Genomic DNA, 883,855 nt, shown 5'->3' on the forward strand with positions numbered 1-883,855 from the left:
AGCTTGGTGACGTCGGGCACCTCGTCGCGGGTCACCATGTACGGGCCGAACGGGGCGGTGCCGGGGAAGTTCTTGCCCGGAGTGAACTGGTGCGTGTGGCGCTGCCAGTCGCGCACGCTGATGTCGTTCAGGCAGGCATAGCCCGCGATGTGCTCGAAGGCCTCTTCCTTCGGGATATGGCGGCCGCCCTTGCCGATCACGAAGGCCAGTTCGCCCTCCCAGTCGAAGCGCTCGGAAAAGGCCGGGCGCAGCACCGTGTCCTCGTGCGCCGCCAGCGTGTCGTTGAAGCGGATGAACAGCGATGGGTATTCGCTGTCCGGGCGCTTGGTCTCGGCCACGTGGGTCTTGTAGTTCAGGCCCACGCAGATCAGCTTGGGTGGGTTGGGAATCACCGGGAGCGCGCGCACTGCGCTCGCCTGCACGGCGGTGCCGCTTGCCGCGGCTGCCTGCTCGAGTTCGCGCAAGGCATCGGCGCGCAACACCGACACCAGGTCGGGATGGCGGCCGAGGAAGTCGGCCGGTGGCAGTCGGTAGCGATCTCCCTCAACCACTCCGTAGGTGGCTTGTCCGGCGTGTGTGAAGCTGGCGAGTTTCAAATGAGTCTCCTTGGATTCATCACTGCGTTGGTTGCGAGAAGTGGTCGGTTCGCAGCGGGTACAGGCAATGTAAAAATCCGGGAGCTCTCCGCATAGATAGAATTCCAAGCAATCAGCCTTGCCAAACTAGGCATGGCTAATACGGGTAATCCTCTATGAACGTCGCGACCGTCAGGCTCTTTCTGGAGGTGCTGGAGGCTGGCAGCCTGAGCAAGGTGGCGGCCCGTCGCCAGACGGTGCAGTCGCACATCAGCCGCCAGATCAGCGACTTCGAGGCGGGTTTCGGCGGCCCGCTTTTTCGGCGCACGGGCAGGGGGGTCGCGCCGACCGAACTGGGCGAGCGCGCGGCGCTGCGGCTACGTTCCTGGCTGCTGGAGACAGACCGTCTGGCGCAGGAACTTCGCGAGGAATCGGGCAAGCTGCTGGGCGAGGTTCGTCTGGGCGTCATCCCGTCGGCAGCGCATCCGCTGATGACCCGGCTTTTCGAACGCCTGCAGGTCGAGCACCCGGGCATCCGTCTCAACATCGCCGAAGCCCAGGGCACCGAACTCAACACGATGCTCGACAGCGGCGCCGTCGACATGGCGATTCTTTTTCGGTTCAATCGCCCGAGCGGTCACGAAGAAAGACTGCTGAGCGTTGCGCACACCTACCTGATCTCCGCGCCGGGCGACGAGCTCACGAAAGAGCCCACGGTCAACTTCTCGCGCCTGTCGGGTCTGCGCCTCGTGCTGCCTCGACGTCCTAGCCATTGGCGCAATGCGCTCGACGAAGCAGCCCGGAGCCTGGGCTTCGCGCTGGTGCCCGTCGCCGAAGTGGATTCGTTGACGATGCAAAAGGAACTCGTGGCGCACACGCCAGGGCTCTATTCGATGATGGGGCCGTACTCGATTGCCGAGGAACTCCAACGCGGCCGTCTTCAAGCCAGCAAACTCGTCAAGCCCGATCTCTTTCGCCACGTGACGCTGGCGTTCCCCAAGCAGGGCAAGCTTTCGCCTGCGTGCAGGAGGGTCGCCGAGATCATTCAGCAGTTGGTCAACGGCTGGGGGAACCAGCTCACCGAGCCCACAGGCGATGGCGCCTTCGGGCTCGGCCGTGCCTGAACACACCCATCAGGGCTTCTCCACCTCGATCGACATCACCGTCAACGTCCCGTCCACCTTGTCCACCGTGAACTTCACCTTGTCTCCGGCCTTCACCTTCTGAAGCAGTGCCGGATCCTTAACGCGAAACACCATGGTCATCGCGGGCATGTCGACGTTGGGGATGTCGCCATGCTTGAGCGTGATGTTGTTCCTGTCGGGGTCGACCTTGCGCACTTCGGCCTCTACCGTGGGGAGCGCGGCTTGTGCGAAGGCGGCGACGGCCAGCGTGGCGGCGGCGAGGGTGGTCAGCAGCTTCTTCATGTCGATGTCCTTTCCGGGATCAGCCGCGCGCATAGCGCTGGTACACGCGCGTGCTGCCGTCGGCCAGCACCAGCAGCACGTCGTAGGCATCGCGCTGCCCGCCGTAGGCCGGGCCGTCCATGCCGGGCGAGCCGATCGGCATGCCGGGCACGGCGAGGCCGATGGCCTGCGGCTTTTCTTTCAGCAGGCGCTGGATCTCGCGCGCCGGCACGTGGCCTTCGAGTGCGTAGCCGGCCACCAGGCCGGTGTGGCAGGAGCCGAGCGCGGCCGGTATGCGCAGACGGGTACGCGCGGCCGTGTTGTTGCCGTCGTCATTGATGCGCGTGGCAAAGCCGTTCTGGTTCAGGTGCTTTACCCAGTCCTGGCAGCAGCCGCAGTTCGGGTCTTTCCAGATCTCGACCTGGGGCGCGGCGGCAAGGGCCGTGAGTGGTGCGGCGGTGAAGGCGAGCAGCGGGGCTGCGCGCAGGAGTGTTCGTCTTTGCATGGTGGTTTCCTCAGTGGTTGTGGGCGCCATGGCCCGATGAAGGCTTGCGCACGGTGGCGTCGCCGGTGTCGGCCCGGCCGGGTGCGGCGGGTGATGTGGGCGCAGCGCGCGCGGTGGGTGGCACGGCGGCTCCGGGGACTTCGCGTGCCACCGTGCCGGCCGGGTGTTTGAACCAGCCCGGGTCGCGGTAGTCGCCCGGCTTCTGGTCGCGCCGCACCTTCAGCAGCGTGAACATGCCGCCCATCTCGGCCGGGCCGAACGGGCCCTGGCCGGCCATCATCGGCAGGGTGTTGTCGGGCAGCGGCATTTCCATCGCGCCCATGTCGGCCATGCCCTTGTCGCCCATCACCATGTAGTCGGGCACGAGCTTCCTGATCCTGTCGGCCACGTCCTTGTGGTCGACGCCGATCATGGTCGGCACCTCGTGGCCCATCGGGCCCATGGTGTGGTGCGCCTTGTGGCAATGCAGCGACCAGTCGCCTTCCTCGTCCGCGATGAACTCCATCTGCCGCATCTGGCCGACCGCGACGTCGACCGATACCTCGGGCCAGCGCGCGCTGCGCGGCACCGGGCCGCCATCGGTGCCGGTGACTTCGAACTCGTGGCCGTGGATGTGGATCGGGTGGTTGGTCATCGTCAGGTTGCCGACGCGGATGCGCACGCGGTCGTTCTTGCGCACGTTGAGCGTGTCGATGCCGGGGAACACGCGGCTGTTGAAGCTCCAGATGTTGAAGTCGGTCATGGTGTTGACCTTTGGCGTCCTGCTGCCGGGCTCGACGTCGAAGCTGCTGAGCAGAAAGCAGAAGTCGCGCTGCACTTCGCTGATCTGCGGATGCTTCTCTTTCGGGTGGGTGACCCAGAAGCCCATCATGCCCATCGCCATCTGCGTCATCTCGTCGGCGTGCGGGTGGTACATGAAGGTGCCGGGCCGGCGCGCGGTGAACTCGTAGACGAAGGTCTTGCCCGGCGGGATGTGCGGCTGGGTGATGCCGCCCACGCCGTCCATGCCGTTCGGCAGGCGCTGGCCGTGCCAGTGCACCGTGGTGTGCTCGGGTAGCTTGTTGGTGACGAAGATGCGCAGGCGGTCGCCCTCGACCACCTCGATGGTCGGCCCCGGCGACTGGCCGTTGTAGCCCCACATGTTGACCTTGAAGCCCGGCGCCATCTCGCGCACCACGGGCTCGGCGACCAGATGGAATTCCTTGACGCCCGCATTCATGCGCCACGGCGCCGTCCAGCCGTTGAGCGTGACGACCGGGTTGTAGGCGCGGCCGGTCGGCGGCACCAGCGGCGGCGCGGTGGCGGTGGAGCCTTGCGTCACCGGTTCGGGCAGGGTGGCCATCGCGACGCGGCTGACCGAGGCGGCAGCGACGGCCGTGGCTGCGCCGGCGAAAAAGTTGCGGCGGTTCATGTTGCGCTCCCGGTCAACGCCAGCTGCAGGTCGGTGTCGGCCAGCCAGAAGTCGCGCTGGGCTTCGATCGCGGCGTTGACGGCCAGCATCGAGGCCCGCGTTTCGCCGAGCAGTTCCCACACGCTCGACAGCATGCCGTTGTAGCGCAGCACCATCTCGTCGTTGACCTGGCGCCGCAGCGGCAGCACCTCGTCCTGGTAGCGGCGTGCGATGGCGTAGGCGGTGTTCCAGTGCGCGAGCGATTCGCGCGCCTCGCTCGCGGCGCGCACGCCGGTCTCGCGCACGCGCGCTGCGGACTGCAGGTAGAGCGCCTCGGCCCGGGCGTTGCGCGCCTGGCCCCAGTCGAACAACGGAATCGGCAGCTCCAGCTCGAAGCCGCGCTCGGTGGTGCGGGCGCGATCCGGACCGTTGCCGAACACGGTGTTGCGCACGGCGCCCAACTCCATGGCGTTCACGAGGCCGGTGGCGCGCGTGAGGCCGAGCGAATTGGTCGTGGCGGTGTTCTGCATCTGCGCAGAACGCACATCGAGCCGGTCGCGCAATGCCAGCGCCTGCACGTCGCCGGCATCGGGTGCGGAGGCGGGCAGCGCTGGCAGTCGATCGGGCAGCGTGTACGACGCGGCCCGGGCACCGCTCAGCCCCATCAGGCGCGTGAGCTGCTCGCGGCTTGCCACGGCGGCTTGTTCTGCGCGCGCGAGTTGGGCCGCTGCGTCGGCCAGCAGCAACTGCTCGCGCGTGCGTTGCAGCGCGCTCCAGTTGCCCACCTGCGCCATGCGGTGCGCGAGCTCGGCGCCGGCTTCGGCCGCATCCTTCGCGTCACGCATGTAGCTCACGCCTTGCCGCGCGGCCACCGCGCGCACCCAGGCGCGGCGCGTGTCGGCGGCGAGCAGCAGCACGCTTTGCGCGGCCTGCAGCTTGGCCACCTCATGGCGCTCACCGGCCCAGCGCGCCTGCCACGGCAGCGCGATCAGGTTCAGCACGTTGAAGCGCAGTGCCCGGTCGATTTCGAGGGCGCTGCCTTCCCGGAGGCGGCTGAAGGCAAACACCGGGTTCGGCAGGCTCGCGGCCTGCACGCGCTCGGCGTCGCTCAGTTGCAGCGTGGCGAACGCGTCCTGCATGCGCGGGCCGTTGACGAGCGCAATGCGCACGGCGGCCTCGGCATCGAGCGGCCGGGCGAGCAGGGCGTCGACCGCCTCGGCCGAGCGCGCGTCGGGCGCGCGCTGCGCGTTGGCGCCGCCGGTCAGCGGGTTGCCGGCCACCAGCGCCTGCACGTCGGCGCCGCCACCGTCAGGCGAGAGGCTGGCGCAGCCGGCGAGCGCCAGCGCACTGCTCAACGCCACAGCGGCTTTTTGGATTGGAACGAGAAACTTCACGATAGATCTCCGCAAGCGAGAAAGCGGCCGCCACAGGCCACAAGGCCAACGGCGGACGGACTACGGGCAGGGAGATCAGGAAATGGGCGGCTTGAAGCCGCGCGCCGGCTCGGCGCTCGCAAAAACGACCGGCCGGAACGAGGGAGCCTCGCGCGGCGCGGCGCCGAGCAGCGCAAGCTCGGGCCACACCGTCATGGCGACCGTGTGGCAGAGCTGGCAATCGGTGCAGGTGGTCTTGCAGTCGGGGGTGGCCGGCGCGTGTGCGGCCGGTGGGTGCGACCCATGGTCGTGCGCCATATCGGTCATGCCGGCCATGTCGTGCATCGCATGCAGCGCGGTGCCAGCCTCGGCCGACATCGTTTGCTGCGGCTGCACGCTCTGCACTGCCATCGCGTCGCCCAGCCAGCCGCGCAGCGGCAGCAGCAGGATTGCAAGGGCGAGGACGAGAACGCGCATGCCGTGATTTTAGGCGCCGGCCCGGGGCAATGGCCGGCCGCGCTCGCGCATCGCGTCGCGCAGCACATCGGGGAAATCGGTGATGACGCCATCGACGCCCATGTCGAGCAGCCGCAGCATGTCGGCACGCTGGTTCACCGTCCATGGCAGCACCGTCATGCCGAGCGCCTGCGCCTGCTGCACCTGGGCCGGCGTGAGGTCGGCAAACGCGGGCGACCAGATCACCGGCGCCTTGCCGGCGTCGCCGGCAGCGGCTTTGACCAGCAGCGGCGTCGACGCGAAGTCGCCGGCGTTCAGGCCCTGCGTCCAGCGGCTGTCGCGCAGCGTTCGTGCGGTTGTGAGGTAGGCGCGCGGCAGTTGCGGCGCCAGTTGGCCCACGAGCGCGAGCGCGCGCCAGTCGAAGCTCTGTAGCGTGACGCGCCGGGCCATGCCGGCCTTGTCGATTTCGGCGAGCAGTGCGCGCACCATCGGCTCGGGCGCCGCGGTTTCGTCGGGCTTGCCGGGGTCGAGCTTGGTTTCGATGTTGAAGCGAACCTGCTCGTTGCCACGCGCCTTGACCATGGCGAACAGCGCAGCCAGCGTCGGAATGCGCTCGCCATCGCGTGGCTGCTGGCCGGCGAAGGGCTTGCCATAGTTGCTGGCCGGGTTGAGGCGGCCCACGTCGTAGCCTTGAACCTGCGCCAGCGTCATCGAACGGATCGTCGGGCCGGTGGCGGGCAGCCAGGCGCCGCTGGCGTCGCGCGTGTGGTCGGGGTTGAGCGCCGTGTCGTGCGAGATCACGACCACGTTGTCGGCGGTGAGGCCGATGTCGAGCTCGAGCGTGGTCACGCCGAGATCGATCGCGTTGGCGAACGCCGCCAGCGTGTTCTCGGGCGCCATGCCGCGGCCGCCGCGGTGCGCCTGCAGGTCGAAGCCGCGCGCCGGGTCGGGGCCCGGCGCCGCGCAGCCCGCCAGCAGCGCGGTTGCGAGCAACAAGGGCCCGAAGCGAATTGCAAGAGGGCGCCGGGCGCCGTCAAGAAGCGAGCAAGCCATGGTGACCGTTTCCATCGTTGTCTACTTGAGTTGCACCGTGATGCCGTTGTCCTGCACCGTGATCGCGCCGATCTCGTAGGTCTTGCGCCCGACGGTCAGCTCTTCGCGCCTGAAGGTGTGCAGCGGGTAGTCGCGCAGCAACTCCTGCGTGACCACGGCACCGATCTGCTGCAGGCGTTCCGCATCCCGCCCGCCCACGCCCTGCAATTCGATGCGCTCGGCCCGGGGCTGGTCGAGCCGCAGTGCGAGCGCCGCCGGGTCGTACTTCAGCGCGCTGCTGACCGACACGATGCCGCCGACCGTCGAAGGCTGCAGCAGCGGGCTCGAGATCGTGAGCAGCGCCGTGAGGGCCGCACGGTTTCCGCGTGCATCGAACGCGAGCTGCGGATCGCGCAGGCCGACCGTAAAGATCTCGGCATAGCGCTGCTGCACCGGAAAGCGGCGCGCGATCTGCGCCTGCAGTTCGTCGCGGCTGGCGGTGTATTCGCTGGTGAAAAAGTTGAAGCCGGCGAAGGCGCTGGTGGCAGGCAGTGCGGCGGCCAGCAGGGCGCCGTGCAGAAAGAGGCGGCGGGGCAGCGGCGACAAGGTCATGTGCGGGCGCGATGGGTCAGGTCGTTGCGAAAGAAGGTGTTGAGTTCGTCGCCCGAAGCAGCCTGGGTGAAACCGTCGAACCTGCCTTGCTCCGCCATCAGGCGCGCTGCCTGGTTGAACGCGCCCCATGCCGTGCGCGCGAGCGCACCGCCGACGCTGATGCGCCGCACGCCGAGCGCGGCGGCGTCCGCCAGCGTCAGCCCGGTGGCGGTCGATCCGATCAGCAGGTTGACCGGCTTGGGCGCGACCGCGGCCACCACGGCCGCAATCTGCTCGCGGGTGCGGATGCCCGGCGCGTAGAGGCAGTCGGCTCCAGCCTCGGCGTAGGCCTGCAGCCGGCGGATGGTTTCGGCCAGATCGGGCACGCCGACCAGAAAGCATTCGGCGCGGCCGATCAGCAGCGTGTCGCCGCCGGCAGCGTCGATGGCGCGGCGCGCGGCGGCCATGCGCGCCACGGCGGTGTCGAGTTCGAACAGCGGTTGCGCGACGTTGCCGGTCGAATCCTCGATCGACACGCCCGCGATGCCGGTCTCGATGGCCAGCCGCACGCTCTCGGCCACGTCGGCCGGCTCGCGTCCGAAGCCGCTCTCGAAGTCGGCATTCACCGGCAGGTCGGTCGCCGCGACGATCTCGCGCAAGTGCGCGAGCACCTCGTCGCGCGACGCGGCGCCGTCGGGCTGGCCCTGCGACCAACCGAAGCCGGAGCTGGTGGTGGCCAGCGCCTTGAAACCGAGGCCTTGCAGGAAGCGCGTGCTGCCGATGTCCCAGGGGTTGGGGATGACGAAGCAGCCGGGCTCTTCATGCAGCTGGCGGAACAGGCGACGCTTGTCGGCGATGGTGGGGTGGGCAGAGGTGGACATGGGAATATGGTGCCAGAAGCGGGCAGCGTGTCCGCGCTGCGTCGCTCAGCCCATCAACATCGGATTGCGGCGGGCCTCGTCGATGCGCCGCTGGCGCACCGCATCTGCGCACGAACGACTGCGCCCCAGCGCGGGCTGCGCGCACGCGTTGTTCATGCAGATGGCGCGCGAAATGAAGTTCAGGCTGCCGCAACTGGCGAGCTGACCCCATGTGCCGCGGTCGCGTCCCCGCACCGTGGCTGCAACGCCCGTTTCCGCCGCAGGCGCGCGCGGCAGGCTGGCGACCGACGCGGATCGCACGCGCGCGGGCGTGCCGGTCGCGGCCGTGGACGGCGCGGGCTCGATGGCCGCGGCCGCGCTTTCGATCGGGGTCATGGCTGCAGTCACCGCGGGTGTCTGGGCAGGCGAGATCGAAGAGGATTGCGCGACGGACGGGAGGGTGCCCGGCCAGGGGGCCAGTGCGAGGCAAACCAGCAACAGGCAGGCGGACACCAGCATCGCGCTCGGCACACGCGAACGGGGGGCAGGGGGCTTCGGTATTTCGGGCGGCGCCTGCGTGGCGGGCAAGCCGGCACGCTGCTTGACCTTCATCTCGTAGACCGCGAGCCGCGCAAACACCTTCAGGTCCGCATCGGTCGGGCCGGCGCCGTTGCCCTCCAGCGCGGCCCTGAACGACTGCACGATCGCTGCGTGGGCAGACTCCCGCAACTGCGTCGCGAACCCCTCCATGGCGTGCGCGCCCGCTCTTTGGGAATCTGGGGAAGAGTCGTCCATCTTTCTCGGCATCTTTCAAACGATGCCGTAGTGTTTGGTACTACCCCCGGTTCTGCTGTCGGACAGCGCCTACCCTTGGTGACGAATTCGTAACGCCGTTGTGGCGCCGCCACCTCAGTCGTGCAGCGACGAAAGAAACTGTTTCAGCTCCGGCGTCTGCGGATTGTTGAACACCTCGGTCGGCGGGCCCATCTCGTGCACCCGGCCCTGGTGCATGAAGATCAGGCGGTCGCTGACCTTGCGCGCAAAACTCATCTCGTGCGTGACCATCAGCAGCGTCATGCCTTCGTCGGCCAGCGACTCGACCACGCGCAGCACTTCGCCCACCAGTTCGGGGTCGAGCGCCGAGGTGATCTCGTCGCACAGCAGCACGGCCGGCTCCATGGCCAGTGCGCGGGCAATCGCCACGCGTTGCTGCTGGCCGCCCGACAGCTGGTCGGGCATGGCGTCGAACTTTTCGGCAAGGTTGACGCGCGCCAACAGCTTTTTGGCGTGTGCGGTGGCCTCGGCGGTCGAGCGTTTCTTGACCAGCGTGGGCGCCAGCATCACGTTCTTGCCGACGCTGAGGTGCGGAAACAGGTTGAAGCCCTGGAAGATCATGCCCACGCGCTGACGCAGCTCGCGCATGGCCATCGCGCTCTCGTGCAGCAGCGGCTTGCCGTCGACCGTGAGCGCGCCTTCCTGGAACACCTCGAGCCCGTTGATGCAGCGCAGCAGCGTGCTCTTGCCGGAGCCGCTCTTGCCGATGATGGCAATGACCTCGCCGCGCTTGACCTGCAGGTCGATGCCCTTGAGCACCTCGTTGCTGCCGTAGGACTTGCGCAGCGCCGTGATCTGCACGATCGGGCCGGAAGGCGCCGCGCTCGGCGGTGCAGCGGTGGTGGCTTCAGCGACGGTTGACATTGATTTTCCTTTCGAGATGCTTGGCATACAAGCTGATCGGGAAGCACAGCGCGAAGTACAGCAGCGCGACGCAGCTGAACACCACGAAGGGCTTGAAGGTGGCGTTCGAAATCATGCTGCCGGCCTTGGTGAGCTCGACAAAGCCGATCACCGATGCCAGCGCCGTGCCCTTGACCACCTGCACCAGAAAGCCGACCGTCGGGGCGGTGGCGATCTTCACGGCCTGCGGCAGGATCACGTGGCGCATCTGCTCGCCGAAGCTCAGCGCCAGGCTGCCCGACGCTTCCCATTGGCCCTTGGGGATCGAGGCCACGCAGCCGCGCCAGATCTCGGTGAGGTAGGCGCTGGTGTAGAGCGTGAGCGCGACGGTGGCCGCGGTCCAGGCCGACACCTCGACGCCCATCAGCGCAATGCCGAAGTAGGCGAGGAACAACTGCATCAGCAGCGGCGTGCCCTGGAACAGCTGCACATACACGCTGATTGCGCGGTCCAGCCACTTGCCCGCACGCAAGCGCGCGAACAGCAGCAAGCCACCGACCACGCCGCCGCCGATGAAGGCGATCAGCGACAGCACCACCGTCCAGCGCAGCGCCATCAGCAGGTTGCGCAGGATGTCCCAGAGAGAAAAGTCGTTCATGGCTTGTCTCTCTGGCTCAGCGGCCGAAAAAGTACTTCGGTCCGGCCCAGTTGAGCAGGCGGCGCAGGCCGATCGACAGCGCCAGGTAGATCATCGTCGCGATGATGAAGGCCTCGAACGCGCGGAAGTTGCGGCTCTGGATCAGGTTGGCGGCATAGCTCAGTTCTTCGACCGAGATCTGCCCGCACACCGCCGAGCCCAGCATCACGATGATGATCTGGCTCACCATGGCGGGCCACACCTTCTTGAGGGCCGGCGGCAGCACCACGCGCATGAACACCTGCATCCTGCTGAGCGCCAGGCTCACCGCAGCTTCGATCTGGCCCTTGGGCGTGGCTTCGATGCCGGCGCGGATGATCTCGGTGGCGTAGGCCCCGAGGTTGGCCACCATCGCGATGATCGACGCCGTCTCGGGCGTGAGCTTGACGCCCGCCGCCGGCAAGCCGAAGAAGATGAAGAACAACTGGACGATGAACGGCGTGTTGCGGATCAGCTCCACATAACTGCCGACCGCCCAGCGCAGCCACAGCGGCCCGCTGGCCCGCGCCCACGCACAGGCCACGCCCACCGCCATGCCGATCACGGTGGCGATGGCCGTCAGCCCGATCGTCCAGGCGATGCCCTTGGCAAGCAGCGGCCAGTCGACCAGCACGGCCCAAAAGTCGAACTCCATATCAAAGACTCCTTGGCGCTGCGCGCCATTCTTCGCTAGGCATGAACCGGCCAGAACCAATTCGTGAAACACCGCGGAACCGGCTCCGCCGGGCCGCAGGTGTTGCCCCCGGCAGGGGGAAGGCGAAGCGACACGAAGTGCGCGCAGCCTGGGGGCGAGTCAATTCACACCGGCAGGTCGCCGGCGGCCTTGCCGAGCCACTTCTTGGACATGGCGTCGAGCGTGCCGTCCTTCTTGGCGGCGGCGATGATCTCGTTGACCCTGGTCTTCAGTGCGGTTTCGCCCTTGGCGATGCCGACGAAGCAGGGGCTGTCTTTCAGCAGCAGCTTGAACTCGGCGCTCACCTTCGGGTTCTTGGCGAGCATGTCGCCGGCCACCGCCGCACTGGTGGCGACGGTTTGCGTCTGGCCGGCCACGAAGGCAGCGATGGTCGCGTTGTTGTCTTCGAAGCGGCGGTAATCGACGTTCGGCGGCGCCACCTTGTTGAGTTCCTGGTCTTCCATCGCGCCACGCGTCACGGCGACGGTCTTGCCGGCCATGTCGGCGAAGCTCGTGAGCTTCATGCTCTTGGCGGCATACACGGCCTGGAAGAAGGGCGCGTAGGCGGAAGAGAAATCGATGACCTTCTCGCGTTCGGCGTTCTTGCCCAGCGTGGAGATCACGAGGTCGGCCTTTTTCGTTTGCAGGTACGGAATGCGGTTTGCGCTGGTCACCGGCACCAGCTCGACCTTGACGCCGAGCTTGGTGGCGATGAGCTGGGCCATTTCGATGTCGAGGCCCTGGGGCGTCATGGTCTTGTCGACCGCGCCGTAGGGCGGGTAGTCGGTCGGCACCGCGATCTTGATGGTCTTGGACTTCAGGATGTTGTCGAGTGCTGCCTGGGCGTGCGCGCCACCGGCGGCGAGCAGCGTGGCCGAGGCCAGCGCGAGCATGGCGAACTGGCGTTTCGAGAAGGATTTCATAGCAAGGCTCCTAGGTAAGTCGATGAGTCGTCGGTGGAAGGTTTTTTCTTCTTGCGGGCGGCCGGCTGCAAGACCTGTGCCTTGCCGGCCGGGCCGGTCTGCATCGGCGCCAGGGCGTCGCGCAGTTGCGCCAGCGGGTCGGTCGCGGTCGGAACGCGCAGCGCCGATTGCACCGAGCCGATGTGCGCGGCCATCAGGGCCTCGGCCGCGGCCGTGTCGCCGCGTTCGAGCGCCGCGACGATCTGCACATGGTCTTCGCACGATTGCGCTGCGTCATGCGACGACTGGTAGAGCATCGCGATCAGCGTGGTGCGCGCCGTGAAGTCGCGCAGCGTGTCGGCCAGCAAGGTGTTGCCCAGGCACTCGGCCAGGCACACATGAAAGTCGCCCAGCAGAAAGCTGCGCGTGCCGATGTCGCTGTCTTTGAGGGCGGCCTTTTCGCGCTGCAGGTGCGCCTTCAATTGGCGCAGGGCGGGCTTGTCGATGCGCTTGGCGCTGCGGATCAGGCCGCGCTCGATGACGTGGCGCGCCTCGAAGGCTTCACGTGCCTCTTCGTGCGAGGGCTCGATCACGAACCAGCCGCGCCGCGCGCTCACCGTGACGATGCCGCGCGCCGCCAGCCGCGTGAGCGCTTCCCGCACGATGGTGCGGCTGCAGTCGAACAGCATCGCCAGCTGCTGCTCGCCGAGGCGGGCGCCTGGGGCGAGCTTCTGCCCCATCACCGCTTCGACGATGCGTGCACTGATTTCGGAGGCGGAAATGGACATAGGCTTGCATACCAGCAGCTTTTGTGCCAACTGGTATGCAAGCCATGTGCACCGAAATGGGTGCGAAGGGCGCCGGGTTCAGCCCAAACAGGTGCGAGAACCTCGGCGTCGTCTCAGTCCATTCGAGCGCCGGAGGCCTTCACCGCCTTGTCCCAGCGCGGCGTTTCCGTCGCCAGGAAGCGCGCGAAGTCCTCGCTGCCCAGGTAGGCCGGGTCCGCGCCCTGGCTCACCATGCGCTCGCGCACCTCGGGGCTGGTCAGCACCTGCTTGAACGCATCGCTGAGTCTGGCGACCACCTCCTTGGGCGTGTCCTTCGGTGCGAAGAAGCCGTAGAAGCCCACCACCTCGAAGCCCTTGATGCCCGATTCGATGACCGTCGGCACGTCGGGCAGGGCCGGGTTGCGCTCCCGGCTGGTCACGGCCAGGGCGCGAACCTTGCCCTGCTTGTGATAGTTGGCGGCCTGTGGAATCGACTCGGCCATGAACTGGACCTGCCCACCCATCAGATCGGTAAATGCCGGCGCACTGCCACGGTAGGGGATGTGCACCATGAAGAGGCCGGTCGCGGTCTTGAACATCTCGGGCACGAGATGGCTGATGCCGCCGTTGCCGGCCGAGCCGTAGTTGACCTGCCCGGGCCGCGCCTTGGCGTAGTCGACGAACTCTTTGAGGTTCTGCACCGGCAGCTTGGGCGTGACCAAGAGCGCCAGCGGCTGCATGGCGGTGCGTGCAATGGGTACGAAGTCGCGCTGCGTGTTGTAGGGCAGCTTGCTGTAGAGCGCGCCGTTGATCACGGCCACGCCGGTGTTGGCCAGCATCAACGTGTAGCCGTCGGCCGGGCTCTTGGCGACCGCATCGGCGCCGACCGAGCCGCCCGCGCCGGGCTTGTAGTCGACGATCAGAGGCTGGCCCAGCACGGCCTGCAGCTTGTCAGTGAGCAGGCGCGCATGCTGGTCGAGCGGGCCTCCGGCCGGAAAACCGATGACGACCTTGATCGGCTTGTCGGGGTAGGCGGCCAGGGCGGAGCCGCCCACGCCGAACGAGGCGATTGAGAAAGCCGCCAGGATGATGGCGCGGACCGGCTGGGTCATGGAATCGTCTCCTCTTTGTAGTGGAGACGATCATAAGCAGCGCTCAGCCGGCCAGCGTCGCCTTCATCGTGATCTCGGGCACGCTCGCGAGCGCCTTCGACAGCGGGCAGCCGGCCTTGGCGCCTTCGGCGATCTTCTGGAAAGTGGCCTCGTCGATGCCGGGAATGGTGGCCTCGAGTTCGAGCGCGATGCGGTCGATCTTGAAGCCGTCGCCATCCTTGACCAGGCGCACCGCGGCCTTGGTGTCGATCTTCGTGGCGGCCAGGCCGGCGCCTTCGAGCGCGAACGCAAAGGCCATCGTGAAGCAGCCGGCATGCGCGGCGCCCAGGATCTCTTCGGGATTGGTGCCCTTGCGGTCGTCGCCGAACCGGCTGGCGAAGCCGTAGGGGTAGTCCTTCAGCGCGCCGGTCTCGGTGCTGATCTGGCCCTTGCCGGTCTTGCCGGCGCCTTCCCAGTGAACGCTTGCGAGTTTTTCGGGCATGTGAGCTCCTCGGTGGGTTGTTGAACGACCTGCGGTTTTAGGCCGTAACGGCGGCGCTGTCTGTAGTCGTGCGGCGCGTGCCGCGCCTGCTGCGCCTGGCGTCGGCGGGTCGCCAAGGTGACGCCGTCGGGGCTTCCCCGATGCAGCGCGGCGGCACCGCGGCGTAGGCTCAGCCGCTCTCTGGAGACCCAATGGACCGCCCGCATCACAAGTTCTGGCCGCAGCGCCTGCCGCACTCGATCACCGTTCCCGCCACCTCGCTGTGGCACAACCTCGCCACCTCCGCCGCACGCTTTCCCGACAAGGCTGCGCTGGTGTTCTTTGGCAGCGTCATCAGCTACGGCGAGTTCAAGGCGCAGACCGAGCGCCTGGCCGGCACCCTGCACGCGCTCGGCGTGAAGCGCGGCGACCGCGTGGTGCTCGACATGCAGAACTGCCCGCAGCTGGTGATCGCCCATTTCGCGATCCTGCGTGCCAACGCGGTGGTGGTGCCGGTCAACCCGATGAACCGGGCCGAAGAGCTCAAGCACTACATCACCGACCCCGACGCGAAGGTGGCGATCACCACCGGCGACCTCGCGCCCGAGCTGGCCAAGGCCAGCAATGCGCTGGATGCGAAAGACCGGCTGGCGCACCTGATCGTGACCCAGTTCACCGACGCCTTCGATGCCGGCGTGACGGGCGACGACGCGCCGGCCGCAGCCTGGCGCGACTGGCTGCTGGCGCGGCATCCGCTGCCCGAAATGGCTGGCGGCCAGGTGATGCACTGGACCGACGCACTGAGCGCCGGCCATACACCGCCCGAACACGTGGTCGGCGCCAACGACATGGCGCTGCTGCCCTACACCAGCGGCACCACCGGCCTGCCCAAGGGCTGCATCCACAACCATTCCAGCCCGAACCACAACGCCTTCGCGGGACAGCTTTGGGGCGTGGGCTCGTCCGAGGCAGTGGTGCTGGCCGTGGTGCCGATGTTCCACATCACCGGCACGGTGAGCACGATGCACACGACGATCGTGCTGGGCGGAACGCTGGTGATCATGCCGCGCTGGGATCGCGACGTGGCCGGCCGCCTGATCTCGCGCTGGAAGGTCACGAGCTGGACGAACATTCCGACCATGGTGATCGACCTGCTGGCGAGCCCGAACTTCGCAAGCTACGACCTGCGCAGCCTCACCTACATCGGCGGTGGCGGCGCGGCAATGCCGCAGGCCGTCGCGCAGCGGCTGCTGGAGCAGTACGGCCTGAAGTACCTCGAAGGCTACGGTCTCACCGAAACCGCGGCGCCGTCGCATGCCAATCCGTTCGAGCACCCGAAGCAGCAGTGCCTCGGCATCCCGTACATGGGCACCGACTCGCGCGTGGTCGACCCCGACACGCTGAAGGAACTGCCGCCCGGCGAATCGGGCGAGATCATCACGCACGGACCCGAGGTGTTCCAGGGCTACTGGAAGCGGCCCGATGCCACGGCCGCCGCGTTCGTCGAATTCGAAGGCAAGCGCTTCTTCCGCACCGGCGACATGGGCCGCGTGGACGAGGACGGCTACTTCTTCATGACCGACCGCCTGAAACGCATGATCAACGCGAGCGGCTTCAAGGTCTGGCCGGCCGAGGTCGAGCTGCTGATGTTCAAGCACCCGGCGATCCAGGAAGCCTGCGTGATCTCGATGAAGGACGACTACCGCGGCGAGTCGGTCAAGGCCGTGGTGGTGCTGCGCGCCACGCACAAGGACACCACGGAGCAAGAGATCATCGACTGGTGCCGCGAGAACATGGCGGTCTACAAGATCCCGCGCAAGGTGCAGTTTGTTGACACGCTGCCCAAGAGTGGCAGCGGCAAGGTGATGTGGCGGCTGCTGCAGGAGGCCCAGGACACAGCGCCATCAAAGGGCTGAGCCCTCACCACTTGTCGTCGCTCTTTGCCTCTGCTGCGGGGGAAGGCCGCAAGGTTGCGGCCGGCCGCGTGGGTGCCGGCCGGGCGGGGGCATTGGCAGTCTCGGCCCCCACAGCGGCCGTTTGCGCCTTCGCGATCGCGGCTCCCTTGAGTTCTTCGCGCAGTTGCAGGGCACCGGCGGGAAGCTGTTCAAGATTCGACCGCATGTTTTCCAGCCGTCCGTACGACAGGTTGGGGGTGACACGTTCGACCACGAGCTCGCAGCAAGGCGATTCGACGCGTCCGAGGCTCTGGCCCGTCTGCGGATCCTTCATCTCGGCGCCCATGGTCACCATGGCGTAGCGTGTGCCTTCCTTCAGCGCCTGGCCGCCCTGGCTCAGGATGACGTTCGTGCCGTCTTTCGACACCACAGTCACCGGGAACGTGCGCCGCAGAACGGAGGTCACGACCTGGTTGACCAGATCCGAACTCATGTCCTCGAGCACCTTGCCGCCGTCGACGCCGCGTCCGAGCGTGGTCGGTTCGGTCGAGGGCACCGTGCCGCGCAGCGCGCCTGACGACATCACCTGCCGCGTCGCCACGTTCACCAGCTTTTCGGTCAATGCCCAGCCGCCCGAATAGCTCACCAGTTCGCGGTCGCTCGTCTTCAGTTGGCGGGCATGCTTGTTGTAGGCCAGCCTGCTCACGCGCCCGCTCCAGACGATGTCCGCGCTCGCCGCCTGCGAGAGTTTCGCGAGTTCGGCGCTCGGGGTCTGGCCCGATGAAATCATGTCGAGCTCGTCCTGGATGTCGGGGCTCAGTTCGCGATCGAGCACCGCGAAACGACCCGTCTGCACGAGCGCGTCGCTGATGCGCTGGCGCAGGGTCGCCCCCACTTCAGCCGCCGGGACCGAGCGGTCGCCCATAGGCAGGGTGGGGCTGTCGAAACGGATCTGGCCGATGACGAGCTTGACCTTCTGCATGTCCGCAGAAGGCTGGAACTTCGCAATCTGGGCCTCGATGGTGGCCTTGTATTGCCGGCCGGGCAGCACACCCGGCTCCTGCAGCTCAACGAGCTTGAAGTTCTGGATGACGCCACCCGACTTCTGCGCGACGGCGTCGGCAAACGCACTCCCGCGCAACGAAGCGGAGTCTTGGCCCAGGCTGACGTCGAGGCCGTACTTGACGCTGACGCTCGCGGACTGAACAGCGGCGCCGTTCACCTGGAGGATGGCCAACTTCATGGCTTCCCCGACCGCTTCGCCGGCGGAGGCGCCATACCCCAGTGCAGTGGTCTGCACGTTCGAGACCTTGCCGACATCGGGCACTGGCGCCGCGACGCTCGCCGGCGCCGCCGGAGCTGCTGCCTTTTCAGGCTCGGGCTTGTTGCAGGCTGCCAGAAGCGCCGCGGATGCCACCGCGGTCACGCATAGAAGTTTGCGCATGTGTTTTCAGCCGCTTTTCAAAGGGCTTTGAGCGCGTCGTTCGCATCCTTGGGGACCGGGATGTCCTGGCTCTGTGCGAACGCAATCGCGTTCGTCAATGCGCCGGTGACGTTGGTCATCGAGGTCGGGAAGTTCGAGACGATGTAGACCGCGGATTGCAGCTTCGGCAGTTGCAGCGGCGATGCGCTCTTCAGGCTCGAGCCCATGGTGGACACGTTCTTGCCCACGCCGGTGAACTTGTTGACGCCAGAGGCCAGAAGAATCAGGCCTTTGCCATAGAGGGCCTTCGCATTCGCATCCAGCACGGGCTTCTTCGCCATCTCCGCGGCGACGGCGCTGGTCGATGCAGCGACGGCCTTGTTCGATTCCTCCAGGTTGTCCTTGGTCGCGCCCTCGGTGAGGGAGGCCGATGTCGCGGCGGACGTGGCCGCAGCCGTCTTCAGGCCCAACGCGTTGGCCATGAGGCTGTTTGCGTCCAGCACATCCTTGTTCGCCGCCACATAGCCGCGAACCAGCCCATCCTGCTGGCCGGTGAGGTCAGGCGCCGAGCTGGCGCCGCCGCCCAGGCCCTTGACGCCGGGGATGGAAGGCATGGAGAACTGCGCGTGCGCGGCGGTGCTGGCACCCAGTGCGAGGATGGCGCAGGCGATGGCGGTCTGAAATTTGTTCATTGTTCTGTCTTTCGGGAGATGCACGAGAAGGGGAGAGAGAAAGTCGATGGATGCAGGGGCTGCGCTCACTGCACCCGTTGCGATGTCAGCTGGCTGGTGAGTTCACGCGCCGCGTTGTTGGCGGCGAGCTTGAGTGCGCTGCCGCGCGCGGAAGCTTCGTCCGGGCCGACGCCCGCAAACTGGACCGGGCCCACTGCGGCCTGCGTCGATGGAATGGCCTTGGAGACGTTGTAGACCTTGGCATTGACCGTGACGCCGACGCGCACCAGGCCCGTCGCCGGATCCGTGCCCGGGGCGCCGATGTCCAGCGTGCCGAGGGCAACATAAGGGACGCCGGCGGCGCGCATGCCCGAGGCGATCGACTGCAGCGTGGCCGACTTCAAGTCGTTGCCCGCCTGGTAGTCCTGCTCGACCTTGGCCACCGAGAAGCGGCCGCCGGTGCTCGGCTCGGCCATGCCGGCCTCGATCACCTCGAAGCCCGCTCGCGCGAACATGCCGGTGAACACGACGTTGAGGTCCGCGCTCGGGTAGAGGCGATAGGTCGCCTCGCTGGACCGCTGCGTGGTGCTGCCTCCGGTTTCGATGCTTCGGCTGCGGTTGGCAGAGAGGTTGGCCTGCGCCGACATGGATTCGCTGGTGCGGATCTGGTTGCCGCGGATCGACTCGCCCTCCGAGCCCGTGTTGGCGCTCGAGCCGCGCACATCGACACTGGCCTTTTCGTCGACCCGCTTGTAGACGCGGTCGTCGAAGGACTTTACCGACGCCACCTGGCGCGAGACGAAGACGAAGACGAGCTGGGATTTTTCGGTCGCACCGGCCTTGGCAACAGCCGAGTTCGCCTTGATCAGGTTGCGCAGGTTCGCGACGTTGAGGGCGATGCGCACGGCGACCGTGTACTGGCGCTTTTCAGGACTGTCCTCTTCGCCGAGCACGGTGGACTCCAGGATGTAGCGGTCCGGGTTGGCGAGGATCTTGTCGCGCACGGCGTCGAAGTTGTCGCTCTCGGATTCGCCCGCTTCGGCATAGAAGAACTCGACGGCCTTCAGCTGCGCGGCCTGGGTCGCCTTGGCCTTGTCGTCGGCCGAGGCGGATCTGCCCTGGTAGGTGACCGACGCCTTGCCGCGGGCCTGCTGGACTTGGGCGAAGGACGTGGCTGCGAAGCACGCCAGGACGACGGCGATAAGGGAACGAGCTATTTGCATTGGGAAATCAGGACGTTGGTTTTCAGGATCTGTGCTTCGATGTCGGGCGCTGCGGCAGCAGCTTTCACCCAGGTCATCTCCTTGCTGGAGATGGCGGTCGCGAGCCGGGTGAAGAGCCCGTTCCACGAGTCGTAGTACGCGGGGAAGTCGTCGACGTAGGTCTGCGTCGCCGGCACGACCTTGGTCTCGCCGTTCTTCAAGGCGGTGTTGAGGTAGGCGGTGCCCATTTGCGGCTGCTCGATCCTGACGGTCGCGTAGGTGCCGTAGATGAAGCTGTCGCCGGCGGCGACGGAGCCAAACTTGACCTTCTTGATGCCCGTGAGGTCGACCGAGATGGCGTAGTCGGGCTCGGGCAGCTTCAGGCTGAAGACGGTGCCATCGGAGACGCGCATCGGAAAGACGTTGCCGACCGCATAGCCCTGCGTGAACGGAATCAGCGGAACGCCGGCACGCGTCGAAATGGCCTCGCTCACCATGTCGGCCGCCCACGACTCCGCCATCCCGGGCTGGTCCTTCAGGTAGGCAGGAAGGCTCGCCACGACCGCAGGGTCCAGGGAGACCTTCGTGACCTTCAGCAGACGCGGCACCTGTGCCGGAATGCTCGCGACGGAGAGGACGTTCGCGTAGCGCCCGAAGATGCCGGGCTTGTTGGCAGCGCCCTCGTAGACGCCTTGCACCCGCGCAAGGATTTCTGCTTTCGTGGGCTCGCGGTCGAACACGTCGATGTAGGCGAAGCTCAAGGGATACGACCGTATGACGGTCATGCTCTTGAAGTCGAAGAACAGCGCCTGGGCCCGGATCAGGACGAACAGCTTGCGAAGACTCCCGAAGCTCTCGACCGACACGGTTTCCGAATTGACGACCAGCGAGGTCACCAAAGCCTGGTCGCGGCCCTTGAGCTCGTCGATCATTCCTGCCGCAAGCTGGAGGTTGCGCGGGGGAGCGGCTGCGATGGCGCGCTGGATGCGTGCGTAGGCCCTGTCTCCGGACTGCTCGAGGCGCCGCTCGTATTCGCGAGAAAAGGGAAAGCGTTGCTCCAGGCTTGCCGCGTCTCCGGAGAAGGCGAGGCCGGCCAACGTGACTTGCGTCTCCTGGGCTTGGGAATTGGCTGGCAGCAAAAAGGCGAGCAGCGACAGCACACCGGGCGCCAAGGCCCGTACGTAGAACTTCAAGAGATCTCCCGAGAGTGGGGCGGGTCTGGTCGACACGCCGCGCGTTTTCTTATTTGGTTACGCAGGTCAATGCGAGAAGTGACGGCTTCAGCGGCGCTGCTGAATGTCAATCGGCAATTTAACGAACGTTTCTAAATGTACAAGAATTTCGCCGCACGCTTTGGGGCCGGCGAAGTTGTTCTCGAACGCGCAGGGGCTGCCGGTGCGACCGAGCGAGCGGTCGCATAGACTGTCGGGCACCCCCTCCACCTGCCACCACCGCTCCACGCCGTTGAACGCTTCAGACCAACTCCGCTTCCGGGCCATGGTGGTCCACTTCAACAACCCCGAGTCGATGGCGGGCACCGTCGCGCATCTGGCGCAGGTCGGCTTCGGCCGCGAGCGCATCGTGGTCTACGACAACGGCAGCGAGGCCTCAAAGCGCGAGCAGGCCCGCGAGGCTTGTGCCGCACTGGGTTGTGAGTTCGTCGCCTCGGCGGTGAACCATGGCTGGGGCGGGGCCATCAACGACTTCCTGCGCAGCCGCGGCTGGCAGGACGACGACCTGCTGCTCATTGCGGCGCACGATGCGCGCATCCTCGCCATCGACTTTGCCGAGATCGAACGCGAATTCAGCCGGCCTGAGCGCCTGTTCGTGAGCCCCTGCACCGTCAACGACATGGAGGGCCTGTACAGCGCCGCCCGTGCGTTCTGGTTCCGCAAGGCTGCGCCGGATGCGGTGAGCGAGGTGCAGGTCGGCCATGCCACGGCCTGCTTCGCGCGCCCTTCCAGGCTGGGTGAAATTGGCTTCGATGAGGAATACTTCATCTACGGTTGCGAGTCCGAAGTGTTCCTGCGCGCGAACGACGCGGGCTACGTCACGACCATGCTGCGCAGCTTCGTGGTCGACAACGCCGCCACCGACAGCAGCAGCGATTTCTGCACCCGCGCCTTTGCCATCAACAGCATGTACACGGCCTGGAAGCGGCATGGCCTCGGCGGTGCGCTGCAGCGCGCCGGTGCGCTGGCGGGCTCCGCGCTGCGCCTGCGCCTGGCGGGCGACAGCAGCGGCAGCCGCATCAAGCTGGCTGCGGCGCTCTATGGCGTGACGCACCCGCGCGTTGGGCTGCGAACCTACCTCCGGCAACGCGGACGCGGCTGAGGGCCGCGCCGTCCCGGCGGCATCAGGATTCTTCCTTCCCCGGCACATCGGCCACCACCCGCGCGTGCCGCTGGAAGCTCCAGTAGGCGCTGGCCCAGTCCATCAGCACCACGATGCGGTTGCGAAAACCGATCAGGAAGTACGCGTGCGCGAACAGCCAGAACAGCCAGGCCAGCCGGCCGCTGAAACGCAGCGGGCCGAGCGGCGTGCCGAGGTCGACCACGGCCGAATTGCGGCCGATGGTGGCGAGGTTGCCGTAGTCGCGGTAGCGGAACGGCTGCGTCGGCCGGCCCGCGATGCGGTGCAGGACGTTGCGAGCCGCGGCGCGTCCCATCTGCTTGGCGCCGGGGGACACGCCCGGCACGGGCTTCGGCGCCTTGTCCGGCGCGTGGCTCATCGCAGCCGCAAGATCGCCGACCACGCTGATCTCGGGGTGCCCGGCAATGCTCAGGTCGGGCTGCACCTTGATACGGCCGGCGCGGTCGATGTCGGACGCCGGTGCGCCGACCGCGCTGGCCAGCATCCGCCCCAGCGGCGACGCTGCCACACCGGCGGCCCAGACCACGCAGTTGGTGTCGATCCGGTAACTGTCCACGCTCGTCGCGTCCGCGCTGGAGGCTGATTCGACCTGCAAGCCGGTGGCATCGATGGCGGTCACCTTGGCGTTCAGCCGCACCTTGACGCCCAGTTTTTCCAGTTGCTCCAGTGCCTTGCGGCTCAGGCTGTCGGGCATGGCCTGCAGCACGCGCGGCCCGCCCTCGATCAGCAGCACCTCGGCGCTGCCGGGGTCGATGCGGCGGAACTCGCCCTCGAGCGTGTGGCGCGCGATCTCGGCCAGGGTGCCGGCCATCTCGACGCCGGTGGGGCCGGCGCCGATCACGCAGAAGGTCAGCAGCGCGCGGCGCCGTGCCGGGTCGGCTTCGTTCTCGGCCGCCTCGAAAGACATCAGCACGCGCCGGCGGATGTCGAAGGCGTCGGCCAGTGTCTTGAGGCCGGGGGCCGAAGCGGCCCATTCGTCGTGCCCGAAGTAGCTATGGGTGGCACCGGCGGCGACGATCAGGTGGTCGTAGCCGATGCGGGTTCCGTTCGCGAGCTGCACCTCGCGGGTGGCGGGCGCGATGTCGACGACCTCGCCGAGCAGCGTCGTGACGTTGGGCTGGTTGCGGAACAGCAGGCGCACCGGCGCGGCGATCGAAGGCGCCGCCAGCCCGGCCGTTGCCACCTGGTACAGCAGCGGCTGGAACAGGTGGTGGTTGGTCTTCTCGACCACCGTGATGTCGACGTCGGCCCGCTGCAGCGCGCGGGCCGCCTCGAGCCCGCCGAAGCCGCAGCCGATGATCACGATTCGGGGACGCGCTGCGGGGGAGGGCGATGTGCTCATGGCCGGATTATCCGCAGCGCCGGGCGGCCGCGGATTTGTCCTACGAGCAGCGATCGCCGCAATCGGCTAAAACCACGGTTTGCCCCGCAATGGAGACCGCATGAATCTGGACAGGCCTATCGCGCAGGCGGCGGACACTCTGCGCGAGCGGTACCGTGCGGTGCGCGCGCACAGCCTTGCGCTGGCAGCGCCGCTTTCCCCGGAAGACCAGTGCATCCAGTCGATGCCCGACGCGAGCCCGACCAAATGGCACCTTGCGCACACCACCTGGTTCTTCGAGACCGTGCTGCTGCAGCCGCACGCCAGCGGCTACGCGCCGTTCGACACCCGCTTTCACTATCTTTTCAACTCGTACTACGAAGCGCTCGGCCCGCGCCATCCGCGGCCGCAGCGCGGCCTGCTGACGCGGCCATCGGTCGACGAGGTGCATGCCTATCGCGCGCATGTGGACGAGGCCGTGCTGGCGCTGCTCGACACCGCCAGCGCGCCGCTGTGGGCGCAGATCGAGCCGATCGTGGCGCTCGGCCTGCAGCACGAGCAGCAGCACCAGGAATTGCTGGTCACCGACATCCTGCATGCGCTCTCGTGCAACCCGCTGCTGCCGGCCTACCGGCCGGCGCAGGGCCCCTCGCTGCGGCTGGCGGCGCTGCCCGCGCCGGTGCGCTGGCTCGCGCATGCCGGCGGACTGGCGCAGGTCGGCCATGCGGGCGAGGGCTTCGCGTTCGACAACGAGACGCCGCGCCACCAGCTCCTGTTGCAGCCCTTCGAGATCGCCGACCGGCTGGTGAGTTGCGGCGACTATGCGCAGTTCATCGCCGACGGCGGCTACCAGCGCCCGGATCTCTGGCTCTCGGACGGGTGGGCCGCGGTGCAGGCGCAGGGCTGGCGTTGCCCGGCCTACTGGCTTGCGCCCGATGACCCGCGCCTGGGAGTGCATGGCAGCAGCCACAACGCAGCCGGCTGGCAGGTGTTCGGCGTGCATGGCGTGCGGCCGCTGGAGCCGCACCTGCCCGTGGCGCAATTGAGCTTCTATGAAGCCGCGGCCTTTGCCGAATGGGCCGGCGCTCGCCTGCCGACCGAGTTCGAATGGGAAGTGGCCAGCACCATGCCCGGCCTCACGCAGGCCACGGGCCACGTGTGGCAATGGACGCGCTCTTCGTACGACCCGTACCCCGGCTTCCGGCCGTTGCCCGGCATTGCGGCCGAGTACAACGGCAAGTTCATGGTGGGTCAACTGGTGCTGCGTGGCGGCAGTTCCGCCACGCCCGACGGGCACACGCGCCCGAGCTATCGCAACTTCTTTCCGCCGGCCGCGCGCTGGCAATTCAGCGGGCTGCGGCTCGCGCGGGACATCTGAACCATGCGCAATCCCTCCTTCACCATCGACACACCGCTGGCCGGGCAGGCGGTTGGCCTGTCGGGTTTCGCTTCGGATCTGCTGGCCGGCCTGTCGCGCCGGCCCCGCAGCATTTCGCCGAAGTACTTCTACGACGTGGCGGGCTCTGCGCTGTTCGATCGCATCTGCGAGCTGCCCGAGTACTACCCCACGCGCACCGAACTGCGCATCCTGACCGATCGCGCCGGCGAGATCGCGCACCACATCGGGCCGGGCGCCGAGATCGTCGAATTCGGCGCTGGCTCCCTCACCAAGGTGCGCCTGCTGATCGATGCGTTGCATGCGCCACAGCGCTACCTGCCGATCGACATCTCGGGCGAGCACCTCGAAGGCGCGGCAGCGCGCCTGCGGGCCGACTGCCCGGGTCTGGTGGTTCAGCCGATCGTGGCCGACTACACCCAGCCCTTCGCGCTGCCGGCGGTTGCCGCCGGTGGGCGCCGTGTCGGCTTTTTTCCGGGCTCGACGCTGGGCAACTTCAATCCCGACGAAGCGCTGGCCTTTCTGCAGGGTGCCGCGCGCATGCTCGATGGCGGCGGGCTGCTGATCGGCGTCGACCTGATCAAGGATCCGGCGCTGCTGCATGCGGCCTACAACGACGCGCAGGGCGTGACGGCGGCTTTCAACCTCAACCTGCTGCAGCGCGCCAATGCCGAACTCGATGCCGACTTCGTGCCCGACCGCTTTTCGCATGCGGCGTTCTACAACGCGCCCATGCAGCGCATCGAGATGCACCTGGTGAGCCGCCGTGCGCAGGCCGTGCACGTGCAGGGCCAGCGCTTCATGTTCGCCGAGGGCGAAACCATCCACACCGAGAACTCGCACAAGTTCAGCATCGACGGGCTGCGCACGCTCGCCGTCAAGGCCGGCTTCGGCATCGGCCCGGTGTGGACGGATCCGGAGCGTTTGTTCAGCGTGCACTGGCTGCCGGTGACGGCGGCACAATAAGGGCTGCCCGCACATTGCGGGCCCCGGAGAATCCCAATGAAAGCAACCTGGAACGGCGCCATCATCGCCGAGAGCGACGACACCGTCGTGATCGAAGGCAACCACTACTTTCCCATGAGCGCGCTGAACCGTGATCACGTCACCTTCAGCAACCACAAGACCACCTGCCCCTGGAAGGGCTCGGCCAGCTACTACTCGCTGCTGGTCGAAGGCGAACTCAACGCCGATGCCGCCTGGTACTACGCCGACCCGAAGCCCGAGGCCGAAGAGATTCGCGACCGCGTGGCGTTCTGGAAGGGTGTGAAGGTCGCGCCCTGAGCTGGCGATGACCGATTTCGCACCCCGATTCGTCTCCCCCGCCCAACTCGAGACCGCACTGCGCGAAGACGGCTATGCCGTGCTGAGCCCGCAAGGCGTGGCCGACTGGCTCGGCAAGCCGCTGGCGCAACTCGATGCGCTGCATCCCGACTGGAACGGACTGCCGCCCGACGACTACCTGAAAGACGGCGGCCGCTACCGGCAACGGCGCCACGCCTGCTTCACGGTGGACGGCCATGAGCTGCAGCAGGTGCCGCACCGCGCGCACTGGCAGCCGGTGGAATACAACGCGCTGCATGGCGGCATGCAGCGCTGGTTTGCGCCGATGGAGGCGGCCACGGTGGTGCAGCCGGTCTGGCAGCAGCTGATGCGCAGCCTGGCCGAGGCCGCCAGCGCCTTGCGCGGCCCGCAAGCGTGGTTCGTCGAGGCGCACCAGTTCCGCATCGATACCGCGGGCGGCATCGGCCGCCCCACGCCCGAGGGCGCGCACCGCGACGGGGTCGACCTGGTCGCGGTGGCGCTGGTCGGGCGCCACAACGTCAAGGGCGGCGAAACGCGCGTGTTCGAGGCCGCTGGCCGGCGCGGCGAGCGCTTCACCATGACCGAACCCTGGAGCCTGCTGCTGCTCGATGACGCACGCGTGATCCACGAGTCGACGCCGATCCAGCCGCTGGCCGAAGGCGAGGGTGGTTGGCGCGACACGCTGGTCGTGACCTGCCGCGCCCATTCATTCCAGGGAGACGAGACATGAGCATGCGTCCATTGTTCAGTGCCACCATCGCGGGCAGCCTGCCGAAGCCGGCATGGCTTTCGGAAACACAGAAGCTCTGGCCGCAATGGAAAGCCGAAGGCGCCGAGCTGGCGCAGGCCAAGGCCGATGCCACGCTGCTCTGGATCAAGGCGCAGGAGGACGCCGGCCTCGACGTGATCGGCGACGGCGAGCAGTCGCGCCAGCACTTCGTGCACGGCTTCCTGGAGCAGGTCGAAGGCATCGACTTCGATCACAAGGTGAAGATGGGCATCCGCAACAACCGCTACGACGCGATGGTGCCGCAGGTGGTCGCGCCGTTGCGCCTGAAGGGTCGCGTGCACGCGACCGAAGCACAACTGCTGCGCGCTCACACCGACCGCAGGATCAAGTTCACTCTGCCGGGGCCGATGACCATCGTGGACACCGTGGCCGACCGCTTCTACGGCGACCGCGTCAAGATGGCAATGGCGTTCGCCGAACTCCTGAACGAAGAGGCGCTGGCGCTGCAGGCCGACGGCGTCGACATCGTGCAGTTCGACGAGCCGGCCTTCAACGTCTATATGCAGGAGGCGGCCGATTGGGGCGTGCAGGCGCTGGAGCGCGCGGTGCAGGGGCTGACCTGCACGACCGCCGTGCACATCTGCTATGGCTACGGCATCAAGGCCAACACCGACTGGAAGGCCACGCTCGGCGAGGAGTGGCGCCAGTACGAAACCGTGTTCCCCGCGCTCGCGAAAAGCAGCATCGACCAGGTCAGCCTCGAGTGCTATCACTCCCACGTGCCGCCGCACCTGATGGCGCTGCTCGAAGGCAAGGATGTGATGGTCGGCGTGATCGACGTGGCGAGCGACGAGATCGAAACACCCGAGCAGGTGGCCGACACCATCGGCGCCGCACTGCAATACGTATCGCGCGAACGCCTGTTACCCTGCACCAACTGCGGCCTTGCGCCGATGGATCGCGACATTGCATTGCGCAAGCTGCAGGCGCTCGCGCAAGGCGCGGCGCTGGCCCGTGAGCGATACGCCTGACTCGCGTCCTACAACCGGTTACGCACCCGCGCGGTACATTGGGGCATTGGCCCGACTGCGGCTCAACTTTGGTGAAGGAGGCCCGTCATGTTCAATCACATCATGGTTCCGATCGACGGTTCCGAGACTTCGATGGTGGCGGTCAGCAAGGCCAGCGGACTGGCCCTGGCGTTCGGCAGCCGCATCACGCTGATCCATGTGATCGACAACTACCCCTTCATCGGCGTCGGCGCGGACTATGCGCTGGGCCAGAACGAATACCTGGCCGCCGCAACCAGCAGCGCCAATGCAGCACTCGCACGCGGCGTGGCGGCGCTGGCAGCTGAAGGGCTGCACAGCGACCAGCGCGTGATCGACGGCCACGTGGTGCATGAAGGCATCGTCGACACCGCCGACGCGATCGGTGCCGACCTGATCGTGATGGGCTCGCACGGCCGCTCCGGCATCGAGAAGCTGCTGCTCGGCAGCGTGACGCAGCGCGTGCTGCAGGACGCGACGATGCCGGTGCTGGTGGTCAAGGGCTGATCCTGGAAGCGGCCGGCCCAACCGTCAAGCGCCAAGAGAACGGTGCCTCGCTCACAAAGCGCATGCCCTGCAACGTTGCCGGATGCGTGAAAGCCAGCACGGTGGCATGCAGCATCAACCGCGGAGCACAGGCCTGCACCGCCTCGCTCGCATACAGCGCATCGCCGAGGATCGCGTGGCCGATCGACGCCAGATGCACGCGCAACTGATGGGAGCGGCCGGTCAGCGGCTCCAGCAGCACATGGGTCGCCTGCTGTTGCGTTAGTTGCCGCAGCGCGCGCCAGCGGGTCTGGCTCGGCTTGCCGGCGGCATCGATCTTCTGCAGCGGCCGGCGCGGCCAGTCTGCGATGAGCGGCGCGTCGATCAGGGCCCATTCATCCGACAGCGGCATCAACCCGTCGACCACGGCCTCGTAACGCTTCTCCACCTGCCGCGCGGCGAACGCGTCCCCGAGCGCGCGCTGCGTTGCAAGGTTGCGCGCCATCAATACCAGCCCGCTGGTGGCCATGTCGAGCCGGTGCACGACCAGCGCATCGGGCCAGCGTTGCTGCGCCCGCGCGCTCAGGCAGTCCTGCTTGTCCGCGCCGCGGCCGGGTACGCAAAGAAGGCCGGCAGGCTTCTCGAGCACCAGCAGGTCGGGGTCTTCGTGGATTGCGTGCAGGGGGGCCATCATCGGAGGCTCAGTTTAGGTCGGCGGGTCTGCGCTATCCTCGATGCGATGCCCGCTTCTGCTGCCGCCGCCCCCGGCTTTTCCGACCTCACGCGCGAGCGGCCCTTCATGCAGATGTGGATGGCGCGCCTGTTCGGCACGGCCGGCAGCCAGATGCTGATGGTGGCGATCGGCTGGCACATGTACGACCTCACGGGCAGTGCCTGGGATCTGGGCCTGGTCGGGCTCTACCAGTTCGTGCCGGCACTGCTGCTCGCGCTCTATGCGGGCCACATCGTCGACCGGCACCATCGCGGCCGCATCGTGGCGGTCTGCTTTCTCGTGCAGGCACTGGTCGCACTGGTGCTGCTTGCCGCCGGCTATGCGCAGCGCGATTCGCGGGCGCTGCTGCTGGGCCTGTCGCTGGTGCTGGGCGCGGTGCGCGCGTTCCAGATGCCGGCGCAACAGGCGCTCACGCCGATGCTGGTGCCGCCGCTGATGCTGCCCCGCGCCATGGCCTTCAGCTCGGCCGGCTCGCAGGGCGCGATCATTGCCGGGCCGGCCATCGGCGGGCTGCTGTTCGTGGCCGGCATCGGCGTGGTCTACGCGGCCAGCATGCTGCTCTTCGTGACCGGCGGCGTGCTGGTGGCCCGGCTGCGCTATGCCCATGCGCCGCCGCCCCGGGCACCCGTCACGCTGCAGACGCTGTTCGCCGGCGTGGACTTCATCTGGCGCCGCAAGACGGTGCTGGGTGCCGTGTCGCTCGACCTGTTCGCGGTGCTGCTGGGTGGCGCCGTCGCGTTGCTGCCGATCTATGCCAAGGACATCCTGCACACCGGCCCGTGGGGCCTGGGCCTGCTGCGCAGCGCGCCGGCGGTGGGCGCGCTGGTGATGTCGATCGTGCTCACGCGCCGCCCGATCGAACGTCATGTGGGCCGCACGCTGTTGGTGGCGGTGGCTGCCTTCGGGCTGTGCATGGTGGTGTTCGGTTTGTCGCGAAGTTTCCTCGTGTCGCTGGTCGTGCTGGCGGTCTCGGGCGGTGCCGACATGGTCAACGTCGTGATCCGCCAGACCTTGGTGCAACTCGAAACCCCGGACGAGATGCGCGGCCGGGTGAGCGCGGTCAACTCGATCTTCATCGGGGCCAGCAATCAGCTCGGCGAGTTCGAATCCGGTGCTACTGCGGCATTGCTTGGGCCGGTTGGCTCCGTGGTGGCGGGTGGGGTCGGCACGGTGCTGGTGGCGGTGGCCTGGTTCAGGCTCTTTCCGTCGCTGGCGCAGCGTGACCGGATCGTCGGTCAGAAGAGCTGAGCGCTGCGGCTTCAGGGCGGGATCAGGGCGGCGGGGCACGCTGCTCCGCGAATGTCCCCCGGCATCGGCCTTCGGCCGATGCCTCCTCCTTTATTTCGCTGCGCAGCGTGCCCCACCGCCCTGATCCTGGAAGCGGCGTGACCGGTTCGCGCCGAATAAACAGAGCGTGCCCCGGGCCGCTGGTGGTGGGTGGCCCCTGCAGCGAAATAAAGGAGGAGGGCGAAGCCCGGGGGACATTCGCGGAAGGGGCCACCCGCCGCCAGCGGCCCACCCTGAAACGCGCCCCAAACTGCGCCCCGAAATCGAAACCGGATCCGAACCGGAACCTTCAGCTCAGCGCATAAGCAAACGGCACGTCGAGCAACACGTCACTGACCGGCTCGGCCACACAGGGCAGGATCCAGCCCTCGGCCTTTTCGTCGGCACTGACCCCGGGCCAGTCGATCTGATAGCGCACGCTGCCGCTCACAAGCTGGCAGAGGCAGGTACGGCAGGTGCCGTTGCGGCAACTTGTCGGAAGTTCGATGCCGGCGCGCAGGCCCGCCTGCAGCAGCGTCTCACCGGGCGCGGCCTCGAAGGTGTAGCCCAACGGCTCGATGCGCACCGACAGCGGCGCGGCCGCTTCAGTCACACATCACCCGGCTCCGTGAGCCGGTTGCGCCGCTGGTCGCGCAGCATGAAGAGATAGAGACTCTCGACCTTCTCGCGCGCCCAAGGCGTCTTGCGCAGAAACTTGAGGCTGGACGAGATGCTGGGGTCGCTGGTGAAGCAGCGCAGCGCGATGCGTTCGCCCAGGCCGGCCCAGCCGTAGTACGCCACCAGCGCCGTGACGATGGCCTCCAGCGTCAACCCGTGCAGGGGATTGCGTGCCTGGCTCGGCACGGCTCCCGGAGCAGCGGGCGCGCTCAACGCAAGCTCACTTGTTCTTGAGCTTGCCACGCGGAATGACCGCCGTCGTCACGGTCGGACGGATCAACTCGCCGCCGGCGATCGGCTTGGGGGGCGAAGTGTCCTTCTTGGGCTTCTTGGCTTCCTTGTTGGTTTTCTGCTGACCTTTGGCCATGGTGAACTCCGAGTGAATGCAGGGGTTTGCGAACTGCGCAGTTTAGCGGCGCGGCGACAATACGCCCCCGATTCCGTCTGTTGTTGATTCAAGCCTGCCATGTCCGATTACCAAGTCCGCCCCGCCGAAATGAGCGACTCGCGCGCCGTCGCCGAAGTCCACGCCGCTGCCGCCCGTGCCGCCTACGAGGGCCTACTGCCCGAAGACCAGTTGCGCGCGCTCGCGCCCAGCACCCGTGAAGCGAAATGGCGCGAAGCCATCGAGTTCAGCGAGCCGCAGGTTCATGTGGCCGAGCTCGACGGCGAAATCGTCGGCTTCGTCGGCTTCGACCGCTCGCGCGACCCCAAGACGCCGTCCACCACGGGCGAGATCTGGGCCATCTACGTCAAGCCCGAGCACTGGGACAAGGGCGTGGGCGTTGCGCTCTGGGATGCCGCACGCGATGGCCTCGAAGAAGAGGGTTGCACCGTCGTCACGATCTGGGTGCCGCTGCGCAACGACCGCGCGCTGCGCTTCCACGAGCTGGCTGGCTTCAAGCGCGAGATGAAAACCGCCAAGACCTCGATGCTGGGCGATGTGAAGATCGAGGAAGTGCGCCTCAAGCGCAGCGTCGCCTGATGGCGGCCAGCCTTTTCCTGCTGCTGGACGACATCGCCACGGTACTGGACGACGTCTCCATCCTCACCAAGGTCGCCGCCAAGAAAACCGCCGGCGTGCTGGGCGACGATCTGGCGCTCAACGCGCAGCAGGTGTCAGGCGTCAAGGCCGACCGCGAGCTGCCCGTGGTGTGGGCGGTGGCAAAGGGCTCATTCGTCAACAAGGCGATCCTGGTGCCGGCCGCGCTGCTGATCGGCACCTTTCTGCCCTGGGCCGTGACGCCGCTGCTGATGGTCGGCGGTGCGTTCCTGTGCTTCGAGGGCGTCGAAAAGCTCGCTCACAAGTTCCTGCACAAGGACGAGCACGATGCCGAGGTCAGGCAGCACGTCGCCGCCGTTGCCGATCCGACGGTCGACGTGGTGGCGGTCGAAAAGGAGAAGGTCAAGGGTGCGATCCGCACCGACTTCATCCTCTCGGCCGAAATCATCGTGATCACGCTCGGCACCGTGGCCGGGCAACCCTTCGGCACCAAGGTGGCGGTGCTGACCGGCATCGCACTCATCATGACGATCGGCGTCTATGGCCTGGTCGCCGGCATCGTCAAGCTCGACGACGCGGGCCTGTGGCTGAGCCGGCGCGCGAGCGCGGCACAGCAGGCGCTGGGCCGCGGCATCCTGGCGTTCGCACCCTGGCTCATGAAGGCGCTGTCGGTGGCCGGCACGGCCGCCATGTTCCTGGTCGGCGGCCAGATCCTGGTGCACGGCGTGCCGGCCTTCGGCCATGCGGTCGAAGCCTGGGCCGCAGGCGTCGGCGGGCTGTTCGGCACGCTGGGCTCGATGGGGATCGACGCCGTCGTCGGCATCGCGGCGGGCGCCGTGGTGCTGGGCGCGGTCGAGCTGGTGAAGAAGGTGCTGAAGAAGAAGGGCTGAGCCCGCTTCGAACCGCGCGCGTTCAGCGCCGCTTTGCGCGCTTGACCAGATCGACCACCACCAGCGCCACGCCCAGCACGATGCCGAACCAGCCGGCGAGCTGCGCGCCGCCGACCATCTCGCGGTAACCCGGCGATTGCAGAAAGTAAGGCGCGAGCAGCACCGCGGCGCCGATGACGATGCAGGCGATGCCGCGCACCAGCATCTGCGAGCTGTTGGAAAAAAGTTGGGCCATGGGCCGACCTTTTAGCAGATGCGATAGAAGCTTCACGCCCAGCCGATCGACCGCCGCAGGAAACCGTACCCCAGCGCCGTGAACGCCGCGCGCTCGGCGTTGTTCTTGCCGTAGGCGTGGCCACCGGCATCGAGCTCGTAGAGCCAGGCCGGCTGGCCGATCGCCTGCAACTTGGCCGTCATCTTGCGTGCATGGGCCGGGTGCACGCGGTCGTCGCGGCGGTTGCTGGCCAGCAGGATCGGCGGATAGCTGCGGCCCGGCTCGGCGCAGTGGTAGGCCGACAGGTGCTGCAGAAAGGCCCAGTCGTCCGCGATGTCGGGGTCGCCGTATTCGGCCACCCAGCTCGGACCGGCCAGCAGCTTCGTGTAGCGCCGCATGTCGACCAGCGGAATGGTGCAGAACAACGCGCCGAAACGGTCGGGGTAGCGCGTCAGCATGTTGGTGACGAGCAGGCCGCCGTTGGAGCCGCCCTCGGCCGCGATCCGCTTGGGCACGGTGACGCCGCGGCGCACCAGGTCGGCCGCCACGGCCGCGAAGTCGTCGTGCGACTGGCGCTTGCCGGCGCGCCGGCCGGCTTCTTCCCAGGCCGGGCCGAACTCGCCGCCGCCGCGGATCTGCGCCACCACGGAGACGCCGCCGCGCTCGAGCCAGAGCTTGCCGATCGACGCGTTGTAGCCGGGCAGCATCGAAATGCCGAAGCCGCCGTAGCCGTAGAGGTGCACCGGCGCGTCGCCGGCCGCGCCCGCAGGCCCGGTCTGGACGTAGGGGATGGCAACGCCGTCTGACGAGATCGCCTCGTGCCGGGTGACCACCAGCCCGCGGGTGTCGAAGCGCTCGGGTGCGCGCTGCAGCAGTTGTGGGCTGGCAGCCCCGGCGGGCAGCAAATACAGCGACTCGGGCGTGAGGGGGCCCTGGCACATCGCCAGTGCATCGCCGTTCGATTCCTCTTCGCAGGCGTCCAGCGGCCAGAGGTAGGCGGTGCCGCTGTCGGGCAGCCCGGCAACGGATGTGCGGTCCCAACTGCCGGGCGCAGGCGTCCAGCGCTCGAACACGGGCCGCAGGTTGTCGAGGATGGACAGCAGCAGTTGCCCGCCCGTCCAGTAGAAGCCCTGCACCGCGCGCCGCGCGGCCGGCTCGAACAGCGGCGTCAGCGCGCGGCTGCCGCCCAGGAAGGCGTCTAGCCCGATGCCGAGCACGCAGCCGCCGCGCCAGCAGGCGCCGTCCACCGTCCAGTCGCTGCGCAAGCGCAGCACCAGCCAGTCTTCGTAGATCTCGACCAGCGCATCGGTCGGCACCTCGATGCGTGTGCGAGGGCCCCGGCGGTCGCCCATCCATATGACGACGTTCTGGAAGTCCTCGCGGGCGACGAACCAGACGCGTTCCCGCGCGCCCGTGCGCCCGGCCTGTGCACCGGCGGCCATGTGCGCGGCTGCCGTTTCGAACAGCACCGGGGCCTGCGCCGGGTCGGTGCCGCGCCGCCAGAGCCGCACCGTGCGTGCGTAGCCCGAACGCGTGGCGTGGCCGTCGCCGAGCGGCGAACTCAGCAGCAGGGTGTCGCGGTCGAGCCAGTCGATCGCGCTCTTGGAGGCCGGCAGTGCAAACGCCTGGTCGCCGCTGACAAAGGCGCGTGCCGGGATGTCGAACTCGCGCAGCACCACGGCATCGCCGCCGCCGCGCGACAGACGCAGCATGGCGCGGTCGTGCGTGCGCGGCAGCGTGCCGGCACCCGCCCAGACCCAATCCTCACTCTCGGCGATGGCCAGCGCGTCGAGGTCGAGCAGCACCTCCCACCGGGGCGCGCCGGCGACCAGCCGCTCCAGCGTGGTGGTGCGCCAGAGGCCGCGCGGATGCGCCGCGTCCTTCCAGAAGTTGAACAGCAGCCCGCCGCGCCGCGTGACCATCGGAATGTTGTCGTCGCGGTCGTAGATGGCGGCCAGCGCGTCGCGGTCGCGTTCGAAGGCGGCGTCCCCGAATGCCGCCAAGGTGCGCGCGGTCTGCGCATCGGCCCAGGCTGCGGTGGCCGGGTCGTCGATCTGCTCCAGCCACAGATGCGGGTCTTCGTCAGGGGAATGCAGCGTGGGGGTGTCGGCAGGAAAGCGCATTTTTGGCCCAGTGAATTTGCAAAGGCACAGTTCTGACGCGTCAGTGCGTCACCCGCCCCCGCATCGATGCGGGGTGCCCCTGCAAGGCGAACGACTTGCCGGTGGACACCAGCGCGTCGCCGTCCAGGCGCAGGATCGTAATGTCCTGGTCGATGAAGTTGCCGACATAGAGGTACTTGCCGTCGGCACTCCACACCGCGCCTTCGGGCAGGCCGCGCACTTCGACCTCGTTGCCGCGCGTGACCTTCTTGCCATCGATCCTGAGCAGCACCACCGAGCCGTTGCGGTTGTAGAAGAACGCGCTCTTCGCCGCGTTGCTGCCGCGCAGCAGCACCGCCACGGCATGCCTGCCGGTCGGGCTCACGGCCAGGCCTTCGGGACCGTCGCCGACCACCACCTTGTCGACCACGCGCGGTGGATTGGCTTCGAGGTCGATCACGCTCACTGTGTCGACCTGGCCGTCGGCTGCCCCTGAGTTGCCGTTGTCGGCGGTCAGGGCGAGCTTGCCATCTGGCGTCACGTCCACGTTGTACGGCCAGAGCCCCGCGGCCAAGTCGACCTTGTTGTAGGTGACCTTCTCGCCGTTGACGTCGAGCAGCGCGATCTTGTGGTTGGGAAACTTGGCCGCCAGCGCGCGCTTGCCGTCGGGCGTAAAGCGCACATGCGCCACCGATTCGCCGATGGCCACCGTGTCGATCAGCGTCACCTGCTTGCCCGCGATGCGCAGCACGCTGATGGAGTTGTCGGCGCGGTTGGCCACCAGCGCCAGGTTGCCGGCCTTGTTGATGGACAGGCCCGAAGGCTGCTTGCCGATGCGCAGCGTGTCGACCAGCCTGGGCGGCGTGGTGGTGAGGTCGATGACGAAGAGACGGTCGTCCGGCACCTGCCTGCGCACGCCGTTTTCTTCCACCACGTTGACCGAGTTGGCCACCAGCGCCAGCGTTTCGCCGGGCGTGATCGCGAGGTTGGTCGGCGGCCCTGCGATCGTGTTCGGCAGCTCGAGCGAGCCAACCGACTTGGGCGCGAGCGGATCGGTGCCGATGTCGAGGATCTGCACCGTATCCTTGCCCGGCGCACCGAGGATGACCTTGCCGGTGTCGTCCCAGGCCTGCTTCTCGTCGTTGGCCACGATCATCAGCTCGCGCTGTGGTGGCGTTCGCTGGCCCATGCCGGTGCAGGCGGTGGCGAGTACGGCAAATGTCAGGGCCGCGAGCGGGCCGAATCGATGAGGCTGCATGGGTGGTCTCCTCGGCGCCGGTGTTGAAAGAAGGGTGAGGCGCCAGCCGCATCGTAGCGATAGCCCGGGGCGGCGGCGACCTGTTGGACAATGCCGGGCATGCCACCGAGCCGAGACCCCATGAACCGAACCGCCTGTCGAACTGCCTCCCGCGTTGCGTTGTCGATTGCCGCCGCACTGGCGGGCCATGCCACTGCGCAGCCCACAGCCGCCGACCAGTTTCCCGCCGCGGCCACGTCCTTTCTGGGTGCGGAACTGCCGCAGATGGAGGCGGCCGTGGCTGCCCGCGATCGCGACTACTTCGAAGCGGCGATGGGGCGAACGCTGGAGTTTTCGGAAAACTGGGGCTTCAAGACGCGCGCGAACCCTGCGCTGGCACGCTATGCCAGCTGCACCGAGGCGGTGAGCGACTTCGCGATCGTCGGGTTGTGCCGGCTGATGCCAAAAGGCGAAGTGTGCGAGCCGGGCCTGGCGCCGCGCTTCGACGCCAATCTCCAGCGCTGCCGCGACCTCGCAGCCAAGCCCTGATTTCCGGCGCGGTGCTCAGGCCGGCGGAAACGCGACGCCGGCTTCACCGGATTTCCACGCCGGGTACTTGTGGGTGGCGCTCACCCACACCGCCGATTCCACCAACGCGCCGAGCCAGGCGCGCAGCGCGGGCCAGGGCTGCAGCTCGAACCAGCCGATGTCGGTCTGCGCGAACTGGCGCACGAACGGCGCGATCGCCATGTCGGCAAGCGCAGGGCGGTTGCCGAACAGGTGACTCGTGCGCGCCAGGCGCTCGTTCAGGTCTTCCAGAAAGTGGGCACCGTTCAGACGATGCGCTGCAGCGTCGGCGCCTTCGAAGCGGTTCGGGTACTTGTAGCGGTCGAGCTGCTGCTTGAAATCGCCATCGCATGCGGCGATGAGCGCCAGCATGTCGTCGACGCTGCCGCGCTCGGGCTGCATCCAGCGCGCGGGGTCACGCCGCAGCAAGGTCCAGCGCATGATGTCAAGGCTCTGGTCGATCACCGTGCCGTCCACATCGACCAGCACCGGCACCGTGCCCTTGGGCGACGCGGCCAGCAACTCGGGCGGCTTGTCGCGCAGCAGCACTTCGCGCAACTCGCAGCGCTGGCCGCTCACCACCAGCGCGAAGCGCGCCCGCATGGCGTAGGGGCAGCGGCGAAAGGAGTAGAGAACCGGGTCGGCCACGCTATCGGAAGGATGTCGTCAGGTGGGACGCGAAGGCGGAAACATCGGCTTCGTTGTGGACTTCGGCCGCCAGCGGGGGCGCGTTCGCGCCGATGGCCACCAGCGCCATCGCCTTTTTCGGACAGAGGCCGAGGCAGGACGACTCGACCACGCGCAGCTTGAAGCGCGTGTCGCCGAGCTGGTGCTTGAGTTCCTTGCGGACTTCCCGTGCGCGCAGCTTTTTTGGACCGCTGCTGCGTTCCTCGCAATCGCCGCAGACCAGCACGACGCCCGAGAACTTGACGGAAACCAGCGGGGCTGTGTCGGAAGGGTGGGACATGGCCCAAGTGTGGCACCGTGGCGCGCGTGGCATCGTCAGCCGGCACGCCGGCACTGCGCGGTCAAAATCGGGCATCCTCCGACCACTTTTCAACAAGGCCCAGTGTCCATGTCACTCGCTCCCATCGAAATCGAAACCGGCCCGAACCCGACCGCTTCGGTCATCCTCATGCACGGCCTCGGCGCCGACGGCAACGACTTCGTGCCGATCTGCAACGAGCTCGATCTCGGCGCCATCGGCCCGGTGCGCTTCGTGTTCCCCAATGCGCCGGTGATGCCGGTCAGCATCAACAACGGCTATCCGATGCCGGCCTGGTACGACATCTATGGTGCCGACCTGGTCAAGCGCGAGGACGAGGCCGGCCTGCGGCGCTCGATGGCCGCCATCGAAGGACTGATCGCCGCCGAGAAGGCGCGTGGCGTTCCCGCGAATCGCATCGTCGTCGCCGGTTTCTCGCAGGGCTGCGCGATGGCGCTGCTGACCGGGTTGCGCCATGCCGAACGGCTGGCCGGCATCGTCGCGCTCTCGGGCTACCTGCCGCTGGCCGCCAGTACCGCCGCCGAACGCAGCGAGGCGAACCGCGATGTGCCGATCTTCATGGGCCATGGCCAGCGCGACGGCGTCGTGGTGATCGCCCGCGCCACCGCCTCGCGCGATGCGCTCACCGCGCTCGGCTATGCGGTCGACTGGCACATGTACCCGATGGAGCACTCGGTGTGCATGGAGGAGATCGCCGAACTCGGAAAGTGGCTGCAGCGCGTGCTGGTTTAGTTCGGGCAGCGGGCCTCGAGCGCGTCGATGAAGGATCGATCCCATCGACCTTCCTTCATGGCCCGTATCGTCTCGGCTTCGGTCTCCAGGTGGGCGCGTGCCTGCTTGATCAGCAGTTCGGCCTCGTCCGGCGAGAACGCCATCAGGCCATCCTGGTCGCCGACCACGATGTCGCCCGGGTTGACCACCATGCCACCGACGGACACCGGCACGTTGATCTCGCCCGGGCCGTCCTTGTACGGGCCGCGATGGGTGACGCCGCGCGCGTAGACCGGAAACTCGCGAGCCCGGATTTCGGCCACGTCGCGGATCGCCCCGTCGACCACCACGCCCACGACCCCGATGTGGGCGGCGTAGAAAGACAGGATGCCGCCGACCACCGCGTTGTTGAGAATGCCGCCGGCATCGATCACCAGCACGTCGCCGGGGCGGCAGAACTCGAGGGCGCGCAGATACGTGAGGTTGTCACCGCCACGCGAGCGCGCCGTGACGGCCGTGCCAGCCATGGTTGCCGTGACGGGGAGGTGGTAGGGCTGCAGGCCCGTGGTGCCGATGTTGCGATGCATGTTGTCGCTCAGCGCGGCAACAGGCAGCTCGCGCAGTGCGGCCAGGATCTTCGGGTCGACCGGCGCGGCCGAGGGGTTCTTGCGGATGGCTTTGTAGGGCATGGGTTGTCCTTGGTGGAGGCGATGGTTCGTGCGCTCAGCGCAGCTCGGCCACGGCACGCGCGATCCGCGCGCAGCCTTCTTCGAGGTTTTCGATCGAGGTGGCGATCGAGAGGCGGAAGTAGGGCGAGAGGCCGTAGGCGGTGCCCGCGACGGTGGCCACACCGGCGTTTTCCAGCAGGTACATCACCACGTCGCCGTCTTCATCCATGCGCTTGCCCGCGGGCGTGGTCTTGCCGATCAGGCCGGCGCAGCGGATGTAGAGGTAGAAGGCGCCAGGTGGCGTGGCACAGGCGAGACCCGGGATCGCATTGATGAGTGCGAGCGTGCGGTCGCGCCGCTGCTTGTAGACCACCACGCTCTCGGCCACGAAGCTCTGGTCGCCGTTGAGCGCGGCGGCGGCGGCGGCCTGGCTGATCGAACAGCAGTTGCCGGCGGACTGCGAGAGCAGGGTGTCCATGGCCGTGATCAGGTCCGAAGGCCCTGCCGCGTAGCCGATGCGCCAGCCGGTCATGGCATAGGTCTTGGAGACGCCGTTCACGACCAGCGTTCGCTCGCGCAGGGCGGGCGCGACCGCCAGGATGTGCGGCGTGGGCTGGCCGTCGAAGCGGATGTGTTCGTAGATGTCGTCCGTCATCACCATCACATGCGGATGCCGCTTCAGCACCTCTGCCAGCGCCCGGTATTCGTCGGCCGTGTAGCTCGCGCCCGTGGGATTGCTCGGCGAGTTGATCAGCAGCCAGCGCGTGCGCGGCGTGATGGCGGCCTCCAGCTGGGCCGGCGCGAGCTTGAAGCCATTGGCCTCGGGGCAGGCAACGATGACGGGTGCGCCCTCGCAGGCGAGCACCATGTCGGGGTAGGACACCCAGTAGGGCGCGGGGATGATGACCTCGTCGCCCGGCTCCAGCGTGATGGCGAAGGCGTTGTAGATCGCGCTCTTGGCGCCACTGGTGGCGATGATCTCGTTCATCGCGTACGTCAAGCCGTTCTCCCGCTGCAGCTTGGCGACGATGGCCTGGCGCAGCTCGACCGTGCCGGCCATCAGCGTGTAGCGCGTTGCGCCCTTGTCCATTGCTTCGGCGGCGGCGCGCCGGATGTGCGCCGGGGTGTCGAAGTCGGGTTCGCCCACGACCAGGTTGACGATCGATTTGCCCTGCCGGCGCAACTCGTTGGCACGGTCCGCGGCGGAGGTGCTGGGTGAAGGCTTGATGCGCCGTACGCGGGCGGCGATGCGGGAGGGGGTCACGGATCTTCCTTGGACTGCTGCTGGATGCACGAAGCGCAACGGTACGCACATCACGCCGCCTCGGCCAAGACGAGATCGCTCTGGTTCGATAGGGAGAGCTTATGGTGGCGCGCCAGCTCTGCTCGTTGGGACGGGCTTGGTGGGTGTTCGACGGCAAAGGGAGCAACCAGCACCGCCCGCCACCGCCCCCCCGGACACATCGCATCTAGGCGCCCCAGTAGCCCAGTGCTAGGCTCGCCTTTTGCATGGAGACAAGGCGTGAACCTCCGACGCCTCAAATATTTCGTGAAGATCGTCGATATCGGCAGCCTGACGCAGGCCGCCGAGGTGCTCTTCATTGCGCAGCCCGCGCTGAGCCAGCAGCTCGCCACGCTCGAAGGCGAGGTGCGCCAGCAATTGCTGGTGCGCACCAAGCGCGGCGTGACGCCCACTGAAGCCGGCAAGGTGCTGTACCGGCACGCCCAGATCATCTTGCGCCAGTGCGAGCAGGCCCGCGTGGACATGGAAGCGGCTGGCGAAGGCCTGTCGGGCCAGGTGTCAGTCGGGCTGGCGCCGGGCACTGCGGCCTCCGCACTGTCGCTGCCGCTGCTGCGCACCGTGCGTGCCCGGCATCCCGGCATCCTGCTCTACCTGAACGAGAACTACGGCACGACGCTCAGCGAACTCATCATGAATGGGCGCATGGACCTGGCCGTGCTCTATGGCGACAAGGCCATCCACGGCCTGTCCTTCCTGCCCCTGCTCAACGAGCCGCTCTACCTGGTCGGGCCGGCCACCACGCCACCGCCGGCCGAGCCGGTGAGGCTCGTTGACCTGCGCGAGATCGAGCTGCTGCTGCCGCGTCCCTACAACGTGGTGCGCAAGCTGGTCGATGCGGCCTTCGTGCGGGCCGGCATGGTGCCGCGCGTGGTGGCGGAGATCGAATCGGCCTTCACCCTGACCGCCGCGATCGCCGACGGATTGGGCTCCACCATCCTGCCGGCTTCGATGGCGCGCGAAGTGGTGGCGGCCTGCGGCGCATGGCAGTTCGCCATCGTCGATCCGGTGATCGAGGCGCCGCTCGCACTGTGCCAGTCGGACCACCTGCCCCTGTCCGAGCCGGCGCAGGCGGTGAAAAGCATCCTGCTCGAGCTGGTCGTCGACCTGGCCGGAGCGGTTCCGTCGACACCCGCGCCCGAGTTGACCGCGTTGTCATAAGCCGCCCTTATCGCGGCACAGCCAATCCGTCTTGGGCTTTGGCGCCCAGGGCCGTTACCTTTCATGCCTGCCGTCACGTGTTCTCCGAATGCGTCGGCCACCAGGATGTTCTGTCGCCAAAGACGGGCCCGGCATGAATCAGGATCAAATCAAGACGCTCATCGACGCCCTGGCCGCGTCGGATCTGTCCGAGCTGGAATACAGCGAGAACGGCTGTTCGCTCCGACTGGTCAGGCATTCCGCGTTGGCCGCGACGCCGGTTCGGCGCGAAACGGCCATGGCGAACGTGGCGTCCGCGCCGCAGGCGCCCCAGCCTGAAACGCCCGGCCCCGCAGTGTGCCGGGCCCCGCTGTACGGCGTGGTTCATCTGCAGCCCCGGCCCGGCGACCCGCCCTACGTGCAGGCCGGCCAGGCCGTGACGGCCGGCCAGACGCTGTGCGTGATCGAGGCCATGAAGGTGTTCAACGAAGTGCGTGCCGAGCGCGACGCCACGGTGCAGGCGGTGCTGGTCGATTCGGGGCAGGAGGTCGAAGCCGACCAGCCGCTGTTCCGCCTCGAGTGAGATCGATGGCCATGTTCGATACCGTCCTGATCGCCAACCGAGGGGAAATTGCACTGCGCATCCAGCGTGCGTGCCGCGGCCTCGCCATCAAGACCGTCGTGGTTCATTCCGAGGCCGACCGCGACGCGAGCTATGTGGCGCAGGCCGACCAGGCGCTGTGCATCGGCCCGGCGGCGTCGAAGCAAAGCTACCTCGACCAGTCTGCGATCCTGTTCGCCGCCGAGGTCAGTGGTGCCCAGGCCATCCATCCGGGCTACGGTTTTCTCTCGGAGAACGCGGGCTTCGCTGAACGGGTCGAGCGCGCCGGCCTGGTTTTCGTCGGCCCGAGCGCGGCCTGCATCCGCACCATGGGCGACAAGGTGGCGGCCAAGCGCGCGATGCGCCAAGCCGGCGTGCCCTGCGTGCCCGGGCCGGACGAAGGGCTGCCGGAAGACGCGGCCGCGATCCAGGCCCTGGCGCGCGAAGTCGGCTATCCGGTGATCGTCAAGGCCGCCGGCGGTGGCGGCGGCCGCGGCATGCGGGTGGTGCACGACGAGCATGCGCTGCTCGACGCGATGGCGCTGACGTGCGAGGAAGCGCTCCACGCCTTCGGCAACCCCGAGGTCTACATCGAAAAATTCCTGCTGCATCCGCGGCATGTCGAGATCCAGGTGCTGGCCGACAGCCACGGCAACGCGGTCTGGCTCGGCAGCCGGGACTGCTCGCTGCAACGCCGCCACCAGAAGGTGATCGAGGAGGCGCCCGCGCCGGGCATCGACGAGGCGTTGATCGCGGAGGTCGGCGAGCGCTGCGCTGCCGCGTGCCGGCAGATCGGCTACTGCGGCGTCGGCACCTTCGAGTTCCTGTACGAGCGAGGTGCGTTCTACTTCATCGAGATGAACACCCGCCTGCAGGTGGAGCATCCGGTGACCGAGATGACGACCGGCATCGACATCGTGCAGCAGCAGTTGCGCGTGGCGCGCGGGGAGCGGCTGGCGTTCGGGCAGGCCGACGTGCGCTGCCACGGCCATGCGATCGAATGCCGCATCAATGCCGAGCACCCCGTCACCTTCGCGCCCTCGCCGGGGCAGATCACCGGCTGGCAGGTACCCGGCGGCTTCGGTGTGCGCGTGGACTCCCACGCCAGCGCCGGCTACCGTGTGCCGCCGTACTACGACTCGATGATCGCCAAGCTCATCGTGCAGGGCAGCACGCGCACGGATGCGCTCGACCGCATGCGCATCGCGCTGGCCGAGATGCGGGTCGAGGGCATCTCGACGAACCTGCAACTGCACCGCGAGATCCTGGCCGACGAAGGCTTTGCCAACGGCGGCGTCGACATCCACCACCTGGAGCGCTGGTTGCAGCAGCGCGGCGCAGCATGATGGCGCTCCTCCCATCCGTGAGCCTGCTTGGAACCACGGCGCTGCTGTTCGAGGCGCCCGGCGAGCTCGCGCTTTCATCGCAGCAGCGGATCTGGGCGCTGGCGCGCGAGACCCAGGGCTGGCCCGAGGTGTGCGAAGCCGTGCCGGGCATGAACAACCTCATGCTGACCTTTACGCAGCCGCCGCGCACCACGCAGGCGCTGGATGCGCTGGAGGCGCGCCTGTACGTGGCTTGGGACGCAGCGGTTGCGCTGCCGCTCGAAGGACGCGTGGTCGAGCTCCCGGTGGTCTACGGCGGCGAGGGCGGGCCGCACATGGCCGACGTGGTGTCGCACACCGGGCTCAGCGTGGAAGAGATCGTCGCGCTGCACAGCGGGCCGACCTATCCGGTGTATGCGCTGGGCAGCCATCCCGGCTATTGCTATCTGGGCGGCATGGACCCGCGCATCGCGACGCCGCGCCGCAAGGTGCCGGTGCTCAGCATTCCGGGCGGCGCTGTGTCGATCGGCGGCGCGCAGACGGGTGTTTCGGCGTCGGCCGGGCCCAGCGGCTGGAACACGATCGGAACCACGTCGATGTCCTTCTTCGATCCCGCGCAAGATCCGCCTGCGCTGCTGCAGCCGGGCGACATGATCCGTTTCAGGGTCGAAAGGGTCGTCCGATGATCGAAGTCCTTTCGTCCTCCGCGCTCGCCACGGTGCAGGATCCGGGGCGCACCGGCAGTTTGCGCTGGGGCGTCGGCACGTCGGGCGCCATGGACAAGCTGGCGCTGGCGGCCGGCAACCTGATGCTGGGCAACGATGCCGATGCGGCGGCCATCGAAGTGCCGGTCTTTCCGTTCAAGCTGCGCTTCGGCGAAGACTGTGCGTTCGCGCTGACCGGTGCCGATTGCGCGGCGCGGCTGGACGCGCAGCCCCTGATGCCCTGGTGGGCGCACCAGGCGCGCGCCGGCCAGGTGCTGACGCTGGGCCTGCCGCAAGGTGGTGCGCAGCGCGGCAGCCGCGCCATGGTGTGCCTGGCCGGAGGGGTGGATGTGCCGGTGGTGCTGGGCTCGCGCAGCACCCAGCTGCGCGGCGCTTTCGGTGGCCATGAGGGGCGTGCGCTGCGCCGGGGCGACGTGCTGCGGGCCGCCGGTGCCGGCCGGGCCTGCGCGACCGGCTTCGGCCTCGTCCCACCTGCGCTGACCCTGCCGCTTCAGGTGGACGGCGTGCCGGCTGTCCGGGTGCTGCCGGCGGCCGAGTACCAGGGGTTCGAAGAGGCCTCGCGCGCCGCGTTCTGGGCTGGCGAATGGAAGATCACCGCGCAGAGCGATCGCTACGGCTATCGGCTGGCGGGAGAGGCGCTGCGACCGCTCGCAGCGATGGAAATGCGCTCGCACGGCATCGTGCCCGGCGTGATCCAGGTGCCCCACAGCGGGCAGCCCATCATCCAGATGCGCGACGCCCAGCCCTCGGGTGGCTACCCCAAGTTCGGCACCGTGATCGAGGCCGATCTCTGGCGCCTCGGCCAGGCGCCGATCGGCAGCCGCATCCGCTTCGTCGAAACCAGCTGGGACGAAGCCGTCGCTGCGCTGGACGAGGTGCAGGCCTGGCTCGACAAGGTGGGGCGGCTGGTCGAACTGCATCGCAGTGCGCCGCGCAAGAACTGACATGAAGACCGCCGATCAACTCCAGCAACTCGCGGCATGGCTGGCCGACACCGATATCGGCCTGCTTGAACTGCGCACGCCCGAAGGGATGGTGCGGCTGGGACGCAGCCGCGCGCCGTCCCGGGCGATCGTGCAGCTCGATGCGGACGACGATGGCAGCGCGCCGGCACCAGCGGCGGACACTGCAACGGCCGTCGCATCAAGCGCGGGCGTGTTCCTGCACGGCCACCCCATGCACCTCGTGCCCCTGGCGCGCGTCGGCGAGCGTGTGGTGGCGGGGCAGCCCGTGGGCCTGCTGCAGATCGGGCCGCTGCTGCTGCCGGTGGCCGCGCCGCTGGCCGGCGTGATTGCGGCGGTGTGCGTGGCGGCCGGCTGCACCGTGGGCTACGGCACCGCGCTGGTCGAATTGCAGCCGTTTGGATGAGGAGGACAGCAGCATGGACATCGATCTGAACGCAGACCTGGGCGAGGGCTTCGGCCCGTGGCGCATGGGCGAGGACGAGGCGCTGCTGGAGCTCGTCTCCTCCGCCAACGTGGCGTGCGGTTTCCATGCCGGCGACCCGGTCATCATGGATCGAACGGTGCGAATGGCGCAGGCCAGAGGCGTGGATGTGGGCGCCCATGTGGGTTTTCCCGATCTGCAGGGGTTCGGACGCCGCCAGATGCAGATCGACACCGGGGAACTCGTCACCTACGTCACCTACCAGCTCGGCGCGCTGGCCGGTATCGCACGCACGGCCGGCCACCGCATGACGCACATGAGCTTTCACGGGGCGCTGGGCAACATGGCGGCGGCCGATGCGGCGCTGGCGGGGCCGCTGGTGCGCGCGGTCGCGGACTTCGACCGCGGGCTGATCATCAGTTCCTCGGCCAGCCGCGCCATCGAGGATGCGGCCGAACGCTGCGGGCTGCGCGTGGCCACCACCTTCCTGGCCGACCGCGCCTGCGACGGCGAAGGCCTGCTGATACCGCGCAAGCTGCCCGGCGCCGTCATCCACGATCGCGACACCGTTCTGGCGCGTGTGCGCCAGTTGCTGGAGGAGGGCACCGTGAGCACGTACGACGGCAAGACGATTCCGATGAAGGTGCATTCCATCCTGCTGCACGGCGATACGCCGGGTGCGGTGGCGCTGGCCCTTGCAGTGCGCGGCGTGGTGGAGGAGGCCGGCCGGATCGTGCCCATTTCCAGGCAGCTCGCATGAAGGCCGGAACGGCACGCACTTGGTGCTAACCCTGAGTCGCATGCACGAAGCCGGGGCGACATAAGGGCGGCTTATCTCTCCACAGCCAATCCGTCTTGGCGCCAAGGCGTCTCGCTCGATACAGTGAATTTTCCTTAACGAAAGAGGCAAAGATGCCGTTCTCCGACTACAAGACCGCGCTGGTGACAGGTGCCTCCTCGGGCATCGGTGCCGCGGTCGTCGAGCGCTTCTGCAAGGAAGGCCTGCAGGTTCATGCACTCGCGCGCAGCGCCGACAAGCTGGCCGAGCTGGCCGCGCGCACGGGCTGCATCCCGCACGCCATCGACGTCAGCGACATCGAAGGCATCACCCGCCTGACGCAGGAAATTCCGTTCGACGTGCTGGTGAACAACGCCGGTGTCGACCGGCCGGGCTCCATCCTCAAGGCCGACGCCGAAGGCATCGACCTGCTGGTGGACGTGAACCTGCGCGCAGTGCTGCATCTGTGCCGGCTGGTCGTCCCCGGCATGGCGGCGCGCGACCGCGGCCATGTGATCAACATCAGCTCGATCGCCGCGGCCTACAACTTTGGCGGCAACAGCACCTACCACGCGACCAAGGCGGCCGTGAGCATGCTGTCGCGCCAGTTGCGCATCGATGTCTTCGGCAAGCGCGTGCGGGTGACCGAAATCTGCCCGGGGCGCGTCGCCACCGACATCTTCGCCCACGTGCACGGCGACTCCGAAGAGACCTACAAGCGCTTCGTCGAGGGCTACGAACTGCCGCAGGCCGAAGACATCGCGAATGCCATCGCCTTCGCCGTTGCCGCCCCGGTCGCGGTGAATGTGGGCCACATGGAAATCACGCCGACGCTGCAGGTGCCTGGCGGGCTGTCCACCACGCGGCCGGAAGCGCCGCAGGCCTGACCAGAGGAACGGGCCGTGAAAGACTTCGACTTGATGGCCGTCCTGCTGAAGCCGGAGTTCGGCGCCATGCTGCTGCACGGGCTCGAGATGACGCTGAAGATCGCGGCCGGCTCCTGGCTGCTTGCGATGTCCATGGCCCTCGTGCTGCTGGTCGTGCGGCTGACATCCAACCGCATCGCCGAGCGCGTGGTCGCGGCCTATGTTTCGTACCACCGCAACGTGCCGACACTGGTGCAGTTGATGCTCTGGTATTTCGGCATCTTCAGCCTGCTGCCCGAGATGCTGCAGAACTGGCTGTCAGAGCACAACGCGGAGGCGCTCCTTTCGATCGTCGCGCTCGGGCTCTGCCAGGCCGCCTACTTCAGCGAAGACATGCGCTCGGGCCTGCGCTCCATTCCGGGCGGACAGGCCGAGGCGGCACGCGCCCTCGGCCACAGCTACATCGGGTCGATGCGCCACGTGCTGCTGCCGCAGGCCGTGCGCAACGCAGTGCCGGCGCTCGTCAACCACAGCGTGTCGCTGTTCAAGAACAGCAGCCTGGCGATGGCCATCGGCGTTGCCGAACTGACGCACGCGGTCAAGGAAGTGGAAAGCCAGAGCTTTCGCGCGTTCGAGGCCTACAGCGTGGCGACGGTGCTTTATCTGGTCTTCTCGTTGCTCATCATGGCCGCAGGCGCCTGGCTGGCCCGGCGCTACCGCATCGCCGAGGCGAGGTAAGCACCATGTTCAGCGTCTTCGAGATTCTTCGCGACAACTGGCTGCTGCTGCTGGTCGGCCAGTACCCCAGCGGCCCGCTGGGCGGCATCGTCGCCACGCTGATCCTGTCGGTGCTGGGCATCGTGCTGGCGTTCCCGTTGTCGGTGCTGCTGGCGCTGTGCCGGCTGTCGCCCTGGCGGCTGCTGCGCTGGCCGGCGACGGTGCTGGTCTACGTGGTGCGCGGCGTGCCGCTGCTGATGGTGATCCTGTGGGTCTACTTCCTCGTGCCGCTGGTCATCGGGCGCGAGGTGTCGGGCTTCACCACCATGCTGTGCACGCTGGTGATCTACGAAGGCGCCTACCTGTCGGAGGTGGTGCGCGCCGGCATCCTGGCGCTGCCCAAGGGGCAGACCGAAGCGGCACGCGCGCTTGGCCACAGCCATCTCGGCACGATGTGGTTCGTGATCCTGCCGCAGGCGCTCTACAACATGCTGCCGAGCATGCTGAGCCAGTTCATCTCCACCATCAAGGAGACGACGCTCGGCTACGTGATCAACGTGCAGGAGCTCACCTTTGCCGCGAACCAGATCAACAACCAGCTGCTGACCAAGCCGTTCCAGGTGTTCTTCATCCTGGCGATGACCTACTACGTCGTCTGCTTCAGCCTGACGCAGCTGGCGCAATGGCTGGAGCGGCGGATTGCCCACAAGCGGCTGGGCGTCACGCTGACCGCCCTGCCCGAGGCTGGCGCGTCGTTGCCGCCCCAGGTGGCCCCGAACCCGTAAGGCCGCGCAAGACGGCCATCGAAAACAGAAGGAGACAGAACCATGACCCCCGTTTCAGACCGGGCCGCCTCACCGGCGGCCGCAGAGGATGTTCCGATGATTCTGTTTTCCAGCATCAACAAGTGGTACGGCGACTACCAGGCGCTGACCGACGTCAACGCAGAGGTGAAGAAGGGCGAGGTGGTGGTGGTTTGCGGGCCCTCGGGCTCCGGCAAGTCGACACTGATCCGCACCGTCAACCGCCTCGAGGAAATCAAGTCGGGTCAGTTGCTGTTCGACGGCCACGACATCCACGCGCCCATGAGCAGCGTGGCGCTCAACAAGCTGCGCAGCCGGATCGGCTTCGTGTTCCAGAGCTTCAACCTGTTCCCGCACCTCTCGGTGCTGGAGAACATCATGCTTTCGCCGATGCGCGTGCTGGGCGTCAAGCGTGCGGCTGCGCGCGCCAAGGCGATGCAGTTGCTCGAGCGGGTCGGCCTGGCCAACAAGGCGGGGGCTTACCCCGCGCAGCTCTCGGGTGGCCAGCAGCAGCGTGTTGCCATCGCGCGTGCGCTCGCCATGGAGCCGCCGGCCATGCTGTTCGACGAGCCCACCAGCGCGCTCGACCCCGAAATGGTGGGCGAGGTGCTCGCGGTGATGCGCAGCCTGGCCAACGACGGCATGACCATGATGTGCGTCACGCACGAAATGAACTTCGCCCGCGAAGTCGCGGATCGCGTCTGGTTCATGGACGCCGGCCAGATCCTCGAGAAGGCCGAGCCCGAGACTTTCTTCAAGAGCCCCCAGCACCCGCGCGCGCAGCGCTTCCTTTCAGACCTGCGCGCACATTGAGCGAAACACCCGTCCCAGTCCTTACCAGGAGTTCATCATGTCGAAGAAGACCGTTTTCCGTCTCGCCGCCATCGGCTGTTGCCTTTCCGCCTTGACCGTGCTGGCCCACGCCGACCAGTGGGACGAGATCAGCCAGCGCAAGGAACTCAAGTGCGGCACCTTCGCCGACGTTCCGCCGTTCGCCGCCCCCGATCCCAAGACCCGCGAGATGGTGGGATTCGACGTCGACCTTTGCAGCGCGCTGGCCAAGCAGCTCGGCCTCACGGCCAAGGTCACGCCGCTGTCAGTCGAAGCGCGCGTGCCTGAAGTCAAGCTGGGCCGGGTCGACGTGACCGTTGCCAACCTGGCCTACACCAAGAGCCGCGGCGAGCAGATCCAGTTCAGCGATCCGTACTACGTCGCCAAGGAAATGCTGGCCGTGAAGGCCTCGGATCCCGGCACCACGAAGGCCGATTTCAAGGGCAAGCGCCTGAGCTCGACCAAGGGTTCGACCTCGGAGCTGTCGATCAAGATGAACGGCTCCGAGCCGGTGACCTTCCAGGACACGGGCTCGGCCTTCATGGCGGTGCAGCAGAACAAGTCGATGGGGATGGTGGCCAACACCATGACCATTACCAAGCTGGTCAACCAGTCCAAGACCGAAGGCGTCCCGCTGAAGATGATCAAGGAGCCGATGGTGCTGCAACCGATCGGCGTGGGCATGAAGAAGGACGAGCCGGTGCTGCTGGCCAAGGTCAACGCCGCCCTCATGGCGCTGGACAAGGCCGGCGAGATCGACAAGATCTGGGCCAAGTGGCTCGGGCCGAACACCGAGTACAAGATGACGCGCGATGAAAAGGTGATGCCCCTGTCGGAGCTGAAGTTCGAACTCCTGCCGTAAGCGTTCGAAGTCTCCAGGGTCCGCTCAGGCCCGCGCCCACACCAGCATCAGGTTGTTCGCGGGCATCGGCACCGTTTCCTTCAGTTGCAGGCCGGCCCGTGCGGCCTGCAGCGTCACGTCCGCGACTCGGCGGATACCCCAGGCCGGATTCCGCGCGCGCAGGCTGGCGTCGAACTCGACATTGCCGGGCGCCGTCTCGACACCGTCCTGCAGATAAGGCCCGTACGTGACGAGTTGCCCCGTTGCAGAAAGCTGCAAATCGGCGCCCCGCATAAGCGCCGTGCAGGTCTCCCATGGCGAGATGTGCAGCATGTTGGCGCAGAACACGGCATCGAAGGTCGTGGACACGGGCCAGGGCACGGCCATGACATCGAGCACCATGGCCGGCCGAACGTTCGGCTGATCGGCGCACCAGGCGTCGATCGAGGGCAGGGCGGCCAGGTCGTGGTCGCTCGGCTGCCAATGCCAGTGCGGCATGGCCGCGGCGAAGTACGCCGCATGCTGGCCGGTGCCGCTGGCGATCTCGAGCACGCTGGCTTCAGCGGGCAGCAGGCGTTTCAGCACCGCCAGAATCGGGTCGCGGTTGCGGTCGGCAGCGGGGCTGCGTTGGCGGACAATGGGCATGGCCCCGCACTTTAGCCCGGGCGTCCCCGGCGCGTGCCCCGGGCCGCCATCCGGCCAAAAAGCCGGCCCGAGCGGGCATTGCCGGCCCGTGCTAACTTCCAGCCCCACAAAAGAGCGAGATGGGCATAACGATATGAGCAAATTGACGGAGCGGCTGAATGCGCTCTCGCCTGCGCGGCTGAAGGGAATCCGGCGCGGGATCGAGAAAGAGAGTCTGCGGGCCCAGCCCGACGGCAAGCTTGCGCTCACGCCGCATCCGTTGGCGCTCGGCTCGGCGCTCACGCACCCGCACATCACCACCGACTTCAGCGAGTCGCAGCTCGAGCTCATCACCGGCGTGCATGTCAGCCCCGAGGCGGCGCTCGAAGAGCTGGTGCAGGTGCACCAGTTCACCTACCGTGTGCTGGCCGAGGCCGGCGAGGAGCGGCTCTGGGTGTCGAGCATGCCCTGCGGCCTGCCGACCGACGAGACCATTCCGATCGGGCGCTACGGCTCGTCGAACGTGGGCCGCGCCAAGAGCGTCTACCGCATGGGCCTGAGCCACCGCTACGGCCGGCGCATGCAGACCATCTCGGGCATCCACTACAACTGGTCGCTGCCAGAGGTGTCGAGCGAGCAGTACTTCGCGCTGATCCGCAACTTCCGCCGCCACGCGTTTCTGCTGCTCTACCTGTTCGGCGCGTCGCCGGCGCTGTGTTCGAGCTTCGTGGCCGGCCGGCCGCACGAGCTGCAGCCGCTGGGCGACGGCGGCAGCATGTACATGCCGCACGGCACCTCGTTGCGCATGGGCCGGCTCGGCTACCAGAGCGATGCGCAGGCGTCGCTGGCAGTGAGCTACAACAGCCTCGACGGCTACGGCGCCTCGCTGCAAGACGCGCTCACGCGGCCCTGGCCAGCCTACGAAGCCATCGGCATCCAGAATCTCGGCGGCGACTACAACCAGCTCGGCACCAGCCTGCTGCAGATCGAGAACGAGTTCTACGGCACCATCCGGCCCAAGCGCGTGATCTATTCGGGCGAGCGTCCGCTGCATGCGCTGCGCGAGCGCGGCGTCGAGTACGTTGAAGTGCGCCTCATGGACCTCGACCCGTTCGAGCCGGTCGGCATCACCGCGCAAACCATGCGTTTCATCGACGTGTTCCTGCTGCACTGCCTGCTGGACGACAGCCCGAACGACACGCCGCAGGAAATCGCCGACCTTGCCCACAACCAGCACCTGACCGCCGCGCGTGGCCGCGAGCCGGGGCTTCAGCTGCAGCGCGGCGGCCGCGAGATCGGCCTGGCCGACTGGGGCGCGGAACTGGTGGCGCAATTCGAGCCGATCGCCGCCGCACTCGATGCGGCCCATGGCGGCAAAGCGTACGGCGAGGCCGTGCGCGCCGCCGTGGCGGCGCTGGAAAATCCCGACACCCTGCCGTCGGCGCGCGTGCTTGCAACGATGGCCGGGGAGCACGACAACTCGTTCATCGGCTTCGTGCGCGCACAGTCGGAGCAGACGCGCCAGGCGCTGCTTGCCCTGTCGCTGGAGCCGCACCAGCTCGCGCACTTCGAGCAGATGACGCAGGACTCGATCGACGCCCAGAAGGCCATCGAAGCGGCCGACACCATGCCCTTCGAAATCTACCGCGAGCAGTACGTGTCGCCGGCCCGGCTCGGCATCCGCAGCCGCGCACCCGCCACCGTCTAGAAGGCACCGTGGCTGTGGCGCAAGATCTTCCTGCGCTGCCGCTGCCTCCGGGGGTGCGCTCCCGCATGGCGGACAACGGCAACGGTCTGCAGGTGCACTGGCTCGAAGCCGGCTTCGAGCAGCCCGGCCGGCCGCTGCTGTTGTTGCTGCACGGCTTCCCCGAGCTTGCCTTCAGCTGGCGCCATCAGATGCTGCCGCTCGCCGCCGCCGGCTTCCACGTGGTGGCGCCGGACCAGCGCGGCTACGGACGCACCACCGGGTGGGATGCGCGTTACGACGGCGACCTCGATTCGTTCCGCATGCTGAACCTGGTGCGCGACGCGCTCGGGCTGGTGTTCGCAATCGGCCACCGATCGGTGGCGGCCGTGGTCGGGCACGATTTCGGCTCGCCCGTGGCGGCATGGTGCGCGTTGCTGCGGCCGGACGTGTTCCGCTCGGTCGTGCTGATGAGCGCGCCGTTTGCCGGCCCGCCGGCGTTGCCGTTCGATACGGTGAACCGGGGGGCGCCCGCGGGTGCATCCATTGCCGGTGTGCTGGCCGATCTGGCCGCATTGCCGCGCCCGCGCAAGCACTACCAGTGGTACTACGCCACGCCCGAGGCCAATGCCGACATGCATGGCGCGCCGCAGGGCGTGCACGATTTCCTGCGCGCGTACTACCACCACAAGAGCGCCGACTGGCCGCGCAACCAGCCCCACGTGCTCGCGGGGCTGACCGCCGCTGCGCTGGCCGAACTGCCGACCTACTACGTGATGGACGCGGCGCAGGGCATGGCCGCAACCGTCGCAGCGGAGATGCCCGGGGCCGATGCCATAGCCGCGTGCGCCTGGCTGCCCGACCCAACATTGCGCGTCTACAGCAGCGAGTACGCCCGCACCGGATTTCAGGGTGGGTTGCAGTGGTATCGCTGCGGCACCGGCGCGCGCTTCGCGGCCGAGTTGCAGACCTTCAGCGGCAAGACGATCGATGTGCCCGCCTGCTTCATCGCCGGGCGGCAGGACTGGGGCGTCTACCAATCACCCGGCGCCTTCGAGGCGATGCAGGCCAGGGCCTGCACCGACATGCGCGCCGTGCACCTGGTCGACGGCGCCGGCCATTGGGTGCAGCAGGAGCAGCCGGAAGCCGTGAGCCGGCTGCTGCTGGACTTTGTGGCGTCTGTTACTCCGGAATGACATCCGCGCCCTTGCGGATCGATTCACGGTCGCGCTTGTGGTCGAGCTTGGCCAGCGTGTGCTCGAGCAGTCGCTTGAGCTTGCCCGCCGCACCGCGGAACGCCTCGTCCAGCATCGGCGCATCGTGGGTCACCGCCACGGGTTGATGGTGCGCGAGGCGCGCTTCCATGATGCATCGCTTGTCGCCGCCGCCGCTCTTGCCGGTGGTCTCGTCACTGAGGTGCACTTCGACACGCGTCACGTCTTCGATGAAGCGCGACAGGTTGTCCTTGATCTCGGCATCGGCCCAACGCTCTAGCGCTTCCTTGTTCTCGATTCCGTTGCTGGCGTTGACTTGAATTTGCATAGAGGCAATCTCCTTGGATGTCGAACAATCGAGCCTCCATCATGAACCTCTGCGAGGGCGTAGGACGGGCGCCTGCTCGCCGGCTCGGGGTTTGCCGTTAAATTCGGCGCCTGCCTTCAAGGCGCAACCCGACCACAAGGATTCATTCATGACGCTCGATTTCACCGGCCGCGTGGCCATCGTCACCGGCGCGGGCGGCGGACTGGGCCGCCAGCATGCACTGGCGCTCGCGGCGCGCGGTGCCAAGGTGGTGGTCAACGACCTTGCTGCCGCACAGGCCGTGGTCGACGAGATCCACGCCGCGGGCGGCGAGGCCATCGCCAATGGCGCCTCGGTCACCGACTTCGCGGCGGTGCAGGCCATGGTGCAGCAGGCCGTCGATGCGTGGGGCCGGGTCGACATCCTGGTCAACAACGCGGGCATCCTGCGCGACAAGAGCTTCGCCAAGATGGAACTGGCCGACTTCCAGCTCGTGGTGGACGTGCACCTGATGGGCGCGGTGAACTGCAGCAAGGCCGTGTGGGCACTCATGAACGAGCAGAAGTACGGCCGCATCGTGATGACCACCTCGTCGTCGGGCCTGTACGGCAACTTCGGCCAGAGCAACTACGGCGCGGCCAAGATGGCGCTGGTGGGCCTGATGCAGACGCTCAGCATCGAAGGTGCGAAGAACGACATCCGCGTCAACTGCCTTGCGCCCACCGCGGCCACGCGCATGACCGAGGGCCTGATGTCGCAGGCCGTGCTGGATGCGCTCAAGCCCGAAGCAGTGGTGCCCGCCATGCTGGTGTTGGCCGCGCAGGATGCGCCCACGCGCACCATCCTCTGCGCGGGTGCGGGCACCTTCGAGGCCGCGCACGTCACGCTGACCAACGGCGCCTTCATCGGCATCGGCGCTGATGCGCCCGAGCAGCTCGCGGCGCGACTGGCCGAGATCACCGACCGCACCGGCGAGCAGGTGCCGCAAAGCGGCTCGGCGCAGGGCACCAACGAAGTGGGCAAGGCGATGGCCGCCTCGGGGCGGTAGCCCTGTGGCCGCGCGCGGGAGCCTCATCGACCTTCCTGTCCACTGGCGGTTGGCGGGTGCAAAGTCGTCACCGGCCTACAAAACCGGATGCGCCGGCCGCGTTAAGGTGCAGCCGTGCCGATTCGTGCATACCCCAGGAAATTCCAACATGAAAAAGACCCTGCTCGCACTCGCCGCCTGTGTTCTGGCCGGCGCCGCCATGGCGCAACCGATGCGCCCGCCGCCGCCGCCCCAGGGCCCCGGCGTGGACCGTCCGCACGTGGATCGCCGCGGCCATGCGCAGCGGCGCCATCAACCGCGCAAGGTATGGGTGCCGGCGCACCGTGTCGGCATGCGTCGCGTGCCTGGCCACTACGTCTGGCGTCGTTGAAGCAGGCGTGAAAGGGGGCGTGGCGTCATGAACATCCGGCATCTGTCCGCAGCCCTCCTGGCCTGCGCCGTACTGCAGGCGTGCACTACTGCAGCACCGCCGGCCGCGCCGCCGCCGCCATCGCCTCCGCCCGTGGCGCAGCCTGCGTCACCACCGCCCGTGCCGATGCCACCACCACCGCCGGAGGTTGCGCCACCATCGCCGCCAGCGGCCGAGGCGCCGCGCGATCCTTTGGTGGATCCGCGCGGGCTGTGCGACGGCCGGGCCGAAGGGGCACGCGTGCAGATGACGGGCCCGCGCGGCGAGACGATCGCCGGCGTGTGCCGTCGTGGCGCCAACGGCTGGCTGCAGTTCAACCCGGAGCCGCGCCGCTGAAATCGATCGGTCAGCTCTGGATGTAGGTGGTCAGTTGCTCGATGGTCTGTTCGTGGTCGGCAATGATGTCGTCCATCAGGTCGCGGATGGAGATCATGCCGACGACCTTGTCGCCATCGACCACCGGCAAATGCCGGATGCGCTTCTGGCTCATCAGGTTCATGCAGTCGCGCGTGCGCGTGGTCGGGCTCACGGTGATCACGTTGGCGGTCATGATGTCGGCCACCTTGACCTCTTTCGAGTTCTTGCCCAGCAGCGCAATCTTGCGCGTGTAGTCGCGCTCGGAGAGCACGCCCACCAGCTTGTCGTCGACCATCACCATGAGTGCGCCGACTTCGTGACGGGCCAGCACGTGCAGCGCGTCGAACACGGTGGTGTCGGGTGACGTATGGAACAGGGCCGGGTCACGATGCTTGAGCAGCTCGGAGACGGGTTTCATGAAATGCACTCCTCTGGTTGCGTTGGTGGCGGCACACGCAAGGGCCGCGCCTGCCAAATCATAGGCGCGGCGCGCGACAGGCCCAATGCAATACCTTGGTTTGCAGTGTTTTCAAGCCTGCCGAACGAGGGACCGGGTCAGCGCGACGAGATCTGCGCATCCTTCGGATAGCTGATGGTGTAGTCCGCGGCAACGCGTGCGCTCTGGCCGGCTGCGAGCTCGAAGCTCCAGAGCGCCATGCCGGGCTGTTTGTTCCACTCGCGCTCGGCCGGTTGCGGCGCAAAGACGGCAGCCACCCGCACCTTGTCGTCGACCGACACCGGCGCTGCTTCGAGCACCTGCACCGCGATCGGCGTGCGATGGCGGTTCTCGACCACATAGCCGCGCTGCAGCTTTCGCTCGGCCCGCACGCCGACGAAACCGGTTTCGCCGCGGTTGTCGCGCTCGGGCTCGGCCTGCACGCGCACCAGCTCGTCGCGGCCGAAGGACAGCGTCACGCGCGCGTCGCCGGGTGGCGTCCACTGCCCGTTGCCGACGAAAGCGCCATCGCGGTAGAGCTGCAGCGGCCCGGCCGGCCACACGCCCTCGGGCGGTGCCATGTCGGCGATGAGGAACGCGCTGGCGTCGACCTGCGGGCTGGTGCGCACCGCGAGCTTGACCGTGTCTTCGGTCTGGCCCAGCGCCATGCTCACGCGCTGGCCGCTGGAGGGCACGTCGATCGCGTTCGGCACGCTGAATTCGGTTGCAAAGCTGTTATTGAAAACGCTCACGTCGAACAGCGGCTCCTGGCGTTTGGCCATCTCGGCGGCCATGGCCGGCGCCGGCGCGGAGGCCGGCATCGGCGCGCCGCCATAGGCGCGGCGTTCCGGTTGCGGCTCGACGATGCCGATGCGCCAGGGCATCGGAAGGCGGCCCGTGGTTTCGCGCCGCGGCTGGCCCGTGGAGAGCGTGAGCTTCACGCCGCGCCAGTCTTCGCCGGTGGCTTGCGCCACCAGTGCCTGGCGCTCCATGCGCAGCTTGCGCGTGCCGGTGTCGAGCATCGCGCGGTAGGCCGGCGTCCAGCCCGGGCCGTTGACCTGGTAGCTGAGCCGGACATCCGCATCGCGCGCGGTGGCCAGCGTGACGGTCACGCTGACGACGTTGCCGCCGTTGCCCTGCGAACGCGCGCGCTCGGCCAGCATGGGTGCGAGCTGCTTGTCGAGTTCGGCCTGGCGGCGCTTGAGCAGGTGCTGCTTCTGCAGCGAATCCTGGCCGGTGCGGCGCAGCGCATCGGCCATGGCGGTGACGCTCTTCGCATCGGGCGCGGCGCGCAAGGCGGGCGTCGCGTCGCTGCCGCCGCCATTCGTGGAAATGCCTTTGAGGTAGCCCGTGACCAGGTCCAGCGCATCGGTCTCCGACTGCAGCGCCGCCTTCTGGTCTTCGAGTTCGCGGATGCGGCCGTCGAGCACGCTGGTCGCGCAGGCGGCTGATTGGGCGCGCGGCTCGGTCAGCACGGCCGTCTCGCCCACGCGCACCGAGGCGTCGGCCGATACCTGCAGGCTCTGCACATCGAGCCCGGCCGGCAGGCAGGTGAAGGTGAGCGTCTTGCTGCCGGCCACCACGCGGGCCATGCGTTCCACCGTGGCGCTGCCCGGGTAGACCTTCACCTGGGTGATGCGTGACTCGGGTGGCGGCACGGCTATCGTTGGCAGCGTGCTGGCCTGCACGCCAAGCGCAAACAGCGACAACAGCCCGAAGGCCAGGGGACGAAGGTGGGGCAGTGGGGGCATGGAGGTTCCCGGAAGGGCTCGTGAAGTGATGACCCCTGTTGATACGGCGGGCCGGCGCAAACCGGGTTAAAGCGCTGGCTGTCGCGCATGCAACTGCAATCGCCGCGGGCGTCGCGCCAGTGACGCGGCACTGCGTCGCCGCTGCGTAGAGTGGCCTGTCACCATCTTCAAGGAGCGCCCATGCTCGACACCCTCAAAGCCATCAACCAGAGCGCCGCCTTCAACCGCTGGGCCGGCTTCGAGGTCACGCACGCGAGCCAGGGGGAGGCCGAGTTGCGCATGGCCTGGCGCGCTGAAGACATGGGCCAGTACGCCGGCTTCCTGCATGCGGGGCTGATCGGCGCCATGCTCGACACGGCTTGCGGCTTCGCAGCGGCCAGCGTGTCGGGCCGCGTGCTGGCGTCGCATTTCTCGGTCAATTGCCTGGCGCCGGCCGTGGGCCGTGCGTTCGTGGCGCGCGGCCGCGTGGTCAAGGCCGGGCGCAAGCAGGTGTTCGCCACCGCCGAGCTGTTCGCGGAAGGCGAGGGCGATGTGGAGCCCAAGCTGGTGGCCACCGGCAACGCGATCCTGGTGCCGGTGGAGCCGTAGCCGCGCGCTGCGCGCGTGCCGCGACAATAGGGCCTCATCCCCAGCGCGCAGAAACGAAAGAGCAATCGATGGCCATCCAGTGGTTCCCCGGTCACATGCACGTGACACAGAAGGCCATCAGCGAGCGCGTGAAAGACATCGACGTGGTGATCGAGCTGCTCGACGCGCGACTGCCGGGCTCCAGCGCCAACCCGATGCTGGCCGAGCTCACCGGTCACAAGCCCGGCCTGAAGGTGCTCAACAAGCAGGATCTGGCCGACCCCGAGCGCACCGCGCTCTGGCTGGCGCACTACAACGCGCAGCCCGATACGCGCGCGATCGGCCTCGACGCAAGCCTCACCACGCCGGCGCAGCGCCTCATCGCGGCTTGCCACGAACTCGCGCCGAACCGCGGCGGCATGGCCAAGCCCATGCGGGTGCTGATCTGCGGCATCCCGAACGTCGGCAAGTCCACCCTGATCAACACGCTGACCGGCAGCAAGAAGGCCAAGACAGGCGACGAGGCCGGCATCACCAAGCTCGAACAGCGCATCGTGCTGGCCGACGACTTCTATCTCTGGGATACGCCCGGCATGCTGTGGCCGCGCATCATCGTCGCCAAGAGCGGCTACAACCTCGCGGCCAGCGGGGCCGTGGGCCGCAATGCCTACGACGAGGAGGAGGTAGCGCTGGAGCTGTTGAACACGCTGAAGCAGCACTACGCCGGACTGGTGGAAGCGCGTTTCAAGCTCGCCGAATCGATCGCCCCGCTGACCGACGAAGAAGCGCTGGAAGCCGTCGGCCGCAAGCGCGGCGCTTTGCTCGGCAAGGGCAAGATCAACCTGCAGAAGGCCGCCGAGATCGTGATGCACGAGTTCCGCAACGGCAGCATGGGCCGCATCACGCTCGAAACCCCCGAAGAGTTCGCGCAGTGGCTCAGCGCAGGGCAGCAGGCCGATGCCGAGCGGGCGGCGAAGAAGGCTGCGCGCTCGCAGAAGAAGCGGCCGCAGCGGGGTGCCGCAACGCCGCCGGCGATGGACGAGGCGCCCTGAGCAACGCAACAGAACAACCCACCCGATGCAACGACTCACCACACTTTCTTTTTTGCTGGCCCTTGCTGCCTTGGCCGCGGGGTGTGCATCGCACCCCGTTCCCCGCGTCACCCGGCTTGGCGACGGCGTGTACCAGTCGCCCACTGCGCAGGAGGCAGAGGCCTACTGCCGCAACTTCGGCGCACCGATGCGCTTTCTGGGGCCCAAGAGGCTCGCCACCCAGACCGGGGACGTCACCTTCCGCTGCGACTGACAGCGTCCACACGCCTACTTTTCCATCACGATCTTGCCGTCATCGACGTACTCGTCGAACTGGATGCGCGGGATCGCGGTGAGCCCGACCACGTCGCGCTCCTCTTCCCAGCTCAGGGTGGCGCTGTCCGGTGCCAGCTCGATCTCGACGCGCGTGCCCTTCGGGATCGGGATGGGGACGCCGTCGCCCGGCGTGTAGGTGACTTGGCCTTTGATGGTGGCGTACTGGGGCATCGAATTTCCTCTCCGTTGATTCCTGCCCATTAGAAGCGCGAAGCGCGGCAGCGCGTGTCAGAAGACCGGCCGTCAGCACACCTGGCGCGCGTGTAGCAAACTCTTGTACACATCCAATACAACAACGCCATGACAGCCAATCCGGACACCGCCATCGAAGTCGTCCAGGGCGACCTTTCCGCCTACCGCCAGGGCAACATCGGTGTCGATTACGTGCACCGCTTCGAATCCGGCCAACCGGGGCCGCACGTGCTGGTCAATGCGCTGACGCACGGCAACGAAATCTGCGGCATGGTGGCCGCCAGGCACCTGCTCGACAACGGCGTGCGGCCACGGGTCGGCACGCTCACGGTGAGCTTTGCGCATGTGGAGGCCTACAACGCGTTCGACCCGACGAAGCCGTTCGAGAACCGGCAGATCGTGCACAACCTCAACCGCATCTGGTCGGACGAGCTGCTCGGCGGCACCGAAGACAGCCCCGAGCTGCGCCGCGCGCGCGAACTGCGGCCGGTGGTGGCCGCGGCCGACCACATCCTCGACATCCACTCCACCAGCCAGGACGTGGCGCCGTTCTGGGTGTATCCCGATTTCGCGCGCAATGCCGATGTGGCGCTGGCGATCGGCGTGCCGCCGGTGCACCTCGTGATGCCGAACGGCCTCGGCTCGGGGACGCCGCTGATCCAGCACGGCGCGCACGCGGGTGCCGATGCGCCTGGCGCCGCGATGGTGGTCGAGTGCGGGCAGCACTTCAAGCGCGCTACCGCCGATGTCGCGACCGAGGTAACGCTGCGCTTTCTGGCGCACTTCGGGCTGATCGAGCGCGCCGCGCAGTCGACACCGGCGCCGCAGCGCCGCTTCGAACTGCTGCAGACGCTGATGGTCAAGACGCCGGAGTTCGCATTCACGCGGCCACTGGTGGGCTTCGAGACTTTTGCGAAGGGCGAGCTGATCGGCACCGACGGCGCAGACGAAATCCGCGCGCCCTGCGATGACTGCACCATCTTCATGCCGACGCGCGCGCCGATCGTCGGCCGCGAGGCGGTCTACCTGACGCGGCCACTCTAACGGGCCGGCGGCCGGCCGGTCAGACCGCGCCCAGGACGCTGTTCAACGAGCGGTCGATCTGGGGCCCATCGGCCAGCTTCAGCGTGAACCGCGTGCCGCGGCCCACCACCGAGTCGACCGCGATGCGGGTGTTCAGCAGCTTCGCCAGTCTCAGCACGATCGACAGGCCCAGCCCCATGCCGTCGATCGCCGGGGCCGTGCCGCGGTCGATGCGGTAGAACTCCTGGAACACCTTGCCGATTTCATGGCGGGCGATGCCGAAGCCCTGATCCCAGACCTCGACGCAGAGTCGGCCGCCGCGCAGCCGTGCGGCAAGCAGGATCTTCTTGCCCGGCGGGCTGTACTTGATCGCGTTCCCGATGACGTTGCCGATCATGCGGCGCAAGCGCACCGGATCCGAGCGCACGGTGGCATCGCCTGCGCGCAGGCGCAGTTCGAGGCCACTGGCGTTTGCCAGCGGTTCGTACTGGTTGTGCAGATCGTGCAGCACCTCGGCCAGGTCGACGTCCTGCAGGTGCAGGGCCTGTTCGCCGCTCTGCAGCGTCGAGAGGTCGAACAACGAATCGAACAGCCGGTTGATGGCCATCGTCGTCGTCGCGATCTTTGGCGCCAGCTCGAGGTGCATCTCCGGGTGGTTGACCAGGTGCTCCGCATAGAGCGACAGTGCGGTCACGGGCTGCCGGATGTCGTGCGTCGCCGCCACCAGAAAGCGGTTTTTCACGTCGACCGCCGCGCGTGCTTCCTCTTCCTTGCGCGCCAGGTCGAACTGCAGCGTGTACTGGGTCTTGTGCGATGCGTAGATGCTGCGGCCAAGCCAGTTCAGCAGCCACCAGTGCGCCATCGGCAGCAGCAGGAACAGGTGGTCGGCAACGGGTTGCCGGTGGTCTCGCGCCGTCAGGCTGAACACCAGGGCGACCATCATCACGGAGAACTGTGTGTTGGTGTAGCAGCGCAGCAGGGTCGGCACCAGCGAGACGCTGGTGAGCGGCGCCGAGGCCACGCAGGCGACGATCAGCCAGCAGCCGAACTGGTCGTAAACCGGAATCCGGTCGAAGAACAGCAGCACCGACGCACCCCACAGCGCGCCCTGCGCGATATAGGCGGGTGCCATGGCCTTCACGAAGGCGCGTTGCCCCACCAACGTGGTGAACGCGCCGCGGCCGAGGCAGGCGGATTCCATCCGGGTGCGCAACGCCTGCACGCCCAGGCCGCAGAGCAGCCACGCCAGCAGCGGGGCGGGGCTGACATGGCGACAGCAGAAGGCCGCGAAGACCAGCACCAGCCCCGCTCCGATGCGCTGGCGAATCCGCGTCGCGCGCATGAAGTTCCTCATCATGTCGGCGCGAACCGCGATCTCCCTGCGTTCCGGCTCGTCATCGAGGTTGACCTCCGCGGCCGATGGCGCATGAAGTGGAAGCGAGAGCGGTGCGGTGCGGTGCGATCCTGTGACGAGTGGGGTGGGTTCCTGAAGGCTCACTTGAACATGCGATGGGAGCGAAGTCGGATCGTAGAGGCGCGCTGCCGATTGTCGAGTGATGTTCTGCAACGGCAGCCTGCATTCGTGACAAGGTTGCGGCTGAGCACCCTAGAAGGAGACGGTCGGCGTGGCCTGCCGCATCGTTTCCACGAAGCGCCGCAGCTTGGCCGGATAGAAGCGTGCATAGGGATACAGGAGCCACGCAGGCAGCGGGTCGGCACACCATCGGGGTGCCAGCCGCACCAGCCGGCCTGCGGCGATGTCGTCGGCCACCGCCCAGGTCGAGGCGACGCATGCGCCCAGGCCCAGCAGCGCGGCGGAGCGCAGCGCGTAGAGGCTGTCGGTGCTCATGCGCGGGCGGATCGCAATGCGCGCCGTCTCGCCGCTTTCGGGCTGCGAGAGCGTGACCTCGGTGCGGTAGTAGGTGCGCAGTGCCAGCCAGGGTAGCGTGGCGAGATCGCCGGGGTGCGCGGACGGCGGCCGGCCTTCCAGCAATGCAGGCGATGCCACCACGATGCGCGGCACGTCCCACAGCTTGAGGGCGACCAGGCCGGCGTCGTCGACTTCGCCGACCTGTATCGCACAGTCGATCGCCTGCGCGATGAAGTCGACCTTCTGGTCGTGCAGCAGCCACTCCACCGACACGCCGGGGTTGTGCCGCAGGTAGTCGGCCAGCGGCACCACCAGTTGCTGCTGGCCGAAGGCGTGCGGCGCCACCACCCGCAAAGTGCCTTCCGCGGCTGCGCCCACGCCGCGCAGATCAGCCTCGAAAGCTTCCCAGCCGGCCAGCAGTTCCTTGGCGCGCTCGAAGCAGCGCTCGCCGTCTTCGGTCAGCTTCATGTGGCGGGTGGAGCGCTGCAGCAGCCGCACGCCGAGCGAGCGCTCCAGCGCCTGCAGCCGGCGGCTGACCGTGGGCTGGGTTGCGCCCAGCTGCGCTGCCGCGGCCGAGAGGCTGCCGGCTTCCACGATCCGAACGAAGGTCTGCATCAGCTCGATGCGGTCTGGCGAGGCATTGGGTTGATTCATGCTCTTAGCGTATAGATGAAGTGCGCGCCATGCCACTACCGCCAACGAAACCCAAGGGGCACACTCGCCAACCTTCTCGAAAACCAAGGGTTTACACCATGAACTCCATTCAATGTGCGCATGCGACTGATGTCATCGTGCCCGCGCCATCCAGCGCCAGCCTGCCGGCGTCGCTGATCCTGCTGCTGGCAACCGGCGCCGGCCTGGCTGCGGCGGCGCTCTACTACAGCCAGCCGATGCTCGGCGTGCTCGGCGCCGACATCGGCGCGTCGGCCCGCGCCGTCGGGTTCGTGCCCACGCTCACGCAACTGGGCTACGCGCTCGGCATCCTGCTGCTGGTGCCGCTGGGCGACCGGTACGACCGGTGCCGCATCATCGTCATCAAGGCGGCGGTGCTGTGCGCCGCGCTGCTGGTGGCCGCCGCCGCGCCCGGCATCGGCATGCTGCTCGCCGCCAGCCTGGTCATCGGGATCGCGGCGACCATGGCGCAGGACATCGTGCCCGCCGCCGCCACGCTGGCGCCCGAAGCGCACCGCGGCAAGATCGTCGGCACGGTGATGACGGGGCTGCTGCTCGGCATCCTGCTGTCGCGCGTGGTCAGCGGCTTCGTGGCCGAGCATTTCGGCTGGCGCGCGATGTTCATCGCGGCGGCGGCCAGCATCGCGCTGATCGGCGCGGCCGCCTGGCGTGGGCTGCCGCGCTTCCGCCCGACCATGCACCTGGCCTACGGCGCATTGCTCGGTTCGCTGGCCCGGCTGTGGCAGCGGCACGGCGCGCTGCGCCGCGCCACGCTGTCGCAGGGCCTGCTGTCGGTGGGTTTCAGCGCGTTCTGGTCGACGCTGGCGGTGATGCTGCACGGCGAGCCTTTCCACCTCGGCAGCGCCGCAGCCGGCGCCTTCGGCCTGGCCGGTGCCGCCGGTGCGCTGGCCGCACCCATCGCCGGCCGCCTGGCCGACCGGCGTGGGCCGGGACGGGTCGCGCGCCTCGGCGCGGGTCTGGTGATCGTGTCGTTCGGCGTCATGGCGTTGTCGCCGCTGCTGGCGCCGCATGCCCGCCTGGGTCTTCTGGTGGCCAGCGCGATCGGCTTCGACCTGGGCGTGCAGGCCACGCTGATCGCACACCAGACCATCGTCTACGGCATCGAGCCCGCCGCGCGCAGCCGGCTCAATGCCGTGCTGTTCACCGGCATGTTCATCGGCATGGCCGTCGGCTCGGCGCTGGGTGCACTGGCGCTGGCGCAGTGGGGCTGGATGGGGGTGACCGCGCTGGCCACGGCCTCTGCCGTGGGCGCGCTGATTGTCGACTCTCACTGACTCTCGAATTTTTCTCACTGAGTTCTGAACTGCTCGACCGCTGTCGACTCTCAGTCAGTTCTGAACTCCGAAACAGGGGACGGCGTTCGCTTGGCACCGCATCTGCCTGCTCTTTCCAGCCTTGCTCGCCCTGCTGACCTTCAACTCGAAGTTGGTCGGATCGATCATTCCAACAGGAGCTTCCACGTGACCAGGCCGATAGCAATGCAAGTGAGAGACCGGGCGTCGACAAAATTTTCCGAGCTCGCCGCCGTGATCGATGGCGAAGTTTTAGAAGTGCAGGGGTGGATCGCGCCGTTTTCTGTGCAGGCTGAAGCCGACTACTTCGCGCTGGTCGAAGACCCTTCGTGCTGCCTCGACTGTCTGCCGGCAGACGCTACTCGGCGAATTGAAGTATTTGCCAAGGTTCCTGTGGCCATCACCGGCTCTCGGATTCGCTTGAGAGGGACGCTGCACCACTTGCGGAGCGACGAAGCCGGCTGGCGCTTTCAACTCCGGGGCGCGCGGTTGGTCGAGGTAGAAAATGGCGAAGATGGTGCGTTCAATCGACGCCAGGTATTGAAGGCGACAACCCTGGCTTGCCTAGCCGCCGCGAACCTCGAAGCGTTTGCCGCCCTGGCAACGCAAGTGTCAGAAGCAGAAGCGCGCAAGTCGATCGAGGACATGGCGACGGTAGATGTGCACTCGCATGCCGGCGGTGTTATTGGATTGCGCCGTGTCAACGACGACGATCCGTTCACGCCGGTCGCAGACCCCATGCGCGAGGGCGGCATGGCGGTGGTTTGCCTGGCCACCGTGTCCGATTCACCCACGCACCACGTGACCGCAGATCGTCGCATCAGGCCCTTTCGTGCTCCGGAACCTGGGGAGCTGTACGCCTACGGGCAGCGGTCATTCAAGCGTATTCACGAGTTGGCGCATGCTCAGAATTTGACCTTGATCAAGAACGCTGCCGCCCTCGTGCTGGCCCGCAGTGATCGGCCCTCGGTCATCGTCAGCGCAGAAGGCGGCGACTTCCTCGAGGGAAAGACGGACCGCGTAGATGAGGCGTACGACCACTGGGCGTTGCGGCATCTTCAGTTGGTGCACTATCGCGTCAACGCACTTGGCGACATCCAGACTGAACCGACGGTGCACGGCGGCCTGACCGACTTTGGCGCGGAAGTCATCAAACGCTGCAACCGGTTGGGCATCGTGGTGGACGTGGCGCACGGCACCTACGATCTGGTAAAGCGAGCGGCAGGTGTGACGACCAAGCCGCTGGTCCTGTCTCATACATCGCTGTCGTCGCAGCCCGGACCCCGCAGTCGTCTCGTTTCCGCAGAACACGCGCACGTGGTCGCCGATACGGGTGGTCTCGTCGGCATCTGGCCTCCCGCTAGCATCTTCCCCGACATGCCCGCATTGGCTGCGGGCATGGCGAGGATGGTGGATGCGATCGGTATCGATCACGTCGGCCTTGGGAGCGACATGCGAGGCCTTGTCGGTCCGTCCGTTTTCTCGTCGTACCGGGATCTCCCGCTTTTGGCGCAGGCGCTGCTCGCGCATGGCTTTCAAGTCCCGGACGTTCGAAAGCTTCTCGGCGGAAACTACGTGCGCGTCTTTTCCGCAAATCTTTAGCTTCCAGGCGAACGTCGAAGCGAACTATTGAGCCTTGTTCTCTGAACGGGTGGTCTCGGCGGTCGAGGTTGATTCGGGGCGAGTGGCCGTGTCCCGGATGGCGAACGAGCAGCGACATTGATGGTGCGGCTGTGGCCGGGCGCGCAGGCCGCGCGCTGAACCTCAGGCCGCGATGAACAGCGCCGGATCCACCATCGCGCGGTTCAGCATCACCGACCAGTGCAGGTGCGGCCCGGTCACGCGGCCGGTGGCGCCCACCGCACAGAAGCGCTCGCCGGTCTTGAGCACATCGCCCGGCTTCACGTCGACGGCGCTCAGGTGGCAGTACATGCTCAGCAGCCCGCCGCCGTGATCGAGCCACACCGTGCCGCCGTTGAAGAAATAGTCGCCGGTGTCGATCACGCGTCCCGGCAGCGGCGCCAGCACCGGTGTGCCAGTACCGGCGGCGATGTCCATGCCGCTGTGCGGATTGCGCGACTGCCCGTTGAACACGCGCCGCAGCCCGAACGAGCTGGAGCGCCGGCCCGGCACCGGCACGCGCATGCGCAGTTCCTGCAACTGGGGCTCGGTGAAGGTGGCCATGACGGTGGCCAGGTGCGCGCGCTCGCGGTTGTAGCGCGCCTCGTCCTCGGGCGACAGATCCACCGTGCCGGGCGCCACCTTGAGGCGCTGCTCGCTGTACTGCTTGGGCGCCACCATGTAGGCGAGCTCGCGCGTTGCGCCGCCTTCGGCCTGCTGCACCGAGATGCGCGCCTCGCCGGGGGCGGTGGCCAGCGGGATGCCGACCAGGGCCGTCCATTCGATCGCGTCGCCGAGCACTAGCAGGGGCAGCTCACCGTCGCGCGCCAGCGGCCGCGCCGCTGCAGGGCCCAGCGACAGCCGCGCGATGCCGCCCGGCACCTGCGCCGCGCGCGGCCACACGGCCGGCGGCGGCGGGGCCGGTCGAGCCTTGCCGCGCGCCAGGGGCAGCGCCAGCAGCGCCGCCGCGCCGAGCAGGGCGGAGCGGCGGTTCAGAGGGGAGGGGGGTGGGGCGAATGGGGCGCGCTGACGGGACATGCCACCAGTCTAGCGAGCCGCCTTCGTGCGCTAGCCGACAATAGCCGCTGTTTGCGCCTGTCGGCGCCAGGAAGAATGCCATGATCACCCACCCCACCGCGGCCCCGGCGCCGCGAAGCAACCCGCAGGCTTGAGTCGGCGTGCGTCTTGCAGAATTCATCCTTGCCAACCGTGAAGCCATCCTGGAAGAGTGGACGGCGTTCGCCCGCACCAACCAGCCGGCGGACCGGAACCTGAGCGAACAGGCGCTGCGCGACCACGCGTCCCAGATCCTGACCGAGATCGTCGTCGACATGGGTCGGCCGAAAGAGGACGACGCGCGCCAAGGCGCGAAGGATCCCGTCGTGCCCGAAGCCAGAGGCTCGGAGGGGCCGGCGCGTGCCCACGCGAAGCAGCGCGCGCGCAACGGCTTCGAGATCAGCCAGATGGTGGCCGAGTACCGCGCCTTGCGCGCAACCATCCTGCGCCTCTGGGTCGCCAGCCACACGACGTTCTCGAGCCACGATGTCGAAGACCTGACGCGCTTCAACGAGGCCGTGGACGAGGCGCTCGCCGAGTCGCTCAAGTTCTTTCTGGTGGAGGTCGACCACGCGCGCGATCTGTTCCTTGGCGTGCTGGGGCACGACCTGCGCGGGCCGCTCAGCATCATCGCGAGCTGCGCCCAGCTGGAGGCGCGCAGCCGGCCCGACGGCGACCCGAAGAGCAGGGCCACCATCACGCTGCGCAGCGTGGCCCACATGAAGGCGCTGCTGGACGATCTGGTCGAATACGCCCGCAATCGCCTGGGCGCCAAGGTCGCCATCCAGCCCGACACGGTCGATCTCGACAAGTTCACGCGCGAGACCATCGAAGAGATCCTCGCCATCCACCCGGAGCGCGTGATCGATCTCGACATCCGTGGCAACCTGCAGGGCCACTGGGATGTCCACCGGCTGCACCAGGTCGTGGCCAACCTGATCTTCAATGCGCTGAAGTACGGCGAAGCCGAAAAACCGATCGCCATCACCCTGGACGGAACCGCGGCCGACGAGGTGGTGCTCGCGGTGCACAGCATCGGCGCCACGATCTCCCCCGGGGTCTTGCCCACCATCTTCGAGCCGCTGGTGCGCGACGTCGACGACGTGGCCTGGCAGGCGTCGGGCGCCAACATGGGGCTCGGCCTCTATGCCGCCCACGAAATCGTGACCGCGCATTCGGGCGTCATCAGCGTCACGTCGACCGACGAAGACGGCACCCGCTTCGAGGTGCGGCTGCCGCGCATCAACTCTCAGGCGTAGTCGAGCGGCAGCGCGGTGGTGTACTTGATCTGCTCCATCGCGAAGCTCGAACTCACGTCGGACAGCTCGATCTCCCGGATCAGCCGCTGGTAGACCGCGTCGTAGCCCTTGATGTCGGGGACCACCACGCGCAGCAGGTAGTCGACATCGCCGCTCATCCGGTAGAACTCGACGATCTGCGGAATGGCCGCGACCACGGCCGTGAAGCGCTGGAACCAGCGTTCGTTGTGCTCGCTGGTGCGAACCGACACGAAGACGGTGACGCCCACGTTCAGCTTGTCCGGATCGAGCAGCGCCACCCGCTGCCGGATGTAGCCCTCGCGCTCCAGCCGCTGGATGCGGCGCCAGCAGGGCGTGGCCGACAGGCTGACGCGCTCGCTGATCTCCTGCAGCGACGCAGCGGCATTGACTTGCAGCATTTCGAGGATGGATTTGTCGACTTTGTCCATGAATGGCGTATTTGTTCGAAGAATCTGGAGCTGAGAGCAAGATTTTGCTACCGCAGCGCCATTCGAGGCAATTTCAGCAAAACAAACCCGGCCTTGGTTTTCTAGACTGGCTTCGTCCACAACAGCGTTTGCGCGAAAGTCCGTTGCCTTGACCATCTTCGAATCCGAAACCTGCCTGGTGCGTACCGGGCGCAGCTCTTCCAGCCACCACGGCATGGTCAACACGCCGGTCTTTCGCGGCTCCACCATCCTGTCGAGTTCGCTCAGCGAATGGGAGTCGCGCAAGCTGCCGGGCAACCCGTATGCCTCTTACGGCCGCTTCGGAACGCCGACCACCCGCGCGCTCGAGACCGCCATCGCCGAGCTGGAAGGTGGCCACCAGGCCATTGTGTTTCCGTCCGGGCTGGCGGCCTGCACGCACAGCCTGCTGGCCTTTCTGAAGCCCGGCGACCACGCCTTGATCACCGACAGCGTGTACGGCCCGACCCGCGCCTTTGCGCTCACCGTGCTCCGGCGCTTCGGCATCGAGGTCGAATTCTTCGACCCGCTGGCCGGCTGCGACATCCGCCGGCAGATGCGGCCGACGACGCGTGTGGTGTTCGTCGAATCGCCAGGCTCCACCACGTTCGAGGTGCAGGACATCCCGGCCATCGCGCACGAGGCGCACAGGGTCGGTGCCTTCGTGGTGATGGACAACACCTGGGCCAGCCCGCTCTTCTTCAAGCCGTTCGAGCACGGCGTGGACGTGTCGATCCAGGCTGCCACCAAGTACATCGTGGGCCACTCCGATGCGCTGCTCGGCGCGGTAACGGCCAACGAGCGGGCCTGGCCCCTGCTGCAGCAGACCGCCCACGATTTCGGCCAGACCGCAGGGCCCGACGACCTGTACCTGGCGCTGCGCGGCCTCCGCAGCCTCTCGGTGCGGCTGCACCGGCACTGGGAGAATGGCGTGCTGCTCGCGGAGAGCATGGCACGCCATCCGATGGTGGCGCAGGTGCTGCACCCGGCGCTGCAGGACGATCCGGGCCATGCGCTCTGGCGGCGAGACTTCAAGGGCGCGAGCGGCCTGTTCGCAGTAGCCCTGCAACCGGTAGGCCGCGCGGCATTGGGTATCTTCTTCGACAGCCTCGAATTGTTCGGCATCGGCCTGTCGTGGGGTGGCTTCGAGAGCCTGGCCCTGCCGATGGATCCGCCGACCCGCGCGGTTCGTCCGTGGACGCATGAAGGCCCGTTGCTGCGCATCCACGCAGGGCTGGAGTCGTGCAACGATCTGATGCGCGACATGCAATCCGCGCTCGACCGGATGCAGCGGCACTGCTGAAGCGCCGCGGCCCGCGCACGGACATTGCGTCGCCCGGTTATTCCTTCAACTTTCAGAGAGTCCAGATGAACGCCTTTCGCCACCCCTGCCAGCGCGCCGCACTGTGCCTGGCATTTGCCGCTTCGCTCGTCGTGCCGGCCCTGCCGGCCGCGGCCGAAGAGTGGCCGACCAAGCCGGTCACGATGATCATGGGCTTCCCGGCCGGCTCCGGCGTGGACGTCGTCGCCCGTGCCATCCAGGAGCCGCTCGGCAAGCAGTTGGGGCAGCCCGTCGTCATCGACTACAAGTCCGGCGCCGCCGGCAACATCGCCAGCGAGTACGTGGCCAACTCGAAGCCGGACGGCTACACCCTCGTCTTCGGCACGGCCGCGACGCACGGCAGCAATGCCGCGCTCTACAAGAAGCTGCCGTTCGACGTGGAAGCCGACTTCGTGCCGGTCGCGCCGGTGCTCGACGTCTCGAACGTGCTCATGGTGAATCCCGAGGTCATCGACGCGAAGACGCTGAAGGAGTTCGTCGACCTGGTCAAGGCCAACCCCGGCAAGTACAACTACGCCTCCACCGGCAACGGTGCCGGCACACACATGGCCTTTGCCGAGTTCAATTCGCGGCTGGGCCTCAACATGATCCACGTGCCCTACAAGGGCGGGCCGGAGGCCATCCTGTCGGTGGTGCGCGGCGAGACCTGCTGCATCATGAACCAGGTGCAGACGGCGCTGCCGCAGCTCAAGGCCGGCAAGGTGCGGCTGCTGGGCGTGACCACCGTCAAGCCGGTTCCGGCCGTGAGCGATGTGCCGACCATCGCATCGAGCGGGCTGCCAGGCACCAAGGGCTTCGACAGCGCCATCTGGTTCGCCGTGTTTGCGCCCAAGGGAACCGACCCGGCCATCGTCAACAAGCTCAACGCCGCTATCCGCACGGTGATGGAGCAGCCCGAGCTGCGGGCCAAATTCGAAAGCCAGGGCAACACCGTGCGCATCGAAACCCCGGCGCAGTTCAAGCAGACCGTGCATGCCAACCGGCTGAAGTGGGCAGAGGTTGCCAAGACTGCCAACATCAGCCTGGACTGAACCCACCATCCTCCCCATGAAACCCGATCCTTCTTTCCTCTCATCGCCCGACGGTCTGGCCGCGCTCGAACGGCGCCTTGCCAAAGACCTCGAATGGCTCGGCTGGCCGGCACGCGACTGGATGCCGCCGTGCCTGCATGCCGGTGAAGCGGTGCTCGACGTGGCGATCATCGGCGGCGGCCAGGCCGGCCTGGCCGCCGCCGTCGGCCTCGCGCAGCTGGGTATCCGCGCCGTGGTGTTCGACCGTGCAAGCGCCGGCTTCGAAGGCCCCTGGGCCACCACCGCGCGCATGGAGACGCTGCGCTCGCCCAAGGAACTCACCGGCCCGGCCATGGGCCTGCCGGCACTCACGTTCCGCGCCTGGTTCGAGGCGCAGTTCGGGCTGGACGCCTGGACGGCGATGGACAAGATCCCGCGGCTGCAATGGATGGACTACCTGCGCTGGTACCGGCGCGTGATGGCGGTGGACGTGCGCAACGACACGCAGGTGGTCGCCATCCATCCGCGTGCCGACGCGCTGGTTGGCCTCGACCTGCAGACGCCCGATGGCGCCCGCAGCGTGCTGGCGCGCCGCGTCGTGCTGGCCACCGGCCGCGACGGCCTGGGCGGCCCGACGGTGCCGGCCTTCGTGCGCGGGCTGCCGCGGGGCAAGTGGGCCCACTCCTCGGACGAGATGGATTACGACAGCCTCGCCGGCCTGCGCGTCGGCGTGATCGGTGCCGGTTCGTCGTCGATGGACAGCGCCGCCACGGCGCTGGAAGCCGGCGCGCGCAGCGTCGACCTGCTGATCCGGCGCGACGACCTGCCGCGCGTCAACAAGGGCAAGGGCGCCGGCGTGCCGGGCCTCACGCAGGGCCACTACGACCTGCCCGACGAATTCAAGTGGCGCGTGCGCCATTACATCAACGTCGCGAACGTGCCGCCTCCGCGCGGCAGTACCCAGCGTGTTTCGAGCCACGCCAACGTGCGCTTCAATTTCGGCTGCCCGATCCGCGGCGTCGAGATGGTGGGCGACGCGCTGGCCATCTCGACGCCCAGGGGCGATTTCGAGGTCGACTTCCTGATCGTCGCCACCGGTTTTCGCATCGACTGGTTCAGCCGGCCCGAGTTCGCGGCCATCGCGCCGCACATCCGCGCCTGGAAAGACCGGTTCGTGCCCGCGCCGGGCAACGAAGACGAAGAACTGGCCGACTCGCCCGACCTGGGGCCGGCCTTCGAGTTGCAGGAAAAATCCGCCGGCGCATGCCCGGGGCTCGACCGCATCCACTGCTTCTGCTACCCGGCCGCCTTGTCGCATGGCACCGTGTCGGGCGACATCCCGGCCATCAGCGATGGCGCAAAGCGCCTGGCAAGCGGCCTGGCCAGCCTGTTCTACCGCGAGGACTTCGAGCAGCATTTCGCAAACCTCGAGGCCTACGACGAACCTGAACTGCTCGGCGACGAATGGGTGCCGGCACCACCGCCCGCTGCGCGCACCGTTTCTCTTGTTTGACCACAGCCATCCACACAACGACATGACATCTTCTGCACCGACGCCCGACGACGTGATCGACCAGGCCGTTCCGCTGGCCCCGGACCATCCCCTCTACGCACTGCGGCGCGAGCGACCCAAGGTCGTCGCCTCCACGCAGGGCAGCTACGAGGGCATGTTTTCGCCGGCGGTGCAGGGCATCTCCGTGACCGAGCGGTTGCTGGTGGCGCTGCATGCATGCCGGCTGTCGAAGGCCGACAGCCTTGCCGCGCACTACCGCAGCCGCCTGGTGGCTGACGGTGCCGATGCCGCCCTGGTCGATGCCGTCGCCAGCGGCAACGCAACGCCGCCGGCCGATGCACGCCTGCAGACGATCCTGGGGTTCACCGCCAAGCTGATCGACCGCCCGATCGAGGGCGACCGCGCGGCGATCGATGCGCTCTTGCGTGCCGGCCTCAGCACCCCTGCCGTCGTTGCGCTGGGCCAGCTGATCGCGTTTCTGTCGTACCAGATCCGCGTGGTTGTCGGCCTGCAGGCCATGGCCGAAGCGGGGGCAGCAGCATGAGCGCCGTACTCGCGAGCACGCCGATCCGCAGCCACGGCTTCACCAACGAGGTGCTCGGCTGGAAGGCCTGGCTCGAGACGGTCGACCTCGCCACCGCGAGCCCGGAGCAGATCGCTGCGCTGGAAGAAATGAGCCCGCAGGCCAAGCAGTCCGCCTACTTCCTGCTGCTGGCGCACCAGCCCGAAATGCTGCTGCAGCGCTCGATTGCCTTCAACGCCATCATGTTCGCGCCCGGCGGCATGCCACGCGCCGAACGCGAGCTGGGGGCCACGGTGGAGTCTCGCCTCAACGGCTGCGTCTACTGCGCGTCGGTTCACGCCCAGCGCTTCGAACAACTGGCCAAGCGCAACGACGTGATCGCGCAGTTGTTCGAAGACCCTCTTTCGGCCGGCACCACGCCGCGCGAGCAGGCCATCGTCAAGTTCTCGGCCGAACTCGCGCTGAAGCCCGATGCACTTTCGGCCGAACACGTGCGCGCGCTGCGTCACGCCGGGCTGAGCGACATGGAAGTGCTCGACCTGGTGCATGCCGTGGCGCTTTTCGCATGGGCCAATCGGCTCATGCTCAACATGGGCGAGCCGATTTTTCCTGAAGCGGCGGCAGTGGCGGCGGCCTGATCAGCGCAGCCGGGCCTGCAGGCCCGCGACCGTTTCGGCCGCGAGGCCGAGCGGCTCGAGCAGGTCGTTGTCCAGCGCATGGTCGCGGCCGGCCACCATTGCAGCACTGTCCACCATCGTGCGGGTCGCCGGCATCGGCACGCCCGCCACGCGGCCCAGCGCCTGCAGAAACACCAGCCCGTACGGAATGTCTTCCGTCAGAAAACGCGTGTCCAGCCGGGTCGGCCCGGGCGGGCCGCCGCGCTGCGCGTGCAGCTCGTCCGCGATGTCCTGCAAGCGCGTGGAGGTGGTGCCGAAGGAGCGCGCGAAATGCGCCTCGACACTGCCGACCTCGATGCCGAAGGCCGCGGCCAGCGCGCGCCGCTCGGCGTCCAGTGTCTCGATCACCCGCGCCACGCCCGGCGTGAGGCAGTGGTACTGCGGCCAGGCCTCGGCGCGTTCGATGCGCGTCCAGTTGAACAGCGCCAACGGCACATGGGTGCCGGGGTTGACGTTGGACAGGGCGCTGGCCAGCGCATTCGACTGCGCCGAGAAGCCGTCGCCGAAGAGCGCGGTGCACAGCGTCACCGCAGCACCCGTCTGCGCCTGCGGCAGCGCCGAGACGCCCACCGCGCTGCGCCGCATCATGATGCGCACATGCCCGGGCGACGCGCGGCGCGCGGTCAACACCGTGGTGTTGAAGCTGACGACAGTCACGCGCCTGCCGGCACGCAAGGCGCTCTCGTGCAGGTAGAGGGCCGACAGCGATGCCATCGAACTGACGATCACCACCTGCCCGTCACGCAGCCATGGCAGCAGCGCATCCATCACGCGGCGGTGGCCGTTGGCCGGCACGGCAACCAGCAGCACGTCGCTCTCGCGGCAGAGTTGGGCCGGGTCGTCCGCCACCTGCACCGCCAGCGTGCCCTGGTGCAGCCCTTCGGCATGCAGCGGGTTCGTGCGCAAGGCTTCGGTGCCGGCGCCGCCGGGCGACCACAGCATGGCGCCGTGCCCGGCCCGCACCAGCCAGGCCGCACTGGCGAGCGCGATGGCGCCGGCGCCCGCGATGCCGACGCGCTGGCGCTGCGCTGCTTCTTCAATCAATCTTGATGCCGCCGAGCTTGACGACGTTGGCCCAGCGCTGGCTGTCTTCAGCGATGACCTTGTCGAGCTCTGCGCTGCCGCCGCAGGTGCTGACCGCGCCGAGCTGGGCAAAGTGCTGCTTCGTCTCGGGCAACTGGCACACCTCGAGCAGCGCGGCCGAGAGCTTTTTCACCTGTTCGGCCGGCATGCGGGCCGGCGCCATCACGCCCACCCAGATCGGCACCTCCATGCCGCGCAGCTTGGCGGCTTCGCCCACCGTGGGCGGATTGCCGAGCGTTGGCAGGTGCGCCTTCGAGAAGGTGCCGAGCACGCGGGCCTTGCCGCTCTGGACCATCGGATCGATCGACGCGGCGCTGGTGACGATCATGGCAACCTGCCCGCCCATCAGGTCGGTCAGGGCAGGGGCAGCACCGCGGTAGGGAACGTGCAGCAGCGTGACGCCGGCGGCCTGGCCCAGCAGCGCACCGGTGAGATGCGACACCGTGCCGTTGCCGGTGGAGGCGTAGGTCACCTGGCCGGGGCGTGCCTTCGCATCGCGCAGCGCGTCGGCCAGCGTCTTGTAGGCGCTGTCGGAGCGCACCGCCACCGTCATCGGCGTGTCTGCGATCAGGGCCACCGGCACCAGGTCGTGCCGCGGGTCGTAAGGCAGCTTGGACTGGAGTTGCGGCGCGACCGTGATGGCGCCGCCGGTGGCCATCAGCACCGTGGCGCCATCGGTGGCCTTGGCCACTGCATCGGCGGCCACGATGCCGCCCGCGCCCGCCTTGTTGTCGACGATGACCGTGCCGCCCAGCTTGCCGGTGAGCTTGGCGCCGAGGTAGCGCGCGATCACGTCCTGCGCACCACCGGGCGCAAACGGCACCACGATGCGCAGCGGCTTGCTGTCGGTTTGCGCCATGAGCGGCGAAAGCGGCGCGAGTGCCAGGCAGGCCGCCAGCCCGAGGAAAAGTTTTTTCAAACGCAGCTTCATCATCACTCCAGACAAAAACGAGAACCCTGCGAATTCCGGGCCCGATGCCTCCAGCTTAAAGCGCTGCGTCGCCCGACCAGCTTCCGGGTGCCAGCCCGTCCAGCGTGTGGGGCCCGATCGCGGCGCGAATCAGGCGCAGCGTCGGCAGCCCCACGGCCGCCGTCATGCGGCGCACCTGGCGGTTGCGGCCTTCGCGGATGGCCAGCTCCAGCCAGGCCGTGGGAATGCTGCGGCGTTCGCGGATCGGCGGCTGCCGCTCCCACACATCGGGCGGCGGATCGAGCAGGCGCGCACGCGCCGGGAGGGTCATGCCGTCGTTGAGCTCAACGCCCGCGCGCAAGGCGGCCAGTGCCGCATCGGTCGGCACGCCTTCCACCTGCACCCAGTAGACCTTTTCCATCTTGAAGCGCGGATCGGCGATGCGGGCCTGCAGCCTGCCGTCGTCGGTGAGCAGCAGCAGCCCCTCGCTGTCGGCATCGAGGCGGCCGGCCACGTAGATGCCCGGGATGTCGATGAAGTCCTTCAGCCCGCGCCAGCGGCCCTCTGGCGTGAACTGGCTGAGCACGCCGTAGGGCTTGTTGAAGCGGATCAGGCGGCTCGCGGGGGCAGGTGTCATGGCGAGGCAGCATAGCGTCGAGCCATCGCCTGGGACGCGCCATAACCGCCCGCTGCTCGGTAGCGCCCGGGGCTTTGCCCCATCGTGCGCTTGAAGGCAGAACTGAACGCGGTGTCGGAGCCATAGCCGACACTCTCGGCAATAACGGAGAGGCTCTTGTCGCCCGCTCTCAGGGCCGCGCCCGCGACTGCCATGCGCCAGTCGATCAGGTAGCGCAGCGGCGGCACTCCGACCCGCGCCTTGAAGCGCTCGGTGAAAGCCGTGCGCGACATCGCAACCGCCGATGCGAGTTCCTCGACGATCCAGCGGCGGGCGATGTCGGCGTGCATCAGGCCCAGGGCCGCACCGATCTTCGGGTCGGCAAGGGCGCCCAGCCAACCGGGCGTGTGAACACCCGAGGCCAGGTGCACCCGCAGGATCTGCACGAGCACCATGTTCGCGAGATTCGTGGCGACGACCGCGGCACCGGGCCCTGCGGTCGCCGTCTCGAGACGGAGAAGCTCGAGCAGGGCGCGCAGCGGCGCGGCACTTTCGGAAGCGGCCCGCACGTGAATCAGCGGCGGCAGCAGCTGCAGGAGCAGATCACCGGTGTCATCGTCGAAGACGAAGCGGCCTCCCGCCGCACTGGCCTTCTCGCCCGCTTCGCCATGGCGAACGATCCCGTCCGGGCCAAGGCAGGCGGCGAGGATTTCACGCCCATCGACAGGCGCCAGTGCCGGGTCGCTGCCCGTGCAATAGGGCTGCCCGCGTGTCAGCAGGAAGAAATCTCCCGTCCCGAGATGGACTGGCGGCGCCCCGTCCTCGGTCCACAGCCAGAACGATCCTTCCATGACGCCGCCAAACTTGGCGTGCGGGAGGCCCGAAAACCGCATCGCCCAGGCGCCGCGCACCTCGATACACGCCGACAGCACGCTGTCGACCTTGAGCAGGGAAAAGACGTCCGACAGCGGGTCCATGAAGTCCGTACGTTCAATGAAGAATGGCGGCGAATCGATAGGGGCGGAATCGACCGACGCGCCACATCATGCAGCTTGTCTGCAAAGGAACGCGTCATGCCAGGAATCAGAAACAAGATCATCGCCATCACGGGCGCCAGCAGCGGCATCGGCGAGGCGACCGCGTTGTTGTTGGCCTCGCGTGGCGCAAAAGTCGTGCTCGGTGCGCGCGGCCTGAACCGCCTCGAGGCCCTGGTCGCCCGCATCGCGGAGGCGGGCGGTGAAGCCGTCTGCGCCCCTACCGACGTGACCCGGCGCGACGACCTGTCGCAGCTTGTCGGCCTGGCGTGCGAGCGCTATGGAAAGCTCGACGTGCTTGTCAGCAACGCCGGCATCGGGCCGATTTCACCGCTCGACGATCTGCGCGTCGAGGATTGGGAGGCCATGGTCGACATCAACATCAAGGGTGTGCTGTACGGCATCGCCTCGGCACTGCCCGTGTTCCGCGCGCAGGGCTCCGGCCACTTCGTCAACATCGCGTCGACCGCGGCGCATCGTATCGTGCCGAACATGGCGGTCTATGCCGGCACCAAGCTGGCGGTGCGTGCGATCTCGGAGGGCTTGCGGCAGGAGGCTGGCGAGAAACTGCGCGTGACGGTCATTTCACCGGGCTTCACGCGGACGAACTTCGCGGAATCCATGACCGACCCGGCGCTGAAGGCGCAGACCCTCGCATCCATGGACAAGTTCGCGATATCGCCGGAGGCGATCGCACGAGCCATCGCCTTCGCGATCGAACAACCCGCCGACGTGGACGTCGGCGAGATCGTCGTCCGTCCTACTGCACAGGGCTAGCCTGTCGGGCCAGCCAGGTCTCGAGGGTGATCGAACCGAGCCACGGCTTGTCGCCCGGCGTGAGCGACTGGTCGTTCAGCTCCACGCCGAAGTACAGGGCCTTGGCATCGGGCACTACGGTGCGCGGGTCGTTGGTGGCGCTCAGGTAGCGCTGCACCATCGTGGACAGGCTCGCGCGCTCCGGCCCGGCGATTTCGACCATGCCGTTGACCGGCGCGCCCAACGTGTAGTCGGCCATCGCCGCGGCCACGTCGTCGGCCGCGATCGGCTGCAGGTGCGCGGTCGAGAGCCGCGTCGTCTGCCCCTCGGTGCCTCCCTGCGCGATGCCGCCGAGGAACTCCAGGAACTGCGTAGCCCGCACGATCGTGTAGGGGACTTTGCCGGCCTTGATCAGCGCCTCTTGCGCCAGCTTGGCGCGGAAGTAGCCGCTGGCCTGCAGCCGCTCGGTGCCGACCACCGCCAGCGCCACGTGGTGCTTCACCCCCGCAGCGACTTCTGCCGCGAGCAGGTTGCGGCCCGAGGTCTCGAAGAAGTGGAGCACGGCCTTGTCTTCGAAGGTTGGCGAATTGGCCACGTCGACCACCACCTGCGCGCCCGCGAGCGCTTCGGCCAGGCCCTCGCCGGTGAGCGTGTTGACGCCCGTGTTGGGCGAGGCCGCCACGGCCTCGTGGCCGCGCTGCTGAAGAAGCTTGACGAGCTTGCTGCCGATGAGGCCGGTGCCGCCGATGACAACGATTTTCATGAGGATTCCTTTGCGCATCTGTGTTTTGATGCCGTCATTGTGAAAGCGAACCCATCTGGCGGAAATGACGAAGACCCCTGAAATACTGCCAAACGTAACGCCAAAGCGCCCGCGCGCACGGCGCGTCTTGTTCGTCGCCTTTCCCGAGGTCGGCCTGCTCGACCTGAGCGGCGCGCAAACCGTGTTCTGGGCGGCCACCAAGGCGATGGAGGCGCGCGGCCTGAAGGGCTACGAGCGCCTGAATGCCAGCGTCGAAGGCGGCCTGGTGCGCAGTGCCGAAGGGCTCGAGCTGAACACCGCGCCGCTGTCGACGTTCCGGCCTTCGTCGGTCGACACGCTCATCGTGCCCGGCTCGCCGCACATCGAACGCGTGCTCGACCACGCCGTGCCGCTCGTCAAGTGGCTGCGCCGCGCCTCGCGCGCCACGCGCCGCACCGCGTCGGTGTGCAGCGGCGCCTTCCTGCTGGCCGCGGCCGGTCTGCTCGACGACAAGCGCGCCGCCACCCACTGGGCCATGTGCGACATGCTGGGCCAGCGCTTTCCGTCGGTGCAGGTCGACCGCGACGCCATCTTCGTGCAGCAGGGCGCGGTGTGGACGTCAGCCGGCGTCACCGCCGGCATCGACCTTGCGCTGGCGCTGGTCGAGGCCGATTGCGGCCACGAGGTGGCCATGGAGGCGGCGCGCGAGCTGGTCGTGTTTCTCAAGCGCCCCGGCGGCCAGTCGCAGTACAGCGGCATGTTGCAGGCCCAGGCCGAAGACGCCACCGCCACCTTCGACGAACTGAACCTCTGGATCGCCGGCCACCTGGATCACCCGAGGCTCGGCGTCGAGTTGCTGGCCGAGCAGGCACGCATGAGCCCGCGCAACTTTGCCCGCGTCTACAAGCAGAAGACCGGCCGCACGCCGGCCAAGGCGGTGGAAGTGTTCAGGCTGGAGGCCGCGCGGCGGCTGCTGGAAGATTCAACCCGCAACGTCGACCAGGTCGCACGCCTGTGCGGCTTCGGCGACGAGGAGCGCATGCGCGTGACCTTCCAGCGCCACCTGGGCGTGGCGCCGCGGGACTACCGGCGGCGGTTTGCGAAGGGGGGGTGATCCGGCTCATCCCGCCCATGCGCCCAACCCGGCACGCTGACGTAGTAGCGCAGCGCCTTGCCCTGGCCGGTGGTGTGCAACAAGCCATGCTGCACCAGATCCGACAGGTCGCGTGTGGCTGTGGCTTTCGACGCGTCGACCATCTTCAGATACTTCTCGACATTGAGGCCACCCAGAAAGCCGCCGTCACCCGCGAGCAGCAGGCGCTGCAGCAGCTTTCTCTGGCGCTCGTTGATGGCGGCACCCTGCGCCTGAGTGGCCCAGAAGCGCGATCGTTCGAGCGAGGCCTGGATCACCTCACCGGCCGCCACACAGGCGCGACCGAACACGTCGGCAAACCATTGAACGAAAGCTGTCACGTCGACGCCACCGCGCTGGGCCTGCGCCAGCGCGTCGTAGTAGCCACGCCGCTCGACCAGAACCTGGCGCGACAGGCTGTAGAGCCGGGTCGGTGCGCCGCTGTCCTGCGCCAGCGCCATATCGGAAACGGCGCGGCCGATGCGGCCATTGCCGTCCTCGAACGGGTGAATCGTCTCGAACCACACATGTGCGATGGCCGCCCGTGCGATCCCGTCCATCGCAGCCGGGCGACCGGGCAGGGGCGTGGTGGCCGCGAACCACTGGAGGAAGGCCTCCATCTCGCGCGGCACGTCGGCCGAAGCCGGCGCCGTGTAGTGCACGACCTCCTTGCCCAGCGCGCCGCTCACAATCTGCATCGCGTCGGCGTGGTCGCGGAAGCGGCCTACCGCGATGCGACGGATGCCTGCAGTGCCGCCCGGAAACAGCGCCGATTGCCAACGGCAGAGCCTGTCGGTGTCCAGCGGTTCGCGGAAGTTGAGCGTCGCATCCTGAATCACCTCGACCAGGCCATCGACATGGCGAAGGTGCGGCCCGCGGTCGTCCGCGCCAAGGTGCCGCAGCACGGACGAGCGCACAGCGGCCAGATCCAGCGTCTCGCCCTCGATGGCGGCGGTGGCAACCGCTTCCTGCATCCAGAGTTCCTGCGCAATGGCGTCCATCGACTCCAGCCCAATCGCCCGCGCCATGCCGTTGGCCTGGCCCTTTAATTCGCGCGCCCGCAGCAACGCAGGGCCAGCGGCTGCGAAGTCGAAATGGAGTTGCGGCCAGTCGGGCTGCTGCCAGATGTAGTGCGGAGCATGTGAAGCCATGCGCCGCATTTTAGGTTAATCGGCTCAAAAAATGAGTCGATTAATCGGGTTTTCGGCTCACCACACCCTCAAGCCGCCCCGCGAAAGCACGACAGCCCCCACGGCGTGAGCTTCACCGGCAGGTGGTAGTGCTGCGAAGCGTCGGCAATGCCGAAGCGGAACACCTGCACCTCCATGAAGGCCGGCTGCGGCAACGACGGCGTGCCGCGCGCGCGATAGTAGTCGGCCACATGCAGCCGCAACTCGTACACGCCGACGTCGAACAACCGCTCGCGCCCCTCGATGCCATCCATCACCCCATTGCGCCCGACCTTGCCCGTCGCCACCGGCGTCCAGCGCTCACCCTCGGCAGTGCCGGGCGCGCCGTCAGCGCGCACGATGTCGACCCGCATGCCCGTGGCAACGACACCGTTGGCGACATCGACCACATGGATGGAAACGGCTTGCATGTATGAAAGGCTCCTGCGCTGAGGTGGGTGGCGAAGGGATGAGAGACGCGGGCGTGCGACCCTGCTGTCACTGTCCATCCCACAAGAAGCCGACAGGATAGCGGCGCGAACAGACGGGAAGCTGAACAGCGAGTACTGCTGGCAACGCGTCGGCCTCTTTTCAGCGACTACGTAGAAGGACTGCTATTTCCCCCAGCTATCCCGCATCCCCGCAGCCCGATTGAACACAAACTTCCCGTCCTCGGCCGCCTTCGCATCCACCACAAAGTACCCATGCCGCTCGAACTGATACCCCGCGCCGCCCGCCGCCGCAGCGGCCAGTGACGGCTCCACGAACGCCGCGCAGGTCACCAGGCTCTCTTTATTGAGCTCGTCCAGCAGCTCCCCGCTGCCCGGCTGCGCCGCCGCAAACAGCCGCTCGTACAGGCGCACTTCGGCCGGCACGGCATCGGCCACGGCCACCCAGGTGATGTTGCCCTTGACCTTGATCGCGTCCGCGCCGGGCGTGCCGCTCTTGGTGTCGGGCACCAGCTTGGCTTGCACCTCCGTCAGCTTGCCGCTGGCATCGCGCGTGCCGCCGATGCATTCGATGGTGTGGCCGTATTTCAGGCGCACCTTGTTGCCGGGGAACAGGCGGAAGAAGCCCTTGGGCTGCACGTCTTCGTAGTCGGTGCGTTCGATCCACACCTCGCGGCCGATCTTGAAGCGGCGCAGGCCCCCTTCGGCGTCGCGCGGGTTCACGGGGGCGGTGCAGTCGTCGAGCACGTCGTCGCCGCCCATCAGTTCGCCCCAGTTGGTGATGACGAGCTTGACCGGGTCGAGCACGGCCATGGCGCGTGGGGCGATGGGGTCGAGGGTGTCGCGCAGCGCGGCTTCGAGGCTGGCGTAGTCGATCCAGCCGCCGGACTTGGTCACGCCGCTGCGTTCGCAGAACAGTTGCAGCGCCTCGGGCGTGTAGCCGCGGCGGCGCAGGCCGGCGAGGGTGGGCATGCGGGGGTCGTCCCAGCCGTCGACGTGCTTTTCTTCGACCAGCTGGCGCAGCTTGCGCTTGCTGGTGATGACGTGCGTGACGTTCAGGCGCGCAAATTCGTACTGGCGCGGGTGCGGGCTGGCGACGAGGCCGCCTTCGGCCAGGCGATCGAGCAGCCAGTCGTAGAACGGGCGCTGGTCTTCAAACTCCAGCGTGCAGATGGAATGGGTGATCTGCTCCAGCGCGTCTTCGATCGGGTGCGCAAAGGTGTACATCGGGTAGATGCACCACTTGTCGCCGGTGTTGTGGTGCGTGGCCCGGCGAATGCGGTAGAGCGCCGGGTCGCGCATGTTGATGTTGGGGCTCGCCATGTCGATCTTGGCGCGCAGGATGGCGGCGCCGTCTTCGAGCTGGCCGTCGCGCATGGCGCGAAAGCGGGCGAGGTTTTCGTCGGGCGTGCGGGCGCGGAACGGGCTGTGGGTGCCGGGCGTGTTGAAGTCGCCGCGGTTGTGGCGGATCTCGTCGGCGCTTTGCTCGTCCACGTAGGCCAGGCCGGCCGTGATCAGGTACTCGGCCGCGCGGTACATGAAGTCGAAGTAGTCGCTGGCAAAGTATTCGTGCGGCTGCATCGTGCCGGGCGCGCTGGGGCGGTCGGCCAGGAAGGTTTCGTAACCGAGCCACTTCACCGCGTCGCGGATGCTGTCGACGTATTCCTGCTCTTCCTTCTCGGGATTGGTGTCGTCAAAGCGCAGGTGGCATACGCCGCCGTACTCTTTGGCCAGCTCGAAGTTCAGCCAGATGCTCTTGGCATGGCCGATGTGCAGGTAGCCGTTGGGCTCGGGCGGAAAGCGCATGCGCACCTTGGCCGGGTCTTGCATGCCCTGCGCATGGTGTTGCGCGTCGCCGGGGCTGCCGCCCCATTTGCGTGCGGCGTAGGCGCCCTGTTCGAGGTCGTTTTCGATCACGTGGCGCAGGAAATTGCTCGGCTTGGCGGTGTCTTTGTCAACGGGAGAAGTCATCTGTTCATTCTAGGGGGCAGGTTTATACGGGTTACTTTTGGCAACCTTCTTCACACAAGGGAGTGCACCTGATTTGCACCTGACGCGTTCAATACCCACATCGGCGAAAATTCCGCCTGTAACCGGAGATCCCACCATGAGCTTCAACCGTTCAACCTTCTTCAAATGGTCTGCCGCCGCCGCCGTGGCTGCAGGTGCCTTGTTCACGGCTGCATCGGCCAACGCCAACGGCGTGAGCTGGTCGGTCGGCGTCAACGCCCCTGGCATCGCGGTCGGCGTGGCCCAGCCGGGCTACTACGCCCCGCCGCAGCCCGTCTACTACAACGCGCCACAGGCCTACTACGCGCCCCCGCCGCCGGTTTACTACCGCCCGGCGCCCGTGTACTACGCGCCGCCGCCGGTGTACTACCGTCCGGCACCCGTCTACTACGGCCGCGGTGACGGTTACTACCGCCATCACCACCGTCGCGACTGGCGCTGAGGCAGCCAGGCGGTAACGGGGGGCACTCCCTCGATCGCCTGCTGTCATCGCCCCCAGGATTGCCGAAGGCCGGCTCCGGAAACGGAGCCGGCTTTTTTCATGGAAAAACGGCGGCGACCGGACGGCCCCGCCACCTACGTGCAGGGCGGTGCGGGGTGGCTAAAAACGTGGTTTCCGATTCTTTCGCAACATATCCCGGAGCCAACGTATGAACACCGCCACCATGACCGAGAAGCAGCAGGCCGTGAAGCCCGACCTGAACCAGCCCAGCCACGAAACCCAGAAGTACGGCGAAATCGTCAAGCTGCCGAACGGCCTGTCTGAAAAGGTGTGCAAGGAAAGCGTGGCGCTGCTCAACCAGTGCCTGGCCGACACCATCACGCTGCGCGACATGTACAAGAAGCACCACTGGCAGGTGGTCGGCCCCACGTTCAACCAGCTGCACCTGATGTACGACCAGCATTACGAAGCCCAGGTGCTTCTGGTCGACATCCTGGCCGAGCGCATCCAGTTGCTGGGCGGCATCGCGCTGGCCATGGCGGCCGACATTGCCGAAACCACGAAGATCGAGCGCCCTCCGCGCGGCCGCGAGCCGGCTGCGGTGCAGATCAAGCGGCTGGCCAAGGCGCACGAACTCATCATCGTCGAGGCCCGCAAGGCGGCCAAAAAGGTCGACGAAGCGGGCGACGACGGCAGCAACGACGTGTTCGTGAGCAACGTGCTGCGCACCAACGAACTCCAGGTGTGGTTTCTGACCGAGCACCTGGTGGCGGCCTCGCCCGTCTCGGCCTGAGCCGCGCCATGGCCGGCTGACCGGCCGGCCGGCTACATCGCGCGGAACAGGTGCGCGAAGAGCCGGCTCACCGCCAGCCGCTCCTTGCGGCCGCGCAGTTGCAGATGCAGCTTGCCGGCCTCGTCGCGGTGCACCGATTCGATCGCCTCGGTGTTCACTACCACGGCGCGGTGCACCTGCCAGAAGGCGTTGGCATCGAGTTGCGGCAGCAGTTGCTTCAGCGGCGTGCGGATCAGGTATTCGTGGCCCGCGGTGAGCACACGCACGTATTTGTCGGCCGCCTCGAAGTAGAGCACCTCGTCGACCGGCACCATGCGCACGGTGGCGCCCGAACTCCCGGCATCGCTGGCGGCGATGCGCTTGAGCGGGGCCGGCTGGCCGGGCAGGGCGCCGTTGCCGGCCGCCGACAGCATGCGGCGCCATTGCGCCAGGGTTTCTTCCAGCGCGGCGCCGGTGCCGTTCGGCACGGCTTCGACCGGCGCGCGGGCGGCCAGCGAGGCCTGCAGCCGGGCCGTGGTCTTGCGCAGGCGCTCGGGCTGCACGGGCTTGAGCACGTAATCGACCGCGTGCTGCTCGAAGGCGCGCACCGCGTACTCGTCGTAGGCGGTCACAAACACCAGTTGCGGCAACGGCGCGCGCTCCAGCGGCCATGCGTCGGCCAGTTCGGCCGCGGCGGCCAGGCCGTCCTGGCCCGGCATGCGGATGTCGAGAAACAGCACGTCAGGCAAAAGGCGCAGTGCTTCGCTGACGGCGCTGCCGCCGTCACCGACCATCGCCAGCACATCGAGCTCGGGCCAGGCCTGGGCGAGTTCGCCGCGCAGCGCCTGCGCCAGCAGTTTTTCGTCTTCGGCAATCAGGGCGGTGGGGCGGGTCATGCGGGGTTTTTCAGGGGGAAGGTGGCGGTGGCGCGCGTCCCGCCTTCGGGGGCGGCGATCAATTCGATGGCGCCGCGCGCACCGTAGGCGCTGGCCAGGCGCTCGCGCACCTGCGTCAGGCCGAAGCCGCGGCCGGGCTCGTCGAGGGTGTTGGCCTGTGGTGCCAGGCCGACGCCAGTGTCGGCGACCTGGATGACCAGCAGCGCGCCGCCCTCACTGCCGCGCTGCGAGGCGCGCACCGTGATGCTGCCCCCGCCGACCTTGGGTTCCAGCCCGTGCTGGATGGCGTTTTCGACCAGCGGCTGCAGCAGCAGCGGCGGCACCGATGCATTGCGCAGCGCCTCGGGCAGGTCGAGCGTGTAGTGCAGTCGGTCGCCCATGCGCACCGACATCAGCTCCAGGTAGTCGCGCAGCAGATCGAATTCGGCCGACAGCGGATGCACCAGCGCGCGCGAGCCGCTGAGGGTTGCACGCAGGTAGCTGTTGAGCCGGTCGAGCATCGCCACGGCGCGCTGCGGATCGGTGGTGATCAGCACGCGCAGGTTGGCCAGCGTGTTGAACAGCATGTGCGGCTCGAGCTGCGTTTCGAGCAGCTTGAGCTTGGCTTCGCTGGCGTCGCGTTCGGCGGCGCTGATCTTGGCGGCCATGTTGGCCGCCTTGCCGCGCGCATGAAAGTAGAAGCTGGCCACGCCGCCGGCCACGATGGTGATGGCCAGGCTGAGCTTGTTGTCGCGCGGTGAGTTCACCAGGCCGGTGCTGAAGAAGACATCGCCCAGGCGGTCGCCGAAGATGAAGCCGCAGGCGATGCCGAGAGAGGTCAGCAGCAGCCCGCGCCAGCCCTTCGGCCAGCCGTGGCCGCCGGTGTGGCTGGGATGGCAGTTGCGCTCGTCGACGAAGTAGCGGCCGAACTCGATCACGGCCCAGGTGATGGTGCCCACCGAGGTGGCATAGCCCACCTGCACGAAGTAGGTCTTGGCCGGCCAGATCAGGGTGGTGAGCACCGCGACCACGCAGCAGAACGCAACGACCTGCAGGTAGTGGCGGGCGGCATCGCCCCATTGGATCTTCATGGCGCCGAGGTTAGCTTGCCGGCGCCGCCCGGCTCGGCGGCACGCCGGCGCAGGGCTTCGGTGGTCTCGCCCGCTCCATCGGGCGACCAGCCCGGCGGCTTGAAGAGGTAGCCCCACACGGCACGGGCCGAGCGGGCGGAGCGCAGGTCGCGCCACAGTGCCTGCCACTGCGTGAACTCGATGCGCAGCAGGTTGTTGGTGTGCATCGGCGTCACCAGGCCGTAGCGGCATGGCACGTCGGCGCGCTCGGCGGTGTAGGTGCCGAACAGGCGGTCGAACACGATCAGCACGCCGCCGTAGTTGCTGTCGAGGTATTCGAGGTTCGACGCGTGATGTACCCGGTGCGCCGAGGGCGTGTTCAGCACCCATTCGAGCGGGCCGAGCCGCGGAATCCAGGTGGCATGGATCCAGAACTGATACAGCAGGTTGAGCGAGAGCATCAGCAGGATCACGCGCGGCGGCATGCCGAGCAGCGGCGCGACAAAGAAGAACAGCAGCGAGCCGGTGAGCCTGCCGGTCCAGCCGAAGCGGTAGGCGGCCGACAGGTTGAGCTGGTTCGGCGAGTGGTGGATGGCGTGGGTGCACCAGAACCAGCGCACCCGGTGCGCGGCCCGGTGATACCAGTAGTAGCAGAACTCCTGGCCGAGGAAGCAGGCGACCCAGCCCGACCAGTGGTCCATCGGCAGCGTCCAGAGACGGTGCTGGTAGATCCAGTCCATCGCGCCGGTGAAGAACGCCAGCGGCAACAGCAGCCGCAGCGGGTATTCGCGCACCAGGAAGTCGATCACCGACACGCCCGCCGCCTTCCAGTCGTAGGCCGGCCCGCCGGCGCGCGCGTGGCGCCAGGAGAGCACCACCGCCTCGATCAGCGAAGCCGCCAGCACCGTGGCGACGGAGAGCTTGAGCAGCAACAGCAGCACGTTCATGGCGCCAGATTCTTCACGAAAAAGGCCGCGATGGCTGCGTACACGCCCGGCAGGGCGCCGCGGTCGAAGCCGGGCGGGTCGGTCAAGAGCTTCGCGGCGCGGGCGGGCAAGTCCGGCGGCTGCGGCGACAGGATGGAGCCGTGGCCGCCGTCCGGCATGTCGGCCACCAGCGTGCAGCCCTGGCAGGCGGCACGCACCGCGTCGATGTGCCATGGCGGCGCCAGCCAGCCGTCCTTGCCGGCGCGCACCAGGCCGAGCGGGATGCGGGGCTGCACCAGCGAGGCCATGTCGACCGGCGCCGCCATCGGCACGGACGCCACGGCCGCCTTGATGCGCGGCTCGTCCCAGCCCTGCATGGCGGTGTCGTCAGCAAACTTGAAATGGATGATCCAGGTCGCGATGGTGCGCTTCAGCGGGTCGAACGGGCCGCCATTGAGTTCGGTTAGGAGCCCCACGCAGGTCGGAAAGTCCTCGGTCAAATGCGCGTCGCAGTGCTTCGACAGTCCGGCCGGCGACCAGCGCGCGCCGGCCAGCGTCAGCGCGGTGAGCCCGCCAGCCGACATGCCGTAGACGCCGACGTGCTGGAAGTCGAGCAGCGGTGCAAAGCGCGCGTCGGCGGCCATCGCGTCGATGGCCTGCGACACCTCCTTGGGGCGGTGCTTCCAGGTGGCGGGGCCGACGTCGCGCATGTCGTGCCAGTTGTCGCCGGCGTGTTCGGGCATGGCGACGGTGAAGCCGGCGTTCACCAGCGTCTGTGCCAGGTCGGCCTGCGGCCAGGGCGAACCGCCCGAACCGTGCGACATGACCACAAGGTGGCCGTTGCCGCGCAGCGGCGCTGCGTTCAGCGTGGCATCGATCGAAAAGGGGCCGCGCTGGAGCTTGCTGGCGGCCACGGTGCTGGTGGGATAGAACACCGTGACCGGCCCGCTGTCCGGCGGCGCCGGCAGCACGGTGAGGCCGGTGGCGGCCGAGGCCAGGCCGGCGGCGGTGCCGAGGGCGGCCAGCGCCAGCAGGCGCCTGAATCGGCCGCTCACCACGGCTTGGCCCTGGTCGAGTCCAGCTTGGCGCGCTCGCGCTGCACCATGCTCTCCAGCATGTTGCCGCCCGGTGCGAACACCCAGACTGCGATGCCGTGCATCAGAAGGCCGAGGCCCCAGCCGAGCAGCGGGAAGATGGCCCAGGCCCGGCCGTTGGCGAGCGAGAGGGTGATGAGCCCGGCGTTGACCGCGAGGTACACCACGGCATGGCTGAACCAGCCGAGCTTGGCCTTGGCGCGGCGGCGCGCCAGCTTGTCGAGGGAGGTGTCGTTGGTTTCCATGATGATCTCCTGGTGGGCGATGGAGGGCTCAGGCCGGCTGGCCGTTGGCAATGGCGCGATCGCGGCGGATCGCCAGCTTCCACAGGCGCAGCGTCCGGCCCGCGAAGATGCCGCTGAAGGCGCCGTACAGGGTGCCGATGGCCAGCGCAAAGTTGTGATGGTGGGCCAGCTCGGGGTGCAGGGCAATCTGCACGCCGACCACGTACTTGGTGAAGAAGATGCCCATCATCAGCGCCAGCGGCACCGCGCTGCCGGCCACGTGAAAGCTGCGCGTGTCGGGGTCGTAGCGCGTTGCAGCCGGCAACGGGCGCTGCAGCACCAGCGCCACTGCAACCGCCGCCGCCACGGCCCAGCCGGCCAGCGCCATCGGCGAATCGCCGAAGGCCGACAGCACGCCATAGACCGACAGGCCGGCCATGGCGATCGGCAGGATCGTCACGCGGGTCAGGCTCACGCGGCCGGCCAGCAGCTGCTTGCTGCCGAGCCATACCAGCAGGGCGAACACGGCGAACACCCAGCGGGGCGTGTGGGCGATGATTTGCAGCAGCATGGTGGAACTCCTTTGAGGTGGGAAAACAGGGTTGAAGAAGCGATGGGCGAACTGTGCCGATGCCCCGCCTCTGCCGCGACCCGGATGCGACGAAATGCAGCCAAACGGCGCCAGATGCAGCCGGCAACGACGAAGGCCGCCCCGCATTGCGTGCTTTACAGAGCCTTTACGGTGTCGCAGGATGCCCGTCGCAATGCCTGCGGGGTCGCACGCTACGATCGGCCGCGGCGAGCGCTCCGGCGTCGTCGAACGCTTTGCACAGTTACCAGGACGACCCATGGATTCCCGCCCGCCCGAGCCCCAGCCCCTGCCACCGACCCCTGAAGTGCCGCCGCGCCGCCGCCGGCGCTGGATCGGTGCCGTCGTGGCCCTGCTGCTGATGGCCGGTGTGGCTGGCGCGGCCTGGTACCTGATCAACCGGCCGCCGGCCGAGACCGCGACTGGCGGCGGGCGCGGCGGCGGCCCCGGCGGCCCGCGCGGGCCGGGCGGCGCACGTGGCGGCGGTGGCGGCGGCCCGGCCATCACGGTCGGCACCGCGGTCGCGTCCCGGGCCGACATTCCGGTCATGCTCGATGCGCTGGGCACTGTCACGCCCGTCACCACCGTCACGCTGCGGCCGCAGGTGGCCGGCGTGATGACCGACGTGCTGTTCAAGGAAGGGCAGATCGTGAAGAAGGGTGAGGTGCTCGCACGCATCGACCCGCGCCCCTACGAACAGGCCCTGATGCAGGCGCGGGGCACGCGCGTGCGCGACGAGGCACAGCTGCAGGCCGCGCGCGTCACTCTGGAGCGCTACCGCACGCTGCTGGGCCAGGACTCGATCGCGCGGCAGGACGTGGACACCCAGGCCGCGCTGGTCAAACAGCTCGAAGGCACCGTCATCACCGACAAGGCGGCCGAAGACAGCGCCAAGCTGAACCTCGACTTCACGCGCGTCGCCTCGCCCGTGACCGGCCGTGTCGGCCTGCGCACGGTCGATCCCGGCAACTACGTGGCCGCGGGTGCCACCACCGGCATCGCCGTGATCACCCAGATGACCCCGATCGACGTGCAGTTCTCGGTGCCGCAAGACCGCGTGCCCGAGATCGAGGCACGCATGATCCAGGGCGCGAAGCTGGTGGTGACGGCGCTCGACCGCACGCGCGCCACCACGCTCGACATCGGCACCTTTTCGACGCTGGACAACATCGTCGACACCACCACCGGCACGGTGAAGGCCAAGGCGCGCTTCGAGAACGCCAAGAACACGCTGTTCCCTAGCCAGTTCGTCAACATCAAGCTGCAATTGCGCACCATCGACGGCGCGGTGGTGGTGCCGGTGACGGCGCTGCGCACGGCCGGCACCGGCAACTATGTGTATGTGATCAACGAAGACCGCACCGTGAGCATGCGCAACGTGAAGCGCGGCGATGCGTCGGTCGAATCGGTGGTGATCACCGAAGGCCTGAAAGACGGCGAGCGCGTCGTCACCGAAGGCGGCGACCGCCTGAAGGACGGCTCGACGGTGCAACTGCCGACAGACGCACCGCGCCAACGCGGTTCGGGCGCCGGCGGGCGCAGGCAGGGCGGATCGGCGCCGCAGGGCGCGGCCTCGGCACCGGCGGCATCGTCTGCGCCTTCCGCCGCAGCACCTTCCGGCGCCGCGCCGGCTGCACCGGCCGCAGCGCCTGCGGCACCCGCAGCGGCGCGCCCGCTGCCGACCGCGGCAGAGCGCCAGCGCATGCTTGATTCGGCCAAGGACGACCCCGAACAACTGGAGCGCCGCAAGCGCTTTCTCGAATCGCTGGACAAGGGCGAGCCGGCCGCGCTGGAGCGCTGGCAACGCATGGGCGAACAGCGGCCGCGGCGTGAAGGGGGCGCCAGCCAATGAGTCCGTCGCGCCCGTTCATCGAGCGGCCCGTCGCGACGGCGCTGCTGATGGTCGCGATCGTGCTTGCCGGCCTGGTGGGCTTCAAGTTCCTGCCGCTGTCGGCCTTGCCGCAGGTCGACTATCCGACCATCCAGGTGCAGACGCTGTACCCCGGCGGCAGCCCCGAGGTGATGAGCCGCACCGTCACCGCACCGCTGGAGCGCCAGTTCGGCCAGATGGCCGGGCTCAACCGCATGAGCTCGACCAGCGCCGCGGGCGTCTCGATCATCACGCTGCAGTTCGGCCTGACCGAAACGCTGGACGTGGCCGAGCAGGAGGTGCAGGCCGCCATCAACGCCAGCAACTCGCTGCTGCCGGCCGACCTGCCAGCACCGCCGGTGTATGCCAAGGTGAACCCGGCCGACGCACCGGTGCTCACGCTCGCGATCAGCTCCAAGACGATGCCGCTCACCGAGGTGCAGAACATCGTCAACACCCGGCTCGCGCAGAAGATCAGCCAGGTGACGGGCGTCGGTCTGGTCACCTTGTCGGGCGGGCAGCGGCCGGCGGTGCGCATCCAGGCCGACACGCGCGCGCTGGCGTCCTACGGCATCGGCCTCGACGCGCTGCGCACTGCGATCTCGAACGCCAACGCCAACAGCGCCAAGGGCAGCTTCGACGGGCCGAAGCGCTCCTACACCATCAACGCCAACGACCAGCTGGTGACGGTCGACGACTACAAGAACCTGATCGTCGCCTACAAGAACAACGCACCGGTGCGCATGATCGACGTGGCGCAGGTGGTCGACAGCGCCGAGAACACCAAGCTGGGCGCCTGGTCGGGCATGACCGGTGAACTGACTCCCGCGATCATCCTCAACGTGCAGCGCCAGCCCGGCGCCAACGTGATCGCCACGGTCGACGCCATCAAGAAGCAGCTGCCCGAGCTGCAGGCCGGCCTGCCCGCCGCGATGGACGTGGCGGTGCTGAGCGACCGCACCACCGGCATCCGCGCGTCGGTCAAGCATGTGGAAATCGAGCTGGTGCTGGCCGTGGTGATGGTGGTGCTGGTGATCTTCTTTTTCCTGCACAGCTGGCGCGCCACCCTGATCGCGAGCCTGGCCGTACCGATCTCGCTGATCGGCGCCTTTGGCCTGATGTACATGCTGGGCTACAGCCTCAACAACCTGAGCCTGATGGCGTTGACCATCGCGACCGGCTTCGTGGTGGACGACGCGATCGTGATGATCGAGAACATCTCGCGCTACCTGGAGGAGGGCGAGACACCGTTCGCTGCCGCGCTCAAGGGCGCGGCGCAGATCGGCTTCACCATCATTTCGCTCACGGTGTCGCTGATCGCGGTGCTGATTCCGCTGCTGTTCATGGGCGACGTGGTGGGGCGGCTGTTCCGCGAGTTCGCGGTGACGCTGGCCATCACGATCCTGATCTCGGCCGTGGTGTCGCTCACGCTGGTGCCGATGATGTCGGCGCGCATGCTCAAGAGCGAACCGCACAACGCCTCGCGCGGCCTGGCGGGCAAGGTGCAGGCCTTCTTCGACCGCGTGATCGCGCGCTACGACGTGTGGCTGAGCTGGGTGTTCCGCCGCCAGGGGCTCACCCTGGTGGTGGCGCTGCTGACGCTGGTGCTCACCGTGCTGCTCTACGTGTTCATTCCCAAGGGCCTGTTTCCGACGCAGGACACCGGCCAGCTGCAGGCCCGCATCGAGGCCGCGCAGGATGTGTCGTATGTGCGCATGGCCGAGCTGCAGCAGGCCGCGGCGCGCGCCATCCTGGCCGACCCGGACGTGCAAAGCCTGAGCTCGTTCACCGGGGTCGATGCCGCCAACAACACGATGCTGAACACCGGCCGCATGCTGATCAACCTGAAGGCCGATCGCGGCGACCAGGAAGACACCATGAACCGGCTGCGCGAGCGCGTGCGCGAGGTGGCCGGCGTCACGCTGTACCTGCAGCCGACGCAGGACTTGACGATCGACGCCGAAACCGGGCCGACCGAATACCGCCTGTCGATCGAGGGGGTCGATTCGGCCACCGTCACCGAGTGGGTCAAGAAGCTGATGGCCCGGCTCGAGAGCGAAAAAAACGTGCGCAACGTGACCAGCGATGCCGGCGCGCAGGGGCTCTCGGCCTACGTCGACATCGACCGCAACACGGCGTCACGCCTTTCGGTGACGGCCAGCGCGGTCGATGACGTGCTCTACAGCGCGTTCGGCCAGCGCATCGTGTCGACCATCTTCACCGAGACCAACCAGTACCGCGTGATCCTGGAGGCCAAGTCTGATTCGATCGAGACGCCGCAGCAGCTCGGCACGCTGAACCTCAAGACCGGCTCGGGCTCGCCGACGCCGCTGTCGGCGGTCGCGACGATCCGCGAGCAGCTCGCTCCGTTGCAGATCACGCACGTGGCGCAGTACCCGGCCGCAACGGTGGGCTTCGACACGGCGCATGGCGTGTCGCTCGGCAAGGCGGTCGACTCGATCCGCCAGGCCGCAAAGGACATCGGCATGCCGGCGAGCGTGACGATGACGTTTCTGGGTGCTTCGGGTGCCTACGAAAAATCGCTGTCGAACCAGCTCTGGCTGATTCTGGCGGCGGTGGTGTGCGTCTACATCGTGCTGGGCGTGCTGTACGAGAGCTACATCCATCCGCTGACGATCCTGTCGACGCTGCCGTCGGCCGGTGTGGGTGCGCTGCTGGCGCTGATGGTGACGGGCAACGACCTCGGCGTGATCGGGATCATCGGCATCATCCTGCTGATCGGCATCGTGAAGAAGAACGCGATCATGATGATCGACTTCGCGATCGACGCCGAGCGGCAGCAGGGCAAGTCGGCGCAGGAGGCCATTCATCAGGCGGCGCTGCTGCGGTTCCGGCCGATCCTGATGACGACGCTGGCGGCGCTGTTCGCGGCGGTGCCGTTGATGCTCGGTTTCGGCGAAGGTGCCGAGTTGCGCCGGCCGCTCGGGCTGGCGATCTTCGGCGGGCTGATCGTGAGCCAGGTGCTGACGTTGTTCACCACGCCGGTGATCTATCTGGCGTTTGACCGATTGGGGCGAAGGTTCGGGCGTCGCTCTTCCGAGGTGGTGGCTTCTTGAGGCTGCTGTCCGCGCTCCCTTTGGGGTTCGCCCGGTGTGCGGTGCGGGCCGGCCGACCCTGCTGTGCCGGCCGCTTCGCGGCTGCCCTGCGGTGCTCGCGCTTTGCGGGGTCTCGCAGAACTCGCTTCGCTCAAACAGCTGCGAGCCCTGATCCGCAAAGCGCTGCGCTCCTCGGCGGCGCAGAAGGGATCGGCCAGCCCGTACCGCACACCGGGCTTGGTGGTGGTTCCAGGTCTGCGCATTCCGCCCGCCGACGCACCCCGAAACCCGGTGCATCAACTCAAGGCGCCTGCTCTTCCGCCGCTTCCTCTTCCCACCCCCGCCCAGAGCGTTCCTTGCGCAGGGCACGCTCACGCGCCATCTGCTGCTCGAACTGCTGGCGCCCCTCCTTGGCCACCGCGATCACCTTGGCGCGGTCCTTGTAGTGGGGATAGGTCTCGCTCATGATCTGTTCGTTGCCGCGGCGGAAGCGCATCGCGGCTTCGCGCGCCTCGTGCGCGGGCCAGCCCAGCACCTCGAGCACCGAGCGGCCGCTGCGCAGCGACGATTCGAACAACTCGCGTTCGATGTAGGCCACATTGCGATCGCGCAACTTGTAGAGGTGGGTGATGTTGCGGGCCCGCGCAATGATCTGTGCCTGCGGAAAGTGCTCGCGCACCAGGTCGACGATCTCGAGCGACTGCTCGATGTCGTCGACCGCCACCACGATCGCCTTTGCCGTGGCGCCGCCAGCCACGCGCAGCAGATCGAGCCGGGTCGCATCGCCGTAGAACACGCGAAAGCCGAACTGGCGCAGGCCTTCCACCGTGTCGGCATCGTGGTCGAGCACCGTCACGGCCTTGCCTTGCGCCATCAGCAGACGGCCGACGATCTGGCCATAGCGGCCGAAGCCACAGATCAGCACCTTGGCGTCCTGCTGTTCCGAGATTTCGTCCAGCGCCGGGCCGTTCGAGCGGTCATAGCGCGGCAGGAGCAACTTGTCGATCGCCACCAGCAGCAGCGGTGACACCAGCATCGACAAGGCCACCGCGCCGATCAGCAGCGACGTGACCTCGGGCGGCAGCACATTCGGCCCGGCCGCCTGAAAAACGACGAAAGCGAACTCGCCGCCTTGCGCCAGCAGCAGCGTGAACACCGGCCGCTGCTGGTAAGAGATGCCCATCGCCCTGGCCAGCGCGTAGATCACGCCGAGCTTGATCACCATGAAGCCGGCCACCAGCAGCAGCATCAGCCCCGGCTGCTTGATCAGCACGCCGAAGTCGATGCTCATGCCCACGGCGATGAAGAACAGGCCGAGCAGCAGGCCCTTGAAAGGCTCGATGTCGGTTTCGAGTTCGCGCCGGTATTCGCTTTCCGCCAGCAGCACGCCGGCGAGGAACGCACCCAGCGCCATCGACAGGCCGATGAACTGCATCAGCGCCGCGATTGCCACCACCAGAAGCAACGAGGCGGCGGTGAAGATCTCGGGCGTATTGCTGCGCGCGATCCAGCGCAGCAGCGGGCGCAACGCGAGCCGGCCGCCCAGGACGATGCCACCGATCACACCGATGATCTTCAGCCCCTCGAGCAACCGGTCGACGCCGCTCATCGACGCCTCGGCAGCGGTGCCGACCGCCAGCAGCGGCAGCAGCGCGAGGATCGGGATAGCGGCCACGTCCTGGAACAGCAGGATCGAGAAGCCGGCCTGGCCGCTCGCGGTCTTCAGCAGGTTGCGTTCGCCGAACACCTGCAGCGCGATGGCGGTGGACGACAGCGCCAGGCCGAGCGCTGCCACCAGCGCCACGCGCCAGCTGGCGCCCGCGGCCCAGCCAACGGCGAACAGCACGGCCGCGCAACCGAGCACCTGCGCCGTTCCCCAGCCGAAGATCGGGCGGCGCAGGTTCCACAGGCGCTTGGGCTCGAGTTCGAGGCCGACCAGGAACAGCATCAGCACCACGCCGAACTCGGCAAAGTGCAGGATGTCCTCGACGTTGCTCACCAGGCCCAGGCCCCACGGCCCGATCGCGATGCCGGCCACCAGATAGCCGATGATCGAGCCGAGCCCGAGTGCCTTCGAAAGCGGCACCACGAACACTGCGGCGCCGAGGTAGATGAGGGAGTTGACCAGCCAGGCGGGTGCGTGCTCCATGGTCAGGCGGCTCCGGCGTTGCTGTTGCTGCTGCTGCTGGTAGAAGAGGCACGTGCGAGTGCGTCCTTCACCGCGCTCTGCAGGGCGGCGGCGCCGACCTTGGCGAAGTCGTCGACCTCGGCCGGCCGGTCGGCCTCGGGCACCACGCAGGTCGGGCAGGCGTCGATCTCGTCCATCTCGGGCCAGTTCGGATAGCTCGCGAGGCGCTCCTTGAACACTTCGGTGTGCGCGACCACGTCTTCGTGCGCCGCACTGCGTGCGCCGTGGAACAGCAGCGGCGGCAGGAAGCGCATGCCGCAGAGCGCTGCGGTCTGCTCGTAGGGCGGCAGGAAGGCGTCGAAGAAATAGCGGTTGTAGCTTTGCGGGTGGTAGCTCGATTCGGCGCCACCTGTGGTCGCTACCAGCCAGCAGTCCTTGCCCCGCAGCGCGCTGCCGCCCGGGCCGTAGGCCCAGCCCCAGGCCAGCACTTCGTCGAGCCAGAGCTTCTGCAGCGGGGGCATGGAGTACCACTGGATCGGATGCAGCAGCACCAGCAGGTCGGCCTGGGCGACGCGGGCCTGTTCGGCTTCGATGTCGATCGCGTAGTCGGGGTAGCTGCTGTAGAGGTCGTTCACGTCCACGTCCGGCAGCGCCTGCGCCGCCTGCATGAGCTGGCGGTTGACGCGCGAATCGCGCCAGTGCGGGTGCGCGGCGATCACATAGATGCGTGGCGGATTACCTATTAGTGTTGGTGTCGGCATGCCGCGAACATAGCGCAATCGCGGGCCCGACACGGCTACGATGACGCGTCTTGCGTACCGAAGGAGCATCCCATGCCGGTGGTTCTGGTCGCCAACCCCAAGGGTGGCGTCGGCAAATCCACGCTTGCGACCAACATCGCGGGCTATTTCGCCAGCCGCGGCCACGCGGTGATGCTGGGCGACGTCGACCGCCAGCAGTCCTGCGGGCTCTGGCTCGGGCTGCGGCCACCGAAGGCGGCGCCGATCGCGACCTGGGAGGCCAGCGGCGATGGCAATGTGGTGCGCCCGCCGCGCGGCACCACGCACGCCGTGCTCGACACGCCCGCCGGCCTGCACGGCTGGCGCTTCAAGGAGGTGCTGGCCCTGGCCGACCAGGTGCTGGTGCCTTTGCAGCCCAGCATCTTCGACATCTACGCGACGCGCGATTTCCTGGATCGGCTGATGGCGCAACGCCAGGCCGGCAAGGCGCGCATCGGGCTGGTCGGCATGCGGGTCGGCGCCCATACGCTGTCGGGTGACCGGCTGCGCGAGTTCGTGTCGCAGCTCGGCGTACCGATGGTGGCGGAGCTGCGCGACACCCAGAACTACGTGCAGCTCGCGGCGCGCGGGCTCACGCTGTTCGACATTGCGCCGGGCCGCGTGCAGCGCGATCTGGAGCAGTGGCAGCCGATCCTGCGCTGGCTGGATCAGTGAATCCCCGGGGTGCCGTTGTCGCCGCTGCTACAGGCGGTAAGCCCGGCAGGCGACTAGAGTCCGCCCCATGAAAACCTTTCAGACCCTTCAGGACATGGCCGCCTGCGTCGGCCAGGAGGTCGCGCAAAGCGACTGGATCACCGTGACCCAGGAGCAGGTGAACCAGTTCGCCGAAGCGACTGGCGACCACCAGTGGATCCACGTCGACGTGGAGCGCGCCAAGGCCGGCCCGTTCGGTGCGCCGATCGCGCACGGCTTCCTGACGCTGTCGCTGCTGCCCAGGATCTTCGAGACGGCGGTCGAGGTGGTGGAGTCGAGCATGGGCGTCAACTACGGCCTGAACCGGGTGCGTTTCATGTCGCCGGTGCCGGTCGGCAGCCGGCTGCGGGGCCGCATGAAGCTGCTGACCAGCGAGCCGATCGACAACAACGGCGTGCAGATGGTGTGGGAAACCACCATCGAGCTCGAAGGCGTCTCCAAGCCGGCCTGCGTGGCCGAGTCGGTGGTGCGGCGCTACCCCTGAGCCCGGGTTCGCCCCGAAAGACAAGAAAAAGCCGCCCCCGGGGCGGCTTTTTTCATGGCGGTGGCGCGGCGGTCGATTACATGCGGCGGTCGGTCACTTCGCCGTAGGTGGCGGCGCCGGCCCGCGTGATCGACCGCGCGCTGGCACGCACCGCCGCCCGGTCCGTCGTCGTGTCCCGGCTGGCCATGACGCCGGTGCCGCCGTTGCTGATCTTCATTGGCGTGCGCGCTTCGGCCTGCACGGTGCTGCGATCCTGCGTCGACTGGAACGGCTGCGGCGGCAGCGGGTTCTGCTCGCCCTGGAAGGCCTGCGCGCCGAAAGCGGCAAAACCGGAGAGGGCGGCGATGGCGATGAGCTTGGTGTTCATGGTGAGACTCCTGGAAAAACGTGGAAAGGCCGGGCTGCGGTTCGATGCCGGAAAAGGGAATCGCTGCATCGATGGCTGAAATGTAGACTTGTAAGTATGAAAAATAAACTGCATAGTCTTCAATTGAACATTTCAGTAATAGCAATGATCAAGGGGCATTGAATGGACAGATTGCTCTCGATGCGTGTTTTCCAGCGTGTGATCGACGACGGCGGCTTCGCCGCGGCGGCGCGGGCGCTGGAGCTGTCCCCGGCCGCCGTGACCCGGTTGATCGGCGATCTCGAGACCCATCTCGGTGCCCGTCTGATCCAGCGCACCACCCGCAAGATCAGCCTGACCGAGGCCGGCGAGCGCTACCTCGAACGGCTGCGCGCCATCCTGCGCGAGATCGACGATGCCGAATCGGCGGCGGTCGCCAGCACGCGGGAGTTGCAGGGCACGCTGCATATCCTGTCGACACCGGTGCTTGCCACCCACCTGCTGGCGCCGCGCATCGCGCGCTGGCGGGCACTGCATCCGGGCGTGGCGCTCGACATCGTGGTCGACCCGTTCCCGCAACACCGGGTCGAGGCCTTCGACGTGAGCTTTCTGCTGCTGGAAGACGGCATCGACCTCAACGTGGTGGCGCGGCCGCTGGCCCGCACCGACATGATCGTCTGCGCCGCGCCTTCCTATCTGCAGCGCACCGGCACGCCGACCCGGCCCGAGGAGCTGGCGCACCACCAGTACCTGAAATTTCCCTGGCAGCAGACCACCGGCCACAGTGCCCGGCGCTTCCGGCTGCAGCGGCGCGACGGGCAGGGCGGGCCGGTCGAGGTCGACATGCCGGTGGCGGTGCAATCGGCCAGCTTCGACGTGCTCTACCGCGCCGCGCTCGAGGGTGCGGGCGTTGCCGCGCTGTCGACCGCGCTGGTGGCGCCGCACATCGAAAGCGGCGCGCTGGTGCAGTTGCTGCCCGACTGGATCTTCGGGCGCTTCACCATCTACGCGGCGTTGCCGAGCCGCAAGCTGCTGCCGGCGCGCACGCGCGCCTTTCTGGATTTCATGGGCGAGCCGGCGCCGCAGCGCCGGGCGCGGGGCGCCGTCACCTGAAGCCGTTCTGCCGCCAGGCCTCGAACACCGTCACCGCGACGGCGTTCGACAGGTTCAGGCTGCGCTGCCCCTCGCGCATCGGCAGGCGAAGCCGCTGCGCCGGCGCAAAACTTTCGCGCAGTTCCGGAGCCAGGCCGCGCGTCTCGGCGCCGAACACCAGCCAGTCGCCCGGGGCGAACGCAGCTTCGTGCACGAACCGCGTGCCGCGGGTGGTCAGCGCGAAAAGCCGGTCGGCCGGCGGATGCTCGGCGTCGAGCAGCGCCTGCCAGCTCGCATGGCGGCGCACTTCGGCGTACTCGTGGTAGTCGAGCCCGGCGCGGCGCAGCAGCCGGTCGTCCATCGAAAACCCCAGCGGCTCCACCAGGTGCAGCATGCAGCCGGTGTTGGCGGCGAGCCGGATCACGTTGCCAGTGTTGGGGGGGATCTCGGGCTCGACCAGGACGATATGGAACATTGCGGGGCTGACTGAAGGGCGCCCTATTGTTGCGGAGCGTCGGTGCGGGCCAGCACGACCGCAGTGATGTGGGCGGCGCCGGCGCTGCGCAACACCTCGGCCGCAGCGAAAACCGAGGCGCCGCTGGTCATCACGTCGTCCACCAGCACGACGCGGCGCCCGTGCACCTCGGCCGCGCGCAGCGGCTCGATCGCGAAGGCGCCGCGCAGGTTGCGCAGCCGTTCGGCCCGCGTCAGACCGCTCTGGGCCGGGGTTTCGCGGGTGCGCAGCAGCAGCGTCGCGTCGGTTTTGTCCGGCGCCAGGCGCCGCGCCAGCTCCAGCGCCTGGTTGAAGCCGCGCTCGCGCAGCCGTGTCGGCGCCAGCGGCATCGGCAATGCCAGGTCGCATTGCTCCAGCGCCGGTTCGACCCAGGGCGCGCTGCGCAGCAGCGTTGCCAGCGGCGCGGCCCAGCCCGCGTCGCCACGGAACTTGAACTGCGCGATGCAGTCGGGCCAGGGCCATTCGTAGGCGCAGGCCGCCAGGCAGGCGTCGAGCGGTGGCGGGTGCAGCAGGCAGTCGCCGCAGCCGGCGACGCCGGCCGCAACCGGCAGCGCGCAGGTGCCGCAGCGCAAGGCCGGCGGCGCGAAGCGCGCCACGCAGGCGTCGCAAATCGGGCGCGCCGGCCAGACGCGGCACACCGCGCACTGGCTGGGTATCGCGTCGAGCAGTGCGGTGAAGCGGCGTGCGGTTCGAAGGCCGGGCATGGCTCAATATACTGGCCGCCCATGGCCACCGATCCCGCCCAGCGCCCGCCCACCATCGACGCCGCTGCGGCAGCCCGCTGGTCGCGCCTCGCCCCTGCCGACGGCTCGCCCTGGCTGCACGAGGAAATCGGCCGGCGCATGGAAGACCGGCTGCAATGGATCAAGGCGCGGCCCGGAAGCTGGGCCGACTGGTCGCCCCTGAAGGGCGGGCTCGAAGCCCATGCGCTGGTGGCGCGCCGCTACCCGGCGGCCGCGCAATATGTGATCGAGCCCGATGCCGCACTTGCCGCGCGCACGGCCGGAGTGCTGAGCGCGCCCTGGTGGAGCGCCCGGCGCTGGCAGGGCGCGCAGGCGCGCTTCGACGCTCCGCCCGAGGACGGCGTCGACCTGCTCTGGGCCAACATGGCGCTGCACATGGCGGCCGACCCGCAGGCGCTGATCGGCCGCTGGCACCGCACGGTCGCGACCGATGGCTTCCTGATGTTTTCCGCGCTGGGCCCCGACACGGTGCGCGAGCTGCGCGCGCTCCATGCCCGGTTCGGCTGGCCGCCGGCCGGCCATGAGTTCACCGACATGCACGACTGGGGCGACATGCTGGTGCACGCCGGCTTCGCCGAACCCGTGATGGACATGGAGCGCGTGGTCTTGACCTGGCCCACCCCGGAGGCGGCGCTGGCCGAACTGCGCACGCTGGGCCGCAACCTGCATCCGGCGCGCTTCGGCGGGTTGCGCGGGCGGGGCTGGCGCAACGCGCTCGGTGCTGCGCTGGCCGCCACTGCGACGCCGGAGCAAAACGACGGCCGCATCGCGCTCAGCTTCGAAATCATCTACGGCCATGCCTTCAAGCCGGCGCCGCGGGTTGCCCTGGCCGCCGAGAGCGCCGTCTCCCTGCGCGAAATGCGCGCCATGCTCCAAAAGGGGCGATAAGTCGGGAACACCATGGAACCGGCTTCGCCGGGCCATCGGTGTTGCCCCGGAAGGGGGTTGGCGCAGCGGACACGCAGTGCCGCGCAGCCTGGGGGTGAGGCGAATTCCCCCGCTACAATCCGCCGTTGCGTGAACTCGCGGGTATGGTCCCGTGATCGCGGCCTGTCAAACCCCGGTTCGTCGGCTGTCGGCGCACCGATTTGCTGAACTCGCCCGTGTCGAATTCCGTGTTTCGTTTTGCCACCGTCTCAGGCCAGAGCATCCACTGGTTCCTGAAGCGCAATTGCTCGGTCACGCCGAGCCAGCTGGGCTGGCTCTATGCGTCGTTGTGCGTGGTGTCGCTCGGCATCGGCAGCGTGTTCTGGTGGCATGGTGCACGGCTGGTGTTGCCGTTCGCCTGGCTGGAACTGGCCGCGGTCGGCTTTGCGTTCATGCTGTATGCGCGGCATGCGACGGACGGCGAAAAGATCGCGCTGCAGGAGGGGCGCCTGGTGGTGGAGCTGGAAAACGGCGGCCACTACGAGCGCACGGAGTTTTTGCCGCATCAGGTGCGGGTCGAGCCGCAGGACAGCGACCGTTCGCTGATCGAGGTTTCGGGGCAGGGTCGTTCGGTCAGGGTGGGGCGCTATGTGCGCCCCGAATTGCGCGCAGCACTGGCGCGCGAGATTCGCATGGCACTGCGCAGCGCCTGAGCGGCGGGCAGCGCCGGCATCGATCGATGACGGGCCGATGGGTTAACTGGTAATGAAGAAGCAAACACGATGAAGAGCATTTGGCGCAACAAGAACTGGCCGGCAAACCTGCTGCTGGCAGCCGGCGCGACGATTGGCGGTGCAGCGCACGCAGTCAGCGATCTGCCCGGCGGCCCGTCGGTTCGTCAATTGAACATGCCCATCGGCGTGACCAAGATCGCCCAGGAACAGCATTTCCTGCACACGGTCATGATGATCCTCTGCACGGTGATCTTCATTGCCGTGTTCGCGGTCATGTTCTATTCGATCTGGAAGCACCGCAAGTCGGTCGGCCACAAGGCGGCCAACTTCCACGAGTCGGTGGTGGTCGAGGTTATCTGGACCATCGTGCCCTTCATCATCGTGATCCTGATGGCGTTGCCCGCCACCAAGGTGCTGGTCGCACAGAAGGACACCACCAACGCCGACCTCACGGTCAAGACCACCGGCTACCAGTGGAAGTGGGGCTACGACTACATCAAGGGCGAAGGCGAGGGCCTGGCCTTCATCTCCACGCTCGACAGCAGCCAGCGCGCCATGTCCGATGCCGGCGCCAAGGGCGAGATGCCGGTCGATTACCTGTTCAAGGTCGACAATCCGCTGGTCGTTCCGGTCAACAAGAAGATCCGCGTGATCACCACGGCCAACGACGTGATCCATGCGTTCGCCGTGCCGCAGCTCGGCGTCAAGCAGGATGCGATTCCGGGCTTCGTGCGCGACACCTGGTTCCGTGCCGAGCAGGTCGGCGACTACTACGGCCAGTGCCAGGAGCTGTGCGGCAAGGAACACGCCTACATGCCGATCCACGTGAAGGTGGTTTCTGCCGCTGACTACACCGCCTGGGTCGACACCAAGAAGAAGGAAGCCGCTGCCAAGCTCGACGACCCCACCAAGGTCTGGGCGCTGCCGGAAATGCTCGCACGCGGCGAGAAGGTCTACGCTGCCAATTGCGCCGCCTGCCACCAGGCCAACGGCAAGGGCGCCGGCCCGATCAAGCCGCTCGACGGCGCCGCGGTCGTGCTCGACGCCGACCACGCCAAGCAGATCCAGGTGCTCCTGAAGGGACAGAACAACGGCGCGATGCCGTCGTGGAAGCAGCTCAGCGACACGGATCTCGCGGCCGTGGCGAGCTTCACGAAGAACAGCTGGTCGAACAAGACGGGCCAACTCGTCCAGCCCGCCGAAGTGCTCGCGCAGCGCGGCAAGTAAGCCGCCGCCCCCGATACCCGAAGGAAGATTCATGAGCGCAGTTCTCGACCCCCACGGCCACGCACACGGTCACGACGACCACAGTCACGACGAGCATCACGGCGCCCCGGCCGGCTGGCGCCGCTGGGTGTTCGCAACCAACCACAAGGACATCGGCACGCTGTACCTGCTGTTCAGCTTCACCATGCTGATGGTCGGCGGCATCCTGGCCCTGCTGATCCGCGCCGAGCTGTTCCAGCCCGGTCTGCAGCTGGTGAACCCCGAACTCTTCAACCAGTTCACCACGATGCACGGGCTGATCATGGTGTTCGGCGCCATCATGCCGGCCTTCGTGGGCTTCGCGAACTGGATGGTTCCGCTGCAGATCGGCGCCTCCGACATGGCGTTCGCGCGCATGAACAACTTCAGCTTCTGGCTGCTGATCCCGGCGGCGCTGATGCTGGTGGGGTCGTTCTTCATGCCCGGCGGCGCACCCGCCGCGGGCTGGACGCTCTATGCGCCGCTCACGCTGCAGATGGGCCCCTCGATGGACGCCGGCATCTTCGCGATGCACATCATGGGCGCCTCGTCGATCATGGGCTCGATCAACATCATCGTCACCATCCTCAACATGCGCGCGCCCGGCATGACGCTGATGAAGATGCCGATGTTCTGCTGGACCTGGCTCATCACCGCCTACCTGCTGATCGCCGTGATGCCGGTGCTGGCCGGCGCCATCACGATGACGCTGACCGACCGCCACTTCGGCACCAGCTTCTTCAACCCCGCCGGCGGCGGCGACCCGGTGATGTACCAGCACATCTTCTGGTTCTTCGGCCACCCCGAGGTCTACATCATGATCTTGCCGGCCTTCGGCATCATCAGCCAGGTCGTGCCCGCGTTCGCGCGCAAGCGCCTGTTCGGCTACGCCTCGATGGTGTACGCCACCTCGTCGATCGCGATCCTCTCGTTCATCGTGTGGGCACACCACATGTTCACGACCGGCATGCCGCTTACCGGCCAGCTGTTCTTTATGTACGCGACCATGCTGATCGCGGTGCCCACGGCGGTGAAGATCTTCAACTGGATCGCGACCATGTGGCAGGGCTCGATGACCTTCGAGACCCCGATGCTGTTCGCCGTCGGCTTCATCTTCGTGTTCACCATGGGCGGCTTCACCGGCCTCATCCTGGCCGTTGCGCCGGTCGACACGCAATTGCAGGACACCTACTACGTGGTGGCCCACTTCCACTATGTGCTGGTCGCAGGCTCGCTGTTCGCCATGTTCTCGGGCTTCTATTACTGGGCGCCCAAATGGACCGGCGTGATGTACAGCGAAACGCGTGGCAAGGTGCACTTCTGGTGGTCGCTGATCTCGTTCAACATCACCTTCTTCCCAATGCACTTCCTGGGCCTGGCCGGCATGCCGCGACGCTACGCCGACTACCCGATGCAGTTTGCCGACTTCAACGCGGTGGCGTCGATCGGTGCCTTCTTCTTCGGCTTCGCGCAGGTCTACTTCTTCCTGTTCATCGTGCTGCCCGCCATGCTGGGCAAGGGCGAGAAGGCAACGCAAAAGCCGTGGGAAGCTGCCGAAGGCCTCGAGTGGGAAGTGCCTTCGCCGGCCCCATTCCACACCTTCGAAACGCCGCCGCGCCTGGATGCCACGGCAACCCGCGTGATCGGCTGACCGGCTGCGCACGATGACACCGGAACAAAAGAGGAACAACCGACGCATGGGGCTCACGCTGGCCTCGATCGCGGTGCTGTTCTTCATCGGTTTCATCGTCCGCATGGTCTGGATCGGGCGCTGATATGTTGCCCGCCCCCAGTCTTCGCGCTCGAATCCGCCGCGCCAACGTCAAGATGGTGGGCAAGCTCGCCGTGGTGGCCTGCGGCATGTTCGCGTTCGGCTACGCGCTGGTGCCGCTCTACCGCGCGATCTGCGAGATGACCGGCATCAACGTGCTGGCGCTGTCCGAGCTGCAGGTGCCAGGTGGCGCTGCGGGCGGCAAGGACGTGAAGCTGCCGGCCAACACGCAGGTCGACATGAGCCGCACCATCACGGTCGAGTTCGATGCCAATGTGCGCGGACTCTGGGACTTCAAGCCGGCGCAGAGCTCGATGCAGGTGCATCCGGGCGAACTGCATACCGTGATGTACGAGTTCCAGAACGTGCAGAACCGCCGCATGGCCGCGCAGGCCATTCCGAGCTACGCGCCGCAGCAGGCTGCACCGTACTTCAACAAGCTCGAGTGCTTCTGCTTCAACCAGTACACGCTCGACGCTGGCGAAAAGAAGCAGTGGCCGGTCGCGTTCGTGATCGATCCGAAGATCTCGAAAGACGTGAAGACCATCACCCTGTCGTACACCTTCTTCGAGGTCGGCGGCAGGACGCCGGCGGCGCCGACCGCGGCGGCGGCCCAATTGCAGACGGAGCCCCGCTCATGAGCGCCGCCGACCAAGCCGATGCCCGCAAAGGTTCGCTGCTTCGCACCATCAAGGCGGTGGGCTGGGGCTTCTTCGGCGTGCGCAAGGACAGCGACTACCAGGAAGACATCGCCAGGCTCACGCCGCTGCACATCATCGCCGTCGGGCTGGTGGCGGTCATGTTGTTCGTCGGCGGCCTGATACTGCTGGTCAAGTTCGTGGTCGCGCCCTGACCCCCAAGATTCGAATCGAGAGAAGAAAGCCAGGACCCTGATATGAGTTCAACCACCCACGGCACCACGCCCTACTACTTCGTGCCCGGCCCGTCGGCCTATCCGGTCATGGCCGCGACCGGACTGCTTTTTGTGATCCTGGGCGCGGCCCAGTGGATCAATGGCCACGAGTGGGGCGCCTGGTCGCTGCTGCTCGGCATGGTGGCCTGGCTCGGCACGCTGTTCGTCTGGTTCCGGCAGGCCATCGGCGAAAGCGAAAGCGGCCAGTACGGCCACAAGGTCGATCTGTCGTTCCGCTGGAGCATGAGCTGGTTCATCTTCTCGGAGGTGATGTTCTTCGGCGCGTTCTTTACCGCGCTCTGGTGGACGCGCACCCATTCACTGCCCGCACTCGGCAGTCTTGACAACGCGTTGCTCTGGCCCGGCTTCAAGGCGGTGTGGCCCACTGTCGCCGCCGGTGTGACCGGGTCGCCGGCCGGCATCGTCGAGCCGTTCCAGACCGTCGGCCCGTTCTGGCTGCCGACCATCAACACCGCGCTGCTGCTGAGCTCGGGTGTCACGCTCACCTTCGCCCACCACGCGCTGCGTGCCGGCCACCGTGCCCAGTGCATCCGCTTCATGTGGGTCACGGTGCTGCTCGGCCTGTTGTTCCTCGGCGTGCAGGGCTACGAATACCACCACCTCTACACCGAATTGAATCTCAAGCTGAGTTCGGGTGCGTACGGTTCGACGTTCTTCATGCTGACCGGCTTCCACGGCCTGCACGTGTTCATCGGCATGTTGATGCTGCTGTTCATCACCATCCGCCTCATGAACGGCAACTTCACGCCGGAGCGCCATTTCGGCTTTGAAGGCGCTGCCTGGTACTGGCATTTCGTCGACGTCGTGTGGCTCGGCCTCTACCTGCTGGTTTACTGGCTTTGAGGGGTTTGGACGGCACAACAAAAAAGCGCCGCAAGGCGCTTTTTTCATGGCTCGTCGGCGATGCCGAACGGCCCGATCTACTTGCCGACCGGAAGGCCCCCTGGCTGGATGTAGCCGAGTTTCCAGGCGATCAAAACGCACAGGAACAAAAGCACCGACAGGCCGATCCGAACCGTGAGCGCGCGCGCCATGCCACCGGTTTTGGCGCGCCCGTCGCGCCCGTCCTTCAGCATGTAGAACAACGCAAATCCGAGGCTCGCCAGAATGCCGACAAAGGCGAGGGCGACAACGTATTTCATGATGCCCATTATCGGCCGCCGCAGCCGTCCCGTCCCTTGACCCCCACACCCAATCCGAGTCCGCGATCCGCCCGCCGCGGCCGTTTCTGGCTGGTCACGATCGCCGCCGTGCTCACGCTCGCGGCCACCGCGTCGCTGGGCCGCTGGCAGCTGTCGCGCGCCGCGCAAAAAGAGGCGCTGCAGGCCGAGATCGAACTGCAGAAAAACCAGCCGCCGCTCGACCAGCAAGCCTTTCTCCTGATGACGCGGCCGACCGAGGCCATGCACCGATCCGTGCGGCTGCGCGGGCTCTGGCTCACGCCGCAAACGGTTTACCTCGACAACCGGCAGATGCACGGCGTGCCTGGCTTCTACGTGCTGACGCCGTTCGCGATCGAAGGCAGCGAGCAGACCGTGATGGTGCAGCGCGGCTGGATCCAGCGCAACTTCGAGAACCGAGCGCAGTTGCAGGCCGTCCAGACCCCCGCCGGGCTGGTCGAGATCGAGGGCCGCATCGAGCCACCGCCATCGCATCTGCTCGAGCTGGCCAAGGCCGCCGCGCCGGCCGCCGGCGCGCAGGACGCAGTGGGGTCTTCGCCCATCCGGCAAAATCTCGACCTCGAAGCATTCCGCGCCGAAACCGGACTGCCATTGCGGGCCGATGTGTCGCTGCAGCAAACCGGCGCGGCCTCCCAAGGCTTGCAGCGTGACTGGCCGGCGCCGGCGCTCGGCATCGAAAAGCATTACGGCTACGCGTTTCAGTGGTTCGGCCTCGCGGCCCTCGTCACCATCCTCTATGTCTGGTTCCAAATCGTTGCCCCGCTCCGGCGTGCCCGCCGTGGCTGACGAACCGCTCGGGCTCACCGTGCATTCGATGCCGTCGCCGCAGTCGCTCGGCGACGCTTCGGCTCGCCGCACGGTCATGGGCCGCTGGAAGATGGTCGCGGTGCTGCTGATGTGTGCGGCACCGGTGATCGCCTCCTACTTCACCTACTACGTCATTCGACCTGAAGGCCGCCGCGTGTATGGCGAACTGGTCGAACCCCAACGCCCGCTGCCGGCGTGGACGGTCGCCACGCGCGACGGCGCGCCGGTTTCGCTGGCCTCGCTCAAGGGGCAATGGCTGCTGGTCGCGGTCGGAGATGCTGCCTGCGACAAGTTGTGCGAGCAGCAGCTCTATCTGCAGCGCCAGTTGCGCGAAAGCCTTGGTCGCGAAAAAGACCGGATGGACCGCGTCTGGCTCATCAGCGACGCCAACCCGCCGCCCGCGCGTCTGGACAACGGCCTGCATGGCGCCACGGTGCTGCGCGTGCCGGCGGCGCAGCTGTCGCAATGGCTCGCGCCCGAAGCCGGCCACACGCTGGCCGAGCACCTCTATGTGGTCGACCCGATGGGCAACTGGATGATGCGTTTTCCGGCGCGCATGGACGCCGCGGGCGCGGCCAGGGCCAAGAACGACATCAACCGGCTGCTGCGCGCCTCCGCCTCCTGGGACGAACCCGGAAGATGAACACTCCCGCGCCCTACGACCTCGCGCCGATCGCCTGGCTGATGGGCATGGGTGTGCTGATCGCGCTCGGGCCGCTGGTGTGGGTCTGGCGCCGCAATGCGGGCCATGGCGTTGCGCGGCGCCTGCATGCGCTGACCGTGCTCGTGCTGTTCCTGACCTTCGACCTCACGCTGTTCGGTGCCTTCACGCGCCTGACCGATTCGGGCCTCGGCTGCCCCGACTGGCCCGGCTGCTACGGCAACGCGAGCCCGCTCGGTGCGCGGCATGACATCGCGATGGCGCAAGCCGCGCAGCCGACCGGCCCGGTGACGCACGGCAAGGCCTGGATCGAGATGGTGCACCGCTACCTGGCCACCGGCGTCGGCGTGCTGATCGTCGTGTTGGCGATCGCCACTTTCGTCGCCTGGCGCCGGCAACGGCGGTCACCGGCCATTGCAGCACCGCAGGTCGCGCTCAAGCCCTGGTGGCCACTGGTCACGCTGGTCTGGGTCTGCCTGCAGGGTGCGTTCGGCGCGCTGACCGTGACCATGAAGCTCTACCCCGCGATCGTCACGCTGCACCTGCTCGGCGCCATCGTGCTGCTCGCGCTGCTCTGCATGCAGGCGGTGCGCTACCAGCAAGCCGCGAGCGAGCGGCTGCCGACCGCCTTGCCCGGCGGGCTGCGCAGCCTGCTGGTGGCCACGAGCCTGCTGCTCGGGCTGCAGATTGCGCTGGGCGGCTGGGTCAGCACCAACTACGCGGTGCTGGCCTGCACCCAGTTCCCGACCTGCCAGGACAGCTGGTGGCCGCCCATGAACTTTGCGCAGGGCTTCGAGATCTGGCGCGCCCTCGGCCTCACTTCGGCCGGCAACCCGGTCGATTTCTCGGCGCTGACGGCGATTCACTACGTGCACCGGCTGATGGCATATGTCGTGTTCGTGGCGATCGGTGTGCTGGCCTGGCGGCTGCGTCGCGTCGTGCCGCTGCGCCCGCAGGCGAAATGGCTGGCCGGCCTGGCGCTGCTGCAGCTTGCCACCGGCCTCGGCAACGTGTTGCTCGGTTGGCCGCTGCTGGCGGCCGTGCTGCACACCGGTGGTGCTGCCGCGCTGGCCGTGGTGCTGGTCTGGACGCTGTGCGAAACCAGGCGCGTCCCCAGTCTCCGCGCACTTCGCGTCGCTGTGCCACCTCCCTTGCAGGGGGCAACACCAACGGTCGGGCAAAGCCCGTTCCGCGGTGTTTCTGGAAAGATGCGAAAGACATGAGCACGCCCTTGCCCGTTACCGAAGCCACCAGCACCGCCAACGTGCTGCGCCAGTTCTATGCGCTGACCAAGCCGCGCGTAGTGCAGCTCATCGTGTTCTGCGCGCTGATCGGCATGGTGCTGGCGGTGCCGGGCGTGCCGGGCTGGGCCGAGCTGCAGCGCGGCCTCGTCGCCTGCATCGGTATCTGGCTCGTGGCCGGCGCAGCCGCGGCATTCAACTGCCTGGTCGAAAAGGGCATCGACGCGAAGATGAAGCGCACGGCATGGCGCCCCACCGCGCGCGGCCAGCTGAGCGACCGGCAGGCGCTGATCTTCTCGGCGCTGCTCTGCGCGGCCGGCTCGGCGCTGCTGTGGTTCACGGTGAATCCGCTCACCATGTGGCTCACCTTCGCCACCTTCGTCGGTTACGCGGTCGTCTACACCGTCATCCTGAAACCACTGACGCCGCAGAACATCGTGATCGGCGGCGCCTCGGGCGCGATGCCGCCGGTGCTGGGTTGGGCCGCGATGACCGACAACGTCGGGCCCGAAGCCCTGATCCTGTTCCTGATCATCTTCCTGTGGACGCCGCCGCATTTCTGGGCGCTCGCGCTGTACCGCGTCGAGGATTACCGCAAGGCCGGCCTGCCGATGCTGCCCGTGACGCACGGCAACGAATTCACGCGGCTGCAGGTGTTGCTCTACACCTTCATCCTGTTCGCGGCCTGCCTGATGCCGTTCATCTACGGCATGAGCGGCTGGCTTTACCTGGCGGTGGCGGTGGCGGTGAGCATCGGCTTCACCGGCTATGCGTTCGCGCTTTGGCGCCACTACTCCGACACGCTGGCGCGCAAGACCTTCCGTTTTTCGCTGATCCACCTGAGCGTGCTGTTCGCGGCGCTGCTGGTCGACCACTACCTGTTTTGAGAACGTTGCGATGAACAAGCGAAGCGCTATTAAGTTGATGGCTGGAAGCGCAGGATGGGTGGCCGCTGCAGCCGCCTTGGGCTTGAATCTTTCGGGGTGCACCGAGGCCCGGCAGAGCTTCAATGCAGTCGACCTCACGGGCGCCGATTACGCCCGGGACTTCTCGCTGGCCGATACCGACGGCAAGGTGCGCACGCTGGCCGACTTCAAGGGCAAGGTGGTCGTGCTGTTCTTCGGCTATGCGCAGTGCCCCGATGTCTGCCCGACCACGATGACCGAGATGGCCCAGGTCAAGCAGCAGCTCGGCGCCGACGGCGACAAGCTGCAGGTGGTGTTCATCACCGTCGATCCGGCGCGCGATACGCCGACCGTGCTGAAGGCCTACATGGGTGCGTTCGACCCGGGCTTCGTGGCCTTGATCCCGACACCCGAGCAACTGGCCGCCATCGCCAAGGACTTCAAGGTCTACTACAAGAAGGTCGACGGCTCGACACCGACCAGCTATTCGATGGATCACTCGGCCGCCAGCTACATCTACGACCCCTCGGGCCGGCTGCGGCTGTACGCGCGCTACGGCGCGGGTGCCGCGCCGATGCTGGCCGACGTCAAGGCGCTGCTGAAGTCCTGAGTCCGCCGTGGCCGGCTCCATCGAGCACCTGAAGACTCGCAAGGGCGCGTTCCGTATCGCGCTCATTCCGCCCGAGGTGCTGCAGGCGCTCAACGACGGCCTGCTTGAAACCGTCAACCTCAACGAGTTCCTTGCGCTCGAACTGCCGCGCCTGGCACGCAGCGTGGCAGGCCAGATCGGCATCGACGCGGCGCACGAGCGGCTCGAGGACACGCTCGCGATGCTGGCGAGCTTCAAGCCCATGAAACGGCACGACCACGTGGCGCGCGCGTTCTACGACATCGTGGCACTGCACCCCGAGCGCGATGCCATTGCGCATCGCATCGCCACGCACCCGAGCGATGCCGCGCGCTGCTGGGCGGCGCAGTGGATCACGCTGTCGGGGCTCGAACTGCCGCGCCAGCTGCAGGCCGTGCGCCGCTTCGCCGCCGACCCGCATTTCGGCGTCCGCGAGATCGCCTGGATGGCCGTGCGCGATGCGGTGATCGCATCGCTCGACGAAGCGCTGGAACTGTTGCAGCCTTGGGTGCGGGACGCCGATCCGAACATTCGCCGTTTTGCCAGCGAACTCACGCGCCCGCGTGGCGTCTGGTGCGCGCAGATCGAAGCGCTCAAGGCCGAGCCCTGGCTGGCGTTGCCGCTGCTCGAGCCGCTCCAGGCCGACGGCAGCCGCTATGTGCAGAACTCGGTCGCCAACTGGCTCAACGACGCGAGCAAGACGCAAGGGGAGTGGGTCGAATCGGTTGCGGCGCGATGGCTCGCGGCGTCGGATGCACCGGCCACCCGGTACATCGTCAGGCGCGCATTGCGCACGCTCTCCAAGGCCTGACGGCGATCACTCGTTCTTGATGCCGCGCGCCTTGATCACGCCGCCAAGCTGCGCCGTGTCGGCCTTGATGCGGTTGGCCAGCCCTTCGGACGACGAGCCCACTGCTTGCCAGCCCTGCTGGAACAGCTTGGCGCGCACTTCCGGCGAGCGCACGATCTCGCTCACCAGCGCCGACAGCTTCGCGACGATCGGCTTCGGCATCGAGGCCGGAGCCGCCACCGCGTTCCAGATCTCGAGCTGGAAGCCCGGCAGTCCGAGCTCGGCCAGGCTCGGGTACTCGGGCACCAGGGTGCTGCGACCGGTGCTGGTCACGCCGATCACCTTGAGCTTGCCGGCGCGCGCCTGCGCACTCACCAGCGCCGGCGGCAGCAGTGCCCACTGCAGCTGGCCGCCGATCATCCCGTTGATCACCTGCGGGTAGCCGGGGTAGGGCACGTGCACCGACTGGGTCTTGAGCTGCGCGTTGAGCAGCTCCATGCCCAGATGCCCCACGGTGCCCACGCCGGGGGTGCCGTAGCTCCAGCTGCTGCCGGATGCGCGTGCGGCCTTCAGCAGCTCCTGCGGCGTGTTGCCCGGCGTGGCGGCCGGCACGGCCAGCACCAGCGGCGCCGTGCCCACCAGGCTCACGGGCTGCAGATCGGTCAGCGGGTCGTAGCCGAGCTTGCTATTGAGCAGCTTCGCGATCGTCATGTTGCCGTTGATCATCACGCTGATCGTGTGGTTGTCGGTCGCGTGCGCCACCACTTCGCCGGCGATGTTGCCGCCGGCGCCGACGCGGTTCTCCACGATCACCGGCTGGCCGAGCGCCTTCGACAGCGGCTCGGCGATCGTGCGGGCCGACAGGTCGGGCGTCGAGCCGCCCGGAAAACCCACCACGATGCGCAGCGGCTTGCTCGGCCAGCTGTCGAGCGGCGAGGCCGCGATGGCGGGGCCGGCGGCGAGCAGTGCGGCGGCCAGTGCGGTGAACGAGCGGCGCGAGCGTGAAGCGATCATGGGGTGTTGTTCCGGTGAGTTCGGCGGACGCAAAGCCGACGAGTATAAAAAAGCCCGGCACGCGGCCGGGCTGTTCCTGGGAGTGAAGCGGACTTCAGGCGAAGGTTGCGAGCGACTTCTTCATCTTCTTCATCGCCGCCACTTCGATCTGGCGGATGCGCTCGGCGCTCACGCCATACACCGCAGCCAGGTCGTGCAGCGTCATGCCGCCCGAGCCGTCGTCGTTCACCTTCAGCCAACGCTCTTCCACGATGCGCCGGCTGCGCTCGTCCAGCGCTTCCAGCGCGGTCGAGATGCCATCGCTCGAGAGGCGGTCGCGGGCGCGCGATTCAAGCTGCGCGGTCGGCTCCTGCGTGGCGTCGGCCAGGTAGGCGATCGGGCCGAACGATTCTTCGCCGTCGTCCGACGGGCTCGGATCGAGCAGGATGTCGCCACCCGACAAGCGGGTTTCCATCTCGAGCACTTCTTCGGGCTTGACGTTCAGCCTGGCCGCGACCTGGCCGACCTCGTCGGGGCTCAGCGTGTCGCGGTGCGTGCCTTCGTCGAGAGCGGCGGACTCGGCCTTGAAGCCCTGCTTCATCGAGCGCAGATTGAAGAACAGCTTGCGCTGCGCCTTGGTGGTCGCCACCTTGACCATGCGCCAGTTCTTCAGGATGTACTCGTGAATCTCGGCCTTGATCCAGTGCATGGCGTAGCTCACCAGCCGCACGCCCTGGTCGGGGTCGAAGCGCTTCACGGCCTTCATCAGGCCGACATTGCCTTCCTGGATCAGGTCGCCGTGCGGCAGCCCGTAACCCAGGTACTGGCGGGAAATGGAAACGACCAGGCGCAGGTGCGACAGAACGAGCGCGCCGGCGGCCTCGAGGTCGTTGTGGTCGCGCAGCCTGCGGGCAAAGCCCTGCTCTTCTTCAAGCGTGAGCAGCGGCAGCCGGTTGGCGACCGAAATGTAGGCGTCCAGATTGCCCAACGGCGGCACGACCGACCACGGGTTGGCCACAGCCAGTTGGTTGGCAGAGACTCCAGACAGGGTTGTCATTGAGGAAACTCCTTTGGTTCGGATCATATTAGCACTCGGTTAGAGGGAGTGCTAAGGTCAGGGTTCCCCCTTATTTCAATCGCCGCGATAGCCTTTGGCTGTCGGTCGGCAACGGGATCGCGTGTGCTTTTGCACGGCCCTGGCATTTTTAGAGACAAAAATGAATAACAAAGGATTACATGCCAACTAGTTACTAGGGCTAACTGTGGGCCGGGCGCACATTGACATCGGCATCTCGCCGAGGAGAACAAAAACCATGGCCCGCCTGATTCTGTTGACGAAAACCACCGCCCCCAAAGTGATCGACCTTGCCGCCGATCGAACCTCGATCGGGCGAGAGGTGGACAACGACGTGCAGATCTTGCGCCCGCGCGTCAGCCGGCACCATGCCGAACTGAGCGTGGAAGACGACGGCACCTGGCTGCGGGATCTGGGCAGCAGCAACGGCACCTTCGTCAATGGCCGCCAGGTGCAACGCCAGGAGCTGCACCATGGCGACGTGATCCGCGTCGGCGATTGCGACATCCGCTACCTGACGCGCAACAGCAGCACCAACTTCGGACTGCTCTCGGAGCTGGGCTTGCTCTGCTGACGGCCTACCAGCGCACGCCCAGTCGGGCGTACAACTGCGTCACCACGAACAGCGGGCCGACCCAGAGGTACTGGATGTCTTCGAAGAACGAGGGCTTCTTGCCTTCGATCTTGTGGCCGACGAACTGGAAGATCCAGGCGACCACGAACACCACGGCCGACACCGGTACCAGGTAGGTGCCCAGCGCATGAACCAGCGCCAGCAGCGCGACGGTGCCGACCGCCATGGTGGCGAACAGCACCGGCGAGCGCAGCGACGCGTAGTAGACGAGGCTGGCTGCCACGAAGGCATAGGCCACCCAGGGATGCAGCGCGAACAGCAGGCCGACGATGCTGAGCATGATCGCGGGGATGGCGACGAAGTGGATCAGTTCGTTGGTCGGGTTGCGATGGCTTTCGCCGTAGTGGGCGAGCAGGCGGTCGACCTTGCGGTCGGTGCCGGGAAGCGGGGCGTGGGCGGTTTGCATGTCAGTCTCCGGAGCGCCGTGCGATGCGGCGATCCGGCCATGATGCCAGAGCACCCCGGGCGTGTCAGCCGAGCAGCGCCTGCGCGAACTCGCGCGCGCTGAAGGTCTCGAGGTCTTCCAGCTTCTCGCCGACGCCGACGAAGTACACCGGAATCGGCCGCTCTCGCGCGATCGCAGCCAGCACGCCGCCCCTGGCGGTTCCGTCGAGCTTGGTCACGATCAGGCCGGTCAGTCCCAGCGTGTCGTCGAAGGCCTTGACCTGCGCCACCGCGTTCTGGCCGGTGTTGCCGTCGATCACCAGCAGCACCTCGTGCGGTGCGGTCGCGTCGGCCTTCGTCACCACGCGTTTGATCTTCTTGAGCTCGTCCATCAGATGGAGCTGCGTCGGCAGCCGGCCGGCCGTATCGACCAGCACCACGTCCTTGCCGCGTGCCTTGCCCGCCTTGACCGCGTCGAAGCTCACGGACGAGGGGTCGCCCCCCTCGTTGCTCACGATCTCGACGGTGTTGCGATCGGCCCAGACCAGCAGTTGCTCGCGCGCCGCGGCGCGGAAGGTGTCGGCCGCGGCCAGCAGCACCGAGCAGCCTTCGTCGGCCAGGTGCTTGGTGAGCTTGCCGATGGAGGTGGTCTTGCCGGCGCCGTTGACGCCCGCGACCATGATCACCGTCGGTGCGTGCTCGCCGATGACGAGCGGTTTTTCGAGCGGCTTGAGCAGATCGGTCAGCACGTCGGCCAGCAGCACGCGCACCTGCGCGGCGTTGCTGGGCATCGTGCTTTTGACGCGGCGGCGCAGTTCCTCCAGCATCGACTCGGTGGCCTTGACGCCGGTGTCGGCCATCAGCAGCGCGGTTTCGAGCTCTTCGTAGAGCGCCTCGTCGATCTGCGCATTGACGAAAACGGCCGTGATGCCGGTGCCGGTCTTGCGCAGGCCGGTCTTGAGCTTGTCGAGCCAGCCCGCGCGCTCGGGCTCGATCGCCGCCACGGGTGGCGGCGCAGCGCGATAGGGCGAAACCTTCGGGGGCGGCGGTGGGGGTGGCGGCGCGGGTGGCAGGTTGCGCAGGAACGCCGGCACTTCCTGGGGCACCATCGGGGGTGCCGCAACCGGCGGAGGCGGCGGTGGCGGAGGAGGGGGCGCCGGCGGCAGCTCGGCCTCGGGCTTTTTTTTCTTGAAGAAACTGAACATCAGGGGGTTTTTACAATCCGACCCATTCTATGAAACGCTCCTCGCCACGCCGCGCTGCGTCCGGTGCGGTGCTGGCCACGGCGCTCCTCGCGCTCTGGGCCATGCCCGTCGCTGCTCAAAGCCCACCCGCCGCTTCTTCCTCCCCATCGTCCACGCAGGCGCAGCAATTCACGCTCGCCAACGGCATGACGCTGATCGTCCAGCCGGATCGCCGTGCGCCCACTGCGGTGCAGATGATCTGGGTTCGCGTCGGCTCGATGGACGAGGTCGATGGCACTTCGGGCGTGGCCCACGCACTCGAGCACATGATGTTCAAGGGCACCAAAGACCTGAAGCCCGGCGAGTTTTCGCGCCGCGTGGCCGCGCTCGGCGGGCGTGAAAACGCCTTCACCACGCGTGACTACACCGGCTACTACCAGCAGATCCCGATGGGCAAGCTGGAAGACATCATGAAGCTGGAGTCCGACCGCTTCGCCCACAACCAGTGGGCCGACGACGAGTTCAAACGCGAGATCGAGGTGGTCAAGGAAGAGCGCCGCATGCGCACCGAAGACCAGCCGCGCGCGCTGCTCGGCGAGCAGCAGACCGCGGCCGTGTTCGTCGCCTCGCCCTACCACCGCCCGGTGGTCGGCTGGATGAGCGACCTCGACGCGATGACGCCGCAGGACGTGCGCGACTTCCACCAGCGCTGGTACGTGCCGGCCAATGCCGCGATCGTGATCGCCGGCGACGTCGACGTGGCGCAGGTGCGCAAGCTGGCCGAAAAATACTATGGCGGCATCCCGAACCGGGCCGTGCCGCTGCGCAAGCCGCGTACCGAGCCCGAGCAGCGCGGCATCCGCCGCATCGAGTTCAAGGCACCGGCTGAGCAGTCGTATGTGTCGCTGGCCTTTCGCACGCCCAAGCTCGAGACCTTGGACGGAGAAAGCGATGCCTGGGCGCTGGTAGTGCTCTCGGCCGTGCTCGACGGCTACGCCGGCTCGCGGCTGGATCGCGCGCTGACCCAGGGCCCGGATCGGGTGGCCGACTCGGCTGGCTCTTATTCAGGTTTCATCGGCCGCGGGCCGCAACTGTTCGGCCTCGATGGTGTGCCGGCTGCCGGCAAGACGCCCGAGCAGGTCGAGGCAGCGTTGCGTGCCGAGGTGGCCCGCGTGGCGAAGGAGGGCATCGGCGCGGCCGAACTTGCCCGTGTCAAGACGCAATGGGTGGCCAGCGAAACCTACAAGCTCGATTCCGTGATGGCGCAGGCGCGCGAGCTCGGTAGCAACTGGGTTCAGGGGCTGCCGCTGGACGCGAGCGCCAAGATCATTGCCAAGCTGCAGGCCGTCACGGCCGAACAGGTGCAGGCGGTTGCGGCCAGGTACTTCGGCGACGACCAGCTCACGGTCGCCATCCTGCGGCCGCTGCCGCCTGAAAAGAACCGCCGGCCGCGTGGCTTCACGGCGCCCGCGGGCGACCTGCGCTGAAAGATCGAATCCTCATGTTTGCTACAAAAAAGATAGCGCCTTGCGCCCTGCTGGCTACTGCGATGGGCCTTTTCGGCCTGAATGTTCAGGCTGCCGTGCCGATCCAGCACTGGGCACTGCCGAACGGCGCGCAGGTCTGGCTGTCGAGCGTGGACACGCTGCCGATCCTGGATCTCCAGCTCGACTTCGATGCCGGCAGCCGGCGCGATCCGGCACCGCAGGCCGGCCTGGCCAGTGTCACGGCCGGCATGGTCGAAAAAGGCGTTCGCGCGGCGCCGGACTCCGGCCCCTATCCGCAGGCGATGGACCAGAACGCACTGGGCGAAGCCTGGGCCGACCTCGGTGCGAACTTCGACGCCAGTGCCAGTTCCGAGCGCACCAGCTTCACGCTGCGCACGCTGTCGGATCCGGCGCTGTCGGGCAAGGCCGTCGCGCTGGCAGCGCGCCAGATCGGCGAGCCATCGTTCCCCGAAGACATCTGGCAGCGCGAGCGCGAGCGCATCGGCGCGGCCATCAAGGAGGCCAACACCAAGCCGGCCACCGCTGCCTCGCGCGCTTTCGGGCAGGCCGTCTACGGCAACCATCCCTACGGCCAGGAAGCGACCGAAGCCACGCTGGCACGCATCGACACAGCCGCGATGCGCGCGCGCTACGAGCAGCTGACCGTGCCGTGCCGGGCCAGGCTCAGCATCGTCGGCAACGTCACGCGGCCGCAGGCCGAGTCGATTGCGATGACGCTGTTGTCGCGCTTGCCGGCCCAGCCGGCAGGCTGCGCGGCCCTGCCGCCGGTGCCGGAGATTGCAGCGCTGACGGCGCCAAAGGAAGAGCGCATTCCGTTCGATTCGGCCCAGGCGCACGTCTTCATCGGCGAGCCGGGCTATCGGCGCAGCGACCCCGACCACTTCGCGCTCACGCTCGGCAACTACGTGCTCGGCGGCGGCGGTTTCGTCTCGCGGCTGACCGACCAGGTGCGCGAGAAGCGCGGCCTGACGTACAGCATCTACAGCGGCTTCTCGCCAGGCCTGCATGCGGGCGCGTTCCGCATCGGCTTTCAGACCCGGCCCGACCAGGCGGCCGAGGCGGTGAAGATGTCGCGCGAAGTGCTCGCGAAGTTTGTCGCCGAAGGCCCGACCGAGATCGAACTCAAGGCCGCCAAGGACAACCTGATCGGCGGTTTCCCGCTCCTGCTCGACAGCAACCGCAAGCTGCTCGGCAACGTGGCCAACATCGCCTGGTACGGCCTGCCGCTCGACTACCTCGACACCTGGACGGCGCGCATGAACGCAGTGACCGCAGCCGACGTCAAGGCCGCGTTCGCGCGCAAGCTACAGCCCGAGCGCATGGTGACCGTCATCGTCGGCGGCGCGCAATGACCGCACCACGGCGGCGCCCGCAGTTAAGCTTGGCCGCATGAGGAAAGACCCCGCACCCAAGCCCGCCGCCAGCAAGCCCGCCCGCGTGCCCCGCCACAAGGCGCCGCTGCCGCGCCAGATCCGCATCATCGGCGGGCTGTGGAAGCGAACCCGGCTGGCCGTGGCCGACAAGCCCGGCCTGCGGCCGACGCCCGATCGCGTGCGCGAAACCCTGTTCAACTGGCTCGCCAGCCTGGCCGGCGTCGGCGGCGGCGAGTTGCCGGGTTGGCATTGCCTCGATGCCTTTGCCGGCACCGGCGCGCTCGGCCTGGAAGCCGCGTCGCGCGGGGCCGCCAGCGTGCTGTCGTGCGAGCAGGATGCCGAACTCGTCGCGCAACTGCTGGCGATCAAGACCCGGCTGGGCGCGCAGGCGCTGCGCGTCGAGCGCGGCAATGGCGTCACCGCGCTGGAGCGTGTGCCGGCCGGCAGCCTGCATGCGGTGTTTCTCGATCCGCCGTTCGAACAGCCCGCGCTGTACGAGCCCGCGCTGCGCGCGGCTGCCCGTGCGCTGCATGCCGATGGTGCGGTGTACCTCGAAGCGCCGCGGCGCTGGACGGACGAAGAACTGGCCCCGCTGGGGCTGATCGGCTTCCGCTACCTGAAGGCCGGCGCGGTGCATGCGCACCTGCTGCGGCCACTCGTTGCCGCGACGGCATAATCCGCCGACCCAGGCCGAACCGGCCGACCGAGGAGGAAGACGATGTCCAACGTGATCGCGGTATACCCCGGGACATTCGATCCCATGACGCTGGGCCATGAAGACGTGGTGCGGCGCGCCACCCAGCTGTTTTCGCATGTGATCGTGGCAGTGGCGGCGGGCCACCACAAGAAGGCGCTGTTCTCGCTGCAGGAACGCATCGAGATGGCGCGGGAAGTGGCGGAGCCGTTCAAGGACCACGTCACGGTCGAGAGCTTTTCCGGCCTGCTGCGCGACTTCGTGGTCGCGCGCAACGGCAAGGCCATGGTGCGCGGCCTGCGCGCCGTGACCGACTTCGACTACGAGTTCCAGCTGGCCGGCATGAATCGCTCGCTGATGCCGAACGTCGAGACCGTGTTCCTCACGCCGAGCGACAAATACCAGTTCATCTCCAGCACTTTCGTGCGTGAGATCGCGATGCTCGGGGGCGAGGTCGACAAGTTCGTCTCGCGCGGCGTGCAGCAGAAGCTGGCTGCCAAGGTGCGCAGCCTTGGACGTGAGTGACTGAAGCCCCGCCGCCCAGGCTGCATCCGCTCGGCGACGCCGCGCTGCTGTTCGAGCTGCCGGCGCCGGCGCGGCTCGACGTTCAACAGAAGATCTGGGCGCTCGCGGCCGAGGCCGCGGCGTGGCCCGGCGTCGGCGAGATGCTGCCCGGCATGAACAACCTCACGCTGATGTTCGACCCCGCGCAGACCGATGCCGAAGCGCTGGGCGCGCGCGTGCTGGCGCTCTGGCCCAAGCTCAGGCCGACCGCCATCGCCGGACGCGAGGTGCGCATTCCGGTGGCCTACGGTGGTGAGGATGGCCCCGATCTGGCCGATGTCGCGACCCACACCGGCCTGACCCCGATGGAGGTGGTTCGCCGCCACTGTGCCGGTGAATACATCGTCTATCTGCTTGGCTTTCTGCCTGGCTTTGCGTTTCTCGGCGGCCTGGCGCCCGAACTCGCCACGCCGCGCCGTGCCGAACCCCGCACCGCCGTGCCGGCACGTTCGGTCGGCATCGGCGGGGAGCAGACCGGTATCTATCCGCTGGTATCGCCGGGCGGCTGGCAACTGATCGGGCGCACGCCGCTCGAGATGTTCGACCCGGCCGCGAAGGAGCCGACCTTGCTGCGCCCCGGCGACCGCGTGCGCTTTGTCGCGGAGAGTGTCAGGACGTGATCACCGTCATCCGGCCCGGCATGCTGGCTTCGGTGCAGGACTTGGGCCGGCACGGGCACCGCCACCTGGGCATCTGCCCCGGTGGCGCGCTCGACCCGCTGGCGCTGACGCTGGCGAATCGCCTGGTCGGCAACCCAGATGGCGCGGCCGGCCTCGAACTCACGATGGGGGGCTGCGAGCTGCGTTTCGGCAGTGCCACGCGCATCGCCCTGGCCGGCGACGACTTCGGCGCCCGCCTCGACGGCCAGCCGGTCTGGCCCTGCTGGAGCATGCCGGTTGCGGCCGGGCAAACGCTCAGGCTCGCCGACGCCAACGTTTCGGGCGGCAAGCCCGGCCTGCGCAGCTGGCTCGCGGTCGCCGGCGGCATCGACGTGGCGCTGGTGCTGGGCTCGCGCAGCACCGATCTCAAGGCCGGCTTTGGCGGCCATGGGGGCCGCGCACTGCGAAAAAACGACAAGCTGCCGCTCGGCGCTTCGTCGCTCAGCGCGGCGCAACGCGAGCGCCGTGCCTTCGGTCTGCGCTCACCGGCCTGGGACCAGGGCGAGGGCACGACCGGGGCGATCTCGCTGCGCGTGATGCCTGGCCCCGAATACGAGCAGTTCACCGTCGCGGCGCGCGCCGGACTCTGGAGCGACGGCTGGCGCATCACGCCGCAAAGCAACCGCATGGGCAGCCGGCTGGCCGGGCCCGAACTCAAGCGTCGGCGCAGCGTCGACATCCTGTCGTCGGGCGTGATCCCGGGCACGATCCAGGTGCCGCCCTCGGGCCAGCCGATCATCCTGATGGGCGATGCGCAGACTACCGGCGGCTATCCGCGCATCGGCGTGGTGATCCGCGCCGATCTCTGGAAGCTCGCGCAGGCGCCGCTCAACGGGCGGTTGCGGCTGGTCGAAGTCGATGCCGCCGCGGCGGGTGCCGCGTGGGATGCACAGCAGCGCCATCTGGCACAGGTTGCCCATGGTCTGGCGGCCATGGGCTGGCCCGTTGCGGCGTAGACTTGCAAAGGAATGCCGCGGAACCGGCTTGGGGGCGATTGACCATGTTTATTGACCTGAACGCCGACCTCGGCGAAGGCTGCGACAACGACGAAGCGCTGCTGGCGCTGGTGAGTTCGGCCAACATCGCCTGCGGCTGGCACGCGGGCGACGCGAAGACCATGCGCCAGTGCGTGCGCTGGGCCATGCAGAACGGCGTGGCAATCGGCGCGCATCCGAGCTTTCCCGATCGCGAGAACTTCGGCCGCAGCGAAATGAACCTGCCGGCCGACGAGGTCATCGCCGGCATGCTCTACCAGATCGGCGCGCTGGCCGCGATTGCCAAGGCCGAGGGCGGCCGGCTTGCCCATGTCAAGGCGCATGGCGCGCTCTACAACCAGGCAGTCAAGGATCCGGTGCTGGCCGATGCGCTGTGCGAGGCGGTCAAGCGATTCGATCCTTCGCTCAAGTTCTTCGGGCTGGCCGGCAGCGGCATGATCGAGGCCGCCAACCGCGCCGGCCTGCAGCCGGTGGAAGAGGTGTTCGCCGACCGCGCCTACAACGCCGACGGCAGTCTGGTCAGCCGCAAGCTGCCCGGCGCGCTGATCGAAAGCGACGCCGAAGCCATCGCCCAGACGCTTTCGCTGGTGCGCGACCATCGCGTGACCGCCATCGATGGCAGCACCGTTTCGGTCAATGCCCAGAGCGTCTGCCTGCATGGCGACGGCGCCCATGCGCTCGAATTCGCGCAGCGCATCCGGGAAAAGCTGGCCAGCGAGGGCATCGCGGTTCGCGCGACCGCCTGAGCCGGGCGGATCTTTTTTCCGGATTTCCGCACAAGCGGGCGCTTTCGCCGATAATGCGGGGGCTTTCCTGCGGTTTCTGCAGGCCGGCGTTGACGGTGATAGGTCGGTTTCGCGCCACAGCGGGTTTTGTTTGTTGTGATTCTGGGACTCCATCGCTTTTGTTTCTTGTTTTGTTAGGAGTCCCAAATGGGCAAAAAACTGTACGTGGGCAATCTGTCCTACTCGATTCGCGACAATGATCTGGAACAGGCCTTCGGCCAGTACGGTTCTGTCAGCAGCGCCAAGGTCATGATGGAGCGCGACACCGGTCGTTCCAAGGGTTTCGGCTTTGTCGAAATGGGTACCGACGCTGAAGCGCTGGCAGCCATCGAAGGCATGAACGGCCACGCACTCGACGGCCGTAGCCTGACGGTCAACGAAGCCCGTCCGATGGAACCCCGCCCGGCTGGCGGCGGCTTCGGCGGCGGTCGCAGCGGTGGCGGCGGCGGTGGTGGCTACAACGGCGGTGGCGGCGGTGGCGGTGGCCGCAGCGGCGGCGGCTACGGTGGTGGCGGCGGCGGCGGCAGCCGTGGCGGCTACTGAGCACACCCTGCTCTGAATCAAAAAAGGCTCCCTCGGGAGCCTTTTTTGCGTCTGGGAGCAACCGCGCCGCGTGGGCTCAGGCGTCGAGCCGGGCCAGCCAGGCGCCCAGCGTCGCGTTGACGAGGGCCGGCTTTTCCATCGTCAGCATGTGGCCGCAGTCCGCCACCCAGACCAGTTCGGCGGCCGGCGTCAGCGTGGCGATATCGCGGGAGCACTCGGGCGGTGTCAGCCGGTCGGTGTCGCCGCACATCACGAGCACCGGGCAGCGGAGGCCCGGCAACTGTTCGCGCGCATCGGGCCGTTGCATCAGCGCCCGGTTTTGCCGGATCAACTGTTCGGCGCCGGCGTCGAGCATCATCTGCAGATAGGCATCGACCAGTTGCGCATCGGCCGCCTGCGCCGGGTGAAACGCAAACGCCACGTTGGGCCCGATCACTCCGGCTATGTCGCCGCGTTCGAAGAGTTCAATGGCGGCTTCGCGCAGTTCCCGCATGTCGGGTGTTTCGGGCCGCGGGTTGGTGCCGAGCAGTGCCAGCCCCTCGATGCGCGCGGGCGCCTGCCGCGCCGCTTCCATCGCGATCATGCCGCCCATCGAGGCGCCGCACAGCACCAGCGGGCCTTCGTGCTCGCGCAGCAACGCGGCCGCCATCTCCTGGATGGTCGCGTGGCGCATGTGCACGTCGCTCACGGAGGGCGCCATGCTGGCCGGCAGCACCGGCCATTGGGCCTGCCAGAGACGGTCGTCGCAGGCGAGGCCGGGAATCAGAACGAGTTGGGGCATAGCGCTCGATTCTGGCATCGCGCCGGCTTCGACATGGCGCGATGGGACAATGGCAGAACCCATCATGCCCATTGCCACCGAACTGATTCTGATCCGCCACGGCGAAACCGACTGGAACCGCGAACTGCGCTTTCAGGGCCACGTCGACGTACCCCTCAACGACATCGGCCACGAGCAGGCGCGCCGCCTCGGCCTGCGCCTGGCGGGCGAGCCGGTGCAGCACGTGGTGAGCAGCGACCTGATGCGTGCGCAACAAACCGCCACGCCGGCGGCGCAGCAGCTCAAGCTCCCGATCGTCACCACCGTCGGCCTGCGCGAGCAGCACTTCGGCGTCGCCGAAGGTCTGCGCGCCGAGGAAATCCGCGAGCTGCATCCGCGCGCCTGGGAAGACTGGCTCCTGTTTCGCGAAGACCATGCCGCGATGCCCGAAGGCGAATCGCCACGCGCGTTCCATGCACGCATCCTCGAGGCGCTCGGCCGCATCGTCGCGGCGCATGCGGGCCAGAACGTGCTGGTGGTCACCCACGGCGGCGTGCTCGACATGGTGTGGCGCACCGCGCAGGGCCTGAGCCTCGGCGGCCCGCGCCAGAGCGAGATACCGAACGCCGGCTTCAACCGCATCCGCATTGCCGACGCGGCCGATCCGGCACGCATCCAGATCCTCGACTGGGCCGACACCGGCCATCTCGCCGACCTGCCGCCCCAGCCCACCTACGACCAGAAGCGGCACCTGGAGCCACGCTGAACGCAAACGGTCTGGTCGATAGGCTATGACTTCAACGACGAGATCCTGCCGAGCACCGCGAGCTACTGGGTCACGCTGGTGCAGGCGTACCTGAAGTAGCCGGCAGGCCGAGCGCCCGGTAGACCGCCGCGTTCTGCCGGCGCAAGCGCAGGGATTCCGGCTGTCCGTTGAGCTGTTGCTGCAGGATGCCCTGTGCGCCGGCCAGCGCGGTTGCGGTGCCGCAGCGCACCAGCGCGTCGAGGTACACCTGCTCGAACAGGTCGCGCTGCGCATGGCTGCCGCCGATCTCGATCAGGCGCGGCAGCGCCAGGCCCAGCCCTTCGATCGCGCCCGCGTGGTCGCCGCGCGCGTGGGCGCGCAGGCCGTGCGCTGCCGGCACGCCCACGTGCTGCCACGCAGCGCGCGTCGAGACGGGCGCCCGCGGCGCGAAGGCTTCGATGTTGCGCAGCAGCGTGTCGGCCTCGGGCCGACCGGCGCGTGCCAGCCCGTACAGGTACTGCAAGTCCAGGAACGGCAGCACATGGTCGTCCAGCCGCTGCACAAGATGGTCGGCCAGGTCCTGCCAGCGCTCGCCCACGTCGATGCCCGCCAGTTCGAAGCGCGCGAGCAGCGAGGCCGCGCCGATCTGGTCTTGCGAGTACGCCTTGACCACGCCCCATACCTCGTCGTCGTAGACCGCAAGCGCCTCGGCATCGCGGCCCAGGTCGATCAGGAACAGCGCCACATGCCACCAGTTGTGCGTGACCATGAAGGAGTTGAGATCCGTCCAGGTGTCGCTCACGCCCTGCATGAAGGCCAACCCTTCGCCGAGACGCCCTTCGGTCAGCATGACGTGCGCGAGCCCATGGTGAGCCCACGGTTCCTTGCGGCACATGGCGATAGCCCGGCGCGCACTCGTCTCGGCCTCGCGCATCAGATGACACTGCTCATAGCCGAACGCGGCCATGCCATGCACATACGGCACATCGGCCGCGGCCGGCAGCACCGCCAGTGCCAGGCGCAACATGCCGGGGCAGTCGCCGGTGTTGAAGCAGTGGTACTGCCCGAGCTTGAGCGACGCCAGGTCGCGTGGAAACTCGCGCGCCTGTTCCTGGTGCAGGCGGATCGCCTGCGCGATATCGCCGGCCACCCAGGCCGCCACTGCTGCGATAAAGCGGCGCTCGCGCGGCGTGGCGCGTGCCGCGCCCGACTGCGCGCGCGCAATGAAGGGGCGCGCATTGGCCACCGCATCGCGCGATTCGGCGAACATGTGCAAGGCGGCGCAGTACGCCTGGACGATCGGGCTGGTGTCCTGTGCGGCCGACAGCACATTGGCCGCGCGCGCCTCGCAGGCGATGAAGCCCATCACGAAATCGTCGAGCAGCCGCACGCTGGCGGCATCGCCCACGCTGACCGGGTTGCCGAGGCTGTCTGTGTGCATCACCTCATTTTGCCGTCGCCGGGCGCCGCTCAGACGCCCGCTTGCTGGTGCCGGTATTCCTGTGTGAGGCCACCGTAGCCGTAGGCTGCCGCGCGCGCATCGATCACATGCACGTAGCTCACTTCGTGCAGGTTCGGCAGGAGCCTTGCGAAGGCGGCGTGCACCTCGCGCAGGTAGCGTGCCTTCTCGGCCTTGGTGTTGGTTTCGTCGGTCACGCTGATGTCGAGATGGAACGCGTTCCGGCCCAGCTCGGCCAGCGACACGCCACCGATGAACCAGCTTTCGGCCGGGATGAACTGCACGGTGGTAGCGATCACCGGCAACTGCTTGCCGAGCACGGACTGGGTGAGCTCGGCCACGGCGTCCACGGCGCGCTTGGCGAGCGCCGCATCGGGTTGGCCGGACAGGTGGATGACGGTATGGGGCATGGCGGTTCTCCTATGAAAGGTGATGGAATGCCCTCATTGTGGGAATCGGCTTGCCATTTGAAAAGCGGGAAGAGATGATGCTATCTATCGGGTAATCAGATGGATAGAACATGCAGCATTTCGATCTCGACCAGCTCGCAACCTTCGTCGCCGTTGTGGAGGCTGGCAGCCTCACGGCGGGTGCCCCGCGCGTGTTTCTGTCGCAGTCGGCGGTCAGCGAGCAGGTGCGAAAGCTGGAGGAGCGGGCCGGGCTGCCGCTGCTGTTGCGCGCCAAGGCGGGCGTGTCGACCACGGCGGCCGGTGACAGGCTGTTGGCCCACGCACGCCGCCTGTTGGCGCTCAGCGAGGAGGCCTACCGCGATCTGCATGGCGTGACGCTGCAGGGCGAGTTGCGGCTGGCGGTGACCGACTACTTTCGCCCGCTGGAGTTGACGCGGTTGCTCGCACGGCTCGGTGAGCAGCATCCGCAGGTGCGGCTCAACGTGTCGGTGCTCAAGAGCGGCGCAATCGAGGCCGGTTATGCACGCGGCGCGTTCGATGTCGGTCTGTCGATGCGACTGGCCCATGCCGGGGCCGGCACGCTGGAGCGCGGCAGCCGGGTGCTGCGACGCGAGAGCTTGCAGTGGATGGCGGCGCCCGGAGTGCGGCCGGCACGTGGCGAACCATTGCGGCTGCTCGCGCTGCCCGATACCTGCTCGCTGCACCAGTTCACCGTCGGTCTGCTGGTGCGCCGCAAGGTGGCATTCAGCGTGGTGCATATTGCTTCCGGCGTGGCGGGCCTGCAGTCGGCGCTGGCCGCGGGCCTGGGTGTGGCGTGCCTCAATGAATCGTCGCTGGCACCGGGGGTGGTGCGGCTGGCGGAGCCGCACGGCCTGCCAGCGCTGCCGCGTGCGAACTTCCATGTGCTGCCGGAACGGCCGGGCGAGGACGCTTTCGTCACCCGGGCGCGCGCACTGCTGGCGGCGCAATTTGCATGAGGGCGCGGCGCGGGTGCCGCGTCGTCGGCGGCGTCAGGCGTGTGCGCCCGAAGACAGCCGCCGCAGCATGGCGAGTTGCCGGACTTCTTCTGCGTCCCTGAGGCTCTTGGCCGCGCGCGCGGCGGCGTAGGCGACGTACAGGTTTTCGACGGCCCGGGCCCAACTGCTCGCGGCCGTCTGCAAGTCGGCGTCCGGCGGCACGGCGGGAACTTCGATACCGGCCTTGCGGAGAATGATGGCTTTGTGGCTGGTGGTGAGCATGGCGACCTTCCTTGGAAACTTGAAGCCAGCGTAGCCGCGTTGCGGTCGCGCCACCATCGGCCGCAAGTCGTATGCGGATGTAAGCAGGTGCCGACTATTACCGGTTTTGGCCGATTTCTTTGTCCCGCTCACACGCCGGGCGGTGGTTCCGGCCAGGGGCGCTGCGATTCGCGAATCAACTCGAAGGCCCGTGCGACGCGCAGCACGCCCAGGTCGTCGAAGCGCTGGCCCGCGATCTGCAGGCCGATCGGCAGGTCGTCGGCGCTGTAGCCGCAGTTGATCGACGCGGCCGGCTGCTCCGACATGTTGTAGGGCACGGTAAAACCGATGTGCTCCAGCGGCCGCATCGGGTCGCCCGTGGGCGAGGCCGCTTCGGCCGCGGCCGGCATGTTCGGCGACACGGGCGAGATCACGTAGTCGAACCTCGCGCACGCCGCGACCGAGGCGATGCGCGTGGCGTGGAACTGGCTGAAGGCGCGAAACACGTGCTCGCCGCCGAATCCGGCGGCACTCTCGGCCCATTCACGGACGTATGGCAGCACTTTCGCGCGCTGGTCGGCTCGCAGCGCCTGCATGTCGACATGGGAGCGCATGCGCCACAGGTGATCCATGCCGTCGAGCATGGCTTGTGACATGAAAGGTTGCATCGTTTCGACGATGGCGCCGGCCCGCTCGAACAGGCGCGCGGCCTGCTCGACCGCGGCACGGATCTCGGGCTCGACCGCGAGGCCGCAGCCGGCGTCGAGCAGCAGGCCAATGCGCAGGCCGCGCAGGTGGTCGGCGTCGACGTCGTAGCCGGCCCAGTCGATGTCCTGCGGCGGCAGGTTCATGCTGTCGCGCGCATCGGGCCGGCTCAGCACCTGCATGGCCAGCGCAGCGTCGCCCACGGTGCGCGTCATCGGACCGGCGGCGCGGCCCGTGTAGGGCGGGTCGATCGGAATGCGGCCCAGACTGGGCTTCAGCGTGAAGATGCCGCACCAGCTGGCCGGCAGGCGCAGCGAGCCGCCGATGTCGGTGCCGATGTGCAGCGGGCCGTAGCCGGCCGCGGCCGCCGCGCCGGCGCCGGCGCTGGAGCCGCCGGGCGTGCGGGTCAGATCCCACGGGTTGCGCGCCAGCGTGTGGAAGCTCGACAGGCCCGACGACAACATGCCGTAGTCGGGCATGGTGGTCTTGCTGAAGATGACCGCGCCGGTTTCCTTCAGGCGTGCGGCCGGCGGTGCATCGGCCGCCGCGGGTTTCAGGTCGACCGCCGCGGTGCCGGCCGGCAGCGGGTCGCCGCGCGTGGCGATGTTTTCCTTGATGGTGGCGGGCACGCCGTCGAGCGGGCCGAGCGGCGCGCCGTTGCGCCAGCGCGCCTGCGAGGCGCGCGCCTGGTCGAGCGCCGCTTCGGGGCGCAGCAGCCAGGTCGCCTGCAGGTGCGGCTCCCAGCGCGCGACGTGGGCCAGCACGTCCTGCGTGACCTCGACCGGCGAGAGCGTGCCCTCGCGATAGGCTGCAACCAGTTCCTGCGCGCTCAGTTCATGCAGCGCAGTGCTCATCCCCAGGAAAGCGCAGACAGGTCATTGCAGAAGATCGGCATGTCCTTCCACAAGCCCTTCACGCCCTTCTTGGCGACGGTCGGGAACTGCGGCTGATACAGGAAGCCGTTGGCGGCGTCGGTGGCCAGCAGCTTCTGTGCATCGCCCAGCAGCTTGTTGCGTTCGGCCGCGTTGCCGGTGGCCTTGATCTTGTCGAACAGCGCCACGAACGCCTTCGAGTCGTAGCCCCAGTAGTACTCGGGCTTGGCATAGTTGCCGAGGTCGAAGGGCTCGACGTGCGAAACGATCGTCAGGTCGTAGTTGTGGGGGCCGCCATAGGTGTTGCTGAGCCACTGCGCCCATTCGACGTTCTGCACCTTCACGGTGATGCCGATCTTGGCGAGCTGCGCGACGATCACCTCGCCGCCCTGCCGCGCGTAAGGCGGCGGCGGCAGCGTCATCGTGAGTTCGAGCGGGGTCTTGATGCCGGCTTCGGCCAGCAGCTTCTTGGCCTTCTCGATATCGAAGGGGTTGATGCCCGTGGTGTCCACGAAGCCGGGCGCGCCCGGCACGTAGTGGCTGCCGATCGGCACGCCGAGGCCGTCGGCCGCGCCTTCGATGACGGCCTTGCGGTCGATCGCCGCCAGGATCGCGCGGCGCACGCGCACGTCGTCGAGCGGCTTCTTCTTGCTGTTGAAGGCGAGGATGGTCTTGGCGCGCGAGCCGCCCAGGATCACCTGGAATTGCGGGTTGGCCTTGAACTGCGGCACCACGCGCGTGCCGATGCGCTGGAACGCATCGACGTCGCCTGCCAGCATGGCGGCCGCCTGCGCGGCCGCGTCGGCGATGAAGCGGAAAGTCACCTTCTTGAGCTTGGCCTGCGCGGGGTTGCGGAAGCCGTCCCACTTGGTCAGTACCAGCGACGAACCCTTGGCCCAACTCTCGAGTTGATAGGGGCCGGTGCCGACCGGTTTGGTGGCGTTGGTGTCGGCGCTCTTGGGCTCGACGATCACGGCCGTGGCCTGGCCCAGGACGAAGGGCAGGTCGGGGTCGATCTCCTTGTTGATCAGCACCACGGTGGCATCGTCCACCACCTGCGTGCTGAGGTTCGCGAAGGTGCGCTTGTCCTTGTTGGTACTCTTCTCGCCACCGGCGCGGTCGAAGCTGAATTTGACGGTCTGGGCATTGAAGGGCTCGCCGTTCTGGAACTTGACGCCGCGCTTGAGCTTGAAGGTGTAGGTCTTCAGGTCGGGCGAAACCTCCCAGCTCTCGGCCAGCAGCGGCGCGACGCTGCCGTCGGCGTTGATCTTGGTCAGCGTCTCCAGGATGTTGTATTGCACGACCTCGGCAATGGCGGCGGCGGCACCGGCGGTCGGATCGAGGCCCGGCGGCTCGAGCGCCATGCCGAGCACCATCGCGTCTTTGCGACTCTGGGCGAATGCGAATTGCGGCAGGCTGGCGGCCAGTGCTGCGGAGGTGAGGACTGTGCGGCGATTCAACATGGTCAAGCTCCAGGACAAGAAGAAAGATAACGTTACATCATCCGGCGCGCTGGCGGCTCGGCGCGCGGAACGGCGGCCAGCAGGGCCTGCGTGTACGGATGCTGGGCATGCGCAAAAAGCTGCTGCGGCGCACCCCGCTCCACCACCAGGCCACGGTGCAGCACGCAGACCTCGTCGCAGAGGTGGTTGACCACGGCGAGGTCGTGGCTGATCAGCAGGTAGCTGATGCCGAACTGTTGCTGCAAGTCCTGCATCAGGTTCAGCACCTGGGCCTGCACCGAGACGTCAAGCGCGCTCACCGGCTCGTCGGCCACGATCAGCTTGGGCCGGGTGATGAGGGCGCGCGCGATAGCGATGCGCTGGCGCTGGCCGCCCGAAAACTCGTGCGGGTACTTGTCGAGGTCGCTGGCGCGCAGGCCCACGGCCGCGAGCGACTCGCCGGCGCGCTCGCGCTGCACGGCGCGGCTGGTTTCGTCCAGGGCTTCGAGCGGCTCGGCCACGATGCGCGCGACGGTCTGGCGCGGGTCGAGCGAGCCGTACGGATCCTGAAACACCATCTGCACGTCGCGCCGCGCCGCGCGCAACTCGGTGCGTGGCAGCGCATGCAGGTCGCGGCCCTGCAGCTTGACGCTGCCCGAATTGGGGCGATCGAGTGCCATCACGAGCCGCGCGATGGTCGACTTGCCCGAGCCCGATTCGCCGACGATGCCGAGGCTGCGGCCCTGCTGCACGCCAAAGCTGACGCCGTTGAGCGCCTTCACCAGCGGCGGCGCACCGAACAGCTTTTCGCGCGGCAGTTCGTAGTGGCGAACCAGGTCGGTGACCTCGAGCAGCGGTTCGCTCATGCAGCCACTCCCGTGGCGGCCGCCACTTCGTCGAGCCGGATGCAGCGCACCTCGTGACCGTGCGGCAACAGCGTTGCCGGCGGCCGTGTGGTGCGGCAGGCGTCGACCGTGAAGCTGCAGCGCCCGGCGAACGGGCAGCCCGGCGGCAGGTCGACCAGTTCGGGCACGCTGCCCTTGATGGTGGCGAGCCGTACGCCGCGCGGCGCACCCAGCGCCGGCCGCGCCGCGAACAGGCCCTGCGTGTACGGATGCATGCGCGCGTCGAACACGGTGGCGGTCGGGCCGCTCTCGACCACGCTGCCGCCGTACATCACGAGCATCTTCGACACCGTCTGCGCGATCACGCCGAGGTCGTGCGAAATAAGGATCAGCGCCATGCCGCGCTCGGCCACGAGGCCCTGGATCAGATCGAGGATCTGCTTCTGGATCGTCACGTCGAGCGCAGTGGTCGGCTCGTCGGCAATCAGCAGGTCGGGCCCGCAGGCGAGCGCCATCGCAATGCCGATGCGCTGGCGCTGCCCGCCCGAGAACTGGTGCGGATAGGCATCGAGCCGCGACGCCGCATCAGGGATGCCGACGCGGTCGAGCAGCGCGAGCGCTTCCTTGCGTGCGTCGGCGCCCGAAAGGCCGCGGTGCAGGCGCAATGGCTCGCCGACCTGGCGCGCGATGGTGTGCACCGGGTTCAGCGCGGTCATCGGCTCCTGGAAGATCATGCCGATGCGGTTGCCGCGGATCTCGCACATGCCGCGCTCGTCCATGCCGACGAGTTCCTGGCCGTCGAAGCGGATGCTGCCGGTGACCTTGGCGCTGGCGGGCAGCAGGCCCATCAGCGACTGCACCGTGATCGACTTGCCGCAGCCCGACTCGCCCACGATGCCCAGCGTTTCGCCGCGCTCCAGCGAGAAGCCGATGCCGCGCACGGCCTCGGCCGGGCCGCGCTGGGTCTGCAGGCCGATGTGGAGGTCGTTGACTTCGAGCAGTGCCATCGTCGTTACCGTGCGCGTGCCAGCCGCGGGTCGAGCAAATCGCGCAGACCGTCGCCGAGCAGGTTGAGGCCGAGCACCGCCAGGGCGATCGCCATGCCCGGGAACACCGCGAGCAACGGCGACTGGAACATCATGGTCTGCGCCTCGCTCAGCATGCGACCCCACGAAGGCTGCGGCGGTTGCGTGCCGAGCCCGAGGTAGGAGAGGGCGGCCTCGGCCAGGATCGCGATGGCGAATCGGATCGTGATCTGCACGATCAGCACGGCCGAGATGTTGGGCAGCACATGCTGCATGGTGATGGCGAACGCCCCCTTGCCGCAGGCGCGCGCGGCCGCGATGTACTCGCGCGACCAGATCGCGTTGGCCGAGGCGCGCGTGATGCGCGCGAAGGTCGGGATGTTGTAGATGCCGATCGCGACGATGGCGTTGACGATGCCGGCGCCGAACACCGCCGTCATCATGATGGCCGACAGGATCGCCGGGAACGCCAGCGAGAAATCGGTGAACCGCATGATGCCTTCTTCGATCCAGCCGCGCTTCGCCGCGGCCAGCAGGCCCAGCGCGGTGCCGATCGTCAGGCCGATGCCGACCGCGATCATGCCGACCAGGATCGAGGCGCGCGCGCCGACCAGCAGCAGCGACGCGACGTCGCGGCCATAGGTGTCGGTGCCGAGCCAGTGCGCGGCCGAGGGCGGCTGCAGCTTGCTCGGCAGATCCATCTCGTAGGGCGACCAGGGCGTCCAGACCAGCGACACTGCGGCCGCGACCAGCAGCAGCAGCGTGAGCACGCCGCCGAGCACGAAGCTGCGATGCTGCAGGGCACGGCGCCAGAAGCCCGGCACCTTGAGCGCGGCAGCGCTCGGGACTGCGACGCTGCTCATATGTCGGAAGCCTTGATGCGCGGGTCGATCACGGCGTACAGCACATCGACCACGAAATTCACGATGACGACCATCGCCGCCAGCAGCATCACGCAGTTGCGCACCACGATCAGGTCGCGGTTGCTGATGGCCTGGAAGATCAGCCGGCCGAGGCCCGGCAGATAGAACACGTTCTCGACCACGATGGTGCCGGCCAGCAACTCGGAGAACTGCATGCCCATCACCGTGACCACCGGAATCATCGCGTTGCGCAGCACATGCGTCCAGAGCACCGCGCGCTGGCTCACGCCCTTGGCGCGGGCGGTGCGCACGAAATCCTCGCGCATCACCTCCAGCACGGCCGAACGCGTGATGCGCGCAAGGATCGCGGCCTGCACCACGGCCAGCGAAAGCGCCGGCAGCAGCAGCGACTTGAGGCCGGCGAAGATGCCTTCGTCCCACCCGTCGAAGCCGCCGGCCGAGAACCACTGCAGCTGCACCGAGAACACCAGGATCAGCAGGATCGCGAACCAGAAATTGGGAATGGCGATGCCCACCTGCGTCAGCCCCATCAGGCCCACGTCGCCGAGCTTGTTGTGGCGCGCCGCCGCGGTCACGCCGACCAGCAGCGCGAGCACCGTGGTGAAGGCCATCGCCAGCAGTGCCAGCGGGACCGTCAGCGCCAGCCGCTCCAGGATGAGTTCGAGCACCGGCGAGCTGTAGGCGTAGCTGTCGCCCAGATTGCCGGTGAGCATGCCGCCGATCCAGTGCCAGTAGCGCGCCCAGGCCGGCTGGTCGAGACCGAGCTTGGTGGCCAGGGCCGCCACGGCCTCGGGCGCTGCGTCCGGCCCCATCAGCAGCTGCGCGGCGTTGCCCGGCAGGATCTCCAGCACCAGGAAAACGATGACCGAGGCCCCCATCAACGTGGCGATCAGGGTCAGGATGCGCTTGAAAAGAAACAGACTCATGGGGCGGGGCGCAGCATAACCCGGCGATGCAATGAACGTACCAAGGCTTTTGCGACGCGACGGATAATCACCCCATGGCCCTCATGATCACCGACGAATGCATCAACTGCGATGTGTGCGAGCCCGAGTGCCCGAACGACGCGATCTACATGGGCGTGGAGATCTACGAGATCGACCCGCACAAGTGCACCGAATGCGTCGGCCACTTCGACGAGCCGCAGTGCGTGCAGGTGTGCCCGGTGGCGTGCATTCCGGTGAACCCGGCGCATGTGGAAACGCGCGAGACGCTGTTCCAGAAGTTCGAGCGGCTGGCAGCCGCGAAGGCCGCCCAGGCGGCCACCAGCGGCGCGGCCCGACTCACGCCCCCTTGAATTTCATGGTCGACTTGCGCGGTTCGCGATCCAGCTTGCGGATGCGCGCGCGCTCGAGCCGCTCGGCCGATGCAATGCGGCGCTCGGCCAGGGCATTGCGCCGGGCTTCGGCGGCGGCCTTGCGGTCGCGGTCGGCGGCGTCTCTTTCCTGCTTGAGACGAGTGCGCTCCAGTTCGGCACTGCGCATTTCGGCACGTCGCGTGGCTGCATCGGACGCGCGGCGATCGGCCTCGCTGCGGCTGTCGTCCACGTCCACCGCCTTGCCGCCTTTGCAGGGCTGGTCGGTGTAGGTGTTGCCGCAGCGCCAGGTTTCAGCCGCATGTGCTGCTGCAGCGCTCGCCAGATGAGTGCAGATTGCTATTAAAAGGATAGCGATCGGGGTGGATGGCTTGGCCATTTCTGTTTTCTCTCCCTGTCTTCGGCGGCGACTTCGCTAGCCTGGCGCCGGTGCGCCGCCGTCACCGCTCCCGCCATTTTCATCGGGCTCGCGCCGAGGCGGCTTGGGCCGCGGCGGCTTGCTGGTGTGAATCTGCATCGTGGCCTTTTCCATCTCGCCGGCCACCAGCGCAGGCGCCGCATGCAGTGTGCGCGCGATTGCATCCTCGATCGCTTCGCGCTGCTCCTTGAGCGGCTTCTTGAGCACCCAGTTGACCACTTCGGCCTTGACGCCCGGATGTCCGATGCCGAGCCGCAGGCGCCAGTAGTCGCCAGTGCCGAGCTGTGCATGAATGTCGCGCAGGCCGTTGTGGCCCGCGTGGCTGCCGCCGAACTTGAGCTTGGCCTGGCCCGGCACCACGTCGAGCTCGTCGTGCACCACGAGGATCTCGTCTGGGGCGATCTTGAAGAAGCGCGCCAGCGCGCCGACCGATTTGCCTGACAGGTTCATGAAGGTCTGCGGCTCGAGCAGCCAGACGCTCTGGCCGGCGATGTTCGCGCGGGCCACCAGGCCGTGATAGCTGCGATCCGGCACCAGCGAAAGCTTCCAGTCGCGTGCCAGCGCATCGACCCACCAGAAGCCCGCGTTGTGCCGCGTGGCTTCGTATTCCGGGCCCGGATTGCCGAGGCCGACGAACAACTTGATCATGATCCGGATTATCCAGCCCCCAAAGAAACGGCCCGCACGAGGCGGGCCGTTGATCTGCAGACGGAAAGAAGTGGATTACTTCTTGGCAGCCGGGGTCTTGGCGGCAGGCGTCTTCGCAGCGGGGGTCTTGGCAGCAGGTGCTGCCTTGCCGCCCTTGCCGGCCGGCGCTGCGGCAGCCGCACCGGCAGCCGCTTCGGCGCCTTCGGCGGCCGGAGCTTCTTCTTCATCGGCAGCCGGGGCCGTGGCCGAAGCCAGCACCGGGTTGACCTTGCCGTGGCTGACCCACTTCACGCCGCGCGGCAGCTTGATGTCCTTCAGCGTGACGGTGCCGTTCTTCTTCAGGCCCGACAGGTCGACTTCGATGAACTCCGGCAGTTCGGCCGGGAGGCAGTTCACTTCGAGTTCGGTCAGGACGTGGTTGACCAGGTTGTGCTCGAGCTTGACGGCGTCGGACTCTTCTTCACCCTTGAAGTGAAGCGGCACCTTCATGGTCATGCGGGTCTTGGCATCGACGCGCTGGAAGTCGATGTGTTGCACCAGCTGGCGGAACGGGTGGTACTGCACGTCACGCAGCAAAACCTTGCTGACGGTGCCGCCGAGTTCCATTTCGAGGATGGAGGCGTGGAACGCTTCCTTCTTGAGGGCGTGCCAGAGCGCGTTGTGATCGATTTCGATCAGCTGCGGCTGGGTGTCGCCACCATAGACGATACCGGGCGTCTTGCCCGAGATGCGGAGACGGCGGCTCGCACCCGTGCCCTGCTGTGCGCGCTCAAAAGCGACGAATTTCATAACTAACTCCTGTGGGAGCCCACCGCGACCAGTGCGACTCCATTGCAAAAAGGCTCACCCGAAGGGAGCCCGCCTTTTGTTCAGAACAGGTTTTCCTGATCCGAAAACAAACTCATCACCGACTCGCCCTTGGCAATGCGCTGGATCGTCTCGGCGATCAGCGGTGCCACGGAGAGCTGGCGAATCTTTCCGCAGGCCAGCGCCGTGTCGGAAAGAGGAATGGTGTTGGTGACGACCACTTCGTCGAGCGCCGAACCCTGCGTGATGCGCTCGATCGCCGGGCCGGAAAAAATCGGGTGCGTGCAGTACGCATACACCTTCTTGGCGCCGCGCTCCTTGAGCACCTCGGCGGCTTTGACCAGCGTGCCGGCCGTGTCGATCATGTCGTCCATGATCACGCAGTTGCGGCCGTCGATTTCGCCGATCACGTGCATGACCTCGCTCACGTTGGCGCGCGGACGGCGCTTGTCGATGATCGCGAGATCGCAATTGAGTTGCTTGGCCAGCGCACGGGCGCGCACCACGCCGCCAACGTCGGGCGAGACCACGATCAGGTCTTCGTAGTTCTGCAGCCGCAGGTCGCCCAGCAGCACCGGCGACGCATAGATGTTGTCGACCGGAATGTCGAAGAAGCCCTGGATCTGGTCAGCGTGCAGATCCATCGTCAGCACGCGCGCCACGCCCACTGTTTCCAGCAGGTTGGCCACCACCTTGGCCGAGATCGGCACCCGGCTCGAACGCGGGCGGCGGTCCTGGCGGGCATAGCCATAGTAGGGAATCACGGCGCTGATGCGCTCGGCCGAGGCCCGCTTGAGCGCGTCGACCATGATGAGCAGCTCCATCAGGTTCTCGTTGGTCGGCGCGCAGGTTGACTGCACGACGAACACATCGCGTGCCCGGACGTTCTGGTTGATTTCGACCGTGACTTCGCCATCGGAGAAACGGCCCACACGGGCAGCGCCGAGCGAAGTGCCCAGGTTGTGCGCAATCTCTGCTGCAAGGCCCGGGTTGGCATTGCCGGTGAAAACCATGAAATCAGGGTGGTGAACCTGCATGAGCGCGTTCCGGCAATTCGAAAAAGCCCTCCGAAGAGGGCTGCCAAGGGTCTTGAAATCCCCCGTAGCCGGCCGGCTACGGGTAAATGTTTGGCAGGGGAAGAAGGATTCGAACCTTCGCATGCTGGAATCAAAATCCAGTGCCTTAACCAGCTTGGCGACTCCCCTACACGGGTCGATGAAAAGTCTCTTGTGGAGACAGGCCACCAACCTATGAAATGTCGCTGGCTGCCCACCCGGCCAAGGGATGAACAGCCATGTTGCTGCACTGGCGAACCAGCCAGCCCGGTGGGGCATCGGCCAGATCCGCTTCATGCGGCATCGTTGCGAACACGGCACTTCCGGAGCCGGTCATCCGGCCTTGCAAGCCATGTGACCCCAGCCATTCGATGGCCTGGGTCACCGCCGGGCAAAGCCTTTGGGCAACCGGCTGCAAGTCGTTGTGCCCGAAATCGAATGCATCGAGATCGTTGGCGCCATGTTTTGCAGCGAAGCCTGCGATTATAGCAGCCGGCGTGGCGCGTTGAAGTTCCGGCGCAGCAAAAATGAGACGCGTGTCGAGCCCCTCGGGCGGTTTCACCACGCAAAAGCGGGCCGGCGCCAGCTCGATCGGCGTGATGCGCTCGCCGATGCCTTCGACCCACGCGTTGCGCCCGCGCAGGAAAAAGGGCACGTCGGCGCCGAGCGCCAGGCCGATCTGTTCGAGCCTGGAAAGCGGCAGGTTCAAGCCCCAGAGCCGGTTCAGCGCCAGCAGGCAGGTGGCCGCGTCCGAAGAGCCGCCGCCCATGCCTGCTTGCGCCGGAATGTGCTTGGCGACACCGATGTGCGCGCCCTGATCCGGCTTTGCAAAAACCTGCAGCGCCCGCGCGGCGCGCAGCACCAGGTCGTCCGGTGGCAAGGCCGTCGTCAGGTCTTCGCGCGTCAGCCGGCCATCGTCGCGCCGCTCGATGTGCAGCGTGTCGCACCAGTCGATCAGCATGAAGACCGACTGCAGCAGGTGGTAGCCGTCGTCGCGCCGTCCGGTGATGTGCAGGAAAAGATTGAGTTTGGCGGGCGCCGGCAGGTCGTACAGCGCCTTCATGACCGTTCGAAAACGATGCGCAGGTCGGCGCCGGGCCGTGGCGATTGCCGCGTCGCCTGCAGCCGTCCGCCGGCGAACTGGCTCAGATCGGCGTGCCAGCCGGGCACCGGCTCGTCGCGTCCGGCCAGCCAGCCGAACAGCGCGCCGACCGGGATCGCAGCGCCGGTTGCGGCCTCGATCAGCGCGTCGACGGATTCATACTGCCTTGTCTGGCTGCCATTTTTCAGCAGGGCCTGGCCCGGCGACCACTGCAGCACGGCCAGCGTATTGCCGATCGGCGTGGTCAGCGTGAGTTCGCCGGCTTGCGGTGTGCCGCGCAGATCGAACACGGCCGAGAAGGTTTGGACCGGCTCGCTGTCGATGCGCAGCGCGAGGCGGCCGCTCCAGGACTCGCTGCTTTGCGAGCCAGGGCGGACTCCAGCACCCGGCGTGCTTGCGCAGCCTGCTATCAAAAAGAGAGCGGCGGCGCTGGCGACGAGTGCCGTGCGACGGTTCACAACTTGACGCGCAGGCGCTTGAGCGTTTCCTGCAGTGTCTCGTTGTCGGCGTCTGCCAGCGAGGCTTCCTTCCACACCGCCACCGCGCGGTCGCGCTTGCCGGCAGCCCAGAGCACTTCGCCCAGATGGGCGGCGATCTCGGGGTCGGGCCGGCGCTTGTAGGCCGCTTCGAGGATGCGCGAGGCTTCTTCCATGTTGCCAAGCCGGTATTCGACCCAGCCGAGGCTGTCGGCGATGAAGGGGTCGTCAGGTGCCAATTGCACCGCCTTCTGGATCAGCGTGCGGGCCTCTTCCAGCCGCACCTTGCGATCGGCCAACGAGTAGCCGAGCGCGTTGTAGGCGTTCTGGTTGTCGGGTTTGAGTTCGATCAGGCGACGCAGCAGGCGCTCCATTTCGTCCATGCGGTTGAGCTTCTCGGCCACCATCGCCTGGTCGTACAGCAGGTCGCTGTCTTCGGGCGCCGCAGTGCTGGCCTTCAGCAGCATGTCGTAGGCCGGCTGGTACTGCTTGGCATCGCGCAGCAGTTGGACTTCTGCCAGGAATTTCTGCTTCTTGTCGTCCGCATTGCGCTCTGGCAGCGCGCGCACCAGGTCGCGCGCCTGCTGCAGCTTGCCCTGGCGCGCCAGCAAGGATGCGCGGCGGGCCTGGGTGCCGACCAGATCGTCGCCGTTGTCGATCTTTGCAAGCCAGTTCTCGGCGCCCACGAAGTCCTTGCGGCGCTCCGCGAGTTGCGACAGCAGCAGGTATGCCTGGGTCAATCCGCGCTTGCGCTCGTCGGCGTCGGCCTGGCCATTGGCCAGTTCGACGTAGCGCTTGAGGGAGGTTTCGGCCGCCGCATCCTGGCGGGCCTGTGCCTGCAGCGAGCCGAGCAGTACCCAGGGGTCGGGTAGATCGGGGCGCTCGACGGTGAGCTTGGTGAGCTCGGCGCTCGATTCAGCGAAGCGTCGGCCCTCGGCCAGCGCGCGCGCATAGCCCATGCGGACTTCGGGCTGCGCCTTGGGCGTGGCAAGGTAGCGTTTGACGATGGGCTCGGCCAGCGGCTGGCCCGGGTCGATCAGGTCGACCGCGAGGATGGCCGGGCCGTCGGACGTGGGATCGGCTTCCTGGCCCTTGAGCGCCGCGTCGAGTGCGCCGGACGGGTCGCCGGCCACCAGGCGCAGCCGGCCGATCGTGGTCCAGGCGAGGCCGGCGGTGGCCGGGTTCCTGATTTCATCGACCAGCGCACGTTCCACTACCGAGGCGGCAAGTTTCTTGTCCGTGGCGCGCGCGTAGGTGCGCGCGACAATCGTCATAAGGAACGGGTGCTCGATCCGGGGCGTGGCCGCGAACTCAGCGCGCAGCGGCTCCACCGTGTCGGCCAGTCGATTCAGGGCGATCAGGATCTGCAACTCGATGCGGCGGGCATCGCGCGAGTCGGGTTGCGCCTGCTTCCAGGCGCGGGCGGCGGCCAGCGCTGTGTCCCCGGAGCGCGTTTGCAGCGCCAGTTCGACGGTGCGCTGGTACAGCCGGGGGTCACGCGTACGTCGTGCAGCCTCGAGCATCAGCGCGGCACCGTCGGTCGCGTCGCCCGAGCGGGCGGTCATTTCGCCGACCAGCACGTTGAAGAACAACTCTGCCGTGAGCGCAGAAGGTGTCGCGTCCGACTTCGGCTCCGCCTTGGCCACGACCGAGGCTGTGGGCGCGCCCGAAGGCTCGACGATCGGTGCCGGGCTGGTTGGCGCGGACGGGTCGTTGGGGGCATTGGGTGCGGGCACGGTCTGCGCGTGCGCCGCAAGGGCGAGCAACACGAGAGATGCGGCCGCCGCAAGGCGGAGTCGGCGGGGCGGTGGGGTCATCGGAACCATAATAATCCAAGGTTTTTGTGTGACCACCGCGTGGGGCTACAGGTTCCGGCGGGATTTGGTGTCAGCCTCCTGCCCATGCCCGAACTCCCCGAAGTCGAAGTCACGCGTCTTGGTTTTGCCAACCGTATTGCCGGCGCCCGCATCGAGGCGGTTCGCGTGGGCAAGCCCCTGCGCTGGGCGCTGGCGGTCGAGCCCCTGGCGCTCGTGGGCCGGACGGTGCTCGCCGTGCGGCGGCGCGGCAAATATCTGCTGGTCGATCTGGATGAAGGCCTGTTGCTGCTGCACCTGGGCATGTCCGGCAGTCTGCGCTTCAGCCAGGATGCGCCGCCGGCCGGCCCGCATGACCATTTCGACCTGGTCACCAGCCACGGAACGCTGCGGCTCAACGACCCGCGTCGTTTCGGCGCCGTGGTCTACGCGCAGGACGAGGCCGCACCGCTGGCCATGAAACTGCTGGGCAAGCTCGGCGTCGAGCCGCTGGGCGATGGTTTCGATCTCGCGCTGTTCCACGCCGGCCTGCAGAAGCGCCAGGCCGCCATCAAGCAGGTACTGCTCGCTGGCGATCTGGTGGTGGGCGTGGGCAATATCTATGCGTCTGAGGCGCTGTTCCTGGCCGCCATCCGGCCGACGCTGGCCGCCTCGCGCATCAGCAACCCGCGCGCCGCGCGCCTGCATGCCGCAGTGCGCGAAATCCTGGCGCGTGCAGTCGAACGGGGTGGCAGCACGCTGCGGGACTTCACCAACATCGATGGGCAAAGCGGCTATTTCCAGCTCGAAGCCACGGTCTACGGGCGAGCCGGCGAGCCCTGCCGGGTGTGCGGAACGCCGATCCGCCAGATCCGCCAAGGTCAGCGGTCGACGTTTTTCTGCCCAAATTGTCAAAAGTATTAGTGAAAGCCCGACGAGCGGCATTGTTGCCTACCCGCGCGGTTGGGTGCCGGTGCTATATTTTGTAAGTTCACATTTACATTCTGCTTTGAGCCGCTCCTTCAATCAGCAATTCGACCAGCATGGCGCCTGGCGTCGGAATTTCGCGCACCGGCTCAAATGGCTCTCGGGCTGGCTCAACGAAAACGAGCTGCTCGACCAGGCCGTGGCAGAGCGGCTGCGCGACCTTGAAGCGCAGATGCGCACCAGCAAGGTCATGGTGGCTTTCGTGGCCGAGTTCTCGCGCGGCAAGTCCGAACTCATCAACGCGATCTTCTTCGCCGGCTATGGCCGCCGCATCATGCCGGCGAGCGCCGGCCGCACTACGATGTGCCCGACCGAGCTGGGCTATGACCCAGCCACCGTGCCGAGCCTTCGGCTGCTGCCGATCGAAACCCGTCTCGAATCCCATTCGCTCACCCATTGGCGCGAGGACAAGACCCGCTGGACCGAACTGAAGATCGACGTCGACGACGCCGAGCAGTTGGCAGAAGCAATGCACAAGGTCGCCGAAGTCAACTGGGTGTCGCTGGGCGAAGCCCGTGCGCTCGGTTTCTGGAGCGACGACGACACCGAAGACAACCCGGTGCCCGACGCCGAAGGCCGTGTCGAGATTCCGCGCTGGCGGCATGCGGTGCTCAACATGCCGCATCCGCTGTTGGAGCAGGGGCTGGTCATTCTCGACACGCCCGGTCTCAATGCGATCGGCGCCGAACCCGAACTGACCGTAAGCCTGATCCCGCAGGCCCATGCGGTGGTGTTCATCCTTGGCGCCGACACCGGCGTGACGCGCTCCGACCTGTCGATCTGGCGCGAACATCTGATCACCGAAGGCGACCCCGGCGAAACGCGCATCGTGGTGCTCAACAAGATCGACACGATGTGGGACATCCTCAGCACACCGGAACAGATCGACGCGCAGATCGAGCGCCAGCGCACGGGCGCGGCAGATCTGCTCGGCGTGCCGTTGTCGCAGGTGCTGCCTGTCTCTGCGCAAAAGGGCTTGCAAGCCAAGATTCGCCGCGACCCGCCGCTGCTGCAGGCCAGCCGGCTGCCCGCGCTAGAAGCGGTGCTCGGCGAAGGCTTGCTCGGCAAACGCGAAACCATGCTGCGGGGCGCGGTCGACAACGGCATCGGCGCCTTGCGCACCGAAGCCACGCGCATTCTCAACGTGCGCCAGCGCGACCTGTCGGAGCAGGCGCTCGAACTGCAGGGCTTGCGTGGCAAGAACGTGTCGGTGATCCGGCACATGCGCACCCGCATCGAGCAGGAGCAAAACGAATTCGAGGGCAGCAACGCGCGCATCCTGGCCTTGCGTTCGGTGCAGGGCAAGCTGCTGCGCGAGGTGTATGCGGTGCTCGGCAGCACGGCGCTCAAGGCCGACATGGGCCGGCTTGCTGCCGCGCTCAAGCGCCCCGGCATCAAGTTCAATGTGCGCAAGGTGTACGGCGAAACTTTCGATGCGCTGCGCAACAACCTGCGCGAGGTGCAGGCCACCACGGCCGAAATTCAGGCCATGCTGCATGCCACTTTCCGTCAACTCAATTCGGAGCACGGCTTCACGCTGCTGGCGCCGTCCGAGCCCGACCTGATGGAGTTCCAGAAGCAGCTCACCCAGATCGAGAAGAGTCACACCCAGTACCTCGGCGTTGGCAACCTGCTCAAGCTGGCGCAGCCCGAGTTCTGCGACAAACTGGTTCGCGCGCTCGCGAGCCGGCTGCGCGTGGTGAACGAGGCCGCCATGAGCGAGGTCGAGCGCTGGAGCAAGGGCGCTGGCGCCCAACTCGATGCTCAACTGAAAGAACGCCGCCGCAACTTCAGCCGGCGCATTGAGGCGGTCGACCGGATCCAGCACGCTGCCGGCAACCTCGACGAACGACTCGCCGAGCTGGCCGCACAGGAAAACGGCCTGGCCGAGCTGCATCGCCGGCTGCGCGAACTCACCTCGCTGCTGACCAGCAACGAGGCGCCAACCTCCTCGCGCACCGAGCTTCGTGTCGCTTGAGCGCACGGCCGCCGCTTCGGCGGTGGCGGACGGTTTCTCCGAACGCGTGGTGCATTGGCAGCGCAGCCACGGCCGCAGCGAGTTGCCCTGGCAGAACACCCGCGACCCCTACCGTGTCTGGCTGTCCGAAGTCATGCTGCAGCAGACCCAGGTGTCGACCGTGCTCGGCTACTTCGACCGCTTTCTTGCGCGCTTTCCGACCGTGGCCGAATTGGCGGCGGCGGGCGAGGACGAAGTGTTCGGTCTCTGGAGCGGCCTCGGTTACTACAGCCGCGCCCGCAACATGCACCGTTGCGCGCAGGACGTGATGGCGCGCTTCGGCGGCGCGTTTCCGCAGCGGGCCGAACAGCTTGTCACGCTGCCCGGCATTGGCCGCTCGACCGCGGCGGCGATCGCGGCCTTCTGCTTCGGCGAGCGTGTCGCGATCCTCGACGGCAACGTCAAGCGCGTGTTGACGCGAGTGCTTGGATTCGACGCCGATCTGTCGGTCAGCGCCAACGAGCGCACGCTGTGGAACGCGGCGACCGAACTGCTGCCGCCGGCTGCTGCGCAACCCGGTGCGATCGAGCGCTACACGCAGGGGCTGATGGATCTTGGCGCCACGGTCTGCCTGCCGCGCAAACCAAGCTGCATGCTGTGCCCGGCCCATGAAATCTGCGTGGCCCGGCAGCAGGGCACGCCCGAAAACTACCCGGTCAGGACGCGCAAGCTCAAGCGCAGCGCGCAATCGCTCTGGCTGCTGCTGGCGCGCGATAGCGCAGGCCGCAGCTGGCTCGAGAAGCGCCCGGCGCGCGGCATCTGGGCGGGGTTGTATTGCCTGCCGGTGTTCGACAGCCATGCCGCGTTGCTCGAGGCCTTGCCCATGCAACTGCGCGGGTCGGTACGCGATGGCGCGCCGTTTCTGCACGTGCTGACGCACAAGGATCTGCACCTGCATCCGGTGCTTGCGAAGGGTGACACGAAATCGGCGATGCCCGGGACGGGGCAGTGGTTTGCGCCGGATGCATGGGACGGCCTAGGCCTGCCGGCGCCGGTGCGCAAGCTGCTTTCAGCCTGAGATCAGGTGCCGTCCAGCTCGCGATGGCGCTTGAGCGCGGCCCAGCGCGTGCCGAAGCCGCGCGCCAACTGCTCTACCAGGAACACCGAGCGATGTTGGCCGCCGGTGCAGCCGATCGCCACGGTCACGTAGCTGCGGTGATCCTGTGCCAGTGCGTCGAGCCAGCGGCCCAGGAACTGTTCGATGTCGCCGTACATGCGCGCCACGTCGTCGTGCTGTCGCAGCCAGTCGATCACCGGCGCGTCGCGCCCGGTCAGCGCGCGCAGGGCCGGCACGTAGTGCGGATTGGGCAGCATGCGCACGTCGAACACATAGTCGGCATCGAGCGGAACGCCGCGCTTGAAGGCGAAGGATTCGAACACCAGCGTGAGCGCGCTTTGCGGCGCCGAGATCAGCGCCTTGACGTAGCTCTGGAGTTGCGCCGGCCGGATGATGCTGGTGTCGATCACGTCGGCACCGTCGCGCAGGTCGGCCAGCAGTTCGCGTTCGAGCTCGATCGCCTGCACCAGCACGCGCTGCGTTTCGGGCGCGTCGGTGTGGCTCTCCTGGCGCGACAGCGGGTGGCGCCGACGGGTTTCGGAGTAGCGGCGCACCAGGGCGTCGGTGGTCGAGTCCAGGAACAGCGAGCGCAATGCCACGCCACCGCGCCGCAACGCTTCAAGCTCCTGCGGCACCATCGGCAGCGAGACGCCGCTGCGCACATCCATCGCAATCGCCACGCGTTCGCTGCGCTGCTCGTGCTGCAGCGCGATGAAGGGCATCAGCAGTTCGGGGGGCAGGTTGTCGACGCAGTAGTAGCCGGCGTCTTCCAGCGCATGCAATGCGACCGACTTGCCAGAGCCGGACATGCCGGTGATCAGCACCAGTTCAAGGCTCATGCGCCAACTTCCGAGGTTGGCTTGCCGAGCATTTCGCGCGCGTGGGCGAGCGATGTCTGCGACACCTTTTCGCCACCCAGCATGCGGGCAATTTCCTTTTCGCGCGTCGCGCCGTCGAGCAGCGTGACGCCGCTTTCGGTGCGGCCCGCGGTCTGGCGCTTGGCCACCACGAGGTGATGGTCGGCGCAGGCGGCGACCTGCGGCAGGTGGGTGACGGCCAGCACCTGCCGGTCGCGGCCCAGTTGTTTCATGAGGCGACCGACGGTTTCGGCCACGGCGCCGCCGACGCCGGCATCGACCTCGTCGAAGATCAAGGTCTGCGCGGTGCCGAGCTCGCTGGTCGTGACTGCGATCGCCAGCGCGATGCGGGACAGCTCACCCCCCGAGGCAACCTTGCCGATCGGGCGTGGCGTGCTGCCCGGATGACCGCTCACCAGAAAGCTGATGTCTTCGAGGCCCGCGCGGCCGGGCTGCGCGAGCGCCTGCAGCTTCACCTCGAAGCTGCCGCCCTGCATGCCGAGCCCCTGCATCGCGAGCGTGACCGCCTGGGCAAGCCTGGGTGCGGCCTGCTTGCGCGCCTTGCCGAGGGCCTTGGCTTCCTTCATGTAGCTCTGCTGCGCGGCCTGTTCGGCGCGTTCCAATGCTTCGAGGTCGCTCGCGGCGTCGAGCGCCTTCAGATCGGTTTGCCAGCCGGCCAGCAGGCCGGGCAAATCGGCCGGGCCGCGCTTGTAGCGGCGCGCGAGCGACATCCAGAGGCCCATGCGTTCGTCGAGTTCGGCCAGGCGCTGCGGATCGGTGTCGGCATGGCGCAGATAGCCGTGCAGGGTGTGCGCGGCGTCCGATGCCTGCGCCACGCTGGAGGCCAGCACTTCGCCGAGCACCTTGAATTCGGGCTCGATGTGTTCGCTGCTTTGCAACAGCGCTGCCGCTCTGGAGAGGGCGGCCAGTGCACCGCCGTCATCGCCCTCCAATGCCTCGCGTGCGCCCTCGGCGGCTTCGATCAGCGCCTGCGCGTTGGAGACGCGCGCGTGGTTGGTCGAGAGTTCTTCCCATTCGTCGACGCCCGGTGCGAGCTTCATCACCTCGGCGATCTGCCACTGCAGGCGTTCGCGTTCGCGCTGCAACGAGTCCTGCGCCGAGCGCGCGGTGTCGAGCGCGGACTGTGCTTGCCGCCAGGCGTGCCAGCATGCATCGAGCGCATCGGTGCGCACGCCGGCGTAGGCGTCGAGCAGGCCCCGCACCGCATCGGGACGCGTCAGGCTTTGCCAGGCGTGCTGGCCGTGAATGTCGAGCAGGCGGTCGCCGAGTTCACGCAGTTGCGTGGCCGTGGCAGGACTGCCGTTGATCCAGCCGCGGCTTCGGCCCTGCAGGTCGACCGTGCGCCGCAACAGCATCGCGTCGCCCGCCTCGAAGCCGCCTTCGTCGAGCCATCCGGCCAGGGCCGGGTCCGCATCGAATTCGGCCGACACGTCGAGCCGCTCGGCCCCTTCGCGCACCGCGCCCGCGTCGGCCCGGTTGCCAAGCGCGAGTTGCAGCGCATCGATGAGGATCGACTTGCCGGCGCCGGTCTCGCCGGTCAGCACGGTGAAGCCGCTCGACAGGTCGAGTTCGAGTTCGCGCACGATCACGAAGTCGCGCAGAACAATGCGTCGCAGGGCCACTTCAGGAACCTCCTTCGTTCCAGTGCAATTTTTTTCGCAGCGTGTCGAAATAGCTCCAGCCCTTGGGGTGCAGGAAGCGCACGCGATAGTCGGAGCGGCGCACCACGATGCGGTCACCATGCACGAGCGAGGCGAGCGACTGCATGTCGAAATTGGCGCTGGCGTCGCGGCCGGCCACGAGTTCGATCGTGATCTCGTCGGCGTCGGGCAAAAGGATCGGCCGGTTCGACAGCGTGTGCGGCGCGATCGGCACCAGCACCCAGCCGGGGATGGCGGGATGCAGAAGCGGCCCGCCGGCCGAGAGTGCATAGGCGGTGGAGCCCGTCGGCGAGGCGATGATCAATCCGTCGGCGCGCTGGTTGGCGACGAAATGCCGACCGACCGACACCCGCAGTTCCACCATGCCCGATGTGGCGCCGCGGTTGACCACCACGTCGTTCATCGCGAATGCGTCGAACACCACCTTGTCTTCGCGCACCACCTGGGCATGCATCAGGCTGCGATGGTCTTCCTCGTACTCGCCCGCGAGCATGGGGATCAGGGTGGCCTGGTAGTTGTCGAGCGGAATATCGGTGACGAAGCCGAGCCGGCCGCGGTTGATGCCGATCAGCGGCAAACCGTGGCGGGCCAGCTGCCGGCCGATGCCGAGCATGGTGCCGTCGCCGCCGACCACGAGGCCGAGATCGCATTGCTCGCCGATCTGCTCGACCGTGAGCGCACGGTAACGGCTGGTTTCGGGCTCGTCGCCGGTTGATTGCTCGACCACCACCTCGCAGCCCTGGCTTTCAAGAAAGGCGCCGATCTCGCACATCACGGCATCGAGCGAGCCGGCCTGCGCTCGCGCGCCGGACGCCTGGTATTTGCCGATCAGGGCGACGTGCCGGAAGCAGGAGGTCATGTACAAATTACAACATTAAAATCACTCGATGTTGGACGACCGCGCCAAGCTGCTGCTCAAGACTCTGGTCGAACGCTATATCGCGGACGGGCAGCCGGTCGGCTCGCGCACGCTCTCGCGCACAGCGGGCCTTGAGCTTTCGCCGGCGACCATCCGCAATGTGATGTCCGACCTCGAAGAGGCCGGGCTGATCGCCAGCCCGCATACCTCGGCCGGGCGCATTCCTACCTCTCGCGGCTACCGTCTTTTCGTCGACACGATGTTGACGAGCCGGCGTGAAGCTTTTGCGACACCACCGCTGTCGCCCGACCAGCCGCAGAAGGTGATCGCCAACGCGGCACAGCTGCTGTCGAACCTCTCGCATTTCGTCGGCGTCGTGATGGCGCCGCGCCGGCCTTCGGTGTTCCGGCATCTGGAGTTCATGCGGCTGTCGGATCGGCGGCTGCTGGTGATCATCGTCTCGCCCGACGGCGACGTGCAGAACCGCGTGATCTTTCCCGAGGCCGACTACACCCAGTCGCAGCTGGTCGAGGCATCGAACTACATCAACGCGCACTATGCAGGCCTGTCGATCGAGCAGGTGCGCGACCGGCTGCAGTCCGAGGTGGAAAAGCTGCGCGGCGAGATCGCGGCGCTGATGCAGGCTGCGGTGGCCGTCAGCAGCGAGGTGCTGACCGAGGCACGCGAAGAGGTCGTCGTGTCGGGCGAGCGCAACCTGCTCGCCGTGAGCGATTTCTCCAGCGACATGGGCCAGTTGCGCCGCGCATTCGACCTGTTCGAGCAGAAAGCGCAACTCATGCGTCTGCTCGACGTGTCGAGCCAGGCCGAGGGCGTGCGCATCTTCATTGGCGGCGAAAGCAAGGTGGTGCCGATCGACGAACTGTCGGTGGTCAGCGCCAACTACGAGGTCGACGGGCAGGTAGTGGGCACGCTCGGCGTGATCGGCCCGACGCGCATGCCCTACGAACGCATGATCCAGATCGTCGACATCACCTCGCGCCTGGTGAGCAATGCGCTCAGTGGCCGCAAGTAGCAAACAAGGCGACGACTAGAATCCGCCGGCCGGGCCGTTAGCTCAGTTGGTTAGAGCAGAGGACTCATAATCCTTTGGTCGTTGGTTCAAGTCCAACACGGCCTACCAGCGTCCCCGAAAGTGGATGCTATAATCGGAAGCTGTGCGGCTGTAGCTCAGTTGGATAGAGTACTTGGCTACGAACCAAGGGGTCGTGGGTTCAATTCCTGCCAGCCGCACCAACTCTCTTGAATGGCCTAGAAGATTTACCTCTTCTAGGCCATTTTCTTTTGGGGGAGCTACCGCTGCCACGAGGATCGAAGGGAGCTGAACCCTCCCGCGCCGTCTGGCCGCGTGCTGTAAATCCAGCTCTTGCTCTTGCAGGCTCCGAGGGCCAGGAACACGCCAAACTTGGAGCCCGGGGTTGCGGTGTCGCTTTTGGAGGCACAGCCGCGGGGACGCCCGTCCGACAACAGTTCGTGGCGATGTGCACACGCTTTTCCACAATGTTGTCCACCGCTCCAGTGGAGAACTTCCCCTGTGGGCTCGCGGCCAAAAGAGCGCCGCCGCCGGATGGTTGTACACATTTTGTAGTAAATGCCAGCAACACCAGAGAGTCCCCCATCGGCGTGGCTTCGGCCCGCGAAGGTTTATACAAAGCGGGGCACAATCGGTTGGAACGGGCGGGAGCAGCGTTGCGCAATGAGCAAAGCATTCACCAAAGAATCCGACGCGGAAGAAGACGATGACGACGGCGCGGGCGCTTCGCTCCCACCGTTGCCCGCCGGCGGCAAGAACTACATCACGCCGCAGGGCTACGCGCGCCTGCGCACCGAACTGCTCGAACTGATGGACGTCGAGCGGCCGAAGGTGGTCGAAGCCGTGCACTGGGCGGCAAAGAACGGCGACCGCTCCGAAAACGGTGACTACCTCTACGGCAAGAAGCGACTGCGCGAGATCGACCGGCGCATTCGCTTTCTCACCAAGCGGCTCGAGATCGCCGAGGTCACCGACCCTTCGGTGCACCACGGCAGCGACCAGATTTTCTTTGGCGCCACCGTGCGCTATGCCGACGAGGCTGGCGAGGAGCGCAGCGTGACGATCCTCGGCATCGACGAGGCCGAGAGCCAGAACGCGCAGGTCAGCTGGATCTCGCCGATCGCCCGTGCGCTGCTGAAGGCGCGCGAGGGCGATGTGGTCAAGCTCGTCACGCCGGGCGGCGCGCACGAGGTCGAGGTGCTGTCGGTGCGTTATCCCGAGCCGGGCGTCGTCGGGTCGGCCGAGTAGGGCGCCGGCACCACGCGGGCTGCGGCCAGCACCGAGGGCGTGCGTCGGGCGGCGCGCAGCACAGCGTCGAGATGGGTGCGGTCGCGCACGGCGATCACAAAGCGCAGGTCGGTCGAGTCCTGCGGGCTTTCGTCGGCCATTTCGACGTGCGTGATGTCGGCTTCGGCATCGGCCAGCGTTGCGGCCACGCGGGCCAGCACGCCCTTGTCGTTGCGCACCGTGACGACCACGCCGGTCTCGAAGGTTCGCACCGGGTCTTCGGCCCACTCGACCGCAAAGAAGCGTTCGCTGTCGCGGTGCCGCAGCCGTTGCCCGACGCCGCAATCGTTGGTGTGAACGACCAGGCCCTCGCCGTGGCCGAGGTAGCCGACGATCGGGTCGCCCGGGATCGGGCGGCAACAGAGCGCGAACCGTACCGACGAGTTCTCGCTGCCGTCGAGCGTGACCCCGCCCTGTGAAACCGTTTCGTGCGCCGTGAAGCGCTCGCGCGTGAGCAGCAACGCATCGGGTTTTTCACCGCGCTCAGCCAGCAGGAACATCAGGCGCTTGGCGACGATGCTCGCGATGCGGCGACCGAGGCCGATGTCGGTCAGCAACTCGGAGCGCGAGCGGTTGGCCGTGAAGCGCAACAACTTTTCCCAGATGAGCTGGTTCTCGGCATCGTCGGGCGGCAGCTTGCTGCGGCCTTCGGCGCGCAACGCCTGGGCCAGCAGCTTTTCGCCCAGCCCTTCGGACTCCGCGTGCGCCAGCGTCTTGAGGTAGTGGCGGATCTTGGAGCGCGCGCGCCCGGTGCGAACGAAGCCGAGCCAGGCCGGATTGGGTGTCGATACCGGCGCGGTGATGACCTCGACCACGTCGCCGTTCTTGAGTTCGGTGCGCAGCGGCACCTGGTCGCCGTTGATGCGGGCAGCCGAGGTGTGGTCGCCGATGTTGCTGTGGATGGCGTAGGCGAAGTCGACCACCGTGGCACCGCGCGGCAGCGCCATGATCTGGCTCTTGGGCGTGAACACGTAGACCGCGTCGGGAAACAGGTCGACCTTGACGTGGTCCCAGAACTCGGCCGCGTCGCGTGTTTCGTCCTGGATGTCGAGCAGCGACTGCAGCCACTTGGCGCCCAGCCGCTCGCGCGAGGCGGCGTTGTTGTCGGAGGCCTTGTAGAGCCAATGCGCTGCCACGCCCGATTCGGCCACCACATGCATGGCTTCGGTGCGCAACTGGAACTCGACGTTGACGCCCGACGGGCCGACCAGCGTGGTGTGCAGCGACTGGTAGCCGTTGAGCTTGGCGATCGCGATGTGGTCCTTGAACTTGCCCGGCAGCGGCTTGTACATCTGGTGCAGGATGCCCAGGCTGGTGTAGCAGGCGATCACGCTGGGCACGATCAGGCGAAAGCCGTAGATGTCGGTCACCTGGGCAAAGCTCAGGTGCTTCTCGTCCATCTTGCGGTAGATCGAGAAGAGTGTTTTTTCGCGCCCCGCGATGCGAACGGTGATGCCGGCGGCCGCAAACGCGGTTTCGAGCTCGCGCTGCACCTTGTGGATCAGGTCGCGCCGACGGCTGCGCGCCTTGGCCACGGCCTTGGCCAGGATTGCGTAGCGCCACGGCCGCAGGTGCCGGAACGAGAGTTCCTGCAGTTCGCGGTAGGTCTGGTTCAAGCCCAGGCGGTGGGCGATGGGCGCGTAGATCTCGAGCGTTTCGCCCGCGATGCGGCCCCATTTTTCGCGCGGCGCATCGTCCAGCGTGCGCATGTTGTGGGTGCGGTCGGCCAGCTTGATCAGGATCACGCGCACGTCGCGCGCCATCGCCAGCAGCATCTTGCGGAACGACTCGGCCTGGTTCTCCTCGCGCGTGTTGAACTGCAGCTTGTCGAGCTTGGTGAGGCCGTCGACCAGTTCGGCCACCGGGGCGCCGAAGCGTTCGATCAGCTCCGGTTTGGTCACGCCGCAGTCCTCGATCGCGTCGTGCAGCAGCGCGGCCATCAGGGCCTGCGCGTCGAGTTTCCACTCGGCGCACTGGGCTGCCACCGCGATCGGGTGCGTGATGTAGGGCTCGCCGCTGTTGCGCAGCTGGCCCAGGTGCGCCTCGTCGGCGAAGCGGTAGGCACGGCGCACCAGCTCGGTGTCTTCGGCGTTCAGGTAGTCGAGCCGGGCGGTCAGGGCCGCGAAGCTTGCGGCGGCCGCGTTCAGCGCGGCCGGGCTCGGTCGTGCTGCACCCCGCGGGGTGTTGGGCTCAGGTTTGACGACCGCACTCATAGGTGCCACTTTAGCGTGCGCGCCGCCGTGAGGCGGTTGCCCACAAAAAAGGCACCGCAAGCGGTGCCCTATTCAGGAGGCAGGGGGCCAACAGGTCAGCCGGGTACCTTCTTCAGCATTTCGAGGCCGATCTTGCCTTCGGCGATTTCGCGCAGCGCGGTCACGGCCGGCTTGTTCTTGCTCTCGATCTTGGGCGCATGGCCCTGGCTCAGCATGCGGGCGCGGTAGGTGGCGGCCAGAACGAGCTGAAAACGGTTCGGGATCTGAAGCAGGCAGTCTTCGACGGTGATGCGGGCCATGAGGAGCTTTCGGTGGTCGGGTGTCAGGGAATGTTCAGTGCGGCGAAGGTATCGGCCCGCGCGCGTCGCTGGGCGGAATAACGCAGCCGCTGGGCGTGAACAATGGCTTTCAGGTCGAAAAGCGCACGCTCGAACAACTCATTGATTATAACGAAGTCGAATTCGTTGGCCCGGGCCATCTCCTCGGCGGCATTGCGCAGGCGCAGCGCGATCACCTCGGCGCTGTCTTCGCCGCGCCGCTCCAGCCGCGAGCGCAGCTCTTCCCAGCTCGGCGGCAGGATGAAGATCAGCACCGCGTTGGCGAAGGTCTTGCGGATCTGGATCGCGCCCTGGAAGTCGATCTCGAGGATCACGTCGGCGCCCTGCGCCACCCGCTCCTCGATCGCCCGCTTCGACGTGCCATAGCGCTGCTCGTGCACGTGCGCCCATTCGACAAACGCGTCAGCCGCCACCATCGCGTCGAACTCCGGGTTGGACGCGAAGAAGTATTCGCGGCCGTGCTTTTCCTGGCCGCGCGGCGGCCGGGTGGTGTGCGACACCGACGGCTGCACGGCCGAATCCAGTTCCATCAGCGCCTTGACGAGGCTCGACTTGCCGGCGCCGCTCGGCGCCGCCACCACAAAAATATTGCCGGGGTAATCCATCGGGCGTTCGTTTCTTATTCGATGTTCTGCACCTGCTCGCGCATCTGCTCGATCAGCACTTTCATGTCGACCCCGATGCGGGTGAGCTCCAGCGCCGCCGACTTGGAGCCGAGCGTGTTGGCCTCGCGGTGCAGCTCCTGGATCAGGAAATCGAGCCGCTTGCCGATCTCGCCGCCCTTGGCCACGAGGCGCTCGATCTCGTCGAGGTGCGAACTGAGGCGGGTGAGCTCTTCGGCCACGTCGATGCGGATCGCAAACGCCGTGGCTTCGGTCAGCGCACGGTCCTGCGCCGCTTCGGGCAAGGTGCCGCCGACCAGGCCCATCGCCTCCTGCCAGCGTTCCAGAAAGCGGGTGCGCTGCTGCTCCACCAGCTTCGGCACCAGCGGGCCGGCCTGGGCGGCCAGCTTGCGCAGTTCGCCGAGGTGCTCGTTCAGCATCGACGCCAGCCGGGCGCCTTCGCGGGCCCGGGCTTCCATCATCGCGGCAAGCGTCTTGCCGGTGACTTCGACCAGGTCGGCACCCCAGTCGCCGCGTGCGCTGCCATCGCCGCTGGCCAGCCGCAGCACGTCGGCCACGCTGAGTTCGCGCGCGCTCGGCAGCCAGGCCTTGATGCCGTCCTGCACGCCGTTGAGCCGCTGCAGCAGCTTGACCGAAGGCTCGACCACCCCCGAGGCTGCACTGTTCTCGAAGTTGGCGCGCACCTCCACCTTGCCGCGCTTGAGGCTGCGCGTGAGCAGCTCGCGCAGGGCCGGTTCGTGCTGGCGCAGTTCCTCGGGGAGCTTGAAGGTCAGGTCGAGAAACCGGCTGTTGACCGAGCGGATTTCGACGCCGAGACGGCCTGCCACAGCAGGGCGCGCGTCGGCTTCGGCGTGGCTACCCCCGGGGGTGTTCTGGCCACTGGCATAGCCGGTCATGCTGTAAACTGGCATTGCGCCTCACTGTGTATTTGTTTGCTCGCACCGAGGCAACGGCACAGCGTTCGCTTGCTGCCCCATCGCCTTCGGGCGAAACTCCCGGATTATGTCAAAGGTCAAACCTTCGCCTCTGTTGCCCGATACGGTGATCGGTGGATACCGTGTGATACGGCGGCTCTCGGCCGGTGGTTTCGGCGTGGTTTATCTGGCGGTCGACCATTCCGGCCAGCAGGTCGCGATCAAGGAATATCTGCCGTCTTCGCTCGCCACCCGCGGTGTCGGAGAGCTGGCGCCGCAGGTCGCACCCGAAAAGCTGTCGCTCTACCGGCTCGGACTCAAGAGCTTCTTTGAGGAAGGCCGCTCGCTCGCCCAGATCTCGCATGCCTCGGTGGTCAGCGTGCTCAACTTCTTCCGCGAGAACGAAACCGTCTACATGGTGATGAACCACCTGGAGGGCGCGACCCTGCAGGATTTCATCGTCACCGCGCGCGACCTGAAGAAGCAGAAGGTCTTCCGCGAGTCGACCATCCGCTCGCTGTTCGACGAGATCCTGCGCGGCCTGCGCATCGTGCACCAGCACAAGATGCTGCACCTGGACATCAAGCCCGCCAACATCTTCGTGACCGACGATGACCGCGCCGTGATGATCGACTTCGGCGCCGCGCGCGAAGTGCTTTCCAAGGAAGGCAACTTCATCCGCCCGATGTACACGCCCGGCTTTGCCGCGCCCGAGATGTACCGCCGCGACTCGTCGATGGGCCCATGGACCGACATCTACGCCATCGGCGCCTGCATCTACGCCTGCATGCAGGGCTATCCGCCCAGCGACGCGCCGCAGCGCATCGAGAAAGACCGGCTGGGCCTGTCGCTTTCGCGGCTGCGCGGCATCTACTCCGACAACATGATCGAGGTGGTCGAGTGGTGCATGTCGCTCGATCCGCTCTCCCGTCCGCAGTCGGTGTTTGCATTGCAAAAAGAGCTGAGCCGTGAGGGCGAACGCCACTACACCAAGCTCACTGTCGGGGAGAAGGTGCGCCTGTCGATCGACAACATGCGCTCGTTCGAAAAGAAGGGGCTGCCCAAGGCGGCCGCACCCACCACACGACCGGCATGAAGTTCTCAGTTTTCCAGGTCAGCCGCAAAGGCGGGCGTCTCAAGAACGAAGACCGCATGGGCTACTGCTACACGCGGGAGTCCGGCCTGTTCGTGCTGGCCGACGGCATGGGCGGCCATCCCGAGGGCGAGGTTGCGGCGCAGATGGCGCTGCAGACCATTGCCGCGCTCTACCAGCGCGAAGCCCGGCCGGTGGTGAAGGACGTGCGCGCCTTTCTCACCTCGTCGGCGCTCTCGGCACACCAGCAGATCATGCGCTACGCCGGCAACAAGGCGATGCTCGACACGCCGCGCACCACGCTCGTGGCTGCGGTGCTGCAGGGCACGACAGCCACGTGGCTCCATTGCGGCGATTCGCGGCTCTACGTGGTGCGCGACGGGCAATTGCTCACCCGCACGCGCGACCATTCGCATGCCGAGCGCCCGCGGCTCGACCAGGGCGCCGAGCCGGTCAACCGCAACCTGCTGCTGACCTGCCTCGGCTCGCCGACCACGCCCACGCTGGATGTCTCGGCCCCGCTCACCCTGCTGCAGGGCGACCGCATCATGCTGTGCTCCGACGGCGTCTGGGGCGTGCTCGACGACGACCACATCGTGCGCACACTGAGCAACCGCCCGGTGTCGGATGCCGCACCCGAGCTGGCCGAATCCGCGCTGCGCAGCGGCGGCTCGCACAGCGACAACGTGACCTTGATCGCGCTCGAATGGGAAACCCCTGACGCGCCGGGCAAGGATCGCGGCGTTTCCACCGAAACCATCAGCGAAGGCGTTTTCGCCTCGACCATCCAGGCCGGCATGCCCTCCGACAACGAAGGCGACGACCTCGACGAGGACGCCATCGAGCGCTCGATCGCCGAGATCAACGAAGCCATCCGCCGCTCGGCCGCAAGGAAGAGCTAACCCCCAGTCTTCGCGCACTTCGTGTCGCTGCGCCAACCCCCCTTTCAGGGGGCAACACCGGCGGCCCGGCGGAGCCGGTTCCGCGGTGTTCCACGAATGGGGGCGACGGCCGAGGCTCCTTGTTTTCTTGTTTACCTGCTCTGGACCAAATGACTGCTTTCACACGAAGCGGCGGCCGTGCCGCCGACCAACTGCGCCCCGTTCGCATCACGCGCGGCTTCACCATCCATGCCGAGGGCTCGGTGCTGATCGAGTTCGGCGAAACCCGCGTGCTCTGCACCGCCTCGGTCGAAGAGAAAGTGCCGCCGCACAAGCGCGGCAGCGGCGAGGGCTGGGTCACGGCCGAATACGGCATGCTGCCGCGCGCCACCCACACCCGCAGCGACCGCGAGGCCGCGCGCGGCAAGCAGAGCGGCCGCACCCAGGAAATCCAGCGCCTGATCGGCCGCTCGATGCGCGCCGTGTTCGACCTTAAGGCGCTCGGCGAGCGCACCATCCACCTCGACTGCGACGTGCTGCAGGCCGACGGCGGCACTCGCACGGCCGCCATCACCGGCGCTTTCGTGGCGGCGCAGGATGCGGTCAACAAGTTGCTGGCGGCCGGCAAGATCGCGGCCACGCCGATCCGCGGGCCGGTGGCCGCCATTTCGGTCGGTATCGTGCAAGGCACGCCGCTGCTCGACCTGGAATACACCGAAGACTCGGCCTGTGACACCGACATGAACGTCGTGATGACCGGGGCCGGCCACTTCGTCGAGGTGCAGGGCACGGCCGAAGGCGCCGCATTCACCCGCGCCGAGATGGACGCGCTGCTCGGGCTGGCCGACAAGGGCATTCAGGAGCTCGTCCTGCTGCAACAGCAATCGCTATCAAAATAAGAGCTTCCGGTGTCCACCCAAAGGGCGCCGACGCTCTTTTGTGGACATGAAACTGGTTCTCGCTTCCAACAATGCCGGCAAACTGGCGGAACTCCAGCAACTGCTGGCGCCGCTCGACGTGAGGCTGGTGCGCCAGGCCGAGCTCGGCGTGGGCGAGGCCGAGGAGCCGTTTCGCACCTTTGTCGAAAACGCGCTGGCCAAGGCGCGGCATGCCGCGGCCGCCACCGGGCTGCCCGCCATCGCCGACGACGCCGGGCTCTGCGTGGAGGCGTTCGGCGGCCTGCCGGGCGTGGACACCGCCTTCTATGCCACGCAGTTCGGCTATGCCAAGGGTGACGACAACAACGTGCGTGCCCTGCTCGAGCAGATGGCCGAAGTGCAAGACCGGCGCGCCGCGCTGGTCAGCACGCTGGTGGCCTTGCGCAGTGCCGAAGACCCCGAGCCGCTGATCGCGGTCGGCCGCGTCGCCGGCGAGATCACGCGTGCGCCGGTCGGCGACAACGGCTTCGGCTTCGACCCCGTGATGTTCCTGCCCGTCTTCGGCCAGACCTTCGCGCAGCTTTCGCCCGAGGTCAAAAACGCCAACAGTCACCGAGGCCAGGCGGCCCGCGCGATGCTGGCACTGATGCGCGAGCGCTGGTCGCGATGAGCACGGTCGTCCCGATCGCGGCTGCCCTGCAGGCCGGCGCCCCGGACGCCAACAACGTGCTGCACCTGATGCGGCCCGGCCCGCTGCAGCTGGCCGCGCTGCCGCCCCTGTCGCTCTATGTGCACCTGCCCTGGTGCCTGCGCAAATGCCCGTATTGCGATTTCAATTCGCACGAGTGGTCGACCGGGCAGGGCGGAGCCTTGCCGGAGCAGCGCTACCTCGACGCGCTGGTGGCCGACCTCGACGCGGCGCTGCCCCTCATCTGGGGCCGCACCGTGCACACCGTGTTCATCGGTGGCGGCACGCCCAGCCTGTTTTCGCCCGAGGCGATCGACCGCCTCATCGGCGACCTGCGCGCCCGTCTCAAGCTGGCACCGGATTGCGAGATCTCCCTCGAAGCCAACCCCGGCACCTTTGAGCGCAACCGCTTCCGTGCCTACCGCGCTGCCGGCGTCACGCGGCTGTCGGTCGGGGTGCAGAGCTTCAACGACGAGCACCTCCAGGCGCTTGGCCGGGTGCACGACCGGGCCCAGGCCATTGCCGCCGTGGAAGAGGCGGCCAGCGCCTTCGACACCTTCAACCTCGACCTGATGTACGCGCTGCCGGGCCAGACCGCAGCGCAGTTCGAGGCCGACCTCGACCAGGCGCTGGCCCTGGCGCCGCCGCATCTCTCGGTCTACCACCTCACGATCGAGCCCAACACCTACTTCGCCAAATTCCCGCCGAAGGTGCCCGAGGACGACGACGCCTACGCAATGCTCGACCGCATCGTCGAACGCGCGAACGCCGCCGGATTGGCGCGATATGAGGTTTCGGCCTACGCGCGCGAAGGCCACACCTGTGCTCACAATCTCAACTACTGGCAGTTCGGCGATTACCTCGGTATTGGCGCTGGCGCCCACAGCAAATTGAGCTTTGCGCACCGCATCGTGCGACAGGTTCGCTTTCGGGAACCCCAGCGCTACATGGACCAGGCGCTGGCCGGGGCCGCAGTGGCGCAAAGCGAAGACGTGGCCGTGGCCGAATTGCCGTTCGAATTCATGCTCAACGCCTTGAGACTGAAAGACGGTTTTTCCCTGCAACAGTTCGGTGAACGCACCGGGCTCGCAACAACCGCCATTCAACGCGGGCTCAGCCAGGCCGAAAAAGATGGCCTGCTGGCGCGCGACCTCCGTCATGTTTGGCCGACGGAGCGGGGTCTCGATTTCTTGAGTGACTTACAGACATTGTTCTTGCCCGACGCATGACCTCCAGCCTGCCTACCCCGCCACCGACCGACGAACTGCATCAACAAGGCGAAGCCGAAGCCCAGCCTCAACGCAGATCACGTGGACGGCCCAGCGTGGTTCAGGCCAACGAGCTGCGCGAGGCATTTCTGGAAGCAGCGACGCAATCCTTTCTGGACAAGGGGTATGCCTCCACCAGCATCGAAGCCGTTGCGCGCGACGCGGGTGTCGCCAAGATCACCATCTACCGTCAGTTCGAAAACAAGCGCGCCTTGTTTCGCGAGGTCATCCACCGGTCGCTCGACCATGCGCGCACCAGCATGCACGCGGCGCTCAAGGGCGACAAGACCGACACCGAAGAACGCCTGCTCGAACTGATCGAGGGCATCTACCTGGGCGCTAGCGACCCCCGCACGCTGGGGCTCCTGCGGCTGGTGATCGCCGAGGCGACGCGCTTCCCCGAACTGTCCAGAATGGTCTACACCGAGAACAGCCAGCTGCTGGACCCGCTGGTTCACTACCTGGCCGAAGCCCATCGCGCCGGCAAACTGCACGTGCCGGAGCCTGAACTCACGGCGGTGCAGTTGTCGACGCTGGCGTATGGCGGCGTCCGCTTTTTCATCGCCAACCCGCTCGCCAGCCCAACCGAACGCCGCGCATGGGCCCGAGGCGTTCTGGATCTGGTGCTGCACGGCCTGCGGCCGCGTCATGCATCGGCCGCGGAAAAACAGGAAGCGCCACGCCAGCAAGGCAGCACCGTCTAAAATCGCCCGCTCGGAGAGTTGGGTGAGTGGTTTAAACCAGCAGTCTTGAAAACTGCCGACGGGCAACCGTCCGTGAGTTCGAATCTCACACTCTCCGCCACTTGAGCGTTCCGCAGCGGCCCGCTAAGCCCCAATATCCCCGTTTTCATTGGAGAATCGCTGAAACTTCGGTTCCAGTTGGTTTCGCCACATCCCACGCAATGCCATCATTTATCGTGGCAAGGTTAGTGGAAAGAACGAGATGCCGCGGAAAGCGATCGAGCTAGGTGCGCTGCAGGTCAGCAGATTGATGAAACTGGGTGCGCACGCTGTGGGTGGTACGCAGGCTAGCGACCGGGATGTACTGCTGGCCTGGGAGTCCAGTCAACAGGTCATGTAGCGCCCTGGGCGATGGTTCAGCGTGACCATGAGGTTCAGGATCAGTGCGCTGGTGATCGACCATGCAATGTTCTTCGGGTCGACCACGGCCAAAGCCACCATGAAGATGGCTGCATCGATGGACATCAACACCCGACCCGCTGGCCAACCGCGACGGCGCTGGAGATGGAGCGCGAGGCTGCTGGTACCACCCACGCTGGCACCGTGCCGGAACAAGGCCAGAAGTCCGATGCCGATCAAGACCCCACCCGCCACCGCAGCAAAGCCTGGGTGCAGTTGGCCCACGACGAACATCGCGGACAGATGGTCCAGCATGAGCGAGATCAGCGCCACGACGCCGAATGACTTCAGGCTGAAGCGCGTTCCGAGGGTGGCCCATGCCAATGCGAAGAAAGGCAGGTTGAGCAGGAACAGCGAGAGACCCGTGTCCCAGCCGGTGGCATAGTGAAGCAGGAAGGCCGCGCCCGACAGTCCGCTGGTCAACAGCCCAGCATTCTTCAGGAAGTACAAGCCCAAGCCGATCATCAGTCCGCCGGACGCCAAGGCAAACCCGTCCTCGAATACTGAATGGGGCAGCGCGACCTCACGCGTTCCGCTATCTACGGTTGGCATGACCGCCGGACTCGTCGATCATCAGCCGCAATGCGTCGGCCAAAGCACAGATGGCCTGCTGGATCTCGCCGTCGCTGGCAGTAACGAACGACAGGCGCAAGGTGCGTGGATCGCCCTCCCTCGCGTAGAACGGCGCACCCGGCACGAACGCGACACCACGCTCCACGGCCATCGGCAGGAGCCGTGCGGCATCGATGCCCGTCGGCAGCCGAAGCCACAGGAACATGCCGCCTGCGGGGCGGTTGATCTCTACGTCGAGCCCGCTCATCTCGCGATCGAGCGCCGCCAGCATGACGTCGCGCCGCCGCTTGTACAGCGCACGGATCGTCGGCACGTGGCGGTCGAGAAAGCCGTTCTTCAGCACCTCCGCTACCAGCCGCTGGTTAAAACCCGGCGTGTGCAAATCGGCGGCCTGTTTGGCCTGCAGCAGCTTCGGGTAGATCGCCTTCGGTGCGACCAGGAAACCCAGCCGCAGGCCCGGTGCGAGCACCTTGGAGAACGAACCCAGGTAGATGCAGCCCTCCGGACTGCGCGCGGTCAGCGGCAAGGGCGGCGCCTCATCGAACCAGAGATCACCGTAGGGGTTGTCCTCGACGATGGGCAGGCCGATGCGTGCGGCCGCATTGACCACGGACTTGCGGCGCGCCTCATCCATTGTGCGGCCGGTCGGGTTCTGGAAGTTGGGCAGCAGGTAGGCGAATCGCGCGCCCACGGACTGGGCGATCAGGTCGTCGACGACCACGCCGGCTGCATCGCTGCGCACGCCGACGATTGTCGGCTGCATCGGCCTGAAGGCCTGCAGCGCGCCGAGATAGGTCGGTGTCTCGACCAGCACCTTGCTGTCGGTATCGATCAGGATTTTGGCGATCAGGTCGAGCCCTTGCTGCGAGCCGGTAGTGATGAGCACCTGCGCGGGGTCGACGTTCCAGGGCAGCATGGCGGCCACGGCCTCGCGCAGCGGCGCATGGCCTTCGCTCGATGCGTATTGCAATGCGGCCTTACCGTCGTCGCCGAGCACCCGGTTGCAGGCCCGCGCGAACTCGGCGATCGGGAAGGTCTCCGGCGATGGCAGCCCGCCGGCCAGGCTGATCACGTCGGGCCGTTCGGTGACCTTCAGTATCTCGCGAATCACGGAAGGATTCATCCGGGCCGCACGCGCGGCCAGCGTCCATGGCGCGATCAAAGCTTGAAATCCTTCGCCTGCTTGATCACTGCGGCCTTGTCGAAATCGTTCACCTCGTCGATCAGCTCGTTGGTGAAGACGCTGTTGGCATCGCCGATCTCTGCCGCCAGTTTCGAGTTCTTGCTGGTTTCCGCCGCAGTGTCGATGTTGGCCTTCCATTCTGCGAGGCTCGAGGCGCCGATTCGCGGATCGGCATCGTTGTCGCGCCGCATCCAGTTCTGCTTGCGGTCCTTGAGGATGAACTGCAGTTCCTTGCGCGCCTCGTCCTCGGACTTCGACTTGGGCTTGCTTTCCGGGTACAGCGCCCAGTGGATGTTGATGGCCTGGTCCAGGTTGGCATTGGCGAAGAGCGTGGATTTGGCAATGCCGCGGAACAGTCCGACCAGCGCCTTGCGGTCTTCCTTCAACGTCTTCTTCTGCACGCAGAGCCAGCCCGTGCCGACCTCGGCGAACTTTGGCGTCAACGGCACGTACCGCAGTGCGATGCCCAGTATCTCGATGCGGGCGGCGAAGGTGTCGTACGTCACGATCGCGTCGACCCGCTCCTGCATCAGCGACTGGCCGGCCGGGCCGCCATCGCCCACCGCGATGTACTGGTTGGCCGTGTCTTCCAGGCCGAGCTCGAGCAGCATGGTCTTCATCGCGACGATGCCCGGGTCGCCCTGACTGCGCACGCCGATGCGCTTGCCCTTGAGGTCAGCCACGGTCTTGATCGGGCTGTCCGGCCGGACGACGACGACGTTGGCATTGCGCGGCAGCCATTTGTACGCGGCGATGAGTCCGAGCGATGAGTCCTTGGCGAGCGCCGGCAGGTAGATGCCCGGCGATACCGGGCCGAATGCCACCTGGCCGGTGATCAACCCCTGCATCGCCTGCGTCATGCTGCTCATGTTGACGTACTCGACGTCGACGCCTTCCGACGCGTAGTAGCGCAGGCGCGGATGCTGTCCGGCGGTGATGAAGGCCTGCTGCGCATCGTTGACGCCGGCCGAATTTGCGACCTTCATGACCTTCAGGGTCTGAGCCGCAGCCTTGGTAGATACCGGACCCAGGCCAGTGCCGAGTGCACCCAGGGCGAGGTTGAAATGCCTTCTGTTAATCATGGGGGACCTTGTCGATGAAATGAATGGAGCGGACGGAAATGGATGTCAGGTACTGACGCTGCGGCTGGTGCTCTCGACCGGCATCCAGTGCAGGGTGCGGCGCTGGATGCGCCTAAGCAGGCTGGTCAGCACGATGCCGATGAACGACAACACGATGAAGACCGAGAAGCTGCCACCGGTGTCCATCTGGGCGTCCATCTGCAGGATCAGCACGCCGAGCCCGGCCTGCGCACCGACGAACTCGCCGACGATCGCACCGACCACCGCGAAGGCGGCGGCCATGTCGAGCCCCGCGAAGATGTAGGGCAGCGCGCTCGGGAACTTGGCCTTGCGGAAGATCTGCCAGGGCGTGGCGGACAGCGATCTCAGGAGGTCGATGCGGTCGGTGTCGATCGCCTTGAAACCGGCGATGCTGGTAACCAGCACCGGGAAGAAGGTCAGCATGCAGACGATCGCCACCTTCGAGCTGATGCCGAAGCCCAGCCACATGACGATGATCGGCGCGACAGCCACCTTGGGCAGGCTCTGGAAGGCCGCAACGTAGGGCTGAAGCACGGCCTCGACGCGCGGCATCTGCGAGATGCCAACGCCCAGCGCGAGCCCGATGGCGCTGCCGATGAAGAAGCCCATGAGAATCTCGGCCAGCGTGACGAAGGTGTGGAACCAGAGACCGTCCTTGGCCAACGGCGTCGTCGCGAGACCGCGCCATAGCGCGGAGACGACGTCGCTGAACGGCGGGATCAGGAACTTGGGCACCTGGAAGACGCGCACGCCGACCTCCCAGACGACGAGCAGCGCGACCAGCAACAGCAGCGAATTGAAGCGGCTCGATCGCAGCATGCGGCCAAGGTCGAAGGCACGCGCCTGGCGAATGGCCGATGCCGGGCGGGAGGGAACGGCGGAGATGGGACTGGACATGGAGCACCTCGGGGTAGACGGTCAATCGAAGGAACCGGTGTGGTCGAACAGCTCGCGGATCTGGTGGGCCACGGACGTGAAGTCCGGCGAGGCCATCGAATCCATCGTCCGGGGACGAGGCACGTCTACGCGGATGACGCGCTCAAGCGAACCGGGGCGCGGCGTCATCACGAACACGACGTCGCCGAGAAAGATCGCTTCGGGAATCGAGTGCGTAATCAGGATCACCGTCTTGCCGCTCTCGCTCCAGATGCGCTGCAGTTCGAGGTTCATCTGCTCGCGCGTCATGGCATCGAGTGCACCGAAGGGCTCGTCCATCAGCAGGATCTTCGGGTCGTGAAGCAGCGCCCGGGCGATCGATGCGCGCTGCTGCATGCCGCCGCTGAGCTGGCGCGGCAGCTTGTGCTCGAAGCCGTCGAGGCGAACCATGTGCAGCAACTCCATGGCGCGCTTGCGGGCCTGCTTCCGATCGAGGCCGAGGACTTCGGCCGGAAGCATGACGTTCTCCAGGATAGTCCGCCAGGGCAGCAGGATCGAGCTCTGGAACACCACGCCGATGTCGCGCCGCGTGCCGCGGATCGGTTGCCCGTCCATCGTCACACTGCCTTCGGAGTAGTCGAGCAGGCCGGCGACGATGCGCATGAGCGTGCTCTTGCCGCAGCCGCTCGGGCCGACCACCGAGACGAAGCTGCCCTTCTCGATGCTGCAGTTGATGTCGTTGAGCGCCAACATGCCGCCGGCGCCGGGTTCGCCGAAGATCTTCGACATGCCCTTGATCTCGATGTAGCTCATGGTTGCGTGGCTCCCTGACACGGTGATTCGGGATGTCCTTCGAGGAAAACGATGACGGCCTGCGCCACCTCGGCCGGCGCCTGCAGGCAGGTCGCATGGCCGACACCGGGCAGCAGTACTGGTCGGCTGTCCACGATTTGGTTGGCGAGATCGAAGGTGAGGCGGGCCGGCACGACCTGGTCGCTGTCGCCGGCGAGCAGCAGCGTGGGCGCCTGGATGGCCGACAACGGCACATCAAGCGTGCCGGCGACCGCGACGGATCGCAGCTCGGCACGTTTCGAGCCCGGCTGCACGCGGGCGAAGATGTCGCGCAGCGCCGGCCTTTGCACGAGAAATACCTCGGGAAAGAACAGCCGTGCCAGTTCCTGTGCACTGTCGGGCAGACCGAGGCGCAATTCCTGGATCAGCCGGCTGCCTTCGGGATCGAGTGCAGCCAGCGAATCCGGCAGTGCCCAGGTGCTGCCCAGCACGAGCCGATCGACGCATTCCGGATGAGCGATAGCAAGGGCCTGCGCCACGCGTCCCCCGAACGAGCTGCCGAAGACATGGGCTCGGCCGATGCCGAGCCCGGCAAGCAGTGCTCGGGCGTCCAGTGCCAGTTGGGCGAGTGTCGCGGGGACGAGGGGCGACGTCGTCTCGCCGCAGTCCCGCTGGTCGTAGGCAATGACGGTGTAGTGGCTTGCAAGGTATGGCGTGATGTCGTCGAACATCTGCCGGCTCGCTTCGGCGCCGTGCATGAGCAGCAGCGGCGGGCCATCGCCTGTGACCGTGCAGGCGGTCATGGCGTCGCCTGTGGCGATGTAGGAGGTCATGGCTGCGGCGCCTCTTCGTCAAGCCAGAATGTGAGCTCGATCTTCAGTCCCTTGGGATCGCTTACGAAGATCTGGTGCAGTGGCCAGCCCGGGACCGGTGCTTCGTCGTAGGCAATGCCGTGTGCCGACAGATGCGCTCGCGTCGCCTGCAGGCCATGTGACCGAAACGCGATGTGGTCGAGCGGCCCGGTGAGCGGAACGCCTGCCGGCGGCAACGCATCGGGAACATCCGCGATCGCGTAAAGATGCACGATCGGCTGGTCACCGGCGTAGAGCCAGTAACCCGGCGCTGGAATGTCCGGGCGTGCGCCGACCGTCAGGCCGATATGCCGGGTGTAGAAGTCCCGCAGCACGTCGAGCTCCGACGTGGTGCAACGTATGGTGTAGTGATGCAGGGCACTGACGGGCATGCGAACTCCTTAGGCGTTGCGGGGCGTCAGGCGCCGAGCAGCTTGTCGAGGACCGATGCGAGTTCGGCCGCCGGGTCGCCGGGCGTCCAGGGCATGCGCCAGGCGACGTGACCGTCCGGGCGCACCAGCACAGCGCCGCGCAGCCCGATCAGCAGACCCTCGGCCTCGCATTCGGCTTCCATCTGTCGCACCTCGATCGGCAAGCCGCGCGCCTCGGCGACGCGTGCCGCCGCTTCCTTCCAGGCTTCTGCCTTCATACCGACGACGAGCACGAAGTTCTTGTCGAACCAGTCCAGCGTCGAGAACTTGCGGGCGAGGTCCAGCCAGATGTGCGGGAACCGGCCGCCCGGGCGATCGCTGGGCTCGTAGTGGCGCGTCCGGAGGGCTGGCTTGGCGGTACCGTCAGGAATCACGGCGCCCTCGTCGTAGCTGAACCCCAGGCTCTGGCCGACGCTGTGGACGTGGTTCTCGGTGTCCTTGATCCAGAAGTTGATGCGGTCGATGTTGCCGTTGCGGAACGCCTTGTCTGTCTCGAGAAAGCGCAGCGTGTTCGCGTAGCTGAAGTCGGCATTCGATTCCGCCACCGGCCGCCGCTCGAGGTCATAGCTCTCGACCAGGCGCGGGCTCGCCTTGCCCTTGAGCACCAGGTTCAGCTTCCATGCGAGGTTGTGCGCGTCCTGGATGCCGGAGTTCATGCCGTAGCCGCCGCTCGGCGGAAAGCGATGCGCGGCGTCGCCGACCAGGATCACGCGCTTCTTCTGGAAGGTGCTCGCCACCTGCCGGCTAAGCCGCCAGACCGAACGGTTGATGACCTCGACGTGGAGGTTGGGAATGCCGGTGTGGATGCGGGCCATCTTGACGACCTCCTCATCGGTGCGAGCGCCGACCCGCTCATCCTTCTCGTTGCCAATGTGGATCAGGCTCAGCCAGCGGTCCTTGCCGTTGGTGTTGAGGACGGACGCCATCGGCACGCTCGGGTCTCGCGGCACGACACGGAACGCAGCCGTGTTGGCGGCGCCGCGGATGCGCGACAGGTCGGCCTTCCAGTAGTCGTTGGCCATCACTGCGAGCGTCGACGGGCCGCGCATGTCGATGCCGCTCACGCGCCGCACACTGCTGCCGGCGCCGTCGGCCGCGATCAGGAACTGCGCGTCGCAGGTGGTCGTCTCGCCGGTCTTCAGGTTGCGCACAGTAACCTGGACGCCATCCGCCCTCTCGGCGTAGTCGACGAATTCTGTTGAGTAATTTATCTGCCCGACCGTAGTCTTCTTCGCCAGGACCAGCAGCTCTTCCTCCACCGCGTCTTGCGAGAGGATGCACTTCCAGGCCGGCGACTGGCCGATGTTTACCTCGGGCAGCGTGCGCCCGTATTCATGGCCGGCCATGGCGTCGACGAAGGCGAACATGTCCGAGTTGTCGGGAAGGCCACGGGCCCGCATACGGTCCTCGATGCCCCATTGCCGGAAGATCTCCATCGTGCGGCTCCAGCAGCCGCGCGCCTTGGGATGGTCTGTCGTTCCCGACGCGCGCTCGACCAGCACATAGTCGATGCCGAAGCGGTCCATGAGGATGGCCATCGACAGGCCGACCGGGCCGGCGCCGACGATGAAGACCGAGGTTCGTTTGGACGGCGTTGAAGTGGATGAGGATGTCATGGGTACTCCAGGGAAGAGTCGTGGGGTGGATCGGTGGCTCAGGGGCGGATGGCGTCCAGCGTGTAGTGGAGATCGGGTGCGGGCGTGACCCATCGCGCGGCAAGCGACGCGAGCATGCGCACCGCCAGCACCTCGTGCTCGCGCCATCGGCCGCGCGTACCGAAGACGTTGAAGGTCGCGATGCACCGGTTGCCCTGCAACATCGGTACGTTGATCGCCGCATTCAGGCCGAGGGGCGCCATCTGGCCATAGTCGTCGAACAGCTCGGCCAGCACCTCGCCGCCTTCCGCGACGACGACGCGCCCCTCGCCGAAGAGCGTCCGGGTCCAATGGGTCAGCCGCTTGCGTTTGCGGCCCGCGACCGGGAATTCGCCGCCGTTCGACGAATACAGCCGCTGCAGCTGCACCTCGTTGGGCGGATCGTTCGCAGTCGTCACGTTGAGGTTGATGCTGAAGACGCCAGGGCCGACGAGCAGCCGACGGAAAGCGTCGATCTGGCGCATGGCGCTTTCGACGTCTCTGGCGTCCGACAGCTCGTCGAACAGGTTCAGGCAGATTGCGGGCGGCAGCATGGGTGGTTCTCCAGGAGTTCGAGTCATCGGCCGACGGCGTAGCCCTGCATGCCGCAGGCGTTGGCCGCGGCGCGCAGCACGATGCGTCCGGCGCCAACCCGCACTTGGCGACCGTGAAATGGCCGAAGTCGGCGGTCAGTGGCGAGTCGACGGCAACCCGCCAATCCGCCATGTCGTTGATGCACGGCAGGCCGGTGTGGCGCTCGCCGCTGCTGTCGCGCACCGCCTGCTTCCTGCAGCACGCATCGATCTGCTGCGCGACGAAGCCTTGCGGCGGCTTCGATTTCACCGGTGCGCGTCGACGCCTCGCGCCGCGCGGTCTCCACGATGCGCTTGTAGGTCGCGGCCAGCGCCGGCCAGCGGAACAGCGAGCCGGGCACCGGCACGCGGCCGTCCACGAGCCAGACGTCGGCGCACGATGTCCATTCGCCGACAAACAGGTCGCGCACGCCCAGGATCGCCAGCGCCGGCATCCACCCCTGCGCGTTGACGGCTGCCATGCGCTGCGCGGACTCGCTCCAGAAGAGGATCGGCACTTCGTCTGCCGGGCCGTTGAGGTGCGGCTCGACGACCTGCAGCTCGAAGCCGCCGGCTGCGGTCGCATCGAAGGTGCAGCCGCCACACTCCAGCACGCTCATAGCCACCTGCGAGGCCAGCCAGTGGGTGGATGAAGCGACACCGGAGGTACCTGTGATTTCGGGGCGGGTCATGAACATGACTGGAAGTCTAGGAGCCTAGAATTCTCTTTTTTCGCGATATTCTGATATTTCTATAACCATAGGGTTAATTAACTTCATGCAGCCGATCGGACACGACCGCGCCGAACTTCTTCGCCACACCCTGCTCTCGCGGCTGAAACTGCGTCATCTGTCGCTGCTGCAATCGATCCAGCGCAACCAGACGCTGAGCCGGGTCGCGATCGAGATGCGGCTGAGTCAGCCCGCCATCACCAAGAGCCTTCAGGAGATCGAGGAGATCTTCATGACGCCGCTGTTCACGCGCACGCGGCGCGGCCTGGTGCCGACGCCGGCCGGCGAAGCGGCGCTCAACTACGCGCTGCTGTCGCTGGCGGACCTGGAATCGACCAGCAAGATCCTGACGGCCATCGACACCGGGCTGACCGGCCGCGTTCGCATCGGCATGACACCGCACGTGCCCGAAGCCCTGCTGTTGGCGAGCTTCGCGCACCTGCTGGGCCAGACGCCGCGCGTGGCCGTGATGGCGAAGGAAGGCACGACCGACGAACTGGTGGCGGCGCTCAGCGCGCGCGAACTCGATTGCGTGATCGGCCGGTCGCTCCATGCGCACACCGACATCCACATCACCCAGGAAGCGATCTACCAGCAGGTGCCCTGCATCCTCGTGCCGACCCGCAGCCGCGCGCGGCTGTCGAAGGGGCCGCTCGACTGGCGGCGACTGGCCGGCTTGGACTGGATCATGCCGCCGCCGAACACGCCGATGCGCAGGACCTTCAATGCAATCTTTATGGGCGCAGGCGTCGCGCCGCCGGCACCGATCGTCGAGACCTCTTCGCTGAAGACCATCGAAGCCGTGCTTCGGCGCGAGCCCAACGCCGTCACGATCCTGGCACGCGACGTGGCCGCGGAAATCGGCGGCGACGGGTCGTGTGCGCCCCTGCCCTACGAACTGTCGTGGAACCTGCCGCCTATCAGCTTCTTCGTGGCGCAAAGCATCGCGCAGCAACCCACCGTGAGACTGCTGGCTAATGCGATACGGGAGGCCGCTGCAAAATTACCGAAATCCTAAAGGAGGGGGGTGAAGATTCTTTTGTGACGATGCTTACGGCGTCGTATGCATCGACAAAGGCCCAAGCTGTTGATTGCCGCCGAAAACTGCCCCGCTTAACGCAGTAATTTCCGTCCAAGACGTGACCCACGTAAAACCCTACCCCGTCAATTATTAAAACAAGGGGTCCTAGGAGTGATAGACGTGACGACATTGAGTGTCTTTCGATCGCTTCCGTCGAGAGCCGCTTCGGAGTCAGATCAGTGCCGCGTCAGACGATGCGCGTCTCGAGTTCGCCCAGGCCGGCTGCGCGATTTCATCGTCCAGCAGTTCGCGGCGGACGGCAGCGCGGTCACTTTGCCAGATGCTCCTGCAGGAACTCGATGAAGCGCTGCGTCTTCGCCGGCAACAAGCGGGTTTCGGTCAAGGCGTAGACCGGTATCGGTTTGCCCTCCCAGTCGGGCAGTATCCGGCGCAGCCGGCCGGCCGCCAGGTCCTCGGCGGCGATCTCCACGGGCAGAAGTATCACGCCCAGGTCCAGCGTGGACAGGCGCCGGAACATGCCGACGCTGTTGACATGGAACCGCCCTCCGACTTCGACCTCGACGGTCTCGGCACCTCGGTGCAGCGCCCATTTGCCGGCCTTGGGAAAACCCAGGCACTCGTGCTGCGCCAGGTCGGTGGGGTGCGTTGGCTCGCCCGACAGCTCCAGGTAGCGGGGCGACGCATAGGCCCGCACCGAAAGGCGGGCAAGCAGCCGCGCAATCAGGTTCGAGTCCGCTGACTCGCCCATGCGGATGGCCACGTCGAACGGCTCGGTGACCAGGTCCACGCGCCGGGGCGTGAGATCGAGATCGAAGGTGATGCCCGGGTAGCGGCGAGCAAATTCCACGATCAGCGGCGCCATGTAGATCATGGCGAAGTCCACGGGCAGCGACGCGCGCAATACGCCGCTCGGCTGCGCCAGCATCTCCCCCAACTGCTCGTGGGCGATCCGGGCTTCGTCGACGATGCGCCGGCAGCGCTCGTAGTAGAGCTGCCCGGCTTCGGTCAGCTCGACCTTGCGCGTCGTGCGATGCAGGAGACGCAGGCCAACAGCCTTCTCCAAGGCACTGATTCGTCTGGACAGGGTCGAGTTCGGCACGCCTGTGGCATCGGCCGCACGGCGAAAGCTCAGCGTGCTGGCGACCTCGACAAACAAAGCCATGTCATTCAGTAGCTCCACTTTGATTGCGCCAATTTTGGATCAATGTTTGCCATTTTACCGTCTTTATCTCTCCCGTAGATTAATCAAAGATACATCCATCGCACGCACATCCCAAGGAATTCAACATGAGCCAACTGCTCACTCCCGTTCGCATCGGCCGCTACATGGCGCCGAACCGTCTCGTCATGGCCCCGATGACCCGCTCCCGCGCCGACGGCGACGGCGTTCCCAGCGACCTGACGGTTGCCTACTACGCCCAGCGCGCCAGCGCCGGCCTGATCATTTCCGAGGGCGTGTTCCCGTCCGCCATGGGCAAGGGCTACGTGCACACGCCCGGCATGGAAACCGAGGCCCAGGTTGCGGCCTGGAAAAAGGTGACCGAGGCCGTGCACGCCCGCGGCGGCCGTATCTTCATGCAGCTGATGCACTGCGGCCGGGTCTCGCACCCTTCGCTGCTCGATGGCGCAACGCCCGTCGCTCCCTCGGCCATCAAGCCCGAGGGCCAGGCGTGGACGCCTGCCGGCCAGGTCGACTTCGTCACGCCCCGCGCGCTGAGCCTGGCCGAGATTGCCGGCGTCATTGACGACTACGCCCAAGCCACCCGCCGCGCCATCGACGCGGGCTTCGACGGCGTGGAGCTGCACGCTGCCTCCGGCTACCTGCCCGAACAGTTCCTCTCGTCGGGCAGCAACCAACGGCAAGACGCCTACGGCGGTTCGGTCGAAGGCCGTGCCCGCTTTGTGCTGGAAGTGCTGGCCGCGATGGTGGCGCAGGCCGGTGCCGACCGCGTCGGCATCAAGATTTCGCCGGAGATGAACTACAACAGCATCACGGATGCTGCGCCTCAGCAAACCTATACCTACCTCGTCGACAAGCTGCGTGGACTGGGCCTGGCCTATCTGCATGTCGCCCTGTTTGGTACGAAGGTCGACTACCACGCCCTCCTGCGCCCGCGCTTTGAAGGCGCGTACCTGATCGGCGGTGGCCTCACCCAGGACAGCGCCGAAGGCGTGCTGCGCGAAGGCAAGGCTGATGCAACGGTGTTCGGCAGCGCCTTCCTTGCGAACCCCGACCTGCCGGAACGCTTCCGTGTGGGCGCTGCGCTCAACGCAGCCGACCGCAACACTTTCTTCGCACCGCCTACGGCCAAGGGATACACCGACTATCCGGCGCTGGCCGTGGCTGAAGCAGCCTGAGGCGAGCCGCCATGATCACGACCGCCCGCATGCATCGCGCCAATCGCGGAAGCCATTTCCGCGCCTACGGCCTGCATGCCTCCAACCCCGCGCAGATCGACCCGTTCCTGGGCATCGACCACGCCTGGATGAGCGCGCCCACGTTCCCGCCGCATCCGCACGCCGGCTTCTCCGCGGTGACCTATCTGTTCCTCGATTCGGAGACCGGCATTGCCAACCGCGATTCGCAGGGCAACAGCACGCTGATCCAGCCGGGCGGCCTGCATTGGACGGCCGCCGGGCGCGGCGTGGTCCACGAAGAGAACCCGGCAGTGCGGGGAAGCACCGTGCACTTGCTGCAGATCTTCGTCAACCTCCCCAGCGAACGGCAGGACGCGGCGCCATTCGCGCTGACCCTGGCCCCGCAGGACGTACCGGTGGTTCAACGCCCCGGTGCACGAGTGCGTGTTCCCCTGGGCAGCTTTGGTGGCGTGCACTCCCCGCTGACGCCACCCACCGATGTCACCTTGCTCGACATCTCGTTGGAGGCAGGCGCCGAACTGGCACTGCCGCTGACTGCAGGACAGCGAGCCTTCGTCATGCCGATCTTCGGCAGCGCGGAAGTCGATGGCGAGAGCTTCAGCCTCGACAACCTCGGTGTCCCGATCCTTCCTGTTGCGAACGAAGCGATGACGCACAAGCTCGTCGCCTGGTCTGGCGCAGCCAAGGTCGCCGTGTTCATCGGCGAACCGCTCGGCCAGCCCGTGCTTTCGAACGGCCCCATGGCTTTTGCGAGCCAGAAGAGTCTGAACGCGGCAGCTGCCGCCTATCACCGTGGCGACCTGGGAACGCTTTGACAGGCCGCCACACCCCCGGGGCATGTGCCCCATTTACTTCCCAGGAGATCCCTCATGAAGGTTGAACGATTCACCGCCGACAACACCGCCTTGCTGCTGATCGACCATCAGGTCGGCACGATGCAACTGATCAAGAACATCGACACCGAGCTTGCAGCCAAGCAGTCGATCGCGCTGGCCAAGATGGCGAAGATCCTCAACATCCCGACCGTGATCACGTCCAGCCAGGAAGATCACGCCCAGGGCCCGATCCTTCCGAAGATCGCCGAGATCCTGCCCGAAGCGCACGCGGCACGGATCAAGCGTCCCGGCGTGGTCAACGCATGGGCCTATCCCGACTTCCGCAAGGCCGTGCTCGCCACCGGCCGCAAGAACCTGATCATGGCGGGCGTCACCACCGACGTGTGCCTGATCTTCCCGTCGATCGACGCCGCGCTCGAAGGCTTTGCCGTGCAGGCGGTGATGGATGCGTCGGGCTCGCCCAGCGATCTGTCCGAAGAGTTCTCCCGCCAGCGCATGCACGATGCGGGCGTGGTGCTCACCGCCACCAATACGCTGATGGCGGAAATCGCGCAGGACTGGTCCACGCCCGCCGGGCAGCAGCTGATCGGCTTGCTGTTCAGCGATGTGTTCCCGGCCCTTGGCGCCGGCATCGTTTGAGCCACGCCTGAAGACGGCCGCATCGTGCAGGAAGTGCTGATGGGTGCACTGCCGTCATGAGCAAAGCAATACCGCCGGCTCTGTGAATGAATCACACAGAAGCTGGCGGCATCCCCGAGGTTTCACCGCGATCTGAAACTTTCGAAGGCCCTCAAACCCTTGGAGTAGAACTGCGATGACTAACGAAAGCAATATCAAGGCACGCCGAACAAAGGCTCTGAACACCCCCTCGCCCCTGGGTGCGGATGCTGTTCGCGACCTCTCCGGCGAACTCAACGCATTGCTCGCCGACATCCTGGCGCTGTATCTGAAGACCAAGAATTTCCATTGGCATATGTCCGGACCGTACTTCCGCGACTACCACCTGCTGCTGGACGAGCAGGCAAACCAGATCTATGCGACGGTGGATCCCATCGCCGAGCGCGTACGCAAGCTTGGCGGCACCACCATGCGTTCCCTGGGGCACGCCAAGCGTCTGCAACGCCTGCTTGACAACGACGCCGACTACGTCACGCCGGACGACATGTTGGCCGAGCTGCGTGAAGACAACCTTCAGCTGGCTGCCTACATGCGCGCGACCCATGAACTGTGCGAAGAGCACGGTGACGTGGCGACCGCCAGCGTGCTGGAAAACTGGATCGACGAGGCCGAGAACCGAGTGTGGTTCCTGTTCGAAACCAGTCGACATGCCTGAGCCCGCTGAATTCACACAAGCCGCAAGGCACAGGGTTCGTGCCGCTCCCACGCGCGACATCCGTCGCCCATCGCATGGCTTGCCTCTGGTGGTGGCTGCCCTGGTCGGCGCCATGATGCTGGCCGGATGCTCATTCGGGAATCTCAAACCGTCGTCGGTCCTTGGCGACCCTGCCGCCCTGGCGGCAAAGGACGCGTTGAGCGGCATCACGGTTTCCGACGCCCACTGGCCGCAGCAAAAGTGGTGGGAGACATTCGGCGACGACCAGTTGAATCTGCTGGTGGAAGAAGCTCTGGCCGAAAGCCCGGGCCTGCGCGGCGCCGCCGCACGTGTCCGCCAGGCTGAAGCGCTGCAAGGTCTGGCCCAGGCACAACTGATGCCCCATGTCGACGCCAATCTGGCCAGTACACGCCAGAGGTTCAGCGAGCATGGCATCACGCCGTCCCCGGCCGCCGGCACCTGGCAGACGGTCAACCAGGGCACGCTCAACGTTGGCTACGAGCTGGATTTCTGGGGGAAGAACCGGGCTGCCGTCGAGGCGGCATTGGGTCGTCGGAAGGCGATGGAAGTCGATCGCCACGCAACCGAGCTCATGCTGTCCTCCGCCATCGTTCAGGTCTACATCGAACTGCAGCAAGGCTGCGAACAGCTCGCGATCGAACAAAGGATGCTCAGTCAGCAGGAGCAGATTCTTTCGCTCACGCGCCGGCGCTTCGAGGCCGAGCTCGACTCCCAGATCGACATCAAGCAGGCACAGGCATCCATTCCCGCCACTCGCGCCAGGATTGCCGCATTGGGTGAATCCATTGAACTGAGCCGAAACAGGCTTGCGGCTTTGCTCGGCAAAGGGCCGGACCGGGGACGCACGGTTGCGACGCCCCGGCTCCAGCGCCCCGACATGGTGACCATTCCCAGTGTCTTGCCGGCAGAGCTTCTCGGCCACCGCCCCGATGTCGTTGCCCAGCGCTGGCGCGTGGAGGCTGCGAGCCACGAGATCGAAGGTGCCAAGGCGCGCTTCTATCCGAACGTCAACCTGTCTGCTTTCGTGGGCCTCCAAAGCCTGGGATTCGCCGCATTCACGGAAAGCGGCAACCGCATCCTGGGCGTGGGGCCGGCCATCAGCCTGCCCATCTTCGAAGGCGGGCGGCTGCGCGCCAACCTGGCCTCGCAGAACGCCGCCTACGACATCGCGGTGGAAGACTACAACCAGGCATTGGTCAATGCGCTGCGCGATATCTCCGATCAGCTTTCCTCCATTCGCTGGTTGCGCGAACGAATCGATCAGCAGCAAGACGCCGTGAAGACTTCGAGCGAAGCAGCGGAGCTGGTCAACAAGCGCTACGCCGCAGGGCTGGCCACCTACATCCAGGTGCTCTCCACGCTAACGGATGCGCTTGCCCAGCAGCGCCAGCTTGTCCAGCTGCAATCGCGCGGCCTTGCTCTGCAGGCCAATCTCAGTCGCGCGCTGGGCGGTGGCTATGTACCCGATCTGCCCGGCAAGGGCATCCATGAATAAGGAGCCCGCGCAAATGAATCAAAGTGCCCGTCCCGATCAGGGGCAGCCTCCATCCAATGCGGCGGGGGAAACCGGCGAGGAAACGATGCCATCGCGGTTCAGGATGCGCGGCCGGCTGACGTGGGCAATTGCCCTGATCCTCCTCCTGGTCGCAGGGATCGCGTGGTACGGCCTGCGGCTCAACATCGAGCGCACCGAGGATGCCTACGTGGATGGCAATGTCGTGCAAGTGACTTCCCAGATCGGTGGCACAGTGACGGCCTTTGCGGCGGACAACACCGACCACGTGAAGGCGGGTACGTTGCTCGTCACGCTGAATCCCGTCGACCAGGAAGTCCGGTTCGAGCGCGCGAAGACAGAGCTGGCCAAGGCCACCCGGGTGGCAAGAACGCAGTATTCGCAGGTTCAACAGTTGCGGGCCGAAGTGGCGCAGCGGCAGAACGATGTGCTCAAGACCAGGGCCGACCTGGCACGTCGCTCCAAGCTTGCCTCCAGCGGCGCTGTCTCCCGCGAAGAGGTCAGCCACGCGGAAGATGTGCTGAAGAATGCCGAGGCCGCATTGGCTGCCGTGACCCAGTCGCTTGCACAGCGACGCGCCATGGTCGAAGGCACCAGCCTCAGAACGCATCCCGATGTGCTGACTGCCGCCACCAACTTGCGCGATGCGTACATCGCACGCACGCGCACGTCCATTCTTTCGCCCGTGGACGGCACCATCGCCAAGCGCAGCGTGCAGCTGGGCCAGCGCATCAATCCGGGTGTGGCACTGATGTCCGTGGTCCCGCTGGACGAGCTGTGGGTCAATGCCAACTTCAAGGAGTCGCAGCTCGAGCATCTTCGCATCGGACAACCTGCCGAGTTGACGGCCGACGTCTATGGCCGCAACGTGATCTACCACGGCAAGATCCTGGGCTTGGATGCCGGAACCGGCAGCGCCTTTGCACTGCTGCCTGCCCAGAACGCGACGGGGAACTGGATCAAGGTCACGCAGCGCGTGCCGATCAGGATCGCCCTGGATCCCAAGGAGGTTGCGCAAAAACCGCTGCGCATCGGGCTGTCGATGCGCGCTTCGGTGAATACGAGCGACCACGGCGGGGAAGTGATCCGCAAGAATGTCGCGCCGAACTTCGTCTACAAGACCCAGGTCTATGACCACGAATTGAGAGATGCCGACGCCGTCGTGGAGTCGGTCATTCGGGCCAACGAAGGACAGACGCTGGCCTCGGAAAAACAATGAGCCTGCCTGTGTACAGAAAACATGGCGCGCTGCTGACGACGGTGTGCCTGCTGTGCGGTCTCGAATTCCTGCAGACCGGCATGCTCGCATTTGCCTCTGTTCCGATCCGCGGCGAGATCGATGCCAGCCCCGAGGAGTACAGCCTCGTGGCCGCGCTCTACGCCTGCGTTGCGGTGGTCGTGATCGCCAAGCAGCGCTGGCTGACCGAACGGCTGGGGTGGCGCAGCTACATGATCGGCTCGATCGGCGTCTACATTGCGGGCGCGCTACTTTGCAGCATGAGCCACGACCTGAGCACATTCGCCACGGGACGGATGGTCATGGCATTGGGCGGTGCATCGTTCATGACGACGTCGCGGATCATGGTCAATCTCATTCCGCCCGGTCCGGCCCGGTTCGTCGGGATCAAGGTCTTCGCCGTGGGCCTGGCCGGCGGCACGGCCGCTGCACCGCTGATTTCGTCCATCGCAGTCACCCACGACACCTGGCAGGCGATCTTCTGGGTTCTCATTGCCGGCTCGGTGGTTGCCGCCGCGCTCTCCCTGAGGTTTCTTCCCAAGGATCCGTACCCCGAGCACGAGCGCACAACGACCAGCCCCGCGCGCGTGCTTCTCCTGGCGTTCGCATCGTTCTTCGTTCTCTACGTCCTGCAACGCTCGTACTACGACTTCTACAGCGACACCAGCATCATGTTGGTGTTCGCAGCGCTGGCTGCGTTTTCCCTCTACGCGTACTTCCACGTCGAGCACAGCCATGAGCGGCCCCTGCTGAAAATCCGGCAGCTCATGACCGCCCGGTACATGGCGGGCGTGGCCCTGTTCTCGTTCAGCTACGTGATCCTGGGCGCCAACAGCTACATCCTGCCTTTGCTCCTCCAGGCGGGCCTGGGCTACTCCTGGGAGACCATCGGCAGATTCCAGTCCATGGGGCTTGTTGCTTCATTGCTGACCTGGCTGGTGATGCTTCGGCTGCTGCCCAAATACCCGGCGCCCAAGAAGTTCTTCGTTGCGGGATTCCTGTCGCTCGCGGCCTTTGGCTGGCTGCTGTCCTCGCTCGCGCCGATTGCGGACATGTGGCGGCACATCCTTCCGGCGCTGGCCTTGAATGGATGCTTTGTCATGCTGGTACTGGCGACGACCGCGATGCAGACCTTCCGCGATGTTGGCGGCGAAGACGCGCTCTTCGCCCATGCACAGCAGGTCAAGAACATGCTGGGTCAGATTGCCATGGCGATGGGCACCAGTGTCGCAACCGTGTTCATGCAATGGAGAAGCACCGTCCAGTACGGCTCGCTGAACGTTCGGCTGACCGCTCACGACCCGATCTTTTCACAACAACTGCAACAGCTGAGCCAGTTCTTCTCGTTGTCGCACGAGCCCGGCCAAGCCTCTCAAATGGCGCTGGCCGTGCAAGCGCAGCAGATCAGCCAGCAGGCTTCGCTGATGGCGGGTATCGAATACTTCTGGATCGTGATCTGGGTCGCGGCGCTCGCGCTGGTGGTTTCCGTGGTGCAGCGGGTCTTCCGGTGAGGAAGGATTCCTTTCCTTCCGGCGGCGTCTCTTCGCAGGAGCGCCTCCCGCAGATCGTTGTTGTCGGCGCGTCCCTCGCCGGCCTCACGCTGGCGCTCGCCTGTGCAACAAGGGGCGTGCCCGTTCATGTTGTCGAGCGTTCTGCCCGGCGCGTGCACGGTGGCGACAGCCTGAGCATCGATCTTGCCGCGCTTGCAGCGACTGTGGGGCACGATCCGCGTGCGCACCCGATCCTGCCCGTCGTGCCCGCGTATCGTGATTTGACGACCTGGCCGGCGCTGTACTCCTGGCTGCATGACCGGGCTGCCGGGACATCGGGCATAACCTTCGAGGAAGGCAAGGCCGTCACATCAGTCACCGACCTTGGCGATCAGGCGCAACTCTCCTTTGCGGACGGAACGCAAAGGGTTGCCGATGCGGTCATCGGCGCGGACGGATACAACAGCATTGTTCGCCGGACGATTGCGCCGGAGGCTCCGCTTGCGCGCTATGCCGGCTACGTCGTGTGGCGGGGGCTGATCGACGAACAGACGCTGATGCGTCCCGTTCCCTGGCCGTCGAACGGCGGACTATGGATAGAGTTTGTTGACGGATATCGCTTGGTTGCCGCGGTGCTTCCCGGCCGCGACGGGTCGGTGGAAATCGGACGGCGCCAGGTCACATTCGCATGGTTCGATGTGCACCGGGAGGAGTTGCTCCGTCGCACCAACCGCCTGACGGCGGATGGCTACATCGTGGGAACGCTCGGACGCGGGACGATTGATGAAGATGTCCGCGCAGAACTGGTTGCACTCATCCCACAGCTCTGGCCGCAGACATGGGCGGAGGCGGTGGCCGTCGGGGTGCGCTCGACGGATGCACTGAGCGGTGCCCCAATCGCCGAATATCAACCGGAGCGTCTGGCACGTGGCGCACTGGCGATCGTGGGTGACGCTGCCCACGTCGTTTCACCCATGACAGGCCGCGGCTTCGCAACCGGGGTGGAGGACGCGGCGGTGCTGGCCCAAATGCTGGCAGACCGGCGCGCGGACGAACCCGTCTCCACCGCTCTGGCCCGCTACGAGTCAGCGCGATTGCCCTTCGTTCGCGGGCTGGTCGCCCATTCAAAGCGGATCAGCGCAGACTATCTTCGCTATGCAGCAGATCGGCGGTTGGCGTGAAGCCCACCGCTGAAAACCTGTTCCGTCAGCGAGGGGCATTCGGCTGATCGTCGGCTTGCAGCGCCTTCGCAAAATAGCCAACCACCAGTCGCAGCGCGTCCGCCCGTGCTGCCTCATCGGTGCCCGCGATGGGCACAACCCCGGCGCGCGTGCGGAATGCAGGCATTTCGTGGATTCGCATGTTGGGCCAGTCGAAGTCGTGATAGGCCCCTGGGTAAGCGCGCATCGTCACTTGCGTCGTTGGCGAGCGTGAATCCATCAGCGCGCGGCAAGGCGCCAGGGGTGTCCAGACGTCCTTTTCCCCAATCAGCACCAGCAATGGGATCGCGCTGCGCCACTCCGTGCCTTGTTGCGCCGTCGAGCAACTCCCTGGATAAAAGGCTGCAGCCGCGCGAAAGTCGCCGGCCGGTAGCGCTGCGGGGCGGCCGCGACTGTCGGCGCGGATCGTGTTCAGCACCGCACCACCGCCCTGCGACCAGCCGATCACACCGATGCGGTTGGGCTGGACATACGCCTGCTTCTGCAAGAACTCGAGTGCGGCGTAAGCGTCATGGGGCCTCGCGCGATTGATGCCTGGGTCGAAGTGAGCCGGTGCGCACATTTCGCCGTGGTGGCGTGGCCCGAAGCTGTCCACCATCAATACCGTGATGCCGATGTCGTTCAGGCGTGCCGCCCAGTCAAGCTCGCGCGCATTGATTGCGCCCGTGCGCCCAAGCAGGCCGCCACACCCGTGCAGGAACACGATGGCCGGCTGGCGATCCTGGCCGTTCGATTTCGCGCGAAACAGGTAGCCGTCGAGCTGTGTGGCCGAGCCGTCCAGGGAGGTGAAATGCACGAGCTGGCCAGCGGCGGCCGAGGGGGTCGTCACGCCGGTTGAGCATCCGGCGACCAGGAGCGTCACCGAGAGCGCGACGGACACGAGCAAGGATCGGGTGAAGTCAGGAAGCATGGTCATCTATGAGCACTCCTTTGAATCATCAGGCGCCAACTGGAGCATCTTGGTACCGCAACGCGTCCACTACCAATGCCAAAGCGGGTGAGGCACGGCGGCTGGCGTAGTACAGGTGGTACCCGGGGAATGTCACCGCCCAGTCATCCAGCACGGACACCAGGTGTCCAGCCGCCACGTGTTCGCGGACGAGATCGTTGGGAACCCAGGCCAGCCCGTGCCCGGCCAGCGCCGCCGCGACGATCAGTTCGCTGTTGTTGAAGGCGAGCCGCCCCGACACCTGCACATTCACGTTCTTGCCCCCGTGCCTGAACTCCCAGTTCATCAGCCCGCTGTGCGTCGGCAAACGCCGGCCGATGCAGTCGTGTTCGCCGAGATCCTGCGGCGTGCGAGGTTGCGGATGGCGCGCGAAGTAGTCGGGGCTGCCGACCACGACCGTTTGCATGTCCGGCGCCATGCGCACTGCGATCATGTCCTTGGCCACGTCGGCACCCAGGCGCACGCCGATGTCGAAGCGCTCGGCCACGATGTCGGTGAAGCGGTTGTCGCTGCTGATCTCGAGTTTGATGTCCGGATACTTCGGCAACCAGGGCTGCAGCCTTGGCCACACATGCGTCTTGACGGCATGCTCGGTCGCCGTGATGCGCACCGTGCCGGCCGGCCTGCCGCGCATCTCGCCCAGTGCGGCGAGTTCTTCTTCGATGTCCGCGAAGCGCGGCCCCACGGTCTGGTACAGCCGCTCGCCGGCCTCGGTGGGCGACACGCTGCGCGTGGTTCGGTTCAGCAGCTTCAGGTCGAGCCTGCGTTCCAGCGCCCGGACGGTCTGGCTGAGCGCGGATTGCGATACGCCCAGCTGGGCGGCTGCGCGCGTGAAGCTGCCCGCACGCACGACGGCCGCAAAGGCCGCGAGGTCGTCAAAACGCGCCATTGATTAGCCTGACTAATAACTTCATGTCGATCCAGCAGTCTAGTCATTCAATGGAGGGCTGCCTAGACTTCCTTTTTTCGCCTACGACAAGGAAGACAACCGATGAAAACGCGTCAACTGGGCCGCAGCGGCCTCACCGTTTCGGAGTTGGGATTCGGCTGCATGGGCATGAGCTTCGGCTATGGCCCGACAACCCTGAGCCGCCAGGAACAGATCGCCGTGATCCGCGCCGCCCACGATCGCGGCGTGACGCTCTTCGACACGGCCGAGGCCTATGGCCCCTACATCAATGAAGAACTGGTGGGCGAAGCCATCGCGCCATTTCGCGCCGGCATCGTCGTCGCGAGCAAGTTCGGCTTCGACATCCAGGACAACCAGATCGTCGGGCTGAACAGCCGCCCCGAACAGATCCGCAAGGTCGCCGAAGCCTCGCTGAAGCGGCTCAGGGTCGACACCATCGACCTGTTCTATCAACACCGTGTCGACCCCAACGTGCCGATCGAGGACGTCGCCGGCGCGGTGAAAGATCTCGTGAGCCAGGGCAAGGTGAAGCACTTCGGCCTGTGCGAGGCCAGCCCCACGACCATCCGCCGCGCGCATGCGGTGCAACGTGTGAGCGTCCTGCAGACCGAATACTCCCTGTGGACGCGCGACCCCGAGAACGGCATCCTGCAGACGGTGGAAGAGCTGGGCATCGGCTTCGTGCCCTGGAGCCCGCTGGGCCAGGGCTACCTGACCGGCAAACTCGGCGACGACGCCACGTTCGGTGAAGCCGACCTGCGCAGCACCTTCCCGCGTTTCGCGCCCGAAGAGCTCAAGGCCAACCGGCCTTTGCTGGCGCTGGTCTCGAAGGTGGCCGACCGCAAGGGCGCGACCTTGGCACAGATCGCCCTGGCCTGGCTGCTGGCGAAGAAGCCGTGGATCGTGCCCATCCCGGGCACGCGCAGCATCGCGCGACTGGATGAAAACCTCGGTGCCGCGAATGTCGAACTGAGCGCCGAAGACCTGCGCGAACTCGACGCCGCGCTGGTTCATGCGCCGATCCGGCAGCCGCGCCTGTCCGAGGCGCACATGAGCTTCATCGACCGGTGACCAAGACTCTTCTCATCCTGCTTGCTGCGCTTGCCGCGCAGTTGTGCGCTGCTGCTGCACCGTTGACCATTGAAGCGCAAGGCAGCTTCGCGGTCGGCGGCACTGTCATCAGCGCTCCTGATCCCTTGAAGCCGGGCGCCGAAGGGCCGACCTATCACGGTGACCATGCCTACGTGTTCTTCCAGGTGCCGGCCAGCGCTCGCCCGCTGCCTCTGGTGTTCTGGCATGGCGCCGGGCAATCCTCGAGGACCTGGGAAACCACGCCGGACGGCCGCGAGGGCTTCCAGAGCGTCTTCCTGCGCCGGCGCTTTCCGGTTTACCTGATCGATCAACCGCGCCGCGGCAAGGCCGGACGCAGCACCGTGCCGCTCACGATCACGCCGGCCCCTGACGAGCCGCAGTGGTTCAACCAGTTCCGGCTCGGCGTGTGGCCCGACTTCTTTCCCGGGGTGCAGTTCTCGCGCGACACGGAAGCGCTGAACCAGTACTTTCGCCAGATGACGCCGAACACGGGCCCGTTCGACGTCGAGGTGACGTCGAATGCAACGGCCGCCCTGTTCAAGAAAATCGGCCCGGGCGTTCTGGTCACGCACTCGCAAGCGGGCGGCCCCGGCTGGGTGACCGCGATGAAGGCGCCCGACGTGCGCGCCATCGTGGCCTATGAGCCGGGCAGCGGCTTCGTCTTTCCGCAGGACGAAGTGCCCGCGCCGATGGCGAGTTCCGGCGGCGCTTTGCTGGAGGCGGTCGGCGTACCGGTCGCCGAGTTCATGAAGCTCACGCGCATCCCGATCATCGTCTTCTACGGCGACAACATTCCCGAGAAGCCGACCGCGAACCCCAGCGAGGATTCGTGGCGCGTCAGGCTGGCAATGGCCAGGCTGTGGCGGGACGCGGTGAACCGCCGGGGCGGCGACGTCACGCTCGTGCACCTGCCGGAGCGCGGCATTCGCGGCAACACCCACTTCCCGTTCTCCGATCTGAACAGCCTCGAGATCGCAGACCTGCTCTCGGACTTCCTGAAGACGAAGCAACTGGACTAGTCCGCCGAACCATTCAAGGAGAGAACTGCAATGCAAAAGCGCAAGCTCGGAAACAGCAACCTGGAAGTCTCGGCGCTCGGACTGGGCTGCATGGGAATGAGCGCGAACTACGGCCCGCCCGCAGACAAGCAGGAGATGGTTGCCCTGATCCGCACGGCCGTGGAGCGCGGCGTCACCCTGTTCGACACGGCCGAGGTCTACGGCCCGTTCGTCAACGAAGAGCTGGTGGGCGAAGCGCTCGCGCCCTTCAAGGGCCAGGTGGCAATCGCCACCAAGTTCGGCTTCGACCTCGACCGCGAGACGGCGCAGCGCCGCGGCGGCCTCGACAGCCGGCCGGAGCACATCAAGGCGGTCGCGGAGGCCTCGCTCAAGCGCCTACGGGTCGATGCGATCGATCTTTTCTACCAGCACCGTGTCGATCCGGCCGTGCCCATCGAAGACGTGGCGGGTGCGGTCAAGGATCTGATAGCGCAAGGCAAGGTCAGGCACTTCGGCCTTTCCGAGCCCGCCGCCGCGACGATCCGCCGCGCCCATGCTGTTCAGCCCGTGACGGCGGTGCAGAGCGAATACTCCCTGTTCTACAGGGGGCCGGAGACGGAGATCCTGCCGACGCTCGAAGCGCTCGGCATCGGCTTCGTGCCCTTCAGCCCGCTGGGCGCGGGCTTCCTCACCGGCAAGATGGACGAGAACACGCGGTTCGACAGCTCCGATTTCCGATCGCGCGTTCCCCGTCTGGCACCCGATGCGTTGAAGGCCAACCTGGCGCTGGTCGATCTGCTGAGAGACGTGGCGCAACGCAAGAACGCGACCCCCGCGCAGATCGCCCTCGCGTGGCTGCTGGCGCAGCGGCCGTGGATCGTGCCAATCCCTGGCACGACCAAGCTTCATCGGCTCGACGAGAACCTGGGTGCAGCGGCGATCGCGCTCACTGCCGATGACCTGCGGGTGATCGACGATGCTGCATCGAAGCTGACAGTGCAGGGCGCGCGACTGCCCGAGGCCGTGCTGCGGATGACGGGCGGCTGAACAACGGGCCCGCTGTACTGAGCCGGTTCAGGCGTCCAGCAGCATCCCGCGCTCTTCGATGAACGCGACCACTTCGGCCAGGCCGGTGTGGGTCTTGAGGTTGGTCATCACGTAGGGGCGCTGCTTGCGCATGCGCTTGGTGTCGGCTTCCATCACGTTCAGGTCGGCGCCGACGTAGGGCGCCAGGTCGGTCTTGTTGATGACGAACAGGTCGCTCTTGGTGATGCCGGGGCCGCCCTTGCGCGGGATCTTCTCGCCGGCCGCCACGTCGATCACGTAGATCGTGAGGTCGCTCAGTTCGGGGCTGAAGGTGGCGGCCAGGTTGTCGCCGCCGGATTCGACGAACACCACGTCCGCGTCGGGAAAGTCGGCCAGCATGCGGTCGATCGCCTCGAGGTTGATCGATGCGTCTTCGCGGATCGCGGTGTGCGGGCAGCCACCGGTTTCCACGCCCATGATGCGTTCGGCCGGCAGCGCGCCGGCGACGGTCAGCAGGCGCTGGTCTTCCTTGGTGTAGATGTCGTTGGTGATGGCGATCAGGTCGTACTTGTCGCGCATCGCCTTGCAGAGCATCTCGAGCAGCGTGGTCTTGCCGGAGCCGACCGGCCCGCCGATGCCCACGCGCAGCGGCGGCAGTTTCTTGGTGCGGTTGGCGATGTGGTGCAGGGCGGAGGACATGGTGTGGTCAGCTTCGGAACAAGCGGGAATATTGGGTTTCGTGTCGGGCCGAATACACGGCAAGCATGGGCGAAAAAGCCTGGCGCTCGTCGTCGGACAGTGTGACCGCCCGATCGACCGCTGCGGGAATTTCTTCGGCCAGCCGGCCCAGCATGCGCTGACCCGCACTCTGGCCCAGCGGCACCGATTTGACGGCCGCGCCGACCATGTTCTCGGCCCAGCCGAAAGCGAAGGCCAGGCAGCCGTCGCGCAGGCTCGCCTGCGTGCGGCTCGCGGCGAAAGCGAAGGCCACGGGGTAGGTCACCGGGAGGCCATCGAAAGACGGCGCCACGTCGGCATGGTGCAGCTTGAGCCATTCGACAAAGGAGCGGCCCATCTGCTCGGTCTGGAGCAGGAATTCGGCCGATTCGCGCGTCTGCAGCACCCAGGCGTTGAGCGTGCGGATGCGCTCCGCGTCGCCGTCGCGCCAGGCCGCGATCGACTGCGCGACCACCGGCAGGTCGCCGCGCGCCAGGCTCAGGTGCAACTGATCGGCGATCCAGTCGGCGGCCTGCGCCTCGGTGGCGAGGCCGGCCCATTCGACGCCGGCCTCGAGCCCTTCGGAATACGAGAAACCGCCGATCGGCAGCGCCGGCGAGGCGAGCCAGATCAGCTGCAGCAGGCTGGCCGCGGGCAGGGCACCGGCAGGGTCAGGCATCGTCGGTCAGTGCGAATGGCTGTGGCCGTGGTGGTCATGGCCGTGATCGTGATCATGGTCGTGCGGCTGGGCATACGCGTCGGGGTGCAGCACCGGGCCGACGGGCGCCGTTGCGCCGCCGCCGTGCGCATGCCCGTGGTCATGTCCGGCGCCGTGTGCGCCATAGGCGCCGCCCTCGGGCTCGAAGGCTTCCTCGGCCTCGCGCACGATCAGGTGCATCGAGCGCAGCATCGCGGCCAGCACATGGTCGGGCTCGATCTTCAGGTGGTCGGGCTTCAGTTCGATCGGCACATGCCGGTTGCCCAGGTGATAGGCCGCACGCGTCAGGTCGAACGGCGTGCCGTGCGCGGTGCAGTGCGTGATTACCAGCACCGGCTGCGGCGCCGCGATGACGCGCACCAGCGAGCCGTCTTCGGCCACCAGCACATCACCGCCGCGCACGGCAGTGCCGCGCGCCAGGAACACGCCGATCTGGCGGCCCTGGGAATCGGTCGCGTCGAAGCGGCTTTTCTGGCGAACGTCCCAGTCGAGTTCGAGCGTGGCGGCGCGCTTGAGCAGCACGGGCGCAAGGCCGCGGCCCTGGGGCATGAGTTTGTTGGCGGTGAGCATGGCAGGCTTGATCGAGGGGTGTGCGGGGCCGATAATAATAACAATCGTTATAACTCAAGGGGCGTTGATGTCTGCTCTCAAACTCACGCAAATCGGCAACTCGGTCGGCGTCATTCTTCCCAAGGAGATGCTTTCACGCATGAAGGTGGAGAAGGGGGACACGCTGTTTGCGATCGAGTCGCCTGAAGGCTACACGCTGACGCCCTATAGCGCCGACTTCGAAACCCAGATGAGCGCCGCGCGGCGTGTGATGAAGAAGCGACGCAACGTGTTGCGTGAGCTGGCCAAGTGAGTTCTGCCAACCAGCGATGGGTCTGGCTCGATCCGGCAGTCGTTCGGGCCACGCACGATGAACAGCTTGCGGAGCACGGTGGCCCCACGGGCGTGCGCGACCCGAATCTGCTGGTTTCTGCACTCGCGCGCCCGCAACAGTTGGCGAACTATGGCGAACCCGATGTCGCAGATCTTGCCGCCGCCTATGGTTTCGGCATCGCTCGCAACCATCCTTTTGTCGATGGGAACAAGCGCACGGCGTTCGTGGCGCTGGAGTTGTTCCTCTGGCTGAACGGCCACGAATTGACGGCAACCGACGTCGAATGCGTAGTGACGGTTCTTGACCTTGCAGCCGGCAATCTGGAAGAGGCCGTGCTTGCGAACTGGATCAGGAGTCATCTGCAAGCGCGCGTGTAGACGGCACACCCGTGCTCGGCGACCTGCAGGATTGCCTTCGTCAAAACAAAAAGTACCGCTGCGTCAACGGCTGCGAGGTCGCCGGCTCGCAGGTCAGCAGGATGCCGTCGGCGTGCACCGCATAGGTTTGCGCATCGATCTCCATCTTCGGCACATGGCCGTTGTGGATCATGTGCTGCTTGCGCACGCCGCGGATGTTCTTCACCGCGCTCAGGGTCTTGGCCAGGCCATAGCGCTGGCCCACGCCTGCGGCCAGGCCGGCCTGCGAGACGAAGGTGAGCGAGCTGCGCGCCAGCGAGCCGCCATAGGCGCCGAACATCTGCCGGTAGTGCACCGGCTGCGGCGTCGGAATCGACGCATTCGGATCGCCCATGGCCGCCATCGCGATGGTGCCGCCCTTGAGGATGGTGAAGGGCTTCACGCCGAAGAAGGCCGGCTTCCACACCACCAGGTCGGCCCACTTGCCGACCTCGATGCTGCCGACCTCGTGCGCGATGCCGTGCGAGAGGGCGGGGTTGATCGTGTACTTGGCGATGTAGCGCTTGGCGCGGAAGTTGTCGTGGCGCGGGCCGTCTTCCGGCAGCTTGCCGCGCTGCGATTTCATCTTGTGAGCCGTCTGCCAGGTGCGGATGATGACCTCGCCGACACGGCCCATGGCCTGGCTGTCGCTGCTCATCATGCTGATGGCGCCCAGGTCGTGCAGGATGTCTTCGGCCGCGATCGTTTCCTTGCGGATGCGCGACTCGGCGAAGGCCAGGTCTTCGGCAATGCCGGCATCGAGGTGGTGGCACACCATCAGCATGTCGACATGCTCGTCGAGCGTGTTCACGGTGTAGGGCATCGTCGGGTTGGTGGAGGAGGGCAGGAAGTTGTCCTCTCCCACCACGCGCAGGATGTCGGGCGCATGGCCGCCGCCCGCGCCTTCGGTGTGGAACGCGCAGATCCCACGGCCCTTCACGGCGGCGATGGTGTTCTCGACAAAGCCCGATTCGTTCAGCGTGTCGGAGTGGATCGCGACCTGCGTGTCGGTCAGGTCGGCCACGTCGAGGCAGTTGCTGATCGCCGAGGGCGTGGTGCCCCAGTCTTCGTGCAGCTTGAGGCCGATCACGCCCGCATCGATCTGCTCGTGCAGCGCGGCCGGCAGGCTGGCATTGCCCTTGCCCAGAAAGCCGAGGTTCATCGGGAACGCATCGGCCGCCTGCAGCATGCGCTCGATGTGCCAGGGGCCCGGCGTGGCGGTGGTTGCGAAGGTGCCGGTGGCCGGGCCGGTGCCGCCGCCGAGCATGGTGGTGACGCCGGAAGACAGCGCCTCCTCGATCTGCTGCGGGCAGATGAAATGGATGTGGCTGTCGATGCCGCCGGCGGTGACGATGTTGCCTTCGCAGCTGATGATCTCGGTGCCCGGGCCGATCACGATGTCGACGCCCGGCTGCACGTCGGGGTTGCCGGCCTTGCCGATTGCGACGATGCGTCCGCCTTTCAGGCCGATGTCGGCCTTGACGATGCCCCAGTGGTCGAGGATCAGCGCGTTGGTCATGACCGTGTCGACCGCACCGTCGGCGCGCGTGCGCTGGCTTTGCGCCATGCCGTCGCGGATCGTCTTGCCGCCGCCGAACTTCACTTCCTCGCCATAGCCGCCGGCACGCAGGGTGTAGTCGGCCTCGACCTCGATCACGAGGTCGGTGTCGGCCAGCCGCACGCGGTCGCCCACCGTGGGCCCGAAGATCTCGGCGTAGGCACGCCGTCCGATGGTGGCCATTTACAGCTTCCCCTGGATAAGGCCGCGAAAGCCGTAGACGATGCGGTCGCCCGCGAAATCGCACAGTTCCACCGTGCGCTGCTGGCCCGGCTCGAAGCGCACCGCCGTGCCCGATGCGATGTTCAGGCGCATGCCGCGTGCCGCGTCGCGGTCGAAGCCGAGCGCGCCGTTGGTTTCGGCAAAGTGGTAGTGCGAGCCGACCTGGATCGGCCGGTCGGCCGTGTTCTGCACCACCAGCGTGACGGTGCGGCGGCCAGGGTTGAGCGTGTGCTCACCCTCGTCGGTGATCAGTTCGCCCGGGATCATCGTCAGACCACCTGCGTGAGCAGCGCGACGCCGAACAGTGCGACGGCACCGCCGGCCACGCGCGGCAGCAGCGTGCTGCGCCGGCGCAGCGTCCAGCCGATCGCGATGCCGGCCAGGTGCAGCAGCGCGGTGGCGAGCACCATGCCGGCCACCGCAGCGGCGGCACCGCTCGCGCCCGAGAGTTCGTACCCATGCGCCACGCCGTGGAACACCGCAAAGGCGCCGACCACCGCAGCCGCGACCGGCCCCGGCAGCCGCAGCCGCGTGGCCACGAGCAGGCCGATCACCAGCAGCGACGCCGCGATCATCGGCTCCACTGCCGGCACCCGCGCGCCCGCGAGGCCGAGCAGCGCGCCGGCCAGCAGCATCGCGGCAAAGCCGAGCGGCGCCCAGAACAGGTCGCGCGCGCCACGGGCCGCCAGCGCACTCCACAAGCCCACGCCGACCATCGCGGCCAAGTGGTCGAGGCCGGTGAACGGGTGCAGAAAGCCCTGCATGAAACCGGCCGAATGATGGGCTGCTCCGTCGACCCCGACGTGGGCCGACGCCGCCAGCGGCAAGGCGGCAGCAGCCGCGATCAGGGTCGCATGGGCAATTCGTCGAGCGCGCATCTTGAAACTCTCCGGAACGTGATGGGGGGTGGTTTTCATACTATGGGCTGGTGCACGGTGACGAGCTTGGTGCCGTCGGGGAAGGTGGCCTCGATCTGGATGTCCGGGATCATCTCGGCAATGCCGTCCATCACGTCGGCTCGGGTCAGCACGCTGCGCCCGGCGCTCATGAGTTCGGCCACGCTCTTGCCATCGCGCGCCCCTTCCATCACGGCGGCCGAGATCAGCGCCACCGCTTCGGGGTAGTTGAGCTTGAGGCCGCGGGCCTGGCGGCGCTCGGCCAGCAGCGCCGCCGTGAAGATCAGCAACTTGTCTTTTTCGCGCGGAGTCAGTTCCATGAGGCGGATCGGTTGGCGTTGGGAGGGGCCATTATGGGCAGCCTGACGCCTTTGCAACAGTCGTGCCGGTGGCATGAAAGCTGCACCGGAGCGGTGTGAGTTCCGTCCTGCCCCCTCCTGCCTCCGACGACGACGCGCCGCAGCGCATCGTCAAAGTCCGGCGCGACTACAACAGCTGGGTGGCGAGCGAAACGCTGGAAGACTACGCGCTGCGCTACACGCCGCAGCGCTTTCGCAAGTGGTCGGAATGGCGGGTGGCCAACACCGCCTTCGGCGCGGCGTCGTTCCTGATTCTTGAGGCGGTCGGTGCCACCCTGCTGGTGCAGTACGGCTTCGCCAACGCGTTCTGGGCCATCCTCACCACCGGCCTCATCATCTTCCTGGCCGGCTTGCCGATCAGCGTCTATGCGGCCCGCTACGGCGTCGACATGGATCTGCTCACGCGCGGCGCCGGCTTCGGCTACATCGGCTCGACCATCACCTCGCTGATCTACGCCAGCTTCACCTTCATTTTCTTCGCGCTCGAAGCGGCCGTGATGGCCTATGCGCTCGAGCTGGCGCTGGGCATTCCGCCAGTGTGGGGCTACCTGGTGTGCGCGCTGGTCGTGATTCCGCTGGTGACGCACGGCGTGTCTGCCATCAGCCGGCTGCAGTTGTGGACGCAGCCGATCTGGCTGGTGATGCTGGTCGTGCCCTTTGTGTTCGTGCTGGTGCGCGATCCCGGTGCGTTTGCCGGCATCACGCACTATGGCGGTGATAAAGGCACTGGCGGCGGTTTCAATATGCACCTGTTCGGTGCTGCCCTGACCGTCGGCATCGCACTCATCACGCAGATGGGCGAGCAGGCGGACTACCTGCGCTTCATGCCCGTGCGCACCGCCGCCACCCGCGGGCGCTGGTGGGCCGCGGTGCTGGCCGGCGGTCCGGGCTGGGTAATTCTGGGCGTGATCAAGATGCTCGGCGGCGCTCTGCTGGCCTACCTGGCGATCACGCACATGGTGCCGGTGGAGCGCGCGGTCGACCCCAACCAGATGTACCTGGCGGCCTACGAATACGTGTTTCCGAACTACGGCTGGGCGGTGGCCGCGACCGCGCTGTTCGTGGTGATCTCGCAGCTCAAGATCAACGTCACCAACGCCTATGCCGGGTCGCTGGCCTGGAGCAACTTCTTCTCGCGCGTCACCCACAGCCACCCGGGGCGCGTGGTGTGGGTGGTGTTCAACGCGCTGATCGCCTTCATGCTGATGGAGATGAACGTGTTCGAGGCGCTCGGCGACGTGCTCGGCCTCTACGCCAACATCGCCATCGCCTGGATGATGGCGGTGGTGGCCGACCTGGTCATCAACAAGCCGCTCGGCCTGTCGCCGCCCGGCATCGAGTTCAAGCGCGCGCACCTCTGGGACATCAACCCGGTCGGCGTCGGTGCGATGGCGCTGGCGTCGGGGCTGTCGATCACGGCGCACCTGGGCATGTTCGGGCCGCTGCCGCAGGCGTTCTCCGCGCTGATCGCGCTCGGCACGGCGCTCGTCGCTTCGCCGGTGCTGGCCTGGGCCACGCGTGGCAAGTACTACCTCGCGCGCGGGCCGATGCATGCGGCGCGCAGCCACGTGCTGTGGGCCCGCGTCGAGACGCCATCGGACGTGGACGCCGGCAGCTACCAGCGGCTGACGCTGCAGCGCTGCGTGATCTGCGAGCGCGAATACGAAGGCCCCGACATGGCCCATTGCCCGGCCTACCAGGGCGCGATCTGCTCGCTGTGCTGCACGCTCGACGCGCGCTGCGGCGACCTGTGCAAGCCCCAGGCGAGCCTGTCGGCGCAATGGTCTGCGGTGCTGCGCTGGCTGCTGCCCAGGCGCAGCTGGCGCTACCTCGACACCGGGCTCGGCCACTTCCTGCTGTTGATGCTGATCGTCGTGCCGCTGCTGGCGGGCGTGTTCGGCGTGCTCTACCAGCAGGAACTCCGCGGGCTCGCCGAAAGCGATGTCATCGGCGCCGGCTCGACCTCGTTGCGCGGCGGCTTCCTCAAGGCCTACATGGCGCTGCTGGTGATCGCCGGCATCGTCGCCTGGTGGCTGGTGCTGGCGCACCAGAGCCGCAAGGTGGCGCAGGAAGAATCGAACCGACAGACCCACCTGCTGGTGCGCGAGATCGCACTGCACCGCGAAACCGACCGTGCATTGCAGGCCGCCACATTGACGGCCGAGCAGGCCCGCGGCACCGCCGAGCAGGCCAAGCTCGCGGCCGACCAGGCCAACCAGGCCAAGAGCCGCTACATCAGCGCCATCAGCCACGAACTGCGCACGCCGCTCAACAGCATCCTGGGCTATGCGCAACTGATGGGCGAAGACGCTTCGGTGCCGCCGCACCGGCGCCAGGCAGTGGCCGTGATCAAGCGCGGCGGCGAGCATCTGCTGTCGCTGATCGAAGGCACGCTCGACATCGCGCACATCGAGGCCGGCAAGCTCACGCTGAACGCGCGGCCGATGGCCTTTGCCGAAGTCATGCAGGAGCTGGCCGACATGTTCGAGCTGCAGGCGGCCGAGAAGGGCCTGGCCTTCCGCTTCGAGCCGACCGGCGAACTGCCGGCGCTGGTGCGTGCCGACGAAAAGCGCGTGCGGCAGATCCTCATCAACCTGCTCGGCAACGCGATCAAGTTCACCAGCACGGGCCAGGTCACGCTGCGGCTGCGCTATGCGCGCGAGTTCGCCGCGGTCGAAATCGAGGACACCGGGCCCGGCATGCCGGCGGCCGACCTCGACATGATCTTCGAGCCCTTCGCCCGCGGTACCACGGGCGCACCGGGCGCCGGGCTCGGGCTGACCATGGCGAAGATGCTCACCGACCTGATGGGCGGCGAGATGAAGGTGCACAGCACGCCCGGCCGCGGCTCGGTGTTCCGGTTGCGGCTGTTCCTGCCGCGCGTGCACGAGGCACCGGTGCACGCCGCGCCTGCGCCGCTGCCGGTGCAGCGCGCGCGGCGCGGCTACGAAGGCGCGCGCCGTCGCCTGTTGGTGGTCGACAACGAGGAGGCTGACCGCGAACTGCTGAGCCAGGTGCTCACGCCGCTGGGCTTCGAGCTGCGCACGGCGGCCAGTGGCCACGATGCACTCGACCTGATCGCCGCCGGCTACCGGCCCGATGCGATGTTCGTGGACCTCGCGATGCCCGGCATTGACGGCTGGGAAACGATTCGCCGCGCCCAGCGCGTCGGCCTGCCGGGAACGGCGGTGGCGATCGTTTCTGCCAACGCGTTCGACAAGCGGCTCGACAACGACGTGGGCATCACGCCCGAAGACTTTTTCGTGAAGCCGGTGCGCCACACCGAGCTGCTGGACTGGCTGGAGCGCCGGCTGGCGCTGCGCTGGACGGATCGTGCCGTGGTGCCGGCCACGCCACCATCGGCCCTTGCCATGGTCCGGCCTTCCGCGGCACGGCTGCTGGCGTTGCAGGAGGCCATCGGGCTGGGTTACTTTCGCGGCGTTATGAACCAGCTCGACGACATCGACGCAGCCGAGCCCGAATGCGCCGCCTGGACGGAGGTGCAGCGCGCCCTTGCGCGGCAGTTCCAGTTCGAAAAAATCGATTGCCGGCCGCTGCGGGCCGCCGAGCGCGGCGACTCCCGCGAAGAGACATCCTTGCCCGCGGAGCCGTTGTGAGCAGCCTGGTCAGAAACATCGCAGGAAACAGCGACCTGGTGCTGATCGTCGACGACGTGCCCGACAACCTCGCCGTGCTGCACGACGCGCTCGACGAATCGGGCTACACCGTGCTGGTCGCCACCAGCGGCGAGCAGGCGTTGCAACGGGCCGCCCAGGCGCGGCCCGACATCGTGCTGCTCGACGCGATGATGCCGGGCATCGACGGCTTCGAAGTCGCGCGCCGGCTCAAGGCCGATCCGGCCACGGCGCACATCCCGATCGTTTTCATGACCGGCCTCACCGAGACCGAGCACCTGGTGGCCGCGCTGGAAGCCGGCGGGGTCGACTACGTCACCAAACCGATCAAGCCGAAAGAGGTGCTGGCACGCATGAACGTGCACCTGCAGGGCGCGCGCCAGGCGCGGCAGTCGGCGCGCCAGGCCGGCCAGGCCCGCAATGCGCTCGATGCCTTCGGCTATGCCAGCATCACGGTGCGCATGCCCGAGGGCCGTCTGATCTGGCAGACCTCGCTGGCGCGTTCGCTGCTGCAGCGCTACTGCGGCACCAGCGCGCCCGAAACACCGGCCGTTGTGCTCGACTGGCTGCGCCAGCACCTGCCGGGCACGGCCGACCAGATCGAGCCGCCGGTGCTCGCCATCGAGCAGGGCGCGAGCCGCCTCAACCTCCGGCTGCACCAGCAAACCGGCCATGACGACGACGGCGCCGAGTGGATGATCATCATGCGCGAGGTGTCCGACACCGGCGTGATCGAGGCCATGAGCCTGAGCCTCAAGCTCACGACGCGCGAAGCCGAGGTGCTGTACTGGGTGGTCAAGGGCAAGACCAACCGCGACATCGGCGAGATCCTCGGCAGCAGCCCGGCCACGGCCAAGAAGCACCTGGAGCGCGTGTACGTGAAGCTCGGCGTCGAAACCCGGACCGCCGCTGCCGGCGTGGCCATGAAACGCATCCGCGAACTGCAGCCGCAATTCGAAATCTGAGATTCACCGGACCGCCATCTGCCCCTCCTAGAATGCCCCGAAACGGGAAGGCAGGGCGATGAAGAACAACTGCACGAAAACACTCCGAGGGTGGTCGCTTGCAACGGCCGCATTGCTGTCCGCGGGCGTGCAGGCCGGCGGGCACTTCGACGTCGATGACGCCGGCACGCTCGACCCCGGCCAATGCCAGTACGAAGCCTGGGCCAGTCGCGCCGGCAGCAATCCCGCCACGCACGGGCTGCACCTGGGCCCGGCCTGCCGCGTCGGGCCGGTCGAGCTGGGGCTCAATGTCGATCGCTTCTCCACCTCCGGCGAGCGGGCCACCACCTACGTCGGCCCGCAACTCAAGTGGACGTTCTACGACCAGGGTGCCGACGCCCGGGTTTCGGCCGCAATGTCGGCCGGTGCGACCTTCGATGTGACGCGCGGCGGTCGCGCCGGCGGACAACTCCTGCTGCCGGTGACTTGGCGCGCGCTCGACAGCCTGCAACTGCACGCCAACCTAGGCACCGACTGGGCCACCGGCACCGGCGTGCGCACTGGCCGCGGCGGCGCGCAGGCCGAATGGGCGGTCAACGACACCGTCTCGCTGATCGCCGAACGCAACCGTGCCTACGGCCTCTGGACCTCACGCATCGGCGCGCGCTTCAGCCTGACGCCGCTGATCAGCATCGACGTCAGCGCCGCGCGCACCGGCAGCGGTAGCGGTCGCATCAAGAGCCTGGTGATCGGGCTGAACCACGAGTTCAGCGTGCGCTGAAAAAGCGCCGCACCCCAGCGCCCCTCAGACCGCTGCGCCCTGGTCCGCATGCAGTTCGACGATCAGGCTGCGCAACCACTGGTTGGCGGGATCCTTGTGGTACTTCGCATGCCAGAAGATGTTGATCGAAATCTGCGGCAACTTCACCGGATGCGGCAGATACCGCAGATCGAAGGGCTTGGCCATGCGTTCGGCCAGGCGCTCGGGCACCGTCGCAATGAGATCGGTGGACTGCAGGATGTGGCCGATCGCCACGAAGTGGGGCACCTTCAGCTTCACCCGCCGCTGGGGTGAGCTGTTGTCGAGGATTTCATCGACCTGCCCATGGCCTGTTCCGGCCGATACGACAGCCACATGGTCGGCCGCGAAGAAATCCGACTTCAGCAACCGCTTCTTGTCGAGCGCATGGCCCTTTCTGAACATGCACATGTACTGCTGGACGAACAACCGTCTCTGAAAGAAGCCCCCCTTGAGCTGGGGCAGCAGGCCGATGGCCAGGTCCACGTGCCCGGCTTCCATCGCATCCTTCAGGTTGACGGCGGTGTTGCGCACCGTGCTGATGGAAACCTCCGGCGCTATCTCGTGCATGCGCCGCATCAGTTGCGGCAGGAAATAGATCTCGCCGATGTCCGTCATGCCGATGGAGAAACTGCGTTTGCTGCTGGCGGGGTCGAACGAGCTTCGCGCGTTGACGGCGCCATGGATCATTCCCAGCGCATAGCCGATCGATTCGGCCAGCTGGTCTGCAAAGGGCGTGGGCTGCATGCCGCTCGACGTGCGCAAGAACAGCTCGTCGCCGAACAGCTTTCGCAGCCGCGCCAGCGCGTTGCTGACAGCAGGCTGGCCGAGGCCGAGGTTCTCCGCCACCTTGGAGACCTTGCGCTCGATCAGCAACTGGTTGAAGACCACCAGCAGGTTCAGGTCGATGTCCTTGAGTTCCATTCCGGCTCCATCCACTATTGATCTCAATGATCTTTCGTATTGATCTCATTGCATTGACTGATTATCGGGCGCCGCCGACCATCAGGGCCACAAAGAGACAAACGAGGCAAGATGGAAATTCTGGTGCACCCCCTGCAACGTACGCTGAGCGTCACGCCGGGCGTCAATCTGCTGGAGGCATTGCGGGCCAACGACGTCCCGGTGTCTTACAGCTGCATGGCCGGGCGCTGCGGCACCTGCCGTTGCAAGCTGGTCGCAGGCCATGTGCTGGAGTCGGGCCGCGAGATGCAGCGGCCGCTCGGCGCACAGGATGAGTATGTTCTCGCCTGCCAGACCTTCCTCACCGAATCGTGCACCGTCGAGATCCCCGAGCCCGACGAGGTCGTGGTGCATGCCGCGAAGATCATCAAGGCCACCGTCGTCGCGCTCGAGGAGCAGACGCACGACATCAAGCGCATCCGCCTGAAGCCCGCCAAGCCGCTTGATTTTTCGCCCGGCCAGTACGCCCAGCTGCAGTTCACGCCGGACCACATCCGGCCGTATTCGATGGCCGGCCTGCCGGTCGACGGCGAGCTCGAATTCCACGTGCGCCTGGTGGCCGACGGTCGCGTCACCGGCTATATCGCGGACACGCTGAGCGTGGGCGACACCGTGCGTGTCAGCGGCCCGCTGGGCTCGGCCTACCTGCGCCGCAAGCACGAAGGCCCGATGCTCTGCGTGGCCGGCGGCACGGGCCTTGCGCCGATCCTGTCGATCATCCGCGGCGTGATCGCCGAAGGGATGCAGAACCCCATCCATCTCTACTTCGGCGTGCGGTCCGAGCGCGACGTCTACGGCCGGCCCTGGCTCGACGAACTCCAGCAGCGGCATCCGCAACTGCAGGTGCATGTGGTGCTTGCCTCGGGCCAGGCGCCCGGGTGCCGCACCGGCCTGGTGACGGAGGCGATCGCACGCGACTGGACGAGCCTCGAAGGCTTCCGCGCCTACCTGTGCGGTGCACCGCCCATGGTCGAGGCGACCACGCTGTGCGTCAAGCAGATGGGCGTGAAGCCCGAACAGATCTACGCCGACGCGTTCTACGCGAGCGGCACCTGACAACCCCCCAGGACTTCCTCATGACCGGCCACGCCCCCGATCCCGAATCCCGCCTGCAACGCAAGGCCTACTACGACCGCATCGGCGCGGACAGCATGACCCCGCTGTGGGAAGTGCTGGGCGCGCTGGTGCCGCATCAGCCCCGCTCGCCGGCCGTCGCGCACCAGTGGGCGTATGCCGACGTGCGCGACCGCGTGATGGAGGCCGGCCGGCTGATCAGCGCCGCCGAGGCCGAGCGGCGCGTGCTGATCCTCGAGAACCCCGCGCTGCGGGGCCAGTCCTGCATCACCCAGTCGCTCTACGCCGGCCTGCAGCTGATCCTGCCGGGCGAGGTGGCGCCGGCCCACCGGCACACGCAATCGGCGCTGCGGCTGGTGCTGGACGGCGAGGGCGCCTACACCGCAGTCGATGGCGAGCGCACGACCATGCGCCGCGGCGACTTCATCATCACGCCGGCCTGGACCTGGCACGACCATGGCAACACGGGCAATGAGCCGGTGGTGTGGCTCGACGGGCTGGACATTCCCATCGTTCGCTTCCTCGATGCGGGCTTCGCCGAAAAGAGCGACAGCGATTTCCAGGCGGTCGCGCGGCCCGAAGGTGACGCGCTCGCGCGCTACGGCAGCAACATGGTGCCGGTCGACTTCTATCAGGAGCCGGCCGACCCGACCCGGGTGTTCGTCTACCCGTGGGAGCGCACGCAGGCCTCGCTCAAGGCCATTGCCGGCGGCACGCCCGATCCGCACTTCGGCCACAAGCAGCGCTACGTCAACCCCGCCACAGGCCGCTCGCCGATGCCGACGATGGCCGCGTTCTCGCAGCTGATCCCGGCCGGCTTCGAGACCCGGCCCTACCGCTGCACCGACGGAACGGTTTATGTGTGCCTTGCCGGCAGCGCCGAAGTCAGCGTCGAGGGCAGCACCTTCCGCATGGCCGAGAACGATGTGCTGGTCGTGCCCTCGTGGCACAGCCACCAGTTCCGCGCCGGAAGCGAAGCCATTTTCTTCAGCTATTCCGACCGGCCCGTGCAACAGGCGCTCGGCCTGTGGCGCGAACACCGCGCCTGATTTCCTCCATTTCACCCAAGCCCACCATGAAATACGCCATTGCTCCCGCCACCATCCCGACGCTCGCCATCGCAGGCATTGCCGAGCGCTTCCCGGTCAACCGGATCTTCTGCGTGGGCCGCAACTACGCCGCACATGCGCGCGAGATGGGCAAGGACCCTGATCGCGACCCGCCGTTCTTCTTCATGAAGCCAGCCAACGCAGCGGTCGATGCCTCGGCGCCCGTCGACATCGGCTATCCGCCGAAGACGCAGAACTTCCATCACGAGATCGAGCTGGTCGTTGCCATCGGCACCGGCGGCAAGGACATCGCCGTGGGCGACGCGCTGAACCACGTGTACGGCTATGCCACCGGCCTGGACATGACGCGCCGCGACCTGCAACTCGACGCCCGCGACAAGGGCCGCCCGTGGGAATTCGGCAAGTCCTTCGCAGGCTCGGCACCGATTGGCGCGCTGTCCCGCGCGGCGGACGTCGGCCACATCGGCGAGGGCGCGATCAGCGTCACCGTCAACGGTGCGGCGCGGCAGTCGTCGGATGTCGCCAAGCTGATCTGGTCGGTGTCCGAGTGCATTGCCTACCTGTCCGAGTACGAGACGCTCGAACCTGGCGATCTGATCATGACCGGCACGCCCGAAGGCGTGAACGCGGTCGTGGCGGGCGACGTAATGCAGGGCGACATCGCCGGGCTGGCCGGCATCACGGTCAGCGTCCGGGCCTGAGCCGCCGGCTCCCCCACATCCACAACGCAGGAGACGAACGATGACCGCAACCACCGGTACCTTTCCCATCCAGCTCCATTGGGAATCCGAAGGCACGAGCCGGATTCCGTTCATGGCCTACACGGATCCGGACCAGCACAAGAAGGAGCTGGAGCGCTTTTTCTACACGAAGCACTGGAACTACGTCGGCCTCGAGGCCGAGATCCCGAACGCCGGCGATTTCAAGCGCACGGTCGTCGGGGAGCGCTCGGTGATCATGGTGCGCGACGCCGACGGCGCCATCAGCGTGGTCGAGAACGTCTGCGCCCACCGCGGCATGCAGTTCTGCCGCGAACGCCATGGCAACAGGAAAGAGTTTGTCTGCCCGTACCACCAGTGGAGCTACACGCTGCAGGGCGATCTGCAGGGCGTGCCCTTTCGCCGCGGCGTCAAGCAGGATGGCAAGGTCAACGGCGGCATGCCGGCCGACTTCAAGACCAGCGACCATGGCCTGAACAAGCTCAAGGTCGCCACGCGCGGTGGCGTGGTGTTCGCCAGTTTCGATCACGAGATCGAATCGCTCGAAGACTTCCTCGGCCCGGTCATCCTCGGCTATTTCGACCGGCTGTTCGATGGCCGCAAGCTGAAGATCCTGGGCTACAACCGCCAGCGCATTCCAGGCAACTGGAAACTGATGCAGGAGAACATCAAGGACCCCTACCACCCGGGCCTGCTGCACACATGGTTCGTCACCTTCGGCCTCTGGCGCGCCGACAACAAGAGCGAACTGAAGATGGACGCGAAACACCGCCACGCGGCCATGATCTCGACGCGCGGCAGCGCGGGCAAGGCGGAACAGGTCACGCAGGTGTCCAGCTTCAAGGAAAGCATGGCGCTGAACGATCCGCGCTTTCTGGACATCGTGCCCGAGCCGTGGTGGGGCGGCCCGACCGCAGTGATGATGACGCTGTTCCCGAGCGTGATCCTGCAGCAGCAGGTCAACAGCGTCTCGACGCGCCACATCCAGCCCGACGGCCACGGCTCGTTCGACTTCGTGTGGACGCATTTCGGCTTCGAGGACGACACCGAGGACATGACGCAGCGCCGCCTGCGCCAGGCCAATCTCTTCGGCCCGGCCGGCTTCGTCTCGGCCGACGACGGCGAGGTCATCGAGTTCTCGCAGCAAGGCTTCGAGCAGAAGCCCTACCACCGGACGATGGCCGAACTCGGCGGTCGCGAGGTCGGCGACACCGACCACATGGTCACCGAGACACTGATCCGCGGCATGTACGAATACTGGCGTGAAGTGATGGAGGCCTGAGATGAACGACCTGACCGACATCACGAAAGGCAGCAGTGCCGCCGCCACGCTCCCACGCATCGCTTTCGAGGACTACTTCGCCATTGCCCGGCTCTACGCCGACTATGCAATGGCTGTCGACTCCGGCAACTGGGATCTGTGGCCCGAGTTCTTCACGGACGACTGCATCTACAAGCTGATCCCGCGCGAGAACCACGAGCGCGGCTTTCCGCTGGCCACGCTGTTCTTCGAGAGCAAGGGCATGCTCAAGGATCGGGTCTACGGCATCCGCGAGACGCTGTTCCACGACCCGTACTACCAGCGCCACGTGGTCGGCGCGCCGGTGATCCACCAGGCCGAGCCCGATCGCTTTGAGGCCGAAGCCAACTACGCGGTGTTCCGCACCAAGCTGTCGCAGGAGTCGACCGTCTTCAACGTAGGCCGCTACATCGACGTGATCGTGCGCACGCCGCTCGGCCTGAAGTTCGCCTCGCGGTACTGCGTGTACGACAGCGAAATGATCCCGAATTCCATCATCTACCCGATCTGAAAAACCATGAGCGATACCCAATGGATTGAGGCTACCGCCGAAGACGGCGTGCCGGAAGACGATGTCATCGGCGTGCAGGTCGCCGGTCGCGACGTGGCGCTCTACAAGGTCGACGGCAGCATCTTCGCGACCGACAACATCTGCACGCATGGCCATGCGCGCCTGTGCGATGGCTTTCTCGATGGCTACGAGATCGAGTGTCCGCTGCACCAGGGCAAGTTCGACATCCGCGATGGCCGCGGCACCTGCGCGCCTGTCACCGAGGACGTGCGCAGCTACCCGGTGCGCATCGAGGCCGGCCGCGTGTTCGTGCAGCTGGGCGACTAGGCCGCTTTCTCGCAACCCCTGACCACTCCCCCCTTTCCCACCTACTTCCCACCGAGCCCACAACAATGACGACGAGACACACGATGAACTTCCGCAGCCCCGCCTTCGCCGGCCTGGCCGCTGTCACGCTGGCGATGGCCAGCCCCTGGGCCGCAGCGGCCACCATCGGCCTGATGGCGCCGCTGTCCGGTCCGGTCGCGGTCGTCGGCCAGGATCAGGTGGATGGATTCACGCTGGCGCTCGAGCAGCTCGGTGGCCGGCTGGGTGGCCAGCCAGCCACCGTGCTGAAGGAAGACGACCAGCTCAAGCCCGAGATCGGCGCCCAGATCGTGCGCAAGTTCATCGACAAGGACAAGGTCGATGCCATCGTCGGCCTGAGTTTCTCCAATGTGCTGATGGCCAGCCTGCCGCGCATCGCCGAGTCCGGAACGGTCGCCATCGCGACCAATGCCGGCCCGTCGCCGCTGGCCGGTGCGGGCTGCAAGGCCAACGTGTTCTCGACCGCCTGGCAGAACGACGGTGCCGCCGAGGCGATGGGCAAGTTCGCGCAGGACAAGGGCGTGAAAAAGGTCTACCTGATGGCGCCCAACTACCAGGCCGGCAAGGACATGCTGACCGGCTTCAAGCGCTACTTCAAGGGCCAGATCGTCGATGAGGTCTACACGCAGGTGAACCAGCCCGACTACTCGGCCGAGATGGCGCAGCTGCAGTCGGCCAAGCCGGATGCGTTGTTCGTTTTCTACCCCGGAGGCATGGGCGTCAACTTCGTCAAGCAGATGGCGCAGGCCGGCCTGATGGGCAAGCTGCCGCTGTACTCGGTCTTCACCGTGGACGGCACCACGCTGCCGGCGCTGCGCGACGCGGCCGTGGGCAGCATCAGCGGCGCGATGTGGGACGCCGCGCTCGACACGCCCGAAAACAAGAAGTTCGTCGCCGACTTCGAGGCCAGGTACAAGCGCACGCCGAGCGAGTACGCCGCCACGGCCTACGACGCAGCCCATGTCCTGAACATCGCGCTGGGCAAGGCCAAGCCCGGCGATGCCAAGGCGCTGGCCGCGGCCGTGAAGGCGGTCGGCAGCGAGTTCAAGTCGGTGCGCGGACCCTTTGCGTTCAACAACAACAACCTGCCGGTGCAGAACTACTACGCGTTCGAAACCGTCAAGAGCGGCGCCGGCGTGACGACCAAGCTCGTTGCCACGCCGCTGACCAAACAGGCCGACGCCTATCACGCGCAGTGCGCGCTGAAGTAACCCATGAACGCCACGATCCTTCTGGCGCAGCTGCTCAATGGCCTGCAGTACGGCGTTCTGCTGTTCCTGCTGGCGGCGGGCCTGACGCTGGTGTTCGGCATCATGAGCTTCGTCAACCTGGCGCACGGCTCGCTGTACATGATGGGGGCGTACTTCGCTGCCAGTGCGTTCCAGTTCACCGGTTCGTTCGGGCTCGCCGTGCTGGCGGCAATGGGCGGGTCGCTGCTGCTCGGTCTGGTGCTGGAGTTCGTTGCGGTCTCGCGCCTGTACCGGCGCGACCATCTCGACCACGTGCTGGCCACCTTCGGGCTGACGCTGTTCTTCAATGAGCTGGTGCGCATTGTCTGGGGTTCGCAGCCGGTGTTCCTGCAGGTGCCGGAGTTCCTGGGCGGCGCGATCGACATCGGCGGCTTTACCTACCCGGCCTACCGCTTCGCGATCATCGTCGTCGGCCTGCTGGTCGCCATCGGCTCCTGGCTGATCATCAACAAGACGCGCATCGGCATGCTGATCCGCGCCGGCGCGGTCAATCCGGCGATGGTGGCCGCACTCGGCGTCAACATCGGCCTGCTCAATGCGCTGCTGTTCGGTGTCGGCGCGATGCTCGCAGGACTGGCCGGCGCGATGGCCGGGCCGATCCTGTCGGTGCAGTCGGGCATGGGTGAGTCGGTGCTGATCACCACGCTGGTGGTCATCGTGATCGGCGGCATCGGCTCCGTCACCGGCGCGCTCTATGCGTCCCTCATCGTCGGCACCGTCGACACGCTGGGGCGTGCGTTCCTCCCCTTCATGCTGCGGCAGGTGACCGAGCGTTCCCTCGCTGATGCGGCCGGCCCCGCGCTGGCGTCGATGCTGGTCTACCTGCTGATGGCCGTGGTGCTGGCCTGGCGCCCGCAAGGCCTCTTTCCCTCGAAACGGTGATTGCCATGACTTCCCTCCTTTCGCGCCCCAGCAGCTGGGTGCCGATGCTGGTACTGGTGTTGCTGGCGACCGTGCCTTTCGTGGCGCAGGCCACCGGCCAGCAGTTCTATGTCGCGTTCTTCGCCCGCATCATCATCTATGCCATTGCGGCCTGCGCGCTCAACATCGCGCTCGGCTACGGCGGGCTGGTGAGCTTCGGTCATTCGCTCTTCCTGGGGCTTGGTGCCTATGCGGTCGGGCTTTCGTCCTTCCATGAAATCGGCAGCGGCTGGGTGCATCTGGCGCTATGCCTCGCGGTGTGTGCACTGGTCGCGCTGGTCACCGGCGCCATCAGCCTGCGAACCAGCGGCATCGCATTCATCATGATCACGCTGGCCTTCGCGCAGATGGGGTACTTCCTGTTCGTCAGCCTGAAGAACTACGGCGGCGACGACGGCATGTCGATCGCATTGACCAGCCGCTTCGGCCCGGTCGACCTGTCTTCCGCAAACCATGTGTACATCTGCGCCTTCATCGTGCTGGTGTTGTCGATCTGGTGGCTCGCCCGGCTGCGCGTGGCGCCTTTCGGCATGGTGATCCGCGGTGCCAAGCAGAATGCGCGCCGCGTCAATGCGGCCGGCGTTCCGGTGGTGCGCTACCAGTTGCTGGCCTATGTGATGTCGGGCATGTTGTGCGGCGTGGCCGGCCTGCTGCTGGCCAATCTCAACGCCTTCGCCTCGCCCAGCACGATGGCCTGGGCGGTGTCCGGCGAATTGATCGTCATCGTCGTCATCGGCGGCCTGGGCACGGTGTTCGGCCCGCTGATGGGCGCGATCGTTTTCCTCGGGCTGGAAGAAATCCTCAAGGGATTCACCGACCACTGGATGGTCATCTTCGGCCCGCTCATCGTCATCGTCGCACTGCTGGGCAAGAGCGGCATCATCGGATTGCTGCAGCGCTTCGATGCGCGCAGCAAGCCTGCGGCGCTGACCACCGGATCCGCCGCAGTGAAAGGGGCCGCGTGATGGCCAGCGTTCTTCGCACCGAATCCCTTACCAAACGCTACGGCGCACTGCTGGTCACCGACGCGGTGTCGCTCGACATCGCCGAGGGCGAGCTGCACGCCATCATCGGCCCCAATGGCGCGGGCAAGACCACGCTGATCAACCAGCTGTCGGGCGAGCTCGCGTCCGACAGCGGGCGTGTCTGGTTCGACGGCGCGGACGTGTCCGCCCTGCCGATCCACCAGCGTGCCCGGCGCGGGCTGCTTCGCTCCTACCAGATCACCTCGATCTTCGATGACTTCAGCGTGCTCGAGAACGCAAGCTTCGCGGCGCTCGGCGCACGCCGCAACGCCTTCAAGTTCTGGACGCCGATGCTCTCGGATCGCCAGGCGAGGCACGCCGCGGAGGAAGCACTGGAGGCCACCGGCCTGCGGCAGCACCACGGTACCGCGGCCGGCGACCTGGGCTACGGGGAGCGGCGCCAGCTCGAGCTGGCAATGAGCCTGGCCGCCGGCCCGAAGTTTCTGCTGCTCGACGAGCCGATGGCGGGCATGAGCGTGCAGGAGTCCACTGCCGTCATTGCGCTGCTGCAACGCCTGAAGCGCCAATACACGATCTTGCTGGTCGAGCACGACATGGATGCCGTGTTCGCGCTGGCGGACCGCATCACCGTTCTGGTCTACGGAAAAGTGCTGTTCACCGGCACACCGGATGAAATCCGCAACCACCCGGAAGTGCGCGCGGTCTACCTGGGTGAAGAGGAGGCTGCGGCATGAGTGCCTATCTTTCCGTCGAGGGCCTGCAGGCGTCATACGGCCAGGCGCAGGCGCTGTTCGATATTTCCTTCGATGTCGCCGCCGGGGAGGTCGTGACACTGCTCGGGCGCAATGGCATGGGCCGCTCGACCACGGTCAAGTGCCTGTTCGGCATGGTGCCGGTCGGTGCGGGCAGTGTCCGGGTCGGCGGCACGCGCGTCGACCAGTGGCCGTCGCACCGCATCGCGCGGCAGGGGCTGGCGCTGGTTCCCGAAGGCCGGCAGGTCTTTCCCAACCTGAGCGTTGAAGAGAATCTCGTGGCCACCGCCCGGGACGACGGCAAAGGCCGGGGCAGGCGCTGGGATCTGGACCGCGTCTACGCCTTCTTTCCCCGCCTGAAGGAGCGCCGCGGCAACCTCGGCTCGCAGCTCTCCGGTGGCGAGCAGCAGATGCTGGCCATCGGCCGCGCGCTGATGACGAACCCGCGCCTGCTGGTCCTGGACGAAGCGACCGAAGGCCTGGCGCCTGTCATCCGCAACGAGATCTGGCGTGCACTGGCCGAGCTCAAGCGCGACGGCCTGGCGCAGATCGTGATCGACAAGAACGTCAAGGCGCTCATGGGCCTGGCGGATCGCCACTTCGTTGTCGAGAAGGGTTGCGTCGTCTGGCAGGGCACGTCGGATGCCCTGCGCGGCCAGCCCGGGATCGTTCATCAGTACCTGGGAGTCTGAGCCTTGGAGCGCACGCTTTACACCTACTTTCGCAGTTCCGCCGCCTACCGCGTGCGCATTGCGATGAACCTCAAGGGCCTCGAGGCGAAGCACACCTTCGTGCACCTCACCCGCGGCGGCGGCGAGCAATTCGGCGAGGCCTACCGTGCGCTCAACCCGCAGGCGCTGGTGCCGACGCTGTGCGATTCGGGCGTGCGGGTCAGCCAGTCGCTGGCGATCATGGAATACCTCGACGAGGTCTACCCCGAGACACCCTTGCTGCCGCCCATGGCGGCCGACCGCGCCTTCGTCCGGCAGCTGTCGCTGGGCATCGCGTGCGACATCCACCCGCTCAACAACCTGCGCGTGCTCAAGTACCTGACCGGCACGCTCGAGGTGACGGAGGCCCAGAAGAGCCAATGGATCTCCCACTGGATTGCGCTCGGCCTCGAAGCCGTGGAGGCACAACTTGCGCAACGCAAGCAAGGCGGCGTCTTCTGTTTTGGCGACACGCCGACGATGGCCGACTGCTGCCTGGTTCCCCAGGTGTTCAGCGCGCAGCGGTTCAACGTGGACTTGTCGTCATGCCCGACTGTGTTGTCGGTCTTCGATGCCTGCGAAGCCTTGCCCGCCTTTGCCGCCGCCCACCCTTCGCGTCAGCCGGACGCGGAATGAGGATGGACTGAGCAGGCTCAGACCAGCTCCGCGCCCTCGACCAGAAAGCGCACGCGCCGAACGCCTTGCCATTCGTCGGCGTCGAGCCGGAACGCGAGTTTCACGCGCGCCGGCAGCGGCTCGGTGTGGCCGAACCAGATGCCGTCGACCGGCTGGCCCTGGTGCTTCAGCTTGAGGGCCAGGTGCTTTTCGCCGACCAGGCGTTGCGACACCACCTCGACCTCTTCGCTGAAGGTCGGTGGCGCAAAACCCTGGCCCCAGACTTCGCGGTGCAGGGTGTCGACCAGATCGACGCGCATGTACTCGCGCGCCAGCGGCCCGTCGGTCTCGATCTGCCGGGTGAGCGCTGCGGCGGCCAGCCACTCCTGAGCGACCTGGGCCATCGCCTGCTCGAAGGTGTCGAAGTGCGCCTCGGCCACGGTGCAGCCGGCCGCCATGGCATGGCCGCCGAAGCGCAGCAACACGCCCGGATGGCGCTTGGCGACGAGGTCGAGTGCATCGCGCAGGTGAAAGCCCGGAATCGAGCGGCCCGAACCCTTGAGTTCGTGTTCCTTGCCCGGCGCGGCGCTGGCAGCGAAGACGAAGGTCGGGCGGTGAAGGCGATCCTTGATGCGCGAGGCCACGATGCCGACCACGCCTTCGTGGAACTCGGCGTCGAACACGCTGATGGCGGCCGGCGGCGCTTCGTTCTCGTCGAACAGCGACTCGGCCAGCAGCAGCGCCTGGTCGCGCATGCCGCCTTCGATGTCGCGCCGCTCGCGGTTGATGCCGTCGAGCGTGCGCGCCAGCTCGTCGGCACGGGCGGCATCGTCGGTCAAAAGGCATTCGATGCCGAGCGTCATGTCGGCCAGGCGGCCGGCTGCGTTGATGCGCGGGCCCAGCGCAAAGCCGAAGTCGAAGGTCGTGGCCACGGCCGCGGTACGGCCGGCGGCCTTGAACAGCGCGGCGATGCCGGCCGGCATCTGGCCGGCACGGATGCGGCGCAGGCCCTGCGCGACCAGGCGCCGGTTGTTGGCATCGAGCCTGACCACGTCGGCCACGGTGCCAAGCGCGACCAGGGGCAGCAGCACGTCGAGCTTGGGTTGGCCGGCAGCATCGAACACGCCGCGCTTGCGCAGTTCGGCGCGCAGGGCCAGCAGCACATAGAACATCACGCCGACGCCCGCGATGCTCTTGCTCTCGAAATCGCAGCCGGGCTGGTTCGGGTTCACCAGCACGTCGGCGGCCGGCAGTTCGGGGCCGGGCAGGTGGTGGTCGGTCACCAGCACCGCGAGGCCGCGCGCCTTGGCAGTGGCCACACCCTCCACGCTCGCGATGCCGTTGTCGACCGTGATCAGCATGTCGGCGCCCTTCGCGGCCACGCGCTCGGCGATCGGCGGCGTGAGGCCGTAGCCGTCGACCACGCGATCGGGCACCAGGTAGCTCACCTGCCTGGCGCCGAGCAGCTTGAGGCCGCGTACCGCGACTGCGCAGGCGGTCGCGCCATCGCAGTCGTAGTCGGCCACGATGCACAGGTGCTTGTCGTCGCGGATCGCATCGGCCAGCAGCACGGCGGCCTCGGCCGTGCCGCGCAGCGTGGCGGGTGCCAGCAGGCGGGCCAGCCCGTCGTCGAGTTCGTCCTTGCCCAGCACGCCGCGCGCGGCGTAGAGACGGGCCAGCAAAGGGTGGACGCCGGCCTGCTCGAGCGCCCACACGCTGCGGGGCGGAATGTCGCGCGCGATGATCTTCACAGCGTCTCCAGCACGGTGGCTGCGCGCGGGCGGTTGAACAGGCGCTTGACCCAGCCCGACAGGCCGCGCGGCCCGCCGGCGAAGCGCTGCGCATCCAGGTCGCCACAGAGGGTGAGCATCACATCGGCGCCGCGCTCGCAGTCGGCCAGCAGTTCGGCGACCGGGCCTGCATCGACCGCGGCCCAGGCCGCAGCCCAGCCCGCGCCATCGTCGTGCAGCGCCGGCATGCGCAGCAGGTCGACCACAGTCGGTGCTGCGCCTTCGGGCTGCATCGCTGCGGGCAACGCGCCGGTGCCGCTGAGCCAGAACGAGTTGATCGGCGGCAGGCCGCGCGCCGTGCGGTCGTCGTTCACGCGCTCGGTGTAGAGCAGCATCTGGATCTCGTTCTGCAGGCGGCGCAGCGGCCGGCCCGCGTCGGTGATTGGCGACCACTGCGAAATGGAGTTGCCGATGGCCCGGTCCAGCGAAGCGGTGGGCAGGCCGCGGAACAGCTCGCCGCTCGCCAGCCAGCGGCCGGGCAGGGCGCCGCCGTGCAGCTGGATGCCGTCTTCCTCGAACAGCGGTTGCGCCGCATCGCGCAGGCTTTGCGATTCAGCCGCGCTCAATTGTGTTTGCGCCGGCTCGCCCAGCACCACGTCGCGGAGGTCGACCTGCCAGTGGCACAGGTCGAGCCAGGCCCAGGCCGCGTCGCCTTCGCTGCCGGGCAGGCCGAGCGCGCGCGCTTCGCGGGCGGCCCAGGGGATGCAGCCGTCGGGTGCAGCGAGGCCGAGCGCGGCCGCCAGTGCGCGCTCATGGGGCGGCGAAAAGGTGCTGTCGTCCTGCGCATCGGTGCCGGCGGGCGCCAGGCGGGCGAGCAGGGCTTCGAGCTTCGGCAACTGCAGCCCCGGCGTCGCGGCACGGCAGGCGGGGGAACCCCGGCCGGCAAAGGGGATCAGTAGATGACGGGCTGGAGAGGTTTCGGCCATGGTTCCATTGTCCCGGAAGCCCACTCCCACCGGGATGCCACAATTCTTCCCCTATGCGACTTCCCTACGAACTGCAACTCGGCTGGCGCTACACGCGCGCCGGCCGGGCGACGCGGCGCAACGGCTTCATCTCCTTCATCTCCGGTGTCTCGATGCTCGGCATCGCGCTGGGCGTGGCCGCGTTGATCATCGTGCTCTCGGTCATGAACGGCTTCCAGAAAGAGGTGCGCGACCGCATGCTCGGCGTGGTGTCGCACATCGAGATCCTCTCGCGCGACGGCCAGGCGCTGCAGGAACTCGGCCCGATCATGGAAGCCGCACGCAAGAACCCCGAGGTGATCGGCGTGGCGCCCTTCATTGCCACGCAGGCCCTGATCGCGCGCGGCGAAGACATGAAGGGCACGCTGGTGCGCGGCATCGAGCCGCAACTGGAGCCGCAGGTGACCGACATCGCCACCACCGCGCAGAAGGGCGCGCTGGCCCGCCTGGTGCCGGGCGAGTTCGGCATCGTGCTCGGCGGCGAACTGGCGCGCTCGCTGTTCGTGCGGCAGGGCGACCAGGTCACGCTGGTGGCGCCGGGCGGCCAGGTCACGCCGGCCGGCGTGGTGCCGCGGCTCAAGCAGTTCACCGTGGTCGGCACCTTCGACTCGGGCCACTACGAATACGACTCGGCGCTCGCGATGATCCACGAGCAGGACGCGGCACGCGTGTTCCGCCTCGAAGGCCCGACCGGCATCCGCATCAAGCTCAAGGACCTGAACCTGGCACGCGAGGTGGCCGACCAGCTCGCCGCCACGCTGCCGGGCCAGTTCCTGATCCGCGACTGGACGCGCCAGAACAAGACCTGGTTCGCCGCGGTGCAGGTCGAGAAACGCATGATGTTCATCATCCTCACGTTGATCGTCGCGGTGGCGGCGTTCAACCTGGTGTCGACGCTGGTGATGACCGTGACCGACAAGCGGGCCGACATCGCGATCCTGCGCACGCTGGGCTCGAGCCCGCGCAGCATCATGGGCATCTTCGTGGTGCAGGGCGCGATGGTCGGCATGATCGGCACCGTGGCCGGCCTGCTGCTGGGCCTGGGCATCGCCTACAACATCGACGTGATCGTGCCCTTTCTGGAGCAGCTGTTCCACGCGAGCTTCCTGCCGAAGGACATCTACCTGATCAGCAAGATGCCGAGCGACCCGCAACGCAGCGACATCATGCCGATCACCATCATCTCGTTGATCCTGGCGTTCGCGGCAACGCTGTACCCGAGCTGGCGCGCGAGCCGCGTCAACCCTGCCGAGGCGCTGCGCTATGAGTGAGACGAAGACCTTCCAGTCGGGCACGGCCCAGCCCTATATCCGCCCGGTGCTGAAAGTCCGTGGCCTCACCAAGCGCTTCCACGAAGGCCGCATCGACCTCACCGTGCTGCACGGCGTGGACCTCGACGTGCGCGCGGGCGAAACGCTGGCCATCGTCGGCGCTTCGGGCTCGGGCAAGAGCACGCTGCTGCATCTGATGGGCGGCCTCGACGCGCCAACCACCGGCAGCGTCGAGCTGCACGGCAAGAACATCGCCGGGGTCGACGCGGCCGAGCAGGGGCGCCTGCGCAACCTGCACCTCGGCTTCGTCTACCAGTTCCACCACCTGCTGCCGGAGTTCAGCGCGCTCGACAACGTGGGCATGCCGCTCAGGATCCGGCGCGCGCCACCGGCCGAGGCGACCGAGGCCGCACACAAGATGCTGGCCGCGGTGGGCCTGGGCGAGCGCGTGCACCATCGGCCCGCGGAGCTTTCGGGTGGCGAACGCCAGCGCGTTGCGATTGCGCGTGCGCTGGTCACCCGGCCCGATTGCGTGCTGGCCGACGAACCCACCGGCAACCTCGACCGCAGCACCGCCGACACCGTGTTCGCGCTGATGCTCGACCTCGCGCGCCGGCACGGCACCGCTTTCGTGGTGGTCACGCACGATGAAACGCTGGCAGCGCGCTGCGACCGGGTGCTGCGGCTCACGGCTGGCCGGCTCACCAACGGCCCGGCCGCGCTCGCCGGCGCTACAGCACGAACGGAATGAAGCGCCGCGTGCCGCGCATGTAGGCGCGGTACGCCTCGCCGAAGTGCTGCAGGCACTCGCGCTCGTCGCGCACCGCGGTGACGAACAGCAGCACGGTCGCGGCCAGCACCAGGCCAAGGCCCAGCCACGAGAACTGCTTGAGGAACGCGCCCCAGGCCAGCAGCATGAGCGCCGTGTACATCGGATGGCGGATGTAGCGGAAGGCGCCGCTCGTCACCAGCGACGAGGTTTTCTCGAAGCCGTAGAGCGCCGCATCCGCGCGTTCCTGCGTGGGCTTGCCGAGCCGCTTGAGCAAGCGCACCGCGTGGATCGGCAGCCAGGCCGACGCGATCAGCAGCACCCACGACAGAAGTTGGTGTGGGGCGAGCGGGTCGCGATCCCACACCGGCAGGTTGAGCAGCACCAGAGCCAGGATGCACTCCCACGCAAAGAAGCGGTAGAAGCCGTGCGAATCCGTCTGCCGGAGCGCACCGCGCGACACATAGACCAGAACCGCGGAAAGAAGGACGAAGGCCAGCGCATGGAACAGCATGGAGGCCGAATCTACACGGCCGCCTGCCGGCGCTCCGCCAGTTCTGCGTCGGCTATGCCTTCGGCTTGTAGGCCACCACGTCGATCTCGACCTTGGCGTCGACCATCAGGCGCGCCTCGGTGGTCGAGCGGGCAGGGCGGTTGGCACCGAAGTAGCCCATGTAGATGCGGTTGAACGCACCGAAGTCGCGCGCATCCTGCAGCCACACCGTGGTCTTGCACACGTCGTCGAGCGTGGCACCGGCCAGCGCGAGCACGGTCTTCAGGTTTTCCATCACCTGGCGCGTCTGCGCCTCGATGCCGCCGACCACGATCTCGCCCTCGGCATTGGCAGGCACCTGACCCGACACATAGACGAAGTCGCCGGCCCGCACGGCCGGGGAGAACGGGCGCACCTGGCGATCCGATGCGGTGGGCGAGCCACCAAGAAATTCGAGCGACATGAAGACTCCTTGGAAGAGAGATTGAAATTCTATTTCACAAAATTACCCGGAACACCGGGTAAATACCCATGATTTGGCATGAATGATGCTTCAAAGTCCGCTCATTGTGAAAGTGTTTTTCAAACTGACGGCCCCACGAAGGAGTTTCTTCATGCTCGCAGCACCCTCCAAGCGCGCCTTCCTCGGCGCATCCCTGCTCGCCGCGCTCTGCGCTGCGGCGCCAGCGCAGGCGCAGGCGCCACGCAATTTCGCCACGCTGGCGATGGTGGCCGAGCCGCAGACGCTCGACCCGATGGCGTCGACCGCCGACCTGGTCGGAACGATCATGCAGCACGTCTACGAAACCCTCTACACCTTCGACGCCAAGTGGAACGTGGTTCCGATGCTGGCCGAATCGCTGCCCAAGGTGTCGGCCGACGGCAAGACCTATGCGATCACCTTGCGCCGCGGCGTGATGCTGCACAACGGGCGCGAGCTCAACGCCGACGATGTGGTCGCCAGCCTGCAGCGCTGGATGGAGCAGTCGCCGCGCGGCAAGGCCGTGGCCAAGGTGGTCGACAGTCTCCAGGCCAAGGGCCCGCTGGCGCTCGAGATCGTGCTCAAGGAACCCTATGCACCGCTGCTGTCGCAGCTCGCACTGCCGAGCGGCATGGCGGCCATCATGGCGAAGGATTCGATCGCGCAGCCGCTGAAAGACTTCGTCGGCACCGGCCCCTACAAGTTCAAGGAACGCAAGCCCGACCAGTACGTGCTGCTCACGCGCTTCGACAAATACAGCGCGCGCAAGGAACCGGCCAGCGGCTACGGCGGCAAGCGCGAAGCGGCGATCGAAGAGCTGCGCTTCGTGCCGGTGCCGAACGCCAGCACGCGCGTCGAAGGCTCGCTCGCCGGCCAGTACGACTTTGCCGACCTGCTGCCGACCGAGGCATTGCCGCGGCTTGAGAAGGCGGCCGGCAAGACGGTGCCGATCATGACGCCGGCCTTCGGCTTCCCCTACCTCGTGTTGAATACCAAGGAAGGCGTGGCCGCCAGCCAGCCCGTGCGCCAGGCGATCCAGATCGCGCTGGGCGAGGGCGAGATGCTGGCCGCGGGCTTCGGCGACACGCGCTTCTTCGTGGCCGAAGGCAACCACTTCCCGAAGGGCTCGCCGTTCTACGCGACCGGTGGCACCGAGCAGTACAACCAGCGCAACGCGCCGAAAGCCAAGGAAGCCGCCGCCAAGGCCGGCTACAAGGGCGAGACGATCCGCGTGCTCACCAGCCGTCAGTACGACTTCCACTACAACATGGCGCTGCTGATGGCCGAGCAGCTCAAGCGCGCCGGCTTCAAGGTCGAGCTGAACGTGGTCGACTGGGCCACGCTGGTGCAGCGCCGCAACGACTCGAAGCTGTGGGACATCTACATCACGCACTCGGGCCAGTTCCCGGAACCGATGCTCTCGCCGCCGCAACTCGGCGACGGTGCGCCCGGCTGGTGGGACACGCCGGCCAAGAAGGCCGCGCTGCAGGCCTTCAACGTCGAAAGCAACCCGGCCAAGCGCGGCGCGCTGTGGGGCAAGGTGCAGGAGGTCGTCTACACCGAGGTGCCCTACGTGAACGTGGGCAAGTTCAACGGCCTCTCGGCCAAGAGCCCGGCGCTCGACAACTACCAGCCTGCCACCTGGCCGTTCTTCTGGAACGCGAAGATCAAGTAAGGAGGAACAACGCCATGCCATCACGTCGCCAACTCCTCCAGGCCAGTGCGCTGGCTTCCGGTCTGGGTGCCCTGGGCCTGACCACCTCCATCTCGCAAGCGGCCACGTCCGGCCCCGTGTACGCCTACGTCGGCACCTACACCGACGGCGGCAAGCCCTGGCGCGGCGGACGCGGCCTCGGCGTGCACCAGTTCGTCGTGGACAGCACGACCGGTGCGCTGAAGCCCATCCCCGGCGCGCCGCCTGCCGTGGCGAGCACGGGGGACAACGCCAAGCTGCGCAACCCCGCGTCGCTGGCGCGCCATCCGGCGCTGCCGATGCTCTATGCCGCGAACGAGTTCGAGGCCGGCTCGGTCTCGGCCTTTCGCATCGGCGCGAATGGCGCGCTGTCGTTCGTTGCGGAAATGGCTTGCGGCGGCAAGGATCCGGCGCACATCAGCGTTCATCCCGACGGCCGTTTTCTGTTCACTGCCAACTACGCCAGCGGCGATGTCAGCGTGCTCGCGCTGCGCACCGACGGCAGCTTCGATGCGGACCGCGCCGCGGTCGTCTACAAGGATGTGACCGCCTGCGGCGCGACGCCCTGCAAGCCCGGCGCCGATGTGGTGCCGGCTGCGGCCCGCTCGCACGAGGGCTTTGCAACGAGCGACCACGACGGCCCGCATGCGCACATGGTGCACAGCGATCCCGGTGGCAACTTCGTGCTGGTGGCGGATCTCGGACTCGACCGCGTCATCTCGTACCGCTTCGACCGCACCACCGGTGTGCTCAGCCAGCCCAGCACGGTGGCCGTCTCCGAGAGCGCCGGCGCGCGCCACTTCTGCTTTCATCCGAACGGCAAGTGGCTGTACCTGGTGAACGAAGAGGCATCGACCATCGCCTTCATGCGCTACGACGGCAACGCCGGCGTGCTGACGCTGGTGAGCGAGACCTCGGCGCTGCCGGCCGGTTTCAAGGGCACCAGCTACGCCTCGGGCATCCGCATGCTGCCCGATGGACAGCACTTCGTGTCGCTGAACCGCCTGCACGACTCGATCTCGCTGTTCAGGATCGATCCGCGCAGCGGCGCGCCCACGCTGGTGCGGGAAGAATGGTCGCGCGGCAACTACCCGCGCAGCTGCACGCTCGACCCGAGCGGCAAGTTCCTCTACGTGTGCCACAACAAGCAAGGCGACAACGTGACGATCTTCCGCGTACAGAAGGGCGACATCAGGTTCACCGGCCAGTACGTGGCGGTCGGCAGCGCATCGGCCATCGAGTTCTCGGCGTGAGCATGCAAACCCCCAGGCTTGCCCACTTCGTGTGGCCGCCCACCCCCTTGCAGGGGGCACTGCCAGCGGCCCGGCGAAGCCGGTTCCGCGGCAGTTCCCGCAATGCCCGATATCGCATTGGAGGTCGCTGAGGCATGTTTCGCTATATAGCTTCCCGCGCCGCCGGCATGGTCGTCGTGCTCGCGATCGTGGCGGTGCTGGTCTTCGTGCTCACGCGCGCGGCGTCGGGCGACCCAGTGTCGGTGCTGCTCGGCGACCAGGCCACGGCGGCCGACATCGCCCGCGTGCAGAAGGAGTACGGCCTGGACAAGCCCCTGCCGGTGCAGTTCGGCTACTGGCTGCGCGAGGTGCTGCAGGGCAACCTGGGCCAGTCGATCTTTCTGCAGCGGCCGGTGACGCAGGCGCTGTGGGAGCGGGCCGAGCCGACCACGCTGCTGTCGCTGATGGCGGTGGCCATCGCCGCACTGATCGGCCTGCCGTGCGGCATCGTCTCGGCGGTGTACCGCGGCAGCTGGATCGACCAGCTCTTCACCGGCATCGCGATGCTCGGCGCGAGCATTCCGAGCTTCTGGTTCGGCATCGTGCTGATCCAGCTGTTCGCGGTGTCGCTCGGCTGGTTTCCGGTGTCGGGCTACGGCGCACCCGATGCGGCCCTGGCCGAGCGCATCCACGCGCTGATCCTGCCGGCCACGGTGCTCGGCATCCTGAACTCGGCGCTCATCATCCGCTTCACGCGGGCATCGATGCTCGACGTGCTGGGCGAAGACTACGTGCGCACCGCGCGCTCCAAGGGCCTGTCTGAAACCGTGGTGGTGCTCAAGCACGCGCTGCGCAATGCGCTGGTGCCGATCGTCACGGTTCTGGGCCTCACGGCCGCACTGATGATCGGCGGCGCGGTCGTCACCGAAACCGTGTTCGGGCTGCCGGGCGTCGGCAGCCTGGTGGTCAACGCCGTGCTGCGGCGCGACTACCCCGTGATCCAGGGCGCGCTGCTTGTCATTGCGGCGATCTACGTGCTCATCAACTTCTCGATCGACCTGCTCTACGCCGTCGTCGACCCCCGTGTGAAAGTCTGACCATGCAAATGCCTCGAATGTTGCGGCAACTGATGCACCGGCGCATCGTGATGGTCTCGGCGTTGGTGCTGCTGGTCATCGCGGTGCTGGCGATTGGCGCGCCCTGGTTCGTATCGGCCGACCCTAACGACACGGCCGTGCTGGATCGCCTCAAGGCGCCGAGCGCCGCGCACCTGATGGGCACCGACGAGCTTGGCCGCGACATGTACGCGCGCATCGTGCATGGCGCGCGCTACTCGCTGGCCATCGCGGCGCTCACGGCATTGGGCTCGGTGGTGTTCGGCACGCTGATCGGCCTGGTGGCCGGCTTCTTCCGCCGGCTCGACGCGCCGCTGATGCGTGTGGTCGACGCGATGATGTCCTTCCCCGACATCCTGCTGGCCATCGCGCTGGTCGCGATCCTCGGTGCCTCGCTCGGCAACGTGGTGCTGGCATTGGTGCTGGTGTACACGCCGCGCGTGGCCCGCGTGGTGCGGGCCTCCACGCTGGTGGTGCGCGAGCTGCTTTTCGTCGAGGCGGTGCGTGCACTGGGGGTGCGCACCTCGCGCATCCTGTGGCGCCACATCCTGCCGAACCTGATGTCGCCGATCCTGGTGCAGGTCTCGTTCATCTTCGCCTACGCGATCCTGGCGGAGGCGGGGTTGTCGTTCCTCGGCGTCGGCGTGCCGCCCGAGATCCCGACCTGGGGCACGATGGTCGCGGGCAGCCAGCAGTACGCGGATCGTGCTTTCTGGGTCGTGCTGTTCCCGGGGCTTGCGATCATCCTGACGGCGCTGTCGCTGCAATTGCTCGGGGACGGCGTGCGTGACCTCCTTGATCCCAAGTTGAAGAAGGCGGCCTAGATGCTTCTTCTTGATCAGTTCACAGGGGCTTGTTCGGGGCGGGATCACGCCGACGGCGTGCTCTGCTCCGCGAATGTCCCCCGGCCTGCGGCCTCCTCCTTTATTTCGCTGCGCAGAGCACACCATCGGCGTGATCCGTCAGAGCGGTGGTTCATCGCCGAACACAACGCAGCGTCACCCGTGCCGAGGGCATCGGGTGCTCCCCGCAGCGAAATAAAGGAGGAGCCGAAGGCGGGGGACATTCGCGGAGGGGAGTACCCGGTGTCCTCGGCACGCACCCCGAACAGCCGACCGCAATACAACCACCCGGCAACTCAACACGTCCGCGGGAGCCGCTGAAATGACGACCACCCCCCGCCTCATCGTCAACAACCTGAGCACCAGCTTCCCGACAGAAGACGGCCTTGTCCGTTCGGTGGCTGATGTGAGCTTCTCCATCCTGCCCGGCAAGACCACCGCCATCGTAGGCGAATCCGGCTCGGGCAAATCCGTCACCAGCCTCACGCTGATGCGCCTGCTGCCGAAAACAGCCAACGCACAGGTTCGTGGCGAAACCGCTTTCGTCACACGCGAAGGCAAGACCGTCGACCTGCTGACACTGGGCGCGCGCGAGATGCGCTCGCTGCGCGGCAACCAGCTGTCGATGATCTTCCAGGAGCCCATGACCAGCCTGAACCCCGTCTTCAAGATAGGCGAGCAGATCGCCGAAAGCGTGCGCCTGCACAAGGGCCTGGACCACAAGGCCGCCTTGGCCCACGCGCTGCGCATGCTCGACCTGGTCGAGATCCCGGCAGCAGCACAGCGCCTGCACGAGTACCCGCACCAGCTCTCGGGCGGCATGCGCCAGCGCGTGATGATCGCGCTCGCCATGGCCTGCGACCCGACCCTGCTGATCGCCGACGAGCCCACCACCGCACTCGACGTCACGATCCAGGCCCAGATCCTCGCGCTCATGCGAAGGCTGCAATCCGAAACCGGCATGAGCATCCTCTTCATCACGCACAACCTCGGCGTGGTCGCGCACCATGCAGACGACGTGGTCGTCATGTACGCCGGCCGCGTGGTCGAGCATGCGCCGGTGCGGCCGCTGTTCGCACAGCCCGAGCACCCCTACACGCAGGGCCTGCTGGCCTGCCTGCCGGGCAAGGCGGCGCGTGCCGGCCAGCCGCGGCCCAGGCGGCTGTTCGCGATCCGCGGCCAGGTCTCGAGCCCGCTCGCGCCACCGCCGGGCTGCGCCTTCGAGCCGCGCTGCGACCTGGCCATTCCGGCCTGCCGCGAGCTGATGCCGCCGCTGCTCTCCCTGCACCCGGGTCGCGAAGCGCGCTGCATCCGCGTGGCCGAATCCCTCAACCTGGCCGAACTGGCGAGGGTTGCATGAACGACATGACTGCAACGCCCCTGATCGAAGTGCGCCGCCTCAAGAAGTACTTCGGGTCCGGCACGCGTCCGGTGCGTGCGGTGGACGACGTGTCGTTCGCGATCCGCGCCGGCGAAACGCTGGGCCTCGTCGGCGAGTCGGGTTCGGGCAAGAGCACCATCGGCCGCACCGTGCTGCGCCTGGTGGAGCGCACCGACGGCGAGGTGTTCTACCGCGGCGAAGACATCGGCAAGTTCTCCGGCGAACGCATGCGCAAGCTGCGCAGCAAGCTGCAGATCATCTTTCAGGATCCGTACGCGAGCCTGAACCCGAAGATGCGCATCCGCGCGATCCTGGCCGAGGCGCTCTCCACGCACGGGCTGCACAAGGGCGCCGCCGCGCGCGACAAGCGCATCGCCGAACTGCTCGAAACCGTGGGCCTGCGGCCCGAGCACGCGAGCCGCTTCCCGCACGAGTTCTCGGGCGGGCAGCGCCAGCGCATCGGCGTGGCGCGCGCGCTCGCGGTGGAGCCCGAGTTCATCGTGGCCGACGAGCCGCTGTCGGCGCTCGACGTCTCGATCCAGGCGCAGGTCATCAACCTGCTGGCCGACCTGCGCGAGCGCCTGTCGCTCACCATGCTCTTCATCTCGCACGACCTCGACGTGGTCGAGTACCTGTGCGACCGCGTCGTGGTGCTGTACCTCGGCAAGGTGATGGAGGTGGCGACCACGGCCGCGCTGTTCGAGCGCCCGACGCATCCCTACACGCAGGCGCTGCTGGCCGCGAGCCCCAAGCCCGATCCGCTGCAGCCGACCGGGCACGTGGCGCTCAAGGGCGACATCCCGAGCCCGATCGCGCCGCCCTCGGGCTGCGTGTTCCGAACGCGTTGCCCGCACGCGATCGAAGCCTGCGCGCAGACCGTGCCGCCGCTGGTCGAAATCGCGCCGGGACATCATCGCGCCTGCATCCGCACCGATCTCCTGGCGCACACTGCCGCATGACATCCATGACCGAACCGAATACGAAAGACTTTCTCGACCCGCTGCTGGACAACGGCTACAAGGGCTACCCGCGCACGCAGCCGGCACGCCGCCGCAGCGACATCGGCGCCGCCGGCTGGAACATGCTGGCCGGCGACCTGCCGCTGCCGCTGGCGGTGCTCAAGCGCGAGGCGCTCGAACACAACCTGGCCTGGATGCAGGCGCGCGTGCGCGAGTGGGGCGTGGACTTCGCGCCGCACGGCAAGACCACGATGTCGCCACAGCTCTTTCGCCGCCAGCTCGATGCCGGCGCCTGGGGCATCACCTTCGCCACGGTCACCCAGCTCGCGGTCGGCGTGGCCGCAGGCGCGCGCCGCACGCTCATTGCCAACCAGGTGGTGAGCGACGAAGACCTCGGCGGCATCCAGCGGCTGCTCAGCGCCAACGAAGGCCTGCGCATCGTGTTCCTGATCGACTCGCCGGCGCAGCTGGCGCTGATCGACGACTGGGCCGCGCGCCATCCGGAAAGCGTGCCGTTCGAGGTGATGCTGGAGATGGGCATCGAAGGGGCGCGCACCGGCTGCCGCACGCACGCGCAGGCGGTGCAACTGGCCCGCAGCGCGCGCGAGAGCAGCGCGGTGCGGCTGGTCGGCATCGAGTGCTACGAAGGGCAGGGCGCGACCGGCGACAGCGCGGCCGACCGTGCCTACACCGACACGCTGATGGATCGCGTCGACGCCGTCGCGCGCGAAGCCGTGGCCAACGGCTGGTTCGAGTGCGACGAGGTGCTGGTGTCGGCCGGCGGCTCCGCCATCTACGACATCGTCTCGACCCGCCTCACGCCCGCACTCGGCAAGCCGGTGCGCGGCCTGCTGCGCTCGGGCTGCTACGTCACGCACGACCATGGCACCTACCAGCGCTACCAGGTGGCGATCGACGCGCGCCTGGGCTGCGATTGCGGCGAAAGCCTGCGCGCGGCGATGGAGGTGTGGGCCACGGTGCAGTCGCGGCCCGAGCCCGGGCTCGCGATCGTCGCGATGGGCAAGCGCGACGTGTCCTTCGACCTGTCGATGCCGGTGCCGATCGCACGCGCGGCCCGCGGCGCGACGGCGACCTCGGCCGTGCCGCCGGGCTGGCACGTCAGCGCGCTGAACGATCAGCACGGCTACCTGCGCTGGAATGCGGACGAGGAGGCGCTGGCGCCGGTGGTCGGCGAACGCGTCGGCTTCGGCATTTCACACCCCTGCACCACCTTCGACAAATGGCACTGGATGCCGGTGGTCGAAGACGACTACCGTGTGACAGACGCGGTGTCGATGCACTTCTGATGGCAGCCATGACCCTCTCCCTGCTTCAGCGCGTGGCCGAGATCCGCAGCAGTGCGCCGGCGACGCGGCGGGCGATCCTCGACCTGATCCTCGAAGACCCGGATCGCGTGCTCGAGGAGAACTTCGAAATGCTGGCCGAGCGTTCGCGCAGCTCGGTGCCCACCATCATGCGCACCTGCCGCGACCTCGGCTTTGCCGGCCTGCGCGAGTTCAAGCTCGCGCTCGCGCAGGAACTCGCACTCGGCGGCTCGCCGCTGCACCGCCGCGTCAACATCGAGGACGCGGCCGGCGACGTGGTCGCGAAGATCGTGCGCAGCGCGGCCGCCTCGGTGTCCGGCGTGCGCAACCAGCTCGACATGGCCGTGCTCGACGGCGCCGTGGCCGCCATCGCCGCCGCGCCGCATGTCGATCTGTACGGCGCCGGCGCCACCTCCTGGTTCATGGCCAGCGACCTGCAGGCGCGCCTGTTCCGGCTCGGCCTGTCGGCCAACGCCTGGTCGGACTACCACCTGCAGCAGGTGGCGGGTGCGGCGCAGCGCCCGGGTGGCGTGGTCATCGCGATCTCGCACGTCGGCGGCATGCCGTCGCTGCTCGATGCCATCGACATCGCGCGCGGCCAGGGCGCCAAGGTGGTCGCGCTTACGCGGCCCGGCACGGCGCTGGCCGCCAAGGCCGATTTCCTGCTCGGGCTTTCGGTGCCCGACGACGCCGTGATGCATGTCGGCATCGACGCCTACCTCGCGCACCTCACCATGATCGAGATCCTCACCGTGCTGGTGGCGCAGCGCCGCGGCGACCCGGCCGTGCAGCGGCTGCAGCGTGCGCGCGAAGCCTTCCGGCGCCACGGCATCGATGCGAGCACCCATCCGCTGCAGAGCTGGGATGGCGGCGGCATCGGGAGCGATGCGCCATGAGCAGGCCCGTGCTGCTCGAGGCGGGACTGGTGATCGACGGTTCCGGCGGCCCGGCCTGGCCGGGCGACGTGCTGCTGGCCGGCGACCGCATCGTGGCGCTCGGCGAGGGCCTGCGCGAGCGGCTGCCCGAAGGCATGGCAGCGCAAGACATCGATGTCGTCGACTGTCGCGGCAAGGTCATCGCACCCGGCTTCATCGACGTCCACACGCACGACGACGCGATCGTGCTGCGCGACCCACTGTGCCTGCCCAAGGTCTCGCAGGGCATCACGACCGTGGTCACCGGCAACTGCGGCATCTCGCTCGCGCCGTACCGCACACCGCAATCGAAGCCGCCGCTCACGCTGCTCGGCGCCGATTCTTTCCGGCATGCGTCGATGGCGTCGTACCGCGCCGCGGTCGATGCGGCGCAGCCTGCGCTCAACGTGGCGGCGCTGGTCGGCCACACCACGCTGCGCTTCGCGGCGATGGCGGCACTCGACCGGCCCGCCAACGCCGACGAGGCCGCGCACATGGCCGCGCTGCTCGATGCCTGCATGGCCGAGGGCGCGCACGGGCTTTCTTCGGGCCTGTTCTACGAAGAGGCATTCCAGGCGCCGGCCGAGGAGGTCACGGCGCTTGCACGCATCGTCGCGCGCCACGGTGGCGTCTACGCGACGCACCTGCGCAGCGAAATGGCGGCCATCATCGAGGCGCTGCACGAGGCCGGCGACACGGCGTTCGGCGCCGGCGTGCCGCTCGTCATCTCGCACCACAAATGCGCCGGCCCGGCCAACTGGGGCCGCACGAAAGAGACGCTGCCGCTGATCGAAGCGCTGGCGCAGCGCCAGCCCATCGCGATGGACGTCTATCCCTATGTTGCCGGCTCGACCGTGCTGCGCGAAGACCTGGTCGACGGCGTGATCGATGTGCTGCTGACCTGGTCGGATCCGCACCCCGGCATGACCGGCCGCCTGCTGTCCGACATCGCCGCCGAATGGAGCGTCGACCAGAAGGAAGCCTGCCGGCGCCTGCAACCGGGCGGCGCCTGCTACTTCCAGATGCAGGAGGAGGACGTGGAGCGCGTCATCGCACATCCGCTCACGATGATCGGCAGCGATGGCCTGCCGCACGACCGGCATCCGCATCCGCGCCTGTGGGGCGCGTTCCCGCGCGTGCTGGCGCGCTACTGGCGCGAGCGCCGCCTGTTCACGCTCGAGCAGGCCATCCACAAGATGACCGGCATGACCGCGCGCAATCTGCGCATCGCCGACCGGGGCCTGCTGCGCGTCGGCGCCATGGCCGATGTGGTGGTGTTCGACCCCGAGACCGTGCGCGACACCGCCACCTACGATCAGCCGCACGGCGTCAGCGAAGGCATCGTGCAGGTGTTCGTCAACGGAGCGTGCGCCTACCGCGGCGGCGAGGCGCGCGTGCTGGCGCGGGCCGGGCGCATGCTGACGCGCGCTGGCGCAGCCTGATCAGCCTGCGATCGAATAGCCGCCGTCGACCGGTATCGCGGTGCCGGTCAGAAAGTCCGACGCCGCGCTGGCGAGGAACACCGCGATGCCGGCCAGATCCTTCGGCTGGCCCCAGCGGCCGGCCGCGGTGCGCGCGATCACGCGTTCGTGCAGGCCAGGAACCTGGGTGCGGGCGTTGTCGGTCAGGGCGGTCTGGATCCAGCCCGGCAGCACCGCGTTGACCTGGATGTTGTCGACGGCCCAGGCGACCGCCATCGACTTGGTGAGCTGCACGATGCCGCCTTTGCTGGCGCTGTAGACCGGCGCGAACGACGCGCCGAAGATCGACATCATCGAGCCGATATTGATGATCTTGCCGCCGCCCGCAGCCTTGAGCTGCGGGTATGCGGCGCGGCAGCACAGGAAGGCGCTGGTGAGGTTGGTGTCCATCACCTGATGCCACTCGGCCAGCGAGAGCTGGTCTGGCGGCTTGCGCACATTGATGCCGGCGTTGTTGACGAGGATGTCGAGCCGGCCGCACCGCTCGGCCAGTTGCGCGAACAGGGCGGTGACCGCAGCCTCGTCGGTCACGTCCGCCGCGAGCGCGAACGCATCGCTGCCGAGCGCCTTGAGCGCATCGACCGCCGCCGCCGACTTCTGCGCATTGCGCGCCGCGATTACCACGCGCGCCCCGGCCTGCGCCAGGCCTTCTGCCATGCCAAGGCCGATGCCCCCGTTGCCGCCGGTGACCAGCGCGACCTTGCCTTCAAGATTGAACATCGGTGCGTGCAGCCTGGAGGCGACCTACAGAATTCTGTTGAACCAGAACAGCGAGAGCCCGGCCGACAGCAGCACCAGAACGGCGGCGCCGAGGGCAAACAGCGCCGAGACTTCGGTTTCCTTCTTCTCGACGGTCAGGCGGGAGCTCAGGGTGGAGTAGACCTTCTTGAGGTCGTCCGCCGACCCGGCGTAGTAGTACTCGGCCTGGGTCTTGTTGGCCACCGCCTTGAGCGCTTCTTCGTCGAGCCGCACGCGCATCGACCAGCCTTCGAAACCGATGGTCTCGCCATCGACCGTGCCGATGCCGACCGTGTAGACGCGCACGCCGCGGTCGGCCGCCGCCTTGGCCGCGTCGAGCGGGTCGACGCCGGTGGTGCGCTGGCCGTCGGTCAGCATGATGATCGCGGCCGAGGTGTAGGAGCCCGGTGCCACCGGCGTGAACTCCTTGGGGCCGCCCTTGCCGGCCTGCTCGATCGCCACGCCGCGCTGGCGGTTCTGCGGACCGAACTGCGAAACGTCGATGCCGGCGTCCGGGAACAGCGCTGCGAGCGACACCACGATCGCGTTGCCGGTGGCGGTGGCGCGCTGCAGCTGGAACGCGTCGATGGCGGTCACCAGGTCGTCGCGGTTCACCGTCGGCAACTGCGCCACCGTGGCGCTGCCGGCAAAGGCGACGATGCCGACCTTCACGTTGCGCGGCAAGTCCTTGATGAAGCCCTTGGCCGCTTCCTGCGCCGCCACCAGGCGGTTCGGCTGCACGTCGGTTGCGCGCATGCTGCCCGACACGTCCATCGCCAGGATGATGGTCTGCTGGTTGGTCGGCAGCAGCACCACGGCCATGGGCCGGGCGGCCGCGACGAGCAGCGCCGCCATGGCAAGGAGGAACAGCAAGGGCGGAATGTGGCGGCGCACGCTCTGGCCGGCGCCCATGGCTTCGCGCACGATCGACAGGCTGGCGTAGCGCAGCGCCAGCTTTTTCTTGCGCCGCATCAGCCAGACATACATCAGCACCAGCAGCGGCAGCGCGAGCAGGAGCCAGAGGAACTGGGGCCAGAGAAAATTCATGCTGCCACCGCTTTCAGGTTGGCCGCGCTGCCGGCGCGCACGCGGCGCTTGCGCATGTCGGCAAAGCGCACGATCGACTCGACCAGGTCGTCCGCGGTCGAGAGTTCCAGCGCATCGACACCGGCCCTGGCCAGCGCAGCACGCAGGGTGGCTTCGCGCTCGGCCGCCAGGCGCGCGAAGCGCTTGCGGAAGCCGGCGTCATGCGTGTCGACCCAGAGCTGTTCGCCGGTTTCGGCATCGGTCAGCGGCACCAGGCCGAGGTCAGGCAGTTCGAGCTCGAGCGGGTCGTACAGCCGCACCGCCACCACCTCGTGCCGCTGCGCCAGCAGGCCCAGCGGCGTTTCCCAGCCGGGCTCGCTCAGAAAATCGGACACCACGAACACGGTGGAGCGGCGTGGCATCAGCATGGCGGCCGACTGAAGCAGGTCGGCCAGCCGCGTCATGCCCCGGCCGGGACGCAGTGCGGCCGCGCGGCGCTCCATCGAGTGCAGCAGGTGCAGCACATGGCGGCGCCCGCTGCGCGGCGGAATCACCGCTTCGAGGTCGTTACCGTAGACCAGCGCGCCGACGCGGTTGCCATGCCGCGTGAGCAGCCGGGCCAGCACGCCGACGAAGCCGGCCGAGATCTCGCGCTTGGCCCTGAGGCCGGAGCCGAAGTCGACCGAACGGCTCAGGTCGAGCACGAACCAGGCCGCCATCTCGCGGTCTTCGGTGAACACCCGCACGTGCGGCACCTGCAGCCGCGCGGTGACGTTCCAGTCGATGTGCCGGACGTCGTCGTGGTGCTGGTATTCGCGCAGGTCAGCCAGATCCAGCCCGGTGCCGCGCATCAGCGTGCGGTAGTCGCCCTGCAGCAGGCCGTCGAGCCGGCGGATGACCGTCCACTCGAGCCGGCGCAGCGCGCGCTCGGCGCCCATCGGCGGCAACGCATCGTTGGCCGCGACGTCTGCGGAAGGGGGTTGCCTACGCCACCAGCTTTTCATGGTCGAGCGGCTTCGGTGGCGCGGGCACGGCCCGCATGATCCTGTCGATCAGACCGTCCGGCGTGAGGCCTTCCGACAGGCCTTCGTAAGACAGCGTGACACGGTGCCGCAGCACATCCGGCACCAGCGCCGTCATGTCTTCGGGCAATGCATAGCTGCGGCCGCGCAGCAGCGCCAGTGCGCGTGCGCCTTCGGTCAGGTTGATGCTGGCGCGCGGGCTGGCGCCGAAGGTGATGAAGCGGCGCATGTCCTTCAGGCCGTGCTTCTCGGGATTGCGCGTGGCCGACACCAGCTTGACTGCGTACTGGATCAGCGACGGGTCGACGTAGATGCGCCGCGCTTCGGCCTGCAGCATGCCGAGCTGGTCGGTGGTGGCAACCGGGCTGGCCGTGACCGGCGGGCCGATCACGCGCTCGACGATGACGAACTCTTCCTCGTCGCTCGGGTAGTCGACCAGCACCTTCATCATGAAGCGGTCGACCTGCGCTTCGGGCAGCGGGTAGGTGCCTTCGGTTTCGATCGGGTTCTGCGTTGCCATTACCAGGAACGGCCGCGGCACCTTGTGCGTTTCGCCGGCGATGGTCACCTGGCGCTCCTGCATCACCTCGAGCAGCGCGCTCTGCACCTTGGCCGGCGCGCGGTTGATTTCGTCGGCCAGCAGCAGGTTGGCGAACACCGGGCCGAGCGCGGTGCTGAAATCGCCGGTTTTCTGGTTGTAGATGCGCGTGCCCACCAGATCGGCCGGCACCAGGTCGGGCGTGAACTGGATGCGCTTGAACCGGCCCTGCACGGTATCGGCCAGCGTCTTGATGGTGAGGGTCTTGGCCAGCCCCGGCACGCCTTCCACCAGCAGATGGCCGCCGGCCAGCATCGCGACCATCACGCGCTCCAGAAAGCGGTCTTGCCCCACCACCACGCGCTTGACCTGGTAGAGGATCTGTTCCATCAATTCGGCGGTGGCCGCGGCGGACGCGTTCTCTGTGCTCATGCTGCTGGTCTTTCGGTGGGTTCGAAACGTGGGTTCAGAAGGGCGGCGTGCCGACGGCCGAAGCCGCGTTCTCGATCGGCACTGCAAAACCGATGCCGATGAAGGTGCGCGCCTGCGTCGGGTTCAGGATGGCGGTCACGATGCCGAGCACCTCGCCGTCCATGTTGACCAATGGGCCGCCAGAGTTGCCGGGGTTGGCGGCGGCGTCGAACTGGATCAGGTTGCTCAACTCCTGCTTGCCTTCGGGCGAGCGGAACGCGCGCTTGAGGCCCGACACCACGCCCGACGACACCGACGGGCCGATGCCGAACGGAAAGCCGACCGCCACCACCTGGTCGCCCGATTGCAGGCCGTCGGTGGAGCGCATGCTGGCCGCGATCAGGTCGTCCGGAATCTTTTTCGCCTGCAGCACCGCCAGATCGTTTTCGGGCTGCACGTTGATGATGGTGGCGTCCGCCTCCAGGCCGTCGTAGAAAGTGACCTTGATCTTCTCGGCACCGGCCACGACGTGCAGGTTGGTGAGGATCACGCCCTTGTCGATGATGACCACGCCGGTGCCGACGCCGCGTTCCACCTCGCCGGGCGGCGCGGGTGCCTCGGGCGGCTTGCCCTTGGCCAGATTGCGGCCGCGCTTTTCGGTCTTGGCTTCGGGCGTGGCCTTTTCGGGGCCGTAGCCGACCACCCGCACGACCGACGGCCGGATGATCTCGGCCGCCTTGGCGGCCGCAGAGGGCAGGGTGTTGGTTTGCAGCGTGCGCAGCACAGCCGCGTCGATGTCTTTTTGCGTGAGCGACAGGCCGCCGTGGCGCTGCCCGTAGAAAAGCGTGCCGCCGATCAGGCCGGCGCTCGCCAGCAGCAGCAGCGCAAAGCTGCGTCGCCCCGGCTGCCAGCGCTGTGCAGGTGCTGCGGGCGCCGCTGGCGCAATGTCACTGGCTGCATCGGCTGCAGGCAGGTCGTCCGCGGACTGCGCCGCGCGGGGCGAGCTGCTGTAGAGGGCGGGCCTGCGCATCGGTACACCTCCGGCAAAAGATGACGCGTGGAAGAAGTCACGGTAGCACGCTTTTTACCCTCGTGCATGCCTTCGGGCATCATGCGCCGATGGCTGCCTACATCGACACCCACTGCCACCTCGATGCGCCCGAATTCGGAGCCGAAATGCCCGACGTGCGAGCCCGCGCCGCACGCGCGAACGTAGCTATTTGTGTCATCCCGGCCGTGGCCGCCTTCAACTTCGACAGCGTGCGCGAACTTGCGCACCGCCAGCGCGATGCCTATGCGCTCGGCATCCACCCGTTGTGCACCGGCGAGGCGACCGAAGCCGATCTGCAGACGCTCGCGGCCGAACTCGAAATGCGGCACGGCGATCCGCGGCTGGTGGCGGTCGGCGAGATCGGGCTCGACTTCTTCGTGGCCGGCCTCGACGCCGAGAAGCAGGCGCATTTCTTTCACGCCCAGCTGCAGCTGGCGCGCCAACACCGCTTGCCGGTCGTCATCCATGTGCGGCGCTCGGTCGACCAGGTGCTCAAGCATCTGCGCCAGGTCGGCGGCAGCACGGCCTGGCACGGCATTGCGCATGCGTTCAACGGCAGCGAGCAGCAGGCTGGTGCCTGCTTGCAACTCGGCCTCAAGCTCGGCTTTGGCGGCGCGGTGACCTTCGAGCGCGCGTTGCAGTTGCGCCGGCTTGCCGCGAGCCTGCCCGACGATGCGATCGTGCTCGAAACCGACGCGCCCGACATTCCGCCGCATTGGCTCTACCGCACGCAGGAGGAGCGTGCAGCCGGCCAGCCGCAAGGCCGCAACGAGCCGGGCGAACTGCCGCGCATCGCCGGTGTGCTGGCCGCATTGCGGGGTGTCGATGTCGACGCACTGGCGCGCATGACCACACGCAATGCGCTCGCTGCGCTGCCACGGCTCGCGGCGCTGGTCGACATGTCGGAGAGCTTCCCGGCACCCGCGTAGGCGAACTGCCCGACCTGCGGCGACGCGGCGGCAGCGCCCTGGTTTGGTGTCATCCTTTCGGCATGGCGACCCGTTGCCTGTCCAGTGGCAACTCCGTCACTCCAACTCTTACAGGAGCTTTCCTCATGACCGTCAAGTTCATCCGTACCGTCCCTGCCGTGCTCGCGCTGGCCTTTGCCTCGATCGGCCTGTCGGCCACCGCCCAAACCACCGCGCCCGCCGCACCGCAGCCCACCACCACCGAAAAGGTGAAGGAAGCCGGCAAGGAAGCCGTCGTCGCCACCGAGACCGGCGCCAAGAAGGCCTACACCGCCACCAAGAAGACCACGAAGAAGGCCTACAACGCGACCAAGAGCGGCACCAAGAAGGCCGTGGCAGCCACCAAGAGCGGCGTGAGCAAGGCGGCGACTGCCACCGAAAACACGGCCACGAAGGCGGCCGACGGAACCCGTGCCGTGGGCGACAAGATCGGCGAGAAGATCCCCGGCACCGCACAGAACGAAGCCGCCAAGAAGCCCTGAGCTTTTTTCAGGCCGGCCACAAAAAACCCGCCTCGGCGGGTTTTTTCATGGCGCGGGCCTTGGTCTCAGGCCGGGCCCAGAATCCAGTCCTGCGTGCTCAACAACGTCCGGACGACTTCGGTATTCATGGCTTCCTCTTCCGCTTCCACTTCCAGATTGCCGGCCGACCTGCTCACGGGCCTGGCGCCGATCGTCTCGCTTGACACCGTCGTGCTGGTGCTCGGCAGCTTCCCGGGGGCGCGCTCGCTCGCCGAGCGGCAGTACTATGCGCACCCGCAGAACCACTTCTGGAAAATCTTGCAAGCCATTTGGCCCGCCAACCCGCTGCCAGCGGGCGCAGACAGCTATCAAAAACGGAGCGAGTGGCTGCTCGAGCGCGGGCTCGGCGTATGGGACGTGTACGCCGCCTGCCGCCGCGAGGGCAGCCTTGATACGGCCATTCGCGACGCGGTGGTGAACGACATCGCAGGCCTCGCGCTGCCGAAGCTCGCCGCCATTGCGCACAACGGCGGCGAAAGCTTTCGCCATGCCGGGCACACCAGCGGGCTCGGCGTGCCGGTCTACAAGCTGCCGTCGACCAGCCCGGCCAATGCGAGCTGGGGTTTCGAGCGCAAGCTCGAAGCGTGGCGCGAAGTGTTCGTGCGCCACGGGATCGCCTGATGGCCGGCAAGACGATCTCCCTGCCCGAAGTCAATTTCTCCGACTGGGGCGACATCCGCTACCTGCACCTCGGCACCGAGTGGGTGCAAGGCTCGATGAAGCTCGATGCGCCGTTCGAGATCGAACTCGAATACGTGCAGCGCATGATGGCCTGGCTGCTGTTCGTCGACCCGGCCAGCGTGGCGAGCCGCCACGCGATGCAACTCGGCCTCGGCGCGGCCACGCTCACCAAGTTCAGCCGCAAGACGCTGCGCATGCGCACCACCGCGATCGAACTCAACCCGCAGGTGGTGGCCGCCTGCCGGGGCTGGTTCAAGCTGCCGGCCGACGATCTCAAGCTGAAGGTGGTGATTGCCGATGCCGGTGCCGAAATCCGCAAACCGCAGTGGCATGGCACGGTCGATGCGCTGCAGGTCGACCTGTACGACCATGAAGCCGCCGCGCCGGTGCTCGACAGCGAGGCGTTCTATGCCGACTGCCGCGCGCTGCTCACCGACGAGGGCGCGATGACGGTCAACCTGTTCGGCCGCTCGTCGAGCTATGCGCGCAGCCTCGAGAAGATCGTGCAGGCGTTCGGCGCCGAGGCGGTCTGGGCCTTCAAGCCCACGCGCGAGGGCAACACCGTGGTGCTCGCGCAGCGCACGCCGCAACATCCGAAGCGCCCGGTGCTTGCCGACCGGGCCCAAACCATACAGACTCGCTGGGGTCTGCCTGCGCCCAAGTGGCTGCGCGTTTTCAAAGCACACACACCATGAGCGCTGTTTCACCGATTGCCCCCGCATCCGCCCGCCATGAAGGGCCGCTCGAACTGCGGCAGGTGATCGAATGGCTGGCCAAGGACGGCCTCATCTCGCGCGAGGAAGCCAAGCGCACCATCGCCCGCTGCGCCCAGGCCGAAAGCCGGCAGGCGCCGCTGGTGCGGCTTGCCAACGTCGCGATGACCCGGGAGACCGACGGCAAGCCGCTCGACCTCGAAATGCTCACGCAGTGGCTGGCCGGCCGCGCCGGCCTGACGTACCTGCGCATCGACCCGCTCAAGGTCGACGTGGGCAAGGTCGCCGACACCATGAGCGCCGCCTACGCCGAGCGCCACAAGGTGCTGCCGGTGCAGGTGACGCCGGCCGAGGTGGTGGTCGCCACGGCCGAGCCCTTCGTGACCGACTGGATTTCCGAGGTGGAGCGCCAGTCGCGCCGCACGGTGCGCCGCGTGGTGGCCAACCCGTCCGACATCCAGCGCTACCGCGCCGAGTTCTTCGCGCTCGCCAAATCGGTGCGGGCGGCGCAGAAGGCCGGGGGCGGCGCGGCCAGCACCAGCTTCGAGCAGCTGGTCGAGCTCGGCAAGAGCAACAAGCAGCTCGATGCCAACGACCAGAGCGTGGTGCAGGTGGTCGACTGGCTCTGGCAGTACGCGTTCGACCAGCGCGCGAGCGACATCCACCTGGAGCCGCGCCGCGAGCAGGGCGTGATCCGTTTCCGCATCGACGGCGTGCTGCACCCCGCCTACCAGATGCCGATGGGCGTGATGAACGCGATGGTGGCCCGCATCAAGCTGCTGGGCCGGATGGACGTGGTCGAAAAGCGCAGGCCGCTCGACGGCCGCATCAAGACCCGGAACATGCGCGGAGATGAGGTCGAAATGCGGTTGTCCACCTTGCCGACCGCCTTCGGCGAGAAGATGGTGATGCGGATCTTCGACCCCGACACCGCGGTGAAGGATCTCGACGCGCTGGGCTTCGCGCAGCACGACGCGCAGCGCTGGGAAGCGCTGGTCACGCGGCCGCACGGCATCATCCTGGTGACCGGCCCGACCGGCTCCGGCAAGACCACCACGCTCTACTCCACGCTCAAGCGCGTGGCGACCGAGGAGGTCAACGTCAGCACCATCGAAGACCCGATCGAAATGATCGAGCCCTCGTTCAACCAGACCCAGGTGCAGCCGCAGCTCGACTTCGGTTTCACCGAAGGCCTGCGCGCCCTGATGCGGCAGGACCCGGACATCATCATGGTCGGCGAAATCCGCGACCTGGCCACTGCCGACATGGCGGTGCAGGCCGCGCTCACCGGCCACCTGGTGTTCAGCACGCTGCACACCAACGACGCGCCCAGCGCGATCACGCGGCTGATGGAACTCGGCGTGCCCAACTACCTGATCAACGCGGTGATGCTCGGTGTGCTGGCGCAGCGCCTGGTGCGCACGCTGTGCCCGCAGTGCAAGCAGCCCGACGAGTCGATCACGCGCGAGAAGCTGGCCGATTTCGTCAAACCCTGGCAGATCAGCGGCTCGGTGCGGGCCTACAAACCGGTCGGCTGCGTCGACTGCCGCATGACCGGCTACATGGGCCGCATGGGTCTGTACGAACTGCTGTCGGTCAGCGAAACGCTCAAGGGCCTCGTGACCAAGGAGCCGAATCTGACCGGCCTGCGCCGGCAGGCCGTGGCCGACGGCATGCGCCCGCTGCGCCTGGCCGGCGCGCTGCGCGTGGCCGAGGGCGTGACGACCATCGAGGAAGTGCTCAGCGCCACGCCACCGCTCGAATGAGCGGCCCGGGGTTATCCCTAATCTTTCGCTAGGTGGAATCCACATCGACCTGACCAGCACCTGACCGGACAATCGCGCATCGATTCATTCGAGGAGATTGTTCGTGAAAATCAAGAGTCAGAAAGACTTTTTTGCGGGACTGATGTTCGCCGTTGTCGGCGGCGCTTTCGCCTGGGGAGCCAGTACCTACAACGTGGGCAACGGCGCCCGCATGGGGCCGGGCTATTTCCCGCTGATGCTGGGCATTCTCATGAGCCTGATCGGCCTGGCCATCATGTTCACCAGCATGACCGCGGAAACCGAAGACGGTGAACCGATCGGCAAGTGGGCCTGGAAGCAGATCGTCTTCATCATCAGCGCCAACCTGGCATTCGGCCTGCTGCTCGGTGGCTTGCCGAGCATCGGCATACCCGCCATGGGCCTGATCATCGGGATCTACGCGCTGGTGTTGATCTCGAGTCTGGCGGGCAGTGAGTTCGACCTGAAGAAAGTGCTGATCCTCGCCACGGTGCTGGCGGTCGGCAGCTACATCGCATTCATCTGGGCGCTCAAGCTCCAGCTTCAGGTCTGGCCGACCTTCATCACGGGTTGAAGGGAATACGACCATGGATTTGCTTGCCAATCTTTCGCTCGGCTTCGGCGTTGCGTTCACATTCACCAACCTGCTGTACTGTCTCGGTGGCTGCGTCCTGGGCACGCTGATCGGCGTGCTGCCGGGTATCGGCCCGGTCGCGACCATCGCGATGCTGCTGCCTGCCACCTATGCGCTGCCGCCCGTGTCGGCGCTGATCATGCTGGCCGGCATCTACTACGGCGCGCAGTACGGTGGCTCCACCACCGCCATCCTGGTCAACCTGCCCGGCGAATCCTCGTCCGTGGTGACGGTGATCGACGGCTACCAGATGGCGCGCAAAGGGCGCGCGGGGCCCGCCCTCGCGGCAGCCGGGCTGGGCTCGTTCTTTGCCGGCTGCGTCGGCACCCTGATCCTGGCTGCGTTCGCGCCGCCGCTGACCGAGCTGGCCTTCAAGTTCGGCCCGGCCGAGTACTTCTCACTGATGATCCTGGGCCTGATCGGCGCCGTGGTGCTGGCGTCGGGCTCGCTGCTCAAGGCCATCGCCATGATCGTGCTGGGCCTGTGCATGGGCCTGGTCGGCACCGACGTGAATTCGGGTGTCGCGCGCTTCAGCTTCGACATTCCGGAACTCACCGATGGCATCGGCTTCGTGACCATCGCCATGGGTGTGTTCGGTTACGGCGAAATCATCGCCAACCTGTCGCGCCCCGAGCACGAGCGTGAAGTGTTCACCGCCAAGGTCTCCGGCCTGATGCCCACGGCAGAGGACTTCAAGCGCATGACCCCGGCCGTGCTGCGCGGCACCGCGCTGGGTGCCGCGCTCGGCATCCTGCCCGGCGGCGGTGCATTGCTGGCGGCTTTTGCGGCTTACACGCTCGAAAAGAAGACGAAGCTGAAGCCGGGCGAAGTGCCGTTCGGCAAGGGCAACATCCGCGGTGTGGCCGCGCCCGAGGCGGCCAACAACGCGGGTGCGCAGACCTCGTTCATCCCTCTCCTGACGCTCGGCATTCCGCCCAACGCCGTGATGGCGCTGATGGTGGGCGCCATGACCATCCACAACATCCAGCCCGGCCCGCAGGTGATGACCAGCAACCCCGAACTGTTCTGGGGTCTGATCGCCTCGATGTGGATCGGCAATGCGATGCTGGTGATCCTGAACCTGCCGCTGATCGGCATGTGGATCAAGCTGCTGTCGGTGCCCTACAAGTTCCTGTTCCCGGCGATCGTGCTGTTCTGCGCGATTGGCGTGTACTCGACCAACAACAACACCTTCGACATCTGGATGGTGGGTATCTTCGGTTTCATCGGCTACCTGTTCTTCAAGCTCGGTTGCGAGCCGGCGCCGCTGCTGCTGGGCTTCATCCTCGGGCCAATGATGGAGGAGAACCTGCGCCGTGCGCTGCTGCTGTCGCGTGGCGACTGGAGCGTGTTCCTCACACGGCCGATCTCGGCCGCGTTGCTCGGCGCTGCGCTGCTGCTGCTGGTGATCGTGCTGCTGCCTGCGGTCAAGTCCAAGCGCGAGGAAGCTTTCCACGAAGAAGAAGCCTGAGCACCTGCCAGGCGTCCACTTGCGGAACGGCACCCTCGGGTGCCGTTTTTCATGAGGCCGGATGAATCGACGCGGTGGTCTGCCGGATCAGCTGCCAGACCCGCTGCGCCAGCGGTGCCGGCGCGCGGTTGCGGCGGTGCACCAGCATCACGGCGCGTTCCACGCGCGGCATGAGCGGCCGCACCACCAGGCTGCGCAGGCCCGCCGGCGGCACGGCGAGCGCGGGCATCACGCTGATGCCCAGACCCGCCTCGACCATGCGAAATGCCGTGGTCGGGTGGCCAACCTGCTGCTGCACGATGCAATGCGCGCCGTGCCGCGCCAGCGCCTGGTCGATCAGGCGCCGGCTGCCGGAAGCGTGGTCGAGCAACACCACCGCCTCGCCGTCGAGCGTCGACCAGCGCAGCTGCTTGCGCCCGGCCAGGCGGTGCCCTGGCGGCAGCACCAGGCAGAACGGGTCTTCGAGGATGGTTTCGCACTGCAGATCGTCCTGCGAGGCCGGTTCGATGACCACGCCGAAATCCACTTCGCCGGCCCGCACGCTGTCGAGCACGTCCTGCTGGATGCGGTCGAGCAGCACCAGCTCGATGTTGGGTTCTTCGCGGGCGCAGGCGGCAATGCAGGCCGGCATCAGGTTGGCCGACAGCGTCGGGCTGCTGGCTACGCGCACCTTGCCGCGCCGGGCGCTGGCCATCCCCTGCACGTCGAGCAGGGTCTGCTCCAGCTCGTCGAGCAGGCGATCGAGCCGCGCCGCAAGCGACTGGCCAGCCTCGGTGAGCGCGACCTCGCGCGTCGTGCGATCCAGCAGCTTGAGTCCGAGCTGCGCTTCCAGCTCGAAAATCGACCGGCTCACCGCGGGCTGGGTGAGCCCGATCTGGTCGCCTGCGCGGCTGAAGTTGCGGCTCTCGGCCACGGCACGGAACACGCGAAGCTGGCGCAAGGTCACATTCATGCGAAGTGATCATATATCTATCAGATAAATCCATTTCCTCTTTGAATGCGGGGCGCGTCAAATCGAGCCCGCGGCTCGCGCCAGGGAGCGACGTGCGCCGCAGCCCCGTGACGACCATGAAAGAATCAAATCCATGAAACGCAGAAGCTTCGCGCTGGCGGCCTCGCTGCTGGCGGCACTGCCGGCCTGGGCCCAGACCTATCCGGCCAAGCCGATCCGCCTGATCGTGCCGTTTCCCGCCGCCGGCGCCACCGACCTGTTCGCCCGCACGCTGTCGCAGAAGATGGGCGAGAAGCTCGGCACGCAACTGGTGATCGACAACAAGCCCGGCGCCGGCGGCGCGATCGGCTCCGATCTTGCGGCCAAGGCACCGGCCGATGGCTACACGCTGCTGCTGGCCACCACCAGCACGCACTCGATCGGCCCGGCGCTGAGCAACAAGCTGCCCTACGACACAGTGCGCGACTTCACGCCGATCGCGCACGTGGGCGATGCGCCGAGCATCATGCTGGTGCCCAACAACGCGCCCGCGAAGACCGTGCGCGAATGGATCGAGTACGCGAAGAAGAACCCCGGCAAGCTCAACTACGCGTCGAGCGGCAACGGCACCATCGTGCAGCTCACGGCGGAGCTGTTCAAGTCGCAGGCCGGCGTGTTCGTTACGCACATTCCGTACAAGGGCACGGCGCTGGCGATGCCCGACCTCATGAGCGGCAAGATCGACGTGCTGTTCGATTCGCTGCCGACCGGACTGCCGTTCGTGCGCGACGGCCGGCTGCGCGCGCTGGCCGTCACCTCGCTCAGGCGCAGTCCGCTCGCGCCCGACCTGCCGACCGTGGCCGACACTTTGCCCGGTTTCGAGTCGAACACCTGGTTCGGCCTGTACGGCCCCAAGGGCCTGCCGGCCGAGCTGGTGGCGCGCATCAACACCGCGGCCAACCAGGCGCTGGCCGATCCCGAGGTGAAAGACAAACTCTCGCGCCTTGGCATCGAGCCGGTCATCAGCACGCCGCAGCAGCAGGCCACGATGGTCGCGTCCGATGCCGCCAAGTGGAAAAAGATCGTCATCGATCGCAAGATCAGCAACGAATGAAGAACAAGAGCAGTGCCATGAAGTTCGACTACGCCAATCCCTACCCTTCGACCCGCATCCCGGTGTTCGCGCGCAACGTGGTGTCGACCTCGCACCCGCTCGCGGCGCAGGCCGGCCTGCGCATCCTGCAGCAAGGGGGCAACGCGGTCGACGCGGCCATTGCCGCAGCCGCGGTCATGACGCTGGTCGAGCCGGTGAGCAACGGCCTCGGCAGCGATGCCTTTGCGATCCTGTGGGACGGCCAGCAACTGCACGGCCTCAATGCCTCGGGCCCGGCGCCGAAGGCCTGGACGCCCGACTACTTCCTGCGCAAGTACGGCGCCGACACCACCACGCCGCCACAGCGCGGCATCGATTCGGTGACGGTGCCCGGCGCGGTGCGCGGCTGGGTCGCGCTGAGCGAGCGCTTCGGCAAGCTGCCCTTCGCCGATCTCCTGGCGCCGGCGATCGACACGGCCGAGCGCGGCTACCTGATGCCGCCGGTCGTGCAGGGCAAATGGGCCGCTGCCACGCCGCTGCTGCGGTCGCAGCCGGGCTTTGCGCAGGCCTTCCTGCCCTGGGGCCGCGCACCGGAGATCGGCGAGTTGTTCCGCTTTGCGGCGGCGGGGCGCGCGCTCAAGGCCATCGCCCGCACCAAGGGAGAGGCCTTCTACAACGGCGAGATCGCCGAAGCCCTTGCGAAGTTTTCGGCAGCGCAGGGCGGTGCTCTCACAGTCGCCGATCTCGCGGCCTACCAGCCCGAGTGGGTCACACCGATCTCGCGCGACTACCGCGGCCACACGCTGCACGAGATTCCGCCGAACGGGCAGGGCATCGCGGCGCTGATCGCGTTGGGCATCCTCGAGAAGTTCGACATCGCCTCGCTGCCGGTCGACTCGGTGGCTTCGCAGCATCTGCAGATCGAAGCCATGAAGCTGGCCTTCGCCGACGTCTACCGCTACGTGTCGGAGCCATCGTCGATGACGGTGACCCCCGCGCAAATGCTCGATGACGCGTACCTTGCTTCGCGTGCCAAACTGATCGACGTGAAAAAGGCACAGGACTTCAAGGCCGGCAACCCGGTCAAAGGCGGCACCATCTACCTCACGGCAGCGGACGAGAGCGGCATGATGGTGAGCTTCATCCAGAGCAACTACATGGGCTTCGGCTCGGGCTGCGTGGAGCCGGAATTCGGCATCAGCCTGCAGAACCGCGGCCACGGCTTCAGCCTGAAGGCCGACAGCCCGAACGTGGTGGCGCCGGGCAAGCGCCCGTTCCACACCATCATCCCGGCCTTCCTCACCAAGGACGGCCAGCCGGTGATGAGCTTCGGCGTGATGGGCGGCAACATGCAGCCACAGGGCCACATGCAGACGCTGGTGCGCATGCTCGACTACAAGCAGAACCTGCAGGCCGCCTGCGATGCGCCCCGCTGGCGCTTCAATGCGGGGCTCGAGATCAACGTCGAAGCGGCCATGAAGGCCGAAACGATCCAGGGCCTGGGGGCGCTCGGCCACCACATGGATGTCATCAACGACTCCTACCAGGACTTCGGCGCCGGCCAGTTCATCTGGCGCGCGGGCGACCCGGCCGTCGAGGGCTACGTCGCCGCCAGCGATCCCCGCCGCGACGGCCTTGCAGCGGGGTATTGAGCCCACCCCCAGTCTTCGCGCACTTCGTGTCGCTTCGCCAACCCCCTTCGAGGGGGCGACACCAGCGGCCCGGCATAGCCGGTTCCGCGGTGTCTCCCGAACAATCCTCCTCCAAAAGCATCGTGTCGGGCCTCGTGCTCGCCACGGTGGGGGCGATCGCGTTCAGCGGCAAGGCGATCATCGTCAAGCTCGCCTATCGGCATGGCGTCGACGCGGTCACGCTCATCATGTTGCGCATGCTGTTCGCGCTGCCGCTGTTCGCGGTCATGGCCTGGTGGGCCGGCCGTGGCAAGCCACGCTTGACCCTGCGCGACTGGCTCGGCGTGATCGGGCTCGGCTTTTCGGGCTACTACCTGGCGAGCTTCCTGGACTTCGCCGGGCTGGCCTACATCAGCGCCGGCTTCGAGCGGCTCATCCTGTACCTCAACCCCACCCTGGTGCTGCTGTTCGGCTGGCTGCTGTACCGGCGCCGCGCTTCGCGACCGCAGGTGATCGGCATGGTCGTCAGCTACACCGGCGTGGCGCTGGTGTTCGGGCACGAGATCTGGAGCGGCGGCGGTGGCGTCGGCGGCGGGCTGGCCGCCTGGGGCGCCTTCCTCTGCTTCCTGAGCGCCGTGAGCTACGCGGGCTACCTTGTCTACAGTGGCGAGTTCGTCAAGCGGCTCGGCTCGCTGCGCCTTGTCGGCCTTGCCACCAGCGTGGCCTGCCTGCTGTGCATCGCGCAGTTCGCGCTGCTGCGGCCGATGAGCGCCGCGCTGACCGTGGCACCCGAGGTGATCTGGCTGTCGGTGCTCAACGCCACGCTGTGCACCGCGGTGCCGGTACTCATGGTCATGATGGCGATCGAGCGCATCGGTGCCGCGGTGGCCGCGCAAACCGGTATGGTCGGGCCGTTGTCGACCATCCTGATGGGTGTGGTCATCCTCGGCGAGCCCTTCACGGTGTGGATCGCAGCGGGTACGGTGCTGGTCATCGCAGGCATCTTTGTATTTACACGAACAGGGCGCTAACCGCCCCCGGAGAACAACATGGACTTGGGTATCGCAGGCAAGACGGCATTGGTGTGCGGCGCGAGCAAGGGCCTCGGCCTCGGCTGCGCGGAGGCGCTGGTGCGCGAAGGCGTGAACGTGGTGATCGTCGCGCGCGGCGAAGAGGCACTGCAGGCGGCGGCCGCTCGATTGACGGCTGCGCGCGCAGGCAGCACCGGCGCTGTAGCCCCTTTCGTCAAATACGCGGCGGCCGACATCACCACGCCCGAAGGCCGCGCGGCCGCCTTCGCGGTGCATGCCGACTACGACATCGTGGTCACCAACGCCGGCGGCCCGCCGCCCGGCGACTTTCGCGACTGGGATCGCGAAGCGTGGATCAAGGCGGTCGACGCCAACATGCTGACGCCTATCGAACTCATCAAGGCCACGGTCGACGGCATGGCCGCGCGCGGCTACGGCCGCATCGTGAATATCACGTCGAGCTCGGTGAAGTCGCCGATCGACATCCTCGGCCTTTCCAACGGCGCGCGCAGCGGTCTCACCGGCTTCGTGGCCGGTGTCGCGCGCACGTCGATCGCGGCGAAGGGCGTGACCATCAACAACCTGTTGCCAGGGGCGTTCGACACCGACCGGTTGAAGGGCACGTTCGCGAGCTCGGCCAAGAAGACCGGCCAGGACATCGAGACGCTGCGAGCCGCACGTCAGAAGGGCATTCCCGCCGGCCGCTTCGGCAACCCCGAAGAGTTCGGTGCGGTCTGCGCCTTTCTCTGCAGCATGCAGGCCGGCTACATCACGGGCCAGAACGTGCTGACCGACGGCGGCGCCTACCCCGGCACCTACTGACCGCAGCGCGCCGCGCCACGCCGTGGCGCCGGCATCAGCGCCGTGACGACACCAGGATTCCGCCCACGATCAGCGCGAACGCCGCGCCGTGGTACCAATGCGGCAGTTCACCCAGAAACGCCGCCGACAGCAGCGCCGCGAACAGCGGCGTCAGGTTGATGAAGAAGGCCGCGGCGTTGGGCCCGGCACGCTGGACGCCAGCGCCCCAGCAGCGATAGGCCAGCACGGCCGGGCCAATGACGATGAAGACCAGTGCCGCGGCCAGTGGCCAGCTCCAATGGATCACCGCTGCGCCCACGCCCCATTCGCCGGCCGCGAACAGGCCCGACCAGGCCAGTCCGAACACCATCTGCGCCATCAGGAACGCGGCCCAGTCCTGCCGCACGCCGGCCGGCTCGGCGGTGCGCGACAGCATCCAGCTGTAGAAGGCCCAGGCGATGGTGGCCAGGATCATGTAGACATCGCCCGGCACCAGCCGCAGCGCGAGCAGCTGGCTCCACTGGCCGCGCGACAACACGAGCAGCACGCCGGCCATCGACAGCAGCGCGCCCACCACCTCGCGCCGCGACACGCGCTGGCCGAAGAACAGCAGGCCGGTGGCAAGCATCCAGAACGGCATGCTGGAGCCGACCAGCGTCACGTTGATCGGTGTCGAGGTCTGCAGCGCGAGGTACTGGAACGCGTTGTAGCAGCCAATGCCGAGCAGACCCAGCACCGCATAGCGCCGCCAGTGCGGCCACAACGGGCTGCCGCGCCGCAGCACGGCCGCGGCGAACGGCAGCAGCACCAGGAAGGCCAGCAGCCAGCGGATGAAGTTGAGCGTCAGCGGCGACACCAGTTCGCGCACCAGCCGCCCAACCACGGCATTGCCGGCCCACAGCAGCGGGGGCACGGTCAGCAACAGGGCGGTGGCGGCGGTCAGGTGTTGTCGTGGTTGTCTCATCGTGCTGGACTGTAACGACGCCGATCTGCGAATCGTGGCACGATCCACACCCCGCCGAGACACATGCTGCAAGGATCCAAGTAAATGATGAGCAAAGCCGTTCGCATCGACCGCTATGGCGGCCCCGAGGAACTGAAGATCGTCGAGGTCGAAGTCGGCGAGCCCGGCCCGGGCGAGATCCGCATCCGCCACAAGGCGGTGGGGCTCAATTTCATCGACACCTACCAGCGCAGCGGCCTCTATCCGCTCGCGCTGCCGCTGCAGCTGGGCATGGAAGCGGCCGGTGTGGTCGAGGCCGTGGGCGAAGGCGTCACGCACCTGAAGGTTGGTGACCGTGCGGCCTACGCGAGCCAGCCGCCCGGCGCTTATTGCGAGTTGCGCGTGATGCCCGCCAAGTGCGTCTGCAAGCTGCCCGATGCGATCTCGTTCGAGACCGGCGCGGCCATGATGCTGAAGGGCCTGACCGCGCAGTACCTGCTGCGCAAGACACTGCCGGTCGAGGGGTTGCAGCCCGGTGACTTCATCGTGTTCCATGCGGCCGCCGGCGGCGTGGGCCTGATCGCCTGCCAGTGGGCCAAAGCGCTCGGACTGCAACTCATCGGCACCGCCGGCTCGGAGGCCAAGTGCAAGCTTGCGCTGGCCCATGGCGCGGCCCATGCCATCAACTACAGCACCGAGAATTTCGCGGCGCGCGTGAAAGAGATCACCGGTGGCAAGGGCGTGAAGGTGGTGTACGACTCGGTCGGCAAGGACACCTTCGAAGGCTCGATCGATTGCCTGCGCCCGTTCGGCCTGCTCGCAGTGTTCGGCAACGGCTCGGGGCCGGTGCCGCCGATCAACATGGGAACGCTCGCGTCCAAGGGTTCTCTTTATGTGACAAGGCCGACCCTTTTCACGCACATCACCACGCGCGAGGCGACGCAGGCGATGGCGGACGACCTGTTCTCCGTGGTGCTGAGCGGTGCCGTGAAGATCCCGATCGACCAGCGCTATCCGCTGGTCGACACCCAGCAGGCGCACCGTGATCTGGAGGCGCGCAAGACGACCGGTTGCACCGTCCTGACCCTCTGAGGCACGCGCGCAGGCGCTTTCCTACCCGCTGCGGCGCAGCGGGCCTGCGCAGTGCGAGGGAAGGCCGGCCTAACCTTTGATCCAAAGGTGGCCCCATGTTTGCAGTCAGAGCATTTATCGTCGAAGACAACCCCACGATTCTCGAGAACCTGGTGGGCACCCTGCGTGAAGTGGCCCACATCGAGCCGGTCGGCATGGCTGATTCGGAAGCCGACGGTGTGGAGTGGCTGGCCACCCACACCGGCCAATGGGATCTGGCGATCGTCGACCTGTTCCTCAAGCACGGCAATGGCCTGCGCATCCTCGAAGCCTGCCGTGACCGCAATCCCGCGCAGAAGATGGTGATCCTGAGCAACCACGCGACGCCCGACATGCGCACCCGATGCGCGCAGCTCGGAGCCGACGCGGTGTTCGACAAGGCCACCGAAATCGATGATCTGATCGACTTCTGCCTGCGGCGCCGGCAGGATTCGCTGAACACGCATTGATGCGGCAGATTTATATATCTATCAGATAAATCCATTTCACTTTTGAATGGCCGGGGCGTCCAATTCGCCCCATGGCACGTTCACGCTACCTCCCCGACAACTTCACGCTCGCGCTGGTCGCGACCGTCACGCTCGCCAGCCTGCTGCCGGCCAGTGGCAGTACCGCCCATTTCTTCGAAGGGCTGACCACGGTCGCGATCGGCCTGCTGTTCTTCCTGCATGGCGCCAAGCTGTCGCGCGAGGCGATCCTCGCCGGCATCACGCACTGGCGGCTGCATCTGCTGGTGTTCGGCTGCACTTTCGCGCTGTTCCCGCTGCTCGGCTTTGCGCTCAAGCCGGTGCTGTCGCCGCTGGTCACGCCGCAGCTCTACACCGGAGTGCTGTTTCTCTGCGTGCTACCGGCCACGGTGCAGTCGGCCATTGCGTTCACATCCATGGCGCGCGGCAACATCCCGGCCGCGGTCTGCAGTGCGTCGGCCTCGACCCTGCTGGGCGTGTTCGTCACGCCGATCCTGGTGAATCTGCTGGTGGTGCCGCACGGCGGCGGCGCTGCTGGTGGCGCGGTCGACGCGATCGGGCGCATCCTGCTGCAGCTGATGCTGCCGTTCGTGGCCGGCCATCTGCTGAGGCCCTGGATCGGCGGCTGGATCAAGCAGCGTGCCGGCGTGCTGAGGTTCGTTGACCAGGGCTCGATCCTGCTGGTGGTCTACACCGCGTTCAGCGCGGCCGTGATCGAGGGGCTCTGGAAGCAGGTGCCGCTCTCGGCGCTGCTCGGCCTGGTGCTGGTGTGCGGCGTGTTGCTGGCGCTGGCGCTGGTCAGCACCACCTGGATCGCGCGCAAACTCGGATTCAGCAAGGAGGACGAGATCACGATCGTGTTCTGCGGCTCCAAGAAGAGCCTGGCCAGCGGCATTCCCATGGCCAAGGTGTTGTTCGCCTCGCACGCGGTCGGTGCCATCGTGCTGCCGCTGATGCTGTTTCACCAGATCCAGCTTATGGTGTGCGCCGTGCTGGCGCGGCGCTATGCGATGCGGGCCGAAGCAGCGCCGGCCGCCGCGGCGGAGCCGCTCGAGCGCGCCGGCTGAGGATCCGGGCTCAGCGGCTCAGGACTATTCGAGCTCGCCCAGCCGCGATGCCCGCAGCCGACTCGGTGCCAGCACTCCAGCCGAATCCAGGATCGGGTAGGCGATCGAGCAGATGTGCGAGTTGATGCGCTTCAGGTCGCTGATCAGGTCGATGTGCAGCGAACTGGTTTCGATGCTGAGCGCAGTCTGTTCGGACAGCCGGTCCAGGTGGGTGCTCGCATAGGCGCGCTCGAGATTGCGAAAGCGCACTTTTTCTTCGAGCAGCTTCTGGGCATCGCGCACGTTGCCGTTCAGGAACACGCTCATGCCGAGGCGCAGGTTGGCTACCAGGCGCTCGTGCAGCTCGACGATCTCGCCCATGCCGGCTTCCGAGAAGTTGCGCTGCGGCTTGATCTTCTTGTCCTCGATGTCGATGATCACGCGCTCGATGATGTCGCCGATCTGCTCCATGTTGATGGTGAAGCTGATGATGTCCGTCCAGCGCTGGCTCTCGTCCTCGCCCAGGGCTTCGCGCGAGATCTTGGTCATGTAGTACTTGATGGCCGAGTACAGCTCGTCGACCGTGTCGTCGAGCTTGCGCAGCTCCTGCGCGAGCGGCAGGTCGTTGTGGCGGATCACGTTGAGCATGCCGATCAGCATGGTCTCCACGATGTCGGCCTGGTGCAGGGCCTCGCGCGCGGCATTGGAAATGGCCAGGCTCGGCGTCGACAGCGCGGAAGGATCCAGGTGCATCTGCCGCCGTGCCGCGGTCGACTCCACCGGCACCGGCAGAAAACGGGTCACCAGGGCCGCGATGCGGTGCGTGAGGCCGATGAAGCCGATGCTCACCACCACGTTGAACGCCAGGTGGTAGAGCACGACCAGCGAGGTCGCGTCGGATACGTAGGGCCGCATGTACTTCAGATAGAGGCCCACGAGCGGGGCAGCGATCGCGACTCCCAGCAGCTTGAACACCAGGTTGCCGACAGTCACCTGCCGCACCGGGATCGTCGACTTGGCGGTGGTCAGCACCGCCAGGATGCCGCTGCCGAGATTGGCGCCCAGCACCAGGCCGAGGGCCACGTCGAGCGGAACCACGTTCGAACTCGCCATCGCCGCCACCAGCAGGACCACCGCGAGGCTGGAATAGGCCAGCACGGCGAATGCGGCGCCGATGGTGATTTCGAGCAGCACGTCGCTGTTGAGCGAGGCCAGCAGCGCGCGCACTGCTGGCGATTCGAACAGCGGGCCGGTCGCTTCCACCACCAATTGCAGCGCCAGCAGCATCAGGCCCAGGCCGATCAGCACGCGCCCGATGCGCCCGGCCGCGCTGGCCGACCGGGTGATGAAGAGCACCACGCCGACGAAGATGAAGAGCGGCGACAACCAGGACAGGTCGGTCGAGAACAGCACCGACATCAGCGCCGTGCCCACGTCGGCGCCCCGCATCACGGCCAGCGCGGCCGGCAGCGTGACCAGGCCCTGGCCCACGAAGGACGACGTCATCAGCGAAGTGGCCGTGCTCGACTGCACCAGCGCCGTGACCGCGATGCCGGACAGGGCCGATGTGAAGCGGTTGCGCATGCTGCGCGCAAGAAATTTGCGCAGGTTGGCGCCGAACACGCGCAAGACGCCGGTGCGAACCAGATGAGTACCCCAGACCAGGAGCGCGACTGCTGCCAGCAGGTTCAGCAGATGTTTCATGGGCGGCTTGCGGCTTTCTTTTCTTCGGTGCGAGCCCTGATTGTCGGCACTGCGGGTGCGGCATGGCGTCGGGTGCGGCGCCTGGGCTCAGTCAATAAGCGCTCCATTCTCGTGGAAAGGATAGGGGCCTTCGAATTCGCCCGATGCAGCGAGGTGCGTCACGAGTCGTTCGCCGTCCCACGCGTGCACGCGAAAGCCTGGGGGCTCCAGCACCCAGGCCGAGGGTGCGTCAGGTGCGAGATCGAGTGCCACCTGGTGGCCGGGCGCCGGCGAGGTCGATGCGATCGTGCCGCCAAAACGCACGTCGATGGCACGGTGCAGGTGCCCGCAAATGACGCGTTCCACGTTGGGATGGCGCGCGACCAGGGCCTCGAGAGCGGCGCTGCCTTCCAGCAGACCGATCTCGTCCATGTGCCCTATCAGCGTCCGGAAGGGCGGATGGTGCATGGCGACGACCACCGGCTCGTCGCGGCAGGCGTCCAGCTGGGCTTCCAGCCAGCCCAGGCGCTCCGCGCAGAGCGTGCCATGGCTTTGGCCGGGCACACAGGTGTCGAGCGTGAGCAGGTGCAGGCCGCCGACCTTCACGCTGTACTGCACGAAGCCGTCGTCGCCCAGGTAGGCGTGCGACGGGAAGCTGCGACGCAGCTGCTCGCGGTCGTCGTGGTTGCCGGGCATCAGGTAGACCGGCATCGTGAGTGGCGCGAGCAGTTCGGCCATGTGCGCGTATTCGGCGGCGCGGCCGAAGTCGCTCAGATCGCCGGTGATGACGACCGCGTCGGGCGCCTGGCGCAGGCGCAGCACGCTCTGCACGGCGCGCTTCAGGTAGGGCGCGGTGTCGATGCGGCCGTAGGCCAGGCGGCCCGGTTCGCGGATGTGCAGGTCGGTCAGCTGCACCAGCAAGGTCGTGCTCATGCGATTGCATCCTGTGAGGTCATGAGTCGGTCGGGATGGATCCGGATGCCGATGTGGTCGCCCGCCTGGAACGGTGTGTCGCGCACTGCGTCGGCCAGCCAGCCGGGCTGGTCGGCCACGGCAAGCCGCAACTGCACGCGGTCGCCCAGGAAGGTGCGCTGCTCGACGCGTGCCATGCCCCAGCCGTCCTGACCGGCGGGGCCGACCTGGATGTCTTCGGGCCGAACGAGCAGGGTCGGGTGGCTCATCCAGTTGGGTGGGCACGCAATGGCGGTGCCGCCGAAGCTGGCCATGCCCTGGGCGATGGCCTCGGCGGAGCGCTCGAGGCGGTTCACCCGCCCCAGGAATTCGGCCACGAAGGGATGGCTCGGCGCGCGGTACAGGTCCTCGCCGCGGCCGATCTGCACGATGCGGCCAGCCCGCATCACGGCCAGGCGATCTGCGATGGCCATGGCTTCCTGCTGGTCGTGCGTCACGTGGATGGCCGTGATGTGCAGCCGGCGCAGCAACTCGGCCAGCTCGTCGCGCAACGACTCTTTCAGCTTGGCGTCGAGCGCCGCCAGAGGCTCGTCCAGCAGCAGCACGCGCGGACGCACCGCCACGGCGCGCGCCAGGGCCACGCGCTGGCGCTGGCCGCCGGAGAGTTCGCCGGGGCGCTTGTTCTCCAGACCGCTCAGGCGCGTGAGATCGACCAGCTCGCCGACCACACGTTTTTCTTCAGCCGCGGCAACGCCGCGGATGCGCAGCCCGTAGCCGATGTTGGCGGCCACGCTCATCTGCGGAAACAGCGCGTAGCTCTGGAACACCATGCCCACGCCGCGCTGCTCGACCGGCTTGTTGGTCACGTCCTGGTCGCCGAAGCGGATGCGGCCGCCCTCGTCAAGCGTCTCGAGCCCGGCAACCAGACGCAGCAGCGTGGTCTTGCCGCAGCCCGAGGGGCCGAGCAGCGCGAGCACTTCGCCCGGCTCGACCTGCAGGCTGGTGGGCTGCAGGCCGCGGGTGCCATCAGCGTAGGTTTTGGAGCAGTCGTCGATGTCGACCGGGATACTTTCAAGTTCCATGGCGTTTCTGCAGGAGACCGGCGAGGGACTGAAGGCCCCACAGCACCGGAAGGATGACGATGAAGAAGACCAGCGTGTAGGCCGATCCGATTTCCAGCCGCATCGAGGCGTAGCTGTCGGCCAGGCCCACCGGCAGCGTGCGGGTGAGCGGCGTGTGCAGCATCCAGGTGAGGTTGAATTCGCCGACCGAGAGCGTGAAGACCATCAAGCTGCCAGCCACGATGGCCGGGAGCACCGCCGGCACCAGGATGCCGAGGAAGCGCTGTCGGAAGCTGGCGCCGAGCGTCCGCGCGGCTTCTTCCAGCGCGAGGAGGTCGTGCCGCTCGAAGGCCGAGGCCACGGTGCGCACCATGAATGGCAGCGTGAAGACGATGTGGCCGACCAGAATGAAGGCGAAGCTCTGTCGAAAGGCGCTGATCTGGCCGTAGGCCAAGATCAGCGCCAGCGCGGTCGCCAGGCCCGGCACCGCCACCGGCAGCGTGAGCAGTTCCTCGAAGATGCGCGCGGCGCGCGAGTGGCTGCGCGCCAGCGCGTAGGCGCAGGGCACGCCCAGCAGCACGGTGCAGGCGACGCAGATCAGCGCCAACGCGAGCGACCAGCCGACGGTGCCGCCGTAGACCTCCCACACCTCGCCCAACCAGCGCAGCGTGAGACCGCTCTTGAGTCCCACGCTGTAGTTGTTGACAAGCCCCGCCATCACCGACAGCAGCATCGGCGAGATCATGAACACACTCACGATCGCGGTGATGGCCAGCAGGACGGGCGCCCGGGGTTGCGTGTTGTTCTTTCGCATCCGTCGTTCCCTCATCGCGCCACCGGGTTGGCACCGAAATGCCGCGCCACGAAGAGCACGAGCCAGGTCACCACGCCGAGTGCGATCGACAGCGACGCGGCCAGCGCGAAGTTGGCATAGTTGGTGAACTCGTTGTAGATGGTGATCGGGATCACCTCGAACTTGCTGGCCAGCGTGAAGGCCGTGCCGAAGGCGCCCATCGAGGTCGCGAACAGGATCGCACCGCAGGCCAGCGTGGTCGGCGCCAGTTCGGGCAGCCACACGTCGCGCACCACGCGCAGGCGCGAGGCACCGAGCGAGCGGGCCGCTTCTTCGAGCTGCGTGTTCATCGACTCGGCGGCCGCTGCGTAGGTGGCGATGGCGCGCGGCAGCGAGAAGTACAGGTACGCCAGGAACAGGCCCAGCAGGCCGTAGGCGAAGGTGATGCGCTCGCCCACCAGCGCATCGGACAGGTCGGCCACCAGGCCCTGGCGTCCACCCAGCAGGATCACGAAGAAGCCGATGATCACGCCGGGAAAGGACAGCGGCAGCGTCAGCAGCGACAGCAGCACGCGCTTGCCGGCGAAATCGCGGCGTGCGAGGTAGACGCCGACCGCGCCGCCGAGAATCAGCGTGGCCAGCGTGACGCCGAGCGACAGCAGCACCGTATTGAGCATGCTCGACAGGTATCGCCCGTCACTCAGCACCGCGAAGTAGGTCGCCCAGCCTTTGCCGGCCGGTAGCGCCAGAAGGTGCATCACCGGCAGCAGCCAGAACATCAGGAAAAACGCGCCGGCCGGGGCTGCGCAGCCCAGCAGCAGCCAGCGCTGGCGTGTCCTCAACGCACGTCCTTCAGATAGCGGTCGGAGAAGGCGCGCTGGCTGGCGGCCATGTGTGCGTAGTCGATCGTCTTGGCGCGTGCGTACTCGGCGGCGGGCAGGAACTGGGCCTCGACGTCCTTCGGCATCGCGCCGGCGCGGACAGGGCGCAGGTAGGCTTTGGCCCAGACCGCCTGGCCCTCGTCGGACAGCACGAAGTCGAGCACCTTCTTGGCTTCGGCCGCATGCGGCGCGTTGGCCACCATACTCATGACGTACGGCACGACGACGGTGCCTTCGGTCGGGATCACGAAGGCGACGTTGGCCTTGTCCTTGTACTTGGCGCGGTAGGCGTTGAAGTCGTAGTCGAGCAGGATCGCGATCTCGCCCGACAGCACGCGTGCATACGAAGTCTGCTTGGGCACGATGGGCTCGTTCTTCTGGAGTGCCTTGAAGTAGTCGATGGCCGGCCCGAAGTTGTCGAGCGTGCCGCCACGCGCTGCGTTGACGGCCACTGCGCCGACGTAGCCGACAAAGGCCGATGCCGGGTCGAGGTAGCCGATCAGGCCCTTGTACTCGGGCTTGAGCAGGTCGGCCCACGACTTGGGCACCGGCTTGCCCTTGAGCGCGTCGACGTTGACCATGAAGCCGAGCGTGCCGGAATGGATGCTGAACCAGTTTCCGGCCGGATCCTTCAGGCCATCGGGGATGTCCTTCCAGTTGGCGGGCTGGTAGGACGCGACCACGCCGTCCTTCTGCGCCTGGATGGCGAAGGTAACGCCGAGGTACGTCACGTCGGCCACAGGGCTGGCCTTCTCGGCCACCAACTGCGCCAGCGACTGGCCCGAGTTCTTATTGTCTGCCGGCACCGTGATGCCGGTCTTGGCCTTGATGGCACGCAGCTGCGTGCCCCAGTCCGCCCACTCGGTGGGGCAGTTGTAGCAAATGGCCGTCTGGGCCATGGCGCTTGCGGCGGCGAAGCCGGCGGCCAGCACGCCGATGCGGACGATGCGTCGTAGGGTCGATGACATGGGAACTCCTGGAGTGGATGGGAGGTTGGGGACAGGGGTTGAAAAGATCGAGGACGCAGGTCAGGTGCTGTCGGCAGGTGCCGCGGCGCAGGACTCACCCTCGCGGAACGTGTGAGGCAGACGCAGGCTGGCTTCGGGCGTCAGCGGCGTGCCGTCTTCCAGCGAGCGCAGCAGCCACTCCACACCATGGCGGCCGATATCGTGGTTGGGCTGCGCCACGGTGCTGAGCGCGGGCGTCAGGTCTTCGCCGAGTGCGATGCCGTCGAAGCCGACCACCGCCAGATCCCGCGGCACCCGCAGCCCGCTCAGATGGGCGGCGCGGATGCTGCGGATGGCGAGCAGGTCGTTCGAGCAGAAAAGGGCGGTAGGCCGCGGCGTCTTTTGCAGGTAGTGGCGCAATGCCTCCACGGCGGTTTGGACGAAGGGCACCTCGAGCAGCGGCGGTGCGCGGAGGCCCGCGTCGGCCATGCCCCGGAGATAGCCGCGGCAGCGCTGCTGCGCGCGATCCGACGCGGCCAGCGTACCGCTGACCATGGCGATGCGCCGGTGGCCCAGGCGCACCAGGTGGGCGACGACCTCGGCCGACGCGCCTTCACTGTCGACCGACACGCAGGGGTGCGCCGGGTGCATGTTGTAGGCCAGCACATAGGGCACGGCCGCAGCGTTCAGCCGCTGCAGCGCGACCGAACTCGACGGGTTGGAGACGACCAGGATCATGCCGGCGACATTGCCCGCAATCAATTGGTTCACCGCGCGCTCTTCCTGGTCGAGCTCGTAGCCTGTGGTGACCGGAACGATGGCGTAGCCGCCTGCAGCGGCGGCCTGCGCAATGCCTTGCAGGTATTCGGCGAAGGTCGGGTTCAGCAGGGTGGGCAGCACAACACCCAGCACCCGGCTGCGCTGGGTGCGCAGCGTGCGCGCGCTCGTGTTCGCCACATAGCCCAGTTCCTTGGCCACGCGCTCGATCAACTCGCGGGTGGCCGGCGCCACCTTGTCGGGGAAGTTGAAGACCCTCGACACCGTGGCGATGGAGACGCCGGCGTGGCGGGCAACGTTTTGAATGTTCATCGATCGGCGCCATGTAAACGTTTACATTGCACCGCGGTGCCATGACGCCGTGATGACGGTCGATAAAAAACCGCACTAGCCCTGGCCGGGTCGGTGCGGTTTCAGATCCGAAGCAGGAACAGGGCGCAGGCGCTCAGCGCGCACGGCGCACGCGGCGCAACTCGTCCAGCACCAGGCAGATCGCGCCGAGCGTGATCGCGCTGTCGGCCACGTTGAAGGCCGGGAAGTGCGAGTTTCTCCAGTGGAAGTCCAGGAAGTCGACCACGTAGCCGTGCATCATGCGGTCGATCACGTTGCCGATCGCGCCGCCCAGGATGCAGGCCATCGCGAACGAGAAAAGCTTCTGGCCCGCGTGCGTTTTCAGCATCCAGAAGATGAACGCCGCCGCCGCCACGCCGATGCCTGTGAACAGCCAGCGCTGCCAGCCCGAGCTGTCCGCCAGGAACGAGAAGGCTGCGCCGGTGTTGTGAGCCCGCACGATGTTGAAGAAGCTCGTGACGGTGGTGTAGCCGCCGTACTGGTAGTAGCCGACGATCAGCGTCTTGGTGTATTGGTCAATGATCAGAATGACCAGCGCAAGCCCGATCCAGGGCCAGACGCCGGTGTTCTTGCCGAACGACGTGGAAGCAGCGGTGCGGGCCATCAGGCAATGCTCCGCACTTCGCCCGCGCCGTGCAGGTTGCTGGTGCAGCGGCCGCAGATCGTCGGGTACGCGGCATCGTGGCCCACATCGGCGCGGTAGTGCCAGCAGCGCTCGCACTTCACATCGGAACTGGCCTTGACGGCGATCGACAGGCTCTCGCCCGCCGTCAATCGAACTGCGGACGTGATGAACACGAACTTCAGGTCGTCGCCCAGGCTGGCCAGCAGTGCATGGTCGTGCGGGCCGGCCGTGAGCGCGAGGTTCGCCTGCAGCGACGAGCCGACCTTGCCTTCGGTGCGCACCGTTTCGATTTCCTTGTTGACGCTGTCGCGGATCTCGCGGATGCGCGTCCACTTGGCCAGCAGCGCGTCGTCAAGCGCACCGAACTGGCTGTAGGTCTGCGTGAAGATCGACTCGCCCGGCTGGCCGGTGCCCACCAGCTTCCATGCCTCTTCGGCTGTGAAGCTGAGGAAGGGCGCCATCCAGCGCAGCATCGCCTGCGTGATGTGCCACAGCGCGGTCTGCGCGCTGCGGCGCGCATGCGAGCCGGGCGCCGTGGTGTAGAGCCGGTCCTTCAGCACGTCGAGGTAGAAGGCGCCGAGGTCTTCGGAGCAATACACCTGCAGCTTGGCGACCACCGGGTGGAACTCGTAGACCTTGTAGTGCGCCAGCACCTCGGCCTGGAACTGCGCCGCACGGGCCAGCGCATACCGGTCGATCTCGAGCAACTGGTCGAGCGGCACCGCATCCTTGCGGATGTCGAAGTCGCTGGTGTTCGCGAGCAGGAAGCGCAGCGTGTTGCGGATGCGCCGGTAGGCATCGACCACGCGCGCGAGGATCTTGTCGTCGCCCGCGATGTCGCCCGAATAGTCGCTCGCCGCCACCCAGAGGCGGATGATCTCGGCGCCCAGCTTCTTGCTGACCTCCTGCGGATCGAGGCCGTTGCCGAGCGACTTGCTCATCTTGCGGCCCTGGCTGTCGATGGTGAAGCCGTGCGTCAGCAGGCCCTTGTACGGGGCGCGGCCCTCCAGCGCGCAGGCAATCAGCAGCGATGAATGGAACCAGCCGCGGTGCTGGTCGTGCCCTTCGAGGTAGAGGTCGGCTTCGGGGCCGGCCTCGTGGTGCACATGGGGGTGCGTGCCGCGCAGCACGTGCCAGAAGGTCGAGCCCGAGTCGAACCACACCTCCAGGATGTCGGTGCTCTTGGTGTAGCTGGGTGCGTCGGCCGCGCCCAGGATCTCTTCGACTGTCACGCGGCTCCAGGCCTCGATGCCGCCCTTCTCGACGATGTCGGCTGCCTGGTCGAGGATCTCCATCGTGCGCGGGTGCAACTCACCCGAATCCTTGTGCAGGAAGAACGGGATCGGCACGCCCCAACTGCGCTGGCGGCTGATGCACCAGTCGGGCCGGTTGGCGATCATGTCGTGCAGCCGCGCCTTGCCGTTCTCGGGGTAGAAACTCGTCTGCTCGATCGCTTCGAGCGCGGTCTGGCGTAGCGTCTTGGGCGCCTTGTCCTTGGTGAACACGCCTTCGCCCTCGTCCATGCGCACGAACCACTGGGCGGCCGCGCGGTAGATCACCGGCGTCTTGTGGCGCCAGCAATGCGGGTAGCTGTGGGTGATGGTTTCGGTGGCCAGCAGCCGGTTCGCGTCGCGCAGCGCCTGCAGGATGACCGATACGGCCTTCCAGATGTTCTGGCCGCCGAACAGCGGGAAGTCGGCCGCGTACGAGCCGTTGCCCTGCACCGGGTTCAGGATGTCATCGATCGCCACGCCGTGCGCGACGCAGGAGTTGAAGTCGTCCACGCCGTAGGCGGGCGACGAGTGAACCAGGCCGGTGCCGTCGTCGGCGGTCGCGTAGTCGGCCAGGTAGACCGGCGACAGGCGGCGGTAGCCCGCGTCCGCGTCGTAGAGCGGATGCTGGAACTCGAGGCCGCCGAGCTTCTCGCCCTTGACCGTGGCCAGCACCTCGCCGTCGAGTGCATAGCGGTTCAGGCACATCTCGACCAGCGAGGCGGCCAGCACCAGCAGGCCGCGCGGGGTGTCGACCAGCGCGTAGTCGAGCTCGGGGTTGAGGTTGATCGCCTGGTTGGCCGGGATGGTCCACGCGGTGGTGGTCCAGATCACGGCGAACGCGTCCTTGGTCAGTGCAGGCAGATCGAAGGCTGCCGCCAGTCGGGCCGGGTCGTGCGCCTTGAACGCCACGTCGAGGGTCTGGCTTTTCTTGTCGGCGTACTCGATCTCGAATTCGGCGAGCGAGGAGCCGCAGTCGAAGCACCAGTACACGGGCTTCAGGCCACGGTAGACAAAACCGCGCTCGATCACGCGCTTGAACGCACGCAGTTCGCCGGCCTCGTTGGCGAAGTCCATCGTCTTGTACGGGTGATCCCACTCGCCGAGCACGCCGAGGCGCTGGAAGTCGACCATCTGCTGCGCGATCTGCTCGGTCGCATAGGCGCGGCTCTTGGCCTGCATCTCGTCGCGGCCCAGGTTGCGGCCGTACTTCTTTTCGATCGCGTTCTCGATCGGCAGGCCGTGACAGTCCCAGCCCGGTACGTAGAGCGCGTCGAAGCCCTCCAGCTGGCGCGCCTTGGTGATCATGTCCTTCAGGATCTTGTTCACCGCGTGGCCCATGTGGATCTGGCCGTTGGCGTAGGGCGGGCCGTCGTGCAGGATGAACTTCGGTGCGCCCGTGCGGGCGTCGCGCAGACGCTGGTAGCGGCCTTCGTCTTCCCACTCCTTGACCCAGCCCGGTTCGCGCTTGGCCATGTCGCCGCGCATCGGGAAGGGGGTGTCGGGCAGGTTGAGGGTGGCGCGGTAGTCGGTGCCAGCGGAAGTGAGTGCGTCAGACATAAGGGCTTGGTTGCTCGACCGGGTGAATGTGGGCGCGACCTGCAGTGCAGGAAACTTTTGGGGATCTTTTCAAGAAACACCGTGGAACCGGCTCCGCCGGGCCACCGGTGTTGCCCCCGGCAGGGGGTTGGCGTGCGCGACACGAAGTGCGCGCCGCCTGGGGGCGAGTGTCAAATTCGGTCGCGCGTGGTCTGGCGATGGGTGGAAGCGAAGAATGCGCGCGCGTCGTCGCCATCCTTCGCGATGCCCGAGGTCAGGGCTTCGAGGCTGGTGTAGCGCAATTCGTCGTGCAGTTTGTGCAGCAGTTCCACGCGCACGATTTTACCGTAGGCCCCTTCGCCGCCGAGCCCGGCCGGCCATTCGAGGCAGTGCGTCTCGAGCAGCACCCGGCCCGCGTTGACATCGTTGGCATCCAGCGACGGGCGCACGCCGAGGTTGGCGACGCCTTGCAGCGGCCGTTCGGCGAGCCCGTACACCAGCACCGCGAAGATGCCGCTGGCGGCCGGCTTCCAGTGCTTGAAGCGCAGGTTGAGAGTGCGAAAACCGTCGTCGCGGCCGGGCGCCGAGGCGCCGAGCGCGCGGCCGAGCTTGCGCCCGTGCACCACGTGGCCCGATATGGCGTAGGGCCGGCCCAGCAGCGCCTGGGCGTCCGCCATGCGGCCCTGGCCGAGCGCCTCGCGTACCGCCGAACTCGACACGCGCAGGCCGTGCACTTCGTAGCTGTTCATGCGCGCCACATCGAAGCCGCGGCTGTCACCGGCCGCGTCCAGCATCGCGTAGTCGCCGGCGCGCTTGGCGCCGAACCGGAAATCGTCACCAACCAGCACGTAGCGGGCGCCGAGACCGTCGACCAGCACCTGCTGGATGAATCCGTCCGGCGACTGGGCGGCGAGCCGTGCATCGAAGGGCAGCACCACCGCCTGGTCGACGCCACAGGCGGCGAGCGCGGTGAGCTTGTCGCGCAGCGTGCCAATGCGCGCCGGCGCCAGCTCGGGGCGCTTGGCGAGCGCGGCGAAATAGTCGCGTGGATGCGGCTCGAAAGTCAGCACGCAGCTCGGCAGCCCGCGCTGGCGCGCCTCGGTTGCCAGCAAGGCCAGCATGGCCTGGTGGCCACGGTGGACGCCGTCGAAATTGCCGATGGTGAGGGCGCACGCCGGCGCGATGCCGGGATGCCGGAACCCGCGGAATACCTGCATGGGTTGTTATCTTTTTGATAGCACCGTGCGCCCGCTGGATGGGCGCCGGAAGGCTATTTGTCATAAAGCCGGTATATTGTGACGCAGTGCAACGAAAGCGGCTCCCGCCGCACCGTCATTGCGCCGGTTCGCTGGTCTTTCCGTGGTTCTTCTTTTTGGAGGCGTGTGGTGAAGGTCTTGAAGCTGTCAGCCCAGGGGTTGCCCCAGTCGTGGATTTCGCTCGAACAGGCGGTGACGCACTACGCCGCGGACGAGGTGCGCTGGGAAGCCGGGGGCGAGATCGCGCTGTTTCGCGGCGGCCACAACGCTGCCACCGGGCTGCAGTCGCAGATCGTGGTCAACAGCATCATCGGCACCAAGGGCGTGCCGCGCATCAACCCCTTCAACCAGCGCCCGGGCCTGACCAACAGCAAGCTGTTCGCCCGCGACCGCAACATCTGCGCGTACTGCGGCGGCCATTTCCACGAAGACGAACTCACGCGCGAGCACATCATTCCGTTCGCCCAGAACGGCATCGACACCTGGATGAACGTGGTCACGGCCTGCAAGCCCTGCAACCACCGCAAGAGCAGCCGCACGCCCGAGCAGGCCCACATGCCGCTGCTGTATGCGCCCTATGTGCCGAGCCTGTGGGAAGACTTCATCCTGCGCAACCGCCGCATCCTGGCGGATCAGATGGAGTTCCTGATGGCGCATTTGCCGCACAGCTCCCGGCTGCACGGCTAGCGCCACTTAGCCACTTATTCAGTAGGTAAGTTCGAGCAGCGCCATGTGGCCCTGCGTGGCCGGCCAGGTCAGGCCGGTGACGCGCTCGCCATTGAATTCGCCGGTGATTGCGCGCTGCGTGTCGCTCGCCAGCTTGATCTTCGAACTCGACATGCCCGATCCCTTCGGCGGCACGCCCGGCAAGGCGCTCTGGCCATCGAAGCGCATCGCGTCGCGCTCGGCGTCGAAGTAGCCGCGCGGCCGCGTGAAGATCACGATGGCCTTGGCATCGCTGTCCGCCGGCAGGATGCGATCCGGCCGCAGGTTGACGATGTTGCTGCTGCGCGGGAACGGGCTGCGGTAGATGTGGGTCGTGGCATAGCCTGGGGCAGCAATCTCGAACTCATAGGGCGTGCCGGGCTGCGCAGTGAAGGGGCCCCAGCGTCCGTCGGCCGCGACGGTCTTGCGGTGCACCGCGCCGCCGAGGCGCGCACCGGTGGCCGGGTCGACGGCGTAGACCGCGAGTTGCGCCCCCGACAGCGCGAGGTTGTTGGTGAACTGTCCGCTCGCCGGGTCGGTGCTCGAGAGCCCGAAGCCGGTGAGCCGGCCATCGAGCACGATGCGCGCTTCGGGTGTGGCGGTTGTCGTCGCGGGCGCGCTGCCGGTCAGGAACTGCCAGGTAGCGGCGAAGGCCGCGGGCGAGAACGAGGTCTCGCGGTGGTCGGCACGCGGCAGCACCACGTTGGTGGCGCCCTTGAGCGCCGGGCTGTCGTAGCCGATGTTTGTCGGCTTGCCCGGCGTGCCGATCCAGACCCCGTCGGGCTGGGCGTACTTGTCGTTGCTGTCGGAGCGCAGCGTGAGCCAGCGGACGCCCGGCGTGATCTCGTCGCCGTTCGTGCCCTTGGGTGCATTGAGCTGCTGGACGAAGCTCGACAGGCCCGAAAACTCGCTCTGTTCGTTGAAGCCCTTCACCGCCCAGATGCCGTGCGCGGGATTGCCGCCGAGCACGACATGGCTCACCTTGCCCGCGCCGTCACCGTTCTGCACATAGTTGCGGATGGTGTTGCCGCCACGCGAGTTGCCCAGCAGGATGACCTTGCTCGCGCCGGTCGCCTTCAGCACGCGGTCGACTTCGGCCTGCAGGAACGCCATCGACTCGGCGGTCGAGGTGCGGCCCGGCTGAGCCACCGTGTCGGTGTCGCGCGCGAGCGGCAGCGGCTGGTCGAGCGCAAACAGCCGGTCGCGCGGCCAGCCGTTCGACTCGAAGCGCCAGATCGTGGTCTGCCAAAGCGCAGCCGAGTCGCCATTGCCATGCATGAAGACGATCGGCGGGCGCTCGGAAGACGTGGACATGGTGCTGCAGGCGGCAAGCAAGGATGCAGCCATGCCGGTGAGGAGAAGGTGGCGGCGAGTATGCATAAGGTCTCTTTGAATGGAGCCTCCGCCCCCTAGGCAAACACGCCGGCAGTGTCGTTCATGCGCGCCGACACTTCGCCGAGGTGATGCAGCGAGTCGCCGAAGGTCATTTCCATCTGCGTCAGCTTGCGGAAATAGTGGCTGCCGATGTATTCGTCGGTCACGCCGATCCCGCCGTGCAGTTGCACCGAGTTCGCGGCAACGTAGCGCATCGACGTACCCAGTTGGTACTTGGCCCGCGCCATCGCCTGGCGCCGCTCGGCCGCCGGGGCGTTGAGCTTGAGCGTGGCGTAGTAGCTCATCGAACGGGCCAGCTCGAGTTGCATCTTCATGTCGGCCACGCGATGGCGCAGCGCCTGGAAGGTCGAGATGGTCACGCCGAACTGCTTGCGCTGGTTCATGTAGTCGACCGTGAGCGCCACCGTCTTGTCCATGACGCCGACCGCTTCGGCGCACAGCGCTGCGATGCCGATGTCGACGGCATGCTCGAGCGCGGCGAGGCCGTCTTTCGTGATCAGGCTGGCGGCTGCCTTGTCGAACACGACCTCGGCGCCGCGGCTGCCGTCCTGCATGCCGTAGCCGCGCGCCTCGACGCCGCTGGCCGCGCGCTCGACCAGGAACAGCGCGATCTTGCCGTCGAGCTGTGCCGGCACGATATAGGCATCGGCTTCGTCGCCGGCTGCCACGATGCTCTTGGTGCCGTTCAGCGCATAGCCGTTGCCGGCTGCAGTCGCTTTCGCTTCACAGTGGTCGAGCTTGTAGCGTGCCTTGCGTTCCTGGTAGGCCAGCACCACGAGCGCCTGGCCGCCGGCAATGCGCGGCAGCCAGTTTTCCTTGATGGCCTCGTCGGCATAGCCTGACAGCACGCCACCCGCGATCAGCGCCTGGGCGAGCGGCTCCAGCACGATGCCTCGGCCCAGCTCTTCCATCACGACCATGCCTTCAACGGGGCCCATGCCCATGCCACCGTCGTCTTCCGGGATGTAGAGGCCGGCCAGGCCGAGCTCGGCCAGTTCGTCCCACGCCTCGCGCGAGAAGCCGCCCGCCGCTTCGGTGGCACGGCGGCGCTCGAAGTCGTAGCCCTTGTCGACCCACTTGCGCACGGCGTCGCGCAGTTGTTCCTGGTCGTCCGAAAAATTGAAATCCATGTTCTTGTCTCCTCAGCCCAGCACCGTCTGGGCGACGATGTTGCGTTGCACTTCGTTCGAGCCGCCGTAGATGGTGGTCTTGCGCATGTTGAAGAAGGTCGAGGCCAGCGGCGCCAGCGACACCTGGCCGCCCGGGAAGTTGCCCTGCCAGCCGGCTTCCATCGCTTCGCGGATCAGCGGCAGCGCGAACGGGCCGGCCGCCAGCATCATGAGTTCGCTGTAGCGCTGCTGGATCTCGCTGCCGCGGATCTTGAGCAGGCCGGCCACGTCGAGCGAGTTCTTGCCCGAAACGGCGGCGGACAGCACGCGCAGCACCATCATCTCGAGTGCGACCACGTCGACCTCGAGCTTGGCCACCTCGTCGCGGAAACGCGGGTCGTCCCAGACGCCTTCGCTCTTTGCAATGCGCTTGAGCCGCTCCAGCTCGCGCTTGGCGCGGTTCACGTCGGCGATGTTGGTGCGTTCGTGGCTGAGCAGGTGCTTGGCGTAGGTCCAGCCCTTGTTCTCTTCGCCGATCAGGTTTTCGGCCGGCACTTCGACGTTGTCGAAGAACACTTCATTCACCTCGTGGCTGCCGTCCATCAGCTTGATCGGCCGCACGGTGACGCCCGGCGACTTCATGTCGAGCAGCAGGAAGCTGATGCCGGTTTGCGGCTTGCCTTCGTTGCTGGTGCGAACCAGGTTGAACATCCAGTCGCCGTGCTGGCCAAGCGTGGTCCAGGTTTTCTGGCCGTTGACGATGTACTTGTCCCCCTTGCGTTCGGCCTTGGTCTTGACCGACGCCAGGTCGGAGCCCGAGCCCGGCTCGCTGTAGCCCTGGCTCCACCAGACCTCGCCGCTCGCGATGCCGGGCAGAAAGCGCTTTTGCTGTTCGGCGTTGCCGAAGGCCTGGATCACCGGCGCCACCATCACGGGGCCGAACGGAATGATGCGGGGCGCGCCGGCCAGCGCGGTTTCTTCTTCGAACAAATGCTTCTGCACGGCGGTCCAGCCGGGGCCGCCGAACTGGGCCGGCCAGCCGTAGCCGAGCCAACCCTTCTTGCCGAGGATCTTGGCCCAGCGTTGCAGATCGTCGCGCGTCAGGTCGAGCGCGTTGTGAACCTTGTTCGAGATGTCCTGGGGCAGGTTTTCCTTGACCCAGGCGCGAATTTCCTCGCGGAACTTCTGTTCTTCGGGCGTGAAGCTCAAATCCATGCGTGCCTCGCTGTGTGCTGTGCGGCGCCGCCGAAGGGCGGCTGTCTCCGTGCCAGCTGCGCGTTTTAGCACGATCGTGCACAAACGGAGTGTCGAGGCCGTGACATGCGGCCTCGATAATCCGCGCCCAATGCAGAAGAACATCGTGATCCTGATTTCGGGCGGAGGCTCCAACATGGCCGCCATCGTGCGGGCCGCCGAGCGCGGGCGCTGGGGCGCGCGCTTCGACGCGCGCGTGGCGGCTGTCGTCAGCAACCGGCCAGGGGCGGGCGGGCTCGAAATCGCCGGGGGGCTCGGCATCGCCACGGCCGTGGTCGACCACCGGGCGTTCGATTCACGCGAGACTTTCGATGCCGCGCTGTCGGCAGAAATCGATGCGCATGCGCCGGCGCTCGTGGTGCTGGCCGGCTTCATGCGCATCCTCACGCCGGGCTTCGTCGCGCACTACGCGGGGCGGCTGGTCAACATCCATCCCTCGCTGCTGCCGGCTTTCCCGGGCTTGCATACGCACCGGCGGGCGCTAGAGGCCGGCTGCAGAGTGGCTGGCGTCACGGTGCACCAGGTCACGGCCGAACTCGATCACGGGCCGATCCTGGCCCAGGCGGTGGTGCCGGTGTTGCCTGACGACAACGCCGAAACACTGGCTGCGCGGGTGCTGACGCAGGAGCACCGCATTTATCCGCAGGCGATCGAGGCGTGGCTGGCCGGAGTGTGACAATATGTTTCTTCGCCCCTAGCTATGGGAGCTTGGTGAAGCGCGGCTGCAGGACGCCATCGACAACGACCGACTCGCCGAACATCGTGGCGGGCCGAACCCAGAGGCCCCGCGCGCCGTAGAGGGCGCGGTAGAGCGTCATGGGCTCCAGCGTTTCGCTGTGGCGCACGGTGCCGATCACCTCGTACTCGCCGCCCTTGTAGTGGCGGTAAAGGCCGGGCGGGGTTTCGATCAGCGGTGGCAGGTCGGTGTCTTGCATGTAGGGTGTCCTTGGTAACGAAGCCATGAGGAGGTGGGGTGGATCGGGCAGATTTCATTCATCTGGTGCGGTTGAGCGAGCATGCCAGCGCCGACGACAGCGCGCGCTACCGGCGCGGCGTGGCGCTGTTTGCGGCGCTCGGCTACCTCTGGGTGTTTGCGTGCCTGTTGCTGGCCCTCGCCGTGATCGTCTGGGCGCTCACGCCGCTGGGGCAAGGGCGGTTTCAGGTCGGCCGCGTCTGGGCGCTGGTGTTCGGGATCGGACTGTTCTGGGTCACGCTGCGGGCGTTGTGGGTGCGGTTCGATGCGCCTGACGGCGTGCGGCTACTGCCCGAAGACGCGCCCGGCCTGTTCAAGGCTCTCGACCGCATCCGCGCGAAGATCGACGGCCCGCCGATCCACGAGGTCTACCTCGATGACCAGTTCAACGCGAGCATCCGGCAGGCGCCGCGCTACGGGCTGTTCGGCGGCGCAGTCAACTGCCTGAGCCTGGGGCTGCCACTGCTGATGGCGCTGGAACGGCGCCGGCTGCTCTCGGTGCTGGCGCACGAATACGGCCACCTGCGCGGCAACCACGGCCGACTCAGTGCCTGGATCTACCGCACCCGCCTGTCCTGGCTCCGGCTCGATGCCAGCCTGCAGCGCAACGAAGGCCCGATGGCGTTGGTATCGCAAGCCTTCTTCCATTGGTACTTTCCGCGCTTTGCCGCGCGTACCTTCGCGCTGGCGCGCCAGGACGAGTACGAGGCCGACCGCATTTCCGCCATGCTGCTCGGCAACGCCGTCGCAGCCGAAGCCCTGACCGAAATCGCGATAAAGGGCCATTGGTACGCGCAGTCGTTCTGGTCCGGCCACTGGGCTCGCGCCGCGCATGAAGGCACGGTGGCCGCGCCGTTCGTCACGCTGCGCGAGCGTTTCCGCGAACCTCCCCCGCCCGAGTTCGCGCGCGAGGCACTGCGCCGCGCGTTGCGCCAGGTGAGCGATGTCGACGACACCCATCCGGTGCTGCGCGACCGGCTTGAAGCCCTCGACCAGAAACCGGCGCTGCCGAGCTGGTCGCGCGGCGCGGCGCTCGACCTGCTGACCGACCCCGATAAATGGGTCGCACATTTCGATCAGGAATGGCGCCGGCGCCAGGCCGACGACTGGCGCCAGCATCACGCCTACCTCGGCCGGATGCGTGATCGCATTGCGGCGCTGGCCGAGAGCGCAGGCCGGCACAACGCCAGCGAGATGGTGGAGTGGGCCGACCTCGAGCGCCGCTTCGACGCCCGCGCCGAGGTGCGCGAACGCTACGAGCGTGCGCTGCAGCACACGCCCGACCACGCGGGGGCGCTGCGCGGCCTGGTTCAGACCCTGCCGGTGAGCGAGCGGGCGGCCGGTCTGGCGCTGCTGGAGCAACTGCATGCGTCCGACGCGCCGAGCCGTTGGTGGGCGGCCCAGCATGCGGTGGAATCGCTTGAAAATCCCGATGCCGGCGCCTACGACGAGGCCGCACTCAAGTACTGGCGAGCCCGGCGCAAGGACGCCGAGGAGGCCGAGCGCCGCGCCTGGGAGGAAATCGTCGACACGCCGTTCTTCAGCCAGATCGGGCGGCACGACCTCAGCGAGTTCGAGCTGGGCGAGCTGCGGGCCGACCTGCTGCGGTGCAAGCCCGCCACGCGGGCCTGGCTGGTGCGCAAGAACCTGCGCGAGTTTCGCTGGCGGCGCGCCTACATCGTTTTCATCGAGCTGCCGGACCTGGACGACGAGGAGCGCTATCACCTGTGCCGCGCGCTGGAACGCTCGCTCAGCCTGCCCGGTATCGCGCTGGTGCTGTGGGCCGGCTACTCGCCCACGCTGGAAGAGATCGAACGCCAGACCTTCGGCATCACCTGGGCGCGTGGCAGCGTCTGACTCCACGGTGGCCAGTGGGCCAATGGGACAATCGGTCGATGCATCCCAAAGCCCTGTTGGAGGCGAGCGCCGATCTGGTCGGCCTTGTCCTGAAATTCGATCACCCCGCCGATGCGGTCGTCGCGCGCTTCTTTCGCGAGCACCGCGAGTTCGGCCCGCGCGAGCGCGCCACGCTGGCCGAGACCGTCTACGCCGTACTGCGCAAAAAGCTGCTGTTCGACCACCTGTCGCCTTCCGGCACGGGCTCGAAGGAGCGCCGCATGGCGATTCTGGGCTTTCCCGGCCCGCGCGATTTCCTGAAAAGCGCGCTCAACGATGTCGAAAAGCGCTGGCTCGACAACTGCGACGCGGTGAACGAGGCCGACCTGCTGGAGCGCCATCGCCACAACCTGCCCGAGTGGCTGGTGACGCCGCTCAAGGCCCAACTCGGCAGCGGCTTCTGGTCGCTGGTCGAAAGCCTGCAGCAGCCGGCACCGCTGGATCTGCGGGTGAACGCGTTGAACGAGAAACGCGCCGACGTCCAGAAGGAGCTCAAGCTGGCGGGCATTCCCGTCAAGGCGACGCCGTTTTCGCCGTGGGGCCTGCGCATCGACGGCAAACCGAACCTCAACAAGCTCGACGCATTTGCGCGCGGCGCGGTCGAGGTGCAAGACGAAGGGTCGCAGTTGCTCGCGCTGCTGCTGGACGCCAAGCGCGGCGAGATGGTGGTCGACTTTTGCGCCGGTGCGGGCGGCAAGACGCTGGCCATCGGCGCCAGCATGCGCAACACCGGCCGGCTCTACGCCTTCGATACTTCCGCCCATCGACTCGATGCGCTGAAGCCGCGGCTCGCGCGCAGCAAGCTGTCGAACGTGCATCCGGCCGCCATCGCGCACGAGCGCGACGACCGGATCAAGCGGCTGGCAGGCAAGATCGACCGGGTGCTGGTCGACGCGCCTTGCTCGGGCCTGGGTACGCTGCGCCGCAATCCGGATCTCAAATGGCGCCAATCGCCCCAGTCCGTGCAGGAACTGACCGCCACCCAAACGGCGATCCTGCAGAGCGCGGCGCGGCTGGTGAAGCCGGGCGGCCGGCTGGTCTACGCCACCTGCAGTGTGTTGCCGGAAGAGAACGAGGCCATCGCCGAGGCCTTTTCGGCCGCCCATCCCGATTTCGTGCCGCAGCAGGCCGGCGAACTGCTGGCCGCCCTCAAGGTCGAGGGCGCGCCGGATCTGTGCGTTGGCGGCGAGAGTGGCGCACGCTACCTGCGTCTGTGGCCGCACCGGCACGCCACCGACGGTTTCTTTGCCGCCATTTGGAACCGTGTGTAGGTGGAAGGCTCCAAAGATCAGGAAAACTTGCGATCTATCAAGGATTTAGCCCCCTTTTCGGGGTCGAACCCTTAAAATCACAGGCTACCTGAAGGCTGCACCTTCGTGCGGCCATGGAGTACCTGACTCAATGTTGCTTCCTGACTCTACCGTTCTGAGTGCGGCCATCGACTGGCTCGGACACGGCTTGTGGGATCTCACATGGTGGCAAGTCGTGTTGTACACGCTCGTTACCACGCACATCACGATCGCCGCGGTCACGATTTTCCTGCACCGCACGCAAACGCACCGGGCCATGGATCTCGGGGCGATCCCGTCGCATTTCTTCCGCTTCTGGCTGTGGCTCGGCACCGGCATGGTGACCAAGGAATGGGTGGCCATTCACCGCAAGCACCACGCCAAGTGCGAAACCGAAGAAGACCCGCACAGCCCGCAGGTCAAGGGCATCGACGAAGTGCTTTGGCGCGGCGCCGAGCTGTACCGCGCCGAGTCGAAGAACAAGGAAACGATGGAGCGCTACGGGCACGGCACGCCCGATGACTGGATCGAGCGCAACCTGTACACCCGCTACAGCTGGCAAGGCGTGGGCTTGATGCTGGTCATCAACCTGGCCCTGTTCGGCGCACTCGGCATGGCCGTGTGGGCGGTGCAGATGCTCTGGATCCCAATCACCGCCGCCGGCATCATCAACGGCATCGGCCACTACTGGGGCTACCGCAACTTCGAAGCGCCGGACGCGAGCCGCAATGTTTCGCCCTGGGGCCTGATCATCGGCGGTGAAGAGTTGCACAACAACCACCACACCTACCCGACCTCGGCCAAGTTCTCGGTCAAGAAGTACGAATTCGACATCGGCTGGGTCTACATCCAGATGATGCAGAAAATCGGCTGGGCGAAGGTCAAGAAGGTGCCGCCGAAGATGCTGATGGGCGACATCCAGCCGGTGGCCGACCAGAAAACGCTGGAAGCCGTCATCGCGAACCGCTACGAAGTGATGGCTGGTTACGCGCGCGAAATGCGCCGCACCGCCAAGGGCGAACTGGCGCAGCTCAAGGCAAAGGGTGCGGATCTGTCCGTGCTGAAGGCCGCCAACCGCTGGCTGCACCGCGACGACGACAAGGTGCCTGCGGCTGCCCGTCCGAGCCTGGCCCAGGCCCGCCAGGCCCATCCGGTGCTCGACAAGATGGTCACGATGCGCGAAGAGCTGCGTCAGCTCTGGCTCAACACGTCGCAATCGCGCGAGCAACTCGCGGCCGATCTGGCCGGCTGGTGCCATCGTGCCGAGGCGAGCGGTATCGCGGCGCTGCGCGAATTCTCGATCCGCCTGCGGGCGGCCCGGAGCTAGGGCGCAAGGGGCCTTCGGCCTTTCACCAAAAAGCCGGCCTCGGGCCGGCTTTTTGTTGGGGGATCGCATTCAAGCGCCCACAAAAAACCCGCTGGATCGCAGCGGGTTTTTTTATGGATCGCGCTGAATTACTTCAGCTTGATTTCCTTGTATTCGACGTGCTTGCGCGCCTTCGGGTCGAACTTCATGATCGACATCTTTTCAGGCATCGTCTTCTTGTTCTTGCTGGTCGTGTAGAAGTGGCCGGTACCCGCAGTGGATTCCAGCTTGATCTTTTCGCGTCCGCCTTTGCTCGTTGCCATGATTCAGCTCCTTAAGCTTGGCCGCGTGCACGCAGGTCTGCGAGCACGGCGTCGATGCCGTTCTTGTCGATCAGGCGCAGGGCGGCGCTCGAAACGCGCAGACGCACCCAACGGTTTTCTGTTTCGACCCAGAAACGACGGTATTGCAGGTTCGGCAGGAACCGGCGCTTGGTTTTGTTGTTGGCGTGGGAAACATTGTTCCCGACCATCGGGCCTTTGCCCGTGACTTCACATACGCGTGCCATGTGGACACTTCTTTCATAAACAGCTGGCACCCGATAGGCCCGAAGGCCTTCGCGACAAGGCGTCGCGGGGTGTTTTGCAGCTTGACCTCGCCAGAAACGGGTGGCGGTACCCCGGCCGAATTCGGCAAAGCCTAGGATTATAGCCCGAGCCGGCGGGGTTGTAGCTTATTCCTGCTCCAGGAAGCGCTGGGCGTCGAGCGCCGCCATGCAGCCGGTGCCCGCGCTGGTGATCGCCTGGCGATAGATGTTGTCCTGTACGTCGCCGGCGGCGAAGACGCCGGGCACGCTGGTCATGGTCGCGAAGCCCTGCAGGCCCGAGCGGGTGATGATGTAGCCGCCCTTCATGTCGAGTTGGCCTTCGAAGATGTCGGTGTTCGGATGGTGGCCGATCGCGATGAAGCAGCCCTTGAGGGCGATATCTTCGGTGGCGCCGGTCAGCGTGCTCTTCAGCCGGATGCCCGTGACACCCGACGCGTCGCCCAGCACTTCTTCCAGCGTGTTGTGAACCTTGAGTTCGATCTTGCCTTCGGCCGCTTTCTCGTTGAGCTTGTCGACCAGGATCGGCTCGGCCTTGAACTTGTCGCGCCGGTGCACCAGCGTGACCTTGCGCGCGATGTTCGAGAGATAGAGCGCCTCTTCGACGGCGGTGTTGCCGCCGCCGACCACGCAAACTTCCTGGTCGCGGTAGAAAAAGCCGTCGCAGGTGGCACAACCCGAGACGCCGCGGCCCATGAAGGTCTGCTCGGACGGCAGGCCCAGGTATTTGGCCGAGGCGCCGGTCGCGATGATGAGCGCATCGCAGGTGTAGGTGCCGCTGTCGCCGCTCAGCGTGAAGGGGCGCTTGCTGAAGTCGACCTTGTCGATGTGGTCGAACACGATCTGCGTCTTGAAGCGCTCGGCATGTTCCAGAAAACGCTGCATGAGTTCGGGCCCCTGCACGCCCTGCACATCGGCTGGCCAGTTGTCGACGTCGGTGGTTGTCATGAGCTGGCCGCCTTGGGCCATGCCGGTGATGAGAAGGGGTTGGAGGTTGGCGCGGGCTGCGTAGACGGCCGCCGTGTAGCCGGCGGGGCCGGAGCCAAGGATCAAAACCTTGGCGTGTTGGGTCGATGACATGGTAGAAAGCCTATGGGTTGCACCGCCTCAGCGTGTACATTTTCGAGGGTGATAGCAGGAGTATCACCGTTCGGTTCAAACCGGACGCGGTGGTGTTTTCAATGCGCGCGATTGTATGAATCCATTGGTATTCAACTTCGCGCGACTTCCGGGGATGATGAATGTCGATGCTTTCGAACCTTGAACTGCTGCGGCGCGTGCCGTTGTTCGCCGCACTGACGCCCACGCAGTCGGCGAGTATTGCCGACGCGATCGTCAAGAAGCGCTTCAAGCGCGCCGAAGTGGTGGTTGAACAAGGCAAGAAGTCCGACGCGCTCTACATCATCCTGACCGGACGCGCGCGCGTGATGAGCACCGACAGCCGTGGCCGAGAGGTGATCCTTGCCACCCTGCAGCCGGGCGACTACATCGGCGAGATGAGCCTGATCGACGACGAGCCCCACTCGGCCACGGTGCGCACCGAGGTTCAGACCGACGTGCTGACGCTGGGCCGCGAAGCCTTCTCGCGTTGCCTGCCCGAGAACTCGTCGATGGCGCACAACATCATGCGCGGCCTGGTGCAGCGTCTTCGGCATGCGGATCGCAAGATCGAATCGCTCGCGCTGATGGATGTCTATGGCCGCGTTGCGCGCTCGTTGCTCGAATTTGCCGTGGACGATGGCGCCGGCAATCTCAAGGTGCGCGACAAGATCTCGCGCCAGGATCTGGCCAAGATGGTCGGTGCTTCCCGCGAGATGGTGAGTCGGGTCATGAAGGATCTCGAGGAGCGCGGCTTCGTCCAGACGCAGGCCGACGGCTCGATGATCGTCAAGGATCGGCTCTCATCGCTCACCTGATGGTTCGGCCGGCCGCGTCCCCGCGTGCCCGACTGTCTGTCCGCGGCGCTGACAACGCGGCCGCGCCCGTTTCCGTTAATGTGACTGAGCGCTGCCCGCACGTTGGTGCGCGGTGGCGGCTTTGCTTTCCATGACCTATTCGCTCAATACCCTCCAATCCTCCACGGCGGCCGACGGCCAGCCCGTGCGCCTGCGGGCAATGCGCTTCGCGCACGAGATCACGCTGATCGCCGGCTTCGCCGTGCTGCTGTTCTGGCTGCTCTCGATGTTCAGCTACACGCCCTCGGACGCCGCATGGTCCACGTCGGGCACGGGTGGCGAGGTCAAGAACTGGGGCGGACGGCTCGGCGCGTGGATCGCCGACGGCAGCTATTTCCTGGCCGGCTACTCGGTCTGGTGGTGCTTTGCCGCGGGGGTGCGCGTCTGGCTTTCGTCGCTGGCCGGCTGGCTGCGTGGCGGCGACGCCGCACCGGTCGACATGCCGCCGCCGGGCCGCTTCAATCGCAGCCGCCTCGCATTCTGGTTCGGTCTGCTGCTGCTGCTGGCGGCCAGCGCCATGCTCGAATGGTCGCGTCTCTACCGCCTCGAGTTCCGGCTGCCGGGCCATGGCGGCGGCGTGCTCGGGTATTTCGTCGGGCCGTTGAGCGTCAAGTGGATCGGTTTCACCGGCTCGGCGCTGATCGCCATCGCGGCCGGTGTGATCGGCTCGGCGCTGGTGTTCCGCTTTTCGTGGACGCACCTGGCCGAGCGGATTGGCGCACGCGTCTATTCGCTGTTCGAGCTGCGCCGCGAGAAGCGCGAAATCGCGGAAGACATCGCGCTCGGCAAGAAGGCGGTGCGCGAGCGGCGCGAGCTCACCTCCGACGAGCGTGAATTGCAACCCGACGGCGTCGAGGCGCCCGACGAGGAACTGCGCATCGATCCGCGCCCGAAGCGGCGCCCGGCCTCGCCGCCGGTGCAGATCGAGCCGGCCATGACCGAGGTGCCCAGGAGCGACCGCGTCGCCAAGGAGCGCCAGAAACCGCTGTTCCGCGAGCTGCCCGACAGCAAGCTGCCGCAGGTCGATTTGCTCGACGCGGCGCAGGTGCGGCAGGAAACCGTGTCGCCCGACACGCTCGAGATGACCTCGCGCATGATCGAGAAGAAGCTCAAGGACTTCGGCGTCGAAGTGCGTGTGGTGCTGGCGTCGCCGGGCCCGGTGATCACGCGCTACGAAATCGAACCCGCCACCGGCGTGAAGGGTTCGCAGATCGTCGGGCTGGCCAAGGATCTGGCGCGTTCGCTCTCGCTGGTGTCGATCCGCGTGGTTGAAACCATCCCCGGCAAGAACTACATGGCGCTCGAGCTGCCGAACGCCAAACGGCAGTCGATCAAGCTCAGCGAGATCCTCGGCTCGCAGGTCTACAACGAGGGCAAGTCGATGCTCACGATGGGCCTGGGCAAGGACATCATCGGCAACCCGATCGTGGCCGACCTGGCCAAGATGCCGCACGTGCTGGTCGCCGGCACCACCGGTTCGGGCAAGTCGGTCGGCATCAACGCAATGATCCTGAGCCTGCTCTACAAGGCCGAGGCGCGCGACGTGCGCCTGCTCATGATCGACCCGAAGATGCTCGAAATGTCGGTCTACGAAGGCATCCCGCACCTGCTGGCGCCGGTGGTCACCGACATGCGCCAGGCTGCGCACGGCCTCAACTGGTGCGTGGCCGAAATGGAGCGCCGCTACAAGCTCATGAGCAAGCTCGGCGTGCGCAACCTGGCCGGCTACAACACCAAGATCGACGAAGCCAAGGCGCGCGAAGAGTTCGTCTACAACCCGTTCAGCCTGACCCCCGATTCGCCCGAGCCGCTGCAGCGCGAGCCGCACATCGTGGTGGTGATCGACGAACTGGCCGACCTGATGATGGTGGTCGGCAAAAAGATCGAAGAACTGATCGCCCGCCTGGCGCAGAAGGCGCGCGCCGCCGGCATCCACCTGATCCTGGCCACGCAGCGCCCGAGCGTCGATGTGATCACCGGCCTGATCAAGGCCAACATTCCGACCCGCATCGCATTCCAGGTGTCCAGCAAGATCGACTCGCGAACCATCCTCGACCAGATGGGCGCCGAGGCGTTGCTCGGCATGGGTGACATGCTTTACATGCCGAGTGGTACGGGGTTGCCAATTCGGGTGCATGGTGCGTTTGTGAGCGACGAGGAAGTGCACCGCGTGGTGGCCTACCTGAAGAGCCAGGGCGAGCCCGACTACATCGACGGCGTGCTGGAAGGCGGAACCGTCGACGGCGAGGGGGATCTGATGGGCGAGGGCGGCGGCGACGCGGAGAAAGACCCGATGTACGACCAGGCGGTCGAAGTCGTGCTCAAGAACCGCAAGGCCAGCATTTCGCTGGTGCAGCGCCACCTGAAGATCGGCTACAACCGCGCCGCGCGGCTGGTCGAAGACATGGAAAAAGCCGGGCTGGTCAGTGCCATGAGTGGCAGCGGCCAGCGCGAGATCCTGGTGCCGGCGCGCGCCGAGTGATCGAACAGGGAACCTGAATGAAGAAGCAGTTTGTGGCAGCGATGGTATGGATGCTGGCAGCCGGCGGTGCCTGGGCCGGCGGCATGGAAAGCCTTGAAGCTTTCGTCAAGAACGTGAAGTCCGGCCGCGCCGATTTCACCCAGACCGTGACCGCGCCTTCGAAGGACGGGCAGCCTTCGCGCGTCAAGACCTCGACCGGCACCTTCGAATTCCAGCGCCCCGGCAAATTCAAGTTCGACTACCAGAAGCCCTTTGCGCAGACCATCGTGGCCGACGGCAAGACGCTGTGGCTCTACGACGCCGACCTGAACCAGGTCACGCAACGGGCCCAGGCGCAGGCGCTCGGCTCGACACCTGCTGCGCTGATCGCAGCGGCGCCCGACCTGCGCGCGTTGCAGGCCGACTTCGCGCTGGAAGGCGCACCGGCGCGCGACGGCCTCGAGTGGGTCAAGGCCACGCCGAAGAACAAGGATGGCCAGTTGCAAAGCGTGCTGGTCGGCTTTCAGGGCGAAGGCCTAGCCGCGCTCGAAATTCTCGACAGCTTCGGCCAGCGCTCGGTGCTCAAGTTCGGCAAGGTCGAGGTCAACCCCGCGCTCGGCGCCAGCACCTTCGTCTTCAAGGCGCCTGCGGGTGCCGATGTGCTCAAGCAGTAAGCGCCGCGGGTAGGGGCGCCGCAGCCCGTCTTGACTTGCAACTTTTCCGATCGATGGCTTCCACCCCGCACCAGCCGCTTGCCGAACGTCTCCGCCCCCGCACGCTGGGCGAGGTGATCGGGCAGCAGCATCTGCTGGGGCCGGGCATGTCGCTGCGCATTGCATTCGAATCGGGTCAGCCGCATTCCTGCATCCTCTGGGGGCCGCCGGGCACCGGCAAGACCACGATCGCGCGGCTCATGGCCGATGCCTTCGACGCGCAGTTCCTCAGCATCAGCGCGGTACTCGGCGGGGTGAAAGACATCCGCGATGCGGTGGAGCGCGCCACCGCTGCGCGCGACGGCCTCGAGCAACGCCGCACCATCGTCTTCGTCGATGAAGTGCACCGTTTCAACAAGAGCCAGCAGGACGCGTTCCTGCCGCACGTGGAATCGGGCCTTTTCACCTTCATCGGCGCGACAACCGAGAACCCCTCGTTCGAAGTCAATTCGGCGCTGTTGTCACGCGCCGCGGTGTATGTGCTGCAGCCCCTCAACGAAGACGACCTCCGGCAGATCGTCACGCGCGCGCAAGACATCAAGGCGGTGCCCGCCATCGCCGGCACGGCGATCGACCGGCTGGTGGCCTATGCCGACGGCGATGCACGCCGTCTGCTCAACACGCTCGAAACCCTGGCCGTCGCGGCGTCCGCCGAAAAGCTCGCCGAGATCAACGACGAGTGGCTGCTGCGCGTGCTCGGCGAGCGCATGCGCCGCTACGACAAGGGCGGCGAGCAGTTCTACGACACCATCAGCGCGCTGCACAAGTCGGTGCGCGGCAGTGACCCCGACGCGTCGCTCTACTGGTTCGTGCGCATGCTCGACGGCGGCGCCGATCCGCGCTACATGGCACGCCGGCTGGTGCGCATGGCCAGCGAAGACATCGGCCTGGCCGACCCGCGCGCCCTGCGGCTCGCGCTCGATGCCGCCGAGGTGTACGAGCGGCTCGGCACGCCCGAAGGCGAACTGGCGCTGGCCGAGTGCGTGATCTACCTTGCGATGGCACCCAAGTCGAACGCGATCTACAAGGCCTACAACGACGTGCGCGCGCTGATCAAGAAAGACGGCACGCGGCCGGTGCCCATGCATCTGCGCAATGCACCGACCAAGCTCATGAAAGAGCTCGACTACGGCCGTGGCTACCGCTACGCGCACGACGAGGAGGGCGGCTTCGCGGCCGGCGAGCGCTACCTGCCCGACGGGCTGGAAGGGCAGCGCTTCTACGAGCCGGTCGAACGCGGCCTCGAAATCCGCATCGCCGAAAAGCTGCGCGAGCTGCGCCGCCTGAACAAAAAAGACGGCGATTGATGGCGGGGTGCAGCCCGCACGCATGCCGTGCATGGGCGCAAGCAAAAACAGCATGAGACAGAACGGGTAAACCCGGGTAAGCGCGCACCGATTCGGTGAAGGCCCGTGACTACAATCCCGCCCACTCATTGGCCAACCCCCTTGGTTGGCTGGCTTTTTGCTAGTCAGATGCATGGCACCGGATCGGTGCCGTGGACGGCGAACTGCACCGGCATCGGTGCATCAAACGAGGGATTTCTCTATGGAAATATTGCTGCAGCAGATCATCAACGGTCTGGTTCTGGGCAGCATGTATGCCTTGATAGCCTTGGGCTACACCATGGTGTACGGCATCATCAACCTGATCAACTTTGCGCACGGCGAAGTGCTGATGGTGGGCGCTCTGACGAGCTGGACCATCATCGGCCTCATGAAGGAAGGGATGCCCGGCACGCCAGGCTGGCTCATCCTTCTGATCGCGCTGATCATTGCCTGCGTGGTTGCTGCCACGCTCAACTTCGTGATCGAAAAAGTGGCCTACCGGCCGCTGCGCAACAGCCCCAAGCTGGCGCCGCTCATCACCGCCATCGGCATGTCGATCCTGCTGCAGACACTGGCCATGATCATCTGGCGCCCGACCAACAAGGCCTATCCGACCTTGCTGCCGAGCGAATCGATCATCGTCGGCGGCGCCGCGATTTCGCCGACGCAGATCATGATCCTCGTGGTCACGGCCATCTCGCTCGCCATCCTCACCTGGCTGGTCAACTACACCAAGCTCGGCCGCGCGATGCGGGCCACGGCAGAGAATCCGCGCGTCGCCTCGCTCATGGGCATCCGGCCCGACATGGTGATCTCGGCCACCTTCATCATCGGCGCCGTGCTGGCGGCCATCGCCGGCGTGATGTACGCCTCCAACTACGGCATCGCGCAGCACGCGATGGGCTTCGGCCCCGGTCTCAAGGCCTTCACGGCTGCGGTGTTCGGTGGCATCGGCAACCTGGCAGGCGCGGTGGTCGGCGGCATCCTGCTCGGGCTGATCGAAGCCATCGGCGCCGGCTACCTCGGCACCGTCACCGGCGGCGTGCTGGGCAGCCAGCACAGCGACATCTTCGCCTTCGTCATCCTGATCCTCACGCTCACGGTGCGGCCATCCGGCCTGCTCGGCGAGCGCGTGGCGGACCGTGCCTGAAGGAGCAGCCATCATGAAAAAGAACATCGTCTGGTTCCTGATCGCCGCGGTCGGCCTGCTGGTGCTGCCTTTGCTGCTGCAAACCCAGGGCAATGCCTGGGTCCGCATCGTCGACATCGCGCTGCTCTACGTGCTGCTGTCGCTCGGCCTCAACATCGTGGTCGGCTACGCCGGCCTGCTCGACCTCGGGTACGTGGCCTTCTTTGCGATCGGGGCCTACCTGTTCGCATTGCTCGGCTCGCCGCACCTGACCGACACCTTCCCGGCCATCAAGGCCATGTTCCCGAACGGGCTGCACATCTCGGTGTTCGTGGTGGTGCCGCTGGCGTTGGTGCTGGCGGGCATGTTCGGCGTGCTGCTCGGCGCGCCGACACTGCGGTTGCGCGGCGACTACCTGGCGATCGTGACGCTCGGCTTCGGTGAAATCATCCGCGTGTTCCTGAACACGCTCGACCACCCGGTCAACGTGACCAACGGCCCCAAGGGCCTCGATGCGATCGACCCCATCCACTTCCTGGGTGTGAACCTCGGGCGGCCCCTGAAGCTGGGCGACTACACGATCTCGTCGGTGTCGCTCTACTACTACCTGTTCCTCGCCCTGGTGATCTTCACGGTGATCATTTCCCACCGCCTGCAGCTGTCGCGCGTCGGGCGCGCCTGGATGGCGATTCGTGAAGACGAAATCGCCGCCAAGGCGATGGGCATCAACACCCGCAACCTGAAGCTGCTGGCCTTCGGCATGGGCGCCAGTTTCGGCGGCGTATCGGGCGCGATGTTCGCGGCCTTCCAGAGCTTCGTGTCGCCCGAGTCCTTCAGCCTGATGGAGTCGGTGATGATCGTCGCGATGGTGGTGCTGGGCGGCATCGGCCACCTGCCGGGCGTGATTCTGGGCGCCGTGCTGCTGTCGGCCTTGCCCGAAGTGCTGCGCTATGTGGCCGGCCCGCTGCAGTCCATGACCGACGGCCGGCTCGATGCCTCGATCCTGCGCCAGTTGTTCATCGCGCTCGCCATGATCGTGATCATGCTGGTGCGTCCGCGCGGCCTCTGGCCTTCGCCGGAACACGGCAAGGTGCGTGCCGCACCGGGGGCACCGCCGACGCCTCCAGCGGGCGGCGTGCTGGATGCACCCGTTGATGAAGTGCCGGGCGAAGCTTCGCGTCCGATGTCGATCAACCCTTGAGCGGCACAGGAACATCACAAAATGACTGAAACCATTCTCGACGTCCGCGGCATTTCCAAGCGCTTCGGCGGGCTGCAGGCCCTGTCGGATGTCGGCATCACCATCAAGCGCGGCCAGGTGTACGGACTGATCGGCCCGAACGGTGCCGGCAAGACCACTTTCTTCAACGTGATCACCGGGCTCTACACGCCCGACAGCGGCACCTTCGAGCTGGCCGGCAAGCCCTACAAGCCGACGGCCGTGCACGAGGTCGCCAAGGCCGGCATCGCACGCACCTTCCAGAACATCCGCCTGTTCGCCGACATGACGGCGCTCGAGAACGTGATGGTCGGGCGCCACATCCGGACCCATTCGGGTGTGTTCGGCGCGATCCTGCGCACCGGCAGCTTCAAGGCCGAAGAGGCCGCGATCAAGAAGCGCGCGCAGGAGCTGCTCGACTATGTGGGCGTCGGCAAGTACGCCGACTTCAAGGCCCGCACGCTGAGCTATGGCGACCAGCGCCGGCTCGAAATTGCGCGTGCGCTGGCCACCGACCCGCAGCTCATCGCGCTGGACGAGCCGGCAGCCGGCATGAATGCCACCGAGAAGATGCAGTTGCGCGAGTTGATCAGCCGCATCCGCGCCGACAACCGCACGGTGCTGATCATCGAACACGACGTGAAACTCGTCATGGGCCTGTGCGACCGCCTGACGGTGCTCGACTACGGCAAACAGATTGCAGAAGGCATTCCCGCCGACGTGCAGAAGAACGAAAAAGTGATCGAGGCGTACCTCGGCACTGGAGGACATTGAGATGAGCACCGAGACATTGACTCCCCCGGCAACGGCAACGACGGCCAAGGGCGCCACCGGCAAGGTGCTGCTCAAGGTCAGCGGCCTGAAGGTCGGCTACGGCGGCATCCAGGCCGTCAAGGGCGTGGACTTCGAAGTGCACGAAGGCGAACTGGTCTCGCTGATCGGCTCCAACGGCGCCGGCAAGACCACCACCATGAAAGCCGTCACCGGCACGCTGCCCTCGTCGGCGGGCGAGGTCGAGTTCATGGGCCGCAGCATCAAGGGGCGTGGTGCCTGGGATCTGGTGGGCGAGGGGCTGGTGATGGTGCCGGAAGGCCGCGGCGTGTTCACGCGCATGACGATCACCGAGAACCTGCAGATCGGCGCCTACATCCGCAACGACAAGGACGAGATCGCCAAGGACATGGAACGCGTCTTCGCGACCTTCCCGCGGCTGAAGGAGCGCGCCACGCAGCTGGCAGGCACCATGTCCGGCGGCGAACAGCAAATGCTCGCCATGGGCCGCGCGCTGATGGCGCGCCCCAAGGTGCTGCTGCTCGACGAGCCCACCATGGGCCTGTCGCCGATCATGTGCGACAAGATCTTCGAAGTGGTCAAGCAGGTCTATGACCAGGGCGTCACCATCCTGCTGGTCGAGCAGAACGCCAACCGCGCGCTGCAACTGGCCGACCGCGGCTATGTGATGGAGTCAGGGCTCATCACGATGAGCGGCGACGCCAAGATCATGCTCAACGACCCGAAGGTGCGGGCGGCGTATCTCGGCGAGTGATCAGTCCACTCGCGCGCCGGTCGCTTTCACGACCTTTTCGTACTTCGCGAGTTCGCTCTTCATGAACGCGCCGAACTGCTCAGGCGAGTTGCCCACCGGCTCGGCCAGCAGCGCGCCGAAACGGGTCTTCGTTTCGGGCGCGTTGAGCGCCGCGACGAAGGCCTGATTCAGCTTCCCCACCACGTCGGGCGGCGTGCCGGCCGGGGCGACCAGGCCCCACCAGGTATCGATCGCAAAGCCCTTGAGCGTGTCGGCCACAGGCGGGACATCCGGCAGCGCGGCGCTGCGTTGCGTCGTGGTCACGGCAATCGCTTTCAACTTGCCCGAGCGGATGTTCGGTGCCGCAGTCGCGAGGTTGTCGAAGTTGAAATCCACCTGGCCCGACAGCAGCGCAAGCTGCGCCGGGTTGCCGCCGTTGTACGGAATGTGCAGTGCGAAGATGCCGGCTTCCTTCTTGAACATCTCGCCCGCGAGATGACCGGCGCTGCCGTTGCCGCCGCTGCCGTAGTTGAGCTTGCCGGGGTTTTTCTTCGCGTAGGCGATCAGCTCCGCGACGTTGTGGATCTTGAGACGCTCGGCGGTCTCGGCGTTCATCACCAGCACGTTCGGCACGCGCACCATCTGCGTGATCGGTGCGAAGTCGCTCGCCGCGTTGAACGGCATCTTGCTGTACAGCCACGGGTTCACCGCGTGGGTGGCCGTGGCCGCAATGCCGATGGTCAGGCCGTCGGGCGCGGCCTTGGCCACCATGTCGGCGCCGATGTTGCCGCCGGCGCCGGGCTTGTTGTCGATGATCACGGTGCCGAGCGAATCGCGCACGCGCTCGGCCAGCGCGCGCGCGGTGACGTCGATCGGGCCGCCGGCCGCGTAGGGCACGATCAGGCGGATCGGGCGCTGCTGCGCGCTGGCTTGGCCAACGGCCGCCAGCAGTGCGGCGCCGGCAGCCAGCGCGAAGAAAAGGCGTCTCGTTTTCATTGTGCTTGTCTCAGGGCTGGGCCTTGTCGGCCTCTGTGGTGAAGGCGTCTGCAAAGAACTCTTCTTCGGGCAGGCCGGCTGCGGCCACGTAGTCGCGCTTGGCCGAGTCGACCACGATCGGCGCGCCGCAGGCATAGACCTGGTGGCCCGAGAGGTCGGCAATGTCTTCCAGCACGGCGCGGTGCACGAAGCCGGTTCGACCCGTCCAGTTGTCTTCGGGCACGGCGTTGGAGACCACCGGCACATAGCGCAGGTTCGGCAACTCGGCCAGATGCTCGCGCACCCAGTCATCCATATAGAGGTCTTCGGGCCGGCGGCCGCCCCAGTACAGCACGGCCGGCCGGTCGATGCCCTTGAATTTCATGTGCTCCAGCAGCGCCTTGATCGGCGCGAAGCCGGTGCCCGACGCGAGCAGCACCACCGGCTTGTCGGAATCCTCGCGCAGGAAGAAGCTGCCGTACGGCCCCTCGATGCGAAGGATCTCCTTTTCCTTCATCGCGCCGAACACGTGGTCGGTGAACTTGCCGCCCGGCAGATGCCGGATGTGCAGTTCGAGCCCGGTGCCGGGCTCGCCCAGCGTGTGCGGCGCATTGGCCATCGAGTAGCTGCGGCGTGTGCCGTCGCGCAGGATGAACTCCACATACTGGCCGGCATGGAACTGCAGCGGCTCGCCGGCCGGCAGTTGCAGGCGCAGCCGCACCACGTCGTGAGACATCTTCTGCAGCGCCAGCACGCGCGCCGGCATCTTGCGGATCGGGTGTGCGCCGGCTTCGGTGACCTGGCGCGATTCGAGCACCACGTCACTCAGCGCACGGGCGCGGCAGGTCAGGATGAGACCGTCGAGCTCTTCTGCCGCGCTCAGGGCCTTGCTCTGATGCGGATCGAGCGCGACCTCGCCCGACAGCTTGCGGCACTTGCAGGAGCCGCAGGCGCCATCCTTGCACCCATAGGGCAAGCCCACGCCCTGGCGGATGCCGGCCGAGAGAATCGTCTCGTCGCCGACGGCCGTGAAATGGCGCCCGCTCGGCTCGACCGTGATGTGAAAGCCCGCTTCGTGCGGGGCTGGGCTTGTCATGGGTATTCTTGGGCTCGCGAAAAGGAATCGAATTTTGCCCTCAAACCAGAGCCCCCTCGGCGCGCTGCCGGCGCGCTTCCGGCGCGAACGCCTGCTGATCGTCGGCTGCGGCGACGTCGGCCTGCGTGCGGCGCAGGCGCTGCGCGGGCGTGTGCAACTGATTGCGCTGACGTCTTCGACCGGAAAACTGCAGCGCCTGCGCGATGCGGGCGTGACGCCACTGGTCGGCAACCTCGACGCGCCGGCCACCCTGCGGCGCCTGGCCGGCATCGCGACGCGGGTGCTGCATCTGGCACCGCCCGCGCGTGAGGAGGGTGCGCAATGGTGGCGCGATGCACGCACCACGGCGCTGGTGCGCGCACTGGCGCGGCGCAGCCTGCCGGCGGCACTGGTCTACGGCTCCACCAGCGGCGTGTACGGCGACTGCGGCGGTGCGCTGGTCAGCGAAACGCGCCCGGTGCGGCCCGCCACCCCGCGCGCGCACCGTCGCGTCGATGCCGAGCGCGCGGTGCGCTGGTTCGGCCGCCTGGGCCCGGCCGCGCGCGTGCTGCGCATCCCGGGCATCTATGCGCCGGATCGCGAAGGCGGAACGCCGCGCGAGCGGCTCAAGAAGGGCACGCCGGTGCTGCGGCGCGAGGACGACGTCTACACCAACCACATCCATGCCGACGACCTGGCGCGCGCCTGCATGGCCGCACTGTGGCGCGGCGGCCCGCAGCGCGTGTTTCACGTAAGCGACGACAGCGACATCAAGATGGGCGACTACGTCGACCTGGCCGCCGACCTCTACGGCATGGCCCGCCCGCCGCGGCTCGCGCGCGACGATGCGCAGCAACAGTTGCCGCTGCAGTTGCTGAGCTTCATGGGCGAATCGCGCCGGCTCGACAACAGCCGCATGAAGCGCGAGTTGCGCGTGCGGCTCGCGCACCCGACGGTGCACACGGGGCTGCGCGAGCAAGCTTGAGCGACACGGGTGGGGCTTCTACGGGATATGCCAGGGATACCGCGGAACCGGCTCCGCCGGTCCGCCGGTATCGCCCCCGGCAGGGGGTTGGCGAAGCGACACGAAGTGCGCGCAGCCTGGGGGCGAGTCAAAGCGTGGTGCCCGGGGCCGGAATCGAACCGGCACACCTTTCGGTGGGGGATTTTGAGTCCCCTGCGTCTACCAATTTCACCACCCGGGCACGGGGGGAAGCCAGCCGGAAATTATGGCACAGTGACCCCCTATGAATTACCCGACGATCGAAGACGCCATAGGCAAGACGCCCCTGGTGGCGCTGCGCCGCATCGAGGCCGCAGAGAATGACAAGCGGGGCAATGTGATCCTCGGCAAGCTCGAAGGCAACAACCCGGCCGGCTCCGTGAAAGACCGGCCCGCACTTTCCATGATCAAGCGCGCCGAGGAGCGCGGTGAAATCAAGCCCGGCGACACGCTGATCGAAGCCACTTCCGGCAACACCGGCATTGCGCTCGCGATGGCGGCGGCGATCAAGGGCTATCGCATGGTGCTGATCATGCCGGAGGACCTGTCGGTCGAACGCGCCCAGACCATGAAGGCCTTCGGTGCCGAACTCGTGCTCACGCCCAAGAGCGGCGGCATGGAGTACGCGCGCGACCTCGCCGACCAGATGGTGGTGCAGGGCAAGGGCCGCGTGCTCGACCAGTTCGCCAACGCCGACAACCCGCGCATCCACTACGAGACCACCGGCCCCGAGATCTGGGACGACACCCAGGGCCGCATCACGCACTTCGTGAGCGCGATGGGCACCACGGGCACCATCACCGGTGTCTCGCGCTACCTGAAGGAAAAGAACCCGGCGGTGCGCATCGTCGGCGCGCAGCCCGACGAAGGCTCGCGCATCCCCGGCATCCGCAAGTGGCCCGAGGCCTACCTGCCGAAGATCTACGACCCGAGCCGGATCGACCAGGTCGTCAACGTGAGCCAGGACAACGCCGAGGAAATGTGCCGGCGCCTGGCGCGCGAGGAGGGCATTTTCGGGGGCATCTCAGCCGCGGGCGCGCTCTGGGTCGCACTGGAGATTGCCAGAACGGTCGAGAACGCCACCATCGTGTTCGTCGTCTGCGACCGGGGCGACCGCTATCTGTCGACCGGCGTGTTCCCCGCCTGATCTTTCCGCCCGATTGCCCGCCATGTCCGATCCCAAGTTTTGCCAGGTCTGTGCCACGCCGCTCGAATGGATCGAGTCGATGGAGGATGGCGGCGCCAAGGCGCGCCTGCGCTGTCCCGCCTGCGGCCACACGCATTGGAACAATCCGACGCCGGTGCTCGCGGCGATCATCGAATACCGCGGCCAGGTGCTGCTGGCGCGCAATGCAGCCTGGTCGCACAAGGCCTATGCGCTGATCACCGGATTCATGGAGGCCGGCGAAACGCCGCAGGAAGGCATCGCGCGCGAGATCAAGGAAGAAACCAACCTGGACGCGAGCGAGCTCAATCTGGTCGGCGTCTACGATTTCCAGCGCATGAACCAGATCATCATCGCCTACCACGCGGTGGCCGACGGCGAGGTGCGCCTCTCGCCCGAACTGGTCGACTACAAGCTCTACGACCTGCCGGCGCTCAAGTGCTGGCCGGCCGGCACCGGCTATGCGTTGGCAGACTGGTTGCGCTCACGGGGCCATGAGCCCAGCTTCATCGAATGGCCGCGCCCGGCGGCGGCACCGGCTGCCTAGAATCGGGCCACCGCCCAAGGACCCCCATGCACATCCACAAAGAGCTCGACACCCGCGGCCTCAACTGCCCGTTGCCGATCCTCAAGGCCAAGAAGGCGCTCAACGAGCTGACCAGCGGCCAGTTGCTCAGGGTGGTGTCCACCGACGCCGGCTCGGTGCGCGACTTCCAGGCCTTCGCCCGCCAGACCGGCAACGACCTGGTCGAGCAGCAGACGCAGGGCACGGACTTCATCCACGTGCTGCGGCGGCGCTGAACGGCCATGCGGCAGCGCGTTGGTGCCGCGCTGGCCGCGGCGGCCGCCCTGCTTGCCCTGGGCGGACTCGCCACCCTGGTTTTCTGGAGTGACGGGATGTCCCAAGACACGTTGAACAAACCGGCGCCCGCCGGCACCGTGCCGATCGCCGTGCTCGGCGATTCGCTGAGCCACGCCTACCAGGACAGCATCTCCTTTCCACCGGGCACGCGCGAGCGCGGCGGCGACTTCCACGCCGGCACGCTGCAGTGGACGGAAGCGCTGAGCCGTCTGCGCGGCAACGAAATCGACATGGGCCCGTGGGTCGCCTGGGGCCGGCCGGGCGTGGTGGCACGTGCGCGCGAACTGCTCGGGTTGCCCGCGGGGCGTGCGCCGAAGAAAGAGGACTACCTCTACAACTTTGCCAACTCCGGTGCTGCCTGCAAGAACCTCAATGGCGGCCGCTTTCGCCAGACGCCGCGCCTGCTGGCGTTGATGAAGCAGGCGCCCGACCGCTGGCAGCACGGCGTGGTGGTGATCCGCATCGGCCTGAACGACTGGACCTGGATGCTCGACCTGCAGTCGCGCGAGCCCGATGCGCCCCAGGTGCGTGATGCCGCCGCGTTCTGCGTCGACCAGATCCGGCTGGCGATGGAAGCCATTCTGGCCGAGCACCCGGCCATGCGCATCGTGCTGGTGGGCTACGTCAACGAGGCCGACGACCCGGTTCACTTCGAGGAATGGCGCACGGCCGCAGCGACGGCCAACATCGGGCGCGCACTGGCAATGTTCAACGCAAGGCTGCGCGAGCTGGCGGCAAGCACCCCGCAGGCGAGCTTCTTCGACGACTTCGCGTGGTTCAACCAGCGGTGGGGGTCACGTGGCCCGAACGGTGAGCCCGACTACAAGACGGTGACGATCGGCACGCTGAACGTGGGCAACACCAAGGGGGATGCGCCCCGCAATGCGCTGCTGGACGACCAGCATCCGGGCCTGGTGTGGAACGTGTTGTGGGCGCAGTCCATGGCGCAGCACCTGCACGGCCTGGGCCTTGAGGTGACGCCGATCGGCGACCAGGAAGTGGCCGATCTGGTTACGTCACGAATCGCTCAGGTCAAAGCGCCAGGCTCTTGAGGTACGCGCGGAACTCGCTGCCCACCTCGGCGTGCGCGAGCGCGAGTTCGACCGTCGCCTGCAGAAAGCCTTCCTTGCTGCCGCAGTCGTAGCGCGTGCCCTTGTAGGCATAGGCATAGACCGACTCTTTTTTCAGCAACGAAGCGATGCCGTCGGTGAGCTGGATCTCGCCGCCGGCGCCGCTGGACTGCTGGCGGATCTCGGCGAACACGGCGGGCGTGAGGATGTAGCGGCCGGCCACGCCGAGGCGCGAGGGCGCGTTCTCGGGGCTGGGCTTCTCGACCATGCGGCTGACTTTGGTCAGGCCGTCCTCGACGGCATCACCGGCGACGATGCCGTAGCGCTTGACCTGCTCGAGCGGCACTTCCTGCACTGCCAGCACCGAGCTCTGCAGCTTGGCAAATGCGCGCGTCATCTGCGCCAGCACCGGCTCGCCGCCATCGGGCCCGACCATCAGGTCATCGGCCAGCAGGACGGCGAAGGGCTCGTCGCCGACCAGATGTTCGGCACACAGCACCGCATGGCCCAGGCCCAGCATGCGCGGCTGGCGCACGTAGGAGCAGGTCATGTCGTCGGGCATCACCGAGCGCGCGATGTTCAGCAGCGCGGTCTTGCCGCTGGACTCGAGCTGGCTTTCAAGCTCGTAGGCCGTGTCGTAGTGGTCTTCGATCGCGCGCTTGTTGCGCCCGGTCACGAAGATCATGTCGCGGATGCCGGCGGCATAGGCTTCTTCGACGGCGTACTGGATCAGCGGCTTGTCGACCACCGGCAGCATTTCCTTGGGTTGTGCCTTGGTGGCAGGAAGAAAGCGGGTGCCGAAGCCCGCGACGGGAAACACGGCCTTGCGAATGGTGCTCGTTTGGGACATGGGTCGATAGCGGAAGAAAGTAGCAATTGCGCGATGTTACGTCCCTCCGGCCAAACCACCATGTCAGCCGAGGCGCTGAAGCTGATCCTGCAGCCGCGCCAGCGTGGCGGTGAAGTCTTCGAGCCGCTTGCGCTCCTGCTCGATCACGGCCGGCGGCGCCTTCGCGACGAAGGCCTCGTTGCCCAGCTTGCCATGCACCTTGGCGATCTCGCCTTCAATGCGGGCGATCTCCTTGCCGATGCGGGCCTTCTCCGCGACCTTGTCGATCTCCATGTGCAGGCAGAAGCGCACTGCGCCGGCCACGGCCACCGGTGCGGCTTCGGCCGCTGCAGCCCACGCCGCCTCGTCGTCGAACAGCTTCACTTCCTTGAGCTTGGCCAGCGCCTGCAGCACCGGAGCCGAGTCGCGCAGGAAGGCCGCGTCGGCCTCGCTGTCGGCCACCGCATAGAGCGGCAGGCGCGTGGCGGGCGACACGTTCATCTCGCCGCGCAGCGTGCGACAGGCGTCGACCAGTTGCTTGAGCTTTGCCACATGCGCCTCGGCCGCTTCGTCGATCTTTTCCGGCTGGCTTTGCGGATAGGCCGCGATCATGATGGACTCGCCGCCGCGGCCCGCCACCGGCGCGACCTTCTGCCAGAGCCCCTCGGTGATGAAGGGAATCACGGGGTGCGCCAGGCGCAGCAGCGCTTCGAGCGTGCGGATCAGCGTGCGGCGCGTCGCGCGCTTCTGCGCGTCGTCGCCGTTCTGCAGTTGCACCTTGGCGATCTCGAGGTACCAGTCGCAGAACTCGTCCCAGGCAAACTGGTACACCGTGCTCGCGACGTTGTCGAGGCGGTATTCCTCGAAGCCTTTGGCCACCTCGGCCTCGACGCGCTGCAGTTGCGAGACGATCCAGAAGTCGGCACGGCTGAACTTCAGGTAGCCGTGCGCCGGCCCGCCGACCGCGCATTCGGCCTTGGTGTGTTCCTTCAGGCCGCAGTCCTGGCCTTCGCAGTTCATCAGCACGAAGCGCGTCGCGTTCCAGAGCTTGTTGCAGAAGTTGCGATAACCCTCGCAGCGCTTCGGATCGAAATTGATGCTGCGGCCGAGCGAGGCGAGCGATGCGAAGGTGAAACGCAGCGCGTCGGCGCCGAAGGCTGGAATGCCGTCCGGGAACTCCTTTTGCGTGTTCTTGCGCACCTGCGGTGCAGTCTCGGGCCTGCGCAGACCCTGCGCGCGCTTGTCGAGCAGCTCGGGCAGTGCGATGCCGTCGATCAGGTCGACCGGATCCAGCACGTTGCCTTCCGACTTGCTCATCTTCTTGCCCTGCGCATCCCGCACCACGCCGTGGATGTACACGTGCCTGAACGGAACGCGGCCGGTGAAGTGCTTCGTCATCATGATCATCCGGGCGACCCAGAAGAAGATGATGTCGTAGCCCGTCACGAGCACCGACGAGGGCAAGTAGAGGTTGTAGTCGGAGGTCGGCGCGTCGTCGGCCGCAGGCCAGCCCATGGTCGAGAACGGCACCAGCGCCGCCGAGTACCAGGTGTCGAGCACGTCTTCGTCGCGCGTCAGCGTCTTGCCCGGCGCCTGGGCTTGCGCGGCGGCTTCGTCGCGCGCCACATAGACCTTGCCGTCCTCGTCGTACCAGGCCGGGATCTGGTGGCCCCACCAGAGCTGGCGGCTGATGCACCAGTCCTGGATGTTGTTCATCCACTGGTTGTAGGTGTTGACCCAGTTCTCGGGCACGAAGCGCACCTCGCCCGACTGCACCGCGTCGATCGCCTTCTGCGCGATCGACAGGCCCTTCGCGTCGGGCTTGCTCATCGCCACGAACCACTGGTCGGTCAGCATCGGCTCGATCACGGCGCCGGTGCGCGTGCAGCGCGGCACCATCAGCTTGTGCTTGACGGTGTCGACCAGCACGCCGAGGGCTTCGAGATCTCCCACGATCGCCTTGCGCGCGACGAAGCGGTCGAGGCCGCGGTATTTTTCGGGTGCGTTGTCGTTGATGGTTGCGTCCAGCGTCAGCACGCCGATGGTCTGCAGCCCATGGCGCTGGCCGACCGCATAGTCGTTGTAGTCGTGCGCGGGGGTCACCTTCACCACGCCGGTGCCGAAAGTCTTGTCCACATAGTCGTCGGCGATCACCGGGATCAGCCGATCCACCAGCGGCAGCTTCACGCGCTGGCCGATCAGGTGCTTGTAGCGCTCGTCTTCGGGATGCACCATCAGGGCGGTGTCGCCGAGCATGGTTTCGGGCCGCGTGGTGGCCACCGTCAGCGAGCCCGAGCCATCCTCGAGCGGGTAGGCGATATGCCAAAGAAAACCGTTCTCTTCCTCGCTCTCGACCTCGAGGTCGCTCACCGCCGTTTTAAGCACCGGATCCCAGTTCACGAGACGCTTGCCGCGGTAGATCAGGCCTTCCTCATAGAGCTTGACGAAGGTGTCGGTGACCACCGGCGACAGCTTGTCGTCCATGGTGAAGTACTCGCGGCTCCAGTCCACCGTGTCGCCGAGGCGGCGCATCTGCTGCGTGATGGTGTTGCCCGATTGCTGCTTCCATTCCCACACGCGCGCGACGAAGTTCTTGCGGCCGAGTTCGTGCCGATCCAGCTTCTGCTCCTGCAGCTGGCGCTCCACCACGATCTGGGTGGCGATGCCCGCGTGGTCGGTGCCCGGCACCCAGACCGTGTTGTCGCCCTTCATGCGGTGGTAGCGCGCGAGGCTGTCCATGATCGTGTGGTTGAACGCATGGCCCATGTGCAGCGTGCCGGTCACGTTCGGTGGCGGCAGCTGGATCGAGAACGCAGGCGCGCCTTCCTTGGGCTGCTGCGTGCCGCGAAAGCCGGCCTTTGCGTAGCCGCGCTCTTCCCACTCCGGCCCCCAGTACGCCTCGAGGGCGGCGGGTTCGAACGATTTGGACAGGCTCTCGAGGCCGGGTTGAAGCAGGGTGTCGCTCATGGCGGTGCAAAAACAAAACGGCATCCCGCAGGATGCCGTGGGGTGGGGGAACAGCCCGCGATTTTATTCGACCGGGCCCGGCACGCGTGTACCGGGGCCGGACGCCCCGGTCGGCCGATAATTCCGCGATGCTCTTTCTTCTCTCTCCTGCCAAATCGCTGGACTTCGACACGCCCGTCGGTGACGTGCCGGCCACCCAGCCCGTGTTCGAGGGCCCCCGTGGCCCGGCGGCCGAACTGATCAAGCTGCTGCGTACCAAGACGCCGCAAGACATCGGCGAGCTGATGCACCTGTCTGACAAGCTGTCGGCGCTCAACTTCGCCCGCTATGCGGCCTGGGCGTCCAAGGGCACGGCGAAGAACGCGAAGCCGGCCGCGCTGGCCTTCAACGGCGACGTCTACGGCGGGCTCGACGCGAAGTCGCTCACGCCGAAGCAGCTCGGCTGGGCGCAAGACCACGTCTGCATCCTCAGCGGTCTCTACGGCGTGCTGCGCCCGCTCGATCTGCTGCAGCCCTACCGTCTCGAAATGGGCACGCAACTCGCCAACCGCCACGGCGAGGATCTCTATGCCTTCTGGGGGTCGCGCATCGCCGAACACCTGAACACGCGCCTGATGGCGGATCGCACGCCGGTGGTGATCAACCTTGCCTCGCAGGAGTATTTCAGGTCGGTCGACCTCGAGGTGCTGAAGGCGCGCGTGGTCGAGTGCGTGTTCCAGGAGTGGAAAGGCGACAAGTACAAGATCGTGAGCTTCTTCGCCAAGCGTGCCCGCGGCCTGATGGCACGCTGGGCGGTGCTGCACAAGGCTGCGACGCCCGGGGCGCTGGAGAAATTCGATCTCGAGGGCTATCGCTTCGATGCCGCGGTGTCGAAGCCCGACCGCCTCGTGTTCCGCAGGAAAGTGCCATGAGCACGGGCCAGTTCATCAGCCCCGAGCTGCGCGAATGGATGGCGGCCCAACTTGCGGCCGGCCATTCGATACCGGCGCTGAGGGCATCGATGCGTGACGCCGGCTGGCAGGACGACGTGGCCGATGCGGCGCTGGCCGAACTCCAGTCGCAGGCGGCGGCGGGCGCCGCGCCGGTCGAGCCGCAGCGTGCGATGCCGGGGCCCGATCTGACCGCGGCGCCGCTCGAGATCGAGGCCGTCGACCGGCGCGTGCAGGTGCTGCAGACGATGCGCAATCCGCGCGTGGTGGTGTTCGGCAGCCTGTTGTCCGACGAGGAGTGCGATGGCCTCATCGCGGCGGCCCGGGTGCGGCTTGCGCGCTCGCTCACTGTCGAGACGCAGACCGGCGGCGAGGTTCTCAATGTCGACCGCACCAGCGACGGCATGTTCTTCGAACGCGGCGAGAACGCCATCGTCGCGCGGCTCGAAGCCCGCATCGCAGCGCTGCTGCGCTGGCCGGTCGAGTTCGGCGAAGGCTTGCAGGTGCTGCGCTACCGGCCCGGCGCCGAGTACCGCCCGCACTACGACTACTTCGACCCGGCCGAGCCCGGCACGCCGACCATCCTGCGCCGTGGTGGCCAGCGGGTTGCCACCCTGGTGATGTACCTCCAGGCGCCCGAACAGGGCGGCGCCACCACCTTCCCCGACGTGGGGCTCGAGGTGGGGCCGGTGCGCGGCACCGGCGTGTTTTTCAGCTACGACCGGCCCGACCCCGCCACCCGCACGCTGCATGGCGGCGCACCGGTGCTGCTGGGCGAAAAGTGGGTGGCCACCAAGTGGCTGCGCGAACGCGAATTTTCCTGAGCCGGCCATGAAACTCAGAGCAAACGGCATCCACCTCTACGTCGACGACAGCGGTGCCGACGGCAGCCAGAACGAGCGCCCCGTGGTGCTGCTGATCATGGGCCTGGGCATGCAGTTCATCGGCTGGCCGATGGAGTTCGTGCAGCCGCTGGTCGACGCCGGCTACCGCGTGGTGCGCTACGACAACCGCGACATCGGCCTGAGCGAGGGCTTCGAGCACGCCGGCAAGCGCAACCTCGTCTGGGAAAGCCTGCGCGCCAGGTTCGGCCTGCGCGTGCGCTCGGCCTACACGCTGCAGGACATGGCGAACGACGCGCTCGGCCTGCTCGACGCGCTCGGCATCGCGCAGGCGCATGTGGTCGGCGCCTCGATGGGCGGCATGATCGCGCAGCGCGTGGCGGCCACCGCGCCGGAGCGCGTGCTGAGCCTCACCAGCATCATGAGTTCGAGCGGCGCGCGCGGCCTGCCTGGCCCGCGGCCCGAGATTGCGAGCGGGCTGATCCGGCGTCCCCCCGGCCGCAGCGAAGACGCGCTGGTGGACTTCAGCCTCGGCTTCATCAAGCTGATCGCGAGCCCGGACTATCCCCACGAGCCGACGGCGCTCGCGACACGCGTGCGAACCGGCATTCAGCGCGCCTACCGGCCCGATGGCGTGATGCGCCAGCTGCTCGCGATCGGCGCCGACCGCGACCGCCCCACCGTGCTCTCGAAGATCAAGAGCCCGACACTGGTGCTGCACGGCGAGGCCGACAAACTGGTGCCGATCGCCTGCGGGCAAGACACTGCACGGCGCATCCCGGGCGCCCGCTTCGTGCCGATTCCCGGCATGGGGCACGACCTGCCGCCGCAGGTGTCGGCGCTGCTGACGGGCCACATCATTCCGTTCCTGAAGTCCGCCGGCCGCCCCGCATGACCTTGTCCAATACCAACACCCCGCAGGATTCGCAGCTCGGTCGCCGCTCGGCTTACGTCGACCAGTACGACGCGAGCCTGCTGTTCCCTATTGCACGCGCCACGCAGCGCGAAGCCATGGGCATCGGAGCCGGCGCGCTGCCGTTTTTCGGGGCCGACCTGTGGACCGCGTTCGAGTTGAGCTGGCTCAATGCGCGCGGCAAGCCGCAGTTGGCCATTGCGCATTTCACGGTGCCGTGCGAGACGCCCAACATCATCGAGAGCAAGTCGTTCAAGCTCTACCTCAACAGCTTCAACAGCACTGTGTTCGCGAGCCTCGACGCGGTGCGCGAGCGGCTGCGGGCCGACCTGTCCGAGGCCGCCTGGCGCGGCAGCGATCGCAGCGCCAGCGTCGGCGTGCGGCTGGTCGCGCCCGACGCGTTTGACCAGGAACCGGTACACGAGCTCGACGGGCTCAACCTCGATCGGCTCGAGATCGAATGCACCCACTACCAGCCGGCACCCGAGCTGCTGAGCGCCCGGTTTGAAGAGCCGCCGGTGAACGAAACGCTCAGCAGCCGCTTGCTCAAGAGCAACTGCCTGGTGACCGGCCAGCCTGACTGGGGCAGCGTGCAGATCCGCTACAGCGGCGCGCCGATCGACCAGGCCGGCCTGCTGGCTTACATCGTGAGCTTTCGCAACCACAACGAGTTTCACGAGCCCTGCGCCGAACGCATCTTCAACGACATCTGGCTGCGCTGCCGGCCCAACAAGCTGGCCGTGTATGCACGCTACACGCGGCGCGGCGGGCTCGACATCAACCCGTTCCGCACCAGCTGGCCGCAGGCGCTGCCAGCCAACATCCGCACCGCGCGACAGTAGGGGTTCGCTCCTACAGCCCGGCGTGCGCTGCCGCGCCGATACTGTGGGATTCTAGAAAAACGCCCCGGAGGAGTTCTTGAACGTGCTCATCGTCGACGACAACGAGGCCGCGGCCGACTTGCTGAAGGAACTGCTTTCGCTGCAGGATCACACGGTGCGCTGCTGCTATACCGCGCAACAGGCACTCGATGCCTCGGCCCGCGAGCATTACGACGTCGCGCTGGTCGACCTGATGCTGCCCGACATGCCCGGCACCGAGGTGGCGCGCCGCCTGCGCAGCGCTGCCGAAGGCCGACCGCCGTTGCTGGTCGCCATTTCGGGCTATTCCACGCAGGACGCGGCGGGCGCCGAAGCGCGCACGCTGTTCGACCATTACCTGCAGAAGCCGATCGACTTCGATGCGCTCGACCGCATCCTGGCGGCGCCCGGCGAGCGGGCTTCCGCATGAAGGCGTCGCCCGGCGCAGGCAGCTGGATCGCGGCCGGCGTGCGCCACGAACTTCTCACGCGCGCACTGCCGACGCTGCGCCACGACATGGCCGCGCCGGTGTCGGTCATCCGCATGGGGCTCCTGATGCTCAAGCGGCAGGTGGCCGCGTCCGAACTCGACCCGGTTGCCTGTGCCCAGCGCGTTGAACTCATCGACAGCCAGGTCGGCGAGCTGACGGCCGGCATCCGTCTGCTGCGCCACTGGGAGCTGGCGACCGAGGACAGCGGCATCACGCGCTCCGGGTTGGTGGCGACCTGCGTCGCGTTGATGCGCGCCGCCTTCGATCTGCAGGGCGTTGCGCTCGAGGTCGATGCCGCACTGGTGCCGGTAGAAGACGAACCCCACTGGCCCCGGGCGGCCGCGCTGCGCTACATGCTGCTCGGCGCGATGGGCCATCTGCACGACAGCGTCGATGCGGTCGGCACCATCGTCATCGCGCCTCACGGCGACAACGCCCTCCAGCTCACCGCCTTGCCCGACCCTGCTGCGGGCGCGGGCCCCGACAGCGCCCACGTGCACCGCGCGCCGCGCGCGCTGGCCATCGACGCGATCGCGCTGCAAAGCCTGGCCGACGACCTCGGCTACGAGGTGACGCGCGACGGCGACGTGCTGCGCCTGGCCTTCGGCGCGGCCTGAGTCGGCCGCACCCGGGCCTGCGCGCGCCGGTGCCGCTGCAGGAACGCGAGCAGCCGCGCCTCGGCCGCGTGCAGCCGCCGCAGGCTGGTCGCGGTGCCCGAGATTTCCTGCCAGATGTCATTCATCGCGCCCACGTCGCCGGCGAGCGTGCTGCCGAGCGACAGCACGGCCGGGTGCACGTAGGCCTTCTTGCAGACGGCCGGCGTGTTGCCGAGCTGCGCAGCCACGGCGCCGAGGATTTCCTTCGCGCTGTAGCGCGTTTCGGCGGGCGCGCCATCGCTGCTGCAGGCCAGCCGTGTCAGTTCGAGCGCCTGCACGGTGCCGTGCCAGGTGCGGAAATCCTTGGCGGTGAAGCCCCCTTCGGGTGCGGCCTCGCGCAGGTAGTCGTTGACGTCGGTCGACGACAGGCTGCGCGGCGTGCCTTCCTCGTCCTCGTACTGGAAAAGCTCCTGGCCCGGCAACTGCTGACAGCGCCGCACGACTTTCGCCACGCGCGGGTCGTCCACCGTTGCCTGGTGCATCACGCCGCTCTTGCCGCGAAAGCGCAGCGTGACCTTGCTGCCGCGCAGATCCGCGTGGCGGTTGCGCAAGGTGGTGAGGCCATACGAGCCGTTGCTGCTCGCGTACTCCTCGTTGCCCACGCGCAGGAAGGTCGTGTCGAGCAGCCGCACCAGCGTGGCCAGCACCCGCGTGCGCTCCAGTGCGGCGCCGCGCTTCGCCACCAGGTCGCGCGCCACGCGCGCGCGGATGCGCGGCAACGCGAGGCCGAAGGCCTCGAGCCGGTCGAACTTGGTTCGATCCTTCAGCACGCGCCAGTCGGCGTGGTAGCGGTACTGCTTGCGCCCGCGCGCATCCAGCCCGGTGGCCTGCAGATGGCAGTTGGGCAGCGGGCAGATCCACACGCGGCGGTAGGCCGGCGGAATCGCAAGCTGCCGAATGCGCGCGATCTCATCGGCGTCGCTGAGCCATCGGCCCTTCGCGTCCTTGTAGCGGAAGCCGGTGCCGCGCCGGACGCGGCTGAATCCAGGCATCTCGGGCGTGACGTAGACGAGGCCATGCGCCAGCGGAGCGGGGCGGTCGGCAGCGGGAGGGGTCATGGCATCAATGTGGGGGTTGCGGCCAGAGGGTCGCCGCAGCGGTGCATCGCGCGCTGTAGGACGCCGCAAATGGAGACAGTGCGATGCCGTCGCAGGTCGATGAGTTGATGCGCGTGAAATATACGCATTGCGTAAAGACGGCTGTGAAATCATACGCATAGCGTACATTTCAGCATATGAGCCAGCAACAAGACATCCTGCGCGACGCGATGCGCCGCCTCAATCTCACCCGCGACGCGTTCTCCGGACGGCTGGGCGTGCGCCGCCGCGCACTCGACACCTGGCTGCTGCCGGCCGATTCGAGCGAGTCGCGCGCCATGCCGGAAATGGTCGGCAAGTTCGTCGCCGAAATCCTGCAGCGCGAGGCGCTCGGCGCTGCTGTCGGCACTGGGGCGCCGGACGACCGCCCGCTCGCGCAGCGCATCGGGGCCGAAGGCAAGCCGCAGCTGCTGTCGGTCGCGCAGTTCGACCGCGGCAGCCTCGAAGACCTGTTTCAGGTCGCCGACATCATGCAGCCCATCGCGCGCCGCCAGAAGGTCACGCGCATCCTCGAAGGCGCCGTGCTCGGCAGCCTCTTCTTCGAAGCCAGCACGCGCACGCGCGTGAGCTTCGGCGCCGCCTTCTGCCGGCTCGGCGGCACGGTGTGCGACACCACCGGCTTCACCTTCTCGTCGATGGCCAAGGGCGAGTCGATCTACGACACCAGCCGCGTGATGAGCGGCTACGTCGACGCGCTGGTGGTGCGCCACCCCGAGCAGGGCTCGGTGGCCGAGTTCGCGCGGGCCACCAACATTCCCGTCATCAATGCGGGTGATGGCCCGGGCGAGCACCCGAGCCAGGCCATCCTCGACCTCTACACGATCCAGCGCGAGTTCTCGCGCATGGGCAAGCTGGTGGACGGCACGCACGTCGCGATGGTCGGCGACCTGAAGTACGGCCGCACGGTGCATTCGCTGATCCGGCTGCTCGCGCTCTACCGCGGGCTGAAGTTCACGCTGATTGCGCCGCCGTCGCTCGAGATGCCGGCCTACCTGCTGGAGCTGGTGGCGCGCAACGGCCATGTGATCGAGCAGACCACGTCGCTGCAGGAGGGCCTTCGCGGCGCGGACGTGGTCTATGCCACGCGCATCCAGAAGGAGCGCTTCGCGGGCGAGGAGATCGAGGGCTACACGCCCGAGTTCCAGGTGTGCAAGGCGCTGGTGGATGCGGTTTGCAAGCCCGACACCATCCTGATGCATCCGCTGCCGCGCGACGGCCGCCCGGGCGCGAACGACCTGAGCGTCGACCTCAACCACGATCCGCGCCTCGCGATCTTCCGCCAGACCGACAACGGCATTCCCGTGCGCATGGCGCTGTTCGCGGTGCTGATGGGCGTCGAGAAGCAGGTCGCGCGCTCGATGCGCGACGCCGGCTGGCGCTCGCCGGCGCACATCGGGCCGGACGACGCCGACTTCGACGGACTGGACTAGGTACTCCCCCAGGCTTCGCGCACTTCGTGTCGCTCAGGGCGTTGCGGGTTGCAGGTGCCACACGACGTTGAAGTCGAACGGCGTCCAGCGGCTCACCGTGACGTCGGCACGCCGCAGGCCGCGCCCGGTCCAGGTGTTGCAGGTCTCGAACAGGTGGTAGCCGCCTTCGGCTTCGTAGAACGCGTCGCCGTTGCCGTAGTGCGCGCCCGCGACCGGCACCGCGCGGCCCGCGGGCAGCGTGGCGCGCACGTAGTCCGCGAGCTGCGCGTACTGCGCCTGCGAAAGCGGCAGCCGGTAGGCGCCGTGCCGCAGCTGCGCGCGCTGCAGGTAGCTCACATGCATCAGCGCGCGGTTGCCGCCCACGAGTGCGCCAAGCGCGCGCGAGACCGTCAGGTCGGCCCAGGTCGGCGTATGCAGGTAGAACTCGCGGTCGCCCCAGCCGATGGCGATGAACTCGGCGTCGGCCGGCACCGCGCGCGCCTGCGACGGCGAGAACAGCTGCGACCAGTCGATCGTCGTGGAACGCACCGGGAACACATAGTCGGTGTGAATACCGTTGCTCAGCACATAGGCCTCGACCGCCGCCGGCTCGGCCGGCGCAGCACCCGGTGCAGGCCAGAACATCAGCGCACTGGCCGCGCCGAGATAGGCCGCGAACAGCACCAACGGCAGCAGGAGCACGGCGGCGATCAGACGCCAAGGGCGGTAAAGGCGGCGCGGCATCGCGGCGGTCAGAACAGAGACGGCGTGGTGGCCGCCGCCGCGTCGGCAACCGCCCGCTGTGGCAGTGCCGCCGCGGCGCTGTCGGAACGCACCAGCGTGCCGACGCGCACGCCCAGCAGGCGCAACGGGCGTTCCAGCGGCACGCGCTTGAGGCACTGGCCGGCGACCTGGCGGATGGTCTTGCCGTCGGCGGTGAAGGCGGCCACGGTCTGGTCGCGCGTGGCGATCCTGAAATCGTCGTAGCGCAGCTTGATGCCGATGGTCTTGCCCAGGTAGCCCTTGCGTTGCAGGTCTTCGCCGAGCTGCTCGCACAGGTGCGTGAAGATGGCACCGAGTTCGGCGCGGTCGCGCACCGCGTGCAGGTCGCGCTCGAAGGTGGTCTCGCGGCTCATCGACACCGGCTCGCTCTCTGTCACCACGGGCCGGTCGTCTCGGCCCCAGGACACCTCGTGCATCCAGGCGCCGGTGGCCTTGCCGAAATTGGCGATGAGCCAGTCGCGTTCCTTCGCCGCGATCTCGCCCACCGTGCGGATGCCGAGCCGCTCGAGCTTGGCATCGGCCTTCGGCCCGATGCCGTTGACCTTGCGCGCGGCCAGCGGCCAGATCCTGGCTTCGAGGTCGCTCTCGTAGACGATCGAGATGCCGTTGGGCTTGTTGAACTCGCTCGCCAGCTTGGCGATGAGCTTGTTGGGCGCCACGCCGATCGAGCAGGTCAGGCCGGTGGCCTGCAGGATCGATTTCTGGATCAGCCGCGCCAGCACGCGCCCGCCTTCGCGCTGGCCGCCCGGTACGTCGGTGAAGTCGATGTAGACCTCGTCGACGCCGCGGTCTTCCACCACCGGCGCGATCTCGCGGATGGTGGCCTTGAACAGGCGCGAGATGCGCCGCACCTCCTCGAAATCCACCGGCAGCACGATCGCCTGCGGGCACAGCTTGGCCGCCTTCATCATGCCCATGGCCGAGCCCACGCCGAACTGGCGCGCGGCATAGGTGGCGGTGGTGATCACGCCGCGGCCCACGTAGTCCTTCAGCAGCGGAAAGGCCGAAACCGGCACCTCGTGCAGCGGCAGGCCGGCGTGTTCGCGCTGCAGGATTTCGTCCACCTTGCGGCGTCCGCCGCCGATCACCATCGGCCAGCCCTTCAGTTGCGGATAGCGCAGCAATTCGACCGACGCGAAGAAGGCGTCCATGTCGAGGTGCGCGATGCGGCGCAGCAACGGGGTGGGCGGAAGGGGCGAAAGCACAGCCGGCCATTTTCGCGCGATGCATGCGGCTTGCACTGCGCGGTGCAGCAGTCCATCATGAATGGATGCAAAACGTCGCCACCACGCTTTGGCACCGGCTCGATCTGCCGGGCCACGATGCCTGCCGGCTCGACCGCCACGGCGACGCGTGGCAGCTCGACGGCACGGCGCTGTTCCGGCAGGCCGACGGGCGCGTTGCGCAACTGCACTACCGGGTGCGCTGCGACCGCAACTGGCACGCCCAGTGGGGTACGGTGCGCGGCTGGCTGGGCGGCAGCGCGGTCGATCTGTCGGTGGTGCGCAGCGCGCACGGCGAGTGGAAACTCAACGACGTGCCGGTGCCCGAGCTCGCCCACTGCGCGGATCTCGACCTCGGCTTCACGCCGGCCACCAACCTGATCCAGCTGCGACGCCTGAACCTGCAGGCCGGCGAGGCGGCCGATGCGCCGGCCGCCTGGCTCGACCTGGAAGAGGGTGGCCTGAGCCTGCTGACACAGCGCTACGAGCGGCGCAACGAACACGACTACTGGTACCAGGCCAAGCGCTTCGACTATGCAGACCTGCTCCAGGTCTCGCCGGAAGGCTTCGTGCGCGACTATCCGGGGCTGTGGCTCGCCGAGCGCTGAGCCGCGAAACGCGGCGCGGCCGTTTGGCCAGTGCGTTTGGTGAATGCTTTTGCATTCACGACGCAGTAGAGTTGCCGATCGGACAGGAGGCTCGATGCGCCGCTTCATCACCCTCGACATACGCACCGTCCCCGGTTCGCTGGTCGACTGCGGCGTGCCGGAAGAGCCTGCATCGGAGTTCGCCGACACCATCCATGGCACCGCGCACACCTTGCCCGAGGGTGCGCACCTGCTCGACTACGAGATCGTGGGCTGCATCGGCGAAGGCGGTTTCGGCATCGTTTACCTAGCCTGGGATCCCGACCGGGCGGCGCATGTGGCGATCAAGGAATACCTGCCGGCGGTGCTGGCATCGCGCGCCAGTGCCTCGGCCGCGGTGGTGGTCAAGTCGCGGCGCCACGAAGACAGCTTTCGCAGCGGCATGCGCAGCTTCGTCAACGAAGCGAAAACGCTGGCGCAGTTCGATCATCCGTCGCTGGTCAAGGTTCTGCACTTCTGGGAGGCCAACGGCACGGCCTACATGGCGATGCCGTACTACGTCGGCCCGACGCTCGCACAGGCGCTGGCCGAACTCGGCCGCGCGCCCGAGGAAGCCGAACTGCGCCGCTGGCTGAACCCGCTGCTGGATGCGCTCGACGTGCTGCACGCCGCCGATTGTTTTCACCGCGACATCGCGCCCGACAACATCCTGCTCACCCAGGACGGCCCGGTGCTGCTGGACTTCGGTGCGGCACGCCGCGTCATCGAAGGGACGGGGCCGTCGCCGACGGTGGTGTTCAAGCCGGGCTTCACGCCGATCGAGCAGTACGGCCAGGTCGCCTCGATGAAGCAGGGCGCGTGGACCGACCTCTACGCCCTGGCCAGCGTGGTGTACGCGGCCATCACGGGGCAGCCGCCGGCGCCGTCGATCGAACGGTTGATGGACGATCGGCTGCGGCCGCTGGGCGAACAGGCCGGTGGGCGCTATGGCGCAGCGTTCCTGTCCGCCATCGACGCCGCACTCTCGCTGCATCCGCGCGACCGGCCGCAGAGCGTGGCGGAGTTCAGGCAACGCCTGGGTGAGACGGTGGTCCGCGATGGGCCGCCGGAGTTGTTGGAGCCATTGGAGCCATTGGAGCCGCTGCAATCGTTGGAGCCGCCGGCGCCATTCCCATTGCCAGCGGCGTTGCCGGCGCCATTGCCAACGTCGCACACGGCGCCGGCACCGGCAGCGTCGGCGCGGCCCGGCCGCGGCGGAACCTTCGCGGTCGTCGCGGCCGTGTCGCTGCTGGGCCTAGCGCTCGCCGGCTATTTTCGAATCGGTGATCCGGTGTTGTCGGATCCGCCGCCACCGCGTGTCGCTTCACCGGCAGTACCCGCGCCGGCACCGGCACTGGCATCCGCACCGGCGTTGCCCGCGGCACCGGTCGTCGCGCGCGCCATCGAGCCGACGCGGCCTGCAGATCCGCCGAGGCCAGTAGATCTGCCGCAGGCTGCGGAGCTGCCAGCGCAGATCGATGCGCTCGGGCCGGCGGTGGCTGCGGCTGCCGCGTCCATGCGCCCCGTGCCACCGGTTGTGCGGGAAACGCGCAGGCCCGTGGCTGAGCGGCCGGTCCGCGCCGCTGCGGTTCGCCCGGCGCCGCCGCCGGAAGAAAGCCCGCGCGCGCCTTCCCGCTGCACCGAGATTCTTCAGCGCGCCTCGCTGGAGCCGCTGACCTCCGGCGAAACCGCCTTCCTCAAAAAGGAGTGTGAACGATGACACCGATCTCCCTCACCTGCGAGCGCCGGCGCCACGCCGCCGCCTGTCTGGGCACCGTGCTGCTCGCGTTGGGCCTGGCCGGTTGCGCCGCGCCGCCTGCAGCGTCGTCGAAGACCGAGTTGCCGTTCGAGCAGGCCGTCGCGAATGCAACCGACGGGCTGGTGGCACAGACGCAGAAGCTCCCGGGCTTCCTGGCACAGGTCGGCGGTCGGCGCAGCGTGGTCATCGACCCGATGATCGATGCCGGCAGCGCGCAGCAGACCGCGGCCACGCAGGCGCTGCAGAGCCGCGTCATCGCGCGCATGACCACGAAGTTCGAGTCCGTCGAGATCCTGCCGTTCGAGCGCGCCAATCTGGCCAAGGCGCGCTACCTGCTGACCGGCACGATGACGCGCCTGTCGCCCGGCCAGCCGCAGAGCCCGTTGCAGATCGACCTTGCACTGACCGAACTCGGCAGCGGCACCGTGGCTGCGCATGCATCGGCCGTGGCACGCGACGAGGGGCTGAACCACACGCCGTTGCCCTACTACCAGGACATTCCGGTGCCCACCCGCGACCTGGTGATCGAAAGCTACGTGCGCACCACGGCCACGCCGCAGGGGCAGCGCGCCGATCCCTACTATCTCGAGCGCATCGCGGTCGCGCCGGTGATCCAGCAGGCGACCTCGCTCTACAACGCCGAGCGCTACCAAGACGCACTGGCTCAGTACAACGCGGCCGGCGGCTCGGCCGATGGAGAGCAGCTGCGCGTGCTCAACGGCATCTATCTCAGCTCGGCCAAGCTGGGGCGCACGGCCGAGGCAGAGCAGGCATTCGGCAAGATCGTCTCCTACGGCATCGCCAACCGGCAGCTCGGCGTGAAGTTCCTGTTCAACCCGGGCGGCACAGTGTTCTGGTCTGAGCCGCGGATCAGCGGCCCCTATGCGATGTGGCTGCGCGAGATCGCGAAGGCCAGTGCCGACGCCAGGGTCTGCATGGAGATCGTCGGCCATACCAGCCACACCGGCTCCGTTGCCTACAACGACGGGCTCTCGTTGCAGCGCGCACGCTACGTGCGGCAGCGGTTGATCGGCGAGTCGACTGCGCTGCGCGACCGCACCACCTTCAGCGGCAGGGGCTTTCGCGAGAACATCATCGGCAGCGGCACCGACGATGCGGCCGATGCGCTGGACCGCCGGGTCGAATTCAAGATCGTGGGTTGCGACGCCGCCGCTGCGTAGCAAGACGTAAGGCGCGCACACACGGCTCCCACATTCCTCCGTTTTCGGGATCCACAGTCGGATCTCGAAGACGAAGGAAATCCGTGTGAGCAACATCACCGCAGAACAACTTGAAAGCGCGAAGCAGTCGATCGTCGACGTGATTGTGCGAAGACCCCTGCTCGGCAGCTTGGCCCTGATGGCGCTGGCAGGGTGCCATGCCGGTGGTACCAGCGAGGTCGCGGTCGACTGCCCCCACAGTCTTTCAACACTGGCGCCGATCATGGCAACGAGCAGCCGGAACCCGCCGTGCATGACGGCGCAGCCTGATGTGGCGGTGGCTTCCACGCCTCGCGCGACAAAGAACCAGAGCCCTACGGCAGTCGCTTCCGCACGATGAGCATCACCTTCCGTGGACTTTCCCTTCGTGTAGTGGTCGCTCTGGTAGCGAGCGCATTGGCCGCCACGGCTGCGTGGGCCGTAGAGCCCTTCACGGTGCGCGACATTCGCGTCGAAGGCCTGCAGCGGGTCGAGCCCGGCACCATCTTCGCCTCGCTGCCGTTTCGCGTGGGCGACACCTACAACGACGAACGCGGCTCGGCCGCCATCCGTGCGCTGTTCGACCTGGGCCTGTTCAAGGACGTGCGCATCGACGTCAGCGGCAACGTGCTGGTGGTGATCGTCGAGGAGCGCCCCACCATCGCCGCGGTCGACTTCGCCGGCATCAAGGAATTCGACAAGGCGGCCCTGCAAAAGGCGCTGCGCGAAGTGGGCCTGGCCGAAGGCCGCCCCTACGACAAGGCGCTGGCCGATCGCGCCGAGCAGGAGCTCAAGCGCCAGTACATCAGCCGCAGCCTCTACAACGCCCAGATCGTCACCACCGTCACCCCGTCCGAGCGCAACCGCGTGAACCTCACCTTCTCGGTGACCGAAGGCGACTCCGCGCGCATCCGGGAAGTCAAGATCGTGGGCAACCAGGCCTTCAGCGAATCCACGCTGCTGGGCCTGTTCGACCAGGACTCGGGCGGCTGGCTGGCCTGGTACACCAAGTCCAACCAGTACTCGCGCGCCAAGCTCAACGCCGACCTGGAGACGCTGCGCTCCTACTACATCACGCGCGGCTACCTGGAGTTCCGGGTCGACTCGACCCAGGTTGCGATCTCGCCTGATCGGCAGGACCTGTCGGTCACCGTCAACATCACCGAAGGCCAGAAGTTCACCGTCTCGGGCGTCAAGCTGGACGGCAACTACCTTGGGCGCGACGACGAGTTCAAGTCGCTGGTGACCATCAAGCCGGGCGAGCCCTACAACGGCGAGCAGGTGAGCGAGACCACCAAGGCCTTCACCGACTACTTCGGCACCTTCGGCTATGCGTTCGCGAAGGTGCAGGCCAAGCCCGAGGTCGACCGCACCAACAACACGGTGGCCATGAACCTGGTGGCCGAGCCGTCGCGGCGCGTGTACGTGCGCCGGGTGATCGTGGGCGGCAACAACCGCACGCGCGACGAAGTGATCCGCCGCGAGTTCCGCCAGTACGAAGCCTCCTGGTACGACGGCGACAAGATCAAGCTGTCGCGAGACCGGGTCGACCGGCTCGGCTTCTTCACGGACGTCAACGTCGACACGCAGGAAGTGGCGGGATCTCCCGACCAGGTCGACCTGACGGTCGACGTCAAGGAAAAGCCGACCGGCAGCCTCCAGCTCGGGGCGGGCTATTCGAGCACCGACAAGATCTCGGTGACCTTCGGCATCACGCAGGAGAACCTGTTCGGTTCGGGCAACTATCTCGGGTTGCAGGTCAGCACGAGCTCCTACAACAAGAGCATTTCGTTGTCGGCGACGAACCCGTACTTCACCCCGGGCGGCGTCTCGCGCACGCTGAGCGTCTTTCACACGGTGACGCGTCCCTACTACCAGGCCGACGGCAACTACAAGCTGTCGAGCGACGGCGGCGCCATCAAGTTCGGCGTGCCGTTCGGCGAACTGGACACGGTCTACTTCGGCCTCGGGCTGGAGCGCTACAAGTTCACGCCCGGCACCAACGGGTCGTACACCCTGGTCAACGGGTCGTACGTTTACACCGCCACCCCGCAGGCCTACCTCGACTACTTCCAGTGCACCGGCACCGTGCCGAGCGTGGTGTGCGCGAAGGACAGCATTCTCGGCATCCCCGCAACGGTGGGCTGGTCACGCGACGATCGAGACAGCGCATTGGTGCCGACCAAGGGCCGACTGCAGAGCGCGAGCCTGGAAGTGGGTGTCGGCTCGGCGCTGCGCTACATGAAGAGCCAGTACCAGTACCAGCAGTACTTTCCGCTGAGCAAGCAGTACACGCTGGCCGTCAACGGCGAGCTGGGCTATGCCAGGGCCCTGGGCGACTCGACCTATCCGATCTTCAAGAACTTCTATGCAGGCGGTCTGGGCTCGATCCGGGGCTTCGAGCAGAACTCGCTGGGGCCGCGCGATGCGGTGACGGGTGGCTCGCTGGGCGGCACCAGGAAGGCGATCTTCAATGCCGAACTCAGCACGCCGTTCCCGGGTGCCGGCAACGACCGGACACTGAGGCTCTATGGATTCTTCGATGCAGGCAACGTGTTCACCGAGCGGGGCGCCTCGATGACCGACGCGCAGTGGAAGGCACAGAACAGGATTCGCGCCTCCGCCGGCATCGGCATCAGCTGGATCTCGCCGCTCGGGCCGCTGCGCCTGGCCTATGCGGTGCCGATCCGCTACCAGAAGCTGGACGAGACGAACAGCATCGCGGCCGATCGCACGCAGCGCGTGCAGTTCCAGATCGGCACGTCGTTCTGAAAGAGCCCGGGGCGGGCCGCTGGCGGGGGGTGGCCCCTTCCGCGAATGTCCCCCGGCCTGCGGCCTCCTCCTTTATTTCGCTGCAGGGGCCACCCACCACCAGCGGCCACGGCACGCTCGTAGTGCTCAGCGCGAAACGGTCACATAGCGCCCTGAGCCCGCCCCGGAACCTCAGCGCCCTGATCCCGACCCGAAGCCTCAGCACTCAAATCAGACGTCGGACTCTGTGAATGCGAGACCGCATCAATGGTCGTGATGCAGGTAGCTCGCCTGCCTCGGCAGCCGCAGACTGACGAGGAAGGCGATCACCATCATCACCGTCACGTACCAGTAGAACGCCGACTCGTGGCCCAGCGACTTGAGCCCCAGCGCCACGTACTCGGCAGAGCCGCCGAAAATCGCGTTCGCCACCGCATAGGCCAAGCCTACGCCGAGCGCGCGCACCTCGGGCGGGAACATCTCGGCCTTCACGATCCCGCTGATCGAGGTGTAGAAGCTCACGATCGCCAACGCCAGGATGATCAGCACGAACGCCAGCACCGGGCTCGTCACGTACTGCAGCGACGTGAGGATCGGCACCGTCGCCAGCGCGCCGAGGCCACCGAACAGCAGCATGTTGTTGCGCCGGCCGATGCGATCCGACAACGCCCCGAACAGCGGCTGCATGCACATGTAGACGAACAGCGCGCAGGTCATCACGTAGCTGGTCGTCTTGATCGGCAGGTGCACCGTGTTCACCAGGTACTTCTGCATGTAGGTCGTGAAGGTGTAGAAGATCAGCGAGCCGCCGGCCGTGTAGCCCAGCACCGTGAAGAAGGCCGCCTTGTGATGGCGGAACAGGCCGGCCATGCTGCCGGCCTCCTTGTTGGCCTTGGCCTCGGCGGTCTGCGTTTCATGCAGGGTGCGGCGCAGCAGCAGGGCAACCACCGCGGCCACGGCACCGATCACGAACGGAATGCGCCAGCCCCAGGCCTTGAGTTCGGCCTCGTCGAGCAACTGCTCCAGCACCACGATCACCAGCACCGCAAGCAACTGGCCACCGATCAGCGTGACGTACTGGAACGACGAGAAGAAGCCGCGCTGGCCCTTGAGCGCCACCTCGCTCATGTAGGTGGCCGTGGTGCCGTACTCGCCGCCCACCGACAGCCCCTGAAACAGGCGGCACACCAGCAGCAGGAACGGCGCCCAGGCCCCGATCTGCGCATAGGTCGGCAGGCAGGCGATGACCAGCGAGCCGGCGCACATCATGGTCACCGAGATCAGCATCGAAGTCTTGCGTCCGAGCCGGTCGGCCACGCGGCCGAACAGCCAGCCGCCTATGGGCCGCATCAGGAAGCCGGCCGCGAACACGCCCGCGGTGTTGAGCAACTGCGCGGTCGGGTCCGACTTCGGGAAGAAGGCCGGCGCGAAGTACAACGCGCTGAAGGCGTAGACGTAGAAGTCGAACCACTCGACCAGGTTGCCCGACGATGCGGCCATGATCGCGAAGATGCGATGGCGTTTTTCTTCGGCGCTGTAGTGCGGCGCGGCAACCGCATCGTTGGCGGCTGAGACGAGCGCGGCTGTGCTCATGACATGGCCTCTCTGTGTGTTGTTATGGCCCTTTCATTGTGCGACGGCGACGGGATCCGCGCTGTCAGCCAACGCCGCACCGCGCTCCGACGCGACCGGGGTCAGCGGTGCCCGTTCAGAACGTGCCGGGCAGCAGGATGCTCGAGTCCACCTCGTCGATCTGCGTGCGGCCGCAGAACGCCATCGTGATGTCGAGCTCCTTGTGCAGGATCTGCAGCGCGCGCGTCACGCCGGCTTCGCCGTAGGCACCGAGTGCATACAGGAAGGCGCGGCCGATCAGCACGCCGCGCGCACCCAGGGCGCGGGCTTTCAGCACGTCCTGCCCGCTGCGGATGCCGCCGTCCATCCAGACCTCGATCTCGGTGCCAACCGCTTCAACGATGGCTGGCAGCGCCTCGATGGAAGACTGCGCACCGTCGAGCTGGCGACCGCCGTGGTTGCTGACGATCAGCGCATCGGCACCGCTGGAGGCGGCCAGCCGCGCGTCTTCCACGTCCATGATGCCCTTGAGGATCAGCTTGCCGCCCCAGCGCTTCTTGATCCACTCCACATCGGCCCAGCTCAGCGTTGGATCGAACTGCTCGGCCGTCCAGGAACTGAGCGACGACAGGTCGCCCACGTTCTTCGCGTGGCCGACGATGTTGCCGAAGCTGCGGCGTTGCGTGCCCAGCATGCCCATGCACCAGCGCGGCTTGGTGGCCAGGTTGATCAGGTTGGCGATGGTGGGTTTCGGCGGTGCCGTCAGGCCGTTCTTGATGTCCTTGTGACGCTGCCCCAGCACCTGCAGATCGAGCGTGAGCTGCAGCGCCGAGCAGTTGGCCGCTTTCGCGCGGTCGATCAGGCGCTCGATGAAGTCGCGATCCTTCATCACGTAGAGCTGGAACCAGAAAGGATGGTTGTCGGTGGCCGCGGCGATGTCCTCGAGCGAGCAGATGCTCATGGTCGAGAGCGTGAACGGGATGCCGAAGGCCTTGGCTGCGCGCGCTCCGAGGATCTCGCCGTCGGCATGCTGCATGCCGGTCATGCCGGTCGGCGCAATGGCCACCGGCATGGCGACCTCCTGGCCGATCATGGTGCTGCGGGTGCTGCGGCCTTCCATGTTCACCGCCACGCGCTGGCGCAGCTTGATCTTGCGGAAGTCGTCTTCGTTGGCGCGGTAGGTGCCTTCGGTCCAGGCGCCGGAGTCGGCGTAGTCGTAGAACATGCGCGGCACGCGGCGCCGGGCGACCACGCGCAGGTCTTCGATGCAGGTGATCCTGGAAAGGTCGGGCACGGGGGTCTCCTTGGGGGCTGTATCGGGGTGCAGCCGCCCATTATCAACACCCCCGATACGCCGAAGCGCCCGTGCGGGCTCGTGGACTACAGGATCTGCGAAATCAGTACCGCCACGCCGCCCAGCGAAATGGCGGCGCCGACGATGCGTCGAAAGGTCTTCATGGCTTTTGCTCCGGGATCGAAGCCTCGATGGTGCCGGCTTCGGCCGGCCCGTGCGCACCGGCGTTTCGATCGCCGCCATCGTCGCTGGCTATCGCGGCCATCTCGGCGGTCGCCAGTGCGGCAGCCGCGCGGCCGAGGGGCGCGAGCTGGCCGCAGATCAGCCGGAGTTGTTCGGCCACCAGGCGCTGCGCGGCGTCGGCGCCGTCGGGCAGGGCCGGCAGGCCTTCGATGAGCCGCTGCAAGGCGGCGGGCTCGAGCACGTGCGGCTGGCCTTGCGCCAGGCTGTCGGCCAGCGTTTTCAGCAGGGCCGCGATGTGGTCGGCGCTCTGCAGCAAGGCGGCGGATTCCGCGCCTTCGGCCAATTGCGCGCGATGCGCACCCAGGCCCGACAGGTAGTTGAGCACGGTGTGCGAATGCACCATGAAGCGCAGGCCGCGGTCGCCCTCGTGCGCGCGCCGGCCGGGCTCGGCGAGCAGGTTGGTCATGGCGGTCGAGAGCGCGGCATCGGCGTTGTGCGCATTGCGGCGTGCCAGCCGGTAGGCCAGGTCGTCGAGGCGGCCGCGCCGGTATTGGGTGGTCAGCTCGCGCAGGTAGACGGCCAGCGCGGCCAGCGCGCGGCCGGCCAGCGCATCGAGCCGGCGCCCTTGCCAGTCGGGCAGGATGAAATACACGGCCGCGCCTGCCAACGCGCTGCCGATCAGGGTGTCGACCATGCGCGGAACGATCAGCACGCCGCTGTCGCCGGTCTGGTTGAAGCACATCAGCACCACCAGCGTCATCGAGGCCGTGGCCACGGTATAGCGCGTGGTGCGCGTGCTGAAGAACACCACGCCGGCCACCACCGCGAACATGGCCTGCAGCAGCAGGCTCGGAAACAGGTCGAAGAGGGCCCAGCCGATCGCCAGGCCGAGGAAGGTGCCGCTCACCCGCTGCAGCATGCGCTGGCGCGTGGCATTGAAGTTCGGCTGGCACACGAACACCGTGGTCAACAGGATCCAGTAGCCTTGGCGCGCGTGGATCGTTCGCATGAGCACATACCCCAGCGCCAATGCGAGGCTCAGCCGCAGGGCGTGGCGCAGCAAGGGCGACGACAGCCGGAACTGCTCGCGCACCCGGCCCAATGCGTCGGCCCACGAACGCGGCGTGCGGTCGTACAGCGCGCCGTCGTGGGCGCCAACCGGCGCTTCGGGTTGCCCCGCTTCGGCCAGCTGCGCATCGAGCGTGCCGAGGTTGTCGGCCAGCGCGTTCAAGGAACCGAGCAGGCCGGCCCATTGCGGTTGCTGGTGCGCCTGCAACTGGTCGATGGAACTGTGCAGATCCTGCAACGCGGCTGCGCTTTCCTCGCCCTTCACGTAGGGCACGCGCAGCAGGATCGCGCGTGCCAGTGCGCCGCACTCGCGGCCCTGAACGCGCATGAGGCGCTGGCAGCGGAACAGCACGTCGCTGTGGAAAAAGGCTTCGATCAGCGCGTCGTAGGGGTAGTGCGAAGAGCTCGCGCGCTCATGGATGTCCTGCGCAATGAAGTACAGGTGCAGGTACTGCTTCATGCGGCTGCCGGGCCGGGTGGCATCGACGCGGTTGAAGATGGTCTCCTTGGCCTGGTTCAGCGCCATCACCACGCGCCCGCTTTGCTGCGCGAGCTGGATGCGCCGCACTTCGCCCTGATGGTCGCGCACCGGCTCGAACAGCGTGGACTTGAGTCGCAGGTAGCGCTCGAGCTCGCGCATCAGCTGCGCCAGGTTCTGCTGCACCGGCTGGTGCAGGAACAGCGCGCACCAGATGACCGAGAGCAGGCCGTACCAGCTCGCGCCGGCCAGCAGCAGCGCGGGTTCGAGCCAGAAGGCCTGGCCGGTATCGCCGCGCTGGTCCATGCCGATCGCGGTGTAGATCGAGAGGATCAGCGTGCCATAGGCGATGGCCTGGTAGCGCCGGCTGATCGCGCCGAGCATGGTGAGCCCGAAGGTGGCGACCACCAGCACCACGACGAAGGCCGTGTGCTGCGCAAACACGGCCTGCACGGCAAAGGCCGCCGCCGCGAAGCAGGCCAGCGTGAGCAGCAGTGCCTGCGCCCGGCCGCGCCAGTTGTCGTCGGTTTCGGCCAGCGCGCAGGCCACCACGCCGAGGAACAACGGCACGACGGCCGGCATGTGGTCGAGCGACCAGCAGCCCGCCATCAGCACCGCGAGTGCGATGGCCACGCGGATGCTGTAGGCGAAGCTGTTGAGTGCCCAGAGGCGGCGCAGCGTGATGGAGAGGGTCGAAGTCGGCATGGGAACGGATGTCGGATGCAACGATCATGCCGCCGTGCGTCATGGACTGGTCAGGTAGGGGCTGGCATATTCTCGCCCTCTGCCCGGGGCTGAATGGCGCGCGGCGCTTCTTTCCGCGACAACCATGATCGACAAACGTTTCTTCCCGCGCCAGGTGGTGGAGGCCGGTGGCAACCGGTGGGACTGGGCCTTGCTGCCATTGGTGCTAGCGCTGTTGTTCGGCCTGGCTTTCGGTGGCGCGCAGATGGCGCGGCCGTATGAGCTCGGCCAGGCGCTGCCGCTGAGCCTCGACCCCTCGCATCTGCCGTATTACCTGCTGCGGACCACGCTGCGGATGTTCCTTGCGCTGGGTGCGTCGCTGGTATTCGCGTGCGTGTTCGCCGTGCTGGCGGCCAAGTACCGGGCTGCCGAGCGGGTGCTGGTGCCGTTGCTGGACGTGCTGCAGTCCATACCGATCCTGGGCTTCCTGTCGATCACCGTCACCGCGTTCATCGCGCTCTTTCCCGGCAACCTGCTGGGCGTGGAGTGTGCGGCGATCTTCGCGATCTTCACCTCGCAGGCCTGGAACATGGCGTTCAGCCTGTACCAGTCGCTTCGCACGGTGCCGGCCGAGCTGAGCGAGGCGGCCGATGTGTTCCAGCTGTCGGGCTGGCAGCGCTTCTGGCGGCTGGAGTTGCCGTTCGCGATGCCCGGGCTGCTGTGGAACATGATGATGTCGATGTCGGGCGGCTGGTTCTTCGTGGTCGCGTCGGAGGCGATCTCGGTGTCGAACCAGAACATCAAGCTGCCGGGCGTGGGCTCCTACATCGCCCTGGCGATCGAGGCCCGCGACCTGGGCGCCATCGGCTGGGCCATTCTGGGCATGCTGATCGGCATCGTGCTGTACGACCAGTTGTTCTTCCGCCCGCTGGTGGCCTGGGCCGACAAGTTCCGCTTCGAGGAGGGCAGTAGCGGCGACACGCCCGACTCCTGGCTGCTGACCTGGCTGCGCCGCACGGACCGCCTGCGTCTCGTCGGAAGCGGGGTCGCTGCCTTGCTGGACCGCACCATGCCGTGGTTCCGCCGCCGGCATGACGGCACTTCGATCCGCGCGCGGCCGCGCAAGGCGGGCACGGCAGTGGCGCGTGTCGGCGACGCGCTGCTCGCCGCGGCCGTGCTGCTGTCGGTGATCTGGCTGGTGCGCTTCATCCACACCGAGGTCGGGTGGGGCGAAGCGGCGCACGTGTTCGGGCTTGGCTTCTACACGCTCTGCCGCGTCCTCGTTCTCGTTGCACTGGCGGCCCTGGTCTGGGTGCCGGTCGGCGTGTGGGTCGGCATGAATCCGCGCTGGGCCGGCCGGCTGCAGGCGGCGGCGCAGTTTCTGGCCGCTTTTCCGGCCAACCTGATGTTTCCGGTGGCCGTGCTTTTCATCGTGCGCTGGCAGCTCAATCCGGATGTGTGGCTCTCGCCCCTGATGGTGCTGGGGACGCAGTGGTATGTGCTGTTCAACGTCATCGCCGGTGCATCGAGCGTGCCGACGGAGCTGCGCTATGCCGCGCAGAACCTCGGCCTCAGCGGTTGGCTGAAGTGGCGGCGCTATCTGTTGCCGGCGGTGTTCCCGAGCTTCGTGACTGGTGCCATCACGGCCAGCGGCGGCTCGTGGAATGCCAGCATCGTGGCCGAGTACGTGACCTGGGGCGACACCACGCTGCAGGCACGGGGCCTCGGCAGCTACATCGCGCACATGACGGCGGTGGGCGACTTTCCGCGGATCGCGCTGGGCATCGGCGTGATGTGCGTGTTTGTCATGGCGCTGAATCATTTCGTGTGGCGCAAGCTCTACCAGCTCGCCGAAAACCGGATGCATTTCTGAGCATCCGCCGTACCTTCAAAGAAAAATGGGCAATCCGATCATTGAACTCACCGGCGTCGGCAAGTCGTTCCGTTCGGCCGACGGCGCTGCACGGCCGGTTCTGGAGCAGGTCGACTTCCGGCTTCACGCCGGGGAAATCGTCGCGCTGCTCGGGCCTTCGGGCTCCGGCAAGTCGACGCTGCTGCGCATCCTGGCTGGGCTGATCGGCGTGGACGCGGGCGAGGTGCGCTACCGCGGCCAGCCGCTCTATGCACCGGCGCGCGGCATCGCGATGGTGTTCCAGTCGTTTGCGCTGTTCCCCTGGCTGACCGTGCAACAGAACGTCGAGCTCGGCCTGGAGGCGCGCGGCGTGGCTGCAGCCGAGCGCGCGCGCCGGGCCGAAGCGGCCATCGCCTTGATCGGCCTCGCGGGTTTCGAGGGTGCGCTGCCGCGCGAGCTCTCAGGCGGCATGCGCCAGCGCGTGGGCATTGCGCGTGCGCTGGTGGTCGAGCCCGAGGTGCTGCTGATGGACGAGGCTTTCTCGGCGCTCGATGTCCTGACCGGCGAGCGGCTGCGCGAAGACATCCTCAAGCTGTGGGACAGCGGCGCGATGCCGACCCAGTCGATGCTGGTGGTGTCGCACAACATCGAAGAGGCGGTGCTCATGGCCGACCGGGTGCTGATCTTCGCGAGCGATCCGGGCCGCGTTCGGGTGGAACTGGCGATCAGCCTGCCGCGCCCGAGAGATGCCGACAGCCCCGACGTGCGCATGCTGGTCGATGAAATCTATGCGCTGATGACAGCCGGTGCAGGCGCCCGCGCCGCGCCGGGGCCTGCGCGTGCCAGCCTGACCGATCGCTTGCCGGACGGCGACGTGAGTCACATGGAAGCGCTGCTGGAGCTGCTGGCGGAGAACGGATTCCAGGGCCGCGCCGACCTGCCGCGCCTGGCGGAAGAATCCGGGCTGGCCGACCATGATCTGCTGCCGAACGCACAGGCGCTGTCGTTGCTCAACCTGGCGCGCCTGGCCGACGGCGACCTGTTCCTGACGCCGCTTGGCCGCCGCTATGTGGAGGGCCTGCACATGGCGCGCCAGCGCCTGTTCGGCCAGCAGTTGCTGGAGCATGTGCCGCTGGCGGCGCACATCCGCCACAGCCTGGAGCAGGATGCCTCCGGCGAGTTGCCGGAGGAGCCGTTCCTCGCACTGCTGCGGGAGAGCATGGACGCGGCCGAAGCCGAGCGCGTGTTGCGCACCGCGATCGAGTGGGGCCGCTACGGCGAGGTGTTCGAGTACGACTTCCACACCGGCCTGATCCATCTGCCCGAACCGGACGCACCGGTGGCGAGCGCGCCGGCCGCTTAGGGGCGCCAAGACGCGCTCTGCGAGATCTGGGCGCTGAGGTTCCGGGGCGGGCTCAGGGCGGCGGGGCACGCTGCTCCGCGAATGTCCCCCGGCCTGCGGCCTCCTCCTTTATTTCGCTGCGCAGCGTGCCCCGCCGCCCTGAGCCTGGAAGCGGCGTGACCGTTTCGCGCTGAACAAGCAGAGCGTGCCCTGGCCGATGGTGGTGGGTGGCCCCTGCAGCGAAATAAAGGAGGAGGGCGAAGCCCGGGGGACATTCGCGGAAGGGGCCACCCGCCGCCGTCGGCCCGCCCCAAAACGCAAAGGATCTGTACGCCTGTCGTGAGCGTACGGCACGCCTGTTGCTTGCCCGTCATATCGAGACAGAAGCGCTTTGGTCATCCACCAATCACCACACCCATTCCACAGGAGCATCCGCCCATGAACCGCAACGACGTCACCGAAAAAATCATCACCGTCAAGGTGGCCAAGGGCCTGCAATGGGCCGATGTCGCGAAGAAGGTCGGCCTCTCCAAAGAGTGGGTCACCGCAGCCTGCCTGGGCCAGATGACGCTCGATGCGGCCCAGGCCAAGGTTGTCGGCAAGATCTTCGGCCTCACGAGCGAAGAGCAGAAGTGGCTGCAGGTCGTGCCCTACAAGGGCTCGCTGCCCACCGCCGTGCCGACCGACCCGCTGATCTACCGCTGGTACGAGGTGGTGAGCGTGTACGGCACCACCATCAAAGAGCTGATCCACGAAGAGTTCGGCGACGGCATCATGAGCGCGATCGACTTCAGCATGGACATCCAGCGCGAGGCCGACCCGAAAGGCGACCGCGTCAACGTGGTGCTGTCGGGCAAGTTCCTGCCGTACAAGAGCTACTGAGGCTACTGAGGCCTGGCCGCGCCGGCGCGCACCCCGGCGCCGCGCACTTCCAGCCGGATCTCGTCCTGCAGCTGGCCGCGGGCATCCACCAGTTGCACCGCATGCCGGCCCGGCCAGGGCAGCCACTGCGCGCTGGCGCCGCGCGCAATGGTCTTGCCGTCGATGCGCCATTGCAGCCCGCTGCCGGGCGCGTCGGTTTCGAAGCGCAGGCGTTGCCGGTTCGGCGGAATGTCGGGGTCGAGCGCAACGATGGTGCCGTCTGCCGGCGTGGTGATGCGGGCGATGGCGCTGCCCGCGGCGGGTTCGATCGCGAACAGCGCCTGCTCGGTGCCTTGCAGGAACCACTCGCTGCGCGTCGCTTCGAGCGGCCCGGCATCCGCGCCGCCGCTGCCGAACGCCACCTTTGCCTGCACCAGCCCGGCCGGCGGTACGGGCGCGCGGCTCGGTTCGCGCCGGTGCAAGAAGCGCATTACCTCGGCCCAGACCGGCGCGGCGCCGCTGGTGCCGCTCACGTCCCACATCGGCGCTCCGCTCGCGTTGCCGACCCACACACCGACCGTATAACGCTGCGACCAGCCGATGGCCCAGTTGTCGCGCATGTCCTTGCTGGTGCCGGTTTTCACCGCGGTCCAGAAACGGGTGCCGAGCACGCTGTCGAGCCCGAAGGTGCGCGCGCGTGCGTTCGAGTCGCTGAGGATGTCGCCGACGATGAACGCGGCCCGCGCATCGAGTGCCTGAGCCGGGCTCTTTCCCCCTGCCACCACCACATCGCGCGTCTCCGAATACCGCCCCCCGTTTGCCAGCGTGCGGTACGCATTGGTCAGCGCCAGCAACGACACCTCGGCACTGCCCAGCGCCAGGCTGTAGCCGTAGTAGTCGCCGCCTTCGCGCAGCGGCAGGCCGGCTGCGCGCAACTGGCGCGCGAAGGCCTCGGGCGTCACCATCACCAGCGTGCGCACGGCCGGCACGTTGAGCGAGGAGGCCAGTGCGGTGCGCACCGACACATGGCCCTTGAACTGGCGGTCGTAGTTCTGCGGAATGTAGAGGCCGCTGGCGGTGTTGAGTTGGGCGGAAGAGTCGTCGAGCAGCGATGCGGCCGTGAGCCGCCGCTCGGCGATCGCCTGCGCATAGAGCAGCGGCTTCAGCGTGGAGCCGGGCTGGCGCTGCGCCAGCACGCCGTCGACCTCGGCCGCCTGGCTCAGCGGGCCGGACGAGCCGACCCAGGCCAGCACCTCGCCGCTCGCGTTGTCGAGCACCACGAGCGCGCCGTCTTCGACATGGCGGCCGCGCAACTCGCGCAACTGCTGTTGCAGCGTGCCGAGCGCAAAGCGTTGCAGCGGCGCGCGCAGGGTGGTGCGCACGCTGTTGTGCTGCCCGGCCGGCGCTTCCTTCGCCACGCGCCGGCCCAGATGCGGCGCGATGCCTTCGCTCGGGTCGAACGCGCGGCGCTGCACCGCGGCGCTGGCGAACATGTCCATCGCCTCGCAATCGGCCTTGCTGGCGCTGGCGCTGGCACGGTTCGGCTCCATCGTGCGCAGCACCTCGCAGGCGCGCTGCGCCACCTGCGCCGGCTTCGCGTTGGGCGCACGCACCAGCGCTGCGGCCAGTGCGGCCTCACGCGCATCGAGCCCGCTCGGCGCCTTGCCGAACAAGGTGCGCGAGAGTGCGTCGATGCCGACGATCTCGCCGCGGAACGGCACCGTGTTGAGGTACGCCTCGAGGATCTGTTCCTTGCGCCAGTTGCGCTCGAGCCGTTGCGCGTCGATCGTCTGGCCCACCTTCTGGGTGAGGCTTCGGCCGCCCGCGCCACGCCGCAGGTCTTCGTCGAGCAGGCCGGCCAGTTGCATCGTGATGGTCGAGGCGCCGCGCGTGCGCGTGTTCCAGAGGTTGCCCCAGGCCGCGGCCGATACGGCGCGCCAGTCGACCCCGCTGTGTTCGTAGAAGCGCTTGTCCTCGCTCAGCAGCATCGCCGTGCGCAGGGCCGGCGACACGTCGGCCAGTGCCACCCACTGGCCGCGCCGCACCGCGGCATCAGTGCGCACCCGCTGCAGCAACTCGCCGTCGCGGTCGAGCACCTGCGTGTCGGATGGCCGAAACGCGCGCTTGACCTCGTCGAATGTGTTTGCAGCGCCCGCCGGACGCGCGCCGGCAGCCATCAAAACGATGGCCAAAGAGAGCGCGAAGCGGCGGGAAGGGCGGGTGAACATGGGACAGGGCCTACTTGAAGTCGGGCGCTTGGGCTGTTACGCCGCAGCGCCGACGCAGGCATTTTCATGGTTTATCCGTTCATTGGAGATGCCATGAAAAAACTCGTGCTTTTGCTTGCTGCCTCGGCTGCCCTCGCTGGCTGCGTTGCCGTTCCCTACGATCCAGGCCGCCCGCCGCCGCCGCAACGTGGCTATGGCGACCGGGATCGCGATGGCGTGCCGAACCGGGCCGACCGCGATCGCGATGGCGACGGCATTCCGAACCGCTACGACCGCGCGCCGAACAACCCGAACCGCTGAACGATCTGCCCGGCACTCGCTGCCGGGCCGGTACCCGGTCGGCGCGAACCGACTCAGCCTTACAGTAGCGGCCGTCAAAGGCATTCATTCCGCTGCGGGGCTGGTTCGTGAATCTTCGTTCGATCGATCTCAATTTGCTGGTGGTGCTGGAGGCACTCATCGAGGAGCGTGGCGTGCGCCGTGCGGGAGAGCGCATCGGCCTGAGCCAGTCGGCCACCAGCCATGCGCTGGACCGGTTGCGCAAGCTGCTGGGTGACGAGATCCTGGTTCGCACCCCTACCGGCATGGAGCCCACGGCACGGGCGCTGAGCCTGTTCGGCCCGCTGCGCATCGCGCTGCAAAGTGTCGAGATGGCACTGATGCCGGAGCAATTCGTTCCGGCCGAGGCGCAGGGCGAAATCCAGATCGGCGTCGAAACGCACGAGACCATCATCATCCTGCCGCAACTCGTCGATCAGATCCGGACCGAGGCGCCGCAGCTCTCGCTGAGCGTGCGGCCGGGCTCCGTCGACGACATCCTCAACGGCATCGACCAGGGGCGCACCGACATCGGCATCGGCTTCTTTCGCGGCCTGCCCGATCGGTTCATGACCTGCGCCCTTTTGCAGGACAGCCACGTCTGCGTCATGCGCGCGGACCATCCCCTCGCCGCCGAACCGCTGACGCTGGAGAGCTACCTCCAGGCGCCGCACCTGCTGGTCAGCATGAGCGGCGCGCCGGACGACTTCGTCGACTCCGCGCTGACCGACCAGGGGCTGCGCCGGCGCATCGCGATGCGCCTGCCGCATGGCCTGGCCGCGGTGATTGCCCTGACACGCTCCGACATGGTCACCACCGTGACCCGGGGTGCGGCCCGCGTCTTCGCGCAGTCGGCGCCGCTGGTCTGGATGGAGCTGCCGTTTGCAGTGCCGCGCGTCGGCTTCCGGCTGATCTGGAATCGCCGCCTGCAGCAAAGCCCGCAGCACCGCTGGCTCCGGCAAAAACTCGTCGCCATCGGCGCGGCTGCGGAGGCAAGCGGCGCCCCGGCACAGGAAGCGGCACCGGGCACCTAGTCGCGCGCGCTGGTTCGTGGCGCTGTGCGCGATGGCCAGGTCATCGATGGCGTGCATTTTGAAGCTGCAATCTTTGCATTGGCCAGTTTCAATGCCGCCGCATAAAGTTTCCGCCAGAGGTCGACCCGCTTCGTTCATGAGGTCGGCCCAGGAGACAAAAATGAATACTGTGACGGTAGCGCCAGAGCAGGTCGACGCCGCATTTCGGGCCGCGATGCGCCGATTCGCCTCGACAGTGACGATCATCACTGCAGCCGACCACGAGCGTCGCCATGGCATGACGGCCACGGCGGTGACTTCGCTCTCGATGAGTCCGCCATCGCTCCTCATCTGCCTTAATCAGAAGACCCTGCTGCACGACATCATGTTCCGTGCTCGGCGCTTCTGCGTGAACGTGCTGCACCGCGAGCAGGTCGAGTTGTCGGCCGCCTTCAGCGGCGCCGTGGCGCCCGAGGAACGTTTCGCGCTGGGCACCTGGTCGCGCACCGAGGACGGCATTCCGTACCTTGCCGACGCCCAGGCCAACCTGTTCTGCCGCAAGGCCGCCGCCATTCCGTACGGCACGCACACCATTCTGGTGGGCCAGGTCGAGCATGTCGGCCTGCGCGATGCCATTGCGCCCCTGGTCTACCAGGATGCCGCGTACTGCGTGACCAGCCCCGCGCCCTGACGCGCGCCGCGGCGCCGAATGCGCCGCACAACTTGCCCCTCTCTCTTTTTACTTCCTACCAACAGGTGGTTCCATGTCCTGCGTCCTTTCCCGTGAGATTCCTCAGACCCTCCAGTCGTCCGTGCAGCGTCCGGCGCCGGCCGAACTCCTTGCGAGGATGAAGGCCCTGCTGCCTGCCATCAAGGCCCGAGCCGGCGAAACCGAGCGGCTCGGACGCATCCCTGCAGAGAATCTGGACGCGCTGCGCGAGGCAGGCCTCTACCGGGTGGTTCAGCCGACGAAGTTTGGAGGCCACGAATACGACTTCGACCTGCTGGTCGAACTCGTGCTGGAGCTCGGCCGCGCCTGCGCATCGACGGCATGGGTTTACGGCCTCTACGCTGCGCACCAGTGGCTCGTCGCCAGCTTCGATGCCAAGGCGCAGCGCGATGTCTGGGATGACGATGCGGACGCGGCGGTCTGCGGCTCCTATGCGCCGGCCGGAAAAGCCGTCGCGGTGGCTGACGGCTATCGGCTCAGCGGACGCTGGGCTTTCGCGAGCGGCTGCGACGGCGCCCAGTGGGCGGTGTGCGCGTCGGTCTTGCCGGCCCGCGAGGGCGAACCGGCGCCAGGGCCTGCCTTCTTCCTGGTGCCCGCGACCGACTACGTCATCGACGGCACCTGGGACGTGGTCGGCCTGGCCGGAACCGGCAGCAAGACGCTGGTGCTGGACGACGTGTTCGTGCCGGCGCACCGGATCCTCACCTTTCGCGAAACGACCAGCGGCCGCACGCCGGGCAGCAGGTTGCACGACAACCCCGGCTTCAGGATTCCGATGCTGTCGAACATCCCTTCGTGCCTGGCGGCGACGGCGGTGGGCACTGCCGCCGGTGCGCTGGACGACTACCTCGAGGTGACGGGCCAGCGCGTCACGCGCGGCGCGGTCGCTGGAGGCAACAGCCGGATGGCGGAGTTCCCGACCATCCAGCTGCGCGTGGCGGAGGCGGGGGCGAGCATCGATGCGGCCCGCGAGGTCTTGTTGCGCGATCTGCGCTTGCGGGCCGGCACGGCCCGATCCGGCGAGGAGATCACGGTGGAACACCGCATTGCCAGCCGGCGCGGGCAGGCGTTCGCGGTGTCGCTCGCCATCCGCGGTGCCGAGGCATTGAACGCTTCCACTGGTGGGCAAGGGCTCGCGATGTCCAACCCGGTTCAACGGGCCTGGCGCGACGCCAACGCCGTGGGTCGCCACATCAGCCTGAACTGGGATGCGGTGGGAACCATGGCCGGGCAGATTGCGCTCGGCCTCGAGCCCAAGGGCCAGTACTGACAGCAGACGTTTCTCACCCAAGGATTGGACATGCAAGGAAAGATTGGACTGGAAGAGCACTTCGCGCTCGAAGAAACCGTGATGGACTCCGCGGGCTTCGCGCCGGAGACGCACTGGCCGGAACTGCGCGCGCGCCTGCTCGACATCCACGATCGGCGCCTGCGCGAAATGGACGCCAACGGCATGCAGATGATGCTGCTGTCGCTCAACGCACCGGCCGTTCAGGCGATACCCGACACCGCGCGGGCCAACGACGTCGCGCGCCGCGCGAACGACTTCCTGGCCGAGCAGGTCGCCAGGCGGCCAGACCGGTTCCAGGCCTTCGCGGCGCTGCCGATGCAAGACCCCGATCTGGCGGCCCGCGAGCTCGAGCGCTGCGTCAGGGATCTTCACTTCAAGGGCGCGCTGGTCAACGGGTTCTCCCAGGTCGGCGACGGGAAGTCGGCCGTCTACTACGACCTCGCCCGCTACTGGCCCTTCTGGGAAGTCGTGCAAAAGCTCGACGTGCCGTTCTACCTGCATCCGCGCAACCCGCTGCCGGTCGACGCAAGGATCTATGACGGGCACCCCTGGCTGCTCGGCCCGACATGGGGGTTCGGACAGGAGACGGCAGTGCATGCGTTGCGCCTGATGTGCAGCGGCCTGTTCGACAAGTACCCGAAGCTCACCATCATCCTCGGCCACATGGGCGAGGGACTCCCGTACAGCATGTGGCGCATCGACAACCGCAATGCCTGGATCGGCACGCCGCCCACCTACCCGGCGCGCCGCAAGATTGCCGAGTACTTCCGCGAGAACTTCTACCTCACGACTTCGGGCAACTTCCGGACGCAGACGCTCATCGACGCGATCCTGGAGATCGGTGCCGACCGGATCCTGTTCTCGACCGACTGGCCGTTCGAGAACGTCGACCATGCCGCCCACTGGTTCGACGCAGCCAGCATCAGCGAACGCGACCGCGAAAAGATCGGCCGCACCAACGCGATCGAATTGTTCGGACTGGACGCATCCCTTTCGACCTAGCAGCACGCATCAAATACAAAGGAGACAGACATGACCAATAACGTCAATATCGACGTCAACGAGGAGCTGGCCGAAGCGAAGGTCGGCCGCCTGCACAAGTGGTTGGGCGTCATGATGGCGACGCTCACGTTGTTCGACGGCTACGACACCTTCAACCCGGCCTACGTCATCCACTACGTGGCGGGCCCCTGGGGCCTTGCGCCAGGGCAGGCCGGCTTTCTTGTATCCAGCGGACTGGTGGGCTTCCTGATCGGCGCGGCCGCGCATGGCATCGTGGCCGATCGCATGGGACGGCGGGTGACCCTGCTCGGCGGCCTCTGGATCACCAGCATCTTCACGCTGGCGACACCGCTACTGGGCGACTCGTTCGCCTCGTTCTGCACCCTGCGTGTGTTGACCGGCCTCGGCCTGGGCGTGCTGCTGCCCCTCGCAACCACCTACATCAACGAGCTTGCGCCGCGCCGCGTGGCCAACACCTTCTCGTTGTGGGGCGTGGCGTTCGGCTGGGCCCTGGGCGGCACGATGGCCGGCCTGGTGGGCGTGTTCCTCACGCCGATCTTCGGCTGGAAGGTGCTGTACTGGATCGGATCGCTGTCGATCCCGCTGACCATCGCGCTGCACTTCTGCCTGCCGGAGTCCGTCAAGTTCCTGGCGCTGAAGGGCCGCATCGAAGACATCCGGGCGCTGCTGACGCGCCTGCGCCCCGAACGTGCCGAGGCCTACCGGAACGCACGCCTGGTGGTGACGGGATCCACCACGCAGCGCAATCCGGTGGCTGCACTCCTGACGCCGCAAAACCGCCGCACCACGCTCACGATCTGGCTGGCCGCGTTCCTGAGCCTGTTCTGCATCTTCGGTCTCACCGGCTGGATTCCGACCGTGATGATGAAACGGGGCGAGACCTTCGCCGCGAGCTTCGGATTCGGCGCCCTGATGCAGGTCATGTCTTTCGTCGGCGGCCTGGCCTGCGGGTACCTGGCCGACCGCCGGGGCTCGAGCCGCAGCGTGCTGGCGACCTGGTGGGCGCTGGGCGGGCTCTCGGTGCTCGCGCTGGTCTTCCTGGATGGCCATGCCGTCAACATCGTGTGCACGGCAGCTGCCGGCTTCTTCGTGATCGGTGCGCAGTACGTGCTGAACAACTTCACCGCGCGCTCGTTCGACACCAGCGTGCGTGCGACGGCGGTCGGCATGATGCTCAGCGTCGGGCGGATCGGCGCGATCCTCGGCCCGTTCGTGGTGGGGACGCTGCAGCAGGTCTCCGCAGGGCCGATGCCGATGTTCGTGCTGATCGGCTGCGCGTCGATCGTCGCGGCCATTGCGATCGCGTCGCTGGCGGGTCGGACGGCGCCTGTGCGCGAGGCCTCGCCATTGCACGTGCATGGATGACAGTAAGCCCTGCGCGACTTCCTGATTCGTGGGGGCCGCTATCCGGCCGCCCCGAACCGGGCGGCCGAGCGGGCCTTGGTCTTCGCCGTTTCGACCGTCCGGTCGCGCGGCTCGGCCGTGGTGACGAGGGACGCGATCAGCGTGCGCGCCGCCGCTGCCACGTCTTCGACGGCACGGTCGAAGGCTTCGGCATTGGTCTTCGACGGCAAGCTGAAGCCACTGAGCTTGCGCACGAACTGCAGCGACGCATCGCGTATTTCCTGCTCCGTGGCGGGCGGCTCGAAGTTGAAGAGGGTTCGGATGTTTCGGCACATGGCGGCTCCGCGAGGTGGGCGATTTCCTCGCGATGGTAGTGCCGCGATGGCGCGGTGCAACTACTTCGCCGCTTCCACCTTCACCCGCGCATTCGGCACCTCGCCGAACATTTCCGGCGCATACATCGCCTCGACCCGGCTCGGCGGCAGCGCGAAATCGCCGACGTTGTTGAGGCGCACGGTGTATTCCATCTTCACCACGCCCTTGGGCAGGTACTCGTAGTAGCTGCGGAAGGCCTCGAAGCTGCGCTCCTCGAAGGCGGGCCAGCCGGCGCCGGTTTTCTTCTCGCCCTGGGTTGCGATCTGCGAGTCGCGGCCGAGGCCGCTTCCGAGGATGGTGGCGCCGCCGGGGATCGGATCGGTGATCGCCACCCAGGTCATGTCGGCGCTGGCGTTCACCTCGAGCGTCACGCGCAGCACGTCGCCGCGCGTGTACTTGCCGGCTGTTGCCTGCTCGACCGGCGCGATGGTTTTCTTGATCGCATAGCCGGCCGCGAACGGCGCCTTCAACTGGATGGCGGCGATCGACTGCAGCGTGAGCCAGGGCTTGCCGGCGCCCTGCTGCGTGACCAGCAAGGTGTCGCGCACCGGTGCCGAACCTGTTGCGGAGGCCCACGGCAGGAACATGCTGTTGTTGCGCAGGTTGCCGGGCGACGCGGGAGCGCCGAAGAAGGTGGTCTGGTTCGGCGCGCCGGCCGCGTCGCTGGTCTTCACGCGTTCGACCTTGCTCCAGTCGACCTGCGCCTTCGCCGCGCCGAGCGTGGCGGCGGTGATGCCGGCCACCGGCGTGCTCTCGAACACCTTGGAGAACTTGTCGAGTGCGAGCCCGCCCCAGAGGTTGGCCGTGGTGGTGTGCCAGGCGCCGTTCTGCTGGCGGCCGATGAAGCCGTTGGCGAGTTTGCCGATGTCGTCCTTCCAGCCCGGGTCGTCCATCACGGCCAGCAGCAGGCGTGCGGTGTTGACATCGCTGTTGGTCATCAGCCACCACAGGTAGTCGTCCTGCTCGGTGCTGAAGATCAGCTTGGTGCCCTGGTAGCTCAGGCGTGCCTTCAACACGTTGCTGGCTTCGTCGAGCCGCTGCTGGCGCTGCGGCACGTCCTGCACGCGCTTGAGAATCTGCAGCCAGTCGATCACCGCGCTGGTGGGCCACTGGTTCGGCGCAATCGTGATGCTGCCGAGCATGCGGCCTTGCGCCTTGCCATAGCGCGACAGCGCCTCGAGGGCAGCGAGCTTGCGCAGGTCCAGATCCTTGCGCGGGCTCCAGAACTCGCGCTGGATGCGGCCTTCCACAAAGGCGATCAGCCCGCGCTCCATCGGCGCGCGCACGTCGTCGGCAAGGGCAAAGGCCGGGTCGAGCGCGGCCGCTTCGTGCGTGGCGGCCAGCAGGTACGAGGTGAGGATGTCGCTGCCGCGGTTCGCCTCGCCGTCGCGCGGCGGGAAGTAGTTGGCCAGGCCGTCGCTGTCGAGATAGCTCGGCAACTGCGCGAGCACGCCTTGCCACATCTTCGCGTCGCGCAGGCCGACCGCCTTGCTGGTTTTCTGTTCGAGGCAACTGAAGGGGTAGGCCGCGAACCAGTCGCGCACGCCGGGCAGGCCTTCGGCGAGCTTGGGTTGCAGGCTCATCTTCAGGCCGCCACGGCCGGGCAGGGCGTCTGCGGGCGGCGCCACGTCGAGCGTGAAGGGCCCGTCGATCTGCACCAGCGTGGCTTGCTGCACCGTGAGCGGCACGGCCGGGATGATGCGTTGCCGCACCTTGAGCGCATCGCGCGCACCGCCGATGGTGTCCTTGGCCTCGATCTCCCAAAGGATGGCTTCGGCGCGCGTCTGCGCGAGTTGCGCCGGCGCCGTCACGTTCCACGCGAGTTCACGCGCTTCACCAGCTGGGATCTCGACCGTCTGCGGCTCCATCGTGAGCAGGGTGGCGCGCGGCGAGGCCAGCACGTTCATGGCCTTCTGCGTGGTGTTGCGCAGCGTGATCTGGGCGCGGAACTGGTCGTCCTCGCGCACCAGCGGCGGCAGGCCGCTGATGATCTGCAAGTCCTGCGTGGCCTGGATGCTGGTCTGGCCGGTGCCGAACAGCCCGGTGCCCATGTCGGCCACGGCCACGATTTTGAAGGTCGTCAGTGCATCGTTGAGCGGCACCGTCACCACGGCCTGGCCGTTGGCGTCGAGCACCACCTTCGGGTTCCACAGCAGCAGCGTGTCGAGCAGCTCGCGCGTCTGGCCCTTGCCGCCACCGCCGCCCGCGGGCACGGCCTTGCGGCCATAGTGCCGGCGCCCGACGATTTCCATCTGCGCGGTGGACGTGCTCACACCCCAGCTGCGCCTTTGCAGCATCGCATCGAGCAGGTTCCAGCTGGTGTTGGGCATCAGCTCCAGCAGGGCCTGATCGACCGCGGCCAGCGCCACCTCGGCGCCCGCCGCGGGCTTGCCGTCGGGCAGCTTGCCCGTGATGGTGATCTGCGCCTTGCCGCGCACCGGGTAGCCGGGCTTGTCGCTCGCCACCGTCACGTCGATCTGGTGGGCCTTGGTGCCGACGCGGATCTCGGCCAGGCCGAGCCGGTAGGCTGGCTTGCTGAGGTCGACCAGCGCGGTCGGGGCCACGTATTCCTTGCCCTCGTACCAGAAGGCCGTCCACCATTCGCGTGGCGCCTTGAAGCCCCAGGTGAAGAAGCTGTACCAGGGCACGTCGCGCAGGCGGCCGCGCAGCGCGAGCACGCTCACGTAGGCGTTCGGGCCCCAGCTGGCCTTGACCTGCAGGCTCACGGTCGGGTCCTGCCCGTTGAGCTGCACCACGTGCGTTTCGATGATGCCCTCGCGCTCCACCGACACCAGCGCGGTTGCAAAACGGAATGGGCTGCGCACCTGGAACCTGGCGACCTCGCCGGGCTGGTAGCTCTTCTTTTCAGGCAGCACGTCGATGCGGTCGTTGTCCTCGCCGCCGAACCAGAGTTCGCCCTGCTTCGTCACATACACCGAGCTGGCGGCCAGGCTCGTGCGGCCTTCGCTGTCCTTCGCGCTCACCACCAGTTCGACCTGGCCGGCTTCCTTGAGCGCTGCATCGCACAGCAGCAGCCCGCGCGCGTCGCTCTTGCCGCTGCAGACGCTGCCGAGATCCTTGGTCTCGGTCTTGTTGTCGTAGGTGTAGAAGCCGCCCACCATCCGCTTGCGGCTGGTGGTGGTGATGCGCGCGACGGCGCGCACGTCGATCGCGACGCCGGCCTGCGGCTTGCCGGCGAGGTCGAGCGCCAGCGCCTGGAACTTGAGCTTCTTGTCGGTCGACACCCAGCCTTCGGTCTTGACGCCCGCGATCACCGCCGCAGGCCACAGCGTCTGCGTGCTGCGGATGGTCTGCACCTCGCCGTTCGGGTCGGAATAGGTGGCTTCGATCAGCAGGTCGCGCGGGGCCTTGGCCCACGACAGCTTGTCGATGGTGACCTTGCCGGCGCCGTTCTTGTCGAGCGTCGTGGGCAGCTTGTCCGCGACCACGCGGGCATCGTCGGAGGCGGTGGCTTCCTCGTCGGCACTGGCCGCTGCACCCGTATCGGACTTCTGCGGCTGCGAAAAGCTGAACATGTCGTAGTCGCTGAAGCTCGGCGTCTTGCCGCGCACCAGCGCCGACACGCGCACCGGCAGGTTGGCGGCGGCGCCACCGGCCACGTAGTTGATCTGCACGTCGGTGGGCACCGAGGTCACGGCCACCAGCGGCTTCTTGTCGGTCGGGCCAACGCGGCCTTCCAGCACCGGCAGGCGGAACTCCTCCACGCGGAACTGGCCGGTGGCGAAGCTCGTGCGACGGCCGTCTTCATACTCGTCGGCCTTTTCCTTGCCGGTGCGCAGCATCACCTCGTAGGCGCCGAGCTTGGCCGCCGGCGGAATCGCGAAGATGCTTTCGGCGCTCTGTCCACCGGTCGGGGTCTTGCGCCACTTCAGGTCCTGCGTGAACTGCTGGCCGCTGCCGGTGTGCGTGAGCACCAGCGTGTCGGGCAGGTCAGGCGGCAGGCCGAAGCCGGTGCTGGTCTGGGTGCGGATGATGTGCTTCATCGACACCGTTTCGCCGGCGCGCAGCAGCGTGCGGTCGAAGATGGTGTGGGCAATGCTGTCGGGCTCCGGCTGCATGCTGGTCGGCACGTTGAAGCGCCAGGGCTCGATGCCGCGCTGCCAGTCGCTCCAGGTGAAGGCGAGGTCTTCCACGCCTTTTTCGTTCCCGGCATCCTTGCCGGTCAGGGTCGCGCGGGCGCTGACGAAGTAGGCATTGCCGCCGTAGTCGCCGTCACCGTTGCCCGCGCACGTGGGTGCTTCGGACGAGATGCCTTTCAGCGTCGCGATGCCATTGGCATCGGTGGTGCCTGCAGCCACCTCCTTGCCGTCGCAACCCGACACGCGCACTGCGGCACCGGCCACGACCTTGCCCTTGTCGAGCGTGGTCACCCAGGCCAGCGCGTTCTCGCGGCCCAGCTTGAAGTGCACCGCCAGGTTGGTGGCCAGCGCGCTGGTGCGCACGTACATCGTGCGGCCGTTGCCATAGCGCTCGTCGAGCAGCGAATCGCCCAGCTTTTGCGAGGCGATCTCCAGCACGTGGAAGCCCGGCGTCAGCGGAATGCCGATCACTTCGAACGGGCGGGGCGCGCCGCCTTCGGCCTTGGGCATGTCGAGCGTCTTCACGCCGGCCTGGCCGTCGAGCAGCGAGAGCATGCGCGTTTGCACGCTGGTCTTGTCGTCCTTGTCGATCACCTTGGGCAGCACGCCCTTCACATCGCGTGCGGCCAGCTTGCGGTCGACCACATAGCTGCTGTCGTAGCGCCGCACCTTGCGAAACCAGGCAATGATCTCGGCGTCGGTCTTCGGGTTCAGGTCGCTCACCTTGCCGGGCGTCAGGGCCTGCAGCTTGAGCGCGGGCTCCACGTTGCGCACCGTCACCGGCATCAGCGCCACCCCGTTCGACTCGGCCAGCCGCTCGACCACGCCGAACGGCGAGGCAGCGAACTTGGCGAGCGGCGGCATGGCACCCGTCGACACTTTCAGCGGAAAGCTCGTGGGCGAGGCCAGCGGGCGATCCGACTCGTCCTTGAAGCCGGCCGGAAGCTCGATGGTGAACTGCGTCTGCTCCGGGAAGGGCGCAGGGAAAGTGACCGAATCGACCAGCGTTTCGGCATCGGCCTGGCCCTCGTCGTTGAACTTGGGCGCGATGCTCTTGCCGCCGCCCTTGACCACGATCTGCGCGGCCAGCTTGCGCGGCACCGGCGCGTTGAACGACAGCGACATCGGCCGCAGCGGCAGGCAGGCGGCCTGTGCGTTCTCGCGTTCACAGCTGAACGACACGGCAAAAGGCTCGCGCACCTGGAAGTTGAAGCGGCGCTCCACCTTGTTGGCAATGCCGGAGGGTGTGGCCACGCCGGTGCCGTACACCAGTTGCACCTTGGCCGAAGGCGGCAGGGTGCGGTTGCATCGCAACGCGGCAAAACGCAGCGGATCTTTGGCCGCGCGCTCGGTCGCGCCCATCGATTTCAGCAGCGCGGCCCGCTCGGCCTCGGTCAGTGCCACCACCGGAATGCGCTCGCCGATGCCATCGGCCTGGCACCACACATTGGCGAGCAAGGTCTGGCTGCTGGCCGCGCCGTTCAGTTCGAGCACGAAGAACTGCTGCTCGTCGATGCGCCCGCCGCCCGGGCGGATGCTGCGCACGAACGGGCCGCCGCTATTGAATTGATAGCTGCTCACGCCCGTCAGCTCTGCGCCGGAGGCCGATTTGAAGCCCGCAACCCGGGTGACGCTGCAGCGCACTCCGGGCGTCAGGTCGTTCTCGAAGTCGAACACCCATTGCTTCTCGCCAGTCCAGCGGCCTGTGCCCTTGCCGGCCTGCGCGTCGCTGCAGCTCACGGTGAGCGGCGCGGGCGCCTTCGGATCGCCGAAGGTGACGGCGGCCTGATCGAACTTGGCGACGATCTGCCGCACGCGCGCCACCTCGCCTTGCGGCGTGAGACTGGTGATCTGGAGCGCCTGGGCGCCGAGGGACAGGCCGGCCAGCAGGGCTGCGGCGGCAAGGTTCTTGTAGGTGTTGTAAGTGTTCAACGGTCTCTCCTGTGCGCTGGGAGGTTATCGCAACTTGTTCACGTCTCGATACACTTCCGGTGAAGAACAAGAGGAAGAGGATCCATGACACCAACGCGCTCACGTGCCGCGCCGATCACGCCTTTCTGGCAGCGCCTGCCGCGGTTTTTTCTGTTTCCGCTGCAGTGGGAGCCCCTGCTGTATGCGCTGGTGCTCTCGCTGTGCAGCCTGCTCGTCTTTGTGATCCCGCTGCCTTTCGCGATCTTCCTGATCGAGCTGGGCATCCTGCTCGCGGCCAGCCGCTACAGCTTCAAGGTCATCCACCTCAGTTCGCAGGGCTTTCTGCGCACCCGGGACTTCCCGCCGCAGCGCGACCCGGACCTGGTCAACCTGCCATGGAAGCTGTTCGCGATCCTGCTGGTGATGAGCTTCCTGATCGGCGGCCTGGCCTACGTTTCTAAGAACCTCGCCATCGCCGGCTGGGCGGTCGTGTCCTTTGCATTGCCGGCCATCGCGGTGGTGCTGGTGCAGACGGCCAGCCTCGGCCAATCGCTCAACCCGGCGCTCTGGTTTTCGGTGATGCGCGCGATGGGCTGGCCTTATGTTGCGCTCTGGGCCTTTTTGTTCTTCCTGAGCGGCGGCGCCGAGATCGCGCTTCCGCTGCTGGCACCGCTGGTTGCCCGCTGGATGCTGTTGCCGCTGATCAATTTCGTGCTGATCTATTTCAGCTGGGCCATGTCGGCGCTGCTCGGCTATGCGATGTACCAGTACCACGATGAGCTCGGCATCGACCTGCGCTTCGTGCCGCAGGCCACACCCGGCGAGCGTGATGTGTCGGAAGAGGCCCGCGCGATCGACGCGCACGTGGCCGACATGGTCGAGCATGGCGAGATCGACAACGCCGTGGGCATTGCCTACGACGCGGCCCGTGGGGCCGAGAGCGACCTGCATGCGCAGCGCCGCTACCACCGGGTGCTGGCGGTGTCCAGCAAGACCGACGACCTGCTGCGCCATGGCAAGCGCTTCATCGAGTTGCTGATGTACAGCAAGCTGGAGACCGAAGCGCTCGCCGTGTACCAGACCTGCATCGGCAAGGATCCGCAGTTCCTCTGCGACAACCCGGCCCATGTGGTGAGCTTTGCGCGCCTGCAATGGCGCGCCGGTGACGCACGCGCTGCGCTGGCTCTGCTCAAGGGCTTCGACAAGCGCAACGCCGGGCATGCCGCGATTCCCGATGCCTACGAACTGGCCGCGCGCGTGCTGATACAGGGCCTGGACCGGCGCGACATGGCCATGCCGATCCTGCAGACCATGAAAAGACGCTACCCGAAGACGCCGCAAACCGAAGAGGTGAGCTGGCTGCTGCGCGACGACGACCCGACCACCCGGGGCGCCAAGCTCGCCGGCTGACGGTGACCCTGTGACCCGCATCCAGGCCCGGCGCAAGCTCATCGTCATCGTCCTGCTGTGCATCGCCGTGGGCGGCGCGCTGTTGCGGCAGTTCGCGCCGCCGGCATCGATGCTGCGTGACATCGGCACGCTGCTGATGCTGCTGTGGCTCCCGGTCATCGGCAACATCGTGGCGTGGCTGGTCGCGAAAGTGCGGCGCCCCGCTCCGCCCGGGCCAACCGGTCCGGCGCCGGCGGTTTTCGGTCCAGCGGGCACCTTCAATCCCCACGCCTGGGTCGAGCTCACGCTGCGCGAGGCCAAGCTGCCCATCGAAGACACGCCGATCGCCGCAGGCGAACACCACTGTGCACTGGTGGTCGGCAACGACGGCTTTACGGCGCGCTGGTTCGTGCGGCCCGATGACACCGTTCGCCGCGGCAAGGCGCACGCCCTGCAGGTCGAGTTTCTGACGCCGACGGTCGCGCTGCCGCGGTTTCAGCGCGACGCCACCTTCCGGATGCTGGTCGGCGGCGCGTTCATCGGGGACGGCCGGGTGCTCGAGGTGCTGGGTCGGGCCTGAGCGCGGCCGCGGCCGCGGCTACTGCATCTGCTTCAGGTTGCCGATGCGCAGCAGCATTTCGGTGAACATCTGCATGTCGGCGTCGAGGTCGGCCACCTCCTTGAACTCCTTGGCGTTGTGCGCCGTGTACTTCTTGCCCGGCATGGCCGGGCCGAAGTTGATGGCGTTGGGCATCAGCTTGGCCGTGGTGCTGCCGGCGGTGGGCACGGGCTCGGCCTGGAGCCCGGTGGTGTCGCCGAAGATGTTGAGCAGCGTGGAGAGCCATGCGCCCTTCGGGTCGCGCGCCATCCAGTCGCCCTGCTCGTGGCTGATCGCCAGCTTCACCTGGTTGGCGGTGGCCCAGGCGTCGATGCGGCCCGCCACGGCTTTCTTGAGATCGTCCGGCGTGCTGCCGCGCGGCATGCGCACGTTGGTCGTGACTTCGAGCTTGCCGTCTTTCTCGCGGATCAGGTTGGGCGACAAGGTCAGCGGGCCCATGAACTCGTCGCGGTAGCCCAGGCCCATCTTCTCGCCCAGGTAGCCGGTGCCATAGAGGTCGCCGAGGTACTTCGCGGCCCTGGCGTAGTGGTTGTTGGCCAGCGGCACCCCGGATTCGCGCAGGAACAGCGCGAGCCGTGGCAGCGGGTTCACGCCTTCCTCGGGCCGGGAGCCGTGCGCCGAGACGCCGGTGACTTTCACGTCCACGCTGTCCGCGCCCTTCACCACGTCGATGCTGAACTTGCCGCCCTGGCTTTCGTAGGCCTGCACAAAGCTGGCCTTGGCCGCGTCGAGCGTCGCGGCCGCGGCGGCGAGGTCGCCGCCCCTGAGCTTCGCTGTGGCGTTCTGCGGCACCGTGTTGGCGGCCGCGGCACCCGCCATGGCGACGATGGCAGTGGTGCCGGCATCGGTGGCTTCCACCGGGAAGAACACCTTGAGCGCGCCCGAGCCCTTTTCGGCGACCACCGCCGGGTACTTGCTGTCGAGCACGATGTTGTAGTCGGGCAGTGGCGTCTTGCTGCGGTAGTACTTCATCGCGTCGCCGCCGGTTTCCTCGGTGGTCTCGATCATCAGGCGGATGGTGCGGTCCAGCGGCAGGCCGCTTTCCCTCACCGTCTTCATCGCATAGAGCACGGCGGCGATCGAGCCCTTGTCGTCGATGGTGCCGCGGCCATAGAGGTTGTTGCCCACGCGCGTGAGCTTGAACGGGTCGAGCCGGGTGCCGTCGTCCAGCACCCATTCGTCGGCCACGACGGGCACCACGTCGGCGTGCGTGAGGATGCCGAACTCGTCCTTGCCGGTTTTCGTGTTGGCAGGCAGCTTGACCTCGAAGATGCGGTTGTCGACGTTGCGGTATTGCAGACCGAAGTCCCTGGCCATGCCCTCGACCAGCGTGCCGAATTCGATGATGGCCTTGTTCTCGTGCGGCGGAATGCGGTCGTCGCGCACGGTGGGAATCGCGACCATGCGGGCCATGGTGGCGATCACTGCGTCCTGGTTCTGCAGCCGGTTGTACAGGCCGAGCAGCCGGCTGATGTTGGTGAGTGCGTCGCCCCGCAGCGGCGCTTTCTTGCGGTAGGCCGCCACGCTGGCCTTGAGCGTCGGGTTGGCCTTGGCGGCGGCATCGAGGAACGCGTTGAAATCGCGCGCCGGTTGGGCTTGTTGCGCCGCGGCCAGCTTGTCGAGCGCGGGTTTCTTGAGCGTGTCGGCCAGGGCCGGCTGTGTGGACAAGGCGAGAGCAATCGCGAGCGAGAGGATGGCCAATGGCGTTGGGTTCATGGCGTGCATCAAGTTGACAGCGGTTGGAGCGAGCGGCCCTGGTCGAGCATGCGCGTCACGGCATGGTCGGGCGCCAGCTTCTGAAGTTGCGGCAACCAGCTCAGGGCCTGCTCGCGCTGGCCGGCCTGCCATTGGCAGGACGCGACCATCGTGAGCGCATCGATCGCGCCCTCATGGCCCGGCGCGCTGGAAAGCAGCGCCTGGCACAGCCGGCGAGCGTCGTCGAAATGGCCGGCGCGTGCAAAGCGGCTCGCGAGCCGGGCCATCTCGCCCGGCGACAGGCGTACCGAAGGGCGTGCCTGGTCGAGGTAAACCTTGTAGCTCTCGTGCTGGAACGCAGTCGTGTGCTCGCTGCTGTCGCGCAGGCGAAAAATCAGTTTCGCCGCGCGGTGGAACGCATCGCCCGAAGGCTGCAGCCGTGCTGTGTTGAAGAACGCGCGCAATGTGGGCAGGTGGTCGGGCCGCAATTTGGCGGCGGCCTGCCATTCGGTGGCCGCGCGGTCGAACTGCAACTGCTTGCCGAACTGCGTGGCGCGCTCGACGTGCCCGTCGAACGGGTCGGGCGGGGCCGCAGTCTGCACCGGCTGGCTGCGCCGTGCGGCTGGCCACAACAGCATCAGTAGCGTGCCGGTGAGCAGCCCGCCCAGGTGGGTCATGTAGCCGACGCCGGTTTCGCCGCTCATGTGCTGCACCACCTCGTTGGCCATCCACACCGGCAGCAGGATCAGCGCTGGCGCCGTGACGTAGTTGAAGTAGAAGAAGAACTGGTAGAAAAACCGGATGCGTCGCAGCTTGTAGATCAGCGCGTACATGGCCATCAGCCCCGCGATGGCGCCCGAGGCGCCGAGGCCGTAGCTGCCGCGCCCGCCATAGGCCCACACGGCCATTGCCGACGCGCCGAGGGCGGCCAGCACATAGAAGCCGAGGTAGGTCGTGCGACCGAGCGCCAACTCGACCGTGAAGCCGAACAAAAACAGGAAGAGCATGTTGCCGACCAGATGGCCGGTGCTGCCATGCAGGAAGGCCGAGGTCAGCCACGTCACCGGCTCGAGCGGCGCGCCCTCGGCGAAGTCCATCGACCAGCGGCGGGTGAAGGAGGCGGGCAGCATGCTTTCGTACTCCGCGCGCCGCGCCTTCCATTCGACATAGCGGGGGTCGGTGGGGGTGATGACGGCATCGGCCTGGAGCCTGGCCTCGAATTTGCGCTCGGTGCGCATCAGATCGACCAGTTGGTCGCGCCCGACCTTGCGTCGCAGCATCTCGCGCGCCTGCTTTGCGAAGCGGCTGCCGGTTTGCTCCAGATGGGTGACGAAGGGGGGCAGTTCCCAGTCGGGCAGGCGGCTCGACAGATAGTGGGCGGTGGCGCGTGCCTCGGCTTTTTCCTCGGTGCGCTGCGGGCCGAAGAAGATTGCGACGTTGACGAGGATCAGCAGCACCGTGAGCCACGGCGGGTTGCGCCAGGTCGGCTTGCTTTCGAGGGGGATGGCATAGAACACAGGTAGGAGCGTAGCCGAAACCACGCGGCTGTCCTGGGGATCGGGTCGCTCAGGCGTCGGTCACTCGGGGCCACCCGCCGCCAGCGGCCAGCCCTCGGCCCTCAGCGGCTAGCTACCCGCAATCTCAACCGATCCGAACCGGCACAAAGATCTTGTCGTCGCCTCGCTGAACCAGCAGCGCCACCGACTTGGAGGACTTCGCCACCACCTCACGCACCTGATCGATGTTGCGCACCACCGTACCGTTCACCGCCAGCAGCACGTCGCCTGCCTGCACCCCGGCCAGGGCCGCCGGGCCGCGCGCCGCTTCGACCACGAGACCATTGTCGATGCCGGCCTCGCGCCGCTCTTCAGGTTGCAGCGGGCGCAGCGCCAGGCCCAGCTTGCCCTGGTCGGCTGCGTCGCCCGCGCTCGCCACCTTGGCCGCCTTGTCGGTGGCGTTGCCGAGCCTCGCCGTGACCGTCTGCGCGCTGCCCTTGCGCCAGATGTCGAGCTGCACCTTGGCGCCCGGCGTGGCCAGGCTGATCGCGGCCGGCAGGTCGCCCGACGACACGATCGGCTGGCCGTCGACCTTGCGGATCACGTCCCCGGTCTGCAGGCCGGCCTGCTCGCCCGGGCCGCCCTTCTCGACGTTGGCGATCAGCGCACCCTCGGGCTTGTCGAGCTTGAAGGAATCGGCCAGCGTCTGGTTCACTTCCTGCACCGACACGCCCAGCCGCGCGTGCTCGACCTTGCCCGTGGCCACGATCTGATTCTTGATCTTGTTGGCCAGGTCGATCGGGATCGCGAACGACACGCCCTGGTAGCCGCCCGTGCGGCTGTAGATCTGCGAGTTGATGCCCACCACCTCTCCGCGCGCGTTGAACAGCGGGCCACCCGAGTTGCCCGGGTTCACTGCCACGTCGGTCTGGATGAACGGCACTGCGCTGTCGTCCGGCAGCGAGCGGCCCTTGGCGCTCACCACGCCGGCCGTCACCGTGTTCTCGAAGCCGAACGGCGAGCCGATGGCCAGCACCCATTCGCCGACCTTGAGGTCGTTGACGCTGCCGAGCTTGACCACCGGCAGATCCCTGGCTTCGACCTTGAGCACGGCGATGTCGGTCTTGGGGTCGGCGCCGAGCACCTTGGCGCGCAGTTCGCGCCGGTCGGTGAGCTTGACAGTGACCTCCTTCGCGCCTTTCACAACGTGGGCGTTGGTGAGGATCACGCCATCGGCGCTGACGATGAAGCCCGAGCCCTGGCCGCGCACGGTCTGGGCTTCGGGTTGCGCCGGGCGGCCGCGCTGGCCGCGCTGCTGAGCGCCCGGGCCTTGCTGGAAGCGCTTGAAGAATTCGGCAAACGGGTCGCCGTCGGCAAAGGGGTTGCCGTCGTCATCGGCGCTGGCCACCTCGTCGGCCGACCGGGTGCCGACCACGCTGATGTTGACCACGGCCGGGCCGTTCTGCGCGGTGATCTGCGAGAAGTCGGGCAGGGCCACCGGGATGCCGGTGGTGGTGGTCGCGGTGGCGACCGGCGGCATCGCCGCATTGGCGCGCGTGAGCTCGAGCGCCGAGACGCTGGCACCGCCGATGACACCCGCAGTCACGAGGGCCAGCATCAGGCGGGTGGGGGTGAGGGATTCGAGTCGCATGGGTCCGTCCTTGTGAAGTGGATGACCCGATGATGGGGAGCCAGGCTTAGAGGGGTCTTAACCTGCGGCCTTCGGAAACTGCACGTCCACCCGCAGGCCACCGAGCCTTTGCGAGCGCCCCAGGTGCACGGCGGCGCCGTGTCGCCCGGCGATGGTCTGCACGATCGCCAACCCCAGCCCGCTGCCTTCGGCGCCCGCGCCGGCCGCGCGGTAGAAGCGGTCGAAGGCGCGCTCGCGGTCGGCTTCCGGAATGCCGGGGCCGCTGTCTTCGACCGTGAGCACGGGCGCCTGGTCGGCCAGCGTCAGCGTCACGTCGACCTGGCCGCCTACCGGCGTGTACTTGAGCGCGTTGTCGAGCAGGTTGCCGAGCAGGATGTGCAGGGCGGCGGGCTGGCCTTGCACCTGCGCGGGTGTCGATGCGGCAAGGCCGAGGTCGATGCTGCGCTGCTGCGCCTGCGGCAGCACGGCGGCGATCGCTTCGGCCACCAGCGCTTCGAGTTCGACGGGGCCGCTCGGGTCGTCGAGCGGCGTTTCCGTGGCTTCCTGCCGGGCCAGCGCCAGCAACTGGCCGACCAGCCGGATCGAACGGTCGATGCCCTGCTGCAGGCGCAGCGTGGCCGCTTCACGGCCGGCTTCGTCGCCCGCGCGGCGCAGCGACTCGGCCTGCAGCTTGAGCGCCGTCAGCGGTGAGCGCAGCTCGTGCGCCGCATCGGCCACGAAATTCTTCTGGGCCTCGAACGCACCACGCACGCGCTGGAACAGCAGGTTGAGCTCCTGCACCAGCGGCCGCACCTCGTCGGGCAGATCGGTCTCGGGCAAGGGCGAGAGGTCGTCGTCGGCGCGGCCGGCCACCTCGCGCCGCATGCGCTGCACCGGCGCGAGCGAGCGCGTGATGATCCAGCCGACCGCCAGCATCAGCAGCGGCGCCATCAGCGCCATCGGCAGCGTGGCACGCAGCGCGAGGGCGCGTGCGCGGGCCTGGCGCGCGTCCATGTCCTGCGCGATCTGCACGGTCTGCATCGGCGTCTGCAACGAATAGACGCGGTAGCGGTTGCCGTCCACCACCGCATCGGAAAAGCCCAGCACCGCGCGCGGCGGCAGCGCCGAGCGGGCCGAGCGGAACACCTGCGTGCCGTCCGGCCCCCAGATCTGCACGAACACGTCGAAGCCTTCCTCGCCGTAGTCGGTGTCGGCCGTGCTGCCGATCGGCGCGCTGCCGCGCAGCGAATGCGCCATTTGCTGCAGGTGCAGGTCGAACATGGCGTCGGCTTCGCGCAGCGCGCCGCGGTAGGCCGTGATGCCCAGCCCCAGCGCCGCGAGCAGGATCGAGGCCAGCACGAAGCCGAGCAACCGGCCCCGCAGCGAATGATGGCGGGCCGCGGCGCTCATTCCCGGGCCACCATGTAGCCGAGTCCGCGCACGGTCTGGATCAACCCGGCACCGAGCTTCTTGCGCAGCCCGTGGATGTAGACCTCGACCGCGTTGCTGCTGATGTCGTCCTTCCAGCTGTAGAGCTTTTCTTCGAGTTGGGCGCGCGACATCAGTACGCCGGGCCGCGCGATCAGCGGTTCGATCACGGCCCACTCGCGCGCCGAAAGCGCGACGGGCTGGCCGTTCAGCGTGGCCTCGTGCGTGGCCGGGTTGAGCGTCACGCCCAGGTGCGAGAACGTCGGCTCGCCATGGCCGGCACGGCGCCGGATCAGCGCGCGGATGCGGGCCAGCAGCTCGGTCATGTCGTAGGGCTTGACCACGTAGTCGTCGGCACCGGCATCGAGCCCCGCCACCCGGTCGCCGACCGCGTCGCGTGCCGTCGCCACCAGCACCGGCACGCTGTCGCGGCGCGCGCGCAGGCTGCGCAGCACCTCGAGCCCGTCGCGCCGCGGCAGGCCGAGATCCAGCAGCATCAGGTCGTAGCGGTGGGCGCGCAGGGCGGTGTCGGCCATTTCACCGTCGCGCACCCAGTCGACCGCGTAGTTCTCGCCGCGCAGCAGGTCGAGCAGCGTCTCGCCGATCATGGTGTCGTCCTCTACCAGCAGCAGGCGCATGGTTTCTCGCAATCCGTCCTATTGGGTGGCGATTGTCCGGTAGCCGCTTAAGCCGGGCTGAAGCCCGGCCGCAGGGTTTGCCGCAGCCCTGTAGCATCCCACCCGTTTTGCCTTTTTCCTTCTCACCCCCCGTCCGCCACCCCGCCCGATGAAGCGCCAATGGGAAATCGATGCCCTGCGCGGGCTGATGCTGGTGCTGATGACGCTCACGCACCTGCCGACACGCCTGACCGATCCGCTCGGCCAGCCGTTCGGCTTCGTCTCGGCCGCCGAGGGCTTCGTGCTGCTGTCGGCCTACGTGTCCGGGCTGGTCTACAGCCGGCTCGCGCAGCGCCAGGGCATCGGCGCGATGCGGCGCGCGTTCGGCAAGCGCGTGTTCAAGGTCTGGCTGGCCCAGGCGGCGACCCTGGCGTTTCTGTTCACCATCATCGCGGGCCTCGGCGTGCGGATCGAACAGCCGGCCGTGATCAACCTGCTGACCTACTACCTGGCCCAGCCGCGCGACGCTTTCCTGAGCGGGCTGCTGCTGGTGTACGAGCCGCCGCTGCTCGACATCCTGCCGATGTACATCTTCTTCATGCTGTTGAGCCCCTGGGTGCTGGGTTTCGCCCTGCGGCACGGCTGGAGCGGCGTGATGGTGCTGAGCGCCACGCTGTGGGCGGGCGCGCAGTTCGGCCTGAGCGAATGGGTCTATGGCATCGCGGCATCGCATTTCGAGTTGTCGGTGCCGTACGGCGAGATGGGCTCGTTCAACACCTTCGGCTGGCAGTTTCTCTGGTTTGCGGGGCTGTGCATCGGCGCCGGGCGGCAGGCGCCGGACGCGAAGCCGTTGCGCTTTCCGAACTGGCTGGCCGCCTTGGCGGCGGCTGTCGCGCTGTACTGCCTGGTGTGGCGCCACTTCGGCGAGCACGGACAGGCGCCGTTCGGCGGCGATGCGGAGTTGAACCTGCTGTTCGACAAGTGGCGGCTCGGGCCGCTGCGGCTGGTGAACCTGGTAGCGCTGGGCATCCTGGCGCTGCGGTTCGGTCCCGGGCTGATCGAGCGGCTGCCGCGTCTGCGCGCACTCGAAGCAATGGGCTCGGCCTCGCTGCCGGTGTTCTGCGCCCATCTGGTGGCGGTGTTGCTGACGCTGGCACTCTATGGCGACAACCAGCTGGCGCGGCCGGTCTGGGGCGATGCGTTGCTGCTGACGGGGGTGTTCGCCTGGCTCTATGCAGTGGCCCGGCTTGCGCTCTGGTGGGAGGGGCGCGCGACCCCGCCGGTCAGCGCGGCGAATTGACTGCGGCCACGTCGGCAGGGGCCAGCAGGTACGGGGCGATCGCCGCCTGCCAGATCCGGTAGCCGGTCTCGTTCATGTGCAGCATGTCGGCACGGAACAGTTCGGCGCGCGGTCGGCCATCGGCGCCCAGCATCGGCGTGAAGATGTCGATGTAGTCGGTGTTGGCCTGCGTGCGCAGGTAGGCGCCGACGATGTGATTGGTCTCCTGGATCTTCGGCAGCAAGCCCGCGCGCGAGGGGCTGGGCTTGACCGAGATGAAGCTGATGCGGGTGTTCGGCAACCCGGCCCGCACCGTGTTGGCAAACTGCGCGAAGCTTTCCAGCACCTGGAAGGGCGTCCGGCCTTCCGCGAGGTCGTTGTCGCCGGCGTACACCACCACCTGGCGAGGCCTGTAGCGCACCACGAGCTCGCGCGCGAACAGGCTGCAGTCGGCCATGGTCGAGCCGCCGAAGCCACGGTTGATGACAACCGGCTGCGAGCGGAAATCGTCGGCAAGACGTGTCCACAAACGGATGGTGGAACTGCCGACGAACAGAACGCCGTCGCTGGCGGGGGGATTTTCGCGGTCGGCCTTGTCGAAGGCCGCGAATGCGTCGTGCCAGCGCGTCTGGGCGGCGGCGTAGGCCGCCGGGGAGGGCGCTGCGGCCTCCTGCGCCTGAACGCCCGGTGCAGCCAGCGTGGCGAGAACGGCGAGAGCGGTGCAAGAGGCCAGCACGAGCCGGCTGGCGCGACGGGAGCGGGACATCATCGGCAAAGATGTTAACGAACGGCCCAGGGTCGCCCCGGCGTCAGAGTGTTTTTTCGATCAGCGGGCCGTGGAACAGCACCGGCCCGGTCGGGCCGCGCTCGCTCGGCACGCCGCCCTTCGGTTCGAGGCTGATCGCGAGCGCCGGCACGGCCCGCACATCGGCTTCGGACGCGGTGAGCTTGAGCGCCGGGGCATCGCCGAGCACGCCGAGCGAGCGTGGCGCGCCGCCGGGCGGCAGGGCCCACAGCTGCAGCGACTTGTCGGCGCCCGGCTGGTAGTTGCCGACGCGCTGCAACACCAGCTGCCGGTTCTTCGGGTCGAAGGTCACGAGCATCGAGGCCGCGGCCTTGTCGTCGGCCAACACGGCCACGTATTGCACCGTCGGCGCGGTCTCGAGTTGCTTTTGCAGATCGAGGCCGACCACCACGGCGATCGCGGTGGCGAGCGCACCGGCCAGGCTGGCGCTGCGCCAGAGCGCGAGGCTGCGCAGCCAGCCGCCCTGAGCGGGCGAGGCGGCTGGCGGCGCGGCGCGCTGGCGTGCCAGCGCCTGGCCTGCCTGCTCGGCTTCGATCAGGTTGCGAATGCGCGTCCAGACCGCGGCGTCGGGCACGATCGATGGCTGCAGTTCGGTCATGCTGGCGAGCCGGCCCTGCCAGATCAGCGCCGCCGCGCGCACCGGCGCGCTTTCGCGCGCAATGGCCTCGAAACGGCGCCGCGCGCCGCCCCGCAGCGTGCCGAGCGCATGGCTCGCGGCCAGCAGCTCGAGCAGTTCGGGGTGGGCGGCGATGTTCATGAGCGGTTTTCTTTCACGCAATGCGCCCCATGCAGGCGCGCAGCTTCTCGAGGCCGCGCCGGATCCAGGTTTTCACGGTGCCGAGCGGCAGCCTGAGCTGCTCGGCCAGTTCGCCATGGCTGAGGTCGCGCAGGTAGGCCAGGCTCACCACCTCGCGCTGCCGGCCTTCGAGCTGGCTCAGGCACTGGTGCAGCGCCCAGGCCTGTTCGGTTGCTTCGGCCAGGTCCTGCGGGTTCTGTGCGTCGGAGGCCAGGGTGTCGGCCATCTGCTCGTCGAACTCGTCGGTGATCTGCGCCCGGTCGGCGGTGCGCCGGCGCAGCAGGTCGAGCGCCCGGCTGCGAACGATCAGGCCCAGCCAGGCCATCGGCGGACTGAGGGAGCCGCGGTAGTCGCCGGCCACGCGCCAGATCGTCAGGAAGGCCTCCTGCAGCACGTCCTCGGCCCATTCGCGTTGCCGCACCACCCGCATTGCCAGGCCGAACAGCCGTGGCGAGGTTTGCTCGTAGAGCAGCTTCAACGCGGCCTCGTCGCGCCGACCAACGCGGTCGATCAGCGCCATCAGTTCGGCGTCGGGGCTGGCAGAGGTCATCTGCAGATTGTGGAGCACGGCGCTGCATGCCCGGAGGTACGGCCCGCAGCCGCGTACGGATTCAGATGTCGGTGACTGAATCCAGTCGCCGACGCCGCGCGTACTGGAGAGACGGGGCGTGCAGCCACAACGCAGCAAAACAGCCGCGCCCCCGTACTGCTCGACTTTGTTTGTTCAAACCTGAAGGATCCGACCATGCAACTCCGTACCCTCTCGGCCGTGCTGGCCACCGCGAGTCTCGCCGCCTGCGCCGGCATGGGCGCCAAACCCATGATGTATTCCCAAGCCACGTTGCCCGATCCGGTCAAGGTGCCGGCCGGCCACACCGTCGCGATGGAAACCGTCGGTGCCGGCGACATCACCTACGAGTGCCGCGCCAAGGCCAACACGCCTGGCGAATACGAATGGTTCTTCGTCGGCCCCGACGCGAAGCTGATGGATCGCAAGGGCGCGCAGGTCGGCAAGTACTACGGTCCGCCCGCCACCTGGGAAAGCATGGACGGCTCCAAGGTGACCGCCGTGCAGGTCGCCGTTGCACCCAACGGCACCGGCAACATCCCCTACCAGCTGGTCAAGGCCAACCCGGCCATGGGCACCGGCAGGATGCAGGGCGTGAGCTACATCCAGCGCGTCGCCACGCAGGGCGGCGTGGCCCCCGCGGCGCCCTGCGCCGCCGCCAGCATGGGCCAGAAGCAGGTCGTGAAGTACCAGGCCGACTACATCTTCTACCGCGCGATGTAGCGCGGCCGGCTCAGCCCAGCCGTGCGCGGTGCCGCGCGATCTGCGCGCGCACCTGCGCCGGCGCGGTGCCGCCGAGGATGTTGCGGGCATTGAGCGAGCCGCGCAGGCTCAGCACCTCGTAGACGTCTTTCTCGATCTTCGGGTTGAACTCCTGCAGCACCTTGAGCGGCAGTTCCGACAGGTCCACCTGGTGCGCGATCGCGGCCTTGACGGCGTGCGCCACGGCCTCGTGCGCATCGCGGAACGGCAGACCCTTCTTCACCATGTAGTCGGCCAGGTCGGTGGCGGTGGCATAGCCGCGCAGCGCGGCTTTTTCCATTGCTTCGGGCCTGACCGTGATGCCGCCAACCATCTCGGCAAAGATGCGCAGCGTGTCCTTCAGCGTGTCGACGGTGTCGAACAGCGGCTCCTTGTCTTCCTGGTTGTCCTTGTTGTAGGCCAGCGGCTGGCCCTTCATCAGGGTGAGCAGGCCCATCAGGTGGCCGACCACGCGGCCGGTCTTGCCGCGCGCGAGTTCCGGCACGTCCGGGTTTTTCTTCTGCGGCATGATCGAACTGCCGGTCGTGAACCGGTCGGCAATCTGGATGAAGCCGAAGTTCTGGCTCATCCACAGGATCAATTCTTCGCTGAAGCGGCTGATGTGGATCATGGCCAGCGAGGCGGCTGCCGTGAACTCGATTGCAAAGTCGCGGTCGCTCACGGCGTCCAGGCTGTTCTGGCAGACGCCGTCCATGCTCAGGGTCTTTGCCACCATTTCGCGATCGAGCGGATAGCTGGTGCCGGCCAGCGCGGCGGCGCCCAAGGGCAGGCGGTTCACGCGCTTGCGCACGTCGGCCATGCGTTCGGCGTCGCGTGCAAACATCTCCACGTAGGCCAGCATGTGATGGCCGAAGCTCACCGGCTGTGCCACCTGCAGGTGGGTGAAGCCGGGCAGGATCACCTCGACGTTCTGCTCGGCGATGTCGACCAGCGCCTTCTGCAGGCTGGCCAGCAGGCCGTCGATCAGGTCGATCTCGCTGCGCAGCCACAGGCGCACATCGGTCGCGACCTGGTCGTTGCGGCTGCGGCCGGTGTGCAGGCGCTTGCCGGCGTCGCCGACCAGCTGGGTCAGGCGTGCCTCGATGTTGAGGTGCACGTCTTCCAGGTCGAGCTTCCACTCGAAGGCGCCCGATTCGATTTCATCGCGAATCTGCTTCATCCCGCCTTCGATCGCGGCGTGATCCTGCGTGCTGATGATCTTTTGCGCGGCCAGCATGCCGGCATGCGCGAGCGAACCCTCGATATCGGCCTGCCACAGGCGCTGGTCAAACGACACGCTGGATGTGTAGCGTTTGACCAGGTCGCTCATCGGCTCGGAGAACAGGGCAGACCAGGCTTCGGATTTCTTGTCGAGTTGGTTTTGGGTCATGGAAGGCGATCGGGAGGCAATAATGGGTTGTCACCTCATGTTTCAGTGATGCGCAACCCGTCGATTTTATCGGCCACCCCCGTGGCTCCCTCATCGGCCGGTGCTCCGGCCAAAAGCCGCACGCCCGCGCGACCGGGCGTGGCGCTGTTCGACGCCTGCCAGGTCGGTACCGTGCTGCGCGCCGTGCTGTTCGTCGAGGCGGTGGTGGCGGTGGCCACCATGTTCCAGGCGCCCAGCCCGTCCGAATGGCTCGGTCTTGCGGCCACGGTCACCGGCGGTGCGCTGCCGGCCACGCTGCTCTGGCTGGTGCTCGCCTGCGCGATGAAGAAGCCGCTGGCGCGCCTGCCGCGCGTGGCCCAGTACGCGGCCGGGGTGCTGCTCGGCGTGCTCACGGGGCTCTACGGCTGCGGCTTGTTGCGTCTGACGGGCGTGCTCGCGACCGGCCCCTGGCTGGCCAGCGCGCTCGCCGGCGCGCTGTTCGCCGGCGTGGCGATGGTGGCGCTGGTGTTGCGCGCCCAGGGCCGCACGCCGGCCGCGACCACGGCGCGGCTCGAGGAATTGCAGGCGCGCATCCGCCCGCACTTTCTGTTCAATACCCTCAACAGCGCCATCGCGCTGGTGCGCGAGGAGCCGGCCAAGGCCGAAACCATGCTGGAAGACCTGAGCGAACTGTTCCGCCAGGCCTTGGCAGACCCGCGCGACTCCGTCACGCTGGCCGACGAGATCGGCCTGGCCGAGCGCTACCTGGCCATCGAGCAGGTGCGTTTCGGCGACCGGCTGCGCATCCGCTGGCAGCTCGATCCGGCCGCCAGCGGCGCGCGGCTGCCGCCCTTGCTGCTGCAGCCGCTGGTCGAGAACGCGGTCAAGCACGGGGTCGAGCCGAGTCCGGACGGGGCCAAGCTGCGCATTCGAACCGAGCGCCGCGGCAGCATGGTGGTGATCGAGGTGGTCAACAGCCTGCCGCCGCTGCGCTGGGCCGATGAACCGTTGCCGCGCGGGCACGGCATTGCGCTGGCCAACGTGCGCGACCGGCTGCGGCTGCTGCACGACATGCAGGCGCAGTTCCGCGCGGGCATCGACCAGGGAAGCTACCGGGTCCGGATCGACATTCCGGCCGAATCATGAAGAAGAGGGCGCCATGCATCTGCGAACACTGATCGTCGACGACGAAGCGCTGGCGCGCTCGCGTCTGCGCACGCTGCTCGGCGAGTGCACCGCGCCGCCGGCCCAAGTCGTGGGCGAGGCCGCGCAGGCCGCCGAGGCGCAGCAGCGGCTGGCGCAAACGCCGGTCGATCTGGTGCTGCTCGACATCCACATGCCTGGCATCGACGGCATCGAACTCGCGCGGCTGCTGCGCGACCGCGGCGAAGCGCCGGCGATCGTGTTCGTGACCGCCCACCCGAGCCACGCAGTGACCGCCTTCGAGCTGGATGCAGTCGACTACCTCACCAAGCCGGTGCGGGCCGAGCGGCTGCAGCAGGCGCTGCAAAAAGCCGAGCGCTACCTCAAGGAGCGACGTGCACTGCAGCCCGATCCGGCTGAAGAGGTGTTGCTGATCCAGGAGCGGGGCCGGGCCGAGCGGGTGCCGTTGTCGGAGGTGGTCTACCTCAAGTCCGAATTCAAGTACCTCACGGTGCGCACGCCCACGCACAGCCACATTTATGACGGCAGCCTCAGCGAGATGGAGGAGCGCTACCCGAACCGCTTCGTGCGCGTGCACCGCAACGCGCTGGTGGCGCGTGCGGCGATGCGTGCACTCGAGAAATACGACGACGGCGAGGATGCCGACGGCTGGGCATTGCGGCTGCGCGGCATCAACGAACCGGTGGTGGTGTCGCGACGGCAGCTCGCGGCAGTGCGCGACGCGCTGAAGGATTCGCGGTGAGCACGCCTTCCGCACCGGGCCCGGTCGAGCCCGACCCTGCCGCGCCTGCACCCACCCCCGACGCGCCACCCCGGGTTGAGCCCGACCCGATCGCCGCCGCCGAGAGCGAGCCGCCGCCGCCCAACCCCCTGCTGCTGCATGTGCCGGTGGACGTGCGCAGCGTATCGCTGGCGGTACTGGCGGCGCTGGCCGGCGTCTTTGCGCTGCGCTGGGCCGCGCCCGTCTTCATTCCGCTGATGGTCAGCCTGCTGCTGACCTACGCGCTGGCGCCGGCGGTCGACCGGCTCGCACGCTGGCACGTGCCACGCGGCATCGGCGCGGCCGTGGTCCTGCTGGCGATCGGCGCAGGCGTCGGCAGCACCGCCTACTCGTTGTCCGACAGCGCGGGTCAACTGGTGGATTCGCTGCCCGTCGCGGCGCAGAAGCTGCGGCAGGCGGTGCGCAACCGCAGCCCGGCGCGCACCGGCACGCTCGATACCGTTCAACAGGCTGCCGCGCAACTCGAGCAGGCGGCCGAAGAGAATTCGGCCAAGGTCGCGGCGCGCAAGGGCGTGGCCCGCGTCATCGTCGAGCGGCCTTCGTTCAATGTGCGCGACTACCTCTGGAGCGGCACGCTCGGGCTGCTGGCCGCGGCCGGCCAGCTCGCACTGGTGGCGTTCCTCACGTTCTTCGCGCTCGCCTCGGGCGACACCTTCCGGCGCAAGCTGGTCAAGATCACCGGGCCCAGCTTCGAGAAGAAGAAGATCACCGTGCACGTGCTGGACGACATCACGGGCCACATCGAGCGCTATTTGCTGGTTCAGATCTTCACGAGCGCGATCGTGGGCGTCGCAACCTGGCTGGCATTCTGGGCGCTCGGCCTCGAGAGCGCGGCGGTGTGGGGCATCATCGCCGCCATCACCAACCTGATTCCGTACCTCGGCTCGATCGTCGTGATGGGCGCCTCGGCGCTGGTCGCGTTTCTTCAGTTCAACGCGATCGACATGGCGTTGCTGATCGGAGGCGTTTCGCTGCTGATCCACACCCTGGTCGGAAACCTGCTTACGCCCTGGCTCACCAGCCGCAGCAGCAGCATGAACCCGGTCGCGGTGTTCGTCGGCGTGATTTTCTGGGGCTGGCTCTGGGGCGTCTGGGGGCTGCTGCTTGGTATTCCCATCATGATGATGATCAAGGCCGTTTGCGATCAGGTGGAAGATTTGCAGCCGCTCGGGGAACTGCTTGGCGACTGACCGAAGGGCTATGACGGGTGGTCGATAGCCTGCTGTAAGTAAATGTGTTGACAATAGGGGTCTTCGCGAACTTTCGATGTAATTCTTGAGTTCCCCCTTTTTCCGCCGTCGGGCCACGAAAGTGGCGCGCTCTTACCTTCCATGAACGCTGCCGTGTCCGACTCTTCTACTGTCACCCACCATTGCACGATCGTCATCCTGACTTTCAACTCGTCCGGCATCATCCGGGAGACCGTGACCGCGGCACTGCAGGTGAGCCCGCATGTGTACGTGGTCGATTCAGGCTCGACTGACGGAACCCCGGCGCTGCTCGAAGAACTGGGGTGCACCGTGGTGCAGCGCCCCTTCAGCAACTACAGCGACCAGCGCAACTGGGCGATCGCCCAGGTGACGCCGCACTGCGCCTGGCAACTGCACCTGGACGCGGACGAGGTGCTCGATGCGGAGTCGATCCGCGAGATGCGCGCGATCCTGGCCGGGCCGGCGAAGTTCGACGCCTGGCTGTTGCGCCGGCGCGACTATTTCATGGGCCACATGCTGCGTCACAGCGGCGTCAACCCGTGGCACCTGCGGCTCTTCAAGTCAGGCGTGGGCCGCTGCGAATCGCGCCTGTACGACCAGCACTTCATCGCCGACGCGCCGAGCGGGCGCATCAACGGCTTCATGCACGACAAGAACGCTGCCTCGCTGACCAGCTGGATCACGAGCCACAACCGCTGGAGCGACGCCGAGGCGAAGGAAAAGCTCGGCCCCGGGGCGCAGGGCGGCGACGTGCTGCAGGCCCGGCTGCTGGGCGACGCGCGCGAGCGCACCCGCTTCATCAAGCAGGTTTACTACAAGCTGCCGATCGGGCTGCGCGCCTTCAGCTATTTCATCTACCGCTACGTCTTCCGGCTGGGCTTTCTCGACGGCAAGCCCGGCTTCTACTTCGCGTTTTTCCAGGCCTTGTGGTTCCGCATGCTGGTCGACGCCAAGATGTACGAGCACCGGTCGCGTCCCGCCGACGGCGCCTCAACTGCCCCCTGAACCGAAGGAACTGCTTTCATGCGCAACTACAACCCCACCAAACGCATCCTGGTCACCGGCGGCGCCGGCTTCCTCGGCAGCCACCTCTGTGACCGCCTGATCGCGCAGGGGCACGACGTGCTGTGCGTCGACAACTTCTTCACCGGCAGCAAGCGCAACATCGAGCATCTGCTCGACAAGCCGCAGTTCGAGCTGATGCGCCATGACGTCACCTTTCCGCTCTACGTGGAGGTCGACGAGATCTACAACCTGGCCTGCCCGGCCTCGCCGATCCACTACCAGCACGACCCGGTGCAAACCACCAAGACCAGCGTGCACGGCGCCATCAACATGCTGGGCCTGGCCAAGCGGGTGCGCGCGAGGATCATGCAGGCCTCCACCAGCGAGGTCTACGGCGATCCCGAGGTGCATCCGCAGGTAGAGGCCTACTGGGGCCGCGTCAACCCGATCGGCATCCGCAGCTGCTACGACGAAGGCAAGCGTTGCGCTGAAACGCTGTTTTTCGACTACCACCGCCAGCACAAGCTGCGCATCAAGGTGGCGCGCATCTTCAACACCTTCGGGCCACGCATGCACATGAACGACGGGCGCGTGGTGTCGAACTTCATCGTGCAGGCGCTCAAGGGCGAGAACATCACGATCTACGGCGACGGCCAGCAAACGCGCAGCTTCTGCTATGTGGACGACCTGATCGAAGGCTTCATCCGCCTGATGGGCACGGGTGACGACTTTCCGGGCCCGGTCAACATCGGCAACCCGGGCGAGTTCTCGATGCTCGAGCTGGCCAACAAGGTGATCACGCTCACAGGCTCGAAGAGCCAGCTGGTGCGCATGCCGCTGCCGGCCGACGATCCGAAGCAGCGCCGGCCCGACATCTCGCTGGCCCGGGAAAAGCTCGGCGGCTGGGAGCCCAAGACCCAGCTCGACGAAGGCCTGCAAAAGACCATCGCCTATTTCGACCAGCTCCTGTCCGCCGGCCAACCCGCCTGATCCCACAACCATGAACATCACCATCATCGGCACCGGCTATGTCGGGCTTGTCACCGGCGTCTGCCTGGCAGACCTTGGCAACCATGTGTTCTGCCTCGACCTCGATCCGGTCAAGGTCAAGACGCTCAACGAGGGCGGCATCCCGATCTACGAGCCTGGCCTGGCCGAGCTCCTGCAGTCGAACATGGCCGCCAAGCGCCTGACCTTCTCGACCGACGTCGAGGCCGCGGTCGCGCATGGCGACGTGCAGTTCATCGCGGTCGGCACGCCTTCCGACGAGGACGGCAGCGCCGACCTGCAGTACGTGCTGGCCGCGGCGCGCAGCATCGGCCGCACCATGAACCGCTTCACTGTGGTGGTCGACAAGTCGACCGTGCCAGTGGGCACCTCCGACAAGGTGACGGCCGCGATCCGCGACGAACTGACCAAGCGCGGCATGGCCGACCATCGCTTCGCCGTCGTGAGCAACCCCGAGTTCCTGAAGGAAGGCGCGGCGGTTGAGGACTTCATGCGCCCTGACCGCATCGTGCTCGGCGTGGCCGACGATGACGAAGGCCGCGAGGCGCTGGCCGTGATGCGCAAGGTCTATGCGCCGTTCAACCGCAACCACGAGCGCATGCGCGTGATGGACGTGAAGTCGGCCGAGTTCACCAAATACGCGGCCAACGCGATGCTGGCCACGCGCATCAGCTTCATGAACGAACTCGCGAACCTGGCCGACAAGGTCGGTGCCGACATCGAACTGGTGCGCCAGGGCATCGGCTCCGACCCGCGCATCGGCTACAGCTTTCTCTACGCCGGCACCGGCTACGGCGGCAGCTGCTTCCCGAAGGACGTGCAGGCGTTGGTGCGCACCGCGAGCGAATACGGCCAGCGGCTGCAGGTGCTCGAAGCGGTGGAGGCGGTCAACGACACGCAGAAGAACGCGCTGGTGCGCAAGATCTTCGATCGCTTCGGCGACGACCTCACGGGCAAGACCTTCGCGGTCTGGGGCCTGGCCTTCAAGCCCAACACCGACGACATGCGCGAGGCGCCAAGCCGCGTGGTGCTGGGTGCGCTGACGCGCGCCGGTGCGCGCATCGTGGCGCACGACCCGGTGGCCGTGCCCGAAACGAAGCGCGTGCTCAAGCTCGACTTCGAGGACGCGCCCGCCTGCATCGATCAGATCGAATTCGCCGGTGAACCGATGGCGGCGCTGGAGGGCGCCGACGCACTGGTCATCATGACCGAGTGGAAGGCCTACCGCAGCCCGAACCTCGAGCGGCTCAAGGAAGTGATGAAGGCACCGGTGATCTTCGACGGCCGCAACCTCTACGAGCCGGCGACCATGCGCGACGCCGGCGTGGCTTACTTCGGCATCGGGCGCAACAGCGGCAACTGAGCGGGGCCTGCAGGCCAGCGGCCAAGCCCGCGGAGAGAGTGATGTCCAGAGCGAGCAAGACGTTGACGCTGCAATCCACTGCGTCATAGCATCGCGCAGGCCCAGTCAACCGATGCGCCCAGCCGTGGTGCGAAGGGATTGCCGATGAACGCCACTTCCTCGAGCTTCGTCGCCGCCGACGGCGACGGCTACGAACGGCTGATGGGCCGTTGGAGCCGCCTCCTTGCGCTGCCCTTCCTGGACTTCGTCGGGACCGCGGATGGCGACCGTGTGCTCGATGTCGGCTGCGGCACAGGCCATCTGGCTTTTGCGGTGGCCCGCCGTACCGGCGCCGGCGAAGTGCGGGGCGTGGATCTCGCCCAGCCCTATGTCGAACATGCCAGGCGCCACAACCAGGATGCGCGCATCGTCTTCGACGTGGCCGACGCCTGTGCGCTGCCCTTTCCGAGCCAGAGCTTCGACCGCGTGCTTTCGCTCCTGGTCTTGCACTTCGTGCCGGAGGCGGGGAAGGCAGTTGCCGAGATGCGGCGCGTCGCCAAGCCCGGAAGCATCGTCGGTGCGGCTGTGTGGGATGCGCGTGGCGGCTACGTCGCCAACCGCCTTTTCTTCGACACGGCCGCCGTGCTCGACCCGGAAGCGAGGGCGCGCCGCGCCCGCAACTACACCCGGCCGATGACGCGGCCCGGCGAACTGGCCCGGGCCTGGCGCGACGCCGGTTTCAAAAAAGTGGATGAGACGACGCTCGCCATCCGAATGGAGTTCGCTTCATTCGCGGACTACTGGGCGCCCTTCGAGGGCAAGGACGGCCCCGGCGCAGAGTACGTCGCCACGCTTGGCGAGGACGCGCGCGCACGGCTGCGCGAGGCTGTCGAGGCAGCCTACCTCGACGGCGAAGCGGATGGCCCACGGTCCTACGCAGCGCTCGCATGGGCCGTCAAGGGCACGGCGCCGGCGTAGCGCATCTCCTGGATCAGGGGGCCGCTGAAGGCACAACTGCTGTGGCAGGATGCGGGCAGGCTGAAACGTCTCGACGTTCTCACGCCCGTCGGACACGCCGTGTGCAAACTGGCGCAAAGTCAAAGGAGCGTATGCATGGAAACACAGGAGTTGCACCGCGGGCGCCTGATCGATCACATCCAGCTCGTGGTGAGCGATCTTGCCGCGAGTCAGGCCTTCTACAAGGCCGTCTTCGAGGTGCTGAAGATTCCGATGGGCGGCACTGGCGAGGACTATTTCTGGGCCGATGAGCTTTTCGTGTCGACCGCCGACAGCAAAGCCGCTCAGGGCCAGTTGACCGGGCGCCACCATCTGGCCTTTCAGTCCCAGGACAAGGCGATGGTCGATGCGTTCTACAAGGCCGCGCTCGCGCATGGCGGCACGGACAACGGAGCACCCGGCGAGCGGCAGTATCACCCCGGGTACTACGCCTGCTTCGTGCTCGACCCCGACGGCAACAACATCGAGGCCGTGTTCCACGGCGAGGCCCGGCGTAGCGCGCCATCGGTCAAGGTAACGTTCTGATCCTGCGGGCACGCGGGCTTGCCAGTGCAAGGCGGATCCCCGTACCTGCAGCTTCCGGGCAGCAGGCTTGTCCAGCCTCACATTTCACGACACCGATGAGCGATATTCAAGAACGAATTGTGGACAGCTTCAACGCGCAGGGCCTGATGACCACCATCGGCGCACGCCTTTCCTGGCCATCGGACGGGTGCGGAGCTCGGGCAAGCTTCTTATAGTCTGCAGCGGCGAAGTCCGAGCGTTCTCTGGTGCTGGAGATGCATACAAGGTGGTCGCCCTTGTGCAGGCCACCATCGTGAATGTTGGACGCTAACGCACAAGCGTGACAGTCGGCCGCAAGCGGTTTCTCAGACGATCGATCGAGCCCAACTTCAAGCGACTCAGCGTTCTGTGGGACCAGGTCATGTCGAAGCCGGCGGCGCCAGCGTCGCGCCCTCGATCTCGTTCCGACGCAGCGCTTCATTGACGAAACCGGAGGACTTCACATCTTCTACGAAGCTCTGAAGTGCTGCGATGGCATTTTTTGCCCGTGCCTTTGGTAGCCCCATTGCCTGCTGGATGACCATGAACCGGCCCGGCAGGAGGCGAAGGCCGCCGATCCTCGCTGCGTCGGCCTCCAGCTGCTGCCGGACGCCCGCGGCGACATCGAGGTCGTGTTCAACGAAAGTATCGACGACCGCAGGGGACGTCGGCGCACGAACGATGTGCGCATAACGCAGTTCGCGCGTAAGAAAGAGATCGTAAGCGCTGCCTCCGCCGACGGCGATCAGCCGCCCTGCCTGGTCCACTTCATCCACAGATTGGATCGTGGATTCTTCTTTCACCAAATAAGCGCCTTCGATCAAGAGATAGGGCGCTGTAAACGCGATGCCGGCACCGCGAATGGGATCGATTGCAAAGAACCCGAAGTCGGCCTCTTCGCGGGTCACCGCTTCAACCGATTTGCCGGCCGAGTCAAAGACCACCAAGTCAATTGGCAAGTCCAGCCTGCGCGCGAGTTCAACGGACAGATCAACCGAGACACCTGCCGGATTTCCAGACGCGTCCAGCGTGGCCAGGATCGGGTTGCCGAGATTGATCGAGGCGCGCAAGCGACCGGTGGGCGCCAGTGCACGGACCACGTCAGAAAAGATGTCCATCGTCGCAGCGCTTAGACGGACGGAACGAAAACCTGGCCGTCCATGATGCGTCGGGCGCTTCGGCTCATGATGGCCTTGGTCACGCCCCATTCGCCCCGGGTTTCTGCAGCTTCGGCGCCGACGAAAAGACTGCCCGAGGGGTGGCCGAAGCGCACCGTGCCCGAGGATCCGTTTGCCAGCAACCTGCTTACCAAGGTGCCGGGAATCGCGGCGGCCACCGCGATCGCAACGGCACCGGTTCCGGTCATTGCATGGTGCAGCTTGCCCATTGACATGATCCGTGCCGTGAGGTCGATGGCGCCCCCGTCCACTTCCTTCCCGCTGGAGGATGTGTAGCTCGTCGGCTTGGACACGAAGGCGATCTTGGGAGTGTGCGGACGCTTGGCGGTTGCTTCGTCCGCAGAACTGGCCAGGCCCATGGCCACGGTGGCATGCGCGCGGATGTCCTCCAGTCGCTTCAACAAAGCTGCGTCCGAATTGACGTCGCCCTGCATCTCCGTGCCCTTCAGTCCGATCGCGGCAGCGTCGACGAAGATGGTGGGGTTGCCCGCGTTGATGAGCGTGGTCTCCACGCGACCCAGTCCCGGCACCTCGACATGATCCGTGCGGTTGCCGGTGGGGAACATGGCGCCGCCTTCGCTGTCCTCGCCCGCTCCCGGGTCCAGAAACTCCAGCTTGATCTCCGCCGACGGGAAGGCCACTCCGTCGAGCTCGAAGTCGCCCAGTTCCACGACCTGACCGCCCCTCACGGGCACATGGGCAATGATGCGTTTGCCGATGTTGGCCTGCCAGATGCGCACCACCGCCATGCCATTCGCTGGCGTTTCCATCAGACCCCGCGTGATCGCAAAAGGTCCGACAGCCGAGGTGAGGTTGCCGCAGTTGCCACTCCAGTCGACCACGGCGCTTTCGATCGCGACGGCGCCGAACAGGTAGTCGACGTCGCAGTCCGGACGGGTGCTTTTGCCGACCAGGACCACCTTGCTGGTGCTCGACGTGGCCCCACCCATGCCGTCGATCTGCTTGCCGTAGGGGTCCGGGCTGCCTGTCACGCGCAGCAACAGCGCATCGCGCGCCGCGCCGGGCACTCGTGCGGCTGCCGGAAGGTCGTCGAGTGCGAAGAAGACGCCCTTGCTCGTGCCGCCTCGCATGTAGGTGGCGCGGACGGCGATCTGGGGTGGGGATTGGCTCATGGTGTTCCTTTGGTGAATGTGATACAGACAGGGCTGCCTGTGTATGCCAAGGCTTGGTCGTGCACGTAAAGGGGTGATTCGTCGAGCGCAACGATGGTGTCGGCGTCCTCGTTGGCCACGAGGACCACAGGCGCGTCTGGCACAAGGGTGATGAAGCGCGGCACGGCGCCGCGCGTGTCGACCCATTCGGGTGAATGGAGCGTGCCGTCGGCAGGCGTGATCTGAAACCGGACCACGCTCCCATGCCCCCGGTTCGAGACGAAAACGGCTGCACCATCGTGGCTCAGCGCGATGCCTGCTCCGGTGTTTTCTCCGGTGAAGAATTCGGGCACCGTCGGCACGCGCTGCGCTGGTGTCAGCGTGCCCGTGTCGGCGTCGAACGCCATGGCCAGAAGCTGACTCGACAACTCCAACACCACCCAGGCGAAGTTGCCTGTGGCGTCAAACGCCAGATGGCGTGGGCCGCTTCCCGGCGCGGTCCGCAACGAGCATGCCAACCGCAAGGCACCCGTGTCTGGGTCGAACGCGATCGTGTGCACGGCGTCACTGCCTTTGTCCGGCACGAGCAGCCACTTTCCGGACGGATCGAAAACTACTTGGTGGGGATGTGCCCCTTGTTGCTGCGTACGGTGCGGGCCACGTCGGTCGGGCAATGCAAGACAGTGCGCGACCGCATCCAGGCTGCCGTCATTGCGGACCGGCAGGGCGACGATGTCGCCGCTGGCGTAGTTGGCGATCAAGCACCAGTGGCCGTTCGGGCTAAGGACCAGGTGAACAGGATTCCTGCCTTCGGTTGATACCGAGCCGCTCAGTGCCAGACCTCCTGCTTCGTCGCACCGAAAGGTGCTGACAGTCGAACCGTCGCCGTGAACGCAGTGAAGGTGACGCTCGCCGCCGTCGAACAGCAGGTACGACGGGTTCGGATCCGTCGCAACGGTCGCCCAGTGTGTCCAGACCCCTTGGCCGTCGACGTCAAACACCGCGATTCCCCGGCCGCGCGCGTCGCGTTCGCGCGTGGTTCGACAGCCGACGTAGGCGCGCAAGGCGCCGCGGTCGATGGTGGGGTGAGCGTAAGTCTCCATGGCTTGACCAGTTCTTAGATTGCATTCTATGATCACTTTAGACATTACGCAATCTCGCCAATTCCGGCACAACCCACGGAGACAAAACGATGGAATCGATTCGACGCAGAGCCCTTTTGCAAGCTGCCGCGCTCGCTGTCCTGCCACTCGGCATGGCAGGACAGCGAGCTTTCGCTCAGGACAAATTCCCAGGCAAACCAGTCACGCTCATCGTCCCGCAGCCAGCGGGCGGCGATGCTGATGTGGTTTGCAGAAGCCTGCAGGCCAAGATGCAGGAGGTGCTCGGGCAGGCCGTGATCATCGACAACCGCGGTGGCGCGGGCGGCAACATCGGGACCGCCCTGGGCGCCAAGGCGGCGCCGGACGGCTACACGGTCACCTTCGTTAACCAGGGAACAATGGCGCTCAACCCCTCGCTGTACCCAAGCCCGGGATACAAGGTCGAGAACTTCGCCCCGGTGACGCAGCTTACGTCGATCGACCTGGTGATCGTGGCGCACCCTTCGGTGCCGGCCAACAACCTCAAGGAGTTCCTCGAGCTCGCACGCAAGGAGCCGGGCAAGTACACCTATGGCACTGCGGGCAACGGCAGCGCCAACCACCTGGCCGGCGAAATGCTCAAGTCGATGGCCAAGGTAGACATCACGCATGTCCCCTACAAGGGCGGCGGCCCGGCCATCATCGCTGCCCTTGGCGGGGAGGTCAGCACGGTCGTCGCCTTTCCCCTGGCGGCTCTGCCGCACATCCGCGGCGGCAAATTGAAGGCCCTCGCCGTCACCGGCAAGACCCGCTCGAAAGCGTTGCCAGAGGTGCCCACCGTCGCGGAGAGCGGCGTGACTGGATACGAGTTTGCTTCCTGGATGGGCCTCATGGTGCCCAAGGGCACGCCGGACCCGATCGTCCAGACGCTGCAACGCGCTGCGGCTGCAGCGCTCAAGGACAAGGAAGTGGCCGCGCGACTGTCCTCCGGCATGACCGAAGCGGTCGGTGGAAGTCCGAAGGAATTCGGTGACCTGATCGCGCTCGAAGGCCAGCGCTGGTCCAGGATGATCAAGCAGTTCGGCATGAAGATCGATTGACGCGCGAACGGCCCAGCGTTGCCCATAGACTATGGGAATGCCCCCGGTGAACGACACTGCCACTACCCCCGAACTGACCTCGCTCCAGCAGCGCGTCGCCCGCGAAATCGTGGCGCTGGTGCGTCGGGACAATCGGCGCGCCGGCGAGCATCTGCCCGAGGTGCACATCGCGCAACACATCGGCACGTCGCGCTCGCCCGTGCAGTCGGCCTTGCGACACCTGGCCCAGCTGGGTGTGCTGCAGCAGGACGCCAACCGGGGATTTTTCCTGAGCATCGACGCCAAGGACTGGGATGGACAGGTCGCTGGCTTGCTCACCTCAGACGATCCGCTCTACCTTCGCATTGCCGACGACCGCCAGTCGGGCGACTTGCCGGACGAGGTGACGGAGGCCGACCTGATGCGACGCTACGGTGTGGCCCGGAGCACGTTGCGCAAGGTGTTGTCCCGGGTCTCCGAGGAAGGCTGGATCGAGCAGAGCATGGGCCACGGCTGGCGCTTCCTCCCGATGATCGACTCGCCTGATGCCTACGAAGAGAGCTACCTCTTTCGTCAGTCGATCGAGCCCGGAGCGATGCTGGGTCCCTCGTTCCAGTTCGTGCCGGCCGAGCTCAAGCAGCTGCGCCGCGAGCAGCAGCGCATCGTCGATGGCGGCTTCCAGACGATGACGCCGATCGAGCTCTTCGAATCCAACAGCCATTTCCACGAAACGCTCGCGAAGTGGGGGCACAACCGCTTTGTGCTCCAGTCGGTGCGGCGGGTGAACCAACTGCGGCGCCTGGTCGAATACCGCCAGGCCTCGCGCCGGGGTGCGCGCCACACGCAAGCGGCGGAGCATCTGGCCATCCTGGACGCCATCGAGCAACAGGACTTCATGCAGGCCGCGAGCCTGATGCGCGCTCACCTCGACGGCGCTCGCCGCGACAAGTTGCGCGACCCCGGCGTCTTCTCTCAGACCGCCTGATCGTTCACTGAACAGAGGCCCGCTCCGGCTATCGGAGCGCGAAGGCGTGAACGTCTGGTCGCCCCACCCGACGACACCCAGTTACAGCATGACTGGGGTTTACCCTTGCCCCATATTGGTGAAAGTGATTAGAAAATACAAACAAGGCCCAAAGACGGCCAGACGATTTTTTCTCGCTTTACCAACCATTCCCACCCAGGAGACATCGATGAAAGTTCAGAAAGCCCTCCGCAGTGCGGCCCTGACCGCCTCTCTGTTTGCAGCCGTGGCCGCCCATGCACTGGAGACTGTGCGTTTCATGGCCCCCGGCTCGCCCGGTGGTGGATACGACCAGACCGCCCGCACGCTTGGCAAAGCGCTGACCGAAGCCAACGTCGCCAAGAGCACGATGTATGACAACAAGAACGGTGCGGGCGGCACGCTCGGTCTGGCGCAGTTCGTCAACAGCTCCAAGGGCGATCCCAACGCCCTGTGCGTGGTGGGCGCGATCATGGTCACCGGGATCGTGCAGAACAAGCCGCAGATCACCTTGGCCAACGTGACGCCGATCGCCCGGCTCTTCACCGAATACAACGTGATCGCCGTGCGCAAGGACGCACCGCACAAGTCCTTCGATGAGCTCATGTCGGACTTCAAGAAGAACCCTGCCAGCGTGAAATGGGGCGGTGGTTCGAAGGGCTCGGTCGACCACATCGGCGTGGGCGAACTGGCGGGCGCCGCCGGGGTGCCGATGGCCAAGGTGAACTATGTCCCGTTCGGTGGCGGCGGTGAGGTGGTCTCCGCCACGCTGGGCGGCCACATCACGGCGATCACCGGTGGATACGCCGAACTCTCGAAATACGTCGAGTCCGGCCAGTTCCGCGTGCTCGCCGTGGGTTCGCCCACGCGCATGGCCGGCGTCGATGCCCCGACGCTCAAGGAAGCGGGCTACAACATCCAGATCGGCAACTGGCGCGGTGTCTATGGCGCAGCAAATCTGACACCCGCGCAGCGCAAGGAACTCACCGATGCCGTGCTGGCCGCCACCCGAACGAAGGGTTGGCAAGACGCCGTCAAGGCCAACGCATGGTCGCCCAGCGTGATCACTGGTGACGAGTTCAGCAAATTCGTCGACGACGAGCACACCCGCCTGCGAGCCGTCATGACCAACGTCGGCCTCATGTGATCAGCACTCTCGGCGACGCAAGCGCGCCCCACGAAAGAAAGCCATGAAACTTCAACCCCAGATCAGACAGCTCGCCCTGTCGAACCGTTCGGTGCGCTACGTCTCCATCGGTGATGTCGAAGGTGTCGAGAAACTCCCGTTCTCGCTGCGCATCCTGCTGGAAAACCTGCTGCGCCAGGCCAGCCGCGGCGTCGACACGCATGCCGAGGTCGACGCCTTGCTTGCCCGTCGTCTTGGCAGCGGCCTCAGCTTTTACCCGGTTCGGGTCTATGGCCAGGACATCCTGGGCCAGGTGATGCTGGTCGACATGGCCGGGATTCGCGATGCCGTCGCCGAGGCTGGAGGCAATGCGTCCCTGGTCAGCCCGAAGGTGCCGGTCGACGTGATCATCGACCACTCGCTGCAGGTCGACAGCTGGGCCACGCCGAACGCGCGACGCATCAACCTGGAAAAGGAGTACGAACGCAATGGCGAACGTTTCGCGTTCCTGCGTTGGTGCAGCAGCAGTTTCGAGGGGGTGCGCATCGTGCCGCCGGGCAAGGGGATCATGCATCAGATCCACCTCGAGTACATCGGCAAGGTGGTATGGACCGAGAAGACCGCGGAGGGCGAGCTCGCGATCCCCGACACCTGTGTTGGCACCGACAGCCACACGCCGATGATCAACGGCCTGGGCGTGCTCGGTTGGGGCGTTGGTGGCATCGAAGCCGAGGCTGTGATGGTGGGCAAGCCCGTGGCGCTCGCGCTGCCCGAAGTGATCGGTCTGGAGGTAAAGGGCAAGCTTCGCGAAGGCGTGCTGCCGACCGACATGGTGCTGGCCATCACGCAGAAGATGCGCAACTTGGGGGTGGTCGGCAAGTTCGTCGAGTTCTTCGGCGACGGCCTCGATGCGTTGTCGCTCGGCGACCGCGGCATGATCGCCAACATGGCCCCCGAGTACGGTGCAACGGCCGTCTACTTCCCTATCGACGACCGCACAATGGATTACCTGCGCATGACCGGGCGCGAAGAAGCCCAGCTGGAACTGGTGGAAGCCTATGCCAAAGCACAGAAGCTCTGGCGCAATGCCGACACCCCTGCGCCGCACTTCGACACGGTGGTCACGCTGGATCTCGACACGATCCGCCCGTGCCTGGCCGGCCCGCGCAATCCGGAAGACCATCTCGATCTTGAGACCGTGCCGACCGCGTTCTTGCAGCACCATCAGGACATCGCAGGTCGGCCGCTCGATCCTCAACGCGCGGTGCCAGTCAACGGCGAGAACTTCGCTCTGCGTGATGGCGCGGTTCTGATCGCTGCCATCACCAGCTGCACCAACACCGCGAACCCGGTCAACATGATGGCGGCTGGCCTCGTGGCAAAGAAGGCCGTGGCGCTGGGCCTGAAGACGCAGCCCTGGGTCAAAACCTCGCTGGTGCCCGGCAGCCATGTGACGGCGGCCGTGCTGGAGAAAGCGGGCCTGCAGGATGCGCTCGACACCCTGGGCTTCAACATCGCCGGCTTCGGCTGCACGACCTGCAACGGCGGCTCGGGCCCGCTGCCCGACAACGTGGTCGAAGCGATAGAGAAAGAGAGGCTCGTCGGTACGGCCGTGCTCTCAGGCAATCGCAACTTCGAGGGCCGCATCCATCCGAACGTTCGGGCCGCCTATCTGGGCTCTCCCGCGCTGGTGGTGATCTACGCCCTGACTGGGTCGCTAACGGTCGACGTGACGCGTGAGCCGATCGGCATCGGCAGCGACGGGGAGCCTGTTTACATGCGCGATGTCTGGCCCACCGCTCTCGAGGTCTCGGCCGCGGTCGATGGCGCCTACGAACCGCAGCTGTTCCGTGAGAAATACGCCGATCTTTTCGACGGCGGCGCGGCATGGGATGCACTGGCCGGCGAGCGCAGCGAACGCTTCCAATGGCAGGACGCGAGCACCTACGTGCGCCGTCCGCCGTATTTCGAGAACCTGTCGCGCGAAGCGGCACCGGTGCAGGACATTCTTGGCATGCGGCCGCTGGTCATCCTGGGCGACTCGGTCACGACCGATCACATTTCGCCCTCGGGCGCCATCAGCCTCGGCACGCCGGCGGCCGACTTCCTGTTGTCCAAGGGCGTCGAGAAGCGCAACTTCAACAACTACACAACGCGACGCGGCAACCATGACGTGGCGGTTCGGGCGACCTTCGCCAACATCCGCCTGCGCAACCGGATCACCCCGGGCGTCGAAGGCGGCGTGACTCGGCTCATGCCCGAGGGCACGCAGATGCGCGTCTTCGAGGCGGCCGAGCAATACCTGCAGCGCGAGGTGCCCTTGGCGGTGATCGCAGGCAAGAACTACGGTTGCGGCTCATCCCGCGACTGGGCAGCCAAGGGCGTCGCGCTGCTGGGCGTGAAGGCCGTAGTCGCGGAAAGCTTTGAACGCATCCACCGCACCAACCTGGTCGGTATGGGTGTGCTGCCGCTGCAGTTCGAGCCGGGGACCACGGCCGAATCGCTTGGCCTCGATGGCAGCGAAGTCATTGACATTCCCGGGCTGGCCGAAAAGCTGGACGTGCTGGGCCGCATCGATGCGAAGGTGCATCGTGCCGACGGGACCACCACCAGCGTGCCGCTGGTCATCCGCCTCGACACCGCTGAGGACGTCGACTACTGGCGTCACGGCGGGATCCTGCCGCTGGTGTGGCGCGACTACCTGTCCGGCAAGTCAGAGGATCACGCTTCCCACGCCGCCCGGCCAGTTCTGGAAGCCAGCGGTGGCCCGCAGCACGAGTTGCCGGACGCGATGCCGGGAAGTGACGTGCCGAGTGCCACGCAAGGCGCCACGCTGAGCTGACCTTCGGAGGCGGGCGAGCCTACTCGTCTTCGCGCACCCGGTACTGGCCCATCAGCGTCTGCTGAACGGTCGGCGGCACGGCTTCGTAGTGCGACAACGCGATGGTGTACCGGCCCTGGCCGCTGGTCATCGCATTGAGCCGCGACTGGTAGTTGGCCAGCTCGGCCTCGGGCACCTGCCCGCCGATGGCCACTGTGCCGACCCCCATGCCCGATGTGCCAGTGACCAGGCCGCGCCGCGACGACAGGTCGCTCGTGACATCGCCGACAGAATGCTCAGGCATCGCGATCTCGATCTGGACGATCGGCTCGAGCACGACAGGCCGGGCCTCACGGATCGCAGCCATGAAGGCCTTGCGGCCGGCGGTCGCGAAGGCGATGTCCTTGCTGTCGACGCTGTGGTGCTTGCCGTCGTGCACCACGACGCGCACGTCGACCACGGGGTAGCCGGCGATGGCGCCGCACGCCAGCACCTCGCGCACGCCTTTCTCGACAGCGGGGATGAACTGGCCCGGGATCGCGCCGCCCCGGACTTCGTCCGCGAACTCGAACCCCGCGCCGCGCGCGAGCGGCTCTATGCGCAGGAAGACTTCGGCGAACTGGCCGGCGCCGCCGGTCTGCTTCTTGTGGCGGTGGTGGCCCTCGGCGGGCGCGGTCACGGTCTCGCGGTAGGCGATGCGCGGCGATCGCGTCTGGACCTCGAAGCGGTACACCTCACGCAGGCGCTCGAGCACGATGCGCAGGTGAAGCTCGCCGAGCCCGTAGAGGACCGTCTCGTTGGTCGCGGCCACGTGCTCGATACGCAGGCACGGATCCTCGGCGGTGAGCTTGCCGAGGATCTCCCAGGCGCGTTGCTCGTCGCCATGGCGCTTGGGCTCCACGGCCAGGCCGTACACCGGCACCGGAAACGCCAGCGGCGCGAGATGCACATGGCTGTCTTCGGCCGCATCGTGCAGCACAGCATCGAAATGGATTTCGTCGACCTTGGCCACCGCCACGATGTCGCCCGGCACCGCGTGCGACACCTCGACATGGTCCTTGCCCTGGAGCATGAACAGGTGCCCCACCTTGAAGGGCTTGCGGCCGTCGCCGATGTAGAGCTGGCTGTCGCGCGTGAGCGTGCCCTGGTGCACGCGAAAGATGCCCATCTTGCCGACATAAGGGTCGATCGTGACCTTGAACACATGCGCCAGCACGTGCAGCGTTGGGTCGGGCTTGGCCTGCATGGGCTGGGCCTGTGCACCCTCGCCGACGATGAACTCCGGCGGGTTGGCCTCGGTCGGGTCGGGCAGGAGCTTGACGATCACGTCCAGCAGCTCGGCCACGCCGGCGCCGCTGCGCGACGAGACGAAGCACACGGGGATCAGGTGGCCTTCGCGCAGCGCCTGCTCGAGCGGCGCATGCAGCTCGGACGGGTCCACGTCGCCCTCCTCGAGGTAGCGGTCGACGAAGGCCGCATCGACCTCGACCACCTGCTCCACCAGCGCGCGGTGCGCCGCTTCGACGGGGCCGAAGTCTGAGCGCCCGAAGCGGTTGAAGAAGCAGTCGATCACCTGCCTGCCGACCCCGTCAGGCAGGTTCAGCGGCAGGCATTCGCGGCCGAAGGTCGCCTGGATGTCGGCCAGCAGGCCCGCCAGCGAGACGCCCTGCGAGTCGATCTTGTTGACGATGATCATGCGAGTGAGGTGGCGCGAGGCCGCGTACGCCATCATGCGCACCGTCATCGGCTCGATGCCGGTGGCGGCATTGATGACCACCGCCACCGTTTCGACAGCCTCCAGCGCCGGCAGGCTCTGGCCGAGGAAGTCGGGGCCGCCGGGCGTGTCGATGAAGTGGATGCGCGTGCCGGCATGCGTGAGGTGCATCACCGATGCGTTGAGCGAGTGCTGCATGCGGCGCTCCAGCGGGTCGTGGTCGCTGACGGTGCTGCCGCGCTCGATGCTGCCGCACGCTCCGATGGCACCCGCCTTGTACAACAAGGCCTCGGCGAGGGAACTCTTGCCGGCGGCCGCGGCGCCGACGAACGCCAGCGTTCGCACTGCTTCCATTTCGGCCGCGAGGCCGTTCGATCGGCTTGGCATGGCTGGACTCCTTTGCGCGTCCGCAAGGCCGGCCCGGCGGCCCGCAAGGGCTCGAGTGTTGCGCGCGGACGCCGGGCCAGCGTACGGGATTGACCGCGCTGATGCAAGTTGCTTGCGCCGCCGATTCCAATACCTGCTCGGCACCGTCGGCCATATCAGCCGTCGCTGGTCCCCGGAAGCTTCGCGATCACCTTGATCTCGAACTTGAAGCCATAGAGCCACGTCACGCCGATGCCGGTCAGCGTCGGGTGCGGTGCGTTGCCCCAATACTCAGGCACCAACTTCCAGATCGTGTCGAAGTTCGATTCGGGATCGACGATGAAGACGGTTACGTCAACCACGTCGTCGAACGTGCAGCCCGCAGCCGCCAGGATCGCATTCAGATTGTCGAACGCAAGCCGAACCTGCGCTTCCAGGTCGGGCTCGGGTGAGCCGTCCGGGCGGCTGCCAACTTGCCCCGAAACGAACAGAAAGCCATTGGATCGGATCGCCGGCGAGTAGCGATTCTTTTCGTAGAGCGCCTGGCGCCCGGCCGGAAAAACGACGTCACGCTGAGTCATGGATTGCCTTCTTTCTTGAATGGGTCGAAGCCGACCCGGTGATAGCGATGAAGGGACTTTAGGGATCCGTGCCTCCCGGATAAACGGGCAAGGCCAACAATCACTGTTTGCAGAATCCAAACAATCTTCGAAGCATCTGGAGCAGAGATGGACCGTTTTGATGCGATGCAGGCATTTGCTCGCGTGGTGGAAGCAGGCAGCTTCACCAAGGCGGCCGAGACACTGCACATGAGCAAGACCAGCGTGACGCAGCTGGTGCAGCAGCTGGAAGCACGGCTGCGCGTCAAGCTGCTCAACCGCACCACGCGCAAGGTCAACGTCACGGCCGATGGCGCGGCCTACTACGAGCGCGTGTTGCGCCTGCTCGCCGATATGGACGATGCCGAGACCAGCCTGTCTAGCGCCTCGGCGTCGCCCAGGGGCAGGCTGCGGGTGGATGTGCCCAGTCCACTGGCTCGCATGATTCTGGTGCCCGCATTGCCGGCATTTCACGCGCACCACCCCGACATCCAGCTCGACATGGGCGTGAGCGATCGCATGGTGGATCTGATCGACGAGAACGTGGACTGCGTCGTGCGCGGCGGCGAACTCACCGACCAGTCGCTGATGGCGCGCCGCGTGGGCGACCTGCAGCTCGGGGTTTACGCGGCGCCGAGCTACCTGGAACGCGCCGGCACGCCCGCGCACCCGCAAGAGCTGGAAGACACGCATCACCGCATCGTGGGCTTCCTGTGGTCACGCAACGGCAAGACCCTTCCGTACGCCATGCACCGCGACGGCGAGAGTATCGAAGTGCAGGGCCGCTACGTGCTCTCGGTCGACGACGGCAATGCCTACCTCGCGGCCGGCCTGGCGGGCCTGGGAGTCCTTTGGCTGCCGGACTACATGTCCAAGGCGCACCTGGCGCGCGGCGAACTGGTGTCCCTGTTCGAGGGCTGGCGACTCGATCCGATGCCGCTGTACGTTGCGTTCCCGCCGAACCGGCATGTCAGCGCCAAGCTGCGCGTGTTCATCGATTGGGTCGCTGAGCTGATGGCACAACACGCGCCTGTCACCGTCCGGCGTGATCCGTGACTTGGGCGCTCCAGGGCGACAGCCCCTGCGCTCGTTCGCATCAGCCTTCAGGCGCCGGCACGATCACCATCCACGCCATGCCGAAGCGGTCGGCGACCATGCCGAAAGACGATGCGAAAAAGGTCTTGCCGAGCGGCATCTGCACCGTGCCGCCTTCGGCCAGGGTGTCGAACAGGCGCTTTGCATCGGCGTCGTCCTTGGCATCGAGCGAGAGCGAGAAACCCTTGAACTCCGGCTTGCCACCGGCGTACCCGTCGGATGCCATCAGCTTGGTGTCGCCGATGGTGAATTCCGAGTGCATCACTTTCTCGTCGGAGTTGGGCGCGCACATGCCGGGCGGCACCGGGTCGGGGCTCTCCTTGTAGCGCATCAGCATCGTGACCTTGGCGCCGAGCGCGCTGCGGTAGAACTCGAGCGCCTCTTCGCAGCGGCCGTCGAAGAAGAGATAGGACTGGACTTGCATGGTGGTCTCCTTGGGGTGGCGAGAGGGTCAGGGGGTGGCGGGCATTGCGCTCATGTCCATGTAGGCGACCTCCCAGAGGTGGCCGTCGAGATCCTCGAAGCCGTGCTGGTACATGAAGCCGTGGTCCTGCGGCTTGTTCGGCGCACGGCCACCGGCGGCGATGGCCTTGGCAACCATGTCGTCGACATCGGCGCGGCGCTCGGCCGACAGGCACAACAGCACCTCGGTGCTCTTCTTCGCGTCGCTGATCGGCTTGGGCGTGAAGCCCTTGAAGAACGGCTCGACCAGCAGCATCACGAAAGCCTCTTCGCTGACGATCATGCAGGTGGCGTTCTTGTCGGTGAACTGCGGATTGAACTTGAAACCCAGCGCGGTGAAGAAAGCGACCGTGCGGTCGAGGTCTTTCACCGGCAGGTTCACAAACATCTTGGTGCTCATCGTGTTTCCTTCAGGTTGAATTTTTCGTATTTGTGTACGCCGTCCACAAAAGATAGCAGACACAATTAACACTGTCCACATTCAAAGTGCAAATGAGTTTTTCACCGACCCCTCCGCCGGCCCGCAGCAGCTACCGCCATGGCGACTTGCGGCGCGCATTGCTCGACGCCGGCATTGAACTGGCGCGGGGCGGGGGGCCTGACGCCGTGGTGCTGCGCGAGGCCACGCGGCGCGCCGGCGTGGTGCCGAACGCCGCGTACCGGCATTTCGCGAGCCGCCTCGATCTGCTGCGCGAGGTGCGCGCTGCTGCGCTGGCCGCGGTTGCGCTGTCGATGGAAACCGAGCTGGCCGCCGTGCCCGCCGGTGGCCCGCCCGCCGAGGTGGCGCGCGCAGGGCTGCGCGCCATCGGCGCCGGCTACATGCGGTTTGCGCAGCAGGAAACCGGGCTGTTCCGAACCGCCTTTTTCGCCGAGCCCGAAGTGTTGGGGGCACTGACTGCGGGGCCGGCTGCAGGCGGGCCCAGCGGGCTCAACCCGTTCGAGCTGCTGGGCGCTGCGCTGGATCGCTTGGTCGATGCCGGCGTGCTGCCGGGCGAGCGTCGCCCCGGCGCCGAATTCATCGCATGGGCAGCGGTGCACGGGCTGGCGATGCTGATGATCGACGGCCCGTTGCGCGGCATGCCCGGTGCGCAGATCGAAGCGCTCGGCCAGCGGCTGCTGGACATGGTCGAAAAAGGCCTCTGACGAACGCGCAGCGCGCTCGTCAGTTCAGCAGCAGGACACGCACCACGGCACGCGCGGGCAGCGCGTGCCAGTCGATCCATTTGCCGGCCTCGATAGAGTGCGTGGCCGCTGCTTCGCTGCCGGTGTCGCCGTAGTGCACCGTGAGTTCGCGGCCGTCGAGCCGCAATGCGATCTCGAAGCCCGGCCAGTGCGCCGGCACGCGCGGCGTTACGCGCAACTGCGCACCGCGCAGCTCCAGCCCGAGCAGCGTTTCCACCGCGGCGCGGTGCATCCATGCGGCCGAGCCGGTGTACCAGCTCCAGCCGCCGCGGCCCACATAGGGCGCGGCGCCGTAGGTGTCGCCGGCCATCACGTAGGGCTCTAGCTCGTACGCCGGCCCGCGCTCGGGATGCCGGGCGCGGTGCGCCGGGCTGAGCCCCTCGAAACTGCGCCATGCCGCTTCGTGGTCACCCTGCAGCGCCTGCGCCATCAGCGCCCACACCGCACCATGCGAATACTGGCCGCCGTTTTCCCGCACGCCCGGCGGGTAGGCCTGGATGTAGCCCGGGCTGGGAGCCGAATGCTCGAACGGCGGTGTCAGCAGGCGCAGCAGGCCGGCCTTGTCGTCGCTGAGCTGCTGCTGCATCGAGGCCATGGCGGCGTCGGTATAGCGCGGCTGCGAGGCGCCCGACAGCACCGACCAGGCCTGCGCGATCAGGTCGATGCGGCACTCGTCGTTGACGGACGAACCGAGCGGCGCGCCGTTGTCGAAGAAGGCGCGGCGGAACCAGGCGCCGTCCCAGCCCGCATCGTGCAGCGCCGCGATCCAGCCCTGCCGGGCCGCCTGCCAGCGCGCCGCCCGCTCGTGCTCGCCGCGCGCTTCGGCCAGCGGTGCGTAGCGTTCGACCACGCTGCACAGGAACCACGCGAGCCAGACAGATTCGCCGCGGCCTTCGTGGCCGACGCGGTTCATGCCGTCGTTCCAGTCGCCCGTGCCCATCAGCGGCAGGCCGTGCGTGCCTTGCGTCAGGCTGTGGTCGATCGCGCGTGCGCCGTGCTCGTAAACGCTGGCGCTCTGCAGGCTGACCTGCGGCGCGTAGTAGGCATCCTCGGCGCCGGGCGGAATCTGCGCACCGTCGATGAAGTGCACGCGCTGGTTCAGCAGGCCGGTGTCGGCGGTCGCTTCGACGTAGTGGGTGCAGGCGTACGGCAGCCACAGCAGGTCGTCCGAAAAATGAGTGCGCACGCCGGCACCGCCGGGCATGTGCCACCAGTGCTGCACGTCGCCTTCGGGAAACTGCCGCGCGGCGCTGACCAGGATCTGCTCGCGCAGCCGCGCCGGGTCGATCGACGCGAAGGCCATCGCGTCCTGCAACTGGTCGCGAAAACCGAAGGCGCCACCGGCCTGGTAGAAACCGGCCTTCGACCAGAGCCGGCAGCCCAGCGTCTGGTAGAGCAACCAGCGGTTGACCAGCGCGTCGAACAGCGGGTCGGGCGTGCGCACCTGCACGCGGCCCAGCAACTCGTCCCAGAAGCCGCGCACCTGCGCAAGCGCAGCGGCAATGTCGCGCTGCTGCCATCGGGCTGCGAGCTGCACGGCGGCCACGGCGTCGCCCGCATGGCCGAGCGCGTAGGCAAAGCTCACGCTCTGGCCCGGCGCGAGCGCGAACTCGCCACCGATCGCGGCGCAGGCGTCGAGCCCGCTGCCGGCGCGCCGCCCGAGCGTGTCGGGAATCTCCACGCTGCCGCCGCTGAAGAACTCGCCGCGATCGCAGGTCCACTGCGCGACGCCCTGCAGGCCGGCCAGCATCAGGAAGCCGGTGCTGCCGCCGAAGCCGGTGCTCGACTCGCGCTGCTGCCCGAATACCGCCGGCAGTTCGTCGGGCTTCCAGCAGTGCACCGTGCGCCGGGTGCCGCGCACCGGGCCCAGTTGCCACTCGACCATCGCCAGCGCGCGCAGCCGCCGGTGGCCGACGCCTTCGTGCCGCACCTTCACCTGAACCAGCTTCACGCTGTCGTCGCGGTCAGCGAAGAAGGTGGTCTCCAGCACCAGGTTGCGGTGCAGGCACTCGAACACGGTGTAGCCCTGGCCGTGCCGTACGCGGTGCCGCGCGTGGCCGCTGCCGCGGCTGGCCGGCGTGAGCGGAATCAGCTCGCGCGTGTCCAGATCCTGCAGCAGGTAGTGCTCGAAGGCCGGGTCCTGCACCGGGTCGTTCGACCAGGGCGTGAGCTGATGCATCTGGCTGTTGCGCGCCCAGGTGTAGCCGGCGCCCGCTTCCGAAATCTGGAAGCCGAAGCCGGCATTGGCGATCACGTTGATCCAGGGGCGCGGCGTGCGATGGTTGAGGTCCACCTCGAAGCGGAACTCGCCGCTGTCGGCGTCGAAGCCGCCCACCGGCGCACGCACGAAGTCCGCCAGTTCGGCGGCATCCGGGCGGGCCAGCAACGGCACGCGCTCCGGCAGCGCCGCATCGCCGACCGGGATGGCTGCGAAAGCCGATTCGCGCACTGCGGTCACCTGCACTTCGAGCGGCCGGCCGTCGGCCGTGAACACCACGCGCGCCAGGCTCGACAGCGCGGCTCTTTCCGAGGGCGCGACCTCGATGTCGCGCAGCAGGAAGAAGCCAGCCGAGTCGTTGCGCGGAAAACTGTTCTGCGTCTGCAGGCCGATGCGGGTGCGCAGGGTCTCGATCTCGCGCTGCAGCGGCATCAGGTAGGAGCCCGGCTCCGCGTTCAGCACCACCAGGTCGCAGGCCACGCCGCCGAAGCCCCACCAGGGCTGCGCGCGCAGCAGGGTGTTGATCAGGCCCATGCCGATGTTCGAATGGATGTGCACCAGCAGGATCGGCTTGTCGCCCGAGATGCCGAAGCGCCAGATCTGGCGCAGGTCGATCAGCCCGCGGTCGCTCATCACGCGCGGCGTGGTGTAGGTCAGGATGGTGGTCAGATCCTGCAGCGCGAGGTTCTGCGCCGGCGCGATGCTGAGGTCGCGCAGCCGCACCTGCGCCAGCGTGGCGGCCATGCGGCTGGCGCGCTCGACGTGCATCGACTGCAGGTAGCGGTCGATCATCGGCTCCAGCGCTTCGACGTCGTCGGCCGCGGCGGTGGCGAAGGTCACGCGCGCGGTGGCGCCGGCCGCGATCGACAGGCGCACGCGCAGGCAGGCGATCGGGTCGAGTCCGTTGACCGGGCTGCCGTCGGCCGCCAGCGGTTGCGCATCCAACGCCGGCATCACGAGCCTGCCGTTGCGGCCGATGAAGGCGCGCCGGTCGGCCATGCAGTCGACCGACAGCACATTGGCATCGACCGACGCGACAAAATGCGCCGCCGCCACCACCGGGTCGCCGTGCAGGCGCGGCTTGCGCGACAACAGCAGCGCCCGCCAGGCCGGTTCCCAGCGGGTTTGGACGAACAGGTTGGCAAAGGCCGGGTGCGCTTCGTCGGCCTTCGGGTTCGACAGCACGGGTTCGAAGTACGAGATCAACTCCAGATCGCGCGTTTCGCGGCCCGTGTTGTGCAGCGTCACGGTGCGCAGCTCGGTGTCGTCTTCGGGGCTGATCAGCACCGTGCTGCGCACCTCCAGGCCCGGCCCCTTGGCGTCGAACTGCACCTGGTCCGCCAGGAAGCGGGTGCGGTAGCGCCATTGCTCGCCTGGTGCCGGCAGGGCAGTGAGCGAGGTCAGCGTGCGGCTGCGGCCATCGCGCACGTAGACAAAGGTGCCGTAGGCGTCGCGCAGCGGGTCGTCGCGCCAGCGGCTCACGTTGAACGCGTGCCAGCGGCTCACGCCGGCGCCGTTGGCCCGCAATGCCACGGTGTAGCGGCCATTCGACAGCAGGTGCGTGGGCTGGAAGCCCGGCAGCGTGGGATCGACCGTGCGCGGCTGGAACACCGGGGGCGCTTCCCCTTCGGCCGGTTCGGGCGGCGTGCGCGGGTCGGCGCTGCCGATGATCTGGCGCGGCGTGCGCTCGTGCAGCAAGGCCTCATGCGCTTGCGCCAGCGCAGTGCCGCCGAACCAGCGACGCGGCGCCTCGGTGCACAGCAGGTTGCACAGCGCCACCAGCGACATGCCCTGGTGGTGCGCCATGAAGTTGCGCACCACGCTGAAGGCCTGGCCTTCGGCCTGGCGCGACACGGTGAAGTCGACCGCGTCGAAGAAGCCCATCTCGCCGCGTGCGCCGAGCGATTCGAGCAGCTGCAGGTTGCGCACCGCCGGCAGCGGCGCGAGTTGCGCGGCCATCAGGCTTGCATAGGGCGCCACCACCCGGTCGGTGAGCGGCGTGCGGCGCAACGCGAGTCGCGGCACGCCGAACGGCGAGTACTGGTAGGCCAGCGAATGATCCTGCGCGAAGTAGGCCGATTCGGAAACACCCCAGGGCAACTGCTGCGCCGCGCCGAACACCTGCTGCTCCCGGATGGCCGCGAGGTTGGCTACCTGCAGCAGACCTTCGTCCGGCTCGGGCATGACCAGCGCAGGCATCAGGTACTCGAACATCGAGCCCGACCACGACTTCAGCCCCGGCTGAATGCCGACCGAGAGGAAAGGCCGCCCGATCGCGCTCCAGTGCCGGCGCGGCACGTCGCCCTTGGCGATAGCGATGAAACTCAACAGGCGTGATTCGGACGCCAGCAAGTCGTAGTAGCTCACGTCGAGTGCGTTGTCTTCGACGCGCAGGCCAATGTGGAACAGGTGCCGCTTCGCGTTGTAGAGGCCGCGGAAGTTCATTGCATCGCACAGTGCATCGCAGCGCGCCGCGAGCGCCATCAGGGCCGCGTCGCGGCCCTCGGCGAAACCGCGGCACGCCTGCGCCGTTGTCATCAGGTGGCCGGCCAGGTTGCCACTGTCCACGCTCGAGACATAGGCCGGCGGCAGCAGCGCGAGCGTGCGCGTGTCGTACCAGTTGAACAGGTGGCCATCGTGCTTCTGGAGGCGATCCACGGTGGCCAGCGTGGCTGCGAGCCGTGCCCTCAGCGCCGCGTTGTCGATCCAGCCGAACTCGCGCGCGCAGCAGGCCGACAGCAGGTACATGCCGATGTTGGTGGGCGAGGTGCGGTGCGCGACCGTGCTCTCGGGCTCGAGCTGCAGGTTGTCGGGCGGCAGGTGGTTGTCTTCGGCCCCGACCACGTGTTCGAAGAAGCGCCAGGTGTCGCGCGCGACCGTGGCCAGGTAGTCGCGCTGCGCAGCCGGCAGTGTGGCCTCGGCGCCGGCTTGTGGCGGCGCGCGGCTGGTCCACCACGCGACCAAAGGTGCGCAGGCCCACAGCGCAAACAGCAGGCCGCCGAACCAGGGGTGCGGGCTGCGCAGCGCCAGCACGGCCAGCACGATGCAGAACGCGCCGGGCCAGAGTCCGCCGCGCAGAAAAGCGCCGAGCGAGTAGCGCGCCTGCGTCTGCGCCTGGTCGGCGGTGGTCCATTCGAGCAGATGACGTCGGCTCACGAGCAGGCGCCAGCCGGCACGCGCGGTTGCGTTCATCAGCAGCCAGGCCTGCGCGAAGAGCTGGCTGAACTGCCATGCCGCGCTGGCCAGTCCACGCAACAGGTCGACCGCGCCGACATCGAAGAAATGGCGCAGCTCGATGCGCCGGCGCGTCGGCACCAGGCCGGCCAGGGCGCCGAGCAAGGGGCCCAGCAGCAGCGCAGCGCCGACGGCGATCAATGCCAGCGCGACCGGCACCGCATCGGTGAAGAGGCTGATGCCGAGCAAGGCCGCCGATGCCGGCAGCACCAGCGCGCGGCGCAGGTTATCGCTCATCTTCCAGAGACCGAGCGCGTCGATGCCGAAGTGGCGCGCACGCAGCATCAGCGGCAGCAGTTGCCAGTCGCCGCGCGTCCAGCGGTGCACGCGCGACGCGGCCACGCCCGCATGGTGCGGATGGTCTTCGAGGAGTAGCAGGTCGGTGACCAGCGCGCAGCGCGCGACCGAGCCTTCGAGCAGATCGTGGCTCAGCACCGCACCGTCGGGCAAACGCCGGTCGAGCACCGCGTGCACCGCGCGCACGTTGAGCAGGCCTTTGCCGGTGAACGAGCCGGTGCCGAACAGGTCCTGGTAGATGTCGGAGGCGCCACTGCTGTACGGGTCGATGCCGCAGCGGCCGGCGAAGAGCCAGTGGAACAGCGAGCGTTCCGACCGCGCCGGCAGCGGCGTGACGATGCGTGGCTGCAGGATGCCGAAGCCGGCGATCACGCGATTCTGGGCCGCGTCTATCTGCGGCGCGTTCAGGGGGTGCGCGGCCACGGCCACCAGTTCGCGCAGCGTGCCCGGCGGCAGGCCGGTGTCGCTGTCGAGCGTGACCACATAGGGGGTGCGCACGGCGAGCAGGGCACCGGCAGTGCCCTGCACGAAGCCGCTGCGATCGCCGGTCGCGAGCAGGCGCAGCAGCATCTCGAGCTTGCCGCGCTTGCGCTCCCAGCCCATCCAGCGTTGCTCGGTCTCGCTCCAGATGCGCGGACGGTGCAGCAACACGAAGCGCGGTAGCGCCTCGGTGCGGGAGGGGTAGCGCGCATTCAGCGCATCGATGCGCTGTTGCGCATCGACCAGCAGCGCAGCGTCTTCCGGCAGGCTGGCCTGGGCGCTGTCGGCCCAGTCGGTCAACAGCGCGAACTGGGCCGCCTCTTCGCGGTTTGCGAGCCAGTGCAGCTCGAGCTGGCGTACCAGCCGGGCATTGCTGGCGGGCGATCCCAGCAGCGTTGGAATCACGACCAGCACGCGGTGCGCAGCTGGAATGCCCGCAGCGAAATCAAGCCGCGGCAGCGGCTGCACGCGCGCCGACTCGGCGACGATCCGGTGCACCAGCGCGATCACGGCTTCCGACAGCGGCAATGCCATAAGCAGCAGGGCAAGGCCGGTCAGCCAGCCGGCCGCGCCGACCTCGGGCCAATGGGTGCTGTGCAGGTGGTGGACTGCCGCGGCGATCGCCAGGCCGGTGCCGCCGAGCACCGCGAGCAGGTACAGCGCCAGTCGCCAGTTGTGGAATGCGGGCCGCCAGGGGGAAGCGTCGATTCCATCCGTTGTGCCAGTGTTGCGCAGCGCCTCCATCAGGGCTGGTCGGCCTGGCCCCATCAGATGGTAGCCGGCCGTGCGTTCGGCGCGCGCGTCGGCATCGGCCATCGGTGCGTCGACCAGGCTGCCGGCGTATTCCATGCGAGCCCGCCGCACCACCGCCTGCGCCACCTTGCGTTCGGGCCGGCCGCTCTGGCGCGCGACCTGCTCCATCGCATGGGTGATCTGCTGGCGCGTGAGTTCGCTTTCGCGGCCGAAGCTCGGGAGTTCGCGCAGCACACGCAGCGAGGGGCTGACCGGCTCGATCAGGTCCGACCATTCGACCTGGCCGATCATGCGCAGCGTCGTGATGATGTTGCCGACGGTGATGTTCGCCGCGACGGCGGCGATCTGCGCCTGGTCGATCAGCGCCGGCCCGTTCGGGCAGTGCTGTTCGGTCCAGCGCACCAGTGCGCTCGCGTTGTCGCCGCGCTCGACCGGGAGCCGTTGCCAGAGCTGCAGCAGATAGCTGTCGCTCAGGCCCTGGCTTTGCAGCAGGCGGCCCAGCACATCGAGCTCCGGTGTGGTGAGCGCATCGGCGGCATCCCAGGTTGCATGCGCCACTTCGCGCGCGACCTTGTTGCGCGCGATCTGCTCGGCAACCCGGCGCAGGTTTTCAAGCAGCACCACGCGCAGTGTGGTCGGCAAGGCCCAGAGCTCGCCGAGCGTCAGCTCGTCCACCTCCTGGTAGGCATTGAGGAACGCGGTGAACAGCTCGGCGTTGAGCACGCTGTCGGTGTGCGCGACGTAGGCCCAGGCAATGCCGTAGACGCGCGGCAGGCCCGCGAGCGGCGGCGCAGCGAGCTTGGGCAGATGCGCGTAGTAGCTGCGCGGCACGCCCTCGCGGATCTGCTGCAGCTGCGCTTCGATCAGGTGGAAGTTGTCCAGCAGCCATTCGGCCGCAGGTGACACATAGCGGCCGCTGCGGGAGGTCAGCGCGATGTAGTCGAAAGCTTGCCGCAGCGATGCAAGGTTTTCGTCGACGCGAGGAAAGAAGGGTTGGCTGCGCGGCCTGCTGCCCGGGTCTTGAATCGCCTGCGCCCGGGCCAGACTGCGACCGTGCGCCTCGAAGCGCTGGGTTCCGAACAGTTCGGCGCGAATCGGCGGCTCGACCGGTTCGCGCGGGGTGCGCAGCAGTTGACGCGCTTCGTCGCTGAGGGTAACCAGCCGGTGCAGGATATCGGCGCTCACGCCTCAGGCCATGGCCAACACCACGATCGCGAGAACTGCGCCGATGCACGCCATCGTGACGAGACGTCCGGCGGCAACCGCCCGACCCTTCTGCAAGGCGGACTTCAGGCCCGACATCGACCCGCGCGAGCGCGCGCAATGTTGCATGTGGGAGGCCAGTGCGGCGAGGTCGCCGGGAACGAAATCGACCGAAGTGGAAGTGCCGGGAGTACCCAGCAGGTGCTTGAAAGACATGGCAGCGCCCCTGTGCAGTGTCCGCCATGGCAAGGCCAAAACGCCTCCCATTCGGACTCGAAGTCAGGCTACGTGCGCGCAGCAAAAAACCGCGCAGTCTTGCGCGGATAAGGGTGTAGGAGGGCGCGCCGCACGCGCCCAACAGGTCAACCGGTGTTGCGCAAACCGGCCGCAACGCCGTTGATGGAGATGTGAATGCCGCGTTGCAACCGCTCGCCGCCTTCGCCGGCGCGGTATCGCCGCATGAGTTCGACCTGCAGATGGTGCAGCGGGTCGATGTAAGGGAATCTGTGTCGCACCGAACGCTGCATATCGGCGTTGCCTTCGAGCCGCTGTTTCGCGCCGGTGATCAGCGTCAGCGCATCGGAGGTGCGATGCCATTCTGCCTCAATCATCGAAAAGACCTTTTGACGCAGTTTGCGGTCGGCCACCAGCTCGGCATAGCGCGAGGCCAGCGCAAGGTCGCTCTTGGCCAGCACCATGTCCATGTTGGACAGCAGCGTGCGGAAGAACGGCCACTGCGCGTACATGCGCTGCAGCAGCGCCTGGCGCTCCTTGCGCTCGGCCGGTTTGCCTTCGCCGAGGAACTGCTCGATGGCCGAGCCGAAGCCGTACCAGCCCGGCAAGGTGAGCCGGCACTGGCCCCAGCTGAAGCTCCAGGGCACGGCGCGCAGGTCTTCGATCTTGTGGCTCGGGTTGCGCGACGCGGGGCGCGAGCCGATGTTGAGTTCGGCGATCTCGCGGATCGGCGTTGCGCCGAAGAAGTAGTCGCCGAAGCCCGGCGTTTCGTAGACCAGCTTGCGGTAGGCGGCCATGCTCGCCGCCGACAGCACGGTGGCCGCGGCCATGAACGATGCAGGGGCCGCTTTCGCCGGCGGCAGCAAGGTGGCTTCGAGCGTTGCCGCGACCAGCGTCTCCAGGTTGCGCCGGCCGATCTCGCGGTTGGCGTACTTGGAGCCGATCACCTCGCCCTGCTCGGTCAGCCGGATCTGGCCGCGCACCGTGCCGGGCGGCTGCGCGAGGATCGCCTGGTAGCTCGGGCCGCCGCCGCGGCCGACGGTGCCGCCACGGCCATGGAACATGCGCAAGCGGATGCCCAGGTCGAGCTCGTCGAACAGAGCCACCAGCGCGGTGCCGGTGCGGTACAGCTCCCAGTTACTGGTGAAGATGCCGCCGTCCTTGTTGCTGTCGCTGTAACCCAGCATCACGTCCTGCTCGGCGCCCGAGCGCTGTACCAGCGCTGCGATGCCCGGCAGCGCGTAGTAGGCGCGCACGATCGGCGCGGCATTGCGCAGATCCTCGATGGTTTCGAACAGCGGCACCACGATCAGGTCGACCGTCGCATCGGCACTGAGCGTGCCGCGCAGCAGTCCCACTTCTTTCTGCAGCACCAGCGCCTCGAGCAGATCGCTCACGGTCTCGGTGTGGCTGATGATGTAGTGGCGGATGGCCGCTGTGCCGTAAGTCGCGCGCATCGTGCGCGCGGCCGCAAAGATCGCGAGTTCGCTCTGCGTAAGCGGGGTGTACTCGACATCGGGCACGCGCAGCGGTCGCGCGTCGTCGAGCAGGCGCAGCAGCAGCGCCTGCTTGGCCTCTTCATCGAGCGCTGCGTAGTCGGGCTCGATGCGGGCGTGGGCCAGCAGGTCGGCAACGACCGCTTCGTGCTTGTCGGAACTCTGGCGCAGGTCGACCGTGGCCAGGTGGAAGCCGAACACCTCGACCGCGCGGATCAGCGGGCCGATGCGATGGGCGACGAGCACGCCGCCGTGCTTTTCGCGCAGCGACTCGGCCACCGTGCGCAGGTCGGCCAGGAACTCCTCTGCGTTCGGGTACGGGTTCTGCGGCGGCACCGCGTGGCGCGCCGCGTCGCCGCCGGTCAGCTTCTTGAGCGTGGCCGCCAGGCGGGAATAGACGCCGGTCAGTGCGCGCCGGTAGGGCTCGTCGTGGCGGTGTTCGTTGGCGTCGGGCGAGCGCTCGGCCAGCGCCTGCATCTCCACCGTCACGTCAACCAGCGTGGCCGACAGCGAGAGTTCGCTGCCGAGGTAGTGCACCTCGGTGAGGTAGTGGCGCAGCACCAGCTCGGACTGGCGCTTGAGCGCGTATTCGAGCGTTTGCGCGCTGACGTTGGGGTTGCCGTCGCGGTCGCCACCGATCCATTGGCCCATGCGCAGGAACGGCGCGATGCCGTCCTGGCCAAGCGCCTGCTCGAGTTCGGCGTAGACGCGCGGAATCTCGCGCAGGAAGGTCGCTTCGTAGTAGCTCAGCGCGTTCTCGATTTCGTCGGCCACGGTGAGCTTGGAAAAGCGCAGCAGGCGGGTTTGCCAGATCTGCGTGACACGGGTGCGCAACTGGTGCTCGTTGTCGGCCAGCTCGAGCGGCGTCAGCGCGTCTTTCCGGCCGGCGAACAGTTGCTGGCGCTGGCGGATTTCGTCGCGCAAGGTGATCAGCTGGGCGATGCCGCGTTCAGCATCGAGGATGCTCTTGCGCTGCACTTCGGTCGGGTGGGCGGTCAGTACCGGCGACACGTAGCTGTGGGCCAGGCTCTCGACCACCGCGGCCGGCGTGATGCCAGCCTTGCGGATGCGCGCGAGCGCCGTCTGCAGGCTGCCCTCGACACTGTCGCCGGCGCGGTCGACGTCGGTACGGCGCCGGATCTGGTGCCGATCCTCGGCCAGGTTGGCGAGGTGGCTGAAGTAGGTGAAGGCCCGGATCACGCGAACCGTTTCGGCGGCGCTCAGGCCCTTGAGCAGGTTCTTGAGCGACCGATCGGCGCCATGATCGGCATCGCGCCGGAAGGCGACTGAAAGAGTGCGGATCTTTTCGACCAGCGCGTAGGTGTCTTCGCCTTCCTGCTCGCGAATCACATCGCCGAGGATGCGGCCCAGCAGCCGGATGTCGTCGATCAGGGGCTGGTCGTCGCTCTTGGGGCGCTTGGCGGCCGGCGGCGTCTTGTTGGTCTTCACTTCGACTTATCTCCTCGGGTGGCGGGGCGAATGGGCGTTGCTGCAGCGCAACATGCTAGCATCCCGCGGGTCATATTCATACGCGGAAATCGGCTTTGAGCAACATCGTGATCGCCACGCGCGAAAGCCGTCTGGCACTGTGGCAGGCGGAGCACGTGAAAGCATTGCTGCAAGAACGAGGCCATGCGGTCACGCTGCTCGGCATGACCACACGCGGCGACCAGATCCTCGATCGCTCGCTCAGCAAGGTGGGCGGCAAGGGGTTGTTCGTGAAAGAACTCGAGTCGGCGCTCGAAAATGGTCGTGCCGACATCGCGGTTCATTCGCTCAAGGATGTGCCGATGGATCTGCCCGACGGCTTTGCACTGGCCTGCGTGCTCGAGCGCGAAGACCCGCGCGACGCGCTGGTGTCGCCACGCTACGCCTCGCTCGATGAGCTGCCGCAGGGCGCCGTGGTCGGCACTTCGAGCCTGCGCCGCGTCGTGCTGCTGCGGGCGCTACGGCCGGATCTGCGCATCGAGCCGCTGCGCGGCAACCTCGACACCCGCCTGCGCAAGCTCGACGAGGGCCAGTACGACGCGATCGTGCTCGCCGCGGCCGGGCTCAAGCGGCTCGGGCTCGAAAGCCGTATCCGTATTGCGTTCGATGCCGACACGATGCTGCCGGCCGCGGGGCAGGGCGCCCTGGGCATCGAGGTGCGGGCCGACCGGCGCGATCTGATCGACCTGCTCGCGCCGCTCGCGCATCGCGCCGACACCCTGGCCACGGCGGCCGAGCGTGCGGTGAGCCGTGCGATGGGCGGCAGCTGCTCGATGCCACTGGCCGCGCATGCGCGCTGGCAGCCCGACGGTGCACTGCGCATCGATGCGGCCTGGGGCGACACCGAAAGCGCCTCGCTGCTGCGTGCGCAATGCCAGGGCGAAGCCACCGATGCCGATGCCGCCAACCGGCTTGGCCAGCAAGCGGCCGAGGCATTGCGCCAGGCTGGTGCGCGCTGACTCCCGGACGATGCCGTCGCGCCGCGTGATCGTGACCCGACCGGCGCGCGATGCGGCGCGCTGGGTGGAGGCGCTGCAAGCCGCGGGGCTCGATGCGGTGGCGTTGCCCTTGATCGCCATCGAACCCGTATCGGATCCGACCCGCCTGCGCGCGGCACGTACACAGGCGGGCCATCATGCGGCGCTGATGTTCGTCAGCGCAGCGGCCGTCGAGCATTTCTTTGAGCCCCATCGCAACACAGCGCCGGTCCCGTCGGTGCGTTGCTGGGCGACCGGGCCTGGCACCGTGCACGCCCTGCGCGAAGCCGGCGTGCCTGCCGATGCGATCGATGCGCCGGCGCCGGACGCGGCGCAGTTCGACTCGGAAGCGCTCTGGGCTCGCGTGCAGCCGCAGGTGCAGGCCGGCACGCGCGTGCTGATCGTGCGCGGCGGCGATGCATCGGGTCAGGCCACGGGACGCGACTGGCTGGCGCGCCGCATCGAGGCGGCCGGCGGCGTGGTCGAGGCGCTGGTCGCCTACCGCCGCCTCGCTCCCATCCTCGATCCAGCCGGTCGCCAATTGGCCATGGAAGGCGCGCAAGGCGCGGCAACCTGGCTGTTCAGCAGTTCCGAAGCGATCGGCAACCTGTGCCGTGCGCTGCCCGGCGTCGGCTGGCAGGCGGCGCGTGCGGTGGCAACCCACCCACGCATTGCACAGGCGGCGCAAGAGGCCGGTTTCGGTGTGGTGCGAACTTCGTCGCCGACGGTGGCCGCCCTGGTCGCGTCGATAGAATTGAACGCATGAGCGCCGCAGCCATGCCCGACGAGACCCTGTCCGAAGCCCCGGTGCCGGCGCCTGTGTCGGTGAGCCGGCCGGTCGCTGTGCAAGATGCGGCCCTGCTGCTGTCGCGCATCGGGCTCGGTCTGCTCGCGCTGGTGGCGGTGGTGGCGCTCGTGGTGGCGCTCGCCCTCTGGCAGAAGGTCTCCTCGATGCAGGAACAACTGGCGCGCCAGAGCGCAGATTCGCTGGCACAGGCGACCGAAGCGCGCACGCTGGCACGACAGGCCCAGGAAACGGTGCGCGACACGGCGGCACGGTTGGCACTGGCCGAGACCCGTGTCGGCGAGGTCGCGCTGCAACGCTCGCAACTCGAAGAGCTGATGCAGAGCCTTTCTCGCTCGCGCGACGAGAACCTGGTGGTGGACATCGAGTCGGCCGTGCGCCTGGCGCTCCAGCAGGCGCAGGTCACCGGCAATGCCGAGCCCTTGCTGGCCGCGCTCAAGGCAGGCGACCAGCGCATTGCACGTGCCGCCCAACCGCGGCTGGCACCTTTGCAGCGCGCCATGCAGCGCGATGCCGACCGCATCCGTACCAGCGCCAGCAGCGACAGCGGCGAAGCGCTGCAGAAGCTCGACGAGTTGATGCGGGGTGTCGACGAACTGCCCACGCTGAATGCAGTGGGAGTGCGCGGCGGCGGTGCCACCAGCCCATGGCCGACCGAAGCCATCCCGGCGGATGCGCCCTGGTGGCAGCGCGGTTTGCTGCTGGTGCGCCAGGAAGCCCGTTCCTTGGTGCGCGTGGGACGCATCGACCGGCCCGAAGCCGTGCTGCTGGCCCCGGATCAGACCTTCTTTCTGCGCGAAAACCTCAAGCTCACGTTGCTGAATGCGCGGCTGGCGCTGCTGTCGCGCCAGGTCGACACGGCGCGCACCGAACTCGCGACCGTGTCCGCCACATTGAACAAATACTTCGATCCCGCATCGCGCCGCACCCAGGCCGCAGCCACGCTGCTGCAGCAACTGCAGGGCCAGGTAAAGTCGACCACCCCGCCGCGCGTCGACGACACTCTGGCCGCGCTGGCGACCGCGGCGGCAGGACGCTAGCGGGAATGCGCGCCGCACTCTGGCTCCTTGCGCTGTTCGGCGTGGCGGCGGCGACGGCGTTGTTTGCCGGGAACAACCAGGGCACGGTCACGGTGTTCTGGCCGCCCTGGCGGGTCGACCTCTCGCTCAATCTGGTGCTGCTGCTGCTGCTGGGCGCGTTCATCCTGCTGCACGTGGCGCTGCGGGCGCTGTCAGCACTGTTCTCGCTGCCGCGACAGGCGCGCCAATGGCGCCTGCAGCAGAAAGAGCGCGCGCTGCATGCAGCCGTGCTCGACACCATCGCCCAGTTGCTGGCCGGCCGCTTCTCACGTGCCCGCAAGGCAGCGCAAGCCGCGCTGGCGCAAGAGCGCACGCTGGCGGCACTGGACGCCCGGCTGCCGCAGGCGCAGCAGGTGCGCGTGCTGTCGCATCTGCTGGCCGCCGAAAGCGCACAAGCGCTGCTGGACCGGGGTGCGCGCGATGCCCATTTGCAGCACGCCCTGAACGAAAGCGCCGAACGTGGTGCGCTGGTCAGCCCCGAAACCCGCGAGGGCGTGCAACTCCGCGCCGCGCGCTGGGCGCTGGAAGACCGCGATGCGGCCGCCGCGCTGGCTCGGCTCGAAGAACTGCCGCAGGGAGCCCAGCGCCGCACGCTGGCCTTGCGCCTGCGCCTGAAGGCGGCGCGCCAGGATCGCCGCACGCTGGAGGCGCTGGAGACGGCACGCCTGCTCGCCAAGCACCGCGCATTCTCCGATGCGGTCGCGCAGAGCATCGTGCGCGGGCTGGCCACCGAATTGCTGTCGGGTGCGCACGATCCGGCCCAGTTGCTGCGCGCCTGGACCGAACTGGAGCGGGTCGAGCGCGAGTTGCCCGAAGTGGCGATTCACGCCGCCCAGCGCATGGTGTTGCTGCGTGGCGACCTGGCGTTGGCAAGAGCCTGGCTGCTGCCCATCTGGGATCGCATGGTTGAGCACCCCCAGGGGCTCGGCGATACGTCGCGCGTGAAGCTGGTGCGCGCGCTCGAGGCCGGCCTTGACTCGGTCGATGCCGACTGGCTGGCCCGCATCGAAGCTGCGCAACGAAATAACCCGCGCGACCCCAACCTACAGTATCTTGCGGGCATGACCTGCATGAAGCGCCAGTTGTGGGGCAAAGCTCAGCAGTTGCTGACCCAGGCCGGCCTTGGCCTCCAGGATGCGGAGTTGTACCGCCGTGCCTGGCAGGCGCTAGCCCAACTGGCTGAGGGGCGGGACGATGCCGAACAGGCTTCGGCCGCCTGGAAGCGGGCCGCCCAGCTTGGAAACAGCTGAAACCGTCGGGTTTCTCACGTTCGATCACTCTGCCGGAAGCGCTAGGCCAAGAAACCTTTGAATAGCGGCCCGGTTGCTGTACATTCGGTAACTGTTAGCAAAAGTATTCATTTGGGTCACGCCTTGGAGCCAGGTTTGAAACGTTTCTTCTTACATACCGTGCTGCTTGCTTCCGTGAGCCTGCTGGGCGGTTGCGTCCTCGCGCCGAGCTTCGATTCCATGCGAAGCGAAGGCCGACCCGTGAACACGGATCTGAAACTCGGCGCCGGAGCGGAGGGCGATCAGCCGCCCGAGGGGTTCCTGACGCCGATCACGCGCGAGTTGATCCGCGTCCAGAAATCGGCGCGTCCGGCCGGAATCGCGGCCGACGTGCAGGCGCTCGTCGCCCAGCCCGAGCCCTACAAGATCGGCCCAGGCGACGTGATCGGCATCCTGGTCTTCGACCACCCCGAACTCGTGTTCAGCGGATTGCCGCCCGTGGGTGGGGCCGATGTCGGCAGCGTATCGCCGGCACCCGGTTTCATCGTTTCGAACACCGGCAATCTGAGTTTTCCCTATGCAGGCACGCTCAAGGCTGCAGGCCTGACGATTCAGGAACTCGAGGACGTCCTGCTGCAGCGTTTGTCGAAGGTCTTCAAGAATCCGCAGCTCAGTGTTCGCGTGGCGGCGTTTCGCAGCAAGCGCGCCTACATCGAAGGTGAGGTGAGGCAGCCCGGCCTGCTGGTTTTCACAGATATCCCGATGACGCTGTCCGAAGCGATCAACCGGGCTGGCGGGCTTGCCCTGACCGGTGACAAATCTTTCGTGATGCTGACGCGAAACGGCCGCACCACGCGCATCGACATGAACACCCTGACCGACGCGGGTGTCGATCCGTCGCGCATCATGCTGCAGAACGGCGACATGCTGACGGTGCGCAGCCGCGACGAGAGCAAGGTCACCGTGATGGGCGAAGTGGGGGTGCAAACCGGCGTGCTGATGCGCAACGGGAGGCTGAGCCTGAACGACGCGCTTACCGAGGTCGGAGGCATCAACCTCAATACCGCCGATCCGCGCCAGATCTACGTTATTCGCAATCTCCCTGACGGCGGCCAGACGGTTTTCCACCTGGATGCCCGCACCGCCAGTGCGATTGCGCTCGCCGACGGCTTTGCGCTCAAGCCCAAGGACGTGGTCTTTGTCGATCCGGTGCCGTTGGTGGTCTTCAGCCGCGTTGCGAACCTGATCCTGCCGTCCACGAGCACCGCGGCATCGGTTCGCGATCTGCCCAAGAGCGGCAAGAATTGACGCGGCCCATGGCCATCCACCACGTTCTCACCGTGTGCCTTGGCAACATCTGCCGCAGCCCCATGGCCCAAGGCCTGATGGCGGCGGCATTGCCGGATTGCGAGGTTTCGTCGGCGGGGCTCGGCGCGATGGTCGGCCATCCCGCAGATCCGCTCGCCTGCGAACTGATGCAGGAGCGCGGCGTGAGCATCGACGAGCACCGGGCGCGCCAGATCAGCCTCGATCTGTGCCAGCGTGCCGATCTCATCCTTGTCATGGACACCGAGCAGCGTCGCGCAGTGGAGCAGCGCTATCCATTTACCAATGGCAAGGTGTTCCGCCTGTGCGAACACAACAAGCGCGACGTTCCGGATCCTTACCAGGCCGGTCGTAGCGCGTTTCTGACATCGCTTGCGCTGATCGAAGACGGCGCAACGCAATGGGTTCATCGAATTTCCAGAGTATCCAGCCAATGAACTCCACCGCTACGCACTCGACCCTTTCGCCGTCCAACGCGCCTGCACCTGCGACTGTTGCGGAGGACGAGGTTGAACTCGGGCACTACTTCGAAGCCCTGGTCGCGCAGAAGTGGCTGATCGCCGCCATCGCGCTGGTCGTACTGGCGATCGGCGTGGTTTACGCGGCATTGCAGCGACCGGTTTACGAGTCGAACCTGTTGATCCAGGTCGAAGATACCGAAGGTGCCTCCAAGACTTTCCTGGCTGAGGCAACGAGCGCGTTCGACGTCAAGACACCGTCCAGCGCCGAGATGGAAATCATCCGCTCGCGCACCGTGCTGGGCCAGGCCATCGATGCCACCAAGCTCGACATCGTGGCGACACCCCGCTACGTGCCGTATGTGGGCGGTTGGCTCGCACGGCGTGCCACCGGATTGTCCGATCCCGGTTTCCTTGGCATGCCGGGCTATGTGTCGGGTACAGAGCAAATCGTCGTCGCGAACTTCAACGTGCCCGCGCGGCTCGAGGCGAACACGTTCACCGTGGTGGCCAAGGGCGGCGGGCAGTATGCGCTGCAGCACCCGACGCTGGCGCAGCCGCTGACCGGTACCGTCGGAACGCCGCTGAAGGCCGATACGCGGGATGGCCCGATCGAGTTGACTGTCGCCGAACTGGCCGGCAAGCCCGGCGCAGAGTACTCGCTGACCAAGCTGTCCAGGCTGTCGACCATCGGCAGCTTGCAGGCACGGCTGGGTCTGACCGAAAAAGGAAAGCAGTCCGGCATCATCAATGTGTCCATGGAGGACAACAATCCGGTTCAGCTGGCACGCGTCCTGAATGCCGTCGGCGCGCAGTACGTGCGTCAGAACGTCGAACGCAAGGCGGCCGAAGCACAAAAGACGCTGAGCTTTCTCGATGTTCAATTGCCCATGTTCAAGCGCCAGCTCGAACAGTCGGAGGAGGTCTACAACCGGTATCGGAACCAGAAGGGCACCGTCGCGTTCACCGAAGAAGCCTCGCTGGTTCTGGGCACGGCTGTCGATCGCCAGACCCGGCTGCTCGACCTGCAGCAGCGCCGCCGCGACCTCGAGAGCCGCTTCACGTCGGCCCATCCGAGCGTCCAGACCCTCGATGCCCAGATCGCGGCCTTGCAGCGCGACATCGGTGATGTGCAGACCCGCATCAAGAGCCTGCCGGCATTGCAGCAGGAAGCCGTCCGCATGGAGCGCGACGTCAAGGTCAACACCGAGCTCTATCAATCCCTGCTGAACAACGCGATGCAACTGCGCCTCGTGAAGGAAGGCAAAGTTGGCAATGTGCGCGTGCTGGACGAAGCCGTCGTGCCCGAGGGGCCGATCAAGCCGAACCGTCGAACCATCGTCGCCGTGGCGTTTGCGCTCGGGTTGTTCCTCGGGATTGTCGTGGCCTTCATTCGCAATGCGCTGATCGAGCAACGGATCAAGGATCCGCATGAAGTCGAGTCGCAGACCGCGCTGCCGGTGTTCTCGACCATCCCGGTCAGTGTGGCGCAGACCGAGATTGCGCAGCGGCGTCTTACTGGCGCCACCGGTGTTCGCCTGCTCGCGATCGAACGCCCGGACGATCTGGCGGTGGAAAGCCTGCGAAGTCTGCGCACGGCCATGCAGTTCGCGATGCTGGAGGCTCCCAACAACCGCGTGATGATCACCGGCGCCACGCCAGGCGTGGGCAAGAGCTTCGTGACTTCGAACTTTGCTGCGCTGATGGCCGCCGCTGGCAAACGCACACTGCTGATCGATGCCGACCTGCGGCGCGGTCACTTGCACCAGTACCTCGGGCTGCAACGCCACGGCGGTCTTTCGGAGCTGATTGCCGGTAGCCTGACGATCCAGCAGACCGTGCACCGCCAGGTGGTGCCGAACCTCGACTTCCTCGCCACCGGACAGTTGCCCCCCAATCCGGCCGAGTTGCTGACTTCGGACTCGTTCACCAGCACGTTGGGACGTCTCTCCGAGCAGTACGACATGGTGGTGATCGATACGCCGCCGGTGCTGGTGGCGTCGGACACGGCGGCCATTGCAACGCATGCCGGGACGGTGTTGCTGGTGGCCCGCGCCAACCTGTCGAGCATGGGCGAGCTCAAGGAAAGCACGCGGCGCCTGGCGCTCGGTGGCAAGGCCGCGACCGGGGTGCTGCTGAACGCCATGGACGCCAAACGGCGAGCCTATGGTGGCTACAAGTACGGGCGCTACCGGTACACCAACTACAACTACGAGAGCATCCTGCCCGAAGAGCAGTAAACAATCCGAAAAGAGGCCGCCAAGAGCGGCCTTTTTTATGGCGGTGCCGGTTGTGAAGTGCAGGCGTGGAGGTCGACTTCGAACTGGCGCAGTACGGCATCCTGTGCGATGCGCTGCGTCGCGTAGTCGCGCGCCTTGCTGCCGAATTCGGCACGCAGCGCGGGTTGGGCTGCGAGTTCGGCAATCGCCGCGGCCAGCGCCGCTGGCTGTTCGGGCGGAACCACGAGGCCGCATTGCGCAACGACCACACCCACTTCGGTGTTTGCATGCGCCGTCGCGATGACAGCCCGGCCACTGCTGAGCATGCCGGTGAGTTTGGACGGCATGACCAGGTCGGCCGCATCGGCGCGCTGCGGCAACAGGTGGATATCGGCCAGTCCGAGCAGATCGCCCAACCGTTCGACCGGCTGCAGATCCAGAAAACGCACGTTCGGCAAGCCTTGGCAGCGTTGTTCAAGAGGAAGGCGTCCCGGGCCGAAGCCGCAGAACACAAACTGGATCGCCGGGTCGCCCTGCAGCAGCAGCGCCACGTCCGAAAGGATTTCGAGGCCCTGCTTGTTGCCCATGTTGCCGGAATAGAGTGCTACCACGGCATCGGGCGCGATGCCGAGTTCGGCGCGGTACGGGCTCGCGGCGGTCAGGGGGCGGATCGTCGATACGTCGGCCCAGTTCGGCAGTGAGACGAGGCGTCGATCGTCAACGCCCTTGCTGCGCGCCCGTTCGAGCATGCGCTCCGAAATAGTCGACACCCGATCGAACCGGCGAAGGATCCAGCGCTCGGCGGCGGTCACCGCGGTTCGCAGGCGCGCACCTTTCAGCAAGCCGAGATCGAATGCGGCATCGACTTCGTAGTCCTGGATATGGAGCCATGCGCGGGCGCCGCGCAAACGCGCAAATGCCAGCGCGGCCGGCGCACACACCAGGGGCGGCTCGGTCATCCAGACGACATCGGGGCGCCAGCGCCACTGGGCCAGCAGGCTGGGCACGCTGGCGAGACCGAAGCTCGCCAGGTGCAACAACCGCGTCAGGCCGGACACGCGGCGCGGCACCCAGACCGGGGTGCGGAATACGGCAACGCCGCGCCATTCTTCGCGCTTGTAGCGGCGCGCGCTGTAGCCGGGCCACACCGCCCAATCGGGATAGTAGGGCGGCGCAGTGACCACCCGCACGTCGTGACCCGCTGCGGCCAGCCAGGCGGCCATTTCGCCGGTGTACTTGCCGATGCCGGTCAGCTCGGGCGCGAAATTGATGCCATAGAGGAGGATCTTCAAGCGTGCGAGCCCTTGCTGGCGGTGTGTCCGTCCGGGGCGACCGGCGGTGATCCGCCGATGATGCGCACCAGGTTGGCCGCGACTGTTTCGATACGGAAGCGCCGGTCGAAGCAGCGGCGCGCTGCCGCCTGTCGTTCCGCGCCTTGCGCGAGCGGTGCGTCCAGCCAGCGCGTGAGCAGGCGCACCGTGCCGTCCAGCGTGTCGGGTTCGACCCAGCCGGCAGCGTCGGCGTCGATCTCGCGCCAGATATTGACCTTGTCGGAGATCAGCACCGGCCGACCGCATGCGAGCGCTTCCGCCACGGCCACACCGAAGTTTTCCTGGTGCGATGGCAGGCAGAAGACTTCGCTGGCATGAAACGCGCCCCACTTGAGGTCGCCCGACAGCATGCCGGTCCAGCAGATGCGGTCTGTCAGCCCGAGCTGGGCGGCCCGTTGCTGCAACTGGGTCGTCCAGCCATCGTGGTCGGGGCCGGCCATCACGAGATGCACGTCGGGCGCGCGGGCGCAGACCTTCGCGAAGGCCTCGATCAGGAGATCACAGCCTTTCTTCTCGTGAATGCGGCCGAGGAACAGCACCAGGCGCTTGCCCTGCAATTGCGGCCAGGCTGTCAGAAAGGTGTTCGAGAGCCGGCCATCGACATCGTGAGGTGGCTCCGAAGTGCCGTAGGAGCTGGTCGCTTCGCGACAGCGGTAGAGCCAGAACGATTGGCGTGCCATCCGCCGCTCTTCATCGCAGGTGAACAGGACAGCCTTGGCATCGCGCAGAACACGGTACTCGCCCCAGGGCCAGTACAGCCATTTTTTCAGATGCTTGAGGGGATAGCGACGCTTGAACCACGGATCCAGCATGCCGTGGCTGTAGACGTAGTAGCCCGGCGCTGCACGGCGCAACACCCGCCAGGCCGCCAGGCCGACGTATTGCCAGAGGCCATTGACGATGACCGCGTCGTACTGCGGCGAATGCTGCTTCAGCCACGGCACCAGAGCCGAGGTATAGCCATAGGTGCCTCGTACGGGCCCGAGCGCGTGAACCTGCCCCGGAAAAGCCTGCAGATGCAGTGCATCTGGTGGGTCGAGAGACAGTACTTCGCTGCGGTGACCCATCGCCTCGAGCGCCATGTGGACGCGCAACAGGCCCTCGGCGGTTCCGCCGCTGCGAGGATCGACGGACGGGATCAGATGAAGGATTTTCAAGACGCCCCCGTCAACTTCGGACGAGACGTCTCGGAAAAATGTCCATTGCGGGATATCTGAGCGAGAGCAGCGCAAAGCCAAAGAGGATCCCCAGCATCGCATTGGAGGTCAGTTGCCCGATGCCGGACCATGCCAGGAATGCGAGCGAGAAGGTGAGCCACAGGAGCAGCGGAACCATTGCGCCGCTGCGCAGCGCAATGGCCAGGCTCTTGCCCGTGCCCACGACAATGACAAGAACCTTCAATGCGGTGAACAGGTAGCCGAGCAGTCCGCCCTCGAGCAACGTCCGGCCGGCCTCGGTTTCAGCGAGAACGAAGAAGGAGGTACTGCCGGTTCGCACATAGTTGGCCAGATTGGAGCCCAGCCCGATGCCATGTCCGATCCAGGTGAAGTCGTTGTAGATGTTGCTTTCGCCGATGAAGGTCGTCAGCAGCCGCTCCACGAAGTCCTCTCCTTCGGATGCTTGTTGAAAGCGCTGCTGTGTTGTGTCGACCGCGCCCTGGAACACCAGCGCGAACAGGCCGGCAATCCCCAGCAGCGCCACCGCGCCCACCAGCGCCTTGCCCTTGTCTGCCGTGCGCGAGAACAGCAATTGGCCCAGCACGAACAGCCCGACGAGCACACCTGTGAAGATCACGGCACCGCGCGAGCCGCTGACCACGGTGCCTACCACCAGGGTGGCGAACACGGCGCCGGCGAACGCCAGCTGCCGCACCGTGCGCTTTCTGGCGCTCGCCACCGCGAGCGCGAGCGGCGCGGCCACCGCAAGGAAGGTCGTGTAGCCCGAAGTGAAGCTGAAGGTGCCGGTGGTGCGGACGACGCCGCTGACCGCAACGAAGACCTCGTCTTCAACGCTGTCGACCTGGCTGTTGATGAACGCGCCAGGAGGTGAATAGTATTGAAGCACTGCCAGCGGCGCCAACAGGATCAGCAGCGCGCCCGACACCAGCATGGCCGCGCGATAGTCCGACTCGTTCATCGTCACCGCTGCGGCGTAACCGAACCAGAGATACAGCAACCAGAAGCGCAGTCCGATCAGCAGGATCAAGGGGTTTCCATCGGTCAGCATCACCTGGAGCATGCCCCAGGCGGCCACACAGCACGACCAGGCGAGCAGCACTGCCGTCACGCTCTTTTGGCGACGGAAGTAGCCGCGCTTCCAAACGTAGAAGACCAGGTACATGGCCAGCAGGTCGCGCAACAGGATGAGGGGCAGGGTGGCGGAGGACGCGACCCATTTGCGGATCGCTCCCTCGAACACGACCAGCAGGAACACAACGATGAACAGCGATCCCGCCCGCGACAAGGTCGCAGCGTCGGCTGGAAGCGAGAGTCGGCGAGAAAGCGCCCGCATCAGCATCATTGCAGAAAGTCCTCTACCAGCTTGCCGGCCCGATTGCGGTACCGCTCCCAGGAGAACTCCTGCGAAGCCTGTGCCGCAGGCAGGCGGGCCTCACGAAGGAGTTCGGGGTCGGCGATCAGCTGACGCAGCATGGTACACAGCGCATCGAGCTCCGGCTCGATGATCCATCCGCTGTCGGGAAACGCTTCGACGATGGCTTTGGCACCCGTCTGGGTCGATACCAGCGCCGGCGTTCCGCATGACATGGCCTCTGCAACCACCATCCCGAACGAATCGGACCGCGATGGCAGCACCAGGCAATCGGCCTCGGCCATCAACTCGAAAAGTTGTGCCTGCGGCACGCTCGGACGATACCGTGCACCCGGGGTCTTCTGGACGGCCTCGAGCAGTTCGGGGTCGCCCACGCCACCCACGAAACTCAACTCGTAGGGCAGTCCCTCCCTGTGCAGCTGCTCGAAGGCGGCCACGATCAGGTCGACCGATTTACGACGGCTCAGCGGCCCCGCGAACATGAAACGTGTGGGGCCGGCCTTGCGGGGTGGCGGCGTGTTCAGCGAGCCCCGTATCGGATCAGCGCCAAGCAGCAAGGGTTGAAGCCGACCGCGGCTGACGCCATTCGCGGCGTAGCTGTCCGCGGCGAGAGGCGAGCAGGTGAGGATGAGATCTGCCATCGCGATCTCGGCGTCCTTGCGCCGGTTGACCTCCGACGTGTAGGGCGTATCGGCCGGGTGCAGCAATTCGGACACCGTCTTGTGGTGAAACGCGGCAGCATCGAGGATGCAGCGCGCGCCCACCGCCTTGGCCGCAGCAAACGTATGGTAGGCCGCATTCTCGTAGGCCACCACGGTCTTGGGGCGCAAGGCGAGCACGCGCTTTGCAGCCCAGGCGTCGAACCAGTGGAACATGCGATGGATGCGGTCGCCGCCAAAGCCGACGGTGAGCTTCGACGTCGCGCGCATCATCAACTGGAAGCGCAGAGGATGTACGCGCAGCGAAGCAGGGATCTCGACCCGCCTCATGCGTTGTCGATAGCGGGGCGGCAGCCACCATGGCAAAGGCTCGTCGCCTGTCGCAACAGGCACGCCAGACCAGAACGCCTGAAGGAGCTGCCGTTCGTGCAGCGCAAGCGCGAGCTGATGCGAATGCTGCAAGGCCGGATGCGTCACCAGCACGGAGTGGGCCGTTGCGGTCTTTGCATCGGGCTCGCCATGCTGCGGTGCGCTCGGCGCCTGAACGTGTCCGGCCGAGCCGAGCGCGCCCCGCAGCGACTGTTGCAGACCACTACCGGCAGCGTGTGTCGTCATGATCATTATCGACCGCGTGACATGACCGGTTGAGTGACGCGAGCATCAGATGCCGCGCCTCAAACTGCCACTTCCTCGTTCTGCAGCGAATGCTGGAAATCCTGGTACGCCAGTGCGATTCCGGCTCGCAACGACGTGCTCGCCTGCCAGCCAAGTTGACGGATCTTCGAAACGTCCAGCAGCTTGCGCGGCGCGCCGTCCGGCTTGCTGGGGTCGGTTTCGATGCGGCCCTCATAGCCGACCACTTCGCTCACCAGCGCCGCGAGTTCAGCGATCGTCAGGTCTTCTCCGGTACCGACATTGATGTGGCTTTCCATGGCCTGAGTATGGCCGGCATATTGCGCAGCGGAAAGCGTCATCACATGAACCGAAGCGCTCGCCATGTCATCAACGTAGAGAAACTCGCGTCGGGCCGTGCCCGTGCCCCAGATCACCACGGCAGGCGTTTCCGCCAGCTTGGCTTCGTGAAAGCGCCGGATCATCGCAGGCAGCACATGGCTGTTCTGCGGGTGGTAGCTGTCCCCGGGGCCATACAGGTTGGTCGGCATCACGCTGCGGTAGTCCGTGCCGTATTGCCGGTTGTAGCTCTCGCAGAGCTTGATGCCGGCAATCTTTGCGATGGCATAGGGCTCATTGGTCGGCTCGAGCTTGCCCGTCAACAGTGTTTCCTCGGCCATCGGCTGCATTGCCAGCTTCGGGTAGATGCAGCTGGAGCCCAGAAACAGCAGTTGCTGCACGCCGGTCAGCCAGGCTTCGTGCACGACGTTGGTCTGCACCATCAGGTTGGAGTAGATGAATTCCGCCGGGTAGGCATTGTTGGCATGAATGCCCCCGACGCGTGCCGCTGCGAGATACACCTGATCAGGCTTCTCCTCGGCAAAAAACTGTCGCACCTGCGCTTGATCCGTCAGATCGAGCTCATCATGGCTGCGCGTCAGAATCGTCTTGTAGCCCCTGGCTTTCAGGTTGCGCACGATGGCACTGCCCACCATCCCGCGGTGCCCGGCTACATATATGCGCTTTTGCAGTTCATTCATGTGTGTCGTCGGCAGGCGCCGCGTTGAAGAGGTGGATGCTGACTCGCGCCGGCCTCAGGCCAGCTTCAAGGCCGTTTCGCCGCCTTGTTCGAAACGAACGATGTCGTCTTCGCCCAGGTAGCTTCCGGTTTGTACCTCAATCACTTCCAGCACCGTCTTGCCGGGGTTTTCGAGACGGTATACAGCGCCGAGCGGGATATAGACCGACTCGTTTTCCTTGACCAGGATCGAGGTCTTGTCGCGCGTGACCATGGCGGTGCCCTGAACCACAACCCAATGCTCGGCACGGTGGTGATGCATGCGCAGCGCCAAGCCGGCCCCGGGCTTCACTGTCAGGCGCTTCACTGCGAAACGCTCGCCGTCGTCGATGCTGTCGTAGGCACCCCATGGGCGCGGCACGCGGCGGTGCCGGGTCGCCTGGCTGCGCCCCCGTGTCGTCAGCAGGCTGACCACTTCCTTGACTTGCTCTGCGCAATCACTGGAGGCGACCAGCAGTGCGTCGGGCGTGTCGACGATCAAAAGGTTTTCGGTACCGAGCGCAACCACCGGACGCGTCGGCGCGTGGATGAATGTGTTCGTTGCACCCAGCGAAAAACCATGACCGCTGATGCGATTGCCTTCTGCGTCGGGCTCGTGCAAGGCGGCGACCGCGTTCCAGCTGCCGACATCGCTCCAGGCGCCCTCGAAGGGCACCACCGCCACATGGGCATATCTTTCGAGCACCGCATAGTCGATGCTCTGGCTGCGGCATGCTTCGAACGCCGCACTGTCCATGCGCACGAAGTCGCCATCCGCCTGCGCTGCAGCGGTCGCATGCCGACAGGCTTCCAGAATGTCGGGCGCGTGTTCCGCCAGCGCCGCGAGCAGCACCTTGGCTTGCACCAGGAAGATGCCGGCATTCCAGAAATGGTCGCCTTGCAACAGTAACTGCTGGGCGCGCGCGGCATCGGGCTTTTCGACGAACGCCACCACGCGTCGCGCGTCGGTGTCGCTGCTGTCATCGAGGAACTTTCCGCGCTGGATGTAGCCGTAGGCGGTGCTCGGAAATGTGGGAAGTACCCCGAAGGTCACGATGTGGCCTGCCAGCGCTGCTGCAATCCCCTTGGTGACCGTCGATGCGAACTGTGCGGCATCCGGTATGTGGTGATCGGCCGGCGCGAACAACAGCAGATGCTCGGGCTCGGCAAGCAGTGCGGCTGCGGCCATCGCCGCTGCCGTGTTGCGCGCCACCGGCTCCAGCAGCTGCCGGCCGCGCGTGCCTGCCGCGTCGACCGCTTCCTGCACCAGGAAACGGTGCTCTTCAGCCGCCACGCAGGTGACTGACGGATTGAGCAGGCGCAGCCGTTCCAGCGTGAGCTGCAACAGGCTCTTATTGCCTATCAGCGGCGCGAACTGCTTGGGCAATGTCTTGCGTGACAGCGGCCACAGTCGCGTACCGCTGCCGCCGCAGAGCACGACAGGGTGAACGGTGTTCAACGCGAGCCATCCCCGGTGACCACAGCACCGACGGTCTTCAGCAGGATCTTGATGTCCAGCCACAGCGACCAGTTGTTGACGTACTCTGCGTCGAGCTCGACGCGCTTGGCATAGGGCAGCCGGTTGCGGCCGCTGACTTGCCAGAGACCGGTGATGCCCGGGCGCATTTCGCAATAGTGCGCCCAGCTCTTGCCGTACAGGCTGCGCTGCCGCTCCATGCAGGGACGCGGGCCGACCAGGCTCATGTCGCCCTTCAGCACATTCCAGAACTGCGGCAGTTCATCGAGGCTGAGCTTGCGGATGAACTGGCCGACCGGCGTGATGCGCGGGTCTTTTTCAAGCTTCTGGAACGTGTCCCACTCTGTACGCGCCATGTCGTTGCGGCTGAGGAACTCATCGAGCACTTCTTCCGAGTTTTGCAGCATCGAACGGAACTTGTAGAAGCGAAAGCGTTGGCCGCCCGCACCCAGACGGTTCTGCCAGAAGTGAACGGGCCGGCCCATGCTGATCAACACGCACAGCGCGACCACAAGATAGATTGGTCCGAACACCGCGAAGAAAGTAAGGGCGCCTGCGATGTCGAGCGCACGCTTTGCAGTGCGTTCGACTGCGGTCAGCCGACGTGGCTGCACATAGATCGTCGGATGCGATGGATTGCCGCCTCCAGGAACGAGGCGGGGGGCAACGGGGCCGTGAGCGGCGGAGTCGGATCGGAACATCGAAATCCCCTGAAAAAGGGCACTGCGTCAAAGATCGGCAGTGTAACGCTTTACTACTATTCGCAAGAATTTGAACACATTTGAGCTACTTCGTCTTGTCGACAAAAGTCGTAAGCCATCCGACAAAGCATGGCTTCCAACCCTCTGTCCGCTCCCTGCTGACTCTTTTTGTGCATCGCAGCAATATTAAACAGAGTGTAGTCCTTTTGTATGACATAAAAGTAACGGTGCGAGATCGAAAGCGTTGTCTTTACGCGCCGAAGTGCAGAAAGTCACACTTTCGGGTTAACCCGATGCCGTGGCAAACAAAAAAGCCCCTGGCGCCGTCACCGGCGCCAGGGGCTCGAAGTCACTCCGTCTCGGTTCAGACGGCGACGTTGTCCCGAGGTGTTGCCTGCTCAAAGGGCAGAACCACGTGGGTCAGATCCCTGCGGGTCTCCACCAACACCAGAGGCTCGTCATCGAGAACCACTGCCGGCGGTCGTTGACGCGGCACATGCACGGGCTGCGGTTCGGCCGCAATCGCCGCCTGCGCCTGGGCAATGCGCTCGGCGTCGGAGTTGACCCAGTGCAGACCGGAGCCTTCTGCGATCTGCGCGAGTTGGGCCAATGGCAATTCGAACGGCGTTACCTTGGGCAGCGCTCGACTCGACGGCGCGGGTGCGACAGCACTCGGCACGATGGTCACCGGCTCCACGTGTTCGCGCGGCGCTGCTGCGAAGGCCGGGGCAGCGGCCAGGCGGGTCGGCGGGGCGTCGGCTTCGACTTCGGTGGCGCCAGTCGTCGCCGCAGCCGGTTCTGCATCGTCGCGCGGCGCACGTTCCCGGCGGTCACGGCCATAGCGGTCGCGTGAACGGCCGCGGCGTTCTTCGCCTTCGGCGCGCGGCGCTTCGGGAGCGCTGTCCTCCGGTACGACTGCTGCGGTGTCTATCGGTGGCTCGGCCTCGGCGCGGAGGGTGTCGCTCGCCGCAGGAGCGCTGTCGCCACGGCGCTCGCGCCGGCCTTCACCGCCTCGTTCGCGGCGTTCGCCCCGCTCTCCTCGTTCACCACGGGTGCGCGGCGGGCGCTGTTCGCCCGCAGCCGCAACGTTCTCTTCACCGGCAACCTGGCCCGGCATTGCAAGCTGGTCTTGCTGAATGCCTTCGGACGCAACCGGCAAGGCACGGGTCTCGCCATCGCGGCGTTCGCCACGGCCACCTCGGCGCTCGCCGTCACGCGGCGGGCGCGGTTCGCGCGGCTGTTGCGGGTCACGTGCTTCGCGGGGCTCACGGCGCTCGCCTTCGGCGCGCGGTTCACGGCGCTCGCCCTCAGCGCGCGATTCGCGTCGCTCGCCTTCAGGCCGCCCTTCGCGGCGCTCGCCTGAGCGGCCGCCACGGCGTTCGCCATCGCGGCCGCTTCGGCCGCCGCGGCGCTGCTCGCCGTCACGGCCACCGCGGGCTTCGCCGCCGCGGCTGCCTTCGCGCCGCGGCTGCCGGGGTGCCTCTTCCGGCGCAGCAACCGGCGCCGGCGTCGGGGTGGGCGCGGGGGCCGGGGTACCGCCGAAGAAGCTCTTGAGCCAACCGAAGAAGCCGGTTTCGGCGGGAGCAGGTGTCGGAGCGGGGGTCACGACGGGTGCCGGTGTAGCCACCGGCGCTGCAGCGCGCACGGGTTCGGGCTTGGGAATGGCGACCGGTGCCGGTGCGTCGGGCAGCACGCCCTTGATCACCGGTGTCTGCTTGTTGGTCGGCTCCTGCGAGCGCCGGGTGATGGAGGTCGGATCTTCGATCTCGTCCACCTTGTAGCTGGGCTCGATGTGGTCGAGGCGCGGGTCGTCGTGTTTGAGCCGCTCCAAGCGGTAGTTTGGCGTTTCGAGCGTCTTGTTCGGCTTCATCACCACGGTGACGCGTTGCTTCAGCTCGATCTTGGCGATCTCGGGCCGCTTTTCGTTCAGCAGGAAGGATGCGACGTCCACCGGCACCTGAACGTGCACGGCGGCCGTGTTGTCCTTCAGGCACTCCTCCTGAATGATGCGCAGGATCTGCAGCGCGCTCGATTCGGTGTCGCGGATGTGGCCCGAGCCGCCGCAGCGCGGGCAGGGGATCGACGAGCCTTCGCTGAGCGCCGGCTTCAGGCGCTGGCGGCTCATTTCCATCAGGCCGAACTTGCTGATCGAGCCGAATTGCACGCGGGCGCGGTCTTGCCGCAGCGCGTCGCGCAGGCGGCTTTCGACTTCGCGGCGGTTCTTCGACTCGTCCATGTCGATGAAGTCGATGACGATCAGGCCGCCCAGGTCGCGCAGGCGCATCTGGCGGGCCACTTCGTCGGCGGCTTCGAGGTTGGTGCGGGTAGCGGTTTCTTCGATGTCGCCGCCCTTGATGGCGCGCGCCGAGTTCACGTCGACCGAGACCAGTGCCTCGGTGTGGTCGATCACGATGGCGCCGCCGCTCGGCAACTGCACCGTGCGGGCATAGGCCGATTCGATCTGATGCTCGATCTGGAAGCGCGAGAACAGCGCCGCGTCGTCGCGGTAGCGCTTCACGCGGGCCGCATGCTCGGGCATGACGTGCGCCATGAACTGCTGCGCCTGGTCGTAGATGTCGTCGGTGTCGATCAGGATGTCGCCGATGTCGTGATTGAAATAGTCACGAATCGCACGGATCACGAGGCTCGATTCCTGGTAGATCAGGAATGCGCCCTTGCCGCCCTTGGACGCGCCGTCGATGGCGGCCCAGAGCTTGAGCAGGTAGTTCAGATCCCACTGCAGTTCGGGCGCCGAACGGCCGATGCCTGCAGTGCGGGCGATGATGCTGGCACCCTTGGGGTACTCCAGCTGATCCATCGCCTCTTTCAGCTCGGCGCGGTCGTCGCCCTCGATGCGCCGGCTCACGCCGCCGCCGCGCGGATTGTTCGGCATCAGCACGACATAGCGGCCGGCCAGCGAGATGAAGGTGGTGAGTGCGGCACCCTTGTTGCCGCGCTCTTCCTTCTCGACCTGAACCACCAGTTCCTGGCCTTCGCGGATCGCGTCCTGGATGCGGGCCTGGCTGGCTGACACGCCTTCGGCGAAGTACTGCTTGGAGATTTCCTTGAACGGCAGGAAGCCGTGGCGGTCTTCGCCGTAGTCGACGAAGCAGGCCTCGAGACTGGGTTCGACCCGGGTCACGACCGCCTTGTAGATGTTGCCCTTGCGCTGTTCGCGCCCTTCGATTTCGATTTCGTAGTCGAGCAGTTTCTGCCCGTCGACGATGGCCAGGCGGCGTTCTTCCGGCTGCGTGGCGTTGATCAGCATCCGCTTCATGAGCGTTGTCCTCTTATGTGTCGTTCTACCGGCCCATGACGGGCCAACGATGCACAGACGACGCTTCTCGAAACGAGGGGAATTGCCGCTTGGCCCCGGATGCTGTGGCCGTTTCGCGCGAAAGCGCGGGCGGCCGTCTGAGCGTCAGCTCAAGGACAGCCGGGGTGGGGGCGCGTGGATGGGCGCGAGCCGGGTGCGGTGTTGATTTGCTATCTTTTTGATAGCGGATTGCGCAATGGTGGCGCGCGCTGCGGGCGATTCAATACCTGAAGCCGCTGGCAAAAGCCAGGTCGGCCAGCGCAGGCACAGTTGAATCAGCAGCATCAACACAAGGGACTCGCTTCGATCCGCAGACAGCTTGGGGGCTGCCTGCTGGGTATTCCGTATCGGTGTTTCGTGGGCGTCGGCATGACCCGGATGCCGAACCTGCCACTTTGCGCGATTGCGCGGGGTTTGCGGGTTCGACGCCAAGGCGGCATCGACCTCACAGCGTGGACATGAGTGCTCTAAACTTCTGTCTAATCAAGCACTTACACGACCGCGCTGGTGAAAAACATTATAGGTGCGAAGCCCGGCCCTGCGGGGGCGGAAGTTCGTTTTCTGACGGTCGATGAAGAATCGGCCGGCCAGCGACTCGACAACTTCCTGTTCCGTCAGCTCAAAGGCGTTCCCAAGACCCATGTCTACCGGATCATCCGGTCGGGAGAGGTGCGCATCAACAAGGGCCGCGCGCAGGCCGAAACCCGCATCGAAGTCGGCGACGTGCTGCGGCTGCCGCCGGTGCGCGTGGCCGCGCGGTCGGAAGAAGGCGCGACGCCACCAGCGCCGCCGCGCGACTTTCCGCTGTTGCACGAAGACGATGCCCTGCTCGCGATCGACAAGCCGGCCGGCGTGGCCGTCCACGGTGGCAGCGGCGTGAGCTTCGGCGTGATCGAGCAGTTGCGCACCGCGCGACCGTCCGCGAAGTTTCTGGAACTCGTGCACCGGCTCGACCGCGAAACCTCCGGCATCCTGCTGGTCGCCAAGAAGCGCAGCGCGCTGACCGCGCTGCAAGACCAGTTCCGCGAGCGTGAAACCGGCAAGACCTACCTCGCGCTGGTCGAAGGCGACTGGCCGACCGCCAAGAAGGTGCTCGATGCACCGCTGGCCAAGTATTTGCTGCCCGACGGCGAGCGCCGCGTGCGCGTCGTGGCCAAGGACCATGCCGACGCGATGCGTGCGATCACGCTGGTCAAGGTGCTGGCCCGGTTCAGCCTGCCGGGCGAAAAACAGCCGATGTCCCTGCTGGCCGTGACGATCAAGACCGGCCGCACGCACCAGATCCGCGTGCACCTCGCCTCGGCCGGGCACGCGATCGCGGGCGACGACAAGTATGGCGATTTCGAACGCAATCGCGCGCTGCAGAAAACCGGTCTCAAGCGCATGTTCCTGCACGCTTGGCGCCTGCAGTTCAACCACCCCGCCGATGGCCACCGCGTTGCGCTGCAGGCCGCGCTGCCGCCGGAACTCGCCAGCCTGCTGCCGCCGGCGACCCTTACCGAAACTTCAAGACATGACTGAACCAAGACGCTTCGACCTGATCGCCTTCGACTGGGATGGCACCCTCTACGACTCCACCCAATTGATCGTGCGCTGCATCCAGGCGGCCGTGGTCGACGTTGGCGGCGCGAAGCCGAGCGACAAGGATGCCGCCTGGGTCATCGGGCTCGGCCTGGCGGAAGCGCTGGCACGTGCTGCGCCGGATGTGCCGCGCGAGAAGTACGCCGAACTCGGTGCCCGCTACCGGCATCACTACCTCGGCCACAACGACGACCTGGTGCTGTTCGATGGCGTCCTGCCGATGCTCGATGCGCTGAGGGAGCGTGGCCACAAGCTGGCGGTGGCCACCGGCAAATCGCGCAAGGGCCTCGACGGCGCGCTCGCGACCGCCGAACTGCACAACCGTTTCGACGGCTCGCGCACCGCGGACGAAACCGAGGGCAAGCCGCACCCGCGGATGCTGCTCGAGCTCATGGACGAGCTGCGCGTGCCGCCCGAGCGCACGCTGATGATCGGCGACACCACGCACGACCTGCAACTCGCCCTCAACGCCGGCTGCGCCAGTGTGGGTGTGAGCTACGGCGCGCACGAGCCGGCCAGCTTCGACGCGCTGCGCCCGCTGTTCATCGCCCATTCGGTGGCCAGCCTGCAGGAATGGCTGCTTGCCAACGCCTGAAGAATCGACGCAGCAAGAGCGTGCCATGAGTGAAGAAATCATTCCGTTGTGCAAGGCCGCCGATCTGGCCGAGGGCGGTGTTGCCGTGCCCTTCGACGTGACCTACGCGGGTGAAACCTGCCGCGCCTTCGCAATCCGCTTCGAAGGTCGGCCGCACGCGTTCCTGAACCGCTGCAGCCATGTGGCGATGGAGATGGACTTCCAGCCCGATCGCTTCTTCGATGACAGCGGCCAGTGGCTGCTCTGCGCCACCCATGGCGCGGTCTACAAACCCGACACCGGCGAGTGCGCGGGCGGCCCATGCCGCGGCGGGCTGGTCAAGATCGCCCTGAGCGAGCGGGACGGCGTGGTGCACTGGCATACTGCCTGGAACCTCCAACCCCTGGCCTTCTGAGCGGCCTTTCTACATGACCGACCCGACCCGTACGGAACCCGAAGGTTTCGAGCCTTTTGAGCCTGCGAAAAAGACAGCAAGAGACGATCCCACGAAGGCCGCCGGCTGGGAGCGGGCCACCCTCGAAAAGCTGGCTTTCGCCGCCTTGCGCGAGCAGAAGGCCACGCGCCGGTGGAAGACTTTCGTCCGGCTGAGCTGGCTGGCCTTTTTCGTGTTCCTGGTCTGGTTCGCGATGTCGCGCGGCACGCCGACCACCGCCAAGACGACCGCGCACACGGCGGTGGTCGAGATCAAGGGCGAGATCGCAGCCGGTGCCGATGCGAGTGCCGAATTCGTCGTCGCGGCGATGAAGACCGCCTTCGAGGACGACGGCGCCAAGGCCGTGGTGCTGCTGATCAACTCGCCGGGCGGCAGCCCGGTGCAGGCCGGCATCATCAACGACGAAATCAAGCGGATGAAGGCCAAGTACCACAAGCCGGTCTACGCGGTGGTCGAAGAAACCTGCGCCTCGGCCGCTTACTACATCGCCGCCGCCACCGACAAGATCTTCGTCGACAAGGCCAGCATCGTCGGCAGCATCGGCGTGCTGATGGACGGCTTCGGCTTCACCGGCACGATGGAGAAGCTCGGCGTCGAGCGCCGCCTCATCATCTCGGGTGAGAACAAGGGCTTTCTCGACCCGTTCAGCCCGATGAACGACGCGCAGCGCGCGCATGCCCAGAAGATGATCGACCAGATCCACGACCAGTTCATCGACATCGTCAAGACCGGCCGCGGCGACCGCCTCAAGCTGCAGACGCCCGGCCTGTTCAGCGGCCTGTTCTGGAGCGGCCAGCAGGCCATCGAGCTTGGTCTCGCCGACCAGCTGGGCAACGTCGACTACGTGGCGCGCGAGGTGGTCAAGGCCGAAGAGGTGATCGACTACACGCGCCGCGACAACGTGGCTGAAAAGCTGGCCAAGAAGTTCGGTGCCGCGATGGGCGATGCTTCGGTGCGCGCGCTGCGCAGCGTTCCGGCACTGCGCTAGTCGGCGGTCCCGGCCTGCGCATGGCGGGCCGAGGCCGCCAGTGCGGCTGCGAAACCCACCACCAGCCAGAGCGCCAGGGTCAGCGAGCTGATCCTGGCGAGCAGGCCGATCGCTGGCGGGCCGAGCATGAAGCCGAGATATGCCGCGGCCGACACCGCCGCGATGCCGCGCGCCGGGTCGATGCCCGGCACCCGCGCCGCCGCCGAGAACAATATCGGCACCACGTTCGCAAAGCCCACGCCGACGCCGGCAAAGCCCACCAGCGCGAGCCAGGGCCTGTCGGTCAACAGCACCAGCGCCATTGCCGCAGCGGCGAGCACGGCGCTGCCACGCAGCAGGGGCGCTGGCGCAATGCGCGCACGCAGCGCGTCGCCCCCGAAGCGCGCCGCCGCCATTGCGGCCGAGAAGCTCGCGTAGGCGAATGCAGCCTGCTTCTGCGGGCTGCCCAGCTCCTGCTGGAGGTAAAGCACGCTCCAGTCGTAGATCGCGCCTTCGGCAATCAACCCCAGCGCCGCGAGCACACCCAGAATGACCAGTGCGCCGCGCGGCATGCCGAATCCCGGCGTGGACGGTGCGGCGGAAGCGGTAGCGATGCGGGGCAGCATGCGTTGCGAAGCCGCGAGCACCACCGTCGCCATGGCGCCGGCCACCCAGAGCAGGTGTTGTTGCGGCGCCAGCCCGGCCGCGAGTGCCGCGCCACCGGTCACCGCGCCCGCCATGCCACCGAGGCTGAACATCCCGTGCATGCCGCTCATCAAGGTGTCGCCGCCCAGCAGTTCAAGCTGCGCGGCTTCGGTGTTGATCGCGACGTCGAATACGCTGGTGACGATGCCGAACAATGCCAGCAGCACCAGCAGCGCGGCATAGCTCGGGGTGGCGATCAGGCCGGCCAGCAGCAGTGCGTAGACCGTTCCGCAGATGCGGGCCGTGTCGCGTGCGCCAAAGCGGCCGATCCAGCGGCTGGCACGGGTCAAACCGGCCAGCGCGCCGAAACCGGCGGCGAGCATGGCCAGGCCCAGCTGCGCTTCATCGACGCCGTAGTGCGCCTTGACGGTGGGGATGTGCACGCCCCAGGTCGCGAAGACGAAGCCTGAAGCAAAGAACTGGGCGCGCGAGGCCCAGCGCGTGGCGGCGCCGATCGCGAACGCCACGCTCATCAGCGCCCGATCGCGAACACCGCGGGCAGGCGCTCGTCGGCCGGCATCGGCGCGGCGCGCCAGCCCTTGACCGTGTCACTGCGCACGGCCGCGTTGGCCAGCGTGAGGCCGCGTGCGACCGCAAGCCGTGTGTGATGCTGCAAGGTCTGCAGCAGCGCCTGTTGCAGCACCGCATTCCGGTACGGCGTTTCGATGAACAGCTGGGTCTGGCCGCTGCGCAACGCCAGCGCTTCCAGTTCGCGGATGCGCTGCACCCGCCCGTCCGCGTCCTGCGGCAGATAGCCGACGAACGCGAAGTTCTGGCCGTTGAGCCCGCTTGCGGCCAGGGCGAGCAGCAGCGACACGGGCCCGGTCAGCGGCACCACCGGAATGCCGAGGGCGTGGGCGGCACGCGCCACCGACGAGCCCGGATCGGCAACGGCCGGCATGCCGGCCTCACTCAGCAAACCCATGTCCTGGCCAGCGAGGGCAGCGGCCAGCAGGGGCCGCGCGTCGAACTGGCCCGCATGGTCGCCCTTCTTGTGCACCTCGCGTGGCAACTCGGTGATCTGCTGTGCCTGCAGCGGGGCTGCCAGTGGGACGACCGCGTCGATGCGCTTCAGGTACGCGCGGGCCGACTTTGCGCTCTCGCAGATCCAGTGCGTGATGCCCGCTGCCTTCTGCAAGGTGCCGAGTGGCAGGGCGTCCTGCAGCGGCGCCTGCTCGTCGCAACCGAAATCCAGCGGCGCCGGCACCAGATAGAGCGTGCCGTTGCTCACAGCAGCTCCACCCCGGCCGCGCGCAGCATGCGGCAGGTGCGGATCAGCGGTAGACCGACCAGCGCGGTCGGGTCGTCGCTGTCGATCGCTTCCAGCAGGGCGATGCCCAGCCCTTCGCTCTTGGCGCTGCCGGCGCAGTCGTAGGGTTGCTCGGCACGCAGGTAGTGCTCGATCGCATCGTCGCTGAGGTCGCGAAACACCACGCGCACCGGCGCGATGTCTTGTTGGGCGAAGCCCGTGGCCTGGCAAACCACTGCGACAGCAGTCTGGAACACCAGCGTCTGGCCGCGCATGCGGCGCAATTGCGCGGTCGCCCGCTCATGGTCGCCCGGCTTGCCGAGCGCCTCGCCGGCGAGGTCGGCCACCTGGTCGGAGCCGATGACGACGGCATCGGGGAAGCGGCTGGCCACGGCGCGGGCCTTTTCGAGCGCCAGCCGTTCAGAAAGTGAGCGCGGACTCTCGCCGGAGTGGGGGGTTTCGTCGACTTCGGGCGCCTGTACCTCGAAGGGCAGGCGCAGGCGGTTCATCAGCTCACGGCGGTAGCGCGAGGTGGAGGCGAGGATCACGGTGCGTTGCATGGGCCGTGATTGTGCGGGACGGGTTTAGACTGAGGTGGATGAAGACAGAATTCGCCCCTCAACGGCTCGACGTGGCCGCTTTTGCCGAAACCGCGGCAACGCTGTCCGGCAGCACCGGGCTCAAGGACTTCCCACGCCTGTCGGCTGAAACCACTGGCGCCACCCCGGACGCCGCGGTGGCATGGGAAGCGCGCGGCGAACAGCGCCCGGGCCCTTCGGGTGCGCCCGTGCCGTGGCTGCATCTTGCCGCCGAGGCGACAGCGCCGCTGGTTTGCCAGCGCTGCCTGGCGCCGGTCGCGACCGAACTGGTGGTCGACCGCTGGTTCCGTTTTGCGCCGGACGAAGAGACTGCCGCGGCCGAAGATGAAGCATCGGAAGAGGATGTGCTGGCCATCAGCCGCGAATTCGACCTCCAGGCGCTGCTCGAAGACGAGTTGCTGATGGAAGTGCCCGTCACGCCGCGCCACGAGATCTGCCCGGATCCGCCGAGTCTGTCGGCCGTCGATGCCGACTTCGAGGCGACGGTGGAGGCCAAGCCGAACCCGTTCGCCGTGCTCGGTGCGTTGCGTCCGCGCAAGCCGGAATAGGGCGGACTGGCGGCATGTCGCCGGGCAGGCTATAATCATGGGCTTCGCGCGCACCGTCTGCAGAATGTTCTCGGCAGCGCCCGCACTTCCACCCACCTCATTCAAGTCCAGGAGCCATCATGGCCGTCCAGCAAAACAAGAAGTCGCCTTCCAAGCGCGGCATGCACCGTTCGCACAACGCTCTCGTGGTGCCCGGCATTGCCGTCGAGCCGACCACCGGCGAAACGCACCTGCGTCACCACATCAGCCCGAACGGCTTTTACCGTGGCCGCAAGGTTCTGAAGACCAAGTCCGAAGCCTGATCGCCTGTTTCAACACCAAGGCCCGAAGCTACTTTTGCTGTAGCGTCGGGCCTTTGTTTTGATGCTCACGTCCGTCGCTTCCGCTCCCGTGCCCGCTGCCATCACGCTCGCCGTCGATTGCATGGGCGGTGATCATGGCCCGCGCGTCACGCTTGCGGCCTGTCGCGCCTTTCTGGAGCGGCATCCCGAAGCCTCGTTGCTGCTCGTCGGCGCTCCGGCCGCGCTGGAGGGGCTGAAACACCCGCGTGCCCGTGTCGTGGGCGCGAGCGAGGTGGTGGGCATGGACGATCCGATCGAGATCGCCTTGCGCCGCAAGAAAGACTCGTCGATGCGGGTCGCGATCCAGCAGGTCAAGGACGGCGCAGCCCAGGCCGCTATTTCTGCCGGCAACACGGGCGCATTGATGGCGATCGCACGCTATCTTCTAAAAACCCTCGACGGCATCGACCGTCCGGCCATTGCGCCGCAATTGCCTAACAGCAAGGGTGGCGCCACCACGGTGCTCGATCTGGGCGCCAATGTCGATTGTGACGCGGCGGATCTTTTGCAGTTCGCCGTGCTTGGCTCGGCGCTGGTGTCGGCGCTCACCGGCAACGACTCGCCCAGCGTCGGCCTGCTCAATGTGGGCGAAGAGGCCATCAAAGGCAGCGAAGTCATTAAAAAAGCCAGCCAATTGCTGCGATCTGCCGCCGATACCGGTGATCTCAATTTTTACGGCAACGTCGAAGGCAATGACATTTTCAAAGGCACGACCGACATCGTGGTCTGTGACGGTTTTGTCGGAAATGTGGCGCTGAAAGCCACCGAGGGCGTCGCGTCGATGATTGTTGATTTTCTCCGGCAGGAGTATTCGGCCGGCATCTTCAGCAAGTTTGCCGCCATCGTTTCTTATCCGGTTCTAAAATCTCTTAAAAATCGCCTGGATCATCGGCGCTACAACGGCGCAGCGTTGCTCGGGCTGCGCGGTCTGGTGTTCAAGAGCCATGGCTCGGCCGACGAAGTGGCGTTCGGCCATGCGCTGGATCGCGCTTATGATGCCGCTCGCAACAACCTGCTCGAACGCGTGCGGGCCCGCATCGCCCACGCCGCGCCTCTGCTCGCGCGGCAGGAACCGGCGGCGCCGGTCGACGCGACGGCGCTTCACGTTTGATGACCTCTTATTCACGCATCACCGGCACCGGTAGTTATCTGCCGCCGCGCCGGGTGACCAACGACGATCTCGCGCGGCAACTGGCTGAGCGCGGCATCGAAACTTCCGACCAGTGGATCGTCGAGCGCACCGGCATCCGCGCGCGTCATTTCGTGGACGACGGCGTCAACAGCAGCGATCTGGCGCTGGAGGCGGCCCGCAAGGCGCTCGAGGCTGCTGGCCGCAGTGCCGACGATATCGACCTCATCATTGTTGCGACGTCGACGCCCGACATGGTGTTTCCCTCGTCGGCCGCCATCCTTCAGAACAAGCTCGGGATCGCCGGTTGCCCGGCATTCGACGTCCAGGCTGTCTGCAGCGGATTCGTCTATGCGCTGACCGTGGCCGACGCCATGATCCGTACCGGCACCGCGAAGTGCGCGCTGGTTGTCGGCGCCGAGGTGTTCTCGCGCATTCTCGATTTCAACGATCGCACCACCTGCGTTCTGTTCGGCGACGGCGCCGGCGCCGTGGTGCTCGAGGCGAGTGACGAACCAGGCATCCTGGCCAGCGATCTGCATGCCGACGGCAAGCACGTCGGCATCCTCTGCGTGCCCGGTCATGTGTCGGGTGGCAAAGTGCTCGGCACGCCGCTGCTGCACATGGACGGCCAGGCCGTGTTCAAGCTTGCGGTTCGTGTGCTCGAAGAAGCGGCGCGCGCCACGCTGGTCAAGGCTGGCAAGACCGAGGCCGATATCGACTGGCTGATTCCGCACCAGGCCAACATCCGCATCATGGAAGGCACGGCGAAGAAGCTGAAGATGTCGCTCGACAAACTGATCGTGACCGTGCACGAGCACGGCAACACCTCGGCCGCGTCGATTCCGCTGGCGTTGGATGACGCGGTGCGCAGCGGCAAGGTGAAGAAGGGCGATACCGTCATGCTCGAAGGCGTTGGCGGCGGCTTCACCTGGGGTGCGGTGCTATTGAACTTGTAGCGCGCAGCGCCCATACAGTGGGCACCACAGCGCGATTTGAGACATACACAACATGAAGTCTTTCGCTTTTGTCTTTCCCGGGCAGGGCTCGCAGGCGGTCGGCATGCTCGACGCCTGGGGCGATCACCCGGCGGTCGTGCAAACCCTGCAGGAAGCCTCCGATGCGCTGGGCGAAGACGTCGCCAAGCTCATTCATGAAGGCCCGAAAGAGGCGCTGGGGCTGACCACCAACACCCAGCCGGTGATGCTGGTGGCCGGCGTTGCCGCCTGGCGCGCCTGGTTGGCCGAGGGCGGTGCGCGGCCGGCCGTGGTCGCAGGCCATTCGCTCGGCGAGTACTCCGCGTTGGTTGCGTCCGGCGTGTTGACGTTGGCGCAGGCCGCTCCTCTGGTGCGCTTTCGTGCCGATGCGATGCAGAAAGCGGTGCCCGTAGGCGCTGGCGCCATGGCGGCCATTCTGGGCATGGATGCCGCAAAGGTGATAGCAGGCTGCGCAGAAGTGACGGGCGGCTTCAGCCCGAACAGTGGCGAAGTCGTGGAAGCCGTCAATTTCAACGATCCGATGCAGACCGTGATCGCCGGCAGCAAGGCCGCAGTCGAAAAAGCCTGCGAATTGCTCAAGGCCAGCGGCGCCAAGCGCGCGCTGCCGCTGCCGGTGTCGGCGCCATTCCATTCAAGTTTGATGAAGCCGGCCGCCGAAGCATTGCGCGAAAAACTCGTGTCGACGGACTTCGCGGCGCCGCAGATCCCCGTTTTGAACAACATCGACGTCGCCGTCGAAAGCGACCCGATCCGAATTCGTGACGCATTGGTGCGCCAGGCCGCCGGCCCGGTGCGCTGGGTCGAGAGCGTGCAGGCGCTGCAGGCGCGTGGCGTTGCCGCCATCGTCGAATGCGGCCCCGGGCGCGTGCTGGCCGGCATGGCCAAGCGCATCGCGCCCGAGCTTGCGGCGACTTCGGTCTACGACCCGGCGACGCTCGCCGACACCCAAACCCTGCTGGCAGGCATTCCATGAGCACCATTCAATTCGAAGGGCAGATCGCGCTGGTCACCGGCGCGACGCGCGGCATCGGCGCGGCCATCGCGCTCGAACTCGCGCAGCGCGGCCTCAAGGTCATCGGCACCGGCACCACGGAAGAGGGCGCCCAGAAAATCACCGCCGCACTCGGCGCGCATGGCGGTCGCGGTCGGGCCCTGGATGTCAACGACGGCGCGGCCGTCGATGCGCTGGTCGATGAAATCGTCAAGGCCTACGGTGGCCTGCACGTGCTGGTCAACAATGCCGGCATCACGCGCGACATGCTTGCCGCGCGCCTGAAGGATGACGACTGGGATGCGGTGCTCAATACCAACCTCAAGGCCGTGTTCCGTCTTTCGCGCGCCGTGATCCGGCCGATGATGAAGCAGCGCTACGGCCGCATCATCAGCATCACCAGTGTGGTCGGCGCTTCCGGCAACGCAGGTCAGGCCAACTACGCTGCGGCCAAGGCCGGCGTCGCCGGCATGACGCGCGCCCTGGCGCGCGAACTCGGCAGCCGCGCCATCACGGTCAACTGCGTGGCGCCCGGCTTCATCGAAACCGACATGACGGCCAGCCTGCCCGAGGCCGCGCAACAGGCGCTGCTGAACCAGATCCCGTTGGGCCACCTGGGCAAGCCGGCCGACATCGCGCATGCGGTGGCCTACCTTGCCTCGCCGCAGGCCAGCTACGTGACGGGGCAGGAACTGCACGTCAACGGCGGCATGCACATGTAAGGCCCGCAAGCCCAATCTTTTCCCCACGCGTCCGGTGCGGCAAATGCCAGCATCCGGGCGGCTAAAATCCACCGATTCTTTACAACCCTTAGAGGGAACCAAATGAGCGATATCGAAGCACGTGTCAAAAAAATCATCGCCGAGCAACTCGGCGTGGAAGAGTCCCAGGTCACCAATGAAAAGGCCTTTGTGGCCGATCTCGGTGCCGACTCGCTCGACACGGTGGAACTCGTGATGGCGCTCGAAGACGAGTTCGGCATCGAGATTCCCGACGAAGATGCCGAGAAGATCACCACGGTGCAAAACGCCGTCGACTACGCCTCCAAGAATCAAAAGGCCTGATAGGCCTCGCTGACGACCGTTCCGGCCCGCGGCGCTCATCCGCCTCGCGCGCATCACGCAACGGTTTCCAACGCTCCCAGAAAGGTTTGCCGGCATGACCAAACGCCGCGTCGTCGTGACCGGACTCGGTTGCATCGCTCCTGTCGGAAACACGGTGGCCGAATGCTGGGCCAACCTGTTGGCCGGCAATTCGGGCATCGACACCATCACCAAGTTCGACGTCAGCAACTTCGCCTGCAAATTCGCGGGCGAGGTGAAGGGCTTCGACATCACGCAGTACATCGCCGAGAAAGAAGCGCGCCACATGGATCGCTTCATCCACCTGGGCATGGCTGCGGCCATGCAGGCGGTGGTCGACAGCGGCCTGCCGACCGGCGATGCGCTGCCGCACGAGGAGGCGGTGCGCATCGGCTGCAACATCGGCTCGGGCATCGGTGGTCTGCCGATGATCGAAGACACGCACGCCGAACTGGTGAACCGCGGCCCGCGCCGCGTCTCGCCATTTTTCGTGCCGGCCTCGATCATCAACATGATCTCGGGCCACGTCTCGATCAAGTACGGCTTCAAGGGGCCGAACATCGCGGTGGTCACGGCCTGCACCACTGGCCTGCATGCGATCGGCCTGTCGGCCCGCATGATCGAATACGGCGATGCCGACGTGATGATCGCCGGCGGCGCCGAGTCGACCGTTTCGCCGCTGGGCATCGGCGGCTTCGCAGCGGCGCGTGCGCTCAGCACGCGCAACGACGACCCGAAGACCGCGTCGCGGCCATGGGACAAGGATCGCGACGGCTTCGTGCTGGGTGAGGGCGGTGGCGTGATGGTGCTCGAGGAGTACGAGCACGCCAAGGCGCGCGGCGCGAAGATCTACGCCGAGGTGCTGGGCTTCGGCATGAGCGCCGACGCGTTCCACATGACCGCGCCCAACGTCGACGGCCCCAGGCGCTCGATGGACATGGCGCTGGCCAATGCCGCCGTCAATGCCGACCAGGTGCAATACCTCAACGCGCATGGCACATCCACGCCGCTGGGCGACCTGAACGAAACCAACGCGATCAAGAACGCGTTCGGCGATCACGCGAAGAAGCTGGTCGTGAATTCGACCAAGTCGATGACGGGCCACCTGCTGGGCGGCGCCGGCGGCATCGAGTCGGTGTTCACCGTGCTGGCGCTCCATCACCAGAAGAGCCCGCCGACCATCAACATCTTCAACCAGGATCCGGAGTGTGATCTCGACTACTGCGCCAACGAGGCGCGCGACATGAAGATCGACGTCGCGGTCAAGAACAACTTCGGCTTCGGCGGCACCAACGGCACGCTGGTGTTCAAGCGCGCTTGAGTCCCGTTCTCCCATGCACAGCGCCCCATCGGTGAGCTTCCCGGTGGGGCGCTCGCGTTTTGCGGGTCATCTTTTGGTGATCATCTGGACTGCCGGCGCTTGCTGCGCGGGCGCCGTCTGCTATCAGTTTGAGAGCGTGGAATGGCGCAGCGCAGCGCTGCTGGCCAGCGTTCTGCTGGCCGGCGCCGCAGCCGGACTGGCGTACTGGCGCCAATGCACGGGCGAGTTGCATTTCGACGGCCAGGGCTGGCGCCTTGCCGGTGCCGACACCATCGAAGCGGCGCGGCTGCTGCCGGCGCTGGACCTGCAATCGCTGCTGCTGGTGCGCCTGGCGGCACCCGGTCAACGGCCGCGCTGGTGCTGGCTGGAGCGACGGAGTGCCCCGCACCACTGGCTGGATCTGCGTCGTGCGGTATATTCGCGCGCCCCATCGGCCGACCCGGCCGATCCGATCGCCGCTGTGCCACAGCGATCCGCGTCCCGGGGCCCATCCCCATCTTCTTCATGACCGACACTGCACCGCCACCCGCGCCGCCGGAATCGGGCCCGATCGTCGGGCCCGCGGCCGAACCGAGGCCGGGCGAGGTCGATTTCCAGCTGGTGCAGCGCACCGTCGCAGGTGACCAGAAGGCCTTCGAACTGCTGGTCATCAAGTACCAGCGCCGGATCGAGCGCCTGATCGGCCGCATGGTGCGCGATGTCGACCTGGTCGAGGACATCGCGCAGGAAACCTTCATCCGGGCCTATCGCGCGCTGCATCAGTTCCGCGGCGACGCCCAGTTCTACACCTGGCTCTACCGGATCGCCGTCAACACCGCCAAGAAGGCGCTGGTCGACATGAAGCGCGACCCGACCATCTCCGAAAGCGCTTTGCGGCCCTCATCGGACGATGACGATGAAACTTACCGGCCCACAAACGAACCAACCACCGACGAAACCCCCGAAACAGTGCTGGCCGCCCAGGAAATTGCGGGCGTGGTCGAAGCCGCGATGGATGCGTTGCCGGCCGAATTGCGCCAGGCGGTCACGCTGCGCGAGATCGAGGGCATGAGTTACGAAGAGATTGCCGAGGTGATGAATTGTCCGATCGGCACTGTGCGTTCGCGGATTTTCCGTGCGCGCGAGGCGATATCGGCGCGGGTCAAACCGCTGCTCGACAACCAGTCCGGCAAACGTTGGTAAGCAGGTGAACAACATGAATCATCAGACAGACAGAGTTCGCGAACAGGTTTCCGCCCTCATGGACGGTCATTTGCAGGGCAACGCCTTGGCCGACGCGATGGCCGAACTGGGTGCGCGCGACGAGTTGCGTGCGACCTGGCAGACATATCACGTGGTCGGCGATGTACTGCGCTCGGGCGCGCACGCGCCGTGCAGCGACAGCAATGCCTTCCTGGCCAAGCTCCAGCAGCGGCTTGCCGTCGAATCGGTGGCACCGACGCCGGTGGCTGCCGTGCCGGTGGTGATCGCGGCGCAGCAGCGTGCCGAGCCGGCCAACGAGCCGGTGTTCCGCTGGAAGCTGGTGGCGGGCGCCGCTTCGCTGGCCGCCGTGGCCGCGATCAGCTGGAACTGGGTTGGCAGCACGGCGTCCTCGCCCGAGGGCGCACAACTGGCGCAAACCCAGCCGCCCGCGATTTCCGTGCTGGCCGCATCGGACCCGAAGGCAACGAGCGCCATCGCTTCGGCCGTGCCGACGCGCGTGCAGATCGGCAACGGCGCGCCGCAGGTGATGTTGCGCGATGCGCGCCTCGACGAATTGCTGGCCGCGCATCAACAGGCCGGCGGCGGCTCGCAGATGCCGTCGACCTTCCTGCGCAATGCCACCTTCGAAGGGCCGTCGCGCTGATCGTGTGCGTCGCCTTGTTGCAATGACTGTCCGGATGCCGATGTCTGCCCGCCGGGTCGTGCTCGTTCTCGCTGCGTTGTGCCTGGCGCAAATGGCCGTCGCACAGACGCGGGTGGGGCCGGCAGCGGCCCGCGCTCCGCAGCCGGCGCCCGCGGCCGATGGCGAGCCGCCGTCCATGGGTGTGGTGGAGTGGTTGCAACGCATGCATGCGGCGTCGCGCCAGCACAGCTATGTCGGCACCTTCGTGGTGTCGGCCTCGACCGGCAACTTGTCGAGTGCGCGCATCTGGCACGTTTGCGAAGGCGATCAACAGATGGAGCGCATCGAGGCGCTTTCCGGCCCGCCCCGCTCGACCTTCCGCCGCAACGACCAGGTGCTGACCTTCCTGCCCGAAAGCCGTGTAGTCAAGAGCGAGCGGCGCGAGAACCTCGAGCTGTTTCCCAACCTGCTCGGTGCGCCCGATTCTTCGCTCGCCGAGTTGTACGGCGTCCGGGTGATCGGCAAGGATCGCGTCGCCGGTTTCGACGCCGATGTGGTGCAACTGATTCCGCGTGACGGGCTGCGTTTCGGCTATCGGGTCTGGAGCGAGCGTCGCTCGGGGCTGGTGGTCAAGTTGCAGACCGTTGACGCGGAGGGCCACGTGGTCGAGCAGTCCGCTTTCTCCGAGCTTCAGCTCGGCGCGCCGGTCAGGATGCAGGCCTTGTCGCAGATGATGAGCAGCACTGCGGGCTACAAGGTCGAAAAGTCGGAGCTCCAGCGCACGACGGCGCAATCGGAGGGCTGGACGCTCAAGAGCCCTGTCGCCGGTTTCAAGCCGGTGAGCTGCTACCGCCGCGCGCTGGGCGGCGCTGCCCAGTCCGAACGCACGCTGCAGTGGACTTTTTCGGACGGACTGGCTTCGGTCTCCCTGTTTCTCGAGCCTTATGACGCGCAGCGCCAGATGCAGGAAGTCGTGCTCACGCTGGGCGCCACCTACACGCTCACACGCCGCCTCACCGACAAGAATGGCGACTGGTGGCTGACGGCGGTGGGCGAGGTGCCGCCACAAACGCTCGATGCGTTCGCGCAGAGTCTGGCCCGTACCCGCTGAACGCCGGCGACCGAACCAAAGCGCCCATTGCCATTCACAGCAGCTTGCTATCGTTTTGTTGTTGCTCTCTCCTTCCGTTGAAAGAAAACCGATGATGTTCAAACTCGAGGGAACCCGGATTCGTTCCACCTTTATGGCGTTGGCGCTGGCCACCAGCGCGAGCGCAGCCTTTCTGCCAGTCAGCACGGTGCAGGCGCAAACCCGCACGCTGCCCGACTTCACGGACCTGGTTGACCAGGTCGGGCCGTCGGTCGTCAATATCCGCACCGTCGAGAAGGTGGCCGCGCGCGGCAACAACCCCGAGATGGACGAGGAGATGCAGGAGTTCTTCCGCCGCTTCTTCGGCCAGCCAATGCCCGGCGTGCCGCGCGGGGGCGCGCGTCCGAACCGCCCGCAACAACCGCAGGAAGAAGAGCGCGAGCGCCCGCGTGGCGTGGGCTCGGGCTTCATCCTCACGGCCGACGGCTACGTGATGACCAATGCGCACGTGGTCGAGGACGCATCCGAGGTGCTGGTCACGCTGCCCGACAAGCGCGAGTTCAAGGCGAAGATCGTCGGTGCCGACAAACGCACCGATGTGGCCGTCGTCAAGATCGAAGGCTCCGGCCTGCCCGCCGTGAAGGTCGGCGATATCTCCAAACTGCGCGTCGGCGAATGGGTAATGGCGATCGGCTCGCCGTTCGGCCTGGAAAACACCGTGACCGCCGGCATCGTGAGTGCCAAGCAGCGCGACACCGGCGACTACCTGCCGTTCATCCAGACCGACGTGGCGATCAATCCCGGCAATTCGGGTGGGCCGCTGATCAACATGCGTGGCGAGGTGGTCGGCATCAATAGCCAGATCTACTCGCGCTCGGGTGGCTTCATGGGCATTTCGTTCTCGATCCCGATCGACGAGGCGATTCGTGTCAGCGAGCAACTGCGTGCAACCGGGCGCGTCTCGCGCGGCCGCATCGGCGTGCAGATCGACCAGGTCACGAAGGACGTGGCGGAATCGATCGGTCTCGGCAAGGCGCAGGGCGCACTCGTGCGCAGCGTCGAGGCCGGCTCGCCGGGTGAGAAGGCCGGCGTCGAGCCAGGCGACATCATCACGAAGTTCGACGGCAAGGCGATCGACAAGCCGAGCGACCTGCCGCGTCTGGTCGGCAACACCAAGCCTGGCACCAGGAGCACGCTGACGGTTTTCCGGCGTGGCAGTTCGAAGGACCTGGCGGTCACCATTGCCGAGATCGAACCCGACAAGCCTGCCAAAAAGGCGGTCGACCGCGAAGAGCCGACACCCAAGCCGTCGGCCTCCGCCGCAGCCAAGTCCCTCGGCCTCGCGGTGAGCGACCTCAGCGATGCGCAGAAGAAGGAGCTCAAGCTCAAGGGTGGCGTCAAGGTCGACACCGCCAGCGGCGCGGCCGCACGTGCGGGCCTGCGGGAGGGCGACGTGATTCTGGCGGTGGCCAACGGCGAAGTTGCGAACCTCAAGGAATTCGAGAGCGCGCTTGCCAAGGCTGACAAGTCAAAGGCGGTCAGCGTGCTGTTCCGACGCGGCGACTGGGCGCAATATGCGTTGATCCGTCCGAGCCCCTGAGCGCGCTGTCCGTCAAGTGGCCCCATCCGCCAGTCGGGTTTGGGGCCCTTTTTTTGAGTGTTTGCGGCCCTGTTCGATGCCGATTGAAAAAATTTCTAACGACCGTTTGCGATCAATTTAGGTTGGCAGGCACTAACTTAGTATAAGCCTAATGACAGTTTTCGGTAGAATAGGACCCGCTTCGCGCCCAACCTGCGCATAAGCGGTGGGGTGATCTCCACGATGCGAGATTCCAGCCGGTCGTCCACCGGTGCTCCACAGATCACCCACAAGTTGTTAAGTTGTTGATCCACTGATGCTGTGGATAAGTTGTTTATAAGTTTGATGTTGCTGACCTGCAACGACCCATCGAGAGCCCGTTCCCGGATGTACGCCACCCCCTTTTTGCCTACAATGAAGTTCCAACTACTGCAGTTGCCATTGCTTGTTGGTTCAGGGCGCGTCTCTTTCAGACGCGCCCTTTTTTCTTGCCCGGCGTGTTCTGCGCACAAGGCAATTCAAGTACTTAAGCGTTCCCGTTGATGAATCACATCAGAAACTTTTCGATCATTGCGCACATCGACCACGGCAAGTCGACGCTCGCAGACCGCTTGATCCAGCGTTGTGGCGGACTCGCGGATCGCGAGATGGAAGCGCAGGTTCTCGACTCGATGGACATCGAGAAAGAGCGTGGGATAACCATCAAGGCGCAGACCGCTGCGCTGCACTACAAAGCACTCGACGGGCAGGTCTACAACCTCAATTTGATCGACACACCGGGCCATGTCGACTTCTCTTATGAAGTGTCGCGCTCGTTGTCCGCATGCGAAGGCGCGTTGCTCGTCGTCGATGCATCGCAAGGTGTCGAAGCGCAGACCGTGGCCAACTGCTACACAGCACTCGACCTCGGTGTGGAAGTGGTACCCGTGCTCAACAAGATGGATCTGCCGAACGCCGACCCGGACAACGCACGCACCGAAATCGAAGACGTGATCGGCATCGATGCGACCGATGCGATTCCATGCTCCGCCAAAACCGGCATGGGCATCGACGAAATTCTTGAAGCGGTGGTCAAGCGCATGCCGCCGCCGCGCGGCAACCCCGACGCCGCACTGCGCGCCATGATCATCGACAGCTGGTTCGACGCGTACGTCGGCGTTGTGATGCTGGTGCGTGTGGTCGACGGGCGCCTCGCGAAAGGCGAGCGCATCAAGATGATGGCTTCGGGCGCGGTCTACAACGCCGACAGCCTCGGCGTGTTCACCCCCGCCAACGAGCCGCGTCAGTCGCTCGAAGCGGGCGAGGTGGGCTACGTCATCGCCGGCATCAAGGAACTGCAGGCGGCCAAGGTGGGCGACACCGTCACTTTGATCAAGCCCGGCACCGGTGGCGCTGCGTTCACCGCGACCGAGGCGCTGCCCGGCTTCAAGGAAATCCAGCCGCAGGTGTTCGCCGGTCTCTATCCCACCGAAGCCAGCGAATATGAATCGCTGCGCGACGCGCTCGAAAAACTCAAGCTCAACGACTCGTCCCTGCACTACGAAGCCGAAGTGAGCCAGGCGCTGGGCTTCGGCTTTCGCTGTGGCTTTCTGGGCCTGCTCCACATGGAGATCGTGCAGGAGCGGCTCGAGCGGGAGTTCGACCAGGATCTGATCACGACGGCGCCGAGCGTGGTCTACCAGGTGGTGCGCAACGACGGCGAAGTGATGATGGTCGAGAACCCGTCGAAGATGCCCGACGTCGGCAAGATGAGCGAGATCCGCGAGCCGATCGTCACCGTGCATCTCTACATGCCGCAGGAATACGTCGGCGTGGTGATGACGCTGGCCAACCAGAAGCGCGGCGTGCAGATGAACATGGCCTACCACGGCCGCCAGGTGATGCTCACCTATGAAATGCCGCTCGGCGAGATCGTGCTCGACTTCTTCGACAAGCTGAAGTCGGCCAGCCGCGGCTACGCGTCGATGGACTACGAGTTCAAGGAGTACCGCGCGTCCGACGTGGTCAAGGTCGACATCCTGCTCAACGGCGAGAAGGTCGATGCGCTCTCGATCATCGTGCACCGCAGCCAGTCGCAGTACCGCGGCCGGGCCGTGGTCGGCAAGATGCGCGAGATCATTTCGCGCCAGATGTACGACGTGGCGATCCAGGCTGCGATCGGGGTCAACATCATTGCGCGTGAGACAATCAAGGCCCTCCGCAAGAACGTGCTCGCCAAGTGCTACGGCGGCGACGTTTCCCGCAAGCGGAAGCTGCTCGAAAAGCAGAAGGCGGGCAAAAAACGCATGAAGCAGATCGGCTCGGTCGAGGTTCCGCAAGAAGCCTTCCTCGCGATCCTGCAAGTCGAAGACTGATCCATGGCATTCCTCACCTCCCTGATCCTCGCGGCGTTTGCCGGCTACATCGGCGCCTGGTATTTCGGCGCGGTCGAAGGCAACTTCGCGCTGCTGCTCTTCCTCGCGACCGTGGTCACCGGCCTCTACTGGCTGGCCGAACGCTTTTACTTCCTGCCGAAGCGCCGCCGCGCCGCTGCGGCACTCGACGCCTCGCTGGGCGAGCGCGATGCGCGCCTGGCGCAGCAAGGCGTGACCCAGGTCGACACGGTCGACGGCAAGGCGCGCGAGCGCCTGCTGATGCAGCCCTGGTGGCTCGACTGGACTGCCGGACTGTTTCCGGTGATCGTGGCGGTGTTCCTGCTGCGCTCGTTCCTGTTCGAGCCGTTCAAGATTCCCTCGGGCTCGATGATGCCGACGCTGCTCACCGGCGACCTGATCCTGGTCAACAAGTTCACCTACGGCCTGCGCCTGCCGGTGCTCAACACCAAGATCACCGATGGCACGCCGCCCGCGCGCGGCGACGTGATGGTGTTCCGCTACCCGCCCAAGCCCAGCATGGACTACATCAAGCGGGTGATCGGCGTGCCGGGCGACGAGGTGGCCTACCTGAACAAGAAGCTCACCATCAACGGCCAGCCGGTAAGCAAGGACGCGACACCCGACTTCCTGGACGAGGACACGATGCGCTACCTCAAGGAGTACCGCGAAGACATCGGCGGCAAGCAGCATCTGTTGCTGAACGACGAAAACCGGCGTGCCGGCCTGTCGGAGGCCGAGATCATGCCGTTTCCGAACCAGGATAATTGTCGTTACAGTGTCGAGGGCGTTGTGTGCAAGGTGCCTGCCGGTCACTATTTCATGATGGGCGACAACCGCGACAATTCGCTCGACTCGCGCTACTGGGGTTTCGTGCCGGATCAGAACATCGTCGGACGTGCGTTCTTCGTGTGGATGAATTTCGGCAACCTCAAGCGCATCGGTTCGTTTCAATAAGAAGCTGGTACATCATCATTCGAGGGGTAGAGGGCATGAGGGCATATCGGTCGGTTCAAAAGGCAAAGCAGCGCGGCATCTCGTTCATCGGGTTGCTGTTCGTTGCGATCGTCCTGGCATGCATCGGTGTGGTCGCCGCGCAGGTGATCCCCACGCTGATCGAGTTGCAGGCGATCGACAAGGCCGCCAACAAGGCCAAGGACGGTGCCACGGTGCCTGAAGTTCGCGCCATCTTCGACCGCGCCCAGGCCATCGACGACTTCAAGCTGAGCGGCAAGGAGATCGAAGTGCAGAAGGTCGGCGACAAGGTGGTCGTGTCGTACGCCTACGACCGCGAGATCCATCTGTTCGGCCCCGCGTTCCTGCTGATGAAATACAAGGGCCAGTCGCGCTGATCGTGAGTGAAGGCGGTCTAGCTGCGCTGCAGGCGCGCCTCCATTACAACTTTGCCGACGCACGCCTGCTTCAGCTCGCGCTGACGCATCGGAGTTTTTCGTCCGACCACAACGAGCGGCTCGAATTCCTTGGCGATTCGGTGCTGAACCTCGCAGTGGCGCACCTGCTCTACCGCCGGCTCTCCGAACTGCCCGAAGGCGATCTGTCACGCGTGCGCGCGAATCTGGTCAAGCAGGACACGCTGCACCAGATCGCCGTGCGGCTCGCGCTCTCGCCATTGCTGCGGCTGGGTGAGGGCGAGGCCAAGTCCGGCGGGCCCAACCGTCCCTCGATCCTGGCGGATGCGCTCGAAGCGCTGATTGGCGCGGTCTACCTCGATGCCGGTTACGGCGCGGCCGAGACGCTGGTGCACCGGCTCTACGAGTCGGTCGAAATCAACGCGCGCATGGACGCCGCCGCCAAGGACCCGAAGACCGAATTGCAGGAATGGCTGCAGGGCCACAAAATGAAGCTGCCTCTCTACCGCGTGGTCGGCACGCTCGGGGCGGCTCACAAGCAGACTTTCGACGTCGAGTGCGAGGTGGCCGAGCTGGCCCTCACCGAACGCGGCATCGGCGGTTCGCGCCGTGCCGGCGAGCAGGCGGCGGCGGCGGCCATGTTGATCCGGTTGAAGGCACACCGCGCCTGACGCGCACCCCACACACAATGAATGACGCTCCTGATTTGATAGCACCTCCCGAAGACGGGGAAGGCGCCGATGGCCAAAATGGCCCACAACATTGCGGGCTGATCGCGATCGTCGGCAAGCCCAACGTGGGCAAGTCGACCCTGCTCAATGCGCTGGTCGGCCAGAAGATCAGCATCACCTCGCGCAAGGCGCAGACCACGCGGCACCGCATCACCGGCATGCGCACGCTCGGCGCGACGCAGTTCGTGTTCGTCGACACGCCCGGTTTCCAGACGCTGCATGCCAACGCGCTCAACAAATCGCTCAACAAGACGGTGCAGGGCGCAGTCGGCGATGTCGATCTGATCCTGTTCGTGGTCGAGGCCGGCAGCTTCACGCCGGCTGATGCGCGCGTGCTGAAATTGCTCGGCAAGGGCATTCCGACCGTGTTGCTCGCCAACAAGCTCGACAACGTGCACCGCCGGGGCGACATCGCCCCCTGGCTGCAGGAAATGCAGGGCAAGCACAGCTTCGCCGAATTCGTGCCGATGTCGGCGAAGAACGCGAAGGACATCGAGCGGCTGTTCGGCATCTGCGAGAAGTACCTGCCCGAGCAGCCCTGGTTCTACGGCGAAGACGAACTTACCGACCGCAGCGAGAAGTTCCTGGCCGGCGAGCTGGTGCGCGAGAAGCTGTTCCGCCTGACCGGCGACGAACTGCCCTACACCTCGACCGTGATCATCGACAAGTTCGAGGAAGAACCGCCGCAGAAAAAAGGCCAGAAGCGCCTGCTGCGCATTGCCGCCACCATCGTGGTCGAGCGCGATGGCCACAAGGCAATGGTGATCGGTGACAAGGGCGAACGCATCAAGCGCATCGGCATGGAAACGCGCGTCGAGCTCGAGAAACTGGCCGATGCCAAGGTGTTTCTCGAACTGTGGGTGAAAGTGCGTTCCGGCTGGGCCGACGACGAAGCACGGGTCAGGTCGTTCGGCTATGAATAAGCAAACCCCCAGGCTTGCTCGCTTCGCGTAGCCGCCAACCCCCTTGCTGGGGGCAACGCCAGCGGCCCGGCAGAGCCGGTTCCGCGGCGTTTGCTGGCCTCAAGCCTCGATGCCCTATTGCGCACTGACATGGCCACCCACCGCGTTTCACACGAGCCAGCTTACGTTCTCCACCGCTACGACTGGAGCGAGTCGAGCCTGATTCTCGAGGTGTTCACCCGACACCATGGCCGCATCGCGCTGGTGGCCAAAGGGGCCAAGCGGCCGAGCTCCAACTTCCGCCCCGTGCTGCTGCCGCTGCAGCCGCTGCAGCTCAACTATGGTGGCGACGCCGAAATCCGCACGCTCAAGGGTGCCGAATGGATGGGCGGCCACGTGATGCCGACCGGTGAGGCGCTGCTGTCGGGCTACTACGTCAACGAACTCATGATGCGGCTGCTCGCCCGTGACGATGCGCACGAGGCGCTGTTCGACGCCTACGCGGCCGTGGTGCAGGTGCTGGCCGGCGACCACGGCGGGGCGCAGGCTGCCACCCACTCGGCCGCGCTGCGCGCTTTCGAACTGTTGCTGCTGCGCGAGATCGGCCTGTTGCCGTCGCTCGAGGTACAGACCCTGACGTTGGCGCCGCTCGACCCTGACGCGCGCTACAGCCTGGTGCCCGAAGCCGGCCTGCACGAGGCCGCGCCCGAGGCATCCGGTGCCTTGCGCGGCGCCGAATGGCTGGCGCTGCAGCAGGCTCTCGACGACCACGCGCCGTTCTCGGCCACCGTGCATCACGTGGCGGGCATGGACACCGGCCTTGGTGCGGCGTTGCGCACCCAATTGCGCGCCCTGCTCAACTACCATTGCGGCGTGACGACGCTGCGCACCCGGCAGATGATCAGAGACCTGCAAGGCTTATGAACACTCCTTCCTCACTCCGCGCCGCGACGGCGCTCTCGGTCAACCTCAACAAGGTGGCGCTGGTGCGCAACACGCGCGAGCTCGGCATTCCGAGCGTGCTGTTTGCGGCCGCCACCTGCCTCGATGCCGGCGCCCACGGCATCACCGTGCACCCGCGGCCCGACGCGCGCCACATCCGGGCCCACGACGTGCACGAACTCTCGGCGCTGCTCGCGAAGGAATGGCCCGGCGTCGAGTTCAACATCGAGGGCAACCCCTTTCACAATCTGATGGAGTTCGTGCGCGAACTGCGTCCGCACCAGGCCACCTTCGTGCCCGACAGCGAGACCCAGTCGACCAGCGACCACGGTTGGACATTTCCCGACGACGCGGCGCGCCTGCGTCCCCTGATTGCGGAAGCCAAGGCGCTCGGCGTGCGCGTCAGCCTGTTCATGAACCCCGATCCGGACATGATGGCCGCGGCGAAGGCCGTCGGGGCCGACCGCGTCGAGCTCTACACCGAGGGCTATGCCGCCTCGCGCGGTACCTCGCGCGCCGGCACCGTGCTGGCGCTCTATGCCGAAACCGCGCGCGCGGCGCAGGCCGCGGGCCTCGAGGTCAACGCCGGCCACGACCTGAGCCGCGACAACCTCACCGAATTCCTGCGCGCCGTGCCTGGCGTGCGCGAGGTATCGATCGGCCACGCCTTCGTCGCCGATGCGCTCGAACTGGGCTACGAGGCCGCGACACGCGACTACCTGCGCTGCATTGCCGAGGCCCATCCGACCAAATGATCTATGGCATCGGCACCGACATCTGCGATGTGCGACGCATCGCCGCCACCTTCGAGCGCCAGGGCGAGCGCTTTGCGCGCCGGGTGCTGAGCGACGCCGAGTTCAAGGTGTGGGAAGGGCGCCGCGGACGCTGGCCCGGCCGCGGACTGCGCTATCTCGCCACGCGTTTTTCCGCAAAGGAAGCTTTCAGCAAGGCCATCGGCATGGGCATGCACATGCCGATGAGCTGGCGCATGTGCGAAATCGCGAACGAGCGCAGTGGCAAGCCCGTCATCGTGCTGCACGGCGTGCTCAAGGAATGGTTCGAGGCGCAGGGGCTCACCGCCCACGTCACCGTGACCGACGAAACCGACTACGCGGCGAGCTTTGTCGTCGTCGAGAAAACATGACAGAGCCCTCCCACGCCCCGCTGATCATCGATGTCGCGGGCACCGAACTCACGGCAGCCGACCGGCGCCGGCTGGCCGATCCGCTGGTCGGCGGCGTGATCCACTTTGCGCGCAACTGGGAAAATCGTGCGCAGCTCACCGCCCTCAACGCCGAGATCAAGGCGTTGCGGCCCGACCTGCTGATCTGCGTCGACCACGAGGGCGGCCGGGTGCAGCGCTTTCGCACCGATGGCTTCACGCGGTTGCCCTCGATGCGTGCGCTGGGCGAGCTGTGGATGCAGGACGCGCTGCGTGCCACCCGGGCCGCCACCGCCTGCGGCCATGTCCTCGCGACGGAGTTGCGCGCCTGCGGCGTCGACTTCAGCTTTACGCCCGTGCTCGACCTCGACTACGGTGAGAGCAGCGTGATCGGCGACCGCAGCTTTCACCGCGACCCGCGTGTCGCGTCGCTGCTTGCCAAGAGCCTGATGCATGGCCTGCTGCAGGCCGGCATGGCCAATTGCGGCAAGCACTTTCCGGGTCATGGTTTCGTCCGCGCCGACTCGCATGTGGCGATCCCGGTCGACCGGCGCAGCCTGAAAGCGATCCTGGCCGACGATGCCCGGCCCTACGACTGGCTCGCCGGAACACTCACGGCCGTCATGCCGGCCCATGTGATCTACCCGAAGGTCGACGCACGGCCGGCCGGCTTCTCGAGCAAGTGGCTGGGCAAGATTCTGCGCAGCCAGCTGGGCTTCGACGGCGCCGTGTTCAGCGACGACCTGAGCATGGAGGCTGCGCGCCGTATCGATGGCGAACTGTTGAGTTACACCCAGGCCGCGCTGGCGGCGCTCGAGGCCGGTTGCGACCTCGCGCTCCTGTGCAACCAGAGCGTGGGCGAGGGGGCGCCGCTCGACGAACTGCTGGATGGCATGGCTGCCGCCCGGGCGGCGCGGCGCTGGCGCCCCGATGCCGCCAGCGAGCGTCGCCGCCTTGCGCTGCTGCCACGCGGCCAGGCGCTCACGTGGCCGCAATTGGCGCACGCCGAAAGCTACCTCCGCGCACGCGCCATGCTGCAAATTTGACGGCCATGACGGCCATGACGGCCATGACGACCTGAGCGGTTCGTCAGACTGGAATGTCGTTTGCGAAGGGCCGCAGCCTCATGGTGCAGTGCTCGCCCACAGCCGCTCTCCGCCTGCATCGAGGTGCGTCAGGTACAGCCGCAGATCGAACTCCAGCTGGTGGTATGCCGGCTCCATGTGCGTGCACAGCGCATAGAAGGCCTTGTCGTGCTCCCGCTCCTTCATGTGCGCGAGCTCGTGCACGACGATCATGCGCAGCCACTCGGCCGGCACTTCCTTGAACAGGCTGGCCACGCGGATCTCGCGCTTGGACTTGAGCTTGCTTCCCTGCACGCGCGACACCGTGGTGTGGGTGCCGAGCGCGTTCCGGATCACATGCAGCTTGCTGTCGAAGGCCACCTTCGAAAGGGGCTCGGCGTTGCGCAGGTAATCGCTCTTGAGGCCGGTCACGTAGTCGTAGAGCGCGCGATCGGTGCGAATCTCGTGCGCCACCGGGTAGCGCTGGCGCAGGGGGCCGGCCAGGCCACCTGCCGATTGCAGCTGTTGCTGCACCTTCGCCAGCAGCGCCGGCGGGTAGCCGGTCAGATACTTCATGAGGCGTTGCGCGCTGCGTAGGCCAGCCCGGCCGCCACGCCGCCGAACAGGTCGCCCTCGACCAGCGGCACGTCGACAAAGCTGCGCCGCAGCGCCTGCTGGAACGGGCGCAGCGCCGATGAGCCGCCGGTAAGGTAGATCGCGTCGAGGTCGCCGCTGCGCAGGCCGGCGCGCTGCACGCAGGCGTGGGCGCAGGCCATCACCGTCTCCAGCAGCGGGGCCAGTTGCTGCCGCATGTCGAGTGGCGTCAATGCCGTCGTCAGGCCCGCTTCCGCGCTGTCGAGATCGATCTGCATGTCGGCATCCTGCACCGAGGCATCGATCTTGGCCTGCTCGACCGCGCTCGCAATGCGATGGCCGTCGCCTTGCCGCAGCACCTTCATGAGCCGGTCGTGCAGCCGCGTGTCGCTGTAGTTGCCGCGCAGCGTCTGGGTCTGGCGGATCGCCTTGGGCGTTTGCTGCCAGTGGATCAAATGCCAGGTCGACAGCTCGAAGAAGACGGTGCTCGGCACCTCGCGGCCCTGCGGGCCGAGATGCCGGAAGCCGAATGCGGGCATCACGCGCTCGAGGTTCAGGCGCTGGTCGAAATCGGTGCCGCCGATGTGCACGCCGGTGGTGGCCAACACGTCATCGCTGCGGTCGGGGCGTGCAATGCGATCGGGGCCGACGCGCACCACGGTGAAGTCGGAGGTACCGCCGCCGATGTCGGCAATCAGGATCAGCGATTCGCGCGTGACACGCTGTTCGTAATCGAATGCTGCCGCGATCGGTTCTAGCTGGAAGCCGACCTCGCGAAACCCTGCCGCGCGCGCGGCATGGCGCAGGCTGTCCTCGGCGCGCTGGTCGCGCTTGGCATCGTCGTCGACGAAGTGCACCGGGCGACCGATCACGGCGCGCTCGGGTCGCTGGCCCAGCTCGGCTTCGGCGCGTGTGGCCAACTCGTGCAGGTAGCGCGCGATGATGTCTTCGAAGCTCAGCAGGCCGTCGTAGACCTCGGTTTGCTCCTGCATCAGCGCGCTGCCGAGCAGGCTCTTGAGCGAGCGCATCAGGCGGCCTTCGACGCCGGCCAGGTAGAGCGCAACGGCCTCGCGGCCGAAGTGCGTGCTGCGGTCTTCAGCGTTGAAGAACAGCGCGGTGGGCATCGCCGTCGCGGCGCCCTCGAGCGGCAGCAGGCGCGCGAGCCCGCCGTCGACGGCGCTCGCGATCGCCGAGTTGGAAGTGCCGAAGTCGATCCCGATCGCAGGCTTTTTATTCTTCAAGATGTTCCGATTGCAGCCCGCAGGCGAGAAACACCGCGGAACCGGCTCCGCCGGGCCGCAGGGTGTTGCCCCCTGCAAGGGGGTTGGCGTAGCGACACGCAGTGCGCGAAGCCTGGGGGTGGGTCAAACCTCCCGGCGCAGTGCGGGGAACAGGATGACGTCGCGGATGCTCGGCGAGTCGGTCAGCAGCATCATGAAGCGGTCAATGCCGATGCCGCAGCCGCCGGTGGGCGGCATGCCGTATTCGAGCGCCCGCACGAAGTCGTGGTCGTAGAACATCGCTTCGTCGTCGCCGCTGTCCTTGGCCGCGACCTGCGCGTTGAAGCGCGCGGCCTGGTCTTCGGCATCGTTCAATTCGCTGAAGCCGTTGCCGAACTCGCGACCCGTGATGTAGAGCTCGAAGCGCTCTGTGACCTCGGGCCGCTCGTCGTTGGCGCGCGCCAGCGGCGAGATTTCGGTGGGGTGCTCCATGATGAAGGTGGGCTGCCAGAGCTTCTCTTCGACGGTTTCCTCGAAGTACATCACCTGCAGGCTGGCCAGGCTGCGCTGCGAGAGCTTGTCTTTTTCCTCGGTCAAGCCGATCTTGCGCAGCGCGTTGATGAGCCAGGCCGTGTCGTCGGCATTCGCGCCCGCTTCGGTGTGCTTCTGGATCGCCTCGCGAATCGTGAGGCGCTCGAAGGGCTGGCTCAGGTCCACCGTCTTGCCCTGGTAGGTGAGTTGCTCGCTGCCGACCGTCTTCTTCGCGATGGTGCGGATGATCGCCTCGGTGAAGTCCATCAGGTCCTGGTAGTTCCAGTAGGCCGCGTAGAACTCCATCATCGTGAACTCGGGGTTGTGCCGCACCGAGATGCCCTCGTTGCGGTAGCTCCGGTTGATCTCGAACACGCGCTCGAAGCCGCCGACGATCAGGCGCTTCAGGTACAGCTCGGGCGCGATGCGCAGGAACATTTCCTGGTCCAGCGCGTTGTGGTGCGTCTTGAACGGCTTGGCATTCGCGCCACCCGGGATCGGGTGCAGCATCGGCGTCTCGACCTCGAGGAAGTCGTTCGCCACCATGAACTCGCGCAGCGCGCTCACGGCCTTGCTGCGCGCCTTGAAGCGGTCGCGCGCCGACTCGTCGGTGATCAGGTCGACATAGCGCTGGCGGTATTTCTGCTCCTGGTCGGCCATACCGTGGAACTTGTCCGGCAGCGGACGCAGGCTCTTGGTGAGCAGGCGCAGGCGGGTGACCTTGACCGACAGCTCGCCGGTCCGGGTCTTCATGAGCGTGCCTTCGGCGCCGACGATGTCGCCCAGATCCCAGTGCTTGAACGCGGCATAGGCGTCGTCGCCGATGGTCTCGCGCTGCACGTAGAGCTGGATGCGGCCGGTGGCGTCTTGCAAGGTCGCAAAGCTCGCCTTGCCCATCACGCGCTTGAGCATCATGCGGCCGGCCACGGTGACGGGAGCCGGCGTGGCTTCCAGCACCTCGGCCGCCGTTTCGCCGTGGGCGGCGAGCAGCGCTGCGGCACGGTGCTGCGGCTTGAAGTCGTTCGGAAACGCGACGCCCCCACCGTCGACCTGCGCGCTGCGCAGCGCCTTGAGCTTGTCGCGGCGCTCGGCCATGAGCTGGTTGTCGTCGGCGGCGGGCGCGGGGGAGGGGGTGGAGTCGTTCATGAAAGGCAGGGAGGGTGCAGCAGGAAGGCGCATTCGGCGGCGCGGGCAACCCGCCATTTTAGCCGCCTGAAACTCCAGCGGAATTGGCCGCCAGCGCCCGCGGGACGGGTGCGAGCAGCTATTAAATCAATAGCAAGCTATTCAGCGATACCGGTACGTGCGAGCAGATCGCTGACCAGCTCAAGGCGCATCAGCGGGCTGTCGAGTTCCATCAGCTGCTGCTTCAGGTGTGGCGGCAGCGGCAGCAGCTCGCACCAGCGGTTGGCCACCCAGCCGCAATCGGCGAACTGGTAGGGCGCGCGGATCGGCAGGCGCATGTTGCCATCGGCCTCCATCTTGCGGCGCTCCTCGAGCGTCTCGACCAGGCGGCGCAGCGCGTCAGCCGTGTGCTGCAGGTCTTCGGGGATCGCAAGCGCCACGTCGTCGGGCAGGGCTTCGACCTCGGCCGTCCACAGTCCGTACTTTTGCAGCGCGCTGTTGCGCACCCTGAAGCGCTGGGTGCCGACGCATTCGATCTGCAGCAGGCCGGCTTGCGGCGCCTCGAAGTCGCGGATCAACGCCAGCGTGCCGATGCTGGAGAAGCTCTCGGCGGACGCGCCGGCCACGCGCACCTCGGCGCCTTGCGTGAGCCGCACGACGCCGAACGGCGTGCCGGCCTTGTGCACCTTGCCGATCATGTCGAGGTAGCGCACCTCGAAGATGCGCAGCGGCAGCAGGCCGCCGGGAAAAAGCACGCTCCCGAGCGGGAACAATGGCAGTGCGGAAAGCAGGGGAGATGTCATCGTCGTCAGCCTTTGCGTGGCTATCATCGCACTCCCTTCACGCTGCCTGCGCCATGCTCTACCAGATCCCCTCGTTCCTGCTCGACGTGATCGTCGGCCTCCTCGGCGGCGCCTGCCTGCTTCGGCTCTACATGCAGTACCACCGCGTGCCGTTCGGCAATCCGCTCGGCCGCTTCGTGTTCGCGATCAGCGACTGGATCGTGCTGCCGCTGCGCAAGGTGCTGCCGTCCATCGGCCGCTGGGATCTGTCGAGCCTGGTCGCGGCCTGGCTGCTGGTGATGGCGAAGTTCTTGCTGTTGTGGCTGCTGATCGGCAATTTCAGCCGTCTGGCTGTGTTGCCGCTGGTGTCGCTGATCGGGCTGTTGCAGCTTGCCGTGTCGGGCTTGACGGCGCTGCTGGTGGTCTATGCCGTGCTGTCGTGGGTGCCGAACGCGTCGTCGATGCTGCTGGACCTGATCACCCGGCTGGCCGACCCGCTGGTGCGGCCGCTGCGCCGCTTCATTCCGCTGGTGGGTGGCGTCGACCTGTCGCCGCTCGCCGCCATCGTGCTGCTGCAGGTCGTTGCGATCGTGCTCGGCAGCCTGATGGGCTGGGCCTGGACGTTGGGCCGATAGGACGCTCGGCCGACGATAAAGAAGCGGTCTTCATCCCAGAAACACCGCGGAACCGGCTTCGCCGGGCCGCTGGTGTTGCCCCCTGCAAGGGGGTTGGCGAAGCGACACGCAGTGCGCGAAGCCTGGGGGTGTGCCTACTCCACCGCGTCGGCAGGCTGGCGCAGCAGCATGGCGAGCGTGTTGGCAATCGTCTTGCGCAGTTCGCGCCGGTCGCAGATGAAGTCGATCGCACCCTTGGTTTGCAGGAACTCCGCGCGCTGGAAGCCTTCGGGCAGGGTCACGCGCACGGTCGACTCGATCACGCGCGGGCCGGCAAAGCCGATCAGCGCCTTGGGTTCGGCGATCACCACGTCACCCACGAACGCGAAGCCGGCCGACACGCCGCCCATGGTCGGGTCGGTCAGCACGCTGATGTAGGGCAGGCCCTTTTTCGCAAGGCGCGTGAGCGCGGCGTTGGTCTTGGCCATCTGCATCAGCGACAGCAGGCCTTCCTGCATGCGTGCACCACCGGTGGCGGTGAAGCAGATGAAGGGCACCTTCTGCTCGATCGCGGTTTCGACGCCGCGCACGAAGCGCTCGCCCACCACGCTGCCCATGCTGCCGCCCATGAACTCGAACTCGAAGCAGGCGACCATCACGCTGATGCTGTGCACCGAGCCGCCCATCACCACGAGTGCGTCGGTTTCGCCGGTGTTTTCGAGCGCTTCTTTCAAACGCTCCGGATACTTGCGGCTGTCCTTGAACTTGAGGGCGTCGACCGGCAGCACTTCCTGGCCAATCTCGTAGCGGCCTTCGGCATCGAGAAAGGCGTCGAGGCGCGCGCGCGCGCCGATGCGGTGGTGGTGGCTGCAGCTCGGGCAGACGTTCTGGTTGTGCTCGAGGTCGGTCTTGTAGAGCACCGTCTCGCAACTCGGGCATTTGATCCACAACCCTTCGGGCACCTGGCGGCGCTCGCTCGGGTCGGTCTGGGCGATTTTGGCGGGAAGCAGTTTTTCAAGCCAGCTCATGGGGGAGTTCTCCTGAAGTTCGCGGATTATCGGCCAGCCGCGTTTTTGGGGGTGGCGGCCGGCAGGGCGTCGAGCGCCTCGCGGATGCCGGCGAGAAATTCGCTGCACACCGCGACGACCTGGTCGCGCGGCTGCTCTTCGATGAGCTGGATGATCCGGGTTCCGATCACCACCGCATCGGCGGCCGAGGCGACCGCCTGCGCGGTGCGCGCATCGCGGATGCCGAAGCCGACGCCAACCGGGATGTTCACGTAGTCGCGGATGCGCGGGATCATCCGGCCGACCGCCTCGGTGTCGAGGTGGCCGGCGCCGGTTACGCCCTTGAGCGACACGTAGTAGACGTAACCGCTCGCGAGCCGCGCCACCTGCGCCATGCGCTCGTCGGTGCTGGTGGGCGCCAGCAGAAAGATCAGGTCGATGTCGGCGGCGCGCAACTCGGCTGCGAAGGCTTCGCACTCTTCCGGCGGGTAGTCGACGATCAGCACACCGTCGACGCCGGCTTTCGCCGCATCGCGCACGAACGCGCGCTGGCCGTGGATGCCGTCATAGCGCTCGACCGGGTTGGCATAGCCCATCAGCACCACGGGCGTCCTGGTGTCCTTCTCGCGGAAGGCCGCGACCATCGCCAGCACCTGCTTCATGCCGACGCCGAGCGCCAGTGCCGCTTCGCCGGCCTTCTGGATCACGGGGCCGTCGGCCATCGGGTCGGAGAAGGGCACGCCGAGTTCGATCACATCGGCGCCGGCCGCGACCATGCCGTGCATGAGCTCGGGCGTGATGTCGGCGTAGGGAAAGCCGGCGGTCACGTAGGGAATCAGCGCGCGCCGGCCGTCCTGCTTCAGCGCGTTGAAGGTGGCTTTGATGCGGCTCATGCCTTGCCTCCCTTCACCTGCAGTCCGCGCATCGAAGGGCGGTCGTAGAAGTCGACGCCCGACAGGTCGGCGACGGTGCCGATGTCCTTGTCACCGCGGCCGGACAGGTTGACCAGGATCGACTGATCCGCGCGCATCGTCTTCGCGAGCTTCATCGCGTAGGCCACCGCATGGCTCGATTCGAGTGCGGGAATGATGCCTTCGGTGCGGCACAGGTAGTGAAAGGCGTGCAACGCTTCCTCGTCGGTGATGCCGACGTATTCGGCGCGGCCGATGTCGGCCAGGTACGCATGCTCGGGGCCCACGCCGGGGTAGTCGAGCCCGGCGCTGATGCTGTGCGTTTCGGTGATCTGGCCATCGTCGTTCTGCAGCAGGTAGGTGCGGTTGCCGTGCAGCACGCCCGAACTGCCGCGCAGGATAGAGGCCGAATGCTTGCCGCTGTCGAGGCCCTCGCCGGCTGCTTCGACGCCGATCAGGCGGGTGCCCGTGAACGGGATGTACGGGTAGAAGATGCCCATCGCATTGCTGCCGCCACCGACGCACGCCACCACCACATCGGGCTGCCTGCCTTCGGCCTCGCCGGTGATCCCGTCGGCTGCCAGCATGGCTGGCATCTGGTCGATGCACTCGGTGCCGATCACGCTCTGGAAGTCGCGCACCATGGTCGGATACGGGTGCGGGCCGGCCACGGTACCGATGATGTAGAAGGTGTTTTCGACGTTGGTGACCCAGTCGCGCATCGCCTCGTTGAGCGCGTCCTTCAGCGTCTTGCTGCCGGATTCCACCGGCACCACGGTGGCGCCCAGCAGGTTCATGCGGTAGACGTTGGGGCTCTGGCGCTTCACGTCCATGCTGCCCATGTAGACCACGCACTCGAGGCCGTAACGCGCGCAGATCGTGGCAGTCGCCACACCGTGCTGGCCGGCGCCGGTCTCGGCGATCACGCGCGGCTTGCCCATGCGTTTGGCCAGCATCGCCTGGCCGATCACGTTGTTGATCTTGTGCGCGCCGGTGTGGTTCAGGTCTTCGCGCTTCAGGTAGATCTGGGCGCCGCCCATCTCGCGGCTGGTGCGTGCCGCGTGGTAGACCGGGGACGGCCGGCCGACGAAGTGCTTGAGCTCGTAGTGGAACTCGGCGAGGAAGGCCGGGTCGTCCTTGAACTTCGCGTAGGCATCGCGCAACTCTGCGATGGCGTGGGTGAGCGTTTCACTCGCGAAGGTGCCGCCATAGGGGCCGAAATGGCCGCTGGCATCGGGTTGCTGATAGGTGGTTTGCATGGTCTCGATCGGTGGGCCGCGCGCCCGGTCGTTTCGAGGCAGCGCGGCGAATCAGGGGGTGGCGTCGGCGGCTCGCACAGCGGCCACGAAGTCACGGATCTTGGCGGCGTCCTTGATGCCCTTGGAGGCTTCGACGCCGGAACTCACGTCAACGGACAGCGCCTTGCAGCGTGTCCGCAGCGCGCGAATGCCATCGCCCACGTTTGCAGGTGTGAGCCCACCACTCAAGACGAGGTGAGCGTCGACGGCGGGTGGAAGAAGTGACCAATCGAATGCCTTGCCGCCACCGCCATAACCGTCGACATGAGCGTCGAGCAGGATGGCCTGGGCGCGGGAGAAATCGGAAGCGTATTTTACGAGGTCGAAGCCGACGCCGGCCACACCGAGGGGAATGCGTGCGGCGCGCAGGTAGCGATACCGGCCCGCGCCGCTGGATTCCCAGCATTGTTCGGGCGTTTCATCTCCATGAAACTGGGCTGCAGCGCCCGCCACCCTGGCGAGCGATGCCATGGTTTTTGCAGCCTCCTCGTTGACGAACAGCAGCACCGGCGTGACGAATGGCGGTACCCGCGATGCCAGCTCGGCTGCACGCTCGACCGTCACTGCGCGCGGACTCTGCGGATAGAGCACGAAGCCGACCGCGTCGGCACCGGCTTCGATGGCCGTATCGACATCCTGTTCGCGGGTCAGGCCGCAGATCTTGATCCTGGTTCTCATGCCCAGCCATCATAGGCAGGGCGGTCGCCTTGCAACGTCGTCTCTGCCGGCAGACCCCAGCGCGCGTCGTACAACGGCCCGAGAAAGTAGAGCCCGGCGGGCGAGAAGGTCGGCGCCGCCACTTCGCGGCTGCGCGCAGCCAGCACTTCGCCAATCCATTCGGGGCGCTCGTCGCCATGGCCGATGCGCACCAGGCAGCCCATGATGTTGCGGATCATGTGGTGCAGGAAGGCGTCAGCCTCGAACTCGAACGCCCAGCGGCAACGCTCGCCGTCGCCCTGCCGCGTGATCTCGATGCGGCGCAGGTTCTTGACCGGCGAGCGCGCCTGGCAGGCCGAGGCGCGGAACGAGCTGAAGTCGTGCTCGCCGATCAGGAGCGCGGCAGCGGCGCGCATCGCTTCGCCGTCGAGGGCGCGCATAGACCAGCCGACCCGGCCCGCCTCGAGGCTGGGCCGGACCGGCGATTGCGACAGCAGGTAGAGGTAGCGGCGCGCGAGGGCGCTTGCGCGGCAATGGAATTCGTCCGGCACCGGCTGCGCCCATTGCACCGCGATGTCATCGGGCAGAAAGCGGTTGGTGCCGCGCACCCAGGAGTTCGGCGTGCGCTCGACCTCGGTGTCAAAGTGGACGACCTGCAGGATGCCGTGGACGCCGGCATCGGTGCGGCCGGCACACAGGGTGCCGATCGGCTGGTCGGCGAAGCTGGAGAGGGCCTTTTCGAGCTTGTCCTGAACCGTCAGGCCGGAGAGCTGGCTCTGCCAGCCCTGGTAGCCCCGACCGTTGTAGCGAACGCCGAGGGCCAGCCTCACGGTGCAACGGTCAAGGGCAGGCCCTGCCTGTCAGGCCAGTTGCGTTAGCAACTGCCGGGCCTGGGCCTTCAGGTCGCCGCTGGCTTCGGCCGCGACCTCTTCCACCAGGGAGCGGGCGCCTTCGGCGTCGCCGATGGCTTGCAGCTCGCGCGCCAGCGACAACTTGATCGCATGCGGGCTCTCGGCATCGTCGAGCGATTCGAGCCCGCCACGCTCGGTTTCGAGCGGCGCACGGCCGGTCATCGCGCTCATGTCGAACTCAATGAAGCCCGACTCGCCCGGCAGGCCGGCGCGCAAGGTGGCGGGCTGGGTGCGGTCTTCGTCAGGCTGGGTGGCAATGCGGGTGACCGGCTCGAGCGCTGCAGGGGCGGTGTCGAAATCGTTCTCGAGGTCGACATCGTGGCCGTCGCCGAGCGAGCCGCGCACTGTCTGCTCGTAGTTGATGTCGGGTGCCGCCGCTGGCGGGCGCACTTGCGGCACCGGTGGCAGGCTGGCGCTCGGCGGGGTCGGCACCGGGGCGGCGGCGGGCGCCAGCGGCGCCGGCTTGCTCAGGTCGAGGTCGAAGTCCAGCGGGGCCACCGAGGGAACGAAGGCCGGTGGCGGCGCGACAGGCTCCGGCACGATGGGCGTCGTGGGCAGATCCATCGGCATGGTGACGGGTTGCTCGGCCGGAGCAGCAACCGCCGCTGCGGCCGGGCGGACGCCCGCCTGGTACAGCGGGTTGCCGGGATCGAGGTCGCGGCCCATTTCGACCACGCGGTTCCACTCGTTGCCGGTGCCACCGGTCAGCTTGTGCACATCGGCGGCCAGCGCTTCATACGCGCGCAGGTCGCGGCGCTTGGCATGGATCTCGAGCAGCTTGAGGTGGATGGCGGTGCGTTCCGGCGAGGTGCGCAGTGCTTCGCGCAGGATTTCTTCGGCTTGCAGGTCGCGGCCGTAGGCCAGGTAGACATCGGCTTCTGCCACCGGATCCACGTCGCCGGCATCGAGTTGGCTCGGCGAATACGACAACGACGAGGCGATCGAGCTGTTGCGGTTCTTGGTGTCGACCGATTCGCCACCGCTTGCGCCAAAGAACGAGTCCTTGGGCATGCGGCTTTCAAGGAACACGCTGTCGCCGGCGTCCTGGCGCTTGCGGCCCAGCACGCGGTACAACAGGAAGGCGATCAGCAGCGCGATGAGGGCAGCGCCACCCAGCATGAGCGGGTTGTCCATCAGCTCCGCGAAAAAGCCTTGCTGGGGCGGCGGGGTCACCTTGGCGGGTGCTGCCGCAGGCGGCTTGGCCGCTTCAGGCGCGGAGGCCGGCGTCGCAGCCGGGGTTGCGGCGGGTGACGACGCAGCGGGTGCCACGGCGTCCGGCGTTGCGACCGGCACCGTCACGCCGGGGACGCTTGCTGCGGGTGTGGCGGGCGCAGCGGGTGCGGCCGGGGTGGCGGCAGCCGCCGGGGCGGTTGGCGCAGCAGCGGGCGTGGGCGGCGTCGCTGCCGGGGCGGCAGCCGTGCCGCCGGTTGCCGCCGGCGTGGTGGCGGCGGGCGCTGGCGCGTTGGCGGCAGTCTGCAGCTTGTTGAGGTCGGTGATGTTCTTCGACAGTTCGGCCACGCGGGCGCTGTTTTCCTGCGTCTGGCGGGCCTGTGCGAGCTTGTCTGCCGCCGCCTTGGCCGCGACGCCCTGCGAAACGGTGAGCTTGTCCGGCGACGCGGCCGCGGCATTGCGATCCTCGACATTGGTCTGGACCTTGCCGCCCGCCTGGCGGTCGGCGCCGGCGACCTTCGAGGTCGGCGCATTGCCGGCCAGCTGCTGGCGGTAGTCGTTGAAGTCACGGCTTTGCGCCGTGACGGTGCGCTTCGCTTCGTCAGGGGCCGTGCCGACCGCTTGCGCGGCACTCGGCACGTTGATGACGGCGCCGGCCTTCATGCGGTTCATGTTGCCGCCGATGAACGCATCGGGGTTGTTGCGCAGCAGCGCCACCAGCATCTGGTCGAGCGATACGTCGGCCGGCTTGTAGGCGCCGGCGATCTTGCTGGCGGTATCGCCAGGACGCACGGTGACCTGCTGGCCTTCGCCGGAGCCGGTACGAACCGCGCTGTCAGCAGCGGGTGCAGGTGCCGCCGGCGGCGCGACCGGACGCTGACGACGTGGCGCGGCCTGAGCCACCACAGGTGGGGCGGCGCGAGGCGCCACACCGATCTGCGGTGCGTTCGGACTGGTCTGCGCGGCTGCCGTGGCGGCCTGACGGCTGCTCGGCGGATCGAGCAGCACGGTGTAGTCGCGCACGACGCGGCCCGAGCCCCAGTTGGCCTCGAGCAGAAGGTCGATAAAGGGATCGTTGAGGGAGCGGTTGCCGGTCAGCCGGACGACATAACGGCCATCGGCGCGACGTTGCAGAACCGTGCGGACATCGGACAGCGCCGCGTTGTAGCCGACACCAGCGGCACGGAATGCGTCGGCCGATGCGATGTTGAGCTTCATGCTGTCGGCCTCGGCCGCGCTGATCTCGGTGACCTCGATTTCGGCGCGCAAGGGCTCGCCGAGCGCCGATTGCACGTTGAGCCGGCCCAGTGACAGCGCGCTCGCATCCGTGCCAACCAAGCCCAGCGCGAGCGCGACTGCCACGCTGAGCAGCGAGAGCTGACCACGCCCCGACACGGTCGGGATCAGGCGGGCGGCAGGGAGGCGGCCCACAGGCAACGAATGTCTTGTCATGCTGATAGGGGGCGCCGTGGCCCAAAAGTGTAAGAGGACGTTAACATCAACCTCCCTGGGTGACAAGGCAACAAGGCAGTTCTAACCAGTGCGTACCAACTTCGACACGCTTTGGGTGTTGCTGCTTGGCAACGACCGGCGCCCAAAACAGGCGCCGGCGGTGTAATCAGGCCTCCAGCAGGATCCGCAGCATGCGGCGCAGCGGCTCTGCCGCACCCCACAGCAACTGATCGCCGATGGTGAAGGCGCCGACGTATTCCGGCCCCATCGCCAGCTTGCGGATGCGGCCGACCGGGATGTCCATGGTGCCGGTGACGGCCACCGGCGTCAGTTGCTGGACGCTCGCTTCGCGCGTGTTCGGAACCACCTTGGCCCAGGCGTTGTCGGCCGCGATCAGCGCCTCGATGTCGGCGACCGGCACATCCTTCTTGAGCTTGAAGGTCAGCGCTTGGCTGTGGCAGCGCATCGCGCCGATGCGCACACAGAAACCGTCGACAGGAGTCGGTGCCGTGCCGAAGCCGGGGCCCTGGCCGAGGATCTTGTTGGTCTCGGCGCCGCCCTTCCATTCTTCCTTGGACATCCCGTCGCCCAGATCCTTGTCGATCCAGGGGATCAGCGAGCCGCCGAGCGGTGCGCCGAAGTTCGCGATTTCCGCAGTCGACAGGCCCTGTTGCTTGGCCAGCACCTTCCGGTCGATCTCGAGGATGGCCGACTTCGGGTCGTCCAGCAACGCGCGCACCTCGGCGTTCAGCGTGCCGAACTGGGTGAGCAACTCGCGCATGTGCTGCGCACCGCCGCCCGATGCGGCCTGGTAGGTCATGCTGGTCATCCATTCGACCAGGCCGGCCTTGTAGAGCGCGCCGACGCCCATCAGCATGCAGCTCACGGTGCAGTTGCCGCCGATCCAGTTCTTGCCGCCCTTGGCCAGTGCGGTCTGGATCACAGGGAGATTGACCGGGTCGAGCACGATGATCGCGTCGTCGTTCATGCGCAGCGTCGAGGCCGCGTCGATCCAGTGGCCGTTCCAGCCGGCGGCACGCAGCTTGGGGAAGACTTCGCTGGTGTAGTCGCCGCCCTGGGCCGTGATGACGATGTCGCACTTCTTGAGCGCGTCGATGTCGTGCGCATCCTTCAGCGTGGTCTCGTTCTTCGCCATCGCAGGGGCCTTGCCGCCCGCGTTGGAAGTCGAGAAGAACATCGGTTCGATAAGTCCGAAGTCGTTTTCAGCCTGCATGCGGTCCATCAGGACCGAGCCGACCATGCCACGCCAGCCGACCAGGCCGACCAGGGGTTGAGATGCGTACGCCATTTGAATTGCCCTCGTGAAAAAAGAAAAAGTTGTCTTCTTTGAGCCCGGCTCGTCGAGCCGGGGAGGGGCGTGACGAATCGGGCTGCGGTTAGCCGGTAATCGTCTTTTTGGTGATTGCTGCGACGACCGCGTCACCCATTTCGCGGGTGCCGACGCGCTTCGTGCCTTCCGACCAGATGTCGCCAGTGCGCAAGCCGGAGGCGAGCACCGACTTGACCGCCGACTCGATACGGTCGGCAGCTTCGGGTTGGTTGAGGGAAAAGCGGAGCATCATGGCAGCGGACAGGATTGTAGCCAAAGGATTCGCAACCCCTTGGCCGGCAATGTCGGGCGCGCTGCCGTGGCTGGGCTCGTAGAGGCCCTGGTTGCTGGAATTCAGCGAAGCCGAGGGCAACATGCCGATCGAGCCGGTCAGCATCGCCGCCTCGTCCGAGAGGATGTCGCCGAACATGTTGCCCGTGACCACCACGTCGAATTTCTTCGGCGCCTTCACGAGCTGCATCGCGGCGTTGTCGACGTACATGTGGTCGAGCTCGACGTCCGGGTACTCCTTGCCGACCTCGGTGACGATGTCCTTCCAGAACTGGAAGGTTTCCAGCACATTGGCCTTGTCGACGCTGGTCACGCGCTTGCTGCGCTTGCGGGCGGCCTGGAACGCGACGTGCGCAATGCGCTCGACCTCGGGGCGCGAATAGCGCATCGTGTCGAAGGCTTCCTCGGCGCCCGGAAAGTGGCCGTCGACCGCAGTGCGGCGACCGCGCGGCTGGCCGAAATAGATGTCGCCGGTCAGTTCGCGAATGATCAGGATGTCGAGGCCCGAAATCAGTTCGGGCTTGAGGCTCGACGCGCCGACCAGTTGCTCGTAGCAGATCGCCGGACGGAAATTCGCGAACAGGCCAAGATTCTTGCGCAGGCCCAGGATGGCCTGCTCGGGGCGCAGCGGGCGGTCGAGCTTGTCGTACTTCCAGTCGCCCACCGCACCGAACAGCACCGCGTCGGATTCCTTGGCGAGCTTGAGCGTGGCTTCGGGCAGCGGGTGGCCGTGCGCCTCGTAGGCGGCACCGCCGACCAGCGCGGTTTCCATTTCGAACTGGAGGTCGAGCGCGTCGAGCACGCGGATCGCCTCGGCGACGATTTCGGTACCGATGCCATCACCGGGAAGGACTGCAATTTTCATGAGATCAGTTGGTCTTGTTGTTGAAGGGTTCAGCCCACCATGGTGTGCGCGAGCCAGGGCTTCGTGGCCAGGCGTTCGGTTTCGAAGGACTTGATCTTGTCCTTGTGGCGCAGCGTGAGGCCGATGTCGTCGAGCCCGTTGATCAGGCAGTACTTGCGAAAGGCCTGAACCTCGAACGGGAGCTCCACACCATCGGGCTTGATCACCACCTGCCGCTCGAGATCGATCGTGAGCGAGTAGCCCGGAAACGCGAAGGTTTCGTCGAACAGTTGCGCGACCTGTGCTTCGGGCAGCACGATCGGCAGCAAGCCGTTCTTGAAGCTGTTGTTGAAGAAGATGTCGGCATAACTCGGCGCGATGATCGCGCGAAAGCCGTACTGGTCGAGCGCCCACGGCGCGTGTTCGCGCGACGAGCCGCAGCCGAAGTTCCGGCGCGCGAGCAGCACCGAGGCGCCGGCGTAGCGCGGCTGGTTCAGCACGAAGTCGGGGTTCGGCTTGCGGCTGGCCGGATCCTGCCCCGGCTCGCCCGGATCGAGGTAACGCCACGCGTCGAACAGGTTCTGGCCGAACCCGGTCTTGTGGATCGACTTGAGGAACTGCTTCGGGATGATCGCGTCGGTGTCGACGTTCTCGCGATCCATCGGGGCGACGAGGCCCTTGTGCACGGTGAATTTCTGCATGGTGTGTGGCTCCGGGTTCAGGCAAAAGTTCGGACGTCGACGAAATGGCCGTGCACGGCGGCGGCAGCCGCCATGGCCGGGCTCACCAGATGCGTGCGGCCACCCGCGCCCTGGCGGCCTTCGAAGTTGCGGTTGCTGGTCGAGGCGCAACGCTCGCCGGGCTCGAGCCGGTCGGCGTTCATCGCCAGGCACATCGAGCATCCCGGTTCGCGCCATTCGAAACCGGCGGCCTTGAAGATCTGGTCGAGACCTTCACGCTCTGCCTGCTCCTTCACGAGGCCCGAACCCGGCACCACCATCGCGAGCTTGACGTTCTTCGCGACTTTCTGGCCCAGCTTCTTCACGACCGCCGCAGCTTCGCGCATGTCTTCGATGCGCGAGTTGGTACAGGAACCGATGAACACCTTGTCGATGAAGATGTCGTTCATCGGCTTGTTGGGTTCGAGGCCCATGTAGGTCAGCGCGCGTTCGATGGCGCCACGCTTGTTGGCGTCTTTTTCCTTGTCGGGATCGGGCACGCGGCCGTTGATGTCGGTCACCATTTCGGGCGAGGTGCCCCAGGTCACTTGCGGTTGGATCTGCGTGGCGTCGAGTTCGACCACCAGATCGAAGTGCGCCCCGGGGTCGGACTGCAGCGTCTGCCAGTAGGCGACGGCCTGATCCCACTCGACCCCGGTCGGCGCGAACGGACGGCCCTTCACGTACGCGATGGTCTTGCTGTCGACCGCCACGAGACCGGCGCGCGCGCCGGCTTCGATCGCCATGTTGCACACCGTCATGCGACCTTCCATGCTGAGGTCGCGAATGGCCGAGCCGGCGAACTCGATGGTGTAGCCGGTGCCGCCCGCGGTGCCGATCCTGCCGATGATCGCCAGCACGATGTCCTTGGCGGTGCAGCCAAGCGGCAACTTGCCTTCGACCTTGACGAGCAGGTTCTTTGCCTTTTTGGCGAGCAGCGTCTGCGTTGCCATCACATGCTCGACCTCGCTCGTGCCGATGCCATGCGCGAGCGCGCCGAACGCGCCGTGCGTGGAGGTGTGCGAGTCGCCGCAGACAACGGTCATGCCCGGCAGCGTGGCGCCGGACTCGGGGCCGATCACATGCACGATGCCCTGGCGCTTGGAGAGGAACGGAAAGAACGCCGCCGCGCCGAATTCGGCGATGTTGTGATCCAGCGTCGTGACCTGTTCCTTGCTGGTCGGGTCGGTGATGCCGTCGTAGCCGCGCTCCCAGCCGGTGGTCGGCGTGTTGTGGTCAGCGGTGGCCACCACCGAGCTGATGCGCCACAGCTTGCGACCGGCCACGCGCAGGCCCTCGAAGGCTTGCGGGCTGGTCACTTCGTGAACCAGATGGCGGTCAATGTAGAGGATCGAGGTGCCGTCGTCCTCGGTGTGGACGACGTGTTCGTCCCAGAGCTTGTCGTAGAGCGTGCGTGCCATGGTCTGTCTTTCGTGGGGAGGTGATTGTCTTGTGTTTCAGGCCGCCATTTCGGCCGGCTCGCTGGCCGCCGCGGCACCCGAGGCCTGCAGGTGCGACACCAGCGTGCGCGCAGCCACCGGCAGCGTGGAAAAGTCGCGCGCGACCAGGCGGATCTCGCGCTGCGCCCAGGCGTCGGCGAGCGTCACGCTGGTGAGCCGGCGGCCGATGCCGCCGCGCATCAGTTCGAAGGCCCGGTTCGGCATCACGCCGATGCCGAGGCCGTTTTCGATCATGCGGCACATGGCGTCGAGGCCGGTCACATGGATGCGCAGCTTGATCGTGCGCCCGGCGTCCAGCGCGGCCTGGCGTGTGGCCACGTAGATCGAACTGTTGGTGTGGAGTCCGACGTGGTCGTACTCGAGCGATTCGACGAAGTCGATTCCGCCCTTTCCGGACAGGGCATGGCCCGCCGGCACGATGAGCACCAGATGGTCATGGCGGTAGGGCAGGCTCTGGAGCTCGTTGCCGCCGTCTGTTGCATGGCAGATCCCGAGGTCGGCTGCGCCCTCCTGCACGGCACGCAGCACTTCGCTACTGAGGTGCTCTTCCAGGTCGATCTTGATCGCCTCGTGCCCGCGCCGGAAGGCGCCGAGGTCTTCGGGCAGGAACTGCACGATCGCCGAAATGTTCGCATGCACCCGCACATGGCCGCGCACGCCGTCGGCGTACTCGCTGAGCTCGCCTTGCATCTTCTCGAGGCTGTAGAGCACCGAGCGGGCATGGTGCAGCAGGCTTTCGCCGGCCGGAGTGAGGTCGACGCCGCGCGTGTGGCGATAGAGCAGGGGCGTGGCGAGCGTGGCCTCCAGATCCGAAAGCCGCTTGCTCACGGCCGACGCCGCGATGAACTCCCGCTCGGCTGCGCGCCCGATGCTGCCGAGTTCGCACACCGCCACGAAGAGTTGCAGCGAAGTGAGGTCGATCCGGCGGGCGAAACTGCGTTCGGAGGTGGTCAAGGGGTTCAAGTCATCGCAAGAGGCGATGAAAGCGAACGCAATTGTCCTCTAGGAGGGGTTGCTCTGCCATCGTGATCCGAGATGGCACTGTTGCTGTCTCAAGATGAAAAAAGCGGGCCGGAGCCCGCTTTTCCCGAGTGCACAGGCCTTTGCCTTACTTCTTCTTGTCGGCGGCGTTTTCCATCTTCTGGCCGGCGTTCTGAACGTCCTGGCCTGCGCCCTTCACGGTGTTGCAGCCGGCCAGCGGAACGGCGAAAGCGAAAGTGACGGCAATCATTGCAGCGATTTTTTTCATGGCGAACTCCTTGGGGGCAGGTGGTTGAAAGCTGTAGGCTACGCAGCAGGTGGCACGCATCGTGTCAGTCAAAACGCAAAAAGGCTGCCCGAAGGCAGCCTTTTGACGCGTGGGCGCAGCGGGTGTGCTGCCGGCGCTCAGCGCTCAGCGCTCAGCGCTTGGCGAGGGGCTGTACGTCGCGCTTGACCGAGCCTTCGAACAGCTGGCGCGGGCGGCCGATCTTGTATTCCGGGTCGCCGATCATTTCGTTCAGCTGGGCGATCCAGCCGACCGTGCGCGCAAGGGCGAACACCGCGGTGAACAGCGGCACCGGGATGCCGATGGCGCGCTGCACGATGCCCGAGTAGAAGTCGACGTTCGGGTAGAGCTTGCGCGAGACGAAGTATTCGTCTTCCAGTGCGATCTTTTCGAGCGCCATGGCCAGCTTGAACATCGGGTCGTTTTCCAGGCCCAGTTCGGCCAGCACTTCCTTGCAGGTTTCCTGCATGAGCTTGGCGCGCGGGTCGTAGTTCTTGTAGACGCGGTGCCCGAAGCCCATCAGCTTGACGGTCGAGTTCTTGTCCTTGACCTGCTTGATGAACTCGCCGATCTTCTCGACGCCGCCGGCCTTCTGGATGTCGCCCAGCATGTTGAGCGCCGCTTCGTTGGCGCCGCCGTGGGCCGGGCCCCAGAGGCAGGCCACACCGGCTGCGATGGCCGCGAACGGATTGGTGCCCGACGAGCCGCACAGGCGCACGGTCGAGGTCGATGCGTTCTGTTCGTGGTCGGCGTGCAGGATGAAGATGCGGTCGAGCGCGCGCTCGAGCACCGGGCTCACCTTGTACTCTTCGCACGGCGTGGCGAACATCATGTGCAGGAAGTTGCCCGCATAGCCCAGGTCGTTCTTCGGGTACATGTACGGCTGGCCGACCGTGTACTTGTACGTCATCGCGACGAGCGTCGGCATCTTCGCGATCAGGCGGATCGCGGCGATCTCGCGGTGCTTCGGATTGTTGATGTCCGTGCTGTCGTGATAGAAGGCCGACAGCGCGCCGACCAGGCCGGTCATGACCGCCATCGGATGCGCATCGCGACGGAAGCCGCGCAGGAAGAACTGCATCTGCTCGTTGACCATCGTGTGGTTGGTCACGAGCTTGGTGAAGTCACCCTTTTGCGTTGCGTTCGGCAGTTCGCCGTACAGCAGCAGGTGGCAGGTTTCGAGAAAGTCGCAGTTGGTGGCGAGTTGCTCGATCGGGTAGCCGCGGTACAGCAATTCGCCCTTGTCGCCATCGATGTACGTGATGGCCGACTGGCACGAAGCGGTCGACATGAAGCCGGGGTCGTAGGTGAACATGCCGGTCTGCGCGTAGAGCTTGCGGATGTCGATGACATCAGGGCCCAGCGAGCCCTTGTAGATCGGCAGATCGACGTTGTCCGTGCCGTTGCTGAACGACAGCGTGGCCTTGGTGTCGGAGGCTTTCATTTCGACTTTCTTTCTAAATGGATGTTCGGGAAGACAGGAAACCAGCGCGCGCTTAAACGCGCAGAAGACGCAACAGATCGACCACGCCCGCCCCGGCCAATGCAGGCTCGGGCTCCTTTCGCCTCAGGAGCAAATCGAGCAGATCGGGATCCGAGAGATCCATCAGCGTCTCCATGGCCCGCGCCTGCCCGACGGTCAAGCGAGATTCATGCCGTTCGAAGAAGCGGGCGATGAACAGGTCGTTTTCCAGCAAACCGCGCCGACAACGCCATTTCAGCTTGCTCAGCGCGCGAACGCCGAGCGGCTCGTCGGGGGTGTCGGTGGCTTGCATGAGGCTCAAAAGGTCAGATCGCGCGGCGAACCATGAGTTCTTTGATCTTGCCGATCGCCTTGGTCGGGTTCAGGTTCTTCGGGCACACGTCGACGCAATTCATGATCGTGTGGCAGCGGAACAGGCGGTACGGGTCTTCGAGGTTGTCCAGGCGCTCGGCGGTGGCTTCGTCGCGGCTGTCGGCGATGAAGCGATAGGCCTGCAGCAGGCCGGCCGGGCCGACGAACTTGTCGGGATTCCACCAGAAGCTCGGGCAGCTCGTGGAGCAGCTCGCGCACAGGATGCATTCGTAGAGGCCGTCGAGCTCCTCGCGCTCCTCGGGGCTTTGCAGGCGTTCCTTTTCGGGCGGCACCGTGTCGTTCTGCAGGTACGGCTTGATCGAGTTGTACTGCTTGAAGAACTGCGTCATGTCGACGATCAGGTCGCGGATCACGGGCAGGCCCGGCAGCGGCTTCAGCACGATCGTGCCCTTGAGCGTGAGCATGTTGGTCAGGCAGGCGAGGCCGTTCTTGCCGTTGATGTTCATCGCATCGGAACCGCATACGCCTTCGCGGCACGAGCGGCGGAACGACAGCGTCGGGTCTTGCGCCTTGAGCTTCATCAGCGCGTCGAGCAGCATGCGTTCATGGCCGTCGAGTTCGATCTCGATGGTCTGCATGTAGGGCTTGGCGTCCTTGTCCGGGTCGTAGCGGTAGATCTGGAATGTGCGCTTCATCGTGTTGACCTTGTAAATATTCTCAGAACGTCCGGACTTTGGGCGGCACGGATGCGACCGTCAGCGGCTTGAGCTTGACCGGCTTGTACGACAGCCGGTTGTCGGCGCTGTGCCAGAGCGTGTGCTTCATCCAGTTGGCGTCGTCGCGGCCGAGCGGTGCGACCGGATCGTCGGCCGGGCGTTCGTAGTCTTCGACCGTGTGGGCACCGCGGCATTCCTTGCGGGCCGCTGCCGAGACCATCGTGGCCTGCGCCACTTCGATCAGGTTGTCGACTTCGAGCGCTTCGATGCGCGCGGTGTTGAACACGCGCGATTTGTCTTTCAGCGTGATGGCGGCCACGCGCTCGCGCATCGCGGCAATCTTGACCACGCCTTCGTCCATCGACGCCTGTTTGCGGAACACGGCGGCATGCTGTTGCATGACAGCACGGATCTCGTTGGCCACGTCCTGCGCATACTCGCCCGAGGTCGAGTTCTCGAGCTGGTTCAGGCGCTCCAGCGAGCGGTCGGCCGCATTGGCCGGCAGCGGCTTGTGTTCCTTCAGCTTGTCGTTGAATTCGACGATGTGGTTGCCGGCCGCCTTGCCGAACACCAGCAGGTCGAGCAGCGAGTTGGTGCCGAGCCGGTTGGCGCCGTGCACGCTCACGCAGGAGCACTCGCCGACGGCGTAGAGGCCATCGATCACCACGCTGTGCTCTTCGCCCTTTTGAATGACGACCTGGCCGTTGATGTTGGTCGGGATGCCACCCATCTGGTAGTGGATGGTCGGCACCACCGGGATCGGCTCCTTGGTGACGTCGACGTTGGCGAAGTTGATGCCGATCTCGTACACCGAAGGCAGGCGTTTGTGGATGGTCTCGGCGCCGAGATGGTCCAGCTTCATGTGGATGTAGTCCTTGTTCGGACCGCAGCCGCGACCTTCCTTGATTTCCTGGTCCATCGAGCGGGACACGAAGTCGCGCGGCGCCAGATCCTTCATGGTCGGCGCGTAGCGTTCCATGAAGCGCTCGCCATTGCTGTTCAGCAGGATGGCGCCTTCGCCGCGGCAGCCTTCGGTCAGCAGCACGCCGGCGCCGGCCACGCCGGTCGGGTGGAACTGCCAGAACTCCATGTCCTGCAGCGGAATGCCCGAGCGGGCTGCCATGCCGAGGCCGTCACCGGTGTTGATGAAGGCGTTGGTCGAGGCCTGGAAGATGCGGCCGGCACCACCGGTGGCCAGCAGCACTGTCTTGGCCTGCAGGATGTGCAGGTCGCCGGTTTCCATTTCGAGCGCGGTCACGCCGACCACGCCGCCTTCGTCGTCACGGATCAGGTCGAGTGCCATCCATTCGACGAAGAACTGGGTGCGCGCTTCCACGTTCTTCTGGTAGAGCGTGTGCAGCATCGCGTGGCCAGTGCGGTCGGCCGCGGCGCATGCGCGTTGCACCGGCTTTTCACCGTAGTTGGCAGTGTGGCCGCCGAACGGACGCTGGTAGATGGTGCCGTCGGGATTGCGGTCGAACGGCATGCCGAAGTGTTCGAGCTCGTACACCACCTTGGGTGCTTCGCGGCACATGAACTCGATCGCGTCCTGGTCGCCGAGCCAGTCGGAGCCCTTGATGGTGTCGTAGAAATGGTAGTGCCAGTTGTCCTCGCTCATGTTGCCGAGCGAGGCGCCGATTCCGCCCTGGGCCGCCACCGTGTGCGAGCGCGTCGGGAACACCTTGGAGAGCACGGCCACGTTGAGGCCAGCGCGCGCCAGCTGCAGCGAGGCACGCATGCCCGAGCCGCCCGCACCGACGATGACAACGTCGAACTTGCGCTTGGTGATTTGTTCTTTCGAATACGTCATGGGGTCACAGTCTCCAGAGCACTTGAATGGCCCAACCCGCGCAACCGACAAGCCAGACGATGGTGAAAATTTGAAGGGCGAGGCGAATGCCGACGGGCTGGACGTAGTCCATCCAGACGTCGCGCATGCCGACCCACACGTGGTACAGAAGGGAGACGATCACTGCGAAGGTCAGCACCTTCATCCACTGTGCCGAGAAGATGCCGGCCCAGGTGTCGTAGCCGATCGGACCACGAGAGAACAGCACCTGGCCCAGCAGGATCAGGGTGAAGAGCGCCATCAGGCCGCCCGTGATGCGCTGGCTGAGCCAGTCGCGAAGACCGTAGTGCGCGCCAACGACGATGCGCTTTGTGCCGTAGTTCACTGCCATGGTGTGGTGCTCCTCAGTACGCGCCGAACAGCTTGAGGCCGAGGGCAATGGTCAATACGACGCTGAGCCCCAGCGTGACGATGGCGGAGGTGTGGCCGAACTCCTTGGTGACGGCGGCGTGGCTCATGTCCATCCACAAATGGCGCAGGCCCGCGATGAAGTGGTGCAGGTAGGCCCAGATCAGCGCAAGCGCGACGAGCTTGATCAGCACGCCAGGAACGAAACCAAGGCCGCTGTTGAACGCGCCCTTGAATCTTTCGAAGGAAATTTCGGAGCTGATCGAGGTGTCGAACATCCAGATGATGAACGGCAGCAGCAGGAACATCAGCACACCGCTGACGCGGTGCAGGATCGACACGATGCCGGCCGGCGGCAGCCGGTAGGTGGTCAGATCGGTGATCGCGTTGATGTTGCGGAATTCGCGGCGCGGCGGCCGGGGCGGAGTGGCAAGCTCGGTCATGGGGAGATGGCTTTCGTAGCTTTTTCGAGCGGGATGGCTTGTTCTTTGACGGAAATGCAAACAACGCAAAATTCTATTGCAATGCACCATGGCACAGCACCGGCGTGCGCTTCATCGCAGCGCATCGCTCGGGTGCTATGACTTCGATAGCGGATGGCGACCGTCGCACGGGCGATGCAGCTTGATTTGCATTGATGATTTCATCCAAGTTCGTTCCGGTAGTGGTGCGTGTCGGTACGGTAGAGGCCGCGTCGCAGTTCCATGGGCGTGTCGTGGTAGGTGTGGGCCACGCGCTCGACGCTCAGCAAGGGCGTGGCATTCGTGACTTGCAGCAGTGCCGCCTGCGCCGTATCGGGCAGCACGGCGCGGATCTTTTCCTCGGCCCGCACCATGCGCACGCCGAACTCGGTTTCGAACAGCGAATACATCGGGCCGCGCCATCCGGTGAGCCGCTCGGCCGTGAGGCCTTTGAAGGGCGTGCCCGGCAGCCACAGGTCTTCCAGGATGGTTGGCACACCGTGGTAGGCGAGCACGCGCCGAACCTGCAGCACCGCGTCGCCGGTGCGCAGCGACAGGGCCCTGGCCACATCGGCCGCAGCGCGCAGGCGTTTGCAGTCGACGATGGTGCGCTCGGCCGGGCCGTCGCTGTCGAGGTCGCCGCTGTCGGGCACCAGCTTCAGGAAACGGTATTGCACATGCTGCTCGGCATGTGTCGCAACGAAGGTGCCCTTGCCCTGGCGCCGCACCACGATGTTTTCGGCGGCCAGTTCGTCGATGGCCTTGCGCACCGTGCCCTGGCTCACGCGGAAGCGCGCGGCCAGTTCGATCTCGCTGGGGATCGGCTCGCCCGGCTTCCATTCGCCCGCCTGCAGGCTTTGCAGGATCAATGCCTTGATCTGCTGGTAGAGCGGACTGAACGAGGGTGTCGGCGACATCGGGGCGTGGGCAGGGTGCTGAGCACTGGGGAATGCCCCCTATCTTATATAAGACATAAGACTTCCGCCATCGAAAGCGCGATTCGGCATAAAATGTCCGCCGGTTTTGCGTGCGGGCCAGCGGCCCGGCAAGGCTCGCGGAGGCCGCGGGCGCGCACCCACTCTTTTTCATCACCTTCTGGAGTTTCCCCATGAGCAAAAAGCCCGTTCGCGTTGCCGTCACCGGTGCCGCCGGTCAAATCGGTTATGCCCTGCTGTTCCGCATCGCTTCGGGCGAAATGCTCGGGAAAGACCAGCCGGTCATCCTGCAACTGCTCGAAGTGCCGGTCGAAGGCCCGCAAAAAGCGCTCAAGGGCGTGATGATGGAGCTCGACGACTGCGCCTTCCCGCTGCTGGTCGGCATGGAAGCGCACAGCGATCCGATGACCGCCTTCAAGGACGTCGACTACGCCCTCTTGGTCGGTTCGCGTCCGCGTGGCCCGGGCATGGAACGCGCCGAACTGCTGGCCGTCAATGGCGCCATCTTCACGGCGCAGGGCAAGGCCCTCAACGCCGTTGCCAGCCGCAACGTCAAGGTGCTGGTGGTGGGCAACCCGGCCAACACCAACGCCTACATCGCCATGAAGAGCGCGCCGGATCTGCCGCGCAAGAACTTCACCGCCATGCTGCGCCTCGACCACAACCGCGCGGCCAGCCAACTCGCAGCCAAGACCGGCAAGGCCGTGGCCGACATCGAGAAGCTCACCGTCTGGGGCAACCACTCGCCCACGATGTATGCCGACTACCGCTTCGCCACCATCAACGGCGAGAGCGTCGCCAAGATGATCAACGACCAGGAATGGAACGCCAACACCTTCCTGCCGACCGTCGGCAAGCGCGGCGCCGCGATCATCGAAGCGCGGGGCCTGTCGTCGGCTGCCTCGGCGGCCAACGCCGCCATCGACCACATGCGCGACTGGGCCCTCGGCACCAACGGCAAGTGGGTCACGATGGGCATCCCGTCGGACGGCCAGTACGGCATTCCGAAGGACGTGATGTTCGGCTTCCCGGTGACCTGTGAAGGTGGCGAATACAAGCTCGTCGAAGGCCTCGAGATCGACGCATTCAGCCAGGAACGCATCGACAAGACGCTCAAGGAACTGACCGACGAGCAGGCCGGCGTGGCCCACCTGATCAAGTAAGCACCTCCTGCCGCCGCCGATGCTCGACTGGAACCCTGCGCTCTACTCCCGTTTCGAGGACGAGCGCACCCGCCCCGCACGCGACCTGCTCGCGCGCGTGGTGCTCGATGCGGCGGCGGTGCAGAACGTGGTCGACCTGGGCTGCGGCCCGGGCAACTCGACCGAACTGCTGGTCGAGCGCTTCCGCCAGGCGCGCGTCACCGGCACAGACAACTCCGAAGCGATGCTGGCCAGCGCGCGCGAGCGGCTGCCGCAGGCACGCTTCGAACTCAGCGACATCGCGACCTGGGCGCCGCAAACCGCGCCCGATCTCATTTATGCCAATGCCGCGCTCCAGTGGGTGCCGGCGCACGAGACGCTGCTGCCGCGCCTGCTGAACGCATTGGCGCCGGGCGGCGTGCTGGCAATCCAGATGCCCGACAACCGCGACGAGCCGACGCATCGCCTGATGCGCGAAGTCGCGGCCGAGGCGCCCTGGGCCGAGGCGATCGGCGACTTTTCGCGCTTTCGCACCGAACTGCTCGGTCTCGACGGCTACTACAACCTGCTGGCGCCGCTCGCGGCTCATCTCGACGTCTGGCGCACCGCCTACCAGCACCCGATGGACACGCCGCGCGCGATCGTCGACTGGGTGCGCGGCACCGGGCTCAAGCCTTTCGTCGATCGACTGCCGGCCGACCTGCAGGCCAGTTACCTGGCCGAATACGAGCGCCGTGTCGGCATCGCCTATCCCGCGCGCACCGACGGGCGCCGCCTGCTGGCATTCCCGCGCCTATTCATCGTGGCGCAGCGCAAGCCATGACGAACACCGCCGTGCGCCCTGGTGAAGTGCTGCTCGGCGCGCAGGCCGGTGCCGTGGTGCTGCCGGTGTGCGACCACTACAGCGGCGTCGAAGCCCGCATGAAAAAGAGCCTCGCGCTCCAGGCCGAGATGGCGCAGGAGTTCGGCGCCTGCGTGTTCGACGTCACGCTCGACTGCGAAGACGGCGCACCGGTCGGCGGCGAGGCCGAGCATGCAGCGCTCGTGACCGAACTCGCGCTCGGCGCCGCGCCGGGCATGCGGGTCGGCGTGCGCGTGCATCCGGTGGATCACGCGTCTTTCGATGCCGACGTGGCGACCATCGCCGGTGGCGCTGGCCGGCGCCTGAGCCACCTCATGGTGCCCAAGGTCGAGTCCGCCGCCGATGTGCGGCAGGCGGTGCAGGCGCTCGATGCGGCCGGTGCCGCCAGCTTGCCGCTGCACGTGCTGATCGAGTCGCCGCTCGCGGTGCACCACGCCTTCGAGATCGCCGCGCATCCGCGCGTGCAATCGCTCTCCTTCGGCCTCATGGACTTCGTCTCGGCCCACGCCGGCGCGATCCCGGCCGACGGCATGGGTGCCACGGGCCAGTTCACGCACCCGCTGGTGGTGCGTGCCAAGCTTGAGATCGCCTCGGCCTCGCATGCACACGGCAAGGTGCCTTCGCACTGCGTGGTCACCGAGTTCAACGACGCCGACGCAATGCGCGCCGCCGCGCGCAAGGCAGCCAGCCAGTTCGGCTACACGCGCATGTGGAGCATCCACCCGAGCCAGATCCGGCCCATCCTCGAAGCGTTTGCACCGGACGAGGAACAGATTCATCTTGCTACAAAAATCGTAGCTGCCGCCGCGGAGGCAGATTGGGCTCCGGTGAGTTTTGATGGCACATTGCACGACCGCGCCAGCTATCGCCACTTCTGGCAACTGCTGGTGCGTGCGCACGCCACCGGGCGCGCGCTCCCGACCGAGGCCTTGGCCTGGTTCGATACCCCTTTGACCCCCACACATTCCAAGGAAACAAACCCATGAAGCAAATCGCCCTGATCGCCGCCGTCGTGCTGGCGCTGCCTTTCGCAGCAACGGCGCAGACCGCTGCGCCAACCAAGCCGGCCGCCAAGGCCGCCAGCGGCAGCACCGCTGCCAAGCCGCCTGCCAAACGCCAGGTGACGCGCAAGGCGGCCAAGGCCGTCGAAGAAGTGACGCCCATCAGCGAAGGCCCCGATGCCCCCCTCACTGAAACCGATCTGGCGGTAGCCAAGCGCGTGTCGCTCGGCAAGGCCCAGTGCGAGCTCGGCGCCGACGTGACGGTGACCGCAGACGAGAAGAAGCCCGGCTTCTTCACGATCTCGACCAAAGGCCAGCGCTATCGCATGCACCCGGTCGAAAGCCGTACCGGCGCGATCCGGCTCGAGGATCCGCACGCCGGCGCGATGTGGCTGCAACTGGGCAACAAGTCGATGCTGATGAACCAGAAGCAGGGCTTGCGCATTGCGGACGAATGCCAGACCGCCGAACAGGTCGCCTTCGCCGAAGAGATGAAAAAGAACCCGCCCAAGAGCCTCTTCGAAGGCGCCGACGCGGCCAAGAAGTAAGTAAACAAGTCAGGGCGCGGCTCTTGCTTGCAGCGGCAGCCGCCCCGTCGTTCAGTTTCTGGAGTAAATAAGATGTTGCAAGCCTACGTTGACCATGTTGCCGAACGCGCCGCGCTCGGTATCCCGCCGCTCCCGCTCACGGCCAAGCAAACCGCCGAGGTGATCGAGCTCATGAAGAACGCGACGTCGAAAGACGGCGAGTTCCTGCTGAACCTGCTCACCTGGCGTGTGCCGGCCGGCGTGGACGATGCGGCCAAGGTCAAGGCCAGCTACCTGGCCGCCGTGGCGCATGGCACCGAGAAGACCCTGCTGCTCAGCCGCGCCCGCGCGACCGAGCTGCTCGGCACCATGCTCGGCGGCTACAACATCAGCCCGATGGTCGACCTGCTCGACGATGCCGAGGTCGGCCCCGTCGCTGCCGAGGGCCTCAAGAAAACCCTGCTGATGTTCGACCAGTTCCACGACGTCAAGGAAAAGGCCGACAAGGGCAACGCCAACGCGAAAGCCGTGCTGCAGAGCTGGGCCGATGCCGAGTGGTTCACCAGCCGCCCCGAGGTGCCGGAAAGCATTACGGTCAGCATCTTCAAGGTGGCCGGCGAAATCAACACCGACGACCTGTCGCCCGCACCGGACGCCACCACGCGCCCCGACATCCCGATGCACGCCCTGGCGATGCACAAGAACGCGCGTCCCGGCATCGTCCCCGAAGAGGACGGCAAGCGCGGCCCGGTGAAGTTCATCGAAGACCTGCGTGCGCGCGGCCACCTGGTGGCCTACGCGGGCGACGTGGTCGGCACGGGTTCGTCGCGCAAGAGCGCCACCAATTCGGTGCTCTGGTTCACCGGCGAAGACATTCCCTACGTGCCCAACAAGCGCTTCGGCGGCGTCTGCCTCGGCGGCAAGATCGCCCCGATTTTCTACAACACGATGGAAGACTCGGGCGCGCTGCCGATCGAGCTCGACGTGAGCCAGATGGAGATGGGCGACGTGGTTGAGCTGCGTCCCTACGACGGCAAGGCGCTGAAGGACGGCAAGGTGATTGCCGAATTCCAGGTCAAGAGCGACGTTCTGTTCGACGAAGTGCGCGCCGGTGGCCGCATTCCGCTGATCATCGGCCGCGGCCTCACGGCCAAGGCGCGTGAAGCGCTGGGCCTGCCGGCTTCGACCCTGTTCCGTCTGCCGGTCAGCCCGGTCGACACCAAGAAGGGCTACTCGCTCGCCCAGAAGATGGTCGGCCGCGCCTGCGGCCTGCCCGAAGGCACGGGCGTGCGCCCGGGCACTTACTGCGAACCCAGGATGACCTCGGTCGGCTCGCAGGACACCACCGGCCCGATGACGCGCGACGAGCTCAAAGACCTGGCCTGCCTCGGCTTCTCGGCCGACCTGGTCATGCAGTCGTTCTGCCACACCGCGGCCTACCCGAAGAAGGTCGACGTGAAGATGCATCACGAGCTGCCCGACTTCATGGCAACGCGTGGCGGCGTGTCGCTGCGCCCCGGCGACGGCGTCATTCACTCGTGGCTCAACCGCCTGTTGACGCCTGACACCGTCGGCACCGGCGGCGACAGCCACACGCGCTTCCCGATCGGCATCAGCTTCCCGGCCGGTTCCGGCCTGGTGGCTTTCGCGGCCGCAACGGGCGTGATGCCGCTCGACATGCCCGAATCGGTGCTGGTGCGCTTCAAGGGCAAGATGCAGCCCGGCGTCACGCTGCGCGACCTGGTCAACGCGATTCCGCTCTATGCCATCAAGGCCGGCCTGCTGACGGTCGCCAAGCAGGGCAAGAAGAACATCTTCTCGGGCCGCATCCTTGAAATCGAAGGCTTGCCGGATCTGAAGGTCGAACAGGCTTTCGAACTCAGCGACGCTTCGGCCGAACGCTCGGCCGCCGGTTGCACGGTGCACCTGAACAAGGAACCGATCATCGAGTACATCAACAGCAACATCACGCTGATGCGCTGGATGATCGCCGAAGGCTATGCCGACGGCCGCACGCTGGCACGCCGCATCGCGGCGCAGGAAGCCTGGCTGAAAGATCCGCAACTGCTCAAGGGCGACGCCGATGCCGACTACGCGGCCGTCATCGAAATCGACCTGGCCGACATCCATGAGCCGATCTGCGCGTGCCCGAACGACCCGGACGACGTCAAGACGCTGAGCGACGTGGCCGGCGCCAAGATCGACGAGGTGTTCATCGGCTCCTGCATGACCAACATCGGCCATTTCCGCGCGGCGTCTAAGCTGCTCGAAGGCAAGCGCGACATTCCGGTGAAGCTGTGGATCGCGCCGCCGACGAAGATGGATGCGCAGCAACTCACCGAAGAAGGCCACTACGGCGTGTTCGGCAATGCCGGTGCGCGCACCGAAATGCCGGGCTGCTCGCTGTGCATGGGCAACCAGGCGCAGGTGCGCGAGGGCGCGACCGTGATGTCGACCAGCACGCGCAACTTTCCCAACCGGCTGGGCAAGAACTCCAATGTGTACCTGGGCAGCGCCGAACTGGCCGCGATCTGCTCGCGCCTCGGCCGCATTCCGACCAAAGAGGAGTACATGGCAAGCGTCGGCGTGCTCGATGCCTCGAGCGCGCAGATCTACCAGTACCTGAACTTCGACAAGATCGACGAATACAAGGACATCGCCGACGGCGTCGCTGCCTGATCGATTCCGCCGCTGCAAGAAGCCCACCTCGGTGGGCTTTTTTCATGGTGGTGCGGTGCGCTGCTGCGCATCGGCGCGCTTGAGTGCGAGGTAGGTTTCGCGGTCGACCTCGTGCAGCTGGCGCGGGTAGCGCTCGATTGCGCTGAACCACGCCTCGCGACGCGCCTCGTCGCTGTTGGCGCTCAGGAAGGCTTCGAGCGTGAGGAAGTAGCGCATCGCATTGCGCTCGACCAGTCCGCGCGTGCCGGCGATGTAGGCGGGCTGGCCATCCGCCAGCTTGCCGAGTTCGGTGAAGCCGACCTTGCTGCTGCCGAACGTCGCCAGGTAGGCCTGGACGGCCATCGCCACCATCGTGTTCTGGTCGTACGAATACGAGAAATGCAGAAAACTGCGCTTCGCGTCGAGTTGCGTGGCTTCGAGCAGGATGCGGTAGTTGCTGGTGCCGAGCGGGCCCGATTCGGCCCGCAGATGCACCTGCAGGTAGTCGGGGCTCGCCTGCGCCACCCGAAAGACAAACGGCAACTCGAACGCGTCCTCCACCGGCTTGTCATAGCGGCGAACGATGCGCAAGGTGACCTGGTGTTGACCGCCCGCGCTGGTTGCCTGGCAACGCCGGTTGTTGATGTGCAGCAGCAAGACGCCACACCAGTGCAACGGGCTGTTGAAGGCCGCGTGAACAGCCTCGAGCGGCTGCTCCACCACCGCGTAGATATCCCCCTGCAAGCCCTGCGGAAGCTCTGCGGACGTGAGCAACACCGGCCGCTTGAGCGGGCTCTGCGCCAGCTCGGCGCTCTTGCGCGCGTAGGCCGCACGCAACTCCGCGGCCGAGTGCGGTTCTTCCGCCGCCGTTGCCAGGGAAGCGAGGCATAAGACCCACGGTAGGCACAAGAACTGAAGCTTCATGGCGGTGGCGCAGAGACCGGGTACGCCAGTATGGCCCTGCTGCCGGTCGGGCGCTCGCTCAGGCGACGTTCAGCTTGCGGTGCTCGCCGAGATTTTTCGGCGGCTCGCCGGTGATGGCCGCCTTGGCCATCTTGAAGAGTTGCACCATCTTGCTGTGGTTCACGTCCCAGAACTCCGCGTTGACGATCTCCACCGCCAGCAGGCCGAGGTTCGGGTCGGTCGCGCCGGCCGGAAACCAGGCCTTGGCCATGGGCGTGAAGAGCTCCCGCTTTTTGGCCTGATCCTCGACGAAGCCCGCGCGCCCCGCCACCGACACGTAGCTGTCGTCGTCGGTGTTGGCATAGGCCACGTTCACCACGTTGTCGTCGTTCAGGTGCTGGGCGATCTCGCCGTCCTTGGGCACAAAGAAGTACAGCGTGCCACCTTCGTCCATCGACTTGTTCTGCGTGGTCAGCGGATGGCTGTTGAGCAAACCGTCGTGGTGGCGGTGGGTGAACATGCCGAAACGGGTGTCCTTGATGAGCTCCCAGAGCTTGGCATGGTCGTTGGTCGTGGTGGTTGCAGTGCTGGCGGTCATCTGTCGGTCTCCGTGCGGTAGTAGAGGAAAGAAAGTCCTTACCGTAGTCACCGTACCCACCGGGCGCTGTGCGGGATGGCGCAAGCGCATGTCGTCCAGCGCCGACGCGGCCTGGAAGACGGCGGCCCGCTTCAGCGCTAGCCCGACGGCGGGTTCAATCGATCTTGACGTTGCCGCTCTTGACGATCGCGCCCCACTTGGGAACTTCCTTTTGCAAGTAGCTGCCGAAATCGGCCGGCTTCATCCATTCGGCGGTAAAGCCCTGCGCCGCCAGCTTGTCCTTGATGTCGGGCATGGCCAGCACCTTCTGAAGGTCGGCATTGATCTTGTCGACGATGGGTTTGGGCGTGGCGGCCGGCGCCATCATCCCGATAAAGGCGACCGCTTCGAAATTGGGGTAACCCTGCTCGGCAACTGTCGGCACGTTCGGCAGCACTTGCGAACGCTTCTTGCCGGTCACTGCCAGCGCCTTCAGCTTGCCCGAGGTGACGAAGGGCGTGGCCGAAATCATGGTGTCGACCATGTAGGTGGTCTGGCCGCCCATCACGTCGGTCAGGCCGGGGCCGCTGCCTTTGTAGGGCACGTGGATCGTCTTGATGCCGGCCGCGGTGTTGAGCATCTCGCCGCCCAGGTGCGTCGACGAGCCGTTGCCTGACGACGCGAACGACAGCTCGCCCGGCTTGGCCTTGGCCGCGGCCACCAGTTCCTTCAGGCTGTTGGCCGGGAAGTCCGGCCGCGTCACCACTACCAGCGGGCCGGTCATGATCATCGATACCGGCGTCAGGTCTTTCAGCAGGTCGTACTTGAGCTGGTCTTTGGGGAAGAGCGTCATGTTGATGGCGTGCGACGTTGCGGCGATCAGCAAGGTGTAGCCATCGGCCGGCGCCTTGGCGACGAAGTCCGCGCCGATGTTCGAGCCGCCGCCCGGCTTGTTCTCGACGATGAAAGACTGCTTCTCCATCTCGCCGAGTTTTTGTGCGACGAGGCGCGCGACGATATCGTTCGGGCCACCGGGCGCGTAAGGCACGATGATCTTGACGGGTTTGGACGGGTACTTGTCTTGCGCCTGCGCGAGTGGCGCGGTGAAGGCGGCCGCAACGGCCAGGGAAAGTGCGAGGGGCTTGATGAACATGGTTGTCTCCATTGATTGAATCGGGGGCGGCGCTGTGGCTCAGGTCTTGTAGGAGGGGTCTTCGCGGTCGAGTTGCCGCAGCAAGGCGGGCCACTCCATAGGCGCGAAGTTGATCTTTCCCTGCGGGCCATAGCGCTTGGCCATCGTGGCCGCGAGCTCCGGGCTGGGCATGCTGATCTCGGCGCCGCTGGCCAGCACGTCGACCTGCACCTTGCAAGCGGTCTCGAGCCAGTACATGAGATTCCACGCGTCCTGCACCGACGGGCCGCAGCCGACCAGACCGTGGTTGCGCAGGATGAGCGTGCTGTGCGGCCCGAGGTCGCGCGCAATGCGGTCTCTCTCGCCCATGTCGACCGTCGGCTGTTCGTAATCGTGAAAGCCGACAGCGCCGTAGAAGCGCATGGCCGTCTGCGTGATCGGCAGCAGGCCGACTTTCATCGCCGACACCGCCATACCGGCCCGCGTGTGCGTGTGCATGACGCATTTGAGGTCGTTGCGCGCACCGTGCACCGCGCTGTGGATCATGAAGCCCGCACGGTTCACAGGGAACTCGCCGAATTCGCCCTCGGGCTTGTCTACGACGTTGCCGTCGAGATCGAGCGTGTAGAAGCACGAGGCCGTGATTTCGGTGTAGAGCAGCCCGAACGGGTTGATCAAGAAGTGCTTGGCATCGCCCGGCACCTTGGCTGTGATGTGGTTGTAGATGAGGTCGCTCATACCGTACTTCGCCACCAGGCGATAGCAGGCGGCCAGGTCGGTACGGACTTTCCATTCGGCGTCGCTGACGCGATCGCGGACGGAAGCAGGACGGGATTGGACAGTGGTGCTCATGGTGGAAATGCCTTGTGTCGGATCAGGAAGCTTCGGGACGGCCGGCCAGCATGCGGCGCGCCGTATAGCGCATGACCGGTTCGCCGCGCTGGTTGAAAACATCGATGTTTGAATCGACGATGGCGCGGTTGCCCTTCGAGGTCGGCTTGACGCCCGCCACCTCGACTACCGCGTGAATGGTGTCGTTCACGCGCACCGGGCCCAGCACCTTCTGCGTGCACTCGAGCATCGCCATGCCGGTGCCCTGGATCATGGTCTGCAGGATGAAGCCCTCGATCAGCGAGTAGGTGAGCGCCGCCGGGACGGGGCGCCCGCCGATCGCGCTTGCCGCGCCGGAGGCGTCGATGAAGATGATCTCGAGCATGCCGGTGCACGAGATGAAATTGACCAGGTCGGTCTCGGTCACGGTGCGGTTGAAAGTCTGGAATTTCTGGCCGACTTCGAGGTCTTGCCAGAAAAAGCCGTGGCCCAGCAATGGGTAGGCGCAAGCAGGTGCAGTCATATGGGCGCTCCTTGAGGTTCAGGTGATGGGGTGCCGAGCGGAGCAATTCCGGCTTCGGTCAAGACCTGGTGGGTGTGCTCGCCCAGACGCGGCGCCATGCCCACGGGCAACTGGCGGCGATCGATGCGGACGGGGGCACCGGGAAACTGCAGGCGGCCCATCCTGGGGTCGTCGATCGTCTTGAAGAAGCCGGTGGCCTTCAGGTGCTCGTCGTTCACCAGGTCTTCGAGCCGGTTCATGCGCGAGGCCGGAACCTCGAGCCGCGCGAAGGTTTCAAGCCACGCATCGGTACCACGCGTCTCGATCACTTGCGCGGCCAGCGTGTAGAGCGCGTCGATGTTCTTCGTGCGCTCGGTGATGTTGGCAAAGCGCGCGTCGGCTGCGGCTTCGGGCATACCGCCTTCGATGAAGAAGCGCTGCCAGTGCGCATCGGTGTAGGGCATCGCACACAGGTAGCCGTCGGCCGTGCGATAGGGCTTGCGGTGCTTCGCGAACAGGCGGGGGTAGCCGGTGTCGGCCAGCGGCGGCGCGAAATGATGGCCGTAGAAGTGCTCGACCAGGTTGAACGACACCATCGACTCGAGCATCGGCACTTCGACGTAGCCGCCGTTGCCAGTGCGCTCGCGCCGGAACAGCGCAGCAAGGATTGCATGGGTGGCAACCAGGCCGGAGGTCTTGTCCGCAGCGATCGTCGGGAAGTACTGTGGAGCGCCCGATTGCCGCTCCATCAGCGCGGCGCAGCCGGACAGGCCCTGGATGATGTCGTCGTACGCCGGCATGCCACCGTAAGGGCCATCTTCCGCGAACCCGTGCAGGCCGACATAGACAAGGCGCGGATTGCGGGCCAGCAGGGTGTCCGGATCCAGGCCGATGGAGGCCAACTTCTGCGGGCGGATGCTGTGCATCAGCACGTCGGCGGTATCGACCAGCGTCAGCAATGCGGCCCGCGCATCGGCCTTCTTCAGATCCAGAACCACACTGCGCTTTCCGCGGTTCACACCGAGGAAGATGGCGCCCATGCCGGGCTCCGTGCTGGGGCCGGTGCGCCGGGTCGAGTCACCTTCGGGCGGCTCGATCTTGATGACATCGGCGCCGTACTCGGCCAGGGTCTGGCTGGCGTAGGGGCCGAGGACGACGGCGCTCAGGTCGAGCACGCGCACGCCTTCGAGGGGCAGATTCGATGGAGTAGTCATCGTGTGTGGCGGTGTCTCGTGCCGCCTTGTTGTTCGGGAATGCGTGAATAGTAGAAACGGAGGGTTAACGCGTCCAATACCGTTCATGTCGTCTGCGATACATAAAAGGTAAGCCACGCATGGAACTTCGCCAGCTGCAACAGTTCATCGCCGTCGCGGAGACGCTCAATTTCCGGCGCGCGGCCGAGCGCCTGCACATGGCACAGCCGCCGCTGTCGGTGGCGATCCGCAAACTGGAGGAAGAGGTCGGCGCGCTGCTCTTCGAGCGCCAACCGCGCGGTGTTGCGCTGACCGCGGCCGGCACTGCGGCGCTGGGCTTGGCGCAGCGATGCCTGATCGATGTGGGTGCGCTACGCGATGCGGCGCAGGCCGCGGCCGGTGGCGAGCGCGGCTTGCTGCGCGTGGGCTTCGTAGGTTCTGCCACCTATGCGCTGATGCCTCGGTTGCTGCCGGCGTTTCGCGAGCGCTACCCGGATGTCGAATTGGTGCTGCGCGAGTCGACCAACCTCGAACTGCTGGCGCTGGTGGAGAACGGTGAACTCGACATCGGCCTGGTGCGCTACCCGACCGGCTCGGCGAGCGCGCTGCGTTTCGAGGTTGTCGAACGCGACGTGTTCTGCGCGGTGCTACCCGCGAGCCATGCCCTGGCGAAAAAAAAGCGCCTGACGCTTGCAATGCTCGCGCGCGAGCCCTTCGTCGACTATGCGTCGACGCGCGTCCCCGGCCTGCATGCCATGGTGATGTTGGCTTTCCAGCAGGCTGGCCTGTCGCCCCGCGTCTCGCAAGAGGCGACTCAGGTGCAGACCGTGATCAGTCTGGTGCAGAGCGGCATGGGTCTGGCGCTCGTGCCGTCGGTGAGCGCGCGACTTGCGGCACGTGACGTGGTGTTCCGTCCGGTCGACGATCTACCAGCATCGGCCGCAATATCGCTGGCGATGGCATCGCGCGTGGACGGCTACAACGCAGCAGCGCAGCGCTTTCGCACGCTGGCGCTCATGCCGCAGCGGCCAGCGCCGCCAGCGCTGCGGCGGTCTCGGCATCGGCCGGAAAAAACGACTCCACGGCCAGTTCCTGCAACGTAACGTCCACCGGGGTGCCGAAGATCGTGGTGGTGCTGATGAAGCTCAGCACGCCGCCCGGCGTAACCAGCTGAAACGGCACCACCACGCTCGACAATTCGCCACCTCCGCTCCCGCCCGCCGGCGCCCTGGAGCCCGGCGTGCCGATCGGGTAGGCCGCCAGTTCGTCGTGCAACGCCTGCAGCGTGGCGTCGCCGGTCGCCGCGACTTGCTGCAGCAAGCGCTCGAGCAGGTGCGCGCGCCATTGCACCAGGTTGGCGATCTTCGGCGCGATGCCGTCCGGATGCAGGCTGAGCCGCAGCACGTTGATCGGTGGCTTCAGCAACTCCGGCGCGGCGCCCGCCATCAGCAGCGGCACCAGCGCGTTGTGCGCCACCAGGTTCCAGTGGCGGTCCACCGCGAGCGCGGGGTAGGGTTCGTGGCCTTTCAGCACCAGGTCGACCGCGCGCCGCGCCGCCGCGAGGGCCGGGTCGTCGAGCCCCCGCTGGCGGTACATCGGCGCGAAACCGGCCGCCACCAGCAGGGCATTGCGCTCGCGCAGCGGCACGTCGAGCCGTTCGGCCAGGCGCAGCACCATCTCACGGCTGGGGGCGGCGCGGCCGGTTTCCACATAGCTCAGGTGGCGGGTTGACACCTCGGCTTCCTGCGCCAGATCGAGCTGGCTCAGGCGCCGGCGCTGGCGCCAGTGGCGCAGGTGCATGCCGAAGGGCTCTCGGGCGCCGGGCTGGCGCGGTGCGGCGGCAGGGGAGTGGGGAGCGGCGATGTTCATGGCCTGCATTCTGCGGTGCTGCGTGCGGCACGGCCATGACCTCCCACGTCATCGACGCGCGGCGCCGCGGCCGGAATCATCGGCTTCAACGCGGCGGGAAGGGCCTGCAGCGTCACCCTCAACCCAAGGAGCCTGTCATGTCCGCTTTCACCTCTTCTCCCCGTTTCCTGTCCCGCGTGATGTGGGCCGACGCCGTTTCGTGCGCCGGCACTGGTGCGCTGCATCTGGGTTTCACCGCCGCGATGGCGCGGCTCACCGGCCTGCCGGCCGATCTGCTGCTCGCTACCGGCGTTTTCCTGCTGGTGTACGCCGCCGCCGCGGCCTGGATGGCCGCTCGCCCCGTGCCGCCGCGCACGCTGATCGGCCTGGTGGTGGTCGGCAACTTCGGCTGGGCTGCCGGCTGCGTGGCGTTGCTGGCCAGCGGGGTGGTGGCCGTCACGATGCCCGGTGCAGCCTGGGTGGCGGTGCAGGCGCTCACGGTGGTGGTGCTGGCCGAACTGCAATGGTTGGGCCTGCGCCGGGCGCGCCCCGCGACGGGCGTCGCCGTGGCGAACTGAGCGCCCCTCCGACAGCCGGTTTCATCGAAGCCTGCTATCTTTCCGGGAACCCCACGCTACAAGGAGTTCTCATGGCCGCCCAGTCGACCCACGCGTTTGCCTCCACCCTCAAAACATTCAAGACCGCCTCGGGCAAATCGGGCAAATACTGGTCGCTGAAAGAACTGGCCAAGAAGTACCCCTCGGTGGAGCGGCTGCCGGTATCGATCCGCATCGTGCTGGAGTCGGTGCTGCGCAACTGCGACGGTCAGAAGGTCACGGCCGAGCATGTCGAGCAGCTCGCCCACTGGCTGCCCAACGCCGACCGCACCGAAGAAGTTCCGTTCGTGGTCACGCGCGTGGTGCTGCAGGATTTCACCGGTGTGCCGCTGCTGGCCGACCTGGCTGCGATGCGCAGCGTGGCGCAGTCGCTCGGCAAGTCGCCCAAGGCGATCGAACCGCTGGTGCCGGTGGATCTGGTGGTGGACCACTCGGTGATGGTCGACTACTACGGCACGCCCAAGGCGCTCGACCTCAACATGAAGCTCGAGTTCGAGCGCAATAACGAGCGCTACCAGTTCATGAAGTGGGGCATGCAAGCGTTCGACACATTCGGCGTGGTGCCGCCGGGCTTCGGCATCGTGCACCAGGTCAACCTCGAGTACTTTGCGCGCGGCGTCTACAAGAGCCCCTACGACAAGGCCGAGACGCCGACGTACTACCCCGACTCGCTGGTCGGCACCGACAGCCACACCACCATGATCAACGGCATCGGCGTGGTCGGCTGGGGCGTTGGCGGCATCGAGGCCGAGGCTGCGATGCTGGGCCAGCCGGTCTACATGCTGACGCCCGACGTGGTCGGCTTCGAGCTGAGCGGCAAGCTGCGCGAAGGCGTCACCGCCACCGACCTGGTGCTCTATGTCACCGCCATCCTGCGCGGCGAGAAAGTGGTGGGCAAGTTCGTCGAGTTCTTCGGCCCCGGCGCCGCCTCGATCGCGGTGCCGGATCGCGCCACCATCGGCAACATGGCGCCCGAGTACGGCGCCACCATGGGCTTCTTCCCGGTCGACGAGATGACGCTGGCCTACTTCAGGGGCACCGGCCGTACCGACAAGGAAATCGAGCGCTTCGAGGCCTACTACAAGGCGCAGGGCCTGTTCGGCATGCCGGCGCCGGGCGACATCGACTACACCAAGATCGTCAAGCTCGATCTCGGCACCGTCACGCCCAGCCTGGCCGGACCGAAGCGCCCGCAGGATCGCATCGACCTCGGCCACCTCGCCACCAAGTTCTCGGAGCTCTACAGCAAGCCGCAGGAGGCCAATGGCTTCAACCAGCCGGCCGAAAAGCTCTTGCAGCGCTACCCGGTCACGTCCAGCGGCACCGGCGGCGAGAAGGAGGTCAACGCGCCCAAGGCCGGCGCGCCGCGCCAGGTCGTCGAGATGGAGGCGAACCGCTCCACACGCGCCGCCGCGCACACCGCGGCCGAGGCGCCGGCCGCGCCATCGGGCATCTCCATCGGCAATGGCGACGTGTTGATCGCGGCCATCACCTCGTGCACCAACACCTCGAACCCGAGCGTGATGCTGGCCGCCGGCCTGCTGGCCAAGAAGGCGGTGGAGGCGGGCCTGAAGGTCAAGCCGCACGTCAAGACCTCGCTGGCGCCGGGCTCGCGCATCGTCACCGAGTACCTCGAGAAGGCCGGCCTGATCCCCTACCTCGACAAGCTCGGCTTCTACCTGGCCGGCTATGGCTGCACCACCTGCATCGGCAACGCCGGCGACCTGGCACCCGAGATCAACGAAGCCATCACGAAGAACGACCTGGTGGCGGCGGCGGTGCTGTCGGGCAACCGCAATTTCGAAGCGCGCATCCACCCGAACCTGAAGGCCAATTTCCTGGCCTCGCCGCCGCTCGTGGTGGCCTATGCGATCGCCGGCAACGTGATGGTCGACCTCATGACCCAGCCGGTCGGCAAGGGCAAGGGCGGCAAGGACGTCTACCTCGGCGACATCTGGCCCACGCCGAAAGAGATCGACGAGAACCTGCGCTTTGCGATGAACGCCAAGGCCTTCCGCAAGAACTACGAGCAGATCAAGGACAACCCGGGCAAGCTGTGGAGCAGCATCAAGGGCGTGAAGGGCGACGTCTACACATGGCCCGAGTCGACCTACATCGCCGAGCCGCCGTTTTTCGACGGCTTCAAGATGAAGCCGCACGCCACCGACGCCGGCTTCAAGGGCGCACGCGTGATGGCGCTGTTCGGCGACTCGATCACCACCGACCACATCTCGCCCGCCGGCTCCATCAAGGAAAGCTCGCCGGCCGGCATCTGGCTCAAGGCCAACGGCGTGAGCAAAGCCGACTTCAACAGCTACGGCTCGCGCCGCGGCAACCACGAGGTGATGATGCGCGGCACCTTCGCCAACGTGCGCATCAAGAACCTGATGATTCCGCCCGATGCCAACGGCACGCAGGAAGAGGGCGGCGTCACGCGCTTCCAGCCCGGCAACGAGAAGATGTTCATCTACGACGCGGCGCAGAAGTACATGGCGGCCGGCGTGCCGACCGTGATCTTCGGCGGCGAGGAGTACGGCACCGGCTCGTCGCGCGACTGGGCTGCCAAGGGCACGCAGCTGCTCGGCATCAAGGCCGTGATCGCGCGCAGCTTCGAGCGCATCCACCGCGCCAACCTGGTCGGCATGGGCGTGCTGCCGCTGCAGTTCCGCGGGGCCGACTCATGGCAGACGCTGAACCTCACGGGCGACGAAGAAGTCGATGTGGTGATCGGCGGCGAACTCAAGCCGCAGATGGACGTGAAGCTGGTGATCCGCCGCTTCGACGGCGCGCACCAGGAGGTGACGGTGCGCCTGCGCATCGACACGCCGATCGAGGTCGACTACTACAAGCACGGTGGCATCCTGCCGTTTGTGCTGCGGCAACTGTTGGCCGACTGATGGTGGAGAGCGCCGGATTCAGATCGACAAGATCGGGATCGACACCTTGTCCTTCAGCCGCTGCGTGAAGTATTTGTCCTGGTAGTAGCGGATCTTGTCGCACTTGACCGGATGGGGAATGCCTTCGTAGAGGAAGACTTCCGTGTCCGGCCCCATGGCCTTGAGCTCCTGCGGCAGCATCAGGGCGCGACGCTCTTCTGACTCGCTGCGGCTGGTCTCCCTGCCTCTGGTCACGTTCTGTTTGCGCACGGTGGTGTAGCCCAGCATGTCGGAATAGTCGTTGGCGTCCTGCTGCTCGCGTGGCGCGTAGATGATCTGTAGAGCGTGGTTGGTGATCAGGGTGCGCGCCACTTCCTTGCCGTAGGTGGCGTCCAGTTGGGCCATGCTTTGAATGATGGGTAGCAGCCGCATGTTGTAGCCGGCCATGTAGCTCACGGCGCTGGCGATGATGTTCACCTTGCCGATGCTGGTGAACTCGTCCATCAGCAGCAGGCACTGATACCGGAGCTGCGGGTTGTTTTGCGGCAGCTCCTTGGTGTTCACGTTGATGAGCTGACTAAAAAACAGGTTGACGATCAACCTGCTCTCGGCGAGCTTGTTGGGCTGGATGCCGATGTAGACGGTCATCTTCTTCTTGCGCACATCGGTGAGCAGGAAGTCGTCGGCGCTGGTGGCTGCGTCCAGCACGGGGTTGATCCAGGCGTTGAGCGGCTCCTTGAAGGTGCCCAGGATCGAGGCGAAGGTTTCCGCCGCCTGGGATAGAAGGTTTGAGAAGGCCGACTGCGCGGTGCCGCTCAGGAACGGCGATTGCGCGAGTTGCTCGTAGAACTTGCGCAGGTCGGTGCCGTCACCGGAAGACAGTTGGTAGATCTGCCCGAGCGTGGGCGTGACGCGGAACTGCTCGGAGATCCCCCGGCCTTTTTCGTCATCCCGCCTTTCGAACAGATACAGCGCAAACGCCATGAATGCGTTGCGCGCCTGGCTGACCCAGAATTTCTGGTCGTCCGCACCGTCCGGGTACAGCATGGCGGCGATGCTCATCAAGTCCGACACACGGAACGCCGGATCGCTGGAGACATAGGTCAGCGGATTCCAACGGTGCGTGCGCCGATCTTCCGCAAAGGGATTGAAAAGATAGACCTCCTGGCCCTGGCTCGCACGCCATCCGCTGGTGAGCTCATAGTTCTCCTGCTTGATGTCGAGCACCACCATCGATTCCCCGTAGTCGAGCAGATTGGGAATGACGATGCCGACGCCCTTGCCCGAGCGCGTGGGGGCCGCAAGAATGACGAACTGCTGGCCCGGCAGGCGCACCAGCTTGCCGCCGAACTTGCCCACCAGAACTCCGTTGTCCGCAGGCTTGAACATGCCGAACTTGCCGAGATCAGTGCTCGTAGCGAAACGGGCGTCTCCATGGATCGAAGGGGCCTTGGTCCTGGCGAGCAGCGCCAGCAGGCCCAGCCAGAGCAACAGGGGGGCGCCAAGGCCGATGTAGCCAGCCAGATGGATTTGCTGCGAGTAGGCGTGGTAAGCGGGCAGTTCCAGCGCTTGCCAATAGCCCGGGTAGGTGTTCCATGCCAGCGTTCGCGTGTCCAGTTTGAGCAGCAAGAGGGTGAGCCACCCCGACAGGTAAAGCCCTGCCGGGAGCGCCGCAAGGAGGGTCAGGGCTGCGCCCGCCCACTTGGCCTTTGTCATTTGAATATCACTTGTAGTTGACGGGCCCGCCGAGCACTTCGAACAGCTCTATCGCTATCAATTGGCAGCTTGCAGCGAAGTGTCCATGAGCGTCAGGAGATTTGACCTTGAGGCGCGACTCAGTGAGACATGGCCGGCGCTGCCTGCTGCGGGAGAGACTGAGCCATGTGCTGTGACTGGTGGCCCTGCTGTGTCGCGGTAAAGGCTTGCGAGCTTTGGGCCATGGGTGTGTTCAGTGCCACCATCGTGTCCACACCGACCACCTTCGACTGCGCGGTCCCCAACTGGCCCTGCGCGGCGATGAGTTTGTCGCCACGGTCATTGGGCTCCACATGGTCAATCCGCTTGAGCCCATGGTGATGAGCTTCCACAGCCAACGCAGCGGCGGCATTCCTGGTGCTCTGGGGATCCACCTTGATGCAGTGATCGTGATTCCACTTCTGCAACTTGTGCAACGCCTGCTCGTACAGCGTGTGGCCGGGATGACCGGCAGACGTGATCATCGGTGCGCCCGAACCTGTCGAACTCAGTGCCACGCCGCCCTTCGACTGGAGTTCGCCCAGGTACTTGTTGCTGTCGTCCTTCAACTGACCAAGAAATTTGTTGTACTCGGCAGGGTTGGTGTTCCATGCCTTGTAGATATCGGCAACGTCACCGGATTTGGCTGTTGCTTTCTTATCCAGATAGATGGCAATGCCGTGTTCTATGTTGGAGTTCAAATCAAAGCGGTTGAATTCGCCCAACTTTTGCCCGTTGATTCTGGAGGTTCCGTCCAAGCGCTGGTGAGCATCTTTAGCCGTCGAGTCGGTAATCTGAAAAACGCCGGATGCCGACGATTGATGCCCAGGCGTTGCTGCATCCGGATTGAACCTCGACTCGACCTTGGCGATGGCGATGAGATTGGCCGTGTCGCGATCCGACAAGCCATACGCATGGGCCTTGCTGACGATCGTGTCAATCACCTTTTGCTTGACCTCGTCGGACACCCCTCCTGCCTCGCGGGAGAAGCCTCCGACGCGACCGGGCGCCGTGTCGATCGGATCCTTGTAGTGGCTGTGATTGGTCATGACCCTCTCCTATTTGGTTGGAACGACTCTGTCGACCGAAATTGAGTTGCTTTCCTGAGAGCCGTCGAGCAGGCGCTCAAGATTCTTGGACAGTTTCTTGCGTGGCAATTGAAGCGAACGGGTGGCAGAGGGAGTAGACCCCATCAGCCGTCCGTGCGTGGTGTAGACATCCATCCATTCGCAGGTCGAGCAATTGCCAAAGTTGCTGCTATGTGCAATGACATAGAAGTCTCTTTTTCTTGAATTGCAACTCAGTTGGTAAACGAACGGCTCATCTCTATTTTTAACGGGCTTGGGAACGTAGTTGATGAAGGGACCATCGCGCGCATCGGTCTTTTTGAAGGTCAGCTTCTGGGTGCAAGGAGGCGGAGCGCCATCGCTGCTGGCGACACAGGCGGTTTGAATTAAAACCTCCGATCCACCACAAACCAGGGCATTCGTTTTTGAAAGAGGGGAGGTCGTCTCCCCTGCCAAGCTGGATGCCGAGAAGCACGCGACCGAGGCCAGCGAAAAGATCAGAGTGGATCGAAGAAGGAACGAGCGAGCGAGGGTGGGTGTCCTGGTTGCTATTAAATTGGTAGCTGGCATCAAAGTATCCATGGGCGTTGGCGGGTGATTTGGTGATGAACGCAAAGTGCTGATGCTCGGGACGAGCAGACTCAAGCCAAAATCGGCGCGGCCTGCACTGGCTGGGCCACCTGCTGCGACCGCTGCTGGTTCTGTTGCTGGGTTTGCGCATCGGCAGCGACAAAGGCTTGCGAGCTTTCTGCCAGCGGCGTGTTCAGCGCCACCATCGTGTCCACACCGATCACCTTCGATTGCACTGTTCCCGGCTCACCCTGCACGGCAAGGATCCTGTCGCCGTTGTCGTTCAGCGCCACACGGTCGATCTGCTTGAACCCGGATTGGCAAGCTGCTGCAGCCAACGTACCGGCGGCATTGCAGGTGCGTTGATCGGAAGGGATGCCGCGCTCGGCATTGATCTTCTCCAGTCCGGCCAAGGACTCCTTGTAGAGCCCGTTGCCAGGGTGCTGGACATCGTTCAGCAACGGCGCTGGCCCTGTCTGGCTGCTGAACCATGACCCCTGATGGGTGAGCTTTTCAATTGCGCGGGAAGCGTCCTCGCGCAACGCTCCGCCGGCCCGCTCCAGCGCCTCGCCTGCCTGCCGAGCGCCTGTCTCCACCTTGTTGCGCGCTGCATCGTAGACCTGCCCCACGGCATGGCCGACGGCCTTCACGCCTTGACCGACCGCCTGGCCGGCCTGCATCCCGGTTTGCAGCGGAACCGATGCGATGGCACGGGCGTTGTATACGTCGTTGCGGTAGCGATCGATCATGCCGTGATGGACGTGATACTGCGCCTCGTTCTCCCGCGAGATGATCGAGCGACCCAGCGTCTTGCCGTTGGGCACGAAGTTGTCGACGAAATGCGCGCTGAAATCGGTTGCCTTGGCGGGATTGCGCGCAGTCAGAGCGCCGCCATCGTCGCGGTACCCCGCCTTGCCCAGCGTGCCGATATCCTGCTGGGCCGCATAGACCCGCACCTCGCCAAAGTGCGCGCTGGCTGCGCTTACAGGATCGCCGGCCCGGACATGGTTGATCACCTGATGCCCGCCTTTCGGAACGCCATGCACCAGCCCGGCCGCGCCAAAGGCGTTGAAGGTTTCGCCCTTGAGGCCGAACTTGTGGGCCTGAAGTTCGGCCAGCGTGCCGCCAAGCGAGTGGCCGGTGACGGTGACATTGAGAGGGCGTTGCGTTTCTTGTGCATCGGCCTTGGCTTGCACCAGCACCCTTTGCGTAAAAGCCTGGGCTTCGGGCGCCTGGGCATTGAGCCCCGTCAATGCCATGCCGGCATCGACGACGCCGTCTTGCACCGGCTCGCGGCCAAACTCGGTGCCGCGAAATGCAATGACCACCTCGCCCGTAGCGACCCGCTGGTAGGCCGTTGCCTGAAATCCCGTTTTGGGGTTGTCTACATGGTCGAAGGTTTTATACGTCACACCACCAAGAATGACCTCTTCATCCTGCGCATGGTCGTGATACGAATCCTGCGCCAGTAGCGCGTAGTCCGTTGATTTGAAAGTCATTCGAACCTCTCTTCAGCGCTGAGTGAGGTTGAAAAAGTATTCTTCGATTCGTCGCCGAAATCGGATCGGTTCGCATTGCCGATGCTGATGCGCGGATGGTCGTCGCGTTTCGATTTGGCGTCTTCGCTGAAGTAAGACCGACGGTTGAAATAGCGCGTGGCCGATTTTTTTGTTGCTATTTCGTTAAGGGAGAGAAAGGGGCCGAAACTCAGGTTTCCAATCCTCAGGCTGGCGTTAATTCCGGTCGACACCCAACGACACAAGCCCAGTCCGAAGTAGTCCTCGTCCGTCAACAGGTCGACATAGAACTCACCCTTGTAGACCTTGTCGCTCACGCGGGTCAGTGCCATCGGTACGCGCTTTCTTGGAACTAGCGTGGCGCCGCTGAAAGGGGTGAGCGGTACGCAATTACCGTTCGCTACTTCATAGCCAGCTGACCCCTCAACGGCATCGAACGGCCCCGGCGAATCCTCGATGGTCAGGGTGATTTCATAGCGCATCTTGGGTTGCGGGTTGAGTTTGATGTCGGGTTGTTTCATAGACTGTCCGCAGGCCGGAAGGGTGAGGGTCAAAAGAAGGAAGAGGGCGGTGGCAGAGAGGCGCTTCATTGCCGTTTCACCCCATGGCGTCCGTCTGGCAGGCGCATGCGCCTATCAAATTGGTAGCGGTGGGTGAGGTGCACGATGTCTACCGAATTCGCACTGGCAGGCTGCAGGCGGTGTAGTAGGCCTGGCAGTTGGTGAGACCGGTGTCACGGCATGTCTTCATGCCCAACTCAACGGCTCTATTGACCGTGGCGGCACTGGCCGTGTTATGAGCGCCATTGCCTGTCACGACCGCAACGCATTGATTGTCGTATGCGGCTTCGATTTCGCAATTCACGCCACCTTGTCGCTGGCAATCGCTTACGGCCGCTTGCGAGGCTTCTCGCTTGCTTCGCTTATCGACAGCGATGCCCATCACAGCTTTTGGCGAATCAATAGCAACTGCCCCCCACCGACGTTCCCATTGCTCGGCGGGTTGCTGAGGTGCTCGCTGTTGTCTGTTATCCGGCCCGCATGTGTTGAGACCGGGACCCGAGCCATAAGCAATCTGACCGGGAGGACATTGCTGGGCAAGCGCGGTGCCGCCCAAGAACATCCAGAGACTTGCCACCAGCAGTCTGTACAAGAGATGTGCTGACATGGGTCACGCCCCATCCACATTGAGCGCCCTCGGTGGTGGTGGAGCAGAAGCAGCCCTAATCTCATCCGCGGGGGGCTGTGATGGCATGGACGTCCTCGTGTTGCCGCCGAGTCCGCCATCGGGTCGACTAGGAGTAGTCGTTTCCGTCCTGTTAGGAGCCCCCGCCCCATAAGGCCCCGGAGCGCCCCCGCCCGGCGCAACCGCGCTTTGACTTCCACCACCGAGCACCGACTGGTGGTAGAACTGCCCCAGCGTCCCGCCGAAGAACTGCGCCGCCGCCGCAGGTGCGGTCACCAGCAGGGTCGTCAGCAGCAGTCCGATGCCCCCTTGCAGCATCGCCTGACTGGTCAGGCCCGTGCTTCCGCCCACGCCCAAAAAGCTGGTGATGGCCTGACCCGCCCACAGCCCCGCGGCAATGCGCAGGTTCAACTCAAGCACCAGCGACACCATGAAGCTGAGCACCGCCATCGAAAACAGCAGCCCGATGCCGTACAGCAGCCATTTGTGAAACAGCGGTTCGGTCTGCTTGAAAATCAGGCACAGGATGAACACGGGCCCCAGGCTGATGAACAGCGCCAACCCCACCTGGTAGGTCAGCAGCAGCGCCCCGGCGGTCAGGGCCGGGCTGGTGACGCCCAGCGCACCGACCACCGAAGACACGCCCACGCTGGTGACGTTGGAGCCGCTGGTGCTGACATCCAGGCCCTGCGCGTTGTCGATGGCCGACATGACCACCTGAGCGAGCACCAGGTTCTTGTCGATGGCCGAGACGGGCGATTCTTTCTCGCCGGTGACCATGTAGTTGATCTCCTGCAGCAAGTTCTGGGTGAAGAACGTGTGCAGGTCCGAGCCTCCAAGGGCCATGGTGCTTGCGGCGATCACGATCACCGCGTTGCGGCCCATGCTGGCCACCAAAGACATCATCGGCTCGCGCGACTGGCCGGTGAGGATGCGATAGCCCTTGGTCAGGATGATGAGCGTCAGCACGCCGCCTGTCAGCGCCCGCAGCGACTGCAACACGGCGACGAGCGCGCGCGTGCGCGTCCCGGCCTGTGCAATCCATCCGTTGAACGGTTTGTTTGCTATTGAATGGACGGCCGGTGTTGCGGTAGTCATGGGCGTTGGCGGGTGATCTGACTTGTGAATGAGAGTCTCAGCGAGACATCGAAGGCGCCGTTGGGTGCGCGGCATGTTGGCTGTTTTGCTGAGTGGCTTGCTGCTGCGCCTGTTGCACGACTGTGAACGCCTGCGAGCTTTGAGCAACCGGCGTATTCATCGACTCCACCGTCGGCACATCAACCACCTTGGAGAGCGCAGTGCCCGGATTGCCTTGAATCGCAAAGATCGTGCTGTTGTCGTTGCCACCTAGCGTGATGCGATCGATGCGGGTCAAGCCACCGCGCAATGCGGCCACTGTGATGGCGGCCGCGGCGTTGTCGGTCAACTGATCGGGCTTGCGGCCGAACTGGGCGTCGATCTCTTGAAGGGCGGACTTAGCCTGCTTGTACAGGGGGTGCCCTGGATGGCCTTCCTCCGCGAGGGAACCCAGCGTCGCCGCCTTGACGGCCCGCTGCATCGTCGGACTGTGGTAAACGGCCGCCAACTGTTTGGCATATTCCGGATCCGTGGCGTAGCCGGCCTTCTGCAGCGCAGTGGCCTCCTTTTCGAGGTTCCCCTTGGTGCCAAGGTCGAAAAGGCCCGACTCGGCATAGCGCGGATTCTCCTGGAGGAACTTCACACGGTCGTTCAGGGCTTTCTCATTGGAGCCATAGACGCGGAACTCCGCATCCACCATCACCTTCTTGCCACCCACGAATTCCGGAACGCTGAAAGTCTTGGTGGGTCCACGCCAATCAGGCGATGCCTTGATGTTGAAAAGGTTGTTGGTACCCGGCAGCACCTTCTCACCCCAACCCGTCTCCAGTGCGGCCTGCGCCAAGATCAATTCTTTGGACATGCCCGTTTGCTGTGAAACCGTGACTGCCGCAGGGTACAGATTCGCGATGAACTGTTCCTTGCCATTCGGTCGCGCGGGCGTGGTCGCTGCCGGTCGATTCTTGTTGTTCATGGTTTTCTCCCTTTAGGTTCCAGATCGCTGTTCAAACGTACCGTGAAGTTCTGCAAACGCGCATGGTCCGACGTCAGCCGCGAGTTGCCGTTGATGACGAGGCGATTGCCGTTCCAAACAAAGCGAGTCGCACCTTTATCCACCCAAACTGAGTAGGAGGCTGGTACTTCGACATCCTTCTGAAGCTGCACGGTACCCAGAGACGCATTGAGCTTCACTACGCGCAACAGCGTTTGCGAAAGGCTTTGCGATGCTTGCGTATCGGACTGCAGCAGCACGTAGAGCGAATCACCGTGGACCGTGCAATGCGTGGCTCGGCTTTGGTACACGTCTGCTGGCAACTCAGGCCGGGCGATCCATAGCAAGCGCTTGCCAGAGGTGTTGGTTGCATAGACCACAGGCGTTTGCTTCATGCCGTCTTCGTCAGTGCTGATGCCGGAGACGCAACGTCGGCCGTGGCCAATGGATGCGGATGCATATGCCGTGAAATGGTCGGGCAACTTCACAGTAGCGAGAGGCGCGCTAGCCGTGCGGTGTTGAACCGGCGTGGTCGTTGTCCGCCCTTGGGCCGTTGCTTGATTCACAAGGCAGGCACTCAACAACAAACAGAGCGCGGAAAGGCGATTTAGGTGTGCAGACTTCATAGCAGGACCTTGGCTACCGAGTTCGTACTGGAAGGCTGCAGGCGGAGTAGTAGACGCGGCAGTTAGTGCGCCCAGCATCACGACATGTCTTCATGCCTATCGCTACGGCTTGATCTACTGTGAGAGCAATAGGTGTGTTGTGACTATCGTTGCTCGTTATGACTGCAGTACATTGGTTGTCGTATGCAGCTTCGATTTCGCAATTTGCGCCACCTTGTCGTTCGCAGTCACTAGCCGCCGCTCTCGAGGCTTCTCGCTTGCTTTGCTTGTCGACGGCTACGCCCATGACAGCTTTCGGTGAATCTATTGCAACTGCTCCCCAGCGGCTTTCCCACTGCGGCGCTGGTTGCTGCGGCGCCTGCTGCTGGTTCCCGTAGCCTGGAATGGGGTTGCAACCCTGCCACCCTTGCCCACCGCTGGGGTAATACCCCGGAGGGCAACTTCCCCCTTCCGCATGCGCAAGGCCATTCGAAAGCGCTCCCGCCGCCACTAGCATCAAAGCTCGCGCCAACATCTTCATCGTGCTTCTCCATCAACCTTGAGTGTCTTTGGTGGCGGGGGCACGGAGGCGGCTCTGATTTGGTCAGCAGGTGGCTCTGCCGAGGTGCGGTTGAGATTGCCGCCGAGTCCGCCAGATCGATCAGGGGGAGGGGTCGTCTGCGTCGTCTGGCTGGCCGGCGGCGTATAAGTCCCTGGCGCCTGCCCTTGCGGCCCGACGCTATTTGGGTTCGTCCCACCATTGACCTGCGCATTCGTTGCAAACTGCCCCATCGTCCCCCCAAAGAACGCCGCCGCCATCGGTGGCGCAGAGATCAGCAACGTCGTCATCAACAACCCGATGCCCCCTTGCTGCATCGCCTGGGTCGTCAGTCCCGCGCTGCCTGCAACGTCCAGCAAGCCGCTGACGGCACTGGCCGCCCACAGGGCCGCCGCTACGCGCAGCGTCAGGTCCAGCACGAGCGAGACCATGAATGACAACACCGCCATCGAGAACAAGGTGCCCAGCCCATAGTTCAGCCATCGCCAGAACATCGACTCGGTCACCTTGAAGATCAGGCACATGATGAAAATCGGCCCGAACCCGATGAACAGCGCCAGCGCCACCTTGTACATGAGCAGCATGGCCGCGGCCGTCATCGGCGGGCCGGCCACGCCCAGCATGGCGATCAGCGAGGCACGGCCTGCAGCGGCCACGTTGTCGGGGCTGTTGCTGGCGTTGAGTCCCTGCGCGCCGTCGATGGCGGCCATCGCCACCGCGGTGTAGACCAGGTTCTTGTCGATGGCCTTCTCGGGCTTCTCGTCGTTGCCCGTGACCAGGCCGTTGATGCCCGAGGCCATGGTGTCGGTGAAGAAGGTCTGGATGCTGGAGCCGCCCAGGGCCATCGTGGAGGCGGCGATCAGGATGAGGGTGGTGCGGCTCGCATTGACCACCAGCCCCATCATCGGCTCGCGCGACTGACCCGTAAGGATGCGGAAGCCCTGCACCATGATCCAGGCTGTGCGCAGCACACCGGCGAACAGCACCCTCAGCGACCGCACCACGGCGACGAGGCTGCGCATGCGCGTCTTCGTCCACGCGGTCCATCCGCTGAACAGTTCGTTTGCTATCGAATTGATGATTGGTGTCGCAGTGCTCATGGGCATTGGCGTCGAGGGGCGATCTAGCCTGTAGCCTCAGTTCAACGAGACAGGGCTGGTTGAGCTTGTGCCGGACTAGGCTGGGCCATCTGTTGTGCTTGCTGAGCCGGTAGATTGGCTGGCTGCTGCAACTGTTGCGTCCCGATGAAGGATTGCGAGCTTTGGGCCAGCGGCGTGGTCAGTGCCACCACCGTGTCCACACCGATCACCTTCGACTGCGCGGTTCCCAGCTGGCCCTGCGCGGCGATGAGTTTGTCGCCGCGGTCATTGGGCTGCACATGGTCAATCCGCGTGAGTCCGTGTTGATGGGCCTCCACCGCCAACGCGGCGGCGGAATTCTTGGTGCTCTGGGAATCCACCTTGATCTGGTGATCGTGATTCCACTTCTCCAGCTTATGCAGAGCTTGCTCGTACAGCGCGTGGCCTGGATGGGTTTTGTCTTGAAGCGTCTGTCCGGGCTCGGGGTCTCCTGGCTTGTACCCGTGGGCGAGTTTGGTTTCCCACTCGGCAGCGGCGGTCTTGCGCTCCGGCAGTGCGTTGTAGTGGCCGTTGACGTCCTTGGTGGCATGCTTGATGTCATGCTGATGACCCAACGCCACCACTCGCTCTTTCCAATACTGAACGGCGATCTTGGCTGCGTTAGCGGGTTCAGCGGCCAGATCGGGGTGGTTCACCAAATCCAGCCCAAGTGCTTTGCCGTAGTGCGCGTAGTTGTCGCGGCCTGTCAGTTGTACAAAGCCGCGGCCATGGTACTTCCAGCCATCGCCCGGCTCCGTATTGCCAAGGTTTCCTGGACGCTTGCCCCATTCACCGCCGTAGATGGCTTCGGCCACCTTCTCGGGTCCTTCTGCTGCAATCGCGTTGGCCTTCTCAAGAGTGTCCATCCCATTTCGCCCGGGAAAGACCTTCAGCAGACGTTCACCCGAATAGTTCAGGTTCTCGTGCATCTTCGTGAAGCCGCGCGACTCCACCTGCATCTGACCCATGAAATTGGCCAGTTCCTTGGCGTCGGTGATGCGCGCACTCTGCGCGGCTTGCAAAATGAGATCGCTGTTCTCCTTGGAGTACGGGGTGGCGTGGTGAGCGTGGTGCGAGTGTGATGCCGGGCGTGGTGGATGTGGCATGGTGGAATCTCCCTGAGTGAATCAAAAGTCAGCGATTTGCGTAGGGCAGACTGCCGTGAGATTCAATGTCGGCGTCCACCTTCCATTTGGAAACGGCATCGCTCCAAAGCTCATCGTTCTTAACGGTAGTCAACGTGGTTGGGCTGCAATGCATCTCACGGCTCGCATGCAAGGAGCCCTGGCGCTGTACCAGCAAGCCCGACTCCTTAAAACCCGTGCCCTCGATTGAGTACAAGATGTACTTGTAGTCCCCGTTGCTGAACGTGTGGGCATAGCCGCCGGTGGCACCGGCAAAGCGCAATCGGGTGAACGTGAAAGCGTCACTACCGTTGCCACTGGCCGGATACCTCAGCTCGATCTTCGAGGGGCGTCCATACAGGTAGTGAAAACTTCTGCCCCCTTGCTGAGCAGAAGCGGTCGACGCGCACAACGACACCATCTTGCGGGCCGGGCCTTTCAGCGTGCAAGAAAACACAGGCTCCTCGCTCGCCGCGCACAGGCTGGGTGCCAGGGTCTTTTGTGCGGAGGCGTGAAGGCAAAGAAGACCGAGAGCAGATGCGGTAAAGAGTGAGCCAATACGGTTCATGGAGTGTTTGCTATCTAATTGACAGCTGGTGCAGCAGGATCTGTGGGCGTTGATGTGCGATCAGATCTATGAGATGACGGTGTCTACCGAATCCGCACTGGCAGGCTGCAGGCGGAGTAGAGAACACGGCAGTCCGGGTTTCCCTCGCCGCGGCATGTTTTCATGCCAAGTTCGGTGGCTTTTTGTATCGTGGCGGCATTTGGCGTGTTGTAGGTTTTGCTACCTACTACGAGCACGGCGCATTGGTTGTCATACGTCACGTCAATCTTGCAATTCACCCCCCCCTGTCGCTGGCAATCGCGAATCGCGGCCTGCGATGCTTCTCCTTCGCTTCGCCTATCGACGGCAACACCAATCACAGCGTTGGGTGCATCCGTCGTGATCGCACCCCATCGCCGCTCCCATTGCGGCGCTGGCTGCTGCGGTGCCTGCTGATTTCCATTCCCAGGGATTGGCGCGCATGAGGAGGGCTGATTGGGCGCAAATTGAAAGGGGTACATGCCTTGAGGGCAGCCCCCTTCAGCATGCGCGAGACCGCTCCCAAGCAATCCCGCGCCCATCAACAATAAAACTCGTACCAACGTTCCCATCATGCTTCTCCATCAACCTTGAGCGCCTTTGGTGGCGGGGGGACGGATGCGGGTCTGATCTGGTCAGCAGGTGGCTCTACCGACGCTCGGTTGAGGTTGCTGCCAAGGCCACCGGATGGTTGGCCTACGGGAGCCGTTTGCGCTTTATCGGGAGCCTGTTGAGCATAAGACCCCGCTGGCTGCCCGCCCGATCCCGGGCTGCCCGCGTTCTGTTGCCCCCCGCTGACCGCCGGGTACGGGTTGAAACTCCCCATCGTCCCCCCAAAGAACGCAGCCGCCATCGGCGGCGCAGAAATCAGCAACGTCGTCATCAGCAACCCGATGCCCCCTTGCTGCATCGCCTGGTTGGTCAACCCCTGACTGCCTTCGAGATCGAATATCTTGGTGAGGGCGCCGGTCGCCCACAAGGCCCCAGCCACGCGCAGCGTCAGGTCCAGCACGAGCGAGACCATGAAACTGAGCACCGCCATCGAGAACAAGGTGCCCAGCCCATAGTTCAGCCATCGCCAGAACATCGACTCGGTCACCTTGAAGATCAGGCACATGATGAAAATCGGCCCGAACCCGATAAACAGCGCCAGCGCCACCTTGTACATGAGCAGCATGGCCGCGGCCGTCATCGGCGGGCCGGCCACGCCCAGCATGGCGATCAGCGAGGCACGGCCTGCAGCGGCCACGTTGTCGGGGCTGTTGCTGGCGTTGAGTCCCTGCGCGCCGTCGATGGCGGCCATCGCCACCGCGGTGTAGACCAGGTTCTTGTCGATGACCTTCTCGGGCTTCTCGTCGTTGCCCGTGACCAGGCCGTTGATGCCCGAGGCCATGGTGTCGGTGAAGAAGGTCTGGATGCTGGAGCCGCCCAGGGCCATCGTGGAGGCGGCGATCAGGATGAGGGTGGTGCGGCTCGCATTGACCACCAGCCCCATCATTGGCTCGCGCGACTGGCCCGTGACGATGCGGAAGCCCTGCACCATGATCCAGGCAGTGAAGAGCACCAGGGCGATGGCCGCGACCGCTGACATGGCGTTCTGCATGAGGTTGTCGCGGAAGGTGTTGATTCGGTCGTCGACCCAAGCGTAGATCAGCGCGAAGTAGGCCATGTCCATGATGAGGAGCCTTTACTTGATGGCCAGGGCGGCCGCCAGGGCGCCTGTCTGGATGAGCTGGCCTAGACTGGGAAGGCTGCCGCCGCTGCCTTTGATGGCGGTCTGTGACAGGGCGTTTTGCTGGCCTTCGTGGAATTTGATGGCGGCCTCGTAGGCGGCCAGACGGGTGCGCCAGAAGCCCATTTCGGCTTGCAGCTTGCCGATGGTGCGCAACGACTCGTTGGTGTTGGCCCACAGGTCGCCCTGGGTCTTGGCCGAGCCGCGGTTGCTGTCGATCTTGGTGAGCTGCTCGCTGTATTGCTGGAAGCGGTTCGCCATCTCGATGCTGTCGTTGAAGGCCTGAACGCGCAACTGGATGAGCTGCTGGCAGATCTGCTGCTTGATCGAAGAGGAGTTGGTCGCGCTGATGGTGGCGATGCTGGTGACGTTCTGACTGGAGCCGCCAGCCCCTGCGGCAGCGCCCAATGCGCCGCCGCCCTGGCTGGGACAGGCCTGTTGCACGTAGCCAGAGGTGTCCGAGATTTTCTGAAGCTGGTTGCCGGGGGTCAGCGTCGCCGAGAAGCCCAGGTTGGCGACACTGGTCTGGATTTCCTTGAGGACGTTGGAGGTCGTCTTGTTCAGATCGCCATCGCCGAGACGGCTTTTGATGTCGTCGAGTTTGTCTTGGGCTTTTGAGTCGCTGACGTCGACGTCGGCGTGGGCGATGCCGATGAGAGCGGTGGCCGCGATGACGAGGAAAGCCGCGCGAAATACACGTGCTGCACTTGGTAAGGTCTTGCGCGGGGGGATGTGAACAGGCTCGGCGCGAGCGAGGGTCGGGCGTCGGATCATGGCGGCTTCTTGGGTGGGTGTTGTTGTGCTGCTTACTCGACGCGGCCCCATTGGTTCATGATGGTGTCGGAAATATTGCTGTTGTTCTGGGTGTTGGTGGCGCCCGAGCAGCTGTTCATGTACTGCTTGCGGTAGTCGTAGGACTGGTCGGGCCAGAATTTGATAACGGGGTAGTAGGTCCAGATGGCAAGGCCACCGGGGGCCGGTATGTGCCAGTAGGCGATGGCGGAGGAGCAGTTGCCGGGTGGGGTGCCTTGGCCGGAGATGCTGGCCATGCAGAGGTAGAGGGTGCAGGGGTCTGGAGCCTGGGCATGTGCGGATGTGTTCACGCTGGCGATTCCCAGCGCGAGGGAGAGGGCGGCCAAAAGGGTGCGCAGTCTCATGGAAACCTCCGAAGTATTGAAGTGATGGTTGGCAGGGCCTGGGGTCGATCAGGCGATGAGGCGCGGACGCGCCGCGCGCTGGACGGGCTGGACGGGCTGGACGGGCTGGTCGGGCTGGTCGGCGGGCGCGGTCACGCGCTTGCCGCTGCCCTTGCGGTTGTCGTAGAAGTCCCGCAACCATTGCTCGGGCCGCAGGTCGTCGATGGGGATGCCCTCGGCCCTGGCGCTCTGGTGCAGCACGCCGTGCAGGATTTCGATGTTGTCGGTGGAGGCGGAAATGACGGCGAGCGCGTCGTCCATGCCGCGCAGGTCGAGCTGGCACACCGAGGACATGTGGCCCTGCTTGACGAGGAAGCGGCGCGAGCGTTCGTCCAGGCTGATCACCACCTGGTATTCGGACTCGGTAAGCTTCAGGCCCTCGATGTAGTCCGCGCGGCTGGCGTTGGGGTTGGGCAGCAGGATCATGGTGGCGGTCTGCTCGATGAGCGCGGCCGAGATGTCGCTGCCCAGCGCGTCTTCGGGGCTCTGGGTGGCGAAGATGCCCATGCCGTTCTGTTTACGGATGGTCTTCTGCTTGTTCTTGGCAAAGTCCTTGAGGGCGCCGCCGCCGTCGAGAATTTTCCAGAACTCGTCCATCACGTAGATGAGGCGGCGGCCATCAATCAGGGCATCCAGCCGGTGCAGCAGGTAGTTGATGACCGGGACGCGTACCTCGGGGTTGTCGATGACATCGGTGTAGTCGAAGCCTATGATGTTTGCTTTTTGCAGGTCGATGGTGTCCTTGGGGTTGTCGAACACCCAGCCCAACGAGTTGCCCGCGGTCCACTTGCGCATGCGGATGAAGAGACCGTCGTCCCCCATGTTGGGCAGGCTCTTCTGGAAGTTGGTCATGTTGCGCAGATGCTCGGGCGTGTCGAGCATGGCTTCGACGGCGCGGAAGATGTCGTCTTCCTCGCGGGAGGTGTAGTCCAGCTTGCCGGCCAGCACCTTGACGAGCTCGCTCAGGAACTGGACGTTGGCCTCGGTGCGTTCGCAATGGAAAGGGTTGAAGCCGGTGGGCTGGCCGTTTTCCAGCGAGAGGTAGTTGCCGCCGCAGGCGCGCACGAAGATCTCGGCGCCGCGATCCTTGTCGAAGAAGAAGATGGTGGGCGCGGGGTCGAGCTTCTGGATCTGGCTGAGTAGGAAGTTGATGAGCGCCGTCTTGCCGGTGCCGGACTTGCCGATGACCATGGTGTTGGCAATGGCCTTTTCGCCCAGCGAGTTTTCGCCGGGCAGCGTGGCGTGGAAATTGAAGTAGTAGGGCTGGCCGTTGACGGTCTGCAGCGTGGTGACGCACGGGCCCCAGGGGTTGTTGTCGCGCTTGCCGCTGGCGAAGTTGTGCAGTGGCGACATGCCCAGAAAGTTGAGCGAGCTGACGCTGGCCAGCCGGGTGCGGTATTTCCAGTTGCCGGGGAATTGCGCGTAGAACGCGGCGGTGACGGCCAGGTCTTCCTTGATCGAGACGAAGCCCGCGTTGGAGAGCTCGGCGCGGGTGGTGGCGATGTGCTGGGAAAGCGTCGCCTGGTCGGGCGCGTAGACGGCGATGGTGAAGTGATACTGGCCCAGCACAAAGTTGCCGGACGAAATCTGGTCCATGGCCTGATCGAGCTCGACGATCTGGCTGACGGCCTTGTCGCCGGACGAAATCATCATGCCCTTGGTGCGCTCGAGCGCCTTGAGCGCGTCGTGCCGCCCCATGGGGCTGAAGGAATGGGTGATGACGTATTCGAAGTCGAGGTACTTGAGCCCGTTAAGGATGCCGGGATGGGTACCGTCGGGGTATTCCTTGACATTGAGGATGGCGCCGAAGTGATTGACGCCGTTGGGTGTGGTCAACACGAAGTCGCCGGTCTTGGCGGAGAAGCGCTGACGGCTGACGGCGAGGTAGCGGTAGACGGGCGCCTTCAGCACCGGCACGGGCTCGTCGACGCGGTTGAGCAGGTAGCCGAAGAATTCGAGGGTTTCCGAAAAGACGATCCCGTTGGTGGCCTCATACATGCGCAGGCGAACGGGCGTGTAGTCCTTGAGCACGGCCTCCATGTTGCCGGCCAGTTCGAGTATCTTGTCGATGGCTTGTTGCTGTTCGGACGCCAGCCGAGAGACATCGGCGGACTTTTCGACGAAGCGTTTGCCCGAGACCACGGGGCGGTACAGCATCGTCACGTAGAGCTCGTTCTGCATGAGCTTTTGCGCCGAGAGCCCTTTGAAGTACGCGTCGGACAGCGATTGGTTGAAGGCTTCCTTGAACCGGCTGCTGTCCTTGACGTGCCGGCGGCGGCGCAGGTCGTGCACCCAGAAGGCCACATTGGTGAAGTCCGGCGCGCGCAGCGTTTGCAGCATGCGGTTGAAGGTGTTGTGCCGGTGCTCGAGTTCCCATTCTTCGCGGCCGACGAAGGGCAACCCTTCCAGTCGCCAGGTCAGCAAGTAGTCGCCACCCGTGGTCTTGAGCACGGTAGGAGACACGTGCGTGGAAAGCGGAATGAACTCACCAATGGGGGTGTCAGGGCTGAAGGGCGGCGTGGACATGGTTATGGGCTCCCGGCTTCTTCTAGACGTTGTCTTTGGACTGCCCGCGATACACGTTGGGCGTGAACACCCACATGCCCTCATGCTGTCCGATGTTGCGCGTGCGGACACGGAACTGCAGGCGCAGCCCGAGCAGCCGGAAGATCAATTCGTCGCGCTTGGCCATCATGCGCATGATGAAGATCACCGGCGGGATCAGCAGCAGATAGAACAAGTTGAAGTACATGGCCAGCAACATGCATCCGCCCGCGCCCAGGAAAAAGGGCACGTAGGGCACGCCCATGAACATGGGCGGGCGGGTGCAGCCGCGGAACATCGCGTTCTTATGCATAGTGGGTCAGCGACTGCACGATGCCGGCGAGTTGGGTCAAGGGATCGACCGTGATGCTGGCCGAGCAGCTCGTGCCGCCGCCGACGGCGGAGCTGTTGCCAAGAAACAGTTTGGCGATCTGGGTGGCCGCGCCGATCAGCAGGGCACCGATGAAGACTGGAGCAACGTCGCTGATGCGTTTGTGGGCGAATGCAATCTGGTAGCCCGAGAAAATGATGGCGACGGTTACAACCACGATGGACACGGCGTTGAGCACGCCGACGATGGTTTTGACAAAACCGCAGGCGGTTTCCCCGAGCCCGCCGTCTGCCGACCCCTGAGCCATGGCTAGGCAAGGCAGGACGATCAGCGCGGCAATGGCGAGATTGCGAAGCGTGCGCGCGTGCGCGCTGCTGGCGAACGATGGAGCGGCGGTGTTGTTGTGTTGGCGTTGCATGGTGAGTTCCTCTCTGATTGATAAAAGTGAAGGGCCGGGGTCAGAAAACAAAGGCGCCGTCGCCGGCAGGGCGGTCAGTCGGAGCGGCTTGTACTGCTGGGGCTAGCACGTTGCCCGCGCCTGGATGGCGAACCTGAGGCACGAAGACATCGGAGGCGCCCGCAGGTGCGCCGAGTGGCGAGGCGGGCACCTGGGTGGCTGCAACTGCAGCCGCAGCAACTGGTTGCGTGGAAGCATCCAGCGGGACCACGCGCATCGAGATGCGCGATGCCGCGGTGGTGGATTGCACCGCCGCGATGGAGCGGGCGCCGGTCGGTGGCGCGCTGGCCGGACGTAGGGGGATCGCGGCGGGCGGCGCGGCTGGTGCTTGTGCGAGGGTGACGCCGCGGCTGATCGAGTCGTAGATTTTCTGCACGTAGCCGCTGCGAAAGCCAGTCACAAAGTTGCCGGAGTAGTAGCAACTGAAGGCCTTGCCCCAGTCGCCGCCGGCGCGGGCATAGCAGTTGGCCAGGATGCTGGCACCGGCGGCCAGATTGGCGCAAAGATCGAAGGCTTTCTCGTGGGTGTCGAACCCGTACTTGCGAAAGTTGACCTGATTGACTTGCGCTGCGCCAAGCGAATAGTTGTAGCCCTTGGACTTGAGCATTTGCGCCGTGGCCACCGCTTCTTCAAGCGTCTTGGGCTGGCGCACGACCTGGCCTCCAATAACGCCGATCGCGAACGGATTGGCGCCGGACTCGACGTGCACGACGTGTCGCATCACTTGCGCCGGAACGGCGAGGTTGGGGCAGGCGATGGCTTCCATTCCCGGGAACACGGTGTTTGCTCCTTCGGCCTCAGGAGGTGCCGGACGGCACCAGGCGAGCGGGGTCGAAGTCGATGCCCGTGATGTATCGCCGCCCCGCATGGGCCTTGATGTGCACGATGATGTCGATGGTCATCATGAGCAGGCGCTTGATGGTGGCGAATTCGAGCCCGGCGCCTTCGCTCGAGGCCTTGACCATGAGCGCGAGCTGGTCCCAGGTTTGCTCGGTGCTGCCCGAGTGGCAGCTCGTGATGGAGCCCGGGTGCCCCGAGGCGCAGTTGCGGATGAAATAGAACGCTTCGTCGCCGCGCAATTCGGCCAGGATGATCCGGTCGGGCTTCATGCGCAGGCAGGCTTCCATGCAATTCTTGGCGCTGATGTTGGCGGTGCTCTGGCCTCCCTTGGAGTAGAGCAGGTGCACCACGTTGGGCTGCTCGATGAAGAGTTCCCGCGCGTCTTCGATGGTGACGAGGCGCTCATCGGGCGGGATGTGGTGGACGAGCGACTTCATGAAGGTGGTCTTGCCGCTGCCGGTGGCCCCCGAGACCACGATGTTTTTCTTGTGGAGGACGGCTTGCTTGAAAAAGTCCGCGTAGCGCCCTGCGGCGCGCAGTTTGAGCAGTTCTCTGTCGTGCGCGCTGAGGCCTGGTTTTTCTTCGAGCAGCTCGTCGAAAAATCCGGCCTCTTGGTACTGGCCCAGGGTACGGGTCTGCCGGGACGGAAGCCGGATGGTGATGGACACCTGGCTCGCTTCGACGGCCGGAGGAATGACGAACTGGGCGCGCTGGCCGGTGGGAAAGGTCAGCGAGACGACCGGGTTGACGTCGGTGATGCGCTGGCCCGTATTGCTCTCGTTGACCACGGTGGTGCAGAACTGCAGCGCACGCGCGGCGGTGAGGCCTGGCACCTCGACGCGTTGCCAGCCGGAACGGTTTTCGAGGTAGATCTCACCGGGCCGGTTGATGCAGATTTCGGTGACGTCGGGCGAGTGCATGAAGTCACGGATGCCCAGCACCTGGTACTGGTAGTCCAGAAATTCGTTCGAGACGGCGGCAACGAGTTCTTCGGTCATGTAGAGCAATGCCGTGTCAGAAGTTCGCCACTACAGCGCTGAAGTCGACGTCCTTTGCGACGTAGACGTTGACGACGGTGCCCTGGTTGATGGTGACCGTGTCGGGCCGGTTGGCGTTGCGGCGCACGGCCTGGCTGGCCAGGCTCTGCAACGTCTGCGCCGTGGTGCTCTCATAAGGCGACTGGACGGCAAGCCCTCCCGCTGCAACGGTGGTCGACTGCGGGCCATGCTTTGCCAGTTCGTATTTGAAGGCGTCGGCGAACATGCTGATCAGCAGAGCCGAGGTGATGCGCTGGGCCCAGTGCTGGTCCAGGTGGCCCGGATGACCCGAGCCGCCGAGGTTGTCGACGCCGGGACTGGCCATGTTCACATCAATCCCGTTCGGGGTGACGATGCGATCCCAGATGACGGCGATGCGATCGCCGTTCGGTTCGGTGTCGTACTTTCCAAGTACCTTGGAGCCCTTCGGCAGCAGCAGGCGCTTGCCGGTGACGGAGTAGACCGGCTCGGTCACGACGCAGGACGTGAAGCCCGGAATGTCGCTGACGATATGCGTCTCCAGCACGCAGCGGATGTAGGTGCCGCGCAGCATGAGCACGTTCGGATGGACAAGGGCTTGTGCGCTCGACACGGCCGACAGTGGCTTCATGCGATAGGCGCTGTTCGGCGCGATGCCCTGGTCGCCACCCGCGCCGGGCAGGCCAGGGATGCCGCCCATGCCTGGTGCCATGCCGGCATATTGACCTTGCCCGGACTGGCCACCATCTGCGGGACCCACTGCAACCGTGCCCGTGCTCGATGCCATGCGCCGCTCCATGAGCGTCGGACCTTGTGGGCCTTGCGGTGCGGGCGGAATCGGCGGCAGCGACGGCTGGGCCAAGGGAATGGGTGGGGTTGGTGGCGTGGCGACCTGTGGCAGTGGCGGCGGTGCCGGCAGTTGGGGCGCCGCGGGAACCGTAACCACTTCTTCCTTGGCTTTTTGTGGCTTGTCGGGGCGCATCACGTTGCCGATCAGCCAGATGGCAGCCAACCCGAGCAGAAGCACGATGGCCGCGAGGAAGCCGAGGGCGCGGCGATTCATGCGTTGCATTTCGCTGGATTTGAGCTCCGGCGCGTGCGCGTCGAGATTGGGTGCAGTGGGCGCTCCCATGCCCTCGAATTGCCTCGAATAAGGATTGGGATCTTGCCGGTCATGGTCAGGCACGGCGTCTCCTGGTCGGGAAGGAGGATGTTGGTTCACTGGACGGTGTTCCTGCGAAGACCCACGACGTTGTCGCCGTGGCGGATGACCAGGTAGGGATAGGTCCCGTGGACGATGAGGGTGCTGCCTTCGACGGTGGTGTTCACCACGGAGTCTTCGTCGCGCTCCTTCTGGCGCATGTAGACGGTCGGGAAGTTGCCCGTCGGGAACTGCTTGAGGTCGCTCAGCTTGATGTAGGTGAAGCGGCTGTCGTCGTAGACATTGATCGGAACCAGCCAGGCTGCGCCGGCGCTGCTGGTGGCAAAGTCGTACTCAAAGTTGTAGCTCCGGTCCTTGAGCAGCGCCGTATTGAGCGCGGGTGCCTCGGCGACGCTTTTGGCTTCCTTGCCGAAGCTCATGTCGGCGGGATAGGTGAACCTGATTCGGTATTGGACGCCCGCGTTGCGCGCCTGCTCCAGGGTTCGCCAGTCGGTGGCCACGACCTTGAGTTCGAAGATGTACGAATTGGTCGCGGTGCGGATCATCATGTTGGTGTCCACATCGACGTTCTTCGGTTTCAGGTAGAAGACGTTGTCGCGACGACTAAGGTCCCAGCCACTGCTGAAGCCCGTGCTGTAGTCAAGGATTTTTTCTTCAGGACTCAGCTCGATCTGGGTGCTGATGCCCAGGCCGACACGCACCGGGTAGATACGGTCGGGCTGGTACTCGTACATCTGGACGGTTTGCGCAAAGGCGCAGGGCATGGCGCTGACGATGGCTGCGCACGCTACGGCCATCAGCGCCCGTCGGCGGTTGTTGGACGGTTGTGATTTCATCGGCGGCGCGTTCCCTGATTGGCACCTGTCGGCGCGACGGCTGGAGCGCTGGGCGCGGCTGCGCCTGGTACCCCGAAACTGGGTGGAGGAGTGGTTGGCATGACGGGTTGCGCAGGCGGAGCCGCCGCGCCGGGCATCGCGGGCATGCTTTCGGCGGACTTGGGATTGCTTGGGACCTCTTCGGGCGGCGATGAGGCGTAGTCGGTATCCACGCGATAGTCGGTAACCTGGAAGCCGAGCGGATTTTCGATCCGCCGCTGCTCGTCCATCGTGAGGTTCGACTTGTAGGTGAACGCCATCGTCACGATCTTGCTGTCCAGCGGCGCCGAGGACCCGTTCTGCTTGTTGTAGACGCTGCGCTGGAAGCGTACGGTGGCGCCCTTGGGAACTTCGCCGCCCCCGCCACCGATCAGGGTGATGCTCAGGATGCGGACCCGGATGGCTTTGTCCTTGCCGTAAAGGGTGTACGGGTTGATGGGATTTGCTGACGAATACAGGTTGGTGTAGCCGCCGGAGACGTTGGGCGACGACATGGTCAGCACCGTGGTCCAGTCGCGCAAATTGGTGATCGCGAGGTCGTAGGACTCGCGGGCCAGGACGAAGTGGGCCACGTTGCTGCGATTGATCGCTTCGCTCGTGGTGATGCGTTGCAAGGCGGCATCGTCGGTCAGGCGCGCGGCGGTGCTGGTGCCTGTGTACGCATCGGCGATGACCAGGTATGGCACTTTTTCCTTGAGCGGCAGCACGTAGAAGTAGCCGCCCAGCAGCACCAGCGACATGACCACGGCACTGCCTGCCACCCACCAGGCACGCCGCTCGCTGCGCCGCGCGATGTCCGCGATGGTGAGTTCGAAGTTGACCGACTGAGTGAGTGTTTCGTCGATCTTCGAGGTCGACGTTTTTTTTCCGAACATCAGTTCGATCCGGGCGTGGCCTGCGCGATGCCCGTGTTTTGGACCAAGATGCGCTTGTTGTCGGCGGTGACCAATACACCCTGCTGCGCGTAGATGCCGCTCAGTTCGCTCACTGCGGACTGAAGGTCATTGGTGCGGAGCTTCGCGATGGGTTGGTACAGGGTGAAGTCGGAGCCCGACTGATAGGCCAACTCCAATCCGTTGTCCGTTGCCCAGCGCTTGAGCAGGGTCCGAAGCGTCGCGTCCATGGGCGACGCGTAGAACGTGTAGGCAGGAGAGAGCGGTATCTCGGTGGGCGCACTCTGGAATCGGTTCACCGGGGCCCAGGAGCCGCCGTAGTCCCTTGGCGCTGGTGTGCCACACCCGGCGAGGGTGACCAGGACAAACAGTGACGCTCCCGCCACAAGGCGGTTCGAACGCCTTCTGCGTGGAGCGGTGAGAGAGCGAGAGAAATGCCAAGACACGCGAGACGCGCTGCTTGGCCGTTGAAGCCGATCGCCTGCCGCACGGGAATGCGGAGTGACGGCCACGCGATCGCCAACGGCAATCGCCTGAACAGAATCAGACATTGAAACCCCCCCTGAGGTTCTTAGTATTTTTTTTATTCTAGGGTAGGAAAGGCAATGCGACGGCGCAAGCACTGCGATGAGGCAAGAAAAGCAACGCGCGCTGTGATTTCCTTCTCGGACGCAGCGCCCCATGGGGCCTGACAGCATGGCGCGCCCAAGGTGACCATTTCCCCTCCCTCGCCCTGCCCCTGTTGCCGTTCGTGCTGCGGCAGCTGCTGGCCTGACGCGCTACTTCGCGCTCGGCGGTAGCGCGTCGAGTCGCTGCGAAAGTTGCTCCAGCAGCGGCCGGATTTTCTCGCCCACGCGGATCTGCGGGTTCGAGAAGCCGTCTTCTTTGCCGGCCTCGATTTCGCGTTCACGGATCAGCGGTACGGCGGCGGCAAAGGCCGCTTCGAACGAATGGGTCTTGCGCAGTTGTTCGTCGAACATCGCGCGGCCGAAGAACGTGAGTTCCGACAGGCGCCCGCAACCATAGGAAGTGTGGGTCGCATCGGCGGCCGTCATCACCAGCGTGTCGTCGTTCGCCATCGGCTCGATCCAGCCACCCGAATAGCAGGCCGAAATTGCCACCACGCGGTGCCGGATGCCGGCCTCGTCGAGTGCCTTGCGCAGTTCTTCCGGCGTGAGCCCTGGCACCGACAGCGGCCAGTGCGAAGCGGCCAGCTTGTGGTCGCTCGCGCCGTGCGAGGTCATGTAGACCACCAGCAGGTCGTTGTCCCGGTCCATGCGCTGCGCCAGCGCGGCCACGGCGCGCTGCAGGTTGAGCGGCGTGGCCCAGGGCAGCGTGTCGGTGGTCGTCGCATGGTTCATGAGGTGCAGCACCCGGCCCTTGGCGTCGAAGCGCTCCTCGAGCAGTTGGGTGACCATGCGGCTTTCGCGCAGGAACACGTCTTCCGTCGCATAGGGCGCGAACACCAGGCCGTAGACGTTGGTCTGGCCGGCTTGCCGTTCGCCGATCCCGGCGACGGCGCGTTGCCAGACTGCCTGCTGCTGCTCGAACGCCTCCTGCGTGAGGCGCAAGCGTGGACGAGGGGGCTCGTCGGTGGCCGCGCTGCGATCCGGCTCCCACACACGGGCCGCGTCGCCCAGCGACTGCCATACGCCGAGCGCGAGGATGGCCGCCATGCCCGGCAGGAACAGCGCGAGCCGCACGCGCGACGTGGCGTAGCGAGCCGTCAGCCGCAACAGCGCCGCCAGCACCCAGGCCAGCAGCAGGCCATACAGCGCCCAGAAGCCGTTGGGCGTGGTCAGCGGTTTGGGCAGCCAGCCGCGCAGGTAGCTCACGGAGAGCGCGACCATCAAGAGCGTGGCCGGCACGCTGCTCCAGCCCACCAGCGCAAACCAGCGCGGCAATCGGCCGTCGTCGTGCGCGGAGCCACGCCCCGCCAGCACCCACCAGCCGAGCCAGAGCGTGGCGCCGATCGCCCATAGCGCATTGAGCGATGCCAGCCAGTTCAGCGTGACCGGCCCGTCGATCTGCAGGCGCTCGGCGCCGAGTACCAGCAGATTGGGCAGCAGCGCGAGCAGCAACAACTGCCAGGGCGTCGGAATCGCGTCGATGCGCGGCGCCAGCAGCAGGGCGCTGCGCAGGCCCTCGGCGATCCACTGCGCGATGCCGGCACGGGGTGGTGCGGGCGGTTCGGTCAGCGGCAGTTCAGCCACCGGGCCGTCATCTTCGGAAATGTCCTCACTCATGCCCTCGATCATGCCTTTACAAAGGGCTACTTTCGCCCGAAGTCGCCGGATGGCCGAGTTTTCGAGAATAATTCTCATTTTGATAACTTGGACTTCGCGGGTGACCCCACAGAACGCAGCGGCTGCGACCGCCATGAGCCTCGATCAGCTTCCCAGCAACCAGTGGGCGACGGTGGTCGACCTGACGCTGCCCGATGCGGCGGACGACCGCGAACTGGTGCTGCGGCTCACCGAAATCGGTTTCGTCCCCGGCGAAGCGGTGCGCATCGTGGCCAACGGCGTGCCCGGCCGCGAGCCCTTGGCCGTGCGCCTCGGCCACACCACTTTTGCGCTGCGCCGGCACGAAGCGTCGTTCATCCGCGTCACGCCGGGGGCCGCGCAGCATGGTTGAAGCGACCCTCAGCTTTCAGCCCGGCGCCACCGGCACGGCGACCACGCCACCCGCGCGCATCGCCTTGCTCGGCAATCCCAACTGCGGCAAGACAGCGCTGTTCAATCTGCTCACGGGCAGTCGCCAGAAGGTCGCCAACTATGCGGGCGTGACAGTCGAGCGCAAGGAAGGCACGTTGCGCACCGCTGCGGGCCGCCGTGTGTTCGTGCTCGACCTGCCCGGCGCCTACAGCCTCAATGCGCTGTCGGCCGACGAGGCCGTCACGCGCGACGTGGTCACCGGCCAGAGCAAGGAGGCGCTGCCCGACCTGCTGGTGTGCGTGACCGATGCCACCAACCTGCGGCTGAACCTGCGGCTGGTGCTGGAGGCGCGCCAGCTCGGCCTGCCGATGGTGGTGGCGCTGAACATGACCGATATGGCCAAGAAGCAGGGCATCACGGTCGATGCCGCAGCGCTGTCGCGCGAGCTCGGCGTGCCGGTGATCGAGACCGTCGGTGTGCACACGGGTGGCGCGCAGGGCCTGCTCGAACAGCTCGACGCACCGGTCGCGGCCGCGGCCCGCGTGCCCTGGCAGGCGCCGGCCATGGCAGATGTGCTGGCCACGCAGCGCGAGGTGCGCCGCATCCTTGCGGTGGCTGTGCGCGAGCCGGTCGGCAGCCTCGCCACCAGCGACCGCATCGACCGCATCGTGCTGCATCCGGTCGCGGGCATGCTGGTGCTTGCGGTCACGCTGTTCCTGATGTTCCAGGCCGTGTTCAGCTGGGCCACCGTGCCGATGGATGCGATCAAGGCCGGCACCGAGGCCTTCGGCCACCTCGTCAAGGCCGTGGTGCCCGAAGGCATGCTGCAGAGCCTGCTGGTGGACGGCATCGTGGCCGGCGTCGGCGGCGTGGTGGTGTTCCTGCCGCAGATCCTGATCCTGTTCCTGTTCATCCTCGCGCTCGAGGATTCGGGCTATCTGCCGCGCGCTGCGTTCCTGCTGGACCGCGTGATGGGCACCGTGGGCCTCTCGGGCCGCTCGTTCATTCCGCTGCTGTCGAGCTTTGCCTGCGCCATTCCCGGCGTGATGGCCACGCGCACCATCAGCAACTGGCGCGACCGGCTCACCACCATCATGATCGCGCCGCTCATGACCTGCTCGGCGCGGCTGCCGGTGTATGCGCTGCTGATCGCCGCCTTCATTCCCGAGAAAACGGTGGGCGGCCTGTTCAATCTGCAGGGCATCGTGCTGTTTGCGCTCTACGCCTTCGGCATTGTTTCTGCGATGGCGGTGGCCTGGGTGATGAAGCGCTTCCGCGACAACCAGTCGCACTCGCCGTTGCTGATGGAGCTGCCGGCCTACCGCTGGCCCAACCTGCGCAACCTGGCGCTCGGCCTGTACGAGCGCGCCTGGATCTTCCTGCAGCGCGTGGGCACCATCATCCTCACGCTCACGATCCTGCTGTGGTTCCTGTCGACCTTCCCGTCGCCGCCCGAAGGTGCGACCGGCCCGGCCATCCAGTACAGCCTGGCCGGCATGCTGGGCCGCGGGCTGGAGCACATCTTTGCGCCGATCGGTTTCAATTGGCAGATCTCGATCGCGCTGGTGCCCGGCATGGCGGCGCGCGAGGTCGCGGTCGGCGCGCTCGGCACCGTCTACGCGCTGTCGGCCACCGGCGAAGAGGTCGCGGGGCAATTGCAGCCGCTGATTGCGAGCAGCTGGTCGCTCGCCACGGCGCTGTCGCTGCTGGTCTGGTATGTGTTCGCGCCGCAATGCATCTCGACCCTGGCCGCGGTGAAGCGCGAAACCAATTCGTGGAAGTACGTCTGGATCATGGCGGGCTACCTGTTCGCGCTCGCCTACATTGCCTGCTTCATCACCTACCGGATCGCGCTCGCATTGGGCTGGGGTTGATTGCCATGACGCAACAGATCATTGTCGGATTCATCGTCGCAGCCGCTGCGTTCTACGCAGCCTGGCGCTGGATGCCGGCCGGCTGGCGCCGCAGCGCCGCGCACAAGCTCGCCAGCGGCACGCACCGGGCGGGGCTGGTCGACCTGGCCCGCGCCGAGCAGCTTGCCGCGTCGCTCGCCAAGACCTCGGGTTGCGGGTCTTGCGACAGCTGTGGTGCCTGCGGCAAGGCCGACGTCAAGACGACCGAGATGCCTCCGACCGCTGGTTCCCGCTGAGCCGCATGGCTGCGCACATCCTGGTCGCCGGCGGCGGCATTGGCGGCCTTGCGGCTGCGCTGGCCCTCGCGCGGCGCGGCCACCGCATCGACGTGCTGGAGCAGGCCACGGCCTTCGGTGAGATCGGCGCCGGCGTGCAGCTTGGCCCCAATGCAACGCGCCGGCTGATCGCGCTGAACCTCGAGCAGCCGCTGAAGGCCATCGCGGCCCTGCCGGAATCGCTGGTGATCCGCAGCGCCGACGGCGATGCCGAGCTGGCCCGCATGCCGCTCGGTAAAAGCCTGCAGCAACGCTACGGCGCGCCGTACTGCTGCGTGCACCGCGCCGATCTGCACACGCTGCTGCTGCGAGCGGCGCAGGCGCGTGGCGCCCGGCAAATGAGCCTCAACGTAGGCGTGCGTGTCGGCGAGGCGGTGGCCGGCGATGCGTCGGTCTGCGTTTCCAGCGCCAATGCGCGTGCGTGGGAAGGCGATGCCCTGGTCGGTGCCGATGGCCTGTGGGGCACAGTGCGGCAGCAGGTCGATGCGTCGGCCGCGGCGCCGCGCGGCACCGGCCACACGGCCTGGCGCGGTCTGTTGCATCAGTCGCGTCTGCCGGCCGCCCGGCGCAGCCGCCACGTCGATGTCTGGCTCGGCCCGCGGCTGCATGCGGTGGCCTATCCGGTGCGCGGCGGCACGTGGCTCAACGTGGTGGTCATCGCCGAGTCGACCCCGGCCGGCGATGCGCGGGATTGGGATCAGGCCAGCAGCTTCGCGGCCCTGCAGCAGGCCACGGGCCGTTGCGGCGGCAGCTTGCAGACCTTGCTGGAAGCGATGCCGGTCTGGCGCGCCTGGAGCCTGCACGACCGCGCCCCGCTCACGTCGGCGGGCGGGATGGCCAACGGCCGCATCGCGTTGGTCGGCGATGCGGCGCACCCGATGGTGCCGTACCTGGCGCAGGGCGCCGGCATGGCGATCGAGGACGCGGTCGCGTTGGCCGATGCGCTGGGCGAGGGCGGCCCGGCCGAGATACCCGCTGCCTTTGCCAGCTATGCTGCCGCGCGCTGGCAGCGCAATGCCCTGGTGCAGACCCGGGCGCGGCGCAATGGCGACATCTTTCACGCGACCGGCGCGATGCGGTGGGGGCGTGACCTCGCGATGCGTGTGCTGGGCAAGCGTCTGCTGGACCAGCCGTGGCTGTATGCCGGCTGACCGCGGGTCGAATCAAAGATCCGTGCGCAGCGCCCAGATCTCGGGGAACAGCACCACGTCGAGCATCTTGCGCAGGTAGCTCACGCCGCCGGTGCCGCCGGTGCCGCGCTTGAAGCCGATCACGCGTTCCACCGTTGTCACGTGCCGGAAGCGCCACAGGCGGAAGGCGTCTTCGATGTCGGTCAGCTTCTCGCCGAGCTGGTACAGATCCCAATGCGCGTGCGGGTCGCGGTACACGGTGAGCCAGGCCTGCTCGACGCCGGCGCTGGCTTCATAGCCCTGCGTCCAGTCGCGCTCGATGTGGTCGGCCGGCACCGCGATGCCGCGGCGTGCCAGCAGGCGCAGCGCCTCGTCATAGAGCGAGGGCGAGCGGTAGGCGGCCTCCACTTGCGCCAGCAGATCCGCCCGGTGCGCATGCGGCTTGAGCATGGCGGCGTTCTTGTTGCCGAGCGCGAACTCGATGCAGCGGTACTGCGCGCTCTGGAAGCCGCTGGAGTTCGCCAGGTAGGGCCGCATCGCGGTGTACTCGGGCGGCGTCATGGTCGAGAGCACCGTCCATGCGCTGACCAGCTGTTCCATGATGCGGCTCACGCGCGCCAGCATCTTGAAGGCGTCGGCCAGCCGGTCGTCGGCGATGCACGCGATGGCGGCGCGCAGCTCATGCAGCATGAGCTTCATCCAGAGCTCGCTGGTCTGGTGCTGCACGATGAACAGCATCTCGTCGTGCGCCGGCGAGAGTGGGTGCTGCGCGTTCAGAACTTCGTCGAGGTGCAGGTAGTCGCCGTAGCTCATCGAAGCGCTGAAGTCGAGCTGCGCCTTCTCTTCGTGGACGATCTTCTCGGTGGTCATGTCAGGTCACCGCGTTCTTCTGGTTGAACGCGGGTTGCTTCCACTCTGCCGTTTCGAGTACCTGCACGAGATGCTCGACCGCGTTCCACACGTCTTCGAAGCCCAGGTACAGCGGCGTGAAGCCGAAGCGCAGGATGTCGGGCATCTGGCTGTCGCCGGCGCGGTAGTCGCCGATGACGCCGCGCGCAATGAGCGCCTGCACGATCGCGTACGCGCCTTCCGTGCGGCTCAGGCATACCTGCGAGCCGCGCTGCGCGTGGTTGCGCGGCGTCACGAGTTCGAGGCCATGGCCGGCGCAACGTTGTTCGACCAGTTCGATGAACGCGTCGGTGAGCGCCAGCGACTTGGTGCGCAGCGCCATCATCGGGCCGAAGTCGCCGTTGAAGGCTTCGGCGGCGAGCACTGTGTCGAGTCCGCATTCGAGGCCGGCCAGTGCCACGATCGGCTGCGTGCCGCAGAGGTAGCGGCCAATGCCCGGTGCGGGCCGGTAGTGCGGGGTGAACTCGAACGGCGCGGCATGGCCCCACCAGCCCGACAGCGGCTGCTCGAACTTGCCGGCGTGCCGCGTGTTGACCCAAGCGAAAGCCGGCGCGCCAGGGCCGCCGTTCAGGTACTTGTAGCCGCAGCCGATGGCAAAGTCCGCATCGCTGTCGTTCAGCGCGACGGGCACCGCGCCGGCACTGTGCGCCAGATCCCAGACCGTGAGCACGCCAGCCGCGTGGGCGGCAGCGGTGACGGCCTTCATGTCGTGCATGGCGCCGGTGCGATAGTTCACGTGGGTGAGCATGAGCACGGCCACCTCGTCGGTGAGCACTGCGGGCAGCTCGCTCGCGTCGATCAGCTTCAGCGTGAAGCCGCGCTCGCGGCACATCGACTCGGCGATGTAGAGGTCGGTCGGGAAGTTGCTGCGCTCGCTCACGACCAGTTTGCGGCCGCTGGCGGCCTGCTGCGAGAGGGCCGCAAACAGAACCTTGTAGAGATTGATCGAGGTGCTGTCGGTGCACACCACTTCGCCGGGCGCCGCGCCGACCAGGCGGGCCACCTTGTCGCCGAGACGCTGCGGCAGGTCGAACCAGCTTGCGCTGTTCCACGAGCGGATCAGGCCTTCGCCCCATTCCTTCGTCACCACTTCGGCAATGCGCGCGGGTGCGGCCTTGGGCAACACACCGAGCGAGTTGCCATCGAGGTAGATCACGCCATCGGGCAGCGTGAACAGGTCGCGTAAGGCGGCGAGCGGATCTTGCGCATCCAGTGCGCGGCAGTCGTCAAGGAGCATGTCGGCTTTCATGGGTTCGAATTCAGCGGGTGTCCATCGCGGAACACCGTGGAACCGGCTTTGCCGGGCCACTGGTGTTGCCCCCGGTGAGGGGGTTGGCGAAGCGACACGAAGTGCGCGAAGACTGGGGGAGGTTCATAAGCTCCGCAGGACGGCGCGCACGGGGGAGGCATCGGCGCTGACCAGCTTGAGCGGCAGCGCGATGAGTTCGTAGTCGCCCTCGGGCACGTCGTCGAGCACGAGGTTCTCGAGCACGCGCAGGCCGAGGCGGCGGATGACCTGATGGCTGTCGAGCGTCTTGCTGTCGGCCGGGTCGATGCTGGCGGTGTCGATGCCCACGAGCTTGACGCCGAGCGCGGCGAGACGTTCGATGGTGGCCGGCGCATAGGCAGCGAGGGCGCCGTCCCAGCGGTCGACCGGCGCGCGCTGGTAGGTGCGCACCAGTACGCGTGGCGGCAGGCGCTGGTCGACGGCGTGCTCGATGTGCGCCAACTCGATCAACGGGCCCCGCGCGATCGCATGGATCACGCGGCAGGTGCCGAGAAAGGGCGAAAGGTCGAGGTCACCGACGGTGGTGCCATCGGCGTCGTAGTGCAGCGGCGCATCGGCATGTGCGCCGACATGCGGCGACAGCGTGATCTCGCTGACGTTCACCGGGCAGCCGGGGCCGATGCTGGCGGCCCAGCGTTGCCGGTAAGGCGTGTCACCGGGGAAAACCGGCGCGCCTTCGTGCACTGGCGGGGAGATGTCCCAGAGTCGCGGTGCGGTGGAAGTCATGCAGCGAAGTTAGCGCCGCACGCGGGGTCGTGGTGTCGGTTATTTCCAACAGGCCACGTGACGAAATGAGTCGCTCAGTTCGCGGCGGGGTACTCGTCGTGTAGCCGCTGCCAGCTGTAGGGCGGGTCTTGCGGCCAGCCGGTGGGCGACTTCTCCCAGGCCTCCTGCCGGCCCCAGGGCGTGAGGTCGAGCAGCTGGAAGGTGTTGCTGGCCTGCTCGGCGCCGCGGCCGGAGGTGAACCAGGTCTGGAACACGCGTTGCGCCTGGCGGATGAAGACCGAGAAGCCGAACGAAGCGTTGTCCTGCGCGGTGACGAAGTCCTCGTGGAACGTGGTGCCCTCGCACGACACCCATGGAAACGTCCAGCCCATGCGCGCCTTCACCTCTTCGATGCGCGGCACGCCGGCGCGCGCCACCATCGCGAACGAGGTGCGGCGCGCATGCAGGTGCGCGAAGTTGTTCATCATGTGATCGCACACCTGCGAGCAACCGGGGCAGATGTGATCCGCCGTGAGCATGTTGTGATAGACGACGAGCTGATCCCGACCGTCGAACAGGTCGACCAGCCGCAGGTCGCCGCGCGCGGCCGACTTGAAAACGTAGTCGCGCGTGACCTCGGTCATCGGCAACTGGCGGCGCCGCGCATTCAGCGCGTCATGGGCGCGGGTGAGTTCCTTTTCGGCCTTCAGCAGTTCGTCGCGGGCGCTTTGCCAGCGGTCGCGCGAAACGATGTCCGGGTAGTTCATCGGGGTCTCCTTGCGATATGTGAACAATGTACACATATCGTCGGGCCGCGTAAAGCCTGGGAGCGTGGGCAGGCCGTGCCGGGCGCGCGCCCGGGTCTGGCGGGGCTCAGGAAGTCTCGATCTTGCCGAGCAGCAGGAACTCCATCAGCGCCTTTTGCGCGTGGAGCCGGTTCTCGGCTTCGTCCCACACCACCGACTGCGGGCCGTCGATCACGTCGGCCTCGACTTCTTCGCCGCGGTGCGCGGGCAGGCAGTGCATGAAGAGGGCGTCTGGCTGGGCGATGCGCATCATGTCGGTGTCGACGCACCAGTCGGCGAAGGCCTTCTTGCGCGCGTCGTTTTCGGCCTCGTAGCCCATGCTCGTCCACACATCCGTGGTGACGAGGTCGGCGCCGCGGCAGGCTTCCATCGGGTCCTTGAACACCCGGTAGCTGTCGGCCGAGCGGATGCCGGCCACCGACTGATCGACCTCGTAGCCGCTCGGCGTGCTCACATGCACCTTGAAGCCGAGGATTTCGCTCGCCTGCAGCCAGGTGTTGGCCATGTTGTTGCCGTCGCCGACCCAGGCCACCGTCTTGCCCTTGATCGAGCCGCGGTGCTCGATGTAGGTGAAGATGTCGGCCAGGATCTGGCAGGGGTGGAACTCGTTGGTCAGGCCGTTGATGACCGGCACGCGCGAGTTCGCCGCAAAGGCCTCGATCTTGGTCTGTTCGTAGGTGCGGATCATCACGATGTCGACCATGCGGCTGATGACCTTGGCGCTGTCCTCGATCGGCTCGGCGCGGCCGAGCTGGCTGTCGCCGGTGGTCAGGTTCACGACCGAGCCGCCGAGCTGGTACATGCCGGCTTCGAAGCTCACGCGCGTGCGCGTGGAGGCCTTCTCGAAAATCATCGCCAGCGTGCGGTCGACCAGTGGCTGGTGCCGCTCGTAGGCCTTGAACTTCTTCTTGATCAGAGCCGCGCGCGCGAACACGTGCGCGTACTCGTCGGCCGTGAAGTCCGAGAACTGCAGGTAGTGCCGGATTCCCGTCATCGTCATGCCGCCTTGGCTTCTGCGAGAAAGGCTTTCACCAGCGGCGCCAGGATGGCGACGATCTCGTCGGCTTCGGCGATGCTCAGGATCAGCGGCGGCACCAGGCGGATCACGCTGTCAGCCGTCACCGAAAGCAGCAGGCCGGCCTCGCAGGCCTGGGTCAGGATCACGCCGCAGGGCCGGTCGAGCTCGATGCCGAGCATCAGGCCCGCGCCGCGGATTTCCTTCACGCCCGGCAGGCGCGAGAACTCGCGTTCCAGCGCGGCCTTGAGGTGCGCGCCGACCGTGGCCGCGTTCTCGAGCAGCTTGTGCTCTTCCATGATGCGGATGGTTTCGATGCCGGCGCGCATTGCCAGCGGATTGCCGCCGAAGGTGGTGCCATGGTTGCCGGGCTGAAACAGGTTCGCGGCCTTCGGGCCAGCCACCACCGCGCCGATCGGCACACCCGAGCCCAGGCCCTTGGCCAGCGGCATCACGTCGGGCACGATGCCGGCCCACTGGTGCGCGAACCACTTGCCGGTGCGGCCCATGCCGCACTGCACCTCGTCGATCATCATGAGCCAGTCCTTCTGGTCGCACAGGGCGCGCACCTGCTTCAGGTAGTCCCAGCGCATCGGGTGGATGCCGCCTTCGCCCTGGATGGTCTCGAAGAACACCGCGACCACGTTCGGGTTGCCCTCGGTGGCTTTCTTCAGCGCCTCGATGTCGTTCAGCGGCACGCGGATGAAGCCCTCGACCAGCGGGCCGAAGCCGGCCTGGATCTTCGGGTTGCCGGTGGCTGACAGCGTGGCGATCGAGCGGCCATGAAAGGCATGCTCGTAGACCACGATCTCGGGCCGCTCGATCCCTTTTTCGTGGCCGAACTTGCGCGCCAGCTTGAGTGCTGCCTCGTTGGCCTCCAGGCCGGTGCAGCAGAAGAACGCATTGGTCATGCCCGACAGCTCGACCAGCTTGGCGGCCAGCTTTTCCTGGCCGGGCACGTGGTAGTAGTTGGAGCTGTGGATGAGTTTCGTGAGCTGGTCCTGCAGCGCCGGCACGAGCTCGGGATGGTTGTGGCCGAGCGTGTTGACGGCGATGCCGCCCAGGCCGTCGAGGTACGCGCGACCGTTGGTGTCCCAGACTCGGCAGCCCTGGCCATGCGACAGCGCGATCGGCAGTCGGCCGTAGGTGTTCATGACATGGGGCGACGTGGGCTGGGCGGTAGCGCTCATTCGGTGGATCTCCGGGAAAAGGAAGGCGGATTCTAGGCGGCGGGCCTGGCGGCGGCGGTGAGGATTGCGCATCACAGCAATGCCCCTGGCACAGGGCGTGCGTGCCTCACGGCTAAAATCCTTGTGCACTGCAGCAACGCGCCGTGGCCGCCTCTTCTTCATGGACTTCCCCGACGCCAAACAACTTTTCATTCAAGGCATCACGAGCGATGGACGGACTTTCCGGCCGAGCGACTGGGCCGAACGGCTGGCGGGCGTGATGAGCTCGTTTCGCCCCGGCGGGGCCCAGCCGGGCGACCATTTGAGCTACTCGCCATGGTGTGTTCCGACCACCATCAACGGCATCAAGTGCGTCATCGTGAGCGCCGAGTTGCGCGACCACGAAGTGATGGCGTGGGACTTCGTCATGAACTTCGCCCGGGACAACGGCCTGCAGGTGGTCGCGGCCTGCATCGTTCCGGAAAAACCGGCGCGCTGAGATCGGCCACCAATCGATCGCCCATGAAAAAACCGCCCGAAGGCGGTTTTTTCACTTTGCTGCAGCGCACCCCTGTCAAACGGCGGATGAGGGCGTAGCCTTCATCCGGGCTTGGCCTGACGCAGGGTCAGGCGGCGGCTGCGGGGGCCAGGGCGAGCGCCTTGACCTTGGCCGACAGGCGGCTCTTGTCGCGAGCAGCCTTGTTCTTGTGGAAGATGCCCTTGTCGGCCACGGTGTCGACAATGCTCTGGGCCTTGGCGAACAGCTCGGTCGCCTTGGTCTTGTCGCCGGCCAGCACGGCCTTCTCGACATTCTTCACAGCGGTGCGGTATTTGGAGCGCAGCGAGGTGTTCGCGGCGTTGAGTTTGACGTCCTGGCGGACGCGCTTGCGGCCCGACGCGAGGCGCGGGTTCTTCTTTTTGGGCTTGGCGGATGCCATATGAGTAGTTCCTTAGGTGTCTGAGGATGATGCAGCAAAGCCCGCGATTATAGCTCGCCCCCAGGCTGCGGCGCACTGCGTGTCGCCTTCGCCAACCCCCTACCGGGGGCAACACCAGCGGACCGGCGAAGCCGGTTCCGCGGCGTTTCACCAAAAATGCGGGCCGGGCGCTGCCTCTACACTCGGTCGCCGTGTCCCTATTTCGATCTGCCTCCACCGTCTCGCTGCTGACCCTCGCCTCCCGCGTCACCGGCCTCGTGCGCGATGTGCTGATGAGCTCGGTGTTCGGTGTCAGCGCGCTCACCGACGCGTTCTACGTGGCTTTCCGCATCCCGAACCTGTTCCGCCGCGTGCTGGGCGAGGGTGCCTTCAGCCAGGCTTTCGTACCGGTGCTGGCCGCCTGCAAGACCGAGCAGGGCGACGAGGGCGCCAAACAGCTCGTCGACCACGTCGCCACGCTGCTGGCCTGGACGCTGGTCGTCCTGTGCGCCGCGGGCGTGGCCGCGGCGCCGTTCATGGTCTGGGCCATGGCCAGCGGGCTGAAACAGTCGGGCGGGTTCGACGCCGCCGTGGTCATGACGCGCTGGATGTTCCCCTATATCGGCTTCATGTCGCTGGTGGCGCTGGCCGGCGGGATTCTCAACACCTGGCGCAAGTTCGCGGTGCCGGCCGCGTCGCCGGTGCTGCTGAACCTGGCACTGATCTCGTCGATCGTGCTCGGCGCCCCGCTGTTCCGGCGCTACGGCGTGGAGCCGATCTACGCGCAGTGTGTCGGCGTGATGGTCGGCGGCATCCTGCAACTCGCGCTGCAGATTCCGGCGCTGCGCAAGCTCGGCATGCTGCCGCGCATCGGGCTGCGCCTGACGGCACTCCGCGCAGCCTGGACCGATCCGACCACGCGCAAGATCCTCGGCCTCATGCTGCCGGCCATGATCGGCGTCAGCGGCGCGCAGATCTCGCTGCTCATCAACACGCAGATCGCCTCGCACCTTGCGGCCGGCAGCGTCACCTGGATCACCAATGCCGACCGGCTGATGGAGTTTCCTAGCGCGATGCTCGGCGTGGCACTCGGCGTGGTGCTGATGCCGCAGCTCGCCAGCGCGCGGGCGGCGAAGGACGACGTGCGCTTTTCGGCCATGCTCGACTGGGGGCTGCGGCTGGTCGTGCTGCTCTCCGTGCCTTGCGCGGTCGCATTGCTGGTTTTTGCCAAGCCGCTGGTGGCGGTGCTTTTCCACAACGGCGCTTTCAGCGCCCTCGACGTGCAGCGCACCACCGTCGCGCTGATGGGTTACGGCACCGGCCTGCTCGGCATCGTGGCGATCAAGGTACTCGCGGCCGGGTTCTATGCACGGCACGACATGCGCACCCCGATGCGCGCCAGCCTGGTCGCACTGGTACTGACGCAGGTGCTCAACATTTTCCTGGTGCCCTACCTGCAGCATGCCGGCCTGACCTTGTCGATCGGCCTGGCCCAACTGGTCAATGCGCTCCTGTTGCTGATCTGGCTGCGCCGCGGCGGCAGCTTCAAGCCCGAACCGGGCTGGTGGCGCTTCGTCGCGCAGGTGGTCGCCGCCACGCTGGTGCTTGGGGCGCTGCTGGTCTGGGCCAACGGGCATTTCGACTGGGTCGCGCTGCGCGAACAGCGTCTGCTGCGCATCGGGTTGCTGGCTGCCGTCATCACGGGCGCCGCCGCGCTCTATTTCGGCGTGCTCGCGCTGGCGGGCCTCAAGCTGCGCAGTTTTTTGCGGCGCTGAGGTTCGTACGTCGAACGTGCCTTGACGCTCCCGGCGCGCTCCACTACAAAGACACATGCCCCTGAGCCTTTCTGCGCCCACCGCCCTCGAGTACTTCCGAACGCTCGTGGAAAGCGACGAGCATTTCCCGCTGCTCGAAGCTGCAGCCAGCCTGGCGCAAGACGAATATCCCGAGCTCGACGTGCAGCAGGTGCTGGGCGACGTCGACCAGCTGCTGGCCCGCCTCAAGCGCCGCCTGCCGGCCGATGCGGCGCCGCTGCAGCGGCTGCGCCTGCTGAACCAGTTCTTTTTTCACGACCTGAGCTTCGGCGGCAACGTCAACGACTACTACGACCCGGACAACAGCTACCTGAACGCCGTGTTGCGCACCCGCCGCGGCATCCCGATCTCGCTCGCCGTGCTCTGGATGGAACTGGCGCAGGGGCTCGGCCTGCAGGCGCGCGGCGTCGGTTTCCCGGGGCATTTCATGCTCAAGGTCACCTTGCCGAAAGGGCAGGTGGTGATCGATCCGTTCACCGGCCGGTCGCTCTCGCGCGAGGAACTCAGCGAGCGGCTGGAGCCGTACAAGCGCAGCAACGGCCTGATCGGCGATTTCGACGTGCCGCTCGGCCTCTACCTGCAGCCGGCCACACCGCGCGACATCATTTCGCGCATGCTGCGCAATCTCAAGGAAGTCCATCGCACGCAGGAAGACTGGCAGCGCGCCATCGCCGTGCAGGACCGGCTCATCGCGCTGCTGCCCGAAGCCTGGGGCGAGCACCGCGACCGCGGCTTGGCCCATGCCGAACAGGGCAACACCTCGCTGGCAGTGCGGGATCTCGAGACCTATCTGGCGCACGTCGAGGACGCGCTCGACATCGATGCGATCGCCGAACGTGTGGTGGCGCTGCGTCGCGCCGAGAGCTGATGACCGCCGAAACCGCGTCGACGCCGCCCGACCTGGGTACCCGGCACCAGTTCCACGGCATCCAGCCGGTGTTGCCGGTGTCCGATGTAAGCCGCGCTGCGCGCTATTTCCGCGACGTGCTGGGCTTCGAGCTCGACTTCATCGCCGGCGAGCCGCCGAGTTATGCGCGCGTGAAGCATGTGCCCCTTGGCGCCGACTGCGTCGACGCCGTCCCCCAAGGGGAACAACAAAGCTTGGGGCGGCCCGGCGCTTTGTCGGGCGACCGCAGTTACGGCGACCCGGTCTATATCCGCCTGTGGCAGTGCAACGCACGCGAAACCCGCCAATGGCGCGGCGAGATCGTGATCCATGTCGGGCAGGATGTGGACGGCCTGCACGCGGCCTACAAGCAGCGCGGCGTCGACGTGATCGAGCCGCCGGTCTCCCAGCCGTGGGGCCTGCGCGAGTTCGCGATCCGCGAGCCCGACGGGCATGTGCTGCGTTTCTGCGGGTATCTCTAGCGTCGTCCCTGCAGCCCGATCACGCGCTGATCACCCGCGGATCACCTGCAGCGAAACAGGATGCCGGTGTCGCCGGGGGCCTTGCCGATCGGCTGAGCGCTCGTTTTCAGTCCCTCGCAATAGGTCGAAGCCTCCGCATGGGTCGGGGCGCGCAGCACGCCATCGCGAAGCCGGACGACTTCGGTGGCGGGCGTCGAACAGCCGGCGAGGATGGCCAGGGCAAGGGGGAGCAGGCAGCGCAGTTTCATTCGGCGATTGTGGAAGATTTCGAGGTCAGGTGGATGCCGATGGTGAGCCCGGCAGGCCGAACTGGTGCCACGCGCGACGCAGTTGCGTGTCGGAGCCGAATCCGGACAACTCGGCCGCCTGCGTGACGTTGGCGCCCGAGGCCAGCGCGAGTTGCGCGCTCGCGAGGCGCAGGCGCCGCAAATAGGCCAGGGGCGCCACGCCGGCGTGCTCGACGAACAGGCGGGTCAGGTGGCGCGGCGAGGTGTGCGCGACATCGGCCATGCGCGGCACGCTCCAGTCGGCCTGCGGCCGCTCGCTCACCGCGTCCTGCACGCGATGCAATGCGGCGTGCAGGTGGTTGCGGTAGGCGAGAAAGGGCGACAGCTCGGGGTCGTGCGGGCCGCGCCGCAGTGGCACCACCATCGTCTGCGCGACCTGCGCAGCCAGCGCCTCGCCGCAGGTCTCGCCGATGCGGTGCAGCACCAGATCAATGCCGGTGGTGACCCCCGCGCTGCTGTACAGCGGCGGATCGAGCACGAACACGCGGTTGCCCACCACGTCGCAACGCGGCTCGATACGCGCCAGTTCGTCCAGGTGATGGTGGTGCGTGGTTGCGCGCCGGCCGGCCAGCTGGCCCGCGTGCGCGGCCAGCACGGCGCCTGCGCAGATCGTGACAAGCTCGAGCCGGTCGCGCTCGAAGCGCTGCCCGCGCAGCCAGTGCAGCAGTTCGCGCGTTTCGTCGCTGTCGACTGCGATGGCATCGCCCGGCAGACCGACCAGCACCACCCAGGCCGGGCCGCTCCAGACGGTCGGCAGCGGCGCGAGGCCGGACAGCGCCACGCCGACCGAGGTGACCGACTCGGGCCGCGGGCTCGCGAACCGGATCGCGAAGCGCTCCGGCTTGCCGGCTGCGCGCAGTTGCTGGTTGGCGATGCGCAACGCTTCCGCCGGCCCGGCCCAGTCGAGCACCAGGCTGCGCGCGAGCAGCACGAACACGACCTGGATCGGTGCCGGCGCCACGCTCATCGGGCGTCTGGCGGGACATCCTCCAGGGACGCCCTGAATGCGGCATGGGCGGCCGGGTCGACCGGCCGGTGCCGCACGGTCGTGCTGGCGGGGTAGCGCCCCAGAAAATTGCCGCCTTGGCGATCCTGCGCCGGACGCACCGGCCGGGCCACGAAGCCGCCGCCGCAGTTGGGGCAGACGTTGCCCAGCACCGTGTCCACGCAGGTTGCGCAGAAGGTGCATTCGAAGCTGCAGATGCGCGCCTCGGCCGATGCGGGTGGCAGTGCCTTGTTGCAATGTTCGCAGCTGGGGCGCAGTTCGAGCATGGCTTTTCTCCCCGGAATCAGGCGGCGACCGCAGCGGCCCGGGCGCCCGCGCGCTCCAGCGCCTCATCGACGCGGCAGATGCGAGCGAAGCGGCCTTCCAACACGGTCGCTGTGCGGGCCTTGATGTCCGCGGCCGGGAGCGGCCGGCCGTCGGGCTGCACCATGTCGTAGGTGAGCGTGGCGTCGAGCACGTAGTCGACTTCCCAGCCCAAGTCCGAGGCATGGCGCGTGGTTGTCTCGCAGCATTGCTCGGTGCGGATGCCGCTCACGATCAGGCGGCCGATGCCGTTCTGCGAGAGCCAGACGTCGAGCCCGGTGCCGACCAGCGCGCTGTGGCGGCGCTTCCGGAAGCTCGCCGTCGGCTCGAAATCGACCAGCCCTTCCAGCGGCCGCACCTGGCCCGATGCCAGGGCGAAAGGGTTGCCGGCGACCTCGGGCCCTTCGTTGTGCAGCACTCGCACCACCGGCACGCCGGCGGCCACGCAGCCTTCGATCAGCGCGTTCTGCGCAGCCAGGTAGGGCGCCATGTCGCGCTCGGTGGAGTAGGGGCGGTGGCGGAACGACTGCTGCACGTCGATCACTATCAGACAAGATTTCATGGGCGGGCCTCGGTGGGCGGAGTGGATGATGCGCCCTATCTTCCCTGGCTGCAAGCCCGTTGTCCTGCTCGAGAAAGACCAAAGTCGATCAATTCAGGACATGCCGTGCCTCAGACCAGCCGCTTCGCCTGCAGTTCTTTCTTGAGGTACGCATAGAACAGCGGCGCGGCCACCAGCCCGGCCGGGCCGAACACCGCCTCGGCCACGAACATCACGGCCAGCAGCTCCCACACGGCCATGTGGGTGCGGCTGCCCACCACCTTGGCGTTGATGACGTACTCGGCCTTGTGAATCACGATCAGGAAGATCAGGCAGGCCGCCGCCGCGATCGGCGACACCGAGAGCCCGACCAGCGTGAGCACCGCGTTGCACAGCAGGTTGCCGACGATCGGCACCAGGCCGGCCACGAAGGTCAGCGTGATCAGCGCCGGCTCGTAGGGCAGGCGCAGGCCCCACAGCGGCAACAGCACCAGCAGGAAGGCCGCGGTCAGCAGCGTGTTGAAGGCGGCGATCCAGAACTGTGCGGCCACGATCTGCCGAAAAGCCTCGCCGAACAGGCGCACCCGTTGCTGCAGCTCCAGCGCGAGCGGGCCCTGCAGCGCCGAGGCGCGGGCCACCCCGGCGAGCGCGCCGACGATCAGCCCGACATAGGCAAACAGCAGGCCGCCGAGCCAGGCGCGCCCGGTGAGCGCGAGCGCGCCGGCCTGCGCGCGCAGGTAGGTCGCGATCATGCGCTGCACCTCGGCCGAGCCCTCGGGCAGGTAGACGGCGACTTCTGCCGGCAGCTTGAGCCGCAGTTCGAGGATGGTACGCGCGATGTAGTCGAGCAGTTCCTGGTACTGCTCGGGCGCGTTGAGCACGAACTCGCGCGCCTCGGCAAAGGCCAGCACCAGCAGGCCGATCGGCGCCAGCATGACAAGCGCCGCCGCGATCGCGCGCGGCCACGAAGAGCCCGCGCCCTGGAAGCGCGTGGGCAGCGCGCCGTCGAACAGGCGCGCCAGCCGCCGTGTCGCCAGAAACCCGATGCAGACGAACAGCAGGCCAGGCAGCAGGTCGCGCCACAGCACCAGCAGCAGTGCACCCGCAATCAGCAGGTAGCTGGCGATCACGACATGACGCGATGCGGGCGAGGAAACGCCCGGCCCTCGGCTGGCCGCTTCGTATGCTTCGCCGCCCCCCGAGGAAGGGGTGCGGCTCGCCTTGGGGCGGCCCGGCGGTGGCCGCATGGCGCCCACGTCAGGCCACGACCACAGCGGCGGCGTCGCCACGCGCGGCGATCACGCCGATCTCGTGCACCGTTTCACCCGCAGCGCGCAGCGTGGCGGCGCAGGCCGCAGCTTCGGCCGCGTCGATCACCACGACCATGCCGATGCCGTTGTTGAAGGTGCGGTTCATCTCGATGTCGTCGATGCCGGCCACCTTCTGCAGCCAGGCGAACAATTCGGTCTTCGGCCAGCTGCCCTTTTTCAGGTGGGCGGCCGTCCCTTCGGGCAGCACGCGCGGAATGTTTTCGAGCAGGCCGCCGCCGGTGATGTGGGCCAGCGCCTTGATCGGGTGCTTTGCAAGCGCCTCGAGCACCGGCTTGACGTACAGGCGCGTCGGCGCCATCACGGCCTGCCGGAACGGCTGCCCGTCGAGCGTGGCGGGCAGGTCGGTGCCGGCGCGCTCGATCACCTTGCGCACCAGGCTGAAGCCGTTGGAATGGACGCCGGCCGAGGCCAGTCCCAGCACCACATCGCCGGGCTTCACGTTCTGGCCGGTGAGGATCTTCGACTTTTCGACCGCACCGACCGCGAAGCCCGCCAGGTCATATTCGCCGGCCGGGTACATGCCGGGCATTTCGGCGGTTTCGCCGCCGATCAGCGCGCAGCCCGAGAGCTCGCAGCCGCGCGCGATGCCGCCGATCACGGCCGCGGCGGTGTCGACATCGAGCTTTCCGCAAGCGAAATAGTCCAGAAAGAACAGCGGTTCGGCGCCCTGCACCAGCACGTCGTTGACGCTCATCGCCACCAGGTCGATGCCGACCGTGTCGTGCATGTTCCATTCGAAGGCCAGCTTGAGCTTGGTGCCGACGCCGTCGGTGCCGCTCACCAGCACCGGCGCCTTGTAGCGTTTGGGCACCTCGAACAGCGCGCCGAAGCCGCCGATGCCGGCCAGCACGCCTTCGCGCATGGTTTTCTTGGCGAGCGGCTTGATGCGGTCGATCAGCGCGTCGCCCGCGTCGATGTCGACTCCGGCGTCCTTGTAGCTGAGGGGGGCGGGCGAGTTCGAGGTCATGGTGATGGCAGGCAGCGGGAGGCAGTGGGGAGCAGGGGGATAGCGCCGGTCGTCAATGCGCCCGGGCCGATAGAATTCGCCACGATTTTAAGGGCCGCGGGCCCTGCTTCCTTTCGCTTCATGAACCTCTCCTCAGCGCACACGTCCGAACCGGCCCGTCACGGCACGGTATGGCCGTGCCGGCGCTTCGGGGCATGAAGCAGCTCGCACTCGACATCGGCCTGGCCACCGGCCCGACGCTGGCCGGCTTCTTTGCCGGCCCGAACGAGGCGGCCGTGCGGCACCTGCAGCTCTGGGTCGGCGAGGGTCGCGCCCAGGCGATTCATTCGCCGGTACCGACCTACCTGTGGGGCGACAGCGGCACTGGCAAGACCCATCTGCTCGAATCGGTGCGCGTCGCGTTGCGGGAGCAAGGCGCGAGCGTCGGCTGGCTGCATGCGGGCCTGCTGGAGCCGCCGGCTTTCGACGAGCGCTGGGGCGCCGTGCTGATGGACGACGTGCACCTCTACACTGCAGTGCAGCAGCATGCGGCCTTCAACTGGTTCATCAACGCGCAGGGCTTGCAGCGCGGCGTGGTCGCCGCCGGCACGCTGCCGCCGGCCGATTTGCCGCTGCGCGAAGACCTGCGAACCCGGCTCGGCTGGGGCCATGTGTTCCAGTTGCATCTGCTGAGCGAAACCGAGCGGCGTGCGGTGCTGCGCCAGGCGGCCGACGCGCGCGGCGTGATGCTGTCGGACGATGTGCTCGACTACATGCTGCACCGCTTCAGCCGCGATCTGGGCAGCCTGATGGAACTGCTCAACCAGCTTGATGGCTTCGCGCTGCGCACCCAGCGTGCCATCACGATTCCGTTGATTCGGGCCATGCTCGAAAATGAATAAAGGGCGCGGTTGCGCCGAAGAACTCCAATGATCAAGAAATTCATCGACAAACTGCTCGGCAAATCGACCGCAGCACCGCGCTTCGGCAAACGCCAGGAGGTTGCCGCCTCGGTGCATGGCATCGACCCGGCGCTGGTCGACGATCGTGCGAAAAACGTGGTCACCACGCTGCAGCAGGCCGGTTTCGAGGCCTACGTGGTGGGCGGGGCGGTGCGCGATCTGCTGCTGGGGCTGCGGCCGAAGGATTTCGACGTGGCCACCAACGCCACGCCGGAGCAGGTCAAGGGCCTGTTCCGGCGCGCCTTCATCATCGGACGGCGCTTTCGCATCGTCCATGTGGTCTACGGCCGTGGTCGCGAGCATGAAGTGATCGAGGTCTCGACCTTCCGTGCCTACATGGACAACGCCGCTGCCGAGCAGGTCAAGGGAAACGAGCGCACGAGCAAGGGCGAACTCGCCAGCATGAAGCATGCGGTCGACTCGACCGGCCGGGTATTGCGCGACAACGTCTGGGGCCCGCAGGACGAAGACGCGGCACGCCGCGATTTCACTGTCAACGCGATGTACTACGACCCGGCCAACCAGGTCGTGGTCGACTATCACAACGGCATCAAGGACGCGAAGAAGCTCACGCTGCGCATGATCGGCGACCCGGCCACGCGCTACCGCGAAGACCCGGTGCGCATCATTCGCGCGATCCGGTTCTCGGCCAAGCTGGCGGCGCTGGGCTTCACCATCGAGGCCAAGACGCGGGCGCCCCTGGTCGAATCGAGCAAGCTGCTGGCCGATGTGCCGCAAAGCCGCCTGTTCGACGAAATGCTCAAGCTGCTGCAGACCGGGCATTCGATCGCCACCGTGGCGCAGCTCAAGCTGTTGGGCCTCGGCAAGGGCATCTATCCGCTGCTCGACATCGTGGTCGAGCGTGCCGAGCAGCCGTTCGTCAACGCGGCATTGCAGGACACTGACCGACGCGTGGGCGAGGGCAAGCCGGTGGCACCGAGCTTCCTGCTGGCCTGTGTGCTGTGGGCCGACGTGCGCGACGGCTGGGCCGCGCGCATCGAGGGCCAGCATGGCCAACGCGGGCAGCCGGCCTACCCGGCGCTGCAGGACGCGATCGACGATGTGTTCAATTCGCGCATCGGCGATGTCTCGGGCCGCGGCAAGCTGGCTGCCGACATGCGAGAGATCTGGATGATGCAGCCGCGCTTCGACAAGCGCAGCGGTGCCACGCCCTACAGCCTGGTCGAGCAGGCGCGCTTTCGCGCCGCCTTCGATTTCATGCGGCTGCGCGCCGATGTGGGCGAGGTGGGCGAGGCGATTGCCGAGTGGTGGCAGGAATTCAGCACCGCCGACGATCTGCGCCGTCAAGACCTGATGGACCAGGTCCGCGACGAGCAGAAAAAGGGGCAGCGTGTGCGGGTGCGCGCGCCGCAGCCGCCGCAGTCGACGGCCGCCAACGCTGCATCGAGCGAGCCGGAACGCGAGACTGCCGTACCGCCGGACGGCGAAGCCGCCGCGCCGCGCAAACGGCGCCGGCGTCGCAAGCCGCGGCCCGAAGGCGGCGGCAGCGCCAGCAACGAAAGCACCTCGGCCGAATGACGGTGCGGGCCTACGTGGCCATCGGCGCCAACCTCGGCGACGCGAAGGCCACGGTGCAGCAGGCCATCGACGCACTCGATGCGCTGCCCCAGACGCGGGTGGCGGCACGCTCATCGCTCTACCGCAGCGCACCGTTCGAGGCCAGTGGGCCGGATTTCATCAACGCGGTGGCCGCCCTCGACACAGGGCTCGACGCCCATGCCTTGCTGGGCGCCATGCAGCAGCTCGAACTGCAGGCCGGCCGGGAACGGCCTTACCGCAACGCGCCGCGTACGCTCGACCTCGATCTGCTGCAGCACGGCGACGACGCGCTCGACACGCCGACCTTGACCCTGCCGCACCCGCGCATGACGCAGCGTGCCTTCGTGATGCTGCCGCTGGCCGAGATTGCACCGGAGCTGGTGACCCCGCAGCAACTCGCCGCAGTGGCCGGTCAGCCGATCGAGCGCCTTTGAAGATCTTCGCCAACGGGGCGCAGATCCTGCTGCGCGGCGGAATCTGCGGCGGCTGGAATAGGCCCTCCCGAAAAGTGCCGGCCTGAGCCCATTACACTTGCGCGGTTTTTCATGACGCTGTCACACGCCTGTGGCAGCCGTGCCCTCAGGAGACCGCCATGTTCGGCAAGCTGCTGCCCCGCGAGGGTAATTTTTTCGAAATGTTCAACCAGCATGCCGACCGCATCGTCGAGGCGGCGCGCGCTTTCGAGCAACTGGTGGCGAATTACAACGATGTGCACCTGCGTGAGCAGTACAACCGCGACGTCGACAACGCCGAACGTGCGGCCGACCGCGTCACCCACGACGTCAATCGGCTGATCCACAAGACCTTCATCACGCCGATCGACCGCGAGCAGATCCACAAGCTCATCAACACGATGGACGACGTGGCAGACCTGATCCAGGATTCGGCCGAAACCATGGCGCTCTACGACGTGCGCCACATGACGGACGAGATCACGCGACTGACCGCGCTGAGCGTCAAGTGCTGCGACAAGCTCCGGGACGCGGTGAAATTCCTCGGCCGCATCGCCGAGCCGGCGGTCGCCGAAGCCGCGCTGAAGGCCTGCGAGGAGATCGACCGCATCGAGTCCGATGCCGATCGCGTGATGCGCAGCGCCATGAGCAAGCTGTTCCGCGAGGAACCCGATGTGCGCGAGGTGATCAAGCTCAAGGCGATCTACGAACTGCTCGAAACCATCACCGACAAGTGCGAGGACGTGGCCAACGTCATCGAGGGCATCATCCTCGAGAACTCCTGATGGCAGCGGTTCAGGTCAGCCTCTGGGTGGTCGTGGTGCTGGTGGCGCTGGCCATCGCGTTCGACTTCATGAACGGCTTCCACGACGCGGCGAATTCGATCGCCACCGTGGTGTCCACCGGCGTGCTCAAGCCCGGGCAAGCGGTCGTGTTCGCGGCGTTCTTCAACCTGATCGCGATCTTCATTTTTCACCTGAGCGTGGCGGCCACGGTGGGCAAGGGCATTGCGCACCCCGGCGTGGTGGATGTGCATGTGGTGTTCGGCGCGCTCATTGGCGCGATCAGCTGGAACCTGGTGACCTGGTACTACGGCATCCCGAGCAGCTCGTCGCACGCGCTGATCGGCGGTATCGTGGGCGCGGTCATCGCCAAGGCAGGATCGGCGGGGCTGGTGGCGTCGGGCATCTGGAAGACCGTGGCTTTCATCTTCGTCTCGCCGCTGCTGGGTTTCATGCTCGGCTCGATGATGATGATCCTGGTGGCCTGGATCTTCAGGCGCTCGACGCCGTCGCGTGTCGATCGCTGGTTCCGGCGGCTGCAACTGGTTTCGGCCGGCGCCTACAGCCTGGGGCATGGCGGCAACGACGCGCAGAAGACCATCGGCATCATCTGGATGTTGCTGATCGCAACCGGCTACTCGGCCGCCGGCGAAGCCAGCCCGCCGCTCTGGACCATCGTGAGCTGCTATGCCGCGATCGCTCTGGGCACCATGTTCGGCGGCTGGCGCATCGTCAAGACGATGGGGCAGAAGATCACCAAGCTCAAGCCGGTCGGTGGCTTTTGCGCCGAGACCGGCGGGGCGCTCACGCTGTTCCTGGCCACGGCGCTCGGCATCCCGGTGTCGACCACCCACACCATCACCGGCGCGATCGTCGGTGTCGGTGCCGCCCGCCGCGCCAGCGCCGTGCGCTGGGGCGTGGCCGGCACGATCGTCTGGGCCTGGATTTTCACGATCCCGGCGTCGGCTTTCGTCGCCGCCATCGCCTACTGGGTAAGCCTGCAGCTGCTCTGAGCAGCCCCGAGCTCACCGGATATTCACTGGGATATCTTTCGGCCTTCTTCGATCTGGTATTCGAAGTAGCGCTGGAAGCTGAACACGATGCTGGCCATCAGGACGGTGCTGCCGAAGAGCAGGGCGAGCACGACCGCACCGATCGTGAGCCACTGCGTCCGCCCCGGGGGCGCGTCGGCTGGCGCTCCGGCGTTGTAGCGGGCGTTCCATTTTTCCGGCGTCATCAGGCCATAGACGATGGCCGTGAGCGCGCACCCCGCAATGGTAAAACCGAGCAGCGGCACGAGCGCCCAACTCCAGGCGTCGTCCAGACCGAACATGCGGGCGCGTTCAATGCCGTACAGGCCGAGCGCGCTCGGGATCGGCAGCAGCCAGCCGAGCATGTCGCCCCAGCCGCGCAGGTAGAAGCGGTGCAGGCCGAGCGGCCCTCCCAGAAAGGCAAGCCAGGCGGCCGTTGTCTTGTTTTTCATTCGGGCGCCGTCGTGCTGCCTTCGCCCAGAACCTTCTCCATCAGCACCACGTCGCGCCACTGGCCGAACTTCCAGCCGCAGTCTTTCAGCACGCCCACCTGGGTGAAGCCCTGCGCCCGGTGCACGCCGACCGAGCCGGCGTTGGCCGAGTCGCCGATCACGGCAATCAGCTTGCGCACGCCGACCGCCTCCGCCGCCTTCGACAGTTCGGCCAGCAGTTTGGCGCCCAGGCCCTGGCCGCGCGCCGCGTCGGCCAGGTAGATCGAGTCTTCGGCCGAATAGCGGTAGGCCGGACGCGGCTTGAACCAGTTGCAGTAGGCAAAACCCAACACCTCGCCGTCGCGTTCGGCCACCAGATAGGGGAGGTTTTTCGACAGCACATCGGCGCGCCGCCCGGCCATGTCGGCGGCGCTGGGCGGCTCGGTTTCGAAGGTGCCGGTGCCGTGCAGCACGTGATGGGAATAGATGGCGGTGAGCGCCTCGACGTCTTCGTCGCGGCTCGGGCGGATGGTGATCATGGGAGGGGGAGAAAGCAAAAAGCGGGCAAAGGAAGCGCAGCGGGCTATAATGGAAGGCTTTTCAGCGTGTCGCTGGCCGGGTGGTCATGTCGCGTGTCTCAACGCTGGAAGAAATCGCTGGAAGAAATTCCACCACCCCAAGGATAAATCATGGTCGTCATTCGACTCTCCCGCGGCGGCTCCAAAGGTCGTCCGTTCTTCAACATCGTCGTGTCGGACAAGCGCGTTCGCCGCGATGGCCGCTTCATCGAGCGCCTGGGTTTCTACAACCCGATCGCCAAGGAAAACGAAGAAAGCATCCGCATCGCGCAGGATCGCCTGACCTACTGGAAGAGCGTTGGCGCCCAAGCCTCGCCCACGGTCATGCGCCTGATCAAGCAAGCCGCTGCCGCGGCGCCCAAGGCAGCAGCCTAAGCTGCCCGCCCAGGCAATGCTGCCCACACTCGAAGCCGCCGAATTGCCGGCGGATGCGATCGAGGTAGGCCGCATCGCCGACGCCTGGGGCATCAAGGGCTGGTTCAAGGTCCTGCCCCACAGCGCCCGACCCGAGGCGCTTTTCTCTTCCAAACGCTGGTTCCTGCAAGCCCCCGGTGCAGCCGCCGGCGTGTTCCGTCTCGCGATCCGCGAGGCGAAAGACCATTCCGACTGGGTCGTCGCGACGTCTGACGCAGTGGCCGACCGCAATGCGGCCGAGGCCTTGCGCGGTGCGCGCGTGTTCGTGCCGCGGTCGAGCTTTCCGAGCGCCGGCGACGACGAGTACTACTGGGTCGACCTGATCGGCCTGCAAGTGACCAATCGCGAAGGCGTGATGCTGGGTGTGGTGCGCGAGCTCCTCGCAGCCGGCCCGCAGACCACACTGGTGCTGGCGGCCGAGGAGGGTGGCGTCGCCATCGAGCGGCTCATTCCTTTCGTCTCTGCGTTCGTCGACAGCGTCGACCTGGCCGGCCGCACCATCACGGTCGACTGGCAGCCCGACTACTAGCCGTTCGGCGCAAGCATGCGCTTCGATGTCATCACCCTGTTCCCGGAGCTGTTCGCCCCTTTTCTGGTGAGCGGTGTCACGCGGCGTGCCTACGAAAGCGGGCAGGTCGAGGTGGTGCTCTGGAATCCGCGCGACTTTGCGACGGGTAACTACAAGCGCGTGGATGACCGCCCCTTTGGTGGCGGGCCCGGCATGGTGATGCTGGCCGAGCCGCTGTCGGCCTGCCTCGACGCGGCGCTCGCGGCTCGCGGCGGCCCCGCAGCGGTGGTGCTGTTCTCTCCGATCGGCGAGGTGCTGCGGCACGCGGCGGTCGAAAGCTGGTCGGCCGGTGCCGGCGCGGTGCTGGTCTGCGGCCGCTACGAAGGCGTCGACCAGCGCTTCATCGACGCCCGCGTGACGCATCAGATCAGCCTTGGCGACTTCGTGCTGTCGGGCGGCGAGATCCCGGCGATGGCGCTGCTCGACGCGATCGCGCGGCTGCAGCCCGGCGTGCTTGGCGACGAGGCCAGCCATGTGCAGGACAGCTTCAATCCGGCGCTCGACGGATTGCTCGACTGTCCGCACTACACCCGGCCCGAGCAGTGGCAGGGCGAGGCGGTGCCGGCGCCGCTGCTGTCGGGCCACCATGCGCAGATCGAGCGCTGGCGGCGCGACCGCAGCCTGGCGATCACGGCCGCGCACCGGCCCGAATTGATCGCCGCTGCCCGCGCTGCGGGGCGCCTCAGCAAAGCCGATGAGGCAGCGCTCCAAAAAAAGCTATAATCTTTGGCTCCCCGATCCTCTGGCCGGCCGCGTCCGTTTCAAGCCCAGTCTTGAGCAAGACGCCTTTAGTGCAGCGCGGCCACGATCGAATGCAGGAAACCATGAACCTCATCGAAACCCTTGAGCAGGAAGAAATCGCCCGGCTCAACAAGAAGATTCCCGATTTCATGCCCGGTGACACGGTCATCGTCAGCGTGAGCGTCGTTGAAGGCACCCGCAAGCGCGTGCAGGCCTACGAAGGCGTCGTGATCGCCAAGCGCAATCGCGGCCTCAACAGCGGCTTCACGGTGCGCAAGATCTCCAGCGGCGAAGGCGTGGAACGCACGTTCCAGACCTACAGCCCGCTGATCGCCGGCATCGAAGTCAAGCGCCGCGGCGATGTGCGCCGCGCCAAGCTGTACTACCTGCGCGAGCGCAGCGGCCGTTCGGCACGCATCAAAGAGAAGCTGCCGGGCAAGTCGAGCAACAAGGCAGCAGCCGCCCAATAATCCGGGTCTGCAACCGTGCTCAAAAGCCGCCCGCCAAGGCGGCTTTTTGCATTGGCGCTCGAACAAACACACGTCTGTGTGATCTATTTCCTTTTGCCCGTCGGCCGCGGCCCGTGTCTTGCGTTGAACCTAACTGGAGCTTTCCCTGACCAACCGATCACCCATGCAATCCGCCGCCGTTGTCGAACCGATCAACACCGTCGCACCGGCGCTGCTGTTTTCGTTCGATCCGCGCGAGGTGCCCGTGATCGCGGTCGACGACGGCCTGCCCGCGGTTGCACGCGCCGAGCTCACCACCACCGCGCTGCGCGCCCGCTTTGCCAAGCCGCCGGTATGGACGCCCGAGGTGCGGCGGGAGCCGCGCATCTCCGATCGCGCACCGGCCCAGGCGGCGGTGCTGGTGCCCATCGTGCTGCGCGCCGGCGAGCCGACCGTGCTGTTGACCGAGCGTGCCTCGCAGATGACCACCCACTCGGGCCAGGTCGCGTTTCCGGGCGGCCGGGTCGACCCCGACGACGCCAACATCGCCGCCGCGGCCTTGCGCGAGGCGTGGGAAGAGGTCGGCCTGTCGGCGGAGTACATCGAAGTGCTCGGCACCCTGCCGACCTACACCACCATCACCTCGTTCATCGTGACGCCCGTGGTCGCGCTGGTGCAGCCCGGCTTCACGCTGGCGCTGAATCCCCACGAGGTGGCCGATGCCTTCGAGGTGCCCCTGGCCTTCCTGATGAACCCGGCCAATCACCGCCGTCATGCCGTCAGCGACGCCCAGGGCAAGTCGCGCGAGTGGTACTCCATGCCTTACCAGGACAGCGACGACGAGCGCTTTGTCTGGGGCGCGACGGCGGGCATGCTGCGCAACCTGTACCGGTTCCTGGTCGCCTGAACGAAGAACTGCCGCGCGCCCGGCCGGTGACCCGAGGGGCAGTCGCTATCATCGAAGGATGAGTTTCTTCGCCATCCTGTGCGCTTTGCTGATCGAGCAGGTGAGGCCGCTTGCGCACCACAACCCGGTGTACGGCGGCGCGATCGGATGGACGCGCTGGGTGAGCCGCAACTTCGATGCCGGCAAGCCGCATCACGGCTGGGTTGCGTGGACGCTCGCAGTCGGCGTGCCGACCCTGCTGGCACTCGGCGTGCACTGGTTGCTGGTGCTCACCCTCGGCCTCCCGTTTGCAGTTGTCTGGAGCATCGCGGTGCTCTACACCACGCTGGGCTTTCGCCAGTTCAGCCACCACTTCACGGGCATTCGCGATGCGCTCGACGAAGGCGACGAGCCGCTCGCGCGCTCGCTGCTCGCGCATTGGCAGCACGTCGATGCGGCCGACCTGCCACGCAGCGAAATCGTGCGCCATGTGATCGAGCATTCTGTGATCGCGGCGCACCGCCACGTGTTCGGCGTGCTGGCCTGGTTCTCGATCCTTGCGGCGCTCGGCCTGGGCCCGGCCGGCGCGGTGTTCTATCGCATGAGCGAGTTCGTATCGCGCTACTGGGCGTACAAGGACGGCGCTGCCGTGCAACCTTCCAGCATCTGGGTGCAGCAGGCGGGCGCCCGCGCCTGGAGCGCCATCGACTGGCTGCCGGCGCGCATCACGGCGCTGGGTTTTGCAGTGGTCGGCAGCTTCGAGGAGGCGATCGACTGCTGGCGCAACGACGCACGGCGCTTTCCTGACGGCAACGACGGCGTGATCCTGGCAGCCACTTCGGGCGCGGTAAATGTGCGGCTCGGCGGCGGCACGCTGCGGCCGACACCCGTGGCCGACCCACTTTCCCGCGCCCAGGCTGGCGAGTCGCTGGCCAGCCTGCGCGAACCCGAGAGCGGCAGCACACCCGGCCGCGAACCCGAGCCCGCGCATCTGCGCAGCGTGGTCGGGCTGGTCTGGCGCTCGGTCGTGATGTGGATGGTATTGCTGGCGCTGCTCACGCTCGCACGCCTGCTCGGCTGAACAGATCGATGGCTTCTTCGTCGGTATCGAGCTTCTACAGCCCGCGTCTCGCGGCGCTCGAGCCCTATGTGCCGGGTGAGCAGCCGCGCATCGCCAACCTGGTCAAGCTCAACACCAACGAGAACCCGTACCCGCCTTCGCCGCATGCGGTGGACGCGGTTCAGCAGGCGGCGGCCAGCGGGCTGGAGCGCTATCCCGATCCGGAGTCGCTCGCGTTGCGCGAAGCGGTGGCACAGCGGCATGGTCTGGGCGTCGACGAGGTGTTTGCCGGCAACGGCTCCGACGAAGTGCTGGCCCATGCGTTCTTCGCTTTCTTCCGCCAGAGCGAGCCGCTGCTGTGCCCCGACGTGACCTACAGCTTCTACCGTGTCTATGCGCAGCGCTACGAGATTGACTGCGAGCTGCAGTCGGTGGACGACGCGCTGCGCATCGATGTCGATGCGCTCGCGGCGCGGGCTTCGCGCGGCTGCGGCGGCATCGTGCTGGCTAACCCCAATGCACCGACCGGCATCGGCCTGCCTCTCGGCGAGATCGTGAAACTGCTGCAGGCATGCCCGCATCGCGTCGTGCTGGTCGACGAGGCGTACGTCGATTTCGGCGGCGCGAGCGCATTGCCGCTGATCGAGCAGTACCCGAACCTGTTGGTGGTGCAGACGCTCTCCAAGTCGCGCGCACTGGCCGGCCTGCGCGTCGGCTTCGCCTGCGGCCAGGCGCACCTGATCGAGGCGATGACGCGCGGGAAGAACACCTTCAATTCGTACCCGCTCGGCCGGCCGGCCGTGGCCGGGGCCGTGGCGGCGCTGCAGGACGAAGCCTGGTTCGACCAGACCTGCAAGGCGGTGATCGACACCCGCGAAGGCCTGACGCTGGAGCTGGAAGACCTGGGTTTCGAAGTACTGCCCTCGCAGGCGAACTTCGTGTTTGCGCGGCATCCGCAGCGCGATGCCGCAGAACTCGCCCTGGCGCTGCGCGAGCGCGCGGTGCTGGTGCGCCACTTTCGCGCTCCGCGCATCGCGCAGTACCTGCGCATCAGCATCGGCACGCGGGCACAGTGCAGCGCGCTGATCGATGCGCTGGCCGACATCCTCGGCCCGGCCTGAGGCCATTTCCGGAACGAATTCATGCCCCTCACCACCGTCGAAAACAAGCCCCTCCGGATTGCACTGCTGTCCTATGCCTACGCGCCCAGCCTGGGAGGGATCGAGTCGGTGAGCCAGCTGCTGGTCGACGGCTTGCGGGGCCGGGGCCACGAGGTACGGGTCGTCACCCACACGCCCGCCGCAGTCGGTGGCGCTGCGCAAGAGGGCGTTGTCTTGCGTCGACCGTCTGCGTCCAGCCTGCTTGGCACCCTTCGCTGGTGCGACGTGGTCGTCCAGTCGAATGTGAGCGTCGGTTTGGCCTGGCCGCTGGTACTCGGTGTCGTGAGACGGCCTTGGGTCGTCGTGAACCACACGCCCATCACGCGGCCGGCGGGTCAGCGTACTTGGCGCGACCGGCTCAAGATCGCCAGCCTCCGTGGTGCCCGTGTGTACTCGGTGTCGCAGTACCTGCGCAGCGTCACGCTGGAGGACTCCGGACTCATGCTCAATCCGTACGACATCCAGTCGTTTCATCTGCCGCACATGGCAGATACGGGCGTTCGCGAGAACGAACTGCTGTTTGTCGGGCGCATCGTGCGGGCCAAAGGATTGGATGTGCTGATCGAGGCGCTGCACTTGCTGCGCAAGGACGGCCTGCGGCCGCGCCTTTCGATCGCCGGTGACGGCCCGGAAAAAGGCACGATCGAGGCTCGGATTGCCGAGCTCGGCCTGCAGGATCAGATTGCCTGGCTCGGCGTGCTGCGCGGCAATCGCCTGGGCGAAGTCATGCGCGAACACCAGGTCGCCGTGGTGCCATCGCGGCCCGAGCCGCCCGAGGCGCTGCCGCTGGTGCCGATCGAACTCATTGCCAGTGGATGCGTCGTGATCGCGAGCCGGCAGGGCGGCTTGCCGGAATCGGTCGGCCCGTGCGGCCTCCTCGTGCCGCCCGAGGACCCGGCGGCGCTCGCGCAGGCGATGCGCGAACTGCTGGCGGACGAAGCGCGCCGCAAGAGCTTGCTGGCCATGCGCGACCAGCACCTCGAACTGTTCCACCCGAACACCGTGCTCGACCGGTACGAGACCGCCATCCGGGAGGCGATGCACTGATCCTAGGGCGCGCTCAAGGGCATTGAGCCCGAGCCTTTGCCGAAGGTTGCCGCGTTGGCGGTGCAGGCATGTCGCGCTGATGCTTCGGGCTTGATGGTTTGGGCTCGACGTTGCGAGTTCGACGTTTGGGGGTAGGCCGCTGGCGGCGGGTGGCCCCTTCCGCGAATGTCCCCCGGGCTTCGCCCTCCTCCTTTATTTCGCTGCAGGGGCCACCCACCGCCAGCGGCCAGGGCACGCTCGTAGTGTTCAGCGCGAAACGGTCACGCCGCGTCCAGGATCAGGGCGGTGGGGTACGCTGCGCAGCGAAATAAAGGAGGAGGCCGCAGGCCGGGGGACATTCGCGGAGCAGCGTGCCCCGCCGCCCTGAGCCCGCCCCGGACTCTGTGACCGCAAAACCACTCAGTAGCGCGGCGTCTGGCTCAGCTCGGCGAACAGTTCGCCATAGATCTTGTAGCGCGCTGCGCTGATGGGGCGCTCACCGGAGGCCGACTCGACCTGTGGAATCACGCCGCAGCCCGGCTCGTGCAGGTGCGTGCAGTTGTAGAACTTGCAGTTCGACGCGTGTTCGGCGATGTCGGGCATGAGGCCCGCGAGCTGCATCGGCTCGATGTGGTGCAGGCCGAATTCCTGGAAGCCGGGCGAATCGATCAGTGCGGTCTGGCTCGCCTTGTCGACCCAGTACCAGCTCGTGCTGGTCGTGGTGTGCTTGCCGGAGGCCAGCGCCTTCGAGATCTCGCCGGTGAGCGCAAGCGCACCCGGAACCAGCAGGTTGATCAGCGTGCTCTTGCCGGCACCCGAGGGGCCGAGCACCAGCGTGGTCTTGCCGGTCAGCAGCTTGAGCAGTGCGACGCGGTCGACTTCGCCCGAAGCCGTGAGCGAGAGCGGCAACACGCCGTAGTGCATGCGGCGGTAGGGCGCCAGCTTGGCCCAGGCCCGCTCGAACGGTGCCACCAGGTCGCTCTTGTTGAGCGCGATGATCGGCGCGATGCGCTCGGCTTCCGCCGCGATCAGTGCGCGCGTCAATTGGTGTTCGGAGAACTCGGGCTCGGCGGCCACCAGGATCAGCACATGGTCGAGGTTGGCCGCAAACGACTTGGTGCGGATCTCGTCCTGCCGGTAGAACAGGTTGCGGCGCGCATCGACCTTCTCGATCGTGCCTTCGTCCTCGCTGGCCTGCCAGCGCACCCGGTCGCCGACGACGGCCTGGCTTTTCTTGCCGCGAGGGTGGCAGATCACATGCTGGCCATCGGGCGTTTCCACCACGCAATGCCGGCCGTGGCTGGCGATGACGATGCCGGTCTGCAGGGCGCCCGTGCTGTTGGGCGCGCTGCGTTGCTTAGCCACCGGCGTGTTCCATCAGGCGGCGAGCAGCGCGTCGGCCTGCGTGGCGCAGTCGAAGTCGGTCGACGAGATGCCGCCGACATCGTGCGTGTTGAAGCGCACCACGCAGCGGTTGTAGTGCACCGACAGGTCGGGATGATGATCCTGCGTGTGCGCAACCATCGCCAGCGCGTTCACGAACGCGAGGGTCTCGAAGTAGTTCGCGAAGGTGTAGGTCTTCTCGATCGCTACGTCGGCGCCGTCGCCGGCGAGCTTCCAGCCCTCGAGGCGCGCCAGGCTGGCGACGATTTCGGTGGCGCTCAGCGCGCGGCGCGGTTGGCCTTTCCAGACCTTCGGTTTGAACATGCTGCTGCTGGTCATGAGTGAACTCCGTGCGGGTTTCAGGCCGCGGCCATGCGCGCCAGGCGCTCGGACGCAGGCGGGTGCGAGTAATAGAACTTCACGAACACCGGGTCGGGTGTGAGCGTCGAGGCGTTGTCGCTGTAGAGCTTCAGCAGGGCGGCCGACAGGTCGGCGCCGCTGGTCTGGGCGACGGCGTAGGCATCGGCTTCGAACTCGTGCTTGCGCGACAGCCGCGCCGACAGGGGGGCGACGAAGAAACCGAACACCGGCACCGCCAGCATGAAGAGCAGCAGCACGAGTGCATTGTTGGCAGCAGCCATGTTCGGCTGCACACCGAGCCCGGTGTAGAACCATGAACGGTCGGACACCCAGCCGAGCAGCGCGAAGCCGGCCAGGCTCAGCGCAAACAGCGTGACCATGCGCTTGAGGATGTGGCGGTGCTTGAAATGGCCGAGCTCGTGCGCCAGCACCGCTTCGACTTCGCCGGCGTTGAGCTGGCGCAGCAGGGTGTCGTAGAACACCACGCGCTTGCTGGCGCCGAAACCGGTGAAGTAGGCGTTGGCATGTGCGCTGCGCTTGCTGCCGTCCATCACGAACAGGCCCTTGGCCGCGAAGCCGCAGCGCTTCATCAATGCGGTGACGCGCGCCTTCAGTGTCGGGTCGTCGAGTGGCTTGAACTTGTTGAACAGCGGGGCGATGAAGGTGGGGTACACCAGCATCAGCAGCAGATTGAAGCCCATCCAGGTGCCCCAGGCCCAGAGCCACCATAGCGAGCCGGTGGCCCCCATCAGCCACAGGATCAGCGCGGCGATCGGCAGGCCGATCAGCGCGCCGAGCAGGACGCCCTTGACGGCGTCGGTGAGCCACAGGCGCCAGGTGAGTTTGTTGAAGCCGAAGCGTTGCTCCAGCACGAAGGTCTGCCAGAGCGAAAAGGGCAGGTCGAGCAGGCCGCCGACCACCGCAAAGGCGGCGAGCAGCGCCAGCTGCTGCGCCATGCCGCCGCTGATCCAGGCCAGCAGCACCTTGTTGAGCAGATCGAGCCCGCCGAGCAGCGTCCAGGCCAGCAGCACGGCCGTGCCCCAGGCGAGTTCGATCAAGCCGAAGCGTGCCTTGGCGATCGTGTAGTCGGCTGCCTTCTGATGCGACTCGAGCGTGATGATCGATGCGAACCGCGCCGGCACCACGCCGCGATGCCGGGCCACGTGGCGCACCTGACGCGACGCGAGCCAGAACTTCAGCAACAGGCCGACGACCAGGGCGGCCGCAAAGGCGCAGGTGAAGATGAGGGAGGCATTCATGGGCCGCCGAGTTTAGTCTTCATGCGGGGCGCGGCTGGGCCATCGACGACAATGCCCCGATGCCCGAATCGACCGTACAGACCCCCCCGACCCTGAAGAAAAGCGACCAGAACCTGATCTGGCTCGACTGCGAAATGAGCGGGCTCGACCCCGAAAAAGAGCGTTTGCTCGAGATCGCCGTGGTCGTTACCGGCCCCGACCTCACGCCGCGCATCGACGGCCCGGTGCTCGTGATCCACCAGAGCGACGAGGTGCTCGACGCCATGGATTCGTGGAACAAGGGCACGCACGGCCGCAGCGGCCTGATCGACAAGGTCAAGGCCTCGACGCTCGACGAGGCGGCGGCCGAGCAGCAACTGCTCGAGTTCATCGCGCGCTACATCCCGAAGACCGGCTCGCCGATGTGCGGCAACACCATCGGACAGGACAGGCGCTTCCTGGTCAAGTACATGCCCAAGCTCGAGGCCTACTTCCACTATCGCAACCTTGACGTGAGCACGCTGAAAGAACTGGCGAAGCGCTGGAAGCCGGCGGCATACAGCGCGTTCAAGAAGCAGCAGGCGCACACCGCGCTGGCCGACGTGCACGAATCGATCGAGGAACTCGCGCACTACCGCGATACGTTCCTCAAGCTCGATTGATTAGGTAAAAACCCGGATTCATGCCATAATCGATGGCTTCGCTGCGCAGAGCAGCGTTTTTCTTGCATCTCCCCGTCTTGCACAGGCGCCCGATCTTCACGATCAAAAAGGGCCGCAGCCTCGCGAAAGCGAAGACTGAATGTCGTTGGATGGTTGATGTTTTTAACCACCCGACGGGGCGCCGCCTACGGCAGCGCCCGCGTATGAGATATCTCAATGACCGACGCTTTTGAAGCGCAGGGCGAGTTCGCGCCTGTGCAATCTTCTTCCGACGAATTCGTGGCAATCGCGGAATCGAACTCCGACATCACCTTGCTGGACACCCTGGACGTCGCTGCCGCGCCGGCCGACGTGCCCAAGGCGCCCAACGGCTTCATCCGTCTTGGCCTCGCGCCGGAACTGATCGCGGCCGTGGCCGACCTCGGTTTCGACCAGCCGACCACCGTGCAGGACAAGGTCATTCCGCTGGCCATGACCAGCAATGACGACGGCACTTCCCGCTACATCGACCTGATGGTGTCGAGCCAGACCGGCAGCGGCAAGACCGCAGCCTTCCTGCTGCCCGTGCTGCACACCCTGCTCAAGCAGGAAGCCGAAGCCGAAGCAGCTGCCAAGGCCGAGTTCGCACGCCTGTCGGCCGAAGCCGCCGCCCGCGGCGAAGCGCTGCCCAAGAAGGCCAAGCGCAAGGATCCGACCAACACGCGCAATTTCAAGGCCGCCACGCCCGGCGCATTGATCCTGTGCCCGACGCGCGAACTCGCCCAGCAGGTCGCGCACGACGCAATCGACCTGGTCCGCCATTGCCGCGGCCTGCGCGTCGCCAGCGTGGTGGGCGGCATGCCGTACCAACTGCAGATCGCCAAGCTGCAGAACGCCAACCTCGTGGTGGCCACGCCGGGCCGTCTGCTCGACCTGCAACGCTCGATGCAGATCAAGCTCGACCAGGTTCAATTCCTGGTGGTTGACGAAGCCGACCGCATGCTCGACCTGGGCTTCTCGGACGACCTGGCCGAGGTCAATCAGCTGACCATCGAACGCAAGCAAACCATGATGTTCAGCGCAACCTTCGCGCCGCGCATCCAGCAGCTTGCCTCGCGCGTGATGCGCCAGCCGCAAAAGGTGCAAATCGATTCGCCGCAGGAAAAGCACGCCAACATCAAGCAGTCGCTGTTCTGGGCTGACAACACGCAGCACAAGCGCAAGATGCTGGATCACTGGCTGCGCGACACCACGATCAATCAGGCGATCGTGTTCGCCAGCACGCAAGTCGAATGCGACGGCCTCGCCAACGACCTGCAGCAAGAGGGCTTCAGTGCCGTCGCGCTGCACGGTGCGCTCAGCCAGGGGCTGCGCAATCGCCGCCTGATGGCATTGCGCCAGGGCGACGTGCAGATCCTGGTGGCAACCGACGTGGCCGCGCGCGGCATCGACGTCCCGACCATCACGCACGTGTTCAACTTCGGCCTGCCGATGAAAGCCGAGGACTACACCCACCGCATCGGCCGCACCGGCCGTGCCGGTCGCGATGGCTTGGCCATCACCTTTGCCGAGTTCCGCGATCGCCGCAAGATCATGGACATCGAGCATTACAGCCACCAGAACTTCAAGGCCGAGACCATTCCGGGCCTCGAACCGCAGCAGCGCATGCCGCAATCGCGCCCGCAAGGCAACTTTGGCGGTGGCCGCGACCGCGAGCCGCGCGAGTTCCAGTCGCGCGACCGCAAGTTCGGCGGCGGTACCGGTGGCGGCCATCGCGCCGGCCCGAGCGGCGGCTATGCCGGCGCCAGCGGTTTCAACGACCGTGGCGCGCGTCCGGCCGGTGGCGCCCCCGCGCCGCGTGGCTACGCTGGCAACAACGCCGGTTTTGGTGGCGGCCGTGACCGCGACGAAGGCAGCTTCGGCCGCAAACCGGGTTGGGGCGACAACGCCGCACCGCGCGGTGGCCGCAACGAAGGTTTCGGCGGCGGCGCTCCGCGCGGCAATGCCGGCGGCGGCAAGGTGTTCGTGCCGCGCGACGCCAAGCCGCGCGCATTCAAGCCGACCCGCTGAGCAACAAGCTGCCCACAGCAAAAAGCCCGGTGCCGCAAGGCGCCGGGCTTTTTTCATGGTTCGCGCAATGCGTGCACCGGGCGCTTGTTCTGTAGCTACTCCTGCCCGGTCAGCAACAGCGCTGACCGATAGGCCGCACGGCCAGCTGTCTTGGTTTCGTCGACCAGCGCATTCATCCGCTGCCCGCGCTCCTTCGGCGGCAGCAGGTGGAGCGGTGGTTCGGCCATCAACTGCCGTGCCGCGTTCAGCAGGAGGCTCGAAGCGGTGATCAGCAAATGGATGGCGGCGTGCTCGCGACCGGCGGGGTGGTCCTTCGCGAAGGGGCGCCCGAGCGGATCCTGCGAACCGGGCCACACGATCCCGAGATCCGCAGGGTCGAAGCGAGGCGTGGCCGGGGCGCCGGCGCCCCGGCCATCGAGGATGGACTCGATCGAAGCAAGCGCATGCTCCAGATGGGCGTGCGCCATGCGCGGCGAGCAGGGCGGATCGGGGTCGCGATGGGCGTTGGACATGATGGTCTCCTGCTTGCCTGTGGTCTGAAGCCGCCGGGTCAGCGCGCCGCCAGTGCTTGTTGCGGAAGCGCTGCGCACAGCCAGCTGCGCAATGCCCGCAACAGCGCGTCCGGCTGGTCGGCATGCACCCAATGGCCGGCATCGGCGATACGTTCGAGCTGCGCGCGCGGAAACATGCGCGCGATGCCCGGATGGGATTCGGGTCGCACGTAGTCGGAGTCCGTCCCGGCGAGGAAGAGTGCCGGTCCTTCGTAACTTCGATGCATCAGCCGCTGCTGGAACCCGCACAGATCGGGCATGCACATGGCCACCGCCAGCAGGTTGAGCCGCCAGTCGAAACGCTCGTCGTGACGCCAAAGATGCCGCATCGCAAGGTCGACGGGCTTGTTCCGACCCAGGCCGCGCATCGTCGTCATGTAGGGCGAGAACTGGTCGCCATAGCGTTCGGGCGCGATGTCGATCACCGCCACGCCGGAGATCGCCTGCGGGTGTTCGAGGGCGAGGGTCATCGCGGTCTTGCCGCCCATGCTGTGGCCGATCACCAGCGGCCGATCCAGTTGCTCGCGCTTGATAAGCCCCAGCACATCGAGTGCCATCTCGCTGTACGACATGGTCTGGCCCCGGGGCGACGCGCCGTGGTTGCGCGCGTCCGGCAGGTAGACCCGGTGCGTGGCGCCCAGCGCCTGGGCGATCCGCTGCCAGTTGCGTCCGGCGCCGAAAAGGCCGTGCAGGATCACCACAGGAGAACCGCTGCCTACGGCCTCGAATGCCAACTCGATCGACAAGGCGCCCTCGCTATCGCTTCGGGGTTACCGGCGGTCGCCGAAGTCGGCCCGGATTTCGGGCGGTGAACGGGGTATCCGACTCGGGCGCGCTGTCATTCGTGGTGTTCCTATGAGGGGGATGCGAGGGTTTGACAGAGCTTATGGGGGACGGGTCGACTGGTAAAATGGTTTACATCCATACGCTGCATCGATGCCGCGAATACCTGCGGGGTCGAGTTGAGGTTCGACAAGCGAGGCTACCCATGCGGTTCAACAAGCTTGACCTGAATCTGCTGGTGGCTCTGGACGCGCTGCTTGCCGAACGCAGCATCAGCCGGGCGGCCGAGCGGTTGCACATGAGCCAGTCCGCGATGAGCAATGCCCTGGCACGGCTGCGGGCCTGCCTTGACGACGATTTGCTGGTACAGGTCGGCCGCAAGATGGAATGCACGCCCCGGGCCGAGACATTGAAGGAGGCCGTGCGCGACGTGCTGGTGCGGGTGGACAGCGCAATCCTCGCGCAGCCGGAGTTCGACCCCGCTCGTTCGGATCGCACGTTCCACCTGATCGTCTCCGACTACACGATGGTGGTGCTGATGCCGCACCTGCTCGCGCTGGCGCGCCAGCAAGCGCGCAACGTGCGCTTCGAAATGCTGCCGGTGATCGATTCGCCCCAACGCGAACTAGAGCGTGGCGAGGCGGATCTGCTAGTGCTCCCGCGCAACTACTGCTCACCCGACCATCCCGTCGACATGCTGTTCGAGGAAGAGTTCCTCTGCGTGGTGTGGAGTGGCAGCAGCTTCGGGCGTGCCAACAAGCTGACGCTCGAGCAGTACGTGACTGCCGGCCATGTTGCGATGCAACCCCAGGGCATGGACAAGTCCACGCTCGAAGACTGGTTCCTGCAGCGCTACGGCACTGCGCAGCGCATCGAAGTCACGGCCTTCGGCTTCGTGCCCGTCCCGCATCTTGTCGTGGGAACCGACCGCGTCGCCACCGTGCATGCGCGGCTCGCCCGGATCGCGCAGCAGTACCTGCCGCTGACGCTGCTGCCTCCGCCCTTGCCGTTGGCCAGGATCGAACAATCGGTGCAATGGCACAAGTACCGCACCCAGGATCCGGGGCTGGTCTGGCTGCGCGGCCTGCTGCGTGAGGCCGTGCTGCGGATGGATGGAAAACAGATCCCGTCAACCGCGACCGCGCCGGCCACGCATCCGTAGAGCGCCTTCATGCGGATCAACCCGGGGCAGGGGGCGGATGGGGCGGCGTCGATACTTCCTATAATCCCGCGCAGGTTGGAAGCGCTCCTTGCTGGAGCGCTGTCCGCCACGGTTCGAAGGTGCCCCGCATGCCATGAGATGGTTTCGGGGTTAAACGGGAAGCAGGTGCACGCGTCCATGACGCGCAATGCCTGCGCTGCCCCCGCAACGGTAAGCGGATAGAGAAGTTTCACGCGAGCGCATGTTGTGCTCGCAGCCACTGCGCTTCCAAGGAGTGTGGGAAGGCGAAGCTTCGGTTGTTGTGCGCATGGCGCATGACAGCGACCCGCGAGCCCGGATACCGGCCTTCGCAATCGCCTTCGGACGCTGCGGGAGTGCGTTTGTCCGGGCCGCCCAGCACCTCGCGTGCCGGGTTGGCGTCGACTCGTGCAATTGCAGCGTGTGTCTCTTTGATCGGCCCAGCGGGAATGCGGGCCAAAGGAACAGCACATGCGCAAGCACTTCAAGCGAGTGGCAGCCCCGTGAGCGGCGATCTCGTTTCCGTTTCAGGTCTGATGTTGATGTTTGTCCTGGGGTTGCGGCACGGGCTTGATCCTGACCACATCGCCTGCATCGACGGCCTCACCTGGCGTGCGCTCAATCACTCGCACTCCCACGCGGGCTGGATCGGCACCCTGTTTGCGCTCGGGCATGGTCTGCTGGTCACCCTGATCGCGGTCGTGGTCAGCAAGCTTGCGCTGCACTTCGACCCTCCCGGTTTTGTGGCAGCGATCCTCGAATGGATACCGACGGCCTTGCTGGTCGTCGTCGGCTGCCTCAACTTGCGTCTGTTGCTGCGGAAAGGCGACGCATACGCGCCGACCGGCTGGAAGATGAGCCTGATCCCTGCGCGCTTGCGCCAGCAGACCAGTGCCTGGTCCGTGGTGGTCATCGGCGTGCTGTTTGCCACCGTGTTCGATACGGCTACACAGGCTGCAGCCTGGGGTTATGTAGCCAGCAACAAGAGTGGCGGAGCGTGGGCCGCCTTGCTCGCCGGACTGACCTTCACCGCAGGGATGATGGTGACCGACACGCTGGACGGCCGCATCATCTGCCGCATCGGCCGGGGCATCGACAACCCCGAGGCCGGGCGCCGTGTGCGTCGCACGCTGGGCTGGCTCATCGTTGCGATCTCGTTCGGCGTTGCTCTCTACAACGTGGCCAAGGTGCTGTTTCCGGTGGTCGAACTGGACGACATGGCCTTTTCGCTCACCGGGGCAGCGCTGGTTCTCGTCATGTTGGGAATCTGGGCTTGGGGTGCCAGGCGGGCTCGTGCATCCCTCTTGATGCAACTGCGCGACGCACATCAAAAGCAATAGCCGTTCGTGGGGTTCACGGCCGATCGACTTGCGTTTTCCATCTTTTCTTCCCGGGTTCTTCCATGGTCAAGTACATCGCATTCCCGGCCATCGCCACTCTGTTGGCCAGCACCTCCACACTGGCTCAGGTGACCTTGCAGTCCATCGAGGTGACGGCCATCCAGGACCAATCCCCATCGCTGCAGGCAACGCCTGCGGTGGGCAGCCGGCTTGGGCTGACCGTGCGCGAAACGCCGGCCTCGGCCGAGGTGATCACGCAGGAAATGATGGAAAGGCGCGGTGCGCGAACCTTCGAGGAGGCGTTGCGCGGCAGCGTGGGCATGACCGCAGGCGGTGCTCCAGGCTCGCCGTCGGTAGCCTCCACCCGCGGGTTCACCGGTAGCTTCATCACCTACCTGTTCGACGGCGATCGGGTTGCAGTGGCTTCGATGGTGAGCCGGCCGCAGGACACCTGGAACTACGAGCGCATCGAAGTGTTGAAAGGCCCGGCCTCGGTGCTGTATGGCGAAGGCGCGATCGGCGCTGCTGTCAACTTCGTGACCAAGCGGCCCGACCGCAACAACCCCGGTGCCGAGGCCATGCTTTCCTATGGCAGCTTTGGCACTGCGCGCACCGGTGTCGGGCTGGGCGTGAACGTTGGCGAGTCGAGCGCTTTCCGCCTGGACTACAGCCACCAGCAGACAGACGGGTACGTCGATCGCAACAAGCAGCGCTACGACAACCTCACGATGGGGTTCACCACGGCATTGACCCGCGACCTGACGCTCGACCTGACAATGGACTACGCCAACGACAGCGCACGGTCGTACCAGGGAACCCCACTGGTGCCGCGCGCCTATGCACTGCAGCCGACCGACATCGTCAGCGACTCGACCGGCCGGGTGGTCGATCGCAGTGTCGCTTTTCGCAACTACAACGTCGACGATGCGCAGATGAGCGCACACAGCCTCTGGACGCGTGCCAAGCTGACCTGGCAGATCGCGCCGGAATGGAAATTGCGCAACGAACTGTCCTACTACACAGCGGATCGGGCGTGGCGCAACTCGGAGTCCTACGCGTTTGCCGCGCCGCAACGCATCGTGCGGGATCTGGTCGGCATCACGCACGATCACCAGATACTGACTGACCGGCTCGATCTCAGCAACACGTCGTCCATTGCCGGAATGAAGAACAGGTTTGTCGCGGGCCTCGAGTACACAAAGACCGACTTCTCTTCCAATCGTGATTTCTCGAACGGCTCCACCGCGGCCAACACCGCGCTGTCGGTCGGCGAATTCGCCACCTTTCCGGGCAGCTACGCTGCCTTCGCTGCCAACCCCGCGCTCTACGCCGGCGCCGGCAACCGCAGCATCTTCAACGCACAGATCCCGACCAGCTCGCTCTTCCTGGAAGACGCCCTGTCCGTCAGCGACCGATGGACGATCGTGGGTGGCCTGCGTCAGGACTACGTCAAGCTCGATCGCCAGAGCCTGGATCTGAACACCCGCGCCCTCACGTCCTTCAGCCAGAAGTACAAGCCGACATCAGGACGCCTGGGCGTGGTTTTCGCGATCGACCCCGACACTTCGGTCTATGCGCAGTACACCAACGCGAGCGCGCCGGTCGGCACGGGCAACCTGCTGCTGCTCTCGGCCGCCAACGGTGCCTTCAGCCTTTCGAAGGGCAAGCAGCTCGAGGTCGGCATCAAGCAGTCGGTTTTCGGCGGGCGCTTCGACTACACGGTGGCGGCCTACAAGATCGAACTCGACAACGTGCTGTCGCGCGATTTCAGCAACCCGACGCTCACCGTCAACAGCGGCAAGCAGTCCGCGCGCGGGCTCGAGTTCGCTGCGGCCTGGAAGGCCACGCGCGACCTGACGCTGAGCGGCAATCTGGCATGGGTCGATGCGCAGTTCGATCAGCTCATCGAGGCCGGCAACGTTTCGCGGGCCGGCAACACGCCGCCGAACGTGCCGAAGACGGTCGCCAATCTCTGGGCCGACTACAAGGTGCCCGGATGGCCGGTGAGAGTGGGTGCGGGCGTCAACCGAACCGGCTACTCCTACGCCAACAACGCCAACACGCTGCGCATGAACGGGTTCACCACCGCGACCGCCTATGCGACCTGGACGTTGCCGAAGGGCGAGCTCACGTTTCGTGTGCGCAACCTTACCGACAAGCTCTACGCCTACTGGAGCGGCGCGAACTCGAACAACCAGGTCATGGTCGGTGCACCGCGCAGTTTCGAAGTCAGCTACCGGGCGGCCTTCTGATGCGCTGCAGCAGACCGTCGATCTGCGCAAGGATGGCATGAAGCGGGTCTTGATCTTCATCCACAAGTGGCTTGGCATCTCGCTGGCGCTGCTGTTTCTGATGTGGTTCCTCAGCGGCCTCGTGCTGTACTACGTGCCGTTCCCGAACCTGACACAGGCAGAGCGCCGCGCGGGACTGCAACCCCTGGAACAGGCTGTCGGCTGTTGCCTGACCGCCGAAGAAGCCGCAAGGCGAGCCGGCGTTGCGTTCACCGAAGCGCGCCTCGGCATGGCCGACCATGGGGCGCCGGTTTGGCGCCTTCTGGTCGATGCCGGCGAACAGAACGCCCCGCAGTGGCGGGCCCTCGACGCCCGCACCGGTGCCATGAAGGCGCCGCTGACATCCGTCCAGGCCATGAAGGTTGCCGAGTCCTTCAGCGGGCGGCGAGCACTGCTGGCCGAAGGACTGGAGCGTGACCAATGGACCGTTCCGCAAGGCTTGAACCCCTACCGTCCACTTTTCAAAGTCAGCCTGGAAGGCGACGACGGTCTCGAACTGTATGTGTCGAGCACGGCCGCCGAAGTGGTGCGCGACACGCGTCGTGCCGAGCGGTTCTGGAACTGGATCGGCGCCGTGCCGCACTGGATCTATCCGACCGTGCTGCGGCAGTTTCCGCAGGCGTGGAACCAGGTGGTTGTCTGGCTGGCGATTCCTGGCGTACTGCTCGCCGCAACCGGTCTGGTGCTGGGAATCTGGCAGCTGTTCCTCAACAGAACCCGCTGGATCCCCTATCGCAAGTCGTGGATGCGCTGGCACCATATCGCGGGCCTCGTCGCCGCGGTGTTCACGCTCACCTGGATTTTCTCGGGTCTGATGTCGATGAACCCATACGGGGTGTTCTCGTCACGGGGAGCCTCGGCCTCCGAGCGCGCGCACTGGCTTGGCGCCGACGGCAAGGCCCTTGTCAGTCCGCAGGCCGCCTTGGCTGCAGTAGCGTCGCGGGAGGCCGGTGCGCAGCCGGTGGAACTCGAGCGCATTCGTGTCGATGGGCAAGTCTGGTACCGCCTCGAAGGCTTGGAGCGGCGCTGGTGGGTGCGGGCGGACGTTGCCAGCGTCGCGCCAGCGGTGGAATCCGTGCTGCCGGACGGGTTGATGGCGGGCGCTCTGCGGCGCCTGCGCGGTGTCGATCGTCCCCCTTCGGACGTGACGCGCATGGACCGCTACGACGATGTCTACTATGCGAAGAATCCGGCCACGGCGGAGGCGATGGACACCCGGCCATTGCCCGTCTGGCGCGCGCATTGGCCGGACGGCGTCGACCTCTATGCCGACGCCACTTCTGGCAAGCTGCTTTTGCGGGCCGACCCGTCGGGGCGGTGGCAGCGGGTGCTGTACCAGGGATTGCACAGTCTTGATTTCGAGCCGCTGCGCGAACGGCCATGGCTGCGCGAAGCGCTGGTGCTGCTCTTCTCTCTTCTCGGCATCGCGCTATGCGTCACGTCGTGCGTGATTGGCTGGCGCGCCTTGGCACCGAAAGGCGCTGCGCGACTGACCTCGCAGCAGCGCCTCGCCTGAGCTTGCTTCGTCTTTCCTTCCGGCCGTCCGCCAGCTCTCACAACCAAAGGCCCTCATGCAAACCGCGAAAATCCCCGTCACCATCGTCACTGGCTTCCTGGGCAGCGGCAAGACCACGCTGCTGCGCCACATCCTTGGCCATGCCGAGGGCAGGCGCATCGCCGTCATCGTCAACGAGTTCGGCGAGCTGGGCATCGACGGCGAGATCCTGCGCGGTTGCGGCATCGGCTGCGACGATGCCGGCAACGAGCGCGAAGGTGCGCTCTACGAGCTGGCCAACGGCTGCGTCTGCTGCACCGTGCAGGAAGAATTTCTGCCGGTGATGCTGAAGCTGGCCGAGCGGCGCGGCGACATCGATGCGGTGCTGATCGAAACCTCCGGGCTGGCCCTGCCCAAGCCGCTGGTGCAGGCCTTCCAGTGGCCAGAGATCGCGAACGTCTTCACCGTCGACGCGGTGGTCACGGTGGTCGATGGCCCGGCCGCCGCTGCCGGCCAGTTCGCCGAGGACACCGATGCCGTCGACGCGCAGCGCCGCGCCGATCCGAACCTCGACCACGAGTCCCCGTTGCACGAGCTGTTCGAAGACCAGCTCTCGGCCGCCGACCTGGTGGTGCTCAACAAGACCGACCTGATGGACGACGCGGCCCGCGCGCAGGTCGAGGCGCTGGTGCGCGCCGAGATCCCGGCCGAAGTGAAGATCGTCGCTGCCAGCGAAGGCCGGTTGCCGCTCGCGCTGCTGCTCGGCCAGGGCCGTGCGGCCGAGACCACGATCCACCTGCGCGAGAGCCACCATGACCACGAGGAAGACCACGACCACGACGAGTTCGACTCGCTCGTGATCGAGCTGCCCGCCGTGGACCGCGACCGGCTGCTCGCCGTGCTCGAGACGCTCGTCGCCGCGCACACCATCTACCGCATCAAGGGCTTCGTCGCCGTGCCGGGCAAGCCGATGCGGCTGCTGGTTCAGGGCGTGGGCAAGCGCTTCGACCATCACTTCGATCGCGCATGGCGCGAGGGCGAGGCGCCGCGCACACAGCTCGTCTTCATCGGCGAAGACCTCGACGAAGCGGTGCTGCGCGAGGCACTGCAGGGCGCCGTCGCCGTGGCCGCCTGAGTCCGCAAGCCGGCGCGCGATGCACCTGCTGAGCACCCAGCCCGGGCGTTTCGTCGAAGACGACAGCGTCGTCACCCGGCTCGACCAGACGCCGGGCGACATCGTGGTGCTGAGCTCTGCCGACACCACGCTGGCGCTGCTCGCCGCCGCACGCAGCGCGCTCGCGGCAACCGACCCGGGCTATCCGTCGCTGCGGCTCGCCAACCTGATGCACCTGCGCCAGCCGGCCTCGCTCGACCTCTATGTCGACGAGGTGCTGCAGCATGCGCGCGTCGTCATCGTCGACCACCTGGGTGCTGAGTCGGCCTGGTCCTATGGCCTGCAGCAGATCGAGAAGCTGGCGCGACGCAAGGGGCAGCAGCTCGCGATCTTCTCGGGCGACCTGCAGGAAGACGAAGACCTGTTGGCGCGCAGCACGCTGCCGCCGTCGGTCGGCCGTCAACTCTGGCAGTACACGCGCGCGGGCGGTGCGGCCAATGCGCTGCAGTTCCTGCGTGCCATCGCCTTTCACGGCCTGGGCCATGGCCAAGCGCCGCAGCCGCCGCGCAGCCTGCCCCAGGTGGCGTTGCACCTGCCCGGCGGCTTCGGCGCGGCGCACACGGTGGCGGGCATCGACGACCTGCGGGCGGGCTGGCGCACGGGGGCGCCGGTGGTTGCGCTGGTGTTCTACCGCTCGCACCTTCAATCGGGCAACACCGCGGTGTTCGATGCGATGGCCGCAGCGCTGCGGGCCGAAGGGCTGAACCCGTTGCCGGTCGCGCTCGACTCGCTCAAGGACCCGCTGTGCATCTCCACACTGCGGGGCCTGTGTCGTGAGCATGGCGTGCAGCTGGTGCTCAATACCACGGCCTTCGCCGCACTGGGGCAGGGCGGCAATGCCGGCGACGAGGTGGCCGAACTGGCCGGCGATGCGCCGGTGCTGCAAGTCATCGTCAGCGGCGGCAACCGCGAAGACTGGCTGGCCGACAGCCAGGGACTGCGCCCGCGCGACATCGCCATGCAGATCTCCTTGCCCGAGATGGACGGGCGCATCGTCACGCGCGCGATCAGCTTCAAGGGCCTGTCGCACCGCGACGCGCTCACGCAAACCGAAGTGGTCAGCTACCAGCCGGAGCCCGACCGCATCGCGTTCGTGGCTGAACTGGCGCGGCGCTGGTGCCGGCTGCGCAGCCTGTCGGCGGCGGACAAGCGCATCGCACTGATCCTCGCGAACTACCCCGGCAGCGAGGGGCGCATCGGCAGCGGCGTCGGGCTCGACACGCCGGCTTCGGTCATCGCCATCCTGCGCACGCTTGCGGCCGAGGGCTACACGCTGGGCGATGCATCGAAGCTGCCGGCCGACGGCGACGCGCTGATGCACACGCTGCAGCAGGGCATCGCCAACGACCCTGCGCAATGGCCGATGCGGCCGGCCTGGCAGAGCTATGCGATGGCCGACTACCGCGCACGTCTTGCCGCCTTGCCCGAAGGCATGGCCGCCGCCATCGATGCGCGCTGGGGCCCGCCGGAGCAAGACCCGTCGCTGCGGCAGGGCCGCTTCATGATCGCGGGGCTGCGGCTCGGCCAGGTCTTCGTCGGCATCCAGCCGGCGCGGTCGCTCGCCATCCAGGGAGCGCAGGACTACGCGGGCTACCACGATGCCGAGCTGGTGCCGCCGCACGGCTACCTCGCCTTCTACTTCTGGCTGCGCGACGTGTTCGCGATCGACGCGGTGGTGCATGTCGGCAAGCATGGCAACCTCGAATGGCTGCCGGGCAAGAGCCTGGCGCTGGCGCAGACCTGCTGGCCCGATGCCATCCTCGGGCCGCTGCCCAACGTCTACCCCTTCATCGTCAACGACCCGGGCGAAGGCGCGCAGGCCAAGCGGCGCACGCAGGCTGTCATCGTCGACCACCTCATGCCGCCGCTCACGCGCGCCGAGAACCACGGCCCGCTGCAGAACCTGGAGCGCCAGGTCGACGAGTACTACGACGCGCTGCTGGTCGACGCGCGCCGCGCCCGCGTGCTGCGTGCGCAAATCCTCGCGACGGTGCGCGAGCAGCACCTGGTTGAAGAGCTGGCCTTGCAGTCCGCCGCGGCCGATGACGACGCCGTGCTCGCGCGTGTGGATGCGTACCTGTGCGAGCTGAAGGAGACGCAGATCCGCGACGGCCTGCATGTCTTCGGCCAATCGCCCGAAGGCCGGCTGCGCCGCGACACGCTGCTCGCGCTGGCACGTTATCCGTCGGGCGACGGCAGCGGCGAGAACGCCGGGCTGCTGAACGCGCTGTCGCGCGACCTGCTGCAGGGCGATGCCTTCGATCCGCTCGACATCGAGCCCGCCACGCCGTGGCGGGGTGCACGGCCGGCGCTGCTGCAGGCTGTCAGCGACGAACCCTGGCGCCATCACGGTGACACGCGCGAGCGGCTGGAACTGCTGGCGCAGCGGCTGCTGGAGGAAGGGCAGGGCATGTTCGATATGCCGCACACCGGCGCCGTGCTTCGCCGCATCGAACGTCGCCTCGCGCCCGACCTCGACGCCTGCGGCACCCAGGAGCTCACGCAACTCTCACGCGCGCTGCAGGGCCGCTTCGTGCCTGCCGGCCCGAGCGGATCGCCGTCGCGCGGCCGGCCCGACGTGCTGCCGACCGGGCGTAACTTCTACTCGGTCGACACCCGCGCGATTCCGACGCCGACGGCCTGGATGCTGGGCCTCAAGTCCGCCGCGCGTCTGGTCGAGCTGCATCTGCAGGAGCATGGCGACTACCCCGTCGCGATCGGCCTGTCGGTGTGGGGAACGGCCACCATGCGCACCGGCGGCGACGACCTGGCGCAGGCCTTCGCGCTGATCGGCGTGCGGCCGAAATGGGCGCCGGGCAGCCAGCGCGTGGTCGACTTCGAGGTGCTGCCAACGGTGGGTCTGGGCCGCCCGCGCATCGACGTCACGCTGCGCATCTCGGGCTTCTTTCGCGATGCCTTTCCGGCTGCCGTGCAGATGTTCGATGCGGCCGTGCAGGCCGTCGCCGCGCAGGAGGACGAAGACGCGGAACGCAACCCGATCCGCGCGCGCATCCTGCGCGAGGCCGCCGCGCTGCAGGCGCAGGGCGCCAGCGCCGACGCCGCGCGCCTGCAGGCAGGCTGGCGCGTCTTCGGCTGCGCGCCGGGCCGCTACGGCTCGGGCCTGCAGACGCTGTTCGACAGCGGCGACTGGCAGAGCGACGACGACCTTGCGCGTGCCTACGTTGCCGACGGTGCGCATGCCTACGGCCAGGGCAGCGACGGCGTTCCGGCGCAGGACGCGCTGGTGCGCCGCCTGAAGACCCTGAACGTCGTGCTGCAGAACCAGGACAGCCGCGAGCACGACCTGCTCGACTCCAACGACTACTACCAGTTCCAGGGCGGCATGGCCGCGTCCGTGCGGCACCTGAGCGGGCAGCAGCCCGCGATGTACCACGGCGACCACGGCAACCCGCAGGCGCCGCGCATGCGCACGCTGAAGGAAGAGATCGCCCGTGTGGTTCGCGCGCGCGTGGTCAATCCGAAGTGGATCGATGGCGTCAAGCGCCATGGCTACAAGGGTGCCTTCGAGATGGCGGCAACGGTCGATTACCTGTTCGGCTTCGACGCCACCGCGCGTGTGGTCGGCGACCACCAGTATGCGATGGTGGCAGACGCCTACGTGCTGGATGCGGCCACGCGCGACTTCGTGAACGAACACAACCCGCAGGCGCTGCACGACATCCTGAACCGGCTGCTCGAAGCGATGCAACGCGGGCTGTGGCAGGCGCCCGGCGACTACCAGCAACAATTGCAGAACCTGCTGCTCGATCAGGAGCAGCGGATGGAAGGATCCCGATGACCCCCCACGCAGGCAAATCCTTGCCGCTGCCTTTCCCCTTTGCCGCCATCGCCAGCCAGCCGCAGTTGCGCCAGGCACTGCTGCTCGCCGCGGTCGACCCCGGCCTTGGCGGCGTGCTGATCGAAGGGCCGCGCGGCACCGCCAAGTCCACCGCAGCGCGCGCGCTGGCCGAGTTGCTGGCCGGTGCGCCCTTCGTCACGCTGCCGCTCGGGGCCAGCCTGGAGCACCTGGTCGGCACGCTCGACCTCGGCCAGGCGCTGGCCGGACACGAAGTGAAGTTCGCACCCGGCCTGCTGGCGCGCGCGCACGGTGGCGTGCTGTACGTCGACGAGGTCAATCTGCTGCCCGATGCGCTGATCGACTCGCTGCTCGACGCAGCGGCCAGCGGCGTGAACAACGTCGAGCGCGATGGCATCTCGCACAGCCATGCCGCGCGCTTCGTGCTGGTCGGCACCATGAACCCGGAGGAGGGCGAGCTTCGCCCGCAGCTGCTGGACCGCTTCGGCCTGTGCGCGCGTCTGCACAACATCGACGACGCGGTGCAGCGGCAGGCCATCGTGCGGGCACGGCTTGCCTTCGATGCCGACCCGCACGGCTTTCGCGCCAGGCATGCCGATGCCCAGCGCGCGCTGGCGCTTGCGCTGGGCCGTGCCCGCGCGACCGTGGCGGAGGGCGATGCGCTGCCCTACGACGACGAAGTGCATGCGACCGTCGGCACGCTCTGCATGGCGGCGCAGGTCGATGGCCTGCGGGCCGATCTCGTGATGCTGCGCGCTGCGCGTGCGCTGGCCGCCTGGGAGCAGGCCGAAGCCATCACGACCACGCACGTCCGGCAGGTGGCCGAGCTGGTGCTGCTGCACCGGCGCAAGCCGGGGGCCGACAGCGGTGCCGCGGCCAAGGCGCCGGGCGAAGGAACGAGCGCCCCGACGACCGCACGCGACGCATCCGGCACGCCGGCACCCGCGCCCGCCGATGCCGACTGGGGCGCCATGCCGCCCGAGCCCGTCGGCATCGAGCGCGTCAAACCGCTGCGTCCGTTGATCCCGGCTTCGGTGCCGCAGGGCGCCTCAAAAAAAGCCTGAGCCTCCGGAACGCCGTCCCCGCTGGCGCGCGCCAGGGTGACCGGAGGCAGGGCACGCAGCGGGATGCGGGGCGCACCACCTCGTCGGTGGGTGTCGCCTACGACTGGCCGCGCACGCTGATGGCGCGCGGTGCCGGCGCCCTGCGTGCCGAGCACCTGCGCCTTCGTTCGCAAGAGGCGCGCAGCGGCGTGCTGCATTGCTTCCTGCTCGACTGTTCCGGGTCGATGGTCGCTGGCGGCAAGCTGGCGCGCGCAAAAGGCGTGCTGCTCGCGCTGATGGACGAGGCCTACCGCCGGCGCGACCAGGTGGCGTTGCTGAGCTTCGGGGGCGGCAAGGTCGAACTGCACATGCCGCCGCGCCGTGCGCGAGTCTGGAACGAAGCCTGGATCACGCCGATAGGCGGAGGCGGCGGAACGCCGCTGCAGGCGGCCGTGGAGCAGGCCGGCGAGCTGCTCATGCGCAGCGCACATCTGCGGCGCTGCATCTGGCTGCTTACGGACGGCCGCACACTGGAAAAGCCAGCGCGACCTGCCGCGGCCGATGTCGTGCACCTGATCGATTTCGAGGCGTCGCACATGCCGCTGCGCCGTGCCGAAAGGCTGGCGGCAGACTGGGGCGCGCACTACGTGCGCATCGGCTGAACCTGGCTCAGGGCGCGGGGCTGCCGAGCCGGACCAGGCAGGAGACGATCTCGTCGGCCGCTTCATCCATGCGCGGGCCGGGGCGCATCATCACCTCGAAGCGGTCGGCCGCAAACGTGCACACCCGGCCGAGACGGATGGCATCCAGGCGCGACCACCCGGGGCGCGAGGCCATGGCGGTCATCTCGCTGAAGGTGGACGCCATGATGAGTGGCGGATTGGCGCGCACCACGAACTCGGGGCTCATCTTGGGGAAGGTGCCCATCGTGGCCGGCACGATGTTCACAAGCCGCAGACGCGTGAGCGTTTCTCCGATGAAAGAGCTCTCGCTGGCGGCTGACACGCCATGCACCTCGAAATACACGCGCTGCCCCTGCCAGCTGAGCGGCACGCGCGCACCTGCGGCAGTCAGCCGCGCGTCGATCGTGCGCCAGTAGGCTTCGCCCGCACCCGGCCGTCCGATGGCGAGCGCGACGGTTTCCATGACGCGCTTCACGTCGGCATGGGTTCGGGCATCCAGCGCCAGCACCTTGATGCCAAGCTGCTCGAGCTGCTCCGCAACGCGGGCGCGCGCACGCAGCAGCACGAGATCCGGCTTCAGAGCCACGATGGCTTCCAGTTGCGCATGGTCGATGCTCCCCACTTTGGGCAAAGCGTTCACCGAGGCGGGCCAACTGGCATAGCGATCGACGCCGACGAGGCGGTCGCATGCGCCGAGCGCGCACACCGTTTCGGTCAGCGACGGCAGAAGCGAAACGATGCGGCGGGCCGGCGCTCGCAGTTCGATCGTCCGGCCCCGGTCGTCATCCAGGCGAATGCCTGCATGGGCAGCATGAACAGCCAGGAAAAACAGGAACGCGCCGAGCAGTCGTGTCGAGGAAAAGAAAATCCAGTGCGGGCGAGGGGCGAATTTCACCGGGCAATGGTATGCCGACTGCGCCGGCAGCCGCTCAGGCCGTGGCGCCCGCCATTTCCGCCATCAGATCTTCCTTGCGCATCTTGAGCTGCTCGCGCATTTCGATCAGGTCAAGCGCCTTCGCAGCCCGCGCCTTGGGGAACATCTCGCCACGCTCCTCCTTGACGTGGTGGTCGATGTATTCGCCAAGCACGATCACCTTCGCATCGAATTTGTCGTCGACGTCGGAGGCGTCCATGATCTGCGCGATCAGGTCCTTGGCACTGGCGTGCTCGACCTCTGCCTCGTCCAGCAGATCGGTGTCCTTGATGGCCTCGCGCAGTGCGGGGTAGAAGATTTCTTCTTCGATCTGCGCATGCACCGTCAACTCCGTGCAGATCTCGTTGGCGAGATCGCGCTTTTTCTGCGATGCGCTCGCAGCTTCTGACTTGGTGAGTTCCTCGTACTCCTTGAACATCTTCTTGACCTTGCGGTGATCTGCGTCGAGCAGACTGCAGGCATCGGGCTGGCTGCGAGTGGTCGTGGCTGGCATGGCTGAACTCCTGGTAAATGGGTGGGGGGGATGGGAAGCCTGGGCTGCGGTTGCCGAGCGTTTTGTAGGAAGGCGGCGCAGCCTCGTTTCGGACAGCGCAACCTTCGCCAATCACGCTCGCTCAGGCCTTCGGCGGATCGTTTTCCCGGCCGTAGTGGCGATGCATTCCCATGGCCGCAATGAAGTCGGCAATGGCCGCATCCGCACCCGCTGCGTCGGCCAGGATCAGCCCGGTATCGGCCGAGCCATCCGGCAGCGTCAGCGGAATCTGTGCCTCGGCCAGCAGCGCCTCGGACGCGCCGAAGGCCAGGATGGTCTTGCAATGCCAGTATTGGTCCCGCAGGAATTCGAGCGTGTGCGCATCCGCATCGAGCGCCTCGACGGCAGCCGCGCCATCGGGCAGCACCAGCGCGTCGAACAGGAAGCCGGGAGAGTTCTCCATCGTCGCGTCTGCCGCAAACTTTTCGCCGCCCGCGCCCACATAGGTTCCGAGGCGGGCGCCCACCAGGCGCGGCACCGCGCCCGCTGCGACGAGCGCAGAGACGAGCTTGCCGAGCGATGCCCCTTCAACGCCCTGGGCTACCAGAACCGCGACCTTGCGTGTGCGAATGCCGCCATCGCCGGGCCGGGCCATGAGCGACAAGGCAGGTGAGGTCTGCACTTCGGGCGGCGCGGGATTCTCCAGCGCCTTGGGCAAAGGCGCTGGCAATTCCATCCCCAGATCTTGCGCGAGCCTCGCCGCCAGATCGGGCGCCGCATTGAGCAGCCCCGCGACCATGCGTTCGCGAATGGCCGGCACGGTCACCTTGGAGAGCTCGAACCGGAATGCATTGCCGATATGGGCTTTTTCCACCTCCGTCTGGCTCTCGAAGAACAGTCGGGCCTGCGTGTAGTGATCGGCAAACTTCTCGGGCTTGATCCGAACCTTGTTCGAGTTTTCCTGCGCATCGATGCGGCGCGCCACGCTGGCAAAGCCCTGTGCGGCGCCCGCCTGGAACGGACAGCCGCCCGCCAGCGAGTTGGGCTCGTAGGCGACGCGACCCCGGTGGATCGCCTGCCGGTGCATGCCGTCGCGCTGGTTGTTGTGCACCTGCGCGATCGGCGCATTGATCGGCAGTTCATGGAAGTTGGGGCCGCCCAGCCGACTGATCTGCGTGTCGACGTAGGAGTGGATGCGCCCTGCAAGAAGCGGGTCGTTGGTGAAATCGAGCCCCGGCACGATGTGCGCCGTGCAGAAGGCGACCTGCTCCGTTTCCGCGAAGAAGTTGTCCGGGTTCCGGTTGAGCACCAGACGGCCCACTACTTGCACCGGCACGAGTTCCTCGGGAACGATCTTCGTCGCATCGAGGATGTCGAAGCTGAACTGCTCGGCTTGCTCTTCCGTGAAGATCTGCAGGCCGAGTTCCCACTCTGGGTATTCGCCCGCCTCGATGGCTTCCCACAGATCGCGGCGATGAAAGTCCGGGTCGGCACCCGAGATCTTCACGGCCTCTTCCCACACCAGAGAATGCGTGCCGAGCTTGGGCTGCCAATGGAACTTGACGAGCACGGCTTCACCGGCTTCGTTGACCAGCCGGAAGGTGTGCACCCCGAAGCCCTGCATCATTCGGTAGCTGCGCGGGATGGCACGGTCCGACATCTGCCACATGAGCATGTGGGTCGACTCGGGCATCAGCGAGACGAAATCCCAGAAGGTGTCGTGTGCGCTGGCGGCTTGCGGCATCTGATGGTGCGGCTCGGGCTTCACCGCGTGGACGAGATCGGGAAACTTCATCGCGTCCTGGATGAAGAAGACCGGCATGTTGTTGCCGACCAGATCCCAGTTGCCCTCGTCCGTATAGAACTTCACGGCGAAGCCCCGCACGTCGCGTGCCGTGTCTTTGGAGCCGCGCTCGCCAGCGACGGTCGAGAACCGAACGAACACGGGCGTGACCTTGCCTGCTTCCTTGAAGGGCGCGGCCTTGGTGTACTGCGTCAGCGGCTCGTAGCATTCGAAGAAGCCATGCGCGCCGGATCCGCGTGCATGCACGATCCGCTCCGGAATCCGCTCGTGGTCGAAGTGCGTGATCTTCTCGCGCAGAACGAAGTCTTCAAGCAACGCTGGCCCGCGGGCGCCCGCCTTGAGCGAGTTCTGGTTGTCGGCGATGGCGACGCCCTGGTTGGTCGTGAGCGTCTGGCCGCTCGAATCGACCCGTGCGCGATCAAGCGTGTCGATCGTGGCATTCACGCTCTCCTGTGCCACCGTGCCGGTCTTGCCGGAAAAGTTTTCTTCGGAGAGCGTGCTGGCGGCCGGCAGGCGCGATGGGGGGCTGACGCTGGCGCCGACCGGGGTCGACAGCGCATTGGCGTCTCCGTACTCCAGCGGCTTGTTTTCATTGGCGGGCATCCCGCTCGCGAGCGCCTGCGTGTCGATCGCTTTCTGCGTGGGCGGGTCGCCTTTTCCTGCAGCGGGAGGCGCGGGCTGAGCGGGCCCGCTGTCGGTGTTTCGTGCGGCAGCATGGGCGGCATCGAGCTCAGCTGAAGAGGGGGTGGGTTTTTTGGCCATGGCAGTCTCGATGTGTAGGAAAGCGCGAGGCTAGGTACGGGCAATTTCAGGACTTGTAGGAAAGAGGCGCTTCCAGGTCGAGAGCGTTGCTGACGGCACCTCGCCAGCGGATCGCAACGTCGGTGCGCAATGGGTCTTGGCCTACGAGGTGGCGCCGATGTCCCTTCTAAAGTCGCTGAACTTCCATGCGAGGTTTTGGGAATGCATTCGAACTGGCCTGACATCTTGTGGATCGTGCGGCACGGCCAAAGCGCGGGCAACGTCGCGCGCGACGCAGCCGAGTCCGGTGGGTTGGCGGTGATCGATCTCGCCTGGCGGGACATCGATGTCCCGTTGTCGCCGCTCGGCGTGGCGCAGTCGAAGGCGCTGGGCGAATGGTTCCAGAAGCTGCCGCCGGACGAGCAACCCGAAGTGGTGCTGTGCTCCCCCTATCTGCGCGCCAAGGAAACCGCCCGCCTGGTCACCGAGCGCAGTCGCCTTGCGCCGCACGCAGTCACGCTGCGCATCGACGAGCGCCTTCGCGAGAAGGAGTTCGGGGTGCTGGATCGCCTCACCAAGCTCGGCATCCACCAGAAGCATCCCGAGTTGAACCAGCAGCGGATCCATGTGGGGAAGTTCTATTTCCGCCCGCCCGGCGGCGAGAGCTGGTGCGACGTGATCCTTCGCCTTCGCAGCCTGCTCGAGATGGTGACGCGCGAGTACGCGGATCGCCGGGTGCTGGTGGTTGCCCATCAGGTGATCGTCAACTGCATGCGCTACCTGCTCGAGCACATGGACGAACAGCAGATTCTCGACATCGACCGCCAGGGGGACGTGCCCAACTGCGCCGTGACCTCCTATCGCGCGCAAAGGCGGGCCGACGAGGATCAGGTGCTCCAGCTGGATCTGGTCAACTTTCTCGCACCGCTGCAGGAGGCTGCAACGCCTGTCACGAGCGCCCCGGACCAGCCTGCGGCGCCAAAGCCCTGAGGCCACCTCCCATGCCGGCCCTTTCACCTTCGCGCGCAAGGCCGCTGGACAGCAAGGCGCTCGCCCGATGGCCTATCCCTGACCACGGCGCCGATGCCGACAAGGAGGCGCGCGGACACGTGCTGGTGGTCGCGGGAAGCGAAGAAGTGCCGGGTGCTGCCTTGCTCGCCGCCGTGGCGGCGTTGCGCGCCGGCGCCGGCAAGCTGACCGTGGCCGCACCGCGCAGCGTGGCGCTGGGTCTTGCGCTGGCCATTCCTGAAGCGCGCGTGATTCCGCTCGACCAGAGCCCATCTGGCGCATTGCAGGCGCGCGCGGTGGCCCGGCTGGCGCCTCTTGTCGACAAGGTCAGTGCGGTGGTGTTGGGCCCCGGCATGCTCGACGAGCGCCGCAGCATCGCATTTGTACGGGCACTGTTGCCGTTGTTCTCGTCGAGCACGGTGGTGCTGGATGCCGTGGCCATGTCGATCGTGCGCGAAGGAAGCTTCGTGCAGCCCGTCATCCTCACGCCGCATGCGGGGGAGATGGCGCACCTGACCGGCCTGTCCAAGGAAAGCGTTTGCCTCGATCCGCACAAGGTGGCCGCCGAGGCGGCGCGGCGCTGGAACGCCTGCGTCGCCCTCAAGGGCGCCGAGACCTTCATCGCCATGCCTTCGGGTGAGACCTGGCGCTTCACCGGTGGAAGTTCGGGCCTGGCGACCTCCGGTTCCGGGGACATCCTTGCCGGCCTCATTGGCGGACTCTCTGCGCGTGGAATGGCGCCGCTGGCCGCATGCGGTTGGGGGGTCGTGCTGCACGCGCGTGCCGGGGCCTCGCTCGCCCGGCAGAATGGGGCGTTGGGCTATCTGGCGCGGGAGTTGGCGGGCGAGTTTCCGGCCTTGATTCATGCGGCCGGCTCCAGGCGCCAGCGGCGGCGGGAATAAAAAAACCCGCTATCAATTCGATAGCGGGCTTTTCAATAACCACGGGTGTTGGGTGGTGGGCCCTGAGTGTTGCGAGCGTCATATTCAGGATGGATGGGTTAGCGCGACGTCCTCGGCAGCGCCGCATCAAGAGAGTGTTCAACAACCTCGATTACCGATTGCCGCAGCTTTAGGCATGCTCCTTCTAGCGGCCTGTCTTTTGGCCAGACCAGCGTCAGTGCCGAATCCTTGAGTGTCAGCAGTCGCTTAGCCACAAGCCCCTGGCGTTGCGCGTGCATCGCGCCGAGGGATTCAACGATGGCTACGCCCACCTTTGCGCCGGCGAAAGCGCACGCGGTCGAGGACTGCATGACCTCCACAGCCGGCGCGTACTCGAGGCCGGCGGCCTCGATCGCTTTTCGAGTGGCCAAGCCGGCAGGCAAGGATGAGGAAAGCACGATCAAAGGGAACTGGAGTGCAAGCTGAAGGCTGACTTCCGTGTCGATTTGCGCCAACAGATGATCAGCATGGGTGACAACGTGGAGGCTGAGACTTGCCAGCCGCTCTGTGGCCACGCGCTCGCCGAAGGACACTGCGCCTGAAATGATGATGCCAAGATCCACCCGGTGATCTGATGCCATTTCAACAATCTCGACTGCCGTACCTGCGCGCACGGTGAGCGTGATGTGTGGGAATGCATGTCGTACGGCGACGAATGCAGGCGGCAACAGCATCGAGGCTGCGACAGCGACGGCGCCAACGTTAAGACGATCGGTAGCGCCCTGTCGGATGTCGATGGCCACACGATCAGCTGCTTCGATGGCAGCCAGAGCGTTGAGAACTTCCGGCATCAGCAGCCGGCCCTGGCTGGTCAGCGCAAGGCGGCGATTGTCCCGGCTGAACAACGCAAACCCAAGGCGCGTCTCGAGATCGCGCAACAGTGCGCTGGCGGCCGGTTGGCTTATGTGCACGACCGCAGCAGCGGCCGTGACCGTGTGGTGCAGATACATGGCTCGCAGCAATGCGAGCTCGCGACGACGCAGCATATGTTTTTTGTATGAATCCAGCTTTTCTAGCTATTTGACCACTTGGGGCTGGAGGCCGAGGATCGCTGATCGCGAGTGGAGCGCTGCCACCGCCCTAGCGCAGATCTGCATCAGAAGTGCATCGAGATCCGTCCATGAGTGCCAACATCATCGCTTCCGTCACATGCATTCCGATGCGACTGCCTTTCCACCACTGGAGAGAACCTCCGCTGTTTGCGGGACGTCCGCGAGACAAGCTCGACAGTGCCCTGGTCCGGCTTGAAACCCAGGATGGCACGGTGGCCTGGGGCGAGTCGTACTGCGTCGAGCCGCAGGCGCTCGTGGCAGTGTTTCGTGAGCTGATAGCGCCGTTGGCGATCGGCAAGCCGGCGGACTCCAGTGCCCTGCTCCCTGGCATGCAACGCACCCTGCACAACCTCGGGCGGTCCGGACCGGTTTTGCACGCGTTGGCAGGCCTAGATATCGCCCTTTGGGACTTGCGCGCGAAACGTGCCGCGGTGCCTCTCTACCAGTTGTTGGGTGGAAAGCGACGCGACAAGCTGCGTGTCTACGCCTCTTTGCTGCAGTACTACGGAGACGAGAGTCTGCTCGCTCAGGTGACCAGCCGCGCGCTCGGCGAGGGTTATACCGAGATCAAGCTGCACGAACGTACAGCAGAGGCATTGGGCGCTGTTCGTCGGGCAGCAGGCCCCGACGTGCCGATCATGGTCGACACGAACTGCGCATGGCTTCCGGACGAAGCCGGGAGCGCCATTGCAGCCATGCTGCCCCACGCGCCATTCTGGATTGAAGAGCCAATCTGGCCGCCCGAAGACGAACAGGCACTTGCGGCGCTAAAAAGCCATTGCCAGGTCCCTCTCGCCGTCGGTGAGAACGCCAGCAGCGCACTGGCGCTACAACGCATGGCCGAGAACGCCACGGTCCAATACGTGCAACCGAGCGTCATCAAGCTCGGGCTTACAGCGGCGCTGGAAGTATCCCGCGCCTGTCGTCCGGGCGGTGCCATCTGCGCACCCCAGGTAGCTTTCTTTGGCCCCGGCTTCCTTGCCAGTCTCCATCTCATGGCCGCCCAGCAGACAGAAGTGACGCTGGAACGCCTGTATGTGGAGCTGGCCCACGTTCCCTATGGCCGCACCGTACCAATCGAGAACGGATGGATCGAAGTGCCCGACAGACCCGGCCTGGGCGCCGAACCGGAAAGCGAACTCGCGCAGGGCAAGTACGCAAGCTGATTGTTCGATGCAACCACTAGAAGGAAATTTATGCGAGGCACTCGTCGTACTTTCATCAGCCGCTGTGCAGGCATGACCTTTGGTGCTGCAGTGCCTTGGGCAGTGGCCCAGCCCAATGTCTACCCCGAAAAGACTGTTCGCATCATCATTCCCTACCCGGCGGGCGGGGCTACGGACAATCTTGGACGCTTGGCCGGACAGGCGCTTCAGCAGGCTCTGGGCCAGACTTTCATCGCCGACAACAAGGGTGGTGGCGGTACCACCATCGGCACGCGCGCCCTGGCGCAAGCGGCACCGGACGGATACACGATCGGCATGGTGGACAGTTCGTTCACCATAAACCCCGGCCTGCTCGGTGCCCGACTCCCGTACGACACGCTCAAAGACTTCGCGCCGGTCTCGTTGATTGCCACAGCTCCCTTTGTGCTGGTGACCCACCCGACGGTGCCGGTAACTGATCTGGCATCCTTTCTTGCGCGGGCCAAGGCCGCGCCAGGCACCATGGCCTATGGCTCCGCCGGAGTCGGAAGTGGGCCCCACCTGGCTGGAGAACAGCTGGCACAACTGGCCGGCATTCAGGTGCAGCACATCCCTTACAAGGGAGGCGGAACTGTGATCACTGACCTGCTTGGCGGCCAGTTCCAGTTTGCCTTTGCCACCGTGCCGACGTTGGCCGAACACATCAACGCCGGACGGCTGCGAGCGATTGCCGTGACGAGCGCCCAGCGGGTGCCCCAGTTGCCGAACGTGCCAACCTTCAGGGAAGCAGGGTTGCCAGGGGTGGATACGTCCCCGCTTTTTGGTTTGATCGCGCCGGCCGGCGTGTCGGTTGCAATCGTGCAGCGACTCAGCGCAACGTTGCGTGCGTCCATCAACCAGGGTGAACTGAATACAAGACTCAAGTCCATGGGATTCGAGCCGGTCGGAAGCACCCCGGCCGAGTTCAACCAACGTATTCAGGCTGAGGTCGTCAAGTGGACCGCAGTGATCCGAAAAGGAAACATTCAACCCGAATAGCTATTGGTTCGAACAGGCGTTGGTTGTCAACGAACACGCGTCGCGTTCAGTTTGACGCCGGGCAGATGGACGGCAATCGGTCGTTGAGGGTAGCCGGCGCCGGTTTAGCGAGCACCGCGGGTTGGCTGAACCTCTTCAATGAAGCAGCAGCTAGCAAGCCAGCGCTGGCATATGACGGGGCCTCCGTCTTTCCAATGGTCCTCCTCCCAAGTCGTTGGTTTCGGCGGCTGAGCGCAACTGGTCTCGAAAGTGGTACTCACCTATGTACTGAAGTGGCATATATGCCGGACGGATGAAGCACCTAGATTTGAGGTCTCACCAACGGAGCAAGCCTATGTCTCTTCCGAAACTCGCATTTGGCGTCCTACTGGCTACTTTTCTCCTGCCAGCGTCTTCACAGACCGCCAACTTCCCCGATCGACCAATCAAGCTCATCGTGCCATGGGCTGCCGGTGGAAACACTGACGCCATCGCGCGCCTGATTGCAAGCAGGCTTTCCACTCGGGTTCATCAACAGGTCGTAGTCGACAACAGGCCTGGCGCCAACGGGATCATCGGATCGACCGTGGTCGCGCGTTCGCAGCCTGACGGATACACCATGCTGCTCGCGCTGCCTGAGACGAACGTGCTGAATCCAATGGTGTACAAGAACATCACGTATGCGGCCAAGGATTTCGAGCCTGTGGCGTATATGGGCGAAATGCCGTTTGCGCTCGTCTCCAACATGACGACCAAGGCGAGCACGGTTACTGACCTGGTGCGCGCAGCCAAAGAAAAGCCGGGTACTGTTTCAGCAGCGAGCTGGGGAGTCGGAAGTACGGCGCACGCGGCCATCGCCCTGATGGAGCAGGCGGCCGGCGTGGAGCTGTTGCATGTTCCATTCACGGGCACGGCGCCCGCGATGACCCAGCTCTACAGCGGCCAGGTGGATCTCATGTTCCTGTCTGCACAGATGGCGAACGACAACGCGAAGGGCGGCAAGGTGAAGGTACTGGGCATGACGTCGGCCAAGCGTATGGACGCTTATCCCGAATATGCGACCCTCGCCGAGCAGGGCATGCGCGATTTTGACGTAGGTCTCTGGTACGGATTCATGCTGCCCGCCAAGACGCCGGCCCCCGTCCGGGACTACCTGTCGAAGGAGATTCTTGCAGTGCTGCAAGACCCCGCGGTGCTGCAGGATCTCCGGCAGCGGGGCATGGTGGTGCAGCCACAAGGCGCCGAGCAGTTTGCCCGCTTCCTCGTCGAGGAGGACGCTCGGTGGTCCAAGCTGATCAAAGCGAAGAACATCCGTATCGACAACTGATGCTGACAGTGGTGGACATCGACTATCTACTCGTCGGCGGCCAGCTGGTCGCTAGCTCCCACCAGCAGGAACCCTTTCTCGGGACCGTGGCGATCGGCCAGGACGTGTCCCGGGTTAATCGATGTCCATACGCATTCAGACGCCGCATTCCTCAAGGACTGTGGTGCCCAGAGTCAGATCACTCAAGGTGTGACGACTGATTGCGGCAGAGCTTGAGCCGGGCTTCTGCTTCGCTGACTGCACGAGTGCGGCCACTGTGCCTGCCTTGCTACGCCCCGCGCCGCAAGACCTTGCCAGGTCGCGCTTCGGTCATCGCGGCGTCGCGCATCACGGCTGCGCCGTTGACAAAAACGTGAGTCACGCCCGTCGACTTGACGTTCGGGTTTTCCAACGTGGAGTGACAGTGGATTTGATCGAGATCGAAGACTGCTAGGTCTGCGTAGTATCCAGCCCGGAGTTCTCCCCGATGCTCAAGTCGGAAACGCCGTGCGGGAGTCCAGGTCAGGCGCCCTACCGCCTCGACAATGTCCAGGACGCGCTGCTCTCTCACGTATTTCTGAAGGAACGACGCTGCCCACGAGAAAGCGATCGGCGAGAACCGCAGGTCTTTCAAAGCGCCCACTTCACTGACGGACACGCCATCGGAAATCACCATGCAGTCGGGCTGCCGGATCAATGTGTCAATGTCTGCTTGGCTCGATACTCGTCCGCACCACATCAAGCGAGACATTTCGGCGCCTTCTTCCAGAAGGAGGTCGCAGATGCAATCCCAAGGCGTGGATTGCCGCTCGACGGCAATCTGCTGAATGGTCTTTCCCATGTAAGACGGGTTCGCTCCGCAATGGTAGAGAACCAGCCAGTCCCACCGGCGGTCGGTGAGCAACTTCCAGTTGGGAAATGCGTTCTCCTGCAAGCGCGCACGGGAAGGTCCGGGTCGCAGCACGGACCGCAGTTCGTCGCTTGGCAGCTCAAGTGCCCAAGTCGGGAGAGACGCAATGACTTTCGTGGGCCCCCATTCATCGGGAATGACATCGAAGCCGACATCGGTGCCATCCTCGCGCGCCCAGCGCACCATCTGCAGCAGACGATCCGCGGCGCCCTGCGGCGCGCCGTATTTCGGAGCTATGTGAGACAGCTGGAGTTTGGACCTCGTCGTGCGAGCGATGCCGAGCGCTTCACCGACTCCCATTTCGATCAACCAATCGCGGTTGCGGACGTGGCTGGCGTACACCACGTCGAACTCCGCCGCAATCGCACCTGCCTCCAAGAGTTCCACGGCGGTCGCGTGCATGCCTGGCGCGTACTCCAGCCCTGTGGAGATACCAATCGCGCCGTCGTCAAGAGCTTGGCGCAGATACTTTCCCATCGCTGAGAGTTCGTCCGCACCGGCTGCGGAACTGGCTGTTCCCTTAACAGCAAGGCGAACCGTTCCGTGGCCAACGTATGAGGCGACGTTCAAAACGGGACGCGTGGCCTGTAGCACGTCGAGGTACTCGGCGAACGTCCTCCAGGTGATCTCTGTCGAATCTTGAACCGCGAGAAGGTGCTTCCTCAGCAAAATTGGGTCGGCGCAAGGTGCACAGCTATGACCGCAGTTGCCGGCAATCTCGGTCGTGACTCCTTGCGTGATCTGACTCTGGCCACCTGAATCCTTAAGAAACGCAGCATCCGAGTGGGTATGAATATCGATGAACCCAGGTGCAACGATCAGGCCAGAACAATCGATCCTCTGACGCGCAGGTGCGTCAACGATGCCTTCCTGCACCCACACGATTCGTTCGCCTGCGATTGCCACCGTGCCTACGAAGGGCTCCGCCTGGCCCTCGCTGGCGATAACCTGGCCGCCGACGAGTAGGTAGTCAATCATCATGCTGGTTGGCCTCAGTTGTCGATGCGAATGTTCTTCGCCTTGATCAGGCCGGACCACCGTCCTTCTTCGGCCGCCATGAAGCGAGAGAACTCGTCGGCATTCTTGGGCTGGACCACCATGCCCCTGCCTCGCAGGTCTTGCAGCACCGCGGGGTCCTTAAGGACTTCTAGGATTTCCTTCGAAAGGTAGTCCTTAATGGCAGAGGGCGTCTTGGCGGGCGCCGTGATGCCATACCAGAGGGAGACGTCGATTCCAGGGAGACCTCGTTCTGCAAGCGTTGGGACGTCGGGGAAAGAGTCCATCCGCTTATCCACGGTGACTCCGAGTACCTTCACCTTGCCCGATTTTTCGAATTCAACGGCACTCAGCGCCGACAGGAACATGAGATCGATCTGCCCACTGAACACTTGGGTCATCGCAGGAGCGGTTCCCGGGAAGGGAACGTGCAGGAGTTCTACGTGTGCGGTCTGCTCCATCAATGCGATAGCGGCGTGCGCAGTGCTTCCAATCCCCCAACTTGCTGCCGACACCGACCCGGGCTGTTGCTTTGCCGCGCGAACGAGATCCGGAACAGTGGCAGCCTTCGAGCTCGGGTTGGCAACGAGCGCAAAAGGCATGATGCCCATGAATGCGACTGGGTCGAGATCCTTCGAGGTATAGGTGATGTTTTTGTATACCATCGGGTTCAGCACATTTGTCTCCGGCAGTGCCAACATGAGGGTATAGCCGTCAGGCTGCGCACGAGCGACGGCCGTCGTGCCGACGATTCCGTTCGCGCCGGGCTTGTTGTCTACCACCACCGGTTGGTTTATTCGCGCCGAAAGCTTCAAGGCCATCAGCCGTGCAATACCGTCCGTGTTGCCCCCTGGGCTCCAAGGCACGACCAGCCTGATCGGTCGGGATGGGAACCTATCGGTCTGTGCGGAAGCCGGCAGAAGGATGGCCGCCAGCAGGGCGCCGAATGCGAGGTTGCGGAAAAACATAACAGCGTTCCCAAGGTGGTGAAAACACTAATCTAGTTGGATCGATTTCTGTCCCGCGTGCCACTTTGTCGGAAAGGGAAGGACCGGTTGCGAGTTTCCGGAGGAACTACTTATCGAGGGGCAAAGGGGGCCGCGCGCCGATGCGCCCGGCAGGACATGCAGGTCCGGGCTTTCTCAAGCCGCAAGGTCAGAGGAGGGCATGCGTGCGCAAGGTCACGCAACTGCGTCGTCAAGCGCCAGGCGAACACCCTCAACCCTCAGTGGCAGGCCACGACGAACTCGCATTGTCCCAACGTGCAATGCGGCCATCGCGGACTTGAAGGATCTCGATGGCTCGAGTGTGTTGCAGCGTTGAGTGTTCAGGCGACTTCCAGCGCAATCGCGCGTCACAGATGACGAGGTCGCCGGCGACTGCACGAACAGTCTTGCGAAGGTCGTAGTGGGTGTATCTCGAATACCGCTCACGGATCATCGGGCGCAGTTGCTCCTTCCCGGTAAGGACGACGGCGCCGAGGTCGGCGATAACGTCATCCGTGAACATATCTAGGATGAGATCAGGATCCAAGGTGCTGCAGGCCGCCACCACTTGATTCAGCCAATTCTGTGCGGTCTCCGCATCGAGGGCTGCACTGCCGTCTTGATAGCTCTTCCAATCGGTCATGGGGGTATCTCCGGTAAATGAAGGTGAAGTAAGGCGGCCTGACGATCAAGCCTCGTAAGCCACGCCGTCGCGGCCAGGGTCGGCGCCACCCTCGAGACGTTCGCCGTTGATGCGGATCCCGTGCACAGAAGCAATCGTGTACCCGAACGGATTCCGAACCACTTCGTAGCCCAGACGCTCAAGCGGCCGGGACACGGAGCGCGGAATGCGATTCGAAATATCGATGATGTTGCTCGTGGACGAGAAGCGCGGAGCAGATACGGCCTCTTGCATGCTCATCCCATGATCCGCAACGTTCAGGATTGCCTGCAGCACGCCCATCGCGATCTGCGTTCCGCCCGGCGCGCCAAGCACAATTTCGGGCTCGTCTCCGCGGAACACGATGGTGGGACAGGCCGAAGTGAACCGTGCCTTTCCGGGTGCGATGCTGCCCGTTCTGCCTGGTCGCGGGTCGAACACGCCCATGCAGCCGTTGTACATGAAGCCAAGGCCGGGCGTCATCACACCGGAAGGCATCGCGAGCGAATGCGTGATGGCAACGCAGTTGCGTTCACTATCCACCACGGACAGGTGCGTCGTGTCCTTTGGAACAGGGGCCCCTAAGTTGAGACGGGGCACGTCGGCCTTCTCGCCGGCATTGATAGCGGCAGCAGCCTGCGCCGCGTAAGCCTTGGAGAGCAGGCGATCCAGCGGCACCTCTAGAAACGCCGGGTCACCGAGATGCCGGTCCTTGTCGATGGTGGCGCGCTTCATGGCCTCACACACGATGCGGATGTATTCCGGCGTGTTGTGCCCGAGCGCCGTCAGGTCGAACTGCTCCAAGATGTTGAGCATCTGGAGCAGCATCGCGCCGCCACCGGGAGGCTGGTTGGTGGTGATGCGTCGGTCCCTGTAGCTTCCTACAAGTGGAGCGTTCTCGCGTGGAGCGTAGGTCGCGAGATCTTGTAAGGACAGCAGGCCGCCGTGGGCAGCCAGGTCCTCCACCATACGATGGGCGAGTTCACCGCGGTAGAAGGATACTGCTCCATCACGCGCGATCGTTTCCAGCGTGTTCGCGTAGTCCGGGTTTCGCAGCGGTGTGCCGATGGTCTTAGGAGTGCCGTCCGGCCGGCAGAAAAGTTCCCGACCGGAGGCCGAGTACAGGAGCCGCTCTCTGTTGCTTGCTCGACCAGCGAGCGGCTCGTCGATCCAGAACGCATACATCGCAGGCCGAACCATGAACCCTTCTCGGGCCCATGCAATGGCAGGGGCGACAACTTCTCGCCATGGGAGGCGGCCATGCCGCGCGTGCAGGCGCTCTAGCCCGCTGAGCGTTCCTGGAACCGCGATGGCTTGGTAGCCGATGTCGTTCAAGCGGCCCTTGATGCTGAAGCCAAAACCGTCGCGCGTCTCACCCTCCAGCAAGTGCTCCCACATGTCTGCTCGAGCGCCAAGCGGCGCGGGAGCGTGGAAGTCCACATACTCGTGAATGCCGGCTCCTGGGCGGTGTACGGCGGCCGTGCCGAAGCCGCCGATGCTGCACATCAGCGGATCCACCACCGTTTGCACAAGGGCGCAGGCGACTGCCGCGTCGACCGCGTTGCCGCCCGCGCGGAGGATCTCGACGCCCGACTCCGCCGCTTCCGGCTGCGGGCAGCTCACCATTCCCTTGTTGCTCATGAGGTCCCCTTCACTCAAGTAAGCCCACTGCGTCGGTGGCCTGCTGCCGCGGGTCGGGCGTTCTGCTTCCTCTGGGAGAGTCAGGTGTCCGGAGCGTTCTCGACCTTTTGCTGCTCCACGCTGGGCAGCTTCTCGTAGCCCTGGACATACTGCGGCAGCGGCACATCTTGTCGGCCATGCGGGTCGCGCACCGCGCCCGCGAAGACCTGCTTGATCAGGAGTTCCCCGGCCCAGCAATCCCGATCCAGATCAAACTCGAAGTCCGTCGGGGGACCCGATCGCAACTTCGCGACAGCCTCGGAAACCGCAATGCGCATCACGGTCGTGCTGTTCAATTCTTTGGAGTTCGGAGGCCTGACATCGGCGAAGCGGCCTTTCAGGACGTGACGCGCGTAGGCTTCGAACGACGCGAGCTTCTCCTCGGGGTCGGTAACTTCTTCCGGGCGCCCGAACACCACCACGGAACGGTAGTTGACGGAGTGGTTGTAGAGTGATCGTGCCAGCACGAGGCCATCTACGTGCGTGACGAGGACGCACACTTCACCGCTGAGGGCCGCGGTGAGCATCGTGCTCTGGTTCGAGCCGTGGATGTAGATGTAGTCGCCGATGCGGCCATAGCCAGTGGGCAACACGCGCGGTGCCCCGTCGTGGACGTACGCCACGTTGCACATGAACCCCTCGTCCAGGATGGCCTGAATGGCTTCCTTGTCGTAGATGCCACGGTGCGGTCGACGCTTCAGCGTCGTCCGGTCTGTCACTTCGTATTTTTCGGTCATCACTTTTCCTTGGGTTGGGGCTCGGATCTGCCTGAATGACGGCGCGAAAGTTGCTCCCGTGCCAAGCATTCTTGACGGACCTGGCTGCGGCGGTCAGGCCACTTTGCGCCTTCCTTTCAAGCCACTTTGAGCGGTCCGTATCCTGCGGGCCGGTTAAGCCACGCGCGCGGCTGTCACTTCGGGGGGGCGCCTGGCGATGAAATCGGCGCGCAATTGCTCGTAAGCTGCTCCTGCCCGCAATACCTTGGCGTCGCCGCCGTACGGGCCGATCAGTTGGATGCCCATGGGCCAACGGCCGTTCGGATGAAAGCCGGCGGGTACCACCAAGGCAGGCAAGCCTCCCAGGGTGGCATAGATTGCGACCTCCATCCAGCGGTGGTAGGTGTCCATCTCACGTCCCGCGATCTGTTTGGGCCAACGCTCCTCCGCGTTAAACGGCCAACACTGCGCGGAGGGCAGCACGAGCAGGTCCCACTGATCCAACATGCTGCGCATGTGCTGGTAGTAATTCGTGCGAACCTGGCTTGCCTGACGGAAGTCGGTGAAGCTCATGCCGCGTGAGCACTCGTACTCCCACTGAGCCTCCGGCTTGATCTTCTCCTTGGCGCCTGGCAGTTGCATGAGGGCCCCGACACGTGGCCCCGCGCCTGCGCGGCGCCAAGTCAGCCAGCATTCCCAGAGCTGCTTGGGATCAAACCCCAATGGCACCTCCTCGACCACGGCGCCCGCCGCTTCGAGGTGACGCAGCGCTTCGCGGCAGGCGTCCAGCACCCCGGTTTCCATCGCGAGGTGGCCACCGAGGTCGCCCAGCCAGCCTATGCGCATGCCGCTGAGAATCGCCGGATCGACGGCCTCGTTTTCCTTCCAGCCCAAAGGCATCTGCATGGAAAGCGGCGAGCGCGGGTCGAAACCGCTTTGTGTGGTCAAAAGCCGCCCCACATCGCGGATGCTACGGCCCATGGGACCCTCGTTCGAGAGGAGGTCAATCCATACGTCCGACATTCCAGCCTGGGGTACCCTTCCTTGCGACGGGCGCATGCCGAAAACGTGGTTCCAGCCTGCCGGGTTCCGCAGTGAACCCATTCCATCTGACCCGTCCGCGACCGGGAGCATGCGCTGCGCCAGGGAAACGGCCGCGCCTCCGCTGCTGCCACCGGCGCTCACTGCCGGATCCCATGCATTGCGGGTCACACCCCACAGAGTGCTGAACGTATGCGAGCCCAGCCCGAACTCAGGCGTCGTCGTCTTGCCGATCACGATGCAGCCTGCGGCCTTCATGCGTGCGGTCAGGATGGAGTCGCTCGTCGGCATGTTGCTGGCCAGTAGCTCGCAACCTTTCGTGGTGGGGAAGCCAACGACGTCCGCGAAATCCTTAACGGCCATGGGGATGCCATGCAGCCAGCCCTGCACCTTGCCGCTGGCTAGGTCGGCGTCAGCAGCATCGGCTTCAGCCAATAGCCTCTCGACCGGAGCCATGTTTACGATAGTGTTGAAGATGGGGTTGAGCGCTTGAATGCGATCGACCGTGGCCTGCATCAGCTCGCGGCAAGAGAACGACCGGCGCCGCAGGCCATCGGCGAGTTCGGAAGCCGTCAGGTCGGTCAAGGCAGGCCTCGCGGAGGCGGTTTCACTCATCATTTCTCCTTGGGCTGCGTCAGAGCTCGTAGCGGAATCCGCTCGCATCGAGCCACTTAACGTCGTCTGCTATATAAGTGGCATGCCACTTGCATCATCAGCGGGCCACTCTCGGCACCATGCCAAAGCTTCTTGGCGAATTCTTAACGGTGAACAGCGCGATGGACGGGCCACTTCCCATAGACGAATCGAACCACTTTGGTGCACAGCCCAAGCCCCGGCGACGGCAAGCGCGGGCATCCAGGGCACGCCTGCTCGAGTTCCTGGTGATCAACCGGCAAAGTCCGGTGACCGTGGTGGACCAGGTTGCCACCGCGATTGAACACCTGATCGTCACCGGCGGCCTGAAATCAGGCGACCTCCTGCCGTCGACGCGCGAGCTCGCCCGAACGCTCGACATCGCCAGGGCCACTGCGCTCAGCGTCATCGCCAGGCTCAGCGCGGAGGGATTCGTCGAGACCCGCGTCGGCTCTGGCTCGAGAGTGCGCGAGCGATCAACGGACTTGTTGACCGGGAGTGCCGCGCTCGCGCCAAGCTCGCTCAAACGCAGCCAGGTGCCGGGCGCCGTGGCCATCCAGCAGCGGGTTGCCTTGCTGGACACCTTGCCAAAGCATGTCTCGCGCAGTACCAGTTTGATGGACTTGCAAAGCCTGTCGGTGGCTACGCCTTTCGCTCCAGGGATGCCGGCAATTGATCAGTTCCCCTATCACTCCTGGAGCGACTTCTGTGCAAAGTCCTGGAAGCACGCGACGGCCGCCATGCTGGAAACTCGCGACCCGGCCGGCTACAGGCCGCTTCGGGAGGCACTTGCTGGCTACCTGGCGAGTGCACGTGGGGTACGTTGCACGGCGGATCAGATCATCATTGTCTCCGGTGCTCAGCACGCGTTCGATCTAACCTTGCGCGTGCTGACGCAGCCGGGTGACCGGGTGTTAATTGAGGATCCGGGCTTCCTTGGCGCCAGAAATGCCATGCTGTCGGCGGGATTGAATCTAAGGGGGGTCCCGTTAGATGAGGAGGGTGTCATGGTGCCGGACGACAACGGCGGCGCCAAGCTGCTCTACACCACCCCGTCGCACCAGTATCCGATGGGTAGAACCATGAGCCTCGCGCGCCGCCGGGCACTCCTCGAGTGGGCGCACCGGACATCCTGCTTCATCTTTGAAGACGACTACAGCAGCGAATTTCGGTATGACGGCAAGCCTTTGCCTTCCCTGCAGGGATCTGACGAGTACAGCCGGGTGATCTACGCCGGAACGTTCAACAAGATCATGTTCCCGTCCTTGAGGCTGGGTTACCTCGTCGTCCCAGAAGAACTCGTTGATGTTTTCCTGAGTATCCGAACCTGGTCGGATGGCTGTCCTCCGGGCGTGATCCAGGCTGCCATGCTCCAGTTCATCGAACGGGGAGCCTTTTACTCGCACATCCGCCGGTTGCGAGAGATCTACGCAGCCCGCCACTCGCTGCTGTGCGAGCTGATCTCGCAGAGGATGGGACTGATGCTGTCGGTCATCTCGGATCCGGCTGGACTGAACCTCGCGGCGGTCGCGAAGCGCCCGATGGACGACGTGGCCCTCTCACGCCGTGCTCGCAACGCGAATATTGTCTGTCCGCCCCTGTCTCAGTACTACGTCCATGTGGAACCGCAATGTGGGTTCCAGTTTGGCTTCGCTTCGAGCAACGAGGCTCAGATGAAGGCGGCCATGGACCGACTCGAAGTGGTCTGGGGCCAAGGCGCGTCGACTAATACCTAACTGGTCTGAGAAACTGGAGCGAAGTGGCATGCTGCAGGAGACCTTCGATGCTTACGCTTCTCGGATCACGAAGGGAACAGCTCATGCTTCAGACTCGAATTGGCTACGAACTTGCTCAAGATGACTCAGAGGCACGCCGCCTGGCGCTGATCGTGCTGCGAACGGACCGCACCATCGAGGGCGAGGTGCGATCGAGCCTTCCAACCTCGCAGCCCGTCTCCCTGTACCACAGTCGCATCTTCAACGACTTCGAGATCTCCGCCGCGACCTTGGAAGCCATGTCGGACCTGCTGCAGCCGACGGCGGCCTTGATCCCTGCCGAGTTCAAGCCGCACGTGGTGGGATACGGCTGCACGTCTGCCACGATGCTCCTCGGCGAGGAGCGGGTCGCAAGCATCATCCGCCAGGCACATCCCGGCGTGCAAGTGACCGAACCGGTCACTGCCTGCATTGCGGCATGCAAGTCGCTGGGGATGAAGAAAATCAGGCTGGTCACCCCCTACGAGAACGCGGTGAACCGGAAAATCGTGGACGGACTTCGCGCCCGCGGGCTGGACGTCGAGTCCGTGGTTTCGTTCGAGGAGCCCGACGACCTGAAAGTGGGCGTGATCGCCACGAACAGCGTGGTCGAAGCGGCGGTCAATGCGGGCGGTGGAGTGAAGCCCGACGTCGATGGTGTCTTCATCTCATGCACCACGTTACCGACCTTCAGTGCCATTCCGATCATCGAGCGCCTCACGGGCAAGCCCGCGACTTCAAGCAATCATGCGCTGGCATGGCACATGCAGAAGCTTGCCGGCATCAAGAAGTTCCAGAGCTCGCTCGGGCGCCTCTACGCAGACTAGCCGTGGCAGGCGTCCTCCGACGGAGTTCCCCCTCTTGCGACATGCTTCGCCCCCGCAACTTCGTCCGTGAGAACGCCGTCACCTCATGCTCGACCTCGACGAATACCTAAAGAGGATCCTCACGTCCCGTGTGTATGACGTGGCCGTGGAAACCCCTTTGCAGCCTGCCAGAGAGTTGTCAAATCGGCTCGGCAACCAGGTTCTCCTGAAGCGCGAAGACCAGCAGGCCGTGTTCAGCTTCAAGCTCCGTGGCGCCTACAACAAGGTCGCACAGTTGTCGCCCGAGGAGATGCGTCGCGGGGTGATCTGTGCTTCTGCGGGTAACCATGCTCAAGGTGTCGCACTTGCCGCGCGGCGCTTGGGCGCGACTGCAGTCATCGTCATGCCTGTCAGCGCGCCACGAGTCAAGATCGAGGCGGTCAAGGGACTGGGGGGCACCGTGGTGCTGCACGGGGAGAGCTACTCCGAGGCGTACGCTCATGCCCTGGAACTACAAGAGGCGGACGGGTTGACGTTTGTGCATCCGTTCGACGACCCCGATGTGATCGCCGGGCAAGGCACGGTAGGGATGGAGATCCTGAGGCAGCATCAGGCGCCGCTGCAAGCCGTGTTCGTGCCAGTCGGCGGCGGCGGGTTGATCGCTGGCGTCGCTGCGTACGTCAAGGCGGTCCGCCCGGAGGTTCAAGTGATCGGGGTGCAGACCGTCGACTCGGATGCCATGGCGCGATCGGCTCTAGCTCGCAAACGCGTCACACTGGGCGACGTGGGCTTGTTCTCGGATGGAACGGCCGTAAAGCAGGTGGGCGCGGAGACCTTTCGCATCGCCAGCAGCCTTGTGGACGACTATGTCACGGTGGATACGGACTCCATCTGTGCGGCGATCAAGGATGTATTCACCGACACCCGCAGCATCGTGGAACCGTCCGGGGCGCTGGCGGTGGCCGCCGTGAAGCAGTACGTCAAGCAGCGAAAGACGCGCGGAGAGACGTATGTAGCCATTCTCAGCGGCGCCAACATGAACTTCGACAGGCTCCGGTTCGTTGCGGAACGGGCGGAGATCGGTGAAGAGCGGGAGGGCCTGCTCGCGGTCATGCTTCCCGAATCACCTGGAAGCCTGTTGCGCCTGTGCAAGACCATCGACGCCCTGTCCGGCCCCGCCCGCAGCATCACGGAACTCAAGTACCGTGCATGCGACGCCGAGAATGCGTCGGTGCTGCTCGGGCTGACGATCCACTCCGCAGGGGAAACAGGACGCGTTGCAGAAGTTTTGACGCAGGCTGGCTTCTCCGCCCAAGATCTGACGCACGATGAACTGGCCAAGGAGCACATGCGGCACATGGTGGGCGGGCGCTCGCCGGTCGCTGCGGGCGAGCGTGTGCTGCAGTTCGTCTTTCCGGAGCGTCCGGGTGCCTTGATGCAATTCCTCTCGTCATTGCCGCCCAACTGGAACATCACGATGTTCCACTACCGCAACCAAGGCTCCGACTATGGCCGTGTGTTGGTTGGCCTGCAGGCACCCAGCTCAGACGAGGACGATTTCCACCGTGTTCTGGAGAGAGTGGGCTATCCGCATGAGGAGCTCACGACCGCTCCTTCCTACCGGCTTTTCCTGAGGCCACGCAGCGTCATAACACCGTGATTTATATGGCAAACCGTACATCTATAAAACAAATGATCCTCTTCGTTGGCGGCGGCCAAATGGCATCAGCCTTGATTGGAGCGTTACTCAAGGATGATTGGCCCGCCGACAGCATCTTGGTGCTTGATCCTTCGGTTACGCAACGTGCGACTATTTCTGAGACTTTTGGAGTTCGCACGCTGCCAGAACCTCATGAGGAAATGCGAGGGGCAACGACAGTTATATGGGCCGTCAAGCCGCAGGTGTTGGCTGACGCTATGCGGCAGGTTCTTCCACACTTGTCGGATCCGCTGCATATCAGCATTGCAGCAGGTGTCAGATCAGACATTCTGGCGCAACACGCCCGTTCCGATCGGATCATTCGAGTAATGCCCAACACCTCCGTCTTGGTCGGCGCAGGCGTTTGTGGCATGTGTGCTGGCCCGAACGCGAAATCTGAAGACAAAGCTCTTGCTGAAGCAATACTTACCCCGACGGGGTATTGCTTCTGGGTCCAATGCGACGACCAGCTGGACGCCGTCACAGCCGTCAGTGGCAGTGGTCCGGCATACGTATTCCACTTCATGTCCGCATTTCAAAAGGCGGCGCAAGCAATCGGCTTCGATGAAAGCACGTCGCGTGAGCTTGTGCTAAAGGTCGTTGGCGGTGCAGCGAAACAAGCCAGTTCAAGCCAACATTCTTTTGAAACGCTTCAACAAAACGTGACGTCAAAAAGAGGAACAACCGAAGCCGCGATTGCCGTGCTAAACGAGTCTGGCACAGCTTCCGCCTTAAATTGCGCCGTCCGGGCCGCGAAAGAAAGGGCGACAGAGCTCGCTGATGAGCTGTCCCGCTAACAGTTCACGCGAACACCGAGAAGCATTTAAGGCATCACGCGATGCGCGCGACATGTTCGCCGGGCACTGCTACCGAGGAATCATGCAAATACCAAACTGCGGCAAGACAACAGCATCGACGGCTTGGCTGTCCGACGCCGCTGTACTTCAAGGCTTGAGCTGCGCAGGCGATCCCTTGGAGACGGGACTCCAAGGGGGCCGTGACAAGACGTCTGCAGCATCCGCTTTCTGGTACGTCGCGATCTGTGCGGCCGACATAGCGTCGAAAACGGGAGGGCCGAAGTGCTGAGGCTAATCATCAAGCAGTTCGGGCTAGGCGTAGTAGTGGTGCTGGCCGCCATCACACTGACCTTTGTCATGGTGCGTGCGAGTGGCGATCCGACGAGCCTGATCCTTCCTCAGGACGCGACCGCGGAGCAGCGAACGCTGTTGCGCTCACAACTTGGTCTTGATCGGCCTGTGCTGGCGCAATATTTGAGCTATGTCGCCGGGGCGATGCGAGGCGAGTTCGGAAGGTCGTACTTCGACGGCGACAGCGTGACCGCGATCATCTTGCGGCCCTTACCTAACACGCTGCTGCTTGCAGGCACGGCACTTCTGATCGCGATCATCTTAGGCATTCCCCTCGGGGTCATGTCCGCGGTCTGGCAGGGAGGCGCGCTTGACCGCACCGTTCAAGTCGCGAGTGTGTTCACCACCTCCATGCCGTCGTTCTGGCTGGGGCTGCTGCTGATCCAGGTGTTCGCCGTTTGGTTGGGATGGGTGCCCACATATGGGTCCGGCACCGCGGCACACCTGATCTTGCCCGCTGTAACGGTGGCGTGCTGGGTGTTCCCGAGTCTTACGCGACTGACGCGCTCGTCGATGCTCGAAGTCCTGCCGGCTGGCTATATTGCCAGCGCCCGAGCCAAGGGAATGCCGGAGTATCGCGTGATCTCGCGGACGCTGCTGCGCAATGGCATCGTTCCGGTCCTGGCGTTGCTCGCACTTGAAGTTGGGTCCTTGCTGGGCGGTGCTGTCTTGACCGAGGCCGTCTTCTCGTGGCCGGGCATCGGGCGCCTGGCCATTCAATCGATACAGCGCCGGGATTTTCCGGTCGTTCAGGGCATCGTTGCCTATGTAGCGATGATGTTCGTCGTCATTACCGTTCTTTCCGAGATCGCGGTCCGGATCGTGAATCCGCGACTGAGGCACACATGAAATCGATACTCGTTGCAGTCCAACGATCGTTGGCGAACGCGATCCGTCATCCGTTCACGCTGGGGTTCTCGTCCATCGTGCTGGGAATCATGGTGTGCATGGCCATAGGTGGAACGTCGCTCGCACCATACGATCCCGAGGAGCAAGACCTCGGCGCCCGGTTACTCGCGCCGGGATCGCTAGGCTCTGCCGGGCGTTATTGGCTCGGCACCGATGCCCTCGGGCGAGACATCCTTTCGGTCATGATTGCAGGAGCTGCGCCGGCGTTGGTCGTTTCACTTGTCGCTGTGTGCCTCGCGGCAGCTATTGGTGTCATCGTTGGCGTCTTCGCCGGATTCAAAGGCGGCCGCTACGCTAGCGTTCTGCTGTTCCTGACGAACATCCAGCTGGCATTCCCGTTCTTCTTGCTAGCCGTCACGATCGTCGGCATTCTTCGCCCCACGGTACCCTTGGTGATTGGTGTCATCGCACTCGGAGGCTGGGTGCGGTTCGCGCGCGTGACATACGCGGACACAATGCAGATCCGTGAGCTCGAGTACATCGAGGCTGTACGCGTCATGCGGGGATCCGATGCGCGCATCGTTCTGCGGCACATCCTCCCTAACGTTCTGCCGAACATCCTGGTATTGGCGACCTTCGGCCTGAGCACTGCAATCATCATGGAAAGTAGCCTCAGTTTCGTCGGACTGGGCGTGCCGACCGCGACGCCAACTTGGGGACGCATGCTTAGCGACGGCCGTGACTATTTAGTCACTGCTTGGTGGCTGACCATATTTCCCGGCCTGGCGATCTTCTTGCTCGTCCTATCGATCAACATCCTAGGCGAGCGACTGCGGGACTCGACGGATCCCAAACTCTCGCTGCAGTAAACGTAGCTTGTTTTTACTCCCTGAAAGGAAGGGGCGCTCCAATATGAAATCATTCAACAGATCCATCGCAATCCTCGGAGCGGGCAAGGCGCGCGCCGTCGCCCTTGTGCTGAGTACCATGATCGCCGTGATGAGCGGCACGTGCGCAATGGCGCAGGGCTCGGGACCAGAGATTCGCGTCGCGCTGAGCGCGGGACTCGATGTACTCGACCCGACTCGGTCTACCAACGGGGCTGACTTCGTGATCTACACCCAGGTCTACGAGACGTTGCTGGATCTCGATCCGAAGACGGGCGAACTCGTACCCAAGCTGGCGACTTCATTTCGGCTCAAGTCTCCGACAGTCTGGGAATTCAAGTTGCGCAGAGGCGTCAAGTTCCATGATGGAACGCCCTTCACCTCTGCGGATGTTAAGTACTCCATCGAGCGCGTCCTCGATCCTGCGACATCGTCGCCTCATCTTGCCCAACTGGCTTCCGTCAAGGAGGTGCGCGCGATCAATGAACTGACAGTCGAGATCGAGACCAAGATGCCCGATCCCCTGTTGCCGCGTCGTATGCAGCCCGTCGGGGGCGCAGGCCGTGTGTTCATCGTCCCCAAGATGTACTTCGAGGCGGGTACCAAGCAGGAAGTCAGCGACAAGCCCGTCGGAACCGGACCTTACAAGCTCGGGGAATGGCGAAAGGGCCAGTCCCTGACCCTGCTGAGGAACGAGGACTATTGGGGCAAAAAGCCGGACGGCGCCAAGGGGACCTTCACATTCATCACAGAGAACGCGACCCGCGTGAATGCGCTGCTCAGTGGCGAAGTCGACGTCATTCAACGCTTGCCAATTCCTGATGTACCGCGCGTCGAGGGCTCGGCAAGCGCCAAGATCATTGCAAGCTCGGCTGGCGTTGTTCACACGCTATTGCTCGATTCGCGCAAACCACCGTTCGACGATCTCAATACGCGCAAGGCTTTCGCCCACGCGCTGAATATGAACAACGTTATCGGCAACCTGCTCGGCAAGTACGGCCGTGTGCTGCCGGTGCCGCTCGGTCCCACCGTAACCCAGCTCGACAAGTCGATTGCGCCCTACAAGTACGACCGCAATCTCGCGAAGGAGCTCTTGGGGAACAAAGCACCGCTTGAACTCAGCACCTACACCTCTGACGGTCGTTATGTGGCGGACCGGGACATCTACCAGGCGGTCAATGCGCAGCTCTCTGCAAATGGCTTCAAGGTCAAGCCGCAAACGCTCGAGTGGGGTCGTTTTGTCTCGCTGATGCAAAGCCGTAGCGCCGGACCTTTCTACGTCGTTGGTTGGGACTTTAGCGAAGGAGATGCCAGCAAGATGAACTCCTTCCTCAAATCGAGCTCCGCATTCTCCGTGACCAACGATCCCGCCTATGACAAGCTTGTGGATGCTGCTGCAGCCGAGATGGATGAGGCCAAGCGCACCGAACTGTGGAAAACGGCTCAAAAGCTCGTTCATGAGAAGTACTACGTTGCGGCCGTCTGGCAGGCGGATGCGATTTACGGTTTCTCGAAGAAGATGAATTTCCAGGGGACGGTCGGGGAGGTTCTGGACCTGTCGAAGGTTACCGTTGCGCCATGACGCAGGTCCGCTCCGCTGCAGCGCAGCCGCTACTTTCGGTCAACGGGCTTAGGGTCGGCTTTGCGTCTCGCGGTGGATTGGTGCAAGCAGTACGCGATGTCAGCTTCACGGTCGCACGTGGTGAAGTCTTTGCGGTGATCGGCGAGTCAGGCTCCGGCAAATCGACGGTGGCGCAGGCTCTGATGGGTCTCCTACCCCCGTCTGCCACCGTCGAGGGCAACATGAGGCTCGACGATCTGGATCTCATGGCCCTGTCGAAGCGCGAGCGCCGACGGCTATCGGGGGAACACATGGCACTGGTCCGGCAGGATGCTCTGTCCGCCCTGAACCCGTGCACCACGGTTGGCTACCAGATCGCGGAGACGCTCATGGTGCACCGCGGGACGACCAAAGCTGCGGCGATGGCCGAAGCGGTTCGGTTGCTTGACCTCACTGGAATCCCGACTGCCAAGGTGCGCGTAAACCAGTACCCGCACGAGTTCTCCGGTGGAATGCGCCAGCGTGCATTGATAGCTATGGCTCTGGCGCTGCAGCCCGCACTACTGATTGCCGACGAGCCGACCACGGCCCTCGACGCAACAATCAAAGCGCAGATTCTCGATCTGCTGCTCAAGCTGCGGGCCGAGTTCGGCATGTCCATCGTCCTCATCACTCACGACATGGGCGTCGTAGCGCGCGTGGCAAATCGAATGCTGGTCATGTACGCTGGTCAGGGCGTTGAAACCGGCGAGGTCGGCATGGTCTTCGAGCGGCCTGCCCATCCTTACACTCGCTCGCTGCTCGCGGCGATTCCCCGGCTTGGCGTGCGTGCCGATTCACTTGCTGCGATCCCTGGTCAGCCTCCGTCGCCGTTGTCGCTGCCTGCCGGCTGCCCGTTTCATCCACGCTGTAGCCGCGCGGAAGAACTATGCGCACAGCAGCAGCCCAAGCCACTGATCCTTGCCGAAGGGCAGAGCGCTTTGTGTCATTTCCAGCCGGAGAAACGTGATGTCCGCATCCTTGCTTGAAGCAACGCGGAAGGGGAGCGTTGACGCATCCATCCTGCGGGCAGAGGCGTTAGAAAAACGCTTCCCCATACCCCAGCCGTGGCCCAAACCTCCGCAGCAGCTCATCGCGGTCCGAGATGTGAGCCTTCGGTTGCGTGAAGGCGAGACCTTGGGCATCGTTGGTGAGTCCGGTTGCGGCAAGTCCACGTTGTCGCGCATGCTGGTCGGAACACTACCGCCTTCGTCAGGTCGACTGATGCTTGACGGCGTCGACATCGGCGCGCCGGGAGATCCTCAGCGGCAAACACATCTGCGGCATCTCCAGATGGTGTTTCAGTCACCGTACTCCTCGCTCAATCCTCGGATGCGGATCGTAGATATCGTCCGCGAGCCACTCGATATTCATGAAAGCGGTTTGACCAGACAGAAGCGGCAGGAGCGGGCGTTGGACATCCTGCAGCGAGTGGGACTCGGTGAGGCCTTTGCCATGCGCTACCCGCAACAGCTCTCAGGTGGGCAGCAACAGCGAGTGGGCATTGCACGGGCGCTGGTGCGAAAGCCCCGGATCGTCGTCTGCGACGAGCCAGTCTCCGCACTCGACGTCTCCGTACAGGCGCAAGTGATCAATCTGCTGCGCGAGCTGCAGCGTGAAATGGGGGTCTCATATATTTTTGTATCCCACGATCTTGCCGTCGTAGCCAACATCGCCGACACGCTTGCGGTGATGTATCTGGGCCGCGTCGTCGAGTCCGGTCTGGCGGCCGACATCCTTGGCAATCCGCGTCACCCCTACACGCAGGCCCTGGTCGACAGCTCTGCGGTGCCAGATCCTGCCTTCGAACGGCAGCGCTCGCCACGCGTCCTAAAAGGCGAGTTACCTGACCCGATGAATCCGCCTTCTGGATGCCCGTTCCGGACGCGATGCTGGCAGGCGGCGCAAGAGTGCGCGGAACGGTTGCCAGAGTTGGTGCTGCGACCTGGGGCGCCACAGCAGGTTGCCTGCCATTTCGCATGACACTTTGATTGAGCACGCCGGCGCGCATCGCATTTCTGTGGCGAAAGCGCTTAACTGAATGCCTTGTCGCCCAACGAAGTTTACAAACACTGAGCCCACTCCGCAGCGACAACACCTCTAGCTTCACCAGCACGCTGATCGCGTCCCGAAACACTTCCTATTAAGTAATACGCTATGCAAACAGGCAATGCCCCCGTGCTGAACGGAGTACTCGTTCTGGACGCCGCCACTTACATTGCCGCGCCGATGAGCGCATCCATCCTCGCCGAATTCGGAGCGGACGTCATCAAAGTCGAACACCCGAGGCTCGGCGATCCGCTTCGGCGCTTCGGGACCAAGGGCTCCGATCCCAATGCGTCCATGCAGTGGCTCAACGAAAATCGCAACAAGCGGTCAATCACCATCGATCTCGGCAAACCCGAAGGGCGAGACCTGTTCATCGCACTCGCGAAGAAGGCCGACGTCGTGGTCGAGAACTTCCGTCCCGGTACCTTCGAGCGATGGGGACTGTCCTGGGAAATGCTTCACGGCCTAAATACGCGTCTTGTGATGCTCAGGCTTTCTGCGTTCGGCCAGAATGGTCCGCTCAGAGAGCAGGTCGGTCTTGCGCGCATCGCACATGCATTCAGCGGGGTCACGTCAATCAGTGGCGAGGCGGATCGACCCCCCGCCAATCCTGGGCCGACTTCCCTTGCTGATTACGTCGCCGGCGTGTACGGGGCTCTCGGCGTCCTTCTAGCCCTATTCGAAAGAGAGCGGTCTGGCATAGGGCAGTTCGTCGATCTCGCGCTGTACGAACCGATGCTGAAGACGATGGACGAGGCATTTGCCGTCTTCGACCGGACCGGTTTCATTCGTCAACGCTTCGGATCGCAGGTTGTCACCGTTGCGCCTACTGCAAATTACCGATGCTCTGACGGTGGATTCGTTACGGTAGGCATACCGGACGACAAGATGTTTGCGCGTCTTGCCAGCGCGATCGGCAGGCCAGAACTGGCCGAATCCAATTCCGAGTTTGTGACCAACGCGATGCGCGTCGAGCGCAGGACCGAGATCGAAGCAATCGTGAGCGCCTGGATCGGATCGCGTGACCGTGACACCGTTGTGCGGCTGCTAAAGGACGCTGATGTTCCGAGCTCGGCCATACAGGATGTTGCGGAGCTTGCACGACATCCTCAGGTTGCCGCTCGCGAAAACTTCGTGAAGCGCCCGGACGGTGCAGGCGGAACGATCACGATGCAGGCACCGGTACCAAAGCTTTCGCGAACACCGGGTCGAGTCACCACCGCAGGTCCTGCGCTAGGCGAAGCGACGGAGGAGCTCCTCAAGGGTTTGCTTGGATTGAGCGATGCTGAGCTGGCGCATTTACACGCAAAGGGGATCATATGAGCGTATCGATTCACCAATGCTCCACACTCGAGCTTGGCTGTCGTGAAAATGTGCTCGTTGTTCATCTAAATCGTCCGGGCGCGCTCAATGCGATCAATCGAACGATGCGGGACGAACTGCGTCGCACGCTCGACGAGGCGAATCGCGATGACGATACGTTGGCCGTCGTGCTCACTGCCAATGGAAGAGCGTTCAGTGCGGGGCATGACGTGAAAGAGTTGATGGCCCTCTCTCCATCCGCAGCGAGCGCCGTCATGCTGGATATTGGCGATCTCTATCGAGACTTGCGCACTTTCTCAAAGCCTCTCGTCGCGGCACTCAACGGCATGGTGCTCGGTGGCGGAGCGGCCTTAGCACTTCTCTCCGATTGGCGCCTTGCAACGCCGGAGGTGGAGTTCGGTTTTCCCGAGATCGACCGTGGCTTGGTAACGGCTCTAGGACCGTGGTTGCTTGGGCTCTTCATGCCGCCGGCACATGCCCACCAGATCGTGCTAAGCGGCGCGCGCCTCTCCGCCGGTTCGTGCCTGAGCCACGGCTTGGTCTCCGAAACAGTCGAGCAACCCGAACTGCTCTCGAAAAGCATCTCTGCCGCACTCTCCTTGGCCGGAAAGCCCCGAAGCGCATTTAGCCTCATGAAAGCTAGATTTGCTGCGGTGACTGAAGCCGGCTTCCAAGAGGCATTGGAAGCGGGTGCCGGAATGCAGGAGCGGGCGCAGGAAGCACGACAGCGTATCGTTAACAACAGCTCCGTTCTATGAAATCACACCTTGCCCCTGTTGGTGCCATGCCCTCGGCAAGGCGTTTTCGCCTTACTCGTCTCAGTGGGTCTACAACAGCTACAACAATGGCTACGGGCTGGCGCGCATCCTGACGCAGCGCGGCTACGACACTTGGTACCTCATGACGGTCGACTACGCGTTCGAGCCAGCGCGGGCAGCGACATGACTTCCACGGTCAAGCAGGCCGCCGAATTCGGCATCACGAAGAAGCAGGCGCTCGCCGCCCCGAGCGTCTTCCTGACGGACGTCCACAGCATGGGCCTGAAATCCACACAGGGCCTGCAGTTCCTGACGGCCTTCTACTTGGATCGCGACGACGCATCGCGCACGTGGTCGCGCAAGTTCTTCGAACGCCGCAAGGCGGTGCCGACGATGACGCAGGGCGGCGTCTACTCGGCAGTCCGCCATTACCTGAAGGCAGTCGAAGGTGCACAGACCGACGACGGTATGAAGGTCGCAGCAAAGATGCACGACATGTACCTGGTCGAAGTTAAGAAGCCCGAAGAATCCAAGGCACCGTGGGACTACTACAAGGTCCTCTCGACCGTCCCCGCCGAGCAGGCCTTCCAGCCCTTGAGCGCAAGCGCCTGCCCCCTGGTCAAGAAATGACCGCCATCGAATTGTCCACACAAGAAGGAAGCAACCCATGACCGACACCATCCGAATGAGCCTCGTAGAGGTTCACCAGATCGCATCCGTGCTGCTGAAGGCGCAGGGATTCAACGATGCCCATGCGACAGCGATCGCCAACACCGTGACGGCGGCCGAACGCGATGAATGCCGCCATCACGGCCTATTCCGGATCCCGTTCTATGTGAACGCCCTGCGTGCCGGCCAGGCGTCGGGCGACGCCGAACCGACGCTGACAGACCTGGCTTCCGGGATCCTGAAAATCGATGCGCACTATGGTTTCTCGCCGCTGGCGCTGGAACGCGCCGACGAAGCCCTGGCCGTCCGGGCGAAGGAGAAGGGCATAGCTGCGCTGGCGGTCAACAATGCACTCAACGTTGCGGCGTTGTGGCCCGAAGTCGAGCGGCTGGCCAACCGCGGTCTGGTCGCTTTCGCGTTCGTCGCGGCAAGCCCTTACGTCGCGCCGGCAGGTGGGACCAAACCGCTCTACGGTACCAACCCGATGGCCTTCGCCTGGCCTCGACTGAACCAGCCGCCACTCGTGTTCGACCAGGCTTCCAGCGCCAGTGCCCGGGGAGAAATCCAGTTGCGGCTTCGCGACGGCAAATCGTTGCCTGAAGGCTGGGCCATCGGCCCCGACGGACAGCCAACCACTGACCCGAAAGAAGCCCTCGCCGGCGCGCAACTCCCTTTCGGGGGCTTCAAGGGCGCCTCGATCGCCATGATGGTCGAGCTGCTGGCCGGCCCGCTGGTGGGCGACATGCTTAGCTATGAAGCGGGAGAAAAAGACGTTGCCAATACAGGCGCACCATGCGGCGGGGAACTCATCATCGCGATCGATCCGGTGCAGTGCATCGAACGAGGCGACCGCGTCGCCCAGCTGGAGCACGGTGAGCGGCTCTTCTCCAAAATACTTGAGCAGGACGGCGCGCGCCTGCCGTCCGAGCGACGCTACGAAGCGCGCAAGCGCACGGTGATCGACGGCGTCACGGTGCCGCGCGCCTTGCACGAAACCCTCATGACACTCAGCACCGGGCAGTACACCAAGCAGAACAACGCGTACGAGGGCGACGACGCGATCGCCAGCCGTCTGAAGTCGGCAACGGCAACCACTACATCCGCGTTGGCATGACATGACTTCCTATACGCAGACGGAACAGACGCGCGTGCGGCGCCGCCTAGAACGGGGCTCGTACGATCGCAAGCTAGTCCACGCTATCATCGACGAGGCCATCGTGTGCCACGTCGCATTCGTGGTCGACGGGTCTCCACGCGTGATCCCCACAACCATCCTTCGGATCGAGGAGGATGTATACCTCCACGGCAGCCCGACCAATCGACTCCTGAACACGCTCGCCGAGGGCGCGCCGGCGAGCATTGCCGTGACCCACATCGACGGCATCGTGGCAGGGCGATCGGGTTTCGGCTGCAGCGTGGACTACCGCTCGGTGGTCATCTTCGCGAGCGGCGAGAAGGTCGAAGGGCTGGAGAAGGAGCCGATCATGGATGCGGTGATCCAGTCGGTCATACCGGGCCACCGCGTGCGCCGGCCGACGAGGCAGGAGATGGAAGCCACGATGATCTTGCGGTTTCCGCTCAATGAAGTCTCTGCGAAGGTCCGGGACGTCGGCGTCCGAGATATCGAAACCGACTATGAACTGGATCTCTGGGCCGGCGTAATTCCGCTGAAGATGATGGCCGTGGGAGTCCGTGATGATGTACGGCTCAAGCCGGGCATCGCGACGCCGGAATATGCATCCGGGTATCGACGCTAGTCGATCTTGCCGACCTTAAAGAAAAGAAGACCGAAGCCGTTCGTATGGTCGAAAACCGCTGATGACATCCTCGGGAGTGTCGAGCGCTTTTGTCTGCGAACTTCTAACTCACGACACCGGCCTGCCTGTCTGCAGTAGGTTGCGAGTTGCTTCGACCCATGTTGCCGTCTCCAATGAATACGACGGCCGGGTGCTGCATTTTCTGCGTCCGTTCCGGGAGATTGTCGAAGAACTTTGGCGTTGTTGAGCTCCAGGTTGTCGTGGATGACCTGCTCGAGCTCGCGCGTAGAGCGGTGCGTGCGCGGCGAACGCAGCGTTGCGTCAACGTCGCGAACCAGCGCTCGACCTGATTGAGCCAGCATGCCGAGGTCGGCGTGAAGTGCACCTGAAAGCTCGGACGTCTTGCAAGCCACGATCATCGACGCCGTCTTGTGGGTGCCGTAGTTATCCAGCCATGACCAAGTGGATGTCTAACACGGGCGAGATGCTGGCCTCGAGCGTTCGCAAGAACTTTAGGGATTCGCCGCTGTTTGGCGCCGACGCATCTGGCCGATGATGGCGCCTGTGGCAATGTCCAGGGCGGCAAACAACGTCGTCGTGCCATGGCTCGTGCGTTCAAGAACTACGGCCTTGGCCGGACGGCGTAGGTGGACGACTGGCGTCTGTCGCCGCTGCTGGCTGCCTCGTATCGGATCTGCCGGCAGCGCTGGTGACACGGCGGATGTGACGTGGTGCGCGACGACGGCGAGGCCTATGCCGCACGCTTGGCGGAGGCAGGGGTGAGTGCCACCTGTGTGCGCTATGCCGGTATGCTGCACACCTTTTTCGGCATGCGAGACTTGGCGCCGCGAGTGCTGGTGGACGTGTCGAACGTGGACCTCACGACCAGGATCGTCGGCGCACCCGCGGCTGCCTCGATGCTGATTGCGCCGACGGGTGCCATCGGTGCAGGCTGGCCGCAAGCCGATCTCGCCATCGCCCGCGCGGCGGCCAAGGCGGGGCTGGCGTACACCTTGTCCACAACGGCCACGTCCTCGATCGAGGCCATTGCCGACGGTGTCGGCGGCCGACTGTGGTTCCAACTCTAGGTGCTTCGCGGTCGCGACGACCGCCTTGGGGCAGCATGGCGATGCCATGCCGGTCGCAATTGTGCTGCTGTTGTAGGCTATGCGCAGACGGCGGCTGCCGTTAACAACCGTACAACGCCTCGAGAAAAGCTGGCAAAGCAGCCAGTATGAAAAAAGCCTGCTACCGTTTTGATAGCAGGCTTTTCAACGCTGACGCGGTGTTGGTGGTGGGCCCTGAGTGACTCGAACACTCGACCTACGGATTAAGAGTCCGCTGCTCTACCAACTGAGCTAAGAGCCCCTGAATCGCATTGCTGTGATCAGGCGATCCTTCGATTATAGCCCAGAAGAATCGGCGAGGGCCAGCAGGCGGAGCTACCATCGCCGGCACTCGCGCGCTTGCGCAACGAACTCCAAGGATGCATCGATGACCGATACCCTCAAGACCCCCTCCCACGTCGTGTTGACGGGCGCCGCCGGCGCGCTCGGCCGGGCCGTGGCGCAGCACTTTCTCGACCAGGGCGCGCGCCTCGCGCTGCTGGACCACCATGCCGAAAAGCTGGCCGAGACCTTTCCCGGCCTCGACAACTCGCAGCATCTGCTGATTGCCTGCGACGTGACGTCGGTGGCGGCCATGCAGGAGGCATCGGCGCAGGTATTGAAGGTTTTTCAGCAGGTCGACACGCTCGTGCACATTGCGGGCGGCTTCGAGATGGGCGCTTCGGTGCACGAGCTCGAACGTGCAAGCTGGGATCGCATGATGAACCTGAACGCGTGGTCGTTCGTGGCGGTGAGCCAGTCGTTCGTGCCGTCGATGATCGCGCACCAGGGCGGCAGCGTGATCGCCGTCACCGCCGCCACTGCGTCGCGCGGCTTGGCCGCCATGTCGGCCTATACCGCGTCCAAGAGCGCGTTGCAGCGGCTGGTGGAATCGATGGCGGCCGAGTTGTCGCCGCACGGCATCCGCGTCAACAGCATCGCCCCGACGGTGATGGACACGCCGGCCAACCGCCATGCGATGCCCGATGTCAACCCGGCCGATTGGGTGTCGACCGCCGTCGCCGCGCAGACCATCGGCTACCTCGCGTCGCCCGCCGCGGCGGCGCTGCACGGCCGGCATCTGACGCTCGACTGAGCGGCGCCCAACGAAAAAAGGCCCTGGCGGATGCCAGGGCCCTTTACTGTCGGTTGGTGGAGAGGATGAGGATCGAACTCACGACCTCCGCATTGCGAACGCGGCGCTCTCCCAGCTGAGCTACCCCCCCAACGCAGGTCGAGTTTAACGCGATTCATGGGGTTTCGTGGCGCGTGCCAAGATCGCTCCGAATCGCTTTTCGACAAGGAACGACGCATGGCTGCTCCGCACGACGACGACCCGGTCTGGCTCGACCGCATGTACAACAACCGGGCACGCGTGCCCGGGCACCCTGCGTACTTTGCGCGCTGGGCGCACGACTCGGCGCAGGTGCGCGCCGCCGCGCCGCCGGGCGTGATCGACCGGCGGTACGGCGACGGTGTCAACGAGACGCTCGACATCTTTCCCGCCGCGAGCGCCTCCAGCGCGCCGGTGCTGGTGTTCGTCCACGGCGGCTACTGGCGCTCGCTCGACAAGAGCGACCATTCCTTCGTGGCGCCGGCATTCACCGCGCAGGGCGTTTGCGTCGTCGTTCCGAACTACGCGCTCTGCCCGGGCACCGAAGCGCAACCGGTGACCATTCCGGACATCGCCCTGCAGATGGTGAAGGCACTGGCCTGGACCTGGCACCACGTCGCCGAGCATGGCGGTGATCCGCGCCGCATCACGGTCGCCGGGCATTCGGCCGGCGGGCATCTCGCGGCCATGCTGCTGGCCTGTGACTGGAAGGCGCTGGGCCTGCCGGCGCAGCTGGTGCGCAATGCGCTGTCGATCTCGGGGCTTTACGACCTCCACCCGCTGATGCGCACGCCCTCGTTGCAGGAGGCGTTGCGACTCACGTCGCAGGATGCGCGCCGCGCCAGCCCGGCCTTGTGGCCGGCGCCGAAGCAGGGCCGGCTCTACAGCGTGGTCGGCGGCGACGAGAGCGAAGAGTTTCTGCGCCACAACGCGCTGATCCGCCAGGCGTGGGGCCCACGCACGGTGCCGGTCTGCGAAGAGCTGCCGGGCCTCAACCACTTCAGCGTCCTCGACGCACTGGCCGACCCCTCACATGCCCTTCACGGCTCGGCCCTCTCACTGCTCCAAGATCGACGCTGACTTTTCCAGGGACACCGCGGAACCGGCTTAGCCGGCCCGCTGGTGTCGCCCCCTCGAGGGGGAGGCGGCTACACGAAGTGAGCCGCATCGGGGGTGGGCTACATCAGCAGGTGCTCGCCCTCGTTGGCACCGCCCAGCGTCACGTAGTTCACCTTGCGGATGTCCATCAGCCTCTTGCCGCCCGCATAGCTGATCGAGCTCTGCACGTCCTGCTCCATCTCGATCAGCGTGCCGGCCAGCTTGCCCTTGATCGGCTCCAGGATGCGCTTGCCTTCGACGTGCTTGTATTCGCCCTTGTTGAAGTCGCTGGCCGAGCCGTAGTACTCCTTGAACAGCACGCCGTCGACCTCCACGGTCTTGCCCGGCGACTCCTCGTGGCCCGCGAACAGCGAGCCGATCATCACCATGTTGGCGCCGAAGCGGATGCTCTTGGCGATGTCGCCGTGGTCGCGGATGCCGCCGTCGGCAATGATCGGCTTGGTGGCCACGCGTGCGCACCACTTGAGCGCGCTCAGCTGCCAGCCGCCGGTGCCGAAGCCGGTCTTGAGCTTGGTGATGCAGACCTTGCCCGGGCCGACGCCGACCTTGGTCGCGTCGGCGCCCCAGTTCTCCAGGTCGATCACGGCTTCGGGCGTGGCCACGTTGCCGGCAATCACGAAAGACGCCGGCAGCTTTTCCTTGAGATAGCCGATCATGTTCTTCACGCTGTCGGCATGGCCGTGCGCGATGTCGATCGTGATGTACTCCGGCACCAGGCCCTTCGCGACGAACTGGTCGACCGTGTTGTAGTCGACCTTCTTGACGCCGAGCGAGATCGAAGCGAACACGCCCTTGTTCTGCATCTGCTCGACGAAGATCACGTTGTCCAGGTCGAAGCGGTGCATCACGTAGAAGTAGCCGTTCTGCGCGAGCCAGAGGCAGATGGCTTCGTCGACCACCGTCTTCATGTTGGCCGGCACCACCGGGAGGCGAAAGCTGCGGCCGCCGAGCTCGACGCTGGCGTCGCATTCGGAGCGGCTTTCCACGCGGCACTTGCGCGGAAGCAGCAGGATGTTGTCGTAGTCGAAAATTTGCATGACCGAAGCTCCATTGAAGAACAAATGAGCGCTTGGTTCGGCCGGCTTTCCAAAACGAAAAACCGGGCGCAAGAAACTTGGGCCCGGTGACTGATTTTACGCAGTCCCCCCGTGGCGCGCGCAATGGCCGTTCATATACCCTGCATACGCCGCGCTTTCTACAATCGGGTGATGCTCACCGATACCGCGCCCCGCGCCGACCTGCCGCTGCTCCAGAACCTCAACCCCGAGCAGCTCGCCGCGGTGACCTTGCCGGCCGGCAATGCGCTGATCCTCGCGGGCGCCGGTTCCGGCAAGACGCGCGTGCTCACCACGCGCATCGCCTGGCTGCTGCAGACCGGCCAGGTGTCGCCGGGGGGGGTGCTGGCCGTCACCTTCACCAACAAGGCGGCCAAGGAAATGATGACGCGGCTGTCGGCGATGCTGCCGGTCAATGTGCGCGGCATGTGGATCGGCACCTTCCATGGCCTGTGCAACCGTTTCCTGCGCGCGCACTGGAAGCTGGCCAACCTGCCGTCCACCTTCCAGATTCTCGACACGCAGGACCAGCTCTCGGCCATCAAGCGGCTGATGAAGCAGCACAACGTCGACGACGAGCGCTTTCCGGCCAAGCAGACGCAATGGTTCATCGCCGGCGCCAAGGAAGACGGCCTGCGCCCGCGCGACGTCGAGGCGCGCAGCGAGGACGACCGCAAGAAGGTCGAGCTCTACCAGCTCTACGAAGAGCAATGCCAGCGCGAAGGCGTGGTCGATTTCGGCGAGCTCATGCTGCGCAGCTACGAACTGCTGCGCGACAACGATCCGGTGCGCGAGCACTACCAGCGGCGCTTCCGCCACATCCTGATCGACGAGTTCCAGGACACCAACCGCCTGCAATACGCGTGGATCAAGATGCTGTCGGGCACCACGGTCGACGGCACCTTCCAGCCCGGCGGCAACAGCGTGATCGCGGTGGGCGACGACGACCAGAGCATCTACGCCTTTCGTGGCGCGCGCGTCGGCAACATGGCCGACTTCGTGCACGAGTTCGATGTGCAGCAGCAGATCAAGCTCGAGCAGAACTACCGCAGCTATAGCAACATCCTCGACTCGGCCAACGAGCTGATCGGCCACAACACCAAGCGCCTGGGCAAGAACCTGCGCACCGAGCAGGGCCCCGGCGAGCCGGTGCGGGTGTACGAATCGACCAGCGACTTTGCCGAGGCGCAATGGATGGTCGACGAGATCCGCCAGCTGGTGCGGGGCTCCGGCGCCGACGCGGGCATCAGCCGCAAGGAAATCGCCGTGCTCTACCGCAGCAATGCGCAGAGCCGCGTGATCGAAACCGCGCTGTTCAATGCCGCGGTGCCGTACCGCGTGTATGGGGGCCTGCGCTTCTTCGAGCGTGCCGAAATCAAGCACGCGCTGGCCTACCTGCGCCTGCTCGAGAACAAGGACGACGACACCAGCTTTCTGCGCGTCGTCAACTTTCCGCCGCGCGGCATCGGCGCACGCAGCATCGAGCAGTTGCAGGACGCGGCGCGCGCGCGCGGCCAGTCGCTGCACGACGCCGTCGGAGCGCTCAGCGGCAAGGCGGGCGCCAATCTGTCGGCGTTCGTCGCGAAGATCGACGTGCTGCGCGAGCAGACGCAGAACATCTCGCTGAAGGAAATCATCGAGCTGATCCTCGACCACAGCGGCCTGATCGAGCATTACAAGGCCGATCGCGAAGGCGCCGACCGCATCGAGAATCTGGAAGAACTGGTCAACGCGGCCGAGAGCTTCGTCACGCAGGAGGGCTTTGGCCGCGATGCGGTCGCCTTGCCGATCGACGAGTTGCGCCAAAGCGCTGCCAGCCAGGGCATCGACACGAGTCGCCCGGTGCTCGACGAAGCGCTGCCCGATCTCGCGCCCGATGCCGACACCGGCGAAACGCTGAGCCCGCTGGCGGCATTCCTCACCCATGCTGCGCTCGAGTCAGGCGACAACCAGGCCAAGGCCGGCCAGGACGCGGTGCAGCTCATGACGGTGCATGCCGCCAAGGGCCTGGAGTTCGACTGCGTGTTCATCACCGGCATGGAAGAGGGCCTGTTCCCGCACGAAAATTCGATGAGCGACCGCGACAGTCTCGAGGAAGAGCGCCGGCTGATGTACGTCGCGATCACGCGCGCGCGCCAGCGGCTCTACCTGAGCCATTCGCAGACGCGCATGCTCCATGGGCAGACGCGCTACAACCTCAAGAGCCGCTTCTTCGACGAATTGCCCGAGAGCGCGCTGAAATGGCTGACGCCCAAGAATGCCGGCTTCGGGCAGTTCGCGGCGCCGAGCCAGCGCAGCGGCCGCTACGACAGCGGCTATGGCGGCTACGGCGGTGCGCGCGCCACCGAAACCTATGGCAGCGGCACGGTGCCGGTGCAGAAGGCGGCCCCGTCGCACGGCCTGCGCATCAGCCAGCAGGTGTTCCACAACAAGTTCGGCGAGGGCACGGTGACCGCGCTCGAAGGCAGCGGCGACGATGCGCGGGCCCAGATCAACTTTCCGCGCCACGGCGTCAAGTGGCTGGCGCTCTCCGTCGCAAAATTGACCCCGGTCTGACTTTTCGCGTGAACACCGCGGAACCGGCTCTGCCGGGCCGCTGGTGTTGCCCCCGGTAGGGGGAAGGAGAAGCGACACGCAGTGCGCGAAGCCTGGGGGCGAGCCTAATCCGGATCGAAGCTGTCGCGGAAAGTGAACCAGGTCGAGCTCAGCGACATCGCCGCCAGGGTCAATGCGCAGCCGATCATCAGCGCGCCGCCCAGCATCGACGAACTGTCGCCGACGGCCATGCCGCCGGCGGCGACCAGCACCGTCGCCAGCAGACCGAGCGCGATGCCCGCGATCATGAACACGCCAAACCACGACAGGCAGAACATCGCATAGGCGGTGAAGTTGCGGAACAGCGCGACAAGGCTGAAGAACAGGCTCTTGGCCGGCGCCACGCCGTGCCAGTGCACCAGGGCCGGCGCATGCCACATCGCGAGCGAAAGCGGCAGGTTCAGGCACATCACCAGCAGACGTGCCGTCTGGAAATCGCTGCCGGCCATGATCTCTGGCGTCACGGTTTCGTCGAGCAGGTAGGCCCGTGCGAGCTGGCCGCCATCGATCAGCGCCGACACCCCCACCGCAGCCACGAAATAGATCGCCGAAATGATGCCGAGCACCACCATCGGCCGCCAGCGGCCGCGCATGGCGCGGACGGCCGCCACGAACATCGCGGGCGCGACGGGCTTCGGCGTTTCACTGTCGTAGGCCACCGAGGTGGCGACCATCAGCCCCAGCGTCATGAACGGCAGGAACACCGGCGCGACGATGCTGCCGACCAGCGGCAATTGCGCCGCGATCGAAATCAGCGCCATGAAGAGGAAGAACAGCGAAATGAAGGCCAGCGGTTGCCGCCAGAAGGTGCGCAAGCCGAGGCGAACCCACTCGACGCCGGTGCGGGCAGGGACAAGATGAAGCTTCATGGTCAGGCGGCCTGCAGCACGCGTTGCGCGCCGGGCGTCGGGAGCGGTCGCCGTACGCGCTCGCACAGCACGCGCTCGAAGTGCGTGGGGTCGTGCGGCTTCAGCATGCTGGCCTCGCGCGGCAAATGGAAATCCCAGAGGCGCGAGATCCAGAAGCGCAGCGCGGCCGCGCGCAGCATGGCCGGCAGCAGCGCACGCTCGGCGGCGATCAGCGGACGCACGGTGCTGTAGGCGTCGAGCAGGGCGGCGGTGCGGGCGGCGTCGGCCTCGCCTGTCGACAGGTCGATCGCCCAGTCGTTGAGGCACACGGCCAGGTCGAACAGCCAGCTGTCGGTGCCTGCAAAGTAGAAATCGAACACGCCGGTGAGGCGCGGCACTTCTTCGTCGGTCGCGAACATCGCGTTGTCGCGAAACAGGTCGGCGTGGATCGGCCCGCGCGGCAGCGCTGCGTAGCTCGAGGATTCGGCCACGTGGTTCTGGTAGGCCAGTTCGCTGCGCAGCAGCGCAGCCTGGGGCGCATCGAGGTAGGGCAGCACCACGGGCGCCGTGTCGTTCCACCATGGCAGGCCGCGCAGGTTGGGCTGGATGCGTGGAAAGTCACGCGCTGCCAGGTGCATCCGCGCCAGCATTTGCCCGAGCGCTGCGCAATGCGCTGCCGTCGGTGCCAGTACGCTGTGGCCGGCCAGGCGCTGCACCACGGCGGCGGGCTTGCCCTGCAGGGTGTGCAGCAACTCGCAGGGTGCGTTGGCCGCGCGCTCCAGCGCATGGCCGAGCGGCGCCAGCTGAATCGACGGATCGGGCGCCGGCGCAGGCACGGGAATGCCGCGGGCGGCCAGGTGCTGCATCAGGCAAAGGTAGTAAGGCAGCTGGTCGAAGCCGAGCCGCTCGAACACCGTCAGCACATAGGCGCCCTGATCGGTGGTCGCGAAGTAGTTGGTGTTCTCGATGCCGCCTTCGATGCCGCGCAGTTCGCGCAACTCACCGAGGCCCAGACGCTGCAGCAGGGCGCCGGCTTCCTCGAGCCCGACTTCTGTGAAGACGGCCACGGCCGGTCAGAACTTGAAAACGTTCCAGACGCGCGGGCCGTTGCCCCCGCTCTCGGCCTGCGCGGGCTGCCCTTGCGGGGCTCGGGCGCCGCTGCCGGGCAGCACCTCGTAGCTCGGCGCGCCCTTGGGCGTGACCTTGATGCTCTGGGTCTGGCCGCCGTAGCGCACTTCGTCGACCGAAGCGCCACTGTCTTCGACGTGGATGTTCTCGATCTTCTGGTTCTGGCGGCCCTGTGGCTGAGCCTGTGAGGCGTCGGCGGATGGCGGGGCGGTCTGGGCCTCGACGCCGGCCAGCGGCAAGACACAGGCAAGCACCGCAAGGGTGCGGCGAACGGGCAGCAGGATGGATCGGCGCATGACGAGATTGTAGGTGGCACCCCGAGCCCGGGTTGTAAGCAGGTGCCGCCCGACCCCGTCTGACGGGCGCGCGTTCGGCAAACGGCAAAATGGCCCGATGACCGACAAGAAAACGCTGCTGCTCGTGGATGGTTCGAGCTACCTGTATCGCGCTTTTCACGCGATGCCCGATCTGCGCGCCGTGCCCGGCGACATGACGAGCCCGGCCACCGGCGCCATCCGCGGCATGATCAACATGACCCAGGCGCTGCGGCGCGAGGTGCGCGCCGACTACGCGGCCTGCATCTTCGATGCGCCGGGCAAGACCTTTCGCGACGACTGGTATGCCGACTACAAGGCCAACCGCTCGCCGATGCCGGACGATCTGCGCAGCCAGGTGACGCCGATCTACGAGGTGGTGCGGCTGCTGGGCTGGCCGGTGATGGTGGTGCCGGGCGTCGAGGCCGACGACGTGATCGGCACGCTGGCCAAGACGGCCGCGCAGCAGGGCGTCGAGGTGATCGTGTCGAGCGGCGACAAGGACATGAGCCAGCTGGTCGACGAGCACATCACGATCATCGACACGATGAACGGCAAGAAACGCGACGTGGCGGGCGTGATGGCCGAATTCGGCGTGCCGCCTCACCTGATGATCGACTACCAGACGCTGGTCGGCGACACGGTCGACAACGTGCCGGGCGTGGCCAAGGTCGGGCCCAAGACGGCTGCCAAATGGCTGCTCGAATACGGCTCGCTCGACGCGTTGATCGAGCGCGCTGCAGAGGTCAAGGGGCAGGCCGGAGAAAACCTGCGCCAGGCGCTGGAATGGCTGCCGCAGGGCCGGCGGCTCGTGACCATCCGCACCGACTGCGACCTCGCCGAGCACGTCGCCGGCCTCCCGTCGCTCGAAGCACTCGTACCGGGCCCGCAGCAAACCGACGAGCTCAAGGCCTTCTACGAAAAGTTCGGTTTCAAGAGCCTGGTCAAGGCGCTCGAATCGCAGGCGGTGCCGCCCGAGCTGATCGAGGAAAGCAACAAGAAGCAGAAGGGCGGCGACGCCAGCCCGGGCCTGTTCGACGACCCCGCGATGGTCGCGGCCGAGAAGGTCAGCAACCTGTCCTACGACACGGTGCTGACCTGGGAGGCCTTCGACGCCTGGCTGGCCCGGGTGGAGGCGGCCGAGCTGGTCGCGGTCGACACCGAAACCACCTCGCTCGACGAGATGCGCGCCGAGATCGTCGGCGTGAGCTTCAGCGTGAAGCCGGGCGAGGCCGCCTACGTGCCGCTGGCCCACAACTACCCCGATGCGCCGGCCCAGTTGCCGCGCGACGAGGTGCTCGCGAAGCTGAAGCCCTGGCTCGAGAACGGCGCGAAGAAAAAGCTGGGCCAGCACGTCAAGTACGACCGCCACGTGTTCGCCAACCACGGCATCGAGGTGCAGGGCTATGCACACGACACCATGCTGCAGAGCTACGTGCTCGAAGTGCACAAGCCGCACGGCCTCGCGAGCCTGGCCGAGCGCCATCTGGGCCGCAGCGGCATCAGCTACGAAGACCTGTGCGGCAAGGGCGCGCACCAGATCCCCTTCAGCCAGGTGGCGATCGACAAGGCGGCCGAGTACTCCTGCGAGGACAGCGACCAGACGCTCGACGTGCACCAGGCACTCTGGCCGCAGCTCGAGGCCGACGAAAAGCTGATGTTCGTCTACCAGCTCGAGATGAAGAGCAGCGAAGCGCTCTACCGCATCGAGCGCAACGGCGTGCTGATCGATGCGCCCACGCTGTCGGCGCAAAGCCATGAGCTCGGCACGCGCATCATGGCGCTGGAGCAGGAGGCCTACGAACTCGCGGGCCAGCCTTTCAACCTGGGTTCGCCCAAGCAGATCGGCGAGATCTTCTTCACCAAGCTCGGCCTGCCCGTGGTCAAGAAGACGCCGAGCGGCGCGCCCAGCACCGACGAAGAGGTGCTGGAGAAACTGGCTGAAGACTTCCCGCTGCCGGCCAAGATCCTCGAACACCGCGGCCTGTCCAAGCTCAAGGGCACCTACACCGACAAGCTGGGCCAGCTGGCCAACCCGCGCAGCGGGCGCGTGCACACGCACTACGCGCAGGCGGTGGCCGTGACGGGCCGGCTCAGCAGCAACGACCCGAACCTGCAGAACATCCCGATCCGCACGCCCGAAGGCCGGCGCGTGCGCGAAGCTTTCGTGGCGCCCGCGGGCAGTGTGATCGCGAGCGCCGACTACTCGCAGATCGAGCTGCGCATCATGGCGCACCTGAGCGACGATGCCTCGCTGCTGCGCGCCTTCACCGACGGCATCGACGTGCACCGCGCGACCGCGGCCGAAGTGTTCGGCAGCACGCCCGACCAGGTGTCGAGCGAGCAGCGCCGCTATGCCAAGGTCATCAACTTCGGGCTGATCTACGGCATGAGCAGCTTCGGCCTTGCACGCAATCTCGGTATCGAGACCAAGGCCGCGGCCGCCTACATCGACCGCTATTTCCAGCGCTACCCGGGCGTGAAGATCTACATGGATGAAACGCGCGCACTGGCCAAGGAAAAAGGCTATGTCGAAACCGTGTTCGGCCGGCGCCTGTACCTGCCCGAGATCAATTCACCGAACGGCCCGCGTCGCGGCGGCGCCGAGCGCGCGGCCATCAACGCGCCGATGCAGGGCACGGCGGCCGACCTGATCAAGCTCAGCATGGTCGAGGTGCAGCGCGTGCTCGACGCCGAGCAGCGCGGCACGAAGATGATCATGCAGGTGCACGACGAACTGGTGTTCGAAGTGCCCGAGGCCGAGGTGGAATGGGTGCGCACCGAAATCCCGCGCATCATGGCCGCCGTGGCCGCGCTCAAGGTGCCGCTGCTGGCCGAGATCGGCTTCGGGCCGAACTGGGACAAGGCACACTGACGACAACCCTCCATCGAAGGAAAAGAAAAGCCATGCGAAAACTCGCTCTCGCCGCCGCCCTGGCGCTGGTCACGCTCTCTGTCCACGCCGCACCCGATGCACGCATCGCAGAACTCGCCGCCCAGCAGAAGCAGCCGTTGCTCGATTCGCTCTCGCAGCTGGTCGGCATCGAATCGGGCAGCCGCGACCTCGAAGGGCTCGACAAGATCGCCAGCCTCATCGCCGACAAGCTGCGCGCGCTCGGTGGCCAGGTGGAGCTGATCGAGCCCGGCAGCCCGGCGTCGCCCGAGGTCTACCGCATGGAAGACACGCCCGAGAAGATCGGCAAGGTCGTCAAGGCCACCTTCAAGGGCACCGGCACCAAGAAGATCATGCTGATCGCGCACATGGACACGGTCTACCAGATCGGCATGCTCAACAAGCAGCCGTTCCGTGTCGAGGGCGACAAGGCCTATGGCCTCGGCATCGCCGACGACAAGCAGGGCATCGCGGTGATCCTGCACACGCTGGCCGTGCTCAAGGCGCTGGACTTCAAGGAGTACGGCACGCTCACCGTGCTGATCAACGGCGACGAGGAAATCAGCTCGCCCGGCTCGCGCGCGCTCATCACCAAACTCGCCGCAGAACACGACGCCGTGCTGTCGCACGAAGGCGCTTCGGTGGCTGAAGACAAGCTGTCGCTCGCCACTGCCGGCATCGCCTCGGTCACGCTCAAGGTGCAGGGCAAGGCCTCGCACGCGGGCTCGGCACCGGAGCGTGGCGTCAATGCGTTCTACGAAATGGCGCACCAGGTGCTGCAGATGCGCGACCTGTCGGATCCGGCCACCGGCCTCAAGATGAACTGGACGATCGCGCAATCGGGCACCAACCGCAACGTGATCCCGGCCAGCGCGACGGCCGGCGCCGACGTGCGCGTGAACAAGGTTGCCGACTACGACCGCATCGAGAAGCAGGTCAACGAACGCGTGAAGAAGCAGCTGATTCCCGAGGCGAAGGTCGAACTCAAGTTCGAGCGCCGCCGTCCGCCGCTCGAATCGAGCCCGGCCTCGCTCGCGCTCGCCCGGCACGCGCAGACCATCTATGGCGAACTCGATCGCAAGCTCGGCGCCGACGCCCAGGTGGCCGGCGGCGGCACCGACGCCGCCTTTGCCGGCCTGGCCACCAAGGCACCGGTGGTGGAGCGTTTCGGCCTGCAGGGCTTCGGCGCCCATTCGGCCGATGCCGAGTACGTGCTGATCGATTCGATCCAGCCGCGGCTCTACCTGGTCACGCGCATGGTGATGGACATTTCGCGCGGCAAGGTCGCCGCGCAGTAAGTAGCGCGCGGCGGAAAGCCCCGTCGTCGGAGGGGGCGGGCGGCATGCCTTACAAAGCCGGCTGCCCTTCCATCCCAACCTCACCGAAAAGACCGATGCTCAACTCCGATCTCCAGAACGACTTCGATTCACTGCGTCCCGGCGACTCGACCGAAGCGGGCGCCTCCCGCCGCACTGCGCTCAAGGTGGCGCTCGGTGTCGGCTATGCCGCCGCCACGCTGCCGATCGCGGCGCAAACGGCCATCACCACGTCGGCCGAGGGGCTCACGGCCGGCCCGGTCAAATACACGGTCAACGGCTTCGACGTTCCGGCCTACATGGCGGCACCGGCCGGCAAGACCGGCCTGCCGGTGGTTCTGGTGGTGCAGGAGATCTTCGGCGTGCACGAGTACATCGCCGACACCTGCCGCCGCTTCGCCAAGCTCGGCTACCTCGCGATTGCGCCCGAGCTCTATGCGCGGCAGGGCGACCCCAGGGGCTACACCGACATCCCGAAGCTGCAGGCCGACATCGTGTCCAAGGTGCCCGACGCCCAGGTGCTGGCCGACCTCGACGGCGCGCTGGCGTTTGCCACGGCCAATGGCGGCAATGCGGCCAAGGCCGGCATCACCGGCTTCTGCTGGGGCGGCCGCTTCGTCTGGCTCTACGCCGCCACCGGTAAGGTGAAGACCGGCGTGGCCTGGTACGGACGGTTGGTCGGACAGCCCAGCGAACTCACGCCGAAGCACCCGATCGATGTCGCGGCCGCGCTGCAGGCACCGGTGCTGGGCCTCTATGGCGGCAAGGACCAGGGCATCCCCCTTGACACTATTGATAAGATGAAATCATCTTTGGCGACCGGCACCCCAGCCGCCAAGGCCTCCCAGTTCGTCGTGTACCCCGAAGCGGGCCATGCGTTCCATGCCGACTACCGTCCGAGCTACGTCAAGAGCGCGGCCGACGACGGCTGGCAACGCGCCGTGGCCTGGTTCAAGGCCAACGGTGTGGTTTGACGGCGTTCATCCGCTGTCTTCGCACTGAAAGCCGCCCCTCGGGGCGGCTTTTGTTTTATGGATGAAATCGGGCGCCAGTGCCCGTCCACTTTGCGCAAGAAGCTATGAATTTGATAGCAATCGTCGCTGCGACCCTGGTCGCCGGCATCGGCAGTGTCTGGATTGCAGCCCTGCTGCTGCGCCTGGGTGTGCAGCGTGGTGTCGACGCCCATGGCGCGCAATACCTGCTGAGCCTGGCGGCCGGCGCGCTGCTGGCTACGGCCTTCATGCACCTGCTGCCCGAGGCTTTCGAGAGCAAGCTCGAGCCCGCCACGCTGTTCGCCATGTTGCTGTTCGGCCTGGTGTTTTTCTTCCTGCTCGACAAGGCCGAGCTCTGGCATCACGGGCACGAGCACCACCAGGGCCACGACCATGGGCACGCCTCCGCGCACGGGCACGACCATGCGCACGCGGAAGCGCCGCGCAGCGGCGGCTGGGCTGTGCTCACCGGCGACAGCGTGCATTGCTTCGGCGACGGCGTGCTGATCGCGTCGGCCTTCGTCGCCGACCTGCGGCTGGGCCTGGTCGCGGCGCTGGCGGTGCTGGCGCACGAGGTGCCGCACCACATCGGCGACCTGGTGGTGCTGCGCCAGACCTCGCCGAACCCGCGAGCGGCGCTGGTCAAGGTGTCGCTGGCCGGCACCATGACGGTGTTGGGCGGACTGGTCGGCTGGTGGCTGGTCGATTCGCTGCACAGCCTGCTGCCTTACTTTCTGGTGTTGGCCAGCAGCAGCTTCATCTACGTGGCGCTGGCCGATCTGATTCCGCAGCTGCAAAAGCGCCTGAGCGCGCGCCAAACGGCCGCGCAGATCGTCTGGCTCGTGGTCGGCATCGTGCTGGTGACGCTGGTGAGCCGGCTCGCGCACGAAGGAGGGCACGGGCACGACCATGACCATGCGGGGCAATCTCCGACAGCGACGCTGACATTTGGCTGAACCGCTCGGTGCCGATCGGGTGCACCATAGGGTCTACGCAAGATCAACGAGGAGTTCGACCATGACCCGCGCCGCCCCCAAACTGCATCCCGACGATCCGTTGCCGGGCGACGGTTTCGATTCGGACGAGACCGATTCCGCCGACGAAATCGAAGACGAAACCGGCATCGACCTGACCGACGCGAGCGAACTCGACGCCGACAACGTGCCGGCCGACGAAGAGAACGACCGGGTGATGCAAGCGCCCGATTGAGCGGCCACCCGCTGGCGCCACATGGCGCGCGGGCGCCTCTTCACTCCAGCGTGAAGCCGACCTTGAGCGTCACCTGCCAGTGCGCGACCTTGCCGTCCGCCACGTGGCCCCGCGTTTCCACCACCTCGAACCACTGGATGTTGCGCACCGATTCGCTGGCCTTGGCGATCGCGTTCCTGACCGCATCGTCGCTGCTGACGGGCGACGAGCCGGTGAGTTCGATGTGCTTGTAGACGTGCGTGCTCATGCTTGGCTCCTTTGGAATGGTCGAACGGGCATCTTAGGAGGTATCAGGCTCATGCGCGGCTGGACAGCGCCGCGCCGTTGGCGCCCAATCCGCGCAGGAGACTTGGCCGATGAATCCATCGCTTTCCACCCGCTGCTGCATCGTCGGCGGCGGCCCGGCCGGCATGATGCTCGGGCTGCTGCTGGCGCGCGCCGGCGTCGACGTCATCGTGCTCGAAAAGCATGGCGATTTCCTGCGCGACTTTCGCGGCGATACGGTGCATCCGTCCACGCTCGACGTGATGGGCGATCTCGGCCTGCTCGACGCATTTCTGGCCCGGCCGCACGACAAGGCCCACCGGCTGCGCGCCACCATCTCGGGCCAGCAGATCGGGCTGGCCGATTTTTCGCGCCTGCGCACGCGCTGCAAGTTCATCGCGATGGTGCCGCAGTGGGAGTTTCTCGATTTCCTGCGTGACGAGGCCGAGCGCTATCCGGGCTTTCGCCTGCTGCTCGAAACGGAAGGCACCGGCCTGGTCGAGCGCGACGGCCGCGTTGTGGGCGTCGAGGTGCAGACCGCCGAGGGTGCATCGCAGATCGCGGCCGACCTGGTGGTCGCGGCCGACGGTCGCCGTTCAGTGCTGCGCGAAGCGGCCGGGCTCACGGTGCGCGACATCGGCGCGCCGATCGATGTGCTTTGGATGCGCCTGCCCAAGCGGCCCGGCGACCCCGAGGGCTCGGGCGGCTACATCGACACCGGCCACTTCATGGCGACGATCGACCGCAACAGCTACTGGCAGTGCGCCTATGTCATCGCCAAAGGGGGCATCTCGGCGATCCAGGCGCGCGGGCTCGACGCCTTCCGCGCCGAAATCGCCGCCACCGTGCCGCCGCTGGCCGACCGCGTCGACCACATCGCGAGCTGGGACGACGTCAAGCTGCTGAGCGTCACGGTCGATCGCCTCGTGCAATGGTGGAAGCCGGGGCTGCTGTGCATCGGTGACGCGGCGCATGCGATGTCGCCGATCGGTGGCGTCGGCATCAACCTCGCGGTACAGGATGCGGTGGCCACGGCCAATTTGCTCGGCAAGGCGCTGGCCGACCGCGCAATGGGCGCCGAGGCCATCACGCCGCTGCTGACGCGGGTGCAGCAGCGGCGGGAGTTTCCGGCCAAGGTGACGCAGGCGGTGCAGGTGGCGGTGCAGAACCGCTTGCTCAGACCGGTGCTGCAGAGCACCGGCCGCAGCCAGCCTTTCAGCGTGCCGTGGGTGCTGCGGATGGCGCAGCGCTTTCCGATCCTGCAGGGGATTCCGGCCTACGCGGTCGGCGTGGGCGTGCGGCCCGAGCGCGTGATGACCTGAGCGCGTTCAGGTGCGCCGGTCGCCATGCAGCCGCCGGCCCAGCACCTGTTGCACCGCGTCCGAGGTGCGCTGGCCGAGCTTGCCATCCTCGCGCAGAAAGACGCCCGGAAAGCTGTTCAGGAACTGCTGCAATTCGACGCCGCGCGGCGATTCGGTCTGCGGCTGAAAGCGCAGTGCGGGCTTGCCCTGTTCGATCGCCCTGGCAAGCGGCGGACTGGTGGTGAACGAGGCCGCATCCACCACGCCACGCTCGGCCAGCCGGCGCAACAACGCTGCCGCGCCGACCTGCTTCGACTTCGCCGTGGCCGACCAGACCCCATCGGCCACGTACTTGCCGCTCACGTAGTGGTTGGTCATGCTCCAGAGGTAGGGGCTCTTCACGTCGGGGTGGTGGTTGCGGTAGCCCCAGCCGTTGTAGAGCTCCCACTTGAACAGGATGCCGGGCACCGACCAGTCGCTCCAGCTGTCGTACTTCTCGAAGCTCAATGCGTCGGCCGCGCTGGCTTCCCAGGTGAAGGGCGGTGCGCCGGTTGGCGGACGGCCCTTGGGAACCTGCACCGTGCGAGCAGTCAGCGGATCGCCGTTGTGCAGATGCCGGTCGAAGCGCAGGCCGGCCTCCAGGCTGTGCAGCACGCCGACCACGTACCACGGCACGCCGACCGGATTCGCCACGCCTTCGTAGCGCGACCGTGCCGCAATGATCCTGTCGGTTTGTGCATTGATTTCGGCCTGTTGCGCAGTGTTGATCTGGCAGCTGTCGAACAACGACTGGTACTCGGCGCGCAGCGCCTCGGTCAGCTTGGGCATGGCGTTCTCCTTTGCAGGCTTTTGCATTCTGGAGAAAGCCGCGCCGCGCGACCACTTGCCAATCAAGCTACTACCTATGGCTTAAGCGTGGCGGCCGCGTCATGAACGAGCCCATGCGCACACCCAGAGCGCGGTGAAATCCGTGACGTAGTGCCGAGCCAGATATGGCGGCTGCATCCAGAATCGGCCGGCCCGAAAAGAACCGACTGCCACGTCGGCGCAGGGGCTCCTTCGTCAAAAAAAATCAGGAACATGAAACTGTCACACATCCCCTCCCTCCGCCGCTTTGCTGCTTGCTCCGCACTGGCCACAGTCGCCCTCTTGTCCGGCTGCGCGACGCGACTGTCGCCTCCGATCACCGGCTACACCTGCTGCAACCTTCGCCCTGACTCGGGATGGCTCGCCAGCAGCAACTACCTGGGCGGCCCGATCCTGCCGGCCGGCGAGCCCGTTGTCATCGACACCGCGAAGCGCGACCAGTACTTCTACGGCACGATCGGCGGCGACTACATCTCGATGAGCGACGATTCGGCGCGCGGCAAGGAAGGCGGACAACGCTGGCTGCGCCAGATCGTCGTTCGCACCGACCCCAAGGCGGAACTGGCAAGCTGGAGCCCGGAAGTGCAGAGCGCCGTCTATTCCGCCAAGGTCGCCGTCGGCATGACGCGGCCCCAGGTGCTGATGGCCTTGAGCTATCCGTCGCCCAACGACACCAAGGATCTCAACGCCAATACCTGGCGCTACTGGACGACGCAGGAAGACGAGCCGGTCGACGTGCACTTCGGTGCCGACGGCACGGTCAGCAGCCTCTCGGGCAAGGCCGCTGCGGTGCGCATCCTCCAATTCAAGCGCTGACCTGCCTGAAATCCTACTTGGCGCCGCCGGTGTACTTCGTCACGCTGCTGGCGGTGATGTGGTAGCCGCTGACGCCCATCATCGAGTCGTTGCGGATGGTCTGCAGCTTGCCGGTGATCCAGATCGTGTCCATCGCGCGCAGGCCCTTGGTCGCGTTCGAGGTCTTCACGTGGATGATCTGGTTGGCCGGTGGCGGCGGCGTGTGGATGCAGGCGCCGAAGTAGGGCACCAGCAGGAACTCGCTGACCTGGCCGTTGTTTTCTTCGAGCGGCACCAGGAAGCCCGGGATCTTCACCTCGGTGCCGTTCAACGCGGGGTTGGTCGGCGCGTTGTTCGCGGCTTCCTGCAGCTTCATCAGCATGTCGTTGGCGCGCGGGTCGCTGTCGTCCAGCTTGCTCAGATCGATGCCCTTGAGAGCCTTCATCGGATCCCAGTCCTTCGGCACCAGTTCTTCCCATGCGATCAGCCGCGGCTGGCCGGCAGGGGTGGACGCGGGCTTGGCCGGCGCGGCCGCAGGCACCGGGTCGGCGGCCCAGGCGCCGGCAGCGAGCGCGGTGGCAATCAGGGCGGTGGCAGCAAGTCGCAGCATGGTGGTCAAGTCCTCCTGGATCAGATGCGGGGCGAGAGCCCGTCGGCCAGCGACAGCCGGTAGGCGCGAATGCCGGGCAGCAGGCTCGCGAGCCAGCCCGAGAGCAGCAGCGCAGCCAGCAGCGCCCACTCGTTGAGTGTAGGTTGCGACAGGTGCAGCGCGAGCCCGAACTGCGACTGCAGCCATGGCGAGAGCAGGGCGATGCCAAGCACCGCCATCAGCACGCCGAGCAGCACGCCCAGCAGCGTGACGATGGCGCCTTCGAGTGCCAGCAGCGCCAGCACATGGCGCAGGCTGGCACCGACCGCGCGCAGCACGGCGAGCTCGCGGCGGCGCTCGTTCAGGCCTGCCAGCACCACCGACACCAGGCCGGCCAGGCTCACCAGCGCCACCAGCGCCGACATCAGCATCAGCGCGTTCTCGCCGACGCCGACCACGCGCCACAGCTCGTCGAGCGCCACGCCGGGCAGAACCGCCATCAGCGGCTCGTCGGGGTAGGTCGAAACCCAGCGCTGCACCGAGAACACGGCGGCGCGGTTCTTCAGGCCGACCAGTGCGGCCGTCACGTTCTTCGGCGTCAGGTCGAACTTGCGCACCTGCTCGGCCGGGATCTTCACGCCCGGCATCGGCGCGCCGCCGATCCAGTCGAGGTGGATCGCTTCCATCGCGTTGAGCCCGATGTGCACCGTGCGATCGACCGGCGTGCCCGTGCGTGCCAGCACGCCGACCACGGTGAAGGGCTTGTCGGCATGCTCGGCCAGGTTGAGCTCGCCGCTGCCGTGTGCCAGCGTGATCTTGCGGCCGACGTGGTAGCCGAGCTGATCGGCCACCTCGGCGCCGACCACCGCATCGAACAGTTCGCTGAAGGGCTTGCCCTCGCGCAACACCAGCGGCTGCCTGTTGCCGTAGCGGAAATGCTCGAAGTATTCGGGCGTGGTCGCCAGCACCGCAAAGCCGCGGTGCGAGTCGCCGAGCGACAGCGGCACCACCCAGTCGACGCCCTTGTGCGCAGCCAGTGCCTGCACGCTCTTCCACGACACGTTGTTGGTGGCCGCGCCGATGCGGAACACCGAGTACAGCAGCAACTGCGTCGATCCGGTGCGCGCGCCGACGATCAGGTCGGTGCCCGACACCGACGACGAGAAGTTCTGCCGCAGTTCGGTGCGGATGCGCTCCACGCCGAGCAGCAGAAAGGTCGACAGCGCAATCGACAGCAGCGTAAGCGCGAGCGTGAAGCGCCGGTTCCAGGCGCTGCGCCAGGCAATGCCAACGAGCGCGCTCATATCGCGGCCGCGGGCGTGGCTGCCCTGTTGATCTCGGGCAGCAGCACATGCCGGCTGAAGCGCTGGGCGATGCGCCGGTCATGGCTCACGAACACCAGCGCGCTGTGGTTTGCCTGGCAGGCGCTCAGCAAGGTGTCGAGAAAGGCCTCGCGCCGGTCTTCGTCGAGCGCCGATGTGGGCTCGTCGGCAATGACGAGTTCGGGCTGGCCAATCAGCGCGCGCGCTGCTGCCACGCGCTGCTGTTGGCCGACCGAAAGCTGCAGGGCCTGGCGCTGCCAGAGCGAGCGGTCGAGCCCCATGCGCGCGAGCAGTTGTTCGGCCTGCGCGCGCGGGGTGCCGTCGCGCGATGCCTGCTCGGCACGCCGCGCCGAGAAGCGGCAGGGCAGCAGCACGTTGTCGATCACGCTCAGGTAGGGCAGCAGGTTGAACTGCTGGAAGATGTAGCCCACATGCGCCACGCGGTAGCGGTCGCGCCGGCTGCCAGAGAGTTCGGCCCAGTCATGGCCGAGCAGCATCGCGCGGCCCGAATCGGCCACCAGCACTCCCGCCATCAGAGACAGCAGCGTGCTCTTGCCGCAGCCGCTCGGCCCGTGCAGGAACACGGCCTCGCCGGCGTTCACCGAGAACGCTTCGATGTCGATCACCGGTGCCGGGCTGCCGGGCCAGGCAAAGCGCAACTGCTCGACGCCGAGAACCGGGGGCACCGTCACTTGCCCCATGCAAGGCGCTTGGCCGGCCGCTTCAGGGTGCGCTGGTACTGGCCGTCGGGCGTCGCGATCTGCACGTCGATCTGGCGCACGTTGCGGAATGCCTCGAACAGAGCAATGTCGATGAAGCGCGCCTGCACCGGGCTGCGGCATTCGAAGGTGAAGCTGCCTTCCAGGTCGGCATGGCCCGCGGGCTCGCCGGCCTTGGCCTGGCCGAGGCCGAGCACCGGCGCATCGAGATCGACCTGGCCCAGCTTGCAGTCGGCAGCCGGATCGATGGCAAAGAGCTTGTCGGCGGCACGCAGTTGCGCCACGGCCTGCTGCGCGGTCTTGCGCTCGGCGTCGGTGCGCGGTGCGCGCTCGAAGCCGACGATGTTGTCGAGCGGCGAGTCGATGCTGACGGTGAGGGTCTGCACGTCGACCGCCACATCGAGCTTGAGCTGGCCATGCACATGGGCATGTTGCGCGGGCTGGGCCGCGGCGGGGGCGATGCAGAGTGCGAGGGCCACAGGCAGGCCCCCAGCGAAGCGGAACAAAGGGTTCATGGAAGGCAGGACTTTCAACGACAGACCGCGCGCGGAAGGCGCTGCGGGCGTCGCTGTGTGAGTGTGCCTTGTGGCGCCGGTTCCCGCGAGACCCGCGTGTGTTGCAACGCTGACCGGCGGCTGACCCGGCAAGGGTGCCTGGCTCAGCCGCGCTCCACCGGCCGCGCCGGGTTGCTGCACCACTCGCTCCAGCTTCCGGCGTACAGGCCCGTCGGCGCAAAGCCTGCGATGCGCATGGCCAGCAGGTTCGGCACGGCACTCACGCCGCTGCCGCACTGGTGCACCACGCCGGCCGGGTCGCGTCCGGCCAGCAGCGCATCGAACTCCTCGCGCAGTTGCGCAGCCGGCTTGAAGCGGCCGTCGGCACCGATGTTCTGGCTGAAGGGCCGGTTCAGCGCGCCGGGGATATGGCCGGCAACCGGATCGAGCGGCTCGACCTCGCCGCGATAGCGTGGCGCTGCGCGTGCGTCGATCACGGTCTGGCCCGCGTCGCCAAGGTGGGCCAGCACGGTGTCGGTCACCACCAGCTGCGCACGCTCCGCGCCGAGCACGAAGTTCGATTGAAAGTGCGTCGGCTCCTCGCGTCCCGTCACTTCGCCGCCGGCCGCCTGCCAGGCCTGAAGCCCGCCGTCGAGCACGGCCACCGCGTCGTGTCCGGCCCATTGCAGCATCCACCACAGGCGGCCACAGTAGTTGGCACCGTTGCGGTCATACACCACGGCCTGCATGTCGTTGGCAAAGCCCACGCTCGACAGCCACTCGGCAAAACGCTGACGGCTCGGCAGCGGATGGCGGCCTCCCGAGGCCGGCAAGCCCTGGTCGGTCGCAGCGATCACGGTGCCGCTCTTGCCCGGCGCGCCATGCGGTGCGCTGAGGTCGGTGTCGAGGTTCGCATACACCGCGCCGGGGATGTGGGCTGCGGCGTACTGCTGCGCGCCGGCATGCGGCTGGGCCAGGTCGAAGCTGCAGTCGAAAACCATCAGCGGCGCGCCGCTGGCTTGCAGCGACTGCAGTTGTGGGACGGAAATCAGGGTCGTGTACATCGCTCGAATTCCTTCAATGTTCTTCGGCCGGGGCCTTCGGGACTGCGCGCTGGCGCAGCACGGTGGCCGCAATGCCGCTGCCCACGATCAGTGCCATGCCGGCCCAGCCCCACGTGTCGATGCGGTCGCCGAACAGCAGCACGCTGTAGAACGCGGCGAACACAATGCCCGAGTACTGGAGGTTGGCCACCAGCAGGGTGCCGCCTTCGGTCTTGGCGGTGGAATAGGCGCGCGTCATGCAGAGCTGTCCGAGCGCGGCCAGCACGCCCACCGGCAGCAGCCACAGCGCCTGGATGCCGGGCCACTCCGAGAAGCCGCCGAACACCGTCGCAATCCCGCCGGCCACGGCGGAGCCCAGCGCAAAGTAGAACACCGTGCGCGCTTCGGGCTCGCCGAGCTTCGACAGAGCCACCACCTGCATGTAGGCGAAGGCGGCGGTCAGGCCCGACAGCAGGCCGATCAGGCCGGCAAAGGCCTGCCTGTCGCCCAGCGTGGGCCGCAGCATCATCACCACGCCGGCAAAACCGGCCACCACCGTGAGCACCAGCGGGCCTTGCAGGGGCGGGCGCTCGACGCGGCCGTCGCGCCCCGGAAGCGGCACCCAGGCCAGCAGCGCGCCGCCGATCAGGAACACCGCGATCCACACGCTGCTCATGTAGTTGAGCGTCATCGAAGTGGCCAGCGGCAGGTGCGCAATCGCATAGAACCAGGCGCCCAGCGACACCACGCCGATCAGGCTGCGCCAGGCGTGCATGCCGGGGTATCGCGTGGCGAGCGACACGCCGCGGCTGCGCGCCAGCAGCGCCAGAAACACGATGCCGATGAGGCCGCGGTAGAACACCAGTTCCGCACTGCTGAACCACACCGAGGCGATCTTCACGCACACGCCCATGGTGGCGAAGATCAGTGCGGCCAGCACCATCCAGAGCGCTTGCATTCAGCTCAGCATCGTGCGTCGGTACCACTCATGGAAGTGCTGCATGCCGTCTTCCATCGGGCTCTGGTAGGGGCCGCTCTCGTCGTCGCCGCGCAGCATCAGCGCGCGCCGGCCGGCATCCATGCGCTCGGCGATCTCGTCGTCCTCCACGCAGGTCTCCATGTAGGCGGCCTGCTGTGCTTCGACGAAGTCGCGCTCGAAGGCGACGATTTCCTCGGGGTAGAAGAACTCCACCATGTTGAGCGTTTTCTGCGGGCCGATCGGGTGCAGCGTCGATACCGTGAGCACGTGCGGATACCACTCGACCATCACGTTCGGATAGCAAGTGAGCCAGATCGCGCCGTACTTCGGGGGCTTGCCTTCGCGGTACTGCAGCAGCTGCTCCTGCCATTTCTGGTAGACCGGGCTGCCGGCCCGGCCCAGGCGGTTGGCCACGCCCACGGTCTGCACGGAGTACTTCTCGCCGAACTCCCAGCGCAGGTCTTCGCAGGCGACGAAGCTGCCGAGGCCCGGATGGAACGGGCCGACGTGGTAGTCCTCCAGATAGACCTCGATGAAGGTCTTCCAGTTGTAGTTGCACTCGTGCAGCTCGACGCGGTCGAATGCGTAGCCCGAAAAATCGAGGTCGGCGCGCGGGCCGAGCCGGGCCAGGTCGGTCGCGATGCGGCGCCGTGCCTCGCCGGCGCCGGTTTCGAACAGCAGGCCGTTCCACTCCTCGAGCGGGTAGTTGTGCAGGTTCAGGCAGGGGTCTTGCGCAAAATGCGGCGCACCGATCAGCGTGCCGGTGGTGCGTGCATCGGCCGCTGCATACGTCCAGCGGTGCAGCGGGCAGACGATGTTGCCGCCGGTCTGCGGGTCGAGCCCGCCGCGGCCCTGGAGGATCACGGCCTGGCGATGCCGGCAGACGTTGGAGATCAGCTCCACGCCCTTGGGCGTGTGCACCAGCGCGCGGCCCTCGTGCTCCTGCGGCAGCGTGTGGAAATTGCCCGGTTCGGGCACGGCAAGGCGATGGCCCACATAGCGCGGCCCGTCGGCGAACAGCGTGGCCATCTCGCGGGCGTAGAGCGCCTCGTCGAAATAGGCAGAAACGTGAAGAGGACTTGCGGCCTGCTGCAGCTGAAGACTTAAATCAGACATGGAAGACCTGACCAAGCTCCCCACAGGGAGAAAAAGGGTACGGGAGACGCCGTTGCGAAGGCTGGAACGGCCCGAAATCGACGCCGGTGCGTTGCCGGCGGGGGGAAGGCGGATTGTACCCGCCGGGGGGATTCCGGCCCTTGATTCAACCGGCAGGCCCGTGCGGCCCGGGCCCGGCGGCGGCCGAAGCTGCCCCCGCCCTAAAATGCCCCGTTTGACCCCACGAGCCCCCGCATGCCCAAGGTGCCTTCCCCCGCCGCCTCTCCGCCGGCCGCCCCGCTGCCGGCCAGCTACGAAGCCGGCCTGCAGGAACTCGAACAACTGGTTGCGGCGCTCGAGTCCGGCCAGTTGCCGCTCGACCAATTGCTTGGAAGCTACCAGCGCGGTGCGGTGCTGCTGCAGTTCTGCCGCGACAAGCTGCAGGCGGTGGAAGACCAGATCAAGGTGCTCGATGCAGGAAGCCTGAAGGCCTGGGCACCCGAATGACGCTGGACACTGTGGAAGCGTGGGACGCGGCCCGGCTGGCCGCCTGGAGCGAACCGTTGCTGGCGCAGGTCGAATCGGCGCTGTCGCGCTGGGTCGGCGTCGATTCGCCGGTGCAGTTGGGCGAGGCAATGCGCTATGCGGTGCTCGATGGCGGCAAGCGCCTGCGGCCGCTGCTGGTGTTGGCCGCGAACGAGGCGGTCGGCGGCGATGCACAGGCCGCCCTGCGTGCCGCCTGCGCCACTGAACTGATCCATGCCTATTCGCTGGTGCACGACGATTTGCCGTGCATGGACAACGACATCCTGCGCCGCGGCAAGCCCACGGTGCATGTGAAATTCGGCGAGGCCGGCGCGCTGCTGGCTGGCGACGCGCTGCAGGCGCTGGCCTTCGAACTGCTCACGCCCGGCGACGGCAGCGTGGCCTGCGCCGTGCAGGCGCGCCTGTGCCGCCTGTTGGCCGGCGCGGCCGGCAGCCAGGGCATGGCCGGCGGCCAGGCGATCGACCTGGCCAGCGTGGGCCTCGCATTGGACGAGGCGCAACTGCGCCAGATGCACCGGCTCAAGACCGGCGCGCTGTTGCAGGGCAGCGTCGAGATGGGCGCGGCCTGCGCCGAAGGCGTTGCGGCCGATGCATTGGCCGCACTGCGCGACTACGGCGCCGCGCTGGGCCTGGCGTTCCAGGTGGTCGACGACATCCTCGACGTGGTGGCCGACTCGGCAACGCTCGGCAAGACGGCCGGCAAGGACGCCGAGAACGATAAGCCGACCTATGTTTCACTGCTCGGCCTTGACGGCGCGCGTGCCCGCGCCCAGGGCCTGCTGGCCGAGGCGCTGGCCGCTCTGGCGCGCAGCGGCCTGGCCGATACGGCGGCGCTGCGCGCGCTGGCGCACATGGTCGTGGACCGCGACCGATAAGAAGACAATCATGGCTCCGCTGCTCCCCACCCTGAACGACCCCTCGGCGCTGCGCCGCTTCGACCGCGCCCAGCTCAAGCAGCTGGCCGACGAGGTGCGCGACTGCGTGCTCGACAACGTCTCGCGCACTGGCGGCCACCTGAGCTCCAACCTCGGCACAGTCGAGCTCACCGTCGCGCTGCACCATGTGTTCAACACGCCGCACGACCGCCTGGTGTGGGACGTGGGCCACCAGACCTATCCGCACAAGATCCTGACCGGCCGGCGCGAGCGCATGCCCACGCTGCGCCAGCAGGGCGGCATCTCGGGCTTTCCGCAGCGCGCCGAGAGCGAGTACGACACCTTCGGCACCGCCCACTCGTCGACCAGCATCTCGGCCGCGCTCGGCATGGCCATGGCGGCCAAGCAGAAGGGCGAGGAGCGCCACGCGATCGCGATCATCGGCGACGGTGCGCTCACGGCCGGCATGGCCTTCGAGGCGCTCAACAACGCCGGCGTGTGCGACTGCAAGCTGCTGGTGATCCTGAACGACAACGACATGTCGATCAGCCCGCCGGTCGGGGCGCTGAACCGCTACCTCGCGCAGCTCATGAGTGGCCAGTTCTACGCTGCGGCCAAGAACGTCGGCAAGACCGTGCTGCGCGGCGCGCCGCCGCTGTTCGAGCTGGCCAAGCGCCTCGAACAGCATGCCAAGGGCATGGTGGTGCCGGCCACCCTGTTCGAGCAGTTCGGCTTCAACTACGTGGGCCCGATCGACGGGCACGACCTCGACTCGCTGATCCCAACGCTCGAGAACCTCAAGCATCTCAACGGGCCGCAGTTCCTGCACGTGGTGACCAAGAAGGGGCAGGGCTACAAGCTGGCCGAGGCCGACCCGGTGGCCTATCACGGGCCCGGCAAGTTCGATCCGTCGGTCGGGCTCGTCAAGCCGGCCACCGCGCCCAAGCAAACCTTCACCCAGGTGTTCGGCCACTGGCTCTGCGACATGGCGGCCCACGACGGCCGGCTGGTCGGCATCACGCCGGCGATGCGCGAAGGTTCGGGCATGGTCGAGTTCGAGCAGCGCTTTCCGGGCCGCTACTACGACGTCGGCATCGCCGAGCAGCATGCCGTGACCTTTGCTGCGGGCCTGGCCTGCGAAGGGCTGAAGCCGGTGGTCGCGATCTATTCCACCTTCCTGCAGCGCGCCTACGACCAGTTGATTCACGACGTGGCGATCCAGAACCTGCCGGTGGTGTTTGCACTCGACCGTGCCGGGCTGGTCGGTGCCGACGGCGCCACGCATGCGGGTGCCTACGACATCGCCTACTTGCGCTGCATCCCGAACATGTCGATCGCCTGTCCGGCCGACGAGGCCGAGTGCCGGCAACTGCTGTCCAGCGCCTACGCGCAGAACCACCCGGTGGCGGTGCGCTACCCGCGCGGCGCCGGCGCTGGCGTCACGCCGCATCTCACGCTCGATGCGCTGCCTTACGGCCGCGGCGAGATCCGCCGGCAAGGCGCGGGCGTCGCGATCCTCGCCTTCGGCACCTTGCTGTATCCGGCGCTGAAGGCGGCCGAAGCGCTGGGTGCGACGGTGGTCAACATGCGGTGGGCCAAGCCGCTCGATGTCGATCTGCTGCTGCGGGTCGCGGCATCGCACGAAGCGATCGTCACGCTGGAAGAAGGCGCCGTCATGGGCGGTGCCGGCAGTGCCGTCAGCGAAGCGCTGCAGGCGGCCGGCGTCATGAAGCCGGTGCTGCAGTTGGGCCTGCCGGACCAGTTCATCGAACATGGTGATCCGGCGAAGCTGCTGGCCGGCATCGGGCTCGATGCCAAGGGCATCGAGCAATCGGTCACGCAGCGCTTCGGTACGGTGCTTTCCGCAGGGAAAACCCCCCCCGGCGCGTTGTAAGCACTTTTTACAATCGCACGGGCTCAAAAAGTCTCGTGACGCGACCACAAGTCGCGTCTTTGTTTTTCAATGCACTCGGAGTGAATCTCAATGGATCGTCGTTCCCTTATCAAGAATGCTGGCATCGCCGGCGTCCTCGCTGCAGGCATCGCGCCAGCAGTCCATGCGCAGGCCGCTGTCCGCTGGCGTCTGGCTTCCAGCTTTCCGAAGCCGCTTGACACGATCTATGGCGGCGCCGAAGTCTTCTCCAATGCAGTCAAGGCCATGTCGGGCGGCAAGTTCGAGATCTCGGTGCATGCGGCTGGCGAGCTGATGCCGGCTTTCGGCGTGGTCGACGGCGTGCAGCAGGGTTCGGTCGAAGCCTGCCACACGGTGCCTTACTACTTCTACGGCAAGAACCCGGCCTTCGCGCTCGGTTCGGCCATTCCGTTCGGCATGAACGCGCGCCAGATGAACGCGTGGATGATGCACGGCAACGGCCGCAAGCTGATGGACGAGTTCTACGGCACCTACGGGATGGTGAGCTTCAACGGCGGCAACACCGGCACGCAGATGGGCGGCTGGTTCCGCAAGGAAATCAAGACCCCGGCCGACCTCAAGGGCCTGAAGATGCGCCTCGGCGGCGGCCTGGTGGGCGACGTGATGACCAAGATGGGCGTGGTGCCGCAAAGCATTCCGGGCGGTGAGATCTATCAGGCGCTGGAAAAGGGCACGATCGACGCGGCCGAATGGGTGGGCCCGTACGACGACCAGAAGCTCGGCTTCAACAAGGTCGCGCCGCACTACTACTACCCGGGCTGGTGGGAAGGTGGCCCGGAGGTCGACTTCTTCATCAACAAGAAGGCTTTCGACGCCTTGTCGCCCGAGAACAAGGCCATCATCGCGGCTGCTTCGGCACATGCCTCGCAGGACATGCTGGCCAAGTACGATGCCCGCAACCCCACCGCGCTCAAGCAGCTGATCGGCGCCAAGATCAAGCTGCTGCCTTTCAGCAAGGAAATCCTCGACGCATCGTTCAAGGCTTCCCAGCAGGTCTACGAAGAGAACGGCGCCAAGAGCCCCGAGTGGAAGAAGATCTACGCCGACTTCCAGACCTTCCAGCGCGACCAGGTGGCGTGGTTCCGTGTTGCCGAAGGCCGCTTCGACAGCTACATGCAGTCTGTGAAGTTGTAGCTCGCCCCCAGGCCCCCAGGTTGGGCGCACTTCGTGTCGCCCGCCCACCCCCTGACCGGGGGCAACACCTGCGGCCCGGCGAAGCCGGTTCCGCGGTGTTTCTGGAACAAGAAAAAACCGCGCATTGCGCGGTTTTTTCTTTGGTGTCTGCTTCGCTTCAGAGCTTGCGTGCCTGCTTGAGCTCGGCAATCAGGCGCTCGAATTCGGCGATGAGTTCCGGCGTGGCCGCATAGAACACCGCGAACTTGCCGACCAGCGTGCGCACATAGAGCCGCGGCGCAATCAGCCAGTCGAGCCCGCGCACGCGGATCAGCTTGCCGAAGGCGAGGTCGTCGAGTGCCATGTGCTTGTCCCAGATCCAGCGCTGGTGCAGGCCCTCGCGGTCGATGCGGGTTCGGCTGGTCATGATGTGGAACCAGGTCCAACCCATCAGCGCAATGCCGGCGAGGAACCAGCCAAGGCCGCCGGTCTTGGCGGTGCCCAGGGCGCCCACCGACCAGAGCTGCGCCAGCCAGAAGGCGCAGCCGCCCACGATCACGGTGGCCAGCAGCTTGAAGGGCAGCGAGAACGCCTGGCCTTCGACCGCATTGCCCCCCGACGGTTCGAAACGAAACGGTGCCGGACCCAAGAGCGCCTACTTCTTCTCGGGTTCGGTGCCGGGGGCAGGAGCGGCCGGTGCCTCTTCCTTGGGCGCATCGCCGAAGGGGTTTTCGCCGCCACCGCTGCTGCTGCCTTCGCTGGAGTTCGAGTTCATGTCGTCCGCCGGCACCTCGATCTGCACCTTGTCGGTGTCGATCTTCTCTTCCGTGGGCAGGAACATCGTCACCGTCTGCGGCACGAAGATCACGATCGCGACCAGGATCAGCTGCATCAGCACCCAGGGAATCGCGCCCATGTAGATGTCGTTCGACAACACCGGTTTGGCGATCCGCTTCTCCTTGAACAGCGTGTCCGCAATGCCTCGCAAATAGAACAGCGCAAAGCCGAACGGCGGATGCATGAAGCTGGTCTGCATGTTCACGCACAGCAGCACGCCGAACCACACCAGGTCGATGCCGAGCTTGGCCGCCACCGGGCCCAGCATCGGCAGGATGATGAAGGCGATCTCGAAGAAGTCGAGAAAGAAGGCCAGGAAGAAGATGAACAGGTTGACGACGATCAGGAAGCCGATCTGCCCGCCCGGCAGGCCCGTCAGCAGGTGCTCGACCCACTTGGCGCCGTCCACGCCCTGGAACACCAGCGAGAACACGCGTGCGCCGATCAGGATGAACACCACCATGGCGGTGAGCCGCATGGTGCCGACCATGGCTTCCCAGATCAGTGTGAGCGTCAGCCGCTTGTGGATCGCCGCCAGGATCAGCGCGCCGACCACGCCCATGGCGCCGGCTTCGGTCGGTGTGGCGATCGCTGTATCAATACCCGGCAGGCCGCCCATGGAGCCCAGCACCGCGAAGATCAGGATGGCCGATGGAATGATGCCGCGCAGGCATTTGGCCCATAGCTTGGGGCCGCTGAGCGTACGGGCCGTCTTGGGAATGCCCGGAATGTGGTGCGGCTTGATGATGCCGAGCATGAAGGTGTAGCCCGCGAAGATCAGCACCTGAAGGATCGACGGGCCCCAGGCGCCGCGGTACATGTCGCCGACCGAGCGGCCCAGCTGGTCGGCCATGACGATCAGCACCAGCGAAGGCGGCACCAGCTGCGTGATGGTGCCGGATGCTGCCAGCACGCCGGTGGCGTAACGCATGTTGTAGCCGTAGCGGATCATCACCGGCAGCGAGATCAGCGCCATCGCGATCACCTGGCCCGCCACCGTGCCGGTGATGGCGCCGAGGATGAAGCCCACGATGATCACCGAGTAGCCGAGGCCGCCCTTAACCGTGCCGAACAGCTGGCCCATCGAGTCGAGCATGTCTTCGGCGAGCCCGCACTTTTCGAGGATGGCGCCCATGAAGGTGAAGAACGGGATCGCCAGCAACAGGTCGTTCGACAGGATGCCGAAGATGTTGATGGGCAGGTTCTCCATGAACACCGCCGGGAACCAGCCCATCTGGATCGCGAAGAAGCCGGAGGCCATGCCCAGCGCGGCCAGCGAGAACGCCACCGGGAAGCCGATCAGCATGATCAGCACCAGCCCGCCGAACATGATCGGCGCAAAGTTTTCCATCTGCATATCTGTGCTGTCCTGTAGTTCTAGTTGTTCGCTGCGATGCCCGTTCGGGGAAACACCGCGGAACCGGCTTTGCCGGGCCGCTGGTGTTGCCCCCTTGAGGGGGAGGCGGCTACACGAAGTGAGCCGCTTCGGGGGTGGGTCGAATTCACTGCACCGGCTTTTCGTAGTGCGTGTCCATCTCGATCAGGCCCATCAGGTAGGCGATGCGCTTGATCACCTCCGACACGCCCTGCAGGAACATCAATGCAAAGCCCAGCGGCAGCAGCATCATGGCCGGCCAGCGGATCAGGCCGCCCGAATTGTTCGACATTTCGCCGGACAGCAGCATGCTGTAGAACAGCGGCCAGCTGAGCCAGGCGATGATGCCCATCACCGGCAGCAGAAAACAGAGCAGCCCGAACAGATCCACGTAGACCGCGCCATGGCCCTTGAGCTTGCCGTAGATGATGTCCACGCGCACATGCTCGTTGAGCTTGAGCACCACCGGCGCGCCGAGCATGACCGTGGCGGCGAACAGGTACCACTGGATTTCGAGCCAGGCGTTGGAGCTGTTGTTGAGGCCGAAGCGCACGAAGGCATTGCCCGCGGAGATCAGCGCGGCGGCCATCACCGTGAACGCGGCAACCTTGCCGAGCTGAGTGCTGATCCAGTCCATCCAGAGCGAAAACTTGAGAAGTGCGGACAAGGGTGTCTCCCGACCAGATGACGAAAATGTGCGGCCCCGCGGGCCATCGGCACAAAGCCCGCAATGGTAACGCCGCCATGCTGCGCGGCTGCTGACCTCTGTCGGGGGGTTTCCCTGAGCACCATAATGAGGCGATGGCTGCGCCGCTTTCCCTGCCGCAATCGATCGATTCGCCCGACATGCGCCGGGCCGGCCGCGAACTGCTCTCCCTGGCGCTGATCGACGCGCGCAACCACACGCTGCACCTGCTCTCGCTCTACGAAGATGCGCTCGGCTCGGCCACGTTGCCGGTCGAGCGGGGCGAGGGCGTGCTGCCGCCGATCTGGCTGGCCGGCCACATCGGCTGGTTCGCCGAATGGTGGATCGCGCGCAACACGCAGCGCGCCTTCGGCATCGACTGCCCGGTTCGGCCCACGCGGCTGGCGGCGATCGAGCCGCAGGCCGACGACTGGTGGAACCCGCACCAAGGCGGCGCCGAGCGGCCCTGGTCACCCGACCTGCCGGATCTGGGGCAGACCAAGGCCTACCTGCTCGAGACGCTGGAAGGCACGCTCGAGCTGCTCGAGCGCGCGGCCGAGACCGACGCCGGCCTCTACTTCTACCGGCTGGCGTTGTTCCATGAAGACCTGCGCGGCGAACAACTGGTGGTGATGGCGCAGACCCTGGGCCTGCGGTTCGACATTGAGCTGGCGCCGGCCCCGCCGCCGGGTGAGCCCCTGCTGGTGCCGTCTACGCTGTGGGAACTCGGCCTGCCGGCGCGTGGCTTTTCGTTTGCGCAGGAGCAGGGCGCGCACGAAGTGGATGTGCCCGAATTCGAGATCGACGCGCAGCCTGTCACCTGGAGCCAGTTCGTCGAGTTCGTGGACGATGGCGGTTATGACCGCAGCGAGTTCTGGCATCCCGAGGGCGGTTGGGACTGGCTGGCGCAGCAGGCCGGCGAGGGGCGGCGCGGTCCGCGGCATGTCGAGCAGATCGGCGCGGCGCACCACGGCACCGGCGGCTCGGTGCTGCAGCACCGGTTCGGGCGCACCGTGCGTGCCGCCGGCCACCAGAGCGCGGTGCACCTGAGCTGGTGGGAGGCCGACGCCTGGGCCCGCTGGGCCGGCCGCCGCATTGCGACCGAGGTCGAATGGGAGATTGCGGCACACACCGCGGCACGCCGTGGTTTCCGCTGGGCCGATGTGCACGAATGGACAGCCGGCACGCTGAAGCCATGGCCCGGCTACCGCACCGACCCGTGGAGCGCAGGCGGCGAGTTCGACCCGGAGCCGGCCTTCTACCAGGCCCGCGTGCTGCGCGGGGCGTCGCTCGCAACCCGCGCGCGCCTGCGTTCGCCCAAGGCGCGCGGCTTTGCAATGCCGGGGCGAGACAATGGATTTTTCGGGTTTCGCACCTGCACGCTTTGACCACAACGAGGAGAGATCGCACCATGGCTTTGATTCAACGCACGCTCGGCGTCGTCCTGCTGCTGGCGCTGGGCTTCGCGCTCACCGCCTGCGGCAACAAGGAGGCCGAGCAGCGCACCGCCTTCACCACCTTCCTGCAGACCCGCATCCTCGACAAGCCCGGCGTGCATGTGCCCAAGCTCACCGATGCCGAGAAGGCCTCGTTCGGTGACTATGCGCAGCACTACGCGGTCATCACCGACTTCAACGACGGCATGAACAAGTCGATCAGCCAGCCGATGCAGGCGATCATGGCCAAGGGCGGGCTGCGCTCCATCGGCGATATCGTCACGCGGCGCGACGACCTGCAGACGGCGCGCGAAGCCATGGCCGCGCTGCGCGGCGCGCTCGACCAGCAGCTCGCCACGGCCGAAACCGCCCGCACCAAACTCAAGCAGCCCGACGACCTGAAGGCGGTCTACGACAAGGCCTATGAAAGAACCGTGAGCACGCCGGCCAGCACCTTCAAGGAGGTGTTTCCGGCGGTCGACGCGGTGTTCGGCCATGGGCTGAAGATCGCCGACTACATCAAGCAGAACAGCAGCAAGATCCAGATCAGCGGTGCCTCGGTGCAGGTGAGCGACCCGGCGGTTCAGACCCGGCTGAACGAGATGTTCCAGCAATTGGGCAGCCAGTCGGCCGCCATCAATACGGCGCAGCGCAAGTTGCAGGCCGTGCTGCGCGGCTCCTGAGGATCAGGGCTCGAAGCGGCCGTGGGTGCGCGACTGCCGGCGCACGATCTGCTCGACCATGTGCGCGAAGTCGTCGATGGCAAAGGGCTTGGCGATCATCTGCATGCCCGGCGCCAGGAACTCGGCGCGCGTGGTCGCGTGCTCGGCATAGCCGGTCATGAACAGCACGTCGAGGCCGGGCCGGTGCTGGCGCGCGATTTCGGCCAGCTGGCGGCCATTGATACCCGGCAGGCCGACGTCGCTCACCAGCAGGTCGATGCGCTGGCCCGATTGCAGGATGGGGACGGCAGCGCCGCCGTCGGCCGCCTGCAGCGTGCGATAGCCCAGGTCTTCCAGCACGTCGAGCACCAGCAGGCGCACGCCGGGGTCGTCTTCCACCACCAGCACCACCTCGCCGCTGCCGTGCGGCAGGGCCGCGGCTGCCGTGGCCACCGAATCCGACGTGTCCTCGCTGCCGGCGCGCGGCAGGAAGAGCGTGACCGTGGTGCCCTGGCCCACCTGGCTCTGGATGTGAACGTGGCCGAGCGACTGCTGCACGAAGCCGTACACCATCGACAGCCCGAGGCCGGTGCCCTGGCCGATCGGCTTGGTGGTGAAGAACGGATCGAAAGCCTTGGCCAGCACATCGGGCGGCATGCCGGTGCCGCTGTCGGCCACCGCGATGGTGCAGTAATGGCCGGGTTCCAGCCCGTCATGGCCGCGCGTGTCGGCATCGGTCAGCACCGCCTGCGAGGCCGTGATGTGCAGCTCGCCACCGTGCGGCATGGCGTCGCGCGCATTGATGGCCAGATTGAGGATCGCGCTTTCGAGCTGGCTCTCGTCGCACAGCGCAGCGCCCGCGTCGGCATCGAGCTGCACTTCGAGCTGCACCTGTTCGCCCAGTGTGCGGCGCAGCAGCTCTTCGATCGAGCCGATCAGGCGGCTGACGTCGACCGGCCGGGTGTCGAGCGTCTGGCGGCGCGAGAACGCCAGCAGTCGCTGGATCAACGATGCCGCCCGCTGGGCCGACTGGGTGGCCGCGTCCATGTAGCGCTCGAGTCCCTCGGTGCGGCCCAGCACCACGCGCCGGCGCATCACCTCGATCGAACCGGTGATGCCCTGCAGCAGGTTGTTGAAGTCGTGCGCAATGCCGCCGGTGAGCTGGCCGATGGCTTCCATCTTCTGGCTTTGGCGCAGCCGGGCTTCGGACTCGCGCAGCGCCGTGATGTCGCGCCCCACCGCATGCAGAAACTGATCGTCGGGCACGGCCGTCCATGACACCGTGCGGTAGCTGCCGTCCCGATGGCGCAAGCGGCACTCGAAGCGCAGCATCCGGTGGCCGCGCGCCAGCTGGCCGAGTTCTGCGGCCGCCGCCGCGACATCGTCCTGGTGGAGCACGTCGAGGATCTGGCTGCCGAGCAATTCGGTCTCGGTCCAGCCCAGCAGTTCTTCCCAGGCCGGGTTGATCGCCGTGATGCGGCCGCCGAAATCGGCCACCACCATGATGTCGGTCGACAAATGCCACAGCCGGTCGCGGTCGCGCGTGCGCTCCTCCACGCTCCGCTCGAGGCGGGCCTGCGCAGCCTTCTGGTCGTCGATGTCGGTGTTGGTGCCGACCCAGCGCACCGGCACGCCCACGTCTGCCTCGGCGTCGAGCGGCTGGGCGCGCACCAGGTGCCAGCGCCAGGCGCCGTCGTGCCGTCTCAACCGGAACTCGGTTTCGTAGGCGCTTTGCAGCGCCAGCGAGCGGGCCCAGAGTTCCATGACGCGCGGCAGGTCTTCAGGGTGCACCATGCAAGTCCAGCCGTTGCCCGCGAGTTCGGCATGTGTGAGCTGCGAATAGGCGTACACGCTCTCGCTGAACCAGTCGAGCTGGCCGTCGGCCGCGGCCGTCCAGACCTGGTTCGGCACGGCCTGGGCCAGTGCGCGAAAACGCGCTTCGCTCTCGCGCAGCGTGGCCTCGGCCCACTTCTGCGCCGTGATGTCCTGCACCACCCCTCGCATCAGAATCGGCCGGCCGGCGTCGTCGCGCACCATCTCGGCCCGACGCGAGATCCAGCGCAGCGCACCGTCCCCGGCGCGCCGGATGCGGTATTCGACATTGAGCGGCGCGCTGCCATCGGTGCGGTTTTCGCGCGTCGACATCCGCTCGTTCCGGTTCAGGCGCAAGCGGTCGATCTCGAAGGCGTCGAAAGTCGTTCGCACCGGCATGCCGAAGATGCGGCAGAACTCGGCCGACACGCTCAGGGTGTCCGCCTGGATGTCGAGCAGGAACACGCCGATGCCGCCGGCCGCCTGGGCCATCTGCAACTGCCTGTTGGTTTCGCGCGTGCGGCTTTCGCTGGCTGCCAGCGCCTGCGTCATGCGCACGCGGCCCGTGGTTTCGCTCACGATGCACAGTACGCCACCGACGCGGCCGTCGATTTCGCGCACTGGGGAATAAGAGATGTCGAAGAACACCTGCTCGGGTTCGCCGTGCCGGTTGATCAGGAAGGGGCGGTCGTTCGCGCTGACCGTTTCGCCGTCGAGCAGCACGCGTTCGAGCAGCGGCCGCAAGTCGTCCCACAGCTCGGTCCAGTGTTCGCAGGCCGGGCGGCCCAATGCGGCTGGGTGTTTGTGGCCGATGGTGGGCGCGTAGGCGTCGTTGTAGAAGGCCACGAAATCGGGGCCCCAGAAGAGCACGATCTGCGCTTGCGAGGGCAAGAGAAGGTCGATGGTGGTGCGCAGCGCCACGGGCCACTGCGCTGGCGCGCCCAGCGGAGAATCGGCCGCGCCGAGCCGGCGCACCAGGTCAGCGGTTTCGCTGTCGCCGATGGGCCACTGATCAGGCAGCGAGGGCATGCTCACGGGGCCGACCCCTTCTTCTTTTTGGACTTGAACTGCCACCAGGGCAGCAACGCGCTCAGCGATTGCACCTCGCCGCTGGCGGCGCTCTCGTAGCCGGCCAGCGTGCCAAGGCGGTGCTGCCAGGCGGCGCCGCGCAGCAACACCAGCAGGGCTTCGGTCGCCGGATGCGCCAGTGCCGACTTCAGGCAGGCCAGGTGGTAACGCTCATGCGCCAGCGGCACGAAACCCAGACCCGCGGCGCGCGCCGCCGATTCGAGGCCGAGGCCGGCATCGGCCTGGCCCGCCGCCACCGCGTGCGCCACCGCGCCGTGCGAGGGCTCGCTGCGGCCGTAGCCGTCGAGCGCGTCGCCGTCGATCCCGGCGGCGTCCAGCAACTCGTCGAGCAGCACGCGCGTGCCGGTGCCGATCGAGCGGTTCACGTAGCGCGCCTGCAGGCGCGCCACATCGGCCAGCGATTCCAGCGCGAGCGGGTTGCCGGGCGCCACGATCAGGCCCTGCGTACGGCGTGCGAAGCCGATCAGCTTGTGAATCCCCGGCTTCAGCAGCGGCTGGTAGGTGCGCTGCGTGAGCGAGCCGGCCGCAGCCGATTCGAGCGTGTGAAAACCCGCCATGGTGCAGCGGCCCTGGTTCAGGGCGCTGATGGCGTCCACGCTGCCGCTGAACTGGATGTCGAGCTGGAGCCGCGCGCTGCCGGCCGCATGCGAGCGCAGCAACACCAGCGCATCGTCATGGCTGGCCTGCAGGCTCAGCACATGGGTGCGGTCATCGAAAGCCAGCGCGAAGGCGCGCTCCAGATCGGCATGCAGCGCCTCGATCTGCGGTGCCAGCCGAGCCTGGGCCTGGCGCTCGGCCCAGAGCAGCTTGTCGCCGAACTCCGAGAGCTGGGCGCGCCGGCCCTTCTCGCCGGTGACAAGTGCGTGGCCGAAGCTCTGCTCCCATCGCTTGAGCTCGCCCCACACATGGCGGTAGGACAGCTCGAGCGAACGGGCCGCCGCGGAGATCGAGCCGTGTTCGCGCACGGCCTGCAGCAGTGCCATCAACGGGTTGCCGATCAGCGCGCCGCCGACCCGCCGGCGCGGCGTGATCAGGTAGGAAAGTTCGATCTGTTGCACGGGATGGAGAAGGATGGCTGCGCGTCGAGCATTATGCAGAGCAGACGGCAACCTATGCACAACATTGCATAGGTTGGCTCACCCACCCTGATACTTTCTCGCGGCCATGAAATCCGCCGCATGAACACCTTTGCCCAAAGCGCGCTGTCGGCGTGGCAACTGATCGTCTCCGGCGACCCGGTGCTGCTCGCCATCGTCGGTCGTTCGCTGGCTGTCAGTGCCAGTGCGTGCGCGCTGGCCTGCGGCCTCGGCCTGCTGTTGGGCGCGTGGCTCGGCGTTGCCCGCTTTCGCGGCCGCAGCCTGGTGTTGACGCTGCTCAACACGCTGCTGGCGCTGCCTTCGGTGGTGGTCGGGCTGGTGGTCTACCTCCTGCTGTCGCGCTCCGGTCCGTTCGGCGCGCTCGGCTGGCTGTTCACCTTCAAGGCCATGGTGCTGGCGCAAACCGTGCTGGTGCTGCCGGTGGTGACCGCGCTCACGCGGCAGACCATCGAGGATGCCGACCGCTCGCATGGCGAGCAGTGGCGCTCGCTCGGCGCCGGCCCGCTGGCGCGCGCGCTGCTGCTGGTGTGGGACGAGCGGTATGCGCTGGTCACCGTGCTGATCGCCGCCTTCGGACGCGCGGTGTCCGAGGTCGGTGCCGTGATGGTGGTGGGCGGCAACATCGACGGCTTCACGCGCGTGATGACCACCGCCATCGCGCTCGAAACCAGCAAGGGCGATCTGCCGCTGGCGCTGGCGCTGGGGCTCTTGCTGCTGCTGGTGGTGCTCGCGCTCAACGTGCTGATCGGCCTGTTGCGCGCCTGGCGCGAGCGCGTCGACGGCGGTGCTGCCGTGGCGATGCGGGTGACGGCATGAGCGCCGCGCCAAGGGTGCACCAATGAGCGCAGCGCCTTTGTTCGCATTGAGCCAGGTCGAGGTGCGCTTCGGCCGCGTCACCGCGCTGCGCGATGCGTCGCTGTCGATCCATGCGGGCGAGCGGGTTGCGTTGATCGGCGCCAACGGCAGCGGCAAGAGCACGCTGCTGCGTTTGCTGCACGGGCTGGTGCCGCATGCGGCCGGCCGTTTTGCGAGCCATGCGCCGCGGCGCGACCAGGCCATGCTGTTCCAGCGGCCGCACATGCTGCGTGCAAGTGCCGGAACCAATGTGGCGCTCGCGCTCTGGCTGCACGGCATGCCGTGGCGCGATGCGCGCGGTGCGGCCGGCCCGGCGCTCGCCCGCGTCGGCCTCGAGGGGCTGCTGGCGCGCAATGCGCGCACGCTGTCGGGCGGCCAGCAGCAGCGCCTGGCCCTGGCGCGCGCCTGGGCCTTGCAGCCGCAGGTGCTGCTGCTGGACGAGCCGACCGCCAGCCTCGATCCCCATGCCAAGCGCGAGGTCGAGGCCCTGCTGGCCGAGGCCGCAAGCGGGCGCACGCTGGTGTTCGCGAGCCACAACCTGGGCCAGGTCAAGCGCCTGGCCAGCCGCGTCGTTTACCTCGAGCAGGGCCGCGTGATCGCCGACCTGCCGGTGCATGAGTTCTTCCACGGCCCGCTGCCCGAAGAAGCCCATTTGTTCGTCAAAGGAGAGTTGGCATGAAAGTCTTTTTCCAGCGTTTCGGTGTGGGCCCCACGGCCCAGGCCGCGGTGGCGCTGGTGTTGCTGGGTGCCAGCATTCTGGTGGCGCGCGCCGAAACCATCACGATGGCCTCGACCACGTCGACCGAGCAATCGGGCCTGTTCGCGCACATGCTGCCAGCCTTCAAGCAGGCCAGCGGCATCGAGGTCAAGGTGGTGGCGGTCGGCACCGGCCAGGCGATCGACATGGCGCGCCGCGGCGATGCCGATGTGCTGTTCGTGCACGACACCGCGGCCGAAGAGAAGTTCGTGGCCGAAGGGTTTGCCGCGAAGCGCTACCCGGTCATGTACAACGACTTCGTGCTGGTCGGCCCGAAGGCAGACACGGCCGGCGTCAAGGGCAACGACATCGTGGCCGCGCTGAAGAAGCTGGCTGCGGCCAACGCGCCATTCGTCTCGCGCGGCGACAAGAGCGGCACCGACGCGGCCGAGCGCCGGCTGTGGAACCTGACCGGCCTGGGCGAAACGGGCACGCCGTTGCCCAACGACAAGAAGGGCAGCGGCTACAAGGAATGCGGTTGCGGCATGGGGCCGGCGCTCAACATCGCAGCCTCGACGGGCGGCTACGTGTTGGCCGACCGCGGCACCTGGCTGAGCTTCAAGAACCGGGCCGATCTCGCGGTGCTGGTGGAAGGCGACAAGCGCCTGTTCAACCAGTACGGCGTGATGGTGCCAAGTGCCGCGAAGTTTCCCAATCTCAACAGCACCGGCGCGCAGAAGTTCGTCGACTGGGTGATCTCGCCCGCGGGCCAGGCCAACATTGCGAGCTACAAGATCAACGGCGAGCAACTGTTCTTTCCCAATGCCAGATGAGTAGTAGCCGGGCTCGGGGGTAGGGCCTGCGGGTGGGCCGCCGCCCTGAGCCCGCCCCGGAACCTCAACAAGGCGGACCCTCAGTGCCCAGATCCCAACCCGACCGCGGCCCATTCACCCCGAGACAGGCACCGTTTCCTCGATGCGAACCGGCGGACGCCGCAAGCCCCGGACAAACGCCACCAGCTGCCACACCACCACGGCGCCGATCACGGCGAGCAAGGTGCCGCTGATGGGGCGATGGATGAAGATGCCGAACTCCCCCCGGCTCAGGAGCATGGCGCGGCGGAAGTTCTCTTCGAGCATCGGGCCCAGGATGAAGCCCAGCATCAGCGGGGCGGCCTCCATGTCGAGCCGCAGGAACGAATAGCCGATCAGGCCGAACACGGCGGTCGTGTAGATGTCGTCCAGGCTGTTGTTGATGCTGTAGGTGCCGATACAGCAGAAGAACATGATCGCCGGGAACAGCACCGTGTAGGGAATCTTGAAAACCGACAGCCAATAGCGCACCAGCGGCACGTTGAGCACCACCAGGAAGCAATTGCCGACCCACATGCTGGCCACCAGGCCCCAGAACAGGTCGGGGTGGGTGGCAATCATGTTCGGACCGGGCTGGATGCCCTTCACGATGAAGGCCGCCATCATCAGCGCCATGACCGCGTTCTCCGGAATGCCGATGGCCATGAGCGGAATGAAACTGGTGCGCGCCGCCGCCTCGTCCGCCGCCGCCTGGCCGGCCACGCCTTCGATACAGCCGGTGCCGATCTCGTCCTTGTACTTGCTGAAGCGCTTGTCCGCCGCGTAGGCCGCGAACTGAGCGATCGTCGGGCCGCCGCCGGGCAGGATGCCCAGGATCGAGCCGATCACGCTGCCGCGCAAGGCGCTGGGGATGATGCGCTTGAACTCGGCCCAGGTCGGCATGAGCTTGATCTTGCCGTTGAAGGGCGTGAGAACGTTCTTGTTGTCGAGATTCTTCACCACCTCCGCAATGCCGAAGCAGCCGAGCGCGATGCTGATCAGGCCGATGCCGTCCTGCAGGAACGGCAGATTCATCGTGTAGCGCGCCACGCCGCTGTTCACGTCGGTGCCGACCATGCCGAGCAGCACGCCGACCATGGCCATCGCCAGGCCGTTGAGCAGGCTGCCGCTGCTGACGAAACTCACGCAGAAGAAGCCGAGCAGCATCAGCGCACAGTAGTCGGCCGGCCCGAACAAAAAGCCCACCTCGCCCAGCGCCGGCGCCATCGTCGACAGCACGATGATGGCCACGGTGCCGCCGATGAAGCTAGAGATGCCCGCGGTGAAGAGGGCCAGGCCCGTCTTGCCCTTGAGCGTCATCTGGTAGCCATCGATGCACGCGACGATGCTGCTCGCGTGCGGAATCTTCATCGTGATGGCGCTCACGCTGTCGCCGTACTGCGCACCGTAGTAGATGCCCGCCAGCATGATGAGCGCCCCGCCGGTGGGGATGGAGTACGTCAGCGGCAGCAGCAGGCTGATGGTGGACAGCGGGCCGAGCCCGGGCAGCAGCCCGACCAGCGTGCCCACCGTGCAGCCCAGGGCGCAGTACAGGAGGTTCTGCAGCGTCAGTGCGTGTTCGAACCCGAACGCGAGGTTGTGCAGGATGTCCATCAGTAGAGCGGCAGGCTGAGGCCGAGAAAGTTCTTGAAGGCGAAGGCCACCGCGATCAGGCCCACGGAGATCTTGATGTTGCGCACCACCGAGTACGAGGTGCCGGCGAGGGTCGAGAAGAACACCAGGAACACGATGCCGAGGATCATGTTGAGGTACTCGGAAATCACCGTGAACCCGACCAGGCTCAGCATGATGATCGCGATGTTCTTGACGCTGTGTTCGAGCGGAACGGGCGGCACGAAGTGCGAGCGCACCACGCTGAGCAGGCCAACCACGAACAGGAACCCGCTGATCATCACCGGGAACAGGCCCGGTCCGGAGCGGCTGAACTCGCCGATCGCGTAGTTGCTTCGGGCCACCAGGCCGAACAGCAGCGCGATCGCCATGAGAAAAAGCCCTCTGACGAAATTCCGGTTGTTGAAGTTCATGCGGCGCTGCTCCGGGGCTGTGCGGCGCGGCGCGTTGTCGGCAATGCGGGATGGGTCATCCGGGTCTCCTTCTGGTTGTGTCCCGCACGTGGCGGGCAGGCGGAGCGGATGGTAGGGAGCGAGGCTTCCAATCGGCTTTCGTTTTGGCCGTGCACCCTCTAAATACGTGTTATCACTAACGCACTAGCGCGGGTCGGCGGCGCCCCGAGGCAGGCGCAGGATGGCGCGCAAGCCGCTGGCGTCTGCGTCGTCGGCATCGGCGTTCGCGAGCACGATGTCGCCGCCGTTGCGCCGCGCGTAGGCGCGCGCGATGGCCAGGCCCAGGCCGGCACCGTGCGGGCCTTTTTCGGAGTGGGTGCTGCCCTGGCGGAAGCGTTCGAACACCTCGGCCCGCCGTGCCTCGGCGATGCCGGGGCCGTCGTCGCGGACTTCGGCCTGCCCCACGCCATCGCGCCGGCTCGCCGCCACCGTGATGCGCCCGCCGGGCGGCGTGTAGACGATGGCGTTGTGCACGAGGTTGGCGAGCGCCTCGTGCAACTCGGGGCCGTTGGCCAGCACCGGAACACCGTGAGGCCCGGCGTCCGTCCAGCCGAGGTCCTGGTCCTTTTCGTGGGCCAGGGCCAGGTACTGGAGCACCACGTCCCGGGCGACGGCGTTGAGATCCACGACCGCCGGTGCGTCGGCAGGCGGGGCCGTGTCGCTCGCGTGGGCCAGCGAGAGCAGCTGCTCGCACAAGCGCCTGCTGCGCGAGATCTGGGCGACGATGGCGCGCAGGGTCTGGTGAAGCTGCTCGGGATCCTTCTCTCGCAGCGCGACGCCGGCCTGGGTCAGCATGATGGCCAGCGGCGTGCGCAACTGGTGCGATGCGTCGGCCAGGAACTGCGATTGCTGATCGAGCAGGTCGCGGTAGCTCGCCACGTGCGCGTTGACGGCATCGACCAGCGGCGCCACTTCATGCGGCACACCGCGGGTGTCCAGCGGCTCGAGCGCATGGCCCTTGCTCGCCAGCACCGACCTGCGCAGCGCTTCCAGTGGCCGCAGCGACCAGGTCACACCGAGCCAGACCAGCAGCACCACCACCAGCACCATGCGGGCATCGCGCAGCAGCGCCTGGCGCGTCGCGCCGGCCTGCGCCTGGTCGCGCGGCCCGGTGCCTTCGGCGGCCTGAACCAGCAGCTCGAAGCGCTGGCCGCGTCCGTCGGCGATCTCGCTTCGAAGTGCGACCAGCCGAACCGGTTCGCCGCGCCAGGCGCTGTCGTACCAGACCGGGGACGCCGAGGCCGCCGACGCAGGCGGTGCCGGCAGATCGGTCTCGCCCATCAAGGTCAACTCGCGCGACGGTGCAGTTGCCGGGCCCTGCGCGGCCGGCCGGGGTGTGAGGCCGACATGCACATGCTTGTGCCGGGGATGGGTGGCGTCGAACATCGTCTGCACCACCTGCGGTGCGTCCAGCCGGAGCGAACCGTCGGGCGCGACGGACACGCTGCCTTGCAGCGCCGTGACCGACTCGAGCATGGACTGGTCGTAGGCATCCTGCACCAGGGTGCGCAACGCGCGGTGGTCGTTCCAGCTGTCGAGCGCCAGCAGCGCCAGCACGGCCGGGAGCAGCAAGGTCAGCAGCCGCGCGCGAATGCCGAACCGCGATGCTTCAGTCCGCGGCGTCTTCATGCGCGATGCGCTCCAGCATGTAGCCCAGGCCGCGGACGGTCACGATGCGCACATCGCCACCCTCTAGCTTGCGGCGCAGCCTGTGAAGCACCAGCTCGATGGCATCCGGGCCGGCGTTGCTGTTGGCCGGAAACACCTTGCCCGAGAGATGCGACTTCTCGACCGGCGACCCATTGCGCGCCAGCAGCACCGAGAGCGCCGCGCTCTCGCGCGGCGTCAGCTGCAGCAGCCTGCCGGCCAGGGTGAAGGCCCGGCTGTCGTGAGGGCATGACAGCGAGCCGCATTGCAGCACCGCATGGACGTTCCCGCGGCTGCGCCGGACCAGCGCGGTGAGACGGGCTTCCAGCTCCTCGATCGCGAAGGGCTTGGTCAGGAAGTCGTCGGCCCCGACGTTCAGGCCCCTGACCCGATCCTGCAGCGAGCCTTGTGCGGTCAGCACCAGCACGGGTGTGCGGTTGCCGGCTTTGCGGATGTCCGCCAGCAGCGCCAGCCCGTGTTTGTCGGGCAGCCGCAGATCGAGCACGACGGCGTCGTAGTCGTTGCCGGCCAGAAGGGACTCGGCGGTGGTGGCATCCGGCGCGTGATCCGGCACGAAGCCGCTCTGCTTGAACGCGCGCACCAGCCACGAGGCCATCTCGGCTTCGTCTTCAACCAGCAGCAAACGCATTGTTCGTTCTCTCGGACGGTCAGGGACGTAGGAGGTTCTTGCGCAGGATTCTCGCTCCAGCCATGACCTGCGACGTCATCGACGCGAAGCCGATGGGTCGCGACCATTCATTCACCCCGCGATGTTGCGGGCCCCGAACCCCGAAAGGAATCGCACCATGAACACCGCCACCCCCGACGCCGTCGGCATCGCCCATCGCTACATCGCCCTCTGGAACGAAACCGACGCGGCGCGCCGGCAGCAGATGCTCGAAGCCGGCTGGGCGCCAGACGCGCTCTACGTCGACCCCGTGATGCAGGCCAGCGGCCGCGACGCGATCAGCGCGTTGGTCGGCGCCGTGCACCAGCGCTACCCGGGCTTTCGCTTCGCGCTCACCGGCAAGGCCGATGCGCACGGCGATCACGTGCGCTTCAGCTGGACGCTGGGCCCGAGCGGCGCGGCCGACCTGATCCAGGGCACCGACTTCGCGCAGCTCGAAGCCGGCAAGCTGCAGTCGGTCACCGGCTTTCTGGACAAGGTGCCGGTCGGCGCGTGAAATCAGTCGACGACGGCGCGCCCGCTATTCGACGATGGCGACGCCCTTGACCTGCGCATGCACCGGCGTGCCAGGGGCAAGCTGCAGCAGGTCGGCCGACTTGCGCGTGATGCGCGCCAGGATGCGCGTTCCACCGAGATCGAGCCCGACCATCGTCTGGCCTGGGCTGTCGTCGACGAGTTCGGTGACCGTGGCGGGCAGGATGTTGAGCACGCTGGTGTCGCTCTGCCGGTGCAATGTCAGGCTCACGTCGCGGGCCTGGATGCGCACGCGCACCGCCTGGCCGATGCGGGTGCCGCGGTGCGGCAAGTGGAGCCGGCCACCCGCGAACTCGACCTGCGTGAGGTGGTAGTCCGGCTCATGCCCGACCACGGTGGCACGGATCACCGCGCCTGCCGTGTCGCCGTGGGCCAATGGCAGATCGAGCTGCGTCATCAGGGCCGCAGCGGCGCCGGCGGCGACCACTCGGCCGGCATCGAGCAGCACCAGGTGATCGGCCAGCCGTGCGATCTCGTCCGGCGCATGGGTCACGTACAGCACCGGAATGTCGAGCTCGCCGTGCAGGCGCTCCAGGTAGGGCAGCACCTCGCGCTTGCGCTCGGCGTCCAGCGAGGCCAGGGGTTCGTCCATCAGCAGGAGGTCGGGGCTGGTGGCCAGCGCGCGCGCCATGCCCACGCGTTGCCGCTCGCCGCCCGACAACGTTTGCGGCTGCCGCGTCATGAGCGCACCAATGCCCAGCAGCTCGACCGCCTGGGCCAGCGACACCCGCCGGGCAGATGGCGGCACGCGGCGCATGCCGTATTCGAGATTGCGCCGCACATCGAGGTGCGCGAACAGTCGCGTCTCCTGGAACACGTAGCCGATGGCGCGCCGGTGCGTCGGCACGAAGACATCGCCGTCCTGCCAGCGCGCGCCGTTGACCACGACGTGGTTGCCCGGCGTGCGCTGCAGCCCTGCGATGGCGCGCAGGCAGGTGGTCTTGCCGCAGCCCGAGGGGCCCGAAAGTACGGTCACGCCGCGGCCCGGCAACGCGAGGTCGACATCGAGCGAGAAGCCCGGATGGTTGACGCGCAACGCGGCGCGGATACCGGCGCTCATGTCCGCGCTCGCCGCTGCCCGGTCGGGTTCAGCACATACAGCGCGAGCAGCACGACGAACGAGAACGCGACCATGCCGGCCGCGAGCCAGTGCGCCTGCGTGTATTCGAGCGCCTCGACATGGTCGTAGATCTGCACCGACACCACGCGCGTCCTGTCGGGGATGTTGCCGCCGATCATCAGCACCACGCCGAATTCACCGACCGTGTGCGCAAAACCCATCACGATGGCCGTGAGGTAGCCCGGCCGCGCGAGCGGCAGCACCACGCTGAAGAAGGTGTCGAGCGGCGTGGCACGCAGCGTGGCGGCAGCCTCCAGCGGCTCGTCGCCGATGCCTTCGAACGCGTTCTGGAGCGGCTGGATCACGAACGGCATCGAATACACCACCGACCCCACCACCAGCCCCGCGAAGGTGAAGGGCAGCAGACCGAGCCCGAGCGATTGGGTGAGCCGCCCGATCGGCCCGTCGGGCCCCATCGTCACCAGGAAATAGAAGCCGATCACCGTCGGTGGCAGCACGATCGGCAGCGCCACCAGCGCGCCGACCACGCCCTTCCACCGCGAGCGCGTGCGCGCCAGCCACCAGGCGATCGGCGTGCCGAGCAGCAGCAGGATCAGCGTGGTGAGCGCCGCCAGCTTGAGCGTGAGCGCAATGGCGGCGAGGTCGGCAGCGGAAGGCATCTACAGGTCGTAGCCGAAAGCGCGAATGACCGCCTTCGCCTTGTCGGTCTTGAGGTAGGCCAGCAGCGCCGCCGCGGCCGCGTTGTCTTTGGCGCCGGCGAGCAGCACCGCGTCCTGTCGGATCGGGTTGTGCAGGTGGGACGGCACGATCCATGCCGAACCACGCTGGATCTTGCCGTCCTCGTAGACCTGCGAGAGCGCGACGAAGCCCAGCTCGGCGTTGCCGCTGGTCACGAAGCCAAAAGTCTGGCCGATGCTTTCGCCCTGCACGAACCTGGGTTCCAGCGCGGCCAGCAGTCCGAGCCGTGTCAAGGTCTCGACCGCGGCAGCGCCGTAGGGCGCGAGCTTGGGGGCCGCCAGCGCGAGGTGCGCGAACTGGCCGCGCCTGAGCACATCGCCGTTGCCGTCCACGAAGTCGGCCTTCGGCGACCACAGCACCAGTTTGCCGATTGCGTAGGTGAAGCGGCTGCCCGGCACGGCGGCGCCGTCGCGGTCGAGCCGCGCCGGTGTTTCGTCGTCGGCGGCGAGCAACACGTCGAAGGGCGCGCCGCTGCGGATCTGTGCGTAGAACTTGCCGGTCGATCCGGACGTCACCACCGCCTTGTGTCCACTGGCCTTCTCGAAGTCGGCGGCCAGCACCTTCATCGGCCCGACGAAGTTGGCGGCCACGGCAACCTGCACTTCGGCGGCCTGCGCGCCTGCGGCGAACAGCACAGCCATCAAACCGGCGATGAATTTCATTTTTCGCTATTCATGAATGGAATAGCGAAAGTGTAAGCCGGCCGGCACAATCCCGGCCATGGCAACTCCCCGCTTCAGCGACGCGCTCGGTCACGGCATGAGCGACAAGCGCATCGACATCCTGCGCGGCATCGCCCGCACCGGCAGCATCTCGCAGGCTGCGCGGGAAGTCGGGGTGAGCTACAAGGCAGCATGGCAGGCCATTGCCACGCTGACCAACCTGGCGGGCGTGCCGCTGGTCGAGCGCTCGGTTGGCGGCGCGGGCGGTGGCGGTGCCACGCTCACGGCCGAGGGGCAGCAATTGCTGGCGTTGGCCGATGCGCATGCCGTTGCGCGCCGCGGCGTGCAGGTGCACAGCGGTGCTGCCGCGGCGGTGGCGCGGTTGTCTGTGCGCACCAGCATGCGCAACCAGCTGCCGGCCACCGTGCGCGAACTCGAGCGCACCGGCCCGGTGGTGCGCCTGCGCATGGCATTGCCCAATGGCGAAACCATGGCCGCCCGCATCACGCACGAGAGCGCCGAACTGCTGGGGCTGGCCGAGGGCATGACGGCCATCGCACTCTGCAAGGCCACGGCGGTTCAGGTCGAGCGCGCGGATGCGGCGCACCGCCCCCGTGGCAACCAGCTCACCGGCACGGTGGCCCGGGTGGCCCGCGGCGACAGCGGTGACGAGATCGTGATCGCGCTGGCCGGCGGCGAGCTTCAGCTCGTCGGCTTCGCCGCGAGCGGCAGCGGTTTGCGCGCGCGCCAGCGGGTGACGGCGGTGGTGGACGAGGCTGCGGTGGTGGTGGCGCTGCCGGGTTGAGAGCGCTATGGCGCCTGGCCTTCAGGGCGCCGACTCCATCCCCTTGCCCTGCAGCACCGCCCGGGCTTCCGCGCTGCCCAGCAGCGCCAGAAAAGCCTTGGCCGCTTCCGCATCGCGCGCCGCCGAGCCGATGCCGCCTGCGTACACCGTGTAGTTCTGGATCTCGGCCGGAATCGGCCCGACCAGCGTCGCGCCGGGCACGGCCAGAATTTCGCTGATCTGGTGGAGCGCGATGTCGGCCTCGCCGGTGACAAGGCGCTGTGCGACCAGGCCGCCCGGCACCAGCACGGCCTTGGCCTTGATTTGCGGCGCGATGCCCATCTTCTCGAACAGCTGCGACAGGTAGACGCCGCTCGAGCCACCCGCGGCGGGGTCGATGTAGGCCACTGCGCGGGCCGCCAGCAACGCCTGCTGGAACGCGGCGACGCTGGTGATGTCGGGTGCCGGCGCGCCTTGCTTGACCGCCACGCCGATGGCCACGCGCGCAAGCCGGGCCGGGCTGCCCGCCACGATCTTGCCGGCCTGCACCAACTGCTCGACCGCCGCAGGCGTGAGGATCACGAGGTCGAAGGCTTCCCCGCCCGCGATGCGTTTGGCCAGCGCGCCGGCCGTGTCGTTGTCGATCACCAGTTTGTGGCCGGTGCGCTGCTCGAAGGCGGGCGCGAGCGCGGTCACGACGGGCTTGAACGCGCCGGCCGTCAGCACCTTGAGTTCGGCGGCACTGGCGACGCAGACCGCCAGCGCCAGAACGAGCGTGCAGGCGATCCGTTTCATCAGCGTGTGCCGTGCACCAGCTTGCGGTACACGGTCGCGCGGCTGATGCCGAGCACGCGGGCGGCTTCCGCGACGTTGCCGCGGGCTTCGTCGACGGCCTTGCGGATCAGGGCGGTTTCCACGTCGCGCAGGCGTGGGCGGTGTGGCGCTTCGATGGCCGGTGCCGCTGCGTCGCCGATCACGCCGCCCGCTTGTGGCCGCGCCTGCAGGCGCAGGCCTGACCACAGCGGCACCTCGATCACGCTGCCATTGGCGCGGCGCGCCGCATCCCACAGCAGCGTCCAGGGCAGGGCGAACAGGTCGCTGGCGTGCAGCCGCGCCGGCGGCGCCAGGGTCGCGGGCTGGTTGACCATCTCGCGCGCTGCCGCGTTGCTGGCCGTGACGTGGCCGTCGCCGTCCAGGCACAGCAGCCCTTCGGACTCGGTGTTGCCCCCGTAGCCCGGCCAGTTCAGCCGCACCAGCAGGTCGTGCGGCTGCTGCAGCACCAGCGCGTTCTCGATGCTGCGCGCCGAGAGGGCGGCCAGGTGCTTGAGTTCGGGGCGCTCGACCACGTTCACGCCGGTCAGGTCGAGCATGCCGACGCATTGGCCGTCGGGCCCGAACAGGGGGGCACCGGCGCAGCTGTAGAGGCTGGTGTCGTCGAAGAAGTGTTCGCCGCGGTGCAGCCAGACGGGCTGCAGCTCGGCCAGCGCCGCCCCGATGGCGGTGGTGCCCACGGCGTGTTCCGACAGGTCGATGCCGACGCGTGCGATGTCGATCGCCGGCCGTTCGGCGTTCACCGGCACGCCGCGCACGTCGATCACGATGCCGCGGGCGTCGGTGAGGATCGCGAAGTAGCGCGTGTCCGCGATGGCGCGTGCCAGCCGGTCCAGCACCGGCTGCGCGGCCGCCACCAGGCTGCGGCTTTGCTCGACCATGCGGTGGGCGTGCCGGGCTGACACGGCATCGAAGCTCACGCGCTGTTGCGGCCGCCGGCCGGCCGACAGGCAGCGCTGCCAGGAGCGCGTGATCCAGGGTTGGATGCGCGAGCTGGTCGCGCCGGCGTGCTCGATCACGTCGCGCCGGGCCTGGGCGATCAGCGCGGCCCGTTCGGGCAGCGAGGCGGGAGCGGAGGGCAGCATGGGGAGATTGTGGGGGTGCGCTGTTTCATTTTGAGAATTTCGCAGGCGCCGTGCAAGCGTCTAGGGTTTTGCCTAGGATGGTGCCCCAACCCGGCGCCGAAGATGCAACTCGCCGAAATCAGCCATCACCCATAACAGGAGACAGCCACATGCAGGTCAAGCTCACGGTCAACGGCCGCGCGGTCACGGTCGACGCACCTCCCAACACCTTTCTCGTGCACGCGATCCGCGAGCACCTGCACCTGACCGGCACCCATGTCGGCTGCGACACCGCGCAGTGCGGCGCCTGCACCGTCCACGTCAACGGCCGCGCCGTCAAGTCGTGCAACGTGCTGGTGGCCCAGGTGGCGGATGCCGACATCACCACCATCGAAGGCGTCGCCCAGCCCGACGGCACCATGCACCCGATGCAGGCGGCTTTCAAGGAGTGCCACGGCCTGCAATGTGGCTTCTGCACCCCGGGCATGGTGATGAGCGCGATCGACCTGTGCACGCACCATCCGAAGTCGAGCGAAACCGAAGTCCGCGCGCTGCTCGACGGCAACATTTGCCGCTGCACCGGCTACCAGAACATCGTCAAGGCCGTGATGATGGGCGGCGAGGCGATGGCCTCGGGCCAGCCGATCAAGACCGCCGTCACGGCGTAAGGGGAACGACATGGGCGCACCCGACTTCGCAAAACTGCCGCACATCGGCGAGGCCATCCGCCGCAAGGAGGATTACCGCTTCCTGACCGGTGCCGGCAACTACACCGGCGACATCACGATGGGCGCCCAGGCCCATTGCATCTTCGTGCGCTCGCCGCACGCGCATGCCACCCTCAGGTCGGTCGATACGGCCGAGGCGCTGAAGATGCCCGGCGTGGTCGGCATCTTCACCGGCAAGGACATCGAGGGAAAGATGGGTGGGCTGCCCTGCGGCTGGCTCATCAACAACCCCGACGGCACGCCGATGAAGGAGCCGATGCATCCGATCCTCGCGATCAAGAAGGTGCGCTATGTCGGCGACCATGTCGCGATGGTCGTTGCCGAGACGGTCGAGCAGGCCAAGAACGCGGCCGAAGCCGTGGTGGTCGACTACGACGTGCATCCCGCGCTGGTGAGCGTGGCCGACGCCGCGAAGAAGGCGAGCGGCGTCACGATCCATGACGAGGCGCCCGACAACCAGTGCTACAAGTGGACGCTTGGCGACAAGGCCGGCGTCGACGCGGCCTTTGCCAACGCGGCGCACGTGACCAAGCTCGACCTGGTCAACAACCGCCTGATCCCGAATCCGATCGAGCCACGAGTGGCCATCGGCAACTACAGCCGGGCGAACGAAGAATACGTGCTGTACGTGTCCAACCAGAACCCGCACGTCGAGCGCCTCTTGATGACCGCTTTCGTGCTCGGCCTGCCGGAACACAAGGTGCGCGTGATCGCACCCGACGTCGGCGGCGGCTTCGGCTCCAAGATCTACCTGTATGCCGAGGACGTGTGCCTGACCTGGGCCGCCAAGCAGCTCAACCGGAGCATCAAGTGGACGGGCGAGCGCTCGGAGTGCTTCCTGAGCGACGCGCACGGCCGCGACCATGTGAGCCATGCCGAAATGGCGCTCGACAAGGACGGCAAGTTCCTCGCGCTGCGCGTGCATACCGACGCGAACCTCGGCGCCTACCTGTCGACCTTCTCGACCGCGATCCCCACCATCCTGTATGCGACGCTGCTCGCGGGCCAGTACGCCACGCCGCAGATCTACGTCGAGGTCGACGCCTGGTTCACCAACACCGCGCCGGTCGACGCCTACCGCGGAGCGGGCCGGCCCGAGGCGACCTACCTGCTGGAGCGCCTGGTATCGCGCTGTGCGTGGGAGCTGAATCTGGGGCAGGACGAGATTCGCCGCCGCAACATGATCACCAGCTTTCCGTACCAGACGCCGGTGGCGCTGCAGTACGACACGGGCAACTTCCCCGCCTTGCTGGATCGCGCCAACGAACTCGCCGAGGTCGCGGGCTTTGGAGCGCGCAAGGCCGAGAGCGCGAAGAACGGCAAGCTGCGGGGCATCGGCTACTCGAGCTACATCGAGGCTTGCGGCCTGGCCCCGTCGAACGTGGCCGGTGCGCTCGGTGCGCGCGCCGGGCTGTTCGAGGCGGGTGAAGTGCGTGTGCATCCGACCGGCAGCGTGACGGTGTTCACCGGCTCGCACAGCCATGGCCAGGGCCACGAAACGACCTTCGCGCAATTGGTGGCGGCACGCCTGGGCATCGCGGTCGAGGCGGTCGACATCGTGCACGGCGACACTGGCCGCGTGCCCTTCGGCATGGGCACCTACGGTTCGCGCTCGCTGTCGGTGGGCGGTACGGCCATCATGAAGGCGCTCGACAAGATCGAGGCCAAGGCCAAGAAGATCGCGGCGCACCTGATGGAGGCAAGCGACGCCGACATCGAATTCGCCAACGGCGAGTTCACCGTGAAGGGCACCGACAAGAAGATCCCGTTCGGCCAGGTGGCGCTGACGGCCTACGTGCCGCACAACTACCCGCTCGACAAACTGGAACCGGGCCTGAACGAAACCGCGTTCTACGACCCGACCAACTTCACCTACCCGGCCGGCACCTACATCTGCGAAGTCGAAATCGACAAGGGCACGGGCGAGGTCAAGATCGACCGCTTCACCGCGGTGGACGACTTCGGCACCATCGTCAACCCGATGATCGTCGAGGGCCAGGTGCATGGCGGCATCGTGCAGGGCATCGGCCAGGCCCTGATGGAAAACTGCGTGTACGACAACGAAACCGGCCAGCTGCTCACCGGCAGCTTCATGGACTACGCCATGCCTCGCGCCGAGGACTTCCCGATGTTCAAGCTCGACACCCTGAGCACGCCCTGCACGCACAACCCGATCGGCTCCAAGGGTTGCGGCGAGGCAGGTGCCATCGGCTCGCCGCCGGCCGTGATCAATGCCGTGCTCGACGCGCTGGCGCCGCTCGGCGTGAAGGACTTCGACATGCCCGCTTCGCCGCACCGGGTGTGGGAGGCGATGCAAAAGGGCGCCACCACCCCGACCCAGGAGCCGCAAACCCCGTCGCTGACCGCCAGCACGCAAGGCCGTCCGGCCGCCTGAATGCACAGAAGGAAGAAACCATCATGTACGCCTTCACCCTCGAACGTCCCGCTTCCGTCGCCGATGCCGTCAAGCTCGCAGGCGCCGGCGGCAAGCTGCTGGCCGGCGGCCAGACCCTGCTGGCCTCGATGAAGCTGCGCCTGTCGGCGCCCGAACAACTGGTCGACCTCGGCGGCATCAAGGAGCTCACCGGCATCAAGAAAGACGGCAGCAACCTGACCATCGGCGCCATGTCGCGGCATCTCGATGTCGCCAACAATGCCGACGTCAAGGCCGCCTATCCGGCGCTGGCCGACCTGGCCTCGCGCATCGGCGACCGGCAGGTGCGCGCCATGGGCACCATCGGCGGATCGGTCGCCAACAACGATCCGGCAGCCTGCTACCCCAGCGCGGTGCTCGGCTCGGGCGCAACCATCGTCACCAGCAAGCGCGAGATTGCGGCCGACGATTTCTTCCAGGGCCTGTTCACCACGGCACTGGAAGAGGGCGAGCTGATCACCGCCATCCGCTTCCCGATTCCGCAGCGTGCCGTGTACGAAAAGCTGCGTCAGAAGGCCTCGCACTTTCCGCTGGTCGGCGTGTTCCTGGCGCGCTACGACAACAGCGTGCGGGTGGCCGTCACCGGCGCGGGCAACGGCGTGTTCCGGCACAAGGGGCTCGAAGACGCGCTGACGAAGAGCTTCACGCCCGAGTCCGCCGCCGCCGTGAAGATCGATGCGAGCGAACTCAACAGCGACCTGCACGCCTCCGCTGCCTACCGCGCCAACCTGATCAGCGTGCTCACGCAACGCGCCGTCAAAAAGGCATTGGCTTAAGCTTCGGAAATGACCGACCTCACGCCTGCCGCGACCGCCCCGTTCCCCTCCATCGACGCGGTCACGCAGGCGCTGCAGGCGGCTGGCTACTTTGCCGACCGGCGCCTGGCGACGGCGGTGTTTCTGGCGCTCAAGCTGCAGCGGCCGTTGTTGCTCGAAGGCGAACCCGGCGTCGGCAAGACCGAACTGGCGAAGGCGCTTTCCAAAGCGTTGCAGCGCGAACTGCTGCGCCTGCAGTGCTATGACGGGCTCGAGCAGCGCGAGGCGCTCTACGAGTGGAACTACGCGGCCCAGCTGCTGCACATGCGCGCGGCGGAAGCGCACGGCGCATCGAGCGACATCGAGGCCGAGGTCTACCAGCCGCGCTACCTGGTGCGCCGGCCGTTGCTGCAGGCGTTGCAGGCGCCGGAGCCCGGTGCCGTGCTGCTGATCGACGAGGTCGACCGCGCCGACGAACCGTTCGAAGCCTTCCTGCTCGAATACCTCGGTGAGTACCAGGTGAGCATTCCCGAACTCGGCACGGTGACCGCGCAGGTGCCGCCCGTGACCATTCTCACCAGCAACCGCACGCGCGAACTCAACGACGCAGTCAAGCGGCGCTGCCTCTACCACTGGCTCGACTACCCCGATCGCGAGCGCGAACTGGCGATCGTGCGGGCGCAGGTGCCGCAGGCCGGTGCCGTGCTGTCGGAGCAGGTGGCGGCCTTTATCGGGCGGCTGCGCAGCGCGCCGTTTGCCGGCATGTTCCAGCGCGCACCCGGCATCGCCGAGAGCGTGGAATGGGCCCGGGCGCTGATTGCGCTCGACACGGTCGAACTCGACCCCGAGATCGTGGTCGACACCGCCGGCATCCTGTTCAAGCAGCGCGACGACGTGGCTGCGCTCACGCGCGAACTGGCCTCCGACCTGTTGAAGCCTGAGGCAGCGGGGGCATGAATCCCGGATTCCGCCGGTTCTCCCCTGCAAGGGGGTGCGCTTGATTCAACTGGGCGATGCGCGCCGCGGCAAGCTGGCCGGCAACATGGCGGGTTTCGGCCGCGCCCTGCGCCGCGCCGGCGTGCGAACCGATTCGGCACGCATCGCGCTCGCGGCGGAGGCGGCGATGCTGGTCGGCGTCGACAGCCGCTTCGACCTGGCCGCCGCGATGGAGTCCGTGATGATCAGCCGCGAGCAGGATCGCATGGTGTTCCGCGAGCTGTTCGACGCCTGGTTCCGCGACCCAGAGCTGGCCAACAAGATGCTCGCGCAGATGCTGCCGAGTGCCGAGGGCAAGGCCGAGCCGGTGAAGCGACGGCCGCGCGTGCGCGAGGCCCTGGCGGCACCCCGCGCCCCGGTCACGCCCGCGCAGACCGAGCGCGAGGTCGAGTTCGATGCGGCCATGACCGCGAGCGACTGCCAGCGCATGCAGCACGCCGATTTCAACGCGTTGGGCGCGGCCGAATACCGTCTGGTCGAGCGGCTCGCGCGCGACATCGCGTTGCCGGTGCCGACCGTGCCGGCGCGCCGCCTGCGCGTCGCCAGCGGGGCCGGTGCACATTCGCGCATGCACTGGCCCGGCGTGCTGCACCAGGCGGCGCGCACCGGCGGTGAACTCATCCGCCTGCCGCGGCTGGAGCGGCGCAAGCAACCGTTGCCGCTGCTGGTGCTGGTCGACGTGTCGGGCTCGATGGAGCGCTACGCGCGACTGCTGCTGGCTTTTCTGCATGCGGCCACAAGGCGCGCGGGCCGGCGCGATGTGTTCGCCTTCGGCACCCACCTCACCGACCTGACACCCGCTTTCCGCATCGCCGACACCGACGCGATGCTGCTGGCCGCAGGCGAAAGCATCGACGACTTTGCCGGCGGCACGCGGCTCGGCGGCTCGCTGGCCGAGTTGCGGCGGCGGCATGCGCGCCGGCTCACCGGCCGCCGCACGCTGGTGCTGGTGATCAGTGACGGCCTCGACACCGGCGAGCCCGAAGTGCTCGAGCGCGAACTGCTCTGGCTCAAACGCCATTCGCGCAAGCTGCTGTGGCTCAACCCGCTGCTGCGCTACGACGGCTATTCACCCCTGGCGCGCGGGGCTGCCGTGCTGCACCGGCATGCAGATGCGATGCTGGCGGTTCACAATCTGAGCGCACTCGGGCAACTGGCCGCGAGCCTCGCGGCCCTCATGCGATCCGGCCGTTGACGGCGGGATGCTGCACACAACAAGGAACTCACCATGGAAATGCTCGGAACCCGCCAGCTCGGCGTTACACAACAACAGGCCTGGGAGGCGCTCAACGATCCCGAGACGCTGAAGGCCTGCTTGGCAGGCTGCGACAAGTTCGAGGCAGCCGGTGACGACACCTACAGCGTGGGCATGGCCGTCAAGATCGGCCCGGTGTCGGCCAAGTTCAGTGGCAAGGTCATGCTGACCGAGATCACGCCGCCGCAAGGCTACAAGCTGTCGTTCGAGGGGCAGGGCGGCGTGGCCGGTTTCGGCAAGGGCGCATCGAGCGTCACGCTCACGCCCAACGACGCCGGCTGCGAGCTCGGCTACACGGTGCAGGCCCAGGTGGGCGGCAAGATCGCGCAGCTGGGCCAGCGCCTGGTGGACGGCGCCGCCAAGTCGATGGCCGACGATTTCTTCAAGCGCTTCGATGCGCTCATGGCGCAGCGCTATCCGGCGCCCGATGCAGCGAATGACGACGACGAGGAAGGTGGCGGCACCTCCTTCGGCGCGATCGACTCGCTCGAGGCGCGAACCCGTCCGATGAGCATGGCAGCCGCATCCGCGCCGGGCATGCAGAAGTGGATCTGGATCGGCGTGGCCGTGGTGATCGCCATCGGCGCCGCCCTGTACCTGCGCGGTTGAGGCCCGGTCGACGATGGAAAACCTCGACGTGATGGTGCTGCGCACGCTGCGCGACTGGCGTCTGGCCGGCCGGCGCGCGATGCTGACCACCGTGGTGCGCACTTGGGGCTCGTCGCCGCGGCCGGTCGGCTCGATCATGGCGCTGGCCGAAGACGGCGCCGTGGTCGGCTCGGTCTCGGGCGGCTGCATCGAGGACGACCTGATCGCGCGCTACTCGCGCGCGCACGGCACCGGCACCATGCCGAGCGGGGCGCCGGCGATGGTCAAGTACGGCGTTACGGCCGACGAGGCGCATCGCTTCGGCCTGCCGTGCGGCGGAACGCTGGAGCTGCTGTTCGAATACAACCCCGAACCGGCCGCGCTGGCCGCGCTGGTCGCCGAGCTCGAAAAAGGCAAGCTGATGCAGCGCACCGTGGCGCTGGCCGATGGCAGCGTGCGGTTGGCCGAAGCGTCTTCGCCGGCCGAGCTCGGCGTGAGCGCGCACGAGCTGGTCAACACCTTTGGCCCCGAGTACCGCATGCTGCTGATCGGTGCCGGCCAGCTCGCCGAGTACCTGGCCACGATGGCCCGGTTCAGCGGCTTCGCCGTGACGCTGTGCGATCCGCGCGCCGAGTACCGCAGCACCTGGGCCGTGCCCGGCGTGGCGCTGACCACCGAAATGCCCGACGACGCGGTCACCGCGTTCCAGCCCGACCGGCGCAGTTGCGTGGTGGCTCTCACGCACGACCCCAAGCTGGACGACCTCGCGCTGCTGGAAGCGTTGCGCAGCGAGGCGTTCTACGTCGGCGCCATCGGTTCGCGCCGCAACGCCGAAGCGCGGCGCGAACGCATGATCGAGCACTTCGACCAGACCGCCGAATCGCTGGCCCGCCTGCGCGGACCGATCGGCATCTACATCGGCAGCAAGACGCCGCCGGAGATCGCGGTGAGCGTGATGGCTGAAATCCTGGCCGTGAAAAATGCAGTGGCGCTGCCGCGCGAGACGGCGGTTGCGAATGCGAAGGCGATGCGGGAAACCAGTTGATGCGGAGCAGCGTGCCCCGCCGCCCTGAGCCCGCCCCGGACCTCAGCGCCCCGATCAGTCGCGGATCTCGAGCGAGCGGTTGACCTGCAGCGCCACCAGCGTACAGGCCGCGCCCGAGAGCAGGTAGATGCTGAGGTAGGCGAGCCCGAAATGGGCCGACAGGCCGAGTGCCACGAGCGGCGCAAACGCGGCGCCGATCAGCCAGGCAAAGTCGGAGGTGAGCGCGGCACCGGTGTAGCGGTACTTTGCCTCGAAGTTCGAACTCACCGCACCGGCCGCCTGGCCGTACGACAGGCCGAGCAGGGCGAAACCGAGCAGGATGAACGCGTTCTCGCCCAGCGAGCCGGCCGTCAGCAGGGTCGGCGCGAAGCCGCTGAAGACCGCGATCATCACCGCCAGAATGCCCAGCGTGCTGCGCCGGCCGATGCGGTCGGCGATCCAGCCCGACGCGATGATCCCGACGATCGCGATGCCGCCACCGATGATCTGAACCACCAGCACGTCGCGCACCGACTGCGTCGCGCGCAAGGTGATCCACGACAGCGGGAACACCGTGACCAGGTGGAACAGCGCATAGCTCGCCAGCGCCGCAAAGGCGCCGATGAACAGGTTGGCGCCGCGCGCCCGGAACAGCTCGACCACGGGGGTCGGCTCGAGTTCGTGCTTGTCGAGCAGGCGCTCGTATTCGTTGGTGACCACCAGCCGCAGGCGGGCGAACAGCGCCACCACGTTGATCGCGAACGCGACGTAGAACGGATAGCGCCAACCCCATTCGAGGAAGTCCCCGGTCCAGAGGCTCGTATGGAGAAACAGGAAGAGGCCGGCCGCGATCATGAAACCGATCGGCGCGCCGAGCTGGGGAATCATGGCGTACCAGCCGCGGCGCTTCTCCGGCGCGCTCAGCGCCAGCAGCGAGGGCAGGCCGTCCCACGAGCCGCCGAGTGCAATGCCCTGGAAGAAACGCAGGACCGACAGCAGCACGATGGCGGCCGGGCCGATGGTCGCGTAACCCGGCAGGAAAGCCATGCACACGGTCGACACGCCGAGCAGGAACAGGGCGGCCGTCAGTTTGACGCCACGGCCCCAGCGCCGCTGGATCGCCATGAAGGAGATCGTGCCGATCGGCCGCGCGATGAAGGCGAACGAGAAAACGACGAACGCGTAGAGCGTGCCCTCGAGCCGATCCGCGAACGGGAAGAACACCGCGGGGAACACCATCACCGAGGCGATGGCGTAGACGAAAAAGTCGAAATACTCGGAGGCGCGGCCGATGATCACGCCGACGGCGATCTCGCTCGGGGCGATGCCGGTGTGGTCGGCGGTGACGTTGCGGACGTCGCGCTCCATCTGGCGCGGCGACAGCTCGTTGGGGTGGTGGCTGATGCTGGACATCGTGCTCGCTTGTGATTAGGGTGTTGTCACACGGACGCCGGAGGGTCGCATTGCTCGTCAAATGTCGCCATAGGACAAAACGTCCAATGCCCGGCAGGCGCCGTTGGTCGTAGATTCTGCGCGTTCCCGATCACGCTTTCCATCTTTTGTCCGGCATGCCCTCCTTCAAGAACCTTCGTGGACTGCTCCTGCTGCCCGCCGTCACCTTGTTGGCAGGCTGCAACATGGTGCTCATGAATCCGTCCGGCGACGTGGCGGCGCAGCAACGCGACCTGATCATCCAGTCGACCGTGCTGATGCTGCTGATCGTGCTGCCGGTGATCGCGCTGACGCTGCTTTTTGCCTGGCGCTACCGCAAATCCAACACCGAGGCGGTCTACAAGCCCGACTGGGACCACTCGACGCAGCTCGAACTCGTCATCTGGGCGGCACCGCTGCTGATCGTGATCGCGCTCGGCGCGCTGACCTGGATCAGCACCCACACGCTCGACCCGTACCGGCCGCTGCAGCGCATCGATGCCGAACGCGACGTGATTCCCGGCACCCGGCCGCTGGTGGTCGAGGTGGTGGCGCTTGACTGGAAATGGCTGTTCATCTATCCGGAGCAGGGCATTGCGCTGGTGAACGAGATGGCGGCGCCGGTGGATCGGCCGATCATGTTCAAGATCACCGCCTCGTCGGTGATGAACTCGTTCTTCATTCCGGCGCTGGCAGGCCAGATCTACGCCATGCCCGGCATGGAAACCAAGCTGCATGCCGTCATCAACAAGCCGGGCGAGTTCGAGGGCTTCTCGGCCAACTACAGCGGCGCGGGCTTCTCCAACATGCGCTTCAAGTTCCACGGCCTGAGCGGCGCCGACTTCGACAAGTGGGTGCAGACCGCGAAGGGCGCCGGCACGCCGCTGAACCGTGCTGCCTACCTGGCGCTCGAAAAGCCGAGCGAGCGCAACCCGGTGCAGCGCTACGCCAGCGTTGCGCCGGATCTCTACGACGCCATCGTCAACCGCTGCGTCGAGGCCGGCAAGATGTGCATGAAAGACGTCATGGCCATCGACGCGGGCGGTGGCCTCGGGATGCCGGGCGCCTCCAACATCGCGTCGGGCGCTGCGCCCGGCGCCGGCGGCCAGGCAACCCGTACCTATGTCGCTGCGATGTGCAGCGTCAACGACCCGGTCGACCCGCTGCTCGCACCGGCAGTGCGCACCAACTGATCCAGGCGTTTGCTTTTCACCATGTTCGAACACCTCGATTTCACCAAGCTCATTTTCGGCCGCCTCACCTGGGAGGCGATTCCGTACCACGAACCGATCCTGCTGTTGACCTTCATCGCAGTGGCGCTGGGCGGCGGCGCGCTCGTCGCCGCGCTCACCTACTACCGCGTCTGGGGCTATCTGTGGCGCGAGTGGTTCACGAGCATCGATCACAAGAAGATCGGGATCATGTACATCATCCTCGGCCTGGTGATGCTGCTGCGCGGCTTCTCCGACGCGATCATGATGCGGGCCCAGCAGGCCTTCGCTTTCGGTGGCAACGAGGGCTTCCTGCCGCCGCACCACTACGACCAGATCTTCACCGCGCACGGCGTGATCATGATCTTCTTCGTGGCCATGCCGTTCGTCACCGGCCTCATGAATTTTGCCGTGCCGCTGCAGATCGGCGCGCGCGACGTGGCGTTTCCGTTCCTCAACAACTTCAGCTTCTGGATGACCGCCAGCGGCGCGGTGCTGGTGATGATGTCGCTGTTCGTTGGCGAGTTTGCACGCACCGGCTGGCTGGCCTATCCACCTTTGTCCGGCATCGCCTACAGCCCTGACGTGGGGGTCGACTACTACATCTGGTCACTGCAGATCGCGGGGGTCGGGACTCTGCTCTCCGGCATCAACCTGATCGCCACCATCGTCAAGATGCGCGCGCCGGGCATGGGCCTCATGAAGATGCCGATCTTCACCTGGACGGCGCTGTGCACCAATGTGCTGATCGTCGCTGCCTTCCCGGTCCTGACCGCCGTGCTCGCGCTGTTGTCGCTCGATCGCTACGTCGGAACCAACTTCTTCTCGAACGACCTTGGCGGCAACGCCATGATGTACGTCAACCTGATCTGGATCTGGGGCCACCCTGAGGTGTACATCCTGATCCTGCCCTTGTTCGGCGTGTTCTCGGAGGTGGTGTCGACCTTCTCCGCCAAGCGGCTGTTCGGCTACGCGTCGATGGTGTACGCCACGATCGTGATCACGATCTTGTCGTACCTGGTGTGGCTGCACCACTTCTTCACGATGGGCTCGGGCGCCAGCGTCAATTCGTTCTTCGGCATCACGACCATGATCATCTCGATCCCGACCGGGGCGAAGATCTTCAACTGGCTGTTCACGATGTACCACGGCCGCATCCGCTTCGAGGTGCCGATGCTGTGGACGATCGGCTTCATGGTCACCTTCACCATCGGCGGCATGACGGGCGTGCTGCTGGCTGTGCCACCGGCCGACTTCGTGCTGCACAACAGCCTGTTCCTGATCGCGCACTTCCACAACGTGATCATCGGCGGCGTGGTGTTCGGCGTGTTCGCCGGCATCTACTACTGGTTTCCCAAGGCCACCGGCGTCAAGCTCGACCCGTTCTGGGGCAAGGTGTCGTTCTGGCTCTGGCTGTCCGGCTTCTGGTTCGCGTTCATGCCGCTCTACGTGCTCGGCCTGATGGGCGTCACGCGCCGCATGAGCCGTTTCGAAGACCCCTCGCTGCAGATCTGGTTCCAGATCGCTGCCTTCGGCGCTGTCCTGATCGCGCTGGGCATTCTGGCGATGTTCGTCCAGTTCTACGTGACGTACCGCGACCGCGAAGCGCTGCGCGACACCACGGGCGACCCGTGGAACGGCCGCACGCTCGAATGGTCGACCTCGTCGCCGCCGCCGGCGTACAACTTCGCCTTCACGCCCTTGATCCATGACAGCGATGCCTGGCACGACATGAAGAAGCGCGGCTACCAGCGTCCGGTCAGCGGTTTCATCCCGATTCACATGCCTAAGAACACCTGGGCGGGCATCGTGCTCGCCGGGTTGAGCACCGTGTTCGGTTTCGCGGCGATCTGGCACATGTGGCCGCTGGCGGTCTTGTCGTTTGCGACGCTGATCGTGGTCGCGATCGTCCACACCTTCAACTACAAGCGCGATTTCCACATCGGCGTCGACGAGGTGATCCGCATCGAGGGCGAACGTACGCGCCTGCTGGGAGCTTCCGCATGAGCGCCGCGATGACCACGACCGCCGACGGCGTCGATACGCCGGACAACCTGCGCTTCTGGGTGCCCGAGGAGCACCACGTCGAGAACGGAACGCTGCTCGGCTTCTGGCTCTACCTGATGAGCGACTGCCTCGTCTTCGCGGTGCTGTTCGCGGTCTATGCCGTGCTGGGCCGCAGCTACGCGGCCGGGCCCTCGGGCGCCGACTTGTTCGACCTGCCGCTGGTCGCCATCAACACCTCGATGCTGCTGTTCTCGTCCATCACCTATGGCTTCGCCATGCTGGAGATGCAGAAGAACAAGGTGCGGCCGATGCTGGTGTGGCTGGCCATCACGGGCCTGTTCGGTGCGGCCTTCCTCGGGCTCGAGCTGTACGAGTTCGCCCACCTGATCCACGAGGGCGCCGGCCCGCAGCGCAGCGCGTTCCTGTCGGCCTTCTTCACGCTGGTCGGCACGCACGGCCTGCACGTGACCTTCGGCATCATCTGGCTCATCACGCTGATGGTGCAGGTGACGCGCGGCGGGCTGATTCCGGAAAACCGGCGCCGGCTGTTGTGCCTGTCGATGTTCTGGCACTTTCTGGACGTGGTGTGGATCGGTGTCTTCACCTTCGTCTACCTGATGGGATCCCTGACATGAGCGACCACGCGGAACACGGCCACGACGAGGGGCCGCACAGCACCTTCAAGGGCTACATGACGGGCTTCATCCTGTCGGTGATCCTCACCGCGATTCCGTTCTGGATCGTCATGGCCAAGGTGTTCGACAAGTCGAGCACCACGGCCCTGGTGGTGCTGGCGTTCGCGGTGGTGCAGATCATCGTGCACATGATCTATTTCCTGCACATGAACACCAAGGCCGAGGGCGGCTGGTCGATGCTGGCGCTGGTGTTCACGCTGGTGCTGGTGGTGATCACGCTGAGCGGCTCGATCTGGGTGATGTACCACCTCAACAACAACATGATGCCGATGTCGACCCACGACATGAAGAACATGCCTTGAGGCGCATCGCGTTCGCCGCTGCCGCGCTGCTGGCCCTTGCCGGTTTTTCTGGTTTTGTTGCGCTCGGCACCTGGCAACTCGAGCGCAGGGCGTGGAAGCTCGACCTCATCGCCCGTGTCGATGCACGTGTGCATGCACCGGCCGTCGCGGCACCCGGGCCAGCCCAATGGCCGCAGCTCGGCGCGGCCGCCGACGAATACCGGCATGTGCGGATTGCCGGCACCTTCCTGAACGAGCGCGAAACCCTGGTGCAGGCCGTCACCGGCCTCGGCAGCGGGTTCTGGGTGCTCACGCCACTGCAGGCCGCGGACGGCACCGTGGTGCTGGTCAATCGCGGCTTCGTGCCGCCCGAGGCACGGGATCGGGCCGCGCGCAAAGCCGGCGAGCCGACCGACCCGACCGTCGTCACCGGCCTGCTGCGCCTCACCGAGCCGGGCGGCGGCTTCCTGCGCAGGAACGACGCCGCGGGCGACCGCTGGTACTCGCGCGACGTCCAGGCCATCGCCGCCGCGCGCGGGCTGGACAAGGTCGCGCCGTTCTTCGTCGACGCGGATGCCGACCCCGGCAAGCCGGCCGGCGCGGAGCGCGCTTGGCCGGCCGGCGGCCTGACCGTGATCGCGTTCCACAACAACCACATGGTCTACGCCCTGACCTGGTACGCACTGGCCCTGATGGTCGCGGGTGCCGCCTGGCGCTTGTTGCGCGAAAAGAAGCGGCAAGATAGGCAGGATGCCAAGCCCCACTGAAAAAGCCGGCGTGCCCGCGGGCCCGGACGACGCCACCGGCTTCAAGAACATGCAGCAGCTGATCCAGCTGCGCTGGATCGCCGCGGTCGGACAGGTTCTGACGATCGGGGTCGTGTACTACGGTTTCGGCGTGCCGCTGCCGGTCGACCAGATGCTGGCGGTGCTGGGTTGCCTGGTGGCGTTCAATGGCGTGAGCCTGATGCGCTGGCACCAGTATCGCGAAGTCACCAACGCCGAATTGTTCGTTGCTTCGCTGGTCGACGTGGGCATGCTCACGACGCAGCTCTATCTCAGCGGCGGCGTCACGAACCCGTTCGTCTTTCTCTATCTGCTGCAGATCATCCTGGGCGCCGTGCTGCTCGAAGCCTGGTCGACGTGGATCATGGTCGCCGTGACCACCGCCTGCTTCGCCAGTCTGGCGCGCTTCGGGCGGCCGCTCGCGCTGCCGCTGGACCTCGATCGCGGCCTGGCCAGCCCGTACGTGCAGGGCGTACTGGTCTGCTTCGTGATCAACGCGGCGCTGGTGGTGATCTTCATCACGCGCATCAGCCGCAACCTGCGCGAGCGCGACGCGCGGTTGGCCGGCCTGCGCCAGCGCGCCGCCGAGGAAGAGCACATCGTGCGCATGGGCCTGCTGGCGTCGGGCGCGGCGCATGAGCTCGGCACGCCGCTCGCTACCCTGGCCGTGATCCTGGGCGACTGGCGGCGCATGCCCGCGTTCAAGGCCGATGCCGAACTGCTGCAGGAGGTCGGCGAGATGCAGCTGCAGGTTCAGCGCTGCAAGACCATCGTGAGCGGCATCCTGCTGTCGGCCGGCGAGGCGCGCGGCGAGTCGTCGGCCCGAACCACGATCTGCAACTTTCTGGACGGCCTTGTCGAAGAATGGCGCAGCACGCGGCCGACCGCCGCGCTCACCTACGAGAACCGTTTTGGCCACGACATGCCGATGGTGTCCGACTCGGCCGTGAAGCAGATGATCTGCAACGTGCTCGACAACGCGCTCGAGGCCTCGGCGCATGCGCTGCGGCTGGAGGTGACGCGCGAAGCCGATACGCTGGTGCTGACCTGCACTGACGACGGTCCCGGTTTCGCGCCCGCCATGCTGGCGCATCTGGGCAAGCCCTACCAGTCGAGCAAAGGCCGGCCGGGCGGTGGCCTCGGCCTCTTCCTGGTCGTCAATGTGGCCCGTACCATCGGTGGCAGCGTCACCGCGCGCAACCGGCCCGAAGGTGGCGCGGCCGTGACGATCTCGCTGCCGCTGGCAGCCATCACGCTGGAAGAGGACGAAGCCCATGCAAGCTGAGCGCCGGTTGCTCATCGTCGAGGACGATGCGGCCTTTGCCCGCACCCTGAGCCGGTCGTTCGAGCGGCGCGGCTACACGGTCATGCTGGCTGCCAGCCTGAACGAGGTCAATGCGCTGCTGCAGGAGCAGCCGACACCCGGCTACGCAGTGGTCGACCTCAAGCTCAACGGCCAGGCCTCGGGCCTGGCCTGCGTGCAGGCGCTGCACACGCACGATGCGGGCATGCTCATTGTGGTGCTGACCGGCTTCGCCAGCATCGCGACCGCGGTCGAAGCCATCAAGCTCGGTGCCAGCCATTACCTGGCCAAGCCGTCCAACACCGACGACATCGAGGCCGCGTTCGGTCGCGCGGAGGGCAACGTCGAAGTTGAGCTGACCAACCGCGCGTCGTCGATCAAGACGCTCGAGTGGGAGCGCATTCACGAAACCCTGGCGGAGACCGGCTTCAACATCTCCGAGACCGCGCGCCGGCTCGGCATGCACCGGCGCACACTCGCGCGCAAGCTGGGCAAGCAGCAGGTCAAGTAGGGCGATCCGGCGCCTCAGCCTTGTCGCCATTCTTGCGATGCCGGAACAGCGCGGCGCGCATCAGGAAGATGGTGGTGACCGGCGCCGTCAGCGCGACGAACAGCGCGATCAGCACCGCGTGCAGGAACAGGTTGAAGCCCTGCACCGAGAAGTAGACGATGGTCGCGATCGTCATGCACCAGACACCGAGCGTGGCGCCCAGCGTGGGCGCATGGATGCGCCGGAAGAAGGTCGGCAGCCGGATCAGGCCGAACGAGCCGATCGCGGCAAAGGCCGCGCCGAGCACGACGAACACCGCGGTCAGGAGCTCAGCCCACAGCGGCAACGCGCCCATGAGATTCATTCGATGACCTCCCCGCGCAGTAAGAACTTGGCCATTGCCGTCGAGCTGACGAAGCCGAACAGCGCGATCAGCATCGCCGCCTCGAAGTAGACGTTGCTCGCGTAGTTGATGCCGAGCACCAGCATCATCAGCATGCCGTTGATGTAGAGGCAGTCGAGCGCCATCACGCGGTCTTGCGCGGTCGGCCCGATCAAGAGGCGCGCCAGCGCGCACAGCATCGCCATGGCGAGCAGGAACAGCGCGAGTTTCAGGGCCCAGAGCAGAACCGGCGTCATTCGAAGATCTCCATCAGCGGGCGTTCGTAGCGCTGCTTGACCAGCGCGACGAACGCCTTGTCGTCGTCGAGGTGGAACATGTGGATGCGCAGCGTCGCGCCGTCGCGCGACAACTCCGCCCAGGCGGTGCCAGGCGTCAGGCACAGGATCATCGCGAGCACCGCCAGCCCGTTCGGGTCGCGCAGATCGAGCGGCACCTCCACGAAGTGCGCGTGAATGTCTTCGGTGCGCCGCGTCAGCAGCAACCGCGCGACCACGAGCGCCGAATGAACCAGGTCGATCGCCACGCGGCCCGCCACCTTCAGCGCCACGCCGGGGCGGCGCATGCGAACCCGGGCCGGTCGCAACCCCTGCGTCAGCAAGGGCACCGCGATGGCCAGCACGGCTGCCAGCAGCAAGGTGGCCGGATGCAGCGATTGGTTGAGCAGCAGCCATACGACGAACAGCGCCAGCGACAGGGGCGGCGAGGGCAGCCAGCGTTTCACGGCGCGCGCCCCCCGTTGCTGGGGCTGGCGATCTGGCGCGCGCCCATCACTGCCTTGCGGTAGGCGGTCGGCGTGCGCAAGCCGTCGGCCGTGGCGGTGGCATGCAGGAGCACCGGGCCGGCCGCGACGGTGAGTGCCGCGCTGGCGGCCAGCAGCGCGGCGACGGGCAGCACCTCGAGCGCGCGCAGCGCCGGCATGGTGGCCAGCGGCTGCGTCCAGAAATGCCGGATGCCGGCGCGGCTCAGCGCGATCAGCGCGAGCAGACCCGACACCAGCAGCAGCACGAGGAAAGTCCACCCGGTGGGGTTTACGTTGCGCGCGTCGAGCAGGCCCGCCAGCATCGCGAACTTGCCGACAAAGCCCGAAAACGGTGGCAGGCCCGCAATCAGCAGGGTGCATGCAACGAAGCCGAGGCCGAGGAAGGCGATGCCGGCGGGGATGGCCCGCCCGTAAAGCGCCTGCTGGTCGTCGTCGAGGTTCACATCGTCGATGGCTTTCAGGTCTTCGGCCAGGAAGGGGGCGTTGCCTGCGCTCTCGTGCGGCGCGATGCTGGCGCCGGCGTTGCGCCAGCGCTCGATCATGTCGATCAGCAGGAAGAAGGCGCTGACCGCGAGCGTGGAACTCACCAGGTAATAGAGCGCGCCGGCCCACACGGCGGGCTGGCCAAGCCCCACTGCCGCCAGCAGCGTGCCGGCCGAGACCAGCACGCTGTAGCCCGCGAGGTTGGACAGCCGCTGGGTGCCGACGATGCCGAGCGCGCCGACGAACAGCGTTGCCAGGCCGATCGCCACCAGCACGTCCTGGCCGAACGATGCCGAGGCGCCGGTGTCCGGCGCGAACAGCAACGTCCACAGGCGCAACACGGTGTAGACGCCGAGCTTGGTGAGCAGCGCGAATACCGCGCTCACCGGCGACACGGCCGCGCTGTAGGCCGGCACCAGCCAGAAGTTGAGCGGCCAGGCGCCGGCCTTGGCCAGAAAGGCCACGGCCAGGATGGCTGCGCCGGCATGCACCAGCCCGCGGTCGGCGGGCGCGATCTGCGCGATGCGCAGGCCGAGATCGGCCATGTTGAGCGTGCCGGTGGCGCCGTAGAGCAGTGCCGCACCGATCAGGAACAGCGAAGAGGCTGCCAGATTGATCGCGATGTAGTGCAGGCCGGCCGCCACGCGCAACCGGCCGGAGCCGTGCAGCAGCAAGCCGTAGGACGCCGCCAGCATCACCTCGAAGAACACGAACAGGTTGAACAGGTCGCCGGTGAGGAACGCGCCGTTGAGCCCCATCAGCTGCAACTGCAGCAGCGGATGGAAGTGCACGCCGGCGCGATCCCAGCGCGAGGTGGAATAGATCGAGGCCGCGAACGCGATCACGCCGGTGAGCGCCACCATCAGCGTCGAGAGCCGATCCGCCACCAGCACGATGCCGAACGGCGCACGCCAGTTGCCCGGCAGGTAGACGCCGATCGAACCGGCCCCGCCGCCGGTGTCGACGGCGTTGACCCAGCGCAGCAGCGCCAGCGCCGCAACCAGGCCGACCAGGCCCGACACCACGCTCAGCGTGGCTTTGGCGCGGCGGCGTTGTTCGCCCATCAGCAGCATCAATGCGGCGGTGAGCATCGGCACCAGGATCGGCGCGGCCACCAGGTGCGGCATCGTGGCCTCGAGCAGCCGGTCCAGCAGTTGCACCGGGTTCATGGTTCGAGATCCTCGCCGTCCACATGGTCGTTGCCGGCCAGGCCCCGCGAGGCGAGCATCACCACGAGGAAGAGGGCGGTCATGGCGAAGCCGATCACGATGGCGGTCAGCACCAGCGCCTGCGGCATCGGATCCGCGGTGTTGGACAGGTTGGCGACGAAGCCGGGCGTGAGCACCGGCTCGCTGTCGACCTTGAGCCGCCCCATGCTGAAAATGAACAGGTTCACCGCATAGGACAACAGCGTGAGCCCCATGATCACCTGGAAGGTGCGCGGGCGCAGCAGCAGATAGACACCCGAGCCGGTGAGCACGCCGATCGCGATGGCAAGCACGGCCTCCATCAGCCTGCGCCCCCGCCTTGTTCGCGTTCTGCCTGCTCCTCGGCCCAGCGGTGGCTGCGGATCGACTGGTGGGCCAGGGCGGTCAGGATCAGCATGGTGGCGCCCAGTACCAGCGCGAACACGCCCATGTCGAAGAACAGCGCGCTCGGGACATGGATGACGCCGAGCAGCGGCAGATCGAGGTGGGCGGTGTGCGTGGTCATGAACGGATAGCCCAGCGCCACCGAGCCGGTGCCGGTGGCGAGCGCGAGCAGCATGCCGATGGCGATCCAGCGGCGCGGGTAGATGCGCAAGTGCTCCTCCACCCATTCGGCACCCGACACGATGAACTGCAGCACCAGCGCGACCGACATCACGAGTCCGGCGACGAAGCCGCCGCCCGGTGCGTTGTGGCCGCGCATGAAGAAATAGACCGATACCAGCACCGACAGCGGCAGTAGCAGCCGGATCAGCACCGCCGGCACCATGAGGTAGCCGACCGCCGTGTCCTTGGCCATGCGCGGGTTCAGCAGGTCACTGCTGCCGTCGGCGGCCTGGGCCCGCTGCTGCGGCGGCAGCGCCATCGATTCGGGCGCGGGGCGGAACCGGCGCAGCAGTGCATACACGGTGAGCGCGACCACGCCGAGCACGGTGATCTCGCCGAAGGTGTCGAAGCCACGGAAGTCGACCAGCATCACGTTGACCACGTTGGTGCCGCCGCCCTCGCTCAGCGCGCGATCCAGGAAGAACGGCGAGATGCTGAGCGGAAACTCCCGCGTCATCACCGTCCAGGCCAGTGCCGCCATGCCGCAGCCGGCCAAGGCGGCCACCAGCAGGTCGCGCCCGCGCCGGCCCCAGGGCCGCAGCCGCGCACGGGCGGGTTGCGGCATCACCTTGCGCATCGGCAGCCAGCGCAGGCCGAGCAGGATCAGCACCGTGGTCACGGCCTCGACCACCAGTTGCGTCAATGCGAGGTCGGGCGCGGAGAACCAGATGAAGGTGATGCAGCAGGTGAGCCCGGCGCCGGCCGCGAGCATCAGCGACGCGAGCCGGTGGAACTTGGCCTGCCACGCGGCCGCCAGCGCGCAGGTGGCACCGATCACCCAGGTCATCGCGAACATCGGCGAGAAGGGCAGCAACTCGCGCGTGCCCCGCGCGGCCGGTACCAGCCAGAGCGATGCGCCGGCACCGGCGAGCGCCAATGCCACGAGCCACAACAGTTGCGTCTGCAAGCGCTTCGTGCCGAACAATCGGCGGCTGCGGCGGCCGAGCTCGCTGAGCCGTGCCAGCAGATGCTCGAAGATGCGTTGGCCGTCGAAGCGGTGCAGCAGCGGCGTGTGTGCAAGACCGCCATGGCCGCGACGGCGGCGCTGCAGCATGAACAGCACCATGCCGCCCGCGAGCGCAATGAAGCTCATCAGCAGCGGCAGGTTGAATCCGTGCCAGACCGCCAGGCTGTATTCGGGCAACTCCCCGCCGACCACCGGCAGTGCCGCTGCCGCGAGCAAAGGCCCGACCGACCACGCCGGCGCCACGCCGACCACCAGGCACACCAGCACCAGCAGTTCGACCGGCACACGCATCCAGTGCGGCGGCTCGTGCGGCGTCTTCGGCACCTCGGGGCCGCAGGGCGGGCCGAAGAACACGTCGAACACGAAGCGCGCCGAATAGGCCACGCTGAAGACGCCGGCCACCGTGGCGATGATCGGCAGGCTCCAGTCGACCCACGGCGTGGACTGGATGAACACCGTCTCGGCGAAGAACATTTCTTTCGAGAGAAAGCCGTTGAGCAGCGGCACGCCGGCCATCGAGGCACTGGCAATGATCGCCAGCGTGCCGGTGATCGGCATCAGCCGCAGCAGCCCGCTGAGCTTGCGGATGTCGCGCGTGCCGGTTTCGTGGTCGATGATGCCGGCGGCCATGAACAGCGAGGCCTTGAAGGTCGCATGGTTCATCACGTGGAACACCGCCGCGACCGCGGCCAGCGGGCTGTTGAGGCCCAGCAGCAGCACGATCAGCCCAAGGTGCGAGATCGTCGAGTAGGCCAGCAGCGCCTTCAGGTCGCGCTGGAACATCGCGACATAGCCGCCCAGCAGCAGGGTGATCGCGCCGGCACCGCCGACCAGCCAGAACCACGACTCGGTGCCCGACAGCACCGGCCACAGCCGTGCCAGCAGGAACACGCCAAGCTTCACCATCGTGGCCGAGTGCAGGTAGGCCGACACGGGGGTCGGTGCCGCCATCGCGCGCGGCAGCCAGAAGTGAAACGGAAACTGAGCGCTCTTGGTGAAGGCGCCGAGCAGCACCAGCACCAGCACGACGGGGTAGAGCGCGTGGCCGCGGATCAGGTCGCCCGAGGCCAGCACCACATCGAGGTCGAAGCTGCCGACGATATGTTTCAGCACCAGCACGCCCGCCAGCAGGCACAGCCCGCCTGCGCCGGTGACCGTGAGCGCCATGCGCGCGCCGCGGCGTGCATCGCGCCGGTGGTGCCAGTAGCCGATCAGCAGGAACGAGAACAGGCTGGTGAGCTCCCAGAACAGCGCCAGCTGCACCAGGTTGCCGGACAGCACCACGCCCATCATGGCGCCCATGAACGCAAGGAAGAACGAGAAGAAGCGCGGCACCGGGTCGGACGCCGACATGTAGTAGCGCGCATAGAGCACCACCAGCGCGCCGATGCCGAGCACCAGCATACAGAACAGCCAGGCGAAGCCGTCCATGCGGAACACGAGGTCGATGCCGAGCGATGGCAGCCAGGTGATCTGCTCGCGAACCACGTTGCCGCCCGCGATGCGCGGAAACATCAGCGCGGTCTGGATCGCACAGCCCAGCGCGACCAGCCCCGCCAGCGTCGACTCCCGGTTGCGGGCGTTCGACGGCATCAGGGCCGCCAACACGCTGGCGATGAAGGGGAGCGCGACGAGAAGAACCAGGGGCATTGCCTCCGATTCTAGGGCTGGCCCTGCCGTCGCGCCCCTCTAATGTCCCTCCCACGCCGCGCTTCACCAGCGCGGTTTGCGGGGGTCAGGCCGTCTCGGCGAGCGCGTCGGAGAGCGCGTTGACGAGGCGGTCGATCTCCGCCCTCTCGGCAATGAACGGCGGCGCGAGCTGGATCGTGTCGCCGCCGTAGCGCACGTAGAAGCCCTTCTTCCAGCAGTTCATCGCGATCTCGTAGGGCCGGCGCGCCGGCTCGCCCGGCAGAGCCGCGATGGTGATGCCCGCCGCCAGGCCGAAGTTGCGGATGTCGGCCACATGCTTGCTGCCCTTGAGGCTGTGCACCGCGTTCTCGAAATGCGGTGCCAGCGCCTTCACGCGGCCGATCATGTCTTCCTTCTGCAGCACGTCGAGCGCGGCAATGCCGGCGGCGCAGGCCACCGGGTGCGCGCCGTAGGTGTAGCCGTGCGGGAACTCCAGCATGTAGTCGGGCCCGCCGGCCGCCATGAAGGTGTCGTAGATCTCCTTGCTGGCGATCACGGCGCCCAGCGGCTGTGCGCCGTTGGTCACCTGCTTGGCGACGTTCATGATGTCGGGCACCACGCCGAAGGCTTCGGCGCCGGTGAGCGCGCCGCAGCGGCCGAAACCGGTGATCACTTCGTCAAAAATCAGCAGGATGTTGTGGGCGGTGCAGATGTCGCGCAGGCGCTTCAGGTAGCCCTTGGGCGGAATCACCACGCCGGCCGAGCCGGCGAAGGGTTCGACGATCACGGCCGCGATGTTCGAGGCATCGTGCAGCGCGATCAGGTCGAGCAGGCGGTCGGCCAGCTCGGCGCCGTTCTCGGCCATGCCGCGCGTGAAGGCGTTGCTCGCGAGTTGGGTGTGCGGCAGGTGATCGGCTTCGACGCCCTGGCCGAACAGCTTGCGGTTGGCGGCGATGCCGCCCACCGAGATGCCGCCGAAGTTGACGCCGTGGTAGCCCTTCTCGCGGCCGATCAGCCGCGTCTTGCCTGCGAAGCCCTTGGTGCGCCAGTAGGCGCGTGCCATCTTGAGCGAAGTGTCGGCGGCTTCCGAGCCCGAGCCGGTGAAGAACACATAGTCCAGGCCCGCGGGCGTCAGTTCCTTGAGCTTGTTGGCGAGCTCGAACGAGAGCGGGTGGCCGAACTGGAACGCGGGCGAGTAGTCGAGCTTGGCGATCTGGCGGCTTACCGCCTCGGTGATTTCGGGGCGTCCGTGGCCCAGGCCCGAGCACCAGAGGCCCGAGAGGCCGTCGAAGATCTTGCGGCCATCGCTGTCGGTGAAGTAGGCGCCCTTGGCTTCCACGATCAGGCGCGGGTCGGCCTTGAAGCTGCGGTTGGCGGTGTAGGGCATCCAGTGCGCGTCGAGCCAGGCGGCATCGGTGCGCAGGGCGGGAGTCGGTTCGATGGCGGGCGAGGCGAGGGTCATGGCGCTTCCCGCGCAGGGCGGGCTCCGGGGGTGATGGGATGTGCCGATTGTTCGCACAGCCTTCAGTGTGGAGAATGGCGCAATATCAATGTTCACTTGACAGTTTATGCAAGTAAAACCGCCGCGCGAAAGCGTCGCCAGAAACCGTGCCGTGCTCGGCCAGCTCAGCGACATGGATCTGCGCCTGCTCAAGGTGTTCAAGAGCGTGGTCGACTGCGGCGGCATGGCCGCCGCCGAGCTGGAGCTCAACATCGGCACCTCGACCGTGAGCCGGCATGTGAAGGATCTCGAGACCCGGCTCGGGCTGGTGCTGTGCCGGCGCGGGCGGGCCGGCTTCGCGCTCACGGCCGAGGGACAGCGCGTCTATGACGAGACGCTCAGGTTGCTGGCTTCGGTCGACGCCTTTCGCGGCGGCATCGACGACATCCACAACCGCATGGGTGGGCAACTGGAGGTGGCGCTGTTCGACAAGACGGCGACCAATCCGAAGGCGCGCATCGGCGAGGCCATTGCCCGCTTCACCGAGATCGCGCCGGAGGTGAATCTGGCGGTGCATGTGGGCTCCATCAATTCGATCGAGCAAGGCGTGCTCGAAGGCAAGTTCCAGATCGGCATCATCCCGGCGCACCGCAGTTCAAAAAGCCTGGTGTACGCCGACCTGTTCGACGAGACGATGTTGCTCTATTGCGGCAAGGGGCATCCGCTGTTCGACAGCAGCCATGCGAAGCTCACCTGGTCGAAGCTGGGTGAGCACCACTTCGCGGGGCTGGGGTATCACTCGCCGAATATGGAGCTGAGTCACCGTGCGAGGCTGTCGCGCAAGGCCACCGGTTTCGACCAGGAGGCGATTGCGACGCTGATTCTTTCTGGGCGGTTCCTGGGATTCCTGCCCGACCACTATGCGCAGGTCTTCGAGCAGCGCGGCCTCATGAAGCCGGTGCTGCCGGCACGCTTCAACTATGCGTGCCGGTTCGTGAGCTTGCTGCGGCGGTCGCCGAAGCCGTCACGGGCGGTGTTGGCGTTTCAGGAGTGTCTTGAGAAAGCCCATGGCTGAACTTTTTGGGGCAGGATCACGCCGACGGGGTACCTTGCTCCGCGAATGTCCCCCGGCCTGCGGCCTCCTCCTTTATTTCGCTGCGCAAGGCACCCCATCGACGTGATCCGTCAGAGCGGTCGTTCATCGGCCCGCACCACCGCCGCGCCTCTCGTGCACAGGGCATCGGGTACTCCCCGCAGCGAAATAAAGGAGGAGCCGAAGGCGGGGGACATTCGCGGAGGGGAGTACCCGGTGCCCTGTGCACGCACCCCGAAGTCACCCTGCCCGGCAGCAAGCCTACCCGGCAAGGGCCTGGACGGTGCGCAGGCCAAGCCAGGTGAGGCACAGCGAGCCGCACACATGCAGCGCGATGGTGCCGAGCGCGAGGCCGGTGCGGCCGTTCAGCAGCATGTTGACGGTCTCGGCCGAAAAACTGGAGAAGGTGGTGAAGGTGCCGAGAAAGCCGGTGATGACCAGCAGCCGCCAGGCGGGGTCGATGTCCGGCAGCCCGTTGAACACGCCGATGGCGACACCGATGAGGTAGCCGCCAATCAGGTTGACCGCCAGCGTGCCCCAGGGCACCAGGCTGCCGGGGTTGAGCCAGATGGCAAAGCTCCAGCGGAGCAGGGCGCCCACGCAGGCGGCCGCGCATATGGCGATGACGTTCAACAGCATGCTGCAATTATCCGCAACGCCGCCGCGGGTCTACTTCTCGGCACCCATCACCACGTCGGGCAGGATCGTCACGATGCTCGGAAAGACCGTGATCAGCGCGATGCAGACCACCAGGCAGAAGAAGAAGGGAATCGCGGCCTTGGCGATCACGTTGCTGTCCTTGCCCGTCATGTTCTGCAGCACGAACAGGTTGAAACCCACCGGAGGCGTGACCTCCGCGATCTCGACCAGCAGCACGATGAAAATGCCGAACCAGATCAGGTCGAAGCCGGCCTTCTGGATCATCGGCAGCACCACGGCGCTGGTCAGCACGATCATGCTGATGCCGTCGAGCGCGGTGCCGAGGATCAGGTACACCACCACCAGCGCGCCGATCAGCGCGTAGGGTGACAGGTGCATGCCGTCGACCCATTCGGCCAGCTCGCGCGGGATGCCGGTGAAGGCCATGGTCTTGGTCAGGAACGCCGCACCCGCCAGGATGAACATGATCATGCAGCTGGTGCGCGTGGCGCCCATCAGCGCGTCCTTGAAGTTCTGCCAGCTCAGGCTCTTGCCCCAGGCCGCGATGCCCAGCGAGCCCAGCACGCCGAACGCCGCGCACTCGGTGGCCGTGGCCCAGCCCGCGACCAGCACCCAGACGATGAACACGATCAGCAGCGCGCACGGGATGAGGTTGCCCGACAGCCGGATCTTCTCTTTGAAGGTGGTGGGCGCGTCGGCCGGCGGCACCTTGTGCGGATTGCGCAGGCTCCACCAGGCGATGTAGCCGGAGAACAGCAGCATCAGCAGGAAGCCCGGCAGGAAGCCGGCCAGGAAGATGCGGATGATGGATGCATCGGCCGCGACCGCGTAGACCACCATCGTGATCGACGGCGGAATCAGGATGCCGAGGGTGCCCGCGGTGGCCAGCGAGCCGATGGCGAGCTTCTCGTCATAGCCGCGGCGCTTGAGTTCCGGCAACGCCACCTTGGCGATGGTGGCGCAGGTGGCGGCCGACGAGCCCGAGACCGAGCCGAACACGCCGCAGCCGATGATGGTGGTGTGCATCAACCGGCCCGGCACGCGGTTCAGCCAGGGGCGCAGGCCCTCGAACATCTCTTCGCTGAGCTTGGTGCGAAACAGGATCTCGCCCATCCAGATGAAGAGCGGCAGCGCGGCCAGCTCCCAGCTCGCATTGCTTTCCCAGAACGACGAGAACAGATTCTTGGCCGGAAGCGTATTGGTGAAGAAGGCCTGGCCGACCCAGCCCACGATGGCCAGCGTCATCGCGATCCAGACGCCGCCGGCCAGCAGGAGCAGCATGATGCCAAGCAGCAGCGCGCCCATCAAAAGGGTGTCGATCATTTCGGTTTTCCATCACGCGTTCCCGCGAAGCGGGACGCATGGCGTCCGGAGAGGCCTTGTTCGGAAGCACCCGCGGAACCGGCTTTGCCGGGCCGCCGGGTGCGCCCCCTAGAGGGGGAGGCGCCGCAGGCGCATCGGGGGTGGTTCATATGTCCGAAGAGAAATCGCCAGCGGCATGCCGCTCTTCGATGGCGCGCTGGTAGCTTGGCTTTTCGCCGCGCACCACGCCCACGAGCTCATCGACCATGGCGATCAGCAGCAGCCAGCAGCCGACCACGAACGTCGATTGCGGAATCCAGATCGGAATCACGACCAGGCCCGTCGCCATCTCGGCGAACTCGTAGCTCTCCCAGGTGAAGCTGGTGGCCGCGTAGGTGAGGTAGGCCACTGCGACGGAGGCAATCAGCAGGCACATGACGTCGAGCGCACGGCGCGCCTTGGGGCTCACCGCCTCGAGCAGCAGCGTCACCCGCACGAAGTCGCCGTGGCGGAAGGCGTGCGCCATCGCGAAGAAGGCCGCGGCGGCGCAGAGCCAGGCCACCACGTCGTTGAGCCCACTCACATGCCAGTTCACCTGGCGGCCGACGCCGGCCAGGATCATCAGCACGAAGATCAGGAAAACGCAAAGCGCGGCGAGCGCGCCCGCACCGTCGTACAGGCGATCGAGGAAGCGGCGCATGGCTCAGGTCTCCCGCGGGGGCTTCATCATTTCTTGTAGGCCTCGACAATCGCCGCACCGTCGGCACCCGCGACCTTGAGCCAGTCGGCCTGCATGATGCCGCCCACCTGGCGCATGTCGGCGTCGAGCTTCGCCGAAGGCTTGTGGATCTTCATGCCACGCTCGGTCAGCAGGCGCTTGTACTCGGTGTTCTTTTCTTCGGCGGTCTTCCAGCCGCGAACCTCGGCATCGGCGGCGGCCTTGAGCACGGCGGCTTTGGTGGGCGCGTCGAGCGCATCGAAGCTCTTGGCGTTGACGAGGATCGCGTTCTTCGGAATCCAGGCCTGCGTGTCGTAGAAATTCTTGATGCTCTCGTAGGTCTTGGTGTCGTAGCCGGTCGAGCCCGAGCTCATGTAGCTTTCGATCACCCCCGTGGCCATCGCCGCGCTCAGTTCGGCTTGCTGGATCTGCACCGGTTGCGCGCCGATGAGTTCGGCGATCTTGGCCGTTGCCGGGCTGTAGGCGCGCCACTTGATGCCGCGCAGGTCGGCCACCGAGCCGATCTCCTTCTTCGAGTAAATGCCTTGCGGTGCCCAAGGCACCATGAACAGCACCTTGATGCCTTGCGCGGCCAGCAGCTTCTCCATCGCAGGCTTGGAGGCGGCATAGAGCTTCTTCGCTTCCGGGTATGTGGTGGCGAGGAACGGCACGCCGTCGAGCGCGTAGATCGGGTTCTCGTTGGCGAAGTTGGCCAGCAAGATCTCGCCGGCCTGGGCCTGCCCGCTCTGCACGGCACGCTTGATCTCGGGCGCCTTGAACAGCGATGCGTTGGCGTGCACGGTGATCTTGACCTTGCCGCCGGTGGCCGCGTCCACGTCTTTCGCGAACTGCGCGATGTTCTCGGTGTGGTAGTTGGTAGCAGGGTACGCGGTAGGCAGATCCCACTTGGTCTGCGCAAACGACGTGGCGGCCAATGTGAGGCCGGCGAGGGCGATGCTGAACTTGTGATTCATGGGCTCTCCAGAGCAGGGATTGAATGAAAGGCGTTGGCGAGCTTACGTGCAAATACCGGGCCATCGTTGAGGCTTTTCCCTGCGGTCGGACGCAAAAAAGCCGCCCGGAGGCGGCTTGTGTCTTGCTGCGGAGCAGCAGCCCCGCCTTGGCTCAGGGCTTGGCTGCGGGTTTGGTCTTGCCGTCGTCCTTCGCAGCCTTGGCAGCCTTTGCCGGGATGGCAGCGGCGCTGCCCTTGAAGCTTTCACCATTGACCGTCAGGCCTTCGCCCGACAGCTTGGCGGCCTTCTTTTCCTTCACGCCCTTGACGCGCTGCATGAGGTCGGCCCAGTCCTTGAACTGGCCTTGCTTGCGCGCCTCGATGATCCGCGCGGACATCGCAGGCCCGACACCCTTGAGCCCATCGAGATCGGCGGCGCTGCCCTTGTTGACGTCGACCGCCGCGAACGAGGCAACGGCGAACACCATGACGGCCAGTGCGGCCGCGATTTTCTTCAGCATGATTGAAACTCCCTGATTATTGGAAAACGCCGGCGCGACTGCACCGGCCCGGATTCAACGGATCAGGTCTGGCGGCGTTGACATGGCATTTGCCGATCCGCCTCTCACAGTTCTTCGACGCGCCGCGGCGGATAGCTGTCCCAGGCCTGGCAGCCCGGGCAGTGCCAGAAGTACTGGTGCGCCTCGAAGCCGCAAGCGGCGCAGCGGTAGCGCATCAGCGGCCGCGTGGCCTGGTCGAGCGCGCGCTGTACCTGCGGGTGAAACTGCTCGCGCGTGAAGTGCTCGCCCGCGAGCCAGCGCGAGGCCGCGACCAGCGAGGGCTGGTGCGCCAGGTGCGCGATGTAGCCGTCGCGCGGCTCGGGCGGCGTGTCGGCGGGTTCGTCCTGGCTCGACACGTGCGGCAGGCCACCGAGCGCGATGATGGCTTCGAGCACATCGATGGAGGGCGACTCGGCATAGCGCCGCTGCAGCAGCACCATCGCCTCGCCGGTGCGGTGCGACGCGACTGCCGCTTGCTGTAGCGTGCCGGCATACAGCGGCAAGGCCAGCGGCGCGGTGTCGCACAGTGCGGCCAAGGTGTCGAAGGCCGCGGCCGCCTGGCCGTTGCGCAACTGCAGCGCGGCGGTGTCGATGGCGGGGCGCGGCGCTTGCGGCGCCAGTACAACGGCTTGTCGCAGCAATCCGGCGGCAGCTTCGATGTCGCCAGCGGCCGTGCGTTCTGCCGCCTGCTCGCAAAGGTGATGCGCGCGCCGCGTGCTGTAGCTGGCCTGATCCGATTCGTCGAGCTTTTGCGCCACGTCGGCAGCCTGGGCCCACTCGCGCGAGCGCTCGTAGATGGCGAGCAACGAAAGGCGCGATTCGCTTTCGTAGCGTGTGCCTTCGAGCTTCTGCAATGCGGCCTCGGCGCGATCGAGCAGCCCGGCACGCAGGAAGTCTTGCGCGAGTGCGTGCTGGGCACGGTCGCGGTCGTCGCGGCTCAGGTCGCCGCGACCCAGCAGGTGCTCGTGCACGCGCACGGCGCGCTGGTACTCGCCGCGTCGACGGAACAGGTTGCCGAGCGCGAAGTGCAGCTCCTGCGTGTCGGGGTCGTTCTGCACCGCCTCGATGAAGGCGTCGATGGCTTGGTCCTGCTGCTCGTTGAGCAGGAAGTTGAGGCCGCGAAAGTAGGCCTTGGGTGCCTGCCGGTTCTCGAGCTTCAGCTGGCGCAGGTCGAAGCGCGAAGCCAGCCAGCCCAGCACGAAGGCCAGCGGCAGGCCCAGCAGCAACCAGCTGAGATCAAAGTCCATGCTGGCGCACCGCGGGCAGGTCGGTGCCGGCGGCTGCAGGTGCTGCAGGGCTCGCCGGCGTGGCCTCGGCCGGCACCTGGGCGGCTGCCGCGCGATGCTTCCACCAGCCCGGCAGCATGCCGAGTGCGCCGACCACCAGGCCGCCTGCAAAGGCGACGAGCACCACCAGCACCAGCGGCGCGCGCCAGTAGGTGCCGAAGAAGAAGTAGACGGTCGCGTCGTGCTGGTTGTTCAGCGCGAAAGCGAAGAGGGTAAAAAAAATGGCTGCCTTGAGCAGCCACAGGAGGTATTTCATGGGCGTCCCCGTTGGCGGGACGATTCTACTTTTGCCATCAGGTCTTGCTTGCCGCGGCAGCATCGAGTTCGGCACTGCGTGCATCGACCGCTTCGCGCAGGGCCTTGCCCGGCTTGAAATGCGGCACGCGCTTTTCCGGCACCTGCACGCTCTCGCCCGAACGCGGATTGCGCCCGATGCGCGGCGGACGCCGGCTCACCGAAAAGCTGCCGAAGCCGCGAATCTCGATCCGGTGTCCGCGCACGAGGGCATCGCCCATCGCGTCGAGGATGGTCTTGACGGCGTACTCGGCGTCGCGGTGCGTCAGTTGCGCAAAGCGGGCGGCGAGTTCTTCGACGAGATCGGAGCGGGTCATGTTGCGGCCAGGAAAACAGGGCAAATAAAAAGGGACAGAGCGCCGTGCCCGAGGCACGCCGGTCTGTCCCGTTCGGCGGCAGCTTACTTGCTGTCGTTGTTGTCCAGCTTGGCGCGCAGCAGGGCGCCCAGGCTGGTGGTGCCGGCGTTTTCACGTGCCGACTGCTGGCTCAGGTTGGCCATGGCGCCTTGTTCGTCGACCATGTCCTTCTGCTTGATCGACAGCTGGATGTTGCGGGTCTTGCGATCCACATTGACCACCACGGCAGTGACTTCGTCGCCTTCCTTGAGCACGTTGCGTGCATCTTCGACGCGGTCGCGCGAGATTTCGCTGGCGCGCAGGTAGCCGATGATGTCTTCGCCGAGATCGATCTCGGCACCGCGTGCGTCAACCGTCTTGACCTTGCCCGTGACGATCTGGCCCTTGTCGTTCACGGTGGTGAACGTGGTGAACGGATCGCTGTCGAGTTGCTTGATGCCGAGGCTGATGCGTTCGCGGTCGACGTCGACTGCCAGCACCAGGGCTTCGACTTCCTGGCCCTTCTTGTAGTTGCGAACGGCGGTTTCGCCGGTTTCGTTCCACGAGAGGTCGGACAGGTGAACCAGGCCGTCGATGCCGGCAGCCAGACCCACGAACACGCCGAAGTCGGTGATCGACTTGATCGGGCCCTTGACGCGGTCGCCGCGCTTGGTGTTTTGCGCGAACTCTTGCCACGGGTTGGCCTTGCACTGCTTCATGCCCAGGCTGATGCGGCGCTTGTCTTCGTCGATTTCGAGAACCATGACTTCGACTTCGTCGCCGAGCGAGACGATCTTGTTCGGCGCGATGTTCTTGTTGGTCCAGTCCATTTCGGAGACGTGCACCAGGCCTTCGATGCCGGGTTCGAGTTCGACGAACGCGCCGTAGTCGGCAATGTTCGTGACCTTGCCGAACAGGCGGGTCGATTGCGGGTAGCGGCGCGAAACGCCCATCCACGGATCGTCGCCCATTTGCTTGAGACCCAGCGAGACACGGTTCTTTTCGGTGTCGAACTTGAGGATCTTGGCGGTGATTTCCTGGCCGGCCTGAACGACTTCGCTCGGGTGGCGGACGCGGCGCCATGCCATGTCGGTGATGTGCAGCAGGCCGTCGATGCCGCCGAGGTCGACGAACGCACCGTACTCGGTGATGTTCTTGACGACGCCGCGAACGACTGCGCCTTCCTTCAGGGTTTCCATCAGCTTGGCGCGTTCTTCGCCCATGCTGGCTTCGACCACGGCACGGCGCGACAGCACGACGTTGTTGCGCTTGCGGTCGAGCTTGATGACCTTGAATTCGAGGGTCTTGTTTTCGTACGGGGTCAGGTCCTTGATCGGACGCGTGTCGATCAGCGAACCCGGCAGGAATGCGCGGATGCCGTTGACCAGGACCGTGAGGCCGCCCTTGACCTTGCCGCTGGTGGTGCCGGTGACGAAGTCGCCGGATTCGAGGGCCTTCTCGAGGCTCATCCACGACGCGAGGCGCTTGGCGGTGTCGCGCGAGAGGATGGTGTCGCCGTAGCCGTTTTCGACGCTGCCGATGGCAACGGAAACGAAGTCGCCGGCCTGCACTTCGAGTTCGCCCTTGTCGTTCTTGAACTCTTCGATCGGCACGTACGCTTCGGACTTGAGACCGGCGTTCACGACGACGTGGTTGTGCTCGACGCGCACGACTTCGGCCGTGATGACCTCGCCGGTGCGCATTTCGGAACGCTTCAGGGACTCTTCAAACAGGTCGGCAAAAGATTCAGACATTGATGGTTCCTTCCGTCAGGCAGGGTTGCAGGCGCCAGTGCGAAATTGCGAGCGGCTGCTTGGTGTCTGTAGACGGCGGTTGTGGGCTTGTCGCCCGGGTTGAGTTGAAAAACCAGAAGGCCGGTGCGCTGGCGCGCGGCGGGAACCTGCTGGACGGAAAAGCCCTTCAGGAAGACCCGAAAGGCTGTACTTGCCGCCACCAGTCCAACACCTGATCGACCGATTGCGCGATCGACAAGCTGGAGTTGTCCAGACGGCGGGCATCCTGTGCCGGCTTCAGCGGCGCGACGCTGCGGGACGAGTCCCTGGCGTCGCGTGCTTCCAAGTCGGCGCGAAGACTGTCGAGTGTAGTCGAAATTCCCTTTGAAATCAACTGCTTATGGCGCCGCTCGGCCCGGTGGGCGGCACTCGCCGTCAGGTAGACCTTGAGCGGGGCGTCCGGGAAGATCACGGTGCCCATGTCGCGCCCATCCGCCACCAGTCCGGGCAGCGCGCGAAAGCTGATTTGCAGGGCCGTCAGCGCTTCGCGCACCGGCGGCAGGGCGGAGACGCGGGAGGCGTCCATGCCAGCCGCTTCGGTGCGGATCGCCTCGGTCACGTCCTCGCCGGCCAGAAGCACCTTGCCGGCGTCGAAACGCAGCGGCAGCGATCGGGCCAGTTCGGCAATCCGGTCGGCATGCGCCGGCTCGGCGCTGAGGCCGGCGCGCCGCATGGCCAGCCCGGTCACGCGGTACAGCGCGCCGGAGTCGAGGTAGTGGTAGCCCAGTGCACGCGCCACTTCGACCGCCAGCGTGCCCTTGCCGGACGCGGTGGGGCCGTCGATGCAGATCACCGGCACCGACCGCGGCTCGACCACGGAGAACAGCGTCTCGAAGTAGTCGGGAAAGGTCTTGGCAACGCAATGCGGATCGAGGATGCGCACCGGCACTCCGGCCGGATTGAAGGCCGCGAGCGAAAAGCACATCGCGACACGGTGGTCGTCATAGGTGCGGATGCTGGCGGCACGCCAGCCATCGGCCGCCAGCGGATGCACGCGAATGAAGTCCGGACCGGCCTCGACAGTGGCACCGAGCTTGCGCAACTCGTTGGCCATGGCATCGATGCGGTCGGTTTCCTTGACGCGCCAGCTTGCGATGTTGCGCAGGGTGCTGGGCCCATCGGCGTAGAGCGCCATCACGGCCAGGGTCATGGCGGCGTCCGGGATGTGATTGCAGTCGAGGTCGATCGCCTTGAGCGGCCAGGCGCCGCGCGAAACCTCGAGCCAGTTCGGGCCGCTCTGAACCCGCGCGCCCATTGCCTCGGCAGCCTCGACGAAACGGATGTCACCCTGGATCGAGTCGGCGCCGACGCCCTCGATCCGCAAGCTATTCGGGCCACTTTGGCCCGCGGCGCCCGTGGCGATGGCGCCGAGCGCTATGAAGTAGCTGGCAGACGAGGCATCGGCCTCGATGTGAATGTCACCTGGCGAGCGGTACCGGCTCCCCGCCGGAATCGTGAAGCGCTGCCAGCCGTCGCGCAGCACATCGATGCCGAACCGCGCCAGCAGGTTGAGCGTGATCTCGATGTAGGGCTTGGAGATCAGTTCGCCGACCACGTCGATCACGATGTCGCGTCTGCTCGCAAGGGGCAGCGCGAGCAGGAGTGCGGTCAGGAACTGGCTCGAGACGTCACCCCGCACGCGGATCGGCGCATCGAGTTGCAGTGCTTCGGACGGCACGGGATGAATGCGCAGCGGCGGATAGCCGGGGTTGCCGAGGTAGTCGATGCGGCAACCCAGCTGGGTCAGCGCGTCGACCAAGTCGCCGATTGGCCGCTCGTGCATGCGCGGCACGCCGCGGAGCTCGAACTCGCCACCCAGCAACGCGAGCGCTGCGGTCAACGGCCGCATCGCGGTGCCGGCATTGCCGAGGAACAGCGAAGCGCGGGGCGTCGACAGTTGGCCGCCAAGCCCCTCGATCCTGAGCGGGCCGTCGGTGCGCTCGATGCGGCAGCCGAGCTGTGCCAGTGCCTCCAGCATCACCCGCGTGTCGTCGGAGTCCAGCAGGTCGTGGACGGTGGTCGTGCCGCTGGACAGGGCTGCCAGCAGCAGCACGCGGTTCGAGATGCTCTTGGAGCCGGGCAGCTGCACCGTGCCACCCGCTCCCGCCAGTGGCGGGATGTCGAGAAAGGGAGTCGAAAACATGTTCAGTCGGCTGGGTTGCCGGATTGCCAGCCCGCACGCACGCGCCGGGCCGATTCGATCGCGTTCTCCAGGCCTTGGGCGTTCCCCGTGGCGACCATCAGTTCGAGCGCTTCCAGTGCCTCGCGAAACTCGCGCGTCTGTGCCAGCAACTGTTCCCGATTGGCCAGCAGGATGTCGCGCCAGACCGCCGGGTCGCTGGCCGCGATGCGCGAGAAATCGCGAAAGCCCGGGCCTGCGAGTTCGAGAAAGCGCTTGCCGTTGGCCTGACCCGCAATCCCGTTGACGAAGGCGAAGGCCAGCAGGTGCGGCAGGTGGCTGACCGCGGCGAAGGCGCCATCGTGATCCTCGGGCGTCATCTGCACCACGTTGCCGCCGAGCGACGTCCAGGTTCGGCTGGCGCGCTGCACATTGGAGCGCAGCGTGGCCCTGACCGGCGTCAGCACGATCTGGCGACCATTGAACAGGGTTGCCTCGGCGTGCTCGATGCCCGACACCTCCTTGCCCGCGATCGGGTGGGCCGGCACGAAGCGGCTGAAGTGCTCCTGCAGGCCGCGGCGCGCTGCTTCGATCACGTCACCCTTGGTCGAGCCGACGTCCATCACCAGCGTCTCCGCCGAAATGCCATGGCGGATCGACTTGAACGTGGCCTCGGAGGCCGCCACCGGCACGGCGATCAGCACCAGGTCGGCCCCGGACACGGCCAGCAGCGCCGACGGCGCCGCCAGGTCGATCACACCGAGCTGGCGCGCGCGTTCCGTGGTGGAGGGCGACTTGCTGTAGCCAACCACGCGTTTCACCAGTTTGGCCTTCTTGAGCGCGAGCGCGAACGACCCGCCCATCAGGCCGCAGCCGATCAGTCCGAGTTGCTCAAACATGCTGCGCGATCAGGCGGTCACGGGATAGGCACCCAGCACCTTGTAGAAGGCGCACAGCGCACGCAATTCGGCCAGCGCGGCCGCCACGTGGGGCTGGGAGGGGTGTCCGTCGAGGTCGATGTAGAAGTAGTACTCCCACTGGCCGGTGCGCGCAGGCCGCGACTCGAACCGTGTCATCGAAACGCCATGATTCTTCAATGGCACCAGCAAATCGTGCACTGCGCCCGGACGGTTCGGAACCGAAACGATCAGGCTGGTGCAGTCGCGTCCCGAGGCGGGTGGCATGGCCAGCGTCTGCGGCAGGCAGATGATCGCGAAGCGGGTGCGGTTGTAGGCGTCGTCCTGGATCGCGTGGGCCACGATGTGGAGGCCGAAACGCGTTGCGGCGCGCTCGCTGGCCAAGCCGGCCCAGGCCGGGTTGGAAGCGGCCAGTCGGGCGCCTTCGGCATTGCTGGATACTGCGCGCCGCTCCACGTCGGGCAGATGCTTGGACAGCCAGGTCTGGCATTGGGCCAGCGCCTGCGGATGGGCCAGAACCGCTTCGATGCCGGCCAGCGAGTTGGTGGTTCGCAGCAGGTTGTGGCGCACCAGCAGGCTGACCTCGCCGACCACATGCGCAGGCGAATGCAGGAACATGTCGAGCGAACGCGTCACCACGCCCTCGTTCGAGTTCTCGACGCCGACCACGCCGTACTGGGCGCTGCCGCTGGCGGTGGCGTGGAACACCTCGTCGAAACTCGCGCAATAGGCCAGGTCGGCCGCACCGCCAAAGTATTCGACCGCGGCCTGCTCGCAGAATGTGCCTTCGGGGCCGAGCACCGCGACGCGCTGCGGCGATTCGAGTGCCAGGCAGGCCGACATGATTTCGCGCCAGATGGCCGACACGTGCGGGGCCTTGAGCGGCCCGGGGTTGCTGCGCTCCATCTTGTCGATGACCTGCGCCACGCGATCCGGACGGAAGAAAGGCGTGCCCTCGCGCTTCTTGATCTCGCCCACCAGCTCCGCCACGTGGGCGCGCTGATTCAGCAGGCCGAGCAGCTGCTGGTCGAGCGCGTCGATCTGCACGCGCAGCTCGGCCAGGCTGGCAGAGGCTTCGGGGGGCGGTGTGGGGGAGGGCGGTGCGGTGTCAGGCATGCGATCGTTCAAATTCTCGCATGTAGTTCACCAGTGCCTGCACACCCTCGAGCGGCATCGCGTTGTAGATGCTGGCCCGCATGCCACCCACGGACTTGTGGCCCTTGAGTTGCAGCAGGTCCGCTGCGCGAGCACCGGCCAGGAATGCGTCGTTGCGGCTTTCGTCGGCCAGGAAGAAGGGCACGTTCATGCGGGAGCGGCAATCTGCGGCCACCTTGTTGAGGTAGAAGTCCGAGCCATCGATGAAGTCGTACAGCAGCCGCGCCTTGGCGATGTTGCGCTGCGCCATTGCCTCCACGCCCGTCAGTGCGCCTTCGGTCTGCTCGCGCAGCCACTGGAAGGTGAGCCCGGCCATGTAGATGCCCCAGGTCGGCGGCGTGTTGTACATCGACCGGTTGTCCGCCACGATCTTGTAGTTGAATGCGCTCGGGCAGATCTCCAGGGCGTGCCCCAGCAGGTCGTCGCGCACGACCACGATCGTGAGTCCGGCCGGCCCGAGGTTTTTTTGGGCACCGCCGAAAGCCAGGCCGACGCGTGCCCAGTCGACCGGGCGCGAGGCCACATGCGACGAAAAATCGATCACCAGCGGCGCCTTGCTGCCGAGTGCGGCAAGGTCAGGCAACTGCTGGAACTCGATGCCGTTGATGGTCTCGTTGCTGCACAGGTGCACATAGGCGGCATCGGCGCCGATCTGCCAGCCGGCCGGATCGGGCAGGCTGAGATGGCCGTCGGCCGCATTGCTCGCGGCGATGCGCGCGGCGCAGTAGCGCTGCGCTTCCTTGTGCGACTTGATGCTCCAGCTGCCCGTGATCACGAAATCGGCCGCGCCGCCGCGCGACAGGTTCAACGGAACAATCGCGTTCTCGCCCAGTCCGCCGCCCTGCATGAACAGGATGTGGAACTGGTCGGGAACCGCCAGCAGGGTGCGCAGGTCGCTTTCGGCCTGCGCAAGAATGACGCCGAACTCCTTGCCGCGATGGCTCATTTCCATCACGCTCATGCCGCTGCCCTGCCAGTCGAGCATTTCGGCGGCGGCACGGCGCAGCACCGCCTCCGGCATTGCGGCCGGGCCGGCGGAGAAGTTGTAAGGCCGCGTGCCCGGCGCGGGCATCACTTCTTGGCGGGTGCTTTGGCAGGCGCGGCGGCAGGTGCCTTGCCCTGTGCGCCGGCAGGTGCGCTGGTCGGCGCGCCGAGGGCCTTGGCGACCGATGCGTCGAGCGCGCGCAGCTTGGGTTCGATGGTCGGCTTGGTTTCTGCCACCAGCTGCTTCGTCAGTGCCTCACCCATCTTCGGGTTGAGCTCGTCGTACTTCTTGCGCAGCGGCGAGCTGAGCCATGCGATGAGTTGGCGCAGTTCGTCTTCGCTGAAGTTGTCGGTCATGACCGGGCCGAGCGTGGTCGGTGCCAGCGTCATGGCCTTGTCGCGCAGGATCGGGTAGGCCTCGTCGAAATACTTCTTGAGCTCGGCATCGGCCGCCTTGGCAGCAGCTTCGCGCTTTTCGGCTGGCACTTGCGATTGCAGGTAGCCGGAGCCGGCCTGGGCGATCGGCGCGCTCGAGTCTTCCACGAGGCTGCGGGCCAGCACTTCGATGCCAGGGCGTTGCAGGTCGATGAGTTGCTTGACGAGGGCGGCCTTGCCGTCCTGTGCCCAGCCGATGGAGCTGGTGGCCAGGGTGGCAGCGACGAGTGCGAGCTTGAGGGTTTTCTTCATTCAGTTTCTTCCGTTCAGGATGTTGGATTGTCTTCAGGTTCAGGAGTGGATTCGATGTCGCCGTTGGCATCGTTCTCGACGATGCGCTGCAGCCCGCTGAGCTTGGCCCCTTCGTCGAGGCCGATCAGGGTCACGCCTTGGGTGGCGCGGCCCAGCTCGCGGATTTCGGCGACCCGGGTGCGCACAAGCACACCCTTGTCGGTGATGAGCATGATCTCATCGTCCGAATGCACCAGTGTGGCCGCAACGACCTTTCCGTTGCGCTCACTCTGTTGAATGGCAATCATGCCTTTGGTTCCGCGACCATGACGCGTGTATTCGGTAATGCTTGTACGTTTCCCGTAACCATTTTCCGTGGCCGTCAGCACGCTTTGCTGTTCGTCTTCGGCCACCAGCATGGCAATCACGCCCTGGCCGTCTTCCAGCATCATGCCGCGCACTCCGCGTGCATTGCGGCCCATCGGCCGCACATCGTTCTCGTCAAAGCGCACAGCCTTGCCGCCATCGGAGAACAGCATCACGTCATGCGCGCCGTCGGTCAGTGCGGCGCCGATCAGGTAGTCGCCCGGATCAAGATCGACCGCGATGATGCCGGCCTTGCGCGGGTTGCTGAATTCGTCGAGCGTGGTCTTCTTGACCGTGCCCATCGAGGTGGCCATGAACACGAACTGGTCGGCCGGGAAGGTGCGCTTCTCGCCGGTCAGGGCCAGCACCACATTGATCTTCTCGCCTTCCTGCAGCGGGAACATGTTGACGATCGGGCGGCCGCGGGAGCCGCGCGAGCCCGCTGGAACCTCCCAGACCTTGAGCCAGTAGAGCCGGCCCCGGTTCGAGAAGCACAGGATGTAGTCGTGCGTGTTGGCGATGAAGAGCTGGTCGATCCAGTCGTCTTCCTTGGTTGCAGTGGCCTGCTTGCCGCGGCCGCCGCGCTTCTGGGCCCGGTATTCGCCGAGCGGCTGGCTCTTGATGTAGCCGCTGTGCGAGAGCGTCACGACCATGTCGGTCGGCGTGATCAGGTCTTCGGTCGAGAGGTCGTAGGCGCTGTGCTCGACCTGGCTGCGGCGCGCGCCCAGCTTGGTCTGGCCGAACTCCTGCTTGATCGAGCCCAGTTCGTCGCCGATGATGACCGACACGCGCTCCGGCTTGGCCAGGATGTCGAGCAGATCCTCGATCTCGGACATTACTTCCTTGTATTCGACGACGATCTTGTCCTGCTCCAGGCCGGTCAGGCGCTGCAGGCGCATTTGCAGGATTTCCTGCGCTTGCGTTTCCGACAGCCGGTAGAGGCCGTCGTTACCCATACCGAAATCGGCTTCGAGGCCCTCCGGGCGATAGTCGTCGGCATTGACCACGCCGCCATCGGCACGCGTGCGGGTGAGCATCTCACGCACCAGCTTGCTGTCCCAGCGGCGAGCCATCAGGTCGGTCTTGGCCACCGGCGGCGTCGGGGCGTTGCGGATGATCGCGATGAAATCGTCGATGTTGGCAAGCGCTACCGCCAGGCCTTCGAGCACATGGCCGCGTTCGCGCGCCTTGCGCAGCGTGAACACCGTGCGGCGCGTCACCACTTCGCGCCGGTGCTGCAGGAAGACCTGGATCAGGTCTTTCAGATTGCAGAGCTTCGGCTGGCCGTCGACCAGCGCCACCATGTTGATGCCGAAGGTGTCCTGCAGTTGCGTCTGCTTATAGAGGTTGTTCAGCACCACCTCGGGCACTTCGCCGCGCTTGAGCTCGATCACCAGGCGCATGCCGGACTTGTCGGACTCGTCCTGGATGTGGCTGATGCCCTCTATCTTCTTCTCGTGCACCAGCTCGGCCATGCGCTCCTGCAGCGTCTTCTTGTTGACCTGGTAGGGCAGCTCGTCGACGATGATCGCCTGGCGCTGGCCACGGTCGATGTCTTCGAAGTGGCACTTCGCACGCATGATCACCTTGCCGCGGCCAGTGCGGTAACCGTCCTTGATGCCGTTGATGCCGTAGATGATGCCGCCGGTGGGGAAGTCGGGCGCCGGGACGATTTCCATCAGCTCGTCGATCGAAGCTTCCGGTTGTCGCAGCAGATGCAGGCAGGCGTCCACCACTTCATTGAGGTTGTGGGGCGGAATGTTGGTGGCCATCCCGACGGCGATCCCGGCCGAACCATTGACCAGCAGGTTGGGGAACCGCGCGGGCAGGACAAGCGGCTCCTGCTCGGAACCATCGTAGTTGGGGCCGTAGTCGACAGTTTCCTTGTCGATATCCGCCAGCAACTCATGGGCGATCTTGGTCAGCCGGATTTCGGTATAGCGCATGGCCGCCGCGTTGTCACCGTCGACAGAGCCGAAATTGCCTTGGCCATCGACCAGCATGTGGCGCAATGAAAAGGGCTGCGCCATCCGGACGATCGTGTCGTAAATCGCGCTGTCGCCGTGCGGGTGGTATTTACCCATCACGTCGCCCACGATCCGCGCGCTCTTTCGGAACGCCCGATTCCAATCGTTGTTTTGCTCGTGCATGCCGTACAGCACGCGCCGATGCACCGGTTTGAGGCCGTCCCGGGCATCCGGCAGGGCGCGACCGACGATCACGCTCATGGCGTAGTCGAGGTAACTGCGGCGCATCTCCTCTTCGAGACTGATGGGCAGGGTTTCTTTGGCGAACGAGGTCATGAGCGGCACGCAGACAGCAAGGAGGCGAAATTTTACGCCGTGAGGGGTGTCGCAACGCCGCAACACAAGGCGGCTATTCCGCCTCCGTCCTACGATTCCGGGGGCGGCGGCGGCCTGTTTGCCAAAGACCCTATGGCACAATCGCCTCAACGTTTTGGGTGGTGGTCACTTAAAGCGTCCTTGATTCGCAGCGCGGCTGCGGCTTTTTCCCCAAGAGGAGAACCATGAAGAAACTGAATAAAGTGGCGATGATGTTTGCAGTCGCTGCGCTCGCCACTGCCGCCGGCGCGCAGACCCGTGTCACCGCAGCAAATGGCGGTCCTACGATCGACAACTGGCAAAACGGCACCGGCGAACTCGTCTGGAAGAACGGCACCAATGAACTGTGCTGGCGCGATGCCAACTGGACGCCTGCTACCGCAGCCGCCGGTTGCGACGGCGCGATCGTCCCCGCTCCTGCAGTGACCCCCGCCGCCCCGGCCGCAGTGGTTCCGCCGGCCGCTGGCCCCGCAGTTGCTGCGTCGAAGGTTACCTTCGCTGCTGACGCCTTCTTCGACTTCGACAAGTCGGTTCTGAAGCCTGAAGGCCGTGCGAAGCTCGACGATCTGGTCTCGAAGATCAAGGGCGTGAACCTTGAAGTCATCATCGCCGTCGGCCATACCGACTCGATTGGCTCGGACGCCTACAACCAGCGCCTGTCGGTTCGCCGTGCAGAAGCCGTCAAGGCCTACCTGGTCTCCAAGGGCATCGAACGCAACCGCGTGTACACCGAAGGCAAGGGCGAGAAGCAACCTGTTGCGGACAACCGCACCAAGGAAGGTCGCGCCAAGAACCGTCGCGTGGAAATCGAAGTTGTCGGTACCCGCGCCAACTAAGTAATCCGAAAGGATTCTTAAGGAACCCCGCTACGGCGGGGTTTTTTTATGTCCGCTTCATAATCGTCCGATGACAAATAACTTGAATGCCGACCCCGCGGAGTTGGCCAAATTTTCGGAATTGGCCCATCGCTGGTGGGATCTGGACAGCGAATTCCGGCCATTGCACGAAATCAATCCGTTGCGGCTCGACTGGATTGACGGCATTTCGCCGATAGCGGGTCAGCGCGCGCTCGACGTCGGTTGCGGCGGCGGCATCCTGGCCGATGCCATGGCGCGAAAAGGCGCCGACGTGCTCGGCATCGACCTGGCCGACAAGGCGCTCAAGGTGGCTCAGCTGCACGCGCTCGAAGCCGGCACGCGCGGCGTCAAGTACCGGGAGGTCAGTGTCGAGGCGCTGGCAGCCGAGCAACCGGGCAGCTTCGACGTGGTCACCTGCATGGAAATGCTCGAACACGTGCCGCAGCCGGCCTCGGTCGTTCAAGCCTGCGCCGCGCTGGTCAAACCGGGCGGCTGGGTGTTCTTTTCGACCATCCATCGCAATTTCAAGGCGTTCATGCTCGCGATCGTGGGCGCCGAGTACGTGCTCGGCATGCTGCCGCGAGGAACGCACGAGTACCAGAAGCTGATCCGGCCGAGCGAACTTGCTGCTTACTGCCGGAGTGCGGGGCTGGAACTGCGGCAGACCAAGGGTTTGCAGCACAACCCGGTGACGCGGCGCTACTGGCTCAACGACGACACCAGCGTGAACTACATGTTCGCAACGCAACGGCCGGCAGCCTCCCTGTGAAGCAGCGGCACGACATCCTGGCCGTGCTGTTCGATCTTGACGGCACGCTGGTCGACAGCGCCCCCGAGCTCGGTGCCGCGGCCGACAAGATGCGCACCGACCGCGGCATGCCTTCCCTGCCACAGGCGTTGTATCGGCCGCTGGCCGGCGCGGGCGCGCGTGGCATGCTTGGCGTTGCCTTCGGCATCACCCCCGAGGCGGCGGAGTTCGATGCCCTGCGCGAAGAGTTCTATGTGAACTACGAAACCCGCATGCTCACTGGAACCCCCGTCTTCGACGGCATACCCGAACTGGTCGATGCGCTGCGTGCCCAGGGCCTGGGCTGGGGCGTGGTGACCAACAAGGCGGCCCGCTTTACCGATCCGCTCACACGGGCCATGCCACTGTTCGCGAGTGCCGGCGCCATCGTGAGCGGTGACACCACCCCGTTTTCCAAGCCGCATCCGGAGCCGCTTCTGGAGGCGGCGCGCCGGCTTGGCGTTGCCCCCGGGCGCTGCATGTATGTGGGGGATGACGAGCGCGACATCGTTGCCGGGCGCGCAGCCGGCATGCAGACGGTCGCGGCGACCTACGGCTACATGGGCGACCAGGCCGACGCCAACCTTTGGAATGCCCATGCGGCCATCGCATCGCCGCTGGAACTCTTGCAAATGCTGAAGCAGGCCTAAAATGCGAGTCTTGGGGCTGCACTGGTTTCGACGTGGGTTCGGAATCGCAGCGGGGCATGTCGAGCTGAATGCGCTCGTAAAACAGATTCAAACAAACTAACTGCAAACGACGAACGTTTCGCACTCGCTGCTTAATTGCCAGTGAGCTTTGCAACAGCAGGCCGATGGGCTGGGCAAGGGGGTGACAGAGCAATCTGACACCTCCCGGCTGCAAAGATAATTACATGGGCTGGCTCCGATCCGGGTACCTTGGGTCGGGGCGAGAAAATAGGGTGCTGGCGTCCGGTTTAGCGTGCGACTGCGCGACTCCGGGAGCGAGACTCAAATCAGATCGCTAAGCATGTAGATCTGCGCGAAGAAGGCTTGCGGACGGGGGTTCAAATCCCCCCAGCTCCACCAACCACCGGACAGGCCCGGCCGTCTTGCGACGACCGGGCTTTGTTTTTAGGACTGCGGGATTCGTGGCTATAGTCAGTGCCGCTGGAGGCCTGCCAGGCGGCCGGTCTTATTCCCCAGGAAAACAACATGCCGGACACCCTGACCTCTGCGATCACGAGCTACTACGACACGGTCCCGTACGACTCGCATCCATTTCCGCAGACGGCTGCAGAGCATCTGGAATCGCTGGCCTACCTGTTCGGACTCGATGCCACGCCGCCCGCACAGGCTCGGGTGTTGGAGTTGGGCTGCGCGGCGGGCGGCAACCTGCTCCCGTTTGCGGCACGGCATCCGGGCGCCAGAGCCTTGGGCATCGACCTGTCGCCGGTGCAGGTGGCGCAGGGCGTGGCGGCCATCGGGCACACGAAGCTCGGCAATGTCGAACTGCGCGCCTTCAACATCGCCGACATCGACGCATCGTTCGGTCAGTTCGACTACATCGTCTGCCACGGCGTCTACAGCTGGGTGCCGCCGGCAGTGCAGGACGCGATCCTGCGTGTCTGCTCGGAAAACCTGGCCCCGAATGGCGTGGCCTATGTCAGCTACAACGTTTACCCGGGCTGGAAGGCGCGCGAGATCGTGCGTGACGCGATGATCCTGCGCGGTGGTCCGCGCGACGAACCCGACGAGAAGCTCTCGTACGCGCGCGGCATGCTCGAGTTCCTCGAACAGTCGGCCCGACCGGACAGCGTGCTGAAGAAAACGCTCGAGGAAACGATGCCGATCGTGCGGAATGCGAACAGCTCCTACCTGCTGCACGAGTTCCTCGAGCCCTGCAATGCGCCCTGCTATTTCAAGGAATTCGTCGAGCGCGCGGGCGCGCATGGCCTGGCCTATCTGGCCGATGCCGAGCCCTCGACCATGTTCGTGCAGAACTACGGCGAGAAGGTGCGCGAGCCGCTGCTGCGCGAATGCGGCGGCAGCCAGATCATGATCGAGCAGTACCTCGACTTTCTGGTCAATCGCACTTTCCGCCAGACGCTGCTGGTCAAGAAGGAGCGTGTCGGCGAGATCCGTTACCGGCTCGATCCGACCCGGCTGCGCGTGCTCGGCTATGCCGGCGTTTTCCTGCCCGACGACGGCACCCCGATCGCGCTCGACGGGCCCGAGCAGCCCTGCACCGCGATCCGCAATCTCAAGGTCACGTTGCGCCTGCCGGTGCACAAGGCGGTGGCCCAGGTGCTGGATCAGAACTATCCGGCGGCCGTGCTGCCCGATGCCCTGGTCACCGAGGTCTCCACCCGCACGGGTGAGCCGCGCAGCGCGGTCGAGCCCTTCGTGATGGCGATGCTCGAAGAACTGCTGATCCTGGGCGCGGTGCGGCTGCGGCGCAGCCCGGTCGAGGCCGCAGCGCAGGTGTCCGAATTTCCCCGGGCCCTCGACGCGGTGCGCCACGCGCCGGGCCTTGCGCTGAGCACCGGCCCCAGTGCCACTGCCTGCAACCAGTGGCACGAGCAGGTCGCGTTGTCGCCGCTCGAGCGCTGCCTGCTGCCGCTGCTCGATGGCGCCCATGGGCACGAGGCGCTGGCCGAGCATCTTGCGGGCGAAGCGCGCGCCGAGCGGCTGCGCTTCATCAAGGACGACCAGTTGCTGACCGAAGAGGGCGCGCTGCGCGACTTCACGCGGCAGCAGGTGGCGCTCGCGCTGAAGGACCTGCGGCGCAAGGGGCTTCTGGCAGCCTGATCCGGTATCCGCTGCTGAAACCCAAGGAGAGGTCTGAATGAAGCAATATCGCTGCTGGACATCCGGTTTGCGCGCCACCGTCGCCGCGGCGCTCACGCTGGCGGGCGCGGCGCACTTGCACGCCGCATCGCACGCGCCCGTTGCGGCGCAGAACGGGATGGTCGTCAGCGCGCAGCACCTCGCGTCGCGGGTCGGCGTCGACGTGCTCAAGAAGGGCGGCAACGCGGTCGACGCAGCGGTGGCCGTGGGCTACGCGCTGGCGGTTGTCTACCCTGCTGCCGGCAACCTCGGTGGCGGCGGCTTCATGACCATGCAACTGGCCGACGGCCGAAAGACCTTTCTCGACTTCCGCGAGAAGGCGCCACTGGCCGCCACCGCCAACATGTACCTCGACAAGGACGGCAACGTCGTCAAGGGCCTGAGCACCAACGGTCACCTCGCGGTCGGTGTGCCTGGCACCGTGTCGGGCATGGAAATGGCGCGCGAGAAATACGGCACCATGAAGCGCGCCGCGCTGATCGCACCGTCGATCGCGCTGGCCGAAAAAGGCTTTGTGCTGCAGCAGGGCGACGTCGACATGCTGGCGACCGCCACTGCCGATTTCAGGAAAGATCCGGTGTCGGGCGCGATCTTCCTGAACAGGGGCGAGCCCTTCGCGGTCGGCCAGAAGCTGGTGCAGAAGGATCTGGCGAAAACGCTCAGGGCCATCAGCACCAACGGTGTCGACGGCTTCTACAAGGGCCCGGTCGGCGCCGCCATCGTGGCCTCGAGTCAGGCCGGCAAGGGCATCATCACCCAGGCCGATCTCGACCAGTACAAGACCCGCGAGCTCGCACCGATCGAATGCGACTACCGGGGCTACAAGGTCGTGTCAGCGCCGCCGCCGAGTTCGGGCGGCGTGGTGATCTGCGAGATCCTCAACATCCTCGAGGGCCATCCGCTCAAGGAGCTCGGCTACCGGTCGGCAGAGGCGGTGCACTACCAGATCGAGGCCATGCGCCACGCCTACGTGGATCGCAACAGCTACCTGGGCGACCCCGACTTCGTGAAGAATCCGCTCGACCGCCTGCTCGACAAGGGCTACGCCGAGAAGATCCGCGCCGTGATCGATCCGAAGAAGGCCGGCGTCTCCAAGGACATCAAGCCGGGCGTGGCGCCACACGAGGGCAGCAACACCACCCACTACTCGATCACCGACCAGTGGGGCAATGCGGTGTCGGTCACCTACACGCTGAACGACTGGTTCGGCGCCAAGGTCACGGCCGCCAAGACCGGCGTGCTGCTGAACAACGAGATGGACGACTTCACCTCGAAGATCGGCGTGCCGAATCTTTATGGCCTGGTGCAGGGTGAAGCCAACGTGATCGCACCCGGCAAGCGCCCGCTGAGTTCGATGAGCCCGACCATCGTCACCAAAGATGGCAAGCCCGTCATGGTGGTCGGCACGCCGGGCGGCAGCCGCATCATCACCGCGGTGCTGCTGACCCTCCTGAACGCGATCGACTACGGCATGAACGTGCAGGAAGCGGTCGACGCGCCGCGCTTCCACCAGCAATGGCTGCCGGACGTGACCAATGTCGAGGCCCATGCCATCAGCCACGACACGCGCAAGCTGTTGACCGACATGGGCCACAACCTCGGCGTGCCGCACCCGGCCAACCATCTGGCCGCGATCATCGTCGGTGCGCCATCGCTGGGTGGCAAGCCGGTCGGCAACAACCGCTTCTACGGCGCCAACGATCCGCGCCGCAACACCGGCCTGGCGCTGGGCTACTGAACCGTGCTCTTGCAGGACATCCTCTACAGCCAGGGCTTCGGCACCCGGCGCGTTTGCGCCGGGCTGATTCAACAGGGCTTTGTGACCATCGCGGGCGCCGTTGTCGCGGACTCCGCTGTCGATCTGACGGCGCAAGGGCTGCGCTTCACGGTGCAAGGCACCGAGTGGGAGTACCACGAGAAGGCCTACCTGATGCTGCACAAGCCGGCCGGCACCGAGTGCTCGCAAAAGCCCTCGACCTGGCCGAGCATCTACACGCTGCTGCCGTCGCCGTTGCGGCTGCGGCCCAACAAGGGCGCAGTGCAGGGCGTGCAGGCCATCGGCCGGCTGGACCAGGACACCACCGGCCTGCTGCTGCTGACCGACGATGGCCAGTTCATTCACCGCATGGGGTCGCCGAAGCACCATGTGCCCAAGGTGTACGAGGTCACGGTCAAGCACCCGCTCGACGAAGGCCAGCTGCAGAAGCTGCTCGCCGGCGTGGTGCTCGACGACGACCCGAAGCCGGTGCTTGCCGCAGCCTGCGAAGCGGTGGCGCCGCTCCACCTGCGGCTGACCCTGACCGAAGGCAAGTACCACCAGGTCAAGCGCATGGTGGCAGCCGTCGGCAACCGGGTCGAAGCCTTGCATCGCTCGTCGATCGGAGCGCTTGCGCTGCCCGAGGATCTGGCGCCCGGCCAATGGCGCTGGCTCAGCGCCGAACAGGTCGAGGCATTGCGTAGCGCCCGCTGAAACAGCCAGGGCCGGTCAGCCGACGGTCGGGCTCGGCCGTTAAAATCGAACGACTTCTTCCGGAATCTCCCCTTGCGCTTTTTTGCTCTCCCCGGTGGCCGCATCGCGGCCTTTTTGTTGTCCGCCGCCTCTTTGCTGTCGCATGCCGGCGCGGCCGAACCGCCGCCGATCTTCGTGCTCAATTCGCTCGATGCCACCGTGAGCGTGATCGATCCCGCCAGCTGGACGGAAAAGCAGCGTATCCAGACCGGCAAGGAACCCCATCACCTGTACCTGACGCCGGACGAGCAGTCGGTGATCGTGGCCAACTCGGCCGGCGATTCGCTGACATTCCTGAATCCGCGCACGGCCGAGGTGCAGCGCGTGGTGTACGGGATCATCGACCCGTACCAGCTCCAGTTCTCGCACGACATGAAGTGGTTCGTCACGGCCGCCAACCGGCTCAACCATGTCGATATCTATCGTTGGGACGGCAAGGACCTCAAGCTCGTCAAGCGCATCCCCACCGGCAAGACGCCGAGCCACATCTGGATCGACCGCGCCAGCACGGTGGCCTACGTCACGATGCAGGACAGCGACGAACTCATCGCGGTCGACCTCGCCACGCAAACCATCCGCTGGCGCATGCCGACGGGCGCGATGCCGGCCGACATCTTCGGCATCCACGGCGACAAGACCCTGCTCGTCGGCCTGACCGGCAGCGACGGCGTGCAGGTGTTCGACGTGGCCGGCGCGCAACCCAAACTGGTCGGCAAGATTCCCACCGGCAAGGGCGCGCACGCGTTCCGCGCCGCGGGCGACGGCAAGACCGTGTTCATCAGCAACCGCGTGGCCAACAGCGTCAGCCGCATCGACCTGGCGACTCTGAAGGTGATTGACGAGTACCCGGTGCCCGGCGGCCCCGACTGCATGGACGTGTCGGCCGACGGCAAGACCCTGTTCGTCACGTCGCGCTGGGCCAAGAAGCTCAGCGTGGTCGACCTCGCTGCGCACAAGGTGGTGCGGCAGGTGAATGTCGGCCGCTCGCCGCATGGCGTCTGGACACTCGACCATGCATCGAGGTAAGCGCTCCCCCAGGCTTCGCGCACTGCGTGTCGCTTCGCCAACCCCCTCGCCGGGGGCGACACCGGCGGCCCGGCGGAGCCGGTTCCGCGGTGTCTCACGCATGGTGGCGCGCTTGCGCTCGGCTTTTTGGGGCTTGTTTCTGGTCGTGCCCACTGCTGTGTTGGCCCAGGCCACGTGCGAGAAGCCGGTTTATCTGACTCTCGACACCGGCCACATGGGCGTTGCCCCGCTGGTGGCCGACGTGCTCAAGCGGCAGAACGTGCGCGTTACGTTCTTTGCCGCGGCCGAGCGCACCCAGACCGACGGCGACAGCCTCGACAACCACTGGGCCGCCTGGTGGAAGGCACGCGCGGCCGAGGGCAATGAATTCGGTTCGCATACCTACGACCACGTCTACTGGCGCGGCGACGAGAAGAGCGTCGAGCCGCGGTTTCGCGTGAAGCCGTCGGCCGGCGCCTTTGCCGGGCGCGAGTTCACGTGGAGCGCCGCGCAGTACTGCGAGAACATCGCCAAGGCCTCCGACAGGCTCGAATTCGTCACGGGCAAGAAGCCGCTGCCGCTGTTCCGCGCGCCCGGCGGCAAAACCTCGCCAAAGCTGCTGGCCGCCGCCAAGGCCTGCGGCTATGCGCACGTGGGCTGGTCGCCGGCCGGCTTCCTCGGCGACGAGTTGCCGAGCGAGACCTTCAGCAACGAGAAGCTGCTCGCGCAGGCGCTCGACCGGATCCGGCCCGGCGACATCCTGCTGGCGCATCTCGGCATCTGGTCGCGCAAGGATCCGTGGGCGCCGGCCGACCTCGAGCCGCTGATCGTGGGCCTGAAGGAGAAGGGCTTCTGCTTCCAGACCCTGCGCCAGCACCCCGACTACCGCGACTGGATCGCAAAGCATTCCTGACATGGACTGGTTCACCGACCACTTCGCTGCGGTGCAGCAGTGGCTCTTCGAAGCCGCGGTGCAGCCGCTGGTCTACGCCGTCGGACTGGGCGGCTGGGTGGAGGATGCGTTCGATGCCACCGGCTGGCTGCTGGTCGGCCTGATCCAGATCGCGATCCTGCTGGCGCTGATCGGCCCGCTGCAGCGTTGGCGCCCGGTGGAGCCGGTGAGCGACCGGCCCGCGATTCGCACCGACATCCTCTACACGGTGATCCACCGGCTTGGGCTGTTTCGCCTGGGCATGTTCTTCGCGCTCGATCCGCTGTTCGACGAGGTGATGGGCTCGCTGCGCGGCGCGGGTTGGGGCAGCCTGCACCTGGACGAACTCTGGCCCGGCGTGACCGACGTGCCATTGATCGCCTTCGCCATCTACCTCGTCGTGCTCGACTTCGTGGAGTACCTGATCCACCGGGGCCAGCACCAGTTCAACTGGTGGTGGGGGCTGCATTCGCTGCACCACTCGCAGCGCCAGATGACGATGTGGAGCGACAACCGCAACCACCTGCTCGACGACGTGATCCACGACACGATCATCGTGGTGGTGGCACAGCTCATCGGCGTGGCGCCGGGCCAGTTCATCGCGATCGTCGCGTTCACGCAGCTCAGCGAGAGCCTGCAGCACGCCAATCTTCGGCTGTCGTTCGGCGCCATCGGCGAGCGGCTCTGGATCAGTCCGCGCTTCCACCGGCTGCACCACAGCATCGGGCTGGGCCACGAGTCGGCTGGCCCCCGTACGCTGGGCGGCCACAACTTCGGCGTGCTGCTGCCGTGGTGGGACATGCTGTTTCGCACCGGCAACTTCGAGAACCGCTACGACGCCACCGGCATACGCGATCAGGTCGAGCCCGATGCCGCCGGCCGCGTGCGTGACTACGGGCGCGGCTTCTGGGCCCAGCAATGGACGGGGCTCAGGCGCATGCTGGGCCGCTGAATTCGTAGCGTATCCTCGGCAGCGATGCGCCTCCTTCTTGATTCTTTCTGGCGTGCGGTGGCCTATTGCCTGCGACCGCGCGTGATGCTGCTGTCGCTGCTGCCGCTCGGGCTCATGGTGGCGCTGGCGGCACTGTTCGGCTACTTCTTCTGGGCGCCGACGGTGGCCTGGACGCGTGAGGCGCTCGACGCCTGGCCGCTGCTCTCCAGCTTCTGGGGCTGGATCGGCCGCCTGTTCTCCGGCGACGTGACAGCCATGCTCGCCCCGCTCGTGGTGGTTTTCGCGGCGACGCCGCTGCTGGTCGTGGTGTCGCTGGTGATCGTGGCCGGCTTCATGGCGCCGGCACTCACGCGGCTGGTTGGTGAGCGCCGCTTTCCGGCGCTGGAACAGAAGAAGGGCGCTTCCTTCATCGGCAGCGTGGCCCGCTCGCTCGGGCTCACGCTGCTGGCGCTGGTTGCGCTGGTGGTCTCGATGCCGCTGTGGCTGATTCCACCGCTGGTGCTGATCCTGCCGCCGCTGATCTGGGGCTGGCTCACCTACCGCGTGATGAGCTTCGACGCGCTGGCCGAACATGCCAGCCCTGAGGAGCGCGCCGCACTGCTGCGCGCGCACCGGTTGCCGCTGCTCGGCATCGGCGTGCTGTGCGGCTACCTCGGCGCTGCGCCGAGCATCGTCTGGGCCTCCGGCCTGTTGTTCGCCGCGGCGTTCTTCGTGCTCGTTCCGCTCGCGATCTGGATCTACACGCTGGTGTTCGCGTTCTCGGCCCTCTGGTTTGCACACTATTGTCTTGATGCGCTGGCACAGTTGCGGGCGCAGCGCGCCGCGCTCGCGAGCGCCGATCCGGCGCCTGCGCTCGAGGCCGATCGCGCCGTCGAAACACTGTGGGGTGCTCCATGAAACGCGCGATCGGTCTGCTCATCGTGGGCGACGAAATCCTCTCGGGCAAGCGGCTCGACAAGCACATGCCCAAGGTCATCGAGATGCTCGCCGCGCGCGGCCTGTCGCTCGACTGGGCCGAGTACGTCGGCGACGAGCCCGCGCGCATCACGGCCGCGCTCAAGCGCGCGTTCGGCTCGGGCGACATCGTGTTCTCGACCGGTGGCATCGGTGCCACGCCCGACGACCACACGCGGCAGTGCGCTGCCGCGGCGCTCGGCGTGCCGCTGGCGCTGCACCCCGAAGCGGAACTGCTGATCCGCGAGCGCATGCAGGACACGGCGCGCGAGCAGGGCGTGCCTTACGAGGCCGACCGGCCGGACAACGTCCACCGCCTCAACATGGGCGTGTTCCCGCAGGGCGCCACGATCATCCGCAACCCCTACAACAAGATTCCCGGCTTCAGCGTGGGCGACGTGCACTTCGTGCCCGGTTTCCCGGTAATGGCCTGGCCGATGATCGAATCGGTGCTCGACACGCGCTACGCCGAATTGTTTGCGCACGGCCAGAGCGCCGAGAAGTCGGTGATCGTCTATGGCGCGATGGAGGCCACGCTCACGCCGCTGATGGAGGCCGTCGAACGCACCCATCCCGGCGTCAAGGTGTTCAGCCTGCCGAGCGTGGATCATCCGGAGCATGGCCGCCACATCGAACTGGGCGTCAAAGGCCGTTCAGAGGGCCTGGACGCAGCGTACGCGCAGCTGATCGAGGGGCTGCACGGCTTCGATGCGCGCCTTGGCCCTGAAATGGTGCGATGAACTAGCATGCACCAAAATGATTAAATACAGCCCCATTCTGGGATGCGAGCGGGGTCTAAAACCTGCGCGCCGCACACTGGCAATGGGCACAGAAACTGCATTCCCTCTCCCCGCATTCCTAACCACCATCCACCAAGGAGAATTTGATGGCCAAGACCGTCGCCGACGTACTCAAACTCGTGAAGGAAAGCGAGGTCAAGTTCGTCGATTTCCGTTTCACTGACACCCGTGGCAAGGAACAGCACGTCACCGTGCCGGTTTCCGCTTTCGACGAAAGCAAGTTCACCGACGGTCACGCCTTCGACGGCTCCTCGATCGCTGGCTGGAAGGGCATTGAAGCTTCGGACATGCAGCTCATGCCCGACCCGAACACCGCCAACATCGACCCCTTCTTCGAAGAAACGACGCTGATCCTGACCTGCGACGTGATCGATCCGTCGGATGGCAAGGCCTATGAGCGCGACCCGCGTTCGCTGGCCAAGCGCGCCGAGGCCTACATGAAGGCCTCGGGCCTGGGCGACACCGCCTATTTCGGGCCGGAACCCGAATTCTTCGTGTTCGACAGCGTGCGCTGGAAGAACGACATGTCGGGCTGCTTCGTGAAGATCGATTCCGAAGAAGCTTCGTGGAACACCGACAAGGAATACGAACACGGCAACACCGGCCATCGTCCGGCCGTCAAGGGCGGCTACTTCCCGGTGCCCCCGGTCGACAGCTTCCAGGACATGCGCTCGGAAATGTGTCTGGTGCTCGAATCGCTCGGCATCCCGGTCGAAGTGCATCACCATGAAGTGGCGAACGCCGGCCAGATGGAACTCGGCACCCGCTTCAGCACGCTGATCCAGCGCGCCGACTGGGTCCAGCTGCAGAAGTACGTGATCCACAACGTGGCCCATGCCTACGGCAAGACCGCCACCTTCATGCCCAAGCCCATCGTTGGCGACAATGGCTCCGGCATGCACGTGCACCAGTCGGTCTGGAAGGACGGCAAGAACCTGTTCGCCGGTGACGGCTATGCAGGCCTCTCGGAATTCGCGCTGCACTACATCGGCGGCATCATCAAGCACGCCCGTGCGCTGAACGCCATCACGAACCCCGGCACCAACAGCTACAAGCGCCTGGTGCCCGGCTTCGAAGCCCCGGTGAAGCTGGCCTACTCGGCCAAGAACCGCTCGGCCTCGATCCGCATCCCGTTCGTGGCCAACCCGAAGGGCCGCCGCGTCGAAGCACGCTTCCCCGATCCGCTGATGAACCCGTACCTCGGTTTCGCCGCGCTGCTGATGGCCGGCCTCGACGGCGTCGAGAACAAGATCGATCCGGGCGAAGCTGCCAGCAAGGATCTGTACCACCTGCCGCCGGAAGAAGACGCGCTGATCCCGACCGTGTGCCACAGCCTCGACCAGGCTCTGGAATACCTCGACAAGGATCGTGCGTTCCTGACCAAGGGCGGTGTGTTCACCGATTCGTACATCGACGCCTACATCGACCTCAAGATGCAGGAAGTCACGCGCTTCCGCATGGCGACCCATCCGGTCGAGTTCGACATGTACTACTCGCTGTAATGTTGCGAGCCGATGCGGCGGCCCCCTGAAAGGGTCCACCGCGTTAAATAAGGACGGCCTGGCGCCGTCCTTTTTCTTTGGGCGGGAACATGCGACTGGCATCGGCATCGAATTGCACGAAAATGGCACTTTGCCGCGCACTTCCTCCAACACCATGAAGACTGTTGTTTCCTTTCTTTTGTTGCCAATGGCCATGATGGCTGTCGCGCCTGCGTTCGCGCAGGAGCGCGTCTGGCGCTGCGGCAACGAGTACACCAACAACGCGACCGACGCGCAGAAACGCGGCTGCAAGATCATGGAGGGCGGTAACGTCACGGTGGTCCAGGGCTCGGCACGCGCCGCGACGGCGCCTTCCGGCGGCGGCGGCGCGGCGGTCAAGGCGCCCCCGGGCAGCCCGCGCGTGGAGGGGGTCGATCAACGTGCCCGTGATGGCGAAGCCCGCTCGGTGCTGCAGTCCGAACTCAAGAAGGCCGAAGCGCGCCAGGCCGAGCTGCTCAAGGACTACAACAACGGCGAGCCGGAGAAGCAGGGCAGCGAAGGCCGCAACTACCAGAAGTACCTGGACCGCGTGGCCGAAATGAAAGCCGAGATCGCACGCAACGAAAGCGACATCGCCGGCATTCGCCGCGAAATCGGCCGGCTGCCGGCCGCCTCCCAGTAGCCATGGCCTTTGGCAAGGCCCCCGCCTCCAACAAGCGTTTTCAGCCCTTCGACCTGCTCGCCACGCTGATTGCCGTGGTGCGCACCGACGGCGCGGTGCTGTTTGCCAACGCGGCGCTCGAGGACGCCCTCGGCACGTCGCGCCGCACGCTCGAAGGCTCGCAGTTCGGCGCGTGCTTTCAGGAGCCCGCGGTGCTGCGCACTGCCATCGACGGCGCACACAGCCACGATTTCGCCACGCTGCGCTATGAGGCGTTCCTGCGGCGCGTGAACCACGAGCTCATGCCGGTACAGGTGACGCTGGCACAAACCGACAAGAGCGGCGAACTGATCATCGAGATGTCGCCGCTCGAGAGCCAGGTTCGGCAAGACCGGGAAGAACGCCTGCTCGACCAGGCGCAGGCCAACAAGGAACTGATCCGCAACCTCGCCCACGAGATCAAGAACCCGCTCGGCGGCATTCGCGGCGCCGCGCAACTGCTGCAGATGGAGGTCGAGTCACGCGACCTGATCGAATACACGCAGGTGATCATCCACGAGGCCGACCGGCTGCAGACGCTGGTCGATCGGCTGCTGGCGCCGCATCGCCGCCCGCATGTGGTGGGCGACGTCAACATCCACGAGGTTTGCGAGCGGGTGCGCTCGGTGATCCTCGCCGAGTTTCCGCGCGACCTGCACATCGAGCGCGACTTCGACGTCTCGATTCCGGAGTTTCGCGGCGACCGCGAGCAGCTGATCCAGGCCACGCTCAACATCGTTCACAACGCCGCGCAGGCGCTCACCGAGCGGCGCGCCGCGGGCGATGCGCAGATTACTTTCAAAACCCGCATTGCGCGTCAGGTCATCTTCAACAAACAGTGGTATCGACTGGCACTGGAATTGCATGTCATTGACAATGGACCGGGTGTGCCGGACACGATCAAGGACCGCATCTTCTACCCGCTCGTATCGGGCAGGGACGGCGGAACCGGGTTGGGTCTGACACTTGCGCAAACCTTCGTACAACAGCATCACGGCGTGATCGAGTGCGACAGCGTCCCGGGCCGAACCGATTTCAAGATATTGATACCGCTGCCTTAGCAGCCAGGGCGACAAGGAGCTGCATGAAGCCGATCTGGATAGTGGATGACGACCAATCGATACGCTTCGTGCTCGAGAAAGCGCTGCTGCGCGAGAACCTGCCGACGCGCAGTTTCACCAACACCCGCGAAGTGCTGGCGGCGCTCGAAGCTGCCAACGACGACGAGTCCCAGGGCCCTCAGGTTCTGGTGAGCGACATCCGCATGCCCGGCGGTTCGGGCCTCGAACTGCTCGACAAGATCAAGGTCAAGCACCCCGGCCTGCCGGTCATCATCATGACCGCGTACTCCGACCTCGACAGCGCCGTTTCGGCGTTTCAGGGCGGCGCTTTCGAATACCTGCCGAAGCCCTTCGATCTGCCGCGTGCCGTCGAGCTGATTCGCCGCGCCGTCGACGAAAGCCAGCGCGAGGAAGTGGCCGAAGAGCGCATGGTGGCCGCCCCCGAAATGCTGGGCCAGGCCCCTGCGATGCAGGACGTGTTCCGCGCCATCGGCCGCCTCTCGCAGAGCAATGTGACGGTGCTCATCACCGGTGAATCCGGCTCGGGCAAGGAGCTGGTGGCGCGAGCCCTGCACAAGCATTCGCCACGCACTGACGGCCCGTTCGTGGCCATCAACACCGCAGCGATTCCCAAGGATCTGCTGGAGAGCGAGCTGTTCGGCCACGAGCGCGGCGCCTTCACCGGTGCCCAAACCATGCGTCGCGGCCGCTTCGAGCAAGCCGATGGCGGAACGCTGTTTCTCGACGAAATCGGCGATATGCCGTTCGACCTGCAGACGCGCCTGCTGCGCGTGTTGAGCGACGGGCATTTCTACCGCGTCGGTGGCCACAACGCCGTCAAGGCGAACGTGCGCGTGATCGCGGCAACGCACCAGGATCTGGAACAGCGCGTCAAGCACGGTGGCTTTCGCGAAGACTTGTTTCACCGTCTCAACGTGATCCGGCTGCGGCTGCCCGCATTGCGCGAGCGGCGTGAAGACGTGCCCGCCCTGACGCGCCATTTCCTGCAGCAGAGCGCCAAGCAACTCGGTGTCGACCCCAAGCGCATCTCCGATGCCGCGCTGGTTCAGCTGTCGACCTTCGGCTTTCCGGGCAATGTGCGCCAGCTCGAAAACATCTGCCACTGGCTCACGGTGATGGCACCGGCGCAATTGATCGAACCCAAGGATCTGCCGCCGGAAGTGATCGCGGGCGCTGTGGTCGAAGCCACTTCGGGCGGCTTCGGCGCGGCGGCGGTGCCGGCTACCCACAGCGCGCCGGCCGAACGCGAGCCGCTGGCGCCTGCGGCGTCGGCTCCGGCACACGCTATTGCGCCTGCCGTGACCGAGGCAGCACCACACGAGGCACCACGCAGCGATGCCTGGGAGAGCGGGCTCGAGCTCGAAGCGCAGGCGCTGCTGGCCGCCGGCCGGCACGACGTGTGGGATGCGCTGTCGCGCCGCTTCGAATCGCGCCTGATCCTGACTGCGCTGGCCAACACCCGTGGCCGCCGCATCGAGGCCGCGCAGAAGCTCGGCATCGGCCGCAACACCATCACGCGCAAGATTCAGGAACTCGGCATTGAGTAGTTGCTCGCCCCCAGGCTTGCTCACTGCGTGTAGCCTCCTTCCCCCTGCCGGGGGCAACACCGGCGGACCGGCGGACCGGCGGAGCCGGTTCCGCGGTGTTTCTGGAAAGGTGCAGTGCTTTAGGGCGGGCTGGACCTGGCTAGATTTCCAGCACGACTGGTGCGTGGTCGCTGGGCTTTTCCCACTTGCGCGGGACGCGGTCGATCACGCAGCTTTTCACCTGCGGCACCAGCGGTTCGCTCACCAGGATGTGGTCGATGCGCAGGCCGCGGTTCTTCTGGTAGCCGAGCATGCGGTAGTCCCACCATGAGTAGCTCTTGGGCGGTTGGTCGAACAGCCGGAAGGCATCGGTCAGGCCCAGCTTCAGCAGTGCCTTGAACTGATCGCGCTCTTCGGTGGTGTGGTGGATGGTTTCGGCCAGCCCGACCGGGTCGAAGCTGTCGCGGTCTTCCAGCACGATGTTGAAGTCGCCAAGCAGCACTAGGTTCGGGTGCGCAGCCAGTTCCTCGCGCAGCCAGTCGCGCAGCGCGCGCAGCCAGCCCATCTTGTATTCGAACTTCTCGGTGCCCGGCGCCTGGCCGTTGACGAAGTAGCCGTTGACCACCCGCACTTCGCCGGCCGGCGTGTCGAGCGTGGCCGCGATCACGCGCGACTGCTCGTCGGTGAAGCCGGTGATGTTCTTCACGACATCGCGCACCGGCGCCAGGCTCAGGATCGCGACGCCGTTGTAGGTCTTCTGGCCGAATACCGCAGCCTCGTAGCCGGCCGCCTTGAGCACTTCGAGCGGAAACTTGTCGTCGCTCATCTTCAGCTCCTGCAGACACAGCACATCGACCGGGTTGGCGACGAGCCAGTCGAGCACATGCTGCAGGCGGGCGGTGAGGGAATTGACGTTCCAGGTGGCAATTTTCATGATTGCCGTAACTTACCCGATTGTTGTTGGCCTGCGCATCACCCACCCGCCCGCGCGCGCTTGCCGACCCTGCCGCTGGCGAGCAGGCTGCGACGGGCAGGCGGGCGGCCCGCCCATGCTCAATCCAGCGAGATGTTGGTCTTGGCTGCGACCGTCTTCCAGCGTGCGACCTCGCTTTCGGTGTGCTTGCCCAATGCAGCACCAGTGTATTGATCGGCCGGCAGCAACTGGATCGCCTGCTCGGCCATCTTGTCCGTGAACGCCTTGTCGGTCATGACCTTCTGGTAGGCCGCTTGCACCTTGTCCAGCACAGGCTGCGGCGTTCCCTTGGGTGCATAGATGCCGTACCAGGTGGAAGCCTCGAAGTTCGGCAGCACGGTTTCCGAAAGGGTCGGGACGTCCTTGAGCTGAGGCAGTCGCACCTTCGAAGTGACGGCCAGCGCCCGCACCTTCGCTTCCTTGATCTGCGGCAATGCGGTGTTGGTCTGATCGAACATCCCGTCCACTTGCCCACCGATCACGTCGACCAGCGCCGGCCCGGCACCCTTGTACGGAACCTGTGAAATCTTGATGCCCGCAGACGATGCGAACAGTGCAGCGATCAGATGCGAACTGGAGCCGACGCCCGCGTTGCTGATGAACATCTTGTCCGGATTGGCCTTGCCGAAATCCACCAGCGCCTTCACGTCCTTGATCGGATGATCCTTGCGAACCATCAGCACCAGCGGGGTGTCCGGAAAGCGGAACACCGGCGCAAAGTCCTTCACGGGGTCGTAGTTGAGCTTCTTGTACAGCGCGGGTGCCGCGCCCATGTAGCCCATGTGACCGACCAGCATGGTGTAGCCGTCCGGCGTCGCACGCGCCGCCTTGGCGGCACCGACCGTGCCGCCCGCGCCAGGCGTGTTGTCGATGATGATCGGCTGGCCGATCTCGCGCGCCACGCGCTCGGCGATGTTGCGCGCGAGCGCGTCGGTCGGCCCGCCGGCAGCGAAGGGCACGACCCAGGTCACCGGCTTGGCCGGGTAGGTTTGCGCGATGGCGCCGCTCGCGGCGAATGCCAAGGCAATGGCGCTCAGTTTCAAGATCGACTTCATGTTGTCTCCTGGAGGGATGGATGCGACAGCGGACAGCTGCGGCGCGCGAGCCGAAGCCGGTGGGTTCGAAAGGGGATGTGCTTCAGGCGCCGACTGCGGCGGACAACGCCAGCGCGCGGTCCACCATCAGCGGCGCGAGGCCGAGGTAGTTGGCGGGGTCGGTCAGGCGATCGATGGTGGCGCGGTCGAAATGCTTCGTGACTTCGGGCAGCGCGATAAGCGCCTCGGCCAGCGTGCCGCCCTGCTCATTCACGGTGCGGCAGGCGTCGTAGACGACGTCGTGCGCCTGCTGGCGGCCGATGTGCGGGGCCATCCCCATCATCACCGCCTCGGCCACGATCAGGCCCTTGGTGATGCCCAGGTTGTGCGCCATGCGGGCCTCGTCGACGATCAGCCCGCCCAGTGCGAACTTGGCCTGATGCAAGGCGCCCGAGGCAAGGATGAAACTTTCTGGAATCGCGATCCATTCGGCGTGCCACGGGCCGGTGGCGCGCTCGAAGTCCTGCACCATCGCATCGACCATCAGCCCGGCGTGCTGGCGCACCGCCTTGGAGGCCGCCAGCATCAGCTCGCTGGAAATCGGATTGCGCTTTTGCGGCATCGTGCTCGATGCGCCGCGGCCCTTGACGAATGGCTCGTAGACCTCCGCGAACTCGGTCGACGCCATGATCATGATGTCCAGTGCGATCTTGCCGAGCGAGCCCGTGATGAGGGCCAGCAGGTTCACGGCTTCGGCAAAACCGTCGCGTGCCACGTGCCAGGTGGTGGCAGGAACGCCGAGGTCGAGTTCTTCGGCCATCGCCTCCTGAACCTCGAAGCCCTTGTCGCCGAGCGACGCCAGCGTGCCCGCGGCACCGGCGAACTCGACGAGCGCGACGCGTGGGCGCAGCTCGGCGAGGCGCTGCTGATGCCGATCGAACATGGCGAGCCAGATCGCAACCTTGTAGCCGAAGGTCACAGGCAGCGCCTGCTGCAGGTGGGTGCGTCCGGCCATCGGCGTGTCCCGGTGCTTCTTCGCAAGCGAGGCCAGGATGCCGCGCAGTTCGCGGATGTCCTCATCGACGCTGTCGAGTGCATCGCGCACCTGCAGCGCGACAGCGGTGTCCATGATGTCCTGGGTCGTGGCACCCCAGTGCACGTACCGGCCCGCTTCGCCGCACATTTCGACCAGCTGATGCACCAGCGGGAGGATGGGGTAGCCGACGATGTCGGTCTCCTGGCGCATGTGATCGAAGTCGATGCGCTCGATCTTCGATTCGCGTGCGATCACCTCGGCTGCGTCGGCGGGGATCACGCCGACCCGCGCTTGGGCCTTGGCCAGCGCGACTTCGGCATCGATGTAGCGCTGAATGAGCGCGCTGTCCGAGAAGATCTGACGCATCTTCTGCGTGCCGAAAGCATCGCGAAAGAGGATGGAATCCACGACCGTGCTGGCCATGGGAAGCGAAGGAGTCGACATGGATGCCTCTTGAAATGGTGGGGCCGAACGCCTATATGTCCGGACATATGAAACTGTAATATGTTCGGACATAAATTCGATCTGGGGTTTACCCTGTAGCCATGAACACCACCCTCGAACCGGCTCCGCAGAAGGCCAACTTCTCGAACATCGCCCGCCATCTGACCGACGCGATCACTTCGGGGCACTTCGCCGTGGGCGCGCTGCTACCTACCGAACTGGAGCTGTGCAGGCACTACGGCACCAGCAGGCACACCGTGCGGGCGGCATTGGCCGAGCTGCAGCAACTCGGGCTCGTGTCTAGGCGCAAGAACGTGGGGACACGGGTCGTTTCTATGAAGCCCAGACCCAGCTTCCGGCCGTCGTTGGCATCCGTCGACGATCTCGTTCAGTTCGGCGCAGAGCATCTGCGAGCGGTGCAGTCGATCGAACAGGAGACGGTGACAGGCGAGCTCGCCAAGGAGTTGGGCTGCGGCGACGGAACGCCCTGGCTGCGCATCTCCAGCTTGCGGATGGTCGGAGACGAGGGTGCGATGCCGATCGGTTGGACCGACGTGTACGTCGACCCGCGCTATGCCGAGATCGGGGATCTCGTCAGGGCTTCGCCGGATACGTTGATCAGCTCATTGATCGAAGAGCGCTATGACCGCCATATCGCCGAGATACACCAGGACGTCCGGGCGTTCACGATCACGGATGGCGTCATGGCCGGGAGGCTCCAGGTGGAGGTGGGCGCGTCGGCGCTGAAGATCGTGCGCCGTTACCTCGATGCGGAGGGAGAAGTATTCGAGATGTCTGTCTCCGTGCATCCAGCAGACAGGTTTTCGGTTTCGATGCGGCTGCGCAGATGACGGGTGGCCTTCGCGCTGGAACCGGGTCTTGAAGGCGCCATCAAGGCGCGTTGTGCCTCTCCAGCGCCACGAAACTGAACCGCAGCCCGTTGCTCGACACATGGGATGTGCGCGCGGTTTCGTGCCATGCGCTGTCGAGCGCGGGCGCATGGGCATCGCCCTCGAAGTCGCGGTCGATCTCGGTGACCAGGGCGCGCTGCGCCAGCGGCGCCGCCTCGGCATAGATCTGCGCACCGCCGATCACCCACACTTCGGCGGCATCGTCGCAGAGCGAGATCGCTTCAGCCAGGCTGGATGCGCGCCGGGCACCGGCTTCGTCCCAGCCGGGTTGGCGTGTGACCACGATGTTGGTGCGACCCGGCAGCGGCCGGAATTTTGGCGGAAGCGAATCCCAGCTCTTGCGGCCCATGATCACCGGGCAGCCTATGGTCATGCGCTTGAAGTGCGCCATGTCCTCGGGCAGGTGCCAGGGCAGCGTGCCGTTGATGCCGATCACGCCGTTGGCGGCGCGGGCGAAGATGAGGTTGATGCGCGGTGTCGTCATGAGGCCGAAGACTCCGCTCACACCGCCACGGGTGCCTTGATGGCCTCGTGGTGCTTGTAGTCGAGCACCTCGAAGTCTTCGTACTCATACTCGAAGATCGAGGCCGGCTTGCGCTTGATGTGGAGCGTGGGATACGGGTAGGGCGCGCGGCTCAGCTGCAGCGCCACCTGCTCGGCATGGTTGCTGTAGATATGGCAGTCGCCGCCCGTCCAGATGAAGTCGCCCACGTCGAGGTCGCACTGCTGCGCCACCATGTGCGTCAGCAGCGCGTAGCTCGCGATGTTGAACGGCACGCCGAGGAAGATGTCGGCGCTGCGCTGGTAGAGCTGGCAGCTCAGCTTGCCGCGCTCGCCGGCGGCCTGCGGTGGCGCCACGTAGAACTGGAAGAAGGCGTGGCAGGGCATAAGCGCCATCTTCGACAGCTCGGCCACGTTCCAGGCGCTCACGATGATGCGGCGCGAATCGGGGTTGCTCTTCAGGGTCTTGATCACGTCGGCGATCTGGTCGATGTGGCCGCCGTCGGGTGTCGGCCAGCTGCGCCACTGCACGCCGTAGACCGGGCCCAGGTCGCCATCTTCGCGCGCCCATTCGTCCCAGATAGTCACGCCGCGTTCCTTGAGCCAGTTGTTGTTGCTGGAGCCGGTCAGGAACCAGAGCAGCTCCTGGATGATGGACTTGAGGTGCACCTTCTTCGTGGTCACCAGCGGAAAGCCTTCGTTCAGGTCGAAGCGCATCTGGTAGCCGAACACGCTCTTGGTGCCGGTGCCGGTGCGGTCGCCCTTGTGCACGCCATGCGTGTCGACGTGGCGCATGAAGTCTTCGTACTGGGAGCGGATGGGGCGGGTCATGTGGAAGAGGCCTCCGACCGGAGCACGCGCCCCGGGTTCAGGATGTTCTGCGGGTCGAGCCCGCGCTTGATGGCGCGCATCATGCCGAGCGCGACCGGGGACTTGTGCTTTTCGAGCTTGTCGACCTTGAGCGCGCCGATGCCGTGCTCGGCCGAGAACGAGCCGCCGAAGCGGGCGACCGCGTCGTACACGAGCACGTTGACGCGTTCTTCCTCGTCGCGCAGAAACGCCTTCGAATCGCCCTCGGCCGGCGCCTGCACGTTGTAGTGCAGGTTGCCGTCGCCAAGGTGGCCGAAGTTGACCAGCCGCACGCCAGGAATCTCGCGCTGCAGCAGCGCGTCGGTGCTGGCGACGAACTCGGGAATGCGCGACACGGCGATCGAGATGTCGTGCTTGATGTTCAAGCCCTCTTCGGCCTGCGCGAGCGGAATGCTCTCGCGGATGTGCCAGAGCTGGTGCGCCTGCGTGAGGTTCTCGGCCACCACGGCGTCGCTGACGCAGCCGTCTTCGAACGCGGTTTCGAGCAGTGCCTCGAAGCGCGCGCGCGCATGGTCTTCGGATTCGCTGTCGGAGTTCTCGAGCAGCACGCAATACGGTGTGGCGTCGTCGCCGATGAAGGGCACGCGCAGCTGCGGCATGTGCTTGGCCACCAGGCTCAGCGCGAACTGGCCCATCACCTCGAAACCGGTCAGCCCGGCGCCGAGCCGCTGGTGCGCCAGGCCCAGCAGCGTGACCGCATGGTCGAGCGATGGCACCGCGGCCCAGGCGGTGAGCTGGGCGGCGGGCATCGGGTACAGCTTCATCGTCGCGGCCGTGATGATGCCCAGCGTGCCTTCGCTTCCGATCATCAGGTCGCGCAGGTCGTAGCCGGTGTTGTCCTTGCGCAGGCCGCTGGTGCCTTCCCAGATCTCGCCCTGCGGCGTGACGACTTCCAGGCCCAGGCACAGGTCGCGCGCATTGCCGTAGCGCACCACCTGGGTGCCACCGGCGTTGGTCGCCAGGTTGCCGCCGATGGTGCAACTGCCTTCGGCCGCCAGGCTCAGGGGAAACAGGAAGCCGGCCTTCTCGGCCGTTTCCTGCAGGGTCTGCAGAATGCAGCCGGCTTCCACCGTCACCGTGAGATTGGCCGCGTCGATCTGGCGGATCGCGTTCATGCGCTGCAGGCTCAGCAGCACCTGGGTGCCGCTGCCATCGGGCGTCGAGCCGACCGCCAGGCCGGTATTGCCGCCCTGCGGCACCAGCGACGTGCCGGCCGCCGCGCAGGCCTTGACCACGTCGGCCACCTGCTGCGCGTTGCCCGGACGCACCACGGCCAGCGCCTTGCCGCGCTCGCGCTTGCGCCAGTCCTGCTCGAAAGCGGTGAGGTCGCCCTCGGTGAGGACGTTCGATGCGCCGACAACGGCGCGCAACTGGTCGATCAGGTCGGTCATGGGGCAGGGGCCTCGGTCAGGCGTTGGGCTTCGGCGGCGTTGCGCAGGCGCAGCCGCACGTGCCAGGCGCAGGCGGCGAAGAGCACGAGGCACAGCAGTACTTCGAGCAGAGCCAGGCCACGGCTCAGGGGCAGCACGTCGCTCCAGGCGCGCACCACGCCCTCGGTGAAATAGAGCCAGACCATCAGGCTGACCCAGCGGTAGGTGTACATGCGGTTCTTGAGCAGGCCAGCCAGCGGCACCACGAGCGGCAGTACCTTGAGCGCCAAAACCGAGCCGCCCGGGCGCAGCGGCGCCAGCCACATTTCCCAGGCCAGCCCGAGCACGATCAGGCCGACCAGGCTGCCGACGGCGAGCCGGCGGGTCAGCGCAACGGAAGACGAAAGCGGCGGCAATGTGGTTGTCATGTCAGGCGCTCGACGGCGGGGTATTCAATGCCAGAAACACCGCGGAACCGGCTTCGGTTGGCGAAGCGACACGAAGTGCGCGCAGCTTGGGGGAGAGCGTCCACCTATCATACCGGCCATGAATTTTCAGCAGTGGATGGGGGATCTTTCGCACTTTCCGTGGCGCAACACCGCGGCCGTGCTCGGCGAGCGTTTCCGGGAGGATCGGCTCGGCCTCACGGCCAGCAGCCTCACTTTCACCACCACCATTGCGCTGGTGCCTTTTTTCACCGTGGCGCTGGCGCTGTTCACGGTGTTTCCGATGTTCTCGAAGATGCAGGGCCGGGTGCAGCGCTGGTTGGTCGAAAGCCTGATTCCGGAGAACATCGCGCGCCAGGTACTCGGCTACCTGAACCAGTTCTCGAGCAAGGCCGGCGGCCTGGGCATTGCCGGCCTCCTGGTGCTGCTGGTGACCGCGATCGCGCTGATCCTCACCATCGACAAGACACTCAACAACATCTGGCGCGTGCGTACGCCGCGGCCCTTTGCACAGCGGGTGCTGATCTACTGGGCCGCGATCACGCTCGGGCCGCTGATTCTGGCGGTGAGCCTCAGCACCACCTCGTATGTGTTTTCGGCCTCGCGCGACGTGGTGGGCGGTGCCGGCGCCGCCCTCAGGCTGCTCAAGCTGCTGTTCGACACCTTCGAGTTCGCGTTGCTGGCGGCCGGCATGGCTTCGCTCTATCACTATGTGCCCAACACCTCGGTCAAATGGGCCCATGCCTGGGCTGGCGGCTTCTTCGTGGCGGCCGCGATCGAAATCGCCAAGCGCGTGCTGGGTTACTACATCAGCCAGGTGCCGACCTATTCGGTGCTGTACGGTGCGTTTGCCACGGTGCCGATTCTGCTGGTGTGGATCTACGTCGCCTGGGTCATCGTGTTGCTCGGCGCCGTGATCGCGGCCTACCTGCCGAGCCTGATGACCGGCGTGGCGCGCCGCGGCGGCGCCGCCGGCTGGCCGTTCCAGCTCGCGGTCGAGGCGCTGCAGCACCTGCACCGTGCGCAAGCCACGCCGACCAAGGGGCTGGGCGTGGGCGAACTGGTGCAGCGCATGCGGGTCGACAGACTGCAAGTGCTGCCGGTGCTCGAAACGCTGGTGGCGCTCGACTGGATCGCGCCGCTGGCCGAAGAGCCGGACAACGAAGACCCGCGCTATGTGCTGCTGGCCGACCCCGACAACACACCGCTGCACCCGCTGCTCGCAGAGTTGCTGATGCCGCCCACCGAGGCGCTCGCACCGGTCTGGGCCAAGGCGCCGCTGGCTCGCCTGCGGCTGCGCGATGCGCTGTAGCGCGGCGCCGCCGATAATCCAATCTCCTTGAACGCCCTGCTTCAATCCCCCGCCGACGACGCCCTCTGGGTGGTTTGCCTCTGTGCCGAATGGTGCGGCGCCTGCCGCGAGTACCGGCCCTTGTTCGAGCAGGTGGCACAGGCGCACCCGGCGCTGCGCTTCGCCTGGGTCGACATCGAAGACCACGCCGAGCTGGCCGACGATTTCGACGTCGAGACTTTTCCGACGATCCTGGTCGCAGGCGGCGACGGCACCCGTTTCATCGGGCCGTTGCTGCCGCATGCCGAGACCTTGTCGCGCATGCTCTCGGCGCTGCAGCCCGCCCAGCCGTCCGCCGCGGAAGTGAACGCGCTGCTGTCGGCGCTGCGCGCTGCGCCGGAGCGCTTCGAGGTGCGGCCATGAAGGTTCTTCTGTTCGGCGCCAGCGGCATGGTCGGGCAGGGCGTGCTGCGCGAATGTCTGGTCGCGGCCGATGTGCAGCGTGTGGTCGCGGTCGGCCGCAGTCCGATCGCCGTGTCGGATCCGAAGCTCGGCGAGCTGATCGTGAAGGACTTCCACGACTACGCGGCGGTCGAGCCGCAACTCGCCGGCTTCGACGCCTGCTTCTTCTGTCTCGGCGTGTCGTCGGTCGGCATGAGCGAAGCGGACTACCGCCATGTCACCTACGACCTGACGCTGGCCGCGGCCACCGTGCTGGCGCGCCTCAACCCGCAGATGACTTTTGTCTACGTGAGCGGGGCCGGTACCGACAGCACCGGGCGCGGCACGCGCATGTGGGCCCGCGTGAAGGGCGAAACCGAAAACGCGCTGCTGGGGCTGCCGTTCAAGGCCGCCTACATGTTCCGGCCCGGCGGCATCCAGCCGCTGCACGGCGTGCGCTCCAAGACCGCGCTCTACCAGGGCATCTATGTCGTGGCCGCGCCGTTGCTGGGGCTGCTGGCCCGCACTGCGCCGACCTGGATGACCACCACCGAGAAGGTCGGCCGCGCGATGCTGGCGGTGGCCCGGCGCGGCGCGCCGACGCCGCTGATCGAAAGCGTCGACATCAACCGGCTTGGCAGCTAGGCGCCGAGGAAATCCTTCAGCGCAAACAGCGTTTCGTCGGGCGCCTCCGACAGCAGCGCATGCCCGGCGTTGACCGTGACCACTTTCGCGCCGGGCGCCTTGCCGGTGAGCGTTCTGGTCGCCCGCGGTGGCGTCATCTGGTCGGCCGCACCGAGCAGGAACAGCACCGGGCATTGCACGGCCGCGATGGCGGCTTCGCCGTTCGCGTAGTCGTTGCAGGCCTTGAAGCCGATGTGGAACACGTTGGCCTCCCGGTTGCTCGCGAGCACGCGGCGCATCAGCGCGCGCGAGCTACCGTAGAGCCAGGTGCCCGGGCCGAGCGACGACGGGGGCGGCGCCAGCAGCGAATGCGACAGGTTGTTGACCAGGGTGATCGTGCGCTGCGGGTCGTTCAGCGCGCCGTCGAGCAGTGCGGGCGAAACCACCATCGGGTAGGCGGTGCCGACCAACGCGAGGTGCGTGACGCGCTGCGGCGCGCGGGCCGTGGCTTCCAGCGCGATCAGCGAGCCGAAGCTGTGGCCGACCAACGCGGCCTTTTCGATACCTGCCGCGTCCAGCAGCGCGATCACGAAATCCGCTGCCTGCTCCACGCTCGCCGGTGGCGGGCCTTCGCTCTTGCAATGGCCCGGAAGGTCGACCGCGAGCACGTTCCAGCCGTGGTTGGCGAACCAGCGGCTTTGCAGGATCCAGACACTGTGGTCGTGCAGCACGCCATGGACGAACACCACCGTGGGCTTTGCCGCATCGAATGTCTTGCCGCCGGTGTAGCACCAGGTGCGATGGCCATTGACGACGAGTTCCATCACGCGCCCGCCTTTTCTGCGGCCTTGAGGGCGCGCTTCAGGTCGTCGATCAGGTCGGCCGGGTCTTCCAGGCCGATCGACAGCCGGATCGTGCCCTGCGAGATGCCGGCTCCGGCCAGCGCCTCGTCGGTCATGCGGAAGTGCGTGGTGCTGGCCGGGTGGATCACCAGGCTGCGGCAGTCGCCCACGTTGGCGAGGTGGCTGAACAGCTTCAGCGCCTCGATGAACTTCTTGCCCTGCTCGCGGCTGCCCTTCAGGTCGAAGCTGAACACCGCGCCCGCACCCTTGGCACCGTGCCGCAGCAGCTTCTTTGCGAGCGCATGGCTCGGGTGCGATTCGATCAGCGGATGGCCGACGCGCGAGACGAAGGGGTGCGCGGCCAGGAATTCGACCACCTTTTGCGTGTTGTCGATGTGCCGCTCCATGCGCAGTGGCAAGGTCTCGATACCCTGCAGGATCAGCCAGGCCGTGTGCGGGCTCATCGAGGCGCCGAAGTCGCGCAGGCCCTCGCGCCGCGCGCGCAGCAGAAACGCGCCGACCGTGCTTTCCTCGCTGAACACCATGTTGTGGAAGCCATCGTAGGCCTGGGTGAGTTCGGCGAACTTGCCCGAACGCTCCCAGTCGAAACTGCCGCCATCGACCACCACGCCTCCGATCACCGTGCCGTGGCCGCTCAGGAACTTGGTGGCCGAGTGGTAGACCAGATCGGCGCCCCAGTCGAAGGGCTTGATCAGGTAGGGCGAGGTGAGGGTGGAGTCGACCAGCAGCGGCACGCCGGCTTCGTGCGCGATGTCGGCGACGGCCGGAATGTCGAGCACGTCGAGGCCTGGGTTGCCGACCGTCTCGCCGAACAGCAGCTTGGTCTCCGGCCGGATCGCGGCGCGCCAGCCGTCCAGGTCGTTCGGCTTCACGAAGGTGGTTGCGATGCCGAAACGCCGCATCGTGTAGTGCAGCAGGTTCTGCGAGCCGCCATAGAGCGCGGTGCTCGCCACGATGTGCGAGCCCGCGCCCATCAGGGTCGCGATGCTCAGGTGCAGCGCGGCCTGGCCGCTCGCGGTGGCGATCGCGCCGATGCCGCCTTCGAGCGCGGCCACGCGCTGTTCGAGCACCGCGTTGGTCGGGTTGCTGATACGGCTGTAGACGTGGCCGGCCCGCTCCAGGTTGAACAGCGCGGCCGCATGGTCGCTCGACTCGAATACGAACGAGGTGGTCAGGTGGATCGGCACGGCGCGCGCGCCGGTGGTCGGGTCGGGCGCCGCGCCCGCGTGCAACGCGAGCGTGTCGAAGCCGGGGTCGGAGTAGCCGGGCATGGAAAGCCTTTCAGGGTCTTGTTTGGCAACGCCCGGTTACCGATGCATCGGCTGCAGCGGCGCCGCGGGGCTTGTTTCGGCGGCTATTGTGAGTGAGTTGGGCTATATTCAAATCGGCATCGCCGCCGAGTCCCGAGGAGCACCATCATGAAAGTCAGCGACATCCTGCGCGTCAAGGGCAACACGCTCTTCACCGTCACGCCCGACGAGTCGCTGTCGACCGCGGTTTCGGCCATGGCGGAAAAGGACATCGGCTCGCTCGTCGTCATGGAGCACGGCGATCTGGTCGGCATGCTGACCTTCCGCGAGGTGATCGTCGCCATCGTCGGAAACGGCGGCCAGGTCGGCGGCACGCAGGTGCGCAAGGCCATGGACGACGCCCCCGTCACCTGCACCCTAGAAACCGACCTCGACGAAATCCGCCGCATCATGCTGGAGCGCCACGCGCGCTACATGCCGGTGATGGACAAGCGCATGCTGATGGGCGTGATCAGCTTCTACGACGTGGCCAAGGCGGTGGTCGACAGCCAGAACTTCGAGAACAAGATGCTCAAGGCCTACATCCGCGACTGGCCGGCCGAGGAAGAGCCGGGCAACTGAGCTGAGCGGGGGCGTCCAGCGCTCTTTTGCGGTCCTGCATTCACAGAGTCCGGCGTTTGATTTGAGCGCTTTGGTTCTGTGGCGGGCTCAGGGCGGCGGGGCACGCTGCTCCGCGAATGTCCCCCGGCCTGCGGCCTCCTCCTTTATTTCGCTGCGCAGCGTGCCCCACCGCCCTGATCCTGGAAGCGGCGTGAATGTTCGCGCTGAACAAGCAGAGCGTGCCCAGGCCGATGGTGGTGGGTGGCCCCTGCAGCGAAATAAAGGAGGAGGCCGCAGGCCGGGGGACATTCGCGGAAGGGGCCACCCGCCGCCGTCGGCCTACCCCGAACCCCGAAACGTCAAGCACGAAGCGCCAGCGAGACGCCTGTGCCGCCACCACCGCAACCTTCGGCAAAGGGCCCAGTTCCCGGTCGCTGAACGCAACTGACGTCAAAGCGCCAGCAAAGCCGCGCCAGGAAAGCTCGCCAATACAGCGCTGACCCGCAGCACGCCGCCCGTCAGCACGAGTGTTTCGCCGGTCAGCACGTTCCAGAAGCGCGCACCGTCTGGGACGCCCGGCACTTTCACCAGCGTGTCGCCCCACGGCACATTGCCCAACGGAAGGCGGCGCGCCGCCGCGGCCGCGACCGGGTCGCTTTCCAGCATCGCGAAAAGCCGCGCCGCGATCACCACCAGCGTCTGCCCTTCGTGCTGCCGCATGAACGCCAGCACATGCTGGGCCTTCGCGCCCCTGGCCTGCAACGCCGTGTAGCTGCCGTCGCGAAACAGTGCCGGCTGCTCGCTGCGCAGACCCAGCAATCGCCAGGTGAGCCACAGCTTGGCGCGGCCGTCGTGCGGCCGGGTGGCCAGCTTGCCGACGGCAGCCGCCATGTCGGGCTGCTGCGCGATCTGCGTCAGCTCGTCGAGCCATTGCGAGCGCGTCGCGTAGTCGACCGGGCGCCGGTTGTCGGGGTCGACCAGGCTCAGATCCATCAGCTCGTTGCCCTGGTACAGATCGGGCACGCCGGGCGAGGTGTACTTGATCAGCGTCATCGACAGGCTGTTGAGCGCGCCGAACCAGGCCAGCGTGCTGCTCAGCGCCGTCAGGTCGTCCAGAAACGGGTTGTCCCGCACGCGCGCCAGCAGGCTGTGAACAAAGCGGGTCAACGCCGCTTCGTAGTCGGGATTGGGAACCACCCAGCTGGTGTGCGCTTTCGACTCGCGAGCGGCCTTGAGCGCATAGCGCTCGATGCGCTCGGCATAGTTCTCGCGCGTGCCGGCGTCGAGGCCGCCGGCCGGCAGCGTGCCGAGCAGCGTCTGGTAAAGCAGGTACTGGTCGGCCGCCGAGGGCAGCGCAGTGCCTTCGTCCGCGGCATTCATCGCGCGCCAGCGGCGCAGCGCCAGGCGCCATGCGGCCGGCATTTCCGACAGGACGTTGATGCGGTTGCGCACGTCCTCGGAGCGCTTGTTGTCGTGGGTCGACGTGGCCAGCATCGTGTGCGGCCAGCGCAGCGCGCGGTCGGCGCTGGCGGCGTGGAAGGCCGCCACCGTCATGCCGAAATGCGCTGGCTCGCCACCCACTTCGTTGAGCGAACTCAGCGGAAAGTAGCGGTAGAAGGCCGTGTCTTCCACGCCCTTGGCCGTCACCGGCGCGCTGAACTGCTGGAAGCGGATCGCAAAGCGCCGCACGCGCGCGCGCAGTTCCTCCGGCGCATCGGCAATGGCCTCGGCCAGCAGCGTGCGGCGCAGGAACTCGAACACCGACCCGTCGGCATCGAGGCTGCGCTCGCGCGCATGGGCCACGGCCTCGTCGATGTAGTGGCGATCCTGCACCGAAGGCACGTCGATGATGTAGCTGCGATAGACCTGCATGCAGGCCGCCACTTCGGCCAGCGCGCGGCGCAGCGTGTTGAGCGTGTAGTCGCGCGTGTGGCGGTCGGCGCGCGCGATGCGCAGCAGCTCGGTCGACAGCACGTTGAGCTCGGACGACAGCGCATTGCGCATGATGGCGCGCTTGCCGCCGTAAGCCAGCTCCTCGAATTCCTCTTCCACGCCGCTGAAGCTGCGCCAGATGCGCTGGAAGCGCTCGTCGGCGCTCGCGTCGAGCAGCACGCCGTTGACCACCGTGGCAAAGCGGTAGCCGGTGGTGCCGTGGATGTGCCACTGCACCGGCACTTCTTCGTGCGAGGCGGCGATCTTCTCGGCAACGACGTAGAGCGGCCGGGCCGGCCGGCCCTGTGCATCGGGGCCGGGCAGCACCAGCCCCGCGCGCAGCGCAAAGCCGAGCTGCAGCCGCTCGAAGTAGCGGGCCGGGTCGTAGAGGCCGTCGGGGTGGTCGATGCGCAGGCCGTCGACCACGCCGGCCGCGGCCAGGTCGAGTGCCATGCCCTGGGTGGCCTCGAACACTTCCTCGCGCTCGACTCGCAGCGCGGCCAGTTCGTTGATGTCGAAGAAGCGTCGGTAGTTGATCTCGTCGGCGGCCACGCGCCAGTAGGCGAGGCGGTAGGCCTGCGCCTCTAGCAGCGCATGCAGCGCGTCGCGCTCGGTCGGGCCGTTGAACTCGGCCACCGCGGCGGCGATCGCCTGCGCCACGTCGAGCTGGCGCGCAACCAGGCGCGCGAGCCGGCCCTTGAGCACTTCCTTGTCGCGCGCACGTTCGGCCACCGACTCGGGTTCGGTCGCGGTGCGCTCCGGCAGATGGCCGAACGAAGACGCGATGCTGGCCAGGCTGGCCGACAGCTCGACGTCGTTGATGCGCGATTCGGCCCGCTGCAGCACGCGCGGATAAGTCTCGGGCGCCAACGGAAAGCCGTGCTCGTGGTAGCGCAGCGCCAGGCTGCCGGCCTCGGCATCGAAGGCCAGCACCAGCTCGCCGCGCGCCAGCACGTCGCCGTAGTGATCGCCGAGCACCGGCAGCAGCACCTTGCCCTGCAGCTCGACATTGAGCGGCTGCCAGTCGATGTCGAAGTGCTGTGCATAGACCGAGGCCGGCCCGTTCTCCAGCACGTCGAGCCACCATGCGTTGTCGGCCGCCAGAACCCCCATGTGGTTCGGCACCAGATCCAGCAACTGGCCCATGCCATGCGCCTTGAGCGCGGCGCTGAAACGCTCGAAGCCTTCGCGGCCGCCGAGCTCGGGGTTGATCTCGTCGTGCGCGACCACGTCGTAGCCGTGCGTGCTGCCGGGGCGTGCACGCTGGATCGGCGAGCAGTAGATGTGGCTCACGCCCAGCTTCGCCAGATAGGGGAGCACGGCGATCGCATCGTCGAAGCGGAAGTTCTTGTGGAACTGGAGGCGGTAAGTGGCGCGTGGAATCACCGTTTCGATGCCACGCTGCCGATCGGCGCTTGGCGCGGGATGCGGACGGATTGCCGCTAGCGTCTCGCACAACTGCAGCGTCTGGCCGTCGGCTGCGAGTTGCTGCAGATCGAGCGGCAGCTTGCGCCGCCAGTTCGGTTGCGCCTCGGTGGTGCCCGGCATATTTGCCTGCTCCAGCATGCCGACCGCATCCTCCAGCTGCACCATCATCACCTGCGACGGCGTGCTCGCCACATAGGCGTGGATCGCGGCGACCACGGCCGGCGGCAGCGTTTGCGCACCGGTGGCTTCGGCCACCGCGTCGGCCGACAGCAGGCCGGCGCGCTGCACTGCGAGCAGCAGGCGCACGCGCTCCTGCGCGCGGTCGAACAACTGCTTTTCGAAGAGGGCCTGGTTCGGGAACAGGCCGAGCGACAGGCGCAGGCGCAGGTCGTGGCCAGCCCACCAGCCCGTGAGCGTGGCGAGGTCGTGCGTGCTGATCGCGACCAGCGCGTTGCGCGGGTACTCGGCCGGCGCCTTGAAGTCGCCCTCATGGTTGCGCTCGAAGTAGAGCAGGCGATACGACAGCACCTCGAAGCGCGCCAGCGCACCGCGCATCTCGTCGGCCACGGTGCCCAGGTCTTCGCCGATCACCATGCAGCGCTGGCGCTGGCTTTCGATGGCCACGATTGCGAGCATCTCGTGCAGCGCGTAGTGCACGTAGGCGCCGTCGTGCGGGGTCTTGTCGGGCGGGATCCAGAATAGGCGCATCAGGCCCATCACGTGGTCGATGCGCAGGGCACCCGCGCCGCGCATGCTGCCGCGCAGGGTCTCGATGAAGAAACGGTAGCCGGTCTCGCGCAGTCGGTCCGGGCGCAACGGTGGCAGGCCCCAGCCCTGGCCGTTCGGGTTGAACTCGTCGGGCGGCGCGCCGACGCTGGCGCCGAGCGCGAAGGCGTCACGCTCGCACCAGGCATCGGAGCCCGCGCGGTCGACCGACACGGCCAGGTCGAGGTAGAGGCCGACCGCCATGCCGACCGCCTTGCATTGCGCGCTCACGCGGTCGAGCTGGCGTGCGGCCTGCCATTGCAGGTATTCGAAGCAGCTGATGCGCTCCTCGTGCTGTTCGGCAAAGCGGGCCACTGCCGGCGCGTCCGGCGCGCCGTAGCCCTCGGGCCATGCTGGCCAGCCCCAGACGGCCGCATCGGTTTGATGGAAATGCGCCTGCAGTGCCTCGAACAGCGCATGCCGGCGCAGCGACGCACCGCGCTCCGCACGGAACGCATCGAAAGCCTGCGCGCCCGCGCTGCCGGTTGCGATGTGTTGCGCGCGGAAATGCGCGTAGAGCAGTTCGAGGATCTCGAACTTGGCCGCCGCGACACTGGGGTAGTCGACCAGGTCCACCTCGCGCAGCGCGGCCAGGCGGCTCTGGAATTCGGGCGACTGCACGCGCTGCTGTGCGGCCTCGCATTCGCGGAACTCGTCGATTGCCTCAACGTCGATGTACAGCACGTTGAGCTGTACCCGTGAAGACGGGCTGTAGGGGCTCGCATGGGCCGGGTTGTGCGGGAACAGCGCATGCAACGGATTGAGGCCCAGGATGCCTGCGCCGCGTTGCGCGGCCTGCTGTGCGAGCCTGGCCAGGTCGCTGAAATCGCCGATGCCCCAGTTGCGGTTGGAACGCAGCGCATAGAGCTGAACCGCCGGGCCCCAGACGCGCCCATCGTCCTGCAGCGCCGGGGGACGGTAGCAATGCGGCGGCGCGCAGAGCAGCAGGGTCTCCCCGGCCAGGCCGTCGATGCGCAGCCGGTGGTAGCCCATCGGCAATGCCAGCGCCAGTTCGAGCCGGCGCTCGCAGTGCGGAACGCCATCGATGTCGGTGCGCGCGCCCTCGGGAATGGCATGCAGGGACACCTCGCCGTTGTGCTGCTGGCCGCTTTCTTCCACGACCGTCCAGCCGGTCTCGGCCAATGCGGCGGGCAGGCGCAGCGTGAGCGACCAGTGCGCCTGGTCGGCGTCGATCGCCAGCACCGGCGGCAGCGCTTGCCGCCAGGCGGCGTGCTGCAGGTCGTGCAGGGCCTGCTGCAGCGGCCGGCCGGTGTCGACGTCGAAGCTGTCGAGCAGCGCGCGCAGGTTGTCCGGCGCGATCACATGGCGGTGGCCGAAGATGTCGTGGTAGTCGGTGGCGATACCGAAGTGGGCGCACAGGCGCTGCAATGCCTCGTGGTCGCCGGGAACCTCATCCATGGGTGCTCTCTGTGTTTTTTTGCTGCAACGCGATGCACACCGCGCCGGGTGCCAGGCGCAGCGTGTCGTCGCCCTCGGTCTCGATACCGAAGGCATGAATGGCATGGCCGCGCAGCGCGCGGACGCCCGTCAAGGGCTGCGTTCCGAAGTGGGCGAGCAACTGAAGGCTGGCGCCGTTGGCCAGTGGCCATTCGACGCGCAGCGCCGCGCCGTCGCGCCAGTGGCGCGCGCCGCCGGGCTGGCCGGCGAGGTGCGGCACCAGCGCGCGGTGGCGGATCGCCAGCAACTCGGCGATGTGGGCCATGAATTCGCGGTGCGGGCTCTGCAGCCGTTCGTCCCAGCGCAGCTTCGACGCTTCGAAGGTCGACGCCGCATTCGGATCCGGAATGCGCGCGCGGGCCGCCTCGTCGGCAAACGCGGCGAACTTGCCGAACTCGGCGCGGCGACCGGTCGACACCGCGGCGGCCAGCTCGGGCCCGAAATCACAGAAGTAGAGAAAGGGCGTGGTAGCGGCGTACTCCTCGCCCATGAACAGCATCGGCGCATGCGGCGACAACAGCAGGCATGCGTAGGCGGCACGCAGCGACACCGGGTTGGCCAGCGCATGGATGCGGTCGCCGAAGGCGCGGTTGCCGACCTGGTCGTGCGTTTGCAAGAAGGACACGAAGGCGCCCAGCGGCAGGTGCCCGCTTGGTTCGCCGCGCACTTCGCCCTCCCGGAACGGTGACGGCTGCCCCTGGAATACGAAGCCCTGCGCGAGCGCCTGGCCGAACTGGCTCACCGGGTCGTCGGCATAGTCGGCGTAGTAGCCGTCGGTGTCGCCGGTCACGAGCACGTGGGCCGCATGGTGCAGGTCGTCGTTCCATTGCGCCGTGGCGATCCGTGGCGTGCCGTCGGTGTTGCGCGCCAGGTAGCGCGCACCGTTGGCATCGTTCTCCAGCACCACATGGATCTGGCGCTCGCGGCCCGGCCCCTCGCGCAGCGCCGCGCAGATCTCTTCCACGATGTCGGGGCTGGAGTCGTCGCGGATGGCGTGCACCGCGTCCATGCGCAGACCGTCGCAGCGGAACTCTTCGACCCAGTAGAGCGCGTTGTGCACGAAGAAGTCGCGCACCGTGCGCGAGGCGTCGCCGTCGTAGTTGATCGCCGAGCCCCAGGGCGTCTGGTGGGCCGCATTGAAGAACGATGGGCTGCCCGCGTGCAGGTAGTTGCCTTCGGGACCGAAGTGGTTGTAGACCACGTCCATCAGCACCATGAGGCCGTGTTCGTGCGCCGCGTCGACGAAGGCCTTGAGTTCGTCGGGCGTGCCGTAGGCGGCGGTGGGCGCGAACAGCAGCACGCCGTCGTAGCCCCAGCCGCGCTGGCCCGGAAAGTCGGCCACGGGCATCAGCTCGATGACCGTGATGCCGAGCGCGACCAGGTCGGGCAGGCGGCGGCGGGCGGCGGCAAAGGTGCCTTCGGGCGTGAAGGTGCCGATGTGCAGTTCGTAGATGACGGCTTCAGCCCAGGGGCGGCCGCGCCAGGCATCGTCGTGCCACAGGTAGCCGCGTGGGTCGACCACCTCGCTGGCCGCGTGCACGTCGTCGGGGTTGCGGCGCGAGGCGGGGTCGGGCACCAGGGTGCTATCGGGCAGGCGGAAGCGGTAACGGTCGCCGGCATGCGCGTCGGGCACATCGAGCCGATGCCAACCCTCCGCGTCGCGCGTCATCGTTGCGGCGGGGTGGTCGTCGCGTTCCAGCGCGATGCCCTCGGCCTCGGGGGCCCAGAAACTGAAGCGCACACCGCTGTCGTGCACGGTCGCGCCGAACGGCATCGAATGCACGTGGTTCATGCCGGAGTGCACTCTGGGAGGTCGGGGTGGGCCGCTGGCGGCGGGTGGCCCCTTCCGCGAATGTCCCCCGCCTTCGGCTCCTCCTTTATTTCGCTGCAGGGGCCACCCGCCGCCAGCGGCCCAGGGCACGCTCTGCCTGTTCGGCGCGAACCGGAGACGCCGCGTCCAGGATCAGGGCGGTGGGGCACGCTGCGCAGCGAAATAAAGGAGGAGGGCGAAGCCCGGGGGACATTCGCGGAGCAGCGTGCCCCGCCACCCTGATCCCGCCAGAGCGCCTCGCACCCATATGTCCGAATCGAATCCCGGTCGTTCATGCAGTCCCAGTTCAAAGCGGCGGCGGCGGATCGCTCGGCCGGCTCGGCATCAGCGGGCGGCCGCGCGGCCGCGGCGGTGCGGCCGGGGGCTCGACCGTTTCGGTCGACAGATCGGATGCCGCCTCGAGATCAGCGAAATCGCTGTCGCGCACGGCCGGCCTGGGCATGCCATTGCGCGGCCACCACTGGGCGATGCGATCGGCCGCCCAGTCCTTGCCGGCCAGGCCGAACGCCAGCGCCAGTGCGAACACCACGCCGGCCAGGATCACGATGAAACTCTCGCGCACGATGTCGCCGCCGACCTTGACATGGTCGAGCGCGATCAGCACCACGAAGATCATGATCGCGTACTGCGCCAGCTTGCCGAAGAAGCGGGCGTCGGCCAGCTTGACGTTGCGCGCATAGGTGATCACCGCGTCACCCACGAAACGCGCGAAGTACGAGCCGAAGGCCAGCACCAGCAGCGCCACGAAGATGTTCGGCACGAACCACACCACGCGCCCGAGCAGGTCGGTGATGTAGGTGAGCCCAAGGCCGTTGAACGCGATGATCAGCGCCGCCAGCACCACCAGCCAGTAGGCCAGCACGCCGATGATGTCACCGGTGTCTTTTTCCATGCCGCCCTGGCGCAGGAAATTGTCGAGGCCCGAGCGCTGGGTCAGCACGTTGAAGTTGACGGCCCGCAGCCCGCGCGTGACCGCAAAGCGCACCACCTTGGCGAACAGCCAGCCGACGATGACGACCAGCGCCGCGATCAGCAGCCGCGGCAGGAACGCGCCGATCTGGTAGAGGATCCCGCGCAGGGGCTCCAGGTAAAAGTTGAATTCGTTCATGCGGCTTCTCCTCGTGCGGTTTCGGCGCCGACCGGGGTTGCCAGGGCCTGCAACCCCTGCATGGGCACCTGAACCCAGTCGATGCGGTTGTTCAACTCGTAGCGCAGCTCGTACATGGCCTTGTCCATCTCGAACAGCGAGAGCAGCTCGGTTTCGGGCGCCGGCGCGCCGGCCACCGCCAGTGTGTCGACATAACCGCCCAGGAACGCGCTGCGCACCTGCCTTTCCCAGTCGGCCGCGGCGGCATCGAGCCGGGCCAGTTCATCGGGGTTGTGCGCGGCGCGCTTGAGCGCAGACCATCGCGCATAGTTGAACGAGCGCAGCATGCCGGCCACATCGCGCAGCGGTGAGGTCTTGGCGCGGCGCTCCGCGAAGTCGCGGGCCGGTTCGCCTTCGAAGTCGATGATGACGAAGTCGTTGCGCGACACCAGCACCTGGCCGAGGTGGTAGTCGCCATGAAAGCGCGACTTGATCCCGGTGGCATTGCCCGTTTCGGTTTCGAACTGTTCGATGCGCTGGAGCATCGACGCCTCCTGCGCCAGCAGGCGCTCGCCGTCGCGCTGGGCTTCGGGCGGCAGGCCCGCGAGCCGCTCGCGCAGCATGGCGAAGCTGTGGCGTGCTTCGGTGACCGCCGTGTCGCGCAGCGCGACGCGGTCGGCTGCCGTCAGCGGTTCGGGATCGAACGCCGGGTCGCCGCTCGAGCGCGCAAAGGCGAGATGCAGTTCGGCGGTGCGCTGGCCCAGTATCCGCACCAGCGTGAGAAAGGCGCCATGATCGACCACCGCATCGCCTTCCGGGGCGGCACGCTGCTCCGACAGGAATCGTTCGAGGTAGGCCTGCGTGTATTCCCATGCGTCGCCCTGGTTCGGCACGAAGGCCTGCAGCAGCGCAAGCGTCATCACGCTGCCGTCGGCGCCGTGGTACTCGATCGCACCGGCCACCGGCACGCAGTTGGCGAAACGGGCCACCTTGGTGAGGTAGCGGCCGACGTCGAGTTCGGGGTTGATGCCCTCGTGCAGGTGCCGGTAGCCCTTCAGGAACAGCTGGTCGCCGAGCGTGACCACGGTGTTGCTGCTGGCCGCGCTGGGCCGGCTCACGTCGAGCGCGTCGACGTCCTCCTGCGTCACGTCGGCCAGCGCGCCGGTCGAGGTGAAGCGGATTTCGCCGCGCTCGGCCGGCAGCGTGAGGCCCTGGGCGATCGCCAGCACCACGGCGCGGCAGAACGCCTCGTCGTAGAAGGCGTCGGCCATCAGGCCGACCTCGGCCTGCTGGCGCACCTTGGCAATCGCGGCCGGCGCGAGTTGCTTCATGCGCTCGTCGTCATGGTCTTCCCAGGCCAGTGCGAGCGGCATGAAGTAGGTCGACTTTGCATCGGTGGCCTGCACGTCGAGGATCGGCAGCATCCAGCGCAGCCGGCCGTGTTCCCACACGGCATGCTCGGCGATGGTGGTGCGCGTGATCGCACTGCCCTTGGCGCCGTACCAGCGCTGCACCTCGATGTGGCGTGCGAGCACGTCGGCCTCGACCTGCTCGCGCAGCCGCTCCGCCATGCCGATGCGCCACGGCATCACGCGCTCGCGGAAGAAGCTGCTCCAGCCGTCGAACAGCACCAGCGTCGGGCGCTCGCGCAGCCCCACGTCCTCCTGGTGCCAGGTCGGCATCGGGGCATCGGTGGTGAGCTTGAACCAGTAGAAGCCGTAAGACGCCAGCGTGAGCAGGTAAGGCAGCTCGCCGATCGGCGGAAACGAGGAGCGTCCGAGCATCTCGACCGGCACGCGCGTCTTGTAGGCCGACAGGTCGAGCTCGACCGGTTGCGCCGCGCGCGACAGGTTGAACACCGTGAGGATCACGTCGTCGTCGAAGATGCTGAGGTAGGCCAGGATCTTCCGGTTGCCGGGTCGCAGGAAGATCTTCTTGCCGCGGCCGAAAGCGCTGCTGGTCTTGCGCACGGCCAGCATGCGACGTGTCCAGTGAAGCAGCGAGCTGTTGTCACGCAGTTGCGATTCGACGTTGACGGATTCGTAGCCGTACATCGGGTCCATGATCGGCTGCAGGTACAGCCGCTGCGGATCGGCGCGCGAGAAGCCGGCATTGCGGTCGGGCGCCCATTGCATTGGCGTGCGCACGCCGTTGCGGTCGCCCACGAACACGTTGTCGCCCATGCCGATCTCGTCGCCGTAGTAGATGATCGGCGAGCCGGGCATCGACAGCAGCATGCCGTTCATGAGCTTGATGCGATCCTTGTCGTTGTCCATCAGCGGCGAAAGGCGGCGCCGGATGCCGAGGTTGATGCGTGCACGCATGTCCGACGCATAGGTCGTGTACATGTAGTCGCGCTCCTTGCTGGTCACCATCTCGAGCGTGAGCTCGTCGTGGTTGCGCAGGAAAATCGCCCACTGGCAGCCGTCGGGAATGTCGGGCGTCTGCTGCAGGATCTCGACGATCGGGTCGCGGTCTTCCTGCGCGATCGCCATGTACATGCGCGGCATGAGCGGGAAGTGGTACGCCATGTGGCACTCGTCGCCGTTGCCGAAATACTCGCGCACGTCTTCCGGCCACATGTTGGCTTCGGCCAGCAGGAAGCGGTTCTTGTACTCGGCATCGATCGCCGTGCGGATCTTCTTGATGACCGCGTGCGTCTCGGGCAGGTTCTCGTTGCTGGTGCCGTCGCGCTCCACCAGGTAGGGGATGGCATCGAGCCGGAACCCGTCCACGCCCATGTCGAGCCAGAAGCGCATGGTCTTGAAGATCGCCTCCAGCACCGCCGGGTTGTCGAAGTTGAGATCCGGCTGGTGGCTGAAGAAGCGGTGCCAGTAGTACTGCTTGGCCACCGGATCCCATGTCCAGTTCGAGGTCTCGGTGTCGGTGAAGATGATCCGCGTGCCCTGGTAGATCTGGTCGGTGTCGCTCCACACGTAGAAGTCGCGCTCGGGCGATCCGGGCGGCGCCTGCCGCGCGGCCTTGAACCAGGGGTGCTCGTTCGAGGTGTGGTTGATCACCAGCTCGGTGATCACGCGCAGGCCGCGCTTGTGGGCTTCGTCCAGCATCTCCTTGAAGTCGGACAGCGTGCCGTATTGCGGATGCACGTCTTCGTAGCCGGAGATGTCATAGCCGTCGTCGCGCAGCGGCGAGGGGTAGAACGGCATCAGCCAGATCGTGTTGACGCCCAGATCCTTCACATAGTCGAGCTTGGCCGTCACGCCCTTGAAGTCGCCCATCCCGTCCTCGTTGGTGTCGAAGAAGGCCTTGACGTTGAGCTGGTAGATCACCGCATCGCGGTACCACTGCGCGTCGTCGGTGCTGTCGATCTCGGGGGTTTCAAGGACCAGGGCTGGGACGGGAGCGTTCATGGGCAACGGGTTCCTCAAAGGAATTGTTCGAAGTCGTTCTCGTCGCGCACACGGCGCCGGACAAGCAGGATGTGGGCCGGCGCCTGCTGCGGGTCGAGCCGCACGTAGTGGGATTCGCCCTGCCAGAGAAAGCGTTCGTCGCTCAGCAGATCGTGCATCTGGAAGCTGTGGCCTGCCTCCACGCCGATCGACTCCGGCGTGAGGCCGACCCAGCCGTCCTGCGGGTTGTGCGGATCGAGGTTGACCACGGTGACGACCACGTTGCGGCCGTCGGGGGAGGCCTTGGCATAGGCAATCAACTGTTCGTTCTCGACGGGCAGGAAGCGCAGGCTGCCGTTGAACTGCAGCGCCGGGTTGTCATGCCGCACGCGGTTCACCCGCGTGATCAGCGGCGCGATGCTCTTCGGCTGGTCGTGATCCCAGTGGCGCAGCTGGTACTTCTCGGAATCGAGGTATTCCTCGCTGCCGGGGTTGCGCGGCAGGTGCTCCAGCAGCTCGTAGGCCGGCCCGTAGATGCCGTAGTTGGCCGCGAGCGTGGCGGCCAGCACCAGCCGCAGGCGGAACATCGCCGCTTCGCCGCCCTGCAGTTGCGCATGCAGGATGTCGGGCGTGTTGGGCCACACGTTGGGGCGGAAGTACTCGTAGCCCGGCCCCTGCGAGAGCTCGGTGAAGTACTCGACCAGCTCGGCCTTGGTGTTGCGCCAGGTGAAGTAGGTGTACGACTGCGAGTAGCCGACCTTGGCCAGCCGGTGCATGACCTTCGGCCGTGTGAATGCCTCGGCCAGGAAGATGACGCCGGGATGCTGGCGCTTGATCTCGGTGATGCACCACTCCCAGAACGGAAACGCCTTGGTGTGCGGGTTGTCGACGCGGAAGATCGTCACGCCTTCGGCGATCCAGTGGTCGAACACGCTCTTGAGTTCGAGCCACAGGCCTTGCCAGTCGTCGCACTCGAAGTTGAAAGGGTAGATGTCCTGGTACTTCTTCGGCGGGTTCTCGGCGTACTGCACGCTGCCGTCCGGACGCCAGCGGAACCAGCCCGGGTGCGCCTTCACGTAGGGGTGGTCGGGCGCGCACTGGAACGCGATGTCGAGCGCGATCTCCAGGCCATGGCCGTGCGCCGCCGCGACCAGATGGCGGAAATCGGCCAGGGTGCCCAGCGCGGGCAGGATGTCCTTGTGGCCGCCTTCGGCCGCGCCGATGGCCCATGGGCTGCCTACGTCGTCGGGCTCGGTCACCAGCGCGTTGTTTTTGCCCTTGCGGTCGATTCGGCCGATCGGGTGGATCGGCGGAAAGTACAGCACGTCGAAGCCCATCTTCGCGATCGCCGGCAGCCGCGTCTCCACGTCGCGCAGGGTGCCATGCTTGCCGGCCGGGCCGGTGGAGCGCGGGAACAGCTCATACCAGCTGCTGAAGCGCGCGCGCTCGCGGTCGACGATCAGCGGCAATTCGGTGAAGTGCGCCTCGAAGCGCCGGTCCGGGTACCTGGCGGCGACGGCAGCCTGGTCTTCGTCCAGCGCCATGGCCTTGAGGCTGGCGCCGTCGATGCTGCGGTCGGCGGCGCTGCGGTCCAGCGTCTGTGCCCAGGCGGTCAGCGCTTTCTGGTCCGCGCCCGTGGCACGGCCGGCCGCGCTCGCGATTTCGATGGCACCGACCTGCGCCGCCACGCGGATGTCTTCTTCATCGACGCGGCGCTCGAGTTCGTGCCGCCAGGACGCGAAGGAGTCGACCCAGGCGACCACGGTGTAGGCATAGCGGCCCGGCACCGGCGGCACGAAGTCGGCCTCCCAGATGTCGTTGTAGAGCAGCACCATCTCCACCTCGTGCGCCGCGACGTTGCCCTCGGGCCCCCAGCGCAGCATGACGCGCAGCACGTCGTGCCCTTCGGCAAAGCAATGGGCCTTGACCTCGAGCTTTTCGCCGGCTGTGCGCTTGACCGCGAAGCGCCCCGCGTCGACCACCGGCAGCACGGCATCGATGATGGTGCGCACGCGCCCGTCGGGCGGCATGCCGGGCGGTGCGGCTGCGAGAAGGGCGGGGGTCTGGGTTTCATGCATCGGTCGAGGGCTTCAGGATCAAGGTGGACAACGGCGGCAGGGTCAGGCTCAGCGAATGCGGTCGGCCATTGGCCGGCGTCGACGCAGCGGTCACGCTGCCCATGTTGCCCCAGCCGGCGCCCCCGTATTCGATGGCATCGCTGTTGAGCAACTCGCGCCAGACGCCACCGGTCGGTACGCCAACGATGTAGTTTGTACGCGGCAGCGGGGTCAGATTGCAAGCCACCAGCACCGGCGCACCGCCCCGACGCGGCTTGCGCAGGAACACCAGCACGCTGGCTTCGGCATCGTCGGCGTTGATCCATTCGAAGCCGTCGGGCGAGAAGTCGAGCTGGTAGAGCGCCGGCTCGGCCTTGTAGACCCGATTCAGTTCGCGCACGAAGCCTTGCAGGCCGGCGTGTTCGGGGTGTTCGGCCGCCCACCATTCGAGTTCGCCGTCATGCGTCCACTCGCGCCGCTGGCCGAACTCGCAGCCCATGAACAGCAGCTTCTTGCCCGGGTGCGCCCACATCAGCCCGAAGAGCGTGCGCAGGTTGGCAAACTGCTGCCAGCTGTCGCCGGGCATCTTGTTGATGAGCGAGCCCTTGCCGTGCACCACCTCGTCGTGCGAGATCGGCAGCACGAAGTTCTCGTTGAAGGCATAGATCAGCGAGAAGGTCAGCTGGTGGTGGTGGTGCCGGCGGTAGATCGGATCGCGTGCGAAGAACGACAGCGTGTCGTGCATCCAGCCCATGTTCCATTTCATGCCGAAGCCCAGGCCGCCCATGTCGGTCGGGCGCGACACCATCGGCCAGGCGGTCGACTCCTCGGCCACCGAGACCGTGTCGGGGTGCTCGCGGTACACCGCGCGGTTCAGGTCGCGCAGGAACTCGATGGCTTCGAGGTTCTCGCGGCCGCCGTTGCTGTTGGGAATCCACTCGCCGTTGTCGCGCGCGTAGTCGAGGTAGAGCATCGATGCCACCGCATCGACCCGCAGGCCGTCCAGGTGGTAGTACTCCAGCCAGAACAGCGCCGATGAGATGAGGAAGCTGCGCACCTCGTTGCGGCCGTAGTTGAAGATGCTCGAGTTCCACTCGGGGTGGAAGCCCTGGCGCGGATCTTCGTGCTCGAACAGGTGCGTGCCGTCGAAGTAGCCGAGGCCGTGCTCATCGGTCGGAAAGTGCGAAGGCACCCAGTCGAGCAGCACGCCGATGCCCCGCTGGTGCAGATGGTCGACAAACGCCATGAAGTCCTGCGGCATGCCGTAGCGCGAGGTCGGCGCAAAGTAGCCGGTGGTCTGGTAGCCCCAGGAGCCGTAGAACGGGTGTTCGGTGATCGGCATCAGCTCCACGTGCGTGAAGCCCATCTCGACCACGTAATCGGCCAGGCGGCTCGCCAGTTCGCGGTAGCCCAGCATCTGGCCATCCTGGCGTTGCCAGGAGCCGGGGTGCAGTTCGTAGATGGACATCGGCGCGTCGAGCGCGTTTTTCGGCGCGCGCGAGGCCATCCAGTCGGCGTCGTGCCAGTCGTGTTCGAGCGACCACACGCGCGAACCCGTGGCCGGCGGCGCCTCGGCATAGAACGCATACGGGTCGGCCTTGTCGACCACATAGCCGTTGTGCTGCGAAAAGATTCGGTACTTGTAGGCCTGCCCGCGCCTTGCCTCGGGCGCAACGCCCTCCCAGATGCCGCTCGAGTCGGGCCGGGGCTCCAGCGGCAGCGCGCTGTCGTTCCACCCGTTCCAGTCGCCGATGACGGAGACGGCGCGCGCATTGGGGGCCCAGACCGCGAAGGCGGCGCCCTTGCCGTCGGGTCGCAAATGGCATCCCAGCATGTCATGCATGCGGGCGTGGGTACCTTCACGGAATAGCCAGCTGTCTTGCTCGCCGAAGCGCTGTGGTTGGTTTTGCACGGATGAATTTCCCTTGTGGCCGGACATTGCGTCCGGTGGCTGCGAGCAACTCATTGGAGCGCGGAACCGCCCGGCAGCGCGAGCCGCCGAGGGAGCCTTGACCTGTAGGACAGCGGCTAGTGTGTCGGCGCCGCCGGAAATTCAGTGCAGTTCTGCGGCCGCGTGGATGGTTTCACGCACGCGCGGGTAGATCTGCGCGTTCCACTTGCTGCCGCTGAACACGCCGTAGTGCCCCACGCCGGCCTGCAGGTGGTGGACCTTGAGATAAGGCCGGATGTTGGTGCAGAGGTCTTGCGCCGCCACGGTCTGGCCGACCGCGCAGATGTCGTCGCGCTCGCCTTCGACCGTGAGCAGCGCGGTGCGGCGGATCGCGGCCGGGTTGACCCTGCGCGTGCCCACGGTGAGCTCGCCACGGGGCAGGTCGTAGGTCTGGAACACGCGCTCGACCGTCTCCAGGTAGAACTCGGCCGGCAGGTCGTTCACCGCCAGGTATTCATCGTAGAAATTGCGGATGGTGTCGGCCTTGTCGATTTCGCCTTCGACCAGGTGCTCGAACAGCTTCTTGAACTGCTCCTTGTGCCGCGCGGGGTTCATGCTCATGAAGGCCGAAAGCTGAAGAAAGCCGGGGTACACCCGCCGCGTGGCCCCCGCATGCGGCCATGGCACGCGGCTGATCAGGTTGCGCTTGAACCACTCGATCGGCTTGCTGGTGGCCAGGGTGTTCACGCCGGTCGGGTTGATGCGGCAATCGACCGGGCCGGCCATCAGCGTCAGGCTGCGTGGCGCGGCCGGGTTGTCGTCCTCGGCCATCAGCGCGGTGGCGGCCAGCGCCGCCACGCAGGGCTGGCACACCGCCACCAGATGCACGCCGGGGCCGATGGCCTCCATGAAGCTGATGAGCTGCAGCGTGTATTCGTCGAGCCCGAAGCCGCCTTGCCAGACCGGCACGTCGCGCGCGTTGTGCCAGTCGGTCACGTAGACGTCGTGGTCGCGCAGCAGCGTGCGCACCGTTTCGCGCAGCAGCGTCGCGAAATGGCCCGATAGTGGTGCAGCCAGCAGCACAGGAGGGTGCATCGTGCCCGTTTCCTTGCGGAAATGGAGCAAGGTGCCGAAAGGAGCCACCAGCACCGGCTCTTCATGCACGGCGACCTCCTGGCCCTCAACGACCACAGTCTTGATGTCCCAGGCCGGCCGCGAGTGGGTGATGCGCATGCGCGAGAACACCTCCAGCTGCGCCGCCATGCGCCGCACCGCGCTTCGCTCGGAGCCCGCGCTCCAGAGCGCGGCTCCCATGAACTGCGCGGTGAGCCGCAGTGGCGAGAGCATGTCGGCTTGAGTCTGGTAGGCCCGGTAAAGCATGAGGCCGTTGCAGGCAAGTTGCGGGCCAAGCCGGGCGGCGGTGGCATGGGGCTTGCACGGCGGCAGGCTGCCGTCGAATATGACGGCGTCAAGGAGCGTCGCAATGGCCAAACCCGTCCTCACGATCAGCAGCAAGAACTACGGTGCCTGGTCGTTGCGCGGCTGGCTCATGTGCCGCCTGGCCGGACTCGACTTCACCGAAAAGGTCATCCCGCCCGACGATCCGGCCATGAAGGCCGAGATACTGCTGCTCTCGTCGTCGATGCTGGTGCCGTCGCTGCAGCACGGCAGCGTGAAGGTGTGGGACACGCTGGCCATCGGCGAGTACCTCAACGAGATCAAGCCCAAGGCCGGACTGCTCCCGGCCGATGCCAAGGCGCGAGCGCACTGCCGCGCCATCAGCGGTGAAATGCACTCCGGTTTTGCGTCGATGCGCGGTGCGTTGCCGATGAACATCAAGGCCAGGTTTCCCAACTTCAAGATCTGGTCGCGCGCGCAGGCCGACATCGATCGTGTGGTCGTCATCTGGCGCGAATGCCTGAAGGCGTACGGCGGCCCCTTCCTGTTCGGCAAGCAGCCCTGCATTGCCGACGCAATGTACGCACCGGTGGTGACGCGCTTCATGAGCTACGACGTGGCGCTCGACCGCGAATGCACGGCCTACTGCAAGCGCGTCATGGAACTGCCCGCGATGCAGGAATGGGTCAAGGCAGCCAAGGAAGAGCCCGAGGAAATCGACGAACTCGACGCCGAGTTCTGAGCCCCGAGGCGCGCCTGGAACACGGGCGTGCTCAGGGTTGTTCGCGCACGGCCGTGACCATGCAGTAGTCGAACTCGTTCCAGAACATACCGAGTGCGAGCGAGCAGTAGCTGGCCACGATGTGCTTGCGCCGCCAGGGCGTGAGGCGGCCGCGTGCCTTCCAGAGTTCGGCCAGCGTGAAGCGGGTCGCGAGCACCGGAATGTGCAGCGCGCTCGGCGCGACGCGCCAGCGCAGCGACCGTACCTGAACATCGGCAAAGCCATGCTCGCGCAGTGCCGCGGTGAAATCGTCGCGCACCGCCAGCGTCGGCACCGCCCAGCTGTCGGCCCACAACCGGTGCAGCCAGTTGGCAAGCCGGCCCTGACGGCGCCGCAGCAGGAAGCCGTCGACCACCACCAGCCGCGCGCCGGGCTTGAGCAGGCGCGCGGCTTCGGCGATGAAATCGGCCTTGGCGGTGCCGCTTGCATAGCACGCGCTTTCGACGGCCCAGGCACCGTCGGCCGCGGCGGTGGGCAGGCCGGTGCGCGTGTAGTCGGCTTCGATGTGGGCCAACCGGTCGGCCACCCCGGCCTGTGCGTCCAGACGGGTTGCGATCTCGTTCTGCACGGCCACGTTGGTCACGGTCACGGCAAAGAGGCTGGGGCGCTCCCCGACCAGCAGGCGTGCAGTCGCACCCGCACCGCAGCCGAGGTCGACCACGCAGGCCGGCCCCGCGGCCGGCAACTGCAGCGCACGGCCTACGGCGCGGTTCATCTCGCCGAGCATGCCTTCGCGCCGCAGCGGGTTCAGCCCGGGGCGCCAATAGCCGAAGTGCATGTTGTAGTGAGCGCTCCAGGCCCGGTAGTCGTCAGCCACCTCGGTGAAGTAGTCCTGTGTGTCGGCCGAGGTGACGGGTGCTGTGGCCGCAACGGGTGCAGACGGGCTTGCCAACGGCAGGTCGGGGTTCAACCGGGCGGTCATGGAAACCAGGCGGTAAGCGGGGCGTACATCGGTGTGCATGGGGCTTCAGTTTTCGTTATTTCAGTTGAAACAGAAACGATTGGGCAAAAAAAGAGCGCTCAGATCATCGGCAGGCTGGCGTGGTGGGCGTTCGGATCTTCCGGCGTCTTCGACGAACCGTCACCGCGCACGAACTTCTGCACGCTGGCGCCCAGGCTCAGCACCTTGTCCAGCGTGCCGGGCGACAGGCGCAGCATCTCGTCGGCCCAGGTGGCGAGCTTGCCCATGAGGTCGAGCGTGGAGCGGATGCGGTCTTGCGCGTCGGCCGGCTCCTTCTGGAAATCGGGGCTGGCCACAAGCTCGCGCAGCATGCGCACGGTGGGGTCGAACTCGCGCTCCTTGCGCTCGCGCACCACGGTGCGAAACAGCTCCCACACATCGACGCTGGTTTCGAAGTAGTCACGCCGGTCGCCCATCACGTGGGTCACCCGCACCAGGTTCCAGGCCTGCAATTCCTTCAGGCTGTTGCTCACGTTGGAGCGCGCGACATTCAGGGTTTCGGAGAGTTCTTCGGCATGCAGCGGCCGGCCGTGCGCGAACAGCAAGGCGTGGATCTGCGAGACGGTGCGGTTGACGCCCCACATCGAGCCCATCTCGCCCCAATGGAGCACGAACTTGCGTTGGATGTCGGTGAGTTGCATGCGGTAAGCTTAAACATTCTTTGATTTCTGTCAATAAAGAAATCAATTCTTTTGCCATTGCTGGCTTGGCGGGTCGATTGGTTGCATACTGTTGTTTTATACAGTATTGAGGTCGCCATGACCGACGCTTTCATTCCGATCAGCGCGCTCAAGGGCCGCGGCGCCGCGACGCGCATTGCGCACCGCTTCGAAAAGGAGGCGCGAGACGCGTACGACGATGGTTGGGGCACGCTCGAAAACGAAGAGGCCGATGCACCTTCGGCGCCGCAAACCGAGGTGCGCTTCGAGGATGCCAAATCGGTGCTGAGCGACAACGACTCGCCCGACATTCCGTTCGATCGTTCGCTCAACCCCTACCGCGGCTGCGAGCACGGCTGCATCTACTGCTTTGCGCGGCCTACGCACAGCTACCTCAACCTGTCGCCCGGCCTCGATTTCGAAACCAAGCTCATCGCCAAGCGCAACATTGCCGAGGTGCTGCGCCACGAGCTGGGCAAAAAGAACTACCGGCCGAGCCAGATCGCCATCGGCACCGCGACCGACTGCTACCAGCCGATCGAGCGCGAGTTGCGCCTGACGCGATCGGTGATCGAAGTGCTGCGCGACACCAACCATCCGTTCGCGCTCGTCACGAAGTCGAGCGCGGTCGAACGCGACCTCGACCTCATCGCGCCGATGGCGGCCCGACAGCTGGCCGCCGTGTATGTGACCGTGACAACGCTCGACGGCGAACTCGCCCGCAAGCTGGAGCCGCGCGCGGCCGCACCGCACCGGCGCCTTCGCACCATCCGCACGCTGGCCGAGGCCGGCGTGCCGGTCGGCGTGAGCGTGGCGCCGCAGATCCCGTTCGTCACCGAAGACATGGAGCAGGTGCTCGAAGCGGCCTGGGAGGCCGGCGCGCGCTGTGCCTTCTACACGGTGATCCGGCTGCCATGGGAAGTGGCGCCGCTGTTCAAGCAGTGGCTGGAGTTGCACTATCCGCAGCGCGCCGACCGCATCATGGCGCGCATCCGCGAGATGCGCGGCGGCAAGGACTACGACGCCGACTTCGCCACGCGCATGAAGGGAAGCGGCCTGTGGGCCGAACTGATAGGCCAGCGCTTCCAGAAAGCCACGCGGCGCATCGGCTTCAACCGCGACCGGATTCCGATGAATCTTGGCGCGTTCCGGCCACCGGGTGCCGCGGGACAGGGAAGTCTGTTCTAAAGTCGGCAGGATGAATTCTGTCTGGATCGTGGTGATGGGGGTTTCCGGCTGTGGCAAGTCCAGCCTGGGTGACGCGCTGGCCAAAGACCTGGCGTTGCCGTTGATAGAGGGCGACGACTTCCATCCACCCGCCAATGTCGAAAAGATGCGCGCCGGCATTGCGCTCGTCGACGCCGACCGTGCGGGCTGGCTGGATGCGCTCGGAGCCGAACTCGCCGCCCACCCGAAGGGCGCGGTGCTCACCTGCTCTGCGCTCAAGCGTGCCTACCGCGACCGGCTGCGCGCGGCCGTGCCGGATCTGCGCTTCGTCTTCATGGAACTGACGCGCGAGGAGGCCGAGCGCCGCGTCGCGGCCCGTGCCGCGCAGCACATGTTTCCGGCCAGCCTCGTGGCCAACCAGTTCGCCACCCTCGAGTCGCCCGTGGGCGAAGCCGGCGTGCTGGCGGTCGACGCGACCTCGCCGATGGCCGCGCTGATCGCCCAGAGCAGGGCGTGGTTGTAGGAAAAACGGGATTCAGGCCCGCGCCACCCGCATGGCTTCGAGCGCTTCGGACGCGCGATCCATCACACGCGCGACCACCTCCATGTCGGCCTCCGAGGCCGACGCCACCATGGCGCTGACCACTTCGGCCTGAACCTGGAGCGTTTCGCGCGCCACCGCCATCCCCGCCTCGGTGAGCGACAGGCGCTTGACGCGCGCATCGGCGCTGTCGCTTTCGCGGCGCACCCAGCCTTGCCCTTCCATGTGCGCGACCAGCATGCTCACGCCGCTCTTGGCCACGAAGCAGCGCGCCGCCAGCGCCTGCTGCGTGATGCCGGGCGTGGTGGCGATGGTGGCCAGCACCTCGTGCTCGCCGACGCGCAGGCCGATGGCGGCGAGCCGGGCCGTCATCACGGCCTCGCAGAGGTTGTAGGCCCGCACGGCGGCCAGCCAGGCCAGCGTGCCGTGCGGCGCGGAAGGGGATTTCGGTGTCCGGGAAGGAGGGGTCATGGTTCGTTCAAAATTGAACTATAATGTTCAAAACTGAACCAATTCTAAACCCGTCATGAACCTCTACCTGCGCCTCCTGATGACCTTGCTGCGCGCCTGGCGCGCGCCGCGCCTCTCGCCGGGCGACACGCTGGAGCGCCAGCTGCGCGTGCTGCCCAACGACCTCGACCTGAACGGGCACATGAACAACGGGCGCTACCTCACGATCATCGACCTGATGCTGGTCGAGTACTTCGTGCGCACCGGCTTTGCCCGCACGATGCTGCGCCACGGCTGGCGGCCGATGGCAGGCGGCTCGCTCATCAGCTACCGGCGCGGGCTGCAGCCTTTCGAGGGGTACACATTGCGCTTCCGGCTCGACGCGACCGACAGCCACTGGAACTACATGCGCTTCGAGTTCGTGAAGGGCGACAAGGTCTGCGCCGCCGGCTACATGAAGGGTGCGGCCGTCGCGCGCAGCGGGCTGGTGCCCAACCTCGAGTCCTACGCCGCCATGGGCCTGCCCCTGCCGGCGGGCGAGTTGCCGGTGCCCGTGCGCGACTGGATCGCGGCCGAGCAGGGCGTGATGCGCGCGGCTTGGTAGCCCGGGCACCGGCAGCGGTTCAGACCGGGGTCAGCCAATCACCTCGGGCCAGTCGGTGTGGAAGAACTGGCCTTCCGGCTTGTCGATGCGCTCGTAGGTATGGGCGCCGAAAAAGTCGCGCTGCGCCTGCAGCAGGTTGGCCGGCAGGCGCTCGGCACGGTAGCTGTCGTAGTAGGCCAGTGATGCGCTGAAGGCCGGCACCGGAATGCCGTTGCGCACCGCCAGCGCCACGACTTCGCGCCAGTTCTGCTGCGTGCTGTTGAGCAGGTCCTTGAAGAAGGGCGCGAGCATCAGGTTGGCCAGTGCCGGGTCGGTGCGATAGGCGTCGGTGATGCGGTTCAGGAAGCGTGCACGGATGATGCAGCCGCCGCGCCAGATCGATGCGATGCCGCCGAAGTCGAGCCCCCAGTTCTTTTTCTCGCCCATGGTCTTGATCAGGTCGAAGCCCTGGGTGTAGCTGATCACCTTCGACGCATAGAGCGCGTCGTGCACCTTGGCGACCAGGTCTTTCTTTGCGGCGCTGAGGTCGGCCTTCGGCCCCTGCAGCTGTTTGCTCGCGACCACGCGCTGCTTCTTCTGCGACGACAGCACGCGCGCTTCGACGGCGGCGTTGATGGTGCTGATGACCACCGCGTTCTCGGCCGCATTGAGCAGCGTCCATTGGCCGGTGCCCTTCTGGCCGGCCTTGTCGAGGATCAGATCGACGATCGGCTTGCCGGTCTCGGGATCCTTCTGCTCGAGCGCCTTGCCGGTGATCTGGATCAGGTAGCTTTGCAGATCGCCTTCGTTCCATTCGTTGAAGATCGCGGCCATCTCGTCGGTGGTGAAGCCGGCGGCCTTGAACAGGCTGTAGGCCTCGCAGATGAGCTGCATGTCGCCATACTCGATGCCGTTGTGGATCATCTTCACGTAGTGACCGGCGCCGCCGGGACCGATGTGGATCACGCAGGGCTGGCCGTCGACCTTGGCTGCGATGCTTTCGAAGATCGGCTTCATCACCTCCCAGGTCGACGCCGGGCCGCCGGGCATGATTGCCGGCCCCTTGCGCGCGCCTTCCTCGCCGCCCGACACGCCCGCGCCGATGAAGCGCAGGCCCTTGGCTGCAAGATAGGCGTCGCGCCGCTCGGTGTCGGTGTAGAGGCTGTTGCCGCCGTCGATCACGATGTCGTCCTTGTCGAGCAGCGGAATCAGTTGCTCGATTACCTGGTCGACCGCGGCGCCGGCCTTCACCATGATCTGGATCTTGCGCGGCAACGCCAGGCTCTGCACAAAGGCTTCGAGTGTGTCGCAGCCGACCAGTTGCTTGCCCGGATTGCGTGCGACGAACTCGTCGGTGGTTGCCGTGGTGCGGTTGAAGACGCTGACCTGGAAGCCACGGCTCTCCACGTTCAACACCAGGTTCTGGCCCATCACGGCCAGGCCGATCAATCCGAAGTCGCTTTTCTTCACGCTGTTGCTGCTCATGGATGTCCTTCTTGCGGCGCAGGCTGCGCCCGGGTTGTTTCAGCCGGGGATTGTGCCGGGCATGGCGCGGTCGTGTGATCCGGATACACCGCACGCGTTTTTTTGGCTAGAGTGGACACCAACCATAAGGAGCAGGCTTTGGAGAACAACGATGAAGGCTTTGAGATCACGGAGAAGCTGGTCTTCGACCTGAACCTCGCGCTTTACCTCGACCTGGTGGCCGTGTTGGAAAAATCGGGTGTCATCACCTACCGGCAAATGGCCGCGCGCGTGCTGAACGTCAGCATGGACGCCCGCGACGACGGCGACAGAAACCTTGCGAACGCGTTGGAAGGCATCGCCAAGGGATTCGCGGGGCAGGGCGATGGCTTGTCGATCGGCCTCCTGAAGGCCGCCCGCGAGATCCGCGAGGACGAAGCGCTGGGCGACGTGCCGATGCGTCCGGACGAGTCCTGACGGTTCCCGGTCAGGCCGGGCGGCGCGGCCGATGCCGTTGTCGCCGCTCGACCAGCTCGAAGCCGGCCATGCCGGCCAGCATGGCGCAGACGAACACCAGCGCCTTGGCCTCGCCCATGCCGAGCGCCACCAGCCCGGGGCCGGGGCAGAAGCCCGCGACGCCCCAGCCGAGCCCGAACACCAGGCTGCCGATGACGAGCCGGCGATCCACGTGCCGCGCCGTGGGCAGCCTCATTTCGGCGCCCAGCAGCGAACGCGCGCGTCGGCCGGCGACGAAGAAGGCACCCATGCCGACCGCGATCGCGCCGGCCATCACGAACGCCAGGGAGGGATCCCACTTGCCGGCCAGGTCGAGAAAGCCGAGTACCTTGCCCGGGTTGGCCATGCCGGAAACCAGCAGGCCGAGACCGAACACGAGGCCGGCCAGGAACGAAGTGACAGCGAGCATGACGAGCCTTCAGATCGCCAGCAGATGGCGAATCACGAACACCGTGACGAAGCCGGCGCCCATGAAGGCCACCGTGGCAACCAGCGAGCGCGGCGACAGGCGCGACAGGCCACACACGCCGTGGCCGCTGGTGCAGCCCGCGCCGTAGCGCGTGCCGATGCCGACCAGCAGGCCCGCCGCGACCAGGGCCAGGTAGCCGGCATCGATCTGCGGCGCCGGCCATGGCGCGAACACCAGGTAGGCGAGCGGCGCGCCCACGAGCCCCAAAGTGAAGGCCAGGCGCCACGCGACATCGCCACTGGCCGGCCTGAGCAGCCCGCCGACCACGCCGCTGATGCCGGCAATGCGGCCATTCAGCAGGGCGAACATGGCGGCCGCGATGCCGATCAGCACGCCGCCTGCGAGCGAGGCCCATGGGGTGAAATGCGTCCAGTCGATCGAGATCATCGCGCTTCCTTCGGGCAGTAGAGGCGGTACAGCACTGCCAGTATTTCGAGCAGCGCTGGATCCGACACGTTGTAGTAGATGTTCTTGCCTTGCCGGCGCGTCTCGACTACACCCTCGTTGCGCAAAACGCCCAGCTGCTGGGACAGCGTGGGTTGGTGAATGCCCAGTTGCGCCTCCAGCTCGCTGACGCACATCTCGCCTTGCGACAGCTGGCACAGCAGCAGCATGCGCTCCTCGTTGGCGAGCAGTTTCAGGGCGCCGACGGCGCGACCGGCGCCGCTGCGCAGGACTTGCGGATCGATGACGGTGGGGGAGCGCGGCATGAGGTCGAAGGAGATATTCAAGCTGCGATTAATATATCAGATAATATAATGTAATTAAGTATATCGTTCGACTGCCACGAAAGATCTCCATGACTGTGCGAACCACCACCCGCGCGTTCTTCGATCCGCAAACCTGGACCGTGTCGTACGTCGTCTGGGATCACGCAACGCGCCACGCCGCTGTCATCGATCCCGTGCTCGACTACGACTTCAAATCAGGCCATACGGGCACGAAGTCGGCCGACAAGGTGCGCGCGTATCTGCAGGCCGAGCAACTGCAGGTCGACTGGATCCTGGAGACGCATGCGCACGCCGACCACCTGTCAGGCGCGCGCTGGCTGCAGGAGTGCGTTGGCGGGCGCATTGCCATCGGTGCCCACATCCGCGAGGTGCAGGTCACTTTCAGGAAGCTCTACAACCTGGAGCGCGACTTTCTGCCCGACGGCAGCCAGTTCGACCACCTGTTCGGCGATGGCGAGACCTTCATGATCGGCACGGTAGAGGCCACCGCGCTGTGGGTGCCCGGCCATACCCCTGCGGACATGGCCTACCGCTTGGACGGGGCGGTCTTCGTCGGCGACACGCTGTTCATGCCCGACGTCGGCAGCGCGCGCGCGGATTTTCCCGGCGGTGATGCGCGCACGTTGTATCGCTCGATGCGTCGCCTGCTGGCATTGCCGCCGGAAACCACGATGTACGTCTGCCACGACTATCCGCCGGCTTCGCGCGGGCCCGCCTGGCAAACGACCGTTGCGGCGCAGCGCGTGCACAACATCCATGTGCGCGACGGCATCGGCGAGGACGAGTTCGTTGCCATGCGCCAGGCGCGCGACGCGACGCTCGACGTCCCGGCGCTCATCCTGCCGTCGATGCAGGTCAACGTGCGGGCAGGGCAACTGCCCCCGCCGGACGACAACGGCGTGGCCTATCTGCGCATTCCGCTCAACGCGCTGCCGCGCCATTGAAGCGCTGCTAGCGCGCCTCGGTGCCCAGCGCGTCGAACACGCGCATCGCAGCATAGGCATCGTTCGCGGCATAGCGCAGTTGCCCCTCGCTGAGGTGTCTTGCAGCCCAGTTCGACGTGGTTTGCTTGCGCGATTTGACGAAGCGCTGGTTGAACATGAGCGCCACCGCGGTCTTCACGCCCACCGAGTTGCGATGGCCCCGGCGCCGGAACACCGTGTCGAGATCCAGCACAGCCTGCGGCTCGATGCCGAGCTTGGCGCGGATCTGGGTCCGGTCGCTCGACAAGCCGAAGCCGACCTTGGTGAGCGCGCTCGACGCCAGCAGGCTGGCTGCCGCAGCGCGGCACACCGAATCGTGCAACTGGAACACCCAGGCGCGGTCGATCGCGGCCAGTTGCACCGTGTGCGGGCCGGTCGAGACTTCGTTCTTCAGGAAGGTGGGCTTCGATTCGGTGTCGAAGCCGACCACGCTCAGCTGCCCCAGCGCAGCCAGGGCGCGCGCGGCATCTTCCGGCGTCGCGACGAGTTCGATGTCGCGCAGCTCCAGGCCCGCGAAAATTTCGAGCGTGGCAATCTCTTCGCGGCTCGGCAGCGTGGGCAACGGCGCGCTCATCGGGCGCCCGACGAAACGGGCTTTTTCTTCTGTTTGGGCGGCTGGCCGGAGCGCATCGCCGCCTCCCAGGCGCGGCGGCCCCACACCGCCGCTTCGTCACGATCCTCGAACACTTCGGCGGGCGCCTGCCGGTACGACATCTGCATCATCTTTCCATTGCGGTTGTATTCGAAGGCCGGCAGCCTGAGCCGGTCGAAATGGGCCACGCTTTGCGCGTCGGCCTTGAGGTAGAGCGTGTCGCCGGCCACCAGCCCGAACATGCGGCCCTCGTGGTACACGCCGTGGCCGCCGAACATGCGTTTGGCTTCGATACGGCCCAGGCGCTCAAACACCTCGTGCAGGCTCTGGACGAACTCGCTCATGGCCGGTACTGCGTTGCAGGATCGTTCAGGCGTTGCTGGCCGAGCGCTTGACCGTGGCCAGCAAGGCGCTGGCACCGATGAAGACCGAGCCCGACGCGCGGTTGAACCAGCGCGCCCGGCCCTCGGTACGCAGCCAGGGCGCAATGCGTGCCGCGAAGCTTGCATAGAACATCAGCCAGAACAGCTCGAAGGCCACGAAGGTGGCGCCCAGCACCACGAACTGCGGCAACTGCGGCGCGGCCGGGTCGATGAACTGCGGGAAGAAGGCGGTGAAGAACAGCAATGCCTTGGGGTTGCTCACGCCGACCAGCAGCCCTTGCAGATAGAGGCTGCGGCGGCTCTTGCGCTCCGTGCCGCGGTCGGGCAGTGCGAAGCTCGATGTGGTCGAGCGCAGCGTCGTGACGCCCACGTAGAACAGATAGGCGACGCCGAACCATTTGATCGCGCTGAACACATGCTCCGACGCGGCCAGCACCGCGCCGAGGCCGATGGCCGAGAAGCTCATGATCGCAAGCACGGCCGTGACGCTGCCCATGGCCGAGAAGAATGTGCGGCGCGCGCCGTGGTTTACGCCGTTGGTGACGCACATCAGCACGCTTGGGCCGGGCGTAACGGTGAGGACGAGGACGGCAATGACGTAGAAAAACCAGGTGTGCAATGACATGAGAGGAGCTTCGATGGTTCAGGATGTGATTTCAATACGGTTGCCGTCGGGGTCGAGCACCACGCTCTCGTAGTAGCCGTCGCCGGTGCGGCGCGGGCCGTCGAGCACGGGGTAGCCGTCGGCCCGCAGGCGCTGTGTCAGCGTGTCGACCAGCGCGTCGGAGCCGACCGCGATCGCCAGGTGCGTCCAGCCCATGCGTTGCGCGCCGGCCTCGGCGGCCACGGGCGCCAGGGTCGTGGTGGTCATCGCCTCGATGCGCGCCCCATCGCCCAGGCTCAGAAAGCACGATGCGAAGCCCTTGGCCGGGTTGGCATAGCCCGCGCCGGCAGTCGCGCCGAAGTAGTTCACGTAGAACTGCTTGCAGCGCTCCAGGTCTTCGGTCCAGAGGGCGATGTGGTCAATGCGCATGGGGTTTCAATTTTCGCGGGGCAGGCAATGGTATTCAACCCGCTCGCGGCCGGTGCCCGGATGGCGGTCGACCGCGCCGCGCACCAGGCCATAGCGCGTGTAGAAGCGCTGTGCGCTGCTGTTCGCCGTGGCCACATGCAGCCGCCATCCTGCAGGCATGCGCCGGCTGGCTTCGTCGAGCAGCAGACGGCCGAATCCCTGGCCCTGCAGGTGCGGGTCGACAAACAGCTGTGCGACATAGCGGCGGGCCGGGTGCAGCGCCATGAAGGCCAGCAGCTGACCCTGGCGCTCGATCACCAGCACCTCGCAGGGCGGCTGGAACTCGGCCTGCACGCGCGCCAGCCAGTGTGCGATCGGTTCCAGCACCTGCACGTCGCGATGGGCCGAGGCCCACCCGCGCCGCCAGATGCCGGCGAGGGCCGCGGCTTCGCCCGGCGCGAAGTTGCAACGGCGCAGGCGCGAGGTGGAGGCGGGCGTCATGCTGCGCCCAGGACGGCGGCCACGAACGCCGTCTTGGCATCGGTGTAAGCCTCGCGGTCGACGCGGTGCAGCACCGCGAGGTCGTTCTTGAGCGCGCCGTAGCGGGCGGCCAGCGCGCCATCGGCGCGCAGCGCGTCGCGAAAGCGCAGGCGCCGCTGCCATTCGTCGCCGCCGTGCACCACCACATGAAGATGGTGCGTGCGCCGGCCGTCGGCCCAGCGCATGAACCAGCGCCGATTCGTCAGAGTGGCATTGAACCCGGCTGACGTGGTGTAGTGCGACTGCAGCAAGGGGCCGGCCAGCGCATCGGCCACCGCCATCGACTCGACGCCGGCCAGGATATCGATCACCGGCTTGGCCGTCATGCCCGGAATGGCCGTGCTGCCAAAATGTTGCACGTCGATCAGCTGGCCCGGGAACAGCGACATCAACCGCGCGCGCTCCGCTTCGAACTGTGCCGGCCAGCGTGCGTCCCAGGGGCTCAGTGCCACTTCTTCATGGATCGCGCGTTCCAGCGACTCGGCCTCGGTCGGCAACATGGTTCAGCCCGACAACGCGGCGGCGTGATGCGCCAGATGGTCTGCGACAAAGCTCTGGATGAAGTAGTACCCGTGGTCGTAGCCCTCGTGCCGGCGCAGCGTGAGCGGCTGGCCGATGGCCTTGCAGGCCGCCTCGAACAAGTGGGGGTGCAGTTGCTCGGCCAGGAATTTGTCACCCAGGCCCTGGTCGATCAGGATGCCGGCCGGGTAGGGCGCCACCGGCTGGTGCTGCATCAGCACCGTGGCGTCGTGCTCGATCCAGCGCCCGCTGTCGGCGCCCAGATAGCCGGTGAAGGCCTTGACACCCCACGGGCATTGCGTGGGCGCGCAGATCGGCGCCAGGGCCGACAGCGACTTGAACAGACCCGGATGCCGCAGCGCCAGCGTGAGCGCACCGTGGCCGCCCATCGAGTGGCCGGACAGGCCGAGCTGGTGCAGGTCGATCGGAAACTGCGCGCCCAGCAGCGGCAGGAGCTCCTTGATCAGATAGCTCTCCATGCGCCAGTGCTTGGCCCAGGGCGCCTCGGTCGCGTCGAGATAGAAGCCGGCCGCGACACCGAAGTCCCAGCTGTCCGCCTCACCCGGCGCGTTGGCCCCACGCGGGCTGGTGTCGGGCGCGACCAGCGCGATGCCCAACTCGGCCGCGAGCCGCTGCGCGCCGGCCTTCACCATGAAGGTTTCTTCGTTGCAGGTGAGGCCCGCCAGGAACATCACGGCCGGCACCTTGCCGACGGCAGCCTGCGGTGGCAGGAAGACCGAGAAGCGCATCGGCAGGCCGATCTCGCGCGATTCGTGCTCGACAAAGCGTTGCACACCGCCGAAGCAGCGGTGTTCGGAAAGCGTCTTGATGGCGTCGGTCATTGGGAAAGCAGCGGAACGAGTTCAAGCACCGCATCGGCGAACACGCGTGGCGCCTCCTGCGGTATGTTGTGGCCGACGCCCGGCACCAGACGGTGCGAACGCGGCCCGAGAAAGTAGTGGCTGTGGTCGGCGGTGCCTGTCGGCGCCATGACGCCATCGTCGGCGCCGTCGAAGGTGATGGACGGCACGGTGACGTGCGGCAGTTGCGCGAGACGCGCCTGGAGGTCGGCATAGGCCGGGTCGCCCTCGACCAGGCCGTAGCGGTGCCGGTACGAGTGGATCACCACATCGACGAAATCGGGGTTGTCAAAGGCGGGCGCGCTGCGTTCCCATGTCGCTTCGTCGAAGTGCCAGGTCGGTGACCAGAGCCGCCACAGCAGCTTGCACAACGCGTGGCGGTTTTGTTCCAGCCCGGCACGGCCACGCTCGCCGTGGAAGTACCACTGGTACCAGTAGCGAAACTCGTTCTCCGGCGCGGCGGGTGTCGCCGCGATCGCGATGTTCTGTACCTTGTAGCTGTTGAAGGACACCAGGCCCGCGCAGCGCTCGGGCCACAGCGTCGCCGCCACGCAGGCAGCAGTGCCACCCCAGTCGTAGCCGGCCAGCACGGCGCGCGGGATGAGCAGCGCGTCGAGCAGCGCCAGCAGATCCGACGCGAGTGCCGCCTGCTCGCCGGAGCGCGGTGTCGCCGGATCGACGAACTGCGTCGGCCCGAAGCCGCGCAGGTACGGCACCACCACGCGGCAGCCTTGCGCCGCGAGCAGCGGTGCCACCTCGGCGTAGGCATGCACGTCGTACGGAAAGCCGTGCATCAGCAGCACCGGCGGCCCGTCGGCCGGGCCGCTCTCGTGGAATGCGACATCGAGCACGCCCGCCCGGGTGCGGCGCAGCGTGCCCAGGGCCGCTTCAGTCATACAGCACCACGCCGCGGATCGACTCGCCGCGCTTCATCAGATCGAAGCCCTTGTTGATGTCTTCCAGAGGCATGGTGTGGGTGATCAGGTCGTCGATGTTGATCTTGCCTTCCATGTACCAGTCGACGATCTTCGGCACGTCGGTGCGCCCGCGCGCGCCACCGAAGGCCGAGCCTTCCCACTTGCGGCCGGTGACCAGCTGGAACGGCCGCGTGCTGATCTCGGCGCCGGCTTCGGCCACGCCGATGATGATGCTGCGGCCCCAGCCCTTGTGCGTGCACTCCAGCGCCTGGCGCATCACCTTGGTGTTGCCGATGCATTCGAAGCTGTAGTCGGCGCCGCCGTCGGTGAGCTGCACGATCGCGTCGACCACGTTCTCGGTGTTCTTGGGGTTGATGAAGTGGGTCATGCCGAACTTGCGCGCCATGGCTTCGCGTTCGGGGTTCAGGTCGACGCCGATGATCTTGTCGGCACCAACCATCTTCGCGCCCTGGATCACGTTCAGGCCGATGCCGCCCAGGCCGAACACCACCACGTTCGCGCCGGCCTCCACCTTGGCCGTGAAGATCACCGCACCGATGCCGGTGGTAACACCGCAGCCGATGTAGCAGACCTTGTCGAAGGGCGCGTCTTCACGGATCTTGGCGAGCGAGATCTCGGGGGCGACCGTGTAGTTGCTGAAGGTCGAGGTGCCCATGTAGTGGAAGATCGGCTTGCCATCGAGGCTGAAGCGCGAGGTGGCATCTGGCATCAGGCCCTTGCCCTGGGTGCCGCGGATCAACTGGCACAGGTTGGTCTTGCGCGAGAGGCAGAACTTGCACTGGCGGCATTCCGGCGTGTAGAGCGGAATGACGTGGTCGCCCTTTTTCAGGGTGGTGACGCCGGGGCCGACGTCGACCACGATGCCCGCGCCCTCATGCCCGAGGATGGCCGGGAAGATGCCTTCCGGGTCGGCACCCGAGAGTGTGTAGTAGTCGGTGTGGCAGATGCCCGTCGCCTTGATCTCGACCAGCACCTCGCCGAACTTCGGCCCTTCCAGGTCGACGGTTTCGATGGTGAGCGGGGCTCCGGACTTCCAGGCGACGGCGGCTTTTGTTTTCATGGGCAGTGGGAAGGTCGTTTCAAAAGAGCGGCCACTATAAAACGCGCCTTCCCACACCGCCCGGCGGCGGGCGGCTGGGCCCGGGAAAAGATATGTTTGAAAACTAATGTTTCAGAATGTGTTTTAGTGCACGCGGACTTTTCCCGCCCCGTGGCACGATGACTTTCAGTGCAAAAAGTCCTCTGCCACCCGATGAAAACCCTCTCTGACCGCGCACTTCTGGAACGTGCCCTGATCGCCATCGAGCAAGTCATGGCCCGCACCGGCTCGGCGCCTGACCACGGCGTTGGCACGCCGGCCGGCGAGGCCGTGGCGATGTGCCTGACCTCTGCGGCCGCGCTGGTCGACGTGGCGCAGGTGCTCCTGCGCGAGGCGCCGGAGCAATCGCCTGAGGTCCAGTCGCAGGCGTGGCAGGCGTTGATCGCCCACACGAAGAACGCCAGCCGTACCGCGCACCAGGCGGTGCTGGTGCTTTCGTCGCAGCGCAATCTCGTCGCGGCGCAGGACGGCATCACGCTCGCGAGCGATCCGGGTCGTTCTGCCAGCCAGGCAGCGCACTGATGGCACTGATCTGTCCGGCCTGCGGCACGGAAAACCGCGCCGTCTCCAAGTTTTGCATCGAATGCATCGGCGTGCTGCAACCCGACTTCGAACCGACCAAGGTCGTTCCGCTCCGGCCGTCGGGCGGGCGCAACACGACGCTGCTCGGCATGCCCTCCGCGCTGGCGGCCTTCGCGTCGTCGGCGCCTGCGTCTGCACCGGCGCCGACGCCTGTCCCCGCCCCGGTCAAGAGTCGTGACGTACCGGAAACGCGCAAAGGCCTGTGGCTCAGCCTTGCTGCGTTTGCCCTCACGCTCGTGATCGGCGCCGCCGGTTGGGTCGTCGCCGGTGCGGGCGGCTGGTACATCTACAGTTCGAGCAGCGCGGCGGAAGACGCGGCGCACCCGGTCGCCCCTGCTGCCGCTGCGCCGGTTGCCGCTGCCCCCCTCCTCATTGCGCCCGCCACCGTTGCTCCGGCCGCGCGCGTGGTGCCGGCGAAAGACGTCGCCGTCGCCGTCATCGCTCGACCGGCTGCGCCCCCTTCGAAGCCGCGCGGCATGGCCCACAGTGACCCCGGCACTTCGTGCGCCAGCCTTGGTTTTCTCGCCAGGTCGCAGTGCATGGTGGCGCAGTGCGCCAAGGGCGAATACCGGGCGCAGCCGGCATGCCAGGCGGTGGTAGCGCAACAGCGGCTGATGGAAGAAAAGCGCAATCCCACCCTGGCGAATTGAACGGGTAAACCCGCAAAAAGATCGCTTATCGATCAGATTGGATTGCTGATCGAACAAACTTCGCTGTGCGGCGCTGCTTTTCGCGCGCAGCCCTTCTAAAGTGTGCCTCGCTTCAACCCGAACGAGACGCACCATGATCAGCGGCAAGACCACCCTCATCGCCCACATCGGCTATCCGACCGAATCGTTCAAGGCGCCCATGATCTACAACCCCTGGTTCAACCAGCAGGGTATCGACGCCGTGGTGGTGCCGATGGGCGCCAAAGCCGAGGACTACCCGGCCGTGATCAAGGCGCTCGCCACCCTGACCAATCTGCGCGGCGCGCTGGTGACCATGCCGCACAAGATCACGACCATGAGTCTGGTCGACGAAGTCACGCCCACCGCGCGCATTGCGGGCGCCTGCAACGCGATCCTGAAGCGGCCCGACGGCACGCTGCTCGGCGACCAGTTCGACGGCGCCGGCTTCGTGCGCGGCGTCGAGCGCAAGGGCCGCGCGCTCCATGGCACGCGCGTACTGGTATCGGGTGCGGGCGGGGTCGGCTCGGCCATCGCGGCATCGCTGGCAGCGGCCGGTGTGGCGGAATTGGCGCTGTTCGACGCGAACACCGCCTCTGCCGAAGCGCTGGCCGGCCGGCTGCGTGAGCACTACCCGCTGCTTGTGGTCAAGACCGGTTCGAAGGATCCGGCCGGCTTCGACGTGGTGGTCAATGCCACGCCGCTCGGCATGAAGGAGGGCGACCCGTTGCCGTTCGACATCGACCGCATTGCGCCCACGACCTTCGTCGGTGAGGTCGTGATGAAGTCCGAATACACGCCGTTGCTGCGCGCCGCGCTCGACAAGGGCTGTGCCGTGCAGGTCGGCACCGATATGTTGTTCGAGATGATCCCGGCGTACCTCGAGTTCTTCGGGTTCGGCACCGCGACCGCCGACCAGTTGCGCGCGACCGCGCAGATCCAGTACTGACTCTGGCGACAATGCCTGCACCATGAAAAAAATCCTCGTCCTGAACGGCCCCAACCTGAACCTGCTCGGCACGCGTGAACCCGCGCAGTACGGCTACGAGACGCTGGCCGATGTCGAGCGCATGTGCGCGGAGGCGGGCGCCAAACTCGGCGTGCAGGTCGAGTGCCGGCAGTCGAACCACGAAGGCCAGTTGATCGACTGGCTGCACGAGGCCGGCCGCGAGATCGCTGCCGGCAACATGATCGGCGTGGTGATGAATCCGGGCGCCTACACCCACACGTCGATCGCGCTGCACGACGCGATCAAGGGCGCGAGCGTGACGCTGATCGAACTGCACATCTCCAACGTGCATGCACGCGAGGAATTCCGCCACCACTCGTACATCTCGCCGGCCGCGCGCGGGATCATCGTGGGGCTGGGCGTCAAGGGCTACCCGTTGGCGATCGAGGCGCTGGTGCGGCTTCAGTAGGTTTTCGGCGGCCTGGGCCGCCCTGGGCCGCATGCGGCGGCCGAACACAAAGAAATTCGGTGATCTTTGTCACCAAATGCCGAATGGCCTGCGGGCCGACACGGCCCGAACTGCTGTGCAGGCGCCCCGCTTCGGGACAATAGCCCGCACAGGGGTACTCCAATCTTGATTACAGACGAACGCGCCAAATGGAGCGCGGCCGACCGGGTGTGGCGTCTTGCCAGCCAGAACTTGCAGTTGCTGGCGATGCTCGAGGTGCTGCAGGAGCATACGGCGGCCGACATCGACCATCTGGCGCTGGCCACACACACGACGCAGGCGTTTCCGGCGCAGATCAGGCAGGCCGAAAGAGAACTGCCGATCGATCCAGGCGGTCGTGCGCGCGACGCGCTCACCACAGCGCGGGCCAAGGCCCGCCTGCTTCACTTGCTGGCGCTTCGGGCCAACCGCGCGCAACCGGTGACGTCGGGCCAACTGCCGCGCGTCGCCCAGTCGCTGCGGCAACTGGCCGATGCCTGCGAAAGCCTGTGCAACTGGATCGCCGCGCATGAAGAGGCCTTCGAGAAGCCCGATCCGACCGAACCCATGCCGCTCGAGGCGGCATAGCGTCCTTCAGTTCAACTGAAGAATTCCTTCGCCTTGTCGAACCAGCCCTTGTCGGTGGGGCTGTGCTTGTTGCCCCCTTTCTTGAGCGATTCGTCGAGCTCCTTCACCAGCTTGCGCTGGTGCTCGGTGAGCTTGACCGGCGTTTCCACGCGCACGTGGCAGTACAGGTCGCCCGGGTAGCTGCCGCGCACGCCCTTGATGCCCTTGCCGCGCAGGCGGAACTGCTTGCCGCTCTGGGTGCCTTCGGGGATATCGATGGCGGCGGCGCCCTTGAGCGTGGGCACGTTGATCTCGCCGCCGAGCGCTGCGGTGGTCATGCTGACCGGCACCACGCAGTGCAGGTCGTCACCCTCGCGCTCGAAAATCTCGTGCTTCTTGAGCCGGATCTCGATGTAAAGGTCGCCGGGCGGCCCGCCGTTGGTGCCGGGCTCGCCGTTGCCGGTGCTGCGGATGCGCATGCCGTCGTCGATGCCGGCCGGGATCTTCACTTCCAGCGTCTTGTTGTTCTTCAGCTTGCCCTGGCCATGGCAGGTGGTGCACGGCTCGGGAATGATCTTGCCGCTGCCATGGCATTGCGGGCAGGTCTGCTGCACGCTGAAGAAGCCCTGGCGCATCTGCACCGCGCCGGCGCCGTTGCAGGTGGTGCAGGTGATCGGCTTGGTGCCCGGCTTGGCGCCGCTGCCATGGCAGGTGCCGCACTCGTCCCAGCTCGGAATGCGGATCTGGGCGTCCTTGCCCTCGGCCGCTTCCTCGAGCGTGACTTCCATCGCATAGCTGAGGTCGCTGCCGCGGAACACCTGGCGTCCGCCACCGGCGCGTCCGCGGCCACCGCCGCCGAACACGTCGCCGAAGATGTCGCCGAAAGCCTCGGCGAAACCGCCGAAGCCTTCCGCGCCCGGGCCGCCGCGCATGTTGGGATCGACGCCGGCATGGCCGTACTGGTCATAGGCGGCGCGCTTCTGGCCGTCCGACAGCATCTCGTAGGCTTCCTTCACCTCCTTGAACTTGGCCTCGGCGTCGGTGCTGGTGTCGCCGTGGTTGCGGTCGGGGTGGTGCTTCATCGCAAGCTTGCGATAAGCCTTCTTGATTTCTTCCTCGCTCGCGTTCTTCGGAACGCCGAGGGTTTCGTAATAGTCGCGTTTGGTGGCCATGGTCGGTCGGTGCGGGCGGTCTTCTCAACAAGCGTAAAAGGCTGGATCACCCCGGGAGGTGATCCAGCCTTGTGTCAGTGCCGGGCAATCAGCCCTTCTTGACTTCCTTGACTTCGGCGTCGACGACGTTGTCGTCGGCGGGCGAACTGTTCGCAGCAGCTTCCGGGCCAGCACCCGGGCCGCCCGCGGCACCGGCTGCCGCCTGCGCGTCCGCGTACATCTTCTCGCCGAGCTTCTGGCTGGCGCTCATCAGCGTGTTGGTCTTTTCCTCGATCGCGGCCTTGTCGTCGCCCTTGAGGGCTTCTTCCACGTCCTTGATCGCGCCTTCGATTTTTTCCTTTTCGCCGGCTTCGAGCTTGTCGCCGTGCTCGGCCAGCGACTTCTTCACGCTGTGAACCATGGCTTCGCCCTGGTTGCGGGCCTGCACCACTTCGACCTTCTTCTTGTCTTCGGCGGCGTTGAGCTCGGCGTCTTTCACCATCTTCTGGATCTCGTCCTCGGAGAGGCCCGAGTTCGCCTTGATGGTGATCTTGTTTTCCTTGCCGGTGCCCTTGTCCTTGGCGCCGACGTGCAGGATGCCGTTGGCGTCGATGTCGAAGCTCACCTCGATCTGCGGCGTGCCGCGCGCGGCCGGCGGAATGCCCTCGAGGTTGAACTCGCCGAGCGCCTTGTTGCCCGAAGCGATCTCGCGCTCGCCCTGGAACACCTTGATCGTCACGGCCGGCTGGTTGTCCTCGGCGGTCGAGAAGGTCTGTGCGAACTTGGTCGGGATCGTGGTGTTCTTCGTGATCATCTTGGTCATCACGCCACCCATGGTCTCGATGCCGAGCGACAGCGGGGTCACGTCGAGCAGCAGCACGTCCTTGCGGTCGCCGGACAGCACCTGGCCCTGGATCGCGGCGCCGACGGCGACGGCTTCATCGGGGTTCACGTCCTTGCGCGGTTCCTTGCCGAAGAACTCCTTCACCTTTTCCTGCACCTTGGGCATGCGGGTCATGCCGCCGACCAGGATCACGTCGCTGATGTCGTTGACCGACACGCCGGCGTCCTTGATGGCGATGCGGCAGGGCGCGATGGTGCGCTCGATCAGCTCTTCGACCAGCGACTCGAACTTGGCGCGCGTGAGCTTGATGTTCAGGTGCTTCGGGCCCGAGGCGTCGGCCGTGATGTAGGGCAGGTTGACGTCGGTCTGCGGGCTGTTCGACAGCTCGATCTTGGCCTTTTCGGCTGCTTCCTTGAGGCGCTGCAGCGCGAGCACGTCCTTGCTCAGGTCGACGCCCTGTTCCTTCTTGAACTCGGCAATGATGTAGTCGATCACGCGCTGGTCGAAGTCCTCGCCGCCGAGGAAGGTGTCGCCGTTGGTCGACAGCACTTCGAACTGCTTTTCGCCGTCGACGTCGGCGATCTCGATGATCGACACGTCGAAGGTACCGCCGCCGAGGTCATACACGGCGATCTTGCGGTCGCGTTTGTCCTGCTTGTCGAGGCCGAAGGCCAGGGCGGCCGCGGTCGGCTCGTTGATGATGCGCTTGACGTCCAGGCCCGCGATGCGGCCGGCGTCCTTGGTGGCCTGGCGCTGGCTGTCGTTGAAGTAGGCCGGCACCGTGATCACGGCCTCGGTCACGACTTCGCCGAGGTAGTCTTCGGCGGTCTTCTTCATCTTGCGCAGGATCTCGGCGCTGACCTGTTGCGGCGCGATCTTCTTGCCGCGCACCTCGACCCAGGCGTCGCCGTTGTCGGCCTTGGTGATCGTGTAGGGCATCAGGTCGATGTCCTTCTGCACTTCTTTCTCTTCGAACTTGCGGCCGATCAGGCGCTTGACCGCGTAGAGCGTGTTCTTGGGATTGGTCACGGCCTGGCGCTTGGCCGAGGCGCCGACCAGCACTTCGCCGTCTTCCTGATAGGCCACGATCGACGGCGTGGTGCGCGCACCTTCCGAGTTCTCGATCACACGCGTGGTGTTGCCTTCCATGATCGACACGCACGAATTGGTGGTGCCGAGGTCGATGCCGATGATTCTGCCCATGGTGTTGCTCCTGAAATCTGAAAGAAATTAAGTTGTGATAAACGTGTGGATAACCGCGCCGGATTCAAGGGAGAAGGCGGGGATTTCCTGTGGATGCGTGTGTATGGATCAGCTCGGTGCACTGACCGTCACGAGGGCCGGGCGCAGCACGCGCTCGGCGATCGTGTAGCCCTTCTGCAGCACCGAGACCACGGTGTTGGCTTCCTGGTCGGGTGCCGGCACCACCGAGATGGCCTGGTGCTGGTGCGGGTCGAACCGGGTGCCGGCGGCCGGTGCGATCTCGATCACCTTGTTGCGTTCGAGCGCGCTCTTCAGCTGGCGCAAGGTGGCTTCGGCACCTTCGCGAATCTGTTCGGGCGTGGCGTCGGTGATGGCCAGGCCGGCTTCGAGGCTGTCGGTCACCGGCAGCAGGCTCTCGGCGAAGGCTTCGACGGCGAACTTGCGCGCCTTGGTGATTTCTTCGTCGGCGCGGCGGCGTGCGTTCTGCACATCGGCCTGGGCGCGCAGGTACTGGTCCGACAGCTCGGCGTTCTTTGCCTGCAGTGCGGCCAGTTCAGCCAGTGCATCCTGCGCCTCGGCGTCGTTGGCGGCCTGGGCGGCTTCGAGTTCTTCGAGGCTGGGCTCGCCGGTGAGTTGGTTGGGATCGTTTTGCGGGGTTTCAGCGGACATGGGTAAAAAGCGGTGAAGGCCGAAAAATCATTGGATTCCGCCCGATTTGGGGCCATTCCGACCCGTTTCAAGCAAAAAAATGCGTCCGCGGAGGACGCTGGGGTTCATCGCGAGACACCGCGGAACCGGCTCCGCCGGGCCGCTGGTGTCGCCCCCGGCAGGGGGTTGGCGCAGCGACACGAAGTGCGCGCAGCCTGGGGGCGAGCAATCAGTGCGCGTCGAGCAGTTCGACGTCGAACTTGAGCGTGGCGTTGGGGGGAATCACACCGCCGGCACCGCGTGCACCGTAACCGAGCGAAGCCGGGATGATCAGCGTGCGCTGGCCGCCGATCTTCATGCCGGCGACGCCTTCGTCCCAGCCCTTGATGACTTGGCCGGCGCCGAGCGAGAAGGCGAACGGGTCGTTGCGGTCGCGGCTCGAGTCGAACTTGGCGCCTTGCACGCCGTCGTTGTAGAGCCAGCCGGTGTAGTGCACGTGCACATGGTGGCCGGCCTTGGCTTCGGCGCCGTTGCCGACGGTGGTGTCTTCGTATTGCAGGCCGGAAGGGGTGGTGGGCATGAATGGGCTCCTGGTTCGGTCGGAAGGAATGCGAGGCGCGAAGTTTAGCGGGCCCGAACATGACAACGCCGCGCGGCCCCGAGGCGGCGCGGCGCTGGTGGACAACGGGGCGCTACTTGCCCATCGGGATCTTCTTGACCTGGCTACCTTGCCACTTGCCGGCGAAGGCCTGCAGGTCGGACAGCCGCTTGAGCAGATCCTGCCCGCTGAGCGTGAGGATGTAGCCGTCGTTGCCGTGGTTCACGATGCCTGCTTCGCGCAGTTCCTTGATCCGGGTGTTGAGGGTGTTGGGGGTGATGCCGCCGACGCTGTCCTGCAGCAGCCGGAAGGTTTGCGCATGGCCGTCGCGCAGGGCCCAGAGCACGCGCAGGGCATAGCGGGCTTCGAGCAGCGCCAGCAACTGGCTGACGGCCGCGTTTTCCTTGCTACTCATCGACATCTTCTCCTCGGGCAATGGCTCGGCCGGAAACCATCTGCGGCCACGCGTTCTTGTGATCGGTTGTGACCCTGCGGGCCGGCCGGCGACTATATCGTAGAAGGCATGGTGCTACAAGTTTTATAGCTGTCTGCGCCCACTGCATGCGGCCTGTGGCGCGGAAGCCTCATTTTTCATCGCGGTTGGCCATGGCCTCGCCGAGGCGGATCGAACGACCCGGCTCCCACGCCGGGTTGAAGCTGAGCGACGGGCCCGGGAACAGCATGACGACGGTCGAGCCGAGCAGGAAGCGCCCCATTTCTTCGCCTTGCTGCAAGACGATCTGCTGGTCGTCATAGCGCCACTCGCGCGGTTGCCCGGTGCGCGGCGGGTTGACCACGCCATGCCACACGGTCTGCATGCTGCCGACGATGGTGGCGCCAACGAGCACCAGCACGAAGGGCCCGCCCGCCGATTCGAACAGGCACACCACACGCTCGTTGCGCGCGAACAGCCCGGGCACGCCGCGCGCCGTGGTCGGGTTGACCGAAAACAGTTCGCCCGGCACGTAGGTCATGCGCAGCAGCCGGCCGGCGCAGGGCATGTGGATGCGGTGGTAATCCTTCGGGCTCAGGTAGAGCGTGGCAAAGCTGCCGTGCTCGAACTGTGCCGCCAGCGCGGCGTCGCCGCTCAGCAGCGCGGTGCAGGTGTAGTGGTGGCCCTTGGCCTGGAAGATCTGCCCGCCGTCGATGGCACCGAACTGGCTGATCGCGCCGTCGACCGGCGACACCAGGTCGGCTGCGGCGATCGGCCGGGCGCCGGGCTTTAGCGCTCGCGTGAAGAATTCGTTGAAGCTCTTGTAGTGGCCGATGTCGCTGTCGAGCGCTTCGTCCATGTTCACGTCGTACTTCTTCACGAAGCGGCGGATGATCCAGGTCGTGACGCGGCCGCGCTCCTTGCCGGCCACCCATCCTGCGAATGAAGTCAGTGCCTGCTTCGGGAACAGGTATTGGGGCAAGACGGCGGTGCGGTCGGACACGATGTAGTTCTTGGAATGCGGTGCAAGGGGCGCATTCTATAAAGCCGGGCCGCCCCAAGGCGAGCCGTGCGCGACTCGCCCGCACGGCGCCGTTCACGCGCAGCGAGGCGCGTGAAAGCCCGCAGCCCGCTTACTCGACCTTGATGTTCGCGGCCTTGATCACCGCAGCCCATTTTTCGACTTCGGACTTCTGGAAGGCGGCAATCTGCGCCGTCGTCATGCTGGCCGGCTCCATGCCGAAGCCCTTGAGCTTGTCCTGCATCTCGGCCTTGGCCAGGATCTTCGCGATCTCGGTGTGCAGGCGCTCGATCACCGGAGCCGGTGTGCCGGCCGGCACGAAGATGGCCTGCCACGACACCACCTCGAAATCCTTCAGGCCGTTGATGCCCGATTCGGCCACCGTGGGCACGTCGGGCATCGACGCCAGCCGCCGGGCGGAGGTGACGGCGATCGCACGCAGCTTGCCGCTCTGGATGTGCGGGCCGGCCACCACCGTGGTGTCGAACATCATGTCGACCTGGCCGCCGATCACGTCCTGGATGGCCGGGCCGCTGCCCTTGTAGGGAATGTGCGTGAACTTCACGCCCGACTTGTAGGCCAGCAGTTCGAGCGACAGATGCTGCGAGGTGCCGGTGCCCGCCGAGGCCGACGACAGTCCGCCCGACGCGGCCTTCGCCTTGCTGGCTTCCACCACGTCCTTCAGGGTCTTGTAGGGGCTGGCCTGGTTCACGACCAGCACCACCGGGTTGGTGCCGATCAGCGTGACCGGCGCGAACGACTTGATCGGGTCGTAGCCGAGCTTGGGGTACAGGCTCACGTTGATCGCGTGCGAGCTGATCGTGCCGCCCAGCATCGTGTAGCCGTCGGGCGCTGCGCGCGCTGCGATCTCGGAGCCAACGCTGCCACCGGCGCCGCCCTTGTTGTCGATGATGACCGAGGCGCCCAGCACGGTGGTGAGCTGCTGCGCGATCAGCCGGGCCAGCACGTCGGTGGTGCCCCCGGCCGGGAACGGAACGAGGTAGGTGATCGCCTTGGCGGTAGGCCAGGCGCCTTGCGCGAAGGCGGGAAGGGCGCCGGCGGCTAGGGCTGCAGCAGCGGCGTGGACGAGGGTGCGGCGTTGCATGGTGGTGTGTCTCCGTAAGTTGGTGTTGAAAGCGAATGAGCCTGCGGCAGCAGCTCAGGGCATGTACTGGCCGCCGTTGACCTCGAGGATCTGGCCGGTCACGTAGCCCGACATCTGCGCCGAGGCCAGGTAGAGGAACGCACCGACACAGTCGTCCGGGTCGCCGATGCGGCCCATCGGAATGCCGGCCCGGAAGGACTCGAGGAGTGCGGGCGTCGAAAAGCGATCCTGGAACGGCGTCTGGATCACGCCGGGCGCCACTGCGTTGACGCGGATGTTGTCGGCGGCGAGTTCCTTGGCCAGCCCGTGCGTCGCGGTGCTGACGAAGCCCTTCGAGCCCGCGTAAAGATAGGCGCCCGGCCCGCCGCCGTTGCGCGCCGCGACCGACGACACGTTGATGATGCTGCCGCCCTGGCCGGCAGCGCGCATGAGCGGCACCACGTGGCGGCAGAACGCGATCACCGAGCGTGCGTTGATGTGCATGACCTCGTCGAACAGCGCGTCGTCGAACTCGGCGATCGGCACGCGCTTGACCAGGCTGCCGGCGTTGTTGACCAGCACGTCGATGCGGCCGAACTTTGCCGCGACCTGCTCGACGGCGCCGCGAATGGCTGCCGTGTCGCGCACGTCGGCCTGCAGCGCGAAGGCGTCGCCGCCCGCGCTCCGGATGGTGCTAACCACCTGGTTCGCCGCATCGGCCGAGCTGTTGTAGTGAACCGCCACGCGCATGCCGCGTGCGGCGAAAGCGATGGCCACCGCTGCGCCGATGCCGGTGCTGGCACCGGTGACCAGCACTGTCTTGCCCTTGAGGTCTTCCACGATTCGTTCTTCCTTGACTTTGTTCAGGTCACCGGCGCCGGATTGAACAGCACCAGTGCGTTGTGCAGCTTCCAGTGCTCGGCCCATGTCTTCTTGCGGCCGCTGGCCACGTCCAGCATCAGCTGGAACATTTCCCAGCCGACGTCGGCGATGGTTTTCTCGCCCGTGGCGATGGTGCCGGCATTGACGTCCATCAGGTCGTGCCAGCGGCGGGCGAGGTCGCTGCGCGTGGCCACCTTGATCACCGGCACCTCGGCCAGGCCGTAGGGCGTGCCGCGGCCGGTGGTGAACACGTGCAGGTTCATGCCGGCCGCGAGCTGCAGCGTGCCGCAGATGAAATCCGAGGCCGGCGTGGCGGCGTAGATCAGTCCCTTTTGCTTCAGCTTCTCGCCGGGCGCGATCACGCCGGAGATCGCTGCACTGCCGGACTTGACGATCGATCCCATCGCCTTTTCGACGATGTTGGACAGGCCGCCCTTCTTGTTGCCCGGCGTGGTGTTGGCGCTGCGATCGACGCGGCCCTTGTCCAGGTAGGCGTCGTACCAGGCCATCTCGCGGATCATGGCCTCGGCGACCTCCGGTGAGGAGGCGCGCGAGGTGAGCTGGTCGATGCCGTCGCGCACCTCGGTCACCTCCGAGAACATCACGGTCGCGCCGGCGCGCACCAGCAGGTCGGTGCAGAAGCCCACGGCCGGGTTGGCCGTGACGCCCGAGAACGCATCGCTGCCGCCGCACTGCACGCCGACCACGAGCTCGCTCGCCGGCACGGTTTCGCGCCGACGGGCGTTGAGCCGTTCGAGATGCTCTTCGGCCTGCCGCATGATCGACTCGACCATCGACATGAAGCCGACGTGCGCATCGTCCTGCAGGCAGACCACGTCGAGCTTCGCGTCTGCGCTGGCGCCGACGTCGGCCACGTTGCGCTCGTCGATCAGCGGGATCGTGCCCGGCGGCATCAGGCGCTCGGGCTGCAGCTTCTCGCAGCCCAGGCTCACCAACATCACCTCGCCGCCGAAGTTGGGGTTGAGGCTGATGTTGCGCAGGGTGCGGATCGGGATGATCGCGTCGGGCGCGTCGATGGCGACGCCGCAGCCATAGGTGTGCTCGAGCGCGACCACGTCGTCGACGTTCGGAAACTTCGGCAGCAGCTCGGCCTTGATGCGCTGCACCGCGAAGTCGGTGACGCCGGCCACGCACTGCACGGTCTGGGTGATCGCCAGGATGTTGCGGGTGCCGACCGAGCCGTCGAGGTTGCGGTAGCCCTCGAAGGTGTAGCCCTCGAGCGGCGGCTGCGGTTCGGGTTTGACGGTGGCGATCGGCAGGCCGACCAGTTCGCGCGCGGCGGGCATCCGCAAAAGCCGCTCGTGCACCCAGCTGCCGGCCGCGATGGGCTTGAGCGCGTAGCCGATCGGCACGTTGTAGCGGCGCACCTCGCCGCCCTCGGGTATGTCGACCAGCGCCACCTTGTGCGCCTGCGGCACCTTGTCGACCAGCGTCAGGCCCGAAGGGAACACGGTGCCGGCCGGCAGGCCGCCGTCGTTGGCCACGATCGCGACGTTGTCGCACTCGTGCATCGTGATGTGGAGGGGGTTCGCAGCGTCTGACACGGGGTGAAGCTTCGTTGAAAGATTATTTGGCCGATGCCACGAAGTCGGGCAGCCACATCGAGAACGCGGGTACGTAGGTCACCAGCATCAGGCAGACCAGCAAGGCGCCGTAGAACGGCCAGATCGATCGCATCACCTGCCCTACCGACACACCTCCGATCGCGCATCCGATGAACTGCGTGGTGCCCACCGGCGGCGTGTTGAGGCCGAGTGCGCAATTGATCAGCATGACGATGCCGAACTGCACCGGGCTCATGCCGAACTGCATGGCGATCGGCAGGAAGATCGGCGTGCAGATCAGGATGGTGGCCGCCATGTCCAGGAACGTGCCCAGCACGAACAGCAGCACGTTGATCATCAGGAAGATGACCCACGGGGTGCTCGACACGCTGGTCATGAGGTCGCCGGTCTTCTGTGGCACTTCGTACAGCGCCATGAAGTAGCCGAAGGCCGACGAAATGCCGATCAGCAGCAGCACCACGCCGGTCGTCTTGCAGGCCTTGGCGCAGGCTTTCAGGAAGTCCTTCCAGGTCAGCGAACGGTAGACGAACACCGTGACCGCCAGTGCCCACAGCACGGCGGTCGCTGCCGATTCCGTGGCCGTGAACACGCCCGACAGGATCCCCACCAGGATGATCACCACGATCATCAGTCCCGGCAGCGAGGCGATGAAGGCCGACAGCACCTCGCCCCAGCCCGGGAACGCGCCGCGGATGGGGTAGCCGCGCTTGATGGCGACGTAGTAGGCCGCGGCCAGGTTGCACACGGTGAGCAGCAGCGCCGGGATCAGGCCCGCGAGGATCAGGCTCAGCACGCTGACCGAGGCGATGCCGGTGGTCGCCAGCGTGAAGATGATCAGGTTGTGCGAGGTCGGCATCAAGGCGCCGACCAGAGCCGCATGGGTCGTGACGTTGACCGCGTAGTCGGCGTCGTACCCTTCCTTCTTCATCAGCGGGATCATCACCGAGCCCATCGCCGACACGTCGGCCACCGGCGAGCCCGCGACGCCGCCGAACAGCGTGCAGCCGATCACGTTGCTCATGCCGAGGCCGCCGCGCACGTGGCCGACCAGGCTGTTGGCGAAGCGAACGATGCGTTGAGCGATGCCGCCGTAGAGCATGAGCTCGCCGGCGAACACGAAGAACGGGATCGCCAGGAACGAGAAGATCTGCATGCCGCCGACCATCTTCTGGAACACCACGGCGATCGGCAGGTCGGCCACGAACACGGTCGCGATCGAGGCCAGTCCGATTGAAAAGGCCACCGGCACGCCGATGACCAGAAGCACCGTGAAGGTGAGGGCGAGAACGGTCAGTTCCATGCGGGCACCACTTCCTCGTCGCGCAGCAGGGCGACGATATGTTCGATCGAAAACATCACCATCAGGATGCCCGCCACCACCAGCGCCAGGTAATCCAGGCCGACCGGCACGCCCATCATGGGCTTGATGTCGGTCCACTTGAGCTGCGTCCAGACCCAGCCGCTCCAGGCCATGATCCCGCTGAACAGCGCGACCAGCAGATGAATCAGCACGTGCGCCTTGATGCGCAGCCACTCGGGCAGCATTTCGACCAGCGTGTCGAAGCCGATGTGGCCCGCGTCGCGCACGCCCACCGCCACGCCGAGCGCGGTCACGTAGAGCACGAGCTGCAATGCCAGGCCCTCGGCCCAGGTCGGCGTGTCGTTGAAGATGTAGCGGCCGACCACCTGGTACTGCACGCACACGATGATCGTGATGAGCAGCACCACCGCGAGCATGAGGCTCATCTTCGACAGGAAGGCGCAGAGGCGCGAATAGGCGTTGTTCGACGGCGGACGCGGCGCGGTGACGTGAATGTCTTCGAGCGTGATCGGCTCGCCGGGCGCGGCGTCTGCGACCGGGACGGTCGTGACGGCAGAAGTCATGGATGTTTCCCTGGAGTGACGCGACGGCGCCCTCCCCGCGAACAGGGAGGGCGGCGAATCACTTGTTGTCCTGAACCGTCTTCACCAGGCGCTGCAGGTCCGGCGTTGAGATGAACTTGGCATAGACCGGTGCCATAACGGCGCGGAAAGAAGCCTTGTCGACGTCAGCCACGATCTGTGCGCCGCCCTTGGTCACGACGTCGAGCGACTTGGCTTCCTGCTCGTCCCACTTCTGGCGCTGGAAGGTCACCGATTCCTTGGCCGCGGCGCGGAACAGGGCCTGGTCGGCCGGGGTCAGTTTGTCGAACACCTTCTTGGAGATCACCAGCACTTCGGGTGCCATCGAGTGCTCGGTGCGCGAGTAGTACTTGACGGCTTCGTAGTGCTTGAACCCGTCATAGGACGGAATGTTGTTTTCGGCGGCGTCGATCAGGCCGGTCTTGAGCGCGGTGTACACCTCGCTGGCAGGCATCGGCGTGGCATTCGCGCCCATGGCGCTGACCAGCGCGACCCACAGGTCGGACTGCTGCACGCGAATCTTCAGGCCCTTGGTGTCGGCCACGGTCTTGACCGGCTTCTTGGCGTAGATCGAGCGTGCGCCGCTGTCGTAGAAGGCCAGGCCCACCAGGCCTTCGTGCTCGCAACCCTTGAGGATCTCGTCGCCCACCGGACCGTCGAGCGACTTGCGCATGTGCGCGATCGAATCGAACAGGAACGGCATCGTCGGCACCAGCGTCTTCGGGCAGATCGAATTGAGCGCGCTGATGTTGACGCGGTTCATCTCGAGCGCGCCGATCTTGACCTGGTCGAGCGTTTCCTTCTCGGAGCCGAGCGCGCTCTTGTTGAAGACCTTGATCTTGTATTTGCCGTTGCTGCGCTTGTCGAGCAGCTCGCTCATGTGCTTGACCGCGGCGACCGTGGGGTAGTCGTCGCTGTTGTGCACGTCGGCGGAGCGGAAGTCGGCGGCCTGGGCGGCCAGGACGGTGGCGCCGGCGGCCAGCGCGACCAGGGTTTGTTTCAGTTTCATTTGTCTTCCTCTACGGGTTGGTGGCTGTCTAATAAAAACGGGAATCAAAAAACACATTCGGGTTCGACCAGGCCCTTGACGCCCGGGTTCAGCGCGAACACGCCCCCCGCCAGCGGCTGGTCGGACAGGTCGCCGCCGGGGCGGATCGAGGTCACATACAAGGTGTCGAGCTGCGCGCCGCCGAAGGCGCACATCGCGGGCTTCTTCACCGGTACCGCGAGCGAGCGGTCGAGCTTGCCGTCGGGCGTGAAGCGATGCACCAGCCCGGCGTCGTTGCCGCAGATCCAGTAGCAGCCGTCGGCATCCACAGCGGCACCGTCGGGGCGGCCGGGCAGCTGCTTCATGTCGACGAACACGCGCCGGTTGTGCGGCGTGCCGCTGGCGGTGTCGTAGTCGAAGGCCCAGATGGTTTGAACGTTCGGGTGCGAGTCCGACAGGTACATGGTCCTGCCGTCGGGGCTGAAGGCCATGCCGTTCGGCACGATCAGGGGGTCGAGCTGAAGGCGCAGGGCCACTTCGGCATTCACGTCGCTCTGGTAGCGGTAGACGCGACCGACATCGCGCGCCGCGGCCATGTCCATCAGCATGGTGCCGGCCCAGAAACGGCCTTGCCGGTCGCAGCGGCCGTCGTTGAAGCGCATCCCGCGTTCGGCATGCGAGACGCCGGCGAGCGCGCTCGCGGCAAGCGTGCCGTCGGCGCGCGTGGCCAGCACGAACAGGCCGCTTTCCATGCCGGCGATCCACTGGCCTGCATGGCCTGTACGCGGCGCGATGCAGGCCAGCATTTCGTCGCCCGTCCAGTGCGTGTGCGCGCCGCTCGCGGCGTGCCAGCGGTGCAGTTGCTTCGCCGGAATGTCGACCCAGTAGAGCGCCTGTTCGTCGGCGCGCCAGACCGGGCTTTCGCCGGTGGCGTTGCGCGCGTCGAGAACGAGGTCGGCTTGCATGGTCATGCGCGTCGTCGGCCTGCGTTCAATCGCCGAACGGGCCCTGTGCCGTGAAAGCGCCGCCCTGGTAGACCGCGTTCGGGTCGGTCGGCGCCACCGGTGGCTGTGCCTCCACCTTGTCGCGGAAAACCTCGGACGTGTCCTGCGGCACGAACCCGAGGTGCGCGGCTTGCGTGTTGTCCCACCACACGTTCTTGTTGGCCGACATGCCGTAGACGATGGTGTGTTTCACGTCGGGCGTGAACAGCGACTTCTCGATCAGCGTCGTGAGGTCGCGAAAGCTCAGCCACGTGTGCATCATGCGGCGGTTGGCCGGCTCGGGGAACGACGAGCCGATGCGGATGCTGACGGTCTCGACGCCGTAGCGGTCGTAGTAGAACTGTGCCGTGTCCTCGCCGAAGGACTTCGACAGGCCGTAGTAGCCGTCGGGCCGGCGCTGGCAACTTGCGTCGAGCGTTTCGGTCTGCTTGTGGAAGCCGATCACGTGGTTGGAGCTGGCGAACACGATGCGCTTCACGCCGTGGCGGCGTGCGGCCTCGTACACATGGAACACGCCGCGGATGTTGGCCTCGAGGATTTCCTCGAACGGCCGTTCGACCGACACACCGCCCAGGTGCACGATCGCATCGCAGCCCGCCACCAGCGCATCGACGGCCTGCTTGTCCGCGAGGTTGCAGGGCACCACCTCCTCGTGAGTCCCTGCAGCGGGCGCCATGGGCGCGATGTCCGACAGGCGCAGGATTTCTGCAGAGGGTTGCAGGCGTTCGCGCAGCACCTTGCCCAGTCCCCCGCCAGCGCCCGTCAGCAACAGGCGGTGCATGCGAGGGTGGGAAGAAGGGGTGGCGGCGTCGCTCATGTGGCTGTCTCGTAAGTTATCGGTTGTCGTACAACCAGTTGCGGGATTATCATCAGCGCATGGCGAGCCTGTCAACAGCAGAACCCTCTACCCCGGACGCCGGCGCGACCGGGCCGACCGGCTACGCAGCCCGGCCCCGGCTGCGCGCGCGGGGGCTGGCCCACAGCCTGGTCGACGACTTCGGCGCACGCATCCGCGACGGCGCGCTGCGCCCCGGCGACAAGCTGCCGACCGAGTCCGAAATCATGCAGGCCTTCGGCGTCAGCCGCACCGTGGTGCGCGAGGCGCTGTCCAAGCTGCAGGCGAGCGGGCTGGTCGAAACGCACCATGGCGTCGGCACCTTCGTGCTGCAGCCGCGCGCGGGCGGGGTGTTCCGGCTGGACCCCGGCGAGATCGCGACCTCGGTCGACGTGCTGGCCGTGCTGGAGCTGCGCATCAGCCTCGAGACCGAGTCGGCCGGGCTGGCTGCGAGCCGCCACACCGAGGAACAGCTGCTGGCGATGCGCCAGGCGCTCGACGATTTCGAGCGCAACGTGGAGGCGGCGGGGGACACCGTGGCACCGGACTTCCGCTTTCATCTCCAGATCGCCCAGGCCACCGGCAACCCGTACTTCGCGGACATCATGAGCCACCTCGGCACCACGATCATTCCGCGCACGCGCATCAGCGCCATCCGCAATCTCGAAGGCGGCGCCTATCTCAGCCGGGTCAACCGCGAGCACGAAGAGATCTATGCCGCGATTGCCCGGCGCGATCCCGAATCGGCGCGTGCCGCCATGCGGATTCACCTGACCAACAGCCGCGAACGGTTGCGCGTGGCGCAGGAGGCGGCGCAGCGCGCCGACGCTGCCGCAAGCAGTGCCGCCCGTCCCGCCGGCTGAAAGGTTTTTGCGGAATCAGGCTGGACAAGTCATTTCTTGAGTTGTACGATGACTGACCTCTTGGATGCGCAGCAGCAGCCAAGGTCACTCGAACCACCTGCAGGAGACACCCATGATCCATCACCGCCGCGGCCTGCTGGCCGCCGCCCTGGTCGCCGCCGCGCTGCCGCTAGCCGCGCTGGCCCAGCCGGCCGCCTGGCCGTCCAAGCCCATCAAGATCGTGGTGCCGTACCCGCCGGGCGGTTCGTCGGACATCATTGCGCGCGCCATCAGCCAACCGCTGTCGGAAGCGCTGAAGCAGCCGGTCATCGTCGAGAACAGGCCCGGTGCCAACGGCAACCTGGGTGCCGACATGGTCGCCAAGTCAGCGCCCGATGGCTACACGATCCTGTTGTGCGACGTGGGCGCGCTGGCGATCAGCCCGTCGGTCTACACCAAGCTGTCGTTCGACCCGTCAAAGGATCTGCGCGGCGTGACCATGCTGGCCTATTCGCCGCACCTGCTGGTGGTGCATCCGTCGGTCAAGGCCAACAACCTCAAGGAACTGATCGCGCTCTCGAAGACCGGCGATCTGAACTTCGCGGTCACCGCCACCGGCAGCGCACCGCACCTGGCCGGCGTGGCGCTGGAGCGCGCCAGCGGCGCCAAGTGGACGTATGTGCCCTACAAGGGCGGCGTGCAGGCGATCCAGGACACGGTGGCCGGCCAGACCCAGGTGCTCATGAACGGCATGCTGGCCACGCTGCCGCAGGTGCAGGGCGGCAAGCTCAAGGTGCTGGGCGTGTCGAAGGCAACGCGCATGCCGCTGATCGGCGACGTCCCGACCATCGCTGAGCAGGGCGTACCGGGCTTCGAGTCGGGCACCTGGCAGGGCGTGGTGATGGCGCGCGGCACCCCCGATGCGATCGTCCAGCGTCTCAACAAGGAACTGATCAGCGTCATCCGCTCGGCCGACATCCGCTCGCGCCTGGCCGGGCAGGGCGCCGAAGTCGTGACCATGTCGCCGACCGAAGAGGAAGCCTTCTTCAACAAGGAGCGCGCGCGCTGGGCCGCGGTGGTGAAGGCTGCCGACATCCGGCTCGATTGAAGTTGTTCCCGCTCTCCCTCTTTTTTCCAACCCACTTTTCATTGGTGTTTCGATGAACCCGCAAGAACTCAAATCCATCATGGGCTCCGGCCTGCTCTCGTTTCCCATTACCGACTTCGACGAGCAGGGCGAATTCCGTCCCAAGACATACATCGAGCGTCTGGAATGGCTGGCGCCGTATGGCGCCAGCGCGCTGTTCGCCGCGGGCGGCACGGGTGAATACTTCTCTCTGGCAGGCGAGGAATACAGCCGCGTGATCAAGACCGCCGTGGACACCTGCCGCGGCAAGGTGCCGATCATCGCCGGCGCCGGCGGCCCGACCCGCACCGCCATTGCCCATGCGCAGGAAGCCGAGCGCCTGGGCGCCCACGGCATCCTGCTGCTGCCGCACTATCTGACCGAAGCCGGCCAGGAAGGCCTGATCGAGCACGTGGCCGCCGTCTGCAAGAGCGTGAAGTTCGGCGTCATCGTGTACAACCGCGACCGCACCAAGCTCACGCCGAATTCGCTGGCCATCCTGGCCGAGCGTTGCCCGAATCTGGTCGGCTTCAAGGACGGCGTGGGCAACATCGAGACCATGTCCTCGATCTTCATGAAGATGGGCGACCGCTTCGCCTACCTGGGCGGCCTGCCCACGGCCGAGGTCTATGCCGCCGCCTACAAGGCGCTGGGCACGCCGGTGTACTCGTCGGCCGTATTCAACTTCATTCCGAAGACCGCAATGGACTTCTATAAGGCCGTGGCGGCCGACGACCTGCCGACGCAGCACCGCCTGCTGAAGGACTTCTTCATGCCGTACTTGGGCATCCGCAATCGCGTCGAAGGCTACGGCGTGAGCATCATCAAGGCCGGCGCGAAGATCGTCGGCCACGACGGCGGCCCTGTGCGCGCACCGCTGACCGACTTGAAGCCTAACGAGATGGAAGAGCTCAAGACCCTCATCGACAAACTGGGCCCGCAATAAGCAAGCCGGCTGATTTCGTCATGACAAAGAAGACAACGACATGCTGAAAAAACTGATCCTCCTCGCCGCTGGTTCGATCGCGCTCGCCGGCTGTGCCGGCATGACCGGCCCGTCGTCCTCGACGACGGCGGCGGCCCCGGCCGTGGCGGCGGCCGCCGAGAAGCTGCGCGTGGCGATGATCGACCCGACGCCTGCGGCCCTCAACGCGCTGGTGGCCGACGACCTGAGCTACGGCCATTCGGGCGGCAAGGTCGACACCAAGACCAGCTTCGTCAGCGACCTGGTCGAAGGCAGATCGGATTTCGTCACCATCGTGATCACCGACCAGACCGTCAAGGTGGTCGACAACATCGCGATCGTGCGGCACACGCTCACGGCCGACACCAACGATTCGGGCAAGCCCGGCAAGGTCAGCATCAAGATCCTCGGCGTCTGGCAGAAGCAGGGCGCAGACTGGAAGCTGCTGGCCCGCCAGGCCGTGCGGCCGCCTGCACCCTGAGCCACAATCGACAACCCCCAATGGGCCGAAGCCTCACCGCTTCGGCCCTCCGTTTTTCCCCCCAGCCAGGACACACCTCATGCAACAACACGACAACCTCATCGGCGGCGAATGGAAGAAGGGCGGCGACTACAGCCCGAACCTGAACCCCTCGAACCTGGGCGACACGATCGCCGAGTACACCCAGGGCGATGCCAGCCATGTCGAGGCCGCCGTGGCCGCCGCCACCGCTGCCTTCCCCGCCTGGGCCACCGGCAGCATCCAGGCGCGCAGCGATGCGCTGGACAAGATCGGCACCGAAATCCTCGCGCGCCGCGAAGAGCTCGGCACGCTGCTCGCCCGCGAAGAAGGCAAGACCAAGGCCGAAGGCATCGGCGAAGCCACCCGCGCCGGCCAGATCTTCAAGTTCTTCGCCGGCGAATGCCTGCGCCTCTCAGGTGAACTGCTGCCCTCGGTGCGCCCCAACATCGGCGTCGAGATCACGCGCGAGCCGGTCGGCGTGGTGGGCCTGATCACGCCCTGGAACTTCCCGATCGCCATTCCCGCCTGGAAGATCGCCCCGGCGCTGGCCTTCGGCAACTGCGTGGTTCTCAAGCCCGCGGATCTGGTGCCCGGCTGCGCCTGGGCGCTGGCCGAGATCATCAGCCGCTCGGGGATCCCGGCGGGCGTGTTCAACTTGGTGATGGGCCGCGGCAGCGTGATCGGCAATGCGCTGGTCAACCACCCCGGCATCCATGCGATCAGCTTCACCGGCTCGGTCGGCGTGGGCCGCAACATTGCGGTCCAGTGCGTGACCAACCACAAGAAGGTGCAGCTCGAGATGGGCGGCAAGAACCCGCAGGTGGTGCTGGACGACGCAGACCTGAACCAGGCGGTCGAGCTGAGCGTGCAGAGCGCGTTCTATTCCACCGGCCAGCGCTGCACCGCGTCGAGCCGGTTGATCGTGACCGAAGGCATCTACCCGAAGTTCATCGCCGCGATGCAGGAGCGCATGGCCAAGATCAAGGTCGGCGATGCGCTGGCCGCCGGCACCGATGTCGGCCCGGTCTCCAGCCGCAGCCAGCTTGACCAGGATCTGGAATACGTCCAGATCGGCAAGAGCGAAGGCGCCACGCTGGCCGCTGGCGGCGAGCGCCTGAAGCTGGCCACCGAGGGCTTCTACATGTCGCCCGCGCTGTTCAGCGAATCGGTGGCGTCGATGCGCATCAACCGCGAAGAAATCTTCGGCCCGGTGGCGAGCGTGATCAAGGTCAAGAACTACGAGGAAGCGCTCTTCACCGCCAACGACACCGAGTTCGGCCTGTCGGCGGGCATTGCGACCACGAGCCTGAAGTACGCCACGCACTTCAAGCGCCACAGCCAGGCCGGCATGGTGATGGTGAACCTGCCGACCGCGGGGGTGGACTACCACGTGCCGTTCGGCGGACGCAAGGGCTCCAGCTACGGCCCGCGCGAGCAGGGCAAGTATGCGCAGGAGTTCTTCACCACGGTGAAGACGGCCTACACGCTGGCCTGAGGCCCTGAGCGCAGCGCTCAGCGGCGGCGCCGGAGCGCGTACTCGATCGCTTCGAACACCACCTCGCTGAGCAGCGCCAGCGCTGCCGCGGGAACGGCACCGGCCACCAGCAGGCCGCTGTCGTTCAGCGCGAGGCCGGTCACGATGCGTTCGCCGAAGCCGCCGGCACCGATGAAGGCGGCAATCGTCGCGGTGCCGATCGCGATGGTGGTGGCAGTGCGCACGCCGGCAATGAGTGTCGGCAGTGCCAGCGGCAGGAGCACCAGCCGCAGGCTTTGCGGGGTCGTCATGCCGAGCGCGGTGCCGGCCTGGCGCAGGCCTGCGGGCACCTCGACCAGGCCGGTCACGGTGTTGCGCATGATCGGCAGCAGCGAATACAAGGTCAGCGCGATTAGCGCGGGCAGGGTGCCGATAACGCCGAGCCACGAAATCAGCAGCGCCAGCAACGCGAGCGAGGGCACGGTCTGCAGCAGGCCGGTGATGCCAAGCACCACGGCGCGCAGCCGCACGTGCGGAAACACCAGGATCGCAAGCGGCACCGCCAGCAGGATTGCGCAGCCCACCGACACGGCGACCAGCAGCAGGTGCTGGCGCGCGAGACGGCCGAGGTCGGGGCCGAACAGCTTGGCGACCCAGCCGCGTTGGCCGCTGTCGCCGGCCTTCGCGCCGCCCGCCAGGAAGTCGCGCGCGATGGTGTCGAAGGGCACGCTCTGCAACTCGGCGCGTGCGTTCATCGCGATCATGGCGCGCTCGTCGATGCGGCCCTCGAGTTTCTGCAGCGCGGCCCAGGCCTTGGGCAGGCGCTGCGGCAGGTCGAGGCGGTAGAGCAGCACCGCGTCGTAGCGCGGAAAGTACTGCCGGTCGTCCTGCAGCACGCGCAGTTTCAGATGCTCGATCTTGGCGTCGGTGGTGTAGATGTCGATCACGTCGATCTGCTTGGCCGTGATCGCGTCGTAGGCCAGTCCGTGGTCGAGTCCGGTCGGTTGCTGGCCGAAGCCGTAGCGCGCGGCGAGTCCCTTCCAGCCGTCGGCCCGGCCGATGAACTCGTTGGAGAGGCCGAGCTTGAGTTCGCGGTGCTTCGCCAGGTCGCTCAGGGTCTTGATGCCGAGCTGGTCGGCATCTGCCGCGCGCATTGCGAGCGCATAGCCGTCGTTGAAGCCCAGCTGCACCGCCACGCCGAGGCCCTTGGGCGCCAGCGCGGCGTTCATGGCCTCGCGCGTCATCGAGCCCGTTTGCTGCAGCAGCTCCAGCGCAATGGTGCCGGTGTACTCGGCATAGAGGTCGATGCCACCGGAGCGCAGCGCCTCGTAGACGATGGCCGTGTTGCCCAGCCCCTGCCGCACCACCGGCGCCTGCGGCAGTTGCGGCGCCGCGGTCTGCGCGATCACCTCGGCCAGGATGTACGACTCGGTGAAGCGCTTGGAGCCGACGCGCAGTGTGTCGGTGTTCTGCGCCTGGGCCGCGGGCAGGCCCAACAGGGCCAGGCAGAGCAGGCCCCATCCCGTCCATGCGGCGCGCCGGCCGCAGCGTGTTCGGCAAGAAAGCATCGCGGCAGTGTAGGCCGGCTGGGGCGTTGCGGAACAGGCGGCTTTCCTACAGCCGGCGGCAGGTGCCGCGGGGCACCATGGGCCATTCGGCAACACAGCACGACGAGCAATGGCAAAACCCGAGACGAAGAAGACAAAAGGCAAGGCAAAAACCAAGCGGGCAGAGCAGGAGCCCGTGCATGGCAGGATGAAACTGCCTTCGGTCGTGGTGCGCAGCTACAGCCTCGAGCTGCGCGACCAGGACGGCTTTGTCGGCGACAACGCCAGCCAGACGGCGTTTCGCGAACTGCTCGACCGCTGACGGCGTCGCCGCTCGCGCAGCGGCGACGACCCGCTGGGCGACAAGCCCTCGACCGCGTTGAGCAAGGACGAGATCGACCGCAAGCTGCACAGCCAGACCGACGATCCTGCAGCCGACATCGTGCACGGTGCGGTCGAGGAATTTTCGGTGGAACTCGCGCACGTCATCCGGCGCCACCTGCGGCAGAAATCATGGGAGGGCGTGCGCCGCATCGTGATCGGCGGCGGCTTTCCCGACAGCGACGTCGGCGAGCGCGTGATCCTGCAGACCGGTGCGATGCTGCACAACGAGGGCCTGAAGGTCGAACTGGCGCGGCTGTGCCATGAGCCTGACGACGGCGGCCTGCTCGGCTGGCTGCACCTTGCTCCGCCGCAGATGCTGACCGGCTACGACGCCTTCCTGGCGGTCGACATCGGCGGTACCAACGTGCGCTGCGGCATCGTCAAGCCGCGCCGGGCCAGGGCGGCCGACCTGTCGAAGGCGCGGGTGCTCAAACGCGAGAAATGGCGCCACGCCGACGAGGATCCGAAGCAGAAGGATCTGCTCGCGGGCATCGTCGAAATGCTGGAGCGCAACATCCGGCGCGCCAAGAAAAAGGGGCTGTCGCTCGCACCGTTCATCGGCATCGCCTGCCCGGGGCTGATCCGCGAGGACGGCTCCATCGCACGCGGCGCGCAGAACCTGCCGGGCAACTGGGAACGCGACACCTTTCACCTGCCGTCGCATGTGCACAACAAGATCCCGACCATCGACGGGCGGCCCACGCTGGTGATGCTTCATAACGATGCGGTGGTGCAGGGCCTCAGCGAGCTGCCGTTCATGCAGGACGTGAGGCGATGGGCGGTGCTGACCATTGGCACCGGGCTCGGCAATGCGAGCTACCGCAACCGGGCGTGAGGTGCGGTCAGCAGGTGTGGGGCATGCGCGTAGGCAAGCGCCCACAACACCTCCCGTCGGCCGCTCTCGCCAAAATCAGATTCTGGAAACTACACTGCGGGCAAATAACGCCCTTAACGCTGTGTCGCTCATTACGTTCCTCGTCGAGGACAACCCCACGATTCGAGACAACCTGATTCCCGCAATGGAAGATCTGGTCAATGCCAGCATCGTCGGTTTTGCCGAGACAGAGGCCGAGGCTGCGCGCTGGCTGAGCGCGCATGCCGACGAATGGCATCTGGCGGTGGTGGATCTGTTTCTCAAGGAAGGCTCGGGGCTGGGCGTGCTGGCCAGCTGCCGCCAGCGCAAGGCGCTGCAGCGCGTGGTGGTGCTGACCAACTACGCCACCACCGACATCCGCGAGCGCTGCCTCAAGCTCGGCGCCGATGCGGTGTTCGACAAGTCGAACGAGCTCGACGCATTTCTCGAGTTCTGCAACCAGAACAGGCCTTCGAGCTTCGCGGCGCTGTGAGCCGCCGCGGCTAAAGCTGGAACGCCACCGTCAGCAGCAAGCCCTCGGCGACGTCGCGCAACAGCCCGGGTCGCCGCGCGCGGTACGGCTCGCCGGCGGAGGCCGTGGTTTCGATCCACTGCGCGAGCCAGTCGATCTGCTCGGCTCCATAGAACACCACGCCGGCCTCGTGATTCAGCAGCAGGCTGCGCAAATCGAGGTTGATCGATCCGCACAGCGCCAGATCGTCGTCCACCACCACCGCCTTGGCATGCGCCATGAAAGGCAGCATCCGGAAGGTGACCCCCGCACGCGCCAGGTCGCGCATGGCGCGCGCGCGCACGAAGTCGGCCAGCGGGTGGTTGGAGCGCTCCGGGATCGCGATGGTCACCTGCACGCCCCGCCGCGCCGCCAGCCGCAGCGCGTCGCGCAGCCCGTCGCCCGGCACGAAGTAGGGCGTGACGGCCAGCAGCCGGTGTTCGGCGCGAAAGCAGGCGTCGATCAGCAGGGCCTGGGCCGTGTCTTCGGTCTGGTCGGGGCCGCTCGGCATGAACTGGGCGAGTGCGCCGTCCGAGGGCACCTCGGTCGGCGCGATGCGGCGCGGCTTGCGGTGGCGCACCGAGGCCCAGTCATGGTCGAACTGGCGGGCCGCCGCGGCGGCTGCGCTGCCCTGCAGGTCGAACGAGAGATCGCGCCACGCCACCGGATGGGCATCGTTGCCGGTGAAGTACTCGCCCGCCAGGTTGCGCCCGCCCGACCAGAGCCATTGGTCGTCGGCAATGGTGGCCTTGCGGTGGTTGCGCAGGTTGCGCGGGCCGTTGTGGCGCAGGCTGAAGATCGGGCGGAACACCGCCACCTGGCCGCCCGCCTCGCGCAGCGCATCGAAATGTCCGCGCGGCAACGACAGTGCGCCGAAGCCGTCGAGCAGCACGCGCACCGCAATGCCTTCGCGCGCGCGCTGCGTGAGCCGCGCCAGCACGTCGTGGCCGAAGGCGTCGTTGCCGATGATGAAGGTGCACACGTCGATGCGCTGCGTGGCACCGGCGATCACCTCCCACAGTGCGTCGCGCGCCACCTCGCCATCGGCATGCATGCGCACCGCGCACGGGCCCGGTGGTGCCAAGCCGAAGCTTTCGATGAGATCGGCGGCCCAGTGCCCCGCCGGCACCGAGCGCGGTGGCCTCGGCGCACCCGCGGGCCGCAACTTGCGCTGGCCGAACAGCAGGTAGGCCGGCAGGGTGAAGTAGGGCAGCAGCAGCATGCCCATGACCCACGCGATGGCGGTGGTGGGTGCGCGCTGCTCGCGCCGCGCCCGCGTGGTGAGCACGTAGACCAGCAGGCCGATGGCCACCACCAGGAAATGCTGCGATGGCGAAGGCAGCCAGTCGAGCCAGTCGTCGATGCGGTTCACGTGCCGAGGTGCGATTGAAGAAAAAGCGGCACCGGTCGGCCCTGCGAGGCCAGGAACTTCATCATCGGGCCGACCACCGCGCGCACCGCAGGACGCTGGCCGACGCGGTCGCGCCACGCCACCAGGCGGGGCGTGGCGGCGGTCATGCCGGCGCCCTTGCGGTCGGCGAACACATGGGCCATGTAGAACGCGATGTCGGCAAAGGAGTAGCCGCCGGCCAGGTGGTCGGCGTGCGCAAGCCTTGCTTCCATCGCCTCGTAGTGGCGGGCGCAGGCCGCGCAGGCCGCCACCGCGGGTGGGCTCTGCATCGCGTCCTGCAGGCCGAACAGCTTGATCACATGCGGAAAGAAAACCTCGTCCGACAGGTGCTCGAGCAGGCGCGCCCGGGCCCGGGCGGTCGCGCCGGCGGGCCACAGCGCCGGCTGCGGCTGCAGGTCTTCGAGGTATTCGAAGATCTGGGTCGAGTCGAACAGCTCGAGATCGCCGTCGACCAGCACCGGCACCTGCTGCTTCGGATTGATGCGCAGCACTTCGGGGTGCCGGGGCTGGTAATGGTCGCCGCTGTCGAAAGGCACCATCACGAGGTCGAACGCGATGCCTTTTTCAAGCGCCGCGATCTGCGCCTTGGCGCCGAACATGCTGAGGGGGCCGGAGAACAACTTCATGCGCCGAGCCTACTGCACCCGGCCTCTTCGCGAAACACCGCGGAACCGGCTCTGCCGGGCCGCTGGTGTTGCCCCCGGCAAGGGGTGGGCGCCCGACACGAAGTGCGGGCAACCTGGGGGCGAGCCCTATGCGCCCCAGACTTCCTGTGCGGTCTCGACCACCAGGCGCAGCTTGTTGCGCTGCGCTTCCACCGCGATGTTGTTGCCGTGCACCGTGCTCGAGAAGCCGCACTGCGGCGACAGCGCGAGCTGCTCCAGCGGCGCATATTTGGCGGCGTCTTCGATGCGGCGCTTGAGCTCGTCCTTGTCTTCCATCTCGCCGAACTTGGTGGTCACCAGGCCGAGCACCACGGTCTTGCCCTTGGCCAGGTAGCGCAGCGGCTTGAAGTCGCCCGAGCGTGCGTCGTCGTACTCCATGAAGTAGGCGTCGAGGTCCATTTCCTTCAGCAGCGCCTCGGCCACCGGCTCGTAATTGCCGGCCGCCGCATGCGTGCTCTTGAAGTTGCCGCGGCACAGGTGCATGGCCAGCAGCATGCCGGGCGGCTTCTGCGCGACGATCTTGTTGATGAACGCCGCGTAGCGGTGCGGCAGCTCGTTCGGGTCGTCGCCGCGCTGGCGTGCGGCTTCGCGCATCTTCTCGTCGCAGAGGTAGGCCAGGTTGGTGTCGTCCATCTGCACATAGGTGCAGCCGGCCGCGGCCAGCGAACGCAGTTCGTCGCCATAGGCTCTGGCCACGTCGTCGTAGAACACCGGGTCGAGTTCCGGGTAGGCCTCTTTGCTGATGCCGGCGCGGCCACCGCGGAAGTGCAGCATGGTCGGCGAGGGAATCGTCACCTTGGGCGTGTTGCCGGCCGCGACCTGGCTCTTGAGGTACTCGAAGTCGGCCAGCTGGATGTTCTTCGCGTGGGTGACCTTGTCGATCACGCGCATCACCGGCGGCGCCAGTTCCTCGGTGCCATCGGGCTTGCGGATGGTGACCGGAATGTCGGTCTTCACGCCGCCCAACTGCTCGAGGAAGTCAATGTGGAAGTAGGTGCGGCGGAACTCGCCGTCGGTGATGCTCTTCAGGCCGACGTCCTGCTGGAACTTCACGATCTCGGTGATGGCCTTGTCTTCGACGGTGCGAAGCTGCTCGGGCGTGATCTCGCCCCTGGCTTTTTGCTCGCGCGCTTCAAGCAGGTATTTGGGGCGCAGGAAACTGCCGACGTGGTCGAAACGGGCGGGCAGGGCGGCGTGCTGGGACATGGGGAGCTCCGTCAATGCTGGGATGGGATTGAGCATCGTAGCGGCTTGGCGACTGCCCATGCTGGATACAGAGAGGTCAGTGTTTACCCTTGAAATGGCCTAAATAATTGGATTTTTGGCTATTTATGTATACATTCAGAATCCATGAACACCTCGCCCAGCTTCCCCCTGAACGCCTGGTATGCAGCGGCCTACGACGTCGAGGTCAAGCATGCGCTGCTGTCACGTACGGTCTGCAACCAGAAACTTGTGCTCTACCGCCAGGCCGATGGCCAGGTCGCGGTGCTTGAAGACGCCTGCTGGCACCGGCTGCTGCCGTTGTCGATGGGTCGGCTCGAGGGCGACGAGGTGGTGTGCGGCTATCACGGTCTGGTCTACAACGCGCAGGGCCGCTGCACCTTCATGCCGAGCCAGGAGACGCTGAACCCGTCGGCCTGCGTGCGCAGCTTTCCGGTGGTGGAGAAGCACCGCTTCGTCTGGATCTGGCCCGGCGACCCGGCCAAGGCCGATCCGGCGCTGGTGCCCGACATGCACTGGAACGACGACCCGGCCTGGGCCGGCGACGGCAAGATGATCCGCGTCGCCTGCGACTACCGCCTGGTGGTCGACAACCTGATGGATCTGACGCACGAGGCCTTCGTGCATGGCTCGTCGATCGGCAACCGCGCGGTGGCCGAAGCGCCGTTCGTCGCGACCCACGGCGACCGCTCGGCCACCGTGACGCGCTGGATGGAGAACATCGATGCGCCGCCGTTCTGGGCCGCACAGATCCGGCATGGCCACGGCTACGAGGGCAAGGTCGACCGCTGGCAGATCATCCGTTTCGAGGGGCCGTGCACCGTCAACATCGACGTGGGCGTGGCCGAGGCCGGCAGCGGCGCGGTGCCCAAGAGCGACAGCGACAAGGGCGACCGCAGCCGCGGCGTCAACGGCTACGTGCTCAACACCATCACGCCCGAAACCGACAAGAGCTGCCTTTACTTCTGGGCCTTTGCGCGCAACTACTGCATCGGCGAGCAGCGCCTGACGCATGAGCTGCGCGAAGGCGTGGCCACGATCTTCCGCGAGGACGAGCATGTGCTCGAGGCGCAGCAGCGCGCCATTGACGAACGGCCCGACTATGCGTTCTACAACCTCAACATCGACGCCGGTGCGATGTGGGCCCGACGCCTGATCGACCGCATGGTCGAGCGCGAGCAGCCGCGCCGGCCGAGCATTCCGATCCGGCCGGCCGAGGCTGCGGAGGCGCCGAAGTGAGTGCACTGCCGATCGCAGCGCATGGCGATCCGGCCGAGGCCGGCGCCTCGCAGGCGGTCAAGGCCCAGCTGCGCCTGCGCGAGATGGTGCTGGCCGGTGAACTGCCCGGTGGCGCGCGCATCGCCGAAGTGGCGATCTCCGAGCAGCTCGGCGTTTCGCGCACGCCGGTGCGCTCCGCGCTGATGCGGCTGGAGCAGGAGGGCCTGCTCGAAAGCCTGCCCAATGGCGGCTATGCGGTGCGCACCTTTTCCGAGCGCGACGTGTCGGACTCGATCGAGCTGCGCGGCACGCTCGAAGGGTTGTCGGCCCGGCTCGCGGCCGAGCGTGGCGTGTCGCCGGTGGTGCTGCGCGAAGCGCGTGCCTGTCTGCAGCGCATCGACGAGTTGTTGCGCGAGCCCGCGCTGGACGACGCCGCCTTCTCGCGCTACGTGGCCTTCAACGGCCAGTTCCATGCGCTGCTGTCGGAGCTGTCGGGCAGCGTGGTGATTGCGAAGCAGCTCGAACGCATCACCAACTTGCCGTTTGCATCGCCGTCGGGCTTTGTCGTGGTGCAGGCCAACTCCCCCGCCGCGCGCGACATGCTGCTGATCGCGCAGGATCAGCATCGCCAGGTGCTCGACGCGATCGAGAGCCGCGAAGGCTCGCGCGCCGAAGCGCTGATGCGCGAGCACAGCCGGCTGGCGCAACGCAACCTGCGCGAGGCGCTGCACGGCGCGCACGACCATCCGCTACCGGGCGTGCAACTGATCCGGCGCCGCAGCTGAACCCGAACCCCAAGAAGAGAAGAGACAGGCCATGCAGAGTTCCACCCGCTGGCGCGCGGCACGCGTCGAAGCGCTGCGCGACATCACCCCGACCGTGCGCGAGTTCACCCTGCGCCCGCAGGATGCCGACGACATCAGCGCCGATTGGTCGCCCGGCAGCCACATCGAGGTCGAGCTGCTGCGCGAGGGCCGTCCGATCAAGCGCTCCTATTCGCTGGTCGGCCAGCCCGACGGCGAATGCTTTCGCATCGCCGTCAAGCGGCTCGACCAGGGGCAGGGCGGCTCGCGCGCGATGTGGCAGCTCGCGGTTGGCGACCGGCTGCAGGTGAATGGGCCGCGCAACCATTTCGGACTCGACCTGAACGCGCCGGCCTACCTGCTGGTGGCGGGCGGCATCGGTATCACGCCGATGCTGCACATGGCGCAGCATCTGCAGGCGCGGGCGGGCCGCGCTCCGCTGCGCATGGTCTACGGCGCGCACGAAGAGGTCGAACTGGCCTACCGGCCGCTGCTGCGCGAACTGCTCGGCGAATCGTTCGCCGAGTTCGTCGCGTCCGAAGGCCGGCACATCGACATCGCCGCCGAGATCGCTGCGCTGCCTGCCGGGGGCCAGATGTACGTGTGCGGCCCGGTGCCCATGCTCGATGCGGTGCGCCGCCAATGGGCGGCATCCGGCCGGCCGGTGGCCGACCTGCGCTACGAAACCTTCGGCAGCAGCGGCCGCTTCGCGCCGCAGCCATTTCGCGTGCAGGTGCCGCGCCAGGGCGTCGACATCGTGGTGCCGGCCGACAGCAGCATGATGGACGCGCTGCATGCCGTCGGCGTGCAGACCCTGCACGACTGCAAGCGCGGCGAGTGCGGCCTTTGCGCGGTCGAGGTGCTGGCACTAGACGGCGAGATCGACCACCGCGACGTCTTCCTGAGCGAGCACGAGAAGGCCGGCAACCAGCGTATTTGCACCTGCGTGTCGCGCGTGGTCGGCTCGATCGCCATCGATTCGGCATACCGGCCAGACGCCGATTGAGCTGCGCGATGATCGCGCAGCAATTTGATTCACCGCGCAGAATTCGCGGCGCAGGCGGGCTGCCTAGGGAATTGCCAAGGGCCGCGCCGCGCCGTGTGGTGCGCACAATAGCGCCCACCCGTCTTTACCGATAACCGGAGACTCATCCACCATGCAACGCCGCCATCTCATTCACGCTGCCAGCCTCACCGCCCTTGCACTCGCCATGCCGCTGGCGGCTCATGCCCAGGACAACAAGTTCAAGATCGGGCTGATCCTGCCGATGACCGGCCAGCAGGCCTCCACCGGGCGCCAGATCGAAGCTGCGGCGCGCCTGTACATGGCGCAGAACGGCGACACCGTCGCGGGCAAGAAGATCGAGCTGATCATCAAGGACGACGTGGCCACGCCCGACGTGACCAAGCGGCTGGCGCAGGAACTGATCGTCAACGACAAGGTGAACGTCATCGCCGGCTTCGGCGTCACGCCGGCTGCACTGGCGGCCGCGCCGCTGGCCACGCAGTCGAAGACGCCCCAGGTGGTGATGGCGGCGGCCACCTCCAGCATCACCGAAGCCTCGCCGTACATCGTGCGCTCCAGCTTCACGCTGCCGCAGGTGTCGGTGGCAATGGGCGACTGGGCGCCCAAGAACGGCGTCAAGACGGTGGTCACGCTGGTGGCCGACTACGGCCCCGGCAACGATGCCGAAAAGTACTTCAGCGAGCGTTTCCAGCTCAATGGCGGCAAGGTGATCGAGAAGCTGCGCGTGCCGCTGCGCAACCCCGACTTCGCACCGTTCCTGCAGAAGGTGCGCGATGCCAAGCCCGACGCGCTGTTCGTGTTCGTGCCCTCGGGCGCCGGCGCGGCGGTCATGAAGCAGTTTCTGGAGCGCGGCATGGACAAGGCCGGCATCCGCATGATCGCCACCGGCGACGTGACCGACGACGACCAGCTCAACGACATGGGCGATGGCGCGCTCGGCGTGGTCACCACGCACCATTACTCGGCCGCGCATCCTTCGGCGGCCAACAAGAAGTTCGTCGAGGCTTTCCAGAAGGCCAACCCGAAGATGCGCCCGAACTTCATGGCGGTGGGCGGCTACGACGGCATGCGCGTCATCTACGAAGCGCTCAAGGCCACCAAGGGCCAGGGCGGCGGCGACGCGCTGCTGGCCGCGATGAAGGGCCAGGTGTTCGAAAGCCCGCGCGGCCCGGTGTACATCGATGCGCAGACCCGCGACATCGTGCAGGACGTGTACCTGCGCAAGGTCGAGAAGAAAGACGGGCAGCTCTACAACGTCGAATTCGACGTGATCAAGGGCGTCAAAGATCCGGGCAAGGCAAAGTAGGCAGCGACAAGACGGAGCGCCTGGCCACAGCATGCTGACCATTCTTTTCGACGGCATTGCCTACGGCATGCTGCTGTTCGTGCTTGCCGTCGGGCTGGCCGTGACGCTGGGGCTGATGAACTTCATCAACCTCGCGCATGGTGCCTTCGCGATGGCGGGCGGCTACCTCACCGTGTTCGCGATGCAGAAGCTCGGGCTGCCGTTCCTGGCCTGCCTGCCGCTGGCCTTCGTCGTGGTCGGACTGGCCGGCGCGCTGCTGGAGCGCACCCTGTACCGGCCGATGTACGCGAAGCCGCACCTCGACCAGGTGCTGTTCTCGATCGGCCTCGCGTTCATGGCGGTGGCCTCGATCGACTACTTCGTCGGCTCCTCGCAGCAGAACGTGCAGTTGCCCGAATGGCTGCGCGGCCGCACCGAGGTCGGCGACGGTGCGCTGCTGCTCGGCATGGGGCACTACCGCATCTTCATCATTGCGGTGTGCGCGGTGCTTACCGTGGTGCTGCAGCTCATCCTGTCGAAGACGCGCTTCGGCAGCCGGTTGCGTGCAGCGGTCGATGATCCGCGCGTGGCGGCGGGGCTGGGCATCAACGTCAACGTGGTGTTCCTGGCGACCTTCGCCGTGGGCTCGGGCCTGGCCGGGCTGGGCGGTGCGCTCGGCGCCGAGATCCTCGGGCTCGACCCGACCTTTCCACTCAAGTACATGATCTATTTCCTGATCGTGGTGTCGGTGGGCGGCACCTCGTCGATCACTGGGCCGCTCGCGGCTGCACTGTTGCTCGGCATTGCCGACGTGGGGGGCAAGTACTTCATTCCGAAGATGGGCGCGTTCACCGTGTACCTGCTGATGATCGCGATCCTCCTGTGGCGGCCGCAAGGCCTCTTTACCCGCAAGGGAGGCCGTTGATGCAGGGCGCGGCCAAAGATTTCCAGGCAGCACTGCTGCACAAGGCGCGCTGGCGGCCTTGGGAGTTCGCGGTGTGGCTCATCGCATTCGCGCTGCCGCTGCTGGTGCCGTCCCATTCGTTGATGGTGAACGAGATCGCGATCGTCGCGCTGTTCGCAATGTCGCTCGATCTGATCCTCGGCTACACCGGCATCGTGTCGCTCGGCCACGCGGCCTTTTTCGGCTTCGGCGCCTATGCGGCCGCGCTGTTCGCCAAGCTCGTGATGCCCGACCCGATGGTCGGCCTGGTCGTCGCCACGGTGCTGTCGGCGGCGCTCGGCGCGGTGGCCAGCGTGACGATCCTGCGCGGCAGCGATCTCACGCGGCTGATGGTCACGCTCGGCACGGCGCTGCTGCTCCTGGAACTGGCGAACAAGCTCGACTGGCTCACCGGCGGTGCCGACGGGCTGCAGGGCGTGGTCATGGGGCCGGTGCTGGGGCTGTTCGAGTTCGACCTGTTCGGCCGCACGGCAGCCTGGTACTCGCTCTCGATCGTGCTGATCCTGTTCCTGCTGATGCGCAGGATCGTGCACTCGCCGTTCGGCGCCACCCTCAAGGCGATCCGCGACAACCGGCTGCGCGCGATGGCGATCGGCATTCCGGTCGCTTCGCGGCTGGTCACGATCTACACGCTGGCGGCGGCCGTGGCCGGTGCGGCCGGCGCGCTGCTGGCGCAGACCACCGGCTTCGCCTCGCTCGACGTGCTGGCCTTCGACCGCTCGGCCGACGTGCTGCTGATGCTGGTGATCGGCGGCGTTGGCTGGCTCTACGGCGGCATTGCCGGCGCGCTCGTGTTCAAGCTGCTGCAGGACTGGCTCTCGGCCGTGACGCCGCAGTACTGGATGTTCTGGATCGGCCTGATCCTGGTGCTGCTGGTGCTGGTGGGACGCGACCGCCTGTTCAAGCCCTGGACATGGTTCGGGAGGCGGGCATGAGCGCCGCGCCCGGCCGCCCGAAGCAAGCTCGCACCGCAGTGCACAGCACGAAGGTTGCCCAATGAGCACGGAGACCGTTCTTTCCGCGACCGGCCTGGTCATGCGCTTCGGAGGCATCACGGCCACCAACAACGTCTCGCTGCAGTTGAAGCGCGGCGCGCGCCATGCGCTGATCGGCCCGAACGGGGCCGGCAAGACCACGCTGATCAATCTGCTGACGGGCGTGCTGACGCCGACCGAAGGCCGCATCGAACTGCTGGGCCAGGACATCACGCGCCTTGCGCCGCACCAGCGCGTGGCGCGCGGCCTGGTGCGCACCTTCCAGATCAACCAGCTGTTCGATTCGATGACGCCGCTGGAAACGCTGGCGCTCGTGGTCTCGCAGCAGAAAGGGGCGTCCGGCCAATGGTGGCGGGCGCTCGGCGCTGCCAGCAGCATCACGACGCGCGCGGGCGAATTGCTCGAGCAGTTCCGCCTGGCCGACGTGGCGCAGCAGCCCGTGAAAGAGCTCGCCTATGGCAAGCGCCGCCTGCTCGAGATTGCGATCGCGCTGGCCTGCGAGCCGCGCGTGCTGCTGCTCGATGAGCCCGTGGCCGGTGTGCCGGCCGGCGAGCGCGAGGAACTGCTGCAGACCGTGGCCGCCTTGCCGGCCGACGTGTCGGTGCTGCTGATCGAGCACGACATGGACCTGGTGTTCAGCTTTGCCGATCGCATGACGGTGCTGGTCAACGGCACGCTGCTGACCGAGGGCGATCCCGAGCAGATCGCCAACGACCCGAAGGTCAAGGAGGTCTATCTGGGCCAGGGAGCCGTCCATGGCTGAACTGCTGCAGATCGACAACCTGAGCGCGGGCTACGGCGAGGCGGTGGTGCTGACCGGCGTCTCGCTGCAATTGGGCGAAGGCCAGACGCTGGCGCTGCTGGGGCGCAACGGCACCGGCAAGACCACGCTGATCAACACGCTCGCCGGTGCCACGCGGCAGCACGGCGGCAGCCTCATGCTCCACGGCAGCCCGCTGAACAAACTCGCGCCGCACCAGCGCGCCGCAGCCGGTATCGGCTGGGTGCCGCAGGAGCGCAACATCTTCAAGTCGCTCACGGTGCACGAGAACCTCACGGCCGTGGAGCGGCCGGGCAAGTGGAATCCGCAACGGGTCTACGAGATGTTCCCGCGCCTGGCCGAGCGCAAGGGCAACCTCGGCACGCAGCTGTCGGGCGGCGAGCAGCAGATGCTCGCGGTCGGCCGTGCGCTGGTGGTCAACCCCAGGCTGCTGCTGCTCGACGAGCCGCTCGAAGGGCTGGCGCCGATCATCGTGGAAGAGCTGCTGCGTGCGATCCGCCGCATCACGCAGGACGAAGGCCTCGCCGCCATCATCGTCGAGCAGCATCCGCAGGCGATCCTCGCGATCTCGGACCGGGCCGTGGTGCTCGACCACGGCACCGTGGTGCACACCGACAGCGCCGCCGCGCTGCGCGCCCGGCCCGAGGTTCTGGAGCGGCTGCTGGGCGTGGCGCGCTGAGCCGTACACCAGGGAGACCGAGATGGCATCGATCCGACGCGAAATGAATGTGGAGGCCGACGCGACGCAGATCTGGGACGCCGTGCGCGACGTGGGGGCCTTGCACCAACGCCTGGTGAAGGGCTTCGTGGTGGACTGCCGGCTCGATGGCGACGATGCGCGCATCGTCAAGTTCGCCAACGGCATGGAGGCGCGCGAGCTGATCGTCGACCTCGACGATGCCGAGCGCCGCATCGTGTGGTCGGCCACCGGTGGACGGCTCACGCACCACAACGCTTCGTTGCAGGTGTTCGACGAAGGCGGTGGCCGCAGCCGCGTGGTCTGGCTTGCCGATCTGCTGCCGAATGCGCTGGCACCTGCCATCGCCGGCATGATCGACGATGGCATGCGCGCGATGAAGGCGACGCTCGAAGCAGCCTAGGGCTGCCTGCGCAGGGCTCAGCTCTCGGGCCGCACGGCGCGGTAGAGCGCACGCACGAAGTCGGACTGCGTGATCATCCCGGCCAGTCGCAGTTCGCTGTCGATGATCGGAATGTGGCGATGCCCGTTTTCCGAGAAGAGCGGCACCAGTTCGAGGGCAGGCCGGTCGTCGCTGGAGACGCGCACCTGCCGCGTCATGATCTGGCCCACCACCTCGGGCTTGTTCGAGACCACGCTGGCCGTCGCGCGGATGAAGCCGCGCAACCTGGCGCCGAGCCCTTCGTGATGCGCCAGATCGATGTGGCGGAAAAAATCGGCCTGGGTCAGGATGCCGACCACGCGGCGCGAGCGGTCCACCACCGGTAGCGCCTTGATGCGCCGCTGCTGCATCATGGCCCAGGCCTCCTGCAGCGGCGTGCCGAATTCCACCGCCACCGGGTCGGGCGACATGATGTCCGCGCAGCGCAAGGTGCCGAGGCGGCGCCGGAACGATTCGGCCTCGGTGTCGCGGATCAGCACTTCGAGGTCGTCGCGGCTGATGTCGAGCACCTGGTTGTAGCGGGCCAGCACGGCATCCACGTCGGCGGTGCTGAAGTGCGCATCGGCCGGCGGGGCCGCCGGTGGCGTCTGCATGTGCGGGTAGCGCCGGCCGGTCAGACTGTTGTAGGCCACGCCCGCAAGCACCAGCAAGGCCGAGTTCGCCAACGCGGGAAACAGGGCAAAAGAAAAATCGGTGGTGTGCGTGAGCACCGCCAGCAGCGCCATCGCGCCGCCGGGCGGATGCAGGCAGCGCAGCGCAAACATCAGGCCGATCGCCAGCGCGGTGGCGATGGCGCCGGCCCAGGCCGGATCGGGCAGCCAGCGCGCGCAGGCAATCCCGACCAGCGCAGCGACAGTGTTGCCGCCCACCACGGCCCAGGGCTGCGCGAGCGGACTGGCCGGCACCGCGAACACCAGCACCGCGCTGGCGCCCAGCGGCGCGATCAGCCAGCCGTTTCCGCTGAAATCGGGGCCGGCCAGCGCGCGGCAGACCAATCCCGCGAGCAGCAGGCCCAGCGCCGCGCCGCCGACCGCCCGCAGCCGCTCGCGCGCATTGACGCGGGTGCGCCCCGGGAACCAGGCGCGCAATCCGAGACGCAGTGACGGCGGTGTGCGCATGCTGCCTTCAGGTCGCCACCAGGCGGCCGATCTCCGGCCAGCGCCGGTGCAGCCAGAGCCAGGCGACCAGCCCGATGCTCAACATGCCGATCGAGGTCAGCGCCAGGCCCAGCGTCGAATGCATCACCAGGGGCGCCACTACGCCGGCCACCAGGCCGTTGGCGGTGGAGCCGATCACGGCCTGCAGCGACGAGGCCATGCCGCGCCGCTCGGGGTGCAGGTCGAGCACCAGCAGCGTGACCACTGGCACCATGAGCGCCCAGCCGAATGCGAAGAAGGCCAGCGGCCAGAGCGCCCACAGCACGTTCGGCGTGAACAGCGCGTTGGCCGCCACATTGACCACCGAGGTGATCAGCATGATCAGAAAGCCGTCGCGAATCTGCCGTTTCGGTGCCACCTTGCCGGCCATGCGGCCACTGGCCCAGGCGCCCGACATGATGCCGCCGATGGTGAGCATAAAGAACCAGAAGAACTGCGTCGGCGCCAGCGCCAGGTGGTCGCCCAGGAAGGCCGGCGCGGCCAGCACGTAGAGGAACATGCCGTTGAACGGCACGCCGCTGGCGAGCGCGAGCAGCAGGAAGCGCGGGTCGGAACACAGATCCCAGTAGCCGCGCATCAGATGGCGCACCTCGAAGGACTGGCGCTGGTCGACATGCAGCGTTTCGGGCAGCAGCTTCCAGTTGGCCACGAACAGCACCACGCCGACCGCCACCAGGAACCAGAAGACGCTGTGCCAGCCCAGATGCACGAACAGGAAGCCACCGACGATCGGCGCAATGGCCGGGGCCACGCCGAAGTAGATCGTCACCTGGCTCATCACCCGCTGCGCCTCGGCGGGAGGGAACATGTCGCGGATCACCGCACGGGACACCACGATGCCGGCGCCGGTCGACAAGCCCTGCAGGGCGCGGAACAATACCAGCTGGCCGATGGTCTGCGACAGCGCGCAGCCGAGCGACGCGATGGTGAACACCGCGAGCCCCCACAACACCACGGGCCGGCGTCCGAAGCTGTCCGAAAGCGCGCCGTGGAACAGGTTCATGAACGCGAAGCCGAACAGGTAGGCCGACAGCGTCTGCTGCATCTCGGCCGGCGATGCGCCGATGGAGCGTGCAATGCCCGAGAACGCCGGGATGTAGGTGTCGATCGAGAACGGCCCGAGCATGCCGAGCACCGCCAGCAGCACCGCCAGCGCCCAGCGCGGGGCTTTCCAGAGGGTTTGGGCGTCGGGGTTCATGAAGACCTTCCAGGTTATTCGACCGAAAAAAAAGCGCCCGCTACGGGCGCTCTCAGTTCGCGCAGCCTGGGGGCGAGCCTGATTACAGCGTATCGATGAAGCTGCGCAGTTTGTCGCTGCGGCTCGGGTGCTTCAGCTTGCGCAGCGCCTTGGCTTCGATCTGGCGGATGCGCTCGCGGGTCACGTCGAACTGCTTGCCGACTTCTTCCAGCGTGTGGTCGGTGCTCATCTCGATGCCGAAGCGCATGCGCAGCACCTTGGCTTCGCGCGGGGTCAGCGAGTCGAGGATATCCTTGACCACGTCGCGCAGGCCCGCCTGCATCGCGGCCTCGATCGGCGCCGTGTTGCTGCTGTCCTCGATGAAGTCGCCCAGGTGCGAATCGTCGTCGTCGCCGATCGGCGTTTCCATGGAGATCGGCTCTTTCGCGATCTTCATGATCTTGCGGATCTTGTCTTCCGGGATCTCCATCTTCGCGGCCAGGATGCCGGCGTCGGGCTCGAAGCCGAACTCCTGCAGATGCTGGCGCGAGATGCGGTTCATCTTGTTGATGGTCTCGATCATGTGCACCGGAATGCGGATCGTGCGCGCCTGGTCGGCAATGGAGCGCGTGATCGCCTGGCGGATCCACCAGGTCGCGTAGGTCGAGAACTTGTAGCCGCGACGGTATTCGAACTTGTCGACCGCCTTCATCAGGCCGATGTTGCCTTCCTGGATCAGGTCCAGGAACTGCAGGCCGCGGTTGGTGTACTTCTTGGCGATGGAGATCACGAGGCGCAGATTGGCCTCGATCATTTCCTTCTTGGCATCGCGCGAGGACGATTCGCCCTCGTTCATGCGCTTGTTGATGTCCTTCAGCTGCGTGAGCGGCACCACCACGCTCGACTGGATGTCGGCCAGCATTTGCTGCAGTTCCTGCACCGGCGGAATGTTGCGGGCCATGACCACGCTCCAGGGCTTGCCGGCCGCGGCCTGCTTTTCGACCCATTTCTGGTTCAGCAGGTTCGACGGGATGCGGTTGCCATGCTTGTCGAAGCCGCTGAAGTCCCGGATGAAGTCTTCCTGCGGGAAGCCGCACTTGTCCACAATGATGCGGCGCAGCTCGCGCTCCTTCTTGCGCACGTTGTCGACCTGGGTGCGCACCATGTCGCACAGCTTCTCGATGGTCTTGGCGGTGAAGCGGATGGTCATCAGCTCGTCCGACAGGGCTTGCTGCGCCTTGGCGTACGCGGGCGTGCCGTAGCCTTCCTTCTCGTAGATCTTGTGGATCTTCTCGAACATCAGGGCCATGCGGTCGAAGCGCTCGAGCGCATCGCGCTTGAGTTCCTCGAGCTTCTTGGTCAGCGCCTTCGAGCCGCCGTTGCCGTCGTCGTCGTCCTCGGCATCGAACTCGTCGAAGTCTTCTTCGGCCACGTAGTCGTCGGCCTCGTTCGGGTTCGAGAAGCCGTCGACGATGGTCGAGATGACGACCTTGCCTTCACGAATCTCGTTGCCCAGGCGCAGGATTTCGGCGATCGTGGCCGGCGAGGCCGAGATCGCTTCCATCATGGCCATCAGGCCGCCTTCGATGCGCTTGGCGATTTCGATTTCGCCTTCGCGCGTCAGCAGTTCGACCGTGCCCATTTCGCGCATGTACATGCGAACCGGGTCGGTGGTGCGGCCGAATTCGCTGTCGACGGTGGACAGGGCGGCTTCGGCTTCTTCTTCGGCTTCTTCGACGGTGGTGGCGGTTGGTGCGGTGTTGTTCAGCAGCAGGGTTTCGGCGTCGGGCGTCTGCTCGTACACCGCCACGCCGAGGTCGTTCAGCATCGTGACCACGACTTCCATGGTCTCGGCGTCGACCAGCTTGTCGGGCAAGTGGTCGGAGATTTCGCCCTGCGTCAGGTAGCCGCGCGTCTTGCCGAGCGTGATCAGCGTCTTCAGGCGCTGGCGGCGCTTGGCCATGTCTTCTTCGGACAGCACGGTCTCGTCGAGGCCGAACTCCTTCATCAAGGCGCGTTCCTTCGCCTTGCTGATCTTCATGCGCAGCGGCTTGACCTTTTCTTCGGTCGATGCGACCACCGGCTCGCCGGCCAGGTCGTCTTCGATGTCCGACAGGTCGATGTCGCTGGTGGGCGCGTCATTGCCGGCCTTGGGCTTGCGGCCGCGCTTGGCGCCGGTGGCGGGTGCGGCAGCGGCGCCGGCGGCCTTGGGCGGGCGGCCGACCTTGCGCGGTGCGGCCGGGGCAGCAGCGACGGCCGTGGCAGCGGTTTTTTTCAGTTCAGCGGTGGCGGGCGATTTCGTGGTCACGGTTTTGGCTTTCTTGGCTGGGGCCGCCTTGGGGGCGGACGCAGCCTTCAACGGCTTCGCCGCGACGGGTTTGGTGACAGACACGGCAGGCTTCTTTGAACTGGGCATACGACCTCGTGGAACAAGAATGAACAAGCGGAATCACAAACGCCAAAAACATTGGCGCTACCTACCCGGCGCAGGCATACAGGGGCGGAGAAGAAAATCTCTCCAACGGCAAGATGTCGGGCGAACATTTGGTGTGCAGTCCTTGCGGTGTATTGACCCGTTTCCCGTTGGGAAGTGCATTGCGCGTGGGGTCGGCCCGGAGGTGCTGCTGTCGCTCTTGCCGTACTAGACAGCCTTACATTATAGCGCGGCGGCCGATTTTCAAGTGCTGTTACGGCCTGCGCGAAGCCTCATTTGCAGTTCGCGTCGGCGTGTTTGCAACGCCCGGTAGCGTTCGATCGCGTGCGGATCGGTGCCGGCGGCCGCGATCGCCTCGCTTTCCTGGGCCTTGAGGTGGTCGTCCAGCATGTAGTCGAGCACGTTGCGCAGTTCGGCCGCGGCGTCTGCCGCCTGGGCCTCGGCGCCGGCATCGACCGGGGCGCCGTCGGGGCCGGTCATCACCCGCTCCGCCAGCGTCTCGAACGGCAGGCCGCGCAGGCCTTCGCGCAGCGCCGCCCAGGGCTGGGCGCCGTGCTCGTGCAACTGGCTGTCGAGCCAGGCAAACAGCTGGCCGTGCGCGCCGGGCAGGTCGCACAGCAGGCCGTGCAGCTCGTGCGAGAGCGTTTCCCATTCCGCCATGTTCGACAGCAGCAGCCGGGCGGCCACGTCGGGTCGGCCCAGCGGCAGCACGCGGCCGCGTGGCGCCGGCGGGGCCGGGGGCCTTTCCTGCCCGTAGCGCCCACCGGACGAGCGCCGGCCGCTATCGTTTTGATAGCGTTGCGGCGCTGCGGGCGCTGGTGCGGCGGTGCGCGGGGCGGCTGCTGGCGGCGCCCACAGCTCGGTCAGCGCCTGCGCGTTCAGTTGCACCAGTCCGGCGATGTCTTCCAGCAGCTGGCGCTTGAGCGCGCCGTCGGGCAGCGCGCTCCAGAGCGGGCGCACGTTGCTGGCCAGGTGTGCGCGGCCTTCGGCGCTGCCGAGGTCGCAGCCCTCGCGCGCCGCTTCGAGCATGAACCGGCTGAGCGGCATCGCCTCGCTCACGAAGCGCGCGAACGCGTCGGCACCGAACTCGCGGATGAAGCTGTCCGGGTCGTGTTCGGCCGGCAGGAACAGGAACTTGACGCTGCGCACATCGCTGGCAAAGGGCAGGGCGCCATCGAGCGCCTTGCGCGCAGCGCGCCGCCCCGCGGCGTCGCCGTCGAAGCTGAAAACGACCGCGTCGGTAAAGCGAAACAGCTTCTGCACGTGCTCGGGCGTGCAGGCGGTGCCCAGCGTCGCCACCGCGTTGGGGAAGCCCAGCTGTGCCAGCGCAACCACATCCATGTAACCCTCGGTCACCAGCGCATAGCCCATGTCGCGCAACGCCGCGCGGGCCTCGAACAGGCCGTAGAGCTCGCGACCCTTGCTGAAGACCGGTGTTTCAGGCGAATTGAGGTACTTGGGCTTCTCGTCGCCGAGCACGCGCCCGCCGAAACCGATGCACTCGCCTTTGACGTTGCGGATTGGGAACATCACGCGGTCGCGGAAGCGGTCGTAGCGCTTGTCCTCGCCGTCTTCGCCGACGATCACCAGCCCGCTTTCGGCCAGCAACGGGTCGTCGTACTCGGGGAACACGCTGGCCAGCGTGCGCCAGCCGGGCGGTGCATAGCCGATGCCGTATTGCCGCGCCACCTCGCCGGAAACGCCGCGGCCCTTGAGGTAGTCGACCGCCGTGGCCGACTGACGCAACTGCTTGCGGTAGGCCTCGCCGGCTTTTTCGAGCACTTCGGACAGCGTGGCCTGCTTCTGGCGTTGGCCGGCGGCGCGGGCCCGCTCCTCGGGCGAGGCGTCGTCTTCGGGCACCTGTAGGCCGTACTGGCCTGCCAGGTCGTGCACCGCTTCGACAAAACCCATGCCGGCGTGTTCCATGAGGAAACCGATCGCGTTGCCGTGCACGCCGCAGCCGAAGCAGTGATAGAACTGCTTGGTCGGGCTGACCGAGAAGGAGGGCGACTTCTCGCCATGGAACGGGCACAGGCCCATGAAGTTGGCGCCGGCCTTCTTCAGCTGCACGTAGCGGCCGACGATTTCCACCACGTCGGCGCGCGCGATGAGTTCCTGGATGAATGAGGGGGGGATGGTCATGTAGGCGGGGAGCGGCAAATGATACGCAAGCCGCCGTGGCCGCAGCGGGCGGCGGCATACTGGCCCGACGATGCGCCGCCTCTTTGCACACGTTACGCCACTGCTGCGCCATCCCCTGCGCTTCGTATGGGAAGCGCTCAAGGCCTTCAAGGCCAACCAGGGCCTGTTGTTGGCTGGCGCGGTGGCCTATTACGCACTGTTGTCGATCGTGCCGTTGCTGATCGTGAGCGTGATCGCGATCTCGCACTTCATGGATCAGCGCGAGTTGCTGGGCACCGTCGGGCGCTACCTCGAGTGGCTGCTGCCGGGGCAGTCGCGCGCGATCGTCACCGAACTGTCGAACTTCATGGCGCACCGCGACGTGCTGGGGCCGGTGCTGCTGCTGACGATGGTGTTCTTCAGCTCGCTCGCCTTTTCGGTGCTCGAAAGCGCGATGGCGGTGATCTTCCACCACCGCAAGGCCCAGCACCAGCGGCACGCGCTGCTCTCGCTCGTGATGCCGTACCTCTACATCCTGAGCCTCTGCATCGGGCTGATGCTGGTGACGCTGGTGTCGGGCGCGCTGCAGCTCATCGGGCAGGAAAGCGTCGAGCTGTTCGGGCGCAGCTGGTCGCTGTCGGGCGTGTCGGGGGTGCTGCTCTACCTGCTGGGGCTGGGCGGCGAGATCTTCATGCTGACCTCGCTGTACCTTGTGATGCCGGTCGGCCGGCTGTCGCTGCGCCACGCGCTGCTGGGCGGCGTGACGGCAGCGCTGCTGTGGGAAGTGACGCGCCGGATCCTGGTCTGGTACTTCTCGACGCTGTCGCAGGTCAACGTGGTGTATGGCTCGCTGACCACCGCGATCGTGGTGCTGCTGAGCCTGGAGATCGCAGCCACGCTGGTGCTGTTCGGCGCCCAGGTGATTGCGCAGTACGAGCGGCTGGATCGCACCGGCAGCGCCAGGGCGCCTACCGCGGCGGAAGCCGGATTGCCCCGTCCAGGCGAATGACCTCGCCGTTCAGCATGTCGTTCTCGATGATGTGCTTGGCGAGCTTGGCGTAATCCTCCGGCGTGCCAAGGCGCGACGGGAAGGGCACGCTCGCGGCCAGTGCGTCCTGCACCTCCTGTGGCATGCCGAACAGCATCGGCGTGCCGAAGATGCCGGGCGCGATCGTCATGTTGCGGATGCCGTTGCGCGCCAGGTCGCGTGCGATCGGCAGCGTCATGCCGACCACGCCGCCCTTGGAGGCCGAGTAGGCCGCCTGGCCCATCTGGCCGTCGTAGGCGGCAACCGAAGCGGTCGAGATCAGCACGCCGCGCTCGCCGGTGGCTTCGGGATCGTTCTTGCTCATGGCTTCTGCGGCGAGCCGGATCATGTTGAAACTGCCGATCAGGTTGACCGTCACGGTCTTGCTGAAAACGGCCAGCGCATGCGCGCCGTTCTTGCCCACGGTTTTCTCGGCCGGCGCGATGCCGGCGCAATTGACCAGGCCCACGAGCTTGCCGAGTTTCAGCGCGGCGGCCACCGCGGCCTGGCCGTCGGCTTCCTGGCTCACGTCGCATTTGACGAACGCGCCCCCGATCTCCTGAGCCACCGCAGCGCCCTTTTCGGCCTGCATGTCCGCCACGACCACCTTGGCCCCGTTGGCCGCCAGCATCCGCGCCGCGCCTTCGCCCAGGCCCGATGCGCCGCCCGTCACGATGAAAACCTTGCCTTCGATCTGCATGAATGAGTCTCCTGCTGTGTGAGCCGGCATTATCGGAGAGCCTGACGCGCATAAAAAAAGGGCCCTGTCCGAAGACAGAGCCCTGAATTGGATCCGGGAGGACCCAAGGAGACAACTTGTAAGGTCTGCTTAGCGCTTGCGCGAAGCGGTTTGAGCGGTGCTCTTGGCAGCGTTCACAGCCGAGGTCGACACGGCGGTGAAGTTGGCTTCGGCAACGTCGGAAGCTTGCTTGACGGCCTTTTGCACCGATTCGAAAGCGTTGTTGGCAGCAGCCACGGCGCTCTTCATCATGGCAACGGCGGTTTCCGAACCGGCCGGGGCATTCTTGGAAGCGCTGTCGACCAGGCCGACGATGGTGGCTTGCGTTTCGGCAGCCTTGGCTTCGAAAGCCTTGGTGAACTCGGCGCCGGTGCCTTGGGCGATGTCGTACAGGTGACGGCTGTAGGCCGTGGTCTTTTCAGCCAGCGGCTGGAACAGGCTGGCTTGCAGCGCGAGCAGTTCCTGCGCATCCTTGACGCTCAGCAGGGCCTGGGCGGTGCCTTGGGCTTCGCTCAGTGCGGCCTTGGAGGCGGTCACGTTCAGTTCGACGAGTTTTTCAACGCCTTCGAAGGCCTTGGTGGTCAGGCCGAACAGGGTTTCAAGATTTGCCTTTTGGGCGGCGAGGAATTGGTCAGCGGTCAGTGCCATAGTGAGCTCCAGATGGGTTGAAAAGAGGTTGACGTTTCGCTGACACCCGCAATTATGTTGCGCTGCAGCATGGCTCGAAGTATAGAACTCTGAGCGAACGAATCAACCCTTTTTTGCTGCGATGCAGCAATCTAGAGGGCATCTTCTAAATGCCGGCCGGCAGGCAGAATGCCGCGCCATGACCCGCGCAGCCACCAAACCAGTCCCCGAACACCGGAGCCACTACCGCGTGTTCCGAACCATTGCAACACGCTGGGCCGACAACGACATGTACGGCCACGTGAACAACGTCGTCTACTACGGCTGGTTCGACACTGCGGTCAACGGGCTGCTGATCGAGCGCGGTGCGCTCGACATCCATCGCGGCGACACCATCGGTTTCGTGGTCGAAACGCAGTGCAACTACTTTGCACCACTGGCCTTTCCACAGACGGTCGAGGCCGGCATCCGGGTCGCCGAAGCCGGCCGTTCCAGCGTGCGCTACGAGATCGGCCTCTTTGCGCAGGGCGCCGAGACGGCCGCGGCACAAGGCCATTTCGTCCATGTGTATGTCGACCGCGTGAGCCAGCGTCCGGTGCCGCTGCCTGCGCCGCTGGCCGAGGTCGTGCAATCGCTCAAGCGCTGACATCCCACGAAAAACGGCGCCCGCAGGCGCCGTTTCGGTCAACGGGCGTGCAGCCCGATCACATCTTCTTCATGGCCTTGATGTCGGCCTTGCCCTTGGCCTCGTCGGCCTTGGCTTGCTTAACGCAGGCGCTCTTGGCGTCGCCGGTCTGGTCGTCGCACTTTTCCTTGGCAACGGCGTAGGTCGCATCGACCTTCTCTTCGGCCACCTTCCTCTTGTGGCTGTCGCTCGGCTTGTACTGCTGTTCGAGTTCGGCCTTGGCCACCTTTTCGGTGCCCTTGGCCTCCTTGTCGCAGACATCCTTCGCGTTGTCCTTCAGCGTGTCGCACTTGGCCTTGGCGACCTTGTAGTCGGCCTCGATCTTTTCCTTGGCAACCTTGTATTCGTCCTTGGTCATCGCGCTGGCGTGCGTGACCATGAAGCAGGACGAAGCGATCGCGAGCATGAGCAGGTGTTTTTTCATTTGAGTTGCCCTCGTTGAGTTGTGAAGTCGATTTCAGTGAATGAGAACGCAGGCCGAAAAGTCAGGACTTCTCGAAGAAGTAGTCGGGGTTGCGCTTTTCCCAGTCGGCCACCTGCTTTTCAGCTTCGTCCTTGCTGATGCCATGGCGTTCCTGGATGCGGCCGAGCAGCTGGTCGCGCTTGCCGGCAATGACGTCGAAGTCGTCATCGGTCAGCTTGCCCCATTGCTCCTTGACCTTGCCCTTGAGCTGTTTCCAGTTGCCTTCCACGGTGTCTTTGTTCACGGCGATCTCCTTCGTTGCGGTTGAGCCGTCGGCAATTTGCCGGCGTGAACGCAATGTGGCCGTGCGCTGGCGAAGCCGCAGTAGGACGCGCCGGGAAGGGGGCGTAGGCACCGGCCGACGCATGTCGTGATACGCCGCGATAATGGCGCGGGACAACGGGAACACGCGGTATTTGCCAATGATCATTCACAGCCTGCTCGACACCGACCTCTACAAGTTCACGATGATGCAGGTGGTGTTGCACCACTTTCCCGGTGCACGCGTCGAGTACCGCTTCAAGTGCCGCAACCCCGGCGTCGACCTTGCGCGCTTCGCCGGACAGATCCGCGAAGAGGTGCGGCACCTGTGCTCGTTGCAGTTCAAGGAACCCGAGCTGACCTACTTGCGCTCGATGCGCTTCATCAAGAGCGACTTCGTCGATTTCCTTGGCCTGTTCCGGCTCAACGAGAAGTACATCGACATCGTGCCGCAGGCCAGCGGCGAACTCGAGATCCGCATCAAGGGCCCGTGGTTGCACACCATCCTGTTCGAGATCCCGGTGCTGGCGATCGTCAACGAGGTCTATTTCCGCAACACGCAGCCGCAGCCCGACCTGGCGGAAGGCCGGCGCCGACTCGAAACCAAGATCGGGGAGTTGCGCGGCAACGGCCTCACGGATCTCAAGATTGCCGACTACGGCACGCGCAGGCGTTTCTCCAAGGAGTGGCATGAAGAAGTGCTGCGCACCCTGAGCGCCCGGCTCGGCGCGGTGACGGTGCCGGCACGCGTTGGCGAGCGCAGTCCGCAATTTGCCGGCACCAGCAACGTGCTCTACGCGATGAAGCTCGGGCTGATTCCGCTGGGCACCATGGCGCACGAGTACCTGCAGGCCTGCCAGGCACTGGGCCCGCGGCTGCGCGACAGCCAGGTGTTCGGCTTCGAGATGTGGGGCCGTGAATACCGCGGCGACCTCGGCATCGCGCTGTCCGATGTGTACGGCATGAGCGCGTTCCTGCGCGACTTCGACCTGTTCTTCTGCAAGCTGTTCGACGGCTCGCGCCACGACAGCGGCGACCCGTTCCAGTGGGGCGAGCGCATGCTGGCGCACTACGTGGCGAACCGCGTCGACCCGCGCACCAAGACGCTGATCTTCAGCGACGGACTGACGGTGCCGCGCACCATCGAGCTCTACGAACAGTTCCGTGGCCGCTGCCAGCTGGCGTTCGGCATCGGCACCAACCTCACCAACGACCTCGGCTACGAGCCGCTGCAGATCGTCATCAAGATGATCCGCTGCAACGACCAGCCGGTGGCCAAGCTCTCTGACACGCCGTCGAAAAACATGTGCGAGGACGAGAAGTACCTCGCCTACCTGCGCCAGGTGTTCGAGATCGAGACGCCGGCATGAATGGTGCGGAGGTCTCGCCCCTGTGGGGCGTTCCCTTTGCAGGCATCCTGCTGTCGATCGCGCTGATGCCGCTGCTGGTGCCGTCGTTCTGGCACCGCCATTACGGCAAGGTCGCAGCCGCCTGGGGCCTTGCGTTCCTGCTGCCGTTCGCGATGCAGTTCGGCGTGCCCGCGGCCTCGCATGAGCTGGTGCATGCGCTGCTGGCCGAATACATCCCGTTCATCGTCCTCCTGACGGCGCTGTTCACCGTGGCCGGCGGCATCCACATCCGCGGCAACCCGCACGGCGCACCCGGGCTCAACACGGCCATCCTCGCCATCGGCGCGGTGCTTGCGAGTTTCATGGGCACCACGGGCGCCTCGATGCTGCTGATCCGCCCGCTGATCCGCGCCAACGACAACCGCATCCACAAGGCGCACGTGGTGGTGTTCTTCATCTTCATCGTGTCGAACGCAGGTGGCGCGCTCACGCCACTGGGCGACCCGCCGCTGTTCCTCGGTTTCCTCAAGGGCGTCGATTTCTTCTGGACGCTGAAGAACATCCTGCCCGACACCCTGTTCGTGGTCGGCGTGCTGCTCGCGCTGTTCTGGCTGATCGATAGTCACTACTACCACAAGGAAGGCGTGCTACCGGTCGATCCGACGCCCGACACGCAACGCATCGGCTTCGACGGTGCGGCCAACTTCTGGCTGCTGGGCGGCGTGCTGCTGCTGGTGCTGGTCAGCGGCTTCTGGAAGTCGGCCGTGGTGTTCGAGGTGTTCGGCACGCCGGTCGGTTTGCCGGGCGTCGTGCGCGACGTGGGCCTCGTCGCCCTCACGCTGCTGTCGCTCAGGATCACCCCCGGCGAGGTGCATGCCGACAACCAGTTCGCGTGGGGCCCGATGGCCGAGGTGGCCAAGCTGTTCGCGGGCATCTTCCTGACCATCATTCCGGTGATCGCGATGCTCAAGGCCGGCACGCAGGGACCGTTCGGCGCAGTGGTGTCGGCCGTCACGCGGCCCGACGGCCAGCCCGATCCGGCCATGTATTTCTGGGCCACCGGCATCCTGAGCTCGTTCCTGGACAATGCACCCACCTACCTGGTGTTCTTCAATACCGCCGGCGGCGATCCGCAGGCGCTGATGACCACCTACGCCAGCACGCTCGCCGCGATCTCGGCCGGCGCCGTGTTCATGGGAGCCAACAGCTACATCGGCAACGCGCCGAACCTGATGGTCAAGGCCATCGCCGAGGACCGCGGCGTGAAGATGCCGAGCTTCTTCGGGTTCATGGCCTGGTCGGGCTTCATCCTGGTGCCGCTGTTCATCCTCACCACCCTGATCTTCTTCCGCTGAAACAACAATGACCAAACCCAAGGTACTCGTCGCCCGCGCGATCTTCCCTGAAACCATCACCCGGCTCGAACAGCACTTCGAGGTCGAATCGAATCAGACCGACGCGGCCTGGTCGAAGGCCGAACTGATCGCGAAGCTGCAGGGCAAGCAGGGCGCGTTCACCACCGGCAGCGAGCGCATCGACGCCGAACTGCTCGACGCCTGCCCGGATCTGAAGATCTGCGCCAACATGGCCGTGGGCTACAACAACTTCGACGTCGACGCCATGACCGCGCACGGCGTGCTCGGCACCAACGCGCCCGATGTGCTCACCGAAACCACGGCCGATTTCGGCTTCGCGCTGCTGATGGCCACCGCGCGCCGCATCGCCGAGAGCGAGCATTACCTGCGCGCCGGCCAATGGACGAAATGGGCCTACGACATGTTCTCCGGCTCCGACATCCACGGCAGCACGCTCGGCATCATCGGCATGGGCCGCATCGGGCAGGGCATCGCGAAGCGCGGCGCCCACGGCTTCGGAATGAAGGTGATCTATCACAACCGGTCGCGCCTTGACGCCGGGCTCGAGGCCGAATGCAAGGCCGGCTACGTGAGCAAGGACGAACTGCTCAGGACAGCCGACCATGTGGTGCTGGTGGTGCCCTACAGCCCGGCTTCGCACCACACCATCGGTGCTGCCGAGCTCGCGCTCATGAAGCCGACCGCGACGCTGATCAACATCGCCCGCGGAGGCATCGTCGACGACGCAGCGCTGGCCGTCGCACTGCGCGAGAAGCGCATCGCTGCCGCCGGCCTCGACGTGTTCGAGGGTGAGCCCAAGGTGCATCCCGACCTGCTGACCGTGCCGAACGTGGTGCTCACGCCCCATATCGCCAGCGCGACCGTGCCCACACGCCGTGCCATGGCCGACCTCGCGACTGACAACCTCATCGGCTTTCTCACGCAGAAAAAGGCGCTCACGCCCGTCAATCCTGCGGTGCTGGCCACCCGATAGATCGCAGACACGTGCCTACCAACGAACTGGGGCTCTGGGCCCTGCTGGGCCTCGCGGCCCTGAACTTCATCCTCGTCCTGTGGCTGTTGCTGCGCAAGCCGGCGTCCGATCGGCATGCAGAACTTGTCGCGGCCCTGGCATCGGGCAACGAAAGCACGGCGCGCACGCTGCGCCAGGAAGTCGGCGAATCGTCGCGCGCCACGCGCCAGGAGCTCGGCCAGAACTTCGCGAGCTTCCAGGCTGCACTGGTGCAGCAGGGCGCGGAGGCCACCCGCACGCAGAACGCGCAGATCGACGCCTTTGCGCAGCAACTCACGCTGCTGCAGAAGACGCTGGCCGACACGCTCAACACGCAGTTGCAGGGCCTGAGCGAATCGAACGCACGTCGCCTGGCCGAAGTGCGCATGACCATGGAGACGCAGCTCGCGCAATTGCAGCAGACCAACTCGGCCAAGCTCGACGAGATGCGCAAGACGGTCGACGAAAAGCTGCAGAGCACGCTCGAAGCGCGGCTCGGCGAAAGCTTCAAGCAGGTGGCCGACCGCCTGGAGCAGGTGCACAAGGGCCTGGGCGAGATGCAGACGCTGGCGCAGGGCGTGGGCGACCTCAAGCACCTGCTGACCAACGTCAAGATGCGCGGCATCTTCGGTGAAGCGCAGCTCGGCGCCTTGCTCGAACAGGTGTTTGCGGCGGAGCAATACGCGGCCCAGGTGGTCACGCGGCCCGGCACGCGCAACACGGTCGACTTTGCGATTCGCCTGCCGGGCCGCAAGGCCGATGGCGAGCCGCTGTGGCTGCCGATCGATGCCAAGTTTCCCAACGAAGACTACGAGCGCCTGCTCGACGCCCAGCAGCGCGCCGATCCGGTGGCCGCCGAACTCGCGGGCCGTGCGCTCGAAACCCGCATCTGGCTCGAGGCGCGATCGATCGAAGAGAAGTACATCGAGCCACCGAACACCACCGACTTCGCGATCCTGTTCCTCCCCACCGAAGGCCTCTACGCCGAGGTGTTGCGCCGCCCGGACCTGATGCAGGGCCTGCAGCGCAAGCACCGCGTCACGCTGGCAGGCCCGACCACGCTGCTGGCCATCCTCAACTCGCTGCAGATGGGCTTTCGCACGCTGGCACTCGAGAAGCGGTCGAGCGAGGTCTGGCAGGTGCTGGGTGCGGTCAAGGCCGAGTTCAGCAAGTTCGGCGACGTACTTTCGAAAGTCAAGGCGCAGACCCAGACCGTGCTCAACACGCTGGATCAGGCGCAGACCCGCAGCAACGTCATGCACCGCGCGCTCAAGCAGGTCGAGGCGCTGCCGGAGGCGCAATCGCAAGCCTTGCTGCCGCCCGCGGGCAGCGAGGACGACGCAGCCCTGTGACGCCTGAACTGCTGCGCCTGATTCTTGCGCAGGTGTGCCTGCATGCCGCCATGACCGGCACCCGGCTCGCGGCGCCGTTGCTGGCGCTGCAGCAGGGTTACAGCGCTGCTGCAGTGGGCGTGATGCTTTCGCTGTTCGCGCTCACGCAGGTCTTCCTCGCCTTGCCGACGGGGCGCTTCGCCGACCGGCACGGGCTGCGCCTGCCGTTGTCGATCGCAGTGGGCGCGGCCACGAGCGGCGCGGCGCTGGCTGCTGCATTCCCCGTGTTCCCGGTGTTCTGCCTTGCTGCGCTGCTGACCGGCGGTGCGACCGGTATCGCGGTGATCACGCTGCAGCGCCATGTGGGTCGCGCGGCGGCCAACCCGACACAGCTCAAGCAGGTGTTCAGCTGGCTGGCGATCTCGCCCGCCGCCGCCAACTTCGTCGGGCCGTTCGCCGCGGGCCTGCTGATCGACCACGCCGGCCCCACCCCCGGGGCAATGGTCGGCTACCGGGTGGCATTCGGTCTGGCGGCGCTGCTGCCGCTGGTCTGCTGGCTGCTCGCGCGCGGGGCCACGGAGCTGCCGATCACGCCGCCGCCACCCGGCGCGCCCAAGCCGCGCGCCTGGGATCTGCTCGGGCAGCCGATGTTTCGTCGCTTGCTGTTCGTCAACTGGCTGCAGTCGGCCTCCTGGGACGTGCACACCTTCGTGCTGCCGATCCTGGGGCATGAACGGGGACTCAGTGCATCGGTGATCGGCTCGATCCTCGGCGCGTTCGCCGTGGCTGCGGCGGGCATCCGCGTGGTGTTGCCGATCGTCGCCTCGCGCTTGAGCGAACGCAGCGTGATCACGGTGTCGAACGTCATCACCGCGCTGGTGTTCGCCGTCTATCCGCTCATGTCGTCGGCGCTCGGCATGGGCGCCTGTTCGGTGATGCTGGGCATCGCGCTGGGCGCGGTGCAGCCGATGGTCATGAGCATGCTGCACCAGATCACGCCGCACGAACGCCATGGCGAAGCGCTGGGGCTGCGCGTGATGACGCTCAATGCGTCGAGCGTCGCGATGCCGATGCTGTTCGGCGCCGCGGGTGCATTGATCGGGGTTGCGGGCGTGTTCTGGGTGGTCGGCGGCGTGGTGGCTGCCGGAACGCGCGCGGTATGGGGGCTGCGCGCGCCCTGAATTTGTCGGTGTGTGCGTGCGTTGCCGAACAGACGCATGCGCCGGGGGTGCGCAGAGTCGGGCAATGAAAGCGACTCCAGCGATGACATTGCGCCGCACATTGACCATCGTTGCAGGCGTGCTGCTCGGCATGGCCTTTTGCGGGCTGGCGCTCGCCTTCGCCGATGGCCAGTTCGACGACGGCCCAGCGCCGTTCAACTTTGGCGACCTGATGCTCGTGGCATCAGTCAGCTTCGTCGTGGTGTCCCATGTGCTGGTGGTGGCGACGCTGATCCAGCGGCCGTCCTAGAGCTTGTAGAAGCGCTTGATCGCGTCCCACGCGTCGGCCGGCGCGTCGACGTACTCGAACAGCTTCACGTCGCCGGGCGAGATCACGCCTTCCTCGACCAGGAAATCGAAGTCGAGCAGCTTCTTCCAGTAGTCGGTGCCGAACAGCACGATCGGCACCGGTTTCGACTTCTTCGTCTGCACCAGCGTGATGACCTCGAACAGCTCGTCGAGCGTGCCGAAGCCGCCCGGGAATGCGACCAGCGCCTTCGCACGCATCATGAAATGCATCTTGCGGATCGCGAAGTAGTGGAACTTGAAACTCAGCGCCGGCGTGACGTAGGGGTTGGCCTCTTCTTCCATCGGCAGCGCGATGGCCAGGCCGATGTTGAGGCCGCCGCCTTCGTACGAACCGCGGTTGGCGGCCTGCATGATGCCGGGGCCACCGCCGGTGCAGATGAAGAGCTGGTCTTCCGGATCCTTGGCCTTGCTGTACTCGGCCACCATCTTGCTGAAGCTGCGGGCCTCTTCGTAATAGTGCGAGCCGCGCGCCAGGCGCTTGAGGCGCTCGAGCGCCACCGCGTCGCCGGCCGCTTCGGCCTGGGCGATCAGTGCATCGGACTCTTCCTTGCTGCGAAAGCGCGCGCTGCCGAACACCACGACGGTGTTCTCGATGCCATGGGCGCGCATCTCGATGTCGGGTTTCATCAGTTCGAGCTGCATGCGCAGGCCACGGGTTTCGCGCCGCAGCAGGAACTCAGGGTCGGCAAAGGCCAGGCGGGACGGATCTGGGTCGAGCGGAAGGCCCTTGTCCGAATGTGCCTGCAGCGTGGCCCAGGCGTCGGCCAGGCGTTTGTCGTGAAGGTCGTGGATCTTGTTCATGGTGTCCGGATTGTGGATGCGCAAAGTGTCAGGGGACAAAGCAGGATAGGGGCCAGCTCGGGTGCTCTTGAGACTGCGCGCTGGCCGACGAAGTCTAGAAGCTCCCGTGCCGCCCCGCACCCTGCACGAAACGCGCGGCACCCGCTGCGCCTTCGGCCGCGACGATCGGCGCGCCGAGACGGCCTTCCTGCCGCAGTGCGTCGTTCAGAGGCAAGTCCCACTGTGCGTAGGCGGATGCGCGGTCGGTCAGCATGCACTGCTGCGGAAAGGCCGCGATCTCGCGCGCCAGTTGCTCGGCGGCTTGACGCGACCTGCCGTCGGGCACCACGCGGTTCACGAGGCCCATCGCGAGCGCCTCGTCGGCCAGGACCGCGCGCCCGGTCAGGATCAGGTCGAGTGCACGCCCCATGCCGACGATGCGTGGCAGCCGCACGGTGCCGCCGTCGATCAGCGGGACGCCCCAGCGCCGGCAGAACACGCCGAACACCGCACTCTGCTCGGCCACGCGCAGGTCGGCCAGCAGCGCGAGTTCGAGCCCGCCTGCGACGGCATGGCCACCGATGGCGGCGATCAGCGGCTTGCGCAGTGCCATGCGGGTGGGGCCCATCGGCCCGTCGCCGCCGCCTTCGGGGTCGACCTCGTTACGGCGCGCCGGGTCGCTCACGGCACCGAGGTCAGCCCCCGCGCAGAACACACCGTTCTCGCCCCAGAGCACGGCCACGCGCTGGCTGTCGTCCGCCTCGAAGCGCATGAAGGCGTCGCGCAGGGCTTCGGCGGTCTGGCGGTCGACTGCGTTGCGTTGTTTCGGGAGGCTCAGCACGATGGTGCTGATCGGGCCATCGGTTTCGGTGCGGACAGAGGCGGCTTGGTTCATGCCCGCAGCGTACGAAAAAAAAGCTCCCGAGGGAGCTTTTTATCGAGGCCGGCTGTGCTCAGACGCGCTTGCGGTATTCGCCGGTGCGCGTGTCGATTTCGATCTTGTCGCCCTGGGCCACAAACAGCGGCACCGGCACTTCGAAACCGGTGGAGATCTTGGCGGGCTTGAGCACCTTGCCCGAGGTGTCGCCCTTGACGGCCGGCTCGGTCCAGGTGATTTCGCGCTCGACGCTGGTCGGCAGTTCGACCGAGATGGCCTTGCCGTCGTAGAACACCACTTCGACCGGCATGCCGTCTTCGAGGTAGTTGAGCGAGTCGCCCATGTTCTCGGCTTCGACTTCGTACTGGTTGTACTCGGTGTCCATGCAGACGTACATCGGGTCGGCGAAGTAGGAGTAGGTGCACTCCTTCTTTTCGAGCACGATCTGGTCGATCTTGTCGTCGGCCTTGAACACCTGCTCGGTGTTGAAGTTGGCGATCAGGCTCTTGAGCTTCATGCGCACGGTGGCGGAGTTGCGGCCGCCGCGGCTGTATTCGGTCTTGAGCACGACCATCGGATCCTTGCCGTGCATGATGACGTTGCCGGCGCGGATTTCTTGAGCGATTTTCATATCAGGGTCTTTGGGTCACTGGATGTTCTGCCGCTCGGTGCGGCGACAGGCCCTGGGCCTGAAGCCGCATTTCCCCGCGGCGGGTTCAGCGGAAAGGCAAGAGGGGTTCACATGAAACCCCGGCCCGAAATCCGCAAAGCCCCCGATTTTAGCTTTTTTGGGCGACGAACCGGCGCAATAGCGTGGCGAGATCGTCCTGCGCCAGCAGTCGCGTGCGCGCCGCCTGCACCGCATCGCGCCATTCCGCGAGGGTCGCTGCGTCCGGAACAGGCAGGGCGCCGTCCTCGAAGCCGTTCCAGATCCGGTGAAAGCGCCGAAGCGACGGCGGGGCCGCCAGCCAGTCCAGAAAGGCCTCGAGCTTGACGTGGTGGGCGTCGTCGTCCTGCGGGTAGATTTGCCAGACCAGTGGCGCGCCGGCCCAGAGCGCACGCACCAGCGAATCCTCGCCGCGCACGAAATTCAGGTCGCCGCTCCAGAGCAGGCAGTCGAATTCGGGCTGGGTCAGGGCGGGCAGCCAGGTGATCGGGAGCGCATCGGACGCTCGCCGCAGGCCCGGCGCCTGCAGTGCAGCGCGCACGGCTGCCGCGGGGCGCCCCGCCGCGACCAGCAACTGCGCGGGGTTGGAAGCGTCCTTGAGCGTGGTCAGCAACGCGCGCAGCGCCGGCGGCTCGTAGCAGAACAGCGGCCACACCGGCCCTCCGTGCCACGCAATACCTTGCGCTGCGAGCCAGGCCGCGCGGTCGAAGCCGGCGCGTGTTTCGACCAGGCCGGCTTCGCGCAGCAGGCCGCCGGTGCGCTCGGTGAAGCCGGGATAGAAGAAATGCTTGGTCAACCCTTCGCCGGGTCCGCGGAACACCGGCGAAGGCAGCCCGTGCAGGCGCTCGACATACGGTTCGGCGGACAGGTACTCCAGATTGATCCATGCGCCTTTTCGGCCGCTGGCACCCGAGCGACGGGCGAAGCGTGCTATCAATTCAGGAGCGGGGTCGCAGCCGAAGGCTTCAATCAGGACGTCCGGCGCGGCTACCGCCACGGCGCTGCCGATGGCGTCCGGATCGCGCCAGTCGATCACATCGACGCCTGGCTGGCCAGCGGGCGCCATCCACTGCAGCGCGGCGCCGTCGTCGACCCACAGCCGTACGCGGTCGCCTTGCGTCGCCAGCTGACAGGCCAGCCGCCAGCAGACGCCGAGATCGCCATGGTTGTCGATGACCCTGCAGAAGATGTCCCAGTGCATCGCGGCGACTCTACCTTCGGGAGCCCGCGCCACAATAGCCGCCATGTCAGACGTGCATTCCGATCAACTGCTCAGCGAAGTCGCGGCCCTGCCGCAATTGCCGGGCGTCTACCGCTACTTCGATGCGGCCGGCGCGGTGCTCTATGTGGGCAAGGCGCGCAACCTGAAGAAGCGGGTTGCCAACTACTTCCAGAAGAGCCACGGCGGCACGCGCATCGGCCACATGATCAGCAAGATCGTGCGCATGGAGACGACCGTGGTGCGCTCCGAGGCCGAGGCGCTGCTGCTCGAGAACAACCTCATCAAGACGCTCAAGCCGCGCTACAACATCCTGTTTCGCGACGACAAGAGCTACCCCTACCTGAAGATCGCGTCGCACCAGTTTCCACGGCTCGCGTACTACCGCGGCTCGGTCGACAAGAAGCACCGCTACTTCGGCCCGTACCCGAGCGCGTGGGCGGTGAAGGAATCGATCCAGCTGCTGCAGAAGGTGTTCAAGCTGCGCACCTGCGAAGACACGGTGTATGCCAACCGCACCCGGCCCTGCCTGCTGTACCAGATCAAGCGCTGCACCGGCCCGTGCGTCGGCTACATCACGCCCGAGGCCTACGCGCAGGACGTGGCCAATGCCGAGGCGTTCCTGCAGGGCGATACGCAACTGGTGCTGCGAACGCTCGAAGACCGCATGACGGCGCATGCCGAAAAGCTGGAATTCGAGCAGGCCGCCGAGCTGCGCAACCAGATGTCGGCGCTGTCGCGCGTGCTGCATCAGCAGTCGATCGAGATCGCATCCGACAAGGACGTTGACATCCTCGCGGTCAAGGTGCAGGGCGGCAAGGCATGCGTGAATCTCGCGATGGTGCGGGGCGGGCGGCATCTGGGCGACCGTGCCTACTTTCCCGTGCACGTGGAGGACGCGGCGCAGATTCGCCATGGCGAGCTCGACGACGCCGAAGACGGCAGCAAGCCCGCGATGGCGGACGCCATCGAAGTGCAGGTGCTCGAAGCCTTCATCGCGCAGCACTACATCGATGTGCCGGTGCCGGCCACGCTGGTGCTGAGCGAACAGGTGAGCCGCGAACTGATCGAGGCCGTGTCGCAGCAAGCCGGCACGCGCATCACGGCGGTTTTCCAGCCGCACGAGCAGCGTCGCCACTGGCTCGAGATGGCGCAGACCAACGCTGGCCTGCAACTGGCCCGGTTGCTTGCCGAAGAAGGCTCGCAGCAGGCGCGCACGCGTGCGCTGGTCGATGCGCTCGAACTCGCGCCCGACGACCTCGACAGCCTGCGCATCGAATGCTTCGACATCTCGCACACGGCGGGCGAAGCGACGCAGGCCTCGTGCGTGGTGTTCGAGCACCATGCCATGCAGAACCGCGAGTACCGGCGCTACAACATCGAAGGCATCACGCCGGGCGACGACTACGCGGCGATGCGGCAGGTGCTGACCCGGCGCTATGCGCGGCTGGCCGAGGCGATGGCCGCCGAAACCGATGCGCCGACGGCCGGCGACGCCAACGGCGTCGGCGCCGACGCGCCGGTCAACACCAAGGCCGCGCGCATGCCCGAACTGGTGCTGGTGGACGGGGGCAAGGGGCAGGTGTCGATGGCGCGCGAGGTGTTCAGCGAGCTCGGGCTGCCGCTATCGCTGATCGTCGGCGTCGAGAAGGGCGAGGGCCGCAAGGTCGGCCTCGAGGAACTGGTGTTCGCCGACGGACGCGACAAGGTCTACCTGGGCCGCGACTCGGCCGCGCTGATGCTGGTGGCGCAGATCCGTGACGAGGCGCACCGTTTCGCGATCACCGGCATGCGGGCCAAGCGGGCCAAGGTGCGCGTGGGCGGGAGCCAGCTCGAGGACATCCCCGGCATCGGGCCCAAGCGCCGCGCCCGCCTGCTGCAACGCTTCGGCGGCATTCGCGGCGTTGCCTCGGCCAGCGTGGAAGACATCGCGTCGGTCGACGGCATCGCGGCCGACCTGGCCGAAGAGATCTACCGGGCCCTTCACTGAACCAAGTCACAATCAGCCGCATGTTCTGGACGCTTCCCACCATCATGACCTGGACGCGCATCGTCGCGATCCCCCTGATCGTCGGTGTGTTCTACCTGCCCATCGCGGAGCCGATGCGCAATCTCATCGCCACGGTGATGTTCATCGTGTTCGCGGCGACCGACTGGCTCGACGGCTACCTGGCCCGCAAGCTCAACCAGACATCGGCGTTCGGCGCCTTTCTCGATCCCGTGGCGGACAAGTTCCTGGTCTGTGCGTCCTTGCTCGTGCTGGTGCATCTGCAGCGCGCCGACGTGTTCGTGGCGCTGATCATCATCGGCCGCGAGATCGCGATTTCCGCGCTGCGCGAATGGATGGCGCAGATCGGCGCAGGCAAGAGCGTGGCAGTGCACATGATCGGCAAGGTCAAGACCGTCGTGCAGATGGTCGCGATTCCGTTCCTGCTGTTCAACGGCAAGCTGTTCGGCGTGATCGACACCGGCGTCTGGGGCCAGTGGCTGATCTGGATCTCGGCCGTGCTCACGGTCTGGTCGATGGTTTACTACCTGCAGAAGGCGATTCCCGAAATTCGGGCCCGGGCGAAATGACGGCAGACGGCCGCGCGGCCGCATGGCTGCGCCTGATGCCTGCGGTGTTCGTGCTGATCTGGAGCACCGGCTTCATCGTCGCGCGCTATGGCATGCCGTACGCGCCGCCCCTCAAGTTTCTCGCGGTGCGCTATGCGCTGTCGCTGCTGTGCTTCGGCCTGTGGGTGGCGGCGACGCGCGTGGCCTGGCCGGAGCGGCGGGCGCAGTGGCTTCACCTCGCCGTCACCGGCATCCTGATGCAGGCCGGGTACCTGGGCGGCGTGTGGGCCGCGGTCAAGGCCGGCATGGGCTCCGGACTGATCGCGCTGCTGGTCGGCATTCAGCCGGTGCTGACGGCGGTATGGATGTCGATGCACGGCGGGACCATCACAAAGCGCCAGTGGGCCGGCCTCTTGCTCGGTTTCGCCGGGCTGGTGCTGGTGGTGTCGCGCAAGCTCGGCCAGGGCGGCGAGGTCAATGCGCTGACGATGGGGCTGGCGGTGTTTGCGCTGCTGTCGATCACCGCCGGAACGCTCTACCAGAAACGCTTTGTCGCGCCCTGCGATGTGCGCAGCGCCAGCGCGGTGCAACTGGCAGCGGCGCTCGTGGTGACCTTGCCGTTTGCGCTGTTCGAGACCGGTGCGATCGTGTGGAATGCCGCAGTGGTCGGCTCGATGGCCTGGGCGGTGCTGGCACTGTCGCTGGGCGGCGCATCGTTGCTCTACATGCTGATCCAGCGCGGCACCGCGACGGCCGTGACCAGTCTGTTGTACCTGGTGCCGCCGTGCACCGCAGTGATGGCATGGCTCCTGTTCGATGAACCGATCACGCTGGTGACGCTCGCCGGCATCAGCCTGACCGCGGTGGGGGTCAGCCTGGTGGTGCGCAGCGCCGCGCCGCCGTCCTAGGCTGTGGCGCGCCGCGGCTTCGGTCGGGCTGGCGCCTCGCGCTTCCACGGCTCGGCGCGAAACGCCTCCACCAGAAAGTCGATCAAGAGGCGCACGCGGCGCGGCGTCTTCGGCCGCCACGGCGCAACCCAATGGATGTCGGCCTCGGGCATGGTGTATTGCGGCAGCACGCGCACCAGTTCGCCCGATGCGAGCTGCGGTGCGATGTCCCACAGGCTGCGCAACATGATGCCGCGGCCGTCGAGGCACCAGTCACGCACCATTTCGCCGGAGTTGCTGGCGAGCGCGCCCTGGACGCGGATGCGCGCGGTGCTGCCGTCGCGCGCATGGCGCAGCGTCCAGAGGTCGAACGGACGCGGCTGCGCGCTGCCGTTCTCGCGTGCCACCAGGCAGTCGTGCGCGGCCAGCGCCGGCAGATCCGCAGGCAGGCCGTGCCGTTGCAGATAGGCAGGTGATGCAGCCAGCACACGCTGGTTGCGCGCGATGCGTCGCGTGACCCAGTCGCTCGCATGCCTGTTCTGCACGCTCCAGAGCCAGATCGCGCCGTCGTAGCCCTCGGCCCCGAGGTCGGGCAATTGCTCGGTGAGCTGCAGCTCGACCTGCAGGGCAGGGTGCAGGGCCTGAAAAGCGGCCAGTGCCGGCCCGACCCAGCGCCGGCCGAAGCCGAAGGTCGCAGCAAGCCGCAGGGTGCCGCTCAATGCGTTCTGGCGTTCGGCCAGCTCGGCTTCGAGCGCGGCAAAGCGGTCGAGCAGGCCGTCGGCATGCTGGCAGAGCGCCTCGCCTTCCGTGGTAAGGCTCAAGCGGCGCGTGGTGCGCTCGAACAGACGCTGACCCAGTTGTGTCTCGAGCGCGCCGAGCCGCTTGGTGATCACCGAAGGCACGACGCCGAGCGCGAGCGCCGCGCCCGCCAGACTCCCGTGACCGCGAATGGCCTGCATGAGCTCCAGATCGCCGCGATCGATTCGTGCCATAAGGGAAATTATAGGTTGATGCATTGTTGCTTGATGCGCTGCCTCGTGCCACGCACAATCCCTGCGTGCTCGATTCATTCACGCCTTTCGACCTGTATCGCGGCCCGGTTCGGTTGCATGGCCGCATTGGCGGCCGCGGTGCGCCGCTGCTGCTGTTGCACGGCCATCCGCAGACCCATGCGATCTGGCACCGCGTGGCGCCGGAACTGGCCGACCACTTCACGCTGGTCATGATGGATCTGCGCGGCTATGGCGATTCAGGCCGGCCGGCCGGCGGCCCCGACCATGGGGCCTACAGCAAGCGGGAGATGGCGCTCGATGCGCTGGCCGTGATGCAGCAGCATGGCTTCGAACGCTTTGGCGTGCTGGCGCATGACCGCGGTGCACGCGTCGCCCATCGGCTCGCGGCCGACCATCCCGACGCGGTCGATCGCCTGCTGCTGCTCGACATCGCTCCCACGCTCGCGATGTACCGCGACACCAGCGAAGCCTTTGCGCGCGCCTACTGGCACTGGTTCTTCCTGATCCAGCCGCCGCCGCTGCCCGAGGCGCTGATCGAGGGCGACCCGGCCCGCTACATCCGCAGCGTGATGGGCAGCCGTCATGCCGGGCTCGCTCCGTTCGCACCCGAGGCGCTTCTGGAATACGAGCGCTGTGCCGCGATCGACGGCACCGCGCACGCGATCTGCGAGGACTATCGCGCGTCCGCCTCGATCGATCTGGCGCACGATCGCGCCGACGTTGCCGCCGAGCGCCTGCTCACGCAGCCCCTGCAGGTTCTGTGGGGCGAACACGGCGCCGTAGGCCGTTGCTTCGACGTCCTGGCGCTCTGGCGCGAACGTGCATTGCAGGTGTCGGGCAATACCTTGCCGTGTGGCCACTACCTGCCTGAAGAGGCACCGCAACAAGTCGCCCGGGCGGCGTTGCATTTCTTTCCAACTTGATCCCAGGAGACTTCCCATGAGCACCCAACGCATCGCAGTGATCGCCGGCGACGGCATCGGCAAGGAAACCATGCCCGAGGGCATTCGTGTGCTGGACGCGGCCGCGCGCAAGTTCGGCATCGACCTGAAGTTCGATCATTTCGATTTCTCGAGCTGGGACTACTTCGAGAAGCACGGCAAGATGCTGCCCGACAACTGGAAAGACCAGATCGGCGGGCACGATGCCATCTTTTTCGGTGCGGTCGGCTGGCCCCAGAAAATTGCGGATCATGTGTCGCTCTGGGGCTCTTTGCTCCTGTTCCGGCGCGAGTTCGACCAGTACATCAATCTGCGTCCCGCACGCCTGATGCCCGGCATCACGGCGCCCGTGGTGCGGCGCGACGGCTCGCCGCGCGAGCCCGGCGAGATCGACATGTACATCGTGCGCGAGAACACCGAAGGCGAGTACTCGAGCATCGGCGGGCGCATGTACGAGGGCACCGCGCGCGAGATCGTGGTGCAGGAGACGGTGATGTCGCGCATCGGCGTGGATCGTGTGCTCAAGTTCGCTTTCGAGCTCGCGCAGTCGCGCCCGAAGAAGCACCTGACCAGCGCCACCAAGTCGAACGGCATTTCGATCACCATGCCCTACTGGGACGAGCGCGTGGCCGAAATGGCAAAGAACTATCCCGGCATCACGCTCGACAAGTTTCACATCGACATCCTGACGGCGCACTTCGTGCAGCGCCCGGAGTTCTTCGACGTGGTGGTTGCAAGCAACCTGTTCGGCGACATCCTGTCCGACCTGGGGCCGGCCTGTACCGGCACCATCGGCATTGCGCCCAGCGCCAACCTGAACCCGGAGCGCACCACGCCGTCGCTGTTCGAGCCGGTGCATGGTTCGGCGCCCGACATCGCCGGCAAGGGCATCGCCAACCCGATCGGCCAGATCTGGTGCGGCGCGATGATGCTGGAGTTCCTCGGCCACAAGGCGGCACACGATGCGATCCTCGCTGCGATCGAGGCGGTTCTCGCGCCCGGAAGCGGCGCGCCGCGCACGGCCGACATCGGCGGCACGGCCGGCACCATCGATCTTGGCAAGGCGATTGCTGCCGCGCTTTGAAGAGGACTTCACGAAACGCCTCTAAAATCGCGGTGTTCGCTGTGCTGCGCGGCCCTGTGTCGTATTGACACCCCGTAGACCAGTGGCTCTAATCCCTGTCGGCAGTGCGCTGCCGACGCGCCGCAACTGCCATCCTTCTTCCCACCGCGCCGCACGGCACCACTCAGGGGTCGGTCATGCAGTTGGCGGCACACCCGACAACTTTTTTTCCGACAAGAGGCCCTTGTGAACAAGACCGAACTGATTGAGCACATCGCAAAAAACGCCGATATTTCCAAAGCTGCAGCCACGCGTGCGCTGGAGTCCACCATCGGCGCGATTCGCACCACCCTGAAAAAGGGCAACTCGGTTTCGCTCGTCGGTTTTGGTACTTTTGCGGTGGGCAAACGCGCTGCCCGCACCGGTCGCAATCCGCGCACCGGCGCAGCGATTAAAATCAAGGCCGCCAAGATCCCGAAGTTCCGTCCCGGCAAGGCGCTGAAAGATGCGCTGAACTGAGACATCATTCCCGGTGGGGTGCTTAGCTCAGCTGGTAGAGCGGCGCCCTTACAAGGCGTAGGTCGGGGGTTCGAGCCCCTCAGCACCCACCAAACGATGCAAAGGCGAACACGTTGTTCGCCTTTTTTGTTGCCCGAGTCGATGTCTCGGCTGCTTCAATAGAGAGAGTGTTCAATGTTTGATTTTTTCCGCAAGCACACCAAGATCGTGATGGCGTTCTTGTTCTTGCTGATCATTCCGTCGTTCGTGTTTTTCGGCGTCGAGCGCTACACCCAGGGCGACGGCAAGGGCGAAAAGGTTGCGCGCGTCGACGGCCACGACATCACGCGCCCCGAGTGGGATCAGCAGCACCGCAACGAGGTCGATCGCATTCGGCAGCAGTCGCCCAGCATCGATGCCGCGCTGCTCGATTCGGACGCCGCACGCTACGCCACGCTCGACCGCATGGTGCGCGATCGCGTGCTGCAGACCGCGGCCGACAAGACCCACATGACCGTGTCGGAAGACAAGCTTGCGCGGATCTTTGCGCAGGATCAGGGGCTTGCCGCGTTCCGCGGTGCCGACGGCAAGTTCGACCGCGAGTTGTTCATGCGAACCACGCAGCAAACACCCGAGCAGTACGAAGCATCGGTGCGGGCGCAACTCGCGACGCAACAGGTGCTGCAGGGCGTTTCCGGTTCGGCTTTCGCGACGAAGGCCCAGACCGAGGCGACGATCAACGCGTTCTACGACCGCCGCGAGGTGCAGGTCGCCCGCTTCAATGCAGCCGACTTTGCCGCGAAGGTCACGGTCAGCGATGCCGATCTCGAGGCCTACTACAAGGATCATCCGGCCCTGTTCCAGGCCCCTGAGCAGGCCGCCGTCGAATATCTGGTTCTCGATCTGGACGCGGTCAAGAAGAACATCGCGGTCAGCGAGGCCGACGCCAAGGCGTATTTCGAGCAGAACAAGGCGCGCTTCGGCACCAAAGAAGAACGCCGCGCAAGCCACATCCTGATCACGGCACCGGCCAGCGCGCCGGCCGCCGAGCGCGAGAAGGCCAAGGCCAAGGCCGAGCAGTTGCTGGCCGAAGTGAAAAAGTCGCCGGCCAGCTTTGCCGACATCGCGCGCAAGAACTCGCAGGATCCCGGGTCCGCGGAGAAGGGCGGCGACCTCGATTTCGTGACGCGCGGCGCGATGGTCAAGCCGTTCGAGGATGCGATGTTCGCGCTCAAGAAGGGCGAGATCAGCGCCGTTGTCGAAACCGAGTTCGGCTATCACATCATCCGTCTGACCGACATCAAGCCGGAGCAGGTGCCGCCGTTCGAACAGGTTCGCGCGCGCATCGAGGACGAAGTTCGCGCCCAGCAGGCGACGCAGGAGTTCGCCAAGGCGGCCGAGACTTTCACCGATCTCGTGTACCAGCAGCCCGACAGCCTGCAGCCTGCGGCAGACAAGCTCAAGCTCAAGCTCCAGACCGCCAGCAACGTTGCGCGCACGCCGGCCGCAGGTGCCACGGGCGCGCTCGCCAGTCGCAACTTCCTGGGTGCATTGTTCGCGGCCGATTCGCTCGAGCGCAAGCACAACACCGAGGCGATCGAAGTCGGCCCGAGCCAACTCGCGTCGGGCCGCGTGGCGAAGTACGCCGCGGCGCGCACGCTGCCATTTGCCGAGGTCAAGGACAAGGTTCGCAGCCAGTTGGTGGCCGAGCGCGCCGCCGCGCTGGCCAAGACCGAAGGCGAGGCCCGACTCAGGGCCTGGCAAGCCGATTCGGCCGGCGCCACGCTCGCCGCGCCGGTGACCGTGTCGCGGCTCGAAACCCAGTCGCTGCCGGCACCGGTGATCGAGGGCGCGCTGCGGGCCGATACGTCCAAGCTGCCGGCCTGGGCCGGTGTCGACCTTGGCGCCCAGGGCTACGCGGTGGTGCGGGTCAACAAGGCGGTGCCGCGCGCACCTTCCACGCCCGAAACGGCGCAGCAGGAGGCCGGGCAATTCGCGCAGGTCATCTCTGCCGCCGAAAACGCGGCCTACTATGAGTTGCTGAAGCAACGCTACAAGGCGGAAATCCTCGTGCCGCGGCCCGCCGAGCCAACGCGCTAGTTTTGACGCTACAATCGCAGGCTTCTTTGGTGGCTGTAGCTCAGCTGGTAGAGTCCCAGATTGTGATTCTGGTCGTCGTGGGTTCGAGTCCCATCAGCCACCCCAAAAAACATTGAAACGCGCCGGTCGCTCGACCGGCGCGTTTTTTTTATGCCGCCATGCCGGTTGCAATTGGTTTTGAATTAAAATTTTCTTTTCAATTCCGAGGAAGCCCGCAATGACCTCTCTTGCCGACATCAATTCGCAGATTCAGAAGCACGACGAACAGATCGCGCAATTGCGCAAGCAGGCTGAAGAGTTGCGCAACAAGGAACGCGGCGCCGTGATCGAGGAAGTGCGCCAGAAGATTGCGGAGTACGGTTTGTCGGCCGCCGATCTCAAGTTGAGCACGCGTGCTGCTGTCGGCAAGCGGAGCGCGGGAGCCTCTCCGGCCAAGGCCGCTGCCAAATACCGCGGCCCGAATGGCGAAAATTGGTCGGGCGGCCGCGGTCGCAAGCCGCGCTGGGTGACGGAAGCGCTCGCTGCGGGCAAGTCGCTGTCCGAGTTCGAAATTTGAACCGCGTTTCGCCGCCATCAAAAAAGCCCGCAGTCGCGGGCTTTTTTGATGGGCCGTCAATACGGACAATGCCTCAGTTCACCATCACCAGCTTGCCTTTGACGCCGCGCGAGCCCATGTGGGCATAGGCCGCTTTCAATTCCTTCATCGGCATGGTGCTGTCGATCACCGGCTTGATCTTGCCTGCGCCATACCACTGGGCCAATTCAGCCATCATGGCCGCATTGGCTTTGGGCTCCTTCTTTGCGAAATCGCCCCAGAACACGCCGACCAGCGAAGCGCCTTTGAGCAATGGCAAATTCAGCGGGAGCGAGGGAATCGGGCCGGCCGCGAAGCCGACGATCAAATAGCGGCCGCGCCAGCCGATCGAGCGGAATGCAGGTTCGGCAAAGTCGCCGCCGACCGGGTCGTAGATCACATCCGGGCCCTTGCCGTCCGTCGCCGCCTTGATCGCATCGCGAAAACCGGTCGGCAGCGCGTGCGTGGTGTAGTTGATGGTGGCGTCGGCGCCAATCGAGCGGCAGAGTTCGCATTTTTCATCGGTCGACGCCGCTGCGATCACACGCGCGCCTGCGGCCTTGGCAATCTGGATCGCGGCCGTACCGACACCGCCTGCGGCGCCGAGCACCAGCACCGTCTCGCCGGCTTTCAGTTGCGCGCGGTCGATCAGGGCGTGCCACGAGGTGGCATAGATCATGATGAAGGCGGCCGCATCCACGTGCCCGAAGCCGGCCGGCAATGGCATGCAGAGTGCTGCCGGTGCCAGCGTGTGGGTGCCGAAACCGCCTGTGCCCGACAGGCACGCCACGTTCTGGCCGATCTTCAGGTGGGTCACGCCTTCTCCGACCGCTTGCACAACGCCCGCGTACTCGGAGCCCGGCACGAAGGGCAGCGGTGGCTTGATCTGGTACTTGTTCTGCACGATCAGCAGATCGGGAAAGTTGAGGCTTGCCGCCTTGATCTCGATCAGCACCTGGCCCGGGCCGGGTTGCGGTGTCGGAAGTTCTTTCCAGGTCAGCGCATCGACGCCGGTCGGGTTTTCGCAAAGCCATGCATGCATGCAGAGGTCTCCTTTGGGGGCGGCCATGATACGTTCGGCCCGCGCAGCGCCGATGTCTCAGGCGTGACCGACCGCAACCCTAGAATGGCGCACCGATCGACGCCATGAAAATTCTCATCTCCAACGACGACGGCTTCCAGGCTCCCGGCATCGTCGCACTGCATGCAGCGCTGAAGGACATCGCCGAGGTCGAAGTCGTCGCCCCCGAACACAACAACAGCGCCAAGTCGAATGCACTCACACTGGCGGCGCCGCTCTATGTGCACAAATCGCACAACGGCTTTCGCTACGTGACCGGCACGCCGGCCGATTGCGTGCACATCGCGCTCAAGGGCTTGCTCGACTACCGTCCCGATCTCGTGGTCTCCGGCATCAACAACGGCGCCAACATGGGCGACGACACGATCTATTCGGGCACGGTCGGCGCCGCGATGGAAGCGTACCTGTTCGGTATTCCGGCCATTGCCTTCTCGCAGACCGAGAAGGGCTGGGCCCACATCGACGCGGCAGCCGAGGTCGCTCGCCGGCTGGTGCAGCAGATCGAGCGCGAACGAATGCACGAAGGACCGGCCTTCCTGCTCAACGTCAATGTGCCGAACCGGCCGATCGGCGAATTGCAACCGGTCAAGGTCTGTCGGCTCGGCCGGCGCCATGCGGCGGAGAAGGTCATCACGCAGGACAGCCCGCGCGGCGAAACCATGTACTGGATCGCCGGCGCCGGCGGCGCCAAGGACAGCGGCGAAGGCACCGACTTCCATGCGACCAGCGCGGGCCACGTCGCACTGACGCCGCTGCAGATCGATCTGACCGACCACGCGAACCTTGGTGCATGGCGCGACGCGGTGGCGCGGCTCGTCGCCTGATGGCCACGCAACGCCCGAGCTTTCCGGTTCGGCTGACGCCCACCGCATCGGCCGTCACCCGGGGCCGCGCGTCGGCCGTGCCGGTGCGTCCGACCGTGGTCAGCAGCACGCCGTCGATGGCGTCGGACGCCGTGCGCGCGCGCATGGTACAGAAGCTGGCCGGGCAAGGGATTGCCGACGCACGCGTGCTGCGCGCGATGGGCACGGTCGAGCGGCATCGCTTCGTCGACAGCGCGCTGGTGAACCAGGCCTACGAAGACACCAGCCTGCCGATCGGGCTGGGCCAGACCATCTCCAAGCCCAACGTGGTGGCGCGGATGATCGAGTTGTTGCTCGGCGCACCGGCACTGGCCGGCAAACCGAATGACCGACTCGGCCGGGTGATGGAGATCGGCACGGGCTGCGGCTACCAGGCTGCGGTGCTGAGCCACGTGGCGACCGAGGTCTACAGCATCGAGCGCCTGCGCGGCCTGCATGAGAAGGCGCGCTCCAATTTGCGTCCATTCCGGATCCCGACACTCCATCTGTTGCTGGGCGACGGAATGATCGGTTTCGCCAAGGGTGCACCCTACGCAGGAATCATCGCGGCTGCGGGTGGCGAGGCCATACCCGACGCCTGGACAGACCAGTTGGCAGTGGGCGGGCGCATCGTCGCGCCAACCCATTCCGCGGCAGGAGGGCAGGCCCTCGTTGTCATCGACAAAACGGCTCGTGGACTCGAGCGCCGCATTCTTGAGGCGGTCCACTTTGTCCCCCTAAAATCGGGTATCGCTTGAAGGAAGAACACATGCAGGGTTTTGGCAATCGGAGCTGGGTCGCCGGCATTTCGCTGGCGTTGACGCTCGTGATTGCGGGTTGTGCCTCGCCACGCAGTCCCGCACCGGTCGAAGACCGTGGCACCATGAGCAAGGCACCGGCACCCGCTCTGCCGGGTGTCTCGCCAATGACGGTCGATTCGCAGGGACGTCCGCTGGCCGGCATCGAAAACTACGGCAAACCCGGCTACTACGCGGTGCGCCCGGGCGACACGATCCGCCGCATCGGCACCGAGACCGGGCAGCGCTGGCAGGACATCGCACGCTGGAACAACCTCGACAACCCCGACCAGATCGAAGTGGGCCAAGTGCTGCGCGTGGTTGCACCGACTGGCGCCACCGCCGTGGCAACTGCACCCGCAACCGCGCCCGGCGCCACCGATGCCACGGGCGTGACGACGCGCCCTGTCACCCAGTCCACCGTTGCGCCCGCCACCGCCGCGCCGGTCAAGCCGCCCGTCACCACCTCGTCGGTTGCGCCCGCCGCGGCAGCGTCCGGCGACGAAGACGTGGGCTGGATCTGGCCGGCACAGGGCAACCTGATTGCCGGCTTCGACGAGGCCAAGAACAAGGGGCTCGACATTGGCGGCAAGGCTGGCGAGCCGGTGCTGGCATCGGCCGACGGCCGCGTGGTCTATGCGGGTGCGGGCCTGCGCGGCTACGGCAACCTGATCATCCTGAAGCACAACAACACCTACCTCACGGCCTACGCCCACAACCAGACGCTGTTGGTCAAGGAAGACCAGTCAGTGCAAAAGGGCCAGAAGATCGCCGAGATGGGCAACAGCGACGCCGACCGCGTCAAACTGCATTTCGAGATCCGTCGTCAGGGCAAGCCGGTCGATCCGGCGCGTTACCTGCCAGCGCGGTAGCGCCTTGCAAACCTCACCCGTCGGCACCCATGTGGGCGGGGTTGAGGGGTTGGACAGGCGGTGCTCCCGATCTCGCGCACAAGGCCTGCGGCGCTCGCGGGCTCGAGACGGAGTGTCATGGAATCTGGTAGCGATGGAGATCCTCCGCGATCTCGCGACGACGAGCCCCTGACCGGCCTCGAAGGCGGTGATTCGCTCACGCGCTACCTGCGCGAGGTGCGGCGCACGCCGCTCTTCACTCCCGAAGAAGAGTTCAAGACCGCGTGCGAAGCCCGGGCCGGTGACTTCGCGGCGCGCCAGTCCATGATCGAACACAACCTGCGGCTGGTGGTCAACATCGCCAAGGGCTACCTCGGCCGCAGCGTGCTGTTGGCCGACCTGGTCGAGGAGGGCAATCTCGGCCTGATGCACGCGATCACCAAATTCGAGCCGGAGCGCGGCTTTCGCTTCTCGACCTATGCGACCTGGTGGATCCGCCAGTCGATCGAACGCGCAGTGATGAACCAGGGCCGCGCCATCCGGTTGCCGGTGCACGTGGTGCGGGAGCTTCAACAGGTGCTGCGGGCCCGCCGTACGCTCGAAGCAGATGCAGATTTCCTCGCGCACCGTCCCGAAGGCGTGCGGGTCGAAGACGTTGCCGCCTTGCTCGGGCGCGAGGTCCAGGAGGTGGCCGATCTGCTGGCGCTGGCCGAGACACCGCGCTCGCTCGATGCCGGCAGCGAACGTGGTGGAGATGACGGCTTCAGCCTCGCCGACACCGTGGCCTCCGACGACGACGCGGCCGACCCGACCGGCGTGACGCAGGCCCACGAGGTCGAACGACTGCTCGACAACTGGATCGACACGCTCAGCGCGCGCGAGCGCGAAGTGCTCGAAGGCCGCTACGGGCTGCACGACCGCGAGCCCGAAACGCTGGAGATCCTGAGCGTGCGCCTTGGCCTCACACGCGAGCGGGTGCGGCAGATCCAGAACGAAGCGCTGGCCAAGATGCGGCGCCACCTGACGCGCGTCGGCGTCGGGCGCGACGCGCTTTTCTAGCGGACGGGCGGCGAGCCCGTGCGGCGCTGAGACAATCGGCGCATGACGACAGAAACAGAAGAGAAAAAGGCGCCGCCGTCCCCCGATGAATGGCTGCAGGTCGAGTCGCTCGACCTCGATGCGCAGGGCGTGGCGCATCGATCCGACGGCAAGGTGGTGTTCATCGAGGGTGCGCTGCCGTTCGAGGAAGTGCAGGTCAAGCTGCACCGAAGGAAGAACAACTGGGAGCAGGGCGTGCTCACCGCACTGAGGCGCGAATCCTCGCAACGCGTGCGGCCCGGCTGCCCGCATTTCGGCCTGCATGCGGGCGCCTGCGGCGGCTGCAAGATGCAGCACCTCGATGCGGCGGCCCAGGTGGCCGTCAAGCAGCGTGCACTGGAAGACGCGCTCTGGCATCTCGGCAAGGTCAAGCCCGACAACATGCTGCGTCCGCTCGAAGGCCCGGCCTGGCACTACCGCTATCGCGCACGGCTGTCGGTGCGCCATGTGATCAAGAAGGGCGTGGTGCTGATCGGCTTCCACGAGCGCAAGAGCAGCTACGTGGCCGACATGACCGTCTGCCCGGTATTGCCGACCGCGGTGAGCGATCTGCTGGTGCCGCTGCGCGGGTTGATCGATTCGATGGAAGCGCGGCAGACCTGCCCGCAGATCGAGCTGGCCTGCGGCGACGCGCCGGGCAGCACGATGCTGGGTGTGATTGCGCTGGTGCTGCGCCACCTCGAACCCTTGTCGGATGCCGACATCGCGCGCCTCAAGGCGTTCGCGGCCACACATCCCGCCGTGCAGTGGTGGCTCCAGGCCAAGGGGCCTGACACGGTCAAGTTGCTGGAGGAGGGCGGGGCGCAACTGTCGTACGAACTGCCCGATTTCGGCATCACGATGCCGTTCAAGCCAACCGACTTCACACAGGTCAATCCGCACATCAACCGTGTGCTGGTGTCGCGCGCACTGCGCCTGCTCGACGTGCAGCGCGACGAGCGGGTGATCGACTGGTTCTGCGGCCTCGGCAATTTCACGCTGCCGCTGGCGACGCGTGCCGGCGAGGTTCTGGGCATCGAGGGCAGCGACGCGCTGGTGGTGCGTGCCACCGAGAATCTCCAGCGGAACAGGGCTGCTGCGCCCGACGGTCAGCCGCTGAGTGCGACGAAATTCGTGGCGCGCAACCTGTTCGAGATGACCCCTGAAATGCTGGTCGCCGATGGCCACGCCGACCGCTGGCTGGTCGACCCGCCGCGCGAAGGCGCCTTCGCATTGGCCAAGGCGGTGGCAGACCTGCACCAACAGCCCGAACTGCGTGGTGGCTGGACACCGCCGAGGCGCATCGTGTACGTGAGCTGCAACCCGGCCACGCTGGCGCGAGATGCCGGCCTGCTGGTGCACCAGGGCGGCTACCGCTGCAGCAGCGCCGGCGTGATCAACATGTTTCCGCACACGGCGCATGTGGAGTCCATGGCGGTGTTCGATCGACAGGACACTTCGCCAGACGAATGAAAAAGGGGCCTTTCGGCCCCCTTGAACTTGTGCGCCTTGGCGACTGCTAGTCGCGCTCCCCGCCCATGATGCCGAGCAGCGCCAGCAGGCTCTGGAACACGTTGAACAGATCGAGGTAGAGGGCCAGCGTGGCGCTGATGTAGTTTGTCTCGCCGCCGTCAAGGATCTGCTTCAGGTCATACAGCATGTAAGCCGAGAAGATGCCGATCGCCGCGACCGAAATGGCCATCATGCCGGCCGTCGAGCCGACGAACACGTTGATGACAGCGCCCAGCATCAGCACCAGCGCGCCGACAAAAAGAAACTTGCCCATGCCCGACAGGTCGCGCTTGATGACGGTCGCCAGCGACGCCATCACGAAGAACACACCCGCCGTGCCGCCAAAGGCCGTCATCACCAGTTCGGGGCCGTTCTTGAAGCCGAGCACCATCGCGATCAGGCGCGACAGCATGAGACCCATGAAGAAGGTGAAGCCGAGCAGCACCGGCACGCCGGCCGCCGAATTCTTGGTCTTCTCGATGGCGAACATGAAGCCGAACGCGCCGCCGAGGAACACGATCAGCCCGAGCCCGCCGCCGAGCGAACGCGTGATGCCGGTCTGCACGCCGATCCAGGCACCGAGCACGGTCGGGATCATGCTGAGTGCGAGCAGCCAGTAGGTGTTGCGCAGCACACGTTGACGGTCTGCCTGCGGCAGTGTCTGGCCAACACCGGTGTTTCCGGTGGCGGTGTCGAGGGCGGTGACGCGGTCGTTCATTGCTGAATGCTCCTGTGGGTACTGCAAGACTGCAGTTGGGCGCATTCTAGGGGTCTGCAAGAGGTGCGCGAGGCAAAAACCGCGCTGGCCTGTCGCTGAGCCTCGTAAGGGTTTGCGCGCCCCGGCGCCGTTATGCTCTGGGGTCCATCTGTCAACCCGAACCGATCATGAAGACCAAGTCCTTCCTCGAACTTGCCGACGTCAAGGCCATCGCCGCCGCCGCCGAGGCCGAAGCCCTCAAGAACAACTGGGCCGTGACCATCGCGATCGCCGACGACGCCGGCCACCTGCTCTGGCTGCAGCGTCTCGACGGTGCCGCAGCGCTGTCCTCCCACATCGCCCCGGCCAAGGCCCATACCGCCGCCATGGGCCGTCGCGAGAGCAAGGGCTACGAAGACATCATCAACGGGGGCCGCACGGCTTTCCTGACGGTGCCCGCCGTGCAGGGCATGCTCGAAGGCGGCGTGCCGATCGTCAAGGATGGCCACGTGATCGGCGCCGTTGGCGTGAGCGGCGTCAAGTCGAACGAGGATGCACAGGTCGCCAAGGCCGGCATCGCGGCGCTCGGACTCTGATTCCGCGCAGCAACGCAGCAGGAAGAAACAGAAACGCCGACCTGAGGGTCGGCGTTTGTCATTGGGCGTTCGTCGTGAAAAAAAAGCTTGGCTGGTCGGCGAGCCGTTTGGCTAGCAAAAAACGACCCTTCGGAGAAAACTTCTCCTTGAGTCGCCCCACGATGAAACTTGCCTGGGGGCGGTTGATGCCTGTTACTTGGTCAGGATCAGCTTGCCGAGTTTGGTGGCTTGCAGCCGGTAGAGGGAGCCGTTGTGCATGATTCCAACGGTCTTATTGCCCTGCAGCAGCGTCGCGCTTTCGACCAGCGGGGCGGGCCGACCGTCGCTTGCCGCGGCGCCACGGCCGCCGGATTGATCGAGCGAGGGATGGCTCAAAACGGAGAACGTGGTCAGGGTGGTTTGCATGGCGTTGGCCTTTCGAATCAGTAGCTAAATGATAATGATTCGCAATACAAAGTCAATCGATGCGATAGAAAAATGTCGCGGCCAGGGTCTTGTGATCCCTCGTCACTTCGGATTCGGCTCGGTGATGAAGCCGATCTTGCGCACGCCGGCCTCACGCGCCGCCGACATGGCCTGCGCCACGCGCTCGTAGCGCACTTCCTTGTCGCCGCGAATGTGCAGTTCGGGCTGCGGCTCCTTGGCAGCCTCTGCGGCAAGACGAGGTTCCAGATCGGCGTCGCCGATCTTCTGGTCGTTCCAGAAGTAGCTGCCATCGGCCGCCACGCTGAACAGGATCGTTTCGGGCTTGGTCAGCTCGCGTTCGCTGCTGGCGCGCGGCAGGTCGATGTTGACCGCGTGCTTCATCACCGGCACGGTGATGATGAAGATGATCAGCAGCACCAGCATGACGTCGACCAGCGGCGTCATGTTGATCTCGTTCATCACCTCGTCGGGTTCGTCCTGTGTTCCGAAAGCCATGGCGTTCAGCCTTTCTTGAGCGGGACGATGGTGGCCGGCTCGCTGCTCTGCACGCGGGCGCCGGTCACGAAGTAGGCATGCAGGTCGTGTGCGAAGCTGTTGAGCTTGGTCAGCACGAACTTGTTGCCGCGCACCAGTGCGTTGTAGCCGAGCACCGCGGGAATCGCGACAGCCAGGCCCAGCGCCGTCATGATCAGCGCCTCGCCGATCGGGCCGGCCACCTTGTCGATGGTGGCCTGGCCGGCCGAGCTGATGCTCATCAGCGCGTGGTAGATGCCCCAGACCGTACCGAACAGGCCGATGAACGGCGCGGTCGAACCGACCGAGGCCAGCACCGCCAGCCCGGTTTGCAGGCGCGCGGTGAACTCGTCGATGCCGTTGCGCAGGCAGCGCGTGACCCAATCGCTCACGTCCAGCGTGTCGTGCAGGTGAGCCTTGGTGTTGCGGTGGTGGGCCGTGGCTTCGCGGCCTTCGAGCGCGAGCACGCGGAACGGGTTGCTGTCGCTTCTGCCGAGCTTGTTGAGCGCGGTGGCGAAGTCTTCGCTGTGCCAGAAGTCGGAGGAGGCGTTGGCCATTCGCTTGTAGCGGATGACGTCCAGCGCCTTGATGATGATCACGATCCAGGACGCGAGCGACATGCCGATCAGCAGCAGTGCGACGGCTTTCGTGACGAGGTCGCCCTGCGACCAGAGGTTCATCAAGCCAAACTGGGATTCCATAAATGCTGCTCCAAAACTACTGGGAAAGGGTGAAATTGAAAGGCGCCTTCAACAGGTAGACGGTCGCCTCATTGGCGCCCGGCTGCCGGATCGGCGTGACTTGCGATGACAGGGCCGCGTCGCGCGCTGCCTGATCCAGCCGGTCGTAACCGCTGGACTTGAAGATATCGGCACGCTTGGGGATGCCGGAACTGTTGAAGTACACCGCGATGATCACGGTGCCGGTCTCGCCCATGCGCTTGCTCATGGCGGGGTAGACCACGCGCGGTTCCCGGATGTACTGGGTCTGGCCCTGGCTGATTTCAACCAGTTTCGGCGCGGGCGGCGCTGGTGGGGCGGGCGGCGGTGCCGGTGGTTCAGGCGGCGCCGGCGGCGCAACCGGTGCCGGTGGTGGTGGCGGCTCGACACTGCCGGTCGGCGCATTGGGCGGGGGCGGCACCGGCGTGCGGATGGCCTGCGGGCGCGGTGGCGGCGGGGTCTTGGTGATCTCGCGCCGGGGCGGGGGAGGCGGAGGCGGCGGCGGCTCGACGGGTTTCGGCGGCTCGATCAGTTGGCTCAGGATCTCGACCGGAATCACCACCTCGGCGGCTTTGCGGATCAAGCCGGCCTGCAAAGCCCACAGCGCTGCCACGTGGAACAGCACGACGCTGCCGGCGATGACGGTATTTCGGGAGAGCCCGGTGGGGGCAGAGAAGCGGTCAGACACGATCCACCATTCGACGAGAGGAGGCACCAAAGGTGCCCAGGGCGCAGCAAGAAACCGCTATTTGCGAAAGATCCACCAGGCCGAGCCGGCCACGAAAATCAGGCTGCCGCCGAGCGTAGAGAAGAGTGCCATGCCTTGCTGTCCTGGATGGAGTTGGCAAGCTGGATCACGTGCGGCCCATCGTCGCGATGGAGTGCCGCAACAGGATGCGAGGCACTGCACTGCGCGACGACGTCGCGGGCGCAACCTTCGCACCGGCCGCACTGGGTGGCCACGCCGAGTTCGAACTGGACTTCGTCGAACGTCATCCCGGCTCGCGCATGACGCGCGATTTCTCGGTCGGACACTCGGCGGCATACGCAGACGATCATGGCGGCAAAGGCAGCTGTTGGCTGGCTGTTGATGAAGGCCTGATTATAAATACGAATCTCTCGCATTTGCAATCACTATGGCCGCGTGGGGCCTCTTGGGCCTCTTGGGCCTCTTCGGGACCGCAACCGGTTCAAACCTCCGACCAGAGCCGCAGCAAGTTGTGATAGTGGCCGGTGAGCGCCACCGTCTCCTCGCATTCGCCGACGCGCGTGCGCAGCTTCTGGATCTGCTGGTCGAGTTCGAACAGCATCGCGCGCTGGTGGTTGTCGCGCACCATGCTTTGCAACCAGAAAAAAGAGCAGACCCGCGCCCCCCGGGTGACCGGATGCACCCGGTGCAGGCTGCTCGAGGGGTAGAGGATCAGGTCGCCCGCCGGCAGCTTGACCTCGTGCGTGCCGTAGGTGTCGACCACCTCGAGCTCGCCGCCCTCGTAGTCGTCCGGATCGCACAGGAACAGCGTGCACGAGAGATCGGTGCGCAACTGCTCGCCGGTGCCGGGCACCGAGCGCACGGAGCCGTCGACGTGCAGGCCATAGTGTTCGCCGCCTTCGTAGCGGTTGAACAGCGGTGGCACGAAGCGCAGCGGCAGGGCGGCGGAAAAGAACAGCTGGCTTTTCGCCAGTGCCGACAGCACCGCCTTGCCGAGTTCCCGCCCCACGGCCGAATGCTCGGGCAACTGGCGGTTTTGCTTGACCTTTGCGCCCTGCTCGCCGACGGTTTGCCGGCCATCGATCCAGTCGGTGGCTTCGAGGGCGGAGCGCAGTTCTTGCACCTGTGTGGACGTCAGCACTTCGGGAACATGGAGCATCATTTCTGGAGCAGCCTCACAAGGAAAAAAGCCCCGGCTGCGAAGCCGGGGCCCGAGTGTCGCACCGCTGCCGGCGCGACGGTTTGTGCTGGATCAGAACGCGAAGTTGGCCGTGATGCGGGCCGAACGCGGCGTGCCCGGGAGGTAGCGGTAGCCGCTCTTGTTGATCGACGCCACGTAATCCTTGTCGGTCAGGTTGTAGATGTTGAGCTGGATGTCGACGTTCTTGTTGATGCGGTACGACGCCATCGCGTCGAACACCCAGTACGCGTCCACATAGGCCGGCGTGCCCACGGCGCTGTCGGTGCCGCGGTTCAGCTTGCCGTTGTAGCGTGCGCCGCCGCCGATCGTCAGTCCGAACGGGAACTGGTAGGTCGTCCAGGCCGTGAACGCGTTCTTCGGCGTATAGGCCAGTGCGCCGCTGCCGTCAGCCAGCACCGAGGGGCCGCTCACGATCTTGGTGTCCTGCGTGGTGAAGCCCGCGCTGACGCCCCATGCGTTGGTGATCGCGCCCGCGATGCCGAGCTCGATGCCCTGCACGCGCTTCTTGCCGGTCTGGTAGTACTGCAGGGTGGTCGAGTCCTGCACCACTTCGTTGCTCACGTCGGTGCGATAGACGGCGGCGGTCAGCGACACCTTCTTGTTCAGGATGTCCCACTTGGTGCCGACTTCGAAGGTCTTGGCCTTCTGAGGCAGGAAGTCGGTGCGCGCGGCGCTGTTGGTGGTGCCGGCGGCGGCGGCCAAGGTGAAGTTGGCGCCGCCCGGCGGCTGCGCGCCGGTGCTGTAGCCGGCGTAGATGCTGCCGTTCTCGACCGGCTTGTAGACCAGGCCGATCTTGCCGGTGAACAGGTTGTCCGACAGGCTCAGGTTGGTCGGCGCAATCGTGCTGGTCTGCACGCCACGCGTAGTGGCCAGCGTCAGCGCGGTGGCGTCGTAGTCGGTTCTGTAGTGGTCGTAGCGCAGGCCACCGGTGAGCGACCATTGTTCGTTGAACTTCACCGTGTCGAACACGTAGAGGCCGATCGTGTCGGTCGAACCCTTGGAGCCGGTGCCGTTGTTGATGCGGTTGTAGCCTGACACGTACGGGTTCGGCGCGTACAGGTTGGCGGCGGGCCAGGAGCCGGCCGGCGCGTAGGTGGTGCCGACGCTTGCATAGCCCGCACCATAGAAGTTGCTGGCGCGCTGCGATTCGCGCATCAGCTCGACGCCGGCGCTCAGCGTGTGGCCGACGCTGCCCGTGTCGAACTTGGCCGTCACGTTGGTCTGGTTCACGAAGACCGTGTTTTCCTGGTCCTTGTTGGTCGGCAGGTTGCGCGTGACGGTCCAGCCGTAGGGGTTCAGCGCGCTCGGCGTGGCGAGGTAGCCCAGGTTGGCGGCCGGTGCGAGGCCCGTGGTGGCGAGGCCGCCGCCCTGGAACGACGTCAGCATGTAGTCCTGCGACGTCTTGCCGTAGCGCGTGGTGTTGCGCAACGTCAGATTAGGGGTGAAGTCGTGTTCGAAACGCGCGGTGAACATGTCCGACGTGACGTTGTCGAAGTCGGAGCTGGTGCCGTAGAAATTGCTCGAGTCGACCCGCGACGCATAGTCGAGGAAAGTGCGGCGACGCGCGCCGAGCGCGACCGGATCGGGGTTCGTGTAGCCCGGCAGGCCGATGGTCGGCACGCCGCCATCGGGGACGTTGTTCTGCTTGATGTGCACGTAGTCGAAGTACATGCGCGTCGGCGAGTTCAGGCCCAGCGCGATCGACGGCGCGATGCCCCAGCGCTTGTTCTTCACGAAATCACGGCCGGCCACGCCGGCGTCTTCGGCCACGGCGTTGAGGCGGAATGCCGCACCGATGCCGTTCTCGCCGCTCAACGACTTGTTCCAGTCGATGCTGCCGCGCTTGTAGTCGGCGCTGCCGAAGCCGATCGAGCCGTAGAAGCTGTCTTCGGTTTTCGGCTTCTTGGTGATCATGTTGATGTAGCCGGTTGGCGCGGTGCGACCGATGTCGCTGCTGGCCGCGCCCTTGACCACTTCGACCTGCTCGATGTTGAACACGTCGCGCGAGACCGAGCCGAGGTCGCGGATGCCGTCGACGAAGATGCTGCTGGAGGTATCGAAGCCGCGCAGGTAGATCGCGTCACCGGTGCTGGTGTTGCCGTTTTCGCCGAGGTAGAACGCGCCCGCGCCGGGCGTGTTGCGCAGCGCCTCGGTCAACGTGGTGGCGCCTTGCTCGCGCAGGATCTGCTCCTTGATCACCTGCACGGTTTGCGGCGTGTCGAGCAGCGGGGCGGTGAACTTGGGGTTGGCCGAGGTGTCGGCCTTGTAGTCGGCAGCAACCGAGTCCTGCACCTGAACTTCTTTCAGCGTATTGGTGGTCTGGGCACCTGCCGGCATTGCCAATGCGACCAGCGTGGCAGCGGCGACGCCGCCGAAGGGGGAAACGGCACGCGCGACCGCGTGCTTGCGACTCTTGATGTACGCCATGAGAAGAACTCCGAAAGGCAGAAAGAAATCGTCTCGACTGGCGGGTCTGGCAGTGCGCGGCCACAGGGGCGGCACGCAGATTGGCTGGGTGAGCGGAAGCGGAAACGCTTCGGCTCAAATGATAACCACTCGCAACAACTTTCTACCCGATTCGTACCACTTTCTTCGTCTTGTCAACGGAGGATGTTGCACGGCGGATACATCCGCATGCTGTCGGAGTGGCCCGGCGGGTCAGTACACGTCGCGTCGGTAGCGGCCCGCAGCGACCAGCGCGGCAAAGCGCTCCGGCCCGGCGATCTGGCGCAACGCCGCATGGACGCCGCTGGCCATGCCCTGCAGGCTGCCGCATACATAGATGGCAGCGCCGCGGTCGATCCAGGCGGCCACCTCGTCGGCGGCCTGCAGCAGGCGGTGCTGTACATAGAGACGCTCGGGTTGGTCGCGCGAGAAGACCATGTCGACCCGGCGCAGCAGGCCGGCCGATCGCCAGGCTTCGATCTCCTCGCGACAAAGCCAGTCGTGCGCCGCGTTGCGCTCGCCGAACAGCAGCCAGTTGTCGCCCTGGCCCGCCGCAGCACGCGCGCGCAGGTGGCTGCGCAGCCCGGCCAGGCCGGTGCCGTTGCCGATCAGCAGCAACGGCCGGTTCGTGTTGTCGCCCAGGCGGAAGTTGGCATGGGGCTTGAGGCGCAGCGACACGCTGCTGCCATGCGAGAGGGTGGTTGTGAGCCAGCCCGAGGCGATGCCCAGCCGGCCATCGGGATGCAACTCCTGGCGCACCAGCAGCTCGACCGCGCCGTCGCCGACGATCGAGGCGATCGAGTACTCGCGCGGACGCGCAGGGTCGCCGGGCGCTTCGATCTGCACCAAGTCGCCGGACTGCCAGCCGGCCGTGGCGCCAGCCGGTGGCGTCAATACCAGGCGATGGATTTCCGAACCGATGCTGCCCGGGTTGAGCAGTTCGCGCCGCGTCAGTTGCCAGGGGGCAAAGGGCGATTCGTCGATCTCGGCCACGGCGCCGTCGCCGATTCCAAGCTGCCGCTGCCATCGCGCAAGCGCCGACGGATCGGCGTTGTCGACGTCGATGCGTTCGAACTCGCGCATTGCGCCGCTCGCCTGCAGCCATTCGTCGAGCTGGCGTCCAAAGCCGCAGAAGTTCTGGTACTGCCGGTCGCCGAGAGCCAGCACGGCATAGCGCAACGCGGGCAGGGCATGCGCCTGCGTCATCAGTTTTTCGACGAACAGACTCGCGCCGTCGGGCGCGTCGCCTTCGCCGTACGTACTGGCAATGAAGAGGGCGCGCGGCGCGGCGCGCAGCGTGTCGGCATCGAGCGCGTTGAGTGCCAGCACGCGCACCGGGCTGCCATCCGCATGCAGGCCATCGGCGGTCTGCCATGCAAGTGTTTCGGCCTGGCCGGTCTGGGTGGCGAACAGCACCAGCGCTGGCGCCGCGCCTGTGCCTGCGAGTGCGCTGGCCGCGGCGGCCGTCGCCGCATGCCGGCGCCGCTCGCGCCACCAGATGGTGGCGCAGAGCATGGAATACGCGAGCACGGTGCCGCCCGCCGCGGCGCTGCGAACGGCGTCGATGCTCATCGCGTTCTGCGATCGAATGGACTCATGCGCCGACGCGCTCCATCCACGCGGGCGAGGCGCTCGCCTGCAGCCCATCCGTCTTGCGCTCGAAAAACAGCGCTGCGATGTCGTGCGCCCGTGCAAACGCGAGCCCCTCGGCCGGGCCCAGCACCGTCAGCGCGGTCGCGAGCGCATCGGCCTGCATGCACTCGGCGTGCAGCACGGTGACGGACGCGAGCGCATGGCCGACCGGCTCGCCGGTGCGCGGGTCGATCGTGTGCGACCAGCGCCGGCCCGCGTGCTCGCGCCGGTGCCAGCGGTCGCCCGACGTGGCCACGGCCAGATCGGCCAGTGCAACGGTCGGTGATGCCGTGCCACCGTCTTCCGGTGCTGCGATCTGCACTGTCCAGGAGGCGCCGCCCGGACGACGCCCGACACCGCGCAGTTCGCCGCCGATCTCGAGCAGCAGATCCTTCAGGCCCAGCGCCCGCAGCCCCTCCACCACGTGGTCGACCGCGAAGCCCTTGGCAATGCCGGAAAAGTCCAGCGTCAGCCCGCCCGGTTGCCGCAGCGTGCCGGCAACCGCGTCGAACGGCAGGCGCTGCCAGCCGCAGGCAGCATGGGCTGCGCGTAGCGCCTCGGGCGCGGGTGGATGCACGTCGTCAGCCGCCTCCGGCCCGAAGCCCCACAGCGCGACCAGCGGCCCGACCGTCGGATCCAACGCGCCGCCGCTGGCTTCGGCCCAGCGCAGCGCACAAGCCAGCACGGTGGCGAAACCGGACGCCAGCGCATGCACGGCGCCAGCGGCTGCGCGGTTGTAGCGGCTCAGGTCGGAGTCGGTCTGCCAGTGGCTCATCTGTGCGACCACGCGCGCCAGCGCAGCCTCCATCGCTGCACGAACGGTGTCGAGCGGCAGCATGTGCGGGTTGTCGAAGCGCAGCGACCAGGTCGTGCCCATGGTTCGCCCGGCCAATTGCTGCAGCGTGACCGGATCGGCACGCCGCGGCGCGGCTGCGTTGGCATAGCCCCCGGCGCGCCATCTCGCGAACGAGGGGCGCGTTGCGACCGAAGCGTCGTCGAAGGTCAGGGCATCACTTCCAGCGTGGCCGCGTAGCTCAGGCGGCGTTCCTTCGCCTGCGGCACCGTGGTCTTGTTGTCCTTGGTGTTGACGTCCAGCCAGTACATCCCGGCGCTCGGCCAGGTCACGCTGAACTGGCCCTTGCTGTCGGTCTTGATCTTCAGTTCCTCGAGCTTGTCGCGGTACTGCGTGTTGCCGGCCGTCACGGTCACCTCGAGATCCTTCGCGGGCTGGCCGTCGAGGTTCAGCGTGAAGGTGGATTTCTCGCCCTTGACCAGGTCGGTCGGACTGCCGGTGGCGATCAGTTCGAGGCCCTGGCCGATCGGCTTGAGCTGCGAAGGCTTGCCGACTGTCACGAAGGTTTCGATGCGGCCGGCCGATTGGGTGACGACCAAGTCGGTTGCATCGGCCGGGATCTCGCGGCCGATGGTTTCGGCCGTGCCGCGCGCGCGCTTGGGCTGGCCGGTGGCCTTGTCCTTCCAGCTCGCGCTGGCGCCGCCGTTGAGCACGGCGATGCGGTAGGTGCCCGGCTGCGCCACGCTCACGTCGAACACGCTGCGCTGCTTGAGCTGGGCCACGTTGTCGGGCTTGAGCGTGCCGCCGTCAGGGGCGGTGATCTGCAGGCCGTCGAGCCGCAGCGCATTGTGGTTGGCCACGAACAGGTCGTTCGACACGGCGGCGTCCACCGTGATCACGTCGCCCTTGGACAGCACCGTGGTCGATGGCAGCAGCCAGACGTTGTGCGCCTGGGCGGTGCCGAGCGCGGCGGTGAGGGCGATGGCGAGCAGCGAGATTTTCATGAGTGACTCCAGTGAATGAGATGAAACCGAAACGCTCAGGGCTTGAGCTCGAGCCTGATTTCGCCGAGCTCTTCCTTGCCTGCCGCCACCGGCTGTGCCGCTGCAGCGGGTGGCCATTGGAACGGGATGCTCACGACCTCGCGGCCGCCGACTTCACGCGCGGCCTCGACCACGAGCTTGTAGGCGCCTGGGGCCAGCTTCGGCAGCGCGGCCGAGCCTTCGCTGAAACTGAGCTGATGCTTGCCGGCTGGCCTGGTGGCACCGGTGACGCCATCGACCGGCACCGCCAGTTCGCGGCCGCCGCGGCGCCACCATTGGCGCAGATCCTTCAGCCACTTGGTGCCTTCGCCTTCGGGATTGTGGGTCTTGGTGCGAACGTCGTACCAGACGGTGAGCGTGGTTGCCAGCGTGTTGTCCGCGCGCTCGATCCATGCTGCCACGTAAGGGCGGTGGTATTCCGACACGTTGAGGCGCGGCACCTCGATGCTGACACCGAGACCGGCGGCAAAGGCCGGCGCGCCGAACAATGCGCCGAGCGCGAGGGAGTAACGGACTTTCACGAAGCGACCTCGTTTCTTGGGGTTGGATTCAATGGATGAAAAGCAGCGCGAGCAGCACCGGGATCACGAAGCCCATGCCGACCATCGGCCAGGTGAAGGGTCGGTTGCCGGCGTGCATCTTGAGAATGAACAAACCGGTGATCGAGAACACCAGCGTGGCTGCGGCAAAGATGTCGATGAACCAGCTCCAGGCTTGGCCGGTGTTGCGGCCCTTGTGCAGGTCGTTGAAATACGAGAGCCAGCCCCGATCGGTGCGCTCGTATTCGATCTCGCCGTCGGCCAGGCTCAGGCGCAGCCAAGCGTCGCCGCCGGGGCGGGGGAGTGACAGGTAGATTTCGTCGTCCGACCACTCGGCCTCTTTGCCGGCGGTGTCGACGGCCCAGCGCTCGCGCACCCAGTTTTGCAGATCGGGCGGCAGCGCGGCCTTGCCTTTGGTCGCCTGCCTAATTCGCGCTGTCTGCGCTTCGAGCCTGGCGAGCAGGGGCGCATCGACCTTGCCGTGTTGTGCAGTGACGAGCGGCTTGGCCTCGATCTGCCCCGCGTGGTTGAGCGTGAAGCCGGTGATGCCGAACAGCAGCAGGCCGATCAGGCACATTGCCGAACTGACCCAATGCCATTCATGCAGGGTCTTCAGCCAGTAGGCGCGGCGGCGGTTGTCGGAAGAGCCACTCATGGGCGCTGGAATCGGTCGGTAAGAGAAAGGGAAAGCCCGCGATTCTAGCGTTACAAATGAGAATCAATGTTATTTGCAGGTAAAGAGCAGGCATGAAAAAAGGGGCCGAGGCCCCTTGCGGTCTGACGCAGGCGTGTCGCTCAGCTCGCTTCACCCATCTGGCTCTGCAGATAGTTCTGCAAGCCGACCTTGGCGACCAGATCGATCTGGGTTTCGAGAAAGTCGATGTGCTCTTCGGTGTCGTCGAGAATCTTCTGCAGCAGGTCGCGCGAAACATAGTCGCGCACCGTTTCGCAGTGTGCGATGCCGGCCTTGATGGCGGCTTGCGCGCCGGATTCGCTCTTCAGGTCGCATGCCAGGATCTCGGGCACATCCTCGCCGATGCTGAGCTTGCCGAGGTCTTGCAGATTCGGCAGGCCGTCGAGCATGAAGATGCGATCCATGAGCCAGTCGGCGTGCTTCATCTCGCCGATCGACTCCTCGTATTCCTTCTTGGCCAGCTTGTCGAGACCCCAGTGCTTGAGCATGCGGTAGTGCAGGAAGTACTGGTTGATCGCAGTCAGCTCGTTCTTGAGCTGGGCCTGCAGATGTTCGATGACTTGGGGGTCGCCCTTCATGGTGTTCTTTCTTGTGCGTGAAGCGGCGATTGTGCGAGCGTGGCCAAGCAAGGCGCAAGGCAAACCCCTGCTATGGCGGTCTGCATGCGTTTGATGGCGATAAGCGTTCGCATCCGCGGCCGGGTCGATAGTCATACTGGTTCATGGTAATAGTTCGTGACTATCGATTTGCTCTCGTTAATACTTATACTCATGGCTCGCCTTTTATTCACGTCATCCCAAGGAAACGACATGTCCCTCATCAATACCGAAATCATTCCCTTCAAGGCCACCGCGTATCACAACGGCAAGTTCGTGCCGGTGAGCAACGACAACTTCAAGGGCAAATGGTCGGTCGTGGTGTTCTATCCGGCTGACTTCACTTTCGTGTGCCCGACCGAACTCGGCGACCTGGCCGACCACTACGCCGAATTCCAGAAGCTCGGGGTCGAGGTGTATGGCGTGTCGACCGACACCCATTTCACCCACAAGGCCTGGCACGACACCTCGGACACCATCGGCAAGGTCCAGTACCCGCTGATCGGCGACCCGAGCCAGCAACTCGCCCGCGCCTTCCAGGTGCTGATCGAAGAAGGCGAAGATGCCGGCCTCGCATACCGCGGCACCTTCGTGATCGACCCCGAAGGCAAGATCAAGACCATCGAAGTGCACGACAACGGCATCGGCCGCGACGCAGCCGAATTGCTGCGCCGCGTCAAGGCTGCGCAATACGTGGCTGCCCACCCGGGTGAAGTCTGCCCGGCCAAGTGGACCGAAGGCGCTGAAACGCTGAAGCCGTCGTTCGACCTCGTCGGAAAAATTTAACTCGCCCCCAGGCTGCGCGCACTTCGTGTCGCTCCTCCAACCCCCTGCCGGGGGCGGGCCGGCCGCTTCGGGCGGCCGTGCGCGGCGGCCCCTTGGAATGGGTTCGAGGGGCTTTTTTTGCCCCCTGTTGATAGTTTTCAGATATCGAAAGTGAGTTCTCCATGCTTGACGCCAGCACCAAAGCCCAATTGAAGAGTTACCTCGAACGCGCCACGCAGCCGATCGAAATCGTCGCCTCGCTCGACGACGGCAAGGCTTCGGGTGAGATGCTTTCGCTGCTGAAGGACGTCGCCGAGGCGTCGCCGCTGGTCAAGCTGACCGAAAGCCGCGACGACAACCATCGCAAGCCTTCCTTCTCGGTCAACCGCCCGAGCGAGAACCACGGCCCGCGCTTTGCCGGCCTGCCGATGGGCCATGAATTCACGTCGCTGATCCTTGCGCTGCTGCAGATCGGCGGCTACCCACCAAAGGTCGAGCAGGCCGTGCTCGACCAGATCCGCGCGCTTGACGGTGACTTCGAGTTCGAGATCTATGTCTCGCTCACCTGCCACAACTGCCCCGACGTGGTCCAGGCGCTGAACCTGATGGCGGTGCAGAACCCGCGCATTCGCACCACGATGATCGAAGGCGGAACCTTCCAGGAAGAGGTCAAGGAACGCCAGGTCATGGCCGTACCCACCGTATTCCTGAACGGCACCGAATTCGGCCAGGGCCGCATGAGCCTGGAAGAGATCCTCGCCAAGATCGACACCAGCGGCGTCGAGCGCGAAGCGAAGAAGATCGCCGCCAAGGATCCGTTCGACGTGCTCATCGTCGGCGGTGGTCCCGCCGGCGCAGCCGCTGCCGTGTACGCCGCGCGCAAGGGCATCCGGACCGGCGTCGCGTCGGAGCGCTTCGGTGGCCAGGTGCTCGACACCATGGGCATCGAGAACTTCATCTCGATCAAGGAGACTGAAGGGCCGAAATTCGCGCATGCGCTCGAAGAGCACGTGCGCAACTACGACGTCGACATCATGAACCTGCAGCGTGCCAAGGGACTGGTGCCGGGCAAGGAGTTCGTCGAGATCCAGCTCGAGAACGGCGCCTCGCTCAAGAGCCGCACGGTCGTCATCTCGACCGGCGCGCGCTGGCGCAACATCAACGTGCCCGGCGAACACGAGTTCAAGAACAAGGGCGTGGCCTATTGCCCGCATTGCGACGGCCCGCTGTTCAAGGGCAAGCGCGTTGCGGTGATCGGTGGCGGCAACTCAGGCGTCGAAGCCGCGATCGACCTGGCCGGTATCGTCGGCCATGTGACGCTGATCGAGTTCGACACGCAACTGCGCGCCGATGCGGTGCTGCAGCGCAAGCTCAAGAGCTTGAAGAACGTCGACATCTTCACCAACGCGCAGACCACCGAGATCACCGGCGACCAGAAGGTCAACGGCCTGGTCTACAAGGACCGCGCGACGGGCGAGCTGAAAAGGGTCGAGCTCGAAGGCGTGTTCATCCAGATCGGCCTTGTGCCCAACACCGACTGGCTGAAAGGCACGGTCGAGCTGTCGAAGCACGGCGAGATCATCGTGGACGCGAAGGGCCAGACCTCGGTGCCCGGTGTGTTCGCTGCGGGTGACGCGACCACGGTGCCGTTCAAGCAGATCATCATCGCGGCGGGCGAGGGCGCCAAGGCGGCACTCAGCGCGTTCGACCACCTGATCCGCACATCGGCGCCGGCCGAGGAAGCCGCGCCGGCCAGCCCTGTGGTGGCCGAAGCGATGGCTTAGATGAGAACTATTCTCATATAATAGAAACCTCGGGCGCCTGCCCAAAGCATCGCCAGCCAAGCCATGGCGCGCAGCCAGCGCGCAGTCCAGCCAGCAGCTTTCGTACAACTGAGCTGTTTTCTGGACTCCGCCGTGGCACCTTCTCCCGCTCCCGCATTCCGCTTTCTCAATGTGAGGAAGATGTACTGGGGCTTTGCCTTCGTCGTCGCGCCGCTGGCGAGCGCGCAGCCCGCGCCTGCGGCAACCGACGGTGTGCGCGGTGAATTGGCAACGATCAACGTGGAGGATGCGCGCACCAACGGTTTCGTCGCGAACACCGTGGAGGCTGGCACATTCCGTGGCGCGAACATCATGGATGTGCCCGCCACGGTGAACACCGTGACACGAGAGGTGATCGAACTGCAGGGCGCCGCGAGCGTCTACGACGTGCTGCGCAACACGGCCGGTGTCACGCGCCAGCAGAATGGCGGCGACACCTTCGACCAGTTGGTGATCCGCGGCATCGCGGTCGAGAACCGAACCAACTACCGGCTCAACGGATCGCTCGCGATTCCGAACGTGTCCGAGATTCCGCTGGAGAACAAGGAGCGGGTCGAAGTGCTCAAGGGCGCGTCTGCGCTCTACTACGGCTTCACGACGCCAGCAGGTGTCGTCAACTTCGTCACCAAGCGCGCAACGTCCACGCCGGTGAGCACGGTGGGCCTGGCGTTCGACGACCAGGGCACGATGCAGGGCACGGTCGATCTCGGGCGGAAGTTCGGGGAGCAGAGCCAGTTCGGCCTTCGCGTCAATGCGGCGGGTGGTCAACTGGGTTCGACCATCGAAGGCGTCGACGGCAACCGCAAGTTCCTGTCGGCCGCTTTCGACTGGCGCGTGAACAATCGCCTGACGCTCAAGGCCGATGTCGAGCACTACCGCAAGAGCATCACGGAGCAGGCCGGCGTCACGCGCCTTGCGGCCGTCAACGGTGTGATTTCCCTGCCGGCGCTGCCCAACCCGCACAAGCTTCTGGGCCCGCCGTGGGGCGTGTTCGAAGCGGAAGTGACCAACACACAGCTTCGCGCCGACTATTCGCTCAGCGACAACTGGGCGCTGACCGTGGAAGCCGGCCATTCGCAAGCCGAACGCGACCGACGGCTCGCGATCTTCGGCAACTACAACGTGCGCACGGGGGCCGGACGCATCACGGGCAACGTGCAGCATCTGGCGCAGAGCTCCGACCTGCTGCGAACGGAGTTGTTCGGCGCGTTCGCCACGGGAAGCGTGCAACACGAACTGACGTTGGGCGTGGCGCGCAGCGACAAGAGCCAGGATCCGATCTTCCAGCGCAACTACGGCGGCACGACGACGCAGAACCTCTACAACCCGGTGCCCATCGGCTACTTGCCGTTGACCGCGCTGCCGACACGGCCCACGACCGGCGCTCAGGACAGCGAAGAGCTCGGTCTGTACGCGCTGGACCGCATCACGTTCTCGCCGCAGTGGCAACTCGTGGTGGGCGCCCGCCATACGCGCTATGAGAGCTCGCAAGAGGCGAGCGCGACCCTGCCCGGCACCAACTACGCCGTGCGCAAGACCACGCCGCTGGCGGCGCTCAGCTACAAGTTCACACCCGACCTCGTGGCTTACGCTTCTTTCGCGCAGGGCGTGGAAGAAGGAGAGGTGGCGCCGACCGGGACGGTCAACCAGAACACGCGCATGGCCCCTGGCGTGAGCAAGCAGAAGGAAGTGGGCCTGCGCTGGCTGACCGGCAGCGGAACGCTGCTCTCGACCGCGCTGTTCGACATCGAACGCCCCGGCGCGTACACCAACAGCGCCAATACCTTCGTCGCCGATGGCCGCCAGCGGTACCGCGGCCTGGAGGTCTCGGCGCAGGGTCGCCTGACGCGTGAACTGGCGTGGCAACTGTCCGGGCAGGTGCTGGACGCCGAGTTTCGGCAGATCAATGCGCAGTACAACGGCAAGATGCCCGAGAACACCGCCCGCAAGACCGCGAGCGCATTCCTGTCCTACGACATTGCGGCAGTACCGGGCCTGTCGGTCAACGGCGGCGCCTACTACACCGGGCGGCGACCTGTCGACGATCTGAACCAAGGCTTCATCGGCGGCTTTACCGTTTTCGGACTGGGTGCGCGCTACTTGACGCAGGTGATGAGCAGGCGAGTCTCCTTGCAGTTGAATGTCGACAACGTTGCCGACAAGCGCTACTGGGCCGCAGCCGGCACGCGTCTGGCGGTCGGCATTCCGCGCACGATCAAGGCCTCGATCAAGATCGACCTGTGATCCGTCGCGCCCACTGATTGCTGCAGCGGCATCTCTCCACGATCGAATTTTTCATGGCCCTCCTGCGACGCATCTGGTTCCAGATTCACTGGTTCATCGGCATCACGGCCGGCACGGTGCTGGTGGTAATCGGGCTCACGGGCGCCGTGCTCTCGTTTCGTGCCGAGATCACGGATCAGCTCAACCCGGGGTTGCGCCAAGTGGCTGCTCCTCCCGGCGCCGAGGCGCTCACCCCGGCAGCGTTGCTGGATCGACTGCAGGCCGGATCGGCCGCGCATCGTGTGGCGACCTTGACGGTGTTCGCCGAGCCCGGTCGGCCGGCACGTGTCAACTTTGCGCCGCGACCCGGCGAGAAACGGGGCGAGTCCCGCCTTGCCGACCCCTATACCGCGGTGCTCCTGCCGGAGCCGAAGGGCGACGACTTCTTCGAGTTCGTCGAGAGCCTGCATCGCTGGCTCCTGTTGCCGCGCGACGCCGGCAAGACCGTCACGGGCACGCTTGCCGCGGGCCTGCTGGTGCTGGCGTTGTCGGGCCTGTACCTGCGTTGGCCGCGCGTTCTGCTCTCGTGGCGCAGTTGGCTCCGCCTGGACTTTGCACTCACAGGTCGCGCATTCCTGTGGAACCTGCACGCGGTGGTCGGAACCATCGCGCTCCTTGCCTACCTGGTCTCGAGCGCGACCGGTGTCTACTGGGGCTTCGATGCAGTCCGCTCTGCAGTGGACGATGCGGCAGGCGAGGGCCGTGCGGTGCGTGCACAGCGCATGGAAGGGGCGGGCGCGGCCACGCCTGCCGCGCCGGCGCATGCAAAGCTCAACCTGGATCGCGTCTGGCACTCCTTCGGCGACGTGACACGGGGTGACTGGAGCCAGGTGACGCTGCGTCTGCCGGCTCGCAATGCGTCCCAAGTCGAGGCGACGTATCTGAGCGCGCAGCCCGAGCACGAACGCGCCCGCAATCGCCTGTACCTGAATGCCGCGACCGGAGAGCCGACCCGGCACGAGCGGTACGCCGACAAGCCGCTCGCCGGTCGATGGGTCAACAGCATCTATCCGCTGCACATGGGCTCCTATTGGGGCCTGCCGGGGCGCATCGTGATGCTGCTCAGCAGCATCGGGCTGGCGCTGTTTGCAATCACCGGATGGATGCTGTATCTCGGCCGCCGGCGAACCAAGAAGGCCGTGCGCGCCGAGCGCGCGCGGTTGGGCCTTTCGAATCCGGCAGCAGATCCGTCTCGAAGCGCAGAACAAGTGCTGGTGGCCTTTGCAACGCAGACCGGCCACGCGGAGCGCGTTGCTCTGCAGACCGCCAGCGCATTGCAGGCCGCAGGCATCGCTGCGGCGGTCAAGCCCGTGGCCGAATTGAGCGTGGACGCGCTGCTGCATTTCCGGAAAGTGCTGTGGGTTGTCAGCACTTTCGGCGATGGCGATCCACCGGATACGGCGCGCGCTTTCGCGCGCGAATTCGCGCGCCAGTCGGGATCGCACCTGCGGCATGTGCACTACGGCCTGCTTGCGCTCGGCGACTCGCACTACGCCACCTTCTGTGGTTTCGGCAGGAGGCTCGACCACGATCTGCAAAACCAGGGCGCGCAAATGCTGTTCCCGGTGATCGAGGTCAGCAGTGGTGACCCGACTGCGATGAACCGCTGGCGTCAATCGCTCACCAGCACCTTCCATCTGCCCGGGGACGCGTGGCCCGTCCAGGGCGAGCCGCTGCCGGAACAGGCGTTCGAGACGTGGCGACTCGCAAGCCGTCGCCTGCTCAACGAAGGAAGCCAGGGCGATCCGCTGTATGAGATCGAGCTGGTGCGCACCGATGCGCCTGCCTGGCAAGCCGGCGCGCTGGTGGAACTGATTCCGTCCACTCCGCAGCAATCCGGGGGTGCCGCGCCGCTGGCGCCGCGCAGCTACTCGGTCGCGTCGGGTCCGCCGGATGGCAGCATTCAACTGCTGGTGCGCCAGGCTCGGTACGACAACGGCATTGGCGTTGCGTCAGGCTGGCTTACGGCTCACGCCGAGATCGGCGCCGGAATCCCGCTGCGACTGGTTGCCAACCCCGGTTTCGCGCTGGTCGATGATGACAGGCCCTGCATCTTCATCGGCAACGGATCCGGCTTCGCCGGCCTCAGGGCCCACATGCGCGAGCGCGCTCGACGCGGGCATGGACGGAACTGGCTTGTCTATGGCGAGCGCAACGCGGCGCACGACGCCTTCTTCACACGGGAAGTAGAAGAATGGCAGAAGCGGCAAGTGCTTCTGCGCGCCGATATTGTCTTTTCCCGTGATCAGCCGCAACGCATCTATGTGCAGGATCGTCTTAGGGCGTCGCGCGACGCGCTTGTGCAGTGGGTGAGCGAGGGTGCGGTCATCTACGTCTGCGGCAGCCTGGAAGGAATGGCGCCCGGCGTCGATGCGGCGCTGAGCGAGGTGGTCGGATCCGCCGCGTTGAACGAGTTGATCGCACAGGGTCGATATCGCAGAGATGTGTATTGAGTCGGGTGCCGCCTGCGAATCAATGGACAGGGCGTCGTCTAGTAAGTCAGCCGCTCGGGCCGCAGCTCCTGCAGGATCGTCGTTGCGATCTCCTCGATCGACTTGGTCGTTGTCGACAGCCAGCGTATGCCGGCCCGTCGCATCATGGCTTCGGCCTCGGAGATCTCATGGCGGCAGTTCTCGATGCTCGCGTAACGTGAGTTTGGCCGCCGCTCGTTGCGGATCTGCGCAAGCCGCTCGGGCTGGATCGTCAGGCCGAAGATCTTTTTCTTGTGAGGCAGCAGCGCCGGTGGCAACTGGCGCCGATCGAAGTCTTCCGGGATCAGCGGATAGTTGGCCGCCTTGAGCCCGTGCTGCATCGCCAGGTAGAGCGAGGTCGGCGTCTTGCCGCTGCGGCTCACGCCGACCAGGATCACGTCGGCACCGTCGAGGTCGCGATTGCTCTGGCCGTCGTCGTGCTGCAGGCTGAAGTCGATGGCCGCGATGCGTTCGTCATAGGCCTTGCTCTTGCTCACGTCGCTGAAGCGGCCGATGCGGTGGTTCGACTTCATCGCCAGCTCGATTTCGAGCGGCCGCACGAAAGTGCCGAACATGTCGAGCAGCATGCCCTTGCAGCCGGTTTCGATGACTTCGAGGACATCCATGTTGGCCAGCGTGGTGAAGACGATCGGCCGCTGGCCCTCGAGTTCGCCCGTGTGATTGATGCGCCGCACCGCCTGGTGCGCCTTGTCGACCGTGTCGGTAAACGGCAGCCGGATGTGGCGTGGCGTGATTTCGAACTGGGCCAGAACGGCATTGCCGAAAGTCTCGGCGGTGATGCCGGTGCCATCGGAGACGAAGAAGACGGTGCGCGTGTGCATGGTGGTGGCGGCCTTGTCCTGCGGCGCGCAAATGGTGCGGCGCCTACAATTCGGGCCAATTATGGGGAATCCGCTTCCCCCACATCCGATTTCTTCCCATGCCCACCGCGACCGCACCCCAAGCAACGACAACGATCGTGCGCCGCTGCCGGCATGACGCACCGGTTTTAACTTCTGGAGCTTTCCCATGTCTGCACTCTTTGAAGCGACCGCCCTGGTCGTACCGTTTGAGAACCTGAGGATGACCGACGTCGAGTCGGTCGGCGGCAAGAACGCCAGCCTCGGCGAGATGATTTCCCAGTTGCCGCAGGGCGTGCGCGTTCCGACAGGCTTCGCGACCACGGCGCACGCGTTTCGCCAATTCCTGGCGCACGACGGCCTAGCCGACAAGATCAGCGCAGCGCTGGCCAAACTGGATACCGAGGACGTGCGCGCGCTGGCCAAGGTCGGTGCCGAAATCCGCGCCATGGTCGAGGCCCAGCCGTTTCCGGCCGACCTGCAGAAGGCGATTGCCGAGGCGTTCGCGACGCTGAGCGCGGGCAACCCGCAAGCGAGCTTCGCGGTGCGCTCCTCGGCCACGGCGGAAGACTTGCCCGATGCATCGTTTGCCGGCCAGCAAGAGACCTTCCTCAACGTGGTCGGCATCGACGACGTGCTGCACAAGATGAAAGAGGTGTTCGCCTCGCTCTACAACGATCGCGCGATCAGCTACCGCGTGCACAAGGGTTTCGCGCATGACGTGGTGGCGCTCTCGGCGGGCGTGCAGCGCATGGTGCGCTCCGACCTGGGCGCGGCCGGCGTGATGTTCACGATCGACACCGAATCGGGTTTCGAGGACGTGGTGTTCATCACCTCGAGCTACGGGCTCGGCGAGACGGTGGTGCAGGGCGCCGTGAACCCGGACGAGTTCTATGTGCACAAGCCGATGCTCAAGGCCGGCAAGCGCGCGGTGATCCGCCGCAATCTCGGCTCCAAGCTGATCCAGATGGAGTTCGCGACGCCGGAAGAAAAGAAGGCATCGGGCAAGCTGGTGAAGACCACCGATGTGCCTGCCGAGCAGCGCAACCGCTATTCGCTGAGCGACGCCGACGTCGAATTGCTCGGCAAATACGCGCTGGTCATCGAAGAGCACTACGGCCGCCCGATGGACATCGAATGGGGCAAGGACGGCACTGACGGCCTGCTCTACATCCTGCAGGCGCGGCCCGAAACCGTGAAGAGCCAGCAGCAGGGCAAGGCCGAGCAGCGCTACAAGCTGCTGGGCCGCGGCGCCGTGCTGGCCGAAGGCCGCGCGATCGGCCAGAAGATCGGCACCGGCCCGGTGCGCCTCGTGCACAACATCAGCGAGATGGACAAGGTGCAGGCCGGTGACGTGCTCGTCACCGACATGACCGACCCCAACTGGGAGCCGGTGATGAAGCGCGCCGCCGCCATTGTCACCAACCGCGGCGGGCGTACCTGCCACGCGGCGATCATCGCGCGCGAACTCGGCATTCCGGCCGTGGTCGGCTGCGGCGACGCGACCGACCTGCTGAAAGAAGGCACGCTGGTCACAGTGAGCTGCGCCGAGGGCGACACCGGCTTCATCTACGACGGCCTGCTCGAAACCGAAGTGACCGAGGTGACGCGCGGCGAAATGCCGCCGATCGACCTCAAGATCATGATGAACGTCGGCAACCCGCAACTCGCGTTCGACTTCGCGCAGCTGCCGAACCACGGTGTGGGCCTGGCGCGGCTCGAATTCATCATCAACAACAACATCGGCGTGCATCCGAAGGCGATCCTCGACTACCCGAACGTCGATGCCGATCTGAAGAAGGCGGTCGAGTCGGTGGCCCGTGGCCACGCCTCGCCGCGCGCCTTCTACGTCGACAAGGTGGCCGAAGGCATCGCCACCATCGGCGCCGCGTTCTGGCCCAAGCCGGTGATCGTGCGACTGTCGGACTTCAAGTCGAACGAATACCGCAAGCTGATCGGCGGCTCGCGCTACGAGCCCGAAGAAGAAAACCCGATGCTGGGCTTCCGCGGCGCCGCACGCTATGTCAGCGAGGAATTCCGCGAAGCCTTCCTCATGGAGTGCGAGGCGCTCAAGCGCGTGCGCAATGACATGGGTCTTACCAACGTGCAGATCATGGTGCCCTTTGTGCGCACCCTGAAGCAGGCCGAGCGTGTGACTGGCCTGCTCGCCGCGGAAGGCCTGAAGCGCGGCGAGAACGAACTCAAGATCATCATGATGTGCGAGGTGCCGAGCAACGCGATCCTGGCCGACGAGTTCCTGCAGTTCTTCGACGGTTTCTCGATCGGCTCGAACGACCTGACCCAGCTCACGCTGGGCCTGGATCGCGATTCGGGGCTCGAATTGCTGGCGGCCGACTTCGACGAGCGCGATCCGGCCGTCAAGGCCATGTTGAGCCGCGCCATCAAGGCCTGCAAGGCGCAGGGCAAGTATGTCGGCATCTGCGGCCAGGGCCCGAGCGACCACCCGGACTTCGCGCTGTGGCTGGCGGAGCAGGGGATCGAGTCGATTTCGCTCAATCCCGACAGCGTGATCGACACCTGGCAGCAACTGGCCACCCGCTGACCCCGCACGGGGGCCCCTGAGGGTGCGAGGCGACACAACGTGTCGCCCGCACCACGCAATCCGTCACGCGCGGGCTGTAATTTCCCTGTCAGCATGTGTCAATTTGCAACCGACCGTCCTTTTGGTGTCACACTTTGGCGTTACCGGGGAGGCAGTTGCCATTTGCCAGCAGGGCGAAACGGATCCTGCCGTGGTGTTTGCGAGTGACTCGCGTAAGGGGAAGCCATGATTCTTGTGAAGACGGAAGCCGGCCAACAGGCATTCAGGGATCGCACGGTTCGGCTCACGCCGCGACAGCGTTCGGCGTTCATCCTCTGTGACGGCAAGCGCACGATCGAGGAAGTGCAGGCCGCCGGCATGAGCATCGAACGAGAAGACCTCGACCAGATGATCGAACTGGGCCTGCTGGGCCCGCTGGACGGTGCCCCGGTCGTGACAGCGTCTGCACCGGTCGCGCAAGCCGAACCTCCACCGGTTGCCGCACCGACACCCAGGCCCGCGCTTGCGGCGGTGCCGGCCCCTGCCGCCGCGCCTGCCGACGGCGCGCGCTCGCCCCAGCAGCGCTACAAGGATGCGTATCCCATCGCGACCCGGTTGTCGGGCAGCCTCGGCCTGCGTGGTTTCCGCCTCAACCTGTCGGTCGAGGGCACGAGCAACTACGAAGAACTGCTCGCGCTGGCGCCCAAGATCCGCGCGGCAGTTGGCCCCGACAAGGCGGCCGAGTTCGATCGCGCACTGCTCGGCTGAGGCCGCTGGCGCCTTGCTGCCGCGGCGGAACGCCTCGAGGCGCTTTTGCTTGCTATAATCATGGGCTTTACCTTGCCACACCGCGATTCGGACGCTGCGGGTGGCTTTATCCCTTCCCCCGGGAAGATCCACAAGGAGTGCCATGCGTCACTATGAAATCATTTTGCTGATCCACCCGGATCAGAGCGAGCAAGTTCCGGCCATGCTGGAGCGCTACAAGGGCCTGATCACGGCCGGCGGCGGCAACGTCCACCGCGTTGAAGACTGGGGCCGTCGTCAGCTGGCCTACCAGATCAACAAGCTCAACAAGGCGCACTACCTGTGCGTGAACATCGAGGCTGAACAAGCCGTGATGGCCGAACTGGAACATGCGTTCAAGTTCAACGACGCCGTGCTGCGCCACCTGACCGTGGTCAAGAAGAAGGCCGACACCGGCCCTTCGTCGATGATGAAGACGGTCGAGCGCGAAGAGGCCCGCAAGGCCCAGCAAGCCGAATACGCCGCCAACAACAACTGATGGCGTGAAGGTTGCCGCAGCCAACAGCCTCGTGCTGACTGCCTGCGTCGCCGAACTCGGAGCATTGCGCTACACGCCTGCCGGTTTGCCCGCCCTCGATCTGAAGCTCGAACACGAGTCGACAGTCGAAGAGGCCGGAAAGCCAAGGCAGGTCAAGGCGGCCCTCAAGGCCGTGGCCTTCGGCGCTATCGCCGAGCGGCTCGCAAGGCAGGCTTTGGGAAGTCTCTGGCGTTTCCAGGGCTTCCTCGCTACTCCGGGGAATGGCAAGCATCCCGTTCTGCACATCCAGGATTTTCAGCAAGATTAATTTTCGAGAGGTCCAACCATGGCCACGTTCAAGAAATTCAACAAAGACAAGCGCCCGAAGCGCAATACCCAGTCGCTGCTGTTCAAGCGCAAGCGCTTCTGCCGCTTCACCGTCGCCGGCGTCGAAGAGATCGACTACAAGGACATCGACACCCTGCGCGACTTCATCGGCGAAAACGGCAAGATCATTCCCGCGCGCCTGACCGGCACCCGTGCGATCTACCAGCGCCAGCTCAACACCGCGATCAAGCGTGCCCGCTTCCTCGCGATGGTTCCGTACAGCGACCAGCATCGCGTCTAAGGAGAGCCACATCATGCAAATCATTCTTCTGGACAAGGTTCTCAACGTTGGCGCGCTGGGTGACATCGTCAAGGTCAAGGACGGCTACGCCCGCAACTTCCTGATCCCGTCGGGCCGCGCCCGCCGCGCCACTGAAGCCAACAAGGCCGAATTCGCCGCCAAGCGCGCCGAACTCGAAAAGGCTGCGGCCGCCAAGCTGGCCGAGTCGCAAGCGCAGGGCGAGAAGCTCGGCGGCGCAACCATCAAGCTGACGCAGAAGGCCGGCGTCGATGGCCGTCTGTTCGGTTCGGTCACCAACCATGACATCTCCGAAGAGCTCAACAAGCAGGGCTACAAGGTGGTCAAGTCGCAAGTGCGCCTGCCGAACGGCCCGATCAAGGTCACCGGCGACAGCACCGTGAGCGTGGCGCTCCACACCGACGTGGTGGTCGACATCACCGTGACGGTGTACGGCGAAACCGCGTAACTGTTGCTCGCCCCCAGGCTGCGCGCACTTCGTGTCGCTCCGCCTTCCCCCTACCGGGGACAACACCTGCGGTCCGGCTGAGCCGGTTCCGCGGTGTTCCCGGAATTGAACAAGGTCGCCCTCGGGCGACTTTGTTCTTTTGGGGATACAAGATGTCCTCGGCGCTGCACCGAAAAGTCACCGCTTATCCACAGCGTTATCCCATGACGCTGCCCGCCATGCGGCTTAGCATGTGCGGTTGCAAGGAAATCCATGTCCGCCGTTTTCTCCTACGCCGACAACGATCCGTCCAACGATCGTCAGGTCGCGCAATTGCGCATTCCGCCCCATTCGATCGAGGCCGAATCCAGTGTGCTCGGCGGGCTCCTGCTCGACAACGGCGCATGGGATCGCGTCGGTGACCTGTTGCAGGACAGTGACTTCTACCGCTACGAGCACAAGCTGATCTACGCGTCGATCGGCGGTCTCGTCAACGCGAGCAAACCGGCCGACGTGATCACGGTGTTCGAGCAGTTGCAGAGCATCGGCAAGTCCGACGAAATGGGCGGGCTGGTGTACCTGAACTCGCTTGCGCAGTACGTGCCGAGCGCAAGCAACATCCGCCGCTACGCCGAGATCGTGCGAGACCGCTCGATCCTGCGCAAGCTGGTGAGCGCCGCCGACGAGATCGCGACCAACGCCTTCAACACGCAGGGCAAGGCGGTCGACAAGATCCTCGACGAGGCCGAGCAGAAGATCTTTCACATCGGCGAGGAAGGCTCGCGCATGAAGCAGGGCTTCCAGGGCATGGACTCCCTGGTGGTCGAACTGCTCGACCGCGTGACCGAGATGGCGGACAACCCGAACGACATCACGGGCGTGCCGACCGGCTTCATCGACTTGGATCGCATGACCTCGGGCTTCCAGGCCGGCGACATGATCGTGCTGGCGGCACGCCCCTCGATGGGCAAGACCGCCCTGGCCATCAACATCGCCGAGCATGTGGCGCTGAACGAAGGCCTTCCGGTGGCGGTGTTCTCTATGGAAATGGGCGCGTCGCAACTCGCAGTGCGGATCGTCGGCTCGATCGGCCGCATCGACCAGACCCACCTTCGCACCGGCAAGCTCACCGACGAAGAGTGGCCGCGCCTGACCGAAGCGATCGAGAAGCTGCGCAACATCTCCCTGCACATCGACGAAACGCCGGGCCTCACCACGAGCGAATTGCGCGCCAACTCGCGCCGGCTCGCGCGCCAGTGCGGCCAGCTCGGCCTGATCGTGGTCGACTACCTGCAGCTCATGAGCGTGTCGACCGCGATGAACGACGAGAACCGCGCGACGGCGGTGGGCGAAATCTCGCGCGGCTTGAAGATGCTGGCCAAGGAACTCAAGTGCCCGGTGATCGCACTGTCGCAGCTGAGCCGCGGCGTCGAGTCGCGCACCGACAAGCGCCCGATGATGAGCGACCTGCGCGAGTCCGGCGCGATCGAGCAGGATGCCGACGTGATCATGTTCATCTACCGCGACGACTACTACAACAAGGACTCGAAGGAGCCGGGCGTGGCCGAGGTGATCATCAGCAAGCAGCGGAACGGCCCGACCGGTACCGTCAAGCTGGCGTTCCTGAAGCCGATCACCAAGTTCGAGAGCCTGGCCGGCGGCGGCGGCCACGATTTCTAGATAAACAAGGCTGCGGTGCCCGTGTCCGGTGGACGCGAGGCGCTATCTCAATGTCTTTTTGGGCAGCGATGGCGTGGCATCGCGCTCCGCCCGCACCTGGCGCAGCATGTCGGCCAGCGTCTTGCCGGCCTCGTCGCGGAAACGCTCCGGCAGCACCTCGAGGCCGTCGATGCGGTCGACGCGGAAGCCGCGAAAGTCGTTGCGCAGTTCGCACCAGGCCGAGAGCGTCCAGACCTTGCCCCAGTAGAAGCAGCCGAGCGGCCGCACCGTGCGCTCGCTGGGTGCGTCGCTCACGTCCCGGTACGTCAGCCGCAGCTTGTGGTGCGACTGCACCGCTTCGCGCAACGCCTGCAGGTGCACCCGTGCGCCGTCGTCGAGCGCCAGCGCCGGCGCATAGAGCGCGATGGCTTCGGCCGACACACGCGCTCCCGGCGGCAGCACCGACAGGATCTTGCCGAGCGCGGCTTCGATGTCGCGCGCCATCGCGGGGTCGACCCAGCTCTGCGCCATGCGGGCGGCCGCAACCAGTGCGCTCGCTTCGTCCTGCGTGAACATCAGCGGCGGCAGGTCGAAGCCAGGGCCAAGGCGATAGCCGACACCGGCTTCCCCTTCCACCGGTACGCCCTGATGCTGAAGATCGGCCACGTCGCGGTACACAGTGCGCTCCGAGACCTCGAGCCGCTGCGCGAGAAATGCCGCGGTCGTGAGGCGCCGCCCGCGAATGAGCTGCACGATCTGGAACAGGCGGTCGGCACGGCGCATCAGACGAGTTTTCTCTCGAAGTCTTCGACGAAGTAGCGTCTGCCGCGCTGCACGACGGTATGGCCTTCGGCTTCGAGCCGGTTCATCTGCGCCTCGATGCCTCCCGGGTATTTGGGATTGAGTTCGCCGCCGATCTTCAGCGTGCGCCACCAGGCTGTTGTTCCATGCGCCTGCGCTACCGCGTGCGCCACCATGTGCGCAAAGATCGCCGTCGTGACGGTGCAGCCGATCGTTGCGTGGTGCCGCGCTGCGATGCCTTCGCCGATCCGGAACACCGTGGCGAGGCGGCCCGCCGGCACGCTGCGCATCGCAGCCTCGACCTCTTGCGGCGAAGGCGTGGCAATCGTGCCTTCGCCGCGGCGCTTGCGCATCGCCTCGGGAATCGGCTTCACGCTCGGCAGATCGGGGTAGCTGGCGAGACGAGCCTGCCAGCTCTTTTTCATCACGCGCTTTCCACGCCGATGCAGACCACCGCCGAGACGGGGCTGGTGTAGGCCTCGAAGTCGCTGCGGTAGCGTCGCTTTACTTCGGGATGCGCTTCGAAGTACTGCCAGACCTGGGCCCAGGCGTCGAGCACGGCCTGCGGCATGACGCCGCTGGCGTTGAAGACGAGGTAGTCGCCGGCTTCGACCTGCACCGTCGCACCCTCGGTGACGGCGACACCGGCGGTGACATCGAAGGCGCCGTGCGCATCGGATTCATAGCCCGAATACACGCCGAAGTTGCGCAGATCCGCGGTGTCGCGGTGCGGCGTCCGGCCCATCACGTTCTCGCCGAAGAAGCGGGCCCAAAGGCCGGGGATGCGGCCACTGCCGGGGACGACTTCTTCGCGGTTGGTGGTGCGCACCGAAAGGCCGGCAACGGCGAAGGCGTTCTGGTACTGGCGGATGGGTTCCATGTCTTTTCTCCAGTGGGTTCAAAGGCCCTGTGACAACGCATCGGCCCGCATGGCCGTGGCAATCAGTTGCATGTCGTGGTCGTTGATCTCGAACAATCCGAAGCGGAATTTGCTGCCCCAACGTTTCGGATCTTCGACGAAGTCGAAGGCCTCGATCAGCGGCGCGATCGGCGCCTCCTGCGCCGGCGCATAGCGTACATCGCGTCGCCACGGTATGAAGCCGCGGCCCATGTCGACCTGGTAGGGTTCGCCGGGCTGCACGACGCCGATCGAGACGAAGCTCTGCAGCCTGTCGGTGCCGCCGTACACCGTGGCCGGCGCGTAGTAGGCGACCCGGTCGCCCGGTGCGACGCGCGTCAGCGGCGCACCTTTGCCATGACCGACCTGCATGAAGCCGATCGGCCGGTGGTCGCGTCCCAGCCGCGCATGCTCGGCGCTGGCAATCGCGATCCAGTTGCGTGGCGTGCGAGTGCTCATCGGGCTCAGGCGAGTGCGTGCAAGCCAACCTCGTTGCCTTCGGTGTCACGCAGATGGGCGATGAAACCCATGCCGGGCGGCAGGGCCGATTTGGGCGACACGATCTGACCGCCGGCGGCCTCGATGCGCGACAGCACCGCGTCGATGCCCGGCATGCAGTCGAGGTAGACACGGATGCCGCTCGCCGCTGTTGCGCTGGCATTGCCGCCGGCTTGCAGGGCGCCGCCAACGCCCGGCTTTTCGTGCGGAAACACGGCCAGCACGTCACCGCCGAAGTTCTCGCGCCGCAGCGGCCGGCCCAACACGGTTTCGTAGAAGCGCTGTGCGCGATCCATGTCGGTGACCGGGATCTCGAACCAACTGATGGCGTTGTTCATTTCAGACTCTCTTTCTTGGGTTGTGAAGGGAGCCCTGATGGTGCGAGGGGGCTGCTGACAACGTCGTGTCAGGAGCTTGTCATTTCAGACGAAAAAAAGGCCCGAGCCGCCCGGAAGGGCGTGCGCGGGCGGCTGTGAAAGTGAGAGCGTCAGGCGTTCAGAGTACTTCGCTCGCAAAGTCCGCCAGCCGCGAGCGTTCGCCGCGCGCCAGCGTGATGTGGCCACCGTGCGGCCAGCCCTTGAACTTGTCGACCGCGAAGGTGAGGCCTGACGAGCCTTCTGTCAGGTAGGGGGTGTCGATCTGCGCGAGGTTGCCCATGCAGATGATCTTGGTGCCGGGGCCGGCACGTGTGATCAGCGTTTTCATCTGCTTGGGCGTGAGGTTCTGCGCCTCGTCGACGATCACGTACTTGTTGAGGAAGGTGCGGCCGCGCATGAAGTTCATGCTCTTGATCTTGATGCGGGAGCGGATCAACTCGTTGGTGGCCGCGCGGCCCCATTCGCCGGCACCGCCGCCGTCGCCCTTGGCCAGGAACTCGAGGTTGTCGTCGAGTGCACCCATCCACGGGCCCATCTTTTCTTCTTCGGTGCCGGGCAGGAAGCCGATGTCTTCGCCGACGCTCACGGTGGCACGCGTCATGATGATCTCGGTGTAGCGGCGGTCGTCGAGCACCTGGGTCAGGCCGGAGGCCAGTGCCATCAGCGTCTTGCCGGTGCCGGCGGTGCCGGTGAGCGTGACGAAGTCGATCTCGGGATCCATCAGCACATTCATCGCGAAGTTCTGTTCGCGGTTCTTGGTGGACACGCCCCAGACCGCATTCTTGGTCGAGGCGTAGTCCTTCAGCGTCTTGAGCACTGCGGTCTTGTCGCGGATTTCGGTGACACGGGCGTACATGCTCGGCTCGCCCGGTGCTTCGAAGTAGACGAACTGGTTGATATAGAGGTTCGGCACGATCGGGCCGGTGATCCGGTAGAACGTGGTGCTGCCGCTCTGCCAGCTTTCGACCGTTTTGCTCTGGCGCGTCCAGAAATCGGCTGGCAGGGCAAGCGAGCCGGAGTAGAGCAGGTCGCCGTCTTCGAGCGTCTTGTCGTTCTGGTAGTCGTCTGCCGCCAGCCCGAGCGCGCGCGCCTTGACGCGCATGTTGATGTCCTTCGACACCAGCACCACTTCCTGCTTCGGATGGCCGGGCCGATCCTTGGCATAGAGGTCGCGTAGCGCCTGCACCACGCCGAGGATCTGGTTATCGGCCTTGCCCTGCGGCAGGCTGGTGGGCAGCGAATAGTCGAGTGCCTCGGTCTGGAAGAACAGCTTGCCGCCGGCGCCACGGTGGCCGGTGGTGTCGAGCTTCAGGCCCTTGGCGATGTCGGCATCCCTGGCGCCGGCCAGCGCGTCGAGCGTGCGGCTGGTCTGGCGACCGTTGCGCGCGACTTCGGTCGTGCCCTTCTTGTGGCCGTCGAGCTCTTCGAGCACGATCATCGGCAGGTAGATGTCGTGTTCCTCAAAGCGGAACAGGCACATCGGATCGTGCAGCAGCACATTGGTGTCGAGCACGAACAACTTGGCCATGCCGTTCGACCGGGTACGGCGCGGACGGGGGCTGTCCTGTTGCGCGGCGCGTGGGCGCGCGGCCGGCGCTGGCACGGCCGGCGCCGGTGCCCGTTCGGCGCGGGCCTGCGGCGGTTCCGGTGCGCGCTCGACCGTTACCGGCCGGGGCTTGGTCTCGATCTGCCGCATGGTTTCGGCAGCGGGCGCGCCGCCGGCAGCGTCATGCCGCGCATCGAACAGTTCCAGCGGCTGCGGCCCGTTGCTGCGCGGATCCTCCGCATGCCGGCTGCCGCCGCTGCGTCGCGGGCCTTTGGACGACGAATGCGCTGGCGCGTCGAGCGCGTCGGGCGTCAGCAGGGCGGCGCGTTTCGTGGGGGCGGGAGGCAAGGGCATGGAGTGGTTTGCTCGCAAAAAAGAAGGAACCAGAAAGCGAAAAAGCCGCCTGGCGAGCCGGGCGGCTTTGTTCGGGGAGCGCGGTTGTTGCGATCAACGGCATGGAACCACTATACACGTCCCATGCGATGTCGATTCTGCTCGCGGCGAGAAAAACAACACTGTTTCAGGCGGCCTTTTTGAGGGCCTTGACGGCCTTCAGCACGTCGTCGACATGGCCCGGCACCTTGAGGCCGCGCCATTCGGCCTTGAGAATGCCGTCGGCGCCGATCAGGAAGGTGCTGCGCTCGATGCCCTTGACCTTCTTGCCGTACATGATCTTGTTCTTGACCACGCCGAACATGTGGCACATCTTTTCTTCGGTGTCGGCAATCAGTTCGAACGGCAGTTCGAGCTTGGCCTTGAATTCGTCGTGCGACTTCATGTTGTCGCGCGAGACACCGAAAACGGTGGCACCGGCTTTCACGAAGTCCTTGTAGCGATCGCGGAACTGCATCGCTTCGGTGGTGCAGCCGGGTGTGTTGTCCTTGGGGTAGAAGTACATCACCAGCACATGACCGAGATGGGAGGTGTTCGACACCTTCAGACCGCCGGTCGCGTTAGACTCGAATTCGGGAATGGGTTTGTTGACAACGATCGCCATGAAACTTGTTTTCTCCGTTATGGTTCCCGAAGGAGGATTGGTCGTTGCTCATTGACGGCCAAGAGAGGCCGATTGAGGGCCGCAGGCCTGTTCGCAACCGGCGATTTTAACCCGAAACGCCCCTCGTTAGCCACCCGAAGGGCTCTCGACAATGAGGGCTGCCAGCACGTGGCGCCCTTCGCCGGCCAGGATGTTGTAGGTGCGGCAGGCTGCCGGTGTGTCCATCGTCTCCACGCCGGTGCGCCGGGCCATCAGCGACTGCAGCCATTGCGGCTTCGGAAAGCGGATGCGCTCGCCGCTGCCGAAGATGACGAGTTCGGCACCGAGCGACGCCAGCTGCGCAAAGTGCTCGGCCTTCAGATCCTCGAAGCGCGCGCAGTTCCATTCGAACCGTTCGCCGCGCGAACCGAGCACCACGCTGTGTTCAACCTTCTCGTTGTTGATGGCGACCCAGCCGGGGCCGTGCGCTGTGAGGGTCTGGACGTCGGATTTGTCGGGCTGGAGCTTCATCGGAAGGGGGGTGGAACTGTGGTCAAATTATAGGTTTTCCCCTGTGACAGCTGCCCCCGGAGGGCCTTTGAAAATACTCAAGAAATCGGCCAAGCTGGCCAACGTGCTCTATGACGTCCGCGGGCCGATCGTCGACGCCGCCAAGCAGATGGAAGAGGATGGCCAGAAGATCATCAAGCTCAACATCGGCAACATGGCGCCGTTCGGCTTCGATGCGCCGGAAGAGATCCAGCAGGACATGATCCGCAACCTGCCCGACTCGGCAGGTTACTCGGACAGCAAGGGCATCTTCGCGGCGCGCAAGGCCGTGATGCACTACACGCAGCAGCAGGGCATCGAGGGCGTCACCCTCGACGACATCTACCTCGGCAACGGCGCAAGCGAACTGATCGTGATGGCGACCAACGCCTTGCTCGACGACGGCGACGAACTGCTGGTGCCCACACCCGACTACCCGCTCTGGACGGCCGCCGTGTCGCTTTCAGGCGGCAAGCCCGTGCACTACCTGTGCGAGGAAGAGAACGGCTGGCTGCCCAGCCTGAGCGACATCCGCACCAAGATCACGCCGCGCACGCGCGGCATCGCGGTCATCAACCCCAACAACCCGACCGGCGTGCTGTACCCCGACGAGTTGCTGCGCGGCATGGTTGCCATCGCGCGCGAGCACAACCTGGTGTTGCTGGTCGACGAGGTCTACGACAAGGTGCTCTACGAGGACGCCAAGCACACCGCCATGGCCAGCCTGTCCACCGATGTGCTGACGCTGACCTTCAACTCCCTGTCGAAGGCCTACCGCTCCTGCGGCTACCGCGCCGGCTGGATGATCGTGTCGGGCCCCAAGAGCGATGCGGCCGACTACATCGAAGGCCTGAACATGCTGGCCAACCTGAAGCTCGGCTCCAACGTGCCGGGCCAGTGGGCGATCCAGACCGCGCTCGGCGGCTACCAGAGCATCCATGACCTGGTGAAGCCGGGTGGCCGGCTGCGCCGGCAGCGGGATCTGGCCTACGAGCTGATCACCGCCATTCCCGGCGTGACCTGCGTCAAGCCGCATGCGGCGCTCTACATGTTTCCGCGGCTGGATCCGGCGATGTACCCGATCGCCGACGACCGCGAATTCTTCATGCAGGTGCTGCGCGAAACGCGGGTGATGCTGGTGCAGGGCTCGGGCTTCAACTACCCCGACAACCACCATTTCCGGATCGTGTTCCTGCCGCACGAAGACGACCTGCGCGAGGCCATCCACCGCATCGCCAAATTTCTCGAACGCTATCGACAACGCACGCAATGACTGAATCCATGAAACCCATCCAGGTCGGCCTGCTCGGCATCGGCACCGTCGGCAGCGGCACCTTCAACGTGCTCCGGCGCAACCAGGAAGAAATCAAGCGCCGCGCCGGTCGCGGCATCGAGATCACGATGGTGGCCGACCTCGACACCGCGCGCGCCAGCGCGGCCGTGGGCGAGGGCGTGCAGGTGGTGAGCGACGCACGCGCCGTGATCGCCAACCCCGACATCGACATCGTCATCGAACTCATCGGCGGCTACGGCATCGCGAAGCAGCTGGTGATGGAAGCCATCGCCGCCGGAAAGCATGTGGTCACGGCCAACAAGGCACTGCTGGCCGTGCATGGCACCGAGATATTCGAAGCTGCGCAGGCCAAGGGCGTGATGGTCGCGTTCGAGGCAGCGGTGGCTGGCGGCATCCCGATCATCAAGGCGCTGCGCGAAGGCCTCACGGCCAACAGCATCCAGTGGATCGCCGGGATCATCAACGGCACGACCAACTTCATCCTCTCGGAGATGCGCGACAAGGGCCTCGACTTTGCGACCGTGCTGAAGGAAGCGCAGCGCCTGGGCTATGCCGAAGCCGATCCGACCTTCGACATCGAAGGCGTCGACGCTGCGCACAAGGTCACGCTGATGAGCGCGATCGCGTTCGGCATCCCGGTGCAGTTCGCCAAGGCGCATGTCGAGGGCATCACCAAGCTTGCGGCGCAGGACATCAAGTACGCCGAACAGCTCGGCTACCGCATCAAGCTGCTCGGCATCACCCGCCGCGCCGCCGGCGGCATCGAGCTGCGCGTGCATCCGGCGCTGGTGCCGGCCAAGCGCTTGCTCGCCAACGTCGAAGGTGCGATGAACGCGGTCGTGGTGCATGGCGACGCGGTCGGCACCACGCTCTACTACGGCAAGGGCGCCGGCAGCGAGCCGACCGCCAGCGCGGTGATCGCCGACCTGGTCGACATCACGCGCCTGCACACGGCCGACGCGGCGCAGCGCGTGCCGCACCTGGCTTTCCATCCCAATGCAATGAGCGACCACCTCGACGTGCTGCCGATGCGCGATGTCGTGACCAGCTACTACCTGCGCCTGCGCGTGGCCGACGAGGCCGGTGTGCTGGCCAGGGTCACCGGGCTGCTGGCCAATGCCGGCATCAGCATCGATGCAGTGCTGCAGCGCGAGGCCGATGAAGTGGGCGGCGAGGGCTCGACCCAGACCGACCTGATCATCCTCACGCACGACACGAAGGAAGGCACGGTCGACGATGCACTGGCCGAACTGCAGGCGCTGCCGTCGGTGCTGGCGCCGATCGTCCGCATCCGCAAGGAAGAGCTGAGCTGATGCGCTACCTCTCGACCCGCGGCGATGCCACGCCGCGCAAGTTCTGCGACATCCTGCTCGAAGGCCTGGCGCCCGATGGCGGGCTCTACCTGCCCGACCACTATCCGCAGGTCGACTCCGCCACGCTCGCGAAATGGCGCGGGCTGCCCTACCACGCGCTCGCGTTCGAGGTTCTGTCGCTCTACATCGACGACATTCCGGCGGCCGACCTGAAGGCGCTGTGCGCGAAGACCTACACCGAAGACGTGTTCGGCACGCCCGACATCGTGCCGCTGCGCGAACTCGAGGACGGCGTCTACCTCGAGGCGCTGTCGAACGGCCCGACGCTCGCCTTCAAGGACATGGCGATGCAACTGCTCGGCAACCTGTTCGAGTACGAGCTTGCGCGCCGTGGCGAACAACTCAACATCCTCGGCGCGACCAGCGGCGACACCGGCAGCGCGGCCGAGTATGCGATGCGCGGCAAGCAGGGTGTGCGCGTGTTCATGACCTCGCCCGAAGGCCGCATGAGCGCATTCCAGCAGGCGCAGATGTTCAGCCTGCAGGACGCGAACATCCACAACCTGGCGATCGCAGGCGTGTTCGACGACTGCCAGGACATCGTCAAGGCGGTGTCGAACGACCTCGACTTCAAGCGCAAGTACAAGATCGGCACGGTCAACTCGATCAACTGGGCGCGGCTGCTGGCGCAGGTGGTCTACTACTTCGCCGGCTACTTCCAGGCGAGCGCGAGCAACGACAAGCCGGTAAGCTTCACGGTGCCTTCGGGCAACTTCGGCAACGTCTGCGCCGGCCACGTGGCGCGCATGATGGGCCTGCCGATCCACACGCTGGTGGTCGCCACCAACGAGAACGACGTGCTCGACGAGTTCTTCCGCACCGGCGTCTACCGCGTGCGCGCGGCGGCCGACACGCATGAAACCTCGAGCCCGTCGATGGACATCAGCAAGGCCAGCAACTTCGAGCGCTTCGTGTTCGACCTGCTGGGCCGCGATGGTGCCAGGCTGCGCGCGCTGTTCGAAGGCGAACTGGGCCAGTGTGGCCGCTTCGACCTGAGCGCCGATCCGGCCTTTGCCGAGGCCGCGACGCGCTTCGGTTTCCGCAGCAGCCGCAGCACCCATGCCGACCGCCTGGCCACGATCCGCGACACCGACAAGCGCTTCGCGACGTTGATCGACACCCACACGGCAGACGGCCTCAAGGCCGCACGCGAGCACCTCACGCCCGGCGTGCCGATGGTGGTGCTCGAGACGGCGCTGCCCATCAAGTTCGCCGAGACCATCGTCGAGGCACTGGGCCATGAGCCCGACCGCCCGGCGCGCTTTGTCGGCATCGAGGCGCTGCCCAAGCGCGTCGTCAGCTTGCCGGCCGACGCGCACGTCGTCAAAAACTACATCGCCCAACACTGTGATTGAACAAACGACCGGCGGCCGCGCATGAAAGTCATCGGGTTCGCGGGCTATTCCGGGTCGGGCAAGACCACGCTGGTCGAGCGCCTGATCCCGGTGTTCAGGCTGCACGGGCAGCGTGTGTCGGTGGTCAAGCACGCGCACCACAAGTTCGACATCGACCATCCGGGCAAGGACACGCATCGCCACCGCGAAGCCGGTGCCTTCGAAGTGGTGGTGGCCTCCGATCGTCGCCTGGCCTTGATGCGCGAGTTCGAGCAACCCGCGCAGCTCACCGTGCATCAGCTGATCGCCGAGCTGTACAACGGTGTCGACTGGGTGCTGGTCGAGGGCTTCAAGCACAGCGACCTGCAGAAGATCGAAGTCTGGCGCGCCCCGGCCCCCGGCGAGACGGCCCGCCCGGCGCGCTACCCCGAAGACGACTTCGTCACCGCCATCGCCACCGACGCGCCTGACAGCCTGCCGGTGCCGACCGGGCTGCCCGTGTTCGACCTCGACGATGCCGAGGCCATCGCGCAGTGGCTGATCGACAGCGGCGAGCGCTTCGAATACAACGACGAACTCTATGGCTGATCCCAAACGTCCCCCGTTGATGCCGCTCGACGAGGCGCTCGCGAGCCTGCTCGCGAAGGCAACGCCCATGCTCGGCAGCGAGAGCGTCTCGACCTTCGATGCCGACGGGCGCGTGCTCGCGCAGAACCTGGTGTCGGCCCTCACCGTGCCACCCCGTGACAACAGCTCGATGGACGGCTACGCGGTGCGCATGGCCGATTGCGCAGCCCCCGGTGCGGTGCTCGCCGTGGCGCAGCGCATTCCGGCCGGCAGTGTCGGCGGCCCGCTCGCGGCCGGCACCGCCGCACGCATATTCACCGGCGCGCCGATTCCCGAAGGCGCCGACGCCGTGGTGATGCAGGAAGACACGACTGCCTTGCCCGAAGAAGGCTCGCTCGGCCGCGTGCAGGTCGATCTGGCGCCGGCAGTGGGCCAGTGGATCCGTCGCGCGGGCGAAGACGTGGCCGCCGGCGACGTGGTGCTGGCCCGAGGCGAGCGCCTGACGCCCGCCGCGCTGGGCCTGGCGGCCAGCGTGGGCTTCGACCGCCTGCAGGTCGCGAAGCGTCCGCGCGTTGCACTGCTGTCGACCGGTGACGAGCTCGTGATGCCGGGCGAGGTGGCGCCCGCAGCCATGAAGCCCGGCGCGATCTACAACTCCAACCGCTTCTTCATGCGGGCGCTGCTGCACCGGCTCGGCTGCGAGGTCAACGACCTCGGCATCGTGCCCGACAACCGCGAAGCGACCATCGAGGCGCTGCGCGGTGCGGCCGAAGCCAGCGACCTGATCATCACCACCGGCGGCGTTTCGGTCGGCGAGGAAGACCACATCAAGGCGGCCGTGCAGGCCCTGGGCGAACTGCAGCTCTGGTCGCTCTCGATGAAGCCCGGCAAGCCCTTTGCCTACGGCCGCATCGGCAGCACGCATGTGACTGGGCTGCCTGGCAATCCGGTTTCGAGTTTTCTGACCTTCCTGCTGCTGGTGCGGCCGTTCCTGCTCACCTTGCAAGGCGCGACACGCGTGGCACCGCAGCCCATAGCCGTGCGCGCCGACTTCGACTGGCCGCGCGCGGACCGGCGCCGCGAGTTCCTGCGCGCCCGCCGCAATGCCGCGGGTGGCCTCGACCTGTTCGGCAACCAGAGCTCGGGTGTGCTCACCTCGACGGTCTGGGGTGATGGCGTGATCGACACACCCGCCGGCCAGGCCTTCAAGGCTGGTGATCTGGTGCAGTTCATCTCGTTTGCGTCGCTGCTCGCATGATGCTCGCCCCCCTGGCACTATGAAACGCGTCCGAATCCGGTATTTCGCCTCGGTGCGCGAGGCGCTCGGCAAGAGCGACGAAGCGCTCGACACCATGGCGCCCACGCTGGCTGCGCTACGCGACGAACTGATCGCACGTGGCGAACCCTATGCGGGTGCACTCGCGCGCGGCAGGGCGGTTCGCATGGCGCTCGACCAGGTCATGAGCGCCGAAAGCGCCGGGCTGGAAGAGGGCAGCGAGGTCGCTTTCTTCCCACCCGTCACTGGCGGCTGATTCACATCACTCCGAAGGTCTCGAGCGCCTTGCAGGCGCTCATGCCGCCGCGGATCGCGTCGGCCACCTTGTTCTCGGTCCGCACCTTGTCCAGCGCCTTGGCCACTGCCTCGACCTCGACCGTGCGCGGGATCACGATCACGCCTTCGCGGTCGCCGAACAGCAGATCGCCGGGCGCGATGCGCACACCGTCGATCTCGATGGTGCAGCGGTAGTCGATGACCTGCCCGCGCACGCCCTGATCCTGCGCATAGGTGCCGCGGCAGAACACGGTGAAGCCCAGCGCCTCGATCTCGTTGGCGTCGCGCACGTAGCCGTCGAGAATGGCGCCGGCCGCCTGGAGGTGCTGCGCGCGCGTCGACATCAGCCCGCCCCACAGCGCATAGCGCAGCGACGAACCGGTCGCGATGTAGATCTCGCCGGGCTGGAGGTCATCCAGCGCCTCCAGCATCAGGCCGAAAGGCTTGCCCGAGAGCGGCCCGGCCGAGCGCGTGCCGTCGCTGATGACGTCGGCCTCCAGCACCGGCATGGCGCGACCGATGATGCGCATCGACTTCTCCAGCGGCGCAATGCCGGCGGGCAGAAACTGGTGCTGATAGCCCAGCGTGTCGAGCACGTCGCCCACGGCGGCAACGAACAGCTCGTCTCGCATCTGCTGGAACAGGGCTGCGTCGTTTCGATCGGTCATGGTGTCTCCGTGGTTGACGGAAAACACGGACGCGCCTATTTCGAGCGCCCGTACTTCGCCGTGAAGGTGGCTGAGGCAAGCTTGTTGGCATTGATCATGTAGCCCACCAGCGCCGCGGTACCGTCGGGCGGAATGTCGAGCTTGTCGGTCTTCAGCGCGTAGATCGTGAACACATAGCGGTGCGGCTTGTCGCCCTTCGGCGGACAGGCGCCGCCGAATCCCGGTGCACCGAAGTCGGTGCGTCCCTGCACGCTGCCGGCAGGCAGGTCTTTGCCATCGGGCACGCCTGCCCCTTCCGGAAACCCGGTGGCGGTCGCAGGGATGTTGTAGACCACCCAATGCCACCAGCCTGACCCGGTCGGTGCATCAGGGTCGTACACCGTCACAGCGAAGCTCTTGCTGTCCTTGGGCGCACCACTCCACTTCAGTGCGGGCGACACGTTCTTGCCCGTGCAGCCGAAGCCGTTGAAGACCTGGGCCTCGGTGAGCATGCTGCCGGGCTTGATGCTCGGACTGGTCAGCACGAAGCCGGCGCCATGCGCGAGCGATACGCACATTGCCAACCCGGCGGCTAGGGAGGTCGAACGCAACGTCGAATGCATCATCATTTCTTCCCTTCTTGAGCAAAGCGGCTTCATGCCGCGGAGGGTTTTGAAGTATGAACTCGTTCTGTGTGCATTGGCCATCGTCACGACGCGCTGCCGCCTTCGGCATCGCGGTCGAGATGGTCTCAAAGTTCGAAGCCAGGGATGGGTTTCAGCCTTTCAGGCAGTGACCATCCGTGCTCACCGCGCAATGAACAGTGCCGTGAGCACCAATGCAATTGCGAGCGCGGCAAAGGAGAAATTGCGCCGCCATCCAGCGGCGCGCTGCTCACGCTCCTGGAATCGATGCTCAAAGGTCAGCTCGTCCAAGCGGGAAGGGGCGCTATCGAGGTGCGCGGCGAAGCGGTTGTGAGTATTGAATCGTTTTGCCATGATGTGAAATTTTCGAAGTGTCACCATCCCGCAAGTGACTTGAGCGACCACGCAAACGCCACCATGAGGGCGATGATCAGGACGGAGCCAACCCAGGTGGATCCGTCTGTTCGGCCATGCAACCTGCGCTGCGCGGAATTGAGCGGGGAGTGCTCGCGCCGATCTGGCTTGTCCGTCCACCAACCGTAGTTGGTATCTGTCGTGGATGGCGGGGGTTTCATGTAGTTAATAGTGCTACAAGTAATGCTTTTGGTGTAATTTAATGCGTGAAGGATTTCACGCTTGACCCCCTTGGTTTCGTGCTGGCGTGCGCCAAGCTCCAGTTCGCCTGGCCGCGCAGTGACCGGTCGCCGGTAGCCGACGTGAAACCGCTTTTCCGGCGATGCGATGCAAATTGCGGCGCTCCCGGCCAACCTTCTTAGGAGACGATCATGAGCCTGCTATCCCAGATCCTCGGCGGCCTCGCCGGCAGCGCGCTCGGCGGGCGCAATGGTGCCCGGCGCGGCAGCGGGCTGAGTCCGGTGCTGATGGCCTTGTTGCCGGTCGTCCTGGACATGCTGAGTCGGCGCGGCCGCCAAGGGGACGGCGGCGGTGGGGGTGGTTTGGGCGAACTCCTCGGGCGCCTCTCGCAGCGGGGCTACGGTCAGCAGGCGGCGTCGTGGGTGGGCACCGGCTCGAACGAGCCGCTGCCGCCGCGGGCGATCGACGATGTGTTCGGTGAGGATGAACTGCAACAGATGGCGCAGCAGGCCGGAATCAGCAGCGACGAGGCGAGAGCCGGCCTCTCCGAGCTCCTTCCCGACGTGGTCGACCATTTCACGCCGGGCGGCACCATGCCCGAAGGGAATACGCTGGCCGACAGCGTCGATGACTACCTGAGGCGTCTGTCCTGATGGCTACGTAAGCGCGGCGCGCAACGCGGCCAGCCGCTGGCGCGTCGGCTCGGTGGCGGCGGTCATGGGCGAACGAAGCGTGTCGCCCATCAGGCCCTCAAGCGCCAATGCCGCCTTGAGCGGGCCGGGATTTGGCTCGGCGAACAGCAGTTCAATCAGCGGCACCAGCGGTTGCCACAGTGTGCGCGCCTCGTCGAGCTTGCCTTCGCGCAGCCATCGCACCATGCGGACGAAGTCTTCGGTGCGCAGATGGGCGCTGGCCGCGATCGCACCCGCACCGCCCTCGGCGACGGTGCCGAAGAGTTGCGCGTCTTCGCCGGCCAGTACCTGCAGCCGGCCGTCGGCGATCAACGCGCGGGTCTTGGCCGGATCGCCGCCGCAGTCCTTGATGGCGACGATGTTCGGGTGCGCGGCCAGCGTGAGCAAGGTTTCGCGGGCCAGGGTGGCGCCGGTTCGGTAGGGAATGTCGTAGAGCACCAGCGGCGCCGCGCTCGCATCGGCGATGGTGGTGAACCAGTCGATCAGGCCTTGTTGCGACGGGCGGATGTAGTGCGGTGCGGGCACCAGCAGGGCTGCGAGCGTTTCGCGGTTCAGGCGTTGCACCCAGGCCAGCGTCTGCCCCAGGTGGTAGCCCGAGAGGCCCATGATGCGCGGCAGCGCGGGCGCTGCTTGCGCCACGGTCGCCAATGCGGCGAGTTGCTCGTGCTCGTCGAGTGCAGCCGCTTCGCCGGTCGAGCCGCAGACCACCGTGCCGGTCACGCCGGCCGCAGCGAGGCGCCGCGTCAGGCCGGCCAGGGCGTCGTGGTCGACCGCATCGTCGGCGTCGAAGGGCGTGACGAGTGGCACCCAGAGGCCGGCCAGGTCAGTGGAAGGGGAAGGAGAGATGGACACGCGGATTTCCTTTCAGGAATCGACCGATGGAATGAACCATCGTCGGGTGCGCGCACATCAACTCATCGGGGGCCGCAAGGCTCCTGCAGTTCCGTCGCTCATCCGACGACGGAACCGCAGCTCCGGTCAGACGAGCATTGGTTTTTTGGCTTTGCCGACCCGGCGCACGCCGACCTGGCCTTCGAACGAAGGCTGGCGGTGGGGTGCGAGACGGGCAGGCATGGCGTGCACTGTAGCGGCTAAGGCCGGGGGCCGGGCGCGCTGCGTTGCGGGCTCACGACACGGCCGCCGTCGCGGCTGCGCGCAAGTGGCAATGGCGTGGCGGTTGGCATCGGCGGATTGTGGAGCGTCGGTGCCACAATTTGGGCATGCCTTCGCTCGCCCGGGTTTCCGTCCAGACTGCCGACTTCGACGTCGGCGCAGAGATCGCCGCGCTGCGCGCCGGCGATGCGCGCGTCGGCGCAGTCTGCAGCTTCATCGGCACGGTGCGCGATCGCAACGACGGCACTTTGGTGGCTTCGATGGAGCTCGAGCACTACCCCGGCATGACCGAGAAGGCGATCGAGGCCATGATCGACGAGGCCGTGCGCCGCTTTGACATCCTCGGCGCGCGCGTGATCCACCGCGTTGGCCTGCTGCAGCCGCTCGACCAGATCATGATGGTCGCCGTGGTGTCGGCGCACCGCGGCCAGAGCTTCGAGGCCTGCGAATTTCTGATGGACTACCTCAAGACCCAGGCGCCGTTCTGGAAGAAGGAACAGACGCCCGAAGGCGCGCGGTGGGTCGATGCACGCGTTACCGACGATGCAGCCCTTGCGCGCTGGGGTATCAAGTCCATCAACGCTTGACCACTCTGTTCGTGGGCTGCCGCGGAACCGGCTCCGCCGGGCCGCTGGCAGCGCCCCCGGCAGGGGGTGGGCGAAGGCGACACGCAGTGCGCCGTAGCTTGGGGGCGAGCGATAGTTACAGCGGCTTGAAACCCGACGCCTGGATGATCCGCTCCCACGCCTGCGTGTAGGTGCGCACGCGGCCGGCGAACTGGCCCTGCGGCTCGTAGGCGACGTTCAGCCCCAGGGTGGTGAGCTTCTGCTTCACGTCGGGCATCGCCAGCACCTTTTGCAGCGCGGCGCCGAAGCGGTCGATCACCGGCTGCGGAGTGCCCACCGGTGCGAAAACGCCGTAGTACGGGTAGTCGTCCAGGTTCGGAAAGCCCAGCTCGCTGAAGGTCGGCACGTTGGGCAGCAGCGGTTGGCGCTTGGCTCCGATGACCGCCACGATGCGCACCTTGCCGGCCTTGTGGTTCTCGATGAAATCGGGCACCGATGCAATGCCGGCACTGATCTGGTTGCCCAGCATGTCGGCCGTCATCGGCGCGCTGCCGCGGTAGGGCGCGGACTGCACGTCGATCTTGTATTTGTCGCCAATCATCTTGACCAGAAACTCGGGGATCGAAGCAGGTGCAGGCACGCCGATGGTGTCCTTGCCGCCGCGCTGCGTCCTGACCCACTTGACGTACTCGTCGATGGTCTTCGCCGGCGTGCCGCCCGACACGGCCAGCACGTTCGCGAAGGTGGCGAAGCCGGCCACCGGCACGAAGTCGCTCGCGGGGTTGAAACCGGCGCTCTTCACGACCTGCGGCAGGATCGAGATTGAATGGTCGTGGCTCAAGAACAAGGTGTGGCCGTCGGCCGGCGCGGCCTTGAGCGCCTGCGCGGCGATCTGGCCGCCGGCGCCGGCGCGGTTCTCAACCACCACCGGCACGCCCAGCTCGTCCTTGAGCTTTTCACCCAGCGTGCGGGCAATCGCATCGGTGCCTGCGCCCGCCGGAAAACCCACCAGCAGCTTGATCGGTGTACCTTGCGCTTGCGCAATGCCCGACAGACTGGCCGCTGCTAGAAACAAGCTGGCCACCAGTGCGTGGCGCAGCGTACTGACGCGCGGTGTTGAAAAAACCATGATCGACTCCATGCAATGGATTGAATGATGACGCCGCACGGTGCAATAGCCGTGCCCGGACGCGCGCAGCGCCCTTGAATCGCGCCGCAACAGCCCTATTTTGAGTGCAGGAATCCAACCATGCGACAAGACAAACTCACCACCAAATTTCAGGAAGCGCTGGGCGATGCGCAATCGCTCGCGCTCGGCAACGACAACGCCTACATCGAACCGGCCCACTTGCTGGCGGCGATGCTGCGGCAGGACGACGGCCCGCGTGCGCTGCTGGAGCGCGCTGGCGTCAATGTGCCCGGACTGGCGCAAGCCACCGAAGCCGCGATCAAGAAGCTGCCGCAGGTGCAGGGCCACGACCAGGTGCAGGTCGGCCCCGAGCTCGGCAAGCTGCTGCAAGCCACCGAGAAGGAGGCCATCAAGCGCAATGACCAGTTCATTGCAGGCGAGTTGTTTTTGCTCGCGCTGGCCGACAGCAAGGCCGACATCGGCAACCTGGCGCGCAGCCAGGGCGTGACGCGCAAGTCGCTCGAAGCCGCGATCGACGCGGTGCGCGGCGGGCAGGGCGTGAACAGCGCCGACGCCGAAGGCCAGCGCGAGGCGCTCAAGAAATACTGCATGGATCTGACCGAGCGCGCACGCTTGGGCAAGCTCGATCCGGTGATCGGCCGCGACGAGGAAATTCGCCGCGCCATCCAGGTGCTGCAACGCCGCACCAAGAACAACCCGGTTCTGATCGGCGAGCCGGGTGTGGGCAAGACCGCCATCGTCGAAGGCCTGGCCCAGCGCATCGTGGCCGGCGAGGTGCCAGAGTCGCTCAAGGGCAAACGCGTGCTGTCGCTCGACATGGCTGCGCTGCTGGCCGGCGCCAAGTTCCGCGGCGAGTTCGAAGAGCGCCTGAAAACCGTGCTGAACGAACTCGCAAAGGACGAGGGCCAGACCATCGTCTTCATCGACGAGTTGCACACCATGGTCGGTGCCGGCAAGGCCGAAGGCGCGATGGATGCGGGCAACATGCTCAAGCCGGCGCTCGCGCGCGGTGAGCTGCACTGCGTGGGTGCGACCACGCTCGACGAATACCGCAAGTACATCGAGAAGGACGCCGCGCTGGAGCGCCGCTTCCAGAAGATCATCGTGGGCGAACCGAGCGTCGAGGCGACCATCGCGATCCTGCGCGGGCTGCAGGAAAAATACGAGCTGCACCACGGCGTGCAGATCACCGACCCGGCGATCGTCGCCGCGGCCGAGCTGTCCGATCGCTACGTGACGGATCGTTTTCTACCCGACAAGGCGATCGACCTGATCGACGAGGCGGCCGCCAAGATCAAGATCGAGATGGACTCCAAGCCCGAGGTGATGGACCGTCTCGACCGCCGCCTCATCCAGTTGCAGATCGAACGCGAAGCCGTGCGCCGCGAAAAGGACGAGTCCTCGCAGAAGCGTTTCGGGCTGATCGAGGAAGAGATCACCAGGCTGCAGAAGGAAATCGCCGATTACGACGAAATCTGGCAGGCCGAGAAGGCCCAGGCCCAGGGCAGCGCGAACGTGCGCGAAGACATCGAAAAGATCAAGTTCCAGATCGAGGAGTTCACGCGCAAGGGCGATTTCAACAAGGTTGCGGAGTTGCAGTACGGCCAGTTGCCGGGCCTTGAAAAGCGCTTGAAGGAAGCCGAGGCGAGCGAGGCCAGCAAGGGCAAGTCGAGTGTGCACACGCTGCTGCGCACGCAGGTCGGCGCCGAGGAAATCGCCGAGGTCGTGGCGCGCGCCACCGGCATCCCGGTGTCCAAGCTGATGCAGGGCGAGCGCGAAAAACTGCTGGTGATGGAAGGCAAGCTGCACGAGCGCGTGGTCGGCCAGGACGAGGCCATCGCCGCCGTTGCCAATGCGATCCGCCGCTCGCGCTCGGGCCTGTCCGACCCGAACCGTCCCACCGGCTCGTTCCTGTTCCTCGGCCCCACGGGCGTCGGCAAGACCGAGCTGTGCAAGGCGCTCGCCGGCTTCCTGTTCGACAGCGAAGACCACCTGATCCGCATCGACATGAGCGAGTTCATGGAGAAGCATTCGGTCGCGCGCCTGATCGGCGCGCCGCCCGGCTACGTCGGCTACGAAGAGGGCGGCTACCTGACCGAAGCGGTGCGCCGCAAGCCCTATAGCGTGCTGCTGTTCGACGAGATCGAGAAGGCGCACCATGACGTGTTCAACGTGCTGCTGCAGGTGCTCGACGATGGCCGGCTGACCGACGGCCAGGGCCGCACCGTCAACTTCAAGAACACGGTGATCGTGATGACCAGCAACATCGGCTCGCCGCTGATCCAGGCCATGGTCGGGCAGCCCGCCGAGGAGATCAAGGAGGCGGTGTCCGACGAACTCAAGAACCACTTCCGTCCCGAGTTCCTGAACCGCATTGACGAAACCGTGGTGTTCCATGCGCTCGACGCGAAGAACATCGAATCGATCGCCGCGATCCAGCTCAAGGTGCTGCAGCAACGCCTGATGAAGATGGACATGACGCTCGACGTGTCGCCGGCGGCACTGGCCGAGATCGCCAAGGTCGGCTTCGACCCGGTATTCGGCGCGCGGCCGCTCAAGCGCGCGATCCAGCAGCGCATCGAGAACCCGTTGTCGAAGCTGCTGCTCGACGGCACTTTCGGGCCGAAGGACACGATTCACGTGGCCACCGACCCGATCCAGTCGCCGGGTCAGTTCAGTTTCAGCAAAAAAGCCGGGGAACAATTGGCGGATGCCGTTGCCTAAACGCTGATGCTGAACTTCTTGCTCCGCGCGGTTCTGTTCCTGGTGGGCCTGGTGCTCGCTGCCAGCCTGGCCGCGGCCGTGCTGCTGCTGGCGGCTTTCTGGATGATCGGCGCCGGCTGGGCGCGCCTCACCGGCAAGCCCGTCAGGCCCTGGGTCATGCGCTTCAACCCGGCTAGCGGCTTCGATCGCTTCCGTTCGGCGGCGAGGCCGGCCGAGCCGAGCGCTGCCGACGTGACCAATGCGCGTGCGCGCGGCGAGTCGGTGAAAAGCCCTGTTGCTCTGGGCGCGGCCGACGACGTGACCGACGTGCGCGCGCGGCCGGTGTCCGGCAACGACTGACCGGCCCCCAAGGCGAGGCGGGGCTTCGCCGGCTGCGTTGGTCGAGTTGCTGAACGCGCGCGTTCACAATGCTCATCTTGACCAGGAGCAACTCATGACCCAACGCGACATCTTCGTGGTCGGCACCGCCCGCACCGCCATCGGCACTTTCGGCGGCGCGCTGAAAGACGTTCCCAACACCCAACTGGCCACCACGGCGGTGAAGGCCGTGATCGAGCGCAGCGGCGTTGCACCCGACGCGATCGGCCACGTCGTGATGGGCAATGTGATCCCGACCGACGTGAAGGACGCCTACCTCAGCCGCGTGGCCGCCATCGACGCCGGCTGCCCGATCGAGACACCGGCCTTCAACGTCAACCGCCTGTGCGGCTCCGGCCTGCAGGCGATCGTCTCGGCAGCGCAGGCCATTGCGCTGGGCGACTGCGACATTGCGATTGGCGGTGGCTCCGAATCGATGAGCCGCGGCCCGTACTTCGACACCTCGGCGCGCTACGGCGCGCGCATGGGTGACGCGGTGCTGGTCGACTACATGCTCGGCATCCTGCACGACCCCTGGGAAAAGATGCACATGGGCATCACGGCCGAGAACGTGGCGGCGCGCTACGGCATCACGCGCGACCAGCAGGACGCGCTGGCGGTGCTGAGCCAGCAGCGCGCGGCCGCAGCCATCGCGGCCGGCTACTTCAAGGCGCAGATCGTTCCGGTCGAGGTCAAGACGCGCAAGGGCGTCTCGCTGTTCGACACCGACGAACACGTGCGCGCCGACACCACGCTGGAGACGCTGGCGAAGATGAAGCCCGCGTTCAAGAAGGACGGCCTCGTCACCGCCGGCAACGCCTCGGGCATCAACGACGGAGCGGCCGCCGTGGTGCTGGCCGAGGGCGGGCGCGTCAAGGCGCTCGGCCTCAAGCCGCTGGCGCGCCTGGTCGGCTACGCGCACGCGGGCGTCGAGCCGGCCTACATGGGCATCGGGCCGGTGCCGGCGACGCGCAAGGTGCTGGAGCGCACGGGGCTGAAGGTGAGCGATCTCGACGTGATCGAATCGAACGAAGCCTTCGCGGCGCAGGCCTGCGCGGTCATCAAGGAGCTGGGCTTCGACCCCGCCAAGGTGAATCCGAACGGTTCCGGCATTTCGTTGGGCCACCCGGTGGGTGCGACCGGCGCGATCATCACGACCAAGGCGATCGCGGAACTGCATCGCACCGGTGGGCGCTATGCGCTGGTGACGATGTGCATTGGCGGCGGGCAGGGCATTGCCGCCATCTTTGAAAGAGTTTGAGCGCGATGGCCTCCGCGCAGGTTGACGAGCGAGAGGTCGAGTTCAGCGCGATCCGCGCGCAGGGTGCGGGCGGCCAGAACGTCAACAAGGTGTCGAGCGCGGTGCATCTGCGCTTCGACATTCCGGCCTCGTCCTTGCCCGAGGGCGTCAAGGAGAGACTACTGGCGCTGCGTGATTCGCGCATCACGCAGGAGGGCGTACTGGTGCTCAAGGCCCAGCAGCACCGCAGCCAGGAAATGAACCGAACCGATGCGCTGGCGCGGTTGCAGGAGCTGGTCGACAGCGTGGCCGTGGCGCCACGGGTGCGGCGTGCGACCAAGCCGACCTACGGCTCGAAGCAGCGCCGCCTGGAAGGCAAAAGCCAGCGCTCTGCCATCAAGCTGCAGCGCGGGCCCTTGCGGGATTAATTTACAGGGTGCCGACTTCGCCGTAGGCGGTGAGCTTGCCGGTGCGTACCGCCAGCGTGGCGGCGGCGCGCACGTCGCCGCGGTCGGCGCTCGACTTGAAGTTGTCGGTGCCTCGCGAGCCGCGCGTCACGTTCTGGTTCGCGGCATGCGCCGCGGCCACGGCTTCGGCGGCCACATCGGCACGGCTGCGCTGGGCGCTGGTTTGCTGCACGCCCTGATAGTCTTCCGCGTGGGCAGTTCCCGTGGCGGCCAGCAGCGCGAAGGCGGCAGCGGCGAGGAGGCGGGTGGTGGTGGCAGTGGCGTTCATGTCAGGTTTCCTTCAGACTGCGGGTTCAGGCTTCGCGGTTGTCCGTTCGCCTGCTTTCCCATGGACTGAAGTGTGAATCGCAATGCCTTCCGGATCGAGAGGGCGCAGGGAACCACGGTGTTCCCGGAATCGAAACAATGAACCTGCTCCGAACTCCTTTTTGCGCGCTGGCTGCGGCGGCGCTGCTGGCACTGGCCGGGTGCGATCCGATGGTGAAACCCAAGGCCGCTGCCGCCCTCACGAATGCCCCAGTGCCCGTGGTGGTGGCTGCCGCGGCACCGGCCGCACGCGACATCCCCTGGGAAGAACTGATCCCGAAGGCCTGGGATCCGACCAAGCGCTTTCGTGGCGTGAACCTCGACAACCTCAAGGACAACGACCCGCGCGCCAGGCAGATGCTCGAAGACCTGCGTGCCACCTGGGACAACGCCCCCGTCAACACCGCGCTTGACGGCGAGGCCGTGCGTTTGCCGGGCTTCGTGGTGCCGTTGGAGAGCGTCGACGGCGCGATCAAGGACTTCCTGCTGGTGCCTTATTTCGGCGCCTGCATCCACACGCCGCCGCCGCCGGCCAACCAGATCATCCACGTGCTGGCCGCCACCCCGCAAAAGGGCTTGCGTGCGATGGACACCGTTTGGGTCAGCGGCACGCTGGAGGCCGCGCGTTTCAACTCGGGCGAAATGGGCGTCAGCGGTTACCAGCTGAAGCAGGCAAGGGTCGAGCCTTATACGGAGAAGCCGCCGCAGTCCTAGCATGGGCGCCTGCAACTTCCCGCCAAGGAGATTCATCATGGCTTATGTCGACGGATACGTTCTGGCGCTGCCCAAAGCCAATGTGGAGAGCTACCGCGCCATGGCGCTCAAGGCAGGCGCGATCTGGCGTGAACACGGTGCGCTCGAATACCGCGAATGCGTTGCCGACGACGTGAAATCCGGCAAGCTCACGTCGTTTCCGCAAAGCGTGCAGCAAAAGGACGACGAGCTCGTCGTGTTCTCGTACATCGTGTTCGAATCGCGCCAGCATCGCGACGAGGTCAATGCCAAGGTCATGAGCGACCCGCGGCTGACCGAGATGATGGATCCGGACAAGCTGCCGTTCGATGGCAAGCGGATGTTCTGGGGCGGGTTCGAGACGCTTGTGACCCTCTGAGAGCCAAGCGCGGCCGAAGGCCGTATGCTTCACACCCTGCATTCCATTGCATACATTGTGTGAACAAAGCATATGAAATCCAAGGTCGCGTCTTCCGTCGCAACGCGTGCAAATCCCAAACTCGCCGCCTTGCGCCGTGCGCGTGTTGGCGTCGACGAGCCTTCCAACCTGACTGATCGCGCCTATTCAGTCGTGCGCCGGCTGATTCTGCAGCGTGAACTGACGGGCGGCGAGGTGCTGGTCGAAGGCCGGCTCGCCGAGCGCCTGGAAATGTCGCGCACGCCGTTGCGCGAAGCGCTGCTGCGGCTGGAGGGCGAGGGCCTGCTGGTGCGGGCCAATGCGCGCTCCTACGCAGTGCGCCGCATCACGGCCTCGCACTATTTCCAGTGCCTGCAGGTGCGGGAACGGCTCGAGGCGCAGGCGGTATCGCTTGCGATGGGGCGTGTGCCGGTGGCCGACGTGCAGCGCCTGCGCGACAGCATTCTTGCGCTCGACTCCACGCAGCAAGGGTCGAGCCACTGGCAGGCCGACGACCAGATCCACGGCCTCTTCGCACGCGCGTCGGGCAACGAGATGCTGGCCGAAACGATCGCGCACCTGCGCGTGCTGTGCCGCCTGTTCGAGGTGGTGGACCCGTTCAACCGCATCGAGGAAGACCGCACGGAGCACCTTGCCATCCTCGATGCCTACGAGGCCAGGGACGATGCGCGCGCCGAGCAGGCGGTGGTAGCGCACCTGCGCAACCTCGGGCGCTACACGATGTCCAGGCTCAGCAACGGCATGGTGTCCGACTTCGCCGCCTGAGCGCAGCGCGCCCGGCGCGTGTTCAGTGGCGCAGGATCTTGCCGACGAATTCGCGCGTGCGGGCTTCCGTCGGCCGATCGAACAGGTCGCGTGGGCCGCCGACCTCGACCACGTGGCCGGCGTCCATGAACACCACCTTGCTCGACACCTCGCGCACGAAGCCCATCTCGTGCGAGACGATGAACATGGTCATGCCGTCCGCCGCCAGCAGGCGCACCGTGTCGAGCACTTCATTGACCAGTTCCGGGTCGAGCGCCGCCGTCACCTCGTCGAGCAGCAGGATCGCCGGCTGCAGGGCCAGCGCGCGTGCGATTGCCACACGTTGCTGCTGGCCGCCCGAGAGCTGGTCGGGGTAGGCGCCGAGCTTGGCGCCCATGCCGACCTTTTCGAGCAGTTGAACCGCATAGGCCTCGACCTCCTTGCGGGGGCGGCCCTTGACCTTGATGGGGGCGACGGTCACGTTCTCGAGCACCGTCATGTTCTGGAACAGGTTGTACTGCTGGAACACGATGGCCATCTCCGAGCGGATGCGGCGCAACTGCTCGCGGTTGCGGTAGTCGAGCGGCTGGCCGTCGATGCGCACCTCTCCGCTGATCGGCGGCAGCAGCCCCATCAACACGCGCAGCAGCGTGCTCTTGCCGGAGCCCGAAGGGCCGATCAGGCTGACGATCTCGCCCTTCTCGACCGAGAGGTTGATGCGCTCGAGCACGGTGTGCGCGCCGTAGTTGGCCTTCAGGTCAACGATTTCGAGTTGGGGCAAGACGCGCCTCCAGGTATTTGCCGAAACGCGCGAGCGGATAGGACAGCATGAAATAAAGAACGAGCACGGTGCCATACACCAGCGTCGCGGAAAAGCCCTTGTTGTTCATCGTCTTGCCGGCAAAGGCCAGCTCTACCACGCCGATCTGGGAGGCCAGCGCCGTATCCTTGATGAACAGCACGAAGAAGCCGAACACCGGCGGCAGGATGATCTTCCAGGCTTGCGGCACGATCACCATGCGCAGCATCTGCAGGTAGCTGAAGTTGAGCGTGATGGCCGCGTCCCACTGGTTCTGGTGCACCGACTCCATGCCGCTGCGCACGATCTCGGCGATAAAAGCGGTGGCGATCAGGCACACGCTGATCAGCGCCACGGTGAACATGCTCAGGTCGGCACTCAGCCCCTGGAAGATGAAGAACACCAGCATCAGCGTGACCAGGAACGGAATGCGCCGGAACAGCTCCGTCACCAGTTGCACCGCGAAACGCAGGGGCCTGAGCGCGGGGCGCGTGCTCAGCCGCACCGCCGCCAGCACGAAGCCGAGCGTGAATCCGACGATGCAGCCGATCGCCGAGAGCGCGAAGGTCACGCCGAGCGCCTTCGCAAAGAAGAGGAGGTTGTAGTAGCTGAAGAAGCGTGGCAGCTCATCCACGATCTGCTGCCACATCAGAACCACCTCATCTTGGCGCGGAAGAAGCGCTTGCCCACGAAGGCCAGCGACAGCGTGGCGATCAGCGTGATCACGATATAGAGCACGGCTGCCACCGAGAACACCTCGACCGAACGGAAGGTCTCGGAGTTGATGTTGTAGGCGCGGCCGGTCAGTTCCTCGACGCCGAACACGGCGGCCATCGAGGTGCCCAGCGTCATCAGGATGTACTGGTTGGACAAGGGCGGAAACAGAACGCGCACGATGTGCGGCAGGATCACGTAGCGAATGGTCTGCATGCGCGAGAAGCCCAGCGTCTCGGCCGCTTCGAGCTCGGGCCGACGCACCGACTCGAAGCCGGCGCGCTGGATTTCGGTGAGGTAGGCACCGGCATTGAGCGTCATGCCGATCAGCACGGCCTGGTAGGGCGACAGCACGATTCCGGCATCGGGCAGGGCGAAGAAGATGAAGAAGATCTGGATCAACTGCGGCGTGTTGGTGAAGAACACGACGTACGCGCCGACGACGCGCCGCGCCCACTTCGGGCCATAGGCCCGCACGGAAGCGCCGGCCAGCCCGATCAGCATGCCGAACGCGAACGCGAGGAATGCGATCTGCAGGCTGAGCCAGGCGCCGGCGATCAGGTAGGGCAGCCGGTCGAGCACCGGCGTGAAGTCGAACTGCAAGGGAGGGCTTTACTTGTAGGTGGGCGCGCTGCGCGGGTCATGCAGCATCGGGCCGCCGAACCACTTCTTCCAGCGTTCGTCCACATAGCCGTTGCGATGCAGTTCCTTGACGGCGGCGCTGAGCTTTTCGCGCAGCGCGTCGTTGCCCTTCTGCACGCCGATGGCGCAGAAATAGACGTCGATAGGCGCGTCGACGATCCGCCAGTCGATCTTGTACTTGGCGGTGTGCTCGGTCATGAAGTCCATCACGTCGATCATCGCGTCGGCACGGCCCTGGGCGATGGCGCGCACTGCGTCGGGGTAGTTGTCGAGCAGCAGCAGCTGCGCCTTCGGCAGCTTTTCCTGCACCAGCTTGACCGGGGTGGCGCCGCGCACTTCGACCAGCCGCACGGCGGGGTCGTTGAGCTCCATGTAGTCCTTGTACGGCTTGGCCTTGGTCGTCAGAACGCCCAGCACCTCGGTGTGCAGCGGCACGGTGAAGTCGATGACCTTCTGGCGCTCGGCCGTGATCGTCATCGCGCCGAGCACGGCATCGATCTTGCCGCTGCTCACGAACGGAATGCGATCCGGCGAGCCGACCTGCACGATTTCGGTCTTGACGCCCAGCACTTCGCCGAGCTTCTTCGCGATGTCGACATCGAAGCCGTCGATCTCGTTCTTGTCATTGAAGATGCCCAGCGGCGGCAGCGTGGGGTTGACGCCGATCACCAGCTTCTTGCTGGCCACGATCTCGTCGAGCGTGCGCGCCGATACGGCAACCGGCAGGCCCAGCATGGCCGAACCCAGTGCCAGCGCGGCGCCCGCGAGCAGCGTGCGGCGCGCTGCGTTTCTGATGTGCTTCATCGAAATGTTCTCCGGAAAAGATGGATGGAAATGAACGGAAGGCAACGCAAGACAAGTGCCAGATTCTTCGGTGTCTGCAAAAAATATTACTCTTATATATGGAATGTATACAATAATTCGAATCGGGTCTACTCCTGATCCGAAGACCTGTTGCCGACTGAAATCCCTGCCTCATGACGCCTCCCATGCCTGTTCCCTCCCTGCGTGCGATCGGCAGCGTGCAGCGCGGCGCGCCGACCTTCTTCACGGTCGACGGCGTGGTGATCAGTGCGTTTGCGGGGGAGAGCGTGGCTTGCGCGCTGTGGGCTGCCGGCATGCGCGAACTGCGCCACAGTCCACGCGCCGACCTGCCGCGCGGCATGTTCTGCCTGATGGGTTCCTGCCAAGAGTGCCTGGTGTGGGTCGGCTTGCGCAAGCTGCCGTCGTGCCAGGTGCCGGTGAGCGAAGGGCTCGCGGTCGAGACCTTGCCGCATCGGGAGCGCCCGCGTGGTTGAGGGTGTGGGCCACGCGGTCGATCTGCTGGTCATCGGTGCCGGCCCGGCTGGCGCCCGCGCGGCGCTGCGTGCCCATGCCTGTGGATTGAAGGTTCTGCTGGTCGACGAGAACGTTGATGCCGGCGGGCAGGTCTATCGCCCGCTGCCGGTCGGCTTCTCGCGCAGCGCCGGCGCACCACGCTCGAAGGAGGCGCGGGCCGGTGACGACCTGCGCGCCGCGCTGCGAAACGCCGGCGTTGACTGCCGCTTCGGCCACAAGGTCTGGAACATCGGAACCGACCTGCGCACCGACCTGATCGGGCCGGACGGCTCGGCCAGCTGGCAGCCGCGCGCGCTGCTGGTCGCCACCGGCACCACCGAGCGTGTCGTGCCTTTCGAAGGCTGGACGCTGCCAGGCGTGATGGGCCTGGCCGCCGCGACCATCCTGCTCAAGTCGCAGAACATGCTGCCGGGTCGCCGCACGCTGGTGGCGGGCAGCGGCCCGCTGCTGCTGGCGGTGGCCGATGGCATCCTGAAGGCCGGCGGGGCAGTGGCGGCGGTGGTCGACCTGGCGAGCCGGGCCGAATGGCTGCGCGCGCTGCCCGCGCTCGCGGGCCGGCCCGACCTGCTGTGGCGGGGCCTGCAATGGCAGGCGAAGCTGCGGCTGGCCGGCGTGCCGGTGCTGTATCGCCATGGCGTGCATGCGGCCGAAGCGACGGACGACGGCCTGCGCGTGCACGTGCAGCCGGTCGATGCAACCGGGCGTCCGCTGGCCGACGGCGCGCGGCGCACGATCGAGGCCAACTGCCTCACGGTGGGCCATGGCCTGGTGCCGGCAACCGACGTGACGCGCCTTCTGCGCGCACGCCATCGCTATGCCGCCGAGCGCGGCGGCTGGATCGCCGAGACGGACGAAGACGGTCGCACTTCGGTTGCAGGCGTTTATCTGGCCGGCGATGGTGCCGGTATCGCGGGCGCTGCTGCGGCAGGCGCTCACGGTGAGCTGGCCGCGCTGGCCTGCGCCGCCGATCTCGGACGCATCGGCAAGGCGGCCCACGCGAACGAGCGGGCAGGGCTTCTGCGTGCCTGGACACGACCGGCGCGCTTCGGGCATGCCATGGCAGGTCTCATGGCCTTGCGCGAAGGCGCCGTCGCAGGTATTGCGGGCAGCACCATCGTGTGCCGTTGTGAAGACGTGACCCGCGCGGAGATCGATGCGGCAGCACGCGAAGGCGCGCGCGACCTGAACCAGCTCAAGGCCTGGACGCGCTGCGGAATGGGCCCATGCCAGGGCCGCAGCTGTGGCGATGTGACCGGCGCGCTGTTGGCCCCCCACGCCGGCAGCCGCGAGGCCGTGGGCTGCTTCACCGGCCGCGCGCCGTTGCGGCCGGTGTCGCTGGCCGAGGTCGCGGGCGACTACACCTACGCCGACATTCCGATTCCGAAAGCGGCGCCGCTGTGAGCACGGTGACCACCGGCTACGACGCGATCGTCATCGGCGGCGGCGTCATGGGCTGCTCGACCGCGCTGCATCTGGCACAGGGAGGCATGCGCGTTGCCGTGATCGACCGCGGACCCTTGTGCCGCGAGGCCTCTGGCGTCAACGCCGGCACGCTCACCCTGCACATGACCCGCGCTGCGCTGGTGCCATATGCGATGCGGGCCTGGCGCATGTGGATGGAGGCCGAGCAATGGCTCGGCATGGGCGTGCAGGCCACGCACGTGCCCGGCCTCACGCTGGCCTTCACCGAAGGCGAATGCGAGCTGGTCGAGCTGCGCGCGAAGGCGCGTCGCGAATACGGCGCGCCGATCGAAGTGATCTCGCCCGAACACGCACGCGAGATCGAGCCCGGCGTCCATCCCGACCTGCTGAAGGCCGGCTACTGCGAAATCGACGGCTTCGCCAGCGCCTACCTCACAGGCCGTGCCTTCCGCCATGCGCTCACGCGCGCGGGCGTCGGGGTGCTGGAGAACACGCCCGTCGATGCCATCGAATCCGGCGACGCCGGCCACACGGTGCGCTTCACCGGTGCGGCCGGCGCCGGCACGCTGCGCACGCGGCGCGTGGTGCTGGCCGGCGGTGTCTGGATCGAGGACATGCTGGCCTGGCTTGGTGTGCAGATCCCGATCAAGGTGCTGGTCAACCAGCTCATCGTCACCGAGCGCATCCGGCCGGTGATGCGCACGGTGCTCAGCGTGGCCAATGGTTTGCTTTCGCTCAAGCAGTTTGCCAACGGCACCGTGCTGATCGGCGGCGGCTGGCAAGGCGAGGGCGACCGCGTACGCGGCGGCGTCGAGGCGCGGCCGCAGAACCTGGTCGGCAACATGCGGCTGGCCGCCTATGCAGTGCCGGCGCTGGCCGAAGCGCGCGTGGCGCGCATCTGGCTCGGCCTCGAGGCCGAGACTGCCGACGCCATGCCGATCATTGGCGACGTGCCCGGTGTGCGCGACGCCTACGTGGTCGGCAGTGCGCATTCGGGCTACACCAGTGGCCCATTCATGGGCCGCATCCTGGCCCAGCACATCCTCGGCCAGATACCTGACCTGCCGTTGTTCGAACCCGCCCGCCTGCTGGGCATGCCGATGCCCGGCGCCTGAAACTGCTCTGCCCACGCCATGATCCCTGACCGCTCCAACGCCTTCCACGGCATCTACGCCGCCACGCTTTGCCCCTTGCTCGACGACGGGCGCATCGACGAGACCACGCTGGCGCGGCATCTGGAAGCCAACGCTTTCGTGCCCGGCATGGCCGGCCTGCTCATCAACGGCCATGCGGGCGAGAACTTCATGTTGTCGCGCGAAGAAAAGCGCCGCGTTGCCGAGATCGCGGCCGAGGTCTGCGGTCGTCGCTCCATCCTGGTGAGCGGAATCAACGCCGAAGACAGTTTCGAGGCGCAGCGCCATGTCGACGATGCAAAGGCTGCAGGCGCCGATGCGGTGCTGCTGTTCCCGCCGTTCTCCTGGGCGTTGTCGCAAGACGAGCACATGGCGGTCACGCACCACCGCATTGCCAACGCCAATGCGCAGATGCCGCTGATGCTCTACCAGGCCGGCGTGAATGCCGGTGCGATGGCCTACAGGCCCGAGGTGCTGGCCGAGCTCGCGCAACTGCCGCATGTGGTCGGCATCAAGGAGGGCAGCTGGGAAGCGGCCGCCTACGAGGCCAGCCTGCGACTGGTGAAGCGGGTGGCGCCGCACGTGGCGATGATGGCCTCGGGCGACGAGCACCTCTTCACCTGCTTCCTGGTCGGCAGCGAGGGCAGCCTGGTGAGCCTGGCGGCGGTCACGCCCGAACTCGTGATCGCGCTCGAGCAGGCGATCCGGCGCCAGGATCTCGACGAAGCCCGTCGCCTCAACGATCGCATCTACCCGCTCGCCAAGGCGATCTACGGCACGGCGCCGGGCGGCTACGCCACGGCACGCCTGAAGACCTGCCTGAAGCTGCTGGGCCGCATTCCGAGCGACACGATGCGCCTGCCGATGGGCCCGCTTCCTGCTGCGGAAGTGACTGCGCTGGAACGTGCGCTGGCCGCGGCCGGCGTGCACGCCTGACCCGCTTTTTTGGAGACCGACCCCATGTCCCGCAAGATCATCCGCAACGGCCGCATCGTCACCGCGGTCGACGACTACACCGCCGACATCCTGGTCGACGATGGCCGCATCGTCGCGATCGGCCTCGCGCTCGATGCCGGGCCCGATGCGCAGGTCATCGACGCGAAGGGCCTCATGGTGCTGCCCGGCGGCGTGGATTGCCACACGCACATGGACAACACCTTCGGTGCCTCGACCACCTGCGACAGCTTCGAGTCGGGCACGCGCTCGGCGGCGTTCGGCGGCACCACCACGATCGTCGACTTCGCGTTCCAGCGCAAGGAGGTGAGCGTGCTCGAAGCGATCGAGCGCACGCGCGAGAAGGGCGCGGCCGGCGCCTGCATCGACTATGGCTTCCACGTCATCGTGACCGGTGTCGACGCGCAGGCGCTGGCCGACATGCAGCACGCGATCCGGCACGAAGGCATCTCGAGCTTCAAGATGTTCATGGCCTACCCGGGCTCGGTGATGGTCGACGACGCAGCCATCTTTCAGGCCATGCGCATGGTCGGGCAGCACGGCGGCATGATCGCGCTGCATGCCGAGAACGGCACCATCATCGAGCTGCTGATCCAGGAGGCGCTGGCGCAGGGCCACACGGCGCCGAAGTACCACGCGCTGACACGCCCGGCGATCATGGAAGGCGAGGCCACGCACCGCGGCATCAAGCTCGCCGAACTGGCCGAGGCGCCGGTGTACTTCGTGCACCTGTCTGCCAAGGAGGCACTCAAGCATGTGGTCGAAGCGCGCGACATGGGCGTGCCGGTGTTCGCAGAGACTTGTCCGCACTACCTGTTCTTTGACGACAGCGCCTACGACAGCGACGACTTTGATCTGGCCCGCTACGTGATGAGTCCGCCGCTGCGCTCGAAGGAATCGCAGAAGGCGCTGTGGACGGCGCTGCGCACCGACGACCTGCAACTGGTGTCGACCGACCACTGCCCGTTCTGCATGAAGGAGGGGCACCTCGGCCGCATCAACCAGAAGCCCTACGGCCGCGACGATTTCTCGAAGATCCCGAACGGCGTGCCCGGCGTCGAGACACGCATGCCCACGCTGTACGACGGTGGCGTGCGCGCCGGCCGCATCTCGCTCAACCGCTTCGTCGAACTCACGTCGACCGCGCCGGCCAAGCTGTTCGGCATGTTCCCGAAGAAGGGCACCATCGCCGTCGGCAGCGATGCCGACCTCGTGCTGTTCGACCCCGACGCCCAGCATGTGATCTCGGCCGCAACGCAACACGGCAACGCCGATTTCACCTTGTTCGAGGGCAAGGCCGTCACCGGCAAGGTCTGCAAGGTGATGTTGCGCGGCGAACTGCTGGTCGACGGCGAGCAGTGGCTCGGCAAGCCCGGCGGCGGCCAGTTCGTGGCGCGCGGCGAGTCGGGCGGCTGGTAGGCGAGACGATGCCGCTCTACAGCTACGCCTGCGCCGAATGCGGGCCGTTCACGGCGCTGCGGTCGATCGCCGACTTTCGCGAGCCCGCGCCGTGTCCCGCGTGCGGTGCTGCGTCGGGCCGGGTGCTGTCGGCGCCCGCGCTGCTGGGGCGCACGCAGCGCCGTGCGCCGGGCAGCCCGATGGCCGGGCCTTCGTACCAGCGGCTGTCGCAGCATGGTGGTGGCTGCGGTTGTTGCGCCCCGGCCCGCGCGCAGGGCGGGCGATAGCGGCGCATTGCGGCGCTCAGCGCTTCGTGGCGACCGTGGTCGGCTGCGCGGCTGCAGCCGCTGGGGCCGAGATTTCGATCGTGAGTTCGACGATCGATCCTTCACGCCATACGCGCAGCGGCGCGCGGTAACCGGGCGCCATCAGGCCGACGATGGACTTCAGCTCGGTGGGGGTCTGTACCCGCTGCCCCGCAATTTCGACGATCACATCGCGTTCGCGCAGGCCTGCCGGCCCGGCCGGTGCGACCACGAGCGCGCCGCGCGGCGCGTCCATGCCCAGCGTGCGGGCCACCGCAGGTGTGACGGGCTCGAGCTGAACGCCGAGTTGGCCGCTGGCCGCCGACTTCGCTGCCGCTGCAGCCGCGACGGCGCGCGGGTCGTCACAGCCTTTTTCGCGCTGCACCTGCTCGATTGCGCTGACATGCCAGCCGTAGACCGTGTGCGTGAAGCCGGCCGTGATGCGGTAACCGTGTTGCATTGCGGGCAGAAAGCGCGCCAGCATCTCGCAGTCGTTGCCCCGGTAGTCGGCGGGGGCCGCATTCACGCGTTCGGGCGTTTGCGCAGCCAGATCGACCGGCATGTCCAGCCGGGTGCGCTCACCCGGTGCGCCGCAGGCCGACAGCAGGCCGAGCACTGCCAGCGTGCAGCACAAAACGGGACGCCGGAGCGCTGAAAGAGGAGTCGATGTCGGGTGCATGGTCATCGGAGGCCGTCGCGCAATTTTCGTTCCGCGGCTCGGCGCGGGGCATTGCACGTGCGGCATAGACGCCGGGAAAAAGTAGCGGGTGCGCGCAATTTCGCACGGCCGCGGCAGGACGAGTGGCCTATGCCGCGGGCGCGTCAGTGCTCTTGAGTGCCGTCAGCGCCTCCGCGTCGGTCCGGTAGCTGAAGAACATCGGCCCCGGCGCCAGCAGCCCCGCACGGTCGAGCACCTGCTGCGCCGGCAGCTTGAGGCCGCTCAGGTGCAGGCGCACGCCCTTGCTTTCGAGCAGGCGCCGGATCGCGCCAAACACCTCGGCGCCGGTGATGTCGATGCGGTTGATCGGCTGCGCGAACAGGCAGACGTCGGTCAGGCCCGGCTGCGCCGCGAGTTGCTCGGCGATCGCGCGCTCGAGCGTGCTGGCCGAGGCGAAGTCGAGTTCGGCGTCCATGCGCAGCGCGTACAGGTCGGGTGCCAGCGGCGGCAGGTGCCACAGGTGGCGATCGCGCAGGCTGCCGTCGCCGTGCAGGCCGACTTCGATGATCCGCGGGTGCAGGTGCCGGTACATGTAGTTCGCCAGGCTGGCCAGCAGGCCACCGAGCACGCCCCAGTAGATCGACGGCGCGGTCGCGAGGGTGAGCACAAAGGTCGCCAACGCGATGCCGGCCTCCACGCGCGATATGCGCCACAGCATGAGAAAGCTGCGTGGCCTGATCAGCCCGAAGATGGCCGTCATCACCACCGCGGCCAGCACCGCCTGCGGCAGGTGGTACAGCAGCGGCATGAGCCACAGCAGCGCGATCGCGACCACCACCACGCTGAACAGCGTGGCCCAGCCGGTTTGCGCGCCCGCGTAGAGCGTGATGGCCGAACGCGAGAACGACGAACTGGTCGGGAACGCGCCGGTGAGGCCCGAGGCGATCTTGGCCAGGCCCTGGCCGATGAGATCCTGGTTTTCGTTCCAGAGCGTGCCGGCGCGCGCGTTGTCGATCTTGGCGCTCGATGCGGTTTCCAGAAAGCTCACCAGCGTGATCATGAGCGCCGGCAGCAGCAGCGCGCCCAGGGTCGACAGCGGCACGCCACCGGGCCAGTAGAACGAGGGCAGGCCCGAGGGCAAAGCGCCCACCACCGCGCCGCCGAGCAGCGCATAGCTCAGCGCCCAGCTCAGCGTTGCGGCGCCGGCGACCAGCGCCATCGTGGTGGGGAAGCGCGGCAACCAGCGCTTGCCGAGCCACAGCACCGCCATGCTGCCGACGCCGAAGGCCATCGCTGTCCAGTCCGGCGGCGGGCCGCCTTGCAGCACCTGCAGGATCGTGCGGCCGGTGAAACCCATCAACGACGGCAATTGCGACACCGCGATCAGGATTGCCGCACCCTGGGTGAACCCGGTGAGCACCGGCGAATTCACAAGCCGCAGCAGCCAGCCGAAGCGCCCCGCCCCAATCAGGATCTGGATGCCGCCCGACAGCAGCGTGAGCCAGACCGCCATCGCCACCCATTCGGCGCTGCCCGCCACGGCGAGCGGCGCGAGCGAGGCGCCGACCAGCAGGCTGGTGAGTGCGGTCGGCCCCACCGACAGGCGCTGCGACGAACTGAACAACACCGCCACCAGCGCCGGCCAAAGCGCCGCGTAGACGCCCGTGACCAGGGGCATGCCGGCCAATGCGGCATAGGCAACGCCTTGCGGAATCACCATCAGCGCGACCGTGATGCCGGCCAGCGCTTCGTTGTACAGCAGGGCGCGGCTCGGGCGTGGCCAGGCAAGGCAGGGCATCCAGCGCGCGAGGCGCTGCCGCAGTGTGAGAATGGGGGCCATCGAATTCATAGCTGCTCGCGCCTGATGCCGTGGCCCTGGCTGAGAAGCGCGAAGTGGACAAATTGTACAAACCGGCGCCCCAAAATTCTGGCCTTCGCACGTGCAGATGTACTTTGCGCCTACACGCTGAGCGCCGGGATTGCGGCATGCTGGCCGAATGTTCCGCTGGATGCTCCCCACTTGGTCGGCTGCGCGTTCGGAGCCTGATCGCTTCGGCGTTTATCGGCCCACACTCTCGACCTTGCCCCTGACATCGGTGCCGCTCGCCCACGCGCTGGTGCACGGGGTGGCCGGCATCGACGATGCGTTGCGGCATTGGCTCGACACCCACCTGGCGGCGCGGGCGCCCACGGCGCTCGGGCAGCCTGCCTCACGCGCCGTCGTCGCGGTCTGGCATGCGCTGCAGGATGCGCGCGCCACGGGGCTTCCGGTTGCGGCCGACGCCGACTGGGCGCTGCTCTGTGCCATCGGCCGCCAACACGCTGCAGTGGAGGCCATGCGCTTCGTGCTGCGCGTTCACGCGGTCACCGTGGAATGGGGCCTTCCGGGTGCCGACGACGCTGCGCGTGCACTCGCCTCGCCGATCGCCCAGCCCGGCTCGCCCGACGGCGTTACACCAGCGACGACGCGTTCTTGAGCACGTAGTCGCAGGCCTTGGTCTTGAGCTTGCCCGACACGGCCTTCAAGTTCAGCGACTTGCCGTCGCCACCCTGCAGCAGTCCCTTGGCGCCGTTCGCATAGCCGGCTTGCTGCTGCTTCTGCCCGGTGATCTTGCTGAGCAGCTTGTCCTTGACGGAGGCGGCATCGCTGCCCAGATAGTTGTTCTTCACGCAGTACTGCAGAACGCCGGCGGCGTTGCCGATGGTGCTGGCGCCGACGGCCGGCATCGCGTAGTTGCCGGCCTGGCTTTTCAGGTCGCCGAGCAGGTTGGCGTGGGCCGTCGACGACGCGCCAGCAGCGAGCAGGGCAAGGGCGGCGAGGGTGTTGCGAAAGTGAGTGTTCATCAGAGCCTCTTCTTGTGTTGAAACGCGGTCGGTGATTGTCCTGTCGCGGCCTTGAACATCGCACAGAACGCGCTGTCGGTTGCATAGCCGCTGGCAGTCGCAACCTGGCTCACCGGCATGCCGCGCGCCAGCAGCGGCAGCGCATGGGCCATCACGGCCTGCTGGCGCCATTGCTGCCAGCTCATGCCGAGCTGGTCGCGAAACATGCGCGCCACGGTGCGTTCGCTGGCACCGATGACGGCGGCGCGTTCGGCCAGCGTTGCGCGGTTCGCGGGGTTGCGCAGCAGCGCCTCGCACAACTGGCGCAGTCGCTTGTTGGCGGGCAGCGGCACGTCGATGCGGATCTGCGTAGCGCGCTCCAGTTCGTTCACCAGCAGTGGGGCGATCCAGCGCTCGCGTTGCGCCGCCTGCGAGTCGCGGGGCGGCAGGCCGTCGGGCGTGGTGTCGAGCGCCAGCATCAGTGCGCGCAGCAGCGGGCTGATCTCGAGCACTTCGCATTTCTCCCAGCCCGGCGCGATCCAGCCGTGCAGGTACACCGTGCGAAGCTCGGCGTCTTCGATCAGGGTGATGCTGTGCGGCATGTCGGCCGGCACCCAGAGCGCGCGCGAGGGCGGCACGATGTAGCTGCCGTCTTCGGTGCTGAGGCGGATCACGCCGCGCGTCGAAAACGTGAGCTGCGGCCACGGGTGCTGGTGCAGCTCGACCAGCGTGTCGGCCTTCAGGAAGTGTTCCTTGGCACGCAGCGGGCGCACCGCGTCGGGCGCATAGAGGTGCGGCGTCAGGGGTCCGACGCTCAGGGTCGGTGCGGCGAAAGTCTCAGCGCTTGGCATGGTTGCGACAAATGTTGTCTATCTATCGCCATTCTGACGCCGTTGCCGCGACTAGCATCAAAGCCCGCCCCCCAATTTGTAGCCAGACATGACGACCGCCACCAACTCCACCGCTTCGGGCGGCCCTACTTTGCAGGCGGACGCCAAGCTCATCGGGCTGGTGGGTCTGGCGCATGCGATCAGCCATTTCAGCCAGCTCGTGTTGGCGCCGCTGTTCCCCTGGCTCAAAGACGCTTTCGACGTGAGCTACACCGAGCTGGGCGCAGTGCTCACAGTGTTTTTCGTGGTGTCCTGCATCGTGCAGGCGGCCTCGGGTTTCATCGTCGACAAGCTCGGCCCGCGGCCGGTGCTGTTCGTCGGGCTCGGGCTGCTGGCGCTGGCGGCCATTGGCTACTCGATGGCGCAGAGCTACTGGATGCTGCTGGCCTGCGCGATGGTCGCGGGCGTCGGCAACGGCGTGTTCCATCCGGTCGACTACACGCTGTTCAACCGCAAGGTGGCGCCGACGCGGCTCGGCCATGCCTACAGCGTGCATGGCATCACCGGCAGCCTGGGCTGGGCCCTGGCGCCGGCTTTCGTGGTGCCGATCGCGATCGCCTATTCGTGGCGCGTGGCGCTGGCTTCTGCAGGCGTGGTGGCGCTGGGGGTGCTGCTGGTGCTGTGGCTCAACCGCAGCGTGCTCGCGCTCGACGTGAAAGCCGTGCACAAGGCGACCGGGCAGGGCGAGCCGGCAGCGGTCGGCGGCGAGTTCGACTTTCTGCGCATCCCGGCGGTGTGGATGTGCTTCGGCTTTTTCTTCTTCTACGCGATGGTGATCAGCATCGTGCAGACCTTCGCACCGGTGGCGGCCGGCCATCTGCATGCGGTGCCGGTGGCACTGGTGGCGGTGTGCCTGACGGTCTACATGGTGGCGAGCGCGGCCGGCATGGTGGTGGGCGGATTTCTTGCGTCGGATCCGTCGCGCTGCGAGCGCATCGTGGGTGCCGGCTTCGGCATCGCGGCGCTGCTGGCGCTGGTGCTCGCCTTCGCCAGCTTTCCGGCGGTGCTGGTGCCGGTGCTGTTCGGCGCGATGGGGTTTGCCTCGGGCATTGCGGGGCCGTCGCGCGACCTGCTGGTCAAGAAATCGACGCCGCCCAATGCCACCGGTCGCGTCTACGGCGTGGTCTACGCGGGGCTCGACATCGGGCAGGCCGTGGCGCCGCTGATCTTCGGGCGGCTGATGGACCACGGCCAGTACCTGAGCGTGATCCTCGGGTTGGCGCTGGTGCAGGGCGTGCTGATCGCCAGCGCCTTCAATGTGCGGCGGGTGCGGCGCACGGCGCTCGTTCCGGTCTCCGCCTGAGCGGCCGTTGAGCGGCACCTCGCTCTACCTGGTCGTCGCGCTCGGCGCGGTGGTCGCGGGCTTCGTGCAGGGGCTGTCGGGCTTCGCCTTCGGGCTGGTCGCGATGTCGTTCTGGGCCTGGGCGGTCGATCCGAAGCTGGCCGCCGTGCTCGCCACTTTCGGCGCGCTCTGCGGGCAGGTGATCGCTGCGGTGACCGTGCGGCGCGGCTTCGACAAGCGGCTGCTGCTGCCCTTCGTGCTGGGTGGACTGGTCGGTGTGCCGATCGGCATCTGGCTGCTGCCGCGGCTCGATGTGGCGCTGTTCAAGGCTTGCCTGGGCGGGCTGCTCGTGCCATGGTGCCTCGCGATGCTGTTCGCGCGCAAGCTGCCGCGCGTCACATGGGGCGGGCGCGTGGCGGACGGCGTTTCGGGCTTCCTGGGCGGCATCTGCGGCGGTGTCGGCGGCTTCACCGGGCCGGTGCCCACGCTCTGGTGCACGCTGCGCGGACTCGAAAAAGACGTCCAGCGATCGGTGGTCCAGAACTTCAATCTCTCCATGCTCGCCGTCGCGTTCGCGCTGCAGATCGGCGCTGGCAACGTGGCCGTCGCGATGCTGCCGATGCTGGGCATCGTCGCGGTCTGCGTGCTGGTGCCGGTGTTGCTCGGTGCGCGGCTCTACATCGGCATCAGCGACGCCGCGTTCCGCCAGATCGTGCTGGGGCTGCTCACGGCATCGGGCGTCGCGCTGCTGGCGTCGTCGCTGCCGGTGCTCTGGCTCCGGTGGAGTGCGGGTTGACCTACCGCCGCTGACCGGACGACTCGATCACGTTGGGATGCCCTGCAGGGTGCCGGCGCGGCTCCAGGGCGTTGTGAATCGCCAGCCCGATGGCCGCACCGATCAACTCGGCCAGCGCGAAGCCCGGCGCGCTGGCGGGCGCAATGCCGGCAAAGCTGTCGCTGAACATGCGGCCGAACACCGCAGCCGGATTGGCGAACGAGGTGGATGCGGTGAACCAATAAGCCGCGCCGATGTAGGCCGCGACCATCGCGCTGGCGCGGCCCGCCGGCGCGCGCAGGATCACCAGCAACAGTCCGGCAGTGGCCACGGCCTCGGCGATCCATTGGCCCGCGCCGCTGCGCACCTTGGCCGAGAACTGCAGGATGCCCATGTCGAACATCGCGTGCGCCAGCCAGGCACCGAGCAGCGCGCCGACGAGCTGCGCCACGATGTAGGGCGCCAGGCTCGCTGCGGGCAACTCGCGCCGCCATGCCATCACGGCACTGACCGCCGGGTTGAAGTGCGCGCCGCTGATCGGGCCGAACACCTCGATCAGGATGTACAGCCCACCGACAGTCGCCAGGGTGTTCGCCAACAACGCGATGGCGACGTTGCCGCCAGACAGACGCTCAGCCATGATGCCCGAGCCGATCACCACGGCCAGCAGCAATGCGGTGCCCAGTGCTTCTGCCAGCAGCTTGCGAGGAAGATCGCTCATGCCGCCGGCTCTGCGAAATCGCAGCGCTTCATGGGGATCTCCTTCAGCAGGCACATGCCTTGTTGGTGGATTCGACAGCGCAGGCTTCGCCGGCGCAGCAGTTCTCGGTCAGGTAGCCCACCAGGGCATTCATCTGGTCGAAGGCCGTGCGGTAAATCAGGTTGCGGCCATTGCGCTCTTGCGTCACAAGACCCGAATGGGTCAGCTCCTTGAGGTGGAACGACAGGCTGGTGCCGGCCACGTTCAGGGCTTCGACCAGCGCACCGGGGGTCAGCCCGTCGGGGCCCGCCACCACGAGTGCGCGGAACACCTGCAGGCGCACGGGTTGGGCCAGGGCCGCTAGGGATCTGACGACTTCTTGTTCTTCCATATTTCAATATTAATTGCATAATAGAAGTCATGCAATCAGTACCTTCCATCACGATCTTTCACAACCCGAACTGCGGCACTTCGCGCAACACGCTGGCTCTGATCCGCAACAGCGGTGACGAGCCCGAAGTCATCGAGTACTTGAAGACCCCACCGGGCAAACCGAAGCTGCAGACGCTGATCCAGGCCATGGGTATTCCGGTGCGGGCGCTGCTCCGCAAAAAGGGCACGCCCTATGACGAGTTGGGCCTCGCGGATCCGAAATGGACCGACGAGCAGTTGCTTGACTTCATGGTTGAACATCCGATCCTGATGAACCGCCCCATCGTGGTCACGCCGCTGGGCACCCGCTTGTGCCGGCCTTCCGAGGTGGTGCTCGACATCCTGCCGTCGCCGCAGAAGGGCCCGTTCACCAAAGAGGACGGCGAAGTGGTGATCGATGCGCAGGGCCGTCGTGTCAGTCGCACGGCTTGATCTTCCGAACGTCGACGCGGAGCTGTTCGAGCGGCCTTCGATGGAGCGCTTGGTCAGTGCCGCGCCGGCGCGGCACGCGCCACGGTTTCTGCTGCTCTACGGCTCGCTGCGCGAGCGATCCTTCAGCCGGCTGTTAACCGAAGAAGCGGCCCGCCTGCTGGAGGCCATGGGTGGCGAGGTGCGCATCTTCAACCCCACCGGGCTGCCCTTGCCGGACAGCGTGCCGGCGGATCACCCGAAGGTGCAGGAACTGCGCGAACTGGCGCAATGGGCCGAGGGCATGGTCTGGTGCTCGCCGGAGCGCCATGGCGCGATGACCGGGATCATGAAGGCGCAGATCGACTGGATTCCACTGAGCATCGGCGCCGTGCGGCCGACCCAGGGCAAGACGCTGGCGGTGATGGAGGTGTCCGGCGGCTCACAGTCCTTCAATGCCTTGAACCAGCTGCGCGTGCTGGGCCGCTGGATGCGCATGCTGACGATTCCCAATCAGTCATCGGTGGCCAAGGCCTTTCTCGAGTTCGACGAGGCTGGCCGGATGAAGCCCTCTGCGTACTACGAGCGCGTGGTCGACGTGATGGAGGAGCTTTTCAAGTTCACCTTGCTGACGCGCGACGTGGCGCCTTACCTGGTGGATCGCTACAGCGAGCGCCGGGAGAGTGCCGAGGCCCTTTCAAAGCGTGTCAACCAGCGCTCGATCTGAACCTTTCTCGTTGCACTTGCGACGTGTGGTGGCCATGCAGGTCGCTTCACGGATCGACGCTGCCCCAGCCGGGCGCGAACGGGTAGCGAGCGGCCCAGAAGTCCGCCAGCCGCGGCTCGGCATCGACGCGGCGCACCACCTCGGCCATGCGTGGCGCCTCGCGGTAGAAACGCGCGCGCCCGGGCGTCCAGCGTGACACCACCGCCACGTACAGGTCGAGCATGCCGATGCGGTCGCCGAGCAGCCAGGGCGTGTCGCCCTGCAGCTGCGCGTCCATCAGGTGCCAACATTCGGCAATGCGCTCTGCCGTGCGTGTGAGCATCGTTGCCTGCGCTGCCGCCTCGGGTGTGAGGCGCGAGGGCTCGTCGCGCACCCAGTACATGGAGTAGATCGCGGCCGGCACGTACACCATCCAGCGCAGGTAACGCGCCCGCAGCGGGTCGTCCGGCGCCGGACAAAGCTGCGCCTCGGGATAGCGGTCGCCCAGCCAGATGAGGATGGCGGCGCTTTCGGTCATCACTTCGCCCGAGGGCAGCACCAGCGCGGGCACCTGCTGCAGCGGATTGACGACCGTGAGCTTGTTGCGCTCGTGCTCGCCTTCCCAGGGCGAAACGTCGATGGCCGTGCATTCCGCACCGATCAATGTCAGCGCGGCGTGCACCGGCGTGGCACCCGAACCGGGTGCGCCGTAGAGGGTGTAGCGGTCTGCTTGGGTCATGCGCGCAGCGTAGCGCGCCCCGGCTCAGGAGGCCAGCAGTGCGTCGACCTGGCGCAAGCCCTCGATCGTCTTGATGCAGGCGTCGGCCACTTCAGTGCCCTTCACCGCGAAGTGACGATGGAAGTACTTGCGGTGTTCCACATGCTCATGGAAGTGGTGCGGCGTCAGCACGGCCGACAGGATCGGCACGTTGGTTTCGAGCTGCAGCGCCATCAGCGTGTTGACCACCGTGTTGGCCACGAACTCGTGGCGGTAGATGCCGCCGTCGACCACCAGCGCGCAGCCGACGATGGCGGCATAGCGGCCCGACAGTGCGAGGCGCTTGGCCTGCAGCGGGATCTCGAACGCGCCGGGGACGTCGATGACGTCGATGCGGTCGCGTGCGAAGCCCTGGCGCGCCATCTCTTCGAGGAAGGCATCGCACGCCTGGTGCACGATGTCGGAATGCCACTGCGCCTGGACAAAAGCGACGCGCAGGCCGTTCGATGCATCGGACGCCGGGAGGGCGGAAAGGGGAAGGTCGTTGATCTGACTCATGGTGCCTCTTGCAAAAAGCAGGTTTCCAGAATCAGGGCGCACGAAGCCGCGGGCCAGACCGCACGACGCAGAACGCGCGCAGCCAGGACAGCGTTTCGCGCTCTCTTTCATCCGGACTGTGACCGTCGGCTTCGGAATCTCACCGAAATCTGCTGACCCCGAAACCCGCTGGGCTTCGGGCGCTCGCGGGCTTGTGCAGCTTTCGCTGCCATCACCGCCGGTGGGGAATTGCACCCCGCCCTGAGAACGCTTGCCCCAGCCTGCGCCGGAGCGGAGTCGATTCTAGGGATGAGCGGGCCGGCGCGCTGTCACGCAGGAGCCAAAACCCCACGGCCCGCTGCGCATTTCAGCGTGCGGCCAGGAATTGCGTCATGCGCTGCAGCTCGTCGTCCAGCGCCGAGCGAAACGCCGCGCCGCGCGGTGCCGCGCCTGCATAGCCGAAGATCGGCGCCAACCGGCCTTCGCTTGCCGACACGTTGGCCCAGCCGATCACACGGTCGTGCCACAGCAGGGGCAGGGCGTAGTGGCCGAACTGGCGTTTCGGTGCCGGCGTGTAGGCCTCGAACTTGTATGTCCAGCCCCACAGCAGTTCAAAGCGGCGGCGATCCCACACCACCGGATCGAAGGGCGCGAGCAGGCGCACCGACTCGTCGGGCGCATGGCGTCGGGAGCCCGGGTTTTCATCGGCAGGCCAGTACCAGGTCGTGCCGTCGATGCGGCAGGTGGCGAGTTGTTCGCGCGCCTGCCGCAAGGCGTCCCGCGTTTGCGCCGAGAGATGCGGCGCGCCATAGCCCAGCAGCCGCACGAGGTAGGTCAGGCTGGCGGCCGGCAGCGGCGCGTACTTGCGCACCACCAGATCAACCAGCGCCGCAGCGCGTTGCGCCCGCCCGACCGGGCTTTCGTCGCAGGGTGGGTGTGCCACGGCTTCATAGATGCGCGTGCCGCTGTCGCGTCGCGCCACCCGCAACATGCCGCGGTAGTGCATGCCATCGAGCAGGTGCGTGCTCGCGTTGCTCGAGCCGCCCCAATAGTTCTTCATGCGCCCGTGCGCGAAATGGAGCTCCACCTGGCGTGGATGCACCTGGCCCTGTTCGCGGACAAAGGTCAGCACGGCGGCCGCCTTGCGCTGCGTCTCGGCATCCCACGGGCTTTTGGACTCGCGGGGGTGCATGAGCGCGAGGTGCTCGCGCGGCAGAAAGCCGTAGTTGACGAGGCAGTCTTCCTCGATCGGAAGGCGTGGATAGCGGCGTTCGAGGTCGCCGGCGCGGTAGTCGGCGACGCGATGGCGAAGCGTCAGATCCTGCGCGCGCGCCGGGGCGCGGATCGGATCGGCCTGCACGAAGCCGAGCCGCTGGATCGCGCGCGGCAGCGTCGTGGGCTTGAACAAGGTGCGCGCCACGGCATAACGGCGCAGGTCGTCTAGGGTCGGGTCAGCCATAAGGCCGATTGCAGCACAGCGGGGCGTTTCGTGTCGTTGCCGAGTTCATGTTCCGGGGCGGGCCGCAGGCCGGGGGACATTCGCGGAGCAGCGTGCCCCGCCGCCCTGAGCCCGCCCCGGAACCTCAGCGCCCTGATCCCGCCCCCGTCAGCGCATCAAACCACGCGCTTGTGGCGTTCGATGCAGGTGTCGAGCACCTCGGCCCCATCACGCTGCCACCAGTCGAGCGCCGAAAAAATCTCGACCTCGCTGAAACCAGCGAAGCCGGCCGCTTCGACCCAGCCCCTAATCTTCTTCAACTCGACCACGCCATCGCCCATCATCCCGCGGTCGGACAGCAGATCGCGCGTGGGCGTGAGCCAGTCGCACACGTGGTATGCCAGCAGGCGCTGATTGCCGGCGCGGGCGATCTGCTGCTGCAGCTTCGGATCCCACCACACGTGATAGATGTCGAGCGCCACGCCCAGCATGCCGCTGCGTTCGGGGTCGAGCTCGTCGCAAATGTCGAGCGCATGCTCCAGCGTATTGATGCAGGCGCGGTCGGCTGCCTGCATCGGGTGCAGCGGCTCGATGGCGAGCGGCATGCCGACCTCGCGTGCGTAGTCGAGCGAGGCCGCGATGCCGCCGCGGACTTCGCTGCGGGCGCGGCCCAGATCCTTGTAGGCGGCCTTGCCGTCGAGCGCGCCGGGCAGCGCGCCGACCACCAGCACGAGACAGGGCGCATCCAGTGTTTTGGCCTCGTCGATCGCGCGGCGGTTGTCGTCGAGCGCGGCCTTCAGGCCGGCGGCGTCGGGCGCCGGGAAGAAGCCGCCGCGGCAGTAGCCCGACAGGCCGATGCCGTGCGCCTTCAGCTGCTTGGCCACCTTGTCGAGGCCGACCGCAGCGACCTGGTCGCGCCACGGGCTGATGGCGCGCACGCCGCGCTCGGCGCACTGGTCGATGATGCGATCCAGCGGCACCTCGGCGCCGCGTTGCTTGCGCACCGTGGCCGTGTTGATGGAGAGCCAGTCGTGGTCTTGGGAGAAATCGCGCATGGGTGAAAGGTTCAGAGGTTCAGGTCTTGTCGGGAGGCGTCGGGGCGTGCCGTTCGCGGCGCATCTGGCGCAGGATCGCGGCGTTGTCGAGTTCGCCGTCGCCCGCCGCGACGGCGGCGCGCATCAGGTCGGCATGGGTCTCTGAGAGCGGCAGGCGCTGGCCGGTGCGCAGGCCGTGGTCGAGCATGAGGTCGACATCTTTCAGGTGCTGCCGGATGCGCGATTGCGGCGCGAATTCGCCGCTCACCATCATGGCGCCCTTGGCAACGGCCGCATCGGAGCGCGCCGGCGTCGCCAGCACCAGCTCGACGAAACGCGCCGGTGCGATGCCCATGCTTTCGGCCAGAACGATGCCCTCCGCGAGCGCGGCGCGATTGAGTCCGAGCACGAGGTTCGTGGCCAGCTTGGCGCGCGCGCCGGCACCGGCACCGCCGACATGGATGCGCCGCGTCGACAGTGCGGCGAGCACGCTTTCATGATGCCGGATCGCATCGGCATCGCCACCGAGCAGGAGCGTGGCCTCGCCCGCGGCGATCTGGCTGCTGGAGCCCGACAGCGGCGCCTCGATGAAGTCGATGCCGCGCCGCGCCAGCCGGCCGGCCAGCGCTTCCAGCGCCTCGGGCACGCCGGTGGAGCAATCGATGAGTGTGCGCACAATGCCGCCGGCGACCAGGCCCTGCGGGCCTTCGGTCGCATCGATCACGCCTTGCGTGTCGAACACGGCCAGCACCACGACCCGGCACTCGCGTCCGATCTCGCCCGGTGAGGATGCGACCCGCATGCCCGATGCGCGCAGCGCTTCCCGCGCTTCCTCGCGCACGTCGAATCCCACGACCTCGAAGCCGGCCGCGGTCAGCCGCTGTGCCAGCGCCGTGCCGACCAGGCCGAGGCCGATGAGACCCAGCGGCCCGGATGCAGGTCGAGCGCTCGTGCGGTCGTGCGTCACAGCGATGCGCCTCCGCAGATCTGGATGTCCTGGCCCGTGATCGCATCCGCATCGGGCGAGAGCAGGTAGGCCACCAGTGCAGCCACCTCCTGCGGCTGGATCAGCCGGCCGAGCGGCGGCACGCGCGGCGTCGCCGTCGTGCGCGCCGGATCCTCCAGCATGGCGGTGGCCGTCGCAGCGGGCGACACCACGTTGACCGTGACGCCACTCGCAACCACCTCGGCCGCCCAGCTGCGCGCCATGGCGACGAGTGCGGCCTTGGTCGCGGCGTACTGGCTGCGGCCGGCCATGCCGCGCGCGACACGGCTTCCGATCATCACCACGCGGCCGCGCCCGGCGACGCGCATGGCCGGCACGAGGATGTTGGCGATGCGCTCGACCGCGTCAACGTGCAGTTGCCACATCAAAGGGCCCTCGAGTGTTCCCAGCGTGCCCAGCGCGCCGACGCGCAGTACGCCGGCTGCGTGAACCAGCGCATCGATCGGGCCGGCGGCCGCGGCCGTCGCGGCACGGGTCGCCGCCTCGGTGGCGGCGCCATCGCGCAGGTCGACGGCCGATGCGCTGAAGGCCTCATGCGAGAGTGATGGCGGTGCAAGGTCGAAGCCGAAGACATGCCACCCGTCGGCCAGCAGTCGCTGCGCGATGGCAAGGCCGATGCCCGAGCTGCTGCCCGTGACCACCGCGCACCGCCGCTCATTCAACACGTATGTTGCCTTCGGTGATGATCTTCTGCGAAGCCGCCATGTCGTCGCGCTGGAACTTGGTGAAGTCTTCCACCGAGCCCGGCGTCAGCAGCAGGCCCTGCGGCGTCAGCTTGTCGCGCATCTCGGCGCTGGCCAGGGCCTTGTTGACCTCGGTGTTCAGGCGCGTCGTCACGTCTGCCGGCAGCTTGGCCGGGCCCCACAGCCCGTACCAGCTGTAGAACTCGTAGCCGCTGATCGTTTCGCCCACGGTCGGCACGTCGGGCAGGCTGCTCGCGCGCGCCTTGGAGGTCACCGCGATCACGCGCAGCATGCCGCTCTTGTGGTACTGCAGCGAGCCGAGGATGGGATCGATGAACCCATCGATCTGCCCGCCGATCAGATCCTGGAATGCAGGCGCGGTGCCCTTGTAAGGGACGATCAGGTAGTCGAGCTGGCCGGCGCGCTTGAGCAGCTCGGTGGAGAGGTGGCCGGCCGATCCGATCGAGCCCACGGCGAAGGTCATCTTGCCGGGGTTGGCCTTGGCATAGGCCACGAGCGACTTCACGTCGGTGATGGGCAGGTTCTTGTTGATCGCCACCGACAGCGGCGCCTTGGCGACCAGCGCCACGGGCGTGAAGTTGGCGACCACGCCGTAGGGCACCGACTTCATGGTCATCGGCGCCGTCACGAAGGTCGATGCGTTGAACAGCAACGTGTAGCCGTCCGCCGGCGCCTTGGCGACGGCATCGGCGCCGATGGTGCCGTTGCCGCCCGGCTTGTTGTCGACGACGAAGGTCTGGCCGGTCTGCTCGCCCAGCTTCTGCGCCAGCAGGCGGCCCACCGTGTCCAGCGTGCCGCCGGGCGGGAACGGAATGACCACGCGCACCGGCTTGGTGGGCCAGGCCTGCGCCATCGCACTCGCTGTGGCAACACCCAGCACGAGCGGCAGCAGGGTCTTCATCAGGATCTTCTTCATGTCGTGTCTCCTTCGGTTCGAGGAATGCGGGCGCGGGTCAGGCGTCGACGCCATGCAGTGCGAGCAGCGTCTTCATGCGCTGCACGGCGATCTCGGGTTGCTCCAGCACGTTGGCTGCATCCGCGAGGCGGAACAGCTCGGCGAAGTGCTGCAGCGAGCGCGTGCTCTGCTGGCCACCGACCATCGTGAAGTGCTTCTGATGGCCGTTGAGCCAGGCCATGTACACCACGCCGGTCTTGTAGAAGCGCGTGGGCGCCGCGAAGATGTGGCGCGACAGCGGCACCGTCGGCCCGAGGAGCGCGTGGAACTTCTCGACGTTGCCCTGTGCCAGCTCGCCGAGCGCCGCGCTGGCGGCCGGCGCGATGGCGTCGAAGATGCCCAGCAGCGCATCGCTCTTGCCGTGCATCGGCTCGTCGCCAAAGCCGTCGCCGGCGATCAGCTCGGCGTAGTTGAAGTCGTCGCCGGTGTACATGCGAACGCCCTTGGGCAGGCGGCGGCGCATCGCGATCTCCTTGTCCTTGTCGAGCAGCGAGATCTTGATGCCGTCGACCTTCTCCGGATGCGCGGCGATGATGCCGATGGCGGTGTCCATCGCGGCATCGACGTTGGCAGTGCCCCAGTAGCCCGCCAGCGCGGGATCGAACATCTCGCCGAGCCAGTGCAGAACCACCGGTTGCCTGGCCTGCGACAGGATGCGGTCGTACACGCGCTCGTAGTCGGCCGGGCTCTTCGCGACGCGGGCCAGCGCGCGGCTGGCCATCACGATCAGCTTGCCGCCGAGCGCTTCGATCGCGGCCATCTGCTCTTCGTAGCCGCGGATCACGTCGTCGACGCTCTTCACCTCGTCGAGGTTCAGGTGGTCGGTGCCGCAGCCGGAGGCGACCAGGGCGCCGGGAACGTCCTTTGCGGCATCGAGCGAGCGGCGGATCAGCTCCAGCGAGGTCGGCCAGTCAAGGCCCATGCCGCGCTGTGCCGTGTCCATCGCCTCGGCCACGCCCAGGCCGAGCGACCAGAGGTGCTGGCGGTAGGCGATGGTGGTGTCCCAGTCGACGGCAGCCTGCAGCCACGGATCGACGGCCGCGAGCGGATCGGCGACCACGTGTGCGGCCGAGTAAGCGATGCGGTTGAACGCCACGCCGGCCGGTGGCTTGGCCGGCACGCTGCCGCGCAATGCGTAGGGGGCGAGCGCGCCGCTCGCGGTGGGAAGGGTGAGGGTCAGGGGCATGATGCTGGCGCTGCTGCGTGGTTTCAGACCTGCAGCGCCGGCACGTCGACCCAGCGCCGGTCTTTCCAGCTCTCCAGTGCGGCCTCGACCAGCTGCACGCCCTTGGCGCCTTCGGGCAGCGTCCACTTGTAGGGCTCGTTCTCGACCACGTGGCGAATGAAGTGCTCCCACTGGATCTTGAAGCCGTTGTCGTAGACCTGCGAGTCCGGAATCTCCTGCCACTGGTCGAAGAAGTTCATGGTCTGCTTCTCGTCCGGGTTCCACACCGGGCGCGGCGTCGCCACGCGCGACTGGGCGCGGCAGCTCGACAGCCCCGCGACGGCCGAGCCGTCGGTGCCGTCGACATGGAAGGTGACGAGGTCGTCGCGGCGCACGCGCGTTGCCCAGCTCATGTTGAGTTGCGCCACCACCGGTTCGCCGTTGTGGCCGACCAGTTCGCAGGTGGCATAGGCCGCGTCGTCTGCCGTGCACTCGTAGGGCTTGTCGCTCTCGTCCCAGCGCTTGGGGATGTGCGTCACGCCCAGGCAGGACACCGACTTCACTTCGCCGAACAGGTTGTCCAGCACGTAACGCCAGTGGCACATCATGTCCAGGATCATTCCGCCGCCATCTTCCTTGCGGTAGTTCCACGAGGGCCGCTGGATCGGCTGCAGGTCGCCCTCGAACACCCAGTAGCCGAACTCCAGGCGCACGCTCAGCATGCGGCCGAAGAAGCCGGCGCGGCGCAGCATGTCGAGTTTGCGCAGGCCTGGCAGGAACAGCTTGTCCTGCACGGCACCGTGCTTCAGGCCCGAGCCTTCGGCCAGGCGGGCGATCTCGACCGCCTCGTTGAGGTTGGTCGCGATCGGCTTCTCGCAGTAGACGTGCTTGCCGGCGCGGATCGCCTTGGCGAGCAGGGTGGGGCGCATCTGCGTGGTGCCCGCGTCGAAGAAGATCGTGTCGTCCTTGTTCTCCAGCGCCTTGTCCAGGTCGGTGCCCCAACGCGCGATGCCGTGGGCCTTGGCCAGCGCTTCCATTTTCTCGGCATTGCGGCCGATGAGGATCGGGTCGGGCATGACCTTGTCGCCGTTCGACAGCGTGACGCCGCCTTGTGCGCGGATCGCGCAGATAGAGCGGATCAGATGCTGGTTCATGCCCATGCGTCCGGTGACGCCGTGCATGATGAGGCCGAGTCGTTGTTGTGCCATGTGTGTTTGCTCTCCGGGGTTGCTTATTGCGTGGGTTGCAGGCCCGCCGCCTTGACCAGTGTGGCGTTGCTCTTGATTTCGTCCTTGATGTAGGCGTCGAACTGCTCGGGCTTGAGCGTCCAGGCGTCGGCGCCGAGCTTCAGGAAGCGTTCCTTGACTTCGGGCGAGGCCAGAGCCTTCTCGACTTCGTCGTGCAGGCGGTTCACCACGTCACGCGGCGTTTTGGCGGGCGCCATCATGCCGATCCAGAAGTTGAACTCCGAGCCCGGCACGCCCGCTTCGGCGGTGGTCGGCACATTGGGCAGCGCGGCCGCGCGCTTGGGCGAGCCGACGGCCAGCGCCAGCAGCGTGCCTTCCTTGATCTGGCCGATTACTGGCGCGATCGGCGAGAAGTAGTAGTCGACCCGGCCCGACAGCACTTCGGTGACTGCCTCGCCCGACCCCTTGAACGGGATGTTGGTCGCTTCGATCTTCGCGGCCATCTTGAACTTCTCGGCGTTGAGGTGCGTGGCGCTGCCCTGGCCGGCCGAAGCGAAGTTGATGCTGCCTGGCTTGGCGCGCGCGGCGGCCAGCAGCTCCTGCAGCGTCTTGATGTTCTTGCTCGGCGAGATCACCAGTGCGTTGGGCAGCGACGAGATCGGCGTGACGCCGACGAAGTCGTTGACAGTGTCGAATGGCAGCTTGGCGAAGGTCGACGGACTCACCGTGTGCGACGACGAGTGAATCATGATCGTGTAGCCGTCGGGCGCGGCCGTGGCCACGGCCTGCTGGCCGATCGTGCCGCTGGCGCCGCCGCGGTTGTCGATGACCAGCGTCTGGCCCAGGCTGGCCGACATCTTGTCGGCGATGGCGCGCGCAATGATGTCGGTGGTGCTGCCGGCCGCGAACGGCACGATCACGCGGATCGGCTTGTTCGGGTAGGTGTTCTGCGCCAGGGCGCCGGTCGCTGCGGCAGAGAGCGCGGTCACGACAAAAGCGCGACGGGCCAGGTTCATCACGGTGTGCATGTCAGGTCTCCGGTTTAATTCACTAACGGGTGAATTGTAGAAACCGGGCCATGCCGCGTCAACGGAGCGGGTTGTTCAGTCCCTCAGTACATACCCTAGGATCACGTCGCCCATGTGCGAGAGGCGTTCGTTGTGCGCTTTTCGCGTCATCAGGTCGCGGCCGAAGATGGCCGAGAGCGTGTGGTTGTTCGACAGGTAGAAGTAGGCCAGCCCTGCGATGGAGATGTAGAGCTGCACGGGGTCGATGCCGCCGCGGAATACGCCCTCCCGGCGGCCTTTTTCGAGGATGTCGCCGAGCGTCAGGATCAGCGGCGAATTCATCTCCCGCACCCGCGACGACTTCGTCAGGTGGCGCGCCTGGTGCAGGTTGGCGCTATTGAGGAGCGTGATGAATTCCGGATGCGCGAGGTAGTAGTTCCAGGTGAACTCGGTCAGTCGGCGCACCGCGTCCGCGGGTGGCAGGTCGAGCAGGTGCAGTGCCTTTTCGGCCTCGCGAATGTCGGCGTAGACGCTCTCCAGCACGGCCATGAACAGGTCGTCCTTGCTGCCGAAGTAGTAGTAGATCAGCCGCTTGTTGAGGGCCGCGCGCTCTGCGATCCGGTCGACGCGCGCGCCTGCCAGGCCATGCTGCGCGAACTCGTCGCGCGCGGCCGCGAGGATGGCCTGCTGCGAGCGGTCGGCATCCCGCAGGCGTGGCTCGAGGGAGGTGGCTTCCATGGTTCCGTTGTAACTAGTTAGTGAATTAAATGCATCCGCTTTTTCCCTGAGGCACTGGCGATCCGCATTCCATGTCGATAATCGACCGCGACTTCTTTCACTTCTGGGCGGGCACGGTATGGAACATCAAGTAGCGGGGCACCTGATTGTCAGGTGCCTCATCGAGCAGGGGGTCGACACCGTCTTCGGTGTGCCGGGTGAGAGCTTTCTCGCGGTGCTCGACGGTTTTCATGCCGAGCGCGATCGCATCCGCTTCATCGTGAACCGGCAGGAGGGCGGGGCCGCCTTCATGGCCGAGGCGCACGGCAAGCTGAGCGGCCGGCCCGGCATCTGCTTCGTGACGCGCGGACCGGGCGCGACCAATGCGTCCATCGGCGTGCACAACGCGTTCCAGGATTCGACGCCAATGGTGCTCTTCGTGGGCGACGTCGGCAGCGATTTCCGCGACCGTGAAGCCTTCCAGGAAGTCGACTACGGCAGCTTCTTCGGGCCGAGCACCAAGGGCTTCGCCAAGCGCGTCGAGCGCATCGACGATGCCAACCGCATTCCCGAGTACGTGGCGCGCGCCTTCTCCACCGCGATGAACGGCCGGCCCGGCCCGGTGGTGCTGGTGTTGCCCGAGGACATGTTGCGTTCGCTGACCGACGCGCAACCGCTGCCGCGCGTCGAGGCCGTGCAGCCGTGGAGCGATCCGGGCGCCTTGCGCACGCTGCGCGAATTGCTGCTCAAGGCGCAGCGCCCTTTCGTGATCGCGGGCGGTGGCGGCTGGACGCCGCAGGCCGCACAGGCGCTGCAGCGCTTCGCGGAAAACTGGCGCCTGCCGGTCGGCAACGCCTTTCGCTACCAGGACACTTTCGACAACCACCACCCGCTCTATGCGGGCGACGTGGGCATCGCGATCAATCCGAAGCTGGCCCAGCGCGTGAAGGAGAGCGACCTGATCATCGCGATCGGCCCGCGCCTCGGCGAGATGACCACGGGCGGCTACACGCTGCTCGAAGCGCCGAAAGCAAAGCAGACGCTGGTGCACATCCATGCGAGCGCGGGAGAACTCAACCGCGTCTACCAGGCGGATCTTGCGATCAACGCCGGCATGAGTGCCGCGGCGCGCAGCCTCGAGGTGCTGACCGCGCCGCCCGAGGTGCCGTGGGAGGCCTGGACGGCCGCCGCGAACGCCGACTACCTCGACAACCTCAAGCCGCAACCGCTGCCCGGGCTGCCGGCTGACGCGCCGCGCGGCGCGGTCGACATGGCCGAGGTGGTGGCGTTGCTGCAAAAGCATCTGCCGCATGACGCGGCCATCACCAACGGGGCCGGCAACTTCGCGAGCTGGGTGCATCGCTTCTTCCGTTACCACGGCCTTGCCAAGGGCCACAAGACGCAGCTGGCGCCGACCAGTGGCGCGATGGGCTATGGCGTGCCGGCCGGCATCGCCGCCAACATCGTGAGTGGGCGCGTCGCGTTCACGATCGCCGGTGACGGCGACTTCCTCATGAACGGCCAGGAGCTTGCAACGGCCGCGCAGCATGGCGGCAAGAGCATCATCGTGCTGCTCAACAACGGCATGTTCGGCACCATCCGCATGCACCAGGAGCGCGAATACCCGAACAACGTGAGCGGCACGTCATTGCGCAATCCGGACTTCTGCGCGCTGGCCCAGGCGTATGGCTATGCGGCCGAGCGCGTGACGGCCACCGCGCAGTTCGAAGCGGCGCTGCTGCGCGCGCTGGCGGCCGATACCGGCACGCTGATCGAGATTCCGCTCGATCCCGAGGTGATCACCACGCGCGGCACGCTGGCGTCGATCACGCGCGCGGCGCAGCAGGCGCACAGCTGAGCTTTCAGCAAGCTACGGCTTTGCAGGGGACAAAAAAAAGCCGGCGAAAGCCGGCTTTCCGAGCGGGTGCGCGAGGCGCCCGAATGCTTACTTGACGTGCTTGCCGATCAGCGAAGCGAGCTCGAACATCGACACTTGCGGCTTGCCGAAGATTTCCTTCAGCTTGGCGTCGGCGTTGATGTTGCGCTTGTTGGCCTTGTCTTGCAGGTTGTGCTTCTTGATGTAGTCCCACAGCTTGCTCACCACAGCCGTACGCGGCAGCGGCGTCGAGCCGACCACGGCAGCCAGTGCTGGGCTTGGCGTCAGCGCCTTCATGAACGCAGCGTTGGGGGTGCGCTTCTTGGCGGGCGCAGCCTTCTTCGCAGCAGCCTTCTTGGCCGGAGCAGCCTTCTTTGCGGGAGCAGCCTTCTTCGCAGGTGCAGCCTTCTTTGCCGGAGCTGCCGCCTTCTTGGCCGGAGCGGCCTTCTTTGCGGGAGCCTTTTTGGCCGGAGCCTTCTTTGCAGTTGCCATGATTGATTTCCTTTTTTTGGATTGGACATTCACCAATGAAAAACCGCGTCTCCACTGGCACTGCGGATGCTAAAGGAGAAAAAACGCGTTTCCAAGGGAAAAAGAGACTTTTTCATTGGGAGCTGTTGTTTTTTCAGAGGGGAGAAGCGCCTCTTTTCAGGCGCGGCGCGCGGGCCACGTCGCAAGCACGACACCGAGCAGGGCCAGAGCGAAGGCCAACACCTGCATGCCCGAGAGCGGTTCGCCGAGCACCAGCACACCCACCAACGCCGCGCTGACCGGCAGCATCACGGTGAATACGCCCGCTTGCGCGGCCGGCACATGGTGCAAACCGGTCATCCAGAGCCAGACCGTCCAGATGCTCGCGGCCATCGCGTAAACCACCAGCAGCAGCCAGATGCCGCCATGCACCGCGCCAAAGTCGAACTGCA

At 66.4% G+C, this 883,855-nt stretch carries 871 protein-coding genes, 9 tRNA genes, 1 other RNA gene, 1 pseudogene and 2 riboswitches (2 of these 884 only partly in view); of the genes and pseudogenes, 442 read left to right on the forward strand and 440 right to left on the reverse strand.

From position 1 onward, the window contains the following. Nucleotides 1–596, reverse strand: the 5' portion of a protein-coding gene (locus QTI05_RS12280; RefSeq protein ID WP_286624783.1) for a fumarylacetoacetate hydrolase family protein. 256 nt of this gene lie to the left of the window's left edge; the window shows 596 of its 852 coding nt (coding positions 1–596); the start codon lies at nucleotides 594–596; its stop codon lies off the left edge, out of view. A 155-nt stretch (nucleotides 597–751) separates the two neighbouring features. Here QTI05_RS12280 and QTI05_RS12285 point away from each other — a divergent pair, with 155 nt between their 5' ends. Continuing rightward, on the forward strand, nucleotides 752–1,699 hold the full coding sequence (locus QTI05_RS12285; RefSeq protein ID WP_286546872.1) for a LysR family transcriptional regulator: 948 nt from the start codon (nucleotides 752–754) through the stop codon (nucleotides 1,697–1,699). 9 nt (nucleotides 1,700–1,708) lie between these two features. Here QTI05_RS12285 and QTI05_RS12290 read toward each other — a convergent pair whose 3' ends face one another. From QTI05_RS12290 to QTI05_RS12365, 16 genes are all read right to left on the reverse strand, one after another. Continuing rightward, entirely contained in the window at nucleotides 1,709–2,002 is a 294-nt protein-coding gene (locus QTI05_RS12290) for a copper-binding protein (protein WP_286624781.1), read from the reverse strand. A 19-nt stretch (nucleotides 2,003–2,021) separates the two neighbouring features. Further along, nucleotides 2,022–2,486 (reverse strand): DUF411 domain-containing protein, encoded by a 465-nt coding sequence (locus QTI05_RS12295; protein ID WP_286624779.1) that lies wholly within the window; start codon nucleotides 2,484–2,486, stop codon nucleotides 2,022–2,024. A 10-nt stretch (nucleotides 2,487–2,496) separates the two neighbouring features. Further along, on the reverse strand, nucleotides 2,497–3,897 hold the full coding sequence (locus QTI05_RS12300) for a multicopper oxidase family protein (protein WP_286624777.1): 1,401 nt from the start codon (nucleotides 3,895–3,897) through the stop codon (nucleotides 2,497–2,499). Then, on the reverse strand, nucleotides 3,894–5,270 hold the full coding sequence (locus QTI05_RS12305) for a TolC family protein (RefSeq protein ID WP_286624775.1): 1,377 nt from the start codon (nucleotides 5,268–5,270) through the stop codon (nucleotides 3,894–3,896). The genes QTI05_RS12300 and QTI05_RS12305 overlap by 4 nt, the downstream gene beginning before the upstream one ends. 75 nt (nucleotides 5,271–5,345) lie before the next feature. Then, nucleotides 5,346–5,726 carry a hypothetical protein gene (locus QTI05_RS12310; protein ID WP_286624774.1) on the reverse strand — a complete coding sequence of 127 codons (381 nt, stop codon included), beginning with the start codon at nucleotides 5,724–5,726 and terminating at the stop codon, nucleotides 5,346–5,348. Nucleotides 5,727–5,735: 9 nt separating this feature from the next. Beyond that, nucleotides 5,736–6,773, reverse strand: coding sequence for a glycerophosphodiester phosphodiesterase (locus QTI05_RS12315; protein WP_286624773.1), 1,038 nt, complete (start codon nucleotides 6,771–6,773; stop codon nucleotides 5,736–5,738). A 6-nt stretch (nucleotides 6,774–6,779) separates the two neighbouring features. Beyond that, nucleotides 6,780–7,349, reverse strand: a complete 570-nt coding sequence (locus tag QTI05_RS12320) for a DUF1439 domain-containing protein (RefSeq protein ID WP_286546882.1) — start codon at nucleotides 7,347–7,349, stop codon at nucleotides 6,780–6,782. Then, complete coding sequence (locus QTI05_RS12325) at nucleotides 7,346–8,209, reverse strand: isocitrate lyase/PEP mutase family protein (protein ID WP_286624770.1); 864 nt, start codon at nucleotides 8,207–8,209, stop codon at nucleotides 7,346–7,348. The genes QTI05_RS12320 and QTI05_RS12325 overlap by 4 nt, the downstream gene beginning before the upstream one ends. Nucleotides 8,210–8,254: 45 nt before the next feature. Beyond that, nucleotides 8,255–8,938, reverse strand: coding sequence for a hypothetical protein (locus QTI05_RS12330; RefSeq protein ID WP_286624768.1), 684 nt, complete (start codon nucleotides 8,936–8,938; stop codon nucleotides 8,255–8,257). Nucleotides 8,939–9,097: 159 nt separating this feature from the next. Further along, nucleotides 9,098–9,886 carry an amino acid ABC transporter ATP-binding protein gene (locus QTI05_RS12335; RefSeq protein ID WP_286546885.1) on the reverse strand — a complete coding sequence of 263 codons (789 nt, stop codon included), beginning with the start codon at nucleotides 9,884–9,886 and terminating at the stop codon, nucleotides 9,098–9,100. Continuing rightward, entirely contained in the window at nucleotides 9,870–10,523 is a 654-nt protein-coding gene (locus tag QTI05_RS12340) for an amino acid ABC transporter permease (protein ID WP_286546887.1), read from the reverse strand. Before QTI05_RS12340 ends, QTI05_RS12335 begins: the two co-directional genes overlap by 17 nt. A 16-nt stretch (nucleotides 10,524–10,539) precedes the next feature. Next, entirely contained in the window at nucleotides 10,540–11,196 is a 657-nt protein-coding gene (locus QTI05_RS12345; RefSeq protein ID WP_286546888.1) for an amino acid ABC transporter permease, read from the reverse strand. 164 nt (nucleotides 11,197–11,360) lie between these two features. Beyond that, nucleotides 11,361–12,158 carry a transporter substrate-binding domain-containing protein gene (locus QTI05_RS12350; RefSeq protein ID WP_286546889.1) on the reverse strand — a complete coding sequence of 266 codons (798 nt, stop codon included), beginning with the start codon at nucleotides 12,156–12,158 and terminating at the stop codon, nucleotides 11,361–11,363. Continuing rightward, nucleotides 12,155–12,925 carry a GntR family transcriptional regulator gene (locus tag QTI05_RS12355; RefSeq protein ID WP_286546891.1) on the reverse strand — a complete coding sequence of 257 codons (771 nt, stop codon included), beginning with the start codon at nucleotides 12,923–12,925 and terminating at the stop codon, nucleotides 12,155–12,157. Before QTI05_RS12355 ends, QTI05_RS12350 begins: the two co-directional genes overlap by 4 nt. Before the next feature lie 113 nt (nucleotides 12,926–13,038). Beyond that, nucleotides 13,039–14,016, reverse strand: a complete 978-nt coding sequence (locus tag QTI05_RS12360; RefSeq protein ID WP_286546893.1) for a Bug family tripartite tricarboxylate transporter substrate binding protein — start codon at nucleotides 14,014–14,016, stop codon at nucleotides 13,039–13,041. 43 nt (nucleotides 14,017–14,059) lie between these two features. Continuing rightward, on the reverse strand, nucleotides 14,060–14,497 hold the full coding sequence (locus QTI05_RS12365) for an OsmC family protein (RefSeq protein ID WP_286546895.1): 438 nt from the start codon (nucleotides 14,495–14,497) through the stop codon (nucleotides 14,060–14,062). Nucleotides 14,498–14,688: 191 nt separating this feature from the next. Between QTI05_RS12365 and QTI05_RS12370 the strand changes: the two genes are divergently transcribed. After that, nucleotides 14,689–16,392, forward strand: a complete 1,704-nt coding sequence (locus QTI05_RS12370; protein ID WP_286546897.1) for a long-chain fatty acid--CoA ligase — start codon at nucleotides 14,689–14,691, stop codon at nucleotides 16,390–16,392. A 4-nt stretch (nucleotides 16,393–16,396) separates the two neighbouring features. Here the strand turns inward: QTI05_RS12370 and QTI05_RS12375 are convergent, their stop codons facing one another. From QTI05_RS12375 to QTI05_RS12390, 4 genes are all read right to left on the reverse strand, one after another. Beyond that, a complete protein-coding gene (locus tag QTI05_RS12375) occupies nucleotides 16,397–17,815 on the reverse strand; it encodes a CsgG/HfaB family protein (protein ID WP_286546899.1) in 1,419 nt (472 codons plus the stop codon). A 17-nt stretch (nucleotides 17,816–17,832) separates the two neighbouring features. Then, nucleotides 17,833–18,486, reverse strand: a complete 654-nt coding sequence (locus QTI05_RS12380) for a hypothetical protein (protein WP_286624767.1) — start codon at nucleotides 18,484–18,486, stop codon at nucleotides 17,833–17,835. Nucleotides 18,487–18,551: 65 nt separating this feature from the next. Further along, the gene (locus tag QTI05_RS12385) at nucleotides 18,552–19,688 is read right to left on the reverse strand and encodes a hypothetical protein (protein ID WP_286624766.1); all 1,137 of its coding nucleotides are present in this window, start codon (nucleotides 19,686–19,688) and stop codon (nucleotides 18,552–18,554) included. Beyond that, a complete protein-coding gene (locus tag QTI05_RS12390; RefSeq protein WP_286624765.1) occupies nucleotides 19,679–20,860 on the reverse strand; it encodes a hypothetical protein in 1,182 nt (393 codons plus the stop codon). Before QTI05_RS12390 ends, QTI05_RS12385 begins: the two co-directional genes overlap by 10 nt. Before the next feature lie 271 nt (nucleotides 20,861–21,131). Between QTI05_RS12390 and QTI05_RS12395 the strand changes: the two genes are divergently transcribed. Continuing rightward, nucleotides 21,132–22,001, forward strand: a complete 870-nt coding sequence (locus QTI05_RS12395; RefSeq protein WP_286657815.1) for a glycosyltransferase family 2 protein — start codon at nucleotides 21,132–21,134, stop codon at nucleotides 21,999–22,001. A 22-nt stretch (nucleotides 22,002–22,023) separates the two neighbouring features. On the opposite strand, the gene QTI05_RS12400 is transcribed toward QTI05_RS12395, so the two are convergent. After that, nucleotides 22,024–23,382 carry an NAD(P)/FAD-dependent oxidoreductase gene (locus QTI05_RS12400; RefSeq protein ID WP_286624761.1) on the reverse strand — a complete coding sequence of 453 codons (1,359 nt, stop codon included), beginning with the start codon at nucleotides 23,380–23,382 and terminating at the stop codon, nucleotides 22,024–22,026. Nucleotides 23,383–23,482: 100 nt separating this feature from the next. Here QTI05_RS12400 and egtB point away from each other — a divergent pair, with 100 nt between their 5' ends. The 6 genes from egtB (at nucleotide 23,483) to QTI05_RS12430 (ending at nucleotide 28,348) form a co-directional block, all read left to right on the forward strand. Beyond that, entirely contained in the window at nucleotides 23,483–24,739 is a 1,257-nt protein-coding gene (egtB, locus tag QTI05_RS12405; RefSeq protein ID WP_286624760.1) for an ergothioneine biosynthesis protein EgtB, read from the forward strand. Nucleotides 24,740–24,742: 3 nt separating this feature from the next. Beyond that, on the forward strand, nucleotides 24,743–25,723 hold the full coding sequence (gene egtD / locus QTI05_RS12410; RefSeq protein WP_286546913.1) for an L-histidine N(alpha)-methyltransferase: 981 nt from the start codon (nucleotides 24,743–24,745) through the stop codon (nucleotides 25,721–25,723). Nucleotides 25,724–25,759: 36 nt separating this feature from the next. After that, nucleotides 25,760–26,041: a DUF427 domain-containing protein gene (locus QTI05_RS12415; RefSeq protein WP_286624758.1), complete on the forward strand. Its 282-nt coding sequence runs from the start codon at nucleotides 25,760–25,762 to the stop codon at nucleotides 26,039–26,041. A 1-nt stretch (nucleotide 26,042) separates the two neighbouring features. Next, on the forward strand, nucleotides 26,043–26,792 hold the full coding sequence (locus QTI05_RS12420) for a 2OG-Fe dioxygenase family protein (RefSeq protein WP_444812919.1): 750 nt from the start codon (nucleotides 26,043–26,045) through the stop codon (nucleotides 26,790–26,792). Nucleotides 26,793–26,803: 11 nt separating this feature from the next. Next, on the forward strand, nucleotides 26,804–27,823 hold the full coding sequence (locus QTI05_RS12425) for a methionine synthase (protein WP_286624846.1): 1,020 nt from the start codon (nucleotides 26,804–26,806) through the stop codon (nucleotides 27,821–27,823). Between the two features lie 87 nt (nucleotides 27,824–27,910). Beyond that, complete coding sequence (locus tag QTI05_RS12430) at nucleotides 27,911–28,348, forward strand: universal stress protein (protein WP_286546916.1); 438 nt, start codon at nucleotides 27,911–27,913, stop codon at nucleotides 28,346–28,348. Here the strand turns inward: QTI05_RS12430 and QTI05_RS12435 are convergent. Next, the gene (locus QTI05_RS12435) at nucleotides 28,338–29,018 is read right to left on the reverse strand and encodes an RluA family pseudouridine synthase (protein WP_444812920.1); all 681 of its coding nucleotides are present in this window, start codon (nucleotides 29,016–29,018) and stop codon (nucleotides 28,338–28,340) included. The two genes, QTI05_RS12430 and QTI05_RS12435, sit on opposite strands and share 11 nt — an antisense overlap. 108 nt (nucleotides 29,019–29,126) lie before the next feature. On the opposite strand from QTI05_RS12435, the gene QTI05_RS12440 reads away from it, so the two are divergent. Beyond that, nucleotides 29,127–30,308: an MFS transporter gene (locus QTI05_RS12440; protein WP_444812921.1), complete on the forward strand. Its 1,182-nt coding sequence runs from the start codon at nucleotides 29,127–29,129 to the stop codon at nucleotides 30,306–30,308. A gap of 328 nt (nucleotides 30,309–30,636) precedes the next feature. On the opposite strand, the gene QTI05_RS12445 is transcribed toward QTI05_RS12440, so the two are convergent. From QTI05_RS12445 to QTI05_RS12455, 3 genes are read right to left on the reverse strand one after another with little or no spacing between them, the layout of a single operon-like run. Then, nucleotides 30,637–30,939 (reverse strand): 2Fe-2S iron-sulfur cluster-binding protein, encoded by a 303-nt coding sequence (locus QTI05_RS12445; RefSeq protein WP_286624752.1) that lies wholly within the window; start codon nucleotides 30,937–30,939, stop codon nucleotides 30,637–30,639. Continuing rightward, nucleotides 30,936–31,217 carry a VF530 family protein gene (locus tag QTI05_RS12450; RefSeq protein WP_286546922.1) on the reverse strand — a complete coding sequence of 94 codons (282 nt, stop codon included), beginning with the start codon at nucleotides 31,215–31,217 and terminating at the stop codon, nucleotides 30,936–30,938. The genes QTI05_RS12445 and QTI05_RS12450 overlap by 4 nt, the downstream gene beginning before the upstream one ends. Nucleotides 31,218–31,224: 7 nt before the next feature. Then, nucleotides 31,225–31,371 carry a hypothetical protein gene (locus QTI05_RS12455; protein WP_286546924.1) on the reverse strand — a complete coding sequence of 49 codons (147 nt, stop codon included), beginning with the start codon at nucleotides 31,369–31,371 and terminating at the stop codon, nucleotides 31,225–31,227. A gap of 99 nt (nucleotides 31,372–31,470) precedes the next feature. Here QTI05_RS12455 and QTI05_RS12460 point away from each other — a divergent pair, with 99 nt between their 5' ends. Both QTI05_RS12460 and QTI05_RS12465 read left to right on the forward strand, forming a co-directional pair. After that, entirely contained in the window at nucleotides 31,471–31,989 is a 519-nt protein-coding gene (locus tag QTI05_RS12460) for a GNAT family N-acetyltransferase (RefSeq protein WP_286546925.1), read from the forward strand. Continuing rightward, a complete protein-coding gene (locus QTI05_RS12465) occupies nucleotides 31,989–32,897 on the forward strand; it encodes a DUF808 domain-containing protein (RefSeq protein WP_286546926.1) in 909 nt (302 codons plus the stop codon). Before QTI05_RS12460 ends, QTI05_RS12465 begins: the two co-directional genes overlap by 1 nt. Before the next feature lie 22 nt (nucleotides 32,898–32,919). On the opposite strand, the gene QTI05_RS12470 is transcribed toward QTI05_RS12465, so the two are convergent. The 3 genes from QTI05_RS12470 to QTI05_RS12480 are packed head-to-tail and all read right to left on the reverse strand — an operon-like array spanning nucleotide 32,920 to nucleotide 36,471. Further along, nucleotides 32,920–33,132 carry a hypothetical protein gene (locus tag QTI05_RS12470; RefSeq protein WP_286546928.1) on the reverse strand — a complete coding sequence of 71 codons (213 nt, stop codon included), beginning with the start codon at nucleotides 33,130–33,132 and terminating at the stop codon, nucleotides 32,920–32,922. 32 nt (nucleotides 33,133–33,164) lie between these two features. Further along, on the reverse strand, nucleotides 33,165–35,234 hold the full coding sequence (locus tag QTI05_RS12475) for a prolyl oligopeptidase family serine peptidase (protein ID WP_286624751.1): 2,070 nt from the start codon (nucleotides 35,232–35,234) through the stop codon (nucleotides 33,165–33,167). A 40-nt stretch (nucleotides 35,235–35,274) separates the two neighbouring features. Further along, the gene (locus tag QTI05_RS12480) at nucleotides 35,275–36,471 is read right to left on the reverse strand and encodes a YncE family protein (RefSeq protein ID WP_286624750.1); all 1,197 of its coding nucleotides are present in this window, start codon (nucleotides 36,469–36,471) and stop codon (nucleotides 35,275–35,277) included. 120 nt (nucleotides 36,472–36,591) lie between these two features. Here QTI05_RS12480 and QTI05_RS12485 point away from each other — a divergent pair, with 120 nt between their 5' ends. Beyond that, complete coding sequence (locus QTI05_RS12485; protein ID WP_286624748.1) at nucleotides 36,592–36,999, forward strand: hypothetical protein; 408 nt, start codon at nucleotides 36,592–36,594, stop codon at nucleotides 36,997–36,999. 15 nt (nucleotides 37,000–37,014) lie between these two features. Here the strand turns inward: QTI05_RS12485 and QTI05_RS12490 are convergent, their stop codons facing one another. Together QTI05_RS12490 and QTI05_RS12495 are read right to left on the reverse strand one after the other, a co-directional pair. Continuing rightward, a complete protein-coding gene (locus QTI05_RS12490; RefSeq protein ID WP_444812922.1) occupies nucleotides 37,015–37,620 on the reverse strand; it encodes a glutathione S-transferase in 606 nt (201 codons plus the stop codon). 46 nt (nucleotides 37,621–37,666) lie between these two features. Further along, entirely contained in the window at nucleotides 37,667–37,984 is a 318-nt protein-coding gene (locus QTI05_RS12495) for a (2Fe-2S) ferredoxin domain-containing protein (RefSeq protein ID WP_286624744.1), read from the reverse strand. 108 nt (nucleotides 37,985–38,092) lie between these two features. On the opposite strand from QTI05_RS12495, the gene QTI05_RS12500 reads away from it, so the two are divergent. Then, nucleotides 38,093–38,755: an alpha/beta hydrolase gene (locus tag QTI05_RS12500; RefSeq protein ID WP_286624742.1), complete on the forward strand. Its 663-nt coding sequence runs from the start codon at nucleotides 38,093–38,095 to the stop codon at nucleotides 38,753–38,755. Here the strand turns inward: QTI05_RS12500 and QTI05_RS12505 are convergent. Both QTI05_RS12505 and QTI05_RS12510 read right to left on the reverse strand, forming a co-directional pair. Continuing rightward, entirely contained in the window at nucleotides 38,752–39,423 is a 672-nt protein-coding gene (locus QTI05_RS12505) for an RraA family protein (protein WP_286624740.1), read from the reverse strand. The two genes, QTI05_RS12500 and QTI05_RS12505, sit on opposite strands and share 4 nt — an antisense overlap. Before the next feature lie 34 nt (nucleotides 39,424–39,457). Next, nucleotides 39,458–40,666 (reverse strand): aspartate transaminase, encoded by a 1,209-nt coding sequence (locus QTI05_RS12510; protein ID WP_286624738.1) that lies wholly within the window; start codon nucleotides 40,664–40,666, stop codon nucleotides 39,458–39,460. A gap of 258 nt (nucleotides 40,667–40,924) precedes the next feature. Between QTI05_RS12510 and nac the strand changes: the two genes are divergently transcribed. The 12 genes from nac to QTI05_RS12570 all read left to right on the forward strand — a co-directional run bounded on the left by nac (nucleotide 40,925) and on the right by QTI05_RS12570 (nucleotide 50,736). Continuing rightward, nucleotides 40,925–41,863: a nitrogen assimilation transcriptional regulator NAC gene (nac, locus tag QTI05_RS12515; RefSeq protein ID WP_286546947.1), complete on the forward strand. Its 939-nt coding sequence runs from the start codon at nucleotides 40,925–40,927 to the stop codon at nucleotides 41,861–41,863. Between the two features lie 133 nt (nucleotides 41,864–41,996). Next, on the forward strand, nucleotides 41,997–42,425 hold the full coding sequence (locus tag QTI05_RS12520) for an acetyl-CoA carboxylase biotin carboxyl carrier protein (RefSeq protein WP_286624736.1): 429 nt from the start codon (nucleotides 41,997–41,999) through the stop codon (nucleotides 42,423–42,425). An 11-nt stretch (nucleotides 42,426–42,436) separates the two neighbouring features. Then, nucleotides 42,437–43,789, forward strand: a complete 1,353-nt coding sequence (gene accC / locus QTI05_RS12525; protein ID WP_286624845.1) for an acetyl-CoA carboxylase biotin carboxylase subunit — start codon at nucleotides 42,437–42,439, stop codon at nucleotides 43,787–43,789. Next, a complete protein-coding gene (gene pxpB / locus QTI05_RS12530) occupies nucleotides 43,786–44,454 on the forward strand; it encodes a 5-oxoprolinase subunit PxpB (protein WP_286624734.1) in 669 nt (222 codons plus the stop codon). Before accC ends, pxpB (QTI05_RS12530) begins: the two co-directional genes overlap by 4 nt. Continuing rightward, nucleotides 44,451–45,437, forward strand: coding sequence for a 5-oxoprolinase subunit C family protein (locus QTI05_RS12535; protein WP_286624732.1), 987 nt, complete (start codon nucleotides 44,451–44,453; stop codon nucleotides 45,435–45,437). Before pxpB (QTI05_RS12530) ends, QTI05_RS12535 begins: the two co-directional genes overlap by 4 nt. A 1-nt stretch (nucleotide 45,438) precedes the next feature. After that, the gene (locus tag QTI05_RS12540) at nucleotides 45,439–45,861 is read left to right on the forward strand and encodes an acyl-CoA carboxylase biotin carboxyl carrier protein subunit (protein ID WP_286624731.1); all 423 of its coding nucleotides are present in this window, start codon (nucleotides 45,439–45,441) and stop codon (nucleotides 45,859–45,861) included. Between the two features lie 13 nt (nucleotides 45,862–45,874). Then, nucleotides 45,875–46,639: a LamB/YcsF family protein gene (locus QTI05_RS12545; protein ID WP_286624729.1), complete on the forward strand. Its 765-nt coding sequence runs from the start codon at nucleotides 45,875–45,877 to the stop codon at nucleotides 46,637–46,639. 152 nt (nucleotides 46,640–46,791) lie between these two features. Then, nucleotides 46,792–47,544, forward strand: a complete 753-nt coding sequence (locus QTI05_RS12550) for an SDR family oxidoreductase (RefSeq protein WP_286624727.1) — start codon at nucleotides 46,792–46,794, stop codon at nucleotides 47,542–47,544. 15 nt (nucleotides 47,545–47,559) lie between these two features. Next, a complete protein-coding gene (locus tag QTI05_RS12555; RefSeq protein ID WP_286624726.1) occupies nucleotides 47,560–48,261 on the forward strand; it encodes an amino acid ABC transporter permease in 702 nt (233 codons plus the stop codon). Between the two features lie 5 nt (nucleotides 48,262–48,266). Then, nucleotides 48,267–49,025, forward strand: a complete 759-nt coding sequence (locus tag QTI05_RS12560; protein ID WP_286546962.1) for an amino acid ABC transporter permease — start codon at nucleotides 48,267–48,269, stop codon at nucleotides 49,023–49,025. Between the two features lie 96 nt (nucleotides 49,026–49,121). Next, nucleotides 49,122–49,856 carry an amino acid ABC transporter ATP-binding protein gene (locus QTI05_RS12565; protein WP_286547038.1) on the forward strand — a complete coding sequence of 245 codons (735 nt, stop codon included), beginning with the start codon at nucleotides 49,122–49,124 and terminating at the stop codon, nucleotides 49,854–49,856. A 37-nt stretch (nucleotides 49,857–49,893) separates the two neighbouring features. Next, nucleotides 49,894–50,736 carry an ABC transporter substrate-binding protein gene (locus QTI05_RS12570; protein ID WP_286624724.1) on the forward strand — a complete coding sequence of 281 codons (843 nt, stop codon included), beginning with the start codon at nucleotides 49,894–49,896 and terminating at the stop codon, nucleotides 50,734–50,736. Nucleotides 50,737–50,760: 24 nt separating this feature from the next. Here the strand turns inward: QTI05_RS12570 and QTI05_RS12575 are convergent, their stop codons facing one another. After that, nucleotides 50,761–51,360, reverse strand: coding sequence for a DUF938 domain-containing protein (locus QTI05_RS12575; RefSeq protein WP_286624722.1), 600 nt, complete (start codon nucleotides 51,358–51,360; stop codon nucleotides 50,761–50,763). A 133-nt stretch (nucleotides 51,361–51,493) separates the two neighbouring features. Here QTI05_RS12575 and gshA point away from each other — a divergent pair, with 133 nt between their 5' ends. Together gshA and QTI05_RS12585 are read left to right on the forward strand one after the other, a co-directional pair. Further along, nucleotides 51,494–53,047: a glutamate--cysteine ligase gene (gene gshA, locus QTI05_RS12580; RefSeq protein WP_286624721.1), complete on the forward strand. Its 1,554-nt coding sequence runs from the start codon at nucleotides 51,494–51,496 to the stop codon at nucleotides 53,045–53,047. Between the two features lie 65 nt (nucleotides 53,048–53,112). Continuing rightward, entirely contained in the window at nucleotides 53,113–54,219 is a 1,107-nt protein-coding gene (locus QTI05_RS12585) for an alpha/beta fold hydrolase (RefSeq protein WP_286624844.1), read from the forward strand. On the opposite strand, the gene QTI05_RS12590 is transcribed toward QTI05_RS12585, so the two are convergent. Next, nucleotides 54,206–54,565 (reverse strand): HPF/RaiA family ribosome-associated protein, encoded by a 360-nt coding sequence (locus QTI05_RS12590; protein WP_286624719.1) that lies wholly within the window; start codon nucleotides 54,563–54,565, stop codon nucleotides 54,206–54,208. The two genes, QTI05_RS12585 and QTI05_RS12590, sit on opposite strands and share 14 nt — an antisense overlap. A 148-nt stretch (nucleotides 54,566–54,713) precedes the next feature. On the opposite strand from QTI05_RS12590, the gene QTI05_RS12595 reads away from it, so the two are divergent. The 3 genes from QTI05_RS12595 to QTI05_RS12605 all read left to right on the forward strand — a co-directional run bounded on the left by QTI05_RS12595 (nucleotide 54,714) and on the right by QTI05_RS12605 (nucleotide 56,337). Then, entirely contained in the window at nucleotides 54,714–55,592 is an 879-nt protein-coding gene (locus QTI05_RS12595; protein WP_286624716.1) for an SDR family NAD(P)-dependent oxidoreductase, read from the forward strand. Nucleotides 55,593–55,740: 148 nt separating this feature from the next. Next, nucleotides 55,741–55,962, forward strand: coding sequence for a hypothetical protein (locus QTI05_RS12600; RefSeq protein WP_286624715.1), 222 nt, complete (start codon nucleotides 55,741–55,743; stop codon nucleotides 55,960–55,962). A gap of 27 nt (nucleotides 55,963–55,989) precedes the next feature. Next, the gene (locus QTI05_RS12605; RefSeq protein WP_286624714.1) at nucleotides 55,990–56,337 is read left to right on the forward strand and encodes a hypothetical protein; all 348 of its coding nucleotides are present in this window, start codon (nucleotides 55,990–55,992) and stop codon (nucleotides 56,335–56,337) included. A 10-nt stretch (nucleotides 56,338–56,347) separates the two neighbouring features. On the opposite strand, the gene QTI05_RS12610 is transcribed toward QTI05_RS12605, so the two are convergent. Next, nucleotides 56,348–56,776, reverse strand: coding sequence for a CBS domain-containing protein (locus QTI05_RS12610; protein ID WP_286546975.1), 429 nt, complete (start codon nucleotides 56,774–56,776; stop codon nucleotides 56,348–56,350). Nucleotides 56,777–56,913: 137 nt separating this feature from the next. Next, a complete protein-coding gene (locus QTI05_RS12615) occupies nucleotides 56,914–58,545 on the reverse strand; it encodes a DUF4139 domain-containing protein (RefSeq protein WP_286624713.1) in 1,632 nt (543 codons plus the stop codon). Between the two features lie 180 nt (nucleotides 58,546–58,725). Here QTI05_RS12615 and QTI05_RS12620 point away from each other — a divergent pair, with 180 nt between their 5' ends. From QTI05_RS12620 to QTI05_RS12630, 3 genes are all read left to right on the forward strand, one after another. Next, nucleotides 58,726–59,133, forward strand: coding sequence for a PaaI family thioesterase (locus tag QTI05_RS12620; RefSeq protein WP_286624712.1), 408 nt, complete (start codon nucleotides 58,726–58,728; stop codon nucleotides 59,131–59,133). Between the two features lie 68 nt (nucleotides 59,134–59,201). After that, nucleotides 59,202–60,164, forward strand: coding sequence for a ribosome biogenesis GTPase YlqF (gene ylqF, locus QTI05_RS12625; RefSeq protein ID WP_286546979.1), 963 nt, complete (start codon nucleotides 59,202–59,204; stop codon nucleotides 60,162–60,164). Between the two features lie 25 nt (nucleotides 60,165–60,189). Then, complete coding sequence (locus tag QTI05_RS12630) at nucleotides 60,190–60,417, forward strand: hypothetical protein (RefSeq protein ID WP_286624710.1); 228 nt, start codon at nucleotides 60,190–60,192, stop codon at nucleotides 60,415–60,417. A 14-nt stretch (nucleotides 60,418–60,431) separates the two neighbouring features. Here QTI05_RS12630 and QTI05_RS12635 read toward each other — a convergent pair whose 3' ends face one another. Further along, entirely contained in the window at nucleotides 60,432–60,650 is a 219-nt protein-coding gene (locus QTI05_RS12635) for a hypothetical protein (protein ID WP_286624709.1), read from the reverse strand. A gap of 129 nt (nucleotides 60,651–60,779) precedes the next feature. Between QTI05_RS12635 and QTI05_RS12640 the strand changes: the two genes are divergently transcribed. Next, nucleotides 60,780–61,715 carry a M14 family metallopeptidase gene (locus QTI05_RS12640; RefSeq protein WP_286624708.1) on the forward strand — a complete coding sequence of 312 codons (936 nt, stop codon included), beginning with the start codon at nucleotides 60,780–60,782 and terminating at the stop codon, nucleotides 61,713–61,715. Nucleotides 61,716–61,734: 19 nt separating this feature from the next. On the opposite strand, the gene QTI05_RS12645 is transcribed toward QTI05_RS12640, so the two are convergent. Further along, nucleotides 61,735–63,036: a sensor histidine kinase gene (locus QTI05_RS12645; RefSeq protein ID WP_286624707.1), complete on the reverse strand. Its 1,302-nt coding sequence runs from the start codon at nucleotides 63,034–63,036 to the stop codon at nucleotides 61,735–61,737. A 264-nt stretch (nucleotides 63,037–63,300) separates the two neighbouring features. Next, nucleotides 63,301–64,218, reverse strand: coding sequence for a LysR family transcriptional regulator (locus QTI05_RS12650; protein WP_286624706.1), 918 nt, complete (start codon nucleotides 64,216–64,218; stop codon nucleotides 63,301–63,303). A 98-nt stretch (nucleotides 64,219–64,316) separates the two neighbouring features. On the opposite strand from QTI05_RS12650, the gene QTI05_RS12655 reads away from it, so the two are divergent. Both QTI05_RS12655 and QTI05_RS12660 read left to right on the forward strand, forming a co-directional pair. Continuing rightward, nucleotides 64,317–65,531, forward strand: coding sequence for an MFS transporter (locus QTI05_RS12655; protein ID WP_286624705.1), 1,215 nt, complete (start codon nucleotides 64,317–64,319; stop codon nucleotides 65,529–65,531). 90 nt (nucleotides 65,532–65,621) lie between these two features. Continuing rightward, a complete protein-coding gene (locus QTI05_RS12660) occupies nucleotides 65,622–67,151 on the forward strand; it encodes a dipeptidase (RefSeq protein ID WP_286657816.1) in 1,530 nt (509 codons plus the stop codon). A 162-nt stretch (nucleotides 67,152–67,313) separates the two neighbouring features. Here the strand turns inward: QTI05_RS12660 and QTI05_RS12665 are convergent, their stop codons facing one another. Continuing rightward, on the reverse strand, nucleotides 67,314–68,207 hold the full coding sequence (locus QTI05_RS12665) for a M23 family metallopeptidase (protein WP_286624703.1): 894 nt from the start codon (nucleotides 68,205–68,207) through the stop codon (nucleotides 67,314–67,316). A 140-nt stretch (nucleotides 68,208–68,347) separates the two neighbouring features. Here QTI05_RS12665 and QTI05_RS12670 point away from each other — a divergent pair, with 140 nt between their 5' ends. Beyond that, the gene (locus QTI05_RS12670) at nucleotides 68,348–69,484 is read left to right on the forward strand and encodes a sensor histidine kinase (RefSeq protein WP_286624702.1); all 1,137 of its coding nucleotides are present in this window, start codon (nucleotides 68,348–68,350) and stop codon (nucleotides 69,482–69,484) included. On the opposite strand, the gene QTI05_RS12675 is transcribed toward QTI05_RS12670, so the two are convergent. Continuing rightward, nucleotides 69,475–69,933 carry an Lrp/AsnC family transcriptional regulator gene (locus QTI05_RS12675; RefSeq protein WP_286546994.1) on the reverse strand — a complete coding sequence of 153 codons (459 nt, stop codon included), beginning with the start codon at nucleotides 69,931–69,933 and terminating at the stop codon, nucleotides 69,475–69,477. The genes QTI05_RS12670 and QTI05_RS12675 overlap by 10 nt on opposite strands. A gap of 154 nt (nucleotides 69,934–70,087) precedes the next feature. On the opposite strand from QTI05_RS12675, the gene metC reads away from it, so the two are divergent. The 5 genes from metC (at nucleotide 70,088) to QTI05_RS12700 (ending at nucleotide 74,977) form a co-directional block, all read left to right on the forward strand. After that, the gene (gene metC / locus QTI05_RS12680; RefSeq protein WP_286624843.1) at nucleotides 70,088–71,254 is read left to right on the forward strand and encodes a cystathionine beta-lyase; all 1,167 of its coding nucleotides are present in this window, start codon (nucleotides 70,088–70,090) and stop codon (nucleotides 71,252–71,254) included. A 65-nt stretch (nucleotides 71,255–71,319) separates the two neighbouring features. Beyond that, nucleotides 71,320–72,324, forward strand: coding sequence for a Bug family tripartite tricarboxylate transporter substrate binding protein (locus QTI05_RS12685; RefSeq protein WP_286624701.1), 1,005 nt, complete (start codon nucleotides 71,320–71,322; stop codon nucleotides 72,322–72,324). 16 nt (nucleotides 72,325–72,340) lie between these two features. Then, the gene (locus QTI05_RS12690; RefSeq protein ID WP_286624700.1) at nucleotides 72,341–73,816 is read left to right on the forward strand and encodes an NAD(P)-binding domain-containing protein; all 1,476 of its coding nucleotides are present in this window, start codon (nucleotides 72,341–72,343) and stop codon (nucleotides 73,814–73,816) included. A 22-nt stretch (nucleotides 73,817–73,838) separates the two neighbouring features. Next, the gene (locus QTI05_RS12695) at nucleotides 73,839–74,360 is read left to right on the forward strand and encodes a CMD domain protein (protein WP_286624699.1); all 522 of its coding nucleotides are present in this window, start codon (nucleotides 73,839–73,841) and stop codon (nucleotides 74,358–74,360) included. Next, nucleotides 74,357–74,977, forward strand: a complete 621-nt coding sequence (locus QTI05_RS12700) for a peroxidase-related enzyme (RefSeq protein ID WP_286624698.1) — start codon at nucleotides 74,357–74,359, stop codon at nucleotides 74,975–74,977. Before QTI05_RS12695 ends, QTI05_RS12700 begins: the two co-directional genes overlap by 4 nt. Here QTI05_RS12700 and QTI05_RS12705 read toward each other — a convergent pair whose 3' ends face one another. The 4 genes from QTI05_RS12705 to QTI05_RS12720 form a co-directional block, all read right to left on the reverse strand. Next, nucleotides 74,978–76,060, reverse strand: a complete 1,083-nt coding sequence (locus tag QTI05_RS12705; RefSeq protein WP_286624697.1) for an NAD/NADP octopine/nopaline dehydrogenase family protein — start codon at nucleotides 76,058–76,060, stop codon at nucleotides 74,978–74,980. Further along, complete coding sequence (locus tag QTI05_RS12710; RefSeq protein ID WP_286624695.1) at nucleotides 76,053–77,018, reverse strand: Bug family tripartite tricarboxylate transporter substrate binding protein; 966 nt, start codon at nucleotides 77,016–77,018, stop codon at nucleotides 76,053–76,055. Before QTI05_RS12710 ends, QTI05_RS12705 begins: the two co-directional genes overlap by 8 nt. Nucleotides 77,019–77,085: 67 nt before the next feature. Further along, nucleotides 77,086–77,646: a pseudouridine synthase gene (locus QTI05_RS12715; RefSeq protein WP_286624693.1), complete on the reverse strand. Its 561-nt coding sequence runs from the start codon at nucleotides 77,644–77,646 to the stop codon at nucleotides 77,086–77,088. Further along, entirely contained in the window at nucleotides 77,643–78,602 is a 960-nt protein-coding gene (locus tag QTI05_RS12720) for an AraC family transcriptional regulator (RefSeq protein ID WP_286624691.1), read from the reverse strand. Before QTI05_RS12720 ends, QTI05_RS12715 begins: the two co-directional genes overlap by 4 nt. A gap of 96 nt (nucleotides 78,603–78,698) precedes the next feature. Between QTI05_RS12720 and QTI05_RS12725 the strand changes: the two genes are divergently transcribed. Then, a complete protein-coding gene (locus QTI05_RS12725; RefSeq protein WP_286624690.1) occupies nucleotides 78,699–79,436 on the forward strand; it encodes an SDR family oxidoreductase in 738 nt (245 codons plus the stop codon). Here QTI05_RS12725 and QTI05_RS12730 read toward each other — a convergent pair. Next, complete coding sequence (locus QTI05_RS12730; protein ID WP_286624688.1) at nucleotides 79,420–80,178, reverse strand: SDR family oxidoreductase; 759 nt, start codon at nucleotides 80,176–80,178, stop codon at nucleotides 79,420–79,422. The two genes, QTI05_RS12725 and QTI05_RS12730, sit on opposite strands and share 17 nt — an antisense overlap. 64 nt (nucleotides 80,179–80,242) lie before the next feature. On the opposite strand from QTI05_RS12730, the gene QTI05_RS12735 reads away from it, so the two are divergent. Further along, complete coding sequence (locus tag QTI05_RS12735; RefSeq protein WP_286624686.1) at nucleotides 80,243–81,271, forward strand: GlxA family transcriptional regulator; 1,029 nt, start codon at nucleotides 80,243–80,245, stop codon at nucleotides 81,269–81,271. On the opposite strand, the gene QTI05_RS12740 is transcribed toward QTI05_RS12735, so the two are convergent. The 3 genes from QTI05_RS12740 to QTI05_RS12750 all read right to left on the reverse strand — a co-directional run bounded on the left by QTI05_RS12740 (nucleotide 81,241) and on the right by QTI05_RS12750 (nucleotide 84,878). Continuing rightward, nucleotides 81,241–82,440, reverse strand: a complete 1,200-nt coding sequence (locus QTI05_RS12740; protein WP_286624685.1) for a Fic family protein — start codon at nucleotides 82,438–82,440, stop codon at nucleotides 81,241–81,243. The genes QTI05_RS12735 and QTI05_RS12740 overlap by 31 nt on opposite strands. A 68-nt stretch (nucleotides 82,441–82,508) precedes the next feature. Continuing rightward, complete coding sequence (locus QTI05_RS12745) at nucleotides 82,509–82,889, reverse strand: hydroxyisourate hydrolase (protein ID WP_286547007.1); 381 nt, start codon at nucleotides 82,887–82,889, stop codon at nucleotides 82,509–82,511. Nucleotides 82,890–83,072: 183 nt separating this feature from the next. Next, the gene (locus QTI05_RS12750) at nucleotides 83,073–84,878 is read right to left on the reverse strand and encodes a glutamine--tRNA ligase/YqeY domain fusion protein (protein WP_286624683.1); all 1,806 of its coding nucleotides are present in this window, start codon (nucleotides 84,876–84,878) and stop codon (nucleotides 83,073–83,075) included. A gap of 136 nt (nucleotides 84,879–85,014) precedes the next feature. Between QTI05_RS12750 and QTI05_RS12755 the strand changes: the two genes are divergently transcribed. Then, nucleotides 85,015–85,359, forward strand: a complete 345-nt coding sequence (locus QTI05_RS12755; protein ID WP_286624682.1) for a hypothetical protein — start codon at nucleotides 85,015–85,017, stop codon at nucleotides 85,357–85,359. Between the two features lie 208 nt (nucleotides 85,360–85,567). Next, the gene (locus QTI05_RS12760; RefSeq protein WP_286547013.1) at nucleotides 85,568–86,152 is read left to right on the forward strand and encodes a Dps family protein; all 585 of its coding nucleotides are present in this window, start codon (nucleotides 85,568–85,570) and stop codon (nucleotides 86,150–86,152) included. Between the two features lie 32 nt (nucleotides 86,153–86,184). Here QTI05_RS12760 and QTI05_RS12765 read toward each other — a convergent pair whose 3' ends face one another. From QTI05_RS12765 to QTI05_RS12790, 6 genes are read right to left on the reverse strand one after another with little or no spacing between them, the layout of a single operon-like run. Continuing rightward, nucleotides 86,185–87,027, reverse strand: a complete 843-nt coding sequence (locus tag QTI05_RS12765) for a LytR/AlgR family response regulator transcription factor (protein WP_286624681.1) — start codon at nucleotides 87,025–87,027, stop codon at nucleotides 86,185–86,187. Beyond that, entirely contained in the window at nucleotides 87,024–88,097 is a 1,074-nt protein-coding gene (locus tag QTI05_RS12770) for a sensor histidine kinase (RefSeq protein WP_286547017.1), read from the reverse strand. The genes QTI05_RS12765 and QTI05_RS12770 overlap by 4 nt, the downstream gene beginning before the upstream one ends. Then, a complete protein-coding gene (locus tag QTI05_RS12775; protein ID WP_286624680.1) occupies nucleotides 88,094–89,023 on the reverse strand; it encodes a sterol desaturase family protein in 930 nt (309 codons plus the stop codon). Before QTI05_RS12775 ends, QTI05_RS12770 begins: the two co-directional genes overlap by 4 nt. Then, the gene (locus QTI05_RS12780; protein ID WP_286657817.1) at nucleotides 89,020–90,057 is read right to left on the reverse strand and encodes an alpha/beta hydrolase family protein; all 1,038 of its coding nucleotides are present in this window, start codon (nucleotides 90,055–90,057) and stop codon (nucleotides 89,020–89,022) included. The genes QTI05_RS12775 and QTI05_RS12780 overlap by 4 nt, the downstream gene beginning before the upstream one ends. After that, nucleotides 90,054–90,341, reverse strand: a complete 288-nt coding sequence (locus QTI05_RS12785) for a 2TM domain-containing protein (protein ID WP_286624678.1) — start codon at nucleotides 90,339–90,341, stop codon at nucleotides 90,054–90,056. The genes QTI05_RS12780 and QTI05_RS12785 overlap by 4 nt, the downstream gene beginning before the upstream one ends. Nucleotides 90,342–90,369: 28 nt before the next feature. Next, on the reverse strand, nucleotides 90,370–90,891 hold the full coding sequence (locus QTI05_RS12790) for a DUF6622 family protein (RefSeq protein WP_286547023.1): 522 nt from the start codon (nucleotides 90,889–90,891) through the stop codon (nucleotides 90,370–90,372). A gap of 277 nt (nucleotides 90,892–91,168) precedes the next feature. Here QTI05_RS12790 and QTI05_RS12795 point away from each other — a divergent pair, with 277 nt between their 5' ends. Together QTI05_RS12795 and QTI05_RS12800 are read left to right on the forward strand one after the other, a co-directional pair. Beyond that, nucleotides 91,169–92,761: an efflux RND transporter periplasmic adaptor subunit gene (locus QTI05_RS12795; protein ID WP_286624676.1), complete on the forward strand. Its 1,593-nt coding sequence runs from the start codon at nucleotides 91,169–91,171 to the stop codon at nucleotides 92,759–92,761. Further along, complete coding sequence (locus tag QTI05_RS12800) at nucleotides 92,758–95,856, forward strand: efflux RND transporter permease subunit (RefSeq protein ID WP_286547029.1); 3,099 nt, start codon at nucleotides 92,758–92,760, stop codon at nucleotides 95,854–95,856. Before QTI05_RS12795 ends, QTI05_RS12800 begins: the two co-directional genes overlap by 4 nt. A 280-nt stretch (nucleotides 95,857–96,136) precedes the next feature. Here the strand turns inward: QTI05_RS12800 and kefC are convergent, their stop codons facing one another. Beyond that, a complete protein-coding gene (gene kefC / locus QTI05_RS12805) occupies nucleotides 96,137–97,984 on the reverse strand; it encodes a glutathione-regulated potassium-efflux system protein KefC (protein WP_286621552.1) in 1,848 nt (615 codons plus the stop codon). Between the two features lie 2 nt (nucleotides 97,985–97,986). Then, entirely contained in the window at nucleotides 97,987–98,724 is a 738-nt protein-coding gene (gene kefF / locus QTI05_RS12810; RefSeq protein ID WP_286621553.1) for a glutathione-regulated potassium-efflux system oxidoreductase KefF, read from the reverse strand. 72 nt (nucleotides 98,725–98,796) lie between these two features. Here kefF and QTI05_RS12815 point away from each other — a divergent pair, with 72 nt between their 5' ends. After that, nucleotides 98,797–99,417, forward strand: a complete 621-nt coding sequence (locus QTI05_RS12815; protein ID WP_286539297.1) for a nucleotide-binding protein — start codon at nucleotides 98,797–98,799, stop codon at nucleotides 99,415–99,417. 67 nt (nucleotides 99,418–99,484) lie between these two features. Then, the gene (locus QTI05_RS12820) at nucleotides 99,485–99,940 is read left to right on the forward strand and encodes a MaoC family dehydratase (RefSeq protein ID WP_286539296.1); all 456 of its coding nucleotides are present in this window, start codon (nucleotides 99,485–99,487) and stop codon (nucleotides 99,938–99,940) included. A 76-nt stretch (nucleotides 99,941–100,016) separates the two neighbouring features. Here the strand turns inward: QTI05_RS12820 and QTI05_RS12825 are convergent, their stop codons facing one another. Further along, nucleotides 100,017–100,307: a DUF4148 domain-containing protein gene (locus QTI05_RS12825; protein ID WP_286539294.1), complete on the reverse strand. Its 291-nt coding sequence runs from the start codon at nucleotides 100,305–100,307 to the stop codon at nucleotides 100,017–100,019. A gap of 162 nt (nucleotides 100,308–100,469) precedes the next feature. Between QTI05_RS12825 and QTI05_RS12830 the strand changes: the two genes are divergently transcribed. Next, nucleotides 100,470–101,399: a LysR family transcriptional regulator gene (locus tag QTI05_RS12830; protein ID WP_286621556.1), complete on the forward strand. Its 930-nt coding sequence runs from the start codon at nucleotides 100,470–100,472 to the stop codon at nucleotides 101,397–101,399. On the opposite strand, the gene QTI05_RS12835 is transcribed toward QTI05_RS12830, so the two are convergent. Together QTI05_RS12835 and QTI05_RS12840 are read right to left on the reverse strand one after the other, a co-directional pair. Beyond that, on the reverse strand, nucleotides 101,392–101,853 hold the full coding sequence (locus QTI05_RS12835; RefSeq protein ID WP_286621558.1) for a tRNA (cytidine(34)-2'-O)-methyltransferase: 462 nt from the start codon (nucleotides 101,851–101,853) through the stop codon (nucleotides 101,392–101,394). The two genes, QTI05_RS12830 and QTI05_RS12835, sit on opposite strands and share 8 nt — an antisense overlap. Before the next feature lie 23 nt (nucleotides 101,854–101,876). Next, a complete protein-coding gene (locus QTI05_RS12840; RefSeq protein ID WP_286621560.1) occupies nucleotides 101,877–102,596 on the reverse strand; it encodes a ComF family protein in 720 nt (239 codons plus the stop codon). A 21-nt stretch (nucleotides 102,597–102,617) separates the two neighbouring features. On the opposite strand from QTI05_RS12840, the gene QTI05_RS12845 reads away from it, so the two are divergent. The 8 genes from QTI05_RS12845 to QTI05_RS12880 all read left to right on the forward strand — a co-directional run bounded on the left by QTI05_RS12845 (nucleotide 102,618) and on the right by QTI05_RS12880 (nucleotide 109,029). Continuing rightward, nucleotides 102,618–103,523: a methyltransferase domain-containing protein gene (locus tag QTI05_RS12845; RefSeq protein ID WP_286621565.1), complete on the forward strand. Its 906-nt coding sequence runs from the start codon at nucleotides 102,618–102,620 to the stop codon at nucleotides 103,521–103,523. A gap of 215 nt (nucleotides 103,524–103,738) precedes the next feature. Next, on the forward strand, nucleotides 103,739–104,215 hold the full coding sequence (locus QTI05_RS12850; RefSeq protein ID WP_286539288.1) for a DUF2244 domain-containing protein: 477 nt from the start codon (nucleotides 103,739–103,741) through the stop codon (nucleotides 104,213–104,215). A 69-nt stretch (nucleotides 104,216–104,284) separates the two neighbouring features. Continuing rightward, nucleotides 104,285–105,463, forward strand: a complete 1,179-nt coding sequence (gene coxB / locus QTI05_RS12855; RefSeq protein WP_286621567.1) for a cytochrome c oxidase subunit II — start codon at nucleotides 104,285–104,287, stop codon at nucleotides 105,461–105,463. 31 nt (nucleotides 105,464–105,494) lie between these two features. After that, nucleotides 105,495–107,132 (forward strand): cytochrome c oxidase subunit I, encoded by a 1,638-nt coding sequence (ctaD, locus tag QTI05_RS12860; protein ID WP_286539284.1) that lies wholly within the window; start codon nucleotides 105,495–105,497, stop codon nucleotides 107,130–107,132. A gap of 13 nt (nucleotides 107,133–107,145) precedes the next feature. Next, on the forward strand, nucleotides 107,146–107,256 hold the full coding sequence (locus tag QTI05_RS12865; protein ID WP_286539281.1) for a cytochrome oxidase small assembly protein: 111 nt from the start codon (nucleotides 107,146–107,148) through the stop codon (nucleotides 107,254–107,256). Nucleotide 107,257: 1 nt separating this feature from the next. Further along, the gene (locus QTI05_RS12870) at nucleotides 107,258–107,893 is read left to right on the forward strand and encodes a cytochrome c oxidase assembly protein (RefSeq protein WP_286621569.1); all 636 of its coding nucleotides are present in this window, start codon (nucleotides 107,258–107,260) and stop codon (nucleotides 107,891–107,893) included. Continuing rightward, nucleotides 107,890–108,105 (forward strand): DUF2970 domain-containing protein, encoded by a 216-nt coding sequence (locus tag QTI05_RS12875; RefSeq protein ID WP_286621572.1) that lies wholly within the window; start codon nucleotides 107,890–107,892, stop codon nucleotides 108,103–108,105. Before QTI05_RS12870 ends, QTI05_RS12875 begins: the two co-directional genes overlap by 4 nt. 42 nt (nucleotides 108,106–108,147) lie before the next feature. Continuing rightward, nucleotides 108,148–109,029 carry a cytochrome c oxidase subunit 3 gene (locus tag QTI05_RS12880; RefSeq protein WP_286539274.1) on the forward strand — a complete coding sequence of 294 codons (882 nt, stop codon included), beginning with the start codon at nucleotides 108,148–108,150 and terminating at the stop codon, nucleotides 109,027–109,029. A 77-nt stretch (nucleotides 109,030–109,106) separates the two neighbouring features. On the opposite strand, the gene QTI05_RS12885 is transcribed toward QTI05_RS12880, so the two are convergent. Next, nucleotides 109,107–109,328: a twin transmembrane helix small protein gene (locus QTI05_RS12885; RefSeq protein WP_286539273.1), complete on the reverse strand. Its 222-nt coding sequence runs from the start codon at nucleotides 109,326–109,328 to the stop codon at nucleotides 109,107–109,109. Between the two features lie 36 nt (nucleotides 109,329–109,364). Here QTI05_RS12885 and QTI05_RS12890 point away from each other — a divergent pair, with 36 nt between their 5' ends. From QTI05_RS12890 to QTI05_RS12915, 6 genes are read left to right on the forward strand one after another with little or no spacing between them, the layout of a single operon-like run. Continuing rightward, a complete protein-coding gene (locus tag QTI05_RS12890; RefSeq protein ID WP_286621573.1) occupies nucleotides 109,365–110,153 on the forward strand; it encodes an SURF1 family protein in 789 nt (262 codons plus the stop codon). Next, nucleotides 110,137–110,817 (forward strand): SCO family protein, encoded by a 681-nt coding sequence (locus QTI05_RS12895; protein ID WP_444812923.1) that lies wholly within the window; start codon nucleotides 110,137–110,139, stop codon nucleotides 110,815–110,817. The genes QTI05_RS12890 and QTI05_RS12895 overlap by 17 nt, the downstream gene beginning before the upstream one ends. Then, a complete protein-coding gene (locus QTI05_RS12900) occupies nucleotides 110,814–112,058 on the forward strand; it encodes a COX15/CtaA family protein (protein WP_286621577.1) in 1,245 nt (414 codons plus the stop codon). The genes QTI05_RS12895 and QTI05_RS12900 overlap by 4 nt, the downstream gene beginning before the upstream one ends. Beyond that, the gene (gene cyoE / locus QTI05_RS12905; RefSeq protein ID WP_286621579.1) at nucleotides 112,055–112,963 is read left to right on the forward strand and encodes a heme o synthase; all 909 of its coding nucleotides are present in this window, start codon (nucleotides 112,055–112,057) and stop codon (nucleotides 112,961–112,963) included. The genes QTI05_RS12900 and cyoE overlap by 4 nt, the downstream gene beginning before the upstream one ends. Nucleotides 112,964–112,973: 10 nt before the next feature. Then, a complete protein-coding gene (locus QTI05_RS12910) occupies nucleotides 112,974–113,591 on the forward strand; it encodes an SCO family protein (RefSeq protein ID WP_286621581.1) in 618 nt (205 codons plus the stop codon). 7 nt (nucleotides 113,592–113,598) lie between these two features. Next, nucleotides 113,599–114,420 (forward strand): DNA alkylation repair protein, encoded by an 822-nt coding sequence (locus QTI05_RS12915; protein ID WP_286621583.1) that lies wholly within the window; start codon nucleotides 113,599–113,601, stop codon nucleotides 114,418–114,420. A gap of 6 nt (nucleotides 114,421–114,426) precedes the next feature. On the opposite strand, the gene QTI05_RS12920 is transcribed toward QTI05_RS12915, so the two are convergent. Together QTI05_RS12920 and rpoH are read right to left on the reverse strand one after the other, a co-directional pair. Continuing rightward, complete coding sequence (locus QTI05_RS12920) at nucleotides 114,427–115,413, reverse strand: Bug family tripartite tricarboxylate transporter substrate binding protein (protein ID WP_286621584.1); 987 nt, start codon at nucleotides 115,411–115,413, stop codon at nucleotides 114,427–114,429. A gap of 94 nt (nucleotides 115,414–115,507) precedes the next feature. Then, nucleotides 115,508–116,449, reverse strand: a complete 942-nt coding sequence (gene rpoH / locus QTI05_RS12925) for an RNA polymerase sigma factor RpoH (RefSeq protein WP_286539261.1) — start codon at nucleotides 116,447–116,449, stop codon at nucleotides 115,508–115,510. Nucleotides 116,450–116,705: 256 nt separating this feature from the next. Here rpoH and QTI05_RS12930 point away from each other — a divergent pair, with 256 nt between their 5' ends. Next, nucleotides 116,706–117,041, forward strand: a complete 336-nt coding sequence (locus tag QTI05_RS12930) for an FHA domain-containing protein (protein ID WP_286621586.1) — start codon at nucleotides 116,706–116,708, stop codon at nucleotides 117,039–117,041. A gap of 4 nt (nucleotides 117,042–117,045) precedes the next feature. Here QTI05_RS12930 and QTI05_RS12935 read toward each other — a convergent pair whose 3' ends face one another. Together QTI05_RS12935 and ftsY are read right to left on the reverse strand one after the other, a co-directional pair. Next, nucleotides 117,046–117,507, reverse strand: a complete 462-nt coding sequence (locus tag QTI05_RS12935) for an Mpo1 family 2-hydroxy fatty acid dioxygenase (RefSeq protein WP_286621588.1) — start codon at nucleotides 117,505–117,507, stop codon at nucleotides 117,046–117,048. Between the two features lie 64 nt (nucleotides 117,508–117,571). After that, entirely contained in the window at nucleotides 117,572–118,690 is a 1,119-nt protein-coding gene (ftsY, locus tag QTI05_RS12940; RefSeq protein ID WP_286621590.1) for a signal recognition particle-docking protein FtsY, read from the reverse strand. 29 nt (nucleotides 118,691–118,719) lie between these two features. On the opposite strand from ftsY, the gene QTI05_RS12945 reads away from it, so the two are divergent. The 8 genes from QTI05_RS12945 (at nucleotide 118,720) to rbp (ending at nucleotide 125,790) form a co-directional block, all read left to right on the forward strand. Continuing rightward, entirely contained in the window at nucleotides 118,720–120,156 is a 1,437-nt protein-coding gene (locus QTI05_RS12945; protein ID WP_286621592.1) for a M16 family metallopeptidase, read from the forward strand. Between the two features lie 14 nt (nucleotides 120,157–120,170). Further along, nucleotides 120,171–121,529, forward strand: coding sequence for a M16 family metallopeptidase (locus tag QTI05_RS12950; protein WP_286621593.1), 1,359 nt, complete (start codon nucleotides 120,171–120,173; stop codon nucleotides 121,527–121,529). 37 nt (nucleotides 121,530–121,566) lie between these two features. Continuing rightward, nucleotides 121,567–122,226 carry an RsmD family RNA methyltransferase gene (locus QTI05_RS12955; RefSeq protein WP_286621595.1) on the forward strand — a complete coding sequence of 220 codons (660 nt, stop codon included), beginning with the start codon at nucleotides 121,567–121,569 and terminating at the stop codon, nucleotides 122,224–122,226. A 42-nt stretch (nucleotides 122,227–122,268) separates the two neighbouring features. After that, nucleotides 122,269–122,769: a pantetheine-phosphate adenylyltransferase gene (gene coaD / locus QTI05_RS12960; protein ID WP_286539253.1), complete on the forward strand. Its 501-nt coding sequence runs from the start codon at nucleotides 122,269–122,271 to the stop codon at nucleotides 122,767–122,769. Beyond that, nucleotides 122,766–123,428: a 5-oxoprolinase subunit PxpB gene (gene pxpB / locus QTI05_RS12965; protein WP_286621597.1), complete on the forward strand. Its 663-nt coding sequence runs from the start codon at nucleotides 122,766–122,768 to the stop codon at nucleotides 123,426–123,428. Before coaD ends, pxpB (QTI05_RS12965) begins: the two co-directional genes overlap by 4 nt. After that, entirely contained in the window at nucleotides 123,425–124,423 is a 999-nt protein-coding gene (locus tag QTI05_RS12970) for a 5-oxoprolinase subunit C family protein (RefSeq protein WP_286621599.1), read from the forward strand. The genes pxpB (QTI05_RS12965) and QTI05_RS12970 overlap by 4 nt, the downstream gene beginning before the upstream one ends. A gap of 44 nt (nucleotides 124,424–124,467) precedes the next feature. Further along, on the forward strand, nucleotides 124,468–125,208 hold the full coding sequence (pxpA, locus tag QTI05_RS12975) for a 5-oxoprolinase subunit PxpA (RefSeq protein ID WP_286539250.1): 741 nt from the start codon (nucleotides 124,468–124,470) through the stop codon (nucleotides 125,206–125,208). Between the two features lie 186 nt (nucleotides 125,209–125,394). Next, the gene (gene rbp / locus QTI05_RS12980; protein WP_286621600.1) at nucleotides 125,395–125,790 is read left to right on the forward strand and encodes an RNA-binding regulator; all 396 of its coding nucleotides are present in this window, start codon (nucleotides 125,395–125,397) and stop codon (nucleotides 125,788–125,790) included. Between the two features lie 76 nt (nucleotides 125,791–125,866). On the opposite strand, the gene QTI05_RS12985 is transcribed toward rbp, so the two are convergent. After that, on the reverse strand, nucleotides 125,867–126,571 hold the full coding sequence (locus tag QTI05_RS12985) for an alpha/beta fold hydrolase (RefSeq protein WP_286621601.1): 705 nt from the start codon (nucleotides 126,569–126,571) through the stop codon (nucleotides 125,867–125,869). 64 nt (nucleotides 126,572–126,635) lie between these two features. On the opposite strand from QTI05_RS12985, the gene QTI05_RS12990 reads away from it, so the two are divergent. Further along, nucleotides 126,636–127,316 (forward strand): histidine phosphatase family protein, encoded by a 681-nt coding sequence (locus QTI05_RS12990; protein ID WP_286621602.1) that lies wholly within the window; start codon nucleotides 126,636–126,638, stop codon nucleotides 127,314–127,316. A gap of 70 nt (nucleotides 127,317–127,386) precedes the next feature. On the opposite strand, the gene QTI05_RS12995 is transcribed toward QTI05_RS12990, so the two are convergent. Then, complete coding sequence (locus QTI05_RS12995) at nucleotides 127,387–128,736, reverse strand: tetratricopeptide repeat protein (protein WP_286621604.1); 1,350 nt, start codon at nucleotides 128,734–128,736, stop codon at nucleotides 127,387–127,389. A 29-nt stretch (nucleotides 128,737–128,765) separates the two neighbouring features. Next, nucleotides 128,766–129,164, reverse strand: a complete 399-nt coding sequence (locus QTI05_RS13000; RefSeq protein WP_286621606.1) for a tautomerase family protein — start codon at nucleotides 129,162–129,164, stop codon at nucleotides 128,766–128,768. 110 nt (nucleotides 129,165–129,274) lie between these two features. Between QTI05_RS13000 and QTI05_RS13005 the strand changes: the two genes are divergently transcribed. After that, nucleotides 129,275–130,141, forward strand: coding sequence for a LysR family transcriptional regulator (locus tag QTI05_RS13005; RefSeq protein ID WP_286621608.1), 867 nt, complete (start codon nucleotides 129,275–129,277; stop codon nucleotides 130,139–130,141). A 33-nt stretch (nucleotides 130,142–130,174) separates the two neighbouring features. Here QTI05_RS13005 and QTI05_RS13010 read toward each other — a convergent pair whose 3' ends face one another. The 7 genes from QTI05_RS13010 to QTI05_RS13040 all read right to left on the reverse strand — a co-directional run bounded on the left by QTI05_RS13010 (nucleotide 130,175) and on the right by QTI05_RS13040 (nucleotide 137,080). Beyond that, nucleotides 130,175–130,402, reverse strand: a complete 228-nt coding sequence (locus QTI05_RS13010; RefSeq protein ID WP_286539241.1) for a hypothetical protein — start codon at nucleotides 130,400–130,402, stop codon at nucleotides 130,175–130,177. A 128-nt stretch (nucleotides 130,403–130,530) separates the two neighbouring features. Beyond that, nucleotides 130,531–131,940: an amidase gene (locus tag QTI05_RS13015; RefSeq protein WP_286621610.1), complete on the reverse strand. Its 1,410-nt coding sequence runs from the start codon at nucleotides 131,938–131,940 to the stop codon at nucleotides 130,531–130,533. Further along, the gene (locus tag QTI05_RS13020) at nucleotides 131,937–133,421 is read right to left on the reverse strand and encodes an ABC transporter substrate-binding protein (RefSeq protein ID WP_286539239.1); all 1,485 of its coding nucleotides are present in this window, start codon (nucleotides 133,419–133,421) and stop codon (nucleotides 131,937–131,939) included. The genes QTI05_RS13015 and QTI05_RS13020 overlap by 4 nt, the downstream gene beginning before the upstream one ends. Before the next feature lie 32 nt (nucleotides 133,422–133,453). Beyond that, nucleotides 133,454–134,266, reverse strand: a complete 813-nt coding sequence (locus QTI05_RS13025; protein WP_286539238.1) for an ATP-binding cassette domain-containing protein — start codon at nucleotides 134,264–134,266, stop codon at nucleotides 133,454–133,456. Beyond that, nucleotides 134,263–135,252 carry an ABC transporter ATP-binding protein gene (locus QTI05_RS13030; protein WP_286539237.1) on the reverse strand — a complete coding sequence of 330 codons (990 nt, stop codon included), beginning with the start codon at nucleotides 135,250–135,252 and terminating at the stop codon, nucleotides 134,263–134,265. The genes QTI05_RS13025 and QTI05_RS13030 overlap by 4 nt, the downstream gene beginning before the upstream one ends. A gap of 5 nt (nucleotides 135,253–135,257) precedes the next feature. Further along, nucleotides 135,258–136,133 (reverse strand): ABC transporter permease, encoded by an 876-nt coding sequence (locus QTI05_RS13035; protein ID WP_286539236.1) that lies wholly within the window; start codon nucleotides 136,131–136,133, stop codon nucleotides 135,258–135,260. Further along, a complete protein-coding gene (locus QTI05_RS13040; protein ID WP_286621612.1) occupies nucleotides 136,130–137,080 on the reverse strand; it encodes an ABC transporter permease in 951 nt (316 codons plus the stop codon). Before QTI05_RS13040 ends, QTI05_RS13035 begins: the two co-directional genes overlap by 4 nt. A gap of 74 nt (nucleotides 137,081–137,154) precedes the next feature. Between QTI05_RS13040 and QTI05_RS13045 the strand changes: the two genes are divergently transcribed. Further along, nucleotides 137,155–137,451: a YfhL family 4Fe-4S dicluster ferredoxin gene (locus QTI05_RS13045; RefSeq protein WP_286621615.1), complete on the forward strand. Its 297-nt coding sequence runs from the start codon at nucleotides 137,155–137,157 to the stop codon at nucleotides 137,449–137,451. On the opposite strand, the gene QTI05_RS13050 is transcribed toward QTI05_RS13045, so the two are convergent. The 8 genes from QTI05_RS13050 to QTI05_RS13085 form a co-directional block, all read right to left on the reverse strand. Then, on the reverse strand, nucleotides 137,438–137,848 hold the full coding sequence (locus tag QTI05_RS13050; RefSeq protein ID WP_286621617.1) for a hypothetical protein: 411 nt from the start codon (nucleotides 137,846–137,848) through the stop codon (nucleotides 137,438–137,440). The two genes, QTI05_RS13045 and QTI05_RS13050, sit on opposite strands and share 14 nt — an antisense overlap. A gap of 36 nt (nucleotides 137,849–137,884) precedes the next feature. Further along, nucleotides 137,885–138,535, reverse strand: coding sequence for an aminoacyl-tRNA hydrolase (gene pth, locus QTI05_RS13055; RefSeq protein WP_286621619.1), 651 nt, complete (start codon nucleotides 138,533–138,535; stop codon nucleotides 137,885–137,887). A 75-nt stretch (nucleotides 138,536–138,610) separates the two neighbouring features. Continuing rightward, nucleotides 138,611–139,324 (reverse strand): 50S ribosomal protein L25/general stress protein Ctc, encoded by a 714-nt coding sequence (locus tag QTI05_RS13060; protein WP_286621621.1) that lies wholly within the window; start codon nucleotides 139,322–139,324, stop codon nucleotides 138,611–138,613. A gap of 80 nt (nucleotides 139,325–139,404) precedes the next feature. Beyond that, nucleotides 139,405–140,379 (reverse strand): ribose-phosphate pyrophosphokinase, encoded by a 975-nt coding sequence (locus tag QTI05_RS13065; protein ID WP_286539227.1) that lies wholly within the window; start codon nucleotides 140,377–140,379, stop codon nucleotides 139,405–139,407. A 91-nt stretch (nucleotides 140,380–140,470) separates the two neighbouring features. Beyond that, nucleotides 140,471–140,547: transfer RNA gene (locus QTI05_RS13070), tRNA-Gln, on the reverse strand. Nucleotides 140,548–140,590: 43 nt separating this feature from the next. Next, nucleotides 140,591–141,460, reverse strand: a complete 870-nt coding sequence (gene ispE, locus QTI05_RS13075; protein ID WP_286621624.1) for a 4-(cytidine 5'-diphospho)-2-C-methyl-D-erythritol kinase — start codon at nucleotides 141,458–141,460, stop codon at nucleotides 140,591–140,593. After that, nucleotides 141,457–141,957, reverse strand: coding sequence for a lipoprotein insertase outer membrane protein LolB (locus QTI05_RS13080; RefSeq protein WP_286539224.1), 501 nt, complete (start codon nucleotides 141,955–141,957; stop codon nucleotides 141,457–141,459). The genes ispE and QTI05_RS13080 overlap by 4 nt, the downstream gene beginning before the upstream one ends. Then, a complete protein-coding gene (locus QTI05_RS13085; protein ID WP_444812898.1) occupies nucleotides 141,954–143,792 on the reverse strand; it encodes a tetratricopeptide repeat protein in 1,839 nt (612 codons plus the stop codon). Before QTI05_RS13085 ends, QTI05_RS13080 begins: the two co-directional genes overlap by 4 nt. A gap of 84 nt (nucleotides 143,793–143,876) precedes the next feature. On the opposite strand from QTI05_RS13085, the gene mutM reads away from it, so the two are divergent. The 3 genes from mutM (at nucleotide 143,877) to mutY (ending at nucleotide 147,790) form a co-directional block, all read left to right on the forward strand. Beyond that, nucleotides 143,877–144,692, forward strand: a complete 816-nt coding sequence (mutM, locus tag QTI05_RS13090; RefSeq protein ID WP_286621627.1) for a bifunctional DNA-formamidopyrimidine glycosylase/DNA-(apurinic or apyrimidinic site) lyase — start codon at nucleotides 143,877–143,879, stop codon at nucleotides 144,690–144,692. Nucleotides 144,693–144,777: 85 nt separating this feature from the next. Then, complete coding sequence (locus QTI05_RS13095) at nucleotides 144,778–146,733, forward strand: dynamin family protein (protein WP_286539220.1); 1,956 nt, start codon at nucleotides 144,778–144,780, stop codon at nucleotides 146,731–146,733. Then, entirely contained in the window at nucleotides 146,723–147,790 is a 1,068-nt protein-coding gene (mutY, locus tag QTI05_RS13100) for an A/G-specific adenine glycosylase (protein WP_286621629.1), read from the forward strand. Before QTI05_RS13095 ends, mutY begins: the two co-directional genes overlap by 11 nt. A 2-nt stretch (nucleotides 147,791–147,792) precedes the next feature. Here mutY and rapZ read toward each other — a convergent pair whose 3' ends face one another. Genes rapZ through QTI05_RS13115 form a run of 3 tightly spaced genes read right to left on the reverse strand, consistent with a single transcriptional unit; the run spans nucleotide 147,793 to nucleotide 151,227 of the window. Next, nucleotides 147,793–148,668, reverse strand: coding sequence for an RNase adapter RapZ (gene rapZ / locus QTI05_RS13105; RefSeq protein ID WP_286539217.1), 876 nt, complete (start codon nucleotides 148,666–148,668; stop codon nucleotides 147,793–147,795). Beyond that, on the reverse strand, nucleotides 148,665–150,329 hold the full coding sequence (gene recN, locus QTI05_RS13110) for a DNA repair protein RecN (protein WP_286621631.1): 1,665 nt from the start codon (nucleotides 150,327–150,329) through the stop codon (nucleotides 148,665–148,667). Before recN ends, rapZ begins: the two co-directional genes overlap by 4 nt. Nucleotide 150,330: 1 nt before the next feature. Then, nucleotides 150,331–151,227, reverse strand: coding sequence for an NAD kinase (locus QTI05_RS13115; RefSeq protein WP_286621634.1), 897 nt, complete (start codon nucleotides 151,225–151,227; stop codon nucleotides 150,331–150,333). Nucleotides 151,228–151,255: 28 nt separating this feature from the next. On the opposite strand from QTI05_RS13115, the gene hrcA reads away from it, so the two are divergent. From hrcA to greB, 4 genes are all read left to right on the forward strand, one after another. Next, nucleotides 151,256–152,260 (forward strand): heat-inducible transcriptional repressor HrcA, encoded by a 1,005-nt coding sequence (hrcA, locus tag QTI05_RS13120; RefSeq protein ID WP_286539212.1) that lies wholly within the window; start codon nucleotides 151,256–151,258, stop codon nucleotides 152,258–152,260. Nucleotides 152,261–152,291: 31 nt separating this feature from the next. Further along, a tRNA-Ile gene (locus QTI05_RS13125) sits at nucleotides 152,292–152,368 on the forward strand. Between the two features lie 36 nt (nucleotides 152,369–152,404). Next, nucleotides 152,405–152,481 (forward strand) — tRNA-Arg (locus QTI05_RS13130). 460 nt (nucleotides 152,482–152,941) lie between these two features. Then, nucleotides 152,942–153,526 carry a transcription elongation factor GreB gene (gene greB / locus QTI05_RS13135; RefSeq protein WP_286539211.1) on the forward strand — a complete coding sequence of 195 codons (585 nt, stop codon included), beginning with the start codon at nucleotides 152,942–152,944 and terminating at the stop codon, nucleotides 153,524–153,526. On the opposite strand, the gene QTI05_RS13140 is transcribed toward greB, so the two are convergent. From QTI05_RS13140 to QTI05_RS13155, 4 genes are all read right to left on the reverse strand, one after another. After that, on the reverse strand, nucleotides 153,490–155,778 hold the full coding sequence (locus QTI05_RS13140) for a RelA/SpoT family protein (protein ID WP_286539210.1): 2,289 nt from the start codon (nucleotides 155,776–155,778) through the stop codon (nucleotides 153,490–153,492). The genes greB and QTI05_RS13140 overlap by 37 nt on opposite strands. Before the next feature lie 95 nt (nucleotides 155,779–155,873). Then, nucleotides 155,874–156,077 carry a DNA-directed RNA polymerase subunit omega gene (gene rpoZ / locus QTI05_RS13145; RefSeq protein WP_015867100.1) on the reverse strand — a complete coding sequence of 68 codons (204 nt, stop codon included), beginning with the start codon at nucleotides 156,075–156,077 and terminating at the stop codon, nucleotides 155,874–155,876. A gap of 23 nt (nucleotides 156,078–156,100) precedes the next feature. Beyond that, nucleotides 156,101–156,721, reverse strand: a complete 621-nt coding sequence (gene gmk, locus QTI05_RS13150; protein ID WP_286539208.1) for a guanylate kinase — start codon at nucleotides 156,719–156,721, stop codon at nucleotides 156,101–156,103. Nucleotides 156,722–156,735: 14 nt separating this feature from the next. After that, on the reverse strand, nucleotides 156,736–157,650 hold the full coding sequence (locus QTI05_RS13155) for a YicC/YloC family endoribonuclease (RefSeq protein ID WP_286621637.1): 915 nt from the start codon (nucleotides 157,648–157,650) through the stop codon (nucleotides 156,736–156,738). 91 nt (nucleotides 157,651–157,741) lie between these two features. Between QTI05_RS13155 and QTI05_RS13160 the strand changes: the two genes are divergently transcribed. From QTI05_RS13160 to QTI05_RS13190, 7 genes are all read left to right on the forward strand, one after another. Beyond that, nucleotides 157,742–158,749 (forward strand): serine/threonine protein kinase, encoded by a 1,008-nt coding sequence (locus QTI05_RS13160; protein ID WP_286539205.1) that lies wholly within the window; start codon nucleotides 157,742–157,744, stop codon nucleotides 158,747–158,749. Continuing rightward, on the forward strand, nucleotides 158,746–159,648 hold the full coding sequence (locus QTI05_RS13165; protein WP_286539203.1) for a PP2C family protein-serine/threonine phosphatase: 903 nt from the start codon (nucleotides 158,746–158,748) through the stop codon (nucleotides 159,646–159,648). The genes QTI05_RS13160 and QTI05_RS13165 overlap by 4 nt, the downstream gene beginning before the upstream one ends. Nucleotides 159,649–159,797: 149 nt before the next feature. After that, nucleotides 159,798–160,526 (forward strand): ribonuclease PH, encoded by a 729-nt coding sequence (rph, locus tag QTI05_RS13170; protein WP_286539202.1) that lies wholly within the window; start codon nucleotides 159,798–159,800, stop codon nucleotides 160,524–160,526. 46 nt (nucleotides 160,527–160,572) lie between these two features. Further along, nucleotides 160,573–161,175 carry an RdgB/HAM1 family non-canonical purine NTP pyrophosphatase gene (gene rdgB / locus QTI05_RS13175; RefSeq protein WP_286539201.1) on the forward strand — a complete coding sequence of 201 codons (603 nt, stop codon included), beginning with the start codon at nucleotides 160,573–160,575 and terminating at the stop codon, nucleotides 161,173–161,175. Continuing rightward, nucleotides 161,172–162,422, forward strand: a complete 1,251-nt coding sequence (gene hemW / locus QTI05_RS13180; RefSeq protein ID WP_286621640.1) for a radical SAM family heme chaperone HemW — start codon at nucleotides 161,172–161,174, stop codon at nucleotides 162,420–162,422. Before rdgB ends, hemW begins: the two co-directional genes overlap by 4 nt. After that, nucleotides 162,419–163,165 carry a TetR/AcrR family transcriptional regulator gene (locus QTI05_RS13185; RefSeq protein ID WP_286539199.1) on the forward strand — a complete coding sequence of 249 codons (747 nt, stop codon included), beginning with the start codon at nucleotides 162,419–162,421 and terminating at the stop codon, nucleotides 163,163–163,165. The genes hemW and QTI05_RS13185 overlap by 4 nt, the downstream gene beginning before the upstream one ends. A gap of 12 nt (nucleotides 163,166–163,177) precedes the next feature. Next, nucleotides 163,178–163,265, forward strand: a tRNA-Ser gene (locus tag QTI05_RS13190). Between the two features lie 263 nt (nucleotides 163,266–163,528). On the opposite strand, the gene QTI05_RS13195 is transcribed toward QTI05_RS13190, so the two are convergent. The 10 genes and pseudogenes from QTI05_RS13195 to QTI05_RS13240 all read right to left on the reverse strand — a co-directional run. Beyond that, complete coding sequence (locus QTI05_RS13195; RefSeq protein ID WP_286539197.1) at nucleotides 163,529–164,155, reverse strand: YitT family protein; 627 nt, start codon at nucleotides 164,153–164,155, stop codon at nucleotides 163,529–163,531. Further along, on the reverse strand, nucleotides 164,139–165,299 hold the full coding sequence (locus QTI05_RS13200; RefSeq protein ID WP_286622393.1) for an aminotransferase-like domain-containing protein: 1,161 nt from the start codon (nucleotides 165,297–165,299) through the stop codon (nucleotides 164,139–164,141). The genes QTI05_RS13195 and QTI05_RS13200 overlap by 17 nt, the downstream gene beginning before the upstream one ends. A 35-nt stretch (nucleotides 165,300–165,334) precedes the next feature. After that, nucleotides 165,335–166,441 carry an ABC transporter substrate-binding protein gene (locus QTI05_RS13205; RefSeq protein ID WP_286621641.1) on the reverse strand — a complete coding sequence of 369 codons (1,107 nt, stop codon included), beginning with the start codon at nucleotides 166,439–166,441 and terminating at the stop codon, nucleotides 165,335–165,337. Between the two features lie 45 nt (nucleotides 166,442–166,486). After that, nucleotides 166,487–167,359, reverse strand: a complete 873-nt coding sequence (locus tag QTI05_RS13210) for an ABC transporter permease (protein ID WP_286621643.1) — start codon at nucleotides 167,357–167,359, stop codon at nucleotides 166,487–166,489. A 21-nt stretch (nucleotides 167,360–167,380) separates the two neighbouring features. Continuing rightward, complete coding sequence (locus QTI05_RS13215; protein WP_286539192.1) at nucleotides 167,381–168,151, reverse strand: ABC transporter ATP-binding protein; 771 nt, start codon at nucleotides 168,149–168,151, stop codon at nucleotides 167,381–167,383. After that, the gene (locus tag QTI05_RS13220) at nucleotides 168,148–168,963 is read right to left on the reverse strand and encodes an alpha/beta fold hydrolase (RefSeq protein ID WP_286539190.1); all 816 of its coding nucleotides are present in this window, start codon (nucleotides 168,961–168,963) and stop codon (nucleotides 168,148–168,150) included. Before QTI05_RS13220 ends, QTI05_RS13215 begins: the two co-directional genes overlap by 4 nt. Beyond that, nucleotides 168,960–169,373, reverse strand: a complete 414-nt coding sequence (locus QTI05_RS13225; RefSeq protein WP_286621644.1) for a VOC family protein — start codon at nucleotides 169,371–169,373, stop codon at nucleotides 168,960–168,962. Before QTI05_RS13225 ends, QTI05_RS13220 begins: the two co-directional genes overlap by 4 nt. Before the next feature lie 26 nt (nucleotides 169,374–169,399). Beyond that, on the reverse strand, nucleotides 169,400–171,028 hold the full coding sequence (locus tag QTI05_RS13230) for an FAD-dependent monooxygenase (RefSeq protein WP_286621647.1): 1,629 nt from the start codon (nucleotides 171,026–171,028) through the stop codon (nucleotides 169,400–169,402). Between the two features lie 38 nt (nucleotides 171,029–171,066). Beyond that, nucleotides 171,067–171,600: a GAF domain-containing protein gene (locus tag QTI05_RS13235; protein ID WP_286539187.1), complete on the reverse strand. Its 534-nt coding sequence runs from the start codon at nucleotides 171,598–171,600 to the stop codon at nucleotides 171,067–171,069. 94 nt (nucleotides 171,601–171,694) lie between these two features. Continuing rightward, nucleotides 171,695–172,316: pseudogene (locus QTI05_RS13240) on the reverse strand (gamma-glutamyltransferase); the annotation flags it as partial. Nucleotides 172,317–172,395: 79 nt separating this feature from the next. Between QTI05_RS13240 and QTI05_RS13245 the strand changes: the two are divergent. Beyond that, nucleotides 172,396–173,367 carry a LysR substrate-binding domain-containing protein gene (locus tag QTI05_RS13245; protein ID WP_286539185.1) on the forward strand — a complete coding sequence of 324 codons (972 nt, stop codon included), beginning with the start codon at nucleotides 172,396–172,398 and terminating at the stop codon, nucleotides 173,365–173,367. Nucleotides 173,368–173,698: 331 nt separating this feature from the next. Here the strand turns inward: QTI05_RS13245 and QTI05_RS13250 are convergent, their stop codons facing one another. Further along, nucleotides 173,699–174,571, reverse strand: a complete 873-nt coding sequence (locus QTI05_RS13250; RefSeq protein ID WP_286621652.1) for a LysR family transcriptional regulator — start codon at nucleotides 174,569–174,571, stop codon at nucleotides 173,699–173,701. Nucleotides 174,572–174,678: 107 nt separating this feature from the next. On the opposite strand from QTI05_RS13250, the gene QTI05_RS13255 reads away from it, so the two are divergent. The 8 genes from QTI05_RS13255 (at nucleotide 174,679) to QTI05_RS13290 (ending at nucleotide 183,381) form a co-directional block, all read left to right on the forward strand. Beyond that, nucleotides 174,679–175,749: an alkene reductase gene (locus QTI05_RS13255; RefSeq protein ID WP_286621654.1), complete on the forward strand. Its 1,071-nt coding sequence runs from the start codon at nucleotides 174,679–174,681 to the stop codon at nucleotides 175,747–175,749. A gap of 11 nt (nucleotides 175,750–175,760) precedes the next feature. After that, entirely contained in the window at nucleotides 175,761–176,585 is an 825-nt protein-coding gene (locus tag QTI05_RS13260) for a pirin family protein (protein WP_286621656.1), read from the forward strand. A 54-nt stretch (nucleotides 176,586–176,639) separates the two neighbouring features. After that, nucleotides 176,640–177,245: an isochorismatase family protein gene (locus tag QTI05_RS13265; protein WP_286539181.1), complete on the forward strand. Its 606-nt coding sequence runs from the start codon at nucleotides 176,640–176,642 to the stop codon at nucleotides 177,243–177,245. A 175-nt stretch (nucleotides 177,246–177,420) separates the two neighbouring features. After that, nucleotides 177,421–177,939: a Dps family protein gene (locus QTI05_RS13270; protein ID WP_286621658.1), complete on the forward strand. Its 519-nt coding sequence runs from the start codon at nucleotides 177,421–177,423 to the stop codon at nucleotides 177,937–177,939. Then, nucleotides 177,932–179,455, forward strand: a complete 1,524-nt coding sequence (locus QTI05_RS13275; RefSeq protein ID WP_286621660.1) for an efflux transporter outer membrane subunit — start codon at nucleotides 177,932–177,934, stop codon at nucleotides 179,453–179,455. Before QTI05_RS13270 ends, QTI05_RS13275 begins: the two co-directional genes overlap by 8 nt. A 13-nt stretch (nucleotides 179,456–179,468) precedes the next feature. Then, nucleotides 179,469–180,692, forward strand: a complete 1,224-nt coding sequence (locus QTI05_RS13280) for an HlyD family secretion protein (RefSeq protein WP_286621663.1) — start codon at nucleotides 179,469–179,471, stop codon at nucleotides 180,690–180,692. Beyond that, entirely contained in the window at nucleotides 180,689–182,221 is a 1,533-nt protein-coding gene (locus QTI05_RS13285) for an MFS transporter (protein ID WP_286621665.1), read from the forward strand. The genes QTI05_RS13280 and QTI05_RS13285 overlap by 4 nt, the downstream gene beginning before the upstream one ends. After that, nucleotides 182,218–183,381, forward strand: a complete 1,164-nt coding sequence (locus tag QTI05_RS13290; protein ID WP_286539172.1) for an FAD-dependent monooxygenase — start codon at nucleotides 182,218–182,220, stop codon at nucleotides 183,379–183,381. The genes QTI05_RS13285 and QTI05_RS13290 overlap by 4 nt, the downstream gene beginning before the upstream one ends. A gap of 25 nt (nucleotides 183,382–183,406) precedes the next feature. Here the strand turns inward: QTI05_RS13290 and QTI05_RS13295 are convergent, their stop codons facing one another. After that, entirely contained in the window at nucleotides 183,407–184,336 is a 930-nt protein-coding gene (locus tag QTI05_RS13295; RefSeq protein WP_286621668.1) for a dienelactone hydrolase family protein, read from the reverse strand. Nucleotides 184,337–184,358: 22 nt separating this feature from the next. Further along, the gene (locus QTI05_RS13300; protein ID WP_286621669.1) at nucleotides 184,359–185,258 is read right to left on the reverse strand and encodes a LysR family transcriptional regulator; all 900 of its coding nucleotides are present in this window, start codon (nucleotides 185,256–185,258) and stop codon (nucleotides 184,359–184,361) included. A gap of 102 nt (nucleotides 185,259–185,360) precedes the next feature. On the opposite strand from QTI05_RS13300, the gene QTI05_RS13305 reads away from it, so the two are divergent. The 3 genes from QTI05_RS13305 to QTI05_RS13315 are packed head-to-tail and all read left to right on the forward strand — an operon-like array spanning nucleotide 185,361 to nucleotide 188,416. Beyond that, nucleotides 185,361–186,350 carry an aldo/keto reductase gene (locus tag QTI05_RS13305; RefSeq protein ID WP_286621671.1) on the forward strand — a complete coding sequence of 330 codons (990 nt, stop codon included), beginning with the start codon at nucleotides 185,361–185,363 and terminating at the stop codon, nucleotides 186,348–186,350. Beyond that, the gene (locus QTI05_RS13310; RefSeq protein ID WP_286621673.1) at nucleotides 186,347–187,390 is read left to right on the forward strand and encodes an alpha/beta hydrolase; all 1,044 of its coding nucleotides are present in this window, start codon (nucleotides 186,347–186,349) and stop codon (nucleotides 187,388–187,390) included. Before QTI05_RS13305 ends, QTI05_RS13310 begins: the two co-directional genes overlap by 4 nt. 30 nt (nucleotides 187,391–187,420) lie before the next feature. Next, nucleotides 187,421–188,416, forward strand: coding sequence for an aldo/keto reductase (locus tag QTI05_RS13315; RefSeq protein ID WP_286621675.1), 996 nt, complete (start codon nucleotides 187,421–187,423; stop codon nucleotides 188,414–188,416). Between the two features lie 27 nt (nucleotides 188,417–188,443). On the opposite strand, the gene ureG is transcribed toward QTI05_RS13315, so the two are convergent. The 3 genes from ureG to ureE are packed head-to-tail and all read right to left on the reverse strand — an operon-like array spanning nucleotide 188,444 to nucleotide 190,400. Further along, nucleotides 188,444–189,094: an urease accessory protein UreG gene (gene ureG, locus QTI05_RS13320; RefSeq protein WP_286539163.1), complete on the reverse strand. Its 651-nt coding sequence runs from the start codon at nucleotides 189,092–189,094 to the stop codon at nucleotides 188,444–188,446. Nucleotides 189,095–189,101: 7 nt separating this feature from the next. Continuing rightward, nucleotides 189,102–189,791 carry an urease accessory protein UreF gene (locus QTI05_RS13325; RefSeq protein ID WP_286621677.1) on the reverse strand — a complete coding sequence of 230 codons (690 nt, stop codon included), beginning with the start codon at nucleotides 189,789–189,791 and terminating at the stop codon, nucleotides 189,102–189,104. A gap of 6 nt (nucleotides 189,792–189,797) precedes the next feature. Then, nucleotides 189,798–190,400, reverse strand: a complete 603-nt coding sequence (gene ureE, locus QTI05_RS13330) for an urease accessory protein UreE (RefSeq protein WP_286621680.1) — start codon at nucleotides 190,398–190,400, stop codon at nucleotides 189,798–189,800. Between the two features lie 67 nt (nucleotides 190,401–190,467). Here ureE and QTI05_RS13335 point away from each other — a divergent pair, with 67 nt between their 5' ends. Both QTI05_RS13335 and QTI05_RS13340 read left to right on the forward strand, forming a co-directional pair. Continuing rightward, nucleotides 190,468–190,692 (forward strand): AbrB/MazE/SpoVT family DNA-binding domain-containing protein, encoded by a 225-nt coding sequence (locus tag QTI05_RS13335; protein ID WP_286621682.1) that lies wholly within the window; start codon nucleotides 190,468–190,470, stop codon nucleotides 190,690–190,692. After that, a complete protein-coding gene (locus tag QTI05_RS13340; protein ID WP_286621704.1) occupies nucleotides 190,689–191,090 on the forward strand; it encodes a type II toxin-antitoxin system death-on-curing family toxin in 402 nt (133 codons plus the stop codon). The genes QTI05_RS13335 and QTI05_RS13340 overlap by 4 nt, the downstream gene beginning before the upstream one ends. 40 nt (nucleotides 191,091–191,130) lie before the next feature. Here the strand turns inward: QTI05_RS13340 and ureC are convergent, their stop codons facing one another. From ureC to QTI05_RS13360, 4 genes are read right to left on the reverse strand one after another with little or no spacing between them, the layout of a single operon-like run. Then, nucleotides 191,131–192,849, reverse strand: coding sequence for an urease subunit alpha (gene ureC, locus QTI05_RS13345; RefSeq protein WP_286621705.1), 1,719 nt, complete (start codon nucleotides 192,847–192,849; stop codon nucleotides 191,131–191,133). Further along, nucleotides 192,850–193,155 carry an urease subunit beta gene (locus tag QTI05_RS13350; protein ID WP_286539158.1) on the reverse strand — a complete coding sequence of 102 codons (306 nt, stop codon included), beginning with the start codon at nucleotides 193,153–193,155 and terminating at the stop codon, nucleotides 192,850–192,852. It lies immediately after the preceding gene. A gap of 2 nt (nucleotides 193,156–193,157) precedes the next feature. Further along, nucleotides 193,158–193,766 (reverse strand): HupE/UreJ family protein, encoded by a 609-nt coding sequence (locus QTI05_RS13355; protein ID WP_286621708.1) that lies wholly within the window; start codon nucleotides 193,764–193,766, stop codon nucleotides 193,158–193,160. A gap of 35 nt (nucleotides 193,767–193,801) precedes the next feature. After that, the gene (locus QTI05_RS13360) at nucleotides 193,802–194,104 is read right to left on the reverse strand and encodes an urease subunit gamma (protein ID WP_286539156.1); all 303 of its coding nucleotides are present in this window, start codon (nucleotides 194,102–194,104) and stop codon (nucleotides 193,802–193,804) included. 95 nt (nucleotides 194,105–194,199) lie between these two features. On the opposite strand from QTI05_RS13360, the gene QTI05_RS13365 reads away from it, so the two are divergent. Genes QTI05_RS13365 through QTI05_RS13375 form a run of 3 tightly spaced genes read left to right on the forward strand, consistent with a single transcriptional unit; the run spans nucleotide 194,200 to nucleotide 199,503 of the window. Beyond that, complete coding sequence (locus QTI05_RS13365; protein ID WP_286621710.1) at nucleotides 194,200–197,760, forward strand: hybrid sensor histidine kinase/response regulator; 3,561 nt, start codon at nucleotides 194,200–194,202, stop codon at nucleotides 197,758–197,760. After that, nucleotides 197,757–198,743, forward strand: coding sequence for a response regulator transcription factor (locus QTI05_RS13370; RefSeq protein ID WP_286621711.1), 987 nt, complete (start codon nucleotides 197,757–197,759; stop codon nucleotides 198,741–198,743). The genes QTI05_RS13365 and QTI05_RS13370 overlap by 4 nt, the downstream gene beginning before the upstream one ends. A gap of 58 nt (nucleotides 198,744–198,801) precedes the next feature. Then, nucleotides 198,802–199,503 carry a PA4824 family protein gene (locus QTI05_RS13375; RefSeq protein ID WP_286621712.1) on the forward strand — a complete coding sequence of 234 codons (702 nt, stop codon included), beginning with the start codon at nucleotides 198,802–198,804 and terminating at the stop codon, nucleotides 199,501–199,503. A gap of 24 nt (nucleotides 199,504–199,527) precedes the next feature. On the opposite strand, the gene QTI05_RS13380 is transcribed toward QTI05_RS13375, so the two are convergent. Beyond that, a complete protein-coding gene (locus tag QTI05_RS13380; RefSeq protein ID WP_286621713.1) occupies nucleotides 199,528–200,445 on the reverse strand; it encodes a LysR family transcriptional regulator in 918 nt (305 codons plus the stop codon). A 111-nt stretch (nucleotides 200,446–200,556) separates the two neighbouring features. Here QTI05_RS13380 and QTI05_RS13385 point away from each other — a divergent pair, with 111 nt between their 5' ends. From QTI05_RS13385 to maiA, 12 genes are all read left to right on the forward strand, one after another. Beyond that, nucleotides 200,557–201,540, forward strand: coding sequence for a 2Fe-2S iron-sulfur cluster-binding protein (locus QTI05_RS13385; protein WP_286621715.1), 984 nt, complete (start codon nucleotides 200,557–200,559; stop codon nucleotides 201,538–201,540). Nucleotides 201,541–201,560: 20 nt separating this feature from the next. Beyond that, a complete protein-coding gene (gene gtdA, locus QTI05_RS13390; RefSeq protein ID WP_286539149.1) occupies nucleotides 201,561–202,607 on the forward strand; it encodes a gentisate 1,2-dioxygenase in 1,047 nt (348 codons plus the stop codon). A gap of 26 nt (nucleotides 202,608–202,633) precedes the next feature. After that, a complete protein-coding gene (locus QTI05_RS13395; protein ID WP_286621716.1) occupies nucleotides 202,634–203,329 on the forward strand; it encodes a fumarylacetoacetate hydrolase family protein in 696 nt (231 codons plus the stop codon). Between the two features lie 40 nt (nucleotides 203,330–203,369). After that, the gene (locus tag QTI05_RS13400; RefSeq protein ID WP_286621717.1) at nucleotides 203,370–204,629 is read left to right on the forward strand and encodes an aromatic ring-hydroxylating dioxygenase subunit alpha; all 1,260 of its coding nucleotides are present in this window, start codon (nucleotides 203,370–203,372) and stop codon (nucleotides 204,627–204,629) included. A 1-nt stretch (nucleotide 204,630) separates the two neighbouring features. Then, a complete protein-coding gene (locus tag QTI05_RS13405) occupies nucleotides 204,631–205,158 on the forward strand; it encodes an aromatic-ring-hydroxylating dioxygenase subunit beta (RefSeq protein WP_444812899.1) in 528 nt (175 codons plus the stop codon). A 6-nt stretch (nucleotides 205,159–205,164) separates the two neighbouring features. Further along, entirely contained in the window at nucleotides 205,165–205,485 is a 321-nt protein-coding gene (locus tag QTI05_RS13410; protein ID WP_286539144.1) for a non-heme iron oxygenase ferredoxin subunit, read from the forward strand. Between the two features lie 83 nt (nucleotides 205,486–205,568). Beyond that, entirely contained in the window at nucleotides 205,569–206,735 is a 1,167-nt protein-coding gene (locus QTI05_RS13415) for an ABC transporter substrate-binding protein (protein ID WP_286621719.1), read from the forward strand. Between the two features lie 3 nt (nucleotides 206,736–206,738). Then, nucleotides 206,739–207,656 carry a branched-chain amino acid ABC transporter permease gene (locus tag QTI05_RS13420; protein ID WP_286539142.1) on the forward strand — a complete coding sequence of 306 codons (918 nt, stop codon included), beginning with the start codon at nucleotides 206,739–206,741 and terminating at the stop codon, nucleotides 207,654–207,656. Between the two features lie 5 nt (nucleotides 207,657–207,661). Further along, a complete protein-coding gene (locus QTI05_RS13425) occupies nucleotides 207,662–208,660 on the forward strand; it encodes a branched-chain amino acid ABC transporter permease (protein WP_286621720.1) in 999 nt (332 codons plus the stop codon). Then, the gene (locus QTI05_RS13430; protein WP_286539140.1) at nucleotides 208,660–209,415 is read left to right on the forward strand and encodes an ABC transporter ATP-binding protein; all 756 of its coding nucleotides are present in this window, start codon (nucleotides 208,660–208,662) and stop codon (nucleotides 209,413–209,415) included. Before QTI05_RS13425 ends, QTI05_RS13430 begins: the two co-directional genes overlap by 1 nt. Further along, nucleotides 209,412–210,125 (forward strand): ABC transporter ATP-binding protein, encoded by a 714-nt coding sequence (locus QTI05_RS13435; protein ID WP_286621721.1) that lies wholly within the window; start codon nucleotides 209,412–209,414, stop codon nucleotides 210,123–210,125. Before QTI05_RS13430 ends, QTI05_RS13435 begins: the two co-directional genes overlap by 4 nt. A gap of 3 nt (nucleotides 210,126–210,128) precedes the next feature. Next, nucleotides 210,129–210,779, forward strand: a complete 651-nt coding sequence (gene maiA, locus QTI05_RS13440) for a maleylacetoacetate isomerase (protein WP_286621722.1) — start codon at nucleotides 210,129–210,131, stop codon at nucleotides 210,777–210,779. 17 nt (nucleotides 210,780–210,796) lie between these two features. On the opposite strand, the gene recJ is transcribed toward maiA, so the two are convergent. Next, nucleotides 210,797–212,509 (reverse strand): single-stranded-DNA-specific exonuclease RecJ, encoded by a 1,713-nt coding sequence (gene recJ / locus QTI05_RS13445; protein WP_286621724.1) that lies wholly within the window; start codon nucleotides 212,507–212,509, stop codon nucleotides 210,797–210,799. Next, nucleotides 212,506–213,474, reverse strand: coding sequence for a hypothetical protein (locus tag QTI05_RS13450; protein WP_286621726.1), 969 nt, complete (start codon nucleotides 213,472–213,474; stop codon nucleotides 212,506–212,508). Before QTI05_RS13450 ends, recJ begins: the two co-directional genes overlap by 4 nt. A 53-nt stretch (nucleotides 213,475–213,527) precedes the next feature. Here QTI05_RS13450 and QTI05_RS13455 point away from each other — a divergent pair, with 53 nt between their 5' ends. After that, nucleotides 213,528–214,784 (forward strand): lipoprotein-releasing ABC transporter permease subunit, encoded by a 1,257-nt coding sequence (locus tag QTI05_RS13455; protein WP_286539135.1) that lies wholly within the window; start codon nucleotides 213,528–213,530, stop codon nucleotides 214,782–214,784. After that, complete coding sequence (gene lolD / locus QTI05_RS13460) at nucleotides 214,777–215,535, forward strand: lipoprotein-releasing ABC transporter ATP-binding protein LolD (protein WP_286539134.1); 759 nt, start codon at nucleotides 214,777–214,779, stop codon at nucleotides 215,533–215,535. Before QTI05_RS13455 ends, lolD begins: the two co-directional genes overlap by 8 nt. On the opposite strand, the gene QTI05_RS13465 is transcribed toward lolD, so the two are convergent. Together QTI05_RS13465 and QTI05_RS13470 are read right to left on the reverse strand one after the other, a co-directional pair. After that, complete coding sequence (locus QTI05_RS13465; RefSeq protein ID WP_286621728.1) at nucleotides 215,516–216,067, reverse strand: methyltransferase family protein; 552 nt, start codon at nucleotides 216,065–216,067, stop codon at nucleotides 215,516–215,518. The genes lolD and QTI05_RS13465 overlap by 20 nt on opposite strands. Nucleotides 216,068–216,119: 52 nt before the next feature. Next, nucleotides 216,120–216,509 (reverse strand): RidA family protein, encoded by a 390-nt coding sequence (locus tag QTI05_RS13470; protein ID WP_286539132.1) that lies wholly within the window; start codon nucleotides 216,507–216,509, stop codon nucleotides 216,120–216,122. A 151-nt stretch (nucleotides 216,510–216,660) separates the two neighbouring features. Here QTI05_RS13470 and QTI05_RS13475 point away from each other — a divergent pair, with 151 nt between their 5' ends. The 9 genes from QTI05_RS13475 to QTI05_RS13515 all read left to right on the forward strand — a co-directional run bounded on the left by QTI05_RS13475 (nucleotide 216,661) and on the right by QTI05_RS13515 (nucleotide 227,430). Next, on the forward strand, nucleotides 216,661–218,202 hold the full coding sequence (locus QTI05_RS13475) for an ABC transporter substrate-binding protein (RefSeq protein ID WP_286621730.1): 1,542 nt from the start codon (nucleotides 216,661–216,663) through the stop codon (nucleotides 218,200–218,202). Nucleotides 218,203–218,216: 14 nt separating this feature from the next. Beyond that, a complete protein-coding gene (locus tag QTI05_RS13480) occupies nucleotides 218,217–219,473 on the forward strand; it encodes a lactonase family protein (RefSeq protein ID WP_286621732.1) in 1,257 nt (418 codons plus the stop codon). 134 nt (nucleotides 219,474–219,607) lie between these two features. After that, on the forward strand, nucleotides 219,608–220,549 hold the full coding sequence (locus tag QTI05_RS13485) for an ABC transporter permease (protein ID WP_286621735.1): 942 nt from the start codon (nucleotides 219,608–219,610) through the stop codon (nucleotides 220,547–220,549). A gap of 2 nt (nucleotides 220,550–220,551) precedes the next feature. Then, nucleotides 220,552–221,391 carry an ABC transporter permease gene (locus tag QTI05_RS13490; protein ID WP_286539128.1) on the forward strand — a complete coding sequence of 280 codons (840 nt, stop codon included), beginning with the start codon at nucleotides 220,552–220,554 and terminating at the stop codon, nucleotides 221,389–221,391. A gap of 340 nt (nucleotides 221,392–221,731) precedes the next feature. Then, complete coding sequence (locus QTI05_RS13495) at nucleotides 221,732–222,769, forward strand: ABC transporter ATP-binding protein (protein WP_286621738.1); 1,038 nt, start codon at nucleotides 221,732–221,734, stop codon at nucleotides 222,767–222,769. Continuing rightward, nucleotides 222,766–223,749 (forward strand): ABC transporter ATP-binding protein, encoded by a 984-nt coding sequence (locus QTI05_RS13500; RefSeq protein ID WP_444812900.1) that lies wholly within the window; start codon nucleotides 222,766–222,768, stop codon nucleotides 223,747–223,749. The genes QTI05_RS13495 and QTI05_RS13500 overlap by 4 nt, the downstream gene beginning before the upstream one ends. A gap of 5 nt (nucleotides 223,750–223,754) precedes the next feature. Beyond that, nucleotides 223,755–225,056 carry an amino acid deaminase gene (locus QTI05_RS13505; protein ID WP_444812901.1) on the forward strand — a complete coding sequence of 434 codons (1,302 nt, stop codon included), beginning with the start codon at nucleotides 223,755–223,757 and terminating at the stop codon, nucleotides 225,054–225,056. 8 nt (nucleotides 225,057–225,064) lie between these two features. Continuing rightward, the gene (locus QTI05_RS13510; protein ID WP_286539125.1) at nucleotides 225,065–225,970 is read left to right on the forward strand and encodes a MurR/RpiR family transcriptional regulator; all 906 of its coding nucleotides are present in this window, start codon (nucleotides 225,065–225,067) and stop codon (nucleotides 225,968–225,970) included. Further along, on the forward strand, nucleotides 225,967–227,430 hold the full coding sequence (locus QTI05_RS13515) for an N-acyl-D-amino-acid deacylase family protein (RefSeq protein ID WP_286621741.1): 1,464 nt from the start codon (nucleotides 225,967–225,969) through the stop codon (nucleotides 227,428–227,430). Before QTI05_RS13510 ends, QTI05_RS13515 begins: the two co-directional genes overlap by 4 nt. Here the strand turns inward: QTI05_RS13515 and QTI05_RS13520 are convergent, their stop codons facing one another. Genes QTI05_RS13520 through QTI05_RS13540 form a run of 5 tightly spaced genes read right to left on the reverse strand, consistent with a single transcriptional unit; the run spans nucleotide 227,431 to nucleotide 232,234 of the window. Then, complete coding sequence (locus QTI05_RS13520; RefSeq protein WP_286539123.1) at nucleotides 227,431–228,189, reverse strand: SDR family NAD(P)-dependent oxidoreductase; 759 nt, start codon at nucleotides 228,187–228,189, stop codon at nucleotides 227,431–227,433. It lies immediately after the preceding gene. Between the two features lie 24 nt (nucleotides 228,190–228,213). Continuing rightward, nucleotides 228,214–229,254 (reverse strand): VWA domain-containing protein, encoded by a 1,041-nt coding sequence (locus QTI05_RS13525; RefSeq protein ID WP_286539122.1) that lies wholly within the window; start codon nucleotides 229,252–229,254, stop codon nucleotides 228,214–228,216. Continuing rightward, nucleotides 229,251–230,237: a DUF58 domain-containing protein gene (locus QTI05_RS13530; RefSeq protein WP_286621742.1), complete on the reverse strand. Its 987-nt coding sequence runs from the start codon at nucleotides 230,235–230,237 to the stop codon at nucleotides 229,251–229,253. The genes QTI05_RS13525 and QTI05_RS13530 overlap by 4 nt, the downstream gene beginning before the upstream one ends. Then, the gene (locus QTI05_RS13535; protein WP_286621744.1) at nucleotides 230,218–231,225 is read right to left on the reverse strand and encodes an AAA family ATPase; all 1,008 of its coding nucleotides are present in this window, start codon (nucleotides 231,223–231,225) and stop codon (nucleotides 230,218–230,220) included. The genes QTI05_RS13530 and QTI05_RS13535 overlap by 20 nt, the downstream gene beginning before the upstream one ends. Before the next feature lie 34 nt (nucleotides 231,226–231,259). Beyond that, nucleotides 231,260–232,234 (reverse strand): S1C family serine protease, encoded by a 975-nt coding sequence (locus QTI05_RS13540; RefSeq protein ID WP_286539119.1) that lies wholly within the window; start codon nucleotides 232,232–232,234, stop codon nucleotides 231,260–231,262. 89 nt (nucleotides 232,235–232,323) lie between these two features. On the opposite strand from QTI05_RS13540, the gene QTI05_RS13545 reads away from it, so the two are divergent. From QTI05_RS13545 to QTI05_RS13575, 7 genes are all read left to right on the forward strand, one after another. Further along, nucleotides 232,324–233,184, forward strand: a complete 861-nt coding sequence (locus QTI05_RS13545; protein WP_286621746.1) for a TatD family hydrolase — start codon at nucleotides 232,324–232,326, stop codon at nucleotides 233,182–233,184. Between the two features lie 125 nt (nucleotides 233,185–233,309). Further along, the gene (locus tag QTI05_RS13550; protein WP_286539117.1) at nucleotides 233,310–233,705 is read left to right on the forward strand and encodes a hypothetical protein; all 396 of its coding nucleotides are present in this window, start codon (nucleotides 233,310–233,312) and stop codon (nucleotides 233,703–233,705) included. 126 nt (nucleotides 233,706–233,831) lie between these two features. Next, a complete protein-coding gene (locus QTI05_RS13555) occupies nucleotides 233,832–234,365 on the forward strand; it encodes a DNA-deoxyinosine glycosylase (protein ID WP_286621748.1) in 534 nt (177 codons plus the stop codon). Further along, the gene (locus QTI05_RS13560) at nucleotides 234,365–235,120 is read left to right on the forward strand and encodes a class I SAM-dependent methyltransferase (RefSeq protein WP_286539116.1); all 756 of its coding nucleotides are present in this window, start codon (nucleotides 234,365–234,367) and stop codon (nucleotides 235,118–235,120) included. The genes QTI05_RS13555 and QTI05_RS13560 overlap by 1 nt, the downstream gene beginning before the upstream one ends. After that, the gene (tfpB, locus tag QTI05_RS13565) at nucleotides 235,117–236,904 is read left to right on the forward strand and encodes a type IV pilus assembly ATPase TfpB (RefSeq protein WP_286621751.1); all 1,788 of its coding nucleotides are present in this window, start codon (nucleotides 235,117–235,119) and stop codon (nucleotides 236,902–236,904) included. Before QTI05_RS13560 ends, tfpB begins: the two co-directional genes overlap by 4 nt. 103 nt (nucleotides 236,905–237,007) lie before the next feature. Further along, nucleotides 237,008–237,496 carry a tripartite tricarboxylate transporter TctB family protein gene (locus tag QTI05_RS13570; RefSeq protein ID WP_286539114.1) on the forward strand — a complete coding sequence of 163 codons (489 nt, stop codon included), beginning with the start codon at nucleotides 237,008–237,010 and terminating at the stop codon, nucleotides 237,494–237,496. Nucleotides 237,497–237,509: 13 nt separating this feature from the next. After that, on the forward strand, nucleotides 237,510–239,027 hold the full coding sequence (locus QTI05_RS13575; RefSeq protein ID WP_286621753.1) for a tripartite tricarboxylate transporter permease: 1,518 nt from the start codon (nucleotides 237,510–237,512) through the stop codon (nucleotides 239,025–239,027). Between the two features lie 49 nt (nucleotides 239,028–239,076). Here QTI05_RS13575 and QTI05_RS13580 read toward each other — a convergent pair whose 3' ends face one another. Next, nucleotides 239,077–239,979 (reverse strand): LysR family transcriptional regulator, encoded by a 903-nt coding sequence (locus QTI05_RS13580; RefSeq protein ID WP_286621755.1) that lies wholly within the window; start codon nucleotides 239,977–239,979, stop codon nucleotides 239,077–239,079. A gap of 133 nt (nucleotides 239,980–240,112) precedes the next feature. Here QTI05_RS13580 and QTI05_RS13585 point away from each other — a divergent pair, with 133 nt between their 5' ends. From QTI05_RS13585 to QTI05_RS13600, 4 genes are all read left to right on the forward strand, one after another. After that, a complete protein-coding gene (locus QTI05_RS13585; RefSeq protein WP_286621756.1) occupies nucleotides 240,113–241,072 on the forward strand; it encodes a Bug family tripartite tricarboxylate transporter substrate binding protein in 960 nt (319 codons plus the stop codon). Nucleotides 241,073–241,089: 17 nt separating this feature from the next. Continuing rightward, the gene (locus QTI05_RS13590; RefSeq protein WP_286621758.1) at nucleotides 241,090–242,703 is read left to right on the forward strand and encodes a gamma-glutamyltransferase family protein; all 1,614 of its coding nucleotides are present in this window, start codon (nucleotides 241,090–241,092) and stop codon (nucleotides 242,701–242,703) included. Nucleotides 242,704–242,777: 74 nt separating this feature from the next. After that, nucleotides 242,778–243,713: a DMT family transporter gene (locus tag QTI05_RS13595; RefSeq protein WP_286657832.1), complete on the forward strand. Its 936-nt coding sequence runs from the start codon at nucleotides 242,778–242,780 to the stop codon at nucleotides 243,711–243,713. 18 nt (nucleotides 243,714–243,731) lie between these two features. Continuing rightward, the gene (locus tag QTI05_RS13600) at nucleotides 243,732–244,535 is read left to right on the forward strand and encodes an SDR family oxidoreductase (RefSeq protein WP_286621760.1); all 804 of its coding nucleotides are present in this window, start codon (nucleotides 243,732–243,734) and stop codon (nucleotides 244,533–244,535) included. Nucleotides 244,536–244,569: 34 nt separating this feature from the next. On the opposite strand, the gene QTI05_RS13605 is transcribed toward QTI05_RS13600, so the two are convergent. Beyond that, entirely contained in the window at nucleotides 244,570–245,478 is a 909-nt protein-coding gene (locus QTI05_RS13605; RefSeq protein WP_286621761.1) for a DMT family transporter, read from the reverse strand. 87 nt (nucleotides 245,479–245,565) lie between these two features. Here QTI05_RS13605 and QTI05_RS13610 point away from each other — a divergent pair, with 87 nt between their 5' ends. From QTI05_RS13610 to QTI05_RS13620, 3 genes are all read left to right on the forward strand, one after another. Next, nucleotides 245,566–246,549: a quinone oxidoreductase family protein gene (locus QTI05_RS13610; RefSeq protein WP_286541384.1), complete on the forward strand. Its 984-nt coding sequence runs from the start codon at nucleotides 245,566–245,568 to the stop codon at nucleotides 246,547–246,549. 95 nt (nucleotides 246,550–246,644) lie between these two features. Then, a complete protein-coding gene (locus tag QTI05_RS13615; RefSeq protein ID WP_286539103.1) occupies nucleotides 246,645–247,037 on the forward strand; it encodes a response regulator in 393 nt (130 codons plus the stop codon). A gap of 71 nt (nucleotides 247,038–247,108) precedes the next feature. Continuing rightward, the gene (locus QTI05_RS13620) at nucleotides 247,109–248,122 is read left to right on the forward strand and encodes a bile acid:sodium symporter family protein (RefSeq protein ID WP_286539101.1); all 1,014 of its coding nucleotides are present in this window, start codon (nucleotides 247,109–247,111) and stop codon (nucleotides 248,120–248,122) included. 24 nt (nucleotides 248,123–248,146) lie between these two features. Here QTI05_RS13620 and QTI05_RS13625 read toward each other — a convergent pair whose 3' ends face one another. From QTI05_RS13625 to QTI05_RS13670, 10 genes are all read right to left on the reverse strand, one after another. Beyond that, nucleotides 248,147–249,805, reverse strand: a complete 1,659-nt coding sequence (locus QTI05_RS13625; RefSeq protein WP_286621762.1) for a Na/Pi cotransporter family protein — start codon at nucleotides 249,803–249,805, stop codon at nucleotides 248,147–248,149. An 87-nt stretch (nucleotides 249,806–249,892) separates the two neighbouring features. After that, on the reverse strand, nucleotides 249,893–250,717 hold the full coding sequence (locus QTI05_RS13630) for a phosphodiesterase (RefSeq protein WP_286621763.1): 825 nt from the start codon (nucleotides 250,715–250,717) through the stop codon (nucleotides 249,893–249,895). Then, complete coding sequence (locus QTI05_RS13635; protein WP_286621764.1) at nucleotides 250,714–251,778, reverse strand: ABC transporter ATP-binding protein; 1,065 nt, start codon at nucleotides 251,776–251,778, stop codon at nucleotides 250,714–250,716. The genes QTI05_RS13630 and QTI05_RS13635 overlap by 4 nt, the downstream gene beginning before the upstream one ends. Next, nucleotides 251,768–252,571: an ABC transporter permease gene (locus tag QTI05_RS13640; protein ID WP_286621765.1), complete on the reverse strand. Its 804-nt coding sequence runs from the start codon at nucleotides 252,569–252,571 to the stop codon at nucleotides 251,768–251,770. The genes QTI05_RS13635 and QTI05_RS13640 overlap by 11 nt, the downstream gene beginning before the upstream one ends. 11 nt (nucleotides 252,572–252,582) lie before the next feature. Further along, nucleotides 252,583–253,392 carry an ABC transporter permease gene (locus QTI05_RS13645; RefSeq protein WP_286621766.1) on the reverse strand — a complete coding sequence of 270 codons (810 nt, stop codon included), beginning with the start codon at nucleotides 253,390–253,392 and terminating at the stop codon, nucleotides 252,583–252,585. Then, entirely contained in the window at nucleotides 253,389–254,399 is a 1,011-nt protein-coding gene (locus QTI05_RS13650; protein ID WP_286621767.1) for an ABC transporter substrate-binding protein, read from the reverse strand. The genes QTI05_RS13645 and QTI05_RS13650 overlap by 4 nt, the downstream gene beginning before the upstream one ends. Before the next feature lie 60 nt (nucleotides 254,400–254,459). Continuing rightward, on the reverse strand, nucleotides 254,460–255,467 hold the full coding sequence (locus QTI05_RS13655; protein ID WP_286621768.1) for a LacI family DNA-binding transcriptional regulator: 1,008 nt from the start codon (nucleotides 255,465–255,467) through the stop codon (nucleotides 254,460–254,462). A 133-nt stretch (nucleotides 255,468–255,600) separates the two neighbouring features. Next, nucleotides 255,601–256,110 carry a signal peptidase II gene (gene lspA, locus QTI05_RS13660; RefSeq protein WP_286539089.1) on the reverse strand — a complete coding sequence of 170 codons (510 nt, stop codon included), beginning with the start codon at nucleotides 256,108–256,110 and terminating at the stop codon, nucleotides 255,601–255,603. Beyond that, entirely contained in the window at nucleotides 256,110–258,962 is a 2,853-nt protein-coding gene (gene ileS, locus QTI05_RS13665; RefSeq protein WP_286621769.1) for an isoleucine--tRNA ligase, read from the reverse strand. Before ileS ends, lspA begins: the two co-directional genes overlap by 1 nt. 170 nt (nucleotides 258,963–259,132) lie before the next feature. After that, nucleotides 259,133–260,158 carry a bifunctional riboflavin kinase/FAD synthetase gene (locus QTI05_RS13670; protein ID WP_286621770.1) on the reverse strand — a complete coding sequence of 342 codons (1,026 nt, stop codon included), beginning with the start codon at nucleotides 260,156–260,158 and terminating at the stop codon, nucleotides 259,133–259,135. Nucleotides 260,159–260,326: 168 nt separating this feature from the next. Here QTI05_RS13670 and QTI05_RS13675 point away from each other — a divergent pair, with 168 nt between their 5' ends. After that, the gene (locus QTI05_RS13675) at nucleotides 260,327–260,884 is read left to right on the forward strand and encodes an HNH endonuclease (protein WP_286539086.1); all 558 of its coding nucleotides are present in this window, start codon (nucleotides 260,327–260,329) and stop codon (nucleotides 260,882–260,884) included. Nucleotides 260,885–260,902: 18 nt separating this feature from the next. Here QTI05_RS13675 and QTI05_RS13680 read toward each other — a convergent pair whose 3' ends face one another. From QTI05_RS13680 to QTI05_RS13690, 3 genes are read right to left on the reverse strand one after another with little or no spacing between them, the layout of a single operon-like run. Continuing rightward, nucleotides 260,903–262,282 (reverse strand): alpha/beta fold hydrolase, encoded by a 1,380-nt coding sequence (locus tag QTI05_RS13680; protein WP_286621771.1) that lies wholly within the window; start codon nucleotides 262,280–262,282, stop codon nucleotides 260,903–260,905. A 29-nt stretch (nucleotides 262,283–262,311) separates the two neighbouring features. Next, nucleotides 262,312–263,427: an acyl-CoA dehydrogenase family protein gene (locus QTI05_RS13685; RefSeq protein WP_286621772.1), complete on the reverse strand. Its 1,116-nt coding sequence runs from the start codon at nucleotides 263,425–263,427 to the stop codon at nucleotides 262,312–262,314. A 12-nt stretch (nucleotides 263,428–263,439) separates the two neighbouring features. Then, nucleotides 263,440–264,621: an acyl-CoA dehydrogenase family protein gene (locus QTI05_RS13690; RefSeq protein ID WP_286621773.1), complete on the reverse strand. Its 1,182-nt coding sequence runs from the start codon at nucleotides 264,619–264,621 to the stop codon at nucleotides 263,440–263,442. A 130-nt stretch (nucleotides 264,622–264,751) separates the two neighbouring features. Between QTI05_RS13690 and purN the strand changes: the two genes are divergently transcribed. Beyond that, nucleotides 264,752–265,336, forward strand: coding sequence for a phosphoribosylglycinamide formyltransferase (gene purN, locus QTI05_RS13695; protein WP_286539082.1), 585 nt, complete (start codon nucleotides 264,752–264,754; stop codon nucleotides 265,334–265,336). 22 nt (nucleotides 265,337–265,358) lie between these two features. On the opposite strand, the gene QTI05_RS13700 is transcribed toward purN, so the two are convergent. Further along, a complete protein-coding gene (locus QTI05_RS13700) occupies nucleotides 265,359–265,595 on the reverse strand; it encodes a DUF1653 domain-containing protein (protein ID WP_286539081.1) in 237 nt (78 codons plus the stop codon). A 38-nt stretch (nucleotides 265,596–265,633) separates the two neighbouring features. Between QTI05_RS13700 and QTI05_RS13705 the strand changes: the two genes are divergently transcribed. From QTI05_RS13705 to QTI05_RS13715, 3 genes are all read left to right on the forward strand, one after another. Beyond that, nucleotides 265,634–267,490, forward strand: a complete 1,857-nt coding sequence (locus QTI05_RS13705; protein ID WP_286621774.1) for a M48 family metallopeptidase — start codon at nucleotides 265,634–265,636, stop codon at nucleotides 267,488–267,490. A gap of 38 nt (nucleotides 267,491–267,528) precedes the next feature. Beyond that, on the forward strand, nucleotides 267,529–268,800 hold the full coding sequence (locus QTI05_RS13710; RefSeq protein WP_286621775.1) for an RsmB/NOP family class I SAM-dependent RNA methyltransferase: 1,272 nt from the start codon (nucleotides 267,529–267,531) through the stop codon (nucleotides 268,798–268,800). A 130-nt stretch (nucleotides 268,801–268,930) separates the two neighbouring features. Further along, nucleotides 268,931–270,145 carry a DesA family fatty acid desaturase gene (locus QTI05_RS13715; protein WP_286539078.1) on the forward strand — a complete coding sequence of 405 codons (1,215 nt, stop codon included), beginning with the start codon at nucleotides 268,931–268,933 and terminating at the stop codon, nucleotides 270,143–270,145. Nucleotides 270,146–270,273: 128 nt separating this feature from the next. On the opposite strand, the gene rpmG is transcribed toward QTI05_RS13715, so the two are convergent. From rpmG to trxB, 3 genes are all read right to left on the reverse strand, one after another. After that, complete coding sequence (gene rpmG, locus QTI05_RS13720) at nucleotides 270,274–270,447, reverse strand: 50S ribosomal protein L33 (protein WP_007830291.1); 174 nt, start codon at nucleotides 270,445–270,447, stop codon at nucleotides 270,274–270,276. 11 nt (nucleotides 270,448–270,458) lie between these two features. Then, nucleotides 270,459–270,692: a 50S ribosomal protein L28 gene (rpmB, locus tag QTI05_RS13725; RefSeq protein WP_028251282.1), complete on the reverse strand. Its 234-nt coding sequence runs from the start codon at nucleotides 270,690–270,692 to the stop codon at nucleotides 270,459–270,461. A 165-nt stretch (nucleotides 270,693–270,857) separates the two neighbouring features. Next, entirely contained in the window at nucleotides 270,858–271,808 is a 951-nt protein-coding gene (gene trxB / locus QTI05_RS13730) for a thioredoxin-disulfide reductase (protein WP_286539077.1), read from the reverse strand. A 161-nt stretch (nucleotides 271,809–271,969) separates the two neighbouring features. Between trxB and QTI05_RS13735 the strand changes: the two genes are divergently transcribed. The 8 genes from QTI05_RS13735 (at nucleotide 271,970) to QTI05_RS13770 (ending at nucleotide 281,079) form a co-directional block, all read left to right on the forward strand. Next, on the forward strand, nucleotides 271,970–272,644 hold the full coding sequence (locus QTI05_RS13735) for a Crp/Fnr family transcriptional regulator (RefSeq protein WP_286539076.1): 675 nt from the start codon (nucleotides 271,970–271,972) through the stop codon (nucleotides 272,642–272,644). Between the two features lie 130 nt (nucleotides 272,645–272,774). Continuing rightward, nucleotides 272,775–275,165, forward strand: coding sequence for a DNA translocase FtsK (locus QTI05_RS13740; RefSeq protein ID WP_286621776.1), 2,391 nt, complete (start codon nucleotides 272,775–272,777; stop codon nucleotides 275,163–275,165). Between the two features lie 17 nt (nucleotides 275,166–275,182). After that, nucleotides 275,183–275,818 (forward strand): outer membrane lipoprotein periplasmic chaperone LolA, encoded by a 636-nt coding sequence (lolA, locus tag QTI05_RS13745; protein WP_286539074.1) that lies wholly within the window; start codon nucleotides 275,183–275,185, stop codon nucleotides 275,816–275,818. A gap of 53 nt (nucleotides 275,819–275,871) precedes the next feature. Beyond that, nucleotides 275,872–277,164 carry a replication-associated recombination protein A gene (locus QTI05_RS13750; protein ID WP_286621777.1) on the forward strand — a complete coding sequence of 431 codons (1,293 nt, stop codon included), beginning with the start codon at nucleotides 275,872–275,874 and terminating at the stop codon, nucleotides 277,162–277,164. 241 nt (nucleotides 277,165–277,405) lie between these two features. Continuing rightward, a complete protein-coding gene (locus tag QTI05_RS13755) occupies nucleotides 277,406–278,335 on the forward strand; it encodes a branched-chain amino acid ABC transporter permease (RefSeq protein ID WP_286539070.1) in 930 nt (309 codons plus the stop codon). 13 nt (nucleotides 278,336–278,348) lie between these two features. Beyond that, nucleotides 278,349–279,515 carry a branched-chain amino acid ABC transporter permease gene (locus QTI05_RS13760; RefSeq protein ID WP_286621779.1) on the forward strand — a complete coding sequence of 389 codons (1,167 nt, stop codon included), beginning with the start codon at nucleotides 278,349–278,351 and terminating at the stop codon, nucleotides 279,513–279,515. A gap of 21 nt (nucleotides 279,516–279,536) precedes the next feature. Further along, entirely contained in the window at nucleotides 279,537–280,307 is a 771-nt protein-coding gene (locus QTI05_RS13765) for an ABC transporter ATP-binding protein (protein WP_286539068.1), read from the forward strand. Between the two features lies 1 nt (nucleotide 280,308). Continuing rightward, nucleotides 280,309–281,079, forward strand: coding sequence for an ABC transporter ATP-binding protein (locus tag QTI05_RS13770; protein ID WP_286539066.1), 771 nt, complete (start codon nucleotides 280,309–280,311; stop codon nucleotides 281,077–281,079). Here the strand turns inward: QTI05_RS13770 and QTI05_RS13775 are convergent, their stop codons facing one another. Together QTI05_RS13775 and QTI05_RS13780 are read right to left on the reverse strand one after the other, a co-directional pair. Beyond that, complete coding sequence (locus tag QTI05_RS13775; RefSeq protein WP_286621780.1) at nucleotides 281,080–282,054, reverse strand: Bug family tripartite tricarboxylate transporter substrate binding protein; 975 nt, start codon at nucleotides 282,052–282,054, stop codon at nucleotides 281,080–281,082. Between the two features lie 10 nt (nucleotides 282,055–282,064). After that, nucleotides 282,065–283,129, reverse strand: coding sequence for a CDP-6-deoxy-delta-3,4-glucoseen reductase (locus QTI05_RS13780; RefSeq protein ID WP_286539064.1), 1,065 nt, complete (start codon nucleotides 283,127–283,129; stop codon nucleotides 282,065–282,067). Nucleotides 283,130–283,163: 34 nt separating this feature from the next. On the opposite strand from QTI05_RS13780, the gene QTI05_RS13785 reads away from it, so the two are divergent. Then, on the forward strand, nucleotides 283,164–284,093 hold the full coding sequence (locus tag QTI05_RS13785; protein WP_286621781.1) for an SDR family oxidoreductase: 930 nt from the start codon (nucleotides 283,164–283,166) through the stop codon (nucleotides 284,091–284,093). Nucleotides 284,094–284,228: 135 nt separating this feature from the next. Here the strand turns inward: QTI05_RS13785 and QTI05_RS13790 are convergent. Then, a tRNA-Leu gene (locus QTI05_RS13790) sits at nucleotides 284,229–284,313 on the reverse strand. A 42-nt stretch (nucleotides 284,314–284,355) separates the two neighbouring features. On the opposite strand from QTI05_RS13790, the gene cysM reads away from it, so the two are divergent. From cysM to QTI05_RS13810, 4 genes are all read left to right on the forward strand, one after another. Then, nucleotides 284,356–285,258: a cysteine synthase CysM gene (gene cysM, locus QTI05_RS13795; protein WP_286539047.1), complete on the forward strand. Its 903-nt coding sequence runs from the start codon at nucleotides 284,356–284,358 to the stop codon at nucleotides 285,256–285,258. Between the two features lie 22 nt (nucleotides 285,259–285,280). Next, a complete protein-coding gene (locus tag QTI05_RS13800; RefSeq protein ID WP_286539045.1) occupies nucleotides 285,281–285,823 on the forward strand; it encodes an NUDIX hydrolase in 543 nt (180 codons plus the stop codon). Nucleotides 285,824–285,849: 26 nt separating this feature from the next. After that, nucleotides 285,850–286,077: a sulfurtransferase TusA family protein gene (locus QTI05_RS13805; protein ID WP_286539043.1), complete on the forward strand. Its 228-nt coding sequence runs from the start codon at nucleotides 285,850–285,852 to the stop codon at nucleotides 286,075–286,077. A 96-nt stretch (nucleotides 286,078–286,173) separates the two neighbouring features. Continuing rightward, nucleotides 286,174–287,190 carry an SGNH/GDSL hydrolase family protein gene (locus tag QTI05_RS13810; protein WP_286657819.1) on the forward strand — a complete coding sequence of 339 codons (1,017 nt, stop codon included), beginning with the start codon at nucleotides 286,174–286,176 and terminating at the stop codon, nucleotides 287,188–287,190. Here QTI05_RS13810 and galU read toward each other — a convergent pair. Beyond that, nucleotides 287,171–288,058, reverse strand: a complete 888-nt coding sequence (galU, locus tag QTI05_RS13815; RefSeq protein ID WP_286539040.1) for a UTP--glucose-1-phosphate uridylyltransferase GalU — start codon at nucleotides 288,056–288,058, stop codon at nucleotides 287,171–287,173. The two genes, QTI05_RS13810 and galU, sit on opposite strands and share 20 nt — an antisense overlap. Before the next feature lie 63 nt (nucleotides 288,059–288,121). Beyond that, nucleotides 288,122–291,004 (reverse strand): valine--tRNA ligase, encoded by a 2,883-nt coding sequence (locus QTI05_RS13820; protein ID WP_286621783.1) that lies wholly within the window; start codon nucleotides 291,002–291,004, stop codon nucleotides 288,122–288,124. 128 nt (nucleotides 291,005–291,132) lie between these two features. Here QTI05_RS13820 and yaaA point away from each other — a divergent pair, with 128 nt between their 5' ends. The 6 genes from yaaA (at nucleotide 291,133) to QTI05_RS13850 (ending at nucleotide 295,655) form a co-directional block, all read left to right on the forward strand. Further along, nucleotides 291,133–291,915 carry a peroxide stress protein YaaA gene (yaaA, locus tag QTI05_RS13825; RefSeq protein ID WP_286621784.1) on the forward strand — a complete coding sequence of 261 codons (783 nt, stop codon included), beginning with the start codon at nucleotides 291,133–291,135 and terminating at the stop codon, nucleotides 291,913–291,915. Beyond that, nucleotides 291,912–292,757 (forward strand): 2OG-Fe(II) oxygenase, encoded by an 846-nt coding sequence (locus QTI05_RS13830; protein ID WP_286621786.1) that lies wholly within the window; start codon nucleotides 291,912–291,914, stop codon nucleotides 292,755–292,757. Before yaaA ends, QTI05_RS13830 begins: the two co-directional genes overlap by 4 nt. 7 nt (nucleotides 292,758–292,764) lie before the next feature. Further along, complete coding sequence (locus tag QTI05_RS13835) at nucleotides 292,765–293,670, forward strand: alpha/beta fold hydrolase (protein WP_286621788.1); 906 nt, start codon at nucleotides 292,765–292,767, stop codon at nucleotides 293,668–293,670. Continuing rightward, complete coding sequence (gene queF, locus QTI05_RS13840) at nucleotides 293,667–294,530, forward strand: NADPH-dependent 7-cyano-7-deazaguanine reductase QueF (protein WP_286621790.1); 864 nt, start codon at nucleotides 293,667–293,669, stop codon at nucleotides 294,528–294,530. The genes QTI05_RS13835 and queF overlap by 4 nt, the downstream gene beginning before the upstream one ends. Nucleotides 294,531–294,612: 82 nt before the next feature. Further along, complete coding sequence (locus QTI05_RS13845) at nucleotides 294,613–294,978, forward strand: response regulator (RefSeq protein WP_286622395.1); 366 nt, start codon at nucleotides 294,613–294,615, stop codon at nucleotides 294,976–294,978. Beyond that, nucleotides 294,975–295,655: a hypothetical protein gene (locus QTI05_RS13850; RefSeq protein WP_286621792.1), complete on the forward strand. Its 681-nt coding sequence runs from the start codon at nucleotides 294,975–294,977 to the stop codon at nucleotides 295,653–295,655. Before QTI05_RS13845 ends, QTI05_RS13850 begins: the two co-directional genes overlap by 4 nt. Here the strand turns inward: QTI05_RS13850 and QTI05_RS13855 are convergent. After that, nucleotides 295,601–296,752 (reverse strand): DNA topoisomerase IB, encoded by a 1,152-nt coding sequence (locus tag QTI05_RS13855; protein ID WP_286621794.1) that lies wholly within the window; start codon nucleotides 296,750–296,752, stop codon nucleotides 295,601–295,603. The genes QTI05_RS13850 and QTI05_RS13855 overlap by 55 nt on opposite strands. Nucleotides 296,753–296,928: 176 nt before the next feature. Between QTI05_RS13855 and QTI05_RS13860 the strand changes: the two genes are divergently transcribed. Next, nucleotides 296,929–298,221: an aspartate carbamoyltransferase gene (locus QTI05_RS13860; protein ID WP_286621796.1), complete on the forward strand. Its 1,293-nt coding sequence runs from the start codon at nucleotides 296,929–296,931 to the stop codon at nucleotides 298,219–298,221. A 33-nt stretch (nucleotides 298,222–298,254) separates the two neighbouring features. Here QTI05_RS13860 and QTI05_RS13865 read toward each other — a convergent pair whose 3' ends face one another. After that, on the reverse strand, nucleotides 298,255–298,944 hold the full coding sequence (locus QTI05_RS13865; RefSeq protein ID WP_286621797.1) for a TIGR02117 family protein: 690 nt from the start codon (nucleotides 298,942–298,944) through the stop codon (nucleotides 298,255–298,257). Nucleotides 298,945–298,952: 8 nt separating this feature from the next. Next, nucleotides 298,953–300,188: a Y-family DNA polymerase gene (locus tag QTI05_RS13870; protein ID WP_444812902.1), complete on the reverse strand. Its 1,236-nt coding sequence runs from the start codon at nucleotides 300,186–300,188 to the stop codon at nucleotides 298,953–298,955. A gap of 65 nt (nucleotides 300,189–300,253) precedes the next feature. Here QTI05_RS13870 and QTI05_RS13875 point away from each other — a divergent pair, with 65 nt between their 5' ends. From QTI05_RS13875 to bamA, 5 genes are all read left to right on the forward strand, one after another. Beyond that, nucleotides 300,254–300,814 carry a putative glycolipid-binding domain-containing protein gene (locus QTI05_RS13875; protein ID WP_286539026.1) on the forward strand — a complete coding sequence of 187 codons (561 nt, stop codon included), beginning with the start codon at nucleotides 300,254–300,256 and terminating at the stop codon, nucleotides 300,812–300,814. Nucleotides 300,815–300,908: 94 nt separating this feature from the next. Then, the gene (locus QTI05_RS13880; protein WP_286621799.1) at nucleotides 300,909–302,552 is read left to right on the forward strand and encodes a serine/threonine protein kinase; all 1,644 of its coding nucleotides are present in this window, start codon (nucleotides 300,909–300,911) and stop codon (nucleotides 302,550–302,552) included. After that, on the forward strand, nucleotides 302,549–303,772 hold the full coding sequence (locus tag QTI05_RS13885) for an OmpA family protein (protein WP_286621801.1): 1,224 nt from the start codon (nucleotides 302,549–302,551) through the stop codon (nucleotides 303,770–303,772). Before QTI05_RS13880 ends, QTI05_RS13885 begins: the two co-directional genes overlap by 4 nt. A gap of 85 nt (nucleotides 303,773–303,857) precedes the next feature. After that, nucleotides 303,858–304,151 (forward strand): hypothetical protein, encoded by a 294-nt coding sequence (locus QTI05_RS13890; RefSeq protein ID WP_286621803.1) that lies wholly within the window; start codon nucleotides 303,858–303,860, stop codon nucleotides 304,149–304,151. Beyond that, entirely contained in the window at nucleotides 304,148–306,562 is a 2,415-nt protein-coding gene (gene bamA, locus QTI05_RS13895) for an outer membrane protein assembly factor BamA (protein ID WP_286621804.1), read from the forward strand. Before QTI05_RS13890 ends, bamA begins: the two co-directional genes overlap by 4 nt. Before the next feature lie 243 nt (nucleotides 306,563–306,805). Here bamA and QTI05_RS13900 read toward each other — a convergent pair whose 3' ends face one another. The 3 genes from QTI05_RS13900 to yccS form a co-directional block, all read right to left on the reverse strand. After that, a complete protein-coding gene (locus QTI05_RS13900; protein WP_286621805.1) occupies nucleotides 306,806–308,134 on the reverse strand; it encodes an MFS family transporter in 1,329 nt (442 codons plus the stop codon). 115 nt (nucleotides 308,135–308,249) lie between these two features. Further along, nucleotides 308,250–309,407: an alpha-hydroxy acid oxidase gene (locus QTI05_RS13905; protein WP_286621806.1), complete on the reverse strand. Its 1,158-nt coding sequence runs from the start codon at nucleotides 309,405–309,407 to the stop codon at nucleotides 308,250–308,252. 160 nt (nucleotides 309,408–309,567) lie between these two features. Further along, nucleotides 309,568–311,841 (reverse strand): YccS family putative transporter, encoded by a 2,274-nt coding sequence (yccS, locus tag QTI05_RS13910; protein ID WP_286621807.1) that lies wholly within the window; start codon nucleotides 311,839–311,841, stop codon nucleotides 309,568–309,570. Nucleotides 311,842–311,965: 124 nt separating this feature from the next. On the opposite strand from yccS, the gene QTI05_RS13915 reads away from it, so the two are divergent. The 3 genes from QTI05_RS13915 to cynS all read left to right on the forward strand — a co-directional run bounded on the left by QTI05_RS13915 (nucleotide 311,966) and on the right by cynS (nucleotide 315,896). Next, complete coding sequence (locus QTI05_RS13915) at nucleotides 311,966–313,693, forward strand: ABC transporter permease (protein ID WP_286621810.1); 1,728 nt, start codon at nucleotides 311,966–311,968, stop codon at nucleotides 313,691–313,693. A gap of 25 nt (nucleotides 313,694–313,718) precedes the next feature. Further along, nucleotides 313,719–315,035: an ABC transporter ATP-binding protein gene (locus QTI05_RS13920; RefSeq protein ID WP_286545464.1), complete on the forward strand. Its 1,317-nt coding sequence runs from the start codon at nucleotides 313,719–313,721 to the stop codon at nucleotides 315,033–315,035. A gap of 417 nt (nucleotides 315,036–315,452) precedes the next feature. Beyond that, complete coding sequence (gene cynS / locus QTI05_RS13925) at nucleotides 315,453–315,896, forward strand: cyanase (RefSeq protein WP_286545465.1); 444 nt, start codon at nucleotides 315,453–315,455, stop codon at nucleotides 315,894–315,896. A gap of 2 nt (nucleotides 315,897–315,898) precedes the next feature. On the opposite strand, the gene pbpC is transcribed toward cynS, so the two are convergent. Then, entirely contained in the window at nucleotides 315,899–318,103 is a 2,205-nt protein-coding gene (gene pbpC / locus QTI05_RS13930) for a penicillin-binding protein 1C (RefSeq protein ID WP_286621811.1), read from the reverse strand. A 93-nt stretch (nucleotides 318,104–318,196) separates the two neighbouring features. Here pbpC and QTI05_RS13935 point away from each other — a divergent pair, with 93 nt between their 5' ends. The 6 genes from QTI05_RS13935 to QTI05_RS13960 all read left to right on the forward strand — a co-directional run bounded on the left by QTI05_RS13935 (nucleotide 318,197) and on the right by QTI05_RS13960 (nucleotide 323,843). Beyond that, nucleotides 318,197–318,403, forward strand: coding sequence for a hypothetical protein (locus tag QTI05_RS13935; protein ID WP_286545467.1), 207 nt, complete (start codon nucleotides 318,197–318,199; stop codon nucleotides 318,401–318,403). 107 nt (nucleotides 318,404–318,510) lie between these two features. After that, complete coding sequence (locus QTI05_RS13940; protein ID WP_286621816.1) at nucleotides 318,511–319,455, forward strand: LysR family transcriptional regulator; 945 nt, start codon at nucleotides 318,511–318,513, stop codon at nucleotides 319,453–319,455. 160 nt (nucleotides 319,456–319,615) lie between these two features. Next, entirely contained in the window at nucleotides 319,616–320,125 is a 510-nt protein-coding gene (locus tag QTI05_RS13945; RefSeq protein ID WP_286545469.1) for a flavin reductase family protein, read from the forward strand. Between the two features lie 73 nt (nucleotides 320,126–320,198). Continuing rightward, entirely contained in the window at nucleotides 320,199–321,434 is a 1,236-nt protein-coding gene (locus QTI05_RS13950; protein WP_286657820.1) for an acyl-CoA dehydrogenase family protein, read from the forward strand. Nucleotides 321,435–321,464: 30 nt separating this feature from the next. After that, nucleotides 321,465–322,457 (forward strand): amidohydrolase family protein, encoded by a 993-nt coding sequence (locus QTI05_RS13955; RefSeq protein ID WP_286621819.1) that lies wholly within the window; start codon nucleotides 321,465–321,467, stop codon nucleotides 322,455–322,457. A gap of 30 nt (nucleotides 322,458–322,487) precedes the next feature. Next, complete coding sequence (locus QTI05_RS13960; RefSeq protein WP_286545471.1) at nucleotides 322,488–323,843, forward strand: MFS transporter; 1,356 nt, start codon at nucleotides 322,488–322,490, stop codon at nucleotides 323,841–323,843. A gap of 38 nt (nucleotides 323,844–323,881) precedes the next feature. On the opposite strand, the gene QTI05_RS13965 is transcribed toward QTI05_RS13960, so the two are convergent. Next, a complete protein-coding gene (locus QTI05_RS13965; protein ID WP_286621820.1) occupies nucleotides 323,882–324,157 on the reverse strand; it encodes a DUF2277 domain-containing protein in 276 nt (91 codons plus the stop codon). Between the two features lie 60 nt (nucleotides 324,158–324,217). Continuing rightward, nucleotides 324,218–330,229 carry an alpha-2-macroglobulin family protein gene (locus QTI05_RS13970; protein WP_444812903.1) on the reverse strand — a complete coding sequence of 2,004 codons (6,012 nt, stop codon included), beginning with the start codon at nucleotides 330,227–330,229 and terminating at the stop codon, nucleotides 324,218–324,220. Between the two features lie 84 nt (nucleotides 330,230–330,313). On the opposite strand from QTI05_RS13970, the gene QTI05_RS13975 reads away from it, so the two are divergent. Then, nucleotides 330,314–331,618 (forward strand): tetratricopeptide repeat protein, encoded by a 1,305-nt coding sequence (locus QTI05_RS13975; RefSeq protein WP_286621821.1) that lies wholly within the window; start codon nucleotides 330,314–330,316, stop codon nucleotides 331,616–331,618. Nucleotides 331,619–331,628: 10 nt separating this feature from the next. Beyond that, entirely contained in the window at nucleotides 331,629–332,177 is a 549-nt protein-coding gene (locus tag QTI05_RS13980; protein WP_286621823.1) for a hypothetical protein, read from the forward strand. An 18-nt stretch (nucleotides 332,178–332,195) separates the two neighbouring features. On the opposite strand, the gene QTI05_RS13985 is transcribed toward QTI05_RS13980, so the two are convergent. The 5 genes from QTI05_RS13985 to QTI05_RS14005 all read right to left on the reverse strand — a co-directional run bounded on the left by QTI05_RS13985 (nucleotide 332,196) and on the right by QTI05_RS14005 (nucleotide 339,103). Beyond that, the gene (locus QTI05_RS13985) at nucleotides 332,196–333,932 is read right to left on the reverse strand and encodes a dipeptidase (protein ID WP_286621825.1); all 1,737 of its coding nucleotides are present in this window, start codon (nucleotides 333,930–333,932) and stop codon (nucleotides 332,196–332,198) included. Nucleotides 333,933–333,940: 8 nt separating this feature from the next. Next, entirely contained in the window at nucleotides 333,941–335,428 is a 1,488-nt protein-coding gene (locus tag QTI05_RS13990; RefSeq protein WP_286622399.1) for a rhomboid family intramembrane serine protease, read from the reverse strand. 124 nt (nucleotides 335,429–335,552) lie between these two features. Then, a complete protein-coding gene (locus tag QTI05_RS13995; RefSeq protein WP_286621827.1) occupies nucleotides 335,553–337,058 on the reverse strand; it encodes a DegQ family serine endoprotease in 1,506 nt (501 codons plus the stop codon). A 57-nt stretch (nucleotides 337,059–337,115) separates the two neighbouring features. Beyond that, a complete protein-coding gene (locus QTI05_RS14000) occupies nucleotides 337,116–338,447 on the reverse strand; it encodes an ATP-binding protein (RefSeq protein ID WP_286621830.1) in 1,332 nt (443 codons plus the stop codon). Further along, on the reverse strand, nucleotides 338,444–339,103 hold the full coding sequence (locus QTI05_RS14005; RefSeq protein WP_286545479.1) for a response regulator: 660 nt from the start codon (nucleotides 339,101–339,103) through the stop codon (nucleotides 338,444–338,446). Before QTI05_RS14005 ends, QTI05_RS14000 begins: the two co-directional genes overlap by 4 nt. 148 nt (nucleotides 339,104–339,251) lie before the next feature. Between QTI05_RS14005 and opgC the strand changes: the two genes are divergently transcribed. Continuing rightward, on the forward strand, nucleotides 339,252–340,382 hold the full coding sequence (opgC, locus tag QTI05_RS14010; protein WP_286621832.1) for an OpgC domain-containing protein: 1,131 nt from the start codon (nucleotides 339,252–339,254) through the stop codon (nucleotides 340,380–340,382). Here the strand turns inward: opgC and QTI05_RS14015 are convergent. The 3 genes from QTI05_RS14015 to QTI05_RS14025 are packed head-to-tail and all read right to left on the reverse strand — an operon-like array spanning nucleotide 340,366 to nucleotide 342,512. Beyond that, entirely contained in the window at nucleotides 340,366–341,127 is a 762-nt protein-coding gene (locus QTI05_RS14015) for an SGNH/GDSL hydrolase family protein (protein WP_286621833.1), read from the reverse strand. The genes opgC and QTI05_RS14015 overlap by 17 nt on opposite strands. A 43-nt stretch (nucleotides 341,128–341,170) precedes the next feature. Continuing rightward, entirely contained in the window at nucleotides 341,171–341,923 is a 753-nt protein-coding gene (locus QTI05_RS14020; protein ID WP_286621834.1) for an anti-sigma factor, read from the reverse strand. A 13-nt stretch (nucleotides 341,924–341,936) separates the two neighbouring features. After that, nucleotides 341,937–342,512 (reverse strand): sigma-70 family RNA polymerase sigma factor, encoded by a 576-nt coding sequence (locus QTI05_RS14025; RefSeq protein ID WP_286545483.1) that lies wholly within the window; start codon nucleotides 342,510–342,512, stop codon nucleotides 341,937–341,939. Nucleotides 342,513–342,707: 195 nt separating this feature from the next. Here QTI05_RS14025 and QTI05_RS14030 point away from each other — a divergent pair, with 195 nt between their 5' ends. Beyond that, a complete protein-coding gene (locus tag QTI05_RS14030) occupies nucleotides 342,708–343,253 on the forward strand; it encodes a DUF3455 domain-containing protein (protein WP_286621835.1) in 546 nt (181 codons plus the stop codon). A gap of 10 nt (nucleotides 343,254–343,263) precedes the next feature. Here QTI05_RS14030 and argH read toward each other — a convergent pair whose 3' ends face one another. Continuing rightward, the gene (argH, locus tag QTI05_RS14035; RefSeq protein ID WP_286621836.1) at nucleotides 343,264–344,661 is read right to left on the reverse strand and encodes an argininosuccinate lyase; all 1,398 of its coding nucleotides are present in this window, start codon (nucleotides 344,659–344,661) and stop codon (nucleotides 343,264–343,266) included. Between the two features lie 48 nt (nucleotides 344,662–344,709). On the opposite strand from argH, the gene QTI05_RS14040 reads away from it, so the two are divergent. The 8 genes from QTI05_RS14040 (at nucleotide 344,710) to QTI05_RS14075 (ending at nucleotide 352,693) form a co-directional block, all read left to right on the forward strand. Then, nucleotides 344,710–345,786 (forward strand): sensor histidine kinase, encoded by a 1,077-nt coding sequence (locus tag QTI05_RS14040; RefSeq protein ID WP_286545486.1) that lies wholly within the window; start codon nucleotides 344,710–344,712, stop codon nucleotides 345,784–345,786. A 13-nt stretch (nucleotides 345,787–345,799) separates the two neighbouring features. Further along, nucleotides 345,800–346,546 carry a LytR/AlgR family response regulator transcription factor gene (locus tag QTI05_RS14045; RefSeq protein ID WP_286545487.1) on the forward strand — a complete coding sequence of 249 codons (747 nt, stop codon included), beginning with the start codon at nucleotides 345,800–345,802 and terminating at the stop codon, nucleotides 346,544–346,546. Continuing rightward, entirely contained in the window at nucleotides 346,543–347,775 is a 1,233-nt protein-coding gene (locus QTI05_RS14050; protein WP_286621838.1) for an AI-2E family transporter, read from the forward strand. The genes QTI05_RS14045 and QTI05_RS14050 overlap by 4 nt, the downstream gene beginning before the upstream one ends. A gap of 153 nt (nucleotides 347,776–347,928) precedes the next feature. After that, nucleotides 347,929–348,801 carry a glycosyltransferase family 2 protein gene (locus QTI05_RS14055; RefSeq protein WP_286621840.1) on the forward strand — a complete coding sequence of 291 codons (873 nt, stop codon included), beginning with the start codon at nucleotides 347,929–347,931 and terminating at the stop codon, nucleotides 348,799–348,801. Nucleotides 348,802–348,819: 18 nt separating this feature from the next. Continuing rightward, a complete protein-coding gene (locus QTI05_RS14060; RefSeq protein WP_286545490.1) occupies nucleotides 348,820–349,791 on the forward strand; it encodes a UDP-glucuronic acid decarboxylase family protein in 972 nt (323 codons plus the stop codon). A 10-nt stretch (nucleotides 349,792–349,801) separates the two neighbouring features. Continuing rightward, complete coding sequence (locus QTI05_RS14065; RefSeq protein WP_286545491.1) at nucleotides 349,802–351,172, forward strand: UDP-glucose dehydrogenase family protein; 1,371 nt, start codon at nucleotides 349,802–349,804, stop codon at nucleotides 351,170–351,172. A gap of 144 nt (nucleotides 351,173–351,316) precedes the next feature. Beyond that, nucleotides 351,317–352,129: a class I SAM-dependent methyltransferase gene (locus QTI05_RS14070; protein ID WP_286621842.1), complete on the forward strand. Its 813-nt coding sequence runs from the start codon at nucleotides 351,317–351,319 to the stop codon at nucleotides 352,127–352,129. Nucleotides 352,130–352,264: 135 nt separating this feature from the next. Continuing rightward, nucleotides 352,265–352,693 (forward strand): VOC family protein, encoded by a 429-nt coding sequence (locus tag QTI05_RS14075; protein WP_286621844.1) that lies wholly within the window; start codon nucleotides 352,265–352,267, stop codon nucleotides 352,691–352,693. A gap of 398 nt (nucleotides 352,694–353,091) precedes the next feature. Here the strand turns inward: QTI05_RS14075 and QTI05_RS14080 are convergent, their stop codons facing one another. The 3 genes from QTI05_RS14080 to QTI05_RS14090 are packed head-to-tail and all read right to left on the reverse strand — an operon-like array spanning nucleotide 353,092 to nucleotide 356,104. Next, the gene (locus tag QTI05_RS14080; RefSeq protein WP_286621846.1) at nucleotides 353,092–353,829 is read right to left on the reverse strand and encodes an ABC transporter substrate-binding protein; all 738 of its coding nucleotides are present in this window, start codon (nucleotides 353,827–353,829) and stop codon (nucleotides 353,092–353,094) included. Between the two features lie 11 nt (nucleotides 353,830–353,840). Next, a complete protein-coding gene (gene prpF, locus QTI05_RS14085; protein ID WP_286621848.1) occupies nucleotides 353,841–355,022 on the reverse strand; it encodes a 2-methylaconitate cis-trans isomerase PrpF in 1,182 nt (393 codons plus the stop codon). After that, complete coding sequence (locus QTI05_RS14090; RefSeq protein ID WP_286621849.1) at nucleotides 355,019–356,104, reverse strand: lactonase family protein; 1,086 nt, start codon at nucleotides 356,102–356,104, stop codon at nucleotides 355,019–355,021. Before QTI05_RS14090 ends, prpF begins: the two co-directional genes overlap by 4 nt. Nucleotides 356,105–356,256: 152 nt before the next feature. Between QTI05_RS14090 and QTI05_RS14095 the strand changes: the two genes are divergently transcribed. The 4 genes from QTI05_RS14095 to acnA all read left to right on the forward strand — a co-directional run bounded on the left by QTI05_RS14095 (nucleotide 356,257) and on the right by acnA (nucleotide 362,133). Beyond that, on the forward strand, nucleotides 356,257–357,183 hold the full coding sequence (locus QTI05_RS14095) for a tripartite tricarboxylate transporter substrate binding protein (protein ID WP_286657833.1): 927 nt from the start codon (nucleotides 356,257–356,259) through the stop codon (nucleotides 357,181–357,183). 46 nt (nucleotides 357,184–357,229) lie between these two features. Next, a complete protein-coding gene (locus QTI05_RS14100; RefSeq protein ID WP_286621851.1) occupies nucleotides 357,230–358,147 on the forward strand; it encodes a GntR family transcriptional regulator in 918 nt (305 codons plus the stop codon). Nucleotides 358,148–358,355: 208 nt separating this feature from the next. Beyond that, nucleotides 358,356–359,312 (forward strand): Bug family tripartite tricarboxylate transporter substrate binding protein, encoded by a 957-nt coding sequence (locus QTI05_RS14105; RefSeq protein WP_286621852.1) that lies wholly within the window; start codon nucleotides 358,356–358,358, stop codon nucleotides 359,310–359,312. A 43-nt stretch (nucleotides 359,313–359,355) separates the two neighbouring features. After that, the gene (gene acnA, locus QTI05_RS14110; RefSeq protein WP_286621853.1) at nucleotides 359,356–362,133 is read left to right on the forward strand and encodes an aconitate hydratase AcnA; all 2,778 of its coding nucleotides are present in this window, start codon (nucleotides 359,356–359,358) and stop codon (nucleotides 362,131–362,133) included. A 19-nt stretch (nucleotides 362,134–362,152) separates the two neighbouring features. Here the strand turns inward: acnA and fusA are convergent, their stop codons facing one another. Together fusA and QTI05_RS14120 are read right to left on the reverse strand one after the other, a co-directional pair. After that, nucleotides 362,153–364,213: an elongation factor G gene (gene fusA, locus QTI05_RS14115; protein WP_286545499.1), complete on the reverse strand. Its 2,061-nt coding sequence runs from the start codon at nucleotides 364,211–364,213 to the stop codon at nucleotides 362,153–362,155. 155 nt (nucleotides 364,214–364,368) lie between these two features. Next, complete coding sequence (locus QTI05_RS14120) at nucleotides 364,369–364,773, reverse strand: RidA family protein (RefSeq protein WP_286545500.1); 405 nt, start codon at nucleotides 364,771–364,773, stop codon at nucleotides 364,369–364,371. 147 nt (nucleotides 364,774–364,920) lie between these two features. On the opposite strand from QTI05_RS14120, the gene QTI05_RS14125 reads away from it, so the two are divergent. After that, nucleotides 364,921–365,847 (forward strand): LysR family transcriptional regulator, encoded by a 927-nt coding sequence (locus QTI05_RS14125; RefSeq protein WP_286621855.1) that lies wholly within the window; start codon nucleotides 364,921–364,923, stop codon nucleotides 365,845–365,847. A gap of 40 nt (nucleotides 365,848–365,887) precedes the next feature. Here QTI05_RS14125 and QTI05_RS14130 read toward each other — a convergent pair whose 3' ends face one another. Together QTI05_RS14130 and QTI05_RS14135 are read right to left on the reverse strand one after the other, a co-directional pair. Continuing rightward, complete coding sequence (locus QTI05_RS14130) at nucleotides 365,888–366,310, reverse strand: VOC family protein (protein ID WP_286621856.1); 423 nt, start codon at nucleotides 366,308–366,310, stop codon at nucleotides 365,888–365,890. Nucleotides 366,311–366,337: 27 nt separating this feature from the next. Continuing rightward, a complete protein-coding gene (locus QTI05_RS14135) occupies nucleotides 366,338–366,748 on the reverse strand; it encodes a VOC family protein (protein ID WP_286545503.1) in 411 nt (136 codons plus the stop codon). A gap of 92 nt (nucleotides 366,749–366,840) precedes the next feature. On the opposite strand from QTI05_RS14135, the gene QTI05_RS14140 reads away from it, so the two are divergent. Beyond that, nucleotides 366,841–367,491 (forward strand): TetR/AcrR family transcriptional regulator, encoded by a 651-nt coding sequence (locus tag QTI05_RS14140; RefSeq protein WP_286621858.1) that lies wholly within the window; start codon nucleotides 366,841–366,843, stop codon nucleotides 367,489–367,491. 19 nt (nucleotides 367,492–367,510) lie between these two features. On the opposite strand, the gene QTI05_RS14145 is transcribed toward QTI05_RS14140, so the two are convergent. The 3 genes from QTI05_RS14145 to ppc all read right to left on the reverse strand — a co-directional run bounded on the left by QTI05_RS14145 (nucleotide 367,511) and on the right by ppc (nucleotide 378,894). Beyond that, complete coding sequence (locus QTI05_RS14145; RefSeq protein ID WP_286621860.1) at nucleotides 367,511–375,697, reverse strand: GH36-type glycosyl hydrolase domain-containing protein; 8,187 nt, start codon at nucleotides 375,695–375,697, stop codon at nucleotides 367,511–367,513. A gap of 3 nt (nucleotides 375,698–375,700) precedes the next feature. Continuing rightward, nucleotides 375,701–375,931, reverse strand: coding sequence for a hypothetical protein (locus QTI05_RS14150; protein WP_286545506.1), 231 nt, complete (start codon nucleotides 375,929–375,931; stop codon nucleotides 375,701–375,703). A gap of 146 nt (nucleotides 375,932–376,077) precedes the next feature. Further along, nucleotides 376,078–378,894 (reverse strand): phosphoenolpyruvate carboxylase, encoded by a 2,817-nt coding sequence (ppc, locus tag QTI05_RS14155; RefSeq protein ID WP_286621861.1) that lies wholly within the window; start codon nucleotides 378,892–378,894, stop codon nucleotides 376,078–376,080. Nucleotides 378,895–378,989: 95 nt separating this feature from the next. On the opposite strand from ppc, the gene hemC reads away from it, so the two are divergent. The 7 genes from hemC to QTI05_RS14190 all read left to right on the forward strand — a co-directional run bounded on the left by hemC (nucleotide 378,990) and on the right by QTI05_RS14190 (nucleotide 387,047). Continuing rightward, nucleotides 378,990–379,892, forward strand: a complete 903-nt coding sequence (gene hemC / locus QTI05_RS14160) for a hydroxymethylbilane synthase (RefSeq protein WP_444812904.1) — start codon at nucleotides 378,990–378,992, stop codon at nucleotides 379,890–379,892. 10 nt (nucleotides 379,893–379,902) lie between these two features. Continuing rightward, entirely contained in the window at nucleotides 379,903–380,676 is a 774-nt protein-coding gene (locus QTI05_RS14165; RefSeq protein WP_286621864.1) for a uroporphyrinogen-III synthase, read from the forward strand. After that, nucleotides 380,673–381,755: a uroporphyrinogen-III C-methyltransferase gene (locus QTI05_RS14170; protein ID WP_286545509.1), complete on the forward strand. Its 1,083-nt coding sequence runs from the start codon at nucleotides 380,673–380,675 to the stop codon at nucleotides 381,753–381,755. The genes QTI05_RS14165 and QTI05_RS14170 overlap by 4 nt, the downstream gene beginning before the upstream one ends. Nucleotides 381,756–381,760: 5 nt before the next feature. Beyond that, nucleotides 381,761–383,044, forward strand: a complete 1,284-nt coding sequence (locus QTI05_RS14175; RefSeq protein WP_286621865.1) for a heme biosynthesis protein HemY — start codon at nucleotides 381,761–381,763, stop codon at nucleotides 383,042–383,044. Nucleotides 383,045–383,167: 123 nt separating this feature from the next. Continuing rightward, nucleotides 383,168–384,331, forward strand: a complete 1,164-nt coding sequence (locus tag QTI05_RS14180; RefSeq protein WP_286621866.1) for a polysaccharide biosynthesis/export family protein — start codon at nucleotides 383,168–383,170, stop codon at nucleotides 384,329–384,331. Nucleotides 384,332–384,339: 8 nt separating this feature from the next. Continuing rightward, nucleotides 384,340–384,786, forward strand: coding sequence for a low molecular weight protein-tyrosine-phosphatase (locus QTI05_RS14185; protein WP_444812905.1), 447 nt, complete (start codon nucleotides 384,340–384,342; stop codon nucleotides 384,784–384,786). Beyond that, nucleotides 384,783–387,047 carry a polysaccharide biosynthesis tyrosine autokinase gene (locus QTI05_RS14190; protein ID WP_286545512.1) on the forward strand — a complete coding sequence of 755 codons (2,265 nt, stop codon included), beginning with the start codon at nucleotides 384,783–384,785 and terminating at the stop codon, nucleotides 387,045–387,047. The genes QTI05_RS14185 and QTI05_RS14190 overlap by 4 nt, the downstream gene beginning before the upstream one ends. Before the next feature lie 35 nt (nucleotides 387,048–387,082). On the opposite strand, the gene QTI05_RS14195 is transcribed toward QTI05_RS14190, so the two are convergent. The 8 genes from QTI05_RS14195 to QTI05_RS14230 form a co-directional block, all read right to left on the reverse strand. Beyond that, a complete protein-coding gene (locus tag QTI05_RS14195) occupies nucleotides 387,083–388,318 on the reverse strand; it encodes a glycosyltransferase WbuB (protein ID WP_286621868.1) in 1,236 nt (411 codons plus the stop codon). Continuing rightward, nucleotides 388,315–389,514, reverse strand: a complete 1,200-nt coding sequence (locus tag QTI05_RS14200) for a glycosyltransferase (RefSeq protein ID WP_286621871.1) — start codon at nucleotides 389,512–389,514, stop codon at nucleotides 388,315–388,317. Before QTI05_RS14200 ends, QTI05_RS14195 begins: the two co-directional genes overlap by 4 nt. A gap of 10 nt (nucleotides 389,515–389,524) precedes the next feature. Continuing rightward, nucleotides 389,525–390,877 carry a hypothetical protein gene (locus QTI05_RS14205; RefSeq protein WP_286657821.1) on the reverse strand — a complete coding sequence of 451 codons (1,353 nt, stop codon included), beginning with the start codon at nucleotides 390,875–390,877 and terminating at the stop codon, nucleotides 389,525–389,527. Beyond that, the gene (locus tag QTI05_RS14210; protein ID WP_286621873.1) at nucleotides 390,874–392,181 is read right to left on the reverse strand and encodes a glycosyltransferase family 4 protein; all 1,308 of its coding nucleotides are present in this window, start codon (nucleotides 392,179–392,181) and stop codon (nucleotides 390,874–390,876) included. Before QTI05_RS14210 ends, QTI05_RS14205 begins: the two co-directional genes overlap by 4 nt. 59 nt (nucleotides 392,182–392,240) lie before the next feature. Next, nucleotides 392,241–393,218: a GDP-L-fucose synthase gene (gene fcl / locus QTI05_RS14215; protein WP_286621875.1), complete on the reverse strand. Its 978-nt coding sequence runs from the start codon at nucleotides 393,216–393,218 to the stop codon at nucleotides 392,241–392,243. Nucleotides 393,219–393,272: 54 nt separating this feature from the next. After that, the gene (locus QTI05_RS14220; RefSeq protein ID WP_286545518.1) at nucleotides 393,273–394,694 is read right to left on the reverse strand and encodes a mannose-1-phosphate guanylyltransferase/mannose-6-phosphate isomerase; all 1,422 of its coding nucleotides are present in this window, start codon (nucleotides 394,692–394,694) and stop codon (nucleotides 393,273–393,275) included. Beyond that, a complete protein-coding gene (locus tag QTI05_RS14225) occupies nucleotides 394,691–395,326 on the reverse strand; it encodes a sugar transferase (RefSeq protein ID WP_286657834.1) in 636 nt (211 codons plus the stop codon). Before QTI05_RS14225 ends, QTI05_RS14220 begins: the two co-directional genes overlap by 4 nt. Nucleotides 395,327–395,777: 451 nt before the next feature. Then, nucleotides 395,778–398,690, reverse strand: a complete 2,913-nt coding sequence (locus tag QTI05_RS14230) for an Rne/Rng family ribonuclease (protein WP_286545520.1) — start codon at nucleotides 398,688–398,690, stop codon at nucleotides 395,778–395,780. Nucleotides 398,691–399,236: 546 nt separating this feature from the next. Between QTI05_RS14230 and QTI05_RS14235 the strand changes: the two genes are divergently transcribed. From QTI05_RS14235 to QTI05_RS14250, 4 genes are read left to right on the forward strand one after another with little or no spacing between them, the layout of a single operon-like run. Then, complete coding sequence (locus tag QTI05_RS14235) at nucleotides 399,237–400,250, forward strand: RluA family pseudouridine synthase (RefSeq protein ID WP_286545521.1); 1,014 nt, start codon at nucleotides 399,237–399,239, stop codon at nucleotides 400,248–400,250. Next, nucleotides 400,243–400,905: an HAD family hydrolase gene (locus QTI05_RS14240; protein WP_286545522.1), complete on the forward strand. Its 663-nt coding sequence runs from the start codon at nucleotides 400,243–400,245 to the stop codon at nucleotides 400,903–400,905. Before QTI05_RS14235 ends, QTI05_RS14240 begins: the two co-directional genes overlap by 8 nt. A gap of 25 nt (nucleotides 400,906–400,930) precedes the next feature. Further along, nucleotides 400,931–401,299, forward strand: a complete 369-nt coding sequence (locus QTI05_RS14245; protein WP_286545523.1) for a Rieske (2Fe-2S) protein — start codon at nucleotides 400,931–400,933, stop codon at nucleotides 401,297–401,299. A gap of 13 nt (nucleotides 401,300–401,312) precedes the next feature. Next, nucleotides 401,313–402,326, forward strand: a complete 1,014-nt coding sequence (locus QTI05_RS14250; RefSeq protein WP_286545524.1) for a S49 family peptidase — start codon at nucleotides 401,313–401,315, stop codon at nucleotides 402,324–402,326. Here QTI05_RS14250 and QTI05_RS14255 read toward each other — a convergent pair. From QTI05_RS14255 to QTI05_RS14265, 3 genes are read right to left on the reverse strand one after another with little or no spacing between them, the layout of a single operon-like run. Then, complete coding sequence (locus QTI05_RS14255) at nucleotides 402,323–403,483, reverse strand: MFS transporter (protein ID WP_286545525.1); 1,161 nt, start codon at nucleotides 403,481–403,483, stop codon at nucleotides 402,323–402,325. The genes QTI05_RS14250 and QTI05_RS14255 overlap by 4 nt on opposite strands. Then, nucleotides 403,483–404,241, reverse strand: a complete 759-nt coding sequence (locus QTI05_RS14260) for an SAM-dependent methyltransferase (protein WP_286621877.1) — start codon at nucleotides 404,239–404,241, stop codon at nucleotides 403,483–403,485. The genes QTI05_RS14255 and QTI05_RS14260 overlap by 1 nt, the downstream gene beginning before the upstream one ends. After that, nucleotides 404,238–404,819, reverse strand: coding sequence for a Maf family protein (locus QTI05_RS14265; protein ID WP_286545527.1), 582 nt, complete (start codon nucleotides 404,817–404,819; stop codon nucleotides 404,238–404,240). The genes QTI05_RS14260 and QTI05_RS14265 overlap by 4 nt, the downstream gene beginning before the upstream one ends. Before the next feature lie 38 nt (nucleotides 404,820–404,857). Here QTI05_RS14265 and QTI05_RS14270 point away from each other — a divergent pair, with 38 nt between their 5' ends. The 22 genes from QTI05_RS14270 to nagZ all read left to right on the forward strand — a co-directional run bounded on the left by QTI05_RS14270 (nucleotide 404,858) and on the right by nagZ (nucleotide 424,287). Next, entirely contained in the window at nucleotides 404,858–405,406 is a 549-nt protein-coding gene (locus QTI05_RS14270; protein WP_286545528.1) for a YceD family protein, read from the forward strand. Nucleotides 405,407–405,525: 119 nt separating this feature from the next. Continuing rightward, nucleotides 405,526–405,708, forward strand: a complete 183-nt coding sequence (gene rpmF / locus QTI05_RS14275) for a 50S ribosomal protein L32 (protein ID WP_158722961.1) — start codon at nucleotides 405,526–405,528, stop codon at nucleotides 405,706–405,708. An 88-nt stretch (nucleotides 405,709–405,796) separates the two neighbouring features. Continuing rightward, on the forward strand, nucleotides 405,797–406,858 hold the full coding sequence (gene plsX / locus QTI05_RS14280; RefSeq protein ID WP_286545529.1) for a phosphate acyltransferase PlsX: 1,062 nt from the start codon (nucleotides 405,797–405,799) through the stop codon (nucleotides 406,856–406,858). Further along, complete coding sequence (locus QTI05_RS14285) at nucleotides 406,858–407,835, forward strand: beta-ketoacyl-ACP synthase III (RefSeq protein WP_286545530.1); 978 nt, start codon at nucleotides 406,858–406,860, stop codon at nucleotides 407,833–407,835. Before plsX ends, QTI05_RS14285 begins: the two co-directional genes overlap by 1 nt. A 52-nt stretch (nucleotides 407,836–407,887) precedes the next feature. Further along, on the forward strand, nucleotides 407,888–408,847 hold the full coding sequence (fabD, locus tag QTI05_RS14290; RefSeq protein WP_286621879.1) for an ACP S-malonyltransferase: 960 nt from the start codon (nucleotides 407,888–407,890) through the stop codon (nucleotides 408,845–408,847). Further along, complete coding sequence (gene fabG / locus QTI05_RS14295) at nucleotides 408,844–409,587, forward strand: 3-oxoacyl-ACP reductase FabG (protein ID WP_286545532.1); 744 nt, start codon at nucleotides 408,844–408,846, stop codon at nucleotides 409,585–409,587. Before fabD ends, fabG begins: the two co-directional genes overlap by 4 nt. A gap of 102 nt (nucleotides 409,588–409,689) precedes the next feature. Then, nucleotides 409,690–409,929 carry an acyl carrier protein gene (gene acpP, locus QTI05_RS14300; protein WP_140843300.1) on the forward strand — a complete coding sequence of 80 codons (240 nt, stop codon included), beginning with the start codon at nucleotides 409,690–409,692 and terminating at the stop codon, nucleotides 409,927–409,929. Nucleotides 409,930–410,023: 94 nt separating this feature from the next. Then, complete coding sequence (gene fabF, locus QTI05_RS14305; protein WP_286545533.1) at nucleotides 410,024–411,268, forward strand: beta-ketoacyl-ACP synthase II; 1,245 nt, start codon at nucleotides 410,024–410,026, stop codon at nucleotides 411,266–411,268. 13 nt (nucleotides 411,269–411,281) lie between these two features. Then, nucleotides 411,282–411,776, forward strand: coding sequence for a hypothetical protein (locus QTI05_RS14310; RefSeq protein ID WP_286621881.1), 495 nt, complete (start codon nucleotides 411,282–411,284; stop codon nucleotides 411,774–411,776). Then, the gene (rpoE, locus tag QTI05_RS14315) at nucleotides 411,773–412,450 is read left to right on the forward strand and encodes an RNA polymerase sigma factor RpoE (RefSeq protein ID WP_286545535.1); all 678 of its coding nucleotides are present in this window, start codon (nucleotides 411,773–411,775) and stop codon (nucleotides 412,448–412,450) included. Before QTI05_RS14310 ends, rpoE begins: the two co-directional genes overlap by 4 nt. Before the next feature lie 13 nt (nucleotides 412,451–412,463). Next, on the forward strand, nucleotides 412,464–413,114 hold the full coding sequence (locus QTI05_RS14320; RefSeq protein ID WP_286545536.1) for a sigma-E factor negative regulatory protein: 651 nt from the start codon (nucleotides 412,464–412,466) through the stop codon (nucleotides 413,112–413,114). Nucleotides 413,115–413,136: 22 nt separating this feature from the next. After that, nucleotides 413,137–414,204: a MucB/RseB C-terminal domain-containing protein gene (locus QTI05_RS14325; RefSeq protein WP_286621883.1), complete on the forward strand. Its 1,068-nt coding sequence runs from the start codon at nucleotides 413,137–413,139 to the stop codon at nucleotides 414,202–414,204. A 91-nt stretch (nucleotides 414,205–414,295) separates the two neighbouring features. Continuing rightward, complete coding sequence (locus tag QTI05_RS14330) at nucleotides 414,296–415,783, forward strand: DegQ family serine endoprotease (RefSeq protein ID WP_286545538.1); 1,488 nt, start codon at nucleotides 414,296–414,298, stop codon at nucleotides 415,781–415,783. A 521-nt stretch (nucleotides 415,784–416,304) separates the two neighbouring features. Next, complete coding sequence (lepA, locus tag QTI05_RS14335) at nucleotides 416,305–418,116, forward strand: translation elongation factor 4 (protein WP_286621885.1); 1,812 nt, start codon at nucleotides 416,305–416,307, stop codon at nucleotides 418,114–418,116. A gap of 3 nt (nucleotides 418,117–418,119) precedes the next feature. After that, nucleotides 418,120–419,091 (forward strand): signal peptidase I, encoded by a 972-nt coding sequence (gene lepB, locus QTI05_RS14340; RefSeq protein ID WP_286545540.1) that lies wholly within the window; start codon nucleotides 418,120–418,122, stop codon nucleotides 419,089–419,091. Nucleotides 419,092–419,126: 35 nt separating this feature from the next. Then, entirely contained in the window at nucleotides 419,127–419,486 is a 360-nt protein-coding gene (locus tag QTI05_RS14345; protein ID WP_286545541.1) for a DUF4845 domain-containing protein, read from the forward strand. A gap of 2 nt (nucleotides 419,487–419,488) precedes the next feature. Beyond that, nucleotides 419,489–420,175 carry a ribonuclease III gene (rnc, locus tag QTI05_RS14350; RefSeq protein WP_286621886.1) on the forward strand — a complete coding sequence of 229 codons (687 nt, stop codon included), beginning with the start codon at nucleotides 419,489–419,491 and terminating at the stop codon, nucleotides 420,173–420,175. Between the two features lie 17 nt (nucleotides 420,176–420,192). Continuing rightward, complete coding sequence (gene era / locus QTI05_RS14355; protein WP_286545543.1) at nucleotides 420,193–421,158, forward strand: GTPase Era; 966 nt, start codon at nucleotides 420,193–420,195, stop codon at nucleotides 421,156–421,158. Between the two features lie 129 nt (nucleotides 421,159–421,287). Beyond that, nucleotides 421,288–422,061: a DNA repair protein RecO gene (recO, locus tag QTI05_RS14360; RefSeq protein ID WP_286545544.1), complete on the forward strand. Its 774-nt coding sequence runs from the start codon at nucleotides 421,288–421,290 to the stop codon at nucleotides 422,059–422,061. Further along, on the forward strand, nucleotides 422,058–422,834 hold the full coding sequence (locus QTI05_RS14365) for a pyridoxine 5'-phosphate synthase (RefSeq protein WP_286621889.1): 777 nt from the start codon (nucleotides 422,058–422,060) through the stop codon (nucleotides 422,832–422,834). Before recO ends, QTI05_RS14365 begins: the two co-directional genes overlap by 4 nt. Beyond that, on the forward strand, nucleotides 422,831–423,223 hold the full coding sequence (acpS, locus tag QTI05_RS14370; RefSeq protein ID WP_286545546.1) for a holo-ACP synthase: 393 nt from the start codon (nucleotides 422,831–422,833) through the stop codon (nucleotides 423,221–423,223). Before QTI05_RS14365 ends, acpS begins: the two co-directional genes overlap by 4 nt. After that, nucleotides 423,220–424,287, forward strand: coding sequence for a beta-N-acetylhexosaminidase (gene nagZ, locus QTI05_RS14375; protein WP_286621891.1), 1,068 nt, complete (start codon nucleotides 423,220–423,222; stop codon nucleotides 424,285–424,287). Before acpS ends, nagZ begins: the two co-directional genes overlap by 4 nt. Before the next feature lie 78 nt (nucleotides 424,288–424,365). Here nagZ and QTI05_RS14380 read toward each other — a convergent pair whose 3' ends face one another. From QTI05_RS14380 to QTI05_RS14395, 4 genes are all read right to left on the reverse strand, one after another. Then, nucleotides 424,366–424,881, reverse strand: a complete 516-nt coding sequence (locus QTI05_RS14380; RefSeq protein WP_286621893.1) for a YgjP-like metallopeptidase domain-containing protein — start codon at nucleotides 424,879–424,881, stop codon at nucleotides 424,366–424,368. Then, the gene (locus tag QTI05_RS14385; RefSeq protein ID WP_286546219.1) at nucleotides 424,878–426,143 is read right to left on the reverse strand and encodes an Hsp70 family protein; all 1,266 of its coding nucleotides are present in this window, start codon (nucleotides 426,141–426,143) and stop codon (nucleotides 424,878–424,880) included. The genes QTI05_RS14380 and QTI05_RS14385 overlap by 4 nt, the downstream gene beginning before the upstream one ends. 120 nt (nucleotides 426,144–426,263) lie before the next feature. Next, nucleotides 426,264–427,796, reverse strand: a complete 1,533-nt coding sequence (gene lysS, locus QTI05_RS14390; protein WP_444812906.1) for a lysine--tRNA ligase — start codon at nucleotides 427,794–427,796, stop codon at nucleotides 426,264–426,266. Nucleotides 427,797–427,933: 137 nt separating this feature from the next. Further along, complete coding sequence (locus QTI05_RS14395) at nucleotides 427,934–428,578, reverse strand: LON peptidase substrate-binding domain-containing protein (protein WP_286545550.1); 645 nt, start codon at nucleotides 428,576–428,578, stop codon at nucleotides 427,934–427,936. Between the two features lie 53 nt (nucleotides 428,579–428,631). Here QTI05_RS14395 and QTI05_RS14400 point away from each other — a divergent pair, with 53 nt between their 5' ends. Then, complete coding sequence (locus QTI05_RS14400) at nucleotides 428,632–429,192, forward strand: YggT family protein (protein WP_286545551.1); 561 nt, start codon at nucleotides 428,632–428,634, stop codon at nucleotides 429,190–429,192. Between the two features lie 134 nt (nucleotides 429,193–429,326). Here QTI05_RS14400 and accD read toward each other — a convergent pair whose 3' ends face one another. From accD to QTI05_RS14495, 19 genes are all read right to left on the reverse strand, one after another. Next, nucleotides 429,327–430,199 carry an acetyl-CoA carboxylase, carboxyltransferase subunit beta gene (gene accD, locus QTI05_RS14405; RefSeq protein WP_286545552.1) on the reverse strand — a complete coding sequence of 291 codons (873 nt, stop codon included), beginning with the start codon at nucleotides 430,197–430,199 and terminating at the stop codon, nucleotides 429,327–429,329. A 26-nt stretch (nucleotides 430,200–430,225) separates the two neighbouring features. Next, entirely contained in the window at nucleotides 430,226–431,071 is an 846-nt protein-coding gene (trpA, locus tag QTI05_RS14410; protein ID WP_286621894.1) for a tryptophan synthase subunit alpha, read from the reverse strand. Then, nucleotides 431,068–432,348: a tryptophan synthase subunit beta gene (gene trpB, locus QTI05_RS14415; RefSeq protein WP_286545554.1), complete on the reverse strand. Its 1,281-nt coding sequence runs from the start codon at nucleotides 432,346–432,348 to the stop codon at nucleotides 431,068–431,070. The genes trpA and trpB overlap by 4 nt, the downstream gene beginning before the upstream one ends. 51 nt (nucleotides 432,349–432,399) lie before the next feature. Beyond that, nucleotides 432,400–433,065, reverse strand: coding sequence for a phosphoribosylanthranilate isomerase (locus tag QTI05_RS14420; protein WP_286621895.1), 666 nt, complete (start codon nucleotides 433,063–433,065; stop codon nucleotides 432,400–432,402). After that, the gene (gene truA, locus QTI05_RS14425) at nucleotides 433,062–433,874 is read right to left on the reverse strand and encodes a tRNA pseudouridine(38-40) synthase TruA (RefSeq protein WP_286621897.1); all 813 of its coding nucleotides are present in this window, start codon (nucleotides 433,872–433,874) and stop codon (nucleotides 433,062–433,064) included. The genes QTI05_RS14420 and truA overlap by 4 nt, the downstream gene beginning before the upstream one ends. Before the next feature lie 30 nt (nucleotides 433,875–433,904). Beyond that, nucleotides 433,905–436,577 (reverse strand): motility hub landmark protein FimV, encoded by a 2,673-nt coding sequence (locus QTI05_RS14430; protein WP_286621899.1) that lies wholly within the window; start codon nucleotides 436,575–436,577, stop codon nucleotides 433,905–433,907. 166 nt (nucleotides 436,578–436,743) lie between these two features. Further along, nucleotides 436,744–437,886, reverse strand: coding sequence for an aspartate-semialdehyde dehydrogenase (gene asd / locus QTI05_RS14435; RefSeq protein WP_286621901.1), 1,143 nt, complete (start codon nucleotides 437,884–437,886; stop codon nucleotides 436,744–436,746). Nucleotides 437,887–437,974: 88 nt separating this feature from the next. Next, nucleotides 437,975–439,063, reverse strand: coding sequence for a 3-isopropylmalate dehydrogenase (leuB, locus tag QTI05_RS14440; RefSeq protein WP_286545559.1), 1,089 nt, complete (start codon nucleotides 439,061–439,063; stop codon nucleotides 437,975–437,977). A gap of 29 nt (nucleotides 439,064–439,092) precedes the next feature. After that, nucleotides 439,093–439,743, reverse strand: coding sequence for a 3-isopropylmalate dehydratase small subunit (gene leuD, locus QTI05_RS14445; RefSeq protein WP_286545560.1), 651 nt, complete (start codon nucleotides 439,741–439,743; stop codon nucleotides 439,093–439,095). A 17-nt stretch (nucleotides 439,744–439,760) separates the two neighbouring features. Beyond that, complete coding sequence (gene leuC, locus QTI05_RS14450) at nucleotides 439,761–441,182, reverse strand: 3-isopropylmalate dehydratase large subunit (protein WP_286545561.1); 1,422 nt, start codon at nucleotides 441,180–441,182, stop codon at nucleotides 439,761–439,763. A gap of 36 nt (nucleotides 441,183–441,218) precedes the next feature. Next, the gene (locus tag QTI05_RS14455) at nucleotides 441,219–442,175 is read right to left on the reverse strand and encodes a LysR family transcriptional regulator (RefSeq protein WP_286621903.1); all 957 of its coding nucleotides are present in this window, start codon (nucleotides 442,173–442,175) and stop codon (nucleotides 441,219–441,221) included. A 154-nt stretch (nucleotides 442,176–442,329) separates the two neighbouring features. Then, entirely contained in the window at nucleotides 442,330–442,470 is a 141-nt protein-coding gene (locus QTI05_RS14460) for an entericidin A/B family lipoprotein (RefSeq protein WP_286545563.1), read from the reverse strand. Nucleotides 442,471–442,621: 151 nt separating this feature from the next. After that, the gene (gene gltA / locus QTI05_RS14465; RefSeq protein WP_286545564.1) at nucleotides 442,622–443,932 is read right to left on the reverse strand and encodes a citrate synthase; all 1,311 of its coding nucleotides are present in this window, start codon (nucleotides 443,930–443,932) and stop codon (nucleotides 442,622–442,624) included. A 52-nt stretch (nucleotides 443,933–443,984) separates the two neighbouring features. After that, nucleotides 443,985–444,263, reverse strand: a complete 279-nt coding sequence (locus QTI05_RS14470) for an FAD assembly factor SdhE (protein WP_286545565.1) — start codon at nucleotides 444,261–444,263, stop codon at nucleotides 443,985–443,987. Nucleotides 444,264–444,276: 13 nt separating this feature from the next. Next, nucleotides 444,277–444,978 (reverse strand): succinate dehydrogenase iron-sulfur subunit, encoded by a 702-nt coding sequence (locus tag QTI05_RS14475; protein ID WP_286545566.1) that lies wholly within the window; start codon nucleotides 444,976–444,978, stop codon nucleotides 444,277–444,279. Between the two features lie 22 nt (nucleotides 444,979–445,000). Beyond that, nucleotides 445,001–446,809, reverse strand: a complete 1,809-nt coding sequence (gene sdhA / locus QTI05_RS14480; RefSeq protein WP_286621907.1) for a succinate dehydrogenase flavoprotein subunit — start codon at nucleotides 446,807–446,809, stop codon at nucleotides 445,001–445,003. Nucleotides 446,810–446,813: 4 nt separating this feature from the next. Beyond that, nucleotides 446,814–447,179 (reverse strand): succinate dehydrogenase, hydrophobic membrane anchor protein, encoded by a 366-nt coding sequence (sdhD, locus tag QTI05_RS14485; protein WP_286545568.1) that lies wholly within the window; start codon nucleotides 447,177–447,179, stop codon nucleotides 446,814–446,816. 13 nt (nucleotides 447,180–447,192) lie between these two features. After that, nucleotides 447,193–447,639 (reverse strand): succinate dehydrogenase, cytochrome b556 subunit, encoded by a 447-nt coding sequence (gene sdhC, locus QTI05_RS14490; protein WP_286545569.1) that lies wholly within the window; start codon nucleotides 447,637–447,639, stop codon nucleotides 447,193–447,195. A gap of 200 nt (nucleotides 447,640–447,839) precedes the next feature. After that, complete coding sequence (locus QTI05_RS14495; RefSeq protein WP_286545570.1) at nucleotides 447,840–448,574, reverse strand: GntR family transcriptional regulator; 735 nt, start codon at nucleotides 448,572–448,574, stop codon at nucleotides 447,840–447,842. Nucleotides 448,575–448,765: 191 nt separating this feature from the next. Here QTI05_RS14495 and QTI05_RS14500 point away from each other — a divergent pair, with 191 nt between their 5' ends. The 5 genes from QTI05_RS14500 (at nucleotide 448,766) to QTI05_RS14520 (ending at nucleotide 454,803) form a co-directional block, all read left to right on the forward strand. Next, the gene (locus QTI05_RS14500; protein WP_286545571.1) at nucleotides 448,766–449,755 is read left to right on the forward strand and encodes a malate dehydrogenase; all 990 of its coding nucleotides are present in this window, start codon (nucleotides 448,766–448,768) and stop codon (nucleotides 449,753–449,755) included. A 19-nt stretch (nucleotides 449,756–449,774) separates the two neighbouring features. Next, nucleotides 449,775–450,557, forward strand: coding sequence for a trans-aconitate 2-methyltransferase (tam, locus tag QTI05_RS14505; RefSeq protein WP_286621909.1), 783 nt, complete (start codon nucleotides 449,775–449,777; stop codon nucleotides 450,555–450,557). After that, on the forward strand, nucleotides 450,554–451,582 hold the full coding sequence (locus QTI05_RS14510; RefSeq protein WP_286621910.1) for an HpcH/HpaI aldolase/citrate lyase family protein: 1,029 nt from the start codon (nucleotides 450,554–450,556) through the stop codon (nucleotides 451,580–451,582). Before tam ends, QTI05_RS14510 begins: the two co-directional genes overlap by 4 nt. After that, nucleotides 451,579–452,145 carry a hypothetical protein gene (locus QTI05_RS14515; protein WP_286621911.1) on the forward strand — a complete coding sequence of 189 codons (567 nt, stop codon included), beginning with the start codon at nucleotides 451,579–451,581 and terminating at the stop codon, nucleotides 452,143–452,145. The genes QTI05_RS14510 and QTI05_RS14515 overlap by 4 nt, the downstream gene beginning before the upstream one ends. Nucleotides 452,146–452,217: 72 nt before the next feature. Beyond that, nucleotides 452,218–454,803, forward strand: a complete 2,586-nt coding sequence (locus tag QTI05_RS14520) for a bifunctional aconitate hydratase 2/2-methylisocitrate dehydratase (RefSeq protein WP_286621913.1) — start codon at nucleotides 452,218–452,220, stop codon at nucleotides 454,801–454,803. Between the two features lie 42 nt (nucleotides 454,804–454,845). Here QTI05_RS14520 and QTI05_RS14525 read toward each other — a convergent pair whose 3' ends face one another. The 6 genes from QTI05_RS14525 to QTI05_RS14550 form a co-directional block, all read right to left on the reverse strand. Continuing rightward, entirely contained in the window at nucleotides 454,846–455,706 is an 861-nt protein-coding gene (locus QTI05_RS14525) for a hypothetical protein (RefSeq protein WP_286621916.1), read from the reverse strand. 58 nt (nucleotides 455,707–455,764) lie between these two features. Continuing rightward, entirely contained in the window at nucleotides 455,765–456,283 is a 519-nt protein-coding gene (locus tag QTI05_RS14530; protein ID WP_286621917.1) for a pyridoxamine 5'-phosphate oxidase family protein, read from the reverse strand. 154 nt (nucleotides 456,284–456,437) lie between these two features. Next, on the reverse strand, nucleotides 456,438–457,415 hold the full coding sequence (locus tag QTI05_RS14535; RefSeq protein WP_286621919.1) for a tripartite tricarboxylate transporter substrate binding protein: 978 nt from the start codon (nucleotides 457,413–457,415) through the stop codon (nucleotides 456,438–456,440). A gap of 39 nt (nucleotides 457,416–457,454) precedes the next feature. Then, nucleotides 457,455–458,246, reverse strand: a complete 792-nt coding sequence (locus tag QTI05_RS14540; protein ID WP_286621921.1) for a class II aldolase/adducin family protein — start codon at nucleotides 458,244–458,246, stop codon at nucleotides 457,455–457,457. Nucleotides 458,247–458,268: 22 nt separating this feature from the next. Beyond that, nucleotides 458,269–458,748, reverse strand: coding sequence for a MaoC family dehydratase (locus QTI05_RS14545; RefSeq protein ID WP_286621923.1), 480 nt, complete (start codon nucleotides 458,746–458,748; stop codon nucleotides 458,269–458,271). Beyond that, the gene (locus tag QTI05_RS14550; protein ID WP_286621926.1) at nucleotides 458,745–459,941 is read right to left on the reverse strand and encodes a CaiB/BaiF CoA transferase family protein; all 1,197 of its coding nucleotides are present in this window, start codon (nucleotides 459,939–459,941) and stop codon (nucleotides 458,745–458,747) included. The genes QTI05_RS14545 and QTI05_RS14550 overlap by 4 nt, the downstream gene beginning before the upstream one ends. 119 nt (nucleotides 459,942–460,060) lie before the next feature. Between QTI05_RS14550 and QTI05_RS14555 the strand changes: the two genes are divergently transcribed. Continuing rightward, complete coding sequence (locus tag QTI05_RS14555; RefSeq protein ID WP_286621927.1) at nucleotides 460,061–461,023, forward strand: LysR family transcriptional regulator; 963 nt, start codon at nucleotides 460,061–460,063, stop codon at nucleotides 461,021–461,023. On the opposite strand, the gene QTI05_RS14560 is transcribed toward QTI05_RS14555, so the two are convergent. Further along, on the reverse strand, nucleotides 460,935–461,789 hold the full coding sequence (locus tag QTI05_RS14560; protein WP_286621929.1) for a helix-turn-helix domain-containing protein: 855 nt from the start codon (nucleotides 461,787–461,789) through the stop codon (nucleotides 460,935–460,937). The genes QTI05_RS14555 and QTI05_RS14560 overlap by 89 nt on opposite strands. Before the next feature lie 137 nt (nucleotides 461,790–461,926). Between QTI05_RS14560 and QTI05_RS14565 the strand changes: the two genes are divergently transcribed. Next, on the forward strand, nucleotides 461,927–462,346 hold the full coding sequence (locus QTI05_RS14565) for a hypothetical protein (protein ID WP_286621934.1): 420 nt from the start codon (nucleotides 461,927–461,929) through the stop codon (nucleotides 462,344–462,346). A gap of 71 nt (nucleotides 462,347–462,417) precedes the next feature. Then, nucleotides 462,418–465,282 carry an aconitate hydratase gene (locus tag QTI05_RS14570; protein WP_286621935.1) on the forward strand — a complete coding sequence of 955 codons (2,865 nt, stop codon included), beginning with the start codon at nucleotides 462,418–462,420 and terminating at the stop codon, nucleotides 465,280–465,282. Nucleotides 465,283–465,300: 18 nt separating this feature from the next. Here QTI05_RS14570 and QTI05_RS14575 read toward each other — a convergent pair whose 3' ends face one another. The 27 genes from QTI05_RS14575 to QTI05_RS14695 form a co-directional block, all read right to left on the reverse strand. Beyond that, nucleotides 465,301–466,977: a type IV secretory system conjugative DNA transfer family protein gene (locus tag QTI05_RS14575; protein WP_286621936.1), complete on the reverse strand. Its 1,677-nt coding sequence runs from the start codon at nucleotides 466,975–466,977 to the stop codon at nucleotides 465,301–465,303. Between the two features lie 119 nt (nucleotides 466,978–467,096). Beyond that, nucleotides 467,097–468,044, reverse strand: a complete 948-nt coding sequence (locus QTI05_RS14580) for an XVIPCD domain-containing protein (RefSeq protein ID WP_286621937.1) — start codon at nucleotides 468,042–468,044, stop codon at nucleotides 467,097–467,099. Between the two features lie 9 nt (nucleotides 468,045–468,053). After that, a complete protein-coding gene (locus QTI05_RS14585; protein WP_286657822.1) occupies nucleotides 468,054–468,632 on the reverse strand; it encodes a hypothetical protein in 579 nt (192 codons plus the stop codon). Nucleotides 468,633–468,703: 71 nt separating this feature from the next. Then, nucleotides 468,704–470,131, reverse strand: coding sequence for an XVIPCD domain-containing protein (locus tag QTI05_RS14590; RefSeq protein ID WP_286621941.1), 1,428 nt, complete (start codon nucleotides 470,129–470,131; stop codon nucleotides 468,704–468,706). Continuing rightward, the gene (locus QTI05_RS14595) at nucleotides 470,128–470,739 is read right to left on the reverse strand and encodes a hypothetical protein (protein WP_286621943.1); all 612 of its coding nucleotides are present in this window, start codon (nucleotides 470,737–470,739) and stop codon (nucleotides 470,128–470,130) included. Before QTI05_RS14595 ends, QTI05_RS14590 begins: the two co-directional genes overlap by 4 nt. A gap of 79 nt (nucleotides 470,740–470,818) precedes the next feature. Then, on the reverse strand, nucleotides 470,819–471,316 hold the full coding sequence (locus QTI05_RS27840) for a DUF4189 domain-containing protein (protein WP_353505955.1): 498 nt from the start codon (nucleotides 471,314–471,316) through the stop codon (nucleotides 470,819–470,821). A gap of 3 nt (nucleotides 471,317–471,319) precedes the next feature. Further along, complete coding sequence (locus QTI05_RS14605; protein WP_286621946.1) at nucleotides 471,320–472,432, reverse strand: TrbL/VirB6 family protein; 1,113 nt, start codon at nucleotides 472,430–472,432, stop codon at nucleotides 471,320–471,322. Nucleotides 472,433–472,469: 37 nt separating this feature from the next. Beyond that, nucleotides 472,470–473,384 carry a glucosaminidase domain-containing protein gene (locus tag QTI05_RS14610; protein WP_286545592.1) on the reverse strand — a complete coding sequence of 305 codons (915 nt, stop codon included), beginning with the start codon at nucleotides 473,382–473,384 and terminating at the stop codon, nucleotides 472,470–472,472. Continuing rightward, the gene (locus QTI05_RS14615; RefSeq protein WP_286545593.1) at nucleotides 473,381–473,797 is read right to left on the reverse strand and encodes a hypothetical protein; all 417 of its coding nucleotides are present in this window, start codon (nucleotides 473,795–473,797) and stop codon (nucleotides 473,381–473,383) included. The genes QTI05_RS14610 and QTI05_RS14615 overlap by 4 nt, the downstream gene beginning before the upstream one ends. Before the next feature lie 244 nt (nucleotides 473,798–474,041). Then, nucleotides 474,042–474,548, reverse strand: a complete 507-nt coding sequence (locus QTI05_RS27845; protein ID WP_353505956.1) for a DUF4189 domain-containing protein — start codon at nucleotides 474,546–474,548, stop codon at nucleotides 474,042–474,044. Then, nucleotides 474,545–475,588 (reverse strand): TrbL/VirB6 family protein, encoded by a 1,044-nt coding sequence (locus tag QTI05_RS14620; RefSeq protein ID WP_286621947.1) that lies wholly within the window; start codon nucleotides 475,586–475,588, stop codon nucleotides 474,545–474,547. Before QTI05_RS14620 ends, QTI05_RS27845 begins: the two co-directional genes overlap by 4 nt. 119 nt (nucleotides 475,589–475,707) lie before the next feature. Beyond that, on the reverse strand, nucleotides 475,708–476,790 hold the full coding sequence (locus QTI05_RS14625) for an XVIPCD domain-containing protein (RefSeq protein ID WP_286545595.1): 1,083 nt from the start codon (nucleotides 476,788–476,790) through the stop codon (nucleotides 475,708–475,710). Between the two features lie 28 nt (nucleotides 476,791–476,818). Continuing rightward, on the reverse strand, nucleotides 476,819–477,376 hold the full coding sequence (locus QTI05_RS14630; RefSeq protein ID WP_286545596.1) for a hypothetical protein: 558 nt from the start codon (nucleotides 477,374–477,376) through the stop codon (nucleotides 476,819–476,821). Nucleotides 477,377–477,459: 83 nt separating this feature from the next. Continuing rightward, a complete protein-coding gene (locus tag QTI05_RS27850; RefSeq protein WP_353505957.1) occupies nucleotides 477,460–477,969 on the reverse strand; it encodes a DUF4189 domain-containing protein in 510 nt (169 codons plus the stop codon). After that, a complete protein-coding gene (locus tag QTI05_RS14635; RefSeq protein ID WP_286621949.1) occupies nucleotides 477,966–479,069 on the reverse strand; it encodes a TrbL/VirB6 family protein in 1,104 nt (367 codons plus the stop codon). The genes QTI05_RS27850 and QTI05_RS14635 overlap by 4 nt, the downstream gene beginning before the upstream one ends. A gap of 12 nt (nucleotides 479,070–479,081) precedes the next feature. Continuing rightward, nucleotides 479,082–479,900 (reverse strand): hypothetical protein, encoded by an 819-nt coding sequence (locus QTI05_RS14640; RefSeq protein WP_286621950.1) that lies wholly within the window; start codon nucleotides 479,898–479,900, stop codon nucleotides 479,082–479,084. Nucleotides 479,901–479,932: 32 nt separating this feature from the next. Continuing rightward, complete coding sequence (locus QTI05_RS14645; protein WP_286545599.1) at nucleotides 479,933–480,229, reverse strand: hypothetical protein; 297 nt, start codon at nucleotides 480,227–480,229, stop codon at nucleotides 479,933–479,935. A gap of 102 nt (nucleotides 480,230–480,331) precedes the next feature. Continuing rightward, nucleotides 480,332–482,848 carry a VirB4 family type IV secretion/conjugal transfer ATPase gene (locus QTI05_RS14650; RefSeq protein WP_286621954.1) on the reverse strand — a complete coding sequence of 839 codons (2,517 nt, stop codon included), beginning with the start codon at nucleotides 482,846–482,848 and terminating at the stop codon, nucleotides 480,332–480,334. A gap of 22 nt (nucleotides 482,849–482,870) precedes the next feature. Continuing rightward, nucleotides 482,871–483,164 carry a VirB3 family type IV secretion system protein gene (locus tag QTI05_RS14655; protein WP_286657823.1) on the reverse strand — a complete coding sequence of 98 codons (294 nt, stop codon included), beginning with the start codon at nucleotides 483,162–483,164 and terminating at the stop codon, nucleotides 482,871–482,873. 7 nt (nucleotides 483,165–483,171) lie between these two features. Continuing rightward, nucleotides 483,172–483,615, reverse strand: a complete 444-nt coding sequence (locus QTI05_RS14660) for a TrbC/VirB2 family protein (protein WP_286621958.1) — start codon at nucleotides 483,613–483,615, stop codon at nucleotides 483,172–483,174. 40 nt (nucleotides 483,616–483,655) lie between these two features. Continuing rightward, entirely contained in the window at nucleotides 483,656–484,432 is a 777-nt protein-coding gene (locus QTI05_RS14665; RefSeq protein WP_286621960.1) for a lytic transglycosylase domain-containing protein, read from the reverse strand. A gap of 19 nt (nucleotides 484,433–484,451) precedes the next feature. Further along, nucleotides 484,452–485,492: a P-type DNA transfer ATPase VirB11 gene (gene virB11, locus QTI05_RS14670; RefSeq protein WP_286621963.1), complete on the reverse strand. Its 1,041-nt coding sequence runs from the start codon at nucleotides 485,490–485,492 to the stop codon at nucleotides 484,452–484,454. A gap of 16 nt (nucleotides 485,493–485,508) precedes the next feature. Then, complete coding sequence (locus QTI05_RS14675) at nucleotides 485,509–486,573, reverse strand: TrbI/VirB10 family protein (protein ID WP_286621964.1); 1,065 nt, start codon at nucleotides 486,571–486,573, stop codon at nucleotides 485,509–485,511. A gap of 155 nt (nucleotides 486,574–486,728) precedes the next feature. Then, entirely contained in the window at nucleotides 486,729–487,508 is a 780-nt protein-coding gene (locus QTI05_RS14680; protein ID WP_286545606.1) for a TrbG/VirB9 family P-type conjugative transfer protein, read from the reverse strand. Continuing rightward, nucleotides 487,505–488,422 carry a VirB8 family type IV secretion system protein gene (locus QTI05_RS14685; protein ID WP_286621965.1) on the reverse strand — a complete coding sequence of 306 codons (918 nt, stop codon included), beginning with the start codon at nucleotides 488,420–488,422 and terminating at the stop codon, nucleotides 487,505–487,507. The genes QTI05_RS14680 and QTI05_RS14685 overlap by 4 nt, the downstream gene beginning before the upstream one ends. Continuing rightward, on the reverse strand, nucleotides 488,422–488,670 hold the full coding sequence (locus tag QTI05_RS14690) for a hypothetical protein (protein WP_286545608.1): 249 nt from the start codon (nucleotides 488,668–488,670) through the stop codon (nucleotides 488,422–488,424). The genes QTI05_RS14685 and QTI05_RS14690 overlap by 1 nt, the downstream gene beginning before the upstream one ends. A gap of 549 nt (nucleotides 488,671–489,219) precedes the next feature. Further along, nucleotides 489,220–490,686: a C13 family peptidase gene (locus QTI05_RS14695; protein WP_286621967.1), complete on the reverse strand. Its 1,467-nt coding sequence runs from the start codon at nucleotides 490,684–490,686 to the stop codon at nucleotides 489,220–489,222. A 133-nt stretch (nucleotides 490,687–490,819) separates the two neighbouring features. Here QTI05_RS14695 and QTI05_RS14700 point away from each other — a divergent pair, with 133 nt between their 5' ends. Genes QTI05_RS14700 through QTI05_RS14715 form a run of 4 tightly spaced genes read left to right on the forward strand, consistent with a single transcriptional unit; the run spans nucleotide 490,820 to nucleotide 494,436 of the window. Next, on the forward strand, nucleotides 490,820–491,077 hold the full coding sequence (locus tag QTI05_RS14700; protein ID WP_286546221.1) for a FeoA family protein: 258 nt from the start codon (nucleotides 490,820–490,822) through the stop codon (nucleotides 491,075–491,077). Beyond that, on the forward strand, nucleotides 491,070–492,971 hold the full coding sequence (gene feoB, locus QTI05_RS14705; protein ID WP_286621969.1) for a ferrous iron transporter B: 1,902 nt from the start codon (nucleotides 491,070–491,072) through the stop codon (nucleotides 492,969–492,971). Before QTI05_RS14700 ends, feoB begins: the two co-directional genes overlap by 8 nt. Before the next feature lie 5 nt (nucleotides 492,972–492,976). Further along, nucleotides 492,977–493,246 (forward strand): DUF6587 family protein, encoded by a 270-nt coding sequence (locus tag QTI05_RS14710; protein ID WP_286621971.1) that lies wholly within the window; start codon nucleotides 492,977–492,979, stop codon nucleotides 493,244–493,246. A 5-nt stretch (nucleotides 493,247–493,251) separates the two neighbouring features. After that, nucleotides 493,252–494,436, forward strand: coding sequence for an FAD-dependent monooxygenase (locus QTI05_RS14715; protein WP_286621972.1), 1,185 nt, complete (start codon nucleotides 493,252–493,254; stop codon nucleotides 494,434–494,436). Nucleotides 494,437–494,448: 12 nt separating this feature from the next. On the opposite strand, the gene kynA is transcribed toward QTI05_RS14715, so the two are convergent. The 6 genes from kynA to QTI05_RS14745 form a co-directional block, all read right to left on the reverse strand. Beyond that, entirely contained in the window at nucleotides 494,449–495,285 is an 837-nt protein-coding gene (gene kynA / locus QTI05_RS14720; protein WP_286621974.1) for a tryptophan 2,3-dioxygenase, read from the reverse strand. Between the two features lies 1 nt (nucleotide 495,286). Further along, nucleotides 495,287–496,561, reverse strand: a complete 1,275-nt coding sequence (kynU, locus tag QTI05_RS14725; protein WP_286621975.1) for a kynureninase — start codon at nucleotides 496,559–496,561, stop codon at nucleotides 495,287–495,289. 135 nt (nucleotides 496,562–496,696) lie between these two features. Then, nucleotides 496,697–497,338, reverse strand: a complete 642-nt coding sequence (gene kynB, locus QTI05_RS14730) for an arylformamidase (protein ID WP_286621977.1) — start codon at nucleotides 497,336–497,338, stop codon at nucleotides 496,697–496,699. Nucleotides 497,339–497,412: 74 nt separating this feature from the next. Continuing rightward, nucleotides 497,413–498,084 carry a DUF899 domain-containing protein gene (locus tag QTI05_RS14735; RefSeq protein ID WP_286621979.1) on the reverse strand — a complete coding sequence of 224 codons (672 nt, stop codon included), beginning with the start codon at nucleotides 498,082–498,084 and terminating at the stop codon, nucleotides 497,413–497,415. Between the two features lie 106 nt (nucleotides 498,085–498,190). Beyond that, nucleotides 498,191–499,117: an ornithine carbamoyltransferase gene (argF, locus tag QTI05_RS14740; protein ID WP_444812924.1), complete on the reverse strand. Its 927-nt coding sequence runs from the start codon at nucleotides 499,115–499,117 to the stop codon at nucleotides 498,191–498,193. A 2-nt stretch (nucleotides 499,118–499,119) separates the two neighbouring features. Further along, on the reverse strand, nucleotides 499,120–500,328 hold the full coding sequence (locus tag QTI05_RS14745; RefSeq protein ID WP_286621981.1) for an aspartate aminotransferase family protein: 1,209 nt from the start codon (nucleotides 500,326–500,328) through the stop codon (nucleotides 499,120–499,122). Nucleotides 500,329–500,488: 160 nt separating this feature from the next. On the opposite strand from QTI05_RS14745, the gene QTI05_RS14750 reads away from it, so the two are divergent. Next, a complete protein-coding gene (locus QTI05_RS14750) occupies nucleotides 500,489–500,806 on the forward strand; it encodes a DUF3579 domain-containing protein (protein ID WP_286545618.1) in 318 nt (105 codons plus the stop codon). A 127-nt stretch (nucleotides 500,807–500,933) separates the two neighbouring features. Here the strand turns inward: QTI05_RS14750 and rpsT are convergent, their stop codons facing one another. Further along, complete coding sequence (gene rpsT / locus QTI05_RS14755) at nucleotides 500,934–501,245, reverse strand: 30S ribosomal protein S20 (protein ID WP_286545619.1); 312 nt, start codon at nucleotides 501,243–501,245, stop codon at nucleotides 500,934–500,936. A 191-nt stretch (nucleotides 501,246–501,436) separates the two neighbouring features. Here rpsT and murJ point away from each other — a divergent pair, with 191 nt between their 5' ends. Genes murJ through QTI05_RS14770 form a run of 3 tightly spaced genes read left to right on the forward strand, consistent with a single transcriptional unit; the run spans nucleotide 501,437 to nucleotide 504,406 of the window. Further along, on the forward strand, nucleotides 501,437–502,999 hold the full coding sequence (murJ, locus tag QTI05_RS14760) for a murein biosynthesis integral membrane protein MurJ (RefSeq protein ID WP_286621983.1): 1,563 nt from the start codon (nucleotides 501,437–501,439) through the stop codon (nucleotides 502,997–502,999). Nucleotides 503,000–503,054: 55 nt separating this feature from the next. Next, nucleotides 503,055–503,906 carry a SirB1 family protein gene (locus QTI05_RS14765; RefSeq protein WP_286545621.1) on the forward strand — a complete coding sequence of 284 codons (852 nt, stop codon included), beginning with the start codon at nucleotides 503,055–503,057 and terminating at the stop codon, nucleotides 503,904–503,906. Further along, on the forward strand, nucleotides 503,906–504,406 hold the full coding sequence (locus tag QTI05_RS14770) for a VOC family protein (protein WP_286621984.1): 501 nt from the start codon (nucleotides 503,906–503,908) through the stop codon (nucleotides 504,404–504,406). Before QTI05_RS14765 ends, QTI05_RS14770 begins: the two co-directional genes overlap by 1 nt. A gap of 41 nt (nucleotides 504,407–504,447) precedes the next feature. Here QTI05_RS14770 and QTI05_RS14775 read toward each other — a convergent pair whose 3' ends face one another. The 6 genes from QTI05_RS14775 to purM form a co-directional block, all read right to left on the reverse strand. After that, nucleotides 504,448–504,654, reverse strand: coding sequence for a hypothetical protein (locus QTI05_RS14775; protein ID WP_286621985.1), 207 nt, complete (start codon nucleotides 504,652–504,654; stop codon nucleotides 504,448–504,450). A gap of 25 nt (nucleotides 504,655–504,679) precedes the next feature. Next, on the reverse strand, nucleotides 504,680–505,660 hold the full coding sequence (locus tag QTI05_RS14780) for a GlxA family transcriptional regulator (RefSeq protein WP_286621987.1): 981 nt from the start codon (nucleotides 505,658–505,660) through the stop codon (nucleotides 504,680–504,682). Then, nucleotides 505,657–505,965 carry a DUF1272 domain-containing protein gene (locus QTI05_RS14785; protein ID WP_286621988.1) on the reverse strand — a complete coding sequence of 103 codons (309 nt, stop codon included), beginning with the start codon at nucleotides 505,963–505,965 and terminating at the stop codon, nucleotides 505,657–505,659. Before QTI05_RS14785 ends, QTI05_RS14780 begins: the two co-directional genes overlap by 4 nt. Nucleotides 505,966–505,982: 17 nt before the next feature. Next, nucleotides 505,983–506,564: an isochorismatase family protein gene (locus QTI05_RS14790; RefSeq protein ID WP_286621990.1), complete on the reverse strand. Its 582-nt coding sequence runs from the start codon at nucleotides 506,562–506,564 to the stop codon at nucleotides 505,983–505,985. Nucleotides 506,565–506,674: 110 nt separating this feature from the next. Then, entirely contained in the window at nucleotides 506,675–507,790 is a 1,116-nt protein-coding gene (locus tag QTI05_RS14795; RefSeq protein ID WP_444812907.1) for an AI-2E family transporter, read from the reverse strand. A 10-nt stretch (nucleotides 507,791–507,800) separates the two neighbouring features. Continuing rightward, on the reverse strand, nucleotides 507,801–508,841 hold the full coding sequence (purM, locus tag QTI05_RS14800; protein WP_286621993.1) for a phosphoribosylformylglycinamidine cyclo-ligase: 1,041 nt from the start codon (nucleotides 508,839–508,841) through the stop codon (nucleotides 507,801–507,803). A gap of 194 nt (nucleotides 508,842–509,035) precedes the next feature. Here purM and hda point away from each other — a divergent pair, with 194 nt between their 5' ends. The 5 genes from hda to QTI05_RS14825 all read left to right on the forward strand — a co-directional run bounded on the left by hda (nucleotide 509,036) and on the right by QTI05_RS14825 (nucleotide 513,589). Next, entirely contained in the window at nucleotides 509,036–509,722 is a 687-nt protein-coding gene (gene hda / locus QTI05_RS14805; RefSeq protein ID WP_286545629.1) for a DnaA regulatory inactivator Hda, read from the forward strand. A 27-nt stretch (nucleotides 509,723–509,749) separates the two neighbouring features. After that, a complete protein-coding gene (gene pcnB, locus QTI05_RS14810; protein ID WP_286545630.1) occupies nucleotides 509,750–511,321 on the forward strand; it encodes a polynucleotide adenylyltransferase PcnB in 1,572 nt (523 codons plus the stop codon). Beyond that, complete coding sequence (gene folK, locus QTI05_RS14815) at nucleotides 511,318–511,776, forward strand: 2-amino-4-hydroxy-6-hydroxymethyldihydropteridine diphosphokinase (RefSeq protein ID WP_286621995.1); 459 nt, start codon at nucleotides 511,318–511,320, stop codon at nucleotides 511,774–511,776. The genes pcnB and folK overlap by 4 nt, the downstream gene beginning before the upstream one ends. Nucleotides 511,777–511,934: 158 nt before the next feature. Beyond that, nucleotides 511,935–512,579 carry a DUF47 domain-containing protein gene (locus tag QTI05_RS14820; protein ID WP_286545632.1) on the forward strand — a complete coding sequence of 215 codons (645 nt, stop codon included), beginning with the start codon at nucleotides 511,935–511,937 and terminating at the stop codon, nucleotides 512,577–512,579. Then, nucleotides 512,579–513,589, forward strand: a complete 1,011-nt coding sequence (locus QTI05_RS14825) for an inorganic phosphate transporter (protein ID WP_286545633.1) — start codon at nucleotides 512,579–512,581, stop codon at nucleotides 513,587–513,589. The genes QTI05_RS14820 and QTI05_RS14825 overlap by 1 nt, the downstream gene beginning before the upstream one ends. 23 nt (nucleotides 513,590–513,612) lie before the next feature. Here QTI05_RS14825 and QTI05_RS14830 read toward each other — a convergent pair whose 3' ends face one another. Further along, nucleotides 513,613–514,059: an NINE protein gene (locus tag QTI05_RS14830; RefSeq protein ID WP_286621998.1), complete on the reverse strand. Its 447-nt coding sequence runs from the start codon at nucleotides 514,057–514,059 to the stop codon at nucleotides 513,613–513,615. After that, nucleotides 514,056–514,577, reverse strand: coding sequence for a GNAT family N-acetyltransferase (locus tag QTI05_RS14835; protein ID WP_286622001.1), 522 nt, complete (start codon nucleotides 514,575–514,577; stop codon nucleotides 514,056–514,058). The genes QTI05_RS14830 and QTI05_RS14835 overlap by 4 nt, the downstream gene beginning before the upstream one ends. Before the next feature lie 150 nt (nucleotides 514,578–514,727). Here QTI05_RS14835 and rpsP point away from each other — a divergent pair, with 150 nt between their 5' ends. The 8 genes from rpsP (at nucleotide 514,728) to QTI05_RS14875 (ending at nucleotide 520,941) form a co-directional block, all read left to right on the forward strand. After that, nucleotides 514,728–514,991 (forward strand): 30S ribosomal protein S16, encoded by a 264-nt coding sequence (gene rpsP, locus QTI05_RS14840; RefSeq protein ID WP_286545636.1) that lies wholly within the window; start codon nucleotides 514,728–514,730, stop codon nucleotides 514,989–514,991. Nucleotides 514,992–515,007: 16 nt separating this feature from the next. Continuing rightward, nucleotides 515,008–515,559 carry a ribosome maturation factor RimM gene (gene rimM / locus QTI05_RS14845; RefSeq protein WP_286545637.1) on the forward strand — a complete coding sequence of 184 codons (552 nt, stop codon included), beginning with the start codon at nucleotides 515,008–515,010 and terminating at the stop codon, nucleotides 515,557–515,559. 15 nt (nucleotides 515,560–515,574) lie between these two features. Continuing rightward, a complete protein-coding gene (gene trmD / locus QTI05_RS14850; RefSeq protein ID WP_286622004.1) occupies nucleotides 515,575–516,321 on the forward strand; it encodes a tRNA (guanosine(37)-N1)-methyltransferase TrmD in 747 nt (248 codons plus the stop codon). A 101-nt stretch (nucleotides 516,322–516,422) separates the two neighbouring features. After that, nucleotides 516,423–516,809 (forward strand): 50S ribosomal protein L19, encoded by a 387-nt coding sequence (gene rplS / locus QTI05_RS14855; RefSeq protein WP_286545639.1) that lies wholly within the window; start codon nucleotides 516,423–516,425, stop codon nucleotides 516,807–516,809. Nucleotides 516,810–516,972: 163 nt separating this feature from the next. Then, entirely contained in the window at nucleotides 516,973–517,695 is a 723-nt protein-coding gene (locus QTI05_RS14860) for a CoA pyrophosphatase (protein ID WP_286622005.1), read from the forward strand. Between the two features lie 58 nt (nucleotides 517,696–517,753). Further along, nucleotides 517,754–518,755: a CobD/CbiB family protein gene (locus QTI05_RS14865; protein ID WP_286622007.1), complete on the forward strand. Its 1,002-nt coding sequence runs from the start codon at nucleotides 517,754–517,756 to the stop codon at nucleotides 518,753–518,755. 8 nt (nucleotides 518,756–518,763) lie between these two features. After that, nucleotides 518,764–519,855, forward strand: coding sequence for a histidinol-phosphate transaminase (gene hisC / locus QTI05_RS14870; protein WP_286622008.1), 1,092 nt, complete (start codon nucleotides 518,764–518,766; stop codon nucleotides 519,853–519,855). Nucleotides 519,856–519,876: 21 nt separating this feature from the next. Further along, complete coding sequence (locus QTI05_RS14875) at nucleotides 519,877–520,941, forward strand: glycosyltransferase family 4 protein (RefSeq protein ID WP_286622011.1); 1,065 nt, start codon at nucleotides 519,877–519,879, stop codon at nucleotides 520,939–520,941. A 399-nt stretch (nucleotides 520,942–521,340) separates the two neighbouring features. Here the strand turns inward: QTI05_RS14875 and rsgA are convergent, their stop codons facing one another. Genes rsgA through QTI05_RS14890 form a run of 3 tightly spaced genes read right to left on the reverse strand, consistent with a single transcriptional unit; the run spans nucleotide 521,341 to nucleotide 523,922 of the window. Beyond that, nucleotides 521,341–522,285, reverse strand: a complete 945-nt coding sequence (rsgA, locus tag QTI05_RS14880; protein ID WP_286622013.1) for a ribosome small subunit-dependent GTPase A — start codon at nucleotides 522,283–522,285, stop codon at nucleotides 521,341–521,343. 12 nt (nucleotides 522,286–522,297) lie between these two features. Further along, nucleotides 522,298–522,642: a 4a-hydroxytetrahydrobiopterin dehydratase gene (locus QTI05_RS14885; protein WP_286622015.1), complete on the reverse strand. Its 345-nt coding sequence runs from the start codon at nucleotides 522,640–522,642 to the stop codon at nucleotides 522,298–522,300. Between the two features lie 20 nt (nucleotides 522,643–522,662). After that, nucleotides 522,663–523,922, reverse strand: a complete 1,260-nt coding sequence (locus QTI05_RS14890; RefSeq protein ID WP_286545646.1) for a M48 family metallopeptidase — start codon at nucleotides 523,920–523,922, stop codon at nucleotides 522,663–522,665. A gap of 59 nt (nucleotides 523,923–523,981) precedes the next feature. Between QTI05_RS14890 and orn the strand changes: the two genes are divergently transcribed. Both orn and QTI05_RS14900 read left to right on the forward strand, forming a co-directional pair. Continuing rightward, nucleotides 523,982–524,563: an oligoribonuclease gene (gene orn, locus QTI05_RS14895; RefSeq protein WP_286545647.1), complete on the forward strand. Its 582-nt coding sequence runs from the start codon at nucleotides 523,982–523,984 to the stop codon at nucleotides 524,561–524,563. A 216-nt stretch (nucleotides 524,564–524,779) separates the two neighbouring features. Further along, nucleotides 524,780–526,612, forward strand: a complete 1,833-nt coding sequence (locus QTI05_RS14900) for a DEAD/DEAH box helicase (protein WP_286622017.1) — start codon at nucleotides 524,780–524,782, stop codon at nucleotides 526,610–526,612. 95 nt (nucleotides 526,613–526,707) lie between these two features. On the opposite strand, the gene QTI05_RS14905 is transcribed toward QTI05_RS14900, so the two are convergent. Beyond that, entirely contained in the window at nucleotides 526,708–527,124 is a 417-nt protein-coding gene (locus tag QTI05_RS14905; RefSeq protein WP_286622020.1) for a hypothetical protein, read from the reverse strand. A 38-nt stretch (nucleotides 527,125–527,162) separates the two neighbouring features. Next, complete coding sequence (locus tag QTI05_RS14910) at nucleotides 527,163–527,909, reverse strand: alpha/beta fold hydrolase (protein ID WP_286545650.1); 747 nt, start codon at nucleotides 527,907–527,909, stop codon at nucleotides 527,163–527,165. 242 nt (nucleotides 527,910–528,151) lie between these two features. Here QTI05_RS14910 and QTI05_RS14915 point away from each other — a divergent pair, with 242 nt between their 5' ends. From QTI05_RS14915 to QTI05_RS14950, 8 genes are all read left to right on the forward strand, one after another. Continuing rightward, a complete protein-coding gene (locus tag QTI05_RS14915) occupies nucleotides 528,152–529,108 on the forward strand; it encodes a LysR family transcriptional regulator (RefSeq protein ID WP_286622022.1) in 957 nt (318 codons plus the stop codon). Between the two features lie 101 nt (nucleotides 529,109–529,209). Beyond that, nucleotides 529,210–529,471: riboswitch (cobalamin riboswitch) on the forward strand. Nucleotides 529,472–529,629: 158 nt separating this feature from the next. Beyond that, nucleotides 529,630–530,466, forward strand: coding sequence for a HoxN/HupN/NixA family nickel/cobalt transporter (locus tag QTI05_RS14920; protein WP_286622024.1), 837 nt, complete (start codon nucleotides 529,630–529,632; stop codon nucleotides 530,464–530,466). A gap of 62 nt (nucleotides 530,467–530,528) precedes the next feature. After that, the gene (locus QTI05_RS14925; RefSeq protein WP_286622026.1) at nucleotides 530,529–532,718 is read left to right on the forward strand and encodes a TonB-dependent receptor; all 2,190 of its coding nucleotides are present in this window, start codon (nucleotides 530,529–530,531) and stop codon (nucleotides 532,716–532,718) included. Nucleotides 532,719–532,767: 49 nt separating this feature from the next. After that, nucleotides 532,768–534,273, forward strand: a complete 1,506-nt coding sequence (locus QTI05_RS14930) for a PepSY-associated TM helix domain-containing protein (protein WP_286622029.1) — start codon at nucleotides 532,768–532,770, stop codon at nucleotides 534,271–534,273. Between the two features lie 55 nt (nucleotides 534,274–534,328). Further along, on the forward strand, nucleotides 534,329–535,387 hold the full coding sequence (gene cobW / locus QTI05_RS14935) for a cobalamin biosynthesis protein CobW (protein ID WP_286622030.1): 1,059 nt from the start codon (nucleotides 534,329–534,331) through the stop codon (nucleotides 535,385–535,387). Between the two features lie 19 nt (nucleotides 535,388–535,406). Next, nucleotides 535,407–539,225, forward strand: a complete 3,819-nt coding sequence (gene cobN, locus QTI05_RS14940) for a cobaltochelatase subunit CobN (RefSeq protein ID WP_286622032.1) — start codon at nucleotides 535,407–535,409, stop codon at nucleotides 539,223–539,225. Further along, on the forward strand, nucleotides 539,222–540,307 hold the full coding sequence (locus QTI05_RS14945; RefSeq protein WP_286622033.1) for a magnesium chelatase ATPase subunit I: 1,086 nt from the start codon (nucleotides 539,222–539,224) through the stop codon (nucleotides 540,305–540,307). Before cobN ends, QTI05_RS14945 begins: the two co-directional genes overlap by 4 nt. Before the next feature lie 86 nt (nucleotides 540,308–540,393). After that, entirely contained in the window at nucleotides 540,394–540,948 is a 555-nt protein-coding gene (locus QTI05_RS14950; protein WP_286622034.1) for a vWA domain-containing protein, read from the forward strand. A 7-nt stretch (nucleotides 540,949–540,955) separates the two neighbouring features. On the opposite strand, the gene QTI05_RS14955 is transcribed toward QTI05_RS14950, so the two are convergent. From QTI05_RS14955 to QTI05_RS14965, 3 genes are all read right to left on the reverse strand, one after another. Continuing rightward, entirely contained in the window at nucleotides 540,956–541,864 is a 909-nt protein-coding gene (locus tag QTI05_RS14955; protein ID WP_286622035.1) for an ABC transporter substrate-binding protein, read from the reverse strand. Between the two features lie 34 nt (nucleotides 541,865–541,898). Beyond that, the gene (locus QTI05_RS14960) at nucleotides 541,899–542,396 is read right to left on the reverse strand and encodes a hemerythrin domain-containing protein (protein ID WP_286622037.1); all 498 of its coding nucleotides are present in this window, start codon (nucleotides 542,394–542,396) and stop codon (nucleotides 541,899–541,901) included. Between the two features lie 121 nt (nucleotides 542,397–542,517). Next, nucleotides 542,518–544,941: a catalase gene (locus tag QTI05_RS14965; RefSeq protein WP_286622038.1), complete on the reverse strand. Its 2,424-nt coding sequence runs from the start codon at nucleotides 544,939–544,941 to the stop codon at nucleotides 542,518–542,520. A gap of 201 nt (nucleotides 544,942–545,142) precedes the next feature. On the opposite strand from QTI05_RS14965, the gene QTI05_RS14970 reads away from it, so the two are divergent. Further along, a complete protein-coding gene (locus QTI05_RS14970; RefSeq protein ID WP_286622039.1) occupies nucleotides 545,143–545,910 on the forward strand; it encodes a histidine phosphatase family protein in 768 nt (255 codons plus the stop codon). A gap of 11 nt (nucleotides 545,911–545,921) precedes the next feature. Beyond that, nucleotides 545,922–546,830, forward strand: a complete 909-nt coding sequence (locus QTI05_RS14975) for an NAD(P)H-hydrate dehydratase (protein ID WP_286622040.1) — start codon at nucleotides 545,922–545,924, stop codon at nucleotides 546,828–546,830. A 98-nt stretch (nucleotides 546,831–546,928) separates the two neighbouring features. Here QTI05_RS14975 and QTI05_RS14980 read toward each other — a convergent pair whose 3' ends face one another. Beyond that, entirely contained in the window at nucleotides 546,929–547,855 is a 927-nt protein-coding gene (locus tag QTI05_RS14980; protein WP_286622042.1) for a LysR family transcriptional regulator, read from the reverse strand. Between the two features lie 134 nt (nucleotides 547,856–547,989). Between QTI05_RS14980 and QTI05_RS14985 the strand changes: the two genes are divergently transcribed. The 3 genes from QTI05_RS14985 (at nucleotide 547,990) to QTI05_RS14995 (ending at nucleotide 551,410) form a co-directional block, all read left to right on the forward strand. Further along, on the forward strand, nucleotides 547,990–549,087 hold the full coding sequence (locus QTI05_RS14985) for a mandelate racemase/muconate lactonizing enzyme family protein (protein ID WP_286622043.1): 1,098 nt from the start codon (nucleotides 547,990–547,992) through the stop codon (nucleotides 549,085–549,087). Between the two features lie 72 nt (nucleotides 549,088–549,159). Next, the gene (locus QTI05_RS14990) at nucleotides 549,160–550,104 is read left to right on the forward strand and encodes a tripartite tricarboxylate transporter substrate binding protein (protein ID WP_286657824.1); all 945 of its coding nucleotides are present in this window, start codon (nucleotides 549,160–549,162) and stop codon (nucleotides 550,102–550,104) included. Nucleotides 550,105–550,438: 334 nt separating this feature from the next. Further along, nucleotides 550,439–551,410 carry a Bug family tripartite tricarboxylate transporter substrate binding protein gene (locus QTI05_RS14995; protein ID WP_286545666.1) on the forward strand — a complete coding sequence of 324 codons (972 nt, stop codon included), beginning with the start codon at nucleotides 550,439–550,441 and terminating at the stop codon, nucleotides 551,408–551,410. A gap of 268 nt (nucleotides 551,411–551,678) precedes the next feature. Here QTI05_RS14995 and QTI05_RS15000 read toward each other — a convergent pair whose 3' ends face one another. The 6 genes from QTI05_RS15000 to QTI05_RS15025 form a co-directional block, all read right to left on the reverse strand. Beyond that, entirely contained in the window at nucleotides 551,679–553,280 is a 1,602-nt protein-coding gene (locus QTI05_RS15000; protein WP_286622046.1) for an N-acyl-D-amino-acid deacylase family protein, read from the reverse strand. Between the two features lie 11 nt (nucleotides 553,281–553,291). Then, the gene (locus QTI05_RS15005) at nucleotides 553,292–554,263 is read right to left on the reverse strand and encodes a tripartite tricarboxylate transporter substrate binding protein (RefSeq protein WP_286545669.1); all 972 of its coding nucleotides are present in this window, start codon (nucleotides 554,261–554,263) and stop codon (nucleotides 553,292–553,294) included. A gap of 250 nt (nucleotides 554,264–554,513) precedes the next feature. After that, complete coding sequence (locus QTI05_RS15010; RefSeq protein WP_286545671.1) at nucleotides 554,514–554,924, reverse strand: nuclear transport factor 2 family protein; 411 nt, start codon at nucleotides 554,922–554,924, stop codon at nucleotides 554,514–554,516. Nucleotides 554,925–554,969: 45 nt separating this feature from the next. Further along, on the reverse strand, nucleotides 554,970–556,583 hold the full coding sequence (gene ggt, locus QTI05_RS15015) for a gamma-glutamyltransferase (RefSeq protein WP_286622047.1): 1,614 nt from the start codon (nucleotides 556,581–556,583) through the stop codon (nucleotides 554,970–554,972). Nucleotides 556,584–556,663: 80 nt separating this feature from the next. Continuing rightward, nucleotides 556,664–557,359: a pyridoxamine 5'-phosphate oxidase family protein gene (locus tag QTI05_RS15020; protein ID WP_286545673.1), complete on the reverse strand. Its 696-nt coding sequence runs from the start codon at nucleotides 557,357–557,359 to the stop codon at nucleotides 556,664–556,666. Nucleotides 557,360–557,512: 153 nt separating this feature from the next. Further along, nucleotides 557,513–558,964, reverse strand: a complete 1,452-nt coding sequence (locus QTI05_RS15025; RefSeq protein WP_286657825.1) for an amidase — start codon at nucleotides 558,962–558,964, stop codon at nucleotides 557,513–557,515. 149 nt (nucleotides 558,965–559,113) lie between these two features. Here QTI05_RS15025 and pdxR point away from each other — a divergent pair, with 149 nt between their 5' ends. The 14 genes from pdxR (at nucleotide 559,114) to QTI05_RS15095 (ending at nucleotide 574,311) form a co-directional block, all read left to right on the forward strand. After that, nucleotides 559,114–560,748, forward strand: a complete 1,635-nt coding sequence (gene pdxR / locus QTI05_RS15030; RefSeq protein ID WP_286622049.1) for a MocR-like pyridoxine biosynthesis transcription factor PdxR — start codon at nucleotides 559,114–559,116, stop codon at nucleotides 560,746–560,748. 83 nt (nucleotides 560,749–560,831) lie between these two features. Further along, entirely contained in the window at nucleotides 560,832–561,593 is a 762-nt protein-coding gene (locus QTI05_RS15035; protein WP_286622050.1) for a maleate cis-trans isomerase family protein, read from the forward strand. A gap of 85 nt (nucleotides 561,594–561,678) precedes the next feature. Further along, a complete protein-coding gene (gene ilvA, locus QTI05_RS15040; RefSeq protein ID WP_286622051.1) occupies nucleotides 561,679–563,232 on the forward strand; it encodes a threonine ammonia-lyase, biosynthetic in 1,554 nt (517 codons plus the stop codon). Between the two features lie 5 nt (nucleotides 563,233–563,237). Next, nucleotides 563,238–564,068 carry a pyrroline-5-carboxylate reductase gene (gene proC, locus QTI05_RS15045; RefSeq protein ID WP_286657826.1) on the forward strand — a complete coding sequence of 277 codons (831 nt, stop codon included), beginning with the start codon at nucleotides 563,238–563,240 and terminating at the stop codon, nucleotides 564,066–564,068. Between the two features lie 282 nt (nucleotides 564,069–564,350). Beyond that, nucleotides 564,351–565,268: an ABC transporter permease gene (locus QTI05_RS15050; RefSeq protein ID WP_286622055.1), complete on the forward strand. Its 918-nt coding sequence runs from the start codon at nucleotides 564,351–564,353 to the stop codon at nucleotides 565,266–565,268. Next, nucleotides 565,265–566,137 carry an ABC transporter permease gene (locus tag QTI05_RS15055; RefSeq protein WP_286545687.1) on the forward strand — a complete coding sequence of 291 codons (873 nt, stop codon included), beginning with the start codon at nucleotides 565,265–565,267 and terminating at the stop codon, nucleotides 566,135–566,137. The genes QTI05_RS15050 and QTI05_RS15055 overlap by 4 nt, the downstream gene beginning before the upstream one ends. Nucleotides 566,138–566,180: 43 nt before the next feature. Then, on the forward strand, nucleotides 566,181–567,737 hold the full coding sequence (locus tag QTI05_RS15060) for an ABC transporter substrate-binding protein (RefSeq protein ID WP_286622056.1): 1,557 nt from the start codon (nucleotides 566,181–566,183) through the stop codon (nucleotides 567,735–567,737). Continuing rightward, on the forward strand, nucleotides 567,734–568,744 hold the full coding sequence (locus QTI05_RS15065) for an ABC transporter ATP-binding protein (RefSeq protein ID WP_286622057.1): 1,011 nt from the start codon (nucleotides 567,734–567,736) through the stop codon (nucleotides 568,742–568,744). Before QTI05_RS15060 ends, QTI05_RS15065 begins: the two co-directional genes overlap by 4 nt. Further along, nucleotides 568,725–569,738: an ABC transporter ATP-binding protein gene (locus QTI05_RS15070; protein ID WP_286622058.1), complete on the forward strand. Its 1,014-nt coding sequence runs from the start codon at nucleotides 568,725–568,727 to the stop codon at nucleotides 569,736–569,738. The genes QTI05_RS15065 and QTI05_RS15070 overlap by 20 nt, the downstream gene beginning before the upstream one ends. A gap of 174 nt (nucleotides 569,739–569,912) precedes the next feature. Beyond that, nucleotides 569,913–571,127 carry a CaiB/BaiF CoA transferase family protein gene (locus QTI05_RS15075; RefSeq protein ID WP_286622060.1) on the forward strand — a complete coding sequence of 405 codons (1,215 nt, stop codon included), beginning with the start codon at nucleotides 569,913–569,915 and terminating at the stop codon, nucleotides 571,125–571,127. Continuing rightward, nucleotides 571,124–571,885: an enoyl-CoA hydratase/isomerase family protein gene (locus QTI05_RS15080; protein WP_286545694.1), complete on the forward strand. Its 762-nt coding sequence runs from the start codon at nucleotides 571,124–571,126 to the stop codon at nucleotides 571,883–571,885. Before QTI05_RS15075 ends, QTI05_RS15080 begins: the two co-directional genes overlap by 4 nt. A gap of 183 nt (nucleotides 571,886–572,068) precedes the next feature. Next, nucleotides 572,069–572,515, forward strand: a complete 447-nt coding sequence (locus QTI05_RS15085) for an ABC transporter substrate-binding protein (RefSeq protein WP_286545695.1) — start codon at nucleotides 572,069–572,071, stop codon at nucleotides 572,513–572,515. A gap of 37 nt (nucleotides 572,516–572,552) precedes the next feature. Beyond that, a complete protein-coding gene (locus tag QTI05_RS15090) occupies nucleotides 572,553–573,668 on the forward strand; it encodes an Ldh family oxidoreductase (RefSeq protein WP_286545696.1) in 1,116 nt (371 codons plus the stop codon). Nucleotide 573,669: 1 nt separating this feature from the next. Continuing rightward, nucleotides 573,670–574,311: a pyridoxamine 5'-phosphate oxidase family protein gene (locus QTI05_RS15095; protein WP_286622061.1), complete on the forward strand. Its 642-nt coding sequence runs from the start codon at nucleotides 573,670–573,672 to the stop codon at nucleotides 574,309–574,311. On the opposite strand, the gene QTI05_RS27925 is transcribed toward QTI05_RS15095, so the two are convergent. Beyond that, a complete protein-coding gene (locus tag QTI05_RS27925) occupies nucleotides 574,308–574,730 on the reverse strand; it encodes a hypothetical protein (RefSeq protein WP_444812931.1) in 423 nt (140 codons plus the stop codon). The genes QTI05_RS15095 and QTI05_RS27925 overlap by 4 nt on opposite strands. A 309-nt stretch (nucleotides 574,731–575,039) precedes the next feature. Between QTI05_RS27925 and QTI05_RS15105 the strand changes: the two genes are divergently transcribed. Further along, the gene (locus QTI05_RS15105) at nucleotides 575,040–575,399 is read left to right on the forward strand and encodes an alpha-hydroxy-acid oxidizing protein (RefSeq protein WP_286622062.1); all 360 of its coding nucleotides are present in this window, start codon (nucleotides 575,040–575,042) and stop codon (nucleotides 575,397–575,399) included. Between the two features lie 204 nt (nucleotides 575,400–575,603). Here QTI05_RS15105 and QTI05_RS15110 read toward each other — a convergent pair. Further along, a tRNA-Lys gene (locus tag QTI05_RS15110) sits at nucleotides 575,604–575,679 on the reverse strand. Nucleotides 575,680–575,805: 126 nt separating this feature from the next. Between QTI05_RS15110 and QTI05_RS15115 the strand changes: the two genes are divergently transcribed. Then, nucleotides 575,806–576,513: an SDR family oxidoreductase gene (locus QTI05_RS15115; RefSeq protein ID WP_286545699.1), complete on the forward strand. Its 708-nt coding sequence runs from the start codon at nucleotides 575,806–575,808 to the stop codon at nucleotides 576,511–576,513. 54 nt (nucleotides 576,514–576,567) lie between these two features. On the opposite strand, the gene QTI05_RS15120 is transcribed toward QTI05_RS15115, so the two are convergent. Beyond that, nucleotides 576,568–576,643: transfer RNA gene (locus tag QTI05_RS15120), tRNA-Ala, on the reverse strand. Between the two features lie 86 nt (nucleotides 576,644–576,729). Here QTI05_RS15120 and QTI05_RS15125 point away from each other — a divergent pair. Then, entirely contained in the window at nucleotides 576,730–577,611 is an 882-nt protein-coding gene (locus QTI05_RS15125) for an alpha/beta hydrolase (RefSeq protein ID WP_286622063.1), read from the forward strand. Nucleotides 577,612–577,709: 98 nt separating this feature from the next. Here the strand turns inward: QTI05_RS15125 and QTI05_RS15130 are convergent, their stop codons facing one another. Beyond that, nucleotides 577,710–578,687, reverse strand: a complete 978-nt coding sequence (locus QTI05_RS15130; RefSeq protein ID WP_286622064.1) for a GMP reductase — start codon at nucleotides 578,685–578,687, stop codon at nucleotides 577,710–577,712. 171 nt (nucleotides 578,688–578,858) lie between these two features. Here QTI05_RS15130 and QTI05_RS15135 point away from each other — a divergent pair, with 171 nt between their 5' ends. Further along, nucleotides 578,859–581,261, forward strand: a complete 2,403-nt coding sequence (locus QTI05_RS15135; protein WP_286622065.1) for a UvrD-helicase domain-containing protein — start codon at nucleotides 578,859–578,861, stop codon at nucleotides 581,259–581,261. A gap of 104 nt (nucleotides 581,262–581,365) precedes the next feature. Here QTI05_RS15135 and QTI05_RS15140 read toward each other — a convergent pair whose 3' ends face one another. From QTI05_RS15140 to QTI05_RS15150, 3 genes are read right to left on the reverse strand one after another with little or no spacing between them, the layout of a single operon-like run. Then, nucleotides 581,366–582,169 carry a BPSS1780 family membrane protein gene (locus QTI05_RS15140; protein ID WP_286622066.1) on the reverse strand — a complete coding sequence of 268 codons (804 nt, stop codon included), beginning with the start codon at nucleotides 582,167–582,169 and terminating at the stop codon, nucleotides 581,366–581,368. A 2-nt stretch (nucleotides 582,170–582,171) separates the two neighbouring features. Further along, nucleotides 582,172–583,215, reverse strand: coding sequence for a homoserine kinase (locus QTI05_RS15145; RefSeq protein WP_286622068.1), 1,044 nt, complete (start codon nucleotides 583,213–583,215; stop codon nucleotides 582,172–582,174). 6 nt (nucleotides 583,216–583,221) lie between these two features. Further along, entirely contained in the window at nucleotides 583,222–583,572 is a 351-nt protein-coding gene (locus tag QTI05_RS15150) for a hypothetical protein (RefSeq protein ID WP_286622069.1), read from the reverse strand. 97 nt (nucleotides 583,573–583,669) lie between these two features. Between QTI05_RS15150 and polA the strand changes: the two genes are divergently transcribed. From polA to QTI05_RS15175, 5 genes are all read left to right on the forward strand, one after another. Next, complete coding sequence (polA, locus tag QTI05_RS15155) at nucleotides 583,670–586,465, forward strand: DNA polymerase I (RefSeq protein WP_286622070.1); 2,796 nt, start codon at nucleotides 583,670–583,672, stop codon at nucleotides 586,463–586,465. A 32-nt stretch (nucleotides 586,466–586,497) separates the two neighbouring features. Next, the gene (locus QTI05_RS15160; RefSeq protein ID WP_286622071.1) at nucleotides 586,498–587,781 is read left to right on the forward strand and encodes a M20/M25/M40 family metallo-hydrolase; all 1,284 of its coding nucleotides are present in this window, start codon (nucleotides 586,498–586,500) and stop codon (nucleotides 587,779–587,781) included. A 95-nt stretch (nucleotides 587,782–587,876) separates the two neighbouring features. Continuing rightward, a complete protein-coding gene (locus QTI05_RS15165; RefSeq protein ID WP_286622072.1) occupies nucleotides 587,877–588,773 on the forward strand; it encodes a dienelactone hydrolase family protein in 897 nt (298 codons plus the stop codon). 104 nt (nucleotides 588,774–588,877) lie between these two features. Further along, nucleotides 588,878–589,747 carry a ZIP family metal transporter gene (locus tag QTI05_RS15170; protein ID WP_286622073.1) on the forward strand — a complete coding sequence of 290 codons (870 nt, stop codon included), beginning with the start codon at nucleotides 588,878–588,880 and terminating at the stop codon, nucleotides 589,745–589,747. A 61-nt stretch (nucleotides 589,748–589,808) separates the two neighbouring features. Beyond that, nucleotides 589,809–590,000 (forward strand): hypothetical protein, encoded by a 192-nt coding sequence (locus QTI05_RS15175; RefSeq protein WP_286545712.1) that lies wholly within the window; start codon nucleotides 589,809–589,811, stop codon nucleotides 589,998–590,000. A 40-nt stretch (nucleotides 590,001–590,040) separates the two neighbouring features. Here QTI05_RS15175 and QTI05_RS15180 read toward each other — a convergent pair whose 3' ends face one another. Continuing rightward, the gene (locus QTI05_RS15180) at nucleotides 590,041–590,247 is read right to left on the reverse strand and encodes a dodecin (protein ID WP_286545713.1); all 207 of its coding nucleotides are present in this window, start codon (nucleotides 590,245–590,247) and stop codon (nucleotides 590,041–590,043) included. Nucleotides 590,248–590,356: 109 nt separating this feature from the next. Between QTI05_RS15180 and QTI05_RS15185 the strand changes: the two genes are divergently transcribed. Then, nucleotides 590,357–591,586, forward strand: a complete 1,230-nt coding sequence (locus tag QTI05_RS15185; protein ID WP_286622074.1) for an FAD-dependent oxidoreductase — start codon at nucleotides 590,357–590,359, stop codon at nucleotides 591,584–591,586. Between the two features lie 6 nt (nucleotides 591,587–591,592). Here QTI05_RS15185 and QTI05_RS15190 read toward each other — a convergent pair whose 3' ends face one another. Then, entirely contained in the window at nucleotides 591,593–592,393 is an 801-nt protein-coding gene (locus QTI05_RS15190; RefSeq protein WP_286622075.1) for a hypothetical protein, read from the reverse strand. Nucleotides 592,394–592,645: 252 nt separating this feature from the next. Between QTI05_RS15190 and QTI05_RS15195 the strand changes: the two genes are divergently transcribed. Next, nucleotides 592,646–593,248 (forward strand): hypothetical protein, encoded by a 603-nt coding sequence (locus tag QTI05_RS15195; protein WP_286622076.1) that lies wholly within the window; start codon nucleotides 592,646–592,648, stop codon nucleotides 593,246–593,248. 13 nt (nucleotides 593,249–593,261) lie between these two features. Here the strand turns inward: QTI05_RS15195 and QTI05_RS15200 are convergent, their stop codons facing one another. From QTI05_RS15200 to QTI05_RS15230, 7 genes are all read right to left on the reverse strand, one after another. Further along, the gene (locus tag QTI05_RS15200) at nucleotides 593,262–593,837 is read right to left on the reverse strand and encodes a DUF3299 domain-containing protein (protein WP_286622078.1); all 576 of its coding nucleotides are present in this window, start codon (nucleotides 593,835–593,837) and stop codon (nucleotides 593,262–593,264) included. 20 nt (nucleotides 593,838–593,857) lie between these two features. Further along, nucleotides 593,858–595,120, reverse strand: a complete 1,263-nt coding sequence (locus QTI05_RS15205) for an ABC transporter permease (RefSeq protein WP_286622079.1) — start codon at nucleotides 595,118–595,120, stop codon at nucleotides 593,858–593,860. Continuing rightward, a complete protein-coding gene (locus tag QTI05_RS15210; protein WP_286622080.1) occupies nucleotides 595,117–595,839 on the reverse strand; it encodes an ABC transporter ATP-binding protein in 723 nt (240 codons plus the stop codon). The genes QTI05_RS15205 and QTI05_RS15210 overlap by 4 nt, the downstream gene beginning before the upstream one ends. Then, nucleotides 595,827–596,372, reverse strand: a complete 546-nt coding sequence (locus tag QTI05_RS15215; RefSeq protein WP_286622081.1) for a DUF2796 domain-containing protein — start codon at nucleotides 596,370–596,372, stop codon at nucleotides 595,827–595,829. The genes QTI05_RS15210 and QTI05_RS15215 overlap by 13 nt, the downstream gene beginning before the upstream one ends. A gap of 143 nt (nucleotides 596,373–596,515) precedes the next feature. Further along, the gene (locus QTI05_RS15220) at nucleotides 596,516–597,415 is read right to left on the reverse strand and encodes a sulfurtransferase (protein WP_286622082.1); all 900 of its coding nucleotides are present in this window, start codon (nucleotides 597,413–597,415) and stop codon (nucleotides 596,516–596,518) included. Between the two features lie 13 nt (nucleotides 597,416–597,428). Continuing rightward, the gene (locus QTI05_RS15225) at nucleotides 597,429–598,352 is read right to left on the reverse strand and encodes a DMT family transporter (RefSeq protein WP_286622083.1); all 924 of its coding nucleotides are present in this window, start codon (nucleotides 598,350–598,352) and stop codon (nucleotides 597,429–597,431) included. Next, nucleotides 598,353–599,489, reverse strand: a complete 1,137-nt coding sequence (locus tag QTI05_RS15230) for an aromatic ring-hydroxylating oxygenase subunit alpha (protein ID WP_286622085.1) — start codon at nucleotides 599,487–599,489, stop codon at nucleotides 598,353–598,355. It abuts the gene before it with no gap. 234 nt (nucleotides 599,490–599,723) lie between these two features. Between QTI05_RS15230 and xseB the strand changes: the two genes are divergently transcribed. The 4 genes from xseB (at nucleotide 599,724) to QTI05_RS15250 (ending at nucleotide 603,956) form a co-directional block, all read left to right on the forward strand. Further along, nucleotides 599,724–599,975, forward strand: coding sequence for an exodeoxyribonuclease VII small subunit (gene xseB, locus QTI05_RS15235; protein ID WP_286545727.1), 252 nt, complete (start codon nucleotides 599,724–599,726; stop codon nucleotides 599,973–599,975). Then, nucleotides 599,972–600,889, forward strand: a complete 918-nt coding sequence (locus QTI05_RS15240; protein ID WP_286545729.1) for a polyprenyl synthetase family protein — start codon at nucleotides 599,972–599,974, stop codon at nucleotides 600,887–600,889. Before xseB ends, QTI05_RS15240 begins: the two co-directional genes overlap by 4 nt. A gap of 10 nt (nucleotides 600,890–600,899) precedes the next feature. Continuing rightward, entirely contained in the window at nucleotides 600,900–602,783 is a 1,884-nt protein-coding gene (gene dxs / locus QTI05_RS15245) for a 1-deoxy-D-xylulose-5-phosphate synthase (protein ID WP_286622087.1), read from the forward strand. Between the two features lie 90 nt (nucleotides 602,784–602,873). Next, nucleotides 602,874–603,956, forward strand: coding sequence for a TRAP transporter substrate-binding protein (locus QTI05_RS15250; protein WP_286545732.1), 1,083 nt, complete (start codon nucleotides 602,874–602,876; stop codon nucleotides 603,954–603,956). A gap of 157 nt (nucleotides 603,957–604,113) precedes the next feature. Here the strand turns inward: QTI05_RS15250 and QTI05_RS15255 are convergent, their stop codons facing one another. The 3 genes from QTI05_RS15255 to QTI05_RS15265 all read right to left on the reverse strand — a co-directional run bounded on the left by QTI05_RS15255 (nucleotide 604,114) and on the right by QTI05_RS15265 (nucleotide 606,814). After that, nucleotides 604,114–604,584, reverse strand: coding sequence for a hypothetical protein (locus QTI05_RS15255; protein WP_286622088.1), 471 nt, complete (start codon nucleotides 604,582–604,584; stop codon nucleotides 604,114–604,116). A 6-nt stretch (nucleotides 604,585–604,590) separates the two neighbouring features. After that, nucleotides 604,591–606,129, reverse strand: a complete 1,539-nt coding sequence (locus tag QTI05_RS15260) for a TRAP transporter large permease (protein ID WP_286622089.1) — start codon at nucleotides 606,127–606,129, stop codon at nucleotides 604,591–604,593. Nucleotides 606,130–606,274: 145 nt separating this feature from the next. Continuing rightward, nucleotides 606,275–606,814, reverse strand: a complete 540-nt coding sequence (locus tag QTI05_RS15265; protein ID WP_286545735.1) for a TRAP transporter small permease subunit — start codon at nucleotides 606,812–606,814, stop codon at nucleotides 606,275–606,277. A 134-nt stretch (nucleotides 606,815–606,948) separates the two neighbouring features. On the opposite strand from QTI05_RS15265, the gene QTI05_RS15270 reads away from it, so the two are divergent. Then, complete coding sequence (locus QTI05_RS15270; protein WP_286545736.1) at nucleotides 606,949–608,220, forward strand: SUMF1/EgtB/PvdO family nonheme iron enzyme; 1,272 nt, start codon at nucleotides 606,949–606,951, stop codon at nucleotides 608,218–608,220. A gap of 23 nt (nucleotides 608,221–608,243) precedes the next feature. Then, on the forward strand, nucleotides 608,244–608,951 hold the full coding sequence (locus tag QTI05_RS15275; RefSeq protein ID WP_286545737.1) for a DUF3053 domain-containing protein: 708 nt from the start codon (nucleotides 608,244–608,246) through the stop codon (nucleotides 608,949–608,951). 3 nt (nucleotides 608,952–608,954) lie between these two features. Here the strand turns inward: QTI05_RS15275 and QTI05_RS15280 are convergent, their stop codons facing one another. Further along, the gene (locus QTI05_RS15280; protein ID WP_286622402.1) at nucleotides 608,955–611,771 is read right to left on the reverse strand and encodes a hybrid sensor histidine kinase/response regulator; all 2,817 of its coding nucleotides are present in this window, start codon (nucleotides 611,769–611,771) and stop codon (nucleotides 608,955–608,957) included. 2 nt (nucleotides 611,772–611,773) lie between these two features. Continuing rightward, nucleotides 611,774–612,889: a substrate-binding domain-containing protein gene (locus QTI05_RS15285; RefSeq protein ID WP_286622090.1), complete on the reverse strand. Its 1,116-nt coding sequence runs from the start codon at nucleotides 612,887–612,889 to the stop codon at nucleotides 611,774–611,776. A 120-nt stretch (nucleotides 612,890–613,009) separates the two neighbouring features. Here QTI05_RS15285 and QTI05_RS15290 point away from each other — a divergent pair, with 120 nt between their 5' ends. Genes QTI05_RS15290 through QTI05_RS15300 form a run of 3 tightly spaced genes read left to right on the forward strand, consistent with a single transcriptional unit; the run spans nucleotide 613,010 to nucleotide 615,313 of the window. Then, entirely contained in the window at nucleotides 613,010–613,744 is a 735-nt protein-coding gene (locus QTI05_RS15290; RefSeq protein ID WP_286622091.1) for an ABC transporter permease, read from the forward strand. A 22-nt stretch (nucleotides 613,745–613,766) separates the two neighbouring features. Beyond that, nucleotides 613,767–614,462 carry an ABC transporter ATP-binding protein gene (locus QTI05_RS15295; RefSeq protein ID WP_286622092.1) on the forward strand — a complete coding sequence of 232 codons (696 nt, stop codon included), beginning with the start codon at nucleotides 613,767–613,769 and terminating at the stop codon, nucleotides 614,460–614,462. Beyond that, a complete protein-coding gene (locus QTI05_RS15300; protein ID WP_286622093.1) occupies nucleotides 614,459–615,313 on the forward strand; it encodes an ABC transporter substrate-binding protein in 855 nt (284 codons plus the stop codon). Before QTI05_RS15295 ends, QTI05_RS15300 begins: the two co-directional genes overlap by 4 nt. 114 nt (nucleotides 615,314–615,427) lie before the next feature. Here the strand turns inward: QTI05_RS15300 and QTI05_RS15305 are convergent, their stop codons facing one another. The 4 genes from QTI05_RS15305 to QTI05_RS15320 all read right to left on the reverse strand — a co-directional run bounded on the left by QTI05_RS15305 (nucleotide 615,428) and on the right by QTI05_RS15320 (nucleotide 619,711). Then, nucleotides 615,428–616,945, reverse strand: coding sequence for a tripartite tricarboxylate transporter permease (locus tag QTI05_RS15305; RefSeq protein WP_286622094.1), 1,518 nt, complete (start codon nucleotides 616,943–616,945; stop codon nucleotides 615,428–615,430). Beyond that, nucleotides 616,945–617,376 (reverse strand): tripartite tricarboxylate transporter TctB family protein, encoded by a 432-nt coding sequence (locus QTI05_RS15310; protein ID WP_286622095.1) that lies wholly within the window; start codon nucleotides 617,374–617,376, stop codon nucleotides 616,945–616,947. Before QTI05_RS15310 ends, QTI05_RS15305 begins: the two co-directional genes overlap by 1 nt. Nucleotides 617,377–617,559: 183 nt before the next feature. Beyond that, nucleotides 617,560–619,044 carry a sensor histidine kinase gene (locus QTI05_RS15315; RefSeq protein WP_286622096.1) on the reverse strand — a complete coding sequence of 495 codons (1,485 nt, stop codon included), beginning with the start codon at nucleotides 619,042–619,044 and terminating at the stop codon, nucleotides 617,560–617,562. Further along, entirely contained in the window at nucleotides 619,025–619,711 is a 687-nt protein-coding gene (locus QTI05_RS15320) for a response regulator (protein WP_286622097.1), read from the reverse strand. The genes QTI05_RS15315 and QTI05_RS15320 overlap by 20 nt, the downstream gene beginning before the upstream one ends. Nucleotides 619,712–619,868: 157 nt before the next feature. Here QTI05_RS15320 and QTI05_RS15325 point away from each other — a divergent pair, with 157 nt between their 5' ends. After that, nucleotides 619,869–620,246: a nuclear transport factor 2 family protein gene (locus tag QTI05_RS15325; RefSeq protein ID WP_286545747.1), complete on the forward strand. Its 378-nt coding sequence runs from the start codon at nucleotides 619,869–619,871 to the stop codon at nucleotides 620,244–620,246. A gap of 24 nt (nucleotides 620,247–620,270) precedes the next feature. Here the strand turns inward: QTI05_RS15325 and modC are convergent, their stop codons facing one another. The 3 genes from modC to modA are packed head-to-tail and all read right to left on the reverse strand — an operon-like array spanning nucleotide 620,271 to nucleotide 622,765. Further along, nucleotides 620,271–621,344 carry a molybdenum ABC transporter ATP-binding protein gene (modC, locus tag QTI05_RS15330; RefSeq protein WP_286622098.1) on the reverse strand — a complete coding sequence of 358 codons (1,074 nt, stop codon included), beginning with the start codon at nucleotides 621,342–621,344 and terminating at the stop codon, nucleotides 620,271–620,273. Beyond that, complete coding sequence (gene modB, locus QTI05_RS15335) at nucleotides 621,341–622,024, reverse strand: molybdate ABC transporter permease subunit (protein ID WP_286622099.1); 684 nt, start codon at nucleotides 622,022–622,024, stop codon at nucleotides 621,341–621,343. The genes modC and modB overlap by 4 nt, the downstream gene beginning before the upstream one ends. After that, entirely contained in the window at nucleotides 622,025–622,765 is a 741-nt protein-coding gene (gene modA / locus QTI05_RS15340) for a molybdate ABC transporter substrate-binding protein (protein ID WP_286622100.1), read from the reverse strand. A 58-nt stretch (nucleotides 622,766–622,823) separates the two neighbouring features. Here modA and QTI05_RS15345 point away from each other — a divergent pair, with 58 nt between their 5' ends. Then, complete coding sequence (locus QTI05_RS15345; protein WP_286622101.1) at nucleotides 622,824–623,570, forward strand: TOBE domain-containing protein; 747 nt, start codon at nucleotides 622,824–622,826, stop codon at nucleotides 623,568–623,570. Between the two features lie 21 nt (nucleotides 623,571–623,591). On the opposite strand, the gene QTI05_RS15350 is transcribed toward QTI05_RS15345, so the two are convergent. Together QTI05_RS15350 and QTI05_RS15355 are read right to left on the reverse strand one after the other, a co-directional pair. Continuing rightward, the gene (locus tag QTI05_RS15350) at nucleotides 623,592–624,344 is read right to left on the reverse strand and encodes a molybdate ABC transporter substrate-binding protein (protein WP_286622102.1); all 753 of its coding nucleotides are present in this window, start codon (nucleotides 624,342–624,344) and stop codon (nucleotides 623,592–623,594) included. Then, nucleotides 624,344–625,465: a helix-turn-helix domain-containing protein gene (locus QTI05_RS15355; RefSeq protein WP_286622104.1), complete on the reverse strand. Its 1,122-nt coding sequence runs from the start codon at nucleotides 625,463–625,465 to the stop codon at nucleotides 624,344–624,346. Before QTI05_RS15355 ends, QTI05_RS15350 begins: the two co-directional genes overlap by 1 nt. Before the next feature lie 149 nt (nucleotides 625,466–625,614). Between QTI05_RS15355 and QTI05_RS15360 the strand changes: the two genes are divergently transcribed. From QTI05_RS15360 to QTI05_RS15390, 7 genes are all read left to right on the forward strand, one after another. Then, on the forward strand, nucleotides 625,615–626,112 hold the full coding sequence (locus QTI05_RS15360; protein ID WP_286622105.1) for a (2Fe-2S)-binding protein: 498 nt from the start codon (nucleotides 625,615–625,617) through the stop codon (nucleotides 626,110–626,112). 10 nt (nucleotides 626,113–626,122) lie between these two features. After that, complete coding sequence (locus QTI05_RS15365; RefSeq protein ID WP_286622106.1) at nucleotides 626,123–628,567, forward strand: xanthine dehydrogenase family protein molybdopterin-binding subunit; 2,445 nt, start codon at nucleotides 626,123–626,125, stop codon at nucleotides 628,565–628,567. A 23-nt stretch (nucleotides 628,568–628,590) separates the two neighbouring features. Beyond that, nucleotides 628,591–629,382, forward strand: a complete 792-nt coding sequence (locus tag QTI05_RS15370) for an FAD binding domain-containing protein (protein ID WP_286622107.1) — start codon at nucleotides 628,591–628,593, stop codon at nucleotides 629,380–629,382. Nucleotides 629,383–629,391: 9 nt separating this feature from the next. Next, nucleotides 629,392–630,318, forward strand: a complete 927-nt coding sequence (locus QTI05_RS15375) for an AAA family ATPase (RefSeq protein WP_286545764.1) — start codon at nucleotides 629,392–629,394, stop codon at nucleotides 630,316–630,318. A gap of 85 nt (nucleotides 630,319–630,403) precedes the next feature. After that, complete coding sequence (locus QTI05_RS15380; protein ID WP_286622404.1) at nucleotides 630,404–631,552, forward strand: vWA domain-containing protein; 1,149 nt, start codon at nucleotides 630,404–630,406, stop codon at nucleotides 631,550–631,552. Between the two features lie 33 nt (nucleotides 631,553–631,585). Beyond that, on the forward strand, nucleotides 631,586–632,221 hold the full coding sequence (locus QTI05_RS15385) for an SRPBCC family protein (RefSeq protein ID WP_286622108.1): 636 nt from the start codon (nucleotides 631,586–631,588) through the stop codon (nucleotides 632,219–632,221). Nucleotides 632,222–632,234: 13 nt separating this feature from the next. Then, nucleotides 632,235–633,245 carry an XdhC family protein gene (locus QTI05_RS15390; protein ID WP_286622109.1) on the forward strand — a complete coding sequence of 337 codons (1,011 nt, stop codon included), beginning with the start codon at nucleotides 632,235–632,237 and terminating at the stop codon, nucleotides 633,243–633,245. 54 nt (nucleotides 633,246–633,299) lie between these two features. Here QTI05_RS15390 and QTI05_RS15395 read toward each other — a convergent pair whose 3' ends face one another. Continuing rightward, nucleotides 633,300–634,592 carry an MFS transporter gene (locus tag QTI05_RS15395; protein ID WP_286546227.1) on the reverse strand — a complete coding sequence of 431 codons (1,293 nt, stop codon included), beginning with the start codon at nucleotides 634,590–634,592 and terminating at the stop codon, nucleotides 633,300–633,302. 200 nt (nucleotides 634,593–634,792) lie between these two features. Here QTI05_RS15395 and cyoA point away from each other — a divergent pair, with 200 nt between their 5' ends. From cyoA to QTI05_RS15430, 7 genes are read left to right on the forward strand one after another with little or no spacing between them, the layout of a single operon-like run. Next, a complete protein-coding gene (gene cyoA, locus QTI05_RS15400; RefSeq protein WP_286622110.1) occupies nucleotides 634,793–635,848 on the forward strand; it encodes a ubiquinol oxidase subunit II in 1,056 nt (351 codons plus the stop codon). Nucleotides 635,849–635,869: 21 nt separating this feature from the next. Next, nucleotides 635,870–637,873 (forward strand): cytochrome o ubiquinol oxidase subunit I, encoded by a 2,004-nt coding sequence (gene cyoB, locus QTI05_RS15405; protein ID WP_286545769.1) that lies wholly within the window; start codon nucleotides 635,870–635,872, stop codon nucleotides 637,871–637,873. Then, the gene (cyoC, locus tag QTI05_RS15410; RefSeq protein ID WP_444812908.1) at nucleotides 637,870–638,508 is read left to right on the forward strand and encodes a cytochrome o ubiquinol oxidase subunit III; all 639 of its coding nucleotides are present in this window, start codon (nucleotides 637,870–637,872) and stop codon (nucleotides 638,506–638,508) included. Before cyoB ends, cyoC begins: the two co-directional genes overlap by 4 nt. Next, a complete protein-coding gene (gene cyoD, locus QTI05_RS15415) occupies nucleotides 638,505–638,870 on the forward strand; it encodes a cytochrome o ubiquinol oxidase subunit IV (protein ID WP_286545770.1) in 366 nt (121 codons plus the stop codon). The genes cyoC and cyoD overlap by 4 nt, the downstream gene beginning before the upstream one ends. Then, the gene (locus QTI05_RS15420; protein ID WP_286545771.1) at nucleotides 638,867–639,616 is read left to right on the forward strand and encodes an SURF1 family protein; all 750 of its coding nucleotides are present in this window, start codon (nucleotides 638,867–638,869) and stop codon (nucleotides 639,614–639,616) included. The genes cyoD and QTI05_RS15420 overlap by 4 nt, the downstream gene beginning before the upstream one ends. Then, nucleotides 639,600–640,919, forward strand: a complete 1,320-nt coding sequence (locus QTI05_RS15425) for an ATP-binding protein (protein ID WP_286545772.1) — start codon at nucleotides 639,600–639,602, stop codon at nucleotides 640,917–640,919. Before QTI05_RS15420 ends, QTI05_RS15425 begins: the two co-directional genes overlap by 17 nt. Further along, nucleotides 640,909–641,448: a response regulator transcription factor gene (locus QTI05_RS15430; RefSeq protein ID WP_286545773.1), complete on the forward strand. Its 540-nt coding sequence runs from the start codon at nucleotides 640,909–640,911 to the stop codon at nucleotides 641,446–641,448. The genes QTI05_RS15425 and QTI05_RS15430 overlap by 11 nt, the downstream gene beginning before the upstream one ends. On the opposite strand, the gene mnhG is transcribed toward QTI05_RS15430, so the two are convergent. The 7 genes from mnhG to aptA form a co-directional block, all read right to left on the reverse strand. Further along, a complete protein-coding gene (mnhG, locus tag QTI05_RS15435) occupies nucleotides 641,441–641,791 on the reverse strand; it encodes a monovalent cation/H(+) antiporter subunit G (RefSeq protein WP_286622112.1) in 351 nt (116 codons plus the stop codon). The genes QTI05_RS15430 and mnhG overlap by 8 nt on opposite strands. Next, on the reverse strand, nucleotides 641,788–642,066 hold the full coding sequence (locus tag QTI05_RS15440; protein ID WP_286622113.1) for a K+/H+ antiporter subunit F: 279 nt from the start codon (nucleotides 642,064–642,066) through the stop codon (nucleotides 641,788–641,790). The genes mnhG and QTI05_RS15440 overlap by 4 nt, the downstream gene beginning before the upstream one ends. Next, the gene (locus tag QTI05_RS15445; RefSeq protein WP_286622114.1) at nucleotides 642,063–642,551 is read right to left on the reverse strand and encodes a Na+/H+ antiporter subunit E; all 489 of its coding nucleotides are present in this window, start codon (nucleotides 642,549–642,551) and stop codon (nucleotides 642,063–642,065) included. The genes QTI05_RS15440 and QTI05_RS15445 overlap by 4 nt, the downstream gene beginning before the upstream one ends. Next, complete coding sequence (locus tag QTI05_RS15450; protein WP_286622116.1) at nucleotides 642,548–644,242, reverse strand: monovalent cation/H+ antiporter subunit D; 1,695 nt, start codon at nucleotides 644,240–644,242, stop codon at nucleotides 642,548–642,550. Before QTI05_RS15450 ends, QTI05_RS15445 begins: the two co-directional genes overlap by 4 nt. Beyond that, complete coding sequence (locus QTI05_RS15455) at nucleotides 644,239–644,583, reverse strand: Na+/H+ antiporter subunit C (RefSeq protein WP_286545778.1); 345 nt, start codon at nucleotides 644,581–644,583, stop codon at nucleotides 644,239–644,241. The genes QTI05_RS15450 and QTI05_RS15455 overlap by 4 nt, the downstream gene beginning before the upstream one ends. Beyond that, on the reverse strand, nucleotides 644,583–647,504 hold the full coding sequence (locus QTI05_RS15460; RefSeq protein ID WP_286622117.1) for a monovalent cation/H+ antiporter subunit A: 2,922 nt from the start codon (nucleotides 647,502–647,504) through the stop codon (nucleotides 644,583–644,585). The genes QTI05_RS15455 and QTI05_RS15460 overlap by 1 nt, the downstream gene beginning before the upstream one ends. A gap of 85 nt (nucleotides 647,505–647,589) precedes the next feature. Then, entirely contained in the window at nucleotides 647,590–648,945 is a 1,356-nt protein-coding gene (aptA, locus tag QTI05_RS15465; RefSeq protein WP_286622119.1) for an omega-aminotransferase AptA, read from the reverse strand. Nucleotides 648,946–649,051: 106 nt separating this feature from the next. On the opposite strand from aptA, the gene QTI05_RS15470 reads away from it, so the two are divergent. Continuing rightward, a complete protein-coding gene (locus QTI05_RS15470; protein WP_286622120.1) occupies nucleotides 649,052–649,999 on the forward strand; it encodes a LysR family transcriptional regulator in 948 nt (315 codons plus the stop codon). Nucleotides 650,000–650,278: 279 nt separating this feature from the next. Here the strand turns inward: QTI05_RS15470 and crcB are convergent, their stop codons facing one another. From crcB to gyrA, 15 genes are all read right to left on the reverse strand, one after another. Further along, nucleotides 650,279–650,656 (reverse strand): fluoride efflux transporter CrcB, encoded by a 378-nt coding sequence (gene crcB, locus QTI05_RS15475; protein WP_286622122.1) that lies wholly within the window; start codon nucleotides 650,654–650,656, stop codon nucleotides 650,279–650,281. Between the two features lie 30 nt (nucleotides 650,657–650,686). Next, nucleotides 650,687–652,000: a TRAP transporter large permease gene (locus QTI05_RS15480; RefSeq protein WP_286622123.1), complete on the reverse strand. Its 1,314-nt coding sequence runs from the start codon at nucleotides 651,998–652,000 to the stop codon at nucleotides 650,687–650,689. Between the two features lie 145 nt (nucleotides 652,001–652,145). Continuing rightward, nucleotides 652,146–652,679: a TRAP transporter small permease gene (locus QTI05_RS15485; RefSeq protein ID WP_286622125.1), complete on the reverse strand. Its 534-nt coding sequence runs from the start codon at nucleotides 652,677–652,679 to the stop codon at nucleotides 652,146–652,148. Between the two features lie 26 nt (nucleotides 652,680–652,705). Next, complete coding sequence (locus QTI05_RS15490; protein ID WP_286545791.1) at nucleotides 652,706–653,671, reverse strand: TRAP transporter substrate-binding protein; 966 nt, start codon at nucleotides 653,669–653,671, stop codon at nucleotides 652,706–652,708. Between the two features lie 151 nt (nucleotides 653,672–653,822). After that, a complete protein-coding gene (locus tag QTI05_RS15495) occupies nucleotides 653,823–654,170 on the reverse strand; it encodes a ComEA family DNA-binding protein (RefSeq protein ID WP_286622126.1) in 348 nt (115 codons plus the stop codon). Nucleotides 654,171–654,274: 104 nt separating this feature from the next. Continuing rightward, the gene (lapB, locus tag QTI05_RS15500; RefSeq protein ID WP_286622127.1) at nucleotides 654,275–655,456 is read right to left on the reverse strand and encodes a lipopolysaccharide assembly protein LapB; all 1,182 of its coding nucleotides are present in this window, start codon (nucleotides 655,454–655,456) and stop codon (nucleotides 654,275–654,277) included. Further along, on the reverse strand, nucleotides 655,446–655,751 hold the full coding sequence (locus QTI05_RS15505; protein ID WP_286545794.1) for a LapA family protein: 306 nt from the start codon (nucleotides 655,749–655,751) through the stop codon (nucleotides 655,446–655,448). Before QTI05_RS15505 ends, lapB begins: the two co-directional genes overlap by 11 nt. Nucleotides 655,752–655,788: 37 nt before the next feature. Next, nucleotides 655,789–656,163 (reverse strand): integration host factor subunit beta, encoded by a 375-nt coding sequence (locus QTI05_RS15510; protein ID WP_506555336.1) that lies wholly within the window; start codon nucleotides 656,161–656,163, stop codon nucleotides 655,789–655,791. Between the two features lie 26 nt (nucleotides 656,164–656,189). Further along, nucleotides 656,190–657,878: a 30S ribosomal protein S1 gene (gene rpsA / locus QTI05_RS15515; protein WP_286545796.1), complete on the reverse strand. Its 1,689-nt coding sequence runs from the start codon at nucleotides 657,876–657,878 to the stop codon at nucleotides 656,190–656,192. A 166-nt stretch (nucleotides 657,879–658,044) separates the two neighbouring features. After that, a complete protein-coding gene (locus tag QTI05_RS15520) occupies nucleotides 658,045–660,060 on the reverse strand; it encodes a bifunctional 3-phosphoshikimate 1-carboxyvinyltransferase/cytidylate kinase (RefSeq protein WP_286622129.1) in 2,016 nt (671 codons plus the stop codon). A gap of 2 nt (nucleotides 660,061–660,062) precedes the next feature. Further along, a complete protein-coding gene (locus QTI05_RS15525; protein ID WP_286545800.1) occupies nucleotides 660,063–660,935 on the reverse strand; it encodes a prephenate dehydrogenase in 873 nt (290 codons plus the stop codon). Between the two features lie 9 nt (nucleotides 660,936–660,944). Further along, nucleotides 660,945–662,069, reverse strand: coding sequence for a prephenate dehydratase (pheA, locus tag QTI05_RS15530; protein ID WP_286545802.1), 1,125 nt, complete (start codon nucleotides 662,067–662,069; stop codon nucleotides 660,945–660,947). Beyond that, the gene (gene serC, locus QTI05_RS15535) at nucleotides 662,062–663,180 is read right to left on the reverse strand and encodes a 3-phosphoserine/phosphohydroxythreonine transaminase (protein ID WP_286622130.1); all 1,119 of its coding nucleotides are present in this window, start codon (nucleotides 663,178–663,180) and stop codon (nucleotides 662,062–662,064) included. The genes pheA and serC overlap by 8 nt, the downstream gene beginning before the upstream one ends. After that, nucleotides 663,180–663,779 (reverse strand): DUF2059 domain-containing protein, encoded by a 600-nt coding sequence (locus QTI05_RS15540; RefSeq protein ID WP_286622132.1) that lies wholly within the window; start codon nucleotides 663,777–663,779, stop codon nucleotides 663,180–663,182. The genes serC and QTI05_RS15540 overlap by 1 nt, the downstream gene beginning before the upstream one ends. Before the next feature lie 14 nt (nucleotides 663,780–663,793). Beyond that, entirely contained in the window at nucleotides 663,794–666,427 is a 2,634-nt protein-coding gene (gyrA, locus tag QTI05_RS15545; protein ID WP_286622133.1) for a DNA gyrase subunit A, read from the reverse strand. A 224-nt stretch (nucleotides 666,428–666,651) separates the two neighbouring features. Between gyrA and ompA the strand changes: the two genes are divergently transcribed. From ompA to ntrC, 16 genes are all read left to right on the forward strand, one after another. Continuing rightward, a complete protein-coding gene (ompA, locus tag QTI05_RS15550) occupies nucleotides 666,652–667,302 on the forward strand; it encodes an outer membrane protein OmpA (protein ID WP_286545808.1) in 651 nt (216 codons plus the stop codon). A gap of 70 nt (nucleotides 667,303–667,372) precedes the next feature. After that, nucleotides 667,373–668,092, forward strand: coding sequence for a bifunctional 2-polyprenyl-6-hydroxyphenol methylase/3-demethylubiquinol 3-O-methyltransferase UbiG (gene ubiG / locus QTI05_RS15555; protein ID WP_286622134.1), 720 nt, complete (start codon nucleotides 667,373–667,375; stop codon nucleotides 668,090–668,092). Continuing rightward, on the forward strand, nucleotides 668,089–668,760 hold the full coding sequence (locus QTI05_RS15560) for an HAD-IA family hydrolase (protein ID WP_286622135.1): 672 nt from the start codon (nucleotides 668,089–668,091) through the stop codon (nucleotides 668,758–668,760). Before ubiG ends, QTI05_RS15560 begins: the two co-directional genes overlap by 4 nt. A gap of 12 nt (nucleotides 668,761–668,772) precedes the next feature. Further along, nucleotides 668,773–669,159: a transfer-messenger RNA gene (gene ssrA / locus QTI05_RS15565) on the forward strand. A 126-nt stretch (nucleotides 669,160–669,285) separates the two neighbouring features. Beyond that, on the forward strand, nucleotides 669,286–670,881 hold the full coding sequence (locus QTI05_RS15570; RefSeq protein ID WP_286622137.1) for a methyltransferase regulatory domain-containing protein: 1,596 nt from the start codon (nucleotides 669,286–669,288) through the stop codon (nucleotides 670,879–670,881). A 157-nt stretch (nucleotides 670,882–671,038) separates the two neighbouring features. Further along, the gene (ggt, locus tag QTI05_RS15575) at nucleotides 671,039–672,658 is read left to right on the forward strand and encodes a gamma-glutamyltransferase (protein WP_444812925.1); all 1,620 of its coding nucleotides are present in this window, start codon (nucleotides 671,039–671,041) and stop codon (nucleotides 672,656–672,658) included. Between the two features lie 3 nt (nucleotides 672,659–672,661). Then, nucleotides 672,662–673,390 (forward strand): pseudouridine synthase, encoded by a 729-nt coding sequence (locus tag QTI05_RS15580; protein ID WP_286622140.1) that lies wholly within the window; start codon nucleotides 672,662–672,664, stop codon nucleotides 673,388–673,390. A gap of 72 nt (nucleotides 673,391–673,462) precedes the next feature. Next, nucleotides 673,463–674,455 (forward strand): YncE family protein, encoded by a 993-nt coding sequence (locus QTI05_RS15585; protein ID WP_286622141.1) that lies wholly within the window; start codon nucleotides 673,463–673,465, stop codon nucleotides 674,453–674,455. A 100-nt stretch (nucleotides 674,456–674,555) separates the two neighbouring features. Beyond that, entirely contained in the window at nucleotides 674,556–675,347 is a 792-nt protein-coding gene (locus QTI05_RS15590) for a polysaccharide deacetylase family protein (RefSeq protein ID WP_444812909.1), read from the forward strand. A 1-nt stretch (nucleotide 675,348) separates the two neighbouring features. Further along, the gene (locus QTI05_RS15595) at nucleotides 675,349–676,317 is read left to right on the forward strand and encodes a sterol desaturase family protein (RefSeq protein ID WP_286622143.1); all 969 of its coding nucleotides are present in this window, start codon (nucleotides 675,349–675,351) and stop codon (nucleotides 676,315–676,317) included. A gap of 24 nt (nucleotides 676,318–676,341) precedes the next feature. After that, nucleotides 676,342–677,214: an EI24 domain-containing protein gene (locus QTI05_RS15600; RefSeq protein ID WP_286622144.1), complete on the forward strand. Its 873-nt coding sequence runs from the start codon at nucleotides 676,342–676,344 to the stop codon at nucleotides 677,212–677,214. Next, nucleotides 677,211–678,011, forward strand: coding sequence for a competence/damage-inducible protein A (locus tag QTI05_RS15605; RefSeq protein ID WP_286545823.1), 801 nt, complete (start codon nucleotides 677,211–677,213; stop codon nucleotides 678,009–678,011). Before QTI05_RS15600 ends, QTI05_RS15605 begins: the two co-directional genes overlap by 4 nt. Nucleotides 678,012–678,157: 146 nt before the next feature. Further along, a complete protein-coding gene (gene glnA / locus QTI05_RS15610) occupies nucleotides 678,158–679,573 on the forward strand; it encodes a type I glutamate--ammonia ligase (protein WP_286545824.1) in 1,416 nt (471 codons plus the stop codon). Between the two features lie 154 nt (nucleotides 679,574–679,727). Further along, nucleotides 679,728–680,234, forward strand: a complete 507-nt coding sequence (locus QTI05_RS15615; RefSeq protein ID WP_286545825.1) for a hypothetical protein — start codon at nucleotides 679,728–679,730, stop codon at nucleotides 680,232–680,234. A gap of 2 nt (nucleotides 680,235–680,236) precedes the next feature. Next, nucleotides 680,237–681,313, forward strand: coding sequence for a nitrogen regulation protein NR(II) (glnL, locus tag QTI05_RS15620; RefSeq protein ID WP_286545827.1), 1,077 nt, complete (start codon nucleotides 680,237–680,239; stop codon nucleotides 681,311–681,313). Nucleotides 681,314–681,336: 23 nt separating this feature from the next. Next, the gene (gene ntrC / locus QTI05_RS15625; RefSeq protein WP_286545828.1) at nucleotides 681,337–682,881 is read left to right on the forward strand and encodes a nitrogen regulation protein NR(I); all 1,545 of its coding nucleotides are present in this window, start codon (nucleotides 681,337–681,339) and stop codon (nucleotides 682,879–682,881) included. Between the two features lie 139 nt (nucleotides 682,882–683,020). Here ntrC and xth read toward each other — a convergent pair whose 3' ends face one another. The 3 genes from xth to pcaB form a co-directional block, all read right to left on the reverse strand. Then, nucleotides 683,021–683,794, reverse strand: a complete 774-nt coding sequence (xth, locus tag QTI05_RS15630) for an exodeoxyribonuclease III (protein ID WP_286545830.1) — start codon at nucleotides 683,792–683,794, stop codon at nucleotides 683,021–683,023. Between the two features lie 119 nt (nucleotides 683,795–683,913). Further along, nucleotides 683,914–684,888 (reverse strand): tripartite tricarboxylate transporter substrate binding protein BugD, encoded by a 975-nt coding sequence (locus tag QTI05_RS15635; RefSeq protein ID WP_286622145.1) that lies wholly within the window; start codon nucleotides 684,886–684,888, stop codon nucleotides 683,914–683,916. Nucleotides 684,889–684,970: 82 nt separating this feature from the next. Next, nucleotides 684,971–686,347, reverse strand: coding sequence for a 3-carboxy-cis,cis-muconate cycloisomerase (gene pcaB, locus QTI05_RS15640; protein ID WP_286622146.1), 1,377 nt, complete (start codon nucleotides 686,345–686,347; stop codon nucleotides 684,971–684,973). Nucleotides 686,348–686,448: 101 nt separating this feature from the next. Here pcaB and QTI05_RS15645 point away from each other — a divergent pair, with 101 nt between their 5' ends. Then, nucleotides 686,449–687,198 carry a GntR family transcriptional regulator gene (locus tag QTI05_RS15645; protein WP_286622147.1) on the forward strand — a complete coding sequence of 250 codons (750 nt, stop codon included), beginning with the start codon at nucleotides 686,449–686,451 and terminating at the stop codon, nucleotides 687,196–687,198. Between the two features lie 40 nt (nucleotides 687,199–687,238). Here the strand turns inward: QTI05_RS15645 and QTI05_RS15650 are convergent, their stop codons facing one another. The 4 genes from QTI05_RS15650 to QTI05_RS15665 are packed head-to-tail and all read right to left on the reverse strand — an operon-like array spanning nucleotide 687,239 to nucleotide 690,427. After that, nucleotides 687,239–687,742 carry a dihydrofolate reductase gene (locus QTI05_RS15650; protein ID WP_286622148.1) on the reverse strand — a complete coding sequence of 168 codons (504 nt, stop codon included), beginning with the start codon at nucleotides 687,740–687,742 and terminating at the stop codon, nucleotides 687,239–687,241. Nucleotides 687,743–687,759: 17 nt separating this feature from the next. Continuing rightward, a complete protein-coding gene (locus tag QTI05_RS15655) occupies nucleotides 687,760–688,590 on the reverse strand; it encodes a thymidylate synthase (RefSeq protein WP_286622150.1) in 831 nt (276 codons plus the stop codon). Further along, nucleotides 688,587–690,020: an FAD-binding oxidoreductase gene (locus QTI05_RS15660; protein WP_286545837.1), complete on the reverse strand. Its 1,434-nt coding sequence runs from the start codon at nucleotides 690,018–690,020 to the stop codon at nucleotides 688,587–688,589. Before QTI05_RS15660 ends, QTI05_RS15655 begins: the two co-directional genes overlap by 4 nt. Next, on the reverse strand, nucleotides 690,017–690,427 hold the full coding sequence (locus QTI05_RS15665; RefSeq protein WP_286622151.1) for a DUF2069 domain-containing protein: 411 nt from the start codon (nucleotides 690,425–690,427) through the stop codon (nucleotides 690,017–690,019). The genes QTI05_RS15660 and QTI05_RS15665 overlap by 4 nt, the downstream gene beginning before the upstream one ends. 106 nt (nucleotides 690,428–690,533) lie before the next feature. Here QTI05_RS15665 and QTI05_RS15670 point away from each other — a divergent pair, with 106 nt between their 5' ends. From QTI05_RS15670 to QTI05_RS15680, 3 genes are read left to right on the forward strand one after another with little or no spacing between them, the layout of a single operon-like run. Then, nucleotides 690,534–691,757: a YihY family inner membrane protein gene (locus QTI05_RS15670; protein WP_286622405.1), complete on the forward strand. Its 1,224-nt coding sequence runs from the start codon at nucleotides 690,534–690,536 to the stop codon at nucleotides 691,755–691,757. A gap of 27 nt (nucleotides 691,758–691,784) precedes the next feature. Next, nucleotides 691,785–692,159 (forward strand): thioredoxin family protein, encoded by a 375-nt coding sequence (locus QTI05_RS15675; RefSeq protein ID WP_286622152.1) that lies wholly within the window; start codon nucleotides 691,785–691,787, stop codon nucleotides 692,157–692,159. Continuing rightward, nucleotides 692,156–692,821 carry an NAD(P)H-binding protein gene (locus QTI05_RS15680; RefSeq protein WP_286545841.1) on the forward strand — a complete coding sequence of 222 codons (666 nt, stop codon included), beginning with the start codon at nucleotides 692,156–692,158 and terminating at the stop codon, nucleotides 692,819–692,821. Before QTI05_RS15675 ends, QTI05_RS15680 begins: the two co-directional genes overlap by 4 nt. Here the strand turns inward: QTI05_RS15680 and QTI05_RS15685 are convergent. Together QTI05_RS15685 and QTI05_RS15690 are read right to left on the reverse strand one after the other, a co-directional pair. Continuing rightward, the gene (locus QTI05_RS15685) at nucleotides 692,818–693,624 is read right to left on the reverse strand and encodes an alpha/beta fold hydrolase (protein WP_286622153.1); all 807 of its coding nucleotides are present in this window, start codon (nucleotides 693,622–693,624) and stop codon (nucleotides 692,818–692,820) included. The two genes, QTI05_RS15680 and QTI05_RS15685, sit on opposite strands and share 4 nt — an antisense overlap. Next, the gene (locus QTI05_RS15690) at nucleotides 693,624–694,934 is read right to left on the reverse strand and encodes an O-acetylhomoserine aminocarboxypropyltransferase (protein WP_286545843.1); all 1,311 of its coding nucleotides are present in this window, start codon (nucleotides 694,932–694,934) and stop codon (nucleotides 693,624–693,626) included. Before QTI05_RS15690 ends, QTI05_RS15685 begins: the two co-directional genes overlap by 1 nt. 147 nt (nucleotides 694,935–695,081) lie before the next feature. Here QTI05_RS15690 and QTI05_RS15695 point away from each other — a divergent pair, with 147 nt between their 5' ends. Next, nucleotides 695,082–695,534 carry a CBS domain-containing protein gene (locus QTI05_RS15695; RefSeq protein WP_286545844.1) on the forward strand — a complete coding sequence of 151 codons (453 nt, stop codon included), beginning with the start codon at nucleotides 695,082–695,084 and terminating at the stop codon, nucleotides 695,532–695,534. 429 nt (nucleotides 695,535–695,963) lie between these two features. Here QTI05_RS15695 and QTI05_RS15700 read toward each other — a convergent pair whose 3' ends face one another. From QTI05_RS15700 to QTI05_RS15730, 7 genes are all read right to left on the reverse strand, one after another. Next, entirely contained in the window at nucleotides 695,964–701,057 is a 5,094-nt protein-coding gene (locus QTI05_RS15700; RefSeq protein ID WP_286622154.1) for a malto-oligosyltrehalose synthase, read from the reverse strand. Next, a complete protein-coding gene (gene treZ / locus QTI05_RS15705) occupies nucleotides 701,050–702,888 on the reverse strand; it encodes a malto-oligosyltrehalose trehalohydrolase (RefSeq protein ID WP_286622155.1) in 1,839 nt (612 codons plus the stop codon). The genes QTI05_RS15700 and treZ overlap by 8 nt, the downstream gene beginning before the upstream one ends. A 325-nt stretch (nucleotides 702,889–703,213) precedes the next feature. Then, on the reverse strand, nucleotides 703,214–704,035 hold the full coding sequence (locus tag QTI05_RS15710; protein ID WP_286545848.1) for a mechanosensitive ion channel family protein: 822 nt from the start codon (nucleotides 704,033–704,035) through the stop codon (nucleotides 703,214–703,216). Then, nucleotides 704,032–707,385: a maltose alpha-D-glucosyltransferase gene (gene treS, locus QTI05_RS15715; RefSeq protein ID WP_286622156.1), complete on the reverse strand. Its 3,354-nt coding sequence runs from the start codon at nucleotides 707,383–707,385 to the stop codon at nucleotides 704,032–704,034. Before treS ends, QTI05_RS15710 begins: the two co-directional genes overlap by 4 nt. A 14-nt stretch (nucleotides 707,386–707,399) precedes the next feature. Continuing rightward, a complete protein-coding gene (locus tag QTI05_RS15720; protein ID WP_286622157.1) occupies nucleotides 707,400–709,442 on the reverse strand; it encodes an alpha-1,4-glucan--maltose-1-phosphate maltosyltransferase in 2,043 nt (680 codons plus the stop codon). Continuing rightward, nucleotides 709,435–711,360 carry a 1,4-alpha-glucan branching protein GlgB gene (gene glgB, locus QTI05_RS15725; RefSeq protein ID WP_286622158.1) on the reverse strand — a complete coding sequence of 642 codons (1,926 nt, stop codon included), beginning with the start codon at nucleotides 711,358–711,360 and terminating at the stop codon, nucleotides 709,435–709,437. The genes QTI05_RS15720 and glgB overlap by 8 nt, the downstream gene beginning before the upstream one ends. Before the next feature lie 114 nt (nucleotides 711,361–711,474). Further along, nucleotides 711,475–712,692 (reverse strand): polyhydroxyalkanoate depolymerase, encoded by a 1,218-nt coding sequence (locus QTI05_RS15730; RefSeq protein WP_286546233.1) that lies wholly within the window; start codon nucleotides 712,690–712,692, stop codon nucleotides 711,475–711,477. Between the two features lie 103 nt (nucleotides 712,693–712,795). On the opposite strand from QTI05_RS15730, the gene QTI05_RS15735 reads away from it, so the two are divergent. Next, complete coding sequence (locus tag QTI05_RS15735) at nucleotides 712,796–713,452, forward strand: glutathione S-transferase family protein (protein WP_286545853.1); 657 nt, start codon at nucleotides 712,796–712,798, stop codon at nucleotides 713,450–713,452. A gap of 31 nt (nucleotides 713,453–713,483) precedes the next feature. On the opposite strand, the gene QTI05_RS15740 is transcribed toward QTI05_RS15735, so the two are convergent. Further along, entirely contained in the window at nucleotides 713,484–714,413 is a 930-nt protein-coding gene (locus QTI05_RS15740) for an SAM-dependent methyltransferase (RefSeq protein WP_286657827.1), read from the reverse strand. Nucleotides 714,414–714,511: 98 nt separating this feature from the next. Further along, entirely contained in the window at nucleotides 714,512–715,093 is a 582-nt protein-coding gene (locus QTI05_RS15745; RefSeq protein WP_286545856.1) for a GbsR/MarR family transcriptional regulator, read from the reverse strand. Between the two features lie 117 nt (nucleotides 715,094–715,210). Here QTI05_RS15745 and QTI05_RS15750 point away from each other — a divergent pair, with 117 nt between their 5' ends. Next, nucleotides 715,211–716,299 (forward strand): PA0069 family radical SAM protein, encoded by a 1,089-nt coding sequence (locus tag QTI05_RS15750; protein ID WP_286622160.1) that lies wholly within the window; start codon nucleotides 715,211–715,213, stop codon nucleotides 716,297–716,299. A 10-nt stretch (nucleotides 716,300–716,309) separates the two neighbouring features. Beyond that, complete coding sequence (locus QTI05_RS15755; RefSeq protein ID WP_286622161.1) at nucleotides 716,310–716,801, forward strand: gluconokinase; 492 nt, start codon at nucleotides 716,310–716,312, stop codon at nucleotides 716,799–716,801. Nucleotides 716,802–716,813: 12 nt separating this feature from the next. Here the strand turns inward: QTI05_RS15755 and QTI05_RS15760 are convergent, their stop codons facing one another. Beyond that, nucleotides 716,814–717,290, reverse strand: a complete 477-nt coding sequence (locus QTI05_RS15760; RefSeq protein ID WP_286622162.1) for a MarR family winged helix-turn-helix transcriptional regulator — start codon at nucleotides 717,288–717,290, stop codon at nucleotides 716,814–716,816. A gap of 55 nt (nucleotides 717,291–717,345) precedes the next feature. Between QTI05_RS15760 and QTI05_RS15765 the strand changes: the two genes are divergently transcribed. Next, nucleotides 717,346–717,873, forward strand: coding sequence for a thioesterase family protein (locus QTI05_RS15765; protein ID WP_286622164.1), 528 nt, complete (start codon nucleotides 717,346–717,348; stop codon nucleotides 717,871–717,873). A 30-nt stretch (nucleotides 717,874–717,903) separates the two neighbouring features. Here the strand turns inward: QTI05_RS15765 and gnd are convergent, their stop codons facing one another. Beyond that, a complete protein-coding gene (gnd, locus tag QTI05_RS15770) occupies nucleotides 717,904–719,322 on the reverse strand; it encodes a decarboxylating NADP(+)-dependent phosphogluconate dehydrogenase (RefSeq protein WP_444812926.1) in 1,419 nt (472 codons plus the stop codon). Nucleotides 719,323–719,475: 153 nt separating this feature from the next. Here gnd and QTI05_RS15775 point away from each other — a divergent pair, with 153 nt between their 5' ends. Next, nucleotides 719,476–719,793, forward strand: a complete 318-nt coding sequence (locus tag QTI05_RS15775) for a hypothetical protein (protein WP_286545862.1) — start codon at nucleotides 719,476–719,478, stop codon at nucleotides 719,791–719,793. Nucleotides 719,794–719,803: 10 nt separating this feature from the next. On the opposite strand, the gene QTI05_RS15780 is transcribed toward QTI05_RS15775, so the two are convergent. From QTI05_RS15780 to QTI05_RS15790, 3 genes are read right to left on the reverse strand one after another with little or no spacing between them, the layout of a single operon-like run. After that, nucleotides 719,804–720,241: a DUF6691 family protein gene (locus QTI05_RS15780; protein ID WP_286622166.1), complete on the reverse strand. Its 438-nt coding sequence runs from the start codon at nucleotides 720,239–720,241 to the stop codon at nucleotides 719,804–719,806. A 9-nt stretch (nucleotides 720,242–720,250) separates the two neighbouring features. Continuing rightward, the gene (locus tag QTI05_RS15785) at nucleotides 720,251–720,685 is read right to left on the reverse strand and encodes a YeeE/YedE family protein (protein ID WP_286622406.1); all 435 of its coding nucleotides are present in this window, start codon (nucleotides 720,683–720,685) and stop codon (nucleotides 720,251–720,253) included. Further along, on the reverse strand, nucleotides 720,685–721,011 hold the full coding sequence (locus QTI05_RS15790) for an ArsR/SmtB family transcription factor (protein WP_286622167.1): 327 nt from the start codon (nucleotides 721,009–721,011) through the stop codon (nucleotides 720,685–720,687). Before QTI05_RS15790 ends, QTI05_RS15785 begins: the two co-directional genes overlap by 1 nt. An 89-nt stretch (nucleotides 721,012–721,100) precedes the next feature. On the opposite strand from QTI05_RS15790, the gene QTI05_RS15795 reads away from it, so the two are divergent. After that, the gene (locus tag QTI05_RS15795; protein ID WP_286622168.1) at nucleotides 721,101–721,976 is read left to right on the forward strand and encodes an MBL fold metallo-hydrolase; all 876 of its coding nucleotides are present in this window, start codon (nucleotides 721,101–721,103) and stop codon (nucleotides 721,974–721,976) included. 7 nt (nucleotides 721,977–721,983) lie between these two features. On the opposite strand, the gene QTI05_RS15800 is transcribed toward QTI05_RS15795, so the two are convergent. The 9 genes from QTI05_RS15800 to QTI05_RS15840 are packed head-to-tail and all read right to left on the reverse strand — an operon-like array spanning nucleotide 721,984 to nucleotide 727,919. Next, the gene (locus tag QTI05_RS15800) at nucleotides 721,984–722,589 is read right to left on the reverse strand and encodes a 3'-5' exonuclease (RefSeq protein WP_286622169.1); all 606 of its coding nucleotides are present in this window, start codon (nucleotides 722,587–722,589) and stop codon (nucleotides 721,984–721,986) included. Further along, nucleotides 722,586–722,951 (reverse strand): TfoX/Sxy family protein, encoded by a 366-nt coding sequence (locus QTI05_RS15805; protein WP_286622170.1) that lies wholly within the window; start codon nucleotides 722,949–722,951, stop codon nucleotides 722,586–722,588. Before QTI05_RS15805 ends, QTI05_RS15800 begins: the two co-directional genes overlap by 4 nt. A gap of 25 nt (nucleotides 722,952–722,976) precedes the next feature. Further along, nucleotides 722,977–723,615: a LysE family translocator gene (locus QTI05_RS15810; protein WP_286545868.1), complete on the reverse strand. Its 639-nt coding sequence runs from the start codon at nucleotides 723,613–723,615 to the stop codon at nucleotides 722,977–722,979. 18 nt (nucleotides 723,616–723,633) lie between these two features. Next, a complete protein-coding gene (locus QTI05_RS15815; protein ID WP_286545869.1) occupies nucleotides 723,634–724,023 on the reverse strand; it encodes a VOC family protein in 390 nt (129 codons plus the stop codon). A 6-nt stretch (nucleotides 724,024–724,029) separates the two neighbouring features. Beyond that, nucleotides 724,030–724,503, reverse strand: coding sequence for a GNAT family N-acetyltransferase (locus QTI05_RS15820; RefSeq protein ID WP_286545870.1), 474 nt, complete (start codon nucleotides 724,501–724,503; stop codon nucleotides 724,030–724,032). Beyond that, nucleotides 724,500–725,042 (reverse strand): GrpB family protein, encoded by a 543-nt coding sequence (locus tag QTI05_RS15825; RefSeq protein ID WP_286622171.1) that lies wholly within the window; start codon nucleotides 725,040–725,042, stop codon nucleotides 724,500–724,502. The genes QTI05_RS15820 and QTI05_RS15825 overlap by 4 nt, the downstream gene beginning before the upstream one ends. 3 nt (nucleotides 725,043–725,045) lie before the next feature. Beyond that, nucleotides 725,046–725,903 carry an S-formylglutathione hydrolase gene (gene fghA, locus QTI05_RS15830; protein WP_286622172.1) on the reverse strand — a complete coding sequence of 286 codons (858 nt, stop codon included), beginning with the start codon at nucleotides 725,901–725,903 and terminating at the stop codon, nucleotides 725,046–725,048. After that, a complete protein-coding gene (locus tag QTI05_RS15835) occupies nucleotides 725,900–726,817 on the reverse strand; it encodes an alpha/beta fold hydrolase (RefSeq protein WP_286622173.1) in 918 nt (305 codons plus the stop codon). Before QTI05_RS15835 ends, fghA begins: the two co-directional genes overlap by 4 nt. Further along, nucleotides 726,810–727,919 carry an S-(hydroxymethyl)glutathione dehydrogenase/class III alcohol dehydrogenase gene (locus tag QTI05_RS15840; protein WP_286622175.1) on the reverse strand — a complete coding sequence of 370 codons (1,110 nt, stop codon included), beginning with the start codon at nucleotides 727,917–727,919 and terminating at the stop codon, nucleotides 726,810–726,812. The genes QTI05_RS15835 and QTI05_RS15840 overlap by 8 nt, the downstream gene beginning before the upstream one ends. 192 nt (nucleotides 727,920–728,111) lie before the next feature. On the opposite strand from QTI05_RS15840, the gene QTI05_RS15845 reads away from it, so the two are divergent. The 5 genes from QTI05_RS15845 (at nucleotide 728,112) to QTI05_RS15865 (ending at nucleotide 731,232) form a co-directional block, all read left to right on the forward strand. After that, complete coding sequence (locus QTI05_RS15845) at nucleotides 728,112–728,480, forward strand: hypothetical protein (protein ID WP_286545875.1); 369 nt, start codon at nucleotides 728,112–728,114, stop codon at nucleotides 728,478–728,480. Next, complete coding sequence (locus QTI05_RS15850; RefSeq protein ID WP_286622176.1) at nucleotides 728,480–729,190, forward strand: hypothetical protein; 711 nt, start codon at nucleotides 728,480–728,482, stop codon at nucleotides 729,188–729,190. The genes QTI05_RS15845 and QTI05_RS15850 overlap by 1 nt, the downstream gene beginning before the upstream one ends. A gap of 133 nt (nucleotides 729,191–729,323) precedes the next feature. Then, complete coding sequence (locus QTI05_RS15855) at nucleotides 729,324–730,157, forward strand: shikimate dehydrogenase family protein (protein WP_286622178.1); 834 nt, start codon at nucleotides 729,324–729,326, stop codon at nucleotides 730,155–730,157. 22 nt (nucleotides 730,158–730,179) lie between these two features. Then, nucleotides 730,180–730,626 carry a type II 3-dehydroquinate dehydratase gene (gene aroQ / locus QTI05_RS15860; RefSeq protein WP_286545879.1) on the forward strand — a complete coding sequence of 149 codons (447 nt, stop codon included), beginning with the start codon at nucleotides 730,180–730,182 and terminating at the stop codon, nucleotides 730,624–730,626. 165 nt (nucleotides 730,627–730,791) lie between these two features. Continuing rightward, complete coding sequence (locus tag QTI05_RS15865) at nucleotides 730,792–731,232, forward strand: hypothetical protein (protein ID WP_286545880.1); 441 nt, start codon at nucleotides 730,792–730,794, stop codon at nucleotides 731,230–731,232. An 11-nt stretch (nucleotides 731,233–731,243) separates the two neighbouring features. Here QTI05_RS15865 and dnaJ read toward each other — a convergent pair whose 3' ends face one another. The 14 genes from dnaJ to QTI05_RS15935 all read right to left on the reverse strand — a co-directional run bounded on the left by dnaJ (nucleotide 731,244) and on the right by QTI05_RS15935 (nucleotide 745,372). Then, nucleotides 731,244–732,383, reverse strand: coding sequence for a molecular chaperone DnaJ (gene dnaJ, locus QTI05_RS15870; RefSeq protein ID WP_286545881.1), 1,140 nt, complete (start codon nucleotides 732,381–732,383; stop codon nucleotides 731,244–731,246). A gap of 88 nt (nucleotides 732,384–732,471) precedes the next feature. Further along, a complete protein-coding gene (gene dnaK / locus QTI05_RS15875) occupies nucleotides 732,472–734,409 on the reverse strand; it encodes a molecular chaperone DnaK (RefSeq protein WP_286545882.1) in 1,938 nt (645 codons plus the stop codon). 108 nt (nucleotides 734,410–734,517) lie between these two features. Then, the gene (gene grpE, locus QTI05_RS15880) at nucleotides 734,518–735,078 is read right to left on the reverse strand and encodes a nucleotide exchange factor GrpE (protein WP_286545883.1); all 561 of its coding nucleotides are present in this window, start codon (nucleotides 735,076–735,078) and stop codon (nucleotides 734,518–734,520) included. A gap of 208 nt (nucleotides 735,079–735,286) precedes the next feature. Next, on the reverse strand, nucleotides 735,287–735,637 hold the full coding sequence (locus tag QTI05_RS15885; RefSeq protein WP_286545884.1) for an FKBP-type peptidyl-prolyl cis-trans isomerase: 351 nt from the start codon (nucleotides 735,635–735,637) through the stop codon (nucleotides 735,287–735,289). Nucleotides 735,638–735,749: 112 nt separating this feature from the next. Beyond that, nucleotides 735,750–736,070 (reverse strand): winged helix-turn-helix transcriptional regulator, encoded by a 321-nt coding sequence (locus tag QTI05_RS15890; protein WP_286545886.1) that lies wholly within the window; start codon nucleotides 736,068–736,070, stop codon nucleotides 735,750–735,752. A gap of 169 nt (nucleotides 736,071–736,239) precedes the next feature. Continuing rightward, nucleotides 736,240–737,091, reverse strand: a complete 852-nt coding sequence (gene asd / locus QTI05_RS15895; RefSeq protein ID WP_286545888.1) for an archaetidylserine decarboxylase — start codon at nucleotides 737,089–737,091, stop codon at nucleotides 736,240–736,242. 130 nt (nucleotides 737,092–737,221) lie between these two features. Further along, on the reverse strand, nucleotides 737,222–738,214 hold the full coding sequence (locus tag QTI05_RS15900) for a Bug family tripartite tricarboxylate transporter substrate binding protein (protein ID WP_286622179.1): 993 nt from the start codon (nucleotides 738,212–738,214) through the stop codon (nucleotides 737,222–737,224). Nucleotides 738,215–738,268: 54 nt separating this feature from the next. Then, nucleotides 738,269–739,033 (reverse strand): SDR family NAD(P)-dependent oxidoreductase, encoded by a 765-nt coding sequence (locus QTI05_RS15905; protein WP_286545890.1) that lies wholly within the window; start codon nucleotides 739,031–739,033, stop codon nucleotides 738,269–738,271. A 23-nt stretch (nucleotides 739,034–739,056) separates the two neighbouring features. Then, nucleotides 739,057–740,607 (reverse strand): galactarate dehydratase, encoded by a 1,551-nt coding sequence (gene garD, locus QTI05_RS15910; protein ID WP_286546235.1) that lies wholly within the window; start codon nucleotides 740,605–740,607, stop codon nucleotides 739,057–739,059. Nucleotides 740,608–740,662: 55 nt separating this feature from the next. Then, nucleotides 740,663–741,961 (reverse strand): TRAP transporter large permease, encoded by a 1,299-nt coding sequence (locus tag QTI05_RS15915; protein WP_286545891.1) that lies wholly within the window; start codon nucleotides 741,959–741,961, stop codon nucleotides 740,663–740,665. Then, nucleotides 741,952–742,545 carry a TRAP transporter small permease gene (locus QTI05_RS15920; RefSeq protein WP_286622180.1) on the reverse strand — a complete coding sequence of 198 codons (594 nt, stop codon included), beginning with the start codon at nucleotides 742,543–742,545 and terminating at the stop codon, nucleotides 741,952–741,954. The genes QTI05_RS15915 and QTI05_RS15920 overlap by 10 nt, the downstream gene beginning before the upstream one ends. A 58-nt stretch (nucleotides 742,546–742,603) precedes the next feature. Further along, nucleotides 742,604–743,572 carry a TRAP transporter substrate-binding protein gene (locus tag QTI05_RS15925; RefSeq protein WP_286545893.1) on the reverse strand — a complete coding sequence of 323 codons (969 nt, stop codon included), beginning with the start codon at nucleotides 743,570–743,572 and terminating at the stop codon, nucleotides 742,604–742,606. Nucleotides 743,573–743,616: 44 nt separating this feature from the next. Continuing rightward, on the reverse strand, nucleotides 743,617–744,516 hold the full coding sequence (locus QTI05_RS15930; protein ID WP_286622181.1) for an SMP-30/gluconolactonase/LRE family protein: 900 nt from the start codon (nucleotides 744,514–744,516) through the stop codon (nucleotides 743,617–743,619). Nucleotides 744,517–744,541: 25 nt separating this feature from the next. Continuing rightward, nucleotides 744,542–745,372: an NAD-dependent epimerase/dehydratase family protein gene (locus tag QTI05_RS15935; RefSeq protein WP_286622182.1), complete on the reverse strand. Its 831-nt coding sequence runs from the start codon at nucleotides 745,370–745,372 to the stop codon at nucleotides 744,542–744,544. Nucleotides 745,373–745,431: 59 nt separating this feature from the next. Here QTI05_RS15935 and QTI05_RS15940 point away from each other — a divergent pair, with 59 nt between their 5' ends. The 5 genes from QTI05_RS15940 (at nucleotide 745,432) to QTI05_RS15960 (ending at nucleotide 750,319) form a co-directional block, all read left to right on the forward strand. After that, entirely contained in the window at nucleotides 745,432–746,253 is an 822-nt protein-coding gene (locus QTI05_RS15940) for a FadR/GntR family transcriptional regulator (protein ID WP_286545895.1), read from the forward strand. A 112-nt stretch (nucleotides 746,254–746,365) separates the two neighbouring features. Further along, nucleotides 746,366–747,340: a Bug family tripartite tricarboxylate transporter substrate binding protein gene (locus tag QTI05_RS15945; protein WP_286622183.1), complete on the forward strand. Its 975-nt coding sequence runs from the start codon at nucleotides 746,366–746,368 to the stop codon at nucleotides 747,338–747,340. Nucleotides 747,341–747,392: 52 nt separating this feature from the next. Then, nucleotides 747,393–748,304: a 5-dehydro-4-deoxyglucarate dehydratase gene (gene kdgD / locus QTI05_RS15950; protein ID WP_286545899.1), complete on the forward strand. Its 912-nt coding sequence runs from the start codon at nucleotides 747,393–747,395 to the stop codon at nucleotides 748,302–748,304. Nucleotides 748,305–748,344: 40 nt separating this feature from the next. Beyond that, on the forward strand, nucleotides 748,345–748,803 hold the full coding sequence (locus QTI05_RS15955; RefSeq protein WP_286545900.1) for a nuclear transport factor 2 family protein: 459 nt from the start codon (nucleotides 748,345–748,347) through the stop codon (nucleotides 748,801–748,803). Between the two features lie 79 nt (nucleotides 748,804–748,882). Beyond that, the gene (locus QTI05_RS15960) at nucleotides 748,883–750,319 is read left to right on the forward strand and encodes an aldehyde dehydrogenase family protein (RefSeq protein ID WP_286620994.1); all 1,437 of its coding nucleotides are present in this window, start codon (nucleotides 748,883–748,885) and stop codon (nucleotides 750,317–750,319) included. Nucleotides 750,320–750,336: 17 nt separating this feature from the next. Here the strand turns inward: QTI05_RS15960 and QTI05_RS15965 are convergent, their stop codons facing one another. After that, nucleotides 750,337–751,866, reverse strand: coding sequence for an ABC transporter permease/substrate-binding protein (locus tag QTI05_RS15965; RefSeq protein WP_286622184.1), 1,530 nt, complete (start codon nucleotides 751,864–751,866; stop codon nucleotides 750,337–750,339). 358 nt (nucleotides 751,867–752,224) lie between these two features. On the opposite strand from QTI05_RS15965, the gene QTI05_RS15970 reads away from it, so the two are divergent. Further along, nucleotides 752,225–753,064: an ROK family protein gene (locus QTI05_RS15970; protein WP_286622185.1), complete on the forward strand. Its 840-nt coding sequence runs from the start codon at nucleotides 752,225–752,227 to the stop codon at nucleotides 753,062–753,064. Nucleotides 753,065–753,185: 121 nt separating this feature from the next. Beyond that, nucleotides 753,186–753,575, forward strand: a complete 390-nt coding sequence (locus QTI05_RS15975) for a response regulator (protein ID WP_286622186.1) — start codon at nucleotides 753,186–753,188, stop codon at nucleotides 753,573–753,575. Between the two features lie 10 nt (nucleotides 753,576–753,585). On the opposite strand, the gene QTI05_RS15980 is transcribed toward QTI05_RS15975, so the two are convergent. From QTI05_RS15980 to QTI05_RS15990, 3 genes are all read right to left on the reverse strand, one after another. Then, entirely contained in the window at nucleotides 753,586–754,965 is a 1,380-nt protein-coding gene (locus QTI05_RS15980) for a phospholipase D-like domain-containing protein (RefSeq protein ID WP_286622189.1), read from the reverse strand. Then, nucleotides 754,962–755,630, reverse strand: coding sequence for a glutathione S-transferase family protein (locus tag QTI05_RS15985; protein ID WP_286622190.1), 669 nt, complete (start codon nucleotides 755,628–755,630; stop codon nucleotides 754,962–754,964). The genes QTI05_RS15980 and QTI05_RS15985 overlap by 4 nt, the downstream gene beginning before the upstream one ends. Nucleotides 755,631–755,756: 126 nt before the next feature. Beyond that, the gene (locus QTI05_RS15990; RefSeq protein WP_286622192.1) at nucleotides 755,757–756,875 is read right to left on the reverse strand and encodes a 5-methyltetrahydropteroyltriglutamate--homocysteine S-methyltransferase; all 1,119 of its coding nucleotides are present in this window, start codon (nucleotides 756,873–756,875) and stop codon (nucleotides 755,757–755,759) included. A 144-nt stretch (nucleotides 756,876–757,019) separates the two neighbouring features. Here QTI05_RS15990 and QTI05_RS15995 point away from each other — a divergent pair, with 144 nt between their 5' ends. The 9 genes from QTI05_RS15995 (at nucleotide 757,020) to QTI05_RS16035 (ending at nucleotide 765,066) form a co-directional block, all read left to right on the forward strand. Further along, a complete protein-coding gene (locus tag QTI05_RS15995; RefSeq protein ID WP_286622193.1) occupies nucleotides 757,020–758,132 on the forward strand; it encodes an aromatic ring-hydroxylating dioxygenase subunit alpha in 1,113 nt (370 codons plus the stop codon). Continuing rightward, nucleotides 758,129–758,896, forward strand: a complete 768-nt coding sequence (locus tag QTI05_RS16000; RefSeq protein WP_286545910.1) for a GntR family transcriptional regulator — start codon at nucleotides 758,129–758,131, stop codon at nucleotides 758,894–758,896. Before QTI05_RS15995 ends, QTI05_RS16000 begins: the two co-directional genes overlap by 4 nt. Before the next feature lie 31 nt (nucleotides 758,897–758,927). Next, a complete protein-coding gene (locus tag QTI05_RS16005) occupies nucleotides 758,928–759,920 on the forward strand; it encodes a PDR/VanB family oxidoreductase (protein ID WP_286622194.1) in 993 nt (330 codons plus the stop codon). Nucleotides 759,921–760,071: 151 nt separating this feature from the next. Then, nucleotides 760,072–761,247 carry an ABC transporter substrate-binding protein gene (locus tag QTI05_RS16010; RefSeq protein ID WP_286622195.1) on the forward strand — a complete coding sequence of 392 codons (1,176 nt, stop codon included), beginning with the start codon at nucleotides 760,072–760,074 and terminating at the stop codon, nucleotides 761,245–761,247. A gap of 31 nt (nucleotides 761,248–761,278) precedes the next feature. Further along, the gene (locus QTI05_RS16015) at nucleotides 761,279–762,151 is read left to right on the forward strand and encodes a branched-chain amino acid ABC transporter permease (protein ID WP_286622196.1); all 873 of its coding nucleotides are present in this window, start codon (nucleotides 761,279–761,281) and stop codon (nucleotides 762,149–762,151) included. Then, nucleotides 762,151–763,125 (forward strand): branched-chain amino acid ABC transporter permease, encoded by a 975-nt coding sequence (locus QTI05_RS16020; RefSeq protein ID WP_286622198.1) that lies wholly within the window; start codon nucleotides 762,151–762,153, stop codon nucleotides 763,123–763,125. Before QTI05_RS16015 ends, QTI05_RS16020 begins: the two co-directional genes overlap by 1 nt. Before the next feature lie 61 nt (nucleotides 763,126–763,186). Then, nucleotides 763,187–763,948 (forward strand): ABC transporter ATP-binding protein, encoded by a 762-nt coding sequence (locus QTI05_RS16025; protein ID WP_286545916.1) that lies wholly within the window; start codon nucleotides 763,187–763,189, stop codon nucleotides 763,946–763,948. Beyond that, complete coding sequence (locus QTI05_RS16030; protein WP_286545917.1) at nucleotides 763,941–764,645, forward strand: ABC transporter ATP-binding protein; 705 nt, start codon at nucleotides 763,941–763,943, stop codon at nucleotides 764,643–764,645. Before QTI05_RS16025 ends, QTI05_RS16030 begins: the two co-directional genes overlap by 8 nt. Nucleotides 764,646–764,667: 22 nt before the next feature. After that, nucleotides 764,668–765,066 (forward strand): SRPBCC family protein, encoded by a 399-nt coding sequence (locus tag QTI05_RS16035; RefSeq protein WP_286622200.1) that lies wholly within the window; start codon nucleotides 764,668–764,670, stop codon nucleotides 765,064–765,066. 17 nt (nucleotides 765,067–765,083) lie between these two features. Here the strand turns inward: QTI05_RS16035 and QTI05_RS16040 are convergent, their stop codons facing one another. The 4 genes from QTI05_RS16040 to dnaG all read right to left on the reverse strand — a co-directional run bounded on the left by QTI05_RS16040 (nucleotide 765,084) and on the right by dnaG (nucleotide 772,015). Further along, nucleotides 765,084–766,223 carry an HPP family protein gene (locus tag QTI05_RS16040; RefSeq protein WP_286622201.1) on the reverse strand — a complete coding sequence of 380 codons (1,140 nt, stop codon included), beginning with the start codon at nucleotides 766,221–766,223 and terminating at the stop codon, nucleotides 765,084–765,086. 7 nt (nucleotides 766,224–766,230) lie between these two features. After that, a complete protein-coding gene (locus QTI05_RS16045) occupies nucleotides 766,231–767,460 on the reverse strand; it encodes a multidrug effflux MFS transporter (RefSeq protein ID WP_286622202.1) in 1,230 nt (409 codons plus the stop codon). Nucleotides 767,461–767,542: 82 nt separating this feature from the next. Beyond that, nucleotides 767,543–769,855, reverse strand: a complete 2,313-nt coding sequence (gene rpoD / locus QTI05_RS16050; protein ID WP_286622203.1) for an RNA polymerase sigma factor RpoD — start codon at nucleotides 769,853–769,855, stop codon at nucleotides 767,543–767,545. A 261-nt stretch (nucleotides 769,856–770,116) separates the two neighbouring features. Next, nucleotides 770,117–772,015: a DNA primase gene (gene dnaG, locus QTI05_RS16055; protein WP_286622205.1), complete on the reverse strand. Its 1,899-nt coding sequence runs from the start codon at nucleotides 772,013–772,015 to the stop codon at nucleotides 770,117–770,119. Between the two features lie 70 nt (nucleotides 772,016–772,085). Between dnaG and QTI05_RS16060 the strand changes: the two genes are divergently transcribed. Then, complete coding sequence (locus QTI05_RS16060; protein WP_286622206.1) at nucleotides 772,086–773,003, forward strand: YihY/virulence factor BrkB family protein; 918 nt, start codon at nucleotides 772,086–772,088, stop codon at nucleotides 773,001–773,003. Here QTI05_RS16060 and QTI05_RS16065 read toward each other — a convergent pair. Both QTI05_RS16065 and QTI05_RS16070 read right to left on the reverse strand, forming a co-directional pair. Continuing rightward, the gene (locus tag QTI05_RS16065; protein ID WP_286622209.1) at nucleotides 772,963–773,721 is read right to left on the reverse strand and encodes a 3-hydroxyacyl-CoA dehydrogenase; all 759 of its coding nucleotides are present in this window, start codon (nucleotides 773,719–773,721) and stop codon (nucleotides 772,963–772,965) included. The genes QTI05_RS16060 and QTI05_RS16065 overlap by 41 nt on opposite strands. Before the next feature lie 129 nt (nucleotides 773,722–773,850). Further along, entirely contained in the window at nucleotides 773,851–774,408 is a 558-nt protein-coding gene (locus tag QTI05_RS16070; protein ID WP_286545929.1) for a phasin family protein, read from the reverse strand. Between the two features lie 178 nt (nucleotides 774,409–774,586). Here QTI05_RS16070 and QTI05_RS16075 point away from each other — a divergent pair, with 178 nt between their 5' ends. Next, nucleotides 774,587–775,033, forward strand: coding sequence for an acyl-CoA thioesterase (locus QTI05_RS16075; protein ID WP_286622210.1), 447 nt, complete (start codon nucleotides 774,587–774,589; stop codon nucleotides 775,031–775,033). Between the two features lie 58 nt (nucleotides 775,034–775,091). On the opposite strand, the gene QTI05_RS16080 is transcribed toward QTI05_RS16075, so the two are convergent. Both QTI05_RS16080 and QTI05_RS16085 read right to left on the reverse strand, forming a co-directional pair. After that, nucleotides 775,092–775,496 carry a hypothetical protein gene (locus tag QTI05_RS16080; protein WP_286545932.1) on the reverse strand — a complete coding sequence of 135 codons (405 nt, stop codon included), beginning with the start codon at nucleotides 775,494–775,496 and terminating at the stop codon, nucleotides 775,092–775,094. Between the two features lie 61 nt (nucleotides 775,497–775,557). Further along, the gene (locus tag QTI05_RS16085) at nucleotides 775,558–775,779 is read right to left on the reverse strand and encodes a CsbD family protein (RefSeq protein ID WP_286545933.1); all 222 of its coding nucleotides are present in this window, start codon (nucleotides 775,777–775,779) and stop codon (nucleotides 775,558–775,560) included. Between the two features lie 178 nt (nucleotides 775,780–775,957). Between QTI05_RS16085 and pncB the strand changes: the two genes are divergently transcribed. The 6 genes from pncB (at nucleotide 775,958) to QTI05_RS16115 (ending at nucleotide 782,313) form a co-directional block, all read left to right on the forward strand. Then, nucleotides 775,958–777,166 (forward strand): nicotinate phosphoribosyltransferase, encoded by a 1,209-nt coding sequence (gene pncB, locus QTI05_RS16090; RefSeq protein ID WP_286545935.1) that lies wholly within the window; start codon nucleotides 775,958–775,960, stop codon nucleotides 777,164–777,166. Beyond that, entirely contained in the window at nucleotides 777,163–778,500 is a 1,338-nt protein-coding gene (locus QTI05_RS16095) for a sodium:proton antiporter (protein WP_286622212.1), read from the forward strand. Before pncB ends, QTI05_RS16095 begins: the two co-directional genes overlap by 4 nt. 7 nt (nucleotides 778,501–778,507) lie before the next feature. Continuing rightward, nucleotides 778,508–779,494: a 2-hydroxyacid dehydrogenase gene (locus tag QTI05_RS16100; RefSeq protein WP_286622213.1), complete on the forward strand. Its 987-nt coding sequence runs from the start codon at nucleotides 778,508–778,510 to the stop codon at nucleotides 779,492–779,494. An 11-nt stretch (nucleotides 779,495–779,505) separates the two neighbouring features. Further along, nucleotides 779,506–780,864, forward strand: a complete 1,359-nt coding sequence (locus QTI05_RS16105) for a DNA recombination protein RmuC (RefSeq protein WP_286545938.1) — start codon at nucleotides 779,506–779,508, stop codon at nucleotides 780,862–780,864. Beyond that, nucleotides 780,861–782,024 carry an MFS transporter gene (locus QTI05_RS16110; protein WP_444812910.1) on the forward strand — a complete coding sequence of 388 codons (1,164 nt, stop codon included), beginning with the start codon at nucleotides 780,861–780,863 and terminating at the stop codon, nucleotides 782,022–782,024. The genes QTI05_RS16105 and QTI05_RS16110 overlap by 4 nt, the downstream gene beginning before the upstream one ends. A gap of 64 nt (nucleotides 782,025–782,088) precedes the next feature. Further along, nucleotides 782,089–782,313, forward strand: coding sequence for a hypothetical protein (locus QTI05_RS16115; RefSeq protein WP_286657828.1), 225 nt, complete (start codon nucleotides 782,089–782,091; stop codon nucleotides 782,311–782,313). Here the strand turns inward: QTI05_RS16115 and QTI05_RS16120 are convergent. From QTI05_RS16120 to earP, 4 genes are all read right to left on the reverse strand, one after another. Further along, the gene (locus tag QTI05_RS16120) at nucleotides 782,310–783,173 is read right to left on the reverse strand and encodes an LOG family protein (RefSeq protein WP_286545940.1); all 864 of its coding nucleotides are present in this window, start codon (nucleotides 783,171–783,173) and stop codon (nucleotides 782,310–782,312) included. The two genes, QTI05_RS16115 and QTI05_RS16120, sit on opposite strands and share 4 nt — an antisense overlap. Before the next feature lie 94 nt (nucleotides 783,174–783,267). After that, a complete protein-coding gene (locus QTI05_RS16125; protein ID WP_286622214.1) occupies nucleotides 783,268–784,047 on the reverse strand; it encodes a crotonase/enoyl-CoA hydratase family protein in 780 nt (259 codons plus the stop codon). Between the two features lie 58 nt (nucleotides 784,048–784,105). Then, nucleotides 784,106–784,660: an elongation factor P gene (gene efp / locus QTI05_RS16130; RefSeq protein WP_286545942.1), complete on the reverse strand. Its 555-nt coding sequence runs from the start codon at nucleotides 784,658–784,660 to the stop codon at nucleotides 784,106–784,108. Between the two features lie 148 nt (nucleotides 784,661–784,808). After that, entirely contained in the window at nucleotides 784,809–785,897 is a 1,089-nt protein-coding gene (gene earP / locus QTI05_RS16135) for an elongation factor P maturation arginine rhamnosyltransferase EarP (RefSeq protein WP_286622215.1), read from the reverse strand. Between the two features lie 43 nt (nucleotides 785,898–785,940). Between earP and uvrC the strand changes: the two genes are divergently transcribed. From uvrC to QTI05_RS16150, 3 genes are read left to right on the forward strand one after another with little or no spacing between them, the layout of a single operon-like run. Further along, nucleotides 785,941–787,905, forward strand: coding sequence for an excinuclease ABC subunit UvrC (gene uvrC / locus QTI05_RS16140; protein ID WP_286545945.1), 1,965 nt, complete (start codon nucleotides 785,941–785,943; stop codon nucleotides 787,903–787,905). A 20-nt stretch (nucleotides 787,906–787,925) separates the two neighbouring features. After that, nucleotides 787,926–788,492 carry a CDP-diacylglycerol--glycerol-3-phosphate 3-phosphatidyltransferase gene (pgsA, locus tag QTI05_RS16145; RefSeq protein WP_286545946.1) on the forward strand — a complete coding sequence of 189 codons (567 nt, stop codon included), beginning with the start codon at nucleotides 787,926–787,928 and terminating at the stop codon, nucleotides 788,490–788,492. Next, a complete protein-coding gene (locus QTI05_RS16150; RefSeq protein WP_286622216.1) occupies nucleotides 788,489–789,379 on the forward strand; it encodes a DMT family transporter in 891 nt (296 codons plus the stop codon). The genes pgsA and QTI05_RS16150 overlap by 4 nt, the downstream gene beginning before the upstream one ends. On the opposite strand, the gene QTI05_RS16155 is transcribed toward QTI05_RS16150, so the two are convergent. After that, nucleotides 789,376–790,341, reverse strand: coding sequence for a LysR family transcriptional regulator (locus QTI05_RS16155; RefSeq protein WP_286622407.1), 966 nt, complete (start codon nucleotides 790,339–790,341; stop codon nucleotides 789,376–789,378). The genes QTI05_RS16150 and QTI05_RS16155 overlap by 4 nt on opposite strands. Nucleotides 790,342–790,415: 74 nt before the next feature. Between QTI05_RS16155 and QTI05_RS16160 the strand changes: the two genes are divergently transcribed. The 7 genes from QTI05_RS16160 to QTI05_RS16190 all read left to right on the forward strand — a co-directional run bounded on the left by QTI05_RS16160 (nucleotide 790,416) and on the right by QTI05_RS16190 (nucleotide 795,529). Further along, entirely contained in the window at nucleotides 790,416–791,294 is an 879-nt protein-coding gene (locus tag QTI05_RS16160) for an alpha/beta fold hydrolase (protein ID WP_286622218.1), read from the forward strand. Between the two features lie 16 nt (nucleotides 791,295–791,310). Further along, nucleotides 791,311–792,396: a tartrate dehydrogenase gene (locus tag QTI05_RS16165; RefSeq protein WP_286545950.1), complete on the forward strand. Its 1,086-nt coding sequence runs from the start codon at nucleotides 791,311–791,313 to the stop codon at nucleotides 792,394–792,396. A 225-nt stretch (nucleotides 792,397–792,621) separates the two neighbouring features. Next, the gene (locus tag QTI05_RS16170; protein ID WP_068642416.1) at nucleotides 792,622–792,894 is read left to right on the forward strand and encodes an HU family DNA-binding protein; all 273 of its coding nucleotides are present in this window, start codon (nucleotides 792,622–792,624) and stop codon (nucleotides 792,892–792,894) included. A 16-nt stretch (nucleotides 792,895–792,910) separates the two neighbouring features. Next, nucleotides 792,911–792,986, forward strand: a tRNA-Val gene (locus QTI05_RS16175). Between the two features lie 82 nt (nucleotides 792,987–793,068). After that, nucleotides 793,069–794,973, forward strand: coding sequence for a SurA N-terminal domain-containing protein (locus QTI05_RS16180; RefSeq protein ID WP_286622219.1), 1,905 nt, complete (start codon nucleotides 793,069–793,071; stop codon nucleotides 794,971–794,973). A gap of 29 nt (nucleotides 794,974–795,002) precedes the next feature. Next, nucleotides 795,003–795,078 (forward strand) — tRNA-His (locus QTI05_RS16185). 112 nt (nucleotides 795,079–795,190) lie between these two features. Next, nucleotides 795,191–795,529, forward strand: coding sequence for an H-NS histone family protein (locus tag QTI05_RS16190; protein ID WP_286622220.1), 339 nt, complete (start codon nucleotides 795,191–795,193; stop codon nucleotides 795,527–795,529). Between the two features lie 73 nt (nucleotides 795,530–795,602). Here QTI05_RS16190 and QTI05_RS16195 read toward each other — a convergent pair whose 3' ends face one another. Beyond that, a complete protein-coding gene (locus QTI05_RS16195) occupies nucleotides 795,603–796,589 on the reverse strand; it encodes an NADPH:quinone oxidoreductase family protein (RefSeq protein WP_286622221.1) in 987 nt (328 codons plus the stop codon). A 104-nt stretch (nucleotides 796,590–796,693) separates the two neighbouring features. Between QTI05_RS16195 and surE the strand changes: the two genes are divergently transcribed. The 5 genes from surE (at nucleotide 796,694) to rlmD (ending at nucleotide 801,668) form a co-directional block, all read left to right on the forward strand. Then, nucleotides 796,694–797,452, forward strand: coding sequence for a 5'/3'-nucleotidase SurE (gene surE / locus QTI05_RS16200; RefSeq protein ID WP_286545959.1), 759 nt, complete (start codon nucleotides 796,694–796,696; stop codon nucleotides 797,450–797,452). Next, nucleotides 797,452–798,228, forward strand: coding sequence for a protein-L-isoaspartate(D-aspartate) O-methyltransferase (locus QTI05_RS16205; RefSeq protein ID WP_286545961.1), 777 nt, complete (start codon nucleotides 797,452–797,454; stop codon nucleotides 798,226–798,228). Before surE ends, QTI05_RS16205 begins: the two co-directional genes overlap by 1 nt. A gap of 11 nt (nucleotides 798,229–798,239) precedes the next feature. Beyond that, on the forward strand, nucleotides 798,240–799,139 hold the full coding sequence (locus QTI05_RS16210) for a peptidoglycan DD-metalloendopeptidase family protein (protein WP_286622222.1): 900 nt from the start codon (nucleotides 798,240–798,242) through the stop codon (nucleotides 799,137–799,139). 117 nt (nucleotides 799,140–799,256) lie between these two features. Further along, nucleotides 799,257–800,177, forward strand: coding sequence for a sigma-70 family RNA polymerase sigma factor (locus QTI05_RS16215; protein WP_286622223.1), 921 nt, complete (start codon nucleotides 799,257–799,259; stop codon nucleotides 800,175–800,177). 42 nt (nucleotides 800,178–800,219) lie between these two features. Continuing rightward, nucleotides 800,220–801,668 carry a 23S rRNA (uracil(1939)-C(5))-methyltransferase RlmD gene (rlmD, locus tag QTI05_RS16220; RefSeq protein WP_286545967.1) on the forward strand — a complete coding sequence of 483 codons (1,449 nt, stop codon included), beginning with the start codon at nucleotides 800,220–800,222 and terminating at the stop codon, nucleotides 801,666–801,668. 46 nt (nucleotides 801,669–801,714) lie between these two features. On the opposite strand, the gene QTI05_RS16225 is transcribed toward rlmD, so the two are convergent. Continuing rightward, nucleotides 801,715–802,425 carry a Bax inhibitor-1/YccA family protein gene (locus QTI05_RS16225; protein ID WP_286622224.1) on the reverse strand — a complete coding sequence of 237 codons (711 nt, stop codon included), beginning with the start codon at nucleotides 802,423–802,425 and terminating at the stop codon, nucleotides 801,715–801,717. A gap of 167 nt (nucleotides 802,426–802,592) precedes the next feature. Here QTI05_RS16225 and QTI05_RS16230 point away from each other — a divergent pair, with 167 nt between their 5' ends. After that, entirely contained in the window at nucleotides 802,593–803,000 is a 408-nt protein-coding gene (locus QTI05_RS16230) for a GlcG/HbpS family heme-binding protein (RefSeq protein ID WP_286545971.1), read from the forward strand. Between the two features lie 192 nt (nucleotides 803,001–803,192). On the opposite strand, the gene hemP is transcribed toward QTI05_RS16230, so the two are convergent. The 13 genes from hemP to bfr form a co-directional block, all read right to left on the reverse strand. Continuing rightward, complete coding sequence (gene hemP / locus QTI05_RS16235; protein WP_286545972.1) at nucleotides 803,193–803,405, reverse strand: hemin uptake protein HemP; 213 nt, start codon at nucleotides 803,403–803,405, stop codon at nucleotides 803,193–803,195. A 102-nt stretch (nucleotides 803,406–803,507) separates the two neighbouring features. Then, the gene (locus tag QTI05_RS16240) at nucleotides 803,508–803,921 is read right to left on the reverse strand and encodes an ExbD/TolR family protein (RefSeq protein ID WP_286545973.1); all 414 of its coding nucleotides are present in this window, start codon (nucleotides 803,919–803,921) and stop codon (nucleotides 803,508–803,510) included. Between the two features lie 5 nt (nucleotides 803,922–803,926). Then, the gene (locus tag QTI05_RS16245) at nucleotides 803,927–804,640 is read right to left on the reverse strand and encodes a MotA/TolQ/ExbB proton channel family protein (RefSeq protein WP_286622225.1); all 714 of its coding nucleotides are present in this window, start codon (nucleotides 804,638–804,640) and stop codon (nucleotides 803,927–803,929) included. Nucleotides 804,641–804,656: 16 nt separating this feature from the next. Next, the gene (locus QTI05_RS16250; RefSeq protein WP_286622226.1) at nucleotides 804,657–805,346 is read right to left on the reverse strand and encodes an energy transducer TonB; all 690 of its coding nucleotides are present in this window, start codon (nucleotides 805,344–805,346) and stop codon (nucleotides 804,657–804,659) included. A 98-nt stretch (nucleotides 805,347–805,444) separates the two neighbouring features. After that, complete coding sequence (locus tag QTI05_RS16255) at nucleotides 805,445–805,717, reverse strand: (2Fe-2S)-binding protein (protein ID WP_286546241.1); 273 nt, start codon at nucleotides 805,715–805,717, stop codon at nucleotides 805,445–805,447. Between the two features lie 131 nt (nucleotides 805,718–805,848). Then, on the reverse strand, nucleotides 805,849–806,529 hold the full coding sequence (locus QTI05_RS16260) for a Fe2+-dependent dioxygenase (protein ID WP_286545977.1): 681 nt from the start codon (nucleotides 806,527–806,529) through the stop codon (nucleotides 805,849–805,851). 90 nt (nucleotides 806,530–806,619) lie between these two features. After that, nucleotides 806,620–808,995, reverse strand: a complete 2,376-nt coding sequence (locus tag QTI05_RS16265) for a catecholate siderophore receptor Fiu (protein WP_286622227.1) — start codon at nucleotides 808,993–808,995, stop codon at nucleotides 806,620–806,622. 231 nt (nucleotides 808,996–809,226) lie between these two features. Beyond that, on the reverse strand, nucleotides 809,227–810,585 hold the full coding sequence (locus QTI05_RS16270; protein WP_286622228.1) for a sulfite reductase subunit alpha: 1,359 nt from the start codon (nucleotides 810,583–810,585) through the stop codon (nucleotides 809,227–809,229). A gap of 22 nt (nucleotides 810,586–810,607) precedes the next feature. After that, nucleotides 810,608–811,522 (reverse strand): FAD:protein FMN transferase, encoded by a 915-nt coding sequence (locus QTI05_RS16275; RefSeq protein WP_286622230.1) that lies wholly within the window; start codon nucleotides 811,520–811,522, stop codon nucleotides 810,608–810,610. Nucleotides 811,523–811,647: 125 nt separating this feature from the next. Then, nucleotides 811,648–812,442, reverse strand: coding sequence for a DUF4198 domain-containing protein (locus QTI05_RS16280; RefSeq protein WP_286622231.1), 795 nt, complete (start codon nucleotides 812,440–812,442; stop codon nucleotides 811,648–811,650). A 35-nt stretch (nucleotides 812,443–812,477) separates the two neighbouring features. Next, nucleotides 812,478–813,002 carry a DUF2271 domain-containing protein gene (locus tag QTI05_RS16285; protein ID WP_286622232.1) on the reverse strand — a complete coding sequence of 175 codons (525 nt, stop codon included), beginning with the start codon at nucleotides 813,000–813,002 and terminating at the stop codon, nucleotides 812,478–812,480. Nucleotides 813,003–813,030: 28 nt separating this feature from the next. Further along, nucleotides 813,031–813,675 (reverse strand): PepSY-associated TM helix domain-containing protein, encoded by a 645-nt coding sequence (locus QTI05_RS16290; protein ID WP_286622233.1) that lies wholly within the window; start codon nucleotides 813,673–813,675, stop codon nucleotides 813,031–813,033. Nucleotides 813,676–813,815: 140 nt separating this feature from the next. Beyond that, nucleotides 813,816–814,292 carry a bacterioferritin gene (gene bfr / locus QTI05_RS16295; protein WP_286622234.1) on the reverse strand — a complete coding sequence of 159 codons (477 nt, stop codon included), beginning with the start codon at nucleotides 814,290–814,292 and terminating at the stop codon, nucleotides 813,816–813,818. A gap of 231 nt (nucleotides 814,293–814,523) precedes the next feature. On the opposite strand from bfr, the gene ahpC reads away from it, so the two are divergent. The 4 genes from ahpC (at nucleotide 814,524) to QTI05_RS16315 (ending at nucleotide 821,634) form a co-directional block, all read left to right on the forward strand. Next, entirely contained in the window at nucleotides 814,524–815,096 is a 573-nt protein-coding gene (ahpC, locus tag QTI05_RS16300; protein WP_093051124.1) for an alkyl hydroperoxide reductase subunit C, read from the forward strand. A 161-nt stretch (nucleotides 815,097–815,257) separates the two neighbouring features. Next, entirely contained in the window at nucleotides 815,258–816,859 is a 1,602-nt protein-coding gene (gene ahpF / locus QTI05_RS16305; protein ID WP_286622235.1) for an alkyl hydroperoxide reductase subunit F, read from the forward strand. A gap of 180 nt (nucleotides 816,860–817,039) precedes the next feature. Next, nucleotides 817,040–819,142, forward strand: a complete 2,103-nt coding sequence (locus tag QTI05_RS16310; protein WP_444812927.1) for a TonB-dependent siderophore receptor — start codon at nucleotides 817,040–817,042, stop codon at nucleotides 819,140–819,142. Nucleotides 819,143–819,159: 17 nt separating this feature from the next. Further along, nucleotides 819,160–821,634, forward strand: coding sequence for a PepSY domain-containing protein (locus QTI05_RS16315; protein WP_444812911.1), 2,475 nt, complete (start codon nucleotides 819,160–819,162; stop codon nucleotides 821,632–821,634). Between the two features lie 38 nt (nucleotides 821,635–821,672). On the opposite strand, the gene ppsR is transcribed toward QTI05_RS16315, so the two are convergent. Then, the gene (ppsR, locus tag QTI05_RS16320; RefSeq protein ID WP_286545998.1) at nucleotides 821,673–822,494 is read right to left on the reverse strand and encodes a posphoenolpyruvate synthetase regulatory kinase/phosphorylase PpsR; all 822 of its coding nucleotides are present in this window, start codon (nucleotides 822,492–822,494) and stop codon (nucleotides 821,673–821,675) included. Nucleotides 822,495–822,681: 187 nt separating this feature from the next. Here ppsR and ppsA point away from each other — a divergent pair, with 187 nt between their 5' ends. The 7 genes from ppsA (at nucleotide 822,682) to dnaB (ending at nucleotide 829,071) form a co-directional block, all read left to right on the forward strand. Then, a complete protein-coding gene (ppsA, locus tag QTI05_RS16325; RefSeq protein ID WP_286545999.1) occupies nucleotides 822,682–825,075 on the forward strand; it encodes a phosphoenolpyruvate synthase in 2,394 nt (797 codons plus the stop codon). 225 nt (nucleotides 825,076–825,300) lie between these two features. Further along, the gene (locus tag QTI05_RS16330; RefSeq protein ID WP_286622237.1) at nucleotides 825,301–825,822 is read left to right on the forward strand and encodes a hypothetical protein; all 522 of its coding nucleotides are present in this window, start codon (nucleotides 825,301–825,303) and stop codon (nucleotides 825,820–825,822) included. Between the two features lie 142 nt (nucleotides 825,823–825,964). Beyond that, nucleotides 825,965–826,339, forward strand: coding sequence for a 30S ribosomal protein S6 (rpsF, locus tag QTI05_RS16335; RefSeq protein WP_286546004.1), 375 nt, complete (start codon nucleotides 825,965–825,967; stop codon nucleotides 826,337–826,339). A gap of 4 nt (nucleotides 826,340–826,343) precedes the next feature. After that, on the forward strand, nucleotides 826,344–826,646 hold the full coding sequence (gene priB / locus QTI05_RS16340; protein WP_286622239.1) for a primosomal replication protein N: 303 nt from the start codon (nucleotides 826,344–826,346) through the stop codon (nucleotides 826,644–826,646). 18 nt (nucleotides 826,647–826,664) lie between these two features. Then, the gene (rpsR, locus tag QTI05_RS16345; RefSeq protein WP_286546009.1) at nucleotides 826,665–826,946 is read left to right on the forward strand and encodes a 30S ribosomal protein S18; all 282 of its coding nucleotides are present in this window, start codon (nucleotides 826,665–826,667) and stop codon (nucleotides 826,944–826,946) included. A 13-nt stretch (nucleotides 826,947–826,959) separates the two neighbouring features. Continuing rightward, a complete protein-coding gene (gene rplI, locus QTI05_RS16350; RefSeq protein WP_286546011.1) occupies nucleotides 826,960–827,412 on the forward strand; it encodes a 50S ribosomal protein L9 in 453 nt (150 codons plus the stop codon). 252 nt (nucleotides 827,413–827,664) lie between these two features. Beyond that, on the forward strand, nucleotides 827,665–829,071 hold the full coding sequence (gene dnaB / locus QTI05_RS16355; RefSeq protein ID WP_286546012.1) for a replicative DNA helicase: 1,407 nt from the start codon (nucleotides 827,665–827,667) through the stop codon (nucleotides 829,069–829,071). 42 nt (nucleotides 829,072–829,113) lie between these two features. On the opposite strand, the gene QTI05_RS16360 is transcribed toward dnaB, so the two are convergent. From QTI05_RS16360 to QTI05_RS16395, 8 genes are all read right to left on the reverse strand, one after another. Further along, nucleotides 829,114–829,833, reverse strand: coding sequence for a helix-turn-helix transcriptional regulator (locus QTI05_RS16360; protein ID WP_286546015.1), 720 nt, complete (start codon nucleotides 829,831–829,833; stop codon nucleotides 829,114–829,116). Further along, nucleotides 829,833–830,276, reverse strand: coding sequence for an MGMT family protein (locus tag QTI05_RS16365; protein WP_286622240.1), 444 nt, complete (start codon nucleotides 830,274–830,276; stop codon nucleotides 829,833–829,835). The genes QTI05_RS16360 and QTI05_RS16365 overlap by 1 nt, the downstream gene beginning before the upstream one ends. Continuing rightward, nucleotides 830,276–830,731, reverse strand: a complete 456-nt coding sequence (locus QTI05_RS16370) for a GyrI-like domain-containing protein (protein ID WP_286622241.1) — start codon at nucleotides 830,729–830,731, stop codon at nucleotides 830,276–830,278. The genes QTI05_RS16365 and QTI05_RS16370 overlap by 1 nt, the downstream gene beginning before the upstream one ends. An 18-nt stretch (nucleotides 830,732–830,749) precedes the next feature. Next, complete coding sequence (locus QTI05_RS16375) at nucleotides 830,750–831,208, reverse strand: EVE domain-containing protein (protein WP_286622242.1); 459 nt, start codon at nucleotides 831,206–831,208, stop codon at nucleotides 830,750–830,752. Between the two features lie 5 nt (nucleotides 831,209–831,213). Next, nucleotides 831,214–831,585: a VOC family protein gene (locus tag QTI05_RS16380; RefSeq protein WP_286622243.1), complete on the reverse strand. Its 372-nt coding sequence runs from the start codon at nucleotides 831,583–831,585 to the stop codon at nucleotides 831,214–831,216. A gap of 157 nt (nucleotides 831,586–831,742) precedes the next feature. Continuing rightward, complete coding sequence (locus QTI05_RS16385) at nucleotides 831,743–833,524, reverse strand: PhoH family protein (RefSeq protein WP_286546027.1); 1,782 nt, start codon at nucleotides 833,522–833,524, stop codon at nucleotides 831,743–831,745. Between the two features lie 166 nt (nucleotides 833,525–833,690). Continuing rightward, nucleotides 833,691–834,167 carry a peroxiredoxin gene (locus QTI05_RS16390; RefSeq protein WP_183027129.1) on the reverse strand — a complete coding sequence of 159 codons (477 nt, stop codon included), beginning with the start codon at nucleotides 834,165–834,167 and terminating at the stop codon, nucleotides 833,691–833,693. Between the two features lie 126 nt (nucleotides 834,168–834,293). Beyond that, nucleotides 834,294–834,677: an Mth938-like domain-containing protein gene (locus QTI05_RS16395; protein WP_286622244.1), complete on the reverse strand. Its 384-nt coding sequence runs from the start codon at nucleotides 834,675–834,677 to the stop codon at nucleotides 834,294–834,296. A gap of 67 nt (nucleotides 834,678–834,744) precedes the next feature. Here QTI05_RS16395 and QTI05_RS16400 point away from each other — a divergent pair, with 67 nt between their 5' ends. The 6 genes from QTI05_RS16400 to QTI05_RS16425 are packed head-to-tail and all read left to right on the forward strand — an operon-like array spanning nucleotide 834,745 to nucleotide 840,795. Next, complete coding sequence (locus tag QTI05_RS16400) at nucleotides 834,745–835,968, forward strand: pyridoxal phosphate-dependent aminotransferase (protein WP_286546034.1); 1,224 nt, start codon at nucleotides 834,745–834,747, stop codon at nucleotides 835,966–835,968. Nucleotides 835,969–835,976: 8 nt separating this feature from the next. Continuing rightward, nucleotides 835,977–837,302, forward strand: a complete 1,326-nt coding sequence (locus QTI05_RS16405; protein ID WP_286622245.1) for a homoserine dehydrogenase — start codon at nucleotides 835,977–835,979, stop codon at nucleotides 837,300–837,302. After that, a complete protein-coding gene (thrC, locus tag QTI05_RS16410; protein WP_286622246.1) occupies nucleotides 837,302–838,717 on the forward strand; it encodes a threonine synthase in 1,416 nt (471 codons plus the stop codon). The genes QTI05_RS16405 and thrC overlap by 1 nt, the downstream gene beginning before the upstream one ends. Nucleotides 838,718–838,738: 21 nt before the next feature. Next, a complete protein-coding gene (mobB, locus tag QTI05_RS16415) occupies nucleotides 838,739–839,284 on the forward strand; it encodes a molybdopterin-guanine dinucleotide biosynthesis protein B (protein WP_286622248.1) in 546 nt (181 codons plus the stop codon). Next, nucleotides 839,277–840,521, forward strand: a complete 1,245-nt coding sequence (locus tag QTI05_RS16420; RefSeq protein ID WP_286622249.1) for a molybdopterin molybdotransferase MoeA — start codon at nucleotides 839,277–839,279, stop codon at nucleotides 840,519–840,521. The genes mobB and QTI05_RS16420 overlap by 8 nt, the downstream gene beginning before the upstream one ends. Nucleotides 840,522–840,540: 19 nt before the next feature. Beyond that, complete coding sequence (locus QTI05_RS16425) at nucleotides 840,541–840,795, forward strand: MoaD/ThiS family protein (protein WP_286622250.1); 255 nt, start codon at nucleotides 840,541–840,543, stop codon at nucleotides 840,793–840,795. Nucleotide 840,796: 1 nt separating this feature from the next. On the opposite strand, the gene QTI05_RS16430 is transcribed toward QTI05_RS16425, so the two are convergent. The 3 genes from QTI05_RS16430 to QTI05_RS16440 all read right to left on the reverse strand — a co-directional run bounded on the left by QTI05_RS16430 (nucleotide 840,797) and on the right by QTI05_RS16440 (nucleotide 842,460). Then, a complete protein-coding gene (locus tag QTI05_RS16430) occupies nucleotides 840,797–841,483 on the reverse strand; it encodes an RraA family protein (RefSeq protein ID WP_286622251.1) in 687 nt (228 codons plus the stop codon). A 35-nt stretch (nucleotides 841,484–841,518) separates the two neighbouring features. Continuing rightward, complete coding sequence (locus tag QTI05_RS16435) at nucleotides 841,519–842,085, reverse strand: YbhB/YbcL family Raf kinase inhibitor-like protein (protein WP_444812928.1); 567 nt, start codon at nucleotides 842,083–842,085, stop codon at nucleotides 841,519–841,521. 183 nt (nucleotides 842,086–842,268) lie between these two features. After that, nucleotides 842,269–842,460 carry a hypothetical protein gene (locus tag QTI05_RS16440; RefSeq protein WP_286546042.1) on the reverse strand — a complete coding sequence of 64 codons (192 nt, stop codon included), beginning with the start codon at nucleotides 842,458–842,460 and terminating at the stop codon, nucleotides 842,269–842,271. A gap of 431 nt (nucleotides 842,461–842,891) precedes the next feature. On the opposite strand from QTI05_RS16440, the gene QTI05_RS16445 reads away from it, so the two are divergent. Further along, complete coding sequence (locus tag QTI05_RS16445; protein ID WP_286546044.1) at nucleotides 842,892–843,353, forward strand: YidB family protein; 462 nt, start codon at nucleotides 842,892–842,894, stop codon at nucleotides 843,351–843,353. Between the two features lie 3 nt (nucleotides 843,354–843,356). Here QTI05_RS16445 and dapA read toward each other — a convergent pair whose 3' ends face one another. Next, nucleotides 843,357–844,244: a 4-hydroxy-tetrahydrodipicolinate synthase gene (gene dapA / locus QTI05_RS16450; RefSeq protein WP_286622252.1), complete on the reverse strand. Its 888-nt coding sequence runs from the start codon at nucleotides 844,242–844,244 to the stop codon at nucleotides 843,357–843,359. Nucleotides 844,245–844,612: 368 nt separating this feature from the next. Between dapA and QTI05_RS16455 the strand changes: the two genes are divergently transcribed. Beyond that, on the forward strand, nucleotides 844,613–845,092 hold the full coding sequence (locus QTI05_RS16455) for a molybdenum cofactor biosynthesis protein MoaE (RefSeq protein ID WP_286622253.1): 480 nt from the start codon (nucleotides 844,613–844,615) through the stop codon (nucleotides 845,090–845,092). Between the two features lie 115 nt (nucleotides 845,093–845,207). Here QTI05_RS16455 and QTI05_RS16460 read toward each other — a convergent pair whose 3' ends face one another. After that, nucleotides 845,208–846,200: a Bug family tripartite tricarboxylate transporter substrate binding protein gene (locus tag QTI05_RS16460; RefSeq protein ID WP_286622255.1), complete on the reverse strand. Its 993-nt coding sequence runs from the start codon at nucleotides 846,198–846,200 to the stop codon at nucleotides 845,208–845,210. A gap of 120 nt (nucleotides 846,201–846,320) precedes the next feature. Between QTI05_RS16460 and clpB the strand changes: the two genes are divergently transcribed. The 4 genes from clpB (at nucleotide 846,321) to arfB (ending at nucleotide 850,970) form a co-directional block, all read left to right on the forward strand. Further along, complete coding sequence (clpB, locus tag QTI05_RS16465) at nucleotides 846,321–848,945, forward strand: ATP-dependent chaperone ClpB (RefSeq protein ID WP_286622256.1); 2,625 nt, start codon at nucleotides 846,321–846,323, stop codon at nucleotides 848,943–848,945. Between the two features lie 18 nt (nucleotides 848,946–848,963). Continuing rightward, nucleotides 848,964–849,284: a hypothetical protein gene (locus QTI05_RS16470; protein ID WP_286622257.1), complete on the forward strand. Its 321-nt coding sequence runs from the start codon at nucleotides 848,964–848,966 to the stop codon at nucleotides 849,282–849,284. A gap of 94 nt (nucleotides 849,285–849,378) precedes the next feature. Next, nucleotides 849,379–850,563, forward strand: a complete 1,185-nt coding sequence (locus QTI05_RS16475) for an acetyl-CoA C-acyltransferase family protein (RefSeq protein ID WP_286622258.1) — start codon at nucleotides 849,379–849,381, stop codon at nucleotides 850,561–850,563. A 5-nt stretch (nucleotides 850,564–850,568) separates the two neighbouring features. Beyond that, nucleotides 850,569–850,970, forward strand: a complete 402-nt coding sequence (arfB, locus tag QTI05_RS16480) for an alternative ribosome rescue aminoacyl-tRNA hydrolase ArfB (RefSeq protein WP_286546055.1) — start codon at nucleotides 850,569–850,571, stop codon at nucleotides 850,968–850,970. A gap of 1 nt (nucleotide 850,971) precedes the next feature. On the opposite strand, the gene QTI05_RS16485 is transcribed toward arfB, so the two are convergent. Next, the gene (locus QTI05_RS16485) at nucleotides 850,972–851,277 is read right to left on the reverse strand and encodes a helicase SNF2 (RefSeq protein ID WP_286546056.1); all 306 of its coding nucleotides are present in this window, start codon (nucleotides 851,275–851,277) and stop codon (nucleotides 850,972–850,974) included. 137 nt (nucleotides 851,278–851,414) lie between these two features. Between QTI05_RS16485 and QTI05_RS16490 the strand changes: the two genes are divergently transcribed. From QTI05_RS16490 to QTI05_RS16500, 3 genes are all read left to right on the forward strand, one after another. Then, complete coding sequence (locus QTI05_RS16490) at nucleotides 851,415–852,029, forward strand: DUF3299 domain-containing protein (protein WP_286622259.1); 615 nt, start codon at nucleotides 851,415–851,417, stop codon at nucleotides 852,027–852,029. A 34-nt stretch (nucleotides 852,030–852,063) separates the two neighbouring features. Further along, nucleotides 852,064–852,426 carry a DUF1428 domain-containing protein gene (locus tag QTI05_RS16495; protein ID WP_286622411.1) on the forward strand — a complete coding sequence of 121 codons (363 nt, stop codon included), beginning with the start codon at nucleotides 852,064–852,066 and terminating at the stop codon, nucleotides 852,424–852,426. Nucleotides 852,427–852,498: 72 nt separating this feature from the next. After that, nucleotides 852,499–853,230 carry a GntR family transcriptional regulator gene (locus tag QTI05_RS16500; RefSeq protein WP_286622261.1) on the forward strand — a complete coding sequence of 244 codons (732 nt, stop codon included), beginning with the start codon at nucleotides 852,499–852,501 and terminating at the stop codon, nucleotides 853,228–853,230. A gap of 22 nt (nucleotides 853,231–853,252) precedes the next feature. Here the strand turns inward: QTI05_RS16500 and QTI05_RS16505 are convergent, their stop codons facing one another. From QTI05_RS16505 to QTI05_RS16520, 4 genes are read right to left on the reverse strand one after another with little or no spacing between them, the layout of a single operon-like run. Beyond that, nucleotides 853,253–853,990 (reverse strand): amino acid ABC transporter ATP-binding protein, encoded by a 738-nt coding sequence (locus tag QTI05_RS16505; RefSeq protein WP_286622262.1) that lies wholly within the window; start codon nucleotides 853,988–853,990, stop codon nucleotides 853,253–853,255. Next, nucleotides 853,968–854,657, reverse strand: coding sequence for an amino acid ABC transporter permease (locus QTI05_RS16510; protein WP_286622263.1), 690 nt, complete (start codon nucleotides 854,655–854,657; stop codon nucleotides 853,968–853,970). Before QTI05_RS16510 ends, QTI05_RS16505 begins: the two co-directional genes overlap by 23 nt. Then, entirely contained in the window at nucleotides 854,657–855,325 is a 669-nt protein-coding gene (locus QTI05_RS16515; RefSeq protein ID WP_286622264.1) for an amino acid ABC transporter permease, read from the reverse strand. The genes QTI05_RS16510 and QTI05_RS16515 overlap by 1 nt, the downstream gene beginning before the upstream one ends. A 9-nt stretch (nucleotides 855,326–855,334) precedes the next feature. Further along, a complete protein-coding gene (locus QTI05_RS16520) occupies nucleotides 855,335–856,168 on the reverse strand; it encodes a transporter substrate-binding domain-containing protein (RefSeq protein ID WP_286622265.1) in 834 nt (277 codons plus the stop codon). A 185-nt stretch (nucleotides 856,169–856,353) separates the two neighbouring features. Here QTI05_RS16520 and QTI05_RS16525 point away from each other — a divergent pair, with 185 nt between their 5' ends. Genes QTI05_RS16525 through QTI05_RS16550 form a run of 6 tightly spaced genes read left to right on the forward strand, consistent with a single transcriptional unit; the run spans nucleotide 856,354 to nucleotide 861,896 of the window. After that, a complete protein-coding gene (locus QTI05_RS16525) occupies nucleotides 856,354–856,662 on the forward strand; it encodes a (2Fe-2S)-binding protein (protein WP_286622266.1) in 309 nt (102 codons plus the stop codon). Continuing rightward, the gene (locus QTI05_RS16530) at nucleotides 856,655–858,103 is read left to right on the forward strand and encodes an FAD/NAD(P)-dependent oxidoreductase (RefSeq protein ID WP_286622267.1); all 1,449 of its coding nucleotides are present in this window, start codon (nucleotides 856,655–856,657) and stop codon (nucleotides 858,101–858,103) included. The genes QTI05_RS16525 and QTI05_RS16530 overlap by 8 nt, the downstream gene beginning before the upstream one ends. Then, entirely contained in the window at nucleotides 858,100–859,239 is a 1,140-nt protein-coding gene (locus tag QTI05_RS16535; protein ID WP_286622268.1) for an NAD(P)/FAD-dependent oxidoreductase, read from the forward strand. Before QTI05_RS16530 ends, QTI05_RS16535 begins: the two co-directional genes overlap by 4 nt. 18 nt (nucleotides 859,240–859,257) lie before the next feature. Next, nucleotides 859,258–860,193, forward strand: coding sequence for a dihydrodipicolinate synthase family protein (locus QTI05_RS16540; protein ID WP_286622269.1), 936 nt, complete (start codon nucleotides 859,258–859,260; stop codon nucleotides 860,191–860,193). 24 nt (nucleotides 860,194–860,217) lie between these two features. Beyond that, on the forward strand, nucleotides 860,218–861,630 hold the full coding sequence (hydA, locus tag QTI05_RS16545; protein WP_286622270.1) for a dihydropyrimidinase: 1,413 nt from the start codon (nucleotides 860,218–860,220) through the stop codon (nucleotides 861,628–861,630). Nucleotides 861,631–861,638: 8 nt separating this feature from the next. Then, complete coding sequence (locus QTI05_RS16550; RefSeq protein ID WP_286622271.1) at nucleotides 861,639–861,896, forward strand: FmdB family zinc ribbon protein; 258 nt, start codon at nucleotides 861,639–861,641, stop codon at nucleotides 861,894–861,896. 16 nt (nucleotides 861,897–861,912) lie between these two features. Here the strand turns inward: QTI05_RS16550 and QTI05_RS16555 are convergent, their stop codons facing one another. Next, a complete protein-coding gene (locus QTI05_RS16555) occupies nucleotides 861,913–862,593 on the reverse strand; it encodes a S1C family serine protease (protein ID WP_286622272.1) in 681 nt (226 codons plus the stop codon). 127 nt (nucleotides 862,594–862,720) lie between these two features. Then, nucleotides 862,721–864,412, reverse strand: coding sequence for a SulP family inorganic anion transporter (locus tag QTI05_RS16560; protein ID WP_286622273.1), 1,692 nt, complete (start codon nucleotides 864,410–864,412; stop codon nucleotides 862,721–862,723). Nucleotides 864,413–864,653: 241 nt separating this feature from the next. On the opposite strand from QTI05_RS16560, the gene QTI05_RS16565 reads away from it, so the two are divergent. Beyond that, nucleotides 864,654–865,049, forward strand: a complete 396-nt coding sequence (locus QTI05_RS16565) for a hypothetical protein (RefSeq protein ID WP_286546078.1) — start codon at nucleotides 864,654–864,656, stop codon at nucleotides 865,047–865,049. Here the strand turns inward: QTI05_RS16565 and QTI05_RS16570 are convergent. Together QTI05_RS16570 and QTI05_RS16575 are read right to left on the reverse strand one after the other, a co-directional pair. Next, the gene (locus tag QTI05_RS16570; RefSeq protein ID WP_286622274.1) at nucleotides 865,024–865,416 is read right to left on the reverse strand and encodes a DUF2501 domain-containing protein; all 393 of its coding nucleotides are present in this window, start codon (nucleotides 865,414–865,416) and stop codon (nucleotides 865,024–865,026) included. The genes QTI05_RS16565 and QTI05_RS16570 overlap by 26 nt on opposite strands. Next, a complete protein-coding gene (locus QTI05_RS16575) occupies nucleotides 865,416–866,246 on the reverse strand; it encodes an AraC family transcriptional regulator (RefSeq protein ID WP_286622275.1) in 831 nt (276 codons plus the stop codon). The genes QTI05_RS16570 and QTI05_RS16575 overlap by 1 nt, the downstream gene beginning before the upstream one ends. 88 nt (nucleotides 866,247–866,334) lie before the next feature. Between QTI05_RS16575 and QTI05_RS16580 the strand changes: the two genes are divergently transcribed. Both QTI05_RS16580 and QTI05_RS16585 read left to right on the forward strand, forming a co-directional pair. Then, nucleotides 866,335–867,588: an MFS transporter gene (locus QTI05_RS16580; protein WP_286622277.1), complete on the forward strand. Its 1,254-nt coding sequence runs from the start codon at nucleotides 866,335–866,337 to the stop codon at nucleotides 867,586–867,588. A gap of 7 nt (nucleotides 867,589–867,595) precedes the next feature. Beyond that, nucleotides 867,596–868,363: a sulfite exporter TauE/SafE family protein gene (locus QTI05_RS16585; RefSeq protein ID WP_286546083.1), complete on the forward strand. Its 768-nt coding sequence runs from the start codon at nucleotides 867,596–867,598 to the stop codon at nucleotides 868,361–868,363. A 1-nt stretch (nucleotide 868,364) separates the two neighbouring features. On the opposite strand, the gene QTI05_RS16590 is transcribed toward QTI05_RS16585, so the two are convergent. Both QTI05_RS16590 and QTI05_RS16595 read right to left on the reverse strand, forming a co-directional pair. Beyond that, entirely contained in the window at nucleotides 868,365–869,063 is a 699-nt protein-coding gene (locus tag QTI05_RS16590; protein ID WP_286622278.1) for an aquaporin, read from the reverse strand. A 43-nt stretch (nucleotides 869,064–869,106) separates the two neighbouring features. Then, nucleotides 869,107–869,433: an ArsR/SmtB family transcription factor gene (locus tag QTI05_RS16595; protein ID WP_286622279.1), complete on the reverse strand. Its 327-nt coding sequence runs from the start codon at nucleotides 869,431–869,433 to the stop codon at nucleotides 869,107–869,109. A 29-nt stretch (nucleotides 869,434–869,462) separates the two neighbouring features. On the opposite strand from QTI05_RS16595, the gene arsC reads away from it, so the two are divergent. Further along, nucleotides 869,463–869,906, forward strand: coding sequence for an arsenate reductase (glutaredoxin) (arsC, locus tag QTI05_RS16600; protein ID WP_286622280.1), 444 nt, complete (start codon nucleotides 869,463–869,465; stop codon nucleotides 869,904–869,906). Beyond that, entirely contained in the window at nucleotides 869,872–870,609 is a 738-nt protein-coding gene (gene arsH, locus QTI05_RS16605; RefSeq protein ID WP_286622281.1) for an arsenical resistance protein ArsH, read from the forward strand. Before arsC ends, arsH begins: the two co-directional genes overlap by 35 nt. Before the next feature lie 46 nt (nucleotides 870,610–870,655). Here arsH and QTI05_RS16610 read toward each other — a convergent pair whose 3' ends face one another. The 11 genes from QTI05_RS16610 to QTI05_RS16660 all read right to left on the reverse strand — a co-directional run bounded on the left by QTI05_RS16610 (nucleotide 870,656) and on the right by QTI05_RS16660 (nucleotide 881,077). Next, nucleotides 870,656–871,327, reverse strand: a complete 672-nt coding sequence (locus tag QTI05_RS16610; protein WP_286546090.1) for a glutathione S-transferase family protein — start codon at nucleotides 871,325–871,327, stop codon at nucleotides 870,656–870,658. A gap of 24 nt (nucleotides 871,328–871,351) precedes the next feature. Beyond that, nucleotides 871,352–871,864, reverse strand: a complete 513-nt coding sequence (locus QTI05_RS16615; protein ID WP_286546091.1) for a 6,7-dimethyl-8-ribityllumazine synthase — start codon at nucleotides 871,862–871,864, stop codon at nucleotides 871,352–871,354. A 95-nt stretch (nucleotides 871,865–871,959) separates the two neighbouring features. Then, nucleotides 871,960–872,116: riboswitch (FMN riboswitch) on the reverse strand. 94 nt (nucleotides 872,117–872,210) lie between these two features. Continuing rightward, nucleotides 872,211–873,302, reverse strand: a complete 1,092-nt coding sequence (locus tag QTI05_RS16620) for a DNA glycosylase AlkZ-like family protein (protein ID WP_286622282.1) — start codon at nucleotides 873,300–873,302, stop codon at nucleotides 872,211–872,213. Nucleotides 873,303–873,457: 155 nt separating this feature from the next. Next, nucleotides 873,458–874,336, reverse strand: coding sequence for a sugar phosphate isomerase/epimerase family protein (locus QTI05_RS16625; protein WP_286622283.1), 879 nt, complete (start codon nucleotides 874,334–874,336; stop codon nucleotides 873,458–873,460). 19 nt (nucleotides 874,337–874,355) lie between these two features. Continuing rightward, nucleotides 874,356–875,282, reverse strand: coding sequence for an NAD(P)-dependent oxidoreductase (locus tag QTI05_RS16630; RefSeq protein ID WP_286546095.1), 927 nt, complete (start codon nucleotides 875,280–875,282; stop codon nucleotides 874,356–874,358). Further along, complete coding sequence (locus tag QTI05_RS16635) at nucleotides 875,279–875,986, reverse strand: SDR family NAD(P)-dependent oxidoreductase (protein WP_286546096.1); 708 nt, start codon at nucleotides 875,984–875,986, stop codon at nucleotides 875,279–875,281. Before QTI05_RS16635 ends, QTI05_RS16630 begins: the two co-directional genes overlap by 4 nt. After that, nucleotides 875,976–876,926 (reverse strand): Bug family tripartite tricarboxylate transporter substrate binding protein, encoded by a 951-nt coding sequence (locus QTI05_RS16640; protein WP_286546247.1) that lies wholly within the window; start codon nucleotides 876,924–876,926, stop codon nucleotides 875,976–875,978. The genes QTI05_RS16635 and QTI05_RS16640 overlap by 11 nt, the downstream gene beginning before the upstream one ends. 52 nt (nucleotides 876,927–876,978) lie before the next feature. Next, the gene (locus QTI05_RS16645; protein ID WP_286546097.1) at nucleotides 876,979–878,166 is read right to left on the reverse strand and encodes a dihydrodipicolinate synthase family protein; all 1,188 of its coding nucleotides are present in this window, start codon (nucleotides 878,164–878,166) and stop codon (nucleotides 876,979–876,981) included. Nucleotides 878,167–878,189: 23 nt separating this feature from the next. Then, the gene (locus tag QTI05_RS16650) at nucleotides 878,190–879,353 is read right to left on the reverse strand and encodes a Gfo/Idh/MocA family protein (RefSeq protein ID WP_286622284.1); all 1,164 of its coding nucleotides are present in this window, start codon (nucleotides 879,351–879,353) and stop codon (nucleotides 878,190–878,192) included. Nucleotides 879,354–879,376: 23 nt separating this feature from the next. Continuing rightward, nucleotides 879,377–880,348, reverse strand: coding sequence for a tripartite tricarboxylate transporter substrate binding protein (locus tag QTI05_RS16655; protein WP_286622413.1), 972 nt, complete (start codon nucleotides 880,346–880,348; stop codon nucleotides 879,377–879,379). Nucleotides 880,349–880,435: 87 nt separating this feature from the next. Further along, nucleotides 880,436–881,077, reverse strand: coding sequence for a TetR/AcrR family transcriptional regulator (locus QTI05_RS16660; RefSeq protein ID WP_286546099.1), 642 nt, complete (start codon nucleotides 881,075–881,077; stop codon nucleotides 880,436–880,438). 118 nt (nucleotides 881,078–881,195) lie between these two features. Here QTI05_RS16660 and QTI05_RS16665 point away from each other — a divergent pair, with 118 nt between their 5' ends. Beyond that, on the forward strand, nucleotides 881,196–882,914 hold the full coding sequence (locus tag QTI05_RS16665) for a thiamine pyrophosphate-binding protein (protein ID WP_286622285.1): 1,719 nt from the start codon (nucleotides 881,196–881,198) through the stop codon (nucleotides 882,912–882,914). An 87-nt stretch (nucleotides 882,915–883,001) separates the two neighbouring features. On the opposite strand, the gene QTI05_RS16670 is transcribed toward QTI05_RS16665, so the two are convergent. Next, nucleotides 883,002–883,424 (reverse strand): SWIB/MDM2 domain-containing protein, encoded by a 423-nt coding sequence (locus tag QTI05_RS16670; protein ID WP_286546101.1) that lies wholly within the window; start codon nucleotides 883,422–883,424, stop codon nucleotides 883,002–883,004. A gap of 156 nt (nucleotides 883,425–883,580) precedes the next feature. Continuing rightward, nucleotides 883,581–883,855, reverse strand: the end of a protein-coding gene (locus QTI05_RS16675; RefSeq protein ID WP_286622414.1) for a DMT family transporter. The gene runs 616 nt beyond the window's last position; the window shows 275 of its 891 coding nt (coding positions 617–891); its start codon lies off the right edge, out of view — the gene reads right to left on this strand; its stop codon occupies nucleotides 883,581–883,583.

This window comes from Variovorax fucosicus, assembly GCF_030316825.1.
Lineage (GTDB): Bacteria > Pseudomonadota > Gammaproteobacteria > Burkholderiales > Burkholderiaceae_C > Variovorax > Variovorax fucosicus.

What these genes read in the sequence shown, in the direction of transcription:
- QTI05_RS15195 (WP_286622076.1), top strand. Translation starts at nt 592,646, where the DNA reads ATGAAACTGTCACACATCCCCTCCCTCCGCCGCTTTGCTGCTTGCTCC.
- QTI05_RS16390 (WP_183027129.1), bottom strand. Translation starts at nt 834,167, where the DNA reads ATGGCGATCGTTGTCAACAAACCCATTCCCGAATTCGAGTCTAACGCG.
- cysM (WP_286539047.1), top strand. Translation starts at nt 284,356, where the DNA reads ATGAATTACCCGACGATCGAAGACGCCATAGGCAAGACGCCCCTGGTG.
- rdgB (WP_286539201.1), top strand. Translation starts at nt 160,573, where the DNA reads ATGAAACTGGTTCTCGCTTCCAACAATGCCGGCAAACTGGCGGAACTC.
- yccS (WP_286621807.1), bottom strand. Translation starts at nt 311,841, where the DNA reads ATGCCGACTTCGACCCTCTCCATCACGCTGCGCCGCCTCTGGGCACTC.
- QTI05_RS16195 (WP_286622221.1), bottom strand. Translation starts at nt 796,589, where the DNA reads ATGCATGCATGGCTTTGCGAAAACCCGACCGGCGTCGATGCGCTGACC.
- QTI05_RS16665 (WP_286622285.1), top strand. Translation starts at nt 881,196, where the DNA reads ATGGAACATCAAGTAGCGGGGCACCTGATTGTCAGGTGCCTCATCGAG.
- QTI05_RS15985 (WP_286622190.1), bottom strand. Translation starts at nt 755,630, where the DNA reads ATGAAGTTGTTCTCCGGCCCCCTCAGCATGTTCGGCGCCAAGGCGCAG.
- QTI05_RS12345 (WP_286546888.1), bottom strand. Translation starts at nt 11,196, where the DNA reads ATGGAGTTCGACTTTTGGGCCGTGCTGGTCGACTGGCCGCTGCTTGCC.
- QTI05_RS15350 (WP_286622102.1), bottom strand. Translation starts at nt 624,344, where the DNA reads ATGAAACGGATCGCCTGCACGCTCGTTCTGGCGCTGGCGGTCTGCGTC.
- QTI05_RS15490 (WP_286545791.1), bottom strand. Translation starts at nt 653,671, where the DNA reads ATGAATCACAAGTTCAGCATCGCCCTCGCCGGCCTCACATTGGCCGCC.
- QTI05_RS12760 (WP_286547013.1), top strand. Translation starts at nt 85,568, where the DNA reads ATGAACACCGCCACCATGACCGAGAAGCAGCAGGCCGTGAAGCCCGAC.
- QTI05_RS15540 (WP_286622132.1), bottom strand. Translation starts at nt 663,779, where the DNA reads ATGAAGAAAACCCTCAAGCTCGCACTCGTCGCTGCCACCCTGGCCACC.
- QTI05_RS15360 (WP_286622105.1), top strand. Translation starts at nt 625,615, where the DNA reads ATGCAGGTCAAGCTCACGGTCAACGGCCGCGCGGTCACGGTCGACGCA.
- QTI05_RS15900 (WP_286622179.1), bottom strand. Translation starts at nt 738,214, where the DNA reads ATGCAACGCCGCACCCTCGTCCACGCCGCTGCTGCAGCCCTAGCCGCC.
- QTI05_RS13450 (WP_286621726.1), bottom strand. Translation starts at nt 213,474, where the DNA reads ATGGCCGAAACCTCTCCAGCCCGTCATCTACTGATCCCCTTTGCCGGC.
- fabG (WP_286545532.1), top strand. Translation starts at nt 408,844, where the DNA reads ATGAGCACCATTCAATTCGAAGGGCAGATCGCGCTGGTCACCGGCGCG.
- QTI05_RS15745 (WP_286545856.1), bottom strand. Translation starts at nt 715,093, where the DNA reads ATGCAACTCACCGACATCCAACGCAAGTTCGTGCTCCATTGGGGCGAG.
- QTI05_RS14325 (WP_286621883.1), top strand. Translation starts at nt 413,137, where the DNA reads ATGACTGTCCGGATGCCGATGTCTGCCCGCCGGGTCGTGCTCGTTCTC.
- QTI05_RS15450 (WP_286622116.1), bottom strand. Translation starts at nt 644,242, where the DNA reads ATGAACCCGGTGCAACTGCTGGACCGGCTGCTCGAGGCCACGATGCCG.
- QTI05_RS12640 (WP_286624708.1), top strand. Translation starts at nt 60,780, where the DNA reads ATGACAGCCAATCCGGACACCGCCATCGAAGTCGTCCAGGGCGACCTT.
- QTI05_RS13830 (WP_286621786.1), top strand. Translation starts at nt 291,912, where the DNA reads ATGAGCACGGGCCAGTTCATCAGCCCCGAGCTGCGCGAATGGATGGCG.
- QTI05_RS16490 (WP_286622259.1), top strand. Translation starts at nt 851,415, where the DNA reads ATGAACCTGCTCCGAACTCCTTTTTGCGCGCTGGCTGCGGCGGCGCTG.
- QTI05_RS12695 (WP_286624699.1), top strand. Translation starts at nt 73,839, where the DNA reads ATGACATCTTCTGCACCGACGCCCGACGACGTGATCGACCAGGCCGTT.
- QTI05_RS13915 (WP_286621810.1), top strand. Translation starts at nt 311,966, where the DNA reads ATGATCGACAAACGTTTCTTCCCGCGCCAGGTGGTGGAGGCCGGTGGC.
- QTI05_RS14210 (WP_286621873.1), bottom strand. Translation starts at nt 392,181, where the DNA reads ATGACGACACACGCTGCCGGTAGTGGTCTGCAACAGTCGCTGCGGGGC.
- pncB (WP_286545935.1), top strand. Translation starts at nt 775,958, where the DNA reads ATGATCATTCACAGCCTGCTCGACACCGACCTCTACAAGTTCACGATG.
- QTI05_RS16025 (WP_286545916.1), top strand. Translation starts at nt 763,187, where the DNA reads ATGAGCACGGAGACCGTTCTTTCCGCGACCGGCCTGGTCATGCGCTTC.
- QTI05_RS15660 (WP_286545837.1), bottom strand. Translation starts at nt 690,020, where the DNA reads ATGACCGACCTGATCGACCAGTTGCGCGCCGTTGTCGGCGCATCGAAC.
- QTI05_RS14095 (WP_286657833.1), top strand. Translation starts at nt 356,257, where the DNA reads ATGGCAGGACAGCGAGCTTTCGCTCAGGACAAATTCCCAGGCAAACCA.
- queF (WP_286621790.1), top strand. Translation starts at nt 293,667, where the DNA reads ATGACCTTGTCCAATACCAACACCCCGCAGGATTCGCAGCTCGGTCGC.
- QTI05_RS12675 (WP_286546994.1), bottom strand. Translation starts at nt 69,933, where the DNA reads ATGGACAAAGTCGACAAATCCATCCTCGAAATGCTGCAAGTCAATGCC.
- QTI05_RS13030 (WP_286539237.1), bottom strand. Translation starts at nt 135,252, where the DNA reads ATGGCACTGCTCGAAGTCAACGACCTCCACATCGGCCTGCAGACCCAG.
- QTI05_RS13325 (WP_286621677.1), bottom strand. Translation starts at nt 189,791, where the DNA reads ATGCCTGACCCTGCCGGTGCCCTGCCCGCGGCCAGCCTGCTGCAGCTG.
- QTI05_RS13765 (WP_286539068.1), top strand. Translation starts at nt 279,537, where the DNA reads ATGACTGAAACCATTCTCGACGTCCGCGGCATTTCCAAGCGCTTCGGC.
- QTI05_RS13060 (WP_286621621.1), bottom strand. Translation starts at nt 139,324, where the DNA reads ATGAAATTCGTCGCTTTTGAGCGCGCACAGCAGGGCACGGGTGCGAGC.
- QTI05_RS15915 (WP_286545891.1), bottom strand. Translation starts at nt 741,961, where the DNA reads ATGGAACTGACCGTTCTCGCCCTCACCTTCACGGTGCTTCTGGTCATC.
- QTI05_RS16005 (WP_286622194.1), top strand. Translation starts at nt 758,928, where the DNA reads ATGCAGAGTTCCACCCGCTGGCGCGCGGCACGCGTCGAAGCGCTGCGC.
- QTI05_RS13610 (WP_286541384.1), top strand. Translation starts at nt 245,566, where the DNA reads ATGAGCAAAGCCGTTCGCATCGACCGCTATGGCGGCCCCGAGGAACTG.
- QTI05_RS12735 (WP_286624686.1), top strand. Translation starts at nt 80,243, where the DNA reads ATGACGAAGACCCCTGAAATACTGCCAAACGTAACGCCAAAGCGCCCG.
- QTI05_RS12755 (WP_286624682.1), top strand. Translation starts at nt 85,015, where the DNA reads ATGAGCTTCAACCGTTCAACCTTCTTCAAATGGTCTGCCGCCGCCGCC.
- rpsA (WP_286545796.1), bottom strand. Translation starts at nt 657,878, where the DNA reads ATGTCTGAATCTTTTGCCGACCTGTTTGAAGAGTCCCTGAAGCGTTCC.
- xseB (WP_286545727.1), top strand. Translation starts at nt 599,724, where the DNA reads ATGCCCAAGGTGCCTTCCCCCGCCGCCTCTCCGCCGGCCGCCCCGCTG.
- pcaB (WP_286622146.1), bottom strand. Translation starts at nt 686,347, where the DNA reads ATGTCGACTCCTTCGCTTCCCATGGCCAGCACGGTCGTGGATTCCATC.
- dxs (WP_286622087.1), top strand. Translation starts at nt 600,900, where the DNA reads ATGGCTCCGCTGCTCCCCACCCTGAACGACCCCTCGGCGCTGCGCCGC.
- QTI05_RS15840 (WP_286622175.1), bottom strand. Translation starts at nt 727,919, where the DNA reads ATGAAAACAAAAGCCGCCGTCGCCTGGAAGTCCGGAGCCCCGCTCACC.
- ctaD (WP_286539284.1), top strand. Translation starts at nt 105,495, where the DNA reads ATGAGCGCAGTTCTCGACCCCCACGGCCACGCACACGGTCACGACGAC.
- QTI05_RS12430 (WP_286546916.1), top strand. Translation starts at nt 27,911, where the DNA reads ATGTTCAATCACATCATGGTTCCGATCGACGGTTCCGAGACTTCGATG.
- QTI05_RS13495 (WP_286621738.1), top strand. Translation starts at nt 221,732, where the DNA reads ATGACGACCACCCCCCGCCTCATCGTCAACAACCTGAGCACCAGCTTC.
- ftsY (WP_286621590.1), bottom strand. Translation starts at nt 118,690, where the DNA reads ATGTTCAGTTTCTTCAAGAAAAAAAAGCCCGAGGCCGAGCTGCCGCCG.
- acpS (WP_286545546.1), top strand. Translation starts at nt 422,831, where the DNA reads ATGATCTATGGCATCGGCACCGACATCTGCGATGTGCGACGCATCGCC.
- cobW (WP_286622030.1), top strand. Translation starts at nt 534,329, where the DNA reads ATGCAAACCGCGAAAATCCCCGTCACCATCGTCACTGGCTTCCTGGGC.
- QTI05_RS16270 (WP_286622228.1), bottom strand. Translation starts at nt 810,585, where the DNA reads ATGAGCATCGACGCCGTTCGCAGCGCCGCGGCGGGCGGCACCGTGCTC.
- QTI05_RS16065 (WP_286622209.1), bottom strand. Translation starts at nt 773,721, where the DNA reads ATGCAGATCGAAGGCAAGGTTTTCATCGTGACGGGCGGCGCATCGGGC.
- QTI05_RS14130 (WP_286621856.1), bottom strand. Translation starts at nt 366,310, where the DNA reads ATGCAAGTCCAGTCCTATCTCTTCTTCGACGGCCGCTGCGAAGAGGCG.
- QTI05_RS15225 (WP_286622083.1), bottom strand. Translation starts at nt 598,352, where the DNA reads ATGCAAGCGCTCTGGATGGTGCTGGCCGCACTGATCTTCGCCACCATG.
- gtdA (WP_286539149.1), top strand. Translation starts at nt 201,561, where the DNA reads ATGACCGGCCACGCCCCCGATCCCGAATCCCGCCTGCAACGCAAGGCC.
- QTI05_RS14710 (WP_286621971.1), top strand. Translation starts at nt 492,977, where the DNA reads ATGACGCAACAGATCATTGTCGGATTCATCGTCGCAGCCGCTGCGTTC.
- QTI05_RS12900 (WP_286621577.1), top strand. Translation starts at nt 110,814, where the DNA reads ATGAACACTCCCGCGCCCTACGACCTCGCGCCGATCGCCTGGCTGATG.
- dnaG (WP_286622205.1), bottom strand. Translation starts at nt 772,015, where the DNA reads ATGACCATCCCCCCCTCATTCATCCAGGAACTCATCGCGCGCGCCGAC.
- QTI05_RS15590 (WP_444812909.1), top strand. Translation starts at nt 674,556, where the DNA reads ATGGTGGCGCGCTTGCGCTCGGCTTTTTGGGGCTTGTTTCTGGTCGTG.
- QTI05_RS15750 (WP_286622160.1), top strand. Translation starts at nt 715,211, where the DNA reads ATGACCGACGCTTTCATTCCGATCAGCGCGCTCAAGGGCCGCGGCGCC.
- QTI05_RS15940 (WP_286545895.1), top strand. Translation starts at nt 745,432, where the DNA reads ATGGCGAGCCTGTCAACAGCAGAACCCTCTACCCCGGACGCCGGCGCG.
- asd (WP_286621901.1), bottom strand. Translation starts at nt 437,886, where the DNA reads ATGGCGTACGCATCTCAACCCCTGGTCGGCCTGGTCGGCTGGCGTGGC.
- QTI05_RS15085 (WP_286545695.1), top strand. Translation starts at nt 572,069, where the DNA reads ATGACTTCCACGGTCAAGCAGGCCGCCGAATTCGGCATCACGAAGAAG.
- recO (WP_286545544.1), top strand. Translation starts at nt 421,288, where the DNA reads ATGGCCACCCACCGCGTTTCACACGAGCCAGCTTACGTTCTCCACCGC.
- QTI05_RS13235 (WP_286539187.1), bottom strand. Translation starts at nt 171,600, where the DNA reads ATGCTGCCGCCCGCAATCTGCCTGAACCTGTTCGACGAGCTGTCGGAC.
- QTI05_RS14640 (WP_286621950.1), bottom strand. Translation starts at nt 479,900, where the DNA reads ATGATCCGACGCCCGACCCTCGCTCGCGCCGAGCCTGTTCACATCCCC.
- QTI05_RS13715 (WP_286539078.1), top strand. Translation starts at nt 268,931, where the DNA reads ATGTTGCTTCCTGACTCTACCGTTCTGAGTGCGGCCATCGACTGGCTC.
- QTI05_RS13270 (WP_286621658.1), top strand. Translation starts at nt 177,421, where the DNA reads ATGACTAACGAAAGCAATATCAAGGCACGCCGAACAAAGGCTCTGAAC.
- QTI05_RS13020 (WP_286539239.1), bottom strand. Translation starts at nt 133,421, where the DNA reads ATGTTGAATCGCCGCACAGTCCTCACCTCCGCAGCACTGGCCGCCAGC.
- polA (WP_286622070.1), top strand. Translation starts at nt 583,670, where the DNA reads ATGACCGACAAGAAAACGCTGCTGCTCGTGGATGGTTCGAGCTACCTG.
- QTI05_RS13380 (WP_286621713.1), bottom strand. Translation starts at nt 200,445, where the DNA reads ATGGAACTCAAGGACATCGACCTGAACCTGCTGGTGGTCTTCAACCAG.
- pcnB (WP_286545630.1), top strand. Translation starts at nt 509,750, where the DNA reads ATGATCAAGAAATTCATCGACAAACTGCTCGGCAAATCGACCGCAGCA.
- QTI05_RS16370 (WP_286622241.1), bottom strand. Translation starts at nt 830,731, where the DNA reads ATGGAACCCATCCGCCAGTACCAGAACGCCTTCGCCGTTGCCGGCCTT.
- QTI05_RS13010 (WP_286539241.1), bottom strand. Translation starts at nt 130,402, where the DNA reads ATGCTCACCACCAGCCACAAAGCCATCATTCTCCGCAAGGCCGGTATC.
- modB (WP_286622099.1), bottom strand. Translation starts at nt 622,024, where the DNA reads ATGCCTTCCGCTGCCGACCTCGCCGCCATTGCGCTCACGCTCAAGCTG.
- QTI05_RS12495 (WP_286624744.1), bottom strand. Translation starts at nt 37,984, where the DNA reads ATGTCCCACCCTTCCGACACAGCCCCGCTGGTTTCCGTCAAGTTCTCG.
- QTI05_RS12775 (WP_286624680.1), bottom strand. Translation starts at nt 89,023, where the DNA reads ATGAACGTGCTGCTGTTGCTGCTCAAGCTCTCCGTCGCCACGGTGCTG.
- QTI05_RS15605 (WP_286545823.1), top strand. Translation starts at nt 677,211, where the DNA reads ATGAAACGCGCGATCGGTCTGCTCATCGTGGGCGACGAAATCCTCTCG.
- fcl (WP_286621875.1), bottom strand. Translation starts at nt 393,218, where the DNA reads ATGAATGAACTGCAAAAGCGCATATATGTAGCCGGGCACCGCGGGATG.
- QTI05_RS16275 (WP_286622230.1), bottom strand. Translation starts at nt 811,522, where the DNA reads ATGGGCACGACCTGGTCGCTGCGCTTCGACAACCCGCACATGCTGCCG.
- lolD (WP_286539134.1), top strand. Translation starts at nt 214,777, where the DNA reads ATGAGTGAGACGAAGACCTTCCAGTCGGGCACGGCCCAGCCCTATATC.
- QTI05_RS14555 (WP_286621927.1), top strand. Translation starts at nt 460,061, where the DNA reads ATGGAACTTCGCCAGCTGCAACAGTTCATCGCCGTCGCGGAGACGCTC.
- QTI05_RS15595 (WP_286622143.1), top strand. Translation starts at nt 675,349, where the DNA reads ATGGACTGGTTCACCGACCACTTCGCTGCGGTGCAGCAGTGGCTCTTC.
- QTI05_RS14770 (WP_286621984.1), top strand. Translation starts at nt 503,906, where the DNA reads ATGACCGCCGAAACCGCGTCGACGCCGCCCGACCTGGGTACCCGGCAC.
- QTI05_RS15570 (WP_286622137.1), top strand. Translation starts at nt 669,286, where the DNA reads ATGCCGGACACCCTGACCTCTGCGATCACGAGCTACTACGACACGGTC.
- QTI05_RS15615 (WP_286545825.1), top strand. Translation starts at nt 679,728, where the DNA reads ATGAAGACTGTTGTTTCCTTTCTTTTGTTGCCAATGGCCATGATGGCT.
- QTI05_RS14715 (WP_286621972.1), top strand. Translation starts at nt 493,252, where the DNA reads ATGGCTGCGCACATCCTGGTCGCCGGCGGCGGCATTGGCGGCCTTGCG.
- QTI05_RS13505 (WP_444812901.1), top strand. Translation starts at nt 223,755, where the DNA reads ATGACCGAACCGAATACGAAAGACTTTCTCGACCCGCTGCTGGACAAC.
- QTI05_RS16260 (WP_286545977.1), bottom strand. Translation starts at nt 806,529, where the DNA reads ATGATGCTCCATGTTCCCGAAGTGCTGACGTCCACACAGGTGCAAGAA.
- virB11 (WP_286621963.1), bottom strand. Translation starts at nt 485,492, where the DNA reads ATGACCGAAGAACTCGTTGCCGCCGTCTCGAACGAATTTCTGGACTAC.
- QTI05_RS12985 (WP_286621601.1), bottom strand. Translation starts at nt 126,571, where the DNA reads ATGCCCCAACTCGTTCTGATTCCCGGCCTCGCCTGCGACGACCGTCTC.
- QTI05_RS12435 (WP_444812920.1), bottom strand. Translation starts at nt 29,018, where the DNA reads ATGGCCCCCCTGCACGCAATCCACGAAGACCCCGACCTGCTGGTGCTC.
- rplI (WP_286546011.1), top strand. Translation starts at nt 826,960, where the DNA reads ATGCAAATCATTCTTCTGGACAAGGTTCTCAACGTTGGCGCGCTGGGT.
- glnL (WP_286545827.1), top strand. Translation starts at nt 680,237, where the DNA reads ATGGCCTTTGGCAAGGCCCCCGCCTCCAACAAGCGTTTTCAGCCCTTC.
- QTI05_RS16265 (WP_286622227.1), bottom strand. Translation starts at nt 808,995, where the DNA reads ATGGCGTACATCAAGAGTCGCAAGCACGCGGTCGCGCGTGCCGTTTCC.
- QTI05_RS13155 (WP_286621637.1), bottom strand. Translation starts at nt 157,650, where the DNA reads ATGCCAGTTTACAGCATGACCGGCTATGCCAGTGGCCAGAACACCCCC.
- QTI05_RS14995 (WP_286545666.1), top strand. Translation starts at nt 550,439, where the DNA reads ATGTCTCTTCCGAAACTCGCATTTGGCGTCCTACTGGCTACTTTTCTC.
- QTI05_RS13205 (WP_286621641.1), bottom strand. Translation starts at nt 166,441, where the DNA reads ATGATTAACAGAAGGCATTTCAACCTCGCCCTGGGTGCACTCGGCACT.
- ureC (WP_286621705.1), bottom strand. Translation starts at nt 192,849, where the DNA reads ATGGCCACCATCGGACGGCGTGCCTACGCCGAGATCTTCGGGCCCACG.
- QTI05_RS14510 (WP_286621910.1), top strand. Translation starts at nt 450,554, where the DNA reads ATGACGAACACCGCCGTGCGCCCTGGTGAAGTGCTGCTCGGCGCGCAG.
- QTI05_RS13480 (WP_286621732.1), top strand. Translation starts at nt 218,217, where the DNA reads ATGCCATCACGTCGCCAACTCCTCCAGGCCAGTGCGCTGGCTTCCGGT.
- fabD (WP_286621879.1), top strand. Translation starts at nt 407,888, where the DNA reads ATGAAGTCTTTCGCTTTTGTCTTTCCCGGGCAGGGCTCGCAGGCGGTC.
- QTI05_RS14970 (WP_286622039.1), top strand. Translation starts at nt 545,143, where the DNA reads ATGCATTCGAACTGGCCTGACATCTTGTGGATCGTGCGGCACGGCCAA.
- QTI05_RS12285 (WP_286546872.1), top strand. Translation starts at nt 752, where the DNA reads ATGAACGTCGCGACCGTCAGGCTCTTTCTGGAGGTGCTGGAGGCTGGC.
- QTI05_RS12440 (WP_444812921.1), top strand. Translation starts at nt 29,127, where the DNA reads ATGCAGATGTGGATGGCGCGCCTGTTCGGCACGGCCGGCAGCCAGATG.
- QTI05_RS15520 (WP_286622129.1), bottom strand. Translation starts at nt 660,060, where the DNA reads ATGTTTTCGACTCCCTTTCTCGACATCCCGCCACTGGCGGGAGCGGGT.
- QTI05_RS12545 (WP_286624729.1), top strand. Translation starts at nt 45,875, where the DNA reads ATGGACATCGATCTGAACGCAGACCTGGGCGAGGGCTTCGGCCCGTGG.
- ilvA (WP_286622051.1), top strand. Translation starts at nt 561,679, where the DNA reads ATGCTCGACCTCGACGAATACCTAAAGAGGATCCTCACGTCCCGTGTG.
- QTI05_RS12730 (WP_286624688.1), bottom strand. Translation starts at nt 80,178, where the DNA reads ATGAAAATCGTTGTCATCGGCGGCACCGGCCTCATCGGCAGCAAGCTC.
- kefC (WP_286621552.1), bottom strand. Translation starts at nt 97,984, where the DNA reads ATGGAGCACGCACCCGCCTGGCTGGTCAACTCCCTCATCTACCTCGGC.
- feoB (WP_286621969.1), top strand. Translation starts at nt 491,070, where the DNA reads ATGGTTGAAGCGACCCTCAGCTTTCAGCCCGGCGCCACCGGCACGGCG.
- QTI05_RS12690 (WP_286624700.1), top strand. Translation starts at nt 72,341, where the DNA reads ATGAAACCCGATCCTTCTTTCCTCTCATCGCCCGACGGTCTGGCCGCG.
- cyoB (WP_286545769.1), top strand. Translation starts at nt 635,870, where the DNA reads ATGTTCGAACACCTCGATTTCACCAAGCTCATTTTCGGCCGCCTCACC.
- QTI05_RS14030 (WP_286621835.1), top strand. Translation starts at nt 342,708, where the DNA reads ATGCAACTCCGTACCCTCTCGGCCGTGCTGGCCACCGCGAGTCTCGCC.
- QTI05_RS13510 (WP_286539125.1), top strand. Translation starts at nt 225,065, where the DNA reads ATGACCCTCTCCCTGCTTCAGCGCGTGGCCGAGATCCGCAGCAGTGCG.
- QTI05_RS13525 (WP_286539122.1), bottom strand. Translation starts at nt 229,254, where the DNA reads ATGAATTTTCTCTGGCCCCAGTTCCTCTGGCTCCTGCTCGCGCTGCCG.
- QTI05_RS12485 (WP_286624748.1), top strand. Translation starts at nt 36,592, where the DNA reads ATGAACCGAACCGCCTGTCGAACTGCCTCCCGCGTTGCGTTGTCGATT.
- QTI05_RS13625 (WP_286621762.1), bottom strand. Translation starts at nt 249,805, where the DNA reads ATGAAACATCTGCTGAACCTGCTGGCAGCAGTCGCGCTCCTGGTCTGG.
- QTI05_RS15070 (WP_286622058.1), top strand. Translation starts at nt 568,725, where the DNA reads ATGTCCGCATCCTTGCTTGAAGCAACGCGGAAGGGGAGCGTTGACGCA.
- ylqF (WP_286546979.1), top strand. Translation starts at nt 59,202, where the DNA reads ATGGCCATCCAGTGGTTCCCCGGTCACATGCACGTGACACAGAAGGCC.
- QTI05_RS16100 (WP_286622213.1), top strand. Translation starts at nt 778,508, where the DNA reads ATGACCAAACCCAAGGTACTCGTCGCCCGCGCGATCTTCCCTGAAACC.
- bfr (WP_286622234.1), bottom strand. Translation starts at nt 814,292, where the DNA reads ATGAAGGGCGACCCCCAAGTCATCGAACATCTGCAGGCCCAGCTCAAG.
- QTI05_RS12715 (WP_286624693.1), bottom strand. Translation starts at nt 77,646, where the DNA reads ATGACACCTGCCCCCGCGAGCCGCCTGATCCGCTTCAACAAGCCCTAC.
- QTI05_RS16045 (WP_286622202.1), bottom strand. Translation starts at nt 767,460, where the DNA reads ATGAACCCCGACGCCCAAACCCTCTGGAAAGCCCCGCGCTGGGCGCTG.
- QTI05_RS12340 (WP_286546887.1), bottom strand. Translation starts at nt 10,523, where the DNA reads ATGAACGACTTTTCTCTCTGGGACATCCTGCGCAACCTGCTGATGGCG.
- QTI05_RS16015 (WP_286622196.1), top strand. Translation starts at nt 761,279, where the DNA reads ATGCTGACCATTCTTTTCGACGGCATTGCCTACGGCATGCTGCTGTTC.
- QTI05_RS13860 (WP_286621796.1), top strand. Translation starts at nt 296,929, where the DNA reads ATGAGCCAGCAACAAGACATCCTGCGCGACGCGATGCGCCGCCTCAAT.
- QTI05_RS13200 (WP_286622393.1), bottom strand. Translation starts at nt 165,299, where the DNA reads ATGAATCCTTCCGTGATTCGCGAGATACTGAAGGTCACCGAACGGCCC.
- lepA (WP_286621885.1), top strand. Translation starts at nt 416,305, where the DNA reads ATGAATCACATCAGAAACTTTTCGATCATTGCGCACATCGACCACGGC.
- QTI05_RS14785 (WP_286621988.1), bottom strand. Translation starts at nt 505,965, where the DNA reads ATGCTCGAACTGCGCCCCAGCTGCGAACATTGCAACAAGGCACTGCCA.
- grpE (WP_286545883.1), bottom strand. Translation starts at nt 735,078, where the DNA reads ATGTCCGCTGAAACCCCGCAAAACGATCCCAACCAACTCACCGGCGAG.
- gltA (WP_286545564.1), bottom strand. Translation starts at nt 443,932, where the DNA reads ATGAAAGCCTCCGACACCAAGGCCACGCTGTCGTTCAGCAACGGCACG.
- QTI05_RS13760 (WP_286621779.1), top strand. Translation starts at nt 278,349, where the DNA reads ATGAAAAAGAACATCGTCTGGTTCCTGATCGCCGCGGTCGGCCTGCTG.
- QTI05_RS15205 (WP_286622079.1), bottom strand. Translation starts at nt 595,120, where the DNA reads ATGAGCGCGCTCGTTGGCATTGCCTGGCGCAGCGCCTGGAACCGGCGC.
- QTI05_RS13210 (WP_286621643.1), bottom strand. Translation starts at nt 167,359, where the DNA reads ATGTCCAGTCCCATCTCCGCCGTTCCCTCCCGCCCGGCATCGGCCATT.
- prpF (WP_286621848.1), bottom strand. Translation starts at nt 355,022, where the DNA reads ATGAGCCAATCCCCACCCCAGATCGCCGTCCGCGCCACCTACATGCGA.
- QTI05_RS14835 (WP_286622001.1), bottom strand. Translation starts at nt 514,577, where the DNA reads ATGATCACCATCCGCCCGAGCCGCGACGAAGACGTCGAGGCGCTCACC.
- QTI05_RS12330 (WP_286624768.1), bottom strand. Translation starts at nt 8,938, where the DNA reads ATGGAGGGGTTCGCGACGCAGTTGCGGGAGTCTGCCCACGCAGCGATC.
- QTI05_RS13360 (WP_286539156.1), bottom strand. Translation starts at nt 194,104, where the DNA reads ATGGAACTGACTCCGCGCGAAAAAGACAAGTTGCTGATCTTCACGGCG.
- QTI05_RS13770 (WP_286539066.1), top strand. Translation starts at nt 280,309, where the DNA reads ATGAGCACCGAGACATTGACTCCCCCGGCAACGGCAACGACGGCCAAG.
- QTI05_RS15295 (WP_286622092.1), top strand. Translation starts at nt 613,767, where the DNA reads ATGAGCGCAGCGCCTTTGTTCGCATTGAGCCAGGTCGAGGTGCGCTTC.
- QTI05_RS13950 (WP_286657820.1), top strand. Translation starts at nt 320,199, where the DNA reads ATGTCCTGCGTCCTTTCCCGTGAGATTCCTCAGACCCTCCAGTCGTCC.
- QTI05_RS16595 (WP_286622279.1), bottom strand. Translation starts at nt 869,433, where the DNA reads ATGGAAGAACAAGAAGTCGTCAGATCCCTAGCGGCCCTGGCCCAACCC.
- QTI05_RS13740 (WP_286621776.1), top strand. Translation starts at nt 272,775, where the DNA reads ATGACCTATTCGCTCAATACCCTCCAATCCTCCACGGCGGCCGACGGC.
- treZ (WP_286622155.1), bottom strand. Translation starts at nt 702,888, where the DNA reads ATGAACCACGTGCATTCGATGCCGTTCGGCGCGACCGTGCACGACAGC.
- QTI05_RS15990 (WP_286622192.1), bottom strand. Translation starts at nt 756,875, where the DNA reads ATGTCCCAGCACGCCGCCCTGCCCGCCCGTTTCGACCACGTCGGCAGT.
- QTI05_RS14400 (WP_286545551.1), top strand. Translation starts at nt 428,632, where the DNA reads ATGCTCTACCAGATCCCCTCGTTCCTGCTCGACGTGATCGTCGGCCTC.
- QTI05_RS12535 (WP_286624732.1), top strand. Translation starts at nt 44,451, where the DNA reads ATGATCGAAGTCCTTTCGTCCTCCGCGCTCGCCACGGTGCAGGATCCG.
- QTI05_RS12635 (WP_286624709.1), bottom strand. Translation starts at nt 60,650, where the DNA reads ATGCCCCAGTACGCCACCATCAAAGGCCAAGTCACCTACACGCCGGGC.
- leuC (WP_286545561.1), bottom strand. Translation starts at nt 441,182, where the DNA reads ATGGCACGCACGCTCTACGACAAGCTCTGGGACGAACACGTCGTCCAC.
- lysS (WP_444812906.1), bottom strand. Translation starts at nt 427,796, where the DNA reads ATGAACGACTCCACCCCCTCCCCCGCGCCCGCCGCCGACGACAACCAG.
- QTI05_RS16615 (WP_286546091.1), bottom strand. Translation starts at nt 871,864, where the DNA reads ATGAGTCAGATCAACGACCTTCCCCTTTCCGCCCTCCCGGCGTCCGAT.
- QTI05_RS16575 (WP_286622275.1), bottom strand. Translation starts at nt 866,246, where the DNA reads ATGCCAAGCGCTGAGACTTTCGCCGCACCGACCCTGAGCGTCGGACCC.
- QTI05_RS13530 (WP_286621742.1), bottom strand. Translation starts at nt 230,237, where the DNA reads ATGAAAAGCTGGTGGCGTAGGCAACCCCCTTCCGCAGACGTCGCGGCC.
- egtD (WP_286546913.1), top strand. Translation starts at nt 24,743, where the DNA reads ATGCGCAATCCCTCCTTCACCATCGACACACCGCTGGCCGGGCAGGCG.
- QTI05_RS16290 (WP_286622233.1), bottom strand. Translation starts at nt 813,675, where the DNA reads ATGAGTGGCTCTTCCGACAACCGCCGCCGCGCCTACTGGCTGAAGACC.
- lolA (WP_286539074.1), top strand. Translation starts at nt 275,183, where the DNA reads ATGAAGAAGCAGTTTGTGGCAGCGATGGTATGGATGCTGGCAGCCGGC.
- QTI05_RS14780 (WP_286621987.1), bottom strand. Translation starts at nt 505,660, where the DNA reads ATGAGCGTGGCGCCGGCACCGATCCAGGTCGTGTTCGTGCTGCTCGCG.
- QTI05_RS13435 (WP_286621721.1), top strand. Translation starts at nt 209,412, where the DNA reads ATGAGTGCCTATCTTTCCGTCGAGGGCCTGCAGGCGTCATACGGCCAG.
- QTI05_RS15765 (WP_286622164.1), top strand. Translation starts at nt 717,346, where the DNA reads ATGAACCTCTACCTGCGCCTCCTGATGACCTTGCTGCGCGCCTGGCGC.
- QTI05_RS15835 (WP_286622173.1), bottom strand. Translation starts at nt 726,817, where the DNA reads ATGACTGAAGCGGCCCTGGGCACGCTGCGCCGCACCCGGGCGGGCGTG.
- QTI05_RS13750 (WP_286621777.1), top strand. Translation starts at nt 275,872, where the DNA reads ATGGCTTCCACCCCGCACCAGCCGCTTGCCGAACGTCTCCGCCCCCGC.
- QTI05_RS15185 (WP_286622074.1), top strand. Translation starts at nt 590,357, where the DNA reads ATGAATCCATCGCTTTCCACCCGCTGCTGCATCGTCGGCGGCGGCCCG.
- QTI05_RS27840 (WP_353505955.1), bottom strand. Translation starts at nt 471,316, where the DNA reads ATGTCAGCACATCTCTTGTACAGACTGCTGGTGGCAAGTCTCTGGATG.
- QTI05_RS12990 (WP_286621602.1), top strand. Translation starts at nt 126,636, where the DNA reads ATGCCCATTGCCACCGAACTGATTCTGATCCGCCACGGCGAAACCGAC.
- QTI05_RS13920 (WP_286545464.1), top strand. Translation starts at nt 313,719, where the DNA reads ATGGGCAATCCGATCATTGAACTCACCGGCGTCGGCAAGTCGTTCCGT.
- ahpC (WP_093051124.1), top strand. Translation starts at nt 814,524, where the DNA reads ATGTCCCTCATCAATACCGAAATCATTCCCTTCAAGGCCACCGCGTAT.
- QTI05_RS13050 (WP_286621617.1), bottom strand. Translation starts at nt 137,848, where the DNA reads ATGGCCAAGCCATCCACCCCGATCGCTATCCTTTTAATAGCAATCTGC.
- ahpF (WP_286622235.1), top strand. Translation starts at nt 815,258, where the DNA reads ATGCTTGACGCCAGCACCAAAGCCCAATTGAAGAGTTACCTCGAACGC.
- QTI05_RS14530 (WP_286621917.1), bottom strand. Translation starts at nt 456,283, where the DNA reads ATGACCGCCAGCACTGCAACCACCACGACCAACGACCATGCCAAGCTC.
- rpmF (WP_158722961.1), top strand. Translation starts at nt 405,526, where the DNA reads ATGGCCGTCCAGCAAAACAAGAAGTCGCCTTCCAAGCGCGGCATGCAC.
- QTI05_RS15390 (WP_286622109.1), top strand. Translation starts at nt 632,235, where the DNA reads ATGGAAAACCTCGACGTGATGGTGCTGCGCACGCTGCGCGACTGGCGT.
- QTI05_RS16430 (WP_286622251.1), bottom strand. Translation starts at nt 841,483, where the DNA reads ATGACCGATCGAAACGACGCAGCCCTGTTCCAGCAGATGCGAGACGAG.
- QTI05_RS14830 (WP_286621998.1), bottom strand. Translation starts at nt 514,059, where the DNA reads ATGAAAAACAAGACAACGGCCGCCTGGCTTGCCTTTCTGGGAGGGCCG.
- QTI05_RS14655 (WP_286657823.1), bottom strand. Translation starts at nt 483,164, where the DNA reads ATGTTCCGCGGCTGCACCCGCCCGCCCATGTTCATGGGCGTGCCCTAC.
- QTI05_RS16660 (WP_286546099.1), bottom strand. Translation starts at nt 881,077, where the DNA reads ATGGAAGCCACCTCCCTCGAGCCACGCCTGCGGGATGCCGACCGCTCG.
- QTI05_RS12830 (WP_286621556.1), top strand. Translation starts at nt 100,470, where the DNA reads ATGGACAGATTGCTCTCGATGCGTGTTTTCCAGCGTGTGATCGACGAC.
- galU (WP_286539040.1), bottom strand. Translation starts at nt 288,058, where the DNA reads ATGTCCCAAACGAGCACCATTCGCAAGGCCGTGTTTCCCGTCGCGGGC.
- QTI05_RS14775 (WP_286621985.1), bottom strand. Translation starts at nt 504,654, where the DNA reads ATGAAACTGCGCTGCCTGCTCCCCCTTGCCCTGGCCATCCTCGCCGGC.
- kdgD (WP_286545899.1), top strand. Translation starts at nt 747,393, where the DNA reads ATGAACCCGCAAGAACTCAAATCCATCATGGGCTCCGGCCTGCTCTCG.
- QTI05_RS16215 (WP_286622223.1), top strand. Translation starts at nt 799,257, where the DNA reads ATGGAATCTGGTAGCGATGGAGATCCTCCGCGATCTCGCGACGACGAG.
- QTI05_RS16060 (WP_286622206.1), top strand. Translation starts at nt 772,086, where the DNA reads ATGCGCCGCCTCTTTGCACACGTTACGCCACTGCTGCGCCATCCCCTG.
- QTI05_RS13375 (WP_286621712.1), top strand. Translation starts at nt 198,802, where the DNA reads ATGAAGAACAACTGCACGAAAACACTCCGAGGGTGGTCGCTTGCAACG.
- QTI05_RS16080 (WP_286545932.1), bottom strand. Translation starts at nt 775,496, where the DNA reads ATGAAAAAACACCTGCTCATGCTCGCGATCGCTTCGTCCTGCTTCATG.
- QTI05_RS15095 (WP_286622061.1), top strand. Translation starts at nt 573,670, where the DNA reads ATGACTTCCTATACGCAGACGGAACAGACGCGCGTGCGGCGCCGCCTA.
- QTI05_RS27850 (WP_353505957.1), bottom strand. Translation starts at nt 477,969, where the DNA reads ATGATGGGAACGTTGGTACGAGTTTTATTGTTGATGGGCGCGGGATTG.
- QTI05_RS14365 (WP_286621889.1), top strand. Translation starts at nt 422,058, where the DNA reads ATGAACACTCCTTCCTCACTCCGCGCCGCGACGGCGCTCTCGGTCAAC.
- QTI05_RS15810 (WP_286545868.1), bottom strand. Translation starts at nt 723,615, where the DNA reads ATGTCATTGCACACCTGGTTTTTCTACGTCATTGCCGTCCTCGTCCTC.
- rpsT (WP_286545619.1), bottom strand. Translation starts at nt 501,245, where the DNA reads ATGGCATCCGCCAAGCCCAAAAAGAAGAACCCGCGCCTCGCGTCGGGC.
- rpsF (WP_286546004.1), top strand. Translation starts at nt 825,965, where the DNA reads ATGCGTCACTATGAAATCATTTTGCTGATCCACCCGGATCAGAGCGAG.
- QTI05_RS14045 (WP_286545487.1), top strand. Translation starts at nt 345,800, where the DNA reads ATGCATCTGCGAACACTGATCGTCGACGACGAAGCGCTGGCGCGCTCG.
- QTI05_RS12885 (WP_286539273.1), bottom strand. Translation starts at nt 109,328, where the DNA reads ATGAAATACGTTGTCGCCCTCGCCTTTGTCGGCATTCTGGCGAGCCTC.
- QTI05_RS14495 (WP_286545570.1), bottom strand. Translation starts at nt 448,574, where the DNA reads ATGTCGCCGACACCCTCGTTCAGTCCGCTCTACCAGCAGATCAAGGCA.
- QTI05_RS15300 (WP_286622093.1), top strand. Translation starts at nt 614,459, where the DNA reads ATGAAAGTCTTTTTCCAGCGTTTCGGTGTGGGCCCCACGGCCCAGGCC.
- modA (WP_286622100.1), bottom strand. Translation starts at nt 622,765, where the DNA reads ATGAAATTCATCGCCGGTTTGATGGCTGTGCTGTTCGCCGCAGGCGCG.
- rplS (WP_286545639.1), top strand. Translation starts at nt 516,423, where the DNA reads ATGAACCTCATCGAAACCCTTGAGCAGGAAGAAATCGCCCGGCTCAAC.
- QTI05_RS14150 (WP_286545506.1), bottom strand. Translation starts at nt 375,931, where the DNA reads ATGTCTTTCAAGCACCTGCTGGGTACTCCCGGCACTTCCACTTCGGTC.
- QTI05_RS15795 (WP_286622168.1), top strand. Translation starts at nt 721,101, where the DNA reads ATGACTGTGCGAACCACCACCCGCGCGTTCTTCGATCCGCAAACCTGG.
- QTI05_RS15010 (WP_286545671.1), bottom strand. Translation starts at nt 554,924, where the DNA reads ATGACCGATTGGAAGAGCTATCAAGACGGCAGTGCAGCCCTCGATGCG.
- QTI05_RS15150 (WP_286622069.1), bottom strand. Translation starts at nt 583,572, where the DNA reads ATGCGCCGATCCATCCTGCTGCCCGTTCGCCGCACCCTTGCGGTGCTT.
- QTI05_RS14005 (WP_286545479.1), bottom strand. Translation starts at nt 339,103, where the DNA reads ATGCGCCTGCTGCTGGTAGAGGACGACACCATGATCGGCGAGACGCTG.
- QTI05_RS13350 (WP_286539158.1), bottom strand. Translation starts at nt 193,155, where the DNA reads ATGATCCCGGGCGAACTGATCACCGACGAGGGTGAGCACACGCTCAAC.
- lepB (WP_286545540.1), top strand. Translation starts at nt 418,120, where the DNA reads ATGGCATTCCTCACCTCCCTGATCCTCGCGGCGTTTGCCGGCTACATC.
- QTI05_RS15695 (WP_286545844.1), top strand. Translation starts at nt 695,082, where the DNA reads ATGAAAGTCAGCGACATCCTGCGCGTCAAGGGCAACACGCTCTTCACC.
- QTI05_RS16520 (WP_286622265.1), bottom strand. Translation starts at nt 856,168, where the DNA reads ATGAAGCACATCAGAAACGCAGCGCGCCGCACGCTGCTCGCGGGCGCC.
- QTI05_RS13455 (WP_286539135.1), top strand. Translation starts at nt 213,528, where the DNA reads ATGCGACTTCCCTACGAACTGCAACTCGGCTGGCGCTACACGCGCGCC.
- QTI05_RS13775 (WP_286621780.1), bottom strand. Translation starts at nt 282,054, where the DNA reads ATGAAAACGAGACGCCTTTTCTTCGCGCTGGCTGCCGGCGCCGCACTG.
- QTI05_RS12365 (WP_286546895.1), bottom strand. Translation starts at nt 14,497, where the DNA reads ATGCCCGAAAAACTCGCAAGCGTTCACTGGGAAGGCGCCGGCAAGACC.
- garD (WP_286546235.1), bottom strand. Translation starts at nt 740,607, where the DNA reads ATGCACGAGTGCGACAACGTCGCGATCGTGGCCAACGACGGCGGCCTG.
- rapZ (WP_286539217.1), bottom strand. Translation starts at nt 148,668, where the DNA reads ATGAGCCTTGAACTGGTGCTGATCACCGGCATGTCCGGCTCTGGCAAG.
- QTI05_RS13735 (WP_286539076.1), top strand. Translation starts at nt 271,970, where the DNA reads ATGTCGATGCTTTCGAACCTTGAACTGCTGCGGCGCGTGCCGTTGTTC.
- QTI05_RS13965 (WP_286621820.1), bottom strand. Translation starts at nt 324,157, where the DNA reads ATGTGCCGAAACATCCGAACCCTCTTCAACTTCGAGCCGCCCGCCACG.
- rpmB (WP_028251282.1), bottom strand. Translation starts at nt 270,692, where the DNA reads ATGGCACGCGTATGTGAAGTCACGGGCAAAGGCCCGATGGTCGGGAAC.
- QTI05_RS12650 (WP_286624706.1), bottom strand. Translation starts at nt 64,218, where the DNA reads ATGAATCAACCCAATGCCTCGCCAGACCGCATCGAGCTGATGCAGACC.
- QTI05_RS16360 (WP_286546015.1), bottom strand. Translation starts at nt 829,833, where the DNA reads ATGCGCCGTGCCGACCGCCTGTTCCAGATCGTGCAGCTCATTCGCGGG.
- QTI05_RS13515 (WP_286621741.1), top strand. Translation starts at nt 225,967, where the DNA reads ATGAGCAGGCCCGTGCTGCTCGAGGCGGGACTGGTGATCGACGGTTCC.
- egtB (WP_286624760.1), top strand. Translation starts at nt 23,483, where the DNA reads ATGAATCTGGACAGGCCTATCGCGCAGGCGGCGGACACTCTGCGCGAG.
- QTI05_RS13315 (WP_286621675.1), top strand. Translation starts at nt 187,421, where the DNA reads ATGCAAAAGCGCAAGCTCGGAAACAGCAACCTGGAAGTCTCGGCGCTC.
- tfpB (WP_286621751.1), top strand. Translation starts at nt 235,117, where the DNA reads ATGAGCGCTGTTTCACCGATTGCCCCCGCATCCGCCCGCCATGAAGGG.
- QTI05_RS13410 (WP_286539144.1), top strand. Translation starts at nt 205,165, where the DNA reads ATGAGCGATACCCAATGGATTGAGGCTACCGCCGAAGACGGCGTGCCG.
- QTI05_RS15140 (WP_286622066.1), bottom strand. Translation starts at nt 582,169, where the DNA reads ATGAAGCTTCATCTTGTCCCTGCCCGCACCGGCGTCGAGTGGGTTCGC.
- QTI05_RS12360 (WP_286546893.1), bottom strand. Translation starts at nt 14,016, where the DNA reads ATGACCCAGCCGGTCCGCGCCATCATCCTGGCGGCTTTCTCAATCGCC.
- cyoE (WP_286621579.1), top strand. Translation starts at nt 112,055, where the DNA reads ATGAGCACGCCCTTGCCCGTTACCGAAGCCACCAGCACCGCCAACGTG.
- QTI05_RS13385 (WP_286621715.1), top strand. Translation starts at nt 200,557, where the DNA reads ATGGAAATTCTGGTGCACCCCCTGCAACGTACGCTGAGCGTCACGCCG.
- cyoA (WP_286622110.1), top strand. Translation starts at nt 634,793, where the DNA reads ATGCCCTCCTTCAAGAACCTTCGTGGACTGCTCCTGCTGCCCGCCGTC.
- QTI05_RS16240 (WP_286545973.1), bottom strand. Translation starts at nt 803,921, where the DNA reads ATGGCTTTCGGAACACAGGACGAACCCGACGAGGTGATGAACGAGATC.
- QTI05_RS15065 (WP_286622057.1), top strand. Translation starts at nt 567,734, where the DNA reads ATGACGCAGGTCCGCTCCGCTGCAGCGCAGCCGCTACTTTCGGTCAAC.
- surE (WP_286545959.1), top strand. Translation starts at nt 796,694, where the DNA reads ATGAAAATTCTCATCTCCAACGACGACGGCTTCCAGGCTCCCGGCATC.
- QTI05_RS16640 (WP_286546247.1), bottom strand. Translation starts at nt 876,926, where the DNA reads ATGAAGACCCTGCTGCCGCTCGTGCTGGGTGTTGCCACAGCGAGTGCG.
- pdxR (WP_286622049.1), top strand. Translation starts at nt 559,114, where the DNA reads ATGCCAAAGCTTCTTGGCGAATTCTTAACGGTGAACAGCGCGATGGAC.
- QTI05_RS12605 (WP_286624714.1), top strand. Translation starts at nt 55,990, where the DNA reads ATGAACATCCGGCATCTGTCCGCAGCCCTCCTGGCCTGCGCCGTACTG.
- QTI05_RS12295 (WP_286624779.1), bottom strand. Translation starts at nt 2,486, where the DNA reads ATGCAAAGACGAACACTCCTGCGCGCAGCCCCGCTGCTCGCCTTCACC.
- leuD (WP_286545560.1), bottom strand. Translation starts at nt 439,743, where the DNA reads ATGCAGAAATTCACCGTGCACAAGGGCCTCGTCGCCCCGATGGATCGC.
- QTI05_RS13985 (WP_286621825.1), bottom strand. Translation starts at nt 333,932, where the DNA reads ATGAACCCAACGCCATTGGCCATCCTCTCGCTCGCGATTGCTCTCGCC.
- QTI05_RS15845 (WP_286545875.1), top strand. Translation starts at nt 728,112, where the DNA reads ATGAAAACCCTCTCTGACCGCGCACTTCTGGAACGTGCCCTGATCGCC.
- QTI05_RS16310 (WP_444812927.1), top strand. Translation starts at nt 817,040, where the DNA reads ATGTACTGGGGCTTTGCCTTCGTCGTCGCGCCGCTGGCGAGCGCGCAG.
- QTI05_RS13585 (WP_286621756.1), top strand. Translation starts at nt 240,113, where the DNA reads ATGAAACGCAGAAGCTTCGCGCTGGCGGCCTCGCTGCTGGCGGCACTG.
- QTI05_RS27845 (WP_353505956.1), bottom strand. Translation starts at nt 474,548, where the DNA reads ATGAAGATGTTGGCGCGAGCTTTGATGCTAGTGGCGGCGGGAGCGCTT.
- QTI05_RS14475 (WP_286545566.1), bottom strand. Translation starts at nt 444,978, where the DNA reads ATGAAGCGCACATTCCAGATCTACCGCTACGACCCGGACAAGGACGCC.
- QTI05_RS16440 (WP_286546042.1), bottom strand. Translation starts at nt 842,460, where the DNA reads ATGGCAAAACGATTCAATACTCACAACCGCTTCGCCGCGCACCTCGAT.
- QTI05_RS13475 (WP_286621730.1), top strand. Translation starts at nt 216,661, where the DNA reads ATGCTCGCAGCACCCTCCAAGCGCGCCTTCCTCGGCGCATCCCTGCTC.
- QTI05_RS14960 (WP_286622037.1), bottom strand. Translation starts at nt 542,396, where the DNA reads ATGCCAGCCACGACCACTCGCAGCCAGCCCGATGCCTGCAGTCTGCTC.
- QTI05_RS14570 (WP_286621935.1), top strand. Translation starts at nt 462,418, where the DNA reads ATGGCCGCCCAGTCGACCCACGCGTTTGCCTCCACCCTCAAAACATTC.
- QTI05_RS13220 (WP_286539190.1), bottom strand. Translation starts at nt 168,963, where the DNA reads ATGACCTCCTACATCGCCACAGGCGACGCCATGACCGCCTGCACGGTC.
- QTI05_RS14545 (WP_286621923.1), bottom strand. Translation starts at nt 458,748, where the DNA reads ATGACTGCACCTGCTTGCGCCTACCCATTGCTGGGCCACGGCTTTTTC.
- QTI05_RS15600 (WP_286622144.1), top strand. Translation starts at nt 676,342, where the DNA reads ATGCGCCTCCTTCTTGATTCTTTCTGGCGTGCGGTGGCCTATTGCCTG.
- QTI05_RS12770 (WP_286547017.1), bottom strand. Translation starts at nt 88,097, where the DNA reads ATGAAGATCCAATGGGGCGATGCCGCCCGCCACTACCTGCAGGTCGTT.
- QTI05_RS16625 (WP_286622283.1), bottom strand. Translation starts at nt 874,336, where the DNA reads ATGCGCGATTTCTCCCAAGACCACGACTGGCTCTCCATCAACACGGCC.
- QTI05_RS15310 (WP_286622095.1), bottom strand. Translation starts at nt 617,376, where the DNA reads ATGAACTTCAACAACCGGAATTTCGTCAGAGGGCTTTTTCTCATGGCG.
- tam (WP_286621909.1), top strand. Translation starts at nt 449,775, where the DNA reads ATGCTCGACTGGAACCCTGCGCTCTACTCCCGTTTCGAGGACGAGCGC.
- QTI05_RS14560 (WP_286621929.1), bottom strand. Translation starts at nt 461,789, where the DNA reads ATGAACATCGCCGCTCCCCACTCCCCTGCCGCCGCACCGCGCCAGCCC.
- QTI05_RS12350 (WP_286546889.1), bottom strand. Translation starts at nt 12,158, where the DNA reads ATGAAATCCTTCTCGAAACGCCAGTTCGCCATGCTCGCGCTGGCCTCG.
- QTI05_RS13545 (WP_286621746.1), top strand. Translation starts at nt 232,324, where the DNA reads ATGGCTGCCTACATCGACACCCACTGCCACCTCGATGCGCCCGAATTC.
- QTI05_RS14320 (WP_286545536.1), top strand. Translation starts at nt 412,464, where the DNA reads ATGAATCATCAGACAGACAGAGTTCGCGAACAGGTTTCCGCCCTCATG.
- QTI05_RS16150 (WP_286622216.1), top strand. Translation starts at nt 788,489, where the DNA reads ATGACGGCAGACGGCCGCGCGGCCGCATGGCTGCGCCTGATGCCTGCG.
- QTI05_RS13275 (WP_286621660.1), top strand. Translation starts at nt 177,932, where the DNA reads ATGCCTGAGCCCGCTGAATTCACACAAGCCGCAAGGCACAGGGTTCGT.
- QTI05_RS12880 (WP_286539274.1), top strand. Translation starts at nt 108,148, where the DNA reads ATGAGTTCAACCACCCACGGCACCACGCCCTACTACTTCGTGCCCGGC.
- QTI05_RS14690 (WP_286545608.1), bottom strand. Translation starts at nt 488,670, where the DNA reads ATGGACGCGACGCTTCGGACCCTGCTCAAGCGCTGGGCAACGGACAAC.
- QTI05_RS12615 (WP_286624713.1), bottom strand. Translation starts at nt 58,545, where the DNA reads ATGCCCCCACTGCCCCACCTTCGTCCCCTGGCCTTCGGGCTGTTGTCG.
- rpoE (WP_286545535.1), top strand. Translation starts at nt 411,773, where the DNA reads ATGACCGACACTGCACCGCCACCCGCGCCGCCGGAATCGGGCCCGATC.
- QTI05_RS12400 (WP_286624761.1), bottom strand. Translation starts at nt 23,382, where the DNA reads ATGAGCACATCGCCCTCCCCCGCAGCGCGTCCCCGAATCGTGATCATC.
- QTI05_RS13655 (WP_286621768.1), bottom strand. Translation starts at nt 255,467, where the DNA reads ATGAACATTCAAAACGTTGCCCGCCACGCCGGCGTCTCCATCGCCACG.
- rbp (WP_286621600.1), top strand. Translation starts at nt 125,395, where the DNA reads ATGGGCAAAAAACTGTACGTGGGCAATCTGTCCTACTCGATTCGCGAC.
- QTI05_RS14255 (WP_286545525.1), bottom strand. Translation starts at nt 403,483, where the DNA reads ATGAGCGTGGCGTTCGCGATCGGCGCCGCCACGCGCTGGGCCTCGCGC.
- gmk (WP_286539208.1), bottom strand. Translation starts at nt 156,721, where the DNA reads ATGGATTACCCCGGCAATATTTTTGTGGTGGCGGCGCCGAGCGGCGCC.
- kynU (WP_286621975.1), bottom strand. Translation starts at nt 496,561, where the DNA reads ATGCTCCTTGACGACTGCCGCGCACTGGATGCGCAAGATCCGCTCGCC.
- QTI05_RS12740 (WP_286624685.1), bottom strand. Translation starts at nt 82,440, where the DNA reads ATGGCTTCACATGCTCCGCACTACATCTGGCAGCAGCCCGACTGGCCG.
- QTI05_RS15365 (WP_286622106.1), top strand. Translation starts at nt 626,123, where the DNA reads ATGGGCGCACCCGACTTCGCAAAACTGCCGCACATCGGCGAGGCCATC.
- QTI05_RS15280 (WP_286622402.1), bottom strand. Translation starts at nt 611,771, where the DNA reads ATGCCCTCGCTGCCTGATCAGTGGCCCATCGGCGACAGCGAAACCGCT.
- QTI05_RS14420 (WP_286621895.1), bottom strand. Translation starts at nt 433,065, where the DNA reads ATGAGAACCAGGATCAAGATCTGCGGCCTGACCCGCGAACAGGATGTC.
- QTI05_RS16425 (WP_286622250.1), top strand. Translation starts at nt 840,541, where the DNA reads ATGAAACGCGTCCGAATCCGGTATTTCGCCTCGGTGCGCGAGGCGCTC.
- QTI05_RS12665 (WP_286624703.1), bottom strand. Translation starts at nt 68,207, where the DNA reads ATGTCCCGTCAGCGCGCCCCATTCGCCCCACCCCCCTCCCCTCTGAAC.
- trmD (WP_286622004.1), top strand. Translation starts at nt 515,575, where the DNA reads ATGCGCTTCGATGTCATCACCCTGTTCCCGGAGCTGTTCGCCCCTTTT.
- QTI05_RS12325 (WP_286624770.1), bottom strand. Translation starts at nt 8,209, where the DNA reads ATGTCCACCTCTGCCCACCCCACCATCGCCGACAAGCGTCGCCTGTTC.
- kefF (WP_286621553.1), bottom strand. Translation starts at nt 98,724, where the DNA reads ATGCCGACACCAACACTAATAGGTAATCCGCCACGCATCTATGTGATC.
- QTI05_RS13560 (WP_286539116.1), top strand. Translation starts at nt 234,365, where the DNA reads ATGGCCGGCAAGACGATCTCCCTGCCCGAAGTCAATTTCTCCGACTGG.
- QTI05_RS12750 (WP_286624683.1), bottom strand. Translation starts at nt 84,878, where the DNA reads ATGACTTCTCCCGTTGACAAAGACACCGCCAAGCCGAGCAATTTCCTG.
- QTI05_RS13140 (WP_286539210.1), bottom strand. Translation starts at nt 155,778, where the DNA reads ATGAGTGCGGTCGTCAAACCTGAGCCCAACACCCCGCGGGGTGCAGCA.
- proC (WP_286657826.1), top strand. Translation starts at nt 563,238, where the DNA reads ATGGCAAACCGTACATCTATAAAACAAATGATCCTCTTCGTTGGCGGC.
- QTI05_RS15470 (WP_286622120.1), top strand. Translation starts at nt 649,052, where the DNA reads ATGCAAGTAAAACCGCCGCGCGAAAGCGTCGCCAGAAACCGTGCCGTG.
- QTI05_RS15820 (WP_286545870.1), bottom strand. Translation starts at nt 724,503, where the DNA reads ATGACGCCCGCCTCCACCTCGCGCCTGCGCCGTTGCAACTTCGCGCCG.
- QTI05_RS13680 (WP_286621771.1), bottom strand. Translation starts at nt 262,282, where the DNA reads ATGCATACTCGCCGCCACCTTCTCCTCACCGGCATGGCTGCATCCTTG.
- era (WP_286545543.1), top strand. Translation starts at nt 420,193, where the DNA reads ATGAATGACGCTCCTGATTTGATAGCACCTCCCGAAGACGGGGAAGGC.
- ggt (WP_286622047.1), bottom strand. Translation starts at nt 556,583, where the DNA reads ATGAGCAACAAGGGAATGGTGAGCTGCCCGCAGCCGGAAGCGGCGGAG.
- QTI05_RS12560 (WP_286546962.1), top strand. Translation starts at nt 48,267, where the DNA reads ATGTTCAGCGTCTTCGAGATTCTTCGCGACAACTGGCTGCTGCTGCTG.
- glnA (WP_286545824.1), top strand. Translation starts at nt 678,158, where the DNA reads ATGGCCAAGACCGTCGCCGACGTACTCAAACTCGTGAAGGAAAGCGAG.
- QTI05_RS15460 (WP_286622117.1), bottom strand. Translation starts at nt 647,504, where the DNA reads ATGCCCCTGGTTCTTCTCGTCGCGCTCCCCTTCATCGCCAGCGTGTTG.
- QTI05_RS16180 (WP_286622219.1), top strand. Translation starts at nt 793,069, where the DNA reads ATGTTTGATTTTTTCCGCAAGCACACCAAGATCGTGATGGCGTTCTTG.
- folK (WP_286621995.1), top strand. Translation starts at nt 511,318, where the DNA reads ATGACGGTGCGGGCCTACGTGGCCATCGGCGCCAACCTCGGCGACGCG.
- QTI05_RS15395 (WP_286546227.1), bottom strand. Translation starts at nt 634,592, where the DNA reads ATGGAGCGCGACGTCCGCAACGTCACCGCCGACCACACCGGCATCGCC.
- QTI05_RS13885 (WP_286621801.1), top strand. Translation starts at nt 302,549, where the DNA reads ATGACACCGATCTCCCTCACCTGCGAGCGCCGGCGCCACGCCGCCGCC.
- QTI05_RS12655 (WP_286624705.1), top strand. Translation starts at nt 64,317, where the DNA reads ATGAACTCCATTCAATGTGCGCATGCGACTGATGTCATCGTGCCCGCG.
- QTI05_RS14615 (WP_286545593.1), bottom strand. Translation starts at nt 473,797, where the DNA reads ATGAAGCAAACGCCTGTGGTCTATGCAACCAACACCTCTGGCAAGCGC.
- rpsR (WP_286546009.1), top strand. Translation starts at nt 826,665, where the DNA reads ATGGCCACGTTCAAGAAATTCAACAAAGACAAGCGCCCGAAGCGCAAT.
- QTI05_RS16645 (WP_286546097.1), bottom strand. Translation starts at nt 878,166, where the DNA reads ATGCCCCTGACCCTCACCCTTCCCACCGCGAGCGGCGCGCTCGCCCCC.
- QTI05_RS16095 (WP_286622212.1), top strand. Translation starts at nt 777,163, where the DNA reads ATGAATGGTGCGGAGGTCTCGCCCCTGTGGGGCGTTCCCTTTGCAGGC.
- QTI05_RS15190 (WP_286622075.1), bottom strand. Translation starts at nt 592,393, where the DNA reads ATGCCCAAGCTGACCGAGGCGCTGCGCGCCGAGTACCAGTCGTTGTTC.
- treS (WP_286622156.1), bottom strand. Translation starts at nt 707,385, where the DNA reads ATGAACGCTCCCGTCCCAGCCCTGGTCCTTGAAACCCCCGAGATCGAC.
- QTI05_RS14525 (WP_286621916.1), bottom strand. Translation starts at nt 455,706, where the DNA reads ATGAAGCTTCAGTTCTTGTGCCTACCGTGGGTCTTATGCCTCGCTTCC.
- QTI05_RS15525 (WP_286545800.1), bottom strand. Translation starts at nt 660,935, where the DNA reads ATGTTTGAGCAACTCGGACTGATCGGCTGCGGCCTGATGGGCGGGTCG.
- QTI05_RS12570 (WP_286624724.1), top strand. Translation starts at nt 49,894, where the DNA reads ATGTCGAAGAAGACCGTTTTCCGTCTCGCCGCCATCGGCTGTTGCCTT.
- QTI05_RS13195 (WP_286539197.1), bottom strand. Translation starts at nt 164,155, where the DNA reads ATGCCAACCGTAGATAGCGGAACGCGTGAGGTCGCGCTGCCCCATTCA.
- QTI05_RS15440 (WP_286622113.1), bottom strand. Translation starts at nt 642,066, where the DNA reads ATGACGCCGGTTCTGCTCTGGGCCCTGAAACTCGCGCTGTTCCTGCTC.
- QTI05_RS14285 (WP_286545530.1), top strand. Translation starts at nt 406,858, where the DNA reads ATGACCTCTTATTCACGCATCACCGGCACCGGTAGTTATCTGCCGCCG.
- QTI05_RS16225 (WP_286622224.1), bottom strand. Translation starts at nt 802,425, where the DNA reads ATGAACGACCGCGTCACCGCCCTCGACACCGCCACCGGAAACACCGGT.
- gyrA (WP_286622133.1), bottom strand. Translation starts at nt 666,427, where the DNA reads ATGACCTCGTTCGCCAAAGAAACCCTGCCCATCAGTCTCGAAGAGGAG.
- QTI05_RS14430 (WP_286621899.1), bottom strand. Translation starts at nt 436,577, where the DNA reads ATGACAAGACATTCGTTGCCTGTGGGCCGCCTCCCTGCCGCCCGCCTG.
- QTI05_RS12845 (WP_286621565.1), top strand. Translation starts at nt 102,618, where the DNA reads ATGGCCACCGATCCCGCCCAGCGCCCGCCCACCATCGACGCCGCTGCG.
- QTI05_RS12600 (WP_286624715.1), top strand. Translation starts at nt 55,741, where the DNA reads ATGAAAAAGACCCTGCTCGCACTCGCCGCCTGTGTTCTGGCCGGCGCC.
- QTI05_RS12785 (WP_286624678.1), bottom strand. Translation starts at nt 90,341, where the DNA reads ATGGAAACCAACGACACCTCCCTCGACAAGCTGGCGCGCCGCCGCGCC.
- QTI05_RS12490 (WP_444812922.1), bottom strand. Translation starts at nt 37,620, where the DNA reads ATGCGGGCGCGCTTCGCGCTGGTGGTGAGCGGCCAGCGCTGCGAGTTG.
- QTI05_RS12835 (WP_286621558.1), bottom strand. Translation starts at nt 101,853, where the DNA reads ATGTTCCATATCGTCCTGGTCGAGCCCGAGATCCCCCCCAACACTGGC.
- QTI05_RS12920 (WP_286621584.1), bottom strand. Translation starts at nt 115,413, where the DNA reads ATGATCGCTTCACGCTCGCGCCGCTCGTTCACCGCACTGGCCGCCGCA.
- QTI05_RS14040 (WP_286545486.1), top strand. Translation starts at nt 344,710, where the DNA reads ATGCGCAACCCGTCGATTTTATCGGCCACCCCCGTGGCTCCCTCATCG.
- QTI05_RS16040 (WP_286622201.1), bottom strand. Translation starts at nt 766,223, where the DNA reads ATGCGCACACCGCCGTCACTGCGTCTCGGATTGCGCGCCTGGTTCCCG.
- QTI05_RS13650 (WP_286621767.1), bottom strand. Translation starts at nt 254,399, where the DNA reads ATGTCATCGACCCTACGACGCATCGTCCGCATCGGCGTGCTGGCCGCC.
- QTI05_RS15635 (WP_286622145.1), bottom strand. Translation starts at nt 684,888, where the DNA reads ATGAAGTCGATCTTGAAACTGAGCGCCATTGCCTTGGCATTCGCCGCG.
- rpoD (WP_286622203.1), bottom strand. Translation starts at nt 769,855, where the DNA reads ATGCCCAGTTCAAAGAAGCCTGCCGTGTCTGTCACCAAACCCGTCGCG.
- QTI05_RS15890 (WP_286545886.1), bottom strand. Translation starts at nt 736,070, where the DNA reads ATGAGTAGCAAGGAAAACGCGGCCGTCAGCCAGTTGCTGGCGCTGCTC.
- ntrC (WP_286545828.1), top strand. Translation starts at nt 681,337, where the DNA reads ATGAAGCCGATCTGGATAGTGGATGACGACCAATCGATACGCTTCGTG.
- QTI05_RS12455 (WP_286546924.1), bottom strand. Translation starts at nt 31,371, where the DNA reads ATGGCCAAAGGTCAGCAGAAAACCAACAAGGAAGCCAAGAAGCCCAAG.
- QTI05_RS12800 (WP_286547029.1), top strand. Translation starts at nt 92,758, where the DNA reads ATGAGTCCGTCGCGCCCGTTCATCGAGCGGCCCGTCGCGACGGCGCTG.
- QTI05_RS14825 (WP_286545633.1), top strand. Translation starts at nt 512,579, where the DNA reads ATGGCAGCGGTTCAGGTCAGCCTCTGGGTGGTCGTGGTGCTGGTGGCG.
- QTI05_RS14675 (WP_286621964.1), bottom strand. Translation starts at nt 486,573, where the DNA reads ATGAATCGCCGCGCCCTCGGCTTCCTCGCGGCCATCGTGCTTCTGCTC.
- QTI05_RS16190 (WP_286622220.1), top strand. Translation starts at nt 795,191, where the DNA reads ATGACCTCTCTTGCCGACATCAATTCGCAGATTCAGAAGCACGACGAA.
- QTI05_RS15320 (WP_286622097.1), bottom strand. Translation starts at nt 619,711, where the DNA reads ATGCGTTTGCTGCTGGTTGAAGACGAAGCCGAGATGGCCTCGTGGCTG.
- QTI05_RS13005 (WP_286621608.1), top strand. Translation starts at nt 129,275, where the DNA reads ATGCAGCATTTCGATCTCGACCAGCTCGCAACCTTCGTCGCCGTTGTG.
- hisC (WP_286622008.1), top strand. Translation starts at nt 518,764, where the DNA reads ATGGCTTCTTCGTCGGTATCGAGCTTCTACAGCCCGCGTCTCGCGGCG.
- QTI05_RS13165 (WP_286539203.1), top strand. Translation starts at nt 158,746, where the DNA reads ATGAAGTTCTCAGTTTTCCAGGTCAGCCGCAAAGGCGGGCGTCTCAAG.
- QTI05_RS13670 (WP_286621770.1), bottom strand. Translation starts at nt 260,158, where the DNA reads ATGCAGGTATTCCGCGGGTTCCGGCATCCCGGCATCGCGCCGGCGTGC.
- QTI05_RS15720 (WP_286622157.1), bottom strand. Translation starts at nt 709,442, where the DNA reads ATGCATGAAACCCAGACCCCCGCCCTTCTCGCAGCCGCACCGCCCGGC.
- QTI05_RS15710 (WP_286545848.1), bottom strand. Translation starts at nt 704,035, where the DNA reads ATGAACGAATTCAACTTTTACCTGGAGCCCCTGCGCGGGATCCTCTAC.
- QTI05_RS16550 (WP_286622271.1), top strand. Translation starts at nt 861,639, where the DNA reads ATGCCGCTCTACAGCTACGCCTGCGCCGAATGCGGGCCGTTCACGGCG.
- QTI05_RS16205 (WP_286545961.1), top strand. Translation starts at nt 797,452, where the DNA reads ATGGCCACGCAACGCCCGAGCTTTCCGGTTCGGCTGACGCCCACCGCA.
- hemP (WP_286545972.1), bottom strand. Translation starts at nt 803,405, where the DNA reads ATGCAAACCACCCTGACCACGTTCTCCGTTTTGAGCCATCCCTCGCTC.
- ubiG (WP_286622134.1), top strand. Translation starts at nt 667,373, where the DNA reads ATGACAAATAACTTGAATGCCGACCCCGCGGAGTTGGCCAAATTTTCG.
- QTI05_RS15735 (WP_286545853.1), top strand. Translation starts at nt 712,796, where the DNA reads ATGGCCAAACCCGTCCTCACGATCAGCAGCAAGAACTACGGTGCCTGG.
- modC (WP_286622098.1), bottom strand. Translation starts at nt 621,344, where the DNA reads ATGAGCGCCGGTATCCGCGCCGCGTTGCGCGTCAACCATCCGGGCTTC.
- QTI05_RS15260 (WP_286622089.1), bottom strand. Translation starts at nt 606,129, where the DNA reads ATGCAGATGGAAAACTTTGCGCCGATCATGTTCGGCGGGCTGGTGCTG.
- QTI05_RS14985 (WP_286622043.1), top strand. Translation starts at nt 547,990, where the DNA reads ATGAGTGCCAACATCATCGCTTCCGTCACATGCATTCCGATGCGACTG.
- QTI05_RS15505 (WP_286545794.1), bottom strand. Translation starts at nt 655,751, where the DNA reads ATGAAATACCTCCTGTGGCTGCTCAAGGCAGCCATTTTTTTTACCCTC.
- QTI05_RS15385 (WP_286622108.1), top strand. Translation starts at nt 631,586, where the DNA reads ATGGAAATGCTCGGAACCCGCCAGCTCGGCGTTACACAACAACAGGCC.
- QTI05_RS16230 (WP_286545971.1), top strand. Translation starts at nt 802,593, where the DNA reads ATGAAGACCAAGTCCTTCCTCGAACTTGCCGACGTCAAGGCCATCGCC.
- uvrC (WP_286545945.1), top strand. Translation starts at nt 785,941, where the DNA reads ATGTCAGACGTGCATTCCGATCAACTGCTCAGCGAAGTCGCGGCCCTG.
- ispE (WP_286621624.1), bottom strand. Translation starts at nt 141,460, where the DNA reads ATGAAGGCGCTGTACGACCTGCCGGCGCCCGCCAAACTCAATCTTTTC.
- QTI05_RS16280 (WP_286622231.1), bottom strand. Translation starts at nt 812,442, where the DNA reads ATGAAAATCTCGCTGCTCGCCATCGCCCTCACCGCCGCGCTCGGCACC.
- QTI05_RS14980 (WP_286622042.1), bottom strand. Translation starts at nt 547,855, where the DNA reads ATGCTGCGTCGTCGCGAGCTCGCATTGCTGCGAGCCATGTATCTGCAC.
- QTI05_RS15655 (WP_286622150.1), bottom strand. Translation starts at nt 688,590, where the DNA reads ATGACCCGCCCCATCCGCTCCCAGTACGAAGACTTCATGCGCCACGTC.
- pth (WP_286621619.1), bottom strand. Translation starts at nt 138,535, where the DNA reads ATGATCAAGTTGTTCGTCGGCCTCGGCAATCCGGGCCCGGAATACGAA.
- QTI05_RS12540 (WP_286624731.1), top strand. Translation starts at nt 45,439, where the DNA reads ATGAAGACCGCCGATCAACTCCAGCAACTCGCGGCATGGCTGGCCGAC.
- QTI05_RS16435 (WP_444812928.1), bottom strand. Translation starts at nt 842,085, where the DNA reads ATGCATTCGACGTTGCGTTCGACCTCCCTAGCCGCCGGGTTGGCAATG.
- QTI05_RS14635 (WP_286621949.1), bottom strand. Translation starts at nt 479,069, where the DNA reads ATGGACATGGCCTACTTCGCGCTGATCTACGCTTGGGTCGACGACCGA.
- purM (WP_286621993.1), bottom strand. Translation starts at nt 508,841, where the DNA reads ATGACCTCGAACTCGCCCGCCCCCCTCAGCTACAAGGACGCCGGAGTC.
- hydA (WP_286622270.1), top strand. Translation starts at nt 860,218, where the DNA reads ATGTCCCGCAAGATCATCCGCAACGGCCGCATCGTCACCGCGGTCGAC.
- QTI05_RS16120 (WP_286545940.1), bottom strand. Translation starts at nt 783,173, where the DNA reads ATGAACAAGATCCACGACCTTCACGACAAACGCCTGGCCGACGCCTGG.
- QTI05_RS15060 (WP_286622056.1), top strand. Translation starts at nt 566,181, where the DNA reads ATGAAATCATTCAACAGATCCATCGCAATCCTCGGAGCGGGCAAGGCG.
- QTI05_RS13470 (WP_286539132.1), bottom strand. Translation starts at nt 216,509, where the DNA reads ATGTCGCTCGAATTTCTTGGTGGCTCGCCCACCGCATCGGATCGCCAG.
- QTI05_RS13855 (WP_286621794.1), bottom strand. Translation starts at nt 296,752, where the DNA reads ATGACCCCTCCCGCTGCCGACCGCCCCGCTCCGCTGGCGCATGGCCTC.
- QTI05_RS12790 (WP_286547023.1), bottom strand. Translation starts at nt 90,891, where the DNA reads ATGCTGCTGCAAATCATCGCCCACACGCCCCGCTGGGTGTTCGCCGTG.
- QTI05_RS16590 (WP_286622278.1), bottom strand. Translation starts at nt 869,063, where the DNA reads ATGAGCGATCTTCCTCGCAAGCTGCTGGCAGAAGCACTGGGCACCGCA.
- lspA (WP_286539089.1), bottom strand. Translation starts at nt 256,110, where the DNA reads ATGGCCCGCACCGCTGCTTCCACGTCGTTCGGCAAGAACACCGGCGTC.
- QTI05_RS13335 (WP_286621682.1), top strand. Translation starts at nt 190,468, where the DNA reads ATGTCTGCTCTCAAACTCACGCAAATCGGCAACTCGGTCGGCGTCATT.
- QTI05_RS13820 (WP_286621783.1), bottom strand. Translation starts at nt 291,004, where the DNA reads ATGAGCGACACCCTGCTTCAACCCGGCCTCGAGAGCCTGTCCAAATCG.
- QTI05_RS14395 (WP_286545550.1), bottom strand. Translation starts at nt 428,578, where the DNA reads ATGACATCTCCCCTGCTTTCCGCACTGCCATTGTTCCCGCTCGGGAGC.
- QTI05_RS14270 (WP_286545528.1), top strand. Translation starts at nt 404,858, where the DNA reads ATGAAGACAGAATTCGCCCCTCAACGGCTCGACGTGGCCGCTTTTGCC.
- QTI05_RS14900 (WP_286622017.1), top strand. Translation starts at nt 524,780, where the DNA reads ATGACCGACGCTTTTGAAGCGCAGGGCGAGTTCGCGCCTGTGCAATCT.
- QTI05_RS13550 (WP_286539117.1), top strand. Translation starts at nt 233,310, where the DNA reads ATGACCGTCAAGTTCATCCGTACCGTCCCTGCCGTGCTCGCGCTGGCC.
- QTI05_RS13935 (WP_286545467.1), top strand. Translation starts at nt 318,197, where the DNA reads ATGAAAAAACTCGTGCTTTTGCTTGCTGCCTCGGCTGCCCTCGCTGGC.
- QTI05_RS15345 (WP_286622101.1), top strand. Translation starts at nt 622,824, where the DNA reads ATGGCAACTCCCCGCTTCAGCGACGCGCTCGGTCACGGCATGAGCGAC.
- QTI05_RS12500 (WP_286624742.1), top strand. Translation starts at nt 38,093, where the DNA reads ATGTCACTCGCTCCCATCGAAATCGAAACCGGCCCGAACCCGACCGCT.
- QTI05_RS15075 (WP_286622060.1), top strand. Translation starts at nt 569,913, where the DNA reads ATGCAAACAGGCAATGCCCCCGTGCTGAACGGAGTACTCGTTCTGGAC.
- trxB (WP_286539077.1), bottom strand. Translation starts at nt 271,808, where the DNA reads ATGTCATCGACCCAACACGCCAAGGTTTTGATCCTTGGCTCCGGCCCC.
- QTI05_RS15000 (WP_286622046.1), bottom strand. Translation starts at nt 553,280, where the DNA reads ATGATGATTGACTACCTACTCGTCGGCGGCCAGGTTATCGCCAGCGAG.
- QTI05_RS15210 (WP_286622080.1), bottom strand. Translation starts at nt 595,839, where the DNA reads ATGGGGCAAGTGACGGTGCCCCCGGTTCTCGGCGTCGAGCAGTTGCGC.
- QTI05_RS15125 (WP_286622063.1), top strand. Translation starts at nt 576,730, where the DNA reads ATGGCTGCTCCGCACGACGACGACCCGGTCTGGCTCGACCGCATGTAC.
- QTI05_RS16560 (WP_286622273.1), bottom strand. Translation starts at nt 864,412, where the DNA reads ATGGCCCCCATTCTCACACTGCGGCAGCGCCTCGCGCGCTGGATGCCC.
- QTI05_RS12465 (WP_286546926.1), top strand. Translation starts at nt 31,989, where the DNA reads ATGGCGGCCAGCCTTTTCCTGCTGCTGGACGACATCGCCACGGTACTG.
- QTI05_RS12480 (WP_286624750.1), bottom strand. Translation starts at nt 36,471, where the DNA reads ATGCAGCCTCATCGATTCGGCCCGCTCGCGGCCCTGACATTTGCCGTA.
- QTI05_RS14025 (WP_286545483.1), bottom strand. Translation starts at nt 342,512, where the DNA reads ATGACCTCTGCCAGCCCCGACGCCGAACTGATGGCGCTGATCGACCGC.
- xth (WP_286545830.1), bottom strand. Translation starts at nt 683,794, where the DNA reads ATGAAAATTGCCACCTGGAACGTCAATTCCCTCACCGCCCGCCTGCAG.
- QTI05_RS12685 (WP_286624701.1), top strand. Translation starts at nt 71,320, where the DNA reads ATGAACGCCTTTCGCCACCCCTGCCAGCGCGCCGCACTGTGCCTGGCA.
- gshA (WP_286624721.1), top strand. Translation starts at nt 51,494, where the DNA reads ATGAGCAAATTGACGGAGCGGCTGAATGCGCTCTCGCCTGCGCGGCTG.
- QTI05_RS12815 (WP_286539297.1), top strand. Translation starts at nt 98,797, where the DNA reads ATGCCGGTGGTTCTGGTCGCCAACCCCAAGGGTGGCGTCGGCAAATCC.
- QTI05_RS12385 (WP_286624766.1), bottom strand. Translation starts at nt 19,688, where the DNA reads ATGCAAATAGCTCGTTCCCTTATCGCCGTCGTCCTGGCGTGCTTCGCA.
- QTI05_RS12945 (WP_286621592.1), top strand. Translation starts at nt 118,720, where the DNA reads ATGAAACGCTCCTCGCCACGCCGCGCTGCGTCCGGTGCGGTGCTGGCC.
- opgC (WP_286621832.1), top strand. Translation starts at nt 339,252, where the DNA reads ATGAAGCGCCAATGGGAAATCGATGCCCTGCGCGGGCTGATGCTGGTG.
- QTI05_RS13800 (WP_286539045.1), top strand. Translation starts at nt 285,281, where the DNA reads ATGTCCGATCCCAAGTTTTGCCAGGTCTGTGCCACGCCGCTCGAATGG.
- QTI05_RS15175 (WP_286545712.1), top strand. Translation starts at nt 589,809, where the DNA reads ATGACCCGCGCCGCCCCCAAACTGCATCCCGACGATCCGTTGCCGGGC.
- QTI05_RS16405 (WP_286622245.1), top strand. Translation starts at nt 835,977, where the DNA reads ATGAAACCCATCCAGGTCGGCCTGCTCGGCATCGGCACCGTCGGCAGC.
- QTI05_RS14540 (WP_286621921.1), bottom strand. Translation starts at nt 458,246, where the DNA reads ATGAGCACCACTGTCCAATCCCGTCCTGCTTCCGTCCGCGATCGCGTC.
- QTI05_RS13285 (WP_286621665.1), top strand. Translation starts at nt 180,689, where the DNA reads ATGAGCCTGCCTGTGTACAGAAAACATGGCGCGCTGCTGACGACGGTG.
- pheA (WP_286545802.1), bottom strand. Translation starts at nt 662,069, where the DNA reads ATGCCTGACACCGCACCGCCCTCCCCCACACCGCCCCCCGAAGCCTCT.
- QTI05_RS16475 (WP_286622258.1), top strand. Translation starts at nt 849,379, where the DNA reads ATGACCCAACGCGACATCTTCGTGGTCGGCACCGCCCGCACCGCCATC.
- QTI05_RS14610 (WP_286545592.1), bottom strand. Translation starts at nt 473,384, where the DNA reads ATGAACAACAAGAATCGACCGGCAGCGACCACGCCCGCGCGACCGAAT.
- QTI05_RS15680 (WP_286545841.1), top strand. Translation starts at nt 692,156, where the DNA reads ATGAAGGTTCTTCTGTTCGGCGCCAGCGGCATGGTCGGGCAGGGCGTG.
- serC (WP_286622130.1), bottom strand. Translation starts at nt 663,180, where the DNA reads ATGCCCGCGCCGGGCACGCGGCCTTACAACTTCTCCGCCGGCCCGGCC.
- QTI05_RS14685 (WP_286621965.1), bottom strand. Translation starts at nt 488,422, where the DNA reads ATGTTCGGAAAAAAAACGTCGACCTCGAAGATCGACGAAACACTCACT.
- QTI05_RS13245 (WP_286539185.1), top strand. Translation starts at nt 172,396, where the DNA reads ATGCAGCCGATCGGACACGACCGCGCCGAACTTCTTCGCCACACCCTG.
- QTI05_RS14945 (WP_286622033.1), top strand. Translation starts at nt 539,222, where the DNA reads ATGACCCCCCACGCAGGCAAATCCTTGCCGCTGCCTTTCCCCTTTGCC.
- QTI05_RS12375 (WP_286546899.1), bottom strand. Translation starts at nt 17,815, where the DNA reads ATGCGCAAACTTCTATGCGTGACCGCGGTGGCATCCGCGGCGCTTCTG.
- QTI05_RS16380 (WP_286622243.1), bottom strand. Translation starts at nt 831,585, where the DNA reads ATGAACAACGCCATCAGTTGGTTCGAGATCCCGGTCACCGACATGGAT.
- kynA (WP_286621974.1), bottom strand. Translation starts at nt 495,285, where the DNA reads ATGACCACCGAGAAGATCGTCCACGAAGAGAAGGCGCAGCTCGACTTC.
- QTI05_RS14765 (WP_286545621.1), top strand. Translation starts at nt 503,055, where the DNA reads ATGCCCCTGAGCCTTTCTGCGCCCACCGCCCTCGAGTACTTCCGAACG.
- QTI05_RS15740 (WP_286657827.1), bottom strand. Translation starts at nt 714,413, where the DNA reads ATGACCGCCCGGTTGAACCCCGACCTGCCGTTGGCAAGCCCGTCTGCA.
- QTI05_RS12315 (WP_286624773.1), bottom strand. Translation starts at nt 6,773, where the DNA reads ATGGAAACGGTCACCATGGCTTGCTCGCTTCTTGACGGCGCCCGGCGC.
- QTI05_RS16540 (WP_286622269.1), top strand. Translation starts at nt 859,258, where the DNA reads ATGATCCCTGACCGCTCCAACGCCTTCCACGGCATCTACGCCGCCACG.
- QTI05_RS16070 (WP_286545929.1), bottom strand. Translation starts at nt 774,408, where the DNA reads ATGGCACTGACCGCTGACCAATTCCTCGCCGCCCAAAAGGCAAATCTT.
- QTI05_RS14345 (WP_286545541.1), top strand. Translation starts at nt 419,127, where the DNA reads ATGAGGGCATATCGGTCGGTTCAAAAGGCAAAGCAGCGCGGCATCTCG.
- QTI05_RS14915 (WP_286622022.1), top strand. Translation starts at nt 528,152, where the DNA reads ATGCGGTTCAACAAGCTTGACCTGAATCTGCTGGTGGCTCTGGACGCG.
- QTI05_RS14660 (WP_286621958.1), bottom strand. Translation starts at nt 483,615, where the DNA reads ATGCAACGCCAACACAACAACACCGCCGCTCCATCGTTCGCCAGCAGC.
- lapB (WP_286622127.1), bottom strand. Translation starts at nt 655,456, where the DNA reads ATGGACTTTGATCTCAGCTGGTTGCTGCTGGGCCTGCCGCTGGCCTTC.
- bamA (WP_286621804.1), top strand. Translation starts at nt 304,148, where the DNA reads ATGAGCATCACCTTCCGTGGACTTTCCCTTCGTGTAGTGGTCGCTCTG.
- QTI05_RS15685 (WP_286622153.1), bottom strand. Translation starts at nt 693,624, where the DNA reads ATGGAACTCGTCGTCAATGGCCATCGCACCTGGTGCTACACCGGCGGC.
- QTI05_RS14535 (WP_286621919.1), bottom strand. Translation starts at nt 457,415, where the DNA reads ATGTTCATCAAGCCCCTCGCACTTTCCCTGGCCGTTGCGGCCGCCTTC.
- QTI05_RS12335 (WP_286546885.1), bottom strand. Translation starts at nt 9,886, where the DNA reads ATGTCAACCGTCGCTGAAGCCACCACCGCTGCACCGCCGAGCGCGGCG.
- QTI05_RS13000 (WP_286621606.1), bottom strand. Translation starts at nt 129,164, where the DNA reads ATGCCCCATACCGTCATCCACCTGTCCGGCCAACCCGATGCGGCGCTC.
- aroQ (WP_286545879.1), top strand. Translation starts at nt 730,180, where the DNA reads ATGAAAAAAATCCTCGTCCTGAACGGCCCCAACCTGAACCTGCTCGGC.
- QTI05_RS14515 (WP_286621911.1), top strand. Translation starts at nt 451,579, where the DNA reads ATGAAGCAAATCGCCCTGATCGCCGCCGTCGTGCTGGCGCTGCCTTTC.
- QTI05_RS15290 (WP_286622091.1), top strand. Translation starts at nt 613,010, where the DNA reads ATGAACACCTTTGCCCAAAGCGCGCTGTCGGCGTGGCAACTGATCGTC.
- QTI05_RS16455 (WP_286622253.1), top strand. Translation starts at nt 844,613, where the DNA reads ATGCCTTCGCTCGCCCGGGTTTCCGTCCAGACTGCCGACTTCGACGTC.
- arsH (WP_286622281.1), top strand. Translation starts at nt 869,872, where the DNA reads ATGCGCAGGGCCGTCGTGTCAGTCGCACGGCTTGATCTTCCGAACGTC.
- QTI05_RS15885 (WP_286545884.1), bottom strand. Translation starts at nt 735,637, where the DNA reads ATGCCCACCACCCCTTCCGGCCTGCAATACGAAGACACCACCGTCGGC.
- QTI05_RS15815 (WP_286545869.1), bottom strand. Translation starts at nt 724,023, where the DNA reads ATGCGCATTGACCACATCGCCCTCTGGACCGAAGACCTGGAGCGCTGC.
- mnhG (WP_286622112.1), bottom strand. Translation starts at nt 641,791, where the DNA reads ATGAATCTCATGGGCGCGTTGCCGCTGTGGGCTGAGCTCCTGACCGCG.
- QTI05_RS13300 (WP_286621669.1), bottom strand. Translation starts at nt 185,258, where the DNA reads ATGGCGCGTTTTGACGACCTCGCGGCCTTTGCGGCCGTCGTGCGTGCG.
- QTI05_RS13215 (WP_286539192.1), bottom strand. Translation starts at nt 168,151, where the DNA reads ATGAGCTACATCGAGATCAAGGGCATGTCGAAGATCTTCGGCGAACCC.
- QTI05_RS14245 (WP_286545523.1), top strand. Translation starts at nt 400,931, where the DNA reads ATGAGTGAAGAAATCATTCCGTTGTGCAAGGCCGCCGATCTGGCCGAG.
- QTI05_RS14460 (WP_286545563.1), bottom strand. Translation starts at nt 442,470, where the DNA reads ATGAAAAAAATCGCTGCAATGATTGCCGTCACTTTCGCTTTCGCCGTT.
- QTI05_RS15690 (WP_286545843.1), bottom strand. Translation starts at nt 694,934, where the DNA reads ATGCCCGGCTACTCCGACCCCGGCTTCGACACGCTCGCGTTGCACGCG.
- QTI05_RS13115 (WP_286621634.1), bottom strand. Translation starts at nt 151,227, where the DNA reads ATGACCTCCTGCTTCCGGCACGTCGCCCTGATCGGCAAATACCAGGCG.
- QTI05_RS14105 (WP_286621852.1), top strand. Translation starts at nt 358,356, where the DNA reads ATGAAAGTTCAGAAAGCCCTCCGCAGTGCGGCCCTGACCGCCTCTCTG.
- QTI05_RS15230 (WP_286622085.1), bottom strand. Translation starts at nt 599,489, where the DNA reads ATGTCTGATTTAAGTCTTCAGCTGCAGCAGGCCGCAAGTCCTCTTCAC.
- QTI05_RS13025 (WP_286539238.1), bottom strand. Translation starts at nt 134,266, where the DNA reads ATGAGCGAACCGCTGCTCGAGGTCACCGACCTGGTTCGCCACTACGAA.
- QTI05_RS13040 (WP_286621612.1), bottom strand. Translation starts at nt 137,080, where the DNA reads ATGAGTCTGTTTCTTTTCAAGCGCATCCTGACCCTGATCGCCACGTTG.
- rpoZ (WP_015867100.1), bottom strand. Translation starts at nt 156,077, where the DNA reads ATGGCCCGCATCACCGTCGAAGACTGCCTGCTTCAGATCCCGAACCGT.
- QTI05_RS15170 (WP_286622073.1), top strand. Translation starts at nt 588,878, where the DNA reads ATGAATTTGATAGCAATCGTCGCTGCGACCCTGGTCGCCGGCATCGGC.
- QTI05_RS12700 (WP_286624698.1), top strand. Translation starts at nt 74,357, where the DNA reads ATGAGCGCCGTACTCGCGAGCACGCCGATCCGCAGCCACGGCTTCACC.
- rph (WP_286539202.1), top strand. Translation starts at nt 159,798, where the DNA reads ATGACTGCTTTCACACGAAGCGGCGGCCGTGCCGCCGACCAACTGCGC.
- QTI05_RS13500 (WP_444812900.1), top strand. Translation starts at nt 222,766, where the DNA reads ATGAACGACATGACTGCAACGCCCCTGATCGAAGTGCGCCGCCTCAAG.
- QTI05_RS16030 (WP_286545917.1), top strand. Translation starts at nt 763,941, where the DNA reads ATGGCTGAACTGCTGCAGATCGACAACCTGAGCGCGGGCTACGGCGAG.
- QTI05_RS14060 (WP_286545490.1), top strand. Translation starts at nt 348,820, where the DNA reads ATGCGCAACTACAACCCCACCAAACGCATCCTGGTCACCGGCGGCGCC.
- QTI05_RS13485 (WP_286621735.1), top strand. Translation starts at nt 219,608, where the DNA reads ATGTTTCGCTATATAGCTTCCCGCGCCGCCGGCATGGTCGTCGTGCTC.
- QTI05_RS13960 (WP_286545471.1), top strand. Translation starts at nt 322,488, where the DNA reads ATGACCAATAACGTCAATATCGACGTCAACGAGGAGCTGGCCGAAGCG.
- QTI05_RS15960 (WP_286620994.1), top strand. Translation starts at nt 748,883, where the DNA reads ATGCAACAACACGACAACCTCATCGGCGGCGAATGGAAGAAGGGCGGC.
- QTI05_RS12415 (WP_286624758.1), top strand. Translation starts at nt 25,760, where the DNA reads ATGAAAGCAACCTGGAACGGCGCCATCATCGCCGAGAGCGACGACACC.
- QTI05_RS15250 (WP_286545732.1), top strand. Translation starts at nt 602,874, where the DNA reads ATGGATCGTCGTTCCCTTATCAAGAATGCTGGCATCGCCGGCGTCCTC.
- QTI05_RS14075 (WP_286621844.1), top strand. Translation starts at nt 352,265, where the DNA reads ATGGAAACACAGGAGTTGCACCGCGGGCGCCTGATCGATCACATCCAG.
- dnaJ (WP_286545881.1), bottom strand. Translation starts at nt 732,383, where the DNA reads ATGGCCACCAAACGCGACTATTACGAAACCCTCGGCGTTCCGAAGAAC.
- QTI05_RS14520 (WP_286621913.1), top strand. Translation starts at nt 452,218, where the DNA reads ATGTTGCAAGCCTACGTTGACCATGTTGCCGAACGCGCCGCGCTCGGT.
- QTI05_RS14265 (WP_286545527.1), bottom strand. Translation starts at nt 404,819, where the DNA reads ATGCAACGCACCGTGATCCTCGCCTCCACCTCGCGCTACCGCCGTGAG.
- QTI05_RS16115 (WP_286657828.1), top strand. Translation starts at nt 782,089, where the DNA reads ATGAAAGCGACTCCAGCGATGACATTGCGCCGCACATTGACCATCGTT.
- QTI05_RS12795 (WP_286624676.1), top strand. Translation starts at nt 91,169, where the DNA reads ATGGATTCCCGCCCGCCCGAGCCCCAGCCCCTGCCACCGACCCCTGAA.
- QTI05_RS15455 (WP_286545778.1), bottom strand. Translation starts at nt 644,583, where the DNA reads ATGGAGGCCGTGCTTGCCATCGCGATCGGCGTGCTCACCGGCTCGGGT.
- QTI05_RS14230 (WP_286545520.1), bottom strand. Translation starts at nt 398,690, where the DNA reads ATGAAGCGGATGCTGATCAACGCCACGCAGCCGGAAGAACGCCGCCTG.
- QTI05_RS14990 (WP_286657824.1), top strand. Translation starts at nt 549,160, where the DNA reads ATGACCTTTGGTGCTGCAGTGCCTTGGGCAGTGGCCCAGCCCAATGTC.
- QTI05_RS13635 (WP_286621764.1), bottom strand. Translation starts at nt 251,778, where the DNA reads ATGGAACTTGAAAGTATCCCGGTCGACATCGACGACTGCTCCAAAACC.
- QTI05_RS12595 (WP_286624716.1), top strand. Translation starts at nt 54,714, where the DNA reads ATGACGCTCGATTTCACCGGCCGCGTGGCCATCGTCACCGGCGCGGGC.
- QTI05_RS15945 (WP_286622183.1), top strand. Translation starts at nt 746,366, where the DNA reads ATGATCCATCACCGCCGCGGCCTGCTGGCCGCCGCCCTGGTCGCCGCC.
- QTI05_RS14080 (WP_286621846.1), bottom strand. Translation starts at nt 353,829, where the DNA reads ATGGACATCTTTTCTGACGTGGTCCGTGCACTGGCGCCCACCGGTCGC.
- QTI05_RS16500 (WP_286622261.1), top strand. Translation starts at nt 852,499, where the DNA reads ATGAAATCCAAGGTCGCGTCTTCCGTCGCAACGCGTGCAAATCCCAAA.
- QTI05_RS13880 (WP_286621799.1), top strand. Translation starts at nt 300,909, where the DNA reads ATGCGCCGCTTCATCACCCTCGACATACGCACCGTCCCCGGTTCGCTG.
- QTI05_RS13160 (WP_286539205.1), top strand. Translation starts at nt 157,742, where the DNA reads ATGTCAAAGGTCAAACCTTCGCCTCTGTTGCCCGATACGGTGATCGGT.
- QTI05_RS16445 (WP_286546044.1), top strand. Translation starts at nt 842,892, where the DNA reads ATGAGCCTGCTATCCCAGATCCTCGGCGGCCTCGCCGGCAGCGCGCTC.
- QTI05_RS15760 (WP_286622162.1), bottom strand. Translation starts at nt 717,290, where the DNA reads ATGACCCCTCCTTCCCGGACACCGAAATCCCCTTCCGCGCCGCACGGC.
- QTI05_RS13975 (WP_286621821.1), top strand. Translation starts at nt 330,314, where the DNA reads ATGACACCAACGCGCTCACGTGCCGCGCCGATCACGCCTTTCTGGCAG.
- QTI05_RS16330 (WP_286622237.1), top strand. Translation starts at nt 825,301, where the DNA reads ATGATTCTTGTGAAGACGGAAGCCGGCCAACAGGCATTCAGGGATCGC.
- QTI05_RS12470 (WP_286546928.1), bottom strand. Translation starts at nt 33,132, where the DNA reads ATGGCCCAACTTTTTTCCAACAGCTCGCAGATGCTGGTGCGCGGCATC.
- QTI05_RS12320 (WP_286546882.1), bottom strand. Translation starts at nt 7,349, where the DNA reads ATGACCTTGTCGCCGCTGCCCCGCCGCCTCTTTCTGCACGGCGCCCTG.
- QTI05_RS15160 (WP_286622071.1), top strand. Translation starts at nt 586,498, where the DNA reads ATGCGAAAACTCGCTCTCGCCGCCGCCCTGGCGCTGGTCACGCTCTCT.
- efp (WP_286545942.1), bottom strand. Translation starts at nt 784,660, where the DNA reads ATGAAAATCGCTCAAGAAATCCGCGCCGGCAACGTCATCATGCACGGC.
- QTI05_RS13045 (WP_286621615.1), top strand. Translation starts at nt 137,155, where the DNA reads ATGGCCCTCATGATCACCGACGAATGCATCAACTGCGATGTGTGCGAG.
- pbpC (WP_286621811.1), bottom strand. Translation starts at nt 318,103, where the DNA reads ATGTTCACCCGCCCTTCCCGCCGCTTCGCGCTCTCTTTGGCCATCGTT.
- QTI05_RS14580 (WP_286621937.1), bottom strand. Translation starts at nt 468,044, where the DNA reads ATGACCAATCACAGCCACTACAAGGATCCGATCGACACGGCGCCCGGT.
- QTI05_RS13555 (WP_286621748.1), top strand. Translation starts at nt 233,832, where the DNA reads ATGGCTTCCTCTTCCGCTTCCACTTCCAGATTGCCGGCCGACCTGCTC.
- QTI05_RS12565 (WP_286547038.1), top strand. Translation starts at nt 49,122, where the DNA reads ATGATTCTGTTTTCCAGCATCAACAAGTGGTACGGCGACTACCAGGCG.
- QTI05_RS15800 (WP_286622169.1), bottom strand. Translation starts at nt 722,589, where the DNA reads ATGAGCGCGCCGTTGCCCACGCTGCCGAGCCGCGAAGAGATTGCCACG.
- QTI05_RS15930 (WP_286622181.1), bottom strand. Translation starts at nt 744,516, where the DNA reads ATGCAAGCCGACCTCGTTCTCGACGCGCGCAACGCCACCGGCGAAAGC.
- QTI05_RS12585 (WP_286624844.1), top strand. Translation starts at nt 53,113, where the DNA reads ATGGCGGACAACGGCAACGGTCTGCAGGTGCACTGGCTCGAAGCCGGC.
- QTI05_RS16420 (WP_286622249.1), top strand. Translation starts at nt 839,277, where the DNA reads ATGGCTGATCCCAAACGTCCCCCGTTGATGCCGCTCGACGAGGCGCTC.
- QTI05_RS13400 (WP_286621717.1), top strand. Translation starts at nt 203,370, where the DNA reads ATGACCGCAACCACCGGTACCTTTCCCATCCAGCTCCATTGGGAATCC.
- QTI05_RS16580 (WP_286622277.1), top strand. Translation starts at nt 866,335, where the DNA reads ATGACGACCGCCACCAACTCCACCGCTTCGGGCGGCCCTACTTTGCAG.
- arfB (WP_286546055.1), top strand. Translation starts at nt 850,569, where the DNA reads ATGGCCTCCGCGCAGGTTGACGAGCGAGAGGTCGAGTTCAGCGCGATC.
- hemW (WP_286621640.1), top strand. Translation starts at nt 161,172, where the DNA reads ATGAGCACGGTCGTCCCGATCGCGGCTGCCCTGCAGGCCGGCGCCCCG.
- fghA (WP_286622172.1), bottom strand. Translation starts at nt 725,903, where the DNA reads ATGACCGACGCCATCAAGACGCTTTCCGAACACCGCTGCTTCGGCGGT.
- arsC (WP_286622280.1), top strand. Translation starts at nt 869,463, where the DNA reads ATGCAATCAGTACCTTCCATCACGATCTTTCACAACCCGAACTGCGGC.
- QTI05_RS14120 (WP_286545500.1), bottom strand. Translation starts at nt 364,773, where the DNA reads ATGACTCAGCGTGACGTCGTTTTTCCGGCCGGGCGCCAGGCGCTCTAC.
- QTI05_RS13520 (WP_286539123.1), bottom strand. Translation starts at nt 228,189, where the DNA reads ATGTTCAATCTTGAAGGCAAGGTCGCGCTGGTCACCGGCGGCAACGGG.
- QTI05_RS16020 (WP_286622198.1), top strand. Translation starts at nt 762,151, where the DNA reads ATGCAGGGCGCGGCCAAAGATTTCCAGGCAGCACTGCTGCACAAGGCG.
- QTI05_RS13600 (WP_286621760.1), top strand. Translation starts at nt 243,732, where the DNA reads ATGGACTTGGGTATCGCAGGCAAGACGGCATTGGTGTGCGGCGCGAGC.
- QTI05_RS14125 (WP_286621855.1), top strand. Translation starts at nt 364,921, where the DNA reads ATGGACCGTTTTGATGCGATGCAGGCATTTGCTCGCGTGGTGGAAGCA.
- QTI05_RS14620 (WP_286621947.1), bottom strand. Translation starts at nt 475,588, where the DNA reads ATGCGCAGCCTCGTCGCCGTGGTGCGGTCGCTGAGGGTGCTGTTCGCC.
- aptA (WP_286622119.1), bottom strand. Translation starts at nt 648,945, where the DNA reads ATGACCCTCGCCTCGCCCGCCATCGAACCGACTCCCGCCCTGCGCACC.
- QTI05_RS13490 (WP_286539128.1), top strand. Translation starts at nt 220,552, where the DNA reads ATGCAAATGCCTCGAATGTTGCGGCAACTGATGCACCGGCGCATCGTG.
- sdhA (WP_286621907.1), bottom strand. Translation starts at nt 446,809, where the DNA reads ATGACGTATTCGAAAGAACAAATCACCAAGCGCAAGTTCGACGTTGTC.
- QTI05_RS14175 (WP_286621865.1), top strand. Translation starts at nt 381,761, where the DNA reads ATGCGCGCCGCACTCTGGCTCCTTGCGCTGTTCGGCGTGGCGGCGGCG.
- accC (WP_286624845.1), top strand. Translation starts at nt 42,437, where the DNA reads ATGTTCGATACCGTCCTGATCGCCAACCGAGGGGAAATTGCACTGCGC.
- QTI05_RS14550 (WP_286621926.1), bottom strand. Translation starts at nt 459,941, where the DNA reads ATGACTACTCCATCGAATCTGCCCCTCGAAGGCGTGCGCGTGCTCGAC.
- QTI05_RS16650 (WP_286622284.1), bottom strand. Translation starts at nt 879,353, where the DNA reads ATGGCACAACAACGACTCGGCCTCATCATGCACGGCGTCACCGGACGC.
- QTI05_RS12995 (WP_286621604.1), bottom strand. Translation starts at nt 128,736, where the DNA reads ATGCACACAGACAGCCTCGGCAACCCGGTCAGCGTGGGCGATGCCGCC.
- mobB (WP_286622248.1), top strand. Translation starts at nt 838,739, where the DNA reads ATGAAAGTCATCGGGTTCGCGGGCTATTCCGGGTCGGGCAAGACCACG.
- QTI05_RS14165 (WP_286621864.1), top strand. Translation starts at nt 379,903, where the DNA reads ATGCCGTCGCGCCGCGTGATCGTGACCCGACCGGCGCGCGATGCGGCG.
- QTI05_RS12620 (WP_286624712.1), top strand. Translation starts at nt 58,726, where the DNA reads ATGCTCGACACCCTCAAAGCCATCAACCAGAGCGCCGCCTTCAACCGC.
- ileS (WP_286621769.1), bottom strand. Translation starts at nt 258,962, where the DNA reads ATGTCTGACGCACTCACTTCCGCTGGCACCGACTACCGCGCCACCCTC.
- QTI05_RS15780 (WP_286622166.1), bottom strand. Translation starts at nt 720,241, where the DNA reads ATGCTCGCTGTCACTTCGTTCCTGGCCGGCCTCGTGTTCGGTCTCGGC.
- QTI05_RS14885 (WP_286622015.1), bottom strand. Translation starts at nt 522,642, where the DNA reads ATGACCAGCAGCAGCATGTTCAAACCGAAGGTCTGGAAAGGCCAACCG.
- QTI05_RS15650 (WP_286622148.1), bottom strand. Translation starts at nt 687,742, where the DNA reads ATGACGACACCGCGCATCAACCTCATCTTCGCCCGCGCCGCCAACGGC.
- QTI05_RS14020 (WP_286621834.1), bottom strand. Translation starts at nt 341,923, where the DNA reads ATGAACATCGCCGCCCACCCCGAACTGCTCGAGCTGCTGGCCGCGAGC.
- QTI05_RS13265 (WP_286539181.1), top strand. Translation starts at nt 176,640, where the DNA reads ATGAAGGTTGAACGATTCACCGCCGACAACACCGCCTTGCTGCTGATC.
- QTI05_RS14565 (WP_286621934.1), top strand. Translation starts at nt 461,927, where the DNA reads ATGTCCGCTTTCACCTCTTCTCCCCGTTTCCTGTCCCGCGTGATGTGG.
- QTI05_RS13685 (WP_286621772.1), bottom strand. Translation starts at nt 263,427, where the DNA reads ATGGATTTCAATTTTTCGGACGACCAGGAACAACTGCGCGACGCCGTG.
- QTI05_RS15825 (WP_286622171.1), bottom strand. Translation starts at nt 725,042, where the DNA reads ATGTTGCCGACCGAGGCCGAGTCGCTGGAACGCGCGATCCATGAAGAA.
- cynS (WP_286545465.1), top strand. Translation starts at nt 315,453, where the DNA reads ATGAACCGCAACGACGTCACCGAAAAAATCATCACCGTCAAGGTGGCC.
- QTI05_RS13540 (WP_286539119.1), bottom strand. Translation starts at nt 232,234, where the DNA reads ATGCGCAGGCCCGCCCTCTACAGCAGCTCGCCCCGCGCGGCGCAGTCC.
- QTI05_RS13420 (WP_286539142.1), top strand. Translation starts at nt 206,739, where the DNA reads ATGAACGCCACGATCCTTCTGGCGCAGCTGCTCAATGGCCTGCAGTAC.
- QTI05_RS12630 (WP_286624710.1), top strand. Translation starts at nt 60,190, where the DNA reads ATGCAACGACTCACCACACTTTCTTTTTTGCTGGCCCTTGCTGCCTTG.
- hrcA (WP_286539212.1), top strand. Translation starts at nt 151,256, where the DNA reads ATGTTGGACGACCGCGCCAAGCTGCTGCTCAAGACTCTGGTCGAACGC.
- QTI05_RS15855 (WP_286622178.1), top strand. Translation starts at nt 729,324, where the DNA reads ATGATCAGCGGCAAGACCACCCTCATCGCCCACATCGGCTATCCGACC.
- QTI05_RS14605 (WP_286621946.1), bottom strand. Translation starts at nt 472,432, where the DNA reads ATGACTACCGCAACACCGGCCGTCCATTCAATAGCAAACAAACCGTTC.
- acnA (WP_286621853.1), top strand. Translation starts at nt 359,356, where the DNA reads ATGAAACTTCAACCCCAGATCAGACAGCTCGCCCTGTCGAACCGTTCG.
- QTI05_RS12720 (WP_286624691.1), bottom strand. Translation starts at nt 78,602, where the DNA reads ATGGACCCGCTGTCGGACGTCTTTTCCCTGCTCAAGGTCGACAGCGTG.
- fabF (WP_286545533.1), top strand. Translation starts at nt 410,024, where the DNA reads ATGACCAAACGCCGCGTCGTCGTGACCGGACTCGGTTGCATCGCTCCT.
- QTI05_RS15380 (WP_286622404.1), top strand. Translation starts at nt 630,404, where the DNA reads ATGGCGGGTTTCGGCCGCGCCCTGCGCCGCGCCGGCGTGCGAACCGAT.
- trpA (WP_286621894.1), bottom strand. Translation starts at nt 431,071, where the DNA reads ATGAGCCGCATCAAAGCCACCTTCAACGCGCTGAAGCAGGACGGCCGG.
- QTI05_RS14630 (WP_286545596.1), bottom strand. Translation starts at nt 477,376, where the DNA reads ATGAACCGTATTGGCTCACTCTTTACCGCATCTGCTCTCGGTCTTCTT.
- QTI05_RS16570 (WP_286622274.1), bottom strand. Translation starts at nt 865,416, where the DNA reads ATGAACACTCACTTTCGCAACACCCTCGCCGCCCTTGCCCTGCTCGCT.
- QTI05_RS14790 (WP_286621990.1), bottom strand. Translation starts at nt 506,564, where the DNA reads ATGAAATCTTGTCTGATAGTGATCGACGTGCAGCAGTCGTTCCGCCAC.
- QTI05_RS12300 (WP_286624777.1), bottom strand. Translation starts at nt 3,897, where the DNA reads ATGAACCGCCGCAACTTTTTCGCCGGCGCAGCCACGGCCGTCGCTGCC.
- QTI05_RS15315 (WP_286622096.1), bottom strand. Translation starts at nt 619,044, where the DNA reads ATGAAGACGCCGCGGACTGAAGCATCGCGGTTCGGCATTCGCGCGCGG.
- QTI05_RS14865 (WP_286622007.1), top strand. Translation starts at nt 517,754, where the DNA reads ATGAGTTTCTTCGCCATCCTGTGCGCTTTGCTGATCGAGCAGGTGAGG.
- QTI05_RS15020 (WP_286545673.1), bottom strand. Translation starts at nt 557,359, where the DNA reads ATGACCGAAAAATACGAAGTGACAGACCGGACGACGCTGAAGCGTCGA.
- sdhC (WP_286545569.1), bottom strand. Translation starts at nt 447,639, where the DNA reads ATGACCGAGCTTGCCACTCCGCCCCGGCCGCCGCGCCGCGAATTCCGC.
- ggt (WP_444812925.1), top strand. Translation starts at nt 671,039, where the DNA reads ATGGTCGTCAGCGCGCAGCACCTCGCGTCGCGGGTCGGCGTCGACGTG.
- QTI05_RS14860 (WP_286622005.1), top strand. Translation starts at nt 516,973, where the DNA reads ATGCAATCCGCCGCCGTTGTCGAACCGATCAACACCGTCGCACCGGCG.
- QTI05_RS13605 (WP_286621761.1), bottom strand. Translation starts at nt 245,478, where the DNA reads ATGAGACAACCACGACAACACCTGACCGCCGCCACCGCCCTGTTGCTG.
- QTI05_RS12930 (WP_286621586.1), top strand. Translation starts at nt 116,706, where the DNA reads ATGGCCCGCCTGATTCTGTTGACGAAAACCACCGCCCCCAAAGTGATC.
- QTI05_RS15355 (WP_286622104.1), bottom strand. Translation starts at nt 625,465, where the DNA reads ATGCTGCCCTCCGCTCCCGCCTCGCTGCCCGAACGGGCCGCGCTGATC.
- purN (WP_286539082.1), top strand. Translation starts at nt 264,752, where the DNA reads ATGCAGAAGAACATCGTGATCCTGATTTCGGGCGGAGGCTCCAACATG.
- QTI05_RS12935 (WP_286621588.1), bottom strand. Translation starts at nt 117,507, where the DNA reads ATGCAAACCGCCCACGCCCCGCTTCCCGGCACCGACCGCAAGGTCGAC.
- dnaK (WP_286545882.1), bottom strand. Translation starts at nt 734,409, where the DNA reads ATGGGCAGAATCATCGGCATCGACCTCGGCACCACCAATTCGTGCGTG.
- QTI05_RS12610 (WP_286546975.1), bottom strand. Translation starts at nt 56,776, where the DNA reads ATGAAACCCGTCTCCGAGCTGCTCAAGCATCGTGACCCGGCCCTGTTC.
- QTI05_RS13575 (WP_286621753.1), top strand. Translation starts at nt 237,510, where the DNA reads ATGGATTTGCTTGCCAATCTTTCGCTCGGCTTCGGCGTTGCGTTCACA.
- QTI05_RS14590 (WP_286621941.1), bottom strand. Translation starts at nt 470,131, where the DNA reads ATGACTTTCAAATCAACGGACTACGCGCTACTGGCGCAGGATTCGTAT.
- QTI05_RS15220 (WP_286622082.1), bottom strand. Translation starts at nt 597,415, where the DNA reads ATGTACACGACCCTGATTTCCGTCCCACAACTGCAGTCGCTGCAAGCC.
- QTI05_RS14330 (WP_286545538.1), top strand. Translation starts at nt 414,296, where the DNA reads ATGATGTTCAAACTCGAGGGAACCCGGATTCGTTCCACCTTTATGGCG.
- QTI05_RS14700 (WP_286546221.1), top strand. Translation starts at nt 490,820, where the DNA reads ATGAGCCTCGATCAGCTTCCCAGCAACCAGTGGGCGACGGTGGTCGAC.
- QTI05_RS15425 (WP_286545772.1), top strand. Translation starts at nt 639,600, where the DNA reads ATGCCAAGCCCCACTGAAAAAGCCGGCGTGCCCGCGGGCCCGGACGAC.
- QTI05_RS16035 (WP_286622200.1), top strand. Translation starts at nt 764,668, where the DNA reads ATGGCATCGATCCGACGCGAAATGAATGTGGAGGCCGACGCGACGCAG.
- QTI05_RS13405 (WP_444812899.1), top strand. Translation starts at nt 204,631, where the DNA reads ATGAACGACCTGACCGACATCACGAAAGGCAGCAGTGCCGCCGCCACG.
- QTI05_RS12745 (WP_286547007.1), bottom strand. Translation starts at nt 82,889, where the DNA reads ATGCAAGCCGTTTCCATCCATGTGGTCGATGTCGCCAACGGTGTCGTT.
- QTI05_RS16385 (WP_286546027.1), bottom strand. Translation starts at nt 833,524, where the DNA reads ATGCCCTTGCCTCCCGCCCCCACGAAACGCGCCGCCCTGCTGACGCCC.
- QTI05_RS14575 (WP_286621936.1), bottom strand. Translation starts at nt 466,977, where the DNA reads ATGACAAAGGCCAAGTGGGCGGGCGCAGCCCTGACCCTCCTTGCGGCG.
- QTI05_RS14250 (WP_286545524.1), top strand. Translation starts at nt 401,313, where the DNA reads ATGACCGACCCGACCCGTACGGAACCCGAAGGTTTCGAGCCTTTTGAG.
- QTI05_RS14185 (WP_444812905.1), top strand. Translation starts at nt 384,340, where the DNA reads ATGGCCATCCACCACGTTCTCACCGTGTGCCTTGGCAACATCTGCCGC.
- QTI05_RS16655 (WP_286622413.1), bottom strand. Translation starts at nt 880,348, where the DNA reads ATGAACCTGGCCCGTCGCGCTTTTGTCGTGACCGCGCTCTCTGCCGCA.
- QTI05_RS13230 (WP_286621647.1), bottom strand. Translation starts at nt 171,028, where the DNA reads ATGACATCCTCATCCACTTCAACGCCGTCCAAACGAACCTCGGTCTTC.
- QTI05_RS13590 (WP_286621758.1), top strand. Translation starts at nt 241,090, where the DNA reads ATGAAGTTCGACTACGCCAATCCCTACCCTTCGACCCGCATCCCGGTG.
- QTI05_RS13260 (WP_286621656.1), top strand. Translation starts at nt 175,761, where the DNA reads ATGATCACGACCGCCCGCATGCATCGCGCCAATCGCGGAAGCCATTTC.
- QTI05_RS14380 (WP_286621893.1), bottom strand. Translation starts at nt 424,881, where the DNA reads ATGAAGTATCTGACCGGCTACCCGCCGGCGCTGCTGGCGAAGGTGCAG.
- rpoH (WP_286539261.1), bottom strand. Translation starts at nt 116,449, where the DNA reads ATGACAACCCTGTCTGGAGTCTCTGCCAACCAACTGGCTGTGGCCAAC.
- QTI05_RS15270 (WP_286545736.1), top strand. Translation starts at nt 606,949, where the DNA reads ATGGCTGCGCCGCTTTCCCTGCCGCAATCGATCGATTCGCCCGACATG.
- QTI05_RS15965 (WP_286622184.1), bottom strand. Translation starts at nt 751,866, where the DNA reads ATGCTTTCTTGCCGAACACGCTGCGGCCGGCGCGCCGCATGGACGGGA.
- QTI05_RS14735 (WP_286621979.1), bottom strand. Translation starts at nt 498,084, where the DNA reads ATGAACTACCCGGACATCGTTTCGCGCGACCGCTGGCAAAGCGCCCGC.
- QTI05_RS12550 (WP_286624727.1), top strand. Translation starts at nt 46,792, where the DNA reads ATGCCGTTCTCCGACTACAAGACCGCGCTGGTGACAGGTGCCTCCTCG.
- QTI05_RS14890 (WP_286545646.1), bottom strand. Translation starts at nt 523,922, where the DNA reads ATGAATGCCTCCCTCATCTTCACCTGCGCCTTTGCGGCCGCCCTGGTC.
- QTI05_RS16510 (WP_286622263.1), bottom strand. Translation starts at nt 854,657, where the DNA reads ATGTGGCAGCAGATCGTGGATGAGCTGCCACGCTTCTTCAGCTACTAC.
- QTI05_RS13810 (WP_286657819.1), top strand. Translation starts at nt 286,174, where the DNA reads ATGTCCCAAGACACGTTGAACAAACCGGCGCCCGCCGGCACCGTGCCG.
- QTI05_RS14170 (WP_286545509.1), top strand. Translation starts at nt 380,673, where the DNA reads ATGAGCGCCGCAGCCATGCCCGACGAGACCCTGTCCGAAGCCCCGGTG.
- QTI05_RS13850 (WP_286621792.1), top strand. Translation starts at nt 294,975, where the DNA reads ATGAAGGCGTCGCCCGGCGCAGGCAGCTGGATCGCGGCCGGCGTGCGC.
- QTI05_RS12910 (WP_286621581.1), top strand. Translation starts at nt 112,974, where the DNA reads ATGAACAAGCGAAGCGCTATTAAGTTGATGGCTGGAAGCGCAGGATGG.
- QTI05_RS14500 (WP_286545571.1), top strand. Translation starts at nt 448,766, where the DNA reads ATGAGCAAAAAGCCCGTTCGCGTTGCCGTCACCGGTGCCGCCGGTCAA.
- QTI05_RS12355 (WP_286546891.1), bottom strand. Translation starts at nt 12,925, where the DNA reads ATGTCCATTTCCGCCTCCGAAATCAGTGCACGCATCGTCGAAGCGGTG.
- clpB (WP_286622256.1), top strand. Translation starts at nt 846,321, where the DNA reads ATGCGACAAGACAAACTCACCACCAAATTTCAGGAAGCGCTGGGCGAT.
- QTI05_RS15130 (WP_286622064.1), bottom strand. Translation starts at nt 578,687, where the DNA reads ATGCAAATTTTCGACTACGACAACATCCTGCTGCTTCCGCGCAAGTGC.
- QTI05_RS14905 (WP_286622020.1), bottom strand. Translation starts at nt 527,124, where the DNA reads ATGTCCAACGCCCATCGCGACCCCGATCCGCCCTGCTCGCCGCGCATG.
- QTI05_RS12825 (WP_286539294.1), bottom strand. Translation starts at nt 100,307, where the DNA reads ATGAACACCAAGCTCATCGCCATCGCCGCCCTCTCCGGTTTTGCCGCT.
- QTI05_RS12460 (WP_286546925.1), top strand. Translation starts at nt 31,471, where the DNA reads ATGTCCGATTACCAAGTCCGCCCCGCCGAAATGAGCGACTCGCGCGCC.
- QTI05_RS16010 (WP_286622195.1), top strand. Translation starts at nt 760,072, where the DNA reads ATGCAACGCCGCCATCTCATTCACGCTGCCAGCCTCACCGCCCTTGCA.
- leuB (WP_286545559.1), bottom strand. Translation starts at nt 439,063, where the DNA reads ATGAAAATTGCAGTCCTTCCCGGTGATGGCATCGGTACCGAAATCGTC.
- QTI05_RS13430 (WP_286539140.1), top strand. Translation starts at nt 208,660, where the DNA reads ATGGCCAGCGTTCTTCGCACCGAATCCCTTACCAAACGCTACGGCGCA.
- QTI05_RS15180 (WP_286545713.1), bottom strand. Translation starts at nt 590,247, where the DNA reads ATGAGCACGCACGTCTACAAGCACATCGAACTCACCGGCTCGTCGCCC.
- QTI05_RS16125 (WP_286622214.1), bottom strand. Translation starts at nt 784,047, where the DNA reads ATGAACCAAGCCGCCTCTGTCCGCACCGAAACCGATGGCCCGATCAGC.
- pxpB (WP_286624734.1), top strand. Translation starts at nt 43,786, where the DNA reads ATGATGGCGCTCCTCCCATCCGTGAGCCTGCTTGGAACCACGGCGCTG.
- QTI05_RS15495 (WP_286622126.1), bottom strand. Translation starts at nt 654,170, where the DNA reads ATGCTGAAGAAAATCGCGGCCGCACTGGCCGTCATGGTGTTCGCCGTT.
- QTI05_RS12865 (WP_286539281.1), top strand. Translation starts at nt 107,146, where the DNA reads ATGACACCGGAACAAAAGAGGAACAACCGACGCATGGGGCTCACGCTG.
- QTI05_RS13690 (WP_286621773.1), bottom strand. Translation starts at nt 264,621, where the DNA reads ATGGATTTGAGCTTCACGCCCGAAGAACAGAAGTTCCGCGAGGAAATT.
- QTI05_RS13465 (WP_286621728.1), bottom strand. Translation starts at nt 216,067, where the DNA reads ATGCTGTTCCATGCGCTGGCCTTCGTCCTTCTTTCCGCGGTTCTGGTC.
- QTI05_RS15215 (WP_286622081.1), bottom strand. Translation starts at nt 596,372, where the DNA reads ATGAACCCTTTGTTCCGCTTCGCTGGGGGCCTGCCTGTGGCCCTCGCA.
- QTI05_RS13395 (WP_286621716.1), top strand. Translation starts at nt 202,634, where the DNA reads ATGAAATACGCCATTGCTCCCGCCACCATCCCGACGCTCGCCATCGCA.
- glgB (WP_286622158.1), bottom strand. Translation starts at nt 711,360, where the DNA reads ATGTCCGGCCACAAGGGAAATTCATCCGTGCAAAACCAACCACAGCGC.
- QTI05_RS15790 (WP_286622167.1), bottom strand. Translation starts at nt 721,011, where the DNA reads ATGCCGCGCTCCCCCACCGTCATCGATCCGCAAGTCCTGCGCAGCGGC.
- QTI05_RS27925 (WP_444812931.1), bottom strand. Translation starts at nt 574,730, where the DNA reads ATGATCGTGGCTTGCAAGACGTCCGAGCTTTCAGGTGCACTTCACGCC.
- QTI05_RS14680 (WP_286545606.1), bottom strand. Translation starts at nt 487,508, where the DNA reads ATGAAATCACAACCGTCCAACAACCGCCGACGGGCGCTGATGGCCGTA.
- QTI05_RS14695 (WP_286621967.1), bottom strand. Translation starts at nt 490,686, where the DNA reads ATGAGTGAGGACATTTCCGAAGATGACGGCCCGGTGGCTGAACTGCCG.
- QTI05_RS15665 (WP_286622151.1), bottom strand. Translation starts at nt 690,427, where the DNA reads ATGACAACCACATTGCCGCCGCTTTCGTCTTCCGTTGCGCTGACCCGC.
- QTI05_RS13755 (WP_286539070.1), top strand. Translation starts at nt 277,406, where the DNA reads ATGGAAATATTGCTGCAGCAGATCATCAACGGTCTGGTTCTGGGCAGC.
- rpmG (WP_007830291.1), bottom strand. Translation starts at nt 270,447, where the DNA reads ATGGCAACGAGCAAAGGCGGACGCGAAAAGATCAAGCTGGAATCCACT.
- QTI05_RS13355 (WP_286621708.1), bottom strand. Translation starts at nt 193,766, where the DNA reads ATGCGCGCTCGACGAATTGCCCATGCGACCCTGATCGCGGCTGCTGCC.
- QTI05_RS14310 (WP_286621881.1), top strand. Translation starts at nt 411,282, where the DNA reads ATGCACAGCGCCCCATCGGTGAGCTTCCCGGTGGGGCGCTCGCGTTTT.
- QTI05_RS12370 (WP_286546897.1), top strand. Translation starts at nt 14,689, where the DNA reads ATGGACCGCCCGCATCACAAGTTCTGGCCGCAGCGCCTGCCGCACTCG.
- QTI05_RS13085 (WP_444812898.1), bottom strand. Translation starts at nt 143,792, where the DNA reads ATGACCCCACCGCCCCGCCGACTCCGCCTTGCGGCGGCCGCATCTCTC.
- QTI05_RS14820 (WP_286545632.1), top strand. Translation starts at nt 511,935, where the DNA reads ATGTTCGGCAAGCTGCTGCCCCGCGAGGGTAATTTTTTCGAAATGTTC.
- QTI05_RS16075 (WP_286622210.1), top strand. Translation starts at nt 774,587, where the DNA reads ATGACCCGCGCAGCCACCAAACCAGTCCCCGAACACCGGAGCCACTAC.
- QTI05_RS15485 (WP_286622125.1), bottom strand. Translation starts at nt 652,679, where the DNA reads ATGCGCCGCTTCCTCGATCGCCTGTACGACGGTGCGGGCGCGCTCGCC.
- QTI05_RS16670 (WP_286546101.1), bottom strand. Translation starts at nt 883,424, where the DNA reads ATGGCAACTGCAAAGAAGGCTCCGGCCAAAAAGGCTCCCGCAAAGAAG.
- QTI05_RS15375 (WP_286545764.1), top strand. Translation starts at nt 629,392, where the DNA reads ATGACCGACCTCACGCCTGCCGCGACCGCCCCGTTCCCCTCCATCGAC.
- QTI05_RS14585 (WP_286657822.1), bottom strand. Translation starts at nt 468,632, where the DNA reads ATGCCAGCTACCAATTTAATAGCAACCAGGACACCCACCCTCGCTCGC.
- QTI05_RS12475 (WP_286624751.1), bottom strand. Translation starts at nt 35,234, where the DNA reads ATGCGCTTTCCTGCCGACACCCCCACGCTGCATTCCCCTGACGAAGAC.
- ompA (WP_286545808.1), top strand. Translation starts at nt 666,652, where the DNA reads ATGAAGAAACTGAATAAAGTGGCGATGATGTTTGCAGTCGCTGCGCTC.
- QTI05_RS14000 (WP_286621830.1), bottom strand. Translation starts at nt 338,447, where the DNA reads ATGAGCGCCGCGGCCCGCCATCATTCGCTGCGGGGCCGGTTGCTCGGC.
- QTI05_RS12290 (WP_286624781.1), bottom strand. Translation starts at nt 2,002, where the DNA reads ATGAAGAAGCTGCTGACCACCCTCGCCGCCGCCACGCTGGCCGTCGCC.
- kynB (WP_286621977.1), bottom strand. Translation starts at nt 497,338, where the DNA reads ATGACTTCCACCGCACCGCGACTCTGGGACATCTCCCCGCCAGTGCAC.
- QTI05_RS15080 (WP_286545694.1), top strand. Translation starts at nt 571,124, where the DNA reads ATGAGCGTATCGATTCACCAATGCTCCACACTCGAGCTTGGCTGTCGT.
- QTI05_RS13280 (WP_286621663.1), top strand. Translation starts at nt 179,469, where the DNA reads ATGAATCAAAGTGCCCGTCCCGATCAGGGGCAGCCTCCATCCAATGCG.
- QTI05_RS13875 (WP_286539026.1), top strand. Translation starts at nt 300,254, where the DNA reads ATGCAAAACGTCGCCACCACGCTTTGGCACCGGCTCGATCTGCCGGGC.
- ppsA (WP_286545999.1), top strand. Translation starts at nt 822,682, where the DNA reads ATGTCTGCACTCTTTGAAGCGACCGCCCTGGTCGTACCGTTTGAGAAC.
- thrC (WP_286622246.1), top strand. Translation starts at nt 837,302, where the DNA reads ATGCGCTACCTCTCGACCCGCGGCGATGCCACGCCGCGCAAGTTCTGC.
- QTI05_RS13535 (WP_286621744.1), bottom strand. Translation starts at nt 231,225, where the DNA reads ATGAGCACAGAGAACGCGTCCGCCGCGGCCACCGCCGAATTGATGGAA.
- QTI05_RS12870 (WP_286621569.1), top strand. Translation starts at nt 107,258, where the DNA reads ATGTTGCCCGCCCCCAGTCTTCGCGCTCGAATCCGCCGCGCCAACGTC.
- QTI05_RS15370 (WP_286622107.1), top strand. Translation starts at nt 628,591, where the DNA reads ATGTACGCCTTCACCCTCGAACGTCCCGCTTCCGTCGCCGATGCCGTC.
- crcB (WP_286622122.1), bottom strand. Translation starts at nt 650,656, where the DNA reads ATGCTGTTGAACGTCATCGCCATATGCGCGGCCGCCTGCGTGGGCGCC.
- QTI05_RS16610 (WP_286546090.1), bottom strand. Translation starts at nt 871,327, where the DNA reads ATGACCCAAGCAGACCGCTACACCCTCTACGGCGCACCCGGTTCGGGT.
- QTI05_RS16620 (WP_286622282.1), bottom strand. Translation starts at nt 873,302, where the DNA reads ATGGCTGACCCGACCCTAGACGACCTGCGCCGTTATGCCGTGGCGCGC.
- QTI05_RS16365 (WP_286622240.1), bottom strand. Translation starts at nt 830,276, where the DNA reads ATGAAAAAGAGCTGGCAGGCTCGTCTCGCCAGCTACCCCGATCTGCCG.
- QTI05_RS13945 (WP_286545469.1), top strand. Translation starts at nt 319,616, where the DNA reads ATGAATACTGTGACGGTAGCGCCAGAGCAGGTCGACGCCGCATTTCGG.
- QTI05_RS13015 (WP_286621610.1), bottom strand. Translation starts at nt 131,940, where the DNA reads ATGAGCACTGCGCTGCATGAACTGAGCGCGCAGGAACTGGTTGCAGCC.
- QTI05_RS12310 (WP_286624774.1), bottom strand. Translation starts at nt 5,726, where the DNA reads ATGCGCGTTCTCGTCCTCGCCCTTGCAATCCTGCTGCTGCCGCTGCGC.
- dnaB (WP_286546012.1), top strand. Translation starts at nt 827,665, where the DNA reads ATGTCCGCCGTTTTCTCCTACGCCGACAACGATCCGTCCAACGATCGT.
- cobN (WP_286622032.1), top strand. Translation starts at nt 535,407, where the DNA reads ATGCACCTGCTGAGCACCCAGCCCGGGCGTTTCGTCGAAGACGACAGC.
- QTI05_RS13615 (WP_286539103.1), top strand. Translation starts at nt 246,645, where the DNA reads ATGTTTGCAGTCAGAGCATTTATCGTCGAAGACAACCCCACGATTCTC.
- QTI05_RS13620 (WP_286539101.1), top strand. Translation starts at nt 247,109, where the DNA reads ATGGCACGTTCACGCTACCTCCCCGACAACTTCACGCTCGCGCTGGTC.
- QTI05_RS14015 (WP_286621833.1), bottom strand. Translation starts at nt 341,127, where the DNA reads ATGTCCCGCTCCCGTCGCGCCAGCCGGCTCGTGCTGGCCTCTTGCACC.
- QTI05_RS13185 (WP_286539199.1), top strand. Translation starts at nt 162,419, where the DNA reads ATGACCTCCAGCCTGCCTACCCCGCCACCGACCGACGAACTGCATCAA.
- QTI05_RS14745 (WP_286621981.1), bottom strand. Translation starts at nt 500,328, where the DNA reads ATGAGCGCTACCGCCCAGCCCACGTCGCCCCATGTCATGAACACCTAC.
- greB (WP_286539211.1), top strand. Translation starts at nt 152,942, where the DNA reads ATGAGCAAAGCATTCACCAAAGAATCCGACGCGGAAGAAGACGATGAC.
- QTI05_RS12575 (WP_286624722.1), bottom strand. Translation starts at nt 51,360, where the DNA reads ATGCCCATTGTCCGCCAACGCAGCCCCGCTGCCGACCGCAACCGCGAC.
- QTI05_RS13865 (WP_286621797.1), bottom strand. Translation starts at nt 298,944, where the DNA reads ATGCCGCGCCGCCTTTACCGCCCTTGGCGTCTGATCGCCGCCGTGCTC.
- QTI05_RS12955 (WP_286621595.1), top strand. Translation starts at nt 121,567, where the DNA reads ATGAGGAAAGACCCCGCACCCAAGCCCGCCGCCAGCAAGCCCGCCCGC.
- QTI05_RS14135 (WP_286545503.1), bottom strand. Translation starts at nt 366,748, where the DNA reads ATGAGCACCAAGATGTTTGTGAACCTGCCGGTGAAAGACCTCGACCGC.
- QTI05_RS15165 (WP_286622072.1), top strand. Translation starts at nt 587,877, where the DNA reads ATGCTCAACTCCGATCTCCAGAACGACTTCGATTCACTGCGTCCCGGC.
- QTI05_RS16165 (WP_286545950.1), top strand. Translation starts at nt 791,311, where the DNA reads ATGAGCACCCAACGCATCGCAGTGATCGCCGGCGACGGCATCGGCAAG.
- trpB (WP_286545554.1), bottom strand. Translation starts at nt 432,348, where the DNA reads ATGCAAACCACCTATCAGCAACCCGATGCCAGCGGCCATTTCGGCCCC.
- QTI05_RS13835 (WP_286621788.1), top strand. Translation starts at nt 292,765, where the DNA reads ATGAAACTCAGAGCAAACGGCATCCACCTCTACGTCGACGACAGCGGT.
- cyoD (WP_286545770.1), top strand. Translation starts at nt 638,505, where the DNA reads ATGAGCGACCACGCGGAACACGGCCACGACGAGGGGCCGCACAGCACC.
- QTI05_RS12725 (WP_286624690.1), top strand. Translation starts at nt 78,699, where the DNA reads ATGCCAGGAATCAGAAACAAGATCATCGCCATCACGGGCGCCAGCAGC.
- QTI05_RS15755 (WP_286622161.1), top strand. Translation starts at nt 716,310, where the DNA reads ATGAATTCTGTCTGGATCGTGGTGATGGGGGTTTCCGGCTGTGGCAAG.
- QTI05_RS13255 (WP_286621654.1), top strand. Translation starts at nt 174,679, where the DNA reads ATGAGCCAACTGCTCACTCCCGTTCGCATCGGCCGCTACATGGCGCCG.
- QTI05_RS15955 (WP_286545900.1), top strand. Translation starts at nt 748,345, where the DNA reads ATGCTGAAAAAACTGATCCTCCTCGCCGCTGGTTCGATCGCGCTCGCC.
- QTI05_RS13065 (WP_286539227.1), bottom strand. Translation starts at nt 140,379, where the DNA reads ATGCAGGTTCACCACCCTGATTTCATGGTTTTCACCGGCAATGCCAAC.
- QTI05_RS12380 (WP_286624767.1), bottom strand. Translation starts at nt 18,486, where the DNA reads ATGAACAAATTTCAGACCGCCATCGCCTGCGCCATCCTCGCACTGGGT.
- QTI05_RS12875 (WP_286621572.1), top strand. Translation starts at nt 107,890, where the DNA reads ATGAGCGCCGCCGACCAAGCCGATGCCCGCAAAGGTTCGCTGCTTCGC.
- accD (WP_286545552.1), bottom strand. Translation starts at nt 430,199, where the DNA reads ATGAGCTGGCTTGAAAAACTGCTTCCCGCCAAAATCGCCCAGACCGAC.
- sdhD (WP_286545568.1), bottom strand. Translation starts at nt 447,179, where the DNA reads ATGGCAGTGAACTACGGCACAAAGCGCATCGTCGTTGGCGCGCACTAC.
- QTI05_RS13955 (WP_286621819.1), top strand. Translation starts at nt 321,465, where the DNA reads ATGCAAGGAAAGATTGGACTGGAAGAGCACTTCGCGCTCGAAGAAACC.
- QTI05_RS12645 (WP_286624707.1), bottom strand. Translation starts at nt 63,036, where the DNA reads ATGCGCGCGACGCGGATTCGCCAGCGCATCGGAGCGGGGCTGGTGCTG.
- QTI05_RS14470 (WP_286545565.1), bottom strand. Translation starts at nt 444,263, where the DNA reads ATGCAAGCCACCGACACCCCCGACGAGCCGCTCGGCGTTCGCGCGCTG.
- QTI05_RS13805 (WP_286539043.1), top strand. Translation starts at nt 285,850, where the DNA reads ATGCACATCCACAAAGAGCTCGACACCCGCGGCCTCAACTGCCCGTTG.
- pxpA (WP_286539250.1), top strand. Translation starts at nt 124,468, where the DNA reads ATGTTTATTGACCTGAACGCCGACCTCGGCGAAGGCTGCGACAACGAC.
- argF (WP_444812924.1), bottom strand. Translation starts at nt 499,117, where the DNA reads ATGACGGGAATCCGGCACTACCTGCAGTTCTCGGACTTCACGGCCGAC.
- QTI05_RS13305 (WP_286621671.1), top strand. Translation starts at nt 185,361, where the DNA reads ATGAAAACGCGTCAACTGGGCCGCAGCGGCCTCACCGTTTCGGAGTTG.
- QTI05_RS14750 (WP_286545618.1), top strand. Translation starts at nt 500,489, where the DNA reads ATGGACTTCCCCGACGCCAAACAACTTTTCATTCAAGGCATCACGAGC.
- QTI05_RS13710 (WP_286621775.1), top strand. Translation starts at nt 267,529, where the DNA reads ATGCATCCCAAAGCCCTGTTGGAGGCGAGCGCCGATCTGGTCGGCCTT.
- QTI05_RS14090 (WP_286621849.1), bottom strand. Translation starts at nt 356,104, where the DNA reads ATGGAGACTTACGCTCACCCCACCATCGACCGCGGCGCCTTGCGCGCC.
- coaD (WP_286539253.1), top strand. Translation starts at nt 122,269, where the DNA reads ATGTCCAACGTGATCGCGGTATACCCCGGGACATTCGATCCCATGACG.
- nagZ (WP_286621891.1), top strand. Translation starts at nt 423,220, where the DNA reads ATGACAGAGCCCTCCCACGCCCCGCTGATCATCGATGTCGCGGGCACC.
- QTI05_RS14975 (WP_286622040.1), top strand. Translation starts at nt 545,922, where the DNA reads ATGCCGGCCCTTTCACCTTCGCGCGCAAGGCCGCTGGACAGCAAGGCG.
- QTI05_RS16210 (WP_286622222.1), top strand. Translation starts at nt 798,240, where the DNA reads ATGCAGGGTTTTGGCAATCGGAGCTGGGTCGCCGGCATTTCGCTGGCG.
- QTI05_RS13780 (WP_286539064.1), bottom strand. Translation starts at nt 283,129, where the DNA reads ATGACAAGCCCAGCCCCGCACGAAGCGGGCTTTCACATCACGGTCGAG.
- QTI05_RS15920 (WP_286622180.1), bottom strand. Translation starts at nt 742,545, where the DNA reads ATGACTTCTGCCGTCACGACCGTCCCGGTCGCAGACGCCGCGCCCGGC.
- QTI05_RS15925 (WP_286545893.1), bottom strand. Translation starts at nt 743,572, where the DNA reads ATGAAACTGAAACAAACCCTGGTCGCGCTGGCCGCCGGCGCCACCGTC.
- QTI05_RS15275 (WP_286545737.1), top strand. Translation starts at nt 608,244, where the DNA reads ATGGCTTTGATTCAACGCACGCTCGGCGTCGTCCTGCTGCTGGCGCTG.
- rpsP (WP_286545636.1), top strand. Translation starts at nt 514,728, where the DNA reads ATGGTCGTCATTCGACTCTCCCGCGGCGGCTCCAAAGGTCGTCCGTTC.
- QTI05_RS15035 (WP_286622050.1), top strand. Translation starts at nt 560,832, where the DNA reads ATGCTTCAGACTCGAATTGGCTACGAACTTGCTCAAGATGACTCAGAG.
- QTI05_RS13580 (WP_286621755.1), bottom strand. Translation starts at nt 239,979, where the DNA reads ATGAATGTGACCTTGCGCCAGCTTCGCGTGTTCCGTGCCGTGGCCGAG.
- QTI05_RS15090 (WP_286545696.1), top strand. Translation starts at nt 572,553, where the DNA reads ATGACCGACACCATCCGAATGAGCCTCGTAGAGGTTCACCAGATCGCA.
- QTI05_RS13225 (WP_286621644.1), bottom strand. Translation starts at nt 169,373, where the DNA reads ATGCCCGTCAGTGCCCTGCATCACTACACCATACGTTGCACCACGTCG.
- orn (WP_286545647.1), top strand. Translation starts at nt 523,982, where the DNA reads ATGCCCGAATCGACCGTACAGACCCCCCCGACCCTGAAGAAAAGCGAC.
- QTI05_RS15305 (WP_286622094.1), bottom strand. Translation starts at nt 616,945, where the DNA reads ATGGACATCCTGCACAACCTCGCGTTCGGGTTCGAACACGCACTGACG.
- QTI05_RS14795 (WP_444812907.1), bottom strand. Translation starts at nt 507,790, where the DNA reads ATGCGGCCACCGCCGGGCCGCCCCAAGGCGAGCCGCACCCCTTCCTCG.
- mutM (WP_286621627.1), top strand. Translation starts at nt 143,877, where the DNA reads ATGCCCGAACTCCCCGAAGTCGAAGTCACGCGTCTTGGTTTTGCCAAC.
- QTI05_RS15730 (WP_286546233.1), bottom strand. Translation starts at nt 712,692, where the DNA reads ATGCTTTACCGGGCCTACCAGACTCAAGCCGACATGCTCTCGCCACTG.
- QTI05_RS12820 (WP_286539296.1), top strand. Translation starts at nt 99,485, where the DNA reads ATGAAAACCTTTCAGACCCTTCAGGACATGGCCGCCTGCGTCGGCCAG.
- yaaA (WP_286621784.1), top strand. Translation starts at nt 291,133, where the DNA reads ATGCTCTTTCTTCTCTCTCCTGCCAAATCGCTGGACTTCGACACGCCC.
- QTI05_RS15135 (WP_286622065.1), top strand. Translation starts at nt 578,859, where the DNA reads ATGCTCACCGATACCGCGCCCCGCGCCGACCTGCCGCTGCTCCAGAAC.
- QTI05_RS15325 (WP_286545747.1), top strand. Translation starts at nt 619,869, where the DNA reads ATGAACACCGCCACCCCCGACGCCGTCGGCATCGCCCATCGCTACATC.
- QTI05_RS15430 (WP_286545773.1), top strand. Translation starts at nt 640,909, where the DNA reads ATGCAAGCTGAGCGCCGGTTGCTCATCGTCGAGGACGATGCGGCCTTT.
- QTI05_RS16255 (WP_286546241.1), bottom strand. Translation starts at nt 805,717, where the DNA reads ATGATCGTCTGCGTATGCCGCCGAGTGTCCGACCGAGAAATCGCGCGT.
- hda (WP_286545629.1), top strand. Translation starts at nt 509,036, where the DNA reads ATGAAGCAGCTCGCACTCGACATCGGCCTGGCCACCGGCCCGACGCTG.
- QTI05_RS14065 (WP_286545491.1), top strand. Translation starts at nt 349,802, where the DNA reads ATGAACATCACCATCATCGGCACCGGCTATGTCGGGCTTGTCACCGGC.
- QTI05_RS15240 (WP_286545729.1), top strand. Translation starts at nt 599,972, where the DNA reads ATGACGCTGGACACTGTGGAAGCGTGGGACGCGGCCCGGCTGGCCGCC.
- ureG (WP_286539163.1), bottom strand. Translation starts at nt 189,094, where the DNA reads ATGTCCTCCGCCCTGCACCACATCGCCAACCGCACCAAGAAACTGCCG.
- QTI05_RS14595 (WP_286621943.1), bottom strand. Translation starts at nt 470,739, where the DNA reads ATGAAGCGCCTCTCTGCCACCGCCCTCTTCCTTCTTTTGACCCTCACC.
- QTI05_RS15850 (WP_286622176.1), top strand. Translation starts at nt 728,480, where the DNA reads ATGGCACTGATCTGTCCGGCCTGCGGCACGGAAAACCGCGCCGTCTCC.
- QTI05_RS16460 (WP_286622255.1), bottom strand. Translation starts at nt 846,200, where the DNA reads ATGGTTTTTTCAACACCGCGCGTCAGTACGCTGCGCCACGCACTGGTG.
- QTI05_RS13900 (WP_286621805.1), bottom strand. Translation starts at nt 308,134, where the DNA reads ATGAGCACAGCCGCGCTCGTCTCAGCCGCCAACGATGCGGTTGCCGCG.
- QTI05_RS13995 (WP_286621827.1), bottom strand. Translation starts at nt 337,058, where the DNA reads ATGCGACTCGAATCCCTCACCCCCACCCGCCTGATGCTGGCCCTCGTG.
- QTI05_RS14965 (WP_286622038.1), bottom strand. Translation starts at nt 544,941, where the DNA reads ATGGCCAAAAAACCCACCCCCTCTTCAGCTGAGCTCGATGCCGCCCAT.
- QTI05_RS16485 (WP_286546056.1), bottom strand. Translation starts at nt 851,277, where the DNA reads ATGAACGCCACTGCCACCACCACCCGCCTCCTCGCCGCTGCCGCCTTC.
- QTI05_RS12590 (WP_286624719.1), bottom strand. Translation starts at nt 54,565, where the DNA reads ATGCAAATTCAAGTCAACGCCAGCAACGGAATCGAGAACAAGGAAGCG.
- QTI05_RS16395 (WP_286622244.1), bottom strand. Translation starts at nt 834,677, where the DNA reads ATGAAGCTCCAGCCCGACAAATCCGACGTCCAGACCCTCACAGCGCAC.
- QTI05_RS15480 (WP_286622123.1), bottom strand. Translation starts at nt 652,000, where the DNA reads ATGATCGACACCCTTTTGATGGGCGCGCTGCTGCTTGGCATCATGCTG.
- ureE (WP_286621680.1), bottom strand. Translation starts at nt 190,400, where the DNA reads ATGCTCACCGCCAACAAACTCATGCCCCAGGGCCGCGGCCTTGCGCCC.
- QTI05_RS15995 (WP_286622193.1), top strand. Translation starts at nt 757,020, where the DNA reads ATGAACACCTCGCCCAGCTTCCCCCTGAACGCCTGGTATGCAGCGGCC.
- QTI05_RS12520 (WP_286624736.1), top strand. Translation starts at nt 41,997, where the DNA reads ATGAATCAGGATCAAATCAAGACGCTCATCGACGCCCTGGCCGCGTCG.
- QTI05_RS14070 (WP_286621842.1), top strand. Translation starts at nt 351,317, where the DNA reads ATGAACGCCACTTCCTCGAGCTTCGTCGCCGCCGACGGCGACGGCTAC.
- QTI05_RS16245 (WP_286622225.1), bottom strand. Translation starts at nt 804,640, where the DNA reads ATGGAATCCCAGTTTGGCTTGATGAACCTCTGGTCGCAGGGCGACCTC.
- QTI05_RS15935 (WP_286622182.1), bottom strand. Translation starts at nt 745,372, where the DNA reads ATGAGCGACGCCGCCACCCCTTCTTCCCACCCTCGCATGCACCGCCTG.
- QTI05_RS14650 (WP_286621954.1), bottom strand. Translation starts at nt 482,848, where the DNA reads ATGTCCACGCCGCCCTTCAGCCCTGACACCCCCATTGGTGAGTTCATT.
- QTI05_RS14925 (WP_286622026.1), top strand. Translation starts at nt 530,529, where the DNA reads ATGGTCAAGTACATCGCATTCCCGGCCATCGCCACTCTGTTGGCCAGC.
- QTI05_RS15645 (WP_286622147.1), top strand. Translation starts at nt 686,449, where the DNA reads ATGAACACCACCCTCGAACCGGCTCCGCAGAAGGCCAACTTCTCGAAC.
- QTI05_RS12950 (WP_286621593.1), top strand. Translation starts at nt 120,171, where the DNA reads ATGTTTGCTACAAAAAAGATAGCGCCTTGCGCCCTGCTGGCTACTGCG.
- ppsR (WP_286545998.1), bottom strand. Translation starts at nt 822,494, where the DNA reads ATGCACACGCGCACCGTCTTCTTCGTCTCCGATGGCACCGGCATCACC.
- QTI05_RS15115 (WP_286545699.1), top strand. Translation starts at nt 575,806, where the DNA reads ATGACCGATACCCTCAAGACCCCCTCCCACGTCGTGTTGACGGGCGCC.
- QTI05_RS13630 (WP_286621763.1), bottom strand. Translation starts at nt 250,717, where the DNA reads ATGAGCACGACCTTGCTGGTGCAGCTGACCGACCTGCACATCCGCGAA.
- QTI05_RS15055 (WP_286545687.1), top strand. Translation starts at nt 565,265, where the DNA reads ATGAAATCGATACTCGTTGCAGTCCAACGATCGTTGGCGAACGCGATC.
- QTI05_RS14140 (WP_286621858.1), top strand. Translation starts at nt 366,841, where the DNA reads ATGAGTTTTTCACCGACCCCTCCGCCGGCCCGCAGCAGCTACCGCCAT.
- QTI05_RS13035 (WP_286539236.1), bottom strand. Translation starts at nt 136,133, where the DNA reads ATGAGCAGCGTCGCAGTCCCGAGCGCTGCCGCGCTCAAGGTGCCGGGC.
- rlmD (WP_286545967.1), top strand. Translation starts at nt 800,220, where the DNA reads ATGACGACAGAAACAGAAGAGAAAAAGGCGCCGCCGTCCCCCGATGAA.
- QTI05_RS16555 (WP_286622272.1), bottom strand. Translation starts at nt 862,593, where the DNA reads ATGCACCCGACATCGACTCCTCTTTCAGCGCTCCGGCGTCCCGTTTTG.
- cyoC (WP_444812908.1), top strand. Translation starts at nt 637,870, where the DNA reads ATGAGCGCCGCGATGACCACGACCGCCGACGGCGTCGATACGCCGGAC.
- QTI05_RS14205 (WP_286657821.1), bottom strand. Translation starts at nt 390,877, where the DNA reads ATGATGCTGATGCGGGCGCTTTCTCGCCGACTCTCGCTTCCAGCCGAC.
- QTI05_RS16525 (WP_286622266.1), top strand. Translation starts at nt 856,354, where the DNA reads ATGCCTGTTCCCTCCCTGCGTGCGATCGGCAGCGTGCAGCGCGGCGCG.
- QTI05_RS12765 (WP_286624681.1), bottom strand. Translation starts at nt 87,027, where the DNA reads ATGACCCGCCCCACCGCCCTGATTGCCGAAGACGAAAAACTGCTGGCG.
- earP (WP_286622215.1), bottom strand. Translation starts at nt 785,897, where the DNA reads ATGCACTGGGACATCTTCTGCAGGGTCATCGACAACCATGGCGATCTC.
- QTI05_RS12840 (WP_286621560.1), bottom strand. Translation starts at nt 102,596, where the DNA reads ATGCCCGGCCTTCGAACCGCACGCCGCTTCACCGCACTGCTCGACGCG.
- pgsA (WP_286545946.1), top strand. Translation starts at nt 787,926, where the DNA reads ATGTTCTGGACGCTTCCCACCATCATGACCTGGACGCGCATCGTCGCG.
- QTI05_RS12505 (WP_286624740.1), bottom strand. Translation starts at nt 39,423, where the DNA reads ATGCCCTACAAAGCCATCCGCAAGAACCCCTCGGCCGCGCCGGTCGAC.
- QTI05_RS14190 (WP_286545512.1), top strand. Translation starts at nt 384,783, where the DNA reads ATGAACTCCACCGCTACGCACTCGACCCTTTCGCCGTCCAACGCGCCT.
- QTI05_RS15805 (WP_286622170.1), bottom strand. Translation starts at nt 722,951, where the DNA reads ATGAGCGAGTTCGTCCAGAGCCTGCACGAGGTGTTTGAGCGCCTGGGC.
- argH (WP_286621836.1), bottom strand. Translation starts at nt 344,661, where the DNA reads ATGACCCAAAACCAACTCGACAAGAAATCCGAAGCCTGGTCTGCCCTG.
- QTI05_RS13700 (WP_286539081.1), bottom strand. Translation starts at nt 265,595, where the DNA reads ATGCAAGACACCGACCTGCCACCGCTGATCGAAACCCCGCCCGGCCTT.
- QTI05_RS15700 (WP_286622154.1), bottom strand. Translation starts at nt 701,057, where the DNA reads ATGGATGAGGTTCCCGGCGACCACGAGGCATTGCAGCGCCTGTGCGCC.
- coxB (WP_286621567.1), top strand. Translation starts at nt 104,285, where the DNA reads ATGAAGAGCATTTGGCGCAACAAGAACTGGCCGGCAAACCTGCTGCTG.
- acpP (WP_140843300.1), top strand. Translation starts at nt 409,690, where the DNA reads ATGAGCGATATCGAAGCACGTGTCAAAAAAATCATCGCCGAGCAACTC.
- QTI05_RS14625 (WP_286545595.1), bottom strand. Translation starts at nt 476,790, where the DNA reads ATGCCACATCCACCACGCCCGGCATCACACTCGCACCACGCTCACCAC.
- QTI05_RS13415 (WP_286621719.1), top strand. Translation starts at nt 205,569, where the DNA reads ATGAACTTCCGCAGCCCCGCCTTCGCCGGCCTGGCCGCTGTCACGCTG.
- QTI05_RS13295 (WP_286621668.1), bottom strand. Translation starts at nt 184,336, where the DNA reads ATGACCATGCTTCCTGACTTCACCCGATCCTTGCTCGTGTCCGTCGCG.
- QTI05_RS14875 (WP_286622011.1), top strand. Translation starts at nt 519,877, where the DNA reads ATGCCCCTCACCACCGTCGAAAACAAGCCCCTCCGGATTGCACTGCTG.
- QTI05_RS13425 (WP_286621720.1), top strand. Translation starts at nt 207,662, where the DNA reads ATGACTTCCCTCCTTTCGCGCCCCAGCAGCTGGGTGCCGATGCTGGTA.
- QTI05_RS13640 (WP_286621765.1), bottom strand. Translation starts at nt 252,571, where the DNA reads ATGCGAAAGAACAACACGCAACCCCGGGCGCCCGTCCTGCTGGCCATC.
- QTI05_RS14240 (WP_286545522.1), top strand. Translation starts at nt 400,243, where the DNA reads ATGACTGAACCAAGACGCTTCGACCTGATCGCCTTCGACTGGGATGGC.
- QTI05_RS15005 (WP_286545669.1), bottom strand. Translation starts at nt 554,263, where the DNA reads ATGTTTTTCCGCAACCTCGCATTCGGCGCCCTGCTGGCGGCCATCCTT.
- rimM (WP_286545637.1), top strand. Translation starts at nt 515,008, where the DNA reads ATGCTGCCCACACTCGAAGCCGCCGAATTGCCGGCGGATGCGATCGAG.
- fusA (WP_286545499.1), bottom strand. Translation starts at nt 364,213, where the DNA reads ATGCCAAGCCGATCGAACGGCCTCGCGGCCGAAATGGAAGCAGTGCGA.
- QTI05_RS16375 (WP_286622242.1), bottom strand. Translation starts at nt 831,208, where the DNA reads ATGAGCACTCGCACGCCACGCAACTGGATCGCGATTGCCAGCGCCGAG.
- QTI05_RS15200 (WP_286622078.1), bottom strand. Translation starts at nt 593,837, where the DNA reads ATGCTGCGACTTGCTGCCACCGCCCTGATTGCCACCGCGCTCGCTGCC.